Origin of the sequence: Tardiphaga sp. P9-11, from assembly GCF_008329525.1 — a bacterium.
GTDB lineage: Bacteria > Pseudomonadota > Alphaproteobacteria > Rhizobiales > Xanthobacteraceae > Tardiphaga.
The window spans coordinates 171,473-1,091,685 of the sequence record NZ_NPKQ01000001.1 but is presented as its reverse complement, the minus strand read 5'-3'; the positions used below and the strand labels follow the sequence as shown (position 1 = coordinate 1,091,685).

Here is a 920,213-nt window from a genome sequence, read left to right as displayed (position 1 = left end):
TAGAAGGTGTAGTCGCCTTGCAGGGTGAACGCACCGTTGGAAGCGCCGACGACATCGACGATCTTGATGCCGTCGGTGGTCGCCGCGCCACCACCACCGAGATTGGTGACTCTCAAAGTGGTTGAGCCGGAGGTGCTACCGTTCACGACAACACGATCGGTCATGGAGGTGTCGCCACCGAATTTGGCGTTGAGGTTAAGGATGCCGCCGTTGCCGACATAGTTGCCGGTGACCGTCAGCGTCGTGCCCGGCGCGCTGCCGAATGTCACAAGGCCGGCATTGTCCAGCGATACGAGGGTCTGGTTGAAGCCGTTGAGCGCGAGTGTGCCGCTGCTCAGAACGGTGTGAGCGGAGGCCGAACTGAAGGCGTTGGCAGCTCCTGCTGCCAACGTGCTGTCTGAGACGATGGTGCCGCCGCTATAGGTGTTCGCTCCGCTCAGGGTTTGCGTTCCGCCGGTAAGCGTCAGCCCGCCGGTACCTTGAATAATACCGGCGAAGGTGTCGTGTGCGCTTGTCAGCGTCAGTGTTTGCGCGCCGAGTTTGACCACGCCGGTGCCGGACAGGGTTTTAACCGACGCACCGGCCGTGGTCGCCGCGATATCGACCACGCCGTCATTGTGCAGTCCGCTTGACGACGCGATGCTGCCGCCCCCGGTCAGCGCCAGCGTGCCGGCGTCAATGGTCGTGCTGCCGGTGTACTGGCTGACATTGTTGATCGTCAGCGTGCCTGCGCCAGTCTTGATGATATTGCCGGCCCCCTGGATGATGGAGGTGCTGCTGAAAGTCATCGTATTCACGGCATTGACGGTGTCAAAGGTCGCGGTGTGGCCTGCGAGGTCGATCCCGACCCATGCGCCTGCGATTACGCTGCCTACGGTCCAGTTGAATCCGCCTCCCGCGGCATTGGATGCACGAAAGATCAGGTCGTTAGCGAGGATGGTCCTCTGGAAAAAACCAACAGTCCTGCTGCTCTCGTTCAGCGCAGCGATGCCGTCGGTGCCATAGAAGCGTATAGCGTGCATCGAAGCGTTACTGAAGTTGCTCAGAGTCGCAGTCGATGTGAGCCAGAATGAGCCGAAGTCCTGGACGTCGGTCCAAGGACCGTTGACGAGAATGGTCGCCGGGCCGCCTGTGATGATCGCGCGATCGTTTTTCCCCGGCACGACGCCACCGACCCATCCCGTCGTTAAGTCCCAGCTGTTATTTGGCGCGTGGGTGATGTCCGCGGCGAAGGCAGGCGTCACCAGCGACGTCATCAAGGCAGCGAGGGCCGCTCCCGCAAGAAGGCCACTTTTCCGAGTCTTAACAAAGCCTAAACGTCGCGAAGATGCGCATGCCCGCCCACTCGAAACTTTCAATTCCCAGCCCCTTCATTCCAGCCCGCTTGCATTTTCAACGGCGGGACGTTGCGACCGCACCGATACAATCGCCACACGCGCGGCGCGACGAGATACACACGAATACGAGGTATGCGCTCCGCGTCCTGTCTCATTTGTTCGAGCGCTGCATTTCAACCGGGCGACGCCCCGTCGTCACGTGACGGCAACGGACGTATGCGAAGGTGCAGAGCTAAAATCGAAGCGAATCATTTTACGTTTGATTCACCTCTGTTATCGTAGTCACAATGCGCGGCATGGTGAGCCGGAAGAAGGGCATTCCATCATACCGGACGATTTGTTTCTCTCGACGGATATGATCGAAACAAGTCTTCGCACCGAAGTCTGGCGCGAGATCACACGGCCATACTTTGAGACCACGCAGAGTGTGGACGACAGTGTTTCCACGCTCGAAGGCTCGGTCCGCGTGCGCACCGCGGGCACGCTGCTGATCGGCCCGACCAGTTTCAACCGACAGCACTATAGCCGTGACCGTCGTATCATTCGGCAAAGCGGGCTCGATCAGTATCTGATTCAGTTATTCGTTGCTGGCGCACTTGAAGGCGACTGCGGCGGTCAAGCGATATCGGTCAAACCCGGCGACATTTGCGTCTTCGATCTTGCCCGCACATTCACAAGCTCTGCATGTGCTGGCTCCACCATGTCGATCACCCTGCCGCGCGAGCAGATCGACAAGGCAGCAAGCGGCCGCAGCCTTCACGGCGTGGTGCTCAAGGCCGGCGATCCGGTCACCCGGCTTCTCTCCGAATTCATTGTCAGCCTGTTTGACACGGCGCCAGACATGGAGAGCACTGACACGCTGGCCATCGAAGAGGCGGCGATTGAGCTGCTTGCCTCGGGGATCGCGCGGCGCGATCCCGAGGGGACAGTAGGCGACCCGTTGCTTGCGCAGGTACTGCGACGGCGCATGCTGGAGTTCATCGACTCGAATCTCACCGAGCCGGATCTTGGTCCCGCTTTGCTCATGCGCCGTTTCCGCGTTTCACGCGCTCATCTCTACCGGATGTTTTCTTCCGATGGCGGCGTAGCCAAGCTGGTGCGTGAAAGACGGTTGGAGGCCGCCTATCGTGAGCTCATGCGATCTGCCAGCCCATCGCGCCCGATTACAGAAATCGCCTATGACCTTGGCTTTTCGAGCAGCGATCAGTTTCTGCGCGGCTTCCGCGCGCGCTTTGCAATGACACCGAGCGACGCCCGGGAGAGAGGTCTTGCGCTTGCGCACGCCGACAGGTCGCTTTCAGATGTGCGCGCGCACTTTGCCGAACAAACGAAATGGCTCGACGCGGAAGGTCGCCTTCACCGTGTCTGATCAGGATAGCCGTGGGATTCCGTTGAACCCCAATTAATAGCGAGCGACGTTCGTCCGAACAACAATAACTTGGCGCCTTAATTCAACACCGGCTGAAGCACCAGTAGTTCATCAGCGATAATCCGTTGACGACGGGCTATATTCCAAAAAAGCGCGTTACCCGCAAATGACGACTCGAAGATTTGTCCTCACGCCGGCACGGGCCGGGGCTCCGCTTTCGCAACCGGCATCGGCCTGAATGTCATTGCGATCAGGAAAGCGCCGAGCCCCATGATCCAGGAGCCGATATAGAGCCAAGCGTAGCTGGCGAACGCGTCGTAGATCAAACCTCCGGCGAGAGGTCCAGTCGCCATGCCAAGGCTGCCGGCCATGGCCGTTCCGCCGATCACTGTGCCCATCATCCGCAGCGGAAAGTTTTCGCGCGCGAGAACGGCGTAGAGCGGCATGGTGCCGGCGTAGATGAAGCCGAAGACCGCCGCCACGGAGTAGAACCCGCCAAGCTCGCGCACGAAGATAAAACCGAGCGCGCCGAACGCCTGGGCGAGCAAGCCAAGGACCAGTACACGTTTGGCGCCGAAACGGTCACCGAGCAGGCCGAAGGCGATACGACCGCCCATCCCTGCCAAACCTTCGACGCTATAAATCGTGACCGCGGCGACAATCGGTATGCCGCAGCTGATCGCGTAGCTCACAGTATGGATGATCGGCCCGGAATGCGTGGCGCAGCAGAAGAAATTCGTCAGCAGCAGGATGATGAACTGTGGCGAGCGTAGCGCCTGCGCGCGCGACATCTCTGCTTGCACCGGCTCGGCGGACGGAGCGGCAGGCGCGCCCTCCAGCGCCGGCGCGCGGCGCACCAGCAGCGAGACTGGAATCATGATCGCGGCCACGACGAGGGCCACGATCTGCATCGAGGTGCGCCAATCGTGGTTCGAAACGAGCCAGGCCGCCAGCGGCGACATGGTCATGGGCGCCATGCCCATCCCCGCCGAAACCAGCGAGACGGCCAGGCTGCGATGCGTATCGAACCAGCCGGTCACCGTCGCCATCATCGGCGCAAAGATAGCGGCGGTGGCGCCGCCGACCATCAGCCCAAAGATAAATTGAAATGCGACCAGAGATGTCGCCAGGCTCGCCAGCGCCAGGCTTGACGCGAGCACGACCGACCCGGTCAACACCACCGGGAGTGGCCCCAATCGGTCGGACAAGGTGCCCCAGATCATGCTGGTGACAGCCATTGCGAGGAAGCCAATTGTCATGGCGCTGGATATACCGGTGACTGACCAGCCGGTGTCCCGCGCGATCGGCTGCAGGAACACCGGCAGCGAAAACATGCCGCCGATCGCGACGCAGCCCAGAAGGCCGCCGGCGGCGACGATTACCCAGCGATAGTGAAAATTGGACATTTCTGGTCTCCACGTTAGCGCTCTCTGAGTGGAAGACGCACGGGACGAGCCGAAGCCGACAGGCCGAGGGATGTCGTAGCTCACGTTTTTGCGAGCGCGTACAGTGGTTCGTTGCCGCGATGATGGTGATCCTGCGGGCCCGCGGACCGATTCGGTTGATCGCTGACGAGAACATCTCTTGTCGCTCGGCGGTTTATTAAGTCTAACAGATCCAGATTGCCCCGAGGCCTCACCGGGGCTTCAAGCGTGCGAGATCGAAATGCCCAGCCTGAGCAGACGAGCCATCCTGACGGGAGGCGCAGCATCGATGATGCTGCGCTCCGGTCCGTTGGCCGCCCTGCCGCTTCCAGGCCCGTCAGACACCTTTACCGACAGTGTCGGCGTCAATGTGCATATCAGCAGCGAGCCATATGCGAGTCATTTCGACCGGTTTCACGATCTGCTCGCGGCCAGTGGCATTCGCCATCTGCGCGACGAGTTGAGGCCAAGCAACGATCTCGATCGCTGGCGCACACTGAACAAACGCTCGAACATCCTGTTCAATCTTGTGGTATCGCCCGCGACCAACACCGTGCCGGAGATGATGACTTACCTCGCCGCACTGGGCATCGAGCGCATCTCGGCGATGGAGGGCCAGAACGAGGGCAACAGCGACTGGTTCCTGTCGCTGCCGCTGGCGAAGCCGGGCTGGAGCAATGTCGTCGTGAACTATCAGCGCGAGGTGCACGCTGCGCTGCGCGCGCGATATGCGGCGGCGGAGTTGCCGCTGCTGTCGCCCAGCGTGATCAACTGGAAGCCCGCCGACGTCGCGCTGCTGCGCCCGGCCGCGCAGTTCAGCGACGCCGTCGCGATCCACTCCTATGTGCAGAAGGCACAAGAGCCGGAAACAACCAACGATTACGCCGCAGTGTCGTGGTATCTGCACAATATGCGCGACGCGTTCAAACCCGGCGCGCCCGCGCTGGCAACCGAATGCGGCTACTGCAACGTCGTGAAGCCCGGCACCTCCGGCGTTTCGGAGACAGCGGCGGCGATCTATCTGCCGCGGCTGCTGCTCAACAACTTCCGCCTCGGCATTCTCCGGACATTCCTCTACGAATTTTTCGACGGCGGTACCGATCCCGACGACGGAGAGCATCATTGGGGCCTCGTCCGCAATGACGGCTCGCCGAAGCCCGGCTACCATGCGATCCGGAATCTCCTGTCCGCATTAAAAGGCGCACGCCGCGCCAAAAACGATCTGCCGCTACGCGTGGCATCCACGGCACCGGACCTGCGGCATATCGCGTTTCAGGATGCGCAGGGACAACCGCTGCTTGCGGTGTGGCGCGCCGTGCGCTGCTGGAATGTGGAGAAGGCCGAGGACATCTCGCTGCCCACGGAGCCGATCGATATCGCCGTCGATGGTCCGGCCACTTCGCTCTCGTTCAACCGTCCGAATGATAGCGCCGACTGGCGGCGCGTGCCGGTAACCAACGGGCACGCGACGATCCCGCTCGACGGGCGCGTGGCGATCGTCCGGCGTTCCAGCTGAGCTGGTATGACCTGCTGTGGCTTGAACCGCCCCGCCGCGCTTTGTAACCTGCATCTGCATACGAACTGACGGTGAGCAGCGAAGTCTCTTAGACTCTGCGGTCCGGCCAAGCATGCGACAGCTTCGCCTTCTGCTCCGAAATATAACGGATTCACCCCCATATGGACTATGCGCCTTCCGCTCCGGCCCTTGCGGCCGAGACGCACGCTTTTCAGGTTCTGCTCGAAGACGGCGCCACAGCCAGCGTACGCGTCTATGGGCAAGGCCCGCGCGTGATCTGCAGCCATGGCAATGGTCTCGCCATCGATGCCTTTCAAAGCTTCTGGCGTCTCTTCACGGATGACTACGAGACTGTGGTGTTCGACTTCCGTCATCACGGTCGGAGCAGTCCGTATCGCCAGCCCATCCCGCATGTCTGGCCGCAGCTTATCCGCGACTATGAGGCGATCATGCAAGGGATCACCCGCGAACTCGGCGCGGCGCCGAGCCTCGGTGCATTTCATTCGATGAGCGCACTGACGACCCTGCTGCATGCCGCCGAATATGAGACGCCGTGGATCGGTATCGTCGGCTTCGAGCCGCCGGCGACGCCGCCAGCGAGCTATCCGGAGTTCCAGAGTTTCCGCACAGAAAATGACAGGCTAGCCGGACGCGCCGCGCAACGTCGCACCACCTTTCCGAATGTACAGGAGCTGTTCGAGTCCTATCACCGCAGCTCGGCATTTACCGGCGTCGACGATGCCGGACTGCAGGCACTCGCCGCATCCACGCTGCGCTGGAACGACGACAGGCAGCTCTATGAACTCGCCTGCGCCAGGGAGTTCGAGGCCAGCATCTTCACCATGCAGGATCTCCCGGGCGCCTGGGAGCGGATGTGCAGTGTCAGGCTGCCGGTGCAGCTCGTCGCCGGTGAACCGAAGACGAGAACCAGCCCGTTCGTCGACATGGAGCGTGCCTTCGCGCGCGACGGCGGCTTCTCCTTTACCACGGTGAAGGATGCCTCACATTTCATGCAGATGGAAAAACCGGCCGAATGCGCAGCGATCGTCCGCGCCTTCCACGCGGGTCTGACCTGACCGCTCGGGGGTAACGCCGGGCTGCCATGCCGGTCGCGCAACCGGCTGGCAATCCGCCCCCGCCATGCCCACATGCCGAGGGCAATGGGAGCTCCGTCATGACTGCACTGTCTATCCTCGACCTCGTCCGCGTCACCCAGGACACCGACGCGCGCGGCGCGCTCGATAATTCCCGGGATCTGGCCGGCCATGCGGAGCGATGGGGCTATCAGCGTTTCTGGGTGGCCGAGCATCACAACATGATCGGCATCGCCAGCGCGGCGACCTCGGTGGTGATCGGCCATATCGCGGCGGGGACCAAGACCATTCGGGTCGGCGCCGGCGGCATCATGCTCCCGAACCATGCCCCCATCGTCATCGCCGAACAGTTCGGCACACTGGCGCGGCTGTTTCCCGGCCGTATCGATCTTGGCCTCGGCCGCGCACCCGGCACCGACCAGATGACCATGCGAGCACTCCGCCGCTCGCTTCAGAATTCAGACAATTTCCCGCAGGACATCCAGGAACTGCAGGCCTATTTCGCCCCGGCCGGCCCAAACCAGCGCCTGCAGGCCGTACCTGCCGCAGGCACCGACGTGCCGCTGTGGATTCTCGGCTCCTCGACCTATGGCGCGCAGCTCGCCGCGGCGCTCGGCTTGCCCTACGCCTTCGCCTCGCATTTCGCGCCCGACCAGTTGCTGCAGGCGCTACAGATCTATCACCAGCATTTCGAAGCCTCCGAACAGTCGACGAAGCCCCATGCGATGGTCGGCGTCAACATCATCGCCGCCGACACCGACGCGGAAGCGAAGCGGTTGTGGACCACGCAGCAGATGTCGTTCACCAACATGTTCCGGGGCACCCGCGGGCTGAGCGCGCCGCCGATCGACGACATCGAGACCTATTGGTCGCCGGCCGAGAAGATGCAGGCGATGGGGATGCTGCGTCGTTCGATCATCGGCTCGAAGGAAACGGTGCGCGCCGGAATCGCTGCGCTGGTCGAGGAGACCGGCGCAGATGAGCTGATGATCGTCTCGGACGTCTACGACCACGCCACGCGGCTGAAGTCCTATGAGATGATTGCCGGCGCCGCTGCAGGCCTGAGCAAGACGCCGGCCGAAGCTGCCTGTTGAGACGTTTCAGAAATTGATGGTGGTGCGGACGCCGAACACAGCGGCGTCCTTGATGCGCTTCGTCTGCGTGGCGTCGTTGGGATCGACGGCGCCACCAGCCGGATGCATCACATATTGAAACACCGGCTGCACCGCGACACCCGGAGCGACCGCAGCGAGATAGGTTATTTCCAGCACGGCTTCGAAATCGCGAACAGGCGACTGAATGCCGGTGAAAAGCTGCACGTCACGATCAAGCCCGCGCGCGCCCTCCGAAATGCGCGCATAGGTCATGGCGATGCCGAACTTATCCTCCGGCCGCTCTGCCGAGAAACCCGACACCTGAATGCCGCCATCGAGATAGAAGCTGATCAGATTGCGATCCGACGGGCTGATCGACGTGCGTGCAAAGAAACCGATGCCCTTGTCAGGCCCGAGTGTGCTGAAGGCGAGCCGCTGTTCGTAAACGGCGAAAACACCGCGATTACCACGCCGCATCAACGGCTCGCCGGTGCCGGCCGGATCGGCCTGCGACAGGCCCTGTGCGGTCCAGCGCTCATCATCGAATTCGGCCAGATGCACCCAACCGCCGCCGGTGATTGATCCCGGCAGATCGGACGGCCCGAGCTTGTAGCTATATTTCAGCTGCCCAATGATCCACGGCGGATCGTTGACGCGAAATGCGAGGCCGTGCGCGTTAGCGATTTGCGGATCATTCGGGCCGGGCGCAGCCGCACTGCCATTGAACACGGCCAGATAGGCCGTGAACGCGTCCGACAGATTGGCCTTGAAGCGAACACCCGGCACAGCAAGCGGCGGCGATGGCCCGCCAGCCGGGAGGATCACGCCGGTGATGCCGGGCCAGCCCAGCGCCGAGTTGACGAAGATATCGTCGTATTTGCTATCGATGAATTCGATATCGGAGGGTTGCTGACCGACCTTCACCAGCAGCTTGCCGCCGAACAGCGACTGCTCGATCCAGAATTCATAGAGCCGCGTCGCCGGCAGCGCCTCGATGCCGCTGACCAGCATCAGATTGCCGATATAGTCGCGCGACAAGCCGTTGCCGTGGATCTGATAGACATTGGCGTGAAAGGTCGCGCCGCTCCAGCCGACCGCCTTGTCGAGATCGACATCGACGCCAAAATCGAATCGCCCCTCATAGACCGCACCACGCCGGATGCCGCCAGAGGCATTGCCGAGCGCCTCGCCGATATAGGTGGCTGACAACGCCACACCCCATTCGGCAAGCCGGTCATTGATCGGCTTCAGTCCGGTGTCGCGCCAATCGCCGGCATGCGCCGATGACAGCGAGATCACGCAACAGGTGGAAAGGCCGGCGAGCACCATCATCGCACGGGCCATCCAGCACGGAAACACACCAACCATGACAGCTACCTGATGATCTTGAGGCGCTTCATCACGGCATAGGCCGACGCCGACGACACCAGGATCAGCGCGCCCGCCCAGAGAAATCCGGTTTCGACATCGGTCAGCGGCAGTCCCTTGGTGTTCATACCGAAGATGCCGGTGACCAGCGTCGGCGGCAGCAACAAGGCTGTCAGCACCGAGAGCACACGCAGGCTTTCATTGCCGCGCTCCTCGATCTGCAGATGCAGCTCTTCCTGCAAGAGGCGGCTACGCTCGCGCATCTCGACCACATTGTGATCCAGCCCGTCGAGCCGCTGCGCCAGTTTGCCTGCGCGCAGCTGCAACGCCGGTTTCAACTCGCGCTGACCTTTGGCCTCGAGCCGCTGGAATACGATGCGCAGCCCGGAAAGCTGCCTATGCAGTCGCACACAGGTACGGCGCAGGCGGCCGAGCTTCTGCAACATGTCACGGGAGTCGCCGGAGACGACCTGCTCCTCGATCCCGTCGAGCGATAGCGCGAGGCTGTCGGCGACGCCGTCCATAGTGTCGCAGACATTTTCGACGATGGTTTCAAGCAGCGCGGCCATGCTGTCGATGCGTTGGCCCTGCTCAAGCGAACGACGCGTGGCATCGACGGCACACAGCGCATGGTGACGGCCGCTGATCAGTAATCGCTCTGTCATTACGAAGCGCAGATAGCCAGTATCGTCCGTTGCCTCGTCGATGTCGCGCAACAGGTCCGAGATGACACCATAGATGCTGTCATCGGTGGCGTGGAGCTGCTGATATGTGTCCTTCGACAACAGCAGCGTTCGCGCCTGCTCGGGCGCATGGAGCGGAATTTGCGCCAGCCACTGCAGAGCGCGCGTGTCAGTGAGATTGAAGTGCAGCCACAGCAACCCGCCATGGACGAGATCGATGCCGGCATCGACCGGCAATGGCTCCGGCTTGCCATCGGAATGGATACGGAAGGCCCAGACCAGACCCGGAATTGGATCGGACACGCCTGGTATGGACGTCACCTCTGCAGATGTGACCGACACTTCAAGCTGCATCGGACACCCACCGTTCTTCACGCCACGCAATACGCATGCGCCACCAAAAAAATAAAATATCTGCTTGCGGCTCTCTGACTGTGTCAGTCCGCCGCGGGCACTTAATGACACCCTTGTTACAGCGGTATGTCAGCCGCCGCTTTGCTTGCGCATGATGCGTTCGGAAAACCGGTTTCCACTTTTCCGGATCATGCTCTATTCGGCGGCTTCGGCGAGTGTATCGCTCTGCTTGTTGTAGTCATGGACGACACGGCCATAAGGCAATGTCAGATCCGCCAGGAAATGATGCGCACCGATCACGCGGCGCACCGGAAAGTCGGCGACCGGCGCATTCACGTGCGGGACCAGATGCAGACGACCCGGGCCGAACCACGAGCCCTTCACGGTGATATCGGTGAGGTTGATCGCCACCAGCTGACAGACTTCCGCGCTGCCATCGACGCCGGGGATCAGCTTCAGATTGATCTGGGTCTTGGACAGCGTGGCGTGCGTCGCTTCGCCATTGCCCGCCATCGCGCCGTGCTTGTAGGCCATGGTGCCCATGGCAACCTGCTGCCCGGCATATTCCAGCGTGCCGGTCAGCGTGTCCTTGACCACTTCGAGTTTCGGATGGGCGTATTTCTTCGGGAAGCCCCAGATCTCGCGGCCGGCAGCGATCGGCGGATCATCGTCCAGATACATCTGCGAGACGAAATTGACGTCCTCGCCCTTGAAGCGTGCGGGGATCACGAGACCCGTTTCCGTATAGCTGCCGAAGCCGGACGAGTCCGGCATCTTGATCCACTCATAGTGGACGATGGGCTGTTCGATCGGCTCCAGCGGCTCCGGCAGGCCCATCCGGATCAGATCAGGATCGGTTTCGTAGGTGATGACGAGGAATTCGCGATTGATGAAGCGATAGGGACCGGCGGGATAGCTCGGGCCGGCCATCGGCATCGACGGCAGTCGGAGGATGTCTTCCTGGCGCATCGGAAACTCCTTGGGTGGGAAATCGCTGGTTTAAACTCAGTGCGCGGTCCACCCGCCATCGACCGGCAGCGTGATGCCGGTGATCGAACGGGCATGGTCTGTGCAGAGGAAATTGACGACCGAGGACAGTTCTTCGACCGTCACGAAACGTTTGGTCGGCTGTGCCGCCAACAGCACGTCCGAGATCACCTGCTGCTCAGTGATGCCGCGCGCCTTGGCCTGCTCCGGGATCTGCTTCTCGACCAGTGGTGTCATCACATAGCCCGGGCATACCGCATTCACGGTAATGCCGTGTTCAGCAACTTCCAGCGCCGCCGTCTTGGTCAGGCCGGCAATGCCATGCTTGGCCGCGACATAGGCCGACTTGAACGGCGAGGCGACCAGTGCATGGGCCGAGGCGATGTTGACAATGCGCCCCCAGGAATTCGCCTTCATGTGGGGGATAGCGAGACGCGTGGTGTGAAACGCACTCGACAGGTTGATTGCGACGATCGCATCCCATTTCTCGACCGGGAATTCCTCGAGCGGCGCGACGTATTGAATGCCGGCATTGTTGACCAGGATATCGACGCCACCGAATTCCTGCTCGGCCTGCGCCATCATCGCTGCGATATCATTGCCGTCAGCCATGTTGGCGCCGCTATAGAGCACCCGGACCTGATGGCTGTCGGCGATCTCGCTGCGGATCGCCTCGATCTCATTGGTATCACCGAAGCCGTTGAGCACGATATTGGCGCCGCTGGCCGCGAGGCCGCGCGCAATACCAAGGCCGATGCCGCTGGTGGAGCCGGTGACGATGGCGGACTTTCCAGACAACATGCGCGCGACCCTTTGTAAGCAATCGTTAATATGTGCCTTTGCTAACGACGGTGTTTGACGACGGTGTGAGGAATTTCCTTCAGCCGCGTGACGCGCCCCATGGGCTGATGCGCAGTCATCGAATTTGCTATTTGTCACAACGCCGTCACTGCTCATCTGAATTCTGCCGCCAACATCATGCGATCGTTGAGGAGAACACCCAGATGGATGCGCGGACACCCGATTCAGACGTGACGACCGAGATCGGCTGGCGCCCCGACCGCTGCGATCGTGTCGCACTGGTGCTGCAGGGCGGCGGCGCGCTCGGCGCCTATCAGGCCGGGGTGTATCAGGCGCTGCATGAAGAAGGCATGGAGCCGGACTGGGTCTGCGGCGTATCGATCGGCGCCATCAATTCGGCGATCATCGCCGGCAATCCGCCGGAAGATCGGCTGGAGAAACTGCAGATCTTCTGGGACCGCATCACCGCCCGCAAGGTCTGGCACTACACACCGGACGGCGACGTCTACCGCAAGGCCCGGAATCTCGCGAGCTCGTTCATGACCACGACCCTCGGCCAGCCCGGCTTCTTCAAGCCGCACGAGGTCAATCCGTGGTTCAGTCCGGCCGGTGCCAAGGCCGCGACGAGCTACTACGACACTTCGCCCCTGCGCGACACCTTGCTCGAACTGGTCGACTTCGATCTGATCAATTCGCGCAAGACCCATTTCGCCGTCGGCGCAGTGAACGTCATCAGCGGCAACTTCCTTTATTTCGACAACAAGAAGGAAGTCATCGCGCCCGAACACGTGATGGCATCGGGCGCACTGCCGCCGGCCCTGCCCATGGTGAAAATCGGCACTGATCATTTCTGGGATGGCGGCATCGTCTCCAACACGCCGCTGCAGCATCTGCTCGACCAGGAAGACAAGATGAACTCGCTCGTCTTCCAGGTCGATCTGTTCAGCGCCCGCGGCGTGCTGCCGCGCGATATCCGGGAGGTCCTGGCCCGGCACAAGGACATTGTCTATTCGTCCCGCACACGCCACAACACCGACATCTACCGGCGCATGAACAATCTGAAATCGGAGCTCTACAAGGTTCTGCTGCGCATTCCCGACGACCAGCTGAGCGAGGAGGAACGCGCGCGACGTGACAGCCTGTCGGATCTGCCGGAGATCACCATCCTGCAGATGATCTATCAGCAGAAGGCCTATGAGGGCGATTCCAAGGACCACGAGTTCTCGGCGACCTCGATGCGCGAACACTGGCAGAGCGGCCTCGACGATACCCGCCGCACCCTCAAGCGCCGCGACTGGCTGGCCCTGCCGGAGCAAGGCAAGGGCATCGTGGTCCATGACGTGCATCGCGAGAGCAGCTCCTGACCGACGATACGTACAAATAAAAAAGGCCCGCGCAGATGATGCGCGGGCCTTTTCTTTTGGCGGTTTGAAAGAGCGAGGCCGCGGCGTTTCCGCAGCGGCCTCGCTGTTCTCAGAACAACTGGCTGAACAGCACGTAGAGCGACGCAGAGAGCATGATGGCGCAAGGCAGCGTCAGCACCCAGGCCATCAGCAGGTTGCGGATGGTGGCCATCTGCAGGCCCGAACCGTTCGCCGCCATGGTGCCCGCAACGCCGGACGACAGCACGTGGGTGGTCGAAACAGGCAGGCCGAATATGTCGGCCGCACCGATGGTGGCCGCAGCCACGAGTTCAGCGGACGCACCCTGCGCGTAGGTCAAATGCGTCTTGCCGATCTTCTCGCCGACGGTGACGACGATGCGCTTCCAGCCGACCATGGTGCCGAGGCCGAGTGCGATGGCCACGGCGATCTTCACCCAATCCGGGATGAACTTGGTGGCAGCATCGAGCGAGCCCTTATAGGCGTTGAGGGTCGCGACCTCTTCCTTGTTGAGGTCGTTTTCCTTGTCCTTCATCAGGAAGCGGATGGCTTCCGATGCGAGATACATGTCGTTGCGGGTGTTGCCGACGGATTCCGCAGGCACTTTGTCGAGCGTGCCGTAGGTACGGACCTGATCGCCGACCTGCTGCACGAGAACGGCGAGCGACGGATAGGTGCCTTCGTTGATCTTGTGCTGCGATACGTAAGTGGTCACTGCCGGGCGGGGATCGCCGATAATGCTATGGCCGGCACCCTTGGCTGCGATCACCTTGGCCGCCGCCGTCGAGGTGGTCTGGAACTGCACGATCTTGGATTCCGGCAATGCACGGTTCAGTGCATAGGCGGTCGGCACGGTGCCGATCAGCACCAGCATGATCAGGCCCATGCCCTTCTGACCGTCATTCGAACCATGCGCGAAGGACACGCCGGTGCAGGTCGCGATCAGGATGCCGCGAATCCACAGCGGCGGCGCCTTGTTGCCGTCGGGCGCTGCGTACAGAGCAGGATTGCGCACGACGAATTTCAGCACCAGCAGCAGGATGGCGGCGCAGGCGAAGCCGAACAGCGGCGACAGCAACAGCGCGTAGCCGATTTCGGTGGCCTTGCCCCAATCCACGCCCGACGTGCCGTCACGGCCACGCATCAGCGCGTTGGCAATGCCGACGCCGATGATCGAACCGATCAGCGTGTGCGAGCTGGAGGCCGGCAGGCCGAGATACCAGGTGCCGAGATTCCAGATGATCGCCGCGATCAGCAGCGCGAACACCATGGCGAAGCCGGCGCCGCTGGAAACCTGGAGGATCAATTCCACCGGCAGCAGCGAGACGATGCCGAAGGCCACCGCGCCCGTGGAGAACAGCACGCCGAGGAAGTTGAAGAAGCCCGACCACATCACGGCGAATTCCGCCGGCAGCGAGTGGGTGTAGATGACCGTGGCTACCGCATTGGCGGTGTCATGGAAGCCGTTGACGAATTCGAAGCCGAGCGCGATCAGCAGCGCCACGAACAACAGGAGGTAAGGCAGATAGCTGGTGACGCGGGTGCCAGTGGCATTGACGTCGACATAAATGCTGTAGGCGACGAACAGCAGGCCAGCCGCCAGGACCCCGAAAAACAGGATCATCGTCAGCGGATTGAAGCCCTTGTCGAGATTGGGCCGGGACGCCGGTTCAACAGCCGCGCCTCCGGAAATGGATTGATTGGCAGTGAAATCGGTCATGAAACGCCCCCCATACAGGTTAAGAGGCGTTAATCTCTGCACCACGGATGCGAAGCCCGGATGACAGGCGCGACAATTTGTCTGTTACGGGTTGTGACAGTCATGCGTCGCCGACGGGCCGGCATGTGACAGGCGTTCAGATCGCCGAAGCGACTTTTTCAAGTCCGATCATGCGCGCCAGTGCACGGACTTCGCGCTTCTGATCCTCACGCAACTGGAACAGCAACGGCATCGCAGCGGACTTGAGCTGCTGCACCTCATCGCTATCCGGATCGATCGGCGGCGCGCCAGCTGAAGGACTCGCCTGCTTGGTCTCGTGGATCCTGCGCGCCACGTTGCGCAGCGCCGCTTCGACGCCGGGCCAGTAGGATTCCTGCGACGCGGTTAGATTGAGCCGGCTCTTGATCGCCGAGATCTGCGCATCGCTGAGCAGCGTATAGGTCTTCTGTGCCGGCTTGGCTGCGGCCTTGGGCTTGGCGGCCGGCTGCGGCACCACGATCGGCGCAAGCACCGTCGAACCGGGCGCTTCGATCGGACTGTCGGATGCAAAGGCCTGGCGCAACGGACTGCCGTCAACGCTCGGGACCTGCTGCGGATCAAGCGACGCCATCATGGCGCCGGCCACCGGCAGCTTGTCTTTCTTGCCTTGCGTATTGGAAATCGGCCCGCGCGAAACGGCGACCGAATTTTGCGCCGCACTGTCGCCATATGACAGGGATGGGATGCTATCGCGACCGAGGATGCTCGCAACAGCCACGCCGGTGAGCAACAGGCAGCCCAGCACAAGAAGGGTCAGCGCACGCGTCAAGCCAGTCTCCGAAATTCAGGACCACCAGAGGTACCTGTCCTCACAAATGGAGATTAATTAAGGCCTAACCATACCGCAACGGTGCGATAATACTTGCAGACGCTCAGGCGGCGTTGGCGAGAACATAGGCTTCCTGGATGTCGCTCACGATATCCGAGGCTTCCCACAGCGCATCCGGGGCGACGGATTGCATGCTGATGGTCCAGTTTGCGCCCTTTCCGGCGCGGGGCGTGCTGACGATGTCGAACTGCACCTCGCGGCACAGCGGATGACGGCCGAAAGCTGCGGCCACGCGTGCCTTGATCTCCTCGATCGTGGCCGGCGTCTTCGCGAAATAGGCTTCGATATCCATGATGGCCCCTGAATCGGTTGATTCCCGATCGGGGTATTGTTGGTTCCACAGGATTTAACGAATGGTTAATTTCGCTGTGCTGCGAGCAGATTGATACCTCCGCTGCGGCAGGCTCAGCCCAGCAGTTGATCGAGCCGATCCCGAAGCTGATCCTGATGATACGGCTTGGCAAGCCGCGGCAAATCGAGCTGAGCGCCTTCGGGCAAATCCGCATAGCCGGTAGCAAGCAGGATCGGCAGCGACGGCCGCATTTCACGGGAATAAGCCGCAAGCTCGATGCCCGTCATGCCGGGCATCATGTGATCGGTCATCATCAGATCGAGCGGCTCGTCGCTTTTCAGAATCTCCAGCGCATGCCGCCCCGAATTCGCAGGGATCACGCGATGGCCGAGATCCTCCAGCATCTCCGTCGTCGACATCGCGATGAGGGGATCGTCATCGACGAACAGGATCACGGCAGAGCGCGCGGCATGGCGCATGACATTGGCCGTATCGACCGCCTCCGGCTTCCTGTCGGTGACCGGCAGCACGAGGGTCGCCGTCGTTCCCTTGCCGACGACGCTTGAGAGATCGAGCGTGCCGCCGAGCTGTACGGCCAGACCGTGCACCATGGACAAACCAAGACCGGTACCCTTGCCGACGGGCTTGGTCGAGAAGAACGGCTCGATCGCCTTCTTCAACGTCTCCGGCGACATGCCGGCGCCATTGTCGATGATCGACACCTTGAGATAGTCGCCGGGCTTCAGCACCGGGTCGCCCTTGCCGACCCGGTGCTTCTTCACCTTGATATCGATGGAGCCGCCCTCCTGCATGGCGTCGCGCGCATTGATCGCGAGATTGAGGATGGCGAGTTCGAGCTGATTGGGATCGATCTGCGCCCGCGGCAGATCGTCGGGAATATCGAGACGAAGCGCGACGCGCGGCCCGAGTGAACGCTCGAGCAGATCGCTCATGCCGCGGACCAGCGCACCGAGATCGACGGCCACGGCTTTCAGATCCTGCTGCCGTGCGAAGGCCAGTAGCCGCTGCGTCAGCGAGGCGCCGCGTTCGGCGCCTTGCATCGCGCCATCGACGAGACGCTTCAGGCGCGGATCATCCGGCATGCGCTTGCGCAGCAGATCGAGATTGCCCATCACCGCCATCAGCAGATTGTTGAAGTCATGCGCGACGCCGCCAGTGAGCTGGCCGATGGTCTCCATCTTCTGCGCCTGGCGTAGTTGGTCCTGCGCCTTCTCGCGCGCAGCGACTTCCTTCATCAGGTCATTTGTGCGTTCCCCGACGCGCTGTTCGAGCGTCGCCGTGAGTTCAGCGAGCGCGGACCGCTCTGCCGTCAACTGCTCCAGCAAATTGTCGCGATCGATATCGGCAGACTTCCGCGCCGTGATATCAACGGAGACGCCGACGAGTGTTTTCGGCTTGCCGTCGGGCCCACGAACCATGCGCGCACGCGTCTCGACCCAATGCACCGAGCCGTCCGGCCAGATATTGCGGTATTCGACATTGTAGTCCGCGCCGGCCATCAGCGTCGCATCGAGCGCCTGCTGGCGTTGCTCGCGATCATCGGGATGAACCGCGGCCTGCAACTCGCTGAACGTGAACGACTGATCCGGCCGGCGGCCGAAGCATGCCTTGGTCGTATCCGAGACCTCAAGTCGAAGTTCGGGCAGATGCAATTCGAGCGTCCCGAGCCGTCCTGCATCGAGCGCCGTCTGCAGCAGCCCCTGACTGTCGCCAAGATCTTCGAGAATGGCACGCGTCTGATATTGACGCCGGCGCGCGCGGACGGCCGAGCCGACGACCGATATCAATGTGGTCGGATGAAACGGGCGCTCGATGAATGTCACATTGCCGAGCAACTGTCCGAGCCGCGCGGCATCCGGGTTGCGCTCCGGTCCGCCGCCCTGACGCGTCAGCAGCACGATCGGAAAATCAGACCACGACGGCTGATCATGCAGCCAGTTGCCCAGGCCGCGCAAATCGACAGTCTTGATCGCCTCGTCGGCGATCACGGCGACACCTGCGCCGCCCCGGATCTCCTCGAGCAGCGACGGGAAGTCCGTGCAGGATTGCGCGTAGAAGCCGGCTTCGCGGATCAAGGCTGCAGCGACTGCAGAATCGCGCCCTGTGGGAGCAAGGATGACAGCACGCTCGGAGGAACGCCCCGGTTTCACGCCGAGGATCCCTCGAGCAGAGAACTTTGACCACTATAAATGGGCACGCCGCGCAACACACCCTGGAACTCGCTGAGCGGCGCACCAATTGTCAGCCCTCGTCCGTCGATCCGGTATTCGCGAATGGTCGCCTCATGCGCGCTGGTTCGTTTCTTGATCACCGAAATGGCGCGACGAACACTGCCCCGAGCTTCGAAATAGCGAAGAAGAATGACGGTATCGGCGAGATACGTCACGTCCACCGGCGCCTTCATGTCGCCGACGAGCCCGTGCTGCGCCACCGTCATGAAGGTCGCTGCACCCCTACGATTGAGATATTGCAGCAGCTCATGCATGTGCAGGATCAGCGAGTTCTCTTCCGGCATCGAGGCCTGATAGCCGTTGAGACTATCGATCACGACGGTCTTGATGTTGTGCTCGTCGATCTGACGACGGACGCGATGCGCAAATTCACCCGGCGACAATTCGGCAGCATCGACCTGCTCGACGAACAGATGACCGCTCGCCTGCATGGCGGCAAGATCGATTCCGATCCCCTTCATGCGATCGAACAGCAGTCCAAGCTCCTCGTCGAAGACAAACATTGCGGCCTTCTCGCCCCGCTTCACTGCTGCGACCACATTGACGATCGCAGTCAGTGATTTGCCGGTGCCAGCAGGCCCGAGAATCAATGTGCTGGAGCCTGTTTCGATCCCGCCGCCGAGCAGTTGATCGAGCTGCGCAATGCCGCTCGACTTGGTCGTGCGATCCATGCTGTTGCGGAATTCGGATGCGACCAGCCGTGGAAAGATATTAAGGCCGCCCGTGGTGATGGTGGCATCGTGATATCCGCCGCGAAACTTAACGCCGCGATACTTGATCACGCGCGCGCGTCGGCGCTCGGCACCGTAGGATGGCGCCAGCTCTTCCAGTCGCAGCACACCGTGGGCAACGCTGTGAACTGTCTTGTCGGCCACTTCGGCCGTGAGGTCGTCGAGTAGCATCACCGTGGTACCGAATTGCGCGAAGTAATGCTTGATAGCCAGGATCTGACGACGATAGCGCAGCGAGCTTTGCGCGAGCAGCCGGATTTCGGACAGGCTGTCCAGCACGACCCTGGTCGGCTGGGTGCGCTCCACCGCCTCGAATATCTGCTTGGTGGTTTCGCCGAGTTCGAGGTCGGACGAATAGAGCAGGCTCTGTTGCTGATCCTCGTCAAGCAGGCTTTCCGGCGGCAGGAGCTCGAAAACTTCAATGCTCTTGTCGAGGGTCCAGCCATGAGACGCTGCGCCATCGCGCAACTCGCTATCCGTCTCGGATAGCGTGATGTAGAGACACTTCTCTCCGGCCCGCGCGCCCTCCAGCAAGAACTGCAACGCGACCGTGGTCTTGCCTGTCCCCGGCGCGCCTTCGACCAGAAAAATGTGACCTCGGGAAAATCCCCCGGAGAGGATATTATCCAATCCCCAGATGCCGGTTCTGGCTTTGGTGTCCTGCACGTGCGTCGAACTCATACTGCCCCCTGACGCGCGATAACCGGGGCAATATCAATCGGTTCCCTGTCCGAGACAAAAATTCTAAAAAGCGCGTCAGTCGTCAACGTTTCTCAATGACCAAGCTCTGCACTGCCCGGCCGAAATAGCCATTGATATCGGCGAGCTTCGACGCAGCAAGACCGGCGCCGTCCGGCCCGATCCAGCTTTCCCCGTCCAGCAGGATCCAGTCGCCGACCGGGGGACGCGACAGGCTCACGGTGAGGTCGGCATTCAGGAAGGTCCAGTCGTCGAAACTCAGCACGGGGGAGGAGCCGTTGCTGAAATCGGCCGCGATCACCGCGCGCATCACCTGAGAGAGGCCGGCGCCTTCGACGATCGGCCGGTTGGCCCGGTACCAGATCGCGCCCGGCCCCAGCGACAGGAAGCCGCCGCGCACTGCGCGAATGGTCATGCCGGTGACGAAGGGACTGCTGGCGTAGCGCGGCTCGAGCAATCCGCCCTGATCCGGCGGCGGCACCGTGACCGGCGGATCAGTGACCTCTGGCGGCAACGGCTGCGCCTCCGCCCTGACCTTCAGCACCGTCGCACGCACCACGACTGTGCCATTCGCCATCAGTCTGACGCCAACGAGCTGAATCTTGCGGCCTTCCCGCAGCACCTCGGTCTCGAAAGTGAGCGGCGCCACCGGCACCGGCCGCAGCAAATCGATGGTAACGCGCGTCACATGCATCGGGCTTGCGGTGGGCATCTGCTCGGCAAGCCATGTCACCAGCGCCGACGGTGCGGAGCCATGCTGCATGGTCTCGTTCCATGGACCCGCAGCATGCGGGCTGGTGACGACATGGTTGCCGTCCACGCGATAGATGGCGTCCATCAGATCGGCCTTCTCAATGCAGGATCAGAGCGGCGGATCGATCGCTTCGTCATATTCCTTCTTGAAGCGCGCAACGAGTTCGGCCACCGGTACGACCTTCGACACGCTGCCGATGCCCTGGCCGCTGCCCCAGATTTCCTTCCAGGCCTTTGGCTTGGCGCGCTCGCCACTGGCGTCGGTGCCGAAATTCATCTTGGTCGGATCGGACTCCGGCAGATTGTCGGGATCCATACCGGCAGCGACGATGGACGGCTTCAGATAGTTGCCGTGAACGCCGGTGAAGAGATTCGAATAGACGATGTCTTCTGCGGCGGAGGACGCGATCATATCCTTGTAGCCCGGCACGGCATTGGCTTCGGTCGTCGCAATAAAGGCCGAGCCGATATAGGCAAAATCAGCACCGAGCACGCGCGCAGCGCGGATCGCGCGGCCATTGGCGATGGCGCCTGACAGCGCGATCGGGCCGTCGAACCACTTGCGGGTTTCGGCCACAAAAGCCAGCGGCGAAATTTCGCCGGCATGACCGCCGGCGCCCGCCGCGACGAGGATCAGGCCGTCAGCGCCCTTCTCGATCGCTTTATGCGCGAAGCGCTGGTTGATCACGTCGTGAAATACGATGCCGCCCCAGGCATGCGCGGCCTGATTGAGCTCTTCGCGCGCACCAAGCGAGGTGATCATCATCGGCACCTTATGCTTTTCGCAAAGCGCCATGTCCTGTTCGAGACGGTTGTTGGATTTGTGAACGATCTGGTTGACCGCGAATGGCGCCGAGAGACGATCCGGATGCGCCTTGTCATGGGCGGCGAGTTCTTCCTTGATCCGGTGCAGCCATTCGTCGAGGAGCGCCGCCGGACGCGCATTCAGCGCAGGAAACGAGCCGACGATACCGGCCTTGCACTGCGCGATGACGAGATCCGGCACCGAAATGATGAACAGCGGCGAACCGATCACGGGCAGCGACAGGCGGTTCTTGAACAAAGCCGGCATCGACATGGGAAATTCCTCGACTGCTTTTCTTGATTTATGCGCGATCGAACGCGCCCGCCCCCGGTCAATCCCGGGGGCAGGCGGACGATGCCAGAAGCAGGGGCCGGATGGCAATTGCGCTGCGGTAGAAAAAGCCGGACCTGAGCGGCGTTCGGTCATGACGCGGAATAATCGAACATCACATGATCCGGATGATTGCCCCGTTATCGGGATAATCGATCGATTGTCGGCAAGCGCCCCACTCAAGCGGGTTCTGACATCGTCACACGGTTCTTGACGCTGGGGCGCTCGTTCATCCTTGCGTACCAGGCATGAAGAGCCTCGTACTCCGCGGGCACCGCCAACTCCACGAGTCCTGCGAAAATCAAACCACCGATGAGCGTGATGTCCGCCATCGAGAAAAACGCACCGGCAACGAATGGCTGCTGTTTCAGAACGGCATCGAAATAGGCCATCCCCCTGAGGGCCTTGTCGCGCTGGCGGAGCCCCCATTCGGCGTTCTGATAAATCTCGACATCGGGTCCGAGTCCCGGTGTGGCGTGGTGGAAATAGACGCTGATGGCGTCAAGCAGCTCCAGTTCGGCACGCTTGCTCATCATGTGGATCGCGCCCTTCTCGCGCGGCGTCCTCCCGGTGAGCACGGGCGCACCGTCAAGCGCGTCGAGATATTCGGTAATGGCCGTGCATTCAGCGATGAGGGTCCCGTCGTCGAGTTCGAGCACCGGCAACGTGCCCGAGTAGTTCTTGGCGAGAAACGCGGGCTTCTTGTGCTCGCCTTTCCAGAGATCCACCGACACGAACTGGACGCGCGACTGAAGGTTCTTCTCCGCCAGAGCGATCCGGACGCGCGCCGGGTAAGGCCCCGTGCTCCAATCGTGAATTGTCATAATCGGAAGCTTGGTCGTGTCGCCATTGGAGATCTGAGCGTTCATTAGTTTATCCTACCTATCAGTTGGTAGGGTAATTTACGTCTTTGATTTACAGGCGTCAACGCCTATCTATCACTTGGTAGGCTGCAGACACGAGGTTGTGAGACCGGGACATGAGTTCGAATTCCAGGGAAGCTATTTTGGCCGCGGCGAAACTGACCGCGCAGACGCGGGGCTATGGCGGCCTGAATTTTCGTGATCTCGCGGCGGAGGTCGGCATCAAGGCTGCGAGCATCTACCATCACTTCCCGAGCAAGGCCGATCTCGGCGCCGCGGTCGCCCGGCGCTATTGGGAGGATACTGCGGCCTATCTGGAGGCGCTGCTGACCGAGTCCGCCGATCCCCTCCTCTGCCTGCGCCAATATCCCGAGACCTTTCGCAAGGCGCTCGAAAACAACAATCGCATCTGCCTCTGCAGCTTCATGGCTGCCGAATATGACGACCTGCCGGAGCCAGTAAAAAAGGAAGTCCGGACCTTCACCGACGTCAATGTGGCATGGCTGAGCAGGGTTCTCATCGCAGCGACAGCGGCCATCCCAGAGGAGAGCGAACGGCGCGCCCGCGCGATCTTCGCCGCCATTGTCGGCGCTCAGCTGATGGCGCGAGGTCGCGCGGATATCGCGCTCTATGACACGCTCATCGAAAGCTATCGCGTAGCGGGTCTGTTGCCGGCATAGACCTATTGGCAGAGCGCCTGGGTGACGTAATTCTCCGTCTTGCAGTCACCCGGCTCCGGCGCGCGGCCGGGGATCATGGCCTTGGGCGAGCAGCTTTGCGCTGCGTCGGTGTCGAGGCTCTTGCCGTCCTTGAAGCCCTTGCTCTGGCACAATTTGTCGGACGCTGCCTTGCAGTCGGGTGCGCCATTGGCAGCGACCGGACAAGCCACCCTTCCCTTCACAACCGTGTTCAGCTTGGTCAGGCTGTCGGTGCCGAGCGACGGCATCGCGGGGAGCGATGGCAGCAGCGAGGTGGAATTCTTGAACAGCTTTCCGATCTCGTTGAACAGGCCGGGATTATCGGGCGCCTGGGGCGGTGACGGCGGCGGCGCCTGTTCGGCCATCGGCGCTGGCGCGAAAGCCGCGGCAGGCGGGGGCGCCGCCGAGGGCGCCGGCATGACCTGAATGGTGATCGACTTCTGCGGCGCCGGTTGCTGCTGCATGGCCTGTGACCAGGCGCAAACGGTGGCCGCGCCCACAGTCAGCACCGCCACCGCAGCGACGATGCAGTTGCGAGATGCGGGAGCGAATAGACGGGTCAAATCAGACATGATGCGAAACGTATCCCGGCACCTGCGCCGGGGGAAGCATCCAGATCTAGAACAGCCGGAATGCAATGATGAAGCCGAGCACCAGAACGCCGACGCCCAGCCCCACCCACAGACCCAGACGCTTCTCGATGGTCTCGCGAATCCACACGCCATACCGGTTGAGCAGGATGGCGACGACATAGAAGCGTACGCCGCGAGCAACCACCGACAGCGCGATGAACATCCAGATATTATAGTTCGCGAAGCCTGACGTGATGGTGACAAGCTTGTAGGGGATCGGCGTCAGCCCCTTCAGCAGGATGATCCATGCGCCATATTCGGCATAGCCGGCGCGAAATGCCTCGACCTTGTCGCCATAACCATAGAAATGAATGACCCATTGGCCGACGGAGTCATACAGCAAGTGGCCGATCAGATAACCGACCACGCCGCCGGCCACCGAAGTGATGGTGCAAATGCCCGCATAGAGCCAAGCCTTTTGGGGCCGGGCGAGCGCCATCGGAATCAGCATCACATCCGGCGGCACCGGAAAGAACGAACTTTCCGCGAAGGACACGATGCCCAAAATCCAGAGGGCATAGGGCTTGTGGGCGGCGTCGATACACCAGTCATACATTCGTCTGAGCATGGTTCGCGATGAACCATCCTGACGCCGATTTGTCTATGGCCGGGCTGACACGCGCGAGACCAAAAGCTCAACTCAACTTGCGAAGGCGACGACCTTCGAGCGCGACAATTGGCCGCCGCGCAGCGCTTTGCTCGATGGATTTGGGGCGTTTCGGCGGTTTCGGGAGCTTTTCAGCGATACCGAGCATATCTTCGCGCCGGTTCATCTCAGCCCAGACCTGCTCCGGACGCACACCCGCGGCAGCCCACAATACGGTCAAATTGTAGAGAAGATCGGCGCTCTCGCGGATCACGGCGTCCGGCTTGCGGTTAACCGCATCGATAACGACCTCGATGGCTTCTTCGGCAAGCTTCTTGGCCATCTTTTCCGGCCCCTGCTGAAACAGCCGTGCCGTTCGCGAGGCCGAGGGATCGAGATCCTTGGCCGCGATCACCGCCTGATAAAGCCGGTCGAGCGAATCACTCATGCAACTACACTAACGTAAAGCCGTGGCCAGCACGTTAACGGCCGGCATTCAACTGTCTGCAACGGCAAACGCCGGCCGCTAAGGCGACCGGCGCTTGATAGCAACATGACAGTCAGGTGACAGATCCGATTGTTACCAGGTCATGCGACGCGAGTTATCGTAACCATGGCCACCGCCGTATCCGCGATACGGGCCTCCTCCGTAATAGACCGGGCCGCCGCCATAATAGGCCGGGCCACCGCCGTAGTAACCGTAGCCCGGACCGTTGTCGTAGTAATAGTCACGACGGCTCTGCGTGGCAGCGATTGCGCCGATGGTACCGACGATGGCGCCAAAGGCCGCGAGGCCGGCGGCATTGCCACCACCACGGTAATGGCGACGGCGAGCGCTGCTGAAATCAGTGGCGCCGCTGGTGCCGTGCGTGGCCGCGGCCTGACTCGTGCTCTTTGCCGCAGTCGCTGCGAATGCTCCGGTCGGCGCAATTGCCGAGATGGTCACGGCCGCAACGGTCGCCACGATGGCGGCGCGGCCAGTTTTATTAAACAATCCATTTCGTACGAACATCTCAATGTCCTCCGTGGTCGTCTGGCCCTGTGGGCCTCTGTATAGCCAACCACTTCGGGCACTATGGGTTCCCCAACCCCAACGGCAGCTGAACGATCGGTGTCGAAATCGGGGCAGTCATCTCCCGTTCAGCGTTTTACGGGTAGAAACGATGCGCAAGATGTCGCACCGTCGCGCCATCAATCAAACATACCCGGCGGAGTAACTGCCGGCTCGTCAGTCGTTAAGTATCTTATGCGCAGAACCCCGACCAACATTTCCCGGCGGCATGTCCTCCTCTCACTGAGTGCGCTGGGCTCCGTGACTTTTTGCGCATCATCAGGGCAGGCAGCCGACGACGACAAGACACCTGACGACAAAACATCGACCACTATCCAGTTCGCGCTCGAGCGCGCAGTCGACGCGATTGCCGCACCCTTCGTACTGGCCGATGTCCGCGGCCTATACCGGGCCGAGAACCTGAATGTGACCACCACCGTCGCCGGAGGATCGAAGGAGACGATCGCGCGGGTCGCCTCCGGTGCCAGCGACATAGCGCTGGCCGATCTCAATGCGTTGATCCGCTATCGCGGCGATTCCGATGCCGCGCCGGTGAAAGCCGTCTTCGTGCTGCTCAACGTGGCGCCCTATGCCATCGTCGCGCGCAAGAGCCGCGGCGTGATCTCGCTCGGCAGCCTCGAGGGGAAAGTGCTTGGGGTCGCTGACCGCGATCTCGCGATCCGGCTGTGGCCGGCGCTGGCCAAGCGAAACAACATCAAGCTTGCAGCCGTGAAGCAGGAGAGAATCAGCGCCGCGGTGCGCGAACCGATGCTCTCGGCCGGTCAGGTCGATGCGGTCACCGGCTTCTCCTATCTCTCGGCCGTCAATCTGCGCGACCGCGGCGTCCCCGCCGATGACCTGGCAGTGTTTCGTTTCGCCGAATTCGGCTCCGCCGCCTATGGCCTCGCGCTAATTGTCAATCCGAAATTCGCTGCCACCAGGCCCGAGGCCGTGAAAGCGTTCATTCGCGCCGTCACCGCCGGGACGCAACTGGCGATCAAGGATCCGGCCAAGGCAATCACCGACGTCATGACCCAGATGGAGAATGGCTCGCGCGAGCTTGAACTGGCGCGGCTGCGCGTTGCCATGACCGACAATATCCTGACCGACGACGTCCGCCGCGACGGTCTGGGTGGCATCGACGCTGCCCGCTTTGAGGCATCGCTCAACGAGATCGCCGAGGATTTTACCTTCAGGAAGCGCCCCTCGGCCGCGGACATCTTCGACGACAGCTTCCTGCCGGGCTCGGTCGGCCGCAAAATCAACTAAAGAAGTTCAACTGAACAACTTTTCCTGAAGCTGTATTCGGCTGCTATCCCCGCTTAGACTATGCGCAATCGGTTATCCCGTTCGCGCTGCGCTGAGTGACCTCCCATGATCCGTCTTTACACCCGTGTGCTGGAGCTGCTCGGCAAGGAGAAGCGCCTCGGCTGGATACTCGCGGCCGCCAATCTGTTGCTGGCAGGCGCGCAATTCGCCGAACCGGTGCTGTTCGGCCGGATCATCGACGTGCTCTCCGGCAATCTCTCGACGGCCGCGATGCAGACGGACAGTGCATCGCCCTGGCCGCTGCTCGCGGCCTGGGTCGCGTTCGGCTTGTTCACCATCGTCTGCGGCGCGGTGGTGGCGCTTCATGCCGATCGCCTCGCGCATCGCCAGCGTCAGGCGGTGCTGACCGATTACTTCGAACACATCATGCAATTGCCGCTGACCTTCCACACCGGCACGCATTCCGGGCGCCTGATGAAGGTGATGCTGGCCGGTACCGACGCCCTGTGGCGCGTCTGGCTCGGCTTCTTCCGCGAGCATTTCGCCTCCATCGTCTCGCTGTTCGTCCTGCTGCCGCTGTCGATCTATCTGAACTGGCGGCTGGCCATCCTGCTCGTGATCCTGTGCGTCGTGTTCACGGTGCTGACCACGATGGTCGTGCGCAAGACATCGGGCATGCAAAGCGACGTCGAGGAACATTACGGCGACCTCTCCGCGCGCGCCTCCGATGCCCTGGGCAATGTCGCGCTGGTGCAGAGCTTCACGCGCATCGATGCCGAGGTGCAGGGCCTGCGCGGTGTCTCCAGCCAGTTGCTCGAAAAGCAGATGCCGGTGCTGTCCTGGTGGGCACTGGTCTCGGTGATGACGCGCGCCTCCACCACCATCACGGTGCTGGCGATCTTCACCGTCGGCATTGCACTGCATCAGCAGGGCCTCACCACCGTCGGCGAGATCGTGATGTTCGTCTCGTTCGCGACGATGCTGATCCAGAAGCTCGAACAGGTGGTCTCCTTCATCAACACGATCTTCATGGAAGCACCGCGGCTGCGCGACTTCATGAATGTGCTCGATGCCGTGCCTGCCGTGCGCGACCGCATTGATGCCATGGATCCCGGCCGGCTGCAGGGTATGGTCGAGTTCAACGACGTGTCGTTCTCCTATGACGGCAAGCGGCCGGCGATCGCGGATCTGTCCTTCACCGCCTTGCCCGGCGAAACCATTGCGCTGGTCGGCGCGACCGGTGCCGGCAAATCCACCGCCATCGCGCTGCTGCACCGGGCCTTCGATCCGCAATCCGGCATCATCAGCATCGATGGAATGGATATCCGCGCGCTCACGCTGTCGGGCCTGCGCCGGAATATCGGCGTCGTGTTCCAGGAGGCGCTGCTGTTCAATCGCTCCATCGCCGACAATCTGCGCGTCGGCAAGCCGGATGCGACGGACGAAGAGTTGCGCATCGCCGCGGCGCGCGCCCAGGCGCTCGATTTCATCGAGCGCAGCGATAACGGTTTCAACACCAATGCCGGCGAACGTGGCCGCATGCTGTCCGGCGGCGAGCGGCAACGGCTGTCGATTGCACGTGCACTGCTGAAGGATCCGCCGATCCTGATCCTCGATGAGGCCACCAGCGCGCTCGATGCCGTCACCGAGGCCAAGCTCAACGTCGCTCTCGATGAAGTGATGAAAGGCCGCACCACTTTCGTGATCGCGCACAGGCTGTCCACCATCCGCAATGCCACGCGTATTCTGGTGTTCGAGAACGGCCGCGTGATCGAAGCGGGAACTTTCGATGAACTCGTGATGCAAGGCGGCTATTTCGCCAGTCTGGCCGCCGCCCAGTTCATGGTTCAGGAAGACGCACGCGCCAGCATGGCCCTGCCCGATGCTGCCGAACCCCTTTGATGTCTTTGGAGAACGGTCGAAATTTGGCCCCTTTCATCACCGATTTAACCGGCTCGCCACTGTTCTGATGCTCTCGACCGGTATAGGTTTGCGGCCGTCACCGCGTGACGGCAGACCGACACGAGAGCCCCGAACCTCAAATCCAAGAATTGCTGCGCGCGGTGCTGGAGCACTGCAGGCGGGCCGCAAAGGACCGGAATCGGATAGTGCAGTTTCACTTCGCATCGCGCCGCCTGCTGTCATTCAACTGGTTCGTCCTCGCCGCGGCACTTGTGCTTGGCATAGCCGCGCCTCGGTCGGCCAGCGCTGAAGCGCTGCTGCTTGTCGAAGCCGATAGCGGCAAGGTGCTGCAGGCCGAGAACGCGACCTATCCGTGGCATCCGGCATCCGTCACCAAGCTGATGACGACTTACGTCACGCTGCAGGCGGTGAAGCAGGGACGCATCAGCCTCGATACGGTGGTGACGGTGTCGCCGATCGCGGCTGCGCAGTCGCCGTCGAAGATGGGCTTCAACGCCGGCACCCAGGTCACCATCGATAACGCGCTGAAGATGATGATGGTGAAGTCGGCCAACGACATGGCTGTCGTGCTCGCCGAAGGCGTCGGCGGCTCTGTCGATGGATTTTCGGCGATGATGAATGCCACGGCGCAGAAGCTCGGCATGACACAGACCCATTACGTCAATCCGAACGGCCTGCCCGCCGACGAACAGGTGACCTCGGCGCGCGACCTGGCGATCCTTGCCCGTGCGATCATTCGCGACCTGCCGGAATACGAATATTTCGTCCACATTCCCGCGATCAAATTCGGCCGCCGCATCACCCCGAACTTCAACCGCCTGATCGGCCGCTATCCCGGCGCCGACGGCATGAAGACCGGTTTCATCTGCGCCTCCGGCTACAATCTCGTCGCCACGGCTACGCGCGGCAACAAGCGGCTCATCGCCGTGGTGCTCGGCGCCTCATCTGGCCAGGCCCGCGCCGTCAAGGCCGCACAGCTTCTGGAGCGCGGCTTCAACACCGGCGGCGGCCTGACCTGGCTGCAGCCGGCGCTCGGCACTGTGGACGCCCTCGCACCGATCGACGCCGCACCGCCCAACCTGCGGGATGAGATGTGCGGACCAAAGCGCAAGCGTCCGGCCAGCGATGCCGACGAAGAGACTGTGGCAAGCGAAGCTGGCAGCCAGGCCATGTCGTTCTTCACCGCCGGCCTGCAGCCGCCGACGCTGCGCCCGGTCGACATGATCGCCGCAGCCGCAGCCCCGGTCGAACCGGTGATCGTCTATACCGGACCGAAAAAAGTGGGGGCCGACCTGATCGCCGCCAATGCGGTGGAAGAAGCCCGGCAGACGCCGAAACCCAAGGGCAAGAAGGGCACCAGGACCGCCGCCAAAAAACCTGACGCAGCAACCGACACCAAGAACGCCAAACCCGCAGCGTCCGCCGAAGCGAAAGCAGCGGCCAAACCGGCTGCGAAACAGGCAGCGGTGAAGCCAGATGCAGCCGCGCCGAAACCGACCGCTGCAGCAAAGCCAGCCGCCGCCAAACCCGCAGCAGCCAAACCTGCAGCCGGCAAGCCTGCCACGGCAGCCAGCGCCGCTCCGGCCACAACGCCGGCCAAGCCGAAGGCAGCGGCCAAGCCCGCACCGAAGGCTACCACCGGCGAAGCCAAGCCGGCTGCGGCAGCTCCGCGCACCTAGACCTTCGTCGATGATGTCCGATGACCATCGTTAACGCGGCTGTTTCCGGCCGCGGAATGCTGCGCCGCGCCTTGCTATCAAGGACAGCTTTGCTCAATACTTCCACGAAATAATCAAATCGAGGGGGAAGTGTCATGGAGCGTATCTGGCTCAAACAATATCCGGCAGGCGTGCCAGCCGACATCGACGTCAATCTGTATCCGTCGCTGGTCGATCTGCTCGAAGAGAGCTTTGCCAAATTCCGTGATCGCAAAGCTTTCATCTGCATGGACAAATCGATCACCTATCGTGAGCTCGACGAAATGTCCGTGGCGCTCGGCGCCTATCTGCAGAGCAAGGGCCTCGCCAAGGGCGCCCGCGTCGCGCTGATGATGCCAAATGTGCTGCAATACCCGATCGCGACCTCCGCCGTGCTGCGCGCCGGCTATGCGGTGGTCAACGTCAACCCGCTCTACACCCCGCGCGAACTCGAGCACCAGCTCAAGGATTCCGGCGCCGAAGCCGTCATCGTGCTGGAAAACTTCGCCTCCACTGTGCAGCAGGTGATTGCCAAGACCAATGTAAAGCACGTCATTCTCGGCAGCATGGGCGACATGCTCGGCTTCAAGGGCGTGATCGTCAATCTCGTGGTACGCCGCGTGAAGAAGATGGTGCCGGCCTACGAATTGCCCGGCGCCGTCTGGTTCAACGATGCGGTCTCTGCCGGCCGCAGCATGAAGATGAAGAAGCCGGTGCTCGGGCCCGACGACGTCGCCTTCCTGCAATACACAGGCGGCACCACCGGCGTGTCCAAGGGCGCGACGCTGCGCCACCGCAACATCCTGGCCAATGTGCTGCAGAACGATGCCTGGCTGCAGCCGGCGCTGCGCAAGCCGCCGCATGTGGACCAGCTGTTCATCGTCTGCGCGCTGCCGCTGTATCATATCTTCGCGCTGACGGCCTGCTTCCTGCTTGCCGTCCGCGCCGGCGGCGTCAACCTGCTGATCCCGAACCCGCGCGACATGCCGGGCTTCGTGAAGGAGCTGATGAAGTATCAGGTCAACAGCTTCCCGGCGGTCAACACGCTCTATAACGGCCTGCTGAATACGCCGGGTTTCGACCAGGTGGATTTCTCCAAGCTCAAGATCTCCAACGGCGGTGGCATGGCCGTGCAGAAGGCCGTGGCCGAGCGCTGGCTGAAGACGACCGGCTGCTTCGTCGCCGAAGGCTACGGACTGTCGGAAACCTCGCCGACGCTGACCTGCAACCCCGCCGATGTCGACCAGTTCAACGGTTCCATCGGCGTACCGGTGCCATCGACCTATATCTCGATCCGCGACGACGACGGCAACGAAGTCCCGCTCGGCGAGCCCGGCGAGATTTGCGCCAAGGGTCCGCAGATCATGTCGGGCTACTGGAACCGGCCGGACGAGACCGCCAAGGTGATGACCGCAGACGGTTTCTTCCGCACCGGCGACATCGGCATCATGAGCCCCGACGGTTTCACCAAGATCGTTGATCGCAAGAAGGACATGGTGCTGGTCTCGGGCTTCAACGTCTATCCGAACGAAGTCGAAGACGTCATCGCCAGCCATCCCGGCGTGCTGGAATGCGCCGTGATCGGCGTACCCGATCCGAAGACCACCGAGGCGGTGAAGGCCTTCGTCGTCAAGAAGGACCCGAACGTCACGGCTGAGGACATCATCAAGTTCTGCGGCACCCAGCTCACCAATTACAAGGTGCCGAAACAGATTGAATTCCGCACCGCCCTGCCGAAGACCAATGTCGGCAAGATCCTGCGCCGCGAACTCCGCGACGAGAAGAAACAGGCGTCAGCGGCGTAAAGCGGCATTGTCGCCGGGTGGGCAACGGCGTATTGCGCCCTGCCCACCCTCTGACAATTGCGAGACCGATCCGGAATGAACGACGCTGCGTCCGGCACCACGCCGACTGATATCCTGAACTTCTGGAAAGACGCCGGCTGGGACCGCTGGTACGCCAAGAACGATGATTTCGATGCCGAAGTCACCCGACGCTTCCGTACGCTGTGGGACGAAGCTGTCGCGGGCGGACTCGCGTCATGGGAGGCCAGTGACGACGGCACGCTCGCTTTGATCCTCGTGCTCGACCAGTTTCCCCGCAACATGTTCCGCAACGACCCGCGGGCCTTTTCCAGCGATCGCCTCGCCCGCGACCTCTCGGTCAGGGCCGTCGCGCTCGGTGTCGATCAACGGGTTGAACAGCAGATGCGGCAGTTCGTTTATATGCCACTGATGCATTCGGAAGACCTTGCCGATCAGGAGCACTGCTGCGCGCTGTTTCGCGCCACCGGCGAGGCCGACAACCTGAAATTTGCCGACGAACACGCCGACATCATCCGACGCTTCGGCCGCTTCCCGCATCGTAACCGGGTGTTGGGGCGCAGCACCACGCCGGAGGAACAGGCCTTTCTCGATGCCGGTGGCTTCGGCGGCTAACGTCATCGTGATTGTTGCGGCAGACCAAGCTTTGCGCAGCACCTAATATTGTGCGCGTCATGCGGCCGGTCTAAACACACTCACCCGCATTTCAGGAGAGACCGACGATGACCATTCAAGTTGGCGACAAGCTGCCCGAAGCCAAGCTCCGTGTCATGACCGCAGAAGGTCCGGCCGTGAAGACCACCGACGACGTCTTCAAGGGCAAGAAAGTGGCGCTGTTCGCGGTGCCCGGCGCCTATACCGGCACCTGCCACAAGATGCATCTGCCGAGCATCTTCCTCAACGCCTATGCCATCAAGGACAAGGGCGTCGACACCATCGCGATCATCTCCGTCAACGATGTGTTCGTGATGAACGCCTGGAAGAAGGATACCGATCTGCGCGATGAAGCGGTGTTCCTCGCCGACGGCAATGCCGACTTCACCAAGGCCATCGGCATGGAGCTCGACGCATCGGGCAACGGTCTCGGCATCCGCTCGCATCGTTATTCGATGCTGGTGGAAGACGGCAAGGTGACCAAGCTCAACCTCGAGCCGGCACCGGGCAAGGTCGAAGTCTCTGGCGGCGACACGCTGCTGGGTCAGCTCTGAGCTAAGGCTCCGAAAACACGTACTGTCGTCGCCCGGCTTGACCGGGCGACCAGTAGACACTGGCGCCAGTGATCATCGCGAATGTGGGCGTTTACTGGATCGCCCGTTTTCGCGGGTGATGACAGCTAGAGTCCAGGAGCGCATCAGCGCGCCAACTCACTTCTTATTCCGGTTCTCCGCCAGACCGTCGCGCGACAGCTGATCCGCGCGCTCGTTCTCGGCGTGGCCGGCGTGGCCCTTGACCCAGTGCCAGCGGATATCATGCGTCTTCAGCGCATCATCGAGGCGCTGCCACAGGTCGACATTCTTCACCGGCTTCTTGTCCGACGTCTTCCAGCCGTTTTTCTTCCAGCCGTGAATCCAGCTCATGATGCCGTTGCGCAGATACTGGCTGTCGGTGTGCAAATCGACCGAGCACGGCTTCTTCAACGCTTCCAGCGCCGAGATCGCCGCCATCAACTCCATGCGGTTGTTGGTGGTATGCGCCTCGCCGCCCTTCAATTCCTTTTCGGCGTCGCCGAAACGAAGGATCGCGCCCCAGCCGCCGGGGCCGGGATTTCCCGAGCAGGCGCCGTCCGTATAGATCGTCACAGGCGTCGCAGCGGTCACGCGGGCTGCCTCGCCGCTTCGACACCGTAATCGGCCATCGACGTCACCGACTGGTGGAAGCGCAGCTTGCGGACATACTCGACCGGATCCTTCGGCTTCACGAAGGCGCCTTCCGGCACGTTGAGGAAATCCACCAGCCGCGTCAGCAGGAAGCGGATCGATGCACCGCGCGCCAGCAGCGGAAACGCCGCACGCTCGGCAGCGGTCAACGGACGCACCGCTTCATAGGCATTGAGGAAAGCGCGCGCCTTGGTGGCATTGAACGACAGGTCCGGCTCGAAGCACCAGGCGTTCAGGCAGATCGCCACGTCGTAGGCCAGCATATCGTTGCAGGCGAACGGGAAGTCGATCAGACCGGAGAGCTTGTCGCCGAGAAAGAACACGTTGTCCGGAAACAGGTCGGCATGGATCACGCCGTCCGGCAGATCGCTCGGCCAATGTGCCGCAAGATAATCGAGCTCGGTCTGCAGAAAATCACGCAGGCCGGGCTGAACCGTATCGGCCCGCGGTGCCGCGAGGTCGAGCAAACCGCGCCAGCCATCGACCGACAGGTTGTTCTCGCGCACCAACGGGAAATCGCGCCCGGCGACATGCATCCTCGCCAACGCTTCGCCGACACCGGCGCAATGCATCGCGTTGGGACGGCGCGGCCACATACCTTCGAGGAAGTTGATGATCGCGGCGGGCCGACCGGCGAGCGATGCGTAGACCGCGCCGTCGCGATTCTTCTGCGGCTGCGGGCAGTTCACGCCGCGCGCGCAGAGATGCGCCATCAGGCCCAGGAAGTACGGCAGGTCGTCCGCCGCCACGCGCTTCTCATAAAGCGTGAGGATGTAGGCGCCCTTGGAGGTGTGCAGCAGGAAGTTGGAATTCTCGACGCCTTCGGCGATGCCCTTGTAGGAGAGCAATTCGCCGACATCGTAGCTTTTCAGGAAGTCCGCGAGATCATCGGCGGCGACATCGGTATAGACCGCCATCGCGGTTACGCCGCGGCCTCGGGACGCAGTGAGCGCGGCAGCGGGAAGAATTCGTTTTCTTCAGCGGCCGAAACCGTCTCTACATGCAGCTCATAACGCTGCGCGAAGGCATCCATGATCTCTTCGACGATCACTTCCGGCGCCGAGGCGCCCGCGGTGATGCCGAGGCTCGTGATCCCCTTGAACATGCTCCAGTCGAGATCGCTGGCGCGCTGCGCCAGCACCGAAACCTTGCAGCCCTCGCGTTCGGCCACTTCGCGCAGACGCTGCGAGTTCGACGAGTTCGGCGCACCGACCACGATCAGCGCATCGACCACCGGCGCCACCTTCTTCACGGCAAGCTGGCGGTTGGTGGTGGCGTAGCAGATGTCTTCCTTGTGCGGCCCATTGATCGTGGGGAAGCGGCTCTTCAGCACTTCGACGATCTCGGCGGTGTCGTCGATCGACAACGTCGTCTGGGTCACGAAAGCAAGGTTGTTTGGATCCTTCGGCTGGAAGGTCTGGGCGTCTTCCGCAGTCTCGATGAGTTGGACAGCGCCGGGGGGCAACTGGCCGACGGTGCCGACCACTTCCGGGTGATGCGAATGCCCGATCAGCAGGATTTCGCGACCGCGCTTGAAGTGGATGGCGGCTTCGCGGTGGACCTTGGTCACCAGCGGGCAGGTCGCGTCCAGCGAGAAGAAATTGCGCTCCTTTGCGTCGGCCGGAACCGATTTCGGCACGCCATGAGCGGAAAATACTACCGGCGCAGAGGTATTGTCCGGAATTTCGGCCAGTTCCTCGACGAAGATCGCGCCCTTGGTCTTGAGGCTGTCCACCACATACTTGTTATGGACGATTTCGTGCCGGACATAGACAGGCGCGCCATGGATGGCGAGTGCGCGTTCGACCGTATCGATCGCCCGGACGACGCCTGCGCAGAAGCCGCGTGGCGAACAAAGAACGATTTTCAGGGACGGTTTGGTCGTCATATCGGGGCGATCCAGGGGCCTAGGCACCAAAATGGCAGGTGCGATTGGTCAGATTGGCAAAAATCAGCCAAAGGGCTTGTTTGAATAAGGACTTGGGGCCGGTTTGCGGCGCTGTCAAGGCCGAACTGCCGGGCATTGCGCGGTTGCCCCCGGACAGCTTATATAGAGGCTTAATTCCCGTCATCACCGATGACCAGACGGCTTCGCCTCCCAAAGAGGTGGGCGAAGCGCAAAGGAGATGTGCCATGAGCAATGCCCCGCTGATGCCAAAGGCGACGGCCGTGTGGCTGGTCGACAATACGGCGCTGACCTTCGATCAGGTCGCCGATTTCACCAAGATGCACCCGCTCGAGATCCGCGCCATTGCCGACGGCGACGCCGCTCAGGGCATCAAGGGCATGGATCCGATTTCCAACGGGCAATTGACCCGCGACGAGATCGAAAAGGGCGAGCAGGACAAGAATTACCGGCTCAAGCTCGAAGAGAGCAAGGTGATCCTGCCGCCGGCCGCCAAAAAGAAGGGCCCGCGCTACACCCCGGTATCGCGCCGCCATGAGCGCCCGAGCGCGATCCTGTGGCTGGTCCGCAACCATGCCGAACTGAAGGACAGCCAGATCATGCGTCTGGTTGGCACCACCAAGACCACGATCGCCTCGATCCGCGACCGCACCCACTGGAATGCCTCGACCCTGACCCCGATGGACCCGGTAACCCTCGGCCTGTGCTCGCAGATCGAACTCGATTTCGAAGTGCAGCGCGCCGCCAAGGAAAAGCCGACCGATCACGCCTACGGCGGCGCGACCCTGCTGCCGGCTTCGGAAACCACCCGCAAGGACGAGTTCGAAACCGCCGAAGGCGGCAGCGGCGACCTCAATGTCGACGCCGTGTTCGCCAAGCTGAAGGGTATCGGCGGCGGCAAGAAGCAGGACGACGAGGAAGAATAGACGCCTGCGCTGCACATAGACGCGCGGTGATCCTCACAGAATAAAAAAACGCGGCGGTTCATCTCGCCGCGTTTTTTTATTTCAGGTTATGCGCCGCCCGCTCACGCCAGCGGGCGGCGGATGCCGACATTGATACTGCCATCATCGTCATAGACCACAAGCTTGGCGAGGAAATCCGAAAACGACGTCGCGACTTCGATGAAGCAGCCCTGCTGATGGATCATGTAGGCAAGGACGTCGTCGGCATTCTGCAAATCGACGCCGGCGTCGGCAAGCTCGTCGATCTCCGGAATGACTTCGTGATCGACAAAATAGATCCTGCCCTTCGCCTTGCCCTCGAATATCTCGACGACCGGATTGCCGCCGTGGCTTTCCGCCACCGGATAGCAGAACGCACGAAACGCCTGGTGCCAGAGATCAGCTTTGGCCAGGAATACCCCTATGTCGTTATATTCGAAGCCGGTATCGAGGCCGTGCAGATAGCGGATTGAATCAAATGTCTCCACGCCCTCAGCAAGGGGTTTCGCGCGATTGAGATCGAAATAGAAGCCGTTATGCGTCTTGAGAAAGGCAGTGTAATCGGGCGAGAATTCGATGCCCTGCCGTGCCGCAAAAGCCTTGATCGTCTTGTCCGTGACAGGCTTGAACGTCATCGCATCCGTATAGTCTTCAAACCTGAACTCGTTCGCCATTATGTACTCCGCTGATTCGTAAGGGTCCCGCCTGAGCGGTGTCACCCTTGGTGCTGCAGGGGTAACGCGAGGTTCATGGCCGCGACCGACGCATAATCTTCACTTTCCAAACGCCATCGAATCCTGCGACATCGTGCATGAACGGCAACGCATGGAGCATCGACGATGGCAACTCTCTGGCTCGGTCTGGTGCGATTGCTGGCCGGCTTCCGCCGCGGCCTGCGCGATCCGGAATTTCGCGCGATCCTGTTTCTGCTGGCCATCGCCATGACCGGCGGCGCCGTGTTCTTTCACGCCGTGGAAGGCTGGCAGTGGATCGACGCCGCCTATTTCAGCGCGATGGCGCTGACCACCGTCGGCGATGCCACCCTGTCACCGACCACGGCCATCGCGAAAATCTTCACGATGCTATTCTCGATATCAGGCATCGGACTGATGCTGGCATTTCTGTCGCGGCTCTCGACGTTCCGCGAGCGATACGACGATCGGAAAGATCAGGAGTAGTCCTCACGCCTTCTTCAGAAACTCCGTGCGCAGCACCAGGCCCTTGACCTTGTCGGTGCGGCCTTCGATCTCATCTTCATTGTCGGTCAGATGGATGTTCTTGATCACGGTGCCGCGCTTGAGCACGGTGGACGAGCCTTTCAGCTTGAGGTCCTTGATCAGCGTGACGGTGTCGCCCTCGGCGAGCAGCGCGCCGTTTGAATCCCTGACCTTGATGTCCATGACGTTGTCCTGATGATGCGAGGATGTGGAGCCGCGCACCCAACAGGATGCGGGTGCGTAAAGCAACAGCTCTACGGCAAAACCACGAAAAAGAAGGGCCGACAGACATCGGCCCTTCAGTCACGCAGCGAGAGATCGGAAAGATCAGAACTTGTAGGTGATGCCGGTGCCGATCAGCCACGGATCGAGCGTGACCTTGCCGGTGACCGGCGTGCCACCGGCCAGCGTGCCTTGCCAATCCGGACGCAGCCACAGCTTCTTCACGTCGACATTCCAGCCCCAATACCTGTCGATCATGTAGTCGAAACCGAACTGCACGACAGGCGCGGCAGAGTCCTTCAGATGGCTATTGATGACGGAGACACCGGCACCGTTCGGCGTATTGCCGGCCGACTGGCTGAAGAACCAGGTGTAGTTCACGCCAGCACCGATATAGGGCTTGAACGCGCCAAGTTCAGTGAAGTGATACTGCAGCGTCAGCGTCGGCGGCAGCAGCCAGGCCTTGCCGACATCGAGGCCGGCAATCGTGCCATCGCCGGTGATGTGATGCTTGGTGACGCCGAGGACCAGTTCCGCCGCGATGTTCGGCGTGAAGAAGTAGGAGATATCGAGTTCGGGCACGACCTGGTCCGACGTCTTCAGGCTGGAACCCGGCACCTGGTTGACCGAACCGCCATTCTCCGGAATGACGCCGAGTACGCGCAGGCGGATCATCCAGGGATTCCACGCCTCAACGACGGGCGCTTTGTAATACGCCTTCGCCGGAAGATCGGCGGCGCCCGCCGTCGTCGCTATGCTCGTCATCGCCGTTGCCGCCATCAGCAACGACACGGTCGTCAGAATTCTCTTCATCGCGAAGCGCCCTGTCTCTCGATTCGTTCGGGGTGAACGATCTCACCCGATCCCATCCGAAAGACGCCTGCTGCGGCGCTCACACGTTGATCTCAATCAAAAGCAGACGGCCGCGAGACATCTCGCTGTACGGTCGTTGCTTTTGGGTGACACAGTCTTGCGGAATATCAATCCGCCGGTGTTACGGCCGGTTCGGATTGTTCAGCATGTACTCACCGAGATTGCGCTGTGCACGATCGGCGCGCTGAATGGAGTTGCTGCGCTGAACATCGCGATCCTTGCGGCAGCTCGCATATTGCGGCGAGCCGACGACGACACCATTGGCGCGGCAGATCGCGTCGTCATCATCGCCGAGGCTTGAGATCGGGACGTCAGTGCGGCGCGCGCAGGCGCCCAGCAATGTCGCTGCCAGCGTCAGCGCGATGAGGGATGTCGAAGTCAGTCGCATACATGGTTCCTGTCACATGAGTGACGCCGTGTTTAGCGCGAAATGCGGGATTTGTAAGGTGCGCTTACACCCTGCCCTTCAATGCCGTACCGATTTCGTCGAGCACCTTGGGGTCCTCGATGGTCGCCGGCATCGCCCAATCCTCGCCATCGGCGATCTTCTTGATGGTGCCGCGCAAAATCTTGCCGGACCGCGTCTTCGGCAGGCGACCAACGGCAATGGCGAGCTTGAACGCCGCTACGGGACCGAGCTTCTCGCGCACCAGAGCGACGACCTCTTTCTCGATTTCGGCCACCGGCCGTTCCACACCCGCCTTCAGCACCAGGAAGCCGCATGGCACCTCGCCCTTGATCGTATCCTTGATGCCCAGCACGGCACATTCGGCAACATCGGGATGCGATGCCAAAATCTCCTCCATGCCGCCGGTCGAGAGCCGATGGCCGGCGACGTTGATGATGTCGTCGGTGCGACCCATCACATAGACATAGCCGTCCTCGTCGAGATAACCGGCGTCAGAGGTTTTGTAGTAGCCGGGGAATTCGTTGAAATAGGCTTCCTTGCAGCGCTCATCCTGCTCCCACAACGTCGGCAGACAGGCCGGCGGCATCGGCAGCTTGATGACAATGGAGCCCATGGTGCCGGCGGGTAGCGGCTTCGCGGCCTCGTCGACCACCTCGACCTTGTAACCGGGCATCGGCACCGTCGGAGAGCCGTGCTTCACCGGAAGCTGACCGAGGCCCACCGGATTGCCGGCGATGCACCAGCCGGTCTCGGTCTGCCACCAGTGATCGATGACCGGCACCTTCAACTGCTTCTCGGCCCAGTCCACCGTCGGCGGATCGGCGCGTTCGCCGGCCAAAAACAGCGTGCGGAATTTCGACAGGTCGTATTTTCGGATGAACGAGCCGTCCGGATCTTCCTTGCGAATGGCGCGAAACGCTGTCGGCGCGGTGAACAGCGCCACCGCCTTGTGCTCGGCGATCACGCGCCAGAACGCGCCGGCATCGGGCGTACCGATCGGCTTGCCTTCATACATGATCGAGGTCGCGCCATGAAACAGCGGGGCGTAAATGATGTAGCTGTGACCGACCACCCAGCCGATATCGGATCCGCACCAGAAGACCTCGCCGGGCGTGATGCCGTAGAGATTGTACATCGACCACTTGAGCGCGACCGCATGGCCGCCATTGTCGCGCACCACACCCTTCGGTTTTCCGGTCGTGCCCGACGTATAGAGAATGTACAGCGGATCGGTCGCCAGCACCGGGACGCAAGCTGCAGCTTTCTTCGCCGCGATCGCCTTGCTGCGCAGCTCCGCCCAATCGTGATCGCGCCCGGCAACAAGACCGCAGCCGTGCGGCGGACGTTGAAGAATGATGCAGGCATCCGGTTTCACGCCGGAGAGATTGATCGCTTCATCGAGCAGCGGCTTGTACTGCACGATGCGGCCGGGCTCGAGCCCGCAGCTCGCCGAGAAGATCAGCTTCGGCTTGGCGTCCTCGATGCGGGTCGCGAGTTCTTTTGCAGCAAAGCCGCCGAACACTACCGAATGCACCGCGCCGATCCGTGCGCAGGCAAGCATTGCGATCATGGCTTCCGGCACCATCGGCATATACAGAATGACGCGATCGCCCTTGCCGACGCCATGATCCTGCATCACGGCGCCGAGCATCTGCACTTCATGCAGCATTTGCGCATAGGTAAATTTGGTGACGCTGCTACGTCCGGAAGAATTTGCCAGCGGGGAATCGTGAATCAGCGCGACCTGATCGGCCCGACCGCCGGCAACGTGGCGATCCAGCGCGTTGTAGCAGGTATTCAGCACACCGCCGACGAACCAGCGACCATAGAGGCCCATCGAGGGATCGAACACTTTTGTCGCCGGCTCGATCCAGTCGATATCCCTGGCGGCCTCACCCCAGAAACCCTCGGGGTCCGCGAGCGACTGCGCGTGAACCTCATGATAGCGGCTGGAATTGAGATTTGTCATTGGCGTCTCTCCCGCCCCGGCTGTGCCGCCAAGGTTCATTGTTTCGTCATTGTCACGGGATGACAGGCTATTTCAAGGGCGCCTTTGGTTGTGGTTTGACTGACATCTCGACGCCGATCCGTTCGATCTCCTGCGCCAGCGCCTTGTAATTCGCGCGCGCCGCTTCGAGTTGCGGATCGAGCTTGATCGCCGCGCCGAAATCCCGAATCGCGCGCGGGCGATCGCCTTTCTTGCGCCAGAGTTCACCCCGCGCATTGAACAGCGCCGCCTGCGTGGCATCCAGTCTGATTGCGGCGTCGTAATCCGCGATGGCACGATCGGCCTGATCCTTGCGCTCATGGATGCGGGCGCGCGCGACGAGTGCCTTGAGACGATCCGATGCGAGCGTCTTGTCGTGCCTGATCAGAACCGTGCATTTGTCGAGCACGGCATCGTCGTCATTTGCGGAGATCGCCGACATGCATGGCGCTGGATCGGGCTGTGGCTCGGGCGGCGGCGTGTCACCGGCGGCCAGTGCACCGTGCTGAAGCGCTCCCCACAAAGCGACGACCAACACATGATGGCGCGTAAATCGTGTGGGATTTCGGACACCAGATCTCATGCCCGCACCTACCGAACGCTGGCATCGGTCGACGGATGCAAGCCGATCGCTGGCTTGCGCACGGCGACGGCTGTCCGGCCCAGCTGCTGCCGATGCCGGATCGCGATATCGAGCGTCGGATCGATTCGAACCGCCGCCTCGAAATCCGCGAGCGCGCGCATCGTATCGCCCTTGTCGCGCCAGGCGACGCCGCGATTGTTGTAGGCCATCGCCAGATCGGGCTGAAGCTGCACGGCGATATTGTAGTCGGCGATGGCGCGATCATATGCGCCGCTGAGGCTGAAGGAGTTGGCGCGGTTCATGAAATAGCTGGCCTTCGGCTCCCGCCTGATCGCCTCGTCGAAATCCGCAACCGCACGGGCATAGGCATTGTTGCGCGCATAGGATTGCCCGCGCGCATCGTAATGTTCCGCAGTCGGCTCGAGGCGAATGATGTTGCTTTGGTCGTCGATCACCAGATCGAAACGCTTGACCTTGGTATAGGCCGCGGCGCGATCGATCAGGCCCTGCACCCGCGTCGGATCGAGCCGGACCGCTTCATTGTAATCGCGAACCGCCAATCGATTTTCATGCATAGATGCGAAAGTCGCGGCGCGGCTTGCAAACAATCGAGCCTCGTTCGGCCGCAGTCTGATCGCGCGATCGAAGTCATCGAGTGCACGGTCGAACTTCTTGCCGGCTGCGAGCGCCTTGCCGCGCGCCTCGAGCGCTGCGGCCGAGAGCGGATCTAGCTGAACCGCCAGATCGCCATCCGCAACGGCGAGATCGACCTGGTCCAGCCTGAGTTGCAACCCGGCACGCACAATCAGGGCATGAAGGCGGTCCGGCAATGCCGCCGTCGAGCCGATCACCAGGCCGCAGATGCCGAGCATCTGTTCAGGCGGCTGGGCATCGTCATTCGCACAGGTGGCAGCGGCCTCCGCCGCGCCCTGCGCGCGGGCAGCCGCATGGGACAGCGATGTTGCCGCAATAGCAGCGCACAGAACCAACGTCCGAAACGGATGACCCATAAAAGCCCCAGCAAGCCCGCGGGAGCACTCTACCTGATCAGACCCCGCTCCCGATAGTAGCGCAACGCGCCGGGATGCAGGGGCACCGGGCTCTTGCTCACAGCGTTGGCGAGCTTGATCTCGTGGCCCGCGCGGTGGGCAACGGCGAGTTCGTCAAGCCCATCGAACAGCCGCTTCGTCATCTGATAGACGAGGTCGTCGGACACCGCGCTGCTCGTGACCAGATAATTCATCACCGATGCGGTAGGCACGGGTCTGTTCTGGCTGACATAGGTCCGGGCCGGAATGGCGTCCGGCTTGTAGGGCGCGCCGATCTTTCTGACCATCGCGGGCGGCACCGGCACGATGACGATATCCGTGGCCTCGCTGAGCTCCTTGATCGATGTCACGCTGAGACCCGCAGACTGCAGCGTGGCATCGAGCTTCTTCTCGATCATCATCGTGGTGGATTCGGAGAAGGAGATGTATCTGATCTCGCCGAGATTCTCGTAGCGCAGCCCGGCCGCGCCCAGAATGGCGCGGGCGTTCAGCTCGGTGCCCGATCTCCGCTCGCCGACCGAGAGGCTTCGGCCCCTGAGACCGTTCAGCGTCCTGATGCCACTAGCCTTGGTGGCAACGATCTGGATGTAATTCGGATAGAGCGCGCCGATCACCCGCAGCCGATCCTGCTTGCCGTCGAAGCCCGCCGTGGCATTGCCGGTCCAGGCGGCCTTCAGAGCATCGCCAAGCGCAAGAGCCACCTGCCCGGTACCTTGCTGCAGCCGCGAGAGGTTCTCGACCGAACCATCGGTTGTCTGCACCTGAACTTTCGCGCCGGGAATATCCGCATAGATCATCGCGATCGAGACGCCGAGCGGAAAATAGATCCCGGACGTATTGCCGGTCAGCAGCGTGATCGACGGCTCGGCGCATGCCGCTGCGCTGCACATGACGACCGCAGTCGTCATGGCCGCTATCAGACGCTTCCCCATACTCATTTTATTCCTGTCATTCAGCCCTGCGAAAGTGAACCGCGGGCCTCATGCGGTCAACGGCGTTCCCGTAGCGAACGCCCTCGCCGCGACGAAAGTTTCACCGGTAAGCCCTTGCGCCAGCCGGGTAAAACGGCATGAATGCGCCGCACTCAGAATAATAAAGCCGGCCAAGCCGGCTGCGGGAAATATCCCGGGGGAAGAAACATGGCTGACCAAAAATCAAACGCGAGCGATGAGACCATTGCGGTCTCCGATGAGGCATTGGCAAAGGCTGAAGCCTTCATCGAAGCCGATGAAGGCGCAACAAATCGCCTGCTGGGCTGGGCCGGAACGATCTCCACCGGCATCGCCGTCGTCATGAGCCTGTTTCATCTCTACGCTGCTTACGCGATCGTGCCGACGCAGGAACTGCGTTATGTCCACGTCGCCTTCACACTGATCCTGAGCTTCCTGCTATTCCCGGTGTCGGCGCGCTTCCGCAACCGCGTGCGCTGGTGGGATATCGTGCCGGGCATCGTCGCCATCGCCACCATCGCCTATGCGCTATGGGGCGGCGACGATTTCACCGACCGCGCCACCGTGCCAGATCATATGGACGTCCTCGTCGGCATCGTCTTCATCGTGTTGCTGCTGGAAGCGACCCGCCGCACCACGGGCCTGATCATGCCGGTCGTGTCCGTGTTCTTCATCGCCTATGCGATGCTCGGCCCGCATCTGCCGGCGCCATGGACCCATCGCGGCTACGATCTGCCGCGCCTCGTCGGCCATCTTTTCATCACGCTGGAGGGCATTTTCGGCGTCGCGGTCGATGTGTCGGCCACGCTGATCATATTGTTCACGATCTACGGCGCCTTCCTGTCGATGTCCGGCGCCGGAAAGTTCTTTATCGATTTCTCGCTCTCGTTGATGGGGAACAAGTCGAACGCCGCGGGCCGCACCGTGGTGCTGTCCTCGTTCCTGCTCGGCGGGCCTTCCGGCTCCGGCGTCGCCACCACGGTGATGATCGGCACCGTCGCCGCCCCGATGCTGGCCAAGGCCGGTTTCGAGAAGAACGCTGCCGGCGGCCTGCTGGCCGCGGGTGGTCTCGGCGCCATCCTGTCGCCGCCGGTGCTCGGCGCCGCCGCGTTCCTGATCGCCGAATTCCTCAAGATCAGCTATCTCGACGTGATCTGGATGGCGACCATCCCGACCTGTCTCTACTATCTGTCGCTGCTGATCATGGTCGAGATCGACGCCAAGCGGTTCGGCGCCCACAATGTCAATGTCAGGCCCGAGCTCAGCCTCGGCGTGATGATGAAGCGTTACGGGTTCCACTTCATTTCCCTGCTCGCCGTCGTCGTCTTCATGATCATCGGCTACTCGCCGTCGCTGTCCGTGTTCTACGCCACCTGCGTCACCTTCGTGCTCAGTTTCCTCCGCAAGGACACTGCGCTGGTGCCGAAGAAACTGGTGAAGGCACTGGCCGATGGCTCGATCGGCGCGCTCAACGCCGCCACGACCTGCGCCTGTGCCGGCATCGTGGTCGGCGTCGTGACGCTCACTGGTCTCGGGCTCAAGTTTTCGTCGATCGTGATTTCCTATGCGGGCGGCAGCCTGCTGCTGACGGCGATCTACACGGCGTTGATCGTCTGGATTATCGGCCTCGCAGTGCCTGTGACCGCCTCCTACATCATCTGCGCGGTGATCGCAGCACCGGCGCTGATCAAACTCGGCGTGCCCGACTACGCCGCACACATGTTCATCTTCTATTACGCGGTGCTCTCGGAAGTCTCGCCACCGACTGCGCTGTCGCCCTTCGCGGCCGCCGCGATCACCGGCGGCGATCCCTACAAGACCACGCTGCAATCGTGGAAATACACGCTGCCGGCCTTCCTGGTGCCATTCGTCTTTGTCTGCGACCCGCAAGGCGTCGGCCTGCTGCTGAACATTCCGAAGGGCGGCTCGTGGGTGGATATCGTCGAGATCACCTTCAAGACCACTTTGGGATTGCTGGCACTCGCCGCCGTCGCGCAGAACTGGGCGCTGCGACAAAATACACCGATCGAGCGCGGCCTGCTTCTGCTATCGGGATTACTGCTGGTGTTCCCGAGCCTGATCGAGGCAATCATCGAATCGATCATCGGTCGCGACATCAGCTATACATTCGTGCCCGGCCTGGTGATCGGCCTCGGCGTACTACTGTGGCAGGCAAGGACGAGGGTGCAATCGGTACCGGCATGAGCAACGACAGAAACGAATAACGTCAAGTTATCGCACGACAGCGGACGCCGCAGATAAGCGGCGCCGCCGACTTCAGGGGAGTGAAGCGATGAAATGCAAGGCTCAGGGATACAAGGCTCTGAAATACGCGACTTTGCGCGACAAGGCTTTCAGCCTTGCCTTGCTCGGCATCGCCTGCGCGAGTGGCGCGGCCTCGGCTGAGGAAAAGACCATCGCGATTGCCACCGGCGGGACCGGCGGCATCTTCTATCCGCTCGGCGGCGGGCTCGCGAACCTGCTGTCGAAGAAGCTCCCCCACACCCAGGCCACGGGTGAAGTCACCGGCGGCAGCGTCGATAACATCAAGCTGCTGGAGACCGGCCAGGCCGATCTCGGCTTCATGACCGGCGACGTCGCATCGGACGCCGTGAAGGGCGAGAACAAGTTCAAGAAGCCCGTCCCGTTGCTCACCATCGTCGCCGTCTATTCCAGCCCGGTGCATGTGGTGACCATCGTCGGCACCGGCATCGAGAAGTTCGCCGACCTCAAAGGCAAGCGCATTTCCGGCGGTGCGCCAGGCAGCGCCACCGAGGCGCAGACCTTCCGCCTGCTCGAAGCCGCGGGCCTCGACAAGGACAAGGACGTCAAGCGCGAACGCCTGTCGGTGGCGGAATCCGCGTCCGCGCTGAAGGATCGCAAGATCGACGCCTTCTTCTGGGGCGGCGGCGTGCCGACCGCAGCCGTCGTCGACCTCGCGGCCTCGCCAGGTGTCACCATCAAGCTGATCGACATCGATTACCTGCTCGAGCCGATCGTGAAAAAATACGGCCAGATCTTTGCGCCGAGCGTGATCAAGGCCGGCAGCTATCCCGGCCAGACCACCGACAGCAAGGGCTTCGCCGCCTGGAACCAGATCATGGCCACCGACAAGATGTCTGACGAGACCGCCTATGCGATCACCAGGACGATCTTCGAGAACAAGCCCGATCTCGTCGCCGTCCATAAAGAGGCGGAGAACATCAATCTCGCCACGCAGACACCAGCGCAGTCGCCGGCGCCCTATCACCCCGGCACGCTGAAATATCTCAAGGAAGTCGGCGCGGTGAAATAGTCACCGCGACATCATCAAAACTGGAGGAGAGGACAACCCATGTTCAAGCGTTTCAGAAAGACATCGATTGCCGTGGCGCTGGTCGCCACTGCCGGCCTTGCCGGCGCGGCCATCGCGCAGCAGAAGACCATGGCGATCGGCACCGGCGGCACCGGCGGCGTCTATTATCCGCTCGGCGGCGCCATCGCCAATGTGCTGTCGAAGGCACTCCCGAACACCCAGGCCACCGCGGAAGTCACTGGCGGCTCGGTCGATAACCTCAAGCTGATCGCCTCGGGCCAGAGCGAGATGGGCTTCAGCATGGCCGACGCCGCGCTCGACGCCTTCAAGGGTGAGGACAAGTTCAAGAGCGGCAAGGTCCCGCTGCAGACGCTGCTCGTGGTCTATCCGAACCGCATGCATGTGGTGACCGTGGATGGCACCGGCATCGAGAAGATGTCGGATCTCAAAGGCAAGCGCGTCTCCACGGGTTCGCCGGGCAGCGCCACCGAGGTGATGGCGTTCCGGGTGCTCGAAGCCGCCGGTCTCGACAAGGACAAGGACATGAAGCGCGAGCGGCTCGGCGTCGCGGAGAGCGTCAACGCCATCAAGGACCGCAAGATCGACGCCTTCATGTGGGTCGGCGGCGTGCCGACCGCTGCCGTCACCGACCTCGCCGCAACACCCGGCCTGAAGATGAAGCTGATCGACCACGCCGACCTCGCCGACAAGATGAATGCGAAATACGGCAAGCTGTATTCGCCCTCGAACATCAGCAAGAGCATCTATCCCGGCATGGACAAGGACAATGCCAATACCGAAGTCTGGAACATCATCGTCACCGGCAACAAGATGAGCGATGACGACGCCTACAACATCGTCAAGACGCTGGTCGAGAAGAAGGCCGACATCGTCGCCGTACACAAGGAAGCCGAGAGCTTCTCGCTCGACAACCAGATACAGGAGCGTTCACCGGTGCCGTTCCATCCGGGCGCGCTGAAGTACTTCAAGGAAAAGGGCATCGGCAAGTAAAGCCGGCCCACAAGACCCGATTTCAGGCCGCGATGCGAGAGCATCGCGGCCTTCGTTTTTAAACGGTTGATCGCGGACCTCCCCTCTGTCATCTCCACCTGGGCGGGGACGCCGGCAGACAGGACGGCGCCCACGCCGAATACCGCGGAACCGGATCAACCAGCCGCCGTTGCCTGCCGGGCACCTCACGTGCCGTGAGGACCACGCGTGCACGACGCCGACAAGATCAAACATCCGCTCGACGCACTGAACTTCTTTCTCGCCGATGTCCGCGATGGGCTCGGGCCCTATCTCGCGATCTATCTGCTGACGGTCCAGAAATGGGATGAAGCCTCGATCGGCGTCGTGATGTCGGTCGCAGCCCTCGCCGGGATCGTCGCGCAGACCCCCGCTGGCGCCCTGATCGACAAGACCACGGCCAAGCGCGCCATCGTCATTCTTGGCGCCGTCATCGTGACACTGGGCTCGATCGTGCTGCCGCTGTATCCGGGCTTCGTCTTCGTTGCCACGATGCAGGCCCTGACCGGTGTCGCCGCGGCCGTCTTCGCGCCGGCACTGGCAGCGATCACGCTCGGCATTGTCGGCCCCAGAGCCTTTGCCCGCCGGATCGGCCGTAACGAGGCATTCAACCATGCCGGCAATGCGACGACGGCCACATTGGCCGGCATCTTCGCCTATGCCTTCGGGCCGATTGTCGTGTTCTGGCTGATGGCCGCGATGGCTGTGGCGAGCATCCTCGCGACACTGGCGATCCCCGCTGACGCCATCGATCACCAGATGGCCCGCGGCCTCGGCGATCTCGACGAAACGCACGATCACGATGCCGCCGACCGGCCTTCCGGCTTTCAGGTGCTGCTGACCTGCAAGCCGCTCCTGATATTCGCCGCCGCCACCGTGCTGTTTCATTTCTCCAATGCAGCCATGCTGCCGCTGGTCGGCCAGAAACTCGCACTGGTGAACAACGAGCTTGGCACCACGCTGATGTCGGTCTGTATCGTCGCGGCGCAGCTCGTGATGGTGCCGGTCGCCATGCTGGTCGGCCGCAAGGCCGATGTCTGGGGCCGCAAGCCGCTCTTTGCCTGCGCGCTTGCCGTGCTGGCGCTGCGCGGCGCGCTGTATCCGCTCTCGGACAATCCCTACTGGCTGGTCGGCGTGCAGACCCTCGACGGCGTCGGCGCCGGAATCTTTGGTGCGATCTTCCCGCTGGTGGTCGCGGACCTCACTTACGGCACCGGGCACTTCAATATCAGCCAGGGCGCGATCGCCACCGCCGCGGGATTGGGCGGCGCTCTCAGCACGGCCATTGCCGGCGTGATCGTGGTCAAGGCCGGCTACACCGCGGCATTCCTGACGCTTGCCGCTTTGGCGGGGATCGGCCTAATCCTGTTCATCGCCGCTATGCCGGAAACGCGACCTTCCGACGCACGTCATCAGCCGTTAGTACCGAATGCTTAAGGATGGTATTGCATTGCGGTAGCAACGCGCAGTGCAACATAGTACCATCCACGCAGCACATTCCCATGCATGTTTTTCCATGGGAATGCTTGATCGGGAGAAGCTTAAAGTACCTGCCGGTTGCGCAGATGAGTCGCAGGAGCGGACCGTCGGGTTCGTTGCCCCAGCCGTGCCGGTTCCCACTTGATCCCGGCCTCCCGTCATTGTCTTAAACACCCTCAACCAGATCGCGCGTCGCAGCCGCGCGGCCTGTCCGACACGCAAAAGGACTCTTCGAGATGTCATCATCGATCCGCTTCCCGTCCCGCCGCTCCGTGATCCTCGGCGGCGCGGCTGCCCTCGGCACCCTGCCGATCCTGTCGCGCCGCGCCAGCGCCGCAGAGTGGCCCACCAAGCCGGTGAAGTTCATCGTTCCGTTCGCGGCCGGCGGCACCACCGACATTCTGGCCCGCGTCGTCGCGCAGAAGATGTCCGAAGAGATGGGCCAGCAGTTCATCGTCGAGAACAAGGCCGGCGCCGGCGGCAACATCGCCGCTGATTTCGTCGCCAAGGCCGAAGGCGACGGTTACACCTTCCTGGTCGGCACACCCGGCACCCACGCGATCAACAAGTTCGTGTTCAAGAACATGACCTATGATCCGGTCAAGGATCTGGCGTCGGTGATCGTGATCGCCAAGGTGCCGAACCTGTTCTCGGTCACCAATGCGCTGCCGGCCAAGAGCGTCAAGGAATTCATCGAACTCGCCAAGGCCAAGCCGGACGAATATTTCTACGGCACGCCGGGCCTCGGCTCGACCGCACATCTGTCGACCGAACTGTTCAAGTCGATGACCGGCGTGAAGCTCACCCACGTGCCTTACAAGGGCAGCGCGCCCGCGCTCACCGACCTGATCGGCGGCCGCGTCCATGTGATGATCGACAACCTGCCGGCGGCACAGCCTTTCGCGGAGAGCAACCAGATCCGCGCGCTCGCCGTCTCCACCAGCAAGCGCTGGGAGCCGATGAAGGACATTCCGACCATCGCCGAATCCGGCGTGGCCGGCTACGACGCCGCCTCCTGGTTCACCATCGCGGCGCCCGCCAAGACGCCGAAGGAGATCATCGCCAAGCTTAATGCCTCGACCGACAAATTCATCAAGTCGGCCGACGGCACCGCCCGCCTGATCAAGCTCGGCGCCGATCCGACCGGCGGTTCGCCGGCCGACATGGATGCCTATGTTCAGTCCGAAATCGAGAAGTGGGGCAAGGTCGCCCAGTTCGCCGGCATCAAGCCGGAGTAAAGTCGCGCAGGCTTGGCAGGGCGTTAGACGCGCCTGCCTGTTTTGCTCTCTTCTTGAGTTCAATACATCGAAGGGCACGCGCCGAAGCGCGTGCCCTTTTGCTTTTGAGGCTGGCGACTGCTCATCGCTGGACTGAGCCCGGAGTTTCCGCTGTCATTCCGGGGCGCATGAAAGCGGCGCAGCCGCTGCAGTGCGAACCTCAGCCGCTCCACTTGAAGCGGCGGAGGTTCGGTCCCGTCGCCTCCAGCGTCGGTCCCGCCCTCAGGCAAACCAATTGGTTTGCCGGGGAATGACAGTGTAGGGCGGCAAGGCAGCACCAAACATTTTTTCCTATCTTCCGTTGACATCATCCTCATCAGGTTTATATTCCCCTCGTCCTGCCCCACCGAGAGGGGCGATCGCGATCGTCACGTTCGCGGGGTGGGATGCGGTGGACGCCGGAGATGCGGCGTCACGGGAGATGTGGGTGACGGCTGTCTTCGGGCAGGCCGGATCGTCTGTGGTCAGGATACCACTGGGACAGGCGGCACGGTTTGTCTTGAGATGGCAGAAACCTGCAGATCACGTGACGGACGACCAAGTCAAAACGCGTTCGGCTTACTCGCTTGAGGCACCCTGTCCCTTCGCCTTGGGACTGTAATTTTGGTGATGGAATCGTTCGACAGAACCGTTCGCCATGGCAAAGCGCAAGCAACCGAAAAAACACCGCATGCGGAACGCTGGGCACTTGCCCTGCGCCTCCGAAAGTCCTGATGCACTACCTTGCGGAAGACCGCATCGGCATCAGGCCCAAGGGTGCAACGGGCACCCGGCGTTCCGCACGCCCTCTCACAGGGGGCGGGAATGCAAACCACGACGGCGCCCCCGCGCCGCAAACAACAGGGGTGATGTCGCATGTCTGAAGAGCAGTGGCTGTTTGACTTTCGAATCCGCAATAGCGCTCGGAGGCCGGAAGTATCCCTCCCTCAAGCCGCGTAGCGGCGCAGTGGGGAGGGTCGGGCGAACGAGGCGATGCGAAGCATCGACGAAGTGGAGGCCGGGGTGGGGTGTCTCCGCACACTCCGAGCTTGTTGCACTACCCCCACCCGACCGGCCAAGCGGCCGGCCACCCTTGTAACTTGCGGAATGCCGTTTCTGCTAAGCTTGGCGGAGCGGTGGCAGGCGGGAGACCGCATCACCCGAGGGACACCAAGCCCGGTGGGGAGCATGGGTCTTCGCTTGCCGTTCCATCGAACCCGGACAGTCGCTTGGGCCGCTTGGCGAGCCCGGTTGCGCAAGGATGGGATCTGATGGACGCGATTTATGTTGGCATCGATGTATCGAAGGATCGGCTGGACGTGGCGGTGCGTCCATCTGGTCAGAGCTTCGCGGTTGGCCGCCACGGGGCCGGCATCGACGAGCTTATCGAACGGCTGAAGACGGTCTCTCCGCAACGCGTGGCCGTCGAGGCCACGGGTGGCTTCGAGACGGTCGTGGCGGCAGGCCTGGCTGGCGCGGGACTGCCGGTGGTGGTGGTCAATCCGGCGCAGGTGCGCGCCTTTGCCAATGCGCTTGGCAAGCGGGCCAAGACCGATCCGATCGACGCCATGGTGATCGCGCATTTTGCCGAGGCGACCAAGCCGCAGTTGCGTGAACTGCCCGACGAGATGACGCGCCTGCTCGCCGACCTCGTCGCGCGCCGGCGCCAGATCGTCGAGATGATCGCTGCGGAAAGCCAACGCGCCCGCCGCGTCAGCAATCCGCGCCTGAAGAAGAGCATCGCGCGGTTGCACAAGGCGCTGGAGAAAGAGTTGTCCGAACTGGACGGCGATATCGGCGATCACGTGCGGGGGTCACCGGTGTGGGCTGAGAAAGAGGACCTGCTGGCGTCAGTGCCCGGCGTCGGGCCGGTCATCGCACGCAGCCTGATTGCCGAACTGCCGGAGCTGGGCACGCTTGATCGCCGCCAGATCGCAGCGCTCGTGGGTCTGGCGCCATGGACCCGGCAGTCCGGTCAATGGCGCGGCAAGAGCTTCATCGGCGGCGGAAGAGCAAGCGTCCGCGGCGTGCTGTTCATGGGCGCCATGGTCGCCGCACGCTTCAATCCAACACTCAAAGCTTTCCGCGACAGGCTCGTCGCTGCCGGCAAGCCAAAGCTCGTGGCCATCATCGCCGTCGCACGCAAGTTGCTAACGATCCTCAACGCCATCCTCCGGGACAAAACGACATGGCAACCCAAAAACGCTTGACCCGAAAGACAGTCGCTCCCCACGCAAGCGCGGGGGAGGGAAAAGGGAGACCGTCTATTCGAACTTCATATCGATACAGCGCGACACGTCCGAGCCGAGTCCCGACGGAATCGTGACACAGCCGCGGACTTTCTGCTGGGTATTGTCGCTCACCCACATGGCAAAGCCGCCGTTGCCGAAGAACGAATTGGTATTCGGCGGTTCGGTCTCGGTCGCATCGAACGAATAGGTGGAGTCGGTGTCAAACACGCGCGGCTTCTTCACGCAGGAGCCGTCGCTCTGCACATTGATGACTTCCTTGGCGTCGCGCGTCATCGACAACGACACAGAGCAACGGAAATATTCGGAGGTCTTGGCGTTGAACAGGTAAGCATAGGAACGGCAGGTGGCCGTGCTCAGCTTGCCGGCGCTAAGGCCACGGCTGCAGGAAATACGCTGGTTATGGCTGAGCTTGTAGTCATCCGCCGCAGCAAGACCGGGCGCCAATACCACCGCGCCCACAACCAAAAGGCTCTTCACGATCGTTCGCATTGTCGAATCATCCCCATCGCCGCATTCAACCTGGACCGGCTTAGCCCGAATGCGGAAGATAGTCGCCCGGCGGGACCTGCAAAATAACAAACTCTTTCGCGACCGCATTGACGGACTATCGCCGTTCGTGATTTGTTCAAGCCTGCCGCACCGTCGCGATGCATGTTTCAAAAAACACTTTTCGGAGAACTGGCGATGACCGCTCGCGCTTTTACGATGCTGTGCGCCACCGCGCTGGTGACATCGGCCCTTGCGGGTCCGGCCTTGGCTCAGGCACCCACCCCCTGGGTCCTCGCTCCGGACATGGGCTATGGTTACGACGCCTCCGGCAAGACCTTCGCGTACAAGATGGGCACCAGCAATGCCAAGTTCCTGCTGAACGGCGCCAAGAAAGTGCCGAAGAACACGCTGTTTTTCATCGGCGAGAATGGCCAGCTCTATATGCGCAGCGGTCCGTTTCTTGAAGAGAACGGCAAGTTCAAGTTCGGCCCGGGCTAGAGCACGATCCCGAAAAGTGGGTAGCGGTTTTCGGATCAGGTCATGACCGAGTAAATAAAAGTCCTCCGCATGACGGAGACATGACACTGGCCACCGACGCCATCTGATCATGAAGCCCTCTCCCACCACGGTGGCAGAGGTGATACAGAGCGCTTCATCTTTTTACGAAAGCTGAAAGCACTCATGGCCAAGCCATCTCCCATCTCCCCCCTCGCCCCGACCAACGTTCCCGAGCTGCCCGCCATCGCAGGCGTGCGCCTCGCCACGGCCGCCGCCGGGATCCGCTACAAGGGCCGCACCGATGTGCTGCTCGCGGTGATGGACAAGGGCACGACGGCGGCCGGCGTGTTCACCAAATCGAAGTGCCCGTCGGCACCCGTCGAATGGTGCCGCGCAGTGCTGAAGGGCGGCAAGGCGCAGGCGCTGGTGGTCAATTCCGGCAATGCCAACGCCTTCACCGGCAAGACCGGCAAGACCTCGACCAAACTCACCGGCGACATCGCGTCCAAGGCTGTGGGCTGCAAGCCGAACGAGATCTTCCTGGCCTCGACCGGCGTGATCGGCGAACCACTCGACGCAACCAAGTTCAACGGCGTGCTCGCCACGCTGGCGGAAAGCGCCGGTCCCGATGGCTGGATGGACGCCGCCAAGGCGATCATGACCACCGACACCTTCCCGAAGGTCGCCACCGCCACCGTGAAACTCGGCAAGGCCAAGGTCACCATCAACGGCATGGCGAAGGGCGCCGGCATGATCGCGCCGGACATGGCGACCATGCTCTCGTTCATCTTCACCGATGCGCCGATCAGTGCGCCCGCATTGCAGGCACTGCTGAAGGCCGGCGTGGAAGATTCGTTCAACGCCGTGACCATCGATGGTGACACCTCGACCTCGGACACGCTCTTGATGTTCGCGACCGGAGCGGCAGCCGCACAGGGCGCACCGAAGATCACCAAGGCGAGCGACATCAGGTTGAAGCCCTTCGTGAAGGCGCTGAACGTCATTCTCAACGACCTCGCCGAACAGGTCGCACGCGACGGCGAAGGCGCCCGCAAGCTGGTGGAAGTCGTCGTCGAAGGCGCGACAACCAAGGCCTCGGCACGCAAGATCGCCATGTCGATTGCCAACTCACCGCTGGTGAAGACGGCGATCGCCGGCGAAGACGCCAATTGGGGCCGCGTGGTGATGGCCGTCGGCAAGGCCGGCGAGCCCGCCAACCGCGACAAGCTCTCTATCTCCTTCAACGGCATCCGCGTCGCCAAACTGGGTGCGCGCGATCCATCCTATGACGAGACTGAAGTATCCAACGCGATGAAGAATCCGAAGGTGCAGATCAAGGTCACGCTCGGCCTCGGCAAGGGGCGCGACCGCGTGCTGACCTGCGACCTCACCAAGGAATATGTCGCCATCAACGGCGACTACCGGTCGTGAAACTCGTCCTCGTCGTCGCCTGTGCATTGATCGATCCCGACGGCCGCGTGTTGCTCGCACAGCGGCCGGAGGGCAAGACGCTGGCCGGTCTCTGGGAATTTCCCGGCGGCAAGCTTGAGCCCGGCGAACGGCCCGAAGCGGCGCTGATCCGCGAACTCGATGAAGAACTCGGGATCACCGTGAAGGAGGCCTGCCTCGCGCCGCTGACCTTCGCCAGCCACGCCTATGAGGATTTTCACCTGTTGATGCCGCTCTATATCTGCCGGCGCTGGGAAGGCCTCGCGATGTCCAGGGAAGGCCAGAACCTTGCCTGGGTGCGGCCGAACAAGTTGCGCGACTATCCGATGCCGGCTGCGGATATCCCGCTGATCCCGCATCTGATCGATCTGCTCTAGGGCTTCAGCCCCTTCACAGCATCCGCGAGACTCGCTTTCGCCGAGCCAGGCTTCAATGGCTTTTGCTGGCTCTCATGCGGCGCCCAGCCGGACAGCCAGATGACGTCGAAGGTCGCGCGGATGCGGCCGTCGGGATCGGCGAAACGCTCGCTGTAGATCTGCGCCATCCGCAGCAGTGTCGCGCGGCGGAGCGGCGCCCGGCGGCGCTCGACCAGCACATTGGTGGCACCCATCCTGCGCAGATCCTGCATCAGACCGAAGGCGCTGTCATAGCGCACCACGACGCGATCGACATCGGTCACCGGTAGCGCAAATCCCGCGCGCTGCAGAAGCGCACCGACATCGCGCAGATCGGCCGACGGCGCGACACGCGGCGAGATCCCGCCTTCGAGCTCGGCTTCGGCGGCGGCAAACGATTGTCGCAGTTCGGTCAGCGTATCGCCGCCAAGCATCGCCGCCAGCAGCAGACCATCCGGCTTCAGCGCACGGCGAACCTGCGCCATCACGCCCGGCAGATCGTTGACGAAGTGCAACCCGAGCGCCGAGACGACGAGGTCGAGTGACGCCGGCGCGAGACCAAGGCCATCGCTCTCGACGTCGGGCACGTCGACATGCGCGAAATGGCCGACACGCCCGGCCACAACATCGCGCAAACGATTGCCCGGCGTTGCCACATCGACGGCATTGTCGAACTGGCGCAGCACCGCCTGCAATCGCTCGTCCATGTCGGCGACAACACGATCCAGCAGAAAGGTCTCGACACCCAATTTTGACGCGCGCGCCTGCCGCGCCCGCAGCAGCGCGCGGTCGAACAGGATCGGTGCAGTATTGGAGGTCTGAGCCATGCGGCTTGGTACGCCGAAGACCCGGGATCTGGCAATCGCGCTTGAGATCAACGCAAGAGGGCTCTAGCCTTCAACCTATGGACGCAGAGGCGACAGTGTCGTGGTCCCTCCCCGCGCAATTGCGCGGCGCGCTGAAGCTTTGCCGCTCTGCATGGACGCAGACCGCCCGTCTTGCGCTCGACATCGCTCTGCCGACGCTCTGCGTCGCCTGCCGGGAACCCGTCGCCGGCGAAGGCGTCTGCGCGGGCTGCTGGGGCAAGTTGTCCTTCATCGCGCCGCCGTTCTGCAGCCGGCTTGGCATTCCGTTCGTCTACGATCCCGGCCCGGGAATCCTGTCGATGCAGGCGATCGCCGATCCGCCGGCCTATCACCGCGCCCGCGCAGCCGTGCGCTACGACGATGTCGCCCGGGCGCTGGTGCATCAGTTGAAATATCATGACCGGACTGACCTCGCGCCAACCATGGGCCGCTGGATGGCGCGTGCGGGGAAGGAATTGCTCGCGGATGCCGATCTTCTGGTGCCGGTGCCGCTGCATTGGCGGCGCGGCTTCAGCCGGCGCTTCAACCAGTCCGGCGCGCTGGCGCGGGCAATCGGCCGGCAGAGCGGCGTTGCGATATCCCGCGACGCCTTGCGGCGAATACGCCCGACCGAACACCAGATCGGCCTGTCGCGGGCCGAGCGTGCCAGTAATGTCCAGGGCGCCTTCAAGGTCCCGCCCGAACGCCGCGCTGAAATCCAGGGCCGCCGCGTCATTCTGGTTGACGACGTACTGACCTCCGGCGCCACGACGGACGCCTGCGCACAGGCGCTGCTGCGCGCCAAGGCCGCCCAGGTCGATGTGCTGGTCTTCGCGCGGGTTGTGGAGGCCCACAAGGTCCCCATATAATCAGGCACTTCCCTGCAACTGGAGCACCCGATGGCTGCCGCGATTGAAATCTACACCCGCCCCGGCTGCGGCTATTGCAGCGCCGCGATCTCGCTGCTCCAGCGCAAGAAGGCGGCTTTCACCCATTTCGACACGGCAACCGATCCGAACCTGCGCCAGGAAATGTTCGACCGGACCTACCCCGGCGCCACCTTCCCGCAGATCTTCATCGACGGCACCCTGATCGGCGGCTGCGACGATCTCTATGCATTGGACCGCGAAGGCAAACTCGACACCATGATTGCAGGCGAAAAGGCCACCTCATGAGCCAGGTATCCCCGGCCTCCGAGCCCCAGACCTTCACCGCCGCCATGGTGCAGATGCGTACCGGCCTGCTGCCGGAGCCGAGCCTCGAACAGGGTCGGCATCTGATCCGCGAAGCCGCACTCGCCGGCGCCGACTATGTGCTCACACCGGAAGTGAGCAACATGATGCAGCTCAATCGCACCGCACTGTTCGAGCATTTGCGCCCGGAGGAAGACGATCTTTCCCTCAAGGCCTATCGTGCACTGGCCGCAGAGCTGAAAATCTATCTGCATGTGGGATCGCTGGCCGTGCTGGCCAACCCGGAACGCGCCGCTAATCGCTCGTTCCTGATCGGACCGGACGGCAATGTCCTGGCGAGCTATGACAAGATCCATATGTTCGACATCGACCTGCCGAACGGCGAGAGCTATCGCGAATCCGCGAATTATCAGCCGGGCGAGACCGCCGTCATCTCCGACCTTCCCTGGGGGCGCATTGGCCTGACCATCTGCTACGATGTGCGCTTCCCGGCGCTGTACCGCGCACTGGCCGAAAGCGGCGCGTCGTTCCTGACGGTGCCCTCAGCCTTCACACAGAAGACTGGCGAAGCCCATTGGCACACGCTGCTGCGCGCCCGCGCTATCGAGACCGGCTGCTTCGTATTTGCGGCCGCGCAAGGCGGCGTGCATGAGAACAAGCGCGCGACTTATGGCCACTCTCTGATTATCGACCCGTGGGGCGTGGTTCTCGCCGAGGCGACCGGCGTCGAGCCGGGCTTCATTCTGGCCAAGATCGATCCTGCGAAGGTGACGGAAGCGCGCAACACCGTGCCGTCACTACAGCATGGCCGTCGCTTCAGCGTCAGCGATCCCAAGTCAGGTCCGGACTATCTGCATCTCGTCCGGGAAGCGACATGATCCGTTACAATTTGCGCTGCGAGAAGGGACACGCTTTCGAAAGCTGGTTCCAGAGCTCTGGTGCGTACGACTCCCAGGTGAAGCGCAAGCTGGTGAACTGCCCGAATTGCGGATCGGTGAAGGTCGAGAAGGCCATTATGGCCCCGCGCATCGTGGGCAATAGCAAGAATCGCCTGGCCCCCGCGGAGGCCCCCGCCCCTGACGCGGGTTCCGAGACCACAGCCCCGCTGATGATGGCGCCACAGGAAGCCGAGTTGCGCGCCAAGCTGAAAGAACTGCGCGATCACGTCACCAAAAACGCGGACAATGTCGGTGAAAGCTTTCCGACCGAAGCCCGCAAGATGCATTATGGGGACATCGAACATCGTCCGATCTACGGCGAAGCGACGCCGGATGAAGCACGGTCGCTGATCGATGAAGGTATCGAGGTGACTCCGCTGCCTGTCCTGCCCGGCGATCGGAACTGAGCGCAACCTCCGCCCACCAGCATTCTTGTGCGCGTTTCGACTCATCCAAACTGCGCCGTCGGTACATGATTCCGAAAGCTTCCAACATACGGCAACTTTGTGGCGCGCGAGTCACAGATGCCGACAATCGCTCAGATAGCCCTTGAGACATGGCGAAACTCGCCTAACTTATATGCATGTGCCTTAATATGAGTCGCGCGATGCACTCAGATCGCATTGCGCGATTTCGGACCTGGATGTGTCCTGAAGGCTAAGTGCTGATGTTGAGTCGCGATCGGAAGACGCGTTCCGTTACCACGCTAGGAGTAGCGCGACCAATAGGACGGCCGACCAGCAAGGAGAGGGATCATGTACAACGATTCTCTGTTCAATGCGTTCGCTCGAACTTACGAAGCCCGAAGTCAGACCGACATGTCGATGTCCGAGTATCTGGAATCCTGCAGAGGAGACCCGATGCGATATGCCAACGCGGCGGAACGCCTGCTGGCGGCGATCGGCGAGCCTCAAATGATAGATACGGCCAAGGATCCACGCCTTGGCCGTATTTTTTTGAATCGTACCATCCGTAGCTATCCAGCCTTTGCCGGCTTTCACGGCATGGAAGATACGATCGAACGCATCGTCGCCTTCTTCCGCCATGCGGCGCAGGGCCTCGAAGAGCGCAAGCAGATTCTCTATCTGCTCGGCCCGGTCGGCGGCGGCAAATCATCGCTTGCCGAACGCCTCAAGGCTCTGATGGAAGTCCATCCTATTTATGTGTTGAAAGCTGGCGACGAGCTCAGCCCGGTCTATGAAAGCCCGCTCAGCCTGTTCGATCCTGACACGCTCGGCCCGATGATCGAAGAGAAGTACGGCATTCCGCGCCGACGGCTTACGGGTCTCATGAGTCCATGGTGCTACAAGCGACTCGAAGCTTTCGGCGGCGACATCTCGCAATTCCGAGTCGCCCGCATCCAGCCGTCGCGGTTGCGCCAGATTGCCATCGCCAAGACCGAACCCGGCGATGAGAACAACCAGGACATTTCCTCGCTGGTCGGCAAGGTGGATATCCGCAAGCTCGAAATCTTCGCCCAGAACGATCCCGACGCCTACAGCTACTCCGGCGGCCTCAACCGCGCCAATCAGGGCGTGCTTGAATTCGTCGAAATGTTCAAGGCGCCGATCAAGATGCTGCATCCGTTGCTGACGGCGACGCAGGAAGGCAACTATATCGGCACCGAAAATATCGGTGCAATTCCGTTCACTGGCGTGATTCTCGCCCACTCCAACGAGTCCGAGTGGCAGAGTTTCAAGGCCAACAAGAACAACGAAGCCTTCATCGATCGTATCTGCGTCATCAAGGTGCCGTACTGCCTGCGCGTCACCGAAGAACAGAAGATCTACGAGAAGCTCATTCAGGGTTCCGAACTCGCCACCGCACCTTGCGCTCCGGCGACGCTGGAAACCCTGGCGCGCTTCTCCGTGATGTCGCGGCTGCGTAAGCACGAAAACTCGACCACCTTCGCCAAAATGCGGGTCTACGACGGCGAAAGCCTGAAAGAGTCTGACCCGAAAGCCCGCAGCGTTCAGGAATACAAAGACGCCGCCGGTGTTGATGAGGGCATGGACGGTGCATCGACGCGCTTCGCGTTCAAAGTTTTGGCCGCGACCTACAATCACGACACGTCGGAGATTGGGGCAGATCCCGTTCACCTGATGTATACGCTGGAGCAGGCGATCCGCAGGGAGCAGATGCCTGATGAAGTCGAAAAACGTTACCTCGAATTCATCAAGGCCGAACTGGTGCCGCGTTATGCGGAGTTCATTGGTCACGAAATCCAGAAAGCCTATCTGGAATCCTATTCGGACTACGGCCAGAACCTGTTCGATCGTTACGTCGACTATGCCGATGCCTGGATCGAGGATCAGGACTTCAAGGATCCTGACACCGGACAATTGCTCGATCGTGAATTGCTCAATCAGGAACTGAGCAAGATCGAAAAGCCGGCCGGAATCGCCAACCCCAAGGACTTCCGCAACGAAGTCGTGAAGTTCTCGCTTCGCTCGCGGGCACAGAACGGTGGAAAGAATCCGACCTGGACGAGTTATGAGAAGATCAGGGAAGTCATCGAAAAGCGCATCTTCTCTCAAGTTGAAGATCTGCTTCCGGTGATTTCCTTCGGATCGAAGAAGGACGGCGAGACCGAGAAAAAGCACGACGACTTCGTCGCGCGGATGGTTGATCGCGGCTACACCGAGCGCCAGGTTCGCCGTCTCGTCGAATGGTATATGCGCGTGAAACAGGCCGGCTGACGCAAGGAGCCAACATAACGTGGCCATGCATATCGTCGATAGACGCCTGAACCCGAGCAGCAAGAGTCTTGAGAACCGCCAGCGGTTCTTGCGGCGCGCGAAAGCTCTGGTTCAGGGAGCCGTCAAGAAAGCCTCCCAGGACCGCGACATCAAAGACGTCCTGGAAGGTGGCGAAGTGTCCATCCCGCTCGACGGGATGAGCGAGCCCCGGTTTTATCGCGAAGGCGGGATTCGCGACCGGGTGTTGCCCGGCAACGTGAAATTTGTGGAAGGTGATTACCTTCAGCGACCGCAATCGAAGAGCGGCAGATCGAATGATGCCGGTGAAGGCGACGGCGAGGATGCGTTCCGATTTGTGCTCAGCCGGGATGAATTCGTCGACATGTTCCTCGACGACCTGGAACTGCCGGATCTTTCCAAGCGCAAGCTGGCCGAAGTCGAGAATGAAGGCCTGCGCCGCGCCGGATATACGACGTCAGGCTCGCCTGCCAATATCTCGGTCAGCCGCACCGTGCGCTTGGCCATGGCCCGACGCGTCGCATTGCAACGCCCGCGGCCTGAAACCATCGCGCAACTGGAAGCCGAACTCGAGCATTGCAGTGACGAGCGCCGCCCCGAATTGCTGGCAGAAATCGAGCGGCTGAAATCCAAGATGCGGCGGATTCCCTTCATCGATCCCATCGATATCCGCTATCGCCGCTTCGAGACCGTGCCAAAGCCGGTGGCGCAGGCAGTGATGTTCTGCCTGATGGACGTCTCCGGCTCGATGTCCGAGCACATGAAGGATCTCGCCAAGCGGTTCTACATGCTGCTCTATGTCTTCCTGACACGTCGCTATCGCAAGGTCGAGATCGTCTTCATCCGTCACACCGACCGTGCCGAGGAAGTCGACGAGCAGACCTTCTTCCACGGCCCCGCATCGGGCGGCACGCTGGTTTCCAGCGCACTGCAGGCCATGCATGAGATCGTGCAGTCACGCTATCGCCCCGCCGACTGGAATATCTATGCCGCACAGGCCTCGGACGGCGACAACTCCTATGCCGATGGCGATCTCTCCGGCCGCCTGCTCAAGGACATGATCCTGCCGGTGACGCAATTCTTTGCCTATCTGGAAGTGGGCGAATCCGGCAGCCATCCGTTCGAAATGTCGGAATCCTCACTGTGGACGCTGTATCAGCGGCTGCGCGCGGAAGGTGCACCGCTGTCGATGCGCAAGGTCAACGACCGCAGCGAGATCTTTCCGGTGTTCCACGACCTGTTTCAGCGTCGCCAGGCCAAGGAGAGGGTGGCTCCATGACAGACCGTCTCTACGAAGGCGCGGACTGGGACTTCACCACATTGCAGCGCATCCACGATGCCTGCGAGGAGATTGCCGAAAAGGAGCTCGGCCTCAACGTCTACCCGAACCAGATCGAAGTCATCACCGCCGAACAGATGCTGGATGCTTACTCGTCCGTAGGCATGCCGCTGTATTACAAGCACTGGTCGTTCGGCAAACAATTCGCCCATCAGGAAGCCTCCTATCGCAAGGGCCTGATGGGCTTGGCCTATGAGATCGTCATCAACTCGTCGCCATGCATTTCCTACCTGATGGAGGAAAACACGGCGACCATGCAGACGCTGGTCATTGCCCACGCCGCTTTCGGTCATAATCACTTCTTCAAGAACAATTATTTGTTCAAGCAGTGGACTGACGCCGACGGCATCCTCGATTATCTCGATTTCGCCAAGGGCTATGTGGCGCAGTGCGAAGAAAGGTATGGCCGGGCAGCAGTGGAGCAGACACTCGATGCCGCGCACGCGCTGATGTCGCACGGCGTCGATCGCTATCCCGGCAAGAAATCGCTGGATCTGCGGGCCGAGGAAAAGCGCGCCCGGGAACGCCGCAACCACGAAGAAACATCGTTCAACGATCTATGGCGCACGGTGCCAACGGGGCCAACGAAGAGCGCGTCATTGCTCAGCGTGGAGCGCCGGCGTGCCCTGCTCGGCCTTCCGCAAGAGAATCTGCTATACTTCCTGGAAAAGGCGGCGCCCCGCTTGCAGACCTGGCAACGTGAACTGCTGCGCATCGTCCGGAATATCTCGCAGTATTTCTATCCACAGGGCCAGACCAAGGTGATGAATGAGGGTACGGCGACATACGTGCACTATCGCATCATGACCCGACTGCATCAGACCGGTCAGATATCGGACGGCAACTTCCTGGAATTCCTGCAATCGCACACCAATGTCGTGTTCCAGCCAAATTACGACGACCGGCGCTTCTCTGGCTTCAACCCCTATGCGCTCGGCTTCGCCATGATGCAGGACATCGAAAAAATCGTCACCGATCCAACCGACGAGGACCGCGCGTGGTTTCCCGATATCGCAGGCAAAGGCGATGCGATGGCGGTCCTACGCGATATCTGGGCGAACTACCGCGATGAGAGCTTCGTCAGCCAGTTCCTTAGCCCGCGACTGATGCGCCACATGCGGATGTTCCACCTGCATGACGATCCGGCCGTGTCGGAAGGCATCCGTGTCGACGCCATCCATGACGAGCGTGGCTACCGTCGCGTCCGACGTGTGCTGGCGCGTCAGTACGACGTCGGCTTGATCGACGCTAATATCGAAGTGGTGGATGTCGACCTCGCCGGCGATCGCCGGCTGATGCTGAAGCATTCGGTGCTCAATGGCGCCCTGCTCAACGAAGCCGACGCCAAGCGGGTGCTGCAACATCTCGCCGATCTCTGGAGCTACGACGTCTCGCTCGCCGAGGTCGACGCCTCCGGCCTGGTGCTCAAGGAACACGTCGCCCACCCCCGCGTGATGGCCGCAGCGGCCTGATCGATTTCCCCGTTTCCTCCCGCAAACTCCCCCGCCCGGCTTCTCGCCGGGTGGGGACTTTCGTTTGACGGAAATATAGGGTAGGGGACTATTCTATGTCGCACCTCACCGCTAACAAGACCAAACTGCTCGCCCGGGTCCGTCGGCTCGCCGGCCAGATGGCCGCCATTGAGAAGGCCATCACCGAAGACGCAGGCTGTGCCACGATCCTGCATCAGGTCGCAGGCGTGCGTGGCGCCGTAAGCGGGCTGATGGATGAACTGATCGAGGACCATGTCCGCGAGCATGTCGCCCATCCCGGTCTCAGCACGGACGACCGTGCGGCCGGCGCCGAAGAACTCATCGCCGCCATCCGGCGCTACACGAAATAAGGAGCGGCAGCATGCACACCCACGCCGACATCGACGCCCTGTCCCACGAGCACCTGTTTCTGGGCAACAATCATGACGAGAACACTCGCCGCACGCTGTGGGTGGTCGTCCTCACGGCGCTGATGATGGTCGGCGAAATCGTTGCCGGCACGATCTTCAATTCGATGGCGCTGCTGGCGGACGGTTTCCACATGGCGACCCATGCCGGCGCTCTGGCCGTTGCAGCCGGCGCCTACGCCTTTGCGCGGCGCAACGCGCACAACCGCCGCTTCACTTTCGGCACCGGCAAGGTCGGCGATCTCGCCGGCTTTGCCTCGGCACTGATTCTAGCTTTGATCGCGCTCGCCATCGCGGTTGAGTCCATCATGCGATTGCTCGACCCCTCCCCTGTTGCCTTCAACGAGGCCACACTGGTCGCGATCTTGGGCCTCGTCGTCAATATCGCCAGCGTCTTTCTGCTTTCCGGCGGCTACGGTCATCGTCATGGCCATGATCATCACCACGGCCGCGCGCACGATCATGGGCACAGCCACGATCACAGCGCACATCATCAGGACAACAACATGCGCTCGGCAGCCCGTCATGTGATGGCCGACGCGCTGACATCCGTCCTTGCGATCGCGGCTCTGCTCGCCGGGCGTCATCTCGGCTGGGTCTGGCTCGATCCCGTGATGGGCATCGTCGGCGGCATCGTCATCGCGTCCTGGGCCTGGAACCTGCTACGCGACACCTCGGCCGTGCTGCTCGACACGTCAGATCCGCATCTCGAACAAGAAATCCGCGACGAGGTCGAGCGGCCCGGCGATGCCCGCATCTTCGACCTCCACGTCTGGCGCATCGGCCCCGGTGCGCATGCTGCGATCGTCGGCTTTGCCGGCGCAGCGAGTGTCGAGGCGGTGCGTCAGCGCCTTACAGCCGTGCATGAATTACGGCATGTGACGGTGGAAGCGCGCTAGCGCCGGACGCACATCTCACGCGTTACGAGCCATGCGGCGACGCGGGTTGGCATTCGCCGCATGGCTGATTAACCTGACGTCATCATCGCCAGCCAAATGGCGGGGCGTGCCGATTGCGGCGCGCAAAAACGTCTGGGATGGACATGCAAGGACAGATCGCGCCGGGAACCTCGATGCCGGCGACACGCCACGAAGTTCTCTACGGCGAACGCGTCGTCACCTGTTTCCTGGACCGTCCACTGAGCCTCGACGCCATGCTGCGCGCCGCTGTCGCGCGCAAGCCCGATGGCATAGCACTGGTGCTCGGCGAGCAACGCGTCACTTATGCGCAGCTTGACCGCATCGCCGAGAATATTGCGCGCAATCTCATCGCCGCCGGCTTCCAGAAAGGCGAGCGCATCGCAATGCTGCTCGGCAACTGCCTGGAATTCGTCCATCTCGCGCTCGGCGCCAGCCGCGCAGGGATGATTGTCGTGCCGCTCAACACCCGGCAACGCATGCCGGAGATCGACTACGTGCTGCAGCAATGCCAAGCCTCGGCGCTGGTCTATGACGCCGACTGCGAGGCCAACCTGCCCGCACCGCGTGCGGACTTGCGCAATCAGTGGGTGGTCGGCAGCGGACGCGCAGCATCGTTTGCGGAATTGATGAAGGATGCGCCTGCCGCTGCGCTTCCCGAACTCCATCAGGAAGACACCGCTTTTCTGCTCTATACGTCGGGCACGACAGGCAGCCCGAAAGGCGCGATGCTCACTCATGTGAGCATCATCCACTCGGTGCTCAACTTCCAGCATGGCTACGGCCTGCGCGACGGCGATGTCAGTATGCTGGCGGTACCGGCCTCGCATGTCACCGGGCTGGTGGCGCTGATCCTTGCGACCATCAATGTTGCCGGCACCACCGTCATCCTGCCGACCTTCAAGGCACCGGAATTTCTCACCATCGCGGCACGCGAGCGCATGACTTATACGCTGATGGTGCCGGCGATGTACAATCTCTGCCTGCTGCAGCCGGACTTCGACAGGCACGACCTGTCGGCCTGGCGCATCGCCGGCTTCGGCGGCGCACCGATGCCCGAAGCGACCATCAAGCGGCTCGCCGAGGCATTGCCGAGCCTCAATCTCTGCAATGCTTATGGCTCGACGGAGACATCGTCACCCGCGACGATCCTCCCGCCCGGTTCGCCTGCGAGTAAGATCAACACCGTCGGACAGCCCGTGCTCGGTGCGCGCATCGTCGTCGTCGATGACGACGGCCGCGAGGTGCCTACCGGGCAAGACGGCGAGCTGCTGATCGCGGGCGCCATGGTCGTGCCTGGCTATTGGGACAATCCGGATGGCACGCGCAGCGGCTTCGTCGGCGGCTACTGGCGCTCCGGCGACATCGGCCGCATCGATGCGGATGGGTACGTCTCGGTGGTCGACCGCAAGAAGGACATGATCAACCGCGCCGGCTTCAAGATCTACTGCACCGAAGTCGAGAATGTGATGTCGCATCATCCTGCGATCGTCGAGAGCGCAGTGATCGGCAAGCCGGATCCGGTGCTGGGCGAACGCGTGCACGCCTTCGCCTACAGCCCCGATGGCGGCAACGAAGCCGACATCCGGACCTACTGCGCTGAACGGCTGTCCGACTACAAGGTGCCGGATACGATCACCTTCCTGAAGGAGCCGTTGCCGCGCAACGCCAACGGCAAGATCCTCAAGACCGAGCTACGCAAGATGATGGCGAGCTGATCACCAAGCGGCGACGGCACCATCCGAGCGCGGGTCTGTCGCACCTTCGAGCACGCCGTTGGCGTGCAGCACGATGGCGCCGGCATGGCCCATGGTGCCGGTATAGCTGCCGAGCACCTCGACCACGTGTCCGGCATCCCGAAGCTGCTGGATCAATGCGGGATCGAAGCGGTCCTCCACCTTCAGCGTGACGCTTTCGTCGCCCCAGGTCTTGCCGAGCAGCCAGCGCGGCGCGGTCACGGCCTGCTGCAGCGGCATGCCAAACATGCCGTAGCGCGAGAACACGGCGGACTGGGTCTGCGGTTGCCCCTCGCCGCCCATGTTGCCATAGACCATGCGGCGGCCATCATCGAAGATCGCCATCGCCGGATTGAGCGTGTGGAATGGCTTGCGGTTCGGCTTCAGCGCATTCCAGCCTGACTCCTGCAGCCGGAACGAAGCGCCGCGATTTTGCCAGCAGATGCCGGTTTCGGGCAGCACCACGCCGGACCCGAATTCGAAATAGACCGACTGGATGAACGACACCGAGCGGCCGTGGCCGTCAATGACACCGAGCCAGATGGTGTCACCGGGCTTGCGGATATGCGGCCACGGCAACGCAACCTTGCGATCGATGTGACGCGCAAGCTCGTCCAACTTGGCATCGTCGAGAAAAGCCGCGGGATCGACCGTCATGTGATCGGGATCTCCGACATGCTCGTCGCGCACGATGAAGGCCTGCTTGGTGGCCTCGACCAGACCGTGGATGTGGTCGAATCCCTCGGCCTGGGTGACGCCGAGACGATCGAACATCGCCAGAATCATCAGCGACGACAGGCCCTGCGTCGGCGGCGCCATATTGAACAGCTGCGCGCCGCGCACAGTGGTCGAGAGCGGCGGACGTTCGGTGGCTTGATGGTTCTGCAGGTCAGCGGCAGTGACAGGCGATGCAACCTTGGCGAGGTCTGCGGCGATCGTGTCGGCCAGCTTGCCCTTGTAAAAGCTCTCGAAGCCCTCAGCAGCGAGACGCTTCAGCGTCGCGCCGAGCGCCGGCAGCTTCATGACATCGCCTTCGGCTGGCGCCTGACCGTTCGGCATGAAGGTTTCGGCGAAATTCGGCTGGTCTTTCAGTTCTGCGAATTTCTCGGTGGTGAGTTCGGACTGACTGCGCGTGACGACGATGCCGTTCTCAGCGTAATAGATCGCGCTTTCCAGCAGGCGTTCGCGCGACAACGGCGCTTGCCAATGCTTCGAGACGTCCAGCGCCTTCTGCCAGCCGGAGACGGTGCCGGCGACGGTATTGGCGGCGAGCGGCCCGCGGAACGGGATCGTCGCAGCGCCCTTCGCGGCATAATAAGCGAGATCCACCGCCGCGCCGGCGCGGCCGCAGGCATCCACCGTGGTCGGCGCCTTGCCCGGCTCGGCGATCAGCCAAAAGCCGTCACCGCCAATACCGGTCATGTGCGGATAGACAACCGCAAGCGCAGCCGCCACGGCGATCGCCGCCTCCACGGCGGTGCCGCCGTCCTTGAGCACATCGAGACCGGCCTGCGACGCCAGGTGATGCGGCGAGGTCACCATGCCCCGTCGCGCGCGCGGTGTTTCAAGCATTCATCGTCTCCAGAGTGTCTGGCACGCCAGCATATATTTGAGGCCAGTCGTAGCGAGTTTGACCGATGATTCAAGCCTTGCGGGCGATCATCTCCCCATCCCGCGCCACCAGCCGGCCGTTCTTGTAGACCGCGCGGCGCTTCGGCAGATCGACCACCGCCTGCGGAACATGAGGCGCATCCAGCGCGATGAAGTCGGCCTTCGCGCCGGCTCGGAGGCCCCAGTCGTCGAGCCGCAATGCCTGCGCGCCGCCAGCGGTGACGATGTCGAATGCCAGCATCAGATCGGCATCGGTGTTGAAGCCGGAGCGATAGCCGATCATCATCGCGCGGCCGAGCATGTCGCCATCGCCATAGGGCCACCAGGAATCGCGGATATTGTCGCAGCCGCCGAATACGATGACCCCGGCTGCGCGCAACAGTTTGACCGGTGGAAAAGGCCGCGCACCCGGCGCATTGGTCATGATCGCAACGCCACTCGCAGCCAGCACGTCGGCGGTGCGCTGAACAACGTCGGCCGCAACATCGCCCAGCGAATAAGCGTGGCTGATAGCGACATGGCCCTGCATGCCGAGCGCACGCGTGCGCGCGCAAATCTGTTCGATCTCGAAAATACCGAGCATGGAGGGATCGTGCAGATGGATGTCGACATCGACACCGCGTCGCTCGGCGATTCCGAACACCACATCGAGATGTTTCTCGACATCGCGATCGAAGCCGCCGGGATCGAGACCGCCGATCACATTGGCACCGAGATCGAAGGCCGCGTCGAGCAAGTCCGGCGTGCCCGGACTGCGCAGGATGCCGCTCTGCGGGAAGGCCACGAGCTGGATGTCGATGACGTCGCGATACGCCTCGCGAACGGTGAGGATCGTCTCCAGCGATTTGAGACCGACCGAACCATCGACCATCACATGGCTACGCATCCGCGTGCTGCCGTGACCGAGGCAAAGCTCAAGCTGACTGCGCGCCCGCTCCGCCATCGGCGCGGCCTTGGCCATGTTGTCGGCTTGAAAGGCAACGCGTTCCTGCACGCTGAAGCCGTTGGTGTAAGGCTGATGCGGTCGCCAGACATCGCCATAGAAGCTGGTATCGAGGTGGACGTGGCCTTCGACCAAGGATGGCACCACCAGCGCGCCACCGAGATCAATCGCCCCCGTGGCCTGCGGCACGAGATCGCTGGCCGGCGAGATCGAGACGATGCAACCGCCGCTGACGGCGATCGTGTTGAGACTACCGTCGGCGAATTTCGCTGACGTAAACACGATGTCGATATCAGCCATCCCTAGGCTCCGCTACTGATAGGTTGCCACGATATCGGCGACGGCGCGCTCGAGTTGCTGCGCCGTCGCGCATTGGCGAACGACATTACAGAAGGTTGCATAACGCGGCATTTCGGAATCGCCGAAGCCCCAGCCCATCCGCCCTTCCGGATTGAGCCAGACCAGCCGCTTCGAGCGCTCGCCGATACGGCGCAGGATGTCGGCGCGCGGATCCAGATTGTTGCTGCGGGCATCGCCGAGCACAATGACCGTCGTCTGCGCCGTGATCGCGCTCATGAAACCCTTCTCGAAATCGACGAAGGAGCGACCATAGTCGGACGAGCCGTAGCCAACCGACGACATGATCTGCTTCATCGCCTCTTCAGGTTTGTTCTTCTCCAGGACTTCACTGACTTCGATCAGGTTGCCGGAAAACGCAAAGGAGCGCACATCGGACACCACTTCATGCAGGCTGTGGATCAGCAGCAGGAAGAAGTCGGAGACCTGCGCCACCGAGCCCGAGACGTCGCAGATGGCGACGATCTTCGGTTTGTCACGATGACGGCGCTTCCATGCCGTCATGAACGGCACGCCGCCCCAGGCGGCATTGCGGCGGATGGTGCGGCGGACGTCGAGATGGCCACGGCGCTGCCGTTTGCGCGGCTTGCTGAAGCGCTCGCGCAGTCGTCGCGCCATCTGCCGGATCAGAACGCGCATCTGCGCGATCTGGCGCTGCTCCAGCCGCGCCATCGGCGCATTGCGGAGTATCTCATTGCGCAGTGCCTCTTTCTCTTCGCGGCCATAGAGCAGGAGCGCCTGCGCGACCATTTCGCTGACGGTCTCGCGCAGGCTGCCGAGCGCCGTTGCAAGCCGTTCTGCATCTGCTGGATTGCGGGTCGTGAGCGCGTCGATGTCGTCGCGCAGTTGCGCGATCCCGAGCTGCTCGAGCACCCGGCTGGCAAACAGCCCCCGCTGGGTGAAGACACGGATGTCGGCCAGGCCAGCGGCATTCGATGCGTTTGAAAGCGCAGCGGCAATGGCGGCGCGATCCTGCGCCAGCAACATCTGCGCGAGCGGACCAAGTTCGGTCGAATCCTGTGCCGACGCGGTACCTGCCGCGGCTTCGGTCCCGCTCTCGCTTGCCCCCTCGCCAGTCTCGTCGTCGTCATTTGCCGCGGACGGCGCGTCGAAATCAGGATGGGTGAAGAACGTATCGAAACAGACAGCAAGCGCCGCCTTCTCCTCGCCGGACTTCGCCATGGTCAACAGCAGCGCATCGCGCAGGATGGCGCGATCGGCGAGACCCACTTCGGCGGCGGCACGCATCGCATCGATACTTTCGGCAGGCGAAATCCTGACACCGGCGCCGCGCGCCGCCCGAAAGAAGCGATGCAGTGTGTCGCGCATCGCCTAGCCGAACACGCCTTGCCGGCCGGACTTGGCGACGAAGCCAGAGACCTGCGGCAGTGTCGCTTCGATATCGCCCTCGTATTTCAGCAGCACATTGAGCGTGTCCTTGACCATCTCATGGCCGAGCTCGGACGCGCCGAGCAGCACCAGCACCTTGGCCCAGTCGATGGTCTCACTGACCGACGGGAGCTTCTTCAGGTCCAGCGTGCGGACCTGATTGACGAAGCCGACAAGTTGCTTGCGCAGCGTCGCGGAAACACCGGGCACGCGGGTTTCGACGATGCGCTCTTCGAGCTTGGGTTCGGGAAAGCCGATATGCAGATGCAGACAGCGGCGCTTCAAGGCATCGCCGAGATCGCGCTCACCGTTCGAGGTCAGGATCACGGTCGGCGGTACGATGGCCACGACAGTACCGAGCTCGGGGATCGTGACCTGGAAGTCGGACAGGATTTCGAGCAGCAGCGATTCGAATTCGGCATCAGACTTGTCGATCTCGTCGATCAGAAGCACGCAGCCCATCGGCTGTTCCAGCGCGCGCAGCAACGGGCGAGGCTCGACGAACTCCTTGGAGAAGAACACGTCGCCGAAATCGTGCAGCTGCTCCAGTGCCTTGGCGAGCGTATCGGCGCCGCCCAGCACTTCGCCGAGCTTGTCTTTCAGTATCTGGGTGTAAAGTAGCTGCTTGGCATATTTCCACTCATACAGTGCCTTGGCCTCGTCGAGACCCTCGTAACATTGCATGCGGATCATCTCGAGGCCGCGCGACGCCGCGATCGCCTTGGCGAGTTCGGTCTTGCCGACGCCCGCCGGGCCTTCGACCAGGATCGGCTTCTCGATCTTCTCGGCGAGATAGACAGCGGTGGCGATCTGCCGGCTGGCGATATAGCCGGCGGAGGCCAGACTGCGCTCAACGGCTTCGATCGATGCTGACGAACTGTTCTCGGCCACGCGCTTCACTCCGGATTTCGCATGCTGGAATAAGCCGTGACGTGGGCGCCCGGCTCATTCCGGCGTCCTGATTTGCTACGTGGTTCAGCCCGCGGCGTCCAGCGCCACCGGCTCATCGCTCAGTTGCGGCGACTGGGGGCCTGACAATTGAGCGCCTTGCGGTAACCCGCGGCGCGGGCGTCGTCCTCGCTGCAGAACCAGCGATCCGGCTTCGGCTGGGTCGCATAATTCTGACACTGGGGGATGAGATAGACGCCGACGTGCCCGGTAAACTTGGCCCGGCGGACCTGTTTCGCCCGGATATTGCAGCCGGTTGGCATCGTGAGATCGACAGGAAATAGCGCCGCGCGCAACTCCTTGTCCTTGTCGCTCCGGCAGGCCGAACCGAGCAATGGGCTGTCGCTCGCCTTGCCGCGGAACTCCGCGGGCGTCACGAAACACCCGCGCCACAGACCTTGCCGCTTGTCCCTGGCAGCGGCCTCGTCGGTTTTGAAATTGGCCCTGGCGCCCGCCTTAACGGTCGTCTCGATGTTCACGGCGTAGCCCGACCGGATAACGGCCTGATTGAGGCTGATGGCCTCGCCCGCGATGCTACAGAGGCCTGCGCGGCGGTTCTTGTAAATCGCATCCTCGCCAAGGTCCTCGCAGCGAACCTCGCGCTTGCCGATCAGCTTCACGAGCTGGTCTCTTGCCTCGACGCCGCAGGCCCAATTGTCGGCATGTTCATCGACACATGGCTGATCCACCTCCGGCGCGTCCACGCCGGCAAGCTTATAGGCGACATTGCCGATCTGGATGGTGTCGCCGTCCTTGACGATGGCTTCGACCGCCGAGACCGGGGTGACAACAAGCAGCAGGAAGAGCAGGGACAGGATGCGCATCAATCTGGTCTCGGGATCGGCACGGGGAAGACTGCGATCAGTCCTATCGCAGCAGGCGTGCCCACGAAAGAGACATCACGCGCACTGCGCCGTCACACTGCAACCAGTATCGCCACGCCGACAACAATCAGCGCGATCCCCGACAATTCGCGTGCCGAGATCGGCTGCTTGAACGAATAATAGGCGACGGCCTGCGCGAACAGCACCTCGACCAGCGCCAGCGTCCGAACATTCGCAGCGGCCGTGAGTGCAAAAGCCAGGAACCAGAATTGCGAGGCTGCCGCACCCATGAAGCCGGCCAGCATCGATGGCTTCCACAGGCCGAGGATATCGCTCAACACCTTGGGGGCACGGGCCAGCAGATAGATGGTCAGGATCAAGGTCTGCACGAACAGCGCCCAGACCAGCGCATAGGACGCCGCCGTGACGAAGCTGACACCGGGCACCGTGATGATGGCGCCGCGAAAGCCGACGGCCGACAGTGCGAAGGCCGCCGCCGCGACCAGCCCGAGGATGGTCGGCCGGATGCTGGCGATATCTCTGGTCGCGCCGGGCCGCAGCGCAGTGACCACGACGCCGACGGTAGCAATCAGGATCGCCGCGACCTTTGGTGCCGTCAGGTGATCGCCAAGAAAGACGAAACCGAAAATGGCGGTCTGGATCGCCTCGGTCTTGAGATAGGCTGTCGTCACCACGAAGGAGCGATCATTCATCGCCGCCAGCATGAGCCCGGTAGCGAAGATCTGGCTGAGCGCGCCGAGCAGCAGCCACGGCCAGAACTCAGCATTTGGCCACTGCACCCGATCACCCGTCGCCAGGATGATCACCACGAAAAAGACGATCGAAAACGGGAAGCCGAACAGAAAGCGAATATTCGTCGCGCCCCAGGTGCCAAGCGGCCCTGTCAGTGACCGCTGCATGGCATTGCGCGCCACCTGCCCAAGCGAGGCGATAATGGTGAAGGGGATCCAGAGCGAGGCGATGGTAAACATGAGGCAGGATGCGTCCGCGTGCGATGGCGCGGAACCTGACTGCACCGCGCCGCAGGGTCAAGCGGCCTATGCCCATGCCTGCGATGCGACCGCGGTCCCCTCAGTCGCCGCTCACCAGACGAAGCGAACGACGCCTTTGCCCGCGTGGCTGCGGGTGAGGTTGGAGAACTCGCCCTCATAAGTCGCCGCTACCGACAACCCGCTGCCGAGCACGACCTCCGCACCCGCGCTGGTCAGCGCCGCATCGGGCGCCAGCGTCGCGCCGTTCACCACGAAGCTCGCGCCGCGTAGTGACTGGAACGACGCCTGTGCGAAGCGGTCGCGGTTGAAATCATGCGCCCAGGCCGCGCGTCCACGCAGCGTCAGCAATGCGCCGTCGAGTGCGAATGACTTGTCGGTGCGGAAGCCAAGCTCGCTACGCGTGGCAGTGACGTTGCGTCCGGTGTAACTAAGCGCGAAATCATTGCCGCCAGAGACAAGCGTCTCTGCATAGGCTGGCAGTTCGATATTCGTAACCTGGCCCGCGGCATAAGGCGTCAAACCCATGCCGCCAAGCCACGGCAGCACGCTCCGATGACCGGCTTCAGCGCGCGCCGAGAAAGCGTGCGCGGTGAAGTTCGCGCGCAGCCGGTCGGCATCGACGATGGTCACCAGCCGCTCGGTGGTGATGTTCTGCCATCCGTAGGCGAGCGCAGCTGTAATATAAGCGGGGCCCTGGTGATGGCGGATGAAACCACCGATCTGGAACAGGTCCGAATGACCTGAACCGAGATTATCCGACAAGCCAAAATTGGTTCCGCCGCCGGCCACCGCGAAGCCGGCAAGCGTCTGCGACGACAACAAGGTATCGGCACCGACGGCAATACCGCCGATCCGGCTGCTGCTGCTATGCGAACCGACGACCATATTGCCATCGGTCGCCTGACCACCGCCGAAGCCCGCAGCCCAGACGTTCCAACGCGCTTCGAAACTCGCCGTCGCAGGTGGCGCTTTAGTGATCGCACCGTAGGCGTCGCGCCACGACGTCGCCGAACGATTGGCCGACGTGAAGGCGTTTGACTCTGTGCCCACCATTGCGAGGCCGCGATTGGCAGCGAAGGGATCGGTCAGCACTCCCATGAATTGCGTCATGGCCTGCACGGTGTTCTGTTGCACGCCGGTCGAGAGTTCGCCAGACGAGTGCGTCAGATCTTCAGGTGCCATCGCGCCGAGCGCATAGGGGATGCCGCCATGGCTGCCGAAATAGGCATTCAGCGACGAAGCGATGTTGTTCTGATTGATGTTGAGACCAGTCAGTTTCAGATCGACATTGAGATAGACGTTTTGAGCATCGTAGCTCAGCGTCGTGATGAACGAGGGCGGCTCGTCGCTGACGATATTCGGGCTGAACCTGCCTGCGATGCCGCCTGCGGCATTCAAAATGGTGTAGCGTTCACGTACATAGGCCGCGGGATCGAGGCTGACGCGAACGCCTGCATTGTTGAGCGACGCGGTGCCTGTGACATTGGTCCGGTCCGCCGCCGAGCCAGATACCTCGACCGTGTAGCTCGAAGCAGCGGCAAACGTCAGATTGCCTTGTACGGACAGCAGCCCGACCGAATTTCCGGGCGACAGCATGCCGCCATCCTGGATCTGTGTGGTGCTGACGATGCCGTTGCCGCCGAGCGTCGCTCCGCGTTCGACACTCACCAGCGACGACGCGGCGATCGAGCCGTTGACGCTGAGCGTTCCGGCCTTGACGTCGGTGGCGCCCGTATAGCTGTTGAGTCCGTCGAGGCGCGTAATGCCCAAGCCGCTCTGCGTGAATGAACCGCTGCCCGAGATGGCACCCGCCAATGTCAGCAGCCCGTCGCGCTTCGCGACAAGCTCGCCATTGTTGATGACATTGCCGATGATCGATCCTGTGAAACCACCATCGCCGATCTGCAGAATGCCCCGCGTGATCTCCGTGCCACCGCTGTAAGTATTGTCTGCCGTTAGGACCGTCGTGCCCGTGCCGACATGCCGGAACATGCCGCTTCCCGTGATCGTGCCACCGAATGTGTAGACATCGGAACGGAAAATCTGGAGCGTGCCATTATTGATGGCATTGCCAATGATAGAGCCTGCTGTGCCACCAGTGCCTAGCTGCAGCGTACCGGCAGAGATCAACGTGCCGCCGCTGTAGGTGTTGTCATTGCCAAACGCCGTGAGGCCTGCGCCGACCTGAATGAAAGCGCCAGGACCGGAGATGACGTCATTATAGGAGAAATTATCGGATCGGTTGAATGCCAGAATACCATTGTTCGTGACGTTGCCGGACAGTGTGCCGGTGATGCCCCCATTGCCGACCTGCAGCGTACCGGCATTGATCGTCGTGCCGCCGCTAAAAGAGTTGGCGCCTGCCAGAACCAACGTGCCCCAGCCATCCTTGGTCAATACGCCGGCGCCCGAGACATCTCCCATAGTCGAGAATGTCGTTCCGAACAACGTCTCGATTGTGCCGTTGCCGGAAAGCACAATACTTCGCGCGGACGTGATATCGGCGAGCGTGAGCAGCGTGCCACCCGAGAGCGTTAGCGTCCCCGTGCCGAGATTAGCGTCCGCGATGACTGCAATAGCGCCGCCGGAAACCGTCGTGCCACCCGTGTAAGTATTCGCTCCAGACAACAGCAGCGTGCCACTGCCGGATTTCACGAGGCTGCCGCCCACGCCCGTGATTGTACTTGTGATGACCGTATCGCTTGCCTGATTGAGCGTCAGTTGTGCGCTTGCAAGCGCAATCTCGCCACCGAAGCCGATCAGCGAATGCGTCGTGGTATTGTAACCGTTGAGATCGAGCTTGCCGCCATAGACGATCACGTCACTACCGTTGGGCAGTGCACCGGAAGCGCCAAGCTGCAGCGTACCGGCTTCAAGCACGGTGCCGCCGGTCCAGCTATTAACGTTCGACAACACCAGTGTGCCGTCGCCGGCCTTGATCAGGCTGCCCCCGCCGGACACCGTGCCGGTGAGCACCAGCGTCGTTGCAGCGTCGGTGTCGATCTCGCCGATCCCGAGCAGCGAGACGTTCCGCGCTGAGGCGATGTTTGCAGTCGTATGTAAGATGCCGTTATCGAAGCTGAGACCGCCCGTTGCGGCACCGAGATTTGCATTCGACGAAATCTGCAGCGTGCCTCCGCTGATGGTCGTGCCGCCAGTATAGGTGCTGGTGCCAGCGAGCACGAGCGTGCCGCCACCCGTCTTGTTCACACCACCGGCACCTATAATCGGAGCCGAAATCGTCGCCGTCTCGCCCGAGAGAACACGCAGCTCACCAATACCGTCTGAACCGCCCAACGCGGTTGGCCGCAGTTCGCCAGTACCTTGAACAAGGTTGTAGAGACCGCCGACGAATTGCAGTCCGTAGAATTTCTGCGATCCATCTATCGTGACCGTGCCGCCCGGGCCGTTGAAGACGCCATAAATGGATCCCCACTGGGTATTGGCAACGCCGCCCAGATCAAACCAGTTGTTGTTAAGCGCATTCCAGGTTCCGCTGCCACCCGCGGTACCGCTCGACGCATCATCCCAACGTTGAAGGATGTTGGTGCCATTGGGCGAAGCAATGAGATCGACCACATGGAGCCGTGAGCTGTCGATCGAATAGGTGACGGGAAACAGGCCCGAGATCGGAGGCGTCGTGCCGGTGGTTAGTCCGGAGATTGACGAACCGCCGGTGTAGCTAACCATGCGATAGTAACCGACCGGTGGCGCACCCGTGCCGCTGATGTTAAACGTTACGTCGTGGAGCGAAACATCGCCGTTGACGAAGACACTCGCTGACGTCGTCGAAGCCGCTCCAGCCGAGAAATGACCCAGATTGAAATCGAAGGCGCTGCCGGCAAACATCGACAGGTTGCCGTTCACCGTCAGACGGCCCGAGCCATCAGGCGCAAGGGTGCCACCGTTGAGCACCGTGGTGGCACCGACGGAGCCATTACCGGTAAGGCCTCCGCCCGCATCGACATTGACCGTACCACCGAGTTGTCCGGTCACACCAAGCGTTGCGCTCAGGATTTCCGTGGTGCCCGCGAAAGCGACGCTGCGACCTGACAGAACCGTGGTGCCTGACAGCACATTGATCGCGCCATTGCCTGTGATGAGGTTGTTGAAGAGATAGTCGCCGCTCGTATGGTTGAAATTGAGCGTGCCGCTTTGTGCGAGTTCAACCGGGCCTGTCACAACACCAGGCGCCAAAGCCGCTGCCCCGGGCTCGGATCCGATACTCAACGCACCGCTGACACCAGAGGCGCCTACTTGAATCGTACGCGCTTTCGCAACGCCCCCATTGCTCACCGTCAGCGCGCCGACGGACGCTGCGCCGATCTTCAGGGTCTGGGCATCGAGCATCGACCGAGTGCCATCGACCTTCACCGTACCGTGCGTGACGTAGGGCGCATCGTTGCCAATTGAAGCGGTAGCTGCAGTCACATGCATGCCATCCGCAATCAGCAACGACCCGTTGCCGCGATAACCGACGAATAGATTGGTATTGAGCCACGATGCGCCTGGGCCAGAGACGACGACATTGGCGTCGGTACCGCTGTCATAGCCAATATAGCCATTGGCCGTCGTCAGTCTGGCGCCGCTGGCGAAACTCAGTGTGCCGGCATTGGCGTGCAGATCACCGGCGAAGGATGTCGATATGCCCGAAAGTGTCCAGCCAGCGTCGCCATTCTTTTCCAGCGCCGAGAAGCCACGATACTTGGTGCCGAGCGCGGAGAGATCAAAAGTCCCGTCCTGAGAACCACCCAGCGCCAGGATATTGGGATTGCTCGCATTCGGGCCGACAACGACATCGCCTGTAATGTTCGCGCCGGACCATAACTCCAGCCTGTTGCCACCGCCGGTGAACAAAACCGCTGCGGCGCGCGATCCGTCGATATTCCGCCCGCCCTCGATCGTCCCGCCTGCAACAACCGTTATGCCGGCGCTCTGCCCAAAGATGCCGGCTCCCGCCGCTCCATTCGCGCCGGCGTGACCGCTGCTTCCATTCCCGAGTTCCCAGCCGCCGCCGCCCGGGCCAGCGGCGCCGCCGCCCCCCGCGTCGCCGCCTTGCACCAGTCCGCCACGCTCGACGCGTATGGTGCCGGGGCTCGTCAACACGACGCCATCTCCGCCGCTACCGCCAGCACCGCCATTGCCACCATTGCCGCCGGAAACGCCCTGGCCGCCAGATCCACCGACCCCGCCGCCGCCTCCGGCTCCACCAAGCACCGATGCACCACCTTCAACGACAGTCATGCGCGCTCTTGAGACGACGATGCCGGCGCCGCCGTTGCCACCATTGCCACCACTGCCGCCATCGCCTCCGATGCCGCCGTCGGTCGCAGTGGTGATGCAGGGTGGCTGTCCGCCGGGACAGTAATTGCCGATAGCATCGGGGGCGCCAGTGCCTCCACCGCCGCCGGCGCCGCCCCAACCGCCGAGACCGCCTCTGATCATCGGTGCAAGCGTTTCCAAAGTGTCTCCGCTGGAGAAGAGACCTATGCCGCCGCCACCGCCGCCGCCGCCTCCCCCGCCCCCACCGCCGTAACCGGGCTCCATGAAGGTGCCATAAAAGGCCAACACGCCATCGCCACCATTGGCACCGACGCTGCCGTAGCCGCCTGTGCCGCCTGCGATGAACTGATTGCCGGGAACGAATGACCCGCTGAAGATCGCGCCAGTGCCGCCGCCGCCTCCGCCGCCACCGCTGCCGCCGTCATGACCCATTCCGTGAAACCAGTTGGTACCATCGGCCCCTTTGCCCTTCTCGGGAAACAGGCCGTATTGTCCCATCTCGCCCTGGATATCGCCGCCCTGGAGCTGAGCGCCATTGAAGCCCGGCGCGCCGCCCTGCCCGCCGAGTCCTCCGCCTTTGGCATTCGCGCCGCTGCCACCCTTGCCGCCGTTGCCGACGTCGGCATCTTTCGGATGTTTCTTGTCGGCATCCCGGCCGCCGCCGCCACCGCCGCCGCCGCCATTAGCCGGGTCGATCACACCGCCTGTCCCGCCCGCTTTCGGATTGCTGGATGAATGTGCTCCGCCATTTCCGCCGACGCCCGAGGCCTGCGCATGAACCGCCTGCGACGAGTTAATCGCCGCAACCAGCAGTACCGGCGCGGCAAGCGACAGCATCGTGGCTGTCGACGACATCAATGTGTTAGCACGGCGCGCGCGGGTGCCGCCGCTCATACCCGAGCCGCTGCGGCATGCTGCGCTGACGACTAAAAATACTGGGAGCTTCACGATTCGACTCCAGCCCGCAGATCCACGCGAGTGAAGTTCCATGAGACACGCGATCGCATGACGAGTCGCAATCAAAGATCGACGAATCGACCTATAGGTTCGACGAACGCCCTCCGAGTTTCTCGCGTGTTGAAATGCAGCAACACATAATGCGAAAAATATTCAATACACTGACGTCACTAACGATTTGTTAAGCCGTGATCAGCATGCGATTGATAGCAATCGGCAACGGAATGTGAGTCGTCAACGTGCTCGCATTCATCTCGCCTGGTGTAATTCAAATGCCAAGGTGCGCACGTAACTCGGCTCGACCGGCGCGCGACACCGGCCAATGGTCTTCATAATCATGCAAGCGCAATTGCCATGCCCCGCTCGACCGGCGTACGACCTCGCGCACGAACTGATGATTGACGACGGCCGTGCGATGAATGCGCACGAACCAGCCCGGTGGAATCAGGCCCAACCACTGGGTCAGAGGCCTTGGATCGAGCACCATCGCGCCATCCACCAGCCACACCTCGGTATAGTCTTTAGACGAGCGCAGGCCGACGATTTCGGTCAATGGCGTGCCGAGAATGCCATGCGCGCGGCGTAGATAGATCAGTGCGGGATATGCGGCCCGCGAATCCTCCCCTCCAAGGGCAATCGACGAACGGCCATAGCGCGCCGCCGCTATGAGATCGGCACAATGAAACAGATCAGCGATTTCAACCGACCATCGTCGCGGCGCCTCGACGGCATCGAAACCGATGCATGCGACAAGCCTGCCGTCATGAAACACCGGCACACTGAGTACGCTTTTGTTGTTCTGCCGGATAAACTCAGCGCGCAACGCACCGGCGCTGCGTGGCAGCGCCTCGATGTCGTTGACCATCACAGCCTGCCCCAGGACCAGCCGTTGATGCAGCCAGCCGATCATTGTGACCGGCACATGCTGCAGGTCCTGCACAAAGGATCCGACCCCACCGCGACTCCACTCATGGGTGTTGCGAAAGCGCAGATGGTCAGCGTCGTATTCGAACATCCATGCACGATCTGCTTCGGCGTCCGCGCCTATGACTTGAAGTATCCCGGCAATCGCCGCATCGAGCCGCCGCGTCAGCAGCAGCATGGCCGTGTCGAACACCCAGCCGGATCGCGACGCCGCAACACGATCATCGCGGCTGACGAATTCCCAAGGTGGGACTGAATCGGATGACAACTGCAATGCTCACGGTGTGATCACAAGACCTACCCAACCACCTTACCTTCTGCAACGTGTCAATCCCTGCAGCATCGCGACTATTCCATCACGACACCCAGGCATCCAATCCTGCGATGCGCCGCGATCTTGGGCAGCTTCCGGCGCCACAACCAGCATTGCAGGGCCCGCTTTTGGCGATACATTGAATCAAAGCGCATTCGGAGACTGCCGGATCATGCTGCGATTTCTGCCTGTCGTCCTCAGCGCCCTGACTTGTTGGGCAATGAGTTGGCTCGTTACCCCGGCACTCGCGCAAAATGCCCCGCGCGGCAGTGAGTGTCTGGCGATGGCCACACGGCCACCACTCGCGGTTCCGGTCAGTTTGCGTCGGACCGCGACGAAGGCCGATGAGGTCGTCATCACCTATGCCGGGCACTCCACCTATTACATCGACACACCCGGCGGCGTGACGATCGCCACCGACTATAACGGCATATACAAGCTCGATCGCGTCCCGGACGTGGTGACGATGAATCGGGCGCACAGCACCCACTACACGCTGTACCCCGACCCACGCATCAGAACCGTGTTGCACGGATGGGGCGAGAGCGGGCAACCCGCACAGATCCATGAACGCATCGGCGACGTGCTGATCCGCAACGTCACAACGGACATCCGCCGTTACTATGGCGATGATGCGGGCGGCGAGATGGTGAAGGACGGCAATTCGATCTTCATCTTCGAGGTTGCCGGCCTGTGCATCGGTCATCTGGGCCATCTGCATCACAAGCTCGACGAAAGCCACTTCGCCGCGATCGGCCGCCTCGACATCGTGATGGTGCCGATCGATGGGAGCTACACAATGTCCCTCGACGGCGTATCCGAAATCACCAAGCGGCTGCGCGCTTCGGTGGTGCTGCCCATGCATCGCTTCATGACACCGCTCAGCGACTTCATGACGAAGATCGGAAAAGATTTCGAAATCGACCAGCGCAGCGCCCAAACACTGACGATATCACTCAATGCGCTGCCCAAGGCACCGACGGTGATTATTCTCAACGGGGTTTGACGACCTGTCGAGGCGGACACAGGCGGAACAGAAAAGCTACACTTCTTCCGCGACCACCATATAGTTCACGTCCATATCGGATGACAGCGTCCAGCGGTCACCGAGCGGATTGTAGACCACGCCTGATTGTTCTGTGATTTCCAGCTTGTTGCGCGAGAGATGATGCGCGAGTTCGTCCGGGGTGACGAATTTGTCCCACTGATGGGTGCCCCGCGGCAGCCAGCGCAGTACATATTCAGCGGCAACGATACCGAGCGCAAAGCTTTTCCAGTTTCGGTTCAGCGTCGAGACCACCATCAGACCACCGGGCTTCAGCATCGACGCGCAGCGATCGAGGAAAGCGCCGACGTCGACCACATGTTCGATGACTTCCATCGCCAGCACGATGTCGAAGCGCTCACGCACATCGATCTCCTCGACGGTGGTGCAGCGATAGTCGATCGACAGATGCCCTTTATCGGCATGCAGCTTGGCGGCAGCGATGTTCGTAGCGGATGGATCGATACCGATCACTTGCGCACCGAGCCGCGTGAAGGGCTCGCACAGCAAACCGGCGCCACAGCCGATATCGAGCATACGCAGTCCGCTGAGACAGTTCAGACTGCGAACGTTGCGGTCGAACTTGCGGCAGGCGGCATCGCGGATATAGGTCAGGCGCAGCGGGTTGATCTTGTGCAGCGGCGCCATCTTGCCACGCGGGTCCCACCATTCCTCCGACAGCTTCGAGAATTTCGCGACTTCGCTGGCATCGACGGAGGATGCGGAGGCGTCGGAGAAGTTTGCTTGGATGGCCATTGTGGAGCCGTTGTCCTATCGGGCGGTAATATTGCTGCGAAATGCGAGCGGCGACGCGATGGTCTCAATCGGCTGTGCATCATTGCCCATGTTCTCAATAAGTACGTCGCCGTAGTTCAGAATGCGCCCCATGATGCTCTGATTGACGCTCACGCTGGCAACCTTGTCGAGGCTGATCTCGAACGTTTCTCGCGTTATGAAACCGGTCTTGTGGACCACCCGCAGATTGGTGACATCGGTTTCCGTGGTCCAGCGCCGAAACCAGGCGATCACGAACCAGTAGAGCCCCGCCAGGGCGACGATGGCCGCGCTCGCTAGCAGGAACAAGACCAGGTTCTCATTGAGCGTGGTCCGGGTCAGAACCAGCAGGACGATGGCGGCGATCCAGGCGGCGATCGCCCGGGCATAGATCACCCAATGCAGATTGCTGGAATACAGCACCTTCTCGCCCGGCTGCAGGATATCGTCGATATAGCGCCCCATAAGCCGTCCAAAATGCCCTGTCTCGGCGCGTTCTAAGGGACCAGGAACCCGGGTTGCTTGCCCCCACCCTCGCCGCTATGTATACGCGCGTTTTCGCCCGCGTGCGTCATGCGCGGTATCTTTACCCACTGTCGTCAGGGAATGCACCACTCGTCATGGGCCGGCTCGTAATGAAATTCGGCGGTACGTCCGTCGCCAATATCGACCGCATCCGCAACGTCGCGCAGCACGTCAAACGCGAGGTCGATGCCGGTCATGAGGTCGCGGTCGTGGTGTCGGCGATGTCGGGCAAAACCAACGAACTGGTGGCCTGGTGCACCGAGGTGTCGCCGATGCATGACGCCCGGGAATACGACGCCATCGTCGCCTCCGGAGAGCTCGTGACCGCCGGCCTGCTGGCTATTGCGCTGCAGACCATCGGTATCCAGGCCCGCTCCTGGCAGGGCTGGCAGATCCCGATCAAGACGTCAGACGCCCATGCCTCGGCACGGATCGACGAGATCGACGGCGACAAGCTCATCAAGCGCTTCAAGGAGCGCAAGGAAGTAGCCGTGATCGCCGGCTTCCAGGGCATCCATGAGCCGACCGGGCGCGTGACCACTCTGGGCCGCGGCGGATCTGACACCTCGGCGGTGGCGATCGCTGCCGCGATCAAGGCCGACCGCTGTGACATCTATACCGACGTGGACGGCGTCTACACCACCGACCCGCGCGTCGTGCCTAAGGCACAGCGCATGAACAAGGTAGCGTTCGAGGAAATGCTGGAACTGGCGTCGCAAGGCGCCAAGGTGCTGCAGGTCCGCTCCGTGGAACTCGGCATGACCCACAATATGCCGATTTTCGTGCGCTCAAGTTTCGACAAACCCGAAGACATCGACCCGCACGGCACCCCGCCGGGCACGCTGATCTGCAGCGAGGAGGAAATCATGGAAAGCCACGTCGTCACCGGAATCGCCTTTTCCAAGGACGAGGCCCAGATTTCCGTCCGCCAGATCGAGGACAAGCCGGGCGTTGCTGCCTCGATCTTCGTGCCGCTGGCCGAAGCCAACATCAATGTGGACATGATCGTCCAGAACGTCTCTGAAGACGGCAAGACCACCGACCTGACCTTCACCGTGCCGGCAACCGACTATGCCCGGGCCAAGGAGACCATCACGGCGGCCAAAGCCAAGATCGGCTATGCCCGCATCGACAGCGCCACCGATGTCGCCAAGGTCTCAGTGATCGGATCGGGCATGCGCAGCCATGCCGGCGTCGCCGCGCAAGCCTTTGCCGCCCTTTCCGAGCGCCAGATCAATATCCGGGCGATCACCACCTCCGAGATCAAATTCTCGGTCCTGATCGATACGGCCTATACGGAACTGGCGGTTCGCACCCTGCACACGCTGTATGGTCTCGACAAAGCGTAGAAAATTTTTCCTGAAACATCCGTTATTTTGATGTGAACGGTGTGTTTCTTGTCTGGCAGGTGTTTTGCTTGGCAAAACTCGCCTCAATTCGCTATACGGCCTGCATGGGCAGCCGTCGCGGCTGAGGGCGCCGTTTCGGACAAATCTGATACGGTTCTGTCGCTGCGCCTCTTGTTGCGCGGCGGTGCAAATTCTATTGTTTTCTGAGGCTTAGCGTCGGCGCACGGCTTTTGTCAGGTGTCGGGCTCGTGGGGAGGGTGTCGGCACATGCGGAGCGCGTCGGGCGGCCCCCGAGTCTTGCTGAGACGGCTCCGCGAAGTGATGGCGGAGCAGGTCAGCGCTCAGGAACGCCTCGACAAGATCGTGGTGCTGATCGCTGCCAATATGGTGGCGGAAGTCTGCTCGACATACGTGCTGCGCGTCGACAATACACTCGAACTCTATGCCACCGAAGGTCTCAACCGCGACGCCGTCCACCAGACCGTGCTGAGCTCCCATGAGGGCCTGGTCGGCCTTGTCGCCTCCGAAGCCACACCGCTGAATCTCAACGACGCCCAGAGCCACCCGGCGTTTTCGTTCCGCCCGGAGACCGGCGAAGAAATCTATCACTCCTTCCTAGGCGTGCCGATCCTGCGCGCCGGCAATACGCTCGGCGTGCTGGTAGTGCAGAACCGCGCCAAACGCACGTATGTCGAGGAAGAAGTCGAGGCGCTGCAGACAACGGCGATGGTGCTCGCCGAGATGATCGCCTCCGGCGAGCTATCGGCGCTGGCCCAGCCCGGCGCCGAACCTGCTGCGCGGCATTCCCTGCACAAGACCGGCGCCATTCTCTCCGACGGCATCGCGCTCGGACATGTAGTGTTGCACGAGCCGCGCGTCGTCATCACCAATTACATCGCCGAAGACCTGCCGAAGGAAATCAAGCGGCTGGACACCGCGCTGACCAAGCTGCGCTCGGACCTCGACCGCATGCTGGAACGCGGCGACGTCGCCGACGGCGGTGAGCACCGCGATGTGCTCGAAGCCTATCGCATGTTCGCCAACGACCACGGCTGGTCGCACAAGCTGCACGAAGCCGTCGCCACCGGCCTCACCGCCGAAGCCGCCGTCGAACGTGTACAGTCGGATACCCGTGCGCGCATGCTGCGTTCCACAGATCCCTATCTGCGCGACCGGTTGCACGATCTTGAAGATCTCGGCCATCGCCTGATGCGGCAGTTGGTAGGCCAGGATCACGCGCCGTCGCGTGAACAGATGCCGGACAATGCGATCCTGATCGCACGCGCGATGGGCCCGGCTGCACTGCTGGATTACGACCGCAAGAAGCTGCGTGGCCTGGTGCTGGAGGAAGGCACGGCCAATTCGCACGTCTCCATCGTGGCCCGCGCGCTCGGAATTCCCGCCATCGGCGAAGTCGCCAACGCACCGGGCATTGCCGATCCCGGCGACGCTATCATCGTCGATGGCACGTCCGGCTCAATCTACATCCGGCCGTCGCAGGAGATCGAATCCGCCTATGCCGAACGCGTTCGCTTTCGCGCACGACGGCAGGCACAGTATTCGGCACTGCGCGACCGTCCCTGCGTCACCAAGGACGGCCAGAAGGTCGACCTCCTGATCAATGCCGGACTGATCATCGACCTGCCGCATATCGACGACACTGGCTCAGCCGGCATCGGCCTATTCCGCACCGAACTGCAATTCATGGTCGGCGAAAGCCTGCCCCGCTCCAGCGATCAGCTAGCGCTCTATCGCGCCGTGCTCGATGCCGCCGGCCCGAAACCGGTGACGTTCCGTACCCTCGATATCGGTGGCGACAAGGCGCTGCCGTACATGGAGACCATCGTCGAGGAAAACCCGGCACTCGGCTGGCGCGCGATACGTCTTGGCCTCGATCGGCCGGGCCTGCTGCGCGGCCAGATCCGCGCACTCCTGCGCGCCGGCGGCGGGCGAGCTCTACGCATCATGTTCCCGATGATTTCGGAGGTGGCCGAATTCGATCAGGCCAAGGCGATTGTTGAGCGTGAACTGACCTATCTGCGCCAGCATGGCCATGCCCTGCCGGAGCGCATCGATGTCGGCACCATGATCGAGGTACCGGCGCTGGTCTATCAACTCGACGAACTCCTGAAGAAGGTCGATTTCGTTTCGGTCGGCTCCAACGACCTGTTCCAGTTCCTGTTCGCAGTCGATCGTGGCAACGCCAAGGTATCGGAGCGCTTCGATACGTTGTCGGCACCTATCCTGCGTGTGCTGCGCGAGATTGTGCAAAAGGGCGCCATCGCTAAGCGTCATGTGTCGCTCTGCGGCGAGATGGCCTCGCAGCCGATCGGCGCGCTGGCGCTGATTGGCATGGGCTATCGCTCGCTGTCGCTGTCGGCCACCGCACACGGTCCTGTGAAGGCGATGATTCTCGATCTCGATGCCAAAAAGGCCGAGGTGTTGATGACACAACTGCTCGACGCCCCCTCGGGTAGCGTCTCAATCCGGCAGAAGCTGACCGAATTCGCCGAGGCCGAGGGGCTGTCGTTGTAGCGAGGCTCTGCCCGCGCGATGCGCCTTTCCCTCTCTGCGATCTCCGAGACGTCCTCATGTCCATGCTGCCCGAAACCAAACTTGACGTGCTCCTCGCCCATCACGCCTCGCTCGAGGCACAACTGATGGGTCAGGTCAGCGCCGAGAACTATGTGAAAATGACGCGCGAGCTGTCCGAGCTCAATCCTTTGATCGACGCGGTGAAGACCTATCGCGGTGCGCTTGCAGAGATCAAAGATATCGATGCGATGATCGCCGATACGGGCACGGACGCCGAGATGCGCGAGATGGCACAGGCCGAGCGCCCCGCGCTGGAAGAACGCATCGAGGCGCTGGCGCAGGAAATCCGCGTGGCGCTATTGCCAAAGGATGCAATGGACGAGCGCAACGTGGTGCTGGAAATCCGTGCCGGCACCGGCGGCGACGAAGCCTCACTGTTCGCCGGTGATCTGTACCGGATGTATGAGCGCTTCGCGGCGCTGGCCGGCTGGAAGGTCGAGGTGATTTCGGCCTCCGAAGGCACCATGGGCGGCTACAAGGAGATCATCGCGGAGGTAAAGGGCCGTGGAGCCTTCGCCAAACTGAAATTCGAGTCCGGCGTGCATCGCGTACAGCGCGTGCCGGATACGGAGACTCAGGGTCGCATTCATACGTCGGCGGCAACAGTCGCTGTGATGCCCGAAGTCGAAGAAGTGGATATCGACATCAAGCAGGACGACCTGCGCATCGACACTATGCGCGCCCAGGGCGCGGGCGGTCAGCACGTCAACAAGACCGAATCGGCGATCCGCATCACGCATATCCCGACCGGCATCGTGGTGATGATGCAGGACAGCCGCTCGCAGCATAAGAACCGTGCCTCGGCGATGAACATCCTGCGCTCGCGCATCTACGATGCCGAACAACAGCGCCTCGACGCCGCGCGCTCGGCGGAGCGCAAGGAAAAGGTTGGCTCGGGCGACCGCTCCGAGCGCATCCGTACCTACAATTTCCCGCAGGGCCGCGTCACCGATCATCGCATCAACCTCACGCTCTACAAACTGTCGCAGGTGATTGCCGGCGAAGCACTAGGCGAACTGGTCGATGCGCTGACGACTGAGCATCAAGCCGCACAGCTCGCAGCTCAGGGCGACGCGGCGTGACCGCCGGCGACAGGTTCGCCGGACAGAGCATCGAGACTGCACGACGTATATTGACCAATCTGCTCGGCACCCAGCGCATCGATTCCGCTGAACTCGACGCGCGCTTGCTGACTGGCGCCGTGCTCGGACTCGATCTAACCGGGTTGATCTCGGCTGCGAAGCGCATCCTGACGTCCAACGAAGCGGCCCAACTTGCGCGCTTCGCCCAGCGCCGCATCGATGGCGAACCCGTTGCCCGCATCCTCGGCGCGAAGGAATTCTGGGGTCTACCGCTCCAGCTATCGGCGGACACGCTGGTGCCCCGGCCAGATACCGAAACCATCGTCGAAGCGACGCTCGAATTGCTCGATACGAATGGACGTCGCGACCGTCCGCTGATTATCGCCGATCTCGGCACCGGCTCAGGCGCGATCCTGCTGGCCCTGTTATCCGAACTCCCCAACGCCACAGGCATTGCGACTGATATTAATCTCGACGCCCTGCGAACGGCTCGCTCCAACGCTGCTCAACTCGGCTTGATCGAGCGCGCCCATTTCATTGTCTGCGATTATGCCTCGGCCCTCACCGGCGACTTCGACCTGATCGTCTCCAATCCGCCCTATATTCCCTCGGCGGATATCGCCGGCCTCGACATCGAAGTGCGCAAACACGACCCGCTCCGTGCCCTGGATGGCGGGAAGGATGGATTGGATGCCTATCGGGTGATTGCTCCGGAAGCCGCCCGGTTGCTGGTGCCCGGCGGCCTCCTGGTGGTAGAGGTCGGGCACGACCAAAGCGACGATGTCACCCGTCTGGTGGCGATCTCGGGATTAGCCCTGCCCGCCCCCCCAAAAGCCGATCTGGAGGGCATCCGGAGGGCAGTATCGGGTCAAAAAAAGCCCTGATAAAGCCTTCTTAGGACAGAAAAAACCACTTGGAATATCCCCGGGGAGCGACTACCTTCCTGTCACAACATCGGTTCAGGGTTGGCTCGCCCCGTAGTTTTACGGCTGGAGGCCAGAATTCTCGATAAGAGAGCCCGTCCGGGTGAAAGGTTCCAACAGGCAGGTCTGGTTAAGCGCGAGGGCTGAGAAAGCTGCGCTGCTTGCGACCGCAAAGCGAACGAAAGCCTGATATTGCGCTTTAATCTTCACGCACAGAAAACGTCACGCGATGAAGCTTGGCCTTGTTTCGGCAGGTGAGTGATTTGGTCCGACTGGCATGGTCAGCGGGCGGTTGGGGAACGCCTCTTTGTTGAGCGCGAATGACGGCAAGATCGATGCAGCAAAGGCCTGCACGACGATTGGGACGCTTGACGCGTCCGAATCCCGCAATGTGCTGCGGCAATCATCTCTTTGAAACATAGCTCTGTGACACTCTGGATCGATAACTGAAGGCGACACATGCGAAACGGTCAGAACAACAACAAGCGGATGCGGAACAACAACAACAACAACCGCAACAACAATAATAATAACAATAATCGGCGCGGCCAGAACCCGATGACCCGGGTCTTCGAATCGAATGGCCCCGATATCAAAATCCGCGGTACTGCCTCCCACGTCGCAGAGAAATACGTCCAGCTCGCCCGTGATGCGCGCAGCTCCGGTGATCCCGTTGCTGCCGAGAACTACTATCAGCACGCTGAGCACTATTTCCGCCTGATCGCCGCGGCGCAGGAGCAGTTCCGGCAGAATCAGCCGCAACCACGCACCGAGAACGAGATGCCGCCTGAGGACAACGATGACGAGAGCGAGAGCTACTCGAACTTCGGCGCCGAGCCCGGTTTCGTGCCGGTACAACAGCAGCCTTTTGCGCAACGCGAGCAGCCTCCGCAGCGTGAGGGTGGTCAGCCCTATCAGCAGCGTGGCGAACAACCCTATCAGCCCCGCGAGAATAATCATCGCGAACACCGCCAGCAAAATCAGCCGCAGGCCCAACCGCAGTATCAGCCGCAACCGCAGCCGATGATGCCGGTCGGCGATGTCGATCGTCTGCCGTCTTTCATCACGGGTGGTGCGCAGCCTCAGCCGGGTGCTGTTCCAGGAGGCTTCGAACAGAATGGTGGCGGAGAGCGCTTCCCGCCGCGTCGCCGCCGCCGTCCGCACGGTCCTCGCCCCGACGTTGCCACAGCTGGCGCGCCGGCAGAGGCACCAAGCGACGACTTCAATCCGGGCAATTCATAAGCCCAATCGCTCTCCGGCGAGAGCGCACATCACTAGCCATAGATTGGCCGCGGCTCAAAAAGCCGCGGCCAATTCTTTTGCGCCTGGCAGATTACTGTTGCTGTCCATCCGCGCGTTGGTGACCGCGAGCAGCTTGGCCACGGTATTGTGGCGAATCGCCACCGGATTGCGCTCATAGCCGCCGCGCTGGAAGAAGTTCGCGGTCGGCACCTGTTCGCGCATCGCCAGCGGCATGGTCACCATGTCGAAGCCGTTGCCATCGCCAGTGAGATTCATCATCTCGAGCTCGGCTGCACTGAGCGGGCGATCGAAGCCGCGGGCACGCGCAAAATTCACCGAGGTCAGCAGTTTGTGGACCTGCAATTGCGGGCCGATATCCATATCCAACACCAGCGCATGCATGGCCCAGCCCTGCGGCGTCGTGCCGAGCTTCTCAAGCGCGCTCCAGTTCTGCGGGACAGTGCGCACAGTCGCCTGCATGCGCTTGAAGACCGCAATCTTGTGATCCATCGCCTTGCGCTGTGTGCCTGAGAGCGTCGACGCCTTGTCCGTCAGCACCTTCAGAATCTGCGGCCCCTGTTCGGCAACGAGTGTTGTCGTATTGGCTGTGAGCAGCTGATTGTAACCGACCGCGGTGGAGATCGCGCGCGATCCCGGACGCGACGAGCTCAAGCCCGACTGCATGTCGTGACCGCCATTGCCACCGGTCTCGAACGAATAGACGCGCACCGCAATATCGCGTGTCAGCCCGGCCTGCAGCGCGGCGCGGGCATAAGCACGCTTGAATTCCATTTCACTGGCAGGACGCTGCGGCACGAACTCGAATTGCTCCCTCGCCGCCGCAAGAAAATCCGCCACCACCGGAAGATCCTTGCGCACGCGCGGACCGGTATCCTCGGGCTCCGGATTCACCGGGCGCTTCGGTCCGTCATAGAGCGGCGCCTGTTCCAGAACATAATCGTTGAGCTTGATCTGCTGACGCTCGCGGCGCTTGGCATTGCGGATCTTTCGCTTTTCGGAGATCGCATCCCAATAGGCACTGGCCTCCTGATCGAAGGCTGCACGCGCTTCCTGATATTCCGCAAGCTTGCGGCGGTATTCCGCGACGGCTTGCGGCGAGGCACCCTGCGCCATCGCATTGGCAACGCCCGCGGGCAACTTGGTCGAATCAAACGCATATGCCGGTGATGCTGCCAGCAGCAGAACGACCGGAGCCATGACGGCCAATGAGCGAGTTGAATGAGACATGAGACCTGTTGAGATAACTGCAGGCCCAAGCCTGCATCAATACAAATGACAGAGATCGAACGCCGCCCCGCGCCTACCCCCGTGTGAGCCACTGGTGTTCCCGTCCGAACGACGTTGGAGCAGTTTGGTGAAGAATGTCTTTCCACTGTTGATCGCAACCGTGACCGCAGCGGCGGCTTCCGCCACTGATCTGCGCGTCAACCGTTTGGAATGACTCACTCTTCCTTGGCGCCGCTGGTCTTGACGATCCGGGACCATTTGGTCTCGTCCTGATCGATGAAGACCGCATAGTCTTCCGGCGTTCCGGGCGTCGGCTCGGTGCCATCCTGCTGCAGGCGTTTCCTGACCTCGTCGGAGGCTAACGCCGCCCGCAATTCCCTGTTGAGCCTGTCGATGATCGACCGCGGCGTCCCGGCTGGCGCAATCAGGCCGTAATACAGCGATGCATCGAAACCCTGTAGTCCGGATTCGGCAATGGTCGGCACATCCGGAAGCAAGCTCGTGCGCGTAAGGCTGGTCACCGCCAGCCCGCGCAATTGTCGGCCCGCGATATTGGCATGAGTCGCTGGGATCGGCGCGAAAGCCATCGGGATATGCCCGCCGATCAAATCGACTAACGCCGGCCCGGTTCCCTTGTAAGGCACATGCACCAAGGTGATACCCGCGGCATGACCGAAATACTCGCCAGTGATATGGCTGGCAGTGCCGGCCCCAGCCGAGCCAAAATTGAGTTTGCCGGGGTTCGCCTTCGCATAGGCAATCAGTTCGGCGACCGTCTTTGCCGGGAATGACGGGTGCACCACCAGAGAATTCGGCGAGTTGCCGATCATGCCGATCGGCGCGAAATCCTTGCGCGGATCGTAGCCGGCCTTGGTGTAGAGCGTGGGTCCGATCGCCAGCGTCCCGGTATAACCGAGGCCGATAGTATAACCGTCCGGCGCGCTCTTGGCGACGGCGCGCGTCCCTACAGTGCCGCCGGCGCCTGCCCTATTATCAACGATGATTTTCTCGCCAAGCGTTTCACTCATCTTATCGGCGATGACGCGCCCAACAATCGACGTGCTGCCACCGGGCGCGAAAGGGATGATCAATGTAAGGGGCCGTTCCGGATAGTTCTGGGCCCGTACAAGGTCCGTTGAGCCGTGCCACGCACATGCCGCCATGGCGGCGCACAGCCATCTTTTCCATGTCACCATGGCGAACATCCTCCCGGAACGCATTCTTGTGGCCGGCATCGTTGCCGAAACGACGCCCATTCGCAACAGGCACGCTACTTCCAGGCGAAGACCGGCTGTTCCAGTTCGGCCACGCGGGTGGTTCGGCCTGCAAGCAATTCGCTGAACTGATAGATCAGCGCTGCTGTCGGCGCATGGATCCTGTGCCCGAAATGGCTGTAGCGGATCACGCGGCGGTCGCTCTCGGGAATAGCGACAAAATCGAATGCCTGCGGCCGCGAGATCTCCGACAGCGCGATGCGATGAACCGATGCGACCTCGTCGGGGTTGGGAGCCAGTTGCGTGCTATCTTGCGCCCACATCACAACCGGCGTGATCAGATAGCCGGAGCGGGTGGGATAGTCATCAAGGATACCGATGACATCGTCCCGTGTGAGCTGCAGGCCGAGTTCCTCATGCAACTCACGGAGTGCAGCCTCCGGCGGCGTCTCGCCAGGATCACAGCGGCCGCCAGGAGGCGCCCATTGGTTGCTGTGCGCACGAAGGTTGGATGCCCGCAATGTCAGCAGCAGTGAGGTCTCTCCAGCGTTTTCCGCTTCGGCCATCACGAGGCCCACCGCCGCCCGTTTCAGCCCGGACGCTTGCGGACCCTCATCGACCCGCGTGAATGCGGCGACGCGTGTTTCGATCATGTTTCGGGTAGCGGCATTAAACGGCAGCATCATCCGCGATTGATAACATAATCACGGATGATGCGACAAAGCGTTACGAATACAGCACTCTAGGCCAGTTCGGATGCCGCGCGCTGCATGTTGTCCGACATATCTGATGTCACAGTGCTCTGTTCTTCAACGGCCGCCGCCGTCGAGGTCACGAACTCATTGACATGTTCGATGGCCTGCTTGATCGAGACCAGCGCTCCAACCACGTCACCGGAGATGCCGTTCAGGGCCTCGATTTCGCTGCTGATCTTGTCGGTCGCCTGCTTGGCCTGGTTGGCCAAATTCTTGACCTCCGCCGCTACCACCGCAAAGCCTCGCCCCGCCTCACCAGCGCGAGCCGATTCGATCGTCGCATTGAGCGCGAGCAGATTGATCTGGCCGGTAATGTCGCCGATGAGCCCAACGATGCCTCCCATGGCATGAGCAGCCGAGGTGAGCCGCTGCGCCTGGATGTCTGCCGTCTCTACCTGTTGCACCGCGGACTCTGCCGTCTGCCGCGACTTCACCATCGTCTCGGAGATTTCGCGGATCGATGCATTCATCTCTTCGCTGCCGGCTGCAACCGACTCGATCAAGGAACGAGCGCGCTCGGCTTTCAGGCGAGCCATAGCCTGCGCGGTGATATCGACAGCGTATTTGACCACTTTGAACGGCTTGCCGTTGAGATCGAAAATCGGATTGTAGGATGCCTGGATCCAGATCTCCCGCCCCCCTTTCCCGATGCGCTTGTATTCCGCCGCCTGATAGGTCCCGCGATTGAGGCTCGCCCAGAATTCTACATAGGCTGCGCCAGATCGCTCCATCGGATCGACGAACATGCTGTGATGTCGGTCGCGGATCTCGTCGATCGTGTAACCAACCGCATCAAGAAAATTCTGGTTTGCCGTCAGAATGGTGCCATCCATGCGAAACTCGATGACCGCCTGCGACTTGCGAATAGCCGCCATCTGCCCGTTGCTATCAGCGGCTAGCAGCTTTTGTTGGGTCACGTCGGTCGCGAATTTCACAACCTTGAACGGCTTGCCTATATCATTGAGAATCGGATTATAGGTTGCGAGAATCCAGATTTCCCGGCCACCTTTACCGATGCGCTTGTATTCAGCCGCCTGATACTCACCCCGACCGAGCCGCGCCCAGAAATCCCGGTAGGCTGCGCCATCGCGTTCACCGGCTTCCACGAACATGCTATGATGCCGCCCCTGTATTTCGGACAGTGTGTAACCAACCGTGTTCAGGAAATTCTCGTTGGCGACGATGATAGAGCCATCAAGATTGAATTCGATGACTGCCTGTGCGCGACCGATCGCGGCCACTTTTCCAGAGATTTCGAGGTTCTCGAGTTTCTGCGCCGTGATATCCGTAGCGAATTTGATGACTTTGACCGGCTTTCCGCTCTTGTCCATGACCGGATTATAGGAAGCTTCGATCCAGATCTCCCTCCCCCCCTTGGCAATCCTCTTGAACTGCCCTGCCTGAAATTCGCCCCTGTTAAGGTTACCCCAGAACTCCCGATAAGAGGCATGCTCGCGTACGGCAGGCTCGACAAACATGCTGTGGTGCTTGCCCTTGATTTCGTCGAGCGTATAGCCGAGCGCTTTGAGAAAATTTTCATTTGCCTTAATGATCGTACCATCGAGATTAAACTCGATGACGGCCTGGGAGCGACTGATGGCGGTCGCTTGCGCCAACGCATTCTGCAAATCCGTCTTGCTCTGTCGATTAAACATCTGTCGCTCCGTGGCCAAAACGGCCGTTGTTTAAAAATAGTCGGCGATACGACATTGCGCGGCACTGCGCGTCGTTTCCTCAAATAAAATAGGCGGGAAGGTTCGAGCAGCTGACCTAATCGGCCAACTGCTGATTTTGTGATCCCACACGTCCCCAATAGGCTGCGACCTTTTCGGCCAGTTGGTTGTGGTTGTCATGCAGCCTGGTATTGCTGCTCGCAGCCGGCTGATCGGCGGTACCGGCCGTCAAGCTGCGTGCAGCGATCTGCTGGAAATATTCGAGTACAGCGATACGCAGGTTGGACGACAAGTTGGGTGTTTCGCGCTTGCGCTCGATCTTCTCGATATAGTGCTCGATGGTGGTATTCTCCATGCGAACGATCGCCTGCAGGCTGGCCCAGAAGCTATCTTCCAGGCTGACGCTAGTGCGCTTCTTCGAGACGACAACCGAGCGCTTGCGGTTAACGTTGGGGCGATTCATTGCGGCTTCGTATCCCATTTTATCAGTCCTCTTCTGTTAAAGGTGACGTTGAAGTTCACTCGCTACTAACTCAGTTCACCAACACTGCCCCGTCACAGCGAATGCCGGATACCCACACATCGGCCTGTCCGATTCCGACGCCGAGACTTGCCAGCGTTGCCGCCAGCAGTTGATCGATAGAGCTGGTTGCGCCGCTGATGATGCTAGTGACGAGTCCCCCAAGGCCTGGGATCGCCAAACCCAACCCAAGAACACTGATGTTGAGGTCGCCAAGCAGACTGCCCGTCAGGGACGACGTAAAGTTTGTCGTGTTCACGGTCTTCTTCGTCTGCGAGGTGATATCCGAATAGCTGAAGTCGACACTGACCGGTGTGGTGTTGCCCATGCCCGCATGAGCCTTTGCCGTTACAATTGGAATGCCCAGGAGGTTCACAAGTGGTGCCGGCCCTGGATTTGGCTTGGTCGTAACATTGTTGAGATCGGCTACAGTGACGTTACCTATCCATGCATCGACAATGCCTGGCGTGACGCCAAGTGTGACGCTCGATGTGTTGACGTTGGGATAGCCGCAACTGACCTTGTTCAACGTCGCTGTGCCCGACGCGACCTCCACATAGACCGGCAGATTGACCAATGACGCCGAGCCACTTCCGAGCAACTGGATGGATAGCAGCACTCGTGTCTGGGCTGTATGGACACTGATGCCCTGCGTACCCACGGCAATCCAGCCGGATCCCTGCGGCCGGGCGCCAATGGTCGCCGTCAATGCCGCACTGGCAATGCCTGGCAGGCCCAAACTGACGGATGCGGCGATCTGGTTGGTGCCGTTGGCGATTCCAGCTGTCGCCTGCAGCAGGTCGTAGAGCGAGACGTTCACACCGTTTTTGGGCTTTACACCCACGATCAGGTTCGCGTAGGGGCCCGCATCGATCAGCGTGCCAGGCGCTATCTTGGTCGTCATGGATGCCGAAGCCTGCGATATCGTCGAGAGTGCGGTGGTCGCCGTCCCGCTGCCATTGGCAGCCTGCTGCGCACTCAACGCCGCGGACAGAATGTCTCCGATCTTGATGTTCGATTTCAGCAGCGTGTCATAGGTAACGCCGGTTAGACCGACGCGCGTCGCGAGCGCCGAGAGGAAGGTGAAGGCATCGATGCGCGCGCCAAGAAGCGCATTGTAGTCCATGACCGAGAGCGACAGGGTGGTACCCAGCATCGATCCAAGAACGCTGTTCAACAAGCCGCCATTTAGCGACGCTAGCCGCGAACCGATCGAGAACGACGCGATCGCGGTTGTAGTTGCGGTCGCCGTCGTCTTGATGGTGAAGTTATTGCTGCCGGTAAAGAAATGGCTGAAGTAAAGCGGTGTCGCCGTCTGAAGACTGACCCGTGCCGCATTGGCCGTTCCAGTCGCTGGTGTAACAAAGCGGCTTTGCGCAGCGATGGCCGAATTAGCTGTGTAAGTTCCGAGTTCAACACCGACCAGGGCACTGGCCGGATAGTTATTGCTGGTCACCGCCGCCTGCGCGGCGTTCGTCGCATTGCTCAGGTTGCTCGCGGCGACGATCGCGGCGAGATCCGCAGCGGCCTGCGTCTTGCGTCGATCGGCAGCAATGGTCCCGATATCGACCCCCAGTGCAGCACAACAAATGGCCAGGATCATGCCGCCTGCAGACATGATGGCAATATTTCCACGCTGGTCGGCGCGAAACCTCTTGAGAAGCGTGCGCATCCGTTCCATCGCTCAAAACCCTCCGTAGGGAATGGCGGCAGATCGCGTGACTTGCGATGGAGGCATCGGCACGAAAGGAAGCGAATAAATGAACATGGTCGACGCGTCGTAGTTGACCGTGACCACGAAGACGTTTGCATTCGATGACGACGTTGCTGCATTGACGCTCAGCTTCGACGCATTGATCAGCGGATAAGTCGCGGCATTCGACGTGACATAGGTCGATGCGATCGTACCGCGCTCTGTCTCGGTCAGGCCTGCGATAGAGGAGCGTGCTGCCTCGGCAGCAAGCTGTTGAACACCATGAACGACCGCAAAGTATGACCCGAAGACGACGATGCCGAAAACGATCGATAGAAAGACGGGAAGCAGCATCGCGAACTCGACTGCGGAAACACCGCGTCGACACGACAGAAGTTTTCTCATGCTGGCATCGAATCTCAACATGTGCTGAGCTTCGCAAGGCCGCGTGAAAACTACCTATACAACTTCTGCTACCACCTGGTGGGATTGATCACCTCCAATGCCCGCATAGTGTTGGATGATGGCATTGGATTTGATGAGGACATCACGTTTTCTGATGCGTGCGCCAATGGGAGCTATATACCGAAGAATTTAACGTGCAGTTCCTCTATTAGAATACTGTGTTTCTTGCGAATATCCTCGCGCGCGCATAGCACGAGTTTGGGTATCGCCAGCTTCGGAAGATAATACTCATTGGCAGCCAGGAGCGTCGCAGGGATCAGAGCCGTTGGCAGCAAGGTTAAACCGATGCCTGCCCTCGCAGCTTCGATCCGTGCATGATGGTCTGGGCTGGAGAATGCGATACGATAGATCATGCCTTTGCGCTCAAGCGCCTGGATCATGACATTATGCACGATGTGCCCCGGCCAGGTCAGCAACGGAATGGGCGCGCCAGGACTTAACGTAAAATCCCTGGAGCGGACCCAACTCAGCTCGTCGTCGCGTTGCGCGACGACATCGGTGGTCGCATCCACCGGCACCTCGGAAATGCTGAGAAACACGCCGATATCGACGTAGCCGTCGAGCATGCTTTTTGCGATCTCGGACGAATTATCTGAATAGATGCAGACATTGCTCATCGCCGCCTTGCTCATCCCTTCCATTGCGCGTTGCGCATAGAAGTTGGCCAGACCAAGCCGAATAGTCTGATCTTCGGGCGAAGCCCCACGCAGCAAGAGCAACTGGTCGTTCGCCTCCAGAATCTTCTTGGCCTGGATCAGAACGAGCTTTCCGAGCTCTGTCGTCGATGAGCCGTTGGCAGACTTCTGGAAGATACTGCCGCCGACCGCGTGCTCAATCCGCTTGATCTGCGAGCTGATGGCAGGTTGGCTCAGACCGAGCAGCTTTGCGGCCTTGGTGATGCTGCCGGCTTCGGAGATACCGACAACCGACCGCATGATTTCGGTTGGGATACTGGAATGCTGGTATCGCCGATGCATAATACGTTGTCCTTTGAGATCGACATCTTCTCCACGCAACAGAATTGTCCGCTTCGAGACATCACACCAAAGTCATCGGCCAACTACACCAACCTGACCGAACCGTTTCTTGGCATCGTTGAAATTGTGAACACTGCGACACACACCCTCCTTCAAGTTGTATCGGTGTCTTTTTACACATGCCAAGCATTTTCGCGTGGAGGCGTGTGTGATTTCTGCCATTCGCGGTCTCAATGAGGGTTCGCGGGTAGAGAGCTACCGTGATTATACGGATTCTTGTAAGGCCACGAGATGCAGAACATTCAAGACGGCGCTTCTCAAGTTTGAGCAGACGTGATTCGCAGAGAGAGCTGATGCACCCTCAATGCGATAGTTCAGACCACCATCAACTTAAGGTGATAAATCGCTTTAAGGTCTGATGAAGCGCGAGCGATATCCCGATACCCGTGACGCCGCCTGCAAGTTTGACCAGCGCATCCCGCACCTCGCCGTGCCGGTCCGGCGTCAAATGTTGCAGCACCTCGAGTCCGACTGCCGCTCCCCCAACGAGCGTCAGAACAAGCCAGAGATGACGCGGATAAGCGAGGCCGAACAAAAGGCCCACGAGTGCAAATGCACCGAAACGCTCCAGGCTGACGCCGGCAAAATGCGGCCGCAGCCCGATCGGTGACAGAGTCGCAAAAGCAATCAATGCAAGTGTAGTCCACGCAATAACAATGATGGTTTTCCGATACATCCAGCAGTCATATCCCATGCAACCGCAGGAGCGGCGATTTCTCACCTGTGACGGTTAATCGAACGCGCAGAGAACTACCACCGGCATTCCAACGCACTCCCGGACAAAACCTCCCTCAACGGGGGCTACGGAGTTGCCAAGTCTCAAAACTGTCGGGCTTGATTTCGAAACGATCCTGCATCCGCGCATACATGGTTCCCGCGACGCGCCCGACCGGAAGATAATGATCATAATCCGTACGCAAGGTGACGGGGTCGACAACACCATCGCGAACCTGAATGCCCAAGACCTCTCCGACCAGTAAGTCGCGTTCTGCGCCAAAGTTCATCATTGTCACTTTCCGGCATTCCAGTGCCGCAGGTGCCTTCGCCAAATGCGGCACCGGCACATTAATGCCAGCCGTCATTGGAAGCTGCAGGGCGTCCAGTTCGCCGATGTCGGATGGAAAGCTGATCGAACAATCGACCATATCGTTGGCGAGGGCCTCATCCACCATGTTGATGACAAACAACCCATTGGCGCGAACATTGCGGGTCGTGTCCTTGACCGACAGGTCGGGCCTGGCCTGTAGGCCAACTACCACCAGCGGCGGCTTCTCCGAGAACACATTGAAGAACGAAAACGGCGCGGCATTGACCACACCAGCCTCGGAAATGGTTGTAATCAACGCAATCGGTCGCGGGACAACGAGACCACAAAGCAGCTTGTAGCGCTCCGGCGCGCTAAGCTTGGCGAAATCAAAGTGGATCGTCATCGCGGGTCTTGCCTCTTGTGCCGCACCTTGCCACAACGAGGCAGGAGCTTATCCGATCTTGAACAGCCGGCTCGCATTGCCGAACAGGACTTTCTGACGGTCAGTTTCCGATAGCTTAGCCTTGTTGACCAGCCCCACCGGATCGGGGTCCCCCATGTCGAACGGATAGTCAGAGCCCATCATGACGCGGTCAACGCCCACGGTTTTGACGAGGCTGTCGATCAGATCGGACGAGAACACGCAGGTATCGAACCACAGCCGTTTCAGATAGGTCGATGGCGCATCCGCCGTCAGCCGCCGCACTTCCGGGCGCACCTTCCAGGCGTGATCCAGACGGGCCGCGTAAAACGGATAGAAGCCGCCGCCATGGGCAATCACCACATCGAGATCGGGATGCCGGTCGAGAATTCCCCCCATGATAAAGTGGGAGATCGCAATGGTTTCTTCGATGGGCTGGCCGACGCTGTTGACCATGAAGAAATCGCCGAGTCGCTGGCCATGGGAGAAGCCGAGCGGATGCACGAACAGCGGCACCCGCAATCTGGCGAGCCGGGCGTAGAGCGAATCGAAAGACGCATGGGACAATTCAAGATTCTCAATGCGGGTGTCGATCTGGAAGCCGCGGAGACCAAGCTGCTCAACCGCGTATGCCGCTTCTTCCGCCGCGCGCGCCGGAAACCGCATCGGCAGTGTGCCCATGCCGGCGAAATGCGCCGGGTCCTGCGCCACGAGTGCGGCGATATCCTCGTTCTGCACGCGCGATAATGCACATTGCAGATCTTCATCGGCCCAATAGTTCTGCTGTGCAGGCGCTGGTGCGATGACCTGGAAGTCGACGCCCATCTTCGCCATCATCTCGCGGCGCTTGGCGAGAACGAGCATCAGGCCCGGCAGCAGTTTGCCTTGCTCCGCATCGGTCTCACGGCTCGCAGGCGACATGTCACGCCGATAGGGGTTATCCATTGGATCGTAATGCCCGGCCACCAGCGGCTCGACGCGCTTGCTGAGGGCATGGGTATGCATATCGATGATGGGCATGGAGATCTCTTCTTAGTTCAGTTCGGCACTGGCGGGCACGCGCAGATGCCAGTCTGTCGTGCCCTGATAGGCATGCGCGACACGGAGGATGTCGACTTCGGCAAAGGGGCGACCAACCAGTTGGAACGCGATGGGCAGACCTGCCGCATCGAAGCCGCACGGAACCGACGCAGCTGGTAGACCGAGATAGTTGACGCCGCGGGTGCAATGGGTGAGCTGGCCGATGACGCGGGCGACATCGGCTGGGTCACCTTCGGTCGTCGCGGCAATGGTCGGTACCGGGATCGAGATCGCCGGCAGCAACGCGAGATCCGCCGTGCCTATGCAAGATGCGATCCATTGCTGGGTGATCTGCGCACGCAGGGACAGCGCCTCGACATAACGCGTTGCGGGATAAAACAAACCGGGCTCGATGCGCGAGCGCACCTGATCGGCATAATCCTGCGGTCGCTCGATCAGCCAGCGGCGATGGATCGTCGCGGCCTCGACGCTCATGACGACTTGCATCAGCGCGTTGATCAAGACCATGTCCGGCGGCGAGGTCTCGACGATGGTGACGCCGAGCGACCGCAACGCCTTCACGGCTTCGTCCAGCGCAGTCACGACATCCGGATGCACGAGTTCGCGGTAATACCCACCGGGAATTGCGATGCGCATCCCGGTCACACCCGTATCGAGCGTCGCTTCATAGTCGCGATCCGCGATCACCGAGAGCAATCGCGCGACGTCCCGCGCGGTACGGGCCAGAGGTCCCGTGCAATCCAGTGAGGCAGATAGCGGCATTACACCATCGGTCGGCACCAGTCCCCAAGTGGGTTTCAACCCGATCAATCCGCACATCGCTCCAGGATGTCGCAGCGAGCCGCCAGTGTCAGTACCGAGCGAGCCGGCGACGAGGCGCGCAGCGACAGCGGCGCCCGACCCGGACGACGAGCCGCCCGGCACATAATCCGGATTCCATGGATTGCGCGCGTGGCCCAGCGACTCGTTGTAGCCAGTCGGGCTCATGGCGAATTCGGCAAGTTGCAGCCGGCCGAGATCCAGAGCGCCGGCTGCATCGAGCCGGGCGATCACCGTCGCAGTGACATCGGCGCGAAAGTCCGCACGGATCTTGGAGCCACCGCCGGAGAGATCGCCCTTGCGATAGAACAAGTCCTTATGTGCGAGCGGCACGCCGTGCAGCCGCGGCAGCGATGCACCCGACCCGCGCAGCTTGTCCGCGGCCTGGGCCGCCTTCAGCGCGCGCTCGTCATCGAGCCGCACGACTGCATTGAGTTTGCGGCCGATCAGATCGAGGCGTTCCAATGCAACGGTCGTGGCCTCGACGGATGAGATGTCGCCCGTGGCGATGGCGTCGGCGAGCATGCAAAGATCGAGACCGGCAATGGCGCTCCGCATCAGTTTTTGTCCACGGCGGCGAGCCAGGCCTGATAGGCGTAAGGCGAGGAATCGAACGACATGTTGGTCACCGCTTCAGTGGCGATGCGCGTGTTGTTCTCCGCAACTAATGCCGCCACGCGCGGCGCGCGGTCGGCGGCAGCGGGCGCCTTGTTCAATTCTGCAGCCAATTGACGCAACAGATCTTCTCTCATGATCACCTCAATGCACGCCGAGGCGCTGGAACAACACGTCGGTCTGCTGGCTCAGTTCTTGTGACGTGCCATGATGCACGATCTGTCCGGTCTCCATAATGTAGACGCGGTCCGCGACGGCCAGGGCGCTGTAGAGATTCTGCTCGACCAGCAGAATCGACAGCCCTTCCTTCTTGAGATCGAGAATGATGCTTTCGAGATGCTGCACCATCACCGGCGCGAGGCCTTCCGAAGGCTCGTCCATCAGGATCAGCTCCGGATCGATCATCAGTGCACGGCCGACCGCCAGCATGCCGCGCTCACCGCCCGACAGCTGCCCGCCACGGTGATGGCGGCGTTCGGCGAGGCGTGGAAAAATGCCGAATACACGATCGAGCGTCCAACCGTTCTTGGCGCGCGCGTTCTTCAACATGGTCAGATGCTCGGTGACGGTCAGTGACGGGAACAGACGGCGGCCCTGCGGCACGATCGCGATCTTGTGGTTGGCAATATCGTGCGGGCGCAGACCGACAAGACTGTCGCCACGCCAGGTGATTGTGCCCGAGCGCGCCTGCGGCGGCGTTAGGCCCATGATGGAGCGAATGAAGGTGGTCTTGCCCATCCCGTTGCGGCCGAGCAACGCCACGATCTCGCCGGGACGAATCTCCAGCGACGCGCCGCGCACCACGACCGCGTCGCCGTAACCGCTGTGCAGATCCTTGACCTCAAGCATGGCGCGGCTTCCCGAGATAGACTTCCCGGACCTTGGCGTTGCGGCGAATGCCTTCCGGCGGCTCCTCCACCAGCACACGGCCCTCAAACATGCAGGTGACGTAGTCAACCAGACCGAGCGCCAGATCCATGTCGTGTTCGATCAGGATCACGGTAATTGCCGGGTCGAGCGAGCGGATCACCTCGGCAATCATCGAGCGCTCCGACGGCGACAGGCCGGCCGCGGGCTCATCCAGCAGCAACATGGTCGGCGTCGTCACCAGCGCAATCGCAATTTCAAGCTGCCGCTGCTCGCCATAGGACATTTCCTTGACGATGATCTCGGCCCGCCCAGCGATCCGTGCGGCGTTCAGAGCTGCCGCGATGCGCACGGCCTCGTTGTCGTCCGGATCGGGCGAGCCGAACAGCGAAAACTTCTTCGGCTTCAGGCCACGCAGCGCCAGCATCATGTTGTCCTGCACGCTCAGCGTGGGGAACAGGTTGGTGATCTGGAAAGTGCGCGAGATACCGAGCTGCGCACGCCGGTGTGGCGGCAGTCTGGACACATCATGCCCATTGAACCTGATCTTGCCCGATGTCGGCGGATGCGCGCCGGCGATGGCATTGAACAACGTGGTCTTGCCGGCGCCATTGGGGCCGATGATGGCGCGGCGCTGGCCCCGCGGCACGGTCAGGCTGACGCCGTCGACCGCCTTCAAGGCGTCGAAAGCTACCGTTACATCGCTCAGCGTCAGGATCGGTTCGGACACAAAAATTTCCTGTTAGGCGGAGCGCGGCATGGCCGCGCTCCGATGTCAGCGTTGGAGATCAGGCCTTCTTGATGCCCTGGAAGGTTCGCGAGTAAGCCGGCTGCTTCAGGTAGGTCGCCGGATCGTATTTCCAGAACTGCGAGACATTCGGATAGGTCTCGATCGGCACGTTCCAGTATTTGCCATCGGCGCGCTTGACAACCTTGCGAATGTAGACGTCGTAGATCGGATTGCCGTAGTCGTCGAACTTCACGGTCTTGCCAAGCGGCGAATTGTCCAGCTCGGTCTTGAGCACCGTGTCGATAAACACCTCACGATCCTCGACCTTGCCACCCATCTTCTTCAATGCAGCGTCGATCCACATCATGCCGGAATACATCGAGAAGCCGTAAAGCGACGGGATCTTGCCGTACTTCGCCTCGTAATCCTTCTCGAACTTCGCCGTGGTCGGGACGTCGGAGCCTTCGGCAAAATGCGCCGCTGCGATGATGCCTTCGCATTCGTCGCCCATGGTACGAATCACCGACTGGTCGGTGCCGTTCATCGCCATCAGCAACGGCGTCTTCGCCTTCAGGCCGAAGGACGCATATTGCTGGATCAGGCGAGTAGAATCAGCGCCCGTCTCCATCGCGAAAATCGCATCGACCTTGAGGTCGGCGAGCTGGCCGAGATAGGGGCTGAAGTCGGCAGTATTCAGCGGATGCCAGAACTGCTGCACAATCTGCCCGCCGCCTTCGGTGAAGACCTGGGCGAGACCGCCACACTGTTCATGGCCGAAGGTGTAATCCTGGCTGATGGTAGCGATCTTCTTGTAGCCCTGCTTCAGGGCCCAGTCACCGAACGGATGGGTGAAGGCGCTCGCAGAATAGCCGGCGACGCGGATCACGTTCTTGATGCGGGCACGCTGGGTGAGATCGTCAGCCGCGATAATCGGAATGAAGTAGGGCGTGCCGGTACCCTTGACGTAGTTGGCGACAGCAAGGCCCGTATTGGCGAGCAGGTTGCCGATCAGCATGTGGCAATTGCCCTGCTCGACCAGACGACGCGCTTTCTGCAGAGCGGTGTCGGGATTCGACGCGTCGTCCTCGATCACCAGCTCGACCTTGCGGCCGCCCATCTCGTTCTTCACCTGATCGAGATAGAACTGCACGCCCTCGACCATTTCCTTGCCGCCCGAAGCGACAACGCCGGTCAGCGGCGCCAGCAGACCGATCTTGATCGGGCCGGCCTGAGCCTGAGCCGAGCGCCACGGAGCGACGCCGACGCCCGCGGCAGCGACTGCTGCCGTAGTGTTCTTGAGAAATTGCCTGCGATCCATCTCAAAGTCCTTTCGTGAGCAACCCGATTGAAACGTAAAACCGACTTATCGCGCCTTGCGCGAGGTGATCGCGCGCAGCTTGCCTATGATACCCTCGGGGGCAAAGATCATGATCAGAACGAATGTGATGCCAAGCACCATCAACCAACGCTCAGTGTAGGAGCTGACGATATTCTCCAGCACAATGATCGCCGCTGCGCCGACGAAAGCGCCAAACAGCGTACCGACACCGCCTGCGATCATCATCAACACTCCCTCCACTGATTGCGCGAGCGCGACGGTCGAAGGGCTGACGAAATTATTGAACATCGCATAGAGCCCACCAGCAACGCCCGCGAAGATGCCGGACACAGTGAAACCGATGAACAGATGCAGCGGCACATTGTAGCCGAGACTGCGCATGCGGCTTTCGCTGTCGCGGATGCCGCGTAACGTCAGACCGAAGGGCGAACGAACAAAACGCCACATGGCAAAAGATACAATGACGGCGCCGGTGAGCACCGCCCAATAGAACGCGCTGTGGCTCATCAGGATCGCCGGACGCACATCGGCGCGCATACCATTCTCGCCGCCGGTGACCTGCGTCCAACGCAAGCAGACGCCCCACACGATCATGCCCAGTGCCAGCGTCAGCAGCAGGAAGTAGACCCCGGAGGTGCGCACGGCGAGCAGCGCAAATACCGAGGCCACCGCGGTCGCTGCCAGCACACCGAGCGCGAAGCCCGTCCAGAGTGACAGACCGGCCTGGCCGGTCGCGTAGACGACGACATAGGTCGAGACACCGAAGATGGCGCCATGGCCGAGGGAAGTCCGGCCGGCAAAACCGGCGAGAATATCGATCGACATGGCGAGGACACCGAAGATCAACACTTCGGTGGCGAGGCCGACCTGATAGCTCGACAGCACCATGGGAAGGCAGGCCGCGACGATCACCACCAGCCCGGCGATGACGAGCGCGCGGCCAGTCATGCCGGCGAGAATTGAATTTTTGGATACGGGCTGCGTCATGTGGCACGTCCGAACAAGCCGAGCGGACGGAATGCGAGCAACACCGCCATCGGGCCGAAGATCACGAAATAAGCGAGCTCGGGGAACATCACCTGGCCGAGCGTATTCAGGAGCCCGACCAGCAGGCTACCGACACCGACACCGACAAGGCTGCCACGCCCGCCGATGATGACAACGGCGAGACTGAAGGTGAGGATTTCCGCGTCCGCCGAGGGATAGAGCGACAGGAACGCGCCTCCCATCAGACCACCGAGACCAGCCAGCGCCGAACCGAACAAGAAAGTGAAGAGGAAAACGCGGCGAATATTGACGCCGGATGCCTCGACCATCTCGGCATCGTCGACGCCAGCGCGGATCAACGCGCCGAGCCTTGTATGATTGAGCAGCACCCACAGGCCGATGAAGACGAAGATGCCCATCCCCAGCACAAACAGCCGGTAGATCGGATAGAAGGTACCGAACACCCGCGTGCCGCCGCGCAACATCTCCGGGATCGGCACCGTGAAACTGTCGCCGCCCCAGATCACCAGCGCGAGGTCATTGAGAAAAAAGGCGACGCCAAGGGTCAGCAACACCTGCCGCAACTCGTTGCCGCGTACGAAGCGCAGCAATCCCTGATCGAGCACGAAGCCGATAGCCGCAATCGCCGCCATGGCGCCGATACCGCCGACGACAAAGCTACCGGTCTTCACCGCAACGCTATAGCCGATATAGCCGCCGAACAGATACAGCGCGCCATGCGCGAGATTGACGATGCGCAGCAGGCCGAAGATCAGCGTGAAGCCGCTCGCCACCACGAACAGCAGTGCGGCGAAGGTCAGGCCGTTGAGGAGTTGAAAGAGACTCATGCCCTGCTGCTTGCCTGATCTATGCTTCTGGCGCCTTCGGCCCGACCGAAAGATACCAATCGAGAATCTGTTCGCCGGTCATGAAGGCTACGTCGGATTTCTTCTGGATAGTCTCGAAGATCCGGCGGAAGTGCTTCAGGCGATGCGGTGCGCCCATGATGTACGGATGCACAACCAGTGCCATGACCCGGGCCGATTGTTCTGAATCTTCGTAAATCTGCTCAAACTGGTCGATTGCCCGGTCGTAATATTCCGACGCCTTGTGATGCTGGATCAGCATCATCGCGACGTCGTTACACTCCTGCGTATAGGGCACATTCACGATCGGCGTCGTCGTGGTCTTGAGCCATACGGGCTGGTCGTCGAGCACCCAGTCGGCGACGTAGTCATAGCCTTCCTGTTTCAGCAGATCCGGCGTTTCCCAGGTCTCGGTCAGACCCGGCCCGAGCCAGCCTCGCGGTCGCTTGCCGGTGGCCTTCTCGATCACGTCCGCAGTCTTGCGGATATCCTCGCGCTCGTTCTCGACCTTTTGCATGTTGCGCTGGGTAAAGCCGTGCCCCATGAACTCCCAGTTACGCGTCTTCGCCGCCTCAACGATAGGCGGATAGGCCGCCAACGCCGCACCGTTGATCGCCAACGCCGCCGGAATCTTGTAGTCGTCGAACACTTTCAGCATGCGCCAGAAGCCTACGCGATTGCCGTATTCGTGCCAGGCCCAGTTCGGAACATCCGGCGACGGCGAGCCGCCGGCCGGCGGCGTCAGCACCGTGCGCGGCATCGGCTGCTTGGCGTCCCATTCCTCGACATTGACGATGATCCACACGGCCATGCGCTTGCCATTCGGCAGCTTCAGCGGCGGGCGAGCGTCGATCGGCGAGTAGGAAATGCGTTCAGTCGGCAACATGATCAGACCCAATCCTTAGTCTTGCGCCTCGACAATGGTGATGCCCAGCGACGGCAGACCTTCGATCCGCGCGTCGATGACGTCGCCCGGAACGACGGGGCCCACGCCGGCAGGCGTGCCCGTATAGATGAGATCGCCCGGCTCAAGCCTCATCTGCTTCGACAGCTGCGCTACGATCTCCGGCACGCTCCAGATCATTTGGCCGATATCGCCGCGCTGCTTCTCGACGCCGTTGACCGACAAGGTGATCGCGCAATTGTTGAAATGCCGGGCATCACGTGCCGGCGCAATTTCGCCGCATGGCGCCGACGCATCGAAGCTCTTGCCCATTTCCCAAGGCAGCCGCATGTCGCGGGCATCGCGCTGGCGGTCGCGGCGAGTCAGGTCTATGCCGACAGCATAGCCCCAGACATGATCGAGCGCATCCTCCACCGCGATATCGCGGCCGCCGCGTCCGATCGCCAGCACCAGCTCAACCTCGAACTGGAAGTCTTCGGTGAAAGCCGGATAAGGCACGCGCGCGCCATCTGGCACCACGCTATCGCGCGGCTTCTGGAAGAAGAACGGCGGATCGCGCTCGTCGGCTTCCTTCATCTCGCGGATGTGGTCGAGATAGTTGCGGCCGACGCAATAGACGCGGCGGACGGGGAAAAAGCCGCCGCCTACAACCGGAACGCCGGTGATGGGGATGGCAGGAAGCATCTGCTGGGACGTCACGCTCACTTGGTCACCTGGGTATTGTACCAGTCGAGGATTTGGGCACCGTTCCAATGCACCACGCCTTCGAATTGGTTCACATAATCATAGATCGCTTCGAGATATTTGATGCGGAACGGCTGCCCCGAAATATACGGATGGATCGCGATCGACATGATCTTCGGCCGCTCGGCGCTTTCGGCATAGAGGCGATCGAACTGGTCCTTGGCGCGGTTCAGGAGCTGTGTGCTCTCGTGATGCTGCACCATCATCATCGGAATATCGTTCATCTCCACCGTGTAAGGCAGCGTGGTGAGCGGCCCCTTTTCGGTGCGGATCACCGTCGGCTCGTCGTCATAGACCCAGTCACCGATATACTTCACGCCGGCTTCGGCGAGGAGTTCCGGGGTCTCCAGCGTCTGCGTCAAGCCTGGCCCGAGCCAGCCCACCGGACGCTTGCCGGTGAAGTTCTCGATCACATCCATCGAGCGGTTGATCATCGCTTTCTGGTCGGCCTCCTTGTGGATGGGCCCCTGCTCATAGGCATGGCCCATGAACTCCCAGCCAGCGTCCTTCGCCTGCTGGGCCACGCGCGGATAATCCTCGCAAACACGCGCGTTGATCGACAGCGTCGGCTTGATGCCGAGCTTTTTGTAGAGATCGAAGAAGCGCCAGACACCGACACGCATGCCGTATTCGTGCCAGCCCCAATTGGCGACATCGGGCAGCAGCGGAATGCCGGTTGGCGCTGGCAGCACCTGACGCGCCATCGGCTTGGCAATATCCCAGACCTCGAGATTGACGATGGTCCAGACGATCATGCGGGCATTGCCCGGCAGTTTCAGCTTGGGACGATCGACGATGGCGGAATAGTCGCAACGCTCGCGCGGCTGCATGGGACCGGTCATGGCTGGATGCCCTTCGAAAGTGGGGGATTGTGGGAGATCATGCGGCGCGTGCGCCCTTGAGGCCATCGAGCTGCATTACCGCATCGGTATCCATCACGAAACCGAAGGCGGTGCGGATGCAGGCGAGGCCTGCGGCATGCAACTCTGGCCCGTCCATGCTGTCGACGCAGTCCTCGACGACAATCACCGAATAGTCCCGCACATTGGCAGCCGTCGTCGTCGCCAATACGCAGGAGTTGGTGTTCACGCCGGTGATGAGCAACGTATTGACGCCGTGCGAACGCAACACGAAATCGAGATCGGTGCCCAAGAAGCAATCGTAGCGCTTCTTCGTGTTGACGATGAAATCGCTGGGGTCCAGCAGCTCCGGCATCACGGTGCAGCCGGGGCCGCCCATGATGTTATGCCGCATCACATTCTTGCGCGTCGCTTTTGGATCCTCGGCGCGGGTCCGCCAGAACGGGTTCGCGCGGATTTCTTCTTCGTCGCGATAGGATGTGACCTGATGGATCACGGGGATGCCGACACTACGGCACCAGTCAAACAACCGCTTGTTGGAGGCAATGACCTGTTTCGCGACATCCGGCGTCGTCGGCATAGTCGCCACCGACATGTCGAGATGACCGCGATGCAGGTCGATCGCAACGACGGCCGCCTTGATTGGATTGACACCGAGATTCATGATCACACCAGCGGATTGAATGAGGTCTTCAGCAGCGCGCGCTGATCGATCTTGAATTTATCGGCGAGCCAGTCGGCAAGCACTTCCTGACCAATCGTCGGATTATCGTGCTGACAATGTTCGGCGCCAGTCTCATCCGGCTCAAGCACGCGCAGTGTCGCATCGACACCATTGGCAATCGCGTGGTCATAGGTCGAGCGTGCTGCGGTCACCGTGAGCACGTCGTGACCGCCATGCAGCACCAGATAGGGACACGTCATGTGCTCGAGATGGCCCTTCAGCGTAAAGGGCTTCATCAGCTCATGGGCTTCCTTCATGGTCTTGGCGCCGAACACCCAGCGGATATGCATCGCCAGACCGAAGTCGTCGCCCTTCTGACCCCACATGTCGTGGACGGACCAGACGGCACCGTGCGAGATCACCGCCGCGAGGCGATGCTCGTAGCAACCGGCGCGCGCGGCGTAGTAGCCGCCCATGCTGGAACCGCAGACCGCGATGCGGGAGCTATCGACATCGGCGCGCTTTTCCAGCCAATCGATACATTTGCCGACCGGCACTTCGGTATCGGCGCGGGTCGCAAGACCGTGGCGGCGCAAGGTACCGCCCTGCCCGGGCAGATCCACCATCAGCACCGAGATGCCGCGCTGCAGGCAGCCATGGGCCTGCATGAACCACATCTCGTCCTTGATGGAGTCGAGACCGCCCATGCAGATCAGTACCGGCAGCTCGTCGCCCGCAAATGGCGCACGGATGAAGTAGCCGCAAATCGGCTTGTCCGGCTCATAAGGGATTTCGACCACTTCGCCGGGCGGATTGAGATAGGAAATGAACTTGTGCGAGCAGGCCTCCATCTTCTCGAAGGTCGGCAGCCGCCGCGGGTCGGTCGGCTCGAGATGGAATTCTGCCTGGCGGTAGTAGTCGGCGGCCCGCAGGAAGCAGTTCATCGCCGTGCGGATATGGCCGAGCTTCTCTTCGGAAAGGCCGCGCTGCCAGTTGGCATCCGCGATCACCATCCACTCTTTATGCCAGCTTTCGAGGTCGCCCGGGATCATCCGCGAACCGGCCAACATCACCTCGGACACGCTACCGCCGCCCTCCTGGGTCTCACCGAGACCGCGGCGGAATTGATAGGCAAGCCAGGGATGCTCCGGCCAGTGATGCCAGCCAAACGGCTCATAGTGCGGGGTACGATCCGCCGTGATCTCCTCGATGGCGTTTTCGCCGATCGACTTCCCTGCCGCCATGAGACGCGTACCGCTTGCTTCTTGTGAACGTGACCGCATCATTGCGGGTTCAGGTCACGAGTCAATCAGAATTACATACACTTTTTCCGATGCTCATCATTTCCGCGAACTGCCTCGCCTTTATGCGCGATATTTATGCAGCTAAATCATGTTTTTTGGTATGCTGAGTAGCAAAGACCCGCCACACTCGGATTTAATTGTATTCACTTTGCTGCGGAGCACCACCGATGCCCGACTCATCCCTCTCGCCGCTGCCTGAAGCTGCTGGCCCCGGCCGCGTCGCCAACCGGTCGCTGTCGGTGACGGACCAGATCCGCGACGCCATTCTGGGTGGCACGGTCAGCGCAGGCGAACGGATCAACGAGGTCCGCTTCAGCAAGACGTTGGAGGTCTCTCGGACCCCCGTCCGAGCCGCCCTGCAGGCACTGGCCGGTGAAGGCCTGCTCGACTACGCGCCCAATCGCGGCTTCACCGTCCGTGAATTCCCACTCTCCGCTATCGTCGATGCTTATGAAATTCGCGCATCGCTGGAAGGTGTGGCCGCACGCTTCGCCGCCGAACGTGGACTGAGCGCCGAGGAGCGCGCCATCATCGAGGAAAGCCTTGTCGCCGGCGATAAACTGCTCGCGCGCGGTGAGTTCGCGGAAGGCGATCTCACCATCTATCGCGGCATCAACGGCGACTTCCACGACACCCTGCTGGGCGCCGCCCGTAACCGCATGCTGGCGGAGATGATCCGGATCTGCCACCACGTGCCGATGTCATCGAGCCGCAACATCGTGGCCTTCGAGCATCGCGACGTGCGCCGCCGCCACGACGATCATCACCGGATCTACGAGGCCATTATGGCCCGCGAGCCCTGGCGTGCCGAAATCCTTATGCGCGAACACGTCTCCGGCGTGAAATCCTCGCTGGTCAAATCGCTGATCGAGCGCGGCGAACAGGCCGATATCGTCAACGGTTCGGCAGCGGGATAGGCCGCCGGAGCTACATCGAAATCGTCGCGATCACCTAGCGTCTTAACGCATCGTTCACCCAAGTTCGTAACGGCGTGTTGGCGGTCCCACGGTACAAAACTACACATGGGGCAAAACGACGCAAAGTCGGGGGAACGGTCTGATGACGCTGGCGGCCTTGCTGGCTTCGCCGCGCTGCGCCGTTTCCGATTTCAAGGCGGGCCGATCCAAGGCCTCATCCTGTGCGGCTGCCTGCTGATTACCGCCATCGCCATCGGCACGGCCTACATCACCGTCCATTTCAGAGACCGCGCCATCGAGAGCAAGAAGCGCGAACTGGAAAACACGGTTCTGCTGGTCGCACGACACTTCGACCAGCAGTTCGGAGACCTGCAGGGCATCCAGAACGACGTCATCACCTATATGAAGTCGGCCAACATCCAGAACAGCGCCGCCTATCAGCATCTGATGTCGGGGATCGACGTCCACCGCATGCTACGCACCAAGCTCAGCAGCCTGCCCTATGTCGGCGGCATCAACCTGTTCGATTCCGAAGGCAAGCTGCTCAACTCGTCGGAAACCTGGCCGGTGCCTGCCATCGACATTGCCGACCGTCAGCATTTCCAGACGCTGCAGGCCGACAACGGGCCCGCGATCGTATTGGCCGAACCCGTCATCAGCAGGGTGACTGGTGCATGGACCGCCGTGTTTTCGCGCAAGCTGATCGGACGCCATGGCGAATTCATGGGCATCATCAGCCGCGGCGTCGAGCCGGTTCACTTCGAGAGCTTCTTCGCATCCCTCGCGCTCGAAAAAAACGCCAAGATCTTGATGATCCACCGCAACGGCACCGTGCTTGCTCGCTATCCGCAGAACGAGACCGTTATTGGCCAGAACCTCAGCAACAGCTCAGTCTTCAAGGACCTCTGGTCGACGGGCGGAACCTCGACGGGGCACTATATCAGCCCCATCGACGGGGAAGACGAATTGGGCTCTGCAAGGCGCCTCGCGGCGGCTCCCGTGATGATCGTCGCGACCACCAGCATGCCCGCGGCCCTGCATGACTGGCGCGAGCAGACCAAATATCAAATCATCGGTGCGACACTTGCCGCATTGGTGATCCTGGCGACGCTGTTCCTGATCGTCCGGCAGCTGAACCGCCAGCACCGCTCGGCCGAACGGATGCTGGCGCAAAAATCGAAACATCTCGATACTGCAATCAACAATATGACGCAGGGCCTGCTGTTGTTCGATGCCTATGGCCGGCTGGTCGTCTGCAATCAGCGCTTCATCGACATGTTCGGACTATCCGACAAGATAGTGAAGCCAGGCTGCTATTTCCGCGACCTCATCCAGCATCGCAAGGACAACGGAACCTTCATCGGCGATGTCGACGAATACTGCACGTCGTTCTTGCGAAGCGTTGCTGAAGGCCCTGTCCACGATACGCTACTGACCACGCCGGATGGTCGTTCGATCCAGATCCTCGTTCAGAGATCGGGGGACGGCGGTTGGGCCTCGACGCTCGAGGACATCACTGATCGCAAACGTTCGGAAGAGCGCATCGCCCATCTTGCGCATTACGATGCTCTGACAGATCTCCCCAATCGGGTGATGTTCCGTGAGCGCCTCGAAGCGGAAATCGCAACGCTGCATGACGGCGCGCGATTTGCGATTCTCTATATCGATATCGATGAGTTCAAGAGCGTCAATGACACGCTCGGTCATGCGATCGGCGACGAACTGCTGAAAATCGTGGCCACGCGGCTGCGCAGCTGTGTCGGTAATGCGGGCTTTGTCGCGCGACTTGGCGGCGACGAATTCGCCATCGTGCATACGGGAATTGCCCGCCGCAGCGATGTCACCCATCTGGTGGTGCCGCTCTACGACGCCATCCGGCAGCCCTATGAATGCCTTGGCCACCAGATCACGACCGATGCCAGCATCGGAATCGCTGTAGCCCCCGATGACGGCTCCGATCTCGACGAATTGCTGAGACATGCCGACCTTGCAATGTATAGCGCCAAGGCCGCCGGACGGCGCACCTTTCGCTTCTTCGAACCCGCCATGGATGAGGACGCACGCGCACGCCGCGCACTGGAGCAGGACTTGCGCAAGGCGTTCAGCGAAGGCGGGCTCGAGGTTCATTATCAACCAGTTATCGATATCGCCAGTAACGAGATCAGCGGCTGCGAAGCGCTGCTACGCTGGCGGCATCCGCTTCGCGGCATGATTTCGCCGGCGGAATTTATTCCCGTCGCCGAAGAAACCGGCCTGATTACCGAACTCGGCGAATGGGTGCTCCGGACAGCGTGCATGGAAGCCGCTTCATGGCCCTTACCGATCAAGCTCGCCGTCAATGTCTCGCCAGTTCAATTTACGTCGCAGACTCTGGCACTGAACGTCACGCGAGCCCTTGTGACAGCGAATTTGCCAGCGCACCGGCTAGAGCTTGAAGTCACGGAAACAGTGCTGATTCGCGACGACGAGGCTGCACTTGCCATCCTCCATCAGCTTCGCGGCATCGGCGTGCGTATCGCGCTTGACGACTTCGGCACCGGCTATTCGTCGCTCAGTTATCTGCAGCGTTTCCCGTTCGACAAGGTCAAGATTGACCGCAGTTTCATCCGGGACATCTTGGCTCCGGACGGATCTTCGTCAATCGTGCAGGCGGTCGTGACCATCGCTGCCGCGCGCAACATGATGACCACGGCGGAAGGCGTCGAAACGACCGATCAACTCGACGCGTTGCGTGTGCTGGGTTGCACCCAGATGCAGGGCTTCCTGTTCAGCGCTGCCAGGCCGTCGCACGAGATCCGGGCCATGCTTCGGCAACGCGACGCCGCCGTCGCCTGACGCCGAGGACCTGAGGTCGTCGCGAAAGGGCCATTTCAGACAAACAGGAGAAGAAAGCTGGCGATCCCGGCATGACTCGAACATGCGACCTACGGTTTAGGAAACCGTCGCTCTATCCGGCTGAGCTACGGGACCGCTATCCCGGGTCATGAATACCGGGCATGGACAGTTCCATACCAGAGCCGTTTGATCATCGCTACCCGTTGATGGTTCATACAGGACGGGTCTGGAGCTGACGTCACGTTCCTTTGAAAGGCCCGGACATCTATTGCGGAACGTCTCGTAGCGCCCATCGTTGGCTGGTTGTCACAATAAGGATGGAGAATCCCGCATGACAAAGATGAAACTTCTTGCTGCCGTTGCCATGGCCTCTGGTTTGATGGCCGCGCCGGTGATGGCAAAGGATCCGATGAATCGCCGCGCGCAGGCCACGCAGGAGTATCAAGCGAGCACAGTCGATAACGGCTATCGTGATTCGGGCTTCTGGCCAGGTGACGTAGCGGCAGGCGTGGTTGGCGGTGCGGTGGGGGTGGCAGGTGCGGCAGTGGGTACGGCCGGGGCCATCGCAATTGCTCCGTTCCGGAACAGCTACAATTCCTATGATGGATACAATGGCGTCCCGCGCGATTCCTACGCGCAGCGCATGGGCTTCGTTTGCCAGCCCGGAACCTGGTTCCGCGGCGAAGATGGCCGACGACACATCTGCCAGTAATACAACTGACATGAGGAAAGGGGCGGTCCAAACGGACCGCCCCTTTCCGTGTGTGTTATCCGGCAGAGTCGTAGCCCCGCGAAAGGAAACGGCACCACCACTCTCGGACGCGAGTCGATCGCGAACGACGTGTGGTCCCGTGTAGGTGATTGCGCATCGTAGACACGCGACGCGAAACTACTGTCGAGAACGTCTCAAAACTGTGGTGTCATCAATTTCAGCCATATCAGAGCAGTGGGAGCTCTCCGGCTAGAAACACTTCCATATCAACGCTGTATCGCGAAATGGCGCTAATCTGCTTACCACATGACCGTACTGATGCAGTCATGCTGCACTTGCTCCAAAAGCGGGGAGAAGTAACACATCCGAGGTTGAAAAACGGCCCACAAATGGCGAGAATTGGGCTTGTTACCTATATCGGAACCCAAGTGACTCATTCGTCCGCATACAAGTCGCTCATATTTGCGCTAATGACGGCCGCATCACTCGTCGGTCTCGCGCTAATGTCTTCGCCTGCTCTTGCGCAATGGTGGACTGCTGCGCCGGCGGACTATGAGGACTGCGCTGAGCGCGTCGAAAAATCGACAGCATCAAAAGACGTGAAAACTACAGCGCTGTCGGATTGCGAAAGCAAGTTCGCGGGACGGCGCAAGCGCGGTGGCGGCTATACCTATCACGACTTCATGCAGAACCGCAGCTTCGATATCGCTGGCCCGAACCCAACCACGGCCGAGCAGAAGGCGATCGACGAGCAGTACAAAAACTATCTGGACAGTCAACGCCGCAGCGTCATCGTCGCGGCCTTCGCTGAGAAGCAGCGCGAGGTGCAAACCCAGGCCGCGCTCGAAACGGACTTTCGGCAGACTGTGGAAGCCCCAAGCGACGTGAAACCTGTCGTGCTACCTCGGCCTCGGCCCAAAGTGCGCGCCAAGGAACCGGACTGCGCGATCGAGCCGCTTGCCTGCGGATGGTCCAAATTGTCATCGGGGCTGAAGGACATCAAGGACGCGCTATTCGGCACTCCCGCGCCGGTCAAGACCAAGCGCACCTGAACCATAACAACCCGTGAAGTATCAATCCGTGATGACCATCGCCCAGAACATCCTGTAGGGCGACTTGGGATTGGCCGCGTAAGCGACGCCGACCTTGCGCGCGCCGGGCATGAGCAGGTTCTCGCGATGACCTGGGCTCTCTTCCCATTGCTTCAACGTTTTGGGAAATGTCAGGAACCCCGCCGCGATGTTTTCAGCTGCTTTGGATTTGCGAAGCTTTCCCACACGCGCGGAGAAGACCCCGCCTACCTCATGACTGACCTTGCCGCTGGATGACATCGCCCGCGCCTGAGCAAGCGCGACCGCATTCAGTTTGCTGTCCAGCGTGACAGACGAGAGTTTGTGTGCCCGGCGAAAGGCACTGATCTGGCTCGCATAATCCGCCGCTCCGACCTCAACTATGGTCGCCGCGATCAACGCGGCGCACAGCGCAAATAGCCTGAAGAGGCGGCAGCTCATGACGATCGCTTCACGAATCAAATTCAATGACTATACCGACGACGTTGCACAGGAGGTCGCGGCAACGCGCTTGCGGGCATTGGCCGGGGCCTGCGTTTCAGCCGCACACCATTGGCTCGACGATCCGAGCATCATACCCCAGCGAACGGGGCGACCGTTAGCAGGTCGCAAATGCAGGTGCGATGGCACCGATGTTAATATAACCATGGCCACGGGGATGGCGGCGAAGGATTTTCGCTTCAAGAGCTTCAAAAGCAGCGTTCACATCGATCACTCCCCTCAAGAAAACGGCCTGAAGCGTCTAACGCGCTTCAGGCCGGCTCCGTTCAGAACGGAAGATTACTTCTTGGCCTTCTTGGCCTTCGCGGTCTTGGTCACCTTGGCGGCCTTCGTGGCAACCTTCTTCGCCTTGCGACGACGATGACCGAGCGGAATGCCGAGCTTGATGGCTTTTTGACGCAGCGAACCACCGGTGCGCTTCATCTCCTTGGAAATCTTCTCGAGCGGGGTCTGGGCCTTCGAATGCGCCTTCAGGATCTTCACGTCTTCCTTGGTGTATTCGCGACGGACGAGTTTCTTTTTTGCTTTCTTGGCCATTGTAACTCCGATTGTTAGTTGAATAATTCGACCGGCACACGCTTTGCCGATGATATGAAAGGATCAAACGCCCGGCCCGGCGCGCGAAGCGCGAACCACCGTCAAATCACGCGGCCTTCTATACTAAAGATGTGGCGAATGACATAGCCCCTGATGTCACATCATAATGCTCAGTATCGAACTGGCCGTGCTCTCCCAGCCTTCATTCACGACGAGGATTGCTACTTGTTTGCGAATGATGGGCTAAAAGACTCTTTGCATCTCATTTACTGAGAATTCTCCGACGCGTATCGGCAATTGATATTTAACGGATAATCATCGGCCTGACGCGAATGCAACGGATAATGGTACCATTGCATTGACGGCAAGCGCAATTTGAGCATTCGGATAGTTGAGTCCGCCGATTGTAGCCGAAACGAATAGTAACATTCTCGTAATGATAGCGCCGGGGCCCGGTCCAATACTCCCTTCGGCTCAATCAATGCCGTGCCGACTGCGAATCTGATCCGGCGTGAATGCGGGCGCCCCCCTGCCTGACATCTCTGTGTGCTTGATCAGTGTCATCACGCGCAGCGAGAGTGGAGCCGCGATCTGATATTTCGCCGCCAGCTCAACGATGACACCCTGCAAATAATCAATCTCGGTACGGCGATGGCGCTGCAAATCCTCCCACATGGACGAGCGCGCATTTGCATCGATCTTCATGGTCCGCCCGAGCAGCATATTGAATAGGCCGTCAGGAAGCCGCAGCAAATGCGGCGTAAGCCGCGCGGGGATCGGCGTCGCTGAGATGGGCTTGATGCCGGCGACTTTCAGAACAGTAAGGCCTTCCGCCATTTGATCGGCGAATAACGAGCGCCACGCGCGCTGTGCAAGCTGCGACCGCAGCGGTATATCCGACAGCGCATTCAGGGCGTTATTCAAATTGACCAGCAGCTTGCCCCACTGAACGCCGACGATATCGTCGCTAGCAAGGACGGCAAGGTGCGGTACGGATAGCAACGAAGCGGTATCGGCCCCATCGCGTTCGACTATGATGTTTCCGGACGTTGCGCGATGAACATGACTATCGCCCTTTGCGATGACATTAAATGGCACCATTCCACCGAGGATGCGGCGCCCGGGCAGAGCAGCGCGCAGGACCCCAATATTGCCGACGCCGTTCTGCAGGCTAACGACGATAGCGTCTTTCGCAGCATGATCCGCGATCAGCTTCGCCATCTCCGCCGTATCGCCGCTTTTAACCGTGACCAGAACGATCTCCGCCTCACTCATGATTGCGGGGTCATCCGACAGCTGCAGCTGACCGGGGGCGAGGCATTGATCGAGGCCATCGAAGCTCGTCAGCCTCAAGCCGTGCGTCTCGACGCTGTCCACGATGCGCCGCCGCGCCAGTATGGCGACGTCGCGACCGGCTGCCGCCAGGGCGCCCCCCACGAAACAGCCGATACTGCCGGCACCGGCAATACAGATGGGTCGCGTTCCGATCACGTCATCTCCCGTTCATCCAGCACCCGTTACTAGCAAAATGCCGCAGCGTTGCCTATCGGCGGAACCGACGCGCCTTGTAGGCGTCATACCGCGCAGCTATGCTTTCGCCGGGCTGGCAGAACAGGAGATGATCATGGGTTTACTCGACATTCTGAATGGCATGGCCAACGGGCCGCGTGGCCCCAGCGATCCCAATGACAAAAGCGGCGGCATGTCGCCAATGACAATGGCGATCCTCGCGCTGCTTGCCTACAAGGGCTACAAACATTTCACCGGCGACCAGCCGGCGCCGCAAGGCAACCCACAACAGATCCCGCCGCCGAATACGACGCAGGCCAGCGCCCAAGATAGTGGCCTCGGTGGTATGCTTGGCGGCCTCCTCGGCGGGAATTCTGGCAGCGCAGCAGGCGGCGGTGGCCTGGGGGACCTTCTGAAAGGCCCGCTCGGCGGGCTGTTGGCGGGCGGTGCCGCCGGCAGCGTGCTCAGCGGTGGCCTCGGCGACCTGCTCAAGCAGTTCCAGCAGAACGGCCATGGCGACGCCGCGGATTCCTGGGTCAGCTCCGGCCCGAACAAGCAGATCTCGCCGAACGATCTTGGCGCCGCGCTGGGGGCGGATCAGATCGCACAACTGACGTCGCGCACCGGTATGTCACGTGAACAGCTTCTCTCCGAGCTGAGCAACGAGCTGCCCGATGCCGTTAATCAGTTCACACCGCATGGCCGACTACCCACAGAGGACGAAGTTAAGTCCAGCTGGGTTTAACGCGCACTTGAAAGAGGGGATATTGCTATGATCTGGATTCTCGTTGTGGGCTTTGTCGCAGGCATTATCGCCCGCCTTCTGTCACCGGGGCCAAACAATCCCAGCGGCTTCATTCTGACCACTATCCTGGGTATCGCCGGCGCATTCCTCGCAACCTTCATCGGCCAGCAGATCGGCCACTATGGACCAAACCAGGGCGCCGGCTTCATCACGGCAACGATCGGTGCGCTTGTGGTCCTGTTCATCTGGAACAGGCTAGTCGCCCGTCGGATGATTTCCGATCCCGGCAATCGCTGATCCGCTGGCAACCACTAATGAAAAAGCCTCGGGCATCACCCGGGGCTTTTTTTGTTCAGTCTTTGATGTCAGCGCGTCGACTGCAGATGCATGCCCGCATCCATCCGCACCAGTTCGCCCGTCATATTGCTGGAGGGCGAGGTGGCGAGGAAGCAGATCAGCCCGGCGATATCCTGGGCCGTCGAGGCGATCCGCAGCGGCACTTTCGCAATCACCGCCTCGCGCACCTTGGCCGCCGCTTCCGCGCCGCGTCCCTTGGTGAACCAGGGCGTGTCGATATAGCCCGGGCAGACCGTGTTGACACGGATCAACGGCGCCAATGCACGCGCCAGCGACAGCGTGATTGAATTCAGAGCGCCCTTGCTCGCGGCATAGGCGACCGAAGAGCCCGCGCCGGTGAGACCGGCCATCGATGAGACATTGACCACTGCCGAGGATCGACCGGATGCCCGCGCGCCGGCTTCCAGCAGCGACCGCGCAGCGCGCACCATCTGATACGGTCCGATCGTGTTGATGCCGTAGATCCACTGGAAGTCCTCGGCAGACAGACCGTCGAGATCGTCATGCGGCACGTGCTTTGTCACACCGGCATTGTTGATCAGCGCATCGATCCGCCCCCAGTGCTGGGCGGCCGCGACGATGCTCTTGCAATCGTCGTCCTTGGACACGTCGCCTTGAACCACGATGACTTCGGTTGCACCCGCATCGCGGCACAGCTCGGCAGTGGCTTCGGCTTCCTTCTGACTCGACGAATAGTTGATGACGATACGGGCGCCGTCTCTGGCGAGAATGGCCGCAGTCGCAGCACCAAGCCCCGATGCCGCCCCTGTAATCACGACGCACAAACCGTCACTTGCCATCTGCATTTCCTCTGCTTCGTATCGAATCTTGACGCGATCTAACATAGAGCGATCGCGCTGGTATACAACGCGACGCAAGTTCGTTTCGCGGAATTAAATTGCACTGCAACAGGTGCATATCATGTCGCCACCGCAGGTCCCTCTGCGGCCAGCCGGCTTGTCTTCGCTCCGCCTTTTCCGCATCATGATTTCAAGAAAAGTGGCAGCACCCCATGCCCGGCATTTCCTGCCGAATGAGATGCGCTAGCACACGGGGAACGCCTTGACGGACACAGACAATATCGTTGCGGAAACTGCGGAACGTATTTTCGCTGATCTCGCTGACGCGCAGACCATCAATCACGACAAGAACGGCAACTGGAAAGCACCGCTTTGGCAGGCGCTGACTGATGCCGGTCTGCCGCTGTCATGGGTGCCGGAAGAATGCGACGGCTCCGGCACCAGCATGGCCGAAGGTTTCAGCGTCCTCAGTGCCGCTGGCCGCGCCGGCGTTGCGGTGCCGCTCGCCGAGACCATGTTGGCTGGTTGGCTGCTCGCGCAGGCCCATATCAAATCGCCGGAAGGCAGGATGACGGTCGCACCGGCAAGCCCGCGCGACCGTCTCAAGCTCAATGCCAACGGCACGATCACAGGCCGCGCGCGCGGCGTCCCCTTCGCGAAGGATGCTGAATACATTGCCGTCGTCGCATCGGGCATCGGCAGCACCTCCATCGCTCTGGTAGAAGCCAGCGCCTGTCGCATCGAAGCCGGCCTTGGGCTGGCGGGAGACCCGTCCGATACGGTGCATCTCGACTCCGTGAAGCCGGTCGCCATTCAGTCAGCACCGTCGGGCTTTGACCAGAACACGCTCCTGCTGATGGGCGCACTGGTGCGCAGCCAGCAGATTGCCGGCGCATTGGAAACGATGCTGGGCATCGGCGTGAACTATTCCGGCGAGCGCGTGGCGTTCGAGAAGAAGATCTCGAAGTTCCAGGCGGTGCAGCACAATCTGGCGAAGCTAGCGGGCGAGACCTCGGCGGCGCTCGCCGCTGCCAGCTCAGCAGCTGACGCCTTCTCCAGCGGGGCACCGCTCGACGACGCACTCTTCCTCGAAGCCGCCGCTGCGAAGATCCGTTGCTCGGAAGCCGCCGAAAAGGGCGCGGCGATTGCGCATCAGGTGCTTGGCGCCATCGGCTTCACCCAGGAGCACATCCTGCATCGCTACACGCTACGCGCGTTGGCATGGCGCGACGATTTCGGCAGTGAAAGCTATTGGGCGGTTGAGCTCGGCAAACTCGTCGCCGCGCGCGGCGCCGACGAGCTGTGGCCCCTGGTCGCTTCGCGCTGATCGCACACAAGAAACGAGATCTTTGACATGACCGCAGCCCTTCGTTTCGACCCGATCCGCCTGCCGCCCGAATGCGAGCAGCTCCGCAAGGAAGTGCGCGCCTTCCTCGCCGAGGAGATCGCCGCCGGCACTTTCGATCCGCACAAGCCCCAGCGCGAGGACTCGGACAATCCCGCATTCAGCAAGCGCGTTGGTGAGCGCGGCTGGCTCGGCATGACCTGGCCCAAGAAGTATGGCGGCCATGAACGCAGTTTCCTGGAGCGCTATGTCGTCACCGAAGAAATGCGCGTCGCTAATGCGCCGGTGCGCCGCTTCTTCGTCGCCGACCGCCAGAGCGGCCCGGTGCTGCTGAAATACGCGCCCGAGCACATCAAGATGGACATCCTGCCGCGCATCTGCCGCGGCGAGGTCTGCTTCTCCATCGGCATGAGCGAGCCAAATTCGGGCTCCGATCTGTTCGCTGCCAAGACCAAGGCCACCAAAACCGACGGCGGCTGGCTGATCAACGGCAGTAAGATCTGGACGACCTCGGCGCATATGGCCGATTACATGATTGCTATCTTCCGGACGTCGCCGTCGACCAAGGAAAATCGCCGCCACGGCCTGACCCAGTTCCTGGTCAACATGAAGAAGCCCGGCATCACGGTGAATCCGATCGCGCAGATCACCGGCCAGTATGAATTCAACGAGGTGGTTTTCACCGATCACTTCGTGCCGGACGACCACATGCTGGGCGAGATCGACAGTGCCTGGAAACAAGCCACCAGCGAACTAGCTTATGAGCGATCCGGCCCCGAACGTTTCCTTGAGACCTATTACGTGCTGACCGAGCTGGTTCGGGCTGTCGGCCCGAAGCCTGACACCCGCAGCGCCGAAGGCATCGGCCGCCTCGTCGCGCAGCTGCACACGATGCGGCGCATGTCGGTGTCGGTGGCCGGCATGTTGCAGGCCGGCAAGGAGCCGGTGGTTGAAGCATCCATCGTCAAGGACATCGGCACGATCTGGGAACAGCAGTTGCCCCATCGCGTGCGCGAACTGGCGGCTTTCGTTGACGACAGCGCTTCCAATCACGCCACGCTGGATGAGATGCTGGGCTTCGCTATCAAGACTGCGCCGAAACTTACCATTCAGGGCGGCACCACCGAAGTCCTGCGCGGCATCATCGCGCGCGGACTTGGCCTGCGCTGATCCATCCATTCAACAGAGAGCCATCATGACCACCTACAAAGATATCGGCGTCGAAACCCGCGGCCACATCGCGATCATCGAGATCCGCAAGCCGCCGCTGAACTTCTTCGACATCATGCTGATCCAGCAGATCGCCAACGCGCTCGATGAAATCGACGCCAATCCGGAAATCCGCGCCACGGTTCTGTGCGCGCAGGGCAAGGCGTTCTGCGCCGGCGCCGATTTCAGCGATCCGAACCGCAAGGAAACCGAGGCCGCCGCCAAAAGCGGCGACCCAGCCGATAATCTCGGCTCCATTGGCCATCTCTACATGGAAGCCGTGCGCATCTTCCGCGCCAAAAAGCCCATCATTGCTGCCGTGCAGGGCGCAGCCATCGGTGGCGGCCTCGGGCTTGCCGTGTCCGCGGACTTCCGCGTCGCCTGCCCAGAAACGCGCTTCGCAGCCAATTTCACCAAGCTGGGCTTCCATCCCGGCTTCGGCCTGACGGTGGCGCTGACCGAGCTGATCGGCAAGAACAATGCTGAGCTGATGTTCTATACCAGCCGCCGCGTCGGCGGTGAGGAAGCCCTGAAGATGGGCCTGGCCAATGTGCTGGTGCCGCAGGCGGAAGTCCGCGACGCCGCCATCAAGCTCGCCGAAGAGATCGCCGAATGCTCGCCGCTCGGTCTGCTGTCGACCCGTGCCACCATGCGCAACGGTCTTGCCGATCGCGTGGCGAAAGCGACCGAGCACGAACTGGCGGAGCAGACGCGCCTGCGTGCGACGGATGACTTCAAGGAGGGCGTTGCGGCGACTGCCGAACGCCGGGTGGCGAACTTCAAGGGGCGGTAAGTCCCCGTCGGGTTTGTTTTCAAACCTCACCTGGAAATGGCCGGGTTCATCCCGGCCATTTTATTGATGACACCAAAGCAAAGCGCCGCTTCTTAGCCCGGTTGGAACGCAACCTAGTCCGGGATTGTGTATGCGCTGAACTCCGCCCCGAATTGCGCTACGCTCCATCCGGGCTGGGGCTTCCTCACCACCAGCGCATCGACGATCGTGACGCCCTCTCCCACCGGATGCATCAGCACCGGATTGAGCTCGATCTCGGCGATCTCGCCCTTGAACCGCGCCGCAAGCTGCGAGATCTGCGCAATCAGCTCCGCTGCCGAGAACACGTCAGCCTTCGCCGCCCCGCGAAATCCGTTCAGCAGAGGCGCGGCCTTGAGCTCGCCCAGCATGGATGCAGCCTCATCGGCACTCACCGGGGCCGGGCGATAGACCACGTCCCTGAACAATTCCGCCGTCACTCCGCCGAGGCCAACCATCACCATTGGTCCGAAAGTCTTGTCCAGCAGTGTGCCGACGATGATCTCGACGCCCTTCCTGGCCATCGGCGCAACGAGCACGCCCTGTAATGTGGCCTGTGGCCGATGCTGGCGCGCATTCGCAAGCAGAACGTCATAGGCTGCGGCCGCTTCGTCCTTCGTGGCAATGCCAACCCGCACGCCTCCCACCTCGCTCTTGTGCGGAATGTCGCGCGACTGGATCTTCATCACCAGCGGAAAGCCGGTCCTGGCAATCGCGGCATCGAGCGCCGATCTTTCGGTGACCAGAACCTCGCTTGGCAGCGCGACACCGGCAATCTGCAGCAGCGTCTTGCTGTCATACTCGGAGAGCGTCGGCGCGGTCAGATGCTCAGCCAGATCACTCGCTGTAGCCGGGGCTGTCGCAACAGGTTCGGCCAGCTTGAATCCCGCGTGATCGACCAGCCGCCGCAACGCGACGCTGACATGTGTGAGGCCGGATAATACGACGACGCCGGATTCGGCCAGACCGGTGCGCGCGAAATTTGACGGCAATGTGTAGGACCAGAACACGACCGGCTTGTTCTGTGCCGATATCACCGGCTTCAGCTCGAGCGTCTTGAACGGCATCCGCGTCTCGCTGGAGAGCGAGATCACAACCAGGATTGCATCGATCTCGTCAGACCTGTTGAGCAATTCAATGGTCTTTTGCAGCCCGCCGCTGTGTACCGCCTGGGCCGTGATATCGATCGGATTGCGCGGCGATCCATAGGATGGGATCAGACCACGGATGGTCGCCTGAACGCCGTCAGACAATTCCGGCACTTGCAGCCCCTGCGCCGAGACCGCATCTGCACCCCAGATGCCGGCGCCGCCGGAGACGGTGACAACAGCGACTCGGTCGCCTTTCGGCAGCGGTGACGTGGTCAGCACGGCGGCGATGGTCACCGCTTCGTCGAGATCGTTGGAGACGATGAGGCCATAGCGCGCGAACACCGCATCATAGGCGGCCGTCCAACCCGCCATGCTGGCCGTATGCGAGGCTGCTGCGCGCTCGCCGGCGCCGGAGCGGCCGACCTTGGTGACAATGACGGGCTTGCCCGTCTCCGCGGCTTTCTGTGCCGCGGAGAGAAATTTGTCGACGTCGCGAACACCCTCAATGAAGAGCAGGATCACATCCGTCTGCGTATCCTGCACCAGGTATTCAAGGAATTCGCCGGCACCGAGATCGGACTCGTTGCCGGTTGAGATGACTGTGCTGAGCGCAATACCGAGCGCCTTGGCGCGGTTATAGATCGCAAAGCCGATGCCGCCGGATTGCGCGACGATACCGATCCGCTTTGTGGTGGCGACCAGGCGCGGCTGATCCGGCCTGACGTCGACGGTCGGGCTGAAGGTCGCGGCGATACCGGCAATCTGGTTATAATAACCTTCCGCATTCGGCCCCGAGATCCGCATTCCCGTGCGTTTCGCCAGCGCCGCGATCGCGTCCTGCATCGCGATGGAATCGCCGCCTTCTTCTGCGAAGCCGGAGGAGATGATGATCGCATGTTTGACGCCGAGTTTCGCACAATCCTGGAGCGCGCCGAGCACGACGCGCGCAGGAATGATCACGATGGCCAGATCGATCGGCTGCCCGACCGCGTTGATGGTCGGATAGCAGGTGAGCCCGTCGATATCCGGATAGTTCGGATTTACCGGGTAGATCGCACCGGAAAAATGGTTCTTGCGCAGGAAGGACAGCAGCAGGCCCGGGATCTTCGTGACATCGCGGGAGGCGCCAATAATGGCGATGCTGGATGGATTGAAGAAAGAGTCCAGCGGATGCGGACATGTCACAGTCATGGCGTTTCCCGTTATTGTTATTGCCGGAGCATTTCCGAGCGAAGCGGATACGGTTCGCATGCAGGAAACGCGTCAGAACAAGAACGGATCGTGCGGCGATTGCCGCGATCATGCAACGACGCGAAACGTGACCCCGGCCAGCAGAAATGCATCGCCGGCGCAGGGACAGCCCCGCGCCCGCGCACTGCCCAGCACCTGCGCGACATCGTTGACGCGAAAGGTCAGCCCGGTCATCGCCTCGGCCTTGCCTTTGGCGAAGCGCAAGCAGCCATTGGTGAATGCGATCTGCGGATCGTCATTGCGTGCCGAGGTCAGTGGAATGCCGATGATGTTGCTCCAGTGCTGCGCGAGATCATAGTGATCGGGGCTCTGCAGCTCGACCTCGGTGAGCGCGCGCGTGATATCGTGGCGGATCGCTTCCTGCCAGTCCGGACCGGCCGGCGGATACGGCCCGAAATCGTCGTCACTGCCGTCGGTGTGATTGAACTCGATAAAGGCAGCCCGGCAATCGCGCGGATGTAGCTGCACGCCATGATAGGGTGGATGATCGATCACATTGGCGGTGCGGATGCCGATGCTGGCGGCGAAGCGCCCGCGCTCGTCAGGATCCTCGCAGGACAGGATCACCATATAGCCGCCGCGGCCGCCGTTCTTCTCCATGAACCGTCCGGCCGCCGTGCCCGGCTGTGTCGGCGCCACCACTTCGAGCAGCGTCACATCGACTGGCAGCAGCGCATTTTCGAGCCCATATTTTTCAACACGGGGATCGCGGTAGCAGATATCGAGGCCGAGAATGGCCGCAATATCGCTTACCACGGGCTCCAGATGCGGAGCGACCAGACAAACTTGCCGCAACCGCATCTGGCTCATGGTCATTGCCCTCTGAAAACCGGCTTGCGCTTCTCGACGAAGGCCTTGGCGGCCTCCTTGTGATCGTCGGTATCGCTGCAGCGGGTGTGGTGAATCGCCTCGGCGTCGAAGCAGGCTTCCAGCGTCATTGTTTCGGCATTATTGATGTTGGTCTTGATATAGCCGTAGGTGATGCTCGGCCCCTGCGCGAGCGACATCGCCAGTTCGCGTGCCGCTGCCTCGACCTCGGCGTCATCGACGACCTTGGTCACCATGCCGAGCGCCAGCGCCTCCTGCGCGCTCAGCACCGGCGACATCAGATAAAGCTCGCGCGCCTTGGCGTTGCCAAGCATCTTGGTGAGAAAGTAGGTGCCGCCATAATCACCGGAGAAGCCGACCTTGGCGAAGGCCGTGGTGATCTTCACCGAGCTTGCGGCGACGCGGAGATCGCAGGACAGTGCAATCGAGAGACCGGCGCCTGCTGCAGCGCCATCGAGTTGCGCCACCACCGGCTTCGGCATCTGGTGCAGGATGCGCGACACTTCCATGCCGCGGCGCAGATTGGCTCGCTTCGCTTCAAACGACAGCGGCGCGCGGCCGGCCGCCATCGACTTGACGTCGCCGCCGACGCAGAACGTACCGCCTGCGCCCTTGATGAGTACGGCGCGCACGTCGTGATCTTCCTGCGCGCGACGTGCTGCCGCGACCAGGCCCTGTGTCATGTCCGGATTGAGCGCGTTGCGCCGATCCGGACGGTTCATGGTGATGGTCAGAAGACCATTGTCGAGGTCCTGCAGGACGATGTCGCTCATGATTGCGCTCCTTCTTGTTGTTCTTGATCGCCCGGCAGATCTTGGGCCGTGACGGTTACTTCTTCACCAGCGGGCAGCGCGAGGCTTCCAGCGGCTGGAAAGCCTGTTCCGCGGGGACAGTGGCGAGCAGCTTGTAGTCGTCCCAGCGGCCCTTGGATTCCGACGGCTTCTTCACCTCGAACAGATACATGTCATGCACCATCCGGCCATCCTCGCGAATCCGGCCATTCTTGGCAAACATGTCATTGATCGGTGTCTCCTTCATGAGCTTCATGACCGGCGCCGAATCCGTGGTGCCGGCAGCCTTCACCGCCTTGAGATAATGCAGCACCGATGAATAGACGCCGGCTTGAGCCGATGTCGGCACGCGCTTGGTGCGCTCCTGGAAGCGTTTGGTGAAAGCGCGGGTCTCGTCATTGAGATCCCAGTAGAACGCTTCCGCCAGGATCAGGCCCTGCGCGGTATCGAGACCGACGCTGTCGATGTCGGAGATGAAGGCCAGCAGCGGCGACAGCTTCTGGCCCCCACCGCGCGTAAGACCGAATTCAGCTGCCTGCTTGATCGCGGTGATCGTATCGCCGCCGGCATTGGCGAGGCCGACAACCTTGGCCTTGGAGCTCTGCGCCTGCAGCAGGAACGACGAGAAGTCCGATGTGTTCAGCGGGTGCTTGACCGAGCCGAGCACCTTGCCACCGGCCTTGGTGACGACAGCCGTGGTGTCCTTCTCGAGATCCGCACCGAATGCATAGTCGGCCGACAGGAAGAACCAGGTGTCGAGGCCGTTCTTCACGGTGGCGAGGCCGGTCACATTGGCCTGCGCATAGGTGTCGAACACATAGTGCACCGTGTAGGGGCCGCAGGCCTCGTTGCTGAGACGGATCGAGCCCGGGCCGTTGAAGATGATGATCTTGTTGCGCGCGCGTGCGATTTCGCTCGCAGCCAGCGCGGTCGCCGATGCCGCGACGTCGATGATCGCCTCAACACCTTGGTTGTCGAGCATGTCGCGCGCGATGTTGGCGGAGAGATCAGCCTTGTTGAGATGGTCGGCGGCAATGATCTCGATCTTCCGGCCCAGCACTTCGCCACCGAAATCTTCTGCAGCCATCTTGGCAGCGGTCTCGCTGCCGACGCCGGTAATATCGGCATACAGGCCCGACATATCGAGAATGGCGCCGAGCTTCAGCGGCTTGGTCTGCGCCATGGCACTGGTGGCCGCGAACGCCATTGCTGACGCCAGCAGACCTGAAATGATCTTCTTCAAAAGTCCCTCCCTCAAAACGTGCCGCAGCTTTTTGCGCGGTATTCGTTGTTGTTATCGCGATCATGCAGCAATGACACAACAGCGGCAAGCGGCGGCGCTGCCAAGAATCGCTGCAAAGACACACAGGTTTTCCGCAAAACGGAATGGATTGTTGTCTATGATAGACGTGAGGTTGATCGGAGCTCACGAGGTGATGTGATGCGTGCCGCATCTGCAAAGTGTGACGTGCCGTATGCCGCAACGCTGTTGCTGGCAGTGATCGGCATTTCGACATCCGTACAACCCGTGTCTGCCGCCGGCTGCATGTTCGCCGCTCAGGGAGAAGGCCGCGTCGCCGATGTCATCGATGTCAGGACATTGCGCTTGAGCGACGGCAACGAAATCCGTCTGGCGGGAATCGAGTCGATTGTAAGCTCATCTAAGCCGAACGACCTCGCCGCATTGATTGCCGGTCGCGACGTCATCTTGTACGGCGAAAACGACATGCCGGATCGCTACGGGCGACAACCGGCTTTTGTCTTCGCCGATCCCGCTGAGCCGTCGCTGCAGGTCCAGCTTCTGGCGCAGGGCGCCGCCCTCGCCTCCGGCACGATTTCCGACACAGCCTGTGCGGCGGAACTTTCCGCTGCCGAAGGCTCGGCCCGCCGGCTGAAGCGCGGAATCTGGACTCAAACCAACGCCATAAAAAACGCGGAAAGTCCCGGCGATATCTTGGCCGATGTGGGGCGGTTCGTGCTGGTCGAGGGGCGGGTCCTGTCGGTTCGCCAGGCCGGGACGGTGACCTACCTCAATTTCGGGCGTCGCTGGACTCAGGACTTTGCGGTAACTATTTCAAGGCGCATGATGACGGCCTTCGAGACGGCTGGAATCACGCTTAAGTCCCTTGAAAGACGACATATTCGCGTTCGGGGGTGGGTCGAGAAGCGCGGCGGACCGCGGATTGAGGCGCTCGCGGTGGGGCAGATCGAAGTGGTCGGGGACAATTAGACCACTTGGACGACAAGATCACTTGGACGACAAGATTTGGACGGAAAGGCTGCTTGGGCAGAGAGTGAACGGCGTGACGGGTGTGGGACGGCAAACCAACTTGAGCCGCCGCCTTTGGGCGGCGCCAGTGGTGCTGTGCGCTGTCTTCACTTTGTCGGCCTGCGGCGACGCCAGCCGGTTCGAAGCCGCCTCCTCCGTGAAACCGATGGTGGCGGCCAAGCCACCGAAACCCGCCGTGGTACAGACGCCGGCCGCCGAGAAAGAGCACGAGCGTATCCTCGCATCCTATGGCGGCGCCTATGACGACCCGCGGCTGGAGGCACTGATCACCAAGACCGTCGATCGGCTGGTCGCGGCGTCCGAGCGGCCGGACCTCGCTTACAAGGTCACGATCCTCAACTCGGGTGCCGTGAATGCGTTTGCGCTGCCGACCGGGCAACTCTATGTCACGCGCGGCCTGATCGCGTTGGCCAGCGATACGTCCGAGATTTCGTCGGTACTGTCGCATGAGATGGCGCATGTACTCGCAAAGCACGCGTCCATCCGCGAGGAGCAGGCGCGGCAGGCGTCCATCGTCACTCGCGTCGTCACCGATATGGGCAGCGATCCCGACCTCACCGCACTCGCGCTCGCCAAATCCAAACTGACGATGGCGAGCTTCTCACGCGCTCAGGAATTCGAGGCTGATGGCATTGGCGTCGGCATCTCGGCCCGCGCCAAGTTCGATCCCTATGGCGCATCTCGTTTTCTCGCAGCGATGGAGCGTAACGCAGCACTGAAAGCCAACCGCACGCCGCTCGATCCCCGTGCGCAGGACTTTCTGTCGTCGCATCCGGCAACGCCAGAGCGTGTGCAGAATGCGCAGGCCAATGCGCGGCAATATTCCTCGCCGGATGGCGGCGAGCGCGACCGCGAAACCTATCTCTCGGCAATCGACGGCATCGTCTATGGCGAAGACCCCAGCGAAGGCTTCGTACGTGGCCGCCGCTTCCTGCATCCCAAGCTCGGCTTCACATTCCAGGCGCCGGAAGCATTCACGCTGGACAACACCGCGCAAGCGGTGATCGGCGTGCGCGAAGGCGGCAATCAGGCCATGCGCTTCGACGTGGTCCGCGTGCCATCGGAGCAGACCCTGAGCGACTATCTCAATTCCGGCTGGATGGAGAATGTCGACAAGGCCACCACGGAAGAACTCACCATCAACGGCTTCCCCGCAGCCTCAGCGCTCGCGCGCGGCGACCAGTGGCAATTCCGCGTCTACGCGCTACGCTTCGGCAGCGACGTCTATCGGTTTATCTTCGCCGCCAAGCAGAAGAGCACCGAGAGCGAGCGCAACGCCCGCGAAACCGTCAACTCGTTCCGCCGCCTGACGCTGGCCGAAATCCAGGCCGCCCGCCCGCTGCGCATCAAGGTGATCACCGTGCAGCCCGGCGACACAGTGGAATCGCTATCGCATCGCATGAACGGCATCGATCGCCCGCTGGAGCGTTTTCGCGTTCTGAACGGGCTTGAGAACAATGCCAGCGTGAAGGCCCGCGACCGCGTCAAGATCGTGGTGGATTGAGGCTTACAGACCTCTCTCTGCACATAGTCGGCGCAACGGAGATATCCTTGTCGTTCACCGAAACAAAAAAGCCCGGCCTCTCGGCCGGGCTTTTTGTATTCAACCTGCGAAAGGCTGCTTACGCAGCCTCGTCTGCGGCGGCGACATCATCGTCACCATCGCTGTCGGCATCGTCAGCACCGGCTTCGGCGCCCGCTTCAGCCTTGGCGCCGCGGCGCGGGCTCTTGGCGAGCTGGCCTTCGATCTCCTTGACCGCTTCGGTCTCGGTGACGTGCTGGACCACAGCGATTTCGCGCGACAGACGATCGAGTGCAGCTTCATACAGCTGACGTTCGCTGTAGGACTGCTCGGGCTGCGAGTCCGAACGGAACAGATCGCGGACCACTTCGGCAATCGCGACGATGTCGCCCGAATTGATCTTCGCTTCGTATTCCTGTGCACGGCGCGACCACATGGTGCGCTTGATGCGGGCACGGCCCTTCAGTGTCTCGAGCGCGCGCTTGACCAGCGCCGGCTCCGACAGCTTGCGCATGCCGACATTCATGACCTTCGCGGTAGGAACGCGCAGGGTCATCTTGTCCTTCATGAAATTGATCACGAAGAGTTCGAGCCTGGCGCCTGCAATTTCCTGCTCCTCGATGGCGAGGATCTGGCCAACACCATGCGCCGGATAGACGACGAATTCGTTGGTCTTGAAGCCCTGACGCTGGGTCAACGGCTTCTTCGGCTCTTCGGCTCGCGGGGCCGCAGCGGGCGCCGGCTTGGCAGCCGCGGGCTTCGCAGCAACCTTGGCAGCTTCCTTCGGCGCAACAGTCTTCACAGCGGGCGCAGCAACCGGCGCCTTGGCCGCAGGAGCCTTCGCAGCCGTCTTCGGCGCAGCAGGCTTGGCAGCAGTAGTCTTCGAAGCAGCAGCCTTCGGGGTAGGTTTGGCAGTCTTATTTGGCATTGCACTTCTTTTATTTTTGGAGGACTTTTCAGCCGCAGCCTTCGCGGCGGTCCGGGTGTCCTTGACAGGGGCCCGGGCACGGCCTTTGGTGACAGAATTCTTCGCAGCAGGACCCTTTACAACGCGGCTGGCCGCAGTTGTCTTTTTCGAAGCCTTCGGATCCAAGACCTTCGAAGAGGTAGCCTTCTTCGAAGAGGCAGCCTTGGAAACACTCTTTTTACGCGTTTTCTGTGACACAGCCTGCGCGTGGAAACCGCCACGCCCCTGTTTGATGTTTAAACGGGAACCTGGCAGGGCCAAATCGAGCGGCACCACACGGTCCAGCTTCTTGAATTGTGCCTATTATAGCACATTTCCCGCAAAAATCAATGGTTTATGCCCCGTTGCGACCGTCCGACGGCCGCTGACAGGTCATAATCAGGGGTAGGGTAAATTTCACGTGGCGCCGGTAAACCGGCAAGAGAACCGAGTCGCTTAGTCGCCGGTACCGGGTGCAGCCGAGAAATATTTCTCGAATTTACCTTCCTGGCCGTCGAATTCCTTGGCGTCGTCCGGCGCTTCTTTTTTCTGAGTGATGTTCGGCCACGTCTTGGCGTGTTCCAGATTGACCTGCAGCCACTTCTCCATGCCGCCTTCGGTGTCCGGCTTGATCGCGTCAGCGGGACATTCCGGCTCGCACACGCCGCAATCGATGCATTCGTCCGGATGGATGACCAGCATGTTTTCACCCTCGTAGAAGCAGTCCACGGGACAGACTTCGACGCAGTCGGTGTATTTACATTTGATGCAATTGTCGGTGACGACGTAAGTCATCCAGCACTCCGGAAACGATCGATATTCAGTGTTTGCGTAGCGCACCAACCCCGCTGCCGCAAGGGATGCGGCCGGCATAGGTCAGGGCATTTCGACCAAGGGAAAAGCCTGCCACAAAACCACCGTTGGACGCGGCATATGGCCTAGATAGTTACTCTGGAAGGTGTTGCAAATCAGTATAGAGCACGCGCGCTGCCGTGGCATCGCCGCGCCGCTCGGCGAAGGCTTCGACCTTCATCACCCGCACGGTGCGATCCAGCGCCACCGTGAGTACGTCGCCGATCTTCACACCATGGCCCGGAGACTTCTCGCGTTCGCCATTGATGCGCACTTTGCCGCCTTCCACCAATGCAGCAGCACTGGTGCGAGCTTTGACCACCCGCGCATGCCACAGCCATTTATCGAGACGCTGGCGTTCCAATCACCACCACATCAATTGACGGCACGGCGCCGCCCTGCGTGACCTGCATCAATCCTTGCGGCCGCTGAGTTGTTCCTTGAGCGCAGCGAGTTTCGCGAAGGGGGAGTTCGGATCGATCGGACGGTCCCTTTCGCGCGGTGCGGCCGATGTGGCGAACGGACGGGTCGCACCGCCGCGATCGTTGCCCCGGCCCTCACGGCCCTTGTCGCCGCCCTTGAAATTACCTTTGCCCTTGCCCTGGAAGCGCTCACGCGGCGGACGACCACCCTCGCCCGGCTTGTTATCCCGGTTACCGCGATTGCCACGGTTGTCGCGATTCGGCGCGCCTTCGGCGGAGGCAGTGGCCCCCGGCGCATCGCTGCGCGGACGACGGAACTCGTTGTTGTTGCGATCGCGACGGCCCTGGCCACCACGGTCGTTACCGTTGCGGTCGTTACCGTTGCGATCGTCCCGCTCGCGCTTCTCGCCATCGGCCACAGCGCCTTCGGCCGGAGCCGACTGCGCAGCGCCCTGCGGAGCGTTGGTGTTGCGATGGTGGCGATTGCGGTTGCGATCATGGCGCGGCGGGCGGCGTTCTTCCGAACGGCCACCGGGGCGCCAGACTTCGACCAGTTCGGGCTCTGCAGCGACCGCGCCTTCGGCGGGTGCAGCAGCAGCTTCAGTCGCCTCGCCCACGACAGCGGCGGGCGCCTCGACAACCTCTGCGGCGGCGGCAGCTTCAGGCTGCGTGTCCGCGACGGCGGGCTCTTCAACTGCAGCCGTCTCGGTCTCGACGACCGGGACCAAAGCGACTTCAGGCAGCAGTGACGCGGATGAAACCACGGCAATTTCTTCAGCCGGCGCTGCATCGGCAGCGATCTCGGCGGTCTCAGCCGCTTCGGCGGTCGCTTCAGCAGCAACAACCGTCTCATCAGCGGGTGCGTCGGAGGCAGCGAACCCGGCCGTGGCATCGGGCTCATCGGCAGCCACGCCCTCCGCCTTGTCGTCAGTCTTCGGCTCGATCGGCGTCGTCGCAGCGACCGGCTTCGGCGGTACCGGCGGCAATGGCGCCTTCTTCTCCATGCGATAGCCCAGGGCACGCAGGATCGAGGCGAAGTCTTCGCCGGCCGAACCGGTGAGCGAGGTCATCGCCTGCGTCACCACGAAATGGCGGCCATCGAAAGCACCGGCAGGCTTGTCGCCCGGCGAGGCTTCGCGCCAGGCCAGCGCCGGACGGATCAGATCGGCCAGACGTTCGAGAATATCGACGCGCACCGCGCGCTCGCCGCACTGGCGATAGCCGAGCACGCGATAGGCATCGCGATCGAGCAGCTTGTCGACCGGGAAGGACGTACGGCCGGAGCCTGCGAGATGCTGCGCATTGGACAGCGCCGACATGTCGACATTGTCCTGCTTCTGCGCCCACAGCAGCGAGGCCAGCGAACGCGCCGCAGGCTTCAGCAGACCGGGGATATAGATGTGATAGGCGCCGAAACGCACGCCGTATTTCCGCAACACGGCACGCGATGGCTGATCGAGATCCTTCATCTCGGTCGCGATCTTCTGCCGCTCCAGCACGCCCAATGCTTCGGTGAGCTGGAAGGCGATTCCGCGCGCGATGCCGGTGATATCTTCGGCCTTGGTGAGATCGAACAGCGGCCCGAGCAGCTTCTCGATATGCGTCTTCAGCCAGAGATCGAGGCGAGCCTGAACGCTATCGCGCGGCGCGCCGGACAGGCGATCGTCGGCGATGATACGGAGACGGGGATGCAGCACGTCATCGGCGGCGACCAGACGCGCCACTGCGTCGCCGGTCCAGCGCATTGTGCCGTCGGAGGCGAGCACGAACTGATCGTCTGCCGCATTCGCCAGTTTCTCGGCGCGGGCGTCGATCTCACCGGCCAGCGCCTTCAGCGCCGTAGCCTGCAAGGCCTTCGCATCCGAGCCAGCCTCGGCCGCATCGGGCAAAAATGTAAATCCGTCGAGACGGCCAATCACATGGCCCTCTACGATCACTTCGCCCGTCTTACCAATTTCAGTATTCAGCATCGTGTTTTCCCGCAAGCGGCGCATCAATACACTGGTACGACGATCAACGAAACGCTCTGTGAGCCTCTCATGAAGGGCATCTGACAGTTTATTTTCCAATTCACGCGAAATTCCCTGCCAATGATCAGGATCTGACAGCCAATCCGGCCGATTTGCCACGAATGTCCAGGTCCGGATTTGCGCGATTCGGCCCGATAACGTGTCGATATCGCCGTCTGTTCGATCCGCTTGCGCGATTTGAGCGCCAAACCAGGCATCGGGGATGCGCCCGCGCTGCATCAGGAAGTTGAAGATAGTGACTACCAGCTCTGCGTGTGCAGCGGGCGCGATGCGGCGGTAATCCGGAATCTGGCAGGCGTCCCACAGCTTCTCCACTGCGGCCTTGCCGACCGCCATATCGCGCACATCGGGATCGCGGGCGGCATGATCGAGCACGCGGAGGTCTTCGGCGATCGGCGCGCGGGTCAGCGCCTCGTGGCGCGGCACCTCGGCCAATGACACCTGCAGCGAGGCGATGGACGAGAAATCCAGCTTCGAATTGCGCCACTGCAGCACCTTCACCGGCTCGAAGATGTGGTTCTGCAGCTGATTGACCAATTCAGGCTCGAACGGTTCGCAGCGGCCCGTGGTGCCGAAGGTACCGTTGCGCGTGGCGCGGCCGGCGCGGCCGGCGATCTGTGCGAATTCCGACGGCGTCAGGCGGCGGAATTGATAGCCATCATATTTGCGGTCACTGGCGAACGCGACGTGATCGACGTCGAGATTGAGGCCCATGCCGACCGCATCTGTTGCCACCAGGTAGTCAACGTCACCGTTCTGGAACATCGCGACCTGCGCGTTGCGCGTACGCGGCGACAGCGAGCCCAACACCACCGCAGCGCCGCCGTGCTGGCGCTTGATGAGTTCGGCGATCGCATAAACTTCGTCGGCGGAAAACGCGACAATCGCTGTCCTGCGCGGCTGCCGCGTGATTTTGCGATCGCCGGCAAATTCCAGATGCGACAGCCGTGGCCGCGTCACGATGCTGGCGCCGGGCAGCAGACGCTCGATGATCGGGCGCATGGTGGCGGCGCCCAGCAGCAGCGTTTCGTCGCGGCCGCGGCGATGCAGGATGCGATCTGTGAAGACGTGGCCGCGCTCCAGATCGGCGGCGATCTGGATTTCATCGACGGCCAGAAACGACACGTCGAGATCTCGCGGCATCGCCTCGACGGTGGACACCCAATAGCGCGGTTTGGCGGGCTTGATCTTCTCTTCGCCGGTGATCAACGCAACAGCTTGTGGCCCGACGCGGTCGACGATCTTGTTATAGACCTCGCGGGCCAATAGCCGCAGGGGCAGGCCGATGATGCCTGACGAATGCGCGAGCATGCGCTCGATGGCGAGATGGGTCTTGCCGGTATTGGTGGGGCCGAGCACCGCGGTGACGCCGGCGCCGGGGGCCCTGCCGTTGGACAGCGTGGGCGGAGAAGACGAAAAGGCCATGTTTTTCAGATATTTCCGCGTCGCCTACTGTCAAGATGGAGACAGCTTACGACGCTTCAGAGCCGCGTATTTGGATGGTCTGGAACGAGTCCGGAACGAAAGCGGCCCGAATCGACGACTCGGCATCTCCATGGCCGCATCACCCCAACATCTCGCGCTGACATTCTCCGAGACTGACTAGATCAAGTTTGTGACAGCGCAACAAGGGCCGACAAATCCCTCAAGTTATGAACAGCGCACGGACTCCGAACCGGCTGTGAGTCAAGCGCCCGGTCGCGAGAAAGTCGCAAGCCGGCTGCAGGAAAGTCGCAAGAAAAGCGGCGAAAAGGCCCTCCATGGGGGGTCCGGTCTTGCGGCCAAGCTGCGGCCATCCGGCGGCAACAAACGCGCCGTTCCACGGCGATTCCACAGCGCCCATCGCGCCTCTGTCCGCCCGGTCGCCGTCTCAGGTTCTCAGTTCAACTCAGTTCGTCTTCGCCACGGCCTTGGCCGGCGCGGGGGTGGTGACGAATTCAGTGGCTTCCAGCATGGCGACGCCGAGCGGGGTCGGGATCGTCATGCGATACGGCACCAGCACGCGGGTTCCGGCGATCGGCACCAGGGTCACTTCGATATTGCGCTGGGCGGCAATATATTTGAGGGCGGCACGATCAGGCACATAGCCGGCGATCGGCGTAAAATAGACGGCGCAGACGATCGCCGGACCGCGATAGCCCTTCTCGGCCTTCACGCTTTCCATGCGTTTGTAGTCGAGCTTGAGATCGTAGCGCATGCGGCCGTCGAAGATCGACGTGCCGGTGCGGCAGGAATCCGGCGTCATCAATTCGCCTGACCCGGCGACGCGCAGCAGCGAGCCGGTCATCGGATCGATCACGTTGCGGCGATGCGCATCGGTGATCGGAATCTTCTCGGGATCGAGCGGCGGCTCCGGCTCGATGGAGAACTCCTTCACATAGCCCGGCGTGATCAGCATCTTGATCGTCTCGGACTTCTTCGCGGAGGTCGTCGTGGCATTATAGGTCGACGGCACCAGCGCGCCCGCGACCACGCGGCCGGTGGACTGGCCGGAGCCCGAGCCGCCGGAAAATGCTTTCAGCAGACCTGCGGTGCCGCCACTGGCCGTCGCGGAATACTGGTCTTCAGTGATGTCGATGGCCCACTGGCCCTTGCCGACCGCGATGCCGGCGAGGCTGGCTTCATATTTGGCCTCCAGCTTGCCGCCCGCCATCACCGCCTGCGCGGGGGCCTGAACCGGCACGGCGGCCGGGGCCTGGCCGAGAGTCTGACCCTGGATCTGGCTTTGCGCCTGCGCCGAGGCCTTCACCGGAAAAACCGGCAGCATCAGGCCCGCGGCGACGGCGAGTTGCACGCCCAGGCGCGCCTGGAAAAGCCAGGCAAACCGCCATCTTGCAGACGTGGATGTCCGCGCGGGCGTCACCGGTCGGGTCACAAAGCGGGGCGTGCGAAGGCTCACTTGCTGATATCACCTGGTCGGCGATCCCCGGCTCAAGGCGCAGGGCCGCATCGCGTCATTGGGCTGGAGAGCCTGTTTCCAGCCCGAATACGTCGTTTATATGATGGGAACGGCGTTGAATTCCATGTGGTTTCCGCTCGCAGGACGGGTTATACCGCGGGCGAAGACAGCGGTCTTTGCCGGTTTGCCGCGACTTGAGCCGGCCGGTATCTTGGCCTGTTATCTTGGGCCAGATATCTTGACGATCGTGGCCAAGCCCCCTATACGTCCGCCACTCCTGAAATGGACGTGATTTTGAACCCCTGCCCGGCTTTGGGCTCTTCGCCTTTTAGCTGCGGGGATGACAGAGGATTTTCGCCATGTCTCGGCGCTGTGAACTGACACTGAAGGGCCCCCAGGTGGGCCACAAGGTGAGCCACTCGAACATCAAGACCAAGCGCCGGTTTCTGCCGAACCTGGTCAATGTGACCTTCCTGTCCGACGTACTCGGCCGCGGCGTGCGTCTGCGCGTGTCGGCCAATGCCGTGAAGTCGGTCGACCACCGCGGTGGCTTCGATGCCTATCTGATCAAGGCCCGCGAGAGCGAGCTGTCGCAGAAGGCCGTGCTGCTCAAGCGCGCCATCGAGAAGAAGAAGGCGGAGACCGCAACAGTCGCGGCCTGAGCCCTTCGATCAGACTTTAAGTTTCCAAACACAGAACGGCCGGATCGCGAGATCCGGCCGTTCTGTGTTTGAGGGGTAGGAAAGAATTGCTCTAAGAAAGGCTTCGCTTCAAAGATTTAGCAACTGCCCTCAACGTCTCATCGTCACCTGTATTCCAACACATATTCTTAAGATCAGCGACCGTTACTGCCTTTGGCTTTTGAGCGGCCGCCAGAGTAGCAGCCTTCGATGGGTCAGAAAGCTCGGCCTGAAGGCCGCTATCTTTGGTAATTGCCCACCGGACCAGCATTTCGTCCAACGTACTTAGCTGGAGCTTTGTTCGAGCAACCGTCCGAATCGATTGGCAGAGATCATAAACCTTCGATTTTCGGCCATCGGTTGTTAGGTCAAACACTTGCGCCACCGGCGATGTAGCCACTATCGCGTCATCAACCGCTTTTAGGGCTGTAGCAACAGCCTCTCTAACTGAACTGTTAGTAGCGTCACATCCCGAACTAGCTATCTTTTGAGGAGGACACTGGCGACTTGCGAGTTCTATGCTCGTTAGCACGTCGTCAGGCTTGATCGGAGTCGGATCACCCGCCAAGCCGATTGAAGCCATGCGTTTTATATAGATAGCCAAGCTACCGTTTTGTGGATTTCCACCAAACATTGCTGGGATCGTTATGACAACTCGATTGTCGTCGGGATTTCCACGCGCACGCATCGTGTGGATGACCGAGACTTGATCCGCGTACGTACCCGCAGCATTCAAGTTCTTTTGAAAATTCTCAGCAATATTCTGAAAGGCCTTGAAGGCAGGACTGGCCAACCCAGCAAGCCCAACATTATAGGCGCTCGCCGCACTGACATCACTGAAGATCGAGGTAACATTGCTTACAATTTTGTAGTCTTGGACCGCCGCTGCTTCGACACTCAGCTTGAGCTGAAAGTCATCAAAACTACTGTTAGCATCGCCACCGCGGTACTGCACAAGCGGAAATGTTGGTCGCTTGGTGTGGTCGAAGTAACACCCGCTTCCAATTGCCGCCTTCGTGGAATCTGCACCAGTAGCACTGAGAATTAGGGCGCTCTTGTCCGGCAACAAAGAAATACTAGATCCTGTCGCCCAGCGATAATCGATGGACGTGCGAATAACCATGATAGAGCCGCGCGCGATACCAAAGAAAGATTTTACATAGCTCAGAAAATTCGGATTGCTCTTGCAGTCTTTATAGTCAGGAGAGAATTGCGGCACGATCTCCAATGAATAGTAGAAGTCATACTTTCCCAGCCCGCCCTTCTTAAAATCATCGAATGCTTTGTATGTGTTATCTGTGTGAGCCTTACGATTCCATCCGCCCGCCACAATCTCAACTCCACTACTTGCGCTATTATCGCGATCAATAAGAACCTTTTCTGCGTGGGCGCTACTTGGCAGAAGAACGGCAAGACAAGCCAAATGGAATTTATTCATGGCGCTCCCTCGTTAAAAAAATATGGCAATCCATTAGCTATAAGTTGCGCGATTCTATTACACAACCAAAACGATCGCCCAAGCGCCGAATGAGTTGGTGCAGGTTACTTCGGGAGTCGGTCGATCACCGCGGCTGCTTCGACGCCTACCTGATCAAGGCGAAGGAGCGCTAACTCTCCCAGAAGGCCGTGCTGCTCAAGCGCACCATCGAAAAGAAGAAGGCCGAAACACCGGGTCAATAATAGCGACTGGGACCCAATGTGGGTCTTCTATGACCCCCGCTTCAGTCTGATGAATGGCGATGACGACGCTTACCTTACCTTTTTATGTGAGACCCTACATCCGATCGTGCGGTCGGACGTGACGGAAGTTGAACGCTTCAAGCAGCTATTCAACCAATACCTTGATAATGACGGTTTCCAACTAGTCGAAAAGGCACATCTGTCCGGAAAACCGGTATTCGCCGGTCGCTATGTGGGAACATCGGCAGCACCTGCGATCAAGGCAGCAAACGAAGTGATAGGTGCAACTGACCCAGGCTATCTAACGCGACAGATCACAAGAATGGAGGGGGCAACTAATGCCGACCCTGACCTCGCAATCGGGACAGCGAAGGAATTGGTTGAATCGGTATGTAAAACAATTCTCACAGAACGTAGTGTTGTCTACAGCAAGAGCGCTGACCTGCCGGAATTGGTGAAGCTTACCGTCAAATCCCTTCAGCTCACGCCGTCAGACATTGCCGACCAAGCTAAAGCATCTGAAATTATCAAGCGGCTTCTGAGTAATCTAGCGACAGTCGCCAATGGCGTTGCCGAACTGCGCAATCACTACGGAACAGGCCACGGTAAACCTTCGCGATCAACAGGTCTCGGACCGCGCCACGCTCGGTTGGTGGTCAATGCCGCATCCACGCTCGCAGTGTTTCTGGTAGAGACTCACAATGAGAAGTGAAGCCACATTTCAGGCATAAACGGGCAGGCCAGCGAAGCATCGTGAAGAAAAATCCGATGCCTGATCTTTTCCGTCCCACAACATCGCCTCATTTCCTCCGGGAACGCAGTGCAGCGTGCATCGTTCTTAACCCGGCTGCGCCGCATGCGGCGCGTGGGACAGATGAGGAGATTCCGATGCAACAGATTTTGAAAAGGGCCGTGTTTTCGAAGGCCTTGCTTCCGCTGGCACTGGCGGGCGCGATCGGCACAGCGACGCCTGTGCTCGCCGCCGACGTCTATGTCCGCCAGCCGGCCCCGCGGGCGGCCATGATGCCGGTACCGTCCGGCCCGCTGACGCTGCAGGATGCGCTGGCGATCGCGTCGGGGATCGGCGTGGTGACGGTGCAGAACACCCATTACGACGACAACGAATGGGAGATCGAGGGCCGCGACAGCTACGGCAAGTGGATCCAGGTCGATATCGACGCGCGCACCGGCGAGGTGCGCCACGTGGATCGTTCGATCATCTGATCGGGTGGGATGTGAGCAGGCGGCGCGCGATGAGCGCGCCGTTTGCTTTTGTGTATTTGATCAAAGCGTGACTGCTCATGGTGTCTCCCCTCCCCACCTAGCGAAGCGCAGCTTCGCCTGGGGGGAGCGACATATCCGCCGGTGCGTGCGGCTTTACGTCAGCTTCAATCCCGTCGCGGCTTCCAGTTCGGCCAGCGCCTGCGCGGCACTCGTCACCTTGATGGTGGTCATGCCCAGCTCGCGCGCGGGTTTGAGGTTGACGCCGAGGTCGTCGAGATAGACGCAATTTTTCGGATCGACCGACAGCTTGTCGGTCATCATCGTGTAGATGCGCGGATCGGGTTTGCGCAGGCCGATCTTGGCGGATTCGATGACGTGATCGAACAGCACCATCACCTCAGCCACATAGAGCGCGCGGCCATCGGTCGAGCCCATCGCATTGGCCGGCAGGTTGTTGGTGATGCAGCCGGTCTTGAACGCCGCCTTGATGCGGCGCAGCGCCTCGACCATTTCGGGGCGGATCTCGCCCTTCAGGAGCTTGACCACATCGCGGCCCGGCACTTCGGCGCCGAGCGCTTTGGACTCGGCCGCGAACAGCGCGTCGAAAGTGGCGAGATCGACTTCGGCGCGCTCGAATTTCGCCCAGGCGTTCTCGAAATGGTTTTCGGCATTGGTGCGGCGGATGATGTCCTTCGGCAGATTGTTGGTCTGCTCGTAATGCGCAAAGGCCTCGAAGGGCGAGGAAGTCATCACCCCGCCGAAATCAAAGATCACCGCCTCGATCATTCCCGCCCCTTGCGTGTGCGTTGCTGTTGCATGAGCGCTAGCACGCGACAATGCGAGGGACCAGACTCACCCCGCGACGCGGGCCTCGCCTCCGAGCACGGGGCCGCGCGCGGAGCCGACGTCGCGGATCGGCGGCTGGCCGTAGAGCCGGGCATATTCGCGCGAGAATTGCGACGGGCTCTGATAGCCCACCGCGTAGCCGGCGCTGCCGACGTCGAGCCGCTCCACCAGCATCAGGCGGCGCGCCTCGTGCAGGCGCAGCTGCTTCTGATATTGCATCGGCGTCATCGCGGTGACGGTCTTGAAATTGTGATGCAGCGACGATTCGCTCATGCCGACGCGGTCGGCGAGATCCTCGATGCGCAACGGGCTGGCATAATTGCTGCGCAGCCAGGAGATCGCCTTCGCGACCTTGTTGCTCGGGCTTTCGGCCAGCGCAATCTGCCGCAGACGCGCGCCATAGGGGCCGACGAGCAGGCGATACAGCACTTCCTGCTCCAGTAGCGGCGCCATCACCGGAATGTCCTGCGGCCGGTCGAGCAGGCGCAACAGCCGCAAGGTCGCGTCGAGCAGATCGGCGGAGGCCTTGGCGACGACGACGCCGCGTTCCGGGAGCTGCGGATGCGCGGGACCATGGGCCTGGCCGTGACCGCCGCCCTGGCCGAACCGGCCGAGAACATCCTTGAGATGCTGCGGATCGATGGCGAGGCCCATGCCGAGATGCGGCTCCGCCTCGGAAGCCTCGACGATGCAGGACGACATCGGCAGGTCGAGCGACACCAGCACATAATCGCCGGCCGCATAGTCATAGGTCTCGGTGCCCAGTTGCAGCCGCTTGGCACCCTGCACCACGAGGCCGAAGCACGGCCATTGCGCGGTATGCACGAATTGCGTCGGCTCGGCCTGACGCTTCAGGAACAGGCTCTTCATGCCCGCGGCGTAATCGCTGCCATTGGCGGCGTAACGGGCAATGATGTCGGCAATCTCACGAATCGTCTCGGTCACACGCAAACCCCTCACGCGGCAGGCCTTTTATGCCGAGGTGTATCTAGGTGCAGTGCCGTGGCGGGGAAATGGCTGCGTCATCACTTTTGCAGGATCGTGCAAAACAGATGCAGGATCGCGCTAACGCTGGCGCGCCCGCATTTGCGATAACACCATCAGCCACAGAGCAGATCGGCGAGCCGCCCGCGGGCCTCGGATCTGCCAGGGCCTAAGGCACCACCAGCACGGATATCGGGTCGAACTCCCCGCCTTGCGCGTCCAGACTGCGGTCGGGACGCGATTGCGCCCGGATGGATCGACGCCGACACACGTCAGACAGACCGATCAAGACAGACATCATCCCAATTCAAGGACATGCCATGACAAGACTGGCAGGAAAAGTTGCGCTCGTGACCGGCGCCGCGGACGGCATCGGCGCGGGCATCGCACGGCGCTTCGGCGCGGAAGGCGCGGCGGTGATCGTGCATCACGCAAATGATCCCCGCGGCGCGGCGCGGGTCGTCGCCGAAATCGTATGGCGCGGCGGCCGCGCCATCGCCGTACAGGGTGACATCGCCCGCTGGCAGGACATCCGGCGGCTCTATGAGGAGATCGCGGCGACCTTCGGTCGGCTCGATATCCTCGTCAACAACGGCGCCTTCGCGTGCAGCGAGATGCAGGACGCAGGCTCGGATGACGACCAGTGCCGGCAGCGCGAGCTCAAGGTGTTCGGCGCCATGCTGATGTGCCAGGAGGCGGTGCGGATGTTCGGCATCGACGGCGGCAGCATCATCAATCTCACCGCGCTCGACGGCATTCCGACAGCGCCCGCAGCGATGCCGGACCCCGGCGCGGACGCCGCCATCGATGCCATGACACGCGGGTTGTCGCGCGCCTATGGCACGCGCAACGTCCGCGTCAGCACCATCGCGCCGGGGATGCTCGGCCCCGAGGAACCCGCCGCCATCGACGTGCTCGACGGCAGCGTGCGCAACCGGCAGTTCATCGCCCTGCCCGCGGCGCGCAATCACGCAACCGACGGCATCGCCGACATCGCCGTGGCGCTGACCTGCGACGACAACGCGTTTCGCTCCGGCCGCGACAGCATGGTGGCCGGCGCCATGCAGTGACGCCGGGAAGCAGCTTTCCAGGTTCCCACCGACATTGCGGGCGTGTCCACACGGCACGCCCGCATTTCATATGGCGCGTTCGCCGACCAAAGCCTGCGAATTTTCTTCACATCCCATTAACCGCCCGCCGCAAAACGGCGAAACGAAGCTGTTGATCACCGCGTAGCTGTCAAAGAATTACCGGTTCTGATGCTATGCGTCGGTAATTGTAACGCAGTCCTTTTTGATCGACGAAAGCCAATGCTGGCCCGTAATACATCTGAGACGACTCGCCGGATCTCCCCGCGCTGGCTGCTGGCCGCTGCGGCGATCGTCGTTGTCGGCTTCACCGCGATCTGCGGCAGCGTGCTGATGAGCATGCGGCGCGGCGACGAGAAACTGGCGAACCAGACGCTCGGCAACCTCGCCTCCAGCATCGATGCCGATGTCGCCCGCAATGTGGAACTTTACGACCTCTCGCTGCGTAATGTGGCCAGCAACATGACCACGCCGGAACTGGTCGAGATTTCGCGGCCGATGCGGCAGTTGATCCTGTTCGACCACGCCGCCACCGCACGCCATTTCGGCGCCATCCAGGTGATGGATGTGGCCGGCAATGTGACCCTGGATTCGTCGACGCTGGATCCGAAGCAGCAGAATTTCGCCGACGACGAATTCTTCAAGGTCCACAAACGCGATCCGCTGTTCGGCCTCTATATCTCCAAGCCGATGCTGCATCAGGGCAGTTACGGCATCGTGCTGAGCCGCCGTATTGCAGCGCGCGACGGGACTTTCATCGGCGTCGTCTCCGGCTTCATCCGCTACAATTATTTCCACGAGATGGTCGATCGCCTGCAGCTCGAACCCGCCGACGTCATCACCGTCCTGCGGCAGGATGGCGTCATCGTCATGCGTGCGCCGTTCGACATGGACGTGATCGGCCGCGACGTCAGCAAAATGCGCGGCGTGCAGAAGGCCCTGGCCTATTTCTCCGGCTCCTATGTGGGGCGCGCCTCCAATGACGATATCGAGCGGCTGTTCGTCTGGCGTGAAGGCGCGCATCCGCTGATCGTGATGGTGGGGCGGTCCACCGACGTCATCTTCGGCCAATGGCGCAAGGATGCACTGCAGATCGGCGGCGCCATGGGTGCGCTCGGCCTGATCGCCTGCGCGCTGATGCTGATCCTGGCGCGCGAGATGGGCAAGCGCGGCGAGATGGAAGACAGGATGGCGCGCCTCGCCATGACCGACGGCCTCACCGGCCTCGCCAACCGACGTCATTTCGATGTGGTGCTGGAAAAGGAATGGCAGCGCGCCCAGCGCACCCGCGCGCCGATCTCGCTGCTGATGATCGACGCCGACCACTTCAAGGCCTTCAACGACAGTTTCGGCCATCAGGCCGGCGACCTCGTTCTGTGCGGGATCGCCTGGAGCATCGCCCGGCATGCCAAGCGTGCCAGCGACTGCGCGGCACGCTATGGCGGCGAGGAATTCGCGCTGATCCTGCCGGGTCTGTCGCTCGCCGAAGCCATCGACCTCGGCGAACGGATTCGCATCGATGTGGCCAATCTCGAGCGTGATGGCACGACCACGACAACGATCAGCGTCGGCGCAGCGTGCCTGATGCCTTCATCGCTGACGACCTCGAACGACCTGGTCAGCAATGCTGACGGTGCGCTCTATACCGCCAAGGCGCAGGGCCGCAACCAGACCTGGCCGGCCGCACCGCAGCAAAAAGACCTTGCAGCGTAACGAGATACCGCTTTTACGGTTGTAATTAATCCCTGATTCACCTGACTTGCTAACGCGTCTTCCACCCTTGCCCGGTATCCCTATGCATAAGGGGTAGGGATCCATGCGGCTGCTGGGGAGGTCAATGACGAACGACGTGCGCGATTCAGCGCCGCGCTCCGCCGAACATGGCGATGGGCCATCGACCATGCGTCGTGCGCCTGTACGCTGGCTCGTGCTCGCCGGTGCGGCGTTGATCATCATCATTGCCGGCGGCACGGCGATGACCGTGAACAATTTCCGTCAGCGCACGCTCGACAATTCCAACCGCGAACTTGAAAATACCGTACTGCTGCTCAGCCGGCATTTCGATCAGCAATTCCAGGATCTGCAGCGCATCCAGAAGAGCCTCACGGCTCATCTTCTCGCCAACGGCGTGATGTCGGTCCACAGCTTTGCCAGCAGCATGTCGAGCTACGAATCCCACATGATGCTGAAGTCGAAGGTGGATGACGAATTCGCCGGCGACATCACTGTGCTCGATGCCGACGGCCGTCTGGTCAGCTGGACGGGCGCCTGGCCGGCGCCGGATCTGATCCTTAGTGACCGTGAATATTTCCAGACACTGAAATTGCAGGGCTTCGCCAATGACGAAGAGATCGTGCAGCCCGTCCTGAGTCGCATCACCGGCCGGTGGAAAACCCTTTTCGCACGTCGCATCTCAGGGCCTAAAGGCGAGTTCTTCGGCATTGTGACGCGCAGCGTCGAAGCCCATCAGTTCGAAAAATTCTTTGCATCTGTCACGCTCGGCGGGAACGCGACGATCGCGATGTTCCACCGCAACGGCACCTTGCTGGCGCGCTACCCGCAGATGCCCTCGTCGATCGGCAAGGTCATCAATAGCGGCCCGCTCGTGCAGCACCTGCGCTTCAGCGACGCGCCCGCGACCATCCGCACCGTCAGCCCCATCGACAATATCGATCGCCTTGGCTCGATCCGCCTGCTGCAGAACTTTCCGATCGCGCTGATCGCGACCACGACGGTGGACGGCACGCTGGCCGACTGGCGCGACCAGACCAAATTTCTCGTGACCCTCGCGACGCTGTCGGCCTTGATCCTGGCGGGCCTGATTTATCTGATGATCCGCCACATCAAGCAGCAGAACCTCGCCGCGCAGTTGCAGACGACGCTGGAGAAAATGCGTCTCGACACTGCCATCAACAACATGACGCAAGGTCTGCTGCTGTTCGATGCGCAAGCGCGCGTGGTGGTGTGCAACCAGCGCTATCTCGACATGTACGGGCTGTCGCGCGACGTCATCACAGCCGGCCGTCCGTTCCGGGACGTGATCGCGCATCGCAAAGAAACCGGCTCGTTTGCGGGAGATGTGGACGCCTATGTCGCGGAGGTGATGCGCGACGTCGGGCGTTCGAGCGTCAATGTCATGCACACCGCGGACGGCCGGGCGATCCAGATCTCGTCGCGGCCGGTGGCCGATGGCGGCTGGGTTGCGACCCATGAAGACATCACCGAGCGGCGCAATGCCGAGGAGAAGATCGCGCATCTGGCGCATTACGATGCGCTGACCGACCTGCCGAACCGCACGCTGTTCCGCAACGAACTCGAACGCGAATTGACGCGGGTCGCGCGCGGCGCACAATGCGCGGTGCTCTATATCGACATCGACGAATTCAAGGGCATCAACGATTCGCTCGGCCATCCCGTCGGCGACGAACTGCTCAAGGGCATTGCGCTGCGGCTGCGCGCCTGCGTGCGCGGCTCCGATGTGGTGGCGCGGCTTGGCGGTGACGAATTCGCCATCGTGCAGACCGGCGTCGAAACCCATGCCGACATCACCGATCTCGTCGGCCGCATCTATGATACGATCCGCCAGCCGTTCGATTGTCTCGGTCACAGCCTGCTGACCGATGCGTCGATCGGCATCGCGCTGGCGCCACGCGACGGTACCGATCTGGATACGCTGCTCAAGAACGCCGACCTTGCGATGTATGACGCCAAGGCCGATGGCCGCCGCACCTTCCGCTTCTTCGAGCCCGAAATGGATGCGCGGGTGCAGGCCCGCCGCACGCTGGAGCTTGAACTGCGTCACGCGGCCGGCGATGGCTTCGCCAAAGGCGGGTTCGAAGTCTATTATCAACCGCTGCTGACGCTGCGCGACGACACCGTCGTGGGCTGCGAGGCGCTGCTGCGCTGGCGCCATCCCGAACGCGGCATGATCTCGCCGGCCGAGTTCATTCCGGTCGCCGAAGATATCGGCATCATCAATGCGCTCGGCGAATGGGTGATGAACACCGCCTGTGCCGAGGCTGCCAACTGGCCCTGCGGCATCCGGGTGGCGGTCAATGTCTCGCCGGTTCAGTTCCGCTCCGCGTCACTGGCACTGAAGGTGATCTCCGCTCTCGCCGCATCCGGCCTGCCGGCGCAGCGGCTGGAGCTCGAGATCACCGAGGCCGTGCTGATCCGCGATGACGACACTGCGCTGGAAATCCTGCACGGGCTGCGCGAGATCGGCGTGCGCATTGCGCTCGACGATTTCGGTACCGGCTATTCCAGCCTCAGCTATCTGCAGCGCTTCCCGTTCGACAAGATCAAGATCGATCGCTGTTTCGTGACCGACATCGCTGACGCACAGTGCTCATCCTCGATTGTACAGGCCGTCGTCAATATCGCGACGTCGCGCAACATGACGACCACGGCCGAAGGCGTCGAAACGCTCCGGCAGAAGGAGTTGCTGCGCGCGCTCGGCTGCACCGAAATGCAGGGCTATCTGTTCAGCGCCGCCAAACCCGCGAGCGAAGTACGCGAGTTGCTGATCGCGCATCAGGCCAAGGCGACCGAGGCGGCAGCTTAGGCGTTTTTCGTAGCCCGCCTTCTTCACCTCTCCCCTCTAGCGAAGCTTCGCTTCGCGCAAGGGAGAAGTGTTAACAGCCCCTCACTCCACTAATACAAACTGCATCAGCAGGGTTCGCTGCAGCATCGAGAAATTGTCGTCCGAGATCAACGTCAGCACCGTCTCGCCTTCCGACGTGACATGCACGTCGAGCCCTTCGAAATTATCGATCTCATAACCCAGATCGGCATCGAAGATGGTGGGGCCGTCGATGACCGCGTCCGGCACGATCGATGCGAAGGGAATGCGGCGGATGCGAACGCCGGTGTCGCCGAACAGCGAGAACTTGCGTTCCAGCAGCAGCAGATCGCCGGATGGCAACAACGCCGCATCGCTGATGTCATAATTCTTGGTGCGGCGGACCGAGAAGTTCGCCGGCGCCTTGCCGCCGATAATCCAGGCCGAGATGTTGCCGGCGCTGTCGAGCCCGCGCTCCGAGATCGCCAGCAGCATGCCTGCCAGCGGCGACGTCTTGAACCTGTCCTTGCGCACCATCACCAGTGCTTCGAGACTGCCATTGTTCGGCAGCTTGCGCATACCCGGCGGTTGCGGAATCGGCTCGCCTTTGGCACGCACGCCATCGCGGCCGAAGTCGAATTTCAGGATCTGATGCACGCGTTCGAGGCCGATATAGACCGTCGGCCCATCCACCGCGATGGACTCGGTGTCGTACCAGCCGCGCGCCGCGATCGACTTGCCATCGGTACCCAGCATCGGCGCCGCCTCGACATCGACGATGCCGACCATGGTATCGCCGCTATAGGCAATCTTGCCGGTAAACCAGTTGCCCTTGTCGCTGATGGCAATGAAACCCTCGCCCTTGTCATCCAGTCGAAGACCGGAGATACCGCCGAAATCCTTGTATCTCGATGTCAGGACCAATCCGCTGCGATATTGCAGCGACCCGAAGCGGGTATGCGCATGGTCACGCGTATCGAAAGCAGGAATTGGCCGCGCGTCGATCTGGATAGAAACCGGCGCACGGGCCGATGGCGGTGCCGGCACCGGAACGGGTTGCGCGCGGGCGAGCGATGGCAGCGTGGCTGCTGAAGCCACAACTGCAAGAAAGTGACGACGGGTGAGATGAGCGGTCAAGCGATGGCCATGGGGGATGGGTAGAGCAAAGCAAAACCCATCCTGTAAAGCCTAGTTCTTTTTGCGTCGCCGACCATGGCTCGGTGCCGGCCCTGCCGTTTCGCTGAACAGCTCCGCCAGCTTCTCGGTGATGGCGCCACCGAGTTCTTCGGCGTCGACGATGGTCACGGCGCGGCGATAGTAGCGCGTCACGTCGTGGCCGATGCCGATGGCGATCAGTTCGACCGGCGAGCGGGTCTCGATCTCTTCGATGATATAGCGCAGATGGCGCTCCAGATAGTTGCCGGGGTTGACCGACAGTGTGGAGTCGTCGACGGGGGCGCCGTCGGAGATCATCATCAGAATCTTGCGCTGCTCGGGACGGCCGAGCAGGCGCTTATGCGCCCAGTCGAGCGCCTCGCCGTCGATGTTCTCCTTGAGCAGACCCTCGCGCATCATCAGACCGAGATTCTTGCGTGCGCGGCGCCACGGCGCATCCGCCGACTTGTAGATGATGTGGCGGAGATCGTTGAGGCGGCCGGGATTGGCCGGCTTGCCGGCGCCGAGCCACGCCTCGCGCGACTGCCCGCCCTTCCAGGCGCGCGTCGTGAATCCCAGAATCTCGACCTTGACGCCGCAGCGCTCCAGCGTGCGCGCGAGAATGTCGGCGCAGGTCGCCGCCACCGTGATCGGGCGGCCCCGCATCGAGCCGGAATTGTCCAGCAGCAGCGTGACGACCGTATCGCGGAAGGTAGCTTCCTTCTCATGCATGAAGGACAGCGGATGATGCGGGTCGGTCACCACGCGCGACAGGCGCGCGGGATCGAGAATGCCTTCCTCGAGGTCGAAGTCCCAGGCGCGGTTCTGCTGCGCCATCAGCTTGCGCTGCAGGCGATTGGCGAGGCGCGCGACGACGCCCTGCAGATGCGCGAGCTGCTTGTCGAGATAGCTGCGCAGCCGTTCGAGCTCATCGTGATCGCAGAGATCTTCGGCGGCGATGACTTCGTCGAATTTCGGCGCGAAGGCGTGATATTCAGGGCCGCGCGGTTCGTTCTTGCCATGCGAATTCGGACGCGTGGCTTCGCCAGGCGTGTCCTCGTCGCCCATCTCGCCATCTTCGTCGAACGTGTCCGAAGCGGAGGCCTGCGCGCTCTCCATCGAGCTATCCGACATTTCCTCGGACGACTGCTGCGCCTGATCGGCGCTCATTTCCTGCGCGGCGTCGCTTTCCGGCGAGCCTTCGGCGCCAGCCTGATCGTTTTCGCCCTGACGCTCGTCGTCCTCGCTCTCCTCGTCATCCGGCTCGGCATTGCGATCGTCGCCAAGCTCCAGCGCCGACAACAGGTCATGCACGGCATCGCCGAACTTGGCCTGGTTCTCCGCGAACTGATCGAGCTGGTCGAGGCGACCGCTGATCTTGTCTTCGAGGACCGGTCGCCAGAGGTCGACCATCTTCTTCGCGGCGGCCGGCGGCGCGAGACCCGTCAGTCGCTCGCGCACCAGCATCGCCAGCGCATCGGCCAGCGGCGCATCGGCGCGGTCGGTGATCTCGTCGAACTTGCCGCGATGGAAATGATCGTCAAGCATCGCCGTAAGATTTTTCGCCACGCCAGCCATGCGGCGCGAGCCGAGCGCTTCCACACGGGCCTGCTCGACGGCTTCGAACACGCCACGCGCCTGCGGATTACCCGGCATCAGCTTGCGGTGAACTTTTGGATCGTGACAGGCGAGCTTGAGCGCGATGGAGTCGGCATGGCCGCGCACGATGGCGGCATCGCGTTTGCTCATCTTTCGCGCAGGTTCGGGAAGTCGGGCCTTGCCCGGCGACAGGCCCGGCCGTTCGGCCGCGAAGGTCACTTCGAGCTCGGACGATTTGGCAATCGCGCGCAAACACGACGTTACCGCACGTTTGAACGGCTCGGTCGGCGCTTCCTTGGCGCCGGTGCGAAATTTATTGGTCGTCGTCGTGCTCATCGCAGCCTTTGCGCGGGTCGTCACCGCGCATGCGGGGCAACCGATTGAATGCGGAGGTGCATTCCCCTCTCTTGGGAGAGAGGGGAAGAAGACGTCTTAGGTCATAGCCACGTTGACCGAACTCTCCGGCAGCTCTGCATTGAAGCAGCGCTGATAGAATTCGGCGACCAGCGGACGCTCGAGTTCGTCGCACTTGTTCAGGAAGGTGACGCGGAAAGCGAAGCCGATATCGTTGAAGATGTCGGCATTCTCGGCCCAGGTGATCACCGTGCGCGGGCTCATCACCGTCGACAGGTCGCCGTTGGCAAAGGCGTTACGCGTGAGGTCGGCGAGGCGCACCATCTTGTTGACGATGTCGCGGCCTTCCGGCGTCTGATAATGCTTGGCCTTCGCCAGCACGATCTCGACTTCCTCGTCATGCGCCAGATAGTTCAGCGTGGTGACGATCGACCAGCGGTCCATCTGGCCCTGGTTGATCTGCTGGGTGCCGTGATAGAGGCCCGACGTATCGCCGAGACCGATGGTGTTGGCGGTCGAAAACAGGCGGAATGCCGGATGCGGCTTGATGACCTTGTTCTGGTCGAGCAGCGTCAGGCGGCCGGAGACTTCCAGCACGCGCTGAATGACGAACATCACGTCCGGGCGGCCGGCGTCGTATTCGTCGAACACCAGCGCGACATTGTGCTGCAGCGCCCAGGGCAGAATGCCGTCACGGAATTCGGTGACCTGCTTGCCGTCGCGGACCACGATGGAGTCCTTGCCGACGAGGTCGATACGGCTGATGTGGCTGTCGAGATTGACGCGGACACAGGGCCAGTTGAGACGTGCGGCGACCTGTTCGATATGGGTCGACTTGCCGGTGCCGTGGAAGCCGGTGACCATCACGCGGCGGTTGCGCGAGAAGCCCGCGAGAATGGCGAGCGTGGTGGCGCGATCGAACCGGTAATCGGGATCGGTATCCGGCACATGCGGGTCGGATTCGGAGAACGCAGGCACTTCGAGGTCGGAATCGATGCCGAATACCTTGCGCACCGACACCATCTTGTCGGGTATGCCAGTCAACGCGTCGGGCTTTTCTTGCAGTTTGGTCGAGGCGGCGGTCATCAATCCTCCGTGGTCCCGGATATCCCGAAACCAGTCTAAAAACGGCTGCGGATGGGGTGCTTCGTGGAACGTAGCAGAGAGCCGCGGCGGGACAAAGCCCAGCTCTTCATCAAAGTTCCCGAATGTTATCATTGAGATAGGTTGTCATAGCGATTTTTGGAAGTCTGCCCTGCGAATCAGCCGATGCTCCATGTCGATGAATTTGCATCCGAATTCATCGGTCCGACCGTCCCGACCCCATTTTCAATCCCTATACTGTGATGACCATTGATTGAGGCGCCTGGCGCCGGATCGGATATGCGTGACGTCCTTCATTGAATCCCTGACCCAATTTGTCGCCGCGCATAGCTGGCTGGGTTACCTCACTGTCTTCCTCGCCGCCTTGCTCGAGGCGGTGCCGGTGCTTGGCACCTTCATCCCCGGCACCACCATCATTCTCGCGCTGAGCGCTCTGATCCCGGCGGGTGACCTCGATCTGGTCGCGGTGCTGGTGGCCGCCGTGGCGGGCGCCGTACTCGGCGACGGGGGCGCATTCTGGATCGGGCATATCCGGCAGCGGCAACTGCTCGATGCGTGGCCGCTGTCGAGCTATCCGGGCGTCGTGGCGCAGAGCGAGGCTTTCTTCCACCGTTTCGGCACGCTGGCCGTCTTCTTCGGCCGCTTCGTCCCGCCGATCCGCGCTTTCGTGCCGGTTACGGCCGGCGCGCTGGGAACTACGCCGGCAAAATTCTATGCCGTGAACATCCCAGCAGCACTGCTCTGGGCGCCGGCGCATGTGCTGCCCGGCGTGCTCGCAGTATCGGTCCTGGATCGCTATGGCGGCATCGCCGGCCTCGAAGGCCAAGCCAAACACTACTGGATTCAGGCCGTGGTCGTAACCGCCGCGCTGACCGGCGCCGCCATCTGGTGGTGGCATCGCCGCAAGCGCAACACAGCAATGGAATCGTCATAAAAAGGCGCTTGAACGTTGAAATATCTCTTTGATTTTTCAGAGCAAATGACGCCCTCGCGGCTTGACTTGCAACCCCGATTGACTTGAAAAGCCTGCACCGGCAGTTTCGCCCGCCGTCTGTCCTTCCCATATCCAGTGAATGTCCGAACCCATGCGCAGCTATCTCGACTTTGAAAAGCCCGTCGCCGAGCTGGATTCCAAGATCGATGAATTGCGCACGCTGGCTGCCGGCGGCAGCGACATCGGCGAGGAGATCGTGCGCATCGAGGACAAGGCCGTCGCGGCGCTGCACGAACTGTATGCGAACCTGACGCCGTGGCAGAAGACCCAGGTCGCGCGACATCCGCAGCGCCCGCATTGCATGAATTACGTGGAAGCGCTGATCACCGAATTCACGCCGCTGGCCGGCGATCGCAAATTCGGCGAGGACGAAGCGCTGGTGGCCGGCTTCGGCCGTTTCCGCGGCGAGAGCGTCTGCGTGCTCGGCCAGGAAAAGGGCAACACCACCGAAAGCCGCCTCAAGCATAATTTCGGCATGGCCCGCCCCGAAGGCTACCGCAAGGCGGTGCGCCTGATGGAGATGGCCGACCGTTTCGGCATTCCCGTGCTGTCGCTGGTCGATACCGCGGGTGCCTATCCCGGCATCGGCGCCGAAGAGCGCGGCCAGGCTGAAGCCATCGCGCGCTCGACCGATGCCTGCCTCGGCCTCGGCGTCGCCAATGTCGCCGTGATCATCGGTGAAGGCGGTTCGGGCGGCGCGATCGCGATTGCCACCGCCAACAAGGTGCTGATGCTGGAACATGCGATCTACAGCGTGATCTCGCCGGAAGCCGCGTCCTCGATCCTGTGGCGCGATTCCTCGAAGGCGCAGGAAGCGGCAACCAACATGAAGATCACCGCGCAGGATCTGCTGCGCTTCGGCGTGATCGACTCCATCCTGAAAGAGCCGCCGGGCGGCGCCCATCGCGATCCCGCCGCCATGATCGCCACCGCGGGCGACGCCATTGCCCAGGCCTTCAACGACATGCGCGGCATGGATGCGACCACCATCCGCCAGCAGCGCCGGCAGAAGTTTCTGGATATCGGCCGCAAGATCGGCTGATCTGACGTTCGTCTCACACGTCGATCTGTAACCTCGCACTGCGGCGGATCACTTGCGGCGGCTGGCCGTAAGCGCGCAGAAACGCGCGGCGCATGCGGTCACGATCGGCAAACCCCGTCAGTTGCGCGACGGTGTCGATGGGATGCCGGCTCTGCTCCATCATCAACCGCGCGGCCTCCAGTCGCAGATGTTCGATGGCCTTTGCAGGTGACTGCCCGGTCTCGGCATGAAAGGCGCGGCTGAACTGGCGCGGGCTGAGACTGGCGGCATCGGCGAGATCATTCACCGTCAGCGGCTTCTGCAGGTTGTCCTGCGCGAAAGCGAGCGCCTTCTGGATACGGTCCGACTTCGGCGCCAACTCCAGCAGCGCGGAAAACTGCGACTGGCCGCCGGCGCGGCGGTGATACACGACCATCTTTTTCGCGATGTTGCGTACGACGTCCTCGCCGAGATCGGCCTCGACCATCGCCAGTGCGAGATCGATGCCCGCGGTCATGCCGGCCGAGGTCCAGACCGGACCGTCATTCACGAAGATGCGGTCTTCATCCACCTTCACTTTCGGAAATTGCTTCTGCATGTCGCGCGCATAGAACCAGTGCGTGGTCGCGCGCCGTTGATCGAGAATGCCGGCTTCGGCGAGCACGAAGGCGCCGATACAGATAGACGCAACACGCCGCGCATGTTTGGGCGCCTGTCGCACGAAATCGATCAGGCCCGGCGTCGCGGATTCGACCGTCAGACCGCCGGCAATGATCAGCGTGTCATAGGCATCAGCCGCATTGAACGGTTCGGTGGTCAAACTCATGCCCAGCGAGGTGCCGACCTGACCGCCCCGCTCCGACAACACATGTAGATCGTAGGTGGGTGGATCGGTCAGCATATTGGCCAGCTCAAAGACCGACATCGCCGCAAGGCTGATGGGCGAGCACCCCGGGGAAACAACAAGGCCGATGCGCTGCATATGCACACTCCCGCGGGACAATACGTCCTAAAACGTCGTTTATATGACATTTGAGACGCGAACGCGCAAGACTAGGTTTCCTGACACGGCTGCGACGGCCGAGAGCATTCAGGAGAACGACAATGACTGTTTCACATCAGGGTACGGGACTGATTACGGGCGCTTCGACGGGCATTGGCGCCGTCTATGCGGACCGCCTGGCCAAGCGCGGCTATGATCTCATTCTGGTGGCACGCAATCAGGACAAGCTCGCGGCACTCGCCAAACGGCTGACCAGCGAGACGGGACGATCGATCCGCACGCTGGCCGCCGATCTCGGCGACAAGGCCGATCTTGCCAGGATCGAAGCTGTACTGCGCGACGATGCGAGCATCACAATGCTGGTGAACAATGCCGGCGTCGGCGCGGTGGCACCGTTGCTCAATGCCGATGTCGACAAAATGGAAGACATGATCACGCTGAACGTCACCGCGCTGACACGGCTGACCTATGCCGCGGTACCCGGCTTCGTTGCGCGCAACACAGGCACGATCATCAACATCTCCTCGATCGTCGGCATTGCCGCGGAGGTGCTCAATGGCGTCTACGGAGCGAGCAAGGCTTATGTGCTCAGTTTCAGCCATTCGCTGGTGCATGAACTGGCCGACAAGGGAGTCCGCGTACAGGCGGTGTTGCCGGGTGCAACGGCCACGGAGTTCTGGGATATCGCGGGCTTCCCGCACCAGAATATGGATCAGGCCATCGTCATGCATGTGAACGACATGGTGGATGCGGCGCTGGCCGGTCTCGATCAGGGCGAACGCGTCACCATTCCGGGTCTGCAGGATGGCGACGACTGGACCAGATTTGAGGCCGATCGCCGCGCCCTCTCCGCCAAGTTTGGCCATTCGAAGCCGGCGCCGCGCTACCACGTGACGTAGCGGCAGCGTGTCGCCGAGACACAGACCTGAAACCGCGCGCAGGCAGCAAAAAGCCCGCCCTCTCGAAAGAGGGCGGGCTTCTCAATTCCCGAACTTACTTCTTGGCCGGGGCCATCTTGCTGTCGGCCGGCTTCGGCGCGTCCTTGGTGGCAGGTGCAGGTGCCGCAGCATCAGCAGGCTTGGCAGGCGTCGCAGCAGCCTGGTCCATGCGCTCGACCTTGGCGCCTTCACGCAACTTGGTGACGTAGTCGGCCTGCGCCTTGCGCACCACATACTGCTCGATCTGCGGCTTCACCTGATCGAATTCCGGCGCCTTGCGGTTGCGCTTTTCCTCGACCTTGATGATGTGCCAGCCGAACTGCGACTTCACGGGATCCGAGATCTTGCCCGGCTCCAGCGTGAAAGCGACCGCCGAGAATTCCGGCACCATTTGGTCCTTGGTGAAGAAACCGAGATCGCCGCCATCGGCCGCGCCCGGATCCTTCGACTTCTTCTTGGCGAGCTCGGCGAAATCGGCGCCCTTCTTCAGCTCGTCTGCGACCGTCTTGGCCTCGGCTTCGGTCTCCACCAGAATGTGGCGGGCATGGACTTCAGCTTCGCCGGTGATCTGTTTGGCCGCGTCCTCATAGACCTTCTTCATGTTGTCGTCGGTCATGGCTTCCTTGCCCTCGACGGCCAGCAGGTTGTCCATGAGCAGGCGGTTACGGGCGAAGGCCAGCTTGGATTTGAAGTCGTCGCGGTCGGCGATCTTCTTGTCCTCGGCGGCCTTGGCGACGATCTTCATGTCGATCAGGAACGACAACACGTTGTCCTTGCGTGTCGCCGGATCCATCTGGGCGAGGCTCGGGCCGAGCTCTTCCTCGGCAATGGTGACGTCACTCTGGCGGATTTCCTGGCCGTTGACCTTGGCGAGGACCGGATTGGCGTCCTGCGCGTAAACCGGGAAACTGGTGAGGAAGGCCACCGCAACGGCGCCGGTCAGGGCAGCCAGAGTGCGGCCCGGGCGCAGGCCCGGCTTAAGAGCGGGCGATACGAAGGTCATGGAAAATCCTTATCTCGGATAAGAGCCTGTTGGGGACGGCGGACACTCTCCCAAACGTACCGTCTTGGCAACGCGAAAACTCTGTCAAAATGATGAAATCCTTGACAGGTTCGCGCCGTTGACAACCCCCCACACGGGCCATATCTCTCCCCGACCGGGCCGGTGGCGAAGGCGCGATTTCGGCCGCGCCGTGGTCATTGAACCCCTGATTGCCCTGCTCTCACTCATCTCCCGGGGTCTTGCTTTTTTGGCTCTCCCCATTGGGGTCCAGACGGCAATCCGCCACAGACTTTGGATATGACGAAGCTGGGCGATCCGCTGCACCATTCCACGGCCCTCGGGCCGCACTGCTTTCCACGGCCTCCGGGTCGTACTGCTAAAGACAGGATTTCGTGATGATCGGCGCGCTCGCCCGCAAGTTCTTCGGCTCTGCCAACGACCGCCGCGTCAAGGGATATCAATCGCGCGTCGCCGCGATCAACGCGCTGGAGCCGGAAGTCTCGGCGCTGTCCGACGATGCGCTTAAAGCGCGCACCACCGAGTTCAAGGAACAGATTGCCGCAGGCAAGAGCCTCGACGACCTGCTGGTTCCCGCTTTTGCCACCGTCCGCGAAGCCGCCAAGCGCACCCTCGGTCAGCGTCACTTCGACGTCCAGCTGATCGGCGGCATGGTGCTGCATGAGGGCGACATCGCCGAGATGAAGACCGGCGAAGGTAAGACGCTGGTTGCCACCCTCGCCGTCTATCTCAACGCGCTGGCCGGCCAGGGCGTGCATGTCGTCACCGTCAACGATTACCTCGCCAAGCGCGATAGCGGCTGGATGGGTCAGATCTACTCGTTCCTGGGCCTCACCACCGGCGTGATCGTGCACGGCCTTGACGATGCCGAGCGCCAGGCGGCCTACGCCTGCGACATCACCTATGGCACCAACAACGAATACGGCTTCGATTATCTGCGCGACAACATGAAGTACCGGCTGGAGGACATGGTCCAGCGCAAGCACTTCTATGCCATCGTCGACGAAGTCGACTCGATCCTGATCGACGAAGCGCGTACGCCGCTGATCATTTCCGGGCCGCTCGACGACCGCTCGGAATTCTACAACACCATCGACACCTTCCTGCCGAAGCTCGAAAAGATCACCGACTTCGAGGTCGATGAGAAGCAGCGCACCGTGACGCTGACCGAAGCTGGCATGGAGAAGATCGAAACCCTGCTGCGCGACGCCGGCCAGCTCAAGGGCGAGACGCTATACGACGTCGAGAACGTCTCCGTCGTGCATCACATCAATCAGGCGCTGCGCGCCCACTCGCTGTTCACCCGCGACAAGGACTACATCGTCCGCGACGACGAAGTGATCATTATCGACGAGTTCACTGGCCGCATGATGCAGGGCCGCCGTTATTCGGAAGGCCTGCACCAGGCGCTGGAAGCCAAGGAACATGTGACGGTCCAGCCGGAAAACCAGACGCTGGCCTCGATCACGTTCCAGAACTACTTCCGCATGTACAAGAAGCTGGCCGGCATGACCGGCACGGCGTTGACCGAAGCGGACGAACTGTTCGACATCTACAAGCTCGAAGTCGTCGAAGTGCCGACCAATGTCGGTATCGGCCGCCTCGACGAGGACGACGAGGTCTATCGCACCCAGGACGAGAAGCATGCGGCCATCATGGCCGAGGTCGAGCGCGCCAATGCGCGGATGCAGCCGGTACTGGTCGGCACGGCGTCGATCGAGAAGTCCGAAGTGCTCGGCGAGTATCTCCTGAAGCACGGCTACAAGCTGATCGACTTCACCAACCCGAAGGCGATGGACAAGCTCTACGCGGCTGCGCGTTCCGGCAAGCCAGCGAAACTGTTCGCGGTGCTGAATGCGCGCTTCCACGAGCAGGAAGCCTATATCGTCGCCGAAGCCGGCGTCCCCGGCGCCATCACCATCGCCACGAACATGGCCGGCCGCGGCACCGACATCAAACTCGGCGGCTCGCTGGAGATGCGCGCGCAGATCGAGACCGCCGACATCGCCGACGAGGCCGAGAAGGCCGCCAAGATCGCCGAGATCAAGGCCGAGATCGAGAAGTTCCGCGAGATCGTGCTGAACGCCAAGGAAGTGGTCGAGATCGAGCCCGCCAAGGGCAACAAGCCGGCCAAGACCGTCGAGAAGCCCGGCGGCCTCTACATCATGGGCTCCGAGCGCCATGAGTCACGCCGCATCGATAACCAGCTCCGCGGCCGCTCCGGTCGTCAGGGCGATCCCGGCCGCTCCAAGTTCTTCCTATCGCTGGAAGACGACCTGATGCGCATTTTCGGTTCGGATCGTCTCGATACGATGCTGACGCGGCTTGGCCTCAAGGAAGGCGAGGCCATCATCCATCCGTGGATCAACAAGGCACTTGAGAAGGCCCAGCAGAAGGTCGAAGCGCGCAACTTCGACATCCGCAAGAACCTGCTCAAATATGACGACGTGCAGAACGATCAGCGCAAGGTGATCTTCGAGCAGCGCGTCGATCTGATGCAGAACGACAGCGTCGCCGAGACCGTCAACGACATGCGCCGCGCTTTCGTCGAGGACCTCGTCACCAAACACGTGCCGGAAAACCAGTATGCCGAGCAGTGGGACGTGGCCGGCCTGAAGGAAGAGCTCAAGCGCGTGCTCGATCTCGATCTTCCGGTCGACGAATGGGCCAAGGAAGAAGGCATCGCCGACGAGGAACTGCTCAACCGCATCGAGCAGAAGGCCGACGAACACATGGCTGCGAAGGTCGCCCAGTGGGGCCCCGACGTGATGCGTTATGTCGAGAAGACGATCCTCTTGCAGACGCTCGACCATCTGTGGCGCGAGCATCTGGTGATGCTGGATCACCTGCGTCAGGTCATCGGCCTGCGCGGTTACGGCCAGCGCGATCCGCTGCAGGAGTACAAGGCGGAAGCCTTCAACCTGTTCGAGGCCATGATCTCCAATCTGCGCGAAGCCGTCACCGCGCAATTGATGCGCGTCGAAATCGTGCCTCCGGACGTGCAACCCGAACTGCCTGTCATGGAAGCCCACAAGCTCGACTACAACACCGGCGAAGACGAGATGGCCTTCGCCAATGCAGCGCTCACCCCGATGGGCCAGCAGCAGCCGGCCGTCGCCCGCGATCCGAACAACCAGGACACCTGGGGCAAGGTCGGCCGCAACGAGGACTGCCCCTGCGGCTCCGGCAAGAAGTTCAAGCACTGCCACGGGCGGTATGCGTAAGCAGACCACCGGGTAGATCGCGAAACCATCTGAAATCCCTCCCTTGCGGGAGGGATTTTTCTTTTGGGCTGTTGGTTCCACGCATTCGCGCAGCAAAGCACTGCGCTGGAGAGCGCCGACGACGATTGGACAACACGTCGCAGAGGATTAGCCTGTTCATCGCGCCGACACGAACGGCCGCAGGAATGAGGGGGCGTGCCGATGATGTCCAATTCCGAAATGCTGATCCGACTGATCTCCGCCGCCGCGCTTGGCAGCCTGATCGGTTTCGAGCGCGAGCGGCTGCTGTGGGCCGCGGGCATTCGCACCCATATGCTGGTCTGCGTCGGCTCCTGCCTGATCATGCTGGTCTCGCAATATGGCTTCTCGAACATCCTGCTCACGCAATCCAATGTCGTGCTCGATCCATCGCGCATCGCAGCGCAGGTCGTGTCCGGCATCGGCTTTCTCGGCGCGGGATCGATCCTGGCGCGCGGCGAAATCGTCAAGGGGCTGACCACGGCGGCAAGCATCTGGACGGTGGCGGCGATCGGCCTTGCGGTGGGTGGTGGATTGTATCTCGCGGCCGGTGCATCGACGGTGATCATCCTGATCATCCTCGTCGGTATCAAGCCGCTTGAGGAAGCCTATCGCTCGCGCAACCAGACCTGCATGCTGAAGGTGGAGGTCGAGAACAATGGCCTGACACCGGAATTGCTGCGCGAGACATTGTCGCTGCGAGCTGGCCAGGTGAAACGCTTCCTGGTGGAGAGCCGCGATCCCCAAGGCAGCGACCAGCTTTCGATCCTGCTCAGCAAGGTGTCGTCACAGGATATCGCGAGCTATCCTTCGAAGCTGCAGGAGCTTGATGGCGTGCGTCAGGTCAGTATCGTCAAACGCGTCAGCGACAACGGCGCCAACCACACGTGAGCGATATATCTGCGGGGAGCGAGGCGCGCTTAGCGCGTCGCCGAGAAGCGATCCGAGAACGAATTCGCCGAAACCACGGGAGCAGCGCCTGACAGCGCTATGCCGGCGCCGCCACCGGAGGCCGGAGCGGACGGTTCGGCCGACAGCGTCGGCTTGAGCGGCGGGCGCGCGGTGGCAACGACAGGCGCTGGGGCCGGCTTCGCGGCTACGGCGGGTGCAGGGGCAGCCTTGGCAGCGGTTGGAGCCTTCGGCTTCGCGGCCGGTGTCGGCACAGCGGTGGCTGGCGCCGCAGTCGTCGTGGTCGCTGTCGTGTCCGAGCCGCCGATACCGACCTTCTTGGCGAGATTGCTGAAGAAGCCGCCATCCGACGAGGCCGAAGCAACGCGGGTGGAGGGCGCTGCGACGACCGGCTCTTCCGATGCAGCGAACAGCGAGGCCGAATAGGAGGTTGTCGTCGCAGCCGTCGCCTTCGGCGGATTGACGTGCGGCGGAATGGTGCCCGGTGCACGCGAATAGGCGGCGGTCTGCACACCCGACGGCTCCGGATCCGACAGGCCAGTGGAGGCATCAGGCAGCTTGGCGGCGAAGACGCGGTTCATGCCACCGTCGATATCGGGACGGCGTTGCGCGACCGGCGTGCCCTTGGCAACCAGTTCGGCGACCTTGGCATCGTCCTGCGCCTGCTTCGCGCTGACGGCATCGGCGATCTCGGCAGGCACCTGATAGACGGGGCACTTGGCCGAGGCGTTGAACACCAGCGGCTTGGTCGATCCCGCAGGCGCGGCCGGATCGAACACATACTTGTTCTCGCAGAACTCGACCTTCGGCTCCTGCCGCGTCACTTCGAAATGATCATAGCCCTGCTTGATCATCTTCCAGAACGGCATATTCGGGTTATTGCGATGCTTGGCCATGTTGACCGGCGTCATCTTGAACGGAAACGCCGCGAACTGGAACGAACGCTGCCCACCGAAGAATGACTCGCGCCCCAGCGAATAGATCTCGGCGATCTGTTCGTCGGTCATGGCAAAACAGCCACGCGACGAGCAATCGCCATGCACCATCAGTTGCGAACCGGTGCGTCCCAGCGACTTGTCGAAGGCGTTGGGGAAACCGGTATTGAATGACAGATAGTAGGCCGAGCGCGGGTTCATCTGCGCCGGCGTGATCGCATAGAAACCTTCCGGTGCCTGACGATCGCCTTCCTTGACCTTCGGGCCGAGATCGCCGGACCAGCGGCAGATCGGATAGGTTTTCAAGAGCGCGAACTGGCCGGAGCGGTTCTGCTTCCAGACTTCGAGTTCGGCTTCCTGCTTGAACACACGGACCAGCATCGGCGACTGCAGGTCCATGTCCTTTTCAGTCATCTCGGCAACGAGCTTGGGAGGAACGGGCTGGTTGGCCTTCGCATTGCTGGCGAGCGACATGTCTTCGCCGTTGCAGCCGGCCAGCACCACGCCTGTCGCAAGTACGACTGACGTCAGCAGCGCGCGAACAAGCGAGCGATGTTTCAAAGCTAAGCTCCGCAGCCGGCAGGACGCCGACACCCCAAGTTCAGAAGTCCCAGAATAAAGACAAATTGGCCCTTATTCGTACGCAAATGTTAGCCTTAAGGCCCCCTGCTCGCAAGGCAACTGGCCGTGAGCGGCAGGTTCCATTCCAGCGATGGTCAACAGAGATTGAAGATCTCGGGCCGGGCGGAATTGCGGCGGTATCTGGCGGAGAAGCAAATAAAGCGGGCGTGGACTGGTTATGCTTAATGGTTCGGCGCCCGCCTGTCGTCCCGGCGAAAGCCGGCGCCCATAACCTCAGGCGTCCTCGTTGGAAAAAGGCCTCAACGTCCTGCCTGGACTTGGCTCGACGGCTTATGAGTCCCGGCTTTCGCCGGGGCGACACCCGGAGCGTCGCTTATGCCCCCCGGACCACGGTCTTCAAGTAGTTGTAAGCCTTGATGATTTCGATCAACCGGTCCTCAGTGGAGCGGTCGCCGCCATTGGCGTCGGGATGGTGCTGCTTCACCAGCGCCTTGTACGTCGCCTTGACGTCGTCCAGCGTGGCGCTGGGGCCGAGACCCATCACCTGCAGCGCCTTGCGCTCCGCATTGAATATCTTGCGGGTTTCTTCCTTGATCGGCGCCTGCGGCTTGCGGGCCCGGCCACGGCCCATACCCATGCCGTTCATTTCGTTGAACATGGCGAACGGATCGATCGCACCGTCGAGGTCGGGCTGCCCGGCCTTTTTCTCCGGAGAGCCGTTGGCGCCCATCTTCCAGGTCGGACGGTGACCGGTCAGCGCGTCCTTCTGGTACTTGGCGACCGCATCCGGCGCCATGCCCTGGAAGAAGTTGTAGCCCTGATTGTATTCGCGGACGTGGTTCAGGCAGAAGTGCCAGTATTCCTTGTCCTGCGCGCGGCCCTTCGGGGCACGGTGTGGGCCCTTGTTCTTGCACTCGGGCCATTCGCACATAATAGCTTCCTCGCGCGCAGCAGCTTGCTGCTTCGCGCTCAGCTTGTTCGGCTTGATACGGATGCTGTCGAAGAATTTGGATGAGTCGATGGGCATAGCTGACTATGACAACGCAACGCAAAAAGCTTCAAGTCTTGACATTCCGATTACCTCATTCGGTGCACTGCGCCGCACCAATATGGTCGCTACATCGTGATTGACCATGAGCGGCGCAAACCGCTAAGCCGGCCATCATGACCATGAAAGATAACATCACAAAGAAGCTGACAGAGGCTTTCGCGCCCCAGCGCCTCGACGTGACCGATGAATCGCATCTGCATGCCGGTCACATGGGCCATCGCCCGGAGGGTGAAACCCACTTCAGGGTCAATATTGTGTCGGAGGCCTTCGAAGGGAAGAGCCGGATCGACCGTCATCGCATGATCAATGAACTATTGACGGCGGAACTCGCCGGAACGGTCCATGCGCTGGCGCTGAAACCGCAAACGCCGAAAGAAGCGGGCTAGGCTTCGTTCAGGCGCCCAACACTGTCATTCCGGGGCGCGGGCGTTCGACATGGCTGAACACTACGGGATTCCGGGTCTTCGCTTACGCCGGCCAATGCCGGCTGCGGCGAAGCCCGGAATGACGAGTGTAGGTTGGGCTACTTCTTCAGCAACGCGATCGCCTGGAGCACATTCGGCTTCAGCCCGGCGCCGCCAGCATCCAGATGCTCGAAGATCTTCTTGCGCATGCGCGGATCCCAGAACTTCTTGATGTGCTCGGCGATCCCGGCCACGGCGTGATCGTGGCCCTGGCTGTTGAAGAAATCGCCAATCTGGTTGGCCATGTAGATCAGCCGGTCAGGCGACGTCGATGTGTGGGTGTCCATGCTCTTGTCCTGATGCATCCGCGACCGCGTGCGGAAGCACGCGATGCGGATGTGTGAAAACTTCAAAACCGTCCGCTCGCGCGATAGCGGCGAGTGTAATACCCGCGGCGTCGGCCAAACGGATCGCCAGTGCGGTCGGCGCCGACACCGACACCATGAGCGGCGCGCCGATGGCGGCTGTCTTCTGCACCATCTCCACAGACACGCGGCTGGTCAGCAGCACCATGCCCTGGCTGGCATCGACCTTTGTCTGCGCCAGCGCGCCGGCGAGCTTGTCCAACGCGTTGTGACGGCCGACATCTTCCCGCAAAGCGACGATGCCATCTGCGTCAGTCCAGAACGCGGCAGCGTGAACCGCGCGGGTCTGGATGTTGATCTTCTGCAGCGGCGACAGCGTCTCCATCGCCGCCATGATCTGGTCGAAGGAGAACGTGCCGCCGGGCGCAACGATGGCCGCCGGCTTAACGGCTTCCGAGATCGAGTCGATACCGCACAGACCGCAGCCCGTCGGCCCGGCGACCTGCCGGCGCCGCGCGCTGATGCTCTCGGCCTTCTCGCCTGCAAGCCACATCCGCAGCTCAACGCCATCGTCGAACTCGACGGCCTCGAAACTCTCGATCTCGTCGATCGAGGCGACCACGCCCTCGCTCAGGCTGAAGCCATAGGCGAAGTCGCGATAGTCCTGCGGCGTCCCCATCATGACGGCATAGGTGCCGCCATTATAGGTGATCGCCAGCGCAGTCTCTTCCGGCACCACGCGCAGCCCCTCGCTGACGCCGGAATGGCGCCAGATCTTTCGCGAGGCTTTGCGAACCGGATCGTGCATGTCTGGCCTCCAGACCTACTCCGCAGCTTCCACAACAGGCATGGCGATCCGGCGCGATTGGCGGGCCTGCTCGTCATATTCCTTCTGCCACTCGGACGGACCGTTCGAGGGCGAGATCTGCACCGCCGTCACCTTGTATTCCGGACAATTGGTGGCCCAGTCCGAGAACTCGGTGGTGATGACGTTGGCCTGCGTGGTCGGGTGGTGGAACGTCGTATAGACCACGCCCGGCGCCATGCGTTCGGTGAGCAGCGCGCGCAATGTGGTCTCGCCCGCACGGCTCTGCAGCTTCACCCAGTCGCCATCGCGGATGCCGCGCAGCTCGGCGTCGTGCGGATGCAGCTCCAGACGATCCTCTTCATGCCAGACCACATTCTCGGTGCGCCGCGTCTGCGCGCCGACATTGTACTGGCTGAGAATACGGCCGGTGGTGAGCAGCAGCGGAAAGCGCGGCCCGGTACGCTCGTCGGTGGCAATGTATTCGGTGAGCATGAACTTGCCCTTGCCCCGCACGAAGCCGTCGATGTGCATGATCGGCGTGCCCAGCGGTGCCTTCTCGTTGCACGGCCACTGCACCGAGCCGACTTCGTCGAGCTTCGCAAAGGAGACACCGGCGAAGGTCGGCGTCAGCGCTGCGATCTCATCCATGATCTCCGAAGGATGATTGTAGTGCATCTCGTAGCCGAGCGCCTTGGCGAATCCCAAGGTCACTTCCCAGTCTTCCAGGCCATTCTTCGGTGACATCACCTTGCGGACGCGCTGGATGCGGCGTTCGGCATTGGTGAAGGTGCCGTTCTTCTCCAGGAAGGTCGAGCCCGGGAAGAACACATGGGCGTAGTTTGCGGTCTCGTTCAGGAAGAGATCGTGGACGATGACGCATTCCATCGCCGACAGAGCCGCGACGACATGCTTGGTATTCGGATCGGACTGCAGGATGTCTTCGCCCTGCACATAGAGACCCATGAAGGTGCCTTCCGTGGCTGCGTCGAACATGTTCGGGATGCGCAGGCCCGGCTCGGGATTGAGCTTCACGTTCCACATCGACTCGAAGGTCTCGCGGACCGCATCACCCGAAATATGCCGGTAGCCCGGCAGTTCGTGCGGGAACGAGCCCATGTCGCAGGAGCCCTGCACATTGTTCTGGCCACGCAGCGGATTCACGCCGACGCCGGGACGGCCGATATTGCCGGTAACCATCGCCAGGTTGGCGATCGCGATGACGGTCGTCGAGCCCTGGCTGTGCTCGGTAACACCGAGGCCGTAATAGATCGCGCCGTTGCCACCGGTGGCGAACAGACGCGCGGCGGCACGCAGCTCCTTCGGATCGACGCCAGTCATGATGGCGGTGGCTTCCGGGCTGTGGTTGGGCTGCGCGACGAAGGCCGCCCAGTCCTCGAACTCGCTCCAGTCGCAACGCTCGCGGATGAAGGCTTCATCGGCGAGGCCTTCGGTGACGATGACATGCGCCAGCGCAGTAAGCACAGCTACGTTGGTGCCGGGCATCAACGGCAGATGATGCTGTGCCTCTATATGTGCCGAGCGCACGATATCGGTTTTGCGCGGGTCGACGACGATCAGCTTGGCGCCGGCGCGCAGACGCTTCTTCAGGCGCGACGCAAACACCGGATGACCGTCGGTCGGATTGGCGCCGATGATCATCACGACGTCAGTGTCTTCCACGGAATCGAAGTCCTGGGTGCCGGCCGAGGTGCCGAAGGTCGAGGACAGGCCGTAGCCGGTCGGCGAGTGGCAGACACGGGCGCAGGTATCGACATTGTTGTTGCCGAAGCCGGCGCGGATCAGCTTCTGCACCACGAAGACCTCTTCGTTGGTGCAGCGTGACGAGGTGATGCCGCCGATGGAATCTCGACCATGTTTGGCCTGGATGCCCTTGAACTTCTTCGCGGCGAAATTGAACGCCTCATCCCACGACACTTCCTGCCACGGATCAGTGATCTTCTCGCGGATCATCGGATTGAGGATGCGCTCCTTGTGGTTCGCATAGCCCCAGGCGAAGCGGCCCTTGACGCAGGAATGGCCGCGATTGGCCTTACCGTCCTTGTACGGCACCATGCGCACCAGCTCCTCGCCGCGCATTTCCGCCTTGAAGGTACAGCCGACGCCGCAATAGGCGCAGGTGGTGACGGCGGAGTGCTCCGGCTGGCCGATCTCGATCACGGCCTTCTCAGTCAGCGTCGCGGTCGGGCAGGCCTGCACGCAGGCGCCGCAAGACACGCATTCCGAACCCAGGAAGCTCTCGCTCATTCCCGGCGAGACGCGGCTCTCGAAACCGCGGCCGGAGATCGTCAGCGCGAAAGTGCCTTGTACTTCTTCGCAAGCGCGGACGCAGCGCGAGCAGACGATGCACTTCGAGGGGTCATAGGTGAAGTACGGATTCGACTCGTCCTTCGCCATCCAGTGATCGTTTTCGCAGGCTTCCGGCGAGTTGTGAGTATGCTTCGGGCCGTTCTTGGCGAAGACATGGTTCTCGCCGTCATAGCCGTAGCGCACGTCGCGCAGACCGACCGCACCGGCCATGTCCTGCAATTCGCAGTCGCCGTTGGCGGCGCAGGTCAGGCAGTCCAGCGGATGGTCGGAGATGTAGAGCTCCATCACGCCCTTGCGCAGCTTCGCCAGCCGCTCATTCTGGGTGTGGACCACCAGGCCTTCCATCGCCGGCGTGGTGCAGGAGGACGGCGTGCCGGCACGGCCCTCGATCTCCACCAGACAGAGACGGCAGGAGCCGAAGGCGTCCACCATGTCGGTGGCGCACAGTTTCGGGATCTGCGTGCCCATTTCCATCGCAGCGCGCATGATCGAGGTGCCCTCGGGCACCGAGACGCTCTGCCCGTCGATGGTCAGCGTGACCATCTTTTCGGACTTCGAGCGCGGCGTACCAAAATCGATTTCGTGAACGAGCGACATGTGTTGCTCCTTTACTCTGCGGCCTGAAGGCGCGTGGGCGCCGGGCCGAAATCATCAGGGAAATGCTTCAGCGCACTCATCACCGGATACGGCGTGAAGCCGCCCAGCGCACAGAGCGAGCCGAATTTCATGGTGTTAGAGAGATCCTGCAGCACGGCGATGTTCTCGGCGACGCGCTCACCGCGGCGGATCTTGTCGATGGTCTCGACGCCGCGGGTGGAACCGATGCGGCACGGCGTGCACTTGCCACAGGATTCGATGGCGCAGAATTCCATCGCGAAGCGCGCCTGCTTCGACATGTCAACGGTGTCGTCAAACACCACGATGCCGCCATGCCCGATCAGCCCGTCACGCTTGGCAAAGGCTTCGTAATCGAACGGCGTGTCGAACAATTCGCGCGGGAAATACGCGCCGAGCGGACCACCGACCTGCACCGCGCGAACTGGCCTTCCGGTGAAGGTGCCGCCGCCGATATCGTCGACCAGTTCACCCAGCGTGATGCCGAAGGCGACTTCGAACAACCCGCCGAACTTGACGTTACCGGCGAGCTGGATCGGCATCGTGCCGCGCGAACGGCCCATGCCGTAATCCGCATAGGCCTTGGCGCCATTGTCGAGAATGAACGGGATCGCGGCGAAGGACAGGACGTTGTTGATGACGGTCGGCTTGCCGAACAGGCCCTTATGCGCCGGCAGCGGCGGCTTGGCGCGGACGATGCCGCGGCGGCCTTCGAGTGACTCCAGCAGCGAGGTCTCCTCGCCGCAGACATAGGCGCCGGCGCCGACGCGCACTTCGAGATCGAACGCATGTGCTGAGCCACGGATATTGTCGCCGAGATAGCCGGCGCGCGTCGCAGCCTGAATGCCCGCACTCATCGCCTCGACGGCATGCGGATATTCCGAACGGATATAGATGTAGCCCTTGGTGGCGCCCACTGCGATGCCCGCAATGGTCATGCCTTCGATCACCACGAAGGGATCGCCTTCCATGATCATGCGATCGGCGAAGGTGCCGCTGTCGCCCTCGTCCGCGTTGCAGACGATGAATTTGCGATCGGCTTTGGTATCGGCCACCGTCTTCCACTTGATGCCGGTCGGGAAGCCAGCGCCGCCGCGACCACGCAGGCCGGACGTGGTGACGTCGGCTATGATGCCGGAGCTATCCAGCGTCAGCGCGCGGGTGAGCCCCTTGTAGCCGCCATGCGCGATGTAATCCTCGACTGACCGGGGATCGACGACGCCGCAGCGCACAAAGGTCAAACGCGTCTGCTTCTTGAGCCACGGAAGCTCCTCCGCGACACCAAGACGCAGCGCATGCTGGCCGTTTGCGACCATCGCATCGAGCACCGACGCAACGTCTTTCTCTTCGACCGGTCCGAAAGCGATGCGGCCTTCCGGCGTCGCGACTTCGATCATCGGCTCCAGCCACAACAGGCCGCGCGAACCGGGGCGAATAATCTCGATGGCGAGCTTGCGCGTCGCGGCCACGCTCTCGAAAGCAGTAACGAGTTCATCGGCACCGACGGAAACGGCAGCCGCATCGCGCGGAATGTAGATCTTCAAAGTTTTATCAGACGATGTCATCGCTGTGCCTCCGCGACCAGCGCATCAATGCGCTTCTCATCGAGGCGACCGACCAGACGGCCATCGAGCATCGCCGATGGCGCCGTGGCGCAGAGCCCGAGGCAATAGATCGGCTCCAATGTAACGCGCTGATCCGCCGTCGTGTTTCCAAGTTTTACGCCCAATTTCGCTTCCGCGCGCGCCGCCAGTGCATCGCCGCCGGCCGCCTGGCACGCCTCGGCGCGGCAGATCTTCAGCACATGCTTGCCAGCAGGTTCATGCCGGAAGTCATGGTAGAAAGTGAACACCCCATGGACCTCGGCGCGCGACAGGTTACGCGCCAGCGCGATCATCGGGATTGCCGACTCTGGCACATAACCGAAGGCCTCCTGCATCGCATGCAGGATTACGATCACACCGCCTTCCACATGGGACAGGCTCTCGATGATCTCGGTGCCTCGGTCGGCACTCCAAGGCTCATAAGCATTCGGCTCGTAGGCTGCGTTCATCCCGGTACTCAATTGATCTTATGACTGGAGAACCAATCAAAATTGGAATCGATCCAAAGATCAATAAAGCTGTCTCATGCTGCGATACGGAAACGGTATCGACACCCCGGCGAAATCGATGAATTTGAAATGGTTAGCTTGGTTGCAACGCAGCAATTACAGCGCCCAAAACGAAGGTCTTACGCCTCCAGCGACGGCGCAACCTCCCGGGCGATCTGCACCAGCGTCGCCACCAGCGGGGTCATGGGATCGCGCTGGGGCACCACGAGGCCGACGCCGTAATTTACCACGGGATCGACAATCGGGATCATGCGAACGGAGTCGTTGGCCGTGAGGCCCAGGGTCTCCGCGAGTTTGGCCGGCATCACGCTGGCCCATCGGCCGGTCTTCACATGGGTGTAGAGCACGATGATCGAATTCGACGTCAGCATCGGCATCGCCTCGGCGCCCACCGACTTCAGTGCGCGGTCGATGATGCGGCGGTTCTGCATATCGGGGGTCAACAGGCACAGCGGCACCTGGCCGACTTCGCTCCAGGTGACCGTCTTGCGATCGCCGAACATGCTGTCGGGCGAGGTCAGCAGCCGATAGCTTTCTTTATAAAGCGGGATTGAACGCACTTTACCGAGCGGTTCGTTCTCGATGTAGGTGAGGCCCGCATCGACTTCGAGATTTTCAAGCAGACCGAGCACCGCCGCCGAGGTGCAGGACACGATGCGGAAGCGCACATCAGGATGCCGTGCGCGGAACGGCGTCGTCAGCGAGGCGACCATGCCGAGCACGGTGGGAATCGCGGCGATACGGATCTCGCCTGACAGGCTGTCCTTGAGGCCATTGATCTCCTGCTTCATAGCGCGGGCGTCGCCGACGATGCGCCGCGCCCAGTCGAGCGCACGTTCACCTTCCGGCGTAAAGCCCTGGAAGCGCGAGCCGCGCTGCACCAGCATCACGCCGAGCATATCCTCGAGCTGCTTCAGGCTGGTCGACATCGTAGGCTGCGTCACGCCGCAAGCTTCCGCGGCGCGGCCGAAATGCCGCTCCTTCGCCAGCGACAACAGCAGTTCAAGTTTTTCGATCAAGGGACGGCCCCGCTCTGACCACATCATTATTGCCGAGGTGCGGCGCGACGATCGCGTGTGTGGCCTTCGGTATCCGCCCTCGGGGCAGAGCATATGGTGCGAATCCGCCTAGCCGCAACCATCGCAGCGACGCAGGCAGAGATCAGCCCCGGCCAAGCTTCCTGCTTCAAGATATAATCTGGTTAGGGTCTTTGCGGCGGTCTGCTTCGTCGCGGGGTCCAAGGCCCCGGCGACGACAGCAAACGGCAGATATGATCGGAGAAGACTCCGATCGGGATCAACCGAGGCGGCTGATCTGTTCTTCGGTCACGACACGCTCGACGTTCTCGGACTTGCTCTTGATCCGGTAACGCGGGCGACCATCGGCTTCGATCGGAAGGCGAGACGTGATGGTGTAAATGCTGCGCTCCTTGACGGTGGAGCGGCCCTGCGGCCCCTGCAGCTGGTGGTGAACGTCCTCATTAATTGCGTAGTTATGCGCCATTATTCATACTCTCCACGATGAGCGGCTTTTAGCCACAACTTGCTCAAAAAGCAATAAATCTCTAGCAATTTCGGTCAGATAGCTCGTCAGTCCTGATATGCAACGATGGGCAACAGGTCACAATTTGGATGCCTCTGCGACAGATTCCATCTCATGCTGCCAATGTGATCAGCAGCAATTCCGTCGTTTTCAGAGGGGGTTGGACCGATTCAAGGGCGTGCCTCTATGGCACGGTTCCCGCGCCCTTTCCGCGTTGGCAATGAAGCATGGAGTACCAGCCGCGCTTGCTCGAATTGGGTCACAAAAAACCGAAAAACCACCGGCAGGGCATTGCCGGTGGTTTCGGAGATTTACAGCAGAGTGCGCGAGTCTCCTTGAAGACCTAGGGCCGTCAAAAATTTGCCGGCTGCGCACGAAAATATTACATGAGCCAGAATGTTGAGTGCAATACCTGATTTGCTCAATCAAAATTATTATTGCCCGCTATCGCGAACAGGGACTGTTATATGGCCCGGCGCGAGGCCTGCCCGGCCCCGCTCGGTCATTTTGAGGAATGCCGCTTCGATATCACGCGTCAGACGCCCGGTGTCGAAGGTCGGCATTTTCAGACGATTGGCCGACAACTTCTCCCGGATCGCCAATAACCGCTCGGGATTTTGCGCCAGTTCGATCGCAACGCGCTCATAGTCACCACGATTTGTCGCAATCAGCTCCGGCAGCCCCAGATTCTGCAGAAGACTCGCGGCGACGCGCCCTGCAAAGGTTAGTCCACGACACGTCAGCACAGGCAATCCAGCCCACAGTGCGTCGCTCGCTGTCGTATGCGCGTTGTACGGCAAAGTATCCAGAAACAGATCCGCACAACGATGTCGCGCCAGGTGCTCGGCTGGCGACATACGCACGGCAAAGACCAGACGCGCGGAGTCGATGCCCCGCACTTTCGCTTCGCGGCGCAGATTCGCCACAGCGGCAGCGCTGTCCTCCAACAACCAGAGAACGCTACCGTCGACGGCGGCGAGAATGCGCATCCAACTGTCGAAGACGTCCGGCGTGATTTTGTAGGCATTGTTGAAGCAGCAAAACACAAAGTCCTGCCGGGGCAAACCGACCTCCTCGCGCGTGAATGCGCGCGCAGAGATCTCCTTGCGATCGTCATTGGCCTGATAGCAATGCGGCAGCCAAGCGACTTTCTCGCTATAGAACTGCCGGTGCTCGGGCGGCAGCACATATTGGTCGGCGAGGATGTAATCCATGAAGCCGGCACCGAGCGTGCCGGGAAAACCGAGATAGTTGACCTGGATCGGCGCAGCCCTGCGCGCGAATACGCCGGTGCGCTGTTCGCCGAAATAGCCATTGAGATTGACGAGAATGTCGATGCGCTGCGCACAAATAGCGTCCACCGCCTGCGGATCGCTCAGTGTGGAAATTTTGACGATACCATCAACCGCACGCTCGATGCGCCGCCGTATATCGCTGTCGTCATCATAACCGTTGTCGATGGCGAATATCTCGAACGCGCTCCTGTCGTGCTGCTCAAGCACGCCGACGAGCAGCAGCGAGGTCGCCTGCTGTCGAAATTCACCGGACAGATAGCCGATGCGAATTTTTGCATCCGGCTCGGTCGGCGAAGCACGCAGCAATGGGGCTTGCATGGGAAAACGCGAGGCGTTGGTCAGTTCGGCGCAGCGTTGCAGGCTGCGTTCCGAGGTGGCGACGCCCTGCCAGCCGAATGGCTCGGCGGCCAGTTTGCCGGCAGTAAGATCGGCCTCGATCTCGGCAATCAGAGCATTCGTGTCATGCCAGTCGCAGACCAACATCTTCTGGTGCAACAGATTGCCTTTCAGCAGCGGCATGTCCGGATTGAGCCGGCGCGCGCGGCCATAAGCCTCCACCGCTTCAGCCGGCATCCGCATCTGGCCAAAGATGTAGCCGCGGCCAAACCAGGCTTCCGCCAGATCTGGCTGCAAGGTGAGCGCCGCCTCACAGGCATGCAGCGCCTCAGCATAGCGCTTCAACTCGGCAAGCGACTTGCTCTTGTTGAAGAAGGCGCCGGCATAGCGTGGATTGAGCGCAAGCGCGCGATCGAAATCCGCCAGTGCAGCCGGGTAGTCCCGGAGGTCGTTGAGGACGGTGCCACGATTATTCAGCGTTTCGGCATTGCCGGGGTTGAGCGCCAGCGATTCGGAGAAACACCGCAACGCCTCGTCCGGCCGGTTCAGCGCCTTCAGCACCAGCCCGTAATTGTAGAAAGTGGCATCCGACGTCGCGTCGATGCGCAGGGCCGCTTTCAGATGCGGCTCAGCCTCCGCATGGCGCTTCAGCGCGACCAGCACGATGGCGAGAATATTCAGTGCTGGAAAATGCTTCGGCTCTTTGCGCAGAAACTTGCTGAAGCCCCGCTCGGCCTCCTGGAGGCGACCATGCTGGAAGGCGGTGAATGCGCTTTGAAACAGTTCAGCTGGAGACGCCATGATCCTGAGGACTTCGGGCTTTGCGGCTTGCATTGCCGGGGGCAACACCGCCGGTATAGACGCCCGCCTCCTTCGCGTCGAGAACGCCCGGCGCAGCCGCTTAGCCAAGCCAGGATGTCGCTTCAGAAAGCAAAAACCCCCGGCAGTTTCCTGCCGGGGGTCTTTGTTTCAAAGACTGGTCGTCGTGAGACGATCAGAATTAGAAGGAGCGCAGGATCTGCACCGAACCGTTGTAGAGGTTCTGGTCGGCCGTGTTGAGAACGGTACCGGCAGGCTTGCCCGACATGCTCGTCACGGTGTACGTGCCGTTCAGGTTCTGATCCAGACGGCTGTAGGTGAACTGAGCCGACAGGGTCAGGTTCTGAACCGGGGTCCAGGCGGTACGGGTGCCGATCTGGGCGAGACCCAGGTCGAAGTTACCCGTGCCAGCGAACACACCTGCACGAGAAGCAGCAGTTGTGGACGAGCTGGCACCCGGGCCACCGGTGGTCAGGCCCTGGAAGGACGCCATCATCAAGTCGTTGCCGGAGCCGTACGAGATGTGGCTGTAGTTGCCGAACAGCGACGTGCGCCATGCCGGGTTCCAGTAATGCTCATAGAAAGCGCTGACTTCCCAAGCGGAGCTCTGGATGATCTGGCCATTGGTGGTGTAGACGCCGTCGAGGACGTAGCCGAAGCCGAGGCTGTTGCCGTCAACCTTGGCGTAACGGCCGCCACCGATGGTGTCGGTCGTGCCACCGAAGACGTACTTGGCAGCACCCTTGCCGTACGATGCTTCGATCTTCAAGCTGTCGCCTGCGCCGGTGGGCAGGTTCTTGAATTCGACCGCACCGGTAACCGCAAAGCCGTACTTGTCGTCAGCATGGCCGGTTGCTTCGTTCGCGCCGTAGAAGCCCGGGGTTGCAGCGTGCATTGCTGCGCCGAAGTGCAGGGTACCCCAAGCCTGATCGAGGCGGATATTGCCGACGACGTCAGGAATGTGGTTGCCGCCGTAGGCGTTGCCCAGGAAGGTGTTCGACGCCGAACCGTAGAACGTGCCGGTGAACGAAGCTGCACCCGGACCGACGATGAACGAGTTGGTGTTCCAGAGGCCGGCGTTGCGATAGGCCGAAGCGTTCTCGAGCGAGATCGTGCCCGACACGCCGTTACCGAACGAAGCGGTATAGGCGATCTGCGGGATACCGGTCGCGTTGTTCGAACCAGCGTTGAAGCCCGACGAGATGTACGGCTTGGCAAGCGCCCACTGGGGATCGAACTGCGAGACGGCCTTACCGAAGGTGAAGCCGGCGAACTGGATGAACGCATAGTCGACTTCGGTGTAACCACCAGCGATCGATTCACGATCCTGGAGGAAGTCGAACTGGATGTTCGCGTAGGTACGAACCACGCCGTATTCGGTCGCGGTGCGGGTGTCCGTCGTCAAGTTGACGCGTTCACGGGTCGAGAAATAGTTCTTGGTCCAGAGATTGTTGCCACCGGCACCACCCTGCCAGAACGGAACGTCGTAGGTGCTGCCGTTGAAAGCAGTGTCCAAACGAATCGCGCCGCCGATCTTGATGCAGGTATCGGTGCCCGGGATGTAGTAGAAGCCTGCGCCGTAGAGCGAGCAGATCTTTACGTATTCAACTGCCTTGGCCTTTACCGGAAGATCGGCTGCCTGAGCTCCGCCGATGGCGATCAGACCCGCCGCCGAGCCGAGAATAAGGCTCTTAATCATCGTCATGTTAAACCTCCAAGTTGTCCAAAAGGGAAGGTTCCGGATCTGCCAGGCACGAACGCCCGAAGATTTAGTCCCCCAAGTCCCCAAACTAACCGCCTAAGCACTTCGCGCTTTCGGAAACACCCGCATAACGCGAGGCACTCAAGCGAACTACTTCAACGGGACGATCGAGGGTTGCCCCATCGCCGTGATCGACAATGCATGCGCAATTCTTAGAAGCAAAATACTTTATGAACTCAGGTAACTTTATCGCGATGCAGTGTGGTTTCCCTGCAACACACGAAATCGTGGTTTGCTCGTCACAATTCACTGATACAATTATACAATTCTGAGAAGTGTGAGACGATGGGAATGGCCGGCGGGACAATAGCGACTATGCGTGGGGGATCTGCGGGCTGGAACGAAAACGAGCTTTCGATTTGGGTGACCGGCCAGAATCAGGAAGTCATCCGACAGTTCATCTGGGACATCGCTTCGATCAACGTTCACCTTGAGGGAATCCGCCAATTCTGGGCCAAGGAGCTTGGCATCAGCGGACCGCAATGGATGATCCTGATGGCCGTCAGCGACCTCGATCGCGGCAACGGCGTACCGGTCAAGGACGTCTCCGCAATGCTCCATGTCGACCCCTCTTTCGTCACCACCCAATCCAAGATGCTCGAGAAGAATGGCTTCATGCGGCGCGTCGCGTCCCGCGAGGATGCCCGCGTCGTGCTGATGTCGCTGTCCGACAAGGCCAGCAAGAAGATCTCCGCCCTATCGACCCGCAGGGAGTCGCTCGGAGATTTCATTCTCGGCGATTTCGACGAGCAGGCCTTGAAGGAGATCGGACAGCATATGTCCCGACTCAAGAATCGCCTTGAGAAGGCGACACTGATGCTGGAAGTCGAGAGCTGAACATCGCCGGATGAGCGGTGGGTCAATCGACCACGCCGTACCTGTCTACTTCGTCCTCGAGTTCAAACGATCGATAATCCAGTCGAAAATGAACTCGTTGCCCACCGTCGGAATATCTATCTGGGCGGGCGGGGCCACCGTTTCCGACGCGCGGAAGATCTTCAGTTCGATGTCGAGGCCGTTTTGTTTCATGACGCGGCAACATTCCGTGACGTGATCGACATCGAGCCAGTCGCGCTCCCCCATCGCAACCAGGACCGGGCATTTGATATTGGCGGCAACGCTGCCGCTGTTGAAGCCCTCGATTTCACTCGGACAGCCCAGACCAGCCCGGCCCGAAATGCGGCTGGCAATAAACGCGCGCTCGTGAAGTTCCCAGATTCCGGCATCGCAAACAGCTGCTGCAAAGCGGTCGTCGAGATTGGCGCCACGCGTCGCAAAGGCGGCTCCGAGGCCGTCTCCGAAGATCGCAATTCGCTCCTGATCGATATCGCTGCGATCGGCCAGGAAATCGACCCAGCCGCTGATTGCCGTTTCGACCTCATACCGACAAGGCGACCCGACCATCTCCTGGCTATAGGATTGACCGGGTAAATCGACAAGCAACAGCGCGAGACCGCGTTCCAGCGCGTAGCTGGGCACCCTGTGCAGATGCTCTTCCTTGTAGTGGCCCTGCCCGACGACGCAGAGAACGACCGGCAGCGGCCGCGTCGCCGGCGGCGCAGGGACGAAGTATCCCTGCAACACCCCGTCCCGCCACGGGATCTCGACGACCTCGCCGGCAGGCGTTGCATGCTGCACGTAAAGTCGGGCGCAATCCTGCATCAAGGCAATGGCGGCGGCCTGCCGCGGATCGCTGCAGGCGAGCATGACCTGAGCAGTGCGATAGTAGTTGGCTGCGCGCAGCCAGTTGCTCAGCGCCGTCGGGATGCGGCCGCTGGCCAGCGCCTCCGCGGCGCGCTCACGGTTGATATCAGCCGCACTATGCCATTCGCGATACCAGCTCTCGTCATCGCGCGGATTGATGCGTTCCGCCGCCAGGAAACATTCCGAAACGGTACTTCCGCCTTCCTGCGCCGCGCGCAGCACGCGCAAGAACTGCAGCGAAAAGTCTTCATGGCCAGGCCATTGCTGCCAGCCACGCGCCTGCGACGACGGGATGGCCCTGCCGAAATCGATAATGGTCACATCCCTAGCCCTTGACGGAGATCGCTTGAAAGATCGACGAGAAGCATGGGTCTTGCGCCCATTTGTGTACCGCCAGACACACTCAGGAGTCTGACTTTTCAGCAGTATTATCCGCGCTTTACGAGGGGGCAAGCATGATTATTATACCGCAACTGCACCAATTGAATGCTGCAGCGCCAACTACCTCTGCTTACAGGCCCGAAGCCGGGTAACTGCCGCGAGGTTCGTTACTTTGGGACGATGGCTGCTACGTCGACCCAGATTTGCGCATCGTTTTCGCGCACGGGATAGCGTCGCAAACCCCGGCTCGGCCAGCCCGGCGACATGCTGCCGTCGGCGAGGCTGAACCAAGCGAGATGGCGCGGACAGTGCAGCCGGCCATCGGCGATGCGGCCAAGGCTGAGATCCGCCTGCTCATGGGGACAGGCGCGCTCGCAGGCGTAGATCGTCTTACCATCCTGCACGATAAGAATACCGATGCCAGCTAGGTTGACACAGACGATCATCTGTTCAGTCAGGCGCTCGCGCGAACAGACCGCGACCCACCGGGCGGGTTCGCCGTCATCCGCCAAGATAAGCCCGTCGCACATGCTCGTTCTCGATCAGCTCCGCTCCCGCGCCGGACAGCACGACACGGCCGGACTCCAGCAGATAGGCGTGATCGCACATCTCCAGCGCGGCGAAAGCATTCTGCTCGACCAGCAAGACGGTCGTGCCCGCATCGCGGATCGCACGGATAATCGCAAAGGTGCGCTCGACGATGTTCGGCGCGAGACCAAGCGACGGCTCGTCGAACATCACCAGCCGCGGCCGTGACATCAGTGCGCGACCGATCGCCAGCATCTGCTGCTCGCCGCCGGACAGCGTACCAGCCGCCTGCTTACGGCGTTCGGCGAGACGCGGAAAATCGCTGTAGATGCGATCGCGATCGACTGCGACTTCAGATGTGTCGGAGCGAAGATAGGCGCCCATGTCGAGATTCTCTGCCACCGTCATATGCGGAAACACACGACGGCCTTCCGGACAATGCGCGATGCCCTTGGTGAGCACGCGCTGCGGCCCGACGCCGGTGATGTCCTCGCCATCGAAATGCATGCTACCAGAGCGCGCGGGCACAAGGCCTGAAATCGCACGCAGCGTAGTGCTCTTGCCGGCGCCATTGGCGCCAATGAGAGCCACTAACTGCCCGGCCTTCACGGAGAGCGTCACGCCTTTGAGGGCTGTGATCTGGCCATAGCCGCAGACCATATCGCGAATCTCAAGCATGCACGGCCTCCTGCTTGACGATCTGCTTGGCGCCCTGCCCGAGATAGGCTTCGATGACAGCGGGATCGTTGCGGATCGTCTCCGGCGGTCCCTCGGCGATGATGCGGCCGTAGTTCAGCACCACGATGCGATCCGACACGCTCATCACCATCGGCATGTCATGCTCGACCAGCAGGATCGTAACACCACGATCCCGGATATTGCGGATCAACTGCACAAATGTGTGCGTCTCCGATGCGTTCATGCCGGACACCGGCTCGTCCAGCAGCAGCATCTTCGGCTGTGCTGCCAGCGCCAATGCAACACCGACCAGGCGCTGCTCGCCATAAGATAGCGAACCTGCGAGATCGTTGGCCCGTGCGTCCAGCCCAATCCAGCGCACCAGTTCGGCCGCGCGTTCGCGTTGCGCCTTCTCCGATGCGCGGGCGCGCGGCAATCCGAGGATCGCCTCGACAAGCCCGACCTTGCCCTGGCGATGCAGCCCGATCAGGACATTGTCGTAGACGGTATCGTTGGGAAACACGCTGGTGCGCTGGAAGGTACGGATCAATCCGAGATCCGCGATCTCATGCGGCTTCTTGCCCTTGAGATCAGCGCCGCAGTATTTCACCGCGCCCTTGGTGGGCGTCAGAAAGCCGGTCATGACGTTGAAGGCCGTGGTCTTGCCGGCGCCGTTCGGCCCGATCAGGCTGACGATTTCGCCTTTGTCGACATGGAAATTCATGTCCGAGATGGCGACGAGGCCGCCGAAATGAACGGCGACGTGTTCGATGCTGAGGACTGTCTCGGCCATCACGCATGCTCCTCGGCGGTGCGTTCGGAAACGGCACTGGACGCCCGTCTGGTTCCGCCGGCACGGGCCAAACCGAGTTTTGCGGCAAGCGACGGCACGATGCCGCGCGGCATCACGAACAGGATGACAATTAGCACCACGCCATAGGTGATCCACTGTGCCTCCGGCGGCATGATCGGCCGCAGGAACACCGGCAGCAGGCCGAAGATAATGCCGCCGACCACAGGTCCGGCCAGCGAGCCCTTGCCGCCCGACACCACCATGATCACCATTGTCACCGTCGAGATGAAGGCGAAGACGTCGGGATCGATAATGCGAATGTAGTGCGCATAAAGACTTCCGGCAGCGCCGGCGATAGCCGCAGAGATCACGGCAGCCAATGTCAGCGTCCTGGTGACGTCGATGCCGACGGCGACGGCCAGCGTCTCGTTCTCCATCAACCCGCGCATGGCGCGGCCGTAATGCGAGTGAACGAGGCGCGAGATCAGAAAATACGAGAGGGTCGCGACAGCGAGCACAAGATAGTAATTGTGAAACTTGGTCTTCAGCACGAGATAACCAAGCCCCGGCAGACCAATGGTGATCGACGGAATGTTGGTCAGCGCCAGCGGTCCCTGCGTGAGTTCGACCCAGTTCAGCGCGACGAGTCGCACGACTTCAGCGAACGAAATTGTGACGATGACGAAGTAAGCGCCGCGCACACTGAAGGACAATCGCCCGACCAGATAGCCGCAGAAGCCCGAGATGAGGATCGCCAGAAAGAAACCTGCGATCGGCGGCCATGGCACATGAACGATGTGGAAATCGCCGTAGATCGGGACATCGAAGCCCAACGATGTCAGCGCACTGACATAGGCGCCGATACCGAAGAAGGCGATATGGCCAAGACTCAGCTGTCCGGTGAAGCCGAGCAGCAGGTTGAGGCTCATTGCGCCGATGATGAAGATGCCGGTCGTGATCAACGCATTGAGCAGATACGGATCCGTCAGCCACATGGGCACGGAGACGAAGAAGCCGAGACAGAGGAGCGTGACGATCTGCTTCATCCGACGCGCTCCGCCCGTGCGAACAGCCCGGTGGGTTTGAAGATCAGCACCATGATGATGATCAGGAAGCCCATGGCATCGCGATAGCCCGACGAAACGTAACCGGCGCCGAGTTCTTCAGCGAGCGCTAGAATGAAACTGCCGATCACGGCCCCGGTGATATTGCCAAGGCCACCAAGGATGACGATGGCGAAGGCCTTCACCGCAGCGAGATCGCCCATCTGCGGAAACACCACATAGACCGGGCCCAGCAGCGCGCCGGCAGCGGCGGCGAGGCTCGAGCCGATGGCAAAGGTCGAGGTGTAGATCAGGCTGACATTGACGCCCATGAGTGCGGCGGTGTCGGAATCCTGGAAGGTCGCGCGCATCGCCTTGCCTAGTTTGGTGAGATTAATCAGCGAATAAGCCAGCACGATCAGCAGCGCGGCCGCAAACAGCACGAACAGCCGCAACCAGGACACAGACACCGGTCCGATCACCAGCGGTGCGTCGGGAAACGGATTGTCGATCGACTTGGCGACGCCGCCCCAGATCCACAGCGCGCCAGACTGCATCGCGATCCAGGCGCCGATCATCACCAGCATGGTGGTGTCGATATCGGCGCCGCGCAGCGGCCGCAGCAGCGTGATTTCGATGAGCGCGCCCAGCAGCCAGCCGGCGACGATCGCCACCGGCAGCGCGAAAAAGAAGTTCAAGCCGAGCTGATGCACGACGATGAACATCATATAGGCGCCGAACGTGTAAAGAATGCCGTGGGTAAAATTCACCACGTTCATGATGCCGAAGATCAGCGTTAAACCGATGCCGAGCAGCGCATAGGTGCCGCCGAGCACGAGCATGTTGACGAGGTGTTGCAGGAGCTGGTCCACGGATGTTCCCTTTTATGTCATTCCGGGATTCGCGGCAGACGGCTTGCCGGCTGCTGCGAAGACCCGGAATCTCGCAGTAGTGAATCTCACTTCGAGGTTCCCCGCCACTCCAACCGGAGTGGCTGAGGCTCGCTCGCGCAAAGATGCGCGAACGCCCCGGAACGACCAGCTTGGATCACAGATCCTTCATCACGATCTTGCCACTCGTGATTTCGATCAGATAGACGTTGGGGAAGCTCTGGCCGCTCTCCGAACCTGCCGGACCAGACTTCTTGAACACGATGTCGCCGTTCAGACCCTTGACGTCGATCTTCCAGAGCGCGTCCTTGATCGCTGCAGGCTCGGCCTTGCCGGCCTTTTCGATGGCGGCCGCAATGGTGCGAATGCCATCATAGCCGCGGAAGCTCTCGGTGCAGCCGGCGAAATCGAAGCCGCGCTTCTTCCACTCACCAATGAAATAGGTGGTGGCTTCCGGGTTCGGCGTCTTTTCCGGCATCCAGGGCAGGAAGGTGGTCAGATGCATGGTGTCGTTCGCAGCAGCACCGGCCTGCGCGATGATCTGGTCGGGGTTCTGCGAACCACCGGTGGTGATGATCCGCTTCTTCAGGCCGAGCGCTGCAGCCTGCTTGAAGATCAACGTCAACTGGTCAACCGCGGCCGTGATAATCACGGTCTCCGAATCCGTTGCCTTGATCTTGGCTAGCTGCGCGCTCATGTCCTGCGCCGACTGGTCCATGGTCTCGACCAGACCGATGGTGATGCCCTTTTCCTTCATCATCTTGCTGAAGTCCTCGGCGGTGCCGCGGCCCCAGTCATTGTTGATGACGAGGAAATCCACCTTCTTCAGCGCCAGCTTGTCGACGATGTTCTTGAACGCAGCCGCTTCCACGAAGGACGGCGGCGAGATGCGGAACACGTAAGGGTTACCCGAGGTGGTGATCTTGCTTGCCGACGAGGTCTCGACGACCATCGCGGTTTCGTATTCGACCAGCTTCGGCATCACGGCGAGGGTGAGGCTGGAACCCCAGGCGCCCAGCATCACCGGCGTCTTGTCGCGAGTGATCAGCTTCTCGGCGACGGCAGCGGCTTCCGTCGGGTTGCTCTTGTTGTCCTCGATGACGAGCTCGATCTTCTTGCCGAGCAAGCCGCCCTTGGCGTTGATTTCGTCGGCGGCGATCTTGGCGCCGTTGACGACATAGGTGCCCGATGCAGCGAAGGCTCCTGTCAGCGGCTCATTGACGCCGATCTTGATGGTTTGCGCAGTCGCGGCGCTGCTCAGGAAAGCAATTGCCAGGGCTGTCGCCGAAGCTGCCTTGATGGTCCGTATCATGTGGTCCTCCAGTGTTACGCTGATGAAGCTTGCGCAGTCCAAACCTCGCCGTTCGCATGTCCAAGCGAACGTCGATCTCTCACGCCGATCCTCCACGCCCGGTGAGGCGGCGAACAAAATTCGTCGCGCGCTCACGCAGGAGACCGAGGATCAGCGAAACACCATTCAGATCGGCCGCCGCAGACGGCGCCGATATCACATCGCCTCTTAGGCGACGATCGAGATTGCCCGCGAATTCCGCGACCAGCCGGCTTGCGAGGTCGCGCACGAGGCCGCTGCGGCCGACCTGCGCCAGCATGCCGGTGAGGCTGTAACCGATGGTGAGTTCGACTCGCGTCGCTGCGCCGTTATCAAGCGGCACGAGCCGGTAGCGGATTGCTCCCTGGGTCGTGGAGCGGCTGCGTTGGTCGCTACCAACGCCGAGAATGCGCCCCGAAAGATTGGCTTCGTCGCGTTCGACCCGCGCGGCACCGTTGAAGTTCGCGGAGATGGGTCCAATCTTGACGCGGATCGCGCCTTCGACGCGCTCGGGCTTTGGCGTGCCGACCAGCGTAGCCCCAGGCAGGCAGGATGCGACGGCCGCGATGTCGTCGAACAGGGCGAAGACTTTTGCAGGTGCATGCGCGACCGTGAATTGCTGCTCGATCGTGGTCGATGGCGTGAAGTCTGGAATGTCCAGTGGTGCGCCGGCGGCAGCGGATTCGGATACAGCAGGCTTCGCGGACATCAGCTTCTGGAAGCTGACACACGCATTGTGCCCCGACCCGGCCGGCCCCAGCACCTTGCGGCCACCATCCGGCTCCGGCGCAATATCGCGCGCGCGGCGTTCGGAGATCACCGACTGCACGGCACGGACGATGCCGACATAGCCGGTGCAGCGGCAGAGATTGCCTGACATGCCGATGCGGATCTGCTTCTCGTCAGCATCCGGCAGGCGCTTCACCAGATCGCGTGCGGAGACCAGCATCCCCGGGGTACAGTAACCGCATTGCAAGGCATGTTCGCGCGTGAAGGCCGCACGCAATTCGCCAGCGATCTCGTCGTCATCGAGACCTTCGATGGTGGTAACGTCAGCGCCATCGCACGCCACTGCATAAGTGATACAGGACCGCGTCGGCACGCCATCCACCAGGATCGTGCAGGCGCCGCAGACGCCATGCTCGCAGCCGAGATGGGTGCCGGTGAGATCCAGCGTATCGCGCATCATGTCAGCAAGGCTGGTGCGCGGCTCGACCACCTTCTGGACCACGCGCTTGTTGACGGTGAGTTCGACCGAATTCATGCCGCAGCCTCCGCAACGGCGCGGCGCAGCACCGTGACATGGATGTGCCGGTCCGCGGCATCGCTCATGCCGGCCTTCGACAGCAGGGCGTCGGCGACGCGCGCATCGAAGCGCGTCTTGAAATCGCCGGTGATGCGCCCACCGAACATCTCGTTGGTATTCTCAACGATGATGGGAGCGGCCTCGACTGCGCCGATGACGATACGCGCGCTGCCTGCCTCGGGATCGATCAGCACAGCACCAATGGCGTGGGCGAATTCACCTGTTTTGCGGCAGCTCTTCACATAGCCCCAGCGCGCTGAGCGAGACATCACCGGTACGCGCACGGCTTCCAGCATCTCGCCGGACTGCAGCACGCTTTCCAGCGCACCCAGCATGAAATCCTTCATCGCGACCAGACGCGCGCCCTTGGCGCTACGCAGCGACAAAGTCGCGCCAAGCGCTGCGAAGGTGGAGACCCAATCGGCGGAGGGATCGGCATGGCTGAGCGAGCCGCCGACGGTGCCGCGGTTGCGCACCGCGCGATAGGCGATAGCTGACGCCACGCGCTGCATCGCACCGCGCGTCACGTCGGGAATGCGGCCATCCTCGATATCGGCATGGGTGACGCAGGCACCGATCACCAGCTCATCACCGGTGACTTCCACATGCTTCAATTCAGCGAGCCCGGTGATGTCGACGATTGTGTCAGGCGCCACCAGACGCAGATTCAGCATCGGCCCCAGCGACTGGCCACCGGCCATGATCTTAACAACGCCCTCGGTACCGGTCATCACTGCCAGAGCCGAGGCGATATCGCGCGGGCGCTCATAGGCGAAAGGTGCCGGCTTCATGCGGCGGTCCTCTTCGCATCGCGCGCGGCCAGAATGCCTTCGAGCACGCGGCGCGGCGTGATCGGCGATTGCAGCATTTCGACGCCGAGCCTGCGCAGCGCATCGTTGACCGCATTGCCGATCGCGGCCGGCGGCGCGATGGCGCCGCCCTCACCGATGCCCTTGACGCCAAATTTGGTGTAGGGCGACGGCGTCTCCATGTGATCGAGCCACGGCATCGGCACTTCAGTCGGGCCGGGCAGCAGGTAATCCGCGAGCGTGGTATTGAGCGGCTGGCCGGCTCGATCGAACGGCATTTCCTCATAGAGCGCCGTGCCGATGCCTTGCGCGAGGCCGCCATAGATCTGGCCGTCGACGATCATCGGATTGACCAGCACACCACCGTCTTCAACGATGACGTAATCGAGAATTTCCACATCGCCGAGATCAGGATCGATGGCGACGGTGACCGCATGCGCAGCGTAGCTGAAGGTGCCGCTGTCGCGCTGCGGCTTGTAGCCGGAGGTCGCTTCAAGCCCGCCTGGGTCGACATCGCCCGGCAGATCCTGCGGGCGGCGATACCAGGTGTGCGCGATTTCCTTCAGTGTCACGCTGCCGTTGGGCCCACGGATTTCGCCGTCCACCAGCACGACATTGGCTTCGTCGACCTGCAGCAGCTTGGCGCCGATCTTCTTGGCGCGTTCGCCGAGCTCGTGACAGGCCGTCGCCACAGCGCCACCGGCCATCACCATGCAGCGCGAACCCCAGGTGCCGGTCGAATACGGCGTCATCGCCGTATCGCCATGAACGACCCGGATCTTGCCGACATCGACGCCGAGCATTTCGAACGCGACTTGCGACAGCGTCGTCTCAAGCCCCTGCCCGTGCGAATGCACACCGACCTTAAGTTCAAGCCCGCCATCCGGCGTCAGTCGCGCGGTGGCCTGTTCGTGGCCAGGCACCATGGGAATGCCCCAGCCGGAATAGACTGAGGTGCCGTGCGCCGCCTGCTCGCAATAGATCGACAGGCCGACGCCGATCAGCCGCCCGTCCTCCTCGCCTTTGCGCTGGCGCGCGCGAATGCCGTCGATATCGATCTGCGCCACAGCGCGGCGCAGTGCTTCGGGATAATCGCCGCTGTCGAAATGCTTCTTGGTGATGTTGTCGAACGGCATCTGCTCCGGCCGCACCAGATTGCGCAGACGGACGTCGCCGGGCTCAAGGCCCGCTTCCGCGGCGACCAAATCAAGCATCAGCTCCAGCGCGAAACACACACCGGTACGTGCGACCCCCCGATAGGGCAGGATCGGACATTTGTTGGTGGCGACCGAATAGGTCCGGCAGCGATAGGCCGGCATCTGATAGGGGCCGGGCAGGATGCTGACCACCTGCGCCGCCTCGAGGCAGGCCGAGAACGGATAGGACGAGTAGGCACCGGAATCGACCGTGGCTTCGCAATCGATGCCGCGCAGCGTGCCGTCGCGATCGGCATAAACGGTGATCTTGTAGTGATGTTCGCGGCAGTTGGAGCTTGCGACCAGATGCTCGCGGCGATCCTCGATCCAGCGTACCGGAAAACCGCGCTTCATGGTCAGCCATGAAAGACAGACTTCTTCCGGCAGCAAGATGCCCTTGTGACCGAAGCCGCCGCCGACATCGGGCGAGACGATCCTGATCTGTCCTTGATCCATCTCAAGGCAATCGGACAGGCCGTTGCGCACAATGTGCGGCATCTGACTGCCCGTATAAAGCGTGAGTTGATCGAGACGATGATCGAACGTGGCGATGACACCCCGGCCTTCCAGCGGCGACATGCATTGTCGCGCGGTCGAGATCTCGCGCGTCACTTTGATCGGGGCATCGAGCGCGCTGGAAATATCGAGCTCGAAGAAGCTTTCGAGAAAGATGTTGTCGCCCCAGGGCTCGTGCACAAGCGGCGAGCCGGGTTCGCGCGCTTTCAGCATGTCGTAGACGGCGGGCAACTCTTCGAGATCGAGCGTGACGGAGGCCGCGATATCCTCGGCCTCGGCGCGCGTGGGCGCGACGCACATGGCGACGAGTTCGCCGACCTGTCGGATTTTGTCGGTTGCCAGAATCGGCTGGTCGGAGGGCTTGAAGCCCGCAAGACCGGTGATCGCGCGAATCGGCTTGATACCGACAAGATCGGCGGACGTGAACACCACATCGCGATAGCGCTCGGGAATATGGATCGCCCGGATCCGCGCATGCGCCAGTGGACTGCGGACGAAAGCGACGTCCTGTAATCCAGCCAGCCTGATATCGCCGACGAATTGCCCGCGCCCGCGCATGAGGCGATCGTCCTCCTTGCGCGGCACGCGCGCGCCAACGCCCTGCTTTGACGCAGGTGCAACAGAAGACAGATCGCGCTCATTGCGCATCGACGAACCCCCGGCGTCTCTCACGAGTATGCGTTTGATCTCAGGCCGCGACGGCCTGAGGCAGGATCGGCGCGATCGGCTCAAACCGAACGCCTTCACGCAGACAGAAGGCCGGCTGCAGAAGGCCGTTCGCAATCACATCGGTGTTCTCGTTGTCGCGCAGGACGTAGCGGCCGGGTTTCTCGACCAACACCGAGACATCAGCGTCCATGCCGACCTTCAGCGAGCCGATCTTGTCCGACAGACCGATCATCTTGGCCGGGTTCGACGTCACCATCGGCACCACCTGCTCGAGCGTGAGGCCCAGCGAAATCATCGAACTCATCGCCTGCACCAGGCTGAACTTGGCCTGGCCCTTGAACGGATGGTTCTCGTCATCCTCGTGCTCATCCGGCGTGCCGGCAGGCGCAGGCACCTCGGTGTTATAGCCATGAATATCGGCGCCGAGCGTGTTCGGCACGATACCAGCAGCGATCGCCTTCTTGGCGAGGCGATAGGAGAAGTGGCTGCCATGGCCGACATCGATCTTGAGGCCACGATCGATCGCGGCCTGGATCACCGGATGCACCACACCTTCGCGATTGACGAAACCGCCGGGATGGCGCGTGAACGGATGCGCCAGCACGTCGCCTTCCTTCAGCAGCGGAATCACGCGCTCCAGAATCGTATCGACGTCCTCGCCATTGTTGCCTGACTCCGGCAGGCCCCAGAGCTGGCCGAAATGCACATAGACCGGCAGCTCGGCGCGCTTGCCTATCTCCGCCGCCATCTCCATCACGCGAATGCCCCAGCGCGCGAAGCCGCCGATTTCCGCATGAGCCTTGATGCCGCGCACCAGATCGCGATTGGCGATCGCCGACTTGGTGGTCGCCTCGATATCGACGCCGTCCGGGCTGTAGAGGTTGGGATAGAAGTGCCCTTCGAGACCGCCGACGAGATAGGCGGACAGAAACGCGTAGACCCTAGATTTCGCGGGCTCAGCGATGAAATGACGAAAGCCGGGCAACGTCATGCAGGACGGGCCACCCTGATCGATCAGCGTGGTGACGCCGGACTGCACGCCGACCATGTCGGGCTGCATGCCGAAACGACCGCTGACATACTGATAGACATGCGCATGGGTATCGATCATGCCCGGCAGCACCAGCTTGCCGGAGACATCGACGACTTCCTTCGCGCTGGTCGGCAGAATGTCGGACTGCACGGCGGCAATCTTGCCGTTGCGAATGGCGACATCCTTGATGCCATCGATGCCGGCTGCGGGATCGATAACGCGACCACCGCGCAGCAGCAGGTCGAATGAGGCAGTAACAGACATGGCGATCTCCTTACGCTTTGGCGACCTCAATTTTAGAGGCCCACCAAAATACGAAGCATACTTCGTATTTTACAAAAGCAAAGTCCGTGCCATAAACATTGCGATGCGGTAGTTTTTGAGCGCGCTCGCACCATACGAGCAGCAGCCGACACAAGGAGAGACTGCGTTGCCCCAGGCGAAGCCGCGCCGTGACAAGCCCGTCCACAAGCCCTGGCCGCTGGCCCAGCGACCGGGATTTTTGATCCGGCGGTTGCACCAGATCCATGTCGCTCTATTCCAGGAGGCGTGCAGCGCTTTCGAAATGACCCCACTGCAATACAGTCTACTGTCGGCACTCGCGGCGCGCGGAACAGCCGATCAGACCACCTTAGCCGCTGATATTGCTCTGGATCGCACGACAACAACCGGCGCGCTGAAACGGCTCGAAGTCCGCAAACTGGTCGAGCGCCCGGTCAGCGATGACGACCGCCGCGCCCGCATCTGCCGGCTGACACCTGCCGGCGTCGCATTGCTGGACAAGATCGAAGCCGGCGCCCGCGAGGCGCATAAGGCAACGCTGGGCAACCTCACCAAGGCGGAACAGACAGCGTTTATCGCCATGATGCAGCGCATTGTCGCAACGAACAGCAGCCGCGATGGATCGGCCGATTTGGCGGAATAAGGCCGGCTTCCTCAGATTAGAACGACTATAAATTAATCAGTCTGACCGCGCGGCAGGCAGCAACCGTTTCAAGATCGCGACATCAAGCGTTCATCCGGCGGCGCGATCTCGGTGACGAGATCGCGGATCAGCGCCTTCTTCGGCAGCGGTGCCAGCGTCGTCATGCCCTCTTTAAGCCGAACCGTGCAGGCGTAATCGACCTTGCCATCGATCAGCATCATACATTCCTTGCACGCATTCGCATTGATGCAGGAGAAGCGAAACGCCAGCGAGGGATCCATGCTCCGGCGAATGGCGCGCAACCCATCGAGGATCGACTGGCCGTGTTCAAAGGGGATGTCGAACGCGTCGTGACGCGGCGCTTCGCCGAGCGCACCGCGCTGAATGCTGAGTGTCGCTTTCATGCGGCAGCCTTTCCGGTTGTGGGCATCACTTTGCGCAGAGTTATGTCGCCGTCCGACACAGTAACGATCTGGTTGACGCTCCAGGCTTCATCGAGACCAAGATGATCGTCGCGCTGATGCGCACCGCGGCTTTCGGTGCGTGCGAGTGCCGGTACGGCTACGGATTGCGCGACGGCGAGCATGTTGCGGAGATCGAGCCAGTCGGCCAGCACGGGATCGAAGGCTTTGGCAGACGCAAATGGTGTATTGCCGATATCGGCCTTCAACTGCGCAATGGCTGATATGGCCGAACGCAATTTCACATCGGTCCGGAACGGGCCGACATCATCGGCCATCACGGCCTGCAACTTCACGATAATCGCAGCGGGATTTGGTGCATCGCGCTTGCTGGCGCTACGCAGTAGATCGAGCGTCGGCTGCGCCGCATCGGCAGTCCACATCGACGCGCCCTGCTTCGCGCGCTCCGCAGCGCTGCGTCCGGCCCGCGCGCCGAACACAAAGGCTTCGGTGATTGCATTGCCCGACAACCGGTTCGCCCCATTGGCGCCGCCGACCGCTTCGCCGCAAGCATAGAGCCCGGGCACGCCGGTCTGCATCATCTCGTCCACGCGAATGCCGCCCATATGATAATGCGCGATCGGCGCAACCTCGACAGGACGCTGCGCCAGATCGATGCCGTTTTCGGCGAGACGATCCACCACCGGGCCGAACGCCTTGCGTATCTCGGCCTCCGGCACATGCTGGAAACTGAGATAAGCGCCGCCGGCGGGACTTCCCCGACCGGCCTCGACTTCCTTGGTGATCGCATAGGTCGCGAGATCGCGCGTGAGCTTGTAAGTGCCATCGCTACGCGCGTCCTTGGTGGCGTAATCCATCTCGAATTCGCGCATTTCGGAGTTGAGCAGCTTGCCACCGAGCTTGTAGCGAAACGGATCCCACATGATCGGATCCATGCCGACGAGGCGCGGCGCGAGATGGCCGATCGGGAAGAACTGCACGAATTCCATGTCGATCAGATCGGCACCGGCGCGCAATGCCAGCGCATAACCATCGCCGCCCATATTCGACGAGGCGCTGTTGCGGCGATAAAGTCCCGTGAGACCGCCGGTCGCGATGATCACCGCCTTTGCAGCCAATGTCACCGTCTGCCCGGTCGGCAGATGCAACGCGGTTGCGCCGCAGGCCTCGCCGTCGCGCAATGCGATATCGACGATACTGAGATCGCCGATGCGGCGAATGCCGCTCGCATTGTTCAACTGCGTGCGTAGCGTCTTCGATACTGCAGGACCCGTGGACAGAAAATCCACATAAGCGCAGCGCGGGCGGTCATGGCCCGGCGCTTGTGCCTGTTTGATATGGCCGTCTTCGCGCGCCCAGCCGACCTTCCACGCATCCATCTCGCGCAATCGCTGCGGACCATCTTCGCAGAGCAATGCCGCGAGACGCTCGTCGCAGAGCCCGCGGCCTGCAGCGAGCGTATCGGCGAAATGATGCTCCCAGTGATCTGGCGTCTGCTCGCCCAAGGCGGCGGCTACCGTCATCTGCGCCATCACGGTGGCACCGCCGCGCCCGATCAGGCTGCGGTCGGCGAGAATGACCGAAGCGCCGCCCTTCGCCGCTTCCAGCGCGGCATACATGCCGGCGCCACCGGCGCCGACCACGAGGACGTCGGATTCGAGATGGATGGGAACCGAGATAACGGGAGGGGATGATGTCATGGTCAGGCGAGTGTCTCTTCAAACAATAGCGTTGTCAGCAACCATCACCGTGCCAGAACCATGCCACGCTTTGCCTTTCGTCAAATCTCCGTGCGCAGGATCGCCCGCGCCAGCGTCTGCGCACGTGGAACAATACTTTCGATATCCAGCCACTCCAGGTCGGTATGGACATTGCCGCCGACGGGGCCGAGGCCGCAGAGCGTCGGCGTGCCGACGCTGGCGGTGAAACCTGAATCCGCACAGCCGCCGGCAAATTCACCGGTCAGGGTAGCAAGGCCGGAATCCACTGCTGCGGCTTGATATACATCGAACATCGCCTTGGCGGCTGCGTCCTGCACCAATGGCAGGAATTCGCCGTTGATATGCAGCTTCGCCGTCGTGCCCGGCACGGTCGATGTCGCGATGATCTTTTCGATCGCGTCCATGACGGTCGCGCGGTCGGCCGGCTCGATATAGCGGAAATCGATCTCGCCTTCGGCATGGGGCGCCGTGGTGTTGACCGACTGGCCACCCGAGACCAGGCCGACATTCAGCGTGATGCCCTTGTCCATATCGGTCAGCGCATGGATCTGCACGATCTTGTGCGCGAGTTCGCCGATGGCGCTGATGCCGACGGAGAAATTATTGCCGGAATGCGCGGCCTTGCCAAAGACTTCGAAGCGCATGAAGACGCCACCCTTGCGGCCCGTCGTGATATTGCCGGTCGGACGGCCAGGTTCGGAATTGTAGACAGCGCGAGCGGCACGCCCCTCGCGCTCGATAATCGGCCGCGACGAGCGCGATGCAATCTCCTCGTCGCCGGTGATCAACAGCTTGATCGGGCACGGCGCTGCATCGAACTTCTTCAGCGCCGCGGCTACGAACACGTTGATGACGACGCCGGCCTTCATATCGGCGACACCCGGGCCATGGGCAAGATTGCCTTTGATGGTGAAGGGCCGCTTGGCGACTTCGCCCTTGGGAAACACTGTATCGCGATGACCCATCAGCAGGACCGGCTTTTCATTACTGCCGGGCTTGCCGATCAGCCCATGAACCGCATCGCCATAGACATCATGCGGCTCTCGCCAGGTCTCGATGCCATATTCAGCGAAGTGCTGCTCAAAGCGGGCGCCGACGGCATCGACGCCTTCCTTGTCGAAGGAGCCGGAATCGATATTCACGACGTCGCGCAGGAGATCGATCATCGGCTGCTTCTGTGACGCCAGCCATTCGATGATCTGGGCTTCGGTATTTTTTGACATGCATCGTCCTTCGCTCATTCTTGGGGCGCTTACGTTGCGCATTCTTACTTCGCCATCGCCACGGCAGGTGCGGCACTGTCCTGCTTGCGCATCATCATCCGCGCAATAGCTTCACCGATCACCACCGCGGTGAAGTGGGTGTTGGCGCGACAGTCGGCCGGCATGATCGCAGCATCGGCCACCCGCAGGCCTGCAATACCCTTCACCGTGCCATCCGGATTGACGACGCCGTCAGTCATATCGAAGCCCGTCATGCGGCAAGTGCCCGAGGCGTGCTGGATGTCGCCGGTGTCACGGCGCAGCAGAGCCTCCAGCTCATGCAACGGCAGCGCTGCCGCCTGCGGCAGTGTGAGGTCCGTATCGGTAAGGCGAATCCAGTCGGCTATACCGGCAAGCGCCGGCTGCGTGGTGATTACAGCAAGTCGCTTCACCGCGTCGACCATACGCGCCATGTCGCGTGGATCCGACAGCATGTTCTCTTCAACGATCGGATCGATCGTCGCATCGGGTGACGCGAGCTTCAGTGTGCCGCGAGAATAAGCGCGATACAGCCCCGCGCCGATCGCGCCGGGGTTGCCAATACCGCGATGATTGAAGGCGATCAGGATCATGTCGCGCCGACCATCGTCGAGGCCGGACGAATAGGTGACGCAGCAATTGGTATGACGCGTATCCTTGTCCTTCGGTTCAACGTCGTCATGCAGCTTGATGGTGGTGCGGAACAGCGGATGATCGAAGAAGTTCTGGCCGACGGGCAGGTCGCGTTGAACGGCAATACCCATCGCCTTTAGCTCAGCCGCGGGGCCGACGCCCGAGCGTAGCAGGATCGCCGGGCTGTGGATCGAGCCGCCGCACAACACGATCTCGCGCGCGCTGATTTCCTGCGTGCCCTGGCCCCCAAAGTGCACGATCACACCGGTGGCCTGACCATCCTTGATCACAACGCGATCGACCAGCGCATGACCGCGGATCTCGAGATTGGTGCGGCCGCGCGCCGGCTCAAGATAGGCTTCATTGGTCGAAATACGCCGCAGATCGCGGCTGTTGATCGGATAGCAGGCGACGCCTTCGCCATCCGGACCATTGACGTCGTCGCACCACGCATAGCCTGACGCCAATGCGGCATCGCGCAGACCCTTGTCGATCGGGCCCCATGTCTCCGGCGGCGCACGATAGACCGGCAGCGGCCCACCGCGGCCATGGCCGGGCCTGTCGCCGAGGTCAAGATCATCCTCAATCACCGAGAACAGCGGCATGATCTCCTTGGCCGACCAGCCGGTGCAGCCCATCGACGCCCACTCGTCGAATGCATCCGCAACGCCGCGGATCGCGATCTGTCCGTTCATCATGGAGGAGCCACCGAGGCCCTTGCCGCGCCAGTAGAAGCGCTGGTCCTGCCCCGCGACGCGGCGCGAATGCAGTTGTGGCCACTGCCACTTCTCCTGGAATTCGCGTTGGTGAATGATCGGGATCGGATTCGGCGTGGTGACTTCCCACGGCGCGTCGGCCGCGCGCCAGTCGAGACCGGCTTCGAGCAGCAGCACGCGGGTGGCCGGATTTTCGGAGAGTCTGGCAGCCACCGCAGCGCCGGCAGATCCACCACCGACGACGATCACATCATACATAGTGCTTCATTTCTCTCTGCTGGGGCGTATCGCGCCGGTCTTGACCGGGCGAAGACGTGCAAAATCCGTTCCCGGCAGTATGCGCCGGGCGCACAGCAGACGCCAGCCGGCCCACTGCAGGGGCAACACGCGGCAAAGGCATGACGATAAAGTTGTAACGGCGAGAAAATAAACGGCGAACGGTTCAGACGGGGTCGCCGGGCTTCTTCGTCGGGGAATCATCATCGAGGATGGCGCGCCATCCTGCGCCTTCCAGATCCTCATACTGCCCGCTTTTCAGCGACCACAAGAAGGCCCAGAGGCCAAGCAGCCCGAGCGCGAGTGCCAGCGGCACGAGGATGATGAGGGACTGCATGTCCGGGCCTATTTCAGCACGAGTCGGTTCTTCGACAGGAACATCCGTTCCCCACCCGCCTCACCGTCAAGCACCAGATCCCAGAGACCCGGCGCAAGTTCGGTGACCTTGCCGCGATAGATTGCGTCGCCCATGTCGACCAGCTCAACCGACCGGTCGGCACGACGATCCGCCGGCCGCTCCAGCCGCCCGGTGAAACTCAGTCCCGTGATCGGATTGCCGTTGCGATCCTGCGCTTGGACGCGGACGGTGGCATCGCCTGCAGCGTCGCGCTCGACATGCGCGCTGACCTTCCATCCGCGACTGCTCTGCCCTCGAGCAGCCGCGATCTCGTTCCCGTAAGCGAGACTGGCCGCATAAGGGCTGTCGACTTCGACGCCCGGCAGCGTCTCCAGCGCAAATTTCATCATGATGACGTTCACGGCGATGATCATGCCGAAAAACAGGATCAGGCAGATCAGAACGAACCGGCCGGTGATGGGACGAGCTCCGACAACAGCACTATTCATGCGGTTCTCCTTCACGGTGCAACGAAATGATCGGTGGCCGATGCCACGTCGCCATGGGCGGCATCGCTGACGCGCATCACCAGCGGGATCGACCTGTCGGGATTGCTTGCGGCGGGTGCCGTCACCAGCACGCGCAGCTCCGTGGTCTGGTCGCGGCCCAGCACGATCTCCGGCCGGTCCGTTGACACCGCATCGTTGCCCACCACATGGATAGTGGCATTCACCGGGCCGCTGACATCGAGCATGACCACACGCCCGGTGCCGCGCTTGTTCAGCAAGCGTACCGTATAGGCATTGCGGATCGAACCGTCGCTCAGACGTACGGCGACCGGATTGCGATCATGCAGCACATTGATATCGAGCAGCGAACGGGTCAGCAGCGCATAGAGCATGACGAGACCGACGACGGCGATGAGGCCGGCATACACGATTGTGCGCGGCCGGATGATACGCGTGATCTCGGCCTTGCCCGCCTTGCGTCTGGCAATGTTGATGTCAGTGTCATAGCCGATCAGCCGCGTCGGACGATCGATCTTGCTCATCACGGTATCGCAGGCGTCGATGCACAGTCCGCACTGGATGCAATCCAGTTGCGGCCCATTGCGAATGTCGATACCGGTCGGGCAGACGGCCACGCATTGGAAGCAATCAATGCAATCGCCGGCGGGCTGGCCGAGCGCACGCAACTCATTGGCCTTCTTCAGTGACGTACGCTGCTCGCCGCGATCAGCCCTGTAGGTGACATTGAGCGCCCACTCATCCGTCAGCGCCGCCTGGATGCGCGGCCACGGGCACATATAGAGACAAACCTGCTCACGCATCCAGCCCGCGAGCGTGTAGGTCGTCGCAGTCAGGATCGCGATCCAGATATAAGCCAGCGCGGGCGCCTGGAACGTCACGAGTTGCGTCACCAGCGTCGGCGCGTCGTTGAAATAGAGTACCCAGGCGCCGCCGGTCCACCACGCGATCAGAAGCCAGATGGAGTGCTTCATCGTCAGTTCGACGATACGCTGCAGCGTAAGACCCTCGGCCTCCTTCTTCATCCGTTCACGCCGATCACCTTCGATTAGGCGCTCGACGGCGAAAAACAAATCGGTCCAGACCGTCTGGGGACAGAGATAGCCGCACCAGACACGACCGCCGACGGCATTCATCAGGAATAGGGTCAGCGCGGCCAGAATCAGCAGGCCTGTGAAGAAATAGACCTCCTGCGGCCACAGCTCGATGATGAAGAAATAGAACCGGCTGTTCGGGAGATCGACCAGAACCGCCTGATCGGGCGCACCTAGGCCGCGATTCCAGCGCACGAACGGCAGCAAATAATAGATGCCGAGGCAGACCGCCATCAGCCCCCATTTGATGCGGCGGAACGTGCCGGAAACCTTCTGCGGATAGACCTTCTTCTGCGCCGCATAAAGCGGGCCGTAGTCGAATTCCTCTGGCGCGACAGGCTTGTTCATGGAGTCACTCTCGTCTCTGGAATGACCCTAGACTTCGCCGGTGCGCTGCAATTGATGTACGTCAAAGGCATCGCGGATTCGCCCCCGCGCGACTATGACTTATTGTCCACCCCCCAGTGAATGCACATAGACCGTCAGCGCCTTGATGGTTGCCGGATCGAGGCGTCCGATCCAGGCTGGCATCACGCCGTTGCGGCCATTGCTGATGGTCTCGACGATCGTCGCCTCGTCCGACCCGTAAAGCCAGATGTTGTCAGTCAGGTTCGGGGCGCCCATCTCCGGATTGCCCTTGCCGGCATCGCCGTGGCACGAGGCACAGTTGTCGGCGAACAGCTTATGGCCGGCATTGGCGTCATAACCCTTTGCCGCCGGCAGGCCTGATAGCGACCGCACATAGTTGGCAACGGTCTCGATCTCCGGCTTCTTCAACATGCCATCGCGGCCGAAGGCGAGCATCGCTCCCTCATGGGTCTCAGCATGGCCGGACCGCGCGCCGAACTGGATCGTCTTCTCGATCTGCTCAAGCGTACCACCCCACAGCCAGTCGTCATCGTTCAGGTTGGGAAAGCCCTTGGCTCCGGCCGCACCAGTGCCGTGGCACGGCGCGCAGTTGTCGCCGAACACGACGCGGCCCCTGGCACGCGCCAGCGCCAGCAACGCCGGATCCTTCTCGATGTCGGCAAGTGGCGCAGCGCCCAGCGCCGCCATCTTGCCCCCACGGATCTTTTCGAGATTGGCGAGACCGACGGCAACATCCGCGCGTGACGAGTAACCCGCGATGCCCTTGCTGTAGCCCCAGATCATCGGCCAGGTCGGATACACGACCCAATAACCGATCGCCCAGATAATGGTGAGATAGAAGGTCATCACCCACCAGCGCGGCAGCGGCGTGTTGAGCTCCTTGATGCCATCCCAGGAATGACCTGTGGTGGTCTTGCCGGTGGGCTTGTCGACTTCGACTTGATGATCGCTCATGATCTGATCAATCCTCTCGCAACGGCTGACGCGATGCCGCGTCAAACATCGCCTTGTTGCGGGGCCACAATGCGTAAGTCAGAATTGCGATAAAGATTCCGACGAACACCGGCGTCCAGAATGTGAGGACGAGGTTCGACGCGAAGTTCTCGACGGTCAGGATTGCGCGCATACTTCCATCTCCTCAGCGGAGGTTTGCTTTTTCGTTGTAGAGCTTGAAGTCGACGAGGGTGCCCAGCATCTGCAAATAGGCGACCAGTGCATCCATCTCGGTGGGCATGCCGGGCTGGCCATCGAAGTTGCGCGCTACCGACTTCGGGTAGCGCTTGAGCAGGGCATCGGTGTCGCCATTGTCCGGATCGGCCTGGGTCTTCAGGTCGGCCACCGCATTGGCGATCTGCTCGTCCGTATAGGGCACGCCAACAGCGCGATTGGTGCGCAGATGATCGGCGATATTCTGGGTGCTGACGGACGCCTCGGCTAGGAACTTGTAGGACGGCATCACCGATTGCGGCACGATGGAGCGTGGATTGCTCAAATGCGTGACGTGCCACTCGTCGGAATATTTGGCACCGACACGGGCGAGATCCGGGCCGGTGCGCTTCGAGCCCCACTGGAACGGATGGTCATACATGCTCTCCGCCGCCAGCGAGTAATGTCCGTAGCGCTCGACCTCGTCGCGCAGCGGCCGCACCATCTGCGAATGACAGAGATAGCACCCCTCACGCACATAGACGTTGCGTCCCGCCAGTTCGAGCGGCGTGTAAGGCCGCATGCCGTCGACAGCCTCGATGGTGCTCTTGAGATAAAACAGCGGCGCGATCTCAACGATGCCGCCGATGGCGATGACGAGAGTGATCCCCACGATCAGGACGATCGAATTCTTCTCGAAGATTTGGTGCCGGCTCCAGAAAGACATGATTGATCCTCACTCAGCCGGCTGCAACGTGGCGCCGGGGGTCGACAGTGCGCCCTCTTCGGCTTCACCGACGCGCACGGTCATCCACAAATTCCAGGCCATGATCAGCGCGCCGATCAAGAACAATCCGCCACCAGCTGCGCGGATGATGTAGAATGGATGCATCGCCTCGACGCTTTCGATGAAGGAATATTCAAGGAAGCCCAGCGATGTGTAGGCGCGCCACATCAGGCCTTGCAGGATGCCCGACACCCACATCGCCGAGATGTAGAGAACGATGCCCAGCGTCGCGATCCAGAAGTGCCACTCGACGAGCTTCAGGCTGTAGAGCCCTTTGCGATTCCACAGCCACGGCACCAGGCAGTACAGCGCGCCGAAGGACACGAAGCCGACCCAGCCGAGCGCACCGGAATGCACATGGCCGATGGTCCAGTCGGTGTAATGGCTGAGCGAGTTGACCACCTTGATCGACATCAGCGGACCTTCGAAGGTCGCCATACCGTAGAACGCCACCGACACCACCAGCATGCGCAGCACAGGATCGGTGCGCAGCTTGTCCCACGCGCCGGACAGAGTCATCAGGCCGTTGATCATGCCGCCCCAGGAGGGCATCCACAGCATGATCGAGAAGGTCATGCCGAGCGTCTGCGTCCAGTCGGGCAATGCCGAGTAGTGCAGATGATGCGGGCCAGCCCAGATGTAGAGGAAGATGATCGCCCAGAAATGCACGATAGACAGGCGATAGGAATAGACCGGCCGCTCGGCGCGCTTCGGGATGAAGTAATACATGATGGCGAGGAAGCCCGCGGTGAGGAAGAAGCCCACCGCGTTGTGGCCATACCACCACTGGAACATCGCATCCTGCACGCCTCCCCAGGCGACATAGGACTTGGAGCCGAAGACCGAGACGGGCAGCGCCGGGTTGTTGCCGAGATGCAGCACCGCAATGGTGACAATGAAAGCGAGATAGAACCAGTTGGCGACGAAGATGTGCGGTTCCTTGCGCTTGACCAGCGTCATCAGGAACACCAGCAGATAGGTCACCCACACGATGGTCAGCCAGAGATCGGCATACCATTCCGGTTCGGCATATTCCTTGGACTGCGTAACACCCAGCAGATAACCGGTACCGGCAATGACGATGAAGAAATTATAGCCGAGCACCACGAACCACGGCGACAAATCGCCGGCGAGACGAGCACGACAAGTCTTTTGCACCACGAAGAATGATGTCGCGATCAGCCCATTGCCGCCGAAGGCGAACACGACAGCCGACGTATGCAGCGGTCGCAAGCGACCGAAACTAGTCCAGGGCAGGTTGAAATTCAGATCCGGCCAAGCGAGTTGCATGGCGATCAGCAGGCCCACCGTGAAGCCGGCGATGCCCCAGAACACAGACGCCGCCGCGGCGAATTTGATCGGACCGAAATTGTAATTCGGGCGCCCGCCGATCTCCTGCGGCGGCAGATCGCCGCGCCCGAAATAGCGATTGAGGATGACAAAGATGGAAGCGAGGCTCGCGAAACCCGCCAGCGTCACATGAAAGGCGTAGGCTGTATCCTCTGCCTTGGCTGCGGCGATGATGGAGAGAAACACAGTTGCCGCGAGGATCATGGTCAGACCGGCCTCGCCGATCGTCATCCACTTCACGCTGTCAGTCTGCTTCGTCATGATGATTCTTCCCCGAACACGCCTCCATCAATCACGGCGCTGCACTCGGCGAATTGATTGAAATCAAAAAAACAGGAGAACGCCGTGCGCGCGCGACGCTTCAGGCGAAAGCGGGAGCTGCAGCAGCTTCGCTATCCAGCAGCCGGATTCGCCCGGGCAAGATTTCGAGGACGCCGCGCCGTTCGAGTTTGGCCAGCGTCCGGCACACCGTCTCGACGGTGAGACCGAGATGATCGGCGATATCCCGCCGGCTCATCGGCACCGGCAGCAGATCGACATCGCGCCCAAGCCGCACCAGCCGATCGCGCCAGGACGTCAGAAACACGGTGAGCTTTTCTTCGGCCGCGCGGCGACCGAGTGAGAACATCTTGTCATGCGCGTCAGCGATCTCGGCCGCCATCAGCGTGACTATCTCGCTCAGGACATAGGGCCGGTGGCTGGCGAATAGCGCGAATTTTTCACGCGGGATTTCCCAGACCAGCGCAGGGCCGATGGCTGCGGCCGACACGTCATGGTGTCCCTGCGTAGCGATCTCCAGGATATCGCCCGGCAGCGCGAAGCCGGTGATCTGGCGGCGGCTGTTGAGTTCGGTTCTGTAAAGGCAAACCAGCCCCTCGACCACGCTGAAGCACCTGCCGGCGGGCATGCCCTGCTTGAACAGAATGTCCTGGGCCGCGTACGCCACCCGTTCACCGAGGGCCATCAACTGGCGCTGATCCGTGCCCCCCAGACGCTCCAGAAAGCCGACCGGCTGCGCAGCCGCATTCGCACAGGGCGTCGCGAAAGACGATGCAGCCATCAGCTTTGTCATACGCATCCCGGGTTTCTGTCGACCTCGCAGGGTTGCGGGCACTTTAGGGTAGCCGGGCAACACCGACGCGCATTGATACACATCAATCCGTGCGTTCGTGGCTGCTAGAATGTCTCGCTTTCGATGACCGCAACCGTCCTGGCATCTAGCAGATGCGCGCCCCACCCCCGCTTCACCAGCACATGCGACAGCCTCGGCGACACCAGCAGCAACAACGCGGTCATCACCAGCGGTATGGAGCTGATCCAGTCCATGTGCACCGGCGTGAGTTCTTCCGTACTGCCGCCATAGTCGCCACGTTGGCACCAGATATCGCGGCAGATGCGCAACAGATCGCGCCTAGCACCACCGCGCTGCGCCCCGCCGAGCAACGCCTGCATCGCCTGATGCGTGATGACACCTTCGCGCGTCGCTGGCGCGACTTCCGGCGTTTCGCCGAGCGAGACACGCAGCAAGGGGTCGACCAGATCGACGCCGGCGAGATACGCCGCCATCGGCTCCACCAGTCGCGGATTGCAATCAACATAGAGCGGTCCGCTGCCGTCATGGGGCATGATGAAATCGATCGACAGCGCGCCGTGCCAGGCGAGATGCCGGCCAATGGCCGCGAGATCGTCGCGCACGCGATCGCGTCTTGCACTGCGTTTGATGGCATCGCCGCCGCCGGCGCCCTCCATGATTTGGCGATAGGCGTGAAAGCCGATCAACTCGCCATGACAGAACACGCCCTGCGCCTTCTCGGTTGCGCCCGCGACAAGCGCCTGCACAAGTACCTCGCCGGCAAAGCCGTTGCCGGACTCCAGTTCCACCGTTGTCGCCGCAAGGTCAGCATCGTCGCGCACCATCCAGACGCCACGGCCGGCGGTGCCGATCGCCGTCTTGATGACGCATGGATAACGAACAGCATCCCGGAGCGCATCGGCGCTGGAGACGATCCACGTCTCCGGCTGCGGCAGACCAAGCTGACTTAGCATCCGGCTGAAGCCTGCCTTGCTATGCGCCGTCCGGTAATTCTCGAAGGACGGCAGCGCGAGGCCCGTCCGCGCCGCCAGCCGCGCCTGTACCTTCGCGAACAGAAAGCCCTGCTCGTGGATCGGCAGCAGCACGTCATAGCGGCGCTCCGCCAGCAAGCCTTCGATGAAGCGCAGGAAGCCGCCGGGATCGTCGCGCATTCCCGGGCAGCGATGATAGGACCGGGCAAATCGCGAGAACCGCGCCAGCCCGGCCGTTGCGGGATCGCAGACATCCACCACATGGCCGGCGAGCCCGAGCACGGTGACCGCTTCCCGCGCGGAGGTGCTGGTACCTTCCGACAGCAGGATGCGCAGCGGCCTAAAATTCGGGCGCCCCGTCATCATGCCCAATCATGTCGCATTATCAGACCGCCGTCGCGCGTCCGGATGCCGCCCTGCATGAGCCGCAACTCCTGCATGTCGCAGCGCTCATGGACTTTAACCTGCTGCGAACGTAGGCATAACGCATCTTTTCGAGGCTGCAACAAGCGGCCGTCAGCCGCCTTGGGTGGAAACGCATATGGTCGATATTCCGGCCTCGACCTCGCATTTGGCGTCGCGCGACCACGCCCCTTCGGCGACGCGCACGCTGACGGCGATCTCCACCGCGCATTGGGTCAGTCACTTCCACATCTTCGTGCTGCCGATGCTGTTCCCGTTCCTGAAGGATCGGCTCGGCGTTGGCTATATCGAACTCGGTTTCGCGCTGACCACCTTCGCCGTTGTGTCCGGCCTCACCCAGGCACCGATCGGCTATCTCGTCGATCGCATCGGCGCGCGCAAGATCCTGATCCTCGGCGTCATGCTCGGCGGCTGCGCACTGATCGCGCTCGGCCTGTTGCTGAGCTATCCCGCGCTGATTATCTGCGCCGCGCTGCTCGGCCTCGCCAACAGCGTCTATCACCCGGCCGATTACGCCATCCTCGCCGCCCATATGGACGAGTCGAAGATGGGCCGCGCATTTTCGATCCATACCTTTGCCGGCTTTGTTGGCGGCGCCGTCGCGCCTCCGCTGATGGCTGCGCTGCTGGTCGGCATCGGCGGTCGCGGCGCGTTGATCGTGGCCGGCGGGATCGGCGTGGTCATAGCACTGATGCTGGTCGTGGTCGGTATCCCCGATGCCGGCGCGATGGCTGATGGCGACGCCGCCAATGGCGCCGAGTCGCCGAAGGTCAGCATGATGACCCCGGCGATCCTGATGTTGACGCTGTTCTTCACGCTGCTGTCACTGTCGCAGAACGGCATCAACAGTTTCGGCATCGTCGCGCTGATGAACGGCTACGGCGCCACGCTGTCATCGGCGAATATCGCGCTGACCGCCTTCCTCGCCGCCAGCGCGATCGGCGTGCTGGCCGGCGGCTGGCTCGCCGATCGCACCCGGCATCACAGCCGCGTTGCCGCGGTGTGTTTCACCGTCAATGCTATCATCATCTGCGCCATCGCAGTGTTCACCTTGCCGACGCCGGTGATCGTCGCGGCCATGGCCACCGCCGGCTTCCTCGGCGGCGTGCTGACGCCGTCGCGCGACATGCTGGTGCGCGAGGCTGCCCCGCCCGGGGCTGCCGGCCGCGCCTTCGGCATCGTCTCCACCGGGTTCAATTTCGGCGGCATTATCAGCCCGATTCTATTCGGCTGGTTCATGGACCACGCATTGCCGCATTGGGTGTTCGGCGCCTCTGCCTGTTTCATGGCGGCGACCGTGCTGCTGGCGCTGGTGTCGGAACGTAAGCGGTAACGTCGGCGTCATCGCGCAGGCGATGTGCTTCTGTTATGATGGCTCCGCATGCTCACGGTTCGCCATCTCACCAAATCCTATCGCTCGGCCCAGGAACTAGTCGCGGTGCTGCGCGGCGTCGATCTCGACATCGCCGCAGGTGAAAGCGTGGCGCTGACCGGCGAATCCGGCAGCGGCAAGAGCACGCTACTGCATCTGATCGCCGGTCTGGATGAAGCTGACAGTGGAGCCATTCAGCTTGGCGAGATCACCATCACCGGCCTGACCGATTCCGCGCGCGCGGCCCTGCGCCGGCACCGACTCGGCCTCGTATTCCAGCAGTTCAACCTCATCCCGTCGCTGTCGGTCGCCGATAATCTGGCATTTCAGTCGCGCATTTCCGGCAAGCATGACGCGGCCTGGCAAAGCGAGCTCATCGAACGCCTCGGCCTCGGCGCGTTGCTCAAGCGCTATCCCGAACAGCTCTCCGGCGGCCAGCAGCAGCGCGTCGCCATCGGCCGTGCGCTGGCCTCGAAACCGCTGCTGCTGCTTGCCGATGAACCCACCGGCAATCTCGACGAGGACACGGCTGACGAAGTCTTAAAGCTCGCGCGCGATCTGGTCGCGCGCACCGGCTGTGGTTTCCTGATGGTGACCCATAGCGTGCGTCTCGCCGCCACGCTGGATCGCCACGTCCACCTCCATGCCGGACTGATCGCGTGAAACGCGCGCTCTGGATCCTCGCCGTGCTGCTCAGCCACTGGCGCCGGCATCCGATGCAGTTCGCGACGCTCCTGATCGGCCTGATCGCTGCTACCGCGCTTTGGAGCGGCATACAGGCGCTGAACCAGCAGGCCCGCACTAGCTATGACCGCGCCGCGGCGGCGTTCGGCGGCACACGCACGCCGATGCTGGTCGCCACCAGCGGCGGTGCGTTTGCACAGCAACTCTTCGTCGATCTGCGCCGCGCCAGCTGGCCGGTCTCGCCCGTCGTCGAAGGCCGCGCGCAAATCGGCGGCCGCTCGGTGCGCCTGCTTGGTATCGAGCCTGTCACGATGCCTATCGAAGCCAGCGCTGCGACGGAAATCGGCAGGACCGGCGCGCAGGCGTTTCTCACGCCGCCCGGTCAGGCGTTGATTGCACTGGAAACGCTGGCCAGCCTCGGCCTCACCGAAGGCGCAACGCCTGCGCTCAGTGACGGCACACCGCTACCGCCGCTGAAACTGCAGCCGCAGCTCGCGCCCGGTGTGGTGGTCGTCGATATCGGTATTGCGCAGAAGCTGATGAAGATGCCGAACCAGATCTCGCGCCTGCTGATCGGCAGCACCAAGGGTCCTCGCGCATCGCTCGAGAGCGTCACCGGCAATCAGTTGCGATTGGTGCAGCCGGATGCAGAGACCGATCTGGAGCGTCTCACGGACAGCTTTCATCTCAACCTCACCGCCTTCGGCCTGCTGTCCTTCTTCGTCGGCCTGTTCATCGTCAATTCCGCCGTCGGCCTCGGCTTCGAACAACGACTACCCATGCTGCGCACGCTACGCGCCTGCGGCGTCTCGGCGCGACAGCTCAACAGCGTGCTGGTGCTGGAGCTTGTCAGCATTGCACTGATCGCCGGCGTCATCGGTCTCGTCTGCGGCTATTTCATTGCCGCATCGCTGCTGCCCGATGTTGCGGCCAGCCTGCGCGGGCTCTATGGCGCGCAAATCCCGGGGCAACTTACACTAAAGCCCGAATGGTGGTTCGCTGGTCTCGCGATTTCCATCATCGGCGCGCTGCTGGCGGCAACATCGAGCCTGCTGAAAGCTGTCCGTCTCCCCCTACTCGCCACCGCGCAACCCTATGCCTGGCAACAGGCACAGCATCGCTGGCTGCGGCTGCAAGGCACGGGCGCATTGCTCGTGTTCATCGCTGCCGGGCTCGCGCTCTGGCTTGGCGATTCACTGATTGCCGGCTTCTTCGTGCTTGCCGCATTGTTGCTCGGCGCGGCGCTCGCATTGCCGGTCATCCTCGGCATCGTCCTTGCCGGCGGTGAACGCAGCACGCGACGCCCGCTCATCACATGGTTCTGGGCCGACAGCCGACTGCAGCTTTCCGGCCTGTCGCTGGCGCTGATGGCACTGCTGCTGGCGCTCGCCGTCAATGTCGGCGTCGGCACCATGGTGGAGAGTTTCAGCCGCACCTTTACGGGATGGCTCGACGGGCGGCTGGCGTCCGAGATCTATCTGAACGCGGCGAGCGAGAAGCAGGCAAGCGAGATCAAGACCTGGCTGAAGACCCGCCCCGACGTGCAGGCAGTTCTGCCCGGCAGCCGCACCGACGTGCAGTTCAACGGTGCGCCGATCGAGCTTCTCGGCTTCGCCGATCACGCCACCTATCGCGATCAATGGCCACTGCTGGATTCCACCAGCAATGCATGGGATCGCGTGCGCACCGGCGACGGGGCGCTTATCAGCGAACAACTCTCGCTGCGCATGAAGCTCAAACTCGGTGACCATCTCGACGTGCCGACGCCGACCGGCAACTGGCCGCTCGACGTCGTGGCGATCTATGCGGATTACGGTAATCCGAAAGGACAGATCGGCGTCAACGTGGATGCACTGGTCAAACATTTCCCTGACATTTCGCAGACCCGCATGGGCCTGCGCGTGACGCCTGGGGATGTGCCGGCGCTGATCACAGCCATTCGTACCCGCTTCGGCCTTGATGGTCGCAATCTCGCCGATCAGACGACGGTGAAATCGGAGTCACAGGCGATCTTCAATCGCACCTTCGCGGTGACGGCCGCGCTCAACGCCTTCACGCTCGGCGTCGCCGGAGTTGCGCTGCTCACCAGCCTGCTCACATTGAGCAATTCGCGCCTGCCCCAGCTGGCGCCGCTCTGGGCCATCGGTATCACGCGCCGGCGTCTGGCCGGCATCGAATTACTAAAGACGCTGTCGGTCGCCTTGATTACCTCACTGCTGGCGCTGCCACTCGGCCTCCTGGTGGCTTGGTGTCTCATCGCTATCGTCAATGTGAAGGCATTTGGCTGGCGCCTGCCATTCCATGTGTTTCCGTTGCAACTCATCCAGCTGCTCTGCGTCGCCATTCTGGCCTCGCTGCTCGCAGCTCTGCTGCCGATCATGAAGCTGCTGCGCATGCAACCAACCACGCTGGTGAAGGTGTTCGCCAATGAACGATAGCTTGCTCACACGTCGTAGCTTGATCGGCGCCGCCGCATTGCTCGGCCTCGGCGGTTCACGCGCATTCGCCCAAGGCTTTGCCGGCCTCGGCCGCGACGCCGAAGGCTTTGCCAGCGTCGTGCCCGGACGCCCCCTCGCCTTTCCGGCCGATCACGGCCCGCATTCGGACTTCCGCATCGAGTGGTGGTACCTCACCGCCAATCTCGCGGACGCATCAGGCAATGCCTATGGCGCACAGTGGACGCTGTTTCGTCAGGCGATGGCGGCGGGCGCAGAAGGCGACGGCTGGGCGACGCCGCAGATCTGGATGGGCCATGCAGCGGTGACATCGGCGACGACGCATCATGCGACCGAAACCTTTGCCCGCGGCGGCGTCGGTCAAACCGGTGTCACGATAACGCCGTTCCGTGCATGGATCGATGCATGGGAAATGCGCGAGCTTGAGAACTTCGACGACAAGACAGTTGCGCCGCTCGATGTGTCGGCATCGTCAGCGGATTTCAGCTACCGCCTGCGCCTCGATGCCAGGCAGCCACTCGTACTGCAGGGCGACAACGGCTACAGCCGTAAGTCGGAACGCGGACAGGCGTCGTATTATTACAGCCAGCCGTACTTCACCGCGCAAGGCATGCTAGCCGTCGACGGCAAGGAGATCGCCGTCACCGGCCACGCCTGGATGGACAGGGAATATTCGAGCCAGCCGCTCGCATCGGACCAGACCGGCTGGGACTGGTTCTCACTGCATCTGCCTGACAATGCGAAGCTGATGCTGTTTCGTCTCAGGCAAAAAGATGGCGCACATTATTTTGCCGGCAACTGGATCACCGCGGACGGAAAATCAGAACAGCTTGCCTCAGGCACCATAGATATGACGCCGACTGTCATGACAGAGATCGCCGGTCGCAGGATCCCTACGTCATGGAAGGTATCGATCGCATCGCGCGGATTACAGATCGCAACCTCGCCGCTGAATGCCAAGAGCTGGATGACGACGAGCTTCCCGTACTGGGAAGGGCCGGTGAGCTTCACGGGAAGCCATAGTGGCGTTGGTTATCTGGAGATGACGGGATATTGAAGACGCTGTTTTCTTAACCTCTCCCCGCAAGCGGGGAGAGGTTAAGAAGCGAAGCTTACTTCATCAGCGGGCAGCCGCTATCCTTGGCGCTCGGATAGGCCTTGTCGCCGGGGACCACAGCAAGCTGCTTGTAGTAGTCCCAGGGCTTCTTGGATTCCGACGGCTTCTTGACCTCGAACAGATAGAGGTCCTTCACCATACGGCCATTGGCGAGCACCTTGCCGCCCTGCGCGAAGGCGTCATCGACCGGAAGCTCCTTCAGCTTCTTCACCACCGCTTCGGAATCCTTCGTGCCGGCCGCCTTCACCGCCTTCAGATAAGACAGCGTCGACGAATAGGTGCCAGCCTGGATCATGTTGGGCATACGCTGGGTGCGCTTGAAGAAGCGATCGGCGAATTCACGCGATTTGTCGTCGCGGTCCCAATAGAACGATTCCGTCAGCACTAGGCCCTGGGCGGCCTGCAACCCGAGGCCGTTCACTTCGGCGAGCGTGAGTAGGAGACCGGCGAGCTTCTGACCGCCGGCGACGATGCCGAATTCGGCGGCCTGCTTCACGGCATTCGTTGTATCGAGACCAGCATTGGCCAGGCCGATGACCTTGGCCTTGGAAGCCTGAGCCTGCAGCAAGAACGACGAGAAGTCAGACGAGTTCAGCGGATGCCTGACGGCACCGAGCACCTTGCCGCCCTTCGATTTCACGATGTCGCCGGTGTCCTTCTCCAGCGAATAACCGAAGGCGTAGTCAGCCGTGAGGAAGAACCAGGTGTCACCACCGGCCTCTGTCAGCGCGCCACCGGTGCCGACACCCAATGCTCGCGTATCGAACGACCAGTGAAAGCCATAGGGCGTACAGGCATCGCCGGTCACCCGCGATGAGGCCGCGCCCACCACGATGTCGATCTTCTTTTCCTGTGCCGAGAGTTCCTGTACCGCGAGCGCCACCGAGGAGGTGGTGAGTTCGGTGATCATGTCGACGCCTTCGACGTCATACCAGCGGCGCGCGATCGAGACGGCGAGATCAGGCTTGTTCTGGTGATCGGCGGTGATCAGTTCGATCTTCTTGCCGAGCACTTCCCCGCCGAAATCCTCGATCGCCATCTTGGCGGCTTCGACCGAATATTTGCCGCCGTAGTCAGCGTAAACACCGGACTGGTCGTTGAGAATGCCGATCTTGACCGCCTGGTTTGCGCCTTGCTGCGCAAAAGCGGATGTCGCGAAGAGAAGACTGCACAAAGCAGCCGTCGACAACAGTCCAAATTTCATCAATGCCTCCCAGATTTTAATTTGGGCGCACGCTATTTTAGAAGCGGAGGCCGAACCAGATAATCTTTCGGCCTAGACAGAATTTGCAGATCAGCTTTGCGTCATCACGGAGCGCAACCCGTCTCGCACGTGCTGCAACGCACTCGGCTAATGCTGCTTCTTCAACGCCGCTTCGATACAGGCCAGTTCCCGCTCGATTTCGGCGACCATCGACACCGGATCGGCGTCGGAAATAAGGTGCATCTTCTCGTAAGTGCCATCCTGAATACTCTTCAGGATGGCCATGCGGTCGGTCTTGTAGGCCGTCAAACGCTCGAAATCGCCACGCTCGGCATATTTCGCGATGAGTTTCTCGAAAACAGTGCTCATGGGTGGAGTTCCTTGGCATCAAAAGCGCGGGGACGAATGCCCCGCGCCGTGAATGATCGGCGATTACAAACCGCGCAGGACCAGCCGGTTGAGACGGCTTGCAAACGCCGCAGGATCTTCCGGCAATTCGCCATCGAGAATCTGCGCCTGCTCGAGCAGCAGGAACGAGATGTCCGACGCCTCGCCGCCGGTCGCCTTGTCGGCGCCGGCGATCTTGGCCACCAGCGGATGGCGCAGATTGATTTCGAGGATCGGTTTGGTGACCGAACCGCGGTTCTGCATCGCCAGCATGCGTTCGAGCTCGCGGTCCGGGCCGGCACCGCCGGCGACCAGGCACGAAGCCGAGGTCGTCAGACGCGTCGAGACCTTCACATCGGAGACACGCTCGCCAAGCGCATCCTTGATGATGGCGATGGTCGCAGCCTCGTCGGTCTCGGTCTTCGGCTCGTCCTTGGTCGCTTCGTCGTCGATGCGCGGGATGAGATCGAGATTGACCTCGCCCTGGCTCAGCGACTTCAACGGCTTGCCGTCGAAGTCGAGCGGGGCCGACGACCAGAACGCATCGACGGCATCGGTCAGCAGCAGTACTTCGATGCCGCGCGACTTGGCGGCTTCGAGTTTCGGATTCGACTTCAGACGATCGAGGCTGTCACCGGCCAGATAATAGATCTCGGTCTGGTTCGGCTTCAGGTCCGCGACATAGTCCTTCAGCGAGCGCTTCTCACCCGAGGTCGTGGTGAAGCGCGACAGCGCGAGCAGCTTCTCGCGGCGCTCGAAGTCTTCATAGATGCCTTCCTTGATCACCGGGCCGAAGGCGTCCCAGATCTTGGCGAAGGTCTCGGCGTCCTTCTCGCTCAGCGTCTCCAGCTCGCCGATCACGCGCGTCGCCACGGCCTTCCTGATCTGCGCCAGCTGCGGATTGTTCTGCAGCATCTCGCGGGAGAGGTTCAGTGGGAGGTCCTCGGCATCGATCACGCCGCGGATGAAACGTAGATAGGACGGCAGCAGGTCCGCATCGTCGGTGATAAAGACGCGGCGCACATAGAGCTTCACATGGCCCTTGCGGTTCGGCTCGAACAGGTCGAACGGCTTCTGCGACGGCGCGAACAGCAGCACCGCATAGGAGTAACGACCCTCGGCGCGGTAATGCAGCGTCATCGCCGGCTCGTCATAGGCATGCGCAATGGACTTGTAGGCCGCGCTGTAATCTTCCGGCGTTAGTTCGGACTTGGAACGCTGCCACAGCGCGCTGGCCGAATTGATCTGCCGCGGCTCGGCATCGCCGTCCTTGAGCATGATCGGAAACTGAATGTTGTCCGAATAGGCGCCGACGATGCGCTCGATCTCATAGGTCTCGAGATAATTCTTCGCGTCTTCTTTCAGATGCAGCACAATGGACGTGCCGGTCGGCACGCTTGCAGCGTCCGCGACCTGGCCGATCTCAAAACCGGCGCCGCCGGTCGAGGTCCAGGTGAAGGCATCGTGGGTGCCTGCGCGATGGCTGGTGACCACGATCTTTTCGGCGACCATGAAGGCCGCATAGAAGCCGACGCCGAACTGGCCGATCAGGTTCGAGCCGTCCTTGGCCTCGGTCAGCCGCGACAGGAACGACTTGGTGCCGGATTTCGCAATGGTGCCGAGATTGTCGATCAGCTCCTGGCGGTCCATGCCGATACCGGTATCGACGATCGACAGCGTATTGGCTTCCTTATCGGGTACGATGGTGATGTTGGGCGACTGGCCGTCGGATATCAGCGAGGGATTCGCGATCGCCTCATAGCGCAGCTTGTCGCAAGCGTCGGACGCGTTGGAAATCAGTTCACGCAGAAAGATGTCGGTCTCGGAATAGACCGAGTGAACCATCAGGTTCAGCAATTCGGCGACTTCGGCCTGGAACGGCTGGGAAACGGGTGCAGCGGTGTCAGTGGTCGTCATGAAAAGTGCCCGATACTGGTAAGGGAGAGATCACGCATATAGCGACGCGGATTTGCCGAGTCCATGGTGCGAACCGATGGTTTCCGCGCGAAAAAGGCCGATTGGGAACTACAACTGACGACGCTATTCTGAAGCTGCGACCTGCGCGGCCAGCAGTATGGTCGTCGCGTCGAGATCGACCAGCGGATAGACCTCGAATTGGGCCGGAATGATATCGGCCCATTCGTTCAGGATGCGATGCAGGACGTCATTGCCATCGACCTTGAACACGGCCACCGCGCCGCGGCCGACGCGGGGATAGATGTGCTGGCAGATACCGGAGGCCTGATAGCGGGCCATCCACGGCCAGAAGCTCTGACGCGTGGCCGCCATATCGGACGGCCGATCCGCGCGCGGATTCGAGATCACCAGAAACAGCATCGCTGATTTTCTCTTCTCTGAATCAGAATGCGTCAGCGGTGCAGCGCGCCGGCATAGGCGCTTTCCAGCATGGCCAGGCATTCACGCGCACGTGCCTGCGCGATGTCGTTGGCGGTCTGGGAGATTTCACGGAGATCGCGGATCGCCAGATCGACAGCGCTCAGCAGATCAATTTCGCACTCATCGGCCTGGGGGGCCACCGCACGCATGGGGAAAGGAATAACTACGCTCACTGGGACGCCCGCTTTTCACTATGGGAACGCTCGAATCACTCGGGAGCATTTGGCCAGCGAATAGTTAAGCCAATCGGTAGGAAGCAACGGATCTGATGTAAAACTGCCGCGCCGCCGTCAATCCTGCCAGCGCACCTGCGGGATCAGGCTGACGGACAGGTCCCCGCACGGGTCATCCGACGGCTGGATCGCCGGCGCCTCGTCCGGTTCGGGCGCCGCGTCGATGATTATGGCCGGTGACGGAAGTCGTGGAACGGCCATGCTCTGCTGCCCGCGCCGATACGCCTCGAATTCGAGCTGTTTGGCGAAATACCGGAACAGCTCGGCCGCATGTTTGCGCTGCTCCGGGCTGGACGCCGAGGCGATCAGGAAGATCAATTCGTCGGATAGCTCCGACGTGGTCGCACCGGTCAGGTCTTCGAGAACACTCATCACAATGGCTCAGCTATGAAGCTTTGAGCCTGCACGGGTGTGGTTGATATCACGTTGTCCGTCACACAATCGAGGAGCGCGCGCGTAAGCATCCCTAATGACGCCCTAATTTGACCGTTAGGGCACCGCCCTGCGAATGCGCCCCGCGTGATCGACGCAATGAGAATGAGACGGTGCCTACTGCGCAGTCCTGCCGCTTATTCGTGCAGAGCGCCGTAACCCACCACGCGGAAAATTAAGCCGCGATTAACCATAGCGCAGCGATAAACGAGAGGTAACCGATTGCTGTTAGTGGGGACGCGACAATGGTCTTGGCGATGAATCGCAGCAGCAGTTCTGCGCATGCCAATGCGCCTGAAGAGACCGACGACAGCTCCGATATCTCCGCGCTGATCGGACGATTGACCGCCGAGGTCAACGAGATCGCCTGCGAGAAGACCCGGTCGATCCAGCACATCACCAACCAGATGAAGATGCTGGCGCTGAACGCGCTGATCGAAAGTTCGCGCGCCGGCGCGCAAGGCGCCGGCTTCGCCGTCGTGGCGCAGGAAGTGCGCAATGTCGGCCAGCAGGTCGAGACCATTGCGCGCGATCTGGAATCTCAGCTCACCGCGCGCACCGGCAGCCTGATGTCGTCGATCGAGAAGATGACCGAACGCTCGCGCGGCGAACGCATGGTCGACCTGTCCCTCAACGCCATCGAGCTGATCGATCGAAATCTCTATGAGCGCACCTGCGATGTTCGCTGGTGGGCCACCGACTCCGCTGCGGTCGATTGCGCGGCATCGCCTGATGACGCCACCGTCGCTCATGTCTCCGAGCGGTTCGCCGTGATTCTCGGCGCCTACACCGTCTATCTCGATCTCTGGCTGTGCGATCTCAACGGCAATGTCATCGCCAGCGGCCGCGGCGACCGGTTCAATGTTCGTGGCCAGAACATCGCCGGCACCGCATGGTTTCGCGACGCACGCACGCTACGCTCCGGCGACGATTACACCGCCGGCGACGTCGAGCGTCAGCCGCTTCTGGATAACGCGCAGGTCGCGACCTATTGCGCCAGTGTGCGCGAAGGCGGCAAGGCCAATGGCCGCGCCATCGGCGTGCTCGCGATTCATTTCAACTGGGAAGCCCAGGCCCGCGCCATTGTCGAAGGCGTACGCGTCGATGACGACAAGACCCGCGTACTGTTGGTGGATTCAAATTTGCGCGTGATCGCTTCCTCTGACGGTCAGGGCCTGCTCACCGAACGCATCCTGCTGGCCCTGAACGGACGCCGCAGCGGCTTCTATCACGACCGTTCGGGAGGCCTGGTCGCCTTTCATGCCACACCGGGTTATGAGACTTACAAAGGTCTCGGCTGGTACGGCGTGATCATGCGCGGCGCTTAGGACGACGGCACTAGCCGTTCAGCCAGTCCTTGATCTTCTCAAAGAAACCCTTTGCGCGTTTCTCGCTAACAGGCCCCGCGGTGATCGGCCTAGCCGGCTCGCCGGCCACGACCGCATCAGTCCGTGCGGCCGCCAGCGCCATCGGCCCGACCTGTGCCAGGAACGCGTGTTCGTGGCTACGCGTCAGCCGCGCCAGCGCAGCGTCGAACGGCAGCCACGCGACTTCGCTGATATCCTTCATCAGCTTGCGAGATGGCAGCGGCGCGGCCTCCATATGCCAGAAATGCACGACCTTGGTGCGTTCACCAAGCGGATAGGCCAGCGCGCCGAGATAGTCATGCACCGACGCACTGTGGCCGGTCTCTTCCAGCACCTCGCGCTCGGCTGCATCGCGCGGCGTCTCGCCGTCGTCGAGCTTGCCTTTCGGAAGTACCCAGTCGCCGCGCTTGCGCAGGCAGACAACGGCGAACAGCGGCGTTTCGCCCCGCTGCACAACAATGCCTCCCGCCGCCATGATGATATCGTGCGCCATGACTGTTCTTAACCGCTAGCGCCCGAAGACGCCATCGAGGTCATCCTCGATATGAGCACGAATGATGGAATCGAAGCTTGGTTCCGCCTGGAAACCCAGCGCCAGCGCCCGTTTGGTATCGAACATCGTGGGCCACCCCGCGACAATCGCCATCACGGCGGGATCGGGCACGCGCTTAATGCGTGTCACAACACTGTCACCTGCTACGCGGCGTAGCGCCGCAATCATCTCGGCAACGGACGCACGCACGCCTGGCATCATCAGTGTGCGGCGCGCACCGAGCTTGGCGCTGTCGAGCGTCGCGCCATGAAGCAGGAATTCCGTCGTCGCGCGCGGACTGGCATGTGTCTGCCCGACATCGTCGGACACCGGCAGCACCGCCTCGCGTCCGGCCAGTGGCTCCCGGATGATATTGGAGAAGAAGCCCGAAGCAGCCGCGTTAGGCTTGCCCGGCCGCACGCAAATGTTCGGCAGGCGAATTCCGATGCCGTCGAAGAAGCCGCGCCGCGTATAGTCCGCCAACAGCAATTCACAGATTGCCTTCTGCGTACCGTAGCTCGACAGCGGCGTGTGAAAGAAATCGTCGGCGATCGGCCCGTTATAGGGCGCACCGAAGGTCGCGATTGACGAGGTGTAGACGATGCGAGGCCGATACCCGTCACCCATCGCGCGGACCGCCTCGAACAGATTGCGCGTGCCGTCGAGATTGACCGCGTAGCCTTTGTCGAAATTCTGCTCGGCTTCACCGGAGACGACCGCAGCAAGATGGAAGATCAGGTCCGGCTTTGACGCCAACAGGACTGCTGGCGCATCCGGTTTCGCGAGATCGACCATGATGCTGCGCGCGCCGACCAGATCGCCGGGGACCGCATCGGCCATCGCCAGATCGCCGATTTCGCCGCCACCGACATGACCGTCCTTCAGCAACCGCTCGCAGAGCTTGCGGCCGATCATGCCGGCCGCGCCAATCACCAGAATCTTCATTCCCTGATCTTCACTCTCTGGGGGCCGACAGCTTGTAAATCTCGAGCGCGTCCGCATCGGCGCCGCGCACCGCCTTGCCCATGCGGAAAATCTGCGCCGCGAGCGCAGCCATCGGTACCGGCGTCGAGGTGTCCTGCGCCACATCGACCACCGTATCGAGATCCTTCAGCATGGTATGAATATGCCCGAGCGGCGGCGAGTGAATACCTTGCGCCATGCGCGGCACGAACAATTGCAGCGGGATAGAGTCTGCAAAGCCGCCGGCGAGTGCTTCCGGCAGACGCTTGGCGTCGATACCAGCATTCACGGCAAGTCGCGTCGCTTCGGCCAGCACCGCCATGGCGCAGCCGACGATGACCTGGTTGCAGAGTTTTGTCATCTGTCCGGCGCCGGTGGGACCCATATGGGTGAAGTTACGCGCCATCGCCAGAATATAGGGCCTGATACGTTCGACATCGGCGACCTCGCCGCCGGCCATGATGGCGAGCGTGGCTTCCTCCGCACCCTTGGTGCCGCCGGACACCGGCGCATCGATCCAGCCCATCCCGTTGGCCGCCTTCAACCGTGCCGCAATGGACCTCGTCTTGTCCGGATGGATCGAGGAGAAATCGACGACGAGCTTGCCCTTGCCATCGGTGCCGGACAGGCCGTTGTTGCCGAACACAACCTCTTCCACCGCCGATGCATCGGTGAGACACATGAAAATGATGCTGGCATGGGCGACGACATCGCGCGGGCTAGCGGCCGCTTTCGCGCCGGCGTCCACCAGCGCATTGGCCTTGCCGGGCGAACGATTCCAGACGGCCACATCGTAGCCGGCGCCGAGCAGCCGTTTCGTCATCGGCATTCCCATCAGGCCGAGGCCAAGATAACCGAGCTTCTCTTTGCCGCTTGTTGCTTGCACCATTCTGAATTCCTTACATTCGCACGTAGCGCCATACGCGCTCGACAAGTCTGGCTCTGTTCCGGAAGCTGCTGCTCTGTGTTCTGAGCAGACGATTGCTACAGCTCCATATGCACGATCTCGATGGGATCGCCACCGAGCCCGTGAGAGAAGGTCCCTCGCCCCACTGACTTGAAGCCGTGCCGACGATAGAATCCCTCGGCATTGAGTGTGGCTTCCAGCCGGACGGGGCCGACATGTCCGGATCGGGCCTGATCGACGCCAATGTTCAGCAGCTTGGCGCCCAACCCCAACCCCGTTGCTTCCGGCAGAATGAAAAGACGCGTGACTTCGCCGGGATCAGCGTCCACGAACGCCACGACGTTTCCGTCGCGCTCGGCCACGAGCATGCGGCCATTGGCAATCAGGGTCTCGTAGAAGGCGGGCGTGCGGTCTCCCATCCAGCCCGCAATCTGCTCGGCTGAATAGTCGCGCGTCGCGAGGCCCTCGACCGATCGCCGCGTCACGTCGAACACTACCTGACCGTCTCCCGCGCGAGCAGCCCTCAGCACTACGCCACTATCTTCTCGCATCGCCATCACTTCAAAAGTGCCATCTGCGAGCTATCTACGCTGCGCCCGCACCCGCAGCAACGGTGATATTATCGCTGGCAAGACTGCTAATTGTTGCGCCACAGCACGAATGAATGTTGAGCATGGACCGCGCTTGCCAGAATATTTGAAGCATGAAAGGCTTCAAGGCAGCGGGGCTTTCCAAGTGGCCGAGTCCGGCCATCATCCATTCATGGCCGTGTCTGGCCATCATCAAACGGAGTGAGCGGGCATGAAGCTGGGTTCTTCGAAGTGGCTGATGGCGACGGCTGTCGCGGCGGGGGCGCTGTCGGGCGCGGCGCAGGCGCAAACGATTCCCACGATCAAGGTCGGCTGGACCATTCCAGCCGAAGAATCCAAATACTGGATGATGAAGCGCCCGACCGAATTCACCAATCTCGGCAAGACCTACAATATCGAATGGACCCAGTTTCAGGGCACCTCGCCGATGACCCAGGCGCTTGCGGCGGGCGCACTCGATTGCGCCACACAGGGTGTGCTGTCGCTCGCCAACGGCGTCAATGGCGGTAACCTCAAGGCCTATATCGTCGCGCAGCACGTGTCGGAAAAGCCTGGCAGCTTCTCCGTCTATTGGGCGGTGAAGGATGACTCGCCTATCAAGACCATTGCCGACCTCAAGGGCAAGAATGTCGGTATTTCGGTCATCGGCGGCGGTACTTATGGTCCGTTCAAGATGCTGCTGAAGGGCGCCGGTGTCGATCCCGAGAAGGACATCAAGCTGATCGAGATCGGCTTTGCCGCCTCCGAAGATGCGCTGCGCCAGGGCCGCGTCGATGCGATCAACATGAACCAGCCGTTCGCCGCGCGCATGGAAGCCAAGGGCGGCACGCGCAAACTGTTCTCGCTGAACGAAGCGATGCCGAACATCGTGCATATCCTTGAAGCCTGCCGCGCCGATTTCGTCGACAAGAATCCCGAACTCGCCAAGGCCTATGTTGCCGACATCACCCTTGGCATGAAGAAGGCGCTGGCCAACCGCGAGGAAACGCTGAAGGTCGTCAACGAAGTCATGAAGGCGCCGATCCCGGTGCTGGAGACCTATCTGCTGAAGGAGAACGACTTCGCCCGTGACCCGGGCGCAGCACCGAACTTCCCGGCCATGCAGAAGATGCTCGATATCTATACAGAGGCCGGCATGCTGCCGAAGATGGACGTGATGCAGTTCAAGCATCCGACCATCGTCGCGCCGATCCAGTAAGGCAAGACACGACACTCATTGTATGATGTCCTGAGGCCACGCCCCGCGGCGTGGCCTCAATGCATTGGACGACAAGACCAAGAAACGGAAAGATACGGCCCATGAAGAAATTGCGATCCCGCATCACCACCGACGGCCTCGACCGCGCTCCGCACCGCGCATTCATGCGCGCCATGGGCCTCGACGACGAGGCGATCGCCAAGCCGATGATCGGCGTCGTGTCGATGAAGGGCGAGCAGACGCCCTGCAATATGACCCACGACTTTCAGGTCGACGCCGCCAAGACCGGCATTTCCGAGGCCGGCGGTACGCCGCGCGAGTTCTCGACCATCTCCGTCTCCGACGCCATCAGCATGAACCATGAGGGCATGAAGTTCTCGCTGCTGTCGCGCGAGATCATTGCCGACAGCATTGAGGCTGTGATGCACGGCCTCGCCTATGATGCGTTGATCGGTTTCGGCGGCTGCGACAAGACGCTGCCCGGCGTCATCATGGGCATGGTCCGCTGCAACGTGCCGTCGATCTTCATCTATGGCGGCAGTTCGCTGCCGGGGCTCCACAAGGGCAAGACCCTCACCGCGCTGGATTCCTATGAGGCCGTCGGCGCCTTCATGACCGGCGACATCGACAAGCAGGAACTGGAAGCCATCGAACGCGCGTGCCTGCCGACCATCGGCGCTTGCGCCGGCCAGTTCACCGCCAATACGATGGCGATGGTCTCCGAGGCGCTGGGGATTACCATGCCTAACGTCTCGATGATCCCCGGTGTCTATGCGGAGCGCGCACAATTCGCCCGCCGTGCCGGACGCCTGGTGATGGAGATGCTGCGCAACGATGGCCCGCTGCCGCGCGACATCGTCACGCGCAAGTCTCTCGAGAACGGCGCCGCCATCGTCGCCGCTACCGGCGGCTCGACCAATGCCGCACTGCATCTGCCGGCGATCGCCAATGAGGCCGGCATCAAATTCACCATCGACGATGTCGGCGAAGTGTTCGCGCGCACGCCGCTGATCGGCAATCTGCGGCCGGGCGGCAAATACGTCGCCAAGGATGTCTACGATATCGGCGGCACGGCGGTCGTCATTCGTGCGCTGGTCGAGAGCGGCCATATCGACGGTTCTTGCCTGACCATCACCGGCCGGACCATCGCGGAAGAATACGGCAATGCCAACAAGGCCGATGGCGAGATCATCTATAGCTCAGCGAAGCCGATCCAGCCGGATGGCGGCGTCGCGGTACTGAAGGGGAATCTCTCGCCGGACGGCGCGGTGATCAAGGTCGCTGGCCTGAAGAAGACAGTGTTCGAGGGCACGGCGCGGGTGTTCGAGGACGAAGAGAGCTGCGTCGCCGCGGTGAAGGACCGCAGCTACATGGAAGGCGACGTGCTGATCATCCGCAACGAGGGCCCGGTCGGCGGCCCCGGCATGCGCGAGATGCTCGGGGTCACCGCGCTGATCTATGGCCAGGGCATGGGCGAGAAGGTCGCGTTGATCACCGACGGCCGCTTCTCCGGCGCCACGCGCGGCATGTGCATCGGCTATGTTTCCCCGGAAGCCTATATCGGCGGCCCGCTGGCGCTGGTGCGCGACGGTGACCCGATCCGCATCGACGCGCCCTCACGGCGACTGGATCTGATGATCGACGAGACGGAGTTTGCGGCGCGCAAGGCGGCCTGGCGGCAACGCCCGCCGCGGCATCGTGCAGGCGCGCTGGCGAAATACGCGAAGCTGGTCGGGCAGGCACCCGGCGGCGCCGTGACACATGACGGCGGCGCGGAATGGCCGTGGTTTGAGTAGAGCCCTAACTGTCATTCCGGGCGCGGGCGGATGCTTGCGCACGCGAACCCGGAATCCAGAAGTGTTCATCCATGTCGGGATTCCCCGCCACTCCAAGTGGAGTGGCTGAGGTTCACGCCGGTCCGCTTCGCGGCCCGGAATGACAGCTGGAATTACTCCGCCGTCGCGGCGCGCAACTCGTCCGCCGTCGCGTGCTTCAGCCCGACAGCTTCGATCGCGTGTCTCGCCGCCGCAACCAGATCGTGATTGCCTTTGGCGCGGCAGCCATCCGGCAACAATTCGTTGTTCTCGAAACCGACGCGGATATGGCCGCCGAGCAATGCGCCTGCGGTGACGCAAGCGGTCTCCTGCGCGCCGAAGGCGCAGACGCTCCAGTGTTCAAATCTCGGTGCGGCCGCATCGACGAACGGCAACAGATCAACCGGGCTTGAGGTCTGCCCCGTCGTATAACGACCGAGCACGAACAGCACCGGCAGTTTCTCGAACGGCACCAGTCCGCGCTTGCGAAATTCCGCCAGCCGGATGGCATCCTGCGCATCATAGAGAATGATCTGCGGTGTCACGCGCTCGCGCTTCATCCAGCCGAGCAGATCGGCGAAGGCCTGCTCCTCGCCGGCATCGGGCACCAGTTCGCGCAGTGCCAGCGACGCCGCTTCCGGCTTCACCGCCTGCACCACCGCGCGCTGCTGCGCCGGCGTATATTTGCCGAGCGCCTCGGAGGTGATCTGGATGACGAGTCTGCCGCCGACTGCGCTACGGATCGCCGCGATGGTGTCCTGATAGGCCGCCGCATCGAGCAGGTGGCTGCCGTCGGGATTACGCACATGCGCATGGATCATGGACGCACCTGCCTCAAGGCAATGCGCGGCCGCCACCGCCAACTCCGCCGGCGTCAACGGCACGGCGGGGTTGTCGGCCTTGACCTTGCGGCCGCCGTTGGGGGCGACCGCAATAGCTATGGGGATCACTTACGGAATCGCTGCGATGACGGCGATCTCGACCTTGATGGCAGGGTCGGCAAGCTTGGATTCAACGCAGGCGCGCGCCGGGCCAACGGCAGGCACCCACGCATCCCAGATCGTGTTCATCGCATCGCGATCGTTGATGTCAGGCAGCCAGACGGTTGCGCTGAGGATGTTGTTCTTGTCGGTGCCGGCTTCCTTGAGCAGCGCGTCGATCTTGTCGAGCACCTGCTTGGTCTGCGTCTTGACGTCACCCGAATATTCATCGGGTACCTGACCGGCGAGATAGACAGTGTTGCCATGGATGGAAGCCTGGCTGAGACGCTTGCCGGGACCGAGACGCTTGATCATGCAGAAGTCTTTCTTGAGTGTGGGACAGAGTAACCGGCCGCGACCATCTCCGCTCGGAACTGGCGCGTCAAGTGCGTGAAGCCAGACCGTATAGTGGCCCGCGTGGACCACTTCTACTATTCGGCGGCACGGGCTCGGCGCACGGCGTCATCCATCAGCGCCTTCGGCGCCGGCAGCCGCAGCTTGCGGCCGTGCTGCAGATACAACAGCGCAACACGCTTCGGATCGGACAGGTTCCAGATTTCGACAGCCGGCAGCCGCCCCACCAGCGTCACGGGCGGCCGATGCGCTATGACATGGGACAAGATCGCGGTTTTCGGACCCTTCCTGAATTTCCGGCGCACTTTTCGCGCGGCATTCTCATTGGCCGCCTGCCAACGGATCTTGGGTCCGCGGCGACCGTTCAGAAGCCATGAAAAGATTCGCAAAATGAATGGCATACGGCTCTTCTTTTTGCCCGGTTGCGGCAAGGCTGGCGCGCTCGCGCTGTCCTGTCTTAGACCGGTTCATCGACAGGGGTAAAGCGGCGCGATCAAGGCGAAACGTCGCGATGTCCTGTCCATACGGCCCGCGAAACGCAACTGGCGGTGACGATCATGATCTGTTTGTGCAAAGCCGGCTCATAGCGACACGGTACGCCCGTCGGCCGCGCCGCAAAACCTGCCGCCCGCTACAATTTTAGATTGCAACCAATGCGGCTTTGTTTGATGCTCGGATTTTATCGATAACGACACGGTTCTTCGTCGGGCCTTTCTGCGTTTTATCGTCCAACATTCGATTATTCATTTTCGGGGGATTATCATGCTGCATGCAGCATTACGCGTTTGTCTTGCAACCTTGTTGGGCGTGACGTCGACCTGCGTGGCCGTTCACTCCGCCCGTGCGCAATCTTCACCAACCGAGCGCATCCTCGCAGCCGTCCGAAAAATGCCCAAACCCGTTCCCGTGAAGGGAGCAGGCGACTATGTCTATTACGAACTCAAGATCGAGAACCTGTGCGGCGCCGGCAGCATCACGGAGGCAGCAACTGCCTGGGTCGACGAGATGACAATCACGGAAAGAGCGGTCGCCATGTCGGTGACCTATACCTTTCCGAACAGCTATCCAAACCTGTCCGACATCACGATTCCTTTGATTGCGGTGGCAAACAGTGGCGACCGCGGGGTCCAGAACTGTGCACCGATCACCGTCAAGGATATTCCGCGGAATCAGGAAGCGACCGCGCGTTTCGATTTTTCGACAAAGGAAGGTTTCCGCTTTCTCGATGCGTCGGGTGTCCTCGCGTCGTTCGGCAAACTGGCAGGCGCCGTCGGCGGCATCGCGGCTCCAGGCGGCGGGATCGTGTTCACGGGCGCTGCCGCCGCGGTCTCGTTTCTCACTTCAAATACAAAGCCGCTGAAGGATTTGACCGACTCCACCAATGAATTGCTCAAACTGCTTGATCGTGATCGCAAACCGCGCGGAGTCGTGTCGGTGATCGCCCGCTCGACCGGTCGCGCGAGCTATCTTGCGGAACGAAAAGAGGTGTTTGCGGTCCAGAAATCCTACTACGATACGTTGATCAAGTCCGAGCCATCGCAACCGTACTGGGCCATTCCCGCAGACTTCAGCCGAGTCGCCGGAAAGGATTGGAATGACGTGGTGCGCGATGTTCTGAACGCATATCCCGCGTTCTGGGAGAACATGGCGCGTTTCTGCCCGGCGCTACGCAACACGCTGTCGGCGGCGGCACATTCCGACACAATCTCGATTGCCGTCGGGCTTTACTATCACGCTGCAGCCAATTCCGATTCTTACGGACAAATCGCCAAGCGCACGTGCCTCAATACGCAAGAGTTCAAGCAGCTCGCGACGCGCGGTTGGGGAAGACCATTCGATGGCGCTCTCTCATTTCAGAACGTGCCATGGCCCGGCACTCCACAGGTCGTTGCTGCCAGCACCCCGCGATAGATCGATCGCGCGACAACCGGACAGCCGCTCTTGTTCGATCGGCTGATCGATATTTTAGACGTTTCATTTTTCAAGCCCCCGACAAGGTATTTCCGCACAAAGGCATTGCCATGAAAAATATACTGCAGGATGCCGGCCCATCGATGGTCAAGATTCCGGTCGTCGGACCTCGCGTTGTCGAACCCGGTGTCGGTCGACCCGGCGCCCGTGGACCAAGCCTACTTGTATCCGGCTTGCTCGGACTTGGCTTGCTCACATTAGTGACCAGTCTCACGTCGCCTGCCGTAGCGGCGAAAGGCCCGAAATGCGATTGGGAGCAGGAGGCCGCCTATGTGCGGGCGACGACCCGCATCGCCGAAGCCGACATTGAGACCCCCGATCCGCCGCCGGCGACGACGACCTATGCGCCGACACTCACCCAGGGCTGCGGATTGAGGACCGAGCTGGTCGATACGCTGGGCGCAGGCATCGTGCGCATCGGCCTCCCCAACGGCAGCTCCGCCAATTTCTATCCGATCCTGACAACGGACAAAATCGATGGCGAATGGCGTTGCAATAAGGTGAAGGTCCGCACCGCCTGCGTCGTCAAATCGGAAGTCAGCGGTGACGCGACGCTCGTAACGATGCGCGTGGACATGACCCGCAATGCGAGCGAAGAAATCCTGAAGGTTGACAAGAATGGAGACGTGACGTCGCCGCAGAGCGGCAAGTATTTTGCGCTGCTTCCACGACGGCGGATCGATCGCTACGGTCGCAAGCGCGATGAAGGCGCGATCGCGCTGCAACGCGCCGGCGCGATCACGTGCGGTCGCGGCGCTACCTGTCGCAACAAGAAGATTGTCGCCGCCGAGAAATCGCTCCTGACGGCGCTGCGGCAGCATCGGCTTGGCGCACTCCCCGTCGCTGACCGCCGCGAGGATATCCGCGGCTTTCTGACGACATTCCACGATCTGACGCTTGGGCAGAAGGCGCTACACCGCGCGATCATGCTCAACGAAATCAGCGTGGCCGACGCTGCGGTGCCGGATAACAAGTTCATCTACGCGTCGCCCTTTGAACTGGTTGACGCTGTGCTGTGGAACAGCGCTCCCAGCTATGGCGCACATCAGATCGACATCGGCTCCAACGATGGCGACGATCTGGGGCCGTTCCGGACGTCGTTGACACGCGTCCTCGCCAGACATGATGCGGGAACGCTGAGCGCGATCCGTGACCGCCCCGCCGGCGGCAAGACCGTGCGTCCCCTTGAGACCTGGGGACGGGTCTATTCGATAGCGACCTGGGGCGATTTCTATCGTGTCTCGGACGAACTGACCAAGGATCTGCGATCGTCGCAGGGCCGGGCAGAATATGCCGGACTGTATCGCAAGTTCCTCAACACCAGCACGGGCTGCATGGCCGTGCTGCGATCCCGCGGTGGCGTCTTCGCGAAAAGCTCGTTCGCCCAGCTCTATGTGATGGACGTTGCCAACCAGAAAGGGTCGACAGCGGCCCTCAAACTTGCGCGCTACGCCCAGTCACTCGCACGCTCGCAATCTGTCGAGGATATCGAGAAAGCCATGATCCAGCGCATTCTCGACGCCAGTTCAGGCAGCGACCATGCCGTCGACGTCAGGCGGCGGTCGGCCAATGTCACGGCAATCGGCAAGCTATTTCCCGACCTCGGTGGCGCCCTGCCCGCAACCTGCGACGTTGCAGCCTATGGGAGCATCGAGAAAATCTAGCAGGTTCCTGTCCGCACGCCGGGATGCACGACAGCCGAATCAGGGTTAGACGTGCAGAGATGATGACGTCCCCCGCCGCGATTCGCTATTCCGACAGCATGCCGACAGCGCTTTCCGTGCTGCATTCGGTGTTCGGCCTGCCGGGTTTTCGCGGCGCACAGGAAGATATCGTCCGCCATGTGACCGATGGCGGTAATTGCCTCGTCCTGATGCCCACCGGCGGGGGCAAATCGCTTTGCTACCAGCTGCCGGCCCTGCTGCGCCCGGGCTGCGGTATTGTCGTCTCTCCGCTGATCGCACTGATGCGCGACCAGGTCGCCGGTCTGTTAGAGGCGGGCGTCAAGGCGGCGGTGCTGAACTCCACCCTGTCATGGGACGAAGCCAACGAGGTCGAGCGGCAACTGCTCGCCGGCGAACTGGACCTTCTCTACGTCGCACCGGAACGTTTGGTCACACCGCGCTGCCTCGCCATGCTCGGCCGCGCCCGGATCGCCCTGTTCGCCATCGACGAGGCGCATTGCGTCTCGCAGTGGGGCCACGATTTCCGGCCGGAATATATCGGCCTCTCGGTGATCGCCGAACGGTTTCCAAATATCCCGCGCATTGCGCTGACCGCCACCGCCGACGACCTCACCCGTCAGGAGATCGTGCAGCGGCTGGGACTCACAGACGCGCCGAGCTTCGTTGCCAGCTTCGATCGTCCCAACATCAAATACGAGATCGTCGACAAGACCAATGCGCAGAAGCAACTGCAGTCTTTCATCAGCGACCGGCATTCCGGCGAAGCCGGCGTAGTCTATTGCCTGTCGCGCGCCAAGGTCGAGGACACCGCTGCGGCGCTGAACAAGGCCGGCATCTTCGCGCTGCCCTATCATGCCGGACTCGACGCGCGCTTGCGCGAGGCCAATCAGGACCGCTTCATCAATGAAGACGGCGTGGTGATCGTCGCCACCGTCGCCTTCGGCATGGGCATCGACAAGCCCGACGTGCGCTTCGTCTGCCATCTCGACCTGCCGAAAAGCATCGAGGCCTATTATCAGGAGACCGGCCGCGCCGGCCGTGACGGCAAACCGTCCAATGCCTGGATGGCCTATGGCCTCTCTGACATCGTGCAGCAGCGCCGTATGATCGACGAATCCACCGGCTCCGAAACTTTCAAGCGCGTCTCGATCGGCAAGCTCGATGCACTGGTCGGCCTAGCCGAGACCGTCGATTGCCGGCGCACACGGCTGCTGGGTTATTTCGGCGAAGAGGTCACTTTCGGCAAGGAAGGCTTGGGCATCCGCTGCGGCAATTGCGATAATTGCCTGACGCCGCCGAAGGTCTGGAACGGAAGCGTCGCCGCGCAGAAGCTGCTGTCCTGCGCCTATCGCACCGGGCAGCGTTTCGGCGCCATGCATCTGGTGGACGTGCTGATCGGCCACCTCACCGACAAGGTCAAGCAATTCGGTCACGACCAGCTCTCCGTATTCGGCATCGGTGGCGAACTCACCGAGAAGCAATGGCGCGCGGTGATGCGGCAACTGGTGGCGCGCGGCTATCTCTATGCGGATGCCGATGCGTTCAACGCGCTGAAGCTCACGGAGGATGCCCGCCCCGTACTCAAGGGCGAGATCGAACTGATGTTCCGTGAGGAAACCGGCGGCACCGGCCGCGCCCCGCGCAGCAAATCCCGCCGCGGCGATCTCGCGGCGGCGCGCAGCGACAATGCCAATCCCGACCTACTCGACGTGCTCCGCGCCTGGCGCTCCGAAGTGGCAAAGAAACGCAACGTCCCGGCCTATGTCGTGCTGCACGACGCCACCATCGACGGCATTGCCAGCGCGCATCCGACCACGCTCAGCCAGCTCCGCGAGATCCCGGGGATCGGTGACAAGAAGCTGGAGCATTACGGCGACGAGATCCTCGCTTTGGTGAATGCGACGCCGGGACGATAGGGACGGTTCTGAGCTCAGAGCACAGACTTCTCCGGCCACGAAAGGCCAACCGACCCGAATGCGGGTGATCGAAGCCATCGATTTCTATCGGGCGGGCTTGTAACCCTTGATGACGGACTCCGACTTCTTCAGGGCGGCCACAAGTTCCGCCCCGGTCATCAATGCGGTCGTATGGCTGGACTTGATTGCACCACCGGCCGCAATCGCGACGGCGATGGCCGCCATGCTCTCGATATCCGGCACATCGGCGATCAACATCACGTCATATTCGCCCAGGCAATACCAGCCACCGATCAATTGTCCTCCTACGACCTCCGTCGTCTGCCGTCCAACGGATTCAACGCGGTTTTGCGGATTCTTCATTTGCGCGGCCCATGATTCCGGCGTGTAGGCAGCCTGATACATATAGAGCGGCATGTTCAACCTCCGTCAGTCGAGATTGTCCTGACCTTTCACCGGAAGAAGAGCGCGAGCTTCGCCATTTTCACGGCACGGCCCAACGTTATTCGCGCGATGATGCCGGCGGCGATCTGCATGCTGGCGCCGATTGCCCAGCTCACACAGATGATGCCAGCCGTGCGGGCACCCATGGCTTCATTGAGAATAATACTGGAGACTGACGTGATCGCCGTCACCGACGTTATGAAGGTACCGGCCGCAGTGAGCAGCTCCACCATATCCGCACTGTTGCCCAGCCCGCGCCATATCGGCCGACGCGTGCGGTAATCGGGAGGAAGCTGGGGCAGATCGATCCCCAGATAGAAGCCGACAGCCCCGTAAATGATCATGGCGAGCACGGCTTCACCCGAACCAATGAGGTCGATGAAGCGACTGGCCTCGGCAACGAACAACCCGCAGGCAGCCCCGAGCAAAGCGAGTCCGATCCGTTCGAGGACGTGCGCCAACCTGCTGAGGGGCGAGCGGCTGTGCCATGATGTGCTGGGCTTGATGATCATTCTGATCCTCGTCTGCCCATGATCTTCACGGGGGGAGGTTTTAGGTCCGCGCCCCGCAATGACAAGCAGTAGTACTTACCTAAATCCATTGGGCTGACGACCCTTGATTTCGGTGAAGTGAAAATATGTATTCGCATTCTCGCGGCGCTTGCGCGTCCGAGTTGTGCGCATTCCTTCCCGCCCCCTTGTGAGAGGGCTTGCGGAACGCCGGGTGCCCGATGCCCCCTTGGGCCTGATACCGATGCGGTACTCCGCAAGAGTGTGCATCAGGACTTTCGGAGTCACCGGGATCAACCCGGCGTTCCGCATATGGTGTTTTGTCGGCATATCGATGCCTGCCCACACTCGTCATTCCCCGGCATTGAAGAATACGTGTGACGCAAATGCCGCCAAAGGCGCCAAAAAACGCCGCATCCGTAAGTAGCCGGTTACGCGACGAAACAAATCTCTGCACCCACGAAACAATTTTCCACACGGACGCCATCGGCTGGAAACCGGCCGGGATTACACCTCCATGCAACAAGTAGCCGCGTAGACGGCAGGAGGCCGCCATGAACCATTCGATCCACAGCGCAGACCGCAGCACGCATCTGAAGATCGTCGTTGTCGCCCTGGTTGCCGGCATCGCGGTCGCTGGTTTCGGCATCGCCGCCCGCACGGGCACTAGCGACAGCACCCAGACGGCGCGCGTCATCAAAGCCGGCCAACCGACCGCGCTCACCAGCTCGAACACGACGGCGGTTCGCTGATTGCCGCATCAGGACACCGGACCGGTTTGACCTCAATCAGCGTGATGTGCCGGTGCCCCCCGGATCAGCGGCATGCGCCCGGTGATCCCGGCGCACCGCGCGATTCAACCCTGGCACCCTCGACAGTCCCTCTGCACTGCCATAGTAAATTCTGAGCGAAACCTTGGGCGCATCGACGCGCCGAAGATGCAGGACAGACCGTTGACTGTAACAGATGTGACGCCGGGTGCAGGCGAAGCCAACAGCACCATTCGTCAGGCTTCCGCGACGAGCCACCAGACTGCAACCGACGCGATCATCAACTCCTATGCCGGCCGATCGATGCCCATCGATCATCTGCGAACCTTCGTCACGCCCGAGATGAATTTCGCGACGCGCATCATCAAGGCGGGCGCACCGGTGCGGCCGCTGACTTACGGCAAGCGCGCGCTGCCAGACTTTCCGATCATCTCCACCGCCGGCACCTTCGACATCTACGACTATGTCTCGCGCAACCGCGTCGCCGGACTTCTGGTGATGAAGGACGACGAGGTGCTGCTTGAACATTACGACCTCGGCATCGATGCCGGTACGCGCTGGCTGTCGATGTCGATGGCGAAGTCCTTCAGCAGCACGCTGGTGGGCGCCGCCATCCAGGACGGCTACATCAAGAGCGTCGACGATCTGCTGACCAGGTATCTTCCGGAATTTTCCGGCACCGCCTTCGAGGGCGTCAGCGTGAAGACGCTGATGCAGATGACGTCGGGTCTGCGCTGGAGTGACGACCAGACCGATGCGAATTCCGAGCGCCGCAAGATGCTCGCATTGCAGGTCGGGCAAGAGCCCGGCGCCGTCATGCGCTACATGGCTGAGCGCCCGCGCGCCGCGGCGCCCGGCACGCAATGGACCTATTCGACCGGCGATACCCATGTGGTCGGCGCACTGGTGAAGGCCGCCACCGGCAAATGGCTGAGCGATTACCTGTCCGAGAAAATCTGGTCGAAGCTCGGCATGGAGCAGGACGGCGCGTGGTGGCTGGAAGCACCGGGCGGGTTAGAGGTCGCTGGCAGCGGCATGTTTGCCACCCTGCGTGACTATACCAGGTTCGGCCGGTTCATTCTCAACGACGGCGTGATTGACGGTGAACGCGTGCTGCCGGAAGGCTGGGTGCGCGAGGCCGGCGCGGCTCGGCAGATCAACGGCCAGCGCGTCGATTACGGCTATATGTGGTGGATCGTGCCAGCGCCCGACGGCACGCTCGATGACGGCGCCTTCGTCGCGCGCGGCATTTTCGGCCAGATGCTGTACATCAACCCGAAGCAGCGCGTGATCTGTGTGGTCCTGAGCGCACGCTCGAAGCCGACGACGCTGAACGCGCCGATTCTGGACAATGATTTCTTCAATGCGGTGGTGACGGCGCTGGCGTAATCGCGCGACCGCTAGACTTGATGCGCAAAATCCGACGGGGTCAGTTCGATCGGCTGGCCATGCGGTGTGCGATCGGCGGCGTGATCCCAGGCATCGCGGTAGCGATGCAGCGCATCCGCCGTCGTCACACCCTTCTCGGCGATCAGGTTTTCCAGCGTCGCCAGCCAGTGCCGGTAATAGGTCTCGCCGGTGTCGGCATCGCCAGCAGCCTGGGCGCGCTTGATCTCCGCCGCCAGCGCCGCAGCCCATTCCGTCCAGGTGAACACGCCGCGCTCATGCAGTGTCACAGCCATGGCAAAGGCCTGGGCCTCCCACGGCTCGCGAAACACCGGACCCTCGGCGTCACAGGGGATGCTCGGGATTTCGACCGTCGCACGCGTTGCAGCTTGAGTATTGGTCGTCATCACACCGGCTCCAGGCATCCTGCCGAATCCTACACCGACGCGCGCATCACGCAAATGCCGCTGCGTGACGCGCATGGCAGGTGTCTAATTCCTGTCCTGCGAGAAAAATTCGAACATAAAGCGCGATATACGGCACGTTGCTCCGTCTGCAGGCTCACACTGCACAATCTGCGATCTTGCTCCGCTCAATATTTTTGGCGTACCCGTCGCGGCAATGGATCCCGCGAATAAAAGGTAGACTTAAGATGGAAAAGCCAAGCCTCATCCTGACCGGAGGACGCGTGTTCTGTGGTCTCAACGAGGGCTTTGTCGAAGCCATCGCGATCGCATCGGGACGCGTGCTGGCGACCGGTTCTGCCGAAAAGATCGCCGAGCTTGCAGGACCGGATACGCGCATCATCGAACTCGCCGGTCGCACCGCCATCCCGGGCCTGAACGATGCGCATATGCATCTGCTGCCGCTCGGCCTGACCATGACTGAGATCAATCTGCGGCCGGAGACCGGCGCCAACAGCATCGGCGAGATCCTGCGCCGCGTCGCCGAGAAGGCCAAGACCGCCAAGCCCGGCGAATGGATCAATGGCCGCGGCTATGACCATTACGAGCTCGCGGAAAAGCGTCATCCCACCGCGGAAGAGCTCGACCAGGTCGCGCCGAACAATCCGGTCTATCTCAAGCGGACCTGCGGCCATGTCGCCGTCATCAATACACAGGCGATGCGTGCAGCCGGCATCGGCCATAACACGCCGCAGCCCGACGGCGGCATGATCGAACGCCGCGACAACAAGCTGACAGGCCTGCTGGCCGAACGGGCTTTGCGCCTGATCGTCGATGCCGCGCCGAAACCAAGCGCCGAGCGCTTGCGAGACGCGATCGATAGCGCCGGCCGCTTCATGCTCTCGCAAGGCTTCACCAGCGTGATGGACGCCGCGGTCGGCATGACCGCGGGTATGGCTGAGATCGAGGCCTATGAAGACATGGCCAGGGACGGCTCGCTGCCGCTGCGCACATGGGTCTGCATCTACGGCAACACCGATGGCATCGGCGATCAGGCACATGCTGCCGGCTATCGCTTCGGCCGCGAGGTCGGCATGCTGCGCTACGGCGCGATGAAAGTGTTCGGCGACGGCAGCGCCGGCGGCCTCACCGCCGCGATGTCAGAGCCCTATCTCGTTGGCGATCCCGACAACCGCGGCATCTTCTGCTACACCGACAAGGAAATGCACGACTATCTCGCGCATTATCATGGCCTCGGCTACCAGCTCGCGATCCACGCCATCGGCGATGCCGCCATCGAGCAGGTGCTGTCAGGTATCGAGAAGACCAGCACGGCGGACAATCCGATCCTCGGCCGTCGCCATCGCATCGAACATTGCGGCTTCCTGAGCGATAGCCAGATCACACGCATGGCAGCCTCAGGCATCGATCCGGTACCGCAGCCGGTCTTTATGTATGAGTTCGGCGAACTCTACATCACCAATCTCGGCCAGGCCCGCACCGACGTCGCCTATCCCATGCGCAAGTGGTTCGACGCCGGTCTGCGTCCGGCAGCAAGCTCCGACGCGCCGGTGTCCACCACCGACCCGTTCAAGAACCTGTTCACGATGACGACGCGCAAGTCGAATCGCCATACGGTGCTGGGCGAAGGGCAGAAGCTGTCGATGGAAGAGGCCATCCACGCCTACACTTACTTCGGCGCCTATACGCAATTCGCCGAAGATCGCATGGGCCGCCTCATTCCGGGCCAGCTCGCGGATATCGCCGTGCTCAGCCACGACGTCTTCACCTGCGCGCCCGAGGAAGTCGAGAAAGACACGCGCTGCGACCTCACCATTCTCGGTGGCGACGTTGTCTTCGACAGATTGGGTCAGATCGCGGTCGCAGCCGAATAAGAGGAGCGCGAGATGCTTCGCCTTGCAAGCGGGCGTATCTCGACATCAAGCTGAAGTGCCAACGCATACGGGGGATATCGCCATGACAATCACGGTCATCCGCAACGCCGACTATGTCGTAGCATGGGACGCTGCGCAAAACAGCCACACCTATGTCATAGGCGGTGACGTCGCCTTCGATGATGGCAAGATCGTCTTTGCCGGCCGCGACTATCAGGGCGAGGCCTTTGATACCATCGATGGCCGCGGCTTCATGGTGATGCCCGGCCTCGTGGATATTCACTCGCACCCTTCCAGCGAACCGCTCAATAAGGGCTTCCTCGACGAGATCGGCTCGCCGGGGCTCTATAATTCGTCACTTTACGAATACATGCCGATCCTGCGCCCGGATCCGGAAGGCGCGCCGGATTGCGTCCGCGTCGCCTATTCGGAACTGCTGCTCTCCGGCGTGACCACCGTCGCAGATCTTTCGATTGCGCATCCGCAATGGCTTGATCTCGCCGCCGAGAGCGGGTTGCGCGTCTGCCTCGCGCCGATGTTCCGCTCGGCGCGCTGGTTTACGCCGAACGGCACGCTGGTCGACTATGAATGGAACGAGAAGGCCGGCGAAGATGCCATGATGCATGCCTTCTCGGTCATCGACGACGCGGAGGCGCATCCGTCAGGCCGACTTTCGGGCATGATGTGTCCGGCGCAGATCGACACCTGTACGCCGGCATTGATGCGCGACAGCTATGCCGAAGCCAAACGCCGCGGCATTCCGTGGCAGACCCATGCCGGCCAGTCCGTGTCGGAATTCCACGAGATCGTCCGCCGTCATGGCGTGACGCCGATCCAGTGGCTCGGCGAACTCGGCGTGCTCGGCCCGACCACGCTGGTCGGCCACACCATCTTCGTCGACGATCATCCGCTGACGCCGTGGCACACGAGGCGCGATCTCGCGCTGCTGGAGGAGACCGGGACGACCGTCGCGCATTGCCCGACCGTCTTTATGCGCCGCGGCATCGCGCTGCGCGACGTCGGCCGCTACAAGGCCGCCGGCATTTCAGTGGCGATCGGCACCGACACCTATCCGCACAACATGATCGAGGAAATGCGCAACGTCACCATGACCTCCCGGCTCATGGCCGGGCATCCGCGCGGACTGAACTCGACCGGGCTGTTCGAGGCCGCCACCACGGTCGGCGCCAAGGCGCTCGGCCGCAACGACATCGGCAAACTCGAAGCTGGCTGCAAGGCAGACCTCGTGATGGTCGATGTCACGCATCCGATGATGCAGCCACATCGCGACCCCATCCGCAGCATGATCTATGCCGCCGCCGAACGCGCCGTGCGTCACGTCTATGTCGACGGGCAGCACGTGGTGAAGGACGGCGTGGTGCAGACTTTCGATTATCCGGCCGCCGCCTTGAAGGTCCACGAAGCGCAGATCCGCGCCGAGGAACGCGTGCCCGGTCTCGACTGGGCCAAGCGCAAGCTGACGGACATCTCGCCGCTGTCGTTCCCGCTGGCCTGACAGGGCGCGCAAGTTTCAGTCTTCAGCGCTTTGCAACCGACACATTTTCGACCGAACCCGCAACGCGAGTGGCCTATATAAGAGATCCCGCAGCGCTGCTGCCTAAACCGCAAGCGGAGGCGCGATCTCGCTGGCAGAGAGAGTGACCAAATCTCTCTGTCGCGTCCTCGATCGCATACGTTCGCCGACGCTCAAGGAATAGGTGCATTAGGGGCATAAGCCGTACACGGCCCTTCGCCGGTTCGCCCAAATTCGCATTGGCCATCGCCCGAATATGGGCTGGCGTATGGGCCGGAATCGTTCGACGGAAGGTTCATCGTCACATATTCACTTCACTCGAATATGACCCAGCGCTGACCCGATACTGCGTGCAGCTTCCATAACGTGCACGGAATATTCCTTGATCTGCTTCCGCTTGACCCGGATGTCCGGGCCAGACATGCCGATGGCCCCGACGAGTTCGCCGGAGCGTCCGACGATGGCGCAAGCGCAGGCAGCGATACCTTCCCGCCATTCGCCATGCAGCACTGACGAATAGCCTTGTGCCCGTGCAGCATGGATATCTTCGCGCAACTCCTCGATGGTCGTTCGCGTCGTATCCGTATAACGCTTGAGATGCGGGCGAAAGCTCTCCAGATACTCGTCTGGCATTTGCGCGAGCATCGCCTTCCCGGTTGCCATGGTGAATGCGGGTGCGCGCATGCCGACGCTGGTATGCGCGCGGATATGATGCGCGCTTTCAATCTTGTCCACATAGATAACGTCGGTGCCCTCGAGGACCGATAGATGAACGGTCTCTCCGGTAACTTCGGCCAGCACCGTCATCGCCGGGCGTGCGATACGGATGAGATCCATGCGCTGAATGACCTGGTTGCCGATCACCCATAGCTTGGTTGTGAGTTCGTAGGTGCTATGCGGCGGAATCTGGCGAACGTACCCCTGCGATTGCAGCGTCGCCAGCAGTCGATGCACATTGCTCTTGGTGAATTTCAGCTCATTGGCGAGATCGGTGACCCCACGCGGCTGCTCGCTCATCGCGAGCGCCTCAAGGAGCCTCAGTCCCTTGATAAATGCCTTGTCCATTCAAGCGGCCAATGTGGGGGAGTTCCCTGTTGCTAACAGACCGGCGGCTCCGGGCCGCCGGTCTCATTGTTGTATGGCTCGATTTACTGGGCAAGCAGCGCGTTCAGCTTTTCCTGCGCATATTCTTCATTGGTGGAATTGCCCGCAGGCGATGGCGCCCCCCAGAAGTCCGGGCTCCATTCGATCGCCTTGGAGATGTTCTCAGGATTGTTCGCCCAATAGCGTGCGATGTTCTTGTCGGTCGCCGCATCGAACACGACCTTCGAAGGAAGCGCGACCGGGAAGGTGGAGGTCAGCTGGGCCGCGCGCTTGGGGTCCAGACGCCAAGATAGCAGCTTGAGCGCGTTGTCATAGTTCGGAGCGCCCTTCGGGATCGAGAAGAAGTCGTAATAGACGAAGCCCTGATTGAAGGTAAGATCAATCGGAGCGCCTTCCAGTGCCAGTTTGCTCATCGAGCCCGTATAAGCCTGGCACATATCGGCTTCGCCATCGAGGAGCAGCTGCGGCGGCTGTGCGGCGGTGGTCCACCATTTGACGATATGCGGCTTGATCTCCTTGATCTTCTTGAGCGCGCGCTCCATGTCGATCGGATACAGCTTGCTCTTGTCAACACCGTCGGCCATCAGCGCGGCCTCGAAGGTGAAGCGCGGCCAGGCTGGCATACAGCGGCGCCCCGGAAACTTCTTCACGTCCCAGAAATCGGCCCAGTTCTGCGGTGCCTTGTCGCCTTTGAACTTGTCCTTGTTGTAGACGAGGCCGACGCCGATCACCTGCAGCGCGACGCCCTTCTTGCGCTTCAGATTGTCCGGCATCGCCGCCAGAGTCTTCTGCGCGGATTCCGACAGTTTGGAATAGTCGATGTCAGCCAGGCAGCAGTCGCCAAGCAGCTTGGTTTCCTGATCGAAGATGAAGGTCAGATCCCACTGCGCTTTGCCGGCTTCGCCCTGCGCCTTGATGCGCGGACCGCTACGTGCTTCCTGCACGGTAACGACCTTGATGCCGGTTTCCTTCTCGAACGGATCGTACATCACCTTGCGCAGCGCATCGCCATAGCCGCCGCCTGGATCCTGCATGATGACGACATTGCTCTGGGCAACGGCCAAACCCGTCCCCATCGCGATGAACGCCGCCGAAGCCAAGGCCGGCAGCCTGAAGCGTTTCATTCCCAGCATAGTGTGTTTCCTCCTGTTTGATCGTTTGTTATCAGGTCGCTTTTTGCGACGTTGCGAGCGCTGGCCGGGCGAGGAACAGTCCTCCCACGACCAGCAGCACTTCGAGCGTGGACACGACAGCCAGTACCGGGTTGAGCCGGTAATTGATGTCGCCCCACAGCATCAACGGAAGCGTCTTCAGCTGCGCGCTCGACAGGAACAGGGTCAGCACCAGTTCGTCGAACGAATGCAGGAACGCGAAGAAGGTCGCGGCCGCAAGGCCCGGCATAATGGCCGGCAGCGTGACCAGCCGCAGCACCGTCAGTGACGATGCACCGTGGACGGAAGCGGCCTGTTCGAGCCGCGAGTCCACACCCTGCAGCGCGGCCGACAGGATCACCACCACGATCGGCAGTCCGCCGATCGCATGCGCCGCCGCCAGACCGAACACCGAGCCGACCAGATCGAACTTCAGGAAAAGCGTGTAGAGCGACAGGCCTAGCACCACCGGTGGCACGATGATCGGGCTGACCAGCAGCAGCATGATCGCGGATTTGCCGCGCACGTTACCCCTGACGATGCCGAGCGCCGCACATGTGCCGAGACCGACCGCAATGAAGGCCGAGACTGCCGCGATCAGCGCGGATGTCCAGAATGCGCGCATCCAGTTGGTGTCGGAGAAGAACTGCTCGTACCAGCGCAACGAGAAGCCCGGCGGGGGGAAGGTCAGATAGCTGGCGCTGCTGAACGAGATGATCATGACGACGACGATGGGCAGGATCAGGACCGCGACCACCAGGCCACCCATCAGGCGGACAGTCCATGTGCCGCAACTGGCCGGCAGCATGCCGAACAGCCGGAGCAGCGGCCAGCCGATAGCGTCGGCGAATGCGCTGCCGAAGCTGCGACGTGCAGTGCCAGACGTTGCCGCTGGCACGGCCTTCCCTGCTGTCGTCTCGGTGAGCTTGCGCCCGCCCCAGATGAATTCCAGACCGAGGAAACGTCCGGCAATGGCGACCACAAGCAGCGTGATCAGCAGCAGCACGACGCCGAGCGCCTGAAGGAAGCCTTCCGACGTCACCGAGTCCGCCTGCTGCGTAATATGCATGGCGAACATCTGGTCACCCGGCCCACCGAGCAGCGTCGGCGTGATGAAGAAGCCGATCGCGGCGACAAACACCAGCAGAAAGCCGGCGCCGATACCGGGCAGCGTCAACGGAAGCAGTACCCGCCAGAACACGGCGATGGGGCCGGCGCCGCTGGCCAGCGCCGCGCGGGTCAGGCCGGGATCCAGCCGCGACACGCTCGAATAGATGGTCAACACCATCAACGGCAGCAGCACAGCCGTCATGCCAAGCAGCACGGTGCCGCGGTGAAATAGCAGCTGGACCGGCTCACTCAGGATGCCGATCGAAACCAGGAACTTGTTCACCGGGCCGTTGCGGCCGAGCAGCACCATCCAGGCATAGGTGCGGATCAGGATCGCGATGAAGTATGGCAGCACGATCGCGGTGGCGATCAGAGCACGGGTAATGCCGCGGGTGCGATGGATGAGCAGCGCGGTAGGATAGCCGAACAAAAGGCACAGGAATGCGACCGTGACCGAGATTTGCATGGTCCGGACCAGCGATTCCCAATACAGCGGCACGGCAAAAACACGTTGGAAATAGGTCAGCCAGCTCGGCCCGCTGATGCTGATACGGACAAGATCGATCAGCGGCAGCAGATAGATGAACGACAGGAATGCGACCGCCGGTAACAGCAAGAGCGCGGGGTTCTTGAGCTTCATGGCCAGACTGGAACTGGCCTGATGCCGCGGCTCCTCGGACAGCGAGATCGTCGTCATGTCAGCACCCAGCAGTCTTCCGAGCCCCAGCTCACATGCAGGCAGTCGCCGACATTGGGCAGCGGCCGCCTGGCGGTGTCGGTACAACGAATCAGCAGCGTGTCGCCGCCGTCCATCTGCGCCTCAATGCGCAGGATCTCGCCGAGGAAGATCGCCGACGTCACAGTCACCGGCGTCGAGCTTCCGGTCGGCTCATTGGCAATCGCGATGCGCTCGGGCCGCACCAGCACGGTGACGCGGCCGACATCGATCGCGTCACGGCTCTCGGCATCGAACACATAGCCGGCGCGGTTCTTCAGCGTCACGGTGGTGCCGCGCTTCTGCATGATCTCGGCTTCGATCAGATTGCTCTCGCCGACAAACGACGCCACGAAACGATTGGACGGGTGGCGATAGATGTCGAGCGGGCGGCCGATCTGCACGATCTTGCCGGCATCCAGCACGGCGATGCGGTCGCTCATGGTGAGCGCTTCGCCCTGATCATGCGTCACGAACAGGATCGTGCTGCCGATCGTCTGGTGCAGATCGCGGATTTCGATCTGGATCGATTCGCGCAGCCGGCGGTCGAGCGCGCTGAGCGGCTCGTCCATCAGCACGACCTTCGGCCGCATCACGATGGCGCGCGCAATGGCGACGCGCTGCTGCTGTCCGCCGGACATTTCCGACGGCGATTTGTTCGCATGATCCGACAGGCGCATGATTTCCAGCGTCTCGGCGACGCGCCGCTCGGTGGTAGCGCGATCGACGCCGGCCATGCGCAGCGGGAACGCGACATTCTGTGTCACCGTCATGTTGGGAAACAGCGCATAGCTCTGGAACACCATGCCGAATCCGCGCTTATGCGTGGGCACGTTGTGCACCGGCTTGCCGTCCACAAGAATCTCGCCGCCGTCGAGACTCTGGAAACCGGCCAGCAGGTTCAGCAATGTGGTCTTGCCGCTTCCGGATGGGCCGAGCAGCGTAATGAATTCGCCCGGCTCGATATCGAGGTTAATGCGATCGACGGCACGGAACTGGCCGTACCGTTTCTCGGCCCCCCGGACCGCGATGCTCGAGCCGATGACCTGGCTCGCGCGCGTGCCGCGCGCCTGCGATGTTGCAACACCCGCGCCGCCGGAAATTCCCGCGCGAAGAGCCAATGGCTCAGCCATCCTCGATCTCCCTATTCGTTCTATATTATGGAACGTTATTCCAATTATTGTTGGCATAGCGCGTGGCCTTGTCAAGTGAACGGGTGGCGCAGCGAAGTGCAAACTCTGTCGGGATGCCCACCGACTGGCTGTCGATGCTGCTCCCAAAGCATCTTCCGGCGCAAACTCATTGACAGCCACACGAACTCCCGACTAATTTTATTTAGAACCACGTTCTATAATGCAGAACAATAAGATTGGGAGGCGAATTGTGGTGAGCAATCTTCGCGCGCTGGCGGAGTATGTCGAGCCGGGAGTCCGGTTGGCACTACCCGTCGATTATGCCGGGGTTTCGATGGTGATGACGCGCGCGATCATCGAGCGCAACACCTGCAATCTCGATCTTGTCTGTGTGCCAACCGGCGGCCTTCAGGTTGACCAGCTTATCGGCACAGGTCTGGTGCGGTCGGTCGAGACCAGCGCGGTGTCGCTCGGCGAAGCTGGTGGCGCGCCACGCTTCAACGCATCCGTCAAGGACGGCGCAATCGAACTGAAGGACGCCACCTGCCCTGCCATCCATGCAGGCCTGATGGCCGCGCAGAAAGGCAGCCCGTTCATGCCGATGCGCGGGCTGATCGGCAGTGACCTGCTTCGCCATCGCGACGACTGGCGCGTCATCGACAATCCTCTGGCAGGTGGCGGCGATCCCATCGTGCTCATTCCAGCCATCAAACCCGACGTCACGATCTTTCACGCACCGATGGCCGACCGTTTCGGCAATGTATGGATCGGGCGACGCCGCGAACTCGCCGCGATGGCCTATGCATCGGCCACCACGCTTGTCACTGTCGAGCGTATCGTGGACGAAAGCCTGCTCGCCAATGAAATGAGCGCGGCGGGCGTACTGCCGGCGCTCTATGTCACCGAAGTCGCCGTTGCGCCGAAGGGCGCGTGGCCCTACGGCCTGTGGGGCGAATATCCGACCGACACGGCCGAGATCCTGCGCTATGCGCGCGCCGCGCGCAGCGCCGAGGGTTTTGCCGACTACATGGCGAATGCGCAGATGGAGCCCGCATGATGAGCGAGGTTCACCCGCGCGAGATCCTGATCTGCACCATCGCGAAACTGCTCGACGGCGTCCGCCATGTCGCTGTCGGTGCGTCCTCGCCGCTCCCCGCGGCCGGCGCCATGCTGCTGCGGGCGCTGAAGCAGCAGGCCGGCGAGAAAGGCCCGCGCATCTCGATCCTCGGATCGGTGGAGCACAATTTCTTCACCAATGGCTCGGCCGAACTGTTCGATTGCGCCGGCCAGGGCCGCATCGATGCCTTCTTCCTCGGAGGCGGCCAGATCGACGGCCGCGGCAATGTCAATCTGGTGGGCACCGGCGATTATCCGCAGACGCAGGTGCGATGGCCCGGCTCGTTCGGATCGGCCTATCTGTATTACGTCGTGCCGCGCGTGATCTTGTTTCGCGAGGAGCACACGCCGCGCGCTTTGGTCGAGAAGGTGGATTTCATCAGCACGCCCGGCGTCAGCGACGACGGCGTTTACCGCAGTGGCGGCCCGATCGCGCTGTTGACCGGCAAGGCACTGTTTCGCTTCGACAAGACGCGTCCAGGCTTCGACCTGCAGAGCGTCCATCCCGGCAATAACCTCGCGGACATCAAGGCCGCTACCGGCTTCCAGTTCGCCCATGACAGCAACCCGGAACAGACCGCGCTGCCGGATCCGCTGACCCTCGCTTTGCTGCGTGGCCGCGTTTATGACGAAGTCGCGGAGACCTATCCGGACTTCGCCGCCCAGATGCGGCGCGAGATCGAACGGCCGCTGTGCCATGCATCCTGACAGGACTGGCGAGCAACGATACGGAGACGACGCGTGAGCGAGATCAAGCGGATCCAGCATTGCAGCCACTGGGGCGCCTATACGATCCTTGTGCAGGACGAACGGATCGTCGGCATCGAGCCGTTCGCCCATGATCCTGCCCCCTCGCCGATCATCCATTCGGTACCGGAATGGGCCAATCCTGAACGCCGCACTCTGCGTCCGATGGTGCGCAAAGGCTGGCTCGAGAAGCGTGAACACAGCGACCGGCGCAAGCGCGGCGAGGAGAAATTCGTACCTGTCAGTTGGGACGAAGCGACGACGCTGGTAGCCGACGAAATCCGCCGCGTCTCCAGCACCCATGGCAATGCGTCGATCTTTGCGGGTTCATATGGCTGGACCAATTCGGGCCGCCTGCATCACGCGTCGTCTTTGCTCAAGCGCATGCTCAATCTGGCCGGCGGCTTCACCCGGCATGTGGACACATATTCCATTGCTGCCGGGCCGGTGATCCTGCGCCATACGTTGGGGAGCTCGGATGCCTGCGATGGCCAGGCCAATACGCTCGACACCATCGCCGAACACACCGAGACGCTGGTGGTGTTTGGCGCGCTGTCACCGCGCACCGCGCAGACCGAAGCCGGCGGCATCGGCGCTCATCGCCTCGAAACCTATCTCAGGAAAATCGCCGACCGCGGCATCCGCATCGTTCACGTCTCGCCGCTGAAGGACGATATGCCGGATTGGGTCGATGCCGAATGGTGGCCGATCCGCCCGAACACTGATGCGGCGCTGATGCTGGGCCTCGCCGGCGAGATCGTGAAGGCTGACCGCCACGCCCGGGATTTCCTGGATCGCTGCACCAGCGGCGCCGGGCAACTGCTCGACTATCTCGATGGCTCGTCCGATGGCGTCCGCAAGGATGCAGCCTGGGCCGCGGAGATCTGCGGGCTCGATGCCGAGGGCATCCGCCAGCTCGCGCGGCGCCTCGTCGATACCCGCAGCATGCTGACCGTGAGCTGGAGCCTGCAGCGCGCGCATCATGGCGAGCAGCCGTTCTGGGCAGCGCTCGGCCTCGCCTCCATCATCGGCCAGATCGGGCTGCCGGGCGGTGGTGTGGGCTACGGCTATGCCTCGCTCGGCGGCGTCGGCTCGCCGTTCAATCTCGGCAAGTCCCCGGCCATCTCGCATCTCACGCGCCCGATCGACAGTTTCATCCCGGTGGCGCGCATCAGCGACATGCTGCTCAATCCCGGCGCAACCTTCACCTATGAGGGCGAGACGCGAACCTATCCGGATACAAGGCTGGTCTACTGGGCCGGCGGCAATCCCTATCATCACCATCAGGATCTCAACCGGCTGTCCGAAGCCTGGACGCGGCCCGAGACCATCATCGTCCAGGATCCGATGTTCACCGCGACGGCGCAGCGCGCCGATATCGTACTGCCGGCGACCACATCGATCGAACGCAACGACCTTGCCGGCAACAGGCGCTCCGACTTCATCATCGCGATGAAGCAGGCCATCAAGCCGGTCGGAGACTCGCTGCCCGACTTCGAGATTTTCAACCGCATCGCCGGCAAGCTTGGCGTCGCCGACCGCTTCAACGAAGGCCGCGACGAAATGGGCTGGGTGCGCCATCTCTATGAAGAGAGCCGCAAGGACGCCTCCGAGCGCCTCGGCTTCGAGATGCCGGACTTCGACACATTCTGGCACGACGGCTACGCGCGCTGTCCGGTGCGCGCCAATCACACTTTCCTGGCCGATTTCCGCATCGATCCCGAGGCGCATGCGCTCAAGACCGAAAGCGGCAAGATCGTGCTCGGCAGCGAGACCCTCGCCCGGCTCGGTTATGCCGATTGTCCGTCGCATCCGGCCTGGGTTGAACCGGCGGAATGGCTCGGCAACGGCAGCGATGCGTCCGACTTGCACATGATCTCGCATCAGCCGGCCGGCCGGCTGCACAGCCAGATCGAAACCGGCGTCGCCAGCGTGGCCAACAAGCGCAACGGCCGCGAACAGGCACGGCTGCATCCCGACGACGCTGCGGCGCGCGGCATCAGCGACGGACAGACCATCCGCATCTGGAATACACGCGGCGCCTGTCTCGCCACCGCCGATGTCACCGACAGCGTGCGCTCCGGCGTGCTGGTGCTGCCGACCGGCGCCTGGTTCACCCCGCGCGCCGAGACCGGTCTCGAAGTCGCCGGCAATCCGAACGTGCTCACGCTCGACATCGGCACCTCGCAATTCGGCCAGGGCTGCTCGGCACATACATGCCTGGTCCGCGCCGAACCCCATATTGCAGATCAACGTGACGCTTTTGAAGAATACCAGGACAGACTGGTTGCACTCGCGACCGCCTGAGAGGAAACAGAAACCATGACCACCCCAGCCATCAGCCGCTTCCCCGTCCCCGAAATCTCCAGCCTGCCGGATGACATCCGCACGCGCATCCTCGCGGTGCAGGAAAAGTCCGGCTTCGTGCCCAACGTGTTCCTGACGCTGGCGTATCGGCCCGAGGAATTCCGCGCCTTCTTCGCCTATCACGATGCGCTGATGGACAAGCCAGGCCCGATCACCAAGGCCGAGCGCGAGATGATCGTGGTGGCCACCAGCAATGCCAACCAGTGCCAGTATTGCGTGGTGGCGCATGGGGCCATCCTGCGCATCCGCGCCAAGAACCCGCTGATTGCCGACCAGATCGCGGTGAACTATCGCAAGGCCGACATCACGCCGCGACAGCGCGCGATGCTCGATTTCGCCATGAAGGTCTCGATGCAGGCTTACGAAGTCGGCGATGCCGATATCGAGGCGCTGAAGCGCCACGACTTCACGGAGGACGACGTCTGGGATATCGCTGCCATCGCCGCCTTCTTCGGCATGTCGAACCGATTGGCGAATGTCACCAGCATGCGACCGAACGACGAGTTCTTCGCCATGGGGCGCTGACGCGCCTCGCACCGCATAGAGCGATCACCCGCAGCGGCCGGTAAGCGCCGCAGCGACGACTTTCGAGGAAACAAGCCATGACGCATCCGAGCGCCACAGACGTCGCACCCCGGCAGGCCATCATCGATGCCTGTCGGGAAATGTCGGCCGTGGGCATTAATCAGGGCACGTCCGGCAATATCAGCGTTCGCACCGACGACGGCATCCTGCTGACGCCGTCCGGTGTTCCCTATGACAGCATGCGGCCGGAAGACATCGTCGCGATGAAATGGGACGGGTCGTGGACGGCGCCGCAGGGCCGCGTGCCCTCGACGGAGTGGCGCTTCCATCTCGACATTCTCAAGGCCAAGCCCGAGACGAATGCCGTGGTACACGCACATCCGATCTTCTGCACGATCATCGCGATCATGAACCGCACCATTCCTGCAATCCACTACATGATCGCTGCGGCCGGCGGCAACGACATCCCCTGCGCGCCCTATGCGCAATACGGCACGGCAGAATTGTCACAAGCCGCGCTCGACGCGCTGCGCAATCGCCGCGCCTGCCTGCTCGCCCATCACGGGCTGATCGCCATTGGTCCCAATCTGCGCAAGGCGATGTGGCTTGCAGTGGAAGTCGAGGTGCTCGCCAAGCAGTATCATGGCTGTCTGCAACTCGGCACGCCGCCGCTGCTGCCGGATGCCGAGATCGACAGCATCCTGAAGCGATGGGGGCAATACGGCCTGCGCGACAGCGACGGCACGCCGAAAAGCTCGACCTAACAAACCAGCACCAACAATTGCGAGACTTGCCACATGGCCCATCCCCACGACGTCAGCGTCTGCGGCACCTACATCCTGGACATCCTCGGTGTCCCCGTTACTGAAATCCCGGCTGGCGGCGGTCGCGCGCTGATCGATGAAATCAAGCTCACGGTCGCCGGCACTGCAGGCGGCACGGTCGTACCCTGCGCCCGCCTCGGACTGAAGGCGCTCGCCGTCGGCGCGGTCGGCGCCGACGAGAAGGCCGACTGGGTGCTGAACGCGATGGAGCGCGAGGGCATCGATACTTCGGTGATGGAGCGGATGGCTGGCGTGCCGACCTCCGCGACCATCCTGCCGATCCGCCCCGATGGTTCGCGCCCCGTGCTGCATGCGCGCGGCGCCTCGGCGCGCTGGAAAATCTCGCCGGAAGCGCAAAAGGCCGCCTGCGGCAGCAAGGTGCTGCACCTCGGCGGCGTCGGTTCGCTGCTGGCGATGGACGGCGAGCCGACAGTGGCGCTGCTGCGAGACGCCAAAGCGGCCGGCTGCATTACTACAGTCGATCTTATCCAGGCCCGCGGCGAGACACTTGCGCTGGTCGAACCGCTGATGCCCTATACGGACTTCTTCATGCCCAGCATCGACGAGACCCATGCGCTGGTCGGCACGGATGATCCTGCGGCCTGTGCGCAATACTTCATCGGCAAAGGTGCCGGCGCCTGCGCGATCTCGCTCGGCGAGCACGGCTCATTCGTGATGACACGCGACGGGCGGCAGTTCACGGTGCCGGCCTTCGAGGTGACGGTGCGCGATACCTCGGGTTGCGGCGATTCCTATACCGGCGGCTTTATCGCCGGCCTCGTCCGCGACTGGGATTTGCTTGACTGCGCAAAACTGGCGACAGCCACGGCTGCCATCGTTGCGACGGGGCTCGGTTCCGGCGCCAATCTCGTGTCCTTCGAGGAGACGGTCAAGGCGATGAACACGCTGCCCGTCCGCGGCGCGCGCGCCTCATCCGCTCAATAGCAGCCTTCACTGAATCAGAAAACGTCTCGAGGAAAATCACATGACCAGACATGCCATCGTGACCGGCGCGAGCCGCGGCATTGGACGCGCCATTGCTCTTGGCCTCGCCGAGCGCGGCTACAGCCTCGCCCTCACCGACATCGCAGCGATGGAAAGCACGCTGCTGGAAACCGTCGCCGAGGTGAAGAAGCTCGGCGGCAAGTGCATCCCGGTGCTGGCGGACGTCAGCAAGCTCGAGGATTGCCAGCGCTCGGTTGCTGAAGCGGTCGCGGCTCTCGGCCATGTCGATGTTCTCGTCAACAATGCCGGCATCCTGCGCCTCGCCACGATCGAGGAGACCACGCCCGAGCATTGGGACCAGACCTTTGCCGTCAATGTCCGCGGCGTGTTCCAGATGACCCAGGCCATGGTCGTCCATATGAAGGAGCGAAAATACGGGCGCATCGTCAACATCGCCTCGCTCGCCGCACGCACTGGCGGCCCCGGCCAGTCGCATTATGCGGCGTCTAAATCCGCGGTCGTCGGCTTCACGCGCGTCTCCTCGATGGAATTCGGCGGTTTCGGCATCACCGTGAATGCCGTCTGCCCGGGCATCATCCTGACCGAAATGGGCCGCAACAATCTGCGCGATCCGGAGCGGGTCACCTATTTTGAAAAGATCACCGATCTGCATCGTCTTGGCGAGCCTGAGGATGTGGTCGGCCCGGTCGCGTTCTTCGCGTCCGACGATTCCGCCTTCGTGACGGGTCAGGCGCTCAATGTCGATGGTGGCATCTTCTACAGTTAAGCTTGCAACAAGAATAAATCAGGAAGTAACACATGGCGACGTTCAAGGCTATCCGGATCGATAAAGCGGAAAAGGGAACCACGGCGGCACTGGTGCAGTTCGACGAGGCGGACTTGATGGAAGGTGACGTGACCGTCCGCGTCGAGTGGTCCACGCTGAACTACAAGGACGGTCTGGCCCTGACCGGCACGTCGCCGGTGGTGCGGCGTTTCCCGATGATCGCCGGTATCGATTTTGCCGGCACTGTTGAGTCCTCTACCAATCCGAACTGGAAGTCCGGCGACAAGGTCATCGGCAATGGCTGGGGCATGGGCGAGACCCATCTCGGCGCCTATGCCGAGAAGGCCCGCGTCAAAGGGGACTGGCTGGTGCGCCTGCCGGACGGCATGAGCGCACGCGACGCCATGGCGATCGGCACCGCCGGCTATACCGCGATGCTGTCGGTGCTGGCGCTGGAAAATCATGGCCTGAAGCCGGCCGATGGCCCGGTGGTGGTCACCGGTGCTGCCGGCGGCGTCGGCTCGGTGGCGATCGCCGTGCTGTCGCAGCTCGGCTACCACGTCATCGCCTCTACCGGCCGCGCCTCGGAGGAGGGCTACCTGAAAGGTCTCGGCGCCGCCGAGATCATCGACCGCAACGAGCTCTCCGCACCCGGCAAGCCGCTTGGAAAGGAGCGCTGGGCCGGCGGCGTCGACAGCGTCGGTTCGACGACACTCGCGAATCTCCTCGCCATGACCAAGTATCGCGGCGCCATCGCTGCCTGCGGTCTGGCCGGCGGCATGGATCTGCCGTCTTCGGTTGCGCCCTTCATTTTGCGTGGCGTGTGTCTTCTCGGCATCGATTCCGTGATGTGCCCGATCGAGCTGCGCAAGCAGGCCTGGGCGCGGCTGTCCCGCGATCTCGATGCGGCCAAGCTCGCCGATATCACCCAGGAGATTGCGCTCGATCAGGTTATCGACGCCGGCGCCAAAGTGCTGGCAGGGCAGGTTCGCGGACGTACCGTCGTGAAGATCGGCTGACTGCCAACGGCGCGACATGCATGAGCGGGAAAGCCGTGGCCGATCTCGGCTACTCTTTCCCGCCGGCCCGCGGCGGCATATCCTTGATGCCGGGTATCATGGCCAGCGAAGCGCCGGCGACGCCGCCGGCTTCATAGGCCGTCATCGACACCATCCGCCTATTGCTGCGCTGTGTCCGCAGTTTCAAATCGAGCTTGTCGAACTCTGCATCGACTACCGAGGTCTTGAGGACCACCAGTCCGCGGCCGGTACTGTGGTTGACCTGATCGCGGCTGGCCTTCATCGCCGTCAGCTTGTCGGCGATCGACGCGACCATCCCCAACGCAAAGGAGGCGTTGGCCAGGTGCCGCTCCTGATGCCGGAACTGGCTATAAGCCGCTGAGGTTTTGAAGCGACCCAACTCTGCACGCACCGCGCCGTCGATCAGTTCCGTCAGGTAATGCGCGACTTCGATATCCGAACGCAGGCCGAAGAAGACATAGCTGCTCTCGCCAGCCACATTCTTCTCGCGCCAGACCCGGCAGTCACAGAAATTCGCGATGGCACCGATGCAGTCGTCGAGCGGGATTCGCTTCTTGCGGTGGGTCTCATACGCGCGCCGCTCGCACGGTGCCGCGCGTAGCTCCACATCGGTCAACGACAGGTCATAGCGATCGAGCAGCTCTGCGACCTTGGCCGCCGCAGACAGCGCCTCGTCCTCGGTGCAGCCACTATCCACCGTCTTGGCGCGCAACGCCTGGATGCGGAGCTTTAGCTTGTCGAGCTCGGCAAGATTGGGCTGCTGGTTCACGTCTCATAACCCCGGGATGGTCCGACCAACTGACGCCGGACGGGGTTGGCATGGCGGAGGGAGAGGAACTGGGCTCAAACCTTCTCCACCTGCCGACCGCCTTCCGTTAACAGTCCTGGCTAAAAGCCAAATCGTCGCAAATGTGCCCTCTGCAATAATATATCAGCCGAACGCCGTTGATGCAGGCACCAATTTGGCACGGTTTGTCTTCGCTGTCGTCGTCCGCGCAGTTAACAATACGAGGATCGCGATCGCGTCCATGAGTTTTGTTCTGCAACTCTATCGGGAAATCCTTCTCCCTACGGGCCGCAATTTCGTCGGCAGATGCGCGCTTGAGACCGAGTTGTTCGGCCTCTTTGACGCTTTGCGGAATTGCTGGGTCGCTCATGGCATCCTCCTATCGTCGTTGCTGACTGCGGATGGCGTTGGCGGTCGCCTGTCCGAACACGGCGGCCGCGTGAATACTTTCTCCTTCATCGCTCAAACGGACTATGGCTCTTTGCCTGTAACGCGAGGGTCGTTCGAGGGGCGCAATAGTAATCGTGGCGGTGTGTGTCTTTGTGCGGGACACGTTAACAAAGGGATTGCCTGTACCGGCAGTGACATCGATGAATTCATAGGTGGGCGTGGCGCTTGCGCCATACACGACGATGAAGCTGACCTTCCAGCTAAAGACACTGAACGGCATTCTCGCCACGCCTGGCGCTCCGGCTAGATCAGCCTTATTGTTGATAAAGTCGCCGATCTTGAGATTGCTCTTAATAAGAATGGCGTCTTCCGGCGTGCAAGATTTTGGGCTTTGGGCCAGCAGCTCGGCGAAAGCGTATGTAAATTCGACAGTCTCGTCGCGGGTCGCATTAGATGAGAGGTCGAGTCCTCCCCCGAACGTGAATTTGTTCAGCCCGTACATCTGAGTGAGAGACGCTCCGGGAGCCAAGCTTCCCTTCTCGTCTGCCACAATGTTGAGGTTGACCTTCGCGCCCCAGTCGATGAGCCAATCGACGGTCGGACCGCCAACTTTGTCACGCTGCGCCTTAATCGCACTGCGGACCCCCTCCCGTAGTTCACACTGAATCTGGCCGATGATACGCCGCTCGTTATGCCGCTGCTGCTCCGGTCTTTCGTAGAATTCGTTCATTTCTGGAACGACGGCACCACAAGCGCTCAAAAGCAGACAACCAGCGAGTAAACACACTTTTGAATATGTAATCATGGCACTCCCCCTTCCTCACTGTTGATTTGATCAAAAGCAGAGGCAATAGGGGGGCGCTTCAAGGAACCAAACTTATAGCGATAGTGATTGATCTGCCACACCCTGAAGTAGACAGGGGCTAGTCAGCGTTGAGCGCACCTAATGCGTCGGCAAGCTCTCTGACTCGCCGCTCGATGTCGGCGACCCGGTGGCCAACCAGCAGCTCTCGTCGGCCCATCATGACAATCATGGCGTCCAGGACCTGATCGCAATGGCGCGCCAAGATCAAAAGGTGCTCCCCATTGGGCCCATAAGTTCCCGCAAACCAGTTTTTGACAGTCCGCTCGTTGGCACCCGTCCACCCCGCGACCGTTTTAACGTGCACAGCGCTTTCGACAGACGCTCTGTTCAAAGCCGCAGCAATCTCTTGCGCAAAGGTTCGCCCGTTTGGAGGGAAGCCCTCGCCAGGAGCGCTGAGAAAGAACTTACCCATCATTGGAAACGACATTCCGCACCCTGCTCGCTACCATCTGGCTGCAGCAAGCCAGGTGTCCTCGGGGGAAGGCACAGCAGATAATCCTACAGGTGCCCGCTTGATCAGGCGAACCCGCGCCTCTGTTGTCAGCACAAGCTCAGCGGACACGCTGTGTCCAGCAGCCGCGTACGTGAGGATGTCAACAGAGCACCAGGACTACTCGACGGAAAATCAACTCGATACGATTAGTCGCTATGCTGAACAGCGTGGTTTTGAGATTGTCCAAGTTTACGAGGACTCTGGGCGGAGTGGCTTGAGAATTGACGGCAGAGAGGGTCTACAAAGCTTGATGAGGGCAGTGCAAAGCCAGCAGGCGGCGTTTAAGGCTATTCTGGTTTACGACGTGAGCCGATGGGGACGGTTCCAGGATGCGGATGAAGGCGCCTATCACGAGCACCTCTGCTCCAGGGCCGGCATCCGTGTGCACTACTGTGGGGAGCAATTCGACAACGACGGCAGCATCGGCTCCATCCTGCTTAAGAATGTAAAGCGGGTGATGGCGGGAGAGTATAGTCGCGAGCTCTCCGTTAAAGTGTTTGCTGGGCAGTGCCGATTGGTTGAATACGGATTTCGCCAAGGCGGCCCAGCTGGTTACGGTCTGCGTAGACTTCTCCTCGACCAAAGCAGAGCCCCGAAGGGCGAGCTCGCCGCGGGGGATCGCAAGAGCCTCCAAACAGATCGGGTCGTTCTGACCCTTGGTCCGTCAAACGAGATTGAGCAAATCAACCGCGTCTATTCGCTCTTCGTCCACGCTGCGATGTCGGAGCGCGAGATTGCGACGCTGCTCAATAATGAAGGCCGCACCACTGAGCGCGGGACGCCTTGGAGCCGCGCCTCGATCCACCAAATCCTCACCAACGAAAAATACATCGGCAACAACGTCTTCAACCGCGTGTCGTACAAACTGAAGCAACGCCGCGTCGTCAATCACCCAGACACATGGGTCCGCGCCGACGGCGCCTTTCCCGCTGTCGTCGATATCGCGCTATTTGAGCGGGCGCGGGCGATCATTGACCAGCGTAGTCATTATTTTTCCGACGAAGAGCTTCTGGCGCTCCTAAGATCAGTACTGACGGAAGAGGGATCACTCTCCGGGCTCGTGATCGACGAACGCGAGAATATGCCGTCGTCGAGCACTTATCGATATCGATTTGGCAGCCTGACGCGCGCTTACGAACTGATCGGCTATGAGCCGGACCGTGATTACAGATACATCGAAATTAATCGGAACCTACGGCGATCGTATCCGGATGTTCTCGCGACCGTCACCGCCGGCTTGCGGGAGGCGGGCGCCGATGTCGCGTTTGATGCCACGACTGATTTACTGACAATCAATGACGAGTTCACCGCATCCTTGATCATCGCGCGATCCTTCCAGACCCAAGCGGGCGCCCTGCGCTGGCGGCTCAGATTCGATACGGGTCTGGTTCCCGATGTGGTCGTTGCCCTTCGCATGGATGCGGCCAATGAAGTGCCGCATGACTATTATCTGTTTCCGAGCATAGACCTCAACGCCAGTCATTTGCGGTTGCAGGAGGACAACCCGTTAGCATTGGACGCTTACCGCTTCGATTCACTCGACTTCTTCTACGCGATCGCAGCTCGTACCAACTTCTTGGAGGATGCCGCATGAGCAAGTCTGCAGCTACCGAAAACGGCAAGACGATCAAGATCATTCCCATCGCTGAGATCCGACTGCTGAACCCGCGGGCCCGCAGCCGGCGCAATTTTCAAGAGATCGTCCGCAGCATCGCCAATGTCGGGCTGAAGCGCCCGATCACCGTAAGCCCGCGTGAAAGCCACTCAGATAGCGCGCGTTACGATCTGGTATGTGGGCAAGGCCGCATTGAGGCCTTCATTCAGCTCGGACAGTCCGAAATCCCGGCGATCGTGACCGAAGCGGAGGAAACTGATTGCTTGGTCATGAGCCTCGTTGAGAACTGTGCACGGCGACAACACCGTGCTGTCGATCTGTTAGAGGATATCAGTACCCTCAAAGGCCGCGGCTATAACGATCGAGAGATCGCCGCAAAGATTGGTGTGACCCCGGAGTATGTGACGGCAATCGCCAAGCTCTTGGAAAATGGCGAGGAGCGCCTTCTCGCGGCCGTGGAGAACGGCCTGTTACCCCTCAACATGGCGATTGAAATCTCGAAGTCGAGCGACGAAGAGGTGCAGCAGGCGCTTACGCAAGCCTATACGGAGAAGAAACTGCGCGGCCGCAAGCTTGTTGCCGTGCGCCGCTTAATCGAGCAACGCCAACGACGCGGCAAGCACATCCGTGACATTCCCAACGGGCGCCGCGACAAGTCGAAGCGCCCGTTGACCAGCGAAGCCATCATTCGCGTCTATCGACAGGAAGCTGACCGTCAAAAGCTCCTGATCAAAAAGGCTGAGGTCACCCAACAGCGGCTGCTGTTTGTGGTTGAGGCGATACGATCACTGCGCGACGACAGCAATTTCACCAATCTGCTTCGCGCCGAAAAGCTCGATTCGATGCCGGCGTTCCTGCAGGAACGCCTCACATCGGGGTTAGCCGCATGAGCACCTATTCCGAGCCCGGTCCGATCGATGCCGTCATTCAGGGATTTGACCCGACCTGCAGGACAATTCCCCTGACGGCCATTTTGCCGGTCAGAGCGATCGGAAAGACCGTCAAGACGAGTCACAAGTACAAGCAGATTGCAGCGTCCATTCGTGAGATCGGATTGGTTGAGCCGCCTGTCGTCACCCCGGCCGCGCGCAGCCCGCAGATATATTTGCTGTTAGACGGACATCTTCGGGTCGAGGTTCTGCGCGATCTTGGGGCGGCTGAGGTGGAATGCCTGATCTCCCGGGATGACGAGGCGTTCACCTATAATAAGCGCATCAACCGTCTGTCGCCGATACAAGAGCAGCGGATGATTGCCAAGGCGATCGAACGCCAAGTCCCCAAAGACAAGATTGCCCGTGCCCTCGACATCAATGTCCGCAGCATTTCGCGGAAGATGCAGATGCTGGACGGCATCTGCGGCGAAGTCACCGGATTGCTGAAAGACAAATTCTGTCCACTAGCCGTGTTCGATATCTTGCGCAAAATGCGCCCCTTGCGGCAGATCGAAGCGTCGGAGCTGATGATCAACGCCAATAATTTTGCGGTCAGTTACGCGTCGGCGATTCTCACCGCCACACCTCAATCCGAGCTCGTGGATGCCCAGACCCCGAAACGATTAAAGGGCATGACAGCCGAGGCGATTGGCCGGATGGAGCGTGAGCTCGCCCGCCTGCAGGAGGCGACCTCCTCCATTCAGGACACTTATGGTCAAGACCACCTGCATCTCACGGTCGCCAAGGGCTATCTCGGAAAGCTGATCGGCAATGAGCGCGTCGCGCGCTATCTCGCGCAGCATCAGCCGGAAGTATTGGGGGAATTTCGCAAGATTGCCGACATGACCTCGACGCTGGCGAACGAGGCGGCCTAACGGCGGGCACGCGTTCGGGTCAACGAGTCGATTCGCGTATGCGATGTTATGGAAAAACTCGGCCACTGGCCCAATCGCCGGCAACTTAAGAGCGCCGCGCGGACAGAGCGACGCCGCTAGGCCGCGGCCCTGACGAACAGACCACGTCGCCCGCCCCCGTCAGCCGACCGATGCCCCCGCTTTCGCCCGGCTGATCCCCAAGGCCAAAATGCGATGCAGCAAGCTCGGATAGTCGATCCCGTCATGTAGCGCCGCCTTGGCAAATTCCTGGCTTTGCGCGATCTCAGGGTTCGGGTTCGCTTCAATGAAATACGGCGTGCCGTCGGCAGACAAACGAAAGTCGATGCGCGCATAGCCATCTAGCCCCAATGTTCGGTAGATGCGTTTGGCAGTCCGTTGGATGCGAGCCGTGACTTCTGGTGCCAGATCATCAGCCGGCCCATCGACAATGCCGACGCGCTCTTGATAATCGGTATCGTGTTTGGCCTTTTCGGTGGCGATCTGCCGCGCACCTTGACCACCCAAAGTGCCGAATTTGAGCTCCCAGACCGGCAAGGCCCGCAGCCGGTTGTTGCCGAGCACCCCCACATAAAGCTCACGGCCCTCGATATACTGCTCGGCGATCGCGGCCGTCTGCAGCCGCTCGTGAACAAAGGCGACGCGCTCGCCAAGTTTCTCGTCGGTATCAACGATCGAGGCCTGCGAAATCCCATTGGACCCATCTTCACTGAGGCTCTTGACGATCAAGGGCAGAGCGAGCCGCGCGGGGCGTTTAACCTTGCGGTGCATCGGAAACACGCCAAAGGCCGGCACCGCGATTCGGCGATTTTGCACCAGCGTCTTGGACAGGTCCTTGCCACGCGCCAGGATCAGGCCGCGCGGGTTGCACCCCGTATATGGAATCCGCATCAGCTCGAGCAAGCTTGCGATGTGCTGATCAAACGTGGTCGTGTAGTGAAATTCCTCCAGCAACGTATAGACGACATGGGGTTTAAAATTTTCGACCTCATCGCGTATCGGTCGGATTTCCTCCTGAACCGCGAGCGGACGAACATCGTGGCCTGCAGCACGCAATGTGCTGACGACGTCAAATTCTGTTTTCCATAAGTTAGTTTCCTGCGCGCTGTAACCATCGGTTGTCTCCGGCGGCACGCAATCGGGATGCATGAGAACGAGCACGCGAAGCCGCCTCATAGCGCAATCCATTTGCGCCTGGACGGACCAAACAACGCGTGCATGGTCTTCGCCGTTAAAAGAATGGTGAAATTGACCAGCAATTGTTGTTCGGATCCCAAGGCACGCAGGTCAAGCTCGCGGCAACGTGAAATCATGTCGTCCAAAACGGCGTCAAGCGTGAGCTGGTTTTCACCTGTCCATCGCGCGACCATCTGCCTGACCTGCGCGCGGTGCCGCCTGATGAAAGACGCCGCCGATTGCGCGCGTCGATGCCGCGGATCGGCCGAGAAAAGGCGGTTGAGGTCGCGGTCGTAAGTCTTCGGCGGCGTAAATGCGTAGAACGCTTGCTTTGTCTGGTAATGCTCGCCCAGCGTTTGGCTCAGCTTCGACAGAGGTTCAACACGCTCGCGTGTGGTGATTAGTGGCTTTTCGCCCGCGATCTCGCTCATCAGCTCGTCGACATATTCGAGCTTCTTTAGCGCCGGCCAGTCGGCATATCGGGTTCGCCAGCTCGACCGCGGTCGCAGCCACACCGCAAAGGTTTCTGCGAAATCCTCGTCTGGGTGGCTTTGTGCATACCAGCGCCGAAGGTGCTGGACGTAACGCCGGCTGGCCGGATTTGGCCGGTAATAAAGTGGGTAACGCTTGGACGACAGGCCGAACAGTTGCTGCCAGCGCCGGCGACGTTGCAATTGGTAGGCATGCTGCACGGCATGGCCTGTCTCGTGACGGAGAATGGCCATGCACTCTGACCGGGTGCTGCCTTCGGCCTCAAACATCATCTTCTTCTCGAGCTTCATGAGGCGGGGATGAGCGAGGTAGAACGGGATGGCAATGCCTGGCACATCGGCCGGACTGAACCATTCGCTCGAAATCCATACATTCGGCCGAAGCCGAATACCGCGATCCTTCAGCTCTTCATACAGAGTGTAGATACAATCCTCGAGCCAAGTGCCTTTGATCGTCACCCTCAAAGTACTAAAGCGTTGCTTGAGCAACTGCTCATCCGACAATTGTTCCCAAGGATGCTTCCGAAGCGGCATAAGAGTCCATGGCGATAAAAGACACGACTTGGATCGTGTCATAGGTTGCCAGTCGCAACAACCACCGAGGCTTCGCGGATAGCGTGGCCCGGGGCGGCTATACAACACAGCAAAAGCGCCGCGTCCACGGAGGTCAATTTACGCATCTCAACCGTTTAGCGATGAGGCAACGCGCCGGACTGGACTCGGAAAAGAGGCATTATGGAATATCGAACGCGTGCGCCGCAGTATTTCCTCGCGCTTGCCAGGATCTGTTTTGACAGACGGTCCGCAGCATGCCTCGCTTCATAGCGCAACTAGTCGTAACGCGATCGGTCAATGACCGACTAGACGCAATCAAAGTGCAGGCGGTCGCAGGTCGATCTTCCATTCGAAAGCCTGATCGGCTGTAATCCCGTTGCGCTCGAGCGCATCGAGCAAATCATTTGCTCTAGGCAAACCTATAGCGAGACGGTAGGTCGCCAATCGGGCACGCAACCGGGGCCAACTGTCTTGTTCACGGCTGAAGTTCAAGAACGGTATGATTCTTCTGATCTTTGTCGGCTTTGTACCTTGTTCAAATAACCAACACGGAGACAGCTCGTTATCAATATCCACCGTTGATGCGATTTCGAAAAGCTTCTGCCAAGGATCAGAGCCTGGAGAAGGGCATGCTGCCGCCAGACCAGAAAGCCCAATAAAACTTGCAACGTTCAAGCGCACGGCGTGCCCCTTATATCGATGGACACGACCTTCACGCTGTTCAAGTTCGACTGGTGACCGAGGCAGATTCCAATGAACCACCGCATGACACCACGGATGAAAGTCCAACCCCTCTTGCCCGACCGCGGTGGATGCCAAGATGAACGGCTTGAAGGGAGAATTAAATGCGGCGCGCACCGCGTCGAGACGGCTTACCGCACCGTCAGCCTCTTTCACCTCAGCAAATCGTGCACTATGCCGGCATCTTAAGCGCACCAGATCAGCGGTAGATTCAGCTTTGCGACTACGTCGCCGTTCGAGTCCAAGCACATCGATAGACGACCGCCGAAGTGTAAGCGAGGTGTGGACAACCGTCGCGGCCTTCTCAAGTTTCTCCGCGTCCGTTCCATCGAACATCGCCAGACCGTCAGCTTCGAAATGCAATTGTTCGTCCAGAAGCGACTGAAGATTTCCTGCGATACAATAATCGAGCGCTTGATCCCAATATATACGCTTTCGGCCCGGCTGTTCGAGTTGAACTGCGGCGGCAGCTTCGCCTTGGTTGAACAGACTCTGAAATCCGCGCGCCACGTGGAAAGCGCAACGTTTGAGCTCTGACACTGTCACAGGTCCAGATGCGGTTCGCGACAGCGCACGAAAGGCGCAGTTACCGGGTCCTGCCACCGCAAGCTTTGCGAGCACTCGGACCAGATCTCGGGGACGTTTTCCCAGGCTCTCAGGGCGGTCAAGAACCGCGGAAATTGCGTCATTCACGCGGTCTAAGTCTGTAGAGGCGGTCTCCTTCGCGGCGAGAAACTGATCGTCCATCGACAACCACTGTCGATTCACCGTTTCACTTTCTAGAAGAAGAGGAGCTGCCCAGTACCAGCGGTCGTCGACACGACCCACCTGGGATCCCAGCGGTAGAGTTTTGAGCGACGGCCGTATTCTGGCTTCAGCGGCTTTCAGAACTTGCGATGCCTCGACCGGTGCCCCTGCGGCGATCGCGGGCGGCAGAGGGTCCCCCCACCTTGCCATGTTCGGCCCGGATAAAAGAAGGGCGAGGGGGACCATCGATGACGTCGCATCGTCCCCTGCCCGATTAGCGCGGCCCAGCCGAAGCATATTCCCGAGATCGCCGAAACGCTTATGACGTAGGCCAGGACCGCTATCCGTGCGCGAATTTCGCTTAGTGCGCGAAGCTCGCATCCCTGCTGCAAGTCGCAACTCGAGCTCGTACGATGTAAGCGCCGTGATCGCGTCGGGTGCCAACCGCCATTCAGTAAAAATGAGCCGCTTCAAGTCCGGCGCAGCCTCAGAGAACTGCCCTGCCGGCCTCAGATAAGGGAGTGACGGAGGAATCCAAAGTAGCCGCTCGACGCCATCCGGCATCGCGCTCTTTATTAAGTGGCGCAAGCGCGCCGACGGAGAAACCAAAGGGTCAAGACGTTTGAGCGCCCGCTGGTCGAGCAAAAGCTCGCCGCGTTTCGCTTCCTGCGCAACAAATCGTCGATCCTTTATTTGCGCAACCGCGATTGCTGCATCCCGAAATTGATATCCCCTCATGAAGTCAAGGAAGAAGGGAGCTGACTTCCAATATTCGACCGGGTCACGGACCCGAAGTCGCCGCGCGATGCGACGCGCGGCCATTGCTCCTCCAAGATCTTGGACGTCAGGCTGCAAACCCAAAACCTCTTCGTCGACCATGGCATTCGAGTCAGTCATCGAGCCGGTCCGCTCAGTGCGGCACATAATCTTTCGCAGGATCAAGCGCGCATGATTGCGCGCTGTTATGACCGCATTCGCTTCCGGCGGATTGGCCCGCAAAGCCCTTGAATAACTGCTGAGTGAATCTGAGAGCGCAGCGGATGAATCAGCACCTGCAAGGAATCGTACTAGCGCAACAAAGTCAGCATAAGGCTTCTCGTCCGGGGCGAGTTCCCCGCCCGCGATGCGATACGGAGTGGCGGAAAGAAGAAGGACACGGCGCTCGGGAATTTTTTGCGTTAAGAGGCGCTCGGCCAAGCGCACACCGAAATCGCGTTCCGCATTCGCAAAGTCGAAGAGCGGCGAGAAGCGCTGAAACTCGTCGACGATGATCAGACCATTGCTCGCTAGCGTCCCAGCACTCTGAAGGGCAAGTTCTTTGCGCAATCGACCGACGAGCTCATCCTGTTTCTTCTTAAGAATTCTCTTTGCTTCTTTGCTCGGCCCAACTGTCGGGGCTTCAACTGCGGTATTACGGATTTCCGTCAAGAGCGACTGGTCTCCTCGGACGGCGCCCCTAAACGCCCGAATTACGATTGGATCGCACTTTGTAATGTCTAGTCCATCAAGCACTCGCGCCCAGCTAGCGTCAGTGACTTGCTGCATGATCGTCAAAAAACCATCGCTCTTGAACGTAGAGCGCAAGCACAGGTATATGAGAGCTCGCTCACGAACCGTGCCCGAGCGTCCACTCACCTTGAAGGACGTGCTTGGCGTGAGCGCGAGATAACGTACACCTCCCTTGGCGGGAGGTTCGGCCGCAAGCAACGTCAGCCGGGTTGCTTTTGTGGTCCCACCATGGCCGTGAACCTTTAGCCGCTTTAAATTCTGACTCGCGACAGGCTGGCTTGAGCAGAGGTAGACAATGTCCGTGCTTTCACCGGGTCTACGCCGCAGAGCTTCGGCCACAACCTCTCGAGCTACTATAGTTTTTCCAAGACCTACTTCGTCGGCAACAAGAAAACGACGGGCGGGCACCGCGTCTTCCCAGAACCTCTTAATGACGTATGCAATCGTCCGCTTCTGAAACCGAGTCGGGTCGCTTCTGCGGGCCATTTCGATCATCGTTTTGTCCTGGTCATTTTGAGGATGGCTAACCAGAGCTCTCGGAATTCCAACGGAGCAACTGCTTCGAGCTCCTCGGGACTAAACGCCTTTAAAGTTTCTTCAATTGATTGCAGTCGAGCAGGATTATCGGCGGCGCAACTAATCAACATTTCGAGGATGCCCGATCGGTTTGTGGGCCCCCAAATGGTGGGTTGACCAGCCGCGCCGTTTGCGGCGTCGATCGCGTCAAGCGAAGTAAAATCCCCTAGGAGGCCCCTAAGAAAATCCGAAAAACTTCTGTTATCTGGGATCAACGCCTTGAGCGCCGCATGTCGCCGCGCCTCATCCTCGACTCCACGCACCTCAAGATTAAGAATGAATGCGATCGGCCCGCTGGAGGTTTCGGCTTCAAAGACGATAAAGCCGGTTATCTCAGCCAGTTCGAGCGTACCCGGAAGCCTGGCCGGCTTCCCCGCCGCCAGTGACGTGCCACATGCGCCCGAGCGGTTGCCGGCGAGCGTAGCCGGGCGAAAACGAAGGTTAGGTAACAGCGCTTCTATATCTGTGTGGGCAATCCGGGGTGTCAAGCTCAGCTCCCAGCCACTTGCACCAAGGTTACACTCGAGATGAAGCTGCGCTGCGAGCAAATAGGCCCGCGCGGGGCGATCATCGAAAGGTTCGGGAACGGGTTCATTTCTCTCATCCGGCTCGAAGTCCGCGAGCACGGAGCCCATGCTGCGGGGGTCGAGAAGCGCGTCGATACCCGCTTCACCGATGGCAGCGGTGCAATCGAAGCTAACCATGAACTCTACATTTCGACCGCTGGTAGCCGCGGAAGTGGCATTCATCGACCCGACGGCAATGCGAACCTTCGCCTGGCTTTCCCAGATGAGAAATTTGGCATGGAGACCCATGGCACGTGTGCCCTCGGTGGGTATTTCGGGTAGCGCCAGAACCATCTTCCGGTCAGCATTGCCGCTGACAGCTTGCCAGCATCGCTCTAGGGCATCCGGCCGTGACACGATGAGGGGTATTGTGTCCACCGACTTGCCCAGGTCCTTAATCGCTGAAGCAGTTAGAAAGGGAGAGACAATAGCAAGCCGCTTGCTTTTTGGCTGGAGCCAAGGACTTCCGACCTGATTACCGACCACATGGAATGTAGGTGTGCCTGTCCCTGCGGGCATCTTCCATTTAACCGCTTCTATCTCGCTAGCAAGTTCAAAGAGCAATTTGCGACGACCTGCATCAAGCGGACGAACGCACCGGGTCGGGAGCAGGCGCAATAGCACACCGAGATCATTCGTCTTGGGCGTTCCAAGCGTTGACTTGCTGTCCAACACTACGCCAGCATCCCAAGACGCGTCGCCTGTGAGATTGCGGCTCATGATAGCCACGCGTAGCAGCGATCGCTTCGCCTCACTATGCTTGAAACGCATCACCCACACCTTGGGGTGGAAGCTCCCTCCGTTTGGCGCCGACACTTCGTGGACCATCTCTTCAGCTTCAATAATTGCGGGAGGCACGAGCTCAGCCGGTTGGATTGCGGCGCCTTGACAGAAGATGGCTGTGCGGCCGCAGACACGTTTAAGCGCCGCCAAGTCGGCGGCTGTGACGCGTCCGGCGCGTCTTTTGCCCGAGTCCGAAGCATCGACAAGCATCGCGGCAGGCAGTGAAAGGACGGTGTCTAGCGACGCCGAATAAGTCGTAACAACCAGACAATCAAGAGCGAAACCATCGGGCGGACGTAGGATATCGTAAATCGACAACCGACTTTGCGGCTCAAGCATTTTCGGGCGTCGCTAAGTCGTTGAGGCAGCTCCGCGCCGTATTCCACCGGTAGTCCATTTGCTGGCTTCCCGACTCGCCCCCCCAACGGTCTCGTTGCTTACTGAAGCGAATGCGAGATGTGCCGCTGCTGGCCTTCAAGAAGACTTCCCGGTCGCTCACGAGTCGGCTCGCCGCCGAACTCGCGAGCAGCTTCTCGGGCTCGTCGCACAATTTCGTCCATTGGCGTACGAACGAGATAGACTGGAGGTCGATGCGGTGGCGGGTCATCGTTCCCAGCGCGGCTAGCTCCGGGATGCGCCTGGCCAGCAACGAGACGTCGGCGGGGTTGAGGCTCTTGACCCAATTTGAGAGTGCTGTGACATGGCTGGAGAGAGTACGGGTCGCAACATCACTGGCAGGCATCAATCGCGAAACGCACACGTTATATAAAATGACCGCGCCGTGCATAATCTGGGCAAATGCTGCGGCCAGCAGTAACATATCGCGAGCTTCGGACCTAAGATTACTCATCCGGGGATGTTCCCACGGAGCCTGAGCGTTCGTTCTACGCCGGTAACGCAAGAAGGTCCCGAATAAATTATACTCATGGCCGCGCCCAGTTGGGTTCACGCAGGCGTCTGCCAGGCGCGTGCGAAGGAAGGCGGCTTCGTCGCTACTCAGCGTGAAGTCGAGGCCATCGACCTTTGGAAACCCCTTCGGGGGCGGCGGACGATCAAGATCAAACCCGAGATTGATCGAAACCTTAGGGCCATCCTCCATAAGATTATCAGTTCGAGCAGCGCTCCTGCCTGCTGCAGCCTGTCGCGCCCACCGCTGGCGGCTCCCGCTAGTAAGACGCATTCCGAGCACCATTAGCCCATTCCAGTATATTTCACTTGGCATGCGCTCGAGATCTTCTTGGCTCACAATTCCGATAACACCTTGGCCCTCGCCGAGGTGCTTGAGTGAATGGATCAGGGCCTCTTCGTTCGTCCGGAGCCTGCCAAGAATTCGATCGGCCTCTCCTTGCGAGGCAGCCACCTCGCAGCACCATTGGACAAACAGAAAATAACGAACACGCTGCTGGATAGTCGAAAGGCCAGGAAAAAAGAGGTCGGCGAAGCTGTCCCTGATGGTGCCAAGGCCCAATTCGTCACGTGCGTCTTGCCCTTTGGCCGCACCTAAAGCGCGAAGGATTGCATCTTCCTGTTCAGCGTCATGGTCAATCCAGCCCAGAAAGTTCATTATCTCCCCCTTGCGCTTCGACATCGCGATGCTTTGAAGCCTCTTGCGATCTATTACTTTTATCGAAGCGTAACTACGTGAAAATCGGAATCTGCGTCTTAGGACGTCAGAGAAGTAAACGGCCCATCTGAGCGGCATCGTCAACAAACTTGGCAGAGTCAACGGTTACTATCTTGAGCGGATGAGCGGGAATCGCTTATTCAAACATCCGATAAGCGCAGTGACCTTATTTCCTCCACAACATTCGGGCCAAAACGGAGGTCGCTTCTTCGGCTCGCGAGAAGATCATCAAGTAGCGCGGCCATATTCGCCCATCGCAGCCTTGTGCCGCCACCGGCAGCTCTCATTCCTCTGCCGTCCACAAGATCAATAAGCTTATCCTGGGCCTCCAACGACAGACCCAACGCATTGGACGTATAAACGAACTGTAGTCCCGTCAGCTTCTCGACGCTCTCGATCTCCTCAGCCGATTCGAATTCAGGCAAGATTTCGGGAACACCAAGGAGCAGCGTCGTGTCGATGCTTTCGACCTCGCTCCAAAGGTCCGTTCCGATCGTTGAGGTCACTGCCCTTATCCACGGGCTGAGAGAGCCGTGAAACGACAGAATAAGTTCTCGTTTCGCGCGGGTCATGGCCACGTAGAGCTTGCAGGATGCGCGGAATTCCTCCTCCTTCGGTGCGTCGTGCGGAGGGAGGATTCCATCCGAGCACTGTAGAATGATCAGCGTATCGAACTCGTATCCCTTCGTCTGCTCTAGATCGCAAAACACTAGTGGGTCGATTCCAGGATCATAAGTCCCATCAAGCGCTGTGACACCGCACTTTTTCGCAAACCCTCTAACGTCACGAGCGGAGAAGCCGGCGAAAGCGATGCATACCGATTTTGCGCCCTGTCTCAGCCTCGTCGCGGCGTATGTTCTTGCGTAGGCAACCTCCTCCTCAAGCGTCGCAGCGGCCAACGCCATCGGAACCGGCCCGCTAAAGTTAGCAAACTTCGGGTCTAGAATTTCTAGATCTTCATCACCAAGGATCTCCTCGTACAGATTGTTTTTGAGGACATCATAGGCTGCGTGAAGGATTTCCCTGCTGTTCCTGTAGTTTTGTCGAATACGCTCCCGAGCGACCCCCGTGATTCCGGCCTCTGCAAGCGAGCGGTGTTTCGGAAGGATCGTCTGCGCAATGTCTCCACACAAGAAAATGTCGTTTAGGCCGCTTGGCACCAGCTTGCGGACCACGCGCAATTCCGTTGTTCCAAAATCTTGCGCTTCGTCGACTAGGACATTTGTAAACAGCGGCTCAAGCCGGTCGAGATGGTTGGCCAAAGCCGAAGTCAGTCCGAGATAGTCGATGACCCCAACGTCTCGCATCTTTTTTTCCCAACCTTCAAGCCCTCGCAAGAGGTCCTGTCTCCGTTCATCGACGATCGGAAACTTCCTTCCCTTGCGTTCTTTTGTGAGATAGTCGGTGCGCGCGCTCGGCTCGACTGCGCTTCTTATCCAGTCGAATTCCTCTCGGACGTATGCCTCGCCAGCAACACGCCGCGCGGTGATGGATCGATGCAACGGAAGGAGGACCTTACCGTCCGTGTTATTCGTCCAGCATCGGTAATATTCCCTAAATACTTCATCGACGTGCTCACTCAGCTTCCAGGTGACGTCTGCAAAGATCCTGTCGTTCTCCGGCTCAAAGCGATGGAGCAACTGTTGTGCAAGTTCGAAGAACGAGGTGACCTGGATACGGCCCAAGACGGCAGGATCGGTGCAGGCAGCCTCGACGAGTTGCTTGAGCAGACAGGCTAAACTCCGGTTAAGCGTCAGTACAAGGACGCGCGCATCGGGACGTCCAGCAAGGCGAAGTGCTCTACGAACCGTCACGCAGGTCTTTCCGGACCCCGATACGCCAGAGAGTTGAGCAACGCCCGAATATTCCGCTTTTACGACCTTGTCCTGCTCCGGATGCAGGTAGAGAAACCACTCATACCAAGGCGTCCGTTTTTCGAAGGCGGCCAGCCAAGCGCCATATTCAGGCGATCCTATGCGAATGCGCTGGACATCTTCCCCGTCAATCACCTCGATCGTATCCGTCTCGTCCCAATTCTCGACTTCTTTAATCCGGCCAAGACTGACGTCGACGTGCGCTTGCGCCCCGGCGTGATCTCCGACGCTCAGGAGATTGAAGACTGCCCTAACAAGTTCAGCTTTTCTAGCATCCTCGATTTCACGGAGAATGCTTTCCAATTCTTCAGCTGTGGACCTGCCATCGAAAGTCTCCAGCCTCTTGGCTATGCTTCGTGGCAGGTCCAGAACATGATCCATGGCTTCAATGTCGAGCCAATCGGCCAAAGGTTTATCGTGATGGTCCGCATGGTAATGTCCTACGTGCCCTATCTGATTGCCGATACCCGGAACGAGAATGGTCCGGCCATCCCTGATCCCGAACCGCTGGCCTTGGTGCCCATCCAGCCAATGATCGACATCGTCGTGATTTCCGACAAAGAGGAAAAAGCAAGTCTTTTCGGTTTGCTGAGTCACGAGGCGCCAGCCGTCACCAAGTTCGTACTTCACACAATGAGGCATTCGGTTTTCACCGTGCTTGGTTACGGGGAATCCCCTGAATGGATCCGGATCCTCCACGCCGCCGACGATCGCACGAACCTTCATTGCAGTCTTTTGGCCCCGCCCGCCTCCCTGAATTGCTCCGTTTAGGGACCGATCGAAATCCTTCGTTTTGAAATACTCTATCGCCATCGAACGAATACCTTGGAGTTAAAATGTAAGTTTGGGGCATTTTTGGTTTTGGCGTGCATGCCTTAGTAAATTCAGAGAACTTTTTCGTCGAACTTCGCTAGGACGAGCTAAGCGCCGGGCAAAAAGTATTTCAGGTATAAAAATATGGAGCACCGGCAGGTCCAACAGCACCCTCACATTCAAACGGCCACTTCAATTACTTGTCCGGTCGTTATCAACACCACAAGCGCTCTCCTGGCATGCAATAGCTTGCAATAGTCGCGCATCTGCTGACGGTAATGATCGAGTGTTGCAGTATCGGGCGTAACGTCGCTCTTCCAGTCAATGACCACGTCAATGGCGCCTTGTTCATCGAGGGCGACGGCGTCGGCAACGCCTGAGATTAGCGTCTCGCCATCAACGGTGACAGAGCTTCCGAACACCGGTAATTCTGCGACTAGTCGATGACGCAGGTCCTTTATCTCCGGCAGCGCGAGCGCCCTCAAAACCGTGGCGGATAGTTCGGCGGGTGAGATAGCCCCCTGTGCACCTTGCGCGACCTCAGTTCCGATTTGCTTCAGCAATTCTTCGGCCCGAACTTCGATCTCCTCGGATGTTTCCTGTGTCTCTCCCATCAGTATTTCCTCGAGGAGCTTATGCAGGATGACGCCCCGGGTTGAGCTCCCGACGACCACTGACGGCGGAATTTCGACCGCTTCGGTCATCACTGCAGCTTCAACAGCGTTGGATTCTTGGAGATCTAGCTCTGCGCGACTTGGGCGGCGCCATGTCACGGTCTTCCTGTCGGCCACAATTTTCGCTGCCTCGGCAGCGAACATTTCGCGGGTCTGCAGATTTTCCCCGGATCTCGCCGACACTTCTCCCTGTGCTCCGAAAGCGGCCGCGTCCAAGGCCGGCAACTCTTCCATTCCGAGGTCGACGATGCGGGCCCAACTTTTTTCCGACAGCTTCGCAGAATGCCGCGGCAAGATCAGGAGGTCGCGTGCACGCGTCGTCGCGACGTACCAGAGCCGAACTCTCTCCCTCGTGGACTCGATGACGTTCTTTGCCTTTATGCCGTCGTAGTCTGGAGGATCGCTCCCCAGCACGGGGATGGAGAACAGATTGCTCGACCTGTCGTGAGCCAGGCCGCTCTCCGGCTGCGGGGTGCCCGTCATGTTCAGCGGGATGACGACGGACCATTCCAGCCCCTTTGCGGAATGCACCGTGATCAGCGAGACGGATTGTTCTTCGGCATCTGGACGACCTTCGACCTGGCGAACGGTGTCCTCCCATTTCGCCCTCATGTCCCTCGCGAAAGCACGCAGGCCGCGAATGTCATATGCCCGGGCTAGTTCGAGAAATAAGTCGACGTTCGCAACCGCCCGCTCCGTACCTTCCTTGAATCGCTGACGCAATTGAGGCCGAATGTGCAGAGCGGCAACAGCGTCAGAGAGGAGCGAATACGGCGTCGTCTTGCGGCCTTGGCCGCGAAGGAATGCGAGGATGCGTATGGCATTGCTCGCGGTTGCGTTGGCTATCTTGTCCGGATCCGTCCGGAGCGAAAGCATCGGCAGCCGATCGGGCTGCTTAGGATCGACCGGCAACTGTTCGACGATGTCGAGAAGTTCGGTCTCGGTCAGTCCGACAATCGGGCCTCGCAAGAACGCTCCAAGAGCCAGGCTGTCCCTCGCATCCGCCAAGGCGCAGGTAAGTGCGATGAGATCCTGGATTTCCTGGCGCCGGAAGAATCCCTTGCCTGCCTGTGTCGACACCGGGATGCCGAGGTCCTCGAGGGCTTCCTCGAACCGCCATAGATCTGTGCTGGCGGGTGCCAGGAGAGCAATATCGCCCAAATGGCACTTCCTAAGCTCGTTGGTGTGCTGATCACGCACCATCAGATTTCCCGCCAACCGGCCACAGAGGTCCGCGACCGCCATCGCTTCGGAGTCTCTGATCGCACCGGCGCTCGGCTTCTCATCATCGATGGTCACGTCGAGCGCCACGACCGCGGGATCGGCGCCGGCAGGATGGATCGGCGACAGTTCAGAGAAGCCGGGTTGCCCGGCGCTCTCGGACAACACCTGTTCGAACTGCTTGTTCACGAACTTGAGGATCGGTTCGACCGAACGGAAATTCGCGGTGATCTTCAGCAGCGAATCTGGTGCGATCGCCGCCCGGGCCGCGATGTACGCGTTCACGTCGGCGCCACGAAAACGGTAGATAGCTTGCTTTGGATCGCCAACGAGAAACAGGGCGCCGGGCCGCAGCGGACGAGACAGCGGCTCGCCCGCGCCGTCATCGCCACAGAGGAACCATAAAATCTCGGTCTGAAGCGGATCGGTGTCTTGAAACTCGTCGACTAGGACATGCCTGAAGCGTTTGGAAAGCGCATTGCGAACTTCGGCGTTGTTGGCGAGAAGGTCTCGGGCCTTGTAGAGGAGATCGTCGAAATCCAGTAACGCGGCAGCCCTTTTGTATCCCCGCCAATCTTCTCGCAGTCGTGCCATCTCGTTGCAGAGACGAAGAAGAAGCTCTCGCGATACAGCGCCGATCAGGGTCGCAATCGCCTCATGGCAGGCATCATATCTGAGCACCATGGCTTCTGATGCCAGCTTTCCCGCTGCCTTGGGCTTGCCCGCCTTGGCCGCTGCCTGCTCCCACTTCCCGGATGCGCGGAGCAACCTTCTATTGCCACTTTCAATGAAGCATATCTCATGCCGGTGAAAGCCAAGCGCCGCGACAAGCGTTGCGTTGCTCGGATTCGGCACTGAGAGCCCGTGCCCCTGAAGTATCGCTGCAATATCTCCGAGCACTTTGCATTTTTCCGAGGTCTGCTCTTCCAGGAAGCCGTAGCTGGCCAGATCCTTTTGGAATTGGCCCACAGCGGCAGTCAGGTCGGCCAACCCCTGGTGCGACCAAGCTACCTGCGCGCAGGTGGCGTCGCGGTTATCCCGGAGAAATTCAGCGACCTCCGCAATGAACTTAAGTCCGCTGTTTACATCGGAAAGCACGATCTGAGCGACCAGACCATCGTTGTGTTCGCCGGAAAGCTGCGACCTGAGCCAGGCGTCGTAATGCTCCTGAAATGCGAGCTCGGCCTCCGCAGGATCCACGATGTCGGCGCCAGGATCGATATTCGCCTCTGCGGGATACGGTTTGATCAGCGCCTGCGCAAAACCGTGGATCGTGCCGCACATCAACTGGTCGAACGCGCCTAGCGCCTTCGAGAGATTCTCCCGTTGTGCTACATCCACACCGTCAGGAAATGCTTGACGCAAGTCCTTCGGGACCTCGCCGAGCGACAGTTGGGTGGTGAACCGCTCGATCCGTTGCCGGAGCTCGCTGGCCGCGAACTCCGTGAACGTGATGGCCGCGATATGCTTCGGCTCCGCACCGTTCGACAGCAGCACCGCGACGCGTCCCGCCATCACGGAAGTCTTGCCGGAGCCTGCTCCTGCCTCGACCAGCAGTGTACGGTCCACGGCGGTCAGCGCTGTCTTTCTCGCTTCGGTATCGGGAAGCACGGTCATGACTCGCTCCAGACGTTGGCGGCTGGTCCGAGGCGCGCCTGCGCGAGCGGCATCTTCCGGGGCAGATAGCCGGCGCTGGCTGGGAGCGCCAACGCAAGGTCGTTGTACGTATCCTTCGCGTCCGTGCCGATCGCCGCGAAACCCGACATCAACATGTCATGCGCAAGCGCCGCAGCCGCGGCCACCTTTGTCAGGGCCGCATCGACGTCATCCAGGGGATAGAGCCCCTCGCCTTCCGGCGCCTTCGGAAACAGAAGGGCGGAATCGATGGCTACGCCGCCGCCGATGAGCACCTTGACCGCAAAGGCGTAGAGGCACCTTTGCAATTCACTGCCGCCTTTGATCGTCGTCTCCGACATCTTCTTGTTCAACTTGCCGGTCTTGTAGTCGATCACGCGCGCGTTCTTCTGGTCCTCGGAGAGATCGAGGCGATCAATCAGGCCTTCGATCCTGAGCTTGGTGCCTGGCATCTCGACCGGCGCCTCGCGCTTCCACGGGAGATCCCGCACGCCGTCGTCATGGATATCGGGCTTGCCGAACGGGATCTCCGTCCATGTCCGCTGTCCCGGCAGATGGGGAAACGAATAGGAAAGCGCCGCCAGCGAGACCGAGCGCGCTCCGTCGATCGCATCCCGCCAGATCACATCGGGCGGAATTGGCAGTTGGCTCTCCCAATCCGAGGCGGCGGCGGCCAGGGCAGAATCGATGGCGGCGCTCAACTCCGCCCGGCCCGCGCCCGCCAATCCTCCTGCAGCTTCCAACTGGTCGACCGCGCCGCGGAGCGATGCGTGAACCAGATTGCCAAAGTGAAGCGGGCTGAACGACAGAGGTTCGTCGGCTTCTTCCGGAGCCCTCCAGCCGAGCGCGTAACGCCACACGAAACGTAACGGATCGCGCAGAAGCAGCTTCAAGGAAGTCGCCGACATCGGCCGTTCGAACAGCTTGCGCAGCCGTTCGTGTCCCGGTGCGATCAGTCCGTCATGAGGGGTTAAATCGTCGCGGTACCAATCCCGCCAACAACCGAGGCCGGACACCGCGATAGGCATGCCCGCGAATTCCTGGGTCCGGGCGAGCAGGCGGTCCGCCTCGCTAAAAGCATGCTCGGGAGTGCGTGCACGATCGAGGTGAAGGTCTTTTATCGCCGAAATCAACGGTGACCGCCCCAGCAACCGGCCTCCCACGTCGCGTCTGCTGAAGGACGTCACCACATTCGTGGCACTGGCGACGATCGTGGTGAAATCGCGCCTGTCGCCATCGGCCACGGGAAGCGGGTCCAGTCTCTCGATCGAAAGGACGTGATCCGGTATGAGCCGATCTTCCGATATGCGGCGTGGCCAACTGCCCGCGTTCAGGCCCAGAAGCCAGACGTTCGGCCGGGGCGACGACGCGAGCGCGATGGCCGAGGTCCACAGGACGTTCGATGCAGGTTCGACACCGTCGTCCACCCGCAATCTGCCCAATGTGACCGGAAGCGCCGCTGCCGGACCATCCAAGAGTGCCCTTCCCCATAGAGACTTCTGGGTGCCGGCGAGCAAAGTCTCTCCGACTTCCCCGGCGCGGTCCGCCCCTCCGGCGAGCAGGCGCAGCACGTCCATCACTTCCGCGGAACGGTTATGCCCATCTGGCCAATCCGACGGATCGACACGTTTGAACGCGCCCTCCCATCGCTTCAAAGTCGTCAGCGGCGCATCAGAAGGAACAAGACGAGACCATTCGCGTAACAACGCGTGAAGCGCCGGGGCGCCCTTTGCCAGCGAAAGATATCGCTTCAAACGTTCCTGGGAGATGCCTTTCAGCAGTATCTCGCCGAGTGCGGCGACCGCCTGTCCGTCGGCCACCGTCACGGCCTTTACGCCGTGCACGAAATGGACCGGAAGAGCGCTGTCGGAGGCTTGAGCAAACACGTGATCGTCATAGTCGCCCGGGCTTGAAGCGACGATCGCGATGTCCGATGCGGGCGTCCCTCCGGCCAGCAAGGAGCGCACCCACCGGAACGCCTCGATGACCTCGTGCTGCTGATTCGCGCAAGACCGCACAGCAACGGGGGCCCCCGAGGCCTTCGCCGTTTCGACGACGACCTTTGTCGCCGTCAGCCATGTCGGCACGTGACGCGCTCCCGCCACCCATTTCACCGGGACCACTTCGGCCAACAGCGTGAGGAATGGCCTCCAGCACGGCGACATCTCGCTATGGCCGTGAACCTCCACAGGACCGATCAAGGTCGTTGCGAGCTCAAGGCGCCGCGACGCCAAGTCGACCAGCTCTGAGGGCCTCCTCATAGAGGCGGGCAAGCGGCCCACGATCTCCTCCTCCAGGCGAGCCAATGCAGCTAGGCGGGGATGATCAAACTCGGCGAGCCAAACATCAGCGCGCCAGACTTTGTCGAGCGTGCCGGCGACCGCGCTCGGCATGCCCGGTAGACCCTTGATGGGCTCGAGTTCTCCCATGCTTACCGCGGGAAGCGCCTCACGCGCTGTCTCGAGCAGGACATCCGGATCAACCGGCCGCAGCACCCCGCCTGCCAGGCGGGCGACCAACTGACCCATGGTCAGAACTTGCACGCCATTTTCGCTTCGTCGAGCGAATTGGACGCGCAACATGTGGCCTGCCAAGTTCGTATGCACGACTACGCTTCGCCGCAACGCAGACATTGTCTCGCCCCCTGGCCACAAGCAAAGACTTGCAGCGTGTCCCCAAGCTCACTGGCCCGGTTAAGCCCCTTCTCTTTACAAAAGAAGGCGCGAATCATCACTACCTTTCGTTGTAGGTAATTCGTCTACCAGCGTCGAGCGGCGCTCGCTTGTTTCCAGATAGCCAGATGCATCGGTCGGATAGCGCCAGCGGCTGCGCCCAATATTCCAACCATCTCGTCGCAAGCAGCAACGCCCACGATTCGCACATCAGTTGTTATGGAAGAAGTCAGTCAGTGGCCGACCCAACCGATATTGTCTACTCATGGCTGCGGTCCCCGGCGTTACCGTAGGACGCGACCAGACTTACGCCTGGGGTTTCCGATAATAAGCTCGTCAATTTGCATACGCCCATACACAAGCGATGGCGCATGTGTCAGCTCTGCATCAAGCGAAACTTCCTGTTTCGGGTGGTCGGCATTCTTCAAGGGGTGACATCATTCTTCGTATTTCATTCCAAACAAAGTGTCAGCCAACGGCAGAAACATGCCAGCTATCACGACACGCGTCAGGCAGCGCGTCCTACGATATCCATAAGCTTTGCGTAGTCAGTCACGATATCGTACTTCACGCGAACCTCAGAAATCCTGCGACCAATCTCATCAAAGAACTTCCGCGCGCATGCGATTTTGATGTTCTCGATCTCACGTAATTTCATGGATGACATCGTGCCTTTCGTCTCAGCCACAAAATAGATGTGTTTGACGCTTCCTTGTTTGAAAGAAATCGCCCAATCGGGGTTGTAATCACCAACCGGCGTCGGGATCAGGAAACCGCGGGGCAGCTTCGCGTAGACCACCACTTCATTGCTGGTGTCGAGATCAGCGACAAAGCGCCTTTCGACATCGGAATCAGTTACCACATAATCATAAATGTGATTCTTGAGCTTGGCGCTTGCCTTCGAGAAATCTTGCCCGGTCTGATTGGCGGTGAAGATATCAACGTCATACCGCTCGGTCAGGCCGTTGTAGGCAAGGCGCTCGATCACCATTGTCGCCTTCTGCTCGGCGATGATCCGGGACGCCTCCGAGATGAAATGCTCGGGATTTTCCTTGAACTGACCGAACACGGCCGGTGCAATTCCTGTCAGGATTTCCGCTACTGTCGTGCGCGTAAGCTGCACAAGTTCGCCAATTTTTCCGATCAAGTCGTATTTCACAAGCGAATAGACGGAGCCGCCCCGCTCGGTCGCGGTGTTGGTGACTTGAAACCCGTCGCCAGACCTTAGCTGCTCATCGGCAACTTCGTCAGCCTGGATGCCCGTCTGAACCGTATATTGCAGCGGCGTCACCCTCAGTTGGCTGTCCAACGCGCCCACACACTTGCGGACAAGTTCGTCGGAATCGAACTCGACCCGGTAGACCGCCCTCTGGTTGATCCGCGACCACAGCGCCTGGAATTCCTTCTTGTCGAAATTGGCGTTTAGCGGATTGGTCTTTGGCTTGCGGCCGTCGTCAATCTTCGGCAACTGAGCGTCACTGAACACGCTTTCGATCAGCTGGAATACGTGGTCGGCGTATGGCTTCAGTTCGTCAGGCAACGTAGCGAGCGTTCCTGTCGCCTGGGCTTCATGGTACGCGCTGGCGATCTGATCGGAGTCATCGGTATAATCGTTCTTCACGAGATACCGATAGATTTGCTTGGCGAGAGCCGGACTGACTTCGACGGGGCCAGTGGCGGTGGCAAACGTCTTGCCCGTGAAAAAGGCCTCCGTCGCCTTTCGTGGCCTAGAGGAAAGCGTCTCAGCGATCTCCTTTTGCAGGCCGGCGACGAAGTCCTTGTAGCTCTCGCTGGCGACGACGGTCAGCACATTGATGTCGTGAACGATAGCCAGTTGATCCATGCGATCGCCGTTCTGATTGACCGACAACCGCAGGCCGCGGCCCACCTCCTGGCGACGCGAAATCATATTGTCGCTGTGCTTGAGCATGCACATGACGAAGACATTTGGATTATCCCAACCCTCGCGGAGCGCCGAGTGCGAAAAGATGAAACGCACTGGTTCGTCTTGCGACAGCAGGCGCTCCTTGTTCTTCAGAATCAGATCATAGGCGTCCGTATCGTCAGAGAGCCCCTTGTCCTCGCCAGTTTTCTTGATGTCGGGATCGACCAGACGCTTCTGCTTGTCGATCGCGAAATAGCCCTCATGGACCTTGGAGATCGGGTCGCGTTCAAGGAAGGCGCGATACTTCTCATTATCCAGCGCAAGTTCATCCAGATATTCCGCCTTGAGCAGTCCATATTCCTCTTCGAAGACGCGGGCGTACTCACCCTTTTCATCGGCCTGGCTGTAGTCCCGGTACTTCACCACCTCATCGATGAAGAACAGCGAGAGCACCTTGATGCCCTGCGCGAAAAGCTGCTTTTCCTTATCGAAATGTGCCTTGATCGTTTCACGGATCTGGATCCGTCGAATGTCACGCTCAGATACGTCGCCCGTCGCCTCACCAGCTTTCAGCACAATGCCATTGGTGAACTCGACGGTGTCGTTGTTGTAGTCGATCTGGGAGATAGTGAACCCGTCCCGGTATTGATCCAACTCCCCGGATTCTGTGAAAAGGTCGTCCCGGAACTCCAGCCGTTTGAGCTGGCGCTTGATTTCGCCAGACTTCAACCGCACCTCGAGCTCGAGCCGGGCGACGGGCGCTTTTTTGGAAATCTCTATTGCTTCAAGATAGAGGTAGGCATTCGTCCCTGCGAGGCCGCGGGTTTGAATGCCGCGCACCGCAATCTTCTTCACCAATTTCTGGTTATAGGCATCAAGGGCGTCGAGCCGATGGATGCGATTGTGCTGCGTCTTATGGGTCGCCGAATAGCGCAGGATCGCCAGCGGCTTGAATTTCGGCAAGGCCTCAATCGTCGCCCTGCCTTCCATCTTTTGAGGCTCGTCGAGGATCAAGATGGGGCGGTTCGACGCGATGACATCGATCGGACGGCGTGACTGGAAGTCATCCAGCTCATCGTAAATCCGTCGATTGTCCGCGCCCTTCGCGGCAAACGCCTGGATGTTGATGACCATAACATTGATGCCGGCGTCGGACGAAAAGCTTTCCAGCTCGTGGAGCCGCTTGGAATTGTAGATGAAAAATCGGGCCTTCTTGCCGTAGCTTTCAGTGAAATGGTCGGCCGTGATCTGAAGCGACTTATAGACGCCTTCGCGGATGGCGATGGACGGCACCATGATGATGAACTTGGACCAGCCATAGCGCTTGTTCATCTCGAAGATGGTCTTGATATAGCAATAAGTCTTGCCCGTACCGGTCTCCATTTCGACATCGAGATTGAATTTGCAGCCCGCGCTGACAACCAGCTTGTCAGACAGCGGCAGGTTCTGGCGCTTTTGCACATCGCGGACGGTGGCCAGCACCTGACCGTCAGCCAATTGGAGGTCAGCGTTCTTGAACCCTTCCTCAAGGGCGCTGGCTTGCGCTTTCCGGCCGGGATCGATCCGATAGCTTGTGCCGCTCACCAATGGCTGGCCGGCGAAGCAATCGACGACAGATTCCACCGCACTCGTCTGGTAAGACTGGACTTTGAATTTCAGCTTCATGTTCAGCCTCTCAAATCGACTTCACATCGGTGCTGGGCGACAGCTGCGTAAAAATCTGTTCAACATTGACCTTCACCGCGTCGGAGATAAAGCCATTGTCGCGGAAGACGACGCGCAAAGGTTGATGACCGGCCAGCACCTTGACAAGATCCTCAGTGACGCCGGTTTCAAAGCATGCGACGAGGGCGTTGTTATCCACGAAGAACACCGCCTTGCCCAACGCCGTCTCGCGACGGATGGGCAGCGTCAGGTCAACGCCCCAATCGACCAGAACTTGAAAAAGAAGATCTTCGGCGGTTCGATCAGCTTTGATGTTGTCAACTGCCGCAAGCAAGTCGCCCTGCTTGACCTCGTCAGGACGGTAGTAGACATCCTTCATATTCGAGGCGTCGATCTTCAACATCCGGAAACCTACATCCAAATTTGGACGATCCGCATTATCGCGTTTGATCTTGTCGCCAGCGCGACGGATGCGTTCTTTGCTCAACTCGGCAATCGTGGCGAACTCACCGTCCTTGATTGGTTCCGGAATTTGGATCAGAATAAAGCGGCGATTTCCCCCATCTGCCGCGTTCTGAGCAAATACAGCATGAGCTGTGGTTGCTGAGCCTGCGAAAAAATCCATAATAACGTCGTCCCCTTCAGACGCCATTTCGACCAGAGTTTGAATGGTCGTTTCATCCTTGGGGAAGTCAAAGTTCGACGAGCCTAGAAGTTTGCTTAGACGCTCTGACGCTGATCGCGTTGGCTGATAGAAAACGCTTTGCGGGGTGGCAGTGTCGGTTTCGTGAAGATAAAGGCGAAGCATGATGCTGTCTGACGAGATGAAGCTAATCCGACCCTGTCGAACAAGTTCGTCGAACTGGGTCTGATCGAAGCCCCAGCCACGTCCTTTGGTCAGTTTGATCGTCTCCCCGGTATCCGGGTTCTTGAGGTCAATTTTTCGCCCGCCAGGAGCAGTTGGGTTTTCTTCTTTGTATAGACCATTCTTATCGATGTAACGGTACCGCCGGTGGGCGTATGATGGCGTAGATTTATTTGCCTTGTACCAATTGGCCATGGCGTCTGACGCCGCATCATAGTTGTCGCCGAAATCTTTGTTTAATCGCGCGACTTCCCGCATGATCGGTTCAACGCCGACCTTTGCGATTGTCCATTCGCGTTTAGTTACATATCGGTTCTTTGCGTAAACAAGTATATATTCGTGATTTACGCCGATTTGGCGTGCATCATTTTTCCCGGCGCTTTCCCATATCATCTCGGCAATGAAATTATCTTCGCCGTATATTTCGTCGCAGACCTTGCGGAGATTGTGAACTTCACTGTCGTCAATAGAAATAAATATGACGCCATCGTCACGAAGCAGATTGCGCGCCAGACGGAGGCGCGGGTACATCATTGACAGCCAATTCGAATGAAAACGCCCATTCGACTCGGTGTTCGCGACGAGGCGCAGCCCTTCGTCATCGCGCTGACCCGAGCGAGCCTGAAAGTCGCTCGAATTCTCTGAAAAATTATCCTTGTAAATAAAATCACTGCCGGTGTTGTACGGTGGGTCAATATAAATCATTTTTACTTGGGCCAGGTAGGTTTCCTGAAGTATCTTTAGTACCTCTAGATTGTCACCTTCGATGAAAAGATTTCGAGTGTTTTCGAAATTTACACTTCCGTCACGCACTGGCCGAACAGTCTTGTTTATCGAGTTATTGGCGATCAATAGCGCCTCGCGCTTTCCAGGCCAGTTGAGCCGGAAACGTTCAGCCTCTGCCTCAACGACATGGTCGCTCAGTTCCTGCCGGAGTTGATCGAAGTCTACCGCAAGCCGAACTTTTCCAGTCTCATTCATGGCCTCGGTCACACAACCCGGAAATAGGTCTCGAACCTTGGCGATGTTGTCCTGCGTCAGATCCGGGGTGTGCATTTTGAGCTTATCCATCATCTCTTCCTTTTACTCGCTGGCGGTAGACTGGCGACTGTCCGCCTCGGCGAGCCGAGTTTGCTGAAGTTCGACCAACTGCTGCTTGGCCGCGCGTAGCTCGGAATTTATAGCCACACGCTTGTTGAACTGCTTTTCCCGGTCCAATCGCACTTTTATGCGCTCGATTTCGCGGATCTTGCCGCGGACGGCTTCCATGCGTGCAACCCGCGCCTGGATGTCCTCATCTGGAGCCGCCCGTTCCGGCATCAAGGCGGCGAGCAATTGCTCGTAGAGCGCACCGAGATTGAGGGATACGGGGAGCGATTGGCGAGGCGCCCCCTCGTCGACCCACTCGCTCTCGAAATATTCGCTCACCACCCATTTGGAGGAGTCCGCCTCGTTCGGCCGCTTGAATGCTGCAATCACCTTCTGTTTTCCCGACCAGCTCAGCTCGAAAATGAGGGGGAACGGAATGGCGCGGTCGATGGCGCGCAGCATGTCGAGGTCCAGATCCGCCCTACGCAGGCTAACGCTGAAAATCTGAATCTCTGAAACGGAGCGCGTCGCCGCGAGATTGATCGTCTCTGGCGCCAGCTTGTACTTCCAGACGATCTGATCGACTTGGGTAATGAAAAGGTCTTTCAGCGCGGCGCTCGCACCCGCGTGTTCATAAATCTTGCTCTTCGGGACAACACGACCGAAGGCGGCGCCCTTGGGGTAGTCGAAGAAAGCTGCCATCCCGTCGCTCACTCGATCACAAGGAATGCGATTAGCTCAAAATCATCGAGGCCGGCGATGGTGTGAACCAAGGCCGACGTCCGACCGCCACTGAACAGACTGTCGAGGTCCTTCTCTTCTTTTACGTCAATCATCGACCGGATCGCCGCACTCAGCAGGTTGGAGCATTGCTCCATCTTGCGACCGTCCTGCGTCCTCTCGTTGAACAGACGACACACTTCCTGAACGGGATTGGGGCGCCCCTTGCAGCTTGAACGGATTAGGTCAAGCAACCGTTTGACCTCGGTGTGGTCAACCACGATCTGGCCATCGTTGCCGACATAAACGAGATAATAGGGATGTAGGCGGTTCTGCTGATTAATGTTCACACTGTCGTGAATGTTTTTAAGTGCGAAAACCACGCCGGACACCAGACCCACGGACGGGTTCGCTGGAACCACGGCATGCATGCCGCTCGGCAGTTTATCCAGCTCACCATTGGTTTTAATGTAGTTCAATAAATCCATCCGAAAATCGTTGAGACCGAGATCCGTGATCGAAATACCCGTCCGCACATCCTCCAGCTCAATCACCTCCTCCTTGAGGCGTTGAAGCTGCTCCTTGCGATAAGCAATATCGCTGCTCTTGGCCGTGAGCACGTTATCATCGCCAGTCGCCGTGACGTCCGCGATCATCATCCGATTTTCGACGCGCTCTTTGAGATTAATATATTCATCGAGCGAGATGTCTGGCCAATAGTTGACAAGCTGAATCTGGCCGTTCAATGAACCAATGCGGTCGATACGTCCGAAGCGCTGGATAATGCGCACTGGATTCCAGTGAATGTCGTAGTTGACGAGATAGTCGCAGTCCTGAAGATTTTGGCCTTCCGAAATACAATCGGTGCCAATTAGGATATCGAGCTCTGCAGGCTCCTCCGGCAGGATCAGGTGCTTCTCCTTGGACCTTGGAGAGAAGAGCGTGAGAACCGACTGAAAATCATAGCTCTTCTTCAACGTCGTCTTTGGCGACTCCGAGCCCGTCACCTTCCCGGTATGAATGCCGTTCGAATGCAGAAAGGCCTGCGCAAGATTAGCATAGAGGTAGTTGGCTGTGTCGGCGAAGGCCGTAAATATGATGACCTTCCGGTTTCCCGGATTAAGCGGCTCGGCCAGTTTGTCGGAAATGATGCTCTTCAGATGCTGCAGTTTCGCATCGTCCTTAGGGCCAACCAATTCCATTGAGGCAGTCAGCTCGCGGATCAGAAACAGATCCGCTTCCAGATCGTGCTTCCAGGACGGAACGTCCATGTCCGACAAGCTTATCTGCACCTTCTTGCCGACGGTGAACTCATCAACACTGCCCAGATCATCATCCTCCTCGTCCGAGGAAACATCCGTCAGATAGTCGCTGACGGTCTGAGTTCCACCGGATCGCTCAAATTCGATGATGGCCTTCAACGTCCGGGTAATATTGCCGCTAAGCGCTTGCAGGGTGAGCCGAAATGCTTCGACCGAACTCTCCAGTCGCTTCAGAAGGTTCGTGGTCATAAGCGCCTGCAGGCTCCGCTCGCGATCGACCTGGCGCAGCTTGCCTCGCCCACCCTCCACCTGGGTGTCGTAAATCTCTTCATATTTCCGCAGGCGGCTCGGCAAGATGTAACCGATGGGAGCGTATACGGCGAGCTTTAGCATCGAGAGGCGACCGAAAATATCGTTGAGCCCGAGCACGTCGGCACGGTGGGTAATCGGGCATTGATATGACAGCGGCTTGCGGCGCTGCGGGAACTTTCCGATGTCCTTGGTATCGTAAAAGGTCTCGATGTGCTTGCGTGACCTGGCGATCGTCACCGCATCGAGCAGTTCGAAGAAGTCGAAATCGAGTGCTTTGAGGATCGCCGATGCCGTGCGTTCTTCAGACGGCAGGTCGGTCCAAGCGTTGAACGCCTTTTGGGCGCGCCGGAAAATCTCCTCAACACCAGTCTTTGCCTTCAAATTCTGGCTGAGGGTGTCCGACTCCCCCTCGTAGGCAAGGGCCAGCTGATTGCGTAGATCGTTGAAGCGATTGTTGACCGGCGTTGCCGACAGCATGAGAACCTTGGTCTTCACCCCTTCACGAATGACTTTGTTCATCAACTTTTGATAGCGGGTCTCCCGATCCTTATAGATATCGTTGTTCCGGAAATTATGGGACTCGTCGATGACAACGAGATCATAATTGCCCCAGTTGACCCGGTTCAGCGGAATGCCAAAGGATTCACCCGATGTGCGTGACAGGTCGGTATGGCAAAGGACGTCATAATTTAGCCGATCCTTCGCGAAGATGTTGGTCTTGAGGTTGGTGTTGTAGTTGCGCCAATTGTCCGCCAGCTTCTTGGGGCAAAGCACCAGCACAGTCCGATTTCGAAGCTCATAGTATTTTACGACAGCTAATGCAGTGAAGGTTTTACCAAGCCCAACACTGTCAGCCAGGATGCAGCCATTATGCGTTTCCAGCTTATTGATGATGCCAGTTACTGCATCACGCTGGTAATTGAACAATTTATTCCAGACCTGGCTGTCCTTGTACCCTGTTAGATCATTCGGCAATGCATCTTGATCGAGGTCTTCCAGAAAGTCCTGGAAGACGTTGTACAAGATCTGGAAGTACAGGCGCTCCGGCGAGTTCTCCTGATAGACAGACTCGATATGGTCACAGATCGACGCAGTGACGTCCTGCACCTTTTCAGCGTCATTCCATATCTGATTAAAAAGCTGAAGATAGATATCGGTGTGACTGGGTTCGTCGACACGCGTAACAAAGTTCGATACCGCGCTACCCTTTTGATAGCCGAGGTCAACCGCAGTGAAGCCACTGATCGGCAAATATGCGGCTCCTCGGCCTTCAGCCGCGACATGCATGAATTGCTGCATTGGAGAATTTGTCGAATTTGACTTGAAGCGAGCCTTCTTGCGAATCCAGTCCGCGCACTCCCGGGCGACCGCCCGCTGTGTCAGCTTGTTGCGTAACTGTACCTCGAACTCCGTCCCGTAAAGTTTGCTCTCTCCTCGCGATTTCGGAATGAAAAATTCGCGCCGTTCCTTCCGAAGACGGTCGGTCACTTCCGTCGGAATGAACGTCGGCGAGGTAAAAATGAACTGCATACTTTCCACTTTGGAAAGTTCTGATTTCAGAACCTCAAACGCATAGATCGAGAAGCAGGATGCCGCGACCTTCAATCGAGAGCCCCGAACAAGCGTGTTTTTCAGATCGTCGCCGAACAATTGCGACGTGTTGTCGATAACTTTCATCCGAGCCCCGTCCACTTAAATAAGCGACCGACTTGTGCTGCGGCAGTTTGGCACCGTGCATCGGTCGGTTACGATCTACTTCGCCACCGGCAACGAAGCCCGCAAGCTCATTGGTTACCGGTGCTGCAAAACACAAAATATGGTTCGGGTAAGCAAAAGCTCGACCGAACGGCGAATGCCTCGGAACCGAGATCGTCGCAGCGCTCTGATTGTCCGTATGCTTTAGAAAATGCATGCTTTTCCTGACAACATCGGAAGATATGCCCAAACGCACTTAAAGTTGCAACGGTTTTGCCTGGCGCGCCACCAGCATTTTCTGGCCATGCCATTGATTATCCCTGAGGCATCGATTCGAATCGACGCGATTGACATCGCTCCAGCGATAATCACAAGGCGGCAACCAAGCAACGTCCCGCCTTTTTTGATCTAGTTCGTCAGTTCGACCAATAGGTCGATACTCTTTAATTCACTGACCTCACAGCTCGACCACGTGCGCATTGCGGTTGGCAAAACGATTTTACGGTATTCACCTGTCGCGACCTGGCCGAGCATAAACTCGCATCAACATTGGAAGGCAAGTCCTCACCGAGGCAGTAAGGCGCTCCGCTCCTATGCGTCAATCTTGATCGGATTTGCCGCGTTACCGCGAAACGACGCGATGGTTCAACATGCAACTGTGACGGCGCTCTTCACAAGATTCTGCGGGGGGTTAACGGTTAGAAGCAACAAATCCACGTCCGGCCCAGAGTTGTAAGATTTATACAAACGACCGCAGGCATTTTAGACGCGGAATAGGCGAGTTCGACCAGCCGGGCAGTATGTCCGGGCATTTCAAACGTCAGAACAATGTGGCTTTCCCTATTTAATTCCAACTTTTTACGCGTGAAGCACCCTAACCGGTCCGGCCTCCCAAAGGGCCAGACATTTCGCCCCCCCCCGAGGGGCACGACTGCGCTTCGGGCTAGCTATGGGCGCGACGCGCTTCAAGCTCGGATAGCGTGCACCCAGCATAGCTCTGCGGTTCGCAGTCCAGCTCCCAGAAAATGGCACAGACTCAATCCGCGCCTTGAGCTCGCCAAAGGCCGGTGACAGGCTCAATGTTCGGCAAAACCCGCCCCGCCAGTCCGCCACCCACCCAAGCCGTTGAGGATCGCATGACAGCTATCGATGCCATCTGCGCTCCGCGTAAGTTAAAGCCGATCACGCGCGAGCGGATAGAGCGTGCACAACTTGCGCTCGCCGGAATCATTTCACGCCGCGATAACGAAACGGCGCGGCGTCTAAAACCGCTTTGGGATCGATTTGAGGCCGAGTTGGCGAGCTTTGACGAAGTGGAGAGTCTTCGAGCCAAGGCCGAACGATTGCTTGCATCTCGGACATGACTCTAGATTTAGCCCTAAAACAACGCGGCTTCGGACATTTAGCCCTAGCAGCGTGCCAGGGCTAAATAGAACGGGCGACAGCTCTTCTCCGCCAGCGATGCGATCCAGTTAGGATAGAGCATAATCGAAAGTCCATGGGACAATCGCCATAACCGTCGGGCGCACCATTTAGCCCTAGCAGGCTGCGAGGGCCAATGAGCAGAAAGCCAATCGCGTATTATGATCCGATCCACTGCGCAGCGCGCAAGCGCTAAGGGTCGCGTAGCAATGGGATGAGGCTGGATAGTTCTTTCATCAGAAAGGTTAATCCAGAACCGCGTCGCTGCATCTCGGCTCCTGTCGCGCGCTCCAGCAATTGAGGACTCACAGCCTCAACGATTCGACCATACACCGACGCGTCATGGCCAAATTGGATTATGAGATCTTCATTCCAACGCTTCTCGGCAGCCGATCTAGCTGCCTCGACGGATAGCGTCGTTGCATCCCACTGCTTACGCGGCGCCGAAGCGACTGTGACACCAGTGTAAGACCTACTCGACTGGCCTACCTGCGCTGGGCTTGGTTGAACTTTTACGGAGGTTAGTAGAATCGAGTTGCTGGGATTGGTTTGGTAGACAGGTTCGTCACTGGTTAGCGGACAGTTTTGACCAGAGCTTGGTGCCAACTTTTGTTGACCGGTTCTTCGGGAGCAAGCGACGCGCCGCTTCTTCCAAACCTCTTCGAGCTCACGGTATAGGCGCCAGTTTGGACAATAGCTGTTGCAATTGTAGTACCCACCATGCCTGGCGATCTTGAACAGGCGCGTTCCGGTCAGTTTGGAAATCGAACGGCTTACCGTTCGAGGGGTGATGTTCACCAACTTGCTTAGCGTTTCTCGTGACGGGTCACAGCGACCCGTGCGCCTGTTATAGTGGTCAAGAATGGCGAAAGCGACCTGCTTGTCAGAACCGCTAAGCTGTTCTGAAAGCCCAATCGCTTTCATTGCAAACATTATGTCGTATTTTTCCGGTGGCATTTGACGATCCGAATTTGAGGCAACGAGGGCCTGCTAAAGTCGGATTACGCTAAGAGCAGCGGGTCATGACCGTCACGGTGGTGTACCCGGATTAATTTAAGGGTCCACTCCCTCGGAATCCTGTGAAGCAGTTGCAGTTGCATCTGGAAGCTTCAACACACCATTCGGCCCGAGCCGTTCTTTGATAAATTCATACAGGCTCGATTCCCCTTTATCAGATCCCGTCGCATATAGATGGATGTCACTGACAAAGCGGTGGAATGCGCCATTCTCGGTCTTTCGCGCGGCTTCGGGCTTGAAATAGTCGTAGATATGATAAGCCCCCAGCACGAGCTTCTCGGTCGGCGTTCCGTACCATTGCGTGACAATGTTTGTGCTGCCTCCGACGTCATCGATTGGAAACGGCGCGTTGAGCTCTCGCCATTCTTCAAACTGGTCAGCCATTAGGTTGGCATAATTGCCAAGAGCGGTTAGCTGGGCGACCAAAGGTCCGTCCCCCGTTAAGATCGTCGATGGTGTCGGCAGATCCTGCGTCTTGGCGTGCAATTGCAATAGCCGCACATCCAGCTGACCAGGAGACGGCTGGCGAGATTTGGAAAGCCAATCTCGCGAATAATCATCTAGTCCGCTCAGGGTCGCAGCCAACTGGCGGGATTGTCGTGCAACCTCTTGGAGATTTCGGGTGATATGTGCAGCCCGCGGCGCACCTTTTGCCATGTAGCGGAGGGCGTTGCATTGCTCTGCGAGCTTCTGGACACGCGATTCCGCACATCGCTCGCACCGACACACCTCATCTTCGAGATGCGTGTCGACAAAAGGGCCCAGGGCATCCTTGGCACGCGACATTGCCTCCGGAGGTCCGGCCGGACGCAGCTTGTGCTCTGGGACTTTGATCGACCAAGGCGTTGATTTTGTCATCTCAGGGAAACAACCATCTACATTGTCTGGGTGACCTCCTTGGACTTGGATGTCACCCTTCCGGATTGTCGGGGAATGATACAGCCCCGCAGAGCCGATTCGGCAGATACCAGCGAGAAATTAGGGGAAATCGGCGCCCTTCTGGCGGCCGCCCTTTTGCGTCTTCAAGACCGGAAGTCCAGTCAGAATTCAACAGCTTATCGAAATAATCCGCTCGACTTCGAGGCCGGGTCGGACGGTCATGTCGCCAAAACCCCCCGGGAATTGCGACCGTGACAGACACTGTTTTAAGCCAAATTACCGCGCTGAAAGACGCCTCCGCCGATGCCCTGCGCACTCGCTGGCGGGAACTGTTCGACAGCGAGCCTCCGCCCTACAACCGGCGCTTCCTGGAAAACCGGCTGGCCTACCGGATCCAAGAACTGGCCTATGGCGGGCTCAGCAAGGCCACCCTCGACCGGCTCCAGGCGATGGCCAAGCAGTACGAGAGCCAGACCGTCGCTGATCGCAAGAAGCGCCAGCCGATGCGGCCGATCGCAGGCACCAAGCTGATCCGCGAATGGCAGGGCATCGAGCACTGCGTCACGGTCCGACCCAACGACTTCGAGTATCTCGGCCGCCCATTCAAGTCGCTGTCCTCGATCGCCAATGAGATCACGGGCACCAAATGGAACGGCTGGGTCTTCTTCGGCCTCAAGAGCCAATAGGGACGGCCATGCTCAAGACCAGCCGGGCGAAAGCGCCACGCAGGACCGCTGAGACGTTCGCCGCATACGCGACCGACCGCGGCAAGATCACGCGGAAGCTTCGCTGCGCCATCTATACGCGCAAATCGAGCGAGGAAGGTCTGGACATGGATTTCAACTCGCTCGACGCGCAGCGGGAGTCCTGCGAGGCATATATCTCGAGCCAGAAGGCCGAGGGTTGGCTGGCGGTTGCCGACGACTATGACGATGGCGGCTTTTCCGGAGGCACCTTGGAGCGCCCTGCCCTCAAACGCCTCCTGGCGGACGTCACCGCTCGCAAGATCGACGTGATCGTCGTCTACAAGATCGACCGGCTTTCCCGTTCGATGCTCGACTTCCTCAATCTGGTCGAGCTGTTCGAACGGCATGGCGTGACATTTGTATCCGTCACCCAGTCGTTCAACACCAAAGATGCCATGGGCCGCATGGCGCTGAACATCCTGGTGACCTTTGCCCAGTTCGAACGTGAACTGATCGGGGAGCGCATCCGCGACAAAGTGGCGGCGTCTCGCAAGCGCGGCAAATGGATGGGTGGCTGGACGCCGCTCGGATATGAGGTCCGCGACCGGAAGCTCTGGATCCATGAAGCCGATGCCGAGCGCGTGCGCACCATTTTCCGCCGCTTCGTCCAGCTTAAGTCGGCGACGCTCCTGGCGCGCGAACTGATCGCGGCAGGTGAGCGGAACCGGTACGGCCATTTGCTTGACAAGGGCGTCTTATACAAGCTGCTGAACAATCGCGTCTATATCGGCGACGCCGTGCACAAGGGCACAGCGTACCCAGGCGAGCATGAGCCCATCATCGACAAGAAGCTTTGGGATGAGGCGCACGTAATCCTCAAAGGCAATGCGCGGACGCGGGCCGGTCAAGCCCGCGCACAGACGCCCGCTCTCCTCCGTGGCAAGCTGTTTGGCGCCGACGGCGCTGCAATGTCGCCGACGCACACGCGCAAGGCTGGAAAGATCTACCGCTACTATATGAGTCAGACCGCCATGAAGCGCGGGGGATCGGATTGCCCAGTCAGGCAAGTGCCCGCCGCCGAAATCGAGAAAATCGTAATCGATCAGATCCGCTCGCTGCTGCAAACACCGGAGGTCATCGTCCAGACATGGCGCGCCGCGCGCAAGTTACGGCACGATCTCACCGAGAATGATGTTCGTGATGCGCTAATAGCTTTTGACGAGCTATGGACCGAGCTATTCCCTGCAGAGCAGGCCCGCATCGTAGAGCTGCTCGTCGGCCGGATTGAATTGTATCCTGATCGGATCGACATGGAGCTGAAGGTCGAGGGCCTGACGTCACTTTGCAGCGAGCTTGGCGCCCCTATCACCATCCAACAGGCCGCAGAATGAACACCCCATCGGATATCGTCGCCGGACCAGTTGGCCTTCCTCAGCTCAGCCGCGACGGAAAAACCCTGATAGTCAGCATTCCAATAGCCCTGACGCGCCAAGGTGGACAGAAGCGCGTGGTCACGCCCGATGCCGAACCCTGGACCCGAGCTCGGCGTGTCGACAGCACGATCGTCAAAGCGCTAATCCGCGCTCATCGCTGGCGTCACATGCTCGAATCGCAGAAGTTTTCGACCGTGCGGGAGCTGGCCAAGGCCGAGAAGATCAATGAGTCCTACCTGTGCCGAACACTTAGGCTAACTCTGCTCTCGCCCGCACTAATCGAAGCTCTACTGGATGGTCGGCAATCCCAGAGCCTTTCTCTTTCTCAATTGCTCAAGGTTCTGCCGTCGATCTGGGACAAGCAAGAAGCCGCCTTAGCGGAATAGCGTGGTGTAACTGACGACGCGCACATCGAATGTTTTGGAATTCAACGGTTGGTAAATTGTCGACCCGCGGTTTTGACGTCTTGCAGCAGAAAGTCAGCAAAGCCGCTATGCCGGCCGAGCTAAACATCCCATAGACCGGAAATCGATCGGGATACCGGCGAACGATCAGAGCCCTCAACGCAACGTATTTGTGGGCAACCGTTACACCACCAGTTAGGGAGAACTCCTAGCCGTTTGAGGCCGAGCTTCTCCCGTGCCCTATCAAATACTCTTTGACAGCTTATGACCGAGATATCACCATGTTTGTGGTGAATTGAGATACGCGCGGCGGCATGCCCGCAGTCTCCTGTGCTGCCGAACGCGCGCTCACATCTTCAATCAATACATTGGTGCCTGAATGAGCGAACCCCAGATCGTATGCCCGAATTGCAGCCACGAGATCAAACTTACCGAATCGCTGGCCGCACCGCTGATTGAGGCGACACGCAAACAGTTCACTGTGCAGCTGGAGGCAAAAGACGCTGCCATCGCCAAGGAGAAGGAAGCGTTGCGCGCGCAGCAGGAGCAGCTCGCTCGTGATCGCGAGAACGTCGAAGACCAGGTCGCTGCCCGACTGACCGCGGAGCGGAGCCAGATTGTCGCGGCCGAAACCAAGAAAGCCCGTGAGGCTGCTGCCGCCGAGCTGTTGACCAAGACCAATGAGGTCTCGGAGCTGCAGCAGGTTCTGACCGCCAACAATGAAAAGCTGGCAGCCGCGCAGCAGCAGCAAGCCGAGCTTATCCGCAAAGAACGCGCGCTTGATGAGGAAAAGCGCGAAATGAATCTGACGATTGAGATGCGCATCCAGGCGTCTCTTGCTGAGGTTCACACCAAAGCCCGTCAGGAAGCTGAAGACGCACTGAAGTCGCAGGTATCGCAGAAGGACACTCAGATCGCTGCCATGAACCGTACGATCGAGGAGCTCAAGCGCAAGGCGGACCAAGGCTCGCAGCAAACTCAAGGCGAAGCGATGGAGCTTGAGCTCGAAACTTTGCTACGCAACAAGTTTCCGCTCGATCGCGTCGAACCGGTCGGCAAGGGCGAGTTTGGCGGGGACATCGTTCATCACGTCAGCGGAGCTACGGGACAGCCGGCTGGCGTGATCCTGTGGGAATTTAAGCGGACCAAAAACTGGAGTGATGGTTGGCTCGGGAAACTGCGCGAGGACCAGCGCAACGCCAAGGCCGACGTCGCGTTGATTGTCTCGCAGACACTGCCGAAGGACCTCGAGACTTTCGATCTGATTGATGGCGTATGGGTTGCCCATCCGCGATGTGCAATTCCCGTTGCCATTGCGCTTCGGCATTCCCTGATCGAGCTTTCCGGTGCCCGTACTTCACAGCTTGGTCAACAGAGCAAGATGGAGCTTGTTTATCAGTATCTCACCGGGCCCCGATTCCGGCAACGGCTGGAGGGCATCGTCGAGAAATTCGACGAGCTGAAGGAAGACCTGGATAAAGAGCGTAAATTCATGAACCGTGTTTGGGCAAAGCGTGAAGGACAGATCCAGGGCGTGCTGGATTCGACCGTCGGCATGTACGGCGACCTGCAGGGTATCGCCGGCAAAGCGCTTCCCGAGATTGCGAGCCTTGATACACCGTTACTGGAAGGAAGTGGTGGCGGACAATGAAGCCCGACGTCCCGAGCTGCCGGAGGTGGATGGGCCGCTGCCCTGTAGAGGCTGCGCTTGGACTTTGTCTTTCTTACCGCAATGAGCTGACGGGAAGGGGATCAACGTGGTGATCGCCGAAGGTCTATTTGTTTCAGGGAGGCCTGTTGCGTGAAGTCCGCCCTTGATGGTGCCGGCCGCATCGCTGCTGGCTTGGACAAATTGTTCGACACAACCGAGAAAGAACGCATCTCGCTATAGGAGGCGGCGCTCATCAGATATTTTCAGCCACCCTATAATTCCAAACGCAACGATAGCTTTCCCTCGACCAACATGGCGCTGCTTAAAGAATGCTACAGCAAGGACTTCTCCGCTGTGATTGCCGACGTCGGCTTCGATGAGCGACCTTATGAGCTGTTCAGCGCATCTGTTGATGCCGAAGCATCATCACTTCGCAACGCATAACTTGCAGAGCGCCGACGATCGCACGATTTTCTTTCTCGGCGTGTAGCTTTCGTTGACTGAGCCATGATGCCATGCTCTGCCGGGCCGAAGCATCCGTCTAAGTAGCTGATCATTCTGATTTCATGCTTTTACAGCCGGTACATTCGCTTGCATCCCAGCGCAACCTCAGAGAGTATGCCGCAAATTTGCATTGGGGATTCTATGGCCTATCAACTGGGGCTTCATCCGGGGACGGTTTGGCACAAAAGCGACTTTCAATGTCATACGCCGCGCGATCTCGCCTGGTCAGGCTCGCCTGACTTACCAGGCGGAGGTGAGGCCGCAGAGACAGCACGCATGGATTGGGCCAAAAGCTTTCTGAAAGCCGCCGAAGATGCCGGCCTTCTTGCCGTCGCGATATCGGATCACCACGACATCTGCCTCTCAAAATACGTGATGGCAGCGGCAGCTGAAACGGGATCAGCGGTGCGCGCATTCCCCGCAGTGGAAATCACGCTTGCGGACAATGCCCAGTGCCTCGCGATCTTCGATCCATCTCTCGAGGCGGACACCCAGAAGCTTGCGCTAGCGGCCGCCGGCAATCTGCTGCCTGCAGCTGATGCCGATTCGAAGACCTGCGCCATTGTCCCAGCTCGGGAGACGGTCATGGGCTTTGTTCGCAATATCGCTGCAGAGCAGCATCTGAAAGATGTCTGCGTCATCCTTCCGCATTTTAGCCGGCAGGACGCGCATAAAAGCCTGAATGAGGCTGGGCATCACCCGCGCTTTGCCAACCTGACCGTCGACGGCGTCTATATCGAGCAGCCTTACGGCGACCTCGATGAGGTTACCATCCAGAAGATCCACGGCAAGATTGACGATTGGGGCCGGCGGCGCCGGGCCGTTGTCGCAACCGGCGATAATCGGTCAGCTGACTGGAATCGCCTGGGTAAGCATTATTGTTGGATCAAGCTTGGCGAGCATTCGATCGAAGCCTTGCGGCAGGCGTTACTGGCAGACGAAGCGAGGATCGTCTACGAGACGCCGGAGTCTCCTGCAGAGCGGCTGGTCGAACTTCACGTGAAAAGCACCTTAACAGGCGCTGTGCCCGTTGCTGTGTCGTTCAACGACGGCTTCAACGCGATTATCGGCGGCCGAGGCGCCGGCAAAAGCGCGTTCCTAGAATATCTCCGGTTCGGATTGGGTAGAACCGACCGCGATCTCGGGACCCGAAACGAGGACGCGAATGACCGTGAGGTCAAGCTCATCGATGAGACCCTTGCTGGCGACGGATATGTGGAAGTGGTGCTCGAACGCGAAGGCGTACGGGAGACTTGGCGACGCACTGTTGTCAATCCTGAGGCGATCGTTGTCTCAAGTGGGGGCGGATCGACAACGCTGACGACCAAGACCGCGCGCGAGCGCTTTCGCTCCCGCGCATTTCGGCAGAAGGGCCTGTCGAGCACGATGAACGATCCATCGACCGCGTCCGAGCAGATTACGAGCATCGCGGCGGCCGAAGAGGTCGATAAGCAACGCGAGATAGAACAGCTCATTGAAAATGCGCGGCGTGACGTCACCACTGCCCTGCAGAACTTGGCCAGTTATTGGCAATCCAGGCTTGAACATCAACAAGCGAAGAGCAAGGTCGACGATCTGCGCCAGCGGCTTACCGCGCTTGCGCAGCGGCTCGAGGCCGAAGGTGCGTCTGCTGAACACCTGAAAACACTCGAAGATGCGCCGAAGTACTCGCGCACGGCCGATTATATTAATCAGGTCGCCGATCAAGCTATTTCCGGACTTGCGGATTTGGAGGGGCTGGAAGATTCATTGCTGCAGGTCGACCTTGCGGATTATGAAGGCGCCGCCGAATTTGAAGATGCAGTCGGGCTGAGAGATCTGACTGTACAGACGAAGGCCGCGGTCTCAACTGCGATCGCTGGCGCAAAGCGGGGGCTTAACACTCTTATAGCTGGGCAGGCGGCTGCCAAAGAGGCATTCGCCCTCAAGCATACCGCCTTCAAGGCGACTTACGACGCCGCCCTGGTAGAGCAGGGCAAGCATAAAAACTTGATCGACGACAGCGCGCGGCTGACGGCGGAGTTGCAGACCGCGGAAGGTGTCTTGTCGCGGGCAAGAGCTGCCGAAACTTCCAAATCTCCATACGTGAAGGCCTACGACGACGCTGTCACCAACCTCGATGAGCTGGTGGAACGGCGTCACCAGATTCTCAAGACCGCCGCTGATAAGGTTGCCGGCAAGTCGAGCGATTTGCTCAAGGCGAGGGTTAAAAAAGACCGTCTGCCCGCTGCCTACGTTTCGACACTCGCAAAGCTGTTCGAAGGGACAGGCACACAGCAGGTCGACGAAGGCTGCTCGGAGTGGGTTGGCGCTATTCTTACCGAGGATCAGGCCAGCGGCTGGCAAACGCTGCGGAAGTCGCTGCTTGAGATCTACGAAGCCAAGATCAACGCGGGTTCACCGCCTGAGGCAAGTGAAGGACTGCTTTCGGCCTTGCAGTCCGTGCTGTTCAAAGGCGCCCGGACTCTAACAGAGCGTCAACGCAAGCGCATTTACATCAACCTGAGCGATGCCTCGATATCTGCTATTGTATCAGCCGTGCCCAGAGATTCGATTATTCTGTCGTATATGGACGATGGACGGGCGATTGATTTCAAGATGGCGTCGCCAGGCCAACAGGCGTCCGCTCTTCTGGAACTCCTGCTCAAGCAGTCGGCGGGAACGCTGATTATTGACCAACCTGAGGATGACCTGGACAACCGGGTGATCATGCGCATCGTTGAGCTTCTGAGAAAATCGAAGACCACGCGCCAGCTGATCTTCTCGACACACAACTCTAACATTGTCGTCAACGGCGACGCAGATAAGGTCATCGCGCTGAAATCTGCCGAACCGTCATCGAATCCGAATGTGAATTCAGCCCGAATTCAGATCGACTGCGACGGGGCAATCGAGACTCCCTCGATCCGCCCAGCCATTACATCAATCATGGAAGGCGGTCGGGAAGCATTTGATCTGAGAGGCCGAAAATACGGCTTTGAAACTGCCTAATTTTAAGAGCCCGTGCCGCGGAGACGACTTCACCGGCTTTCCGCCACGGCCGTGGGAGTAGCTCAAGCGATTTCGGAGGGTGTCCATCCCGTTGACCAGGTTCACTGCGCCTCCACGAATAGCCTTGATAGGCTCTTCAGTGTGCTGAACGGGAGCCAGATTATCCGAACTTTGAAATACCGAATTGTTACATGGGCTTTGCCCGAGGGAGATGGCTTCGAAACAACCCACTAGGCAAGCATTGAAATTGCTCTCTTTTTCGAAACCGTGCCGATCACGATAGTACGAAGGTTTTGGAGAATTTGGCATTCTCCGGCCGCGAAATTCCTGGGCAGCCGTGATCTCCGAGCTTCTCCGCCGCGATAACTATTGAAAATACCGCGGGAATTTTGGCCTATTGTAAACCATCGCCACGGTAGGGCGACTTGGACTGGCGGAGAGAGTGGGATTCGAACCCACGGTACGGTTTCCCGCACACACGCTTTCCAAGCGTGCGCCTTAAGCCACTCGGCCATCTCTCCGGCGCGCCTTCTCATGACGGGCCGGAGCGAGATTTGCAAGGGACCGGCGGCTCGACCCGGCGGTTTTTCTCAAATTATTGAAGGATATAGGGAATTCGGGTCAGCCCTGGCGCCGCCTGCCCGCCCTGGCGAGCGGCGAATCGGCTTGCAATGGGTCGGCACGGCAATCCAGGCATCAGCGCGCCCGGCAGACCTTCCCATTGGCCTGCCCAACGGCCCGGCTCAATGGAATCGGCTACTTACCTCAGCGCCCAGCGACCGCACCGGCCAGACCACGGGCGACTCGACGACCGGCAGCGTCTCCACCGGCAACTTGTCATTGGCGACGTGGGCTTGCCCAAGCGCATCGACGAAATCGGCGAACCAGTCCTGGATCGTGCCGGCACGCAGCTTCGCCATCATGGCTTCCCAGCGCATGCGGCGCTCCAGCAACGGCATCGACAGCGCAGTCGCGATGGTGCGCGCCATGCCGTCGATATCATGCGGATTGACCAGCAGGGCCGTATCGAGCTCGTTGGCGGCGCCTGCATATTTCGACAGCACCAGCACACCGGGATCGACCGGGTTCTGCGCAGCGACATATTCCTTGGCCACCAGATTCATACCGTCATGCAGCGGCGTGACCACACCGACCTGCGCGGTGCGATAGAGGCCGGCAAGAACGGTCTGGCTAAAACCCTTGTTGAGATAGCGGATCGGCGTCCAGTCAACTTCACCGTGGCGACCATTCACGTCGCTCACCAGTCTCGCAAGCTGGTTCTGTAGATCGCCATAGGCCTCGATCGTGCCGCGCGACAGCGTCGCGATCTGCAGCAACGACACCGTACGCTTCAACTGCGGTTGCAGCTCCAGCATGCGATCGAACGCTTCGATACGATTGACGAGGCCCTTGGAGTAATCGACGCGATCGACGCCGATAGCAAGCTTCTCGCCATTCAGGCTGCGACGCAGCCGCGACACATCGGGATGCGACGCGGCCTTGGCGGCATGCGTAGCAAACTTCGCGGGATCGATGCCGATCGGAAATACTGCACAGCGCGACGCGCCATAACGCGACATCACCACGCCACCCGTCGTGTCCAGGCTGAGCTCGCCATCGACATAAGACAGGAAGTTGTCGCGATCACCCTCGGTCTGGAAGCCGATCAGATCGTAAGCGAGCATTGCCTCGACCAGTTCGCGATGATGCGGCACGCCGCCGAAGATATCGCGCGTTGGCCAAGGCGTGTGCAGGAAGAAGCCAAGCGGATGCGTCACGCCAAGTGCGCGCAATTCTGCGCCAAGCGCAAGGAAATGGTAATCCTGAATCCAGAACGCGGTATCGGGCTTGCGGAACCGCAGCAGCGCGCGCGCGAAGAACGAATTCACTTCGCGATAGGATCGATAATCATCCTGGCAGGTGCGGATCAGGTCGGTACGGGAATGCAGAGCAGGCCAAAGCGCCGAATTGGCGAAACCTTCGTAATAGCCACCGTAATGCGCAGCAGGCAGATCGAGCATCGCGAGCGCACCAGCGCCCAGCGCCTCAATTTCGGCAAACGGCTCCTTTTGCGCGCCGTCGCGCACGCGACCACTGGAACCCACCCAAATCGCACCGGATTTCTCCACCACGGGCAGCAAGGCTGCTGCCAGACCGCCGGTCATCGGCTCATTCGCCGAAGCGCGCGATACTCGGTTTGAGACTACGACGAGATTCACAGGGTCCCCTCCTGATTGCACATATTCATAAACGTCCGTTCATCAATATGGTTCCTCGTCACCATTCGACCCAATTGAAACCAAATTCGGGCATGCGGCGATGGAACTCACTCTTTCGCGAGTTCCATCCGCATCGGCATCAATGACTTGAGGTGATTCACTTCGATTTCGCGGCATCGTCGATCAGTAAGCGCGCAAGCCACGCGCGCACATCGCGCGGCTCGTCGAAGTGACCCGACACGCCTTGCGCGCGGCGACCGACGGAGAATGCGAGACCATTCATGCCGGACATGATCGCGAAAACCGATTCATCGGTGACGTCGTCACCGATGAAAATCGGGCGACGTCCGTTGAATGGTTCATGCGTCATCAATTCAATCACACCCGTCGCCTTGGTAAAACCGGCCGGCTTGATCTCGCACACAGCCTTGCCGGGCAGCACTTCAATCGGCGCGTTAGGCAGGTCTGCGCGGATCGCCGAGACCGCATCATAGATCGCCTTCTCGGCATGCGGCGCGAGGCGATAATGCAGCGCGAGCGAATAGCCCTTGTCCTCAAGCAGAATGCCCGGGCTCAGCTTGGCGATAGCTGCAAGCCGACGCTTCAATTCCTTGTCCATCGGCGGCGCAGCGGTCGCAACCGATTCATTTTCCGCCGACAGACGCATCTCGGCACCGTGACCGCCGACCGCAGGAAACTGCATCGGTGCGAAGATCAGATCGATATCGTTGACCGAACGGCCGGAGACGAGAGCCATCGCGCCATTCGTGCGTTGCAACAGTTTACCCATGGACGTCGCCAGATCCGGCGGCACCCAGACTTCGCGCGGTGTCGGCGCCATGTCGAGCAGCGTACCGTCAATATCGAGCAACAGCGCGCATTCGCCGAGCCGCGGCAATTCCGCGCCCGGATACAGCACTTCCTCGGAATGCGGTGCATCATCGACAGGGATTTCAATAATCTTCTGTGGCATGTTCATGATATTACTCCATCACGGCCAGTGGCCGTGCAACTGATTCAAGCGGCTGACGTTCTGCCGCGATGGCATAGCGCCAGCCGATGATCGCAGCCGCGATCATAAGACCGGCGCCAAAGAGGTATCCGGCAAACACGCTGTTGCGCGAGCCGGTATCGATCAGCACGCCAAACAAAGCCGGGCCAGCAACACCGCCGATCCCGGTGCCGATCGCATAGAACAAAGCAATCGCCAGTGCACGGACCTCGATCGGGAACGTCTCGCTGACGGTGAGATAGGCCGCACTCGCCGCCGGCGACGCAAAGAAGAAGATGATCATCCAGGCGATGGTCTGGGTCTGTGCACTCAATACATCGATCGAAAACAGATAGCCGGAAATCGCAAGCAATATGCCCGACATGCCATAGGTAACCGCAATCATGACGCGACGCCCGAGCGTATCGAATAGCCGGCCGAGCAACAGTGGTCCGAGAAAATTACCTGCGGCAAACGGCAGGATGTACCAGCCGACATGATTGGACGGGATACCGAAGAAATCAGTCAAAATCAGCGCATAGGTGAAGAAGATCGCGTTGTAGAAAAACGCCTGCGACGCCATCAGCACGAGTCCGACCAGCGATCGCTGCCGATACAGCACGAACAATGTCTGGGCGACTTCCTTCAGCGGCGTATGATCACGCATCGTCAGCCTGATCTTCGGCAGCGCGGCCAGAACCGATGGCTTTGCCTTCTGATGCGCGGAGATTTCGATCTCAGCCACGATCTCCTCTGCGCGCTGCGGCTGACCATGGATCATCAGCCAGCGCGGGCTTTCCGGAATCCACATCCGCATGAGCAGCACGATGAGACCCAGAATCGCGCCGGTGAAATAGGCCAGCCGCCAGCCATAGGATTGCGAGATCACTGCGGGGTCCAGCAAGACGATAGCACAGACCGCGCCCATCGCCGCGCCGAGCCAGAAACTGCCGTTGATCACCAGATCGGTCCAGCCGCGATAACGCGCCGGGACTAGCTCCTGAATCGTCGAATTGATCGCGGTATATTCCCCGCCAATGCCGGCGCCCGTCAGGAATCTAAACAAAGCATAGCTGGCAAGACTCCATGACATCGCCGTCGCGGCAGTCGCCGTGAGATAAAGCGCAAGCGTGATGAAGAACAGCTTCTTCCGGCCGATGCGATCCGTCAGCCAGCCAAATCCCAGGGCGCCGATCACGGCGCCGGCGAGATAGGCACTGTTGGCAAAGCCGACATCGAAGTTCGAAAACCTCAGCGCCGGATCTTCCTTCAATGCGCCCGACAGCGCGCCCGCCAGCGTCACCTCAAGGCCATCGAGAATCCACGTGATGCCGAGGGCCAGAACCACACGTGTATGAAATCCGCTCCAGCGCAGTGCATCAAGGCGAGCGGGAATATCAGTTTCGATCACACGACTTGAACCAGCAGGAGGCCCCTGACCTGACGTCGGCGAAGCCGTGATATCCTCACTGCTCAACTGGGCCATGCCGCCGTGCTCCAGAGCATTTGTTCGATACCCCACGGACGAGCGGCAATCGACATCAACGCCAAAAGCCCGGAACCTCGCGGTGACGGGAAATTCAGCGCCAAAGGGTTACATCCTATGTGAAGCAATCCACTAAGGACGTGTTGGTTCCCATTTTATCCGGGGAGTTGGGGCTAGAGCGAGACGGCGTAATGCTCGTATTCGCCGCGGACCAGTTCGATATGGGCGCGCATGGCAGCGGCAGCGCCGGTGCGATCACCACGCATGATGGCAACGACGACACAGTCGTGCTCGGCTTGAGACTTTGCAAGACGACCAAGATTGCGGAACTGCGCGCGCCGAAACGGCTGAACGCGAACCCGGGTCGCGAGTGTGATCTCCGCGATATATTCGTTCTGCGATCCCGCATAAATCGCGTTGTGAAAACGCTCATTCACTTCGTGGAAGCGATCCGGATTGCCGTCATAGCTCAACACCCGCAGCTCTTCGTGAATGGCCTCCAACCCGTGACGCTGCACGGCCGGCATTCGTTCGGCCGCGAGGCTTGCACAGAGCGCTTCGAGCTCCGCCATCGCCTCGAACATCCCCGTGAGACGATCGATCGATGGCTGCGCCACGACCGCGCCGCGATGCGCGCGCGATTCGACGAGGCCGCTCGCGGTGAGTTGACGCAGCGCTTCGCGTACTGGCGTCCGCGAAACATTGAAACGTTGTGCCAGGTCGGTTTCGTCGAGCGGCGTGCCCGGCGCCAGTACGCCGCGTACTATCTCGTCGGCCAGTTGCAGGCGGAGTTCTTCGGCGCGCGTCATTTTGCCGGTGATAGTCCCGGCACGGTCAACCCGGCTGACCGGCCCGGCGATGCCTGCCTTGCGGCGCGGCTTCCCCGGCTGGATCAGCATGTCGTCGAAACTCATCCCTTGGCGCCCTGCGGTTCGTCGATCAGGCTGACAGACGCCGCCACGATTCGCCAGCCTTCCGGAAAGCGGATCCACGTCTGCATCTGTCGACCGACCTTACCCGGAGCCGTGTCGCGATAAAATAGCGTCGAGGCGACCGCAGTGTCGCGGCCATAGGATGAAATCACCGTGCGTGCGGTGCGGCGCATGAGACCGACCGGCGAGCGTGCACCGCGAAAGGCCTGGATCTCGTCATAGCCGTAGAGGTTTTCGCCCATGCCGTAACGGAGCGTCCGCGGATCGTTGCGAAACAACTCGCCGAGTACCGCAGTGTCGTTGGTCGTCAGCGCCTTCTCATAGCGTGCTAAAGCGGCACCCACTTCGGCGATGACGTCCGGCAGATCAATGTCCATGTCAGAACCCTTTTGCTGATGGAGCGGCGACGACGCCGGCCCGCTCCAATGCATAAGCGACACGCAGCGCGATGTCTTCCCGCCACGGCGCCGCAATGATCTGCACACCGATCGGCATCGGATCGAGCGGCACCGGGACAGCGACCACGGGCAGACCGATGAAGGAAATCGGCTGGGTGTGGATGCCGATATTGGCGCGCACCGGCAATTCGACACCATCAAGCACGAAAGTCGCCTGCCCCAGCTTGGGCGCGATACAAGGCGTCGCCGGTGCGATGATCACATCGACTTCCTTGAACAGTTCGAGCACCTTCGCGCGGTACCAGCGGCGGAATTTCTGCGCACGATCGACCAGCGGCGCCGGCACCATCGCGCCCGCCAGCAAGCGGTCGCGCACCGCGGGATCGAAATCATTGGGACGCGTGCGCAAGCGATCCAGATGCAACGAGGCGCCTTCGACGGTCGAGATGACATAGGCGGCGGAGCGCGCACGGGCGACCTCGGGCAGCTCGAAATCGCGTGTGACGCCGAGCGCCTTCGTGACACGCGCGACCGCCTCCTGTGCCTCCGGAAACAGGTTCTTGCGGAAGTATCCGCCAGCCGCAGCGATGCGGAGAGAGCCGATATCCTGTCCGAGCAGCGCCGTCACCGGCTCGATGGCGCGGGTTGAACACGCGGCATCCTCGGCATCGGGTCCCTGCATGGCGTCGTAGGACAGCGCGAGGTCCTCGACCGATCGTGCGAACGGGCCAAGGTGATCGAAGCTCGCGACAAACGGAAACGAGCGCGCGCGCGACAGCCGGCCATAAGTCGGCTTCAGGCCGAAGATGCCGCAAAACGACGACGGCACGCGGATCGAACCGTTGGTGTCCGAGCCCAGCGCAAGCGGCACGAGACTGCCGCCGACGGCGCCGCCGGAACCGCCCGATGAGCCGCCGGTCATCCGGGTCACGTCATGCGGATTTCGCGACGGACCATCGTGAAAATTCTCACCGGTGAAGTCATAGGCGTATTCGCCCATGTTGAGCGCGCCGACCAATATGGCGCCGGCAGCTTCCATGCGCTCGACCAGCGTCGCATCACGCGTCGAGGCCGGGCGATCACGATTGATCCTGGAACCGGCGCGGGTTGGCAGACCCGTGACATCGAACAGGTTCTTCACAGCGAACGGCACGCCGGCAAGTGGCCCGACACTTTGGCCGGAAGCAATTGCGGCATCCAGCGCTTTCGCCGTGGCGCGCGCGCGATCGGCGGTGACGTCGGTGAACGCGTTGAGGACGGGATCGTGCTCGGCGATCCGCGCCAGCGCCGCTTCGGTGACGGCAAGGGCAGAGATTTTCTTCGCGGCGACCGCCTGTGCGATCTCCGACGCCGGGCGCCAAGCGCCATTGGGTTGAAAAATATGGGGCGTGACGACAGGATCAAGCTGCATAGATGCTCGCCGGCTCGGTTTCATCTGGCAGCGGAAATTCGTCGACCATTTTTGCCATTTTCAGCGTCACCGCGAGATTGGCACGGACGGACGGCTTCCACGCGTCTTCGATCGGCAGTCCCAACGCCCCGGCGACGGCGTCGATATAGTCATCAAGCGGTTCGGCCACGGTCCCTCTCTTGATCTGTCTCAATGAACCGGCAACGGCGGATGCGGGATCGCCGACAGCAGTTCCTTCGTGTAGTTATCCTGCGGTGCATCCAGCACAGCCTCGGTCAGGCCCTGCTCGACGATCCGCCCCGTGCGCATCACGATGACACGATCGCACAACAAGCGCACCACATTCAAATCGTGCGATACGAACAAATAGCTCATCCCCATCGACTGCTTCAGGTCCTGCAACAGGTTCAGCACCACTGCCTGCACTGACACATCGAGCGCAGCGGTCGGCTCGTCCAGGATGATCAGCTTCGGCTGCAGCGCGATGGCGCGGGCAATGCCGACACGAGCCTTCTGGCCACCGGACATTTGGTGCGGAAAGCGATCGAGCAACTCGAGCGGCAGCCCCACCTGTCGCGCGAGATCCTCGCATTTTGCACGCAACGCATCGCCGCCCTTGATGTCGCCAAGCTGCATGATCGGGTCGGCGATGGCGCGCGCCGCCGTGAAGCGCGGGTTGAGACTGTCGGTCGGATCCTGAAACACCATCTGGATGCTCTTGCGCAGCGGCAACCGCGCAAAGGAATTCGGCGCCATCTCGCCGATCTCGTCGCCATCGAAGGCGATGCGCCCTGAGGTCTTGTCTATCAGCCGCATCACCATCATCGACGTCGTGGACTTGCCGCAGCCGGATTCGCCGACCAGGCCGACGCTCTCGCCATGGCCGACCGTGAAGCTGATGCCATCGACGGCACGAAACTTGTCCGGCTCGGTCGGCGGCTTGCGCGAGAACAGTTTTGCCAGAGAGGCCGTCGCCCCCTGGCGAGCGTATTCCTTGACCAGATTTTCGACCACCAGCAGCGGCTTTGCGGCGGTGTCGGCACTGGCGCTGTCTGCAATCGTCGGCTGCACCGGCATCGCCGCGCGCTCTTCGGCGGGCAGGAGATCGCGCAGCGAGACCCCCAGCCGCGGCGTCGCCTGCATCAGTTTCTTGGTATAGGCGTGTTGCGGATTGGCGAAGATATCCGCCGACAGCGCCGTCTCGACCACCCTGCCCTTTTCCATCACCACGACACGGTCGCAATAGGCGGCGGCCAAGCCGAGATCATGGGTGATCAGAATCGTGGACATGCCGCGACTCTTGGTTAGCTCGACGACCAGATCCATCACGGCCTTCTGCGTCGTGACATCGAGGCCGGTGGTCGGCTCGTCGGCAATCAGGAGCTGCGGATTGCAGGCAAGCGCCAGCGCGATGACCACGCGCTGGCACATGCCGCCGGAGAGTTCGAACGGATAGGCGTGATAGCGCTCGCGCGGCCGCGCGATCTTGACCTGCTCGAGCGCCTCGATGGCCTTCTCGGCACGGTCCGCGCTGCCGGCCTGCGCATGCTGACGCAAGACGTCCTCGATCTGGTCGCCGACCTTGCGGATCGGATTCAGCGCCGCCCGTGGATTCTGGAAGATCATCGAGATTTCGCGGCCGCGCAGGTCGCGCATCTGGTTCTCGGTCGCTGCCTTCACATCGACGCCGGAGAACATCACCGAACCTTCGGCGATCTTGCCGGCGCGGTCGAGAATACGCATCACCGCATAGGACGTCACGGATTTGCCCGAGCCGGACTCGCCGACGATGCCCAGCGTCTCGCCCTTGGCGACAGAGATATTCACGTGTTGTACGGCCTTGACGATGCCACGCCGTGTGGCGAATTCGACGGTGAGATCGCTGACGTCGAGAAGCGGTTGAGCGGTCATGTCCGGGCCCTCACGTCCGTCGCTGCGGATCGACGATATCGCGCAGACCATCGCCGAGCAGATTGAAGCAGAACACCGCGATCATTAGAGCCAGACCCGGAAACAATGCGATCCACCATTCGCCGGAGACCATGAATGACGCGCCTTCGGCGACCATGATGCCCCATTCCGCGGTTGGCGGACGGACACCGAGACCGATGAAGGAGAGGCCCGCGGCATTGAGGATCGCGTAGCCCATGGTGAGAGACATCTGCACGATCATGATCGGCATGATGTTGGGCAGGATATGCACCAGTAGGATGCGCATCTCGCTATTGCCCGACAGCCGGGCCGCCTGCACGAAGCCGGCCTCGCGGCGGACATTGGCTTCGGCGCGCGCAACACGCGCATAGAGCGGGAAATTCACAATCGCCGTCGCAATGATGATGTTTTGCACGGTGTTGCCCAGCGCCGCGACGATACCCATGGCCAGTACGAACAGTGGGAACGCCATGATCGTATCGGCGATGCGGCCGACGATGCGATCGGTCCAGCCGCCGAAATAACCCGACGCGATACCGGCAAGGCCTCCCATGGCGAACACCAGGATGACCGATGCGATGGCGATGAAGAAATCGAGCCGTGTCGCCACGATGACGCGGCTGAAAATATCGCGGCCGAGCTGATCGGTGCCGAACCAGTGCGCCGCAGACGGCGCCTTCAGCGCCTGCGCCGTATCACTGGCGAGCGGATCGTAGGGCACGATGTAGGGGCCGAACAGCGCTGCGAACACGATCAGCACCAGCAGGCCGAATGCAAACGCCGTAACGCGATTCTCGCCGAGAATGTAGCGCGTGTGCTGCAGCGTCGCGGCAAAGCCGGAGGTGCGTTTTGCGAGCGCAGGCTGCGGCGCGGGAACGGCTTCGGTATCGACAGGCGTGACAGCGTTCATGGTTTACACCTCACCCTTCCAGCCGCACGCGTGGATCTATTACGCCGTAGAGAATGTCGATGATCAGATTGATCAGGACGTACATGACGGCCATCGTCAGAACGAAGCCCTGCACCGGTGCGAAATCCGACGAGATCAGTGCTTCGACGGCATAGGAGCCGATGCCCGGCCAGGCGAACACCTTCTCGACCAGCACATTGGCGCCGAGAAGAAACGAAAACGTCATCGACAGCGTGGTGATGACCGGCAGCATGGCATTGCGGAAAGCGTAGGTGACGATCACCGCGCGCGGCGACAGGCCGCTTGCCCGCGCCGTGCGCACGAAGTCCGATGACAGGATCGCCAGCATCGACGCGCGGGTCATGCGGGCGATCGGTGCCAGCGAGAAGATCGCCAGCGTCGCCGTCGGCAGAATCAACTGGTTGAAGGCGGACCTGAAAGCTTCCCAATCTCGGGCAATGAGACTGTCGATCAGATAGAAGCCGGTCACATTGGGAGGGGTCGATGCGAACACGTCGAGCCGGCCAAGCGGCGCCGGCGACCAGCCGAGCCTGAAATAGAAAACATAGACCAACACCAGTCCGGTGAAGAACACCGGCAGTGATACACCGGCTGTCGTCGTCACCCGGCAAAGATGATCAATCCACGAGCCCGGCCGGGTGGCAGCAAGAATGCCAAGCGGAATAGCGATCATGACCGAGACCATGAGACCGAGCAGCGTCAGCTCCGCCGAGGCCGGCAGGCGATTACGAATTTCGGTCGCCACCGGCTGGCCGGTGGTCAGCGAGTTGCCGAAATCGCCTTTGGCCAGATCCGCCGTATAGCGGAAGAACTGCTCGATCAGCGGCTTGTCGAGGCCGAGCTTCTTGCGGATCTCCTCGATCGCCTGCTTGTCCGCCGACGGTCCCGCGAAATAGGCCGCGGGATCGCCGGGCAGCGCCCGCGTCAGCAGGAACGTCACGATCACGACCCCGATCAAACTCGGGATCGCGAACATCAGTCGTTTGCCGATCAGGCCCAGCATGGATTGCGCCCCCGCTCTACATATCTCCCCGGTGAAAGCGGGGACCCGTAACCATGAAAATCAATGCAAGAACAAGGCCGCGCCGCCAGCGTGACGGCGCAACCCTCACATCACGCCTTCACGAGCGCGCGGTAGTCGAGCCGGCGGTGGAACCAGTACTGGTAGCCAGAGATGTTCTTCTGCATCGCCACGTTGACATAGGGCTGATACAGCGGGATGCGCGGCACATCGGTGAACGCAAGGTCGACGAAGCCCTTCACGTCCTTGTCATAGGCCGCCTTATCGCCCGACGCTGCCGCGACACGCGCGCCATTGATGAGCTTGTCCATCTCCGGCGACTTGTAGCTCATGGTGTTGAACACCGAATTGTCGCCGTGATAGCACCAGTAGAAGAAGTATTCGGGGTAATCGAGCCAGCCGGAGAACACGTTGGTGTAGAACGGCATCTCCTTCTTGTTCAGCTCGGTGCGCCAGTTGGCGCCGGGGATCTTGTTGATGGTCGTCTTGATACCGATCTGGCCGAGGCTTTCCTGCACCAACACACATAGCGGCTCGTTGACAACGGCAAAGCCGAGATCGAATGAGATCGTGGTCTCGAAGCCGTTGGGATAGCCGGCCTCGGCCAGCAGCGCCTTCGCCTTCGCCATGTCGGTGTTGTATTTGGTCGGCTGCGGCCAGGCGACTTCGGTCGGCTTGTCGGCCGACGCGCCGAACATCGGATTGGCGAGGCCAAACAACACGGCATCGACGATCTTCTGATAGGGCAGCGCATAGGCCACGGCCTGACGCACCTTCGGATTGTCGAAAGGCGGCTTGGTGACGTTCATGCCGATATACTGGATGCCGTTGGAGAACGGCAGCGACACGACATTCATCTTGCCGTTGGCCTTGATCTCCTGGAAGTCCTTGTAGGGCAATTCATAGGACATGTCGGCGTCGCCGCGCTCGAGCAGCGCGCGACGGTTACCGGCCTGTGGCACCATGCGCCAGATCACGCGCTTGATCTTCGGCATCGGACCGGAGACCCAGTCGTCATTGCGCTCGAGGATGACTTCGGTGCCGGCGGTCCACTTCGTCACCTTGTAGGCGCCGCCACCGGCGGTCTGCATCTTGGTATATTCGAGACCCCACGGATCCTTCTCGGTGGCGTTCTTCTTCACCAGCTCGGAATTGATCACGCAGGGCACGATGACAGCGAGATCCGGAATCGTCAGGCGATCCTTGGTGGCGAAATCGACCCGCACGGTGTGATCGTCGACGATCACGAACTGCTCGGGCTTTTTCAGCGAGCCGGCGCTCATCTGGAAGGTCGGAAAACCGCCGACGCTCACCGAACGATCCAGCGACCATTTCACGTCCTTCGCCGTCACCGGCGTGCCGTCGTGAAATTTCGCGTTCTTGCGCAGCTTGAAGGTCGCCGACATGTCCGAGATGGTCATGTCCTCGGCGAGTTCGGGCTTGAACTTGTCGCGGTCGTAATAAGGCACACCGCCGGGGCCCGCCTTCATCTCATGACCGATCAAACGGTCGTAGCAATTCCAGGACACTTCATAGCCGGGCACATTGGTGCCCACGCCATGGATGTCGAGGTTGTTGGGGCCGCTTTCGGAGACGATCAGCAGGGTTTCGGATCGGGCATCCGCCTTGGCGGACGAAAAGATCGCCGGACCGGAGACCATCGCGCCGGCGGCGGCGCCTGTGGCGGTTTTCAGAAAATCACGACGCTTCATTCTGGCTCTCCCCAAGGGCGCGAGTGGATCGGCTTGGGAACAGACATCGCAAACTTCGTGCCAGAGCTTAACGTACACCTAATTAGCACATAAGCATCTGATAAATCTCGCATTTTTGTAACGCGTCGGACGGTCGGCTTTGCCAGAGACTCAGCCTCATTGCATACAAAGATATTGATATGCATAAAATTTAGACTACCGCGCGTGCTTGCCCGGTCATTACGCGCCGATTCCAGCTTGACATAAACGGCTCACGCCTCCTTATTGCGAATAGTTCGCATTAGCATTCGCATCAGATCAGTAACCTTGGGGAATGGCGTGAGTTTGAGGTTGTGGGCGTCTATCACGGGGGCGGCGTGCCTCTCATCAATCTGGATTGGAGAGGCAAAGGCCCAGGAGGGGCAAACGCTGTCGGAAATCGTGGTCAGTGCGGAGCGGCAGAAGGAAGCTGACGCCTTCCAGTCCACCACCCTGCTCACCGGTGAGGCCCTGCAGCGCACCACCTCGGCCTCCATTGCCGACTTACTGGCCACCCAGCCGGGCGTTGCCGCATCGACCTTTGCGCCGGGCGCGAGCAGGCCGAATATCCGCGGCCTCGATGACTATCGTGTTCGCATTCAGGAGAACGGCATCGGCAGCCAGGACGCGTCGGATTTCAGCCAGGACCATCAGGTCCCGGTCGATCCGCTATCCGCCGACAAGATCGAGGTGATCCGCGGCCCGGCGACGCTGCGCTACGGCAATCAGGCCATCGGCGGCGTCGTCAATGCCAGCAACAACCGCATTCCGGAAAATCTCGTGCCGGACAATTTCAGCGCGCGCATCAAGGGCGGCGGCTCCTCGGTGGATAGCAGCATCGACGGCGCGGCCAGCATCGATGCGTCGGGCAACAATGTCGCCATTCACGTCGACGCCTTCGGCCGCAGCGCCGGCGATTACAGAATTCCCGGCGGCGGCGTCCAGGCCAATACGAGACTGCGCTCGGAAGGCCAATCGGTCGGCGGTTCGTACATCTTCGATGGCGGCTATATCGGCACCGCGATCCAGCACATCACCAGCCTGTATCATATCCCCGGCATCGCCGAATCCGCGTCCCGGACTCGCATCGATCTCGAACAGACCAAAGTCACCAGCAGGGGCGAATGGCGTGCGCCCACCGAAGGCATCGCCGCGATCCGCTATACGTTCGGCGTCAGCGACTACAAGCATGGCGAGCTCGGCATCGGCAGCAATGGCGTCGATGGCCTGCAGAACACCATTACCAACAAGGAAATCGAAGGCCGCTTCGAACTGGACCACGCCGCGGTCGCAACACCGCTCGGCGCATTAACCGGAAGCTGGGGCGTGCAGGCCAGCAACCGCAAGCTCGGCACCGCGGGCCTGCTCGGCGGGTTGCTCGCACCGACCAATACGGACACGGTCGCAGGCTTCGTGTTCGAGCAATTGCAGCTCTCGGACACCCTCAAATTCCAGGCGGCCGGCCGTATCGAAAGCCTGTCAGTATCCGGCATGGCGCCGATCTTCCCCAGCAATTTCCTGCCGCCGCCCGACACATTCTCCGAGACCGCAGCGACACGCGATTTCACACCGAAGAGCTTCAGCTTCGGACTGCTGAAATCACTGCCTTGGGATATGGTCGCCAATCTGAGCGTACAGCGTGCGCAGCGCGCACCGGCCGCGCCCGAGCTTTATTCGCGCGGCTCCGATGGCGCATCCGGCACCTTCGTCATCGGCAATCCGGATCTGAAAATCGAAACCGCAGAGTCGGTTGAAGTTGGCCTCAAGCGCAGCAGCGGTCAGCTACGTTTCGAGGCGAGCCTCTACTACACGCGCTATCTCGATTTCATTTTCAAACAGGTAACCGGCAATTTCTGCACCGACACGTTCGCAAGCTGCGGCGCGACAGGTCCGCTTCTGCAGGTCGCTTATGGCCAGCGGGATGCCAATTTCCGCGGCGCCGAGCTGATGGCGCAACTTGATGTGACGCCGCTCAGCGACGGCATGCTCGGCATCGACACCCAGTTCGACGTGGTCCGCGCGACCTTTGCCGACGGCAGCAATGTTCCGCGCATCGCACCGATGCGCGTGGGCGGCGGCGTCTGGTGGCGCAGCGCCGAATGGTATGCGCGCCTGGGCGTGCTCCATGCATTCACGCAGAACGATATTGCGCTCAATGAAACGTCGACTGCCGGCCACAATCTGCTGAAGGCCGAGGTGAGCTACACCCACACATTCGCGAAAGTGGATGGCGGCCTGCGCGACATCACCTTCGGCGTCACCGGAGTCAATCTGCTCGACGAACAGGTCCGCAACCACATCTCCTTCAAGAAGGCGGAGGTGCTGCAGCCCGGACGCGGCGTGCGGCTCTTCACGAGTATGAGATTTTGAGCCCAATGACCTTGGAATCGCTCCAGTTTAGGCCTCAACTCGCCCCCCGGAGGGCGACATCGTTCACATGCGAAGCTATTCTGGGTCAGCACCCCACAATGCAAACTTCCACCGACGGAATGCAGCCTCTATGACAACGCACCGATCCCCCCTCACTGCTGTTTTCGTCGCGGTTTCCGGCACTGTCGTGGTTCCCCATGCTGCCATGGCTGCAACCGCGGAAGCCTTGCTGCCACACAATTTGCTGCCACATAATCTGTCCCCATGGGGCATGTTCATGAATGCCGACATCGTGGTGAAGGCTGTCATGATCGGTCTTGCCATCGCCTCGCTGGTGACCTGGACGGTCTGGCTCGCAAAGACTATCGAACTCGGTCGCGAAACGCGGTCCGCCAAGCGGCGACTCGACATACTGGAAAGCGACACGACGCTGTCCCAGGTCGAGCGCGACAGCGCTGATGCCCGCGATCCCGTGGCCCAGCTCATTCATTCGGCAGTGCGCGAGACTGCCCTCTCCCATGGACTGTTCGATGACGGCTTCAAGGAGCGCATCGCACTGCGTCTTGAGCGCGTCGAACAGGCAATGTCGCGCCGGATTTCCCGCGGCATCGGCGTCGTCGCGACGATCGGTGCGACTGCGCCCTTCGTCGGCCTGTTCGGAACCGTCTGGGGCATCATGAACGCCTTCATCGGCATTTCGGAAACCAAGACCACCAACCTTGCGGTCGTCGCGCCCGGCATCGCCGAAGCGTTGCTCGCGACAGCACTTGGTCTCGTCGCAGCCATTCCGGCCGTGGTGATCTACAACCAGCTCGTTCGCAACATCACGACCTATCGTGCACTACTCGGCGACGCCTCGGCGCAAGTCATGCTGCTGATCAGCCGCGATCATGGCCGTCGCGGCATGCCGATCTCGCGCGCGGCGGAATAGATCATGGCTACGAGACTTGGTGGACGCTCAAGCGGCGGTGATGACCTCGAGGTCAATCACGAAATCAATGTGACGCCTTTCATCGACGTGATGCTGGTTTTGCTGATCATCTTCATGGTGGCAGCACCGCTGGCGACGGTCGACCTCGGCGTCGATTTACCTGCAAGCGCCGTAGAACCGCAGCCGCGCCCCGACAAGCCGGTCTTCGTCACCGTCAAGCCTGACCTGACGATCGCCGTCGGCGAAGACATCGTCCCGCGCGATACGCTGAGCGGCACGCTGGATGCTGCGACCAAGAACAACAAGGACGAGCGCATCTTCCTGCGCGCGGACAAGGTCGTGAGCTATGGCGATCTGATGGAAGTGATGAACCTGCTGCGCAACGCAGGCTATCTCAAGATCGCACTGGTCGGCCTCGACGGACGAACCTCCACGCCATGAACGTCTTTGCGCTACATGCGCCGACCGACAGCGTCGGTCTTCGCTGGACCGGGTCGGCGATAGCGATCGTCGCGATCCATGCCGGCCTGATCGCCGCAGGCATCTGGTGGTACCATCAACCAAGTCCTCCGGGCGTTACGATGCCCGCCATCATGATCGACATGGCGCCCGCCACCGCTGCACCTGAAACGCAGCCGCTGGATATCGCGCCCGGTCCCGAGATGCAGCAGTCGGACGCACCGTCCGAGCCGCCGCCCGAACCGGTTCAGCAGAAGCAGGTGGAAGAACAGATCCCGCCGACGCCGCTGATGGAGAAGCCGGTCGTCGAAGCGCCGCCCGAGCAGAAAACCGAGCCGACGCCTCCCCCGCCCGAGCCCGCCAAGATCATTCCCGATCCGCCAAAGCCGGTGCCGGAAAAGCCCAAACCGAAGCCGATCCGCGTCGAGGTCAAGAAGAAGCCCAACGATACGCCGGCAGCGCCGCAGACCACCGCAGCACCGCGCGCGGAACGCATTGCGCCGGCAGCATCGGCTGCAACGGCCGGTGCCTCCAGGGCAGCGTCTGCGTCTTACAATCAGCTCGTTCAATCACACTTGCAACGCTTCAAGCAATTTCCCGAGAGTGCCCGCACCGGTCAGTCAGGCACGGCAGTCGTCAGGATCGCCTTTACACTCGATCGCGGCGGTCGCGTGCTGTCTTCTCGCCTGCTGGGATCCTCAGGAAATCAAGCGCTCGATGCCGAAACGCTCGCCATGGTTCGTCGCGCACAGCCATTCCCGGCATTTCCGCCCGAGAAGACCGGCGCCACGGAGGCGTTCAATGTTCCCTTGAGGTATGATCTTCGTTAACGACTAACGAAGATCATGATGCGCCGCTACCCGACTGATATCACTGCACGGGATTGGCGCGCTCGAACTGGCGCAGCAATTTGTTGCCACGCTCTGCTGCAGCGTCGAGGGCCTCCTGCGCTGGCTTCTTGCCGCTGAAGGCCTGTTCCAACTCATCCTCGATGGCGTCACGGATCAGCGTGAACGAGCCGAGGCGCAATCCCTTCGAATTTTCCGTCGGCGCTTTGAGCGTAATCTGCTCGATGGATTTCACCGTACCGGGGTTGCGGTCGTAAAAGCCCTGCTGGCGCGTGAGTTCATAGGCCGCGCGCGTGATCGGCAGATAGCCCGTTTTCTGATGCCAGGCCGCCTGCACCTCGGGCTGCGAGAGAAACGCGAAGAACTTCGCGACGCCCTTGTATTCTTCGCGCGGACGATCGCGCAGCACCCAGAGCGTGGCACCGCCGATGATCGAATTCTGCGGCGCTGCCGTGACGTCCGGCCAATACGGCATCATGCCGTAGCCGACCTCGAATTTCGCATTGGCGAGAATGTCGGCGCGGGTCCCCGACGAGCCCAGGAAAATCCCGCATTCGCTCTTCTGAAAGCGTGGCTCAGCCGCTGTCGCGCGGCCGCTGTAGTCAAAAACCTTGGTCTTCTGCCATTCGGCGAGTTGCGTAATATGTCGCACCATCAGCGGATTGTTGAAGGTGAGCACCGCGTCCAATCCACCAAGGCCGTTGGATTTGGTGGCCACCGGAATGTTGTGGAATGCCGAAAAATTCTCGACATTGATCCATGACGGCCACGCGGTCGTGAAACCGCAAACTGCGCCTGCCGTCCGCAATCGCTTGGCAGCGGCGCCGAGTTCGGGCCAGGTCCGCGGCGGCTCGTCCGGATTGAGCCCGGCGGCCCGGAACAGATCCTTGTTGTAGTAAAGAATCGGCGTCGACGCATTGAACGGGAAGGACAGCATGTTGCCGGCCATGTCGGTGTAGTAACCCGTAATGGCTGGCAGATAGGCCGACGGATTGAACGCCTCCGCCTGATCGCGCATCAGCTCATAAACGGGATAGGTCGCACCTTTCGCTGCCATCATGGTGGCCGTCGCAATTTCATTGACCTGGACGATGGCCGGCTGGCTGCGCGACCGGAAGGCAAAGATCGCCGCGGTGACGGTCTCGGTATAGTTGCCCTTGTAGACAGGAACGATGCGGTAACCTGTCTGCGTGGCGTTGAAGTCCGCGGCCAGCTTTTCGACGTGCCGGCCGAGCTCTCCGGACATCGCGTGCCACCACTGGATGTCGGTCGCGCGGGCGGGCGTCGCCATCTGGCTGACCGTCACCACAAGCGCGAGATATCCGAGCGCCGCCTTCAACTTCATCTCATCCTGCCCTTACAATGCCGCCAGCTGCCCGCCTGCCGTGCGATCAATCTTATTGGGAGGCACAACGCTCCACCCAATAAAATAATGATTCCACTATCGTTTTGATTGAAATAGCCCCGCGCAGCGGCGTGCACCGGACGCTGTTTGCCACAGCACTCTGTTGCGTCTGCGCGAAGGTCGGTTCAATCGGACCGGCCACAATTCAACCAGCTGTTGCAGACCAATAGCCAGCTACACCTCTATTTGCTACATTGAACTGTCTCGCAACCTCAACGAAACTCTTTCAGACTATAAAAATCGAGTTGCCGGGTTGTGACGCACGGCTGTCTCACCGATTGAACCTTTCGCAAGGCGAAATGACACACCTGTGGTGACGAGCCCGCACAACGGAGTTTCTGACGGACAGGATGAACTGGCGGCGCGAGGCCGGACCGGCATCGTTGCGGCTGTCCGTGCGATTCCGATCCGCTGGCGCATCCTGTCGATCGCGGCGCTGAATTCGGCGGTCGTCCTCGTCCTGGCCGGGTTGATCTGGAGCGGCTCGCGGGTGCTGTCCTCCGCTTGGGACGACGTGCGCCAGGTTCGACAATCCGATCAGGTGCTCGCCTTGCTCGAAAGCGAAACCGGCCGGCTGCAGAATCTGATCCATCGCTATATCAATCAGCCCAGCCCCGAACTGTTCGCTGAGATCTTGCTACTGCGCGAGGCTGTACTCGGCACATTGAACACCCGCGCCTCGACCGATCCGATGTTGTCCGGCTCCGTTGCCGAGCTCGAGCGTGTCACCGAGCGCTTCCTCAGCGGCTTCGGCGAGTTACGGACGCTGCAGACCACCATCACCAAGACCTATGAGGACCAGGTGCTCGGGCCTGCCAAGGACATGGCGGGCCTGTATTCGATCATCGAAGGCGCCACCGGCCAGCGCGACGCGTTGATCTGGCCCGCACTCGGCAAGTCGCGTGAGGCATTTACGGCAATGCTGGTGGCCGCCAACGCCTATTATCTGTCGCTGGCCTCGGCCTCGGCCGAGGAGGCGCGGCGCAACACCGAGACGATCGAGCGCACCATTCCGGTCATGACCGATCTCGCCGACAACGACCTGCAGCGTATTGCATTGCAGCGGCTCAAGGGTCGCGCAGTTGCATTGCGTCAGGGACTCGCGAAACTATCCGAGCAGCTCTCCGGCCGCACGGACCTGCTGCGCAATTCGATCGACGCCAGCCAGGCCGATACTATCGCGGCGATCGACGGCCTGTCCGTCAAGATGCGGCAGCGCGAACAGTCTGCGCAGGCCACCTTCGACCGTACGCTGACGGCGATCTCGCGTAACGTGATGGTCATCGCCGCGGCCTTTCTCGGGCTGATCATTACGGCTGGCATCATCATCGCGCTGAGCATCCGCCTGCCGCTGCAGCAGATCATGGCCTCGATGCGCGCGATCACCTCGGGCGACTATGATCGCAAGGTGCAAGGGACAGCCGCCAAGGACGAAGTCGGCGCCATGGCCCGCGCCGTCGAAGTGTTCCGCGAGAACGCCGTCGCCAAGCGCGAAGCCGAGAACGAGCTGCGCGCATCGAAGGAGAAGGCCGAGAGCGCCCTGCTTGAACTGAATGCCGCACAGCAGAATTTGATCGACGCCGAACGGTTGGCCGCCCTCGGTGGTCTGGTCGCGGGGGTCGCCCATGAGGTCAACAATCCGATCGGCATCAGCCTGACCGTGGCATCGAGCTTTGCGCGGCGCTCGGAGATATTCGAAGCCGAACTGCGCTCCAATGCCCCGCTGCGACGCTCGCAGCTCGAGGAATTCGTCAAAACGTCACGCGATGCGGCGCAGCAACTGGTCGCCAACCTGCATCGCGCCGGCGAACTCATTCAATCCTTCAAGCAGGTCGCCGTCGATCGTTCCCATGCCGAGCGACGGCAATTCAGCCTCTCCGAGGCCACCGATCAGATCATCGCCAGCCTACGCCCCGTCCTGAAGAAGGCTCCGATCACGCTGACGGTGGATGTACCGGACGGGCTTATGATCGACGGCTATCCCGGTTCCTACGGCCAGATCCTGACCAACCTGTTCCTGAATGCGGCCAATCACGCATTCCCAGACGGCAAACCCGGCGCCATTTCCATCACGGCGAAGCCACGCGGCACCGACGATATCGAGATCAGCTTTTCCGACAATGGCGCCGGCATGAGCCCGGACGTCCAGCGACAGGCGTTCGATCCGTTTTTCACCACGCGCCGCAACGAGGGCGGCACCGGCCTTGGCCTCCATATCGTCTATAATCTGGTGACCCAACAGCTGGGTGGCCGGATGATGCTGGAGTCAAGATCGGGACAAGGCACGACATTTCGCATTATCATGCCGCGGGCCGCCACTGGCGCCGCCGGATCATTTGACGGGACGACGCAATGGCCGACCAGGACGATGTCCTCTACCTGATTGAAGACTCCGGTGATGTCCCGGAAGAATCCAATAACCGAAAATGGAAGATCGCGGTCATCGACGATGACCAGGCCGTGCATGAGGGCACGCGTTTTGCCTTGAGCGATTACACGCTGAACGGCCAGTCCCTGGAAATCCTGTCGGCCTATTCTGCCGCGGAAGGCCAGGCCCTGATGCGCGCGCATCCGGATATCGCAGCCGTACTGCTCGACGTCATCATGGAGACCGACGCGGCCGGCCTCGAACTGGTCGAGTTCATCCGCAATGAACTGCACAACGAAACCGTTCGTATCATCCTGCGCACCGGCCAGCCCGGCCAGGCGCCGGAGCGCCGCGTCATCGTCGACTACGACATCAACGACTACAAGGCGAAGACGGAACTGACCGCCGACAAGCTGTTCACCTCGCTGACAGCGGCGCTGCGCAGCTACCAGCAGCTTGAGCGCATGGTGCAGACACGGCGCGGCCTCGAAATCATCATCGATGCGGCCTCGACGCTCTACGATTTCAAATCGATGCAGCGGCTTGCCGAGGGCGTTTTGACGCAGATCGCCTCGCTGCTGAATGTCGATTGCGCGGGCATTCTGGTGCTGCGAGACGGCGGCATTGTCGGCGACGACTATGCCGTCCTCGCGGGATCAGGCTGCTACAGCCGCTTCATGGGCACCGCCACCACGCATTCGCTTGATCCGGACCTGCGCCAGATGGTTGAAGAAGCCTTCAAGCGCCGCAAGCATGATTTCGCCGACCATCGGACGGCGCTCTACATCCGCACCGGGAGTGGCCGCGAGGTTGTCGTGCTGCTGCAGGCGGAGCGACAGCTATCGGAGACCGATCGCTCGCTGGTGGAGATCTTCGGTAGCCGGCTGTCGATCGCCTTCGACAACGTGATCCTGTACCAGCAACTGCATGAGGCCAATACGCAGTTGGAAGACCGCGTGGCGCAGCGCACCCGCGCGCTGATGCAGGCCAATCGCAGACTTTCCGCACAGTGGCTGCGGCTGCAGCGCGCCAACGGCTTCAAGAACGAGATTCTGGGCACTGTCGCCCATGACCTGAAGAATCCACTCGGCGTGATCCTCGGCCGTACCGAGATGCTGACCGAATTGATATCGGCGGGATCACCGAAGGAGAACGTTTCCGCGCAGGTCGATCACATTCGTGACGCCACCAAGCGACTGACCTCGATGGTCGATCACCTGATCTCCGACGCCATGGCGGACGCCTTCGATATCACCATCCGCCGTGAGCCGGTCGATCTGGCGACGCTGATCCGGGACGTCGCGGAAGCGAACCGGCCGTCTGCGGTGAACAAGCAGCAGGACCTCTCCGTTTCCGCGCCAGATCACCGCGATCTCACGATGTGCGACGCCGACCGGATGCGCGAAGCCATCGATAATCTCGTCAGCAACGCCATCAAATACAGTCCGATCGGCGGCAAGATCGCGTTGCTGATTGCCGGCGACGCCGATTATGTGCGGATCACCATCAGCGACGAAGGTCCCGGCCTGTCGCCGGAAGATCTCGACCGGCTGTTTGGCCGCTTCCAGAGGCTGTCAGCCAAGCCGACCGGTGGCGAAAGCTCGACGGGCCTCGGCCTGTCCATCGTCAAACGCATCATCGACATGCATGGCGGCGAGGTGAATGCACATAGCCCCGGCCCCGGCCAGGGCGCGACCTTTACCATCCTGCTGCCAGCCACCAGTGAGGGCCTGTCATGAGCCAGAGCCCGCATATCGTCATCGTCGACGACGAAGCACCCGCCCGCGAAATGGTCGGCGACTATCTCAAGATGCACGGCTTTGCCGTGACCCTGTGCGACGGCGGCAAGAGCCTGCGCAACGAGATCGAGACCAAGGTGCCGGATCTCGTGGTGCTCGACCTCAACATGCCTGAGGAGGACGGGCTCTCGATCATCCGTGACCTCAAGAGCCGCATCAATGTGCCGGTGATCATGCTGACCGCCACCGCGAGCCCGATCGACCGCGTCGTCGGCCTCGAACTTGGCGCTGACGACTACGTCGCAAAGCCTTGCGAGTTGCGCGAACTGATGGCCCGCATCCGCTCGGTTTTGCGGCGGAGCACATTGGCGAAGAGCGCAGCGGCCGAGGTTGCCCCCGCGAAGGAGAACAAGGACCATCTCGTTCGCTTCGGTACGAAATGGCTCGATCTGGAAGCGCAGGCGCTGCGTGATGACGAAGGCAACGAACATCCGCTCACGGCCTCTGAATTTGGCCTGCTCAAGGTATTCGCCGCCAATCCGAAACGCGTGCTCTCGCGCGAACGGCTGCTCGAACTGGCCAACGCCCGCGACGCCGAGGCTTTCGACCGGGCGGTTGACCTGCGGATCATGCGAATCCGCCGCAAAATCGAGCCCGATCCGACAAAGCCCGCCGTGATCCGTACAATTCGCGGCGGGGGCTATTTGTTCTCCCCGGCTGGCGAGAAGGCCTGAGCGCCCCTTTCAGAACTTATCCCGTTCAAGCTGCACGCATTTCACCCCTGAATGTTTCGTCGCGCCCCCCTGCGACGAAACAATTCTCCGGTTCCATGAAACCATTTTCCGCTTTTGAAGCAGACGCCCTGAAACCCGGGCTCCTTAACAATCCTCCCAACGAAGCCGCCACGCGGTCTCTTACGGGAGTTAGCCATGCAGAACGTCATCGCCCTCAATGCCGCCGGTCAGCAGGGTATCATTACAGCCCGCGCCACCTCGGACGAGATGCTGCTGGAGAATATCGCTGGTGGCGACCGCTCGGCGATGCACACGCTCTATGCCCGGCACAATGTGCGGGTCTATCGTTTCGTTCTCCGCATGCTGCGTGACACGTCAGCGGCGGAAGATCTGGTCAGCCAGGTATTCCTCGATGTGTGGCGGACCGCCAGCCAGTTCGAAGGCCGCTCGCAGGTCTCCACCTGGTTGTTGTCGATCGCACGTTTCAAGGCGCTGACTGCGCTGCGGCAGCGCAAGTATGAAGACATCGACCAGGACGATGTCATGGAAATCGCCGACCAGGCCGATACACCCGAGGCATCGCTCGATCGCAGCCGCACCAGCGCCATTCTCCGAGCCTGTGTCGCCAAGCTGTCGCCGGCACATCGCGAGATCGTCAACCTCGTCTATTATCACGAGAAGTCAGTTGAAGAGGTCGCCAGCATGATCGGCATCCCGGCTTCGACGGTAAAGACCCGCATGTTCTATGCCCGCAAACAGCTCGCCGATCTTCTGAAGACCGCCGGCATCGATAGCATCGCAGCGTAATCCGTATTCGTTCCGCGTTTCCTCCCCGAGTAAACCTCCAGCGACCCGGACGGGATGCCCCCTTCCGGGTCGTTCTTTATCTGACCATATAAGCGAGAACACGAACACGTGACGCCCGCCGCGTAACATCCGCCCAGCATCAGCCGAAGACCATCTAGCGCGCGTCATGCCAACAGGCCTGATCGCCGACGCTGGATGGATAAGACCGATGCTCAATCTTCTGCTCGCTGTGCTTGCCGGCATCGTAACGATCGCAACGCCCTGCACGCTCCCCGTCTTGCCGATCCTGCTCGGCTCGTCTGTAGGTCAGACCAGCCGGATTCGCCCGGCGCTGATCGCCTTCGGCTTCGTGGTGTCGTTCTCGGCCGTTGCGTTGCTGCTTGGCGGGCTGACACAAATCTTCGACTTCGATCCGAATATCCTGCGGACCGCTGCCGCAGTGCTTCTGCTCGGCTTTGGACTGCTGATGATCTTCCCGACGCCCTTCGAATGGTTGATGGGCCGGATCGGTGGGCTCGCCGGCCATTCCGCCACCACGGATCTCAGCAATTTGGGTGGCTTCGTGCTTGGCACCACGCTGGGCCTGGTCTGGACGCCCTGTGCCGGCCCGGTCCTCGGCTCGATCCTCACCATCATCGCGACATCAAAGGATATCGCTTGGGCGAGCATGCTTCTCATTGCGTACGCGATCGGTGCAGCCATCCCGATGCTGATCATTGCCTATGGCGGACAGGCCGTCACGGCGCGCGTGCGCAGCCTCGCCCGCATCACGCCCCGGCTGCAGCAGGCCTTCGGCGTCATCGTGATCGGTTTCGCGATCGCCTCCTACTTTCAGTACGACACGCTGATAGTCGCGTGGCTGACAGGATTTTACCCAAGCGGCCAGATTGGCCTTTGACACCCTGAGACAATGGAGATCGCCATGACGATACGTTCGCTCGCGACATCAGCCTCACTGATCGCGCTATGCCTGTTTGGCGCGACAGCACCGGGATTTAGCGCCGAAACCTTACCGGTACAGATGGCTGCCGTACAAGGCAGTGCGCCGAATTTTACCGGCATCAGCAACTGGTTCAATTCAGCGCCGCTCGATATCAAGGACCTGCGCGGCAAGGTCGTGCTGGTGGACTTTTGGACCTACGGCTGCATCAACTGCGTCAACACGCTGCCGCATGTCACAGCGCTTCACGCCAAATACAAGGATCGCGGTCTCGTCATTGTCGGCGTGCACACGCCTGAGTTCCCGTTCGAGAAATCCGCTAGCAACGTGCAGAACGCATTGAAGCGCCACGGCATCACCTATCCGGTGGCGCAGGACAATGAGTCCAGGACCTGGAACGCCTACAGCAACCGCTATTGGCCTGCGCAATATATCGTCGACCAGAGTGGACAAATTGTCTACCAGCATGACGGCGAAGGCCAATACGAGCAGATGGATAGTATTATCAAGAAGTTGCTGAGCGCGAGCAGCTAACGCGACAAACCCGCGTATAGTAGGCTTGGCGAGAACAGCGTGATAGCATCCGTCCAGTACGTAGAATTGGACGGATGCAGATGTTCGAAGGCTTTGACCCCGTCATATTAGCCCGAGCGCAATTTGCGTTCACGATGTCATTTCACATCATCTTTCCCGCGTTCTCGATCGGGCTCGCGAGCTATCTCGCGGTGCTCGAAGCACTATGGCTGTGGACCGGGCGCGACGTCTTCCTCAACCTGTTCAATTACTGGCTCAAGATCTTCGCCGTGGCCTTCGGCATGGGCGTGGTCTCGGGCATCGTGATGTCCTACCAGTTCGGCACCAACTGGTCGGCCTTCTCCGACAAGGCAGGACCGATTATCGGCCCGCTGATGGCCTATGAAGTCCTCACCGCCTTCTTCCTCGAAGCGGGGTTTCTCGGCGTCATGCTGTTTGGGCTTCAACGCGTTGGCCCCAGACTGCATTTCTTCGCCACGCTGATGGTCGCAATTGGGACGCTGTTTTCGGCGTTCTGGATTCTCTCGGCGAATTCCTGGATGCAGACGCCAGCCGGCTACAGCATCAATGACGCCGGTCAATTTGTTGCGGCCGACTGGTGGAAGGTGATCTTTAATCCGTCCTTCCCGTATCGGCTCGTGCATATGGTGCTGGCGGCCTATCTGACCACGGCGTTCGTGGTGGGCGCGGTCGGCGCCTGGCATCTGCTCAAGGATACGCGCCTGCCCGGCCCGCGCGTGATGTTTTCCATGGCGATGTGGATGGCCACTCTGGTCGCGCCGCTGCAGATTCTTGCCGGCGATCAGCACGGCCTCAACACGCTCGAGCACCAGCCAACCAAGATCATGGCCATGGAAGGTCATTTCGAGAGCCATCCCCATGGTGCGCCGCTGATCCTGTTCGGCATCCCGAGCCAAGCCGAAGGCAAAGTGAACTATGCCATCGAAGTGCCCAAACTCGGATCGCTGATCCTGAAGCACGACCTGAATGCGCCGATGGCCGGGCTCGATACGGTTCCGCGCGAAAACTGGCCGCCGGTGCCGGTGACCTTCTGGTCGTTCCGCATCATGGTCGGCATCGGCTTCCTGATGCTGGGACTGGGACTGCTCAGCCTGTTCATGCGCTTCCGCGGCAAATTCTATGAGTCGCGGCTCCTGCACGGCTTCGCGCTTGCCATGGGACCAGCCGGCTTCATTGCCGTGCTGGCGGGCTGGGTGACAACCGAAACCGGCCGGCAACCCTTCACCGTGTTCGGCCTGTTGCGGACAAGCGATTCAGTCTCGCCACTCGCGGCGCCGGCCGTTGCATCGTCGCTGATCGCATTTGCCATCGTCTATTTCCTGGTCTTCGCAGCAGGCACGATCTATCTGCTGCGGCTCATGGCCGTGCCGCCGCATCATGACGAGCAAGGCCCAGCCGGCCACGTGCCGAGCCATGCAGCAGGCATTACGCCGGCTGTCGGCGCAACCGCATCGGGGCACGCGTCATGATCGATATCGCGGTCATCTGGGCGTTCATCATCGCCTTTGCCGTTTTCGTCTATGTCGTCATGGACGGCTTCGATCTCGGCCTCGGCATGCTGTTTCCGCTATTTCCGAAGAAGGAAGACCGCGACGTCATGATGAATTCGGTCGCCCCGGTCTGGGACGGCAACGAGACCTGGCTGGTGCTCGGCGGCGGCGGGCTGATGGCCGCGTTTCCGCTGGCCTATGCGGTGCTGATGCCCGCGCTCTATACGCCGATGATCGTGATGTTGCTGGGCCTCGTGTTTCGCGGCGTCGCATTCGAGTTCCGCTGGCGCACCACGCGTGAGCGAAATCTGTGGGACATCGCCTTTGCCGGCGGATCGCTGATGGCCACACTGGCGCAGGGCGTGGCGCTCGGCGCAATCCTGCAGGGCATCGTCGTCAACGGCCGGCATTATGGTGGCGGCTGGTGGGACTGGCTGACACCGTTCAGCGTCCTCACCGGCCTCGCGCTGATGGCCGGCTATGGCCTGCTCGGCGCCACCTGGCTGGTGATGAAGACCGAAGGTGAGCTCCGCGATCAGGCCTATCGGCTGAGCTGGTGGCTGCTGTTCGCCATGCTCGCCGCCATCGGCCTCGTCAGCATCGCGACGCCATTTCTGGATGCCGAATATGCAAGGCGCTGGTTCGCCTGGCCCAACCTCATCCTGACCGCGCCGGTGCCGATCGCCGTCGCTGCCGTCACCGCGCTGTTGATGCGCAGCCTCGCCGCCAAAAAGGACTACCGGCCGTTCTTCCTGTCGCTGCTGCTGTTCGCGCTATCCTATGCGGGATTGGGCATCAGCATGTGGCCCTATATCGTGCCGCGCAGCATCACCATCTGGCAGGCAGCGTCCCCCGACAACAGTCTGCATTTCATGAGCTACGGCGTCGCCGTGCTGGTGCCGATCATCCTCGGCTACACCGCATGGGCCTATTACGTGTTTCGCGGCAAGGTTCGCGCCGGTGCCGGCTATCACTGATGAATCCTGCACCGCGGCAAAAGCCCGATTCTTTGGACAAGCGCCCGCTGATGCAGCGCCTGCTGTGGTTCATAGCGCTGTGGCTCGGCGGCGTCGCCAGCGTCACGCTTCTCAGCTATGCGCTGCGCCTCTGGATCGCGCCGAAATAAACACGGCGGCTTTTAATCAAATCGTCACCCGCGGCCGGCAAGACTTGCGCGCGAACCCAGCGCGCATGCGCAGCACTGTTGCAGTGCCTCATGATTTCATGTTCCCGTGATTTGGCTGGGGTGGTACAGAATTAACGGACGCAAAAACGGAGTTCCCTGCGATGATCAACATCCGCCGCCTGCTTGGGCTTCAGGTTATCGTCGCAGCCGGTCTGATGTTGTCGATCACGCAAGGCTTCGCCCAGCAGCCGCGTGCAGATGTCGGTGACGAGCCTGGGCTGATGGCCGACGACTCCGTTCAGCTTGAGCCGGAGTTCCAGAAGCAGATGGTGCTGTACCGCACCACCGAGGCGCCGGGCACCATCATTATCTCGACCGCCGACCGCCATCTCTACGTGGTGCAGGGCAATGGCCGCGCGCTGCGTTACGGCATCGGCGTCGGCCGCGACGGCTTCCAGTGGCAGGGGCTCTTAAAGATCTCGCGCAAGGCCGAGTGGCCGGACTGGACACCGCCGCCGGAAATGATCGCACGCCAGCCCTATCTGCCGCGCTTCATGGCAGGCGGCCCCGGCAATCCGCTCGGCGCCCGCGCGCTCTATCTCGGCGCCACCGTCTATCGCATCCACGGCACCAACCGGCCCGACACCATCGGCACCGCCGTGTCGTCCGGCTGCTTCCGGTTGGTCAATGCGGATGTCGCCGATCTCTATGAGCGGATCCCTGTGGGCACCAAGGTCATCGTGCGTCAGAAACCTGAAATCTGAGCCCGAAATATGAGCCTGCGCGGTCGCGCAGCTCTTCGATCCAACTTTTCTCTGACATACCTTTCACCGACGATGGGGCGGACTACTCATGGGGATGAAGCGGACTTTCACGACCGGACTGGCCATCGGCCTAGTGGTTGCCACTGCAGTGGCTGCAGCTGCGATCACCTATGAGCGCTACGACACCAAGACGCTGAAGCGCACAGTCAAACGCGACGCCGTGCTGTGCGGCGTCAACACCGGCCTGCCGGGCTTCTCGTCTCCGGATGCGCAGGGCAACTGGACCGGCTTCGATGTCGACTTCTGCCGGGCCGTCGCCGCAGCGATCTTCAACGATCCGAAGAAGGTGACCTTCGTCCCGCTCGACGCGTCAGACCGCTTCAAGGAACTGCAGAGCCGCAAGGTCGACATCCTGTCGCGCAACTCCACCTGGAGCATGTCGCGCGAAACCAATTACGATCTCTATTTCCCCGCCGTATCCTACTATGACGGCCAGGGCTTCATGGTGCCGAAGTCCCGCAAGATCGATTCCGCGCTGGAGCTCGATGGTAGCAAGGTCTGCGTCCAGGACAGCACCACGACGGCGCTGAACCTCGCCGACTACTTCCGCAGCAACAATATCAAATATACCGAAGTGAAGCTTCCCAAGCTGGACGATGTCCTCAAGGCCTATAATTCCGGCCAGTGCGACACCTTCACGGCGGATGCCTCGCAGCTCTATGCGCTGCGCATGACCATGAGCAAGCCCGACGATCACGTCGTCCTGCCTGACGTCATCTCCAAGGAACCGCTGGCGCCGGTCGTGCGTCAGCGCGACGACGACTGGATGATGATCGTGAAGTGGACGCTCTACGCCATGATCAATGCCGAGGAACTCGGCATCACCTCGAAGAATATCGACGAAGCCTTGAAGTCCAAGAAGCCCGACGTGATGCGTCTGGTCGGCACCGAAGGCGCCTACGGCGAAGACCTCAGCCTCTCCAAGGACTGGGCCGCGCGCATCATCCGCCATGTCGGCAATTACGGCGAAGTCTATGACCGCAACATAGGCGAAGGCTCGAAGCTGAAGATCCCGCGCGGACTGAACCAGATCTGGAGCGCCGGCGGCATCCAATACGCGCCGCCGATCAGGTAAACTGCTTCTTCCTTACCTCTCCCCGCAAAGAGCGGGGAGAGGCCAGAAGAGCCCCTCAATAATTCTTCAGCCGCGCCAGTTGATCCGCGTGGTAATTGCTGTCCCCCAGCAATTCCTGACAGACCCGCGCGCGCTTCATGAAGAAGCCGATGTCGAACTGGTCGGTCATGCCCATGCCGCCATGCATCTGCACGCCTTCCTGCACAGCCAGCGTCGCCGTGGTACCGGCCTTGGCCTTGGCGACGGCAATCGCAGCCGGCGCCGTCGGCGCGCCGTCATCAATGAGCTGCAGCGCCTTCAGCACCGCCGCGCGGGTGACTTCGATCTCGGTGTAAAGATGCGCGGCGCGATGCTGCAGCGCCTGGAATTCACCGATCAGTTTGCCGAACTGCTTGCGCTCCTTGAGATAGGTCACGGTGCGACCGAAGACTTCGTCTGACAGGCCGACCATCTCCGCAGCGACGGCGCCGCGGCCGATATTCAGCACGCTGTCCAGCAACGCGTTACCCTGATCGACATCGCCGAGTACGCTGTCAGCCGTGACCTCCACATTCTCGAACGTGATCCGCGCCGCATTATGCGAATCCACCATCGCGGTGCGCTCAAGCGCGATACCCTTGGCCTTCGGATCGACCAGAAACAGCGTGAGCCCGTCACGCTCGCCCGGCGTACCTGCGCTGCGCGCCGCGACAATCAGAAGATCAGCGGTGTGACCATCGATGACGAAGGCCTTCGCACCATTCAGCTTGAAGCCGTTGCCTGAGCGCGCGGCCTTCATCGCCGTCTGCAGCGGGCGATGCTTCGCGCCTTCGTCGATGGCAAGCGCGGTCAGCAGCGCACCATTGGCGATTTTTGTCAGGTATTCCGACTTCTGCGCGGCGCTGCCGCCCTTCAGCGCCGAGACACCGAGTACGCCCGTGGACAGGAACGGCGACGGCATCAGCGTGCGGCCGATTTCCTCCATCACCACGCCGGCTTCGACGGCACCTAACCCGCTGCCGCCGAATGCTTCCGGCACCAGCAGCCCGGAAAAACCCATTTCGGAAAACGTTCGCCAGTAGTCGTGTGAAAAGCCGGCCGCGTCCTTTGCATCGCGCAGCTGCCGGAAATGACTGATCGGCGCCTTGTCGCCGATGAAGCCGCGGGCGCTGTCGCGCAGCATGGTCTGTTCTTCGTTGAGGAGGAGAGGCATGGGTGTGATCCGAAATTTGAGAGCTAAGGTGCTAGTTGCTCGTCATTGCGAGGAACGAAGTGACGCGGCAATCCAGAAACAACGAAGGAAGGAAGAACTGGATTGCTTCGCTGCGCTCGCAACGACGGTGGAGCGGCCGGCGTGTCACGCCCCCGGCAAATCCAGAATGCGCTTGGCAACGATCCCCAACATCACCTCGCTGGTGCCGCCTTCGATCGAATTCGCCTTGGTGCGTAACCACGCTCGCGGACGTGCGCCTTCATGCGAGCGCTGACTTTCCCATTCCAGCGCATCGATGCCACCTGATGACATCAGGATTTCGTGGCGACGCTTGTTGAGTTCGGTGCCGTAATACTTCATTGCCGACGAAAATGCCGGATGCGCCTGCCCGGCCTTGGCCAGATCGACCGCGCGCTCTGCTGCGCACGCCAGTGCCGCTTCATCGACTTCGAAGCTGGCGATCTGCCCGCGCAGCATCGCGTCATCGAGACGGCCCTGCGCATCGGCGCCGATGGAGTCGGCAGCGATCTGGCCGAGCGGCCGGCCGGCGCCGCGCTCGCCCATGCCGGAGATCATCGCCCGTTCGTGCTGCAGCAGATATTTCGCGACATCCCAGCCGCGATCGACGGTGCCGAGTACATGCGACTTCGGCACGCGGACATTGTCGAAGAAGGTTTCGCAGAAGGGTGACTTGCCGGAGATCAGCAGGATCGGCTTGGTTGAGACGCCCTTCGACGCCATGTCGAACAGGATGAAACTGATGCCGTCATGCTTCTTGCCGGATGCATCGGTACGCACCAGGCAAAATATCCAGTCGGCGTAATTTGCGTAGGACGTCCAGATCTTCTGACCAGTGATGAGATAATCATCGCCGTCGCTCTCGGCGCGTGTCTGCAACGAAGCCAGATCGGAGCCCGCATTGGGTTCGGAATAGCCCTGGCACCAGCGGATCAGACCCGCAGCGATCTTCGGCAGATGCTCCTGCTTCTGCGCATCGGTGCCGTATTTCAGCAGCGCCGGCCCGAGCATGGAAATGCCGAACGACACCAGCGGCAGGCGGGCCGAGATCGCTGCCATTTCCTGCCGCAGGATTTTGGTTTGCTCGCCATCGAGTCCCCCGCCGCCATATTCCTTTGGCCAATGCGGCACGGTCCAGCCCTTGTCGCGCATCCGCTCGAACCAGACACGCTGCGGCTCCGATGAATATTTCGCATTGCGGCCGCCCCAGAAAGTATCCTCGTCCGAGCTCATCGGCTTGCGCATTTCGGGCGGGCAATTGGCCTCGAGCCAGGCGCGGGTATCGCTGCGGAATTGTTCGAGATCCGACATCAGGGTTTCCATCCACTTTGGCGCAGGATGCTGGCGCATCTGCTTTGTTGTTACCGGCGAGCTTACTCGCCAGTTCGTGGAATTCAATGGCCTGCTGCGAGGCGCATAGAGTGTGGCCAGCACCGGAATTCCGGTGTATCGCGGAAGCACAACGAACAAAAATACACAAGGAAACAACATGCGCATCAAGCTGCTTTCGCCTGGCGAAATGTCCGAGGATCAAAAGTCGATCTATGACGAGTCGATCGCCAGCAAGCGAGGACGCCCGCCGGAGCCGATGATGGCCTGGCTCGCCAGCCCGAACATGGCGCGGCATGCGGCGCGCCTCGGCGCCTTTCTCCGCTACGACACCACGCTGACACCCGCGCATGCCGAGCTGGCGATCCTCGTCACCGCCCGGCACTGGACCGCGCATTTCGAATGGTATGCGCACAAGAGGATGGCGCTCGATGGCGGCCTCGACTCCGCAATCATCGAAGACATCAAGAACCGGCGGACACCAACCTTCAGCGAAAAGAAGGCACGGGTGATCTATGATGTCGCCAAATCGCTGCACGAAGCGCAGGGCCTCTCCAAACCGCTCTATGACGAAGCTAACGAGACACTAGGCGCGCAAGGCCTCGTCGAGATCATCGGGTTGTGCGGCTATTACACGATGGTCTCGATGACGCTGAACACCTACGAGTTCGGCCTCCCGGACGGGCTGGTCTCCGAGCTTGCATAGACAGCACCCGTTGGGGATGGATGAAGCGCAGCGAGACCCATCTATCCAGTTTCCGGAAACGATGGGTTTCGCTGGGATGCTCTACCCATCCTGCGATGCCGTGACTAAATCTTCCTGAGCGTCACCCATTCAGGAGCTTTCCATGCCCGACCAAACCCGACCTATCCCTGCAGGCACACGGATCGGGCATGTTCATCTGAAGGTTGCCGATCTCGAGCGCGCGCTCGGCTTCTACCGCGATGTGCTCGGCTTTCAGGTCAAGGCGCGCTATGGCGATCAGGCCGTGTTCATCGCCGCCGGCGATTACCATCACCACATCGGCCTCAATACCTGGGAGAGCAAAGGCGGCCAGCCGCCGGCGCCCGGCACTACTGGACTCTTTCACACCGCCATCCTGTATCCAACCCGCGCAGCTCTGGCCGATGCCCTGCACCGCGTGCTCTCGGCCGGCATCCAGCTCGACGGCGCCAGCGACCACGGCGTCAGTGAGGCGCTCTATCTGCGCGATCCCGACCAGAATGGCGTCGAGCTGTATTGGGATCGCCCCGAGGCGGATTGGCCGCGGGACGGCAACGGCGGCATTGCGATGTTTACGAAGCGGCTGGATGTTGAGGACCTGCTGAAACAGCGGGTGAGCTAGATGCTCGCCCTTTTCCCCCGCACCATGATCAACACGGCCGCGGCCACCTGCAACGCCATGCAGACATAAAACGGCACGGCATAACTGCCCGAAAGATCGCGCAGCCAGCCGACGATGCCCGGGCCGAAAGCGTAAGTGATCTGCGTCGCCGCCGTGATCAGGCTGACCAGCACGCCGAACGACCGCGCATCGAATTCGCGCTGTACGATCAGCGCCGGCAGCGTGATGAGATTGCCAACCGAAAAACCGAACAGCGCGCAGGCGAAGAACAACAGCGCCTCATTGCGCGAATTGATGACGATCGCGAGCGCGACGCCCTGACTGAGAAACGACAGCGCCGAGGCCAGTCGCTGGTTGAGCCGGTCGATTACAGTCGAGAACAGCACTCGCCCGACCACCGCCATCAATGTCAGCAGCGATACCGCAGCCGCCGCACGTTCGCGGCCGACCACCGGATCGAGAAACGAGATCAGGTGAACGATGAAGCCGACCTGCGCAAATAATCCGAACGCAAAAGCAATGGTGAGCGTCAGGAACGCCACGTCGCGCATCGCCGCCGCGCGAATGCGTGTCGAGGATGGCGCGGCAGCCGTCGCGGCAGCGCCACCCTGCGCGGCGGATGCTGCGCGATGCGGTGGATGACCGACGAAGACGATGATCACCGGGACGAGCAGTACCAACATTGCGACAGCTGCGGCGATGGTCGCGCCGCCAAAGCCGAAAGCATTGCTCGCCGCCACCATCAGAGGCACGCCGACGATGCCGCCGAAGCTCGCACCATTCAGCGCAAGGCTGATGGCCATGCCGCGCTTCTTGTCGAACCACAGACCAAGCGTGTTGGTGATCGCACCGAGGCTGGTGCCGGCCCAACCGAATGCGAGCAGCACATTCACCGCATAGAGCTGCCAGGGCGAGGTGATCTGTCCAAGCAGGATGGTAGCAAACGCCATCACGCCGACACCCGCCAGCAGACAGTTGCGGGGCCCGAGTGCACGCATCGCCTCGCTCACGAATGCGACCAGCAATGCGCCAACAAGATAGAAGAAGGTTGTGGCCGTAGCGATGGTCGAGGCCGGCCAGCCATGTACGCGTTGGAGTTCCGCAAGATAGACGCTCTGACCATAGAAGCCGAGTGCCCAGCCGAATGTTGCGAGCAGGAAACAAACACCAACGATGCGCCAGCCGTCGTAACGTGCCGATGTTTCGTCATTCACCTTGGTTGAAGTCGCGTCCATTCCGGATCTGCTTTCATTACGTTTCGTCCATCATGCTGCTCTGCGACAACACGCCGCGCTGATGTACCATCCTGATTGGAATTAACCACCCGTTTTACCGGCCAAAACACGTCTGGATTAACTTCACAATCAAGCCATTCAAAACTTCACACCCTTGGCAGCTGCATTCAGCAGCGCCATATGGTAGGGTATTGAACATGGAGGATTGTGAACCGTGAATGCGCTCGCCGAAGTGACTGAACAGACCGACCGCTCGCTCCTGATCGTGGAGGACGACAAGCCGTTTCTGGAGCGTCTTTCGCGTGCGATGGAAACACGCGGCTTCACGGTCACGTCCTGCGACTCGGTTTCCGAAGGTCTCGCCCAGATCAGCAAATCGGCGCCCGCTTTTGCCGTAGTTGATCTTCGTCTCGGTGATGGCAACGGCCTCGACGTCGTGTCGGCATTGAAGCAGCAGCGTCCCGATGCGCGCGCCATCGTGCTCACCGGCTATGGCAACATCGCCACAGCCGTGACCGCGGTGAAGATGGGCGCCGTCGATTATCTATCGAAGCCGGCCGATGCCGATGACGTCGTTGCGGCGCTGCTCGCGATCGATAACGACAAGTCCGAATTGCCGAACAACCCGATGTCGGCCGACCGCGTACGCTGGGAACACATCCAGCGCATCTATGAGATGTGCAATCGCAACGTCTCGGAGACTGCGCGTCGTTTGAACATGCATCGCCGTACGCTGCAGCGCATTCTCGCCAAGCGCGCGCCACGCTGAGCCTTCTCTAAAAGCTAGATTTCGTTCGGCAGGGCTGCATGACCTTGAGGGTCGTGCAGCCTGTTCAGTCTGTGCGCCGCGGTCATCGCAAAGCGCAGCATCATGCCCTTGCGCGTCGGCGCCGGCAGGCGATGCTCCGGTGCGTCGCAATGCACATGCGCTCCATAGGCATCCGCGACGATCAGGCCGGTGTCGCCGGGAAAAATCTCGCAGGGCAGATCCTGCGTGAAGGCGAAAAACAGCCGGTCGCAATGAGCGCGATAGTCCGGCCATTTCTGATCCGCCCGCAAATCCTCGATCGATGACTTGATCTCGACGATCCAGATATCGCCGCGCTCATTCAGCGCGACCAAATCCGCACGCCGTCCGGACGGCAGCGGCAATTCGCTCACGCACGAAAACCCGAGCGATCGCAATAGCCTGATGGTGCCGCGCGCAATCGCCAGCGCGGTCTCCGACTGGCGACGATCGAAAATCAGCGCGGGGGTGTGAACGGCATTCGATTCCATGGCGACAAACTTAGCCGATTTCGGCGGGATCGCCCATCACGTCTCCCGCAAGTCAGCCGCACGAGAGTCGCAAGCCGGACGCAAGTTTTCCGCAAGCGACGACGTGCGCCGAAAATCATCGCTGCAGCCCGGATTACGGAGATATCCCATGAGCTTAGCCCATCTCGGTCGCGTTGCCCTGCTTGCGGCTGCCGCAACTTTGCCGCAAGCGATTTTCGCCGGTTCGGCGCAGGCCAAGCCGACCGTCGAGGTCGCCTTCGTACTCGACACCACCGGTTCCATGAGTGGGCTGATCGAGGGCGCCAAGCGTAAGATCTGGTCGATCGCAACCACGATCCTCGACAGCAATCCCGACGCCGACATCCGCATGGGCCTCGTCGCCTATCGCGACATCGGCGACGAATACGTCACCAGGTCCTTCGAGCTCACCACTGACATCCAGGATCTCTATGCCAACCTGCTGCAGGTGCGCGCGCAGGGCGGCGGCGACTGGCCGGAAAGCGTCAACGAGGCGCTGGATGTCGCCGTCAACAAACTGCAATGGACCAAGGGCAATGACGCACGCCGGGTCGTCTTCCTGGTGGGCGATGCGCCGCCGCATATGGACTACGCGCAGGACACGAAATACATGACCACGCTCGATGTCGCGAAGCAGAAGGACATCATCGTCAACGCCGTGCTGGCTGGGGGCGCCCGCGATACCGAGAAGGTCTGGCGCGATGTCGCGCAGCGCGGTGATGGCCGTTTCATTGCGATCCCTCAGGACGGCGGTCAGGTGGTCATCATCGAGACGCCGTATGACGAGGAGATCATTATTTTGCAGAACGACATCAACAAGACGGTGATCCCCTACGGCCCCCGCGCGCTACAGAAGCGCACGGAAACCCAGACACGGCAGCTGTCGGAAGTTGCGGCCGCAGCACCGGCCTCGGCCTCCGACATGGCGAGCTACATCAATAAGCGCGCGAAAGTATCGTCGGAAGCCGTCACCGGCGGTGGCGATCTCGTCAGCGATGTCTCAGCCGGCAAGCAGAAGCTCGACAGCGTGAAAGAGGATGAGCTGCCGGAGGCCATTCGCAAATTGTCGCCGCAGCAACGCGTTGATAAGCTCGGCAAGCAGATGAAGGATCGCAAGGCGCTGAACGACAAACTGACCGCGCTGGTAGCGAAGCGCGATGCCTATCTCATAACCCAGCGCGACAAGGCGCCAGCAAAGGCATCGTCCTTCGATCGCGAGGTGGAGGCGACGCTGAAGGTACAGTTGAAGAAATAATTTATCTCAATTGTCATCCCCGCGAAAGCGGGGATCCAGTAGAAGCAGGCGTCACGTTTTCATCACGGAAACCGGCGTTTACCGGGTCGCCCGGTCCAAGCGCGCAATTGCGCGCCAGGCCGGGCGATGACGGCGGGAGCATGTTGCAAATTTTGCTTTTCCCCTTTTCTCGCCCGCAAAAATCAGCATTGTGGCGCGATGACAGATGAAACCGCACATAAAGCCCAGGCCGGGGGCACCATCATTCCGGTGACCCTGTTTCAGCAGAACTGCATGTTGCTGTGGGATGAAGCCACGCGGCAGGCCGTGGTGATCGACCCCGGCGGCGACGTGCCGTTGATCCTGGATGCCATTGCCAAGGCCAATGTGAAGGTTGAGCAGATCTGGCTGACCCACGGCCATATCGATCATGTAGGCGGCGCCGACGAACTGCGTGAGGCGCTGAAGGTCGAGATCATCGGTCCGCATATCGCCGACGAGTTCCTGCTCGATCATGTCGAGGACAGCGGTGCGAAATACGGCATGACCGGTACCCGCAACTTCAAGCCGGACCGCTGGCTCAACGAAGGTGACAGCGTCAGCGTCGGCGGCCTCTCCTTCGATATCCTGCACTGCCCCGGTCATTCGCCTGGCAGCGTGGTGTATTACAGCAAGGCGATGAAATTCGCCCATGTCGGCGACGTCCTGTTCGCAGGCTCGGTCGGGCGCACGGATTTCCCCGGTTGCAGCCACGAGGCGCTGATCAATTCGATCACGACCAAGCTGCTGCCGCTTGGCGACGATGTCGGCTTCATCTGCGGTCACGGCCCGGGGTCCAGCATCGGCCAGGAGCGCATGACCAATCCGTTCCTCACCGGCCAGGCATAATTTCGCCATGGCAGCGCTCTGCCACCTCGCCCCGTGGGGATAGAGTGATCGAGCTCGGCGATGTGGTTCCACGCTTACGGATCAGGCTTTAGCCGGCTTGGCCGGGATCGACCCAGTCGTCGATCTGCGATGCGGCAATGGTGCGCTTCGGCTGGTGCGGGTTGAGTGTGCCGGCCGTCGCAGTCCAGCCCTTGGCCAGGATTTCCCGGGCGAACAGCTTCGCATCGATTTCGGACTTGAAGGTCCTGGTCGTGCGGACGCCGCCAATAACGCGGGTATCGGACCTCACTGATTTGTCCGGGCCAAATGCCACGTACCAGATATCGGGCTTCGTCATCATGGTGGCATAACGCCAATTGTGACGAAAAGTTGCACCTCGTGTGGCATGGCCGAACGCGAACTCTCGTCAGCTTTTTTTCATATGCCGCGGCTGAACAATGTCAGATACCAGCCCGAGCTTCTCCAGCAGGCGAATAGTCAGGTAGGTCGTATCAAACTCCCACCAGCGATGACCGTGACGCGCTGAGCGCTGGTCGGCATGATGGTTGTTATGCCAGCCCTCGCCATGGGCGAGGTAGCCAATGAGCAGGTTGTTACGACTATCCTCATCGGTCGCGTAGTTGCGATAGCCCCAGATGTGCGTCACCGAATTGACTGCCCAGGTCTGATGCCAGACGAAGACGGTTCGCACGAAGACCGCCCAGATGACGATGCTGAGAGCGAACTGCACCGCCTCGGACCATGAGCCACCCCACAGTAGTTTGCCTGCGAGGCCCGCAAAGAAGAAAGCATTGATCTGGATGAGCAGGATTTTCAACTGCCAGAGATTGCGTTCCAGCGCGACATAGAACGGATCGCGCAGAACGTCCTTCGCATAACGCTCATAAATGCCAAGGCGGGAGAGATCCGGATTCTTCACCAGCAGCCAGCCGACATGGCCCCAGAAGAAGCCGGCGAGCGGACTGTGCGGGTCCGGTTGTTCGTCGGACTTCTCGTGATGACGGCGATGAATGGCCACCCAACGCGCCGGCGTATCCTCGGCACAGCAGATCGCCACGACAACGAAGGCGTGCTCCAGCCATTTCGGGCACTTGAAGCCGCGATGCGTCAGCAGCCGGTGATAACCGATATTGATGCCGATGAGGCCGAACAACCGCGCTGCGATGACCGCCACAATCACCGCTGTCCAGTTGAAGAACATCGGCATCAGCGCGAGCAGTGCGAGTGCGTGAAAGGTAGCGATGGTGAGCGTATTGAGCCAGTCGATCCGATAAGGCTGCACGCCGTCCGGCAACGCGAGACCTGCCTCGGTACGATCGGCAAGGGGAATGTCCAGTGCGATGGCAGGGGCGATCTGATCGCGATTGCTGGCGGCCATCGTTCTCCGCATCCGGGCGATTGATCGCCGCGTGGTGCTCGTGTGATTCCCCGGCACTTCTCTACGCGAGAACATCGGGGCTGACCATAGACACGCTGTCAGCAATAAGGCGGAACAAAACAGACCGCCCAAAGGCGGCCTGTTCGATAAGTCATTTATTGATCGGCCTAATCGATCACTTCGACAATGCGGTGGGTGCGCGGCTCGACGAGAACCGTGCGACCATTGACCACGGTGTAGCGGTATTCACGGGCGGAGTTATATTCGGCGGGAACCTCGTAATAGGTCACACCGCTCTCCGGCAACACGGCACCGACACGGACTTCGTTGCTATAGGTGTAGGACGGGCGACGCTGTTCCACGACATAGTTACGGAAACGCGGACGATCGTCGACGCCAAGCACACCGGCGACACCACCGACGACACCACCGATGGTGCCACCAACGATAGCGCCAACAGGGCCGGCAGCGCGCTCGCCATCGCGCGCACCACGCTCAATACCTCCGGGAACACCCTGAGCCTGAGCAATAGCGGGAAGAGCCATCACGGCAACGACGGCAGCGGTTCCAAGAAGACGGCGGATCATGATGATCTCCAGTTCTGATTGATCGGTATTGCGCCGATACAAGTTCGCGGTCGCACATTGGTTCCGGCGATTGAACTGTCCGAACACGCGCGCAGCGGCTGAAATATCGGGAGATGTATGGAACCGAAAGCTACGCCTTTTATTTTGACGCGCTTTCTTGACGCGAACCGCTATCCACTCCGCTTGAAAACGCTTTAGTTCGTGACCATCGCGCGGATGCGCCGCGAGAGATTGTCCAGGTCGAACGGCTTGGTGATCATTTCCATGCCGGGCAGCAGAAAGCCCTTCGCCATGGCAACGCTTTCCGCATAACCGGTAATGAACAGGATCTTCAAATCCGGCCGCGTCTCGCGCGCCTGATCGGCGAGTTGACGGCCGTTCATCCCGGGCAGGCCGACATCGGTAACCAGCAGATCGATCTGCGGCGTCTCGCGCAGGACCCGCAGGCCCGATGGCCCATCGACAGCTTCGAGCACGCGATAGCCTTCGTCCCGCAGCATCTCGATGATGACCGAGCGCACCACCGGCTCATCCTCAACCACCAGTACGGCTTCACCGGCAGCGATATGCTGATCGCCCTTCAGCGGATCGGCATCGCGTGCGGCAGCGTCTCCCTCGTGGCGCGGCAGATACAGTTTCACGGCCGTCCCGACACCGAGCCTGCTGTCGATGCTCACATGTCCATTGGACTGACGCGCGAAGCCGTAGATCATCGACAGGCCGAGGCCCGTGCCCTGCCCGATCGGCTTTGTCGTGAAGAACGGATCGAAGGCGCGGGCCACCACCTCCGGACTCATGCCCGTACCAGTATCGCTCACGCTAATGCAGATATAGTCGCCGGGCGTCAGGGCCGGCGCATCGGCATTGATGGCATCGACGCGCACATTCCGCGTCGCGATCTCCAGGTGGCCGCCATCAGGCATCGCGTCGCGCGCATTGATCGCCAGATTGAGCAGTGCGCTCTCCAGCTGGTTCGGATCGCACAGCGTGCACCACAGATCCGGTGCCGCAGCGATATCGAGATCCAGCGTCTCACCAATGGTTCGGCGCAACAGATCTTCCAGCGACACGACCAGCGCATTGGCATCGACGCTTTTCGGAATCAGCGGCTGCCGCCGCGCGAAGGCCAGCAACCGATGCGTCAGCGCCGCTGCACGATTGGCCGAGGTCATCGCAGCGTCGATATAGCGCGCGATATTGTCGGTGCGGCCCTGACCGAGCCGCGTCTGCATCAGGTCGAGCGAGCCGACGATGCCCGTGAGCAGATTGTTGAAATCATGCGCGATGCCGCCGGTGAGCTGACCGACGGCCTCCATCTTCTGCGACTGCCGCAGCGCCTCTTCAGTACTTTTGAGGCGCTCGGCGGCGGCCTTCTCGGCAGTAATATCGCGCGCCACGCAATAGATCTGGTTCCGATCCGGCACCGCCGTCCAGGATAGCCAGCGATATGAGCCATCCCTGTGGCGGAAGCGATTCTCGAAGCGGATCGTCAGTTGACCGGCGGCCAGCTTGTCGATCTCGGCCATCGTCCTGGCTTGGTCCTCGGGATGTTCGAGCCAGCGCGAGGTCTTGTTCAGCAGCTCCGCTTCGCTCCAACCGAGCGTGCGTGTCCAGGCAGGATTAACCGTTCGCCAGATACCGTCGTAATCGGCGACCATCAGCAGGTCCTGCGATACGCTCCAGATCCGGTCGCGCTCGCGCGTCTTGTCGCGCACGCGCTGCTCCAGCGTTTCATTGAGATCCGCAAGCTTTGCCGCGAGCTGCCGCGCTTCTTCTTCGCTCTTGCGCAGCGCCTGCTCGGCTAGCACCTGATCGGTCACATCCGTATGCGCGCCGACCAGCCGCAGCGGCTTGCCCGCTTCATCGCGCTCGATATAGGACCGCACTGAAATCCAGCGGGTCTGGCCATCGCTCGGGCGAATGATGCGATACTGCACCGCGTAATCGCGCACGCCGCTTTCCACGGCCTCGCGAAATTTCTGCTCAGTCGCTTCGCGATCCTCGGGATGGATACGGCGTACCCAATCCTCATGTGACTCGTTGGCGGCCTCCGGCGGCAGACCGTGAACGATCAGATATTCAGGCGAACGGCGATTGCGAAAGCCGGTGCGCAGATCGACTTCGAGGCCACCGATCTGGCCGATCTGCTGCACGCGCGCGAGCTCGGCCTCGCGCTCACGCAAAGCGATGTTAACTTTGTAATCTTCCGTGACGTCCCGGCAGATCACCAGCACGCCGCCAACGCCGCCATCGAGGTCGAGCGGACTATAGCCATAGGTCCAGTAGCTATTTTCCAGTTTCCCGTTTCGGGTCATCGGCACCAGTTGGTGCTCGTGCCAAGTGGCGCCGAGTCCGCTCATCACGTGCTCGATCTGCGGACCGATGATGGGCCAGATCTCGCGCCAAAATTCGCGGCCACGACTCCCCAGCGCACGCGAATGCTGTTGTGCATCCATCGTCTCGCTATAGGCATCGTTGTAAAACTGGATGAGCTCTGGCCCCCACCAGATGAACATCGGATGGCGCGTATTGAGGACGATACGGATCGCGGTGCGCAAACCTTGCGCCCAGGTATCCGGCGTGCCGAGCGGGCTGTTCGCCCAGTCGTAAGCACGCATGTGCGCGCCCATCTCGCCGCCACCGGCAAGGAAATCGACTGAGTTCGATGAGTGGACATCCAACATGCGCGGGCAATCGGTACGCAAGACTCGTCTGACGTATCTTGAGAACTTAGCGCCCTGTCAGACCCGGCGCAAATCGTCGCCGATCACCCCGTGTTACTCGTCAGGGTGACTTGATGAGACCGGCAGCCGTAAGTGCCCGGGTAATGGCACCATTGATATCGAGGGCACGACGCCCTGCCGGATCGCGGCGTGCGGTGCGCCGATCATCTGCTACGCGCGGTTTCTGCGTCACCGACGAAACGATGGCATCCGCCGGAGCCGCGGGTTCCGCGGCAGCAGCTTCGACATTGCGTGGCGCGAGTTGCTTCGTCAGGCCGAAGAACTGCGCGATATGATAGGACGATGAGATGCCGGCTTCGAGCAGGAAGGCACCGGCGGCACCATAGGGCTCATCCTGTCCGGCAATCGCCAGCGGCGTGCCATGCGCCATATCGGTGATGGTGTAGGATTCCACGACAGTTTCGCCGTCAGTGTTCCACCACACCTCGCGCGGATAGCCATCGACATCCACGGCGGACATCGGTGCAGGCGGCAGGCCATGAAGATGGAGCCATTGCTTGACGATCTCGCCCGCATTGGCGGGGTTGACGGTGCGATCGGCACTGCCGTGCCAGACCGATACCTTCGGCCACGGCCCGGTATGGGGCGATGCCTTGCGCACGAGATTGCCGAGATCACTGGCGGGGCGCGATGCCGCGCGATACATGCCACTCAGTGCGTCCTGCATTGTGGTGGCGATACCATAGGGTAGACCCGCGATAATCGCGCCGGCCGCAAACACATCGGGATAGGTCGCCAGCATCACCGAGGTCATCGCACCGCCGGCCGACAGACCCGTGACGAAAATGCGCTTGCGGTCCACATCGTGGTCCACGGCCATCTGCTCGATCATCTCCCGGATCGAGAGCGCCTCGCCGCTGTCGCGGGCGATATCGTCGGCGCTGAACCAGTTGAAGCAGGCGTTACCGTTGTTGGATGACTTCTGCTCGGGCATGAGCAGCGCAAAGCCATAATGCTCGGCGAGGGCAGACCAGCCGGAGCCGGCATCATAGCCCGCCGCAGTCTGGGTGCACCCGTGCAGCACGACGACCAGCGCCGGCTTGGCGGTCAGCGTGGCTGGCACGTAGCTGAACATCCGGAGGTCGCCGGGATTGCTGCCGAAGCCCGTTGATTCGCTGATCGGGCTAGGGCCCGCAGCCGCACGGCCGCGCGCAATCCCCTCCAACGTGTTGATTCCAGGCAGTTTCGGGAGGTTCCGGAGGAAATCGATATTATCGGCGAGAGACACGGCAACTCCTGGGTCGTCAGGCTTATACAACAGCACCGCCGACATATGGTTGCTGCACTGCAAAATAAAACAAATACGGTTTCAATATACCTATCAACCAAATGAGAGGCGCCACTGACGCTTCAAATATTACCTATTTCGCAAAGGAAGCCCCGCACGCCCGACCTCATGTGGCTGGCCATGCGGGGTGAGGCGGGAGAATCGACGAGCTATTTCTTCATCTCGTTCTTCATCATGTGGTCTTTCTTCATGCCGTCCTTGTGCATGGAATCCTTCTTCGTGCCGTTGTTCGACATGCCTTGAGTGCCCGTCGCCCTGGATTCGCCGTCCTTGGCCGTCGTGCCGGTACCCATCTTGGTCGAATCCTGACCCGAGGGGCCGGTCGCCTGTGCGAAGGCTGCGAACGGGGTGGCGCCAATGGCCGTGGCGCAAATCGCAGCAAGCATGGTTTTCCGCATAGTCAGCTCCTGTTGAGTGAACAATGCCTCCAACGCCACGTCTTTCGAAACGTTCCTGTTCCGTCAGCCGCTATTTCATTCTCCAGCACACGGTTTCGCGATGGTCATACCAGGCCGGCGAGATGCAAAAGCACGCCCGTGCCTGCACAGGCCAACAGGATCTGCAGCAGACCAATCCTCAGATAAAATACCCCGAGCATGGCTGCGACCGACAACGCGACAGCCCATCCATTGACGCTGTGCAGAACCGGCATGTCGAAGCTGATTCCGAGCGCACGAACAGGTTTCACGTCGCGAAACATCGTGTGGATGGCGAACCATATCGCGAGGTTGAGGATGACGCCGACCACTGCGGCGGTAATCGCCGCCAGCGCGGCGCTCAGCGCACGGTTGCCACGAAGCGTTTCGACGAACGGCGCCCCGAGGAAAATCCAGAGAAAGCACGGCGCAAAGGTCACCCAGGTCGCGAGCAATCCACCAAGCGTGCCCGCCAGCAGCGGCGGCAACATCCCCGGTGCGCGGAAGGCAGCCATGAAGCCCACGAATTGCAGCACCATGATCAACGGACCAGGCGTGGTTTCGGCCATGCCGAGACCGTCGAGCATCTCGCCAGGCCGCAGCCAAGCGTAATGATCGACGGCCTGCTGCGCGACATAAGCGAGAACCGCATATGCACCGCCAAAGGTGACCATCGCCATCTTGGAGAAGAAAACGGCAATCTGGCTGAACACGTCGCCGCTACCGAGAGCTATGAGCAGCACAGCGACGGGCGTGAGCCACAGCACTAGCCAGACGGCCGCAACGACGAACGACTGCCGGACGCTCGGCCGGGCATGGGGAGGAAGCTGATCTCCAAGCAAACTATCAGCGTCGGCACCACCTGATGACCCGTGGCCCGCACTCACCGTGAAAGCCGGCAGGCCGGCCCGACCGCCGAGAAAGCCAATCGCCGCCGCACCGAAAACGATCACCGGGAACGGCACATCGAAAAAGAACAGCGCGACAAAGGCAATCGCCGCCAAAGCCCGCATCATGTTGTTCTTCAATGCGCGGCTACCGACCCGCACCACCGCCTGCAGCACGATCGCGAGCACTGCGGACTTCAAGCCGAAGAACAGCGCCGCGACGATGCCGACATTGCCGAATGCCGCATAGATCCAGCTCAGCACCATGATGCTGATCGCACCGGGAAGGATGAACAGCCCGCCGGCCATCAACCCGCCAGCGGTCCGGTGCATCAGCCAGCCGATATAAGTCGCAAGCTGCTGCGCTTCCGGACCGGGGAGCAGCATGCAGTAATTCAGCGCATGCAGAAACCGACTCTCCGACACCCAGCGCTTTTCGTCGACGAGGATGCGATGCATCACCGCGATCTGCCCGGCCGGACCGCCGAACGACAGCAGCGAGATGCGCAGCCAGACCGCGAAAGCCTCCGAGAAGGAAACGCCGTGGGTCTGCGGCTGGGGAATGGCCGGTGGTGTGACCGTAGTTGCTTCCGCCATCTCAAGCTTTCGTCTTTGCTGTAGGCCAGTTGTGGGTTTCGGCGCTCGCATCTCGGCACCAGCGATAGAACGCATCGTACAGATTCAGTCCAGCCTCAAGCTGCTCGAGATCGTCGGCATACATCCGCGACAGCCCGAGTGACGCCGCCAGCAGGCCCGGCGCTTCCGGGGCGAGATCGAGCCGCGCTGTATCCGCCGCGCGGACAATGGTAGCCAGCCGCAGCAACGGCGGCGTGGCGAGGCCGAATTCCTCGATCATCACATCGAAGGTACAGAGCTCGCCGCGATGGCTCCAGAACACGCCTTCGATATCGAAGGGCGCAGCATCGAATTTCTCGCCGACGGCCGACACTTCCGACGGCGCAACGAACATGAACAGCGCCGCCGGATCAATGAAACGCCGGATCAGCCAGGGACAGGCAATGCGGTCGATCTTTGGGCGTTCGCGCGTCACCCACAGGGTACGGCCCTGCGTGTTTTGCGGCGGTAACTTGCCGGTGGGAACGCGCGGCAGGCCTGCACTCTCCCATCCGAGATACCCGCCTTCCAGAACCTCTGCCGGGATACCGCCATCGCGCAGTAGCGCGGCAACGCCGTGACTGAGCTTGAGATCTTTCTGGCAGATCACCACGGCGGATCGACCGCGCAGCGCCGCGGCCCAACCATTCACGTCGCCGAATGGCCGCCGGACCGAACCTGGCAGGAGAAACGGCGACAGCGCGAAATCCTCGTCGGTGCGGACGTCGACGAGCGCGGGACATTTCGGGGTCCCGATCAGGCGAACGAGTTTTCCAACGGAAATGCTGTTAATCGATGACATGGCGCGTCCTTGCAGGAATGCGGGACGCGATACTTGGGCATGTCGCCTCGTGGGGAGATCGCTTTGTCCCCATGCCCCAATATCAAGCCATCGCGATTGACCTGTCAAGGCGCGTGCTGGACTGTCAAACGCCGTGCTGGAATTCTATGCGTTGCCCGCGCGGCGCATCCATAGCAGAAAGCCCGCACAGGCGGCGACCGACAACGCGCATAATGCAAAGCTTGCGAGCAGCGCGATGGCTGCCGATGCTGCGGATTGCACCGCGAAATAGACCGCGCCGATCGCAGCAACGCCGGCTGCGTTGGCGATTTGCGCCGCGGTGCCGTATATGCCCGAGCCGGCTCCCGCGCTCGACGGCTGCACGGTCGACAGCACGGCACTGGACAGCGGCGCCATGACCAGACCCTGGCCATAGCCGAACACGGCAAGCGGCACCGCCAGCAGCGATGCTGACGACGCGTTCGAGGCCAGCACCATCGCGGCCAGCGCGGCGAGACCGATGACCTGCACCACGCAACCCTCGATCAGCACCAGGCTGCCACGATGGCGCGACCGCCTGCCGCTGTGACGCGATGCGACAATGAAGGCCAGCGCCAGCGGTATGAACATGAGACCTGCCCGCATCGGCGGAATGTGCAACGCGTTCTGCATGAACAACGTCATCACGAGGTAAAATGACAGATTGGCGAAGAAGAAAAAGAACACCGCGCATAGCCCACGCATGAAAGCAGCATCCGCGAGCAACGCCAGATCGATCAGCGGCATGCCCCCGTGCAGCGCGACGCGGCGCTCCAGCCTGACGAAGCCGGCGATCACTGCCGCGCCCGCAACCATCGCCAGCCACACCGACGGTGCCCAGTGCAGTTCGTGCCCGAACAACAGTGGGCCGATCAGACCGAGCAATCCGGCGAACAGCACCAGCGCGCCCGGTATATCCAGCCGCGTGCCTGGATGGCGGGGAACGTACGGCATCAGCCGCCACGCAGCTGCGATGATGACAAGCCCCACCGGTTCATTGACGAAGAACACTGCACGCCAGCCGAGGCCTGCAAGGTCCATCGTCACCAGCAGGCCACCGAGCAGAAAGCCCGCAGCGCCGGCAAGGCCGAGCACGATGCCGTAGATGGCGAAGGCGCGGGCGCGGGTTTCGTCTGCAAACAGCACATGGATGGTGGCCAGCACCTGCGGCACCATCAGCGCCGCAGTCGCGCCCTGTGCCAGCCGCGCCAGAATCAGCTCCGGTCCGGATTGCGCGAGCCCGCACCACAGTGATGTCAGGGTGAAGCCGAGCACGCCGGCGAGAAAGGTGTTCCTGGTGCCGTAGATATCACCGAGCCGGCCACCGGTGATCACCAGCGTCGCATATCCGATCAGATAGACCGCAATCACGGCCTCGATCTGCGCCGCGCTGGCACGAAGCTCGACCGCGATGGTTGGGACCGCGACATTGACGATGAAGGCATCGACCCCAAACATGAATTGCGCCGCAACGACGATCGCCAGTACCCACCAGCGGTGCGCGGAGTCGACAGGATTGGCCACGATCTGGTGCATGGTAGCGCCTCGCTCAACGGTTCGGACTGAAGCAGCCGTCCACTTTGATCCCAGCTTCCGGTCATCGCGTCGATTACCTCGGAGGTAGCTTTATTCAATTGAGCCCTCCCGCCGGAATTGGTCGGCGCGCTGACCGCAGGCCGGCTTCGCAAGTCCATCTCACCGTCCAAGTCACACCGAATTTGCATTCCTCGTGCAGGAAGAGACCGCCTGTGGCCCGATTGCTGCATGGAAAAGCAATTGCATATGCCGGCCCTTCCGGTTTTGAGGCCTCTTCGATGTATGACTACGACATGATCGTGATCGGCTCCGGCCCCTCTGGCCGGCGCGCAGCCGTCCAGTTCGCCAAGCTCGGCAAGTCCGTGCTGGTGGTGGAGAAGGGCCGACGGGTTGGCGGCGTCTCGGTCCATACCGGCACTATTCCATCGAAGACCCTGCGCGAGACCGTGCTCAACCTGTCCGGCTGGCGCGAGCGCGGTTTCTACGGCCGCTCCTATCGGGTGAAACAGGACATCAACGCCCACGACCTGATCGTGCGGCTGCAGAAGACACTCGACCACGAAGTTGAGGTGCTGGAACATCAGTTCAGTCGCAATGCCGTGAAAACAGCGCTCGGTGAGGCACGCTTCACCGGACCGCACCAGATCGAGATCGCCAACGAGAAGAACGAGATCAGGAATGTCACCGCCGGCCATATCCTGATTGCCTGCGGCACGCGACCATTCCGGCCCGATTACGTACCGTTCGACAACAAGACAGTGTTCGACAGCGACGAGATCATCGACCTGCCGAAACTGCCGCGCAGCCTCGCAGTGATCGGTGCCGGCGTGATCGGCGTCGAATATGCCACCATCTTCAGCGCACTCGATGTCGCCGTGACGTTGATCGAGCCGCGGCCAACCTTTCTCGATTTCATCGACAAGGAGCTGATCGACGAATTCATGCATGAGCTGCGCGATCGCAATGTCGCGCTGCGGCTCGGCTCCAAGGTCAATGCGATCGAGCAGAACGCACATGGCCAGATCGTCACCCGGCTCGCTGACGGCCGCAACGTAACTTCGGAAATGCTGCTGTTCGCCGCCGGCCGCGTCGGCGCCACCGACCGGCTCAATCTCGAAGCCGCCGGTATCGCGGTCGATCACCGCGGCCGCATCACAGTCGATCCCGTCACACTGCAGACCAGTGTGCCGCACATCTATGCCGCCGGCGATGTCATCGGCTTTCCCTCGCTGGCCTCCACATCCATGGAGCAGGGCCGTGTTGCCGCCTGCCACGCCCTCGGCATGGACCCGCTGGCGCCGCCGGAGTTCTTTCCCTACGGCATCTATTCGGTGCCGGAGATTTCCACGACGGGCCTGACCGAAGAGGAAGTCCGCCAGAAGGGCATCCCCTACGAGGTAGGCGTCGCGCGCTTTCGCGAGACCTCGCGCGGCCATATCATGGGCCTGGATAGCGGCATGATGAAGATGATCTTCTCCACCAAGACCCGCCGCCTGCTCGGCGTGCATATTTTGGGCGAAGGCGCGACCGAGCTGATCCATATCGGCCAGGCCGTGCTCAATCTCAAAGGCACGATCGACTACTTCATCCAGAACACATTCAACTATCCGACGCTGGCCGAGGCCTACAAGATCGCCGGGCTGGATGCATGGAACAGGATGACAGCAAGGTAGCGTAGAAACGCCATGGCCACATAGATTCATGGCCTGACGTCACGCGTGGCATGCCTGGGTCCTAGCCACGCTTTCCGCCAATCGAAATAAAGGCCATGAGGCAGGGCTCCGGCAACGGATTGCGCCAGCGATGGCGTGTCCCGTTCTGCACGACGCAATCGCCCTGACGTAAATGGACTTTCTGTCCATCGTCCAATTCCAGCGTCATCTCGCCGCGAACCACGACTCCATAGTCGATGGTATCCGACGTGTGCATGCCCGGAGCATCGCGCTCGAAATGGTCCCCCATGCCAGGGACCTTGTCCGACATTTCTTTCAGCCCGCTCTCGAACGTGACGCCGGGCGGCGGCTTCCAGCCTTCGGGTCGCTTGGGCGGATACGAAATCAGGCGAAACATCGTTCCTCCCGGGCCGGGAAAAGCGCGCGTTCCCTTGAGCATCGGGTCAGGCTCCAGGCCTGTGAGTCCAGGCACTCTCTCGGTCATGTAGAGTTCGTAGAACGTCAGGCCGGGATTGGCATCGATCTCCACAACCTTGGACGTGACGTCGAAGGACTTGAACACCGACTTGCCTGATTCATCACGGCCGGTGAGTGCCCGTTTGGGACGTGGCAGGTCGCTGGAATCTTTCGCCTCCGAGCTTTGCGGTATCCCGGCCAAAGCGCCACCAGCAGCGATGGCTGACAGCGCGTGGAGCAACTGACGTCGATCTCCGCCTTCAAACCGTTCACAAGAATGCACGCCGGCATCCGGGGATTTGGACTTCTGTCGTGACAACCAACGCCAAGAGAATTTGCCCATCTGCATTCTCCATCGCGACGTATCATCGGCGCGTCACACACCAATCCGCATCGAACGGCCGGCGGACGTAGCCTGCCCGCAAGCACGTTCACCGCCTCTTTTCGCAAACCTGATCAAGTTGACATGACATAGGGGATGCTCCCCAAGACCACGGCAAGTTGGAGTGCATTCGACACCATGCCACCCCAATGCATCCGTCGTAGCCGGCGCACCGCGTCGGCATCACCGGCATCTCTGGCGCTCAGCTGGCTATCCATCCGTCGCAAGAACCAGCCCCGCGCCCAGATCGCAAAAGCCGCTATCAAGCCGATGCCGATGGTGAAAACCAGTCGACCCGCCAGTGCAAAGGCCATTGTCGCGATGACACCGGCGATAGCGACCATCAGGAAATAGGAGCGGAACAGGCCCCGCAGTAACTGAGTCACTTCCGGGATATCCAGCCTCACCAATAGAAAGGCCGGTGACGACAGCAGAAAGAAGCCCATCGAGAAAATCAGAAGGACCATAGAGGCCAAAGCGACGGCATCGGGCGTCATGCAATCACCCTTCTATCTGTCCGGGCAACAACCTTTCCATCAACTTCCGATACCAATATCCCCGTTAGCCTCTTCGACACTATTGGGCTTTGGTCGAATTTGGAGAATGCCTGGCCTTCACGTGGCCATCAGTTTAGCTTCACGACTTCCACACGGCGATTTTTTGCGCGGCCGTCATCCGCATCGTTCGATGCTGCGGGTGCGAGCATGCCGACACCGGCTGCGCGCAGGCGCTTGCCGTCGGCGCGGAAGCTCGTGGTGAGCGCGGCGACGACCGATTCCGCACGACGACGCGACAGATCGAGGTTGTAGTCATAGGCGCCCTGATTGTCGGTATGGCCAACGATCAGCACGGCGAGCTTCGGATCCGACGACAGCAGACCCGCAATCTCCTGCAGGGTCGGCGACGATTCCGGCTTCAGATCGGCTTTGCCTGTGTCAAAGAATATTCCGTAAAGAGCAACGCGGCCGGTAGAGCCGATGGTCTTCGCCATCTCGTCTGCTTTCACGACCACCATCTTCTGCTCGCGCGGCTTTGGCTCGACGATATGCACGACGGCAACCGTGCGCTCGTTGAAGGCCTTGCAATACAGATCATCCTTCACAAGATAGGTCTGCACGGTGACATAGGCTTCGCCACCGGGTTGCGGGATTTTGGCGGCAAAAAAACGCTGATCGTCCAGATGGGACGCCATGGCGCATTTGCCGTTGGAGAAATCACCGTCCTTCAGCTGCGCCTCAGCGACGAAATACATCAACAGGCTCATATCGCCGCCGCCGCCGGCAGCCGAGCGCGTCGGATCGCCGCCGCAGTCATCGGTCTTGCAGTTATAGAGCACTTCGCCGCCGGCTGCCTTGACGACATCCTGATAGTTCCGCAGCACTTCGAGCGGTGAACGATTGGCCGGCAGCAGATAGGTGATGCGCGTTCGTGCGCCTTCCACTTCAAGCAGCTTGTTCGGCTTGTAGACCTGATTGTTCATGCGATCGCGGTCGCTATCGCCGGTCTTTTCCAGCTTCGACAGCGGGATCGTGAAGTCGGTAAAGGCGAGCCGCTCATAGCTGATGATGAAGGAGCCGTCGTAACGTTTCAGCAACGCATTATCCCGGGCACCGGCAATATCCTTGTTGGGAATAGTCGCGTCGGCCTGTGCCGCACTCATGCCGAACAAAATAAACAAGCCAACTGTCAGAATGCGTCCGAGCATGAGTCATGCGTCCCCGTTTCAGGAACGCATACGATGACGATTCAGAACGCGGAAACAAGCGGACTAAAGCGCAGCGAATAGCCGCGCAGCCATGCCCGGCTTTCATTGAACCGGACAGTGCTGCGCGGCGACAAATGCTGTTAAGTCGAAGTGGCTTTCTAGCCCCACGGACCGCGCGGACGTGACTGACCACCGTTCCAGAAGCCGCTGGCAGCCGGAGCACTGCGCGTCGGCGCATTCGACTGCGCACCCATCTGACCCGCAAGCTGCTGCAGCGCTGCGATTCGGTTCTGCGTGGCCGGATGCGTGGTGAACAGGTTGTCCATGGCGCGCCCTGACAGCGGGTTGATGATGAACATATGCGCGGTCGCGGGCGCGCGCTCGGCATCCTCGTTGGGAATCCGATGCGCGGCGTTGTCGATCTTGGCCAGCGCCGAGGCAAGCCACATCGGCTGGCCGCAGATCCGCGCGCCCATCTCGTCGGCGGCATATTCACGTGTCCGGCTGATCGCCATCTGCACCAGCATGGCGGCGAGCGGCGCCAGGATCATCAGCGCGATCTGACCGATCATGCCCGGACCATTATTGTTGCGGTTGCCGCCGAAGAACATGCCGAACTGGGCGATCATCGAGATCGCACCGGCGATTGTCGCGGTGATGGTCATCAGCAGCGTATCGTGATGCTTGATATGCGCAAGCTCATGCGCCACCACGCCGGCAAGTTCTTCGCGCGTGAGCTGCTGCATCAGCCCCGTCGTCACGGCAACGGCAGCGTTCTCCGGATTACGACCGGTTGCAAAGGCATTCGGCTGCGGATTGTCCATGATGTAGATCTTGGGCATCGGCAGGCCGGCGTTGTTTGCGAGCTCGCCGACCATGCGATACAGGTCCGGAGCGTTACGTGGATCAACCGGCTGGGCGCCGTGCATCGACAGCACCGCGCGGTCCGAATTCCAGTAGGCGAACATGTTCATGCCGGCAGCAACCACCAGCGCGATCATCGCACCCGACGCGCCGCCCATGAGATAGCCGACGCCCATGAACAGGGCGGTCATGCCAGCCAGCAGAATAGCGGTCTTGAAGTAGCTCATTGGTCCTCCTGCCCGCCTGCGGGAAACGCAGCGGTGCAGGCATCAAATGGTGATCCGCCCAATCGTTCCGCAAGACGGCATTGTGCGGCAGCGCGTCGCGGCCATGCAGCGGATTGCATTGAATGCCGCGACATGTGGCCATAGGCTGCGCGCACCGAGAACATTAAAAAACATTACAAAGAGGAAACATTTATGGCTCGCGTAAAGTTCGGCGCCTTTCTCGCACCCCATCATCCGATCGGCGAACATCCGATGCTGCAGTTCCGGCGGGACCTCGATCTCGTCGAGCAGCTGGATGCGCTCGGCTATGATGAATTCTGGTGCGGCGAGCATCACTCGTCCGGCTGGGAGATGATCGCCTCGCCGGAGATGTTCCTCGCCGCGGCAGGCGAGCGCACCAAGCGCATTCGCCTGGGGACCGGCGTGATCTCGCTGCCCTATCACCATCCCTATAATGTCGCCCAGCGCATGGTACAGCTCGATCACATGACCGGCGGCCGCGCCATCTTCGGCTCCGGCCCGGGTGCCCTCGCTTCCGACGCGCATACGCTCGGCATCGACCCGATGAGCCAGCGGGATCGCCAGGACGAAGCCATCGCCATCATCCGCCGGCTGTTCAACGGTGAACGCGTCACCGCAAAGAGCGACTGGTTCACCATGAACGACGCCGCACTGCAGATCCTGCCGCTGCAGGAGGAGATGCCATTCGTGGTGGCGTCGCAGATCTCACCGTCTGGCATGACACTGGCCGGCAAATACGGCATCGGCATCATCTCGCTCGGCTCGATGTCGACGCAGGGCTTGATGGCGCTGCCGACGCAATGGGGTTTTGCAGAGGACGCCGCGAAGAAGCACGGCACCACGGTAGATCGCGCCAACTGGCGTGTGTTGCTGTCCTGGCACATTGCCGAGACGCGCGAACAGGCAGAGCGCGAGGCCGGCCCCGGCCTGATGCGCTGGCACAACGAATATAACGTCGGCACGCTGCAGCGGCCGGGCCTGCAACCCTTCACCTCGCCCGAAGACGCCGTGGAAAAGACTGCAGGCGGCGAGAATGCGGCCTCGACCATCGGCACGCCGGATGATCTCATCAAGACCATCAAGAACCTGATGCAGGTCTCGGGCGGCGTCGGCACCATCATCGGCTTCGTGCATGACTGGGCCAATCCGGAGAACACACGGCGCAGCTGGGACATGGTGGCGCGCTATGTGGTGCCGGAGATCAACGGCCACATCGCGTCGCTGCGCAAGTCACAGCAATTCGTGATCGAGAATCGCGAGGTGTTCGAGCGCGCCGGACAAGCCGTGATGGCCAAGATCATGGCCAACGAGAAAGCGGCGGCGGCATTGCCGCTGACGGGGCCGGGACGCGTGGCGATCCCGCTCGTGAATGCGCCGGATCTGCAGAAGAAGGGGTAGCTATCTTCCGGGCTCGCCAGAGTGCGTCACCCTCCTGATCGTCATCACCCGCGAAAGCGGGTGATCCAGTCAACGCAGGCGCTGATGTTCGATATCCGCGTCAGCGATTACTGGATCGCCCGGTCGAACCAGGCGACGACAAACATGGGCGAAAGCGTATCGCGCGAGTAACTCTCACTTCCCGTAATAGTCCTGCACCGTTTCCCACGCCGCCGTCTGCAGCATCTTTGCAGTCGCGTCATCGAGACCCGCGAGATAGGGATTGCCCACCGGCGAACGTCCCGTCAGCGCGCTGAATATGACGCAGGACGCGAGGTACGTGCCGGCCATGCTCGGATGGCGCCTATCAGGCTGATACAGATTCAGCTCGGGCTGTTTCGCCCGCATCTTTGCGAAAGCGAGACCCGCCGGAATCACCAGCGCATCATTGGCATTGCCCGCGACCGTATACGCTTCGGCCAGTTCCGCCGTCATCTCCGGCTTGTCTGCATAGGCCCAGGACATGAAGAAGATCGGCTTCGCTCCATGCGCCCTGACGATGTCCGCATCCTTCTTCGCATATTCAGTAAAGACCGACTTCAGCTTGGGATGGATCGGGCACTGGCTGCAATCCATCATGATCGCGGCGTCGAACAGCCGCTCGCGCTTGCTGAAGATGATGTTGTTATTGTCGTCGAAGGAATAGGACGCGATGGCGTTGGGGCGGAAATAGCTCTCGACATCATGCCATTCGAAGCCAGAGCCGCCGATGGTCACCGAGGTCGCCTGATAGCTCGTCCTGTTGGCGGGGTCGGCAGCACGCACCAGCGCGAGCACGTGGCTATGCATGCTGTTGTTGAAATAGAAGAAGCTGTTGCCGATGAAGATCTCGGTCTTCGGAAAATCGGGGCCCAGCGACGTGACTTTGGGCTTGGTCTGCGCTTGCACCGCACCGGGCGCACTGGCTGCGGCAGCAAGGGTTGCCACAGCAACAAGCAAGACTCGCAAAATTCTGGACATGGAATGTCTCCCGGTTCTTATTATGTGCTTATATGCGTATGGATAGCACAGGGCGGTGCGGATTGCGCCGGCCCCGATCACGGGAGGCAAACAATGCCATGCCCCATGACCTTGATGTCCCTCAGCTCGATTCCCATGACCTCGATCCCCTGATCCTTGATCTCCTGGAATGGATCGCGCGCGAGCCCAGATCCCATGCCGACGTGCTCGATGCATGGCGAACATCCTGTCCGCGATTGACGGTGTGGGAAGACTGCATCGACCGCGGATTTGCCACGCGCATGCACATCACCGGACATGGCTCCATCGTTCAAGTGACGGCCGCAGGTTTGTCCTTCCTGCAACGGCATGGCCGCGTCATGCCAAAGGCGCCAGCCTTGACCACCGCAACTAGTCCAGCGGCATCGTAAGCTGCGCGCCTTCATCGGCCACAAACACTGCGATCAGCTCGGCCGGCTCCGTATTGCTCGCATTGGCCGAAACGAGATGCGTCGCGCCCGGCGGCTCGAAGAATGACTGCCCAACCTTGAAGACCTCGACCGGCCCGCCGCCGAGCTGCGAGCGAATCTCCCCCTTGGTAATATAGGCTGTCACCGTGCCGGAATGACGATGCGGCGCGCTGAAGCCGCCTGGTCCATAGGACACGCGCACAATGGTCACGCGCTTTCCCGGCACATTCGGCAGCGCATGCGACGTGATCAGTTCCACCGCATCGCCGGGATTGGCGCTGGCGCCATTACTGACGGCGCAGAGCGGCGCAAGAACGGTCGACAAGGCGTCCATCGTCGCCGGAAGTGCCTTGCCAAAGGCAATCGCACACATCAGTCCAGCGGCAACTGCAACAGGCACGTACCGGGTTTCAGGTAGTCTCGGTGCGATCGCATCGCATGTGATGGACATTCTTCGCTCCCCTGCCCGTCAGCCATTGTCCTGGCCGAACGCCTTGCGCATCGCGACATAGCCCTGCTGCTGCTGGCTCCAGTTGCGACCGCCTGTGACGCCGCCATCGACCACCAGATCGTTGCCATTGACGAAAGACGACTCGTCGCTCGCCAGAAACACCGCGGCATGCGCGATATCGTCCGGCAGACCGGCGCGCGGGATCGGCTGTGCAGCCTTGAACACCTCGCGCATCTGCGCCGGCGTTTGCTCGGCTGCTTCCACCGACAGTCCCAGCGCCTTGCCGAAGATGCCGGTCGCAATGGCGCCTGGCGAGATGCTGTTGACGCGCACGCCGCTCTCACCGAGCTCCATCGCCACGCATTTGGTCAAATGGATGACCGCGGCCTTGGCGGCACCATAGACCACCGAGGACGAATAGCCGGCGAGCCGGCCGGCAATACTGCCATTGTTGATGATGCTGCCCGAGCCCTGCTTCTTCATATGCGGGGCGGCGTGCTTCATGCCGAGCATGACGCTGCGCACGAGTGTCGCCATCGCCGCATCGAAGCGATCGACGTCGAGGCCCTCGATACCACCGGTTTGCGCCGGGCCACCGGCATTGTTGAACAGGCAATCGATGCGGCCGAATTTCTCGACTGCATGATCGATCAGTGCGCTCATCTGCGCTTCATCGGTAACGTCGGTCTGACGGAAACTGCAATTTGCGCCAAGCCTCGAAGCAAGCGCCTGGCCTTCCGGCGCACGACGCCCGGCAATCACGACTTTCGCACCCTGCTCGATGAAGACTTCCGCTGTACGGAACCCGATACCGCTCGTCGCCCCAGTGATGACAGCGACCTTGTTGTCGAGACGCCCCATATCGTTTCCCTGTTATTTGTTTTTGTAGTTCGCATTTGACGCCGCGGAGGCGCCCCCGCGCAAGGCGTATTTTAAGCGGGCAAACACGCGCAGTGCACTGAAATTGCGGGAGAAGTCGCTCGGCTTCCAACACGCGACCTAGTTCGCGGCGCCGTTATCACGATTAAGGAAGTTCTAATCGGCACATGCATATTGTGCAGCATTGTACCGCCATCGCTGCATGGCTCGCGACGTTGCTGGAGATATTTGCTGTGAAGCTGTTCAATAACCTGCCGATCTCTGCGAAGCTCGGACTTCTGGTTGGTGTTACCCTGCTGGGCCTCTGCTTGGCAGGTGTGCAGGCAACCCGCCTGGTCAGCATGGAGATGCGAAGCGCGCGCATGGAGCAGGTCCACGCCATCGTCGATACCGCGCGCAATATGGCGCTCGGCCTGCAGAAGCAGGTAGCTGCCGGCGAGATGACCAAGGATGCTGCCATCCAGGAGTTCGTCAAGCGCGCACGCACGATGACCTACGACAGCGGCAACGGTTACGTCTTCGCCTATGACATGAACGGCATCGCACTGGCGACGCCAGATCCCAAGCAGTTCGGCACCAACCGCCTGGACGTTGTCGTTAATGGCCGCTCCCTGACCCGCGAATTGCGCGATGGTGTTGCCGCCAAGGGCGATGTCACGCTGTACTACGAATACATGAAGCCGGGCACGACCGAACCTATTCGCAAGTTCTCCTACGCCGTGGCGATCCCCGACTGGAACATGTTCGCCGGTACGGGCGCCTATCTGGACGATCTCGATACCAAGATGACGCCGATCATCTGGTCACTGGCAACAGCGATCCTCGGCATCGCTGTTATCGCCGGACTGATCGCCTGGTTCATCGCCCGTAGCATCACGAGGCCGCTGGCTCAGCTCGGCACCCGCATGCAGGATCTCGCTGACGGCAAGCTGGAAGCCGAAATTCCCGGCGCCGGCCGTCGCGACGAGATCGGTGCGATGGCCACGACGGTGCAGGTGTTCAAGGACAATGCGATCCGCATGCACGGCCTCGAGCAGGAAGAGGTAGCCGTCCAGCAGCGCGTCGCTGCAGAACGCAAGTCGGCGATGAACAGCCTTGCCGATGGCTTCGAGCAAAGCGTCAACGGCGTCGTGAAATCGGTTGCGACGTCGGCGGCCGGAATGCAGGCCACCGCGTCGTCCATGACCAACACCGCAACCGAAACCACCGATCGCGTCGCCAGCGTCAGCATGGCGTCGGAGAAGGCACTGAGTAACGTACAGACCGTTGCCGCTGCAGCGGAAGAACTGACCGCGTCCGTCGAGGAAATCTCGCGGCAGGTCGCGCAATCGACCGAGATCGCGCGGCAGGCTGTCGGCGAAGCAGACCGAACGAATGCGACGGTTCAGCTCCTGTCTGGCGCAGCTGAGAAGATCGGTGTTGTGGTTCAGCTGATCGACACGATTGCAGCACAAACCAACCTCCTGGCGCTCAATGCCACCATCGAAGCCGCCCGTGCGGGCGAAGCGGGGCGTGGTTTCGCAGTCGTCGCCTCGGAAGTGAAGGCCCTGGCAACCCAGACAGCCAAGGCGACAGAGGAAATCTCGGCGCAGGTCGCCAGCATGCAATCGACGACCGGCGATGCCGTTTCGGCGATCGGCAATATCAGTGCAACCATCGAGAAGATGAGCGAGATTTCGATGGCGATCTCATCCGCCGTCGAAGAGCAAGGCGCTGCGACCCGCGAAATCGCCCGCAATATTCAGGCGGCGGCGACCGGCTCCAGCGAAATCGCCACCAATATCGGCAGCGTCAACGCAGCAGCCTCGGCCACAGGACAAGCGGCCGGCCAGGTTCTCAGCGGCGCGCGTGAGCTCGACGGACAGGCCAGCATGCTGCAATCGGCGGTGACGGACTTCCTGACCAAGGTTCGCGCCGCCTAAAACAGGCGGCCGACTGAAGCTTCGATCGATCGGGCCGTTCCGCTTACAGCGCGGGGCGGCCCGATGTCCTTTTGGCGCTATAGGCCAGCGTGGTCAGCGCTGCTTCATCCGTAACGGGACGCTGCGTAGCCGCCAGCAGCGGGGCATCGACATATTGCCGGATGCCGTTGTGATCCATCACGAAGAGCGGCCTGGTATTCTTCATGTTGACGTCCTCGATCATAGCCATGCGCCGGTTATCGAGCATGAACCAGCGGCCATCGAGACGGGCGGCAGCCACGGCGTGGTCTTCCTGGCGCAGCGTATCGCGCAGAATCACGACGCGCAGATCCTCGGCCGCGACGCCGGCAGCACGTAATGCGGTGAATTTCGCGATGGCGTAGTCCTCGCAATCGCCGGCACCCGTGGCGAACAATGCCAGCGGCGAACGCCAGACATCCATTGCGCCATAGAGCACAAGATCATCGCCGGGCCGAACCGCCAGATTGATCGCGCGATTGACCTCACCCATACGTGCGCGACCGTCGCGGGCACTGGCATCGCCAATGATATCCAGAAACTTCGCTGCCTCAGGCGAGCAGCGGACGGGCGTCTCGGCACAAAGCTCGAGGGCAAGCTGCTCGTCGTCCTGCTCGCGTTCCACCCCACGCCACTTGGCTTTGAGCTCGCCTTCCGGCAGCGCAGATGTGGTGAGGCCAAACGGCTCCGCAGGCCGGTCGACAGCGCCGATCGCCTGGTCAGGGAAGGCCGTTCCGGCCAGGAGATCCGTGGGTGCCGCGAAAATCACCAGCCCCAAGGCCAGTACAGACGCGCGGCGCACCCGCGCAAAAACAGAAGTCCACATCATAGACGCCCCGTCTGTCCGGGCATCGGCAAGCAGGGCTGCTCGCACGTGACCGGATCATTTGTGGGGCCATCTTGAGGCGGCTGATTTTCGACGGAATTAAAAGGGGTTAGCCGGGTCGGCGAAGTTCGCGGACAGGCTGAAAAGGGGCTAACCGGCTTGACGACAATTTTATCGAAATGGCCAAAAGCCTCGTGCGGGAGGGATTATATTACCTCATGCATTCGTTCCGGCGACGTCGATTTCCGGAACCGGGAACACAGCCTGAACTCGGAACATCGTTAACAAAAATTCAATATATGGATCAATGGTATCTGGATGATTTCACAAAATAGCCGATAGTCTGAAAAATGATGCGCAGACGTCCACTATCGCATTGCACCCCGCGGTGGTATGCATGGCTCATAAATTAGCTAATTAATAACCATAACCATGCGCGGTAGACATTGAACTACGCGGGTCCATTCGAGTTTTCGCAATCTGCCGATGCACCGGCCGAACCAACGGCTGGCAACGGCAGTATTGGCCATACGCTTTCCGCTCATGCAGCCGGTTCCACGATTGTCGTGCAGGATGCTAACCTGCTGTTTTCCGGCGACTACAAGCGCTCCGGCGTCGATCTCGTCCTGTCAAAGGACGGACACGAACACGTCGTCTCCGACTATTTCAAGGGTTCGCTGCGCGCAGCTCTGTCGTCGCCCGATGGCGCGCAACTGTCCGGCGATCTCGTCACTGCCCTTGTTGGCGAAGTGCAGCTCGCCCAGCTCGGCGGCGGCGCCAATGCTGCAGCCCAGGTCATCGGTACCATCAGCAAGCTAGCCGGCAGTGCGACTGCGATCCGCAATGGCGTCTCTGTGATGCTCAATGTCGGAGACCAGGTGCAGAAGGGCGACGTGGTCCAGGCTGGCGCAGACTCATCGCTGACCATGACTTTCATTGATGGCACCGTGTTTGGCCTCTCGGCCAACGCACGCATGGTACTGAACGAGATGGTCTACGATCCCAACGGATCGTCGAATTCATCCCTGCTCAGCCTCGTGCAGGGTACGATCACCTTCGTTGCCGGCGAAACAGCCAAACATGGCAACATGCGCGTCGATACGCCGGTGGCGACGATGGGCATTCGCGGCACCGCCGTGCTGGTCGAAATCGGTTTCGAAGTGCCCGGACAGGGCGGTGCACCGCCGGTGAAATTCCAGGTTCTGCTCGAGCCCAACGGCGCGACCGGCTCCTACGTTTTGTATAGCAAGACCAGCGGCCAGGCGATCGGCACAGTCAATACGGCCGGTCAGGTCACCAGCGTGCTCGGCAATGGCGATACATCCACGGGCATCGCAGATCCGCTGTCGCCGACCGCCCAGGCGATCATCCAGCAGACTCTGCAGCAGTACTTCCCGAACTACCTGCCGAACGCCAACCCGCGCAGTAACGGATCCGGTGGAGGCTCCTCGCCGTCCGATCCCAATTCCGGCACCAGCCCCGATCCTTTGAAGTTCATTCTTCCGGATTATCTGCCCAACCAGCCGTATACTGTCCCGATCAAGCTGCAGGGCGATGGTTCTACTACGCCACCGATCGATGTCACCTTCACGCGCTTCAATACCGCGCCGATCGTCACCGTCGCTCCGGTTGTCGTGATGCTTCCGGTCGACAAGACCAGCTTCGACATCAAGGATCAGGTCCAGATCACCGATCCGGATAGCGGCGACGTTGCGACACCCTATGTACCGGGCACAGCGCATATCATTTCAGCGAGTGGCCCGAGCGGCACGCCCACGTCGCTTGACCTCAAATCGCTGATCACCGTCGATCCACAAACCGGCCATGTCAGCTACGATCCGGCGGCGTTCAAGTTCCTCGCCGCAGGACAGAAGGCCATCTACACTATCGGCTTCGACAGCCAGTCCGGGCCGGACACGACTCACGCGACTCTGACCTTCACGGTCGATGGCTCCAATGATGCGCCGGTCGTGCTGTCAGCGCTAACCGCTGCAGCGAGCCAGAATGACGGCGCGCAGAGTTTCAATCTGCTCGCCGGCGCGTCCGATGCCGATCTCGGCGAAACGGCGACGCTGACCGTCGGCAACGTCAAATTCGCGCTAAATGGCGGCACCGCACAACAGGCTGCACCGACCGGCGTGACTCTGACCGGCACGACGCTGCATGTCGATCCCAGCGCCTTTGCCTATCTCGGCGAAGGCCAGACCGCGACCATCACAGTCACTTACAACGTCATCGATGCCCATGGGGCGACCGTCGCGCAGACCGAGACGATTACAGTTACGGGGACGAATGATGCGCCTGTCGTCAGCGGGGCCGTCCTCGGCACAGCGATCGAAGACGCAGCCTCTCCTGTTACGCTCGATGCGCTGGCCCATGCGACGGACATCGACAACGGCACCACGCTGACGGTCGTCAATATTCCGACGAACCTGCCTCCCGGCGTGACCTTTGACTTGGAAACGCATTCGTTCTCGCTGGATCCAAGCGTCAACGCCTACCAATATCTCGGTGCAGGTGTAGAGACCATCGTCACCGTTACTTATGGTATCTTTGACGGTCACACGACAACGGCAGCTTCGGTGTCGTGGACCGTGACCGGCACCAACGATGCTGCTGTCATTTCCGGCACCACGACGGGTTCCGTTGCCGTAGGAGGAGAGACAACAGAAGTCAGTGGCACACTCACTGACACCGATGTCGATAATGCGCCGAATACATTCCAGGCAGTTTCAACGCCTGCATCGACCACCCATGGCTATGGCACTTTCACGATCACTGCCGCCGGGCAATGGACCTTCATTCTCGACGGATGCAACGCAACTGTTGCGGCTCTGGGTCCAGACGATACCCTGAACGAAACCTTCACGGTGAAGACGGCTGACGGTTCCGAACAGCAGATATCCATCACCATCAACGGACCACCCTACACCGGCACGAGCACCTGGACCGGACAAACCGGAAACGACAACTGGTACGATCCAGCCAACTGGTCACCAGCGCACGTGCCAGGCCCGACCGATACCGCTGTTTTCGACACCGCGAGCATTACACTCATTCTGGGCATCGCGATCGACGTCGCCAGTTTAGAAGTCGCGTCCGGCACGACGATCAATCTCACCGGCACCGGCACACTCAGCATCGGCGAACTGACGAATGCCGGCAGCATCATCCTGAACCCAGGAACCACGGTCGAAGTGAATGGCACTGTCCAGAATCAAGGACAGCTCATCGTCGATGATCACACCGCCGGAGCGACCCTGCTGATCCACGGCACCGTCACGCTCGAGGGCGAAGGTACCGTGACCCTCGACGGCACGGCCGACAAGATCACCGGCGACTCCCTGAATTCGAAACTCGTCAATGCCGACAACACGATCAACGGCTATGGCCAGCTCGGCGCCGGCAAGCTCAGCATCGTCAATGAATGCGACGGAAAGATCATCGCATCCGACTGCTCGCACGCGCTGATTATCGACACCGGCAAGGGCAGCCTGATCAATTTCGGCGTCATCGCGTCGATGGCCACCGGCGGCCTCGAAATCAAGGGCGATCTGGTCAATTACGGGACCATCGAAGCCTATGCCGGCCTGTTCGAGATCGACGGCAATGTCACCGGTCACGGCACCGCGAAAATCAGCGGTGGCACGCTGGAATTCGGCGGCTGGTCGGACGCCAATGTGACATTCTCCGGCATCAGCAGCGACGAACTGATCCTGGATCGCGGCTCTCACTTCGTCGGGACCGTTTCCGGTCTGTCTTATGGCGACTCGATCGAATTACAGGGCATTTCACCCTGGCAGCTCTGGTTCGACCAGCACAACGGCGTCGTCGATGTGCATTACGGCTGGGGCAAGAACGACTATTTCACGCTGACCGATCCAGGCGTGCTGAAGCATCTCGACATCGACTCCGACCATCACGGCGGCACCGAAATCACATGGAGCAATGACGCGCCCGAAATCGATACGTCATCGGCTGAGCTTTCCAGGCTCCACGACGGCTATTTCAAGATTTCCGACGTGTCGGTGGGAGACAAGGATTGGTCCAGCGGTGAGAGCTATAAACTGGATATCAACGGCACGGTGGTGAAGTCGGGATCGCTGTCCTCGATAGACCACTACCTCGAAGACGGTTTCACCTTTAAGCCTTCCGATTCAGACGCGCCTCAAGCCACCGTTGCAGTCACCGTCACTGACGGATTCGGCGCCAGCGAGCATGTCAATTTCATCTTCAATACAGCACCTCTCCTGTCCAATACTCAGGTGTCACTGAACGGTACGGACGGGCAGGACGTCATCTTCGCGACAGGCAATAGCGACACGTTGACGGGTGGCAAAGGTGCCGATCAATTCGTCTTCGGGCCACATAGCGGCTGGGCTGACAAGGATATCATCACGGACTTCAAAGTGGGCACCGACAAGATCGTGCTCGACCACATTCGTGGCGTGCCCAATCTTTCAGGCCCCTTCGGCGATCTGAAGCTGACCCTTTGGGAACTGTCCGGCGGAATCGAGCAAAAGGGAGACAATACCCTGATCCACCTCGATGGCGGTGACACGCTGCAGCTCACCAACGTGCACATGTCCCAGTTGCACGCCAGCGACTTCATCGTCCACCCCTATTCCAGCGTGGCGTAACGCGGCTCCGCCGTTAACCGTCCCGCCGACAGCACCTGCACAAATAGCCTGACTGATGGCATAGTGGCTGTCAGATCGGCGCCTGACGAGCGGCCGTCCGCATGATCCGCAAAGGCTTGACGATGCAGCGTGGCCTGTCACGAACTTCCAGCCTGCCGGCGCGGACCGAGCTCGGCGATGCCTTGCGGGCCTGCCGCGGCGCCTTTCTGGGCGTCGGGCTGATGAGCTGCATGATCAATATCCTGTATCTGACCGGCTCGTTCTTCATGCTCGAGGTCTATGACCGCGTGCTGCCGAGCCGCAGCGTGCCGACTCTCGTCGGTCTCGTCGTCCTGGCCGGCGGGCTTTATGTGGCCCAGGGCATTCTGGACCTGCTGCGCGGGCGCATTCTGGTGCGGATCGGCAGTTCGCTGGATGAAGCGCTGAGCCCCCGCGTATTCCAGACCGTGGTGAGGCTTCCGCTCATGGCCGGCGGCCACAACGAAGGTCTGCAGCCGCTGCGCGACCTCGACAACGTTCGCTCATTTCTTTCCGGCATGGGACCGAGCGCGCTGTTCGACCTGCCCTGGCTGCCGCTCTATCTGGCGATCTGTTTTGCGTTTCATCCGATGATCGGCGTCACCGCGCTGGTCGGCGCAGTGCTGCTGGTGGGTCTCACGATCCTCACTGAAATCATGACCCGCGAACCTGCGCGCGAGGCCAACGGTCTTGCGGCACGCCGCAGCGGCATCGCTTCGGCCAGCCGGCGCAATGCCGAAGTCGTCGTCGCGATGGGCATGGCCGGGCGTCTGACACAGCGCTGGCGCGAGGCCAATGAGACCTATCTGGCCGGCAACCAGCGCACCAGCGATGTCGCCGGCGGTCTCGGCGCCATCGCCAAGGTCATGCGCATGATCCTGCAATCGGCGGTGCTCGGCGTCGGTGCTTATCTCGTGATCAATCAGGAAGCCACCGCCGGCATCATCATCGCCGGCTCGATCCTCAGCGCTCGCGCGCTGGCGCCGGTCGACCTCGCGATCGCGCACTGGAAGGGTTTTGTCACCGCCCGGCAGAGTTGGCATCGGCTCAACGGGCTGCTGCACGCTCTACCGGAGCAAACAGCACTGACCCAGTTGCAAGATCCGTCGCAGAAACTGACCATTGAAGGCGTCAGCATTGCCCCGCCGGGTGAACAGAAGATCACCGTCAGCGACATCACCTTTGCGCTCAATGCCGGCAACGGCCTCGGCATCATCGGACCGTCGGGCTCCGGCAAATCATCGCTGCTGCGCGCATTGGTCGGCGTCTGGAAACCGGTTCGCGGTCATGTCCGGCTCGATGCCGCAGCACTTGAGCAATGGGCGCCGGACGATCTCGGCCGCCATATCGGCTACCTGCCGCAGGACGTCGAACTGTTCTCCGGCTCCATCGCCGATAATATCTGCCGCTTCAATCCCGATGCGAAGGATGACGATATCATCGCCGCGGCAAAGCAGGCTGGCGTCCATGACCTCATCGTCGGCATGCGCGAAGGCTACGACACGCAGGTCGGCGATCACGGCGGCGTTCTCTCCGCCGGTCAGGCGCAGCGCATCGCGCTGGCACGTGCGCTTTACGGCGATCCGTTCCTGATCGTTCTGGACGAACCCAATTCCAATCTCGATACCGAAGGCGACGAAGCGCTGACCAAGGCCGTGCGCGCGGCCCGTACGCGCGGCGCCATCGTCATCGTCGTTGCACACCGGCCGATCGGCATCGAAGGCGTCGACATGCTGTTGGTGCTGAAGGATGGTCGCATGCAGGCCTTCGGGCCGAAGGAGACCGTGCTGGGTCAGGTGCTGCAGCGCCCGGCAGCACAGCCGATCAAGATCGTCGCCGACGGCGGAGTAGCCAAGCCATGACTACGCCGCTGACAGGATCGCGCCGCTCGATCCGAATCCACCTCATTATCGGCCTCGTCGTTGTGCTTGTGCTCGCAGGCGGTTTGGGCGGCTGGGCGTCGACCGCGCAGATCTCCGGCGCTCTGATCGCGCCGGGCTCGGTGGTCGTCGATTCCAATGTCAAGAAAGTCCAGCACCCGACCGGCGGCGTCGTCGGCGAAGTGCGTGCCCGCGACGGCGACGTGGTGAAGGCTGGCGATGTCGTCGTGCGCCTCGACGACACTGTGACCAAAGCCGGCCTCGCCATCGTCACCAAGAACCTCAACGGATTGTGGGCCCGCGCAGCGCGGCTGGAGGCCGAGCAGCGCGGTGCTGAATTCATCACCTTTCCGCCGCTGCTGCTGGAGCAACTCGCCGAATTCGACGTGAAGAATGTCATCGCCAGCGAGACAAAACTGTTCAATGTGCGCTCGACCGGCCGTGTCGGCCAGAAACAGCAGCTGCGCGAGCGCATTGCGCAGCTGAATGAAGAGATCGCCGGCCTGACCGCACAGGAGACGGCCAAGACCCGCGAGATCGCGCTGGTCGAAAAGGAACTGGTCGGCGTCCGCGGACTGTTCGATCAGCAACTAGTCCAGATCTCGCGCCTGACTGTACTGGAGCGCGATGCTGCCCGCCTCGCCGGCGAACGGGCGCAGTTCATCGCCGCCCGTGCCCAAGCCAAGGGCAAGATCACGGAGATCGAGCTGCAGATTTTCCAGATCGACAAGGATCTGGTCAGCGAAGTTTCCAAGGATTTGCGCGAGACCAATGACAAGATAGGCGAGTTCGTCGAACGCAAGGTCACCGCCGAGGACCAGTTGCGCCGCATTGATATCCGCGCGCCGCAGGACGGCATGGTGCTGCAATCCACCGTGCATACGGTTGGTGGCGTCATCACCGCCGGCGATGCGATCATGCTGATCGTGCCGCAGACCGACAATCTGTCGGTGGAAGCCCGGGTCAATCCGCAGGACATCGACAAGCTGCAGATCGGCCAGAAGACACTGTTGCGCCTCTCCGCCTTCAATCAGCGTACTACGCCGGAGCTCAACGGCGCCGTCAGCCGCGTCTCCCCGGATACGACGACGGATCAGCGCACCGGGCAGAGTTACTACACGATCCGGATTTCGATGCCGGCATCGGAAGTCGCCAAGCTCGGCGATGTACGCCTGATCCCCGGCATGCCCGTCGAAGCCTTCGTGCAGACTGGCGACCGCACCATGCTGTCCTATCTCGCCAAGCCGCTAAGCGATCAATTGATGCGCGCCTTCCGCGAGAAATGATCCGACAACCATGAAACGCATGCGGCGAGTGAGACGGCTGGCGTGGCAGTTTGGTCGGGCACGTGCGTTCTGTCTTGTCCTGCTGCTGAGCCTCGCGCTGCTGCGTATCGCCGACCCGCCCGCCATCGAGGAATTGCGGCTGCGGGTCTTCGACACCTATCAGGTGATCCAACCGCGCGTGAAAACGGCGAAGCCGGTCACGATCGTTGATATCGACGAGAAGAGCCTTGCAAAATATGGTCAGTGGCCGTGGCCGCGCACGCGCATCGCCGATCTGGTCACTAGGCTGAACCAGCTTGGTGCTGTGGTCACCGCTTTCGACATCGTGTTCCCCGAACCGGACCGGCTGAATCCTGCTCTCGCAGCCGAGAGCTTTTCCGGAATCGACGACGAGACGCGCACCCGGCTGAAGGCACTGCCCAGCAACGATCAGATTCTTGCCGACGCCATCCGGCGCTCGCGCGTGGTCCTTGGCGAATCCGGCCTGCCCTATGTCGTTTCGGAGCTCGACAAGTCTCTGCCCCTGACGGGATTGGCCACGCTCGGCGGCGATCCGCAGCCGTTCATGCTGTCGTTTCCCGGACTGATCCGGAATATCGACCTGCTGGAGAAGGCCGCCATGGGACGCGGCCTGTTCACGATCAGCCAGGAGCGCGACGGTCTCGTGCGCCGCGTACCCGTGATGATGCAGGCGCAAGGCATGGTCATGCCGTCGCTGAGCTTCGAGATGCTGCGCGCCATCACTGGCACCGACACGATCCTCATCAAGTCGGACCGCGCCGGAATCAAGAGCATCCGCGTCGGGAGTCTGGAGATTCCCACCGATAGCGAAGGACGGATCTGGGTGCACTTCGCCAAGCGCGATCCCAGCATCTATGTGTCGGCATCTGACGTGCTCGACGGCACTGTGCAGCCCGGCATGATCGCACGGCATCTGGTGCTGATCGGCACCTCGGCGGTCGGCTTGCTCGATACCAAGACGACACCGCTCGATGCCGTGATCCCCGGCGTCGAGGTTCATGCGCAGGTGCTGGAGAGCGCGCTGACAAAAACCGTTCTGTCGCAGCCGGCCTATGCGCGGGGCGCCGAGCTGTGCATCGCGATCATTCTCGGCATCATCGTGATCTGGTTGGCCCCGATGTTCGGACCTGTCACTCTGGTCATCATGGGCGCCGTGTTCGCGGCGCTGCTTGCCGGTACGTCCTGGTATTTCTACACGCAGCATCGCCTGCTGATCGACTTCACCTATCCCCTGCTCTCGACTACGCTGATTTATCTCACGCTGATCTTCAGCAATTTCGTGCGCGAACAGGCACAGCGCCGCCGTATCCGCTCGGCCTTCAGCCAGTATCTGTCGCCGGCGCTGGTGGCTCAGCTTGCGCAATCGCCGGAGAAACTGGTGCTTGGCGGCGAAGAGCGTGAAATGACCATCATGTTCTCGGACGTGCGCGGCTTCACCACGATCTCGGAATCCTACAAGCACGATCCGCATGGCCTGACCACGCTGATGAATCGTTTCCTGACGCCGATCACCAATGCAATCCTCGATCGCAAGGGCACCATCGACAAATACATGGGCGACGCTGTCATGGCGTTCTGGAACGCGCCGCTCGACGACGACCAGCACCAGATCAATGCGTGTCATGCGGCACTCGACATGCTGGATCGTATTGATGCGCTGAACCACCTGCGTGAAGACGAAGCCGCGCAAGGCGGCCACGTTTATATTCCGATCAATGTCGGCATCGGCCTCAATACCGGCATCTGCGTGGTCGGCAATATGGGATCAGATCTACGTTTCGACTATTCAGTGCTCGGCGACAGCGTCAATCTGGCCTCGCGTCTCGAAGGCCAGTCGAAGGAATACGGCTTTCCGATCATCATCGGCTCGAAGACCGCGCTCGCCGCCAAGGACAAGTTCGCCATTCTCGAACTCGACTTCATCATGGTGAAGGGCAAGAAAGAGCCGGAAGTGATCTACGCCATCGCCGGACGCGAGGACGTGATGCAATCCGAACGCTTCCAGACGCTCCGCAACCTGACTATCGAGATGCTCGCCTGTTATCGCGGCCGCGACTGGGACGGTGCGCTATTCGCGATCGAACGTGGCCGTCATTCGGATGTCGCCAATACGCTCGAACAACTCTACGGCCTCTATGAAAAGCGCATCCGCAGCTATCAGGAGAATCCGCCGCCAGAGGATTGGAGCGGAGCGTTTGCATTACTGACGAAGTAGTCCCACGTAGGGCGCACAATAGCAAAGCGTATTGCGGCAGCGGCCGGTGGGTTACGCTGAGCTAACCCGCCCTACAATCTACGGATCAAATCTCCCGGAGCGCTCGCATGCTGGGCACGCTGACTTCGGCAAGCTTCAGATTGTCTTCGTTCTGGTCGATCGCCACATATTGCCCGTCCCAATAGGTCAATGCGGTGTGCGGGACCGAGGTGATGACATCGCGGACACGGCCGATGACGATGGCGTGGGAGTGACGCTCGATGACTTCCTCGACGTCGCAATCGATCGCCGCGAGACTGTCCGTCAGTAGAGGCACGCCGGTGGCGCGGGTGACCCATTGCGCGCCAACAAAACGCTCGGCACCCTTCAATCCGCCCTTGCCGGAGAAACGCTCAGCCACGTCGAGCTGTTCAGCTGACAGAATGTTGACGCCGAAGGCACCGTAGCGCTGCAACAGCGGCCAGGACGACGACTCCCTGTTGACGCTGACGATCAGCGTCGGCGGATCAACCGACAGCGACGAGACCGACGTCACCGTCATGCCGGTGATGTCCTTATCGCGCCCAACGGTGATGACGCTGACGCCGCCGGCCAGCACCCGCATGGCGCCGCGGAATTCCTGCGAAGAGACCTCGCGATCGGAGGAAAGTTCACGATCGACAACGATGTTACGAACGACGGAATTCATGGCAGCCTCGCAGGTCACAATAGTCTCACAAGCCGGTGGCGTCGGCTCCCGGGCCGAGCAGATTGCGCAGGATCGACCCTTCCAGCGCCGCAAGGTCCGCTGAGCCGCGCTGCCGCGGCCGGGCGATATCGACATTGATATCGTGCGCGATGCGTCCGTCTTCGATCACAAGCACGCGATCAGCCAGCGCCACGGCCTCGGACACGTCATGCGTCACCAGAATCGAGGTGAACGTCTGATCGTGCCAGACGCGGCCAAGCAACTGCTGCATCGAAATACGGGTGAGCGCATCGAGCGCACCGAGCGGCTCGTCGAGCGCCAGCACGCGCGGATGGCTGACCAGCGCGCGGGCCAGTGCAACGCGCTGCTTCTGGCCACCTGACAAGATGGACGGCCATTGATCGCGCTTCTCGGCGAGACCGACTTCCGTCAACGCGCTTTCAGCGCGCGCTTTGGCATCGGCCGACACCCGATCACGGCCGAGTCCGACTTCGACATTCGACAGCACGTTGGCCCAGGGCAGCAGACGCGGCTCCTGGAACATCACGCGAATGTCCTCCGCGCGGGTCTCTTCACCGAAACTGATGGTGCCCGCCGTCGGCTTGTCCAAACCTGCGATCAGGCGCAACAACGTGCTCTTGCCGCAGCCGCTCTGGCCGACGATGGCCACAAATTGCCCGGCAGGAATATGCAGATCGACGCCGCGCAGCACTTCATTGCTGCCGAAGGATTTCCGCAAACCGCGGATGGTCAACGACAATCCGCGGGACTTCTGCTCCGATGGGCGGCGCGCCTGCGCGGTGCGCGCCTGTTCGAAATCGACTGGCGCATCAACCAGCTGAGCATCGGCATGGCTGAGGCGAAGGGACTGCTGCACGGTCATTTCAAACTCTCGCTTTCAACTTCGCTCAGTGTTTCTGGAAGGCCGGGTGCCAGGACAGCGTCAGGCGCTCCAGCGCCCGCGAAGCGCTATCCGCGACCTTGCCCAGCAGGGCGTAGATCAGGATGCTGAGCACCACGACATCGATCTGCATGAATTCACGCGCCTGCATTGCCATGTAGCCAAGGCCCGAGGAGGCGGCGATCGTTTCCGCCACGATCAGCGTCAGCCACATGATGCCGAGTGCGAAACGGACGCCGACGAAGATCGACGGCAACGCGCCGGGGAAGATCACGCGACGGAACAACTCGCCATTGCTCATGCCATAGATGCGGCCCATCTCGATCAGCTGCGGATCGACGGTGCGGATGCCATGCAGCGTGTTCAGATAGATCGGGAAGAACACGCCGAGCGCAACGAGAAACAGCTTGGCTGATTCATCGATGCCGAACCACAGGATGACCAGTGGGATCAGCGCCAGATGCGGCACATTGCGCACCATCTGCAGCGTCGTATCCGTGAGCTTGCTGCTAAGCTGCGACAGACCGTTGGCGAGGCCGAAGGCAAAGCCGATGCTGCCGCCGATCAGAAAGCCGATCGAAGCACGCCAGAACGACACCCAGATATTCTGGACGAGTTCGCCTGAGAGCAGCAGCTTCCAGCCAGCCAAAGCGACATCGGTTGGCGCCGGCATCACCCGCGCAGGCACGTAACCGGTTACGCAAGCGGCCTGCCAGGCCAGCAGGATAACCAGCGGCACGATCCACTGGGTCAGGCCGTCGATGCGTGGCAAGCGAAAGATGCGAACGCGGGGGAGAATTTCAACGATGCTCATGATAGGGTGCCTGTCGGAATTACGAGGCGCTCTGCGCGCGATGCTCATTGGCGACGATTTCGCCGACCGGACCGGTGCGAGCGCGTAGCGGCGTGACGTTGTCGTGCTGTTGCAGCGACAGCAGCGGGAAAACGAGTTCGGCGAAGCGATAGGCCTCCTCGAGATGCGGATAGCCGGACATGATGAACGTATCGACGCCGACGTCCTGATATTCCTTGATGCGCGCCGCCACCGTCTGCGCATCGCCGACCAGTGCCGTACCCGCTCCGCCGCGCACGAGACCAACACCGGCCCAGAGGTTCGGGCTGATCTCGAGCTTGTCGCGACGTCCGCCATGCAGCTGCATCATGCGCTGCTGGCCGACCGAATCCTGCCGGGCCAATGTCTTCTGCGCGTTGGCGATGACGTCGTCGGTGACATATTGAATGAGTTCGTCGGCGGCCTTCCACGCGGCCTCGTTGGTCTCGCGCACCACCACATGAAGACGGATGCCGAAAGACAGCTTGCGACCGCGCTTTTCGGCAGCAGCCCTGACCCGCGCGACCTTCTCCGCGACCTGCGCCGGCGGCTCGCCCCAGGTGAGATATTTGTCGACAGTGTCCACCGCGACATCGATGCCGGCGTCCGACGAGCCACCGAAATAGAGCGGCGGACGCGGCGACTGCACCGGCGGGAAGATCAGGCGGCCATCCTCGATCTGGATGTGCTTGCCCTGGACATTGACAGTCTTTCCAGCGAGCAGATCACTGTAGACGTTGAGGAATTCGCGGGTAACCGCATAGCGCTCGTCATGCGGCAGAAAGATGCCGTCGCCTTTGTTCTCGACGGGATCGCCGCCGGTGACGACATTGATCAACAGGCGCCCGTTGGTGACCCGGTCCAGCGTTGCGGTCATGCGCGCAGCAACGCTCGGCGACTGCAGGCCAGGGCGCACGGCGACGAGATAGCGAAGCTGTTCGGTCCAGGGAGCCACAGCCGATGCGACCACCCATGAATCCTCGCAACTGCGCCCTGTCGGCAGCAGCACGCCAAAATAGCCCAACTGATCGGCCGCCTGCGCGATCTGACGGAGATATTTGAAGTCAATCTCGCGCGCACCATGGGTCGAAGCGAGATAGCGTCCATCGCCGTGGGTCGGCAGGAACCAAAGAACATTGGCTTTAGACGGATTGCTCATTGGCGACATCTCTCTCGCATCGGGCGACCATTGCGGCGTCGCAGAAGGATGGTGTCGTGGCATTGACCTGTCGAGTGGTCCGGGAAAATAGCGATGCACGCACTGTGACTTACGCCGATGACGGCGTGTTCCTTTCAAACTTCACCGCATATGCAGTGCATTTTTCTCTGCGGATTTGACTGATCGCAGCGATCACGGACACGTGCGCCCCGGCGGACGGGTTGGGGTGGCGAGCACCACGGTTGAGCCGGAAATTTCCTGCTGCGACGACGGCGCCAAACGCCAACATTGTTTCGCGTGGTGGCTTCGCATGAGTATGATCTCGCCTGGCCGAATGGGAGAATTCGGCGCTTTCGTCGCGCCTATTGACGCTTTGTTAATGACGTCCAGATCGCCACCAGCCCAAATCATGCGTCATTTACACAACTACCGCGGTTTTCGAACCCGATTTAACCAAATCGACAAGGCGTTTTGCGAGGGTCGGCCACCATGCAGAATGCATCCGCCTCAGGCGTGTTGACCCCACCGATGGACAACGACGGCCCTACCGCAACCTCTTCAACCGAGACCGCCACCGGATTCGTGGATCGCGATGCCGCGCACGAATTGGAGATACTGCGCGAGATCGTACGTATGCTGCCGGCGTCCGTCACCGTGCAGAATGATCAGGGCGACTTCCTGCTGGTAAATGACGCGGCGGCAATCCAGTTCAATGCATCGGCGGATCAGTTCAACAGGCCCGACCCGCAATCGGATTTTCTGGCGCAGGCACTGTCACATCGACGCGCTACCGCGCTCGACCTGCTGCAGTCCGGCCGCTCCGCCGTCTTCGAGGAACGCGTCAATTCCGAACTCGACAGACGGGTGTTTCTAACGACGCATCGCCCTGTACGGATCGGCGACCGCAACGTGCTGCTGTCCAGCGCCAGCGACGTCAGCCGCCAGAAGGCGATGGAAGAAGAGCTGTTTCGCCGCGCCTATTACGACGAGCTGACCGACCTGCCGACGCGGCGGGTGATCGAGAAACATGTCGGCGGCGTCATCGGCCAATCTGACGGCACGTCGCGTTTCGCGCTGGCGTTTCTCGACATCGATAATTTCAAGCACATCAACGACTATTACGGCCACAGCGTCGGCGATGCGCTGCTGGTGCAATTCGCCAAGCGACTAGCGCTCGACCTGCGTGGCACCGACATGCTGTCGCGCATCTCCGGTGACGAATTCCTGCTGCTGCTGAATCCGATCCAGAGCCAGCAGGAGGTCGCCGAATATCTGGAGCTGCTGGTCCAGCGGCTGCGCGCGCCGTTCTACATCGACGGCTCCGAAGTGTTCGCCTCGGCCTCGATCGGCGTCAGCCTCTATCCGCAGCACGGTGGCAACTACGACGCGCTGCATCAGAATGCCGATATCGCAATGTATCGCGTGAAGAACGGGACCAAGGGCGCCGCGGTGTTCTTCGACTCCAGTATGGAGAGCGAGGCGCTCGCCCGGATGGCGACCGAACAGGCGCTGCGGCTGGCGATCCTCGACAAGCGCTTCTGCTGCGCGTTTCAACCCAAGGTCGACATTCGGACCCAGGAGATCAAGGGCATCGAGGCTCTGGTGCGATTGCGCAACGATGATGGCGTGATCCAGGCGCCCGGCAGTTTCGTCAATCTGGCGGTCGAGCTCGGCCTGATCGACGAGCTTACCCATCTGGTGCTCGCCGAGATCATGAAGTCGATAGACCAGATCGATGAGACCTTTGGCGCAGGTGCCAGCATCAGCATCAATGTCGCGGCCAAGCAGGCCGGCAACCCGGAATTCATGCGCGCCTTTGCCAAGGCGATTGAGGAGACCGGCTGCCCGACGCGTTTCATGGTCGAAGTGACCGAAGACGCATTCCTGGCCAAGACGCATTTCCAGGACGACATCCTGCCGATGTTCCGAGCGCTTGGCGTCGGCATTTCCATCGACGATTTCGGCGTCGGCTATTCGTCGCTCTCGGCGTTGGCGGATATCACCGCCGACGAGATCAAGATCGACCGCTCCTTCATCACGGACATCCACAAGCGCCCGCGCAGCCAGGGCATCCTGCGCGCCATCGAGTCGCTCAGCGAGGCGCTGGGCATGACCGTGATTGCGGAAGGCGTCGAGACCTTCGAGGAACTGGCCTATCTGCAGGCCGCGACCAAGATTCGCTATGCGCAGGGCTATTATTTCTCAAAGCCGATTTTTCTGGAAGAACTCGCACCGCAGGCGCGCAGCGGCACCGAGGCCATGCGCGGCACATCGGCGCGGCCGACGGACAATGCCCGCCCCTCCTACTCCCGCGCCGGCGGACGGGGATATTGAGGCACTGCCCTCGCCCCGTCATTGTCATCCTGTAACCGGATCCTATCTGTTAAGAGGTTGGAAACAACGCCGTCTACCGCGCATCACCAGAGAGCCACCATGCCCGTCCTGCCGCTGTTTCTGAATATCCTCTGGATCGTGTTCGGCGGGTTGGGGATGGCAGTCGGGTGGCTGATTGCTGCGGTCGTCATGGCCATCACCATCATCGGCCTGCCCTGGGCCCGCGCCGCCTTCAACATTGCCGCCTATACGCTGCTGCCCTTCGGCCAGCGCGCAGTCGACCGCGAGGCCGTCACCGGCCGCGGCGACATCGGCACCGGCGTGTTCGGCCTGCTCGGCAACATCATCTGGCTGGTGCTGGCGGGCTGGTGGCTGGCGATCGGCCATCTCCTCGCGGCGCTCGCTTTGGCCATCACCATCGTCGGCATTCCCTTCGCCTGGGCGCATCTGAAGCTCGCCGGCATCGCGCTTTGGCCGATCGGCAAGGTTATCGTACCAGCCTGACGCGCATTGCGTTGAACAAACACGAATTTTCTCGTTGAGAGTGCGTCGCGCATACGCCTGATTAACTATTTCGCTCAATGGTGAAACGAGGTGGGCCTCGGGCGCCGGAGTGGATATGCGTAAACTTCCTTTTTTGATTGTTGCAGGTTCTTTCACGGCGGTTGTCGCCGCGGGCGCTGGCGCGTGGCATTTTTTCGGCCCCGCCGCCGCACAAACTGCCGCCAAGGCAAAATCTGACAAGGGCGAGCTGACGACCGCTTCGATTGACACGCGCGCGTCGAAGCCCGGCGCGTCCGCCGAACCCGCACCGCGTGTGCAGGCGGTTGCGACTGCACCGATCGCCGCACCGACGCCGCCTCCGGCCGTCGAAAAGCGTCCGACGATTGCCAAGCCCGTCTGCAACAATCCCAATGCACTTGGCGTATCGCGCACCGTGCAGATCGACACCACCGGCGGCCCCGGCCTCGGTATGTCGCAATATCGCGATTACGACTTCCTGCAGCCCGGCGAAGTCGTGCTGACTTTCGATGACGGCCCGTGGCCGGTGACCACGCCTGCCGTGCTCGCGGCGCTCAGCGCGCAATGCGTGCAGGCCGTGTTCTTCCCGATCGGCAAGCACGCCACCTGGCACCCCGCGGTGCTGAAGCAGGTCATCGCCGCCGGACATTCGGTCGGCACCCATACCTGGTCGCACCAGAATCTTGCCAGCAAGACCCCGCAGGAAGCCCGCGACGAGATCGAGCGCGGCATCAGTGCCATCACGCTGATGGCCGGGCAGCCGCTGTCGCCGTTCTTCCGCTTCCCGCAACTGCGTCAGAATGCGGATCTCAAAGCCTATCTCGCCGAGCGCAACATCGCGGCCTTCTCGATCGACATCGATTCCGAAGACTTCCGCATCCATAACGCCGGCAAGCTGGTCGCCTCGGTGATGGAGAAGCTGAAGAAGAAGGGCAAGGGCATCATCCTGATGCATGACCTGCACAAGTGGTCTGCGGCCGCAGTGCCGGACCTGCTCGCCCAGCTCAAGGCCGGCGGCTACAAAGTCGTGCATATCCGCGCCAAGGACACGCTGCCGACGATCGCAAGCTACGACGCCGCCATCGCCGCCGAACTGCAGCCGGTGAAAACCAGCAATGCGCGCCCGATTTCCAACGTGATCCAGACGGTCGACTAACACCTGAACCACTCGGGTTGAACCCAATCGAGGCCGGGGCGGCACCGCTGCCCCGGCCTTTTTGTGTTTCGTGGCGAAGCGCGCGGCGAAACAAAACTGTCCCCCGACGAAACCATTATTCGCCTCGACGCAGACCGGCTGAAACCGGGTATCGTTATCCATCTGTCCAACGAAGCGGCACACAGCGCCGCCCAACAGGGACAGTCACATGCGCATCATCGGCTTCATCGTCGCCTTCTCGTTCGCCTTTGCCGGCCCGTCATTCTCCGGCATCGCGATGAACGACATGCCGGGCATCGGCACCTTTTCCTACAACGGCGTACAGATCACCTCCGATACGACGACGGCGAAGTTCGCCTATCTGACGCTCACGCGTCGTGCCTGATCGCATCCCTCCCCTCCGACATCCCCAGACACAGAAAGCAATCACCATGACCTCATTCAGCGCAAATCTGATCGGACATACGCTCAAGGCCGCAACCGTCGGCGCAATCCTGATGCTGTCGGCAACAGCGAGCCAGGCACAGTCGGCGAGCCCTTTCGCAGGATTTGATGGAGCCTGGAGCGGCAGCGGCACGGTGTCGCTGTCCGATGGGTCCTCCGAGCAGATCCGTTGCCGCGCCACCTACAATGTCGTTGGCGGCACTGCGCTAAAGCAATCGCTGCGCTGCGCCAGCGATAGCTACAAGTTCGAACTCAGCAGCGATGTGAAGAGCCAGGGCAACCAGGTGACCGGCACCTGGGGTGAGGCCAGCCGCAACATTTTCGGCAATCTGCAGGGCAGCGCCGGCGGCGGCCAGATCGATGTCTTCGTCGAAGCCGCCGGCTTCGCAGCCAACCTGACGTTGACGACCAAGGGCAACAAGCAACTGGTCTCGATCAGCTCCAAAGGACAGATCCGCGATGTTTCGATCAATATGATCCGAAGCTAACGCGCCGCCGATGCGGCTTGATGCGGTCCTGCGGCATCAAGCCCGTTGCCTGACGCGAATGTTTGAGTGCCCGGCTGCCGCTTGCGCCTGATCAGGCGCAGCAGCGGGTTTTCGATAGCGAGATGCACGATGACGCCTGCGACGCCGGCCAAGGCGACATAAAACAGCATCATGGTCGTCGATGATTCAGGCGTCGGCAACTGAAGCCATCGCTCGTTGCTGGTCTTCATGATTTCGAAGACGATCGGATGCGTGAGATAGATAGCGTAAGACGCATCACCGATCAGGATCAGCGGCCGCCATGTTATCGCACCGCCGGCATATTCGACGAACAGCGCACTGGCGACGATCACTACGGGCGCCGCTGCGGCAAGCGTCATATAAATCGACGGTGTAACGCTGTTCGCCCATAGCGGCCCCACGAACTGCGACCCATAGCAGAGCGCGATGAGAGCGACGCCGATCCAGACGACGGTGCGTCGTGGCGCGGCGGGAGCAAACGTCTGCAGCGCATAGAAGATCGCGATCCCGGCGATGAAGAACTTCGTATAGTCGAGCGACAGATAGTGGCAAGCCGCAGCCGTGCAGACGGTATCGGCCGCATGGTTCAACGCCACGAGGCATCCGACGACGATCAGAGGCGCCAGACGACGGCTGATCGCAAGCGCTGCTGCAAAGATCAGATAGAAATACATCTCATAATTCAGCGACCACCCGACATTCAGGATCGGGTATTTGTCGCCGATCGGCAAAAACAACAGGCTGCGGCCAACATAAGCCCAGAGCGGTTCACCCGGTCGACCGTCCAGTGGACTCCGCCACGTCGCGGAGTCGAACAGTGCAAAGCCGAACATAACGACGAGTATGACCAGCGTGCACAGCCAGTAGAGCGGTGCGATCCGCACCAGACGCTTGGCGAGAAAATCGTCGGCCCCCTTCTGGGTGATGAAACACATGATGAAGCCGGAGATGACGAAGAAGGTGGAGACCCCGAAGAATTCGGTGTGCCAATCGCCCGCGAGTTTGTAGCCGGTGTGGAAGAACACCACACCAAGCGCAGCGACGCCACGCAACACCTGCAGATTTGACAGCATGGGGCTCCCTCGACCGCCCGTCGCGGTCGGGGGCAAACCTTTGGCAGAGACGAGTGTTCCGCCGATCCGGGACTCTTGAGGAGAAACAAGGCGGCGCGGTGACGCCCGTCATCAGAATCCGTAAAGCCGCGCCGGATTGTCGACCAGTATCTTCTTGCGAATGCCCGCGTCAGGCGCCCAGACCGCGAGCTGGTTCAGCAGGCGACCGTCGTCGATCTGGTAGAGTGGCGTGACTTCGGTGGGCTTCCTGCCGGCCGGCGTCACCGAATCCGGATGTGGCCAGTCGGTGCCCCAGATGATCCGCTCCGGATTGGCTGCGATCAGCGCCTTCGCCAGCGGTGCGACGTCGGGATAATCCGGCCCTTGCGTCGACGCGCGGTAGGCACCGGAAATCTTCACATAGGCCTTGCCGGTTTTGACGAGGTCGAGCAGGTCCGCAAAACCCGGCTGATCCAACCCGAGCTTGGCTTCCGCGCCGCCGAAATGATCGAACACCAGCGGCATCGGTGCGCTCGCGACAACATCCTTGATCGACGATACCAATGGCAGATTGGTGAACATCTGGATGTGCCAGCCGCGCGTCTTCATCCGTTCGATCGCCGCCTGAAGGCGCTGCTTGCCGATGGCGGGATCGCTTACGCCGCTGGTCGCCAGATTGATCCGCATGCCGCGAATGCCGGCCGCCTTCATGGCGTCGAGCTCGCTCTCCGGCGTCTTGTCGTCGATGACGGCAACCCCGCGCGCGTCGCCGCCACGGGCCTTCATGCCGAACAAGGTCGCCGAATTGTCCGTGCCATAGACGCTGGGCGTGACGATCACCACGCGCTTGATGCCAAGCGCCTTGTGCAGCGCGACCATTTCCTCCGGCGAGGCCGGTTCGGGCGTATAGACGCGGCCCGGAAAAAACGGGAATTTCTCAGGATCGCCGTGAATGTGAGTGTGGCAGTCGCAGGCGTCCGCAGGGACCTCGAAATTCACCGGCGTCGCCGGCTGCGCGGCTTTGCCAAACGCAAATCTGTTGTTGAGCACGACCGCTCCCGCGATTGAAGAGAGTAGAACACCGCGTCTTGTGAACATTGGTTCCTCCCTGATGTCGTGACGCCATTTGACCGGCGTTCACTTGATTGAGGTAAGCGTGATCGCTTCGCGAACCATGCGCAAGGCGCTCTCGCATGTTGCATAGCGAAGAAGATCTCGGATTGCCCGCCACGTGGCGGGCTTCTCATTAAGTATCGGAGCCTCCTCGGAGGTCAGACAGCGGGAAGGTCATCCCATTTCCCGGCGACAGACGACTGCGGTGGCCCTGTTTCAGGTCCCTGTCCACCCAGTCCGCGGGCTTGAGCCCAGCCGCCCAGTCCGATCCAAATATGGGGGCCCGATAATGTGCCGCCGGTCTGCCCAGCCAACGCATTTTCATCCAAACCAGCCCCGGCCAGCCGTTGCCGCCGCCCGGCCAATCGGCTAAATGGACCCCAAGCACCCGTAGCTCAGCTGGATAGAGCGTTGCCCTCCGAAGGCAAAGGTCACACGTTCGAATCGTGTCGGGTGCGCCAGTGAAATCAAGTAGTTACCGAGCGCGCATGCTCGCTATTTGTCAGGTCTTGGTGGCCAACTTAGCCGGCTCTATCGCTAAAGAATTCGGTGCAGATTTTCCGGTCGCATAGCGGCTTCGTCCGAAAGCGGGCTGTCATCTGGACAGACCATAAACAGAGACGCGTGCAGATACGCCCCGCAGTTCGTGCTCACCTAAATGCTGGACCTCCTTAGGAAGATGCCGCGCAACTGCCTCCGTCATGAGTAGGTCCCTGCCTATTGTCTTAGTTAGCGCTTCCACCCGGCAGGCCTCGTTGACAGCAGTACCAATCACGGTGAAATCGAGACGATCGGGTGCTCCGATATTGCCGAAAAAAACCTCGCCTTCGTGCAGGACGATGCCAGCCTGGAGTTCGGGGCCAACTTCCGTGGACTGGAGAGCGGGGCAATCAGCGTTGAAAGACACAAGGCGTGCGATCGCGTCTTTTGCAGCCAGTACAGCCAAGCGTGATGCATCCTCAACGCCGTCCGTCACCGGGAAGACAGCAAGCATACCGTCGCCGATGAATTTGAGGATCTCACCACCGCGGGCGACCACAGCGCTTGCCATCGCCTCAAAGTAAGCATTGAGCAATACGAGCATATCGGCGGGATGTAGGGTATCCGACATTTTTGTGAAGTTTCTCAGATCAGAAACCCAAATGACCGCACGGATCGACTCGCCGGCACCACGTTTGATCGCTCCCTTAAGCACCTTGGCTGCGGCGCCATTGCCCAAATAGGCACTTAAGGCATTTTCGGAGATCCTCAGTTCGCTATGACGTTGCACATGCAGCGCGAACAGTTTGAAGAGGCCGGTCAACGAAGCAGTCTCCTCCTTAGAGAAACCTCCGACTGCCTTCGTGGCAAACGTAATGACGTTGCGGGTATCCAGACCGGACAACGGGATTGCCACATAGTCTGTCATGCCAGCAGAGGCCAGTTCGACCATGATGGGGAACTCTGCTTGGGCTGTGGCGGATTGCGGCGCCCGGCGGATCGTCTCGCCGGTCTCAAGTATCCGCTGCAATGGATTGAGTTTGTAGGCATTTGAAACGATTACTGCATCGGCGACGCGCACTTCATCGCAGAACCCATCTTCGGAATTCCAAATCCAGGCGAAGCCGACAAGCTGAGGATGAAGTGTCCCGATGTGCAGTGTGAGGCGGTCGATCGAAGAGCCGGCGGCCTTCATTCCGGCAATGAGTTTGACCAGTAGATTGATCATCTCACATTCCGCGGAAGCGTGTTCCAGCAGCCAGTGTTGAAGCCCCTCAAATGTTTCGGCAGGCCGGGCGCTCCTGTCGATCGGCCCGGACCGGCGCACGAACGAAACCGATTGAGGATAGGATCGGGTTGGCGATCCTGGTTCTTTGTCATTCATCGAAGTTCAGGTTCCTCGGCTCCCGTGTCGCTCTTGCGCATCATTTCAAATCGAACTCCGCCAAGACAATCGCCGGCAACGCGATCACGGAGGTAGGACGAACGACGACGTTCCGAATCGCTTGGAGAAGTGCTTCTGCTCTCCCCCAACGCGAGGCACGTTACCATCCGTATTTGAGCTCAAGGCCGAGATAATTGCTATCGTGTCCACCCGCATTCCGCACGGTGTCGCCGATGGAGTAATGCACCGCCTCAAGCGCACCGGTCAGATTGGCATTAAAGATGTAATCCGCGCGGAGTTGAGAATAAACGCCGGTCCAGCGACTACCGACCCCAGCGGTGCCGGCGACGGCGACATTCGGCTGAACATAGACTGCATCGGCCACCGTCTGGCGCCACTGCATGCCGACACCGGCCGTCACCGTCAGATTAGCGATGGGCTTCACCGTCAATGTCGGCTTGAGATGGATCAGGTTAGCGTAGCCCGTATAGCCGGCCAGCGAGAAATAGTAGCCGTTCGGGAACAGCGGATTGAACGTGCCGATGGTGTTGTCACCCGCGCGGCCGTCGCCCGATGCGGCATCCGCCTGCAAGCCTATCCTCGGCGTCCACGCGACGTTAGAGAATGTGTAACCAGTGCGGCCACCCAGCGCCCAGCCTTCGATGTCCTTGGCGCCGACATGACCGCTCTGGCCCATCGCTTCGAGATCCCAATCGAAGCCGTTGGCATTACCGGCAAAGCGGACGTCGAAGACATGACGGGTCTCTTTACCCAAGGCGTCGAGATAGCGCGCAGACGACCGCTCGAACAGCGAATAGTAACCAGACAGCTCGTTGTCGCCGAACACCTTGCGTTCGACGCGCGCGGTACTGAAACGGAAATTCTGGCCGGAGAAGTCGTCGAACACATCGCCGAAGCGATATTGCACCGGCTGGCTGACGAAGCCGATGAAACGCCACGGCCCGTTCTCGTAATCCGCCCAAACCGCATCGAAGGATTGACGCACATTCGGTCCGTCGCGTGACGACACGAAGCGTTGCAGATCGAAGGCAAAATCCTGCCGGCCGACGCGGGCTTTGAAGGTGCCATCACCAAGCGCGCCGCTATAGGCGATGAAAGCCAGTCTCAGATCGAGCTGGTTCTGGTCGACCGGCGAGATGCTCGCCTTGTCGATGGTTCGCACATCTTCAAGCTGGGTGAAGATCTGCCAGTTCTCGTTCAGCCGGATATCAACATGCATCTGCAGCCGCTGCAGCAGGTAGGAATCGCTGCGCGTGTTGCCGATGCCGAAATTCGGTGCGTCGTTGATCTCGAACCGCTCGCGCAGATTGGCACCGAGCGAGATGTAGCTTTTCGGATCGGTGACGAAGAGCGGGATATATTTCAGCGCGTCGAACGGCCCGGTGCGCAGCGCCGGATTGGCAAGCGCGGACCAGTCTTCCTGCCAGCGATTGGTGAGAATCTTCGGGCGCGCCGGCGTTGCCGCTGAATCGTCGGCATGCGCAGGCAGCAGTACCGCACTGAAGGCCAGCGCGGTCGCGGCTGCCCAGGCCTTACCTGCCGACGGCAGAGTGAATCTCGGCAACATAGCCTCCGGGGAATTTTACCAGCGCGGCGCGCCGTGCATCCGCGGCATAGGGCTCAACCAGCACCGCGGCACCGGCCATCTTCGCCTTGGCCAGCGTCTCGTCGAGCGATCGCACCTCATAGCCGGTCAGCTCATGGCCATAAGGATAAGGAAGTACGCCGTCGGTTACCAGCACAGTCATCTTGCCGAACTTCGACGCGATGCGAATCCGACGATAGGTATCGTTGGGACGACCTATCTCGATGCCCGGCGCCTTCGCCGTGTCCGACACGACGCTGCCTTTCGAGAAAGCGACAAAGCTCTTCACGAACTGGTCGGCCCGGCCGGCCGGCACGTAGACGCGATTTTCCGGGATCGTCTGCAGCTCCGGATAGGACGGCGCCGTCGTGTGCCAATAGAGCTGCATGTTGATGCCGCCCGGCCATTGCACCACCACGTCACGTCCGATCGGATCGGGGAATGTCTTGACCAACACATCGGCGCCCGCGCTTTGCGCGGCTTTGACGGCCGCGTCGATATCGGTGACGAGATATCCGGTACGCTCATGACCGAATGGATAGGGGATCGGCGTCTTGAATCCGAACACCGAGACCGAGCCCGCCGGCGTCAGCAGAAGCTGCGACGTCGTGCTGCTCGGCGTCGGCGTCACTGTCGCGACCACCTGTTTGGTGCTCTTGCCGCCAAAGGTAGCGATGAAGCTCTCGACAAAGCGATCGACCTCGTCAGGCGCAACATAGACATGTGTCGTGTCATATTGCGCGCCGACGGCAAAGCCGGCCTTCGCTGGCGCCGCACGAGACCATGCATCTTGCGGCGCGGCCGATAGCAACGCGACGGAAACAATAGCGGCGGTGAATTTGAACAAACGCATCATGGCAGTCCTTGTGGCGACTAGTGCTGGTTGACCAGTTCGGGCTTTGACATCGGGTTTTTCAGATCCAGCGTCAGAAAATGCCTGACCACGGGGGCGGCGGGCCCGATGTGATATCGCGTCATCTCGCGCTGCACATCGGCATCAGCCTTCGAGACGCGGTGATGCTGCCGCAGATGCTCCGCCCATGATTCCACCAGGAACCATTCGACGATCTTCTCCGGGTCGGCGGCATCCTCGGTGATACCCCAGCCATAAGCACCATCGCGACGACGCGCCTCGGAGAGGCGCTTGAGCCCGGTGAAGAACGGCGCACGGTTTTGACGCGCGATTCGGTACTCAATCAGGATCAGGACCGGGCCGCGGTCATGTTCGACCTCGTCCGACGTCAGCGGCTCCGGCCAGTAATTGGACGGCGCGAGATCGGCTTCGCCCGTCGGCAGCTTCACCCGGTGCATGATGAAGGCGGCAACGGCGAGACCGCATGCGCTGACCAGCAGTGTCGCCGGCAGGCTTAGCGCTTGGGCCACCGCACCCCAGCCGAGGCTTCCAGCAGCCATGGCACCATTGAACACCATCAGATAGACGGCGAGACCGCGACCACGCACCCAGTTCGGCAGTACCGCCTGCGCGACGCCACTGAACGTCGTCAGCGCCGTGATCCACGCAGAACCGAGCAGCAGCAGAACCGGCAGCGCAACCCATTTCGGCGGCGCAAAGGACAGTACAGCCATCACACACGCCGACAACAGCGCGGCGATCAGCAGCAGCGCGTCGGAGTCGAACTTCGCACGCAGCCGGGGTAGCACCAGCGCACCACCGATCGCGCCTGCGCCAACCGCACCAAGCAGCACGCCGTAAAAACTGGCATCGCCACCCAACAGATTACGCGCCACGAGCGGCAGCAGCGCCCAGATCGAGCTGGAGAATGCAAAAAAGATCGCTGCCCGCAGCAGCACGATGTGCAGTTCACGGCTGGAGCGTGTGTAGCGTAAGCCCGCCCGGAACGCGCCGAAGAACTTCTCCGACAACACGTCGTTCTCGGCCTTCGCGCGCGGCCACCACAGCAGCGCCGCGATGACGAATATGTAGCTGATGACATCGGCGCCATAAGTGACGGCGGCGCCAAAGCTCGCGAGCAGGATACCGCCAGCCGCGGGACCAATCGAGCGCGAGACATTGATGCCCAGCGAATTCAGCGCGACCGCACTCTTGATGTCCTGCCGCGGCACGAGCTCCGGCACAATCGCCTGCCAGGTCGGCCCGGCCAGTGCCGCTCCGACGCCGCCAATGAAGGTCAGGCCGATCAACAGATTGACCGTCAGCAGCCCGTAATAGGACAGCATCATCAGCGTCCCGCTCACCAAGGCGAGCAGCACCTGCACCGCGATCAGGAATTTGCGGCGATCGAGAATATCGGACAGCACCCCGGCGGGGATCGCAAACAGAAAAATGGGCAGCGTGCCCGCGGCCTGGATCATGGTGACTGCTGCCGGCGCTGCCGACAGGTCGGTGACGAGCCATGAGCTCGCCACGTCGCGCATGAAGCTGCCGGTATTACCCATCACCGTCGCGAGCCAGATCACCGCAAAGACGGATTGGCGAAATGGAGCGAAAGCACTGGTGTTCGGCATGGGAGGAGCCGGGCTGCTCATGGTTTTGTCTTCCCGGTCCGGTCATTGAGGTCTTGCCATGCAACAAGCAAGAACCCGCCGCACAGGCCGATATGTTCGAAGAACGAATTGGCGCTCATGAAGCGCTCCGGCGGCGCCAGCTCCCAGAACCGATTCGCCAGAAACGTTGCCATCAGCGTGAAGCCTGCGAGCGAGAGTGCGCCGAGCCAGCGCAGAACGCCACCGAGAATCAGCAGTGATGCCACCAGTTCGAGCCCAATCGTCATCAATGCGAAGGGCGCTGCCGGCTGTAGCCCAAAATGGTTCATTTCGGCGATGGCGCCGGGAAGGTCGAACGCTTTCATCAGCCCACCCTGCAGATAGGCCGCGCACAGGCAGAGCAAGGCCAGCCAGTGCACGACAGGCGCGCCAATGACTCGACGCACAAGATTCGTAATCATACGGCCCAGCATGCGCAACCGAGTGCACCCCAGAAACTCTTGAGATCGGCGATCGGCAATTTGCTGGACCAAGCTGTGGCGTGATCGTGACCATGCACGCCGCATGAATTGGCGCAGCCGCAGCTCATGGCCATCTTCTGCGCGACCATTTTGCCGTTTGCATCGGGCACAGCCCAAGCACCGTAACCGCCAAAGGTGCGCACCGGCGACCAGTCCGGCATGGCGGGCGGCGGCGCATTTTCGTCGAGCTTGGCGAAATCACCGACGCCATAGACGACCTTGCCGCCGACGATTGTCAGCACTGCGCTGGTATCAGCGATCTCGTTCTCCGAGCACGAGAAAAAATCACGATCCGGTACCACGATATCGGCGAGCTGCCCGACCTGGATGCGGCCCTTTTTGCCTTCTTCGTTGGAGAACCAGGTGACGTTCTCGGTCCACATCCGCAATGCCGTCTCGCGGTCGAGACAATTGCGCTGCGGATAGAGCTGCATTCCGCCGACGGTGCGGCCCGTGACGAGCCAGGACAGCGACACCCACGGGTTGTAAGAGGCGACGCGCGTCGCATCGGTGCCAGCGGACACCTTGACGCCCTTGGCGAGCATCTTCGACACCGGCGGCGTGGCTTCGGCCGCACCATGTCCGTAGCGCTCGACGAAATATTCGCCCTGATAGGCCATGCGATGCTGCACGGCGATGCCACCGCCCAAGGCGGCGATGCGATCGATGGACTGGTCCGAAATCGTCTCGGCGTGGTCGAAGAACCAGTTCAGTCCTTCCAGCGGCATGTCCTGATTGACGCGCTCGAACACATCCAGCGCCCGGCTAATAGTCTCGTCATAGGTCGCATGCATACGCCACGGCCATTTGTTCTGAAGCAGAACGCGCACGACCTCCTCGAGCTCGCCTTCCATCTCCGGCTCCATGTCTGGACGTGGCTGACGGAAGTCCTCGAAGTCGGCGGCGGAAAACACCAGCATTTCGCCGGCGCCGTTGTGGCGGAAGTAGTCGTCGCCCTGCTTGTACTTCGACGTCTTGGTCCAGTTCAGGAAATCGTCCTTCTCGCCCTTTGGCTTCTGGGTAAAGAGGTTGTAGGCCAAACGAATGGTGAGCTGGTTCTCGTCATGCAGTTTCTGGATGACGGCATAATCTTCGGGGTAGTTCTGGAAGCCGCCGCCGGCATCGATCGCGCCGGTGACACCGAGGCGATTGAGCTCGCGCATGAAATGGCGGGTCGAATTGACCTGATAGTCGAAGGGCAGCTTCGGTCCCTTGGCCAGCGTCGCATACAAAATGCCAGCATTGGGCTTGGCCAACAGCATGCCGTTCGGATTGCCGTTGGCATCGCGAATGATCTCGCCGCCCGGCGGGTTCGGCGTATCCTTGGTGTAGCCGACAGCACGGAGCGCAGCGCCGTTCAGCAGCGCACGGTCATAGAGATGCAGCAGGAACACCGGCGTATCAGGCGCAACGGCATTCAGTTCGTCGATGGTCGGCAGCCGCTTCTCGGCAAACTGATGCTCCGTGAAGCCACCGACCACGCGCACCCATTGCGGCGCCGGCGTGATGGCGACCTGACGTTTCAGCATGTTCATGGCGTCGGAGAGCGAGCGCACGCCATCCCAGCGCAGCTCCATGTTGAAGTTCAGGCCGCCACGAATGATGTGCAGGTGATTGTCGATCAGGCCAGGCAGCACGCGTTTGCCCTTGAGGTCGACGACCTTCGTCTTCGGCCCCGCCAGCGGCAGGATTTCCGCGTCATGACCGACATGCGTGAAACGGCCATCTTTGATAGCCACCGCACTGGCGACCGGGTTGGAGCGATCGAGCGTCGTGAACAGACCGCGATGGAGAATCAGGTCGGGGGTCTGCGGCTCGGTCATGGGAGCTCCTTTCAGCGGTCGCGAATGGAATGGTCGATGTAATCGTGAGGCGGGTGCCGGCGACTATCCGCCGGCTGGCGGCTGCGGTGTTCTGTCGGCAGCGACGCGTGCATCGGAACGCTGGCCCTTTGGCAGATGGCCGAACATGTGTGGTTTCACCTGGTCGAGCCAGGACTGCACCATCGGCTCCTTCTGCCAGAGCGTGCGCACCAGCGGCGGCAGTTGCTCGCCGACGAGAATGCCGAGCAGGCCAACCAGCGCCACCACCGGTGGCGCCGGAGAGCGCACATTGATCAGACTGTAGATGACGCCCACCAGCAGGCCTGCGCCCAGCGAGATCATGTGCGCTTTCATGTCGTTATCCTTGGTTATGTGACGCGACGGCTTACTTGGCCGGGCCGCCTTCGCTGGCATGCTCGCCAAGCGCCCACTTCGAGAAGCGGATCTGGATGCCGTAAGGCGAGTGCGCGCGCTGGATGTCCATCATGCCCTCATAGGTTTCGCTGCGCGCCCAATCCTGCTGCAGCTCATAAGCATATTGCGAGGATGTGATCGGCACGGCGCCGGCCTGGATGGCGCGCTGCATGGCTCGCTCATGCGCTTCGGGCGAGAGATCGCCGCAAGCGTCGGCGGCAATGTAGATTTCAAAGCCTTCGCGCAGCATGTCCAGGGTCGGGAAGATCACACAGGCTTCGGTCCACAGACCGGCAATCACGAATTTCTTGCGGCCGGTGGCGGCGACAGCTTTGCGGAAGTTGGGATCGAGCCAGGAATTCATCGAGGTGCGATCGATGATCTCCTGCCCCGGAAACAGCGACACCACCTCGGGGATGAACGGGCCAGAAAACGACTCTGCTGCAACGGTGGTGAGAACGGTCGGAATCTTGAAGAGCTTGGCAGCTTTAGCGAGGATCTGGACGTTGTTGAGTGTCACAAGACGATCATGCGACTGGACGCCCTGAAACATCGCCGGTTGGTAATCGATGAGTGCAATGGCGCTGTTGTCTGGGGTGAGCATATCGAGTTTGGACATCGGGAGATTCTCCTTGTGATCGGTGGAGTCGATCAAGCAACAGGGATTGAAAGAGTGTGCTCATCGTGAACCATGGACGTGGATCAGCGCTTGGACGATTTCGTCATGGCTTGGACTCTGCCCCGATACTCGCGGCGGAGCGACCACTTGGCGATCGAGTGACGCCGAGTGAGCTTCCGAGGTGGAGCAGCCAGCATGTCCAAAGGACGCTCGGACCGTCCAAGCCAACGCGCCTTTCGTCCGCGACGTTGCGTTAGGGATGTTCGGAGGCGGTCAGACCCCGACGCCCGTTCCCCATAAATTCGTCACAGGAGCGAACGATGGCCTTGCTGAAACTGCGGGACGGTACCGAGCTTTACTACAAGGACTGGGGCAGCGGTAAGCCCATCCTATTCAGCCACGGGTGGCCTCTGAGCGCAGATATGTGGGACGCACAGATGCTCTTTTTTGCAGAGCATGGCTATCGGACCGTCGCGTTCGACCGCAGAGGCTTTGGTCGATCGAGCCAGCCTTGGACAGGCTACGACTACGATACCTTTGCGGACGACATCGCCGAGCTGGTCAAGCATCTTGACCTGAACGATGTGACACTTGTCGGCTTTTCGATGGGCGGAGGAGACATCACGCGCTACGTCGCGCGACATGGAACGTCGCGTGTGTTAAAATTCGTGCTGATCAGCGCCGTGACACCACTCTTCGTCAAGACTGCCAGCCACGACGGCGTCGATAAATCAGTCTTCGACGGCATTAAGGCCGGCCTGGTCAAGGACCGTCCCCAATTTCTTGACGACTTTAGCACTCTCTTCTATGGCACGAACCACGGCACGAAGGTCTCTCAGGGGGTATTCAAGCAGACGCTGCAGATCGCCCTTCAGGCATCGGTCAAAGCAACCATCGATTGCGTTACGGCGTTCTCTGAAACCGATTTTCGGCCAGACATGGCCAAGATCGACGTCCCTGCATTGGTGATCCACGGCGAAGACGACCAGGTCGTGCCATTTCCCTACACCGGCAAGCTGGCCGCCGAGTTGATCAAGGATGCCACGCTCAAGACCTATCCCGGCGCCCCACACGCGACGGCGACCACGCATGCGGATCAGGTGAACGAGGACCTCCTCGCTTTCCTTAAAGCTTAGCCTGCTCTGGAGTGGCATGGATGACTTCGGATCCTCTTCATCTGCTCGAGCCAAAGGATTGCGCTCTGCTCCTGATCGACCAACAGGCCGGTCTCGCTTTCGGAGTTGGCTCGATCGATCGACAGGTCCTCATGAACAACGTCGTCGCGCTCGCAAAAACCGCAACGGTTTTCAACCTGCCCGTCGTCGCCTCCACGTCGGCGACGAAGGTCTACAGCGGGCCCCTGATGCCCTCGGTGAAGGCAGTATTGCCCGGCATCGTGCCGATCGACCGGCACAACATGAATGTGTGGGAAGACGACAAAGCACGCGAAGCCGTCCTCGCCACCGGCAGGAAGCGCTTGATCGTGTCGGGCCTGCTGACCGAAGCTTGTGTCACGTTCGCGGTACTGTCGGCGCTGTCAGCGGGTCTGGAAGTCTATGTGATTGGGGACGCGTGCGGAGGGCTCACAACCGCAAGTCATGACCTGGCCCTGAACAGACTCCAAGCCGCAGGCGCTCACCTCTCGTCTTGGATCCAGGTACTTCTGGAGCTGCAGCGCGACTGGACGAGACATGAAACCTACGACAGCGCACGCGCGATCGTCGAAACTCATGCAGGGGGTTACGGAATCGGCCTAGCCTATGCCCGCGATATGATTCATCCTGTCTGAGTCGCCACGGCGAGGTCGGCTTCAGCCTTCGGACCGAGCCCGCCGCCAGACTCCGGGGCTGGCACCGACGCTGCGGGTGAACACTCTGGTGAAATAGCTTTGATCGCCGAACCCGCAGATCAATGCGATATCGGCAAGCGGAAGTTTCGTCGTCAGCATCAAATGCTTGGCCTCGTCGACACGGAGACCGGAAAGAAATTCGTGCGGAGCCACACCCGTGCTGCGACGGAATGAACGCGCAAAATGGCTCGCCGACAGTTTGCATTCTGCGGCGACGTCGGCAATCGTCAGTTGGCTATTAAGCCGCGCACGCATGATTTCCTTGGCGCGACGCTCCTGCCAAGGCGCCAGACCTCCGCTGCGCCCGCTATCACGTGGGCGCATGCCGCCATAAGTCTGCGCGAAATGGGCAAGTAAGCTCAAACCGATCTGATCGACGAACAGTTGGTTCGTCGTCGTCTCCTGCTCGACCGCGCTTAGTAGGACACTCGACAGCGTCGACACATAAGGGTCTCGCTCATCCCTGCTCCATCTCAGCGTCGAGATAGGCTTAGCTCTGTGTTCATGAGCAAAATCGTCGAGAGCATTACGCGGAACATAATACTGGACAGCATCGAACGGCCCTCTGAATTCGCATTGCGGATTGTCTCGAAGATCGATCACGCTGACCGTTCCCGCGGCGAAAGCTCCCGAGTACCTCGCCTGGCCGGCGAGCCAGCACGAATGCTTTTCGAGGTCACCGAGTTGATGCAAAATGCTGAATGCGGGTTCGGAAGGGATCGGAGCACTCCGCTCTCTTATGAAGTGAGAACAGGAGAGCCGAGTCACCGCAACGGCCAATTGCCCTTCGCGTTTGACGCGTAAAAGGCAGTCCCCATCCATTCCAAGATGCTGACTGAGACGACGACCATAGAAGCCGTCGGATTCAACCTGAGAGTCATGCCTCATTGGAACTCCAAAGCCATCCTTCGTTGGACAACCGAACAGCCGATACACCCTGACGAACGATCACGCCAGGTGGTCGAATCGTCCAAGACCGTTGAAATAATGGAGACTTTTGCGACCTTATTTAGTTGGCAATGCCCGCCAAAGGTACATCCGACTACTTACACACTCATCGTAGCAAAGGCGACAATACGCAACCCAGAGCTGGACCTCGCTTTTGACAACCATAGAAGACGGTTTTGGACTTGATAATCCGCTGTAGTTCCACATCATCTGTGAAACAATTTCATAGGTGAGACGTGGCGATCGATAATCGAGTCGGCGAGATGCAGGTCTTCCTGCGCGTGGTGGAAATTGGGACATTTTCGGAAGCGGCCCGTCTCCTTCTGATGACGCCATCCACCGTCAGCAAGCTCATCGGAAGGATCGAGGCGCGGCTTGGCGTGAGACTGTTCGAGAGATCCACGCGGCGGTTGTGTCTGACATCAGAAGGTCAAGTCTACTATGAGAAGAGTATCGCTCTTCTTGCCGAACTCGACAACATTGAGCGGACCATCTCTCAGGGGGCGCTGATGGCGGGTGGGACAATCCGCATCAATGTATCCGTCGCCTTTGGAGTCCTCGCCCTTGAGCCATTGCTCCCAGCCTTTTGGCAGGCTCATCCTGACATCGTGGTCGACATCTCCCTCTCCGACGAAATCGTCGATCTATACCTCGACCGGACCGACATCGCCTTCCGTGTAGGTCCGTTGCAAGACTCGACGATAACCACCCGACGGATCGGCGTTGTCAAAAGGAGGATCGTGGCCTCTCCTGACTACCTCGATCGCCGCGGCACGCCGATAAGGATCGACGATCTTGCGGATCACAACTGCCTCGGATTCAATTTCCGCCGCTCCAACCCCGTTTGGCCTCTAAAGGAAAGTGGGCGCATCGTTGACAGGGCGGTCAACGGAACGCTCGTCGCGAATAACGCTCAAACTCTGCACCGAATGGCAATCGCGGGCATTGGGATTGCTCGGCTGGCCGACTATCATGTTCGCAACGACATCGCGGATGGCCGCTTGGTCGAAGTGCTTGAGGGCACTGTAGGCGACGAGGAGCAGATCCACGCCCTCTATCTCGGAGGCCCCCGTCAGCCCTATCGTGTCAGGGCATTCCTCGACTTCGTCTGCCCTCGGCTTGGCGAATTCATGCAGGGCAAGGGCCACTAGGCCGCCGCTGAGAGCGCTTGTCGCAGTTCCACCGATCGGTCGTTGCTGTGGCGCATCGCTTAATCGAGTGGTGGCAGAATCGCCTGCAGCTCAGAACGGCGCGCTTCCAGAAAGACCGGAAGTTGAAGGTTCTCACCGAGCTTCTCCGGCGCCTCGTCGACCGTAAATCCAGGACCTTCGGTGGCAATCTCGAACAGAACGCCGCAGGGCGCCCGAAAACCGACGGCGTTCAAGTAGGTCCGCTCAATCGGGTCGCTAACTGCAATACCATATGCCAACCGAAGTTTCTCGACCATCTCAGAACGATCATCGGAGTTCGCTGCGCGGAAGGCTATGTGTCTAATAGTTCCGCCGCCAAGCTTGCCTCTCGATGATTTTCCGATGATACGCAAAGTGAGCGAACCGCCCGGTCCGTCGTGAGCAACGAAGCGCATCGCTCCATCCGACTGAGATACGATTTCGAAATCGAGGACATTCTGAAGTATGTCGATGGTCGCGTCCCGCTCTCGGACATTGAGGGTAACGCTGTGAAGGCCAGGCAGTGAAGGGCGGGACCCGAGGGGTTCACCGGCCATCGGCGGCGACTCTTCCCCCGACTCTACAAATGCCAGCGCGGTGCCATCCGGATCTGCGAAACAAAGTGTCCGTTCACCAAACGGCGACGCCTCCAATCGATGGTATACGTTGAAAGACTTGAGCCGATCGCTCCACCAGTCGATAGAATTCGGTGCCACGCGAAACGCCGTCTGGACCACCTCACCGACGCCCGTTATTCCTGGGGTGACGCAGTTCCAAGCCAAGGTGCTCACGAATGCACCTGGGCTGCCAGCATCGTCGCCGTAGTAGAGATGGTAGCTCCCGGGATCATCGTAGCAAACCGTCTTCTTGACACGCTTCAGCCCCAGCACGTGGCCATAAAAGGTGGCTGCGCGCCTCACATCGCTAATGATTGTCGTGACGTGATGAAGTCCGCGTGGGCCCACGTAATTTCTATCCGATCAGCGGTCTGAACGAGCGTTTCAGCTTTCCCTGGCATAGCAATCGGTTGCCGGCGACCTGGAAAACCAACACGAACGACATTCGCGTGTCTTGGATTTTTCCCCGACAATGAGCAGGGAAAAAAGAAAAATTTTAACGTCGCGGAGCTTTGCGGCCCGACCGTGACGCAATCGTACAAAGTGACGCGAAAGCCTGCAATCCCAGACAGGCCCGCCCGCCCTAAAGATACCAGCGGATACAGAGTTAGGGGCGAGATCGATGACTGCCGTTCGCCGAACCACTTGCCGGGCAAATAGCATCCGACAGTTCTATCTAGAAGCCGGTGCCGGATCGCCTGTGGTCCTTCTGCACGGCTTTCCCGAGACGAGCTTCGCCTGGCGTTTCCAGATCCCGGCACTTGCTTCACGGTATAGAGTAATTGCGCCGGATCTGGATCGGGCACGTGCACTTCCTTGTTGGTTATTTTGAGTGGGTATCAGCCAACTATACTACGGTTCTGCTATCGAAGAATTGAGGATTGCAACGATTGTAACCCTAACAACTGGTGCAACGCTGCCGCCGCACGAGCGCGTCGAAATGCGCTGCTCATGACGGCTCAACGCAGCCATTCTTTGCGGGAAGCCTCGGCGTTATATCTCGTGGCTATCTGTCGCCAGGGCAATCCAGGCACACCTAACCTAGGTCGTACCTTTCTTGCCACGATGTCCGCTTAGCGGCATGAACTGCCATTCGCTCGGTTTTCGAGGATCTTGGCACCGTAGCGCAAGACACTGTGCGGTCTCTCAGCGATGGCAGAACAATGCGCTGGTCGGATATGTTAAATCCCGGCCTATCGCATCAGGTCGGGAGTCGTTTTTCTCAAGGCTACGCCATTCATCCGGTTCGCTGCGGTCGCATTTATCGCGTGCGGACATAGACGTGGACACCGGCCGCAAATAGCGCGAGTGCAGCGCCGAACATGCTCACGGCAATCCAACCTCCCTCGTTCCAGGCGATCGTCGCACCGGCCGATCCCAGCGATCCGCCGAGAAACATGCCGGTCATGAAGATCGTGTTGATTCTTCCGCGAGCCTGAGGATGAAGCCCGAAGACGACGTGCTGGTTGGAGATCAATGCACTAGTCACCCCGAAATCAAGAACGACCACGCCCACGATTAGCCCAAGCAGGCTGCTCCAGAAGCCGAAGATGAACCACGAGGCAACCACGATCGCGATGCCGACACCGGCGACCATGCGCGGTCCGCGGCGATCCGCAAGCCGACCGGCCATCGGGGCCGCAAAGACGCCGACGGCACCCACGATCCCGAAGAGGCCCGCGACATCCGCGCCGAGAGCGAAATGTGGCTCGCGTAGATGAAGCGCGAGGATAGTCCAGAAGACCGTGAAAGACGCAAACAGAGCGGCTTGCGCGAATGTCGCCGAACGAAGTGTCGGCTCGGATCTCCATAGCTTTGCCATGGACCTCATGGCATCGGCATACGGCATCGCGACGTGGGGGTGATTTCGAGGAAGAGCGATCGCCATCGTTGTTCCGGCAACGATTGCCAGGGGGGCGCCCAACCAGAACATATCCCGCCATCCTGCATGGCTCGCGACGAAGCCTGCCAATGTGCGGCTAAACAACAACCCGCACAGCAGTCCAGACATGATCGTGCCGACGGTCTGGCCGCGCCGCTCCGGCGACGCCAGAGATGCCGCGAACGGAATAATCTGTTGCGCGACAGTCGACGTCATTCCGACCACCAAGGACGCCGCGACCAGCCCCCAGGCGGTCGGCGCCATGGCGGCAAGTGCGAGCGCCATGGCCAGCAAACCGAATTGCACGATGATGAGCCGCCGCCGATCCATCATGTCCCCCAGGGGCACCAAGAGAAACAGGCCGGCCGCGTAGCCGATCTGGGTGGCCGTCGGGATCAGCTCCGCGGCGCGCTGCCCGGGAAACGCGGACTGAATTACCCCGAGCATCGGCTGGTTGTAGTAGATGTTGGCTACCGCGATGCCAGTCGCCGCGGCCATGACAAAGGCCAGTGGCCGCCCCAACGGTCGAGTGGCGGCTTCGACAGAGGGAGTTGCAAGTTCGGACATCGGAAACTCCTTGAATGCGTTCCTGAACCACAACTAGCGCTGCATCGATTTCCGCAGTAGTGTCGGACATTGAGAAGCCGTCATATCGGATTTCGATACAATGGACACCGAAGCCGTCGCCGTTCTGGTCGATGCAGCCTTGGCGGGAAGCCTCGCGGGTGCCGCCCGGCGGCTGCGCATTTCTCCCATGGTGGCGACACGCCGGCTAGCCGCCCTCGAACAGGATCTCGGCGTCCGGCTGTTTCACCGAACGACCCGTTCGATGTCGCTGACGCCGGAGGGCGAAGCCTTCCTGCCCTACGCGCAGGCGCTCGTCGAAGGCGAGCTCGCTGCACGCGCCAATCTTCGTGCCGCCAAGGAAGGCGTCTCCGGAACGCTGCGGGTGAACACCTCGACGGCCTTCGGGCGAAAGCTCATCGCTCCCATCGTTCCACGCTTGCTGAAGACCCACCCTTCACTTCGGATCGACCTGGAGCTGACCGACGACGTCGTGGACATCACGGGGACCGGGATGGACCTCGCGATCCGATTCACGGAGCCCAGAGAGAATAGCCTAGTGGCCCGCCCACTCGGAATCAGCCCCCGCGTGCTGGTGGCGGCTCCCAGCTACATCGAAGAATTCGGGCGGCCTAGCACCGCTGCGGATCTGAAGCACCACGCCTGCCTCTCGCTCTCTGGAATGAACCGTTGGCCACTTCTGATCGACGGCCGCGAGCGGCAGGTGGCCATAAATGTGCGACTGGCCGCCACCGCCGACGCCGTGCATGATGCCTGCGTGCACGGCGCGGGGGTCACGCTCCTTTCTCATTGGAACGTCCGCGAGAATCTACTGGATGGCACGCTCGTTCGCCTCGAACTCGACGGCGCCAGCCCGGGTGATTACACGATCTGGATCGTTTACCCGAGCGCTAAACTTGTGTTGCCGAAAGTCCGCATGTTCATCGCGGAACTCGAAAGCATCCTCGCGGCGGAATACGCGGGACGGCGGTAGAGACCCTCAGTGTGCCACATCCGTATGCAACCCTTATCGTCTATTTGGGCCGGGAGCTTGAGAGGATGCTCTGGCGACCGGCTTTGCTTCGCCGACCGCCTGTCATCTGATCCTGCCAGATCGCGCTAGACACCCTTTCAGCCGGTCCAGCCGAGTGACCCCACGGATGGCGGCGCCGGACCTCGGCGGCGTCAAGACCTTCGGTCAGCGGCGTGCAGCGTGTCGTCGATCACATAATCGACCATCGCTTCCTGCAGATGATATTTGAGAACGTGATTGCGCAGATCCAGTGCCATCTGGCGCAGACGCGGCTTGTCGCTCAGGCCGCGCTCGATGACGGACGACAGACTGCCTGGAGTCACGTCGTACAGCAGAACATGCTCGTGTTCTCGAACGGGCGCGTGACGTTCGACCGTCGGATAGTTGAGAACCGGAACGGTCAGGCATTGCGCCGCCTCGGCGGTCCGATAGCACTCCCAGCTATAGCCCGACGGTGACCATGCCAGCCATGCGCTCGAAAGCCGCCGCAGGAATTCGCCATGCGGTAGCCTCTCATGCGGAATATCGATCTTGAGGCCCTTGCTTCTCAACGCCTCGAGTTCTGAAAGACCGACACGGCGTACCCACGAATTTTCCGCGACTTCGCCAACGAAAAACACGTCAGACGTCTTTTCCGGAGGTTCGCTATCGGTATCGATCCTTGCTGCAGGAAGCGAAATGGGGCGTATCTTCGCCAGACGTTCGTTCCAGCGTCGATTGCGCCGTATGCGCCGCGTCGGAAGTGCTGGATGGGCCGAGTGGCAGAGAATGTGCCACCGATCGACGGGAAGCTCGCGCTTGAAAACCGCGGCGGCCTTGTCGAGCAGAAAGAAGTTATGCGAGCCGACGATGAAGGCGTCGTTCATATCCAGAACGGCGATCGGCACGGGAGGCTTCACGAATCTTAGCCAGGAGACGCCCAACACTCTCGTCATCGCGGATAGCGGGCGGAGCGGTTGCCGGAAGAAAGCGCGTAGCCAATAGCGCGGATGCCACGCTGGGCGTAGTGGCATATAGACAATGATCAGGTCGTATTTTCCGCGTCGCGCCTCACGCATCGCCTTGATGAATCGCCAGGGCGTGCAGTCCGCGAAGCCTTTCGCCGCTCGCCCGCGAGGGATCGGACGTTCCCCCGTCCAAAGCACATCGGTCTCTTCGGGATAGATATCCTTGCAGTAGTGCCAGGAGCCCAATTCGAGAATTCTCGGTCTGCTCCTATTTGGGCTTTCTGCCGTCGCACTCACCGATGGAATTCCTTAACAGACGAGGCCAGCTCACAGGAGTTACAATAGAACGGGTATCGCCATCACGGATTGATGCGCGACACGACATGAATGCAACAAAAAAGCGCGTCTGACGAGAGCGAAGAAGGCTGTAACTTGCGAAGCTTCCAAGCGTTTTTGGCAAACTGGCCTCAAGGCGCCTTTCAGCCTCTCCCGGAGTGCCTGCGATCGGACACCCTTCATCCGCGGCTGCGTCAGTCTTGGGACCGCTGCTCGACCTGTTGAAGGTCGCTTGAGCATTTCCAATTTTCACTTTCCACGCCCCGCGACCGTTGACACTGCAGGATCAGTTGATGAGCGCCCGAACTGTCAGTGCTGAAGGACAGGCGCCGCACAAGACAGTCAACGTCGAGCGAACGCCAAAGGCAGAGCGCATGCCGCAACGCGGCAGGAGCACCATGCCTATCCTCTTTCTACTCGATTCACTCCAACGACCTTGGTGACAGAAGGTCGTCAAGGTCATTGGAGTGGATCGAACTTGACAATTCGCAACGAAACTCAGTCGGCAGTGCCTTGTGGTTCGGGCGGCTCCTGATCAGGCGCATCAACGAACGCCTTCCCCCGGGCGAGACTCCGTTCTTCCTGCACCCTGATATTATGCATCAGAGCTGTGAGGCGACGGCCAGTGATGGGCTGACCATCACCCTGGGTAACGCCCTGCGCAGCAAGGCCCGCAGCAATTTCGGTCCACGTCGCACCGTCTTCACGGTGCATCCGCTCCAGTTCCCGAAGGTTCTTTCGAATAATTTCAGTCGCGCCGGATTTGATCTTGCCGATCGGCGAATCCTGCCGTTCGGCTTTCAACAATTTCACGTAATCGCGAAGGCTTTTGAGATCGATATCCATGGCCACGGCAATAGTGTCGGTTTCTTAAAACGCCACTTCATCAACCGATGAATAGCCCCTATCGATCTATTATCAAGATTTACGGCATTTAACTCAATGCGCGGATTTACCGATTTGATCTGATAGATTTTGGAGTGAGGCAGCTCGACTCATCTATATTTTTACGAATCAATTTCAATATTTTTGGGTCGACTTTGATTTGATTGTCTCTCATCTCGTTGATCGTGCCTGCGCCATTTTCCATTCCTCGATCAAATCGCCGCTCCGTGACAGTCGTGAGATGATTGGCTAGCAGCTCGCTACCACACGAAGACCACACCAATAACTACACAACTCCTATGCGCTCTTGTGCACGACATGTCGGCGCGGACAGCACCCGATCATCGTTCAAACGATATGCATAGTCGCGCGATGGAGATCGACCGTCGGTTGATCGTTAGCACACAGATCTATCTCGACGGCTTCGCGCAAGCTTCGCTTGTTACGCCGCTCTTACGATTTGATTGCCACTACAGACAGTCATGACCAATGCAAAGATCAGCATGACGATGTCCAAGATACCGTCGGATTCACGGTCAAGCGCTGTGGAAAACGGCAGCCTGTTTCGTGAGCAATCAGCGAATTCACACTCCACGCCAAAACCTCATATTGCTGCTGCCGCCGCGATCGACGAGCTTCTCGCCAGCGAGGCGCGGGCAAATATGCAACGCGCTCGCGTTTCCACCCGCGAAGAGCCGATCAAGGCAAAGGTGCGCTTCACTGTGCCGCCGGCCCGCATTGTCGCAAGACCGTTACAATCACCTGCATGGAGAGCTCCTTTTTTCTCTCTTGCAATAGTCGTAGGCCTGTCGACACTCGTTTCCGCCGGTGCGATTGCCTATCTGCTACTGCGGCCGATCACCTCCTCGACTGTATCCGACGCAGATATTCGCAACATTCGCGATTCCGTCGCGCAGTTGCGGCGGCAAGTTGCAGATATGACCAACGATGTGGCGACCAGTCGTGCTGCGGCTGAGGCCGCGCGTACGCAAGCCGCCCAGCAGGCAAGTCGCGCACAGGATCGCGCCGAGCGCGAGCAAGCAGCGTTGGCTGCGAAATCTACGCGCATCGCTGAAGAGAAACCGCCGGTGATGCAGGCCACGGCAACGCTAGCGAATGCTCCCGATATCACCGGTACGGTGCAGCCCCAGGCGCAACGGCCAGCAAGTACTTCTCGTGAAGTCATTCCCGGTTGGCACGTACGACGCGCCTATGACGGCGCCGCCGTGCTCGAGGGGAAGACCGGCGTGATCGAAGTCGTGCCGGGGCAGGATGTCCCTGCTCTCGGCCGGGTTCAGGAAATCAAGAACGAAAACAACCGCTGGCAGGTTCTGACCAGTAGAGGCGTCATCCTCTCGGGTCGCTGAACTTTGACTGATTGACGCTACGGCCACGCACAGGCAGGACGCTCGTGACACGCTGGATGACTATTGAAGACGACGCCGACAAGATCGGCAACTTCGGATTCGCATCGAGCGATCCGATTGCCCGATACGGCACACTCCTGAGATTGGATGTCCGTATTGACCGATCCGAGCAGGCATCCTGCCCGCGTCATCGCATGTTGCTACCCAGCTCATGACGAACAGATTCTCGCTTCATATGTCTGCGCACGATAATCGATGCGTTTTTCCGTGTGGTACTTCACTGGTTCCGCACGACGGCGTCGCAACTACGTTTGCAACGGCAGGTCGCGGGACAGTCCAGCACGAGAAAAATCCGGCGATCGCGTGGCCCCTCACGAATTATCCACTTGTTAGTTTGCGTCAACTGCATGGTTCGCGAGCACGACTCTTTGCAAATTTGTGCAGCTCGATTACTTGATGATGCGGTATCATCTTGATGATCCGTACGCCGATTCGTGTGTGTGACAATTCGGGTAAGTTCAGCCGATCAAAGCGCCAAGTATCGACGACACGGCACGCGATCAGCCATTTCCCCGATTTTGACATTACCGCGGACTCGGTTCGGCCACCGACCGTGCACGACCATGAGATGTCATATCGTGTTCACATAATGAGAGGGAGCTCTCTGGAGCTACGGATGAATGCCAGCCGGAGAACGTAAGCTGACCGCATCACAGCATTGGGTATCCCGTAAAAGCGACCGGGCCTCCTATTTGCAAGTCAGCGAATCGCTCAAAGGCCCATCCATCCGCTAAAGTAACTGTTGTGTTGCGTCTTCAAGACAAAAATGGGGCGAGTGCGCCTAATTCGACCCCATAACGATATCAAGGCGAACACGCAGGGGATTAAAATGTTTGTTGTAATCGATGACCGAGAGGGCGTCACACAAGGCTATGCGGCCGGGTTTGATCGCGAAGGGGTTGTATCGATTGGCTTCACTTCCACAGACTTTCGCGATTGGCTGGAATGTGCCGTTGGTAATGATTTGACTGTCATTCGGGCCTTTCTGCTCGGCGATTGTCCTGACCGGACGAGCATCCCGTCCAGCATCCGCAACAGGTCACGGGCGCCTATCATTGCGCTCAACAGCCTGAAGCATCTCAAGCAGACCATCGAATTGTTCGAAGCCGGCGTCGATGACGTCGTCCATGCTCCCGTTCATGTCCGTGAGATCATGGTACGGACGGCCGTCATTCGCCGCCGCACCATCGATCAGCACGAGCCCGCGCAGACAAGCGTGATCCGCGTGTTTCTCGATGGCCGCGACCCCGAAGTCGCCGGCCGAACATTGATTTTACCGCGGCGTGAACTACGCATTCTCGAACACCTGGTCGGGCATCAGGGCAAGTGGCTGACGAAGACGCAACTCTTCAATGCCATCTATGGTCTGTTCGATGCCAGCTTTGATGAGAATGTGATCGAAAGCCACGTCAGCAAGCTGCGCAAGAAGCTACGCGATCATCTCGGCTTCGACCCCATCGAATCGAAGCGTTACATGGGCTACCGGCTAGACGATCTGAAGTCTCGCCCCGCTAACGAGGCGCCTGTTTCGAAGGCGAACTAAGGCTCGCGCCTTACGCGAAAGAGGACGCCAATCACGGCGTTGGCGTCCACCGCCTCCTCCTGAATTCCTGTGCAAGACACAGAGATTCTCGCGCAACAAAAAGTACCACACATTCACCACGCCAGATCATTCTGCATCACTGTACCACAGCGATGACCACTCGCTGCAGTGTCAGCGGCGAATCTGATCCTTCGAAACATAATTGAAATCCTGCACCAGGACTTCCTGCAGCGCTTCCGTCTGCAGACGCTTGTTGACCTGCGCGCGCACGGTCTGTGCGAATTGCGCGAGGTCGTAACGGCCGAGATTCTTAAAATCGAGCCTTTGATCGCCATAAATCGTACGAAATGCTTCATCAACAACGAAGGGTTCCGGTGGCACCGGAAGCTGGCGCAGGACTTTGGCATTTGCAGTGAAGACAAGTTGCGCGATGACGTATCCCTGAACGCTGCCGTCCGCGATCATCGGCACATTGATCACTTTAACCTTTTCATAAACTAGTCCCTCAGGCTGATCCTGCTTCGCGGGCAATGCGGCCGCCGTCTCCTGCCAGTAGGAGATCCCGAAGCTTGTGCCCACGGTGACGAGGCAGGCCCAAATGCCAGTGATCAGCAGCTTCATCATTTACGCTTGCCCGCAATCGTCAGTGAATAGGTGCCGTCCGATTCAACCTCCTGTATCGAATGTGCGATGATTGCTGACACTTCGCGTACGGCATCGAGATGGATCTGCAGAGCGGCCTGATTACGGATCAAGCTCGCGCGCAACTGTGTCAGTTGCGGTGTGATGCGGGGATCCGTCTTGACGTCCTGCATCAGCCGCATTGCGCGGGTTAATTCAAGCAAACCGCGATTCTTGCGCTGGCTGAATCCATCGAAGTCCACTGTAGCACGGGCTTCAAGCTTGTCCGTCTCCTCGTCGATGGTCGCTTTCAACCGATCGATCGCGGTCAATGTGCTGCTCTGGGTGCCGAGCCATAAACCAGGCGCCTCGCCTCCCTCGCCAGAAACAGAGGCTTCTTGCGTAGCCAGTTCGGAAAGGTCGGCCTCGGACAAAGCCAGGGCCTGCGCCTCGACGGCGATAACTGAGGTCTGATGTTCGATCTGTTCCATGTCGATCTCTACTGTCATGGCCGGAAGCGGCCGTTAGCCTTCGGAAGTGGGTGCCGATGTCGGGCGCGATTTCGTCAGCTGCTTGGCGATACCGACGCCATTGCCCTTTGCCATTTCATTGCCGATCTGCTCGGCGAGCATCGAACGCCAGATGTTGCCGGCGGTGCCCTTACCAAACACGTCCTCGGCGTCCTTCGGCAGCATCGTTTCCACAAACATCTGCAGCACGAACGCTTCGAATTTCCGGTAGACCGGGTTGCTTCCCTCGGTCTTCCGGATGATCGGCGTCGACGCTATCTCTCCGCCGTTGATGGGGGTAGACTTCGCACTCTGCGCGGCCTGCCCTGCAGCGAACTCGCCGGCGACCGCAGATGCAAAATTCGCCTCGCCTGCCGGCGCCATACGCTCGAGCCTGGTTGCCGCGACGCGTTGAGCGGCCGGATCCGCCGCCTTCATGACCTCCGCGATCAGATCGTTCGATACTGGAGCAACTGTCATGACATGCCCTGCGCAATTGTCAGATTTCTCATCGCCCTATGCTCCCTCGATCGACCGCCGAACGGCCTTGTCGACCTCATCGTCCAGAACCCGTTTCTCATCGGCCCGAACGGTGCGTTCGACCGCCGACTTCACCATCTTCAGCGCGTGTTTCAGCTTGCGGCCTTCATCGCGGGCATGCGCTGCCAGTCTTTCCTTGGTCTTGGCCACGACGCCTTGTTCGATGCTCGCGGCGCGCAGACTTTGGCTTGCCGTCTGCACGGCCAGATCCGGAAGCTTGCTCTCGTCGTTGAACCCTTCAAGAATGAGGCGCTGCTTCTCCTCGAGTTGGTTTTCCCGTGCCTGGCACTCCATCAGCTGCCATTCGGCAATCCGGTGCAGCCTGGCCTGCACGGCGGCAATACGGCGGATCTTACTGTCGCGCTTCTGCATAGCTCGTCACCCTGACAGCCAGGACGCGAAAGCGATGCTGAACTGCAGCACCATTTCGCGGCCGGTGAGATAGAGCAACAACAAGCCACCGGTGAGGACGAATGGAATCGAGATGAAATAAACGGGGATGCTCGGCGTCAGTTTGTTGGCGAGTCCGACCGCGAAATTAACGATGACCGCATAGACAACAAAGGGACTGGCGACGCGGAGCGCCAGGGTGAAGGCCATGGAGAGATGATCGACGAGTTGCGTTAAGCCGCCCTCAGCGCTGATCCCGGTCGCCGGCAACCAGATCTGATAGGACCCGACGAGCCCCCGCAACAATTCCCAATGCTGGTCGGTCACAAAGAAGACCACCGTCGCAGTCAGTGTAATCAAAGGCACCAGCGCCGGTACATGCTCGCCATCGTCGGCAACACCGGGAAGGGTCAAACCGATCCCGGAAGCGACGAATGTGGCCATCGTCTCCAGCGCCGCGAAGAACATGCGCGCCGTGAGCCCGATGACCAGGCCGACCATCAGCTCGGACATGATCAGGCGGAGGAGATCCGGCGCCGTTGCCGCTTCCACAGCCGGCCGGACCGTCGGCTCCAGCAAAGGCGTGAGCATCAAGGTGACGCTGATAGCGAGGAATAACCGGATCTGCGTCGGGATATTCACGCGGGAATAGCCCGGCGCCACCATCATGCAAGTCCCGATGCGGCAAAAGATCAGGAACGTAGCCAGGATGGAGACGGAGGTGCCGGCAATCAAGATACCGCTCCGAGTGACATCACTTCGGCTCCACGCGCTATCTCGACGTGCGACAACACCGGCAGTGTGGGGAACATCCGTTCGGTGATCATGCGCACATAAGGCCGCACATCGGGCGGCGCCACCAGCACCGCGGTGTCGCCATTTGCAGCCGCCTTGCGGACCGCAACCGACACGTCATCCGCAAATTGCTCGACCAGCCGCGGATCGGCGTCGAATTCCACGATCTCGCCCTTGCCGTCGCGCTTGATGCTTTGATGGAAAGCGAGATCCCAGCGATTACCGAGGCGGAGCACCTTGAGCACGCCATTGTCGGCGAAATCGCCGCAGATCTGCTGCGCTATACGCATCCGCACATGCTCGGCCACATGTTCGGAACGGCGCACATGGGGCGCGATCTCGGCGATGGCTTCCAGGATGAGATGCAAGTTACGGATCGAGATACGTTCGGCAAGCAGCAGCTTGAACACCGCCTGCAGCCCGGAATAGGAAATCTGCGACGGCACCATATCCTCGATCAGCCGCTTGTATTCGGGATCAAGCCGATCGATCAGTGCGCGGGTGTCCTTATAGGTAAGGAGCTGGGCCAGATTGTTACGGACGACCTCGCTGAGATGCGTGAGCAGCACCGAGATATTGTCCGCAATCTTGAAGCCATCCTGTTTGACTTCGTCGATAAACGTCTCGGGAACCCACATCGCCTTCATGCCGAAAGCGGGCTCGATTGTCTCGTCGCCCGGCACGTCCGGCTTCCGATCGCCATCGAACAGCACCAGAGCTTCCCCGATGCGCAATTCATGATGGGCCACAACGGTGCCGTAGATCTTGATGCGATATGATTTCGGACCGATCGACAGATCGTCGGTCAGCTTAATCTCGGGAATGACGAAGCCATATTGGGCGGCGAAACGCCGTCGAACCTTGGCAACACGATGCGCCAGTTCTCCATGGGCATTGAGCATCTGGATCGCTAGCTGGCTGCCGACGCAGAGCTCGACATCGGAGGTCTTGAGCAGCTCCTTGACGGAATCCTTGTTCTCGATCAGCGCTTTTTCCTGAACCTGCGCGATGCGGGCCTGTTCTACCTTCGCGCGAGCGGCTTGCTGACGTGGCAGTGAGAAGCTCATGAAGGCCATTGCGCTGCCCAGCAACGCAAAGGGCAGGAACGGCAGGCCGGGGAGCAGACCGAGCGCGAACATCATCATCGCAGCAACTGACTGGGCGCGCGGATATTTCCCGAGCTGCTTCAGCACCATCTGCTCGGCAGAGCCGCGCGTGCCGCCCTTGGAGACGAGCAGGCCGGCCGAGAGCGACACGATCAGCGCTGGAATCTGTGACACCAGGCCGTCACCGACCGAGAGTTTGGTGAAGACGTCCGCGGCGCGTGACAGCTCCATGCCGTGATGGGTGACGCCGATGATGATGCCGCCAAAGATGTTGATGGCTGTGATGATCAGGCCGGCAATGGCGTCGCCGCGCACGAATTTCGAGGCACCGTCCATGGCACCGAAGAACGAACTCTCCTCCTCCAGCTCGTGGCGCCGACGCTGCGCTTCCTTGTCATCGATCAGACCAGCCGACAGATCGGCGTCGATCGCCATCTGCTTGCCGGGAATGGCGTCAAGCGAAAAGCGCGCGCCGACTTCGGCGATACGCGTCGCCCCCTTGGTGATCACCACGAAATTTACGGTAACGAGAATTGCGAAGATGATCAGGCCGATGACGAAATCGCCGCCCATCACGAATTTGGCGAAGCCGGCAACGACATAGCCGGCGGCGTTTTCTCCCTCACCGCCATGCGACAGAATCACGCGTGTGGTCGCCACGTTGAGCGCCAAACGCAGAATGGTGGCGATCAGCAGCACAGTGGGAAATGCCGAAAAATCCAATGGTCGCTGGATCCACAGCGACACCATCAGAATCAGCGCGGACAGTGCGATCGAGAAGGCCAGGCCGAGGTCGATCAGGATCGTCGGAACCGGTAGCACCAGCATCACCAGAATGGTGACGATGCCGAATGCAAAGGCGACGTCCGTGCCGGCTCGCCGTTCGGCCGGCAGGGCTGAAATCATTACGTCGGCCATGGAAATTCTCGCGCGAATATCATGGCCATACTGTGCAGCGCCGACCTTGCGTGAAGATGGTGGAGGCGCTGACGGCTAGAAGCCGCGCTCAATCCGGCCGTAGAGCACTTCGGTGAAGGCGAAGATATGGGCTCCCATGAAGGAGCCGGTGACGGCGACCACGATCAGCATCACCACGATCTTGGGGATGAAGGTCAGCGTCATTTCCTGCACCTGGGTCAGCGCCTGCAGGAGGGCGATGACGATGCCGACGAACATCGCGGCACCGACCGCCGGGCCGGCGGCAACGATGATGGTCCAGATCGCCTGTTGGGCGATATCAAGGGCGTCGCGCTCGTTCATGGTTCAGCTGATCGTGATGCCAGGTCCGAGAGAAACCTTAACCCCGTTCTCGAGCGTCGCGACCGCACCGCCCTGGATGATATAGACTTCCTTGATCTTGCCAGTCGTGCTCGTACCGGATTCGTCCGTGAACGACGCAGTACGCCCGATCAACCCTTCAGCCTGGGACATCGCGCTGGTCGACAACAGCGTATCGAGCTTTGCATTGGTCTGAACCGCCTGCTCGACCGACGACAGTTGTGCAAGTTGGCTCATATATTCAGTTGAATCGGTCGGATTGGTCGGATCCTGATTACGCATCTGCGCAATTAGGAGCTGCAGGAACCCGTTATAGTCGATCATGTTGGTCGACTGCGACGACGTGCCCGACGTCGTGTTGGTCGCGGATTTCGCGGTATCTACGCCGTTGACGATCATCTCGTTCTCCTTAAGTTCAGGCCACGACCGGCAGCAGCATATCGGCGCTGCCCAGGATCGCCTGCTCGATCTCGAACAGGGTCCGGATTTTCCGTAGCGCTTCGTAATAGCGCTTCGCTTCGACCAGCTCCTCGATCGCATCGAGGCCTTGCAAGAGCTCCTTATTGTCGGCCGCCGCGTAGATCGCGCAGCGCTGATGCCCGAAGACGGCACGCGCCTGCTCGACATCGCTCGGGCTCATCAACATCAGCTGCACAACGAAGTAGAGCTGCCGAAGCGGCGTGGTCGCGTCGGCGACCTGCATGACCTGACTTTCCAGCATGAAAGTCACGTCGTTAATCAATTCAAGCGTCACCTTGCGATCGACCCGCAACACCGCGCCATTAATATAGATCTTCTCGCCTGACCGCAGCGATATGCACATCGGCTTCTTCATGCCAGCGAGTCCCGAATAACGATATTGATGGCAACGAGATCAGACACATCGGACAGTTGCGCGTCCCGGAGGCGCTCGGCTTCCTTGATCACCCAAAGACCAATCGAGATCAGCTGAACCCGCAATTGCTCCGGCAGCCCGTTTCGCGGGCTCGACAGATCCTGAATAAAGAAGGTCCAGAGATTTCGGATATAGAGCAAGGCGTCGGCCTCTTCCGATGGCTCGAGGACACCGCTCTGGATCTTCTGGAGCAGCGCAATGCCATGATTGAGCGCCTGCTGCTCGCGGGATCGCGCCTCGCGGCCGCTATCCTCAATTTCCGCGTCGTAACTTGCCAGTGTCATTTCAATCAACAACCTGTTGCGTCATAAAATAAGCCGCCGATCAGAGATAGTTGAGGATACTGAGGTTCTGAATCTGCGCCGTCAGCGCATGCGACATCTCCAACTGGTTTCTCAGGGACGTAACCCGGACGGACGCTTCCTCCGGATCGACGACTTCCATCGCATTGACCTGCTTGTTGACGATATCGATCTGGACCTTGAGACGGCTGGTCGCATTCGTCGTCTGCTCCTGCGAGGTGCCGAGACGAGCACCCACGCTCGCCAGATCCGAGATCGAGTCGGCGACCAGCAGCAGCGCCTTGTCGGTGACTGCCTGAAACGTGCCCTGATTCAAGCTTTGCAGATCGAGCCCACTAAGCATCGTGTAGGTCATCGTCAGCTTCCGGAACGCCTTGTCATTAGCACTGACGGACGAGTCGACGGTTTGTGTCGTCGAGATACGACTGCGCATGACCTGATCAGATGCCGAGGACCAGTTCGTTCCCCAGGCCGGATCGGCGAACTCGGTCGCAAATGCATTGTCGAGAAAGTTTTCCATGGCAGCGGGGGTGATATTGACGGCGGCCACATCTCCCGGTGGAAAGCCGAAAGTGGCGGTAAAGGCCGCATCGATCGCCGTCTTGCTGGGCGAACCTGCTTCATACGGCGTCATCGGCTGTTGCGCGGTATTGATGCCGCCGAACAGATACTGTCCGTCCATCGCGACATTGAGCGTCGTGAGAAGCGACTGAAGATTGGACGACGCCGACTGCCCGATGATTCCGCCGCCATTTGCTGAATTGCGGGCTGCCAGAAGATCTTTCTGGAAGGACTCCGCAGTTCCAATCAATTGCGAGATGCGCTCCTGTGCGACATCCAGACGGCCGCCTACGAGCGAGTTGGTGTCAACGATTTTCCCCATGTCGAGAAGCTCGGCACGTAGCGTCACGTCGCGGCCGGCCAGTGCGCCAAGCTGTCCGCCCACGTCGGCCAGCCGACCGGTCGTCGCCTCCTTGACAGCCTTGGAGATCGCTACCTGGCTTTTCGACGCGGAGATGCGCAGGGTGGTCGAAATCGAGTTCGACGAAATGAAATTTGTAGCCATACCGATTACCCCACCGCCATCAGAAGTTCTTTCAGCATATCGTCGATCGTTGAGATCAGCTTCGACGATGCAGAGAAGGTCCGTTCGACCTGCAACATGAAGGTCATCTCGTCATCCATGTTGACACCATTGACGTTCGACAGCGCGTCGGCGCTGCGCTCCAGAAGCGTCTGGCTATAGGTAGCGTCGTCGCCCACGCTCTTGCGCTGCGATTCCAGCCAGCTCACCGATGAGCCGGCGAAATCGATGAGGCTGCCGCTTGGCTTGCCGAGAGCGGCCGGGTCGTAGGTCCGGGATGCGGCCATGCCGTCAACGACGCCCTGGATGCGGGTGAAGAATCCAGCTTCGCCGCCGGTATTGTAGACGTAATTGACGCCATTGATCCCACCGTCGCGGATCAAGCTGGGATTACCACCAAGCGTCTGATCGACCAGATCGGTGACCTTGATTGTGCCGGCGAGCCCGGTATTGATCAAGCCCGTGGTCGGCAATCCCGGCCCACCCGCATAGGTGAAGAGGCCGGTGCGGTCAGGGCCAACACCGCCGGTTTGATCCTTCTCGGCAAATATCTCGATGACAGAGCGCGCGACCTCGTCGAGCTGGTTCTGATAGGTCACCATCTTGTCGTCGCGGAGCGTCGCGAGACCGACAAGCTTTCCGGAATTGAGCGGCATCACCGCGGTTGGGCCCGTCACCGGGACGCCGTCGATGACGACGGCATTCCCCGTGGTGCCTGGCGTGTAGGAGTTCGTCGCATCGAAAGTGACGGACCGGGCGGTGCGTTCGAACATCGTCACGCCGGAATCCGTGTAGATCACCATGTCGTTATTCGCCCGGGTGGCGAAGGTGATCCCGACCTCCTGCGACAACTTCGACAGGATGCTGTCGCGCGTGTCGAGATAGTCGGTGACGTCAGATCCAGCGATAGTCCCCTTGATGACAGCCGTATTGACCGTCTCGAACTGTGCCAGAAGCTGGTTGATGTTCTGGACCGATGTTGCCATTTCGGCATCGGCATCAGCGCGGACCGTTTGTACGGTATTGGTCGATTCGTTCAATGAGGCCGCGACATTTTTGGCCGCCGTCACGGCAGAATTGGCGAATGTCACGTTGTCGGGTGCCGAGGCATATTGCTGCAGGGCGCTTTTCAGTTTTGCCAACTGCGCCGCAGCGGACTGGTCAAGCTCCGGATCGTCAATGGTGACAGCCGCGACTTTCTGCAGACCGTTATAGAGCGCGTCCTGCTGCGCCGTGGTCGACACCGCCTTGACAACATTGTTGAACAGGCCGGCGCTGGCGGCACGCTGAATGCCGCTGACATAGACACCGCTGCCCGGCTGGGAAACGATCAGAGCATTCTTGCGCGAGTAACCGTCCTGATGCAGGCCCGCGACGTTGCGCGAGATGACGGAAGACTGCACGCCCGACGCCATAAGCGACGAGCGGGCCGAATTGAGTGCGACCGTAAGTGACATTGGGAACTCCCGTCAGTGATCCGCGCTGTGCGTTAGCGCTTCAGGTTGACGAGCACGTCGAGCAGATCTGCGCCGGTCTGGAACACCTTGGAATTCGCGGTGTAGCTGCGTTGCGACTCAATCATCGCGGTGAGCTCGTTGGCCAGATCGACGTTGGATGCTTCGAGCGCTTCCGGCTTGATGGTACCGAGGCCGCTATTGCCCGCGAAATCGACCTGGATATTGCCGGAGTTGGTGCTGATCGAATAGACGTTCCCGACTTCGGGCGAGAGATTGTCGGGACTCGGTACCGTCGCTAGCGGGATCTTGTAGCTCGCGATTCGCGTGCCGTCGTCGAAGATCGAATACATGGTGCCGTCCGAGCTCACCTCCACACGGTCGAGCGCGCTCGGCGCGTTGCCGTTGGTCGTGGCCTTGAACTGGAACTCGTCCGCTACCTGCGTCATACTCGACATATCGAAAGTGAAGGGCGAGCCGCCCGGGATTGTGAAGTTTATGGAAGTCGGGCTCGCGGCAGCGAGGCGACCCTTGCCGGTGGCGCTGACGTCGAAGGTAAATGTCTGGGTGGTGCCCAGCTGCGACCCGGCTGCATAGGGGAAGCCTCCGCCTGCTGCCGCGCCTGCGCTGTTGTAGATCTGCACATCCCATGTATTGGCGGCTGTCTTGAACATGTACATGTCAAGTTTCACCGGATTTCCAATATTATCGTAGGTGATGACCGACGTTTTCGACGTAAAGTTCGGCGGTCCGGCGCTGATCGCAGCATTGGAATCCAGGTTGGCGCTACTGATGCCTGCCTGGGTCGTCGGATTTCCCAGCAAGGACTGCTGCGCGATGTTTACGACCTCGAGATTGCCGAGGCCATTGGCAACGACGTTCGGCTGGGCGCCATTCTTGATGTTGTAGCCCATCAGATAGTAGCCACCGGTATTGTAGAGATTGCCCTGGCCATCCGGAACGAAAGAGCCAGCGCGCGTGAGGTAAGGCGTGCCTCCTGCGTCGCTGACGACGAAAAATCCGTTGCCCTGGATCGCCAGATCGGTCGCTGATGTCGTATAGTTCAGCGTTCCAGGATCTGAAATGGCGTACCTAACCTGCGTCTCAACGCTGCCGGAATTGTAGTTTCCTGTTCCGCTGCGAAGGATAAGAGAGGAGAATTCCGTCGAGGCGCGCTTGTAGCCCGTGGTATTCACGTTGGCGATATTATCCGCGACCGTCGCCAGTTTGTTCGACTGCGCGTTCATGCCGGAGCCGCCTGTGCGCATCACCCCATACAGACTCATCGATTATCCTCCGTTTCACGTGTGAAGTATTAGAATTGAAGTTGCTTGTGCGAGGCTGGCGGTTATCCACAGGGTCATCGTGACGCAGTGCGTTCCGCGCAGAAGTCGCGTGCCTTGCTCGTCCATGACCCGAAACCGCTTGCGACAAGACTGCCGATAACGCTGCAGATGTAGCGTTTCTGGCCGACGACATTGGTCGGCCCGGCATTGTAGCGCGCGACAGCCATCGTCCAGTTTCCCTCGCGTTCCCGCAGATCTTTCAGGAATCGCGCGGCATAATCGACATTGCGTGCGGCATCGAACATCGCCTCCACGTTGGGGAATTTCTCGCCGTGATAGCGATGATTGATCTGCATGCAGCCGAGATCGACCAGCTTGGCGCCCTTGCTCTTTTCTTCTGTAAAGCGCGCAACGGCATTGCGCAGATCGGTGGCCAGCACTGTCCTGCCATCGACATTGAGCGCATAAGGATTCAGCACGCCCTTGCGTCCGGTCTCGCTGAGCCCGACAGCAAACAGCACGCCGAGTGGCACATTGTGGCGGCGTGCCGCGCGTGCCATCTCCCGTTCGCATGGGCCTTCGGCCCGAGCGTCAGTCGCAGCGCTAGATATAAACAGTGCTGCTACGAACCCGATTGTTAGCCTGGTCCTGCTGCCGCTCTGACGACCTTGGCGATTGCTCATGATCCTGCCTGTTATGCCGTGCGCCGCTCTGCGCATCGCCGGACGACCGGCCCGAAGAACCGCCGTCCGCCTGCGATCCGCCTGACGATGGCAGCGAAGAACGTTGATCGGACGGCGCTTGCTGTTGCTGCTGACCGTTGTTCAGATTTGCGTCGGGGGTTTGGGTATGATCGATCGCCGCGATGTCGAAGGTATAGCCAGCCGACTGCATGGCGTCGGTGAGCGCTCCGCGCTCCTGCCGCAGCATCTGCGTGGTCTCGTAGCGATCCGCGGTGAGGTGAATCTCCACGGAATCGCCGGCAAGTCGCATCTTCACGGTGACAGAACCGAGATTCGGCGGATCGAGTTCGAGCGTCATCATGCGCACCGGCCGGCTATCCGCAACCTTGTGCGCTTCGGGCCCCGGCGCGTCAGCCGCGCGAGCGCCTTCAGGTGATGCGACCGCCGCGAGATCGGTCGCCATCCGATCGACGATCTTTTGCAACGTCGTAACCTGCTGCACGGGCTCGAAATGCGTCTCTTGTTCACGAACGACCGCCTTGGCAGCTGGAAGCGGCTTGGTATCCGTCGTCTCGACCGTCAGCGTGAAGCGTTGCGTGGCAGCCGTATCAGCATCAGGCTCATCAGCTTTTGCGGCATGAATGAGCTTTGTGGGATCGAGCGAAGCATCATCTGCCTTCACGTCCGGCACCGAGATGCGGGACGCCGCCTTGTCATCGCTTGGCAAAGGTGAGTGTGCGTGATCGAGTTTGGCCATTACCGCGCTGAGCGCGGGATCCGGCCCGCGCCAGGGTGCAGATTTTGTCGCGCTCTCGTCGCCCTTCGTGGCCTTTGAATCGTCATCATCGGTTTGATCGTCGCTGACATTCGGTTTTTGCGCGACTTCACTCGTCAGTTCCGCAAGAACGGATGCCGCGTCGAGCATCGGCTTTGCATCAACGATTTTCGCGTCATCAACTGTCTTGGCCGCACGCGGCGTGACTGTTTTGGTCTCCTTTGAGACCAGGCGGAGCTGCTCGCGAAAATGATCGGCCTTCTCCTTGCCGTCCTTGGCATGGGCACCGCCATTCAATCCGCCTTTCGCCCCGGCCTTTCCGGCCGCTGTCTGGCGAAGCGCTGCCATCAGGAGATCGGCATTGTTCATCGGGTTTTCTCCTTTAATTGCTCTTGCGATGCATCGAGCAGCTTTTGCGCGCGATCGACGGCGGCAAGAGAGCGGCTGAAATCAATGCGCGGCCGCATGGCCGTCTTCGCTTCGCTGCTTCCGTCGCTCTTGGCCTTAGCCTCCGGCAGCGCCTTTCGAACATTCAGTCCAATAGCGAGCGCCGCAGTTTGCAGTTCGACATCTCGTTCGGACAGTTTTGCCTTGTCGATCTGCTCAAGCTCGGCAATTGCAGTACTGTGTGCAGATGTGGCAACGCGTGCCGCGGCACGATACAGGCGCGCGCGCACGCGCTCGGCGCTGTCGTCATCGGACAATGCGAATACACGGTCGGCAGCGAGTACTGTCATTTCAGTCTTGCCACGAACCAATGCCGTTCTCGCAATCAGAAGATAGAGTGCACGCTGGCTCGCCCGATCGAGGTGATCGAGTACGGCGACGAGGCGCGGGAAACGATCGGGACGTTGCACGAAGCTGAAGCGTGCAACAGAGAGCGCGAAGCGCTGGCGGAAATTTCCTGCATAGATAGAATGCCGATATCGGCGAAAGTAACGCACCGCGAGGGCTTCAAACTTGTCGAAGTCGTCGTCCTGCCCGACGATGAAAATCTCTCGACGCAGTGCCGCTTCCTCGACCAGCGTGCCCGGCATCATCAACCGCACTTCGTCGAGCAACGCGATCGCGACCTTCAGATCGTCCTGTGCAACCAGTGCCGATTGAACCAGCGCAATCTCGGCACCGAGTGCCGCAGGCAGACTGCGTGGCTTGATATTGGCGAGCTTTGATTTCGCTTCGTCCGTACGCCCTTCGACATAGGCGATGGCGCCATCGACAATCGCCTCGTCAATATTCAATACGTTGCGGGAGCGGAGGCTCGCAACCACTTGCGGCGACCCACCACTCAGGAGAAAGGTGACAGCTGCACGCGAATTGCGCGGCTCCTTCCAGACGGCAGCATCGGCTTTCAGGAAGCTCTCACCCAGGCGCTTCAGCAGGGCGGGTTGGGAATTGTGCGCGTCGAGATCACCGCGCGCAATCTGATCTTGCAGCATCTGCAATGAACGAACCATCTGATACGGCTCGCGCATTTGGTCGTCGGCCGGCTGCGCATGTGCGCTGCCAAGACAGGCTAGAAGCGTTGCTGCAATGATCCTGGTGCTGGTCATAGCACGGGAGCACGGATCAGAAGCTCGATCCGCCGATTCTGCGCGGCGAGCGGATCATTCTGAATTTTCGGCCGGCGGTCTGCATAGCCCTCGATGCGTTCGACTCGCCCGGCATCGAGGCCGCCGCGCACCAGCATGTGATATGCCATATGCGCACGCGCGGTCGAGAGTCGCCAGTTGTCATATTCCGACGTGCGATAGACGCGGCTATCGGTGTGACCGCGCACAATGACCTGACCGCGGTTCTGCGCGATCATCGGTGTGATCTTGTCGAGTGCGCGAACGAGACCGGGCGTGGGCTCCGCCGAGCCGCTTGCAAACATTCCGTAATTCACGTCATCCGTCAGATTGATCAGGAGTCCTTCGGGCGTTTCCCTCACTTCGGCCACGGGACGGGCCGGTCCAATGGCGGCCAGTGCCGCCGAGATTGCGGCCTGGAGCTTGGCAGCGTCCATCGGCTGGGCTTTTTCTGCCTGGGCGGGCGCCTTGTCAGGCTGCGTTTGGGATTTGTCAGCCGCCGCCGCCCTGTCTGCCTGCGCCGGTTGCGGGCGGCCCGCTGCCGGGTTGGACTTGTCGCCGTCGTCTGCAAACAACCCGGCGGGCTTCGGCGCCTCCTGCTTGTCGGATTTCGCAGGAGTTGAATTCGATCCGGACATTTCCTGACCCGGAGACCCGGTGGCATCAGGCTTGGCATCGAGCGGACGTGGCTCCTGTCCTTCGCTCGCTGCAGCAGCAACATCCTCACCGAATGGAAGGCTGCCGGCATCCTTGCGCCCCGACAGCTTCTTCTCAAGCGACGAGATCGACGCCATCGGCCAGTTGATCGGGTCGAACGGATCGCGATAGGCCTCTCCGCCCTTCAGCCCTTCTTTGCGGCTTGGATCGAGCGCTGCGCTGGTCTGCCCGGGACGCGGGGGACCACCGGCGATTTCCGACAGCACCGCATAAGGATCGCGAAACAAGCTCGCCTCGCCATAGCGAGGCTGCGGAGGTTGCGGACGCGCAAGCGCATCCGTCGGCTGACCTGGCTCCGGATGCGGCCACTTGCTCTCGCCTTCTACGGCCTTGCCAGGGTCAACCCGCCGGGCATCGTTGATGCCTTTACGATCCGGGGTTGAGTCCGTCAGCTTGATCGGATTGAAATAGGTGGCAACGCTCTCACGCGTTTCCTGATTGGTGGCATTGATCAGCCACATCACCAGGAAGAACGCCATCATCGCCGTCATGAAGTCGGCGTAGGCGATTTTCCAGACACTGTTCTTCGTCTCGCCGCTCTCGAGAGAACTCCGGCGGCGGATAATCACTATTTCGGTTGGAAGCGGATCGGCCATCTCAGCTTTGGACCGCCATCTTCAATCGCTCGGTCCAGACCTTGAGCTGAGTCTCAAGCACGATCTGATCAACGACAATCGACGCTTCCGCTTCGGGGCCCGCACGCAGTTCCGATGCAATGGCGCGTACACCGAGCTTGCTGCGGATCAGGTCGAGCAGTTCCGATGGGCCAGTGATGCGCAGGACCGGGCGGCGGCTATCGGTCGTAATCGACGACAGATGCTCGATGAATGACGTAACTGCCTGTTTCTGCACAGCGTTACTAATGAGCGGTTCGAGAAGTCGGGCGGCTACGCCGGCGATTCTTCTCTGTAACTGGTCACCCATTTCGGCAATGTCGCCGGCGAGCTTGGCTGCAGTCTCGTTGAGCAGTTGCTGCCGTTCCTCGGCGGCCTGTGCCGCAAGTGCCTGCTTCTCGTGCTCCAGGCGTCGCTCGAACTCGGCGAGCGCACTCGCATAGCCTTCGGCGCGACCGCGCTCATAGCCATCATCCTCCTGCACGGGGAGTGGCTTTGGTTGCGTCTGCGGCTGCGGCTGAAACGACGGTTGCTGTTTTGCCTTCTGCAGAAGCGGCTGATGTTGCGGCTGCACGCTGGAGTGATGCAGATGATCGAACGGAACGACACGGCTGCGTGTCTTTGCCAGCTCCGGTCGATCGAAATCGGCGATCAGACGTGCGACTTGCTCTGCGCTCATACCGCTTCCTCTTGTCTGATCCATTGTTTCAGAATCGCTGCCGCCTGCTTCTCATCGAGCTGGATAATCTGTTCCAACCGCTTCTGCGGTGTATTCTGCATACTACTCGAGACATCCTGGATAAGATTGGGCGGAGCCTCGCCTCCTGACAGAGCCGCGGTCGCCATCGTGCTGCCGCCACTGAGCAGCGCATTCGTCTCCGCCTGGAACTGCGTTGTCTCGTCGGTCTTCGCGCTCGCCAGAATCGTATTGATTGCCGGGCGCAAACCGAACCAGATCAGCATGCCGGCCACGGCCAGGATGGTGATGGCACTCACGAGACTGCCTGCCTGACGCATCATCACCTCGGTGAAGGTGATCGACGGCACCGGCGCGAGATCGCGCGCACCTTCTATGAATTCAACCGCCGAAACCTGAATCTGGTCGCCGCGCGGGCGATCGATGCCAGCTGCGGTCGCAGCAATCTGCGAGATCTCCGCGACCTTGGCTTCGATCGCAGCATCGCTCACCTTGTCGCCAAGGCTCGCAATGAGACGCGGCCGGTTGACCAGAACGGCGAGAAACATCTTGTTCACCACGAAACCATCGCTCGTGGTCGTCACCGTCTTCGACGACACTTCGTAATTGGTGATGTCTTCGCGGCGTTGCTTCTCATCATTCTGATTCTTGGCACCGGTCGCATTGACCTGCTGGTCAGGCAGGTTTTGTTGAACCGTCGTCGGCTGCTGGCGATCGAGGCTCTGTGACGTTTCCTTCTCGCGCACAGCGCGCACAGAGCGCTGCACCCGCGAATCCGGATCGTAGACCGTCTCGTTGGTCTGTTTCTTGTCAGTCGACAGCTGGGTCGCAACACTGACCTCGAAATTATCGAGCCCCAGATAGGGTGTCAGTGCCCGACTCACATTCTCTTGGATCGAGCGGCTGACGACCTTCTGCAAATTGGCCATCGTGGTCGGCGTTGCCCCGACGCTGCCGCTGCCGTCATCGTCCGAAAGCAGCGAACCGTCACTGTCGAGCACGGTGACCTTGTCCGCGGTCATTCCCGGCACGGCCGCGGCTACGAGATGACGCACGGAGCGTGCCGTGCGTGCATCCGCCGGACCATCCGTTCGCAATACGACCGAAGCCGACGGCGGCGACTGCTCGCGCCGGAACGAGCCGCGCGCAGGCATCACGATATGGACGCGCGCCGCCTTGACTCCTTTGAGAACCTGGATCGTCCGCGCGATCTCGCCCTCAAGCGCACGCACGCGCGTGATTTCCTGCATGAATGACGTCAGGCCGAGAGAGCCAATCTTGTCGAACAGCTCATAACCGCCGCCGGTGGTGCTGGGCAGACCCTTGTCGGCTAGCAACGTACGCGCCTGCGCCGTCTGTCCGGGACGAACATAGACGGTATCCCCCGCCGTATTCAGATCGAAAGCGATATTCGCATCGCGCAGCACCGAACTGACACGCGTGACGTCTTCGCGGCTCAGGCCTGAATAGAGAACGTTGTATTCCGGGCGGCTGATATAATAGGCGCCGCCGCCAACACCGCCGAATACGGCGAGGCCAACTACCGCAAGCAGAATGAGACGCTTCGTACCCAGCTCAAGCAAATTGTTCCAGAGCTTCTGCGCGTGCTCGCGATTGACCATAAATACCTCTGCCCACTTCCGAATCGATCATCGATTGTGAAGCTTGTCCGAGGGTTACGGAGAGCTAGAAAACGAAATGGCCGCGACCATGACGGTCGCGGCCATTCCTGTTCACGATGCGAGAGCGATTAGCCGCGGAACAGCGACAGGATGCTCTGGCTGCCCGAGTTCGCGATCGACAGCGCCTGGATGCCGAGCTGCTGCTGAACCTGCAGAGCCTGGAGGCGGGTCGATTCGGCGTTCATGTCCGCGTCGACGAGCTGGCCAATACCGCGATCGAGCGAGTCGGTCAGGGTCTTGACGAAGTTCTGCTGCAGGCCGATGCGGTTCTTGATGGCGCCGAGGTTGGTGGCCGAGTCGGTGATCTTGGCCAGCGCTTGATCGGTGCCCGCGATGTAGGTCTCAAGCTTGGCGAGGTCAGCGGCGTTATCCGTAAGCTTCGAGATGTCCATCGACGAAACACTGAAGGTTTCCCAGGCAGTGCCGTTATAGGCGTCCATGGTGCCGTCGAGAACGCCCTTCTGAGAAGTGACGGGCGCGGCAAGCGCGGTCAGCGTGACAGCGCCGCCAAGGCCGGCAACGCTGGCATCGATCACGACGTTGGCGGCGTTGCGGCTCTTGAATTCGAGCGTGGTGCCGTTGGTTCCCACGCCGACCGTCAGACCGTCGATGCCGAGCGAATTGATCGCCGCGGCAACGTCTTCACGTGACGAGCCCTTGGCGATCGAGACATTGACCGCCGCAGCGCTACCGACTGTCACCGTGATATTGCCACCGACGTCGGTGGCAGCAGCATAGGCCGTGGTGGTGCCCGTCGGGAACGTCTGGGCATTGTAAGCTGTGTCGACATTCGCGTCATAGAGCTTGATGGCGGCGAGATCGACCGAGAGCGTATCGATCTTGACTGCGCCACCGGCGCGGGAGAACGACGACACGACGCTCTTGGTCGCGTTGTAGCTGGCGCTGCTCGAATCACCCGAGATCCAGTTTTCACCGTTGAAAACCGCACTGTCGGCGGTGTTCTTCAGCTGCTTCTGCAGCTCGGTGATTTCGCTCTGGATCTTCGCGCGATCGACGCCCGGCGTACGGGCAGCAACCAGCTTGGCCTTGATTGACGACACGACGTCGACCGTGGCGCTCAGGCCGGTATACATGGTGTCGATGGTCGCGGCGCCGAGGCCGAGGGCGTCCTGCACGGCACCCAGAGCCTGAACGTCCGAACGCATCGTGGTGGCGATCGACCAGTAAGCGGCGTTGTCCGAAGCGGTCGACACGCGATAGCCCGTGGAGATGCGGTTCTGGGTGGTTGCAAGGCTATCCGTGACCGACCGCAGGGTCTGGAGTGCGGTCATGGCGGATGTATTGGTCATCAAGCTAGACATCGTATGTCCCTTTAATTTGATTGATTTGCTGGGGACATACCGGACTTTCACCGGTACGAGAGGGCGGCATCATGCCTTTGGAATGTCGATCTGATCGACCCAACCTGTCGTGAATTGCAAGCTAGCCGCCAAACCTTACCCAAAGCTGAAGGCGGCGGCGGCTCGTATAGTTAACAGCGATCATTTGATTCGTCACTTACATCGTGATGAATCAAATGATCTATAGAAACGACTTCACAAGACCAACGGCGAGCAAATTCCAGCCGTCGATCAACACGAAGAATAGTACCTTGAACGGTAGCGCGAACACCGTTGGCGGCATCATCATCATGCCCATCGACATCGTCAGCGTTGCGACGATCATGTCGATCACCAGGAACGGCATGACGACAAGAAAGCCGATCTCGAATGCGCGGCGGAGCTCCGATACCATGAATGCTGGAATGATGATTCGCAGATCGACCCGCTGACCTTCGAGTTTGATCTTCATGCTCTCGGCAGCGAGGTTCTCGAAGGTCTGCAGATCCTTCTCACGCACATGCTGCAGCATGAAATCCCGGAACGGATCTGTGACCCGCGAATAGGCTTCCTGCTCGGTGATCTCGTTCTTCATCAGCGGCTGAAGGCCGTTCACCCACGCGCGATCGAAGGTCGGCGCCATCACATAAAACGTGAGGAACAGTGCGAGGCTGATCATCACGATGTTGGCCGGCGTCGTCTGCAGACCGAGACCGGTACGCAGGAACGAGAGCGCAACGACGAATCTCGTGAAACTCGTCACCATGATCAGCAAGCCCGGCGCCAGTGACAGCACCGTCAGCAGCGCGACCATCTGGATGATGCGGCCGCTGGCGCTGCCTTCACCCTGCGGAAGCAGGGTCGACAGATCCGGCACCTGCGCCACTGCGGCAGTCGGCAGTAGCATCAGAAGCAGGATCGGAATGAGACGCTTCATTGCACCACCAGGGTTTCGATAATCAGCTCACGCACCTTGCCGCTCGAACGCGTGAGTGCGCGCTCGTTCAGATCTTCGCGTAGATATTGCAGGCCACGGGCGCCCTCGATTTGCGCGGGCGTCAGCGTGCGCAGATAGGCAACGAGGTCTTCGCCGATGCGAGCGACCACGATACTCGCCTCCTCTTCAGTCAATTTGTCGGTCACGATCGATGCTTCCATGCGGATCCAGGCGTTCGGCGGCGCTGCTAGATTGGTCACGACCGGTGTGATCCTGCGCAGGCGATCATTGGCATTGAAGGCGGACAGGATCGGCTTTTCGGGCGCCTCCTTCTGGTTCTCACTGATGCGCTGGAACGTCGACATCAACTGAACGCTTGCGAGAGCTCCTGCCCCCACCGAGAGCGCGGTGACGAGCAGCAGGGCGCCAAGCCACTGCATGAAACCGGGGCGTTGACCATCATTCGCGACATTATCAGCCATGATCGTTTCCCATCAGAACGGCGCGACCTGGTCGTAAACCTGCTGACCCCAGTTCGGTTGTTGCACTTCCATCGAACGACCGCGGCCGCCATACGAAATGCGCGCTTCGGCGACTTTCTCGTAGGCAATAGTATTGTTTCGGCTGATATCGATCGGGCGCACGATGCCGCCGACATTGACAATGCGCATCTCATAATTGACCCGCATCTCCTGCGAGCCGCTGACCAGGAGATTGCCGTTCGGGAGCACATCGACAACGACGGCAGCAACCGAGAAACGCACTTCTTCATTACGATCGATCTTGCCGGCGCCTTTGTTCGACGATTGAGATTTGACGTTGGTGTCGAAATTTCCGGCAGAAAGCCACTTAGCGATATTGGCCGAGTAGTCGGATTCCACCTTGATCTGCGAGTCACGCGACCGATCCGTCTTGTTGTCGAGGATTGCCTTGTCGTTCATCAGGATATTGACGGTCAGGAGATCGCCGACGCGCATAGCGCGCGAATCGCGATAAAGGTCCTTACGATCATTCCAGATCGACTGAGGGCCCGCGCCGCGGTAGGCGCGTCTCTCGATTGGAATTGCGCGCGCATCGATCTGCATACCGTTGCCGATCGGCGACATGTAGGGTGCCTGGCCAACCTCGGCGAGATTGCTGGCGCATCCCGTTAGGCAGGAAAGGGCGACCGGGATCAGAACCACTCTCAACCACGTCATTTCTTGGCTTTCCCGTCGTCTGTGCGACGCATACCAGCGAGCGTATCGGCGAGATGTGCACCCCGTGCCGGCTCCATCTCATTGAGGATCGCGCTGGCAACGCGGACTCTCAGCTTGGCAAGCACGGCAGCTGCCGTATCGTCAGCCATGCTGGCGATCTGCTGTGCCGCAGCTTCCGGATTCATGCGCGAATAGATTTCGACGACGCTGTCTTCCGCCTTTTTGAGGAATTCTTCGCGCAGCTTCAGCCATTCCTCATATTCGGCGCGCTTGGCCTCAAGTTCGGCGATACGTAGCTTCAGCTTGGATTCGGTGGCTTCCAGCTCTTTCTGCTGCCACGCCACACGGGCATCGAGCGCCTGGTCTGCGATGTTACTGCAAAAGCGGGCGACGTCGGATTCCTGCGAGTTAGCGACCGCGCTATCCTTCTTGTCGATTGCGCCCGTGATCAGCGCCGAATCAGCAAGCGAACGCGCCACAAGGTCTTGCTTGTTTGCGGCCGGGCGGGGGCGTGCAACCTGCGGCGTCTTCGCAAATTCACCAAGGTTGAGCGGCTTCGAGAGCTTCTGCTCGGGCTCGGCAAATGCCGACGTCGACATCACCATGCCGATCAGCAGAAGAGACTTGATCGATCGATTTCCGGCGCGCACCATTAGTGTTCTCGTGATTCAGCTGAGCGAGCCTTGCACGCTTTGGCTTGCGTGACGCTGACCCGGGTCTACTGGATGACGAGTTCTGCCTGCAGCGCGCCAGCCGATTTGATCGCCTGCAGGATCGCGATGATCCCCTGCGGCTTCAGACCGATCTGATTAAGGCCGCGCACCAGTCGCTGCAGATCGGCGCCGCGCAGAATAGCGATCTTTGCGCCAGGCTCATTCGCTTCGATGAAGGTCTGCGGCACCACCACAGTCTCGCCACGACGGGCAAATGGTGACGGCTGCGACACGATCGGCGCTTCGGTGATCCGCACCGACAGATTTCCATGCGTCACGGCGACGGTCGAGATCTGCACGTTGCGGCCGATCACCACCGTCCCGGTGCGCTCGTCGACAACCACCCGCGCGGGTGTATCCGGCTCGACCAGTAATTCTTCGATCTCGGCGATGAACCGCACCGGCGACGTACCGCGTGGGCGCGACAGCACGATCGTCCGATAATCGCGCTCAAAGGCCACGACCTTCTGGTAACGTCCATTACCGTGAGCGTTGATCGCATCCATGATGCGCGTCGCGGTCACAAAGTCAGGATTCTTCAATTCTAGAATAAGCGATTCCATCTCGCTGAAGCGTCCCTTCACTTCACGCTCGATCAGCGCGCCGTTGGGAATGCGGCCAGCCGTGGCCACCCCCTGGCTAAGCGTTTGTGCAGCGCCTTCGACGTTGTAGCCGCCTACAGCGATAGCGCCTTGCGCGACGGCATAGGTTTCGCCATCGGCGCCGCGCAATTGCGTCATCACCAACGTTCCACCAAGCAGGGATGAGGCGTCGCCCAGCGACGAAATCGCGACGTCAATTCGCGAACCGCCCGCGACAAACGGCGGCAGATCGGCCGTCACAACGACGGCGGCAACGTTGCGCGTACGCAATGAGGTGCCACGGATATTGATGCCCATATTGTCGAGCATCGATTGCAACGACTGTTCAGTGAACGGCGCGTTGCGCAGCGTGTCACCGGTGCCCTTGAGGCCGATCACAAGGCCATAGCCGAGGATCTGATTCTCGCGCACGCCCTTGAGATTGGCGATGTCCTTCACACGCACGGCGGCATCCGCCGTTGAGATCGAAAGCGAAAGCAGGAGACCACAAAGGAGACGCAGCATCATCCGTTCTGAATCCGTACTGATCCGTCCTGCTGGACGATGCCCCGGATGGTGACGCCGGTATCGAGATTGCGAAGCTGCACCATCATGCCAGCGCTGCCCGACTGCAGGGATGTCGCGTAGGTGACGATGATCAGCCCATCATCCTCGACGAGCACCTTCACCACAGCCCCGCGGGTGACGGCCTTCAGATCTTCGAGTCCGTTGATCGGGATCAAGTGCCCCGCCAACAGCGTACGACGAGCGATACGACCAACGAGGGACGCACGGTCGTTGATGAATGCGCTTGCGCCCTGAATATTGGGCGCAAAGTTGCGATCCATGATCATCTCATCCCGGATGACGTCGCCGGGATAGATAGCCGTGGCTGGCACGGGATAGCGGACGGCATCTTCCGCCGCATTCGCGACGCCTGCGATGCTAGCCGCGAGCACGAAGCTCGCGAGCCAGCGGGTGACGATAGTGACTGCGCGCATCAGGCCGAGATCCCGTTCTGTGGATTTACCGCATGCCCTTCGAGATGGTCGACGCCATCTCGTCAGCCGCCTGGATGACCTTGGAGTTCATTTCATAGGAACGCTGCGCCGAGATCAGCTCGGTGATTTCCTTCACCGGATCGACATTCGAGCTCTCAAGGTAGTTCTGATGCAGCTTGCCATAGCCGATATCACCCGCGAAGCCGACAACCGGCACGCCGGATGACACTGTCTCGCGATAGAGATTTCCGCCCAGTGGATCCAGACCGGCTTCATTGGAGAAGTTCGCGAGCGAGAGCTGGCCGAGCTGAACGGGCGCGACGTTGCCATCAACCTTCGCAAACACCTGGCCGGACTCGTTGACGATCACGTCCACGGCATTTTGCGGAACGACGATCGCTGGCGTCACCAGATAGCCATCTGCCGTCACAAGCTGGCGATTTTCATTCAGGTTGAACGCGCCCGCGCGCGTGTAGAGCGTCTCACCGTTGGGACCGGCGATCTGGAACCAGCCGCGACCATTGATGGCGAGATCGTAGGTATTGCCGGTTTGCGCCATGGCGCCCTGCAGATGCAGTTTGCGCACGGCCGCGGAACGCACGCCGAGACCGAGTTTCGCGCCCTCCGGCACCGCGCCTTCACCACTTCGGTTGGGCACACCCTGCGCACGATCGATCTGATAGAACAGATCGGTGAATTCCGCGCGGGATCGCTTGTACGAGGTCGTATTGATGTTCGCGATATTGTTCGCGATCACTTCGACATTAAGTTGCTGCGCGCCCATACCGGTGGCAGCGATGGCCAGAGCTCTCATGATTGAACCTCAAATCGCCATTCGGCTGACTTCTTGATACGCCGCAACGACCTTGTCGCGGACGGCGACAGCCATCTGCAACGACCGTTCAGCAGACATGACTGCTTCGACCACCTTCTGTGCCGAGAGCTTGCCGTGAATAGACTGGATCGACGCGGCTTCGCCGGCCTTGATCGAACCGATGGCATCGGCGGCGACCTGTTCGAGGACGTTGTTGAAGCCAACGGTGGATGCGCCCGGCTGCACCGCGGGCGTAGCAGCATTTATGACTTCGCTGGCTTTCGCGAGCTCGCCAGCACTGCTGATGACTGAGGATACCGCTTCAAGCATTGTTAGCTCCTCAAGAGATCGATGGTCATCGAAACCATGGACCTCACCTGTTTGATGACCTGAAGATTCGCTTCGAAGGACCGATTGGTTTCCCGCATGTCCCCCATTTCGATTAGCGAGTTAACATTGGGCAGCCTCACATAGCCGGTTGCATCGGCCGCCGGATGGCCTGGCTCGTAATCCACGCGGAACGGCGCCTGATCGGTTCCGATATCTTTGACCTTGACCATGCGCACGCCGGCGGCACGATCCATTTCTGCCGTGAAGGTCGTCGTCTTTCGACGATAGGGGTCGGAGCCGGGCGTACGTCCAGTCGAATTGGCATTGGCAAGATTCTCCGAAACCACACGCAGGCGAGTTGATTGCGCCTCGAGGCCAGAACTTGCGATCTGAACGGATGCCTGTAATGGGTCAATCATTGTCAACTCCCTCAGGTCTTCATGCTTGTCATGAACATGCGATGAAACGATTTGACGATCGCCGTATTCAGCGAGTAGTCACGATTGATATCGCCGGCCTTCAGCATCTCCTGCTCAAGGCTGACGGAGTTACCGGAGTGAACGGTCTCCCAGCTCTTTTCCTTGCGCATGCCTTGGGCCTCAACCGATGAGCCGGTCGTGATATGCGCCGGCGACGTCACCGTTACAGGCACGACTTTCGAATCGAGGATCTTGTTGAACGGCTCAATGTCCTGCGCGCGATAGCCGGGCGTGTTCGCATTGGCGACATTCGCCGAGATTGCGGACTGTCGCAGCGACAGCCATCGCTCATGCGATGAGGCGACGTCGAAGAGATAGACGGGTCCCACTTATCCCCCAGGCGAACATGATTCCTTCGTCATGGTATACAAATGGAAACTTGTCCGAGGCTGGAGATGCGCATCACGACATGCGCAGAGCACTTACGCGTTTGTCTTCTGTTTGCGCGAATGCAGGAAGTAGATGATTTCTGCAACAGGGCGAAAGAACTCTGACGGGATCATTTTGTCGATGTATGCAACATCATACATCGAGCGCGCCAGCATTTTGTCTTCCACCACGGGTACGCCGTTCTTCTCGGCGATTTCCCTTATCTTCAGCGCAACCAGATCCTGTCCCTTTGCAAGTACCGTCGGCGCAGCGTCTTCGCCCTGCTTGTACTTCAGCGCAATCGCGTAATGCGTGGGATTCGCGATCACCAGCGTGGCGCGCGGCACGGCCGCCAGCATCGACTTGCGGGCGCGGTCACGTGCCAGCGAGCGTAGCCGCGATTTAACGATCGGATCGCCTTCGGCCTGCTTGAATTCATCCTTGATTTCCTGCTTCGTCATCCGCAGTTCACGGCGCCAATGGAAGCGTGCCCAGACGAGGTCGAGCGACACCAGGACAATGGTCGCAATGCTGATGGCGGATACAAGCCGCATTGCTGTGGTCAGCACCAATTCCGGAACAGCCGCCGGATCGCTAAACAATGCATTCACGGCCACGGCCTCCTCAGCCCGCAAGACGATCATCACAACCAGACTGATAGCGACGAACTTGAAGACCGATTTTCCGAATTCCACACGTCCCTGCGCGCCGAAGATTCTGCCCCATCCCTTCGCAATCGAAATGCGCGAAAGTTCCGGCTGGATGCGATCGAACACAATTCGCGGCGCGTTCTGCAGGAAAGATGACGCCAGCCCGGCCAGCATCAGGACGATAACAATCGGAATAACCAGTCCCGCCGCACTCATACCGACCGCGGAGAGCAACCCAATAGCATCCGTTCCATTACGGATGCGGATGCCCGACGGATCGTCGATCAATCGGGCTAAAGTGAATGTCAGCCTTCTGACGTTGTCGGTGGTCAAGAAGCTTTGAATAATCAATAGCGCGAGCATAGAGGCGAAAATCGGCGCTTCGCGCGAGACCGGGATTTGACCCTTCTCAACGGAATCACGAACCTTCTTCTCTGTCGCCTCTTCGGTTTTACTGTCCTTGTCGGGTTCGTCAGACACAATGCTCTATCTTCAGGTGAATACCGGCTGGTCTTCTTGATCGGGATTGAGTTCAATTTCGCCGCGCCCGGCCATATCGAGCGCAAGGTCGGTAATGGCGCGCCGCGCGTCCAGGATCTCGCGCTGATTTGCGGGGATGCCGTTAGCCAGTTCGTGGTCCACCAGACGACGGGTGCGCGACGCCAACGACGACAGAATGAGCTCGCGGAATGTCGTATCCGATCCCTTGAGCGCCATCACCACGCGGTCGGTTGGCACCTGATCGAAGATCAGCATGCGCGCTTTGGCCGTAAGGTTGACGATGTCGTCGAAGGTGAACAGCATACCCTTCAGAATCTCGGCCGACTTCGGTCGCGATTCGGTGAGGTTCTTCAGCGATTCCTCCATCTGCGTCCGCTCCATCTTGTTGATGATGTCAGCCATGCGCGGATAGGTGTCGGATGCCAGGTTGCGAGCGAAGTTGATCATGAAGTCTTCATGCATCGTTTTCTCGATAATGCTCATGGCATCCTCGACAACAGGCTTGAGGCTGAGCATACGTCGCATCAGGTCGTGACGGATATCCGGTGGCAGATGGCTCATCACGCGGGCAGCGCAGGCCGGCTTTACCCGCGAGAGAATGAGCGCGGCAGTTTGCGGATGCTCTTTGAGAAGATAGTTGGCGAGCAGACTTTCCGAGACGAGCGAGATGCGCTCCCACACCGATTTCGTCTTGTTGCCCAGAACTTCGGAAATGATGTCAGTAATCTGTTCCGGCGGCAGCACACCATTCAACAGCTTCTCCAGCTCACCGACAGTGCCGAAGATATTCGGACCTTCCGAGAAATTCTGTGCGAACTCCTCGATGATCGCCTCAAGTTCAGGCCCTGAGATGGGCTTGAGCTCGGCCGCAGCGCGCGTGACCAGTTTGATCTCTTCGGGATCGAACTCTCGAAGCAGGCCGCCCGAGAGCTCACGCCCCATGGCCAACAGAAGAGCTGCCGCTTTCTCGGTGCCACCCAACGGTTTGACGCTGGTGCCGGCGCGTTTGGCAGGTGCATTGAATGCCATAAGGAATATCTCTTTGGGAAAATCTCTTTAAGCGTCCGAATCCCCGGCCGCTCCTCCGACGATTTCCGTCAGCGATACACCAAAACGCGAATTTTCATCTTCCACGACGACTACCGCGCCACGCGCGACGATGCGTCCGTTGACGACGACCTCGACAGGCTCACCCACACGGTGGTCGAGCGGGATCACAGCGCCACGGCCGAGTTTCATCAGATCCGCAACCGGCATAGTCGCGGAGCCGAGCAGCACCTGCACCGTGACCGGGATGCGCAGGATCGGCTCGAGATTCGTCAGCCGGCTCGTCTCCTCGGCAGCGCGCGCCGCGAGATCAGCCAGTTTGCCAAACGACGCGCCGTCAGCCTTGAGCGGATCGGTGGCGGGTGCCGCGCTTACTGGATCGATATCGAATGGTTGCTTCATGTCCCCTGCCTTCTTGAAATCTCAGATCTTGGCCTAAGCCGGATTTTGCGCCGCAGTGCGAGTATCGATTTCCACGATGGCCTTGCGCGCCTCGTCGATCTTGTCACCGAGCGCCTGGACCATTTGCCGCCCGTCCGAGCTGAATTCGCGCACCATCAACACCATGTCGTCCACCGTCTCATTGGTCTTGCCGACCACGGCGGTGAACTCGCCCTGATGGGCACGCAACTTGACGAGCTCGCGATGCATCTTGGTGACGCGAATGCTCGTGAAGAGCAGGGCTGCGAAAAGGATGATGTCAACGAGCGAGGATACCATCGATAAATTCCCGTTTTTGGTCGGCCGATTCCTTGACCTGCAGTGAGTAGACGCCGTTCATCTGGCCGAGCTGACACCAGAACAGGCGTTGATCATTGCATTCGAGGCGAACCATGGTGTCCGGTGTGGCGTTGAGCTTGAGTACCTGGCCGACGTGAAACTTTGCGACCTCGCCGAGGGTAAACTGTCGCTCTTCGAGAACCGCCTTCAGCACGACTTCGGTTCGCTTGATTTCGCTATGGAGCTGGCGGCTCCAGTTCGGATCGGTGGAAGCCGATTCACCGGATACGATCTGTGACAGCGCCTGCCGGATTGGATTAAGCGCGGCATGCGGAATGACGATGAACATCTCGCCGCCGCGATCGAGACCCTGCAACAGGATCTTCGCGCAAACAGCCATGTTGTTAAGGCGACCGATCGCGAGGTAATCCATGCGCGTTTCGACGCGTTCCAGATTGAACGTCACGTCGGAAGCGCGATCGAATGATGCCTGCAGTGCCTTACCGAAGCGCTCGAACAGCGACTGCGCGACATGCAGTTCCACATTCGAAAACACCCGGGGCATATCCAGCGGCGGCTCCGCACCATCGGCGCCGAATAGGAGCTCGATCATCGTATAGACGAAATCGCGATCGAAACCGATCAGGATGCGCGCATCCCATGCTTGCGCATAGAACACCGCGGCAATGGCTTCGCCTTCATAGCGATCGAGGATATCGGAGAGACGATCGCTGCCCACGCTGCTCAACGAGAAATACGACTGCGACGGCGACATAGATCGTAGGCTTTCGGCGCAGAGATTCGTCATCTGGTCGAAAATCACATGCAGCATGGGCATGCGTTCGACGGAAATTCCGGCGGCTCCTAGAAGTTGATCCGATCCTTGATCCACGCGGCCTGACTTCACTTCTGACATCAGGCCCGTGCTCCCGCTTTCGCCGAGGGTTCAGCTGGTGACGCCTTCGCAGGACCGCCGGAGATAGTTTCGCTTTCGACGACATCAATCGACGGGCGTTCACCGGGGCCGATCATCTTGCGACCATGCTCGATCGCGATCTGTGGCAAAGCCCCATTCATGAAGGCCAGCAGCGACTGCTTGACAATCACATACATCCGGGCGCGCTGCTCGCGCACCAGCTTGATCTTGTGCGCGAGCGGCGCAACGAGTCCGTAGGACAGAAAGATGCCCGCAAAGGTGCCGACCAGAGCCGCTCCGATGAAGCCACCGAGCAATTTCGGAGACTGATCAAGCGCACCCATCGCCTTGATGACACCGAGCACTGCGGCGACGATGCCGAGGGCCGGCAGGCCTTCAGCGACCATCATCAACGAGCCGTATGGCTTCATCTTGCTGCGGATGATGGTCTCGATCTCTTCGTCCATCAACGCTTCGATCTCATGCGGCCGCGCACTGCCCATGATGATCAGGCGAAAATAGTCACAGATGAAGTGCAGAAGAGGCTCGTTGGCGAGCACCGTCGGGAAGGCGGTGAAGATTTCAGATGACGTCGGGTCATCGATATGGGCCTCCACCTCGTTGCGGCCCTTATTCCGCACTTCACGCATCAGCGAATGCAAAAGCCCGAGTAGATCGAGGTAATGACGCTGCTTCGGCACTGCGACAGTCAGGGCCTGCACGGTGGCGCGGCCGGTATCGACGACAGTCTTCCAGGGGTTCGCGATCACATAGGTGCCCAGCGACATCCCCATAATAATGACGAACTCCCAAGGCTGCCATATCACGCTGAGATGCCCGCCCATCGCGGTGAAGCCCCCGATCAGACTGGCGAGTGTGATTATGACACCAAAGAGAATGCTCAAGCGCACCGCTCCAAATTGAGGATGCAATTCACTTAGGCAACGATGCTTGCACGAGGCTGACATGTGTCTGCGGCGGCCAGCCCCGCACAAGCTTGTCCGGGGAGTTTGAGGCCAATCTCGCTCCCGTGCACCCGCAGACTGGGAATTCCCTGCCGATGGTCTCGACAATCGCAAGTTATCAATGGGCCTGAGCACAGACTTGCTGGCCACCCTGCAGAACCTGAAACTCGGACGATAAAATGCAATCAGCACTCTATGTCAGCCTCTCGGCCCAAGTCTCGCTCGAGAAGCGACTTGAAACCATCGCCAATAATATGGCCAATATGAAAACGGCGGCGTTTCGCGCCGATGCCGTGAAATTCGAGACTGCGATGTCGCGCGCAGCAACGCAGGCAGTCGCGTTCTCCTCGCCTGGCGAAAATTTCATCTCGCGCAAGGAAGGCGCTATCACCCAGACCGGCAATACCCTTGACGTGGCGGTGACAGGAAACAGCATGGCCGCGTATCCCGGCGGCCCGGATCCCGGCAACACGACATGGATGGCGTTTGCTGGCCCGAACGGCCCCGTCTATACGCGCGACGGCCGTATGCAGATCGATATCAACGGCCAGCTTCAGACACTGACCGGCTATCCGGTGCTCGACTCAGGCGGCACGCCGATCATCGTCGATCCAGATGCCGGCCCGCTAACGATCGTGCGCGATGGGACGATTTCGCAGGGCCGCATCCAGGTCGGTCAGCTCGGCTTGTTCGATATCGCACCGGACGCAAAGCTGGAACGTTTCGGAACGTCGGGCGTGATTCCGAGCAAGCCAGCGACCACCGCGCTCGATTTCGTCACAGTCGGCTTTCAGCAGGGCTATGTGGAAGGATCGAATGTCGATCCTCTGACTGAACTCACGCAGATGATGACCGCCCAGCGCACCTTTCAGAGTGTCAGCTCATTGATCGACAATTCCGAAAGCACCATGCAGGGCGCCATTCGGACCTTGGGCGATCCAAAGGCCTGATGCCTGACGTGAACGGCGGGAGAGCCTGATGAACGCGCTTGAGAAACTCGAATCGACCATCGCAACGCTACGCCGGGATGTGCCGACGGTGCGTGTTGGCGGGATGGTGTCCGAGGTGACGCCGACGCATTTTCGTGTCTCGGGCCTCTCGCGCTACGTCAAACTCGGCGAGCTGATCGGATTGGAGATTGATAAGCAACTCCATCTCGGCGAAGTCGTGCGAATCGATAATGACGGCGTCACGGCCAAGCCGTTTGATTCGCACTTCGCGGCGGGTCTCGGGGTTCCCGCCTTCCGGATGCCACCCAAGACGCTGTCGCCGCACCCGGCGTGGAAAGGCCGTGTCATCAATGCGCTCGGTGAGCCGCTGGATGGTGCCGGCGACATGCCGGTCGGCGAGCGTGAAATGCAGACCGACGCCAATCCTCCGCCCGCAATGAACCGTTCGCGCGTGAGCAAGCCGCTGCGTACCGGCGTCCGTGTGGTCGATCTCTTCACACCGCTTTGCATCGGCCAACGCATCGGCGTTTTCGCCGGTTCCGGCGTCGGCAAGACCACCCTGCTCTCGATGCTCGCGCGCGGTTCCGGCTTCGACACCGTCGTCACGGCACTTGTCGGTGAGCGTGGCCGCGAAGTGCGTGAATTTCTCGAGGAATCGCTGATCCATCACAAGACCCGCGCGATCACAGTCGTCTCGACCAGCGACGAAAGCCCGATGATGCGGCGGCTGGCACCGAAGACGGCGATGACCATCGCCGAATATTTCCGCGATCGCGGCGAATCGGTGCTGTTGATCGTCGATTCGGTAACGCGCTTCGCCCATGCATCACGCGAAGTCGCACTCGCCACCGGCGAGCCGGCGATCGCACGCGGCTATGCGCCAAGCGTGTTCAGCGAGCTTCCGCGACTGCTGGAGCGTTCGGGACCGGGCCTTGAAGGCCAAGGCTCCATTACCGGCGTCTTTGCCGTACTGATCGACGGTGACGATCACAACGAACCCGTTGCAGATACGGTGCGCGGTACGCTGGACGGACACATCATGCTGGACCGCGACGTCGCCGATCAGGGCCGCTATCCCGCGGTCAATGTGCTGTCATCGGTGTCGCGCCTCGGCCAGCATGTGTGGTCGCCGGAAGAAGCCAATTTGGTGCGCAAGCTGCGCGCCATGATCGCGCGTTTCGAAGACACACGCGACCTTCGCCTGATGGGCGGCTATCAGCCCGGTCGGGACAGCGAACTCGACCAGGCCGTTCAACTCGTGCCCAAGATCTACGACGTACTGCAACAGCACCCGACCGACCCGTCCTGCGCGGAGCCGTTCCAGGAATTGCTGAGTGTGATCAAGACTGCGATCGGGTGATCGCTCTCCCGCGCTCTAGACACCCGGAATCGATTCGAGATTTGCCGCCGCGACGATTGCTCCGGATCGTACGAGACCGATCGATTTCTGAATGTCGTCATGGAAATATCGGTCGTCGTCGAGATGGGCGACGTCGGCCCGGATACGTTCACGAACCCCTTCAAGGCGATCGCTGGACTTGAGCGGCGCATGAAAATCACAGCCTTGCGCACCCGCTAGCAACTCGATGGCAATGACGGCCATCGCATTCTCGATCATCGGCAGCAGCCGACGTGCTGCATGGGCAGCCATCGAGACGTGATCTTCCTGATTGGCCGATGTCGGAATCGAATCAACACTGGCCGGATAGGCGCGCTGCTTGTTCTCCGAAACCAGCGCTGCGGCAGTGACCTGAGCGATCATGAAGCCCGAATTGAGCCCTGGCTTCGGTGTCAGGAATGCGGGCACACCGGAGAGTGCCGGATCCACCAGCATGGCGATCCGGCGCTCAGAGATCGACCCAATCTCACAGATCGCAAGCGCCATCATATCCGCAGCAAAGGCAACCGGCGCCGCATGGAAGTTGCCACCGGAGATCGCGATATCGTCGTCGGCAAAGATCAGAGGGTTGTCAGAGACGCCATTCGCTTCAGTGAGAAGCGTGGTGGCCACCTGCCGCAAAACATCCAGCGCGGCGCCCATCACCTGAGGCTGACAGCGGAGGCAATAAGGATCCTGAACACGCACATCACCGGTGCGGTGTGACTCGCGAATCGCGCTGCCGGCGAGAAGTTCCTTCAATGCCTGGGCCGAAACGATCTGCCCTTCATGCTTGCGCAGTTGATGGATGCGTGGATCGAACGGCGTGTCGGACCCCCGCGCGGCATCGGTCGAGAGCGCCCCACTGACAATGGCGGTCTTGAACAGGATTTCGGCCTCGAACAATCCCGCAAGCGCATAGGCCGTCGAAAACTGCGTGCCATTGAGCAGCGCCAGTCCTTCCTTGGCTTGCAATTCAATCGGCTGCAGACCAGCACTGGCGAGCGCCTCCATCGCCGGCAATCGACCGGACGTCGTCAGCGCCTCGCCGACACCGATCATGACCGACGCCATATGCGCGAGCGGGGCCAGATCGCCCGAGGCGCCAACCGATCCCTGCGCCGGCACGATGGGCGTGATGTCATGCGCGATCATGGCGCTAAGCAACTGGACCGTCTCCATGCGGACACCAGAGAAACCCTGCGCCAGACTCGCAAGCTTGAGACACATCATCAGCCGCACCACTGGTGCTGGCGCCGGGTCACCGACGCCAACGCAATGCGACAGCACGATGTTTTTCTGCAGGGTCGTGATGCTTTCGGCTTCTATGCCGACATGAGCAAGTTTTCCGAAGCCTGTATTGATGCCATAGACGGGCTCGCCCTTGGCGACGATCCGGGTAACTGCCGCAACACTGGCATTAATGCGGGGAATACACCTCTGATCGAGAACTGGTACAACCCCCCGATAGATCGACCGCCAGTCTGCCAGCGTCACCGCACCCGGTGTGAACCGCATCGTCATAAAAGGTATCTCCAGGCCATCGATAGATGGACCAAGGCAACACATTAAACACTGCGCTTCAATGTTTGCGCAACAGAAAGGCCAGCTTTGAGGCTGGCCTTTCAGCTGATCGACATTCAGATGGTGCGACGTGCGACGCAGCGTCACGTTTGGCTTACGGCTTCCACCCGTCGCCCGGGAACGGGCCGTAGTATGGTGTATAGCGGCAGCCACCATAAGGACCGCGCCAACCGAGTTGCATGGAGCCCGGTTCTCGCGCTACCACCGGCCGCGTGCAATCGCTTGACGAAAGATACCCGTGCTTCCCTGGAAACTGATCGATACGACCGAAGTACCCGGCGGCGGCGTGCCGCTGCGCCTGATGCAGCGCGGGCACGAATTCACCATTAAGCTCGGCCAGAACGAACTGATGAGCAGTCGGCTGTTCGGCTCCGAGGAAGCGCTGGCTACGCTTACCTGTTTCCGTCTCAAGGACATGCAAGCGCCGCGGCTTTTGATCGGTGGCTATGGCATGGGCTTTACATTACGCGCTGCGCTAAAGGTGCTGGGACCGACGGCGAAGATCAGCGTGGTCGAGCTGGTGCCCGCAATCGTCGCTTGGGCACGTGGCCCAATGGCCGAGCTGTCCGGCGACAGCCTGAGTGATCCACGCGTAGAAATTATTGAAGGCGATGTAGTCAAGGCCATCGCCAGCGCGCGCGGCAAATATGATGCGATCCTCCTCGACGTCGACAACGGACCGGAAGGCCTGACGCGAAAATCGAACGATGCTCTCTATGATCTGAACGGGTTACGCGCATCTCACGCTGCGCTCAGTCCCGGCGGCGTGCTCGCGGTATGGTCGTCATTTCCATACGACAAATTCACCGCTCTCTTAGGCAAAGCAGGTTTCAACGCGGAAGAGATCAAGATTCGCGCAACCGGCACACGCGGCGGCGCCCGTCATGTGATCTGGCTGGCGAAGAAACCGAAGCCTTAGCATCCGCCGTCCTGCCGTTTCGCTTTAGTACGCAGCGGAACGTCGGCTGCGGCGTGGTTCGCCGTAAGGCTGCGGGCTGAACGCCAGGCTCGGATTAACGATGCAATCGACACCACGGCCTGATGCAGTTGCTCGGCACGCTTCATAGCTCGGATAGGAACAATCAGTCCCGAAGGCCTGCGACTGGATGCAATAGGGATAGGCCGGGGCGGCAGTTGCAGAGCCAGAAGACATGGCTGAAATACCACCAACAGCCAGCACGGCCAGCATCAGATTACGCATCATGTCTTCTCCTCCGCGGGCAGCGGTCCTGTGATGTCTTCGGAAAGCAACAGAGCCTGCGGATGAACGTTCCCGCAGGCTCCGGTACATCCCAGTCTCGTGATCACGCGCTTATGCTGGCGCAATCACGAGGATTAGATACCGTAGTGCCGCATGGGTTCATTCGACCTTAAGGCCCGCCGCCTTGACCACTTTTTCCCATTTCTCGGTCTCCGCGACGATCATCTTGCCGAAGGCTTCCGGCGGCCCGATCAGCGGCTCGCCGCCGAGATCGATCAGCTTGGCCTTGACTGCCGGATCGGCCAGCACCGCATTTACGTCGGCGTTGAGCTTGGCGATGATCTCCGGCGGAGTCTTCTTCGGCGCACCCATGCCGAACAAGGCGCTGGCCTCATAACCCGGTACGGTTTCGGCGACGGTCGGCACATCGGGTAACAGCGATGATTTCTCGGTGGTCGTCACCGCCAGCGCACGCAGGCTGCCCGAGCGGATGTGCTGGATGATTGACGGCATGTTGTCGAAGATCACCTGGACCTGACCGCCGAGCATATCGGTGATCGCCGGTGCGGCGCCGCGATAGGGCACATGCTGCATCTTGGCGCCCGACAGCATCATGAACATCTCGCCGGACAAATGCACCGAGGTGCCGTTGCCCGACGACGCCATATTCACCTTGCCCGGATTGGCCTTCACATAGGCGATGAATTCCCCGACGGTCTTCGCCGTAATATCCTTGTTGACGGTCATCACATTGGCAGTGCGATGGAAGGCGGCGACAGGCGCGATGTCGCGCACGAAATTGAAGTTCAGCTTCCCATACAACGTCGCATTGATGTAGTTCGCCGGATTGACCAAGAGGATAGTGTAGCCATCGGGCTCTGCATTCACGACGGATTCAGTACCGATATTGTTGCCGGCGCCCGGCTTGTTCTCGACGACAAATTGCTGACCGGTTCGCTCGGATAGCTTTTGCCCGATCAGGCGGGCCAGAATATCTGTTGCACCGCCGGCGGGGTAGCCGACGACAAAGCGAACCGGCCGCGTCGGATAATCCACGGCCAGCGCCGAGCTGACAGGAACGAGAGCGGTCGCAGCAAAAACAGAAAAGCCAAGCGCAATCAGACCGATCGCGGCACGACGTGACGTCATATTTTATTCCCTCCGGCTGCCGAAACTTTGCGCGCGGTCAGCGTGTGTTGAATTGACAACGGCCGTATCTACCAAACAATTCAACTATCGACCAGTGCGACACTACTGCGGCACCAGCCCAAAGAAGCGTCAAGAGAAAGCCAAGGACCATTTCATGTCCCTCACCGTCACGGCCCTCGATCATCTCGTCCTGAATGTCACTGATGTCCAGCGTTCCGCCACCTGGTATCAACGCGTCCTGGGCATGGAGGTGAAGGTGTTCGATCCCGGTCCAGACAAGTTGCCGCGTACATCGGTGAGTTTTGGCGCGCAAAAGATCAATCTGCGGCCAATCAGCGCCCATAAGGTCGAGTGGTTCACGGCGGATCATGAAATGGCCGGCAGCGATGACCTCTGTTTTCTCACGGCATCGCCGCCTGACGCCGTGGTCGCGCATCTCGACGCTTGCGGCGTCGCCATCGAGGAAGGCCCGGTCGCCAAACAGGGCGCGCGCGGTACCTTGCGCTCGATCTATTGCCGGGATCCCGATGGCAGCCTGATCGAAATTTCATCTTACGAAATAGGTTGATCCTGCACGCGGCCGCGGTTTGCGCCGCCCCGCCGCCGATGGCACAACATCCTCAGCAAAAACAATAATAAGAAAGCCGCACCGCACAGGCGGGCCTTGAGCGGCTTCCATTGGAGGATACATGCCCCAGCCCGCCACGAATCCCGTCATGATTCCCGGCTCGATCAGCCCGTTTGACGGCATGGACGTGCCATGGCTACTGCGCATGCGTGCGGAAACGCGGCGCGATCACCCCTTCATCATCTGGTCGCCATTCGACGCACCGGCGCGGCCATGGACTTATGGCGAATTCTACGATCGCGTCGGCGCACTTTCCGCAGGCCTCGCCAGACGCGGCATCGTCAAGGGCGACTATGTGTTGATCCATCTCGACAACTGCGTCGAGATGCTGCTGGCCTGGTTCGCCTGCGTCGAACTCGGCGCCATCGCCGTCACCACGAATACCCGCTCGTCAGCCGCGGAGATCGAATATTTTGCGGATCACTGCGGCGCGGTCGCGGCGATCACGCAACCATCCTATGCCGAGCTCGTCGCCGCTAATTGCCGGAAACTGCGCTGGATCGCCGTGACCTCGCACAATGCCGGCGCGCTGGCCGATGGCTACGCGGTCGGCAAGGCCGAGCGTTTTGATGCGCTATTCGCCGACAGTACCGACCGCCCGCGCCGCCCGGTCGATCCCTGGGCGCATTGCAGCGTGCAATATACGTCGGGCACTACGTCCCGGCCCAAGGCCGTGCTGTGGACCCATGCCAATGCGCTATGGGGCGGCAAGGTGAATGCTGCGCATCAAGACCTGCATGCGTTCGATACACATATGACCTATCTGCCGCTATTCCATACCAATGCACTGGCCTATTCGATGTTGGCGACGCTGTGGGGCGGCGCCTCCATCGTGCTCCAACCGCGCTTCTCCGCGCGCCGGTTCTGGTCCGTCGCCATCGAACATCGCGCGACATGGCTTTCGACCATCCCGTTCTGCATGAAGGCGCTGCTCGAATATGAGGTGCCGAAGCATCATTTCCGAATGTGGGGTGCGTCGTTCTGCGATCCGCCGGCCTTCGCCAAATTCGGCGTCAAGATCATCGGCTGGTGGGGCATGACCGAGACCATCACCCACGGCATCATCGGCGAGGTCGATCAGCCCAACACGCCCATGTCCATCGGCCGCACCGCAACCGAATACGGCATCCGCGTCACCAATGACGACGGCACGCCGACCGCCGTGGGCGAGACCGGCAATCTCACGATCAAGGGCATTCCCGGCCTGTCGCTGTTCAAGGAGTATCTGCACAACGAAGCCGCGACCTCAGACAGTTTCGACACCAACGGCTTCTTCATCACCGGCGACCGCGTCACGCTGCTCGAGCGCGGCTATATTAAGTTTGGTGACCGCGCCAAGGACATGTTGAAGGTCGGCGGCGAGAATGTCGCGGCTTCCGAGATCGAGCAGGTGGTCATCACCGTGCCTGGCGTGCGCGAAGCTGCCGTCGTCGGCAAAAAACATTCCATGCTGGATGAGGTGCCCGTGGTTTTCATCATCCCGCACGCCGGCGTCGCGCAGGCGCCACCGGCGCTGCATGACAATGTCATGGCGGCCTGCAAGAGCGGGCTGGCGGATTTCAAGGTGCCGCGCGAAATCCACTTCGTGGACGAGATGCCACGCTCGACGCTTGAAAAAATCGCCAAGGCCGAGCTGCGTAAGCTGCTGGCCTGAGGCGAACGGGCGTTTATGCGCCGAGCGCCACCGGACGGAATACCTGCAGGAGTTGCTGGTCGATCTTGTCGCCCATCTGCTCCATGATCTCGAACGCCTTCGCATGCGTGAAAGCCATGCGATAGGCGCGCCGTTCGACCAGAGCTGCGTGGATATCGACGATGGTCATCAGGCGGACAATGTCGCTGATCTGATCGCCGGCCAACGCATCGGGGTAACCGCTGCCATCCAGGAATTCGTGGTGATGCAACACCACGTCGAGCATCTCGCGCGGGAAGCTGCCCTGCGCCACCAGCGCTTCGAAGCCGAGACGCGGATGTTTGCGGATTTCGAGCGTCTCTTCCTCGGTGAGCTTGCCCGGCTTGTCCAGGATCGCGACCGGGATAAACGCCTTGCCCACATCATGGACGAGGGCTGCGCGCGTGAGACGGCGCTGATCTTCGTCGCGCATGCCGAGATGCTGCGCAAAGGCCACCGCGAAACCCGTCACGAACAAGCAGTGACGATAACTGTGATTATGATGACGGCCGACGGCGGCCAGCCACTCGCGCAGCGACGTGCGCTTGATGGCCTTCAGAATTTGGTTCTCAGCCTGCATCACATCGTTGAAGGTGAGCGGCACGCCGGCGGGCAGCTTCTCGAAAATCTTGACCATGACCGCATGCGCCGCCTCGACGCCGCGATTCAGCGCCTTGCCGCGGGTGGAGAAGTCCTCGTCATGTGGATTCGGGAATGCGGCGCGGATGCGCTGCATGACGCCACGCGCATCGAACGGCCGCGCGATCGTATCGGTGGCGCCGAGCGCCCAGGCCTGCATCGATCCGTGATGCAGCGCATCGGCCAGCACGAACAGACGCGGTATCGCTTCATAGGATTTGTGGCGCAGTTTGTGGCGCACGCGCTGCACGGCCTCTGCCGAACGCAGATTGATATCGACCACAATGCCCGACAGTTCACTGGGCGGCATCTCCGGAATGGCTGACGTTGGGACAACATCGACCTCGCCGACCTTCTGCAGGATGTCGAGGAGTTCATTGCTGCTATCGCTACGGTCCGATGCCAGCAGCAGTCGGCGGCGCGCCGGCGATGGTTTGACTGAAGTGGTCATATGCCCTCGATCTATTGCGGCGAACGGACCGCAAGCAGGACATACATACCTTGGAACTGGGTTCCTGAAGCTTAATGGGTATTGTTAATGCTTCCTGATAGGTCCGCGGAAGGTTTCATTCCGGCGGGCAGCACTATCAGTCGGTTAGGGCCTTCGTGAAAACTTTAAGCAATGCCGCCTTGCGCCGGTACCCGATCCGGAAAACAATCGCGCCATGAAGATTTCGGTATTCATCCTTGGCTTCGAGAGCGTGCTCGCCGTTATGGTTCCCGCCCATGGGCAGCCCATCGGGACGGCGCCCGATCTGCCATTCACGGCAACTCTGTCGAATGCAACGCCGCTCGCTTTCGGCATGGCCACGGATGATGCCGCCCGCGCTTTGGGCACCCCGCTGGCCTATATCAGCGGCCGGCCGGGGCATGAGATTTATCTGGCGATCCGTAGCTTCGGCGGCAGCGGCTTCTTCGACCGCGGCGACCGCCTCTATCTCCAGTTTCGCAAGGGACGCCTGACCGGCTGGAAGGGCGACTGGGGCCGGAACTGGATGTGGCGGTAGCCGCTTTGTGAGTGGACCAGTGCTGCCGTCCGCGCCAAACAGACTGCACCCCTCAACAACGATATGGAATACCTCGTGGGACAAGACATCACGCTGACTGCATCTGACGGCTTCAAGCTCGGCGCCTACCACACCCAGCCTGAGGGCAAGCCCAAGGGTGCCGTGGTGGTGATTCAGGAAATCTTCGGCGTAAACAACCACATCCGCACGGTCTGCGATCGTTTCGCCGTGCAAGGCTATGTGGCGGTCGCACCGTCGATCTTCGATCGCACCGAGCCCAACTTCCAGTCCGGCTATTCGCCCGAGGAAATCGCCATCGCGCGCAAGTTCGTAGCCAATCCGGATTGGCCCGCGATGCTGCGCGACACCCAGGCCGCGATCGATTCAGTGAAAGATGTCGGCAATGTCGGCATCATCGGCTTTTGCCTCGGTGGCAGTGTCGCCTTCGCCGCCGCGACGAAACTGACTGGCCTGAGCGCCGCCATTGGCTATTACGGTGGCGCCGTGGTGCGCTTTGCCGACGAGAAGCCGACCGTGCCGACACAGCTGCATTTCGGCGAGAAGGATCACGGCATTCCGCTGTCGGATGTCGAGACCATCCGTGCCAAACGGCCGGATGTGGAGATCTTCGTCTATGACGGTGCCGAGCACGGCTTCAATTGCGACCAGCGCGCCAGCTACAACAAGGCGAGTGCCGACCTCGCCAGGGAGCGCAGCCTGAACTTTCTTGCCAAGCATCTGGTGAAGTGAGAGACGCGGGAGCGTCTCTCCTCATCACACTCTCGGTGTGATTGCCCAGCCTGGCCGGGCGATCACATATAGGTTGTCACCACGGGCTAATCACGGAACTCCGTGTTTACCGGACCACCCGCTTACGCGGGTGGCGACAGCCGAGACCGGCCCGCGCTAGTCCGCGCCAACTTACTCGCCTTTGACGCCCGCGGTCTTTGCCACCGTCGCCCAGCGATCGAAGTCGCGGCGCAGGTTTTTCTCGAAGGATTCGGGGCTGTCACCGACGGGAACGAGATTGACCGCTTGCAGGCCGGCCGTCCCTTCCGGCGAATTGATGATGCGACCAAGCTCAGCGGACAATTTGTTGACGATGTCCTTCGGCGTCGAAGCCGGCACGAAGACGCCGACCCAGCCTTCAGCCTCAAAGCCGGGATAGCCGAGTTCGGCCATGGTCTGGACGTTCGGCAGCTTGGGCTTGCGCTTTTCACCGCCCACTGCGAGCGGACGGATCTTGCCGGCTTCGAGCTGCGGTCCGGCCGTGGTGAAGTCAAGGAATGCGGCAGTAACCTGATTGCCGAGCAGGTCGTTCAAGAGCGGCGCGGCGCCGCGATAGGGCACATGCGTCATGTCGATGCCGGTGTTTTTCTTCAGGAGCTCGCCATAGAGATGCGACGTGGTGGCATTACCGAAAGTGCCGTACGGATATTTTCCGGAGCCCGCCTTGGCGAGATCGACCAGTTCCTTCACGGACTTGATCGGCTGCGCTTCAGGGACGACGAGCACGATCGGCGAGATCGCGACCTGTGTCACCGGGGCGAGATCCTTGAACACGTCGTAGGGCAGTTTCGACATCAGGCTTGGTGCCTGGATAATCTGCGTGATGGCAATAAGCACCGTGTAGCCATCACCCGGAGCCTTGGCGGCGAAGTCGTTGCCGATCACACCGCCGGCTCCCGGCTTGTTCTCAACGGTGACGGTCTGCTTCCAGGATTCTTGCAGCTTCTGCCCCAGCAAGCGCGCGGCGACGTCAGTGGCACCACCGGGCGCATAGGGCACGACGAAGGTGATGCGTCGATCGGGATAGGATTGCGCCGTCTGGGCAGAAGCTTGCGACGATACCGCTCCCAGCGCCACGATAGCTGCCAGAGCGACACCGCGCATGGCCTTGATCGACGGACTCGTCTTCATCTATTCCCCCTGAAATCTGGTTGCGCCGACATGGCGGCGCTCCGGCGAGTTGGCCTCGCTTGATCATGGCTTACAGTGCGGGAGACGATTCTGATACGGCGCAACGCGTATCCTGACGCCAATGCGCCGATACATCGCAGCCTTTAACGATCGGGAGTACGCCGACCTATTCCGCAAAGCGGAGAAAGTCACGCTTGGGGTGACGACGGCACTTGATGCGCGCGATCAGAACCAGCGCTCGCTGACCAGCACTGTATCACCGGGACTGATCGGCGTGCCCAGCGGCACTACGGCGCGATACGAGCCCTCAACGGCGGTATGGGTCAGCGTGACTTCATCACGCTTGGCGCGCGGCGAGAAACCGCCGGCAATGGCGATCGCGCTCTCGACGCTCATATTGGGCACGTATGGATACTGTCCGGGAGCGGCGACTTCACCGAGAATGAAGAACGGACGGTAGGCTTCGATTTCGACAGCCACCGACGGTTCACGAATGAAGCCATTGCGCAGGCGGCCGGTAATGCTCGCGGCCAAGGCAGCGGGCGTCATGCCGCGCGCCGGCACGCGGCCGATCAGCGGCATAGTGATCGCGCCACCAGCATCGATGGCGTAGGAATTGGTAAGACCTTCCTGGCCGTAAACCACGACGCGCAGCTTGTCGCCAGCATCGAGCTTGTACTGCGCATCATAAGTCGAGACGGGGGGAGCATAAGCGACCGGGACTGGTGCCGGACCGTAACCCGGGCGGCCGTAAGCAAGCGTATCGAGATCTGCAGCCGGCGCGACCACTGCGACAGGGCCCGGTCTGCGCATGCAGCCGGAAAGAGCCAGCGCGGCAACCGCGACAATCATGGGCAGACGAAACGCGCGGGCAAACGACACTGGACATATCCCTCATAGAGGCAGCTTCGGTTTTGGCCTCTTATGGTTAAAATTCCGTTGTCATAGCCTTCCATCAGGAAGCAAAAAGCCCGCCTTCGGGAGCTCCGAAAGCGGGCTTTTGACGTTGTTTATCTACACTTAGCCGTGGTCGGCTCAGGCCGTGACGCCGACCCCGATCGGGCAGGACACGCCGGTGCCCCCGAGACCGCAATAGCCGCCAGGATTCTTCGCCAGATACTGCTGGTGATAGTCCTCGGCAAAGTAGAACTTCCCGGCCGGCGCGATCTCGGTGGTGATGGTGCCGAGGCCCTTCGCCGACAGCGCCTTCTGATACGCAGCCTTCGAGGCTGCGACCGTATCGAGCTGCGCATCGCTGAAGGTGTAGATCGCCGAGCGGTATTGCGATCCGATATCGTTGCCCTGACGCATACCCTGGGTCGGATCGTGGCTTTCCCAGAACGTCTTCAGGAGCTGCTCGTAAGAGATCCTCTTCGGATCGAAGACCACCAGCACCGCTTCGGTATGACCGGTGCGGCCCGAACAGGTCTCTTCATAGGTCGGGTTCGGCGTGAAGCCGCCGGCGTAACCAACCGCCGTCGTATAGATGCCGTCGCCCAGCTCCCAGAACTTGCGCTCAGCCCCCCAGAAGCAACCAAGCCCGAACACCGCCTGCTCAAGCCCTTCCGGGTAAGGCGGCTGGATGTTGCTGCCATTAACGAAGTGATGCTTGGCGGTGGGGATCGGCGTATCGCGACCGGGCAGTGCTTCGGCAGCGGTCGGCAATGCAGTGGTTTTACGCATGAACAGCATGGATCATCTCCCTGCGCGTTCGCGAACGAAGTGGACTCCGGTTCGCTGGACGAACGCACGCATCTGAGGGCCAACAACGCGTAACGACAGAACCGGGTTCACTCCCGCCGCACGGCGCGTATCTCGAATGGCAATATAGGTATCTACGACGGAAACGGCAGGTCTGTTACGCCGCTTGGTGCGCCGTTCAATTCCGCGAATAACCGATCAGAGGCTTGCTTGGCCGGAACAGCAGCATCAGCACGATGCCGAGCACGCCCATAACGGCCCAGGCCGGCTGATTGAGCAGCAGGTTCAAAAACCCGCTGAGGAACGGCGCATGGGCATCGATCAGTGCCTGGAAGGAGCGCTGGCTGACCTGGTTGATGTCGTTCCAGAACTCCCCGAGCCGGGTCAGCCGCAGCGCCTGATCGGCAATCGAGCGCGCCCCGTCATAGACCAGGAACACAAACCCGCCGGCCAGCAACAACAGCCCTATCAGGCGGAAAAACCCGCGGATCATCCGAATCCCCTCATCGCTCTGCCCCCGGCAATACCGCCCCGGAGCCAGAAATTCAACCTCTTCAGCAACTTAACCGCGGCCTTGCGACGGTTTTCCATCTAAAGACACAGCCAGAAAGCGTTGACGGTGGAAATTGAGCCCTCTATAAGGAGCGCCAATGGCGGTGGGCGAAATCCCGCCGCCGCTGTTCTTTGAGCGGCGCGCTCTCGTGAGTTTCAAAGCGTGTGCGCTTTGCCGCTCCGGGGATAGCATTTTCAGGAACACCCCGGAAACAGATCAGCGTTGGCCGCAGTCGAGCGGCAGACGTCAATCAGCCCGGCGCCCGAGACGGGACGCTGCTGAAGGATAGTGAGATATGGCCAATACGACCTCCGCCAAGAAGGCGACGCGCAAGATTGCCCGCCGCACCATCGTCAACAAGTCCCGCCGCACCCAGATGCGCGGTGCAGTCCGCACCGTCGAGGCGGCGATCAAGAGCGGCGACCGCGAAGCGGCGCTGAAGGCGATGAAGCTCGCCGAGCCCGAACTGATGAAGGCTGCTCAGCGCAACCTCGTTCACAAGAATCTCGCAAGCCGCAAGGTCTCGCGTCTCGTCCATCAGATCGCGAAGCTCGCGCAGTAATCTGACGACAACATTCTTTCTAAAAAGCCCGGCTTCGCGCCGGGCTTTTTTTATGCCGCAATGCGTGCGCGCTATCGCGTTACAAATTCTGATGAAGCGCAAAGACTGCCGCGCGCTTGCGCGATGCGCGTCTCGCCATGTCTCTTCAACGGCACAGCCGGAACGCACAACGCATCACACCGGGTGCCAATCCGCGTTATCGCTTGCGTCAGCGTGATTCTGAAAAAGCAACAGCGTTACGCCGCCACCGCGAGTCCGATGTCTAGGGTTACCCTGACTCAACGCACAGAAAAAAACGCGCGGCTCTAATCACTTATCGGCATAGCGAAGCGGACCAGTTTGAAAACGCAGACTCGGCGCCTTCATTCGTAAATGAATTATGAATTTCTTTTTTCGCCCGCTCGAATTTGCAACGGCACTGTCACATTGCGATTCAGCGCGTTGATTCAAAACCTTGACGTATCGCCAAAAAAATCACGATACGATCCGGGCTGCTCAAGTGAGGCTTTTACGGGGCACCTGAAAAATGATTCCGTTGCGAGAAACGGGGCGTGCTGTATTTCTTTAATCATTCGCGGCGCCCGCGGTTCTTGAGATCAGAGCGATTTAAGAACCAGGACGGACCTTAGGATCAGCGACGGTCTTCAGGTTAGCGACTGTCTTCAGGTTAGTGACACCTTCCAAGCTTTGATCGGATCGCAGCCCATAGCAATATGGGAAGGGTTGTTCTGTGTCGAAATTTCTCGGGTATCCATTCGGATGCTTTGAAAAGAAATGCGCACCGGCCAATCGCAACCAGCAAAGCTGACGGTGCGGAAGTAAGCGGGCAGACGAGCGGGCAAGACGACCATACCGGATGTAACCCTGAACGAGTTTCAGTATTCAGCGTTGCAACTGACTTTGAACCACATGTGAACTGACACCTTGCCGCGAGCGACCGTGGCAAGCGGGGGAGGCTTTATGCGCAAATCGACCACGACAGTAATCGAGCAACTGCGATCTGCGTCTCGTTCAGATATGGCGGTACATGCGGCGAGCCGCTCCTCCGCCCACGCGCCCGACAGACCCTCCAGTACGCGCTGACCTCGCGACGAGGTCCTCTTCGACATCACTGATCTGACCTCGGCAGGATGGCCGTTGGCGGAGCTGTGCCCGAAGACGACGCGTCACACGAGGTCGCGCCGCGTCTCCATACGCGGACATTCAATCAACGGCGCTGTGCCGGACATCCACTCTATCTGAAAAGTTCTCTGACAATGGCTAATATGGAACAGGATCACTGGTCTCGCGTGAAAGGTCGGCTACGGTCGACGGTTGGCGAAGACGTTTACTCCAGCTGGTTCGCGCGGATGGATCTCGAAAGCGTGCAGGACGACAGCGTCCATCTTTCGGTACCCACCCGATTCCTGAAGAGCTGGATCCAGGCCCACTATGCCGAGCGCGTGCTGAACGCGTGGCAGGCCGAGATGCCGCAAGTTCATCGCGTCGACCTCACCGTGCGCTCCGCAATGCGCAACGTGGCGCCCGCCAACAAGGAAGCCGCAGCGCCGGCCGAAGCGCGCCGCACCGAGACGTCCAACAACCGTCACGCGCCCGAACTCCGCGCCACAGCCACCGCGCCGGTGTCCGCAAGCCATGAAGCACTTGGCGGCTCGCCGCTCGATCCGCGCCTGACTTTTGCGAGCTTCGTGCTCGGCCGCGCCAACACGTTGGCCCATGCTGCCGCGCGTCAGGTCGCCGAAGGTCGCCGCGGCGATCCGGTGATGTTCAACCCGCTTTACATCCATGCCGGCGTCGGCCTCGGCAAAACCCATCTGTTGCAGGCCGTGACCTGGGCTGGCAATTCCGGCCCAGACCGCAAGGTGCTGTATCTCACTGCCGAAAAGTTCATGTACGGCTTCGTCGCTGCGCTGAAGACGCAGACGGCGCTCGCCTTCAAGGAAGCGCTACGCGGCATCGACGTGCTGGTGATCGACGACATGCAGTTTCTGCAGGGTAAGACCACGCAGGCCGAATTCTGTCACACGCTGAATGCGCTGATCGATGCCGGCCGCCAGGTGGTGATCGCCGCTGATCGTCCGCCGTCGGATCTGGAAAGCCTCGACGAACGCGTGCGTTCGCGCCTGGCCGGCGGTCTCGTCGTCGAAATGAGCTCGCTCGGCGAAGAGCTGCGCCTGGGCATCCTGAAATCGCGCGTTGCCGCCGCGCGTGCACATCACGCCTCGTTCGAGGTGCCGGAGCCGGTGCTGGACTATCTGGCCCGCACCATCACCCATAACGGCCGCGACCTCGAAGGCGCAATCAACCGCCTGCTGGCGCATTCGAAGCTGAACGCCACGCCGGTCACGCTGGAAATGGCCGAGCGCGAAGTGCGCGACCTGATCCGCCCGCAGGAGCCAAAGCGCATCAAGATCGAGGACATCCAGCGTGTCGTCGCGCGTCAGTACAATGTCAGCCGGTCCGACCTCCTGTCGTCGCGCCGCACCGCCAATGTCGTTCGCCCCCGTCAGGTTGCGATGTATCTGGCCAAGACCCTGACGCTGCGCTCGCTGCCGGAAATCGGTCGCCGCTTCGGTGGCCGCGATCACACGACGGTTCTGCATGCCGTACGCAAGATCGAGGCGCTGGTCGGCAAGGACGTGGCCCTGCAGGACGAGGTCGAAACGCTGAAGCGCCAACTGCAGGAGTAAAGCGTCCCCGCCCCCGGTGCGCCAAAGCATGCGCCGGGGCAGGACGAGGGTGTTAACCGTCAAAACATTGGGGGCCGGAAGCGCATCTCTCTTGCGCTTCCCGGCCATCCACGCCACCTTGCGGTCCCCCGCGGGATTGAGCAAAATCCACTTGATCGAGCTTGCGGGTGTCATCGCCGCGGCGCCCATTCGGGCTTCCGGGCATTTCCACACGACACCGGATTGAATCGGGCGGGTTTTGTTATGAAGGTCACCGTCGAACGCGCGCAACTCCTGAAGTCGCTGAGCCACGTGCATCGCGTGGTCGAGCGCCGCAACACGATTCCGATCCTGGGAAACGTGCTGATCCGCGCGGAAAACGCCCGACTGTCGCTAAAGGCCACCGACCTCGATCTCGAAGTGACAGAAACCCTGGCCGCCGAAGTCGGCACCGCTGGTTCCACCACCGTGCCCGCGCATATGTTCTACGACATCGTCCGCAAGCTGCCGGATGGCTCGCAGATCGTGCTCGAAGCCGATGGCGACCGCTCGGTGATGGCGATCCGCGCCGGCCGCTCACGTTTTACCCTACAGACCCTGCCGGAGAATGATTTCCCGGATCTCGCCGCCGGCGAAATGACGCACTCGTTTGCGCTGCCGGCCTCCGACGTCAAGCGCCTGATCGACCGCACGCAGTTTGCGATCTCCACCGAAGAGACCCGCTATTATCTCAACGGCATCTATCTGCATGCCGCCGGCACTGCGACCGCGGCGACGCTGCGTGCCGTCGCCACCGACGGTCATCGTCTGGCACAGATCGACCTCAAGCTCCCCAAGGGCGCCGACGGCATGCCGGGCGTCATCGTGCCGCGCAAGACGGTCGGTGAAGTGCAGCGTCTGATCGAAGATCTGGAAGCAGAGATCACCATCGAACTGTCGCAGGGCAAGATCCGCTTCACGCTCGGCAATGTCGTGCTGACCTCGAAGCTGATCGACGGCACGTTCCCCGACTATGGCCGCGTGATCCCGCAGAACAACGACAAGGAACTGATTATCGACAAGAAGGATTTCGAGAACGCGGTCGACCGCGTCTCGACGATCTCCAGCGAACGCGGCCGCGCCGTGAAGCTGGCACTATCAGCGGGTAAGCTGGTGCTGTCGGTGACCAATCCCGATTCCGGCAGCGCCACCGAAGAACTTGAAGTCGAATATGCCTCGGACGCACTCGATATCGGCTTCAATTCGCGCTATCTGCTCGACATCGCTGCCCAGATCGAAGGCGAAGTCGCCGTACTGCGCCTTGCCGATCCCGGCTCACCGACGCTGGTGCAGGACAAGGACGCCAAGGGTGCCCTGTATGTGCTGATGCCGATGCGGGTGTGAGGCACTTCTGTTTTTGAATGCACTCACTAGATTGCGTCATGGCCGGGCTTGTCCCGGCCATCCACGTCTTTGGGGTTACATCAAGAAGGCGTGGATGCCCGGCACCTCCAGCGAAGCACCGCTTCGCGCTTGGTCGGGAATGACGACAGGGTTTCACCCATGACTGCCTCCCGCATCCACCGCCTGTCGCTGACCAACTTCCGCAATTATCGCGCGGCAAGTCTCGCGACCGATCGCGACATGGTCGCGCTTGTCGGGCCAAACGGCGCCGGCAAGACCAATTGCATCGAGGCGATCTCATTCCTGTCACCCGGGCGCGGCTTGCGTCGAGCCACACTGGATGACGTCGCCGACATTCAAGGCGACGGCTCATGGGCCGTCTCTGCCACGGTGGAAGGCGAAGTCGGTCTCGCCACACTCGGCACCGGCATCGACGCGCCATCCGCAGAAGGTGCGTCCACCAGCCGACGCTGTCGCATCGACCGCGAGCCGGTTGGTTCTGCCGCAGCATTCGGCGATCACCTCCGCATGGTGTGGCTGACGCCAGCGATGGACCAGCTGTTCATGGGCGCCGCCTCCGAACGCCGGCGCTTCTTCGACCGCCTCGTGCTGGCCATTGACAAAGATCACTCCGGCCGCGTCTCCGCGCTCGAACGCAGCCTGCGCTCACGCAACCGTTTGCTCGAAAATCGCAACAGCGACGGCCACTGGCTCGATGCCATCGAGCGCGAGACCGCCGAACTTGCGGTCGCCGTCGCCGCGACACGCGGCCAGACCGCGAAGCGACTCGCAGAGATGCTGCGTCTGCGCGGCGAAGCCTCGCCCTTCCCATCTGCCCTCATCATGCTCGACGGCTGGATGGAGAATGCGCTGGTCAATGAACCGGCCACAACGGTCGAGGATCGCTATCGCCAGATCTTGCGCGATGGTCGCCCGCGCGATGCCGCCGCCGGCCGCACGCTCGACGGCCCGCATCTCACCGACCTGCAGGTGATCTATGCGCCGAAAAATATGCCGGCGCGCGATGCCTCCACCGGCGAACAGAAGGCTCTGTTGATCGGACTCATCCTCGCCCACGCCACGCTGGTCGCCGAGATGACCGGCATCACGCCGCTCCTGTTGCTTGACGAAGTCGTCGCCCATCTCGATCCAGACCGTCGCAAATCTCTGTTCGGCGAATTGTCGAAACTCGGCGCCCAGGTCTGGATGACTGGCGCCGACCCGGCGGCTTTCGCGGATATCGGTCCCTCAGGCGAGATTTTCGACGTCGCCAGCGGACGGATCGCGCGGCGCCAGTCGGCCGGTTGAACCAAAGCAGCGCCTCCCACAACTCACTTTGAGTGCCCCGCGCCAATGATGTCGCGGCCCTTGTGGCGCGCCCTTTTCGTGCACACCCGCGAACGCCGGAGACTTTCAGTGATTTTTTCGAGCAAGCGCGGGACGCAGGTCCGGGCCAGACGCTATCTGTTGGCGCTGCTGGTCAGCACGGCCATCGCCGGCGGCTCGCTGGCCTGCCGCGCGGAAGACGGCCTGGTGGATGTGAGAACGCTGCCGCATATCGAAGGCGCGACGGCCCGGCCCGACGATGCAAAATATCCCAATCTCAACGCCAGCTATTTTGGCGCGGGCAGCGTCGCGGACACCATCGCCAACACAGGTAAACTACTCGCCGCCGATGGCTGGATTGCCTACACGCCGCCATTCGAGGCCTCGAATCGCAGCCGCTGGTACAAGAAGGGTGCACAGGGCGTGTCGGCATCCTTTATGACCGACGGCAGCCGAACGGATCGGTCGGGCGTCAGCTACAGCGCGCAGCGCCTGGAAGTGAACCTGCCTTTCCCCGATCGCGCGACCGACATCGTCTATGACGAGCGGCGACCGTATCTTGGATGCACGACGGCTGAAACTGTCGATGCAACGCTGGCCTTCTTTCAGAAAGAACTCGCTGCATTGGGCTGGTCGCCGTTATCCGCAAGTGGCGCGGAGGCCCGTTGGCCGGACGCAAAAATCGACGAGACGATCGCGAACGGCATACGTGTCTATTTCACCCGTGACGGCAGTAGCCGACAGTTGCCGGTGATGCTGACCTTGCAGCGGAGCACCGATAACAAGACCGGCGTCGAGATTCGCGTCGCGCCCTTCGCGCTTCCGCAAGATCTAGCCGCGGGCCCTGAATCCATAGGCTTACCGCGGCCGGAACGCATCAAATCCGCAGGAACCACCGGCAGCGCGGATTCCATCAAGCGCGAAGCCCATGCGCTGATCCCGGCGGAGCTTGGCCCCGTGCTCGCCTTCTATCGCCGCGAACTCGGCAAGAATGGCTGGATCGAGCAGAGCAAGGACACCGTCGTCACCGTCAACAGCGCCTCGCTCGCATTCACCTCCCCGGAGGAAACTGCGACGATGCGGATCGGCCGCAAATACGATCTGACCACCGTGCAAATCGACGTGCAGGTTCTGCCATCGGTAATCGCTGCGCGCGCCAAGGCCAAGAAGGAAGCAGACGACCGCTTCGTGAAGGATGCACTTTCATTTGGCCAGGCTGTGATTACCGAAGACAATGCGAGACGCGCCGCAGCGCAAACCGCACGTGGGCCAGAAGCTGCATTGCGCGCAATGGACGGTTCGAGCACACCGATTCCCGTACCTGAGACCGCCAGCGAGATCGATTTCGATGGCGCCGATGGCAGGCTCGCATTCACCAGCTCATCAAGTGTCAGCGCGCTGGCGGATTTTTACCGCAGCGGAATGAAGACGCTCGGCTGGAAGAGCACGCCGTCAGTCATCAACAACCCCAATATGGTGGTGTTGAATTTCAGCAAGGCCAAGCAGAGCATGTCACTGACGGCGATGCAGATGGGCCCGAAGGTCAATGTCACGGCGACAGGCTCGGGCCTGAAGGGCGCGCCTGTCGCAGCCGTTGCCAGCAACACAAACACGACGGACAGCGCCAAGAGCGTCGAACAGGTTCTCGAATCCGACGGCGATACCGATTATCCCACGCCGAAGCAGCGGACATTGCGATCGCTCGGTACGTCAGGGCTGCCCGGCGGCGCGCCGTTCAGACATGAGCTAAGTGCATCTGTGCCTGCGGGACTCGACTCGGTTCTGGCGTTCTACCGACGCGAACTCACGCAACGGCAGTGGCAGGAAGACACGAAGAGCACGGTCATCAAACCTGGCAACGCCATGCTGGCCTTCAAGGCGCCCGATGGTCCCGCCATGCTGAAGCTGGAACGCCGCAACGACGAGACCACGGTCAGTCTGGTGGTGCGCCATCCCGCAGAAGCGACGAAGGCGGGCATCCTGCCCGCACTGGGCAAGGTTCGACTGCTGTTCGGCAATATGGGCGACGCGGAAGTGTCGGTCAGCGTCAACAACAAGACGATCAGGGTCGCGCCCGGCGTGGGCGGACCGCAGAATCCGAACGGGCCGACGATGGAACTGCCACCCGGCGCGTACAAAGTGACGATCAAGACCGCTGGCAAACCCGCACATGACAGCACGATCAAGGTCGCGGCCAATGACAGCTGGGGCCTGATGGTCGGCCCTGACGGTCGGGATATCCTCCCGCTGCAACTCTACTGAGGACAAGGCGTGCGGGCGCGCCAGCGCGCACGTCCGCCGCTGCATCGGGCCATGAAAAATCGTCTGTTGTAGACTGCATTCGACGACGGAAATATCTGGCCATGCTGGTATTTTTGGCCATTCATCTGTCGCGGATCGCGCGCGCGTTCGGAAACGAAATGCGTTCGCTGCCGATCCCCGGGCCGCGCATGATCGACGAGGCCGAATGCATCTGTTCGGTGCTGCTGGCCATCGTCTTGTCGCACGCCATCGGCGCCGAGAATGTCGGCTGGGCCGCGTTCTCCGGATACATGGTAATGCGTTCGCATGTCGCCGAAAGTTTTACGCGCGGCATCCTCCGCGTGATTGGGACGCTTGCTGGCGCAGGACTCGCACTTGCCGCTGCGCCCTTGCTGCTCCGGCAGCCACTCCTACTGAGTCTCGGTCTTCTGGTCGGCGGCGGCGTCACGCTCTATTTCGCCATCGTCGGCCGCCGCGCCTATGCTTGGCTGTTCACCGGCCTCACCTTCCTGATGGTACTGATCGAAGGCATGGAACATGCGCGGGAGCCGATCCTGCGCTTTGCTTCCACGCGCGTGCTCGAAGTGCTGGCCGGCACTACCGCTTGCGTCATTGTCAGTGCGATTTCGACCTTCACGGTCCGCCGCGCACTTCCCAATCCCGATCTCAATCTGCGTGCCAAGCCGCAGGGCCAGCCGGCGCGGCAATGGCACGTCACGGTGGCGCGTCACGTTTTGGTCGGCGGCATTGCACTGGCGCTGATCCCCTGGGCGTGGCTGTGGCTCGGCATCCCGTCACTCAGCCAATCCAGCATCACGATTTTCGCGGTCATGCTGGTGCCGGCAGCGTCGCTGGCGGAAGGGATGCTCAGCCCGGTTTCCTCGCGCATGATGAACCGGCTGGTCGGCTGTCTCGCCGGCGGCTTGCTCGCCAGCGCGATCCTGCTGGTCAGCCACCATTCGCCTGTGGTGATGACCATCGGGCTCGCGCTCGGCGTCATGATCGGCCGTCACATCGAAAATGGCCCACCCTCCATGAGTTATGCTGGCCTGCAGTTCACTTTGGCCTTCCTCGTAGTGTTGGTGCCCGACAACTACGCCAATGCCGCCCTGGAGCCCGGTTATGACCGCCTGTTCGGCATTCTGTTCGGCATGGTTCTGCTGGAGCCGGTGGTGCTGATCGCCCATCTGATCGCCCGGCGCGGCCTCAGGGAGAACGTCGCCAAACCGGCTGCGGGACTGAGCGACAAATAGCCTCTGGAATGCACGCAAGCCGGGCATTTTCGACGCCCGAAACAGGCGCGAAATCAGGCCGTGAAAACGGCTCTAAACAGGCTTGAAATAGCGCCAAAAAATCCTATTTATTCAATAACTTGCTGCGCGTTACTTTGCGCTAGGCGCAATGCGCCTTTCATGGCACAAATAGAGCGATTCAGGCGCCGTTTTCCGCGCTGATTCGGCACACCTTCGAAGGCCCCACCATGACTGAACCAGCCCGGCAACCGATCGCCGACACTGAGCATGCCGTTCCCGCCGAATACGGTGCGGAATCGATCCGGGTCCTGAAGGGACTCGACGCCGTCCGTAAGCGGCCGGGCATGTATATCGGCGATACGGATGACGGTTCGGGCCTGCATCACATGGTCTACGAAGTCGTCGATAACGCGATCGACGAAGCGCTCGCGGGTCACGCCAGCGCTGTCGAAGTTATTCTGAATGCCGATGGTTCGGTGACGGTGCGCGACGATGGTCGTGGCATTCCCGTCGGCATCCACAAGGGCGAAGGCATCTCGGCAGCCGAGGTCATCATGACCCAGCTCCATGCCGGCGGAAAATTCGACCAGAACTCCTACAAGGTGTCCGGTGGTCTGCATGGCGTCGGCGTATCCGTCGTCAACGCGCTGTCGAGCAAACTGATCCTGCGAGTCTGGCGCGACGACAAAGAGCATCGCATCGAATTCGCCCATGGTGACGCTGTGGCGCCACTCTCGGTCGTCGGCGACGCCAATGGCAAGCGCGGCACCGAGGTGACGTTCTATGCCTCGGCTGAAACCTTCACCACACTCGAATATGATTTTGCGACGCTTGAGCATCGCCTGCGCGAACTCGCCTTCCTGAATTCCGGCGTCAACATCCTGCTCTCGGACCTGCGTCATCCGATCGAGAAGCATGAGAAGATGATGTACGAAGGCGGCGTCGTCGAGTTCGTGAAATATCTCGACCGCAACAAGAAGGCCGTGGTGCCGACGCCGATCATGGTGTCCGCCGATCTCAACGGCATCAATGTCGAAGTCGCCATGTGGTGGAACGACAGCTACCACGAGAATGTCCTCTGCTTTACCAACAACATTCCGCAGCGCGACGGCGGCACGCATCTGGCCGGCTTCCGCGGCGCGCTGACGCGCCAGGTTAACGGCTATGCCGAAGTCGTCGCCAAAAAGGAAAAGATCGCACTGACCGGCGACGATTGCCGTGAGGGCCTCACCGCCGTGCTCTCGGTGAAAGTGCCGGATCCAAAATTCTCGTCGCAAACCAAGGACAAGCTGGTGTCCTCGGAAGTACGCCCGGTGGTCGAGAACGTGCTGAACGAGGCGCTTGCCGCCTGGTTCGAGGAGCATCCCGCCGAAGCCAAGGTCATCGTCAGCAAAGTGATCGAAGCCGGCGCTGCCCGTGAAGCCGCGCGCAAGGCGCGCGAACTGACGCGCCGCAAGGGTGCGCTGGATATCGCATCGCTGCCCGGCAAGCTCGCCGACTGCCAGGAACGCGACCCCGCCAAGTCCGAACTGTTCATCGTCGAGGGTGACTCGGCAGGCGGCTCTGCGAAACAGGGCCGCAACCGCGAATTCCAGGCCGTGCTGCCGCTACGCGGCAAGATCCTCAACGTCGAGCGTGCACGCTTCGACAAGATGCTGTCGTCGGAGCAGATCGGCACGCTGATCACTGCGCTCGGCACCGGCATCGGCCGCGACGACTTCGACCTGTCGAAGCTGCGCTATCACAAGATCATTCTGATGACGGACGCCGACGTCGATGGCGCGCATATCCGTACGCTGTTGCTGACGTTCTTCTTCCGGCAGATGCCGTCGCTGATCGATGGCGGCTTCCTCTATATCGCGCAGCCACCGCTCTACAAGGTGACGCGCGGCAAGTCCGAGCAGTACCTCAAGGACGAGCGCGCGCTGGAAGACTACCTGATCGCAACCGGCCTCGACGAATGTATCTTCAAACTCGCCTCCGGCGAGGACCGCACCGGTCGCGATCTGCTGGCGCTGGTGGAAGACGCGCGTGTCATCCGCTCAACGCTGAACAACCTGCATTCGCGGTATAACCACAAGGTCGTCGAGCAGGCGGCCATTGCCGGCGTGCTCAATCCGCGCGTCACCGCCGATCTTGCCACAGCCAATGCTGCTGCCGATTACATCGCCAAGCGCCTCGACGCGCTGGCTGACGAGGTCGAACGCGGCTGGATCGGTCAGTTCCGAGAAGGCGAAGGCTTCTTCTTTGAGCGCACCATCCGCGGCGTGAAAGACGTCTCCATCATCGACGACGCGCTGCTCGGCTCCGCCGATGCCCGCAAGCTCGACGAATATGCTGCCAGCCTGCAGGAAGCCTATCCAAAGTCCGGCATTCTGCGCCGCAAGGATCTCGAATTCCCGATCCACGGCCCGGTCACGCTGTTCGATGCTATCACTGACGCCGGCCGGAAGGGCTTGGCATTGCAGCGCTATAAAGGTCTGGGCGAGATGAATCCTGGCCAGCTCTGGGAGACCACGCTCGACACCAATGAGCGCTCGCTGCTGCAGGTCCGGGTTAAGGAAGTCGACGAGGCCGATGATATCTTCACCAAGCTGATGGGCGATGTGGTCGAACCGCGCCGCGAATTCATCCAGGACAATTCGCTCAGCGCGAATGTGGACGTCTAAGTAAAGACAGCCACGCTGCCGAGGCCACTACGTCGCTTCCTCGGCATAGGGGGCCAATACGTCGAGCAGATCCCGGCCCCGCGCCGGGGTCGGCTCCACCAGCGCGCGGTTGGCGACCGAGTCCAGATGCGAATGCATCAGCGACATCGCCTTGTTGGCATCGCCATCCTGCAGCGCTTCAATGATCGCTATGTGCTCGCTGATGCCGCATTCCGACGAATGCGGGCGACTGAACAGCGACAGTGTCAGACAGCAGCGATAGGCGATCTCGCTGACATAGCGGACCAGCACCGGGCTGTTGGTCATCGACGCCAGCATGATGTGGAATTCAGTCGCTAAGCGAATGGACACGGCGTTCGGCCCGTCATGCGCCTCGCGCTCCGCCTCAACATGCGCCTTGAGGCGCGCGATCTGGCTGCCGCTAAGCTTGCCGGCGATCTTGCGGACGATCAGCCGTTCGAGATCCATCCGGATGTCGAAGATGTCGCGCGCATCCTGCCAGCTCGGCGTCACCACCACGGCAATACGGTTACGTCGCAGCTCCACAAGCCCCTCGGACGCCAGTTGCCCCAGTGCGTAGCGCGCGATGGTACGGCTGACGCCGAAGCGCTCACCTAGGGAATCCTCGGGAAGCTTGGCGCCAGGTTCCAGAGCTTGCTCGATGATCGCCCGCCGCAACGCGCGGCAAATCATCCCGACCTTATCTTTCGAATTCGGCGCTTCTGGCATTCAATCAAACCTGTCGCGATTTGAGCATTCCAGGCCGTGCCCGAAGTGCATGCAATCGAAGAGAGTGGTTGCCCAATAATTCCTCAGGGAATGGCGAGCCAACGTAAAATGACAACGTTTCATCCCAGACTCAAGTGGCATCCCAATTGCATGCACTTATCGTTATGACAAGTATGCAAGAAAATGGACCCAGCGAAGGCCAACGCAGGCCGACCGCCATTGAACTGTCCGCGACCTCGGTAACGTTCGGCCGTGGCCCGACCGCCACGCCGGCGCTGGCGGAGACCAATCTTATCATCCCCGGCGGCGAGTTCCTCGCCCTTGTCGGCCCCTCCGGCTGCGGCAAGTCGACAATCCTCAAGCTCGTCAGCAATCTGCTCCGCCCCACCACCGGCGTGGTTATCGTCGGCGGGCGTGAGGTCGCCGCCAAGGCGTTGCGGATCGGCATGGCGTTCCAGAACCCGACCATGCTCCCCTGGCTGACCATCGAGCGGAACATCATGCTCCCGCTCAAGATCGTGGAGCCGTTCCGGTCAGAGTATCGGCAGAAGCGCAACGGCGAATTTCGCGACAAGGCCCATGCATTGCTGGCCCAGGTCGGCCTCAAGGGTTTCGGCAGCAAGTATCCCTGGCAGTTGTCCGGCGGCATGCTGCAGCGGGCCAATCTGTGCCGCGCGCTGATCCATGAGCCGCGCATGTTACTGCTCGACGAGCCGTTCGGTGCGCTCGACCAGTTCACCAAGGAAGAGCTCTGGTCGATCCTGCAGAGCCTCTGGCTGCAACACAAACCGACAGTGCTGCTGGTCACGCACGACCTCCGCGAAGCCGGCTTCCTGGCCAGCCGCATCTGCGTGATGAGCGCCCGACCGGGCCGCATCCTCGACGACAGCCCGGTGGACTTCCCGCGCCCGCGCACCATCCCCATGACTTTCGAGCCTGATTTCGTCGCACTCAATCAGCGCCTGCGTGAACTCATCGTCAACGCCCGGAGCAACGCTCCCGAAGCGCAGGAGGCATAGGTCATGAGTGTAGGCCTACGTCAAAAACTCTGGTCGTTCGGACTGATCGTCATATTCTTCGTGGGATGGCAGTTATTCTGCGCCCTCTCCGGCGTCTCGGATCTGGTTCTTCCGCGTCCGACGGAAATCATTGCGACGCTGATCGCGCGCTTCCCGATCCTGTGGCCGCATATTCTGCAGACGCTCGGCACGACCATGGCCGGCTTCGTCCTCGGCGTCGGCCTCGGCGTGGTGCTGGGCGCGGTCATCGGCGTCTCGAAAGTCGCCTATGACACCGCCTATCCGCTGCTGGTCGGCTTCTCGTCGATTCCGAAAGTCGCCGTCGTGCCGATCTTCGTGCTGTGGTTCGGCTCCGGCTCCGTGCCCGCAGTCCTCACTGCACTCTCGATCTGTTTCTTCCCCATCGTCGTCAATATAGCGACCGGCCTCGCGACCACCGAACCAGAACTGGAAGACGTGTTGAAGGCGCTCGGCGCCAGCAAGATGGACATTCTCTGGAATGTCGGCCTGCCGCGCACCATGCCGTTCTTCTTCGCCTCGCTGAAAGTCGCCGTCAGCTACGCCTTTGTCGGCGCTGTGCTCGCCGAGACCGTCGCGTCCAACCGCGGCATCGGCAATGTGATGATGAGTGCATCGTCAAACTTCAACGTCCCGCTGGTGTTTGCCTGCCTGTTCATTCTCGCGATCCTCGGCGTGGCGCTCTACGTCATTTTCTCTCTGATCGAGGCGCGCGTGACCGGCTGGGCCACACGCAAGAACGATCTCGTTGCGACCTAATCCACTCACATCAACCAGGAGAACGTCATGTTGAAGAGATTGACCGCCCTCGCCGTCGGCAGCGTCCTGCTCACAGGCTCCGCCTTCGCTCAGGAGACGACTATCAAGTTCACGCTCGGCTGGAAAACCCAGGGCAGCGACGCGGCGTTCTTCTATGCGAAGGACAAGGGCTTCTTCAAGGAAGAAGGCCTGAACGTTGTCATCGATCAGGGCGAAGGCTCCGGTGCAACTGTAACCCGCATCATGTCCGGCGCCTGGGATGCCGGCTTCGGCGACGTCAACGCCATCATCCAGAATGCGTCGACGCGTCCGCAGGACGCACCGGTGATGGTCTATATGATGTGGAACCAGCCACCCTTCTCGATCGTCACTAAGAACACCAGCGGTATCAAGACGATCAAGGATTTCGAAGGGCATACGCTGGGTGGCGCGCAGGGCACGCCGACGACCCGCTTGCTGCCTGTCTTCATCCAGAAGAACGGCCTCGCCAGCGATAAGATCAAGGTCACCAATATGGCTCCCAACCTCCAGGAGCCGATGCTGATCAAGGGCGATATCGATGCCGCGCTGGTGTTCAACATCACCAGCTACTTCAACCTCGTTCTGAACCGCCAGGATCCCGAGAAGGACTACAAGTGGTTCTCGTTCGGTGAGTTCGGCCTCGACCTTTATTCCAACGGCGTGATGGTGTCGCAGAAGCTGCTGGCATCCAACCCGAAGGCGGTTGCAGGTCTGGTTCGGGCCATCAACAAGGCCAACATCGCAACCGCCAAGGACCAGAACGCAGCCATGGCCTCGGTTGTCGCGTTCGACAATCTGGTCGATGTCCCGGTTGAGAAGCGCCGCATGCAATACGCCTTCGAGAAGCTGATGGTGTCGCCGGAAATGAAGGAAATCGGTGTCGGCGACATCAAGGACGATCGCATGGCACGCGCCATCGGCATGGTCGTCGAGGGCTACGACCTGAAGCGTACACCGACGCCCAAGGAAGTCTTCTCGCGCGAATTCCTGCCGCCACGCACAGACCGTGAGCTGGTCTACACGGCGAACTAAGCAGGCAGATGGCATGACCGAGGTTGCGTCTGCGACGAATATCTTCACCGGTACAGATCGGGGCCTCGTGCCTCAGGCCAGCATCCACCATTCGGATGGCCTGATCACGCACGTCTCGACCGGCGCGAAAATCTTGCCGCAGACGAACCATCTGATCATTCCCGCACTGGTCAATGCCCATGACCACGCGCGACCGTCCATGACGTCCTTCGGCGCATCGAATATGCCGCTGGAGTCGTGGATCGCTCGCTCGGCCTTCGGCACGCCGCCCGATCCTTATCTCGCCGCCGCTGTCTCGCTCGCCCGTTCAGCGCGTGCAGGCTGCGGCGGCGCGATGATTCATTACACCCGCCCGAGCGGGAAGATGCCGATCCTCGATGAGGTGATCGCCATCGCGAAAGCCGCTGATGATGTCGGCATCAGGCTGGCATTCGCACTCGCCGTGCGCGACCAGAATCCGATCGTCTATGGCGACAGCGCTGACGTGCTTGCCGCGCTGCCCGACGATCACCGCAGCACGATCCAGGACATGTTCATTCGTCCGAGCCCGGCACCATCGGAATATCTCGATCGCGTCGAGGCCATTCATGCCGCCATTGCCGGTCCGATGATCGACGTGCAGTACGGTCCGGCCGGCGTCCAGTGGTGCTCGCCTGCTCTGCTCGAAGCCATCGCCGAGCGCTCCGCCGCCACCGGCCGGCGCGTACACATGCATCTGCTCGAAACCATCTATCAGCGACAATGGGCCGATCGCGCCTTTCCCGGCGGCGTTGTGCGCTTCCTGAAAGATATCGGCCTGCTGTCGAACCGGTTGACGCTGGCGCATTGCATTCACGCCCGGTCGGACGAGCTCGACATCATCGCCGAGTCTGGTGCGACCATTGTGACGAATTTCAGCTCCAATCTGCACCTGCATTCCGGCCTCGCTCCGATTGCCGACGCGCATCGCCGCGGCTGTCCGATTGCCGTCGGCATCGACGGTGTCGCGCTCGACGAAGACGACGATGCGATCCGCGAGATGCGCCTCGTGCAGATGGCGCATGACGGCCTCGGCTTCGATCGCACGTGGAGCCGGTCGGAGTTTCTCGCGCTCGCCATCCGCAACGGCCGCACGTCGATCGGCGCGCCGGGACCAGGCACGCTCGCGGCGGGCGAAGCCGCGGATTTCGTGACCCTCGATATCGGCCAGCTCGACCGCGATGCCATCATACCGGTCGATCCGATCGACATGCTGTTTGCGCGCGGCAATGCGAGCTGCATCCGCGATGTGGTCGTCAATGGACGCACCATCAGTCGCGATGGCAAGCCAACCGGCGTCGATCTGGAGGCCATGGAAACCGAGTTGCGCGGGCTCTATCGCAAGAGCGTGCCGCAGTTCAAGGCGTTCGAACAGGCCTGGGCCCCGTTTGAAAGTGCCGTGTCGCGCTGGTTCCAGCAACAAGGCTGTTGCTGACGCGTTGAGCGTTGAAGCCGTTCAATTCACCTGACGTTTCTCAAGCTTCCGTGCCAGCGTGCGGCGATGCATACCGAGGCGGCGAGCGGTCTCCGAAATATTGAAATCGCTTTCCACCAGCGTCTGGTGAATACGCTCCCATTCCAAGGTCTTGATCGAGGTCGGGCGTTCCGTGAGCGCGACCTGCACGTCGCCCGTGGCTTTCTGGAACGCTTCCTCGATATCGTCGGTATTCGAGGGCTTGGCGAGATAATGACACGCGCCGAGCTTGATCGCCTCCACCGCCGTGGCGATGCTGGCGTAGCCGGTGAGCACCACGATCAGCATCTCAGGGCTCAGCGCATGCAGCGCCTCGACGCAGGCAAGGCCCGAGGCTCCGCCGAGCTTGAGATCGACCACCGCATAGCCCGGCACCTTGTCGCCAAGCACCTCGGTCAGCGTCTCGAAGCCGTCGGCGTGCAGCACAGTGTAGCCCCGGCGCTCGAACGAGCGCTTCAATGTGCGCGCAAAACCTTCGTCATCCTCAACAATGACCAGCAGACGTTCATCCGACATGTTTGCGCGCTCCAATCGCGAGGGCCGACAACGGCAGCGACAACGTCACGAGGGCACCGCCCACGGGACGATTCTCCGCCACCACCGTGCCGCCCAATTTGCGGACGGCATTGACCACCAGAAACAGACCCAGCCCACGCCCGGACTGGCCCTTACTTGAATTATAGGGCTTGCCGAAATTCGCCAGCATCTCCCTGGCGAAACCCGGCCCCATGTCACTGACTTTCAGCACCAGCGAATCGCCATCGCGTTCGATCGCGAGGCGAACCCAGAGCGGCGACACTTCGTTGGCATTGTCGAGCACGTTGAAGATCATCTGCTTCAACGCCGAGTCCGATACGATCGGCATGTCTTCGCCAAACCGGTTCTCGTAGACCAGCGTGTTGATCGAGCGCGCCGCGCGCCAGTCCTCGACCAGCTCGCCAAAGAAGCCGTTGACCGTGGTCACCACCGGCGCCTCGCCACGCATGTCGCCGGCCGACATCAGAATGCCAGTGACGATCGATTTACATCGCTGCACATCGGCCTGCATTTCCGCGATTTCTTCCATGAGTCCAGAATTATCAGCAAGTTCCGGCATCCGGCGCCAGTCGCTCAGGATCACCGACAGCGACGCCAACGGCGTACCCAACTCATGCGCAGCGCCGGAGGCAAGCAGACCCATGCGCACGATATGATCTTCCTCTGCGGCCTGTTGGCGCAGCGCTGCCAGACCGCTGTCGCGCTCGCGGAGGTTTTCTGCGATGCGCGTCATGAAAACGACGATCAACGCCGCGTCCAGCACGAAGCAGATCAACATGCCGATGACGTGTAGTTGGAACAGATCGCCGCGCAGCGCGTCCGGCAGTTCGAGCGGACGATGAAACACAATCAGCCCGGCGAAGCACAGACAGGCGACAACAACCACGATCCAGGTCGAGCGGCCGTTCAGCAGCATCGCGCCGAGGGTCACCTGTAAAAGATAGAGCGATATGAATGGATTTGTGGCGCCGCCGCTGAGATAGAGCTGAGCGGTCAGCGCAGCGACGTCGAGCAACAGAAGCAGAAGCAGTTCGCGGTCGCGCGCATCGGTCTGCTGGCGCAGCCACTCCTGGCTGATGACATTCAGGAAGACCGAACCGCACAGCACCATGACCATGGCCATCAGCGGCAGCGAAATGCCCATCACCAGATGCACGAAGCCGATGGTCAGGACTTGCCCGACCACTGCGATCCAGCGTAGCTGGATCAGCAGATTGATGTTCTTGATATTGGTGGTCTCGTCGAGCGGCAGCGCCGTGATTGCAACGGGTGTGGTGGCTCCCGCGGCGTCGATGGGCGACGCGGCCACCGCACTGACACCCGTGACGGCTGGTGTGCCCACCTTGCTCTCTGCTCCCGAACCCGGCATCTCGCCCCGTCAGCTTGATCGGCCAGCCTCAATCGGACCGGCGTGTCATCCATGACGTCATACGCGAGGTAGTGATTTTTTCCGAATCCGCCACTCGTCACAGGCGACGAACAGGGCGCCACCGGCCAACATCAAAGCCAGGCCGAACCAGGTGATGGCATAGACCACGTGGTTATTCGGGAACGCGATCACGGTCAGGCCGCCATGAGGCTGACCCGGGGCATCCAGCGCGGTATTGGCATCAATGAAATACGGCGCGACGGCGCCCAGCTTCTGGCTCGCGGCAATGGCCGCGACGTCGCGGGAATACCAGCGTCCTGCCGCGGGATCGTTGGAGCGCAGGAACCCGCCCTTGGGCTCGGTGATGCGCAAGAGGCCTGTCACCGACACCGGCATTGCAGGCGCCACAAAGCTACCGGCCTTGCGTTCATCCGGGCTGACGAAGCCCCGGTTCACCAGCACAGTGTATCCGGCCTCGGTGCGCAGCGGTGTCAGCACCCAGAAACCGGCGCCGAGATCCGAGACGGCCTGAACCAGCACGTCAGCGCCCGGCACGAACCGTCCGGTGAGGCTAACGCGGCGATATTCATCGTCACCGCGATTGATCGCAAGCCACGCCGCAGGCCCGGGTGCAGCTTCGGGCGCGGCGTGGCTGCGCTGATCGACACGTGCGATCAGATCCAGTTTCCAGGCATGGCGTTTAACCTGCCAGATACCCAGCGCGGTCAATCCCACGATGCCGAGCAATGCCGGCAGAACTAGCACCGTGAGCGTCGTCGCGCTACGCGGCGACCGCCCGGATTCCATTTTCGATTCGGAGGACTCCTGACTGGCCGGGCGGCCCACGACGATTCCGTCGTTGGCGCGCACCATGGCCATCAGGGCATATTCCTCATGTCGTGAACCGGCATCATGTTGACGTTGAGGTGATACATCACCCAGAGCGAACCGCTCAGCGCGATCACAACGATGATGATCGTGAAGATCAACGCCATCATGGTCCAGCCGGCGTCCGACGTCGTGTTCATGTGCAGGAAGTAGATCATGTGAACCACGATCTGCACCACAGCGAACGCAACGATAATCGCGATGGTCCAGTTCTTGTTCTCGATCGCATTGGTCATCACCAGCCAGAACGGAATGGCGGTGAGGACAACCGACAGGAAGAAGCCGATCAGATAGGACTTCATCGAACCATGATCGCGGCCGTCATCGTGGCCGTGGTCATCGTGACCATGTCCGTGCGCGGCATGTGCATCGGCGCTCATCGCAGCACTCCCAGCAGATAAACAAAGGTGAAGACGCCGATCCAGACGACGTCGAGGAAATGCCAGAACATGCTCAGGCACATCAACCGGCGCTGATTCGCCTCGATCAGGCCAAAGCGAGCGACCTGCACCATCAGCGTGACCAGCCAGATGATGCCGAAGGTGACGTGCAGACCGTGGGTCCCGACCAGCGTGAAGAAGGACGACAGGAAGGCGCTCCGCCAGGGGCCGGCACCTTCATGGATCATATGATGGAACTCATAGAGTTCGATGCAGAGGAATGCGAGGCCGAACAGGCCAGTGATGCCAAGCCACATCTGGGTCGACTTTACTCTGCCCTTCATCATCTCCAGCATCGCAAAGCCGTAGGTGATCGACGAGAACAGCAGCATCGCGGTGTTAAGCGCAACCAGCTTGAGGTCGAACAGATCCTTCGGTCCAGGCCCCGCAGCATAGCTGCCGCCGAGTACGCCGAAGGTGGCGAACAGCATCGCGAAGATGAGGCAATCGCTCATCAAATAGAGCCAGAAACCCAGCATGGTGCTGGAACCGGCCGGATGATCGTGTTCGTCGACCACGTAGAAGACCGGAACTTCAGTGCCGTTTATCGTTTGGATTGGTGCGCTCATGACGCGGCCTGTACTGCGAGAAGTTTTGTACGTTCGCCTTCGGTGCGGATGACGTCTTCCACCGGAATGTGGAAGTCACGGTTGTAGTTGAAGGTGTGGAAGATCGCGACGGCGACGATGGCAACGAAGCTGAGAGCTGCGAGCCACCAGATGTACCAGATCAGGGCGAAGCCCATCGTCGTGGCGAGCACCGAGAGGATCACGCCGGTACCGGTGTTCTTCGGCATGTGGATCGGCTTGAAACCTTCCAGCGGACGAACATAACCGCGGCGCTTCATGTCCCACCACGAATCATTGTCGTGAATGACCGGGGTAAAGGCGAAGTTGTAATCTGGCGGCGGCGACGACGTTGCCCATTCCAGCGTACGTCCGTTCCATGGATCGCCCGTGGTATCGCGCAGCTTCTCGCGATTCCAGATGCTGACAGCGATCTGGACAAGGAAGGCACCAATGCCGATGGCGATCAGGACGGCGCCGAAAGCCGCGATGATGAACCAGATCTGCAGCGACGGATCGTCGAAGGTCCGCAGACGGCGGGTGACGCCCATCAGGCCCAGCACATAGAGCGGCATAAAGGCGAAGTAGAAGCCGAGGACCCAGCCCCAGAACGACACCTTGCCCCAGAACTGATCGAGCTTGAAGCCGAAGGCCTTCGGGAACCAGAAATTGATGGCCGCGAAGATGCCGAACACCACGCCGCCGATGATCACGTTGTGGAAGTGAGCGATCAGAAACAGGCTGTTATGCAGCACGAAATCGGCCGGTGGCACCGCGAGCAGAACACCGGTCATGCCACCGATCACGAAGGTCAGCATGAAGGCGATCGTCCACATCATCGGCAGTTCGAACCGGATGCGACCGCGATACATCGTGAACAGCCAGTTGAATATCTTCGCGCCTGTCGGGATCGAGATGATCATCGTCGTGATTCCAAAGAAGGAATTCACGCTGGCGCCCGAGCCCATGGTGAAGAAGTGATGCAGCCAGACGAGATAGGACAGGATCGTGATGACCAGCGTGGCGTAGACCATCGAGGTGTAGCCGAACAGCTTCTTGCCCGAGAATGTCGAGGTCACTTCCGAGAACACGCCGAACAGCGGCAGGATCAGGATGTAAACCTCCGGATGGCCCCAGATCCAGATCAGGTTCACGTACATCATCGGGTTGCCGCCGAGATCGTTCGTGAAGAAGTTGGTGCCGACGTAACGATCCAGCGAGAGCAGCGCGAGAACGGCAGTCAAAATCGGGAAGGACGCGACGATCAGGACGTTGGTGCAGAGCGAAGTCCAGGTGAAGATCGGCATCTTCATCATGGTCATGCCCGGCGCACGCATCTTCACGATGGTTGCGATCAGGTTGATACCTGACAGCGTTGTACCAACGCCGGCCACCTGCAGCGCCCAGATGTAATAGTCGACGCCGACATCCGGACTGTAGCCGATGTTCGATAGCGGCGGATAAGCCAGCCAGCCGGTCTTGGCGAACTCACCGACGAACAGCGACATCATGACAAGGATGGCGCCACCGGTGGTCATCCAGAAGCTGAAATTGTTCAGGAACGGGAACGACACGTCGCGCGCACCGATCTGCAGCGGCACGATATAGTTCATCAGGCCGGTGACCAGCGGCATCGCCACGAAGAATATCATGATCACGCCATGCGCCGTGAACACCTGATCGTAGTGATGGGCGGGCAGGAAGCCGTCGGAGCCGTTGAAGGCCATGGCCTGCTGAGCGCGCATCATGACGGCGTCGGCAAAACCGCGCAGCAGCATGACGATGCCCAACACCATATACATGATGCCGATTTTCTTGTGGTCCACGCTGGTGAACCATTCCTTCCAGAGATAACCCCAGAGCTTGAAATAGGTCAGTGCGCCGAGCAGCACGATGCCGCCGAGCGCGACCATCGCGAACGTCGCGACCAAAATCGGCTCATGATAGGGAAACGACTCGAGCGTCAGGCGGCCGAAGATGAACTTCGCAAGCCCGGTATTTGCCAGTGCGGCTGTATCAGACATTTAGATCAACCCGATCAGGTGTTGGAAGCGCGCCGCTCGGCAGGCGCTGGCGTGAAATTGAACGGCGCGGGAGCAGCACCCGGGCGCGCGAGACCAGCACCGGTGACCGGTGTCGGGTCGAGAGGGGTCGTCGTCGAACGAAGATCAGACACTTCGCGTGCAGCCTCGGCGAGGGTGCAGACACTGGCGACGTAGTTCTTCGTCGCGCTGGTGCCGTCGAGCATCGAGATATTGTACTTCAGCGGCAGGATATTGCGGGCGCTTGCGAGGCCGAGGCCCCCCTTCGCGTCCATCGCCATCATCTCGCTCATGCACATCTTGCCGGGCTGGGCGCACATGTTGAGGATCGCCTTGTAGAGATCAGGCGCGACTTCCCGGAAGCGACGAACCGGCACATTCTCGCTCGGCTTTTCGAGCTCCAGATAGGCCTCGCGGCTCAGCGTTTCGCTGCTGGCCTTGGCCTTGGCGATCCAGGCATCGAAGCCGGCCTGATCGACGCCGTGGAACTTGAAGCGCATGCCGGAGAAGCCGGCGCCGCTGTAGTTCGCCGAGAAGCCGTCATAAACGCCGGCCTTGTTGATGACGGCGTGCAGCTTCGTTTCCATTCCGGGCATCGCATAAATCTGGCCGGCGAGCGCGGGGATATAGAATGAGTTCATGACCGACGACGCGGTGATCTTGAAGCGTACCGGACGATCGACCGGCGCAGCCAGTTCATTGACCGTAGCAATGCCGTATTCCGGGTAGAAAAACAGCCACTTCCAGTCGAGCGCGACGACTTCGACCTGCAGCGGCTCGTTGAGGGTCGCAGCATTGCCGGGCGCGATCCGGTCGAGCCGGCGATAGGGGTCGAGCAGATGCGTGCTGGACCAGGTCACGGCGCCGAGACAGATGATGATAAGGAGGGGCATCGACCAGATCACCAGCTCGAGATGAGTCGAGTGATCCCAGTCCGGTTCATATTTGGCGTCGGTATTCGACTGCCGGTATTTCCACGCAAAGAACACGATCAGGGCCATCACCGGCACGATGATCAGCAACATCAGCACGGTGGAAATGATCACGAGATCGCGTTGCTGCACTGCGATGTCACCCGCAGGATTCATCACGACGAAATTGCATCCGCCCAGCAAGGCAACCAAGGGCAGCAAAAGAAGGATCCGTAGGCGGCTCAAGGCGTTACCCATTTCATAGTGGCGGTTCGGGCGCACGGTTAAGCGCATTTGCTGCAGGGCAACATTGGACAATTTGTCCAATGGTCCGGAGCCGCGGTTCGCGACAAATCGTCAACCTGCCAGCATCGCGTCTCGATGCCGGAAGCAATAGATGCAACCTACGATACAAATGGATTGAAGATATGGCGCAGACGTCATCGACGATGGAACGGGACGCACGCCTTCTGCACGCGGACGGCCATGGCGAGGTCAACCCGGGCGAGATCGCCATCGGCGTGATCATCGGCCGAACCTCCGAGTTCTTCGACTTCTTCGTCTATGCGATCGCCTCGGTGCTGGTGTTTCCGAAGCTGGTCTTCCCCTATCTCGATCCGCTGACCGGCACTCTCTATTCCTTCGCGATCTTTGCGCTGGCCTTCATCGCCCGCCCGATCGGCACGATGATCTTCACCGCCATCGACCGCAGCCAGGGCAAGGGCGCCAAGCTGACCATCGCGCTGTTCCTGCTCGGCGTTGCCACTGTCGCCATCGCGTTCCTGCCCGGTTACGAATCCATCGGCGTCGCGTCAGCCTGGCTGCTGGCTGCAGCGCGTATCGGCCAGGGCATTTCCTGGGGCGGCACCTGGGACGGCCTTGCTTCACTGCTGGCGCTGAATGCACCGGAGGGCAAGAAGGGCTGGTACGCCATGATCCCGCAGCTCGGTGCGCCGATCGGTTTGCTGGTGGCCAGCGCGCTGTTCGCCTTCTTCGTCGATACCCTGTCCGCTGAAGACTTCCTCGACTGGGGCTGGCGCTATCCGTTCTTCGTCGCTTTCGCCATCAACGTCGTCGCGCTGTTCGCGCGTCTGCGCATGGTGGTGACGCCCGGCTACACGGCTTTGTTCGAAGCCCGTGAACTCGAACCGTCCTCGATCACCGAGACGATCGCCCAGCAGGGCCGCACCGTGGTGATCGGCGCCTTCGCACCGCTGGCGAGCTTCGCGCTGTTCCACATGGTCACGGTGTTTCCGCTCTCATGGGTGTTCCTGTTCACCCGCGAAGCACCCGGCCGCTTCCTGCTCGTTGAATGCATTGGCGCCGGGTTCGGCATCATTGCCATGATCGTGTCGGGCTACATCGCCGACAGGGTCGGCCGCCGCACGCTGCTGACCGGTTCGGCGATCGCCATCGCCGTGTTCAGCGGCTTCGCACCGCAGATGCTGGATGGTGGCATCGTCGGCGAACTGGCCTTCATGGTGACCGGCTTCATCCTGCTCGGCCTGTCGCTCGGTCAGTCGTCGGGTTCGGTCGCATCGAGCTTCTCGAAGCGGTTCCGCTATACAGGTTCGGCGCTCACGACCGATCTTGCGTGGCTGTTCGGCGCCGGCTTCGCGCCATTCGTGGCGCTGGTGATGTCGAGCCGCTTCGGTCTGTCCTCGTCGGGCGTCTATCTGCTGTCGGGCGCGGTCATGACCCTGCTGGCGATCTCGATCAACCGGCAGTTCGCCAGCCGCGACGCTTCGGCGATCGAACCGTAAACAGCACGGTCGCTAATAAAGGAAGAGCCTCGTTCTGATCAGAACGAGGCTCTTCCTTTTTGTTCTGACACATTCACATTTCCCTGACGCGAACCGGCATGCGCTCGCTTGAAAGCGCCCTAATGCGACAGCGGCACGTCAGCCTGATGCAGGATGCGTTCGGAAGCACCCTGCAGATCGTCATGTTGACCTGATTTCAGCGACCATAGAAATGCAGCGAGGCCGCACAGGCCAAGCCCGACAGTAGTCGGGATCAGATAGAAATAATCCATCATTCCGCCGGCTCCATTCTGACCGACATCCGCGGTGTTGATGCGCTTGCGTCCTGAGGCTTGTCTAACTTGCCGCGGCCACGCAACCGCAGCGCATTGGCCACCACCACGATGGACGAACCGGACATCGCGATGGCTGCAACCAGCGGCGTGACATGGCCCATGATCGCAATTGGCACCGCTACAAGATTGTAACCAACTGCCAGCGCGAGATTCTGCCGCACCAGATGCCCGGCCTCGCGGGATACTACGATCGCCTGCGATACCGCCGACAGATCCTCGCGCAAGAAAACGAGATCGGCAGCGTTGCGCCCCACATCGGCAGCCGAAGCCGGCGCCATCGACGCATGCGCGGCCATCAGCGCCGGCGTGTCATTGAGTCCGTCGCCGACCATCAGAACCTTCTTGCCGGCGGCCGCCAGCTCCACCACATGCGCCGCCTTGCCACCGGGCAGCACGCCCGCGAAATACGGCACGCCCATGCCACTCGCAAGCGCGCGCACCGGCATCTCGCGATCACCCGACACAACCTCCACAGCAAGACCATCGCGCTTCAATGCGTCAACTGTCTCAGCGGCACCTGCGCGCAAACGATCCTCGAAGCGGAAATCCGCCAGGCATCGCCCATCGCGCGACAGCACGACGGAGGAACCATCGAGATCCATGCCGCGGGTGTCGGCGAGGGCCCATTCCGGTCGACCGAGGCGCAGCACGCTGCCGCCCAGACGCGCTTCCATGCCGCAACCGGGATGTTCGGAGACGTCATCGAGCGCAATCGGAGCCTGCGCCCTTACCGCAGCCGCGAGTGCGCACGAATAGGGATGTCGCGAATGCACGGCGATCGCGCCGGCCAGCGTCAGCGTCGCCGAATCAATCTTCTCTGCATCGATAACACGGGGATTGCCGAGCGTTAGCGTCCCCGTTTTGTCGAACACCACCGTATCGACCTCGGCGAGACGCTCCAGCGCGCCGCCATCCTTGATCATGATGCCGCACTCGAACAGCCGCCGCGCGGCGACCACCTGAACCATCGGCACTGCGAGACCGAGCGCACAAGGACAGGTGATGATCAGCACCGCCACCGCAATGGTGATGGCGCGATGCACATCGCCGGACACGATGAGCCAGCCGACCAGTGTGATCGCCGCGGTGAGATGCACGACGGGTGCATAGAGCCCTGCCGCACGATCGGCGATGCGACGATAGACCGAACGGCCCTGCTCCGCGGCTTCCATCATCCGCAGCATTTCCGCGAGGAACGAGTCATTGGCGGAGGCCGTCGCCGTGATGGTCAGAGGTCCCGTCAGATTCAGCGTGCCGGCGCGCAGAACCGAGCCCGGCAGCGCCGGCTGCGGCACGCTCTCGCCGGTCACCAGCGAGACGTCCAGCTCGGACAGTCCTTTGGCCACCTGCGAATCCACCGGCACGCGTTCTCCGGCGGCAAGCATGATGGTCATACCCGGGGTGATTTCGCCGACCGGCAGATAGGTCTGCGCGCCGTCATTCTGCAGGACCAGCGCGCCGCGGGCCGCGAGGCGTGCAAGCCCCCTCACCGCGACACGCGCGCGCTCGCGCATCATGTGGTCGAGGGTACGGCCTATCAAAAGGAAGAACAGCAGCGTCACGGACGCATCGAAATAGGCGTGCGGTCCGTGGATCGCGGTCTCGTACAGGCTCATCCCGAAGGCCAGCAGCACGCCGAGCGAGATCGGCACATCCATATTGGTGCGGCCGTGGCGCAGCGCCTGCCAGGCCGAACGGAAGAACACCCGGCCGGAATAGATCAGCGTCGGTAGCGCGATCAGCGCGGAAATGCCGTGGAACAGATCGCGTGTCGCAGGCTCTGCACCGGACCATACGGAGACCGACAGCAGCATGATGTTGCTGGCCGCAAAGCCCGACACCGCCAGCGCGCGGATCAGTTCCGACAGCGTGGTGTCCTTGGCGTCGCCATCGACGTCGAACAGATGCGCCTCATAGCCAACATTACCAAGCGTTTCGACGAAAGGCGGCGGCACGCGATCGGCGCGCCATTTTATGGTGACACGCTTGGTGGACAGATTGACCCGCGCCCATGTCACGCCATCGAGCGCGCCGAGCGCCTTCTCAACAGTGCGAATACAGGCGCCGCAGTGAACATCCGGGACCGAGAGATCGGTCTGCCTCAGACCGCCGGCAATGGCCCGGCTGACCAGCAGCACTTCGCGCGGATCCGGCGCCGCCAGCGCTGCCAATTCTGCTCCAGAGCCACAGCAACTCATCGGAGACTCCCATCCTGGTTACCATTTTACTGGCCAAGGCTGGCATACGCCGATGCGGCGCCTCATCGATTGATCTGCGTCAATCGACAGACGTTTCCCGATCGCCGCATCGAACCCGCGGGTGCGAGCAGCTGCGCTCTAGATCCGGCTTCAGTCGCGGAGGTCGTAACGATAGGATTTCGAGACGATCTGCCAGCCATCGGCGAGTTTCATCGCGATCAGGTAATCAGTGAAGTAACGCGGCGGCAGCTGGCAGCGCACCTTGATGAAGGCCGTCTTGTCGTCGGAACGGTCGATGGTGACGATGAAGTCCTCGCGCGCCTTGCCCTCGACTCTGCCCGACGTCCGCGAGCGAACCATCGCCATCCAGTCCGGCATGGTGAGCACTTTCAGCTCACCCTTCTCAACCCAGCGCAGATCCGCACTCGGATGAAAGATTGCACCGAGCTTGTCGGCATCGGCTTCATAGAGGCCGTCGAAATAATGCTGGATGACCGCTTCAACGGTCGAACGATCATAAGCCAACGCATTCCCCCACCGGCAACCAGACTGGAACCTCTATAACATGAAAGCGACGACGGTCATACTCTACCGTCGCATAGGTGATCCAGTTTTAGATCACTTGCCGTCGCCGAGCATCTTGCGAAATCGCTCAATCTCCTGCGGCACGAAGGCAGCGAGATAGGCCGGCGCCATTTCGGCATCGCCGGCGGGCACGGAGCCGAGATCGTCGAGCCGTTTCTGATAATCGGGATTCGCAACAGCAGCGCGCATCGCCGCATTGAGCTTCTCGACGATCGGCGCGGGCGTGCCCTTCGGCGCGAACAGCGCATACCAGCCGGATATTTCGAATTGCGGCAATCCGGCCTCGCTGGCGGTCGGAACGTCAGGCAGATGCGGCAGGCGTGTTCTGGATGCCAGCGCAATAGCGCGAATGAGACCGCTCTGGATTGCCGGCGTCACCGATGCCGAGGAATCGCAGATGCCGTCGATCTGTCCGCCGATCAGATCATTCAGGGCCGGACCGCCGCCGCGGTAACCGACCAGCGTGACATCGATCCCTGCGGCCTGAACGAAAGCCTTGCAGAACAGATAGTTCTGCGACCCTACGCCGGAGTGACCGATATTGAGGCGGCCGGGATTCTGTTTCGCATGTGCGATGAATTGCGCAAGATTGTCGGCCGGAAAGTTGCGCCGGATGGCAACCATGGCCGAACTCTTGTTGAACATGCCGATGCCTGCAAAGTCCGACGGCGCGAATTTCACATCGGGCGTGAACAGGTAGACCGCGGTATTGGTGCCGCTATTGCCTTGGACGATAGTGTAACCGTCAGGCGGCGCCTGCGCGACGCGGGCTAGTGCCACGGCGCCGCCCGCACCGCCGATATTTTCGATCACGATAGGCTGACCGAGATGCCGGCTCATCTGCTCGGCAATCAACCGCGCATTGACGTCGGAACTGCCGCCTGCGGCGAATGGCACAACGAGCGTGATGGGACGGGTGGGATAGTCCTGCGCGTACGCGCACAGCGGCGCGATCAGCACCAGACAGAGCGGAGCAAGCCTGAACCAAGCCATTCCAAATCCTCCCTGATCAGGTCTTGTCTAAGCAGGTCTTTGCCTGATTTTTCCGTGATCTTAGGGAGTATCCGGCGCCGGACGCAAAGACATGTTATGCTGCAGAGCGGCGTAACCGATGGCGTGCGGCGCCGCGTTTTGACGTCTATGGAGGTCCTGATGACCGTCTCGATGGTTCACCCGACAATCGACACCAACAGTTTGCTAAGCGGCGCCCAATTCGCCGATGCCTTCAGCATCTCCACCGAGACGACGGATCTGACTGCCCGCGATGCCGCCACCCGCATGCTCAGCCATTCTCCACCCTGGGTGGACGCTCTGATGCGGCTGCGGGATTTGATCGTTGCGCCCTTCGGGCTGAAGACGGCACACTCTGCGCGTCACATGGATGTCGACAAGGTCGGCTTTTTCCCTGTGCTCAGCGAGACGCCGCAGCGTCTGGTCGCGGGATTCAATGACAATCATCTCGATTTCCGTGTCGTGGTCGATGTCGCAGCGGACGGTATCGGCCAGCGCGTTACGGCAACGACTGTCGTGCTGATGCATAACTGGCTCGGACGCATCTACCTGACGGTCATCAAGCCGTTTCACCGGATGGTGGTCCGTTCCATGTTGCGGCAGGTCACGCTCTGAATTTGCCGCGGCGGCCGTGGGGAACTTGGGTCATCGTAGCCCGTTAGCCCATATGCCATTTACCGAGATCGATCCGCAGAACGACGAGCTGAAAGTCACGCTGGCGCATGCGTTTGACGCCGCTTGGCAGCCCTTTGTGACGCATGAAGGCGAGTCCGCAGACACGCCAGAGAACCGCCGCCGCCTTGCCGCTCGGATTGTCGCCGTGGCGCGGTCAGGACAGACCGATGAAGAGGCGCTCAGCGAGGCCGGATTGATTTACCTCCGCGTACTCGCCGAGGCGGCGCGGCTATCGGCCCGTATCCGTGACGTCGCATCTCCCGATCTGGCTCCTCAGGCTGACGACCAACGAAACCAGTCGTTTGGCCCGGAGACCGTGGCGGCTATGTCCATAGCGCTGGATCGCTGCCTCGATGAATTGCCGCTACGGATCTCGTCGGATGCCGTGCAGTTGCTCTCGAGCAGCATCCTCGATGAGGCCACGCGCGGCGAACGCGATCCCGAAAAGCTGCAGCTCCACGCCTTGGCATTGCTCAAGTCGCGTCAGTAGGCTCCTTGCTCACCGAATCCGTCTCGGCCCATTCGGCGACGCAACGTTCGAGATCTTTCAAATTCTGCCGCATCTGTTCCAGCGAGAAGCCGATCGCAAAGAAGCGCTCGGCCACGTCGCCGGGTAACCCGCGCGTTAGTCCCTCTTGCCGAAGCGCACCGACTTCTCCCGCATAGGCCTGCAAGGCAGTCTGCATCGGCCAGATCGCCGGCGCTCCAGTGCCACTGCGCAACGCCACGGCGGTCGAATGCAGAAATGTCGTCATAGCATCGCTGACCCGCGACAGCGGACCAGCCAGCCTGACCTGCAACGCGGATGGCAACGGCACCACTGTGGACCGCCCGATCATGACCAAATCGTGCCGTAACCGCAGCGTTGTGCGCAGCAGCGGGCCGGTGTCAGGACCACTGGACAGATGCGCCGCACGCTCGCGCTCGGCCTCCGCACCGATAGCATTCAGATTGGTGAGCGCATGGCCGATGCCGTCCTGCAGCCGGTGCAGCGCTTCGTTGTCGCGACCGCGCGTCAGCGATGCCAGCAGTTCGGTGAGCGCCGTTGCGATCAGATCGAGCGCTTCGGCCGAACTGGCGCGGACCTGACTATGCGCCCGCGACGGCAGCACCAGGAACGACACCAGAAGACCTGTGACAGCACCAACCGTAACTTCGAGTACGCGGTCGATCGCAGATTCCAGCGGCGTGTTGTGATTCATCATCGGCAGCAGCAGCACGATGATCGCCGTCACCGTCGCTACATTGAGACTCGGATTGATCGCCGCGATGAAGGCCAGTGGCGCCACGGAGAGCACAAGCACCGCGAGCAGCGCACCTTCATTGGAATGCGGGATCAGAATCGCCACTGCGCCGCCATAGATGGCACCGCCGATGGTGCCGACCAGATAATCGCGCGTCGCCTTCAACGATCGCCCGACGCTCATTTGCGTCACGATGATCGCGGTCAGCACCGCCCAGAGCGGCAGTTTGAGCCCGATGGTCAGGGCCACGATCAGCGCGGCAAGCGCCGCTGCGGTCACCCGGATGCCGAGCCCCAGTTCGACCTTGCGCGCCCGGAGAAAAGCAACCACCCGCTTTAACGATCCGAGGATTTGCTTCGATGCGGACATGTCTCAAATTGATCCTTGAAAGGGATATCGGCGAACGGCTTTCAGCATGGCTGCCCCCCGCGTCGCCCTGCCCGCTTGAAACACCGATTTGGTCCGCTTAAGGCTATTTCAATAAGAGCGAGGAAACACAATGGCTAACGAGACTGCAACGCTTGCCGCCTATGTCGCGGACCTGAAATTCGACGACATTCCGCAGGACGTGCTGGAACGCGCCAAGGTTCTCACCCTCGATTATCTCGGCAGCACCATCCGTGCCCGCAGCGAGGCCGAATCTACCCCCTCACTGCTGAAAATGCTGGAAGCCCTGTCGCTCGACGGCAAGGGCGAGTCGACCGTGTTCGGCGACAGCAAGACCTGGACGCCGGCCGTGGCCGCGCTGCTCAACGGCGCGCTCGGCCATTCGCTCGATTTCGACGACACCCATGCCGATTCCTCGCTGCATCCCAGTGCTCCCGTGGTTCCTGCCGCCTTCGCCGTTGGCGAAATGGTCGGAGCATCGGGCAAGCAGGTGCTGACGGCCATCGTCGCCGGTTACGAAGTCTGCTGCCGGCTCGGCAACGCGCTCGATCCAACCTCGCACTATGCCAGGGGTTTCCACCCCACCGCGACCGCCGGCACCTATGGCGCTGCGGCTGCGGCCGGCAAACTGTTCGGACTCTCGAAGGATCAGTTGATCTCGGCCTTCGGCGTGTCGGGCAGCCAGGCCGCGGGCTCGCTGCAATTTCTCGTCAACGGCGCCTGGAATAAACGCTATCAGGTCGGCGCGGCGGCCATGAACGGCGTGATCGCGGCGACGCTGGCGCGCAACGACTTTGTCGGCGCGACCGAATCCGTTGAAGGCAAGCATGGCCTATTGGTTGGCTACAGCGACAACGCGCATCCGGAAAAGGCCGTTGCCGATCTCGGCTCGGTCTATGAGACCATGAAGATCGGCGTGAAGCCGTATCCGAGCTGCCGCTATACACATGCCGCCATCGATGCGTTGGTCGCGATGCGGCGCGAGCACAATCTGACGCCCGAGCAGATCAAGCGTGTCGAGATCGGCCTGCATCGCAATGGCATCACGCTGACCGGCGACGCCGCCACCAAGCGCCACCCGACCTCCATCGTCGGCGGGCAGTTTTCGATGTTCTTCACCGGCGCGCTGGCCCTCGACCAGGGCTCATTCGGCTGGGATGACTATAAGCGCCTCGGCGACGGCGCGATCAACACGCTGGCCGACCGTTTCGACGTGGTTCAGGACGAACGCCTCGAAGGCAAGCGCCACCCGTTCGGCGCACGCGTCTCGATCACCACCGAGGACGGCGTGCATGAGCGCATCTATGCCGATCCGTCGGGCGAGCCGACATCGTTCCCGGATGCCAACGCGATGCAGCAGAAGTTCCTGCAGCTCGCACGCCCCGTGCTGAACAATCGTGCGGAAAAATTCGCCGATGCGATCCTCTCGCTTGAGACTTTCGACCGCGTCGCAACGGCGACAGCACTGGGGCGGTAACGGACATCAGGCGCCGTCGATGATGATGAAATCGGCCTCGGCGTATTTCCGGCGGATGGCTTTCGCAGCTTCGTATTCCGGACTGCGGTAGCAGGCCGTCGCTGTCGCGCGGTCGGCGAATTCCACCACCACATTGCGATCCCGGGCATCGCCTTCCATGGTTTCGAAGGCGCCGCCACGCACGATGAACCGGGCGCCGAATTTGTCGAACGCCGGCTTCGCCGCAGCGAGATAGTCCGGATAACGGGTCTCGTCGCGCACTGATACGCGAACAATCCAGTAGGCTTTCGACATCATGGCTCTCCAGTTTTGGTGTGATCGTTGTGGTGCGGCCTGCGTCGCATCGTCGTTGCCGTGGCGGGTTACGGCATCAATGTTGGCGCGGGTCACGCCGATATCGCGCAATTCATAGTCGCTCATCGAGCGTAGCTGGTCACACGCCTGTTGCCGCTCGCGCAGGCCGCGCCAGCCGTGACGCAAGGCTGCGACGACGGCGATTACGACCGACCGCAACATCCGGGCACGCTCGGCATGGGCACGCTGCACGACGGATCGTTTCAGCGCCGTCCATTGCAGCGGCGTCAAGTGGTGCGTGTGGTGCGCGTGCGGCTCGCGTTCGCTGTCGATCATGTCCGCCCCTTTCCGCTGATGGGTGACGTCGGTCATGACGGTTTACCCGGCGCCTTTCATCCCATAAAATGAATAATCAAGATCATTTCGATCTCAGGGAGAGATGCATGAATCTATCCGAGCTGCGTATCTTCCGCGCTGTGGTGCACGAAGGCGGCGTGACGCGCGCCGCGGAGCGGTTGCACCGCGTGCAGTCCAACGTGACCACGCGGGTGCGTCAGCTCGAGGACGATCTCGGCACCGCGCTGTTCGTGCGTGAAGGCAAGCGCCTGCACCTGACGCCCGCGGGCCAGACGCTTCTCGGCTATGCCGACCGACTGCTGACGCTGGCCGACGAGGCCCGCGACGCGGTGCAGGACCCGCGACCACGCGGCGTCTTCCGTCTTGGCGCCATGGAAAGCACCGCGGCGGTGCGGTTGCCCGGACCGCTCAACGAATTTCACCGCCGCTATCCCGACGTGCAACTCGAAATGCGCATTGGCAACCCGGAGACGCTCGCAAAGGGCATCCTCGCCGGCGATCTCGATGCCGCCTTCGTGGCCGAGCCGATCGCCGCGGCGCCGTTCGACCGCGTGCATGCGTTCGACGAGGAGCCGGTGATCGTGTCCTCGGCAGGCCATCCGCCGATCGGCCGCAAGGACGGCGCGCCGCGCTCGGTGCTGGTGTTCGAGAACGGCTGCCCGCATCGCAAGCGGCTGGAAGACTGGTATGCGAAGCGCGGCGAGATGCCCGAGCGCACCATTGAACTCGGTTCCTATCACGCCATGCTCGGCTGCGTCGTCGCGGGTATGGGCATCGCACTGTTGCCGGAAAGCGTGCTGTCCACATTTCCCGAAGGCAAGCGGCTCACCGTGCATCGCCTGCCGCGCGGCGAGAATCACGCCGAGACCGTGCTGATCTGGCGCAAGGGCGCGGCTTCGCCGAACGTCCAGGCGATGCAAAAAGTACTGCTGGACGAACGAACGGCACGCGGCTCGGGAGTCAGGCGCAAGGCATCAAGCGTCAGCGCACTGCACAATGTGAAGTAGATTTACACCCCATTCTCCCGTGGCTAACGTCACGCCAATAAAAGCAAACGGGAGGAGACCTTCATGATGCGCGTTACAGCGATCGCGGCCGGATTTGTCATCGGCGTTGCGGCTCTTACGACAATCCAGCCTGCTTCGAGCCAGTCTGACGGCTGGGTCACGCTGGTCGATAGCACCAAGATGGGTGACTGGGACAAGGTTGGCGACGCCAATTGGGCGATGAAGGACGGCGCGCTCGCCGCCGACAAGCTGCTCTCCGGCAAGGATCTCGCTTATCTCGTCAGCAAAACACCCTACAAGGATTTCCAGATCAAGGCCGAGTTCTGGACCGACGCCGAAGCCAATAGCGGCATCTTCATCCGTTGCGATAACCCGAAGGTGATCGACGGCAAGACCTGCTACGAGGTCAACATCTTCGACAAGCGGCCCGACCCGTCCTACGGCACCGGCGCGATTGTCGATGTTGCCAAGGTCAATCCGATGCCCAAGGCCGCGGACAAGTGGAACACCTATGAGATCACGGCGAAGGGCCCGAAGCTCACAGTGATCCTGAACGGCGAAAAGACTGTCGATGTCGAGGACACCAAGCACGCGACCGGCCCGATCGCCCTGCAATACGGCTCCGGTGTGGTGAAATTCCGCAAAGTCCAGATCAAGTCGCTGTAAGTAAAGCCATTCCTCGGCCCGGCCGGAGCAATCCGTCCGGGCCGATGCCCTTTTACCCGCCCCCCTAAATACTGCTATGATGGCCCCAAACTTACGGAGCCCTCATGAGCTGGCAACCATCAGAAGATCCGATCCTCGGCGACGCGCAGACCTGCGACGCCCTGGAGCTTGTAATCGTGCCGCGCACCCGCGATCTCGGCGACGGATTCCTCGTCCGCCGGGCACTGCCCCACGGCAAGCGCCAGATGGTCGGCCCGTTCATCTTCTTCGATCATTTCGGTCCGATGCAGTTCATCTCCGGCAAGGGCATGGATGTGCGGCCGCATCCGCATATCGGCCTCGCCACCGTCACCTATCTGTTCGACGGCGCCATCATGCATCGCGACAGCGAAGGCAATGTCCGCGAGATCCAGCCCGGCGCAATGAACCTGATGACAGCCGGCAAGGGCATCGCCCATTCGGAGCGCACCCCTGATGTGCAGCGCCGCGACGGCCAGAAGATGCTGGGCCTGCAAAGCTGGATCGCTCTGCCCAAGGGCTCCGAGGAAATCGCGCCGTCATTCCAGCATTATGCCGCCGACAGCCTGCCGACCATCACGGACACCGGCTTCACCGCACGCGTGATCGCCGGCAAGGCGTTTGGCAAAGCGTCGCCGGTATCGATGGTGTCGCCGTGGTTCTATGCCGAAGTGGCGGTCGAGGCGGGCACCAGCGTGCCGCTCGATCCCGACCATGAGGAACGCGCGGTCTATATCGTCGACGGCGAGGTCGAGATCGCCGGCGACCGTCATGAGGCGCCACAACTGCTGATCTTCCGGCCCGGCGACGCCATCACCATCAAGGCTGTCAGCAACACCCGCATGATGTTCCTCGGCGGCGATGCGCTGGAAGGGCCGAGGCACCTGTGGTGGAACTTCGTGTCCTCCAGCAAGGAACGCATCGAGCAGGCGAAAGAGGACTGGAAGACCGGCCGCTTCGCCCATGTGCCCAACGAGCACGAATTCATCCCGCTGCCGGAATAGGCTCACTCCTTCATCACGCCGCCGCCGGCCAGACGCCGGACGGTTCTGCTTTCGAAAGACCCTGACATGACCGCGATGGCTACCAGCGACCTGCCCCTCCCCAAGATCGGTCGCGGCAAGGTGCGCGATATCTATGCCGTCGGCGACGACCGCGTGTTGCTACTGACCACCGACCGCATCAGCGCCTTTGACGTAGTCATGAACGAGACCATCCCGATGAAGGGCGCGGTGCTGACCCAGATCAGCGCCTGGTGGTTCAACCAGCTTGGCGGCGTGGTCCCGCATCACATGATCTCCGCCGACGCCGACGAGATCATCAAGCAAGTGCCGGCGCTCGCAGGCCACCGCGCCGCCTTGGCCGGCCGCGCGATGTTGTGCCGCCGCACCACCGTGTTTCCGATCGAATGCGTGATTCGCGGCTACATTTCGGGTTCAGCCTGGAAGGAGTATGCCGCGAGCGGTACCTTGGCCGGCGAGAAGCTGGAAGCCGGACTGCTTGAGAGCCAGAAATTCGCCGAGCCGGTGTTCAGCCCTGCCACCAAGGCCGAGACCGGCCATGACGAGAACATCACCATTGCCCGGATGCGCGAGATTATCGGCGAGGAAGATGCCTTCACGCTCGAGAGCATGACCCGCGCCGTCTATACCCAGGGCGAGGAGATCGCCCGCGAGGCCGGCATCATCATCGGCGACACCAAGTTCGAATTCGGCAAGGAGGCCGACGGCCGCATCATCCTGATCGACGAGGTGATGACCCCTGACAGCTCCCGTTTCTGGGCCGCTGACGTCTATAGACCGGGTCAGCCGCAGCCGAGCTTCGACAAGCAGCCGCTACGCGACTATCTGGACATCGAGCGCAGCGCTGGCCGCTGGAACGGTGAAGCACCGCCGCCGCCACTGCCCCCTGAGGTGATCGACGCCACCAGCAAGCGCTATTTGGAGGCCTATCGCCGCCTGACCGGCACGAAGCTGGTCATCGACTAACAAACGGACTGTCTTTCCCGCGGACTGTCATAAAAATAGTCTTGTCCGTCCATCTCCCCGTCGTCTACCAGAGACGGCGGCGGTTGCGCCTGTCGCGCAGCGCTCCCACAGGTTCGCGCGTGACACACTCCCGGCCCGCCCCCACCATTCTGGCCGCCTTGAAAGCAGCCGCCCATGGCTGACTCCCGTGTCAGCCCGGACGTGTTGCGGGCGTGGCGCAACGACGTGTTCGGTGGCCTGATCGCCAGCGTCCTCACCATCAGCTTCAGCCTGTCCTATTCGGTGCTGATTTTCACCGGGCCATTGGCCTCGTTCCTGCCCTATGGCATCGCCGCCACTTTCATCTCCGCGAGCGTCATCGCCGCCGTGATCGCGCTCGGCAGTTCATTTCCCTTCGCCGTGGCCGGTCCCGAGAGTTCCACCGCAGCCGTCACCGCGATCCTGTCGGCAGCCTTGGTCGAACACATCGTCACGGCCGATGCATCGCCCACTTTGCTGGGTCCAGTGCTCATCACCCTGTGCTCGGCCACGGTCGTCACGGGCATCGTGCTATGCGGCTTCGGGATTACGCGCATGGGGCGGGCGATCCGCTATGTACCCTATCCGGTGATCGGCGGGTTTCTCGGAGCCACCGCCTGCCTGATCGTCGCTGGCGCCATTCAGGTGATCACGGGCCACAAGCTGCAATGGACGAACCTGACAAAGCTGGTCAATCCGATAACGCTTTACGAATTACTGGCTGCGGCTGCCGTGGCAGTGACGATCTACATTGTCTGGCATCGCTCCCGTAAGCCGCTGGCGTTGCCCATGATCCTCATCGCGAGCGTCATGGCGGCTCATCTCGTCTTCAAGATCGCCGGAGTGTCCGTAATCGAGGCACAGGCTATGGGCTGGACCTTCGCATCGCCGCCCAAGGCCAGTCTGACCTTGCCCTGGACCTTCTTCAGCGAAGGCTATCCATGGCAGGCGCTTCCCGGCCTCATCGGCAATTTCATTGCTGTGATCTTCGTGACGGCCGTGAGCACCCTGTTCAATACGACCGGCATCGAAGTTGCAGCGCATCGCGAAGCTGACATCGAGCGCGAACTCAATGTGACCGGCATCGCCAACATTCTGGCTGGCGCGCTCGGTGGCTATGCCGGCTGCATCTCGATCAGCCGCTCCATCCTGAACCGCAACAGCGGCGCTACCGGTCGTTTGTCCGGCCTGACCGTCGCCGCGGTGGCCGCGCTGATGCTCGTCGTCGATCCTGCATTACTTGCCTATATGCCGCGTTTCGTACTCGGTGGCCTGCTGCTGTATCTCGGCCTCGAACAACTTCATCGCTGGATCGTCGACTCCCGTAGGCGGCTCTCGCTGCTCGACTACCTGTCGCTGCTGGCGATCATCGTCATTATTCTCACATGGGGTTTCGTGGCTGGCGTGCTGATCGGCATCGTCATCGGCTGCGCCACCTTTGCGCTCAGCGTGTCGCGGGTCTCCTCGATCAAATACGGTTTCGACGGTTCGGAATATCGCAGCTCGCTGGACCGCTCGCTGGACGACCAGCGCACGCTGGCGGCGCATGGCCGAGAGATCCAAGGCCTCAATCTGCAGAGCTATCTGTTCTTCGGCTCTGCCAACCGGCTCTATTTACACGTCAAGGCACTGCTGCGCCGTCATCCCGAATGCCGCTATCTGGTGTTTGACTTCAAGTTGGTGACGGGCATTGACTCGTCGGCGGCCCACAGCTTCGCCCAAATCAAGCGCATTGCCCAAGGCCACGGCACCACGCTGGTGCTCGCCAATCTTCATCCCTCAGCCAATCGCAATTTGCGCGCCAGCCTGTTCATCGATGACACCGTCGAGGTCATGGGCGAACTCGATCACGCGCTGGAGTGGTGTGAAAACGAGGTGATCGTCAGGCATCGCGGACTCGCCGAAGAAGAAGCCAACTTGCGCGATTGGTTCACCAAGATTCTGCGCACCGCCGACGATTCCGAAGAACTGATGCGACGCTGCCAACGCGTCGAAGTCAGCGCCGGCGAAATCGTCGTTCAGGCCGGCGACGCTGCCGATTCCATGCACTTCATTCTCGACGGCCGACTCGGCATCATGGTGCCGGCCGGCGACGGCAGGCTGACGCGGGTGCGCAGCCTCGGGCGTTACACGACGGTGGGTGAAATGGGCCTCGTCGCCTATGCACCACGCAGCGCCACCATCCAGGCAGAAATCGCCAGCGTCCTTTATTTGCTCCGCGCCGACGCTTTCGAGGACATCAAGCAGAACCATCCCGCTCTAAGTCAGAAGCTGCTCACTTACTTCGTCTCGGTCATGGCCGAGCGACTGGCTTTTGCGAGCCGGATGATTGCAGTCTTGCGAAGGTAAGCACTCCGCAGCGTATCCGAAGCGAGCGTCATGACCGGTCTAATGGCTTGCGTCGCTAACGCCGACCGTCGAATTGGCAGGCACCGTTGCCTTCGCCTTGCGGCTGGCGCGCCAGTTCTCCCACCCCTGGACGACGATAAAGAAGGTCGGAACGAACAGCACCGCGAGGCAGGTCGACGCGATCATGCCCGAAAACACGGTGATGCCGATCGACTTGCGGGCACTGGCGCCGGCGCCGGTCGCGAGCACCAGCGGCAGCACGCCAAGAATAAAGGCGAAAGACGTCATCAGGATCGGCCGGAAACGCGCACGCGCCGCTGCGACCGCAGATTCGAGCAGCGGCTTGCGATCATGCACATGCAGCTCGATCGCCACCTCGACGATCAGGATGGCGTTCTTCGCCGACAGAGCGATCAAAAGGATGATGCCGATCTGCGTATAGAGATTATTCTCGATCCGCAGCGCAGTAAGCACCGCCATCGGGCCAAGCAATGACAGCGGCACGGCCAGGATCACTGAAATGGGCGCGTACCAGCTTTCATACTGTCCCGCGAGCACCAGATAGACGAGCAGCAGCGCAAGGCCGAATACATAGTACAACTGATTGCCGACGATCTTTTCCTGGTACGACATCGCCGTCCATTCGAAGCCCGCTCCCGGAGGCAGGGTCTTGGCCGCGATCTGCTCCATCAGCGCCATCGACTGCCCGGAACTGTAGCCCTGCGCCGGCAAGCCGATCACCATCGCCGACGGATAGAGATTGTAAAGACTGATCAGCGACGGCCCCACCGCTGGCGTAATCTTCGCCACAGTGCCGAGCGGGATCATGCTGCCCTGCTGGTTGCGGACCGTCAGGTTCTCGATGTCCCGGGCGGTCAGCCGAAATTTGGCATCCGCCTGTGTATAGACCTGAAAGGTGCGACCGAACTTGTTGAACTGGTTGACGAAGGACGATCCTAGATAGGACGACAGGGTCGAGAACACCTGATCCGTCGTGACATGCAGCGTCTGGGTCTTAATGCGATCGATCTCGATATCGAATTGCGGGACCATCGACCGAAATGGCGAGCTGACCCGCTGCAACGCGCTTTGCGTCTGTGCATTGGCCACGACCGCCCCGGTGATCGCCTGCAGCTTGCTGTAATCCGCATTGCCATCGCGCAGTTCGATCTGCATGGCGAAGCCCGCGGCATTGCCGATGCCCTGAATTGGCGGCGGCGGGATGACCAGAATGCGCGCTTCCTGGATTTCCGACATGCTTGCATTCAATTCGACGAACAGCGAGCGAAGGTCCTGACCCGGTCCGCGTTCGCTCCATTCCTTCAGGATCAGGTAGGCTACACCGGCATTGGCGAGGCTGGAGCTGCTGTCCAGTGCCGAGATGCCCGCGATGCTGACGACCTGTTCCACCGCCGGCGTTTTCGCCGCCAATTCGCTGACCCGATCAAGCACCTGCTGCGTCCGGTCCAGCGCGGCGCCATCCGGTAGTTGCACGGCGACCAGGAGATAGCCTTGATCCTCGATCGGGATGAAGCCCGTGGGAATCCGCGACAGGCCGTAGCCGGCGATGCCGATCAGGATGAGTGCCAGGACAACCGAGAGATTGCTGCGCGCGACCATGCGCGTGATCAGGGCGGCATAGCCCCGTTCAAGCCGGTCATAGACCCTGTTGAAGCCGCGATAGAAGAAATTGCGCTTCTCGGGCGGCACCGGGCGGCGCAGCCACAATGCGCATTGTGTCGGCTTCAGTGTGGCCGCATTGACGGCGCTGAGCAGCGCCGTGGCCGCGATGACCAGCGCGAACTGCGCATACATGCGCCCGGTCAGCCCGGGCAGGAACGCCGCCGGCAGAAACACCGAGATCAGCACCAGCGTGATGCCGATGATCGGACCGAACAGCTTGTCCATTGCGCTGATCGCAGCGTCGTGACCGGACATGCCTTGCTCGATATTGTAGGCCGCGCCTTCGACCACCACGATGGCATCGTCGACGACGATGCCGATCGCCAGCACGATCGCGAACAGGGTCGACAGATTGATCGTGAAGCCAAGCGCCGCCATCGCCGCAAAGGCGCCGATAATCGTCACCGGCACCGTGGTCGCCGGCACCAGCATCGCGCGCCAGTCCTGCAGGAAGATCAGAATGACCACCAGCACCAGCAAACCCGCTTCGAACAGCGTCTTATAGACTTCGTTGATCGAGGCCGAGACGAATTTCGTGGTGTCGAACGGCGTGTCGTATTCGATATCGTCGGGGAATTGCCTGGCCAGCGCCGCCATCTTCTTCTCGACGGCCTTCTCGACCTCCAGCGCATTGGCCCCCGGCGACTGAAACACGCCGATGCCGACCGCCGGCTTTTTGTTGAGCGAAAAAATCTGACTGTAGGTCTGCGCACCCAGTTCAACATGCCCGACGTCACGAACCCGCGTGACATCGCCATTATCGCCGGTCTTGACGACGATGTCCTCGAACTCAGAGGGATCGTTCAATCGTCCGTTGATGTTCAGCGTGTACTGAAATGCCTGCCCCGCAGGCGTCGGCGGCATGCCGATCTGGCCTGCCGCGACCTGCTGGCTCTGCTGCTGGATGGACTGGATGACATCCTGCGGCATCAGCCCGCGCGCTTGCAGCTTGTTCGGATCGAGCCATATCCGCATCGAATACTGACCAGCGCCGAACACCGTCACATTGCCGACGCCAGACAGACGCGACAGCTCGTCCCGGATGTTGATCGTGGCGTAATTGCTCAGGAACAGGCTGTCATAGGTCGACTTTGGCGACGACAGCGTCACGAACAGCAGGATCGCCGTCGATTTCTTCTGAACGGTCACACCCTGATTTTGCACGGCGGTCGGCAGCGACGACAGCGCGCTCGACACGCGGTTTTGCACTAGCACCTGCGCAAAATTCAGGTCGGTGCCGATCTTGAACGTGACCGTGAGTGAATAGGTGCCATCGGCAGCGCTGAAAGACTGCATATAGAGCATGTCCTCGACGCCATTGACCTGCTGCTCGATCGGCAGCGCCACCGTGTCGACGATGGTCTTGGCGCTGGCGCCGGGATAACGCGTCGTCACCTGGACGGTCGGCGGCACCACGTCGGGATATTGTGCGACAGCCAGGTTGTAGAGCGAGACGCCGCCGATCAAGATCATCAGCAGCGCGATGACGTTGGACAGGACGGGCCGCTCGATGAAGAACTTCGAAATCATGGCCTGTCCTATTTGGTCGGTGCTGGCTCTTCGATCTTTCTTAGTTGCGGATCGACCTTCTGCCCGGGAATGGCACGCAGCAGACCTGCGACAACGACGCGATCGTCCGGCTTCAAACCGCTTTCAATCACGCGAAGTTCACCCTCCAGCGGCCCGGTCATGACCTTGCGTTGCTCGACGATATTGTCGCCATTCACAACCAGCAGATAACGTCCGGCCTGATCGCTGCCGAGCGATACATCCGGCACCAGCAGGGCGTTGTCCTGCCGGTCGATGGGCACGCGAACACGCACATAGAATCCCGGGAGCAGGATGCGATCCGGATTCGGCAGCATGCCACGCACGGGCAACGTTCCCGTTGACTGGTTGATGGTCGGCGAGATGTAGTCGATCTGGCCCTTGTGCGGAAATCCAGCCTCGGTCTGCAATCCGATCTCGATCGGCAGCTGCCTGAGATCGCTCACGGTCAGTCCGCGCCGCCGCGCTTCGTCCCGGATGCGCAGCACATCCTGTTCATTGACGTTGAAATTCACGTAAATCGGGTCGAGCTGCACGATCGTCGCAAGTTGCGTCGGCGATGCAACGCCGACAAGCTCACCCACTGACACCAGATGCGCGCTGACGATGCCATCAAACGGCGCCATGACATTGGTATATCCGTAATTGACGTCAGCAATCTTGGTATTGACCTGCGCTTGCTGCAGACTGGCTTGCGCGTTGTCGCGCGTTGCCGTCGACTGATCGAGCGTTGACTGAGCAACGACCTGCCGGGACACGAGGTCCGTCTGGCGCTTGAAATCGGCTTCCGCCTGTTTCACGGACGCCTGCGCGCCGGCTTCCGCGGCCTGCGCCTGCTCAAGTTTCAATTTGTATGTTTCGGGCTCGACCGTGAACAGCGTCTTGCCTTGTTTGACAAAGGAGCCATCCTGATAATCGATCGACTGCAGGACGCCTTGAACGCGCGCCACGAGATCGACATTCTTGATCGGTGCAGTGTTGCCTGTTGCTTCGAGAAAGCGCGTGATACCGCGCTGCACAGGGACCGCAACATCGACTTTCGGCGGCGGTGGCGGGACGAAAGCGTTTTGCTCGCAGGCACTTAAAAAGAAGCTCGCTAGTGCAACGCCGGCAACGCGCATGGCCGTAACATGTTGCGGTCGCTCAGTGTGGGTTTTCGGTCGAGATGAACAGGCGCGCATAAACCGCATTGTCCTGCCTCAATCAAACGAGTCTCTGAAAAATCCTTGGCCAAAAAAAACCGCCGACCATCCGCATCAATAGCAACAATCCACTTGTAGTGAAACCGAAACCGTCAAATGATGCCGAACCGAAGTTGTTGTGCGAATACCTTTCAGAACTAACACCTTTTGAAAATTTTACGCAGTTGCCTGGTTGGATGACTTGGCTGACCGGGCAGCGACAACAAGGATTTCATCGATGAATTTCATAGTCGCTTCGGCCGCGCGATGTCGCGTGCCGATGGTTGCGGTACTCTTCGCAATCGCAAGTCCCGCCTTTGCACAGGCCCCGAGCCAGGCACAGCGTGACGCGGTCAAGGCGCAATGCCGTTCGGATTACATCGCGCATTGCTCGAGCGTCCCGCCTGGCGGGGAAGCCTCGTTGCAGTGCCTGCAGAAGAACATGTCGAGCCTTTCTGCAGGATGTGCAGGCGCGGTCCGCGCGGTCCAGGCGCCAGCTGCTGGGCCTAAAGCCGCCGAACCAACACCCGCAGCAACACCCAAGACGGAAGCCGCTCCACCGACCACCAAGCCAGCCGCTGCCGCGCCGAAGGCAGCTGCGAAAGGCACGACTGCGGCTCCGGCTGCAGCAACCACGACCGCCACACCTGCTGCGGCCGCCGTCGCTCCCGCAGCGATAGTGCTACGGCCCATGCGTCCACGCGAAGAATTGTTTGTGATGAGATCAGCATGCGGTGGCGATATCAGATCGCTGTGCGGCGGAATTGCGCCGGGTGGCGGCCGCATCGTGCAGTGCTTGGCCAGCAACAGCGCATCGCTTTCGCCGGCTTGCACCAGCGTCCTGGCGCCGTTCGCTCGACGATGATTGAGGCTACGCGACAGTGCTTCGCCGACTGCGTCCGTTACTCCCCACGAAAGGCAAGGATCAGCTGTACCAACCGGACAGATAGAATGATGTAACAGAGCGACATCGCGATCTGAAACGCGACATGCCACTCCAGCTTTGCAAGCTTGTAGAAGCCATCGATGAAATTCAGCAACAGCAGCGCGATTCCGAATAGTTCGACGCCACGACCGACAAGACCGTGGCGCAGGTATCCGAACAGAACGATAGAGGGCTCATTGCTCGATACATGTGCCCCGGCCGATATAATCAAAGTTCCGATCACCATCTTTTCGACGTGACTGAATATTTCCTTTGAGACGGGCTCGATATGTCGATTGTGAAAGGCAAACCATCTGGCTCTGAAATCCGACATGCTTTCTCCTGCTGAGGCAACAACGGGCAAAACAGTCCCGCGGCATGTTTCAAGTCGGCAAGTATCTGCGAGATTTAATAAACGTTTTGCCGCATCAGGATGCAAGGCGCCGTTGCAGGATTTCTGATCGCTCACGAGATTTTTGCGTGTCCTTGCGAACTACTCTTTGTAACTGGATCAACTTCCGAGACACTTGTTTCGTATTCCGCTTACGTCGCCACTGAAGCCAACGAACCTTACTATTCAAGTCCTTTGACAACCAACACAGCCGGGAGATCACCATGCGTACTTTCTTGATGATGGTTGCAGCCGTTCTTGCATTCGGTACGACAATGACGTTTGAAGCCACCGACGCCAACGCCGTCGTCTGCGCACGTGGCGTTTATCGGGCCGGCTGCGCCGGCTACCGTGGCGCCGCCGTGGTGCGCCGTCCGGTGGCAGTCGCGTGCCGCACCGTCTGGGTCAATGGCGTGCGTGTCCGTCGCTGCTACTGAGCGACGCTGGCTCGGACATTGGCACTGCCAACCCAAATGCAAATGCCCGGCGCATCTAGCGAAGCTTGCTTCGCGCTGGCCGGGCATGACGCATAAGGAATTTTTAATGGGGTCGGAGGTGGCGCCTCAGATCCCCGACATCATGATGTATTTGATCTCGACATATTCTTCCATGCCGTGATGCGAGCCTTCGCGGCCCAGACCTGACTCCTTGACGCCGCCGAAGGGGGCGACTTCGGTGGTGATCAGGCCGGTATTGACGCCGACCATGCCAGACTCCAGCGCTTCCGCAACGCGCCAGACGCGGCCGAGATCGCGCGAATAGAAGTACGATGCCAGACCGAACGGCGAGGCGTTGCACATGGCGATGACGTCGGCTTCGTCCTTGAAGCGGAACACCGGCGCCAGCGGGCCGAAAGTTTCTTCCTGCGACACCAGCGCATCCGGCTTCACATTGGCGAGCACCGTTGGCTCGAAGAACGTGCCGCCCAGCGCATGGCGCTTGCCGCCGGTGACAATCTTCGCGCCGCCCTTCACCGCATCCGCGATGTGGCGCTCGACCTTCTCGATCGCCTTTTCGTTGATCAGCGGGCCCTGGGTGATGCCCTGCTCGGTACCATCGCCAACCTTCATGGCCGCGACCTTCTTCGCCAGCTTCTCGACGAACTGATCGTAGATGGCGTCCTGGGCATAGAGGCGATTGGCGCAGACGCAGGTCTGGCCCATGTTGCGATACTTCGACACGATCGCACCCTCGACGGCGGCATCGATGTCGGCATCGTCGAACACCACGAAGGGCGCGTTGCCGCCGAGTTCGAGGCCGAGCTTCTTCACGCCGACCGAAGCCTGCTTGTAGAGGATCTTGCCGACATTGGTGGAGCCGGTGAAGCCGACGAAGCGTACGGCCGGATGCTCGCACAATACGAGGCCGATGGCCGATGCGTCGCCGGTGATGATGTTCAGCACTCCCTTCGGCACGCCCGCGCGCTCGGCCAGCTCAGCCAGCGCCAGCGCCGACAGCGGCGTCTCGTTGGCGGGCTTGATCACCACGGTGCAACCGGCGGCCAGCGCGGGCGACACTTTGCGGGTGATCATGGAGTTCGGGAAATTCCACGGCGTGATGGCGCCGCAAACGCCGATCGGCTGCTTGATCGCCAACAGGCGCGCATCGGCACGCTGAGTCGGGATCGTCTCGCCGTACACACGACGCGCTTCCTCGGCGAAGAACTCGATATAGGCAGCGCCGATATCGACCTCGCCCAGCGCTTCCGCCAGCGGCTTGCCCTGTTCGGTGGTCAGGATCAGCGCAAGGTCTTCGCGGTTGGCAATGATCAGCTCAAACCACTTGCGCAGGATGTTGGAGCGCTGCTTGGCGGTGAACTTGGCCCAGATCGGAAACGCCTTTTCGGCGGCCTCGACGGCCTGTGTCGTTTCCTTGGCGCCCATATTTGGCACCTTGGCGATTTCAATTTCATTGACCGGATTGGTCACCGAGGTCGCGCCGGTGCCGACCCAGGCGCCATCGATGTAGCACTTGTCGCGCAGCAGCGAGGGGTCCTTGAGGCGGTCGCGCAACGATGGAGCGGAAGTCTTAGATGAATCGCGTGCGGTTGCGGTCGGTGACATGGGCGGTTCTCCTGCGGAAAGTGTCGCGAACGTATAGCCGCGGACTTGTAGAGGAGTATAGACCCGAAAGCGCCCCCTGGCAGCGAATGGCAGCTATCGCTGACAGGGCCGTTTAGCGCTCGAATTCAACAAACGCAGACTGCGACAGATGCGATCAGGCCGCGCCGCGCATATAGGTCTCGCGCCGGTCAATCATCCGCTCGAAAGCGATCCGGGCATTGGCGCGGGTCGTCGTCGAGAAGGTGCGGTATTCCAGCTCCGGCAGCATCGCCGCGTCACTGCGACCGAACCAGGAGATGAAGGATTTCGGCGGAGCCGAGATCTTGGCCAACGCCTGCGCCAGATTTTCAGCGGCGTCGAAAGCGAACAGGGCGCCGGTCTGGGCAATCCTGACCTCGAAAATTCCCGGACCGATCGGCGCCTCGATACTCTCGCCACGGGAAGCGCGGGGATAATGTTTCCAGTCGGTCCAGTTCGCGATCATCGTCCGTCTCCGCAGCTGACACGCTGCACCTGTTACGCATGGTCTTACGGGTTAGTGTCGGAAAGCGCTTTGACGTTCACGTCATTTTTTGAACACAGCTGCGCCAACTTCGTTCCGGGCCGTTATGAAGTTTCCGGCCAAACCGGAAATAGTTCCGCTGAGACATTAAAACCAGCGCAAGTGTAATCACATCCGCGAGATCGGCTGTCTCGCGCTCAAGTTGAAACCCGGTAAGATAATAAGAGGAAATTGGAGGGAAACGGATGTCTGCCCAAGTCGAGATCGACCAGATTCTAAAGAAGGCCAGCGAAGGCGGCGCGATTCCCGGTGCGGTTGCGATGGCTGCGACGCGGAGCGAGGTCGTTTACCAAGGGGCGTTCGGCAAGTGTGACGTATCCAAGGATACCACCATGACCCCGGACAGCGTGTTCTGGATCGCTTCCATGACCAAGGCGATCACCGCTGCCGCAGCGATGCAGCTGGTGGAGCGGGACAAATTGACGCTGGATGCACCGCTTACGATGGTCCTCCCGGATCTCGCGGAAACGCAGGTGCTGGATGGCTTCGACGTCGACGGGACCCCAAAGCTGCGTCCGCCACGTCAGCCGATCACCTTGCGGCATCTGCTGACTCACACCGCCGGTTTCTGCTACGACATGTGGAACGGCGACATGGTGCGCTATCTCGAGACAACCGGCATTCCGCCGTTTCGCTCCGGACTGAACGCCGCCATGAAGGTGCCGATCATGCGCGATCCCGGCACGCGCTGGGAATACGGCACCAATCTCGACTTCGTCGGCAAAGTCATCGAGGCCGTCAGCGGCGAACGCCTCGACGCCTATTTCCTGAACCATTTGCTGGCACCCCTTGGGATGACCGACACCGCCTTCGTGATTGGCGGCGACCAGCGCCAGCGCCTCGTTGCCATGCACAGCCGCGGCGCCGACGGTGCGCTGACCCCGATCCCGTTCGAGATCAAACAGGATCCGGAATTCTTCGCCGGTGGCGGCGGGCTCTACGGCACCGCACCCGACTATATCAAGTTTACGCAAATGATCCTGAACAGCGGGAGCGGCAACGGCAATCGCGTGCTCAAGCCCGAAACCATCGCGCTGATGAGTCAGAATCACGTCGGTGAGCTCTGCATGACGACAATGACGTCAGCCGTACCGACCGCTAGTAAAAATGTCGACTTCCTTCCGGGCATCGACAAGAAATACGGCCTCAGCTTCATGATCAACACCGCGCAGACAGCCGAAGGCCGCAGCGCCGGTAGCCTCGCTTGGGCTGGCCTCGCCAACACCTATTACTGGATCGATCCCGTGCGCGATATCACCGGCGTCATCATGATGCAGGTGCTGCCATTCGCCGACCCAACTTGTTTGAAGGTGTTTTCGGATTTCGAACGCGCGGTCTATGCGGGGCTGGACGCAAAGAAGGCGGCGTGAGACGCATCTTGATCCCTCCTCACGCAAGCGCGAGGAGGGATCAAGCGGCGACGCGGATACTTAAACCGGCAACCCGTTCTTGACAGCCAGCTCCTTCAGCGACACCTGCGGACGCGCGCCGATATGCTGGATAACTTCGGCAGCGGCCATCGCGCCGAGCTTGCCGGCATTTTCATAGCCGGCATTGCGCACAAGGCCGAACAGGAAGCCCGCCGCGAACAGATCGCCTGCGCCCGTGGTATCGACGAGCTTCTCGATCTTGTGCGCGGGCACCGCGACGACGCTGTCGCCGGATGTCACAACACAGCCCTTCTCGCTGCGGGTGACGACACCGAGTTTGGTGTCATTGCCGAGCTGCTTGAGCGCCGCATCGAAATCCGCGGTCTCGTAGAGCGAGGTCAATTCGGCCTCATTCGCGAAGATCAGATCGACAGTGCCCGATCGCATCAGGTCGAGAAACTCGGAACGATAGCGACCGACGCAGAAAGCGTCCGACAGTGTCAATGCGACCTGACGCTTGGCGTCATGGGCGATCTTCGAGGCCTTCACGAAGGCTTCCTTGGCGCTGGCGGGATCCCACAGATAACCTTCGAGATAGACGATCGACGAGGCTGCGACTGCAGCGGCGTCAATATCGTCGGGCGTCAGGTCCTGCGCAGCACCGAGATAGGTGTTCATGGTGCGCTCGCCATCCGGCGTCACCAGGATGTAGGAACAGCCGGTGGCCGGACCGCCGGTGGCGGGTTTGGTGTCGAACGCAACGCCGGCAGCACGGATGTCGTGGGTGTAGAGCGTGCCGATCTGGTCATCCTTGACCTTGCCGACATAGGCCGCGCGGGCGCCGAGACTGGCGAGGCCGACGATGGTATTGGCGGCCGAACCGCCGGACATTTCGGTGGCAGGGCCCATCGCCTTGTAGATGGCAGTGGCGCGGGCTTCGTCGATCAGCGCCATGCCGCCCTTGGTCATCTCATGCGCGGCGAGAAACTTATCGTCGGCCTGCACCAGCACATCGAAAATCGCATTGCCGATTCCGAGCACGTCATATTTCGCTGAGGTCATTAAGAATATCCCGTTGCGGCAATTGCGATGACGCTGAAAATCCGTTTCAACTCGTCCCGCGGTCGCCCAAGTTAAGCCGTCGGTGAAGGCCGGTGTGATGGCTGCAGCGACTATCACGTTCTGCCCCGCGCCAGCAAGGACAGCCCCTGACGATGGTTCTATGATCCGTTCCATCCTGACCGTTTCCACGGGCACGCTGGCGTCGCGCCTGCTGGGCTTTGCCCGCGACGCGATGGTCGCCGCGCTGCTCGGCGCAGGCCCGATTGCGGATGCGTTTCTGGTCGCGTTTCAGCTCGTCAATGTGATCCGCCGCCTGCTCACCGAAGGCGCACTGAATGCGGCGCTGATCCCGGCATGGCTGCGTATCCGGACGACGCAAGGCGCCGTCGCAGCCGCGGCCTTTGCCGGGCGCGTGCTCGGCACCATCAGCGTGACGCTGATCGTCGCGACGATCCTGATCGGTTTTGCGATGCCCGTGGTCATCGCATTGCTGGCTCCCGGTTTCGTCGGTCAGCCGACGCTGCAGTTCGCCGTCGACAATGCGCGATTGATGCTGCCGTATCTGGCCTTCGCCGGCCCCGTCACTGTCATGATGGGGCTTCTGAATGCGCAGCAGCGCTTCGCGTTGACCGCATTTTCGCCTGTCCTGTTTAACGTCGCGCTGATTGTCGTGATGGCACTACTGCTGGTGTGGCGGCGGGAACCAAGCACTGCCGCTATGGCCATGGCGGCCACCGTCGGCATTGCCGGGCTGCTGCAGTTGCTGATGCTGACCTTGCGACAATCTAGCGGCAATCTTGCGGCGCCCTTGCGACTGTCGTTCGACAGCGAGATGCGCGGCTTCCTCCGCAAGGCGCTGCCTGGCATGTTCGCCAATTCCGGGCCGCAGCTTCTCATCGTCATCGGCGCGATCATCGCGTCATCAACTCCGGCTGCAGTATCGTGGCTTTATTTCGCCAATCGCTTGATCGAACTACCGCTCGGCATTGTCGGCACAGCCATGGGCACGGTGCTGGTGCCAGCATTGACGCGTGCGGTGCGCGACGATGATCACGCAGCGATCGCGCAGGCGGAATCGCGCGGACTTGAACTCGCTGTGGGTCTCGCACTGCCAGCCACGCTCGGACTCATGGTGCTGAGCCAGCTTATCGTGCCGCTCTTGTTCGAACATGGCGCATTCAGTGCCGCTGATGCGAGCGCGACTGCAAATGCGCTGCTATGGCTGGCGCTGGGCTTACCCGCGCAGGTGCTAGTGAAAGCCTTGTCGCCGGCATTCTTCGCGCGCGAAGATACGATGACGCCGCTGCTGGCAACGCTCATCGGCATGGTCGTCGCAATCATAGCCGCCTTGGTTTTGAATGCTCCATTCGGCGCAAGCGGCATCGCCGCCGCGATCGCTCTGGCCGCTTGGAGCAGCGCACTCTTCTTGATCGCCCGAAGCGCAGCCGCCTTCGGCTTCTCACTCGACAATGATGCATGGCGCCGGCTCCCGATTATCATTCTTTCCTCGCTGGCCATGGGCGGACTGCTGTGGCTGGCCGCGCATGTCGCCTTGCCCTGGACCACGCAGGTCCACAGCCTCGCCCGGGCTGGTCTGCTGGGCCTCCTGGTGCTTTGCGGGCTGGCTATCTACGCAGCACTGCTCACCGTCTCCGGCGCAGTGCGCTGGGCCGAGATCCGCGGCGCCCTCAAGCGATCACCCGCGACCGGCTAGGGCAGATTGGCAATGGACGCCGCCCGGCGCCTATGGCAAGTCACGCCCCTTGCCCGCATTCCACCACGGGCGCACAGGAACTTGGTTATGGCTTTTACCCAACGGGTCTTTTCGGGCGTCCAGCCGACGGGCAATCTGCACCTCGGCAACTATCTCGGCGCAATCGTGAATTTCGTCAAACTGCAGGAGACGCATAACTGCATCTACTGCGTGGTTGATATGCATGCCGTCACCGTGCCGATCTCCGTCTGGGGCGGCCCCGATGAATTGCGCCGCAACACCCGTGAAGTGACCGCGGCCTTCATCGCATCGGGCATCGACCCGAAGAAGCAGATCATCTTTAACCAGAGCCAGGTCTCCGGCCACGCCGAACTGGCCTGGATCTTCAACTGCGTCGCCCGCCTCGGCTGGTTGAACCGCATGACCCAGTTCAAGGAGAAGGCCGGCAAGGATCGCGAGAACGCGTCCGTGGGTCTTTACGATTATCCGGTGCTGATGGCTGCGGACATTCTGCTGTATCGCGCTACGCACGTTCCGGTCGGTGAAGACCAGAAGCAGCATCTCGAACTGTGTCGTGATATCTCGCAGAAGTTCAACAACGACTTCTCCGAGTCCATCGCCGCGCAAGGCCATGAAGGCCCCTACTTCCCGATGCCTGAGCCGGTCATCACCGGTCCGGCGACGCGGGTGATGAGTCTGCGCGACGGCACCAAGAAGATGTCGAAGTCGGATGCGTCGGACAATTCGCGCATCAACCTCACCGACGATGCGGACACCATCGCTCAGAAGATTCGCAAGGCGAAAACCGATCCGGAACCGTTGCCGTCGGAAGAGAAGGGCCTGGAGCCGCGTCCCGAAGCTGACAATCTCGTCGGTATCTATGCGGCGCTGTCCAACAGGTCGAAGGCTGACATTCTCACAGAATTCGGCGGCGCGCAGTTTTCGGGCTTCAAATCGAGCCTCGTCGATCTCGCTGTCGAAAAACTGTCACCTATCGCCGGTGAGATGAAGCGACTGACGACATCCGATCTGACCTACGTCGATCAGGTTCTGGCCGATGGCGGCGAGCGCGCCGGCATCATTGCCGCCGAAACCATCAAGTCCGTGAAGGACATCATCGGCTTCGTCCACAAGCGGTAATTTCACGATCGCATTCCTTGTCTCCGCCACAATCGACGCGACGCAAGTGCTTCTTGCGTCGCGCTTGTCGAACGCGGCTGCGCCGTGGCAGCATGACGCGATTGCCAAGCCGCTCACATTCTGGCGCAGCATACGCGCCGCAGCATCGGGACATGCATGAGCACCCAGAGACGTAGTTATGAAAGCGGCCACAAGCCGAAATGCCTCGTGGTCGTCGATGACAGCGAGGAATGGGACCGCGCGGTGTATTATGCCAGCCGCTGGGCCATCCGCGTCGGTGGCGGCGTGGTAATGCTGCGCATCATCGAGACGGAGGATCGCAACCAGCAATGGCTGGGTGTCGCCGACATCATGCGCGCCGAAGCGGAAGAAGGCGCCAATGCGGCGCTGGATCGCGCCTCCGGCCGCGCCAACGGTATCGCCGCGATCACCCCCGAACGCGTGATCCGCGAAGGCGATCCCACCGAGCAGATCCTCGACGTGATCGACAAGGACGTCGATATTTCCATGCTGGTACTGGCTGCGTCGGCCGGCGCGGAGGGCCCCGGCCCGATCGTCACCATGATGGCCAAGCTGGTCGGCTCGTTCCCGGTGCCGGTCGTCATCGTGTCGGGCGCCCTGAGCGACCTCGACATCGACGCGCTGTCGTAAGCAACCTTCCGAACCGCTAAGGGGCTGCGTAACAGGCCGAATTCGGCGATTTTATGCCTTGATCGTGCGTTTTTCGTCGCCATCTGTTAGGGGATACTCACGCGCCGGCCTTGAACCGGCGACGCAGGAGAGACCAATGTTTATCCAGACTGAAGCTACCCCCAATCCCGCCACGCTGAAGTTCATTCCCGGCCGCGACGTGCTCGACAGCGGCACTATGGAATTCACCTCGCCGGAAGCCGCCACGCGTTCGCCGCTGGCCGAAAAGCTGTTCGCCGTGAAAGGCGTCACGTCAGTGTTCTATGGCTCCGACTTCGTCACCGTGACCAAGGACGACAGCGACTGGCAGCATCTCAAGCCGGCGATCCTCGGCGCCATCATGGAGCACTACATGTCCGGCGCGCCGCTGATGGCCGACGGCAGCGTGAAGGGCGACGTGATCTCCGACGACGAAGCCGAGTTCTTCAATGAGGCCGACGCCGAGACAGTCGATACGATCAAGGACCTGATCGAGACCCGCGTGCGCCCGGCCGTTGCCAATGACGGCGGCGACATTACTTTCCGCGGTTTCAAGGACGGCATCGTCTATCTGAACATGAAGGGTTCGTGCGCCGGCTGCCCCTCATCGACGGCAACGCTGCAACACGGCATTCAGAATCTGCTGAAACATTTCGTACCGGACGTGATCGAAGTCCGCCCGATGTAAGCTCGCTTCTTCCAGACCGATTGCAAATTCAGAATCAGAATACGTCATGGCCGGGCTTGTCCCGGCCATGACCGTTTTTAAAGCTGCCAGGACGTGGCCGATGCTTGAGCTTCCACCACCGCACGCTCGACCTTGCCGGCCGCCGACATTGTGACGCCCTTCGACTTCATCATCGCCCCGGAGATTTTGCGCACCGACCTCCGGAGAACCAACTAAATTAGGAATGGTCGGCCCCATTGCCTGCACCCGAATATTCTGCGAGTGGCAGGCGCAAACCCTCGCAAGCCGTGGTAGCGTCCATTTATGCTGATCCTTGCCATCGATACCGCTCTCGACGCCTGTGCGGCAGGCATCCTCGATACCCGCACCAGCAAGCTCATTGCGCATGAGTCCATGCCGATGAAGCGCGGCCACGCCGAGGCGCTGATGCCGTTGCTCGCGCGCGTCATGGCAGCCTCCAGCATCGCCTTCGCCGATCTCGATCGTATTGCCGTCACCACCGGCCCCGGCAGCTTCACCGGGCTGCGCGTCGGTCTGTCGGCGGCGCGCGGCATCGGCCTGGCCGCCAACAAGCCGGTCGTCGGCATCACCACGCTGACGGCCTATGCGGCGCCCGTCGTCAGCGAAAACCTGGATGCGCCTGTTATCGCCGCCATCGATGCACGGCATGATCATGTCTATTTCCAGGTCGTCAGCGGCAACGGCACTTCGCTGGTGCGGCCGGGCGTCGTCCCGATCGACCAGGCTCTTGAGGCCGCGCAGTTCGGCGCACCGCATCTGGTCGGCAATGCCGCGGAAATTATCGCTGCACGCTGGCCCTCCGATGCGCCAGCACCGTTGCGGGTCGATGCGCAACCCGCCCCCGAGATCTCATGGGTGGCGTGGCTCGGCGCCGCGGTGAATCCGGAGACCGCATTGCCGCGCCCCTATTATCTGCGTGCACCCGATGCCAAGCCGCAAAGCAGCCTGATGCAGCAGGCCGCGCAAGCCGCATCGTGATGCCGGCCTGGTGGTCGCACCTGTTCGGCCGCGGCAATGCCGTGGTCGAGCCCGCCACGTTGCGCGATGTGCGCCAGCTCGCACAATTACATGCGGCATCGTTCCATCGCGGCTGGGGTGCGGGGGAGTTCGAGCAGATGCTGCGCGAACAAAACACGCTCGTGCATCGGCTGAAGTTGCGCGGCCACCTCATCGGCTTCGCCGTCTCGCGAATCGCAGCCGACGAAGCCGAGATTCTGTCCATCGCCGTATCGCCGGCCTATCGCGGCCGCGGCCTGTCGCGCGACCTGTTCCTCACCCATCTCGGCCATCTGGCCGGTCGCGGCGTACGCACGGTGTTCCTCGAAGTTGAGGAAAACAATCAACCGGCGCGGCGGCTCTATGACAGAACCGGCTTCACTGTCGCGGGACGCCGGGAACGCTACTATAAGGAAGCGGACGGAGTGGAATTGAATGCGCTGGTGATGCGGCGCGACTTGTCCTGACGCCTGCGGAGTGGCAAAAGAAGCCACGATGGGACCCGGATCATGACTGCACTGAAATCATCTGCGATGAAGTCTGCTGGTATCGAGGCGCGCTGCGCCGCGACCGGCATGCGCATGACGGAACAGCGCCGCGTGATTGCACGCGTTCTGGCCGAAGCCGACGATCATCCCGATGTCGAGGAATTGTATCGTCGCTGTGTTGCGGTGGATGACAAGATCTCGATCTCGACGGTGTATCGCACCGTGAAGTTGTTCGAAGACGCCGGCATCATCGAGCGTCATGATTTTCGCGAAGGCCGCGCACGCTATGAGACAATGCGTGACAGCCATCACGATCATCTGATCAACTTGCGTGACGGGACAGTCATCGAATTCACGTCTGAACAGATCGAGAAATTGCAGGCTGAGGTCGCCGCGAAGCTCGGTTACAAGCTGGTCGATCACCGGCTGGAGCTGTACTGCGTACCGCTCGATGAGGACAAAACCACCAAGTGAGCACATCAACCAAGTGAGTTTAGTTTCTTCGCGCTTCGATCTCGTCATCTTCGATTGTGACGGCGTGCTCGTCGACAGTGAGTCCCTCGCCTGCGTCGTCCATGCGGATGTCCTGACACAGTTCGGTTATCCCATCACCGCCGATCAGGTGCATCAGCGCTTCCTGGGCCGCTCCGCACGCGAGGCGCGCCGGGAAGTCGAGACCGAACTCGGCCGCGTGCTGCCTGATGATTACACCGCAACGCTGAAAGCCACGATCGACGAGGTGTTCGGCGCGAAACTGCAGCCGATCCCGCATATCGCCGAGGCGCTCGCGATACTGTCACACGCGATTTGCGTGGCGTCATCGGGCACACCGACGCGCATCCGCAGCAGCCTCACGACCACCGGCTTGCTCGACCGTTTCGATCCGCACCTGTTTTCAGCTCTGCAGGTCGAGCGCGGCAAGCCGCAGCCTGATCTGTTTCTGTTTGCCGCCGCGCAGATGAACGCCGAGCCGGAGCGCTGCGTGGTGATCGAGGACAGCATTCCCGGGGTTACGGCGGGCGTAGCCGCCGGGATGACCGTGTTCGGCTATCATGGTGGCGGCCATTGCAACCCGGCCACGGCAGCAGCCCTGATGGCCGCTGGCGCTCATCTCGTCTTCGACGACATGCGGCAGCTTCCAGGGTTGGTGGCGAGGGGCACACTGGCTGGCGAGCCCGCGAGCCTCGCCTAAGCCATTGCAAGCACTTATATTTTGTAGAAATGCTGGATTTTCCGGGCGTTAGCCTATAATTGAGCGCTGCGCAGCAAGCGCGTTTCCAGCCCATTACAGGTTCCATGACCGCGCCGCGTAAGCTGCATATCAAATCCTACGGCTGCCAGATGAACGTCTACGATGCCCAGCGCATGGTGGACACGCTGGCGCCAGAAGGCTTCGTCGAGACGGCCAATGCCGACGACGCAGATCTGGTGATTCTCAACACCTGTCACATCCGCGAGAAGGCGTCCGAGAAGGTCTATTCGGAGCTCGGCAAGCTGCGCGTCGCCAAGGCTGAAGCAGCGCAGGCCGGACGCACGATGAACGTGGTCGTCGCCGGCTGCGTCGCGCAGGCCGAGGGCAATGAGATCATTCGCCGCGCGCCGGTGGTGGATGTTGTGGTCGGGCCGCAGAGCTATCACAACCTGCCGGCACTGCTGAAGCAGGCCAAGGCCGGCGGCCGCGCGCTGGACACTGAATTTCCTGTCGAAGACAAGTTCAGCTTCCTGCCGCCGCCGAAACCGGCAGCGATTCGCGCCCGCGGCATTTCCTCCTTCGTCACCGTGCAGGAAGGCTGCGACAAGTTCTGCACCTTCTGCGTGGTGCCCTATACCCGCGGCTCCGAAGTCTCGCGCCCGGTGGCGAAGATCATCGACGACGTGCAGCGGCTCGCCGACAACGGCGTGCGCGAAATCACGCTGATCGGCCAGAACGTCAACGGCTATCACGGCGACGGCCCCGACGGCCGCCCATGGGCGCTGGGCACACTCCTCTATCGCCTCGCCGAGATTCCCGGCATCGCCCGGCTGCGTTATTCGACCAGTCATCCCCGCGACGTCGAGGACACGCTGATCGCGGCGCATCGCGATTTGCCGGCGCTGATGCCCTTCGTGCATCTGCCGGTGCAGTCGGGCTCGGACCGCATTCTGGCGGCCATGAACCGCAAACATACAACGGAAGATTATCGCCGCGTCATCGACCGTTTTCGCGACGCGCGGCAAGACATTGCTTTTACTTCCGATTTTATCGTGGGCTTCCCCGGCGAGACCGAGGAAGATTTTGCGGCCACGCTCGCACTCGTCACACAAATCGGATACGCTGGCGCATATTCGTTCAAGTATTCGCCGCGTCCGGGAACGCCGGCCGCGGATTTGCAGGAGACGGTGTCACAGGCTGACATGGACGAGCGATTGGTGAGGCTTCAGAACCTGATCGACAGCCAGCAATCGGCCTTCAACGCGGCCACGATTGGACGCACTGTGGATGTGCTGTTCGAACGCCCCGCGCGCAATCCCGGCCAGATCGTCGGCCGCACCGCTTACCTTCAACCAGCCCATGTGATGGCCTCCGACGACATCATCGGCCAGGTGCTTCCAGTCACCATCGAGAGCCTCGAGCGCTACAGCCTGCTCGGCTCGCTTGCGAGAGATTCGCTCGCATCAGCTCCAGTTGCTAATTCTCCAGTACCACCAGTGTTGCAGCCAGTAGTGTCGCAGTCAGTCAGTTCTCACACCGTCACGGGAGCCTGAATTCTTGGCCAAAAGCGCATCGGATTCGTCTACGCTCGCAATTCGTAAAATCGATACTCCACCGCAGGCCGAGACGCAGGTCGTCATCGACTTCGATGACAACCGGGCAGCCTCCTCGCTGGTCGGGCCCTACGGCCAGAACCTCGCGATCATCGAACGCCGGCTGAATGTCGTCGTCGATTCCCGCGGCAACCACATTACCCTCACCGGCACCCGTGACGCCTGCGACGCCGCCCGGCGTGTGCTCGAAACGCTCTATGCGCAGGCGGTGCAAGGTCAGGATCTTGCGCCCGGCGATGTCGAGGGCACGATCCGCGCCACGCTGGCGCAGGGCACGCTGTTTCCGTTCGATCCCAAGGGATCAAAAACAGCCGCTTCGAATTTCGACACCATCAATCTGCGCAAGCGCCCGGTGCGTGCACGCACTGCGATGCAGGACGCCTATATCCGCGCGCTGAAAAGCAATGAGCTGGTTTTCGGCATCGGCCCCGCCGGTACCGGCAAGACCTGGCTCGCCGTCGCCCAGGCGGCAATGTTATTCGAGCGCAAGGAAGTCGACCGCATCATCCTGTCGCGTCCGGCGGTGGAAGCCGGCGAACGGCTCGGCTTCCTGCCCGGCGACATGCGCGAGAAGGTCGATCCGTATCTGCGGCCCATTTACGACGCACTGTATGACCTGATGGACGGTCGCATCGTTGAGCGCGCACTACAGACCGGCGAAATCGAAATCGCACCACTCGCCTTCATGCGCGGCCGCACGCTGACCAATGCCGCGATCATCCTCGACGAAGCGCAGAACACCACCTCGATGCAGATGAAGATGTTTCTGACGCGTCTCGGCGAGAATAGCCGCATGATCATCACCGGCGATCCCTCGCAGGTCGACTTGCCCAATGGCCAGACCTCGGGTCTTGCCGAAGCCGCACGTCTGCTCGACGGCGTGCAGGGTATCTCGCAGGTGAAATTCACGGGCGAAGACGTCGTCCGCCACGAACTCGTGGCCCGCATCGTCGCCGCCTACGAAGGAACGCCGCAGAAGGCGGCTGCTACAAAGATCTGATGACACACTCATACGCTAACGACGGACCCGTAATCGGGTCCGTTCGTGAAAGAAGTTCGATACCGATGCCGACCTATTCATCTCCCGCGACAGAGGTTCTCGTTGTCGCCGATTGCTGGTCTGTGGAGGCCGATGCCGACGCTGTGATCCACCGCGCCATCGAAGCTGCCGCCGCCATGATCGATACCGATACGGCCGACGCCGAACTCGCCATCATGCTCACTGACGACGCCGGTATCCGCACACTGAACCAGAACTGGCGTGGCATCGACAAGCCGACCAACGTCCTGTCATTCCCGGCGCTGCAGCCACCCGAAGGCGCGGACGAGCCCGACGACATGCCGCGCATGCTGGGCGACATCGCCATCGCCTACGAGACGACGCGCCGCGAGGCTGACGAGGAAGATAAGGCCTTCGCCAACCATCTCAGCCATCTTGCCATTCACGGCTTTCTGCATCTCGTCGGCTACGACCATGAGAAGGACGATGAAGCCGAAGAGATGGAAACGCTGGAACGCGAGATCCTGGCGACACTCGGGATCCCGGACCCCTATGCAAATCAGGATCGGGTGACCTGAGATGCCGGACGGCGACACTAGAAGCGATCATTCGAAGACCTCAAGCAATCTGCCTGCGGTGGTTCACGACGGCGAGGTCATGCGCCCGACGTCGGAGACCTGGCTAACCCGCGCGATCCGCTCGCTGTTCGGCTGGAAGCCAGGCTCTGTGCGTGCCGACCTGCAAGTCGTACTCGACGCCTCCGCGCCGGACGAGACCGGCTTCTCCACCATCGAGCGCACGATGTTGCGCAACATTCTCGGCCTCAACGAGCGCCGCATTGCCGATGTCATGATACATCGCGCCGATATCGTTGCGGTGAAGCAGGACATCTCGCTCGGCGAACTCATGGGCCTGTTCGAGAGCGCGGCCCATTCGCGCCTCGTCGTCTTCAACGAAACCCTCGACGATCCCGTCGGCATCGTCCATATCCGCGACCTGCTGGCCTACATGACGGCGCGCGCGCGCATCGAGGTGCCATCCAAGGCAAAGCGCAAGAAGGTGCTACCCGCAGGCCTCGATCTGCGCTCCGTCGATCTGGCACAAACCGTGGTTGAGACCGGCATCATCCGCAAGCTGCTTTACGTGCCACCATCGATGCGTGCGATCGACCTGCTCGCTCAGATGCAGGCGGCGCGTATTCATCTTGCACTCGTTGTCGACGAATATGGCGGCACCGACGGCCTTGTTTCGATCGAGGATATCGTCGAGCAGATCGTCGGCGAGATCGACGACGAACACGACAGCGACGAGCCGCCATCCATCGTCAGACAGGGCGATAGCTTCATCGCCGATGCCCGCGCCAGCCTCGATGATGTGCGCGCCATGATCGGCGAGGAGTTCGAGACGGGCGAAGACGGCGAGGAAGTCGAGACTCTCGGCGGATATCTCGTCACCCATGTGGGGCGGCTGCCCGTGCGCGGCGAAGTGATTTCCGGTCCCGGCAATTTCGAAATCGAAGTGCTCGATGCCGATCCGCGCCGCGTCAAGCGTCTGCGTGTGGGTCCGCGCAAGGAACGACCTGCGCCGCGTACGCGCGAGCCTCGCCGCCGCGATGCAGCGTCTGATACCGGCGCAGCACCGTCCAGTGACAATCTGAATACGCCTCCATCAGGCGACAGCGCGGGAACGCCGTGACATCACGCAGCCTGCGCTCGGTCGCGCTCAGCATTATTCTCGCATGGGGTTGGAAGCGCGCAGGCATTGCGCTACTGGCCGGCGCAGTGTCGTCGCTGGCGATGGCGCCATTCAATGCTTGGCCGGTGCTGTTCATCACCTTCCCCGTCGTGGTCTGGCTGATCGATGGCGCTGCGGCCGGCAAGATGCGCGGCATTCCTGCGGCCGCCATGGCTGGCTGGTGGTTCGGCTTCGGCTATTTCGTGCCGGGCCTGTACTGGATCGGCTACGCGTTCCTCGTCGACGCGCAGACCTTTGCATGGCTCCTGCCCGCCGCGATCTGCGGCCTACCCGCTTATCTCGCCCTGTTCACCGCGATCGGTTTCGCACTGGCCCGCTTGCTCTGGACCAAGGATGTCGCGCGCATTTTCGCACTCGCCGCCAGCCTGACGATCGGCGAATGGCTGCGCGGCCATGTGCTTACGGGCTTTCCCTGGAACGCTTTCGGTTATGCCCTCACCGAACCGCTCGCGCTGGCGCAGAGCGCGTCGCTGGTCGGTCTGTGGGGACTGACATTTGTCGCTGTGGCGATCTTCGCATCGCCAGCGGTGCTGATCGACGGACGCTCGCGTACGCAGCGGCCATGGCTTGCCCCGACGCTTGCGCTGGTGCTGCTCGTCGTGATGGGCGCCTATGGCATGGCCCGGCTGTCGCGTACACCGACGCAGCTCGTCGCCAATGTGAAGCTGCGCATCATGCAGCCGAACCTGTCGCAGGACACACGTTTCAACTATTCCGCCAAGGCGGATGTCATGAGCAGATACCTTGCGCTGTCGGACCGCGCGACGGGTCCGCAGAATTCAGGCGTGGGCGCAGCCAATATCCTGATCTGGCCGGAATCCGCTTTCCCGTTCTTCCTGTCGCGCGAACCCGATGCGATGGCGCAGATCGCCAATCTGCTGCCGAAGGGCACCGTGCTGGTCACGGGCGCGGTGCGACCGCCCGACGCGCCGCTCGGTGTGCGCATCACGCAGGCGTATAACTCTATCTATGTGATCGACCATGACGGCAGCATCCTGTCGACCTACGACAAGCTGCATCTGGTACCGTTCGGCGAGTACCTGCCATTCCAGAGCTTCATGGAGAAGATCGGTTTCCAGCAACTGACCAAAGTCCACGGCGGCTTCATTCCCGGCACCCGTCGCAAGCCGATGGACATTCCCGGCGCGCCGCCCATGCTGCCGCTGATCTGCTACGAGGCGGTTTTCCCGGACGATATCGCCACACGTAACGATCGGCCGGGCTGGATCGTCAATCTCACCAATGATGGCTGGTTCGGCATTTCCACCGGCCCCTATCAGCACCTGCAGCAAAGCCGCGTCCGTGCCATCGAGGAAGGCCTGCCGCTGGTTCGTGCTGCGAACACCGGCATTTCGGTCGTAGTCGACCCTGTCGGCCGCATAATCGCGCGGCTCGATCTCGGCGTCGAAGGCGTGCTGGATTCGGCATTGCCCGCGGCGATTCCGCCGACGGTCTACTCGAGAATCGGCGATATTCCCGCCGCGATGTTTGTCGCGCTCGCGATTATTTTCGCTGTCCGGCGGCGTGCGAAGACGCATCATTAGCTTGATACCTGAAGCGTTTGATATAGTTTGTGCGCCAGCTTTCGCCGCCTACCGAACAACCTGTCCGAGGTGATTGCTTTTTAAGCTAGCTTTGTAAGCTTTATTTCTCACCTATTGAGAAATAAAGGTACGGTGGCTTAAATTTTCCGCTTAGGAAAATTTGCGCGGTTGTTATAATCCACTAGGATACCTTTAGTTACAACCGAAGCCGCCCTAAATGACGGATTGCCACGCATGATCCGTCTCCCCTTGATGTGATCCAGGAGTAATTGAGATGTCGACGAAAGCGCCCAATCCTGTTGACAAGTATGTCGGCAGCCGTGTGCGCATGCGGCGCATTATGCTCGGCATGAGTCAGGAAAAGCTGGGCGAAGCCCTCGGTCTGACGTTTCAACAAGTTCAGAAATACGAGAAGGGCACCAACCGCGTCGGCGCCAGCCGGCTGCAGCAGATTTCGGAAATTCTGCAGGTCCCCGTCTCGTTCCTGTTCGAAGGCGGCCCCGGTGCAATTCACAACGGCGAAGGCTTCGCTGAAGCTTCCTCACCTGCCTATGTCTCCGACTTCCTCGCCACGTCCGAAGGCCTCGCTCTGACCCGCGCCTTCACGCGTATCACCGATGCCAAGCTCCGCCGCAGCATCGTCGACCTGGTCGAACAGATCGCCTCGCGCGAAGCCCCGGATCAGCGTTAAAATCACGGTAGTTCCAACGGAAATTCGTCATCGCGCCTGATGGCGCCGATAGCGTTTCAGCTGTATCACTCGCGCGCGATGACCACAGCCAATTCCAACCATAACGATCACGATGCCCCCGCTAATGCGGAGGCGTCCACGCATGCCGAGAGCGGCCACTACACCGGCTCGTTCTTCGGACGTCGCAAGGGCCACAAGCTGCGCGACCATCAGGCCGACCTGATGGCGACACTGTTGCCGGCACTCACCGTCGACATTGCCCATCCGGCGCCTGACGATATCCGCACGCTGTTCGGCACTGACGTCGAGACCGTGCGTCTGGAGATCGGCTTCGGCGGCGGCGAACATCTGGTCGCGGAAGCGCTGGCGCATCCGCATATCGGCTTCATCGGCTGCGAGCCTTACGTCAACGGCATGGCGAAGATTCTGACGCAGATCGAGGCGCAGAATATAGGCAACATCCGCCTCGTCGCCGGCGATGCCGCCGAGCTGCTCACATGGGCGCCAGCGCAATCGCTGTCGCGCATCGACCTGATTCATCCGGATCCGTGGCCGAAGAAGCGTCACTGGAAACGCCGCTTCGTACAGGATGCGACACTCGCTGCGATGGCGCGCGTGCTGAAACCTTCCGGCGAATTTCGTTTCGTGCACGACATCCCGGATTACGTCGCGTGGACGTTGTGGCATGTCTCGCGATCGCCGGATTTCGCCTGGACCGCGGAACGCGCCGACGACTGGCGTTTGCCATGGCCGAACTACACGATGACGCGCTACGGCCGCAAAGCCACGCGCGAGGGCCGCATAGCGGCCTATCTCATCTTCAAGCTGATCTCGTAAAGTAAGCGCGCAGCCTTACAGCATCGCCGGCAGCACGCGATCCGGTGGCTTGTGATTGTCGAGAAAGGCGCGGATGTTGATGATGACCTTCTCGCCCATCTCGACACGGCCTTCGATCGTCGCCGAGCCCATATGCGGCAACAATACCACCTTGCCGGCGCGCGCGAGCCGCACCAGTTTCGGACTCACCGCGGGCTCATGTTCGAACACATCGAGCGCGGCACCGGCGATGTCGCCCGACTCGATCAGCTTGATCATCGTCTCTTCGTCGATCACCTCGCCCCGCGCGGTATTGACGATATAGGCGTCCTTGCGGATCAGCTTGAGACGACGTGCTGACAACAGGTGGAACGTTGCCGGCGTATGCGGACAGTTCACCGAGATGATGTCCATGCGCGCCAGCATCTGGTCGAGCGAGTCCCAATAGGTTGCACCGAGTTCTTCGGCGATCTTCGGAGCGACAGGCTTGCGGTTGTGATAGTGAATCTGCAGCCCGAAAGCGCGGGCGCGGCGCGCAACGGCCTGGCCGATGCGGCCCATGCCGATGATGCCGAGCCGCTTGCCGCCGAGCCGCCTGCCCAGCATCCAGGTCGGCGACCAGCCGGGCCAGTCCTTGCCCTCGGTCAGGATCGAGGCGCCCTCGATCAGCCGACGCGGCACCGCGAGGATCATCGACATGGTCATGTCGGCGGTGTCTTCGGTGAGCACCTTCGGCGTGTTGGTGACGGTGATGCCGTGGGCATGGGCGGCGGTGACATCGATATTGTCGACGCCGTTGCCGAAATTGGCGATCAGCTTGAGCTTGCAGTCGGGATGATCGAGCAGTTCCTTGGTGATTTCGTCGGTGACGGTCGGCACCAGCACGTCGGCGGTGCGGGTCGCTTCGGCCAGTTGCTCGGGCGTCAGAGGTATGTCGTCGAGATTGATGCGCGCGTCGAACAGTTCGCGCATGCGGGTCTCGATGGAGTCCGGCAGCTTGCGCGTGACGACGACGAGAGGCTTTTTCTTGACCGACATGTCCTGCTCACTCGCGCTTTGGCTAATCCGTTCAGTCCGCATTAACCCGGTTGTTCGAAACTGCCGCAGCTGCGAATTCACCGTTTCCTCGGGTTCCCCGACACCCTTTTTGGTGCCTTGGCCTTGGGTCCTCTCTAGCAGAAGACCGAGCCAAAACAAGAACCCAACAGATGCGTGCGACGCGGCGACACTTGCGTTCTTTGGATTGGGTTGAGGTGGGTTTGATGGCGTTCCGGCGGTTTGCGTATGCGATGTTGGCGATGGTCACCCTGATCGCGGCAGCAATCGATCCGGCTCTCGCCGCCAAGGACACGCCGCTGGGCGCCAGCGGCCTGCCAGTGCCGCGCTATGTCAGCCTGAAGTCGGACCACGTCAATGTCCGCGCCGGCCCCACCAAGGACAATGATGTCGCCTGGGTCTATACCCGTTCCGGCCTGCCGGTCGAAATCACGGCCGAATACGAGAACTGGCGCCGCGTCCGCGATTCCGAGGGGGCCGAAGGCTGGGTCTATCATTCGCTGCTGTCCGGCCGCCGCACCGCGGTCGTGACCATGAAATCCAAGGACGAGCTCGCCTCGATCTATGACAATCCGGACGCCACGAGCGCCGTCGCAGCGCGGCTGCAGGCCGGCGTGGTGGCGCAGGTAAAGCGCTGCAGCAATGGCTGGTGCCGGGTGATCGGCAACGGCTTCGATGGCTGGATCGAACAACAGCGGCTATGGGGCGTCTACGCCGACGAGAAGGTGAACTGAGCGCATCCCGCATCAGGAGCTTGGCCCACGTCGGCGCAGTGATCGCCGTGGCAGCGCTGTCATGGTCCGGCCCGGCATACGCGCAATCCGCCACTGAAACCTGCCTCGCTGTGGATCAACGGCTGTCAGCGGATGCGACCCTTTCGCACACTGCAGCTGCACTCAAAGCCAATGGCCCGCTCAAGATCGTCGCCATGGGCTCGTCCTCGACGCTGGGCCTGTGGCAATCAGATCCTGCAAAAACCTATCCCGGCATGCTGCTGAGCGAGCTCAAGCGCCTCAAGCCGGAGCTGCGACTGGAGATCATTAATAGCGGGCGGAACGCCGACACGATCCCCGGCAACATCGCCCGCTTCGACCGCGACGTGCTGGCGCATCGGCCAGATCTGGTGATCTGGCAGATCGGCACCAATGACGTGACTTGGCTGCAAAGCGCGGACAGCCTGACCAGCAGGATCGTCGAGGGCATCCGCCTGCTGAAGGCGGATGGCGCCGACGTCATCCTGATGGATCAGCAATACGCGCCGGTCATTCTCGCATCGCAATATTCCAAGATGCAGGCGAGCATAGCTGAGGCCGCCCGGCAGGAACGGGTGCCGCTATTCTCGCGCTTCGAGCTGATGCGTCGTGCAGTTGACGCAGGGATCTCCATGAGCGCGCTGACGGCCTGGGACGGACTACACAATTCCGCCGCCGGCTACGAATGCACAGGACGTGCACTGGCCCGTGCTATCGTGGCAACAGCTGCAATTGGCGAGCAAACGCCAGCGAAACCGGTTCGGCGGCGCAAATAACTTCGGAACTTGGATGAAACCGTTAGCGCTTCTTGCGCAGACGGACGACCATGTCGATGCGGCTGATCTCGAAGCCCTCTGGGACTTCCGGCATCTTGGTCAGCACGAGGTTCTGATCCGGAATATCGACCAGCTCGTGATTATTCTCGAGATAGTAGTGGTGATGCGACGTTACGTTGGTATCGAAATAGGTCTTCGTACCATCGACGCTGACCTGACGGAGCAGGCCGGAATCCGTGAGCTGATTGAGCGTGTTGTAAACGGTGGCAAGCGACACCGGCACCTTGGCGTGGGTCGCTTCCTCGTAAAGCATTTCCGCGGTGAGATGGCGCGCGCCCTTGCCAAACAGCAGCCAGCCCAGCGCCATCCGCTGACGGGTGGGACGCAGGCCGACCGACTGCAGCATCTCGTTGACGTCATGCCACGGGCAACCCGTCAGAGCCGGCTGGCGGCCATGATTGATTTCCGCAACCGCAGCTGCGTCATCCAAAACTGAAACGCTGTCGCTCATATCCACGTCAGTAATCCTGCCGTTCATACTCAAAAAGAACACTGAATTAGCCTTCTATTATAGAAAGCCGGGGCCTTAGATGCAAGGTTTTCGCAACTAGGAGCCATGCATCAGAAGGGAAGCTTCCGTGGTGCATCGCAACATGGTCAATAACCCACCAAAAGCAGGCGATCGGCCGCTTTGCCGCCCCCTTAGCCTATGATAGAGAGCGCCCAACCGGGGCAAGTTCCCGCGTCATTTGGAACAATTCTATATGCGGCGACTCGACCCCCGGGTAGCCACCACCATCGATGGACCCAGAAAGCCGGCATGATCCAGGAACAACGCAACAGCTACGCATATGAAGACCTGCTGGCCTGCGGCCGCGGCGAGCTGTTCGGGCCCGGCAACGCGCAATTACCACTGCCGCCAATGCTGATGTTTGATCGCATCACCGAGATCACCGCAGATGGTGGCGAATTCGGAAAAGGTCTCGTTCGTGCCGAACTCGACGTCAATCGGGACCTCTGGTTCTTTGCCTGCCACTTCAAGGGCGATCCAGTGATGCCGGGCTGCCTCGGCCTCGATGCCATGTGGCAAATGGTCGGATTCTTTCTGGGCTGGTCCGGCGGTATCGGCCCTGGACGCGCGCTCGGACTTAGCGAGCTGAAATTTTCCGGCCAGGTTCTGCCTGGTGTCAAAAAGGTCGTGTACACCATCGATATCAAGCGGGTGATGCGTTCTAAATTGTGGTTGGGGATTGCTGACGGCTCGCTTTCGGCAGATGGCGAGATTATCTATCGCGCCAAGGACCTGAAGGTCGGCCTGTTCAAGCAGGAAGCGCCTGCCGCATTGCAGCCGGGAACGTAATCTACCGGGTGCTATTCAACGGCGGTCTCCGAGGGGGCGACCGCCAGTTCCATAACAATGTAGTTCAAAGGGCGAGGCGATCATGAGGCGAGTTGTCGTCACGGGGATGGGCATTGTCTCATCTATCGGAAACAACACTCAGGAAGTGCTTGCAAGCCTCCATGAGGCAAAGTCGGGCATCACACGTGCCGACAAATACGCAGAGCTCGGTTTCCGTTCGCAGGTGCAAGGCGCACCCACCATCAATCCGGCCGATGTGATTGATCGCCGCGCGATGCGCTTCCTCGGCGAAGGCGCCGCATGGAATCACATCGCCATGGAGCAGGCGATCCAGGACTCCGGCCTCGAAGAGTCGGATATTTCCAACGAGCGCACCGGCATCATCATGGGCTCGGGCGGACCTTCCGCACGCACCATCGTCGAAGCCGCTGACATCACGCGCACGAAGGGTCCGAAGCGCGTTGGCCCGTTCGCGGTGCCGAAGGCGATGTCCTCGACGGCATCCGCTACGCTCGCAACCTGGTTCAAGATCAAGGGCGTGAACTATTCGATCTCGTCGGCCTGCGCGACCTCGAACCATTGCATCGGCAATGCCTACGAGATGATCCAGTGGGGCAAGCAGGACGTCGTGTTTGCCGGCGGCTGCGAAGAGCTCGATTGGTCGCTCTCGGTGCTGTTCGATGCCATGGGCGCAATGTCGTCGAAATATAACGACACCCCATCAACGGCCTCGCGTCCCTATGACGTCAGTCGTGACGGCTTCGTCATCGCTGGCGGCGCTGGCGTGGTCGTCATCGAAGAACTCGAGCATGCGAAAGCACGCGGCGCCAAGATCTACGGCGAGATCATCGGTTACGGCGCCACCTCGGACGGTTACGACATGGTCGCGCCGTCGGGCGAAGGCGCAGAGCGCTGCATGAAGATGGCGCTGGCCACCACCGGCGGCATCAAGATCGACTACATCAACCCGCATGCGACCTCGACGCCGGCCGGCGATCCGCCGGAAATGCAGGCGATCCGCAAGGTGTTCGGCACCGGCGAGAAGTGTCCGCCGATTTCGGCAACCAAGGCCCTCACCGGCCACTCGCTCGGCGCTACCGGCGTGCAGGAAGCGATCTACTCGCTGCTGATGATGCAGAACGGGTTTATCTGCGAGAGCGGCAACATCACCGAACTCGATCCGGTGTTCGCCGACATGCCGATCGTGCGCAAGCGCATCGACAATGTGAAGGTCGGCACGGTGCTGTCGAACTCCTTCGGCTTTGGCGGCACCAACGCCACGCTGGTGTTCAAGCGGATGGATGCATAACGCGATGCAATCACTGATGCAGGGCAAGCGCGGACTGATCATGGGCGTCGCCAATGATCATTCGATCGCATGGGGAATCGCGAAGGCACTCCATGCGCAGGGCGCTGAACTGGCTTTCACCTATCAGGGCGACGCGCTCGGCAAGCGCGTCAAACCGCTGGCAGAATCGCTCAATGCGGATCTGATCCTGCCCTGCGACGTCGAGGACATCGCCAGCGTCGACGCGACTTTCGCTGCGATCAAGGAGAAATGGGGCGGACTGGATTTCCTGGTTCACGCCATCGGCTTCTCCGACAAGAATGAACTCAAGGGGCGCTACGCCGACACCACGCGCGCCAATTTCTCGCGCACCATGGTAATCTCCTGCTTTTCCTTCACCGAAGTCGCCAAACGCGCGGCGGAGATGATGAAGCCCGGCAGCGCCATGATTACGCTGACCTTTGGCGGTTCGACCCGCGTGATGCCGAACTACAATGTGATGGGCATCGCCAAGGCCGCGCTCGAAGCCTCGGTGCGTTATCTCGCCTCCGACTTCGGCCGTCAGGGTATCCGCGTCAATTCGCTCTCGGCGGGCCCGGTGCGCACGTTGGCCGGCTCCGGCATTGGCGATTCCCGCGCGATGTTCGCCTTCCAGCAAAAGCATTCGCCGCTCGGCCGTGGCGTCACCCTCGACGAACTCGGCGGCACCGCACTGTATCTGTTGTCGGATCTCTCCGGCGGCGTCACCGGCGAGACCCACTTCGTCGACTCCGGCTACAACATCATCTCGATGCCGCATCCGGACGCTTTGAAGGCAGATACCGGCGAGTAATTCGCCTTACGTCTTCTCTCCCGACGCGAATTCCATCGCGCGCTGGAATGCCGGACGCGCAGAACAACGATCCAGGTAACGCTCGAAAGCCGGGCGCGACGGCACCATCTTGAAATTACGCACGGCAAAGTTCAGCCCTGAACCGATGGCGATATCGGCGGCAGAGAATTGTGCGCCGAGAATCCACGGACCTTCTTCCAGCGCAGCTTCCAGCACGTCGAACACGCGTTGCGCATCGCCCCAACCAGCAGCGACAGGGTTCAGCTCCATCTTGGTCGCTATCTGTGCGATCGCCGGCTCGATGCAGCCCGGCGCGAAGAACAGCCAATAGAGATATTTCGCGCGATGCGAGTCGCCCAGCGGGGGCGCCAACTTCGCTTCGGGATAGCGCTCGGCCACGTAAGCGCAAATCGCCGCAGCCTCGGCCATGGTGGCATCGCCGTCCTGCAGAGCCGGAACCTTCCCCATCGGATTGACGGCAAGAAATTCCAGCGTGCGCTGCGCACCGGTGGAGATATCCGTCAACACGCGCTCATAGGCGACGCCGGTTTCCTCCATCAACCAAAGCGCCGTGAATGAGCGCGAGCGCGGCGACCAGTAGAGTTTCATCATCTGGAGATCCTCCGGAGAAACATTTCGCCATTTGTGCGGGGATTCGGAGAAAGCTGCAAGACGCAGAGCACTCAGACTGTCTGAAACTCTCATCCCCACAAAAGAGGGGATCCAGTATCCGGCGACGCAATGATGGAGCGTTAACGACAACGTCCACCAGCTCGCCCGAGTGTGTCGCGACGCGACAAGAAAAAGCCCCTGCGACATAATCGCAGGGGCTTTCATATTCACGATGGCGGGCCGAGGTTACTCAGCCGCCTGCAGCGTCGCCTTCTCGACGAGATCGAAGCGATCTGCATTCATCACCTTCGTCCATGCCTTGACGAAGTCCTTCACCAACTTCTGCTTGGCGTCGGCGCTTGCATACACCTCCGCGAAGGCACGCAGCTGCGAGTGTGAACCGAAGACCAGATCGGCGCGTGTACCGGTCCACTTGACCTCGCCGGTCTTGCGATCACGTCCCTCGTACACGTTGTTCGAGCCGTCGATCGCCTTCCATTCCGTGCTCATGTCGAGCAGGTTGACGAAGAAGTCGTTGGTCAACGTCTCCGGTGTCTTGGTGAAGACACCACGCACGGACTGCCCGGAATTCGCACCAAGTACTCGCAGACCGCCGACGAGAACCGTCATTTCCGGAGCAGTCAGCGTCAGCAGTTGTGCGCGATCCACCAAGGATACTTCGGCCGGTACGGCAGACGTGCCCTTGAGGTAGTTACGGAAGCCGTCCGCGACCGGCTCCATCACCTCGAAGGATTCAGCATCGGTTTGCGCCTGCGAGGCGTCGGCGCGTCCCGGCGAGAACGGAACAGTCACATCCACGCCAGCATCCTTCGCGGCTTTCTCGACCGCCGCGCTACCGCCGAGGACGATCAGGTCGGCAAGCGAAACCTGCTTGTCACCAGATTGCGTCGCGTTGAACTCCTTCCGGATTGCATCGAGCGCCTGCAACACCTTGGCCAGCTGTGCCGGCTGGTTGACCTCCCAGTCCTTCTGGGGGGCCAGCCGGATGCGCGCGCCGTTGGCACCGCCACGTTTGTCGCCGCCACGGAAGGTGGAAGCCGAAGCCCAGGCCGTGCTGACTAATTCGGACACAGTCAGACCCGAGGCCAGCAACTTGGCCTTGAGCGCAGAGACGTCGGTGTCGTCGATCAACGGATAGTCAACCGCAGGAGTCGGATCCTGCCAGATCAACTCTTCCTTGGGCACTTCCGGACCGAGATAACGAACGCGCGGTCCCATATCGCGATGGGTCAGCTTGAACCAGGCGCGGGCGAAAGCTTCGGCGAAGGCCTGCGGATTCTGAAGGAAGCGGCGAGAAATTTTCTCGTAGGCCGGGTCCAGACGCAGAGATAGATCCGTCGTCAGCATGGTCGGCTTGTGCTTCTTCGATGGATCGTGCGCGTCGGGGATCACTTCCTCGGCGTCCTTCGCCTCCCACTGGATGGCCCCACCTGGGCTGCGGGTCTGCACCCATTCATATTTGAACAGGTTCTCGAAGAAGTGGTTGCTCCACTGCGCCGGCGTCTGCGTCCAGGTGACCTCAATGCCGCTGCCAACGGCGTCTGCACCGGATCCAGTGCCGTAGTTGCTCTTCCAGCCCAGGCCCTGCGCTTCAAGTCCCGCAGCCTCGGGTTCCGGACCCTTGTGGGATTCAGGCGCGGCGCCGTGGGTTTTGCCGAAGGTGTGACCGCCGCCGATCAGCGCAACGGTTTCCTCGTCGTTCATCGCCATGCGCTTGAAGGTCTCGCGGATGAAGGCGGCGGCAGATACCGGGTCGCCGTTGGCACCGGGACCTTCCGGATTGACGTAGATGAGGCCCATCTCGGTGGCACTGAGCGGAGCTTCGAACTTGTCGAGCGTCCTGTGGGACAACCACGTGGATTCGGGACCCCAGTTCACGTCCTGATCGGGTTCCCAGACGTCGGCACGGCCGCCGCCGAACCCAAAGGTGCGAAAACCCATAGTTTCCAGCGCCACGTTGCCGGTGAGGATCAGCAGGTCGGCCCACGAAATCTTGTTGCCGTATTTCTGCTTGATCGGCCACAGCAGACGGCGCGACTTGTCGATGTTGACGTTGTCCGGCCAGGAGTTGAGCGGAGCGAAACGCTGCTGACCGCGACCGCCGCCGCCGCGACCATCGCTCAGACGGTAGGTGCCGGCAGCATGCCAGGACATGCGGACGAATTGCGGGCCGTAATGACCGAAATCGGCCGGCCACCAGTCCTGCGAGTCGGTCATCAGCTTGCGCAGGTCATTCTTCAGCGCTTCGTAGTCGAGCTTCTTGAATTCCTCGGCGTAGTTGAACGCCTCGCCCATCGGATCGGACAGCGACGAGTGCTGGTGGAGAATCGACAGGTCCAACTTGTTGGGCCACCAGTCGCGGTTGGCCCTGGGAGCCGCCGTATGCACGACGGGGCACTTGCCGGCACTATTCTCATTGGTCGTGTCCATAAGTCTCTCCTTCTGGCAATTTGGAATATGAGCCGTCCCAGGCAATACCGACACACCGGATCGCCTTCAAAAACCCGCTCAAATTTTCCAAAAGCTGTCTAATTTCAATTGTCTGCCGAATTCCTCGGCGAGCTTGGCGCTCACCCTAAACGGATTTCGTGACGAGAGATTGGAAGAATTCTTAGATCAGGTCCAGTCGAATTGTCTTCCCTCCTCGATCAGTTTATCTGATGGGTCATGATCACGCTGCGTCAGCTCCGCTATCTCGCCGCCCTCGCCAAGCACGGCCATTTCGGCCGTGCCGCCGAGGCCTGCAACGTCACGCAGCCTGCGTTGTCGATGCAGATACGGGATCTCGAACGGACACTGGGCGTCCAGGTGGTGGAGCGCCGGCCCGGTGAGGTGATGCTGACCGATGTCGGGCGTGAAGTGGCCCGGCGCGGCGAGGACGTGCTGGCGGCCTCGCGCGATCTGGTCGATTTCGCACGCCATCGCAGCGGCTTGCTGACCGGGCGGCTGACACTCGGCGTGATTCCATCACTTGCGCCCTATCTGCTCCCACGGATCCTGCCGGTGCTGCAGAAGCAGTTTCCGGAATTGCGGCTGGAGCTGCGCGAAACCCAGACCAGGCAACTGGTCGACGATATCAAGTCAGGCGCACTCGATGCCGCGATGCTGGCACTGCCGCTTGGCGAGCCCGAGATCGACACGGCCAAGCTGTTCGACGACCTGTTTCTGCTCGCGGTGCCGGCAGACGATCCCCGCCCCGCCGACAAACGCATCAAGGCGATGGAGATCGACCAGAGCCGGCTGATCCTGCTGGAAGACGGCCACTGCCTGCGCGACCAAGCGCTGGCGTTCTGCGCCACCGCAGCGCGCGGCCATCAGTTCGGCAGCAACGGCATGGCCTTCGCTGCGTCCAGCCTCTCCACAGTGATGCAGATGGTCGCCAGCGGCTATGGCGTGACATTGATCCCGCAAATTGCCGCCGATGTCGAACAGCGCGACCAGCGCGTCAAATTCCTGCGGCTTGAGAATCCGCAGCCCGGCCGCACCATCGGCCTCGCCTTTCGCCGGACATCGCCGCGCAAGGCGGACTTTGCAGCTTTGGGCGACGTGGTGAAAGACAGCGTCATCGGCTGACGATACTCGCCGTCTATAGAAAGAAAACGCATCGGCGCGGTTGCGCCGATGCGTTTCGTAGAGAGTAGAGCGACAGGACTCAGCTCTTCTGCTTGGCGATCACCTTGTCCTTGATGCCATCATAGGTCTTCTCGGGCACGATCTTCTTCTGCACGAGTTCGTCCTTGCCCTTATACGGACGACCTTTGACGATCGCCGCCGAATAGGCCTTGCCGATACCAGGCAACGCCTCGAGCGCCTCGACGGTCGCCGAGTTGAGATCGAGTAGTTCAGCTTTCGGTGCCGGGGCCATCTTCGATTCACTGGCAGGCGCCATCTTGGATGTGGCAGCCGGAGCCATCTTGCCGGCGGGAGCAGCAGGCTGTGGCGACTGCGCCATCGACGGCGCGGATGCGAGCAGACCCAGCGTGAGAACGGCAGCGGTCAAAGTAGCAAATTTGAAATGGCGCATCGATTTGTCCCTCCAAGGACGGTTAAGTAACGCACCCAAGCTAGCTGCGGATTCATGGCGACGCCATGGCGCGAAAATGAACCGCAGATAAAAGCTGAAATTTATTTCGGTAGTTAAGATGGCTTCTTCAGATGAAGACTGTACTTAGGACCCGGCCTGTAGCGCCTTGTCGATCTCGACTTTCAGCACGCGCTCATAGTTCTCCTGCGTGATACCGCCGACCATCTTGTAGGCGATGCGGCCGTCGCGGCCGACGATGAAGGTTTCGGGCACGCCATAGACGCCCCACTCGATCGCGGCGCGGCCGTTGCCGTCGACGCCAACCATGCCGAACGGATTGCCGTAACGACCGAGAAAACGGCGCGCGTTGTCAGGCGCATCCTTGTAGTTGATGCCGACCAGTTGCAGCCGTTTGTCCTTGCCGAGTTCTGTCAGCAGCGGCGCTTCCTCATGACACGGCACGCACCACGACGCCCAGACATTGACGAGACTGACCTTGCCCTTGAAGGCTGCGGGATCGAGACCCGGCACTGGCACGCCACTATCGGTGAGGCCCTCCACTGCCGGCAATGCCGTCTGCGGCGCAGCGCGGCCGATCAATGCCGAGGGGAGTTTCGCGGGATCGGCACCGAGCCGAAACCAGAACAGCGCCGCCAGTGCGGCAAAGATCAGCAGAGGCAGTGCCAGCACCCAGCGGCGCTTCGGGGCGACTTGCGTGGTCATGTGAGATCCGTAGCTCCACGGCCGGAACGACGCGCCACGCCAGAGGATTCAAGCTCATGCAGCCGCGCACGAACGCGGCGATGATCGATGGTGATCCAGACAATCAGGATGAGTACCACCACTGCAACCAGTGCGTAGGACGTCACGATGAAGGATGCGTAGGGACCAAGCGCCATCACGGGAGCGCCACCGGCTTCGAGGCCTGCAGCATCTGCAGCGCGCGCAAGCGACGACGGAGGATCTCGTTACGCATTGCGGCGAGATGCAACGTAATGAAGAGCAATGAAAACGCCACGGCCATCACCAGCAGCGGAACCAGGAACGACTTGTCGAGCGACGAACCGCCCATCTTCATCACCGACGCCGGCTGATGCAGCGTATTCCACCAGTCCACCGAGAACTTGATGATCGGAATATTAATCGCGCCGACCAGCGTCAGTACTGCGGCTGCGCGCGCTGCGCGCGACGGGTCTTCAACAGCACGCCACAGCGCGATCAGGCCGAGATACATCAGAAACAGAATGAGCACCGAGGTGAGCCGCGCATCCCATTCCCAATAGGTACCCCACATCGGCCTGCCCCACAGCGATCCCGTGACCAATGCGAGAAAGGTGAAGGCCGCGCCGATCGGCGCTGCCGACTTGGCGGCGACGTCCGCAAGCGGATGCCGCCACACCAGCGTGCCCAGCGAGGCCACGCTCATGACACCCCAGACGAACATCGACAGCCAGGCATTCGGCACATGGATGAACATGATCTTGACGGTAGCGCCCTGCTGATAGTCGTCAGGAGCCATGGCCGACTGATACAGGCCAATCGCGAGCAGAACGACCGTCAGCATCGCCAGCCACGGCAGGATGCGGGTGGCGAGCGACAGAAACCGGGTCGGATTGGCGAGTTCGGTCAGCGTCATGGCATTTCCAATAGTCGCGGCTTTGTCCGCGATCAATGCAACTTATTCTCGTTCAACACAGCTCGCGACGAGTTGACCCAGGTCAATCCATTGTCTCAGCCCGTCGTGATCAATCCAACCGCCTCAATCCAATCCATGCCGCAGGCTCGCCGCCGCCGCGAATGGTCCGATCACAAGGCTCGCCAGTGACAACGCGCAGAGGATCGAGAACGGCGTCGAGAATGACAACTGCCCGGCGATGGCCACATTGGAGGCCGCGACGCCAAAGATCAGCACCGGAATCGAGAGCGGCAGGACCAACACCGCCAGCAACAGCCCGCCGCGCTGCAGCGTGACCGCCAGGGCAGCACCGATCATGCCCGTGAAGGTCAGCGCCGGCGTGCCCGCCAGCAGCGTCAGCGCCACTGCCAGTGTCGCCGGACCATCGAGATTGAGCAGCAGCCCCAACACCGGTGTGGCGACGATCAGCGGCACGCCTGCGGCCAGCCAGTGCGCGAGCGCCTTGGCGGCGCAGACCAGTTCCAGCGGCGTCCGGCTCATCAGGATGAGATCCAGCGAGCCGTCGTCGTGATCGGCGGTGAACAACCTGTCCAGCGTCAGCAAGCTCGCCAGCAGCGCCCCGAGCCACAAGATCGCAGGCCCGAGCCGTGCCAGCAGCGCCAGATCCGGTCCCAGCGCGAAGGGCATCAGCACGACAACCGTCAGAAAGAACAGCACGCCGATCAGTGCTCCGCCGCCAACCCGAACAGCGATACGAATGTCGCGTCGAATCAACGCGCCAAGGACACTCACGTCTCGCCCCCGATGCGCAGTTCCCGTGCGGGAATACCGAGCGGACCGTGGGTCGCAGCGACGATCAGACCGCCGGTTGCGAGATGCTCCGTCATCAGCCCCGCGAACACCCGCTGGCTGGCGAGATCGAGCGCCGCGGTCGGCTCGTCGAGCAGCCAGATCGGACGGCGGACGGTCAGCAATCGCGCAATCGACAGTCGGCGCCGCTGGCCTGCCGAGAGGAAGCCCGCGGGCAGTGCTGCGGCATGGGAGAGGCCCACTGCAGCAATGCACGCGGCTGGATCAGCCGGCGCGCCACCTAGAAATTCCGCCCAAAAGGTCAGGTTTTCCGTCACCGTCAAAGCCGGCTTCATGGCATCGCGGTGACCCAGGTAATGGGCCTGTTCGGCGACCGTCATTTCGCTGTCACCACCCTCAAGGGTGATGGTGCCTTCAGCCGGCGTCAGCAGGTCGGCGATCAGCCGCAGCAATGAGGTTTTGCCCGCTCCGTTAGGACCAACGATTGCCACGACCTCGCCTGCCGCAGCATCGAAATCCAGCCCGGCGAAGACTTCTCGGCCACCCCGCAGGCATCTCAAATTGCGCCCCGAGAGCCGCATCCTAACCCTTCCATGACCATCTGATTTGGCTCAGAGATCGTCGCGGCGTTGTTGCACTATTTCGCAAGGCTGCAAACGATTGTCGGTGTGGCAGCGCTTCTAGAAAGATTCTATAAGGCGGAACTTGATGCAGCACACAATCGACGTCTGCAAGCCATTCGGACTTCTCGTCGACGGTGTTTTGATACCTTTATCCGGGTATCGGTCAACTGAACTGGGACACCTCACCATGACCTCGCTCGACAGCTTCAAATGCCAGAAGACCCTCAAGGTGGGCGCCAAGACCTACGTGTACTACAGCCTGCCGCTCGCCGAGAAAAACGGTCTGACGGGCATTTCGAAGCTGCCGTATTCGATGAAGGTCTTGCTTGAGAATCTGTTGCGCAATGAGGACGGCCGCAGCGTTAAGAAGGAAGACATCGTCGCCTTCTCGAAATGGCTGAAGAAACGCAAGCTTGAGCATGAGATCTCATTCCGCCCGGCGCGCGTGCTGATGCAGGACTTCACCGGCGTTCCCGCGGTGGTCGATCTCGCCGCGATGCGTAACGCGATGCAGGCGCTGAAGGGCGATCCCAAGAAGATCAACCCGCTGGTCCCGGTCGATCTGGTCATCGACCACTCGGTGATCGTGAACTTCTTCGGTGACAACAAGGCGTTCGGCAAGAACGTCGCCGAAGAGTACAAGCAGAACAAGGAACGCTACGAGTTCCTGAAGTGGGGCCAGAGCGCGTTCTCGAACTTCTCCGTCGTGCCGCCCGGCACCGGCATCTGCCACCAGGTCAATCTCGAATATCTGGCCCAGACCGTCTGGACCAAGAAGCAGAAGATGACCGTCGGCCGTAAGACCGGCACTTTCGAAATCGCCTATCCCGACACGCTGGTCGGCACCGATTCGCACACTACGATGGTCAACGGTCTCGCTGTACTCGGCTGGGGCGTCGGCGGCATCGAGGCGGAAGCCGCGATGCTCGGCCAGCCGCAGTCAATGCTGCTGCCCGACGTGGTCGGCTTCAAGCTCTCGGGCGCACTCAAGGAAGGCGTCACCGCGACCGATCTCGTGCTCACCGTGACCCAGATGCTGCGCAAGCAGGGCGTGGTCGGCAAGTTCGTGGAATTCTACGGCCCCGGCCTCGACTATCTGTCGGTCGCCGACAAAGCCACAATCGGCAACATGGCGCCGGAGTACGGCGCCACTTGCGGCTTCTTCCCGGTCGATTCCGAGACTATCGACTTCCTCAAGACCACTGGCCGCAAGGCACCGCGCGTGGCACTCGTTGCCGCCTATGCCAAGGCGCAGGGCCTGTATCGCACCGCCAAGTCGCCCGATCCGGTGTTCACCGAAACGCTGAAGCTTGATCTCGGCGATGTCGTGCCGTCGATGGCCGGGCCGAAGCGTCCGGAAGGGCGTGTCGCACTGCCGGCCATCGCGGAAGGCTTCAGCGCCGCACTGACCAGTGAATACAAGAAGCCCGACAATCACGACCAGCGCTTCCCGGTGGAAGGCAGGAACTTCGATCTCGGCCATGGCGACGTGGTGATCGCCGCCATCACGTCCTGCACCAACACTTCAAATCCCTCGGTGCTGATCGCCGCTGGCCTGCTGGCGCGCAACGCGGTCGCCAAAGGCCTCAAGGCCAAGCCGTGGGTGAAGACCTCACTGGCCCCCGGCTCCCAGGTCGTCGCCGAGTATCTCGCAAATTCAGGCCTGCAGCTCGACCTCGACAAGGTCGGCTTCAACCTGGTCGGATTCGGCTGCACCACCTGTATCGGCAATTCCGGCCCGCTGCCGCCCGAGATTTCGAAGTCGATCAACGACAACGGCATCATCGGCGCCGCCGTGCTGTCAGGTAACCGCAACTTCGAAGGCCGCGTCTCCCCGGACGTGCAGGCGAACTATCTCGCCTCGCCACCGCTGGTCGTCGTCCATGCGCTCGCGGGCACCGTCACCAAGAACCTCGCGGTCGAGCCAATCGGTGAAGGCAAGGATGGCAAGCCGGTGTTCCTGAAGGACATCTGGCCGACCAGCAAGGAAGTGAACGCCTTCATCAAGAAATACGTCACCTCGACGATCTTCAAGAAGAAGTATGCCGATGTGTTCAAGGGCGACACCAATTGGCGCAAGATCAAGACGGTCGAGAGCGAGACTTACAAGTGGAACATGGGCTCGACCTATGTGCAGAACCCGCCCTACTTCGAAGGTATGAAGCAGCAGCCAGAGCCGATCGTCGACGTCGTCGACGCGCGAATTCTCGCGCTGTTCGGCGACAAGATCACCACCGACCACATCTCGCCGGCCGGTTCGATCAAGCTGACTTCGCCCGCAGGCAAGTATCTGTCGGAGCATCAGGTGCGCCCCGCCGACTTCAACCAGTACGGTACGCGCCGTGGCAACCACGAAGTCATGATGCGCGGCACCTTCGCCAACATCCGCATCAAGAACTTCATGATGCAGGGTGCTGACGGCAACGTGCCGGAAGGCGGCATGACCAAGCACTGGCCCGACGGCGAGGCGATGTCGATCTACGACGCCGCCATGAAGTATCAGGCCGAGCAGGTGCCGCTGGTGGTGTTTGGCGGTGCCGAATACGGCAACGGTTCATCGCGCGACTGGGCGGCCAAGGGTACGCGCCTGCTCGGCGTTCGCGCCGTGATCACCGAGAGCTTCGAGCGTATCCATCGCTCCAACCTTGTCGGCATGGGCATTCTGCCGCTGACCTTCGAGAACGGCTCGTCGTGGAAGAAGCTGGGCCTCAAGGGCGATGAGAAGGTGACGATCCGTGGTCTCCAGGGCGACCTGAAGCCGCGCCAGCAGCTCACCGCGGAAATCGTGTCGGCCGACGGCTCGCTGCACAAGGAAACGCTGCTCTGCCGCATCGATACGCTCGACGAGCTCGAATATTACCGTAATGGCGGCATTCTGCATTACGTGCTGCGTCAGCTCGCAGCCTGACGCCCATACGTGGTGTGACATAGTGCCTCACTGCGAAGTGAGTGGCTAGTGAACAGAAGGCGGCCTATGAAGGGCCGCCTTCTCGCGTTTGAGGGCATGAACATGTTAGCGACACCAATGTGCGACACGGTCTGTTATGTGTCCCACCTCGAGCGTGGCAAAACCTCATGAAAACCTTTGGTGGCATATCGCAATGGACTGGCGCGCTTAGCGTGTGCGCCGCTATTGCAGCGAGCGGTAGCGCGATGGCCCAGCCCCGGGCTGTAGTTGAGCTGTTCACCTCGCAAGGTTGTTCCTCCTGCCCGCCCGCAGACAAGATCATCGGTGACCTCGCCAAAGACCCGTCCGTGATCGCATTGAGCATGCCGATCGACTATTGGGACTACTTGGGCTGGAAGGACACGCTGGCCGACTCACGTTTCAGTGCACGTCAGAAAGCCTATTCGCAGATGCGCGGCGATCGCGACGTCTATACGCCGCAGGTCGTCGTCAACGGCGCCACGCAGGTGATCGGCAGCGACGCGGATCGAATCAATGGCGCGATCAGCGAGACGAAGAGAGGCGCCGTGATGACCGTGCCGGTGTCGATGTCGGTCTCCGGCAAACACGTCAACGTGTCCGTTGCTGCATCGACCAGCGCACCGGATACGGCGCATGGCGAAGTCTGGATCTGCTCGGTGTCGAAAGCTGTACCGATCACAGTCGGTCGCGGCGAGAATCGCGGCAAGCAACTGACCTATTACAACGTCGTCCGGAACTGGCTGAAAGTCGGGGACTGGACCGGCAATGCCGCCAACTGGACACTGCCACTGGAGAACATCTCCCGGGATGGCGTCGATGCAGCCGTCGTCTATGTGCAAGACGGCACGCGTGAGAGGCCGGGCGCGATGCGCGGCGCAGCGTATACGTCGCTGCAGTAATTTTTTATCTCAGCTCGTCATCAACAATCTCGTCATTCCCCGATACGCCAACCGGAGTGTCTGAGGGCGAATGCAGCAAGAGCTGCGGGCGCCCCCGGAATCCGGATGTGCTCTTACTACTTCAGGATTCCGAGTTCGCGCTTCTGTGGGCTTTGCCCACGACATTACGCCCTCAGGCAAACCTATTGACTTGCCTGAGGGCGCCGGGAAGCAGCTCCCACTAAAAAGAAAAGGACCAACTTGCGTTGGCCCAGTGGGGATTAACTTCCTGCGTAGGGTCCGATCCCAACGACCGCGGGGGGCTGGGGGCTGAGGAATCCGAGACCGGAAGAACCGGACCCGACGCAGTATCTTCTTGTCGCAATCCAGAAGGGCGCCCGATGGGCCAAAATTTGGCGGCAATAAGATTCACCTGACGTTCCCGTGACGGCAAATTTCTACCATCAGGCTCGCGGGTCGGCTCTTGCAGAGGGCCGCCGTCGGCGCGATCATGTCGGGGGTATGACAGGAGGCGCTGCATGAATGTGATTCCGGGAGATACTGAGCCCACCGAGAATCGCGTGGCGACGGGCTCTGCCTCCGCCGCGCCTGTCGTCAGCTTCGATCGCCTTGAACTCAGCCGCATCCTCAACCTGTACGGTCGTATGGTTTCAGATGGCGAGTGGCGAGACTACGCCATCGACTTCTTGCGCGACCGCGCGGTGTTCTCGGTGTTCCGCCGCTCGTCGGAAGTACCGCTCTATCGCATTGAGAAAGATCCGCGACTGGCGCGCAAGCAGGGCATGTACAGCGTGATTTCGGCTGGCGGCATGATCCTACGCCGTGGCCACGAACTCGACCGCGTGCTCCTGGTGATCGATCGCAAACTGGCGGTGGTGTAGGTCGATTCGCGATTGTCAGGGCAACGTGCGGGCACCGTCGCCCAGCGCAAGCTGCATCGAAACGGTGTCGAGCCAACGGTCGAACTTGAAGCCGACATCGGCATGCACGCCGATCAACTGGAAACCGGCATTGCGGTGAACCGCGATGGAACCGGCATTGGCGCTGTCGCCGATAACAGCCACCATCTGGCGATAACCGCGGCTTTCGCATTCTGAGATCAGACGCGCCAGCAGTCTGCCGCCAACGCCTCGCCGCTGTGCTTTCGGATCGAGATAGATCGAATTCTCGACGGTGAAACGGTAGGCCGGCCGCGGGCGGTGCGCGCTGGCATAGGCGTAGCCTACGACCCGACCCTCCAGCACTGCCACCAAATAGGGGTAGCCGCCACTCATCAACGCCTCGAAGCGCCGAGTCATCTCGGCGAGATCGGGCGGGATCAGTTCGAAGGTGGCCGTGCCGAACTGCACCGCTTCCTCATAGATCGCAGTGATCACGGGCAGATCTGCCGCCGTGGCGGGCCTGATTTCAATATCGGACATGGCGTGGAGACTATTTTTGCCCACCCCAAAAAGAAAGCCTTCGCAAAAGAAAAGCCCCGGCCTTTCGGCCGGGGCTAAGATCTTCTCTATGTCCTGAAGCTACTCTCTCTGTCCGAGCAGCTGCAGCAGCAGCGTGAACAGGTTGATGAAGTTCAGGTAGAGCGACAGTGCACCGGTGATCGCCGCACGCTCGGCAATGTCGCCGCCCTGCGAGGCGTAACCGTAGATGTAGTCGTTCTTCAGGCGCTGGGTGTCGTAGGCGGTGAGGCCAGCGAAGATCAACACGCCGACAACCGACACGATGAACTGCAGCATCGACGACGCCACGAAGATGTTCACGACGCTCGCGATGATGATGCCGAACAGGCCCATCAGCAGGAACGAACCCATGCCCGTCATGTCACGCTTGGTGGTGTAGCCGTAGAGGCTCAGCGCACCGAACGAGGCCGCGGTAATGAAGAACACCCGTACGATCGAAGTGTGCGTGTACACCAGGAAGATCGACGACAGCGAGATGCCCATCAGAGCCGCGAAGGCCCAGAACAGCAACTGCGCGGTGGCCGGCTTTAGCCGGTTGATGCCGAACGAGATGGCAAACACCATGACCAGCGGCGCAAGGATGAACACCCACTTCAGCGGACTCACGAACATCGCGTAGCCGAACGGCGTCAGATAGGAGCTGCCAATCCGGGCCGCGGCGCCCGAAGGATCCGCAGTCACGGCTGCCATGTACACGCCGAGCGCGGCGAAGCCGGTGATGGCCAGACCGATCGTCATGTAGTTGTAGATGCGCAGCATGTAGGAGCGCAGACCTGCGTCCACCGCGGCGGTATCGCGCGCGGCCGCACGGCCAAAGGGAGAAACATAGTTACGGTCTAGATCCGACATGGTCGAAACCTCGTGTTGTCCGGCTGATCGCAAAGGGTTCGCGTCGCCGGTTCGAATTGTATCCCAGATATCTGCGCTTCCTGACACTAAATTCGATTTCATAAAAAATCGATGTCATCTGCGCTCGATGCCTGACCCATAGGGTATGTGGTAAACTAACACATTCGCTGCAAGCTTCCACGCGTGGCGGAATGTCGCTCCGATTTGCATTAGGCAACCTGGTAAACTTACAGCCTGACGCAAGCTTGGCGGTTTCTCAGTCTTTTGGCACGAATCAGCCAGCGCAAAGGCCGCTTCGTGTCAAAACGGGTCACAAATTCCGCAACACGGTGGCAGGCTTCTGGTTCAAGGCTACCAGCGTACCCGCCAGACCTAGCCCGACTGTGACAATAAGCGCCGCCAGAACCACTCCTGCAGCACTGCCGGCCTGCCAGACGAAGCTCAGCGTCATCAGACGCGTGACGATCAGCCACGCCGCCACCGAACCGGCCATGACGCCAAACACCGCCGTGGCCAGGCCAATCATCAGATATTCGAGCGCGTAAGCACCAAGCAGCCGCGCCCGGGTGGCACCGAGAGTCTTGAGGATCACCGCGTCATAAACGCGATGCCGATGACCAGCGGCCAGCGCGCCACCCAGCACGAGGATCGCCGACAGCAGCGTGACGGCGCTGGTGCCGCGGATCGCCAGCACGAGGTTGGTGACCACGGATCCTACGGTATCGAGCGCCTCCCGAACCCGCACGGTGGTGATCATCGGGAATGCGTCGGCCACCGCCTTGACCAGACCGGCATCCTGGGACGGATCCGACTTCGATTCGGTCAGCGTGGCGATATGGGTATGCGGCGCACCGCGGAAGGCATTGGGCGAGAACACCAGCACGAAATTGATGCCGAGGCTCTGCCAGTCGACGGACCGCATGTTGCCGATCCTGGCGGCGATATCGCGGCCAAGCACGTTGACCACGACCTCGTCACCAAGTTTGAGCCCGAGCCCGTCGGCCAGCTTCTTCTCGAACGACACCAGCGGCGGCCCGCTATAGTCGGGTGCCCACCATTCGCCCTCGACCAGCTTGGAACCGCGCGGAACCTCGTTGGTGTAACTGAGGCCGCGGTCGCTCTGCAGTACCCATTCGGCATCGGATGACGGCTTGAGGTCTTCTGCCTTGACGCCGCGCGCGGCGACAATCCGACCCCGCAACATCGGCACATCCTCGACGGTCGATTGCGGCTGCTTCTCCTTGAGAAACGCGCTGAAGCGGTCCGCCTCGGTAGAGGGAATATCAATGAAATAGAACGACGGCGCCTTCTCCGGCAGCGCTGCCATGAACTGCCGGCGCAGATTGCCGTCGATCTGGGTGACGGTCACCAGCACCGTCAGGCCGAGCCCGAGCGACATCACCACCGACGACGTCAGCGCGCCCGGCCGGTGGATATTGGCGATGGCCAGCCGCAGCATGGTCATCCTTGGCCGCGGCAGTTTGCGTGCAAAAGCCATCAGTGCGCCGGCGATACCGCGCAGCAGGGCGAACACCACCATCGACGACACCACGAACACGGCAGCGACGCGTTTGTCGTAAGCGAGCCCGACCACCACGGCGATCAGCACGCCAACGACAAGTGCCATCCAGAGCATGTAGCGCAGCTTCGGCCGGTGCGATTCGGTCAGAGCCGCATCACGGAACAGCGCCGCGACCGGAACGTCATGCACGCGCGCCAGCGGCCACAGCCCGAAAGCGAGCGCCGTCAGCAGCCCATACAGCAGCGACAATGCCAGATCGCCGAAATGAATGGCCGGCACCACCGGTAGCGGCAGCAGCTTGCCGAACAGGCCGACAATGGCGAACGGCAGCGATGCGCCGACTACGATGCCGATCAGCGAACCGATAACCGCCAGCACCAGCACCTGGGTGAGATAGATCGCGAACACGTCACGGCCGGTCGCGCCAAGCGCCTTCAACGACGCGATGACGTCGCGGCGGCGATCTATATGGCTCTTCACGGCATTGGCGACACCGACGCCGCCGACCAGCAGCGATGCGAGGCCGACCAGAGTGAGGAACTGGGTGAACCGCGTGATCGTGCGCTCAAGTTGAGGCGACGCATTGTCGCGCGAGCGGATTTCCCAGCCCGCTTGTGGCAATTGCGCGCGCGCATCGTCGGCCAGCGCCTTGGCAGCGCGATCGCCCGACACCGTGTCCGGCAGGCGAACACGATAGATCCAACGCACCAGGCTGCCGGGCTGCAGAAGCTTGGTGGCGCGCAAGGCGTCCTCGCTGGTGAGGAAGCGCGGCGCGAAACCGACGCCGCCGGCGAGCTTGTCCGGCTCCGCCGAAATCTCGCTGCGTATCTGGAACGTCGCATTACCGACCGTGAGGCGGTCGCCGATCTTGAGGCCGAGCCGCGCCATTAGTGTCGTATCCGTTGCGGCGCCATAGGCGCCGTCGCGTTCGGCGAGCAGATCGTTCATCGGCATGTCAGGCGCCAGGGTCGCCTTGCCGAGCAAGGGATAGCTGCCATCGACCGCCTTGATCTCGACCAGAGCGAGATTGCCGTCTGGCGCGCGCGCCATGCCGCGCAGCGTTGCGGCGACGGACACCACGCCGCGTGAGCGCAGAAAGGCGAGTTCTTCCGGCTTGGCCTCGCGCTGCATCAGCGAGAATGCCACGTCGCCGCCGAGCAGTGTACGGCCTTCGCGCGCCACGCCCTCGCCGAGACTAGCCGCGACCGAACCGACGCCGGCAATAGCCATGACACCCAGCGCAATGCAGGCGATGAAAACATAGAAGCCGCGCAGGCCGCTGCGCATTTCGCGGAAAGCGTAACGCAGCGCCAGCGACGGGCCGCGGCTATTGTGAGCAGTATCGGTGATGGTGGTCATCGGATCAGGCCGTCTCGACCCAGTTGCGCTCGGTGGCGGGCCCATCGATCCGGCCGGAACGTAATCGCACCACGCGGTCACATCGCTGCGCCAGCGTGTTGTCGTGGGTCACCAGCACCAGCGTCATGCCGCGCTGGGCGTGCTGCGCGAACAGGAGATCGACGATTTGGCCGCCGGTGGATTCATCGAGATTGCCGGTCGGCTCGTCGGCGACCAGGATCGCAGGATCCGGTGCCAATGCGCGCGCAAGCGCGACGCGCTGCTGTTCGCCACCAGAAAGCTGGGTCGGATAGTGATGCAGACGGGCGCCAAGGCCGACCGCTTCCAGCTCGCGCGCCGCACGGCCGGCCGGATCGGGATGACCGGCCAGTTCCAGCGGCACCGCGACATTCTCCAGCGCCGTCATAGTCGGGATCAGGTGAAAGGACTGGAAGACGATGCCTACATGGCGGCCGCGAAACCGCGCCAATCCGTCCTCGTCGAGATCATTGAAAGAGGTGCCATTGACCACCACCTGACCTGAGTCAGGACGCTCCAGCCCCGCCATCACCATCAGCAGCGTGGACTTGCCGGAGCCCGACGGGCCAATCAGCCCGATCGCTTCACCCGAGCCGACGCGCAGGCTGATATCCTTGAGGATGTGCACGCGCGCGGCACCAGTGCCGAGCGAGAGGTTGATGTTCGAGATTGAAATGGTGTCCGGCGCAATGCCGGCCGATGATGAGGCTTCAATGAAAGTATCCATGCGAGCTTCATATGGCACTTCGTTTGCGGCGGTCGAGGGGCTGTTGCGCACGTTTATGTGGCTGGTCGCGGCGGGACTGATGGTCGCACTTCCGATCCCCGCCGCCACGGCACAGACGACTACCACCACGCCGGCCAAGCCCGTCAAGCTGGTGGTGCTCGGCGACTCCCTGAGCGCCGGTTACGGGCTGCCGGCCCCGGCCGCATTTCCGGTCCGGCTGCAAAAAGCCCTGAAGGACAAGGGGATAGAGGTCGAGATGATCAATGCCGGCGTATCCGGAGACACCACCTCGGGCGGCCTCGGGCGGCTCGACTGGTCGATCCCTGAGGGGACGCAGGGCGTGATCGTCGAGCTCGGCGCCAACGATGCGCTCCGCGGTACCGATCCGAAAGTCCCACGGGCGGCGCTCACCGAGATTCTGACGCGACTGAAGGCCCGCAACATCGCTGTGCTTCTCTGCGGCATGGTGGCACCGCCGAACTACGGCGCCGACTATGCGGAAAAGTTTAATTCGATCTATCCGGACCTCGCCAGGCAATTCGGCGTGCCGCTCTATCCGTTCTTCCTCGAAGGCGTCGCCGGCGACAGCAAATTCAATCAGGCTGACGCGATGCATCCGACAGCAGAGGGCGTCGACATCGTCGTGAAAAACATCCTGCCCAGCGTCGAAGCATTTGTCGGTACGATCGCTGGGCAACGCAGTTGAAAAACGGGCAATCTCAAACTTAACCAGTCGATTTTCACGGAACGTTCATGCGCCGACTGCGGCATCTGCTTCGCAGAGTCACAGAAGTCGGGTAAAAAAAGACATCGGTGATTCGTCACCGGCTCGTTTGTTCGGGCATGATTTTCGCCGAGGGGTGCGGGCGTGCGCAAGCACACCGTAGTCAGCACCTTTCGGCGAAAATCGCGCCCCGGCAAAGAGGAGCTGACTATGCCGCGTTTGTTCGCCGGACTGGAGATACCAGCCGAGATAGGCCAGACATTGGCCAATTTGCGTGGTGGCCTGCCAGGCGCACGCTGGATCGACCCCGAAAATTATCATGTCACGCTGCGCTTCATCGGCGACATCGATGGCGTCTCCGCCAACGAGATCGCCGATCTGATGTCGCGTGTCGAGCGCAGGCCTTTCGAGGTCGCGGTCCGCGGCCTGTCGAGTTTCGGCGGCAAGAAGCCCCGCGCCGTTGTCGCGGCGGTAGAGCCGAGCCGTCCATTGATCGAGCTGCAATCCGAACTCGAACGCCTCGTGCGCCGCTGCGGGCTTGAACCCGAAGGCCGCAAATTCACGCCTCATGTGACGCTGGCGCGGCTGCGCGATTCCTGCGATCGCGACGTCGCCGACTATCTTTCGGTGCGCGGCTACTTCCCGACGAAGATCTTCACCGCCTCGCGCTTCGTTCTGTTCTCGTCGCGGGCGTCCACGGGTGGCGGCCCCTATCTGGTTGAAGATTCCTACGCGCTCAGTGCGTGAGTGCATATCCGCTTCGACCAATTCGCATCTTGCATTTTCCGGGCGCATGGGGCCGTTAGGGCCCCATGTCGTCCAGCCCTCCGCAATCCTTCCGCGAACAATATCAAGCCCTCGTAGCCTCCGGCGCCATCGAGGCTGACCCGGCGCAGGCCGGCGCCGTCGAGGCTATTGCCGCGCTCGACGCCGCGCTGTCCACCTACAGGCCACAGCGCAAGCAGGGCTTCTTCGGACGCCTGTTTAGCGATAAGGATGCGCAGCCACCGCGCGGTCTTTACGTCCACGGCGAGGTCGGCCGCGGCAAGACCATGCTGATGGACCTGTTCTTCGAAGCCAGTTCGGTCTCGCACAAGCGACGCGCACATTTTCACGAATTCATGGCCGACACCCATGAACGCATCTACAATTTCCGCCAGAAAATCGCGAGCGGCGAAATCCCGGAAGGTGATGTCATCGCGCTGACGGCGAATTCGATCTTCGACGAAGCCTGGCTTTTGTGCTTCGACGAATTTCATGTCACCGATATCGCTGACGCGATGATCCTCGGCCGGCTGTTCGCAAGGCTGTTCGAACTCGGCACCGTCGTCTTCGCAACATCCAATGTCGAACCCGTCAATCTCTACAAAGGCGGCCTCAACCGCGCACTGTTTCTACCGTTCATCAAGCAGATCGAAGATCACATGGAGGTGCGTAAACTGGATTCGCGCACCGATTACCGATTGGAAAAACTCGCTGGCGTGAAGAGCTGGCTGGTACCGGACGACGATGCTGCGAAGGCAGCGCTAGACCAAGCCTGGGCGAAACTCACCGGCGGCGCGCCGGCCAGGTCGCGTGACATTTCGATCAAGGGTCGCACGCTGCATGTTCCCCTGGAGGCACAGGGCGTTGCGCGCTTTTCATTCGGCGACCTCTGCGAGAAGCCGCTCGGCGCGTCCGACTATCTGAAACTGGCGCACGACTATCACACGCTGTTCATCGAGCACATTCCGATGATGGACTACGGCGACCGCAACGCTGCCAAGCGCTTCATCGCGCTGATTGACACGCTCTATGACAATGCCGTGAAGCTGATGGCCTCGGCCGCCGGCGAACCGCACGCGCTGTATCAGGCCAGCGAAGGTTTCGAGGCAATGGAATTCGCGCGGACCGCGTCGCGGCTGTTCGAGATGGGTTCAGAAACATATCTGGCCCTACCCCACGGCCGCAGCGATTCCACGGCGTCTGGCGCCACCACCGGACTGGTCGAAACCTGACGCGCGCTATCAGATCGATATCAAAGCGGGATCAGTACTTTCGCGAACGATCCCAATTTCGGGTTTGGTCATAATAATCTGCATTGCAGGCCAGCGCTCGACAAATGGGCAGGCCCTGACTTGAACGGTGTCCGCGAAAGGGATAACCAGCCTCTCAGCATTTCCTGCTCCCTCCCTACCCCTTCGGGCTTAAAGGATAAATTTCCCATGGCGCGTAACAAAATCGCATTGATTGGTTCTGGTCAGATCGGCGGAACGCTCGCTCACCTCGTTGGCCTGAAAGAACTCGGCGACGTCGTGATGTTCGACATTGCGGAAGGTGTGCCGCAGGGCAAATCGCTGGATCTCGCGCAGTCCTCGCCGGTTGACGGCTTTGACGCGAAGATGACCGGCGCCAACTCCTATGAAGCGATCGAAGGTTCGGACGTCATCATCGTCACCGCCGGCGTGCCGCGCAAGCCGGGCATGAGCCGCGATGATCTGCTCTCGATCAACCTCAAGGTGATGGAGCAGGTTGGCGCAGGCATCAAGAAGTACGCCCCGAACGCCTTCGTGATCTGCATTACCAACCCGCTCGACGCGATGGTCTGGGCGCTGCAGAAGGCCTGCGGCCTTCCCGCGAACAAGGTGGTCGGCATGGCGGGCGTGCTGGACTCGGCGCGCTTTCGTTACTTCCTGGCCGATGAATTCAATGTGTCGGTCGAAGACGTCACCGCTTTCGTGCTCGGCGGCCACGGCGACACCATGGTTCCGCTGGTCAAGTATTCGACCGTTGCCGGCATTCCGCTGCCGGATCTGGTGAAGATGGGCTGGACCTCGCAGGCCCGCATCGACGAGATCGTCGATCGCACCCGCAACGGCGGCGCCGAGATCGTCAACCTCCTGAAGACCGGTTCGGCCTTCTACGCGCCGGCTGCATCGGCCATCGCGATGGCCGAGAGCTATCTCAAGGACAAGAAGCGCGTTCTGCCCTGCGCCGTGCACCTGAACGGTGAATATGGCGTCAAGGACATGTATGTCGGCGTTCCCGTCGTGATCGGCGCCAAGGGCGTCGAGCGTATTGTCGAGATCGAACTCGCCGGCAAGGACAAGGAAGGCTTCGACAAGTCGGTCGCCTCGGTGGTCGGCCTGATGGACGCCTGCAAGAAGATCGCTCCCGACCTGCTCGGCTAAGATCAAGTTCACTTCACCGGCACCCTAGGGGTGCCGGTTTTGCATTTGACGACGTTGGCAAACACTGCAACGAACCCTTCAGCCAATTCGTCCGCCACGCGGAATTATCGTCGGCTTTGACATGCAGCATGCTTGGTATACGGTATGCCAGTTCAAAGAAAACGACGTGAATTCCAAGTTCACCAACCGGGGTTCGGGAGCAACTTATGAATATCCATGAATATCAGGCGAAGGCCGTGCTGAAGGAATTCGGCGTGCCCGTTTCCAAGGGCGTGCCCATCCTCAAGGTCGAGGAAGCGGAAGCTGCCGCCAAGCAGCTCGGCGGTCCGTTGTGGGTGGTGAAGAGCCAGATCCACGCCGGCGGCCGCGGCAAGGGCAAGTTCAAGGAAGCATCGGCCGGCGACAAAGGCGGCGTCCGCCTCGCCAAGTCGATCGACGAGACCAAGCAGTTCGTCAAAGAAATGCTCGGCGCGACGCTCGTCACCGAACAGACCGGCCCGGCCGGCAAGCAGGTCAACCGGATCTACCTGGAAGACGGCTCGGACATCGAGAAGGAATTCTACCTCTCGCTGCTCGTCGACCGTGAAACCTCACGCGTGGCTTTCGTGGTTTCCACCGAAGGCGGCATGAACATCGAGGAAGTCGCGCACAACACCCCGGACAAGATCGTGACCTTCTCGGTCGATCCGGCCACCGGCGTGATGGGCCACCACGGCCGCACCGTGGCTCAGGCGCTGGGCCTCAAGGGCGATCTCGCCAAGCAGGCCGAAAAGCTGATCACCCAGCTCTATACCGCGTTCATCGCCAAGGACATGGACATGCTGGAGATCAACCCGCTGATCATCTCCAAGCAGGGCGAGCTGAAGTGCCTCGACGCCAAGATGTCGTTCGACTCGAACGCGCTGTATCGTCACCCGGAAATCGTCGCGCTGCGCGACACCACGGAAGAAGACGCCAAGGAAATCGAGGCGTCGAAATATGACCTCGCTTACATCGCGCTCGACGGCACCATCGGCTGCATGGTCAACGGCGCCGGCCTCGCAATGGCGACGCTGGACATCATCAAGCTGTACGGCGAAAGCCCGGCCAACTTCCTCGACGTCGGCGGCGGTGCCACCGAGGAGAAGGTGACCGCAGCGTTCAAGATCATCACCTCCGATCCGAACGTGAAAGGCATCCTCGTCAACATCTTCGGCGGCATCATGAAGTGCGACATCATCGCTGCCGGCGTCGTCGCCGCGGTGAAGGCTGTCGGCCTCAAGGTGCCTCTCGTCGTCCGCCTCGAAGGCACCAATGTCGAGGAAGGCAAGAAGATCATTCGTGAATCCGGCCTGAACGTGCTGCCCGCCGACGACCTCGACGACGCCGCGCAGAAGATCGTCAACGCCGTGAAGGGAAAGTAAGCCGATGTCAGTTCTCATCGACAAGAATACCAAGGTGATGTGCCAGGGCTTCACCGGCAAGAACGGCACCTTCCACTCCGAACAGGCGATCATCTACGGGACCAAGATGGTCGGCGGCACCTCGCCGGGCAAAGGCGGCTCGAAGCATCTGGACCTGCCAGTGTTCGACACCGTCGCCGAGTGCCGTGACAAGACCGGCGCCGATGCGTCGGTGATCTACGTGCCGCCGCCGGGCGCAGCAGACGCGATCTGCGAAGCAATCGATGCGGAGATTCCGCTGATCGTCTGCATCACCGAAGGCATTCCGGTGCTCGACATGGTGCGCGTCAAGCGTTCGCTGTCCGGCTCCAAGTCACGCCTCATCGGGCCGAACTGCCCGGGCGTCGTCACCGCTGGTGAGTCGAAGATCGGCATCATGCCGGCCAACATCTTCAAGCCTGGTAGCGTCGGCATCCTGTCGCGCTCCGGCACGCTGACCTATGAAGCCGTGTTCCAGACCACCCAGGCTGGCCTCGGCCAGAGCTCGGCGGTCGGCATCGGCGGCGATCCGGTCAAGGGCACCGAATTCATCGACGTGCTCGAGATGTTCCTGGCCGACCCCAAGACCACCTCGATCATCATGATCGGCGAAATCGGCGGTTCGGCGGAAGAGGACGCGGCACAGTTCATCAAGGACGAAGCCAAGCGCGGCCGCAAGAAGCCGATGGTCGGCTTCATCGGCGGCGTCACCGCACCTCCCGGCCGCCGCATGGGCCATGCCGGCGCCATCGTCTCGGGCGGCAAGGGCGACGCCCAGTCGAAGATCGCAGCCATGGAAGCCGCCGGCATCCGCGTCTCGCCGTCGCCGGCGCGCCTCGGCACCACGCTGGTGGATGTACTGAAGGGCTAAGCCAAGCTCGACAGACTTGAGAATAAGAAAGGCCCGCTCGCGAGAGCGGGCCTTTTGCTTTGCGTTCTACACTCGTCATTCCAGGACGGGACTGGCGCCAGAGGCGACAGAACCGGGCCCGGAATCTCGCGGTGTGACTCACATCGGGATTCCGAGCTTGTGCAAGGGCGCCCTCGGAATAACGGCGTCAATCCTACGCCGCCACGGCCTGCTTCTCACCCACCAGCGGCAAGCCTTCCTCGATCGGATATTTCACATCGCGGCTCCATTCATTCCAGGATCCGAAGTACATTCTGACGTCAGCAACGCCGGCATTCTTCAGCGCAAGGAACGTGTTCGACGCACGCGCGCCCTTGAAGCAGTAGAGATACACCGTGGTCGACGGCGTGATCCCGACAGTCGCGCATTCGGCGAGAATCTCGTTCTTCGACTTGAAGCGCGGGCCTTCTGATGTCGGCTTCATCATGCGGTACCACTCGATCCAGACGGCGCCGGGAATGCGGCCCATGCGCGGGCAGAAATCCCGGCCATAGGGCGACGAGCTTTCGCCGATCCATTCATCGACATCGCGCACGTCGAGGATGGCGATCGACGGATTGCCGAGCGCGCCCTGCATGGTGGCGGCATCGATCAGGATCGAACCGGCTTCCGGCTTGATGGCGAACGAAGCTGCCGTGGGCGTCGGAACATCCGTGGTGGTCGGCAGGCCCTTCATGGTCCAGGCTTCATAGCCGCCATGCAGAACCTTGATCCTGGGATAGCCGAGAAACTCCAGCAGGAAGTAGCCGCGACAGGACTGGCCGAATCCCGAATTCATCGACTGTTCGTAGATCACCGCAGTCTCGCTGCCGGACAGGCCGGCACCGCCGAAGGCGGCAGCGAACTTCTTCTTCAACTCGTCCATGCCTTCGGGCGTCGAGGTGGCGAGGAACGTAAAGATCTCATGGAGATTGACGGCGCCGGGGATATGCCCCGCCGCATAGGCGTCGGGATTGCGCGTGTCGATGATGACACAAGGCTCTGACTTCATGAACGTGACGAGGTCGTCTGCGGAAATGAGAACTTCAGCCATTGAAAGCCTCCACTGTGTTGAACCGTCGTTGTTGAACCGTTTGTGCTGGATCGCCTGTCGTTTCGCCGTGACTTAAGTCAATTCGCTTTGCGTTCGCATGATCGGAATCACGCCCCGCCCTGGTCTCCCTGATATTCGCGCGCATTGTCTGCGAGCATTTTTCTGAGCTGCTTGGTGGCGGGGGTGACGATCGCCACGAAGTAAGACTCGCGCAGCCGGCGCTGGGCGCGGTGCGATTTGAGGTAGCCGCGTGCGCCACAATGCAGCATCGCTGCATGGGCTGCGGCAACGGCGGCGTCACCCGCGCGCAGACGCAGCTCGACGACGCTGCGCCAATAGGCGTTGCTGGTATCAAAGGGTGTGGCCGCGAGCATCATCGTCTCGGCTTCCATCTTCGCGAGAAGCCCGGCGAAATCCTCGGGCTGCTGTGGCAGGAAGCAATTGACGTGGGCGAGCGACGGCTTGACGCTGTCCATGATGGCAATGCAATCGCGCACCAGCCCGAGGCCCATGCCCATCTGCATCAGGATGAAGCCGGCGCGGATCCTCTTCACGAACGGCATCGCCGGTGCCGCGAGCACCTGATCGTCTGGGATGAAGACATCGCGAAATTGCACGGCGTAGGTGCCGGTGCCGTCCATCGCGAGGAACGGCTTGCATGGCGTCAGCGAGAGATTCTCGTCGGCGCAGTCGGCGAGGAACATCACCTTCTCGCCGGAGCCGTCATCGAGTTCAAAGATGGTGCCGAACATATGGTAGAGGCCAAGATTCGATACCCATGGCAGAGCACCGCGGACGATGTAACCGCCGTTGGTGCGGCGACCTTTCAGCTTGAGCTTCTCGATGCCAAAGAAGCTCTTCATCGGATTGGACAGGCCGGTGCCGCCGAGCAGCTTGCCGCTCGCGGCATCGCTCAGATATTTCGCCTTCAGCGCGGCGTTGTCGGAATTGAGAATGTACCAGACCAGCGTGTTCTGACACCACGCCATGAAGGCCGTGGAGCCGCAGGTTTCGCCGATGGTGGTGATGCCCGCGATCGTCTCGCCGAGATCCGCGTGTGCTGACCAGGCACCGACATCGCCGAGATGACGTAGCGCCCGATCTGGATAGATCGCGCCTTCGTCGATCTCCAGAGCGATCGGTGAAAGATCGGTGCGCGCGACGGCGGCTATTCGTTCGACAAGCGACGGTGTGTCGCCCGCCGCTTCAATATCGTCAGATTTCCGCAGCACTGCCGTCGTGGTCATGTCGATCTCCGTCACGCACAAGGAAGAGAGACTGCGGCCGCATCGCTGCGGCCGCGCTAACTCACATTCAGGCAGAGACTTCGAGATTGACCGGGCGCGTAAACGTGTTGGCGACGGGCGACCATTTCTTGACGTGGGTGATCAGCGCATCGATCTCGGCCTGCGGAACGCCTTCGCATTCCATGTCGACCTTGATGCGCACATCGGTGAAGCCGACCGGCTTCTCGCTGATATCGCCGGTGCCCCAGACAGCCGTGATGTTGAGATCGCCTTCGAGCTGCAGTTCGAGTTTGTTGACGGTCCAGCCGCGATGCACGGCATTGGCGTGCAGGCCGACGGCGATGCAGGAACCAAGCGCAGCCAAGGACGCTTCCGACGGATTTGGCGCGGTGTCGTCGCCAAGCAGGGCTGGCGGCTCATCGACGATGTAGGGCGGCAGGTTGCGGATGTAGTTGGCGTGGCGGAACTTGCCCTCGGCCACCGTCTTGCACTTCAGCGTCTTGATGACATTGGGATTGGCTTTGCCGTTGGCGATCAGCTGTTCGAGTCCGCCTTTGTCGATCGGCGCGAGGCAGCCGGTCAGGGCGGTTTTGGCGGCAACAGCAGTCATTGGTTTTCTCCCTTGGAAAGGTGCAAAGATACAGAACGTTCTGTAGCTTTGCAGAAAGCGTGCCAGCGCCCGCTAATGGATAAAACATCGCGATATCAGTGAGTTGGGCGCATGGTGAAGAAACGTGCAGCGGCTGAGTTGCCGCTTAACGCGCCAAATCGGCGCTTGCCGGCTCGAATATTGGTCAGGAACCGATGACCGCTTGCGCGTCGCGCGCCGCATGACATATGACAGGGCATGACCGATGCGATGCCGCAGGCCGTCGACAGCAGTAATCCGCAGGTGACGCCGCGCGAGCGGCTGATGGTCGCAGCGACAAGGCTGTTCTGCAAAAATGGCATCAATGCCACCGGCATCGACGCCATCGTAAGCGAGGCCGGAACGGCCAAAACCACGCTCTACAAGAACTTCAAATCCAAGGACGATCTGGTCGACGCCGTGCTCAGGGCAGAGAGCGAGACCTGGCGTGGCTGGTTCATTGCAGCCGTGGAACGCGCCACAACTCCGCGCGAAAAGCTGGATTCGATCTTCCCCGCGCTGAAGAGCTGGTTTGCCGAAGAGACCTATTATGGCTGTGTTTTCATCAATGCAGTCGGCGAGCACTCCAAGGACGAGACCCGGCTGCGCGACATCACGATCCGGCACAAATCGTTCATTCTCAAGCACATTTCCGGACTGGCCGAGGCTGCCGGCGCCAAGAAGCCGGACTTTCTCGCGCACCAGATCGGCCTCTTGATGGACGGCGCCATCGTCGCCGCCATGGTGACCCGCGATCCCTCGGTTGCGGACGCTGCCGGAATGGCCGCCAATGCCCTGCTTGACGAGGCCTGCGGACCGCCCAAAATCCGCCGCACCCGGCGCGCCGGACTGCAAGGAGGCGCTGCCGCTTTGGCCAAGGAAGACCTCAGTGTCGTCGACTGAAATCAGCGGACAAAATCTCGCGCACAAAGAATTGACGAAATATTCAGTTCTTCGTGCTTTTCAGGGCGCACATTCGGATTAAATAGGGTAGAAGCTCGCTCGACTTTAGGATGATCCGGCAACCGGATCGGCCCTCGTTAAAATTTCCGCGCGATACCAAATCAGGACGCCATCATGTCTCGCCAGGACGCGAACGCCGCCTTTGCACTCTCCTCATTTCTGCAGGGCGCAAACGCCACTTACATCGACGAACTTTACGCCCGTTACGAAAAGGACCCCTCCTCGGTCGACGCCGAGTGGCAGGAGTTCTTCAAGAGCCTGAAAGACTCGCCCGCCGACGTTCAGAAGAACGCCGAAGGCCCGTCCTGGGAGAAGGCCAACTGGCCACTGACGCCCAAGGACGACCTGACCTCCGCCATGGACGGCAACTGGGCCCAGGTCGAGAAGGTGATGGGCGCCAAGCTCGCCGCCAAGACCGCGCAGCCCGGTGCTGCGGCCCCGACCGGCGACATCAATCAGGCGACCCGGGACTCTGTGCGCGCCTTGATGCTGATCCGCGCCTTCCGCATGCGCGGCCATTTCCACGCTAATCTCGATCCGCTGGGCATCGAAGGCCAGAAGGATCACGAGGAGCTCGATCCACGCTCCTACGGCTTCACCGATGCCGACTACGACCGCAAGATCTTTCTCGATAACGTCATCGGCCTCGAATACGGCACCCTGCGCGAGATCGTTGCGATCCTGCAGCGCACCTACTGCCAGACGCTCGGCGTCGAGTTCATGCACATTTCCAACCGCGCACAGAAGGCGTGGATCCAGGAACGTATCGAAGGCCCGGACAAGGAAATCAGCTTCACGCCGGAAGGCCGCCGCGCCATTCTCCAGAAGCTGATCGAAGCCGACGGCTTCGAGAAGTTCTGCGACGTCAAGTTCACCGGTACCAAGCGCTTCGGCCTCGACGGTGGCGAATCGCTGATCCCGGCGCTGGAACAGATCATCAAGCGCGGCGGCAGCCTCGGTGTCCGTGACATCGTCGTCGGCATGCCACATCGCGGTCGCCTCAACGTGTTGACCCAGGTGATGGGCAAGCCGCACCGCGCGCTGTTCCACGAATTCAAGGGTGGCTCGGCCAATCCGGACGAAGTCGAAGGCTCCGGCGACGTCAAGTATCACCTCGGCGCGTCGTCGGATCGTGAGTTCGACAACAACAAGATCCATCTGTCGCTGACGGCGAACCCGTCGCATCTCGAAATCGTCGATCCGGTGGTACTCGGCAAGGTCCGCGCCAAGCAGGATCAGAATGGTGATCCGCCGGATCAGCGCATTTCCGTGCTGCCGCTGCTGATGCATGGCGATGCGGCCTTCGCAGGTCAGGGTGTGGTCGCGGAATGCTTTGCGCTGTCGGACCTCAAGGGTTATCGCACTGGCGGTTCGATCCACTTCATCGTCAATAATCAGATCGGTTTCACCACCTATCCGCGTTACTCCCGCTCGTCGCCCTATCCGTCCGATGTGGCGAAGATGATCGATGCTCCGATCTTCCATGTGAACGGCGACGATCCGGAAGCGGTGGTGTTCGCCGCCAAGATCGCGATCGAGTTCCGGCAGAAGTTCCACAAGCCTGTCGTCATCGACATGTTCTGCTATCGCCGCCACGGCCATAACGAAGGCGATGAGCCAGCGTTCACCCAGCCCGTGATGTACAAGAAGATCGGCGCACATCAGTCGACGCTGGATATCTATGCCAAGCGCATCATCGCCGATGGCGTGATGACCGAGGGCGAAGTCGATAAGGCAAAGGCCGATTGGCGCGCCCGTCTCGACGCAGAACTCGAAGCCGGCGCAGGCTACAAGCCGAACAAGGCCGACTGGCTCGACGGCAAGTGGGCCGGCTTCAAATATGCCGACCAGGAGGAAGATCCCCGCCGTGGCATCACCGGTGTCGACGTCAACACGCTGAAGGCGATTGGCGCCAAGATCACCAAGGTGCCCGATGGCTTCCGCGTTCACCGCACGGTGCAGCGCTTCCTCGACACCCGCGCCAAGGCGATCAACACTGGCGAAGGCATCGACTGGGCAACCGGCGAAGCGCTCGCGTTCTGCACGCTCATGGAAGAAGGCCACCACGTTCGCCTTTCCGGCCAGGATTCGGAGCGCGGCACCTTCTCGCAGCGACATTCGGTGCTGTTCGATCAGGAAGACGAGAGCCGCTACACGCCGTTCAATCACCTCAAGCCCGATCAGGGCCACTACGAGGTCATCAACTCGCTGCTCTCCGAAGAAGCGGTGCTCGGTTTCGAATACGGCTACTCGCTGGCCGAGCCGAAGGCGCTGACGATCTGGGAAGCGCAGTTCGGCGACTTCGCCAACGGCGCTCAGGTGCTGTTCGACCAGTTCATCTCGTCGGGCGAGCGCAAGTGGCTGCGCATGTCGGGCCTGATCTGCCTTCTGCCGCATGGCTATGAAGGCCAGGGACCGGAGCATTCCTCCGCACGCCTCGAGCGCTTTCTCCAGATGTGCGCGGAAGACAACATGCAGGTGGTCTATCCGACCACTCCGGCGAACTACTTCCACATGCTGCGCCGCCAGCTCAAACGTGAGATCCGCAAGCCGCTAATCGTGATGACGCCGAAGTCACTGCTGCGCCACAAGCGTGCGGTGTCGAAGCTGAGCGAACTCGGTGCCGACACCTCGTTCCATCGCGTGCTGTTCGACGACGCGGAGAAGCTGCCGGACGAGAAGATCAAGCTCACCGCCGACAACAAGATCCGTCGCGTCGTGCTGTGCTCCGGCAAGGTCTATTACGATCTCTATGAGGAGCGCGAGAAGCGCGGCATCGATGACGTCTATCTGATGCGCATCGAGCAGCTCTATCCGGTGCCGCTGAAGACGCTGGTGCAGGAGCTGACCCGCTTCAAGGGTGCGGAATTCGTCTGGTGCCAGGAAGAGCCGCGCAACATGGGCGGCTGGCACTTCATCGAGCCGTATCTCGAATGGGTGCTCAACCAGATCAACGCCACCCACAAGCGCCCGCGTTACGCCGGCCGTGCTGCGTCGGCGGCGACTGCTACCGGCCTGATGTCCAAGCATCTCGCCCAGCTCAAGGCCTTCCTCGACGAAGCGCTCGGCTAAGCCCCCATCCCATTGGCGAATGCCCCGCACCCGCGGGGCGTTCGCATATCCGCATTGATTTCAAGTTCAGGCAGGGATGACCGAGCGGGTCGCCACGCCACAAGAGGAAGTAGACAATGACTGAAATTCGCGTTCCCACGCTCGGCGAGTCCGTGACGGAAGCTACCATCGGCCGCTGGTTCAAGAAGGCCGGCGACGCCGTCGCTGTGGACGAACCGTTGGTTGAGCTCGAGACCGACAAGGTCACCATCGAAGTGCCGGCCCCCTCCGCCGGCGTGCTCGGCGAGATCGTTGCCAAGGATGGCGAGACCGTCGCCGTCGGCGCGCTGCTCGGCCAGATCACCGATGGTGCAGGTGGCGCCAAGCCGGCTTCTGCACCCGCCAAGCCCGCTGCTCCGGCTCCAGCCGCAGCACCTGCTGCTGCACCTTCTCCCGCTCAGAAGTCCGCACCCGTCGATGCGCCGCTGGCGCCGTCGGTCCGCAAGATCTCGGCCGAGAGTGGCATCGATGCCGCCACCGTGCCCGGCTCGGGCAAGGATGGCCGCGTGACCAAGGGCGACATGCTCGCTGCGATCGAGAAGGCTGCGTCGGCACCGACGCCGATCAATCAGCCTGCCGCTGCCGTGCAGGTTCGCGCGCCGTCGCCCGCTGACGATGCCGCCCGCGAAGAACGCGTGAAGATGACGCGTCTGCGCCAGACCATCGCGCGCCGCCTCAAGGACGTGCAGAATACCGCCGCGATGCTGACGACCTTCAACGAGGTCGACATGACCAACGTGATGGCACTGCGCTCGCAGTACAAGGATGTGTTCGAGAAGAAGCACGGCGCGAAGCTCGGCTTCATGGGCTTCTTCACCAAGGCCTGCGTGCAGGCGCTGAAGGATATTCCGGCCGTGAATGCCGAGATCGACGGCACCGACCTGATCTACAAGAATTACTATCACGTCGGCGTGGCCGTCGGCACCGACAAGGGCCTCGTGGTCCCCGTGGTACGCGATTGCGATACCAAGTCGATCTCCGACATCGAAAAGACCATTGCGGACTTCGGCAAGCGCGCCCGTGACGGCCAGCTCAAGATCGACGAAATGCAGGGCGGCACCTTCACCATCACCAATGGCGGCATCTACGGCTCGCTGATGTCGACGCCGATCCTGAACGCACCGCAGTCCGCCATCCTCGGCATGCACAAGATCCAGGAACGTCCGGTCGTGGTCGGCGGCAAGATCGAAATCCGCCCGATGATGTATCTGGCGGTTTCCTACGACCACCGCGTGATCGACGGCAAGGAAGCCGTGACCTTCCTCGTCCGCGTCAAGGAAAGCCTGGAAGATCCGGCCCGTCTCGTTCTGGATCTCTGATCTTTCTATACTTCCTCCTGTCAACCGGCGGCGGCGGCGCTGCCGGTTGATGACCAAGAAGCCTTGATATCCGAAGCCTCGATACCTGAAGTCTTGGCACCTCAGCGAAGCTGGAGCAGGACATGACCGACAGCGTTGTGATCGTCACCGGCGGCAGCCGCGGCATCGGCCGCGCCACTGCACTTCTGGCGGCGGCGCGCGGGTTCAAGGTCGTGGTCGGCTATGCCAGCAACGAAGCTGCCGCCAACGAGGTCGTCTCGAAGATCGAAGCGACCAACGGCAAGGCTATCGCGGTGAAATGCGATGTCGGCTCCGAGGCTGACATTCTCGCGCTGTTCAAGGCTGCCGACGCCTTCGGACCGCTCGGTGCGCTGGTCAACAATGCCGGTATCGTCGGCCCTTCCATCCGCGTCGATCAGATGACTGCCGAACGCATCGCCAACATGATGACCGTGAACATCACCGGCAGCATTCTCTGCGCCCGCGAGGCCGTGAAGCGCATGTCGACCAAACACGGCGGCAACGGTGGCGTCATCGTCAATCTGTCATCGGTAGCCGCCAAACTGGGCGCGCCGAACACCTATGTTGACTATGCCGCCTCGAAGGGCGCGATCGATTCCTTCACCATCGGATTGGGACACGAAGTCGCAGCCGAAGGCATTCGCGTCGCCGGCATTCGGCCGGGTTTGATCGATACTGATATTCACGCGTCAGGCGGCGAGCCCGATCGCGCACATCGTCTTTCCGTCAACGTGCCTATGAAGCGCGTCGGCACTGCGGATGAAGTTGCCAATGCCATCGTCTGGTTGCTGTCGGACGAGGCTTCTTACGTCACATCCACCATTCTCGACGTGTCCGGTGGCCGCTGAGGCCCTGACACCCCATATCATCTGAAGACAATACAGGACTCCATCATGGCTTCTTACGACCTCGTTGTTATCGGCACTGGACCCGGCGGTTATGTCTGCGCGATTCGCGCGGCGCAGCTCGGCATGAAGGTCGCCGTCGTCGAGAAGAACAGCACGCTGGGCGGCACCTGCCTGAACATCGGCTGCATGCCCTCGAAGGCTTTGCTCTATTCGTCGGAGCTTTTTGAGGAAGCCGGCCACTCCTTCGCCAAGATGGGCATCAAGGTATCCGCTCCGACGCTCGATCTTCCCGCGCTGATGAACTTCAAGCAGCAGGGCATCGACGGCAACGTCAAGGGCGTCGAATTCCTGATGAAGAAGAACAAGATCGACGTCGTGATGGGCACCGGCCGCGTGCTCGGTACCGGCAAGGTCGAAGTCACTGGCACTGACGGCAAGGCCCAGACGCTGGAAACCAAGAACATCGTCATCGCTACCGGCTCTGACGTCGCGAAACTGAAGGGCATCGAGATCGACGAGAAGCGTATCGTATCGTCCACCGGCGCGCTGTCCCTCGACAAGGTGCCAGGAAAGTTGATCGTGGTTGGCGCCGGCGTCATCGGCCTCGAACTTGGCTCGGTGTGGCGCCGCCTCGGCGCTGAAGTCACCGTGGTGGAATTCCTCGATCGCATCCTGCCCGGCATGGATGGCGAAGTGGCCAAGCAGTTCCAGCGCATGCTCGAGAAGCAGGGCATGACGTTCAAGCTCGGTGCCAAGGTCACCGGCGTCGATACGTCGGGCAAGACGCTGAAGGCACAGATCGAGCCGGCTGCAGGGGGCGCTCCTGAAGCACTCGAAGCCGACGTGATCCTCGTGGCGATCGGCCGCGTGGCTTACACCGAAGCGCTTGGTCTCAAGGAAGCCGGCGTCGAGCTCGACGCGCGCGGCCGCGTCAAGATCGATCATCACTTCTCCAGCAATGTGAAGGGCGTCTACGCCATCGGCGACGTCGTCGCCGGCCCGATGCTCGCTCACAAGGCGGAAGACGAGGGCGTTGCCTGCGCAGAGATTCTCGCAGGTCAGGCTGGCCATGTGAACTATGACGTGATCCCGGGCGTCGTTTACACCACGCCGGAAGTCGCTGCGGTCGGCAAGACGGAGGAAGAGCTCAAGGCAGCCGGTATCGCTTACAATGTCGGCAAGTTCCCCTTCACCGCCAACGGCCGTTCCAAGGTCAATCAGACAACCGATGGTTTCGTAAAGATTCTCGCAGATGCGAAGACGGACCGCGTGCTGGGCGTGCATATGATCGGCCGCGAAGTCGGCGAAATGATCCACGAGGCGTGCGTACTGATGGAATTCGGCGGTTCGGCCGAAGACCTGGCCCGCACCTGCCATGCCCATCCGACCCGTTCTGAGGCGGTGAAGGAAGCGGCATTTGCAGTAGCCAAGCGCGCTATCCATATGTGAGTCACGGCCGGCGCTGAGCCGGTTGGGAGACGAACGCTATGATGCGACGCGTGCTGCAGCCGGTATGGTTCCTTCTCGCTTTGGTCTTCTTGATCGAAGCGTGGCTGTGGGACCATCTCGAACCGGTCGTTGCGCGCATCGTTGCAGTGATTCCGCTGCGCGCTTTCAAGGAATGGCTGGCCGCGCGAGTCGCTCGGCTATCGCCGATGTTGACGCTGATCGTGTTCGTTGTTCCGGCGATCCTGCTTTTTCCGTTAAAACTGGCCGGCGCCTGGCTGCTCATGCGGCAGTATTGGATCAGCGCTTTCGCGCTCATCGTGTTCAGCAAGTTTCTCGGCGTCGGCGTCGCCGCGTTCATCTTCGATGTGACGCGGCCGAAGCTGCTGCAGATGAACTGGTTTCGGAAGCTCTACGAATTCGTTCTCGACATCCGCCGCCGCGCCGGCGAATTGGTCGCGCCCGTGATCGCAAGTATAAAAGCGACGATGGCGATATTCCGTTCCAATTCATCATCGCGTTGGATGCGGCTGGTACAGCGGTTGCGTCATCGGGCGCATTCGGCGCGGTAGACTTCAATGGGGGAGCAACTTGGCTGAACTGGCACGCATCCAGACTCCCCTTCTCGACATTGCCTATGAACAGAGCGGACCGGAAGGCGGCCTCCCCGCCCTGTTGATGCACGGTTTTCCCTATGACGTCAGAGGCTATGACCACGCGGTCGACATCATCAACGCCGCCGGCTTTCGCACCATCGTACCCTATCTGCGTGGCTATGGGCCGACGCGGTTTCTTTCCAGCGCGACCATACGCTCCGGGCAACAGGCCGCGCTTGGGCAGGATCTGTTGGAGCTGATGGACGCACTGCGCATCGGCAAGGCCGTGGTTGCTGGCTACGACTGGGGCGGTCGCGCGGCCTGCGTCGTCTCGGCGCTATGGCCCGAACGCGTACACGGTCTCGTCAGCTGCACCGGTTACAATATCCAGGACCTGACGAATGCGGTGCGGCCATTCGCGCCCAAGCAGGAGGCACGGCAATGGTATCAGTATTACTTCCATACCGAGCGTGGCCGTAACGGCCTGATCCAGAACCGCAACGCTTTAGCCAAGCTGCTGTGGCAGATGTGGTCGCCCAGTTGGGTTTTCGACGACGCGACCTTCGAACGGTCGGCGCTTGCTTTCGACAATGACGATTTCGTCGATGTGGTGGTGCATTCCTACATGCATCGCACTGGCAGTGTCCTCGGCGATCCGAATTACGCTTTTCTGGAAATACAATTGGCGGCGCAGCCGAAGATAGATGTCCCGACCATTGTGCTGCATGGCGCCGACGACGGCGTGGGGCCGGCGGAAAACTCGGAGAATCACGGCCAGTATTTTACGGCGGATTATGAGCGCCGTGTGATTCCCGGCGTCGGCCACAACGTGCCGCAGGAAGCGCCCAAGGAATTTGCCGAAGCGGTCCTGCAACTATGCCGAACCGCTTCGGCGTAGACCGCTACATAATATGCACTGCATGCGGCGCGAACAGGCCGATCGCGGTGAAAACGATGCCGGCCAGCGCGAGTGCACCTGACACCCAGGCCAGCGCAATCATGCCGGTGATGATCGTGGCCGACGCCAGCACGATACCGATCTGGAATGCGGCGGACGCCACTTCATAGTGATGATACCGCGCCATCGAGAGGTCGCGCGCGTGCTCGGCCTCCTTCGCCCGGGCGGCGAGCTGTTCGGAGCCCTCACCGGTTTCCGGTTCGGAACGATAGCGATCTGCCGTCTTCTTCCATTCGTCGATTTGCTTGGATAGCGCCGCCTTGGCGGCATCGTCGCCCATCTGACCGAGGCTAAGTCTGGCCTGGTCCGACGTCGCCTGAACAACCGTGCGGCGGATACTCTTGGCCTGGAAGAACGCCCAGAGGTTCGACGCCTCGACGTTCTTGCTGATCGATTCTGTCTGCGCGCCCTTGCCGAGGGTCTCGGACAGCGCGAGAAACAGCGCGATCACCGCAATGAGCAGTGCGATCTTCTTGTTCGAGCCAGACGCATGCTCGGCATGCTCCGCATGCTCCATACTTTCGTGTGCGCTCATGGTGATCCCCTCCGGTTGGTCGATGTGTCGATTTGACCGAACCGCGGCGACTTCGCAAGGGGCAGCTCAATGACACTTCTACTACAGCTGGGGCTTGCCTGGCCTTACGCTCGCGGGTGTGCTGTCTTGTAGACCTCGAACAGCCGCTCGGTGTCGATGCCGGTATAGATCTGTGTGGTCGACAGCGAGGCATGGCCGAGCAGCTCCTGGATCGCGCGCAAATCGCCGCCACGAGTCAGAAGATGCGTCGCAAAGGAATGGCGCAGGGCATGCGGCGTGGCGCTGTCGGGCAGGCCGAGCGACCCGCGCATCCGCTCCATGGTCAGCTGGATGATCCGCGGGCTGAGCGGGCCGCCGCGGGCACCGACAAACATCGGACCATCGGCGGGTAATGGGTGCGGAGACTGCGCGGCGTAGTCGGCGATCAATTCCAGCACGTTCTGCAACACCGGTACCATACGGGTCTTGTTGCCCTTGCCGTTGACGATCAGCACATCTCCAGCACCGGGCGCCGGCACATCGCGGCGCTTCAGGCCAAGCGCTTCGGAGATACGCAGGCCCGACCCATAAAGCAGCGCCATGACCGCGGCGTCGCGCGCCCAAATCCACGGATCGCGGTTTTCACCGGCACGTTCGTCGGCGTCGGCAAGGCGTTTGGCGGATGCCATCTGCAGCGGCTTCGGCAGGCTCTTGCCGATTTTCGGGGCACGAATCGCACTGAGCGCACCGACGGTGCCCTTGCCTTCGCGCTCCAGAAATCGCCCGAACGAGCGCAGACCGGCCAGGGCGCGCATCAATGAACGGCCACCAATATCATCGCCGCGCCGCGCCGCCATGAAGGCTCTGACATCGCTGGCTTCCAGTTTGGCGAAGCGCGGCAGCGAGACGAGCGCGCCCCAGTGTTCGGCGAGAAATGTCAGGAACTGCCGGACATCGCGCGTATAGGCTTCGAGCGTCTTGGGTGACAGCCGTCGCTCGGCACGCAAATGCGACAGCCAGCGCGTCATCTGCAGCGAAACATCGGTATCGGCGCAAATGAGGTCGATAGGTGCGGGTGAGCTTGGTTTCTTGTCGGAAAGCTTGGCCATCGGAATGCCCTGCGGTTCGCGTTGTGCGAACGGGCGAAGATTATCACACCCTGCTCGTTTCACTTTGGTGAACCGCTGGCCTCGTCAATCCGGGAACCGCTTCAACGGCTCTGCCACGCCTGCGGATAGGCCCGTTCGGGCCGCATTCATCGCCATGGCCAGAAAGGTGTAATAGCCGTTGATCCCGAGCAGATCGATGACACCCTGCTCGCCGAATTTGGCAATGGCCTTGTTCCAGGTCGGATCGCTGACACGCTTGGTACGCTGGATCTCGGTCGACATATCGTAAGCCGCTTCTTCGTCATCGGCCATGCCGACGGGGCGACGACCGTCGGCAATCGCATCAGCGATGTCCTTGCGCAAACCGGCCTTCATCGCGATGTCATGATGGGCAACCCACTCATATTGCTGGGTCCATTCGCGCGCAGTGATCAGGACGATCATTTCGCTGAGCCGCGGAGTGAGCACGCTCTTGAACCTGAGATGATCGCCCATCGCTTTGGCACGGAGCATCACTTCCGGACTGCGAATCAGTGGCACGAAGGGGCCGCGAACCTCATAGCCGCGCCCGCCGGCGAATTCCTCAGCGGCTTTCTTCTGCGCTTCGGTGTATTTGTCGGCCGGGATCGGCGGCATCCGGTCCTGCGCCAGCGCAGCTCCTGCAAAGGCCGAAAGCATAATGAATGAGGCGGCTGCCCCGGCTAGCCTGTGGCCCATATGGTTCTCCCTTTGACTTATGTTCTTGCTTCATTGTCGTAGCCGCGCGTCGGTCATAAGACCGGGCCACCAGCCGGCACTGGTCCGGGCCGCATCGCGAGCTTAAGTTAGCGGGTACCTCAATTCGAGTCTGAATCCCCCCGATGGACGAAGCTGCGCGCATCAAATCAACGTCTGGCGTCGTCGACGTGCTGGTGCCGGTCGCGCTGAACCAGGCCTATTCCTATCGCGTGCCGCGTGGCGTCGACCTGCAACCCGGCGATATCGTCAGCGTGCCGCTGGGCGCTCGTGAGGTCATCGGCGTGGTCTGGGCGGAAAACGCCAATCCCGATCCGCGACTGCATAACCGGCTCAAGGAAGTCGGCGAAAAATTCGACGTCCCGCCGCTGAAGCAGGAATTGCGCAACCTGGTCGACTGGGTGGCGAATTACACTTTGTCCGCCCGCGGCATGGTCATGAAGATGACGCTGCGTATGGGCGAGCATCTCGGCCCGGAGCGGGTGCGGATGGGCGTCCGTCTGGTCGGCGAAGTGCCGAAGCGCATGACCTCTGCGCGCGCACGGCTGATCAAAATTCTGTCGGACGGCCTGCTGCACGCGAAATCCGAAGCTGCCAAGGAAGCCGGCGTCAGCGCCGGTGTGATCGACGGGCTGGTCGATGAGGGCACGCTTGCGATCGAGGTCATGCCCCGCGCCTTGCCGCCGCCGGCGCCCGATCCCACTTTCGCCGAACCGGACTTCTCGCCGGACCAGGCCGTTGCGGCCGAAGCCATGCGAACCTTCGCCGCCAAGGGTGATTTCCATGCCGCCCTGCTCGACGGCGTCACCGGCTCCGGCAAGACAGAGGTCTATTTCGAGGCGGTTGCCGAGATCATCCGGCGCGGCGAGCAGGTGCTGATCCTGATGCCGGAGATCGCGCTGACCGGGCAGTTTCTTGAGCGCTTCTCAAAACGCTTCGGAGTACGCCCGTTGGAATGGCATTCCGAACTGACGCCTCGTACCCGCGCCCGCAACTGGGCGTCGATCGCCAATGGCGAGGCCCATGTCATCGTCGGCGCGCGCTCGGCGCTGTTTCTGCCTTACGCGAAACTCGGCCTCATCATCGTCGATGAAGAGCATGATCAGGCCTACAAGCAGGACGAAGGCGCGCATTACCACGCCCGCGACATGGCCGTGGTGCGGGCATCAATCGCAAGAATCCCCATCGTGCTGGCTTCGGCTACGCCGTCGGTCGAGTCCGAGGTCAATGCGCGCAAGGGGCGCTACCAGCGCATCGCACTGCCGTCGCGTTTCGGCGGCCAGCACATGCCGCATATCGAAGCCATCGATCTGCGCCGCGAAGGCCCGATGCGCGGTCGCTTCATCGCACCGCGCCTTGCCGAGAAGATCCAGATCGCCATCGAGCGCAAGGAGCAGGCGCTGCTGTTCCTCAATCGCCGCGGCTATGCGCCGCTGACGCTATGTCGCGGCTGCGGGCATCGATTCGCCTGCACGATCTGCGATGCGTGGCTGGTCGATCATCGTTTTCGTCAGCGGCTGGTTTGCCACCATTGCGGTTTCTCGATGCACCGCCCGCATCAATGCCCCCATTGTCAGGCCGAAGAGTCGCTGGTCGCTGTCGGGCCGGGCGTCGAGCGACTGCAGGAGGAGGCGGCGAGCCTGTTTCCGGATGCGCGCACAATGGTGCTGTCGAGCGACCTCATCACCTCGATCGATGCGATGCGGACCGAACTGACGGAGATCGCCGAGGGTCGCGTCGATGTCATCATCGGCACGCAGCTCGTCGCCAAGGGCCATAACTTCCCGCGGCTCAATCTCGTCGGGGTCATCGACGCGGATCTGGGCCTCGGCAACGGCGATCCGCGCGCGGCCGAGCGCACCTATCAGATGCTGAACCAGGTAATTGGGCGCGCCGGACGTGAACAGGGGCGCGGCATCGGCTATCTGCAAACCCATCAGCCGGAGCATCCCGTGATGAAGGCGCTGGTCGCAAACGATCGCGAAGCGTTCTACGCCAGCGAAATCGAGGCCCGCGAACGCGCCGGCTATCCGCCCTTCGGACGGCTGGCGAGCCTGATCATTTCAGGCGGCGACCGGCCGACCACCGCAGGCTATGCACGCAAGCTCGCTGCCGTGGCGCCGATCGACGAGCGCATCATGGTGCTCGGCCCGGCCGAAGCGCCGCTTGCCGTGATCAAAGGCCGCTATCGTTTTCGCCTGCTGGTGAAGTCAGCCCGCAATGTCGACCTGTCGCACTATCTTCGCGACTGGCTGGCGCACGGCCCGAAGACGACGGGCAATCTCAAGCTCGAAGTAGATGTCGATCCACAAAGCTTTCTGTAAGAAACGCCCGATGACAGATAAAAGAAAAGCCTGCCGTCATTGCTGACAACAGGCTTTTACTGAACGCGGACACAACGCAACGCTTACTAAACTTGAGAGATCAGTATCGCAGCGTATTTCTGCGCTTACATGACTTCCGCAACGACACGGCCGACACCACGGCTGGTCAGACCGATCGCGCTCGCTGCACCCTTGGACAGGTCGAGTACGCGGCCACGGATGAATGGTCCGCGATCATTGACGGTGACGACAACACTGCGACCGCCGTGAGTGACGCGGAGCTTGGTGCCGAACGGCAGCGAACGATGTGCGGCGGTCATCGCATTCTGATTGAAGCGCTGACCCGACGCAGTGCGGCTGCCCGACTCACTGCCGTAGTACGATGCAACGCCCGAGAAGCTGCGACCGCCGGTGGTCGGAGCGATCGATGCGTTGGCCTCGAACAGCGACGGCTGGCTGGCTTGATGAGCGTGATGCTTGTGATGATGGCGATGGTGCCGGGATTTGGCCGAAGCCTCTGAAACCGTTCCCCCGAGAACAAGAGCGGCAGTCATGACAGCGATTGCCGTACGCGGCCGAGCGATAGCGCTCAGCGCCGATTTTCCGTAACGCAGCATAAGTTGTTGTCCCTCAGACAGTATTACCGCGAAGGCGGTAAGTGGACCCCCGTCCCAATTTCACTGACTGAGCGTTTGCCCACGTAATGAGGCGTAAAATAGGCAACGTAATCGTTCCATGACCAGATGAAATATCTTGTGATGGAACACAACAAGGCTAAGCAAGGCCTTTAACAATTTATTAACTGATTAATATACTATATATTACATTGATATACTGAATAGCAAAGTGATCGTCACGCATGGATAGCATTCGGTAAGTAAATGTTAAGCAGTCGGAAAACGGTGATCGGTCGCGGACCGACCACGCGCCGCCGCCCGCCACCCCCTTGTGAACCACGCCACCACGCGCATTGCGCATCCGGTGAAAATCGGCGCCTTAGTACCGTCATGCGGAATTAAAAATTCCGCCTCGGAGACCCGCGACGAAGTTGCCCCTCGAGCCTCAATCGACGCACCGCATCTCCCTGAAATGATTCTTTGCGAGGGCCTGCGACAAGGCATCATCAAACGCTTTCGTCGCGTTGCACCCGCGCGCGCGCTATGTTAGCAAAGCCGCGATTTGAACGGGTCACGACATTTTGTTGTGACCTCAAAATCGAAGTCCCGCTTGAATTCCAAGGACTTGGATCGCTAGGCGCCTCATTCGGGCGATAGTTATTCCCTTGCGAGTTTGACAGCCTGAAGAGCGTAATTCGTGGCAACAGAAGATCCGTCGGTTTCGGGAATGTCCGGTCGTTATGCAACGGCTCTGTTTGAGCTGGCGCGCGACGAGAAGTCCGTCGATGCGGTGAAGGCCGATCTCGACAAATTCGCAGCGATGCTGGCCGACAGTGCCGATCTGGCGCGACTGGTTCGCAGCCCGGTATTCGCCGCAGAGGTTCAGGGCAAGGCTCTGGCCTCGGTACTGGAGAAGGCCGGAATTACCGGCATCACCGCCAATTTCCTCCGTGTCCTGACCGCGAACCGTCGCTTGTTCGCGGTGAATGACGTGATCCGCGGCTTCCGCGCACTGGTCGCCAAATTTAAGGGCGAAGCAACCGCCGACGTCACCGTCGCCGAGCCGCTCAGTGACAAGAATCTCGACGCTCTCAAGACCGCGCTGAAATCAGTGACGGGCAAGGACGTCGCGCTCAACGTGAAAGTCGATCCGTCCATCATCGGCGGGCTTGTCGTCAAGCTCGGCAGCCGCATGGTGGACAGCTCGCTTCGCACCAAACTCAACTCGATCAAGCACTCGATGAAAGAGGCAGGCTGATGGACATCCGCGCCGCAGAAATTTCCGCGATCCTCAAAGACCAGATCAAGAATTTCGGCCAGGAAGCTGAAGTTTCTGAAGTTGGACAGGTTCTGTCCGTCGGCGACGGCATTGCCCGCGTCTACGGTCTCGACAACGTCCAGGCCGGTGAAATGGTCGAATTCGAGAACGGCACCCGCGGTATGGCGCTGAACCTCGAAACCGACAATGTCGGTGTCGTTATTTTCGGCGCTGACCGCGAGATTAAAGAAGGCCAGACCGTCAAGCGCACCCGTTCGATCGTGGACGCACCGGTTGGCAAGGGTCTGCTCGGCCGCGTCGTCGACGCGCTCGGCAATCCGATCGATGGCAAGGGACCGATCCAGGCCGACAAGCGTATGCGCGTCGACGTCAAGGCGCCCGGCATCATTCCACGCAAGTCGGTCAACGAGCCGATGGCAACCGGCCTGAAGTCGGTCGACGCTTTGATCCCGGTCGGCCGTGGCCAGCGCGAGCTGATCATCGGTGACCGTCAGACCGGCAAGACCGCGATCGCGCTCGATACCATTCTGAACCAGAAGTCGCTCAACGGCGCTGGCGCTCCCGAAGGCCAAAAGCTGTACTGCGTGTATGTTGCGGTCGGTCAGAAGCGTTCGACTGTCGCGCAGTTCGTGAAGGTGCTCGAAGAGCAGGGCGCGATGGAATACTCCGTTGTCGTCGCCGCAACCGCTTCCGATCCGGCTCCGATGCAGTACATCGCGCCGTTCACCGGCTGCACGATCGGCGAATTCTTCCGCGACAACGGCATGCACGCCGTCATCATCTATGACGATCTCTCGAAGCAGGCCGTTGCTTACCGTCAGATGTCTCTGCTGCTGCGTCGTCCTCCGGGCCGCGAAGCCTATCCGGGCGACGTGTTCTATCTTCACTCGCGTCTCCTCGAGCGCGCTGCGAAGCTCAACGATTCCCAGGGCAATGGTTCGCTGACAGCTCTGCCGGTCATCGAAACCCAGGCCAACGACGTGTCGGCTTACATCCCGACCAACGTGATTTCGATCACCGACGGTCAGATCTTCCTTGAAACTGACCTGTTCTTCCAGGGCATCCGTCCTGCCGTGAACGTCGGTCTGTCCGTGTCGCGCGTTGGCTCTGCCGCGCAGACCAAGGCGATGAAGAAGGTCGCCGGCAAGATCAAGGGTGAGCTCGCGCAGTACCGCGAAATGGCGGCGTTCGCGCAGTTCGGCTCGGACCTCGATGCCTCGACCCAGCGCCTGTTGAATCGTGGTGCACGTCTGACCGAACTCCTGAAGCAGCCGCAGTTCTCGCCGCTGAAGATGGAAGAGCAGGTCTGCGTGATTTGGGCCGGCACCAACGGCTATCTCGACACTCTCCCGATCGCCAAGGTTCGCGGTTTCGAAGACGGTCTGCTGTCGCTGCTGCGCGGCAAGAACGTCGAGATCCTCAATGCGATCCGCGACAGCCGCGACCTCAAGGACGACGTCGCCGCCCAGCTCAAGGCCGTCGTCGAAGGCTTCGCAAAGACGTACGCTGCCTAAGACACGTCATGGCCGGACCCGCTCCGGCCATCGACATGTTTGGATGTGAATCGAACTGAAGACGTGGATGCTCGGCACAAGGCCGGGCATGACGAATGAGATGATTGCGATCGGATCAAGCATTCGATCGCCGGGGTGGACTGAGAATGGCCTCACTTAAAGACATGCGTGTCCGCATCGCCTCGACCAAGGCGACGCAGAAGATCACCAAGGCGATGCAGATGGTCGCAGCGTCGAAGCTGCGCCGTGCGCAGACCGCTGCCGAAGCTGCCCGTCCCTATGCCGAGAAGATGGATGCGGTGATCGCCAGCATCGCCGGCGCGACCACCGCAGGCTCCGGCCCGGCACTGCTGGCCGGCACCGGCAAGGATCAGGTTCACCTGCTTCTTGTCTGCACCGGCGAGCGCGGCCTGTCCGGCGCTTTCAATTCCTCGATCGTCCGTCTGGCGCGCGAACGCGCGCTGGCGTTGATGAACCAGGGCAAGACGGTCAAGTTCTTCTGCGTCGGCCGCAAGGGCTATGAACAGCTGCGTCGTAACTTCGACAAACAGATCGTCGGTCATCTCGAACTGCGTTCGGTGCGTCAACTCGGCTTCATCAATGCCGAGGACATCGCCAAGAAGGTTCTCGAACTCTTCAATGGCGGTGAATTCGACGTCTGCACGCTGTTCTATTCGCGCTTCAAGTCGGTGATTGCGCAGATCCCGACCGCCCAGCAGATCATTCCGCTGGTGGTCGAAGCGCCTGCCGCTGATGCCGGCCCGACGCCGAGCTACGACTACGAGCCCGCCGAGGATGAGATCCTCGACGGCCTGCTGCCGCGCAATCTCGCGGTGCAGATCTTCCGCGCTCTGCTCGAGAACAACGCTTCGTTCTACGGCGCGCAGATGAGCTCGATGGACAACGCAACGCGCAACGCGGGCGACATGATCCGCAAGCAGACATTGATCTACAACCGCACCCGCCAGGCGATGATTACGAAGGAGCTGATCGAAATCATCTCCGGCGCCGAGGCGATCTAACAACAACCTTCCGGCCTCATGGGCCGCCGTTCAAGTTTCGGACTTCCGAGTCCTTGAAGTTTATGGAGAAGTTTTTCATGGCCGCATCAGCCAACCAGACCGGACGTATCACCCAGGTCATCGGCGCCGTCGTCGACGTGCAGTTCGAAGGCTACCTGCCCGCAATTCTGAACGCGATCGAAACCAAGAACGGTGGCAACCGCCTGGTTCTCGAAGTCGCGCAGCACCTCGGCGAATCGACCGTCCGCACCATCGCGATGGACACCACCGAAGGTCTGGTCCGCGGACAGGAAGTCACCGACACCGGTTCGCCAATCCAGGTTCCAGTCGGCGTCGGCACCCTCGGCCGCATCATGAACGTGATCGGCGAGCCGATCGATGAAGGCGGTCCGATCGCTTCAGAAGGCAACCGCGCTATCCATCAGGAAGCGCCGATGTATACCGAGCAGTCCACCGAGGCTGAAATTCTCGTCACCGGCATCAAGGTCGTCGATCTGCTCGCGCCTTACGCCAAGGGCGGCAAGATTGGCTTGTTCGGCGGCGCCGGCGTCGGCAAGACGGTTCTCATTCAGGAACTGATCAACAACGTCGCGAAGGCGCACGGCGGCAACTCGGTGTTCGCCGGCGTCGGCGAGCGTACCCGCGAAGGTAACGATCTCTATCACGAGTTCATCGAGTCCAAGGTGAACGCCGATCCGCACAATCCGGATCCGGCCGTGAAGTCGAAGTGCGCTCTCGTGTTCGGCCAGATGAACGAGCCTCCGGGCGCCCGCATGCGCGTTGCTCTGTCCGGTCTGACCGTCGCCGAGCACTTCCGCGATCAGGGCCAGGACGTGCTGTTCTTCATCGACAACATCTTCCGCTTCACCCAGGCAGGTTCGGAAGTGTCCGCTCTGCTCGGCCGCATTCCTTCAGCGGTGGGTTATCAGCCGACGCTGGCGACCGACATGGGCGCGCTGCAGGAGCGCATCACGACCACGCATAAGGGTTCGATCACCTCGGTGCAGGCCATCTACGTTCCGGCCGACGATTTGACCGACCCGGCGCCTGCTACGTCGTTCGCCCACTTGGACGCTACGACCGTGCTCAACCGCGCGATTTCGGAAAAGGGCATCTATCCCGCAGTGGATCCGCTCGACTCCACCTCGCGCATGCTGTCCCCGTTGATCGTTGGCCAGGAGCACTACGAGACCGCGCGTATGGTCCAGCAGGTGTTGCAGAAGTACAAGTCGCTGCAGGACATCATCGCCATTCTCGGCATGGACGAACTGTCGGAAGAGGACAAGCTGGCCGTGGCCCGCGCCCGCAAGATCGAGCGCTTCCTGTCGCAGCCGTTCTTCGTCGCTGAGATCTTCACGGGTTCGCCGGGCAAGTTCGTCGAGCTTGCCGACACCATCAAGGGTTTCCGCGCGATCTGCGAAGGCAAGTACGATCACTTGCCGGAAGCCGCCTTCTATATGGTCGGCGCGATCGAAGAAGCGGTCGAGAAGGGTAAGAAGCTGGCTGCTGAAGCCGCTTAAGATCTAGAATCATCATTGCCGGGCCTGACGCGAAATGCATCTTCGCTAACGAGCCCGGCAATGAGTTTTGACATTCTGACTGATAGACCGCGGGCAACACTCGCGGAGAACAGCCAAGAGAGTAGTTACGATGGCCACCTTTCATTTCGATCTCGTCTCGCCGGAGAAGCTCGCTTTCACGGGCGAGGTCGATCAGGTCGACATCCCGGGCACCGAGGGTGATCTCGGTGTGATGGCGGGCCACGCACCGATGGTGGCCGCACTTCGTCCAGGCATCATGACCATCACATCGGGTGGTTCGACGCAAAAGATCATCGTGCTCGGCGGCCTCGCTGAAGTCTCCGACAAGGGCCTCACCGTACTGGCCGACGTCGCCACCTCGCTGCAGGATCTCGACCGTGAAGCCTTCGCCAGCGACATCGCTGCGATGGAAGAGAAGCTGGCCGAGAAGGAGGGCTCCGCCCTGGACCGTGCTATTGAGCGTCTCGACCACTTCAAGACGATCCAGCAACACGTCGTCTCGACGGCGATGCACTAAGCGCTATAGCCCGGATAGCGCTTAGCTTCATCAGGGCTTCGCTTCAGATGAATCTCGCAAATTCTACTGCCACCGCGCGATAGATATCGCGCCGGAACGGCACCACGAGATCGGCGACGCGATCTAGCCGCTCCCAGCGCCAGGCATCGAATTCCGCCGGCTGGCCATTCCGCGGTGTCAGCGGATCGACTTCGGCATCTTCCCCAGTGAATTTCAGCGCAAACCACTTCTGCCGCTGCCCGCGAAACTGCGCGAAGCGGTGAGTGGGATCCTCGAACGGGATGAAGTCATAGGTCATCCAGCCGGTCTCGCCGAGATAGGTCGCGTGGCTGACGCCGGTCTCTTCCCATAATTCACGCATGACGGCGACGCGAGGGTCTTCATCGGCATCGATGCCGCCCTGGGGCATCTGCCACTCCAGGCCCGGCAGTACGATCTCCGGCCCGTCGTCCTTGAAGCGGCGGCCGATCAGAACCTTGCCGTCTGCATTGAACAGTGCGACGCCCACATTGGGACGATAGGGCCGATTATCCGTCATTCCAGAACTAGCCGTCCGCCAATTTGGCAAATTCCTTCACCACCCGCTCATAAACCGGGCGCTTGAACGGCACGATCAATTCCGGAAGGTTTTTCATCGGCTCCCAGCGCCAATTGACGAATTCGGCCTTGTGGCCACCCGGCGGATGCGTGACGTTGATCTCCTTGTCATCCCCAGTGAAGCGCACGGCAAACCATTTCTGCCGCTGGCCGCGATAGCGACCCTTCCAGGCGCGTCCGGCTACCGTGCGGGGAATGTCGTAGATCAGCCAGTCCGGCACTTCACCGAGCTTCTCGACCGATTGGACGCCGGTCTCCTCATAGAGCTCGCGTTTGGCGGCCTCCCAGGTGTCCTCACCGGGATCGACGCCGCCCTGCGGCATCTGCCAGACATGCATGTCATCGACGTGCTCGACACCGCCGGCGCGGCGGCCGATAAAGACGAGCCCTTGCGGGTTGATCAGCATCATTCCGACGCAAGTTCGATAGGGCAGGTCTTCGTAGCGCGCCATTCCGTCAATGCCTCTCGCGTCCGTTCGAGCACTCTTTACGCAGCGATTCGACTTCGCAGAATCGCAACGATTCGGCGGCGCCGAATTCAGCCTAGCCCAAAGACGCTAGCTTGATTTTGATTTCAGCATCGCGGTTGTCAATGGCACTAGCATGACTCCACGACTTTCAAGGGTTTTAGCCCAGGCGCTGATGCGTTCGATGGAGATCGGCAGCGCCGAAGCGACGCCGACAGCCACACCACGTTCCTTGGCCAGCCCCTCGAGTCGTGCCAGCGCCTTGTCGATATCTGCGGAGGTTGGCACTGCGTCGATGGCGACATCGGAGCGTGCGAAGGGCATGCCCTGCCCTTCGGCGGCCGCAGCAGCGACACTGCGCGGCGTCGAGCCATCGTCGAACAATGCGAGCCCGCGCTTGCTGGCTTCACGCGCAATCGGCTGCATGGCCGAGTCCGTGGCGATGAAGCGTGCACCCATGAAATTGGCGACCCCGACATAGCCCTGAAAGCGGCTCATATGCCACATCATACGATCGAGGTTCTGCTCGGCCGTAGCAGAGGATAGCAGCGTCTGCGGGCCGGGATCGTTGTCGGGATAATCGAACGGTTCCATCGGGAGCTGCAGCAGCACCTCGTGGCGTTGCGCCCTGGCGCGCTCGACCAGCTTGCCGGGATCCGAGCCGTAGGGCGTGAAGCCCAGTGTCACCGCGGGCGGCAATTTCATGATGGCATCAGTGGTCTTGGCCGCGCCGACGCCGAGGCCACCAATGACGATCGAAACGCTCGGCATCTTCATCGCCCTTGCGCGCTCGGCTTCGGAGCCTGCCGCATAGGCCGTGACCGGCTTCAACGCACCGATGGCAATCGGCACCATGCCGTGGCGGGATTTCTCCAGCAGTTTCGAATCAATTCCCGTCATGACCGGCGACGGCGCGTCGGGCGCCGCGCTATCCGAGCCGTCACTCGACACCACGACATCCTTACGGGCGCCGCTGGAGCCATCGATGATGGTGATGGTCTTCTGGCCGGGAGCCTCGGGCGCCTTGGCGGTCTCGGGCATGCCATGCTTGACCTCGACCGGCGGCTTCGCAGCAGCCTTTTCCTCGGTCGCAACTGGCACCTTGATGGCGACACGCGCAACCGGCTCGCCGCCCATCGGATTGCTATTGAAAATGGCCACCCCGCCAAAACCGATCAGCAACAATGCCAGAATCGTGGCAAGCGCCTGCGTTCCGGAAAAAGGCAGCCGGAACCGCCGCTTACGCGTCGATTTTTGTCCAAGCGGGGCGCTTAGGTCGTCCGCCGACACTGCCATGGATCTCCGAATCAGCCGAGTGGACAATAACACGCCCGGTCTCGGCCGCCGCACCCGGAAGGGTGCTATATCCGTTGGAAGAGTTGCAACAAAAAGGGCGACCCGAAGGCCGCCCTTTCCGCAGAACTGATGTTCCGTCGCCGATCAGTTCGGCTTGGCAGCGGGCTTGTCGTCGGCCGGCTTATCTGCAGCAGCAGCAGCGGCTGCCGGCGGCGTGACGGTTGTATTCGATGTCACCTTGATGCCATGGAGCAGATCGGCTGCTGCCTTCAGCGCCTTGTCGTTCTTGGCATCCGGCGGCACGTAGGACTGCGAACCGGTCTTCTCATCGCCATCGTTCTTCAGATGGCCACGCAGCGAGGCTTCGCCCTTGATGTCGCGGGACTTCAGCTCATCCGGCACATCCTGCACGATCTCGATGTCCGGGACGATGCCCTTTGCCTGGATCGACTTGCCCGACGGCGTGAAGTAACGCGCCGTGGTTAGACGCAGCGCACCGTTGCCGGAGCCCAGCGGGATGATCGTCTGCACCGAGCCCTTGCCAAACGAGCGCGTACCGATGGTGATCGCACGCTTGTGGTCTTGCAATGCGCCAGCGACGATTTCCGATGCCGAAGCTGAACCGCCATTGATCAACACAACCACCGGCTTGCCCTTGGTCAGATCGCCGGCATGCGCCGTGCGACGCTGGGTTTCTTCAGCGTTACGACCGCGGGTCGAAACGATCTCACCGCGCTCAAGGAACGCGTCAGAAACGGTAACGGCTTCTTCAAGCAGACCGCCCGGATTGTTGCGGAGGTCGATGATGAAGCCCTTGAGCTTGTCGGCACCGATCGCCGCGGTCTGGGCCGCGATCTCGCGCTTCAAGCCTTCAGTGGTCTGCTCGTTGAATGTCGTCACGCGGATATAAGCGATATCATCGCTCTCAACGCGCGCACGCACCGAACGGACACGAATGTTGTCGCGCACGAGGGTCACGTCGAGCGGATTGTCCTGACCCTTGCGGATGATCTTCAACTTGATCTTGGTGTTGACCGGGCCGCGCATCTTCTCGACAGCCTGGTTCAAAGTGAGACCCTGCACCGCTTCTTCGTCGAGGCTGGTGATGATGTCGTTGGCCATGATGCCGGCCTTCGATGCCGGGGTATCGTCGATCGGCGACACTACCTTGATCAGGCCGTCTTCCATCGTGACTTCGATGCCGAGACCACCGAACTCACCACGGGTTTGCACCTGCATATCGCGGAAGCTCTTGGCGTCCATGTAGCTGGAATGTGGATCAAGGCCGGTGAGCATGCCGGAGATCGCCGACTCGACCAGCTTGCTGTCGTCGGGCTTCTCGACATAGTCGCTGCGCACGCGTTCGAACACATCGCCGAACAGGTTGAGCTGGCGGTAGGTGTCCGAGGTCGCAGCGCGGGCGCTGGTGCCCATGAACACGGCGCGTGGCTGGGTCACGAAGAGCGTCAAGGCGGCGCCAGTGGCAGCACTCAGCAGAATTATGGAAGTCTTGCGCATCATCCGCGAACCTTTTCGCCTTCGTTAGCGGCCCACCATGGGCCTGGATCAATGGGAGTCCCGTCTTTCCGGAACTCGATATAAAGCACAGGCTGGCTGGCATTGGCCGCAAGGACGGATGCTACCCGGGATGTTGATCCCATGACAGCGATCGGTTCCCCGGTAAGGACGAACTGACCAATGTTCACCGAAATACGCTCCATCCCGGCGATCAAGACATGATACCCGCCCCCAGCGTTGAGGATCAAGAGTTGTCCATAGCTACGGAACGGACCTGAATAAACAACCCAGCCGTCACACGGTGTTGTGACCTGCGCACCGGCTCGCGCGGCCAACGAGATGCCTTTTTCGACGCCACCGACACCGTCGGAACCGCCGAAATTGCGAATTTTAACCCCATTGACCGGAAGTGCGAACATACCCTTCGCCGCGGCAAAGGCGATCGCCGGGCTGAGCCGGCCAGGATCCTTGAAGGCACCGATATTCGGCTTGCCGTTGCTGAGCGCCGCTGGCGTGCCCTGCAGACTGGCCGTGGCTGCTGCCTTCGCCGCCGCCTTGGAGTCCTGCTCCATCTTCGCGATCAGGCCCTGCAGACTGTCGACTTGACGGGACAGCGTCAGCGCACGCGCGGCTTCCGCTTCCATGTCCTTTTCCGCAGCCGACTGCTGCTTCTGGCGTTCGTCTGTGAAGGATGCGAGGCGCGTCTGTTCCTCCTTGAGCTTGTCGCGATCGCCGGCAAGCTGATCGCGCTCGGTCGAAATCGCCTTGCGCAGATTCACGAGCTCACTGAGGTCGGCCACGAGCTGCTCAGCGCGCGCGCGCATCTCGGGCACAACGGAGCCGAGCAGCATCGCGGTACGCAGCGACTTCAGCGCATCTTCGGGACGTACCAGCAACGCCGGCGGCGCACGGCGTCCGGCGCGCTGCAAAGCCGACAACACTTCGACGATCTCGCCGCGGCGCGATTCCAGCGTGCCGCGTATCTTCTGCTCGCGCGCATCCAGCGGACGCAGCCGCACCTCGGCATCGTCAATGCGGGATTCAACGCCGCGCACGCGGGCGGCAATATCGATTAGCTGCTGACTGAGCTTGCCGCGGTCCTGTCCGATCGCCGCAATATCGGCTTTCAGTTTTGCCTGCAGCTCCGCGGCGCTCTTTTGTTGCGCGCGGATCGCTTCGAGCTCCTGCTCGCGCTGGCGAATGATATCGGGCGATGGCGCATTAGCCTGCTGGACGGGTGCAGCGGTTTGCGCCCGGACCGAGCTCGTCATTAAACCTGCAACAGTCACCGGTATAAAAGTTGCTGATAGCACCATCATCGACAGCGACGAAGCGCCCGACATCCCGCGGCGAACGGCGGCGTGTTCAGATGGAATGGACCGCGGTGACAGCATCGTGGTTTCGACAACGCCTTGTTTCAAAACGCGTTAAGCTTGGTAAAGTAAGAGCTAAACGCGGTGATACGGGTGGCCTGCCAGAATTGTAGCAGCCCGGTAAATCTGTTCCAGAAGCATGACGCGAACCATTTGATGCGGCCAGGTCGCCGAGCCGAATGCAATGCTCAATTTGGCTTTGCGCCGCAATTCGGGCGAAAGTCCGTCCGCCCCCCCAATGACGAAAACATTATGTGGCACTGATTCGTCCCGCCACTTACCGATATGGCGAGCGAAACTAGCGCTGTCGACACTGCTGCCGCGCTCGTCAAGCGCTACGACCACAGCCTTTTCCGGAATCAGCGCCGAAATCGCCGCGGCTTCCTCATTGATCCGGGTCGACGCGTCACGTGCGCGGCTTTCCGAAATTTCATGAATCGCCAGGCCGCGGAAACCGAGCTTGCGGCCGATATCGTCGAAACGATCACGGTACCGTTCCGCCAGTTCGCGTTCCGGACCCTGCTTGAGCTTGCCGATAGAAATCACAAGAAGATGCATCGGCGCAGACTAGCATGTGTCGCGCCGTTGCCGAATGCCTGCTGGCTCAAACAGCCTTGAGATCGATCCGCGGTTCATCCGACGGACTCTGCGTCCACAGCCGTTCAAGATTGTAGAACTCACGAACCTCTGGCCGGAACACATGCAGGATGACTTCGCCGGTATCGATCAGAACCCAATCGCAATTGGACAGGCCCTCGACATGTAGCTTCTTCTGACCGGCTTCCTTGAGACCCTTGGCGACATTCTCGGCGACTGCGCCGACATGGCGGTTCGAGCGACCGGTGGTCACGACCATATAGTCGGAGAACGCCGACTTGCCGCGCAGGTCGATCGTCACCGTTTCCTCGGCCTTCATATCTTCGAGGCGAGCGAGAACGAGCCTGAGGGTTTCGGCCGCGCTATCGCGCACCGCTGCAGGCTTCTTCGCCTTGGGCGAAGCAACCTTCTTCGGAATGGCAGGCTTCGGTGGGGCCTTGGCAGCAACAGGCTTCGTGACTGCAGGCTTGCTTGCGGCCTTCGGCTTTGCGGATTTTGACGCGGCAGCCTTTTTGGGCGCGGTAGCCTTCTTTACCGAAGCGGGCTTCTTGGGCGAGGCGGCCGGTTTGGAGGAAGCGGCCTTGGACGAGGCTTTCTTGGCGCCCGTTTTGGTCAATACAGAAGTGGCCAGAGGACCATTCCTTTCACTGTATTGGGACGCCGAATCCGGCGCCCGGTGAGATCAAGTATGCATGTGGGAATGCCGGATTCAATATTCCAGCGCCCGCCCTATAGCACTTATCGGGTGAGTGTTGTGGAATTACGTCTTCCAGCTGCCATCCGGGTTCCGCAGCCGGGTAGACGACAGATTCAGCTTCAAACCGGTCAAAAATACCCATGCGGGGGGCTTCAGGTCGGCCAGTGACCCAGCCTCCTGCTCCGGTATCCGGTAGCGGCCGAGTGCGTGGGCGGCGGTCGACGCCAGTCCCTGAAAGCTCTGCGGCGGCCGGTCGATGACCGCAAAGGGCACCTCCCCGGCAATGACCTGCCAGCTCTCCCAGCGGTGAAACTGGGCGAGATTGTCGGCGCCCATGATCCAGACAAATCGTGCTTGCGGACATCGACGTCGGAGGTAGCTGATCGTGTCGACGGTATAGCGCGTACCGATGACACTCTCGAGACAGGTGACATCGATGCGCGGATGATCGGCCATTGCCTTCGCAGCGGTCGCGCGCTCGGCGAGATCGTGCAGATTGCGCTGATCCTTGAGCGGATTGCCCGGCGACACCAACCACCAGACGCGGTCGAGCTGCAGCCGTTTCATCGCAAACAAGCTGATGGCCCGATGTGCGGCGTGCGGCGGATTGAACGATCCGCCGAGCAGACCGATCCGCATGCCGGGACTATGCGGCGGTATGCCCTGCGCCGGCGGGACTGAATACGACTCCAATTCAGTCTCCACGCGCCCGCGCGCTCATCATCACGGCCGGGTCTGTCCGGTGCCGTGAATGCGATATTTGAAACTGGTGAGCTGCTCGGCGCCGACCGGGCCGCGTGCATGGAATTTGCCGGTCGCAATTCCGATTTCCGCACCGAAGCCAAACTCGCCGCCATCGGCAAACTGCGTCGAGGCGTTATGCAGCACGATCGCGGAATCCACCTCGTTGAGAAACTTCGTGGCCACCACGATGTCCTCGGTCACGATCGCATCGGTATGGTGTGAGCCGTGATCGCGGATGTGCGCAAGCGCATCATCGACGCCGTCGACAACGCGCGCCGAGATGATCGCGTCCTCGTATTCGGTGTCCCAATCGGCTTCCGTTGCAGGCTTTACGCGCGCGTCGATTTTCTGCACGGCGTCATCGCCGCGCACTTCACAGCCTGCATCGATCAGCATTTCCACCAGCGGCTTCAGATGCGTACCCGCCACCGCGCGGTCGACCAGCAGCGTTTCGGTCGCACCGCAAACGCCGGGACGGCGCATCTTCGCATTGAGCACGATCGACTTCGCCATCTCGAGCGAAGCGGCGTGATCGACATAGACGTGATTGACGCCTTCGAGATGTGCGAACACCGGCACGCGGGCTTCAGCCTCGACGCGGGCGACGAGGCTCTTGCCGCCACGCGGCACGATCACATCGACGCCGCCATTGAGGCCGGTCAGCAGCAGCCCGACTGCCGCGCGATCGCGCGTCGGCACCAGCGTGATGCAGGCCTCGGGCAGACCGGCTTCGCGCAAGCCCTGCACCAGGCAGTCATGGATGGCACGGCAGGAGCGGAAGCTGTCCGAACCGCCACGCAGGATCACCGCATTGCCCGATTTCAGGCACAGCACACCGGCATCGGCGGCGACGTTCGGACGGCTTTCGAAGATCACCGCGACGACGCCAAGCGGCACGCGCACGCGCTCGATGGTCATGCCGTTTGGCCGCTGCCAGCTCTCGGTGATGCTGCCGACGGGATCGGCGATGTCATGGATGACACGGATGCCATTGGCCATCGCCTGCACGCGCGCGTCGGTCAGGGTCAACCGGTCGATAAAGGCCGACGTCGCGCCATTGGCGCGGACCTCGGCGACATCCTCGGCGTTGGCCGCCAGAATCGCCGGCGCACCGGCGCGGATCGCGCGCTCCATGGCCGCAAGCGCCCGGTTCTTCTGCTCCGTTGGGGCCACCGCCAACGCACGCGCAGCCGCACGGGCGCTCTGGGCGAGGTCGTTCATCAGGACGGGCAAGTCAGCCGATCCGTCGATGGCTTTCAGCGAGGCGGTCATATGGGGCTCAAACTAGCGGAATAGGATTATTCTTCCTAAAATAGGGACTCATGGGAGCAACGTCAAAGCGTGTTCGCTACCATCCGGCGGCGGTGCGCTCCCGGATCGATTGCGCGACGAGCTGGATGCCGCGGTAAAGCGCCCGCCCCGCCGGCGACAGGTCACGCCCCACACGCCGGATCAGATACAGATCACGCTCGATGACCGGGTCCAGCAGCTTGCGGAAGGTCAGCACGGGGTGGTCCGTCGCCGGCAACGCCAGACCGGGTAGCGGCGCCACGCCGACGCCGGCTTCGACCATGGCGAGCAAGGTCGCCGGATGTTCGGCCTCATGCAGCGGGCTGCTGCGCCCCAGTTCCTGCAGTCCACGTTCCATTTCAAGCCTGATGCCGGTGCCGGTCGCCATCGCGACCATGCCTGCGGCCACACCGTCCATCCAGCTCACCGCGCTTTGTGACGCCAGCGCGTGGTCCCGCCGCATCACCAGCGCAAAACGGTCGGTCAGCAGCTTCGTCGCGTCGAGATCGGCGTCTTCCCCGGGCACATTGGCAATACCGAGCTCGGCATCGCCGCTGCGCAGCCCGGCAATGATCTGATGTCGCGACACTTCCTTGAGCGTCACGCTCACCATGGGATATTCGCGCTGGAAATTCGCCAACACTTCCGGCATCAGGCGCAGCGCCACCGACGGCACGCAGGCCACCGTAACATGGCCGCGGCGATGCTCGCGCAGATCGCGTAAATCCTGAAGCTGGTGATCGAGATCGGCCAGCAGGCGCTGGATCCCCGGCAGGAATTCGACGCCGACCTTGCTGAGCTGAACGCTGCGCGTCGTCCGGTCCAGCAGTCGGACCTGCAACTCGTCCTCAAGCTGGCGAACGGCCTGGCTGAGCGCAGACTGGGAGACACCCAGTTTCCGCGCGGCCCGGCTGAAGCTACCAGCCTGAACCACCTCGACGAAGCCACGGAGTTGCCGAAGGTCGATATTCATAAGCATTACAGATAAATATATCTGTTTTTCCTGACTTGTTAATGAAATTAACGAGTGCAACAATTTTATGCGACGAAATACTGCGGTTAAAAACTATGCAGTACACCATCTGACATCGGCAATGGCGGCGAGGGACAGAGGCATGATCGACAGGCGCAACCTACTCAAATATTCGCTCATCGGCGCCGCGACGGCACCGTTTGCAGGCCTGGGCGGTCCGGCCTTCGCCGCCGGCCGCAAGGTTCTGGTGTCGGAAGCCATCCGGCTCGGCATGTATGCCTCGCTCTATGTCGCCGCCGACAAGGGGCTGTTCGCCAAACACGGCCTCGACACGGATCTCTCGACTGCCGGCGGCATCGCCCTGCCGGTGCCTATCCTCCTGTCCGGCCGCGGCCAGATCGGCGTCACCAGCCCCGGCATGTCGGTCAATGCCACGCGCGAAGGCGGCAAGATCAAGAACATCGCCAAGATCGTCGGCGGCGTGTCGATGTGGGGGATGACCCGTCCGGACACCAAGATCACCACTATCGATGATCTGCGCGGCAAGACCATCGCGACGCTGAAATTCCCGTCCTCGACGATCCAGGTCCCGACCTATGCAATGAAGACGGTTGGCAAGTTCGATCCCAAGGAAGCCGGCGTCACCTTCCTGGAATTGCCGCCGGGCGCCCAGGCCGCAGCCGTCAAGGATGGCCGCGCCGACATCGCCACCGCATTCGAATGGGACATCAGCATCGGCGCCGAACAGTTCGGTCTCGTGCCGTCACTGTCATTCGCCGATCTGCTCGGCCCGCTGTGTTTCACCACAGCCATGGCCACCGAAGACGTGATCGCCTCCAACCCGGAGGCGGTGCAGGGCTTCTGTAATGCCATCGCCGAGGCGCAGAAGATGATGCACGAGAACAATGCCGTCTTCACCGAGGTCGCAGAGAAGTACTTCCCGAAAGTCTCACCGTCGGTGGTCGGTAGCGCGACAAAGAACTTCTTCGGCAGCAAGACGGCGATCCCGAAAAACCCGACCATCTCCACCGAGGAATGGGATCGCGCGATGTTGCTCGAACAGGGCGGCGGCGCCGTCTCCACGACGCTTCCCTATACGCAGATGGTCGACAATCGCTTTGCCGAGAAAGCGACCAAAGAATTCGGATTGGCGTGATGTCGGTTTCAACCAGCTTTCCGCCAGAACGGCGCTATGTGACGTTGCCCGCCCGCCCCGAGCCGTTGCGGCTCGCGGTCGAGGAGACCGCAGTCATCGTCGTCGACATGCAGAACGCCTACGCGTCGCCGAACGGCTATCTGGATCTCGCGGGCTTCGACGTCACCGGCGCCAAGGCTGCGATCGTGGCCGTCAAGGAAACGCTGGAGGTCGCGCGCGAGGCCGGTGTCACCGTGATCTATTTCCAAAACGGCTGGGACGCCGACTATGTCGAGGCCGGCGGTCCGGGATCCCCGAACTGGCACAAATCGAACGCCCTCAAAACCATGCGCGCGCGCCCGGAATTACAAGGCAGCCTGCTCGCCAAGGGTGGCTGGGACTATGCGCTGATCGATGAACTCCAGCCGCAGCCCGGCGACATCGTGGTGCCGAAGCCGCGCTACAGCGGCTTCTTCAACAGCCAGTTCGACAGCATCCTGCGCGCGCGCGGCATCCGCAATCTCGTGTTCTGCGGAGTTGCCACCAATGTCTGCGTGGAATCGACCCTGCGCGACGGCTTCCATCTCGAATATTTCGGCGTGATGCTCGAAGACGCCACGCACCAGGCCGGCCCCGACTACGTCCAGAAGGCGGCCGTCTTCAACATTGAAACCTTCTTCGGCTGGGTTTCCAGCACGGCCGATTTCCGCCGCGCATTCGCGCAGACCGAACCATCCACGAAAGCCTGAGGATCCCATGACAGATCGCGCGATCATTCCGCCCGGCACTCATCCACCGCTCGCACCTTACTCACCCGGCATGATGGCCGATGGCGTGATCTATGTGTCCGGCACGCTGGCCTTCGACAAGAACAACGACGTCGTTCATGTCGGCGACGCGGCTGCGCAGACCCGGCACATCCTCGAAACCATCAAGAGTGTCCTGACCGCCGCCGGCGCGACGATGGCCGACGTCACCTTCAACTCCATCTTCGTGACCGACTGGGCCAATTACGGTGCCGTCAATAAAGTCTATGCCGAATACTTCCCCGGCGAGAAGCCAGCCCGCTACTGCATCCAGTGCGGATTGGTGAAACCGGATTGTCTCGTCGAAATCGCGTCGATTGCACATAAGCGAGCTTGATGTGACGGCTATCGAAGCCACCCAGGCCAATGTCGAACGGCGGCTGATGCCGCCGGTCCTGCGGATCGCGCTGCTGCAAGTGGCACTGCTAGCTCTGTTACTTGCAGCCTGGGAAATTGCGATCCACTTCAAATGGATCGCCGTCTATCTCTATGGGCGTCCCAGCGGCATCTTCGCCAAAGCTTCCATCCTGATCGCCAACGGCGAACTCCTGCGCGACTCCGCATTGACTGCCTGGGAAGCCATCGCCGGATTCCTGATCGGCACTATCGCTGGCAGTGCGGCTGGCCTGCTGCTCTGGCTATTTCCAACCAGCGCAGCCGTGCTGCGCCCCTATCTCATCGCGCTCAACGGCCTGCCGAAGATCGCACTCGCGCCCTTGATCATCGTGTGGTTCGGAATCGGCATCTCGTCTAAGATCGCCATCGCCGCCATCATCACCTTCATCGTCGCAGTCATCACCGCGCAGCAGGGCGCCAAGGAAGTCGATAGCGACCTGATCAAGTTGATGCGCTCGCTCGGCGCCAGCCGATGGAAGACCTGGCGCACTGTTGTCATTCCTGGCGCCATGCCGTGGATCGTGTCCGCCTTCCGTCTCAATGTCGGCTTCGCGCTGATCGGCGCAGTGGTCGGCGAGTACATCGCCTCGAAAGAGGGCCTCGGCTACATGATCTACTACGCCGGCGTGCTCTACGATCTGAATGCCGTCTGGGTCGGCATCGCTGCGCTCATGGCGGTAGCACTGCTGATGTACGGCGCGATCGACGTGATCGAACGGCGCCTCCGCTTCTGATTTCCATCGCTCGAACCTGCAAGACCAGTCATGCCTTATGCAAGCGGCGGCAACGCCGATATCTATTACGAAACCCATGGACACGGTACGGCGATCCTCATGTCTGCCGGCATGGGCGGCAGCGGGTCGTTCTGGACGCCACAGGTCGCAGCACTCGCGCAGCGTCACCAGGTCATCCTCTACGATCACGTCGGCACCGGCCGTAGTGCCGATAACACTGCGCCATCGCGATCGATCGCCGGCATGGCCGATGACATCACGCATGTGCTCGACCACGCCGGCATCGAAAATGCGCATGTGGTGGGCCATGCCATCGGCGGCATCGTCGGAATTGAACTTGCCCTGCGCGATCCCGCGCGCCTGCGCAGCCTGGTGGTGGTGAACGGCTGGGGCCGGGCCGATCCGTTCCTGCGGCGCTGCTTTGAGGTCCGCAAACAGATACTGAATCAGTCTGGTCCGAAAGCCTATGTGCGGGCACAGCCGCTGTTTCTCTATCCGCCACAATGGATTTCCGACAACGCCGCGCGGCTCGACGCGGAAGAAGAGCGCATCCTCGCGCACTTCCCGGCAGCGGCGACGATGAATGCGCGCATCGACATGTTTCTCGCCTTCGACCCCGGCGACGCTCTCGCGACCATTGCTACGCCCACACTGCTCGCCTCGTCGCGAGACGACAGCCTGGTACCGGCCTATCTCACGCGACAACTCGCCGCCGCCATTCCTGGCGCGCGCGTACGCGAAGTAGAATGGGGCGCCCATGCCTTCACCGCCGTAACCCCCGATGTTTTCAATGACATGCTGCTCGGCTTCTGCAGCGAGGTTGACGCATGAACGCCATGACACCAATTGCACCATCGTCGTCGACCGCATCCGCTGTGCTCAGGGCCGAACAGGTCGGCGCATCGTTCGGAACCGGCAAGCAATATGTCGAGGCCATCCGCGACGTCAGTTTTGAATTGCGGCAAGGCGAAACCCTGGCCATTGTCGGCCCATCTGGCTGCGGCAAGTCCACATTGTTCAATGTCATCGCCGGTTTGCTGAAGCCGACGCGCGGCCATGTCGAGGTCGCAGGCATCCGCGTCGATGACGCCGCAGGGCACGTCGGCTACATGCTTCAGAAGGATCTGCTGCTGCCGTGGCGTTCCGTCATCGACAATGTGATGCTCGGCTTGGAGGTGCGCGGCGCGCCGCGACAGACCTCACGCGACATCGCCATGAAATTGATCCGCGCCTATGGCCTCGCCGGCTTCGAACATGCCAAGCCGGCAACGCTGTCAGGCGGCATGCGCCAGCGCGTCGCGATCATGCGCACGCTGGCGTTCGATCCGCAGGTGATCCTGCTGGACGAGCCGTTCTCGGCACTGGACTTCCAGACCCGATTGCTGCTGCAGGCCGACGTGTCACGCATCATCGCCGAAAACGGCAAGAGCGCCATTCTGGTCACCCATGACATCGGCGAGGCCATTGCGATGGCCGACCGCGTTCTGGTGCTCAGCGCACGTCCGGCGACGGTGCGGGCACTGCATGTCATCGACCTGCCCAAAGCAGGTCGCGATCCCGTCGCGCTACGGACCGACGCTGCTTTTCAGGCCTATTTCGCGAAAATCTGGGCCGATCTGGAAATGCCTGCCACGGCTGCGTAAGGTGCCAAGGCTACGGCTAATTGTTGCGATTTAGACGGGTGGCGCCGGAGCGCAAATGGTGCCGCAAACAGGACTCGAACCTGTGACCCCGTCATTACGAATGACGTGCTCTACCAACTGAGCTATTGCGGCGAACCAAGCGGCGATTCGGCTTTTCGGCCGAAAACGCTGGGGCATCTGATATCGCCCGGGGCTCCGCTTTGCAAGAAGCCGAGACGTCTCCGGCGACCGAAAAGCGCGACGAACCTTCCACCGAAACCAGGCATTTCGGCCTGAAACAGGGCTTCAGCCGCCCCAACGACGCAGGAAACCGCGCCAACCGCCCTGTTGCTGACCTGCATTCAGTTCGGCAAATTCATCGCGATAATCGTCCGCCTCATCAACGCCGGGATCGTCCGGAGGCCGGACGATGGGAATGACGGCCGGAATGGTAACTGCGGACCTGGCGGCACTGGCGATATCGCTGCGGTCGCGGAACAACGGCGGCGGAGCGGGGGCCGGTTTCGGCGGCGGTGGCGGCACTTCGGCAGGTTCAAGCGCGGCTTCGGCGGCTGGTTCGGACTGTATTGCAGCCTCAGGTTCCTGCGCGGGTTCCTGAACCGGCGCAACGGGCATGACTTCGGGCGGCACCGGCACCGCCGGCTTCGGCATCGCGGGCGGTGGGGCTAGCACGGTTTCGCGCAAAATCTCGGTCTCGATGGTCGAGGCTCTGTCCGACGAAGGCAATGCCGCCAGCGGCGTCTGCCACTGGAATGCATCGATCCGGCCGGTGACCGGCGACACCGGCCGCCAGCGATCGGACACGTAGCCGTCCGCAGTCCAGACCGGATCGTGCAGCGCGCGCACGGCCCGCAGCGTCCAGGCGCGGGCCCGGCCGCTGTCGCCGTGTTCGGTACGCTCGATTTCCGCCATCAGCATCGCGACGCGCTGGGTGGAGTCGGCCGTGAATGGCGCCAGCGCTTCGCGCGCGCGCGTGAATTCGGCGGCATCGATGGCGGCGCGGGCAATCGCCAATGCGCCTACGATATGACCGGGCGCTTTCGACGCCAGCGTCTCGACGCGCACCAGCCGCTGCCGCGCGGAATCGCCGAGTTTCACATGCGCATAGGCATCGGCGAGATCCGGATGCGGCTGCGCCAGCCACGCCGTCTCGATGATCTTCATCGCGCGGCGGATCTGATGCGCCTCGCTCTGGAATCGGCTTGCAAGCACTGCGGCTGGCACCAAGGTCGGCGCCAGCTTGATCGCCTCCGTCACGCTCTCACGGGACAGGTCGCGATCCGCTGTCTCGAGCTCCAACGCACGTGCCGTCAGCAGCACGCCGCGCTGCCGACGAAATGTCGCGCGATCGATCAGTCCAGAGGCGAAATTGTTGTCGAGAATCTTCAGCGCGCCGGTCCAGTCGCTCTGCGCGCAGCGGAAGCCGAGCACGGCCTGCGAGGCCCATGTCGATGCCGGCGACAGTTTCAGCGCTTCTTCAGCGATCGTGACGGCGGCAACGGGATCATCGCTGCGCTGCGCCTCGATGAACAGGCCGCGCAGACCCAGCAGCCGCGTATCGCCACGCTCGGCCATCGCCTGAAAGGCGCGATGCGCACCGTCGCGGTCGCCATCGAGCTGGGCTGACTGGGCATGCAGCAACAGAGCCAGCGGATCGTCAGTCGTCAGACGCTTGGCGACATCGGCATGACGCCGCGCGGCATGACCATCGCCCTGCCCGATCGCCAGCAAACCATGAGTGATGGCATGACGCCCGCGCGCCTGACGCTTCTCGTGACGGCGCCGGCGCATCCGCTGCGGCGCACGCCACAAACCACGCAGGAGCGACCAGGCGAGCACCGCCGCGACGATTGTCAGGCCAAGCACCAGCACGAACACCGGCACCGACGGTGAGGCGCGCCAGACGCCCCACGATATCACGACATCGCCGGGCTGATCGGCGACCCAGGCGGCACCCGCGGCCGCAAGCGCTATCAACACAAGAAACAGAATGATGCGAAACATCGGATTCCTACGGCGCCGGTTTGGAGAGCGCCGCCATCGCGTCGGCTGCGAATTGACGTGAAGCCGCCAGCGCTGCATCGCGCATATCGACTTTATCGAGCCAGGGCTGAACCGCCGCGCGATCTGCCGGCGACAGTGTGAGCAATTCACGCCTGGCCGCGGCGATATCATTGCTACGCGCAGCGGCCGCCGCGCGCGCAACGGCGCCGCCGTTACCTGCGCCGACAGCGTCGGTGCGCTCGATGCGGACCAACTTTGCCGCACCGGTCTGCAGACGATCCATGAAACCTGCGCCCGCGGCAGATGCGGCCGTCGGAGCGGGCGTGAGCTTCGGCAGCAATGCGAGTAGCTCGCGGCTGAGCGCAGCTGCATTCGGCACGCCCGTCGTTGCAAACGCATCGAGTGGCTTTAGCTGATTGGCATTGCTTGCAAGCGGTTTGACGGCCGCAAGGGCTGCCGCATACGGCTCGCTTTGGCGCACCGACGTATCGAGCAGCGACGCCGCAACGACACGACGCAAGGCGGCGTCATCGACCGGCTTAGCATTCTGTTGCGCAGCCGCTGACTTCAGCTCGCTGGCGGTACGTTCGATCTGTCCGAGCCGCTCATTGATCGGCTCGAGATCGACCACCCCATCCGCCGTGCGCGGCGCGGATTTGAGTTGATTGAGATCGGCAACGACACGATCCGATTGCGTCTTCGCGGCAGCAAGCTCGCCGCGCAAGACAGCGATAGATTTCTCGAGCGTATCGATCCGCGTCGCCAGACTCCTGTCCGGCGCGGCGACCGGACGCGTTTCGATCTGCGCAACGCGAGAGGCCAGCGCATCGACGTCAGCCTTGTCGCTCAAGTCGAGGCCACTCAAGCCGAACCACGCAATCCCCGCCACAAGCGCACCGGCGACGGCGCCAACGGCTGCGGGAACCAGGACAGGTGCTCGCGCAGGCGCCGCGGGCTTACGCGCTTCGGCTGCAGCTTCTTCAGCGGGCTCGAATGGCGGCATGTCCGACGGCGCGGTATCGATTGGCTCAGATAGCGTTTCCGGTGTCGCGGGCTCCCCAGCAGCCGGGCGCTCGGTGACCTCGCCCGCGGTCAATTCGATGGTCGGCGGCGGGCGCTTGGGCCGGCCCGCACCCAGAGACGATCCTGTCTCGTTATCGTCGACCATGGCGTCGGTTTCCTTGTGACATGCCCGATCCCTAGCGGGATTTGGTCACAGCAGTCTTAACGCGATAATGGCGCGATGGCACGGTCCAGTGCCGCGAACAGGGCATTTTCGTCCGGGGTCTGCGCCACCACAACCTGAGTGGCCCCCGCATCATGCGCGATCGTGCCGACGGCAGCCGACAGGCAATAATGTGGAACTGCGAGCGCGGCGATTTCGACGCCCGAAAGCCCCGCCGCCTGGAAGAATGCCCGAGCGCTCCGCCGCGAATAATGCAGGACGGCCTCCACCTTGCCGGCCACGAAGGCCGCGGCGACATCATCGGGCAGATCGGCCACCGGCATCATCCGGTAGGTGGTTTGTGTCACCACCGTAAAACCCCGCGCGCCGAGTTCACCGGCGAGATCCCGCGCCAGATCGGCGCCCGCCAGATACAGAAGCGGACGGTCTTTGTTCAGAAGCCTGCTCTTGCTGCTCTCCGTCAGGAGCTCACGCAGCGCCGCGGCATCACCATCAGCCGACAGGACCTTGGCGAAGCCAAGATCGCGCGCGGCCAGGGCGGTCTTGTCGCCGACCGCGAATAACGGCAGATGAAGCAGGGTTGCCTGCACCGGCTGATCGGCGAGCGCGCGCAGCGCATTGGCCGAGGTCACGATCACGGCCCCGAAATCCGCGTCCGTATCGATGGATAGCATCACCTTTTCGAAGCGCAGCATCGGCGCCGCCAACACGGCGGCGCCCCGCGCGCGCAAGGCGGCGGCGGTACTCGTATTGTCCGGCTGCGGGCGAGTGACAAGAATAGCCATATCTGAGGTCCGGTTTCAGGGGCTCGCAGGCCATAGGGCATCGAGTGATTGCACCTTGCGACCCCGCAATGCTACGCCGGGGACAGAAAAAGCCCGGATTTGGCTGATTTAGCAAGGACCGATAGTGACCACCGACCAACCGATGCTGGTGCTGGGAATCGAGACGACCTGCGATGAAACCGCAGCCGCCGTCATCGAACGCCAGCCCGACGGCAGCGGCAAGATCCTGTCCAATATCGTCTATTCGCAGACCGACGACCACGCGCCCTATGGCGGCGTGGTCCCGGAAATCGCTGCGCGCGCCCATATCGATCTGCTCGACGGCATTGTCGGCCGCGCCATGAAGGACGCCGACGTCAATTTCGCGCAATTGAGCGGCGTCGCTGCGGCCGCCGGGCCCGGCCTGATCGGCGGCGTGATCGTGGGTCTCACCACCGCAAAAGCGATCGCGATGGTGCATGATACCCCACTGGTGGCCGTGAACCATCTCGAAGCCCATGCGCTGACACCGCGGCTGACCACCGCGCTGGCGTTTCCGTATTGCCTGTTCCTCGTGTCCGGCGGTCATACCCAGATCGTCGCGGTGCTCGGCGTCGGCCAATATGTCCGGCTTGGGACCACCGTCGATGACGCCATGGGCGAAGCCTTCGACAAGGTCGCCAAGATGCTCGGCCTGCCCTATCCCGGCGGCCCACAAGTGGAACGCGCCGCATCGGGCGGCGATCCCAAACGCTTTGCCTTTCCGCGGCCGATGCTCGGCCGGCCGGACGCGAATTTCTCGCTATCGGGTCTCAAAACTGCTGTCCGCAACGAGGCGAGCCGGCTGATCCCGCTGGAAGAGCAGGACATCGCCGACCTCTGCGCCAGTTTTCAGGCGGCGGCGCTGGAATCGACGGCGGATCGATTGAGCGTCGGCCTCAAATTGTTCGAAGCGCAATTCGGCCCGTCGCATGCGCTGGTCGCGGCCGGCGGCGTCGCCTCCAACCAGGCCATCCGCGGCGCGCTGCAGGCAGTCGCAGCCAAAGCGCAGACGACGCTGATCATTCCACCGCCGGCACTGTGCACCGACAACGGCGCGATGATCGCTTGGGCCGGGGCTGAGCGTCTGGCATTGGGACTGACCGACACGATGGAAGCACCGCCTCGCGCGCGCTGGTTGCTCGACGCCGATGCCAAGGCGCCGGCCGGCCATTCCAAATCCCGCGCGGCTTACTGACGGACACACCATGGCCGACTTCAACTCAGTGGCGGTAATCGGCGCTGGTGCTTACGGCACAGCGCTGGCCGATGTCGCTGCACGTGCTGGCCGCGAGGTCGTGCTCTATGCACGCTCCGCTGCAGCCGCGGAGCTGATGCAGTCGTCGCGTGCCAACCCGCGACTACCCAGCACTGCCATCGACGACTCCGTCTTCGTCACCGCCGACCTTTCGCTGGCGGCGCGCGCCGATATCATTTTGCTCGCGGTCCCATCGCAGCAGTTGCGCGAGGCACTGACCGCGTTCGTGCCTTTATTGCCGGCGGGCATTCCGGTGGTCGCCTGCGCCAAGGGCATCGAGCGCGGCAGCCACAAATTCATGACGGAAGTCATCGCCGACGTCGCGCCGCAGGCGATCCCGGCCATCCTGTCGGGACCGAATTTCGCTAACGATGTCGCGGCTGGTCTACCCACAGCAGTAACACTCGCCTGCGCCGACGAGGACATCGCTATCGCACTCGTACAGGCTTTGGGTTCGGCGACGTTCCGTCCCTATCACTCCACCGATGTGCGCGGCGTCGAGATCGGCGGCGCGGCCAAGAACGTGCTGGCTATTGCTGCCGGCATTGTCGCGGGCAAACAGCTCGGCGCCTCGGCCCTCGCGGCACTGACCACGCGCGGCTTCAGCGAATTGCTGCGACTAGGCATCGCATGTGGCGCGCGCACCGAGACGCTGTCGGGCCTGTCAGGATTGGGCGACCTGATCCTGAGCTGTTCAAGCGCGCAATCGCGCAATTTTTCACTCGGCGTCGCGCTCGGCCGCGGCGAACAGCCGGCGCGCGACAAACTCGCCGAGGGTGAATTCACGGCGCCGGTGCTAATCGAGCTTGCAACATCGAAGGGCGTCGATATGCCGGTGGCAAAAGCCGTGGCGGCAATTCTGGCCGGCGGAGCGACCATCGATCAGGTCATCGAAGGCCTGTTGACGCGACCATTCAAGGCAGAAGGTTAGAGACGGGATGAAATACTGGCTGGTGAAATCCGAGCCTTCGGTGTGGTCGTGGGATCAGCAGGTCGCGAAGGGCAAAAAGGGCGAAGCCTGGACCGGCGTGCGCAACCACAGCGCCAAACTCAACATGATGGCCATGAAGAAGGGCGATCGCGCCTTTTTCTATCACTCAAACGAAGGCAAGGAAGTCGTCGGGATCGCCGAGATCGTGAAAGAGCACTATCCCGATCCGACCGATGAATCCGGCAAGTTCGTCTGCGTCGATATCGCCGCCGACAAGCCCCTGAAGACGCCGGTGACGCTGGTCGCCGTAAAGGCCGAACCGCGCCTCAGCGAAATGGCGCTGCTGAAACTGTCGCGATTGTCGGTGCAGCCCGTGACACCGGAAGAATGGAAACTCGTCTGCAAGATGGGCGGATTGTGACCGCGCGCATACGCGCTCGTTCGGCATGGTCATGAGCGCCAACGGCGCGGCTAAACCTGCGATCACCGATCCCGTTGCTTTCATCCGCGCCAATACGCGCCTGCTGCCGGTGCCCCTGGTGCCGGACATTGTGCTACACACGGCCGACGAAGCCGTGCCGCTATGGAGCAAGACGGAGGAGGAACTCGGCGAAGCCGGACTGCCTCCGCCATTCTGGGCCTTCGCCTGGGCGGGCGGTCAAGCACTGGCCCGCTACATCCTCGATCATCACAAGCATGTTGCCGGCAAAACTATCATCGATCTCGCGTCAGGTTCGGGGCTTGTGGCTATCGCTGCGATGAAGGCTGGGGCTAACCGCGTCTTCGCCTATGACATCGATGCCTTCGCACGAACAGCGATCGTGCTGAACGCTACTGAGAATGGTGTTGCGATCGAACCGCGTGGCGATGACCTGCTTGACGGCTCATCTGCGCCCGATACACAAACGATTCTGGCGGGAGATATTTTCTACGAACGCGACACCGCAGAGCGCGCTTTCGCTTTTCTGTCCGCGCAAGCGATGCGGGGCACGACAGTGCTGATCGGCGACCCCGGCCGTACCTATCTGCCGAAAGACAAGCTGCGCAAGCTGGCCGAGTACAAGGTGCCGGTGACACGCGATCTCGAAGATGCCGAGATCAAGAATACGGCGGTTTGGACGCTGGCGTAACTACCCCGCCTCTGCCACCACCTGCGCCAGAAGGTGCTCGCGCTTCGATTGCGAGCGATAACCCGTCTGCGTCGCAGCGAGGCGGGCGAGAAGACCATCCTCGAAAGCGGTGACGATGGTGTCATGCACATAGCTCTTGCGACAGATCGCCGCCGTATTTTGCAACTCGTCCGCCGCTGAACGCACGGCGTCGAGTACCTGCTTCTTGCGACCACGTGCGCTTGCTGCCGGCTCGATCCGCGATAGCGTCTCAACCACCGTCGCCGACGCCATCAGCGTGCGGAAATCCTTCAGCGAAATCTTGATGCCAGCTATATCGCGCAGAAACGCGTTCACTGCCGCCGTGTTGACCTTGTGAATGCGACCCGCATTGTCGCGATACTGGAACAGGCGCTTGCCCGGCACGTCGTGCAGGATGCCGATGGCGCGGACCAGCTTTGTAGCGTTGGTTTCCTTGCGCACCGCCTTGCCGCCCTTAGCCTTGAAGCTCAGCACGATGCAGTCATCTTCGAGCTGCACATTCGATTTCATCAGCGTGGTGGCGCCGCGGGTGCCGCTGACCTTCATATGGCTTTCGTTGCCGGCGCGAATTGCCGTGCGTGTCACGAGCTCGATCACGGTTGCCAGCGCAAACTCCCGCGTCGGTTCATCACCAGCCAACAGGGCCGAGACGTTGCGGCGAATCTTCGGCAGTGCCGCCACCAGCTTGGCCAGCCGATGCGCCTTGCGTTGCTCGCGGACCTTCTCCCAGTCCGAGTGATAGCGGTATTGCAGCCGGCCGGCCGCGTCGCGGCCTACGGCCTGCAAATGCGATGTAGGATCAACGGCATAGCGGACCTCGGCATAGGCCGGGGGCACCGCCATGGAGTTCAGCCGCTTGATCGTGCCGATATGCTTGATCGGGGTGCCGTTGGCCCTGACGAAGGAATAAGATTTTCCGCGCTTAAGCCGGCGGATCGTCAGCTCGGACTGATCTCCAAGCGTCAGGCCCATTTCACGGGCCAAGACCTCCACACTTGCGGGGCTTGGCTTGGTGGACATACGAGCTGGCCGCACGAGGGAACGGGCGGAAGCGGCCCGAGAAGGCGCGAAATTCTGCTGTTCCATCATAGCGTTATCTGCCTCGTCGGCCCTGTGTCTCTGCTAATGCCGTTTATTGATTTTTGGTTCCGGGCCGGCTCGCCCATCCGTGCGAGGGCGATTTAGGGGCTTCCCGCAACTATTGCGAGTCCACAGGCACGCACCTCCGGTTGCCGGCTACCGTTTTTGCCGTGAATTGGCTTTATGATGAAGGTTTGGAGGCCGGTGAAACGCGAACGTGATCGGGACCGCGACCTTGCAGACCGACCAAAGGCCTAGTCCGTTCCGGCTTGTCCCGCTATCTCGCCCCGGCGCATATTGCGCGCAACGAGAACCGGCTGGCGGCGAATTCGCGCAGCGGTCGCACGGTGGTGGAGGGGATGATGTCCGACAAGATTTACGACGTACCGGCTGAGTGGACGACGCGCGCCTTCGTCGACGACGCGAAATACAACGAGATGTATGCGCGCTCGATCAGCGACCCCAACGGCTTCTGGGCCGAGCAGGCCAAACGCCTCGACTGGTCCCACGCCCCAACCAAGATCGAAAACACGTCCTTTGCCCCAGGCAAGATCTCGATCAAGTGGTTCGAGGACGGCGTGTTGAACGCCGCCTATAACTGCATCGACCGCCATTTGCCGAAGCGCGCCAATCAGACCGCGATCATCTGGGAAGGCGACGACCCGTCGCAGTCGAAGCACATCAGCTATCAGGAACTGCACGACGAAGTCTGCAAGATGGCCAACGTGCTGCGCAACCGCAATGTCGGCAAGGGCGACCGCGTCACCATCTATCTGCCCATGATTCCGGAAGCGGCCTATGCGATGCTCGCCTGTGCACGCATCGGCGCGATCCACTCGGTGGTCTTCGCCGGCTTCTCGCCGGACTCGCTGGCGCAGCGCATCACCGACTGCCAGTCCAAGATCATCATCACCGCCGATGAAGGTCTGCGCGGCGGCAAGAAAGTGCCGCTGAAGAACAATGTCGATGCAGCGGTTGCCAAGGCCGGCGGCGTCGACTGGGTCGTCGTGGTCAAGCACACCGGCACGCCGGTGAACATGGATCCCGCCCGTGACTTCTGGTACCGCGAGGCCGCCGAAGTCGTCACCACCGAATGTCCGTGCGAGCCAATGAATGCGGAAGATCCGCTGTTCATCCTCTATACGTCAGGCTCCACCGGCCAGCCCAAGGGCGTGCTGCACACCACCGGCGGCTATCTGCTATTCGCGTCGATGACTCATCAATATGTGTTCGACTATCATGAGGGCGATATCTACTGGTGCACCGCCGACGTCGGCTGGGTCACCGGTCACAGCTACATTCTGTATGGACCGCTGGCCAACGGCGCGACCACGCTGATGTTCGAAGGTGTGCCAAACTATCCGTCGATGTCGCGCTTCTGGGAAGTGATCGACAAGCATCAGGTCAACATCTTCTACACCGCGCCAACCGCAATCCGCGCGCTGATGCAGGCCGGCGACGAGCCCGTAAAGAAAACCTCGCGCAAGAGCCTGCGCCTGCTGGGCTCTGTTGGCGAGCCGATCAATCCGGAAGCCTGGGAGTGGTACTATCATGTCGTCGGCGAGGCGCGCGCGCCGATCGTCGATACCTGGTGGCAGACCGAGACAGGCGGCATTCTGATCACGCCACTGCCCGGCGCGACGAAGCTCAAGCCCGGCTCCGCGACGCGGCCGTTCTTCGGCGTCGTGCCCGAGATCGTCGATGCGGACGGCAAGGTGCTCGACGGCGAGACCTCGGGCAATCTCTGCATTGCCAAGTCATGGCCGGGTCAGATGCGCACGGTCTATGGCGATCACGCCCGCTTCGAGCAGACCTACTTCTCGACCTACAAGAACAAGTACTTCACCGGCGACGGCTGCCGCCGCGATGCCGACGGCTATTACTGGATCACCGGCCGCGTCGATGACGTAATCAATGTCTCCGGCCACCGCATGGGTACCGCCGAAGTGGAGTCGTCGCTGGTTGCGCATGAGAAAGTGTCGGAAGCCGCCGTGGTCGGCTATCCGCACGACATCAAGGGGCAGGGCATCTACGCTTATGTCACACTGATGAACGGCATCGAGCCGACGGAGGAGCTGCGCAAGGAGCTGGTGGCCTGGGTCCGCAAGGACATCGGCCCGATCGCCTCGCCGGACCTCATTCAGTTCGCGCCCGGCCTGCCCAAGACCCGCTCCGGCAAGATCATGCGCCGCATCCTGCGCAAGATCGCGGAGGATGAACCGTCATCTCTGGGTGATACATCGACACTGGCCGATCCCGCCGTGGTGACCGACCTCGTCGAGCATCGGCAGAACAAGAAGCCAGGCGTATAAACTAACGCCCACGCTGACCGGCAAACACGGAGCGATGTGATGGACCGTCGGTCATTCGTGTTGGGAAGTGCTGCAGTTGTCGCGGGCGGAGTCTCCGCCCGCGCGCAACATGCTGGTCATCCAGCATTGCCTGCGGCGCCGTCGTCGAAAGAGCCCTACGCCAAATTGCAAGGTGGCGTGCCGCATCACATGACGCCCGAGCAGGAAGCACAACGCGTCACGGAGAGTCCGGCGCCGAAAGGGCCGCAAGGCAAGTGGATATCGCGTGCGGCGCTGCCCTTGCCGCGCAGCGAGATGGCCTGGGCGACTTCATGGGCCGATCGCATGCATATCGTCGGCGGCTATGGCGAAGGCCGCGTCGACCGCCCCTATCACCACGTCTACAATCCCGCTTCGGATCAATGGCTCGACGCCGCGCCGCTGCCGCGCGGCGCCAACCATGTCTCAGTCGCAGCCGATGCCGGACGCGTCTATGCGCTTGGCGGCTTCATGCAGCAGAACCGCGGCTCGGATCAGAACGCTTATGCCTACGATGTAGCCGCCAACCGCTGGGACAATATCGCGCCTTTGCCGCGACCACGCGGTGCCGGTGCCGCCGTTGCGCTGAATGGCAAGATCCATCTGATCGGCGGCGCGTCGGAACCGGCGGCCGAGCGCGCCAGTGTCAGCTGGCACGAGGTCTATGATCCCAAGACCGATAAATGGGAGACCCGCAAGGCACTGCCCGGCGCGCGCGACCATGTCGGCTGCGTTGCCACCCGCGGCGTAATCCATGTGATCGGCGGGCGTTTCAATACGTTCGAGTACAATACCGATTTGCATCATGTGTATCTGCCTGAGCGCGACACATGGGAGCTGCGCGCTGCACTGCCGACGACCCGTTCAGGCCATGGCCTTGTCGTGTATCGCGACCGGCTGTTCGCCATGGGCGGCGAATCCGGCGTGGTACAGAACGGCCAGCTCACCCAGGGCAAGGTGTACGGACAGATGGAAAGCTACGATCCGGTCTCCGACACCTGGCAGAGCCACGCACCGATGCTGACCCCGCGCCATGCGGTCGGCGCCACGGTCATTGGCGACTGGATCTATGTGGCTGGCGGCGGTGCCGTCCTCGGCGGCGCGGTACAATCCGCGGTCCATGAGGCCTTCACGTTAGCCTAGTGACCTGCAACGCATCGCATCGCTGCTCTCACGCGATTGTCAGGGCCGTATGGCCGCCGCCCGGCCATTTTAGGGCGAGTGTTGTTTTCCGGGCATTTACTTTGTTCAGCAGATTTCCTCTTTAGGCCCTCGTTGGCGCGGTCCCTCGCGCCGGCAGAGACCGGTTGTTTACGCGACTGGTTGAGAATTTCCCGTGTGCAATTGTTTTCGCCGCCTTGAGGGCGGCACGACCTCGTCGGCCACAACGGCCGGGCCGAACTGGAGAGCTCGATGTCCTTGAAGATTGCAGGTGCGCTGGCAGCCACCGTTGTCGTTGGCGCCCTGATGATCCCTGCCGCGCAGGCGGCGCCCAATCTGGTTGGCTTCCACGGTGATTATGCACCCGGCACCATCGTCGTGAAGACGAACGAGCGTAAGCTCTATCTTGTGCTCGAACAGGGTCAGGCGGTGCGCTATCCCGTCGGCGTCGGCAAACCCGGCAAACAGTGGGCCGGCGCCACCAAGATCGATGGCAAGTACCGTCAGCCGGCCTGGGCTCCGCCCGCCGACGTCAAGCGCGACAATCCGAGCATCCCGGACGTGATCGCTGGCGGCTCGCCAGCCAATCCGATGGGCGTTGCTGCGATGACCCTCGCCGGCGGCGAATATGCCATCCACGGCACCAACCGGCCTAATTCGATCGGCGGCTATGTCTCTTACGGTTGCGTGCGCATGTATAACGAAGACATCACCGACCTCTTTTCACGGGTCACCGTCGGCACGCCGGTGATCGTCACCCAGCGTTGATTGCTGTCAGCTTCGCCATTCTGAAAAGCCGCGCATATGCGCGGCTTTTTCTTGGCGTGACGCGGGCATTCAGTTTCCAGTGCACCAGCCGCTGCGATGACCACCACCATACGGGCGCGCGTGCCCTGCGTTGAGCATTGCTGCAGACACGTTTGGCGTTTGCCTGGTCGCTACATCGGCGACCACGCGGCCGGGATATTTGTCAGCCCCGATATTGTAGATCGTGAGGCTTCCCTCGCGGAGCAACTTGGTCAGTGCGCCCGTCGCGGTTTCTGCTTTCTGAATCTCGCGCGCACATTGCCCCTTCAGCTCCGGCGCATCGATGCCCCGCAAACGAATGCGTACGCTGACGTCTTCACCCGAGCCAAGGTGAACGCGCGCGCCAAAAGTATCGCCGTCGATGGCATAGCGCATCTCGATCGGGTAGCGCGCCTCGGCATTGCCGGCGCGCCTGATGATCGCCTCGGAATCGCGGGCGGCCTCGGTCTGATCCACGCCGGGCAGGAACGGCAGCCAACGCTTCACCGGCAGCGTGGTGCCGGCGGCCAGGCCAAGCACGAATACCCACGGCATCGCCGCAGACATGCGGGATCGCCACGGCGACGCACGGTGAATGCGCGATGCTGGGGTCATCGTCCTGCGATAATGTGAGTCGAAACAACCAGCCAGAAGAATCTGGCTCAGTGATCCGAAGAGTTAGAAGTCGGACGCAATGCCCTTACGCTCCCAGTCGCCAAAGCGCGTGGGCTCCGGGCCTTCAGGTCCCTGAAACTCTTTCGCTTTCGCCGCAGTATGTGCCGCTGCAGCTGCAGCCCGACGTTCTTCTGCCTCGGCCAGTGCGCGCTGCGCGGCGGGCGTCAAAACTTTCTTCGGTGCCGGCTCAGGCTCGGGCAAAGACGTTGCGGACTCGGAAGGAATGTCGTTCATCTCAGGTTTCCTGCTGAACCGGCAAGGGCGGCACGCGTTACATAAATCAATGTCGAACAGTTGCCGTTCGACTATGAGCATATAAGGGCGATTCTTACATTTGGCATATTCGCATGCGACAGAATCGCTCCCATCCAGTGGCCGCATGCTGAGCCTGCCAGCGCCATTGCCCGCCCTCCGTCGTGATGTTTTAGCATGTCGCAAGTAAGATACGCACCGCCAACCGAGGTCCCCGGCCTCGCCGCGCGACGGATTGCGGCGGATATTCTCGACGGCGTGTTGCACAAGCATCGGACCCTCGACGACCAGCTCGAAGGTGCGGCCGCCCATCCCGGTCTGAAAACCTTATCCGACCGCGACCGCGCGCTGATGCGACGTCTGGTTGCGACGATCCTACGCCGGCTCGGCACGCTCGGGCATATTCTCTCCCGCCTGCTCGACCGTGGTGTTCCCACCGATGCCCCGCGTGCGCAAAGTGCGCTCCTGATCGGCGCGGCCCAGATCCTCTGGATGGATGTGCCGGATCATGCCGCCGTCGATCTGTCGGTCCGCATGGTACAGTCCGATCGCCGTGCCGCGAAATATGCCGGACTGGTCAATGCCGTATTGCGGCGCTGTGCGCGTGAAGGGCAGCCGCTGATCGACGAAGTGGCCGCCCAGACTCTCGACATCCCGCCATGGCTGATGGCGCGCTGGACGGCGCATTACGGCGAGACGGCCGCGAAGGAAATGGCCGTGGCACTGAGCCATGAGCCATGTCTCGACCTCACCGTGAAATCCGAAGCCGATGCCTGGGCTACACGCCTGCACGGCGAAGTGCTTCCAACGGGTTCCGTCCGAACCTTGCTGCAGGGGTCGGTGACCATGCTGCCCGGCTTCGATGACGGCCAATGGTGGGTGCAGGACGCAGCGGCGGCACTCCCAGCTCGGCTGTTCGGCGACCTCAAGGGCAAACGCATCGTCGATCTCTGCGCCGCACCGGGTGGCAAGACTGCACAATTGGTCCAGGGCGGCGCGCAGGTCACTGCCGTTGACCGCTCGCCGAACCGGGTGGCGCGGCTGCGCGAAAATCTGGCGCGGCTGTCGCTGGAAGCCGAGACCGTCGTCGTCGATGGCGCTGAATTTCCCGGCGAGGGCTTCGACGCGGTGTTGCTGGACGCGCCCTGCTCCTCGACCGGCACCATCCGGCGGCATCCGGACGTCGCCTGGCTGAAACAGGACTCCGACATCGTCATGCTGACTGCGCTGCAACGGCGGCTGCTGCAGAAGGCCGCCTCCATCCTGAGGCCCGGCGGAACCCTAGTCTATTGCACCTGTTCGCTGGAGCCCGAAGAAGGCGAACAGGCCATCGCTGACCTGCTGGCCAAGGACTCCAGCATGCGCCGCGCCCCGGCCGACGCCAGCGAAGTGGCAGGCTTGGCCGAGATCGTCACCCCCGAGGGCGATCTGCGCACTTTGCCGAGCCATATGCCCCATGCCGACCCCCGGCTCGGCGGGCTCGACGGCTTCTATGCGGCGCGACTGATTAAATCCTGATATTCACAGAGTAATCTCCCGATTCGCGAGGCTTCCACAGGGGGCCTCCTTGTACTGTGTGCGGACCGCGTTTCCGGCTAAAAGGATTCGCAATAACCCTTTCTCTCCAGTTCAAGGCGCGCGTGGTCGCTCATCGCAGACGTATCTCGGGGCTAATCCTCGGCCGCTTCGCGCGGAGCGCGATGTCGCGCGCGTCTGGAGGATCGGCAGCGCTGGCGAGGCTGTGGCCCGGACGTACCGATCGCCTAATCATCGCGCCGCATGATCTGCGCACCACCGACGCCACTCGTGCAGCCGAGATCTACGCCGGGCGCTTCGTCTTCGCCGGCAAGATCGTTACCTGTCACGGCCGCTCGATCTTCGATTTGGAGCCGCCGTCGGAAGACTGGGAAGTCTCACTACTCGGCTTCGGCTGGCTGCGCCATCTGCGCGCCGCCGACACCGCCATCACGCGCGCCAATGCGCGTTCGCTGATCGATGACTGGATGTCGAATCCGTCGCGCAAGCGCCCCATCGGCCGCCGTGCCGATGTCATCGCCCGCCGCGTGATTTCGCTGCTGTCGCAGGCGCCGCTGGTGCTCGGCGACACCGACGGCAAATTCTATCGCCGCTATCTGCGCTCGCTCAGCCGCGAGATCCGCTCGCTTCGCTACGCGCTGTCGCACGCCCCCGATGGCGTGCCGAAGCTGCAGGTGCTCATTGCGCTGTGTTACGCCTCGCTCTGCCTTGCCAACCAGGCGCGCCAGATCCGCACCGCGACGCGCAAACTCTCCGACGAATTGCAGCGTCAGATCCTCCCCGATGGCGGACACATCTCGCGCAATCCCGGTGCACTGATCGAGCTGCTGATCGATCTGCTGCCACTGCGGCAGACCTTTGCTGCACGTAATATAGCGCCGCCACCCGCGTTGCTGAATGCCATCGATCGGATGATGCCGATGCTGCGATTCTTCCGCCACGGCGATGGATCGTTCGCGCTATTCAACGGCATGAGCAATGCGCCGTCACATCTGCTGGCAACGCTGCTGGCCTATGACGATACCCACGGCGTGCCGATGGCACATATGCCGCATACCGGATTTCAGCGCCTCGAAGCGGGCCAGATGACGGTGATCATCGACACTGGTCCGCCGCCGCCGCCGAGCGTTAGCCATGACGCGCATGCTGGCACGCTGTCATTCGAACTCTCGTCTGGCCCGAGTCGCATTGTCATCAATTGCGGCATGCCATCCACCGGACGCGACAACTGGCGCGCTTTCGCGCGCGGCACGCCCGCGCATTCGACGATGACCTATCACAACACCTCGTCGTGCCAGTTCATCGAACGCAGCGCGATGAAGAAGTTTCTGCAGGGCGCGCCGATCGTCAACGGCCCGCATGTGGTGGAGAGCTATCGCGAGATCAACTCGAACGGCACCATACTGACCACCTCGCATGACGGCTACCAGCCGCGCTTCGGCATCACACATCGGCGCGTGCTGATGATCTCCGAGGACGGCTCGAAGCTCGAAGGCGAGGACATCGTTGCGGCAGCGCCCGGTGCACGACTCAAAGGCAGTAACACCGACTACGCGCTGCGCTTCCACCTGCATCCCTCAGTAAAGGCCAGCCGGCTCAGCGACGCCCGCGGCGTCATGCTGGTATTGCCGAACCGCGACGTCTGGACCTTCGAGGCGCTCGACGACAAGGTCGAGCTGGAGGACAGCGTATTCCTGGCCGGCAATGACGGGCCGCGCCGGACCGCCCAGATCGTGATCCACCAGAACGCCCAGCAGACCTCCAGCATCCGCTGGAGTTTTGCCCGCTCGGCCTCCTCGCCGTCGCAGACCACGGCCCGACGCAACGCCCGCCGCGAGCCGGAATTGCCGTTGTAAATCAGGCCCTCACGACGAAATTGCTGGCATGCAAGCCCTTGCGGTTTCTTGCACCGCGAAACCATGCTACGCGGCGGTCTTCTCCCACGGGATACGCATCATGACCGACCATCCGCGCAAGGTTACTCGCGCTCTATTGTCCGTTTCCGATAAGTCCGGGCTGATCGAATTTGCACGCGCGCTGTCCGCCCACGGCATCGACCTGGTCTCCACCGGCGGTACCGCCAAGGCGATCGCTGCGGCGGGCCTGAAGGTCTCCGATGTGTCCGATCTCACCGGCTTCCCGGAAATGATGGATGGCCGGGTCAAGACGCTGCATCCCAAGGTTCATGGCGGCCTGCTCGCGATCCGCGACAATGCCGAACACGCCAAGGCAATGAAGGATCACGGAATTTCGCAGATCGATCTGCTCGTCGTGAACCTCTACCCGTTCGAGGAGACTGTCGCGAAGAACGCCTCCTATGAGGATTGTATCGAGAATATCGACATCGGCGGCCCGGCCATGATCCGCGCAGCCTCCAAGAACCATGACGACGTCACCGTCGTCGTCGAGCCCTCCGATTATCAGTCGGTGCTCGATGAACTCGCGACCAACAAGGGCGCGACCACGCTGACGCTGCGCCGCCGTCTGGCAGCCAAGGCCTATGCCCGCACTGCCGCCTATGACGCCGCGATCTCGAACTGGTTTGCCGATCAGTTGAAAATCACCGCGCCGGATTTCCGGGCCGTCGGCGGCAAGCTCGTCGAAGCGTTGCGTTACGGCGAGAACCCGCACCAGACCGCCGCGTTCTATCGCACGCCCGAACTGCGTCCCGGCGTGTCCTCGGCGCGGCAGGTGCAGGGCAAGCAACTGTCCTACAACAATATCAACGACACCGATGCGGCCTATGAATGCATCGCCGAGTTCGATCCCAAGCGCACCGCGGCCTGCGTCATCGTCAAGCACGCCAACCCCTGCGGCGTCGCTGAAGGCAGCAGCTTGGTTGAGGCCTATCGCAAGGCACTGGCTTGCGATTCCACCTCGGCATTCGGCGGAATCGTCGCGCTGAACAAGACGCTGGATGCAGATACCGCGCGCGTGATCACGGAGATCTTCACCGAAGTGATCGTCGCGCCTGACGCCACCGAGGAAGCCATCGCCATAGTCGCCGCCAAGAAGACCTTGCGCCTGCTGCTGGCTGGCGCATTGCCGGATCCGCGCGCACCGGGCTTCACGGCGAAGACTGTCGCTGGCGGCATGTTGATCCAGAGCCGTGACAATGCGGTTGTCGACGACATGGTGCTGAAGGCCGTGACCAAGCGTCAGCCGACCGACGCCGAACTGCGCGATCTCAAATTTGCGTTTCGCGTGGCCAAGCACATCAAGTCGAACACCATTGTCTATGCCAAGGACCTCGCTACCGTCGGCATCGGCGCCGGCCAGATGAGCCGCATCGATTCCGCGCGCATCGCAGCCCGCAAGGCGCAGGATGCGGCCATCGAGATGAAGCTTGCACAGCCGATGACCAAGGGATCGGTGGTCGCCTCAGACGCATTCTTCCCGTTCGCCGATGGCTTGCTCGTTGCCATCGAGGCCGGAGCCACTGCGGTTATCCAGCCCGGCGGTTCGGTCCGCGACGATGAAGTGATCAAGGCGGCCGACGATGCCGGCATCGCCATGGTGTTCACCGGCGTTCGCCACTTCAAGCACTAGTTGCGGTCCTGAGGAGCCCGGCTGCGAAGCCAGCGGCTCCCCAGCCGACCGATACACGAAGGCGCTTGATCGTCGCATCGAGCGACGCAATCAGGCTACGGAGCCAAGGCCTGCTGGACCATGAGCGTATCGACATATTGCGTCATGCGCGCGATCTTGCCACTCCTTACCCGATAGAGGTGTGCGAAGGCGGCCCGCATAGACTTGCCTGTCGCCTTGTAGGTCCCGGAGTAAATGCCAAAGGCGGCGACACGGTCGCCGTCTTCAAGATATTCGTGAACGTCGGCGCGGTAGCCTATCCACTCAGTGGCAAGGCGCTGGAACACGCCCGCCACAATCGCCTCCGGTCCCAGGTTCCTGCGTAAGGGAAGCCCTCGGCTTCGGTCCACGCGGCATCAGGGGCGAGAGCGGCCAGCAGATTGCGGCCGTTCTCTTCCGACGATGATCCCTCATAGGTAGCCCGGATCAGATCGAGATTGGCACCCATCTCAGCCCCACTTCATCTCGCCGGTGGCGACCTTGGAGCCGATGTCGAGGGCAACACCCATGCCGAGGCCTGGGAAGCGGGCTTCCATGGCGCTCTTCAGCGTGGCCGAGCTTTTGGCCTTGGCCAGTTCTTCCTCGAAGGCGATAAGGTAAGCCTTGGTGTGCGCAACGCCCGAGAGGTCAGTGGCGGCGTCCGGCGTCATGTGACCGGGCACGACGATGGCCGGCTTGCGAGCGGCAATCTTGTCGAGATTGGCCACCCATGCAACGCGCTGTTCCTTGGTCGGTGAATCCGCGGTCCAGACATACACACCCGCAAAGATCATGACCCCGCCAAACACCCCGTTCAGCGACGGCACGAAGAGATAGCGCCGGCTGGCCAGCCCTTCAGCATCGACGATCTCGATGGTCTCGCCATCGACGCTGAGTTTCTTGTCGTCGAAAGCCTTGGGAATGACGACATCGGCAAGCGTCTGCGGGCCGTTTTCCTTGAGTTGCGGCCCCCAGGCGGCGAGTTTCTTTTCCACATTGCCGTTGATGGCGGCCACCGTATCGGATGCTGCAATCACCCGCGCGTCGGGGAAAGCTTCCTTGATCGGCTTGAGACCGAAGTAGTAATCCGGGTCGGCTTGGCTGACATAGATGCTGGTGAGCTTCTTGCCCGTCGCCTTGATTGCGTCGGCTACGGCCCGGCCGTCTGAATAGGTAAAGCCGCCATCGATCAGAACAGCCTCGGACGCGCCGGTAATGAGCACGGGGGCGCGAAAGAAACCTTTTGGTCCGGCGGGGAAGTGCTTCCACGAAAGCCCACCGGCCGCGTTGCCCGTTCCCTCCGGAGCGAACACAGCGGCTGCGCCGGCGGCCAGAGTTGCTTTCACGATGATTCTCCTGGTGAACATGGATATCTCCTGTGCGAGTGGGTCATGAAAATTCAGGCGTGGCCCGCCTGTCGTTATTGATCGCCAGAACTCAGGCTGCCTTCAGTTCGTCGACGAGCATCTCGATGCTGCCGAACAGACTATTCGTGCTGAGAAGACGTCGGCTGTCCCCGTTGCTCGCAATGAGGGCTGGGACACCATCGGCGCCAAATCGGCGCATCTCGGCACGTGCTGCATCGAGGCGCGTGCGGTTAGCAGCGAGCAACGCCTCGTCAGGAACAGCCAGGCGATCGGCAATCTCCGGCAACTGCAACGCGCGCAGCACATCCGAGAGAACCGAGATGTCCGTGTTGTCACGGCCCTCGACATAGCGTGCATTCTGGATGGCCCTGAGAGCATCGAACTCCCGGTCCGGGGCAGTGAGGGCGACAGCGGTGATCGCGAGCGTCGCCGGGCCGGAATCGAACAGCCGCGTGTGATCCCCAGGGACATTGCGGCGATAGGCTTCGCTGAAGGGCTGTCCGCTCAGGCGGGAAATGCGCTGGTCATTGGCCCAGGCATAGGCGGCAAAACTGTCGTCCATCGGCCTGGCACCAGACCCGGCAAAAAGGCCGGTTGGAGCTAGCGCTATGGTGAAGTCCGGCAGAGCGGCAAGCTTTTCGAGAATCGCGGAAGCGCCGTAGCACCAGCCGCAGAGCGGATCGAAGAGATAGGTGATCTGCGTGGTAGCGGCCATATCGGTCTCCTTGGACGCGATGTATGGCACGCGCCGAATGATCGAATAAGGCCAACAAACCTGACAGAATGTATGCTATTGACTTACAATCTGTCCATTCCTCACGGTCATCACGATGAACCTGAACCGGTTGGCTTATTTCGCCGCGGTCGTTGATACGGGCTCATTTACGCGCGCGGCAGAGCGGCTCGGCATCACCAAGGCCGTGGTGAGCCAGCAGGTGACGCAACTCGAACAGGAGTTGCGGACCAGCCTTCTCGTCCGTACCACGCGGCGCGTCCATCCGACCGAGGCCGGCCGCATGTTTCACGCACGTTGCGTCATGATCTTGCGGGAAGCGGAGGATGCCTTCAACGAACTCGCCCAGGCGGCTGCCGAACCGACCGGCACCCTGCGCATCACCGCACCCAATGACTACGGCATCGCAGTGGTCGTTCCGGTCGTCACGGCTTTCACGGCACGCTATCCCCGCTGCCGCGTAGAGCAGACGCTAAGCGACCAGACAATGGATCTCACCTCCGGCAAGATCGACATGGCGATCCGGGTCGGCTGGCTCGCAGATTCCAGCCTGCAGGCTCGCAAGATCGGATCCTTCCAACAATTGCTGGTCAGTGCTCCTGCCATCGCGGATCGGATCGCGGCCACCCACGATCCAAAGGATCTCGCCGCTATGCCGTTCATTGCCAACATGGCGCTGCGCGAACCACTACTCTGTCAGTTCTCGCGCGGCGACCTCGAACGACGGACGGTGCGCATGCAGGCAAGCATTGCCATCGACACGACCCCAGGAGTACTCGCGGCAGTCAAAGCCGGTGGCGGGCTTTCCGTTTTGCCGGATTTCTTGGTGGCCGAAGATCTGGCCTCGGGGCGTCTGAGCCACGTCCTCCCGGAATGGCAGCTGCCGTCCGGCGGTATCTACACAGTCTACCCTGCGGCACAATTCCGGCCGCGCAAGGTGACCGCCTTTGTTGAAATGCTCATGGCCGCTGAGCGAAAATAAGGAATCGCGTGCAGATATCCGGCACGCGCACCCTAGTCTTCCCGAACGCGCGCGAGCAGGCCGAGGCCTGCGACGAAGAACAGCACCAGCACCGCCATGCCGGCCTTCTGGCTGGCGGTTACCGCGGTCACGAGGCCGATCAGCAACGGTCCTATGAAGGATGTCACCTTCCCGGTCAGCGCGAACAGACCGAAGAACTGCGCAATGCGATCCTGCGGCGCCAGCCGGATCAGCAGCGTGCGCGACGCCGCCTGCAGCGGGCCGCCCGCCATGCCGATCAGGCAACCTAAAACGAGATAGGCCTTCTCTGCAGGCGCCGCGAACAAACCGCCACCAGGCACTGGCGGCCTGACCTTGATGAAGAAGATCGTCTCGCTATCGATCAGCAGAATAGCGATGATCGAGATCAGCAGCAGCAGGATGCTGCCGGTGATCACGCGCTTCGGTCCCAATGCATCGTCGAGCTTGCCGCCCATGAAGGCGCCGAAGGTGCCGGCGATAGCAAGAACGATACCGAAAGTGCCAATCTGAATCGTATTCCAGCCGAAGGTGCCGGCCGCGTAGATGCCGCCGAACGCAAACAGCGACACCAGCCCGTCGGTGTAGATCATGTTGGCAAGCAGGAACGCCATCATTGAGCGATGCTTCGGCAATTCAGCGAGCGTGTGCTTGAGATCGGCGAGACCCTCCCGCACAGCGCTCCGCGCAGAAACCTTCGCGGGAAAGTCGGGCGTCAGCAGAAACATCGGCAGCACGAAGACGACGAACCACAATCCCGACAGAGGTGCCGAAATACGATCGCCCTGGAATGTCGTGGGGTCGAGACCGAGGATCGGGACCAATCCGAATAGCGTGCGTCCCGTGGTGGGGTTGGCGGCCATGAAGCCGAGCACGATGATGAGGCTGAGAATGCCGCCGACATAACCGAGCGCCCAGCCGGAGCCGGACAGGCGACCGATTTTATCCAGCGGCACCAGCGTCGGCATCATCGCATTGTTGAAGACAGTGGCGAATTCCACGCCGATGGTCGCGAGGCCATAGGCGATCAGGAGCGGCAGGATGATAGCGGGATCGCCGGGTTTGCCTATCCACATGATACAGGCCCCGATCACAAAGATCGCGCCGAAGCCTGCGATCCACGGCTTGCGGCGACCGCTTGCATCAGCGATCGCGCCGAGCATCGGCGATGCCAGCGCGATGATCAGTCCGGCGGCGGCGGTCGCGAAGCCCCACAGCGATTGCCCGGTGGCGGCGTCGGATGCCACGCGCGTGGCAAAATAAGGCGCGAAGACAAAGGTTGTGATGAGACTGAAGTAAGGCTGGGCTGCCCAGTCGAAAAACATCCAGCTGATCACCGCGGAGCGCGGTGGATAGGTTTTTGGCACGGCTGTCACAGAGGCTGATGAAGCGGCGGCGACCGCCATGCGTGGTATCCCCCGCGAATCACAGAGTGTTGTCTCGTACGTTTCACAAGCCATATAGCATTCGAGACGGCGATGCGATCATGTTCGCTGTCAGCCGGAGTGATCGATGGCACCGTTTGATTTTCTGCGTTGTACGTGCGTCGCAGCACTCGCGTTTATACTCATCCTCCCAGCATCGACAAACGCGCAACAGACGCGTGACATCTATACTCCTGCACCGGCGGGCACACTCAAGCCCGTCACTGCCAAACACGGCATGGTCGTCGCCCAGGAGAAGATCTCCGCCAAGGTCGGAGCGGATGTCATGGCGCGGGGTGGCAATGCGATCGATGCAGCTGTTGCGAGCGGTTTCGCCATGGCCGTCACCTATCCGCGCGCCGGCAATATCGGCGGCGGCGGTTTCATGGTGATCCATACGGCTGCCGGCGAGGACATCACCATCGACTACCGCGAGACTGCGCCGGCCGCCACCACCCGTGACATGTTTCTCGGCAGCGACCGCCAGCCGGATATCGCGAAATCGCGCGACTCCGCATTGGGCATCGGCGTCCCCGGCACGGTGGCAGGACTTGCGCTGGCGCTGGAAAAATACGGCTCCGGCAAGTTCACCCTGGCGGATCTGTTGCAGCCCGCGATTGCGCTGGCGCGCGACGGCTTCGTCGTGGCGGACGATATCGCCGCCACGCTGCCTGACCTGCAGCGACGCACCGCGCGCTGGCCGTCATCGGTCAAGATCTTCTCACGCACCGATGGCACAGCGCTGCAGCCGGGCGATACGCTGATCCAGAGCGACCTTGCTGCGACATTGACGGCGATCGCGGCGCAAGGACCACGCGGATTCTATGAAGGCCCGGTGGCGCAGAGGCTGGTCGATGGCATCAACAAGGCTGGCGGCATTTTCGCGATCGAAGACCTCAAGACCTATCAACCGGTGATCCGCCAGCCGGTGCGCGGCAGCTATCGGGGCTACGACATCGTCTCGATGCCGCTGCCGTCGTCCGGCGGCACGGTGCTGTTGGAAACACTCAACATCCTCGAGGGCTTTCCAGTGGCAACCTTGCGGCAAGGTTCGGCGCCGTCACTGCATCTGCTGATCGAGGCGATGAAACGCGCTTATGCCGATCGCGCGCGCTATCTTGGCGATCCCGCATTCGTTAACGCGCCGATTGCGATACTGACATCGAAAGACTACGCCGCCAAACAGCGTGCCTCGATCGATTCCGACAAAGCGACGCCATGGACCGATGCGCTTTCTGCGGTGCCGCCGCGCGAAGGGCAGAATACAACCCACTATTCCGTGGTCGATGCGGCCGGCAATGTTGTGAGCAATACCTATACGCTCAACTTTCCCTACGGCGTCGGCCTCGTCGCCGATGGCACGGGCGTGTTGATGAATAACGAACTCGACGATTTCACCGCGGCACCCGGCGCCTCGAATGCCTTCGGTCTGGTCGGCTTCGAAGCCAACCTGCCCGGCCCGGGCAAGCGACCGTTGTCATCGATGTCGCCGACCATCGTACTGAAGGACGGCAAGCCGGTGCTCGTCACGGGGTCCCCCGGCGGCAGCCGCATCATCTCGACGGTGCTGCAGGTGATCGTCAATGTGATCGACTACAAAATGGACGTGATGTCAGCCGTGGCCGCACCGCGCCTTCACCACCAGTGGCTGCCCGATGAAGTCCGCATCGAACGCGGCTTCAGCGAGGAAGCTCTCAATGCACTGCGTGCGATGGGCCATAAGGTGATCGAGCCCATGGGACAGACTTCGGCCAATTCTATTCTGGTGACGCCGGACGGCTTGCTTGGTGCTCCTGATCCGCGTACGCGTGGCGCTGAGGCATCTGGATACTAACGTCCGAAGACATATCCGGTGCTCCCAAGGGGGTACGGATGGGCGCCCCCGAACCAAGACCACAACAGGGGGGGAACGATCTTGAGCAGCAACAGACCAGCCGATCCCGGCGCCATCGAGCGCGCGGAGATTGAAGACACCAGCCTTCTGGCTTTCTATCGCGACATGAATCCGCCGGAGCGTCGCACGTTCTGGGCCTGCGCCACTGGCTGGGCGCTCGATGGCATGGATTTCATGATCTATCCGTTGGTGATCGGCACCATCATCCTGATGTGGAAGGTCGATCCCGGCACCGCTGGTCTCGCCGGCACCGTCACACTTCTCGCATCCGCCATCGGCGGCTGGCTCGGTGGATATCTCGCCGACCGTATCGGCCGCGTGCGCACGCTGCAGCTCACCATCCTGTGGTTCTCGTTCTTCTCATTGGTCTGCGCCTTCGTGCAGAATTTCGATCAGCTGCTGGTAGCGCGTGCGCTGCTCGGCCTCGGCTTCGGCGGTGAATGGGCCGCCGGCGCGGTGCTGATGGGCGAAGCGATCCGCCCGCAATATCGCGGCCGCGCCGTCGGCTCGGTGCAATCCGGCTGGGCAATCGGCTGGGGTCTCGCCGTGCTGTCGCAGGCAATCCTGTTCTCGTACATGCCGCCAGAAACCGCATGGCGCTGGATGTTTGCCATCGGCGCACTCCCGGCTTTGCTGGTGCTGTATCTGCGTCGCTATGTCGAGGAACCGGCCATCGCCGTCGAAACGCGTGCCAAGCAGAACGCCAGTGGCGACCGGCCGAAGCTCAGCGAGATCTTTGCCGGGCCGATGCTGAAGACCACGATTCTCGCCTCGCTCGCTGCGACCGGTTGCCAGGGCGGCTACTACGCCATCACCTTCTGGGTACCGCGCTTCCTCACCACCGAGCGCAAGCTGTCGATCGTCTCGTCAACGGGCTATCTCTCGGCGCTGATTATCGGCTCCTTTATCGGCTATCTTGTCGGCGCCTGGCTTGCTGACCGTATCGGCCGCCGCAACCTGTTCCTGACATTCTCGCTCGGCGCCATCGCGGTCATTCTGGTCTACACGCAAGTGACGCTGACCAATGAAGTGCTGTGGATCCTCGGCTTCCCGCTCGGCTTCTTTGCGTCGGGCTACTTCTCCGGCATGGGCGCGTTCCTCACGGAGCTCTATCCAACGCGTCTGCGCGGATCGGGGCAGGGCTTCTGCTACAATTTCGGCCGTGGCATCGGCGCGCTGTTCCCGTTCCTGGTCGGCGCGCTGTCCAACACCACCAGCCTCGGCAATGCCATCGCGATCTTCGCGGTGCTGGCTTACGGCCTGTTCTTCCTCGCAGCCTTCGCGCTGCCTGAAACCCGCGGACGTATTCTCTATGCAGACGCCTGATTCATCCTCCAGCGAACCTCGGGCTTGCCCGGGGCCGCAACCGACCCAGCGCAGCGCGACACGGTTCACCGTGCCGCGTGGCGCCGTCGATACCCACGCCCATGTGATCGGTCTGCCACCAGACTATCCGTTCGTCGCCGGCCGCAGCTACACACCACCGGAAGCCACAGCTGCATCTTATCTATCGATGCTCGATGCGACCGGCATGACTTACGGCGTGCTGACGCAAGTCAGCGTGCACGGTACCGACAACCGCCTGCTGGTAGATGCGCTCACTGCCAATCGTCAGCGGCTGCGCGGCATCGCAGTGATCGGGCTGGATTGCCCGGAGAAGGAAAAGGCCGCGTTGAAGGAAGCCGGCGTCGTCGGTCTTCGCCTCAATGTGCTTTATGGCGGCGGGATGGGTTTCACGCAGCTTGAGAACTACGCCTCGCTCTGCCGCGAAATGGGCTGGCATCTGCAGTTCCTGATCGATGCCAAAGATATTCCGGCGCTGGCGTCACGCTTTGCGAAACTGCCGGTGCCGTTCCTTGTCGATCACATGGGACATTTCCCAACATCACGTGGCATCGACGATCCGGGCTTCGATGCCCTGGTCGGACTCGTTCGCGACGGCGCATGGGTGCGTTTGTCCGGCGCTTATCGCACCAGCGTCCAGGGCGGCCCGCCCTATAGCGATACGATTCCGTTCGCGCAGAAGCTGATCGCCGCCAATCAGGATCGTTGCATCTGGGGCTCCGACTGGCCACATGTGGCGAACTGGGATGTGATGATGGGCGTCAGCGATCTGCTCGACCTGCTCGCGGACTGGGTGCCGGATGAGGCGGTGCGCAATCGGATCCTCACCTACAATCCGCAGAAGCTGTTCGGCTTTCCCACGGTCTAGCGTCCCACCGAGTACGGCCCGCCTTTCTGCAGCGCGCGTTGATAGGCGGGCCGCGCGTGGATCTTTGTCAGCCAGGCCATCGCCTTCGGATGGCCTTGCTCCAGCCCCGCGCGCGCCGAGGCAGCCTCGAGCGGGAAGCTCATCTGGATGTCGGCCGCGGTGAACTCGTTACCGGCGAACCAATCGCTCTTCGACAGTTCGCCCTCCCAGAACGCCATATGCTGTTTAAGCTGCGGATCGACCAGTGTGTTCAGCGCTTTCGCCGCGATGGCATTGACCACCGGCCGCATCAACAGTGGCGCGCGCTTCGGCAGCATCATGAAGATCAGCTTCAACAGCAGCGGCGGCATCGCCGACCCCTCGGCATAATGCAGCCAATAGGTGAAGCGCAGACGCTCCGGCGTATTATCGGGCGGGACCAGCCGGCCATTACCATAGGTCTTGACGAGATATTCGACGATCGCACCGGACTCGGCGATCGTGTTGCCATTGTCGGTGATCACAGGCGACTTGCCGAGCGGATGGATCGCCCGCAGCTCCGGCGGCGCGAGCATGTTGGGCTGCCGATTGTATCTGATGATCTCATAGGGAACGCCGAGCTCTTCGAGCAGCCACAGCACGCGCTGGGAGCGCGAATTATTGAGGTGATGGACGGTGAGCATGGCGGTCCTCTGGGGGTCTGGCGTGCAGAAATATCACCCGGGTAATATTGACAGATATATTATCCGGGTATAATTAGCGTCGATCTTGATGATGAGACGGGCTGATTCCCATGACTGAAATGACCGTTCCTCCGTTTAGCGCTTTTGCTGGTCCGAAGCTGCTGGCTTCTGGGCCATTGGCCGAGGTGGCCATCGCAATCAAGATCGCGACTGGAGCAATCGCCGACCCGATCATCATTTTCGACAATGCCACTGGCAGGTCCCTGGATCTCGATTTGCGCGGCAGCCATCGCGAGATCATCGCCCGCCTGCCCCAGCCACCGACAACCGAACCGGATACCGAGGCACCCACCGAGCCCCGCGGCCGCGGCCGGCCGAAACTCGGCGTGGTTGCCCGCGAGGTGACGCTGTTGCCGCGCCATTGGGATTGGCTCGGCGCCCGACCCGGCGGTGCCTCGGTGGCGCTGCGCAAACTTGTGGAAGACGCGCGCCGCGCCAATGGCGACCGCGACCGCCAGCGCGCAGCACGCGATGCCGCCTATCACTTCATGTCGACGATGGCCGGCAATCTGCCGAACTTCGAGGAAGCCTCGCGCGCTTTGTTCGCCGACGATCGCCGGCGCTTTGCCGGCCTGATCGCCACATGGCCCGAAGATATTCGCGATCACATCATCAAGCTCGCCTTCAGCGATCGCGCAGAATCGACCTCGGCGTGATCGACCGTTACGTCCATCCCAAGGAAATGCCTGTGTCGAACACTCCGCCCCTCTGGAAGAGCTTTCTCGCCTTCCTCGCACCGATGATGCTGAGCAATATTCTGCAATCGCTGTTCGGCACCATCAACAGCATCTATGTCGGCCAGATGATCGGCACCAATGCGCTCGCCGCGGCATCGGTATTCTTTCCGATGATGTTCCTCTTTGTCTCATTCGTTGTCGGGCTGGGCTCGGGCGCATCGGTGCTGATCGGCCAGGCCTGGGGCGCCGGCGAGCGCCACAAGGTAAAGGCCGTGGCGGGCACGACCCTCGCCGTTGCCATTCTGCTCGCCGTGATCATCGCCGTGTTCGGCGGAGTGTTCAGCCGGCCCTTGATGATCGCACTCGCGACGCCGCCGGACGTTCTCGACCAAGCCACCGCCTATGCCCGCATCATGATGCTGGCCATGCCGGCGACCTTCATCTTCATTCTGATGACATCGATGATGCGCGGCGTCGGCGACACGGTGACGCCGCTATGGGCGCTCGCAATGTCCACGGTCATCGGCCTCACCGTCACGCCGGCACTGATCCAGGGCTGGCTCGGCCTGCCGCGGCTTGGCGTCGCCAGCGCCGCCTGCGCCTCGGCGGTATCGGGCGTAGTCACGCTGCTTTGGCTTGCCATGTATCTGCGCCGCAAACATCACGCACTCGCGCCGGACGCGGAATTCCTGCGCAGCATCCGGCTGGACGGCGCGCTGCTGCGCAAGGTACTGCGGATCGGCATTCCCTCCGCAGTCGGCATGGCCGTGATGTCGCTGGCCGAACTGGTACTGCTCGGCCTCGTCAACGGCTTTGGCTCCAACGCCACAGCCGCCTATGGCGCGGTCAACCAGGTCTTGAGCTATGTGCAGTTTCCCGCCATCTCCATCTCGATCACAGTCTCGATCTTCGGCGCGCAGGCCATCGGCCGAGGCCATACCGACCGGCTCGGCGCCATGGTCCGCACCGGATTACTGATGAACCTCGTCCTGACCGGCGGGCTGGTGACGATCGCCTACCTGTTCTCCCGCAGCCTGATGAATCTGTTCATCATCGATCCCGCGGTGCTCGAACTCGCACAACGATCCCTTCACATCGTGCTGTGGAGTTCGGTTCTATTCGGCATGGCCACCACCTTCTCCGGAATGATGCGCGCCAGTGGAACGGTGTTCGCACCATTGGCACTGCTGGTCTTCGCCATCGTCGCCATCGAAGTGCCGTCGGCTGTCATCCTTAGCCGCACCATCGGTCTCGATGGCGTCTGGGCCGCCTACCCCATCACCTTCTGCGCCATGTTCCTTCTGCAGATGAGCTATTACATGCTGGTGTGGCGCAAGCGGAGCGTGCGGCGTCTGATCTGACACCGCACGCTCGCAGAGACGAATATTACGGTCATCATAAAATGGTGGACGCATCGCACGCGACGCGCCACAATAAAGCATAAAAAATCCGGGAGGCCGCCTTGACCAAGACACCGCCACAATTCCTGTTCGATTTCGGCAGCCCCAACGCCTATCTCAGCCATCTGGCGATTCCGGCGATCGAAGCGCGCGCCGGCGCGAAGTTCGAATACATCCCGGTGCTGCTCGGCGGCATCTTCAAGGCCACCAACAATCGCTCGCCGGCCGAAACCTATGCCGGCGTCAAGAACAAGCGTGAGTTTCATCAGCTCGAGACCGAGCGGTTCGTGAAACGCTTCAATGTGAAGCCCTACACGATGAATCCATTCTTTCCGGTCAACACACTGAACCTGATGCGCGTCGCCATCGCAGCACAGCTCGACGGCGTGTTCGAGAAATATGTCGAGGCGGCATTCCATCATATGTGGGATGAGCCAAAGAAGATGGATGACCCCGAAGTGGCCATCAAGGCGCTCACCGACTCCGGCCTCAACGGCGCAAGACTTTTCGCGCGCGGTCAGGAGCCAGAGGTGAAGGCGGTGCTAGTGGCGAACACACAGACCGCGGTCGAGCGCGGTGCTTTCGGCTCGCCGACCTTCTTTGTCGGCAACGAGATATTCTTCGGCAAGGAACAGTTGCGTGAAGTCGAGGAATTGATTTCCGGTACCGGTAAATAGCGGAGAGCACATCATGCAGAAGCGTAACGCGACTGTCGCAGTCATCGGCGCCGGTGATTTTATCGGCTCGGAGATCGCCAAGAAATTCGCCGCTGAGGGTTTCACGGTGTTCGCCGGTCGTCGTAACGGCGACAAGCTGGCGCCGCTGGTGGCTGAGATCGAGGCGATGGACGGCACGGTCGTGGCGCGCTCACTCGATGCCCGCAAGGAAGACGAGATCGCCGCTTTTCTGAATGACGCCGATGCCCATGCGCCGTTGGAAGTCTGCATTTTCAATATCGGCGCCAACGTCAATTTCCCGATCCTGGAGACCACCGAGCGGGTGTTTCGCAAGGTCTGGGAGATGGCGTGCTATTCCGGCTTCCTGGCTGGCCGGGAGGCGGCACGGCTGATGATGCCGCGTGGTCAGGGCAACATCTTCTTCACCGGCGCCACCGCAAGCCTGCGTGGCGGCAATGGCTTTGCCGCGTTCGCATCGGCCAAGTTCGGATTGCGCGCCGTGGCCCAGGCGATGGCCCGCGAACTCGGCCCGAAGAACATCCATGTCGCCCATCTGATCATCGACAGCGGCGTCGATACCGCTTGGGTACGCGAGCGCCGCGAGCAGCTATGGGGCAAGGATGCGCTCGACAATCCCGATTTGTTGATGCCACCGGCGTCGGTGGCTCAGTCATACTGGCAGCTCTATCAGCAGCCGCGTAGCGCCTGGACGTTTGAGCTGGAAATTCGCCCGTTCGGGGAGAAGTGGTAGCGCTCTACTCGCAGCCGTCATGGCCCACAGCTCTTGCGGCGAAGCAATACAGCCCTGCGTGATCGAAGCCCTGGACTGCTTCGTTTCATGCGCATTCGCGGCTACGGTTCCATTCGATCAAGCCTCACACCAAACGGATCTCATCAATGCGTATTCTCGTGGTCGGCGCCGGCGCCATCGGCGGTTATTTCGGCGGCAGGTTATTGCAGGCCGGCAATGACATCACTTTTCTCGTCCGCCCAAAGCGCGCTGGTGAGCTCGCCACGGCCGGCCTCATCATCAAGAGCCCGCATGGCGACGTCACGTTGAAGAATCCACCCACCGTGCAGGCCGACGCGATCAAGGAGACATTCGATGTCGTGCTCCTGAGCTGCAAGGCGTTCGATCTGGACGATGCCATCGCCTCCTTCGCACCGGCCGTCGGACCGAACACGGCCATCATTCCGCTGCTCAACGGCATGAAGCATCTCGACGTGCTGGAGGAGAAGTTCGGCGCCGAGAGCGTGATGGGCGGCCAGTGCCAGATCGCAGCGACGCTCAACGAAGCGCGTGAGGTCGTCCAGATGGCGCCGATGCAGTTGCTGAGCTTCGGTGAGCGCAAGGGCGGCAGCTCCGACCGCGCCAAGGCGATTGCCGCGATCATGGCGACCGGCAACTTCGGCGGGTCGGCCTCCGACAACATCATGCAGGACATGTGGGAGAAGTGGGTGTTCCTGGCGACAATTGCCGGCTCCACCAGCGCGATGCGCGGCGCTGTCGGCGACATCGTCGCCGCACCGGGCGGCCGGGACTTCATCCTCGGCGTGCGCGATGAGATGAGCGCCGTCGCCAAGGCCAACGGCTTCGCACCGCGTGCAGCGTTCCTGGAACGCACCGAGGGCATGTTGACGGCAGAAGGTTCGAAGATGACCGCTTCGATGTATCGCGACATCCTCAACAAGGCGCAGATTGAAGCCGACCAGATCGTCGGCGATGTCATCGCCCGCGCCGATGCCGCCAAGGTCCCTGTGCCACGGCTGCGAATGATCTACACGCATCTCAAGGCGTATGAGCATCAGCGGGTAGCGTAAGACGTTTTGTGGCCCGGACGGAGTAAAGCCTAGTCCGGGTTACACCCTCACAAGTGCGACAGGTAATGCGCCAGCGCGGCGATCTCTTCCTCGCTGAGCGAATAGGCAACCTCGGCCATCGCGGCCATGCCGCCGCCAGCGCGGACGCCGGACTTGTAGTCGCGCAGCGCCTTGACGAGATAGTCTTCGCGCTGTCCAGCGATGCGTGACACCGCCTTGGTACCGGCATAACTCTCCGTGTGACACGATGCACAGCGCCGGCCGGCGGCGGCCTGCGCGCCCTTGGCCGACAGATCCGGATTGTCATCGGGCTTCTTGCCCTCCGGCGGCTTCAGCGAAGCGAAATAGGCCCCGAGATTGCGGATGTCGTTGTTGTCGATCTGCTCCAGGATCGGCTGCATCTGCTCGTTCTTGCGTGTGCCCGAGCGGAAGAACACCAGCTGCCACTGGATGAACAGATCCGGCTGTGCGGCGAGCGAAGGGATGTTTTCCATTTGCGAAATGCCGTTTTCGCCGTGACAGCCGCTGCAGAGCTCGGCCTTCTCCTTGCCCGCGCCGATATCGGCGGCATCAGCCGGACTGGACCCAGAACCAAGAGATAGAAAGACAAGAACAGCCGCGATTGCAGAACGATGCATGAGTCACATTCCCATTCCAGAATGCACGAGGCTGGAGCCGCTCATGAAGCGACTCCAGCCTCGCGTGACGCGTGACTTACTTGGCGTAGCTGATGCGATAGATCGCGCCTGCCCAATCATCGGCAATCAACAACGATCCATCCTTGGCCAGAACGATATCGGCAGGACGGCCGAGATACCCCTGGTCACCCTCGATCCAGCCCGAGGCGAAGATCTCCTGCTTGGCGTTCTTGCCGTCCGGCCCAGCGATCACGCGCTTGATCCGTGCGCCCTGATACTTGTGCCGATTCCAGGAGCCGTGTTCAGCAATGAAAATGTTGTTCTTGTACTCGGCGGGGAACATGCTGCCGGTATAGAATTTCATCCCCAGGGGCGCGACATGGGCACCGAGATTCAACACCGGTGGCGTGAATTCCGAGCACTTGTGACCCATGGCGAATTTCGGATCCGGCATGTTGCCTTGATGGCAATGCGGATAGCCGAAATGCTCACCGAGTTTCGAGATCATGTTGAGCTTGTCGCTCGGCATGTCGTCGCTGATCCAGTCGCGCGCATTTTCGGTGAACCAGTATTTGCCGGTGCGTGGATCAACGTCACCGCCCACCGAATTGCGCACACCGAGTGCAACGATTTCGGCATTGCCGGTCTTGGGATCGACACGGCGGATCTGCGAGAGACTGGTCGGCGGAATGCCTATATTGAAGGGGGGTCCGAACGGAACGTAGAACCAACCGTCTTTATCCGGCGCAAGATACTTCCAGCCATGCGCCGCGAATGACGGCATGTCGTCATAGACCACCTTGCCGTCACCGAGCTTGTCGAGGTTCGCCTCGGCGTTCTCGTATTTGATCAGCTTGTTGATATCGATCACATAGAGCGCGCCGTCCTGGAAGGCGATGCCCGTCGGCATCTTCATGCCCTTGATGACGGTCTTGACCTCTTTCTTCCCGCCCTTGTCAGTGATCGCATAGACGTTGCCGAGGCCGAACGAGCCGACAAAGAGCGTGCCCTTGTCGCCCCAGGCCATCTGCCGCGCCGCCAGCACGCCGGATGCATAGACCTCGATCTTGAACCCGGCAGGCAGCTTGATCTTCTTCATCATGGCTGCGAGTTCGGCATCGGATGCACCGGTCGGTGGACCCGACGGCGGCGCCAGGCCCTTCTGCGCCTCGGTCTCGTCGCCGAGGAACCAGTCGTCCGGTGGGTTGGTCCAGAATTCCTTGGTATCGGATTTGTAGCTCTTGAGCTTCTGCTGCGCGTTCGCTTGATTGAGCGAAGCCATGCCGATCGCCGTGGCGAGGATGGCGGCGCACGCAACAACGGATCGACCAGTCATCGATTTCATCGCGTCACTCCCTGTGCAGCTTATTGCGGCTGCTATGTCTTATTGAACGTTCGAGATGAACTTTATTGGTCTGTGATTTTCTCAGACAGTGAGATGCTAGCACAAATGCCGCGGGTGAAAAGCGCAACTAACGCTCGCGCAAACGAAAGACGTCGCCATCACGACGACATCCTGAAAAAGTTACTTTGAAAGTTAGTTCCAGCGGCCTGATGCGGTTGGCGCATCGCACCGCATCATGGTGCTATCACTGCTACGCTTTTTAAAGGCCGCCCTTGCTGAGATAGCGCCAGGCCACAGCCAGCACGATCAACCCGATGAAGATCAGCGCCACCGGCAATTTCTTTTTCTCGCGCGGGGGTGGCGGCGTGTTGGGCTTGATCCGGCGGAAAGGCGTGACGTTGTTATTGTTGTCGTCGGGCATTGGTCTTGATCTCGAAGCCATCTTGATGATGGGCGGGGTGCCGGTGCCGCCCATGCGGGAATAGTAGCTGCGGTAGACAATCTGGATGGTGGCTTCGGCCGCGGCTGGTTCGGATTGCTTGCCACGCGCGAGCAGCGCGAGATAGCCTGCATAGAATGTCTGGGCTTCCTGCGGCAGCGCGTCGAGACTTTTCAATTTGGCCATCATCAGCCAGGTCGCGAAATCCGCCCGCGCCTCGTCATTGGCGCGCTTGGCAATTTCCAGGTTGGAATCCGTAGTCGACGGCATCGTCACTCTCGTACCCGCTGCGTCCGCGATTGTCTGCCCAACCCCGATCGATTTCAAGCGATCCGGATGCATGGCCCGGTGAACGCCATCTCTGAAACGACAAAGCCGCCTTGCGGCGGCCTGTGGTCGTTCGAGTATGCCAAAAAGTACCAGGAGATATTCTGGAGCGGGCGAAGGGATTCGAACCCTCGACCCCGACCTTGGCAAGGTCGTGCTCTACCACTGAGCTACACCCGCATCCGAGAAGACAGGCGGCGATTGCTCGCCGCCGACGCGCAGACCTATGCCAAATGCCGGTGGCGAATGCAACAGTTAGACTGCATCTCAGATCACGCTGGGTTAACCGGTATTTACGGCCGTTTGAACCCGATTTCGCTCGGAAAATGGGCCAAAACCGCCAAATGTCGCCTCCAGAGACGAATCGGTCCCTGCCAAGCTTATTTCGCCGGATTGCAAATTACTGTCACGAACGCCATTTAATCGCTCAGGCCATGCTAGAAGCGGCCAAATTTTCAGACATCGAGCGAGGTTCACGTGACCATTATGGATCAGGGCGGCGCCGGGGCGCCGCAGGCAGATTTGTCGCCGCAGGCGGGTTCGACGCCGCAGGCAGCAACCGCTCTCATTAAGGACACGACCACTCGCACCTTCGTGCAGGACGTCATCGAGGAATCCAAGCGCCAGCCGGTCCTGATCGACTTCTGGGCGCCCTGGTGCGGCCCGTGCCGCCAGCTCACCCCTGTGATCGAGAAGGCCGTGACCGCCGCCAAGGGCAGGGTCAAGCTGGTCAAGATGAACATCGACGAGAATCCGGAGATTCCCGGCCAGATGGGCATCCAGTCGATTCCGGCCGTCATCGCCTTCGTGAACGGCCAGCCGGCCGACGGCTTCATGGGTGCGGTTCCGGAGAGCCAGGTCAACGCATTCATCGACAAGCTGACAGCCGGCATGCCCGGCGCCGAGCCGACGGCTGCCGAATTACTTGATGAAGCCGAAGCCATTCTCGCAGAAGGCGATCCGGCCGCCGCCGCTTCGATCTACGGCGAGGTGATTGCCGCCGACGCAAGCAACATCGCGGCCATCGCAGGCCTCGCCCGCTGTTACGTCGAGACCGGCGCCATCGAACAGGCCAAGCAGACCCTGGAACTCGTCCCCGCTGCCAAGCGTGAGGACGCCGCGGTCAAGGCGGTGCAGGCCAAGATAGACCTGGTCGAACAGGCCAGTGCGCTCGGTCCGGTCACCGAACTGGAACAGAAGGTCGCCGCGAATCCGCTCGACCATCAGGCGCGCTTCGACCTTGCGATCGCACTCAATGCCGCTAACCAGCGCAGTGAGGCGACGGGTCATCTGCTCGAAATCGTAAAGCGTGACCGCAAATGGGATGACGACGGCGCCCGCAAGCAGCTGATCCAGTTCTTCGACGCCTGGGGACCGGCGGACGAGGCCACCGTTGACGGTCGCAGGCGGTTATCGACTATCCTGTTCTCGTAATTCTCCTCACGTGACGAATCGGAACCGGACATGCCCATCAATGCTGACTATCGCGGGCCTGCCGAACTTCCCGAGGTGATCCCGGTGTTTCCATTGCCGGGCGCACTGCTGTTGCCGCGCGGCCAGATGCCACTGAACATCTTCGAGCAGCGCTATCTGGCGATGATCGATGATTCGCTGCGCGACGGGCATCGGCTGATCGGCATGATCCAGCCCGATGCTGCGCACTCGCCCGACGAGAACAAGCCGAAACTGTTCAAGGTTGGCTGCGTCGGACGCATCACCCAGCTCGCGGAATCCGGGGATGGCCGCTACATCCTCGAACTGACCGGCGTTTCCCGTTTCGAAGTGGTGCAGGAGCTCTCGGTCAAGACGGCCTATCGGCAATGCAAGGTCGACTACTTCCCCTTCATCGACGATTTCACGGCACGCAAGGGCGAAGACGATGTCGACCGGGCCGCGCTGCTCGCGGTGCTCACCGACTTCCTCAAGGCCAACAACCTGAAAGTGGATTGGGAAGGCATCGACAAAGCGCCTAACGAAGCACTGGTGAATGCGCTGGCGATGATGTCGCCCTATGGCCCACCAGAGAAGCAGGCGATGCTGGAAGCTCCCGACCTCAAGACACGCGCCGAGATCCTGATCGCCGTTACCGAAATGGATCTGGCCAAAAAGCGTACCAGTGGCGACCCACCGCTGCAGTAATTCTGACAATCGGCTATGATCAACGACCACATCACCGGAGCGCAGTCATGACCACACCGCCAATCGAGCGCGCCGAAGGCACCGTCGACGCCAAGCTGCTTGAGATTCTGGTGTGCCCGCTGACCAAGGGGCAACTCGAATTCGATGCCGGCCGCCAGGAGCTGATCTCGCGCCAGGCCAAGCTTGCTTATCCGATCCGGGACGGCATTCCGATCATGCTGCCGGAAGAAGCGCGGAAGATCGATTGAGGGAAACGGCGCTTATAGCGCCTCGCCCTTCAACAGCCGCGGCACTTCGCCCGACAATCCCGCAGCCTGCTTGATGAACGCACCCTTCAGCGGCGGCAGGCGATCGACAATGCCGAGACCGATATCGCGGATGCTGCGCACGAAGGGCAGGTCGTTCGAGAACAGGACGTTCAGCACATTGGTGGCGACACCCATCGTCATGGTGTCGAAGCGGCGCCAGCGCTGGTAGCGCTCCAAGACATCGCTCTGGCCAAAATCCATGCCGAGCCGAGCGGCGTCGACGATGGTCTCGGCCAATGCCGCGACATCCTTGAGACCCATATTGAGTCCTTGCCCCGCAATCGGATGGATCACGTGCGCGGCGTCGCCGATCAGCGCCAGCCGCTCGCCGATGAAGGAGCGCGCGACGAAGTAGCCGAGCGGAAAGGCGCGCGGCTTGTCGAGCGCTTTGATCTCGCCGAGATGCAGACCGAAACGCTGTTCGAGCTCCGCATGGAATTCGTCATCCGGCAAAGCGACGATGCGCGCGGCTTCCGCGCGCTTCTCGGTCCACACCAGCGACGAGCGCTTGCCGGTTAGAGGCAGAATTGCAAACGGCCCGGCGGGCAGGAAGTGTTCTTCAGCACGCCCTTCATGATCGCGCTCATGACCGACAGTGACAACGATGCCGGACTGGTCGTAGTCCCAGCCATGGGTCGCGATGCCTGCACGCTCGCGCAGCTTCGAGCGCGCGCCATCGGCGGCGACCAACAGGCCAGCCTCGATTACACTGCCGTCCCCGAGCGTGACGCTGACACCGTCGGCCCGTGAATCGAATGTCGTCACCGCAGTCGCACGCAGGTCGACGCCCGCCGCTTCGGCGCGAATCACGAGCTCGTCGATCAGCCGGCGATTCTCGACCATATGGGCGAACGGTTCGCCCGGCTCCACATGCCCCCCGAAGGTCAGGAAGGTCGGACGGGTAGCGTCTTCCAGCTTGGAGTCGGTGACGATCATGTCGAGGATCGGCTGACTTTCGGCGGCTACGGTGTCCCAGACACCCAGCGCATCGAACAGCCGCCGGCAGGCAGCGACGATGGCCGTGGCGCGCGGATCGCGGCTCGGCCTGACCGCCAGCGCGGGATCGGCGACAATAATCGGCAGATCGGGGCCAAGCCCCTGGCGCAACGCCAAAGCCAGAGCCAGCCCGGCAAACGCTCCGCCGCCGATGACAATGCCTCGCTGTGCCGCCATGATATCCGTTCTCGCTGTTGCCACGCGCTTATAGCTGGGCGAAACAGGAACGCGAAACAAGGGCGGCAACGCGACCGGGGCCTGCATGGCCAAGGTCTTGGTAAACCTCCCTTAATATTGCCGCCGACCGAAAGATGCCGACATGTCCAAGAGCCTGATCGATCTGATCGATATCCTCGATCTCGAGACCATCGAGGTGAACATGTTTCGCGGCCGCAGCCCGAAAACGCGCTGGCAGCGAGTGTTCGGCGGCCAGGTGATCGGTCAGGCCATGGTGGCCTCGTGCCGCACCGTCGAAGGCCGCATGCCGCATTCGCTGCATTGCTATTTCATCCTGCCCGGCGACCCGCAGATTCCGATCGTCTACGAGGTCGAACGGTTGCGCGACGGCAAGAGCTATTCGACCCGGCGGGTCACCGCGATCCAGCACGGTCACGCGATCTTCTCGATGATGGTGTCGTTCCACGCCGAGGAAGAGGACTCGTTCAACCACCAGGATCCGATGCCGGACGTGCCGCCACCGGACAAACTCACTGCGGAAGAACTCTCGAAACACCCGATCATCGAGAAAATGCCCGACTTCATCCGCCGCTACTACGAGTCCGACCGCCCGATCGAGCTGCGCCCGGTGGAATTCCAGCGCTATGCCGGCGAGAAGATTCCGGAGGGCCGTATCAATTTCTGGATTCGCACTGCCGCGAAGCTGCCGGATGATCCGGCGCTCCACATGTGCGCGCTGGCCTATGCGTCGGATTTCTCGCTGCTCGATTCCATCATGGCCCGCTACGGCCGCACGCTGTTCGATGGGCAGGCGATGGCAGCCAGCCTCGACCACGCTATGTGGTTTCACCGTCCATTCCGCGCCGACGAATGGCTGCTTTACAGTCAGGATTCGCCAAGCGCCCAGAATGGCCGCGGCCTCGCGCGCGGCCTGATCTTCAAGCCCGACGGCACGCTGGTGGCTACCGTGGCGCAGGAGGGCTCGGTGCGGGAGCGACGCGAGAAGCCGACGAGTTAGGCTCTCCGCTTCCAGTCCCCGCTACCGCTTCGCCGCCTTGGCGAGCAACCGGCCCACCCCGAAGGCAGCGTGGCCGCCCAATTTCCACGCGCGATGCCAACAGGGATGGCATAAAGCCGCATGATTGCGTAAGCAGGGTCGTCACCGCCCCGAAGAGGAAGCCTGCATGAAGCTCGTGGTCGCGATCATCAAACCCTTCAAGCTCGATGAAGTGCGTCAGGCTCTGACGGCCATTGGCGTCCACGGCATGACGGTGACCGAGGTGAAAGGCTATGGCCGGCAGAAAGGCCATACCGAGATGTATCGCGGTGCCGAATATATCGTGAACTTCCTGCCCAAGCTGCGCCTCGAAATCGCTGTGGCATCCGACCTCGCGGCCAAGGCGGTCGAGGTCATCTCCACCGGAGCCCGGACCGGCCAGATCGGCGACGGCAAGATCTTCGTGACCCCGATCGACCACGCCCTGCGTATCCGCACCGGCGAGACCGACAGCGACGCGCTTTAAGCAGCAAGCCATCGCCTCCCGGGCTTTCAGCCAGAGCTGCTCTCAGTCCCCTCGCATAGGCCCGAAGAGCCTCTACGGCTTTGCTCGGTTGAGCCATGTCAATTCTGCGCGCGCCAGTTGGAAGGCCTGCAGATTAGACAATCTCGAGTTTTTTGCCTCGAATTGACGTAGTTGGACACCTCCGAGCTGCCCGCGGCCTGAGCAGGAATATGTCGAGAGCCTGTCATGCTTCCATTTTGGGCATAATTGACTAGAGTTTGGGCGCGACCGAATAGCGCACTCTGTCTCAATGCGTGAGAAACGCGAAAAGCTGGGGATTCATAAACCGTTAGAGAATTCCACCGATCTGGCACGGCATTTGATTCTATCTGGTCTGGCTGTGCCCGCGTAGTGAACTTCTCCGCGTGGTGAACCTCAGTCGAGATCGCCCGGTCGGTTTTCGGTCGGGCCCAAGCGGGGATAGGACCCATGAAAATTGTTATGGCGATCATCAAGCCATTCAAGCTTGAGGAAGTCCGTGATGCCCTGACCGCCATTGGCGTTCATGGTTTGACGGTGACGGAAGTCAAGGGATATGGCCGACAAAAGGGCCACACGGAAATTTATCGCGGCGCTGAATATGCGGTGAGCTTCCTGCCCAAGATCAAGATCGAGGTAGCTGTCGCCTCCGATCAGGTCGACAAAACCATCGAAGCCATCACCACGGCCGCCAAGACCGGCCAGATCGGCGACGGCAAGATCTTCGTCATCAACCTCGACCACGCGGTTCGCATCCGCACCGGCGAGGCCGATGCTGCAGCCCTCTAAGTCGAATTCCTCGGATTTCGCGCTCACCCATTATTCAATCAGGAGTCAAACACAATGACGTTTAAGCGTCCCTCTGGCGCGGGATTGGCGGCACTTGCCGTCGGCCTGTTCGCCGCAACTGCGGCCTACGCCGATCCGACGGTCAACAAGGGCGATAACGCCTGGATGATGACCTCGACGGTGCTGGTGCTGTTGATGACAGTCCCCGGTCTCGCATTGTTCTATGGCGGCCTCGTCCGTTCCAAGAACATGCTCTCGGTGTTGATGCAGGTTCTCTACACGGCCTGCATTGTGATGGTGATCTGGGCTCTCTACGGCTACAGCATCACCTTCACTGGCGGTTCGGCCTATATCGGTGGTTTCTCGAAGGCGTTCCTCGCCGGCGTGACCCCTGATTCGATGGCTGCTACGTTCACCGCAGACGCCAACATCTCGGAGCTCGTCTACTTCTGCTTCCAGATGACCTTTGCCGCCATTACCCCCGGCCTGATCGTCGGCGCTTTCGCAGAACGCACCAAGTTCGCCGCGATTGCACTGTTCATCCCGCTCTGGGTGACGTTGATCTACTTCCCGATCGCGCACATGGTCTGGTACTGGGCTGGTCCGGACGCCATTGTCGCAGCTGCCAAGGCTGTTGCTGCAGCAGCTCCCGATGCGAAGGCTGCGGCTCAGGCCAAGCTTGATGAAGTCATGGCCGATGCCGGCCAGGTGTTCCTGTGGGGCGCTCTCGACTTCGCCGGCGGCACCGTCGTTCACATCAACGCCGGCATTGCTGGCCTCGTGGGCTGCCTGATCATCGGCAAACGCACCGGCTACGGCAAGGAGCTGATGGCTCCGCACTCGCTGACCATGACCATGATCGGCGCATCCTTGCTGTGGGTTGGCTGGTTCGGCTTCAACGTCGGTTCGAACCTCGAAGCCTCGGGCACTGCCGCTCTCGCGATGACCAACACCTTCCTCGCAACTGCGGTTGCGGCGATGGCCTGGATGTTCGCGGAATGGATGACCAAAGGTCACCCGTCGCTGCTCGGCGCAGCATCGGGCGCGGTTGCCGGCCTCGTCGCCGTCACCCCGGCTTGCGGCTTCTCGGGTCCGATGGGCGCGATGGTCCTCGGTCTGGTCGCTGGCGTCGTCTGCCTGTTCTTCTGCACCGTCGTGAAGAACTCGCTCGGCTATGACGACTCGCTCGATGTGTTCGGCGTCCACTGCGTCGGCGGCATCATCGGCGCGCTCGGCACCGGCATCCTGGTCAACCCGGCCCTCGGCGGCACGGGCGTCATGGACTACGTCGCCGGCAAGATCGGTGACTACGACATGGTCACCCAGATGATCGCGCAGTGTAAGGCTGTCGCGACCACGCTGGTGTGGTCGGGCGTCGGTTCGGCGATCCTGTTCAAGGTCGTCGACGTGATCGTCGGTCTCCGCGTCAATGTTGAAGTCGAGCGCGAAGGCCTCGACGTCACCGAGCACACCGAACGCGCCTACAACATGTAAGCGCCAAAACGCTTCGGACGAGTGATCGCCCGGAGCGTTTCAAGAGATCGGTTGGGGCACATACCCGGCAATGCTCCATCCGTCGAAGGGCTCCAGCGCAAGCTGGGGCCCTTCACTTTTTGGGGTGACATCCTGTTTGCGCGCCCGCTTGGACGGCCGCTGAATGTACGATCGCAAGGCGCATACCTCGATGGTTAATCGCGTCTTAACCTCGCCGTATCTATGGTGGTTTGATCCCGTTTCAGCCGATCTCATGGGGCGATCGGCTGCCTTGAAAGTACTGGCGTTTTCCTGATGGCACTCTCCGCTCCTCCTTCCGCGGCGCAAGGCGCCGGCAGCCGGACCTCGGCTGGGCCCGATGGCGAGCGTTCGCCGTTTGCGCGGCTGACGGAATTGCTGGCGCCGTATCAGCCCGGCCAACCGCTGATCACACTGTCACTGGGCGAGCCGCAGCACCCGGTGCCGGATTTCGTCGGGCCGGTCCTCGCCAAGCACATTACAGATTTCGGTCGCTACCCGATCGCCAAGGGCATCGAACCGTTCCGGCGCGCCGCCGCCACCTGGATGGGTACGCGCTTCGATCTCCCGCGCGCCCTCGATCCCGAAACCGAAGTGCTGGTGCTGAACGGCAGCCGTGAAGGCCTGTTCTTTGCTGCAATCACGGCCGCGCGCTTTGTCGGCCCACGCAAAGGCACGCCGGCGATCCTGCTGCCGAATCCGTTCTATCCGGCCTATGGCGCCGGCGCGCGCGCGGCGGGTTGCGAGCCGATTTTCATGCCGACCACAGTGGCCAACGGCTTCCTTCCCGATCTCGACGCGCTCGATGAAGCGACGCTGGCGCGCACGGTGGCGATGTACGTCGCGTCACCCGCCAATCCGCAAGGCGCTGTCGCGACACCCGCTTACTTCAAGAAATTGCACGACCTCGCGCTACGCTACGGCTTCATCGTGCTGTCGGACGAATGCTATTCGGAAATCTATACGCAGGCCGCGCCTGGCAGCATGCTGGCGTCAGCCGGACCCGACTATGCCAATGTCGTTGCGTTCCAGTCGCTGTCCAAGCGCTCGAACCTGCCCGGCATGCGCGTCGGCTTCGTCGCCGGCGACAAGAAATTCCTGAGCGCGTTTCACGAACTGCGCAATGTGGCCGCACCGCAGGTCCCGGTGCCACTGCAGCAGGTCGCGGTTGCCGCCTATAGCGACGAAACACATGTGGAAGAGAATCGCAGGCTCTACCGCTTGAAGTTCGATCTCGCGGATCAGATCCTCGGCAATCGCTACGGCTACAAGCGACCGGCCGGCGGCTTCTGTCTGTGGCTCGATGTCTCGGCATATGGCGGCGACGAAGAGGCAACCGTGAGACTGTATCGCGATGGCGGCGTGCGCGTGGTGCCCGGAAGTTATCTGGCGCGCCCGCAGGCCGACGGCAGTAATCCCGGCGCCGGCTATATTCGTTTGGCCATGGTGCAGGACAGTGAAACGACAGCCGAGGCCTTGCATCGGCTGGTGAAGATTTTGAATTAGAGATCCTGGATTAATGCAGGGCGCATGAGCACGACCGTATGAGCACCACGATCGAACGCGTCATTCCTCTCGTCGGCCACCTGCCCGCGTCAATTCGCGAGATGCTGGGACGACGGCTGCGTGAACTGGCGGGCTTTGGCCTGGTCTGCGCCGCAGGTGTCGCGGCGGCGGCGATGATGACCTGGTCCGTGCAGGACCCGAGCCTGAGCCATGCCACCTCGCGTGCGATCCGCAATGTCGCCGGTTATCCCGGCGCGATCGGCGCCGATCTGCTGATGCAGATCCTCGGCCTTGGCGCGATCATGATGATTCTCACCGTCGCCGTCTGGGGCTGGCGGATGATGACGCATCGGCATTTCGATCGCGAAGCGCTGCGCATCGGTTGCTGGATTCTCTGCACCATCATCGCATCAGGCTTTGCGAGCTGCTGGCAGCATGGTGGCTCATGGCCATTGCCAACCGGCGTCGGCGGCGTGGTCGGTGACGCGCTGTTTCGCGCCCCCGCGGTGATCTTCGGTCCCGTCGGCTTTATCTATCGCTTCGTTCTCGGCTTTCTTCTCTGCGCGGCGATGATCGTGACCTTCTTCATCGCCTGCGGTTATGGCGCGCAGGCAAAGGAGGAGTTTGCCGAGATCGACATCGAGGAAGACGACGAGCCATTCGAGGAAGATGAGACCCGCGATCGCGGCTCGATCGCGGTTTCGCTGGGCTGGGCCGCCCATGCCGTGATGAGCGCGAAGGCGCGTCTCGGCCGTCTCCTCTCGTTGGTCTATGGCAAGATGGTTGCAAGCGAGCCCAAGGCGCGCGCGGCGTCCTTCGAGCGCCAGGAACCCAATCTCGGCGGTCGCCGCAACAGTCCCTCCATCGCGCCGCATGATGACGACAACAGCGGTCACGACGAGGACGAAGAGCACGACTACGAGGAAGAGGAGGAAGAGGAGCCGGTCGCGCGCGCCCCCCGCAAGAAATCTGCCGGCAAGGAGCCGGCCCGCAAATCGAATGGCAAGTTCGAACTGCCCTCCGTCGGCATGCTCACCGCGCCGAAAGCCGCAGATCGCAAGCCGCTCAGCAAGGCCGAGCTCGAAGCCAATTCGCGCGCGCTGGAAGGCGTGCTGCAGGATTTCGGCGTCCGCGGCGAGATCGTCAAAGCCAATCCCGGCCCCGTCGTCACGCTGTACGAACTCGAGCCCGCACCGGGCATCAAGTCGTCGCGCGTGATCGGCCTCGCCGACGACATCGCACGCTCCATGAGCGCACTGTCCGCGCGCGTCGCCGTGGTGCCGGGCCGCAATGCCATCGGCATCGAATTGCCGAACGCACATCGCGAGAACGTCTACCTGCGCGAGCTGCTGACCGTGCAGGACAACAACGAGGGCATCAAGCTTCCGCTCTGCCTCGGCAAGAATATCGGCGGCGAATCGATCATTATCGATCTTGCGCGCACACCGCATATGCTGATCGCCGGTACCACCGGTTCGGGCAAGTCGGTCGCCATCAACACCATGATCCTCAGCCTGGTCTACCGGTTGAGGCCGGATCAGTGCCGCCTCATCATGGTCGATCCGAAGATGCTCGAACTTTCGGTCTATGATGGCATTCCGCATCTGCTGACGCCCGTCGTCACCGACCCAAAGAAGGCCGTCGTCGCTCTGAAATGGGCGGTGCGCGAGATGGAAGAGCGCTACAAGCGCATGGCCAAGCTCGGCGTCCGCAACATCGATGGCTACAATCAGCGCCTCGTCGAGGCCAAGGCCAAGGGCGAGGAGCTCTCGCGTACCGTTCACACCGGCTTTGACAAGGAAACCGGCAAGGCGATCTACGAGGAAGAGAAGCTCGATCTCGCGCCGCTGCCCTACATCGTCATCATTGTCGACGAAATGGCCGACCTGATGATGGTCGCCGGCAAGGACATCGAAGGCCTGGTGCAGCGCCTCGCGCAGATGGCACGCGCCGCCGGTCTCCACGTCGTCCTCGCGACGCAGCGTCCGTCGGTGGACGTCATCACCGGCACGATCAAGGCCAACTTCCCGACGCGCATCTCCTTCCAGGTGACGTCGAAGATCGACAGCCGCACTATTCTCGGCGAGATGGGCGCCGAGCAGCTGCTCGGCCGCGGCGACATGCTCTATATGGCGGGCGGCGGACGCATCTCGCGCGTGCACGGACCTTTCGTGTCGGACGAGGAAGTCGAGAAGGTCGTTCGCCATCTCAAGACGCAGGGCGAGCCGGAATATCTCGAGGCGGTCACCGCCGAAGAACCGGAAGAAGGCGAGGACGGCGCGGTATTCGATTCCACCGGCATGGGTGCCGATGGCGGTGGTGGCGATCTGTTCCAGCAAGCCGTTGCCATCGTGAAACGCGACCGCAAGGCGTCGACCAGCTACATCCAGCGCCGGCTGCAGATCGGTTACAATCGCGCAGCGTCGTTGATAGAGCGGATGGAGAATGAAGGCATCGTCGGTCAGCCCAACCATGCCGGTAAACGCGAGATTCTGATCGAAGAAGAAGAAAGCGGGTTCTGAGATTTTGACCCTGCCGATGGACAATCCCGCTTTCGAGTCGCGAAATCGCCACAGCGAGGGGTTAGCGCCTGCGCTGGCGGCGCCAGCCGCGACGGAGGCGCAAGAGACCACCGGCCAGAGCGCAAAACCGGTACCCATTCTGACGCAAAGCGCGGTAAAATGCGCCGAATTCGCCGAGCAGGACGACGCCTTGATGAGACGCCCGACCAATCACGCCGCAGACCGGTCTTTCCTGCGCGTCGGCGCAGCCGGCCTTGCTGCGACGCTTGTCACCACCATTCTGGCGCCTTCGGCCTTTGCCCAGACAATCCCACTGCCGCGACCTGCGCCACAGGCACGCGGCAATGCCAGCCTCCAGATGGCAGCCTCCGAGCCGCAAGCCGTTCGGCCGCCGGTTGCAATTGGCCCCAAGACATCGGCGACAACATCCACGCCGCCGAATCCGATCATTCCGGATCCGCGCCGCAATGTTCCCGCCAGTATTTTCATGAGCTTCGACGCCAATCAGAAGGCCCAGGCAAGCAAGGTCAGCAGCTATCTGTCATCGCTCAGCAATCTGAGCGGTAATTTCGTTCAGGTCGGTCCCGATGGCAGCCGCACTACCGGCGACTTCTTCATCCAGAAGCCTGGCAAGGTCCGCTTTGAATACGATGCGCCGACCACCATCGCGATGGTCTCCGATGGCCAGTCGCTCGCCGTTCGCGATTCCAAACTGGCGACCCAGGACATCTACCCGCTGTCGCAGACGCCGCTGCGCTATCTGCTGTCCGACCGCATCGACCTGATGAAAGACACCAACGTGGTCGCCGTTACCGCGGACGATCTCTATACGTCGGTGACCATCGAGGAGAAGAATGCGCTGGTCGGCACCTCGCGCCTGATGCTGATGGTCGGCACCAAGGACGGCCAGCTCAAGCAATGGACCGTCACCGACCCGCAGGGCTATGACACCACGGTGGCGATCTACAATCTCGATACGGCGAAAAAGCCCGATCCAGGGCTGTTCAAGATCGACTTCACCAAGTATCCCACCAGCGGCGCGAATTAGATTTCGCAACAGGCGATGCCCTCATGGTGAGCAGGCGCGCTTGCGCCGTCTCATCATCGGATCTCCATGCGTTTTTCCTTGACCACCTGGAATATCAATTCGGTGCGATTGCGCATCGACCTCGTCGCCAAGTTTCTGGAAGAGATGCAGCCGGATGTGCTGTGCCTGCAGGAAACCAAGTGCCCGGATGACGCATTTCCGCTGAAGCGCTTCAAACAGCTCGGCTACGATCACGTCGTGCTAAACGGGCAGAAGGGCTATCACGGCGTCGCCATCGTCTCGAAGCTTCCATTCGAGAGCAGTGACATCCGCGTGTTCTGCAACAATCTGGACTCGCGCCACATCTCGGTGTCGTTTGGCGAAAAGGCCGGCATGGCCACACCGCTGGTCGTGCATGATTTCTACGTGCCTGCCGGCGGCGACGTTCCGGACCCGGACGTGAATGTGAAGTTTGCGCACAAGCTCTCGTTCCTCGACGAGATGAAAACCTGCGAGCCGTTGCATCCGCGCGGCGACGCGCGTCACATCCTGGTCGGCGATCTCAACGTCGCGCCCCATGAGAACGACGTGTGGTCGCACAAGCAGATGTTGAAGATCGTATCGCACACGCCGATCGAATGCGAAAAGCTGCTGGCCGTGCAGAGCGAAGGCAACTGGATCGACGTTGCGCGCGAACGCATTCCGCTGTCAGAGAAAATCTATACGTGGTGGAGCTACCGCGCCGCCGATTGGGCCGCGTCCAATCGCGGCCGTAGGCTCGACCACATCTGGGTCTCGTCCGCGCTGAAGGATTCGATCCGCGACTACACCGTCACGTCCGATGCACGCGGCTGGGAACGGCCGTCGGACCACGTACCGGTTACAACCGTTCTGGAGCTCTGAGATCAGTTACTGGCTGAGCTTGGCGCCGACCAATGTCACGTCGCTGGCGAGCTGACTGACGCGGGTGGCCATGTCGTCACGCAGCCGGCGCGCTGCCGCAGGATCACTCTCGAGCACGCGCTGAAACAGGCTGCGTGTGATGCGGATCGTGCTGGAATATTCCGTGGCAACCGCCGTCGATGGCCGCTGCATCGCCACCAGTAGTGCGAGTTCACCCATCAATGTGCCGGGGCCTGCGATCACTTCATGATCGCTGCCGTCGTCGAGACTGATGCGGAATGCGCCGTTCTGGACGACATAGCCGCAATCGGCATCGTCGCCCTGCCGAAACAACACGGACCCCCGCGAGAATTCCTGCTGCTCGGAACCGATCGCGATCACGCGCAAGGCGGCGATACCCAACAGGCGCAATGTCGGGACGCGCTCAAGCAGGGCTACATCATCATCGATCGACATGCAGAACCGTGTGATCGGGACGCGCGAAGGAGGACACCGAACAGCTAATGGCGAATCGGCTCCCGAATCGTATCACGGCACCAACTTGTAGCCACCGGCTTCCGTCACCAGGATTTCGGGGTTGGCGGCGTCCTTCTCGATCTTCTGGCGCAGCCGATAGATATGCGTTTCCAGCGTGTGTGTGGTGACACCGGAATTGTAGCCCCAGACTTCCTGCAGCAGCGTCTCACGCGAGACCGGCAACTGGCCGGCGCGATACAGGAAGCGCAGGATCGCGGTTTCCTTCTCGGTCAGGCGGACCTTCTTGGCATTGGCGCCCGTGAGCATCTTGGAGCCAGGCCGGAAACTATAGGGACCGACGGTGAAAACAGCGTCTTCGCTGGCTTCGTGCTGGCGGAGCTGGGCGCGGATACGCGCCAGCAGTACGGCGAAGCGGAACGGCTTGGCGACATAATCATTGGCGCCGGATTCGAGACCGAGAATGGTGTCGCTATCGGTGTCGTGGCCGGTCAGCATGATGATCGGCGCCTTGAAGCCGCCCTTGCGCAGGCTGCGCACGACTTCGCGACCATCCGTGTCGGGCAAGCCGACATCCATCAGCACCAGATCGGGAGAATTGGCTTTGGCTGCAGTGGCGCCCTTGGCGCCGGTGTCGACGGCTGAGGCCTCGAACTCTTCATGCAGGGACAGCTGCTCGACCAGCGCCTCGCGCAAATCAGTATCGTCATCCACGATCAAGATCTTGCGGGCATTGGGCATTGCGACAATCCTTTGAACGGCTGCGGCGGAGCGTTGTTCGCCGCGCTGAAACAGTGGGCCAGAAATCGTGACAGGCTTCGCCGTTAGCGCATATTCTAGCGCAAAATCAGCGACATTCCCGGTGAATGTACTGCTGCAGCGCGAAATAGAACATTTGCGGTAAATAGCAAGGCGGAGTTCGCGATTCGGATGGGAAGTCTCGTTATTTCAGACACTTATCGAACAAGCTTGCGTGATCGACCGCTAACTATGGTTCACATTCGCGCGTCAGCCGGAGACAGACTCCGTGGATGGCTGACGACCGATCACGCAACCATACCCGTCGCGCTCGGCCGCGGCGGAATCAAGGCGAACAAACGCGAAGGCGATGGCGGAACGCCGCGTGGGACGTTTCGCCCTATCCGGCTGTGGTGGCGAGCCGACCGCAATCCACGTCCGCGTAGCTTTCTGCCGATCCGCCCGATCACCCCCGCGGATGGCTGGTGCGAAGATCCATCAGACCGTCACTACAATCGGCCTGTCCGGCTTGATCGTGGAAATGACGGCGACCGACTGGCCCGCGAGGATCATCTCTACGATTTCATTATTGAGATCGACCAGAACACCCGGCCGCGGATCGCCGGACGGGGAAGCGCGGTTTTCCTGCATCTGGCCCGCCCGAAATTCGCGCCGACCGCGGGCTGTGTGGCGATGACCAAGCCGGCCATGCTGCGGCTGTTGGCCCGGATCGGACCGCAAACGCGCATCGTCATCGGCTGAAGCTGATGCAGGCTCAGCCGTCAGACTTTTAGAAGAAGCGTGAAGATCTGACCGGGGCTTGAATGACCCGGCCAGACCGATCGGCTACTCCGGCTTCCTGTGCGGATCGTTATGCGGCGGCGCCTTCGGCCTCGCCGGAGGATGAGGAGCCAGCCGGGGTGCCGGACGAGCTGCGACCGGATGTGGCGCTGGCCGCGCGCCGGCAACATGCGGCGGGGCCGGCGGTTTCGCGACAGCGGCCATCCTGGGAGCCGCCGGGTGCGGGGCGACAGGCGGCCTGATCGCAACCGGCCTGGCTGCCGTGTTCAGCGGTTTCGGCGGGACTGCGCCATTGGTCATCGCACGTGCGACGACCGCCGGTGGCCCCTTGTTCTCAGGCGTTGCGCTCGCAACCGGCCTGTTTGCAGGCGGTTTGGCGCCGGCCGCAGGAAGTGCCGCGGGCACGGACGTCGCCGCCGGCCGCGCGGCAGCCGGTCCAACTTCCCGCGCTGCCACGACGCCCTTGCCGGTGAACTCACCAGGCTTGGACGTTGCTGCAATCGCCGGATGGCCATGATTTTCGGACACGAGCAGCGCTCGGTTGGTGCTCGCGATATGTTCGTGCTGGGTCTGTACGGCCGTCGCCGCGATATGCGGTTGATGCACGACGGCCTGCTCCTGCGGCGTGGGCCGCGCGGTTGTGCCGCCAGTGCCGCCGTTGAAACTGATTCGTGTGATGTTGGTCGTATTGTTGACGATGGTCTGGTTGTAGACATTCGTCACCGCGACGCCGCCGAAATTGTTGACGGTCCGATTGTAGGCGAACACGCCGTTATTCCAGCGGCCGCCAGCATAACCGACACCGCTATAGCCGTAGCCGTAATCGACGCCGCCATAGAAGCCGACTTGGGTTCCCCAATAGCCCGCATTCCAACCGTAATAGCCATCACGCCAGCCCCAATAACCCGGCGTCCACAACAGGCCGACCTGGGGCGGTTCAACCCAGGTGCCGGGCACCCAGTAGTAACCGTCCGGACCATAGGCCCAGAAGCCGGGCGTCCAGATATAGCCGGGCGCGGGAATGGCGGGCTGCTCGTAGACCGGCAGTTCCGGCGGAGCAATCGTGATGCTGATGATCTGCGCCACAGCAACGACCGGCATGGTCAACACAGCCAGCGTGGCCAAAAGCCGGGTAACGGAGCGAAAGTCTCGCATGTCTGTCCCTCTCGCGGGAGCGGGGTTCCCACGTCCGGATACAGTCGAGACGGAATGGTGCGACATTATGGCGCATGCTCAGGCGCCCAACCCGAAACTTCCCAGTTCGGGCAAAGCGCGAACGGCCTTTACCGGGAAGTGAGACGAAGAACTACCGCTTCCCGAAAATCGCCGAGCCGACGCGGATATGAGTGGCACCGAATTGAATCGCGATGGCGAAATCGGCACTCATGCCCATCGACAACTCCGTCAATCCGTTACGTGCGGCGATCTTCGCTGTCAGTGCGAAATGCGGCGCCGGCGCATCGTCAACCGGCGGAATGCACATCAGTCCGGAAATCGTCAGCCCAAAAGTGTCACGACAGCGGGCCAGGAAATCATCGGCCTCGCCCGGCGCAATGCCGGCCTTTTGCGGCTCCTCACCGGTGTTGAGCTGTACGAACAGTTGCGGCGTCCGCTGCTGCGCCTTCATCTCCTTGCTTAACGCTTCGCAAATGCTTGGACGATCAATCGAGTGAATCGCATCGAACAAGGCGACCGCTTCCTTGGCCTTGTTGGACTGCAAAGGCCCGATCAAATGTAACGCAATCGCGGGTTGAGTGGCTATCAGCGCCGGCCACTTGGATTTGGCTTCCTGAACGCGGTTTTCGCCAAACACCCGCTGTCCCGACTGGATCACGGGCGCAATTGCGTCAGCCTCGAAGGTCTTCGACACGGCGATCAATGTCACAGAACCGCGATCCCGCCGCGCTTCGTTACACGCGCGGAAAATATCATACTCGACCGAAGCGAGTCCGTCGGTTGGTAAAGAAGGCGTTACGCCTGATGACTCTTGCACTGATTTATTTTCAACCAAGACGCGAACTTTCTTGAGATCCATTGCAGTTTAACGAATCCGGGAAAGGCTTTTTGAAGGCTTTGGAGTACCTATGTCCGCGGGGCTTAGGGATCGAAGATGTCACGCATCGGTATCAACCGCAATAAAGCGAGGCTCAGGGGAGCTCTCGGTATTCGCGCTCGACTGGTCTTGCTGGCCCTCATTCTGGTCGGGCCATTGATGGCTGAGCGTATCCGTTCGCTCGATGCAACGCGTACTCACCAGATTGCGATGGCCGCGCGTGATTTTGCTGGCATTGCCCAGCACAGCGCCGATGCACAGCGCGAAGTCTTTGCCTCCATCGAAGCCGTGCTGAAATCGTCTGCCTACATCTATACGTCGGCCGCTCAGGTGAATCGGAGCTGCGCTATCATGCGGGCAAGCCTGCGCGGAGACATGCCGTGGCTGCGCAGCCTGACGGTGGCCGGTGCGGATGGCATCGCCAAGTGCTCGACCTGGCCGGAAGTCATCGAGCAGAGATTCGATTTCAGCGATCGCCCCTATTTCAAGAAGGCCGTTGAGACAGGCGAATTCGTCGTCAGCGACTACCTCTTCAGTCGTCTCACGAATCAGCCGACGATCATGGCCGCCTACCTCGCGCCCGGACTGACAAAGGACGACGATGCCGTGGTTCTGGCAGCGGTGAATCTCGACTGGATGTCGAAGATCATCGGCAATCTTGGCGATCGCCCTGGCGTGAGTGCATTGCTCGTCGATCATGCCGGCACCGTGCTCGCAGCACCGCCCTCCGATGCCAGCGCGATCGGCCGGCCGATGGAAGACCTCGCTTTACTGCCAATGATCGAAGCGCATTTGCGTAATACGGATAAACAAACCGGTTCACTGTCATTCAACGCCAGCGATGGTTCGCAGCGCGCCGTGTCGTTCGCCACCATTCCCGGCACGGGCGCACAACTGATCGTCAGTATCGACGAGGCCCGGGTCTCGGCCGTTGCCAATCATGAGATTCGCAACGCCTATCTGCAACTCGCCTTCGTCTGCCTGTTCGTGCTGCTCGGCGCGCTCGTGGTTGCAGAGCGATTGATCATCAAACCGATCCAGATGATGGAGACCATGGCGAAGCGCTTCGGCCGCGGCGACTGGTCGGCACGGGTCGCACGTAACACGCTGCCGGCGGAATTCGTGCCCCTGGCGCGCGCTTTTTACGGCATGGCGGCGCAACTGCGCGGTCGCGAACGTGAGTTGCGGGCCAGTAATGAGCAGCTCACGGTACTTGCCTCCATCGACATGCTGTCCGGCCTGGCGAATCGACGCGGGTTCCAGAGCCGTCTCGATTTCGAATGGCTGAGGGCCCAACAGTCCGGCGACCATCTGACGCTGCTGATGATCGACGTCGATCACTTCAAGCTCTTCAACGACACCTATGGCCATCCCGAAGGCGATGCTTGCCTGGCGCGCGTCGGCGAAGCTCTCTCCAGCCTGGCCGATCGCAGCTCGGGCTTTGCCGGACGCTATGGCGGCGAGGAATTCTGCCTGCTGCTGCCGGGCACTGAGGTCGCCCGCGGCATCCAGATCGGCGAAATGGTCCGCGCGGCAATCTGGAACCTGTCGGTCTCTCACGCGACCAGCGCACATCAGCGGGTCACGGTCAGTGTAGGCGTGGCCTCGGCAACGCCGGCGGCGCTGGAGACGGCAAACGATTTGATCGAGGCAGCCGATGCCTCGCTCTACGCCGCTAAACGACGCGGCCGCAACACCGTGGTTGAGCACGGCTTTGTCCGGGCCTACGGCACCGCCGTGTCGCTGGCGGGGTGAGACGGCGGGACCCGCCCCTGGCTCGTTTCTTGTCTTAAACCATTGACCTAACGCGGCCTTTTATGGCCTAGTCCCCCGCCTCAAGCGCGAATTCAGCCCGAGCAAGCACCGGTTTGCGACCTCGTTCGCGCGTCCATGATCTGAGAAGCGCTCGAACCGGCCGGCGGATTTCAAAAGCACCATGAGCAACGAACGTTACAACGCCCGCGAGACCGAACCGCGCTGGCAGCGCGTCTGGGACGACAAGGCGATCTTCGCCACCAAGAACGACGATCCGCGCGAGAAGTATTACGTGCTCGAGATGTTCCCCTATCCGTCGGGGCGCATCCATATGGGCCATGTCCGCAACTACACCATGGGCGACGTGGTCGCGCGTTTTCAGCGCGCGCAGGGCAAGAACGTCTTGCATCCGATGGGCTGGGATGCGTTCGGCCTGCCCGCCGAGAACGCCGCCATCGAGCGCAAGGTCGCCCCGAAGGCCTGGACCTACGAGAACATCGCATCGATGAAAAAGCAGCTGCAGACCATGGGTCTGTCGCTCGACTGGTCGCGCGAATTCGCGACATGCGACCCCACCTACTACAAACATCAGCAGAAGATGTTTCTCGATTTCATGCGGGCAGGTCTGGCCGAACGCAAGAAATCCAAGGTGAACTGGGATCCGGTCGATCACACCGTGCTGGCCAACGAGCAGGTGATCGACGGCCGCGGCTGGCGCTCCGGCGCGCTTGTTGAACAGCGCGAGCTGACCCAGTGGTTCTTCAAGATCAGCAAATATTCCGACGAGCTGTTGTCTGCGCTGGATACGCTGGACCGTTGGCCCGACAAGGTGCGCCTGATGCAGCGCAACTGGATCGGCAAGTCGGAAGGCCTACACTTCCAGTTCGGACTGATCGGCGCGCCCGCCGGTTTCGATACGCTGCCCGTGTTCACCACGCGCGCGGACACGATGTATGGCCCGACCTTCTCGGCCATCTCGCCGGATCATCCGCTGGCGAAAGCGCTGGCGGAGAAGGATCCGAAAGTCGCCGCCTTCATCGAGGAATGCCATCGCATGGGCACCTCGCAGGCCGAAATCGACACCGCCGAAAAGCTCGGCTTCGACACCGGTATTAAGGTCACGCATCCAGCCGACGCGTCATGGACGCTGCCGCTTTATATCGCGAACTTCGTGCTGATGGATTACGGCACCGGCGCCATCATCGGCTGCCCGGCCCATGACCAGCGCGACCTGGATTTCGCACGCAAGTATGATCTGCCCGTGCTCGACGTGTTCGTGCCGGTCGGCAGCGACGAACGCGTGCAGGATATTGCTTTCGTTCCGGCGAAGACCGACTCGGTGCAATATATCCGCTGGGTTGGCGAACCCGACGTGATGACCTGCGAAGAAGCCATGAAGCGGTCGCTCGAAATCTTCGAGAAGGACGGCTGGGGCAAGCGCGAGATCAATTTCCGCCTGCGCGACTGGGGTATCTCACGGCAGCGCTATTGGGGCTGCCCGATTCCGATCATCCACTGCCCGAGCTGCGATATCGTACCGGTGCCAGACAAGGACCTGCCGGTCGTGCTGCCGGAGGATGTCTCCTTCGACAAGCCGGGCAATGCGCTTGATCATCATCCGACCTGGAAGCATGTGAAGTGCCCGAATTGCGGCGCGGATGCGCGGCGCGAAACCGATACCATGGACACCTTCGTGGACTCGTCCTGGTACTTCACGCGCTTCACCGATCCGTGGAATACGACGGCGCCGACGACGACGTCTGTCGCCAATCGCATGATGCCGGTGGATCAGTATATCGGCGGTGTCGAACACGCGATCCTGCATCTGCTCTACAGCCGCTTCTTCACCCGCGCCATGAAGGCAACCGGTCACGTTAATTTCGACGAGCCGTTTGCCGGCATGTTCACGCAGGGCATGGTGGTTCACGAGACCTACAAGAAGCAGGACGGCACCTTCGCCTCACCGGCCGAGATCAACATCGAGATCGGCGGTAACGGCCAACGCGCTACGCTGATCGCTACTGGCGAAGACATCACCATCGGCCCGATCGAAAAGATGTCGAAGTCGAAGCGCAACACGGTCGACCCCGACGACATCATGGGCACCTACGGCGCCGATACCGCCCGTTGGTTCATGCTGTCGGATTCGCCGCCGGACCGCGACGTCATCTGGAGCGAAGAAGGCGTCAAGGGCGCCTCGCGTTTCGTGCAGCGCCTGTGGCGGCAGATCAACGAATCAGCCGCGCACGGCAAATCGGCACCGGCAGCCCGTCCCGCCGAATTCGGCCCCGATGCCCTGGCGATCCGCAAGGCCGCCCATGGCGCGCTCAGCAAGGTCTCGACCGAGATCGAAAAGCTGCACTTCAATGTCTGCCTGGCCCATATCCGCGAATTTTCCAACGTGTTGGGCGAAGCCTTGGCGCGTCCGGGAACCCCGGCCCCGGATGTCTGCTGGGCGCTCCACGAGGCCTCGGTCATCCTTGTTCAACTGTTTGCGCCGATGATGCCGCATCTGGCCGAGGAATGCTGGGGCGTGCTCGGGCAACCGGGCATGATCTCGGAAGCCCGTTGGCCGCAAATCGAGCCCAATCTGCTGGTTGAAGACACCATAACCCTGCCCGTGCAGGTCAATGGCAAGAAGCGCGGAGAAGTCACAGTGGCCCGGGAAGCGACGAACCCGGAAATTGAGGCTGCCGCTCTGGCGCTCGATGCTGTAAAACAGGCTCTCGACGGCAAGCCCGTCAAGAAGATCATCGTCGTCGCCCAGAGGATCGTGAATGTTGTCGGCTAAATCTCGCATCGCCGCCCGGCTCATGGTCGTCGCCACCCTGGCGGCGCTGACGGCCGGCTGCTTCCAGCCGATGTATGCCGACCGTGGCGACGGCAAACCCGGCTTGCGCGAGAAGCTGCTAGGCGTCGAAGTTCCGCCGCTGGACTATCCCAATGCGTCGCCGCAAGCCCGCGTCGGCGTGAACATCCGCAATGCGCTGATGTTCAAGATGTATGGCAGCGCCACCGGCCTGCCACCGACCTATCAGCTAAAGATCCGTTTCAACCCGAGCCGGACCTCGCTGATCGTCGACCCGAACACCGCGCTGCCGACCAGCGAAAACTACGGTATCGACGCGACCTATGGCCTGATCGAGATCGCCACCGGCAAGCAAGTCCTGACCGGCAGCACGTTCTCCCGCGTCACCTACGACATCCCCGGCCAGCTTCAGCGCTTCGCCAGAGCACGCGCCTATCGCGATGCCGAGGACCGCGCGGCGGGTGAGATCGCCGACAATATTAATACCCGTCTGGCGTCGTTCTTCTACGCCGGCACCTAAGCACGCCGCGTGGTCGCGCTTCGCGGAAAAGAGATCGACGCGTTTCTGGCCAGGCCAGATGCCGGCCGGCCGATCATCCTGCTCTACGGCGCTGATGCCGGTCTTGTCCGCGAACGCGCCGACGCGCTGATGAAATCCGCCGTCGACGATCCCAACGATCCATTCTCGCTGGTCCGCATGGACGGCGACGATCTCGCTGCCGAGCCATCGCGCCTCGTTGAGGAAGCCATGACGGTGCCGCTGTTCGGCGGCCGCCGCGCCATCCGCGTGCGCGCCGGCTCGAAGAATTTTTCCAGCGGTGTCGACACGCTCGCGGATTCCAATATCAAGGATTGCCGTATCGTCATTGAAGCCGGCGAACTCAGGCCGGAATCGCCCTTGCGGAAGGTTTGCGAGAAGGCCAAGACCGCGGTGGCCATCGCCTGCTACCCCGACACCGAACGCGATCTCGCCAAGCTCATCGATGACGAACTTCGCGTGTCCAATCTCCGCATGGCGCCCGATGCACGCGCCACGCTGATGTCCCTGCTCGGCGGCGACCGGCAGGCGTCGCGTAACGAACTCCGCAAGCTGACCCTCTATGCGCATGGCACCGGCGAAGTCACACTCGACGACGTGATGGCTGTCGTTGCTGATGCGTCCGAATTGAAGATCGATCCGATTGTCGACGGCGCCTTTGCTGGAAACCCGACGGCGGTCGAAGTTGAGTTCAACAAGGCGATGGTCGCGGGGACTTATCCTGGCATGATCATGATGGCAGCACAGCGCCAGGCCGCATTGCTGCACAAAGCCAGCCTGTTGGTCGAAGCAGGCAGCTCAGCGTCATCTGCCGTCGAGAGCGGATTTCCGCGGCTACATTTTTCCCGCAAGGGAACGGTGGAAGCAGCGCTGCGAAATTTCTCGGCACAGCGGCTGGTAAATATCATCGATCAGCTCGCCGTCGCCGCGCTCGACGTGCGCAAACAAAACGCCCTCGGTGCGGTGATCGCACAGAGGGCGTTGATGTCGATTGCCGTGAATGCAAGGCGGCGCGGTTAGTTCTCAGAATCCAGCCGCTTCAGAATTTCGTCGAGCTGATCCAGATCACGATACTTGATGATCACGGTGCCGCCGGGATCGCGGTGATCGACCGACACCTTCAGCCCAAGCACATCGCTCACCCGCTTTTCCAGTGCGATCGTGTCAGCATCCTTCGCCGCCTTGGGAGACGAGGTGCGTGGCTTTTGCGGTGCGCGTTCCGGCACGCCCTCTTCATGCGCGAGTGCTTCGGTCTGACGAACGTTCAGTCCCTCAGCAATGATCCGCTTCGCGGCACTCGACGCATCCGGCAGATTGATCAGCGCGCGGGCGTGACCGTTGGAGAGCTGACCCGATGCGATCAGATCCTGCACGTCGACTGGCAGCTTGGTGAGGCGCATCATATTGGCGACATGGCTGCGGCTCTTGCCGACGATTTTCGCGATGTCTTCCTGGCTATGCTTGTAGGTCTCGGCGAGCGCGTGATAGCCCTGCGCCTCTTCCATCGCATTGAGATCTTCGCGCTGCACGTTCTCGATAATCGCGATTTCCATCGCGGCCGAATCCGTGACGTCGAGCGGCACGATCGGCACTTCATGCAGACCTGCGATCTGCGACGCGCGCCAGCGGCGCTCGCCGGCAATGATCTCGAAGCGATCGTTCGAGCCCTTCACCGGACGTACGACGATCGGCTGGATCACGCCATGCTGCTTGATCGACGATGCGAGTTCGGCGAGCTCAGCATCGGCAAAAGCCCGACGCGGGTTGCGCGGATTGGCCTTGAGGAATTCGATCGGCACCTTGCGCTGATTGCGTGAAGGACGCTCGACATGTGCGGCCTCACCCCCGACATCGCCGATCAGACTTGCAAGGCCGCGGCCCAGTCGCGAACGCGCTTCATCAGCCATCGCCAATCCCTTCGAACTCATCCGGGTTACTCCGTACTCAAACTAGAAATTCGGTGGTCGGGTGGGCAAAGGCGCGCTTACGTCAGGCCCACCCCACTTGCTCAGTGAGCGGTGCGCAGATCGCGCTCGCGCTGGATCACTTCGGTCGCGAGCCGCAGATAGGCTTCAGAGCCCGAGCACTTCAGATCATAGACCAGCACCGGCTTGCCGTAGGACGGCGCTTCCGAGATGCGGACGTTGCGCGGGATCATGGTCTCATAGACCTTGCTGCCCATGAATTCACGGACGTCGGCAACGACCTGGTTCGACAGGTTGTTGCGCGCATCGAACATCGTCATCACGATGCCATGGATCGAGAGATTCGGGTTCAGCGTCGAGCGCACCTGCTCCACGGTCTGCAGCAATTGCGACAGACCTTCGAGCGCGAAGAACTCACACTGCAACGGAACGAGAATCGCATCTGAGGCGGCCATCGCATTGACCGTCAGAAGATTGAGCGATGGCGGGCAATCGATCAGCACATAGGTGTAGTCGGAGCCCGGCGAGACATTATTGTTCAATTCGCCAATCGCATCGCGCAGCCGGAAGGCGCGATCGCGGGCCGAGCCGAGTTCGAGCTCGAGGCCCGAAAGATCCATGGTCGATGCCGCGATATGCAGACGCGGCACCGCCGTGACGACGACTGCATCGCGCAGCGGGGCTTCGCCGATCAGCACGTCATAGGTCGAGCAGTTACGATTACGGCGATCGATGCCGAGACCGGTGGACGCATTGCCCTGTGGATCGAGATCGACGATCAGCACGCGCTCGCCGATAGCAGCGAGTGCCGTACCGAGATTGATCGCGGTGGTGGTCTTTCCGACGCCGCCCTTCTGATTCGCCAGCGCCAGAATGCGCGGATGTCCAGGCACCGTACTTGACGTATGCTCTTGATATTCCTGATCAATTACGGTCATTGGCGTAGCCATTTTGGTTTGCGGACGGGGGCAGTCGCTCGATCCGGTCGAGTTCGACGATCCAGCCTTGTCCACCGGTCAGGCTGGCATGCAGGCGCGGGTTTAGTTTCCAATATCTAGTAGCTTCGGTCAATTCCGATTCTACATCTTGACCCTTGAGGAATAAGGCTTTTGTGCCCGCCTTCATGAAGGGTTCGGCGAAACCGATGACGATATGTAACGAGGCAACCGCACGAGCGGTGATGCAATCGACATGCGCGGGAAATCTATCCACATTATCCCCGATGTCAGCGAGGTGAACTGTACCCGGGGCTTGCGTCAAACGTAGCGCTTCGCGCAGGAACGCTGCCTTCTTGGCGTTGCGCTCGACGAGATGAACATGTCCGCCGGCAAGATCACCCATGGCGCAAGCAAGCACCACACCGGGAAAGCCGCCGCCGCTGCCGAAGTCGAGCCAGGTCTTTGCGCCCGGCGCGAGGTTCAGAAGCTGCAACGAATCCGAGATATGGCGCGTCCAGAGATTTGGAAGCGTCGCCGGCGAAATCAGATTGGTCTTGGCCTGCCACTGCAGCAACAGATCGACGTAGCGATCAAGTCGGTCCTCCGTTTCACGTGAAACAGGTGTCAGCCGCAGGGCCGCAGCCTTGTCGGCATCGAGCCGGGGTGCGGGAGCAGCTTGCTGGGATCGTTGCGCCATTGGATTGTCTGAAAAGCTATTGGGACCCATCCATACTCTGAGTCCATTTTTCCGGCTATCGAATTGCGCGGCAGCGGCGACGAATCCGGACAAAAAACACCCGATGATCGAGCGACAAGATTACGGGAGGTCCGAGGGCCTACGGATGCGCTTGGGCTCCTGGCGCCATTCGATCCGCTCATTGTCGGCACAGTCCGGTTGGCTTGGCCAGGCCGTGACATCGATATCGTCTGCAGCACCACGGATGATCTTCCGTCGCCACCCTGCTCCGGGGGCACTTTCGCGAAGCCAATGGCGCCGCGATCTATCAACGGTCGGCCAGCGGCCGACCTGTCGTCGCTAGGTTCGAAGCTTAGGCTAACCCATTCGAGATCTTCATCGACGCTGATCCTATGCGACACCAGCTTGGCTGGCAGCGCTTCGCAGCCGAGCGGAGGCTTCTAGGCTTGGGCGGACCAGGCTTTCCAGACGTAAATCATGATGCTTCGAGCAAAGGGAGCGAAGACCGAACCCGCTTTCGCCGTCGCATTGAGCACGGGCTCGATCCGGTATGAGCGATCTGGTCGACGCTTCTGATGGGATGATGGGAGTTTGGCTGCCTGCTCACCGCAAAAGGTTTCGTGCTGCGGAAGAGAGAAACGCCGGCGGCTGATTGACCGGCATCAATGCAGGGTAAGCAGGCCCGTCCTCCAATCGATTGATCGTTGGAGGACTATGACCATGGGTTGGATTGCACAGCTTTTCCTGGTGCTCGCGGCCCCCATCACCGCCTTGTTAGTCACGCGTGACGCGATCAACTTTAGCGTCGTGCAAATGATTGTCGCGGTGATCTTGTTCGCGAGCCTCGTTGGGGTGCTGGCTTTCTGGCCTCGCGGACGGAGTAAGCCGACTCCAACGGAGTAGTCTCCGGCGCAGCCGGGTTGTTTCACGTGAAACAACCAATCAGGCCAAAGCGACCTTTGGCCTACGTGCCTCACGGCGCAAATAGGAAGCGAGGATTGCCAGTGCAGCCGGGGTCATGCCATCGAGACGTCCCGCCTGCCCCACAGTGTGCGGGAGCGCTGCCTTGAGCTTCGCCCGGGCCTCGTTGGACAGTCCGGGGACCGCATCATAGTCGATATCCACCAGCAAGAGACCCTCGTCGCGGCGAAAAGCCTCCACATCTGCGGTCTGACGTTTTAGATAGACATCATATTTGGCGTCGATCTCGATATGGGTGCCGATCGCTGGGTCAATGGCCGACAGTTCAGGCCAGATCCGCGTCACGGTGGCCCATTCGGTCTCCGGATAGGATAGGAGATCGAATGCGGAGCGTCGCTGGCCATCGTGATTAAGCGTCAAACCATGCTTCGCTGCCCCATTCGGTGTGATCGAAAGTGCCTGGCTCAGCACCTTTCCGGCCGCAAGCGCCTCCATCTTGGCGACATGCCGGGTAGCGCGGACGCTGCCGACACATCCGAGTGCGATGCCCTTATCGGTCAGACGCTGATCAGCATTGTCAGCTCGCAGCGTGAGACGGTATTCAGCCCGCGAAGTGAACATCCGATAGGGCTCAGTGATCCCGCGGGTGACCAGATCGTCGATCATCACGCCGAGATAGCCGTCCGCACGATTGAATACGGTCAGTTGCGCCCCGCTGGCAGCCAAGGCTGCATTCAAACCGGCGACCAGACCCTGGGCGGCGGCTTCTTCGTATCCGGTGGTGCCATTGATCTGCCCAGCCAGAAACAGGCCGGGAATACGCTTGGTCTGCAGGGTCGGATCGAGTTCACGGGGGTCGACATGGTCATATTCGATCGCATAGCCCGGGCGGACCATGCGGACCCGCTCAAGACCCGGGATCGACGCCAGGATCGCAGCCTGAACTTCCTCGGGCAGTGAAGTCGAGATGCCGTTGGGATAGACCGTCGAGTCATCGAGGCCTTCCGGCTCCAGGAAGATCTGGTGGCCATCGCGATCACCAAAACGGACGATCTTGTCCTCGATGGACGGGCAGTAACGAGGCCCCGAACTCCTGATCTGACCGGAATACATCGGCGAGCGATGCACATTGGCCCGGATCACCTCATGGGTGGCCGGTGTGGTGCGCGTGATGCCGCACTGGATCTGCGGATTGGTGATCCGGTCGGTCATCACCGAAAACGGCTCCGGGGGATCGTCGGCGGACTGCATCTCGACCCCGGCCCAGTCGATGGTGGTCCCATCGAGACGCGGTGGCGTACCTGTCTTGAGCCGTCCGAGGGTAAAACCGACGCGCTCGAACGCCTTGGACAGGCCGAGCGCCGGGGCTTCATCGATCCGGCCAGCCGGCCAGTTCTTCTCGCCGAGATGGATCAACCCGCGCAGGAAGGTGCCGGTGGTAATGACCACGGAGCCGGCAGCAAGTTCGTGGCCATCGGCCAAACGGATGCCGGTGACCCGGCCATTGACCATGAGCAGATCGTCGGCCTCGCCTTCGATCACGTTCAGATTGTCGGTGGCAACGATCGCCGCCTGCATCGCTGCGGCGTAAAGCTTGCGGTCGGCTTGGGTGCGCGGGCCGCGGACGGCCGGGCCTTTTTTGCGGTTGAGCATCCGGAACTGGATGCCGCCGGCATCGGCGACACGCCCCATCAGCCCGTCCAGCGCATCGACCTCGCGGACCAGATGGCCCTTACCCAGACCGCCGATGGCAGGGTTGCAGGACATGGCGCCAAGGGTCGCGAATTGGTGCGTGACCAGGGCGGTGCGTGCGCCTAGGCGTGCAGCGGCCGCAGCAGCCTCGCAGCCAGCATGGCCTCCCCCGATGACGATGACGTCGAACTTGTCCTGCATGGGCGGAGCTTCTAGCGCGGGTGACGCCGGGATTGAAGAGAAATCCACAGGAGCTGTTTCACGTGAAACAACGTCAGAACTGAATATTCACTCCGGCTCGCCAAAGCTTGTGTTTCACGTGAAACACTCGATCTTTCGACCGCTACTGCAAGAAGCGTCTCGCGGCAAAGCTATTGGGTCGTTCTGCAAGTTTGCGTGTACTATTTGGGCGCTGCGCCTTGCTCAAAACTATGGCGGACTGGCGATTATTAAACTGAATTATGATTCATAATAAATATAAATGAATAAAGAAATATTACTTACCTATGCAAAAGTCTCGAAAGATGCTATCGAGAATATCCTCGACATCCACCCGCCCGAGCAACCGCCCTAATTGCTGCGCTGCAGCACGCATATCTTCGGCAACGAACTCTTCGCCTTGCTCAGCCGATGCTGCAGCATGCTGCAACAAACCCGACGTGCTGCGCAGCAAAAGACGCTGCCGCTCCCGGGTAATCAGTCCGGCCTCTCCGCTCCCGAAATATCGACCGGCGAAATCGACAAGCAGGGCCAACAATTGCGCGAGGCCATCACCGCGCTCTGCGGAGATTGCAATTAACAGGTCTGGCCCGGCCGACGCATCCCGGACCAGATCGACCTTGTTTCGGACCACCCAGACCGGCGTTTCAGATCCCGCCAGCCATTGCTCCGGATCTGACGCTCCCGCGCTGGAGTCGACCAGCCACAGGACCAAATCCGCCTCGGCCGCCCGCCTCCGCGCCCGGCGTACGCCCTCCTCCTCCACTGGATCAGCCGTCTCACGAATGCCGGCGGTGTCGATGATCGTCACCGGATATCCGTCCAGATCGAGCTGCATCTCGATGATATCCCGCGTGGTCCCCGCATGCGGCGAGACGATCGCGACGTCTCGCCGGGCGAGCTGATTCATCAGCGTCGATTTCCCGACATTTGGCTCGCCGGCGATGGCCACTACCAGCCCGTCACGCAACCTCTCGCTTCGGCCCTGCGCCGCCAGCACATCTTCGATCTCGCGATGGAGCGCCGATGCTTTTGCCAGAGCCGGTGCCATCAATTCGGCGGACACATCGCCCTCGTCGGAAAAATCGATGCCGACCTCGACCAGCGCCAGGGCTTCGATGATCTGCTGGCGCCAGTTGCGTGCCTTGTCGCCGAGCAATCCCTTCAATTGCCGCAGCGCCTGACGGCGCTGCCGGTCGGTATCGGCATGGATGAGATCGTCGAGACCTTCCGCCTCGGTCAGGTCGAGCTTGCCATTCTCGAAAGCGCGGCGGGTAAACTCGCCCGGCTCGGCCAGCCGCAAGCCGTCGATCCCCGCCAGTGCTTCAAACAAGGAAGCCAGCACTGCGCGTCCGCCGTGAATATGAAATTCGGCGACATCTTCCCCGGTTGCACTGGCCGGTCCCGGAAACCACAGCACCACCGCATCGTCGATCGGGCCGAGTTGTTCGTCCGACAGAAGAACATGGGTCGCCACTCGAGGTGTCAGTGGCCTCTTAGCGAGACGCTCCAGCGCCTGGCTGGCCTGCGGACCCGACACGCGCACAATGGCAATCGCCGTTGGCGGACGGCCGGAGGACAGTGCGTAGATCGTCTGGTCGCGTGGATGCATCGCCTATTTGCCGATGGGCTGCAGGTGGCGCAATGAGATTCTTGCGTCGCACCTACCAAGCCAAACGGGTCGTTCCGGGGCGGGCGCAGCGATAACTGCTAGTGAACCTTAGCCACTCCAATTGGAGCGGCGGGGAATCCTGAATTGTTTTGAACATCTCGGGATTCCGGGTCCACACTCTGGTTGGCTGCGCCGACCGACGTACATCCCGGAATGAAGGTTTATGAGCTCATAACAAAAAAACGCCGCTGCTTTCGCAACGGCGCTCCTTGCAAACCTGAAGCTGTTCCTACGAACAGCCTGAAACTTACGTATTCATTGAATCGAAGAATTCCGAGTTGTTCTTCGTGTTGCGGAGCTTGTCGAGCAGGAAGTCGATAGCGTCCATCGTGCCCATTGGATTGAGGATGCGGCGGAGCACATACATCTTCTTGAGCAGCTGAGGATCGGTGATGAGCTCTTCCTTGCGGGTGCCCGAGCGCGAGATATCGATCGCCGGGAAGGTCCGCTTGTCCGAAACCTTGCGGTCCAGGATGAGTTCCGAGTTACCGGTGCCTTTGAATTCTTCGAAGATGACTTCGTCCATACGGCTGCCGGTATCGACCAGCGCGGTGGCGATGATGGTCAACGAACCACCTTCTTCCACATTACGCGCGGCACCGAAGAAACGCTTCGGACGCTGCAGCGCATTGGCATCGACACCGCCGGTCAGCACTTTGCCGGACGATGGCACAACGGTGTTGTAGGCGCGGCCGAGGCGGGTAATCGAATCCAGCAGAATGACCACATCGCGGCCATGCTCGACCAGGCGCTTGGCCTTCTCGATCACCATTTCGGCGACCTGAACGTGACGCACTGCCGGTTCGTCGAAGGTCGAGGAGACGACCTCACCCTTCACCGAGCGCTGCATGTCCGTGACTTCTTCTGGACGCTCGTCGATCAGAAGAACGATCAGATAGCATTCCGGATGATTAGCCGTGATCGAATGCGCGATGTTCTGCATCAGCACGGTTTTACCCGTGCGCGGCGGCGCAACGATCAATGCGCGCTGACCCTTGCCGATTGGCGCAACGATGTCGATGACACGCGCCGAGAGATCGCGGCGGGTCGAATCTTCCAGCTCGAGGCGGAAGCGCTGATCCGGGAAAAGCGGAGTGAGGTTATCGAAATTGACCTTGTGCTTCGACTTCTCGGGATCTTCGAAGTTGAGCGTATTGACCTTCAGCAAAGCGAAATAGCGTTCGCCTTCCTTCGGGCTGCGAATATGGCCTTCGACGGTGTCGCCAGTGCGCAGGCCAAAACGGCGGATCTGCGAGGGCGAGACGTAGATATCGTCCGGACCCGGCAGGTAGTTCGCATCGGGCGACCGCAAGAAGCCGAAGCCATCGGAGAGAACCTCGACGACGCCTTCGCCGATGATGTCAGTTTCCTTGATCGCCAGCTGCTTCAAGCTTGCGAACATCAGCTCCTGCTTGCGCATGGTGCTGGCATTTTCAACCCCGAGCTCTTCCGCAAACGAGACAAGCTCGGCTGGCGTCTTGGCCTTGAGGTCCTGGAGTTTCATTTCCCGCATTGGGAGGGATCCTGTGGAAAGTCGGGGAGGGAGCGCGAGGTAGCCAAGACGGATGCGGACGCTGGAAAAGATCAGGAAAGTCCGCAGGTCTCTGGCCAGGAAGTCTTGAGCGAGGAAGGTGCTGAAGGAGCTTCAAACCTGATGCGGTGGCCGGTTCAAAAAGCGAAACCGGTACAAACCACATCCGCCTGCGTGGGGTGGGATGACGCGAATATAGAAAATCGCAGGGTGTCGCGCAAGGAGCCGAAATGGCGGTTGTGATGAGAAATTTCGCCTAGAACGGCTTCACGATCACCAAAATCACGATCAGGATCATCAAAAGCGTCGGTATCTCATTGATAAGGCGATAGAATTTTGAAGATCGTGTATTTTTGTCCTGAGCAAAATCACGCACCCGGGCGCTTAGGAAGCCATGAACGCCGGACATCAGCAGCACCAGCGTCAGTTTGGCGTGAAACCAGCCCGCACTGAACCAGTGACCTGCCCAGGCGAGATACAAGCCAAGGATCCAGGTGGCGATCATCGCTGGATTGATGATCGCCTTGAGCAGGCGACGCTCCATCAACTTGAAGGTTTCGGATTGCTTCGAGCCGATCTCCGCATCGCAGTGATAGACGAACAGTCGCGGCAGATAGAGCATGCCTGCCATCCAGGAGATGACGGCGATCACATGCAGCGCCTTGGCCCATTCATACATTCGAAAGTTCTTTCCAGCATCACTGCATCACACCGTACGTGCTGACAACGGAACATTTCACCGGAAAGCCACGTTGCAGGATGCGCCGATACAGAGCGGATCACCGCACTATCCGCAAGCCATCCTTCTCTTAAATAATATTTATAGAATCTTAGGTTTGAGTCTAAGTGACAGTGGATTGTGGCCGCCCAAAACAATCCCGGAACTGTCCCGCGCTTATGCACATCACCGCGTGATTTCCCCAAAGTCGCCTGCATGCAAGTTCAATATGCAGCGCAAGGGCTTACCGTTGTCGTGCACTGGATTATCCCAAGACAAACCGGGATAACCCCATTATCATTCAAGGCAACCTCAGAGCTTTTCCTCTTCATGAGCCCTGTGAAGAAAAAACCGAGTTATCCCGGGCCCGCCGAGGCGATGGTCGATATCCCGGAAAAGCTCCACAGAGATTCACAGGACATACACGATCATGGTGCCTACCACCGGCAGCTATTTTCATCTCCATCTGGTCTCCGATTCGACCGGTGAGACGCTGATCACGGTGGCTCGCGCCGTTGCGGCGCAATACGCGAATGTCACGCCAGTTGAACATGTCTATCCGCTCGTGCGGAGTCAGAAGCAGCTTGATCGCGTGCTTTCCGAAATCGAGGAAGCGCCAGGCATCGTTCTCTTCACGCTGCTGGAAAAAGATCTGGTCGGCCGGTTGGAAGCCAAGTGCCAGGAGATCAACAGCCCGAGCCTGTCGATCATCGGGCCAGTGATGCAGCTGTTTCAGGCCTATCTTGGTGCGTCCACCACCGGCCGTGTCGGTGCACAGCACACGCTCAACGCCGAGTATTTCAAGCGTATCGACGCGCTGAATTATTCGATGATGCATGACGACGGCCAGCACGTGGAAGGCCTCGAAGAAGCGGACGTGGTTCTGGTCGGCGTCTCGCGTACATCGAAGACGCCAACCTCGATCTATCTTGCCAATCGCGGTGTGCGCACGGCCAATGTGCCGCTCGTCCCCGGCATCCCCATTCCCCATCAGCTTGAGACGTTGAAAAATCCGCTGGTGGTCAGCCTGCACGCGACGCCGGAGCGCTTGATTCAGATCCGCCAGAACCGGCTTCTGAGTATTGGTAGCGATACGACCAATGACGATTATATCGATCGCCAGTCGGTCACGGATGAAGTGACCTATGCGCGCAAGCTGAGTGCCAAATACGGCTGGGCTTTGTTGGAAGTGACACGTCGCTCCATCGAGGAAACCGCGGCAGCCATCATGAAACTGCTGGCTGATCGACAGCGTCAGAGGATGTCCGAATGACCATTTGGCGCGGCGTGCAACCGCTGATCCTGGCGTCGCAGAGTTTAGCGCGTCGTGAGTTGTTGGCGAATGCTGGCATTACGTTTGATGCGATGCCGGCAGATATAGACGAGCGCGGCATCCAGCAGAAATCCAGTTTGACGGCGCCGGGCGAGATCGCAGCCTTGCTTGCTGAGCGCAAGGCCGCCTTTATTTCGCTGCGTCATCCCGGCCGCTATGTTCTTGGTGCCGATCAAACCCTGGCGCTGGGCGATCGGATGTTCAGCAAACCTGCCGGCCGCGAACAGGCCGCCGAACAACTCGCCGCACTTGCTGGCCGGACTCACGAATTGCATTCAGCGCTTGCCGTCGTTTGCGATGGCGCGACGTTGTTTTCCAATGTCTCCGTGGCGCATATGACCATGCGCAAGCTGGATGGTCAGGCGATCAATGCCTATCTGGATGCTGCGGGCGACAAGGTGACGGCAAGTGTCGGCGCCTATCAGCTCGAAGGACTGGGCGTGCATCTGTTCGAGCTGATCGAAGGCGATCACTTCACCATTCTTGGTCTGCCGTTGCTGCCGCTGCTGAGTTTCCTACGCGGCGAAGAGATGATCGCGATCTGATTTTGACGAGGGCTTGATGCGCGTATTGGGGTTGACCGGTTCGATCGGAATGGGGAAATCGACCACGGCGAAATTGTTCATGGAAGCCGGTGTGCCGGTCTATGACGCCGATGCCACCGTGCACATGGTTTATGACGGCGAAGCTGCACCGCTGATCGAGGCCGCGTTTCCCGGAACCACCGTGAACGGCAAGGTCGATCGCGCAAAGCTATCGCCGCTGGTGGTGCACGACGCGGCCGCGATGAAGAAGCTCGAGCAGATCGTGCATCCCCTGCTGGGCGCCTATCACAGGAAGTTCCTGGACGATGCCGAGAAATCCGGCGTCCCGGTGGCGGTGGTTGATGTGCCCCTGCTCTATGAAACTGGCGGCGAAAAACGCGTCGATGCGGTGGTCGTGGTATCGACCAATCCCGAGCAGCAGCGTGAGCGCATTCTGGCGCGCGAGGGTATGACGGCCGAAAAACTTGACGCCATTCTGGCGCGACAACTGCCTGACGCCGAAAAGCGCAAGCGCGCCGACTTCGTGGTGGATACATCGAACGGATTGGACCCTGTACGGGAGCGGATCCGTGAAATTCTCGCCGAGGCTGTTAAGATGCCGCAACGGCGGCCCTGATCGCCCACTTTGATTCGATAACCGGCTGACAACGATGCGCGAAATCGTCATGGATACCGAAACCACCGGCCTCGATCCCCTCCGGGGCGATCGGTTGGTGGAAATCGGTTGCCTCGAAATCTTCAACCGGATGCCGACCGGCCAGACCTTCCATGTCTACGTGAATCCCGAGCGCGACATGCCTCAGGAAGCGTTCAACGTACACGGTCTGTCTGCCGAGTTTCTCTCGACCAAGCCGCTGTTCCACGAAGTGGTCGACGACTTCATGGCCTTTATCGGCGATTCACCGCTGGTCATTCATAACGGCATGTTCGATCTCGGCTTCATCAATGCCGAACTCGACCGCATCAAGCGCCCGCCAGTGCCACGCGACCGTCTTGTCGATACGCTGCTGCTGGCGCGCCGCAAGCATCCCGGTGTGTCGAACAAGCTCGACGATCTCTGCGCCCGCTATGCGATCGATAATTCCCGACGCACCAAGCATGGCGCGCTGCTCGACTCCGAATTGCTGGCGGAAGTCTATATCGACCTCATCGGTGCCCGGCAGTCGCAACTGATCCTGGCCGATGAAGCGCCTGCGCAGCGCACCGGTAGCATCAATGATGCCCCGCGCCGCCAGCGCGAGATCGCGCTTGCCCCGCGCGTGACCGAAGCTGATCGCACCGAACACCGCGCCTTTGTCGCGACCATGGGCGAAAAGGCGATCTGGAATGAATTTCTGGGACCGGCTTCGTAAAACGAAAATGGCCGGGACAAGCCCGGCCATGACGTAAACTGGTTAGTTAAACCGCTGAACTTAGTTCGACTTGCCAGCCTCGACCTGAGCCTGGCGTTCCATGTTCTGGCGATACAGACCGACGAAATCCACCGGATCGAGCATCAGCGGCGGGAAGCCGCCATCGCGCACTGCAGTGGCGATGATCTCGCGCGCAAACGGGAACAGTAGGCGCGGGCATTCGATCATGATCAGCGGGTGCAGGTTTTCCTGCGGCACGTTGACGATGCGGAACACGCCGGCATAGGCCAGCTCGAACGAGAACATCACCGAGCCGGCGTTCTCGGCCTTGCCCTCGACCGACAGCGTCACTTCATATTCGCTCTCGGAGAGATTGTTGGCGCCGACATTGATCTGGATGTTGATGTTTGGCTGCTGGGCCTGCGGTGCCAGCGAGGCCGGCGCGTTCGGATTCTCGAAGGAGAGATCCTTGGTGTACTGCGCCAGTACATTGAGTTGGGGGGGGGACTGCTCCGGAGGGGTACCGTTGCCGTTTGCCATCGAAAGTTCTCCTGAAGCGCTGCCGGGCGGGTGGAACCGGTTCGTCGCGGGCCTCCGCACGAACGGTCGAATGAGGTGATCGCGGCGAGTGGCTATCATAGGCCTGCGGCACTCCACAAGGATGCCCCGCCACAACTTGGACGCTAGAAAATCGCTGGTTTGATCCACCACTTGGACATGCAGGCGCAAAACCGGTCATATTCGTCCCGAATTCGCGTTAAATGACTGAAAGTGCGGGTTTTCCTCGCCGGATCCGATTTCCTCGGTCGGACAAACACGCTAGAATTTATAGAAGCGGTCGAGGCTGCCGGCGCGAAGGCCGCTTTGCCGCAGCCCGACACGATGGCGCGCCATTGGCTGGGCTTAGTTTCATGTCTACATGAGGCAGGCTGGCCCGTGACGCGATCTCCCGACCTTGCGGGAGCCGATTTCAGAACCGCGATGGGCGGCATAGTCTTCCGCCGGGCATGCCCGGCACCGATCAGAAAGCAATAAGACGTGGACATTTACACCATCATCTTCCTGGCACTGGCGGTCTTCATTTTCATCCGCCTGCGCAACGTGCTCGGACAGCGCACCGGCGGGGAGCGTCCGCCCTTCGACCATGCTGCGCGTGATGTTTTGCCGCCCGAAGGCAACGTCGTGCCGATGCCCGGTGGTCCCGTCGACCAGGCAGCGCCGGCCCCCGCTGCGGACGTTTCTCCCGCCGAGCGCTGGAAGGGCATTACCGAACCGGGAACGCCCCTCGCGACCGGTCTCGATGCCATCGTGGAACAGGATTCGTCGTTCGATCCGCGTCATTTTCTCACCGGCGCCAAGGGCGCCTACGAGATGATCGTGCTGGCCTTTGCCAATGGCGATCGCCGATCGCTGAAGGATCTGTTGTCGTCTGAAGTGTTCGACAGCTTCGACGCGGTCATCAAGGACCGCGAGAAGAACGAGCAGAAGACCGAGACCCGTTTCGTATCGATCGACAAGGCCGAGCTGGTCGGCGCCGAAGTGCGCGATCGCGCGGCCCAGCTCACTGTGCGTTTCGTCTCGCAGATGATCTCGGTGACGCGCGACAAGACCGGCGCGGTGGTCGACGGTAATGCCGATAAGGTCAGTGACATCACCGACGTCTGGACCTTTGCTCGCGATATCACCTCGCGCGATCCGAACTGGAAGCTGGTTGGCACCGGCAGCGTGCAGTAACGCTGCCAGGCTCGGCCGGCTTGCCGCGCTGTGCGTGATAGCTGCTGCGTTGGTTCCTGTCTCAGCGGACGCACGACTTCGGCGTCACGCCGAGCACGTCAAGAACGATCCCGCAAAATTTGTGTATGTCCCGCGGCATAATCCACCGCGGGAATGGCCGTTCGAATTCACCGGCAGCCAGTATGAACCCGTTGCCTTTGCCGATATTGCCGGTTGGCGCGAGGACGATCACCTCCTCGCCTTCCAGGCGTTTCGTACAAGCTGCAAGCCGATCGTTGCTCAACGCAATCCGCCAACTGATTCGAAGGCGCTCGGCGCGACGCTCCGTGATCCCTGCCGTGCAGCCAGGAGCGCCGATATTTCCGATGGCGCCAAGGCCCGCGCTTTCTTCGAAGAGCATTTCCTGCCGCTGCGAATCTCGCGTCTCGGCGAACCCGAAGGTTTCGTTACCGGTTACTACGAGCCGGTGATTGACGGCTCCCGTACGAAGACCGACGTCTATACCGTTCCGGTATATCGTCGGCCCTCGAATCTGTTCGTGCGCGGCTATAGCCAGTCATCCGCCAGCATGCCGAATGGCGGCGATGTGTTTCGCAAGATCGGCCGCCGTAAGCTCGTACCCTATTACGATCGCGGCCAGATCGAGGATGGCGCCATCGCCGGGCGCGGGCTCGAAATCGTCTGGCTGAAGAGCCAGACCGATCTGCTGTTCACGCAGATTCAGGGCTCGGCACGCGTGCGCCTCGAAGACGGCGGCACGGTGCGGATCAATTACGATGCCCATAATGGCTATCGCTACACGCCGGTCGGCCGCGTGCTGATCGATCGCGGCATTATTCCGCGTGAGCAGATGTCGATGCAGCGTATCCGGCAATATATGGAAGAGAACCCGGACGCTGCGAGCGAACTGCGTCGGCAGAATCGATCCTATGTGTTCTTCCGTGAGGTGCAGCTGTCCGACAAGGACGAAGCCGTCGGTGCGCAAGGCGTGCCGCTGACGCCTGGCCGCTCCATCGCCGTCGACAAGTCACTGCATGTCTATGGCACGCCGTTCTTCATCGAAGGCGATCTGCCGATCGAGTCCGACATGGCAAAGACGCCGTTTCGACGCCTCATGGTTGCGCAGGACACCGGCTCGGCCATCATCGGTCCGGCACGTGCTGATCTGTATTTCGGAGCCGGCGCCGAAGCAGGCAAAGTTGCCGGCCGCATGAAAAACGCCGCGCGTTTCGTGATGCTGGTGCCGAAGAGTCTCGATCCCTCCAGGCGTGGCCATCACATGCCACTCCCCGACGCGCGGCCATCGGCCGAGATAGCAAAGCTATTTCCGCAGACCGCGCCGAAGCCTGCCGAAGCACCGAAGGTCGAAACTTCCGCGATAGATAACAAGGCTGCAGCAAAGCCGGATGCCGTGGCAGTAAAGCCCACGGTGTCGGCCGTGACAGCGCCATTGCCGGTCGCGAGACCGGCTGCGGTCGTGCCCACCCCGGCGATGCCTCGACCAGCGGCAACGACAGTGCCGTTGCCGGAAGCGCGGCCTGCAGTCGCGCCTGAGGTAAAGCCCCAGGTAAAAAGTGAAGTAAAGACGGAGGTAAAAACTGAAGCGAAGGCGAAGCGTGCCAAATCCCGGCACCGCGTGTACCGTCGTACACCGAAGCAGCCGCAGTCACTCTTCCGTTTCCCCTGGCAATGAAGCGTTCACGTCCACCGCAATTACCCGATCCGCCTGCTCCACGCCGTCGCCGCGTACTGAGCGAGGAGGAGCATGCATTGTGGGACAGCGTCGCCAAGCAGATCAAGCCGCTGCGTAAGAAGCCGCGCGTCGCGAAAGTGCAAACCGTAACGGAAGACGTGCCGGTCGCAGCAAAGCCCCCAGTGTCGCGCAAGCCGTTGGCGTCCGCGATACCTGTTCAAACATCAAAACCATCTCCGCCACCAGCGCCGCCTTTGGCGCCGATCGGCCGGCGCGAGCGCTCGCAACTGTCTCGCGGTCGGAAAGAAATCGATGCCCGCATCGATCTGCACGGGATGACGCAGACGCGCGCGCACGGTGCTCTGTCTGCCTTTCTGCATCGGGCCAGTCATGATGGCATGACTTTCGTTCTGGTGATCACCGGCAAGGGCCGCACAGTGGGTCCTGAGGCAGAACGCGGCATTCTCCGTCGCCAGGTGCCGTTGTGGCTAGGGCTGCCGGAGTTTCGTTCTTTGGTGGTGGGATTCGAGGAAGCGCATATCGGGCATGGCGGGGCCGGTGCGCTGTATGTGCGGATCAGGCGGGCAAGGTAGCCACAAACTCGTCATTCCGGGATGCAGCTAAGGCGGCGGAGCCGACTGAAGTGCAGACCTCAGCTACTCCAATTGGAGTGGCGGAGAATCTCGCTGTAATTGGGCCGCACGAGGTTCTGGGTTCGCGCAAGAGCGCGCCCTCAGCCACTCCAATCGGAGTGGCGGGGAACGACGAGATTGGCGAACTACAAAATAAACCGGCTCAGATCCGAATTCTTCGCGAGATCGCCAACATGCTTCTGCACATAGGCCGCATCGACGCGGATGGTCTCGCCATTGCGATCCGGAGCCGCGAAGGAGATCTCGTCGAGCACGCGCTCCATCACCGTCTGCAGACGCCGCGCGCCAATGTTTTCGACGGTTGAGTTCACGGCGACGGCAACATCCGCCAGCGCATCGATGGCATCGTCGGCGAATTCCAGCGTAACGCCTTCGGTCTGCAGCAACGCCACATACTGCTTGATCAGCGACGCCTCCGGCTCGGTGAGAATGCGGCGCATGTCATCACGGGTCAGCGCATTGAGCTCGACGCGGATCGGCAGACGGCCCTGCAATTCCGGCAAGAGGTCGCTCGGCTTGGCAATATGGAATGCACCGGAGGCGATGAACAGGATGTGGTCGGTCTTCACTGCGCCGTGCTTGGTGGACACTGTCGTCCCTTCGATCAGCGGCAAGAGATCGCGCTGAACGCCTTCGCGCGAGACTTCGCCGCCGCTGCGACCGTCGCGCACGCAGATCTTGTCGATCTCGTCGAGAAACACGATGCCATTGTTTTCGACGACCGAAATCGCCTCCTGCACCAGCGCATCGCTGTCGAGCAGTTTGTCGGCTTCCTCATTCACCAGCGGTTCATGCGCATCTTCCACGCGCAGGCGGCGGGTCTTGGTGCCCTTGCCCATCTTGCCGAAAATATCGCCAATCGAGATTGTGCCCATCTGCGCGCCGGGCATCCCCGGGATTTCGAACATCGACGGGCCGCCGGACGACTGCACCTCGATCTCGATTTCCTTGTCGTTGAGTTCGCCGGTACGAAGTTTTTTGCGGAACGACTCTTTCGTAGCCGCGCTCGCGGTGGCGCCGACCAGCGCATCGACCACGCGATCCTCAGCGGCGAGCTGAGCCCGAGCCTGAACATCCTTGCGCTTGCGCTCGCGGGTCAGCGAGATCGCGACCTCGACGAGGTCGCGGATGATCTGCTCGACGTCGCGGCCGACATAGCCGACCTCGGTGAACTTGGTGGCCTCGACCTTGATGAATGGCGCGCCGGCGAGCTTCGCCAGACGGCGTGCGATCTCGGTCTTGCCGACGCCGGTGGGCCCGATCATCAGAATGTTCTTCGGTAATACTTCCTCGCGCAGCGACCCGGTTAGCTGCAGGCGCCGCCAGCGATTGCGCAGCGCGATCGAGACCGCGCGTTTGGCATCGTGCTGGCCGACGATGAACCGGTCGAGTTCGCTTACAATTTCGCGGGGAGAAAAGTCAGTCATGTCACTCTACGTAGGTTGAGAAGGGCGTTGGGACAAGCGGATCAGATAATGGATGGCCCGGCCTGCCAGGTGCGGATCGCTTCAAATGGATGAATCAGCATGATCACGTTCAAAGTGAGATTGTCGCGAATGTGCAGCCCGACCAGAACCTCGAACAAAAGCGCAATCGCGACTGTAGCAGTGACCGGTAGCTTCCGGGCAAGAATGAAGCCGGCGATCATCGACAGCGTGTCGGCCAGCGAGTTGACGATGCTGTCGCCGAAATAATCCAGCGACACCGTTCCGGCGCGGTAACGCTCGATGATCCAGCTCGAATTTTCCAGCAGCTCCCAGCCGCCTTCGATGAGCATCGCAATGATCAGGCGTGCGATCCAGGACAGACGTGGAAACAGCAGCCAGGTGGCGGCGTAAAACAGAAAGCCATGAATGATGTGCGAGAACGTGTACCAGTCGGTGAGGTGCTGCGAGTTCTCCGAACTCAGCACCACGCCATGCCAGAGCTTTACATAGCCGCAAGCGCAGATAGGCAGTCGGCCCATGGCGTAAAGAAGTGCGGCCTGCAGTGCGAGCAGGCCGACCGCAATTAGGGCGCCCTGCTTGACCGTGAGACCGGTGACGGACGGCGCGCGGGTATCGTGACCCGCGACGGTCATGCCTCCAGCATTTCCAGCGTCACGTTGCGGTTGGTGTAGACGCAGATGTCGGCGGCGATATCGAGCGACTTGCGCACGATGGTCTCGGCATCCTGATCGGTATCGACCAGCGCCCTTGCCGCTGCCAGCGCGTAATTGCCGCCCGAGCCAATGGCCATCACTCCGGCTTCCGGCTCCAGCACGTCGCCGGTGCCGGTGAGCACCAGCGAGACGTCCTTGTCGGCGACGATCATCATGGCTTCCAGCCGGCGCAGATACCGGTCGGTGCGCCAGTCCTTGGCGAGTTCGACGGCGGCCCGGGTCAATTGGCCAGGATACTGCTCCAGTTTGGCTTCCAGTCGCTCGAACAGAGTGAAGGCGTCCGCAGTGGCGCCGGCAAAGCCGCCGATCACGTCGCCCTTGCCCAGTTTACGGACCTTTTTGGCGTTGGATTTGATGACCGTTTGGCCGATCGAGACCTGGCCGTCGCCGCCGATCACAACTTTACCGCCCTTCCGGACGGTCAGGATGGTGGTGCCGTGCCAGACCGGGGACTGGTTATCGTGGGAGGCGGAATAAGATGCGTTCATATTGACCCTTTGGAGCCCTCTTGAGTGCCTGATCTAGGCACGGACGCCGGCCGTTGCAAATCCGGCTCATGAGGCCGATCAGCGCGGATTCCGGTCACCATAGGCGGAAAGATCGGTCCGGAATCGGCTCTCCCGCGGTAGCGAAGGTGTCATCTCCCTGTTAAAAGGACGCGTTTTCAGCAGGCGGAGAGGCGTTTTCATGCGCACGGCGACAATCAAGCGCAAGACCAAGGAAACCGATATCGAGGTCTCCGTGAACCTCGACGGCACCGGCGTGTCCAAATCGACCACCGGAATTGGCTTCTTCGACCATATGCTCGATCTGCTCGCTCGCCATTCCCGCATCGACATCACCGTCAAGGCGGTCGGCGACCTCCACGTCGATTACCACCACACCACCGAGGATGTCGGCATTGCGCTCGGCCAGGCGGTCAAGCAGGCGCTCGGCGACATGGCCGGGATCACCCGCTATGCCTCGGTCTACATGCCGATGGACGAAACCCTGACCCGGGTGGCGCTGGATATTTCCGGGCGGCCGGTGCTGGTGTTCAAGTCCGCCTTCCCGACCCAGAAGATCGGCGAGTTCGATACCGAGCTGGTGCGCGAATGGTTCAACGCCTTCACGATGCAGGCGGGCGTGACTTTGCACGTCGAAACCCTATATGGCGAGAACAGCCATCACATCGCCGAATCCTGCATCAAGGGTCTGGCGCGGGCGTTGCGGACGGCCGTTGCCATCGATCCGCGCAATGCCGGCGAAGTGCCATCCACCAAGGGTCAGCTCGGCGGCTGATCGCCTCTACGGTTCCGGGCGGAGTTTGCCATGCCGGTCTACACAGTTCACGCACCTCGCGGTGCCGACCCTGAGCCGTTTTCAGCGACGGACAGGTTTGAGTTCGTGCGCGATGGATTCCATTTCTGGGCCTTCGTCGCCGGACTGATCTGGCTGATCTATCACCGCCTTTGGTGGGCGCTGCTCGGCTATGTCGTGTTGTCGGTTGCGGGCGAAGTCGCGCTGTCGATGCTGCAGGTCAATATCGGCGCCCGTTTCGTCGTGATGCTGTTGTTCGCGCTGCTGATGGGCTTCGAGGCCGCCAGCCTGCGACGCTGGACTCTGTCGCGCGGTAAGTGGCGTCAGCTCGATGTGGTCGTCGCGGATAACAAGGATGCTGCCGAACGTCGCTTCTTCGATCGCTGGACCGCGCAGCACAACGCCGTCAACGACCAGTGGGCGAGCGATCGCGGCGGTCCGCCGCCGACCCGTCACGTGCCCGGCCAAGCATTCTCGCGCCCGCCGTCTCCGGCACAAAACGACATCATCGGGTTATTCCCGCAACCGGGAGTGACACGGTGAGCGTTGCCATTATCGATTACGGCTCCGGCAATCTTCACTCGGCCGCGAAGGCGTTCGAGCGCGCTGCGCGCAGCATGGACGTGCCCGAGAAAATCATCGTCACGCGCGACCCCGAAACAGTGTTCCGTGCCGATCGCATCGTGCTGCCCGGCGTCGGTGCGTTCGCCGACTGCCGTCGGGGACTCGACGCGCTGGATGGCATGGTCGAGGCCATGACCGAAGCGGTGCGCGACAAGGCCAGACCCTTTTTCGGCATCTGCGTCGGCATGCAGTTGATGGCGACCAGGGGCAAAGAGCACGTCACGACCGACGGGCTGGGCTGGATCGCCGGCGATGTCGAGAAGATCAAGCCGCGTGAAGAAAACCTGAAAATCCCGCATATGGGCTGGAACACGCTCGATATGGTGCGTGAGCACGCCGTGCTGGAGCGCCTGCCGCTCGGGCCGAAGGGCCGTCACGCCTATTTCGTGCACTCCTATCACCTGAATGCCGCTAACGAAGCCGACGTTCTGGCGCGCGCTGACTACGGCGGTCCCATCACCGCCATCGTCGGCAAGGACACCGCGATCGGTACGCAATTTCATCCCGAAAAGAGCCAGCGCTTTGGCTTGGCCCTGATTTCGAACTTTCTGAAGTGGAAGCCGTGATTCTCTTTCCTGCCATCGATCTGAAAAACGGCCAGTGCGTTCGCCTCGAACAGGGCGACATGGCGCGCGCCACTGTGTTCAACCTCGATCCCGCCGCACAGGCGCGCGACTTCGAGACGCAGGGCTTCGAATATCTCCATGTCGTCGATCTCGACGGTGCCTTTGCCGGCAAGCCGATAAATGCGCAGGCTGTGGAGTCGATGCTCGCGACCGTCAAGATGCCGGTGCAGCTCGGTGGTGGCATTCGTGATCTCAAGACGGTGGAGGCCTGGCTCTCCAAGGGCATTACCCGCGTGATCATCGGTACCGCCGCGGTGCGCGATCCCGCTTTGGTGAAGGAAGCCGCGAAGAAATTTCCAGGCAAGGTTGCCGTCGGCCTCGACGCCCGCGCTGGAAAGGTCGCAGTCGAAGGCTGGGCAGAGACCTCGACCGTCACCGCGCTGGAAATCGCGCAACGCTTTGAAGATGCCGGCGTCGCCGCCATTATCTTCACCGACATCGCGCGCGACGGTTTGCTCAAGGGGCTTAATCTCGATGCCACCATCGAACTCGCCAACGCGATCTCGATTCCCGTCATCGCCTCGGGCGGCTTTGCTTCCATAGAGGACGTGAAAGCGATGCTGGAGCCGCGTGCCAGGAAACTCGAAGGCGCGATCTCCGGCCGTGCGCTCTATGACGGTCGGCTCGATCCGGCGGAAGCGCTCGCTTTGATCAAGCAGTCACGGGCGGCATAGGAGCTGGTATGTTCAAGGTGCGCGTGATTCCCTGCCTCGACGTCAAGGACGGACGTGTGGTCAAGGGCGTCAACTTCGTCGACCTGCGCGATGCCGGCGATCCCGTCGAGGCGGCGATCGCCTATGATGCCGCTGGCGCCGACGAACTCACTTTCCTCGACATCAACGCCACCCACGAAAACCGCGGTACCATGATGGATGTGGTGCGTCGGACCGCCGAAGCCTGCTTCATGCCGCTGACGGTCGGTGGTGGTGTGCGGACGGTGGACGATATCAAGACGTTGTTACGCGCTGGTGCTGACAAGGTCTCGATCAACTCTGCGGCAGTCGCTAACAAGCAGTTCGTCAAGGAAGCCGCCGAGAAATTCGGCGACCAGTGCATCGTGGTCGCCATCGACGCCAAACGGTCCGGCTCGCGCTGGGAGATATTTACCCATGGCGGTCGCAAGTCGACCGGCATCGATGCTATCGAATTTGCCCAGGAAGTCGTGTCACTCGGTGCCGGTGAAATCCTGCTCACTTCGATGGACCGCGACGGCACCCGCTCCGGCTTCGATATCGAACTGACCCGGGCCATCGCCGACAGCGTCGGCGTACCGGTCATCGCCTCGGGGGGCGTCGGTAATCTCGACCATCTGGTTGAAGGTATCAGGAGCGGCCACGCCACTGCGGTGCTGGCGGCCTCGATTTTTCACTTCGGGGAATTTACCATTCGCGAGGCCAAGGATCATATGGTCCGGGCCGGGCTGCCGATGCGGCTCGACCCCTAGTCACTCGACCCGTAAGTCAAAGTCTGGCAGGAGTTCGCGCTGCCCAGCCAACAAGGCGCCGAAATGGCTTTTACGCTTCACGATCTCGCCGACACCATCGACGCCCGCGCGGCGGCGGGTGGCGACGCGTCCTATACCCGCAAGCTGCTCGACAAGGGCGCCGAGCATTGCGCCAAGAAATTCGGCGAAGAGGCCGTCGAGACAGTGATCGCGGCGGTCGAGAACGATCGCACCAATCTGATCAATGAAAGTGCCGACCTGCTGTTTCATCTGCTCGTGCTGCTGAAGGCGCGCGGCGTGACGATCCAGGAAGTCGAGACTGCGCTCGGACTGCGCACCAATATGTCCGGACTTGAAGAGAAGGCTTCGCGCAAGAGCGAGTAGCAACATAGATCAACACGGGGACCGCTTCATGGATATGCGGGCAGACCAACAATACAATCCCTATCGGAACTTTTCGCGCGAGCAGTGGGCCAAACTGCGCGACGATACGCCGATGACGCTGGAGGCCGGCGAGATCGCCGCCCTGCGTTCGATGTATGATCGCCTTGACCTGCGCGAGGTCGAAGAAATCTATCTCCCGCTGTCCCGCCTGCTCTCGATCTATGTCACGGCGACGCAACGTCTGTACTACGCGCAGCGCAAATTCCTCGGCATCGAGGATCGCAAGATGCCGTATATCATCGGCGTCGCCGGGTCGGTGGCTGTCGGCAAGTCGACCACCGCCCGCGTGCTGCAGGCACTGCTCGCAAGGTGGTCGCCGCGCCCGAAAGTCGATCTCGTCACCACCGACGGCTTTCTCTATCCGAATGCGGTGCTCGAGCGCGAAGGTATCATGCAGAAGAAGGGCTTTCCCGAAAGCTACGATCTGCCGACGCTGCTGCAGTTTCTCAGTGACATCAAAGCCGGCCGCAACGCCGTCCGCGCGCCGGTGTATTCGCATCTCACTTACGACGTGGTTCCAAACAAGTGGGTCGAGGTCGACCAGCCCGACATCCTGATCGTCGAAGGCGTCAACGTGTTGCAAACCGGCCGCTTGCCGCGTGACGGCAAGGCGGTGCCTGTGGTGTCCGACTTCTTCGATTTCTCGGTCTATATCGACGCCGATGAACCAGTGCTGCGCGACTGGTATGTGCGTCGCTTCCTGGCGCTGCGCGACACCGCATTCCACGATCCGCGATCCTATTTCAATCGCTACGCGCTGCTGTCGGACGAAGAAGCGACGGCGACGGCGCTGGCGATCTGGGAGCGCACCAATCTGGCCAACCTCGAAGACAATATCCTGCCGACGCGCCCGCGCGCGACGCTGATCCTGAAAAAGGGCGCGGACCACGTGGTGGAGAACGTCGCGCTGCGTCGGCTGTAGGCGATTACGCCGCGTGGCGTGAGGCGTCCGTGCTGAAGTGCTCGATATAGCGGGCGCCGATCGAGGTCACCGGCATCACGATCAGGACATCGGTGGTGCCGAACTGATGATCGATCACGGCGCCATCGCCAATCATGGCGCCGATGCGAAGATAGCCCTTGATCAGCGGTGGCAGCGCACGGAGCGCCGCCTTGGTGTCGATGGCATCGGCGGCCATCCGGTTCATTTCGACATAGCGCGACGGATGCGCGCGGGCGCGCCAGGCTTCGGGCGCGCGCGCATTGTGGTGCAGGAACGACAGCGGCAATGCCAGACGATCCGGATCGGTGCCTTCAAAGCTGGCGCAACCGATCATGACGTCAAACTTGTTCTGTCGCACATAGCTCCAGATGCCCTGCCACAGCAATTCGACGGTGCGCTTGTTGCGGTAGCGCGGCAGCACGCAGGAGCGACCGAGTTCGAGAAAGCGCAGACCCGCATGGCGCTCGATCATCCCCGACAGATCGAATTCGCTATCGGTATAAAAGCCTCCGTTCTGCATGGCTGCCTCATGGCGTAGCAGGCGATAGGTGCCGACCACCGGCTGTTTGCCTGATAGCGTGGGCTTGGCATCGTGATCGACGACGAGAAGGTGATCGCAGATTTTGTCGAATGCATCCTTGTCACGGCGTGCCAGCATGGTGGCCGCGTCGGCGATCGCGGTGCCGTTCTTGTAGAATACCTTATAGCGCAGGCGCTGCGCGCGCTTCACGTCGCGCTTGTCCTGCGCGAGGCGAACTTCGAGCGGGCCCATCCGACCCAGCGTACTCGTGGCGATCGGAATGCCGTTGGCGGGATGGAGATGCAGCGGCGGCTTGAACCAGGTGATCGCAGTCTGCGCGGCGGCGCTCATGTTCTGGGGCCGCAACATCTGCATGAAACCCTGCTTCGGTCGCACCAGTTCGTTGCCGTGCATGGCCATCCCCAACTCAATCGCCTTGTGCCGCGGCATCACGCGAATCATCGATGCGGCCTATCCGCACCAGACATCACGGGCGCTCAACAGCCGTGTGACGGGCGTGTTGCGGGGGTATGACAGCGAGAGTGGAGCTAGGCGGCGATATGCCGCGATGTAGCAAGTCCCTTGAGGGCTTCGGCGAGTTTATCGCGATCCAGCGGCTTCATCAGGAAGCCGTCCATGCCGGCCTCGAAACAGGCGTAGCGATCTTCCACCAGCGCGTTTGCAGTGAGTGCGAGGATCGGCGTGCGCCTGACGCGCTGACCGGCCTCGCGCGCGCGAATGCGTTTGGTAGTCTCGATGCCGTCGAGCTTCGGCATCTGGATATCCATCAGGACGAGATCATAGGGCGTGCCGGCGGCGTCGGAGGCGAGCCAAGATTCCAGCGCCTCATCGCCATTGGTAGTAACGACGGGCTTGTGGCCAAGTCGCGTCAGCAGCGAGCGCATCAGCAGTGCGTTGATCTCATTGTCTTCGGCAACGAGAATCGAAAGGCCGCGTGCCGTCGCCTCTGCCGATGCCGGTGCGACGAGATCATGTTCCTGCAGATCATCGGCGGAGATCGCCGGTGAGTCGGTCTGCAATGTCAGGCGCGCAGCGAGCGAGGCAGCACGTAGCGGTTTCACCAGATAGCCGGTGAAAGCGCTCGGCGCCGCGGGCTGCAATTCATGACGCATCGCAGGCGTGAACATGACGATCCGCCGCAGCGCGTGCGAAATCGCAGCGTTGGCAAGGCGTTCGGAAGCTTCCGCGCCAAGAGCGCGATCGATCATGACGGCATGCCACGAACGCTCAGGCAGCAGTGCTTGCGCGACGGCGAGATCGGACACGGTGCAGGTCTGTGCCCCCCAGCGCCCGAGTCGCAAGGCCGTCAGCGAGGCCTCGATGGTTTGCGGCGCCACCAGCATCACCGAAAGGTCGGTGAGATCGGGTGCCACAAAGGTCGCGGTGCCGCTGTCGGATGCGGCAAGCGGGATCAAGACTCCAAAGGTTGAACCGGCGCCGAGCTTGCTTTCAAGTGTAATGCGGCCGTTCATGCGCTTGACGATGCGCTCGCTGATGCTGAGGCCAAGACCGGTTCCGCCATAGTGGCGCGCAGTGCCCTCGTCTGCCTGTTCGAATTCGTGGAAAATGCGCTGCTGTGCATCCGGCGCGATGCCGATGCCGGTATCGCGTACCAGGAAAGAGATTTCGTTCGGCCAGATGCCGGGCTCGACGATCAGCGCTACGCCGCCCGTCGCTGTGAACTTGATGGCATTGCCGGCGAGATTGAGCAGTACCTGGCGTAATCGCGCTGCATCGCCCATGACCGTCAACGGGAGTCGCTCGTCGATATAGGCGGCGATCTCGATATTGCGGGCCTGCGCGCGCGGCGCCAGCAATTCCGTGATGTCCTCGATCAATCCAGCGAGTGCAAAGGGCCGATGTTCCAGATCGATCTTACCGGCCTCGATCTTGGAGTAATCCAAGAGCTCCTCGATCAGCGACAGCAGCGCATCGCCGGATGTCTTCACGGCTTTGGCGTAAGTGATCTGTTCGGGCGTCAGCGGCGTATCGAGCAGCAAGCCGCTCATGCCTAGAATGCCGTTCAGTGGCGTGCGGATTTCATGGGACGCCATGGCCAGGAAACGTGACTTGGCGCGGTTGGCGGCATTGGCATGATCGCGCGCTTCACCAAGGGCGCGCTCGGTCTGGGTACGGTCGGTGACATCGCGGCCGACGCATTGCAATTCGGCGGGCTGGCCTGCATCGATCCGCACCAGACCTTCGCGCCAGGCGATCCAGCGCGGCCCGGTCGCTGTGGCGATCTTTTGATCGTGTATGCTGGTGCCATTCGACTCATTGGCGATGTCGCCCTGCTCCAGCAGCGTGAGCTCGAAACGGCTTCCGAGCAATATCTCGCGCGATCGTTCCGCCAGCGCACAATAAGCATCGTTGACGAAGGTGATGCAGCCTTCGTTGTTGCGGATCACGATCAGATCGCCTTGCGCTTCGAACAAGCTGCGCGCGCGCTCTTCGGCTTCCTTCAATTCCCAGTTTCGATCGACCAGGGCTTCGTTATGCGCAGTCAGTTTGCGCATCCGCTTGCCCATGAAGCGCATGCGGATGCTCATGGTTGCCAGGGCGACACAGGCCAGCGCGAACAGGAAGCTGGCGCCGATCGCAAAAGCGTGCGGGTCGTACCCAGAGTCTTTCGAAGTCGAAGCTGAGATGAAACCATAGGCGCCACCGAAGGCAGCCGAGAACATCACGAGGGAGCGGATGACGAAAGCAAGCCATGGAAAACGGCGCGTGAAGCGGCGGAAGTAGACCTTGATCCGGAATACACCCTTCGCCACAGATCGGTACTCCGGCTTGGTCACATCAAGGCTCGCAATTGCACGCGACGACACCCGCAATCAGGCGACCGCGGATGTCGGAGACAATGCGGATATGTTGTTGCCAAGTGCTTGCGTGGCCGTGGCTTTGAATCTGCCGGCGCAGACATGATTAATGAAGCGTTAATTCGTGCTTTAGAGGCTGGCCGCCGCCATCCGCGCCGGGCTGCGACTGTGGGCGCTGACGATCAATGCTGCCGCATCGCGCACTGTGAAGCTGCGTGACTTCACGAAGATCCGGTAGTCGGCGTCGCCCTGCTCTGACAGGTAGATGACGGGCTCAGACGTCGCCGGTGTGTCGGCAATGCCGATGAAGCGCGTCGCGGCCGTGACGGGACAGGCATCGGGTTCCGCTGCGTCGACATCGTCGAGCACGACGAAGTCGGCGGTCTCGGCGCTATCGACGATCTGCACACGGACGGTTGCCTGCAAGGGATCGTCAGTGAAGCTGACGTGCGATTGCGCCTGCCACGGCATGGCGGCGATCTGGACGGTGGTCTCACCGGTGGAGATGCAGGGGTGCGTGCCGGTCACGAGATCGCCGCGGGCAAGAAAAGCCGCCAGCGCCAAAGGGATCGTTGAGGCCAAAATCTTGAAACGCAACATGACACGGTACTCGCCCTGGCCCCGTAACACGGGATTATGGTGAGCAGAGCGTAAACAAAACTCGTTACTATCGCGTTGACGCCCACATCAGCGGTGAAGACAAGACGTCAGGCCGCGCGGCGAACGTCTTCCGCCAGCGCGCGGTAAGACAATGCCTCGGCCAGATGCAGCCGCCCGATTTTCTCCGCGCCGTCCAGATCCGCCAGTGTTCGCGCCACGCGCAGCACGCGATGATAGCCGCGCGCGGTCAGCCGCATCGTCTCGGCGGCATCGCGCAGCAGCGTCAGTCCCTGCGCATCTGGCTGTGCCACGGTTTCCAGCACCGAGGCCGGTGCGGAAGCATTGGTGTGGGTGCCTGGCAATCCCGCCGCGGCATAGCGCATGGTCTGGAGATCGCGTGCAGCAGCGACGCGCGCCGCGACTTCGGCGGAACCTTCCGACGGTGGCGGCAGAATGAGATCTGCCGCGGTTACCGCCGGCACTTCGATCCGCAGGTCGATGCGGTCCATCAAGGGGCCGGAGATGCGCGATTGATAGTCAGACGTGCAGCGATCGATGCGGCCACGCTTGCAGGAGAAGCCCGGCTCGAATGCGTGGCCGCAACGGCATGGATTCATTGCTGCGACAAGCATAAAGCGCGCGGGATAGGTGACACGGTGGTTAGCGCGCGACACCGCGACCTCGCCATTTTCCAGTGGTGCACGCAGCGAATCCAGCACGCGCGGATCAAACTCCGGCAGTTCATCGAGAAACAGCACGCCTTGATGCGCCAGCGAAATCTCTCCGGGTCGTGCACGCAACCCGCCGCCTGTGAGTGCCGCCATACTGGCCGAGTGATGCGGTGCACGGAACGGCCGCCGCGCGGTGAGTGCGCCGTCCTTGATCTCGCCGGCCACCGACGCGATCATCGAGACTTCGAGGAGTTCCGCCGGCGATAGCGGTGGCAGGATCGATGGCAGCCGTGCCGCCAGCATCGATTTGCCGGAACCTGGTGATCCCGCCATCAGTAGATGATGGCCGCCGGCGGCAGCAATCTCGAGCGCGCGCTTGGCGCTTTCCTGTCCCTTGATGTCGCGCAGATCCAGCGGCGTCTCCTCGCGCGCATGAATCTTCGGCTGCGGTCGCGACAAAACCTGCGTGCCCTTGAAGTGATTGGCGATCTGGATCAGCGACGTCGCCGCGATGATCTGGATATCGGGACTGGCCCAGGCGGCTTCCGCGCCACAGGCGGCCGGGCAGATCAGGCCTTCATCGCGTGCATTGGCACCGATGGCAGCGGGCAGCACGCCGGCCACCGGCGCGAGCGAGCCATCGAGACCGAGTTCGCCGAGCACGGTGAAGCCTGCCAATGCATCCGGCGGAATTGCGCCGATCGCAGCCATTAGTCCCAACGCAATTGGCAGATCATAATGGCTGCCTTCCTTCGGCAGGTCTGCCGGTGCGAGATTGACGATGATCCGCCGCGCCGGCAGTGCCAGACCGGAGGCGACCAGCGCAGCGCGGACCCGTTCGCGCGCTTCGGACACCGCCTTGTCGGGCAGGCCAACGATGAGGAAGTTCGGCAGACCGGGCACGACCTGAACCTGCACGTCGACCGCGCGGGCCTCGATCCCCTCAAAGGCTACGGTGGAAACACGTTGAACCATGCCGCCCTCATTCGAGATGAGAGCCTAACCTAAGGTTGCTTTCATATCAAGAACAATCAGTGAACGAAGTGGAGCGGTAACGTATGCCGATTTTGGCTGAAGTCGGCCAACGGCGTAGGAAATCTTAAACACGTCATGCAAAACATCCTATCAAGAGCTCCGAGACGAAGACCGGGTGCCCGCAGAATGTCAGATCGCTTGTCGATGCCGCCGGACGCTCCGGATGACGCTGTCCTGATCGCCGAGCTGAAGGCACAGATCGAAGCCCAGCAAGCCATCATCGACGAACAGGCTGCTTCGCTGGCGCATAGCCGGAAGATCTTCGATCGCTCCTCTGCCGCCGCGCGAATCGGCGTCTGGGAATGCGACCTCTCCGATGAATCGCTGGTCTGGACCGATGTTGTCTACGACATCTTCGATCTGCCGCGCGGTTCGACGCCGATTCGCGGGCAGGCGCTTGCCTGCTATCCCGAAGAGTCCGTCAGGGAACTGACGAAGCGGCGCAGCAAGGCCATAGAGGATCGCACTGGCTTCAGCCTCGATGCGGAAATCGTCTCCTTCAAAGGTAACCGGCGCTGGATCAGGATCACGGCTACCGTCGAGTCTGTCGATGGGGTCGCCGTGCGTATCTTCGGGATGAAGCAGGACATCACGGAAGAAAAGATTCTCGCGGACCGCAATCGCTATCTCGCCGAATTCGATACGCTGACCGGGCTTGCCAATCGCGGCCAGTTTCAAACCAGGCTGTCGCTGTTCGACGCGGCATCGGCCAGCAAGGCAAAGCCGTTCGGCGCGCTGTTGCTGATCGACCTGGATGAATTCAAGCCGGTCAATGACTGCTTCGGCCATGCCGCCGGCGATGCCTGTCTCACTGTCGTGGCAAATCGTATCCGCAACATTTGCGCGGGCGCCGAGCTGGTCGCACGCCTTGGCGGTGATGAATTTGCGGTTCTACTGGGACCCCACGCGCAATTTGAGGAAGCCTCCGAGACAGCGCGCGCCATCGTCACGCAGTTGGGCCTGCCGATCGATCATCGCGGGCAACAGTTGCGCGTCGGCGCATCGGTCGGCATCGCGCTGGCGGACAATTGCACGTCATCGCAACTCGCGGCCATGGCCGACTCGGCGCTCTATGCAGCGAAGGATGCCGGCCGCGGGACGTTCCGAATCTACAAACGCGGTGCGGAGAGACGCGCGAGGGATGCCTCATCCGCGGCGTGACGATATGTTCGCTCAGGAATGTCTGCGGCGGTCGTTGTCTCAAGATCGCCGCAGGAAAGTCGCAAGATTTCCGCTAGAGATTCATTACCATCGGCTCGGCGATATAGCGGAAGCCATCGCCTGATTTGACCACATGGCCATAGCCCGGCCACGCGAAGTGATAGGACATCACCGCGGTCTTGTTGGCTGCCAGCATGTCGAGCATCTTCACCCGCGTCGCTGCCGCCATCTTCGGATCGGAGTCATAGGCGAACTCCATCCGCGGCTTCTCCAGTAACAGCACCTGATGATGGGTAAGGTCGCCGAGGAACGCGAAGGACTTTCCGTCCGACTGGATCATGAACATGTGGTGGCCGAATGTATGGCCAGGCGCATGCATGGCGGTGACGCCCGGCAGGAACTCCTGTCCGTCCTTGAAGAACACCAGGCGATCTTTCACCGGCAGCAGGTTCTTGCGCGCATGGACGATGAAATCCTTGAGCGGTGAACCGAGCTTGCCTTCGTCGGTCCAGAACTTGAAGTCTTCTTCGCTGAGATAGACCTGCGCGTTGGGAAACAGCGGCTTGTCATTGGCATCGACGATGCCGCCGATATGATCGATATGGGCGTGCGAGCACACCACGGCGTCGATATCCCCCGGCTTGATACCCGCTTCGGCCATGCTCTTCTGCAGGCGGCCCGTGGTGTTGCCGAACAGTTGTGACGTGCCCATGCCGGTATCGAACAGGATCAGCCTGTCACCCATGTTGACGATCGGCGCGTTCTGTTCGAGCACGACGTTGCTGCTGCTGAGGAAATTATCCGTCAGCATCTTCTGCACGTCTTCCTTCGGCACGCCGACGAAGGTGCCGGAGGGATCGCCGAGCGGCAGCGGTCCGTCGGAGACAACGGTGACTTCGGCGCTGCCGAGCATGAAGCGATGGAAGTAGGGCGCCTGCGTGCCGAGCTTCGGTGCCTTGGCCGATGCGCTGCCGATGAGGCCGGGAGCGAGGAGATTTGCGCCGATGCCTGCGCCGAGCGCGAGCAGGGACCTTCGCGAAACGTCTGAAGTCATGCGTTCCTCCACTACTATGCTTTTGCTTGCCGCCACATATGACGGGCCGCCCGATTAGTCGGGCGTGCATCGGCATGCTGCGCTTGCCGTCCATGACTGGCAAGCAAAAGCAGCAGGCCGAGAATTGCTAAAAATGGAATTCAAACTGCTGCGTCAATGATTGACGCAACGCAGCGAATGACGCGCGCGGAAGTTTACTTCCGCTTCGCTTCGATCACGTTCCAGACCCGCGCGGCCACATCGGGCCCGCCAAGCTTGGCGATAGCGCGAATGCCCGTTGGGGACGTGACGTTGATCTCGGTGAGATTGCCGTCGATCACGTCGATGCCCACAAACAATAAGCCGAGCTCGCGCAGAGCCGGTCCGACGCGCGAACAAATCTCGCGTTCACGTGGCGAGAGTTCGGTGGCCTTGGCAGCGCCGCCGCGCACCATGTTGGAGCGCAGGTCATCCTCGGCCGGCACGCGGTTCACGGCGCCGGCAAACTCGCCGTCGATCAGGATGATACGCTTGTCGCCATGTTTCACTTCGGGAAGGAAGCGCTGGATCACCCACTGCTCCTTGAATGTCACGGAGAACAGATCATAGAGCGAGCCGAAGTTCATGTCCTGCGGCAGCACACGGAACACTGCCGCGCCTCCATGGCCGTGCAACGGCTTCATCACCACGGCGCCGTGTTCGGCGCGAAATGCATTGATCTCGTCCTTGTCGCGCGAAATCAGCGTCGGTGGCATCAGATCTGAGAATCCCATCACGAAAATCTTTTCCGGCGCGTTGCGCACGGACGCCGGGTCATTCACCACCAGCGTCTTCGGATGAATGCGCTCGAGCAGATGCGTCGAGGTGATGTAAGCAAGGTCGAATGGCGGATCCTGGCGCAGCAATACCACGTCGAAGGATTCCATGTTGGTGCGCACGGACTCGCCGAGGGTGAAGTAATCGCCTTCGACATCGCGTACCGACAGCGACTGCACCGCCGCTACCACGTCATTGCCGCGCAGCGAGAGCTTGTCCGGGGTGTAATACGACAGTTTGTGGCCGCGCTTCTGGGCTTCCAGCAACATCGCGAAGGTCGAATCGCCCTTGTGATTGATGCGCGCAATGGGGTCCATCTGGACGGCGACGTTCAAGGTCATGCTGGGGGTCCGGAATTGTGGTCGGGAAGGCGAAAACTCGGGAAGATATTGGAGTCAGGTAGTGGCGTCGAATGCCGCTAACAGATGGCGTGGCAAATGTCTTGGCGCAATCAGCACGACATCAAAACGCAGGTCGAATTCTGCATGTTCGGGATGCGCCATCAGCCAGCCCTGGGCGGCATCCATGATCCTGGCCTGCTGGCGCGGCGTCACCGCATAGGCGGCCTCGTCCAGGCTGGCGCGGGCCTTCACCTCGACAAAGGCGATCAGGCTGCGCTTTCGGGCGACGATATCGATCTCGCCATGGGGCGTGCGAAAGCGGCGAGCCAGGATGCGGTAGCCCTTGGCCAGCAACAGAGCGGCGGCACGGGTTTCGGCAGAGAGGCCGGTGTTGAACGCGGCGAGGCGTTCCGGCGCAGCCGGTCTGGCCGCGGGCTTCGGTGCGGAGACTTTGTCAGTCTTCGCCATCGCCCTTGATCTCCTTGGCCAGCTCCAGTGCGCGGGCATAGACGGCGCGGCGCGGCCGTCCGGACAATTCGACCGCGTGCGCCACGGCATCCTTGACGCTGTCGCGCTGCAACGACGAGCGCAATAGCGCATCGAGATCGTCTTCTGTCATTGCCTGCGCATCGGCAGCCGGTGGCCCGATCACCAGCACGAATTCACCGCGGGTCTCCAGCCCATCGGCTTCCCTGGCCAGATCGGCGATCGGCCCGCGATTGACCTCTTCATGCATCTTGGTGAGCTCACGGCAGATCGCCGCATCGCGGTTGCCCATGATGTCTGCGAGGTCGGCCAGCGTGTCCTGCACTCGGTTGCCGGAGTCGAACATCACCAGCGTGGCATCGATAGCTGCCAGCTCGGTCAGCCGCGATCGCCGTGCCATCTGCCGCGACGGCAGGAAGCCCTCGAAGAAGAAACGATCCGTCGGCAGGGCAGAGACGGCCAGCGCAGCCAGCACAGAGGACGGCCCCGGCAGCGAAATCACATTGAAGCCTGCGGCGGTCACTTCCCGCACCAGTTTGAAGCCCGGATCGGAAATCAGCGGCGTGCCAGCATCCGACACCAGCGCGATGGACGCACCCTGCGACAGCTTTTCGAGAATCTTCGGCCGCGCCTGTTCGGCATTGTGCTCGTGATACTGCTTGAGTGTACCGGAGATCCCGTAGCGCTCGGTCAGCCGGCGCGTAATGCGGGTGTCTTCACAGGCGATGATGTCGACCCCGGCGAGGGTCTCCAGCGCACGCAGGGTGATATCGCCGAGATTGCCGATCGGCGTTGCCACAAGATGCAGCCCCGGAACAGCTTTCGGTGCCATGAGCAGATGGCCGGAGACCGTGAATGTCCGGGGCGATGGCACCGCGGCGTCCGCGGGTGATGAGGGTAGGGGTGTTGCGCGCATGGCGACAATGTAGAGCGAATTGCGCCAAAGGGGGACAGCCGTTTTTCTGGCGTTTGGCTGCGGTTCATTCCCGTCGTGCTAATCCGGCAGGGGTGACGGGGTATGGCCGAGCATAAAGCTTTTGTTTTGGTTAACTTTTTGCCGACAATATGTCTGAATCCGCGCCTCACACTATATAGTGGGTGATGAAGCGGGCCGATGTGATGCGGCCGAAAGAAGAGAAGTGATGGCGGATCCGTTCGACTCCAAATCCGGAACCCGAGGTGTGACTCCGGGTGCGACGCGGCGGGCTGCTGTCGGCCTGCTGCTCGGCGCGCCACTGCTCGGGGCCTGCGCGGGTGTGCAGTCGACGCTGACCAATGCCTTCGGCACCGGACCGGCCACACCATCGGGACCTCCCGCGGGACCGGCGCAGCAGCCGCAAGCCGTCGGCACCGGCGGCACCAAAGTGGGGCTGATCCTGCCATTGTCGGCATCGGGCAACGCCGGCGTCGCCGCGCAGTCGATGAAGAACGCCGCCGAAATGGCGCTTGCCGAATTCCAGAATCCCAGCATTCAACTGCTGATCAAGGATGACAATGGCAGTGCGCAAGGCGCGCAGCAGGCGGCCCAGCAGGCGCTCGATGAAGGTTCCGAGATCATTCTCGGGCCACTGTTTGCACTCTCGGTGCCGGCGACCGCGCAACTGACGCGCGCGCGCAACGTGCCGGTAATCGCCTTCTCGACAGACTCGAGCGTCGCCGGCCGTGGCGTGTATCTGCTCAGTTTTCTGCCCGAGTCCGACGTCAATCGCATCGTCGATTACGCCGCGGGCACGGGCAAGCGCTCCTTCGCCGCAATGCTGCCTGAAAATGCCTATGGCAATGTCGTCGAAGCAGCTTTCAAACAGGCTGTCGCGCGCAAGGGCGGCCGCATCGTCGCCTTCGAGCGCTACGGTGCGGATCGCGCCAGCGCCGCGCGCAACATCGCCGCCTCGTTGACCGGCGCCGACGCGCTGTTCCTTGCTGACGATGGTGACGCGGTGGTCGCAACAGCCGATGCATTGACAGCGGCCGGCGCCAATCTGCGCAATGTGCAATTGCTCGGTACGGGTCTGTGGGACAATCCGCGTGTCTTCAACAGTGCTGCACTACAGGGTGGGCTTTACGCTGCACCGGATCCTGCAGGGTTCCGTGCCTTCGCCGGCCGTTATCGCGCGAAATATGGCGGCGACCCCGTGCGTACCGCGACGCTTGCTTACGACGCCGTCGCGCTGGTCGCCGCTTTGGCGCGCACCCAAGGCGGGCAGCGCTTTGCACCCGAGACGCTCACCAATCCATCCGGCTTTGCCGGCATCGACGGCCTGTTCCGGTTCCGCAGCGATGGCGGCAACGATCGCGGGCTCGCCGTGATGAAGGTCGCATCAGGTGGCGGTCAGCCGGTGGCGGGCTCGCCGAAGAGTTTTGGGGCGTAGCGCCTACGCCGCCAGATCGGCAACCACTGCATCGAGCACTGGAAACCCTTCCTGCGTCACGCGCAAGCGGCCGTTCGCTTCGACGACGATCGCGCCTTCTTCGCGCAAGATATCGATGCGCTTTTCATCGAGCGCACGACCGGACAGCGTCTGATAGCGCGCGGGATCGATACCTTCGGCGAGGCGCAGACCCATCAGGAGATATTCGTCGGCGCGTTCTTCGCTGTTGAGTAATTCGTCCGACGTGACGCCGTGCCCGTTGTCCTCCACGCGCATCACCCAGGCTTCCGGGCGCTTCTCGGTGGCGATGGCATGGCGGACACCGTCGATGTCGAGGCGGCCATGGGCGCCGGGGCCGATGCCGGCATATTCCTGGCCGCGCCAGTAGACGAGGTTATGTTTGCACTCCGCGCCCGGGCGGGCATGGTTGGAAATCTCGTAGAACGGCAGGCCCTGTTGCGCGCAGACTTCCTGCGTCACGTCATAAAGCGTACGCGCAAGGCTTTCGTCGGGCGTCTTGAGTTTGCCGGCAGCATGCAATCCGAAGAACGGCGTGCCTTCCTCGATTGTCAGCTGATACAGCGACAGATGTTCGGCGGCTTCCGAGATCGCGAGCTTGAGTTCGTCGGTCCACATCTGCGGGGTCTGGTCGGGGCGTGCATAGATCAGATCAAACGAATACCGATCGAACGCGCTGCGCGCGATGGCCACGGCATCGAGTGCCTCGCGCGCCGTATGCAAACGTCCGAGCGACTTCAGCGATGCATCGTCGAGTGCCTGCACGCCGAGCGAGACGCGGTTGACGCCGGCCTCGCGATAGCCGTGAAAGCGTGTCGCATCGACGGATGTCGGATTCGCTTCCAGTGATACTTCGACGTCGGAGGCGACATTCCAGTATTTGCCGATCGAATCGAGGATCGCACCGACGGTCTGCGGCTGCATCAGCGACGGTGTGCCGCCGCCGAGAAAGATCGATGTCACCGTGCGGCCCGGGGTACGGGCAGCCGTGGTTTCGATCTCGCGCGCAAAAGCGCGCGCGAAACGCACTTCATCGATGGCGTGATGACGGACATGGCTGTTGAAGTCGCAATACGGGCACTTCGACAGGCAGAACGGCCAGTGCACATAGACGCCGAACGCGTCCTGTTGTGCGTTAGCGGGCTTCAAGGCAGATCTCCGCGAGTTTCACGAATGCCCTGGCGCGATGCGACAGGCCCTCGCCGAGTGGCGGCAGGCCATGTTTTTCGACCGCGGTCATCTCGCCATAGGTGCGGGTGTGACCATCCGGCAAGAAGCTGGGATCGTAGCCGAAGCCGGCAGTGCCGCGCGGCGGCCAGACCAGCGTGCCATGGGCATGGGCTTCGACTTCCTCGAGGTGACCGTCGGGCCAGGCCACGCATAGCGCCGAGACGAAATGCGCGGTGCGCTTGTCAGGCGTCGTCGCGCCGCGCTCTTGCAACAGACGCTCGATGCGCGTCATTGCGCCGGTGAAGTCCTTGGACTCGCCGGCCCAGCGCGCCGAGAGAATGCCGGGCGCGCCATCGAGGGCATCGACGACCAGACCTGAATCATCCGCGAAGGCCGGCAGTTGTGCGACATTGGCCGCGGCAATTGCCTTGATCGCCGCATTGGCCTTGAAGGTGTCGCCGGTCTCGTCGGGTTCGGCGAGCCCGAGCTCACCGGCTGATACTGCTTCGATGCCGTAGGGAGCCAGCAGATCGCGCATCTCGGCAAGCTTGCCAGGATTGTGGGTGGCGATGACGAGCTTCCCGGTGATTCGACGATGCATGATGCTGAGTCTATGCCTGCTTGAGTGATTGCGAAATCAGGTGATCGCCATCTTCTGCAATTCGACCAGACGGCCGACGCCCTTCTGAGCTAGCGCCATCAACTTCAGGAACTCGTCCTGCGTGAACGGCGTCTTCTCAGCAGTTCCCTGCACCTCGATGATGCGGCCGTCGCCGGTCATCACGAAATTGGCGTCGGTGTCGGCTTCGGAATCTTCCGCGTAATCGAGATCGAGCACCGGGGTGCCCTGATAGATGCCGCAGGAAATCGCCGCGATATTGTCGCGCAGCACCTTGTCGCCGCTGTTGTTCTTGAACATGTTGCGGGTCTTCATCCAGGAGATGCAGTCAGCCAGAGCAACCCATGCGCCGGTGATTGAGGCCGTGCGGGTGCCACCGTCAGCCTGGATGACGTCGCAGTCGATGGTGATCTGGCGTTCGCCAAGCGCTTCGAGGTCGACGGCAGCGCGCAGCGAGCGGCCGATCAGGCGCTGGATCTCGACGGTACGGCCACCTTGTTTGCCTGATGCGGCTTCGCGGCGGGTGCGTTCCAGTGTGGCGCGGGGCAGCATGCCGTATTCGGCGGTGACCCAGCCGCGACCCTGGCCCTTGAGCCATGGCGGCAGGCGCTCTTCCAGCGTGGCGGTCACCAGCACATGGGTGTCGCCGAATTTCACCATGCAGGAGCCTTCGGCATATTTGACCACGCCGCGTTCCAGCGACACGGCGCGCAGTTCATCGGGCGCACGACGGCTTGGCCGCATGAGAAAATCCTTCCAAATGTCCAGAGAAAGCCTGTTCGCGGTGCTTTTAGGGGGCACAGACCGCAGCGGCAAGGGCAGGGAAGGGGCAAGGCAGGTTCCACAACCGCAATGGTGCTTGTATCCGGACCTCCAGAGCGACAGATTAGGTCCTCAAGGAGTGACCTGTGGCCCACCACGATCCGATCGGCCTGATTTCGCCGCATGCCGGGCTTGCCCAGCTCAATGAGCGATCGCGCGAGATTTTCCGGCAGATCGTCGAGAGCTATCTCGCCACCGGCGAACCTGTCGGTTCGCGCAATATTTCGCGCCTAATCACGGTTCCGCTGTCGCCGGCCTCGGTCCGCAACGTCATGTCGGATCTGGAGCAGCTTGGGCTGATTTACGCGCCGCATACCTCCGCCGGCCGGCTGCCGACCGAACTTGGACTGCGGTTCTTCGTCGATGCCCTGATGCAGGTCGGTGACCTCACCGAGCCCGAGCGGCAGTCGATCCAGCAGCAGCTGTCTTCGGTGGGGCGCTCGCAGACGGTGGAGGCTGCGCTTGGCGAGGCGCTGACGCAGCTGTCCGGGCTGACCCGCGCGGCGGCGGTGGTTCTGACTGCGAAGTCCAATGTGCGGCTGAAACACATCGAATTCGTCCGTCTGGAGCCCGAAAAGGCACTCGTCGTGCTAGTCGCCGAGGATGGCCAGGTCGAGAACCGGGTGCTGACCCTGCCGCCCGGCGTGCCGTCGTCGGCCCTGAACGAGGCCTCGAATTTCCTCAACGCCCGGATTCGCGGCCGCACGCTGGCCGAGGCCCGGTTGGAGCTCGAAACGGCGCTGACCCAGAACCAGATCGAGCTCGATCAGCTGACCCAGAAGGTGATTGCCGCCGGTATTGCCAGCTGGTCGGGTGGCGAGAAGGATGATCGTCAGCTGATCGTGCGCGGCCAGGCCAATTTGCTCGAGGATCTCCATGCGCTGGAGGATCTTGAGCGCGTTCGCCTCCTGTTCGACGATCTCGAAGCCAAGCGGGAGGTAATCGACCTTCTCGGCCGGGCCGAGAATGCCGAAGGCGTGCGCATCTTCATCGGCTCGGAAAACAAGCTGTTCTCGCTGTCAGGCTCGTCCACGATCATTGCACCCTATAGCGATGGCGCCGGCCATATCGTCGGGGTTCTCGGCGTGATCGGGCCGACCCGGCTGAATTATGCGCGGGTGATCCCGATGGTGGATTATGCCGCCCGTATCGTCAGCCGCATGCTCGGCGGTTGACGGGGCTGGCTACAGATCCTGCTATTCCGGCCGGTTGCGCTTGATTTTCGGCGCCTAAACCCCGATATCCCGCTCAGCAATCCCACCATTTTGGCGTGTTTTTGAGAAGGCAGCGTGATGACTGATTCCAATGGGCAGAACGACAATCAGGACAAGACGGCAGCGGCCGCCGATCCGGTGGTGTCCAAGCCCTACATCATGCCCGACGATCCGGAACCGAATTCGGTCGAGGCCCTGACCAAGGAAGCCGCGGACGCGCGCGACAAGATGCTGCGCACGCTGGCGGAGATGGAAAATCTGCGCAAGCGGACCCAGAAGGAAATCGCCGATGGCCGCACCTATGCGATCGCCAATTTCGCGCGCGAAGTGCTCGATATCGCCGACAGCCTGCAGCGTGCCCTCGATGCCGTGCCTGCCGATACCAAGGCCGCGGCCGATCCGGGCCTGAAGGCGCTGCTCGAAGGCGTCGAGCTCACCGAACGTTCGTTGCTCAACACGCTGGAAAAGAACGGCGTGAAAAAGTTCGATCCATCGGGCGAGAAGTTCGACCCCAACTTCCAGCAGGCGATGTACGAAGTGCCCGATGCATCGGTGCCTGCCGGCACCGTCGTCCAGGTCGTGCAGGCCGGTTACACCATCGGCGAGCGCGTGCTGCGCCCGGCGTTGGTCGGTGTCTCGAAGGGCGGCGCCAAGGCTGCGCCGGCTACGTCGGAGTAACAGAGCCGCTGGCTGTCATCACCCGCGAAAGCGGGTAATCCAGTACACGCTGGTCTCAGTAAGCTATCGCGAGCGCCGGTGATTACTGGGTCGGGCGATGACAGTGGGAGTACGGGTCAAGCCGCCAGGTCGCCCGACTGAATCCGCTTCACGCCGGCCTTGTTCATGTCGGCCCAGGCTTTAGCGAGCGAGCCCTGCGTGTCGATGCCGCGGCAGGCGTCCTCGATCACATAGACATCGAAACCTGCTTTTCGCGCATCGAGCGCCGACCATGCGACGCAGAAGTCGGTGGCGAGGCCGGCGATGAATATGCGCTGCAATTTGCGGGCTTTCAGATAGGCGGCGAGACCGGTGGTGGTCTTGCCGTCGGCCTCGGTGAAAGCCGAATAGCTGTCGACTTCCTTGTTGAAGCCCTTGCGCAGGATCAACTCGGTATGCGGGATCGCGAGATCCTTCGACAGCGCAGCTCCTTCAGTGCCTTGCACGCAGTGATCCGGCCACAATACCTGCTTGCCGTACTTCACCTCGGTGGTCTCAAACGGCTTCTTGCCGCTATGGCTTGACGCGAATGAAATATGGCCCGGCGTGTGCCAATCCTGCGTCATTACGACGTCTGCGAATTTCCTGGCGATGCCGTTGATGACCGGGACGACCTTGTCGCCGTCCTTCACCGCGAGACTGCCGCCGGGCAGGAAGCAGTTCTGCACATCGATCACCAGCAATACTGATGTGCGATCGAGACTCACCTTGCCTGCGGCGGATAAACTTTTGGGGGCTACGCTGGTCATGGCAATTGTCCCCAACCCCGCGAGAATCTGACGTCTGTTGAGCATCGTGGAAATCCCCGTACCGGATTGTCCCAGCAAATCAGGTCACGAGGAGATCGTAAAGCGGGCCGTCAGCCGGCCCGGCTCCATTTATCAGCGCGGCTCGATACCGTCGCGCACAGCGCGGAAGCGGGGAAACGCCTTGGCCCAATCGTCGCGCGGGGCGCTCGCAATAATACGCATGGTGACCTTGCCGCCGCCGAAGCGCAGCCACTGCACGACGCTGACCGGCGTGTTGTTCTTACCGCTGACGGCATCGATGCGGGTCTCCCAGCCGGCCATGCCGTCGATGCGCTGCGGCTCCGACATGGTGATGCGGCCCTCGCGCAGACCAGGGATCGAGCCTGCGGCCTGTTGGGCGAAGCGGCCACGGTCTTCGGCCTTTTCGGGCGCCGAAGCGAGACTGCCGATCACTACGAAAGGACTGGTTTCGATGCTGTTCTCGTCGCTCGAGTCGGCCAGGAGCAACGCAGCACCTGGCGCCAGCGTGCGGACAGTCTTGAAGTCGCTCATTTCAGCGACCTTGAACGGCATCAGGCCGAGCTGCTCGTCGAGCGGTACCTCCTTGCGCACCACGATGGACGAGAACATCTGGCGCACCGCGTCGTCGGTGTAGATCTTCTGTGCGTTTTCCGGGACCTGCACGGCCACATAGCCGGAGAAATTCCCGCCGCCGCCCACGATCATCGAATAGCGCCTGACATTGCCGGTGGCGTCCTTGGCGTTCTCGATCGTGTAGAAGGCTTTCCCGGCTGTGGTCTCGATGCTTTCCGGCTTTACGGCCATGCCTGCCGGGTTGGACTTGAACGCAGTGTCGACCTCGTTGAAGGCTGCAGCCGGCAGTTCGGTCATGAGCACCTTCACGCCCTGATCGGAGGTCTCGAAGCCGGTAAAGGTCTTGGCCGGGACGAGGCCGACCAGCGGGGCCAGACCCACGCGAACACCCGGCGGAAACACAGGATCGGCCGCAAAAGCGGGGCTGAAGGTGGCCGAAATGGCCGTCAGCATGGTCAAAGCGAACAGGGGCGCAGCATGTTTCATGAAAAATCTACTGGGTTTGCATTGAGGCTGTTCGATGGTGCGGGACGCCGGCTTTGGCCGCCGCAAGCCCTGCCGAACGGCGCTCACGGTTGCCCCGTTCCGCCAACAGATCAAGCCATAAATCTGTTCCCGGCGGGGGCCGCGCCGATCCGTCGCGTATCGAAGAAACAAGGTCCAAAGGTCTGTTTCACCAAATATTAATTTCGCGCATCGGTCGTGTTTTCATGGGCCCGGAGTGTGCCAGATGCCTTGCGGCCACCACCCCCCCTCCTATATGAGGCCTACCGTCGCAATATCGCGAATAGTTGATGTTTGGGGGTTGGGAGCGGGGTGCCGTCAGGGCCCAGCCAACCTGCCGCAGAAAAAGGATATGAGAGCATGGGAAAGGTCATCGGTATCGACCTCGGCACGACGAATTCGTGCGTTGCCGTCATGGACGGCAAAACGCCGAAGGTCATCGAGAACGCAGAAGGCATGCGGACGACGCCGTCCATTGTGGCTTTTACCGATGATGGCGAGCGCCTCGTCGGCCAGCCGGCCAAGCGCCAGGCAGTTACCAATCCCGAGCGCACCATTTTCGCGGTGAAGCGCCTCATTGGCCGCCGCTACGACGATCCGACCGTCGAGAAGGACAAGAAGCTTGTCCCGTACAAGATTGCCAAGGGTGGCAATGGCGACGCTTGGGTCGAAGTCGATGGCAAGACCTATTCGCCGTCGCAGATTTCCGCCTTCACGTTGCAGAAGATGAAGGAGACCGCGGAAGCTCATCTCGGCCAGAAGGTCGAGCAGGCCGTCATCACCGTGCCCGCCTACTTCAACGACGCCCAGCGTCAGGCCACCAAGGACGCCGGCAAGATCGCCGGTCTCGAAGTGCTGCGCATCATCAACGAGCCGACCGCGGCTGCGCTGGCTTACGGCCTCGACAAGTCGAAGACCGGCACCATCGCGGTGTACGATCTCGGCGGCGGCACCTTCGACGTCTCGATCCTCGAGATCGGCGACGGCGTGTTCGAAGTGAAATCCACCAACGGCGACACGTTCCTCGGCGGTGAAGACTTCGACATGCGTCTGGTCGGCTACCTCGCCGACGAGTTCAAGAAAGAGCAGGGCATCGACCTGCGCAACGACAAGCTGGCTCTGCAGCGCCTGAAGGAAGCCGCTGAAAAGGCCAAGATCGAGCTGTCGTCCACCACCCAGACCGAAATCAACCTGCCATTCATCACGGCGGATGCCTCCGGTCCGAAGCATCTGACGCTGAAGCTGACCCGCGCCAAGTTCGAAGCGCTGGTCGACGATCTCGTGCAGAAGACCATCGAGCCCTGCCGCAAGGCGCTCAAGGATGCCGGCCTCACCGCTGGTGAAATCGGCGAAGTGGTTCTGGTCGGCGGCATGATCCGTATGCCGAAGATCCAGGAAGTCGTGAAGCAGTTCTTCGGCAAGGAGCCTCATAAGGGCGTCAATCCGGACGAAGTCGTAGCCATCGGCGCCGCCATTCAGGCCGGTGTGCTGCAGGGCGACGTCAAGGACGTGCTGCTGCTCGACGTGACCCCGCTATCGCTGGGCATCGAGACGCTGGGTGGTGTGTTCACCCGCATCATCGAGCGCAACACCACGATTCCGACCAAGAAGAGCCAGGTGTTCTCGACGGCCGAAGACAACCAGAACGCCGTTACCATCCGGGTTTTCCAAGGTGAGCGCGAAATGGCGGCCGACAACAAGCCGCTCGGCCAGTTCGACCTGATGGGCATTCCGCCGGCACCGCGCGGCATGCCGCAGGTCGAGGTGACCTTCGACATCGACGCTAACGGCATCGTCAACGTGTCGGCGAAGGACAAGGCGACCAACAAGGAACAGCAGATCCGAATCCAGGCTTCCGGCGGTCTGTCCGAGTCCGACATCCAGAAAATGGTCAAGGACGCCGAAGCCAACGCAGCCGACGACAAGAAGCGTCGTGAGGCTGTTGACGCCAAGAACCACGGCGATGCTCTCGTGCACTCGACCGAGAAGGCTCTCAGCGAGCATGGTGACAAGGTCGGTGAGCCCGAGCGCCGCGCGATTGAGGATGCCATGAGCGACCTGAAGGAAGCTCTGAAGGGTGACGATGCTGAGGCCATCAAGGCCAAGACCAACACGCTGGCGCAGGCTTCCATGAAGCTCGGCGAAGCGATGTACACCCAGCAGGCCGAGGCTGACGCCAAACGCGATGCCGAGAAAGATGACGTGGTCGACGCCGAGTTCACGGAAGTCGACGACGACAAGCCGAAGAAGTCGGCCTGATAGGCGAGCAGAACAATGGCCCTCATCCTGAGCAGCGCAGTACGCGTTTCGAAGGATGAGGGTCATTTTTGTTAGTGCGGGAGTTGCATCTTCATCGATGCGTTCTTCTGGGATGCTCCTCGGGATGAGGACCAATTTCGAGCGGATCTGACTGATGTCCACCAAGCAATGTTACTACGACACGCTGGAAGTCGAGCGCACCGCCAATGATGCGGTTCTGAAGACGTCGTTTCGCAAGCTTGCGATGAAGTGGCATCCGGACAAGAACCCGGGCGATACCGCCGCTGAAGTGAAGTTCAAGGAAATTGCCGAGGCCTACGACGTCCTCAAGGACGGCGACAAGCGCGCGGCCTATGACCGCTATGGCCATGCTGCCTTCGAGCAGGGCCACGGTGGCGGGGGTGGTCCGGGCTTTGGCTCCGGCTTCGCCTCGTCCTTCTCTGACATTTTCGAAGACCTGTTCGGCATGGCCGGGCAGCGCAGTGGTGGCCGCAGCGGCGGTCGCGAACGCGGAGCAGATCTCCGCTACAACATGGAAATCACGCTGGAGGAGGCTTACTCCGGCAAGACCGCACAGATCGAGATTCCGGTCGCAGTGACCTGCGAAGCTTGCTCCGGTACCGGCGCCAAGACCGGCACCAAGCCGAAGGCCTGTTCAACCTGCGGCGGCGCTGGGCGCGTCCGTCAGGCCCAGGGCTTCTTCACGTTGGAAAGGACCTGCCCGAGCTGTCAGGGCCGCGGTCAGATGATCGAGGACCCGTGCCCGAGCTGCTCCGGCGCGGGCCGCGTCGAGCGTGAGCGCACGCTCTCGGTCAACATTCCGGCAGGCGTCGAGGACGGCACCCGTATCCGCCTCGCCAATGAAGGTGAAGCCGGCACGCGGGGCGGCCCGTCGGGCGATCTGTACATTTTCCTGTCGCTCGCTTCGCACGACTTCTTCCAGCGCGATGGCGCGGACCTGCATTGCCGCGTGCCGATCTCGATGGTGACTGCTGCGCTGGGCGGCGAATTCGAGGTGCCGACCATCGAGGGCGGTCGCAACAAGGTCAAGGTTCCCTCGGGCACCCAGTCCGGTCGCCGCTTCCGCGTCACGTCAAAGGGCATGCCGGTGCTGCGCTCGCGCCAGACCGGCGACATGTATGTGCAGGTTGTCGTGGAAACACCGCAGAACCTGACGAAAAAGCAGCAGGAGCTGCTGGCCGAATTCGAAAAACTGTCTTCGGGTGCAACGCAACCTGAGGCCGCGGGTTTCTTCACTAAGGTCAAGGACTTCTTCGGAACGCGGGCTGGCTCCTGACGTTGGAAGCTTGACCGTTTCTATTGTTGCCTATACCTCTTTATGACGAAATTCTGACGTTCCGCACGTTCCGCGGTCTGCCTGGAAGCGACATGCCTCTGCACTCGTCCGCGCGTCCGTTGAAGAAGCCACTCCGTCTGGACGACGAGGTCCGCTTTCTCCGTTCATGGATCGACAAACCGCTGCACATGGGCGCGGTGATGCCATCAGGCAAAGCCCTCGCCCGCACCATGGCGCAGTATGTCGACAATAACACGACCGGTCCGGTCATCGAACTTGGGCCCGGCACCGGCGCGATCACCTCTGCGCTCATCGCGCATGGGGTGGACCAGAAGCGACTGGTGCTTGTCGAATTCAATCCTACCTTCTGCGCACTGCTGCGCGAGCGCTATCCGCAGGCGACGATCGTTCAGGGCGACGCCTACACATTGCGGGATACGCTGTGGGACGTACTGAAAGAACCTGCTTCTGCCGTCGTCTCCGGCCTTCCGCTGGTCACCAAGCCGATGCTGACGCGCCTCAAGCTGATCCGCGATGCCTTTTCGGCGATGTCGCCGAACGCGCCATTCGTGCAGTTCACCTATTCGGTGGCGCCGCCGATCCCGAAATCGCTGCCCGGTGTGTCCACAGAGGCTTCGGAGCGGATCTGGATGAACCTTCCGCCGGCCCGCGTCTGGGTGTATCGCAAAGGCTAGTACCGGCCGCGATCGCGCGGCGGCTTCGCCCCGACGATCGGAATCATGGCCGCGATCAAGATCCTCGTTATTCCCGGCTCGCTGCGCACAGGGTCGCTGAATGCGAAACTGGCGGCTGTCGCCATTGATGCGCTGGTCCGCGCCGATGTCGATGTCACAAGGATTTCGCTCGGCGACTTTCCGCTCCCGATCTATGACGGCGACCTCGAGATCAATTCCGGCGTGCCGAAACAGGCGTTCGATCTGAAGCGCATGATATCGGCGCATGATGGTGTGCTGATCGTGACACCGGAATACAACGCGTCGCTGCCGCCGCTGCTGAAGAACAGCATCGACTGGGTATCGCGCGTCGTGGATACCCAGGAGAGCAAGGGCCAGGTATTTCGCGAGCGGCCGTTTGCAATTGCGGCGGCCTCGAATGGACGGCTTGGCGGTGCGCGCTGTTTGCAGGCCTTGCGGCTGGTGCTGTCAGCCTGCCGCGCGATGGTGATCCCGAACCAGCTCACGCTGGCATTCGCGGACGAGGCCTATGACGATATGGACCGGTTGAAACACGCCGCCGACAAGGATGCGATGGCGGCGATGGTACGCCAACTCATCGACGTGGCGCAGCAGATGAAGTGAGACCAGATGACGTTGCAGACCATTGATCCCCGCGACCGCCTGATCGTCGCGCTCGACTTGCCGGATGTTGACGCTGCCGAAGCGATGATCGCGCGGCTTGGCGACAGCGTGACTTTCTACAAGATCGGCTATCAGCTCGGTTATGCCGGCGGCCTGCCGCTGGTGCGCAAACTCGCCGATGCTGGCAAGAAAGTATTCGCCGATCTGAAGATGCATGACATCGGCAACACCGTTGCGCGCGGTGTCGAGAGCGTGGCCAAGCTCGGCGCGAGTTTCCTCACTGTCCATGCCTATCCGCAGACCATGCAGGCGGCTGCCAATGCCAGCAAGGGCTCGGGTCTGAAGATCCTCGCCGTGACGGTGCTGACCTCCTACGACAACGAGGATCTGAAAGCTGCCGGCTACCAGCTCGGTGTCAGCGATCTCGTCGCCGCGCGGGCGCAGCAGGCGCAGGCGCTTGGCATCGATGGTCTCGTCTGCTCGCCGGAAGAGGCCGCAAACCTGCGCAAGCTCATCAAGGCCGATATGTGCCTGGTGACGCCGGGCGTGCGACCTGCGGGCAGCGATACCGGCGATCAGAAACGCGTCATGACTCCGGCACACGCCATTGCCGAAGGTTCGGACTATCTGGTGGTCGGCCGTCCGGTGATGGAAGCCGCCGATCCCAAGGCCGTGGCCGAGGCGATCGTGGCCGAGATCACGCAGGCGCTGGCGAATAAGTAACAGCGAGACGAGGGAGAGAAAGACCGATGGCCAAGGCTTACTGGATTGCGCGCGTCGACGTGCACAACATGGATGGTTACAAGCAATACGTGGCCGAGAACGGCCCGGTCTTCAATAAATTCGGCGCCAGGTTCCTGGTTCGCGGCGGCCAGTTTGAGGCCAAGGAAGGCACCTCGCGGTCGCGTAATGTCGTGCTCGAATTCAAGGACTACGCGACCGCGCTGGCCTGCTACAATTCGCCGGAATATCAACGGCTGGTGGCGATGCGCAGCCCGCATGGCGAGAGCGACCTCGTGATCATCGAGGGGTATGACGGTCCGCAGCCTTGAGCCGCTGGGCCTTAAGCATGTGTTTGATCTGATTGGTATCTAAGGACTTTAGGTACCGTGGGCGTGTTGCCGCCGCGGCAGCGCGCCGCTATACCGCCTTGAGATACTGAGGATCGTTCAATGTCCGATATGAGACTGATCGTTGCAGGCGCCGGCGGCCGGATGGGCCGCGCGCTGATCCGTACCATTTCCGAAACCCCGGGCGCAGTTCTCGCGGGCGCGCTGGAAGCGCCGGGCTCGGAGCTGCTCGGGCAGGATTCCGGCGTGCTTGCCGGCCTGCCGGAAAATGGCGTCAAGCTCTCGGCCGACCTCTGGACACTGTCGAAGGATGCCGACGGCATTCTCGATTTCACGGTTCCTGCGGCAACCATCGCCAATGTCGCGATCGCAGCCCAGCGTGGCCTCGTCCACGTGATCGGCACCACTGGCCTGTCGCCGTCGGACAACGCGGTGATCAAGAGCGTGACAGGTCAGGCCATCGTCGTGCAGTCGGGCAATATGAGCCTCGGCGTCAATTTGCTGGCCGCGCTGGTGAAGCGCGTCGCGCGGTCGCTCGATGACGGCTTCGATATCGAAGTATTGGAGATGCACCACAAGGCCAAGATCGACGCGCCGTCGGGCACTGCCTTCATGCTGGGGCAGGCTGCAGCCGAAGGCCGCGGCATTTCGCTGGACGAGCATTCCGCGCGTGGCCGCGATGGCCTCACCGGCGCGCGCAAGACCGGCGATATCGGCTTTGCTTCGCTGCGCGGTGGCACTGTCGCAGGCGATCACACAGTGATCTTTGCCGGTCCCAATGAACGCATCGAGCTGACGCACAAGGCCGACGATCGCATGATCTTTGCGAACGGCGCGCTGAAGGCGGCGATGTGGGCGCATGGAAAAAAGCCGGGTTTGTACTCGATGGCTGACGTGCTCGGCCTTGGTGAAATGTAAGAAGAACGAAACGGAATTCTCGATGAACGAACGTCTTCTCGTCCTCGTCCGTCACGGACAGAGCGAATGGAATCTGAAGAACCTTTTCACCGGCTGGAAAGATCCTGATCTCACCGAGAAGGGCGTCGCCGAGGCCAAGGAAGCCGGTCGCAAGCTAAAGGCGCAGGGTTTGACGTTTGACGTTGCGTTCACTTCGGCGCTGACCCGTGCGCAGCATACACTCGATCTCGCACTGGAAGAGATGGGCCAGAGCGGCATTCCGATCACAAAGAACCTGGCGCTGAACGAGCGCGATTACGGCGATCTTTCCGGCCTCAACAAGGATGATGCCCGCGCCAAATGGGGTGAGGAGCAGGTCCATGTTTGGCGCCGGTCTTACGACGTGCCGCCGCCCGGCGGCGAAAGCCTGAAGGATACGCTGGCACGTACGCTGCCGTATTTCGTGCAGGAAATCCTGCCCTGCGTGCTGCGCGGTGAACGCACGCTGGTTGCTGCGCACGGTAACTCGCTGCGCGCGCTGATCATGGTGCTGGAGAAGCTGACGCCGGAAGGGATTCTGGCTCGCGAACTCGCGACCGGCGTGCCCGTGATCTACCGGCTCAATGCCGACGCGACGGTGGCGTCGAAACTCGATCTGGCGGGTTGATCGACGCGCTCGATTGCGTGGCGCGGTTAGCGCGCCATCGCAGCCGATACGAAATCCGAGATCGCATCGAGAAAGACGTCCGGCTTCTGCAATTGCGGGACATGCGCGCAGCCCGGAAGCACGATCAGCCGTGCATCAGGTAGTCCGGCAGCAAGCTCTCTGGACATTGGTGGTGGCGTCGCTTCATCGTGCTCGCCGACCAGCACCAGCACCGGCACTTTGACAGTCCCGATCTCGGGGCGCAGGTCCAGCGTCGCCAGGGACTCGCAGGCACTCTGAAACACCCGGGGATCCGTGCGCAAAAAGGCCTCGCGGCGACCCCGCATCAGCTCCGGGTTCTGCTCCTGAAATTCAGCGGCGAACAAGCGTCGCATCGCGACATCGGTGACCGCAGGCAATCCCTTGGTCGATGCTGCCATCGCCATGTTGCGAAACGCCTCGCGGCCGGGTTCGGAAAACGCGGCGCCGCAATCGGCGAGAACCAGCCGGCCTGCGATGCCAGGGTGGCGGATCGCCATCTGCAGGGCGACGAAACCGCCATAGCCGTTGCCGAGCACGATCGTTTCCGCGCCGTCGCCACAGTCCCTGACGGCTTCCGCCGTCCGGTCCGCAACCGCCGCCAGTCCGCCGCTTACGGCGTCTGATCCCCCAAAGCCCGGCAATTCGGGAACAATGACACGGTGGGTTTTGGCCAGTGACGGCACGATCCCGTCGAAGCTTGCCCGGTCAGACAGCAGCGAATGAAATAGCACTATGGCCGGTCCCTCACCGAATTGCGCTGCATTGACGGTGCCGTTTGCCAAGCGTCGATCTGCCATTTTGCCTCTCCCGTCAAAAGCTTGCAGCCCGCAGCCTGATCGGCTGTCGCATCTGCCTGCCCTGTTGTGTCCCGGACTGGAGGCCAAAAGCAAGTCTCCGATCTCGTAAATCTGACTTGACGTGATATTTCACGAGATGCATCTTTGTCGGAGAATCAGAGGAAATTTCCGTGCTTCTTCGAGATAATGTCTACAATAGCCTCAGGTCTGATATCCTGATGTGTCGCTTTCTGCCAGGTGATGATATGCGGGAGCAGGAGCTGGCGGAGCGCTATGCGGTCAGCCGCCAGCCCGTACGTGAGGCTCTGCTGCGGCTGGAGCGAGAGCATCTCGTGACGGTCCAGCCGCGCCAGGGTTATCGGGTCAATCCGATCTCGATCTCGGACGCCCGGGACCTGTTGCGGTTTCGCTATGCGGTCGAGCCGGCCTGTGTGTCGGAAGCGATCGAGCACGCCTCGGACGACATCCTGCGCGGATTGGACCAGTACCGGTCGTTCGACGGCTCGGCGGAAGGTTTCATCGATTACAACCGCGCCTTCCACATCGCGCTGGCACAGGCGTCCGGCAACCGGCGCATGGCGTCGGCCGCGCGCGATTTGATCGAACAGGCCGATCGGCTGGTGCGTATCAGCATCGCCAACGTCAAGGGCCGCGATCACATGCAGCTCGTGGGTGAGCACGTCAGCCTGATCGACGCCATACAGCGCCGCGACCAGCGCGGCGCTGCGCGCATCATCAAGGCCCACATCGAGAAAACAGAAAAGCGCGTGCTGCCTGCCCTGGCGCGTAACGCGATCATCGTCGAAGGGAGAGATCTATGAACATTTCAGCGAAAACCGGCTCCATCGATGTCGAGATTCACGGCAACTTCGTGGATGGTCGTGAAGTCGAAGCCGGCAACGGCGAGATGATCGATGTGCGGAATCCGGCTACGGGCGACGTCATCGCGCGAATTCCCAATTCAACCGCGGCCGATATCGATCATGCGATGAAGAGCGCGCGTGCGGCGTTCGAAGGACGCGCATGGGGCGGCATGGATACGCGCGCCCGCGCCCGCCTCATCAACAAGCTTGCCGATGCCTTCGAGGCCAATCTCGACACGCTATACCGGCTGGAGACGTTGAACAACGGCCGTCCGGTCAACGAGACCCGTGCGCAGCTTGCGCGTCTTCCTGATTTCTTCCGCTATTTCGCCGGCGTTGCCTTGGCGCGGCGCGATTCGGTCATCCCGGTCGAAGGCGCGTATCTCAACTACACATTGCGCACGCCGATCGGGATCGTGGCGAACTGTACGCCTTTCAATCATCCGCTGATGATCCTGTGCAAGTCGCTGGCTGCTGTACTGGCCACCGGCTGCGTGACGGTCGTGAAGCCCTCGGAATACACGCCTCTGACCACGCTGAAGCTCGCGCAGATCTTCACCGAAGCTGGCCTGCCGCCGGGTGTGTTCAATATCGTGCTGGGCTACGGCCCAAGTGCCGGCAAGATGCTGTCCGAACACCCTGACATCAACAAGCTGGTGCTGACCGGTGGCACTGAAGCGGGGCGCATCGCCGGATCATCCGCGGCGAAAGTGTTCGCGCATCAGACCATGGAGCTCGGCGGCAAGACGCCTGTCATGGTGTTCGACGATTTCGATGTCGATCAGGCAGTGAACTACGCTGCCTTCGGTGCCTTCATCGGTGCCGGCCAGACTTGCGTCTGCGCTTCCAGGCATATCGTGCAGGCCTCGATCTACGACGAGTTCGTAGCGAAGCTACAGGCCAAAACGAAGTCTATCCGTATCGGCGATCCGTTCGATCCCAACACGCAGCTCGGCCCGGTGATCTCGGCGCGCCAGCGTGACCGCGTGCTGTCTTATGCGCGTTTCGGTCACGAGGATGGCGCCCGGCTGGTTGCTGGTGGCGTTGCGGCAAAGATAGCCGGTCACGAAAACGGGTTCTTCGTGGAGCCCACGGTGTTCGCGGATGTTCGGTCGGACATGCGCATCTTCCAGGAAGAGGTGTTCGGTCCGTTCACCTCTGTCACGCCGTTCAAGGACGAGGCCGATGCGTTGCGTCTGGCCAATGATTCCCCGTTCGGGCTTGCAGCGGCCATTCGCACCCGTGATGTCGCGCGCGCGCATCGCGTCGCTGGCCGCGTCAAGGCGGGGATCGTCTGGATCAATGATCATCATCGCCTCGATCCCGCATCGCCCTGGGGCGGCGTGGACGACAGTGGCATCGGCCGTGAATGCGGCACCGAAAGCTTCGATGATCACTTCAACACCAAGAGCGTAATGGTGGCGACGGGCGATGGCCCGTTCGACTGGTATCGCGACACGGCGGGGCAGAAGCGGCTGAACTAGAGCAAAGCGATCGCCAACAGATCCCCCACAGAGGGACGGCGCTAATCGACATGGAAACAAACAGGGAGAGACGACGATGCCGACATCAGTAAATGCGGGCGGCCGGTTGGACCGGCTGCCGATCGGACCGTTCCACTACCGCATCATGATGTTGATCGGGATTGGAATGTTCTTCGACGGCTTTGACATCTACATCGCAGGAACAGTGCTCGGCGTGACGCTCAAGAGCGGATTCTCGACGCTCGCGGAGAATGCGCTGTTCATTTCGGCGACCTTTTTCGGAATGATGCTCGGCTCGTTCGGCACCGGCTTTCTCGGCGATCGCTACGGCCGTCGGTTCTCCTACCAATTCAATCTGTTGCTGTTCGGCGTGGCATCGCTTGCGGCGGCATTCGCGCCAAACATGACCATCTTGATCCTGTGCCGCTTCGCGATGGGCCTCGGACTCGGTGCCGAAAACGTGGTCGGCTACTCGACGATGACAGAGTTCGTCCCCGCGCGTTCGCGCGGCAAGTATCTGGGGCTGATGGCGGTTTGCGTCGTCAGTGGCCTGCCGGTGGCGCTACTGGTGGCCTCGTTCGTGGTGCCGATGTTCGGATGGCGCGCCATGTTCGTGCTTGGCGGCATCGGTGCGCTGGTGGTCTGGTACATGCGCAAGAACCTGCCGGAGTCGCCGCGCTGGCTCGAGGCCGTTGGCCGCCGCGAGGAGGCAGAGGCGCTCATGCAGAAGATCGAGAGTGAGGCCGCCCAGGGCAAGCCGCTGCCGCCGGTGACCACGGTCCCGACCGTGCAGGCTTCCGGGCAGCTGTCGTCGCTATTCGCGCCCCCGCTGCTGTCGCGCATGATCGTCGGTTCGGTCTGCCTGATCACCATCAATACATTGCTTTATGGCTTCGTGACCTGGCTGCCGGTGTTCTTCATCAAACAGGGATTGAGCGTCGCGACGTCGTTCAGTTACTCGCTGCTGATGGCGCTGGGTGCTCCGGTCGGTTCGGCCATTGGCGCGTTGACGGCCGACCGTTGGGGCCGCAAGCCGACCATCATCGGTTCGTCGCTAATAGCAGTCGTACTGGGTATCATCTATCCGATGATTTCCGATCCGCTACTGCTGCCGGCCGTCGGCTTCGCGCTTACGATCCCGATCTATGTGCTGGTTGCACTGCTGTTCGGCATCTATATCCCGGAGCTGTTCCCCACGGAAGTGCGGTTGCGGGCGTCGGGTATCGTCAACACGCTGGGGCGTGGTGCTACCATCGTGACGCCATTCCTGGTGGTAACACTGTTCGAAGCGCGCGGCGTTGCGGGCGTAATGGCGCTGATGATCGGATTGCTGGTGCTGCAGATCATCACGGTGTGGGCTTTCGGCATTGAGCCGCGGAACCGCAGCCTTGAAGAAATGAAGACCGACGAATCCTCAGCGCCCGTGCTGAAGGAAGCATCTTAGTCGTTCAGTCCAATGGGTCGCACGAAACTGCGGCCCATTGCTGTTAATTCGCTCCCACATGCCCGGCTTCCCAGCCGATCATCGCCTGCTTCCGCGTAATGCCCCAGTGATAACCCGTCAACGCGCCGGATTTGCCGAGCGCACGGTGGCACGGCACCACGAAGGAAATCGGGTTCTTGCCCACGGCGGCCCCGACGGCGCGTGAGGCCTTCGGGTTTTCGATCTTGCAAGCGATATCCGAATAGCTGACCGCACGGCCCATCGGAATCTTCAGCAGCGTCTCCCAGACGCGGACCTCGAAATCCGTCCCTATCAGCACCACACGCAACGGCTGGTCCGCGCGCCACAGCTTGCTGTCAAAGATGCGCTGCGCCAGTCCGGCTGTGCCGGCAGAGTCCTCGACCAATGTGGCCGCCGGCCAGCGCCGGACCATATCGTCGAAAGCGGACTTCTCATCGCCCGGGTCCGAGAAGGCGAGGCCTGCAAGGCCACGATCGCTGGCGATCACGATCGCGGTTCCGAACGGCGAGGGATGGAAGCCATAACGCAGCTCCATGCCGGCGCCGCCGGTCTTCCATTCGCCGGGCGACATCGCCTCATGCGTCACGAACAGATCGTGCAGACGGCCGGGGCCTGACAGACCGGAGTCGAGCGCTGCGTCGAGCACGCTGGCAGAATCGCGCAGCAGGCCCTTGGCATGGTCGAGCGTCAGCGCCTGCATGAACGCTTTCGGCGTCAGTCCGGCCCAGCGGCGGAATAGGTGGTGCAACTCGTCCGGTGTCAGGCTCGCAGCGTCCGCCACGGCCTCGATGTTCGGCTGGTCCCGCCACTGTGAGTGCATGAAGCCGATGGCACGGCGCACGGAATCGTAATCGCGCAGGGCCGCGTCGCGCCGGCCCGGTTTGATCGGGCGATGGTCAGTCATCGCTAGGTCTCTGGCAAGATTCATCATGACATCGATGTAGGCCCGCGCCCGTGCGCAAACCACCCGATTTCCGACCTGATATCACCACAGGCATCATGCCACCGGGTTGTAGGTCGGGCCGCGTTTGGCGGCTTGCAGCGCCTCTGCCAAGGCTTTGACGAAGCTTGCCTTTTCCTCCGCGCCAAGGAACCGTGCAATCGACACGCGGCGGCCGCGCGAGACCAGAAAAAGCTGCTCGATGCCGAACTCGGCGTGGCAGACCTGATCCAGCTGCACCCAGAGCGGATTGAACGCCCATTCCACGACATCACCTGATGGGCTGACCCGGCGCACACGGATTTCCGACGGCGTGACGGTGATCTCCTCAGTTGCCTTTGCGCGCCGGTCGTAGACCTTGAAGGCGATGTGGATCGCCAGCACGTCGAGGCCGAAGAAGCCCAAGACCGGCCAGGCGCCCATCAGCAGGAAGGCCATTCCCGCGCCGAAAGAGACAGCGCTGACGAAACCCATCAGCACAAGAAAACCCTTGCGGCCCAACGCGCGATGCGGACGCAACAGCGCGGTGAACAGGGTCGGCTCTTGCATGGAGTCAAAGTCGTTGCCTGATGTCATCGTCTCTCAGTATATCCCTTTGATGCCGAAAATCACCCGCAAGCTCCCTGCCAGCGTGAAGTCCAGCCCTGCAAAGAAGGTCGTGGTGAAAGCGGCAAAGGCTCCCGTAAAGAAGATTGCGAAGCCGAAAGCCGCCAAGCTGAAGCCGATCAAGTTGAAACCCTGGACCAAAGCCCAGGTGCATGAAGCCTTCTCACGCTTCCGCAAAGCCAATCCGGAGCCCAAGGGCGAGCTCGAACATCTCAATCCCTTTACATTGCTGGTGGCCGTGGTGCTGTCGGCGCAGGCGACCGACGCAGGCGTTAACAAGGCGACGCGCGCGCTGTTTCCGATTGCCGATACGCCGCAGAAGATGATCGATCTCGGCGAAGAGACGGTGCGCGAATATATCAAGACCATCGGTCTCTACCGCACCAAGGCGAAGAACGTCATCGCGCTGTCGGAAAAGCTGATCCGCGATTTCGGCGGGGTCGTGCCGCGCACCCGCGCCGAGATCGAGTCACTGCCGGGAGCTGGGCGCAAGACCGCCAATGTCGTGCTAAACATGGCGTTTGGCGAACACACGATGGCGGTGGATACCCATGTGTTCCGGGTCGGCAATCGCACTAACCTGGCGCCAGGCAGGAACGTGTTGGACGTGGAGCTCGAGCTGGAGCGCGTGATCCCCGACGAGTTCATGTTGCATGCGCATCACTGGCTCATCCTGCACGGCCGCTATACGTGCCTTGCACGCAAGCCGCGCTGTGAGGTGTGCCTGATCAACGATCTCTGTCAGTGGCCGGAGAAGACGGTGGCTTAGGTTGCCGTTAGTTTTGTCACGCGTCCCGGCTCGATCAGCTCCGGCCGCGGACCGCTCAATCGCTTGTGCATGTGAACCATAAAGGTCATGCCGAATAGCGGCGTGGCGAGGTTGACGATCGGAATCGAGACGAAGGCTGCGATGAACAGTCCGGCGGTGAACACTGTCGCGGCGTGATGCTTGCGCATCGCCTTGGCGTCCGCGGGCGAGCGGAACCGCATGGCGGCGAGCTCGAAATATTCGCGGCCGAGCAACCATGCGGTGGCGATGAAGAAGACGATGAAGCCAATGCCGGCAAAGAACACGAAGGGCAGCGCGACCAGATAGACCGCGATGGTCAGCAGCGCCGTCTTGCCGCCTTCGGTGATGGCGAGACCAAACGGCAACGCGACGCCGACGCGCTCCGCGGGATAATGCTCACGCTCGACGATATCGGCGACGTCATCGACGAACACGCTGGCGACTAGCGACGTGATCGCCGGCATCAAAAAGATCGCGCCCGCAACGACACTGAGCCCGGCAGCGATCGATAATATCCAGGACAGGACGTTGATCATCGTGTGGTAGTCGGAACCGATTGTGCCCTCGGCCCAGACGCCGCCCAAAGTAGCGGCCCAGTTCATCAGGCGCTGCATGCCGATCGCCAGGACGGTGATTAAAACCAGGGCAAGCCCGATCGACTTCCACAGGATGCTGCGCATCGGTGGCGACAGAATTTGCGATAGCGCCTTGGCAGCAGCGACAAGCATCCAATTCTCTCCTTCAATCACGAACAGGTAACCCTTGCAAAGTTGTCAGACAAGTGCAGCGCAGCATCGACTTCTTCACTAGACGGATAAATAGAAACCGGTAGTCTCAAGAAAAATAATCATCAGGGAGGACGACGTCTTGATCACCAAGGGTACCCGTGCGCTTGTTTTAGCCACTGCCGCTTCCGGCCTGTTTCTGACCACAGCGCCCGCTTTCGCGCAGCAAAGCATTACCGTCTGGTTCAGCAAGGGTTTCTACAAATCCGAAGATGAATCGCTGCTGGCGGCGATCAAGAAGTTCGAGGACAAGACCAAAATCAAGGTCGAACTCTCGCAATACGCTATTCAGGATATGATCCCGAAGACCGTGGCAGCGCTGGATTCCGGCACACCGCCGGATGTCGCCTATGCCGATACGTATGACGTGCAGGCGTCGGGAAAATGGGCCTTCGAGGGCAAACTGGAAGATCTCACCGACATTCTGGCGCCGATGAAGGACAAGTTCGCGCCGAACACGGTCGAGACGGCCTATCTGATGAACGGCCAGACCAAGAAGAAGGCCTATTACGGCTTTCCTCTGAAGCAGCAGTCGATGCATGTGGAAATCTGGAGCGATCTTCTCGAGCAGGCCGGTTACAAGATCTCCGATATTCCCAAGGACTGGAAGGGCTATTGGTCGTTCTGGTGCGACAAGGTTCAGCCGGCCTACCGTAAGGCATCAGGCAGCCGTGCCTATGGCGTTGGTCAGCCGATGGGGGTGGAGTCCACGGATTCGCTGCAGTCCTTCTACACCTTCATGGATGCCTATAACGTCAAGCTGGTTGATGATGAGGGCAAGCTTCTGGTGGACGATCCCAAGGTCAAGGAAGGCCTGATCGGTGCGCTCAGGGATTACACCGACACCTACATCAAGGGCTGCACGCCGCCGTCCTCGACGACGTGGAAGGACCCCGACAACAATGTCGCCTTCCATAACAAGAGCATCATCATGACCCACAACTTCACGATCTCGATCGCGGCGAAGTGGTACGAGGATTCGCAGAATCAGTCGCTGACGCCGGAACAGCGCGCAGCCGGCAAGAAGGCCTATGAGGAAACGATCGTCACGGCATCGTTTCCGCTGAAACCGGACGGCACGCCGATCAAGTACCGCTCCGACGTCAAGACGGGCATGATATTCTCGCAGTCCAAGAACAAGGCGGGCGCCAAGGAGTTCGTCAAGTTCCTGATGGAGGAAGAAAACCTCGGCCCCTATGTCGAGGGCGCGCTCGGTCGCTGGTTCCCGGTGACGAAGGCCGGACAGGCAAGCCCGTTCTGGCAGGCCGATAAGCATCGCAAGGCCGTCTACACCCAGTTCACGGGTGGTACCTCGTCGTTCGATTTCGTGAAGAACTACAAATTCACGATCCTCAACAACGAGAACGTCTGGGCCAAGGCAATGAATCGTGTGGTCAGCGAGAAGGTGCCAGTCGAGAAGGCTGTCGATGAGTTGATCGCCCGTATCAAGGAAATCGCGGGTTAATCCGAGACAAAGCCGGCCGCACCTCGCGGCCGGCTTTTGCAATGGTGTACAGCATGGCCACGATCACCTATCCCGCTCCCGCCGATACGCTGCCACGCCGGCCATGGTCGGCGCGGCTGAGCACGCCGCAGGTTTGGGGCATCGTGATGATCGCGCCCTATCTGCTCGTGTTCGCTGCTTTCGTGGTCTATCCGATCGGCTATGGTTTGTGGCTGGCGCGACATCCCGCCAGCTATGTGGCGCTCTATAACGACCCGGTATTCGCCCGCGCAGTCGTCAACACGTTGATCTTCCTGATCATCGGCATCAATTTCAAAATGCTGGTGGCGTTGTTCCTGTCCGGCTTCTTCGTGCAGTCGCGCACCTGGATTCGTTGGCTGTCGGTGCTGTTCATCCTGCCCTGGGCGGTGCCGTCGATCCCGACTATCCTCTCCGTGCGCTTCATGTTCAATCCCGAATGGGGCGTGATCAATAATCTGATCTTCAAGTTCACCGGTGAGGATGGACCCAACTGGCTGAATGACCCCGCCATGGGCCTGACGCTGGCGATTCTGGTACACATCTGGAAGTCGCTGCCGTTCTGGACGCTGATTCTGATGACAGGACGTCTGGCGATCTCGACGGACATGTTCGAGGCCGCCGATGTCGATGGCGCCAGCTGGTGGCAGAAATTCCGCTTCATCACCTGGCCGTCGATGCAGACGCTGTATCTCACCTGCACGCTGCTTTCGATGATCTGGACGCTCGGCGACTTCAACAGCGTCTATCTGCTGACGGGCGGTGGGCCAGCCGATCTCACGCATGTTCTGTCCACATTGGGGATTCGCTATCTCCGCCTCGATCAGCTCGACATGTCGATGGCATCGATCGTTTGCGCTATGCCGCTGGTGCTGCCGCTGGTCTATTTCATGATGAAACGGCTCTCTCGGTAAAAGGGCTCGGTCGATGAAAAGGTTCGTTTGATGAGAGTGCCATCCCTACGCGAAGTCGGCACCGAAGCGCGGCTGCTGCTGATCGGCATTCCCGTGCTGATCTGGACACTGATTCCGATCTATCACATGTTCCTGTTCGCGATCTCACCGAAGCAGGATGCGTTCGCTGGCAAGCTGTGGCCTGACCATCCGACGTTGAACAATTTCAGGATCGTGTTCAATCAGCAGCACTATTTCTTGCGCGATTTCTGGGCGCAGTTCTTCAATTCCGTCGTTATCGCGGTGGCTGTTGGTGCGCTGACGCTGGTCATCGCCACCGCTGCGGCCTTTGCTATCAGCCGTCTCCGTGTGCGCGGTGGACGGACGGTGATGAATATGGCGCTGTTCACCTACTTCATTCCCGCGGCGTTTCTCGCAGTGCCGATGTATCGCACCATGGGCAATTACGGTCTGCTCAACAATCACTGGTCGCTGATCCTGGCTATGGTCACCATTGCCTCACCTTACGCGATCTGGGTGCTCAAGCAGGCGTCGGACAAGCTGCCGCTTGAGCTCGACGAAGCTGCCATCATGGACGGCGCAACACCACTGCAACTGTTCCGTATGGTCTATGTGCCTTTGATGCTGCCGTCGCTGGTCGCGATCGGGACCTATGCGTTGCTGTTGGCCTGGAATGAATATCTCTACGCCTTCCTGCTGCTATCGAAGGACACTGAGATCACCTTACCCGTAGCACTCGGCAACTTCCTCGCAGCCGACGATTCGCCGTGGGAATTATTGATGACCACGGGCTTCATCTACGCGCTCCCGCCAGCCGCCGTGTACTACGCATTCCGGCGCTACATGGTCGGCGGCCTCACGGCGGGTGCAGTCAAGTCCTGACTCGGCGGATTAGGCGACCAGCCTGATCCGTGGCCCGCTCACGTCTTCGTCAGCCACTTCCGCTTCCGCGTCAGTCGTTTCAGGAATGAGCGGCGGCGTGCCGAAGACGTCCGGAAATGGATCGAAAGTACCCGCCACCTCCCGGAGCGGCTTTTGCTTGTCGGCCCAATGCAGCGCAGTGTAGTCGAAGCCGAGTTCGATGGTCGGCTTCACCACTTCGAAATAGGGCGAGATATCGAAATCCCTGGGCATATACAGCGAGGAATCGCGGATATGCAGAATCTCGCGGCGGGCCTGTCGGCTGCCGGCGCGCGTGATCTTCGGCAGGATCGGATAGCGCACGGCGTCGAAAGCCTGCGCGATCAGCGCCGAACAGATGATCTTGGTGGGATCGCCGGAGCCGAAAGCGATCATGCGTCGCCGCCAGCGTTGCGGTATCGGCAGCGGGATGAGAAAGCGCATCAGGTCGAGAATGTTCTTGGTGTCGTAACCAAAGCCAATCCGGTTGATGGCGTAACGACACACAGTGGTACGGTCCTCATAGGACAGACCCACCGGGCGGCACAGGCGGGTGTGGAACGGATAATATTTCGACAGCGGTGCCGACGTGACGCCTTCGCCGATATTGGCCTCGATCAGCACATGCGGTTCGCCATCCGGTTCTGCGGCGCCGTCGATCGGCCCGACATAAAGCGCGGCATGCGACCAGGTCGATTGCGTGAGATACTTGATGATGCCGGAGACGCGATTGTTGCCTTCGACCAGCAGCACATCGCCTTCCTGGATGATACCGCGCAGGCGTTCGGGGTCGCTCGGCGTGAACGGTTCGTAGCCGGGCAGCTCCTTCTGCAGATATTTGGCGATCAGTTTCCCGACCGTATCGAGCATGAGGCCCATGATCGTGACTCCCCCAGCGCGGTTCATATCGACCGCTTTCCCTGGCTCCATCATGGTCGAGAGCCATTGCCATTTGGTTCATGCCCACGCGGCGCCGGTAACGATTGATTCACCACAACGGTTGCCGCACATCCCCGAATACGGCAAGGTTCGCGGGACGTTCTCATGCATCACAAAATTTCGGAAACCATGTCATGACAATTTCACGCCGGGATTTCCTGTCGGCGTCCGCAGCATTGACGCTTGCGCCGGCGTTTGGCGCAAGGGCATTGGCCGCGCCGCTGCCGCGAGATGCTGACATTGTCGTGATCGGTGCGGGCGCTGCGGGTATCGCTGCCGCCCGCCGCATCCAGGCGGCAAATCGCAAAGTGATCGTGGTCGAGGCCTCGGGCCGGATTGGCGGACGGTGCATAACGGACGCGACAAGTTTTGACGTCCCGTTCGATCGCGGCGCGCGCTGGCTGCACACGCCTGAAACCAACGCATTGGTGAAGCTTGCGCGGCCGGCGGGAATCGATGTCGCGCCATCACCGCCGAGCCAGAAGTTGCGCATCGGGCGTCGCAATGCCCGCGCCGGCGAGACCGAGGAATTGCTCGCTGCGGTGGTGCGCGCCAACCGCGCCATCGACGAGGCAGCGCGCCGGGCCGACATAGCATGCGCCGCGGTGCTGCCGAAGGATCTCGGGGACTGGGCGGGCACGATCGATTTCGTGCTCGGCGCCTATGCGACGGGCAAGGATCTCAAGGATCTCTCGACGTTGGATCTTTCGCGCGCGCAGGATCGTGCCATCGATGTTGCCACGCGCCAGGGGCTCGGCGCGTTGATGGGTAAACTTGGCGATGCCGTCCCGGTGGCGCTGTCGACGCCTGCGACGCGTGTGACCTGGAGCGGCCGTGACATTGGCGTTGAAACGGCATCGGGCCGTATCGCCGCGCGCGCTGTGATCATCACCGCGTCGAGCAATGTGCTGTCGTCGGGTGCGATCAAGTTCACGCCGGAACTGCCGAAGCGTCAGCTCGATGCTGCGGCAAAACTCAGTCTCGGCAGCTACGACCGTATCGCGCTGCAGTTTAACGGCAACCCGCTTGGGCTCGGGCGCGATGAGCTGATGATCGAGCAAAGCACCAGCACGCGCACCGGTGCGCTGTTTGCGAATATTGGCGGGTCATCGCTGTGTACCATCGATGTCGCCGGCGCATTCGGCCGCGATCTCGCAGCACAGGGTGAAGCTGCGATGGTGGCTTTCGCAGGCGAGTGGCTGACGAAGCTATTTGGCTCCGATCTCAAGGCCGCGATCAAGCGTTCGGCAACCACGCGCTGGGATGCATCGCCGTTCGTGCTCGGTGCGATGTCAGGCGCAGCGCCGGGCGGGCAGGCGTCGCGCCGTGTGTTGGCCGAGCCCATGGGTAATCTGTTCCTCGCGGGCGAAGCCACACATGAAACGCTGTGGGGTACGGTCGATGGCGCGTGGGAAAGCGGCGAGCGTGCAGCGGAGGCGGCTTTGAAGAAGATCGGCGTGCTGAAGGAACCGGAGGCCGAGAAGCCGGTGCGCAAGCCGAAACGGCAACAGCGCACGACCGGCGATATTTCGGGCGGCGCGGGGAGGTAGGGGTTGAATGATCCCTCCCCTCGCGAGACCGCGGGGAGGGATCAAAGGTCTTACACCGGCAGCGCCAGTTGCATCAGGTCCTTGGCAACAATGATCCTGCCGGAGAAATTCTTTTTCACGTCCTGCATCCATTCGTCGTCGGTGACGTTGAGATCGCCCGGTACGAAGTGGCTGAGTACCAGCGTCTTGACGCCGGCCTGCGCGGCGATCCTGCCGACATCCTCGGTCGTGGTGTGGCTTTCCAGCAGGTGCTTCTTCAGCGTCGTACCGTTGGCAGTTCTGGCGACGAGACGATCAACCGCCGGCACGTAAAGACATTCATGCACAAGCACGTCGGCACCCTTGGCGAACTCGGCCAGCTTCGGATTATAGGCGGTATCGCTGGAGAACACGATGGTGCCATCGGGCGTCTCGAACTTGTAGGCGAAGTTTTCGGTGATCGGCGGATGCGGCGTACGGAACGCGGTGACTTTCACATCCGCGGTCTGCAGCACTACGCCGTCGTCGAGAATATCCTTCGCCACGAGCAACGGGCGCGGATCGGGCCGGCCTTCGTCGTCGATGCGGGTCTCGACGTCGAACCGGTTCAGCTCCCAATAGGTCTTGGTCATCGCCTCCAGTCCCCTGGGGCCGAACGACTGGATCGGTGTTTTCAGGCCGGCGGCCCAGGCGTTGTAGAACAGGTTTCCATATTCGAGGCTGTGATCGGAATGGTGGTGGCTGATGAATATGTATTTCACCGAGGGGATCGGGATGTCGGCATTGACGAGCTGGCGCGAGACGCCCATGCCGCAATCGACGACAAAGGGCGTGCCGTTGACGATGACCGCATTGGCGGGATTAGATGCACCGACGCCGACGCGTGGGCCGCCCTTAGTGCCGAGAAATATGATCCTGGTGCGCGGTTTTGCCGGCGTCTGCGCCAGCGCGGGGCGTGCCGCGAAGACTATGGCGCCGGCAGCGGAAAACTTCAGCATGTCGCGGCGATCAATCATGGTCTTCTCCCGTTGTTCTTGAATTGGAGAGACGTTAACGCCGGGTCGGCTGGCGCCGCAAGTCACGCAAGCGTCAGTGAAATATCCCGTCGAACAGCGGTAGGCTGATCAGCGCCGAGACGGCGATCAGTGCGTAGCAGATCTTGCGGAACAGCTCGTCGCTGGCCTTGCCGAACAGTTTCGAGCCAATCCACAGGCCGAGGCCGAACAGCGGGCCGGTGACGACCGCGAGCCCAAGGATGGCCGTGCTCCACAAACCACCGATCGTATAGCTGATGATAATCAAGACGTCTGCGACCGCGAAGTACAGAATGATATTTGCGCGGGTGACGGCAGCGACTGCCGCGTCTCGCAGCCAATACATCACTATGGGCGGGCCGCCGAGTTGCGCCAAGCCACCGAAAAAACCGGCGAGGCTGCCGACGCTGACAGTCACCGGTACGGTCGGCTTACCGGGGTAGCGCCAGCCGGAGATCAGCAGTGTCAGCATCGTGACGATCAGCGCAACGATGCCCCAGCGAACAGTCAGCGGATCGGCCCAGGTCAAGGCCATCGTGCCAAGCGGCACGCCAATAAGCGCGCCCAGCGAAATGATGCTGACGTCGCGCCTGTCGGCTCGTCTTGCGGCGTTCGGGATCAGCGTCAGCGTGGTCGAGAAGTCGATCAGCAGCAGCAAGGGCGACGCGACTTGCGCGCCGGCCACGCTTGAGGCGAGCGGCATAAAGATCAGCGCCGAACCGAAGCCCGAAAACCCGCGGGCCAGTCCGGCGATGAAGGCGGTGACGGTGATAAAAACGAGCGACGTGGTCGAATACTGGACCAGGCCGAGTGCTTCCATCATGCGCGCAACACGCCGCCCGTCTTCTTCGTTACTTCCGCCACGATCTTCGCTGCCACCGCATCGATCTCCTGATCGGTCAGCGTCTTCTCGCGTGGCTGGATCGTGACAGCGATGGCCACCGACTTCTTGTCGTCGTCGATGCCCTTGCCTTCATAGATATCGAACACCGTCACATCGGTGACCAACTTCTTGTCCACGCCGGCTGCCGCACGGACGATGTCGACGGACCTGACCTTGCGGTCGACGATGAAGGCGAAATCGCGCGACACCGGCTGGAACGCCGAGAGCTCCAAAGTCGGTTTGGCGCGGGTCGCCTTCTGCTTGGCGTCGGGAATGCGATCGAGGATCACTTCGAATGCCATCAGCGGACCGTCGGCACCGAGTGCTTCGAGCGTACGCGGGTGCAGTTCGCCGAAATGACCGAGGACGTTCTGCGGGCCGATCTGGATCGTGCCGGACCGGCCAGGATGTAGCCAGTCGGCGCCACCAGCGACGATCTGCAATGCCTGCATCGGCGCACCCGCTGCTGCGAGAACCGCAAATGCATCGGCCTTCGCGTCGAGCGCATTCGCAGCACGGGCTCCCGACCAGTGACGGCCATTGCCAGCAGATGATGCGAGGCCACGCCGTACGCCGGATGCCGCGATGAACTGATCCTGCGGACGATCGCCACGGAAGATCTGGCCGACTTCGAACAGTGCGAGGTCGGACGAACCGCGATGCGCATTGGCCTGCGCCGCTGCGATCAGGCCTGGCAACAAGCTCGGGCGCATGTCTGAAAGATCGGCGGCGATCGGATTGGCCAGCGCCAGTTCGGGCGCACCGCCGCCGAAGACTTCGGCATGCGGCTTGGAGATGAACGACCACGTTACGGCCTCGATGAGGCCGCGCGCTGCAAGGCCACGCTTGGCGCGGCGGGTGCGTTGCTGGATCTGTGTGAGCACCGGCTTGCGCGGGGCATCGCCACGCGGGAACGGCGTCATTGGTACCTTGTCGACGCCGAAAATGCGCATGACTTCTTCGACGATGTCGGCTTTGCCGGTCACGTCGCTGCGCCAGGACGGCACCGCGACCTTCACCAAGGGGCCGCTGCCGGCCACCATGAAGCCGAGATGGGTCAGGATGCGCCGCATCTCCGGGAATGGCACGTCGATCGCGGCGAGGCGCTTCACTTCGGCCACCGGGAAGTCGATGATGCGGTCGTCGCCGTAAGGCTTGCCGACCACGATGCTTTCTGACGGCGTACCGCCGCAGAGCTCCATCACGAGCTTTGTCGCCAGGTCGAGGCCGGGCACCATGAAGTTCGGGTCGACGCCGCGCTCAAAACGATAGCGCGCATCGGAATTGATCCCAAGCTTGCGACCGGTCTGCGCGATGTTGATCTCGTTCCACAACGCCGATTCGATCAGCACGTCGGTGGTCTCTTCCGAACAGCCCGAGGCTTCGCCGCCCATGATGCCGGCCAGTGACTCCACGCCATGATCATCAGCGATGACGCAGTTCTTGCTGTCGAGTGTATAGGTCTTGCCGTCGAGTGCGAGTAGCGTTTCGCCATCGTGCGCGCGGCGCACGGTAATGTCGCCCTTCACCTTGGATGCGTCGAACACATGCAGCGGGCGCGCGCGATCGAAGGTCAGGAAGTTGGTGATATCGACCAGCGCATTGATCGGGCGCAGGCCGATCGAGGTCAGTCTGCTCTGCAGCCACTCCGGGGAAGGACCGTTCTTGACGCCGCGCACGAGACGCAGCGCGAAGCCCGGGCACAGCTTGGCGTCTTCGACGGTGACATTCACTGGGCAGGGGAATTCCCCCTTGATTGGCTTGATGACCGCGCTCTTGACCGTGCCCATGTCGGCTGCGGCGAGGTCGCGCGCGATGCCGGATACGCCGGTGCAGTCCTGGCGGTTCGGCGTCAGATTGATTTCAATAACGGGATCACCGAGCTTGGCCCAATCGGGATAGATCGCACCGACGGGCGCATCGGCGGGCAGTTCGATGATGCCGTCGATCGCGTCAGGGAGTCCGAGTTCACCCGCCGAGCACAACATGCCCTGGCTTTCGACGCCGCGGATATTGCCGAGACCGATGGTGAAATCCTTGCCCGGGATGAACGTGCCGGGCCTGGCGAGAACCGTCTTCAGCCCCGCACGCGCATTCGGCGCGCCGCAGACGATCTGCAACGGCTTGTCATCGCCGACATTGACGGTGCAGACGCGCAGGCGATCGGCATTGGGATGTTGCACGGCCGTGACGATCTCGGCGATCGTGAACGGCTTCAGCAGCTTCGCCTTATCGTCGATATGTTCGACCTCGAGCCCGATCATGGTGAGCTTGTCGGTCAGCGTCTCGAGCGACTCGTCGGTGTCGAGATGATCCTTCAGCCAGGAGAGGGAGAATTTCACGTGCTCAGTCCTCCGGCTAGCGTCGGTACTTCAAGCGGCTTGAAGCCGTAGTGATTGAGCCAACGCACGTCGCCTTCGAACAGCTGACGCAGGTCGGCCATGCCGTATTTCAGCATCGCGATACGATCGATGCCCATGCCCCAGGCGAAGCCCTGATACACGTCGGGATCGATGCCGCAGGCGCGTAGCACATTCGGATGCACCATGCCGCAGCCGAGAATCTCGAGCCAGTCTTCGCCTTCTCCGAAGCGAATCTCGTTCTTGTCGCGGCGACACTGGATATCGACTTCCAGCGACGGCTCCGTGAACGGGAAGAATGACGGGCGGAAACGCATATTGACGTTGTCGACCTCGAAGAACGCCTTGCAGAACTCGTGCAGGATCCATTTCAGGTGGCCGAGATGCGAACTCTTGTCGATGACGAGGCCTTCGACCTGATGGAACATCGGCGTGTGGGTCTGGTCAGAGTCGCTGCGATAGGTGCGGCCCGGACAGATCACGCGGATCGGCGGCTGCTGGCTCAGCATGGTGCGCACCTGCACCGGTGATGTATGCGTGCGCAGCAGCAGGCGCGAGCCGTCTTCCTTCGGATTGAAGTAGAAGGTGTCGTGCATCTCGCGGGCGGGATGGCCCTCGGGGAAATTCAGCTTGGTGAAATTGTAGTCGTCGGTCTCGATATCCGGACCTTCGGCGACGGCGAAGCCCATATCGGCGAAGATCGTCGTCAATTCGTCCCAGGTCTGGCTGAGCGGATGGATGCGGCCGAGTTCGGCCGGGCCATCGCGCAGCGGCAGCGTCACGTCGATCGTCTCGGAAGCGAGGCGTGCATCGAGGGCTGCGGATTTCAGCACATCGCGGCGCGCAGTCAGTGCCTGCGTCACGGCGTCCTTGGCGAGGTTGATCGCGGCGCCCTCGGTCTTGCGTTCTTCCGGCGTCATCTTGCCGAGAGTCGACAACAGCGCGGAGATCGAACCCTTCTTGCCGAGCGCGCCGACGCGCACGGCTTCCAGGGCGGCTTCGTCGGAGGCATTGGCAATATCGGCCAGAATAGTCTGTTGGAGCGTCGTCAGATCGGACATCAGCAACCTCGATGAGAGAGGCGGGCGCCTCTTGCTGTCTGCGCGTCCGACGGAAGGCCGGGCACCAGCTTCTACAGCACGGGTATCACAGGGATTAAGACGTCAATGGCCGGGACAGGAGCGTGTGAACGCTTCTGCCCGGCCATGACAATGTCGATGAATACGCGGAGTGGAGAGCTCAGGCCGCCAAGGCGGCCTTTACCAGCTTAGGCTGCGAGTGCAGCTTTGGCCTTCTCAGCAATCGCGTTGAACGCCGCCGGCTCGTTGATCGCGAGATCCGAGAGCACCTTGCGGTCGACAGTCACGCCGGACTTGGCGAGACCGTTGATAAACACGCTGTAGGTCATGCCGAGCGGACGGACGGCAGCGTTGAGACGCTGGATCCAGAGCGCGCGGAACGTACGCTTCTTGCGCTTGCGATCGCGGAACGCATATTGGCCGGCCTTATCGACGGCGGCCTTGGCGGCGCGGATGGTGTTCTTGCGGCGACCACGGAAACCCTTGGCGGCCTTGTAGACTTTCTTATGCTTGGCGTGAGCCGTCACACCGCGTTTTACGCGAGCCATGACTGATCTCCTTCATCTGAAATAACAAAAGGGGTGATATCCGCCGCAATGAAGCGGCGTAAGGGCGATCAGGCGTTTGGCAGAAAGTACTGCTTGATGTTGTCGCCATCGGTCTTGAACAGCACGCGGGTGCCGCGGAGCTGACGAATCTGCTTCTTCGTCCGCTTGATCATACCGTGGCGTTTACCGGCATGGGCGGCCATTACCTTACCCGTTCCGGTGACTTTAAAGCGCTTTTTAGCGCCCGACTTGGTCTTCAGCTTGGGCATTTGGCTCTCCTATGGCCACGCAGAAAGCGCCCCGAGGGGTGTTGCGTAGGCTAAAATGCTCGTTAGAGCGTTGAAAATGCTCAACTAACCGCCGTTTGCGAGAAGTCAGCACAGTCGTCGACACGGCAGCCCTTAATCAGCCGGGCGACGAAGGTTGGGCTTATGGCAGAGGAATGCCCCGATGGCAACGATTAACGCGGCTCAACACTCTGTTTAGCGCATGGCTTCAGACTGGTCGGAGCGGCCTAGGATGCCTATGTGATCGAGGCCAGACAATATAGAGGGACGACGATCATGGCCCGGAATGCACGTACCGCCGCAAGGGCGGTTGCCATCCAGCAGAATGAAGTAGCTCAGACCGCCACCCGTTGGATGTTTGCTGCTGCCGGTCTTGCCGCCGCTCTCGCGCTGGCCGGCGCTCTTGCTGTGATCTCGGGCTGAGCCTTTCGATTTCAGCCGATCTCCGAGAACTTCTCAAAAGACGAGCACTTCTCAAAAGAAAAAGGCCCGCCAGAAATCTGACGGGCCTTAATGTCTCAATGCTGGGTCGCTGCTGTGATCAGCGCGGTGCCAGCACCATCACCACCTGACGACCTTCGAAGCGCGCGTCCTGCTCCACCTTGGCGTATTCGGCAACGTCTGCTTTGACCTTGTCGAGCAGCTTGGTACCGATTTCCTGGTGCGCCATTTCGCGGCCACGGTAGCGCAAGGTGATTTTGACCTTGTCGCCTTCTTCGAAGAAGCGCTGCATTGCGCGCATTTTCACATCGTAGTCATGATCATCGATCATCGGGCGGAGCTTGATCTCCTTGATTTCGACGATCTTCTGCTTCTTGCGGGCCTCGGCGGCCTTCTTCTGCGCCGAATACTTGAACTTCCCGTAGTCCATGATCTTGCAAACGGGAGGGCTCACATTCGGCGAAATCTCGACCAGATCCATACCGGCTTCCATCGCCATCTTGATCGCAGCAATGGTTTCCACGGTGCCGTGGTTGAGGCCGGTCTGATCAATCAGCTGGATCTGCAGATTGCGAATTTCATCGTTGGTGCGCGGCCCGTCTTTTGTTGCGGCGGGCGGGGCTCTGTTGGGACGGCGAATGGGTAACTCTCCAATGTTGTTTAGGAAGGCCGCAGTGTGCAGGAATAAGGTGTTTCGAGCAAGCAAACTCACGCAACGCAGCGTCAGATCACTCGAATACGAGGCAATTTCGTCACGCGAAAGGGCATCAAGCGTCGCACACCGCTGACGTGGCTCACATAAAGTTCCCCGGCCCGTTCTGCAAGCCGTGGTTGACAGGAGCGCAACGTGGCACCCGGGTGGACGTTCCCCTTGGCAACAGCCGTTGACGATCCCGGCCTGCTCAATCAAACAGCAAACAGCATTTCAGGGTCGAGCAAGGATAGTTTGATGAGCACAACGGTATCGAGCGACCCCACTTTCGTCACTGTCGGCACTGGTGAGGACAGCCGCCAGATCGCCATCCGGGTCCGCGACGGCGATGCACCTGGTCTGTTCTGGATGAGTGGCTTCAAATCCGACATGCAGGGCGGCAAGGCGGTGGCGCTCGATGCCTGGGCTGCCGACCATGGCCGAGCCTGCGTGCGCTTCGATTATTCCGGCCACGGCGAATCCGGCGGCAATTTCGTCGATGGCACCATCGGTCAATGGCTGGAGGATAGCCTCGCGGTGTTCGATGCGGCCTGCCAGGGTCCGCAAGTGGTGATCGGTTCGTCGATGGGCGGGTGGATGGCGTTGCTGCTGGCGCGTGCGCTCACCCGACGCGGCAAAATTGGGCGCGCGACGCTGAAGGGTCTGGTGCTGATCGCGCCGGCGCCGGATTTCACCGAAGAGCTGATGTGGAAAGGCTTCTCGCCGGAAATTCGCATGGAGATCGAGACCTCCGGCCAATGGCTGCGCCCGTCGGAATATGGCGAGCCCTATCCGATCACGCGACGGTTGATCGAAGAGGGCCGCAATCATCTGCTGCTCGGAGGCATGATTGATCTCGGTTGCCCTGTGCGGATTCTTCAAGGCCGGCAGGATCCCGACGTGCCGTGGCAGCACGCTTTCCGTCTGGCCGAACGGTTGCCGAGCGAGGATGTGGTCTTGACCATGATCCAGGACGGTGACCATCGGTTGTCGCGCCCGCAGGATATTGCGCGACTATTGTCTGCTGTGGCGGAGTTTTGATTGCATCACCCGTATCGTTGAATAGGCTCGCCTGAAAAGGGCTCTCATCAATGGGAGGAAGCGGGATGGACGTTGCGGCACTCTTGCGCGCATTCTGTGACGCGGTTGAGCAGCGAGACGGTCAGAGCTTTGCAGCACTGTTCGCCGAAGACGGCGTTTATCACGATGTCTTCTATGGCGCGTTCGAAGGCCGCGCGAAAATCGCCGACATGGTCGATGACTGGTTCTACCGGACCGCGGAAGACTTTCGCTGGGACATGCATACGCCTGTCAGTGACGGCGCCACGCTCTATGCGCGCTACACGTTCAGCTATCGTTCGAAACTCCCGGAAGCCAATGGCTGCCGCGCGATGTTCGAGGGCGTTGCCATCATGACGCTGCGTGACGGCAAGATTGTGAGTTATCACGAAGTGGCCAACACGGCGCCGGCTTTCGTCGATCTGCATTTCGCGCCTGAACGCATCGCGAAGATCGTCGGCAAGCAGGGCGTAGCGCTCAAAGCACGGCCGGAGATGGCGCGACATCTGACGAACTGAGCGCGAGTTGCCATTCGTCGCTGACGCTCTCGTCCTGTTCGGTGTCGACGAGTTGCGTGGCTAGGGCAGCAAATTCGTCCGCAGGCATCAATTGCGATAGCGCCCATATCGCAGCCCCGCGCACCACGGGGCTTTCGTCAGCGAGCAGTCGCTGTGCTTCGCTCATCAGCGTGGCGTCACCAGAATTGCCAATGGCGATCAGTACATTACGGATAAAACGGTTCCTGCCGATGCGCTTCACCGGCGACTTTGTGAAGAACCCGCGGAAAGCAGCATCATCGAGCCGCACAAGTTCGGCCAGCAACGGCGCGCGCAATTCTTCGCGCGCAGCGAGCTTGATCTCGCGTCCTTCTTGCGCAAACTTGTTCCACGGGCAGGCGGCGAGGCAATCGTCGCAGCCATAGATGCGGTTGCCCATGGGTTTGCGGAACTCGTGGGGTATTGGGCCTTTGTTTTCGATCGTGAGATAGGAAATGCAACGCCGCGCATCGAGCTTGTAGGGCGCGGGGAAGGCAGCGGTCGGGCAACTGTCGAGACAGGCCTGGCACGAACCACAATGGTCGGCCGTGGGCGCATTGCGCGGCAGTTCGAGCGTGGTGAAGATCGCGCCGAGAAACAGCCACGACCCGAATTCGCGCGAGACGAGGTTGGTATGCTTGCCCTGCCAGCCCAGACCGGCGGCGCCAGCGAGCGGCTTCTCCATCACGGCAGCCGTATCGACGAACACTTTCACATCGCCGCCGGCCTGTGCGATCAGCCAGCGCGCCAGAAGCTTCAGGCGCTTCTTGATAAGATCATGATAGTCGTCGCCGCGCGCATAGACAGAAATTGCGGCATGCGAGCGCTGCTTGAGGATCTCGAGCGGATTCTCGTCGGGGCCATAATTGACGCCGAGCATGATGACTGACCGAACGTCCTGCCACATCACCTTGGGATCGGCGCGGCGGTCCGGATTGTCGGCAAGCCACTCCATGTCGCCATGAGCGCCGGCATTGAGAAATTCCTGCAGCCGCTCGCGCACGCCGGCGATGGCATCAGGATCGGTGATCCCGATTGAATCGAAGCCCAGCGCCTTCGCCTCGCGCGTCAGCCTATCCTTGAGATCGGCGGGAAGCGTGGCGCGGTCGTCGTCAGCGGATGGGCTCAGAAATCGAGATCCACATAGGTCCGCGATGCCGGCACGCCCGCCAGCCATTCGCTCAGCAGCGGTCGGAACGACGGACGGGATTTCACCCGCGCGTACCACGCCTTCGCCGCGTCGTCCTCGCTCCATGGCACATCGCCCAGATAATCGATCGCCGACAGATGGGCTGCCGCGACCAGATCCGCATAAGTCAGTCGGTCACCAGCCAGAAAATTACGCGTCCGCGCCAGCCAGCCGATATAGGCCAGATGATAGCGCACATTTGCGGTGGCTGCCCGAATCACATCCATCGCCGGTGCGCCGCCGCCGACCTCTTCGCTCATGAAGCGCTTGTAGATCCGTTCGGTGACCAGCGGATTGGACGCTTCCTCGAAGAATTTTTCGTTGAACCACGCCATCAGTCGGCGCACTTCGATGCGTTCTGCCATTGATACGGGCAGCAGGCGACGATCGCCCATCTCCGGTCCATGTGTCTCGTCAATATATTCGGCGATGATCCCGGCGCCGGGAATCGGCGGGAAGCCATCGGTGAGCAGCACAGGCGTAGTTCCCGCGGGATTGAGCGCCAGAAATGCCTCGCGCCGATCCCACGGCCGCTCGTCCACGAGCGTGAGGTCGAGTCCGTATTCGCCGAGTACGAGACGAATGAAGCGGGAATGCGGACAGAACGAGTGATGGTAAAGCGTATACATGCGGGCCTTGATAGTTATGCGGTCGTTAAGAAAACGTCTCGGTTGCGTCGGTGGTAAAACTGTCACGCGGCGCACGCCAAACTAGCGAAGCTTGGCCCCGAGGCAACCCGCGAATGTGATGGTATTTGCGATTGCAGCAATGGTGGGAATAGGCGAGAAGAACCCGGCTTTTTCAGGCCCACACTGACGAAGGACAGATAAGCAGATGATGTCTGATGCGATAAGGGCGGTGATTCTCGGCATTGTCGAGGGTGTCACCGAATTCCTACCGGTTTCCTCCACGGGGCATCTGCTGCTCGCGGAACGCTTCTTCGATCTGGGCGAAGATAATTTCTGGAAGAGTTTCGCTGTGCTGATCCAGCTCGGCGCCATTCTGGCAATTCTTGCACTGTATTTCGGCAAGTTGTGGCATATCGCGCTGAACCTGTTCAAAGGCGACGTTGCGGCGCGCCGTTTCGTGATCGGTGTGCTGGTCGCATTCCTGCCCGCCGCGATCATCGGCGCCGCCGCCGGCGGCTATGTGAAAAGCTATTTGTTCAACCCGTGGGTCGTGTGCTTCTCGCTGATTGTCGGCGGCGCGATTCTGCTCTGGGTCGATCAGCTCGATCTTGAGCCAGTGCATTACGACGCCACGACGTTCCCACTGCCGATGTATCTGAAGATCGGTCTGGCGCAGTGCGTGGCCATGATTCCAGGCGTGTCGCGCTCCGGCGCGACCATCGTCGGTGCCATGTTGCTCGGCGCCGAAAAGCGCGCCGCGGCGGAGTTCTCGTTCTTCCTGGCGATCCCGACTATGGTTGGAGCTTTCGTCTACGATCTCTACAAGAGTCGCGCCGATCTCTCGGTCGATCACGGCATGATCATCGCCATCGGCTTCGTGGTGTCGTTCATCACCGCGATCATCGTGGTGAAGAGCTTTCTGGGTTATGTGACCCGCCACGGCTTCACGCTGTTCGCATGGTGGCGCGTGATCGTCGGCACGCTCGGCCTGATCGCGCTGGCGTTGGGCTACTAAGAGCTCTGTGATCGTCCCACCTTTGCGGGGACGGTCTGTGAAGAGCTCAGACCTCAGTTCACGCCGTTATGCGCGAACTGGCCAGTGGCGCGGAAACGCCAGAGATATTGTGGCGCAATCGCTTCCAGCGAATCCGCCGGAATGCCGAGGCCGCCCAGCGTCAGGCCGGCGGCCTTGGCGGCTTCCGACACCACATTGTCGACGCGCAGCATGGCGACCTGATCTGGCGTCAGCTTGAAGTCGCCGGGCGCAAATTGCAGGAAATAGGACTTCAGCTTAGCGATGCCCATCGGTACCGGCAGCGTCATGCGCTTGCGTTCGATGGTCTTGAGAATGATGTCGACGATCTCATTCATTGTCAGCACCTCGGGGCCACCGAGTTCATAGGTGGCGCCTGGCTTGGTCTTGCCGTCGACCGCATCGGCCGCCGCCTGGGCGACATCGCCCACATAGACCGGCTGCATCTTGGTCGTGGCGCCGAACACCGGCATCACCGGGGCCATCCGGGCGAGATTGGCAAATCGATTGGTGAACTGATCCTCGGGGCCGAACACGATCGACGGGCGCAGGATGGTTGCCGATGGCACGGCCGCCAGTACGGCCTGTTCACCGGCCGCCTTGGCGCGGGCATAGGCCGATTCGGAATTGGCGTCGGCGCCGATGGCCGAAAACTGCACCATCCGCGCGCCGATCTCGCCCGCAGCCTGCGCCACTGCGCCGGCGCCCTGTGCCTGCACGGCATCAAAGGTCTGAGCGCCGCTTTCGGTCAGGATGCCGACCAGATTGACGACGATGCTGGCGTCGCGCATTGCGGCCTTGACCGAGGCCGGGTGGCGCAGATTGGCCTGAACGATATTGATCTGCCCGACGCGGCCAAGGGGCTGCAGATGGCCGGCCAGCTCCGGACGACGCACGGCGACCCTGATCCGATATTCGCGCTTGGCCAGCGCGCGGACCACATGGCGTCCCACGAAGCCGGATCCGCCGAAAACCGTAACGAGGGTGTCGATGGGGGCAGCCATGGATCAGTTCCTTGAGTCAGTCATGCAAGGGCAAAACGGGGGAATTTAGACCAATTCGCGATACGCCAACGCGCGGGGCCTGTACAGCGGATTTGGAATTCAACGAAGCAATTTGACAAGCGCGTAACGGCCCCCTACTAACCGCGCCACGTGCCCCGCACGTGCCCAGGTGGCGGAATTGGTAGACGCGCTGGCTTCAGGTGCCAGTGGCTTAACGGCCGTGAAGGTTCGAGTCCTTTCCTGGGCACCACACTATTCGAAATCCCCAATATTCGAATTAGTTAGGTCCTTTCAAAGCATTGCGCTTGCCCCACTGTGCTACATGGGTGTGCGTCAATGCTCTATCGAATGGTCCGTCCGGTGCTCCGCAAGGGCTCTCGCAATCGTCAATTCCATCAGCGAATTCCCACCGATATTCGGTCGAGGATAGCGGGCCTGAGGCTCGACATTCCGCTCGGCAATTCGACGGTCTCCCGTACGCTTTCCGCCGATACCGAGACCGTTCGGTTATCGCTGCAAACGGACGACCCTAACGAGGTCAAACGGCGTCAGGCCGGGGTGGCAACCTACCTCGCCAGCGTTTGGGCAGCCGTCCGTAAAGACCGTCCCGTCTCATTGACTCACAGGCAGGCCACAGCGCTCGCTGGAGAGCTTTTCCGCGCTTGGGCGGACGATGGGGCGGCCCGGAGCTTGGCCATTGAGCAGGCCCCGGAGGGCGGCTGGAGGCGCGTTCAAAACGAGACCGACGAGGACCGCAATGCCGAGTGGGCGGCCGTGAATGCCTATTGGGCAAAGGTCGGTTCGACCGGCCGAAGCGAGGACCTTGAAGCGCCTCTCGGGCCTCTAATTAAGCGCGTGTTGCTGAAGGAGGGCGTCGGAGAGGTTGATGAACAGTCGCGACTGATGTTGCTTGAGGCCTTCTGGAAGGCGCTTCGTGATGCCTTTGAGATTCGTGAGCGCTATTCGCAGGGGGACTATCGGGCGGACCCAAAGGCCGACAGATATCCGGCTTGGATACCCGGCGGAGCCGAACCGAAAGCTTTGGATCGCGGCAGCGCCGTTTCACAAGGGAAGCGCACAGGGCTAACTCAGTTAGTTGCCGATTGGTGGAAAGAGGCCCAGTCATCGGGTCTCAAGCCGAGCACCCACGAGAGCTATCGGAATACGATGGCAAAGTTCGTCGCCTTTTTGGGCCATGATGATGCCAGCCGCGTGTCGAAAGACGATGTATTGGCTTTCAAGAATGATCGGCTCGCGTCCGGAGTGAGCGCGAAGACGGTCAAAGACAGCGATCTCGCTGGATTGAAAACGCTCTTGGGCTGGGCGGTGTCGAACAACCGACTCCCGGACAATCCTGCTCAAGGGGCGACGATCAAGCTGGGCAGACGATTGAAGCTTCGCTCCAAGGGGTTTACCGATCAAGAAGCATTGGACGTTCTTCGGCATGCAATGGCTTACAAGCCCCGTGGTGACGCTCCGAAGCTAGCCGCAGTCAAGCAGTGGGTGCCGTGGCTTTGTGCGTTCACTGGCAGTCGTGTCGGCGAGATGTTGCAATTACGGAAGCAGGATGTTCGCCTTGAAGGCGGGCATTGGGTTGCGTTGATCACGCCGGAAGCCGGCACCGTAAAATCAAACGAGGCCAGAGAAGTTGTGCTGCACCCGCAGCTCGTTGAGCTTGGGTTCGTCGATTTCGTACAGCAATCCGACGTAGGCCATCTGTTTATCACCCCTCGGCCTCGCGACGGTGACCTTATGGCCCCGATCAAGACGGCGAGAAATAAGTTGGGGGCTTTCGTTCGGGAGGTAGTGGCTGACCCTAATGTCGATCCCAATCACGGATGGCGGCATCGATTTAAGACAGTCGGCCGGGAATGCGGAGTTGCGGACACGGTACTCGATGCGCTGCAGGGGCATGCTGCCGCGACAGTTGGCGACAGATATGGTGATGTGACCGTTAAGGCCCGAGCGGCGGCTATCGCCAAGTTTCCTCGCTACGATCTTGAACGGAAAGCTGCAGATGGGGTCGTCAAATGACCGTCGAGGTTTTTGCGCGAGAGCTTGGTCGAGCCGTTAGGAAGTATCGTTCCCGGCTCTGCATTCGAGAATGGCTCATCGTTCTACTTTTCGGGCTTAACGCGGCAGGCCTCACAACGCTTGTCTGGATGCAGCGTTATGACATCAGTGGCTCGGGCCTAGTGCTGGATAGGCTTTCACAGACCGTCTACACCTGTAACAACGGGAGACACACAGGTGATCCCTCCCGTTGCTACCAGCTCTATCCGCCTCGGTACTCGTATTCGCAGGATGGCATTCAGCTGCCCTAAGGCACTATGGCCGCGCAACCTTGAGGGGGGTCTTATCTAAGAGCTTTAGTATGTTGCGCAGGAGGCGGGCATACTCGGCTCGACTGATATCGAAGTCGAGTTGGTGCCTGTTCTTGTCGAACGTATGAAGTGCCATTGCTATCGCGAACCCTCTGCCCAGACGAGGTGACTTGGTGGGCATGCCCTCGGCGGTCAACTGCTGGCTTGAGACATGCTCTTTGTGGGCGGGTAGGTCTTCTCTGCGGTACGATAGGTGGTTGTCAGCGCTCGGTGTTTGATATCCCGGTTGCGTATCGGCGATGATACGGGACACCGGGACCTTGGGGTTTCTCCCGTTCATCGTAGTACGGTAGTGAAGATAATCGCGTCGGCCCGGCTTATGCACTTCCTTTCGGTTGAGCCCGATTGACCCGCCGGCAAGGGTTAGGGCGCGCATCAGAGCTATCCCTGACGCATCGAGTACCGCCACGTAGTAGTCGCTTGAACCTTTTGACACCTGCCTGAGCCAGCCGACGGCCTTCGCACAAAGTAGGTATCGATTGATCTCAGCCTCACGCTTGCGGACGTTCAATAGACCGAGCAGCTCTTCAATTTCGTCAACCTCCAGTGCGCCATACTCTTGAATGAGGCCGACGACTAGCTTGATGACGTGACCGGATCGATTGGCGTCGAATGTCGATGGCTCGCGCGGCTTGTCCAAGCGAATCGAGATCGGCGAGTTGAGGAGCGCCTTTAGCGTGTCCTTGTTAACGAACGCTGACGAGTCGCCTCGCATTCCGACCTCGCCATCGTTGATCACAAAGATGGACTTTCGGCCGTAAAGCTTCTCCAAGCGACGTAATGGGCCAAGCTTGATGAACGATGGCTCATTCCAATGCTTCTCACGAACAACAACAAACAGCCGGGTTGCTATTTCAGAGATGACGGCAAATGCACCGAGTTCGGCAAGGCTGCCCTCGCTCTCACAAAATAAGATGATCAGCTCTACTATCTGGGCAAGATCGGTCTCAAACTCTAGAATGTCCTCGTACGTGCTGAAGAAATCATACTTGCCGGTGATGTCTTCAGCTTGAACAAGCTCTCGTTCACGAAAGATCGGGAAATCGAGGATTTTCAGGAACGCATCCCGAAGAGATAACGGTATTGGCGCCGATAAATCAGACCGTTGACCACCGCACAAAAACACAATGTTCGACGGCGCCTGCACATGGATCTTTGCGGCGTCCAAATCCTGTGCAAATGGGAGGAACAATGAAGGCTTACCCTAGAAGCCCCAAGCGATAGTGACAGGCTATCGAGCGGAGCGTCCCCATGGGCGATAGCATGGCACTATCGGTTGGGGCACCAAAAGTAGACAATCGAATGAGGTCCGGCGAAACGCCCGACCAAGCACTAAAGTGGGAAGTGCTTTACACGTAAGCCGGGAGAAATTAGGCGACAACGCCTTTAGTAGTCAACGTGGTTCAGATTGCTTATTGACATTTAACGCGGGAAATCTTCGATCGTCGGAGGAGCTGTCTCGAAGCTGAGGGCAGACAGTGCCAACCATCTGATGGCACTGGATGGGATATGTGCCGCATAGGCAGATGGTTCGTGTTCGACAAATAGACTCGAAGTACATCCGCAGTTTCGGCACGGCGCAACATGCGCGGCGGGTCGTCAGATCGTGTAACACTGGTGTGCAACATTGACACGTCGCACCTTGTAATTCTGCAATATTTGCAATAGGTTGGTCACTAGCAAGCGCAATCCTTTCCTGGGCACCACGGTGCTCCTAAGTCTCTGATATTCAGAGAAATTCAGTGAATTTGACAGTTTTGGGGCCGCGCGGTCGATGCGTGCGGGCGCGGAGATGTTCTTGCCCTGCCGTCCCCCTCGAAGCGCGCGATAAACGCAAACAGACATTGCACTCTGCTTCTAGCGGGCCATCGCCTGATCATAAGCCACGACAGATGCCTGCGCGGTCGCCTTCACCTCGATAGCGCTCATTCCCGGTCGATACAGGCTGCTGCCAAGGCCGAAGACCTGTATGCCGGCGGCGATATAGTCCGCGAAGTTCCGGTCGGAAACACCACCAACAGCGCCGATCACGGCATCCCTGGGCAGAACCGCGCGAATGGCGGCGATGCCGGACGGGCCGAGGGTCGACGCCGGAAAGAATTTCAGTGCGGAAGCGCCCGCGCGCAGTGCGAGGAAAGCTTCGGTCGGCGAGAACACGCCGGGCATCGTGACCATGCCGCGGCTCGCCGCCATAGCCAGCACATCGACATCGACATTCGGGCTCACCATCAAACGCCCGCCGACATCGGCGACGCGGGTGCAGTCGTCTGTGGTGAGCACGGTGCCGGCGCCGATCAGGGTGTCGCTGCCAAAGCGTTTGCAAATCCGCGCGATGGAATCGAACGGGTCGGGCGAATTCAGCGGCACTTCAATCATCTCGAAGCCGGTGTCGATCAACCTCTCGACGATGCCCTCCACCTCATCGGGCTGCACGCCGCGCAGGATTGCGACGAGCGGACGCTTCACGGTGGGCCAACGGATCGGCTGGTTCATGCGAACTGAGCTCCCCACAGATGGATTGCGGCTTTGGTCAGGCCGTGTTGCGACGCGCGTTCGGCATCGACGATGGCGACCTCGAAGCCGGCAACGGCAAGCGCTGCAGCATAGAGATCCTTGAGCGCGCCGGCGCCGATCAGGCGCACCGGATGCCGCGTGCCATAGCGCGATCCGGCATCGGCGATTTCCGTGCCGATCAGGAGGCCAGACAGGTGTGCAGCGCCATCCGCCTGTTGCTGGAAGCCGAGCAGTTGCGCCGCGCGCAAACTGAAGAGCGAAGCAGTCAAGCCAGCCGGCGCATCCAGTGCGCGTTGCAGGCCATCGCGGAACGTGTCATTCGCGGCGGGCGACGGCGCGTCGTGATCCACAGCGTGTTTCAGGATGCTGTGCTGAGTAATGACCGAAAAGAGCTCGCCGGTCATATAGGTCGTGAATGACACCACGCTGCCGGCGTCGATCCAGACCCATTTGCTGTGGGTGCCGGGAATGCAGACCAGACCGGTGAAGCCGGGTTCAGTCACGCCGAGCAGTTGCGTCTCCTCGCCGCGCATGACGTCGGGCGCCGCGGCGTCGGCTTGGGCGATGCCTGGCAGGATACGCACGTCGCCTTGTGTATCGACACGCTTCGCACCGTCGTGCAAGGCGTCGAGCCGTGTCGGTGTGTGCAGATAGGGCGCCTCGATCCAGCCCTGCCGTGCGCCGGCCATGCCACAGATCAACACGGGCAGGTTCTGCATTCCACCAAGTTTGGCAAGATGGTCAGCGAGCACCGGAGCGAAGCCGGCAGCCGCGCAATGCAACATGCCTTCAGGCCCGCGGGTCTCCGCAAGCGCGCTGCCGTCGGCGGCCATCAACCAGCCGCGGAAGCTGCTGGTACCCCAATCGACCGCGACGAAAGCCGGTTTGTCTGCTGTCACGTTTTGCTCTGGCTTGTCATGGCACGAATTTGTGCCGAGCATAGCCGAAAGTCTCACTCTTGGAAGGCTGTTTGCGGCGGTCGAGTTACAGCATTTCGCACCGACCCTCTTCGCTCAACAGTAATTCTCACACAGCATCGGCTCGGAATTGACAGGTGGGATTGAGTACATAGGCACCTGCGTCAGATGCGGCGTGTCTCCACGGTCAACAACAGCGCGAAATGCGTCCAGAAGTGCCCGCGCCATGTCCGGATGATGCGCCTCAACGGCATCATCGAGCCAGTCAGGCATTTCGCGATGATCGGACAGCATGCAATGCCACTCGCCTTCATCGTAAGCGAGGCGGCGCAGCTGCCACCGCGGCAGCTCGATGGCGATCAGGGCAAGGACGGCGTCGGTCCAGGCGCCAGCAGCGACCATGCGATCGAGGCGCTGGGCCTCCGCTGTGCGGCGCATTGCCGGCAGGTGCTTGCAGGTGGCGAGGCAGATCGCGGTGAAACTCGTAGCGTCAAGCGGAGCCGTTTCGGATGACGCATCGGAAAGGGGCGTTCGCTGAATCGAGATGAACGACATGACGGGTCTCCATGAACAGCGCGATCTTCGGAAGACCGCATCATGCAATATCCGTAGTCCGTCATTTGAATACGAGGCAGCTTCGGGCACGAAGGTATAAAGGCTGCATAAGCGCCCGAGGACTAGCGGCGCACGCGAATGCGCTCCGCCGCACCTTATGAGATTCCTATAAGTTCGCTGCTGGCCCCATCTCGAAAACCTACGTCCTGAATGGCACCTGATTGTGCATCGGGCGCGAGAGCCATTTGCTCTGCGCCGCTGCAGTCACTGCATCAGGAGCATTCCATGCTGGACGTCGTCATGCTGGCCCTCGGGCTAGGCTTTTTCATTCTCACCCTGGGCTACGCCTATGCCTGCGAGCGGCTGTGAGGAGCGCATCATGATTTTCGATTACACGCTCGCCGGCTTCGTGTCCGCGGCATTGCTGATCTATCTTACTTACGCGCTGCTGCGGCCCGAGCGGTTCTGAGCGCGCACTCCAAAAGGTCCACTGACATGACAACAATTGGCTGGATTCAAATCGCTTTGTACTGCGCGGTGGTTCTCGCGCTGGTGAAGCCGCTCGGCGGCTACATGACATCAGTCTTCAACGGCGAGCGTACGTTCCTCTCTCCGATTCTGCGGCCGGTCGAAGCCGGGCTGTACTGGGTCGGTGGCGTTGACGAGAAACGCGAGCAGCACTGGCTGACCTATACGGTTGCCATGCTGCTGTTTCATGTGGTCGGCTTCCTCAGCCTGTACGCGATCATGCGGCTGCAGGCCGTGCTGCCGTTCAATCCTGCGGGGCAATCCGCGGTCGCCGAAGATCTCTCCTTCAACACCGCGGTCTCTTTCATCACCAACACCAACTGGCAGAACTACGGCGGCGAAAGCACCATGTCGTATCTGACCCAGATGCTGGGTCTGACGGTACACAACTTCCTGTCGGCTGCCGCCGGCATCGCGCTGGCCGTGGCGCTAATCCGTGGCTTTGCGCGGTCGTCGATGCGCACCATCGGTAATTTCTGGGTCGATATCACCCGTTGCACGCTCTATGTGCTGCTGCCGATCTGCATCGTGTATGCGCTGTTCCTCGTTTCGCAGGGTATGCCTCAGACGCTCGGCGCCTATGTCGATGCCACGACGCTGGAAGGTGCGAAGCAGACCATCGCCGTCGGCCCGGTGGCATCGCAAGTTGCCATCAAGATGCTCGGCACCAATGGCGGCGGCTTCTTCAACGCCAATGCGGCGCATCCCTTTGAGAACCCGACTGCACTGTCGAACTTTATCCAGATGATCTCGATCTTCGCGCTGGGTGCAGCGATGACCAATGTGTTCGGCCGCATGGTCGGCAACCCCAGACAGGGTTGGGCGATCCTGGCCGTAATGGGCGTGCTATTCATTACCGGCGTCGCGATCACCTATGGCGCCGAAGCATCCGGCACCACAGGCCTCAACGCGCTTGGCCTGACCGGTGGCAATATGGAAGGTAAGGAGCTGCGCTTCGGTATCGTCGCCTCCAGCCTGTTCGCGGTTATCACCACGGCGGCTTCCTGCGGCGCGGTCAACGCGATGCATGACAGCTTCACCGCGATCGGCGGCATGATCCCGCTGATCAACATGCAGCTCGGCGAGATCATCGTTGGCGGCGTCGGTGCCGGTCTCTATGGCATGCTGCTGTTCGTCGTACTGGCGATCTTCGTCGCTGGTCTGATGGTCGGTCGCACACCGGAATATGTCGGCAAGAAGATCGAGGCGCGCGAAGTAAAGATGGCGATGCTTGCCATTCTTGTGTTGCCGCTGATGTATCTCGGTTGGACCGCGGTGGCGGTGGTGCTGCCCTCGGCCGTGGCCTCCATGGCCAATGCCGGGCCGCATGGCTTCACCGAGGTGCTCTACGCTTTCACCTCGGCAACCGGCAATAACGGCTCGGCTTTCGGCGGGCTCACCGGCAACACCTTCTTTTACAACCTTACACTGGCGAGTTCGATGTTCGTCGGCCGCTTCTTCATGATCGTGCCAGCCATGGCGCTGGCCGGATCACTGGCCGCGAAGAAGTCGATCCCGGCTTCGGCCGGCACCTTGCCGACCACCGGCGGATTGTTCGTCGGCCTCGTCATCGGCGTGATCCTGATCATCGGCGGTCTCACCTTCTTCCCGGCACTCGCGCTGGGGCCGATCGTCGAGCACCTCGCGATGACCGCCAATACCCTGTTCTGATCGGATTTGGAGTTATGTCCATGGAAACGTTGAAACTGCAGAAGCGAGTGCCGGTCTCGGCCATGCTCGATTCGAAAATTGTCATCCCAGCCATCGGTTCGGCTTTTACCAAACTCGATCCGCGACTGATGATCAAGAACCCTGTGATGTTCGTGGTCGAGGTCGTCGCCGCACTCACCACGGTGATCTTCATCAAGAACGTCATCACCGGCGGAAGCGATCTGGGATTTGCGTTCCAGATCATCCTCTGGCTCTGGTTCACGGTGCTGTTCGCCAACTTTGCCGAAGCCGTCGCCGAAGGGCGCGGCAAGGCGCAGGCGGAATCACTGAAGAAGACCCGCACCGAAAGCCAGGCCAAGCTGCTCACCGGCAGCGACAGCGGCGACAAGAGCTACCGCATGGTCTCGGGCACCAGCCTGAAGGTCGGAGATGTCGTGCTGGTGGAAGCCGGCGACAATATCCCGTCAGACGGTGAAGTGATCGAAGGCGTAGCTTCAGTTAATGAGGCGGCGATCACCGGCGAGTCCGCACCTGTCATTCGTGAGTCCGGCGGGGATCGCTCGGCGGTGACCGGAGGCACGCAGGTGTTGTCCGACTGGATTCGCGTCCGCATCACGGCGGCGCAAGGCTCGACCTTTATCGACCGCATGATCAAGCTGGTCGAAGGCGCCGAGCGGCAGAAAACGCCGAACGAGATCGCGCTGAACATCCTGCTGGTCGGCCTCACTATCATCTTCGTTTTCGCGACGGTGACGATCCCCAGCTATGCGGCCTATGCCGGCGGTTCGATCTCGGTGGTGGTGCTGGTGGCGCTGTTCGTGACGCTGATCCCGACCACGATCGGCGCGCTACTTTCGGCGATCGGCATTGCCGGTATGGATCGCCTGGTGCGCTTCAACGTGCTGGCGATGTCCGGTCGTGCGGTGGAAGCTGCCGGCGACGTCGATACGCTGTTGTTGGACAAGACCGGCACCATCACGCTCGGCAACCGTCAGGCGACAGCCTTCCGTCCGGTGCGCGGCGTGACCGAACAGGAACTGGCCGATGCGGCGCAGCTTGCATCGCTCGCGGACGAAACCCCGGAAGGCCGCTCCATCGTCGTGCTCGCGAAAGAGAAATACGGCATCCGTGGCCGCGATATGGCCGAACTGTCGGCGACTTTCGTGCCGTTCACCGCACAGACCCGGATGAGCGGTGTCGATGCTGGTGGCTCGTCGGTCCGCAAGGGCGCGGTGGATTCGATACTCGCTTACGTCAACGGTGGCGCGTCGTTCGCCGTTGCGTCCGGCAACACCGTGCGTGCGATGCAGCCGGCCGCGATGTCGGACACGGCACGTGAAATCCAGGCAATCTCCGACGAGATTGCAAAGGGCGGGGGCACCCCGTTGGCGGTTGCGCGCGATGGCAAGCTGCTCGGCGTCATCCATCTGAAGGACATCGTCAAGGGCGGCATCCGTGAGCGTTTCGCCGAACTGCGCCGCATGGGCATCCGTACCATCATGATCACCGGCGACAATCCGATGACCGCTGCAGCCATCGCAGCTGAAGCTGGCGTCGACGACTTTCTGGCGCAGGCGACCCCCGAGGACAAGCTGCAGCTCATTCGTGACGAGCAGGCCAAGGGCAAGCTGGTGGCCATGTGCGGCGACGGCACCAACGACGCGCCGGCACTGGCGCAGGCAGATGTGGGAGTCGCGATGAACACCGGCACCCAGGCGGCGCGCGAAGCCGGCAACATGGTCGATCTTGACTCCAATCCGACCAAGCTCATCGAGGTCGTCGAAATCGGCAAGCAGTTGTTGATGACACGGGGTGCGTTGACGACGTTCTCGATCGCCAATGACGTGGCGAAGTACTTCGCTATCATCCCGGCGATCTTTCTCGCCTTCTATCCGCAGCTTGAGGCGCTCAATGTCATGAAGCTGGCGAGCCCGCAAAGCGCCATCCTGTCGGCCATCATCTTCAACGCGATCATCATCATCGCGCTGATCCCGCTCGCCCTAAAGGGCGTCGCCTATCGCCCGATCGGCGCCGGCGCACTGCTCGGCCGCAACCTGCTGATCTACGGCCTCGGCGGCATCATCGTTCCGTTCATCGGTATCAAGGCAATCGACCTCGTTGTCACCGCTCTGCACCTGGTTTGAGGAGTTACGTTATGTTGAGAGAAATTCGTCCAGCCATCGTTCTGCTGCTCGGCCTCACTGCCATCACCGGCCTTGGCTATCCGCTCGCGATGACGGGCATTGCGGGGGCGATCATGCCAACCCAGGCGCAGGGCAGTCTCATAGAACGCGATGGCAAGGTTATCGGCTCGTCCCTGATCGGTCAGGAATTCAAGGGTGAGGAATACTTCCACGGCCGTCCGTCGGCGACCCTGGGTCCCGACCCGCAGGATTCCACCAAGACGGTGCCGCAGCCTTACAACGCCATCAACTCGATGGGCTCCAACCTTGGTCCGACCAGTAAGGCGCTGATCGATCGCGTGAAGGAGGATGTTGAGAAATTGAAAGCGGAGAATCCGTCGATGCCGGTGCCGATCGATCTCGTCACCGCGTCCGGCAGCGGACTCGACCCGAACATCTCGCCGGAGGGCGCGTTGTTTCAGGTCCCCCGCGTCGCCAAGGCGCGCAAGCTGCCTGAGGATCGCGTCCGTCAGTTGGTGACCGAGAAGACCGAGGGCCGCCTCGGCGGTCTGCTGGGCGAACCGCGCGTTAACGTTCTCGCGCTGAATCTCGCGCTGGATGCCGCCGCACCCAAATAGGCCGTCTAGGCCGCAGCCGTAGCGGAGACTATATTGCCTTATGGCAAATCAGCGCCGCGATCCCGACCAACGACCTTCGCCTGAGGCCTTGCTGGAAACAGCAAGGCGCGAGGAAGGTGCGGCCGGGCGGCTGAAGATTTTTGTCGGCGCCGCCCCTGGCGTCGGCAAGACCTACGAGATGCTGCAAAGCGCCCATGCCAGGCGCAAGGCGGGTGTCGATGTGGTGGTTGGCGTGGTCGAGACTCATGGCCGCGCCGAGACCGAGGCGCTGCTCACGGGCCTCGAAGTCATTCCCCGGCGCCGTATCGATCACAAGGGCCAGGTTCTCGAGGAAATGGACCTCGATGCGTTGATCGCACGGCGCCCGCGGATAGCGCTTGTCGATGAACTTGCTCATACCAACGCGCCGGGCAGCCGGCACCCGAAGCGCTATCTCGACGTCGCGGAATTATTGGCCGCCGGGATCGACGTCTACACCGCAGTCAATATCCAGCACATCGAAAGCCTGAACGATGTGGTCGCCCAGATCACTCATGTGCGGGTGCGCGAGACCGTGCCGGATTCGGTGTTCGATCGGGCTGACGCCATCGAGTTGATCGACCTGACGCCGGACGATCTGATCCAGCGCCTGAGGGAAGGCAAGGTCTACGTTCCCAAACAGGCCGAGCGCGCGCTGGAGCATTATTTCTCGCCCGGCAATCTCACGGCGCTGCGCGAGCTAGCACTGCGCCGCACGGCGGATCGCGTCGATGAGCAATTGCTCACTCACATGCAGGCCAATGCCATCGCCGGTCCATGGGCTGTCGGCGAGCGTATTTTGGTCTGTATCAGTGAGGACCCGCGCTCTGCCGGGCTGGTCCGCTACACCAAGCGTCTCGCGGATCGGCTTCACGCGCCGTGGACAGCGGTCAGTATCGAAACGCGGCGCAGCCTTCAGCTCACCGAGGAACAGCGTGACCGACTGGCCGATACGCTGCGGCTCGGCGAAGCACTTGGCGCAGAAGCCCTGACGATTCCTGGGGCTGGACGGCGGATCGCCGACGATCTGCTCGGCTATGCCCATGCCAATAACGTCACCCAGATCGTGATCGGCAAGGCGTCGAGATCATGGTGGTTCGAACTGGTGCGCGGTTCGGTGGTTCATGATCTCGTCCGGCGCGCCGGCAATATCAGCGTGCATGTGATCGCGGGTGATGCACTGCCGGCCGAACCCGCCGCGAAACGTGCGCAGATGACCGATCGCGTCGAGCCGTTCGATGCAAAGCCATATATTGCGGCGCTGGCGGTCGTGGCGGTGGCTCTTGGGGCCGCAACGCTACTGCGTCCGATCTTCGGGATCGAGAATGTCGATCTGATGTTTCTCACCGCCGTGGTCGGCGTCGCCGTGCGCTTTGGTCTCTGGCCTTCGCTGCTGGCGAGCGTCGCGGCATCGCTGTGCTATAATTTCTTCTTCCTGCCGCCGGTCTATACGCTCACCATCACCGATCCGACCAATGTCGCGGCGTTCTTCTTCTTCATGCTGATCGCCATTCTGGTCTCCAATGTCGCGGCGAGGGTACGCACCCAGGCCGTCTCGGCCTTCGGCCGCGTGCGGACAACCGAGTCGCTTTATGCTTTCAGCAGAAAGCTGGCGGGCACGGCGGCGCTCGACGATGTGCTGTGGGCGAGCGCCTATCAGATCGCATTGATGCTGAAGGTGCGGGTTGTGCTGCTCCTGCCGGAGCAGGGCGTGATCACCGTCAAGGCCGGGTATCCTCCCGAGGACGAACTGGACAAGGCCGATCTGGCCGCAGCCAACTGGGCCTGGAGCAATGATCGCCCGGCCGGTCGTGGGTCCGAGACGTTACCCGGCGCGAAGCGGCTGTTTCTTCCGATGCGTACCGGCCGCGGGCCGATCGGCGTGATCGGGATCGATGACGATCGCACGGGACCGCTGCTGACGCCGGACCAGCGCCGGTTGCTGGATGCGCTTGTGGATCAGAGCGCACTCGCCATCGAGCGCGTGCAACTCGTCGAAGACATGGACCGCGCCCAGCGCAACGTCGAATCCGACCGGCTGCGTCAGGCGCTGCTGACCTCGATCTCGCATGACCTGAAGACGCCACTGGCCTCCGTGCTCGGCGCGGCCTCCACACTGCGTGATCTGTCGCCGAAGCTCACCGAAGCTGAAAAAGCCGATCTGCTCGGTACCGTGATCGACGAATCCGAACGGCTCAACCGCTTCATCGCCAATCTGCTGGATATGACCAAGCTGGAATCCGGTGCAGTTGTTCCCAACACAACGCTGCACGATCTTGCGGAGATCGTCGGCAGCGCGCTGCGCCGGGCCGGCAAGATCCTCAGCAGGCATCGCGTCGCGCTCGATCTGGCGCCAAACCTGCCGATGCTGGAGCTTGATGCAGTGCTGTTCGAGCAGGTGCTATTCAATCTGCTCGACAATGCCGCGAAATATGCTCCGGATGACACCACCATCACGATCAGGGCCATGCGCGATGCGGACTCAGTCTCGCTGCAGGTGACGGACGAGGGGGCGGGCATCCCACCCACGGATCTCGAGCAGGTGTTCGATAAATTCTACCGCGCCAACAAGGGCGATCACGTCAGGGCGGGTACCGGCCTCGGCCTTGCGATCTCCCGGGGCTTCGTTGAGGCAATGCATGGCACTATCTCGGCCACCAATAGCGCCGATCGATCAGGCGCCGTGCTGACCATCCGCCTTCCCATCCCGCCGGCCTCCGAAGCTCTGGACACCGCTGCATGAATACCGCCGCCATCAAGGTCCTGGTCATCGATGATGAGCCGCCGATCCGCAAATTGCTGCGCATGGGCCTCAGCACCCAGGGCTATGACATCCTTGAGGCCAGCAACGGCAAGATCGCGCTGGAGAAACTGGCGGAGAAGCCCGCTTTGATCATTCTCGATCTGGGTCTGCCGGACATCCAGGGCCACGATCTGCTGCAGATGATTCGCGCCCGCGACGACAGTGTGCCGATCGTGGTGCTGTCTAGCCGCGGCGATGAAGCCGGCAAGGTGCAGGCGCTCGATCTCGGTGCCGACGACTATCTCACTAAGCCGTTCGGCATGGATGAGTTGCTGGCGCGCATGCGGGCTGCGCTCCGGCATCAGCTACAGGTTCACGGCGAGCGGCCGGTATTCCGCTCCGGGGAATTGTCGGTCGATCTGGTGCGCCGCATCGTCAAGGTGGGTGACCGTGAGGTGAAACTGTCACCAAAGGAATATGAGTTGCTGCGGGTCCTGGTCCAGCATGCCGGCAAGGTGCTGACTCACCGGTTTCTGCTGAAGGAGTTGTGGGACGAGCTCACCGACGCGCAATATCTACGCGTCTATGTCCGCCAGCTCAGGCAAAAGATCGAGCTTGATCCGGAACGCCCGCAATTCGTCCTGACGGAAACGGGTATCGGCTATCGGCTGCGTGCCGGAGATTAGCCGACGAGAAAACCGCCAAACAGCAGGTTATTTGGTCTGCCGGGAGACCGATGCCGGTGCGTTGTAGTCCAGCAGGCGGATCGCCTCGTCGGCGGCTTCCACCATCTCCGACATCAGCTTGCGCGTTCGCTCGAAATCCGCAGCCGACATGCTGCGAAACAGCATATCGTTCACCGGACGCTGAACGGGTGCCAGTTCATTGAGCAGCGCGCGCGCTTTCGGCGTGATGGTCAGGATGACGCGGCGACGGTCTTCCTCATCGGTCTCTTTTTCAACAAGGCCGTTTGATACCAGCTTGTTGATTTCGATCGTAATGAACGCGCCGCTGAAGTGCAGATGCTCGGCGACCTGATTGACGCCGATCTTCTCATCTGTGCCGCTCAAATGAGCAATGGCGATCAGCACGGTGTATTGCGTGCCGGACAGGCCTATCACTGCGCCGAGTTGCCCGCGCACAGCCTGAAGCCGCGCCGAAAACGCCAATGTGTCATGCACAAATTGGCGGAAAGCCCGATCCGATCCGTCGACCATCAATTGTGGCCGCGAAATCGTCGGTTCTACCTTCATTTTACGTGATTTGCTTCTAGTCGCCATCAGGTCCCCGCACACCTATGAGTCGTATAGCGGCGGCGTTACGCACAAACAAGTTGGAACCAGTGCGGTTTGATAGCAGGTCAGCCATGCTTGACAGCGCGCTCTTTCGTTCGATAATATAGCTTTGTTATAAAGCTAATGCGCGTCGTTCAGGTTTCGCGATCAGGAGATGACCATGGGCGCCACTGCGGACGTGGATCCCCGCGCCTTCCGACAGGCGCTCGGACAGTTTGCCACCGGCGTCGCCGTGATCACGGCGGAAGCGGCCGATGGCCAGGCGATCGGCTTGACCATGAGTTCGTTCAACTCGGTCTCGGTGGACCCACCGCTGATCCTGTTCTCGATCGACCGCAAGGCCTTCAGCCTCAAGGCGATGACCGACGCCAAGGGTTATGCCGTGAACATCCTCGGTCGCGACCAGGAGCATCTGTCGAACAAGTTCGCCAGGGCGCTCGGCGACAAGTGGGCGGCGGTCGAGCACACGCTAGGCCATGAGGCGGCGCCCCTGATCGCCGGCGCGCTCGCGCACTTCGAATGCGCGCCGTACGCGCAATATGATGGCGGGGACCATGTGATCTTCGTTGGCCGGGTGGTGAAGTTCACCGCCTATCCGGCCAACGAACCGCTGATTTTCTTTCGCGGAGCCTATCGCAGCCTCGCGAGTAGCGAGCGCAGCCCGGAATGGCCGCTGCCGATGCACTACTGAAATAACGCACCTGAAATGCTACTCATGACTGAAAGTGACCGAGGCAAACCATGATCAAGACCGGCGAACAGCACATCGCGAGCCTGCGCGACGGCCGTGAAATCTATCTCGATGGCGCACTGGTGGATGACGTGACCACCCATCCGGCGTTCCGGGGGGCGGTGGCTTCGATCGGGCGGATGTTCGATTTCCAGAGTGCGCCGGAAAATCGCGATCTGATGACCTTCGAGACCGAGACGGGCACCCGCGCCAACCGGATCTGGGAATTGCCCGGCAACTATGACGCGCTGGTCAAGCGCCGCCGTGGCCTGGAAGCCTGGACCGATCTGCATGCCGGCTTCATGGGCCGCGCGCCGGATCACGTCGCGTCCTGCGTCGCTGGTATGTATATGGGCGTTGAGGTGTTCGAGGCCTACGACAAGGATCGTGCCAAGGCACTGGCAGACTACTATCGCTACGCCCGCGACAACGACCTCTACCTCACTTACGTCATCATCAATCCACAGGCTGATCGCTCCAAGAGCGCGGCCGAGCAGGCCGATCCATTCCTGTCGGCAGGCGTGGTGTCGCGCGATGCCGAGGGGCTGACCATCCGGGGCGCCAAGATGCTGGCGACCGGTGGCATCATGGCCAATGAAGTGTTCGTCACTTGCATTCAGCCGCTGCAGCCCGGCGATGAGAAATATGCGGTGTCCTTCGCGATTCCGATGAACACCAAGGGCCTGAAGGTCTTGTCGCGCAAGTCCTACGAGGCCGCGTCGCCGTCGGTGTTCGACAACCCGCTGTCGAGCCGGTTCGATGAAAACGACGCCGTGCTGTATTTCGATGACGTGAAGGTGCCGTGGGATCGGGTGTTCATCGATCAGGACATCGCGATGTGCCAGAAGCAGTTCCACGCCACCCCGGCGCATGTGTACCAGAACTACCAGGCCATGATCCGGCTCTCGGTGAAGCTGCGCTTCCTGACGGGCATCGCGCGCCGGACTGCCGAGACGAATGGTGTTGTCGGCTTCCCACAGGTCAAGGAAATGCTCGGCCAGCTCTCGGCCGAAGTCTCGATGGTCGAGGCCTTCGTGGTCGCGATGGAGACCAAGGGCGCGCAGCGCGGGCCCTATTTCGTGCCGGACCGGGCGATGCTGTATTCGGCGCAGGTCCTGACCCAGCAGCTCTATTCCAAGATCATCAACACCCTGCGTGAACTCGCCGGCGGCGGCATGATCATGTTGCCCTCGTCCGTGAAGGACTTCGCCAATCCGGAACTGGCGCGCCTGATCGGCAAGACCCAGCAGTCGCCGGCCGCGAGCGCGACCGAAAAGGTCAAGTTCTACAAGCTGGCCTGGGACGCAGTCGGGTCCGAATTTGCCTCGCGTCACGCGCAATACGAGATGTTTTTTGCCGGCGCGACCTTTGTCACCAAGGGCCATGCCTTCCGCACCTATGATTGGATGAAATCGGCGGCGTTGCTCGACAAGATGTTGTCTAGCTATGACCTTGCCGATGAAGTCTCCACTTCTGCGCCGGCCGCTTCGCCGCGCGCAGTCGCTTGATCCGTCCCTTCAGGAAACCTGACCATGGCCATCAACAAACTTCACGATGAATTCCGCACCGTCGATATGTCCTCGGGATGGGAGACGCCCACGGGCTATCCGGCCGGCATCCAGCAGAAGATCCTGTCGGGCGCGCTCGACGAGGCGAACAAGCGTGGCAGCCGGACTCGCCTGCTGCGCTTCGAGCCGGGCGTTTACACCACCGAGCCGTTCGTGCACGAATACTGGGAAGAGGTGTTCCTGTTCACCGGTGACCTGATCGTCGGCAACGACAAGCAGGGCAATGGCGGCGAGTCTTTCAAGCCAAACACTTATGCCTGCCGTCCCCCCGGTGCCTATCATGGCCCGTTCAAGTCGGTCGGCGGTTGCGTTCTGATGGAGATCCACTATTTCGATCCAGCCTGACATAGCGCCGCGGCGTCTGATCGTTGGCATCACCGGGGCATCGGGCACCATTTATGGTGTCCGTCTGCTGCGGCTGTTGCAGGCAACTGACGTCGAAACGCATCTTGTCCTGAGCAAGTCGGCCAAGATCACGCTGACCCAGGAGCTGGATATCAAAGTGTCTGACGTCGCCGACCTGGCCGACGTCGTGCATCAGGCGGACAATATAGGCGCGACGATTTCCTCCGGGTCGTTCAAGACCATAGGCATGGTGATCGCACCGTGCTCGATGCGCAGCCTGGCGGAGATCGCCAGTGGCGTGACCTCGTCGTTGGTGACGCGTGCCGCCGATGTTGTGCTGAAGGAACGTCGTCGATTGGTGCTGATGGCGCGCGAAGCACCGCTGCATCTCGGCCACCTGAAATCGATGGCGGCAGTGACTGAAATCGGCGCCATCGTCTATCCGCCGGTCCCGGCCTTCTACGCCAGGCCTGCCAGTATCGAACAGATGGTCGACCAGACGTTGGGGCGCGTGCTCGATCTGTTCGATATCCAGACCGATGTGGTGAGCCGCTGGAATGGCCTCAATCCCGCCAAGACCAGGGATATCCCATGAACGCGGTATTGTCGGCTTCACCCGATCTGGTGGCATGACGACAATGACGGATGACGGGCCGCTCACCGCACGTGAAAGTTGGGCCTTTGCCCTCAAGCTTTATGCGGAACCCGGCGTGTCGGACGCTTGCCTGAAGCTGCAGGCTGAGGCGGGCGTCGATGTGATGCTCCTGCTGGTTGCTACTTTTGCGGTGGCGCAGCGGCGTATTCCTCTCACTCCTTCCGACATCGAGAATATGGATCGTGCCTGCCGTCCCTGGCGCGAACAGATCGTACAACCCCTCCGCACGATCCGAACCGCGTTGAAGTTGGGGCCGGCGCCCGCGCCATCGGTCGCCAGCGAACAGTTACGCGTGCTGATCAAGACTGGAGAGCTCGCCGCCGAGTCGCTGGAGAATGATCTGCTCGTCGCATGGTTGGGGCAGTATGCCTCACAGCAGCGCAGATCGACGCGTGGCGAGGTGAGTGACGTCCTGCGCCATGTCGTTCGTCATGCGCTGGGCAAGGAGCATCATCGCCGGATCGAAGGGCTGTCGCCTGCGATCGGGGCAATCCTCTCAGCCACTGATAAATTACTGCAATGATGCAATGCACGCATCGAAATTAGTCAGTCCGTGCCTAGGGAGCGTGCTTGACTAGCTTTGGTACTTAGCTATCTTTCTTCGCATTTACGTGATCAGGCGAAAACGAGAAAAAGATCGACATGCCGCATCCGCAGATTCTCGATACACGGTTCCGTTCCGCATTGGCGCGCTTGGCCAAGAATGATCGCATCCTGACATTCGAGAAGCCTGCTGATCCGCATCTGGAGATCGCGGCAATCCTGAAGAAGCACGATGGGCGGCAAACGCTGCTTTTTCCGTCCGTGCAGGGCTATGACGTTCCGCTGGTCGGGAATCTGCTGAGCTCGAAGGAAAATTGCGAGGCCGCGTTTGGTCTCGATTTCAACGGCATCCGCGGTCTCGTGCAGCGCGCGATGGGAGGTCCGTTGCCGCCGGAAGTCGTCACCACCGCGCCGTCCCAGGAAGTCGTGCTGAAGACCGGTTTTGATATTACCAAGTTACTGCCAGCGCTGTTCCATGCACCGGGCGATGCGGGTCGCTACATCACCGCCGGTATTGTGATCGTAAAGGATCCGGAGACCGGCATTTACAATGCGTCCTATCACCGGCTGCAGCTATTGGGGCCGGATCGCGTCGCTATTAAACTCGATTTCGGACGCCATCTTCGCCTCGCATTCGAGCGCGCCAAGGCGCGCGGCACGTCACTGCCGGTCGCGGTCTGCATTGGCACCGATCTCGCGCTTCATTTCACGGCGGCGACGATGGGCTCGCAGATGCCGGAAAGCGCCGATGAGCTGGCTGTTGCCGGCGGTCTCTCCGGCAAGCCGCTGACGGTGACCAAGGCCGTCTCGCAGGATATGATCGTGCCGGCCGAATGCGAATTCGTGCTGGAAGGTGAGATCCTGGTCGATGACGTTGCCCCCGAAGGTCCGTTCGGCGAATTCGTCGGCTTCGCCGCGCCGGCGGCGGATGCACCCGTTTTGAAAATTACGGCCGTTACGCATCGCATGCGGCCGATCTATCACGTCATCAACGGCTTCGGTCGCGAGACCATCATCCTCCGCAAATACGTGCTCGAGGCCAGCCTGCTCAAGGTGCTGCAGTCAGCGATTCCGATCGTCACCGACGTCGAAATGACCTCAGGTGGCCTGCATCGTTTTCATGCGGTCATTCAGGTGAAGAAGCAGAGCCGCCAGCATAACGGTCTGCAGCGCAATGCGATGATGGCCGCCTTCGGTGCGCTGAAGGATCTCGATCTGATTACCATGGTCGACCATGACATCGATATTCGCGATCCCATCGATGTCGAATACGCTGTCGCAACGCGTATGGAGGCGTCGAGCGATCTCATTCTGATTCCCGGCGCGCGCGGCCATGAATATGTGCGTGTCAGCAAGGAAGGCATTCGAACCAAGCTTGGCATCGACGCCACGGTGCCATTCGAAGATCAGGACAAGTTCCGGCGCGTTGAGTTCGCGAAGACCGATATCGAGCTCAGCCATTTTGCCGCGGGTGAAGACAAGGCGACCCAGGCACTCGGGCTCGTGGGAACGAACATTGCATGAATAGTTGAAGCCCTCTCGACATTTTCTCAATCACTAGGAAAAACCGATGAAGCGACTTCTGGTAGCGGCCCTGCTGATGGGCACCGGATTGAGTGCCACCACTGCCTCGGCGCAGGAGTGGCCGACGAAGCCGATCAAACTCGTGGTGCCCTATGCGCCGGGCGGCTACACCGATGCGGTCGGTCGCATCACCGCGCGTTTCCTTGAGAAGGAGCTCGGCCAGACGGTGATCGTCGATAACCGCGCCGGTGGCGGCGGAATCGTTGGTTCCGATCTGGTGTCGAAGTCACCGGGTGATGGTTACACGCTGTGCGTCTGCAGTGTCGGGGCAATCTCGATCGCGCCGGTCGCACAGACCACGTCTTACGATCCGATCAAGAGCTTCAAGCCGATCAGCGTCGTCAGCACGATTCCGCAAACCGTGATTGTCAATCCATCCCTGCCTATCAATTCGATGGAAGATCTCGTCAAATACGCTAAGGCCAATCCGGGCAAGCTGACCTATGGCTCCAGCGGTGCAGGCGGGCTGATGTATTTCTCGGTCGCGCTGTTCGATGCGCGTGTCGGCACCAAGATGACTCACGTGCCGTTCAAGGGCGGCTCGCCGGCAACCGCGGCCGTGGTCTCGGGCGAAGTCAATTTGTCCTTCACCAACATGACCGACGCGCTGCCGCAGATCGAGGCCAATACCGTCCGTGCACTGGCGGTGACATCTGCGACCCGTAGCGAGTTCACGCCGAAGCTTCCGACGGTCGCGGAGACGGTGTCGCCTGGCTATGCAGTGGAGTCGTGGAACGGCGTCATGGCGCCGGCATCGACGCCGGATGCGATCATCGCGAAAGTGTCAGACGCCCTGAAGAAAATGGCCGCCGATCCGGAAGTGAAGAAGAACATGGCCGTCGCAGGTGCGTCGACGATGTTTACTACGCCTGCCGAGTACACGGCGCAGATCACCAGGGAAGTCGATCAGTGGCGCACGCTGCTCAAGGAAATCTCCGAGAAGAAGACCTGAGCGCGTAATCCCGGGTAGTGCCTGTTTCACACAGGTGCTGTCCGGTCTTCGTTTCGACGGTAGACGGCATAAGGGCCCGCCATGAAATCAATCGCGCAGCGTGGAAATTCGGACTTGTACACGGGCTTGCTTCTCGTCGTGGTTGCCGCCGTCGCCTTGCTCTATATCCGCACGCTGACCGTCGGCACCGTGCTTGAGATGGGGCCGGGCTACTTCCCGCTCGGATTGGCTTTGATTCTGCTGGGCATGGGTCTCACTATGATCGTTAAGGGGCTGACGACTGCAGGTGCTCCGGTTGGTACGGTCCATCTGCGTCCCTTGTTCTTCATCCTGCTGTCCTTCGCCGCGTTCGGCTTGCTTGTCGAGCGGGCCGGGCTCGCCATTGCGATCCTGGTGCAGGTTGGTCTGGCGCATTTCGCGTCGCGTGAATCCACATGGCAGGCGACTGCGATTACCGCTGTCGCGCTGGCGATCGCGTCCTCAATCATCTTTGTCTGGCTTCTCAAGATTCCGGTGAGCGTGCTGCCATGATGGATGTTTTCTCCGCGCTCGGACATGGTTTTTCGGTTGCCGCGACACCGCTCAATCTCTTGTTCTGCCTGATCGGTGCAGTCTGCGGCACGCTGATCGGCGTTCTGCCCGGCCTGGGTCCCGTGGCCACCATTTCACTGCTGCTGCCGGCCACCTACGCGCTCGATCCGGTCGGGGCCATCATCATGCTCGCCGGTATTTACTACGGCGCGCAATATGGCGGATCTACTACGGCGATCCTGGTCAATATTCCGGGCGAGTCCACGTCCGTCGTCACCGCCATCGACGGCTACAAGATGGCGCAACAGGGTCGGGCCGGCGAGGCGCTGGCGATTGCTGCAATCGGCTCCTTCATCGCCGGCTGTTTCGGCACCGTGGTGATAGCGCTCCTCGGTCCGCCACTGGCGTTGATGACGCAGAAATTTGCGTCGCCCGATTACTTTTCTTTAATGGTGCTCGGCCTCGTGTCCGCGGTGGTGCTGGCCAATGGTTCGGCATTCCGCGCCGTGTCGATGATCTTCCTTGGCCTGCTGCTTGGTATGGTTGGTATGGACATCAATACCGGCGAAGCGCGAATGACGTTCGGTCTGATCGAGTTGTCCGACGGCATCAACTTCGTCGCACTGGTGATGGGTCTGTTCGGCGTGGCCGAAGTGATCTCGAATCTCGAAGGTGTTTCCACCCGTATCGTCAACCATTCGAAAATCACCAGCATCTGGCCATCGTTCAAGGTGTTGCGTGGAGCCTGGGGCGCAGTGATGCGTGGCACCTTGCTGGGCACGCTGTTCGGCATCCTGCCCGGCGGCGGTGCCACGATTGCATCATTCTCGTCATATGCGCTCGAGAAGCGGGTGTCGAAGACACCGGAGCGGTTCGGTAACGGCGCTATCGAAGGCGTTGCAGGTCCGGAATCGGCCAACAATGCCGCCGCGCAGACATCGTTCGTCCCTCTGCTGACCATGGGTATTCCGACCAGCGCCACGATGGCATTACTCGTCGGCGCACTGACGCTGCATGGTATCGCTCCGGGTCCCACCATCATCTCGCGTCAGCCGGATCTGTTCTGGGGCCTGATCGCCAGCATGTTCATCGGCAATGCGATGTTGGTGATCATCAACCTGCCAATGATCGGGATCTGGGTGCGGCTGCTCAATGTGCCTTATCGTATTCTTTATCTCATTATCGCCGTGGTCTGTGCGATCGGCGTGTTCTCGGTCAATAATTCGAGCTTCGACATCTACATGACCGTCGGCTTTACCGCGCTCGGCTACATCCTGCGCAAGCTGGATGCGGAACCTGCGCCATTGCTGATGGGTTTCGTGCTCGGTCCGATGGTCGAGGAGAATTTCCGCCGCAGCCTGATCACCTCGTATGGCGATCCGATGGTGTTTCTGCAGCGACCGATCAGCCTCGTCCTTCTCCTCCTGTCGGCAGCTCTGCTGATCTCCATCGTGATGCCGTCGATCAGCAAACGTCGGACCGAAGTGTTCCAGGAGTGACGCGGATCACGCCGGTGGTTGCGCGGATGAAGTGAGGACAAAAGACGCCATGAACAAGCACGATCCGGTTTCATCATCTGTCGGTCAGACCGGTCAGCGCAATGGCGGAGAGATTCTCGTCGCCGCACTCCGCCGCAATGGCGTCGATCGCATGTTCGGCGTGCCGGGTGAAAGCGCGCTGCCGATCTTTGACGCGTTGTATGAGCCGGATGCCGGAATCCGCTTCATTGTCTGCCGGCACGAGACTACGGCGTCTCACATGGCTGAAGCCGACGGCAAGATCTCGGGGCGGCCCGGAATTTGTGTCGTCAGTCGCGGTCCGGGGGCCATGCAGGCCGCGCTCGGATTGCATACCGCGTGGCAGGATTCCACACCGATGATTCTGATCGTCGGTCAGGTGCCGCGTAGTCATCTGGGCCGCGAAGCCTTTCAGGAAATGAACTACGTCCGAACCTTCGACGATATGACGAAATGGGTGGTCGAGATCGATTCCGTCGATCGCATTCCGGAACTGGTCAGCCGTGCTTTCCACGTCGCGATGCAGGGACGTCCGGGGCCGGTCGTGCTTTCGATCCCCGAAGACGTGCTCAGCGCGATGAGCGACGTAACCGACGCGACCTCTGCGACAGTGATCGAAGCTTCGCCGTCGGCGCCGCAGATGGCCGAAGTGCGCGCGCTGCTGCAAACCGCGCAGCGGCCGCTGGTGATCGTCGGCAATCTCGGCTGGACCTCGGCCGCAGCCGAACAGTTCAGGGCCTTCGTCGAACGCAACGATTTGCCGGTCGTCGCCGGTTTCCGCTCACAGGATGTGCTCGATAACCGCAGCGACCAGTATATCGGCGATATCAGTCTCGGTTGTAGCCGTCCGTTGATGGCGCGGGTCAAGACGGCGGATCTGCTGCTGGTGATCGGCGACAGGCTCGGAGACGTCACGACCAATCACTATTCGCTGTTCGACGTGCCGACTCCGAAACAGACTTTGATCCATGTTTTCCCGGGACCCGAAGAGCTCGGCCGCGTCTATGTGCCGACTCTCGGCATTCCCGCTAATTCCTCGCGCTTCGTCGAAGCGCTAGCCGATCTGCCGGCGCTGGACAGCGAGGCATGGGCGGGCTGGCGCGCGGAGTTGCGTCAGGCTTATATCGACTATCAGGCGTCGCGCGCTGATGCGCCGCCATTCGATCTCGCTATGGTGGTCGATCACCTCAATACCGAATTGCCGGACGATGCCATCGTCACCAATGGTGCCGGCAACTACACGATCTGGCTGCATCGCTATTATCGCTACAGAAAGCTGGGTACCCAGATCGCGCCGAAGTCCGGCTCGATGGGTTACGGCCTGCCGGCTGCGATTGCCGCGCAGTTGCGCTATCCCGAGCGCAAGGTTGTTTGCCTGGCCGGCGACGGCTGCTTCATGATGGCCTCCCAGGAATTCGCCACCGCGGTCCAGCAGCGACTACCGATCATCGTGATCATCGTCAATAATGCGATGTATGGCTCGATCCGAATGCATCAGGAGCTGCATTTTCCGAATCGCCCGAGCGGCACGGATCTGCTCAATCCTGACTTTGCGGCACTCGCCCGATCCTACGGCGCCCATGGCGAGGCCCTCGAAACGCATCAGGAATTTCCCGCGGCTTTCGCCCGGGCGGTGGAGGCCAAGGGCCCCTCGATCATCGAATTGCGCGTTAATCGCAATCAGTTGACGCCTGACAGACGCATCTGAGACTGGTCCGGAGCTTGGCGTTGAGCTGGAAAGTCGCTAGTTCGAGCTGGCGGCTTTTTCGCGGTCCCTGGCAGATTTCCTGGCGCGTCCGGCTGTCGCTCTCCGTTTCGTCTTTGTTTCCGTCGGCTTCGGTTCTGCCGGCTTTGCCTTCGGCTTGGCCCGAAGCCTCAGGCGCCCGGCCTCGGTCTTCTCGATCTCAAAGATTTCAGTCTTACGCACGAGATCGCTTAATTTTCTGAAACCGTAATTCCGGACATCGAAATCGGAGACGAAGTTCGGAAGCTGCTCTCCGACGCGGTCCAGATTGACCCAGCCGTCCTCATTGCCAAGCTGGGCAACGACCCTTTCTAAAATGGGAATCGCTGCAGCGGGGGTCTTCGGGGTGGCCGCCGCCGGCGGCTGCTCGGTCGTAGTCGTCGCACGCTCGGCGATCAGGTTTTCCGTATAGACAAAGCGCCGGCAGGCCTGCCGAAAGCTCTCGGGTGTCTTGCGCGTGCCGAAACCGTAGACGTCAGCGCCTTGCTCGCGCAGCCGCGAGGCAAGGCGGGTGAAATCACTGTCGGATGATACCAGGCAAAATCCGTCGAAGCGTCCGCTGTGGAGCAGGTCCATCGCGTCGATGACGAGCGCTATATCGGACGCATTCTTGCCTTTCGTATAGGCGAACTGCTGGTAGGGATCGATCGCGTGCTTCTGCAGGATATCGGCCCAGGATCTGAGTTGCGAACTCGAGAAGTCGCCGTAAATCCGTCGAACGCTGGCTTCGCCGAACTTGGAGATTTCCTCGAACAAGCTGCCGGCGATCTGCGGGGACGTATTGTCGGCATCGATCAGCACCGCGAAACGGGGCAAACGCTGCTGTGCGACGTTCATCTGCGACCTCTGCCCGTTGGCGCGATAGATGATGGCCCGCTCAGTCTGTCAGCTTTTTGCTGCAGGCGAAACATACCTGAGGGAGCGTATCCCTCGTCAGCCCCGCCATTGCGCGGTAAAGTCACCCAATCCCGCGAATCGCGGGCGCTGAAAGAGGCAATTGAGACCATGACCATCCGCCTGCATCGCGGCGATCTGCCAGATCTGAGCCGCTACACCGATTCAGTTGCGATCGACACCGAGACCATGGGTCTCAATCCGCATCGCGACCGGCTATGCGTGGTGCAGCTCTCGCCCGGCGACGGAAGCGCGGATGTCGTCCAGATTCCGATGGGCCACACGGGTGCGCCGAACCTGAAAAAGCTGCTCGGCGATCCCAAGGTCACCAAGATCTTCCACTTCGCGCGTTTCGATCTCGCTGCGCTCTACAATGCGCTCGGCGTGATGCCTGCGCCGGTCTATTGTACCAAGATCGCCTCTCGCCTGTGCCGCACCTATACCGATAGGCATGGTCTGAAGGATCTGGTTCGCGAAGTCCTTGGTGTCGATCTGTCGAAACAGCAGCAGTCGAGCGACTGGGGCAATCAGACCCTCAGCGAGGCCCAGCTATCCTATGCCGCGTCGGACGTGCTGCATCTGCATGGGCTGCGCGAGCGCCTGAACCTGATGCTGGCGCGCGAGGGCCGCACCGAGCTGGCACAGGCCTGTTTCGAGTTCCTTCCGACCCGGGCCAAGCTGGATCTGTCGGGCTGGGAAAACGAGGACATTTTCGCCCATTCATGACCCGCCTGCGGCGAAGTGACTTTCGGAAACACTTGAGGGTCACCCCCGCCGCGTTTCGGTCATACTCCTCGTTCTGGTGGGGCGGGGCTGCCAATCGGTGCATTTCAGCGTAGAATGACGCTGGTTTGGCATGCCATGTCGGTTTGGCCCGTTGGAGCGTCGGTGAGTTCAGTTCAGGTCCCCAGCTATCAGGCGGGTATGGATGCGCGGTTCAGGGCCGCTGCACGCCATAGCCGTTTGGTGCGTGTGCTGCGGATCGCTGTCCCTGCCGTTGTGATTCTATCGATGGCGGCGATCGTCAGCGTGTCGATCTTCAATCCGTTCCGGATCCTCGCCAAGCTGCCGCTCGACATGGGTAATCTGGTCGTTTCAGGGACGAAGATCACCATGGAGACGCCGCATCTGTCAGGCTTCTCGCCGGACGGGCGGCCCTATGAATTATGGGCCAAGGCAGCGACGCAGGATCTGACGGACCCCGACAATGTCGAACTGACGACCTTGCGCGCCAAGGTGATGATGGAAGACAAGTCGACGATGACGATGGATGCCCGTACCGGGAAGTTCAATTCGAAATCGCAGATGCTCTATTTGTATCAGGACATTTTCCTGCAAACGACGACCGGCTACGAGGCCAAGCTGACGCAGGCTGACATTGATATCGGCAATGGCACCGTCACATCGAACGAGCCGGTCGATGTCAAACTTCTCAACGGTACTTTGCTCGGGCAACGGATGCGTATTACGGAACACGGTGAGTTGGTGAGGTTTGAGGGCGGTGTTTCGATGAACCTGAAGATGGACCCGCCTTCGCCGGATGCTTCGGCTCAGCCTGAGTCTGCGGCAGAGCCCGAAGTCGCGCCGGAGCCCGTGAAACCGCGGGCCGTCAACGGCAAGCGCGCCAACGCGAAATGAATGTGATGATATTTCCCATCAATAACTTCCGATTGCTCGGATTGACCGGTGTTGTGATCGCCGTGCTCGTGCTCACTCTGATGGGCGATGCAAATGCGCAGAGCGCGGTGCAGGGTGTGCCGAATGCGATGCAGGGCTTCTCGCAGAATCGCGACCAGCCCATTCAGATTGAGGCCGCATCGCTGGAAATGCGCGACAAGAAAAAGGAAGCCACCTTCGCGGGCGATGTGAAGGTCGTGCAGGGCGACACCACGATGAAATCGAAGACCCTCGTGGTCTTCTATGACGGCGGCGGTTCCGCGAATGAGTCGGCTGCCAAGGCCGCGCCCAAGGCGCCGATCAAGGCGGCGCAGCCGGGCCCCGGCGGTTCGTCGGCGATCAAGCGGCTCGAAGCACGTGGCGGCGTGATCGTCACCCAGAAAGACCAGGTTGTGACTGGCGAAACGGCGGTGTTCGATACCCGGACCAATCTCGTCACCATGCAGGGCAACGTCGTGCTCACCCAGGGCAAGAATGTGCTGCGCGGAGATCGCCTGACTGTGGATATGACCACGGGGACGTCGCGCGTCGAATCCAACAGCGGCAGGGTCCAAGGCATGTTCGAGTCGTCCGGCCAGCAAAAGGGTGGTGGTGGCCCGACCTCGATCATCCCAGGCCCCGGAGGCGGAAAACCCAAGTAACTCGAATGGCTTGCAGCCAGGGATGACCGGGCCCCGGTTGAATCTGGTCGCGGAACCCGTTATCGCCATTGTTTTAATCGATATGGAAGGCTTGGCGTTCGGCTGGGCAATGGACATCTAGTCCGCCATGTTGTTCCCAGTGGATCGAACATGCCGCGACCTGGGCGCGGATGATCTCTAAAGGCTGATCGAAGCGCGAATGGTTGATTTCCTCGGCATGTTCCGTCGGCGCGCTCCGAAACGCGGTCCGCAAGGCTTTGCGCGCTCGCCAGTCGATATCACCGCGCTCGGCGACAGCATGGGCGACATGCTCGGCAATCCGGGCCGCGAGGCGCCGCCGCTGGCGCGCACCGCTCCGGATAGTCCCCAGGTTCCGCAAGCCCGGGCGGAAGCACCACGTGCTCCGCAGCAGGCGCCGGCCCGCCGTCCGGAGAGGGCACCGCCGCGGCCCAGAACCAATGGCGCCGCCGCGCCAAAAGCTACCCCGCGCGCGGGCTATCTGGCCGTCCACAACATCAAAAAGAGCTTTGGCTCACGCCAGGTCACCCGCGGCGTCAGTATCTATGTTCGCCGCGGCGAGGCCGTCGGTCTGCTCGGACCGAACGGCGCTGGCAAGACCACGGTGTTCTACATGATCACCGGCTTGATCAAGCCCGACAGCGGCGCCATCGAGCTGGATGGCCACGACGTCACGCAGCTGCCGATGTATCAGCGTGCCCGCCTTGGCATCGGCTATCTGCCGCAGGAAGCTTCGATTTTTCGCGGCCTTACAGTCGAGCAGAATATCCGCGCAGTGCTGGAAGTCGTCGAGCCCAGCCGCAAGAAACGCGAGCGGGAACTCGACGGGCTGCTCGAAGAGTTCAACATCCAGAGACTGCGGAAGTCGCCGTCGATCGCCCTGTCCGGCGGTGAGCGCCGCCGCGTGGAAATCGCGCGCGCGCTGGCAACTCGGCCGAATTACATGCTGCTCGATGAACCTTTCGCCGGCATCGATCCGATTGCAGTCGGAGACATTCAGGATCTGGTCCGTCATCTCACCAATCGCGGTATCGGCGTGCTGATCACCGATCACAACGTCCGCGAAACGCTGGGGCTGACAGACCGCGCTTACATCGTCTATGCTGGTGAAATCCTGACGGAGGGATCTCCTGAGGAGATCGTGGCTGACCCGGACGTGCGCCGCCTTTACCTTGGCGAGGAATTCCGCCTCTAGACCAAATTTACAATTCGTCAAGCCGTGTACATCAGGCCGGGAACGAGATAAGCAAGAAACGGACCAACTTTTGGATCGGTTTTTGCCTCCATGGCGCTGACGCAGAGACTAGAGTTCCGGCAATCCCAGTCGCTGGTGATGACGCCGCAGCTGATGCAGGCCATCAAGCTGCTGCAGCTGTCGAATCTCGATCTCGCAACTTTTGTCGAAGATGAACTGGAGCGCAATCCGCTGCTGGAACGCGCCAGCGATGGTCCCGAGCCGCCGGTGGCCGGCGAGGCCAGCCCCGAGCGCAACGAGTTCTCCGGTCACGACGACGCGGGCTATGCCTCCGGCCATGACGATGGCGGCGACCATTCCGATTTTTCCGATCGTTCGGCTGGTGGCGGTGACAGCTTCGATGCGCCGGCGCCTGACGAGTGGATGAACCGCGAGCTTGGCACCCGCGCCGAGATCGAACAGACGCTGGACACCGGGCTCGACAACGTCTTCTCCGAAGAGCCGGCCGAAGCCGCCGCACGCAATGCGCAGGACGCTGCTCCGACCGCCTATACCGAATGGGGCGGCGGTGCCTCCAACGACGACAGCTACAATCTCGAGGCCTTCGTTGCCGCCGAGGTGACGCTCGGCAGCCATCTTGCCGAACAGCTCGCGGTTGCGTTCTCATCGCCCGCGCAACGCATGATCGGTCAGTATTTGATAGATCTCGTCGATGAGGCCGGCTATCTGCCGCAAGATCTCGGCGACGTGCATGAGCGGCTGGGCGCTTCTACTGGCGATGTGGAAAGTGTTCTCGGTGCGCTGCAGAAATTCGATCCGCCAGGGGTCTGCGCGCGCAGCCTCAGCGAATGTCTCGCGATCCAGCTGCGCGAACAAAATCGCTACGATCCCGCGATGCAGGCGCTGGTCGAGCATCTCGATCTTCTGGCCAAGCGTGACATCGGCAACCTCAGAAAGATCTGCGGCGTCGACGACGAAGATCTGACCGACATGATTGGCGAGATTCGCAGGCTCGATCCGAAGCCCGGTCTGAAGTTTGGCTCGGCGCGCACGCAAACCGTGGTGCCTGATGTTTATGTCCGGCCGGGCCCTGATGGCGGCTGGCATGTCGAGTTGAACAGCGACACGCTGCCGCGCGTTCTCGTGAACCAGGTTTATTATTCCGAACTGTCGAAAACGATCCGCAAGGATGGCGACAAGTCGTATTTCACCGATTGTTTGCAGAACGCGACGTGGCTAGTGCGTGCGCTCGATCAGCGCGCGCGCACTATCCTGAAGGTTGCGACCGAGATCGTCCGACAACAGGATGGCTTCTTCACGCAGGGCGTTGCTCACTTGCGGCCGCTGAATCTCAAGGCCGTCGCCGACGCGATCCAGATGCATGAATCGACGGTATCGCGCGTCACCGCCAATAAATACATGGCGACAAATCGCGGCAGCTTTGAATTGAAATACTTCTTTACGGCGTCGATCGCATCAGCCGATGGCGGTGAAGCGCATTCAGCTGAAGCTGTGCGACATCACATCAAGCAATTGATCGATGGAGAAAGTCCTTCTCTTATACTTTCGGACGACACGATCGTGGAACGCTTGCGCGAAGCCGGAATTGATATCGCGCGTAGGACCGTTGCCAAATACCGTGAAGCCATGCGTATTCCGTCTTCGGTTCAGCGCCGTCGCGACAAGCAGAGTATGCTCGGCAATGCACTCACGGCGCCCGCCACTCCGTCCGATAGGACACAGTCCGACAGAACACCCGACCGATCCCGCGACACTGCACCAGCTTGATTGCACTCCCGTGGAAACGGGATACTGTCGGTTCAACGCAGAAGAATCGAGGCATCAGCATGACCCTTCGTATCTCGGGAAAAAGCATCAGTGTCGGAGACGCTTTGCGAGGCCGCGTGAGCGAGCGGACCGATGAGGTCCTTCGTAAATATTTCGATGGTAACTATTCCGGCCACATCACGCTTAGCAAAGACGGCTTCGGCTTCCGCACTGATTGTGCGTTGCATCTTGATTCCGGAATCACGCTCGAAGCGGACTCCAATGCAGCGGATGCTTATGCGAGTGCCGACCAGGCGCTGCTCCAGATCGAGAAGCGGTTGCGTCGCTACAAGAGCCGACTGAAAGATCGTTCCGCGCGCAAGGCGCATGCAGAAAATCAAGCGATGGCCGAACTCACGGCCCCGACTTTGGATGCGCCCAGCTACATTATCGAGGCGCCCGATCATGAGGACGATGCCGATGGCGGCTACGATCCGGTCATCATTGCCGAATCGACCAGATCGCTGAAGCGGTTCTCGGTCAGCGAAGCTGTTATGGAACTCGACTTTACCGGCGCTGCCGTCGTGGTATTTCAGCATGGAAGTACCGGCCGGCTAAATATCGTTTATCGACGGGGGGACGGTAACGTGGGTTGGGTTGATCCGCCGGCGGTTAAACCGTCCTGACGGCCAATTCTCTTTAACAGGATTGACGCCCAAACGGCCCCTCCCTATGGTCCGCCGCCTTTGACAGGTTATACCGGTCAATGGATTTCGCATGGGGGGTTCCGGTGCTAGAGTACGTCCGGGCGTTCGCGCCCGGCGCGTTTTCCGCCACAGGGAACGATGCCCCTTTCCAGTCTTTCTTGACGCTGCCGGTTTTGGTTCTAACTACCCGCTGACGGTCAAACATCCTCGGAACGGTCAATGACGATTACCGATCTGGTCGCGCCCGAGGCGATAATCCCGGCGTTGAAGGTCAACAGCAAGAAGCAGGCTCTGCAAGAGCTCGCTGCGCGCGCTTCTGTGCTCACCGGTCAGAATGACCGCGCCATCTTCGAGGTGCTGTTGCAGCGTGAGAAGCTCGGCACGACGGCCGTGGGCTATGGCGTTGCTATTCCGCATGGCAAGTTGCCGAAGCTCGACAAGCTGTTCGGCCTGTTTGCGCGCCTCGATCGTCCGATCGATTTCGAGGCCATGGACGGCCAGCCGGTCGATCTGGTGTTTCTGCTGCTGGCGCCGGAAGGTGCCGGCGCCGATCATCTGAAGGCGCTGGCGCGGATCGCACGTCTGCTGCGCGATCAGGACGTCGCGAAGAAACTGCGTGCCTCCCGTGACGCGCAGGCAATCTATTCGGTGCTCGCTTTGCCGCCAGCGACAGCCGCCTAAACGTCTCGCCCGGCAGCTTGCGCTGGAAGCGCCCGGCTGGACCGGGCGATTCTCTACTCTGAACCAGATCCCTGCGTGCGTGGAGATAGAAGGCTGGTTGGCCTCGCCAGCTTACGCCGCGAATTCCTTGGCAGAGATTGGAGCGAGCGACTCGTTGCGCACCGCCTGCCGCGCGGTGATCGATGCGAGCTCGTTCATGGCTGCAGAGGTAGCTTCCGCCTGCGTTTCGACACGGATCGATTCTGCTTCTTCCGCTGCGGCAACTGCGCGCGATGCGGCTGCCATCCGCAGCGCCGTCTGGATCTCACTGGAATCCGCGCCGCTCTTGAGTAGCAGCAGTGTCAGCAGCGCCTTGACGTCGGAATTCATCGCCTCTGCGCTCTGCTTCATGCGTCGCACTGCTGCAGATGTTTCAGGAACGTTGACGGCGGCTACGGGGCGAAGTTTGGCGACGTTGCTGCTCGAAGCTTCTGTGGCCTGCATGCGCGTCGGATTGGCATGTTCTTCCGCCATCATCACCCGGGATGCAGCAGCAAGCTGCAGAGCATTGTGAATCTCCGGCGAACTGGTGCCGGTCTTCAGCAGCAACAAAGTGAGGAGGGCTTTGACGTCCGAGTTCATCGCGGCAGAATTTTGCATTGTGTTCCTCGCTTGTAAGAAAAGTGACTGGTTAGTTGAAACGTTGTCCGAACAGTTTTTCGAAGAAGGTTGGTCGTTGCGGCTCAGGTTGAGTGATTTCGGCGACGAGTTTGGGCGGCCGGGGGCGCCGGATGTCACGCTTCAGCCGCGGCTTTGACTGCAGCATGATTGGCTCCGCCACGACTGCAGGCTCGGTGAAGGTCGTGAGCGTACCTTCCTCAAGGCTGCCGCGGATCAGGATTGGTGAGAGAAATGTGGGATCTGCGACAGCAGTCGCCGCCGTGAGGCGCGCGCCATCCAAGGCGCCGAGGTTCTGAACGGCCTCGGCGCTCCATTGTCCGACCGGTAAGCGGTCTGACTTGGTCACGAAAGGCGGATTGCTGTTGGGCGCGATGATGGGAGGGACAGTGCCGTCGGCGCGCATCAGGAACACGGCGGCGGCTGCACAGCCCGGTGCAAAAACAAAGATCGCGAAACAGGCTGCGATCACCTGCCGGCTATCGAACCTCCAGGAGCTGGACCGGGGAACTATATCTGCCTTCGGAATGGTGACCGTTGCTCCGACGTTCCGTAGCAAGTCTTCGATTTGAACGATCTGGGCTTGTGTCGATCCGCTCATGGCGACCTCGAATCTCAATACGACCAGATTTTCTCAAGTCATGGTGAATGCGTGGTCACTGTTCTCTTCTGTGAAAGGACAGCAGCGATCAGGCGCAATGTTGCCATCGCGTCGGATATACAGATTGCTATTGATGGAGGGATCAATTTTGTAGATGGCACAGCGGATGAGCGGTCGCGTGCGAATCGATTGCGTCTGATGTGCGTTCACGATGTTGACGACGGGTTAAACAGTACCGCGTCATGCAAGCCGAGCGACCTGCGCGTGATGACCGTCGTTTGGACACTAAGATGCTGAACATTGGGATACGCGGCTGTCACCGCGTATCCTGACGTCTGCATGTCAGCCAGTTCGCATTAGTGAACGCTGACGGCCTGCAATTCCTGGCTCCATGCGTTCGCGATGGCCGATTCACGGCTGTCGGTGAGCATGATGGGTGTGCCGTCGGCGGCGTGCAGTGCAAACAACTGCAGTCCCGGCGCGATCTGCGGTGCCTGCGGGAACAGTCCCGGTACGTCCTCCGAGCGAACGGGCTTCACGTAGGCGATCATACCTTCGCCCAGATGCGCCAATGCTTCGGTGGTGACAGCGGCATTTTCAGTGATCGTAACAACTTCAGTCATCGTCTCGACTCCTTCTATGAGATCAAGCGGTCGAGTCCGCTACTCGTTCCATATTCAGGATGCATGACCTGATCGAAAAACCGGGAACCCAATTTCCCGGTCATGCATTATTCGTGTTCATTGATAGCGATTGTCTTAATGACCCTTTCAGGCTCAGGCCTGGCCAGATCAATCGACAACAACCCGTTCTTCAGATCCGCACCCAGCACCAGCATTCCCTCCGCCAGCACGAACGTGCGCTGGAAGTGACGCGCGGCGATGCCGCGATGGATGTATTGCCGGGTCTTGTCGTCCTGCTGGCGGCCCCGGATCACGAGCTGGTTTTCCTCGGTGGTCACATCGAGCTGATCGCGGGTGAAACCTGCGACCGCCAGCGTGATCCGCAGGCGTTCGGGTTGACCGTTGTTACGGTCGCACCGCTCGATGTTGTAAGGAGGATAACCGTCGGCGCCTTTGACGACGCGATCGAGCGCACGCTCAATCTCGTCGAATCCCAAAAGGAACGGACTGGATAGCGAAGGAACACGAGACATACCTACAAAGCCCTCTCGAAGCGACTTTGAGGGGCCCTTACGGCACCCCTGGCCAGTCGGCACTCTGCCAACCGGTCAATCAACAATATGGGCATGCCAAAGCCCGGTTCAAGCACCTGTAAATTGCAGGGAAACCGTTACTAAGACCTTGAACCTGATCAGATATCGATCCGGTTGCGGCCGTCAGCGCTGAACAGGTGCAGTTTGTCGCGGTGGGCAGCGGCGCGGATCGAAGCACCAATGGCCGGGGCATCCTGGCCAGGGATACGCACGATGACCTCGCCCTCGGGCAGCTCGCCCGGAGTGGCGCTGACCGCCTTCTCGGCCCGCGCACGGGTGCCGTAGACAAAGGTTTCCGCGCCGACGCGTTCGATGGCCTCGACCGTCAGGTTCAGCGTAATGCCGCCGTCAGCTGTGGCCGCGCCGGAGATCGAAAGGTCTTCCGGCCGGACACCCAGGATACCGGCCTCGGCAGCGCTGCGGCGGTCGCCGGCGAATTGCGCACGGATCTCATCGCCGCTCAGCTTGATCAGGTTCATCGGAGGCGCGCCGATGAAAGAGGCGACGAAAGTGGTTGCTGGCCTGCGATAGATATCGAGTGGACTGCCGATCTGCTCGACCTGGCCGCCATTCATCACCACCAGAATATCCGCCAGCGTCATCGCCTCGAGCTGGTCGTGAGTGACGTAAATCGAGGTCGTCTTCAGACGACGTTGCAGCTTGCGGATTTCGACCCGCATGGCAACGCGGAGCTTGGCGTCTAGATTCGACAGTGGTTCGTCGAACAGGAACACTTTCGGCTGCCGGACGATGGCGCGGCCCATGGCGACGCGCTGGCGCTGGCCGCCAGATAATTGTCTGGGCTTGCGATCGAGCATGCCGGTGAGTTCGAGTGTCTGCGCGGCTTCGCGCACGCGCGTATCGATCTCGGGCTTCGGCATGCCCCGGTTGCGCAGCCCATAGGCCATGTTGTTGTAGACGCTCATATGCGGATAAAGCGCGTAGTTCTGGAACACCATGGCGATGTCGCGATCGGCCGGTTCGATCTCGTTGACGACCCGGCCTCCAATATCGATCTCGCCTGAGGTGATGGTCTCAAGGCCGGCGACCATACGCAGCAAGGTTGACTTGCCGCAGCCACTTGGTCCGACCAGCACGCAGAACTGGCCGTCGCAGATTTCGAAATCGATGCCTTTGATGGCCTCGAATCCGCCGGGATAGGTCTTGCGGACGTTGCGCAGCGAAACATTGGCCATCTGAACTTACTTCTCCGTCTCGACCAGGCCGCGCACGAACAGCCGCTGCATGAACACCACCACGGCGACAGGCGGCAGCATGGCAAGGATCGCCGTTGCCATCGCGAGCTGCCATTCGGCGAGTTCATCCGTCGTCGTCAGCATCTTCTTGATGCCGGTCACAATGGTCTGCATCGATTCCTGCGTCGTGATCAGCAGCGGCCACAAATACTGGTTCCAGCCATAGATGAACTGGATCACGAACAGTGCTGCCATCGTGGTGACCGACAGCGGCAGCAGCGTATCCTTGAAAAAGCGGAAGGGACCAGCGCCGTCGATGCGCGAGGCTTCCAGCAACTCGTCAGGGATCGTCATGAAGAATTGCCGGAACAGCAGCGTGCCGGTGGCCGATGCGATCAGCGGCAGGATCAGCCCGGCATAGGTGTCGAGCATCTTCAGATCGGCGATTACCTTGTAGGTTGGATATATACGGACCTCGACCGGCAGCATCAGCGTCACGAAAATGATCCAGAACGCCGTCTGGCGGAACGGAAAACGGAAATACACCACCGCATAGGCGGAGAGGATCGAGATCACGATCTTGCCGAGTGCGATGCCCATTGCCATGACGAACGAGTTCATCAGCATATGGCCGACCGGCTCGCGGCTGGCGCGCGATCCGCCGATGAAAATCGCGCGGTAGTAGTTCTCCAGCGTATGACTGCCCGGCAGCATCGGCATGTTGCCGTTGACCACCGTGGCTGCGTCATGGGTCGAGGCGATCAGCGCGACATAGACCGGGAACACGACGATGAACACGCCGAAAGTCAGGATCGCGTAAGCGAGGATGTCGTTCCAGCGGCGGTGCTCGACCATCAGTACTGCACCTTGCGCTCGACATAACGAAACTGGATGGCCGTGAGCGCGATTACGATAACCATCAGGATCACCGACTGCGCTGCCGATCCGCCGAGGTCGCCGCCGAGCCTGCCGTCGGCATAGACCTTGTAGACCATGGTGGTCGTCGCCCCGGCCGGTCCACCACCGGTGACGGCGTCGATGATGCCGAAGGTGTCGAAAAACACATAGACGACATTGACGACCAGCAGGAAGAACGTGGTCGGCGACAGCAGCGGGAACGTGATCGTCCAGAATCGCCGATATGGTCCGGCGCCGTCGATCGCTCCGGCCTCCAGTACGCTGCGCGGGATCGCCTGCAGGCCGGCCAGGAAGAACAGGAAATTATAGGCGATCTGCTTCCACACCGCCGCCATGACGACCAGCGCCATGGCATGGTTGCCGTTCAGCATTGGATTCCAGTTGAAGCCCATCAGGCGCAGCGGCCGTGCCATGGTGCCGAGCGAGGGATGGAAGATGAACAGCCAGAGCACGCCGGCGACCGCGGGAGCCACCGCATAGGGCCAGATCATCATGACCTTGAAAGTCGGCGCCGCTTTCAGATTCTTGTCGGCCTGGGTGGCGAACAACAATGCGATCGATAGCGACAGCGCGGCGACAAGCGACGAGAACACCACGGTCGTCGCCATTGCCTTGTAGTATTCCGGCTGGGCCAGCAGCGCTTGATAGTTTTCCAGCCCGATGAATTCCGAGTTCAGGCCGAAGGCGTCCTCGCGCAGAAACGATTGCCAGACGGCCTGGCTGGCCGGCCAGTAGAAAAACACCAGGGTGATGACCAGCTGCGGCACGAGTAACAAATACGGCAGCAGCTTACCCTTGAAGACCGCGGACTTTTCCATGCAGTTCGTCGTGCCCCAGAAAGCAGCCTCATTCTGCTCATGTCATCGCCCGGTCCAAGCGCGCAATTGCGCGTGAGGCCGGGCAACGTAGCGTCCGCTTGAAGACTACTTCGCAGTCTTTTCGAAGGTCCGCAACATGGCGTTGCCGCGGCTCACGGCGGTGTCGAGTGCCTGTTGTGCCGTCTTCTGGCCGCCCAGCGCAGCCTCGATCTCTTCGGACCAGATATCTCGCAGTTGCACCATGTTGCCGAACCGCAGGCCGCGCGAATTTTCGGTCGGCTCCTTGTTGGTCAGCTCTTTCAGCGGGGTCTGCAGGATCGGGTTCTTGTCATAGAAACCATCGGCCTTGGTCTTCTCATAGGCGGCCTTGGTGATCGGCAGATAGCCTGACTCCTGATGCAGCTTGGCCTGACGATCTGTGTCTGACAGGAAGCTGAAGAATTTCGCGATGCCCTTGTATTCGTCGGGCTTCTTGCCGCCCATCACCCATAGCGAGGCGCCGCCGATGATCGAATTCTGCGGCGCGCCGGTGACGTCGGGATAGTAGGGCATCGGCACCGAGGTGAAAGCGAATTTGGCGGTGCCTTTCGCCGTCGCATAATAGCCGGACGAGGTCATGAACAGCGGGCATTCACCGGAGCCGAACCGGCTCTCGCTGGCATTGGCGCGGCCAGAGTAATCGTAGGTCTTGTCCTTCTGCAATTCGATCAGGGTCTGCAGATGTTTGACGTGCAGCGGTGAATTGAACTTCAATTCGGTGTCGAAGCCGTCGAGTCCGTTCGCCTTGGTACCGATAGGCACGTTATGCCATGCCGAGAATTGCTCGATATTGGCCCAGGTCGCCCAGGCATTGGAGAAGCCGCAGGTCGCATAGCCGGCCGCCTTGAGCTTCTTGGCGCCCTCGAACACTTCGGGCCAGGTCTTGGGAATCTCGGCAATGTTGGCTTTCTTCAGCGCATCCAGATTGACCCACATCACCATCGACGACGAGTTGAAGGGAAACGACAGCATCTCGCCCTTCGATGTCGAGTAGTAGCCGGTGATCGCGGGCAGGTAGTTGTTTGGATCGAACGGCTCGCCCGCATCCTTCATCAGCTGGTAGACAGGTTTGACGGCCCCTTTCGCGCTCATCATGGTCGCGGTGCCGACCTCGAAGACCTGCAGGATGTGCGGCGCGGTGCCGGCGCGGAATGCTGCGATGCCGGCGTTCATGGTGTCGGGATAGCTGCCCTTGAAGGTCGGGACCACCTTGTAGTCCGACTGGCTGGCATTGAAGTCAGCCGCGAGCTTGTTGACGATGTCGTTGTTGCCGCCGGTCATCGCGTGCCACCACTGGATCTCGGTCACCGCATGTGCGGGCGAAGCGAGCGCCAGCGTGGATGCGAACAAAGTGGCAAGTGCGAATTTGGGGCGGATCATCCAGTTTCTCCCGTTAGCCGTCATCGTCTCGTTGCAACAAAGCTGCGCCGGATGACGTGCATGCGACATTTTGACAGTGCGGATGCTAGGCGGGAAATGGCGGCGTTGGGAAGCCGCAAAAAGTCGAAGTCGAACGGGGCTGCGGATCGCGCAGCCCCGTGTTGTTCTTATCGCTTGCGCTCGGAGCCGCTCACGGTTCCCTTGGCGACAAGATCCTTGATCTCGTCCGCGGAATAGCCGAACTCGCCCAGAATCTCATTGGCGTGTTCGTTGAACTTCGGCGGGACGCGGCGCAGGCTGGCCTTGGTGCGGTCGAAGCGGACCGGCGAGGCGACGCCCTTGTACCAGTCCTTCTCGATGATATCGCCGCGATGCTTCGTGTGCGCATTGGCGAGTGCCTTGTCGATCGACTGCACCGGGCCTGCCGGCAGGCCGGCGCCGAGCAGGCGCTCGCACAGCGGCGCGCTGTCGTGATCTTTCAGGATCTCTTCCAGTTCGGCCCGCAGCGCATCGCGATTCTGCACGCGGTCACGGTTGCGTGCGAAACGTACGTCCGTGCCGAGGTCCGGTTTGCCAAGTTCGCGGCACAGTTTGCGGAAGGTGCCGTCATTGCCGACGCCCATGAAGATGTTGCCGTCGCGAGCCGCGAACACGGCATAGGGCACCAGGTTCGGATGCTCGTTGCCGGTCAGTGCCGGCGGCTTGCCACCGTTGAAGAAGTAGTTCGAGGTATGCGGATGCATGATGGCGAGACCGGTCTCGTACAGCGTCGCTTCGACAAACTGACCGAGACCCGACTTGGCGCGTTCCGCCAGTGCCATCAGGATGCCGACGCAGGCATAGAGACCGGTCGACATGTCAACCAGCGCCACGCCGATGCGGGTCGGGCCGCTTTCCTGCGAACCGGTCGAGGCCATCAGACCGACCATCGACTGGACGATCGCATCATAGCCGGGATGACCGCCATGCGGGCCGTCGCCGCCGAAGCCGGAGATGCGGCAATGGATCAACTGCGGGAATTTCTCGCGCAGGAAATCGTTGCCGATGCCCCATTTGTCGAGCGTGCCGGGCTTGAAGTTCTCGATCATCACGTCGGCGTTTTCGAGCATCCGCATCAACACGGTACGACCGCCCTCAGAGGCGAGGTCGAGACCGATCGAGCGCTTGTTGCGGTTGGTGCCGATGAAATAGGCCGCGTCGTCGTCGTGGAAGGGGGGCCCCCAATCGCGGGTCTCATCGCCGGCGGGCGGTTCGACCTTGACGACGTCGGCGCCGTGGTCGGCCAGGATCTGGGTGCAATAGGGTCCACCAAGCACGCGTGACAGATCGATCACGCGCAGACCGGCAATTGCGCCGGGAGCTATCGGCAAGCTCATCAAGTCAGCCTTCTCTCACGTGTATTGCGGATATGCCCAAAGCATCGCGAAGGACATGTCGGAGGCTGTCAGAGCTAGCTGGCTTCCGCCGTAGCGGCAATGCCCAACCGCGGGATGGCCGCTATGGGCAGGTGTGAGGGTGCCGTCAGGCGAACAGAAGAGGGCCCGGCCGATGGCCGAGCCCTCCTGGATTTGCATCGCCCGGCGGAATATCCGCGGGATCACGAGACTCATTTGTAAGATCGATCACACCACGACGGTGCGGACATCGATATTGCCGCGGGTGGCGTTGGAATACGGGCAGACCTGATGTGCCTTCTCGACCAGCGCCTCAGCTTCTGCGCGCGGCAGGCCCGGAAGCGAGACTGCGAGTTCGACATCAAGGCCGAAACCACCGGCCGAACGTGGGCCGATACCTACGGTGGAGGTGACCGACACATCGGCGGGCACCTTCGGGCCACCCTGCGAGCCCACAAACTTCATCGCGCCAATGAAGCAGGCGGCGTAGCCGGCCGCGAACAGTTGCTCGGGATTGTTGCCGGCACCACCTGCGCCGCCGAGTTCCTTCGGCGTGGTGAGTTTGACGTCGAGTGCGCCATCAAGCGTTGCGGCGTGTCCATCGCGGCCGCCGGTTGCCTTGGCGCTGGTCTTGTAAAGTACGTTCACAGACATTGTCGTCTCCTCGTTGTTTGCATCTTGCCGATTATATATTGCGCACAATTAGATTGTGCGCAATATATAAAATGGACGAAACAATCGAATTGTGCTCAACTGATCGTGAAGGAGTTTGGGTCTGGGATTACCTGTGGCCAGATAAGCTCCGGAGATGATCATGGCCAAGAAATCCATACCGAATCCGCTATTGCAGCTCGATAACCAGCTCTGCTTCGCCGTCTATTCCGCCGGTCATGCGTTCAACCGCGTCTACAAGCCGCTGCTGGAGCGGCTGAAGCTGACCTATCCGCAATATCTGGCGATGCTGGTGCTGTGGGAGCAGGACAATGTCCCGGTCAAGGATATCGGTGAGCGGTTGTTTCTCGATTCCGGCACGCTGACGCCGCTGTTGAAGCGCCTGGAAGCCGCTGGCCTGATCAAGCGCACTCGTAGCGTTGAGGATGAGCGGCAGATGCTGATCGCATTGACGGCGCAAGGTCAGGCGCTGCGTGAAAAAGCCAAAGCCGTGCCGCAGGGAATCCTTGCGGCGTCAGCCTGCACGGTCGGCGAAATGGCCGCGATGAAAAATGATCTCGTGGCACTGCGCGACAGGCTCAACGCTGCGATCGGAGACTAGTGCGGTCATTCTCAACGAGGATGGGTTGGTGTGGCTCGTCGAATCGAAGCTCGCGAAGCGAGCGAAGGATGGTGGAGCCAGGCGGGATCGAACCGCCGACCTCTTGCATGCCATGCAAGCGCTCTCCCAGCTGAGCTATGGCCCCAATACCTGCGACGCACTGGGTGGGGCGTCGCGCGGCAAACCAAGATCACATATCAGGAGTGATCTCAAGTCTCTTCTGAGCTTAACTTTCTTCGTCGCCCGAGACGTCGCCGATGATGTCGGTCACGTCCTCATCGCCTTCTTCTTCGTCGGCAATGAAGGTCGAATCATCGTCTTCATCGTCATCGATGGTGTCATCGACTTCGATATCGTCCTCGGATTCCAGCACGGCAGCCTTCTTGCCGGTGTTTTCCTCGGCGTCGGCTTCCTCCAGCGAGACCAATTCTTCGTTCTCGGCGGCTTCCGGAGCTTCCGCGGCAGCAGATGCTGCAGCTGCGCGAGCGGCTGCATCCGCGCGGGTCCGCGGCGGCGCAATCGGCGCAATCGGCACAACCTCGCCGGTATACGGCGAAATCACCGGGCTCTTGTTGAGGTCGTAGAACTTCTTGCCCGTCGTGGGGCAAATGCGTTTGGTTCCGAGATCGGATTTGGCCACGTGTGCGGATCCTGGGGATTTTTTGAAAAACGGTGCTTCACTTGGCTAGTTGACGCGCGCCTGTCAATAGCGGTTTGCGTGAGAATGACCGCCGCGTGACGCAGCGTGGCCCATATGCTACGAGCCGCCTGCGCGAAGGAACACAATCTTGACCCAATCAGACACGGCTGCAGCCCAGCCGACACCGCTTACGGCACGTAAATCCGGCGCTTTGCAGGGCAGTGCCCGCGTGCCCGGCGACAAGTCGATCTCGCATCGGGCCCTTATTCTGGGCGCCCTGGCGGTTGGCGAGACCCGGATCACCGGGCTGCTGGAGGGCGAGGACGTCCTGAATACCGCCAAATCGATGCAGGCGCTGGGCGCCAGGGTCGAACGAACCGGCGATTTCGCGTGGACCGTCAACGGCGTCGGCGTTGCCGGATTTGCCGCACCCAAGGCGCCGCTTGATTTCGGAAATTCCGGTACCGGGTGCCGGCTGGTGATGGGCGCCGTCGCGGGCTGCCCGATCGAAGCGACGTTCGACGGCGACGCGTCGCTGCGAAGCCGGCCGATGCGCCGGATCGTCGACCCGCTTGAGCTGATGGGCGCCAGGGTAACGGCGAGCCAGGAAGGCGGGCGCTTGCCGCTGACCATCGCAGGCGCGCGTGATCCGCTGCCGATCGTATATCGCACACCGGTGGCCTCTGCTCAGATCAAGTCGGCCGTTCTGCTGGCAGGTCTGTCGGCGCCGGGCACGACCACGGTGATCGAGACCGAGGCCAGCCGGGACCACACGGAGCTGATGCTCAAGCATTTCGGCGCTGAAATTACTTCCGAGAAAGAAGGCGCACACGGTCGCAAGATCACGCTGACCGGCCAGCCCGAATTGAAGGGCGCTGATGTCGTGGTGCCGGCAGATCCGTCCTCCGCAGCATTTCCGATGGTCGCCGCGCTGATCGTGCCGGGCTCGGAAATCGTGCTCACCGACGTGATGACCAATCCGCTGCGTACCGGGCTGTTCACGACGTTGCGCGAGATGGGCGCCTTGATCGAGGAAAGCGACATCCGCGGCGATGCCGGCGAGCCGATGGCGCAATTCCGCATCACAGCCTCGAAGCTGACAGGCGTCGAAGTGCCGCCCGAGCGCGCGCCGTCGATGATCGACGAATATCTGGTGCTGGCAGTCGCTGCGGCGTTCGCCGAGGGCACGACCATCATGCGTGGTCTGCAGGAATTGCGCGTGAAGGAATCCGACCGTCTGGAGGCCACGGCAGCCATGCTGCGGGTCAACGGTGTCAACGTCGAGATATCAGGCGATGACCTCATCGTGCATGGCAATGGCCGCGTCGCCGGCGGCGGTCTCGTCGCCACCCATATGGATCACCGTATCGCCATGTCGGCACTGGCCATGGGCCTCGCGTCAGAGAAGCCGGTGACCATCGACGACACCACCTTCATCGCGACCAGCTTCCCCGACTTCATTCCGATGATGCGTCGGCTGGGTGCCGACTTTTCCTGAGCCGGGCCGGCGTGGATATTTTCGGAGACGGATGCTAAGCCCGCGCAGGTCGCGTGAGCTTGGCTCCCGATCCGCCGCCATTCATCGTGACAAGACGAGCACGCGCAACGCATGATCATTGCTATCGACGGTCCCGCCGCATCCGGAAAAGGCACGCTGGGCAAACGGCTTGCGCATCATTACGGCTACCGTCATCTCGATACCGGTGTGATCTATCGCGCGGTTGCCAAGGCGCTGCTCGATCTCGGTGCCGATCTGACCGATGAGGCGAAGGCCGTTGCGGTGGCCAGCGAGCTTGATCCCGAGAAATTTGGTAATCCGGCGCTGAAGACCCAGCAAGTCGGCGATGCGGCCTCGGTGGTGTCGGCCATTCCCCGGGTGCGGGAAGTCCTTCTGAACTTCCAGCGGCGCTTCGCCGAGGATCCGCCGGGGGCGGTGCTCGACGGCCGCGATATTGGAACCGTGATTTGTCCCGACGCCGATGTGAAGATCTTCGTCGTCGCGGATGCCAAAGTGCGCGCCCGGCGGCGGACCCTGGAGGCGCTGGCGCGGGGCGAGGTGGCCGATGAGGCTGCCGTGCTGGCCGATATCATCAAGCGCGACGAACGCGACCAGAACCGTCCGGTCGCCCCGCTGAAGCCCGCTGCGGATGCGTTTCTGCTGGATAATTCGAATCTGGATATCGACGGCGGCGTTCGTGCCGCCATCGCGATCGTCGAGGCAGTCCGCGCGAAGCGAGCTGCTTCCTAGATCAGGATTTCGACCAGTAACGGTCGAACGGCAGTTCCTGGGTTACCGGCATCACGACCGAACTGGTCACGGGCTCGACTGGACCTGCCGCCAATGTCGCTGCCGACACGGATATGCTTCCGGCGACGGCGCAGACCGAAAATGCGGCAAAAGCCAGAATTGCTGTAATATTCTTCATTGTAGCCTCCCTCGTTGCAATGAGGAGCCTACGCGGTGTCGTTTAAAGTCCGGTTCCCGGCCGCAATCCGGTGGTACGTTTCTGCGCACAGGGTCAATACCGGGTGGATGGTTGTCCTTAACGGACTGAACCTATCTAGGCTTGCCCCAAAGCCTCGCTGGGGCTATATCCACCGGGTCCGGGCCGCCATCGACATTGTCGAGGCCGTCCGAGCGGGCCGGCAACGGGTCTGATTTTTCTTTCTTTCCGAAAGGCCTCAGACAAAACCGTTGCCGTCATTGGAGGAAAGCCCGCTCCCGATCTCGAGCTGCGATACGCGCTTCAGGCTCCGGACACCATCAAGTACCTACCCCACGTATCATTCGTGAAGGCATGCTGCCGGCCCGTTCTTGCACACTCCTGCAAGGCGGTCGTTAGAGGTTGCGGACCCCTGACACTTCACATTTGAGACGCCCCTTAACCCGAATGGCCGGCGATACCCGCATCTGGAGAACAAATGGCTTCGACTGCTGCTTCATATAATCCTTCCCGCGACGATTTCGCGGCAATGCTCGACGAGTCCTTTGCGGGTGGCAACCTGCAGGAAAGCTCCGTCATCAAGGGCATCGTGGTTGCGATTGAAAAGGACATGGCCGTCATCGACGTCGGCCTGAAGACTGAAGGCCGTGTGGCACTGCGCGAATTCGCCGGTCCCGGCCGTGACAGCGAACTCAAGGTCGGCGACGAAGTCGAAGTGTTCCTCGACCGGATCGAAAACGCGCTGGGCGAAGCTGTTCTGTCGCGCGACAAGGCTCGTCGCGAAGAGAGCTGGGGCAAGCTCGAGAAGGCCTTCAACAACAACGAGAAGGTTCACGGCGTTATCTTCAACCAGGTCAAGGGTGGCTTCACCGTCGATCTCGACGGCGCAGTAGCCTTCCTGCCGCGTTCGCAGGTGGACATTCGTCCGATCCGCGACGTTGCTCCGCTGATGAACAACTCGCAGCCGTTCCAGATCCTCAAGATGGATCGCCGCCGCGGCAATATCGTCGTGTCGCGTCGTACGGTTCTCGAAGAGACCCGCGCTGAACAGCGTCAGGAACTGGTGCAGAACCTCGAAGAGGGTCAGGTCATCGACGGCGTGGTCAAGAACATCACCGATTACGGTGCGTTCGTGGATCTCGGTGGCATCGACGGCCTGCTGCATGTCACCGACATCGCATGGCGTCGCGTGAACCATCCGACCGAAGTTCTCACCATCGGTCAGACCGTCAAGGTCAAGATCATCAAGATCAACCACGAGACCCACCGTATCTCGCTCGGCATGAAGCAGCTGCTCGACGATCCGTGGCAGGGCATCGAGGCGAAGTACCCGCTGAACGCACGCTTCTCGGGTCGCGTCACCAACATCACCGACTACGGCGCATTCGTCGAACTGGAGCCGGGTATCGAAGGCCTGATCCACGTGTCGGAGATGTCGTGGACCAAGAAGAACATGCACCCCGGCAAGATCGTTTCGACCTCGCAGGAAGTCGAAGTGCAGGTTCTCGAAGTCGACAGCGTCAAGCGCCGCATTTCGCTCGGTCTCAAGCAGACCATGCGCAATCCGTGGGAAGTGTTCGTCGAGAAGTTCCCGGTCGGTTCGACCGTCGAAGGCGAAGTCAAGAACAAGACCGAGTTCGGTCTGTTCCTCGGCCTCGAAGGCGACGTGGACGGCATGGTCCATCTCTCCGACCTCGACTGGAAGCAGCCGGGCGAGCAGGTCATCGACAACTTCAAGAAGGGCGACATGGTCAAGGCCATCGTCCTCGATGTGGATGTCGAAAAGGAGCGCATCTCGCTCGGCGTCAAGCAGCTCGAAGGCGACCCCTTCGCAGAGCCGGGCGACGTCAAGAAGGGCGCTGTCGTGACCTGCGAAGTGATCGAAGTGAAGGAATCCGGCATCGACGTTCAGATCGCCGGCACTGACTTCACGACCTTCATCAAGCGTTCGGAACTGGCGCGTGAGCGTTCGGATCAGCGCGCTGAGCGTTTCGCCGTTGGCGAGAAGGTCGATGCCCGCGTGATCCAGTTCGACAAGAAGGCCCGCAAGGTCCAGGTGTCGATCAAGGCTCTCGAAGTGGCAGAAGAGAAGGAAGCCATCGCGCAGTACGGATCGTCGGATTCGGGCGCGACCCTTGGCGACATTCTCGGCAAGGCGCTCAAGCAGAGCACCGACAAGTAAGCGCGCAAGTAAGTTTCGACTCACTTGTTGCTACCAATTGGGGCCCCGGTTTCACCGGGGCCCTTTTTGCTGTTTCGACCATGTTTTCTTCATATTGCCTCGCAATTGATGTATTTGAGATACCTCAAGTAAACGCTGCTCGGACGACAGATGCAGCACCGCCAGACGCAAGCTCTCGCCGAGGGCTTCTAGGAGATTTCCGATGTCGCTTGATTCCGATGTGATCGTCGATCGCCGCAGGATGCGTCGCAAGCTGACCTTCTGGCGCGTGGCTGCCGTGCTGGTGGCGGTCGCAGCGGTGGTCGTCGTCGGCGTCGCCGTGACGCGGTCGGGGTCCGAGGCGCTGTCGTCGTCGGGGTCGATCGCGCGCATCAAGATCGAGGGCCTGATCCAGAGCAACAACGATCGCGTCGAGGCGCTGGAGCGGCTGGAGAAATCATCGGCTGCCGCGGTGGTCGTTCATATCAACTCGCCGGGAGGTACCACAGCGGGCTCCGAGCAGCTCTATGACGCGCTGACGCGCCTCAAGGCTAAAAAACCGATGGTCGTTGTCGTCGAGGGCCTGGCGGCATCTGGCGGCTACATCGCGGCGCTCGCATCCGACCATATCGTCGCGCAGCAGAGCTCGCTGGTTGGCTCCATCGGTGTGCTGTTCCAGTTTCCCAATTTCACGGGTTTGATGAAGACCGTCGGCGTCGAGGTTGAGCAGGTCAAATCCTCCCCGCTGAAGGCGGCGCCCAACGGCTTCGAGCCGACCAGCCCGGAAGCGCGGGCGGCGCTGGAATCGCTCGTGAAGGACTCCTATGCCTGGTTCCGCGGGCTGGTACAGAGCCGCCGAGCCATGGATGATCAGCAACTACAGAAAGTCGCCGATGGCCGTGTTTTCACGGGGCGCCAGGCCGTGGACCTCAAGCTGATCGATCAGCTTGGCGACGAGAAAGCCGCGGTGGCGTGGCTGGTATCCGAGAAGAAGATCAAGAGCGACCTGCCGGTTCGCGACTTCAAGCTGACGCCTAAATTCAGCGATTTCACCTTCCTGCGCGCTGCTGCGACGATCACACTCGATGCAGTGGGTCTCAACGCGATCGCGCGGCAGGTCGAGCAGGCCGGTCTCGCGCAGGCCATGGACGGCTTTGGCCTCGATGGCATGCTGGCGCTGTGGCGGCCGGCCACCACCAACTAGGGGACCGCCCGTCCTGTTCTTTCCGCACTGCAAAGAAGGCTACAACAACGGTTTCGGGCATTTGTCACGCATTTTCGAAGGTGCCCGATTTGATTTAGCGTCTTGACAGTTCAAGGCATTTTCACGGAAATGCATCCTCCCGTTCAGAGTCCAACGTCTCGATGATCAAATCCGAACTCGTTCAACGCATCGCTGAGCATAACCCGCACCTCTACCAGCGGGATGTTGAGAACATCGTGAATGCGATTCTCGATGAGATCGTGGCTGCGCTGGCACGTGGTGATCGTGTCGAACTCCGCGGCTTCGGTGCATTCTCGGTGAAGCATCGCCCCGCTCGCGCGGGCCGCAACCCACGTACTGGCGAGCATGTTCCGGTGGACCAGAAGAGCGTTCCATTCTTCAAGACCGGCAAGGAAATGCGCGAACGCCTGAATCGCGACAATGCAGCGCCGGAAGCAAGCGCAGCGCCATAGAGAACTTTGAGGTAGCGCGCATTCGGGCCGACAGGTCTGAACCAGATAGCGGAATGCGCGCCCGCATCGCCTTCGCGAGAGACGTTGATGCGTAAATTCTTTTCAGCCCTGGTGATCATCCCCCTCGCGATCATTTTCATCGTGTTCGCCGTCGCCAACCGTCATATGGTCACGGTCTCCTTTGATCCGTTCAACAGCAGCGATCCCGCGGTCGGTGCCACGATGCCGCTATTCGTCGTGATCATCCTGTCGGCCATCCTGGGCGTCATCGCAGGGGGAATGGCTACCTGGTTCAGGCAGGGCCACTGGCGCCGTGCAGCGCGTCTGCACGAGGCTGATGTGCGACGGGCCCGTGCAGAACTGGCTGATCTGCGCGCTCATGCTGCGACCGCCTCGCGGAATGGTACGCAGCGGCTCCCGGCGCCGGGTTCCCCTTATATGGCCGGTGAGCGAGACAAGTCCGGCGCGACGTTGTAGAACCCCGCGCATAGGTCTTTCCTGCCATTCCCGGTATTGCCAGCGGCCATTTGAAGCATGTCTCTGATCGTCAAAATCTGCGGCCTGTCCACTCCGGAGACGCTCGAGGCGGCTCTGGTCGGCGGCGCGGATATGGTCGGCTTCGTGTTCTTTCCGCCGTCACCGCGTCACGTCACGCTCGATGGTGCGCGGGCTTTGGGCAAGCAGGCGAAGGGCCGCGCCGTGAAGGTCGCGCTGTCGGTCGACGCCGATGACGCGGATCTCGAAAACAGTATCGATGCCTTGAGGCCTGATATCCTGCAGCTCCACGGCAAGGAGAGCGTGGCGCGGGTGCGTGATATCAAACAGAGGTTCGGCCTTCCGGTGATGAAGGCGCTCGCCGTCGAGACCAGGGCCGATCTCGCCGCGTTGCCCGGCTATGCCGCGGTCTGCGATCGCATCCTGTTCGATGCCAAGGCGCCGAAGGATGCAACGCGTCCCGGAGGTCTCGGCGCGGTCTTCGACTGGCATCTGCTCGAAGACCTCGATCTGAAGCTGCCCTTCATGGTGTCGGGCGGCCTCAACGCCGCCAACGTTGCCGAGGCCCTGCGCATCACGCGGGCTGGCGGTGTCGATATTTCGTCCGGCGTGGAAAGCGCGCCGGGCATCAAGGATCCCGACATGATCCGCGCTTTCATCCGCGCCGCGCGCGCAACGGAAGAGTTGACGACCTGATGACTCAAGCCATTCCCAATTCCTATCGGTCCGGTCCCGACGACACCGGTCACTTCGGTATCTTCGGCGGTCGCTTCGTCGCCGAGACGCTGATGCCGCTGATTCTCGACCTGCAGAAGGCCTATGAGGACGCCAAAGCCGATCCCGCCTTCCGCAAGGAGATGGACGGTTATCTCAAGGCCTATGTCGGCCGCCCGTCGCCGCTGTATTTTGCGGAGCGTCTCACCGAGCATCTCGGTGGCGCAAAAATCTATCTGAAGCGCGAGGAGCTGAATCACACCGGCTCGCACAAGGTCAACAACGTGCTCGGCCAGATCATGGTCGCGCGTCGCATGGGCAAGAAGCGGATCATCGCCGAGACCGGCGCCGGCCAGCATGGCGTGGCGACGGCGACATTGTGCGCGCGCTTCGGCCTCGAATGCATCGTCTATATGGGCGCAGTGGATGTCGAGCGGCAGCAGCCCAACGTGATCCGCATGGAAATGCTTGGCGCCAAGGTGGTGCCGGTGCAGGTCGGCGCGCGCACGCTGAAGGATGCGATGAACGAGGCGATGCGCGATTGGGTCACCAATGTGCACGACACGTTCTACTGCATCGGCACCGTTGCCGGTCCGCATCCCTATCCGATGATGGTGCGCGACTTCCAGTCGATCATCGGCGAGGAAACTCGTGTGCAGATGCAGGAAATCGAAGGTCGTTTGCCGGATTCGCTGATCGCCTGCATCGGCGGCGGCTCCAATGCGATGGGGCTCTTCCATCCGTTCCTCGACGATCCCTCGGTCGATATCTACGGCGTCGAAGCAGCCGGCCATGGCCTCACCAATCTGCATGCCGCATCGATCGCTGGCGGCCGTCCCGGCGTGCTGCATGGCAACCGCACCTATCTCTTGATGGATGAAGACGGCCAGATCCAGGAAGGCCATTCGATCTCGGCCGGCCTCGATTATCCCGGCATCGGCCCCGAACATTCGTGGCTGCATACGATCGGCCGCGTGAAGTATCTGTCGGCGACTGACGAGGAAGCGCTGGCCGCATTCCAGTTGCTGTCGAAACTCGAAGGCATCATCCCGGCGCTGGAGCCGGCCCATGCCCTCGCCAAGGTGAGCGAACTCGCGCCAACGCTGCCGAAGGATCACCTGATGGTCGTCAACCTCTCCGGCCGCGGCGACAAGGACGTCCCGCAGGTCGGCGATATCCTGAAGGGCAGGCAGTCGTGACCACCCGCATCGATACCCGTTTCGCCGAACTCAAGGCCGAAGGCCGCGCGGCTTTCGTTACTTTCGTGATGGCCGGCGATCCCGATCCCGCCACCGCGCTCGAAATCGTCAAGGCGCTGCCCAAGGCCGGCGCCGACATCATCGAGATCGGTATGCCCTTCACCGATCCGATGGCTGACGGCCCGTCGATCCAGGCCGCCGGCCTCCGCGCATTGCAGGCCGGTATGACGCTGCGCAAGACGCTGCAGCTCGTGCGCGACTTCCGCAGCTCCGACAACAAGACGCCCATTGTCCTGATGGGCTACTACAATCCGATCTATATCTACGGCGTGGATAAGTTCCTGCCCGACGCAAAGGCCGCGGGCGTCGATGGTCTGATCATCGTCGACCTTCCACCGGAAGAAGATGCCGAGCTCTGCCTGCCGGCGATCAAGGCCGGATTGAACTTCATCCGTCTGGCCACGCCGACCACCGATGACAAGCGTCTCCCGGCGGTGCTCGCGAACACGTCGGGCTTCGTCTATTACGTCTCGGTCACCGGGATCACCGGCTCGGCCAGCGCGGATTCATCCGTCGTGAGCACGGCCGTCGCGCGGATCAAGCGTCATACGAAGCTGCCGGTTTGTGTTGGCTTCGGTATTAGAACCCCGGAAGCGGCGCATGACATCGCACGGCATGCCAATGGGGCGGTGGTCGGAACGGCGCTGATCGATGCCCTGAAAGGCTCGCTGGATGCCGATGGCAAGGCCACGGCCAAGACCGTCGGCGCGGTCGCCGAGCTGGCCGCAGCCCTCGCCCAGGGCGTTCATGGGGCCAAACAGGCTGCGGAATAAGCCACAATTGGCCTCCATCAACCGGGAACAACGGTTGCCGGGCTCCGTCCCGGCCGCCATATAGATATCAGAGCGACGCATCATCTCAGCGACGCGGAGACACACATGAACTGGCTCACCAACGTCGTCCGGCCGAAGATCCGCAGCATCCTCAAGCGCGATACGCCCGAGAACCTGTGGATCAAATGCCCGGATACCGGACAGCTCGTGTTCTACAAGGACGTCGAGAGCAACCAGTTCGTCATTCCCGGTTCGAACTATCACATGCGCATGGGCGCCACCGCCCGCATGAAGTCGATCTTCGACAACGAGACCTGGTATGACGTCGCGCTGCCTGAAGTGATCGCCGACCCCCTGAAGTTTCGCGATGAGCGCAAATACGTCGACCGCATCAAGGATGCCCGCACCAAGACCGGCATGAACGACTCAGTGAAGGTCGGTTACGGCAGGATGGAAGGCTCCGGCGTCGTCGTCGCCGTGCAGGATTTCGATTTCATGGGTGGTTCGCTCGGCATGGCTGCCGGTGAAGCACTGGTGCGCGGGCTTGAGCTCGCGGTCGAGAAGAAATCGCCCTTCATCGTGTTCGCGGCCTCCGGCGGCGCGCGCATGCAGGAAGGTATCCTGTCGCTGATGCAGCTGCCGCGCACGACCGTTGGCGTGCAGATGCTGCGCGAAGCCAAATTGCCTTACATCGTCGTGCTGACCAACCCGACCACCGGAGGCGTGACTGCATCCTACGCGATGCTGGGTGACGTGCAGATTGCCGAGCCCGGCGCGCTGATCGGCTTTGCCGGTGCGCGCGTGATCGAACAGACCATCCGTGAAAAGCTGCCGGAAGGTTTCCAGCGCGCCGAATATCTGCGCGACCACGGCATGGTCGACATGGTTGTGCATCGCCACGACCTGAAGCCGACGCTGGCGCGCATGTGCCGTCTGCTGACGAAGTCCCCGGCCATTGCGAGCCCGCCGCGCGCGGAGAGTATTCCGGCCGAGATCGTCGTGGCTCCTGACGCGGTACCGGCCGCGCACGCGTGAGCAACACCGCGCCGCCATCGTCGCCGGACCTCGGCGAGATCCTGGCGCGGCTATCAAAGCTGCATCCAAACACGATCGATCTGTCGTTGGAGCGGATGCAGCGGCTGATGGCGCAGCTCGGCAATCCCGAGCGCAAGTTGCCCCCGGTGATCCATGTCGCCGGCACCAACGGCAAAGGCTCGACCATCGCCTATCTGCGCGCGATTCTCGAAGCCGCAGGCCTGCGCGTTCACGTCTACACCTCACCGCATCTTGTCCGCATGAATGAGAGCATTCGTCTCGCCGGCACTCTGGTGAGCGATGATGCATTGCGTGCAGCTTTCGGCCATGTCGAGACGCTCAATGCCGGCGCGCCGATCACGCTATTCGAGGCCGAGACCGCCGTCGCGTTCCATCTGTTCGCGAAGCATCCCGCCGATGTCGTGCTGCTCGAAGTCGGGCTCGGTGGCCGCCTCGACGCGACCAATGTGATCGAAACACCAGTCGCCTGCGTGCTGACACCGATCGCGATCGATCACACCGATTTCCTCGGCGATACGATTGCGAAGATCGCCAGCGAGAAGGTCGGCATCATCAAGCGCCGCGTCCCGGTGATCACTGCTGAGCAATCGCCTGATGTAACTGACGTGATCGAACAGCAGGCGCGCAAGATGCATGCACCGCTGGTGGGTGCCGGGCAGGAGTGGCACGTCAATATCGAGCGCGGGCGTCTGGTGTATCAGGACGATCGCGGGTTGATGGATATCGCTGCGCCGCGGCTGTTCGGGCGCCATCAGTTCGGCAATGCAGGTTTGGCGATCGCGACACTGCGCGCGCTGGATCAATTCAAAATCGATGCGGCCGCCTATGAGACGGGTGTGGCGCGCGCCGAATGGCCGGCGCGCATGCAGCGGCTGACATCGGGCAAGCTCGTCGCTGCGGCGCCTGACAATTCCGAAGTCTGGCTCGACGGTGGCCACAATGCCGATGGCGGGCGCGTGATCGCTGCGGCGCTTGGCGATCTCGAGGAGCGTGTGCCACGGCCGCTGGTGGTGATCGCCGGCATGATGGCCAACAAGGATGCGGCGGGCTTTCTTGCGAATTTCGCCGGCCAGACCCGGCATATCATCGCCGTGAAAATCCCTGGCCGCGACGGCGCCATGGCGCCGGCGGCGCTGGCTGATGCCGCGCGAAGTCTCGGCATGCGTGTCGAGACAGCGCCGAGCGTCGCCGATGCGCTGCAATCTCTGACGAAGCTTGCCTACGAAGTGCCGCCGCGGATCCTGATTGCAGGCTCGCTCTATCTCGCAGGCCATGTGTTGGCCGAGAACGGCACGCTACCTGCATAAAGCCTGCATCACTATAAACGATCTCTGAGTGATCGTTGATTGTTTGAGGGAGGTTCGATGCGCTTCGCTGCCATTGCCGACGTTCACGGCAACTATCTCGCTCTCGAAGCCGTGCTGGCGGATATCAATGCTCAGGGCATTTCCGACATCGTCAATCTCGGCGACATGGTCTCCGGCCCGATGGATGCCCGCCGCACCGTCGAGATCATGATGGGCATGAACGCGACCTGCGTGCGTGGTAATCACGATCGCTATGTCACCGACTGGGCGCTCGACGAGATGTATCCGTCCGATCGGCTGGCACACAGCCAGCTCGAACCGGCGCAGATGGAGTGGCTGCGTGCGTTGCCCTTCAGCACGATCTATCGCGACGAGGTCTATCTCTGTCACGCGACGCCGGACGACGACAACACCTACTGGATGGAGGCGGTGACGCTCGAGGGCATCGTGCATATGGCTGCCATCGAAACCATCGAGGAGAAAGCAAAGGGCATCACGCAACCGCTGATCCTCTGCGCGCACACCCATATCGCGCGCGCCGTCCGGCTGCGCGACGGCCGCATGATCGTCAATCCCGGCAGCGTCGGCGGTCCCGGCTATCGCGACGTCGCTCCCTATCCGCACACGCTGGAAGTCGGCACACCCGATGCGTGCTACGCGATTCTGGATTCCGGTTCGGGCCGCTGGCAGGTGACGTTCCGGCAGGTGCCTTACGATCATCAGGCAATGGCCGCGTTGGCGCTGCAGAACGAGCGGCCGGAATGGGCGAGCGCGCTGGCGATGGGGTGGATCAGGTAGGAGAGGGCCCAACTCCATCACGCAAACAAAAAACGGCCGGTGAAAAAATCACCGGCCGTTCGAATTCTTGCATAAAGCGCGTGATCACACCGCTGCGCTGATCCACTGCTGCAACTTTGCCTTCGGCGCGGCGCCGACCTGGCGCGAGGCCATTTCGCCGCCCTTGAAGATCATCAGCGTCGGGATCGACATCACGCCATACTTGGAGGCGGTCTTCGGGTTTTCGTCGACATTGAGTTTCAGGATGGTGACCTTTTCGCCCATGGCAGCGGAGATTTCGTCGAGCGCCGGCGCGATCATGCGGCACGGACCGCACCATTCGGCCCAGAAGTCGATCACGACCGGCCCGGTCGCCTTGAGCACTTCCGCTTCGAAATCGGCGTCTGTTACCTTGCCAACGGCCATGGTCGTATCCTCGTCCTGTTCAATGAAAGGCGCGCTGGAAGATTCGCGCGCCGGAATGATGCATCCAACCTATGAACGCCCCCTTGCCGGGTCAAGGTTGCTCACGCCGAGATGATGGCGGCCAGCTCCGCGTCCAGCGCAGCACCGGAAATCTCCATCATTTCAAGCGTTTCCGTCCAGAGCAGGGCGGCGCGGATCGGTCGGTCTGGGTATAACCTTTCGAGCACGCCGCGATACAGCGCTAGCTGCCGGATATAGGCCTTGGGTGCCTCGATCAGTCTGCGCGGCGGGTTGTGGTTGGTCTTGTAATCGACGATCCGGATCTCGGTCTTGGTCACAACCAGCCGGTCGATCTGGCCCGACACCAGAACGGGTGACCCATCCTTGCGGGTCAGTCGTCCGGCCACCGCGACCTCCGCGCGACTGCCGGGGGCAAACAGCTCGGCAAGGCGTTGATCGCCGATCAATGACAACACCTGCGCGGCCAGGGCCTCGCGTTCTACCCCGGTCCAGTCAGCCGCATTGCGTGACAGGAAATTCAGCGCGGTGTCGCGACGCTTCTCGGCGGCGATATCAGGCAGCGATTGCAACAGGCGGTGCACGAGGTTGCCGCGCTGCAAGGCCAGTTGGCGCAGTCGCTCGGATTCGCCCGAGCTCTGTCCGCGGCCGTAGTCATCGTCGTCGGCATCCGACGGGCGCAACAGGCTTTCGCGGCGCGGCTGGTCGCCGACCTTGTCGCGCATCCAGGCCGGGAGCACGATCGGTGCACCCGTTGCGACAGGTGCCGTCGCACCGGGCGCCGGTGTCACGTCTTCCACGCGCGTATAGCGTTTCACCACGCCGTCCGGCGGCGGCACGCTCTGCATCTGCAGCCCGGAATTCTCCAGGCCCTTCTGGATCAGGTCGTACCAGGACAGCGGCCGCACCTCGTTGCGGTTGCCGGGCATGCAGCCGCCGACGATCAGGCGATCGGCCGCGCGCGTCATCGCCACATAAAGCAGCCGGCGATACTCGTCTTCGGTGTCGCGGATCATGTCGGCGCGTGCAGTTGCGACCGCCGGCGGATCGTCCGCCTTCTTGCCGGCCCAGACCACGACGCCCGGGCTGTTCGGTGCGGCGTTGCCCTGCGGGAGATGGATCAAATTGAGCCGCTGCGAATCCGCCGGCGACGATGTGGTGTCGACCATGAACACGACAGGCGCTTCCAGGCCCTTGGCGCCGTGCACGGTCATCACGCGGACTTCGTCGCGGGTGATCTCCATGTCGCGCTTTACCTCAGTATCAGCCGCCCGCAGCCAGGCAACGAAGCCCTGCAACGAGGCCGGCGCCTTGCGCTCATAGCCCAGCGCAAGTTCGAGAAATTCGTCGAGCGCGTCGTTGGCCTCATGGCCGAGCCGGCGCAGGATACGCGCGCGGCCGTGGTCACCGCCGAGCAGCCAGGCGTAGAACGCGAATGGTGTCTCGCTGGCGAAGCGTTTCTCGCAGGCGAGGAGCCGCCTGAAAGCGCCGCCGAGTTTTGGATTGCTCGCTGCTTGTTCGCCGAGCGCATCGCGCAGCGATCCCGTGCGCTCATAGGCCAGCTTGAACAGGTCATCGTCATCGAGTCCGAATAGCGGACTCTTCAATGCGGTCGCCAGTGCCAGATCGTCCTGCGGCAGCAGCAGCGCGTCGGCCAGGTTCATCAGGTCGATGATGGCGATATGTTCGGTGAGCTTGAGCCGGTCGGCGCCGGCGACGGGAATGCCCGCATGTTTCAGCGCCTGGATGATGGCGTCGAAGGCTTTGCCGCGGCGGCGCACCAGCACCAGCATGTCGCCATAGCGCAGCGCGCGGCGTTTGCCGATGGGGCCGGTCTCCGTCTTCGCCGCGATCAAAGTCTTGATCTCGGTCTGCACACGGCGGGAGAGCTTTACTTCCGGGCTGGTCTCCGAGCGCTTGTCGAATGGCGCCTGCCAGCCTTCGATGCTGGGCCGGTCGTCCGGCTGCTCCAGCTCCCACAGATCGATCAGGCTGGGCCCGGCATCCTCCAGAGTTTCATGGATCGGATAGCCGTTCTCCACGGCATGGATGCTGCGGAAGATCGCTTCTTCGCGAAACACGTGATCGACCGATTGCAGAATGGCCGAGCCCGAGCGGAACGAATGACTGAACGCGATGGGATCGAATTTCATCCCGGCGTCCTTGAAGCGGCTTTGGAGTGCTTTGCGCCGCAGGTCGAATTCGCGGGGAGCTGCGCCCTGGAACGAGAAGATCGATTGCTTCTCGTCGCCGACGGCAAAGATCGTGCGCTTGAGGCCGTCGCGCGCGCCTTCGCCGGAGGTGAATTCCGAGATCAGATGGGTGATGATGTCCCATTGCCGCGGGCTCGTATCCTGTGCCTCGTCGATCAGCACGTGATCGACGCCCCGGTCGAGCTTGAAATGCACCCAGCTCGACGACACCCGGTCGAGCATTTCCAGCGTCCGCGCGATCAGGTCGTCGTAGTCCAGGAGGCCGCGCTCGTTCTTCTCACGGCGATAATTTTCTGCGACCTGGCTGGCGATCACCAGCAGCGACTGGGTGCGTTCGCGCATTGCGACGGCGCGGCGGCGCTCCAGCAGCGGGATCACACGGTCGCCTTCACGCTGCAGGGCGGCGAGGAGATCGGGGCGGCTGTCGGCAATCTTCTTGGTCGCCAGCGATTTGCGGAGCGACTGGTCCTTGGTGAGGAACAGTTCGAGATATTTCTCGACCTGTTCGGTGCCGGACAACGCCAAAGCCTCACGCAGTCGCGCAGCCTGATCGTTGTCCGTCTTGCTGCCGGTTACGAAGATTTCGGCGGCGGGAATCCATCGCTCGCGTGGCAGATGCGGTCCGTCGATAATCTCCAGCTCGACGCTCTCTCTGGTATCGCCGGCTGTCACGCCCAGGGTTGCTGACAGCTGCGCCATCGCGGCGTCGGTCGAGCCGGCGCGCTCGATCCAGGCCAGGAACTGATCGCGGGACAGGCTCGCCTCGCGCACCACATCGCGGAACGTCACGTCGGCCGCCGATGTCATCGCGGTGGTCAGTGCGCGGCCTTCGGCGCTGTCGGGCGCAGCCGCGGCATGCAACAGCACCTGCAGGCTGGCGCGCTCCATCATTTCGTTCTGGTCGCGGTCGTCGAGCACGCTGAACCGCGCCGGCACATTGGCCTCGAACGGAAACTGCTGCAGCAGTCGCGTGCACAGCGCGTGGATGGTCTGCACTTTCAGACCACCCGGCGTCTCCAGTGCGCTGGCGAACAATTCGCGCGCCCGCGCCCGCAATCTGCTGTTCGACGCGGGAACGCCGGCATTTTTGATTTCCGCGTCGAGTGCGGCGTCATCCAGCGTGACCCAGTGGCCGAGCCGCGTGAAGACGCGCTCCGCCATATTCGCCGCTGCGGCCTTGGTGAAGGTCACGCACAGAATTTTTTCCGGTGGTACGCCGTCGAGCAGCAGCCGGATGACGCGATTGACCAGTACATAGGTCTTGCCGGAACCGGCATTCGCCGAGACGAATACGGAGGAGGCGGGATCCGACGCGAGCTGTTGCTTGGCGCTCGCCGCGGGCGGGATATTGCGCGGGCCGCTCATGACTCGCCTCCCCCAGAGCCACCATTGGCCGACCACTCCTTGATCCGCGCCAGATCGTCATAACTGCCATAGCGGTTCGACCACATGGACAGGCTCAGCGATGTATAGGCGGTGGCCTCGTCCTCAAAGCTGCGGATCAGCGCTTCCAGCTTGCCGCGCGCTTCGATCGCAGCATCGTCGGGCAATTGCGCATCGTCCTTGCGCTCGATCTTCAGTTCCAGCACCCGCTCTTCGCCGGGCGGATTGTTGCCGCTGAGCCGGACATAGACCAGTTCGCTGACGGACGAACCTGCGGCAATGCCCTTGAAGCCGCCTTCGCGCAGGATCGCGGCTTCCAGCGTCAGCTGCGGCGACAGGCCCATGCGGACTTGCTTGCCGGTCGGCGGCTGGCCGGTCTTGTAGTCCAAGAGCGCGAAAGTACGATCGCTGCGATGTTCAATACGGTCGGCCCGCGCCGACAGATGGAAGATGCGGCCATGATCCAGCGGGATCGCGATCTCGCCGCGCACTTCCGCATCGATGCTGGCGACATTGATGCGCCGGTCGATTTCCCAGGCGCCGAACCACGATGTGATGCGCAGGAAGCGCGGCCACCACAGCGCGCGCGCCTCAGGTCGCGCCATCAGCGGCGCAAAATGGCGATCGCCGATCCGGCGCAGCTCACGCGCGGGATCGTCCGGCAGTGCCTTGCTGTATTCCATCGTAAAGTCGCCGAGCGACGCATGGATCGCCGATCCCCTGTCGGCGGCGGAGAGCGGCATGTCCACGGGATCGAGGGGCGCCAGATCCAGAATATATTTCGCGTAGATCGTATAGGGATCGCGCAGCCAGTCCTCGATGGCGGTGACGGACAGCCTGAGCGGACGCGCAGCGCGCGGCGGTCGGGGCTCCGGTTGGGCGATCGGCGTGACGGTGTCGGGCCTGTCGAGCTCTTCGGCATAGCGAACATAATGTTCGCCTGCGACGAGCGCCGCGTCCCAGCGGGTCTCGCCGGCGACGGCTTCGAGCCGGTGCAGGAAACGCGAGGCTACGGCAGGTGCGCCGCCGACTTTTGCCGCGTGGCTAAGGATCACGTCTTCGGTGCCGAGCAATTGCACGAAGTCATGCGCGGTGAGGCCGATGCGGCGCTCCGGCAGATCGAGGCCAAGCTGATGCCGCATCGGGCGGCTGAGCCATGGATCGATCCGCGGCGAGGGCGGCCAGATGCCTTCGACGAGACCGCCGAGAATCACGCGGTCCGATTGCGTCAGACGCGCTTCGAGCTGGCCATAGATGCGCAAGCTGGCATTGGCGACTTCCGGTCGGCGCACGATGCGGTCGCCGAAGGCGGTCTGAAACACGTCGGGATAATCGCGGAGCTGCAGCATCAGCCCGCTCGGGCGCAGCCGTTTGTCCTCGCCGCTCTCGGTCGCGACGGTCTCCATGACAACGAGGTCATCGAATGCCTTGGTCAGCGCCGTGCCTTCGCGCCCCACAAGCGCGACATCGTTGCCCCTGTCGTCGCGCGACAGCAGTCTGATCGCCTCGCGATGTCGCAGCGCGATCTCGGCGAAATCGATCGGCCTGATGGGGTGAATGCTCTCCAGCGGCGCCAGCGCCGTACGCAATCCCACGATCAATTCTTCCGCGCGGTCGAGACGATCGTCGTCGAGTTTCGCGCGCGGCTCCGCCCCGTGCAGCATCGAGGCTTCGCGGCGGCGCAGCTTGCCGAGTTCGTCGCGGAAGCGCGCGAAATCCTGCGCAAGTCCTGCCGTGCCGGGCGTCGGCCGCGTGCCGCGCAGCAGCGCCAGCTCGAGCGTCTCGATCGCGTCTTTCCAGGTGTTCGGTGTGGCGCCCAGACGAAACAGCGGATGTTTCAGCAGCGCCAGCAATGTCGCCGGCTCGAGTTGTTTTGCCGCGGCCTCCGCGATGAGGCGGGCGAAGATGCCGGCAGATGTCTCGGTCAGCGCATCACCACCGGAATCGTCGAAGATCAAATTCCAGCGCCCGAGTGCCGCCATCACCCGGCGCGCCAGTGCGCGGTCGGGCGTCACGAGGGCCGCGGATTTCTTCAGCTCATGAGCCTCGCGCATCGCAATCGCGATGGCCAGCGCTTCCATTTCCGGATTGGCGGCGGCGATCACGGCGAGATTCTGCATGCCGGCCGCGATCTTCTGTTCCACGGCGGGCTGCGCCAGTCGCGTGTGCCATTGCGCCGTGGCATTGGATGGTCGCATCGCCTCCGATGCCAGCAATTCGCGGCCCTGCGGTGACGGCGTGCCGAGCGTCATCACGTCGCGGCGCGTAATACCGAAGCGTTCCAGCAGTGCATGCAGCGCGAATTGCGGATGGTTCGATGCGGAGGATTCGGTGCGGCCCTGCGCATCCTTCGCGCCGCCAATGAGATTCCATGCGGTATCATCGAGATCGGTATCGAGGCCCGGCAGCACGACGGCGCCACCAGGCAGCTTTGCGACTTCGCGCAGGAATTTCGCGGTGGTCGGCATCGAGCCGGTCGAGCCGGCCGCAATGATCGGGCCGCCTTTGTGCGCTTTCAGGCGCGAAGCTTCAGCCTCGATCAGCAGATCGCGGCGCACCGCAGGCTCGATCGCATTGTGTGCGGTGAGGATGTCTGGCCATACGTTCCTGGCGATGCTCAGAAACTGCAGCGTCAATTGCCAGTACTGATCGAGCGCATCGGGCACCAGCCCGTCCAGCGCACTCCAGTCGACCTTGCGCGTCGCCATGTCGTCCATCAGCCGCGCCAGATCGTCGGCCAGCGCGAGCGTCGAGGCGGGGCCGCCGACCACGAGCGGTGTCTGGCCGGGGTCGCCGGGCGCGAGTTGCTTCGCCCATGCGGCAATCAGTTGCGCCAGCAGCAGCCGGCGCTGCAATCCGTCAAGCGCGGGAGGTGTATCCAGCCGTTCGAGTGCGTCGGGCGATGCCGCCTGCGCAAAGGCCAGTTCCTCCTCGTCGACATCGCCGAGCGGAACGATACGCGGCAGCAGCACGGCGTCGGTACCGAGGACGTCGAGGAAGATCTCCTGTGCCATGCGTCCGGCGCGGCGTGTCGGCAGATACAGGGTGACTTCAGCCAGTCTCTCCGGCGCGTTGCGCGCGGAAAATCCATCCACGAGATCACCGTCGACAAGCGCGGTAATCAGCGTGCGCAGGAACGGCGCAGAGGATGGAATGTTAAAGACGCGCATGAACACCCTGATTCGTGATCAGGGTGCATCATGGCATGGCTGGAAAGGCGACGGGAGTGGCAGGAAACTCAGGCGACGCTGGCGAGGAACGCATCTTCTGCGGCGCGGACGGCGTCAGGGGTGCCGACATGCATCCAGACGCCTTCCATGCGCAGGCCGAACAGGCGTTCTTCCTCGTTGGCTTTGTCGAACAGCTTGGTCAGCGAAAATTCGCCTGATGGCGCATCCTTGAACAGTGCCGGAGACAGGATCGCGACGCCGGCATAGACGAACGGCACGACCTGATTTTCCTTGCGACGGCGCAGCGCACCATCGGTGAGCATGGCGTAGTCGCCGGAACCGGCATAACCGATGCTGTTGGCGGTCGGCGCCATCAGTAGCAGGATATCCATGCGTGCAGGATTGAAGGCGTCGGCGAGGCGCGCGAGGTTCGGCTGCACGCCGTCGATCCACATCGTGTCGGCATTGAGATGATAGAATGGTTCGCTGCCCAAAAGCGGCAGCGCCTTCACCACGGCGCCGCCGGTGCCGAGCACCTGATCGCGCTCGTCGGAAATCGTGATCTTCGGCACGGTACGCGTCGCGACATGATCGATGATCTGGTCGGGCAGGTAATGCACATTGACCACGGCTTCGGTCACGCTGGCAGCGGCGAGCTTGTCGAGTACGTGATCCAGCAGCGGCTGTCCTGCGACAGGAACCAGCGGCTTCGGCATGGTATTGGTGAGCGGTCGCATGCGCAGGCCGAGGCCGGCAGCGAGAACCATAGCTTTGGTGGGTTTTACGGACATGGCGACATGAGCCTTGAAGAAAGTATCGGCCCTGAAGGAATGATGGGCCTTGATGGAATCGTTCTTGAATTTCTGAGCTGAAGTAATGGTAGCACGGCGGCGTGTCGCATGCATGAACCTATCGACCCATAATGGGCCGAGATGACGCGGATGCGACAATTGCACCCGCCTGCACGGTCACGTTTTTGCCTCCTGTGTCTCGGAACGTTTCGCTTTTTTCTTTTTGTCGTTGGGTTTGAGAAAATTCACGCCAATCTGGTCGCCATTGACCCAGCCGAGTTCGCAGCGGCGATAGGCAAGTCCGGTGGACGACAGCAGAAGGAAGAATTCTTTCAGGTTCAATCCTTCGACCGAACCGTCGACGGTGAGTTTGGCGTCGGTCTCTGAAATGTCTTCCATGATGCACGAGCGACGCCAGGTGCCGTCGATGCCCATCATGTGCGCAGGAAAACCGCGCTCGAAAACGACCCGATCTCCTGCACGCCGCTCCGTCATGACACGTCCCTTGTCCAGTACGCCAAGCCTCGCGGTTGCAAGGCTCATGTGCAGGATAAAGTCTGTGCGACTAACAAGTGGTTAAGGAAGTGTTAGGGGCCGGGGGCAGGACGCAGAAGCGAATGGGTGCGCGCGGTTACCTCTTCCCGGTGGGAAGAGGTGGCTGAGCGTCGCTGTTCGCGCGGGTAAACTGACTCAACCTCTATCCGCGGGGCGGTGGTACATGCGTCGCATACCACTGCTGGAATGGCGCCAGCGTCGGATGCGCCAGCGAGCGGTTGAGATAGGTCCAGATTCGCGGCTGGTGCTTGAGATAATGCGGCTTGCCGTCGCGGCGGTTGAGGCGCGCGAATGTCCCCAGCAGCCGCGTGTTGCGTTGCGCCGACATGATTGCATAGAGCTCGGCAAAGGCCGCGGCATCGAAGGCGGGATCGGCTGCGCGCCGCGCCTTGATATAGCGCGTCAGCATGGTCAGCTCCAGCTGTTCGGGCACGTCGATACGCGCGTCCTGCAGCAGCGAGACGAGATCATAGGCGGCGGGACCGAGCACCGTGTCCTGGAAATCGATCACGCCGACCTTGTTGATGCCCTCGCGGTCGTCGAGCCAGATGATGTTCGGCGAATGGAAGTCGCGCAGCACCCAGGTCTTTGGCGCTGCGGCAGGCTTCGCCAGCAGTTCGCGCCACATCGTGACGAATTCAGTGCGGGCCCCATCGGTGAGCGGCGCGTCGCGATCCGGCAGATACCATTCCGGCATCAGGCCGATCTCGACCAGCAGTGCGTCGGTATCGAAGACGGGGATGGCGTAGTCCACATGCGGCAGCAACGGCAGCGTCGCTGGCAGTGGCTTGCTGTGTAGCAAAGCGAGCATGTCGGTTGCGATCTGATAGCGCTCGGCCATCGGTGCCGGCGGCTCGCCTTCGATCACGGGGGTTGTGCCAAAATCCTCGGTGATCAGAAAGCCCGCGTCGAGATCGGCGTGATGGATCGCTGGCGCAGAGATACCCTGCGCGCGCAGGCCGTTCGCAATGGCGACAAACGGTTTGACGTCTTCGGCCAGATGCACGGCCGCGCTATAGGATTTACCGTCGTAAATGGGCGCACCATCCGGCCGCTTCGGTGCATTCATCAGAATGAAGACGTCATCACCGCGGACCAGCCGCGCATAGGAGCGCGTCGACGCATCGCCGGCCATGCGCTGGCGCGTGGCGTCGAGAAAGCGCGCTTCTTCAAGAAATTCACGCAGTGCTTTCAGGCGCAGAACGATCGATGCGGCCTTGCCGTGACCGGTGATCTCTGCCGCACGCGCCACGGAGCCCAGCGCCGGGCGATGGCTGAGCGCGATGTCGATACGATCCGGCGGCAGCGTGCCATCGGCGCGCTCCGGCCATTCGATCAGCGCGACCACGCCATCCGGCAGCGGCGCCAGGCCGATCTCTTCGAGTTCGCTCGCATCGTTGATGCGATAGAGGTCGGCATGGATGAGAGGAAACGACGGCAGGTCGTAGCTCTGCGCCAGCGTGAAGGTCGGGCTCGGTACTTCGAGTTCGGAATCGCTGGCGAGATAGCGGATCATTGCGCGCGCCGCGGCCGTCTTGCCGGCGCCGAGATCGCCCGACAGCGTGATCACATCGCCGGGGCCAATCAGCAGCGCGAGGTCGGCCATTAACTGCGCGGTGGCGTTTTCATTGGCGAGTGCCAGTGAGAAAGCCGCAGGCTCAGTGAAGTCGGGCTCGCTCATTCGGCAGCGTTGCGATGCGCGGTCTGGTCGATGGGGAAGTCGCAGCTGACGGTGGTACCCTTGCCGACGGCGGAATCGACGCGGACCTTGCCGCCATGCAGTTCGACAAAAGAACGCACCAATGACAGGCCAAGTCCCGCGCCGCGATGGCGCGAGCCATTGGCGTGACTCTCGAACCAGTCGAACACCTTGTCTTTCACTTCAGGCGGAATGCCGGGGCCGCGATCGGTGACGGTGAAGGTGATGGCGTGGTCGGAACGGCGTGCGGTTAGCGTGATCGCGGCGTCATGCGGCGAGAAGCCGACGGCATTGGCCAGCAAATTATAGAGCACTTGCACGACGCGGCTTTCGTCACCGGTGAAGCTGCCGATGGCCGGATCGACGTCGATCTGCAGCGCGATGTGGTCACGCACCAGGCGATCCTGAATGCCTTCGGCCGCCGCGGAGATGGTCTTGCGGATATCGATCGGGCCGAGATTCAGCGTCATGGCGCCGGCATCGATGGTGGCGAGATCCAGAATATTATTGATGATCGCCAGCAGCGCGCCGGTCGAGGTGGTGATGTAGTCGAGATATTCGGCCTGCTTGGGCATCAGCGGGCCCGTCACGGGATCACTGAGCAAATGCGCGAAGCCGATGATCGTGGTGAGCGGCGAACGCAGCTCGTAGGAGACGTGATGGACGAAGTCGACCTTCATCTGGTCGGCCGTCTCCAGCGCCTCGTTGCGCTCGCGCAGCGCGCGCTCGACATTTTCGGCATCGGAAATGTCCTGGAACGTCAGCATGGTCGCGCCGTCGGGCAGCGGCATGGTCATGCAGGCCAGCACGCTGCCATCCCTGCGTTCGAGCTTGAGCGGAACCGATTTGCGATTGTCGATGCCGGTAATGGCGCTGCGGATCGCCTGCCATGTCGGAGTGTCGTCGAACAATGGCCGGCACCAGGTCTCGACCATCTCGATATGCGGACGCTGTTCCAGCGCTTCGTCCGACAGCTTCCACATCTTGGCGAAAGCCGGATTGAACAGTTGCGCGCGGCCGTTGCTGCCGAACACGGCGACGGCTTCGGCAAGATTATCGAGCGTTTCGCGCTGAACGCGGATCAGGCCATCGAAGCGCCGTGCCAGTTCGAGGCTCTCGGTCACATCGTCGAACAGATAGGTGACGCCACCTTCGGGATTCGGCGTGGTGACGATCGACATCGCGCGACTGTCCGGCAGATACCAGACATCCTTATGGGCTTCGACGGCCCGATAGGCTTCGTGCAGCTTAGCCTTCCAGGCGCGGAAGTCCGGCTGCTCCGGCAGTTTTCGCGCGGCGCGCAGGCGATCCAGCACGCTGGAATCGTCGGGATTGCCGTCGAGAAAGGCCCGGTCGAGATCCCACAGCCGGCGATAGGCGTCGTTATAGAAGGTGAGGCGGCGCTGGCCGTCGAACACGGCGACGCCGGACGACAATTGATCGAGTGTGCGGCGATGCGCCTCGGCCATGCGCACCAGTGCTGCGCTGAGTGCCGCGGCTTCGCCGGCGTCGATCGCCATGCCGGCGCTGCCGCCGGCGACCTTGGCGGCGTGGACGTCGAAGATACGGCGTTCGCCCGAGATCACGATCGGCACGCGTGCGGCAAATGGCTGGTTGTCGTTCAGCGCCCGCGCGAGATTGCTGCGGTCGTCGCTATCCAGCAGTTCCAGGTTGCGACCGACCGCATCGCCCGCATCAGCCGCTTCAGTCGCACGCGCATAGGCAGCATTGACGAAGCTCAATCGACCGTCAGCCTGCTTGGCCCAGATCGGCCATGGCGCAGCATTGGCAAAGCCGCGGAGTACTTCGGTTTCTTCCGCCAGTTCCTTGTGACGTAGCGAGACTTCGGCGAGTTCGCGGCGCAAACCGCTCAATTCGCGAATCCGGACAATGGCCTGGCCGCCGATGGCGCGGCCCATCGCCTCGATGGCGCGGCCGTTTGAGGTCGTCAGATTGAGCACGAAGCCTTCGCCGGCATCGAGCAGCGCGTCGACAGCGTGGTCCATGCGCAGCGCCGGTTCCGGCGGCAGCCATGTTCCGAATGCGAGGATGCGCTGCGGCTGATGCTGCTGCGGATCCTGCGACATCATCAATGCGGTGTCGCCGGAAATGTCGGGACGGGTTTCGCCTGCGGCCCAGGCGATTAGTACCTGCGGCTCGGTAAACAACAACGCGCGAAAGCGGTCGGCTTCGACCTGCAGGGCGTGCAACTCGATGCGTAGCTTCGCCTCGGTCTTGGCGGAGCGAATGCGGTTGTGCATCAACAGGATGGCGGAGACGACCGAAAAACCGAGCACCGCCGTGGCTGTCGTCAGCGCCGCGATTTCCTGGCGGTCGAGATCGAGCAGATTGGCGAGGGTCTGCGAAATAAAGGGTTCGTCAGCGGCCGATGCCGAGGAGGTGGCCAGAAGCGCAGACGCACCGATTCCGACAAGCCCGTCGCGCACCATGAAAGTGCACGACAGCAAGGTCCGACGCATCGCCGCGATCACGCCTGACATCATTCGCCCCAAACCGCACGTCTTCCCGACCAGCCCCGCCCGATCGCGAATCGTTTGACAATATCCGCTTCGGGAGTCGCCGGGTAAGAGTCCAGACCGTGAACGCAGAGTCCCACGTTAAAAAATGCGCGTGCCTTTGATTCAAATACTGCGCGATGTGACGAAATGCGCGCTATCGGCCGGTCGATCCGAAGCCGCCGCTGCCGCGTTCGGTCTCGCTCAGCGCCGCGGCCACCACGAGTTCCGCATGCGTGACCGGTGCGATCACCATCTGTGCGATTCGCTCGCCGCGCCTGATCGTGAAATCCGTCGCGCCGTGATTGATCAGGAGCACGCCGATCTCGCCGCGGTAATCGGCATCGATGGTGCCCGGTGAATTCAGCACGGTCACGCCGTGCTTGGCGGCAAGGCCCGAGCGCGGGCGCACCTGCGCTTCATAGCCCGCCGGTAGTGCGATAGTCAGCGCGGTCGGCACCAGCGCATATTTACCGCGAGCGAGAATCATCGGCTGGTCCTCGGGAACCGCGGCGAGCAGATCGAGGCCGGCAGCATGTGCGGTCTGATAGGCCGGCAGCGCGAGGCCTGCACCATGCGGGAGCTGCTGGACGTCGACCTGAACGGGGATGGCGGCGCTCATGATGTATCTTTCGTGGATTGCGTCGATTTATCTGATGTCACCGCGTCGGCGATTCGCGCGACCAAGGTCATTGCGACCTGTTCCTTGCTCATCGGTGCCCATGAATCAACGGCGATATCGGCGCTGTCCTTAGCTCGCGTCAGCAGATGCACGGTGTTGTTGTCTCCGCCCATGATGCCGGTCGCGGGCGAGACGTCGTTGGCGACGATCCAGTCGCAACCCTTGCGCGCAATCTTGGCTTTCGCATTGTCGATCAGGTGCTCGGTCTCGGCGGCGAAGCCGATCACCAGCGGCGGCCGATGCTCGGGGAGTTTCGAGATCGTCGCGAGGATGTCGGGATTTTCCATGAGCTGCAGTGGCGGCATGGCGTTGCCTGCCGTCTTCTTCAGTTTCTGCACGCCCTCATTGACGGCACGCCAGTCGGCCACGGCTGCCGCGAAGATCGCGATGTCGACGGGAAGTGCCGCCTCGACCGCAGCGAGCATGTCGCGTGCGGATTCGACATGGGTCATGGTGGCGCCTTCGACGTCATCAAGATCGACCGGGCCAGACACGAGAATGACCTCGGCGCCGGCAGCGCGCGCCGCGGCGGCGATCGCATAGCCCTGTTTGCCTGACGAGCGATTGGCGATGTAGCGCACGGGATCGATGGGCTCATGGGTCGGGCCCGCCGTGATCAGCACGCGTTTGCCCGCCAGCGGCTGCGCGCGGGGCGGCCGCAGGAATATGTGAGCCGCGATGGCGATTTCGGTCGGCTCTGCCATGCGACCCACGCCGGCTTCGTTGCGCTCCGCCATCTCGCCGGCATTCGGCCCGATCATCCTGATGCCGTCGCGCTGCAATTGCGCGACGTTGCGGCGCGTCGCAGCGTTATTCCACATCAGCGGATTCATCGCCGGCGCAATCATGATCGGTTTGTCGGCGGCCAGAAGAATCGCGGAGGCCAGATCGTCGGCATGACCATTGGCCATCTTCGCCATCAGGTCCGCAGTGGCAGGCGCCACGACGATCAGATCGCATTCGCGCGCAAGACGGATATGCCCGGCGTCGAATTCGCTCTGCGGGTCGAATAGGTCGGTATAGGCGCGCTCGTTGGAGAGGGCGCTGGCGGCCAGTGGCGTGACGAATTGCTGCGCGGCGCGGGTCAGCACCACGCGGACATGGATGTGGCGCTCCTTCAGCCGGCGGATCAGATCGAGCGATTTATAGGCCGCGATGCCGCCGCCGATGATTAGCGTCACACGGAGCTGATCACCGATGTTTTTCAAGGGCTTGGGTTGGTTTTCGGGGGGTGGCGTGTCTTGCGAAAAACTTGCGTCAGGCTTGAGGCCGTCTTGCGACGCCGCGCGCAAAATGACCCGCACCTCGTCCTCGACCGACCGGCCATTCCTGGCCGCACGCAATCTCAGCTCATCCCGGATCGCGTCGTCGAGTTTGCGGATAGTCAGGCTGGCCATGATGATCTCACGCTCATTATGACAGCAGTGCTAGCATAAAGTGCCGTCATTGCAATCAATCGTTAGCGAATCGAGAGCAGCAGTCCCAGGAACGACAGCGCGATCACCCAGACGCCGACCGTGCGCCAGCGGAGCTGCTTGGCTCGCGCCCGTGCGATGGCGGCGATGGTCGCATCGTCGAGCCGGACGCCGTCACGGGTCATGGTCTCCAACTGTTCGAGCATCGTCAGTGCGCGGGTCGCCATGGCCGGCAGGCTGCCGGCGACCTTGCCGAGTTCACCGGCGCCGGAGAGGGCGCCCTGGATTTTGCCGAGCGGTCCGAGATTGCGTTCGATCCATTCGCGGACGACGGGATCGGCGACCTTCCAGATATCGAGCTTGGGATCGAAGCTTCGCGCGACGCCTTCGACCACGACCATGGTCTTCTGCAGCAGGATCAATTCCGGCCGCGTGCGCATGTCAAAGAGGCCGGTGACCTCGAGCAGCAGCGTCAGCAGCTTGGCCATCGAGATTTCTTCGGCCGTGCGATTGTGAATCGGCTCGCCGATGGCGCGGATCGCCTGCGCGAAATTTTCTACTGAATGGTGACCGGGCACATAGCCGGCCTCGAAGTGTACTTCGGCGACGCGGCGATAGTTGCGGGTGATGAAGCCCAGCAGAATCTCGGCGAGGAAGCGGCGCTCCTTCAGCCCGAGCCGGCCCATGATGCCGAAATCGACAGCGACGAGGCGGCCGTCTGGATCGAGGAACAGATTGCCCGGATGCATATCGGCGTGGAAAAAGCCGTCACGCAGCGCGTGGCGCAGAAAGCTCTGGATCACCTTGCGGCCGAGATCCGGAAGATCGACGTTGGATTCTTCCAGGCGCTTGTGATCGTTCAGCGCGATGCCGTCGATCCACTCCATCGTCAGCACGTTATGCGAGGTGCGATCCCAGTCTACTTCCGGCACGCGGAAGTCGGGATCGTTGCGGGTGTTCTCCGCCATCTCGGAGAGTGCCGCAGCTTCCAATCGCAGATCCATCTCCATCGCCACCGAGCGCGACATGGTGGTGATGATTTCGATCAGGCGAAGGCGGCGCGCTTCAGAAAAATGTTCTTCGGCCTTGTGCGCGACATAAGCGAAATCGCCGAGGTCGCGGCGGAATTGCGCGGCGACGTTTGGGCGCAGCACTTTCACGGCGTAGGTTTTGCGGACACCATCCTTGTCGATCTCGGCGCGATGCACCTGCGCGATCGAGGCCGCGGCGACCGGCGGGCTGAAGCTCGCATAGAGCTGCGCCACAGGGCGTTCCAGCGAAGCGGCGACGACGCCTTCGGCTTCGGTCAGGGAGAATGGCGGCAGCCTGTCCTGCAGGCTTTCGAGATCGCGCGCCATGGCAACGCCGACCACGTCGGGACGGGTCGCGAGAAACTGCCCAAGCTTGAGATAGGCCGGGCCGAGCCGCGTCAGCGCGCGCGACAGCCGTGCGCCGGATTTTGCGCCGGGTCGTTCGATCAGCCGCGCCATGCGCAGTGCGAGTTGCCCCGGTGGCGGCACCAGCGAAGGATCGACGACGCCGAACACGCCTTCGCGCGCAAACACGAAACCGGCGCGGGCAAGCCGCGCCATATGAGAGAAAGCAGCGATCACAAACGCCAGCCCGAATGCAGCGCGACGATGCCGCCTGAGAGGAGTTCGTACTTCACGCGCGAAAAGCCTGCATTGCGGATCATGTCGGCGAAAATTGGCGGCTTCGGAAACTTGCGGATCGATTCCACGAGATACTGATAGGATTCGGAGTCGCCGGTGACCGCCTTACCGAGCGGCGGGATAACCTTGAACGAGAACAGGTCATAGATCTTGTCGAGGCCCGGCACATCGACGGTTGAGAATTCGAGGCAGAGAAAACGGCTGCCCGGCTTCAGCACGCGATAGGCTTCAGCGAGCGCGCGGTCGATGCGCGGCACGTTGCGGATGCCGAAGGCGATCGTATAGGCGTCATAGCTCTTGTCGGCGAATGGCAACTCTTCGGCGTTACCCTCGACGAAGGTCACCTGATGTTCGAGATGCTGCTTGATGGCGCGCTCGCGGCCGACGTCCAGCATGCCCGTATTGATGTCGCAGACGGTCGAGCTGAAGCCGAGGCCTGACGCCCTGGCGGCGCGGAACGAGATGTCGCCGGTGCCGCCGGCAACGTCCAGCAGGGCAAAGGGGGCATCCGAGCGCGGTGGGTTGAGCGCGTTGATCATCACGTCCTTCCAGACGCGATGCATGCCGCCGGACATCAGATCGTTCATCAGGTCGTAGCGCTGGGCGACGCTGTGGAACACATCGTTCACCAGGGTCTGCTTGTCGCCCACGGGGACGTCCCTGAAGCCGAAATGGGTGGTTTCGCCCGGCTGATCCATTGTCTTCATCTCAAAGGTTTTTCATCTCAAAAGTCTGATCGCGACGGACCATAGCGCGCCCACAGCAATGGGGCTATCACGTCAGCACCTCAAGGTGAATGACGTGAATCATGCCTGAATTACCCGAAGTCGAGACCGTCCGCCGCGGCCTGCAGCCGGCCATGGAGGGATCGAAGATCACCCGCCTGGAATTGCGCCGGAAAGACCTGCGGTTTCCGTTTCAGCCGGATTTTGCCGGAAGGTTGCAGGACCGGACCATCACCAGCCTCGGCCGCCGCGCCAAATATCTGCTGGCGGACCTGGATTCCGGCGATGTGCTGCTGATGCATCTCGGCATGTCCGGCTCGTTCCGGGTGGTGTCCGATGCGCCCGCTGCTGTCGCGGGTGATGAAGAAAATGTGATGCCCGGCGCCTTCCATCATCCGCGCAGCGACGAGCGGGCACACGATCATGTGGTCTTCCACATGTCGTCGGGCCCATCGGTGATCTACAACGACCCCCGTCGTTTCGGCTTCATGAAGATCTTTGCGCGGAGCGAGATCGATCAGGAGCCGTTCCTGAAAGACATCGGCCCCGAACCGCTCGGCAACGCCTTCGATGCGGCCATGCTGGCCGGCGCGACCGCGGGCAAGAAGACCAGCCTCAAGGCCGCGCTGCTCGATCAGAGCGTCGTCGCGGGCCTCGGCAATATCTATGTCTGCGAAGCGCTGTTTCGTTCGCATCTGTCGCCGCGGCGATTGGCGGCGACACTGGCGACCAAAAAAGGCGAACCAACCGATCATTCCAGGCGACTGGTCACGGCGATCCATGAGGTGCTGAACCAGGCCATCAAGGCTGGTGGCTCGTCGCTGCGCGACCATCGCCAGACCGATGGCGAGCTCGGCTACTTCCAGCATTCGTTCCAGGTCTATGACCGCGAAGGCGAACCCTGCCAGACCGATGGCTGCTCAGGCATCGTGAAGCGCTTCGTGCAGAACGGGCGATCGACGTTCTGGTGCCCGAAGTGTCAGAGGTGAAATCGCATCGGTTCGATTTGCTGACACGTCGTTACGGAATATCGACCGTCACATGTCCTTCAACGCAGCCGCTGCAGCTTCCGCGACGCCCACACGCGAGGCCATCAACGGCTGGATGCGCTGTCCAAAGTCTTCAACGCCCTGAACGAAGTCGTCGAAGGTGAGCAACACGCCTTCGGTGCCCGGCACGGTGGCGACCTCGTCGAGCATGCGGGCGACATTGGCGAATGAGCCGATGAAGGTCCCCATGTTGATGTTGACCGCCGATGTCGGGTCCGCCATCTGGCGAATGTTGGTATCTTTTCCGGACTTGGTATCGGCAGCGCCCTGAACGCCGAGCCACGCCACCGCGTCGTGATCGACACCGGCTTTGTAGTGCTCCCACTTTGCAAATGCGACTTCGTCGGTCTCTGCCGCGATCACCATGAACAGGACATAGGTCGTTACGTGCCGGCCGCTCTCCCGCGTGGCCTCGATCAGCCGTTCGGCGGCGGGCGCGAAATCGGTCGGGGTGTTGACGCCTTTGCCGAAGCAGAAATTGTAGTCGGCGTATTTTGCGGAGAAGGCCATTCCGGCGCCGCTCTGGCCGGCGCAAATGATCTTCATGTCGGCTTGCGGCTGTGGGCTGACCCGGCAGTCCTCCATCTGGAAGAACTCACCTTTGCGATCCGAGGCGCCGGTCTGCCAGAGGTCGCGGAGGATCTCGACATATTCCGAGAGATACTCGTAGCGGCGCGCAAAGTATTCGTCGCCGGGCCAAAGCCCCATCTGCGAATATTCGGGACGTTGCCATCCGGTGATGAGATTGAGGCCGAAGCGGCCATGTGAAATCGAATCGATGGTCACGGCCATGCGCGCGGCAATCGCGGGAGGCACCACGAGCGTCGCTGCCGTGGCGAACAACTTTATTCGCTTGGTTACTGCGGCCAGGCCGGCCATCAGGGTGAAGGATTCCAGATTGTGATCCCAGAATTCCGTTTTCCCGCCGAAGCCCCGCAATTTGATCATCGAGAGTACAAAATCGAGGCCGTAATGTTCGGCCTTGAGCGTGACCTCCTTGTTGAGATCGAATGTCGGCATGTATTGCGGCGCATTTTCAGAGAGTAACCAGCCGTTGTTTCCGATTGGAATGAATACGCCGACCTTCATCTTGCTCTCCTCCGCAACCGCGCGACGCCCCGGGGCATCGCGAACCATTCTGCTTGCGTTGAGCAAAGCAACAACCGTGCCGATACGGGCTTTTGCGCCGACCACACGATCTCACCATGAAGGAAGAGGTTGCAGGCGATGCATTTCCGTCCATGATCTGCCGCCAACACCGTATTGAGGACACCCATGACCGACGCATCATCTCCCTCCATCCGCTTCAACGATGGCGCTTCCTATGAGCGCATGATGGGCGTGTGGAGCCGCAGCGCCGGCGAAATCTTCCTCGACTGGGTGGCGCCAAAACCGGGGCTCGCATGGGTCGATGTCGGCTGTGGCAATGGTGCGTTCACGCAGCTCATCGCCGAGCGCCATGCGCCGTCGGTGATCGACGGCATCGATCCCTCGGAGCCGCAGCTTGCCTATGCGCGGAAGCGGCCGGGTGCCGCGATGGCGGCGTTTCATCTGGGCGACGCGATGGCGCTGCCGTTTTCCGACAAATCCTTCGATGTCGCCGTGATGGCGCTGGTGATCTTCTTCGTGCCGGAGCCATCGAAGGGCGTTGCGGAAATGGTCCGTGTCGTGTCGCCCGGCGGCATAGTGGCGGCCTATGCCTGGGATATGGATGGCGGCGGTTTTCCGCTGCAGCCGATCCTCGGTGAACTCAGGAAAATGGGGCACATGCCGTCGTTGCCGCCGAGCGTGGACGCGTCACGCCTCGATGTGATGCAGTCGCTGTGGACCTCTGCCGGCCTGGTGGACATCGAAACCCGCGTGATCGATGTGACCCGTGAGTTCAGCGATTTCGACGACTTCTGGTCGGCCTCGTCCGCTGGGCCATCGGTGACGGCAGCTTTGACGGTGATGACGCCGGAGGAGATCGTGCAGCTCAAATCGCGCGTCCAAGCGGGGCTTTCGGAGGATGCAGCGGGCCGTATCGTCTGCAGTGCCCGCGCCAATGCCATCAAGGGGCGCGTGCCCGGCTGAGGCAGGGTATCCCCCCGGTCTCGGGGCCCTAAGACCGCCGGGATCTTGCCGGTAATATTTCTTCAACTTGAAAGGGTATATAAGTAACGCAATAACCAAGGCGGGCGCAAATGCTGGCGTGGTCGTTTTTTCTATGGTGGTGAAAAGGTACCGTAGAGGGTGAACCTGTGTCCGTCGAAAAATTCCTCAAGCAGCGTGCCGTCAACGTTGTCGTCAGCGGTCAATATACGCTGTCGAACTGGCTGGATGCCGAGGGCACCCCGCGCAGCTTTGCCTGCCGGACCAGCCGCGTCTCGCCGTTCCGGATGATCATCGATGTGCCTGTGATCGGCCGTATCGGCGATCGGATCACGCCCTATTTTGGTGATTTCGGCCAGCTCGAAGGCCGCATCAGCGACACCATCTCCGGCAGCTTCCTGCTCGAACTCAACATGACGCCGCCGATGCGTCAGAAGCTCTCGGACAAGCTGACCTGGCTGGAGAAATTCCAGAAAGACCCCACGGTGCGCGAAGAGCGCAAGCAGGCGCGCCTCATCCCTGCGAGCCCGCATTCCATGCTGACCTTCGCCGACGGCTCGATGAAGAGCTGCTTCGTCATCGACATGTCGGTGTCGGGCGCGGCCGTATCTGCCGATGTGCAGCCCGAGGTCGGAACGCCGCTCGCCGTCGGCGCCTGCGTCGGCCGCGTGGTGCGCCATCTCCAGGGCGGCTTCGCAGTGAAGTTCGTCGAGCAGCAGAATCGCGAACAGCTTGAACGCCGGATCATCCGCGCCCCCGCAGCATCGCCGCCGCGCGCAACGCCGTTCGCGGCGCAGATGGATTCGATGTATGAGGAAGTGGATTAGAGACGCGGTGGCGCGCTTCGAATCCTGAAAGCTACTTCCGCACGCAGATCACGCGCATCATTGCAGCCTTGGCGTCAGTCGAGGCGCCGGTCACGCTCACGCCATTCGCCTTCACGAAATTGCGCACGAGATCCGCTGATACCAGAGCCGCCTGCGGCGTCGCGTTCGGCGGACCGGCCACAAGCAACGGCTTCAATTGCGCGAGGCCCGCGAATTTGCCGTCGCCGTCCATCGCGGCAGCGCCGGAAAAGCCGAGCGCCGGTGCGGGGGAGAGCGCCAGTTCGCTGCCGGTGCCGACTGGCGCCGCGGTTGCCTTCACACTGGTGATGGCTGCGCCGCCGCCCTGGTTCTGGGGATCGGCGATTCCGATGAGATCGAGATTGGGTTTTGCTGCGCCGGTGCCAAGCGACAGCGGTTTCAACTCGCGCGCGCCATAGATGCGCAGCAGTGCGAGATCGCGCACCTTGTCTTCGGCGACTTTGTCGGCGTTGCCATAGCCGGCCACGACGATGGACATGCAGCCATCCACCGCCTGTCGGTCGGTGACGATGGCGCCGTCGTCGCTCACTACGATCCCCGACGCATATTCGACCTTCTTGCGCGGCGGCGGGCCCATGGCCTGCGAACCCGCAGGGAATGCGTTGAAGGCCGACGACATCGCGATCACCACAGGCTCCATCGTGCCTTCGGTGGCCTGATCGTAGAAGATCGAGAGAATGCGGACTTCGGAATCCTTGAATTGGCCGCGGATATAGAACTTCTTCTGGTTCTGCAGGCCCGACAGCACGAAGAAATCCGGCTTCACCACCTGATAGTCGATCTTGCGACCGGGCTCCTTGCGCTCCGCCTCGGCGAGCTTGGCGGTGGAGGGTGCGTCCTCCTTGCGGCGCGCCAGCGTGATCTGGATCGTGCCGGTGGATGACGACCACTTGCTGCCGTTCGCGTCGGAGGCTTGTTGCGGCACGAGTTTGGCGGGAATGCCGAGCCGTGCGCCGGTCACCGCGTCGGTGACCATTTTCCAGCCGACATTGTCCTGAAGCTTCTTCGCCGCGGCGCGCAGCAGATCGCGCTCCTGCGGGTTCAGCACGCCGGTTTGCTTGGCGCCATTGTCCTTCTGGAACGTCTTGATCGCATTGACCATGCGATCCGAAACTTCGCCGGTGATGGCGCCGTTATATTGCCCGGTCCATGCCAGATCCGACTGGATTCCGAGCCGCTCCGCCTGCGCCATGGCGTTGGCGGTGTCGGCAGGGGTCTGCAGCGCGGGGCGGATCGGCGTCGTGGTGACTGGCTTGGGTTTCACACCCTGCACCGCGGGAGATGTTGCCTGGACCTGGGCGTGCGCCGCAGAGGCTGCCACGATCATCAATGTTGCTGAAAGCATCGATCTCATGACATGTCCGGTCTTGAAGCTGGTGATTGATTTCAGTGGAATTAAGCACATCTCGTGGGTCGGTGACAGCGCGGGAAGGGTTCACAACAATGCTGGACGTAACGACACGATGCTGAATGCCGACGAGCTCGAGCGCTATGCGCGCCATATCGTGTTGCGCGAGGTCGGCGGCCCCGGCCAGGCTGCGCTGCAGAGTGCGAAAGTGCTGGTGATCGGCGCTGGCGGCCTTGGCGCACCGGCGCTGATGTATCTCGCAGCCGCGGGCATCGGCACGCTCGGTGTGGTCGATGACGACACGGTGTCGCTGTCGAATTTGCAGCGGCAAATCATTCACGCGACGCCGGATATCGGCGCGCTCAAAACCGAGAGTGCCGCCGCGAAAATCCATGCGCTCAATCCGCATGTGAAATTTATCGGTCACGCTGTCAGACTTAATGCGGCGAATGCGATGGCGCTGTTGTCGGGCTACGACATCGTGCTCGACGGTTCCGACAACTTCACCACGCGCTATCTGCTGTCGGACGCCTGCTATCTCGCGAGAAAAACCTTGATCTCGGCCGCCCTCGGCACGTTCGATGCGTCGCTGACCACGATCCGCGCACATGAGGCCAATGCATCGGGCGCGTTGAACCCGACCTATCGCTGCCTGTTCCCCGAAGCGCCACCGCCGGGCACGGTGCCAAGCTGCCAGGAAGCCGGCGTGATGGGCGCGCTGGCCGGCATGGTTGGCTCGATGATGGCGCTGGAAGCGATCCGCGAGATCGTCGGCTTCGGCGAGGGGCTGGTCGGGCGCTTGCTGATGATCGACGCCCGCAACATGCGCTTCGAGACGCTGCGCTACGGCCGCGACCCGGCGAATCCGCTGAACGGGGATGCACCGAGCATCAGGGATTTGAGCGCGTATTTATGAGCTGAACCGACCCTCCCGTGGGGAGGGTCGGTTCAGTCGACTCAAGCGCGCTTCTTCTCGCTGTCCATATGCACCAGATGCTCGTCCGGATAGCGGCCACCGGCTGCGGCGTCGGCCGGGATTGCGTCTGCCAGCGCCTTGAGATGCGCGGGTGTCAGCTTCACATCCAGCGATCCCAGCGCTTCAGTGAGCCGATCTCGCCGTCGTGCGCCGACCACGGGCAGGATGTCCTGGCCCTGTGCAGCCACCCAGGCGATGGCGACCTGCGCGACCGACACTCCGATGTCGTCGGCAATGGTGCGGATTTTTCCAACCAGAGCCAGATTCTGATCGATATTCGCGGCACTGAAGCGCGGGCTGTGGCTGCGATAGTCCTTCGCGTTCATGCCATCTTTGGTGAAATGGCCGCCGATCAGGCCGCGCGACAGCACGCCGTAGGCCGTGATGCCGATGCCGAGCTCGCGGCAGGTCGGCAGGATGTCATCCTCGATGCCACGCGAGATCAGCGAATATTCGATCTGCAGATCCGTGATCGGATGCACCTTGTGGGCGCGGCGGATGGTCTCGGAGCCGACTTCGGACAGGCCGATGTGCTTGACGTAACCAGCCTTGATGAGGTCCGCGATAGCGCCGACGGTGTCTTCGATGGGGACATTGGGGTCGAGCCGGGCTGGGCGATATATGTCGATGGCCTCGACGCCGAGCCGCACCAGCGAATAGGCCACGAAATTCCTGACTGCCATCGGGCGGTTGTCGAAGCCCATGAAGGCACCGGCGGGATCGCGCATGCCGCCGAATTTGACCGAAAGCTGCAGGTTGTCGCGGTTGCGACCGCGCAGGGCCTCGGCGATCAGGAGTTCGTTATGGCCCATGGCGTAGAAGTCGCCGGTGTCGATCAGGGTGACGCCGGCCTCCAGCGCGGCGTGGATGGTGGCGATGCTTTCGTCGCGATCGGCAGGGCCGTAGACATCCGACATGCCCATGCAGCCGAGACCAAGGGCGCCCACTTGGGGGCCGATCTTTCCGAGTTGAAGGTGGTTCATGGTGGTTCTCCCAGAAGGCGGCCGGACCGATCCTTTGCCGCTGCCGCCCCGATATGAGCCCGCGCCATTGATCCGATAAGCTGGACAATCCTGAAAGGGTTGTTCACTCTGTCGAACAATGAGCGATCTCGATCTGCGCGATCTGGCAGCCTTTCTGGCGGTGGCCCGGACCCGGAATTTCCGGCGGGCCGCGGTGGAGACCCATGTGTCGGTGTCCAGCCTGAGCCAGCGGCTGCGCGATATGGAAGAGCGGCTCGGCGTTCGTTTGCTGCATCGCACAACACGCAGTGTTGCGCTCACCGAAGCTGGAGAATTGCTGCAACGCAAAATCGTTCCGGCCATGGGTGACGTCCATGCTGCATTGCAGCAAGTTCGCGGTTTCGGTGATGTGCCGTCTGGCCGACTTAGAATCAACGGTCCAGCACCAGCCATCGACATCGTCGTGGCACCGATGGTAACGCCATTCTTGCAGCAATATCCGCAGGTTGAGCTTGAGATCGTTGCCGAGACGTCCTTGATCGACATCGTCGCCAAGGGATTCGACGCCGGCATTCGCTATGGCGAGGATCTGGCACAGGACATGATCGCAGTCTCCCTGGGACCGCCGCAGCGCTTCGTGATGGTGGCGTCTTCGCAATATATTGCGCAGCATGGACGCCCTACCGCGCCGCAGCAATTGCTGCAGCATTGCTGCATCAGAACGCGTTTTGACAACGGTTCCATCCCGGAATGGGAGTTCGAAAAGGACGGCCAGGTGGTCAGGATCCCGCCGCGGGGGCCGCTGCTGGCGAGCTATTCCCGGCTCGGGCTGGAAGCGGCCCGGGACGGACTTGGCTTTTACGCGGTGTTTGAGGGTTATGTGCGGGACGACCTCGCGACCGGGAGGTTGATCAGCGTGCTGGAGGACTGGCTGCCGCCATTCCCTGGGCCGTTTTTGTACTATCCGAGCCGTAGGCAACCGCCGCCAGCTTTGGCGGCTTTCGTGAGTTTTGTGGCGGAGTGGCGCAAACGGGAGCGGCGGGTTGCGGCTCCGGAGGGCCCCGGCGGATCAGAGCGGCAGGGGGATCGCTGAGGTGGTCTCGCGGGTCTGCCAGAAGGTCAGCACGCGCTGTGCAGTGGCGGGCACCAGGCGCTCGAAATTCTGCCGGGCTTCCTCGACATCGGCGGCCGCAGGCGAACGACCGGGGCCGAGGCGCAGCGTCATCAGGGCGCGAACGGTGGCCCAGGAAATGCCGATCGACTTGCCGAGGATCAGCATCGGATCGTCGCGGTCGCCCTTGAGGAGCTGGTCGATGGTGCCGATCCGCACGCCCGACAAAGCGGCCAGGGCAGCGGCAGTTTCCTCATATTGATGGGCGCGGGCGAAGCGCAAAAGCGCGCCTTCGTCCATCTCGTCAGCTTGGAGCAGCTTGCGAACGGCACGCTGCGCGGTGGCGAAGTCGCGGGTGACGGCTAGATGCGTCGGCGCGCCGGTGATGTCATGCATCGCACGGTTGATCGCGTTGCGCAGTTCAGGTGCGGCGGCGTCGAACAGTCGGCGGCGAACCACTTCGACAGACTGTGCCAGAAGGTGTTTGAGCTGATCGGGCGCGAGATCGTCGCGCTGCCCGACCATCACGGCGAGCACGCCATCATCGCTGGCGCGGCGAATGAGGCCGGTATAGCCGTTCTGCGAGAAGGCTGCGCCGGCATTGCCGGCGACGCGGCGGATCACATCGCGGTCGCCGCGGCGGACGATCACGTCGGTGAGGCGCGGCGTCAGCGTCGAGCGGTCGGAAATCGCCAGCAGATGCGACTGGCCCTGGGCTTTGGCGATATCGATCAGTGTTGGTTCGTCGATCAAAGGCGAGCGGCGCAGCAGCGGCCCGGCGATCAGGATCTCTTCGTCGCGGACCAGCAGGGCTATAAGCTGCGGGGGGGCGTTGACGAGATCGGACAGCCGCTCGGCCAGCGCGCTACGCGCCTCGACTTCGGTCTGTGGAACCAGAGTCGTGAGGATGCCGTCGAACAGATCGACATGGGAGGGCTGATAACGGGACGCGCCCTTCAGGAAAAGTTCCGAAATCTTACGGACAGCCTCGCCCCGGCGCTTGGGATCGCCATCTCTGACGATGTTCTCAAGTCCCGGAATGAGCGATTTCGCCTCAGCCATCAAAAAATACTCAACACCACCATACGGAAAGGCTCGCGCACCCTAGATGGGGTTCATGAATGAACGGTTAGTCGAAGGATTGGGCTACCGCGGGTTGCAGAAATATTGCGGAGCAGCCACTGCGGCCTTGCCGGGGCGCTGGAAAACGGCTATATCGCCCTCAACTTATTAGGTTCTCATACGATCGCGTTTGAGAGTGGGCCCCTCGGGACCCGCTCTTTTTTATTACCTGAATGGACCCCTGGCCGATGATTTCCGGTGGGTTTGTCCGGGTCCAAGAAGGGCCGAAAGCCCGACGCGACACGTTTCACTTCTGCAGGCTGCACGCGCATTCAGACATCTTCAAACCGGAATACTTCGATCCTGGACATGACCGACCAAAAGCCAGAAACCGTTGATACCGAGCTGCTTTCCGAGCCGCGCCTGGTGATCGAGCCGGGTGCTGCGGCGCGCGTGTCGGCTGTTGCAACGCCGGTGCTCGAAAACCTCGGCTACCGGCTGGTGCGGATCAAGATTTCCGGCGAGCTCGGCTGCACCGTGCAGATTATGGCGGAGCGCCCGGACGGCACCATGCTGGTAGAGGATTGCGAAGCGATCTCGAACGCGCTGTCGCCGGTGATGGATGTCGCCGATCCGATCCAGCGCGCCTACCGTCTCGAAATTTCGTCGCCGGGCATCGATCGCCCGCTGGTCCGACGCTCCGATTTCGAGCGTTATAATGGCTATCTGGTTAAGGTCGAGATGGCTGTCGCCGTTGGCGGTCGCAAACGTTTCCGAGGTCTGCTCGGCGCCATCGAAGGCGACGTCGTATTGATCGACCGCGAAGGTGCCCGCGATGGCGAAGACCCCATCACGCGGTTGCCGCTGGAAGACATCTCCAATGCCAGCCTGGTGTTGACCGACGAGCTGATCGCCGAGTCCATGCGCCGCGGCAAGCACGCCGAGCTTGATCTCAAGCGGGAGCTCGGTCTGGCGCCGCCGGCGGCACCGCATGCCAAGCGCAGCGATCCCAAGAAGAGCTTTGCGCCGAAGCCGAAACTCAAGGTCGCGAAAGCTGCCAAGAAGCCTTTGCCGAAGAATACCAAAGAACATCGTCTGGCCGCCGACCGTGCGCGCCGAGGCGAAATCGATCCCATCGAAGGAGAATGAGCTATGGCCGCTGTCAGCGCCAATAAACTCGAACTGCTGCAGATCGCCGACGCCGTCGCGCGCGAAAAATCGATCGATCGCAACATCGTCATCCAGGCGATGGAAGAGGCGATCGCGAAAGCGGCCCGGGCGCGCTACGGTTCCGAAACCGATGTGCATGCCGAGATTCATCCCAAGACCGGCCAGTTGTCGCTGACCCGCCACATGCTGGTGGTCGAGGACGTCGAGAACTCGTCGAACCAGACCTCGCTGTTCGACGCGCAGCGCGCCAATCCCGGTGCGCAGATTGGCGACACCATTGCCGACACGCTGCCGCCGCTGGAATACGGCCGTATCGCCGCACAGTCCGCCAAGCAGGTCATCGTGCAGAAGGTGCGCGAAGCCGAGCGTGACCGGCAGTATCAGGAATTCAAGGATCGCATCGGCGAGATCGTCAACGGCATCGTCAAGCGCGTCGAATACGGCTCGGTGATCGTCGATCTCGGCCGCAGCGAAGCAATCGTGCGCCGCGACGAGATGCTGCCGCGCGAAGTGTTCCGCAACGGCGACCGCGTCCGCGCCTATGTGTTCGACGTGCGCCGCGAGACCCGTGGTCCGCAGATCTTCCTGTCGCGCACCCATCCGCAGTTCATGGCCAAGCTGTTCGCGCAGGAAGTGCCTGAAATTTATGACGGTATCGTCGAGATCAAGGCCGTGGCCCGCGATCCCGGTTCGCGCGCAAAGATTGGTGTGATCTCGCGTGACTCGTCGGTGGATCCGGTGGGCGCCTGCGTCGGTATGCGTGGTTCCCGCGTGCAGGCCGTGGTCAACGAGTTGCAGGGCGAAAAGATCGACATCATTCCGTGGTCGCCCGATATCGCCACCTTCGTGGTGAACGCGCTGGCGCCGGCGGAAGTCTCGAAAGTCGTGATCGATGAAGATCGTGAGCGTATCGAGGTTGTCGTTCCGGACACCAATAACCAACTATCCCTTGCGATCGGCCGTCGTGGCCAGAATGTGCGTCTGGCTTCGCAGCTGACCGGCTGGGATATCGACATCCTGACCGAGCAGGAAGAATCCGAACGTCGCCAGGCCGATTTCGAAAATTCCACGCGCGTCTTCATGGAAGCGCTGAACGTCGACGAAGTCGTCGGTCAGTTGCTCGCGTCGGAAGGCTTCACCTCGGTGGAGGAACTTTCGATGGTCGATGCAAGGGAACTGGCCGGCATCGAAGGCTTCGACGACGAAACAGCGGCCGAATTGCAGAGTCGCGCACGTGAATATCTCGAGCAGCTCGAAGCTGAACTCGAAGGCAAACGTAAGGAACTGGGTGTGGAAGACGCGTTGAAGGACGTTCCGGGCGTGACTCTCAAGATGATGGTCAAGTTCGGCGAAAACGACATCAAGACTGTCGAGGATCTCGCCGGTTGCGCCACCGACGATCTGGTGGGCTGGACCGAGCGCAAGGAGGGTTCCGAGCCGACCAAGCACCCGGGCATTCTTGATGCCAGCGAAATTTCGCGTGAAGACGCCGAGCAGCTGATCATGCAGGCCCGCGTCGTGGCCGGCTGGATCACCCAGGCCGATCTCGACAAGGGTGCGCCGCTCGACGCCACCGAAGAAGCGTAAGGACAATGCCACGCGCATGCTCGCCATTGCTGACCAAGCAGATCTGGATAACGGCCCCCGGAGCACCAAGCCCGGGACCGAACGGATGTGTGCGGTTACCCGGACCGTGCGCCCGATCGATGATCTGATCCGGTTCGTCGTCGCGCCCACGGGCGAGGCGATCCCGGACCTGAAGCGCAAGCTTCCCGGCCGCGGCCTCTGGGTCACGGCCTCCCGCAAGGCGGTCGCCGAGGCCGCCAAACGCAATCTCTTCGCCAAGGGTTTCAAGAAAGCCGTCAAAGCGTCGCCGACCCTGGCCGACGACACCGACAGGCTGATGGTGCGCGGCGTCATCGAGGCGCTGGCCATGACTGCCAAGGCCGGTCAGGTGGTCTCCGGCTTCACCAAGGTCGAGGACGCCCTGCGCCGCGGAACGGTTGGTGTTCTGCTCCACGCCTCCAACGGCGCTCCCGATGGAATCCGCAAACTGGACGGCATTGCCCGGCAACGCGTGGAATTTGATGCGGAATCCGGCGATGACGCGCCGAAATTGCCGATCATGACGGTTTTGAGCTCCGATGAATTGGATTTGGCATTGGGGCGGTCAAATGTGATACATGCTGCCGTGCTTACGGGCCCGGCGGGCAAAACGTTCCTGTCACGCAGCCAGACTCTGGTCCAATACCGGCTGGCTGACGACGACATCAACGGAAGCGCCAAAGCTTCGCTGACAACCGCTGTGCCGGATCCGGCGCCGCTGACGCCAACGATCTCGCCGATCGATAATTCGCCGACGACGGATACGTCGTTGGACACAACAAATGTGCGACCGCGCACAACGCAACAAGATTAGGACTGCTGAATGGTTGATACGAAAACGCCTGGCGACAAGACTCTGAGCGTTCCCAGCAAGACCTTGACGCTCAAGCCGCGCGTCGAGCAGGGCACTGTGCGCCAGAGCTTCAGCCATGGCCGCACCAAGCAGGTGGTGGTCGAGAAGCGCGGCAAGCGCCGTATGCCCGGCGATGCGCCAGCGGCTGCGCCTGCCGCTGCCGCTCCGGTACCGGCCGCTCCGGCACCTGTCGAGACTGCTGCACCAGCTCCCGTTGCTGCTGCGCCGGCTGCTCCCGTTGCAACTGCTGCGCCCGCGGCGCCGGTTGCGCGCGCTGCTGCGCCTGCACCAGCCGCACCGGCTCCCCGCACGGCTGCACCTTCTCCCGCAGGACGCAGCTCCGCCCCGGCACCCGCAGCGCCGTCGCGCGCGCCGCAGCGCTCGCAGCCCCCGGCCCGTTCGGGTTCGGGCGTCGTACTGCGCACCCTGACCGAGGAAGAGCGCAATGCCCGCGCCAGCGCGCTGGCCGATGCCCGCGTGCGCGAGCAGGAAGAGCGTCGTCTCGCCGAGATCGAGGCCGCCCGCCGCAACACCAAGGAATTCAAGGAACAGGAAGAGCGTGAAGCCGCCGAAGCCCGTCGCAAGGCCGAGGAAGAGCGTCACCGTCAGGAAGAAGAAACCAAGCGTCGCGCCGAAGTCGAGGCCAAGCGCCGTCAGGCTGAAGCCGATGCGAAGGCCGCCAAGCCCGCGTCCACGACGGCTCGCCCCGGTGCAACTGCCGCCACGCCTGCGCGTGCGCCCGGCGTTGCCGCCGACGGCACCGACGAGGATGAAGGTCCGCGCGTGATCCGCCGTGGTCCCGGCGGCGCCGCGCGCCCCGTGGTCGCGCCGAAGCCCACGGCCAAGCCCGGCCCGCAGAAGGAACGCGGCCGTCTCACCGTCGTCACCGCGCTGTCGGCCGGTGACGTGCGCGAGCGTTCGATCGCGTCGTTCCGTCGCCGTACCCAGCGCCTGAAGGGTCATCAGTCGAACGAGCCGAAGGAAAAGCTGGTTCGCGAAGTCGTCATCCCTGAAGCGATCACGATCCAGGAACTCGCCAACCGTATGGCCGAGCGTGCTGTGGACGTGATCCGCCTGCTGATGAAGCAGGGCGCGATCCACAAGATCAACGACGTCATCGACGCCGATACTGCGCAGCTGGTCGCCGAAGAACTCGGCCACACCGTCAAGCGCGTCGCCGAGTCGGACGTTGAAGAAGGTCTGTTCGACAAGGTCGACGATTCCACCGATACCGAGCCGCGTTCGCCGGTCGTGACCGTCATGGGCCACGTCGACCACGGCAAGACCTCGCTGCTTGACGCGCTGCGCCATGCCAATGTGGTGTCCGGCGAAGCCGGCGGCATCACCCAGCATATCGGTGCTTATCAGGTCATGTCGCCCGAGAGCGGCAAGAAGATCACCTTCATCGATACGCCTGGCCACGCTGCGTTCACCGCGATGCGTGCCCGCGGCGCCAAGGTCACGGATATCGTCATCCTGGTGGTGGCGGCCGATGACGGCGTCATGCCGCAGACCATCGAAGCCATCAATCACGCCAAGGCGGCGGGTGTGCCGATGATCGTGGCGATCAACAAGATCGACAAGCCTGACGCCAAGGCGGAGCGCGTGCGCACCGAGTTGCTGCAGCATGACGTGCAGGTCGAATCCTTCGGCGGTGATGTCGTTGACGTCGAAGTGTCGGCGAAGAACAAGACCAATCTCGACAAGCTGCTCGAAATGATCGCGCTGCAGGCCGACATTCTCGATCTGAAGACCAATTCGGAACGTCCGGCGGAAGGCACCGTGATCGAAGCCAAGCTCGATCGTGGTCGTGGTCCGGTGGCGACCGTGCTGGTTCAGCGCGGCACCCTGAAGGTGGGTGACATCATCGTGGCCGGTGCCGAAATGGGCCGTGTCCGCGCGCTGATCTCCGATCAAGGCGAGACGCTCACCGCGGCTGGTCCGTCGGTGCCCGTCGAGGTACTTGGTTTTAACGGCCCGCCGGAAGCCGGCGATCGTATGGCCGTGGTCGAGAACGAAGCCCGCGCCCGTGAAATCACCGGCTACCGTGCGCATCAGAAGCGCGAGAAGTCCGCAGCCTCCACCAACGGCATGCGCGGCTCGCTCGAGCAGATGATGAGCCAGCTGAAGACCTCGGGTCGCAAGGACTTCCCGCTGATCATCAAGGCCGACGTGCAGGGTTCGCTCGAAGCCATTCTCGGCTCGCTCGAGAAGCTCGGCACCGACGAAGTCGCTGCGCGCATCCTGCATGCGGGTGTCGGCGGCATCTCGGAATCGGACGTCACGCTGGCGGAAGGCTTCAACGCCGCCATCATCGGCTTCTCGGTTCGCGCCAACAAGGAAGCTGCCGCTGCCGCCAAGCGCAACGGCATCGAAATCCGCTACTACAACATCATCTACGATCTCGTGGATGACGTGAAGAAAGCCATGTCCGGTCTGCTCGCGCCGACGCTGCGCGAAACCATGCTGGGCAATGCGCAGATCCTCGAAGTGTTCAACATCTCGAAGGTCGGCAAGGTTGCAGGTTGCCGCGTCACCGACGGAACCGTGGAACGCGGCGCGAATGTGCGCCTGATCCGCGACAACGTCGTCGTGCACGAAGGCAAGCTGTCGACGCTGAAGCGCTTCAAGGACGAAGTGAAGGAAGTTACGTCAGGCCAGGAATGTGGCATGGCGTTCGAGAACTACGGCGACATGCGCGCCGGCGACGTGATCGAGTGTTACCGCGTAGAGGTCATCCAGCGCTCCCTGTAAGTCCAAGTCTTACAGAGAGACTGATGTGAATGAGACGTCATGCCCGGCATATTGCCGGGCATCCACGTCTTTAATGATTCAGCAGCACTAGCGTGAATGGCCGGGACAAACCCGGCTATGACGAATTTTGTTTTGTAGGGAAACCGATGCCCAAGCATCACCAGAAGTCCGCGACGCCGGGCGGCTCGCAACGTCAGTTGCGCGTCGGCGAACTAATCCGCCATGCGATCGCCGATATCCTGTCGCAAAGCGGAGTCCACGATCCCGTGCTGGCGACCACCATCATCACCGTGCCGGAGGTGAAGATGTCTCCTGATCTCAAGCTCGCCACCGTCTATGTGATGCCGCTTGGTGGCCAGAACACCGAGCCGGTGCTGAAAGCGCTGGCGGCGAACAAGAGCTTCCTGCGAACCGAGGCCGCGCATCGCGTGAACCTGAAATACGCCCCGGATCTCCGCTTCCGCATCGATGAGCGCTTCGACGAAGCCGAACGCATCGACAAACTTCTGCGCACGCCTGCCGTTGCGCGCGACCTCAAACCAGACTCGGACGAAAACGAATGACGATGACGACCCCAGACGCCGCCCTCGATTCACGCCTCGCTGAAACGGGCAATGGCGAGTCCACTTTGTCTCCGGCCGTGCCGCACGATAACGGCGGGAATAATGACCAGCGTCAGCATCAGGGCCCTCGCGGCAATAACGATCCGCGCCATCAGGGCGGCAAGCAACGTCATCAAGGTCAGGTCCGGCGCGACAAGCGCGACGTTCATGGCTGGGTGATCCTCGACAAGCCGATCGGCATGACCTCGACCCAGGCGGTGGCTGTCGCCAAGCGCCTGTTCCAGGCCAAGCGCGCCGGCCATGCCGGCACCCTCGATCCGCTGGCCTCCGGCGGTCTGCCGATCGCGCTCGGCGAAGCCACCAAGACCGTTCCGTTCGTGATGGATGGCCGCAAGCGCTATCGCTTCACAGTGGCCTGGGGTGAGGAGCGCGACACCGACGACACCGAGGGCCGCGCGACCTTCACCAGCGAGATCCGGCCCACGGCCGACCAGATCCAGGCGCTGTTGCCGCAATTTACCGGCAATATCGAGCAGACCCCGCCGCAATACTCCGCGATCAAGATCCAGGGCGAGCGCGCCTACGACCTCGCCCGCGACGGCGAGGTCGTGCCGCTGGTTCCCCGGCCGGTCGTGATTCATGAATTAGTCCTTACAGAACAGCCAGATAGCGACCATGCCGTGTTCGAGGCCGAATGCGGCAAGGGCACCTATGTGCGCGCGCTGGCCCGCGATATCGGCCGCTTGCTCGGCTGCTATGGCCATATCAGTGCGCTCAGGCGCACCCTGGTCGGACCTTTCGCCGAAGCCGACATGATTCCGCTGGAACAGTTGCAGGCTTTGTGCGATAGAGCCGCGTCTGGCGAGGGTAGCCTCGCCGACGCGCTACTGCCCGTTGAGACCGCGCTGGACGACATCCCGGCACTGGCCGTCACACGGGCGGATGCGGCAAGGCTCCATCGGGGCCAGGCCGTTTTGTTGCGCGGACGGGATGCGCCCGATTGTAGCGGCACAGTTTATGTCACGGTGGCAGGGCGGTTATTGGCCCTCGCTGAAGTAGGCAATGGCGAACTCATCCCCAAGCGCGTGTTTAACCTGACCGGACTGACCGCCAGTTCGGCCCGCAAAGAAAGTAACTGACGATGTCGATTACCGCAGAACGCAAAGCGGAAGTCATCAAGACCAATGCCAACAAGACCGGCGACACTGGTTCGCCGGAAGTCCAGGTTGCGATCCTCTCCGAGCGCATTGCCAACCTGACCGGACACTTCAAGACCCACACCAAGGACAACCATTCCCGTCGTGGTCTTTTGAAGCTCGTCTCCACGCGTCGTTCGCTGCTTGACTACATCAAGCGCAAGGACGAGGCGCGCTACAAGGCGTTGCTCGAGAAGCACAACATCCGCCGCTAAGCCAATCTCGCGCGCAATTCTTGCGCGCGTTTTTGCATGAATCGTAGTGCGGGCCACTGTGGGCCGCACGATAACGTCCAGAAGCACTCCGGCAACTGGACGATGACGGGCAAGGTGCTCGTCGCGCGGCGCGATCCCCCAAAGATCCCCGCGACCATCGGAAGGATGGACGCCATTCAGAACACGAGAGCCATGGCAGGATCGCCGGACGCTGATTTCGCGACTGTCACGCGAACAGCTTCTTGCCGTCTTGCGCATGGCTTTTGTTGTTCCGGCGTCACGTCCTCCGTGAACCCATGAAAGAAAACCACGATGTTTAATGTTCACTCCGTCGAGATCGATTGGGGCGGTCGTCCGCTCAAGCTGGAAACCGGCAAGGTTGCCCGTCAGGCTGACGGCGCTGTCATCGCCACCTATGGCGAGACCGTCGTCATCGCCACCGTCGTCGCCGCGAAGACTGCCAAGGATGGCATCGACTTCCTGCCGCTGACCGTCGACTACATCGAGAAGACCTACGCAGCCGGCCGCATTCCCGGTGGCTACTTCAAGCGCGAAGGTCGTCCGACCGAGAAGGAGACACTGGTCTCCCGCCTGATCGACCGTCCGATCCGCCCGCTGTTCGTCGATGGCTGGCGCAACGAAACCCAGATCGTCGTCACCGTGCTGTCGCACGACATGGAAAACGATCCGGACATTCTCGCGCTGGTCGCCACTTCGGCTGCGCTGACGATTTCCGGCGCTCCGTTCCAGGGCCCGATCGGTGCGGCCCGCGTCGGCTTCATCAATGACGAATACGTCCTCAACCCGACCCTCGACGAGATGGCCGACACCAATCTCGATCTCGTCGTTGCCGGCACCGGCGACGCCGTGCTGATGGTGGAATCGGAAGCCAAGGAGCTCAACGAAGACGTGATGCTCGGCGCCGTGATGTTCGGTCACCGCCACTTCCAGCCGGTCATCAAGGCGATCATCGAGCTCGCCGAGAAGGCCGCCAAGGAGCCGCGCGAGGTCAAGACCATCGACGACAGCGAAATCGAGAAGGAAATGCTCGGTCTCGTCGAAGCCGAACTGCGCGCTGCCTACGCGATCCCTGTGAAGCAGGACCGCTACGCTGCCGTTGGCGCCGTCAAGGCGAAGGCCATGGCGCACTACTTCCCGGAAGGTCAGGAGCCGAAATACGACAAGCTCCGCATCGCCGGCGTTTTCAAGGAGCTGGAATCGAAGATCGTTCGCTGGAACATCCTCGACACCAAGAAGCGTATCGATGGTCGCGACCTGACGACCGTTCGTCCGATCGTTGCTGAAGTCGGCGTGCTGCCGCGTGCCCACGGTTCGGCGCTGTTCACCCGCGGTGAAACCCAGGCGCTGGTCGTGACCACGCTCGGCACCGGTGAGGATGAGCAGTACATCGACTCGCTGTCGGGAACGTACAAAGAGACGTTCCTGTTGCACTACAACTTCCCTCCCTACTCGGTCGGCGAGACCGGTCGTATGGGCGGCACCAAGCGTCGCGAAATCGGCCACGGCAAGCTCGCCTGGCGCGCGATCCATCCGGTTCTGCCGGGTCACCACGAATTCCCGTACACCGTGCGCGTGGTGTCGGAAATCACCGAGTCCAACGGTTCGTCGTCGATGGCATCGGTTTGCGGTGCTTCGCTGGCGCTGATGGATGCGGGCGTTCCCTTGAAGCGTCCGACGGCGGGTATCGCCATGGGCCTCATCCTCGAAGGCGCACGCTACGCGGTTCTGTCGGACATCCTGGGTGATGAAGATCACCTCGGCGACATGGACTTCAAGGTGGCTGGTACCGATACCGGCATCACCTCGCTGCAGATGGACATCAAGATCGCCGGTATCACCGAAGAGATCATGAAGGTCGCTCTGGGCCAGGCCAAGGAAGGCCGCATTCACATTCTCGGTGAGATGTCGAAGGCGCTCAACAACGCCCGCGCCGAGCTCGGTGAATACGCACCGCGCATCGAGACCTTCAAGATCGCCACCGACAAGATCCGTGAAGTGATCGGCACCGGCGGCAAGGTGATCCGCGAGATCGTCGAAAAGACCGGCGCCAAGGTCAATATCGAAGACGATGGTACCGTGAAGGTGGCTTCGTCGGATGGTGAGTCGATCAAGGCTGCGATTAAGTGGATCAAGTCGATCGCTTCGGATCCGGAGCTCAACGCGATCTACGAAGGCACCGTGGTCAAGGTCATGGAGTTCGGTGCATTCGTGAACTTCTTCGGCGCCAAGGATGGTCTGGTTCACATCAGCCAGCTCGCCGGTGGCCGCGTGCAGAAGACCTCCGATGTCGTCAAGGAAGGCGATAAGGTCAAGGTCAAGCTGCTCGGCTTCGACGATCGCGGCAAGACTCGCCTGTCGATGAAAGCTGTCGATCAGGAGACCGGTGAAGACCTCGAAGCCAAGCAGAAGGCCGAAGGCGCGACTGCAGCCGAGTAATCTTCGCTCACGCGAGATGAGTTGCGAAAGGGCGGCCTAAAGGCCGCCCTTTTTGTTTTGTGCCCTGAATTTTTGCCGCGCACGCATGCATCATCCCTCCCCCAAGAGAGGAAAAAGAACCGCCGCGCTCGTTAGATAGAAACGACAACACCAACCATCTCTCCGACACGTGATGTGCTATGTCCCACTGCGTCACAATGCCTGCAAACGAAACTGGCAGTGATGCGTTGCGTATTTGTTTGACGCACCGGCAAAATTCCTCAGGGAGAAGCCCCATGACGACCTCCGCATCGATGTCCCGACGCCATCTCATGCTCGCTGCGACCGGCATCGCTGCCGCGGTTGTCGCGCCCCGTCTTGCTTTCGCCCAGGCGGCTGCGCCAGCCACCCCCGCTGCCGGCAATGCACCCTTCATTCTGCCGCCGCTGACCTATCCGGTCACGGCGTTCGAGCCGCATATCGATGCCAAGACGATGGAAATCCATCACGACAAGCATCACGCCGCCTATGTCGCGAACATGAACAATTTCGCGAAGGATACGCCGGTGATTGGCGAGAAGCCGCTGATCGAGGTGCTCGGCAATCTCGGCAGCGTGCCTGAGGCGATCCGTACCGGTGTGCGCAATAATCTCGGCGGCCATGCCAACCACACCATGTTCTGGCAGATTATGGGCCCGAATGGCGGCAAGCCGGAAGGCGACGTGCTTGCCGCGATCGATCGCGACCTGGGTGGTCTCGAGAAATTTCAGACCGACTTCAACGCCGCCGGCGGCCGTCAGTTCGGCTCGGGCTGGGTGTTCGTGATCGTCGACAAGGATGGCAAGCTGTCGATCGAGACGCGTCCGAACCAGGACAATCCGATCATGGACGGTAAGCGCGCGCTGATGGGCAACGACGTCTGGGAGCATGCTTACTATCTGACCTACCAGAACCGTCGCCCGGATTATCTCAAGGCGTGGTGGAATACGGTGAACTGGACCAAGGTCGGCGAGCGCTACGCGGCGGCAAAGGCCGGTACGCTGGCGGTCTAAGGCATCCGTCCCTGTCTCGTCATTCCGGAGCGCGTGAAGATGCGCGATCGTTCCGGAATAACGGTCAGAGTTACTTCCTCACATCGCCTTCATCGGCGGCGCTTTCCGCGAGCGTCGCCGGCTCAATGCTGTAACGCTTGATCAGCGGCATCTGCGCCACAGCGAATACCATGGTCAGCGGGATCACGCCGAACGCCTTGAAGGTCACCCAGAAATCCGTGCTCTGGGTGCGCCAGATCGCTTCGTTGAGAAGCGCCATCGCGAAGAAGAACAGCGCCCAGCGCAGCGTCAGCGCGCGCCAGCCTTCGGGCGTCAGGTTGAACATCTGGTCGAACATGATGGCGATGAAGGAACGGCCGAACAGCAAGCCGCCGCCGAGGATTACGGCGAACAATCCATAGATGATGGTCGGCTTGACCTTGATGAAGGTCTCGTCATGCAGCACCAGCGTCAGCGTGCCGAACACCAGCACGATAACGGCCGTGACCAGCGCCATGATCGGCACATGCTTGACCACGACATAAGACGCGATCATCGCCGTGACGATCGCCACCATGAAGGCGCCGGTGGCGACGAACAGGTTGAATTTCGCATTGGCGACGAAGAACACGATCAGCGGCCCGAGCTCGGTGGCGAGCTTGAACAGCGGATGCGGCTGCTTCTTGTCGATCACGTCAGTCATGTCAGCTTTCAATCCCTGCAATCGCTTGCGCGAAGTCTTTGGCGGTGAAGGGCGCAAGATCGTCAATGCCTTCGCCGACGCCGATGAAATGCACCGGCAGCTTGTACTTCTCGGACAGCGCCACGAGGATGCCGCCGCGCGCGGTGCCGTCGAGCTTGGTCATTACGAGGCCGGTGACGCCAGCCGTACGATGAAACGCCTCGACTTGCGACAGCGCGTTTTGTCCTACCGTGGCGTCGAGCACCAGCAGCACCGCATGCGGCGCTGTGGCATCGACCTTCTTGATCACGCGCACGACTTTCTCGAGCTCGACCATCAGTTCGGTCTTGTTCTGTAGCCGGCCGGCGGTGTCGATCAGCAGGACGTCGCGATTGTCGTCGCGCGCCGCGGTGACGGCGGTGAAGGCCAGGCTCGCCGAATCCGAACCTTGGGCGCCGGCGATGACCGGCACCTTGTTGCGTTCGCCCCAGACCTTGAGCTGCTCGATGGCAGCCGCGCGAAACGTGTCGCCGGCGGCGAGCATCACCTTGCGGCCTTCGGCGGAGAATGTGGACGCCAGCTTGCCGATGGTGGTGGTCTTGCCGGAACCGTTGACGCCGACGACGAGGATCACGAACGGCTTGTGGGCGGTATCGATGACCAGAGGCTTGGCTACGGCCGAGAGTACCTTCTCGACCTCAGTGGCCACGACGGTCTTCACTTCATCGGCGGAGATCGCCTTGTCGTAGCGGCCATGGCCGACGGCGGCGGAAATCCGCGCCGCTACTTCGGTGCCCAGATCGGCGCGCAGCAGCACGTCCTCGATGTCTTCGAGCATCGCGCGGTCGAGCTTGCGCTTGGTCACGAGGTCGGCGACCGCGGTGCCAAGGGCGCTCGAAGTGCGCTTCAACCCGCCGGAGAGCCGTCGCCACCAGCTCAGTTTTGGCGTTTCGGGAGTGTCGCTCATGTCGGGGGTGTGTTAGCCGTTTCGCGCCATGAATCAAAGCAACGCCAGCGAAAGTGACGAAGATATCAGGTCGGAGGTCGAGCCCCGGCTGGAACCCCGCACCGACGCGGTGGAGCTGACCGAGGCCGAAATCCTGGGGCGGGTGCTGCACCGTGACGGGTTGATGCTGGTGATCGACAAGCCGGCCGGCCTGCCGGTGCATCGCGGCCCCAAAGGCGGCGCCAATCTGGAAACCTCGTTCGAATTCCTGCGCTATGGCCTGCCGCGCGCGCCCGTTCTGGCCCATAGGCTCGATCGCGACACGTCCGGCTGCCTGGTGCTCGGGCGTCATCGGAAGGCCACGGCATCGCTCGGTCTGCTGTTCAAGCACAGCCGCATCAGAAAGACTTATTGGGCGGTGGTCGAGGGCGGCCCTGCGGAGGATTCTGGCGTGATCGACATGCCGCTCGGTCGGCTCAATGCCGATCGGGGCTGGTGGATGAAGCCGGATCCCGAGGGACTGAAGGCCGTCTCGAATTTCACCGTGCTCGGCCGCGGTGGCGGCATGAGCTGGCTGGCGCTGGAGCCGGTGACGGGGCGCACGCATCAACTGCGCGTGCACTCGGCATCGTCAGGTTTTCCGATCGTTGGCGACAACATCTATGGCAACGGGCCAAGATTTGGCGAGCCGACGCTGCATCTGCACGCGCGGGAGATCGTGATTCCGATCTCGCGCAACAAGGACCCGATCCGCGTTGTCGCGCCGGCCCCGCCGCACCTGCATGAGCGGCTCAAAGCGTGCGGCTGGAACGGGGAGTAGGGCCTATGCGATCGAAGCAAACAGCTTCGGATCGAAACGGCCTTCATATTCAAACGCCGCCGGCCCGGTCATTAGCACATGGTCGTCGCTCTGACGCCATTCGATGGTCAGCTCGCCGCCGGGCAGCGTCATATGCACGGTGCGGTTGGTCCGGCGCAGACGCGCGGCAGCAACAGCGGTTGCGCAAGCCGCGGAGCCGCAGGCCTTGGTGAGGCCGGCGCCGCGCTCCCAGGTGCGCATCACGATGTGATCGCGGTCGACGATATGGGCCAGCGTGATATTGGCGCGATCCGGGAAGATCGGATGGTTTTCCAGCAGCGGGCCGAACTTTTCGAGATCATAGGCCAGGATGTCGTCCACCCAGAAGATCGCATGGGGATTGCCCATGCTCACCACTGACGGCGTGTGCAAAATCGGCGCGTCGATCGGCCCGATCTGCAGCTCGATGCCGCGGGTGTCGCGGAATTCCTCGGCGAGGGGAATGTCCCGCCAGCCGAACTTCGGCGTGCCCATGTCCACCGTATAGAGATCCGGCGCCGGGCCTTGCCAGCAATTGATCAGGCCAGCCTTCGTCTCGAAGGTCAGCGCCGTCTTGTCACCGCCAGCGAAAGTCTGCCGCGCCACGCAGCGCATGCCATTGCCGCAGGCGCCGGCTTCGGAGCCGTCATTGTTGTAGATCGAAACAAAGGCGTCGGTGCCGGCGAGACGGGGCTTCTGCAGCACCATCAACTGGTCATAAGGCACGCCTTCGGGCGCGGCCACGGCGCGGGCGTCGGCCGGCGTGATGCCGGAGGCGGTGTCGCGCAGGTCGATGACGACGATCTCGTTGCCGATGCCGTTCATCTTGGCGAAGGAATGGTTGGCCAATGCACTCATGTCGTGTCCCGTTATCCCAGCCTTATATGGCGAGGCCGGGCGGATTGGCCAGTGCGGCTATTCTGTGTCGGCTGTTTTGAATGGCCCTGCGCAATTTGGAGAGGGGACGAAAGCCGCGGCTGCGTGTTACCATGATGCCATATCGCGCATATTGCCGGCCGCTGCGCTGCAGGATGTCACTGGAGACCCTTCGAATGACCCGTTCTCGCCTGTCCCGCTTCGCCACTGTGGCGCTGATCCCGGCAGCCGCGCTGACGCTAAACGCCGCGGCCTGGGCGCAATCTCCACCCGCCACGCCGCCAGCGGCAAGCACCCCGGCCACCCCGCCCGCGACACCAGCTCCGGCGGCAGCGGCTCCTACCACTCCCGCTCCCGCCACACCGGAGACGCCGGCCCCCGTCGCGCCGGCACCGCCGCCCGCTGCAGCGCAGGCCCCCGCAACGCCCCCTGCGCCTCAGGTCCAGGTTGCCGATCCGTTCGGCGAGGAAATCACGCTGTCGCCGAAGCAGATGGTGACGTTCGTCGGCAAGGCCAATTGGGATTCGGCCTTCGATACGCTGATGGATGCGTTCAAGCAGATCACCACCGTGCTCGACAAACAGGGCGTCAAATCATCGGGCAACCCGATGATCGTCTACACCACGACAGACGATACCGGCTTCACCTTCCTCGCGGAAATCCCGGTCGATCAGGAGGTGAAGAATCTGCCGAAGGCGATGAAGATGGGCCTGTCACCCGACGGCAAGGCGCTGAAGTTCGTCCATCGCGGCTCCTACGACAATATGGACAACACCTATGAGGCGATCACCAATCACCTCGATGACAAGAAGCTAGAGGCGAAAGACACGTTCATCGAGGAATACATGGTCGATCCCTTGAAGACGGCGGAAGACAAGCTGGTCATCAATGTCTATGTGCCGTTGAAGTAGCTGAACGACAACGCTGCCATAAAGAAGCCTTGGACGGTCGCGAGAGATCGGGCATGACAAATCATCTGACTCTCGCCGTTTTCGGCATTGCGCTTATCGCCACTCCTGCCCTCGCGCAGGTCAATCCACCGCCAATGATCTCCGTGTCCGGCGAAGGCACCGTCTCGGTGCCGCCGGATCTCGCTGTCGTCGATGGCGGCGTGACCACCGACGCCAAGACCGCTCGCGAGGCTGCGGAAGCTAACAACGCCGCGATGGCCAAAGTGCTGACGGCGTTGAAGAGCGCCGGCATCGCCGAGAAGGACATGCAGACGTCGCGGCTGTCGCTGTTTCCGCAATATGCACAGCAGACCCGTCCCAATCCTGGTCCCAACGTCGTCTCGGGTTATCGCGCCAGCAACCGCGTCACCATTCGCGTGCGCGATGTGACCAAGGTCGCCGGCGCCATCGACACGCTGGTGTCCTCGGGCGCCAATGAGGTCGGCGGCATCAATTTCATGGTGACCAAGGCGTCGCAACTGCTCGACGATGCGCGCACCCAAGCGATTGCCGATGCGCGGCGCAAGGCGGAGATCTATGCCAAGGCGGCAGGCATCACGCTTGGCGCGCCGATCAACATCTCCGAGGACTCCGGCAGCGCGCCGGCGCCGATGATGCTGCGCAAGATGGCCGCCGACGTGGCCTCCGCTCCGGTGGCGCAAGGCGAGGAAGTGCTGCGCGTGAATGTCAGCGTGAGCTGGGAGATCAAGCCGGCGCAGTAAAGCCCGCTAGATCTCCACCACTTGTCCAGGCTTCAATGTCCTGAACGTCTCGCGCGGCAACTCTGCCGCACTGCATGCCGCGGCTAGTCCTTTCACCGGCCCATCGATCGCCTCGTCGGTGAGTTGGAATGTGCTGTGATGGCTCGCCAGCGCCTGCTGCGCGCCGCAATCGCCAAGCGCCTTCACCGCATCTTCCGGATTCATGTGCTGGTCCTTCATGAACCAGCGCGGCTCATAGGCACCGATCGGCAGGATCGCGAGCCTGATAGCACCATGCGCCTCGCGCACGCGGCGGAAGTGCCCGCCGTCGCCATAGCCGCTATCGCCGACGATGTAGATCTTGCCGGCTGGCGTCTCCAGCACGAAGCTCGCCCACAGCGATTTGTTGCGGTCGAACAGGCCGCGCGCGGTCCAGTGCCGCGTCGGCACCAGCGTGACGGCGAGGCCATTGCCGAGCTCGACGCGATCCTTCCAGTCATAGGCCTCGGCCTTGATCGTGCTGTCGGCGCTCTTCATCGTGACGTCGTTACCGAGCGGCGTGATCACGCGCGGCGCAAATTTGGCTGATAGCTTCGACAGTGTGGGAAGATCGAGATGGTCGTAGTGACCGTGCGACACCAGCACGACATCGATCTTAGGCAGCCGCTCGAACGCGATACCCGGCGCGCTGTGGCGCTTCGGCCCGGCAAAGGAGAATGGCGAGACGCGGTCGGACCACACCGGATCGAACAGGATGTTGATCCCGGCGGTCTGAATCAGCCAACTCGCGTGGCCGACATAGGAAAATCGAACACCCGTGCCCTCGACCTTTGCCGGCGGTGTATCGGCAAATTCGTTCTCGACCCAATCCGGCCAGACCTCGCGGGTACGGCCGCCGCCGAATTGCCAGCGCAGCACTTCGCCGAGTGACCTCGGCGGCGCGCCATCTGGATCGAAGAAGATCTTGCCGTCGAAGTGATCGGAGACGGGGCCGTCATAATTGGTCATGCGGGAAGCCCAGATGGCCGATAGTCCCGCCGCTGCGGCGAGGCCGCCTGCGGATGCGAGAAGCTTGCGGCGGGTGATGGTCATGTAAACCGGTGGCGGTGAGGGGAACTTGTGGTGAGCAATCACTCACATAGGCTAGGTGGTGCAGAAATCCAATTGCCAAATGTCAATTTAATCGCTCTCCGTCGAAAATATCCTTTATCTTGAAAGGGTTGCTGTTTGGCGCGGCGGCGTGACGGCCATATTTCCTTGACTCGCCCGGCACCGGCGCTGTAAATCCCCGCCAATCCTCGAAAAGTTTTCTTTTCGACCCGCCGACCGGTCCTCGAGACCGGAGGCCAACGCCCGACAGCGCGATGCGCCCTCGGGCGCAAAAGTGTTTGGTTCTTCGTCATCACAGGGATGGCGATATCGGAAGCGAAGTAGCGATGTTCGACAATCTGTCGGAACGACTTGGCGGAATTCTCGACCGGCTCACCGGGCGCGGTGCGCTGTCGGAGGCTGACGTCGATGCCGCGATGCGCGAAGTGCGCCGCGCGCTGCTCGAGGCCGACGTCTCGCTCGACGTCGTCCGGTCCTTTATCGATCGCGTTCGCGAGCAGGCCATTGGTGCCACCGTCGTCAAGTCGGTCACGCCTGGCCAGATGGTCGTCAAGATCGTCCATGACGAGCTGGTCGCCACGCTTGGCGCCGACGGCGAAGGCGGTATCGATCTTCAGGCTGTCCCGCCCGTCGCCATCATGATGGTCGGTCTGCAGGGCTCCGGTAAGACCACCACCACCGCGAAACTCGCGCGCCGTCTCACCCAGCGCGACAAGCGCAAGGTGCTGATGGCCTCGCTCGACGTTTATCGTCCGGCTGCCATGGAGCAGCTCGCGGTGCTCGGCCGCGATCTCGACATCCAGACGCTGCCGATCGTCGAGGGCCAGAAGCCCGCCGAGATAGCCAAGCGTGCGCTCTCTGCCGCCAAGCTCGGCGGCTATGATGTGGTGCTGCTCGACACGGCCGGCCGCACGACGCTCGACGAAGAAATGATGTCGGAAGCGATCGAGATCAAAGCGATCGCCAATCCGCATGAAGTGCTGCTGGTCGCGGATTCGCTGACCGGTCAGGACGCGGTCAATCTCGCGCGATCCTTCAACGAACGCGTCGGCCTCACCGGCATCGCGCTGACGCGTGTCGACGGCGATGGCCGCGGCGGTGCTGCGCTGTCGATGCGCGCCGTCACCGGCAAGCCGATCAAGCTGATCGGTACCGGTGAAAAGACCGACGCGCTGGAAGACTTTCATCCGAGCCGGATCGCCGGCCGCATTCTCGGTATGGGCGACGTTGTCTCGCTGGTCGAGCGCGCCGCTGCGAATATCGACGCGGAAAAGGCTGCGCGCACTGCCGAGCGCATGCGCAAGGGTCAGTTCGATCTCACCGACATGCGTGAGCAGCTGATCCAGATGACCAATATGGGCGGTCTCTCCGGCCTGATGGGCATGATGCCCGGCATCGCCAAGATGAAGAACCAGATCGCCTCTGCCGGTCTCGATGATCGCGTCGTGAAGCGCCAGATCGCCGTCATCGATTCGATGACGCGTCAGGAGCGCAAGAATCCCGACATCCTCAAGGCCAGTCGGAAGAAGCGTATCGCTGCCGGCGCCGGCCTGAAGGTCGAGGAAGTCAACAAGGTGCTGAAGATGCACCGGAACATGGCCGACATGATGAAGGCCATGGGCTCCGGCAAGCGCGGCCCGATGGCCGGCATTGCGCAGGCCATGGGTTTTGGTGGCGGCGGCATGCCGTCGCCCGAACAGATGAAGGCGATGGCCGAGAAAATGCCCGGCGGGATGCCGCAGGGTATGCCGTCATTGCCGAAAGATTTCCCGGGCCTGCCAGGCTTGGGCAAACCGACGCTACCGGGACTCGGTGGCTTTCCCGGTCTCGGGAAAAAGAAATAACGCGATCCATTCAACTCACATTCGAACAGAACACACTTAGGAGAATCCCATGTCCGTCGTTATCCGCCTTGCTCGCGCAGGCACCAAGAAGCGCCCCGTCTATCACGTCGTCGTCGCTGACTCGCGTTTTCCGCGCGATGGTCGCTTCATCGAGCGTCTCGGCTACTTCAATCCGCTGCTCGCCAAGGACAATGAGCTGCGCCTGAAGCTCGACCTCGACAAGACCAAGGCCTGGATTGCCAAGGGTGCGCAGCCGTCGGATCGCGTCGCCCGCTTCCTCGATGCGGCCGGCGTTGCCAAGCGCGAAGCCCGTAACAATCCCGAGAAGGCTGTGCCGCGCAAGGAGCGCAAGGCTGCTGCTGAAGCCGCTGCGAAGAAGTAAGGCGGAATGCCAACCGCGCAAATCTGCGTCGCGCGCATCGGCGCGCCGCATGGTGTGCGCGGTCAGGTCCGGCTATGGACCTTCACCGAAGATCCATTCGCCGTGCTCGACTACGGTCCGCTTGCCACCAAGGACGGCAAGCGGAGCTTCGAGGTCGATGATGTGCGCGAGGCCAAGGGCCATCTGGTCGCGACGCTGAAGGGCGTTGCGTCTCGCGAAGACGCCGAGCGCCTCAATGGCGTCGAGCTCTATGTGGCGCGCGACGCGCTGCCTGACACCGAAGACGATGAATATTACCACGCCGACCTGATCGGCCTCGCTGCGGTCAATGCCGCGGGCGATGCGATCGGCCGTGTCGTCGGCATCCATAATTTCGGCGCCGGCGATATCATCGAGATCGCGCCGCCGGAAGGCGCGACCCTGCTGTTGCCTTTCACCAACGCGGTGGTGCCGACGGTCGATCTTGTAGTTGGCAAGGTCGTGATCGAATTGCCCGGTGAGATCATCGGCGACGATCCCACCGCGGCGTAACGCCAAGGCCTAAGGCTTACGCTTTCAACGCTTCCGCAATCGTTGTTGCGAATGGCGTCGTCTTCCGCCCGATCAGTCTGCTCAGCTTATGGCTGTCATCGAACAGTGCGCCGTTGGCTGCGGCCGTGTTGGACGTCGCGATTAGCTCCGCGAGTTCTTCCGGAAGGCCCGCATTGAGCATCATGGCCTTGAACTCGGCTTCCGGCAGACGAACATAAGGAATTGTTCTGCCGCTCTGCTTGCTGATCTCCGTCGCAAAATCCTCCAGCGTGTAAGCCTGATCGCCGGCCAGCTCGTAGACCTTGCCAGCGTGATCATCTGTCGATGTCAGCACGATCGCGGCTGCGTCGGCATAGTCCGCGCGCGTTGCCGATGCGATGAGACCATCCCTGGCGCTGCTGACCAGCGCATCATGTGCCAGCGCGGCAGGGATCGAGGCTGTGTAGTTCTCGGTGTACCAGCCGTTGCGCAGCAGCACGAAAGGGATACCCGAAGCGCGAATCAACTCCTCCGTCGGCAGATGCTCTTGCGCGACTGACAGCTTCGAGGTGTCCGCACGCAGCACGCTTGTATAGGCGATCAGCTTCACGCCGGCGCGCTTCGCTGCGTCGATGACATTGCGGTGTTGCGCCACGCGCTGACCGAGTTCGTTCGACGAGATCAGGAGCAGGCGGTCGATGCCCGTGAAGGCGGCATCCAGCGTCTCCGGTTTGCTGTAGTCGGCAGCGACGACCGAGACGCCCTTGGCGGCAAGGTCGGCGCCCTTGGTGGGATCGCGCAGACCGGCGACGATCTGGCCGGCGGGGACGCGTTTGAGCAGGGCATTGATGGTGAGGCGGCCGAGCTGGCCGCCGGCGGCGGTGACGAGAATACGGTGGTTCGACATGGCAAAATCTCCTATGGTCTCTAATCGACGATAGGTCTTGAGTAGAGACTGCTGAACCATCCCGTAAGGAGGCAGTTTTTTATCGCCAGGTTACCTGCAAGTGACCTGCTTTGGCCGAAAGGAACTTCCTGATGCCCCGTAACGCTTCTTTCGATGCCCCCCTGGCCACCCAATTCGACGAATGGCAGGCGCGGGGCTTCGATGCCGACGCCTGCCCGGTGCGCAACGTGCTGGATCGTATCGGCGACAAATGGACGTCGCTGCTGATCGTGGCTCTGGCCGCCAAGCCGCGCCGCTTCAGCGAGCTTCATCGCGCCGTGCCGGATATCTCGAAGCGTATGCTCACCCAGAGCCTGCGCGATTTGCAGCGCGACGGGCTGGTCACTCGTCACGTATTTCCGACCAAGCCGCCATCGGTCGAATATCGGCTGTCGCCACTGGGACAGTCGGCGCTCGGGCCGCTGGCGGGCTTGATTGACTGGGCCGAACGCAGCTTTGCCGAGATCAAGGCTTCGCGTGCAGCGTTCGATGCAGGCGACACCAGCGAACAGATCTCGGCGGCGTAAGCGGCACTGCCCGTTTGACGCTTTGCTTCGGACGCGCGATGGAGAGCCATGACTTCCGAACCCACACCATGGCGCGCGACGGTGCTGACGCTGTTTCCCGAGATGTTTCCGGGGCCGCTGGGCATTAGTCTCGCTGGCAAGGCGCTGGCCTCCGGCCTGTGGGCGCTGGAGGCGCGGGACATCCGCGCCTCTGCCACCGACAAGCATCGCAGCGTAGACGATACGCCGGCTGGCGGCGGCCCAGGCATGGTGCTGAGGGCTGATGTGCTGGCGGCGGCGATCGACGCGGTGGACGCCTCGGAAGGCCGCCCAAAGCTCGTGATGAGCCCGCGCGGTCGGCCATTGACCCAGGCGCGGGTGGCTGAGCTGGCTTCCGGGCCGGGACCGCTGATCGTCTGCGGCCGCTTCGAGGGCATCGACCAGCGCGTCATCGACGCGCGCGGGCTCGAGGAAGTCTCGATCGGGGACTATGTGCTGTCCGGCGGTGAAATCGCCGCCATGACGCTGATTGACGCCTGCGTGCGGCTTCTGCCGGGGGTCATGGGTAAGTTGGCCTCCGGAACCGACGAAAGTTTTTCGGATGGGCTACTGGAATACCCGCAATATACCCGCCCGCAGGCCTTTGAAGGCCGCCCGATCCCGGATGTACTGATCTCGGGCGATCACGCCAAGGTCGCCAAGTGGCGGCTGGCCGAAGCGGAGGCGCTGACGGCCGCGCGGCGGCCCGATTTGTGGGCGGAGCGTCCGAAAGCACCAGAATCAGGCAAAAAGCGAAAACCGCCAAAAATCACGACGAGCGAGTGACACAGACGGGTGACAACGGCTTTGCTTTCCCGTATAGCAGCGCCAAATCCGTGCACTGGCAGGGTAAGAGTTTCGTGCGCAGCCCGCGCAATGTCTGGGCGCGCCGCCGATGGAGATTTTGATGAACATTATCCAGACGCTTGAAAAAGAGCAGTTCGACCGCCTTTCCGCCACCAAGTCGATCCCGGAATTCGGTCCCGGCGACACCCTCATCGTCAACGTGAAGGTTGTCGAAGGTGAGCGCTCCCGCGTGCAGGCCTATGAAGGCGTCTGCATCGGCCGCAACGGCGGTGGCATCAATGAGAGCTTCACCGTTCGCAAGATTTCCTATGGCGAGGGTGTCGAGCGCGTGTTCCCGCTGCTCTCCCCGATGATCGACTCGATCAAGGTCGTGCGTCGCGGCAAGGTGCGTCGCGCCAAGCTGTATTACCTGCGCGATCTGCGCGGCAAATCGGCCCGCATCACCGAGAAGAAGACCGAGCGTCCGGCCAAGGTCGCTGCTGTGGCTGCTGCCAAGTAATATTCCGCACCATCGAATGTGCGAGACGAAAAGCGCGGCGCAAGCCGCGCTTTTTTGTTGTGCGGAGCTCGCATGCCTTCGCCGCATTGGCGAAATTGAAGCCGAGTGCTATATCACTGGAATGTTTCTAGATCTGCACCAGCACGCGCTTCGCATCGTCATCGACGATCATAGCCGGCTGCCCGGGCGCTTCTTCGGACGCTTTACGACCTCTGTCGTGGCGGCGCTTCGAAAGCTCTGACGCCTACTCTGCGACCGCCATTTTTCAGTCGCGTGTCTCGCGCCGTCAAACCGGCCCGCTTTCAGCAGCACGCAACTGGCCCACCGTTTTCTTTCGAGGCCTGATCTCATGACCGACTCTGCAAAACCGACCACGCTGTACGACAAGATCTGGAACGATCATCTGGTGCATGAAGCCGATGACGGCACAGCCCTGCTCTATATCGATCGCCATCTGGTGCATGAAGTCACGAGCCCGCAGGCCTTCGAAGGTCTGCGCATGACCGGCCGCAAAGTCCATGCGCCGGAGAAGACGCTTGCCGTTGTCGATCACAACGTGCCGACCACCGATCGCACGCAGCCCAATCCCGATCCGGAAAGCACCGAGCAGATCGCGACGCTGGCCGAGAACGTGCGCGAATTTGGCATCGAATATTACAACGAGTTCGACAAGCGCCAGGGCATCGTCCATGTCATCGGCCCCGAGCAGGGCTTTACGCTGCCGGGCACGACCATCGTTTGTGGTGACAGCCACACCTCGACCCATGGTGCATTCGGCGCGCTGGCGCATGGCATCGGCACCTCGGAAGTGGAGCACGTGCTGGCGACGCAGACGCTGATCCAGAAGAAGGCCAAGAACATGCGCGTCACCGTCGATGGCATTCTGCCCGACGGCGTCACCGGCAAGGACATTATCCTGGCCATCATCGGCGAGATCGGCACCGCCGGCGGCACAGGCTATGTGCTGGAATATGCTGGCGAGGCCATCCGTGCGCTGTCGATGGAAGGCCGCATGACGGTCTGCAACATGTCGATCGAAGGCGGCGCCCGCGCCGGCCTGATCGCGCCCGACCAGAAGGCCTATGAATTCCTCAAGGGCCGCCCGATGTCGCCGAAAGGCGAGATGTGGGAGCAGGCCGTGCGCTATTGGGAAACACTGCGTTCCGACGAAGGCGCGCATTTCGATCACGAGATCCGGCTCGACGCCGCCAAGCTGCCGCCCATCGTCACCTGGGGCACCTCACCGGAAGACGTCATCTCGATCACCGGCAAGGTGCCGAATCCCGCTGATATCGCCGATGAAGCCAAGCGTCTCTCCAAGGAACGCGCTCTGGCCTATATGGGCCTGACTGCGGGTACGAAGATCACCGACATCAAGCTGGATCGCGTCTTCATCGGCTCCTGCACCAATGGCCGCATTGAGGATCTGCGCGCTGCGGCCAAGGTCGTCGATGGCAAGACCGTCAACGGCCATGTCTCGGCGATGATCGTGCCGGGTTCGGGTCTGGTGAAGGAACAGGCGGAAGCCGAAGGTCTCGACAAGATTTTCCTAAAGGCCGGCTTCGAATGGCGCGAGCCGGGCTGCTCCATGTGCCTGGCGATGAACCCCGACAAGCTGGCGCCGGAAGAGCGCTGCGCTGCAACCTCGAACCGCAACTTCGAGGGCCGTCAGGGCCACAAGGGCCGCACCCATCTGGTGTCGCCGGCAATGGCGGCTGCAGCGGCCATCGCCGGGCACTTCGTTGATATCAGAGAGTGGCACTAATCTAGCCTCCGTCCTCTCCGCGTTATTGCGAGCGCAGCGAAGCAATCCAGAAAGCCACAAACGAAGACTGGATTGCTTCGTCGCCAAAAGGCTCCTCGCAATAACGGCTGAGGGGGCTATGTTTGCGCTATGCCTCGTGTCGTAACCAAGTCTGTTGATCTCACCAACACCGCCGCCCGCCGCATCTGGTTGCACGCGCAGCGGCTTGATGCGCGTGCGCCGTTCGGTGATGGTGCGGACGCCGTAAGAGCCGCCGTGCAACATCTCGGCTATGTGCAGATCGACACCATCAACGTGATCGAGCGCAGTCATCATCACATCCTGTTTTCGCGCATCCCGAACTACAAACGCACGGATCTCAGGCAGGCGCAGACGCACGATAAGAGCGTGTTCGAATACTGGACCCATGCGCTGGCCTATGTGTCGACCGATGACATCGGCTTCTTCGTGCCGGACATGAAATACTATCGTAGGGAGGGCCATGGCTGGTTCGCGTCGGTGACGCCGGCGGACAAGCGCAAGGTGATGCGGCTGGCCAAGGCCGGCCCGCTGTCGATCCGCGACATCGACGATGACGTGTTGCGCGAGAAGGATCATGAATGGGCGAGCCGCAAGCCGTCGAAGCGCGCGCTGCAGCTGGCGTTCTATGAAGGGCATCTTACAATTTCCGAACGCCAGGGCATGCTGAAGACCTATGATCTTCTGCTGCGGCATTTCGGTTGGGACACGTTGCCGAAGCCAGCAACATCAGTACAGAAATTCGCCTATCTGCTGGATCGCGCGTTGCGCTCGCAGGGCATCGTCAGCCTGGATTCGATCTGTCATCTCGATGCACCGAGCAAAGTCGGCATCCGTAAGCTGATCGAGGCGCGCGTGCGCAAGGGCGAGTTGGTTGCCGTTGCACTCGATGGCGCTGGCAAGCAGGAACATTGGACGACACCTGCAGCGCTCGAAGACGTCAGCGAAGGCGAGGCAGGGCTGGTGCATGTGCTGTCGCCGTTCGATCCGCTGGTGATCCAGCGCAAGCGCACGAATTTGTTCTTCGGCCACGACCATCGTTTCGAGGCCTATGTGCCGAAGGAAAAACGCCAGCTCGGCTATTTCGCACTGCCGGTGTTGGTGGACGACAAGATCGTTGCGGCCGTCGATCTCAAGACCGACCGGCAGAAGCGCAAATTGCTGATGCAGCAATGGAGCTGGGTCGGCGAGGGTGCAAAACCGAAAACGCCGCGCAAGGAATGGAAGCGGCGAATCGAGGACGAGCTCGGGCGGTTCGAGGCGTTTCAGTTGGGGGAATAGCGATCAGTACTCAGCCGTCGTGCGCGGGCTTGTCTCGCGTATCCACGTCTTGCCCACCGGTAAGACGTGGATGGCCGGGTCAGCTAGCGAAGCTCGCTTCGCGCTGCCCGGCCATGACGGAGGATATGGAGCTAAGTCGAGGTGGTTACGTATGCTCACCAATACACATTGAAGCGATGGTGGTGCCGCCGGTGGTGCCAGTGGCGGTGATGCCAGGGGCGATAGCGGCAGATCTTGCGCGGTCCGTAATAGGTCCAGACGACGCGGCAGAAGCGGCGTGGCTGGTAGTAGCGCGGGCCGTAATAGTAATTCGGCGCATAGCCGTAATAGCGCGGGCGGAAGTGGTGCCGGTGGTCGTAATAGCGCGCCGGCGCGAAGTGACGATACCCGCCGTGGAATGCGGGGCCGCGCCGGAAACCGCCGCCGACAAAGGCCGGGCCCGGACGGAAACCTCCTCCGCCGCGGAATGCAGGCGCTGCGGCGCGGAAGCCTCCGCCGCCACCGCGAAACGCCGGCATACCGCCGCCGCGAAATCCGCCGCCGCCTCCGCCATGAAAGGCGTGGCCTCCGCCACCACCGCCGCGGAAGCCACCTCCACCTCCGTGAGGCGCACCGCCACCGCCGCGTCCGCCGTGATGCTGGACCTGTGTGAACAGCGCGTCATTCGCGTGCTTAGCCGCGGGCGCTGCGCCGGGATTGATCAGCGATACCGCGCGCGCCGATGGTGCCAGCGACATCATCATCGCAGTTGCGGCGGCGACGCCGAACGAGCGCTTGATGAGCTGCCCGAAACCTGGGCCTGTTGTGAGGCCTTGAACATTTGTCATTGGAAACATCCTCCCTCGATCAATGTCGCGCCTGGAACATTCAGGACACATCGATGACGCAACTATGCGTTGGCGCAGATGGTGCATCTGCGCAGTGTCGTTCGATGTGAGTTGTGTCGCCTTGACCAAAAATTAAGGGTGTCGATCTGAACGCGTCATGAATGACGCCGGCGGGGTAGCGTGACACGCACAAAAAAACAGGCGCCGGAAACGGCGCCTGTCGATGTCTGTTTGTTCGATCAGAGTTACCAGCGGCCGAAGCTGAAGCCTACGCTGAGCGGGCCGCCGCCGAAGCCGATGCCAGGGCCGTAACCATAAGCGCCGTAGGGACGATAGCCGCCGTAATAGCCGTAGGGCCGGTAGCCATATCCGCCATAGTAAGCGGGGCGATAGGCATAAGGCCGTCCGTAATAGGCCGGCCCGTAATAGGAGCGGTACGGACGATAGCCATAGCCATAGCGCGGGCCGTAATAGCCGCGATATCCGTGGTGCCGGTGGCCGAGATGGCGATGATGTCCGAAGTGATGGCGGTGGTGGAAGTGATGATGGCGCCGTTGAGCGCTGAAGTCCGTTGCCTTCGCCTTGTTGTCAGCCGCAACCTTCTGTGACGTCTGCGCGTCGGCCATTGCGGGCGCACTTGCAAATGCGCTGCCGAGTGAAACCGTTGCAGCCAGTATGGCTGCGCCTATCCAGTTCTTCATGTTTGTTCCTTGCCTCGATCGCTTTCCATCGATCGTCTTTCGTCGCCTTCACCCCATAACGCATAATGCTGCAATGGTTTCCCGCGACAGAGAGACGCGGTCACCATCCCGTCAACGAGAACAGGCGTGCTTGCGCACGCCTGTTTGGACTTTAGCCTGAGTGTCAGTAGCGCCAGCCGTGACGACGCACATGGTGCGGCCGGTGCCAACCATGATGGCGGCGAATGTGATGCGGACGATGCCAGCCGTGGTGACGGCGCATGCCGTGATGCCCGCGATAGCCACGATTATGGTGATGACGATACTGCACCTCGGTCGTCAGCTTCTCACCGCCTTGTACGGATGATGCGATGCCCGGGCCGTTCAGCGAGACGGCATTGGCCTGCTGCGTCGGCGCTGCGACGAATAGCAATCCTGCGATGGCGGCAAGGCCAAAAAACTTCTGCACGTTCATGTGTTCTCTCCTGAGTCTGCTGCGTTCATGTCGAGATGCAGCTTCACGAATGGATCATCGCCCACGTGCAAGACGCTAGGGCGCAGGAGGTGAACGCGATGTGAATATGCTCGGTGCGATATGTCGCAGGGTTTTGTGACGCATCGCCGGAACGAAAGTCAGCGCATGCGAATGTTATCTTTGCAGTTGCAAAGTGCCGGCCTGACGTCATTCCAATAAAGTATGAAGGATCGGCTCAGCCGCGGCGCCAGTAGCAGTTCATGCGCGGTACGATCACGGTGCCGCTCGGGCGATATTCCTGCACCAGATTGGCGGTGCAGTCGCGCACGGCATTCGGGCCTGGATTGTAGCTGGGGTAGACGCCGCGTTCGTCCGGGGTGCGATAAATGCGAACGCGCGGGCGCTGGCGGGTCTGAGCCGAGACGTCGGAATTCGGGCGAGCCTGGGCGACCTGCGTGGCCGTCTGCGCCTGCGCGGTTTCGGCCATAGGCAAGCCGCCGAGCGCAACCGCCAATCCCAGTGCCGCCATCATGATCCGCATCGTAACGCCCCAAACCGCCATGGACATGATCCCGAAAAGTGGATGCCGGTTTTCGCCGACAAACGGGTTCGTTTGTCAGGAGATCATGCTTCAAAACAATGCCGCAAAGTCTCCGATTGACGCCCGCCCGTCAACCGGCCGAACAGCGCTGTACCGGCGCATTGCCATGTCGCGGGAATTGGCTAGACAGGGAACCATGTGGCATCAGGCAAAAGCACCCGATCTCGCGGAAATGGAGGACATGGCCCATGCTATGCTGACTCTCCTGCCGGAGGACTTCCGCAAGCTCTGCGCGGGCGTGATCATCCGGGTCGATGATTTCCCCACCGACGAGGTGCTGGAGGAGATGCAGGCGGAGACCGAATTCGATCTGCTCGGCCTGTTCCAGGGTGTCGGACTGCCGTTCCAGAGCCAGGACAATACCGGCCAGTTGCCGAACATGATCTGGCTGTATCGCCGGCCGATCCTGGATTACTGGGCCGAACACGATGAAACTCTCGGCCATATCGTCCGCCACGTGCTGATCCACGAGATCGGGCACCATTTCGGTCTCTCGGACGCCGATATGGAGGCGATCGAGGCGCAGGTGACTGACGAGGCTGCAGAAATGCCACTTGGAGCGCCGCCCCGATCGGGCTAAAACGCTCGCTCAATCGAGGACTTTTGCCATGGACAAGTTCACCACGCTGGAAGGCGTCGCGGCGCCGCTGAAGATCATCAATGTCGATACCGACATGATCATCCCGAAGCAGTACCTGAAGACCATCAAGCGCACCGGTCTCGGCAAGGGCCTGTTCTCGGAAGCACGCTATCTCGACGATGGCAGCGAGAACCCGGATTTCGTGCTCAACAAGCCGGCCTATCGCAACGCTAAGATCATGGTCGCCGGCGACAATTTCGGCTGCGGTTCGTCGCGTGAACATGCGCCATGGGCGTTGCTGGATTTCGGTATCCGCTGCGTGATCTCGACCTCGTTCGGCGACATCTTCTACAACAACTGCTTCAAGAACGGCGTGCTGCCGATCCGCGTCTCGCAGAAGGATCTCGACGCGTTGTTCGACGATGCCGAACGCGGCGCCAATGCGACGATCACGATCGATTTGCCGAACCAGGAAATTCGTGGCCCGGACGGCGGCACGGTGAAGTTCGAGATCGATCCGTTTCGCAAGCACTGCCTGCTCAATGGTCTCGACGATATCGGCCTGACCATGGAGAAGAAGGCCTCCATCGACAGCTACGAAGCCAAGGCCAAGACCGCGCGCGCCTGGGCCTGATTCACTCCGGAAGGTGACGCGTGATTCTTGACGTCGTCACCTTTTGGGAAGGCCCCCTCGATGCTTTGCGCAGGCTGTGCCTGCGCTCGCAGGTCGAGGCCGGCCATCGCGTCACGCTCTACAGTTTTGCACCGATCACCGATCTGCCGGATGGCGTGAGCAATGCCGATGCGGACACGATACTGCCGCGCGCCTTCGCCGAGCGGCTGCGACCTTCAGGTCCCGATGGCGCGTGGGTTGGCTGGACCCCGCTGCAGTTCAGCGATTTTTTTCGCATCCGGCTGATGGCCGAGGGGCGCGGCCTCTGGCTGGATGCGGATGTGTTGCTGCTGAAGCCCATCGAGATAGATCCGGCAAAGCCCTATTTCGCCTGGGAAAAGCGCCGACAACTCGGCAATTCGGTGCTGTACCTACCACCCGATCATCCGATTGTTGCGGCGTTCGAAGCACTGATCAAACAGGACGAGCTGACGCCCGACTGGATGTCACTGCGTCATCGCCTCACTTTCGCATGGCGTAAATGGCGCGACAGTTCGAAGCGCGCGAGCGACGTCCGTGTCGCGATCTTCGGCCCGGCATCGCTGACAGCGCTGGCGAAGCGCCACGGCTCGCAGCATCACGCGCTGCCGAGGAAGTCGTATTATTCGGTTCACGCGGAGCCGAAGTTGTTCTTCGAGCCGTCCGACTTTGCGGCGCTGGTAGGTGATCCCAAGATATTGGGCTTTCACATCTCGCCGAAGGGGCGCGGCAAAGACGCGCCGATGCCGGGAAGTTTCTATGCGTGGGCGATGAAGCGGGTCTCCAACAAGTAGACCAGCCAAACAGCACGAGCTCGTCATTCTGGGTTCGCATCCGGCAAGAGCTGGCGGTGCCCCGGAATGACGAGTGGGGTCAGCTCCCCATCGCCGCAATCGCGTCCGAGATCGCAATTGTGCGCTTTGCCATGTCCGCGTGCAGCCGCTCGACCATCTTGCCGTCGAGCTGGATCGCGCCGCGGCCGGCGTTTTCCGGCTGCTCGAAGGCCGCAATGATGCGGCGGGCCTGGGCGACTTCGTCGTCCGGCGGCGTGAAGACCTTGTTGCAGGCCTCGATCTGGCTCGGATGGATCAGCGTCTTGCCGTCGAAGCCGATGTCGCGGCCCTGTTCGGCTTCCTCGATGAAGCCCTTGGTGTCGCTGAAATTGCTGTAGGGGCCGTCGAGAATCTCGAGGCCGTGCAGCCGTGTCGCCAGCACGCAATGGGTGATCATCGGCAGCATTGCGGCGCGGCCGGGCATCATGCGGATGCGGGTCTCACGGGCGATATCGTTGGGGCCGAACACGAAGCCGGCCAGTCGCATTTCGGAATCGCGCGAAGCGGCGGCGAGCTCTTCGGCATGCAGGATGGCACGCGACGTCTCGATCATCGCCCAGACCTTAATCGACATGTTGGCACCGATATCGCTCAGGCGATCGGCAACGGCCGAGAGATCCTCGACGCTGGAAATCTTCGGCACCAGGATGCCGTCGGGCCTGGCCTTGCCGGCCATGGTGACGTCGTCAATCCACCAGGGCGAATCCAGCGCATTGATGCGGATGATGACCTCGCGCTTGCCGAAGCCACCCGCGGCCAGCGTCTGCGCAATGGCGTCGCGCGCGGTTCCCTTGGCGTCTGGCGCCACGGCGTCTTCGAGGTCCAGGATGATGCCGTCGGCCGGTACGGTACGGGCCTTCTCCAGCGCACGCGGATTCGAGCCGGGCATGAACAAATGGCTGCGGCGCGGACGGATCATGGCGTCATTTCCCTGTAACTATGGCCTATTCGTTATTCAGGCATTCGCGATAACATTTCAGCACGTCGCCCGGAAGGCTTGTTCACGCCGGCGTCCTATGGTTATCCGTGGGGACCGTATGTTTGAGCATGATCCCCCGACAAACGAACCCGTTCGTCGGCGAAATCCTATCCACTTTTCGGGATCATGCTCCGAACGAGGCAGACCATGACATCATTTCCGAAGCAGCTGATTGCCGGCTACCAGACCTTTACATCGGAGCGATTGCCGACCGAGCAGTCGCGCTTCCGCGAATTATCGGAAAAGGGCCAGTCGCCGGAAGTCATGGTGATCGGCTGCTGCGACTCGCGCGTGTCGCCGGAGGTGATCTTCGACGCCAGCCCGGGCGAACTGTTCGTGGTGCGCAACATCGCCAACCTCGTGCCGGTCTATCAGCCCGATGGCGGCGCCCATGGCGTCTCGGCGGCGCTGGAATACGCGGTGCAGGTCTTGAAGGTGAAACACATCGTCATTCTCGGCCATGCGCAATGCGGCGGCATCCGCGCTTTCGTCGACAATGCCGCGCCGCTGTCGCCGGGCGACTTCATCGGCCGCTGGATGTCGATGTTCATCAAGCCCGATGAGAAGGTCGAGATTCGCAATCATGAAACGATCGTGGATTTCGCCACCCGTATCGAAAAGGCGGCCGTGTTTCGCAGCCTTGAGAACCTGATGACGTTCCCGTTCGTGAGCAGCAAGGTCGCGAAGGGCGAGCTCGAATTGCACGGCGCCTATTTCGGCGTGGCTGTGGGCTCGCTCTCGGTGCTGGATCAGGCTGCGAAAGAATTCCTGCCGGTCAGTCAGGCAAAGGCCTCCTGATTCCAACCTCGCCATGAGGCGAATTCCACACGCTCTGAAAGAAAGAGCCCGGACGCTTGTGCGACCGGGCTTTGCTATTTCTTCGAGGCTGCGTGAAGTTTATGCGGCCTTCTTCTTCGCCGTGATCAGCTTGCGGTTGATCAGGCATTCCGCGATCTGCACGGCGTTGAGCGCCGCGCCCTTGCGCAGGTTGTCCGACACGCACCAAAGAACAAGACCGTTATCGACCGTCGAATCCGTGCGGATGCGGCTGATATAGGTGGCGTCTTCGCCGGCAGCTTCGTAGGGCGTCACATAGCCACCCGGCTCGCGCTTGTCGATCACGAGGCAGCCTGGCGCATTGCGCAGGATGTCGCGGGCTTCATCTTCCGAGATCGGGTTCTCGAATTCGATGTTGACCGCTTCCGAGTGACCGACGAACACCGGCACGCGCACGCAGGTCGCGGACATCTTGATTTTGGGATCAAGAATTTTCTTGGTCTCCATCATCATCTTCCACTCTTCCTTGGTGTAGCCGTCCTCCATGAACACGTCGATCTGCGGGATGACGTTGAAGGCGATACGCTTCGGGAACTTGGTATTGACCAGCTCAGAGTTGGTGTAGACGGCCTTGGTCTGCGAGAACAACTCGTCCATCGCATCCTTGCCGGCACCCGACACCGACTGATAGGTCGAGACCACGACGCGCGTGATCTTGGCCTTGTCGTGCAGCGGCTTCAGCGCCACCACGAGCTGCGCAGTCGAGCAGTTCGGATTTGCGATGATGTTCTTTTTGGTGAAGCCAGCGACCGCATCGGCGTTCACTTCCGGAACGATCAACGGCACGTCCGGGTCCATGCGCCAGGTCGACGAGTTGTCGATCACGACGGCACCAGCTGCGCCAATCTTAGGCGACCATTCCTTGGACACGGCTCCGCCGGCCGACATCAGGCAGATGTCGACATCGCTGAAGTCATAGGTCGCGAGGTCTTTGCATTTCAGGGTTCTGTCGCCGAAGGAAACCTCAACGCCCATGCTGCGGCGGGACGCAAGCGCCACGACCTCGTCAGCGGGGAATTTACGTTCATCCAGAATGCTGAGCATTTCACGCCCGACATTGCCGGTCGCTCCGACCAGCGCGACTTTGTAACCCATCGTTCACTCTCCGAAGAAAAATGCTTCACCCCCGCCTACCGCGGAAAGGGAAGAGCCGCGCTTCTATGCGAGAAACGTCGCAAAGACAACGTCCTAAGCGTGTTTGCGTGTGTTGATGCGTTCAATTCCGGTTTCGCACCACCCAAAGTCGGCAGGCGTCCATCCGGCCCTGCAGAGCTTTGCCGACGAGTGCGGCGCCATCGCCGTGCGTCTGCTTGCCTATATGGGGGCGCTGGCGCTGGTTGTCATGGCCGCAGTCACGGTGTTTGACGGACTGGAATTCGACCTCAGCAGCGAACCGGCCGGAAGGGCCGGCTGGAGCGTCGCTAGTCGTTCCCATCCCGCTTTTGCCGTCAGTCAGTTCGATTTGTTAGGTAAAACAGCCTCTTATGAGATTTTGAGACATCCTGACGGCGGCCGCAAGGATGTCCTGCGCTGGGCTTCACCGGGAGACCCCCCGGTCGCCGAGCTGGAATTGTATCGCCCTGGTGCCGAGGCTGAGCGAGCAGGTCCGCCGGCAGCGGACATCGCGGGCCGCATGGACCCCGGTGGCGTCCGCGAAGTGGTGGGCGAGGGCATCATCGACAGTAAATTCGGGCCGGTCGCCCTGGTCGGCTTTGTTGACCGGCCGAAGGACGGCAAGCGCTGCCTCGGCTTCATGAAGACCCTGGAGGCTGCCAATCTTAGGATTTCCGGCTGGTCGTGCCAGGGCGAGGGCCTGCCGGCGCGGCGGGCCGCTATCGCTTGCACGCTGAACCGGTTGGTGCTGCTCACCGCCGGCAATGAGCCGCGGCTGCAGGAAGTCTTCGCGCAGGCAGATTTGAAGCGGGCCGGTTGCATCAGCGGCGCGGCGCTGTCGGCGACCTCGGCGGATTGGGTGACCGGCGCCCAGAATCCGTTGCTCCGCGGCAGTCTGTGACCCCTTCGTGATGGCAGGACCAAGACCTTGGATTACATGCAACATTCGGCGACCTCGCGCATTATATCGACGACTGTGGCCGGATAGACCTTGTGGCCGGATACCCCGGCCAGCTAAATTGACCGCAAATCGGATTTGCCGACTCGGCTGTTGAAGGCCGATCTCCTGACTGCCGATGTTTTGACCGCAATGAGGACCTGAGGACCTGATGACCTTGAAATTCCCCGCCGCGAAAACTCTCGCCATGTTGTTCGCGACGGTTGCCGTCATCGCGACCGCTGTTGCCGCTGCGCCGGCCGATGCCGCCACCAAGAAGAAGGTTAGAGTCTCTGACCGTGACGCTTTGTACGGCGCGCGCGGCCCGAACGTATCCTATCAGCAGGGCCGCACCCGCGTTTACGTGACGCGTCGCTCCTGGCTCGATGCCGGCGTCGAAGTGCTCCCGGGCGATCGCAAGTTCACCGACTACGCCTACCCCCCCGGCTACTCCTTCGCCCGCGACAACAACAATCGTTCGCTGGACCGCAGCCCGCTTAACTCGCAGTGGGATCTCGGCGGCTATCCGGAGCGCTTCCCGCTCTACTGAGCGCAGCGCAGGTTTGAATACGAAAATGCCCGGCTGAGCCGGGCATTTTTTATTTGTGGAGAGAAATTTGCGCGCCTAGGCGTGCAGCGCCTGCAATTCCGTCAGCAGCGCTTCGCCCATACCGGATGTGCTGACCACTGTCGCGCCTTCCGACTTGATATCGGCCGTGCGCAGGCCCTTTGCCAGAACCGCGGCGATGGCCTGGTCGACCTTGTCGGCAAGATCGCCCATATCCAGCGAATAGCGCAGCGCCATGCCGAAGGAGGCGATCATCGCCAGGGGATTGGCCATGCCCTTGCCGGCGATATCCGGCGCCGAACCGTGCACGGGCTCATACATCGCCTTGCGCTTCCCGGTCTTGGCATTGACTTCGCCGAGCGAGGCCGAGGGCAACATGCCGAGTGAGCCCGTGAGCATCGCTGCGATGTCGGAGAGCATGTCGCCGAACAGGTTGTCGGTGACGATGACGTCGAACTGCTTCGGCCACTTCACGAGATTCATGCCGCCGGAGTCAGCGAGCTGATGCTCGAGCGTGACGTCCTTGTATTCGCGATTGTGGACTTGGGTGACGACCTCGTTCCAGAGCACGCCCGATTTCATGACGTTGCGTTTTTCCATCGACGTCACCTTATTCTGACGCTTGCGCGCCAGATCGAAAGCGACGCGCGCGATGCGCTCGATTTCATAGGTGTCGTAGACCTGCGTATCCACTGCGCGCTTCTGGCCATTGCCGAGATCGGTAATGGTCTTCGGCTCGCCGAAATAGACACCGCCGGTGAGCTCGCGCACGATCATGATATCGAGGCCTTCGACCACCTCGCGCTTCAGGCTCGATGATTCCGCCAGTGCCGGATAGCACACGGCCGGGCGCAGATTGGCGAACAGGCCGAGATCCTTGCGCAGGCGCAGCAGGCCAGCCTCGGGGCGATGCTCATAAGGCACACTGTCCCACTTCGGGCCGCCGACGGCTCCGAAGATGATGGCGTCGGCCGCATCCGCTTTGACCATGGTGGCGTCGGTGATGGGGAGCTTGTCGGCATCATAGGCGGCGCCGCCAACTAAGCCGTTCTCGATCGTGAATTTGGCGATGCCCTGGGCATCGATCCAGTCGATCAGGCGCTTCACCTCAGCCATCACTTCAGGGCCAATGCCGTCGCCGGGGAGAAGCAGCAATTTGTGCGTTGCCATAATCTAGTGCCCTTGCATCCGTTACTGATTGCCGCGAGTGCTAAGACGTCATTGCGGGAATGGCAAGACAGTGTTGAAGGGGTGATTGCGGCTTCCGTGAAACCTGCGACATTGCCGGCGCAGCGGAGATCCCCGTGACGTCATCTGTGCCTTTGCCGACGCGCCGCAATCCGGCGTTGCTGATTCTCGTCCTGTCGCTTGCGCCGGCCATCGGGCTCGGCATTGGCCGGTTTGCCTATTCGCTGGTGTTGCCCGATATGCGCGACAGCCTGCAATGGTCGTATTCGGCTGCCGGCTTCATGAATACCGTCAATGCCGCCGGCTATCTCGCTGGCGCGCTGGTGGCCGCGGGGCTCGGCAGGCGCTTCGGTCTGCTCGCGGTGATCCAGAGCGGTACGGTGGCCTGCGTGATGTCGCTCGTCGTGTGCGGTGTCACGGCGGATTTTACATTGTTGAGTATCGCGCGGCTGGTCACGGGTTTTGGCGCGGCGGTGTCGTTCGTCGCTGGCGGCGCACTCGCTGCCACTATCGGCCTCGCCTATCCCGAACGCTCCTCCTACCTGCTGAGCCTGTTTTATGCAGGACCCGGCATGGGCATCCTGCTGTCGGGCCTGATCGCGCCGTTCGTGCTGCAGGGCTTTGGCCCGGGCTCGTGGTGGATCGTCTGGCTGGTTCTCGGGCTCGTGTCAGTCGTGATCGGCCTGCCGCTGTTGCGGCCGCACGTCGATGCATCCGATGACACGTCAGAAGTCGATGATGCGCCGCTCGCGCTCCGTCCGATGTGGATTTACCTCATTGCCTATTTCATGTTTGGCGCCGGCTATATCGCCTACATGACCTTCATGATCGCCTATGTGCGCGATGGCGGCGGCAGCGCGGTGGCTCAGAGCGCGTTCTGGTGTCTGATCGGCGTCAGCTCGTTTGCCTCGCCCTGGCTCTGGCGCGGCGTGCTCGCGCGGGGCCAGAGCGGCCGCGCAATGGCGATTATTCTCGGTACCAATGCGGTGGGCGCGGCGATGCCGCTGCTCGGGCATTCGCCTGTGGTGCTCGGTATCTCCGCTGCCGTGTTTGGCGTTGCATTCTTTGCGGTGGTTGCGGCGACCACGGCTTTCGTGCGCTTCAACTATCCCCGTGCGGCATGGTCGAAGGCCATTGCAGCGGTGACGATTGTGTTCGGCATGGGCCAGACCCTGGGTCCGATTGCGGTCGGCGCCATTACCGATGCGACGGGAAGCCTGACGTCGGCGCTGGTGGTCTCGGCGGCAACGCTGGCGATTGGCGCTGCCATGTCGATGTTTCAGAAACCGATTAGCTCCCGCTGAAATCGTTATAGCCTTGATCTTCCCAATAGCCGCCCTTGTAGTCGTTGGTGACTTCCATCGCGACGACATATTTTGGATTCTTGAAACCGAGCTTGGTCGGCACGCGGATCTTCATCGGGAAGCCATAGGCTCGCGGCAGCAACTGGTTGTCGAATTTGAAGGTCATTTGCGTCTGCGGATGCATTGCCGTGGGCATGTCGAGCGAGCTCGCATAGTCCTCGGCGCAGCGGAAATGGATCCACTTCGCATTGGTGTCCGCTCCAACAAGCTTGAGGAAATCGCGCAGCGGCGTGCCTTGCCATGAGCCGATGGCGCTCCAGCCTTCCACGCAGATGTGACGGGTGATCTGCGACACTTCCGGCAGCTTGTGCAGTTCGTCCAGTGTCCAGGATTTCTTGTTCTGGACCAGACCGGAGACTTCGAGCTTCCATTCCTTGCCGTCCACATTCGGCGCGTCGTCCTCGGCATAGAAGGCGTTGAACGGGAACGGACGCTTGATGTCCTTCTCTGAATAAGTAGGCGCCAGCGTGTTCGGATTGAAGATCCGGGCCTGCACCATGTCGTTGAACTTCGACATATGCGTCAGCAAGTTCTCGGCCGAGAGACTGTCGCTGACATCGCAGCCGGTGAGCAGCGTCAACGCGCCGAAGCTTGCTCCGGACGCGATGAAGCGACGGCGCGACAGGTCGGGCATCAGTTTCGTAGCGTCCTTGACGAGGAGGTCCTTGTCGACACCGGGAATGATGAGGGAGCGGATTTTCCGGATCATGGTCGTGTTTCCTCAGCGCCCGATAATCATTGCACGCAGGCTTTTCGGCACGATCAGGGCCAGAGCGACGTGGATGACGAGGAAGCCAACGATGGCCGCCATCATGAAGAAATGCACATAGCGTGCGATATCGTAGCCGCCGAACAAGGCTGTGAGATAGTGGAACTGAACCGGCTTCCAGATCGACAGCCCGGACAGCACGATCAGGATGCCGACAAGGATGATCCCGGTATAAAGCAGCTTCTGCACCTGGTTGTATCTGGTGATGTCTTCATGGGAGAGCTTGCCGGTCAGCGCAGCCTTGGTGTCATCGAGCACGCCCTTCGCAGAGATCGGCAGCAGTTTCTTGCGGAAGCGCCCGGTGACGACGCCGAGGGTAAGATAGACGAGACCGTTGATCACCAACAGCCACATCGCGGCGAGATGCCATTGAATGGCGCCGCCGAGCCAGCCGCCGATGGTGATCGAATGTGAGAAGGTGAAGTTGAACAGCGGCGAGGCGTTGTAGATCTGCCAGCCCGACATGATCATCAGTACGATTGCCACGGCATTGACCCAGTGCACGATGCGCACCCAGGCCGGCTGGATCACTTTTGTCTTGGCGCTGCTGGCAGCCGGTTGATCGTTGGTAGCTGTCATGCTCGACATAGGCATATCCTGAGCTGAGCGGTGGTTTGACGGTGCTCGGTGACGCGAGAAGTTACCAGCTATACGGCATAACCGGTCGTTCGTTACGGCGGCTCTTATAAGAACCCCCGTTGTGTCAGCTCATGCCGATCACAAAAAAGCGAGCCGGGTGGCCCCGGCTCGCTCTTTTTGCGCCCGTGGGGACACGCGCGCATCCTGTGGGGACAAGTCAGGATGCGCGAGTTTGGTCGCGCTGAGGCCCCAGATTAGGCCTTCGGCATCAGGACAGTATCGATGACGTGAATCACACCGTTCGATTGGTTGACGTCGGCGATGGTGACGGTCGAGGAACCGCCCTTGGCGTCGACGATCATCACCTTGCCGTCCGAAGCCTTCACGGTTAGCTCTTCGCCTTCCACGGTCTTCAGCTTCTGGCCGTCCTTGAGATCGGCGGCGTTCAGCTTGCCGGGGACCACATGGTAGGTCAGGATCTTGGTGAGGGTCGCCTTGCTCTCAGGCTTCACCAGCGTGTCGACGGTACCGGCCGGCAGTTTGCCGAAAGCGGCGTTGGTCGGTGCGAACACCGTGAACGGGCCCTTGCTGGAGAGAGTATCGACCAGACCGGCAGCCTTCACGGCGGCGACCAGCGTGGTGTGATCCTTCGAGTTGACGGCGTTCTCGACGATGTTCTTCGAGGGATACATCGGTGCGCCGCCGACCATCACGGTCTTCTCGCCCGACATTTCGCTCTTCATCATCTTCTTGTCTTCGGCCTGCGCGGGGGCAAGCACGGCGCCTGACATGGCGAGGGTGCTGAATGCGACGGCCGAAAGAAGTGCAATGCGCTTGGACATGGATCGTCTCCCGAATGATGTGAGTGACCAGCGATCTCACTGGTGCAATGAATGGCATCAACCGCGGCAATCTCCTGGAGGCCAGATTGCGCCGTCAATGTCCGAGCTACGCGAGGTTTCAGGGCCAGTTTCAGGCTATATTTTTCATTGTCGCTGAAACTTTTGCGGGCGCATCCCGTTCGCGCGAGGCAATAACGCGTTCGATGCATCGCGTTTGATACAATCACGCGGAGACCGCGACGGGATGACGCTGCTCCGAGGCGCTCATGGGCCGGATACGGGGCGATCCCCATGCAGGATGCGTTGCCTAGATATGGCCATTCTTGCTAAGGGAAGGGACAAATTGACGCGATCGGCGGGCTAGCTGCACCGGTCGCTCCCGCACTCCTGCACTGCGTGACCTTGCCATGACCGCTGCGACCAATGCCAACCTGTTTTCTCGCCTGTTCGACAAACTCGACGACGCCTCGCGTCTCGCCATCGAGACGCCCGAGGGCAAGCACATCAGTTATGGCGATCTGATCGCGCAGGCCGGCCAGACGGCGAATGTGCTGGTGGCCCGCGGCGTCAAGCCGGGTGACCGCGTCGCGGCGCAGACCGAGAAGTCTGTGGCGGGTCTCGTGCTGTATCTGGCGACGGTGCGTGCCGGCGCGGTCTATCTACCGCTCAACACCGCCTATACGCTTCACGAGCTCGATTACTTCATTACCGACGCCGAACCGTCGCTGGTGGTGTGCGACCCCTCCAAGCGCGACGGCTTTGCGGCGATGGCCGCCAAGGTCGGCGCGAAGGTCGAGACGCTGGGCGCCGACGGCAAGGGCTCGCTGACCGATGCGGCGGCGAAGGAAAAACCGGACTTCAATACGGTCGCGCGCAACAACGAGGATCTCGCCGCGATCCTCTATACGTCGGGCACCACCGGCCGCTCCAAGGGCGCGATGCTCAGCCACGACAATCTGGCCTCGAATTCGCTGAGCCTCGTCGAATACTGGCGCTTCACCAAGAACGATGTCTTGATCCACGCGCTGCCGATCTATCATACCCATGGTCTGTTCGTGGCGAGCAACGTGACGCTGTTTGCGCGCGCGTCGATGATCTTCCTGCCGAAGCTCGATCCGGAACTCATCATCAAGCTGATGTCCCGCGCCACCGTGCTGATGGGCGTGCCGACTTTCTACACGCGCATCCTGCAGTCACCGAACTTGTCGAAAGAAACTTGCGGCCACATGCGGCTGTTCATCTCCGGTTCCGCGCCGCTGTTGGCCGATACCCATCGCGAATGGTTTGCGCGCACCGGCCACGCCGTGCTCGAGCGTTACGGCATGACCGAAACCAACATGAACACGTCGAACCCCTATGACGGCGAGCGCGTGCCCGGCGCGGTGGGCTTCCCGCTACCCGGCGTGTCGGTCCGGGTCACCGATCCGGAAACCGGCAAGGAATTCGAGCGTGACACCATCGGCATGATCGAGGTGAAGGGCCCGAACGTGTTCCAGGGCTACTGGCGGATGCCCGAGAAAACCAAGGCGGAATTCCGCGACGACGGCTTCTTCATCACTGGCGACCTCGGCAAGATCGACGCCAAGGGCTATGTCCACATTCTCGGCCGTGGCAAGGATCTGGTGATCTCCGGCGGTTTCAATGTCTACCCGAAGGAAATCGAGAGCGAGATCGACGCCATGCCGGGCGTGATCGAAAGCGCCGTGATCGGTGTGCCGCATGCGGACTTCGGCGAGGGCGTCACCGCCGTGGTCGTGAGCGACAAGAAGACCGCGATCGACGAGGCGAGTGTCCTCAAGGCGCTGGATGGCCAGATCGCCAAGTTCAAGATGCCGAAGCGCGTGATCTTTGTGGATGATCTTCCGCGCAACACCATGGGCAAGGTGCAGAAGAACGTACTGCGCGACACCTATGGGAAGCTCTACGCGAAGTAACAGCCAAGACCGTAGCCTGGGTGCAGGGAAGCGAAACCCGGGGCCGCAACGAATATCCCGGATGCGCTTCGCTGCATCCGGGCTACGCATCTCGTTTCACGTCCCTCCCAAACCATGCATACAGCGCCGGCAACACCAGCAGCGTCAGCAGTGTCGCGCTGATCAATCCGCCGATCACGACGGTCGCGATCGGCCGCTGCACCTCGGCGCCGGTGTCTGTCGCTAGCGCCATCGGGACGAAGCCAAGTGAGGCGACGAGCGCGGTCATCGCCACCGGCCGCAGCCGCGTCAGCGCGCCCTCCGAGATCGCCTGCAATCTGTCGCGGCCCTCAAGCATCAGCTGCTTGATATAGGTCAGCATCACCAGTCCGTTCAGTACGGCAATGCCTGATAGCGCGATGAAACCTACGGCAGCCGAGACCGAGAACGGCATGCCGCGCAACCACAGCGCCAGCACGCCGCCGGTCAGTGCCAGTGGCACGGCGCTGAACACCAGCAGGGCGTCGCGCGCCGATCCCAATGCGCTCATCAGCAACAGGAAGATCAGCACGAAGCAGGCGGGCACCACGAGGCTGAGTCGTTCGCGCGCCGCTGCGAGGTTCTCGAACTGGCCGCCCCATGTCATCCAGTACCCTGCAGGGAGTTTCATCTGCGCATCGATTGTGGCGCGCGCGTCGCTTGCCACCGAGGCGATGTCGCGATCCCTGACATTGGCGGTGATCACCACGCGCCGCTTGCCGTTTTCGCGGCTGATCTGGTTAGGGCCTTCGCTGAAATTGAACGCCGCGATCTGTCCGAGTGGAATGGTTGGTGCCAGAAGGGCGGTGGACGGCAGTGAGACCGGCAGGTTCTTCAGCGCATCGACATCGTTTCGAATGTCTTCCGGCAGCCGCACCACGATTTCGAAGCGGCGATCGCCTTCAAAGACCAACCCGGCATCGCGGCCGCCGATGGCCGTGCCGATCACCTCCTGCACGGCCGACAGGCTGAGCCCGCGCCGCGCGATCTCGGCCTTATCGACGGCAATATCCAGCACCGAGAGGCCGCTGGTCTGCTCGACCTTGACGTCCACCGCGCCTTTGGTCGCACGCAGGATCGCCGCCACCTGATTGGCCGACTGCAGCAAGGGTTCAAACTCATCGCCAAAGATCTTGATGGCGAGATCGCCGCGGACGCCGGCGATCAGCTCGTTGAAGCGCATCTGGATTGGTTGGGTGAATTCGTACTGGTTGCCAGGCAATTGTTCGACCGCGGCCTCGATCTGCTTCAGTAGGGCTTCCTTCGCCAGTGTCGGGTCGGGCCACTGCGCCTGCGGCTTGAGGATGATGAAGGTGTCGGAGGCATTCGGTGGCATCGGGTCCGAGGCCATCTCGGCAGTACCGGTCTTGGAAAAGACCAGCGCGACCTGCGGCAGCGCCATGATGGTGCGTTCGACATCCAGTTGCATCGCCTGCGATTGCGGCAGGCCCGTCGAAGGAATGCGCAGCGCATGCATCGCAAGGTTTTTCTCGTCAAGCGTCGGCGTGAATTCCTGTCCCGACCGTGTGAAGATCAGCAGGGCGACGGCAAACAGCACGACAGCGCCGGCGATCGCGGCCAGCGGGCGGCGGATGGTGCGCGCAAGCGCGGGCGCATAGATCCGCTTCAGCCAACGCACGGCGGCGTTGTCACCCTCGCTGACGCGGCCGGTGACGAGAATGGCGATCATCGCCGGCACGAATGTCAGCGATAATACAAAGGCCGATGCCAGTGCCAGCAGCACGGTGAGTGCCATCGGCTGGAACATCTTGCCCTCGACGCCACTGAAGGTCAGCAGCGGCACATAGACCAGCATGATGATGGCTTGGCCGTAGACGCTGGGCTTGATCATCTCTTCGGCGGAGGTCTGGACAGTCTGCAGCCGTTCCTCAAGCGTGAGCACACGTCCCGCTGCGTGCTGACGTTCGGCCAGATGCCTGAGCGCGTTCTCGGCGATGATGACCGCGCCATCGACGATCAGTCCGAAATCCAGCGCGCCGAGGCTCATCAGATTGGCGCTGATGTGCCCGCGCAGCATGCCCGTTGCGGTCATCAGCATGGCGACCGGAATCACCAATGCGGCAATCAGCGCGGCGCGGAAATTGCCGAGCAACAGGAACAGCACGGCGATCACGAGGAGTGCGCCCTCGCCGAGATTGGTCGCTACGGTCTTCAACGTGGCATCGACCAGCGTCGTGCGATCCAGCACCGTCGTGATGACAATGCCCGCGGGCAGCGTGCGGCGAACCTGGTTGAGCTTCGCATCCACGGCCTTGGCGACGGTGCGGCTGTTGCTGCCGACCAGCATCAGCGCGGTGCCGATGACAGCTTCATGGCCATTGACGCTCCCGCTGCCGGTGCGGATCTCGCCGCCAATAGCGACGTCGGCGATATCGCTGATACGAACCGGCGTGGCTGCTCGCGTACTGACCACGACATTGCGGATATCGTCGATGGTTTCAAGCCGCCCGCCGGACCGCACCGCGATGCCTTCGCCGTTGCGCTCGATGACGCTGGCACCGCGGCTCACATTGTTGGCCTCGATGGCACGGATGATATCGCCGAACGACAGGCCGAGACCGACGAGTTTCATCGGATCGGGCCGGATCTGGAACTGCTTGGCATAGCCGCCGATGGAATCGACGCCGGCCACACCCGGCACGCCGCGGATCTGCGGCTTGACGATCCAGTCCTGCACCGTGCGCAGATAGGCTGCGCGCGCGACATCGGTGGTCAGTCGCTCACCTTCCGGCGTGACATAGACGCCGCTGCTGGACGGCGTGAAGTCGATCGACCACATATAGATCTCGCCGAGACCTGTGGAGATCGCCCCCATCTTCGGATCCGCCCCCGGCGGCAGACTGGCGCGCAGCTCGATCAGGCGTTCATTGACTTGCTGGCGCGCGAAGTAGATATCGGTAGCTTCGCTGAAGATCGCCGTCACCTGCGAGAAGCCGTTGCGCGACAGCGAGCGTGTGCTGTCTAGCCCTGCGATGCCCGCCAGCGCGGTTTCGATGGGGAAGGCGACCTGCTTTTCGATCTCGGCCGGCGACAGCGCCGGCGCCACCGTATTCACCTGCACTTGTTTGTTGGTGATATCCGGTACGGCGTCGATCGGCAGCCGGACCAGCGACCATGCGCCGAACAGCATGATGCCAAGCGTGAGCAGCACGACGGTCCAGCGGCGCTGGATCGACAGCGAGAGAATGCGACTGATCATGTCCGCCCCTAGTGCTGGTGCTCGACCGCGGCTTTGCCGAGATCAGCCTTCAGGACGAATGTATTGGCGATAGCGATGCGCTCGCCCGATGTCAGACCCGCAGTGACCTCCGCCACGCGGCTATCCTGTCGCCCCAGCGTCACCTTGCGAGCCTCGAATCCGTCATTGGTGCGCACGAACACAACATTGTCGCGTTCGAGCGTCTGCAGCGCGGTTTTTGGGACAATGATGGTTGCCGCCGATTGATCGACGGGAATCTCAGCCGTGACGAACGCGCCCGGTCGCCATCGCCGCTCGATATTGTCGACCAGTGCGATGACGCGGGCATTGCGCGTGTCCTTGTCGAGCAACGGGCTGATGAACATGATGGTCGCCGGAGAGGGTGCCGAATGGCCCGAGGCGATCGTGATGTGCTGGCCTTCGCGGATATCGCCGAGATCGTTCGGTGCAATGGCGAGCTCCGCCCACACAGTTGTGAGATCGACGATCACGAACAGTTCGCTCTCCTGGCCCTCGCGGCCCACTAGCGAGCCCAATTCGACGCGGCGCTCCGCAACGCGGCCAGATATGGGGGCGCGCACTTCCTGCCGGCGCAGCGTTTCCACCGGCTGTTGCGGCAGGGTCTCGATCTGCTCGGTGTTGAGACTGAGTGCGAACAGCTTTTGTCGCGCGACCTCGAGCTTGACGCGGGAATCCTCAAAGGTCGTCCGCGCGCGCAGGAAGTCATTTTCGCTCATGACCTTGCCGTCCCACAGGGTCTGCGCGCGGTTGAACAGCGTTCGCTGCAGATCGAAGACCAGCCGTGCGGCGAGATACTCGCTCTTGGCATCGGCGACCTCGCGGCTTTCGATCACCGCGACCACGTCGCCGGCGTTGACGGTATCGCCGATCTGCTTGCGTAGTTCAGCGACAGTACCGAGCAGTCGTACCGCGACTCGGGCGATGTGATTGCCGCTCGGCACGATCGAGCCCGGCGCGGTGATGCGACGGCCGAGCGAGCCGCCATGTACGCCCGCGACGGCAAACTTGCCGGCCTCGACCTGCTGCGCGCTGAGCTTCACCACGGCCTCGTCGTGATGCTCCGGCTTCGCCTCGTCGTGCTTCTCAGCCTCAGCGACGAGTTTTTCCTCGTGCGCGACGGCGAATGACGCGGCGCCGAGCAAGAGCCCGGCCGCCAGCAATCCAGTTCTGATCATTGTTATAAATCCCGCACCGAGCGTCATCGCGCTCGTGCTGTCACCAATTGGAAGAACATGCGCTCAAGCTGCCGCGCTGCCTTGCGCAGACGACGGACAGAACTTCGGCCTCAGCGGGCCGTGTGGAAGTTTAGGCGCGAGGCGGTTTGAAGAGAGGCAAGCCGTCACGCGTTGCGGGGAGGGCATCCCCCACAATCACAAGTGCGCGCGGGCTGACGTCGGCAGGTGAGGCGATCACCGTCGGAGAGTGGGCCGTGACATGAGACAGACAGTGGCCGCTATGGGCGGGCAGTTGCTGGTCAGGCAGATCGTGGGACGTGCCTGAGTCGCTGGTCATGGCAACGGCCGTCGTATCGGAACCGGCGATAGCGAGGTCGCCGGCACAATGAACCATCGAGACCAGCAGGCCCAATGTCAGCATGACAACAAACGGCATGCGTCGCAGACGGCTCCAGAGCCCTGCGCTATCAGCCATGATGTTGCCTGCGTTGATCATCGCGCCCTAGATAACATGATCCGGTGCCAGCGCACACGGCGAATTCGGATCGCATTCGATCTGAATTGTCGCATGTTCGATGCCGAAGTCGCGTCGGAGCCTCTGCGCCACGTCCATCAGATAGGCGTCGCCGGGATGGCCCGTGGGCATGACCATATGGCAGGTCAGGGCGACTTCGGTGGTACTCATCGGCCAGATATGCAGGTCGTGCACCTGCGTCACACCGGAACATTGTTCGAGATAGCCACGCACGGCGACGGGATCTATGCCGCGTGGTACGGCGGCGAGCGACATTGCCGTCGAGTCGCGCAGCAGGCCCCAGGTGCCCCAGACGATCAGCGCGCAGACGGCGAGGCTGGTCATGGCATCGATCCACAACCAGCCAGTGAACAGGATGACGACCGCAGCGAGTACTACTCCCGCGGAGACGGCCGCATCGGCGACCATGTGGAGATAGGCACCGCGGATGTTGAGGTCGCTGTCGCGGCCCGAGGCGAACAGCCAGGCGGTGACGCCGTTGATCACGATGCCGATCGTGGCGACGATCATCACGGTGACTTCGGTCACCGGTTCGGGATTGAACAGTCGCAGCACCGCTTCCCAGGCGATCGCGCCAACGGCGACCAGCAGGAACACCGCATTGAAGAGTGCCGCAAGGATAGAGGAGCCGCGCAAGCCGTAGGTGAAACGCGGCGTCGGCGCCCGCTTCGACAGCACGGCCGCAGTCCACGCTGCGATCAGTCCAAGTACGTCCGAGAGATTGTGCCCGGCATCGGCAACCAGCGCCATCGAGCCGCTGGCATAGCCATAGATCGCTTCGATAATGACGAAGACGGTATTGAGGCTGATGCCGATGGCGAATGCCATGCCGAAATTCGCGGGCGCATGGACATGTCCGCCGGGGCCGTGCGCATGGCCGGTGTGGTCGTTGTGATCATGCGCGTGATCGTGGTGATGTGCGTGAGCCATGCGTCATCCATAGCAAGCCTGCATGTGGATACTATTACGGATAGTATTACGCTGGCCTTGTAACCCGGATGAGTGAAGCGATATCCGGCCGGACGCTTCAACAGGCGCGGCATTCCCGCATTTTGCTGCGTTCGTGCGGTCTACAGCTCATATTAGAGCAATGACAAAACGACTGCCGACGATGAATAGATAAATTCCAAAGGCCATTTCCAGCGCGCGCTTCGACATCGCATGCGCGGCTTTCACGCCGAGCGGCGCGACCAGCAGGCTGGTCGGCATCACCAGCAGCGCGCCGATCAGCGACACATAACCGACAGCGAAGGGGAGCTGAAGCGCTGCGACATCGGGAAAGCGTGCGGCGGCCGGCCAGCCGGCATAGATGTAGCCGATGGCGCCGGGGATCGAGATCAGCACCGCCAGCGCAGAGGAGGTCGCCACCGCCTGATGGATCGACCGGCCATAAAAGGTCATCAGCAGGTTGGAGAACAATCCGCCGCCGATGCCCATTAGCGTCGAGAGCAGGCCGACGAAGAAACCATAGATCTTCATCAACGGGCCGTCGGGCAGGTCGTCACCGAGTTTCCAGCCATCGCGCGCGAGCAGGAGCCGTGCCGCCGCGGACCATGCGACGGCAACGAAAACGATCTTGAACAGCCGCTCCGGCGCATAGCGGGCGGTGACGCTACCGATGATGACGCCGATCAGGATCGGCCACCACCATTTGCGCAAGATCTCCATATCCACGGCGCCGCGCGCCATGTGGGCGCGGAAGGACCGGATCGAGGTCGGGATGATGATGGCCAGCGAGGTACCGATACATAGCGGCATCCGTGCTTCCAAAGGTACGCCGGCAATGCGGAAACACTCGTAAAATACAGGCACCAGGATGGCGCCGCCACCTATTCCAAAGACGCCTGCCAGGAAGCCGGCCAGTGCGCCGACGGCAATAAGGAGTGCCGCCAGCTCAACAATCTCCGTCACATTCAGCCCGGCCATTCCCGCCCCGATCATCATTTGCTATCGCCGCATGCGCTTCTCATGAATCGCGCTTCACCAAGGCTGTCAGCAACAAGCCCGGCAACTGTCAATACCCGCGAATGCAAGGCTCATTTGAAACTATGAATAATCATTCGGAGTATGTCATTTCGCGATTGCACTGGTTGTTTTGAGTTCGTAAATAGAATTGCTCTACGCGATCCCCAATCGGGCACTGTCTGCCCATTAACCTGTCAAAGTTGCTAAATGACCGCCAGGATCGAACGTCCCCTTTCACCGCACCTGCAAGTCTATCGCTGGACCCTGACGATGGCGCTGTCCATCGTGCATCGCGCTACCGGCGTCGCCTTGTATTTCGGCACTCTGCTTCTTGTTTGGTGGTTGATCGCCGCCGCGTCCGGCCCCGTGGCCTATGCCCATGTGCAGGCCTTTACCGGCAGCATCATCGGTCGCCTGATCGCCTTCGGCTACACTTGGGCGCTGATCCACCACGCCATGAGCGGCATCCGCCATCTGGTCTGGGATCTCGGCTACGGCTTCAAGCCCTCCGAAAGGGAATGGCTGACTTGGGCCGCATTGATCGGCGGAATCGGCATCACCATCCTGCTCTGGATCATTGCCTACGCGATCGGAGGCGGACGATGAGCGGTTCCAATTCGCCGAAGTCGGTGCGCACGCCGCTTGGCCGTGTCCGTGGTCTCGGCTCCTCGCACTCGGGCACCTCGGATTTTTGGCGCCAGCGCCTGACCGCTGTGGCCATGCTGCTTCTGCTGATCCCTGTGATCTTCATCGTGATGTCGCTGCTCCGCAGCAATCAGGCCGGTGCCGCTCAGGTCCTCGGCACGCCGCTGGTGGCCATCATCATGCTGCTCTTCATCGTTGCCAGCGTCTGGCACATGAAGATCGGCATGCAGGTCGTGATCGAAGACTACGTTCACGACGAGAAGATCAAACTGATCTCGATCATCGGCAACAATTTCTTTTCCGCCGCCGTGGCGCTGGCATCGATCTACGCCATCCTTAAACTTTCATCCGGAGTGTAGCGCATGGCCGTGAACGGCACTGGCGCGAACGGCGTTGGCGGCCCTGCCACCAACAGCCACGCCTATCCCATCGAAGATCACACCTATGACGTCGTTGTCGTTGGCGCCGGCGGTGCCGGACTGCGTGCGACGGTCGGCTGCGGCGAGGCGGGTTTGCGCACCGCCTGCATCACCAAGGTGTTCCCGACCCGTTCGCATACGGTTGCAGCTCAGGGCGGCATCTCCGCCTCACTCGGCAACATGCACGAGGATAACTGGCGCTGGCACATGTACGACACCGTCAAGGGATCGGACTGGCTCGGCGATCAGGACTCGATCGAATACATGGTGCGCAACGCGCCCGACGCCGTTTATGAGCTCGAACACTGGGGCGTGCCATTCTCGCGCACCGAAGACGGCAAGATCTATCAGCGCCCGTTCGGCGGTATGACCATGGACTACGGCAAGGGCCAGGCGCAGCGCACCTGCGCGGCTGCCGACCGCACCGGTCACGCCATGCTGCACACGATGTACGGCCAGGCGCTGCGCCACTCGGCCGAGTTCTTCATCGAATACTTCGCCATCGATCTGATCATGGACGATCAGAACGTCTGCCGCGGCGTCATCGCGCTCAAGCTCGATGATGGCACGTTGCATCGCTTCAAGGCACAGACCGTCATTCTCGCCACCGGCGGCTATGGCCGCGCTTACGCCTCCTGCACCTCTGCGCATACCTGCACCGGTGATGGTGGCGGCATGGCGTTGCGCGCGGGCCTTCCTCTGCAGGACATGGAATTCGTTCAGTTCCATCCGACCGGCATCTACGGTTCGGGCTGCCTCGTCACTGAAGGCGCGCGTGGCGAAGGCGGTTACCTCGTTAACGCCGAAGGCGAGCGCTTCATGGAGCGCTACGCACCGTCGGCCAAGGATCTCGCCTCGCGCGACGTCGTTTCGCGCGCCATGACCATCGAAATCCGCGAAGGCCGCGGTGTCGGCAAGAAGAAGGATCATATCTTCCTTCATCTCGACCATCTCGACCCGAAGGTACTGGCCGAACGTCTGCCGGGCATCTCCGACTCGGCGCGCATTTTCGCCGGCGTCGATGTCACCAAGGAGCCGATCCCGATCGTTCCGACGGTGCACTACAACATGGGCGGCATCCCGACCAACTATCATGGCGAAGTCGTCACCAAGAAGGACGGCGACGACAATGCGGTGGTACAGGGCCTGATGGCCGTTGGCGAAGCAGCCTGCGTCTCGGTGCACGGCGCCAATCGTCTCGGTTCCAACTCGCTGATCGATCTCGTGGTGTTCGGTCGTGCGGCCGCGCTGCGCTGCGCCGAGAAGCTGACGCCGAATGGCAAACAGCCTGATTTGCCGGCGAATTCGGCCGAGAAGGCACTGAGCCGCCTCGATCATTATCGTTACGCGAAGGGTGGCACGACCACCGCGAAGATCCGCGAAAATATGCAGCACGTGATGCAGACCAACTGCGCCGTGTTCCGCACCGGTGAGGTGCTGAACGAAGGCAAGGAGCTGATCCACAAGGTGTATGGCGGCATCGGCGATATCGCCGTGTCCGATCGCTCGCTGGTGTGGAATTCGGATCTGATCGAGACCCTGGAATTCGACAATCTGATCACGCAGGCGATCGTCACCATGGACTCGGCTGCGAACCGCACCGAGAGCCGCGGCGCCCACGCGCGCGAGGACTTCTCGGATCGCGACGACAAGAACTGGATGAAGCACACGCTGGCGTGGATCGACGGCGGTGGCAAGACCACCATCGATTATCGCCCGGTTCATGATTACACGATGACCAACGACGTTCAGTACATCGTGCCCAAAGCGCGCGTGTACTAATGATGACAGCGAAGGCTTGAGAGAATGGCTGAGTTCGCACTTCCGAAGAATTCAAAGATCACCGGCGGCAAGGAATGGCCGAAGCCGGCCGGTGCCACGCAGACGCGCGAATTCCGCGTCTATCGCTGGAATCCGGATGACGGCAAAAACCCGTCGGTCGACACCTATCACATCGACACCAACGACTGCGGTCCGATGGTTCTCGATGGTCTGATCTGGATCAAGAACAACATCGATCCGACGCTGACCTTCCGCCGCTCTTGCCGTGAAGGTGTCTGCGGCTCCTGTGCCATGAACATCGATGGCCAGAACACGCTGGCCTGCACTCGCGCGATGGACGAAGTCGACGACGGCGCCATCAAGGTCAATCCGCTGCCGCATCAGCCGGTCGTGAAGGACCTGGTGCCGGATCTGACCAACTTCTACGCCCAGTATGCGTCGATCGAGCCGTGGCTGAAGACCACCACGCCGACCCCGCAGAAGGAATGGAAGCAGAGCCACTCTGACCGCGAAAAGCTCGACGGTCTGTACGAATGCATCCTGTGCGCCTGCTGTTCGACGTCCTGCCCGAGCTACTGGTGGAATAGCGACCGCTTCCTCGGTCCGGCTGCGCTTCTTCAGGCGACCCGCTGGGTCAAGGATTCCCGCGACGAAGCCACCGGCGAGCGTCTCGACAATCTCGAAGATCCGTTCCGGCTCTATCGCTGCCACACCATCATGAACTGCGCCAAGGCGTGCCCGAAGGGTCTCAACCCCTCCGAAGCCATCGCCGAGCTGAAGATGAAGATGGTCGAACGTCAGGTCTGACGTTCCTCTGGTCTGGATCTGCCAATCAGGACACCGGTCTGCTCAAGCAGGCCGGTGTTCTTTTTTGCCCATGATTTAATCAGATTGCCTCGCCGAATTCCGATCCCTCGCCACTCCCGCGCTATTTCTCGTTGAAATCGGACTCGCCAAGGTTGGCACGGGCTGTGCTAGCCTTTGCCTGATAATTGATCAGGGGGAGTTTTCATGTTTCGTCAGATGGGTTTGAGCGTCGTGGCGGCTGCAGCGTTATTGGCGTCTGCGATGTCTGCGAGCGCCGACACCGATGTCAAATTCGCGCTCGACTGGAAATTCGAAGGTCCGTCCGCGCCCTATTTCGTTGCGCTCGACAAGGGCTACTACAAGGCCGAAGGCCTCAACGTGACCATCGACTCCGGTCCAGGCTCGGTGGCCGGCATCGCACGGGTCGCGGCGGGCACTTATCCGATCGGTTTCTTCGACATCAATTCGCTGGCGCGCTTCCGCGACCAGAACCCGGACAAGGACGTCAAGGGCGTCTTGATGGTCTACGACAAGCCGCCGTTCTCCATCGTTAGCATTGCGAAGTCGGGCATCAATTCGCCGAAGGACCTCGAGGGTAAGATTTTGGGCGCACCGGCGCCGGATGGCGCCTTCGCGCAGTGGAAGGCCTTCGTCAAAGAGAACAAAATCGACGACAGCAAGGTGAAGATCGAGAATGTCGGCTTCCCGGTGCGCGAGCCGATGCTCGCCGACGGCAAGGTCGATGCCATCACCGGCTTCTCGTTCTCGTCCTACTTCAACCTGATGTCCAAGGGCATTGCCGAGAAGGACATCAAGGTGATGCTGATGTCGGATTACGGCATCGTGCTTTATGGCAATGCCATCATGGTGAACCCCGAATTCGCCAAGGCCAATCCCAAGATTGTGGCTGGCTTCGTGCGCGCGACCGTCAAGGGCATCATCGACACCATCAAGGATCCCGACAACGCCATCAAGTCGGTGATGAAGCGCAACGAGACCGCCGACGAAAAGATCGAACTCGCTCGCCTCAAGATGTCGCTGAAGGACAATTTCGTGACCCCGTGGGTGAAAGCCAATGGCGTCGGCGGTATCGACGAGAAGCGCATGAGTGATGCCATCGATCAGATCGCCGTCACCTACGAGTTCAAGAATCCAAAGCCGAAGGCGGGGGATCTGTTCACGTCGGAATATCTGCCTCCGGCCGACGCGCGCAAGTTCTAAGCGTAACGACAGAAGGCCAGGTCGTCGCGCATGGAAGCGTTCGTAGATATCGACGGCGTCACGCTGAAGTACCGTGGCGCCTCGGGTGACATTGTCGCGCTTCAGGATGCGACGCTCAAAGTCCAGCGCGGCGAATTCGTCGCGGTGGTCGGCCCCTCCGGCTGTGGCAAATCCACCCTGATGCGGCTTGTGACGGGCCTACACAAGCCGACCGCCGGCACCATCGCCATCGACGGCAAGGAAGTGAAAGGTCCGGTCAAGATGGCCGGCATGGCGTTCCAGAACGCCAATATGCTGCCGTGGCGCAAGGTCATCGACAACGTCCTGCTGCCGCTGGAGATCGTCGAACCCTATCGTTCGCAGTTTCGTTCCAGGAAAGCCGAGTTCCGCGCCAAGGCCGAGCAATTGCTGGCAACGGTCGGTCTCGCCGGTTTCGGTGATCGCTATCCCTGGGAATTGTCCGGCGGCATGCAGCAGCGCGTCTCGCTGTGCCGTTCGCTGATCCACGAGCCGGCGCTGCTGATGCTCGACGAGCCCTTTGCCGCGCTCGATGCGTTCACGCGCGAAGAGCTGTGGTGCGTGTTGCGCGATCTGTGGCAGCGGCTCGGCTTCACCGTGATCCTGGTGACGCACGATCTGCGCGAAGCCGCGTTCCTCGCCGACAAGATCTATGTCATGAGCGCGCGCCCGGGTCACATCGTCCAGATCAAGTCAGTCCCGTTCGCCCGTCCGCGCGATCTGCAGGTCACCTATGAAAAGGATTTCGGCGACATCGTGATGGAGCTGCGCATGAAGATCGCACAGGTGCGCCAGTCATGAACCCGCGAACCCTCGAAAAGCTCTCGCCCTGGATTTTCACCATCGCCATTTTCCTGATCTGGGAACTGGCCTGCATTGTTTTCAAGGTCAACACGTCGGTGCTGCAGCCGCCATCGGCAGCCTTTGCGGCGATGTTCAAACTCTGGAAGGTGTTCCTCTATCATTCGTGGGTCACGCTCTGGGTGACGATGGTCGGATTTGCGCTGGCTGTTGGCTTCGGCATCATTCTCGGTCTCGTCGTGGGCTGGTCGCGGGCGATCTATCGCGGGCTCTATCCCGTGATGATCGGCTTCAACACCATCCCCAAGGTCGCCATCGTGCCGCTGCTGATCCTGTGGTTCGGCATCGGCGAAGTGCCGGCGATCGTCACGGCGTTTCTGATCTCGTTCTTCCCCATCGTGGTCAATATCGCCACCGGTCTGGCGACCACCGAGCCCGAACTCGAGGACGTGCTGCGGGCGCTCGGCGCCGGCAAACTCGACATCATGCTCAAGGTCGGCATTCCGCGTGCGCTGCCATATTTCTTCGGCTCCCTGAAGATCGCGATCACGCTGGCTTTCGTCGGCACCGTGGTGTCGGAGACGCTCGGCGCCAATGCGGGACTCGGCTACCTGATCGCCTTGGAGGGAGCCAGTTTCCGCATGGCGAATGTCTATGCCGCCTTGCTGCTGCTCGCCTTCGAAGGCGTGCTCATGTATGCGGTATTCGCGGGGATCGAACAGCATTTCACCAAATGGGCCTTCCGCTCGCAGATGAGCGCAGCCGGCTAGGGCCACACGCCCTCCACCCGGCCCTGTGCGGGCCGGGCTTCCTGCCCGGAAGCGGTTGGTCAGATACCGCCCTTGCGCTAGACTGCAGGGAGTCGGGCGGGTGCCGTGAAGACCGAACACCAGAATTCACTGAGAACGCTGCAATGGATGATGGCTGCGTCGCTGGCCCTTCCGCTTGCACTGTTTGTGTTTGCGGCGGCGACGTCGTGGGTGTCCACGCGCGAGATCGCCGACCGCGAGATCGAGCGCGCGCTCGATGTGGCGCATGAACACGCGTTGAAAGTGTTCGAGACCATCGACCGCAGCCTGTCCGAAATGAACGAAATCGTGCGCGGAAAATCCGACGACGAGCTGCGTGCCCAGTCGGAGCAGATGGGCGCCCGGCTGAAGCAACTGACCGATGCGCTGCCGCAACTGAAATCGGTCTGGGTGTTCGACAACAGGGGCCGCGCGCTGGTCAACAGTCTGAATCTGGCGCTGCCCAGTCTCGATTTTTCTGATCGCGATTACTACAGGGCCCATATCGCAGGTGATGCCGGCACGTTCATCGGTCAATCATTGTTGCCGCGCCCGCCCTATCAGGGCGCGCCGTTCTTTGGCGTGAGCCGCAGGCGGGTCTCGGCCGATGGCAGCTTCACGGGCGTGGTGCAGGCCTCTGTCTTTCCGGAATACTTCGATCGCTTCTATGCGCGCATCGGCCACGATGCTGGGAGCTTCTTTGCGCTTGGTCTCACCGATGGTTCGATCCTGGCACGTTATCCGCAGCTCGACCGTGAGGTGCGGTTCGATCCCAAGGGGCCCGTGGGCCGCACGCTGTCGACCCATCCTGCTGGAGGGCTGGTCACGCTTGTCTCGCCCGGCGACAATGTTGAGCGCCGTATCGGCTATCAGCAGCTCGCGGGCTATCCGGTCTATGTCGCGGCAGGTCTTGAAACTTCAGCGATCCGTGCGCGCTGGCTGCGCACCATCAGCTATCATCTGATCTTCGGCGTTCCTGCGACGGCACTGCTGTTCCTGTTGCTGGTATTCGCGATCCGTCGCACCCGCCGGCTCAATTTCGAAGCGATGAAACGGCGCGAGGCCGAAGAAGCGCTGAAACATGGCCAGCGGCTGGAAGCGCTCGGCCAGTTGACCGGTGGCGTCGCACATGACTTCAACAATTTGCTGACCGTGATCCGTTCGTCAGTCGATTTGCTGCAACGGCCCGATCTCTCGCCGGATCGTCGTGCCCGCTACATTGCAGCGATCTCCGAAACCGTGAATCGCGCCGCCAAGCTGACGGCGCAATTGCTGGCTTTTGCGCGGCGCCAGACACTGAGGCCTGAAGTGTTCGACGTGGGCCAATGTGTGCATTCGGTGAGCGAGATTATCGGTACGCTGACGGGAGCGCCGATCGAGATTATGACCCATGTGCCCGATGAGGCATTGTTCGTGGATGCCGATATCGGTCAGTTCGAAACCGCGTTGATCAACATCGCGGTTAACGCGCGCGATGCCATGGCGGGTGAGGGGCGGCTGACGATCGTTGTCCGCGCGGCAGAGCTAATCCCCGTTGCGCTCGCCCTGAGGTCTGACGGCTATGTGGCGATCTCAGTATCCGACACCGGCACCGGTATTCCCGCCGATCAGTTCGAGCACATCTTCGAGCCATTCTATACGACAAAGGAAGTCGGGCAGGGCACAGGCCTCGGGCTTTCGCAGGTATTTGGCTTTGCCAAACAATCCGGTGGCGAGGTCGTAGTCGCCAGCGAAGTCGGCAAGGGCAGCACTTTCACGCTCTATCTGCCGCGCGTCTCTGGTGCCCGCACCGCGCCGGCGCTGTCGGCGAGCGAAGCGCCCGTCGTCGATGGCCACGGCATGTCGGTGCTGGTCGTGGAAGACAATCGCGATGTCGGTACTTTCGCGACCGATGCACTGAGCGAGCTTGGCTACACCACGGTGTTGCGGCCGAACGCGCAGGAAGCGCTCGCCGAACTCGCCCGTCATGCCGCGCGTTATGACGTCGTGTTCTCCGATGTGGTGATGCCTGGAATGACAGGCATCGAACTGGCGCAGGAGATACGAAAGCTCTATCCGGACCTGCCGGTGGTGCTGACCTCCGGCTACAGTCATGTTTTGGCGCAGAACGGCACCTTCGGATTCGAGCTGCTACAGAAGCCCTATTCGATCGAGCAATTGTCGCGGGTACTCACCAAGGTCGGCACCTGGCGGAAGGCCCAGCGCGAGGCCGTCTGAGTCGTCGGGAACTCGAAGGAACCTTCTGATTTTCTTGGCGTTATCGCGCTATGAACAAGCATTCTGTCAACGATTCCAGGCCCGAACCCGATCCCAAGTCCACTTCCGACGCGCCTGATGTGAAGGGGCCGATCATCGGGGTTGTTGACGAGGTCGGCGAGCATATCGAGCCGCCGCCGCCCGAAGTGGTAGAGCCCGATCCTGACCTCACGCCGGAAGAGGCCGAGCAGGCGCGCAAGGATTATCTGCTGACGCGGTTCTGGATCAGCGCGCGCGGTTTCTGGGGCAAGTCGGGCGACAGACTCGCCTGGATGTTCTCGATCGGGCTCGTGCTATTGATCGTTGGCAATGTTGCGTTTCAATACGGCATCAATGTCTGGAATCGCGCGATCTTCGATGCCATCGAGAAACGTGATGCGGCCAGCGTGTTTCATCTCACCGGCGTGTTTTTTCCACTGGCGATCGGCAGCGTGCTCCTTGGTGTCGCGCAGGTCTATGGCCGCATGGGCATCCAGCGTCGCTGGCGCGCATGGCTGACCAATTCGGTCGTGTCGCGCTGGCTCACCAATGGCCGTTACTATCAACTCAATCTCGTCGGCGGCGATCACCAGAATCCCGAATACCGGATCGCCGAGGATCTGCGCATCGCGACCGACTCGCCCGTCGACTTCGTCTCCGGCGTTATCGCCGCATTTCTCTCCGCCACCACCTTCATCATCGTGCTGTGGACCATCGGCGGCGCAATGACGCTCTCGATGGGTGGCAGCACAATCACGATTCCGGGCTTCCTCGTCATTGCCGCGATCATCTATGCCGCCATTGCATCCGGTTCGATCATGGTGATCGGCCGCCGCTTCGTGCAGATCTCCGAGGACAAGAACCAGGCCGAGGCCGAGTATCGCTATGCGCTTACCCGTGTGCGCGAGAATGGCGAGAGTATCGCGCTGCTGGGCGGCGAAGAGGAAGAGCGCAACGGTATCGACAAGACCTTTGGCCACGTTCTCAGGCAATGGGCGCGCCTCGCCGGCCAGCATATGCGCACCACACTGGTCTCGCAGGGCTCGAGCCTGATCGCACCCGTCGTACCGCTGCTGCTGTGTGCGCCGAAATTTCTCGACGGCAGCATGTCGCTCGGTCAGGTCATGCAGGCGGCGTCGGCCTTCACCATCGTGCAAAGCGCATTCGGCTGGCTGGTCGACAACTATCCGCGCCTCGCCGACTGGAATGCCTGCGCACGCCGTGTCGCCTCGCTGATGATGTCGCTGGACGGTCTCGAACGCGCCGAACTCGGCGACGGCATCGGCCGCATCAAGCGCGGCGAGACCACTGACGAGACCATGCTGAGCCTGCATAATTTGTCCGTTACGCTCGATGACGGCACCGCGGTGGTCGGCGATGCCGAAGTGAAGATCGGGCCCGGCGAGCGTCTGCTTGTGGCTGGTGAATCCGGCACCGGCAAAAGCACGCTGGTGCGCGCCATCGCCGGCCTGTGGCCATGGGGCGGTGGCAGTGTCAATTTCCATCCGGACCGGCGGTTGTTCATGCTGCCGCAGAAGCCCTACGTGCCGTCAGGCACCCTGCGCCGCGCAGCCGCCTATCCCGCGGCGTCGGAGGACTGGACCGTCGAGCAGATCGGCGAGGCGCTCGACAAGGTTGGGCTTGGCCATCTCAAGGAGAAGATCGAGGAGGATGCGCCGTGGGACCAGACACTGTCCGGCGGCGAGAAGCAGCGGCTCGCTTTTGCGCGCCTGTTTTTACACCGCCCTGATATCATTGTGCTGGACGAAGCGACCTCGGCGCTGGACGCGAAGAGCCAGGACAAGATGATGGAGCTGCTCACCAGGGAGCTGCCCAACGCCACGGTGGTATCTGTCGCGCATCGGGTCGAGCTTGAAGCCTTCCACAGCCGCAAGATCGTGCTGGAACGCCGCAAGGGCGGCGCCAAGCTGGTCAGCGATATCGATCTCATCCCGCGCAGCGGCAAGCGTCGCCTGCTCGGTCGCTTCCTGCGCCATCGCAAGCCGGCCAGGAGCGCGGCGTGATCTGTACTTGGAACTAGAAAAAGTTGATCTTCAGCGCTGGTGACAGGAAGATCGCGATATTCGCGAAAAGCCCGCCGGCATAGGCGGCAGAGCGCAGCGATGATTTATCCGCGATGTACAGTAGCGCGTGCGCGATCCGAAACGCGAGATAGAGCGCGGCCAGCACGCTCACGGTTGTCGCCGACGCGCCGAAGTTCAGCGCTGCGATGACCGAGACGGCGTAGAACGGGAAGCTCTCGAAGGCGTTCTGGTGTGCGGCATAAGCGCGACGCTTGGCGCCTGAAAGGCTCTCGGCACTGTCGCGCGGCGTGCTGTTGTCGCGGGATCCCGCTTTGGCATAGCCAATAATGATCAGCGGCAGCAGTGCAGCAATCAGAATGCTCCAATAGGCGAACGGCATCAAATCCCCCGGATCGATAATATGGCCAAACTGCGTCTTGATGAGCGGTTCCTGTTCCGCTGTCAAACACGGCTACAACCGTCCGTTTTCCGGAACATCGCGTGTATCGCGCCGTTGTCTGTCCAAACATTGGTACTAATGGAAAGGTTGTGATCTAGATGCACATGAGCGAGACGCCTGGCATCGATCCCGTCGAGGATCCGCCGATCAAGCCTGGCCAACCCAGCGAACCACCGCAGGAGAGCCCGCCCGGTAATCCACAGCCGGAGGTGCCTCGACCGGTGCGTGATCCCGGTGAACCGTCGCGACCGGATGAGTTGCCCGGAGACATGCCTGATGAAGTGCCGATGCCGAACCCCGATATCAATCCGGGTCAGCCGCCCCCTGCAGTGATGTAGCTGCTGTGATGGTGCGAACTACAGATCGATGCCCTGAACGCGCAATGAACAAAGCGCGTTTGGGCCATTGTCGTGTCGAAAATAAAAACGAATTTGCATTTGCCTGTCGCCACATTCCGGCCCAATGCATATCAGTTGATCAATGTGCCGATTTGTTCGGCCGACAAAAATCAGTTTGTTGAAGATCCTTACTCCGGGGGCCCAAGGTCTATCATGACAAAACTTCGTCTCGTATTGCTGGCCACGACGACGCTCGGCGTTGCGCATATTGCAGCGACTGCTGCCTATGCGTCGAGCGTCGATGCGCCGATCGTGCTCGCGCAGGCCGCACCTGCTGCACCTGAAGGTGAGCCCAAGGCTCCACCGAAGGCGCCACCCAAGGCTCCGCCAGCTGCTGCGCCTCCCGCTGCTGCGCCTCCGGCCGCACGCCCTGCGGCACCGCCGCCGCCGCATCCTGCCGCTCCCCCTGCTGCACGTCCCGCGCCTCCGGCACCGCCTGCTGCGCCGCCGCCCGCGGCTGCACCTCCGCGCCCGACGCCGCCCCCGCCTCCTGCGGCTGCACCGCCTCGCCCCACGCCTCCTCCTCCGGCTGCCGCTCCGCCGCCGCGCCCAACGCCGCCGCCGGCTCCCGTCGTGCCTCCGGCCCCGCGCGCCGCACCTCCGGCGCCCACCGCTGCGCCTGTAGCTCCGTCAGCGCCAACGCCGCCCGCTGGGCGTCCCGAACGTCGCGAGCCCGGCGAAGGACGTCCTGAGCGCCGTGAACCCGGTGCAACGCCGCCGGCCGGCGCACGTCCCGCGCCTGCAGCGCCACCAGCCGCTGCACCGGCGACACCGCCTGCCGCGCGGCCGGCACCTGCTACTGCACCGACGCCGGCTCCAGCGCCTGCAACGCCGCCAGCGGCTACGCCCCCCCCTGCGGCAACGCCACCTGCTGCAGCACCAGCTCCGGCTGCGCCTGGCACACCGCCTGCTGCGGGTGCGCCTCCGTCAGGTCGCCCCGGTGGCCCCGACGGCCGTGGTCCTGATGGCCGTGGTCCCGATGGACGTCGTGGTCCTCCCGGCGGTCCGGGCGCAGGCGCTCCCGGTGCACCCGGCACGCCACCCAACGCGGCTGCGCCCGGCGTTGCGCCGAACGCCGCGGCACCCGCCGCTGCGCCGCCGCCCACCAGAGCTGCCGCGCCTGTCGTGGTCGCCCCCGGTGGCGGCAACATCAAGGTCGTGCAGCCGCCCGCACCTGCGGTGACGGCACCGATCCCTCAGGCACCGCCGCCGGCTGCAGCGCTGACGCCGATCGCACCGGGCGCTGCCCCCCAGGGCCCGCGCAACATGGGCGATTTCCGCGGCCAGCGCAGCGAGCGCCAGGAGGGCGGTCGTACGATCATCACCGAGCCTGGACGCATCATCGTGCAGGATCCGAGTGGTCAGTCGTTCATCCGCCACAACGAGGTCGATCGCTTCCGCTACGGCGCGCGTGACATCCGTACGGATCGGGTCGGCGGTGATGATCGGACAATTGTGATTCGTCCCGACGGTTCGCAGATCATCACGGTGGTTGGCCGCGATGGTCAGCTGCTGCGACGTATCCGCAGGGATCGCGAGGGACGCGAGATCATCATCATCGATAACTCGTTCCGTGGTCCGGGTGGCCCCGGCGGTCCAGGGGGTCTCGGCTTCTATGTCGATCTGCCGCCGCCGATGATCCGGATTCCGCAGAACCGCTACATCGTCGATTACGATCAGGCCTCGCCCGATCTGGTCTACGACACCCTGATCGCGCCTCCGGTGGATCGCATCGAGCGTCGCTATACGCTCGATGAAATCCGCTACAGCCCGATGGTACGCCAGCGCATGCCGTCGATCGATCTGGACTCGATCAATTTCGAGCTAGGCTCGTGGGATATCCCGCCGGACCAGGCCTCGAAGCTGCAGGTGATCGCAGATGGTCTCAACCGGGCGATCTCGCGTAACCCGCGTGCGGTGTTCCTCATAGAGGGGCACACCGATGCGGTTGGCTCTGACGTCGACAATCTGTCGCTGTCGGATCGCCGCGCACAGTCGGCGGCTGAATTGCTCACCCAGCAATTCCAGGTGCCGGCGGAAAACCTGACGTCGCAGGGTTATGGCGAGCAGTATCTGAAGATCCAGACCGATGGTCCGGAGCGCCAGAACCGCCGCGTCACGATCCGCAACATCACGCCGCTGTTGAACGGCGGTCAGGCGTCATTGCCCCCGCCGCCTCCAGGCACGGCACCGCCGCGTCGCTGAGGCAGGTAGAAAATGAAAATGGCCGGGAGCAATCCCGGCCATTTTTGTTTTGAAGAGTTTTCGATGAATTATGGTTTCGCCGCCAGTCCCAACGCATCCACCATCACGCGGAACACTTCCGTATTGTCCATCGCGCCGCGCACGCGGTCGCTGCCGGGGCCGGTGGCGGTGAGGATTACGTCCTCGCCCGAATGCACGCTGGCGCCCATCATGGCCGGCAGGTTGCCGAGCCGCAGCATGCTGCCCGGCGCATTCCTGTATTTCTCGTTGGCCTTGAACGTGCCGGGCTCGTCGCCCTTCTCGGTCGGATCGTTCGGGTTGTCGAGTTTTGGCCGCAGCGTCTCGTAGTGATCGGGCAGGCTCGCCGACATGATTGCAAGCCGTCGGCTGACATCGACGCGGGCCGGATAGCCTTCGGCATCCGGCGCGGGATAATTAGGGAAGCCGGCCTTGTCATAGACGCCGATCCGTTCGCGGAGCGGCAGGTTCGACTCCTTGCTCATATCGTCATTGACCGTGCCGACGAGGCTGTTGGGATGGCTGTGGTCGGAAACGACCAGAATCAGCGTGTCATCGCCACGCCTGGCCGCCCAGTCGCGCGCCAGCTTGACCGCATTGTCGAGCATGATGACGTCATAGACGGCGCGGTCCATGTCGAGCAGATGCGCGTATTTGTCGATTAGGCCGGACTCGACCATCAGGAAGAAGCCGTTGTCGTTGCGCGACAGCACCTTGAGCGCGGCATGCACCTGCTCGGTCAAATCCGGCTGCTGCGGAAATTTCTTCACGCCGCCGCCGCCGAGAAACTTGCGATCCAGAACCCCATCCATATTGCCAGGCGTGAACAGGCCGAGCAGTTTGCGTGTCTCGGGCTTCCTGGCGAGGCCGTTCAGTTCGGGCGCGGTGGTCGCAACGGAATAGCCGGCATCCCGGAAGCGGGCGACATAGTCGATGTCATCCTTGCGCTTCGAGGCCGCGGCTGCCTGCGGCAGGAAATTCGCCGCACCGCCGCCCATCAACACATCGGGTTTGGCGGCAAGGAACTGCGCGACGATCTCGTCATAGGCGGCGCGGCGACGGGTATGTGCCACCATGGCGGCGGGTGTCGCGTCCTCGACCTCGGTATTGGTGACGATGCCGATCGCCAGATCGAGCTTGCGTTTGGCGAGACTGGTAATGGTTTCGACTTGCGGGTCGTCGAACACGTTTGCCGTGCGATCGGCATAGACGCCCATCGCATTGGTCGCGGTCTTGTGGCCGGTGGCATAGGCGCTGGCCGAATTCGCGGAGTCGGTGATGATGGAATCGGAGCCCGCCGTCGCCACCATGGCCATATGCGGCATGTCATCCATCGCGAGCTTGCCGCGGCTCTTGCCTTCGGCAATGCCCTTCGACAGAATTCTGGCGCTGACGCGATGCGCCAGCGACATGCCGTCGCCGATGAACAGGATCACGTTCTTCGCCTTGCGTGGGCCAGTATCATAGACGTTCCACGTCACCACGCGGCTGCGCACGCCATCGCTGACCTCGATCTTGTACGCACCCGGCTTGTCGAGCGTCACGTCGCGCAGCAGCAGCGCGGACTGATCCTTGCCGTCTTCCTTCGCAATGTAGTTAGCGGTCTTGCCGAACGCCGCGGTCTGGTCGGCGCCGTTGATCGTCACCTTGATGTCGGCGGCTGCGATCTTCTCGGGCAGTTCAACCTTGAAGTCGAATTTGCTGCCGGCGAGGATTTCGGCGCGGTCGATCGGATAGATGGTCTGTGCTGGCAGCGATGTGCTCGTCAGTAGCAGCGTCGCAGCGGCCGTAATAAAGGTTCTCGACATGACACGGATATCCTCTGGAGCGCCCAGCTTAGGGGTGCGGTCTCCATTACGACAGTTGGATGACTAACGGGTGACATGCGTCGCGATCACGCAACGACAGTCCGAGGCGCTAGGTTTCATGTCTCCCGGAGCTTTCGACGTAACTGCAGAGCATGTCCGCCAAGCCTTCCGCAAAAAACTCAATCTCGGCCGCTGATCGCGGGCGCATGGAAAAGTCCTTTCCTACTCCGCTCAAAGTCGAGGTGATGACGTCGACGACGAGCGATTGCCTTTCCTCGGTCGCGGCTGGCAGTGCATGCGCGATGAACGCCGCGAATGTGCGTCGTCCGGCCGCCTTGGCCTTTTGCGATTCCGGAGCATCCCGATAGAGCGGTGCTGCGTCATCCAGCGCATGGCGAATGTCGGCTTCGTCGCATTCCGATTTGATGAAGGCATGGACCAGTTTGCGCAGACGCGTAGATGGCGATGCACTTTCATCCTCCAGAATCCGGCGGAGCATGTCGTTGGTGTCTCGCCATTCGTCGCTCTGCAAGCGGAACAGGATCGACGCCTTGTTCGGGAAGTATTGGTAGAGCGATCCGACGCTGACACCGGCCTTCTCCGCCACGCGCGCGGTGGTGAAGCGGTGGAATCCCTCTTTCGCCAAAACCTGAATAGCAGCTTCGAGAATAGCGCTGACCAGCTCTTCGGAGCGTGTCTGTTGCGGCTGTTTTCTCGAATGAATCGAAGGGCTTGGGCGCCGAGTCAGCTGCGGTCTCCGCAATGCGATTAGCGAATGCGAATGATTATTCGTATTTGCAGGAGGGCGCAATCAAGCGCTGTTTTCGCAGGAATTATCATGACCACACTCACGACGGATCCCGTCGCCCCCCTTCTCAAGCGTCTGTTCGCAGAAGCGGATGCCGCACGGTCCCGCACCAGCCAGGCTGTTGCCGACTTGTCTGACGACGATAGGCAGCGGATGATGCAGAGCAAGACCGACTATGTCGATCTCTACAGCCGGTTCAGGGACGTCCCGCTCGCCGTGTCGCGCGCGACCGGTGCGCTGCTTTACATACTGGCGCGGTCGACCGGTGCTAGGACGATCGTCGAATTCGGCACGTCGTTTGGGATTTCGACGCTGCATATGGCGGCCGCGCTGAACGACAACGGCGGTGGCAAGCTGATCACGAGCGAATTCGAGCCCTCGAAGATCGTCATCGCGCGACGGAATCTCGCCGAAGGCGGCCTGATCGATCTCGTCGAATTCCGTGCAGGCGATGCGTTGCAGACGCTGCGTGCCGATCTGCCCGATGCGATTGATCTGCTACTGCTCGATGGCGCCAAGGCGCTTTATCCGGACGTGCTTGCGATCGTCGAAAACCGTCTCAAGCCCGGTGCTTTCGTCATTGCTGACAATGCGGATTACAGCCCCGACTATCTCGCTTATGTCCGCAATCCCGCGAATGGTTACCTATCGGTCCCGTTCGGTGATGACGTCGAGCTGTCGATGAAGATGTAGCGATGGCAGGAAAACGTAGTTCGTAGCCCGCATGAGCGTAGCGATATGTGGGGATCTCGCGCGTAGTGAAACGCGATCCCTGGATGTCGCTTTGCCCATCCGGGTTACGCGATTGCGTGGCTTAATCCTTATCGCTGCCCAGCTTCGGAATGTTCGAGCCTTCGCCGGCGCTCAACAAGCCGGTCTTCGCGTAGAGATCCAGCTTGGCGCGGGTGTCGGTGATGTCGAGATTGCGCATGGTGAGCTGGCCGATGCGGTCGGCTGGCGTAAACGGCGCATCTTCGACCTTCTCCATGCTGAGCCGTTCCGGCGCGTAGGTCAGGTTGGGGCTCTCGGTGTTCAGGATCGAGTAGTCATTGCCGCGGCGCAGTTCGAGCGTCACTTCGCCGGTGATCGCGCGCGCGACCCAGCGCTGCGCCGTCTCTCGCAGCATCAAGGCCTGCGAGTCGAACCAGCGGCCCTGATAGAGCAGCCGGCCGAGCTTCATGCCGCTCATGCGATATTGCTCGATGGTGTCTTCGTTGTGGATGCCGGTGACGAGACGCTCATAGGCGATATGGAGCAGCGCCATGCCGGGCGCTTCATAGATGCCGCGGCTCTTGGCCTCGATGATCCGGTTCTCGATCTGGTCGCTCATGCCAAGGCCATGCCGGCCGCCGATGACGTTGGCCTCGAGGAACAGCGCGACAGGATCGGCGAAGGTCTGACCGTTCAGCGCAACCGGCTGACCATCGACAAACCGCACCGTGACCTTCTCAGCCTTGACAGCGCAGTCGTCGCGCCAGAACGGCACGCCCATGATCGGGTTGACGATCTTGATGCCGCTGTCGAGGTGTTCGAGATCCTTGGCCTCATGGGTGGCGCCGAGGAGATTGCTGTCGGTCGAATAGGCCTTCTCGGCTGACATCTTGTAGGCGAAGCCGTGGGCGGTCATGAAGGCCGACATTTCGGCGCGGCCGCCCAGTTCGTCGATGAATTGATCGTCGAGCCAGGGTTTGTAGATCTTCAGTTCCGGATTGGTCAGCAGTCCGTAGCGGTAGAATCGCTCGATATCGTTGCCCTTATAGGTCGAGCCGTCGCCCCAGATATTGACGCCATCTTCCTTCATGGCCGAGACCAGCATCGTGCCGGTGACGGCGCGCCCGAGCGGCGTGGTGTTGAAATAGGCGATGCCGCCGGTCGAGACATGGAAGGCGCCGGCTTGAATGGCGGCGATGCCTTCATGAACGAGTTGCGCACGGCAATCCACCAGGCGGGCCTTCTCGGCGCCGAACTCCATGGCCTTGCGCGGAATCTCGTCGTAGTCGGCCTCGTCAGGCTGGCCGAGATTCGCGGTATAGGCGAAGACCTTAGCACCCTTCTGCTTCATCCAGAGCAGCGCGGCTGACGTGTCCAGCCCGCCGGAGAAAGCGATGCCGACGTTTTTTCCTTGGGGCAGGCTCTTCAAGATCGTGGTCATCGAACGTCCAATCGGGGCAGTTTCGGGTGCGTACGGGCGCGCTATCAAACGTCCCGCGAACGGGCACCTGTTTAACGGCGGTTGACGGGGATCGCGTCCGGCACGGGACCGATGTCGCGACCGCGCAATTTCTGCCGCCAGCGATAGCCCGGCCAGGCGAAGCGCGTCAACGCGGCATCGATCTCCTCGTCCGTCTTCCGGGTCGAGGGCCAGCGGTAAATCCACCCGTGAATCAACCAGATGACCAGGAATGAGACGAGGCCAGCGATGGTCACGTCGGTAAAGAAATGGCCGCCGAAGGCCATCCGCCAGCCGGATGTGGCGAGGCCGAACACCGTCGCTGCCACATAGGCGTAGGGGCGCACCGACGGCGGCGCGAGCGCGGCCGGAGCATAGGTCCAGAACGCGGTGGCGCCCTCACCAGAGAAGAACGAACAGTTGCGCCCGCATTGGCCGGTCGGATCCCACCAGGCCTTGAACTGCCAGGGACCATTGAATTCGGAGACCATTACCGGCCGCGGCCGGCTCCAGAAGGTCTTGAAGGTCAGATTGGTCAGGACCCCGGCCGACATCAGCATGGTGAGGATCAGGAAGGCCACGGTGCGGCCTTTCACCAGCAGCGGCCGGTGTGGCCAGATCAGCTTCACGATCAGCGCAAGGATCGAGGGGGCGACGAAAGCCCATGCGATCCACATCGCCGCATTGCGAGCGAACTGCGCATAGGGCAGTGACGTCGTGGGGAAGCGTCTGGTCTCGGGATCGTAGAACAGTGCCGCGAGCTTGAGGTCGAGTTCGGGCCAGACTCCGAAGACAATGGCAATGGCGGCAAGCAGCCCAAGCGCGATGAGGAGTCCTGTCCGGTTCATGGCGGGCGGTTTAACCGAGGCAGGAGTTGAAGGAAAGGCAGCGCACTAGGGGCCAGCCGCGACATCGGGCTGCGGTGGAGCGCGCCGCGGTTGCCGCCAGGCGCCGGCATTGCGGCCGGCGATCACCCAGTAAATCAGTCCGGCGACGATTCCCGCGCCGGTCATCACTTCGAGGTGCCGCCGCACAATGCCGTCGAAACTCATCGTCGCAGGGTCATAGGGAATCAGACCGAGATAGCAGGCGAGCCCGACCGCCGCGCCGCCGAGCGCATAGATGATAACGCTGCGAATGTAGAAGGCCTCGGTAATGAGGACGACGAGTATCGCCGGAATCAGCGCAAAGCCGCTGATGAAGATGAAACCGAAGCCGAGCAGGATATTGATGGTGTTGGGATCGATCACGCCGGTATCGAGCGCGCTGAGTTCCGGAAACAGGATCGAGAACACCACGATCGCGCCGCCGACAAGACAGGCAGCGCAGAAGCCGAGAAAGATGACGAACAGGCGGCCGATCAGCGCCATCGTCAGTCCGTCATCGCCATCGCGCGCAGGGCTTGACGCTCACGCGCCGACAGCTTTTCGGTCTCCGACTTCAACTGGCCGCAGGCGGCGAGGATGTCGCGGCCGCGCGGCGTACGCACCGGCGAGGAATAGCCGGCATTGAAGATATACTCGGAGAACTTCTCGATCTGGTCCCAGTCCGAACATTCGTAGCGCGTGCCGGGCCACGGATTGAACGGGATCAGATTGATCTTGGCGTGAATGCCCTTCAGCATCTTGACCAGCAGCTTGGCATCGTCGAGCGAGTCGTTGACGCCTTTCAGCATCACATATTCGAAGGTGATGCGCCGTGCATTGGACGCGCCGGGATAATCGCGGCAAGCCTGCATCAGTTCTTCGAGCGGATATTTCTTGTTCAGCGGCACCAACTCGTTGCGCAGTTCATCGCGCACCGCATGCAGCGAGATCGCCAGCATGACGCCGATTTCCTCGCCGGTGCGCTTGATGTTCGGCACCACGCCAGAGGTCGAGAGCGTGATACGCCGACGCGAGATGCCGATGCCTTCATTGTCGGAGACGATCAGCAGCGCGTCGCGCACCGCATCGAAATTGTAGAGCGGCTCGCCCATGCCCATCATCACGATATTGGTGACGCGGCGGTTGCCGTCCGGGGTCTCGCGATTGGCCCAGTCATTGAGACGGTCGCGGGCGACCATGATCTGGCCGACGATCTCGCCGGCCGTCAGGTTGCGCACCAGCCGCTGGGTACCGGTGTGGCAAAACGAGCAGTTCAGGGTGCAGCCGACCTGCGACGAGACGCAGAGCGTGCCGCGGTCGGTTTCGGGGATGTAGACGCACTCGACCTCATGGGCCTTCTCGCCGGCGGTGCCGGAGGGCAGCCGCAGCAGCCATTTGCGGGTGCCGTCATTGGAGATCTGCTCGACCACGACCTCAGGCCGCGCCACTGTGAAATGCTTCTCGAGGTCTTCGCGCATACCTTTGGAAATGCTGGACATTTCGGCAAAGGTCTGGACGCCCCGAACATACATCCAATGCCAGATCTGCTGCGTCCGCATCTTGCGCTGGGCCGGCGCCACGCCGATGGAACCGAGCTTTTCGGCGATTTCCGCGCGCGACAGGCCGATCAGCGACGGCTTGGCCAGCGGCACATACGTCTCGGTGGCGATCTTCTCCAATGGCACGTCGCCCGCGGGCAATGCGTCGGAAGCGTCGATGGCGGAACCGGCCTCGGCTGAAACGGGGGTCATGGCGTTCGATCTATGATGTCACGGAAATACAGGCCTTAAACAGGCCGACCTCAAATAGGCTCTCCGGCGCACATTGGAAAGCGGCTAAATGCGGCAATATTAACGGCGGCAAGGATTTAGCCGGTGTTTTGGCGGCAATTACCGCCGGCAATCCTGTGCCAGCCGGTCCAGCGCCTGGGCCAGACCCTTCAGCGAAAACGTATCGGTGGTCTCCGTACCCTTGGCGGAGACGCCCTTGACGGTCACATCCGCCGCCTTGCGCAGGGCTTCCACCATGCGCTCTTCCTCGGCGGCGTTCTTGATCCAGAGACCGTCGCCCTGCGTGTACATCGCATAGCGCGCGCCGCCGACTTCCAGCGTGGACTCGGAGCCCGGCTTCAACTGATAGCCGATCATGATCGAGACTTCGTTGGATACCTTCTCGGCCGGGCGGGTCGAGATGAAGGCGTAAGCGGGATCGCGCGGGCGGTTCGCCGGATTGGTCTTCGACGACGCGGGCTTCGCCAGCGCGAAGCAGACCTTCTTGCCGTTCGGCGTTGCGGTGTAGGCGCCCCAGGAGCCGAACTGTCCGACCAGCGTGGGCTCGCCGCCGCCGGCGGCGGCCGGTGCGGCAGCAGCGGGTTTCGCCGGCGCTGCCTTCGGAGGTGCGGCGGCCTTACCCTTCGATGCGGCACTCTGCGCCTGCGCAAGATCGGCAGGAGCAATCGTAACGATGCCGATCATCGCTACACTCATCGACACAACTGTCAGGAATCGCCGCACGGACATCAAGTCTCGATCCTCTATCATTGTGACTGGAAGATGGCTCGCAACGAGACGGCTCTGCCAAAACGATTTGGAATCGCTGACGTCACGCTGTCTGCCATAGACGCAAATCGCTTTCTTGAAAAGCGCAGCTGCAATTCTCGCAAGGATAGCAGTCCTTGCCTTGCTGCGCGCTGACGGCGCAGTAGCCGTCCTCAGTTTTTTGCTCGGTTTCCTACTCAGCCTTTCGTCCGCGCCGCGCGCTGCGCTGCCCACTGCGCATCACTCCACTGCAGCAGGTCTTCCGCGCCCGATGCGCGCAGGTGTGCGCCGCCGTCCTGCACCACCATCTCGCCATTGATGTAGCCGGCCTGATCGGAAATCAGGAAGCTTGCGAGATTGGCGAGTTCGCTGTGTTCTCCGACACGGCCCAGCGGGTTCTGTGCCGCAGGGCCGCTGTCGCGTGCCTCGGGCCGCAACTGTCCGGTCGCGCCGGTGGTGGGGAACGGGCCCGGCGCGATGGCGACGGTGCGGATACCCTTGGGTCCCCACTCCACCGCAAGCGACTTCGTCATGGCAAGGAGTCCGGATTTGGCCATCGCCGATGGCACCGTGAAGGCGCGGCCGGTGATGGTCGACGTCGAGAGGATGCTCAGCACCACGCCCTTGTGGTGTCCCGCGATCCAGCGCCGGCCGGCCTCGAGCGTGCAATACATTGCGCCATGCAGCGTAGGCGCGAGGATCGCGTCGGCGGCGCGGGCGGAGAGATGCTCGCTCTGCGCGATGAAGGTAGCCGCGGCATTGTTGACGAGGACATCAAGCGGCCCATCCCGCCAGATCGCCTCCATCATTGCCTCGACCTCCGCGGCGTCACGAATGTCGCAGGTAAAGGTTTTGACCTTGCCGCCGAAATCGGTACGCAGTTGTGCCGCAGTCTGTTCAAGCAATTCAAGCCGGCGGCCGCAGATAGCGAGCTCGGCGCCCAGCTCCGCGAAGCGGCGACTCATGGACGCACCGAGGCCGGAGCCGCCGCCGGTGACCAGGATGCGCTTGTTGGCGAGCAACGTTGTCTCGAACATGGGACGGTTCCTTGTTTGGCCGCAGGGCGGAATTACCTTTTATCGAATCAGATTGTAGCGCGTCGTCAAATCCGGCATGACTCCCTTCAACTGTCTCAAGCCGAAGGTCAGATGATCAGATGAAAGCCATTCTCTGCTCGCAATTCTGCGAACCCGATGATCTCGTTCTCGCCGATATCGATGATCCCGTCGCCGCCGACGGTCAGGTCGTTATCGCCATCAAGGCCGCGGCGTTGAATTTCTTCGACATCCTGATGATCCAGGGCAAGTACCAGATCAAGCCGCCGTTCCCGTTCTCGCCGGCTGCGGAAGTCGCCGGCGTCATCGAGAGCATTGGCAGCGGAGTAACTGGCCTCAAGGTCGGTGACCGCGTGGTCGCATCCGTGGGCCACAATGGCGCGCGTGAAAAGATCGCGGTGCCCGCGGCGTCGGCCGTGAAGATTCCCGACAATCTCGATTTCGATCGCGCCGCCGGCGTGATCATCACTTACGGCACCGCGCTGCATGCGCTGGAAGATCGCGCCAGCCCGAAGCCCGGCGAGACGCTGGCCGTGCTCGGTGCCGCTGGTGGCACAGGCCTCGCCGCTTGCGAACTCGGCAAGCTGCTCGGTCTCAAGGTCATCGCCTGCGCATCGTCGGACGAGAAGCTGGAATTCGCCAAGAAGCACGGCGCGGATATCGGCCTGAACTACGCAACCGAAGATCTGAAGGAAGGTCTGAAGAAGCTGACTGACGGCAAGGGTGTCGACATCATCTTCGATCCGGTGGGCGGCAAATACGCGGAAGCATCGCTGCGCGCCATCGCCTGGGAGGGCCGCTTTCTGGTAATCGGCTTCGCCGCCGGCGACATTCCGAAAATGCCGCTCAATCTCGCGCTGCTGAAAGGCTGCGACATCCGCGGCGTGTTCTGGGGTGCATGGGTGCGGCAGAACCCCGAGAAGAACCGCGCCAATCTGGAAAAGCTGGTGAAGTGGGCCGCCGAAGGGAAGATCTCATCCCACGTCGACCGGACCTTCCCGCTGGCCAAGACGGCCGATGCTTTGAAGGTACTCGCGGGCCGTCAGGCCATGGGCAAAGTGATCCTTCATCCATAAAGCTGAATGAGGCGGACGCGGATTACGCGTCCGTTTCACCTTTCGCCAATCCACGTGCGATGGCCGCTCTGGCAGCAGCACGATGCTCTTCGTTGATGTGGCTCGCCACCATGCGCAAGGCGGTGGCCAGCACCGCGGCATCATCCGTGAAGCCGAGAACGGGCAGCATGTCCGGCACGAAATCGAACGGCAGCACGAAATAGGCGATGGCGCCGAGCAGGGCCGCCTGGACATGGCGCGGCGTCTGCCGGTCGAAGGCGCAGTAGTAAGCAGCCAGCAAGTCTTCGGCGAAAGGCAACTTGACGGCCAGCTTCTTCAGCTTGCGCCAGAACTGCTTGCGTACGCTTTCGCGGTCTTTGGCCAGTTCATCGGCTGGCTCGAAGCCCACGCTGTGGTCGGTTGCCATCGGCAAGGTCCTCAAGACTGCAGATTGCAGCCTTAGGCTTAAATGGTGATCTGGCTCCGTCGTCGCAACATTCAGCAACGGGTCAGGAGTGGGCGAGTTGCCCGGCGATGGTATTCATGGCCTTGGCCAGATCGACGTCGCGCTGGGTGACGCCGTCGGCATCGTGGGTGGACAGCACCACCTCCACCGTCTTGTAAACATTGCGCCATTCCGGATGGTGGTCGGACTTCTCCGCGACCACAGCGACGCGCGCCATGAAGCCGAAGGCCTCGTTGAAATCCTTGAAGGTAAAGGTTCGGGTGATGGCGTCGCGCCCGGAGACCTCGCTCCATCCTGTCAGCTCCTTGAGTGCCGCCTTGCGGGCCTCGGCCGAGAGTCGTTCCACCATGGCAACCTCCTGCTTCACTTGAACTTTACTCTAACGCCCGGTGACACAGTTGGGATCCATGCCACAATAAGGCAGCAAATGCCGCGCATGCAGGAAAGTAACCAAGCCCGCCGGTAACCATGCTGCCGGTGGAACGGCGCGTCGACCCGAAACTTTGCTACATTGTCGCTCGAACCCATTTGGCGCAGATGAATTTGAAGCGATTGTTTTCCAGATCCATGGCAGACGGTCCCGATGTTGTCGGGCCGATAGGGCCGCCGTCGCCACGGTCGATCCGGCGCAAGATGACGCTGATCACGCTGGCCGGGACTCTGGCGATCGTTGCTGCCGTGGCCGGCGCTTACTACTTCGCCATGAAGCCGGTGCCGCTGCGGATCGCCGTCGGTCCGCCGAACAGCGACGACGTCAAGGTCGTGCAGGCGCTGGTGCAATCGTTCTCGCGCGATCACTATACAGTCCGGCTGCGACCGATCCTCACCGAAGGCGCCACAGCCAGCGCCAAGGCGCTTGCGGATGGCAAGGCCGATCTCGCGATCATCCGCGGCGATCTGGAAGTGCCGAAGAATGCGCGTGCTGTTGCCACGCTGCGCAAGAACGTCGCCGTGATCTGGGTGCCGCCCGCGGTCAAGGGCAAGAAGTCCGGCCCGAAGATCACCAAATTTTCGCAGCTCGCCGGGCGCCGCGTTGGCGTGATCGGCAAGACGCAGGCGAACGTCAACCTGCTCAATATCATCCTGCGCCAATATGGCGTCGATCCGGCCAAGGTCACCATCGTGCAGTTCTCGACCACTGAAGTGGCCGAGGCCGTGAAGGACCAGAAGGTCGATGCGTTCCTTGCAGCTGGTCCGGTGAACAGCAAGATCACCAATGATGCAATCCAGGCGTCGAGCCGCGATGGCACGCCGACTTTCCTCGCGATCGATTCCGCAGAAGCCATCGCGCAGAATTTCCCGATCTACGAGGCGTCCGAAATTCCGGCCGGTGCATTCGGCGGCGCGCCGGCGCGTCCGGACGATGACGTCAAGACCATCAGCTTTTCGCATCACATCGTGGCGCGGCAGGGTCTGTCCGATGTGACCGTCGCCGCCTTTACGCGGCAGTTGTTTGCGATCCGCCAGCAGATCATCAACGACTTCCCGCTGGCTGCGAAGATCGAAACGCCGGATACCGACAAGGATGCGGTGATCCCCGTACATCCCGGCGCAGCCGCCTATGTGGATGGCGAAGAGAAGACGTTTCTCGATCGCTACAGCGATTACATCTGGTGGAGCCTGATGGGGCTCTCGGCGATGGGCTCGATCGGCGCCTGGTTCGCGAGCTATCTGAAGAAGGACGAACGCAATGTGAACGTCTCGCAGCGCGATCGCCTGCTCGACATGATCGCGACCGCGCGCAAGACCCATTCGCTGGAAGAGCTCGACGGGATGCAGGCCGAGGCCGACGAGATCCTGCGCGATACCCTCAATTGCTACGAGCACGGCGCGATCGAGGAAGGCACGCTGACCGCCTTCAACATCGCACTCGAGCAATTCCACAACGCCGTCGCCGACCGCAAGGCGCTGATCGGCATGATCCCGCCGGAGCCGATCCGTCAGCAACCGCGGCCGCTTGCAGTCTAGCGCTTGAGATAGCGCCAGCCGATCACGCCGCCGCTCACCGAGACGATGGTGCCGAGGATCGACAGCAGCCACACCACGATGTCCCAGGCCGGGCGATACATCAGCAGCAGCTTGAAATCCAGACTGTGCAGCGCGTTGAACAGCCAGCGATAGGTGCGCCGGCTGCTATCGATGCGGCCGAGAATGTCGCCTGTGACGGGGCTGATGTGAAACCAGGTTTGCGCGTCGTCGTCGAACTTTGCGCGCAGCACCGGCAGTTCGCGGACATTGTGGTGCGCGTACCAATAAGCGTCGTATTCTCCGATAGTTAGCCGGGTTTCGAGGCGCGATTCCGGCAGCAGCGTTGTTGCGGCTTTCCAGAGACGATCTTGCGGCAGTCTTGCGATTTCGCCGCTTGTTGCATCGATCACCGTCTTCGTGCCGTCGCGCTGCGCGAAAATCGAGAACGGCATGCCGTCGAGCCACACGAAACGTGCTTCGACCGCACGCCTATCCGCTAGTGCGCCCAGGGTCGTTGTGATGGTCGGCGCATCATGGCCGGCATAGCGCTGCAATATCTCGCGTGGCGTATTGCGATTGGCGAAATATTCGCCGGGGTTGAGCGACAGCCAGCCGGAGAACATCCAGGTCAGCACGAAAGCGCCGACGATCAGGCCGGTGACGTGATGCCATTTCATCCAGCCGCGATAGGGCGAGATGCTGCCGCTTGCATAACGCCGCTTAAGGCGCACGCGCAAAATGCCGATCCAGATTCCGGTGACGCCAACGATCAGGCAGATGCCGGAGATCCATAGCACCACCAGCCGCCACAGTGGTCCGTCCTTGCGTAGCACGGTCGGATAGATCCAGTGCGGGATCGAGCCGAGCCAGTTCCAGATGCGTTCGGTGCGGTTGGTATCGAGTGCGATCTCTCCGGAGCGCGAGGAGACGTAGAGTTTGGTGCCGGCGTCGTCGCCAAGCGTGACGAGATACAACGGGCGCAGCGGATCGTAACGCGCGGTGACACTCCATTGGTCGCGATCGACGGTTTCTTCGAGTTGAGGCGCTTTGCTGGCGGGATGATGCCCGGCAACTGCGAGCGCCTGTTGTTCGGTGACGTCAGTGATAGTGCGGCCATCGATGGCCGAGATCGCCTGCCGTTTGCCATCCCAACCGGTCAATCGATAGACCGGCTCGTCGGCGACCATGTTCAATCGCAGATCGCGTGGATACCGCGTCGTGCCTGCCTTCTTCATCGCGTCGTCGGGAGACAGTGCCGCTTTCTCCCAGGCGATGTCAGGCAATGCCGCCAGCCGCTCTTTATCGGAGAGGCCGGGAAACGCGACATACATCATCACCACGCCCGAGATGAACCACATCGCGAAGAAGAGACATGTAACGATACCGACCCAGCGGTGGCCGATATACAGCCATCGCCTTGCCGTTCGCATCAAAGCCCGTTTCACGGTCAGAACTTTACGTTGAGCGCGAGTTCTGCGGTGCGCGGCATGCCGAGCAGCCATTGCGTGGTGCTGCCCCCCGTCGCGTAGACGGTGTCGAACAGGTTGTAGCCGCGTAGCGTTAGCGTAGTATTGGCCGTCGGCTTCCACTGCAATCCAGCATTGACGAGGGTATAACTCGGCCGCGTCAGCGTGTTGGCATTGTCGGTAAAGGTCTTGCCGATAATCTGCACGCCGGTGTTCACCGACCAGTCCGGCGCGAACGCCCATGTGACCCAGATGTTGGAGACGTTCTGCGGCACATTGATCGGGACATTGCCAGCGTAGTTGACGGCCACCGTCGGCGTTCCCACCGATTGCACGAAGTCATCATACTTGGCCTTCAGCCATGCGGTGTTGGCATCGATCCGCCAGCCGTAATCGAGCGCGAGACCGACCGATGCCTCGATGCCGCGTGACGATTGCTGCCCGACTTGGACCACCAGCGACGGCAGGTACTGATCGCGCGCCAACAAATTGTTCTTGACGATCTGATAGCCTGCCAGCGTCCACTCCCCTCGGCCGCCCCAGAACGACTGCTTGACGCCGATCTCGACCTGCTTGCCGGTGGAAAGCGCAAAATTCCGGTTCGTCGCTGCCAGTGAGATCAGGCCACCGACCGGATCCACCGCGGTGGCATACTGCCCGTAAAGGGCCAGGTCCTTGATCGGCGTATAGACGGCGCCGACGCGCCAGCTGGTTGCCGAAAAGGATTTTGTGAAGCTGTTCGCGGGCGTCACGAAATCGGTGCGCTCGATGGTCGGCTCGTCCTGACGAATGCCGCCGACCAGGGAGAGCTGTTCAGTGACCGACAGCCGGTTCTCGGCGAACAGGCCGTACTGATTGGTGCCGCTGCTGAAGCCAGGTACAGTCGGATTGGAACTGGTGAAGACGCCGGGATCGAAATTGGAGGGATTCACTGACGACGTGTTGGCGGGACTACCGTTGTTGGTGTGCCTGAACACGATGCGGTTGACGTCGAAGCCCGCGACGAACTCGTTCTTCATGCCGAAGATATGGCCGCTAATGGTCGCGTCCGTGCGGTTACCGATCTGCTGTTGATCGTGATAGATCTCGAGATAGCTGTTGCGGTTGATAAGTCCAGTGGTCGCGTTGTAGGCGTAGCTTTCGAGATCCTTCCAGTGCCGCTGGCTGTTCAGGTAATATAGCGTGTTGTGGATGGTGACGGCATCGTTGACCTGTAACTCGCTCTTCAGCTGGGTCCAGCTGTCCTTGTAGCGGATGTTGCTGTCGTTGACGTTGTAGTTCTTGAAGCGCAGCGCTTCATCGAGCTTGCCGTTGATCAGTGGCGTGCCGAAATAGCGCGACGGGCTGCGGTCGCCGTAATCCGTCGACAGTATCCAGGACAGATTTTCCGACGATTGCACGCGCACCGCGGCGGAGACTGCCACGTTCGAGGTCTTGTCGCGATCGACCCAGCCATCCGACATGTTGCCCGTGGCGGTGATGCGGTAGGACACGTCCTTGTTGATCGGCCCCCCACTGTCCACCGACAGGCGCCGCGTCAGATTGCTGTCGATGGAAATCTCGGCCTGATTGCGCTGCGTGGGCAGCGGCATCTTCGAGATCACGTTGATCGCGCCGCCGATGGCGCCTTCGCCATACATCACCGACGCAGGGCCACGCAGCACCTCGATGCGCTGCGCCGACCATGTATCGAACGGGAATGTCAGCGTGCCGGAGCCGACATAGAGCCGGGTGCCGTCATACAGGGTCATCACCGAGCCATTGCCGGTAAAGCCGCGGGTGTTGAAGGCCAGTCCGCCATTGCCTGGAGCCGGGCTGGCCGTAAAGCCGGTGGCATTCTGTGTGACGGCGTCGATCACATTGTGCTGGCCGCGTTCGGCGATGGTCTCGGCGGATATCACCTCTACGCTGGCCGGGGTCTCCAATCGGGTCAGGCCGAGGCGGCTGCCGGTCGACGTCGTGCCGGTGAGGTTGAGTGTCGGCGCTGCGAAGACGGGGCCGGTCGGCGTGGCAACCGGCGCGCCCGTGTTGGCTGCAGCGTTGCGCTGCTGACGTGAGCGCGCGGCACGCGTGGGCTTGCCTGACGTAGCGCGGCGCGCGCGCGTTGGCGTCGCCGTCGGCTGCACCACTACGGGGTCGAGTACGTGATGCGATTGCGCTGGTCGCAGCGAGCCCTCGGCGGGCACAAGGAAGCAGGACAATGCGACAGAGGAAAGGAGAGCATTGCATCGCTTGGATGCATGGGAGACGGAGGTCATCTACAGGACTCGCGGTTACGTGGCACGTCACCGCAAACCAAGTCTCGCCGCCGCTTTCAAAGAGGCAGTGTGACTTCCACCAGGACACCCCGCCCAATGTGCTCGCGTGTGACCACGACTGGCGGCAGGTCTCCTGGCTCGCGGGTCAATGCCTGTCGCCGCCTTCCCAGGTGAACACCCAGTGGCTCTTGGCGCAGGCTCGCCGCTTACAGTTGCGGGGGCAGCCGCGGAATCGGGGGATACCCTCACCGCATTCCCTTTTGATCCCCGAAGGGAACCGTCGTCTTCACGTTAAGGTGAAATTTCCAAATGTGTCAATCAAGCTGCCAGTCATTCGCAACTTGCGTCGACGGGTGTTGATATTGCGCATCACCTGTCATCGCAGCGTCAAGCGTTCTGCCTAGAGCCACATGTGCCAAAGCCCGGATTCAGGAGTTCGCCATGGCACTACGTTTATCCCGCCGTCGTTTTCTCGCGCACACGGCTGGAGCGGGCGCAAGCTTCCTCGCGATGCCCACTCTCAGCCGCGCCGCCGATCGCCCAATGGTGTCGCATGGCGTGCAATCCGGCGATGTCGGGATCAACAGCGGCATGATCTGGTCGCGCGCGGACCGGCCGGCGCAGATGATGGTGGAAGTCGCCACCACCGAATCCTTCAGCAATGCGCGCACCTTGCCGCCGATGGTGGCGCTGCCTGAAACCGATTTCACCGCAAAGCTGCTGCTCGATAATCTGCCCGCAGGGCAGGACATCTTCTACCGCGTCAAATTTCGCGATCTTTCGCATACCGAGATCGTCGGCGAGGCCGTGACCGGCCGCTTCCGCACTGCGCCGGCAGATCGCCGCGATGTATCATTCGTCTGGGGCGGCGATGTCGCCGGTCAGGGCTGGGGCATCAATGCCGAGGATGGCGGCATGGTCACCTATGCGACCATGCGCAAGCACGATCCGGATTTCCTGATCCATTCCGGCGATACCATTTACGCCGACGGCCCGATCCTGCCTGAAACGAAATTGCCTGATGGTACGATCTGGAAGAACACCATCACGGTGCCGGAAAAGGCGAAGGTTGCCGAGACGCTCGACGAATTCCGCGCTGCGCACAAATACAATCTGCTCGACGACAATGTTCGCGCCTTCAATGCGCAGGTCCCGATCTTCGGCCAGTGGGACGATCACGAAGTCACCAACAACTGGTCGCTCTCGAAACAATTGCCGGCGTCTTACAAGGAGCGCGACATCACGCTGCTGGCCGCGCGCGGCGCCCGTGCCTTTCACGAGATGTATCCGATCTCGGTCAACCCGACCGAACCGGGCCGCGTCTATCGCACGCTGAATTACGGCCCGCATCTCGACGTCTTCATGCTGGACGAGCGCAGCTATCGCGGCCCCAACGGCCCGAACCTGCAGGACACCTATGGTCCCGATGCCTATTTCATCGGGCCGGAGCAGATGGCCTGGCTGAAGCGTGCATTGATGGCATCAAAGGCAACCTGGAAGGTCATCGCCTCCGACATGCCGATCGGCATCGTCGTCGAGAATGATGCAGTCAATCACACGGGATCGGAAGCGATCGCGCAGGGCGACGGCCCGGCCCGCGGCCGCGAGCTGGAAATCGCCGACATCCTGCGTTTCATCAAGTCGGCCGGTATCCGCAACACGGTCTGGCTGACGGCCGATGTGCATTACACGGCGGCGCATTATTACAATCCCGACAAGGCCCAGTTCCAGGATTTCGAACCGTTCTGGGAGTTCGTTTCCGGCCCGTTCCATGCCGGTACGTTTGGTCCCGGAGCGATGGACAATACCTTCGGTCCCGAAGTGCGTTTCGTGAAGGCGCCGGGGCCCGGAAAGCAGAATTTGCCCCCATCGGCCGGGATGCAGTTCTTCGGCCACGTCAAAATCGACGGTTCGAGCGGCCAAATGACCGTTACGCTCCGGGATCGGGCCGATGTGGCCCTTTGGGCCACCGTTCTGGACCCGAAATTGGGCTAACCTTTTGGTAGATTCGCATTGTTTTTCGGCGATTTCCCCCTATATTGCGCCGCAACGCGTCCGAGTACCCGGCCCCTTCTGGCCGGGTTTGCTTTTGGAGGGATTGCCCCAGCGCGTTTTCAGACGAGGCAAGTTATCGAACGCGCTCGAGCGCAAGGCATCAGCCTTTTGTCGAGCATGTCTTGTTGAACCCGCTCAAGGGCACCCAGACCGTAACCAGAAGAAGACCTATGAACCTTCGCAACATTGCTATCATCGCCCACGTTGACCACGGCAAAACGACCCTCGTCGACAAGCTGCTGCAGCAGTCGGGCACGTACCGCGATAACCAGCGCGTCCAGGAACGCGCGATGGATTCGAACGACATCGAAAAAGAACGCGGCATCACCATTCTCGCCAAGTGCACCTCGGTGCTGTGGGATGACGTTCAGATCAACATCGTCGACACCCCGGGCCACGCCGACTTCGGCGGCGAAGTCGAACGCATCCTGTCGATGGTCGATGGCGTGATCGTGCTGGTCGACGCTGCTGAAGGCCCGATGCCGCAGACCAAGTTCGTGGTCGGCAAGGCGCTGAAGCTCGGCCTCAAGCCGATCGTCGCGATCAACAAGGTCGACCGTCAGGACGCCCGCATCACCGAAGTCGTCAACGAAGTGTTCGACCTGTTCGCAGCGCTCGATGCCACCGACGACCAGCTCGACTTCCCGATCCTGTACGGATCAGGCCGCAACGGCTGGATGGCCGACAGCCCGGACGCGTCGCATGACGTCGGCATGAAGCCGCTGTTCGATCTCGTCATCAAGCATGTCGCGCCGCCGGTGGTTGAAGAAGGTGCGTTCCGCATGCTCGGAACCATCCTCGAAGCCAACCCCTATCTCGGTCGCATCATCACCGGCCGCATCTCGGCCGGTTCGGTGAAGCCGAACCAGGCCGTCAAGGTACTGTCGCGTGACGGCAAGACGGTGGAAACCGGCCGTATCACCAAGATCCTGGCCTTCCGCGGCCTAGAGCGCCAGCCGGTCGAACTCGCCGAAGCCGGCGACATTGTTGCCATCGCCGGTCTGCCCAAGGGCACTGTCGCCGATACGTTCTGCGATCCCAGCGTTGAAATTCCGATCCAGGCCCAGCCGATCGATCCGCCGACCGTGTCGATGTCCTTCATCGTCAACAACTCGCCGCTCGCCGGCACCGAAGGCGACAAGGTCACCAGCCGCCTGATCCGCGACCGCCTGCTGCGCGAAGCCGAAGGCAATGTCGCGCTCAAGGTCGTCGAATCCGCCGACCGTGACGCGATGGAAGTGTCGGGCCGCGGCGAATTGCAGCTCGCGATCCTGATCGAGAACATGCGTCGCGAAGGCTTCGAGCTGTCGGTGTCGCGTCCGCGCGTGGTTCTCACCAAGGACGAGAACGGCAACACGCTGGAGCCGGTCGAAGAAGTCGTCATCGACGTCGATGAGGAATTCTCCGGCGTGGTTGTTCAGAAGATGAGCGAACGCAAGGCCGAGATGATCGAGATGCGTCCGTCGGGCGGCAACCGTCTGCGTCTGGTGTTCTACGCGCCGACCCGCGGCCTGATCGGCTATCAGGGCGAACTCATGACCGATACCAAGGGTACGGCGATCATGAACCGCCTGTTCCACGACTACCTGCCCTATAAGGGCGAGATCGCCGGCCGCCGTAACGGCGTGTTGATCTCCAACGACCAGGGCGAAGCGGTTGCCTACGCCATGTTCAAGCTGGAAGATCGCGGTCCGATGATGATCGAGCCGGGCTGGAAGGTCTACAAGGGCATGATCATCGGCGAGCACACCCGCGAAAACGATCTCGAACTCAACGTTCTCAAGGGCAAGCAGCTCTCCAACATCCGTACCACCTCGAAGGACGAAGCGGTGCGTTTGACGCCGCCGATCCGCATGACCCTCGAAAAGGCGCTGGCCTATATCGAGAGCGACGAGCTGGTCGAGATCACCCCGAAGTCGATCCGCCTGCGCAAGAAGCATCTCGATGCCAACGACCGCAAGCGCGCCGAAAAGACCAAGGAAGTGATCGCGTAAGCGAGAGCATTCTTGAGTGAGTTACGAAATGCCCGGCGAAAGCCGGGCATTTTTGTTTGGTGCGATGCTTTCACTCCGCCCCTCATGGTGAGGAGGCACGTAGCGCCGTCTCGAACCATGAGTTGGTGTCGCGCCGATGCGTGTGGCCATCCTTCGAGACGCCGCTGCGCGGCTCCTCAGGATGACGGCGCGTCAATTTGCCGGCGCTCCCACCTGCTTCAACGGATCCGCTTTCGCAAACGCCTCCATCGCCTCGCAGGTGGTGACGATGCGATCGATGGTCGGAATGGCTGCAATCTCGATCTTCAACACCTTCATGGTCGCGGTGATGCTGAGCAGGCAGATATCGGCGATGGTCACCTCGTCGCCGTGACAGAAGCGGCCGGTGGCGGGCTCGCTGGCAAGGCGCCTTTCGACGGCGACGAGGCCTGTCGTGAACCAGTGCACCAGCCAGGCGCGGACGGCTGCATCGTCGAAGCCGGCGGTGATGGCGAGATATTTGCGCACCCGCGGCGTAATGAGCGGATGGGTGTCGGCGGCCAGCATCGCGGCGATCGAGCGCACCCGGGCGCGGCCGTGTGGATCGCTCGGCAGCAGTGGCGGGGTCGGATGGATCTCGTCGAGGAATTCCAGGATTGCCAGCGACTGTGTGAGTGGCAGGTGGCCGGGCTCGATCAGGGCCGGGATCGCGCCGAGCGGATTGATCTTGAGGAACGCATCCCCGCGCTGTTCGCCCTTGTCGAGGTCGATCACGCGCTCGTGCGCTTCCAAACCCTTCAAGTTGAGCGCCACGCGCACCCGGTAGGTCGCGGATGTCCGCCAGAAGCCGTAGAGCTCGAAATCGTGTGGGGCTGTCATGCATTGTCTCCGAGGGCAGCGGTGGCTTGAATAATTCAAGCAAGCCTTTATCCCGGTGTCACGACAATCCGGTGTGACATGACGTGATGAGCACGAATCTCCCCTCCGAAGTTGATGTCGCCATCATCGGTGCCGGTGCCGCGGGCCTCGGTGCGGCACGTACGCTGGAAGGCTCCGGGCTCTCCGTGATCGTGCTGGAAGCACGCGACCGGATCGGCGGCCGCGCCCACACGATCATGGCGGCCCCCGGCATTCCGTTCGACCTGGGCTGTGAATGGCTGCATTCCGCCGACAGGAATGACTTTGTCGGCATCGCGAAACACCTCGGCTTCGCTATCGACAAGTCGCGCCCGCCGTGGCGCGATCAGGCCTATGACGCCGCCTTCTCAAGGACGAAGCGCGATGAATTCTTCGCCGCGATCGATGCGTTCTATGAGCGCGCCGAGGAGGCCGCGGACAACGCGATTGATGCGCCCGCCGCGACCTGCCTTGAGCCCGGCAATCCGTGGAATCCGATGATCGATGCGGTCTCGACCTATATCAACGGGTTCGAGCTCAAGGATGTGTCGCTGCACGACATGGACGCCTATGAGGACACCGAGATCAACTGGCGCCTGCCCGATGGCTATGGCGCGCTGATCGCGGCCTATGGCGCGCCGTGTCCGGTGGCGCTGAATACCGAAGTCACGCTCATCGATCATTCTGGCGTGCGCATCCGCATCGAGACCTCGCGCGGCACGCTGAGCGCGGCGAAAGTCATCGTCTGCGTGCCGACCAATCTCATCGCCAGCGAGAATGTCCGCTTCACGCCGCCATTGCCCGGCAAGGTCGAGGCCGCCGCGGGCCTGCCGCTCGGCGCGGACAACAAGGTGATACTGGCGCTCACAGACGCGGAGAAGTGGCCGTCCGATATCGGCTTGCGCGGCGCCGCCCTGCGCACCGGTGTCGGCAGTTTTCACCTGCGCCCGTCCGGTCGCCCCTGCATTGCCGGCTTCTTCGGCGGCACATTCGCGCGCGAGCTGGAAGATGCCGGCGAGGGGGCGCTTGCTGCGCAGAGCATCGACGAGATCGTGGCGCTGCTCGGCTCGGACATCCGCGGCAAGCTCACGCCGCTCGCAGAATCCCGCTGGTGCCGCGATCGCTTCGCGCAAGGCGCCTATTCGGCGGCGAAGCCCGGCCATGCCGAAGCGCGGGCCGTGCTCGCTGCGCCATTGGATGGACGTTTGTTCTTTGCCGGCGAAGCAACGTCGCCGAACTTCTTCTCGACCGCGCATGGGGCGCGGGAAAGTGGAGAACGGGCGGCGAAGGAAGTGATGGCGTTGAGTAAGCGCGCGAAAGCTTAGCGGAGTGCGCTACTCGATCACCCTCGCCCTCATCCCCGCATCCGGCATGATACATGCCTCCGTCTTCCCGAAAATCCGATAGCGGTTCGTCGCAATCAGATTGTAGACGGGATTCCGGAGCGCCTTCGGCACGGCAAACAGCACGCGCACCCACTGCCAGCCGGGCAGGTTCGACAGCACCGTCAGCGCCGCATCGGATTGTAAGTAAGCCACGCCGCCATGGATCACGGCATTGGTGTCGGGATCGGTAGGATCGATGCCGAAATGGCGGGCGAGGCGGCTGCCATAGTCTGACTGGATCGGGGTGAAGCGAAAGCGATGCTCGGTGTCGCGTTTGGCCACGAACTGGATCCAGCGCGAGCAGAAGATGCAGACACCGTCATAGAGGATGACGTCGTCATCGGGCCAAGGCTCGGTCACTGCGGTGTCCACTCCAGTTGCCCGGGCTTGCGCGTCATCGAGTCTTTGCGGGCCTGGCCGTGATTGCCTTCAACGCCTTGTCCAGCGCGGCACCATAGATGTCGTCACCGCCGTCGCTCTCCGCAAGCCAGTGGCCTTCATTGCGGAAATCAGGCAGCTCGCGGAGATCGACCCTGGCGCTCCCTTTGCGAAACGCATCGGCGAGCTGGCGCGACAGGGTCGTCGAAAAATAGCTGTCGTTGCGCGCGACCAGCCAGATCACGGGCACGCGCGCCGTCTGCCCGAAACTTGCGGCAGCGGCGATCAGGCGCTGCGGCGCGCAGACCTCACTGGGCCTGTCATTGGCATGGCCGCCGCGCCCGGGCGCAAAGGCGACAATCGCTCTGACGCCCTGCGGATTGGCGCTGGCCATGGCCAGTGCGCCCCAGCCGCCCGCGGAATGGCCGACGACGATCGTGCCGTCGTGGCGTATGAACGGTTGTTTGCGGATCTCGGTCATCGCTGCCGCGATACTCTCCGCCGTCGCACGGCCGGCGTTGAGATAGTCCGCATCGTCGCAGCCGCCCTGGTCTTCCAGATAGCGCCCGCCGGTGGCGCCATGGCCCGGGCGTTCAGGCACCAGCACAGCGTAGCCATGGCTAACGAACCAGGAGGCCAGTGCGCGATATTCCGGTTGCGGCATCTGGGCGCGGCGCAGCGCGTTGTGTGTGGAGGCGTGTGCAATGATCGCGAGCGGGAATGGGCCTTTGCCCGGCGGACGAAACAGCACGGCGCGGGAACTGGTATTTGGATCGGGCGACGGTACCGACCAGACCTGACGGCGATGAGGCGCTCCTTCGGGACCTTGTGCGCCATATGTCTGGGCCGCTGTCGCGCAGGTGCTGCCGATCAGGGCAGCCAGCAGGCAAAGCGCTTGAAGGTGTTTCATGAGCGCTCGGGGACTTTCGTGCGGACTCAGTGGCTGCCGCATTCTATACGCCGCGAATCACATGGGTGCAGTTCCGCACATCAGGACCCGTGTGCGGTTGCGGCATGACTAGCGCCGACAAGTGCCAGCAGTGGAAAACGCGGCGCCTGGCGCGCAGGAGATGCAGTCCTGTCCTCTTTCGATACAACTCTTTTGGCAAACTGATGCTGAAAATCCACACGTTAACCGATAATTAACGATGGACCTTGAAGAGCGCCCGCCGACTTGCTTTGATCCGGTCATGAGCACAACCCTGATCGAGGTTCGGCCGGCCAAAGCTGCGGATGCAGCCGCGGTGGCGTCCACCCATGACGAAGCCTGGCGCGCGGCCTATCAGGGCCTCATCCCGGGCCCCGAACTGGAAAAGCTGATCAATCGCCGCGGTCCCAGCTGGTGGGATTCGGCGATCCGCAAGGGCAGCCGCGTCAGCGTGTTGTGCTTCGGTGACAAGGTCGCGGGCTACGCCAATTACGGTCGCAACCGCGCCCGCAGCCTGCAGTTCGAAGGCGAGATCTACGAACTTTACCTGCGTCCGGAATTCCAGGGCCTCGGCTTCGGCCGCCGCCTGTTCGCCTCCGCCAAGCGCGACCTCGTGCAGAGCGGGCTGAAGAGCATGGTGATCTGGGCGTTGTCGGACAACGAGGGGGCGACGGAGTTCTACCGCGCTCTGGGCGGCCGCATGGTGGCTCGTTCCTCGGAGCGTTTCGGCGCAAAATCGCTCGATAAAGTGGCATTCGCCTGGACGAATTAAGCCATTAAGCCGGTTCATGATTTTCTGGTCTCGCAGGCGTTGAATCCGGGCTCCCGCTCGGCTACGCCTGTCGCAACCTGTCCTATGAAATCTGGAGTGTTTGATGCGTCTTGACGCAATCCCGCTCGGCGCCAAGGCGCCGCATGAAGTGAACGTCGTGATCGAGGTCCAGGTGGGCGGCGAGCCCATCAAATACGAGATGGACAAGGAATCCGGCGCACTGTTCGTCGATCGCTTCCTCTACACGCCGATGCGTTATCCCGGGAACTACGGCTTCATCCCGCACACCCTGTCCGGCGACGGCGATCCCTGCGACGTGCTGATCGCCAATACCCGCGCCATCGTGCCGGGCGCTGTCATGAGTGTGCGCCCGGTCGGCGTGCTGCTGATGGAAGACGAAGGCGGCCTCGACGAGAAGATCATCGCGGTGCCGACCTCGAAGCTCACCCAGCGCTACGACAAGGTAAAGAACTACAGCGATCTGCCCGAGATCACGCTGCAGCAAATCCAGCACTTCTTCGAGCACTACAAGGATCTCGAGCCCGGCAAATGGGTCAAGGTCGTGCGCTGGGGCGATGCCGCCGATGCACAGCGCCTGATCCTCGAAGGGATCGAGCGCGCCAAAGCGGCAAAGACAAAGTAACAGAGCCTGGCGTAGCAGAAGGGGACTTCCGATGCGCCGATGGATCAAATTACTCCGAACGGCCGCGCTGATCATCACCGCGGCCGTTCTGCTGCTTGCGGGCATCGTTCTCGTCAACACGTTCAGCCATGGATCGCGGCAGCTTCAGGTGACCGCGCCGGCGAAAGCGCCGGTCGATGAGCAGGCAGCGGCGGAGCGACTTGCGGAAGCGATCCGCTTCCCGACCATTTCCAATTTCCTCAATCCCGATCAGGCCGCCGAACCGCTGCGTGCGATGCAGGCGCATCTGATGGCGAGCTTTCCGGCTTTCCATGCCGCGGCAAAGCGCGAACTCGTCGGCAAATACAGTCTGCTCTACACATGGGAAGGCAGCGATCCCGCTTTGAAGCCGATTGCGCTGCTGGCGCATCAGGACGTCGTGCCCATCGCGCCAGGGACCGAGAAGGACTGGCAGCAGCCGCCGTTCAAGGGCGTCGTCGCCGATGGCTTCATTTGGGGCCGTGGTTCGTGGGACGACAAGGGCAATCTCTATTCAATCCTCGAAGCCGCCGACGCCATGGCGAAAGCGGGCTTCAGGCCGAAGCGCACGATCTATTTCGCTTTCGGCCACGACGAGGAAGTCTCCGGCACGCGCGGCGCAAAGGCGATCGCGGCGCTGCTGACGGCGCGCGGCGTGAAGCTCGATTTCGTGGTCGACGAAGGCCTGCTGATTACCGAGGGCATCCTCAAAGGCCTCGACAAGCCGATGGCGCTGATCGGCGTGGCCGAGAAGGGCTATGCGACGCTGGTACTCACCGCGCATGGCACGCCCGGCCATTCGTCGATGCCGCCGCGCGAGACGGCGATCGGCATGATGAGCGCGGCTCTGACGCAGCTTGAGAACAAGCGCCTGCCGATGCAGATCCGCGGCACCGTCGGCGAGATGTTCGATACCATCGCGCCGGAGATGAGTGGCTTCAGCCGCGTGGTGCTGTCCAATCTCTGGCTGTTCAAGCCGCTGTTGCTGCGCGAATTCGAAAAGAGCGGTCCGACCGAGGCAACGGTGCGCACGACCACGGCACTGACGATCTTCAAGGCCGGTGAGCAGGACAATGTGTTGCCGGGCAATGCCGAGGCCACGGTGAATTTCCGGCTGTTGCCCGGCGATACCCAGGCCAGCGTCACCGAACATGTGCGCAGCGCGGTCAGCAACGATAAAATTTCGATTGCGCCGTTCCCCGGCAATACCGATCCGCCGCCGGTGACCGGCACGGCGAGCCCGTCCTATCGCGCGCTCAACCAGACCATCCGCGAGATCTTCCCGGATGCGCTGGTGGCGCCGGGCCTGATGGTGGCGGCGACGGACTCCCGGCACTACACGGACGTCACCGATAATATCTTCCGCTTCTCGCCGGTGCGCGCGACGTCGGAAGACCTCAAGCGCTTCCACGGGACGAACGAGCGGCTGAGCGTCGCGAACTACGCCGACATGATCAGGTTCTATCGACGGCTGATCGAGAATACGGCGAATTAAACTGCAGGCGCTTCCAGCTTTTGGATCGCACAGGCCGCGCGCAGCGTATTCACCAGCAGGCAGGCCACGGTCATCTGACCGACGCCGCCGGGCACCGGCGTGATCGCGCCGGCGGTCTTCAGCGCTTCCTGATAGGCGACGTCGCCGACGAGTCGCGTCTTCCCCTCTGCGCCAGGCAGGCGATTGATGCCGACATCGATCACGGTGGCGCCGGGCTTGATCCAGTCGCCGCGCACCATTTCAGGTCGGCCTACGGCGGCATAGACGAGATCGGCCTGCGCGCAGAGCTTGGCGAGGTCGCGCGACTTCGAATGCGCGATAGTCACGGTGGCGTTTTCATTGAGCAGCAATTGCACCAGCGGCCGGCCGACCAGATTGGAGCGGCCGATCACGATGGCATCCATGCCTTCCAGTGATGTGTGCACGCTCTTGGTCAGAATGATGCAGCCGAGCGGTGTGCAGGGCGACAGTGCGGGCATGCCACTGGCGAGACGGCCGGCATTGGTCGGGTGCAGGCCATCGACATCTTTCGCGGGATCGATGGCGTTGACGACGGCGTCGGTGTCGAGTCCCTTCGGCAGCGGCAATTGTACGAGAATGCCATGCACGGTGGGATCGGCGTTTAGCTTCTGCACCAGCGCGATGAGATCGGCCTGCGCGACGTCGGCCGGCAGCTTGTGCTCGAAGGAGGCCATGCCGGCTTCTTGGGTCTGCTTGTGCTTGCTGCGGACATAGACCTCGCTGGCAGGATCGCTGCCGACCAGCACCACGGCGAGGCCGGGGGTCACGCCATGCTCGCTCTTCACGCGCGCCACTTCGGCGGCGACGCGGCCGCGTAATTCAGCGGCAATGATCTTTCCATCGATGATGCTGGCGGTCATGTGTCGGTCCTGTCGTCAGTGTCGTCGGGCATTGCTGCGGTCATACTGCGCAGCATCTCACCAAGTTTTGTCGGGTCGCCGTCGACCGCGATCTGTTTGACGCGCGATGTGGTGCCGGACAGCACGCGCACGTCGCGCTTCGGTACGCCGAGCCGCTTGGCGAGCAGTTCGGTCACGGCGCGGTTGGCTTCGCCGCCCTCGGCGATGGCGCGAACCCGCACCTTTACCACCGAGCGGCCATTGGCCATGGTCTCGATCCCGTCGATGTCATCGCGGCCGCCGCGTGGTGTCACGCGAACGGCGATGCTGACACCGTCAGTGGAGTAGCGCCAGGGATCCGCCACGAACCCGGCGGCCGATCAGAAGACGCTGGGATAGATGTAATAGGTGATCACGCGCTGCAGGAACATGATGATCAGGATCAGGATGATCGGCGAGATATCGAGACCGCCGAGGCTCGGCAGCATCTTGCGGATCGGCGCCAGCACCGGCTCGGTGATCCGGAACAGGAATTCCGCGATCGCGGAGACGAACTGGTTGCGGGTGTTGACGACGTTGAAGGCGATCAGCCAGGACAGGATCGCCGAGGCGATCAGCAGCCAGACATAGAGATCGAGAACGATCAGCACGATATCGAGAACTGCGCGCATGGCGGTGATGGCTCGCGGGTTAGGTCGCGGATTCGACTATCCGCTAAATATCGGTTCAGCCCCCCTCTAACAAGGGAAGTTCCGGGCGAAAAGTGCCGTAAAACCGCGCTTCTGCGACGTTCTTGACTTGCCGTTAACAGGGATTGTAAATGGCCCCGATTGCTGACCGGATCGCATTCGCGGTCCGGTTCGTATCGGGGCCATAGCTCAGCTGGGAGAGCGCGTCGTTCGCAATGACGAGGTCGGCGGTTCGATCCCGCCTGGCTCCACCACGCTTCGCCAATTGGCTTGCGTAGTGTCCGGCGAAGCCCGCAGGGCGAAGACGGACTGCAACCGAAACGCCTAATTCTAATATTTATATCCCGCGCGCCGTATGGCGGCGCCAGATCCCGTCACACCCGGCGCAGCTGCAACCTTGCCACGGCACCGGCGATGAAGCCGCGCGGGAAGAACCGCAGCAGTAGCGGCACGATCTTGATACCGAGGCCGGGGAAAACCGTGCGCTTGTTGGCCATCAGGCCCTGATAGCCCAGCAGGGCAACATCGGCAGCCGAGACATTGAGGATGGCCGAGTCGAGACCCGGCGTGAATCCGGCGCGGGCCTGGAATTCCGACGGCACAGGTCCCGGGCACAATGCAGTGACGCGCACGCCCTTTGAGCCGAGCTCCTGACGCAGCGCTTCGGTGAAGGATAGCACATAGGCCTTGCTGGCGTAGTAAACGGCCATTCCAGGACCGGGCAGAAAACCTGCGATCGAGCTGAGATTGAGAATGCCGCCCTTGTTGCGGATAAGGCTGTCGGAGAAGCGCAGCGAGAGATCCGTCAATGCGCGAACATTGACCTCGAGCATGCCGAGTTGCCTGTCGCGGTCCATCTCGATGGCGCGGCCGAACATGCCGAAGCCGGCATTGTTGACCACATACTCAACTTCGACATCGGCAGCAGCAAGTGCGGCTGCGATCTGGTCGCAGGCGTCGCGTTGTTCGAGATCACAGGGAATGATGATGGGCGCAGCACCGCCCGCAGCAGTTATTTCACTGGCCAGCGCGTTCAGACGCTCGGTACGGCGTGCAACCAGAGCGACGCGATGCTTGTTCGCAGCGAAGATGCGCGCGAACTCGGCGCCAATTCCGGCCGAGGCTCCGGTTATCAACGTCACGCGCTCAGTCACAATAAGGTACTCTTGAAATACGTGAGAACGATTTGCATGCATTTACAGGCGTAATAGGGATACCCGTGATGTGCAAGTCGGAATGACCACCGGAGTACCTCAGGACCTCAGGTTCCGAATGCGTAGCAGTCGGATGGAATTATCGGGGGACCGCGCATTAAACTTTGGTTATGCGTCGTGCAGCCGTCATTTGCCGATCAGGCCGAGCCTGCTCAGACAGTCACATCCGTCGTGGCCGAACCGCCCGCCACGCGTTGCTTGAGCTCCATCCGGTCACGTGATGAAACCGCGAGCAGGTCGGCTGCGCGCCAGACCACATTTTCCTCGAACTCACTGACGCGGCCGTCGGCATAGACCAGCTGCCACATCATCTCGACGAGCCGGACGCGGCCGGGCTCATCGACCACGCGCATGATAACGCTGGTGAAGTGATAGAGATCGACGGCCTCGCCTTCGACAAGCGTAGCAGCCGAGATAAGCCTGTCTGCCGTGCCAGTATCCAGCTCAAAACGCGACTCGATCAGGCTGTGCAACTTGGCTATTTCGATCGCAGAAGGCGCGCCGTCGAGCGAGATAACGTGAATCATCAGCGCCGTGGCGGCGAGACGGAAACCGGTATCGTCGAATGCCTGATTTTCGTGCGCATCGGGAGACACCACATCGGCAATGAATTGGCGTAGTTTTTCCAGCATTATTCTTTGAACCAGATGATCGATAAGCGCGCCATGCGGCGAAAGCGCTCGTGCTTTGTGGCGCGAAAATGGAACGCGTGCAATGCGGACGGGTTCCCGAAGTGCTGATGACAGTTAAGTAACAATTGAGGCGCCCGGCAGTTTACGGGATCTCGTGTCATGGAATCTCATAGACCACGATCTTGTCGGCAATGCCGCGCAGGGCGGCATGTTTCTGGATAGGGGTGATTTCAGCCTTCCGCAGGATGGCTTCCACTGCCTGCGTCGATATCACCGGGCTGGTGACGTGGATCGCCTGCGAGGTTGACAGGCCCTGCACCCTGGCAGCGATATTGACGGTCTGGCCAAAGTAATCCTGCCGCTCGTTCAGCATCACGGCAAGGCAGGGTCCCTCATGGATGCCGATCTTGACCACGAGGTCCTTGGTGCCGCGTTCCTCGTTCAATCGCTCCATCGCGGCGCGCATGCGCAGACCCGCCGCCAGCGCCTGTTCGGGTCGCGGAAAGGTCGCCATGACAGCATCCCCGATGGTCTTCACGACGGCACCGGCTTCCGACGCAATGATCTCCAGCAGTGCGTGGAAATGCGCACGCACCAGATCGAAGGCTGCGAGATCGCCGACGCGCTCGTACAAGGCGGTCGAGCCCTTGAGATCGGTGAACAGGAAAGTCAGCGAGGTAATCTTCAGTCGCTGATCGATATTGAGGTTGTCGGCCTTGTAGATATCGCGAAAGGTCTGATTGGTGAGTATCCGCTTGGCCGTGAGGAACGGCTTGCGCTTGCCGATCAGGTGATGGAGGCCTTCGGCCGCGACAAATACCGACGGTAGCACGCGCACCTCGGTCTGGTTTTCGAGGGACAGCCGCAGCGGTCCGGGTTGCATTGTGATGGTGCCGGTCGGTGTATGCTGCCGGTTGTAAATCAGCGACAGATGCTGCCGTTCCTTGGTCGGTTCGCCCTGCACGTTAATGAACTGTGCGGCATGGGTTACCGGCTCGAACACGATGATGAATTCCGATGGCAGGTGCAGCGACATCACCGCTTTTTCATGCGCCGGCAATTCCATTGCGTCCAGCGTCACTTCATCGGTGAGTGACGCGAACGATTCCTGGTTGAGATCGACGCCAGAGCTCCAGAACACCTGTTTGAAATATTCCCAGAGCGGCAGTGTATTGGGGTCGTGTGCAGCGATGTGCCGGATCCGCGGGGCCACTGTGAATGCCACTTCGACCTGCTCGTCAACCGACGCTTCATAGCCGCAGGCGCAGAGCCCGCAATGATAGTCGTCATGGCGCAGCGATTTCAGCGTGCTGTGGGCGTCGAGGACACCGCTGCAACCGGGGCACAGTACATTCCAGGTCAAGTCGAACAGGCCGAGGCGGGAGGCGTGCAGGAAGCCGGAAATGACGCGCTCTTCGTTCAGGCCGTGGCGTGCCGCAAAATCCAGCACGTTGATGCGATTGAGTTCGTGGTCCGCGCCGTCGCGGATCAGTTGTGCAATGGCATCGGCTACGGCCGGATCGGTCGCCTGGTTCAATGTCGCGAATAGTGCCTGAACATCACTCATGGGATCAGTTTAGGTCAAATAGGCGCTAGGTCCAAGGCAGGGCTTTGCCGCAGCGCTTCAACTTGTCGTTCCGCCCAATGTGCCATGAGCAGGCGCGGGGAAGACGTGAGAAGGGGGCGTGCTGAAATAACGTCAGCGCCGCTCGATCCAGAACAGTGGCGAGCAGTCCGGTTGTGTCGTCACCACGCCGATCGGCATGACGGCCGTTTTATCCGGCAATGCGACGCGGAATGCACCGATGATTTTCGCCAGCGCCAATGTGGCCTCCACGAGCGCGAAATGCGCGCCGATGCAGACGCGGGCGCCGACGCCGAAGGGTAGATAGGCGAAGCGGTCCGGCGGCGTCGCGCCTGGCATGAAGCGGGACGGCATAAAGGCGTTGGGTTCATGCCACAGTTTCTCGTGCCGATGCAGCAGCCAGGGTGCAATCAGGATCACGTCCTTGCTGGCGACGGACTGGCCAGCCAGACGATCGGGGCCCGCGGCGGCGCGCGCGATCAGGAAGGCCGGCGGATAGAGCCGCATGGTCTCGTCGATCACCGCGCGGGTGAATTTCAGATGTTCCATGTCGAACGTACCGTTCGCACTGGCGGTACGAGCCTCTGCCGCAAGCTGCTCCTGGGTCGCCGGATCGAGCGTCAGCATATAGAGCGCCCAGAACAGCGCCGTCGCCGTGGTCTCATGGCCGGCGAGGATCATCGTCGCGACCTGATCGCCGAGCTGCACATCGGTGAAGGCTGCGCCGGTTTCCGGATCACGCGCGGCCACCATCAGATCGAACAGATCGCGTGGCGACGCGCTGTCGCTCTTGCCGGCAGCGCGACGTGCGGTCATCAGCTCGCCGACGAATTTCGTCCAGCGCCTGCGGAAGAAGGCACGCGAGATATCCTGTGGGGTCGGCCAGCCCAGTGGCAGCAGCAGATCGAGGAAATGCGGCCGGGCGAGATTTATACCGTATTCCATCACGAAGTCGCGCAGCTTCGCGCCATGTTCGGCCATGCCGAACGAGAACATGGTACGGCCGGCGATCTCCAGCGTCATCCGCTGCATGACCTCGCGCAGATTGACCGGCTTGCCTTCAGCGCGCTGCAAGTCGGCCAGCGTGTCGTCGACGGCCGAGATCATGTGCGGCACCAACGTGTTGACCGCGCGCGGCGTGAAGGCGGGCGCCAGCGTACGGCGCTGGTGCTTCCAGGTGCGGCCTTCGGCGAGCAGCAGGCCCTCACCGAGCATCGGCCGCAGCACCCGGAATGCCGCGGGCGTACGGGTATAGTTCTCGTAATTGTCCACCAGCACATGGCGGATCGCATCGGGGTCGTTGAGGATGAAGCTGGCATGGCCGAAGAAGCGACCCTTGACGATGTCATCCTCATAGGCGCGCTGGCCCCAGGTCTCGATGGCGCTGCGGCGCATCGCGGACATGCGCCCCAGCGCGCCCATATTCTCGGGCGCGCGCGGCGGGCTCGGCGGCACCAGGGACCGTCGCGGAGCGGGAAAGTCATAGACTTCGGCAATGCTCACGATGGACCTCGCAACCTGGAATGGGGCGCTGAGTGTGGCCCCACTATAGCAGCTGCAAATCCGGGCGCCATGAAGGCGAACGGTGGTCTCCCGGCTACTCGCTGAATTCCGCCACCGTGATCCGGTTCTCCGACGTCGGCCAGGCGCGCGCAATGATCCGTTCCTGATTGAAGATAGCTATTACCGGGCGGCCGATGTCCGTGGCGGGAAGGCGGATGGTCGAGAGCGAATCCGTGGGCACGCCGGCTTTCACGTCGGTCGGTTCCTTGCCGTCGAGCAGCACGACATCGCGGGGTAATCCAAAATAGCCGCGCACGCGCGACATCGAGACCACGGCGCCGGCATTCGCATCGGCGGGTCCCGGTGCACGGCCGGCGCGCAGATGCACGACGTCCGACGAACGGGGGAATGGCGAGCGATAGGAATGCGTGATCGGCGCGCCAGCCGACGTGAGCACGATTTCGAGCGGCCATGTCGGCTCGACCTGAACCGGACCCCAGCGACCATCGGCGGACGTGCGGGCCGCATAGAGCGCCGCGCCGACCCGTTCACCACTCTCCGGCGCCACGCGATAGACCTCGACCAGGGCATCCGCGACTGGCCGATTGGTCGGCACGCCGCCGGGAGTACCGGTGACGAGGCCGCCGATCTTCACGTCATTCTCCGGCGCGATATCGATCCGCGCTGGCTCGCGGCCCGCAATGAATTTGTAGATTTCGCGGAAGGCGCGGGGGTGAAAGCCGGTCTCGCGATGATCGACGGCGCCGAGCACGAGATTCGTCGCACCGCGCAGCGCCGGACCATCGGAGGTGACGCCGGTGGCCACGCCTGGTTTGCCGAGCAGGCGACCATCGGCCTGCGCATATTTGTCGATGCCGTCGCTGCGGAGGGTGAGGAAGGCGGTGCCTTCGGTCACCTCAGGGCCCTCTCCGGGATTGAGGCTCTTGAGGAACGGGCTGCGGCCATTGAATTCGCTGCCGGGGCTGTCGGTTCCGTCGAACACGCCGTGATTGGGCGTGCCGCACAACACGGCGTGGCTGACATCGGCGCTGCCGCCGTTCTTGATGTAATTGCGCACGGCATTGCCGCCGCGCGAGTTGGCAACCAGCGCCACTTTCGCCGCACCCGTGCGCTTTTTCAGTTCCGCGATGGCTTCACCGAGCTCGCGGCGCTGGTCTTCGGTGGAAGAGCGGCCCTGCTGCGCCACAGCATCATCGGAGCGCGCCAGCGGATCGGTGAAGTTGAGCGCCATCAGCCGGTTGCGCGGGATGCCGTTGGATTCCATGCGCCAGATCTGCGTCATCCAGAGCGCCGCATGGTCGCCATTGCCGTGGACGAAGAGGATCGGTGGAATGTCGGAACTGGCCGGCGTGCCGGGGGCGGTCTGTGCTGCAGCCTCGAAACGGAGCGCATGGGCAGCCAGCGGCAGCATCGCTGCGCCTGTAAGGATGGTCCGTCGCGACAGCGCCATGGCTGGTCTCCCTCTATCTGCGCACGTCCGGCGCTTGCTGCTGTGATAGCGGAGCAGGCACTGGACAGACAACGCGTTTCGCAGGCATCAGTTTGATATGCCCGCGGGGAATCAGGCCCCGCATGGCCCTGCAGTCGCTATCTGCAGCAGACGACGGGACGATGATGGCCGAAGCAGCGAAACCAGTGGTTCTTCCCTCCGACGGCATCGCCGCCCCGCTGCGGTTTGCGGTGTTCCGGCGGATCTGGCTGGCCAGCCTGCTGTCCAATCTGGGCCTGATGATCCAGAGCGTGGGCGCGGCCTGGGCGATGACGCAGATGACCGCGTCGGCCGACAAGGTGGCACTCGTACAGACTGCCTTGATGCTGCCGATCATGCTGATCTCGATGCCGGCTGGTGCCGTGGCCGACATGTATGACCGCCGTGTCGTGTCGCTGGCTTCGCTGGTGCTGTCGCTGGTCGGCGCCTGCGTACTGACCATGCTGGACTGGACCGGTCACATCACGCCGAACATCCTGCTCGCCTTCTGTTTCATCATCGGCAGCGGCATGGCGCTGTTCGGACCGGCCTGGCAATCCTCAGTGGGCGAGCAGGTGCCGCCGGAGGTACTGCCATCCGCCGTGGCGCTGAACGGCATCAGCTACAATATCGCGCGCAGTTTCGGCCCGGCAATCGGCGGCATCGTGGTCGCCACCGCCGGCGCCGTCGCGGCCTTCGCGGCCAATGCGGTGCTGTACATCCCGTTGCTGATGGTGCTGTTCCTGTGGCGTCGCAAGGTCGATGTGTCGCGGCTGCCGCGTGAGCGGCTGAGCCGGGCCATCGTGTCCGGCGTGCGCTACATTGCCAATTCGCCGTCGATCAAGATCGTGCTGACGCGCACGCTGATCACCGGCATTTGCGGTGGTTCGGTGTCGGCGCTGATGCCGCTGGTCGCACGCGACCTGCTGCATGGCGGCGCGCAGACCTATGGCATCATGCTCGGTGCCTTCGGCATGGGCGCGGTGATCGGCGCGATGAATATCGGTCATGTGCGCAAGCATCTGAGCGGCGAAAGTTCGATCCGGACCTGTGCGCTGATCATGGGCGTCGCGATTGCAGTTGTCGCGGTCAGCAGCGAGCCGGTCATCACCGCGGCGGCGCTGGTGGTGGCCGGCTCGGTCTGGATGCTGGCGGTCGCGCTGTTCAATATCGGTGTGCAACTGTCGGCTCCGCGCTGGGTCGCCGGGCGCTCGCTCGCCGCATTCCAGGCTGCTATCGCCGGCGGCATTGCGATCGGGAGTTGGGGCTGGGGACATCTTACCGACGTCATCGGTGTCGAAGCCGCGTTGCTGGTGTCCGGCGGGGCGATGTTTCTCTCGCCGGTATTCGGCCTATTTCTGCGGATGCCGCCGACCGGCGCACGCGATGAGGATGCCGAGACGCTGGCTGATCCCGAAGTACAGCTACAGCTCACAGCGCGCAGCGGCCCGCTGGTGGTGGAGATCGAATATCGCGTGGATCAGGAAAGTGCGCGGGCGTTCCACGGTGTGATGCAGGACGTGCAGCTCTCGCGCCAGCGCAACGGCGCCTATGGCTGGTCGATTGCGCGCGACATCGCCGATCCCGAACTATGGACCGAGCGTTATCATTGCCCGACCTGGCTCGATTTCTTGCGCCAGCGCAATCGCGCAACTCTGTCAGAGCGCGCGCTGTATCAGCGCGCCAGCGATTTTCATCTCGGTCCCGATCCAATCCGCGTGCGTCGCATGCTGGAGCGGCCGTTCGGTTCGGTGCGCTGGAAAGACGATACGCCGGATCGCGCCGCGACCGAAGTGCTTCCCGTCGCAACGCCGGCCGGCAGCAGCGGCTGAAGGTTGCCCGGTAACTCCCGTTGTCCCGGCAAGCGCCGGGACGACAGGAGGATAGTACGTCGTCCGGATCGATGCTGCGAGGCGAGCTGGTCTTACTGATTGTTGTCAGTGAGGACTTTCGCGCAGGCCTTGCCGAGCTTGGAGCGATGCTCCTTGAGGCAGTCGAGCACGACCATGTCGCCGTCATTTATCTTGGCGCGGCAGAAACGCGAGACGTCGCGGGAGCAGGCCGATTGATTGGTAACGGTATTGCCGCTCTGGGCGAAAGCGGACGTTGCGATCAGCAGGAACGGGATGATCAAAAGTCGGGTCATGAAATTGTCTCCTGGAATATTGGTTATCTAGCTGTACGGCGCGCAACGAAGTACGCGGGAATGGCGCAATGATGACGACGTATAGCGCTTTAGCTACGCGATCCCGAAATTACGAGATCGTCGCGATGGATCATTTCCGCACGGCCGGTGATGCCCAGGATGACCATCACGTCCGGCGATGAGCGGCCTTTGATCTTCTCGGCATTGTCAGCGTCATAGGCCACAAGGCCGCGGCCGATTTCATGCGTATCCGGTCCGCGCACGATCACGGCATCGCCGCGAGCGAAATCGCCTTCAACCTTGATGACGCCGGCGGGCAGGAGACTCTTGCCGGCACGCAGCGCGGTGACGGCGCCCGCATCAATCGTCAGCGTGCCTTTTGGTTCCAGCGATCCTGCAATCCAGCGCTTGCGTGCCGTTACGGGATTAGCGGGCGTCAGGAACCAAGTGCACAGGCCGCCATCGGTGATCCTCTGCAGCGGATGGTCCGCCTTGCCGGAAGCGATGATCATATGCGTGCCCGCGGTGGTCGCGATCTTCGCAGCCTCGATCTTGGTGTACATGCCGCCGCGCGACAACTCAGACTCGGCAGCGCCGGCCATGCCCTCGATCTCGGCGGTGACGCTCTCAACGATGGGAATAAGCTTCGCATCGGGATTGGCACCGGGTGGCGCGGTGTAGAGTCCGTCGATGTCCGACAGCAGCACCAGCAGGTCGGCGGAGGCCATGGTGGCGACGCGCGCCGCGAGGCGGTCATTGTCGCCATAACGGATCTCGTTGGTCGCGACCGTGTCGTTCTCGTTGATGATCGGTACGGCCCGCCATTCGAGCAACTTGCCGATGGTCGAGCGCGCATTGAGGTAGCGGCGACGTTCCTCTGTGTCCTGCAGCGTCACGAGAATCTGCCCGGCGCCGATGCCGTGATGCCCCAGCACTTCCGACCAGATGCGCGCGAGCGCGATCTGTCCGACGGCAGCCGCGGCCTGGCTCTCTTCGAGCTTCAGCGGGCCGCGCGGCAATTTGAGCCGGCTGCGGCCGAGCGCGATCGAGCCTGATGAGACCACGAGCACGTCGCGGCCGTCGGCATGAAGCTTGGCGATGTCAGCGGCAAGCGCCGCGAGCCACTTGGCCCTGACTTCGCCGGCGGCTGAATCGATCAGCAGCGACGAGCCGACCTTGACGACGATACGGCGAAAGTTCTTCAGCTCGGGGCGCGACATGATGTGGCTTTGGCAGGACGTGTGATGCTTGGACGGACAAAAGAGGCAGATCAGTTCGTAGCCGGTGCCCATGGTGCAGACTGCGCTGCGCTCTTGGCCTTGTCCGACACCGGCGCTTCGCCGATCACTGCGACCAGCGCACGCAATGCTTCCGGCACGCCTTCGCCCGTCGCGCCCGAGATCAGCAGCGGCGTCTGCTTCGCTGCGCGCTTCAGCCGGTCCTTCTGCTTCTTCAACTCGTCCGGTTCGACCGCATCGATCTTGTTGAGCGCGACGATCTCGACCTTGTTGGCGAGGTCGCCTTCATAGGCATCGAGTTCGCCGCGGACGGTCTTGTAGGCTTTGCCGGCATGTTCGCAGGTCGCATCGATGAGATGCAGCAGAACACGACAGCGCTCGACATGGCCGAGGAAGCGATCGCCGAGACCGGCGCCCTCATGTGCGCCTTCGATCAGACCGGGAATATCGGCCAGCACGAATTCGCGCGCATCGACATCAACCACGCCGAGCTGTGGGTGCAGCGTCGTGAATGGATAGTCGGCGATCTTCGGCCGCGCAGCCGAAACCTTGGACAGGAATGTGGACTTGCCGGCATTCGGCAATCCGACGAGGCCTGCATCCGCGATCAGTTTCAGCCGCAGCCAGATCCAGCGTTCTTCGCCGGGCTGGCCGGGATTGGCATTGCGCGGCGCGCGGTTGGTCGATGACTTGAAATGCGCATTGCCGAAGCCGCCATTACCGCCTTCGGCCAGCACATAGGTCTCGCCAAGCTTGGTGAAGTCGTGGATCAGCGTCTCGCGATCCTCATCAATGATCTGCGTGCCGACCGGAACTTTGAGCGTGATCGGCTTGCCGTTGGCGCCGTGGCGGTCCTTGCCCATGCCATTGACGCCGCGCGGCGCCTTGAAGTGTTGCTGGTAGCGATAATCGATCAGCGTGTTGAGGCCATCGACGACTTCGATGATCACATCACCGCCGCGGCCGCCATTGCCGCCGGAGGGACCGCCGAATTCGATATACTTCTCGCGGCGAAAGGCCACGCAGCCGTTTCCGCCGTCGCCGGAGCGAATGTAAACCTTGGCTTCATCGAGGAATTTCATGACGTATCCGTATCGCAGGGGGGTGGTCGCGGCAACCACTTCATGGCCGGCACATCGCGAAAAGCCCTTATTTTCCGGCCTTGCTGCGTATGTGATGGCGTCCTAAAGACGCATAGTGCTGTTAACCAAGCCCGCGCCCAGAAGCTTACCTAAAGGCTCATATAGGCATGTTTGCGACCATTTCGACCGCGGCCGACAATCGTGCCGCCCGGCTGGCCGGTATCGGCCTGATGCTCATCGGCATCTGCATGTTCTCCTGCGGCGATGCGATCGGTAAGTTCTTGGTCGGCACCTATTCGGTCGGGCAATTGATGCTGCTGCGCGCCTGCGCGGCGCTGGCGCTGCTGGCGCCGTCGATCTGGCGTCATCGCGGGGATTTCCTGCGGCTCGACCGGCCGGGCCTGCAGCTCATTCGCGTGGTCTTGTCGACGCTGGAAGTCGCGGCGTTCTTCTGGGCGGCGGCCTATCTGCCGCTGGCGGATGTCATCACCTATTATCTCGCCTGTCCGATTTTCGTTACCGCGGGCTCCGCGATCTTTCTGCGCGAATCCGTCGGCTGGCGGCGCTGGAGCGCGATCTTTGTCGGCTTTTGTGGCGTGCTGATCGCGCTGCAGCCCTCGGCGCAGACCGTGACATGGCCGGCGCTGATCGCGCTTGGCGGCAGCCTGTCCTTTGCCGCGCTGATGCTGATCACCCGCTCGCTGCGGTCCGCACCCGACGTGGTGCTGGCGACGACGCAGTTCATCGGCACTTTCACGTTTGGCGCGGTACTCACGACATTCGGTTGGGTGACGCCCGATCTGCGCGATCTCAGCCTGTTTTTTTTGGCGGGCATCGTCTCGGTCTGCGCGCTGCTCTGCGTCAATCGCTCGCTGAAGCTGGCGCCGGCCAGCACCGTGGTGCCGTATCAGTATTCGATGATCATCTGGGCGGTGATCTTCGGCTATCTCGTGTTCGGCGAATTGCCGTCATGGGCGACGCTGATCGGCGCCGCGGTCATTATCGCGGCGGGGCTCTATATCTTCCTGCGCGAGCAGCAGCTCGGAAAGATCGCCGACGAAGTGCCGCCGGCAGTGTGACGCTTCTTCCCTCTCCCACCTGTCGCAGCTTCGCTGCTCCGGGGGAGAGGGGAAGACACTATCTCCGCGTCGACGTTCCCCAGTTCTTCAGCGACGACCACACGCCGCGCGTCAGCTTGAAGCAATCCACCGGCGTCGATGAGCCGATGGCTTCGAAGCGGTGCAGTTGAACACCGCTCCACTGAAAGCCGCACTTCTCCAGGATGTTGCGCGACGACGGATTGGCCACGCGCGCACCCGAGATCAGGTGCTCGATGTCGAATTCGTCAAAGGCGTAATCAATCGCGGCGCGCGCAGCTTCGGTGGCAAAACCCTGGCCCCAGTGGTCGACGCCAAGCCAGTAGCCGAGCTCCGGTGATTCGACTTCGCGCCAGTCGATCCCAACCATGCCGATCGGGCGACGATCGAGTTCGATCAGGAACACGCTTTCGCTTGCCGTTCCGCTCAATGAATTGACGAAGTCGATGGCGTGATCCTGCTGATACGGGAAGGGCAGGCGACGCGTCATCTCGGCGATGCGGCGATCATTGGCGAGAAGCGCGATGGCTTTTACGTCCGCGAGTGTCGGCTTGCGCAAGGCCAGCCGTTCGGTCTCGAGGACGCAGCCTCTGGTTTCTCTCAATATCGGCGTCGGAATATCCTGCAACATCTCGGGCTCCTGTGTGCGCCCCGAAGCGACGCACCAAACGAGAAGGGGAGGCCGGTTTCCCGCCTCCCCTGGAGCCCAATTCTGGCGCTCCGCCGGTTCAACAGGACCCGGCGGACTCCAATGTGTCCACCGTTTATTCGGCCGCGGCTTCAGTAATCGGGAGTACCGATACGAAAGTGCGGCCGTTCGATTTGGCGCGAAACTCCACGTGGCCTTCGACCTTGGCGAACAGGGTATGGTCTGTGCCCATGCCAACATTAAGGCCGGGGTGCCAGGTGGTGCCGCGCTGACGCGCAATGATGTTACCGGGGATCACGCGTTCGCCGCCGAACGCCTTCACGCCGAGGCGCTTGCCAGCTGAATCGCGACCGTTGCGCGATGAACCGCCTGCTTTTTTATGAGCCATAGCCCGTCTCCAATCTCGATAAGTTCTAGATCAATTCCTTGAAGGAATTGTCTCACAGATTCTCAACTTTTCGCAGCGGCTTATTCCGCGGCGGGCTTTTTCTTCGCTGCCGGCTTCTTGGCTGCAGCAGGCTTGGCGGCGGCTGCCTTCGGAGCAGCGGCCTTCTTCGCCGGTGCCTTCTTGGCAGGAGCTTCGTCGCCATCAACTGGAACGGCCACGACCGGCTTCTCACGCTTCGGGCGAGGTCCGATCGTCGGCGCCTTGCCGTCGGCCAGGATCTCGGTGATGCGGATCAGCGTGAGCTCGTCACGGTAGCCACGCTTGCGCTTCGAATTCTTGCGGCGGCGCTTCTTGAAAGAGATGACCTTGGGGCCGCGCTTGTGATCGAGCACTTCGGCCGCAACCGACGCACCAGCCACCAAAGGCAGGCCGAGCACAGGCGTATCACCGCCCAGTACGAGAACTTCACCAAGCTGCACGATCGTTCCGACATCGCCGGCGATCTTGCCAATCTCGAGCACATCATCCGGAACGACGCGGTATTGCCGGCCGCCGGTTTTGATGACTGCGAACATCGTTATATTCCTTCGTGTTCGATCCCATCCTCGGATCAGATCCGGGACGGCTTCTTGTTCAGTCGATAAGGGTTTGCTGCGACTTCTATTGAAGTCGCTGCTTTCGCGCTTTTCGGTCGACGTTGCGACCCCACGCAAAAACAATCGGCGCGAGACAAAGCTTGCGCCGAAGGGTGCTTTATAGAGGGTGAAAGAGGGGAGTCAAGGAAAACGGGCCAAAAACAGGGTCTTGGCGACATCCTCGCCCTCCGCTGTCGTCCCAGGGCTTTACCCCGGGATTCACCTTTGCGGCGCGTGACGAAGGAAGATGGATGGCCGGGTCAGGCCCGGCCCTGGCGGAGTTCTATTTACCGATCAGGAGCTTAGCGCCGACTAGCTGTCTTTAGGACGCCAAGCTGCGCATTTCCTTGATCAAGTCGGACTTGCCCTCGAAGCCGATGCCCGGGAGTTCCGGCATCACGATATGACCGTTCTCGACCTTCACCCCGTCCGGAAACCCGCCATAAGGCTGAAACAGGTCCGGATAAGACTCGTTGCCGCCGAGGCCCAGACCTGCCGCGATATTGAGCGACATCTGGTGACCGCCATGGGGGATGCAGCGGCGCCATGACCAGCCGTAGCTCTTCAGCATTTCCAGAGTGCGAAGATATTCGACGAGACCGTAAGAGAGCGCGCAGTCGAATTGCAGCCAGTCGCGGCCCGAACGCATGCCGCCGTAACGGATCAGGTTGCGCGCGTCCTGCATCGAGAACAGGTTCTCGCCGGTGGCCATCGGGCCGGGGTAATGCTCGGCGAGCTTGGCCTGCAAGTCGTAATCGAGTGGATCGCCGGCTTCCTCGTACCAGAACAGGTCGTATTCGCGCAGTGCCTTGGCATACGCCACGGCAGTGTCGAGATCGAAGCGGCCATTGGCGTCGACAGCGAGTTTGGCCCCTGCCGGAAGCAGTTTCAGCACATATTCGATGCGCTTGCAGTCGTCGGCGAGCGGCGCGCCGCCGATCTTCATCTTCACGACATTGTAACCGCGATCGAGATAGCCCTTCATTTCCGAGGCGAGGCCTTCGAGGCCCTTGCCGGGATAGTAATAGCCGCCGGCGGCATAAACGAAGACCTTCGGATCCGCGGTGGTGCCATAACGCTCGGCAAGCAAACGGAACAGTGGCTTGCCGGCGATCTTGGCGACCGCGTCCCACACCGCCATGTCGATGGTGCCAATGGCGACCGAGCGCTCGCCATGGCCGCCCGGCTTCTCGTTGGTGAACATGGTGGCCCACACCTTGTGCGGGTCGATATTGTTGCCCGAGGCGTCGATCAAGCTGTCGGGCTTGGCTTCGAGAATACGCGGCGCGAAGCGCTCGCGGATCAACCCGCCCTGGCCGTAGCGGCCGTTGGAGTTGAAGCCGTAGCCAATCACCGGCTTGCCGTCGCGGATCACGTCGGTGACCACGGCGACCAGGCTGAGGGTCATTTTGCTGAAGTCGATGAAGGCGTTAGCGATGGGGGAGGCGATCGGAGCGGTGCGCTCCCGGATGTCGACGATGCGCATGGATCCTGTGACTTTCCTGAGGCGGTCTTCAGATACTTGAGGCCGACTTGCGACCAGTTTGAGATGGCATATGCCAAAATAAGCCATCTCTGAAATGGTCAATATTCATCTTTGAGGTTCCCATATAAGATGGCTGGAGCCATCCGGAGACCCCATGCGCAGCTTCGATCCCGTGTCGCTTCGTCGGTTCATTGCTGTCTGCGAAGAGCGCAATATCGCCAATGCCGCCAAGCGCGAGGCCATCGTGCCCTCGGCGGTGAGCAAGCGCATCAGCCAGATGGAGCAGGAGGCCGGCGTACAGTTGCTCGTACGCGGTCGCCGCGGCGTTACGGTGACGGCGGCCGGTGACGCGCTGTGTCGTTACGCGCGCGAGTCGCTGCAATTGCTCGACCGGATGCAGGCTGAACTCGGTGCCTTCGCCGACGGCGTGCAAGGACACGTACGTGTGTTCGCCTCGAAATCGGCGGTGGCCCAAGTGTTGCCGGAAGATATCAGCCTGTTCGCCAAGCGCTATCGCGACGTGCGCGTCAGTCTTGAGGAGCGCGAGATCTGGGAAGTTGTGCGCGGCGTCGAGGAAGGGCGTGCCGATATCGGCGTCTGCTGGGATGCCGTCGATCTGCGTGGCCTCAGGACGTTTCCATATCACCGCGATCATCTCGCCGTGGTGGTTCATCCCGATCATCCGCTGGCCGAACGCGGGTCTGTGTCGTTCGAGGATACGATCGACTTTGAACACGTCGATATCGTTGCGCGCAGCATCATGCAGACGATGCAGCGCAGCGTCGCAGCGGCGGCCGGCAAGCAGATGCGCTACCGCATTCAGGTCTCCACCGTTGACGCTGCCTATCGCATCGTCGCCGCACAACTCGCCGTCGCCATCATCCCTCAGGAAGAAGCCTCCACCATCCAGCAGACGCTTGGGCTGAAAGTCATCCCGCTCAGCAATGACTGGGCGAGGCGGCAATTCGTCGTCGCCGTGCGCGACAAGGGCCTAAGTCGGCCGGCACAATTGCTGCTGGAAAGCCTGAAGGAAAGCGCGAGCGAATGAAAATTCGCTCCGGTGCAGTAGGGCATGATCTTAAAGATGGATCGCGTTGCCCGGTTAGCGACTCACGCGCGCATCGGCGACGGCACGTTGAAACAGTGCGGTCATCGCTTCCGAGATGCCCTGGGTCGGGCTGACCTCAAAATAGAAGCCTGGCGAAGCACAGCTCTGCATGTTGCTGGCGATCTGGCTGTTGGGTGAAGGTCCGTAAGGACCAGCGTTGAATGGCGCGATCCAGCTATTGTACCAGGCATTGGTCGGAAGTGCGAGGTAGGTCGTGTAGAGCACGGCAATCTTGATGCCGCGATTCTTCAACGTGGTGCAAAGCGCCGGATTGATCGGCGACTGGCATCGTCCACCCGTCGTCGGCTTCAGGCAGTTGCTTGGATTGTATTCGTCGGCCACGCCGTCGGATACGAAGAAGAGATATTTGAGCGGTGCACCGGCTGTACCGGCTCCGGGCGCGCTGATGGCTGTGTTGATCGCCGGGAATATGGCGCTGTAGCCTGTGTCCTGATCGTTGTTGTCGTTCTGGCCGTTCACCGTCATCAAGTCGATATTTCCGGCCGCCGTCTTCGCACTCGAGAGGCTGGACGACAATGAGAACAGGGCTCTCAAACCGGACGTCGAGGCGGCAGCGCCGAAGTCGTAGATTGCCATGCGGAATTGATTGGAATAGGTCTGCGTACTGGCCGCGGTATCCATCAATTTTTGGGTGGCCGTACGCAGCACGTCGATGCGAGTGGTCACGCCAAGTGTCTTGGCGAGATTGTAGTAGTTGTTGGTGTTGTTGAGGTCATGGCACGCAAAGGCGCAGCTGTCTGACGTGTTTTTGACCATCATAGCCACGTCGGCCGGTGTTGCGCCGACGCCCATGGATGGCGAATTGTCGAGCAGCAGATAGAAATCGATATAGTTAGGCATCGTCGCTGTCGCGACAGAACTGCCGGTGACGGTCATCTTGGAAAAGCCCATGACGGATGTGAGACTGGTCGGCACATCCGCCGAGAATTGCATCGAGGCCGTCACGACGCCGTTGGCGCGATTGACGGTCGCTGTCGTGCTGGTCAGCGTGAAACCGGTCCTGCCTGATGTGTTGCCCTTGAAAATATTGATTGCATCGACGTCGCCGCCGGGGACGGGGCCGTCTGCTGCCATCGAACCTGCGGTAATAAATGCAGCAGACTTCTGCACGATGGAGCCGACGCTGGCAGTATCAATAGCGGCTTGCAGTTGAGATCTGATCTGTAGTGCGCGCGTATAGTCAATCGCGGCGCCAACCATGGAAATAAGGGGTATGCATGTGATCGCGAATATGATCGCGACATTGCCGCGCCGGTCGCGACGAAAACGATCAGCTAGCCCGAGAAATGACTTCAGCATCAAAAGCATCAAAAGCACCTGTATGAATGCGGAGACAATTACCTGCGCTGATAAATTTATCGTTAGACCGATCGCGGAAAGGTCGTGACTTGGGCGCTGCTGGGGTTAGTTAGTTAAAGATATCCTACCGGCATCGTCGAAATTGGCGCGCAGGATCAGCGCAAGGGAGCGTCAACGGACGTCTTGGCGCGGTGATGAAACAAACCGGCTCCCCGGGCATTATCGTGTGATTCTAGTTTGGCAGGGGCAATATGGCCGAAGAAGCAATGACGACCGTGGGCATCGGCAATCATGGTGCCAAACGGCTGCCATCCGTTGACGTGGATACTTTCAACATCGAGTTGAAGGACGATGACGGCTTTCTCGGCGACCGGGCGAGCAAGGGCGCATTTCAAAAAATTCTGGACGATCTGCGCAAGCCGCTGAAGAAAAACGGCGAGGATCCGCTCGGCGAGAAAGCCGCCAACGAGATCAGCAAATCTAGCCTCGATGAGATTCTGCGCGGCGACGATTCGCCGGCAGCAGCGCTGGTGCATGGCGCGATCGAGGAGTTCGCCCAGGAATTGGCTTACGTGGTCCGGCGTTTCTTCAAGACAAAATCCTGGGCTGATACCGAATGTATCGTGGTTGGCGGCGGTTTCCGGCAAAGTCGCGTAGGCGAGCTCGCGATTGCACGTGCCGACATCATGCTTAAAGCCGAAGGCCTCAAGGTCGATCTGGTGCCGATCCGTTTTCATCCCGATGAAGCCGGTCTGATCGGCTGCCTGCATCTGGCGCCGTCGTGGATTTTCGAAGGTTACGACAGCATTCTCGCGGTCGACATCGGCGGCTCCAACATCCGTTGTGGCGTGGTCGAAACCGCATGGAAGAAATCCAAGAATCTCTCCAAGGCCGCGGTGTGGAAATCCGATCTCTGGAAACATGCCGATGACGAGCCGACGCGCGAAGGCGCGGTGAAACGTCTGGTGAAGATGTTGAAAGATCTGATCAGCGCCGCCGAGAAAGAAGGCTTCAAGCTGGCGCCGTTCATCGGCATTTCGTGCCCCGGCGTGATCAAAGAAGACGGCACCATCGAGAAGGGAGCGCAGAATCTTCCGGGCAATTGGGAAAGCAGCAAGTTCAATCTGCCGGCCTTGCTGATCGAAGGCATTCCGCAGATCGGCGATCACGACACTGCAGTGTTGATGCATAATGACGGCGTTGTACAAGGTCTGAGCGAAGTGCCCTTCATGCAAGACTTCGAACGCTGGGGCGTGTTGACGATCGGAACGGGGCTGGGCAATGCTCGCTTCACCAACCGCAAGAGAGAGAAGGACGACAAGAAGGCGAAGAAGGGCAAGGATTGAGCTTGACGCTTGCCCGGCCGCCGCAGCCGCCCGGATGCAGAATCTTTGGTCCTTCAGCTCCTCGCGCTTTACGCGCAGGTCATCGGCCGGTGTTGCATCAGCAAAGGGACCCGCAGGGCCAGTGGCGCCGCGTAGGTGCAGGCAGGACAAGCATCGTTGTGAACTCGCTCGAGGGGGAAGCCATCGTGCCCTATGGCGATCACAGCTTGAGCGCAACGAACGAGGAGGTGCCGGAGCGGGTCGAGGGGGCTTCCGCAGGCTGATGATCTCCCAAAACCCTAATGAAACCGATGGCTTATGCCCAGCGCCGGGAAGAAGGCGTTTCGCGAGGGGCTCTGCTGGCGTTCTGGCTACCCGGCGTGCGCAAAGCCTCTGCCATCGGCGACTTGACCGGGCATGACAAAGATCGCGGAAATTCCCGTTCGCCGGCTTGTCTGCCGAGTCATCCTCGCCTAGAACACCGCCAACCACCTGCGGGCGACCGCGGGCCTTGGCGCCTTGGAGAGGTGGCAGAGTGGTTGATTGTACCGCACTCGAAATGCGGCATGGGTGCAAGCCCATCGGGGGTTCGAATCCCCCCCTCTCCGCCAAGTCCGCAAGGAGCCAACGAAACCATCAAGCCGCTGATTTTTAGAGATTTTTTCGTCCGATTGGTGCGCGCGGGTGGACACATTGACCTTAGCAATGACGCGCCCCTAGAAGCATCCCGATTGCAGCTATTGTCGGTTCCGGAAGCGCGTTCCGAACGACCTTCTCGAGGCCGTGGGCATGCGGGAAAAGCATTTTGGTGTGGGCACACGTAAGTCGAACGAAGCAAACACCTGTGTGCGCTGAAACTCGCCGAATGGATGAGCGACGCGTGACGAGGTTACCCTGAACCTCGCTTACCGTTCGGTTGGCGGTTAGCCCCCGATGGCGAAGGGCCTGACCATTCGACCTTCCTCAAGAGCAGGAATGTCCGCTTCCTCGATTGATAGTGCCACCGCAATTTCGAAAATTGATGATCGGCGATCAGGACAGACGATCTGGCGAACGGTCAAGCGTGGCCGTCATGTAGGATCTGGCAGCGTACCGGATAAAAGCACATTGAGCGAACGACATGCTTTCACCGTGATCAATCCAACACTGGAAGTGGCGCCCGGGCGAGCGCGGGACTGTTCACGCTCAATTACAATGAACCGGCAGAGCCTGATCCTCAAGGAAGCCGCCACGTGCGTTGTGCAATATGGCAAGGGCCGCAAGCACTGTCCGGTTATTGATTTCAAGTTTCTGATAGATGTGATGGAGATGCTGCTTGATGGTGCCATCAGCAATATTCAGCCGGCGCCCAATCTCCTTGTTCGACAATCCCTCGGAGACCAGATGCATGATCTGACGCTCGCGCTCTGTCAGCACCGTCAGTACACTCTCTGTGATCGCGCTATTCTTTTGTTCGGGTATAACGTGATCGACTGAGGGTAGTGGCAACAGCCTTTGGCCAGTCGCGACCTCCCGCAACGAACGCACCAAGGTTTCGAGGGCCACGTCCTTCTGGATGACGCCGTAGACACCAGCTGCGGTCGCTAAAACCAGTTGGGGATCTTCAACAACGGCGGTGAAAAAGACGACACGCGTGGAAAGTCCTTCGGAGTTAGCGATGGCAATGATTTCCAGCCCGGTCAGGCCTGGCATTGCGATGTCGATAACGGCGATGTCCGGCGCTAAGTTTCGAATCGCTTCGATACAGCTCGTGCCCGTACTGCAGCATGCGACAACCTTGAAGCCGCTTTGCGCTTCAAGCACGCTCGTCAAACCTTGCAGAACTACAGGATGGCGGTCTGCGATCACCACGCTGGTGCAGCTCATGAGCGGTCCTATGCAACTACAGTTCTGCGTCAGCTTTGATCGAAGCGCCCATGGATTAACGTTTGTTTACGTTTGAGGCGGGAGTTTGTCGCCCTCGTCGGTATAATCAGGAGCCTGTCGTGCGGAAAATGTGAGATTGCTTTCAGCATTGTGGTCGCGGACGACAAACTCAACTGCTTATGATGGCGCTTCTCAACAATCCCAACGCGCTGAAGAAGCTACGTGAGTGCGTGCATTAGTGTCGTCGAGAAGACGGCGCTCGATGAAATGTAGTTCGGCTTCCTGTACTCGAGCAGCTTGATCAAGCTGTTGGTGTAGCTGTGCTGGCCGACCAAGCGGTCATACAGGTGGATCAACAACAGATAGCAAGCTTTCGGATCAATTAGGAAACTGATCGCAAGAGGGAGTAACCGTGCGAGGCTACAAACGACGTGATGCTGATTGCACAAGCTCGGGCATCAATTGTTTTGAGCCATCAAGAAACATCCTGACCGCGTCTTTCACGATGTCATCGAGCGGCTCGGGTGTTGGTGTGTCGTAAACGAAGCGCCGGATGGCCATGTAGAAGATGCGGCCGTGCAAGCCCCAGAACAATTCGATCTCGCGCTCGGACAGTGGTACTTGATCGCTTGAGGGCAGCTTCAGATCGTGGCGGAGTTCACGGCAGGCCGGTTCGATGATCTGATCGCGGACGATCTGAAGATAACGCTTGGTGATGTCGAACGACTTCATCCCCGAGAACACGAAGATTCGCACCCAATTGTATTCGAAGACCTGCTCGACATATTCGAGATAGAAGCGCGACAGCCGCGCTTGCAGTGACAACGTACGGTCCTGGATCAGCCCGCCCCACGATGGTGACCAGCGGCTGAGATAGATCTCTTCATAGACGCGTTCGATCAGCGCTTCCTTGCTCGGGAAGTGCCGGTAGATCGCCGAATGGGTGATGCCCATGCGCTTTGCGAGTTCACGCGTCTGCCCGCCGAAGCCGTGTTCGGCGAAAAACTTCACGGCCTCATCGACGATGAAACGCTCGCGCTCCGCTGCGCGCATGTTGCGGCGCGGTGGTTTCTCGGCTGATTTGACGGGCTTTTTTGCCATTTTTGCTTCGCGTTGCGGAAGTTCCTGAATAGCTGAATTCGAAAAAGAGACCAAATGGTCATTTTAAGTTGACCAAAGGAATTCGGCATGGTCTAGATTTCCGACCAAATGGTCACAACTTGGGCGTCCGCGAGACGTTTAGGGAGAAGACGTTGAAGGCGAGGGCGTTCAACTATGTGAGGGCTTCCACCGTGGTGGAGGCGCTGAAGGCGTTCGAGGACGCGCAGGACGACGCGAGCTACATCGCGGGCGGCCAGAGCCTCGTACCGACGCTTGCCTTGCGATTGCAGGCACCGGAGCTGCTGATTGATATCGCGCATATTCCGGCACTTCGCGGCATCGAGTTGCAGGGCGACTGGCTGCGTATCGGGGCGCTGACCCGACATTTCGAAGTACTCAGCGATCCGCTGATCCGTCTGCACGCGCCGCTTTACAGCGAGGCCGCGCCGCATGTGGCGCATCCGGCGATTCGCAACAAAGGCACGCTCGGCGGCAGCATCTCGCATGCCGATCCCGCGTCCGAATTTCCCGCCATGACGCTGGCGCTCGGCGCCGAATTGGAAATTGCCGGCCGCGACGGCATACGCCGTGTGCCGGCCGATGATTTCTTTGTGGATCTGTTTCAGACCGCGATCGAACCCGGCGAGCTTCTCGTCGCAATTCATGTGCCGGTGGTTCGTTCCGGCCATCGCTGGGCGTTTCATGAACTCGCGCGCCGGCGCGGCGATTTTGCGCTGGTCGGTTGCGGCATTCTTGCCGAGTTTTCCGGCGACGTGGTCGAGCATGTCTGTATCGCATTCTTTTCCGTCGGCAGCACGCCGCTGCGTGCGCGGCAGGCGGAAGAAGCTCTGATCGGCAAGAAGCTGGATCAGGTTGCGATCGCTGCTGCACAGGCCATCGTCGGCGATGATCTCAATCCGCCTGAAGACGAGCACACGCCGCCTGCCATGAAGCGCCATCTTGCGCGCGTTCTTCTCGGCCGACTGCTGGGCGAGATCGCGAGGCAGGACGTATGAGCGATCTCGTCAATGTCACCATGACGGTGAACGGCACCGAGGTGTCGCACAGCATCGCGCCGCGCATCACGCTGGCGGATTTCCTGCGCCAGACGCTGGAGCTGACCGGCACCCATACTGGATGCGAGATGGGCGTTTGCGGCGCCTGTCTGGTTATTCTGGATGGCCGCGTCGTACATTCTTGTCTGACATACGCGGTGCAGGCGAGCGGAGCGGCCATCGAGACCGTCGAGGGTCTCAGCGAGCGCACTGCGATTGCCGATCTTCAGGAGGCGTTTCATCAGCGCAACGCATTGCAGTGCGGCTTTTGTACCCCCGGGATGTTGATGACGGCCCATGCGTTGCTGTCGCAGCCGGGGGTGCCGACGCGCGAAGAAATTCGCGATGCGCTGTCCGGCAATTACTGTCGCTGCACCGGCTATGAAGCGATTGTTGATGCGATCGCGAAGGTCGCGCGCGACCGCGATGCCGGTGTGATTGCTCAGGCGTCCGAGGAGGTCGGCGCATGGGCGTGTTGACCCCACTGGATCGTCCGAATTCCTATATCGGCCGTTCGGTCCCGCGGCCGAATGCCAAACGATTGCTGGCCGGCCGCGGTCGATATGTCACTGACATTACGTTGCCGCGTATGCTTCATGTCGCTTATGTGCGTAGTCCTTACGCGCACGCCCGCATCGTCTCGATCGACGCACAGGCGGCGCGCAAGATGCCCGGTGTGCGGCTGATCGCGACTGGCGAGGATCTTGCGAAGCTCTGCACGCCATGGGTCGGTACCATGGATCATTTCAAGGGTATGAAATCGCCACCGCAATTGCCGTTGCCGATCGACAAGGTCGTCTGGTCGGGGCAAGCGGTGGTGGCTGTCGTGGCCGATACGCGTGCGCTGGCTGAAGATGCCGCGGAGGCGGTCTATATCGAATTCGATGAACTGCCGGCCGTCGTCGATATCGACGCGGCGCGCGATCCGAGCGCGCCGGTGATTTCGCCTGAACTTGGCAGCAATCTTTGCTTCCACGGCAAGATCGATACCGGCGGCGTCGAGGACATCTTCGCGAATGCAGCCCATGTGGTGGAAGAGGAGTTCCATTTCGGCCGTCATACCGCGGTGACCATGGAGCCGCGCGCGATCATCGCGGACTATGACGTCAGCGAAGCGAAGCTGACGGTGCATCACGCCACGCAGACGCCGTATCAGTTCCAGGACATCTATGCCCGCCATTACGGCATTCCCGAATCCAGCGTGCGTGTGATCGCACCGGATATCGGCGGCTCGTTCGGCATGAAGCTGCATATGTATCATGAGGACATGGCGGTGGTCGGCCTCAGCATGATGCTGGGCCGCCCGGTCAAATATGTCGCCGACCGTATCGAATCTTTCGTGTCTGATATTCACGCCAGAGATCACCGTGTCCGCGCCCGCATGGCGGCGGATACGGATGGCAATATCCTGGCGATGGACGTGGAAGACGTCACAGGCATCGGCGCGTTCTCGGCCTATCCGCGCACCAGCGTCGTCGAAGGCAATCAGGTCTACCGCCTGATGGGCGCACCTTACACATTCAGGAACTATCGCGCCGATCTGCAGGTGGTGTTCCAGAACAAGGTTCAGATGAGCCAGTATCGGGCCGTTGGACATCCCGTTGCCTGCACGGTCACCGAGCGGCTGGTGGACATGATTGCCGAGAAGACGGCGCATGACGTGTTCGATATCCGCAGCCGCAATATGATTGCGGACGATGCCTATCCCTGCACGTCACCGACCGGCTACCAATTCGAAGCGCTGTCGCACCATGCCTGCCTCGCCAAGGTCAAGGCGATGATGAATTACGACGGGCTGCGCGCCGAACAGGCCGAGTTGCGGACCAAGGGGATCCATCGCGGCATCGGCATCGCCACCTTCGTGGAGATCACTAATCCCGGACCGGCCTTCTACGGCGTCGGCGGCGCGCGGATTTCCTCGCAGGACGGCGCCATCGTGAAGATCACGCCGGCCGGCGACGTGCATTGCTCGATCTCGGTGACCGAACTCGGGCAGGGCACCGAAACCATCATCGGGCAGATCGTTGCCGAACATCTCGGCGTCGATCGCGATCGCATCAAGGTCATGACGGGTGACACGGACACCACGCCCTATGGCGGTGCCACCTATGCCTGCCGCGGCGCCGGTATCGGCGGCGAGACGGCGTTGCAGGCGGCGAAGAAGCTGAAAGCCAATGTGCTCGCCGTGGCCGCGGCGATCCTCCAGGACGAACCGGACAGACTCGATGTGCAGAGCGGCTGGATTGTCGAAGCGGGGACCGGCCAGCAGCGCATTGAGCTCTCAGAGATCGCACGGATCGCCTATTTCCGGTCGGACACGCTGCCGCCGGGCACCCAGGCGCAACTGTCGGTGGCGCATCACTATGCGCCGCAAGGTTATCCCTTCGCCTTCACTAACGGCATTCAGGCCTGCCATCTCGAACTCGATGTCGAGACCGGACTGGTCAAGATCCTCAAGCTGTGGGTGGTCGAGGACTGCGGCCGCGTCATCAATCCATTGCTGGTCGATGAGCAGATCCGCGGCGGCGTCGTGCAGGGGCTCGGTGCGGCGTTTTTCGAGGAATGCGTCTACGGCGACAACGGCCAGCTCACCAACGGTTCGCTTGCCGATTATCTGGTGCCGATGGCGGTTGAAATGCCGGATATCGAGATCGGCCATGTCGAGACGCTGACGCTGGATACTCAGCTCGGCGCCAAGGGCGTCGGCGAGGCGGGCACGGCTGCGGCATCAGCGGCAGCGCTTAATGCGATCAATGATGCGATGAAGCCATTCGGAGGCACGATCGCGCAGGTGCCGATGACACCGGCGCGTCTATTGAAGGCACTTGGGCACATCTGAACCGAAAAACAAATCGAACGGAGGAAATCATGACTAGGGATAATCGAGGCACCACCCGCAATTACATCTCGCGTCGTCACGTGCTGGCCGCGCTCGGCACCGGCGCCAGCGTCGTCGCCATGCCGTGGATCGCACGTGCGGCCGACGACACCATCCGCATCGGCTTTCCGACGCCGTTGACCGGGCCCTTCGCAGCTGAAGCCAAGGATCAGGTCAAGAGCGCCGAACTCGCGGTCAAGCAGTTCAACGACAAGGGCGGCGTCAACGGTCGCAAGGTCGAACTGCTGGTGCGCGATGACAAGCTCAATGGCGGCGAGGCGGCAACGCGCACACTCGAATTGATCGAAAAGGACAAGGTCCATGCGATCGTCGGCTCGCTGTCCAGCGCGGTGCAGCTCGCGGTCAATGAAGTCACCCGCGCCCGCGGCGTGCTCTATGTTTCGATCAGTCAGTCCGACACCATCAATGAAGTCAAGGACTTCAGCAAATACACCTTCCATGAAGCGCTGAACCCCACGATGACCGCAGGCGCCGTGGCGCGCCACGCCTTCAAGAAGGGCACCAAGGTCGCCCACCTCGTGGCCGACTATGCCTATGGCCATGAAATGCTGCGTGGCTTCAAGCGTGCGCAGGCTGCGATTGGCGCTGAGACCGTCGGCGAAATCATGCATCCGTTCGGTGCTGCCGACTATTCGACTTTCATGCCGCGTCTGCGTTCGATGCGTGCCGACGTGTTGTGCATCAGCAACTTTGGCCGTGATCAGGCCAACTCCATCAAGCAGGCCGTGGATTTCGGCTTGAAGCAACAGTCCAAGATCGTCGTGCCGGTATTGCTGCATAACCAGCGGCTGGCGGTCAGCCCGGAAGTATTCGAGGGCGTCGTCGGCGGTTCGAACTATTATTGGGGCCTCGAAAGCCAGCTACCGAGCGCCAAGGCGTTCAACGACGCCTATCGCGCGGCTAATGGCGGGGCGATCCCGACCGACTACGGCGCTTACGGTTATACTGGTGTTTCGTCGCTGCTGCAGGCCATGCAGGTCGCCGGCGGCACCGACACCGACAAGGTGATCGCGGCGCTGGAAGCCTTGAAATACGATGTCGCGAAGGGGCCTCAGTACTATCGCAAGTGCGATCACCAGTCGGTGCAGTCGGTCCTCGTGCTCGAATCCAAGAAGAAGGCCGATATGAAGGGTGACAGCGATCTGTTCAGCATCCTGGCCAATGACGCGCCATCCGCGATCGTGCTGCGCAGCTGCACGGAACTCGGCTTCCCCGCCTAACGAAAGCACGCGCCTTCCATGGATACAGAACTCATCCTGATGCAGCTCTTCTCAGGAGTTGCCCTCGGTGCGATCCTCGTGATCACCGCGCTCGGCCTGTCGATCATTTTCGGCATGCTGGGCGTGGTGAACTTCGCGCATGGCGCATTGTTCATGGTTGGCGCCTATGCCGGGCTTTGGGTCGCCTCATTGACCGGCAGCTTCTGGTGGGGGCTCCTCGTGGCTCCCATCATGATCGGCATGTTCGGCATGCTGATCGAATATTTCCTGATCCGCCCACTCTACGGACGCTCGATCGACGATCCGCTGCTGTTGACCTTCGGGTTGAGTTACATCCTGGTCGAAGGCGTGCGGATCGTGTTCGGCAGTGACGGGATTCCGTTCCCGACTCCCACACTGCTGACCGGCGTCGTCGATCTCGGCGTCGGTTTCTTTCCGATCTACCGCATCTTCGTCGTCGGCGTCGTTTTCCTCGTTGTCGTGCTGCTGTGGCTCGGCCTGGAGAAGACCAAGTTCGGCTTGATCGTGCGCGCCGGCGCGCGCGATCCCACCATGATGAAGGTGCTCGGCGTCGACATCAGCAAGGTCTGGCTGCTGGTGTTCGGTCTCGGTGTCGGTCTCGCCTCGCTTGGCGGCGTGCTCTCCGGTCCGATGCGGTCAGTCAATCCCGAGATGGGTGCATTGGTGCTGGCTGAAGCCTTTGTGGTGACTGTCATCGGCGGTCTCGGCTCGCTGGTCGGCTCGATCATCGCCGGTCTTCTGGTCGGCGTCGTGATCAGCATGACCGCGCTGTTCGCACCGGAAATGGCGACCATCGTGATGTTCGCCCTGATGGCCATCGTTCTTCTGATCCGGCCGCAGGGCCTGTTCGGCAAACTCGCGTGAAGGAGCGGACCATGACATCCCCGGCGCTTGCCGTTTCTTCTCCCGTCAGCGCGCCAAAGCCTGCGGGCTTCAAGTCGTTGATGACCAAATATCGCGTCCCGCTGTCGATCCTCGCGCTTTGTCTGTTGCCTTGGCTGCTGCCTTCGAAGGCGCTCGCGGTCAACGTGCTGATCAATGGCGTTGTCGCCGTCGGCTACAATCTCCTGTTCGGCTATACTGGCTTGCTGTCGTTCGGCCACGCAGCCTTTGTCGGCACCGGCGCTTACATCACCGGCATCGCCATCGGCCAGTTCGGCGTGCCCTGGTATCTCGCGGTGCTGATGGGCGTCCTGGGCGGCGGGCTGCTGGCCTTCGTCATGGGCGCATTATCGACGCGGACACGCGGCATCTACTTCTCGATGGTGACGCTGGCGCTGGCGCAGCTGGTCTATTACGTGGCGCTCCAGACGCCGTCCTGGACAGGTGGCGAGAACGGATTGCGCGGTTTCACCGTCAACAAGATCAACCTGTTCGGCTTCGACATCAACTTCCTCGATCCGGTCAACAAATACTATGTGCTGATGGTGTTCGCGGCACTGGCGCTGTGGCTCGTCTCGCGCATTCTCAACTCGCCGTTCGGCGCAGCTATCGAGGCGATCCGCGAGAACGAGCGTCGTGCACGGACCTGCGGCTACAATGTCGAGCGCACCAAGCTGTTGTCATTCACACTATCAGGCACGATCTGTGCCCTCGGCGGCACCATGTCGGCACTGCATCTGGCCTTCGTTCCGCTGGATTCGCTGCACTACCTGTCCTCCGGCATGATCGTGATGATGACGCTGCTTGGTGGCGCCAGCAGCTTCTTCGGCCCGTTCATCGGTGCATTGGTGTTCCTGGTGATGGAGGACGTGTTCTCGCTGTGGACGTCGCACTGGCAGATCATCGTCGGCACCATCTTTGTGCTGTTCGTGCTGTTTCTGCCCAAGGGCATCTGGGGCACATTTCTCACAAAGGTCATGCGATGAACGCGCCGCTTCTCGCCGTCAACGATATCGGAGTGAGGTTCGGCGGCTTCGTCGCGCTGCAGGGCGTGACGACGGAGTTCCGACCCGGCCGCGTCACGTCCATCATCGGCCCGAACGGTGCCGGAAAGAGCACGTTCTTCAATGTGCTGTCCGGCGTGCTGACGCCCTCCAGCGGCTCGATCCGCTTCAAGGGCGACGATCTCAAGGGCACCAAGCAGCATGAATTCGTGCATCGCGGCATCGCGCGCTCGTATCAGATCACCAATATCTTTCCGGATCTGAGCGTCCACGAGAACGTCCGCGTCGCGGCGCAAGCAAGCCGCTCGCGCTACAATATCTGGACCAATCGCAACAGGTTCACCGAACTGGACGCAAAGGCGGATGCCGCGCTCGAATCAGTCGGTCTGGTCGCCAAGAGGGACGAGACCGCCAAGTTTCTGGCCCATGGCCAGCAGCGCGCGCTGGAGATTGCCATCGCGTTGATCTCCAATCCGGAGGTGCTGCTGCTGGACGAGCCGACCGCAGGCATGGGTCCGGAAGAGACCAAGGAAATGGTGGCGCTGCTCGAGAAGCTCGCCGCCGAGCGGACCATCCTCCTGGTCGAACACAAGATGAAGATGATCCTCGGCCTCAGCGACCGGATTTTGGTGCTGCATCACGGCCGGCTGATTGCGGATGGCACGCCGCACGACATTCAGACGGACCCCGAGGTTCGTCGCGTCTATCTGGGACAGAACGATGGCTATGCTTGAAACCAAAGACCTGCACGCCTGGTACGGCGCCAGCCATACGCTGCACGGGGTTTCGATCTCCGTGGCGCAGGGCGAAGTCGTGGCACTGGTCGGCCGCAACGGCGCCGGCAAGACCACCACGATTCGTTCGGTCATGGGGTTGATGTCGAAGACCACGGGCAGCATGACCTTCGACGGCAACGACCTGACGTCGATGCCCGCCCATGATCGGTTCAGGCTCGGCCTTGCCTATGTGCCCGAAGAGCGCCGGATTATTCCGGGGCTCACTGTGCGCGAAAATCTGCAGCTCGGTCTTGTCGCCAGCCGTAGCCAGATCAACGAGAAGGACGCCATCGAGGAAATCGCGGAGAGCTTCCCGCGCCTCAAGGAACGTCTCGATCAGGAAGGCGTCACCATGTCCGGCGGTGAGCAGCAGATGCTGGCGATCGCGCGCGCAACCATCGCCAAGCCGAAGATGATCCTGCTCGACGAGCCGTCGGAAGGCATCATGCCGGTGCTGGTCGAGGAAATGGGCGTGCTGTTTCGCAAACTGCGCGATCAGGGCGTTACGCTCCTGCTGGTCGAGCAGAACGTCGAATGGGCGCTGCGCCTGGCCGATCGCGCGGTGATCATGGATCAAGGCGAGGTCGTCTACGAAAGCAGCTCGGCGGCATTGCTCGCCGACAAGGAAATCCAGGAGCGCTATTGCGCGGTGTAACGCGTACGCTTCAAGACAGGTAATTCCCCATGCAGATGAAAGACAGCCAGACCGTCCCGGCCTCGCGCGACAAGGTCTGGGCCGCACTCAACGATCCCGATGTGCTGAAACAGTGCATTCCGGGCTGTGAGGTGCTGGATATAACCTCGCCGACCGAGATGACGGCGACGGTCGTAATCAAGGTCGGACCCGTGAAGGCAAAATTCGGCGGCAAGGTCACGCTGAGCGATCTCGATCCGCCGAATGGCTACAAGATCACGGGCGAGGGGAATGGTGGCGTTGCCGGCTTCGCCAAAGGCGGCGCGGCGATCAGGCTTGAGGCCGCGGGTGACGACGAAACGATCCTGCACTATGAGGTCAATTCCCAGATTGGCGGCAAGTTGGCGCAGCTCGGCGGGCGTCTGATCGATTCTACCGCCAAGAAACTGGCCGGCGAGTTCTTCACCAAATTCGGTGCAGTCGTTTCCGCGAGCTGAGCGCAGCGGCTGTGGCCTATTGCACGACGAACTGGCTGCGCGCCTCACGCACCTTCGCCACAATATAGCGGCGGACTTCGCGGACCCGGCTGGTGTCATGCGTATCGGGATGTGACACGAGCCAGTAGCTTCGCGTGAAGCGGCTGGCGGGCAGGATGCGCCTCAGCTCGGGATAAAGCTGCGCCGCATAATCGTGCAGGATGCCGACGCCGTGGCCGGCACGGACTGCTTCTAGCTGGCCGACCACGCTGCCGCATTCGAAACGCCGCGTGATCAATTCGCTGAAGGTCGACGCGTA

At 61.3% G+C, this 920,213-nt stretch carries 841 protein-coding genes, 9 tRNA genes, 3 pseudogenes and 1 riboswitch (2 of these 854 running past the window's edge); of the genes and pseudogenes, 395 read left to right on the top strand and 458 right to left on the bottom strand.

Features of this window, described 5'->3' with window-relative positions; genetic code table 11:
- Positions 1-1,256 carry the 5' portion of an autotransporter family protein gene (locus CIW50_RS05010; protein WP_149530106.1) on the bottom strand. It extends 1,120 nt beyond the left edge of the window, so 1,256 of the gene's 2,376 nt are visible here — the first part of the coding sequence; it begins with the start codon at positions 1,254-1,256; its stop codon lies beyond the left edge, outside the window.
- 280 nt (positions 1,257-1,536) lie between these two features.
- Here CIW50_RS05010 and CIW50_RS05005 point away from each other — a divergent pair, with 280 nt between their 5' ends.
- Complete coding sequence (locus CIW50_RS05005) at positions 1,537-2,706, top strand: helix-turn-helix domain-containing protein (RefSeq protein WP_172980218.1); 1,170 nt, start codon at positions 1,537-1,539, stop codon at positions 2,704-2,706.
- 188 nt (positions 2,707-2,894) lie between these two features.
- Here CIW50_RS05005 and CIW50_RS05000 read toward each other — a convergent pair whose 3' ends face one another.
- On the bottom strand, positions 2,895-4,112 hold the full coding sequence (locus tag CIW50_RS05000; protein ID WP_149530104.1) for an MFS transporter: 1,218 nt from the start codon (positions 4,110-4,112) through the stop codon (positions 2,895-2,897).
- A 259-nt stretch (positions 4,113-4,371) separates the two neighbouring features.
- Here CIW50_RS05000 and CIW50_RS04995 point away from each other — a divergent pair, with 259 nt between their 5' ends.
- From CIW50_RS04995 to CIW50_RS04985, 3 genes are all read left to right on the top strand, one after another.
- Entirely contained in the window at positions 4,372-5,646 is a 1,275-nt protein-coding gene (locus CIW50_RS04995; RefSeq protein ID WP_149530103.1) for a hypothetical protein, read from the top strand.
- 161 nt (positions 5,647-5,807) lie between these two features.
- Positions 5,808-6,722: an alpha/beta fold hydrolase gene (locus tag CIW50_RS04990; protein WP_149530102.1), complete on the top strand. Its 915-nt coding sequence runs from the start codon at positions 5,808-5,810 to the stop codon at positions 6,720-6,722.
- A gap of 98 nt (positions 6,723-6,820) precedes the next feature.
- The gene (locus CIW50_RS04985; protein ID WP_149530101.1) at positions 6,821-7,834 is read left to right on the top strand and encodes an LLM class flavin-dependent oxidoreductase; all 1,014 of its coding nucleotides are present in this window, start codon (positions 6,821-6,823) and stop codon (positions 7,832-7,834) included.
- 6 nt (positions 7,835-7,840) lie between these two features.
- On the opposite strand, the gene CIW50_RS04980 is transcribed toward CIW50_RS04985, so the two are convergent.
- The 4 genes from CIW50_RS04980 to CIW50_RS04965 form a co-directional block, all read right to left on the bottom strand.
- On the bottom strand, positions 7,841-9,202 hold the full coding sequence (locus CIW50_RS04980; protein ID WP_246664145.1) for a carbohydrate porin: 1,362 nt from the start codon (positions 9,200-9,202) through the stop codon (positions 7,841-7,843).
- 5 nt (positions 9,203-9,207) lie between these two features.
- Positions 9,208-10,239, bottom strand: coding sequence for a transporter (locus CIW50_RS04975; RefSeq protein WP_149530100.1), 1,032 nt, complete (start codon positions 10,237-10,239; stop codon positions 9,208-9,210).
- A 195-nt stretch (positions 10,240-10,434) separates the two neighbouring features.
- A complete protein-coding gene (locus CIW50_RS04970) occupies positions 10,435-11,208 on the bottom strand; it encodes an acetoacetate decarboxylase (protein WP_068729277.1) in 774 nt (257 codons plus the stop codon).
- A gap of 36 nt (positions 11,209-11,244) precedes the next feature.
- Positions 11,245-12,027, bottom strand: coding sequence for a 3-hydroxybutyrate dehydrogenase (locus CIW50_RS04965; RefSeq protein ID WP_149530099.1), 783 nt, complete (start codon positions 12,025-12,027; stop codon positions 11,245-11,247).
- 203 nt (positions 12,028-12,230) lie between these two features.
- Between CIW50_RS04965 and CIW50_RS04960 the strand changes: the two genes are divergently transcribed.
- Positions 12,231-13,391: a patatin-like phospholipase family protein gene (locus CIW50_RS04960; RefSeq protein WP_149530098.1), complete on the top strand. Its 1,161-nt coding sequence runs from the start codon at positions 12,231-12,233 to the stop codon at positions 13,389-13,391.
- Positions 13,392-13,500: 109 nt separating this feature from the next.
- Here the strand turns inward: CIW50_RS04960 and CIW50_RS04955 are convergent, their stop codons facing one another.
- The 8 genes from CIW50_RS04955 to CIW50_RS04920 all read right to left on the bottom strand — a co-directional run bounded on the left by CIW50_RS04955 (position 13,501) and on the right by CIW50_RS04920 (position 22,683).
- A complete protein-coding gene (locus CIW50_RS04955; RefSeq protein ID WP_149530097.1) occupies positions 13,501-15,129 on the bottom strand; it encodes an inorganic phosphate transporter in 1,629 nt (542 codons plus the stop codon).
- A 136-nt stretch (positions 15,130-15,265) separates the two neighbouring features.
- Entirely contained in the window at positions 15,266-15,937 is a 672-nt protein-coding gene (locus tag CIW50_RS04950) for a hypothetical protein (protein ID WP_149530096.1), read from the bottom strand.
- Between the two features lie 103 nt (positions 15,938-16,040).
- Complete coding sequence (locus CIW50_RS04945; RefSeq protein ID WP_068729285.1) at positions 16,041-16,289, bottom strand: hypothetical protein; 249 nt, start codon at positions 16,287-16,289, stop codon at positions 16,041-16,043.
- Positions 16,290-16,402: 113 nt separating this feature from the next.
- Positions 16,403-18,460 carry a hybrid sensor histidine kinase/response regulator gene (locus CIW50_RS04940; RefSeq protein WP_149530095.1) on the bottom strand — a complete coding sequence of 686 codons (2,058 nt, stop codon included), beginning with the start codon at positions 18,458-18,460 and terminating at the stop codon, positions 16,403-16,405.
- Positions 18,457-19,953 carry an ATPase domain-containing protein gene (locus CIW50_RS04935; RefSeq protein ID WP_149530094.1) on the bottom strand — a complete coding sequence of 499 codons (1,497 nt, stop codon included), beginning with the start codon at positions 19,951-19,953 and terminating at the stop codon, positions 18,457-18,459. Before CIW50_RS04935 ends, CIW50_RS04940 begins: the two co-directional genes overlap by 4 nt.
- Positions 19,954-20,035: 82 nt before the next feature.
- A complete protein-coding gene (locus CIW50_RS04930) occupies positions 20,036-20,809 on the bottom strand; it encodes a thioesterase family protein (RefSeq protein ID WP_149530093.1) in 774 nt (257 codons plus the stop codon).
- Positions 20,810-20,833: 24 nt separating this feature from the next.
- Entirely contained in the window at positions 20,834-21,802 is a 969-nt protein-coding gene (locus tag CIW50_RS04925; RefSeq protein WP_149530092.1) for an NAD(P)H-dependent flavin oxidoreductase, read from the bottom strand.
- Between the two features lie 236 nt (positions 21,803-22,038).
- A complete protein-coding gene (locus CIW50_RS04920; protein WP_149530429.1) occupies positions 22,039-22,683 on the bottom strand; it encodes a glutathione S-transferase in 645 nt (214 codons plus the stop codon).
- 155 nt (positions 22,684-22,838) lie between these two features.
- Here CIW50_RS04920 and CIW50_RS04915 point away from each other — a divergent pair, with 155 nt between their 5' ends.
- The gene (locus CIW50_RS04915; protein WP_149530091.1) at positions 22,839-23,402 is read left to right on the top strand and encodes a TetR/AcrR family transcriptional regulator; all 564 of its coding nucleotides are present in this window, start codon (positions 22,839-22,841) and stop codon (positions 23,400-23,402) included.
- Positions 23,403-23,404: 2 nt separating this feature from the next.
- On the opposite strand, the gene CIW50_RS04910 is transcribed toward CIW50_RS04915, so the two are convergent.
- The 4 genes from CIW50_RS04910 to CIW50_RS04895 all read right to left on the bottom strand — a co-directional run bounded on the left by CIW50_RS04910 (position 23,405) and on the right by CIW50_RS04895 (position 25,650).
- Positions 23,405-23,992 (bottom strand): hypothetical protein, encoded by a 588-nt coding sequence (locus CIW50_RS04910; protein WP_172980217.1) that lies wholly within the window; start codon positions 23,990-23,992, stop codon positions 23,405-23,407.
- Positions 23,993-24,038: 46 nt separating this feature from the next.
- Complete coding sequence (locus CIW50_RS04905) at positions 24,039-24,620, bottom strand: YqaA family protein (protein WP_149530090.1); 582 nt, start codon at positions 24,618-24,620, stop codon at positions 24,039-24,041.
- 67 nt (positions 24,621-24,687) lie between these two features.
- Positions 24,688-25,086 carry a phosphoribosyl-ATP diphosphatase gene (hisE, locus tag CIW50_RS04900; RefSeq protein WP_149530089.1) on the bottom strand — a complete coding sequence of 133 codons (399 nt, stop codon included), beginning with the start codon at positions 25,084-25,086 and terminating at the stop codon, positions 24,688-24,690.
- 132 nt (positions 25,087-25,218) lie between these two features.
- Positions 25,219-25,650 carry a hypothetical protein gene (locus CIW50_RS04895; protein WP_149530088.1) on the bottom strand — a complete coding sequence of 144 codons (432 nt, stop codon included), beginning with the start codon at positions 25,648-25,650 and terminating at the stop codon, positions 25,219-25,221.
- Positions 25,651-25,884: 234 nt separating this feature from the next.
- On the opposite strand from CIW50_RS04895, the gene CIW50_RS04890 reads away from it, so the two are divergent.
- The 6 genes from CIW50_RS04890 to CIW50_RS04865 all read left to right on the top strand — a co-directional run bounded on the left by CIW50_RS04890 (position 25,885) and on the right by CIW50_RS04865 (position 33,609).
- Positions 25,885-26,958, top strand: coding sequence for an ABC transporter substrate-binding protein (locus CIW50_RS04890; RefSeq protein WP_149530087.1), 1,074 nt, complete (start codon positions 25,885-25,887; stop codon positions 26,956-26,958).
- A gap of 105 nt (positions 26,959-27,063) precedes the next feature.
- The gene (locus CIW50_RS04885; RefSeq protein ID WP_149530086.1) at positions 27,064-28,860 is read left to right on the top strand and encodes a glucan ABC transporter ATP-binding protein/ permease; all 1,797 of its coding nucleotides are present in this window, start codon (positions 27,064-27,066) and stop codon (positions 28,858-28,860) included.
- Between the two features lie 206 nt (positions 28,861-29,066).
- Positions 29,067-30,560, top strand: a complete 1,494-nt coding sequence (locus tag CIW50_RS04880; RefSeq protein ID WP_246664143.1) for a D-alanyl-D-alanine carboxypeptidase family protein — start codon at positions 29,067-29,069, stop codon at positions 30,558-30,560.
- A gap of 134 nt (positions 30,561-30,694) precedes the next feature.
- The gene (locus CIW50_RS04875; RefSeq protein ID WP_149530085.1) at positions 30,695-32,383 is read left to right on the top strand and encodes a long-chain fatty acid--CoA ligase; all 1,689 of its coding nucleotides are present in this window, start codon (positions 30,695-30,697) and stop codon (positions 32,381-32,383) included.
- A gap of 75 nt (positions 32,384-32,458) precedes the next feature.
- Positions 32,459-33,016, top strand: coding sequence for a DUF924 family protein (locus CIW50_RS04870; protein WP_149530084.1), 558 nt, complete (start codon positions 32,459-32,461; stop codon positions 33,014-33,016).
- A 107-nt stretch (positions 33,017-33,123) separates the two neighbouring features.
- On the top strand, positions 33,124-33,609 hold the full coding sequence (locus CIW50_RS04865) for a peroxiredoxin (protein WP_149530083.1): 486 nt from the start codon (positions 33,124-33,126) through the stop codon (positions 33,607-33,609).
- A gap of 156 nt (positions 33,610-33,765) precedes the next feature.
- On the opposite strand, the gene rnhA is transcribed toward CIW50_RS04865, so the two are convergent.
- From rnhA to ispH, 3 genes are read right to left on the bottom strand one after another with little or no spacing between them, the layout of a single operon-like run.
- A complete protein-coding gene (gene rnhA, locus CIW50_RS04860; protein WP_149530082.1) occupies positions 33,766-34,218 on the bottom strand; it encodes a ribonuclease HI in 453 nt (150 codons plus the stop codon).
- Positions 34,215-35,195, bottom strand: a complete 981-nt coding sequence (locus tag CIW50_RS04855) for a homoserine kinase (protein ID WP_149530081.1) — start codon at positions 35,193-35,195, stop codon at positions 34,215-34,217. The genes rnhA and CIW50_RS04855 overlap by 4 nt, the downstream gene beginning before the upstream one ends.
- Positions 35,196-35,200: 5 nt before the next feature.
- Complete coding sequence (gene ispH, locus CIW50_RS04850; RefSeq protein ID WP_149530080.1) at positions 35,201-36,166, bottom strand: 4-hydroxy-3-methylbut-2-enyl diphosphate reductase; 966 nt, start codon at positions 36,164-36,166, stop codon at positions 35,201-35,203.
- 245 nt (positions 36,167-36,411) lie between these two features.
- Here ispH and CIW50_RS04845 point away from each other — a divergent pair, with 245 nt between their 5' ends.
- Positions 36,412-37,110 carry a DUF1013 domain-containing protein gene (locus CIW50_RS04845; RefSeq protein ID WP_149530079.1) on the top strand — a complete coding sequence of 233 codons (699 nt, stop codon included), beginning with the start codon at positions 36,412-36,414 and terminating at the stop codon, positions 37,108-37,110.
- A gap of 101 nt (positions 37,111-37,211) precedes the next feature.
- Here the strand turns inward: CIW50_RS04845 and CIW50_RS04840 are convergent, their stop codons facing one another.
- Positions 37,212-37,802, bottom strand: a complete 591-nt coding sequence (locus CIW50_RS04840) for an SMI1/KNR4 family protein (protein WP_149530078.1) — start codon at positions 37,800-37,802, stop codon at positions 37,212-37,214.
- Between the two features lie 165 nt (positions 37,803-37,967).
- Between CIW50_RS04840 and CIW50_RS04835 the strand changes: the two genes are divergently transcribed.
- On the top strand, positions 37,968-38,306 hold the full coding sequence (locus CIW50_RS04835) for a potassium channel family protein (protein ID WP_149530077.1): 339 nt from the start codon (positions 37,968-37,970) through the stop codon (positions 38,304-38,306).
- Between the two features lie 3 nt (positions 38,307-38,309).
- On the opposite strand, the gene CIW50_RS04830 is transcribed toward CIW50_RS04835, so the two are convergent.
- The 7 genes from CIW50_RS04830 to CIW50_RS04800 form a co-directional block, all read right to left on the bottom strand.
- Positions 38,310-38,528, bottom strand: coding sequence for an alkylphosphonate utilization protein (locus CIW50_RS04830; protein WP_011665834.1), 219 nt, complete (start codon positions 38,526-38,528; stop codon positions 38,310-38,312).
- Positions 38,529-38,672: 144 nt separating this feature from the next.
- Positions 38,673-39,380, bottom strand: a complete 708-nt coding sequence (locus CIW50_RS04825; RefSeq protein WP_149530076.1) for an OmpW/AlkL family protein — start codon at positions 39,378-39,380, stop codon at positions 38,673-38,675.
- Positions 39,381-39,561: 181 nt separating this feature from the next.
- On the bottom strand, positions 39,562-39,828 hold the full coding sequence (locus tag CIW50_RS04820; RefSeq protein ID WP_149530075.1) for a hypothetical protein: 267 nt from the start codon (positions 39,826-39,828) through the stop codon (positions 39,562-39,564).
- A 64-nt stretch (positions 39,829-39,892) separates the two neighbouring features.
- A complete protein-coding gene (locus CIW50_RS04815; RefSeq protein ID WP_149530074.1) occupies positions 39,893-41,818 on the bottom strand; it encodes a propionyl-CoA synthetase in 1,926 nt (641 codons plus the stop codon).
- Between the two features lie 67 nt (positions 41,819-41,885).
- Positions 41,886-42,419, bottom strand: coding sequence for a tetratricopeptide repeat protein (locus CIW50_RS04810; RefSeq protein WP_149530073.1), 534 nt, complete (start codon positions 42,417-42,419; stop codon positions 41,886-41,888).
- Positions 42,420-42,427: 8 nt separating this feature from the next.
- On the bottom strand, positions 42,428-43,429 hold the full coding sequence (locus tag CIW50_RS04805) for a tetratricopeptide repeat protein (protein ID WP_149530072.1): 1,002 nt from the start codon (positions 43,427-43,429) through the stop codon (positions 42,428-42,430).
- Between the two features lie 29 nt (positions 43,430-43,458).
- The gene (locus tag CIW50_RS04800) at positions 43,459-44,400 is read right to left on the bottom strand and encodes a TAXI family TRAP transporter solute-binding subunit (protein ID WP_149530071.1); all 942 of its coding nucleotides are present in this window, start codon (positions 44,398-44,400) and stop codon (positions 43,459-43,461) included.
- A gap of 207 nt (positions 44,401-44,607) precedes the next feature.
- Between CIW50_RS04800 and CIW50_RS04795 the strand changes: the two genes are divergently transcribed.
- The 6 genes from CIW50_RS04795 to CIW50_RS04770 all read left to right on the top strand — a co-directional run bounded on the left by CIW50_RS04795 (position 44,608) and on the right by CIW50_RS04770 (position 53,687).
- On the top strand, positions 44,608-46,623 hold the full coding sequence (locus CIW50_RS04795; RefSeq protein ID WP_149530070.1) for a TRAP transporter permease: 2,016 nt from the start codon (positions 44,608-44,610) through the stop codon (positions 46,621-46,623).
- A gap of 88 nt (positions 46,624-46,711) precedes the next feature.
- Positions 46,712-47,713 (top strand): TAXI family TRAP transporter solute-binding subunit, encoded by a 1,002-nt coding sequence (locus tag CIW50_RS04790; RefSeq protein WP_149530069.1) that lies wholly within the window; start codon positions 46,712-46,714, stop codon positions 47,711-47,713.
- Positions 47,714-47,752: 39 nt separating this feature from the next.
- On the top strand, positions 47,753-48,724 hold the full coding sequence (locus CIW50_RS04785; protein ID WP_149530068.1) for a TAXI family TRAP transporter solute-binding subunit: 972 nt from the start codon (positions 47,753-47,755) through the stop codon (positions 48,722-48,724).
- Between the two features lie 207 nt (positions 48,725-48,931).
- Positions 48,932-50,179, top strand: coding sequence for an MFS transporter (locus CIW50_RS04780; RefSeq protein WP_149530067.1), 1,248 nt, complete (start codon positions 48,932-48,934; stop codon positions 50,177-50,179).
- A gap of 278 nt (positions 50,180-50,457) precedes the next feature.
- Positions 50,458-51,459 (top strand): Bug family tripartite tricarboxylate transporter substrate binding protein, encoded by a 1,002-nt coding sequence (locus CIW50_RS04775; RefSeq protein WP_149530066.1) that lies wholly within the window; start codon positions 50,458-50,460, stop codon positions 51,457-51,459.
- Between the two features lie 1,289 nt (positions 51,460-52,748).
- Positions 52,749-53,687, top strand: coding sequence for an IS110 family RNA-guided transposase (locus CIW50_RS04770; RefSeq protein ID WP_149530065.1), 939 nt, complete (start codon positions 52,749-52,751; stop codon positions 53,685-53,687).
- Between the two features lie 54 nt (positions 53,688-53,741).
- On the opposite strand, the gene CIW50_RS04765 is transcribed toward CIW50_RS04770, so the two are convergent.
- Positions 53,742-54,218: a hypothetical protein gene (locus CIW50_RS04765; protein ID WP_149530064.1), complete on the bottom strand. Its 477-nt coding sequence runs from the start codon at positions 54,216-54,218 to the stop codon at positions 53,742-53,744.
- A gap of 195 nt (positions 54,219-54,413) precedes the next feature.
- Here CIW50_RS04765 and CIW50_RS04760 point away from each other — a divergent pair, with 195 nt between their 5' ends.
- The 3 genes from CIW50_RS04760 to CIW50_RS04750 all read left to right on the top strand — a co-directional run bounded on the left by CIW50_RS04760 (position 54,414) and on the right by CIW50_RS04750 (position 56,542).
- Positions 54,414-54,716, top strand: coding sequence for a hypothetical protein (locus tag CIW50_RS04760; RefSeq protein WP_172980216.1), 303 nt, complete (start codon positions 54,414-54,416; stop codon positions 54,714-54,716).
- Between the two features lie 183 nt (positions 54,717-54,899).
- The gene (gene argJ, locus CIW50_RS04755; protein ID WP_149530063.1) at positions 54,900-56,147 is read left to right on the top strand and encodes a bifunctional glutamate N-acetyltransferase/amino-acid acetyltransferase ArgJ; all 1,248 of its coding nucleotides are present in this window, start codon (positions 54,900-54,902) and stop codon (positions 56,145-56,147) included.
- Positions 56,144-56,542, top strand: a complete 399-nt coding sequence (locus CIW50_RS04750; protein ID WP_149530062.1) for a (deoxy)nucleoside triphosphate pyrophosphohydrolase — start codon at positions 56,144-56,146, stop codon at positions 56,540-56,542. Before argJ ends, CIW50_RS04750 begins: the two co-directional genes overlap by 4 nt.
- On the opposite strand, the gene CIW50_RS04745 is transcribed toward CIW50_RS04750, so the two are convergent.
- On the bottom strand, positions 56,539-57,387 hold the full coding sequence (locus tag CIW50_RS04745) for a methyltransferase domain-containing protein (RefSeq protein ID WP_149530061.1): 849 nt from the start codon (positions 57,385-57,387) through the stop codon (positions 56,539-56,541). The two genes, CIW50_RS04750 and CIW50_RS04745, sit on opposite strands and share 4 nt — an antisense overlap.
- A gap of 77 nt (positions 57,388-57,464) precedes the next feature.
- Here CIW50_RS04745 and CIW50_RS04740 point away from each other — a divergent pair, with 77 nt between their 5' ends.
- The 10 genes from CIW50_RS04740 to CIW50_RS04695 all read left to right on the top strand — a co-directional run bounded on the left by CIW50_RS04740 (position 57,465) and on the right by CIW50_RS04695 (position 68,127).
- On the top strand, positions 57,465-58,274 hold the full coding sequence (locus CIW50_RS04740) for a ComF family protein (RefSeq protein WP_149530060.1): 810 nt from the start codon (positions 57,465-57,467) through the stop codon (positions 58,272-58,274).
- 30 nt (positions 58,275-58,304) lie between these two features.
- A complete protein-coding gene (gene grxC / locus CIW50_RS04735; protein WP_149530059.1) occupies positions 58,305-58,580 on the top strand; it encodes a glutaredoxin 3 in 276 nt (91 codons plus the stop codon).
- Positions 58,577-59,476, top strand: a complete 900-nt coding sequence (locus CIW50_RS04730; protein WP_149530058.1) for a carbon-nitrogen hydrolase family protein — start codon at positions 58,577-58,579, stop codon at positions 59,474-59,476. Before grxC ends, CIW50_RS04730 begins: the two co-directional genes overlap by 4 nt.
- The gene (locus CIW50_RS04725; protein ID WP_149530057.1) at positions 59,473-59,943 is read left to right on the top strand and encodes a DUF1178 family protein; all 471 of its coding nucleotides are present in this window, start codon (positions 59,473-59,475) and stop codon (positions 59,941-59,943) included. The genes CIW50_RS04730 and CIW50_RS04725 overlap by 4 nt, the downstream gene beginning before the upstream one ends.
- 348 nt (positions 59,944-60,291) lie before the next feature.
- Complete coding sequence (locus CIW50_RS04720; RefSeq protein ID WP_149530056.1) at positions 60,292-62,235, top strand: PrkA family serine protein kinase; 1,944 nt, start codon at positions 60,292-60,294, stop codon at positions 62,233-62,235.
- Between the two features lie 25 nt (positions 62,236-62,260).
- Complete coding sequence (locus CIW50_RS04715; RefSeq protein WP_172980236.1) at positions 62,261-63,532, top strand: YeaH/YhbH family protein; 1,272 nt, start codon at positions 62,261-62,263, stop codon at positions 63,530-63,532.
- A complete protein-coding gene (locus CIW50_RS04710) occupies positions 63,529-65,064 on the top strand; it encodes a SpoVR family protein (protein WP_149530054.1) in 1,536 nt (511 codons plus the stop codon). The genes CIW50_RS04715 and CIW50_RS04710 overlap by 4 nt, the downstream gene beginning before the upstream one ends.
- Before the next feature lie 95 nt (positions 65,065-65,159).
- Positions 65,160-65,435 carry a metal/formaldehyde-sensitive transcriptional repressor gene (locus CIW50_RS04705; protein ID WP_149530053.1) on the top strand — a complete coding sequence of 92 codons (276 nt, stop codon included), beginning with the start codon at positions 65,160-65,162 and terminating at the stop codon, positions 65,433-65,435.
- Between the two features lie 11 nt (positions 65,436-65,446).
- Positions 65,447-66,391 carry a CDF family Co(II)/Ni(II) efflux transporter DmeF gene (gene dmeF, locus CIW50_RS04700; RefSeq protein WP_149530052.1) on the top strand — a complete coding sequence of 315 codons (945 nt, stop codon included), beginning with the start codon at positions 65,447-65,449 and terminating at the stop codon, positions 66,389-66,391.
- 143 nt (positions 66,392-66,534) lie between these two features.
- Complete coding sequence (locus CIW50_RS04695; RefSeq protein WP_246664141.1) at positions 66,535-68,127, top strand: class I adenylate-forming enzyme family protein; 1,593 nt, start codon at positions 66,535-66,537, stop codon at positions 68,125-68,127.
- On the opposite strand, the gene ggt (CIW50_RS04690) is transcribed toward CIW50_RS04695, so the two are convergent.
- The 8 genes from ggt (CIW50_RS04690) to CIW50_RS04645 form a co-directional block, all read right to left on the bottom strand.
- Entirely contained in the window at positions 68,128-69,717 is a 1,590-nt protein-coding gene (gene ggt / locus CIW50_RS04690) for a gamma-glutamyltransferase (protein WP_149530051.1), read from the bottom strand.
- Between the two features lie 70 nt (positions 69,718-69,787).
- The gene (locus tag CIW50_RS04685; protein WP_149530050.1) at positions 69,788-70,999 is read right to left on the bottom strand and encodes an amidohydrolase family protein; all 1,212 of its coding nucleotides are present in this window, start codon (positions 70,997-70,999) and stop codon (positions 69,788-69,790) included.
- A gap of 12 nt (positions 71,000-71,011) precedes the next feature.
- Positions 71,012-72,385 carry a VWA domain-containing protein gene (locus CIW50_RS04680; protein ID WP_149530049.1) on the bottom strand — a complete coding sequence of 458 codons (1,374 nt, stop codon included), beginning with the start codon at positions 72,383-72,385 and terminating at the stop codon, positions 71,012-71,014.
- A gap of 3 nt (positions 72,386-72,388) precedes the next feature.
- A complete protein-coding gene (locus CIW50_RS04675; protein ID WP_149530048.1) occupies positions 72,389-73,336 on the bottom strand; it encodes an AAA family ATPase in 948 nt (315 codons plus the stop codon).
- A 119-nt stretch (positions 73,337-73,455) separates the two neighbouring features.
- Positions 73,456-74,217 (bottom strand): thermonuclease family protein, encoded by a 762-nt coding sequence (locus CIW50_RS04670; RefSeq protein WP_172980215.1) that lies wholly within the window; start codon positions 74,215-74,217, stop codon positions 73,456-73,458.
- Positions 74,218-74,309: 92 nt separating this feature from the next.
- Positions 74,310-75,209: an EamA family transporter gene (locus tag CIW50_RS04665; protein WP_149530046.1), complete on the bottom strand. Its 900-nt coding sequence runs from the start codon at positions 75,207-75,209 to the stop codon at positions 74,310-74,312.
- A 111-nt stretch (positions 75,210-75,320) separates the two neighbouring features.
- On the bottom strand, positions 75,321-81,461 hold the full coding sequence (locus tag CIW50_RS29730; RefSeq protein WP_283808817.1) for an autotransporter-associated beta strand repeat-containing protein: 6,141 nt from the start codon (positions 81,459-81,461) through the stop codon (positions 75,321-75,323).
- A 277-nt stretch (positions 81,462-81,738) separates the two neighbouring features.
- Positions 81,739-82,572, bottom strand: a complete 834-nt coding sequence (locus tag CIW50_RS04645) for a LytTR family transcriptional regulator DNA-binding domain-containing protein (RefSeq protein WP_149530043.1) — start codon at positions 82,570-82,572, stop codon at positions 81,739-81,741.
- A 307-nt stretch (positions 82,573-82,879) separates the two neighbouring features.
- On the opposite strand from CIW50_RS04645, the gene CIW50_RS04640 reads away from it, so the two are divergent.
- Positions 82,880-83,713 (top strand): MBL fold metallo-hydrolase, encoded by an 834-nt coding sequence (locus CIW50_RS04640; RefSeq protein WP_149530424.1) that lies wholly within the window; start codon positions 82,880-82,882, stop codon positions 83,711-83,713.
- Between the two features lie 36 nt (positions 83,714-83,749).
- Here the strand turns inward: CIW50_RS04640 and ubiG are convergent, their stop codons facing one another.
- Positions 83,750-84,508 carry a bifunctional 2-polyprenyl-6-hydroxyphenol methylase/3-demethylubiquinol 3-O-methyltransferase UbiG gene (gene ubiG, locus CIW50_RS04635; RefSeq protein ID WP_149530042.1) on the bottom strand — a complete coding sequence of 253 codons (759 nt, stop codon included), beginning with the start codon at positions 84,506-84,508 and terminating at the stop codon, positions 83,750-83,752.
- A 15-nt stretch (positions 84,509-84,523) separates the two neighbouring features.
- Positions 84,524-84,991, bottom strand: a complete 468-nt coding sequence (locus CIW50_RS04630; protein WP_149530041.1) for a PH domain-containing protein — start codon at positions 84,989-84,991, stop codon at positions 84,524-84,526.
- A 155-nt stretch (positions 84,992-85,146) separates the two neighbouring features.
- Here CIW50_RS04630 and CIW50_RS04625 point away from each other — a divergent pair, with 155 nt between their 5' ends.
- From CIW50_RS04625 to CIW50_RS04605, 5 genes are all read left to right on the top strand, one after another.
- Entirely contained in the window at positions 85,147-86,400 is a 1,254-nt protein-coding gene (locus CIW50_RS04625; protein ID WP_149530040.1) for an aspartate kinase, read from the top strand.
- A gap of 267 nt (positions 86,401-86,667) precedes the next feature.
- Entirely contained in the window at positions 86,668-88,935 is a 2,268-nt protein-coding gene (gene ptsP / locus CIW50_RS04620) for a phosphoenolpyruvate--protein phosphotransferase (RefSeq protein ID WP_149530039.1), read from the top strand.
- Between the two features lie 56 nt (positions 88,936-88,991).
- A complete protein-coding gene (gene prfA / locus CIW50_RS04615) occupies positions 88,992-90,077 on the top strand; it encodes a peptide chain release factor 1 (RefSeq protein ID WP_149530038.1) in 1,086 nt (361 codons plus the stop codon).
- The gene (prmC, locus tag CIW50_RS04610) at positions 90,074-90,961 is read left to right on the top strand and encodes a peptide chain release factor N(5)-glutamine methyltransferase (RefSeq protein ID WP_149530037.1); all 888 of its coding nucleotides are present in this window, start codon (positions 90,074-90,076) and stop codon (positions 90,959-90,961) included. The genes prfA and prmC overlap by 4 nt, the downstream gene beginning before the upstream one ends.
- A gap of 498 nt (positions 90,962-91,459) precedes the next feature.
- Positions 91,460-92,242 (top strand): DUF4167 domain-containing protein, encoded by a 783-nt coding sequence (locus CIW50_RS04605; RefSeq protein ID WP_149530036.1) that lies wholly within the window; start codon positions 91,460-91,462, stop codon positions 92,240-92,242.
- A gap of 54 nt (positions 92,243-92,296) precedes the next feature.
- Here CIW50_RS04605 and CIW50_RS04600 read toward each other — a convergent pair whose 3' ends face one another.
- The 23 genes from CIW50_RS04600 to CIW50_RS04490 form a co-directional block, all read right to left on the bottom strand.
- Positions 92,297-93,490, bottom strand: coding sequence for a hypothetical protein (locus tag CIW50_RS04600; protein ID WP_149530035.1), 1,194 nt, complete (start codon positions 93,488-93,490; stop codon positions 92,297-92,299).
- Between the two features lie 215 nt (positions 93,491-93,705).
- Positions 93,706-94,653: a Bug family tripartite tricarboxylate transporter substrate binding protein gene (locus tag CIW50_RS04595; RefSeq protein ID WP_283808825.1), complete on the bottom strand. Its 948-nt coding sequence runs from the start codon at positions 94,651-94,653 to the stop codon at positions 93,706-93,708.
- Positions 94,654-94,760: 107 nt separating this feature from the next.
- Entirely contained in the window at positions 94,761-95,390 is a 630-nt protein-coding gene (locus CIW50_RS04590) for an NUDIX hydrolase (RefSeq protein ID WP_149530033.1), read from the bottom strand.
- Between the two features lie 56 nt (positions 95,391-95,446).
- Complete coding sequence (locus CIW50_RS04585; RefSeq protein WP_149530423.1) at positions 95,447-97,114, bottom strand: methyl-accepting chemotaxis protein; 1,668 nt, start codon at positions 97,112-97,114, stop codon at positions 95,447-95,449.
- Between the two features lie 115 nt (positions 97,115-97,229).
- A complete protein-coding gene (locus CIW50_RS04580) occupies positions 97,230-97,613 on the bottom strand; it encodes a ribbon-helix-helix domain-containing protein (RefSeq protein ID WP_149530032.1) in 384 nt (127 codons plus the stop codon).
- Positions 97,614-97,665: 52 nt separating this feature from the next.
- Entirely contained in the window at positions 97,666-99,324 is a 1,659-nt protein-coding gene (locus CIW50_RS04575) for a pilus assembly protein TadG-related protein (RefSeq protein WP_349636735.1), read from the bottom strand.
- Positions 99,325-99,336: 12 nt separating this feature from the next.
- Complete coding sequence (locus CIW50_RS04570) at positions 99,337-99,750, bottom strand: TadE/TadG family type IV pilus assembly protein (protein ID WP_149530030.1); 414 nt, start codon at positions 99,748-99,750, stop codon at positions 99,337-99,339.
- Positions 99,751-99,923: 173 nt separating this feature from the next.
- Positions 99,924-100,826 (bottom strand): LysR family transcriptional regulator, encoded by a 903-nt coding sequence (locus tag CIW50_RS04565; RefSeq protein ID WP_149530029.1) that lies wholly within the window; start codon positions 100,824-100,826, stop codon positions 99,924-99,926.
- 346 nt (positions 100,827-101,172) lie between these two features.
- Complete coding sequence (locus tag CIW50_RS04560) at positions 101,173-101,523, bottom strand: VanZ family protein (RefSeq protein WP_149530028.1); 351 nt, start codon at positions 101,521-101,523, stop codon at positions 101,173-101,175.
- 115 nt (positions 101,524-101,638) lie between these two features.
- Complete coding sequence (locus CIW50_RS04555; protein WP_149530027.1) at positions 101,639-102,277, bottom strand: flavin reductase family protein; 639 nt, start codon at positions 102,275-102,277, stop codon at positions 101,639-101,641.
- Positions 102,278-102,325: 48 nt separating this feature from the next.
- Entirely contained in the window at positions 102,326-103,315 is a 990-nt protein-coding gene (locus tag CIW50_RS04550) for an amidohydrolase family protein (protein ID WP_149530026.1), read from the bottom strand.
- A gap of 12 nt (positions 103,316-103,327) precedes the next feature.
- Entirely contained in the window at positions 103,328-104,713 is a 1,386-nt protein-coding gene (locus tag CIW50_RS04545; RefSeq protein WP_149530025.1) for an amidase, read from the bottom strand.
- Positions 104,713-104,907, bottom strand: a complete 195-nt coding sequence (locus tag CIW50_RS04540) for a hypothetical protein (protein ID WP_149530024.1) — start codon at positions 104,905-104,907, stop codon at positions 104,713-104,715. Before CIW50_RS04540 ends, CIW50_RS04545 begins: the two co-directional genes overlap by 1 nt.
- A gap of 7 nt (positions 104,908-104,914) precedes the next feature.
- Positions 104,915-105,619 carry an ABC transporter ATP-binding protein gene (locus tag CIW50_RS04535; RefSeq protein ID WP_149530023.1) on the bottom strand — a complete coding sequence of 235 codons (705 nt, stop codon included), beginning with the start codon at positions 105,617-105,619 and terminating at the stop codon, positions 104,915-104,917.
- Positions 105,612-106,367, bottom strand: a complete 756-nt coding sequence (locus CIW50_RS04530; protein WP_172980213.1) for an ABC transporter ATP-binding protein — start codon at positions 106,365-106,367, stop codon at positions 105,612-105,614. The genes CIW50_RS04535 and CIW50_RS04530 overlap by 8 nt, the downstream gene beginning before the upstream one ends.
- A gap of 58 nt (positions 106,368-106,425) precedes the next feature.
- A complete protein-coding gene (locus CIW50_RS04525; protein WP_149530422.1) occupies positions 106,426-107,685 on the bottom strand; it encodes an ABC transporter substrate-binding protein in 1,260 nt (419 codons plus the stop codon).
- Between the two features lie 45 nt (positions 107,686-107,730).
- Positions 107,731-108,693: a branched-chain amino acid ABC transporter permease gene (locus tag CIW50_RS04520; RefSeq protein ID WP_149530021.1), complete on the bottom strand. Its 963-nt coding sequence runs from the start codon at positions 108,691-108,693 to the stop codon at positions 107,731-107,733.
- Positions 108,690-109,541: a branched-chain amino acid ABC transporter permease gene (locus CIW50_RS04515; protein ID WP_149530020.1), complete on the bottom strand. Its 852-nt coding sequence runs from the start codon at positions 109,539-109,541 to the stop codon at positions 108,690-108,692. Before CIW50_RS04515 ends, CIW50_RS04520 begins: the two co-directional genes overlap by 4 nt.
- Before the next feature lie 19 nt (positions 109,542-109,560).
- Positions 109,561-110,445, bottom strand: coding sequence for a polysaccharide deacetylase family protein (locus tag CIW50_RS04510; protein WP_149530019.1), 885 nt, complete (start codon positions 110,443-110,445; stop codon positions 109,561-109,563).
- Positions 110,446-110,460: 15 nt separating this feature from the next.
- Positions 110,461-111,162 (bottom strand): fumarylacetoacetate hydrolase family protein, encoded by a 702-nt coding sequence (locus CIW50_RS04505; RefSeq protein WP_246664177.1) that lies wholly within the window; start codon positions 111,160-111,162, stop codon positions 110,461-110,463.
- Positions 111,163-111,164: 2 nt separating this feature from the next.
- Entirely contained in the window at positions 111,165-112,049 is an 885-nt protein-coding gene (locus CIW50_RS04500; RefSeq protein ID WP_246664140.1) for a polysaccharide deacetylase family protein, read from the bottom strand.
- Between the two features lie 37 nt (positions 112,050-112,086).
- Complete coding sequence (locus CIW50_RS04495) at positions 112,087-112,731, bottom strand: cysteine hydrolase family protein (RefSeq protein ID WP_149530018.1); 645 nt, start codon at positions 112,729-112,731, stop codon at positions 112,087-112,089.
- Between the two features lie 2 nt (positions 112,732-112,733).
- Positions 112,734-113,975 carry an alpha/beta hydrolase family protein gene (locus CIW50_RS04490; protein ID WP_172980212.1) on the bottom strand — a complete coding sequence of 414 codons (1,242 nt, stop codon included), beginning with the start codon at positions 113,973-113,975 and terminating at the stop codon, positions 112,734-112,736.
- Between the two features lie 227 nt (positions 113,976-114,202).
- Between CIW50_RS04490 and CIW50_RS04485 the strand changes: the two genes are divergently transcribed.
- Entirely contained in the window at positions 114,203-114,952 is a 750-nt protein-coding gene (locus CIW50_RS04485; RefSeq protein WP_149530016.1) for a GntR family transcriptional regulator, read from the top strand.
- Between the two features lie 105 nt (positions 114,953-115,057).
- The gene (locus CIW50_RS04480) at positions 115,058-117,787 is read left to right on the top strand and encodes a bifunctional diguanylate cyclase/phosphodiesterase (RefSeq protein ID WP_149530015.1); all 2,730 of its coding nucleotides are present in this window, start codon (positions 115,058-115,060) and stop codon (positions 117,785-117,787) included.
- Positions 117,788-117,845: 58 nt separating this feature from the next.
- Here CIW50_RS04480 and CIW50_RS04475 read toward each other — a convergent pair.
- Positions 117,846-117,922: transfer RNA gene (locus CIW50_RS04475), tRNA-Arg, on the bottom strand.
- Positions 117,923-118,118: 196 nt separating this feature from the next.
- On the opposite strand from CIW50_RS04475, the gene CIW50_RS04470 reads away from it, so the two are divergent.
- On the top strand, positions 118,119-118,499 hold the full coding sequence (locus CIW50_RS04470) for a hypothetical protein (RefSeq protein WP_149530014.1): 381 nt from the start codon (positions 118,119-118,121) through the stop codon (positions 118,497-118,499).
- A gap of 326 nt (positions 118,500-118,825) precedes the next feature.
- On the top strand, positions 118,826-119,551 hold the full coding sequence (locus tag CIW50_RS04465; protein WP_246664139.1) for a hypothetical protein: 726 nt from the start codon (positions 118,826-118,828) through the stop codon (positions 119,549-119,551).
- A gap of 21 nt (positions 119,552-119,572) precedes the next feature.
- Here CIW50_RS04465 and CIW50_RS04460 read toward each other — a convergent pair whose 3' ends face one another.
- From CIW50_RS04460 to CIW50_RS04450, 3 genes are all read right to left on the bottom strand, one after another.
- Positions 119,573-120,037: a CAP domain-containing protein gene (locus CIW50_RS04460; protein ID WP_246664138.1), complete on the bottom strand. Its 465-nt coding sequence runs from the start codon at positions 120,035-120,037 to the stop codon at positions 119,573-119,575.
- Between the two features lie 312 nt (positions 120,038-120,349).
- A complete protein-coding gene (locus tag CIW50_RS04455; RefSeq protein WP_246664137.1) occupies positions 120,350-120,607 on the bottom strand; it encodes a hypothetical protein in 258 nt (85 codons plus the stop codon).
- 474 nt (positions 120,608-121,081) lie between these two features.
- Positions 121,082-122,098, bottom strand: a complete 1,017-nt coding sequence (locus tag CIW50_RS04450; RefSeq protein WP_149530013.1) for a 2-dehydropantoate 2-reductase — start codon at positions 122,096-122,098, stop codon at positions 121,082-121,084.
- Positions 122,099-122,231: 133 nt separating this feature from the next.
- Here CIW50_RS04450 and CIW50_RS04445 point away from each other — a divergent pair, with 133 nt between their 5' ends.
- Positions 122,232-122,861 carry a YidB family protein gene (locus CIW50_RS04445; RefSeq protein WP_149530012.1) on the top strand — a complete coding sequence of 210 codons (630 nt, stop codon included), beginning with the start codon at positions 122,232-122,234 and terminating at the stop codon, positions 122,859-122,861.
- A 27-nt stretch (positions 122,862-122,888) separates the two neighbouring features.
- Positions 122,889-123,158 carry a GlsB/YeaQ/YmgE family stress response membrane protein gene (locus tag CIW50_RS04440; protein ID WP_089267746.1) on the top strand — a complete coding sequence of 90 codons (270 nt, stop codon included), beginning with the start codon at positions 122,889-122,891 and terminating at the stop codon, positions 123,156-123,158.
- Positions 123,159-123,226: 68 nt separating this feature from the next.
- Here CIW50_RS04440 and CIW50_RS04435 read toward each other — a convergent pair whose 3' ends face one another.
- Positions 123,227-124,018, bottom strand: coding sequence for an SDR family NAD(P)-dependent oxidoreductase (locus CIW50_RS04435; protein ID WP_149530011.1), 792 nt, complete (start codon positions 124,016-124,018; stop codon positions 123,227-123,229).
- Positions 124,019-124,280: 262 nt separating this feature from the next.
- On the opposite strand from CIW50_RS04435, the gene CIW50_RS04430 reads away from it, so the two are divergent.
- From CIW50_RS04430 to CIW50_RS04420, 3 genes are read left to right on the top strand one after another with little or no spacing between them, the layout of a single operon-like run.
- Positions 124,281-125,345 carry an acyl-CoA dehydrogenase family protein gene (locus CIW50_RS04430; RefSeq protein WP_149530010.1) on the top strand — a complete coding sequence of 355 codons (1,065 nt, stop codon included), beginning with the start codon at positions 124,281-124,283 and terminating at the stop codon, positions 125,343-125,345.
- 27 nt (positions 125,346-125,372) lie between these two features.
- A complete protein-coding gene (locus tag CIW50_RS04425; RefSeq protein WP_149530009.1) occupies positions 125,373-126,533 on the top strand; it encodes an acyl-CoA dehydrogenase family protein in 1,161 nt (386 codons plus the stop codon).
- Between the two features lie 25 nt (positions 126,534-126,558).
- A complete protein-coding gene (locus tag CIW50_RS04420; RefSeq protein ID WP_149530008.1) occupies positions 126,559-127,365 on the top strand; it encodes an enoyl-CoA hydratase/isomerase family protein in 807 nt (268 codons plus the stop codon).
- 113 nt (positions 127,366-127,478) lie between these two features.
- Here the strand turns inward: CIW50_RS04420 and CIW50_RS04415 are convergent, their stop codons facing one another.
- The 4 genes from CIW50_RS04415 to CIW50_RS04400 form a co-directional block, all read right to left on the bottom strand.
- Complete coding sequence (locus tag CIW50_RS04415; protein ID WP_149530007.1) at positions 127,479-129,665, bottom strand: acetate--CoA ligase family protein; 2,187 nt, start codon at positions 129,663-129,665, stop codon at positions 127,479-127,481.
- A gap of 108 nt (positions 129,666-129,773) precedes the next feature.
- A complete protein-coding gene (locus tag CIW50_RS04410) occupies positions 129,774-130,541 on the bottom strand; it encodes a VOC family protein (RefSeq protein ID WP_149530006.1) in 768 nt (255 codons plus the stop codon).
- Entirely contained in the window at positions 130,538-131,326 is a 789-nt protein-coding gene (locus CIW50_RS04405) for an enoyl-CoA hydratase (protein ID WP_172980211.1), read from the bottom strand. Before CIW50_RS04405 ends, CIW50_RS04410 begins: the two co-directional genes overlap by 4 nt.
- A 55-nt stretch (positions 131,327-131,381) precedes the next feature.
- Positions 131,382-132,587: an ABC transporter substrate-binding protein gene (locus CIW50_RS04400; RefSeq protein ID WP_149530004.1), complete on the bottom strand. Its 1,206-nt coding sequence runs from the start codon at positions 132,585-132,587 to the stop codon at positions 131,382-131,384.
- A 198-nt stretch (positions 132,588-132,785) separates the two neighbouring features.
- On the opposite strand from CIW50_RS04400, the gene CIW50_RS04395 reads away from it, so the two are divergent.
- Together CIW50_RS04395 and CIW50_RS04390 are read left to right on the top strand one after the other, a co-directional pair.
- On the top strand, positions 132,786-133,574 hold the full coding sequence (locus CIW50_RS04395) for a thermonuclease family protein (protein WP_149530417.1): 789 nt from the start codon (positions 132,786-132,788) through the stop codon (positions 133,572-133,574).
- A gap of 100 nt (positions 133,575-133,674) precedes the next feature.
- Entirely contained in the window at positions 133,675-135,138 is a 1,464-nt protein-coding gene (locus CIW50_RS04390) for a M48 family metalloprotease (RefSeq protein WP_246664135.1), read from the top strand.
- A 118-nt stretch (positions 135,139-135,256) separates the two neighbouring features.
- On the opposite strand, the gene CIW50_RS04385 is transcribed toward CIW50_RS04390, so the two are convergent.
- The 5 genes from CIW50_RS04385 to CIW50_RS04365 all read right to left on the bottom strand — a co-directional run bounded on the left by CIW50_RS04385 (position 135,257) and on the right by CIW50_RS04365 (position 142,059).
- A complete protein-coding gene (locus tag CIW50_RS04385) occupies positions 135,257-136,321 on the bottom strand; it encodes a CarD family transcriptional regulator (protein WP_502707356.1) in 1,065 nt (354 codons plus the stop codon).
- Between the two features lie 237 nt (positions 136,322-136,558).
- The gene (gene fdxA / locus CIW50_RS04380; protein WP_116660022.1) at positions 136,559-136,897 is read right to left on the bottom strand and encodes a ferredoxin FdxA; all 339 of its coding nucleotides are present in this window, start codon (positions 136,895-136,897) and stop codon (positions 136,559-136,561) included.
- 151 nt (positions 136,898-137,048) lie between these two features.
- Complete coding sequence (locus CIW50_RS04375) at positions 137,049-137,318, bottom strand: RNA-binding S4 domain-containing protein (RefSeq protein ID WP_149530003.1); 270 nt, start codon at positions 137,316-137,318, stop codon at positions 137,049-137,051.
- Positions 137,319-137,366: 48 nt separating this feature from the next.
- The gene (locus CIW50_RS04370) at positions 137,367-140,831 is read right to left on the bottom strand and encodes a helicase-related protein (protein ID WP_149530002.1); all 3,465 of its coding nucleotides are present in this window, start codon (positions 140,829-140,831) and stop codon (positions 137,367-137,369) included.
- Positions 140,832-141,294: 463 nt separating this feature from the next.
- Positions 141,295-142,059, bottom strand: coding sequence for a DUF3108 domain-containing protein (locus CIW50_RS04365; protein WP_246664176.1), 765 nt, complete (start codon positions 142,057-142,059; stop codon positions 141,295-141,297).
- Between the two features lie 605 nt (positions 142,060-142,664).
- On the opposite strand from CIW50_RS04365, the gene rpmB reads away from it, so the two are divergent.
- The gene (rpmB, locus tag CIW50_RS04360; RefSeq protein ID WP_149530001.1) at positions 142,665-142,967 is read left to right on the top strand and encodes a 50S ribosomal protein L28; all 303 of its coding nucleotides are present in this window, start codon (positions 142,665-142,667) and stop codon (positions 142,965-142,967) included.
- Positions 142,968-143,058: 91 nt separating this feature from the next.
- Here rpmB and CIW50_RS04355 read toward each other — a convergent pair whose 3' ends face one another.
- Entirely contained in the window at positions 143,059-144,423 is a 1,365-nt protein-coding gene (locus tag CIW50_RS04355) for a hypothetical protein (protein ID WP_149530000.1), read from the bottom strand.
- Between the two features lie 237 nt (positions 144,424-144,660).
- On the opposite strand from CIW50_RS04355, the pseudogene CIW50_RS29725 reads away from it, so the two are divergent.
- The 3 genes and pseudogenes from CIW50_RS29725 to CIW50_RS04345 all read left to right on the top strand — a co-directional run.
- Positions 144,661-144,876, top strand: a pseudogene (locus tag CIW50_RS29725) (AbiJ-related protein); the annotation flags it as partial.
- A gap of 21 nt (positions 144,877-144,897) precedes the next feature.
- Complete coding sequence (locus CIW50_RS29720) at positions 144,898-145,377, top strand: abortive infection family protein (protein WP_502707378.1); 480 nt, start codon at positions 144,898-144,900, stop codon at positions 145,375-145,377.
- Positions 145,378-145,553: 176 nt separating this feature from the next.
- Entirely contained in the window at positions 145,554-145,889 is a 336-nt protein-coding gene (locus CIW50_RS04345; RefSeq protein WP_149529998.1) for a PepSY domain-containing protein, read from the top strand.
- A gap of 153 nt (positions 145,890-146,042) precedes the next feature.
- Here CIW50_RS04345 and CIW50_RS04340 read toward each other — a convergent pair whose 3' ends face one another.
- A complete protein-coding gene (locus CIW50_RS04340; protein WP_172980210.1) occupies positions 146,043-146,675 on the bottom strand; it encodes an HAD-IA family hydrolase in 633 nt (210 codons plus the stop codon).
- Positions 146,676-146,741: 66 nt separating this feature from the next.
- Positions 146,742-147,680, bottom strand: a complete 939-nt coding sequence (locus CIW50_RS04335; RefSeq protein ID WP_246664134.1) for an AraC family transcriptional regulator — start codon at positions 147,678-147,680, stop codon at positions 146,742-146,744.
- 389 nt (positions 147,681-148,069) lie between these two features.
- Between CIW50_RS04335 and CIW50_RS04330 the strand changes: the two genes are divergently transcribed.
- The 3 genes from CIW50_RS04330 (at position 148,070) to CIW50_RS04320 (ending at position 153,371) form a co-directional block, all read left to right on the top strand.
- Positions 148,070-148,789 carry an SDR family NAD(P)-dependent oxidoreductase gene (locus CIW50_RS04330; RefSeq protein WP_172980209.1) on the top strand — a complete coding sequence of 240 codons (720 nt, stop codon included), beginning with the start codon at positions 148,070-148,072 and terminating at the stop codon, positions 148,787-148,789.
- Between the two features lie 240 nt (positions 148,790-149,029).
- Positions 149,030-150,520: a sensor domain-containing diguanylate cyclase gene (locus CIW50_RS04325; protein WP_149529996.1), complete on the top strand. Its 1,491-nt coding sequence runs from the start codon at positions 149,030-149,032 to the stop codon at positions 150,518-150,520.
- 187 nt (positions 150,521-150,707) lie between these two features.
- Positions 150,708-153,371, top strand: a complete 2,664-nt coding sequence (locus CIW50_RS04320) for a bifunctional diguanylate cyclase/phosphodiesterase (protein ID WP_502707377.1) — start codon at positions 150,708-150,710, stop codon at positions 153,369-153,371.
- Between the two features lie 81 nt (positions 153,372-153,452).
- Here CIW50_RS04320 and CIW50_RS04315 read toward each other — a convergent pair whose 3' ends face one another.
- From CIW50_RS04315 to cobS, 3 genes are all read right to left on the bottom strand, one after another.
- A complete protein-coding gene (locus CIW50_RS04315) occupies positions 153,453-154,505 on the bottom strand; it encodes an esterase-like activity of phytase family protein (RefSeq protein WP_149529994.1) in 1,053 nt (350 codons plus the stop codon).
- A 51-nt stretch (positions 154,506-154,556) separates the two neighbouring features.
- Positions 154,557-156,458, bottom strand: coding sequence for a cobaltochelatase subunit CobT (cobT, locus tag CIW50_RS04310; protein WP_149529993.1), 1,902 nt, complete (start codon positions 156,456-156,458; stop codon positions 154,557-154,559).
- Positions 156,459-156,554: 96 nt separating this feature from the next.
- Positions 156,555-157,562: a cobaltochelatase subunit CobS gene (cobS, locus tag CIW50_RS04305; RefSeq protein WP_149529992.1), complete on the bottom strand. Its 1,008-nt coding sequence runs from the start codon at positions 157,560-157,562 to the stop codon at positions 156,555-156,557.
- Positions 157,563-157,863: 301 nt separating this feature from the next.
- On the opposite strand from cobS, the gene CIW50_RS04300 reads away from it, so the two are divergent.
- Both CIW50_RS04300 and CIW50_RS04295 read left to right on the top strand, forming a co-directional pair.
- Positions 157,864-158,514, top strand: a complete 651-nt coding sequence (locus tag CIW50_RS04300; RefSeq protein ID WP_149529991.1) for a DedA family protein — start codon at positions 157,864-157,866, stop codon at positions 158,512-158,514.
- A 139-nt stretch (positions 158,515-158,653) separates the two neighbouring features.
- Positions 158,654-159,616: an acetyl-CoA carboxylase carboxyltransferase subunit alpha gene (locus tag CIW50_RS04295; RefSeq protein ID WP_149529990.1), complete on the top strand. Its 963-nt coding sequence runs from the start codon at positions 158,654-158,656 to the stop codon at positions 159,614-159,616.
- Between the two features lie 13 nt (positions 159,617-159,629).
- Here the strand turns inward: CIW50_RS04295 and CIW50_RS04290 are convergent, their stop codons facing one another.
- Positions 159,630-160,577 (bottom strand): GlxA family transcriptional regulator, encoded by a 948-nt coding sequence (locus CIW50_RS04290; protein ID WP_149529989.1) that lies wholly within the window; start codon positions 160,575-160,577, stop codon positions 159,630-159,632.
- A 122-nt stretch (positions 160,578-160,699) separates the two neighbouring features.
- Between CIW50_RS04290 and CIW50_RS04285 the strand changes: the two genes are divergently transcribed.
- Positions 160,700-161,497, top strand: coding sequence for an SDR family NAD(P)-dependent oxidoreductase (locus CIW50_RS04285; protein ID WP_149529988.1), 798 nt, complete (start codon positions 160,700-160,702; stop codon positions 161,495-161,497).
- Between the two features lie 94 nt (positions 161,498-161,591).
- Here the strand turns inward: CIW50_RS04285 and CIW50_RS04280 are convergent, their stop codons facing one another.
- Positions 161,592-162,539: a peptidylprolyl isomerase gene (locus tag CIW50_RS04280; RefSeq protein ID WP_149529987.1), complete on the bottom strand. Its 948-nt coding sequence runs from the start codon at positions 162,537-162,539 to the stop codon at positions 161,592-161,594.
- Between the two features lie 395 nt (positions 162,540-162,934).
- On the opposite strand from CIW50_RS04280, the gene secA reads away from it, so the two are divergent.
- Positions 162,935-165,781, top strand: a complete 2,847-nt coding sequence (secA, locus tag CIW50_RS04275; protein ID WP_149529986.1) for a preprotein translocase subunit SecA — start codon at positions 162,935-162,937, stop codon at positions 165,779-165,781.
- A gap of 201 nt (positions 165,782-165,982) precedes the next feature.
- A complete protein-coding gene (locus tag CIW50_RS04270) occupies positions 165,983-166,690 on the top strand; it encodes an MgtC/SapB family protein (protein ID WP_149529985.1) in 708 nt (235 codons plus the stop codon).
- A gap of 29 nt (positions 166,691-166,719) precedes the next feature.
- Here the strand turns inward: CIW50_RS04270 and CIW50_RS04265 are convergent, their stop codons facing one another.
- Entirely contained in the window at positions 166,720-168,204 is a 1,485-nt protein-coding gene (locus CIW50_RS04265) for a L,D-transpeptidase family protein (protein ID WP_149529984.1), read from the bottom strand.
- A 394-nt stretch (positions 168,205-168,598) separates the two neighbouring features.
- The gene (locus tag CIW50_RS04260; RefSeq protein WP_149529983.1) at positions 168,599-169,252 is read right to left on the bottom strand and encodes a J domain-containing protein; all 654 of its coding nucleotides are present in this window, start codon (positions 169,250-169,252) and stop codon (positions 168,599-168,601) included.
- 137 nt (positions 169,253-169,389) lie between these two features.
- Here CIW50_RS04260 and CIW50_RS04255 point away from each other — a divergent pair, with 137 nt between their 5' ends.
- Positions 169,390-169,662, top strand: a complete 273-nt coding sequence (locus CIW50_RS04255; RefSeq protein WP_149529982.1) for a BolA family protein — start codon at positions 169,390-169,392, stop codon at positions 169,660-169,662.
- A 137-nt stretch (positions 169,663-169,799) separates the two neighbouring features.
- Here CIW50_RS04255 and CIW50_RS04250 read toward each other — a convergent pair whose 3' ends face one another.
- The 9 genes from CIW50_RS04250 to CIW50_RS04210 form a co-directional block, all read right to left on the bottom strand.
- Positions 169,800-170,027 carry a formate dehydrogenase subunit delta gene (locus CIW50_RS04250; RefSeq protein ID WP_149529981.1) on the bottom strand — a complete coding sequence of 76 codons (228 nt, stop codon included), beginning with the start codon at positions 170,025-170,027 and terminating at the stop codon, positions 169,800-169,802.
- Positions 169,999-170,853: a formate dehydrogenase accessory sulfurtransferase FdhD gene (gene fdhD, locus CIW50_RS04245; RefSeq protein ID WP_149529980.1), complete on the bottom strand. Its 855-nt coding sequence runs from the start codon at positions 170,851-170,853 to the stop codon at positions 169,999-170,001. The genes CIW50_RS04250 and fdhD overlap by 29 nt, the downstream gene beginning before the upstream one ends.
- A gap of 15 nt (positions 170,854-170,868) precedes the next feature.
- Positions 170,869-173,778 carry a formate dehydrogenase subunit alpha gene (fdhF, locus tag CIW50_RS04240; RefSeq protein ID WP_149529979.1) on the bottom strand — a complete coding sequence of 970 codons (2,910 nt, stop codon included), beginning with the start codon at positions 173,776-173,778 and terminating at the stop codon, positions 170,869-170,871.
- An 11-nt stretch (positions 173,779-173,789) separates the two neighbouring features.
- Positions 173,790-175,361, bottom strand: coding sequence for a formate dehydrogenase beta subunit (locus CIW50_RS04235; protein ID WP_149529978.1), 1,572 nt, complete (start codon positions 175,359-175,361; stop codon positions 173,790-173,792).
- Positions 175,358-175,849 (bottom strand): formate dehydrogenase subunit gamma, encoded by a 492-nt coding sequence (locus CIW50_RS04230; RefSeq protein WP_149529977.1) that lies wholly within the window; start codon positions 175,847-175,849, stop codon positions 175,358-175,360. The genes CIW50_RS04235 and CIW50_RS04230 overlap by 4 nt, the downstream gene beginning before the upstream one ends.
- Positions 175,850-176,028: 179 nt before the next feature.
- The gene (locus CIW50_RS04225) at positions 176,029-176,928 is read right to left on the bottom strand and encodes a LysR family transcriptional regulator (protein ID WP_149529976.1); all 900 of its coding nucleotides are present in this window, start codon (positions 176,926-176,928) and stop codon (positions 176,029-176,031) included.
- A 277-nt stretch (positions 176,929-177,205) separates the two neighbouring features.
- Positions 177,206-177,412, bottom strand: a complete 207-nt coding sequence (locus tag CIW50_RS04220; protein ID WP_116659993.1) for a hypothetical protein — start codon at positions 177,410-177,412, stop codon at positions 177,206-177,208.
- 473 nt (positions 177,413-177,885) lie between these two features.
- Positions 177,886-179,883 (bottom strand): O-linked N-acetylglucosamine transferase, SPINDLY family protein, encoded by a 1,998-nt coding sequence (locus CIW50_RS04215; RefSeq protein WP_149529975.1) that lies wholly within the window; start codon positions 179,881-179,883, stop codon positions 177,886-177,888.
- Positions 179,884-180,082: 199 nt separating this feature from the next.
- Positions 180,083-181,606, bottom strand: a complete 1,524-nt coding sequence (locus tag CIW50_RS04210; protein ID WP_149529974.1) for a porin — start codon at positions 181,604-181,606, stop codon at positions 180,083-180,085.
- 372 nt (positions 181,607-181,978) lie between these two features.
- On the opposite strand from CIW50_RS04210, the gene CIW50_RS04205 reads away from it, so the two are divergent.
- Positions 181,979-182,500 (top strand): MarR family winged helix-turn-helix transcriptional regulator, encoded by a 522-nt coding sequence (locus CIW50_RS04205; RefSeq protein ID WP_149529973.1) that lies wholly within the window; start codon positions 181,979-181,981, stop codon positions 182,498-182,500.
- A 45-nt stretch (positions 182,501-182,545) separates the two neighbouring features.
- On the opposite strand, the gene CIW50_RS04200 is transcribed toward CIW50_RS04205, so the two are convergent.
- The 12 genes from CIW50_RS04200 to CIW50_RS28930 all read right to left on the bottom strand — a co-directional run bounded on the left by CIW50_RS04200 (position 182,546) and on the right by CIW50_RS28930 (position 195,068).
- Positions 182,546-183,820: an alpha/beta hydrolase family protein gene (locus tag CIW50_RS04200; protein WP_246664133.1), complete on the bottom strand. Its 1,275-nt coding sequence runs from the start codon at positions 183,818-183,820 to the stop codon at positions 182,546-182,548.
- 95 nt (positions 183,821-183,915) lie between these two features.
- Complete coding sequence (locus CIW50_RS04195) at positions 183,916-184,260, bottom strand: Rieske (2Fe-2S) protein (RefSeq protein WP_246664132.1); 345 nt, start codon at positions 184,258-184,260, stop codon at positions 183,916-183,918.
- A complete protein-coding gene (locus CIW50_RS04190; RefSeq protein ID WP_149529971.1) occupies positions 184,250-184,954 on the bottom strand; it encodes an ABC transporter ATP-binding protein in 705 nt (234 codons plus the stop codon). Before CIW50_RS04190 ends, CIW50_RS04195 begins: the two co-directional genes overlap by 11 nt.
- Positions 184,947-185,747, bottom strand: a complete 801-nt coding sequence (locus CIW50_RS04185) for an ABC transporter ATP-binding protein (protein WP_149529970.1) — start codon at positions 185,745-185,747, stop codon at positions 184,947-184,949. The genes CIW50_RS04190 and CIW50_RS04185 overlap by 8 nt, the downstream gene beginning before the upstream one ends.
- Entirely contained in the window at positions 185,747-186,793 is a 1,047-nt protein-coding gene (locus tag CIW50_RS04180) for a branched-chain amino acid ABC transporter permease (RefSeq protein WP_149529969.1), read from the bottom strand. Before CIW50_RS04180 ends, CIW50_RS04185 begins: the two co-directional genes overlap by 1 nt.
- Positions 186,790-187,662 carry a branched-chain amino acid ABC transporter permease gene (locus tag CIW50_RS04175; RefSeq protein ID WP_172980208.1) on the bottom strand — a complete coding sequence of 291 codons (873 nt, stop codon included), beginning with the start codon at positions 187,660-187,662 and terminating at the stop codon, positions 186,790-186,792. The genes CIW50_RS04180 and CIW50_RS04175 overlap by 4 nt, the downstream gene beginning before the upstream one ends.
- A 175-nt stretch (positions 187,663-187,837) precedes the next feature.
- Entirely contained in the window at positions 187,838-188,992 is a 1,155-nt protein-coding gene (locus CIW50_RS04170) for an ABC transporter substrate-binding protein (RefSeq protein WP_149529968.1), read from the bottom strand.
- Between the two features lie 79 nt (positions 188,993-189,071).
- Positions 189,072-190,274, bottom strand: coding sequence for a xanthine dehydrogenase family Fe-S subunit (locus CIW50_RS04165; protein WP_149529967.1), 1,203 nt, complete (start codon positions 190,272-190,274; stop codon positions 189,072-189,074).
- The gene (locus tag CIW50_RS04160) at positions 190,271-191,107 is read right to left on the bottom strand and encodes an FAD binding domain-containing protein (protein ID WP_149529966.1); all 837 of its coding nucleotides are present in this window, start codon (positions 191,105-191,107) and stop codon (positions 190,271-190,273) included. The genes CIW50_RS04165 and CIW50_RS04160 overlap by 4 nt, the downstream gene beginning before the upstream one ends.
- Positions 191,104-193,485, bottom strand: coding sequence for a xanthine dehydrogenase family protein molybdopterin-binding subunit (locus tag CIW50_RS04155; RefSeq protein ID WP_149529965.1), 2,382 nt, complete (start codon positions 193,483-193,485; stop codon positions 191,104-191,106). Before CIW50_RS04155 ends, CIW50_RS04160 begins: the two co-directional genes overlap by 4 nt.
- A gap of 40 nt (positions 193,486-193,525) precedes the next feature.
- Positions 193,526-194,803: an amidohydrolase/deacetylase family metallohydrolase gene (locus tag CIW50_RS04150; protein ID WP_149529964.1), complete on the bottom strand. Its 1,278-nt coding sequence runs from the start codon at positions 194,801-194,803 to the stop codon at positions 193,526-193,528.
- 10 nt (positions 194,804-194,813) lie between these two features.
- Complete coding sequence (locus tag CIW50_RS28930) at positions 194,814-195,068, bottom strand: hypothetical protein (RefSeq protein WP_172980176.1); 255 nt, start codon at positions 195,066-195,068, stop codon at positions 194,814-194,816.
- A 36-nt stretch (positions 195,069-195,104) separates the two neighbouring features.
- Here CIW50_RS28930 and CIW50_RS04145 point away from each other — a divergent pair, with 36 nt between their 5' ends.
- On the top strand, positions 195,105-195,464 hold the full coding sequence (locus CIW50_RS04145; protein WP_349636734.1) for a MarR family winged helix-turn-helix transcriptional regulator: 360 nt from the start codon (positions 195,105-195,107) through the stop codon (positions 195,462-195,464).
- A 68-nt stretch (positions 195,465-195,532) separates the two neighbouring features.
- On the opposite strand, the gene CIW50_RS04140 is transcribed toward CIW50_RS04145, so the two are convergent.
- From CIW50_RS04140 to CIW50_RS04080, 13 genes are all read right to left on the bottom strand, one after another.
- The gene (locus CIW50_RS04140; RefSeq protein WP_149529963.1) at positions 195,533-195,868 is read right to left on the bottom strand and encodes a 2Fe-2S iron-sulfur cluster-binding protein; all 336 of its coding nucleotides are present in this window, start codon (positions 195,866-195,868) and stop codon (positions 195,533-195,535) included.
- The gene (locus CIW50_RS04135; protein ID WP_149529962.1) at positions 195,865-197,586 is read right to left on the bottom strand and encodes an FAD-binding protein; all 1,722 of its coding nucleotides are present in this window, start codon (positions 197,584-197,586) and stop codon (positions 195,865-195,867) included. The genes CIW50_RS04140 and CIW50_RS04135 overlap by 4 nt, the downstream gene beginning before the upstream one ends.
- A gap of 80 nt (positions 197,587-197,666) precedes the next feature.
- Positions 197,667-198,830 carry a M20 family metallopeptidase gene (locus tag CIW50_RS04130; protein ID WP_246664131.1) on the bottom strand — a complete coding sequence of 388 codons (1,164 nt, stop codon included), beginning with the start codon at positions 198,828-198,830 and terminating at the stop codon, positions 197,667-197,669.
- Positions 198,831-198,874: 44 nt separating this feature from the next.
- Positions 198,875-200,455, bottom strand: coding sequence for a GMC family oxidoreductase (locus CIW50_RS04125; protein ID WP_149529961.1), 1,581 nt, complete (start codon positions 200,453-200,455; stop codon positions 198,875-198,877).
- A 184-nt stretch (positions 200,456-200,639) separates the two neighbouring features.
- On the bottom strand, positions 200,640-200,810 hold the full coding sequence (gene ccoS / locus CIW50_RS04120; protein WP_149529960.1) for a cbb3-type cytochrome oxidase assembly protein CcoS: 171 nt from the start codon (positions 200,808-200,810) through the stop codon (positions 200,640-200,642).
- An 8-nt stretch (positions 200,811-200,818) separates the two neighbouring features.
- Positions 200,819-201,319 carry a FixH family protein gene (locus CIW50_RS04115; protein WP_149529959.1) on the bottom strand — a complete coding sequence of 167 codons (501 nt, stop codon included), beginning with the start codon at positions 201,317-201,319 and terminating at the stop codon, positions 200,819-200,821.
- Positions 201,320-201,330: 11 nt separating this feature from the next.
- Entirely contained in the window at positions 201,331-202,779 is a 1,449-nt protein-coding gene (gene ccoG / locus CIW50_RS04110; protein WP_149529958.1) for a cytochrome c oxidase accessory protein CcoG, read from the bottom strand.
- Between the two features lie 99 nt (positions 202,780-202,878).
- The gene (ccoP, locus tag CIW50_RS04105; protein WP_149529957.1) at positions 202,879-203,754 is read right to left on the bottom strand and encodes a cytochrome-c oxidase, cbb3-type subunit III; all 876 of its coding nucleotides are present in this window, start codon (positions 203,752-203,754) and stop codon (positions 202,879-202,881) included.
- A 7-nt stretch (positions 203,755-203,761) separates the two neighbouring features.
- The gene (locus CIW50_RS04100) at positions 203,762-203,926 is read right to left on the bottom strand and encodes a cbb3-type cytochrome oxidase subunit 3 (protein ID WP_149529956.1); all 165 of its coding nucleotides are present in this window, start codon (positions 203,924-203,926) and stop codon (positions 203,762-203,764) included.
- Between the two features lie 12 nt (positions 203,927-203,938).
- Positions 203,939-204,673: a cytochrome-c oxidase, cbb3-type subunit II gene (gene ccoO / locus CIW50_RS04095; RefSeq protein ID WP_149529955.1), complete on the bottom strand. Its 735-nt coding sequence runs from the start codon at positions 204,671-204,673 to the stop codon at positions 203,939-203,941.
- Positions 204,674-204,682: 9 nt separating this feature from the next.
- Complete coding sequence (gene ccoN / locus CIW50_RS04090; RefSeq protein WP_149530407.1) at positions 204,683-206,314, bottom strand: cytochrome-c oxidase, cbb3-type subunit I; 1,632 nt, start codon at positions 206,312-206,314, stop codon at positions 204,683-204,685.
- Between the two features lie 130 nt (positions 206,315-206,444).
- The gene (locus tag CIW50_RS04085) at positions 206,445-207,161 is read right to left on the bottom strand and encodes a Crp/Fnr family transcriptional regulator (protein ID WP_149529954.1); all 717 of its coding nucleotides are present in this window, start codon (positions 207,159-207,161) and stop codon (positions 206,445-206,447) included.
- 98 nt (positions 207,162-207,259) lie between these two features.
- Positions 207,260-208,513 carry an ATP-grasp domain-containing protein gene (locus CIW50_RS04080; protein WP_246664130.1) on the bottom strand — a complete coding sequence of 418 codons (1,254 nt, stop codon included), beginning with the start codon at positions 208,511-208,513 and terminating at the stop codon, positions 207,260-207,262.
- Between the two features lie 175 nt (positions 208,514-208,688).
- Here CIW50_RS04080 and CIW50_RS04075 point away from each other — a divergent pair, with 175 nt between their 5' ends.
- The 4 genes from CIW50_RS04075 to CIW50_RS04060 are packed head-to-tail and all read left to right on the top strand — an operon-like array spanning position 208,689 to position 214,139.
- Positions 208,689-209,903 carry an MFS transporter gene (locus tag CIW50_RS04075; protein WP_149529953.1) on the top strand — a complete coding sequence of 405 codons (1,215 nt, stop codon included), beginning with the start codon at positions 208,689-208,691 and terminating at the stop codon, positions 209,901-209,903.
- Between the two features lie 48 nt (positions 209,904-209,951).
- Positions 209,952-210,605, top strand: coding sequence for an ABC transporter ATP-binding protein (locus CIW50_RS04070; protein WP_149529952.1), 654 nt, complete (start codon positions 209,952-209,954; stop codon positions 210,603-210,605).
- On the top strand, positions 210,602-213,064 hold the full coding sequence (locus CIW50_RS04065; RefSeq protein ID WP_149529951.1) for an FtsX-like permease family protein: 2,463 nt from the start codon (positions 210,602-210,604) through the stop codon (positions 213,062-213,064). Before CIW50_RS04070 ends, CIW50_RS04065 begins: the two co-directional genes overlap by 4 nt.
- A complete protein-coding gene (locus tag CIW50_RS04060) occupies positions 213,054-214,139 on the top strand; it encodes a lipocalin-like domain-containing protein (protein ID WP_149529950.1) in 1,086 nt (361 codons plus the stop codon). Before CIW50_RS04065 ends, CIW50_RS04060 begins: the two co-directional genes overlap by 11 nt.
- Before the next feature lie 55 nt (positions 214,140-214,194).
- Here CIW50_RS04060 and CIW50_RS04055 read toward each other — a convergent pair whose 3' ends face one another.
- From CIW50_RS04055 to CIW50_RS04030, 6 genes are all read right to left on the bottom strand, one after another.
- A complete protein-coding gene (locus tag CIW50_RS04055; protein WP_149529949.1) occupies positions 214,195-215,403 on the bottom strand; it encodes an ABC transporter substrate-binding protein in 1,209 nt (402 codons plus the stop codon).
- A 147-nt stretch (positions 215,404-215,550) separates the two neighbouring features.
- Positions 215,551-215,772: a hypothetical protein gene (locus CIW50_RS04050; RefSeq protein ID WP_149529948.1), complete on the bottom strand. Its 222-nt coding sequence runs from the start codon at positions 215,770-215,772 to the stop codon at positions 215,551-215,553.
- 63 nt (positions 215,773-215,835) lie between these two features.
- Entirely contained in the window at positions 215,836-217,707 is a 1,872-nt protein-coding gene (htpG, locus tag CIW50_RS04045; protein WP_149529947.1) for a molecular chaperone HtpG, read from the bottom strand.
- A 123-nt stretch (positions 217,708-217,830) separates the two neighbouring features.
- Positions 217,831-218,127, bottom strand: coding sequence for a DUF3303 family protein (locus tag CIW50_RS04040; protein ID WP_149529946.1), 297 nt, complete (start codon positions 218,125-218,127; stop codon positions 217,831-217,833).
- 32 nt (positions 218,128-218,159) lie between these two features.
- Positions 218,160-218,336 carry a hypothetical protein gene (locus CIW50_RS04035; RefSeq protein ID WP_246664129.1) on the bottom strand — a complete coding sequence of 59 codons (177 nt, stop codon included), beginning with the start codon at positions 218,334-218,336 and terminating at the stop codon, positions 218,160-218,162.
- Between the two features lie 141 nt (positions 218,337-218,477).
- The gene (locus tag CIW50_RS04030; RefSeq protein WP_149529944.1) at positions 218,478-218,792 is read right to left on the bottom strand and encodes a hypothetical protein; all 315 of its coding nucleotides are present in this window, start codon (positions 218,790-218,792) and stop codon (positions 218,478-218,480) included.
- A gap of 305 nt (positions 218,793-219,097) precedes the next feature.
- Between CIW50_RS04030 and CIW50_RS04025 the strand changes: the two genes are divergently transcribed.
- Positions 219,098-220,180 (top strand): methyl-accepting chemotaxis protein, encoded by a 1,083-nt coding sequence (locus tag CIW50_RS04025; protein ID WP_149529943.1) that lies wholly within the window; start codon positions 219,098-219,100, stop codon positions 220,178-220,180.
- A 10-nt stretch (positions 220,181-220,190) separates the two neighbouring features.
- Here the strand turns inward: CIW50_RS04025 and CIW50_RS04020 are convergent, their stop codons facing one another.
- The 4 genes from CIW50_RS04020 to CIW50_RS04005 all read right to left on the bottom strand — a co-directional run bounded on the left by CIW50_RS04020 (position 220,191) and on the right by CIW50_RS04005 (position 223,151).
- Positions 220,191-220,712 carry an NUDIX hydrolase gene (locus tag CIW50_RS04020; protein WP_149529942.1) on the bottom strand — a complete coding sequence of 174 codons (522 nt, stop codon included), beginning with the start codon at positions 220,710-220,712 and terminating at the stop codon, positions 220,191-220,193.
- 15 nt (positions 220,713-220,727) lie between these two features.
- Entirely contained in the window at positions 220,728-221,696 is a 969-nt protein-coding gene (gene denD / locus CIW50_RS04015) for a D-erythronate dehydrogenase (RefSeq protein WP_149529941.1), read from the bottom strand.
- 10 nt (positions 221,697-221,706) lie between these two features.
- Complete coding sequence (locus CIW50_RS04010; protein ID WP_149529940.1) at positions 221,707-222,603, bottom strand: NAD(P)-dependent oxidoreductase; 897 nt, start codon at positions 222,601-222,603, stop codon at positions 221,707-221,709.
- A gap of 95 nt (positions 222,604-222,698) precedes the next feature.
- On the bottom strand, positions 222,699-223,151 hold the full coding sequence (locus CIW50_RS04005; protein ID WP_349636733.1) for a GNAT family N-acetyltransferase: 453 nt from the start codon (positions 223,149-223,151) through the stop codon (positions 222,699-222,701).
- Positions 223,152-223,449: 298 nt separating this feature from the next.
- On the opposite strand from CIW50_RS04005, the gene CIW50_RS04000 reads away from it, so the two are divergent.
- Both CIW50_RS04000 and ilvD read left to right on the top strand, forming a co-directional pair.
- Positions 223,450-224,409, top strand: coding sequence for an ABC transporter substrate-binding protein (locus CIW50_RS04000; RefSeq protein WP_502707376.1), 960 nt, complete (start codon positions 223,450-223,452; stop codon positions 224,407-224,409).
- Positions 224,410-224,510: 101 nt separating this feature from the next.
- Positions 224,511-226,205: a dihydroxy-acid dehydratase gene (gene ilvD / locus CIW50_RS03995; protein WP_149529937.1), complete on the top strand. Its 1,695-nt coding sequence runs from the start codon at positions 224,511-224,513 to the stop codon at positions 226,203-226,205.
- A gap of 152 nt (positions 226,206-226,357) precedes the next feature.
- On the opposite strand, the gene CIW50_RS03990 is transcribed toward ilvD, so the two are convergent.
- The 3 genes from CIW50_RS03990 to CIW50_RS03980 form a co-directional block, all read right to left on the bottom strand.
- Positions 226,358-227,173 carry a beta-keto acid cleavage family enzyme gene (locus tag CIW50_RS03990; RefSeq protein ID WP_149529936.1) on the bottom strand — a complete coding sequence of 272 codons (816 nt, stop codon included), beginning with the start codon at positions 227,171-227,173 and terminating at the stop codon, positions 226,358-226,360.
- Positions 227,174-227,518, bottom strand: coding sequence for a RidA family protein (locus CIW50_RS03985; protein ID WP_149529935.1), 345 nt, complete (start codon positions 227,516-227,518; stop codon positions 227,174-227,176). It abuts the gene before it with no gap.
- A gap of 116 nt (positions 227,519-227,634) precedes the next feature.
- Positions 227,635-227,823: a hypothetical protein gene (locus CIW50_RS03980; protein ID WP_149529934.1), complete on the bottom strand. Its 189-nt coding sequence runs from the start codon at positions 227,821-227,823 to the stop codon at positions 227,635-227,637.
- Positions 227,824-228,445: 622 nt separating this feature from the next.
- Between CIW50_RS03980 and CIW50_RS03975 the strand changes: the two genes are divergently transcribed.
- The 3 genes from CIW50_RS03975 (at position 228,446) to recQ (ending at position 233,129) form a co-directional block, all read left to right on the top strand.
- A complete protein-coding gene (locus CIW50_RS03975; protein WP_149529933.1) occupies positions 228,446-229,468 on the top strand; it encodes a hypothetical protein in 1,023 nt (340 codons plus the stop codon).
- Positions 229,469-229,578: 110 nt separating this feature from the next.
- Positions 229,579-231,192, top strand: coding sequence for a hypothetical protein (locus tag CIW50_RS03970; protein WP_149529932.1), 1,614 nt, complete (start codon positions 229,579-229,581; stop codon positions 231,190-231,192).
- A 59-nt stretch (positions 231,193-231,251) separates the two neighbouring features.
- Complete coding sequence (gene recQ / locus CIW50_RS03965; RefSeq protein ID WP_502707355.1) at positions 231,252-233,129, top strand: DNA helicase RecQ; 1,878 nt, start codon at positions 231,252-231,254, stop codon at positions 233,127-233,129.
- Positions 233,130-233,213: 84 nt separating this feature from the next.
- On the opposite strand, the gene CIW50_RS03960 is transcribed toward recQ, so the two are convergent.
- Positions 233,214-233,546, bottom strand: coding sequence for a GYD domain-containing protein (locus tag CIW50_RS03960; RefSeq protein ID WP_149529931.1), 333 nt, complete (start codon positions 233,544-233,546; stop codon positions 233,214-233,216).
- Between the two features lie 35 nt (positions 233,547-233,581).
- Complete coding sequence (locus tag CIW50_RS03955; RefSeq protein ID WP_149529930.1) at positions 233,582-234,085, bottom strand: hypothetical protein; 504 nt, start codon at positions 234,083-234,085, stop codon at positions 233,582-233,584.
- Between the two features lie 551 nt (positions 234,086-234,636).
- Between CIW50_RS03955 and CIW50_RS03950 the strand changes: the two genes are divergently transcribed.
- Positions 234,637-234,834, top strand: coding sequence for a hypothetical protein (locus tag CIW50_RS03950; protein WP_149529929.1), 198 nt, complete (start codon positions 234,637-234,639; stop codon positions 234,832-234,834).
- Between the two features lie 201 nt (positions 234,835-235,035).
- Positions 235,036-236,241: a serine hydrolase domain-containing protein gene (locus CIW50_RS03945; RefSeq protein WP_197738347.1), complete on the top strand. Its 1,206-nt coding sequence runs from the start codon at positions 235,036-235,038 to the stop codon at positions 236,239-236,241.
- An 11-nt stretch (positions 236,242-236,252) separates the two neighbouring features.
- Here the strand turns inward: CIW50_RS03945 and CIW50_RS03940 are convergent, their stop codons facing one another.
- Positions 236,253-236,645 (bottom strand): nitrile hydratase accessory protein, encoded by a 393-nt coding sequence (locus tag CIW50_RS03940; RefSeq protein WP_149529927.1) that lies wholly within the window; start codon positions 236,643-236,645, stop codon positions 236,253-236,255.
- A gap of 245 nt (positions 236,646-236,890) precedes the next feature.
- Here CIW50_RS03940 and CIW50_RS03935 point away from each other — a divergent pair, with 245 nt between their 5' ends.
- Both CIW50_RS03935 and CIW50_RS03930 read left to right on the top strand, forming a co-directional pair.
- The gene (locus CIW50_RS03935; protein ID WP_149529926.1) at positions 236,891-238,537 is read left to right on the top strand and encodes an amidohydrolase; all 1,647 of its coding nucleotides are present in this window, start codon (positions 236,891-236,893) and stop codon (positions 238,535-238,537) included.
- Positions 238,538-238,619: 82 nt separating this feature from the next.
- Positions 238,620-240,053: an amidohydrolase family protein gene (locus CIW50_RS03930; protein ID WP_149529925.1), complete on the top strand. Its 1,434-nt coding sequence runs from the start codon at positions 238,620-238,622 to the stop codon at positions 240,051-240,053.
- A 327-nt stretch (positions 240,054-240,380) separates the two neighbouring features.
- On the opposite strand, the gene CIW50_RS03925 is transcribed toward CIW50_RS03930, so the two are convergent.
- From CIW50_RS03925 to CIW50_RS03910, 4 genes are all read right to left on the bottom strand, one after another.
- Positions 240,381-241,136 (bottom strand): IclR family transcriptional regulator, encoded by a 756-nt coding sequence (locus CIW50_RS03925; protein WP_149529924.1) that lies wholly within the window; start codon positions 241,134-241,136, stop codon positions 240,381-240,383.
- A gap of 83 nt (positions 241,137-241,219) precedes the next feature.
- Entirely contained in the window at positions 241,220-242,308 is a 1,089-nt protein-coding gene (locus CIW50_RS03920; protein ID WP_149529923.1) for an extracellular solute-binding protein, read from the bottom strand.
- Positions 242,309-242,339: 31 nt separating this feature from the next.
- Positions 242,340-244,133, bottom strand: a complete 1,794-nt coding sequence (locus CIW50_RS03915) for an ABC transporter permease subunit (RefSeq protein WP_172980207.1) — start codon at positions 244,131-244,133, stop codon at positions 242,340-242,342.
- Positions 244,130-245,284, bottom strand: coding sequence for an ABC transporter ATP-binding protein (locus CIW50_RS03910; protein ID WP_149529922.1), 1,155 nt, complete (start codon positions 245,282-245,284; stop codon positions 244,130-244,132). The genes CIW50_RS03915 and CIW50_RS03910 overlap by 4 nt, the downstream gene beginning before the upstream one ends.
- A 220-nt stretch (positions 245,285-245,504) precedes the next feature.
- On the opposite strand from CIW50_RS03910, the gene CIW50_RS03905 reads away from it, so the two are divergent.
- The 8 genes from CIW50_RS03905 to acuI all read left to right on the top strand — a co-directional run bounded on the left by CIW50_RS03905 (position 245,505) and on the right by acuI (position 253,614).
- The gene (locus CIW50_RS03905) at positions 245,505-246,341 is read left to right on the top strand and encodes a CoA transferase subunit A (RefSeq protein ID WP_197738346.1); all 837 of its coding nucleotides are present in this window, start codon (positions 245,505-245,507) and stop codon (positions 246,339-246,341) included.
- Complete coding sequence (locus CIW50_RS03900; RefSeq protein WP_149529920.1) at positions 246,341-247,108, top strand: CoA transferase; 768 nt, start codon at positions 246,341-246,343, stop codon at positions 247,106-247,108. Before CIW50_RS03905 ends, CIW50_RS03900 begins: the two co-directional genes overlap by 1 nt.
- Before the next feature lie 33 nt (positions 247,109-247,141).
- Entirely contained in the window at positions 247,142-249,454 is a 2,313-nt protein-coding gene (locus CIW50_RS03895) for a molybdopterin-dependent oxidoreductase (protein WP_149529919.1), read from the top strand.
- Between the two features lie 15 nt (positions 249,455-249,469).
- On the top strand, positions 249,470-250,039 hold the full coding sequence (locus tag CIW50_RS03890) for a peroxidase-related enzyme (RefSeq protein ID WP_149529918.1): 570 nt from the start codon (positions 249,470-249,472) through the stop codon (positions 250,037-250,039).
- A gap of 77 nt (positions 250,040-250,116) precedes the next feature.
- Entirely contained in the window at positions 250,117-250,803 is a 687-nt protein-coding gene (locus tag CIW50_RS03885) for an L-fuculose-phosphate aldolase (protein WP_149529917.1), read from the top strand.
- A gap of 33 nt (positions 250,804-250,836) precedes the next feature.
- Entirely contained in the window at positions 250,837-251,808 is a 972-nt protein-coding gene (locus CIW50_RS03880; RefSeq protein WP_149529916.1) for a sugar kinase, read from the top strand.
- Positions 251,809-251,848: 40 nt separating this feature from the next.
- Positions 251,849-252,595, top strand: coding sequence for an SDR family NAD(P)-dependent oxidoreductase (locus tag CIW50_RS03875; protein WP_149529915.1), 747 nt, complete (start codon positions 251,849-251,851; stop codon positions 252,593-252,595).
- A 32-nt stretch (positions 252,596-252,627) separates the two neighbouring features.
- On the top strand, positions 252,628-253,614 hold the full coding sequence (acuI, locus tag CIW50_RS03870) for an acrylyl-CoA reductase (NADPH) (protein WP_149529914.1): 987 nt from the start codon (positions 252,628-252,630) through the stop codon (positions 253,612-253,614).
- Positions 253,615-253,663: 49 nt separating this feature from the next.
- On the opposite strand, the gene CIW50_RS03865 is transcribed toward acuI, so the two are convergent.
- From CIW50_RS03865 to CIW50_RS03850, 4 genes are all read right to left on the bottom strand, one after another.
- Positions 253,664-254,404: a DUF2786 domain-containing protein gene (locus CIW50_RS03865; RefSeq protein ID WP_149529913.1), complete on the bottom strand. Its 741-nt coding sequence runs from the start codon at positions 254,402-254,404 to the stop codon at positions 253,664-253,666.
- 106 nt (positions 254,405-254,510) lie between these two features.
- Positions 254,511-254,792 carry a hypothetical protein gene (locus CIW50_RS03860; RefSeq protein ID WP_149529912.1) on the bottom strand — a complete coding sequence of 94 codons (282 nt, stop codon included), beginning with the start codon at positions 254,790-254,792 and terminating at the stop codon, positions 254,511-254,513.
- Positions 254,793-254,801: 9 nt separating this feature from the next.
- Positions 254,802-255,617, bottom strand: coding sequence for a hypothetical protein (locus tag CIW50_RS03855; RefSeq protein WP_149529911.1), 816 nt, complete (start codon positions 255,615-255,617; stop codon positions 254,802-254,804).
- Positions 255,618-255,735: 118 nt separating this feature from the next.
- Entirely contained in the window at positions 255,736-256,104 is a 369-nt protein-coding gene (locus CIW50_RS03850; protein ID WP_197738345.1) for a hypothetical protein, read from the bottom strand.
- A 40-nt stretch (positions 256,105-256,144) separates the two neighbouring features.
- Here CIW50_RS03850 and CIW50_RS03845 point away from each other — a divergent pair, with 40 nt between their 5' ends.
- From CIW50_RS03845 to CIW50_RS03835, 3 genes are read left to right on the top strand one after another with little or no spacing between them, the layout of a single operon-like run.
- A complete protein-coding gene (locus tag CIW50_RS03845) occupies positions 256,145-257,764 on the top strand; it encodes a recombinase family protein (RefSeq protein ID WP_502707353.1) in 1,620 nt (539 codons plus the stop codon).
- Positions 257,761-258,675: a plasmid partitioning protein RepB C-terminal domain-containing protein gene (locus CIW50_RS03840; RefSeq protein WP_149529909.1), complete on the top strand. Its 915-nt coding sequence runs from the start codon at positions 257,761-257,763 to the stop codon at positions 258,673-258,675. The genes CIW50_RS03845 and CIW50_RS03840 overlap by 4 nt, the downstream gene beginning before the upstream one ends.
- Entirely contained in the window at positions 258,672-259,592 is a 921-nt protein-coding gene (locus CIW50_RS03835; protein WP_149529908.1) for a plasmid partitioning protein RepB C-terminal domain-containing protein, read from the top strand. Before CIW50_RS03840 ends, CIW50_RS03835 begins: the two co-directional genes overlap by 4 nt.
- A 159-nt stretch (positions 259,593-259,751) precedes the next feature.
- Here CIW50_RS03835 and CIW50_RS03830 read toward each other — a convergent pair whose 3' ends face one another.
- The 12 genes from CIW50_RS03830 to CIW50_RS03775 form a co-directional block, all read right to left on the bottom strand.
- Complete coding sequence (locus tag CIW50_RS03830) at positions 259,752-260,771, bottom strand: D-alanine--D-alanine ligase family protein (protein WP_246664128.1); 1,020 nt, start codon at positions 260,769-260,771, stop codon at positions 259,752-259,754.
- Positions 260,772-260,782: 11 nt separating this feature from the next.
- The gene (locus CIW50_RS03825; RefSeq protein ID WP_246664127.1) at positions 260,783-261,766 is read right to left on the bottom strand and encodes a putative zinc-binding metallopeptidase; all 984 of its coding nucleotides are present in this window, start codon (positions 261,764-261,766) and stop codon (positions 260,783-260,785) included.
- Positions 261,767-262,147: 381 nt separating this feature from the next.
- A complete protein-coding gene (locus CIW50_RS03820; RefSeq protein ID WP_149529905.1) occupies positions 262,148-265,324 on the bottom strand; it encodes a helicase C-terminal domain-containing protein in 3,177 nt (1,058 codons plus the stop codon).
- Positions 265,321-267,093, bottom strand: coding sequence for a phospholipase D family protein (locus tag CIW50_RS03815; protein ID WP_149529904.1), 1,773 nt, complete (start codon positions 267,091-267,093; stop codon positions 265,321-265,323). The genes CIW50_RS03820 and CIW50_RS03815 overlap by 4 nt, the downstream gene beginning before the upstream one ends.
- Complete coding sequence (locus CIW50_RS03810; RefSeq protein WP_149529903.1) at positions 267,086-268,318, bottom strand: DUF6361 family protein; 1,233 nt, start codon at positions 268,316-268,318, stop codon at positions 267,086-267,088. Before CIW50_RS03810 ends, CIW50_RS03815 begins: the two co-directional genes overlap by 8 nt.
- 200 nt (positions 268,319-268,518) lie before the next feature.
- Positions 268,519-270,978 carry a UvrD-helicase domain-containing protein gene (locus CIW50_RS03805; RefSeq protein WP_172980205.1) on the bottom strand — a complete coding sequence of 820 codons (2,460 nt, stop codon included), beginning with the start codon at positions 270,976-270,978 and terminating at the stop codon, positions 268,519-268,521.
- Between the two features lie 266 nt (positions 270,979-271,244).
- A complete protein-coding gene (locus CIW50_RS03800; RefSeq protein WP_149529901.1) occupies positions 271,245-274,577 on the bottom strand; it encodes a UvrD-helicase domain-containing protein in 3,333 nt (1,110 codons plus the stop codon).
- Positions 274,574-277,138 carry a PD-(D/E)XK nuclease family protein gene (locus CIW50_RS03795; RefSeq protein ID WP_246664126.1) on the bottom strand — a complete coding sequence of 855 codons (2,565 nt, stop codon included), beginning with the start codon at positions 277,136-277,138 and terminating at the stop codon, positions 274,574-274,576. Before CIW50_RS03795 ends, CIW50_RS03800 begins: the two co-directional genes overlap by 4 nt.
- Before the next feature lie 637 nt (positions 277,139-277,775).
- Entirely contained in the window at positions 277,776-280,817 is a 3,042-nt protein-coding gene (locus CIW50_RS03790; RefSeq protein WP_149529899.1) for a type III restriction-modification system endonuclease, read from the bottom strand.
- A 10-nt stretch (positions 280,818-280,827) separates the two neighbouring features.
- Positions 280,828-282,753: a site-specific DNA-methyltransferase gene (locus CIW50_RS03785; protein WP_149529898.1), complete on the bottom strand. Its 1,926-nt coding sequence runs from the start codon at positions 282,751-282,753 to the stop codon at positions 280,828-280,830.
- Positions 282,754-282,765: 12 nt separating this feature from the next.
- Positions 282,766-283,473, bottom strand: coding sequence for a DUF4391 domain-containing protein (locus tag CIW50_RS03780; protein ID WP_149529897.1), 708 nt, complete (start codon positions 283,471-283,473; stop codon positions 282,766-282,768).
- Between the two features lie 8 nt (positions 283,474-283,481).
- Complete coding sequence (locus tag CIW50_RS03775) at positions 283,482-286,742, bottom strand: helicase-related protein (RefSeq protein WP_149529896.1); 3,261 nt, start codon at positions 286,740-286,742, stop codon at positions 283,482-283,484.
- Between the two features lie 1,154 nt (positions 286,743-287,896).
- On the opposite strand from CIW50_RS03775, the gene CIW50_RS03770 reads away from it, so the two are divergent.
- Positions 287,897-288,124 carry a hypothetical protein gene (locus CIW50_RS03770; RefSeq protein WP_149529895.1) on the top strand — a complete coding sequence of 76 codons (228 nt, stop codon included), beginning with the start codon at positions 287,897-287,899 and terminating at the stop codon, positions 288,122-288,124.
- A 250-nt stretch (positions 288,125-288,374) separates the two neighbouring features.
- Here the strand turns inward: CIW50_RS03770 and CIW50_RS03765 are convergent, their stop codons facing one another.
- Complete coding sequence (locus CIW50_RS03765; RefSeq protein WP_149529894.1) at positions 288,375-289,139, bottom strand: helix-turn-helix domain-containing protein; 765 nt, start codon at positions 289,137-289,139, stop codon at positions 288,375-288,377.
- Between the two features lie 96 nt (positions 289,140-289,235).
- A complete protein-coding gene (locus CIW50_RS03760) occupies positions 289,236-290,057 on the bottom strand; it encodes a hypothetical protein (RefSeq protein ID WP_149529893.1) in 822 nt (273 codons plus the stop codon).
- 272 nt (positions 290,058-290,329) lie between these two features.
- On the opposite strand from CIW50_RS03760, the gene CIW50_RS03755 reads away from it, so the two are divergent.
- The 5 genes from CIW50_RS03755 to CIW50_RS03735 all read left to right on the top strand — a co-directional run bounded on the left by CIW50_RS03755 (position 290,330) and on the right by CIW50_RS03735 (position 297,747).
- Positions 290,330-290,764 (top strand): DUF2924 domain-containing protein, encoded by a 435-nt coding sequence (locus CIW50_RS03755; protein WP_149529892.1) that lies wholly within the window; start codon positions 290,330-290,332, stop codon positions 290,762-290,764.
- 8 nt (positions 290,765-290,772) lie between these two features.
- Positions 290,773-292,155: a recombinase family protein gene (locus tag CIW50_RS03750; RefSeq protein ID WP_246664125.1), complete on the top strand. Its 1,383-nt coding sequence runs from the start codon at positions 290,773-290,775 to the stop codon at positions 292,153-292,155.
- On the top strand, positions 292,152-292,583 hold the full coding sequence (locus CIW50_RS03745; protein WP_149529890.1) for a hypothetical protein: 432 nt from the start codon (positions 292,152-292,154) through the stop codon (positions 292,581-292,583). Before CIW50_RS03750 ends, CIW50_RS03745 begins: the two co-directional genes overlap by 4 nt.
- Before the next feature lie 397 nt (positions 292,584-292,980).
- On the top strand, positions 292,981-294,252 hold the full coding sequence (locus tag CIW50_RS03740; RefSeq protein WP_149529889.1) for a DUF2130 domain-containing protein: 1,272 nt from the start codon (positions 292,981-292,983) through the stop codon (positions 294,250-294,252).
- 645 nt (positions 294,253-294,897) lie between these two features.
- Positions 294,898-297,747, top strand: a complete 2,850-nt coding sequence (locus CIW50_RS03735; protein ID WP_172980204.1) for a TrlF family AAA-like ATPase — start codon at positions 294,898-294,900, stop codon at positions 297,745-297,747.
- A gap of 431 nt (positions 297,748-298,178) precedes the next feature.
- On the opposite strand, the gene CIW50_RS03725 is transcribed toward CIW50_RS03735, so the two are convergent.
- The 12 genes from CIW50_RS03725 to CIW50_RS03670 form a co-directional block, all read right to left on the bottom strand.
- Positions 298,179-298,268 (bottom strand) — tRNA-Ser (locus CIW50_RS03725).
- A 222-nt stretch (positions 298,269-298,490) separates the two neighbouring features.
- Positions 298,491-299,966 (bottom strand): trehalose-6-phosphate synthase, encoded by a 1,476-nt coding sequence (locus CIW50_RS03720; RefSeq protein ID WP_172980203.1) that lies wholly within the window; start codon positions 299,964-299,966, stop codon positions 298,491-298,493.
- A gap of 157 nt (positions 299,967-300,123) precedes the next feature.
- On the bottom strand, positions 300,124-300,939 hold the full coding sequence (gene otsB / locus CIW50_RS03715; RefSeq protein ID WP_149530402.1) for a trehalose-phosphatase: 816 nt from the start codon (positions 300,937-300,939) through the stop codon (positions 300,124-300,126).
- A 10-nt stretch (positions 300,940-300,949) separates the two neighbouring features.
- Positions 300,950-302,443 carry an MFS transporter gene (locus CIW50_RS03710; RefSeq protein ID WP_149529886.1) on the bottom strand — a complete coding sequence of 498 codons (1,494 nt, stop codon included), beginning with the start codon at positions 302,441-302,443 and terminating at the stop codon, positions 300,950-300,952.
- A 173-nt stretch (positions 302,444-302,616) separates the two neighbouring features.
- Entirely contained in the window at positions 302,617-303,342 is a 726-nt protein-coding gene (locus CIW50_RS03705; protein ID WP_502707375.1) for a GntR family transcriptional regulator, read from the bottom strand.
- 11 nt (positions 303,343-303,353) lie between these two features.
- Complete coding sequence (gene hpxZ, locus CIW50_RS03700; protein WP_149529884.1) at positions 303,354-303,752, bottom strand: oxalurate catabolism protein HpxZ; 399 nt, start codon at positions 303,750-303,752, stop codon at positions 303,354-303,356.
- 1 nt (position 303,753) lies between these two features.
- On the bottom strand, positions 303,754-305,184 hold the full coding sequence (locus tag CIW50_RS03695; protein WP_149529883.1) for an AtzE family amidohydrolase: 1,431 nt from the start codon (positions 305,182-305,184) through the stop codon (positions 303,754-303,756).
- Positions 305,174-305,353, bottom strand: coding sequence for a DUF4089 domain-containing protein (locus tag CIW50_RS03690; protein WP_149529882.1), 180 nt, complete (start codon positions 305,351-305,353; stop codon positions 305,174-305,176). The genes CIW50_RS03695 and CIW50_RS03690 overlap by 11 nt, the downstream gene beginning before the upstream one ends.
- 20 nt (positions 305,354-305,373) lie before the next feature.
- Positions 305,374-307,095: a dipeptide ABC transporter ATP-binding protein gene (locus CIW50_RS03685; protein ID WP_149529881.1), complete on the bottom strand. Its 1,722-nt coding sequence runs from the start codon at positions 307,093-307,095 to the stop codon at positions 305,374-305,376.
- 10 nt (positions 307,096-307,105) lie between these two features.
- A complete protein-coding gene (locus CIW50_RS03680; protein ID WP_149529880.1) occupies positions 307,106-308,026 on the bottom strand; it encodes an ABC transporter permease in 921 nt (306 codons plus the stop codon).
- Between the two features lie 10 nt (positions 308,027-308,036).
- On the bottom strand, positions 308,037-309,050 hold the full coding sequence (locus CIW50_RS03675; protein ID WP_149529879.1) for an ABC transporter permease: 1,014 nt from the start codon (positions 309,048-309,050) through the stop codon (positions 308,037-308,039).
- 110 nt (positions 309,051-309,160) lie between these two features.
- The gene (locus tag CIW50_RS03670) at positions 309,161-310,780 is read right to left on the bottom strand and encodes an ABC transporter substrate-binding protein (RefSeq protein ID WP_149529878.1); all 1,620 of its coding nucleotides are present in this window, start codon (positions 310,778-310,780) and stop codon (positions 309,161-309,163) included.
- 318 nt (positions 310,781-311,098) lie between these two features.
- On the opposite strand from CIW50_RS03670, the gene CIW50_RS03665 reads away from it, so the two are divergent.
- The 4 genes from CIW50_RS03665 to CIW50_RS03650 all read left to right on the top strand — a co-directional run bounded on the left by CIW50_RS03665 (position 311,099) and on the right by CIW50_RS03650 (position 315,388).
- Complete coding sequence (locus CIW50_RS03665) at positions 311,099-313,168, top strand: TonB-dependent receptor (RefSeq protein WP_246664124.1); 2,070 nt, start codon at positions 311,099-311,101, stop codon at positions 313,166-313,168.
- Between the two features lie 130 nt (positions 313,169-313,298).
- Positions 313,299-314,099 carry a tonB-system energizer ExbB gene (gene exbB / locus CIW50_RS03660; RefSeq protein ID WP_172980202.1) on the top strand — a complete coding sequence of 267 codons (801 nt, stop codon included), beginning with the start codon at positions 313,299-313,301 and terminating at the stop codon, positions 314,097-314,099.
- Between the two features lie 3 nt (positions 314,100-314,102).
- Positions 314,103-314,540, top strand: coding sequence for a TonB system transport protein ExbD (exbD, locus tag CIW50_RS03655; protein ID WP_149529877.1), 438 nt, complete (start codon positions 314,103-314,105; stop codon positions 314,538-314,540).
- Positions 314,537-315,388 carry a TonB family protein gene (locus CIW50_RS03650; protein ID WP_149529876.1) on the top strand — a complete coding sequence of 284 codons (852 nt, stop codon included), beginning with the start codon at positions 314,537-314,539 and terminating at the stop codon, positions 315,386-315,388. The genes exbD and CIW50_RS03650 overlap by 4 nt, the downstream gene beginning before the upstream one ends.
- Positions 315,389-315,428: 40 nt before the next feature.
- Here the strand turns inward: CIW50_RS03650 and ugpB (CIW50_RS03645) are convergent, their stop codons facing one another.
- Positions 315,429-316,751 carry a sn-glycerol-3-phosphate ABC transporter substrate-binding protein UgpB gene (ugpB, locus tag CIW50_RS03645; protein WP_149529875.1) on the bottom strand — a complete coding sequence of 441 codons (1,323 nt, stop codon included), beginning with the start codon at positions 316,749-316,751 and terminating at the stop codon, positions 315,429-315,431.
- Positions 316,752-317,166: 415 nt separating this feature from the next.
- On the opposite strand from ugpB (CIW50_RS03645), the gene CIW50_RS03640 reads away from it, so the two are divergent.
- From CIW50_RS03640 to CIW50_RS03590, 11 genes are all read left to right on the top strand, one after another.
- Positions 317,167-319,194 carry a sensor histidine kinase gene (locus CIW50_RS03640; protein ID WP_246664173.1) on the top strand — a complete coding sequence of 676 codons (2,028 nt, stop codon included), beginning with the start codon at positions 317,167-317,169 and terminating at the stop codon, positions 319,192-319,194.
- Positions 319,164-320,918 carry an ATP-binding response regulator gene (locus CIW50_RS03635; protein WP_149529874.1) on the top strand — a complete coding sequence of 585 codons (1,755 nt, stop codon included), beginning with the start codon at positions 319,164-319,166 and terminating at the stop codon, positions 320,916-320,918. The genes CIW50_RS03640 and CIW50_RS03635 overlap by 31 nt, the downstream gene beginning before the upstream one ends.
- A complete protein-coding gene (locus CIW50_RS03630; protein WP_149529873.1) occupies positions 320,915-321,652 on the top strand; it encodes a response regulator in 738 nt (245 codons plus the stop codon). Before CIW50_RS03635 ends, CIW50_RS03630 begins: the two co-directional genes overlap by 4 nt.
- 195 nt (positions 321,653-321,847) lie before the next feature.
- Entirely contained in the window at positions 321,848-322,459 is a 612-nt protein-coding gene (locus tag CIW50_RS03625) for a sigma-70 family RNA polymerase sigma factor (protein ID WP_149529872.1), read from the top strand.
- Positions 322,460-322,667: 208 nt separating this feature from the next.
- A complete protein-coding gene (locus CIW50_RS03620; protein ID WP_149529871.1) occupies positions 322,668-323,357 on the top strand; it encodes a cytochrome c biogenesis CcdA family protein in 690 nt (229 codons plus the stop codon).
- 24 nt (positions 323,358-323,381) lie between these two features.
- Positions 323,382-323,933 carry a thioredoxin family protein gene (locus CIW50_RS03615; protein WP_149529870.1) on the top strand — a complete coding sequence of 184 codons (552 nt, stop codon included), beginning with the start codon at positions 323,382-323,384 and terminating at the stop codon, positions 323,931-323,933.
- Positions 323,934-324,013: 80 nt separating this feature from the next.
- A complete protein-coding gene (locus tag CIW50_RS03610; RefSeq protein WP_149529869.1) occupies positions 324,014-325,423 on the top strand; it encodes a cytochrome ubiquinol oxidase subunit I in 1,410 nt (469 codons plus the stop codon).
- On the top strand, positions 325,420-326,421 hold the full coding sequence (gene cydB, locus CIW50_RS03605) for a cytochrome d ubiquinol oxidase subunit II (protein ID WP_149529868.1): 1,002 nt from the start codon (positions 325,420-325,422) through the stop codon (positions 326,419-326,421). Before CIW50_RS03610 ends, cydB begins: the two co-directional genes overlap by 4 nt.
- Entirely contained in the window at positions 326,421-326,570 is a 150-nt protein-coding gene (locus CIW50_RS03600) for a DUF2474 domain-containing protein (RefSeq protein WP_149529867.1), read from the top strand. Before cydB ends, CIW50_RS03600 begins: the two co-directional genes overlap by 1 nt.
- A 161-nt stretch (positions 326,571-326,731) precedes the next feature.
- Positions 326,732-327,334: a L,D-transpeptidase gene (locus tag CIW50_RS03595; protein WP_149529866.1), complete on the top strand. Its 603-nt coding sequence runs from the start codon at positions 326,732-326,734 to the stop codon at positions 327,332-327,334.
- A gap of 94 nt (positions 327,335-327,428) precedes the next feature.
- On the top strand, positions 327,429-328,469 hold the full coding sequence (locus tag CIW50_RS03590) for an amino acid ABC transporter substrate-binding protein (protein WP_149529865.1): 1,041 nt from the start codon (positions 327,429-327,431) through the stop codon (positions 328,467-328,469).
- Between the two features lie 55 nt (positions 328,470-328,524).
- On the opposite strand, the gene CIW50_RS03585 is transcribed toward CIW50_RS03590, so the two are convergent.
- Positions 328,525-329,661, bottom strand: coding sequence for an acyl-CoA dehydrogenase family protein (locus CIW50_RS03585; protein ID WP_149529864.1), 1,137 nt, complete (start codon positions 329,659-329,661; stop codon positions 328,525-328,527).
- A gap of 144 nt (positions 329,662-329,805) precedes the next feature.
- Positions 329,806-330,990, bottom strand: coding sequence for an acyl-CoA dehydrogenase family protein (locus CIW50_RS03580; protein ID WP_149529863.1), 1,185 nt, complete (start codon positions 330,988-330,990; stop codon positions 329,806-329,808).
- A gap of 178 nt (positions 330,991-331,168) precedes the next feature.
- Here CIW50_RS03580 and CIW50_RS03575 point away from each other — a divergent pair, with 178 nt between their 5' ends.
- Positions 331,169-331,714: a carboxymuconolactone decarboxylase family protein gene (locus tag CIW50_RS03575; RefSeq protein ID WP_149529862.1), complete on the top strand. Its 546-nt coding sequence runs from the start codon at positions 331,169-331,171 to the stop codon at positions 331,712-331,714.
- A 142-nt stretch (positions 331,715-331,856) separates the two neighbouring features.
- Complete coding sequence (locus CIW50_RS03570; RefSeq protein WP_149529861.1) at positions 331,857-332,354, top strand: VOC family protein; 498 nt, start codon at positions 331,857-331,859, stop codon at positions 332,352-332,354.
- Here the strand turns inward: CIW50_RS03570 and CIW50_RS03565 are convergent.
- The gene (locus tag CIW50_RS03565) at positions 332,351-333,589 is read right to left on the bottom strand and encodes an MFS transporter (protein ID WP_149529860.1); all 1,239 of its coding nucleotides are present in this window, start codon (positions 333,587-333,589) and stop codon (positions 332,351-332,353) included. The genes CIW50_RS03570 and CIW50_RS03565 overlap by 4 nt on opposite strands.
- Positions 333,590-333,803: 214 nt before the next feature.
- Between CIW50_RS03565 and CIW50_RS03560 the strand changes: the two genes are divergently transcribed.
- Positions 333,804-334,358, top strand: coding sequence for an ActR/PrrA/RegA family redox response regulator transcription factor (locus CIW50_RS03560; protein WP_089263491.1), 555 nt, complete (start codon positions 333,804-333,806; stop codon positions 334,356-334,358).
- Positions 334,359-334,372: 14 nt separating this feature from the next.
- Here the strand turns inward: CIW50_RS03560 and CIW50_RS03555 are convergent, their stop codons facing one another.
- Positions 334,373-334,867, bottom strand: a complete 495-nt coding sequence (locus tag CIW50_RS03555; protein WP_149529859.1) for an MmcB family DNA repair protein — start codon at positions 334,865-334,867, stop codon at positions 334,373-334,375.
- A gap of 148 nt (positions 334,868-335,015) precedes the next feature.
- On the opposite strand from CIW50_RS03555, the gene CIW50_RS03550 reads away from it, so the two are divergent.
- Both CIW50_RS03550 and CIW50_RS03545 read left to right on the top strand, forming a co-directional pair.
- The gene (locus CIW50_RS03550; RefSeq protein WP_149529858.1) at positions 335,016-336,140 is read left to right on the top strand and encodes a vWA domain-containing protein; all 1,125 of its coding nucleotides are present in this window, start codon (positions 335,016-335,018) and stop codon (positions 336,138-336,140) included.
- Positions 336,141-336,338: 198 nt separating this feature from the next.
- On the top strand, positions 336,339-337,007 hold the full coding sequence (locus CIW50_RS03545; RefSeq protein WP_149529857.1) for an MBL fold metallo-hydrolase: 669 nt from the start codon (positions 336,339-336,341) through the stop codon (positions 337,005-337,007).
- Positions 337,008-337,095: 88 nt separating this feature from the next.
- Here CIW50_RS03545 and CIW50_RS03540 read toward each other — a convergent pair whose 3' ends face one another.
- From CIW50_RS03540 to CIW50_RS03500, 9 genes are all read right to left on the bottom strand, one after another.
- Positions 337,096-337,347, bottom strand: a complete 252-nt coding sequence (locus tag CIW50_RS03540) for a hypothetical protein (RefSeq protein WP_149529856.1) — start codon at positions 337,345-337,347, stop codon at positions 337,096-337,098.
- A 66-nt stretch (positions 337,348-337,413) separates the two neighbouring features.
- Complete coding sequence (locus tag CIW50_RS03535) at positions 337,414-338,385, bottom strand: acyl-CoA desaturase (protein ID WP_246664123.1); 972 nt, start codon at positions 338,383-338,385, stop codon at positions 337,414-337,416.
- A 167-nt stretch (positions 338,386-338,552) separates the two neighbouring features.
- Positions 338,553-338,972 carry a DUF1236 domain-containing protein gene (locus CIW50_RS03530; protein ID WP_149529855.1) on the bottom strand — a complete coding sequence of 140 codons (420 nt, stop codon included), beginning with the start codon at positions 338,970-338,972 and terminating at the stop codon, positions 338,553-338,555.
- Positions 338,973-339,166: 194 nt separating this feature from the next.
- Positions 339,167-341,656, bottom strand: a complete 2,490-nt coding sequence (locus tag CIW50_RS03525; RefSeq protein WP_149529854.1) for a PAS domain-containing hybrid sensor histidine kinase/response regulator family protein — start codon at positions 341,654-341,656, stop codon at positions 339,167-339,169.
- A gap of 100 nt (positions 341,657-341,756) precedes the next feature.
- Entirely contained in the window at positions 341,757-342,944 is a 1,188-nt protein-coding gene (locus tag CIW50_RS03520) for an extracellular catalytic domain type 1 short-chain-length polyhydroxyalkanoate depolymerase (RefSeq protein ID WP_172980201.1), read from the bottom strand.
- A gap of 209 nt (positions 342,945-343,153) precedes the next feature.
- Positions 343,154-343,402: a pentapeptide MXKDX repeat protein gene (locus CIW50_RS29315; RefSeq protein WP_197738342.1), complete on the bottom strand. Its 249-nt coding sequence runs from the start codon at positions 343,400-343,402 to the stop codon at positions 343,154-343,156.
- A gap of 104 nt (positions 343,403-343,506) precedes the next feature.
- Positions 343,507-344,904 (bottom strand): chromate efflux transporter, encoded by a 1,398-nt coding sequence (gene chrA / locus CIW50_RS03510; RefSeq protein WP_149529852.1) that lies wholly within the window; start codon positions 344,902-344,904, stop codon positions 343,507-343,509.
- A 1-nt stretch (position 344,905) separates the two neighbouring features.
- Positions 344,906-345,724, bottom strand: a complete 819-nt coding sequence (locus tag CIW50_RS03505) for a chromate resistance protein ChrB domain-containing protein (protein WP_149529851.1) — start codon at positions 345,722-345,724, stop codon at positions 344,906-344,908.
- A gap of 144 nt (positions 345,725-345,868) precedes the next feature.
- Positions 345,869-347,278 carry an MFS transporter gene (locus CIW50_RS03500; RefSeq protein ID WP_149529850.1) on the bottom strand — a complete coding sequence of 470 codons (1,410 nt, stop codon included), beginning with the start codon at positions 347,276-347,278 and terminating at the stop codon, positions 345,869-345,871.
- A 278-nt stretch (positions 347,279-347,556) separates the two neighbouring features.
- Between CIW50_RS03500 and sthA the strand changes: the two genes are divergently transcribed.
- The gene (gene sthA, locus CIW50_RS03495; RefSeq protein ID WP_149529849.1) at positions 347,557-348,951 is read left to right on the top strand and encodes a Si-specific NAD(P)(+) transhydrogenase; all 1,395 of its coding nucleotides are present in this window, start codon (positions 347,557-347,559) and stop codon (positions 348,949-348,951) included.
- 61 nt (positions 348,952-349,012) lie between these two features.
- On the opposite strand, the gene CIW50_RS03490 is transcribed toward sthA, so the two are convergent.
- From CIW50_RS03490 to htpX, 4 genes are all read right to left on the bottom strand, one after another.
- Entirely contained in the window at positions 349,013-349,750 is a 738-nt protein-coding gene (locus CIW50_RS03490; protein WP_246664122.1) for a cupin domain-containing protein, read from the bottom strand.
- 113 nt (positions 349,751-349,863) lie between these two features.
- Positions 349,864-350,286: a hypothetical protein gene (locus tag CIW50_RS03485; RefSeq protein ID WP_149529848.1), complete on the bottom strand. Its 423-nt coding sequence runs from the start codon at positions 350,284-350,286 to the stop codon at positions 349,864-349,866.
- Between the two features lie 128 nt (positions 350,287-350,414).
- Positions 350,415-351,494, bottom strand: coding sequence for an OmpA family protein (locus CIW50_RS03480; protein WP_149529847.1), 1,080 nt, complete (start codon positions 351,492-351,494; stop codon positions 350,415-350,417).
- Between the two features lie 158 nt (positions 351,495-351,652).
- Positions 351,653-352,585, bottom strand: a complete 933-nt coding sequence (htpX, locus tag CIW50_RS03475; RefSeq protein WP_149529846.1) for a zinc metalloprotease HtpX — start codon at positions 352,583-352,585, stop codon at positions 351,653-351,655.
- A gap of 192 nt (positions 352,586-352,777) precedes the next feature.
- Here htpX and CIW50_RS03470 point away from each other — a divergent pair, with 192 nt between their 5' ends.
- Positions 352,778-354,004, top strand: a complete 1,227-nt coding sequence (locus CIW50_RS03470) for an LLM class flavin-dependent oxidoreductase (RefSeq protein ID WP_149529845.1) — start codon at positions 352,778-352,780, stop codon at positions 354,002-354,004.
- A gap of 174 nt (positions 354,005-354,178) precedes the next feature.
- Here CIW50_RS03470 and CIW50_RS03465 read toward each other — a convergent pair whose 3' ends face one another.
- Positions 354,179-355,003 (bottom strand): SGNH/GDSL hydrolase family protein, encoded by an 825-nt coding sequence (locus CIW50_RS03465; RefSeq protein ID WP_149529844.1) that lies wholly within the window; start codon positions 355,001-355,003, stop codon positions 354,179-354,181.
- Positions 355,004-355,101: 98 nt separating this feature from the next.
- On the opposite strand from CIW50_RS03465, the gene CIW50_RS03460 reads away from it, so the two are divergent.
- The gene (locus CIW50_RS03460; protein ID WP_149529843.1) at positions 355,102-355,413 is read left to right on the top strand and encodes a hypothetical protein; all 312 of its coding nucleotides are present in this window, start codon (positions 355,102-355,104) and stop codon (positions 355,411-355,413) included.
- Here CIW50_RS03460 and CIW50_RS03455 read toward each other — a convergent pair.
- Together CIW50_RS03455 and CIW50_RS03450 are read right to left on the bottom strand one after the other, a co-directional pair.
- Complete coding sequence (locus tag CIW50_RS03455; RefSeq protein ID WP_149529842.1) at positions 355,394-355,903, bottom strand: cupin domain-containing protein; 510 nt, start codon at positions 355,901-355,903, stop codon at positions 355,394-355,396. The genes CIW50_RS03460 and CIW50_RS03455 overlap by 20 nt on opposite strands.
- Before the next feature lie 18 nt (positions 355,904-355,921).
- Positions 355,922-356,764 (bottom strand): SDR family NAD(P)-dependent oxidoreductase, encoded by an 843-nt coding sequence (locus CIW50_RS03450; protein ID WP_149529841.1) that lies wholly within the window; start codon positions 356,762-356,764, stop codon positions 355,922-355,924.
- Positions 356,765-357,015: 251 nt separating this feature from the next.
- On the opposite strand from CIW50_RS03450, the gene CIW50_RS03445 reads away from it, so the two are divergent.
- The gene (locus tag CIW50_RS03445) at positions 357,016-358,704 is read left to right on the top strand and encodes a methyl-accepting chemotaxis protein (protein ID WP_149530397.1); all 1,689 of its coding nucleotides are present in this window, start codon (positions 357,016-357,018) and stop codon (positions 358,702-358,704) included.
- A gap of 43 nt (positions 358,705-358,747) precedes the next feature.
- Here CIW50_RS03445 and CIW50_RS03440 read toward each other — a convergent pair whose 3' ends face one another.
- Positions 358,748-359,548, bottom strand: coding sequence for a transglutaminase-like cysteine peptidase (locus CIW50_RS03440; RefSeq protein WP_149530396.1), 801 nt, complete (start codon positions 359,546-359,548; stop codon positions 358,748-358,750).
- 566 nt (positions 359,549-360,114) lie between these two features.
- Between CIW50_RS03440 and CIW50_RS03435 the strand changes: the two genes are divergently transcribed.
- The 4 genes from CIW50_RS03435 (at position 360,115) to CIW50_RS03420 (ending at position 369,608) form a co-directional block, all read left to right on the top strand.
- Entirely contained in the window at positions 360,115-364,188 is a 4,074-nt protein-coding gene (locus tag CIW50_RS03435) for a VCBS domain-containing protein (RefSeq protein WP_246664121.1), read from the top strand.
- Positions 364,189-364,310: 122 nt separating this feature from the next.
- Positions 364,311-366,068 (top strand): type I secretion system permease/ATPase, encoded by a 1,758-nt coding sequence (locus CIW50_RS03430; protein WP_149530395.1) that lies wholly within the window; start codon positions 364,311-364,313, stop codon positions 366,066-366,068.
- Positions 366,065-367,372 carry an HlyD family type I secretion periplasmic adaptor subunit gene (locus CIW50_RS03425; protein ID WP_149529839.1) on the top strand — a complete coding sequence of 436 codons (1,308 nt, stop codon included), beginning with the start codon at positions 366,065-366,067 and terminating at the stop codon, positions 367,370-367,372. Before CIW50_RS03430 ends, CIW50_RS03425 begins: the two co-directional genes overlap by 4 nt.
- Before the next feature lie 10 nt (positions 367,373-367,382).
- Entirely contained in the window at positions 367,383-369,608 is a 2,226-nt protein-coding gene (locus CIW50_RS03420; protein WP_149529838.1) for a CHASE2 domain-containing protein, read from the top strand.
- A gap of 85 nt (positions 369,609-369,693) precedes the next feature.
- Here the strand turns inward: CIW50_RS03420 and CIW50_RS03415 are convergent, their stop codons facing one another.
- From CIW50_RS03415 to ssuD, 4 genes and pseudogenes are all read right to left on the bottom strand, one after another.
- Entirely contained in the window at positions 369,694-370,296 is a 603-nt protein-coding gene (locus CIW50_RS03415; RefSeq protein ID WP_149529837.1) for a flavin reductase family protein, read from the bottom strand.
- A gap of 25 nt (positions 370,297-370,321) precedes the next feature.
- A pseudogene (locus tag CIW50_RS03410) lies at positions 370,322-370,966 on the bottom strand (ABC transporter ATP-binding protein); the annotation flags it as partial.
- 238 nt (positions 370,967-371,204) lie between these two features.
- On the bottom strand, positions 371,205-372,011 hold the full coding sequence (locus CIW50_RS03405) for an ABC transporter permease subunit (protein ID WP_149529835.1): 807 nt from the start codon (positions 372,009-372,011) through the stop codon (positions 371,205-371,207).
- A gap of 19 nt (positions 372,012-372,030) precedes the next feature.
- Positions 372,031-373,188, bottom strand: a complete 1,158-nt coding sequence (gene ssuD / locus CIW50_RS03400) for an FMNH2-dependent alkanesulfonate monooxygenase (RefSeq protein ID WP_149529834.1) — start codon at positions 373,186-373,188, stop codon at positions 372,031-372,033.
- A 633-nt stretch (positions 373,189-373,821) separates the two neighbouring features.
- Between ssuD and CIW50_RS03395 the strand changes: the two genes are divergently transcribed.
- The 5 genes from CIW50_RS03395 to CIW50_RS03380 all read left to right on the top strand — a co-directional run bounded on the left by CIW50_RS03395 (position 373,822) and on the right by CIW50_RS03380 (position 378,132).
- Entirely contained in the window at positions 373,822-375,522 is a 1,701-nt protein-coding gene (locus CIW50_RS03395) for a putative bifunctional diguanylate cyclase/phosphodiesterase (RefSeq protein ID WP_246664171.1), read from the top strand.
- 99 nt (positions 375,523-375,621) lie between these two features.
- Positions 375,622-376,026, top strand: coding sequence for a YccF domain-containing protein (locus CIW50_RS03390; protein ID WP_149529833.1), 405 nt, complete (start codon positions 375,622-375,624; stop codon positions 376,024-376,026).
- A gap of 115 nt (positions 376,027-376,141) precedes the next feature.
- Complete coding sequence (locus CIW50_RS03385; RefSeq protein ID WP_149529832.1) at positions 376,142-377,200, top strand: polysaccharide deacetylase family protein; 1,059 nt, start codon at positions 376,142-376,144, stop codon at positions 377,198-377,200.
- A gap of 208 nt (positions 377,201-377,408) precedes the next feature.
- Complete coding sequence (locus CIW50_RS28925) at positions 377,409-377,585, top strand: hypothetical protein (RefSeq protein WP_172980175.1); 177 nt, start codon at positions 377,409-377,411, stop codon at positions 377,583-377,585.
- Between the two features lie 46 nt (positions 377,586-377,631).
- Entirely contained in the window at positions 377,632-378,132 is a 501-nt protein-coding gene (locus tag CIW50_RS03380; RefSeq protein WP_149529831.1) for a hypothetical protein, read from the top strand.
- On the opposite strand, the gene CIW50_RS03375 is transcribed toward CIW50_RS03380, so the two are convergent.
- Both CIW50_RS03375 and CIW50_RS03370 read right to left on the bottom strand, forming a co-directional pair.
- On the bottom strand, positions 378,129-379,226 hold the full coding sequence (locus tag CIW50_RS03375; RefSeq protein ID WP_149529830.1) for an acyltransferase family protein: 1,098 nt from the start codon (positions 379,224-379,226) through the stop codon (positions 378,129-378,131). The genes CIW50_RS03380 and CIW50_RS03375 overlap by 4 nt on opposite strands.
- Positions 379,227-379,337: 111 nt before the next feature.
- Entirely contained in the window at positions 379,338-380,303 is a 966-nt protein-coding gene (locus tag CIW50_RS03370) for an amidohydrolase family protein (protein ID WP_149529829.1), read from the bottom strand.
- Between the two features lie 399 nt (positions 380,304-380,702).
- Between CIW50_RS03370 and CIW50_RS03365 the strand changes: the two genes are divergently transcribed.
- A tRNA-Arg gene (locus CIW50_RS03365) sits at positions 380,703-380,779 on the top strand.
- 134 nt (positions 380,780-380,913) lie between these two features.
- Here the strand turns inward: CIW50_RS03365 and CIW50_RS03360 are convergent.
- The 8 genes from CIW50_RS03360 to CIW50_RS03325 all read right to left on the bottom strand — a co-directional run bounded on the left by CIW50_RS03360 (position 380,914) and on the right by CIW50_RS03325 (position 389,631).
- Positions 380,914-382,026 carry an adenylate/guanylate cyclase domain-containing protein gene (locus CIW50_RS03360; protein ID WP_246664119.1) on the bottom strand — a complete coding sequence of 371 codons (1,113 nt, stop codon included), beginning with the start codon at positions 382,024-382,026 and terminating at the stop codon, positions 380,914-380,916.
- A gap of 316 nt (positions 382,027-382,342) precedes the next feature.
- Positions 382,343-383,713, bottom strand: a complete 1,371-nt coding sequence (locus CIW50_RS03355) for an alginate export family protein (RefSeq protein WP_246664170.1) — start codon at positions 383,711-383,713, stop codon at positions 382,343-382,345.
- Between the two features lie 22 nt (positions 383,714-383,735).
- Positions 383,736-384,644, bottom strand: coding sequence for a glyoxalase (locus CIW50_RS03350; protein ID WP_197738341.1), 909 nt, complete (start codon positions 384,642-384,644; stop codon positions 383,736-383,738).
- Between the two features lie 17 nt (positions 384,645-384,661).
- Complete coding sequence (locus tag CIW50_RS03345) at positions 384,662-386,296, bottom strand: MFS transporter (protein WP_172980200.1); 1,635 nt, start codon at positions 386,294-386,296, stop codon at positions 384,662-384,664.
- Positions 386,293-386,715: a DoxX family protein gene (locus tag CIW50_RS03340; RefSeq protein WP_149529825.1), complete on the bottom strand. Its 423-nt coding sequence runs from the start codon at positions 386,713-386,715 to the stop codon at positions 386,293-386,295. Before CIW50_RS03340 ends, CIW50_RS03345 begins: the two co-directional genes overlap by 4 nt.
- The gene (locus CIW50_RS03335) at positions 386,712-388,598 is read right to left on the bottom strand and encodes an amidohydrolase (RefSeq protein ID WP_149529824.1); all 1,887 of its coding nucleotides are present in this window, start codon (positions 388,596-388,598) and stop codon (positions 386,712-386,714) included. The genes CIW50_RS03340 and CIW50_RS03335 overlap by 4 nt, the downstream gene beginning before the upstream one ends.
- Before the next feature lie 63 nt (positions 388,599-388,661).
- A complete protein-coding gene (locus tag CIW50_RS03330) occupies positions 388,662-388,952 on the bottom strand; it encodes a XapX domain-containing protein (protein WP_149529823.1) in 291 nt (96 codons plus the stop codon).
- A 31-nt stretch (positions 388,953-388,983) separates the two neighbouring features.
- Positions 388,984-389,631: a hydrolase gene (locus tag CIW50_RS03325; RefSeq protein ID WP_149529822.1), complete on the bottom strand. Its 648-nt coding sequence runs from the start codon at positions 389,629-389,631 to the stop codon at positions 388,984-388,986.
- Between the two features lie 320 nt (positions 389,632-389,951).
- On the opposite strand from CIW50_RS03325, the gene CIW50_RS03320 reads away from it, so the two are divergent.
- On the top strand, positions 389,952-390,767 hold the full coding sequence (locus tag CIW50_RS03320) for an alpha/beta fold hydrolase (protein WP_149529821.1): 816 nt from the start codon (positions 389,952-389,954) through the stop codon (positions 390,765-390,767).
- A gap of 20 nt (positions 390,768-390,787) precedes the next feature.
- Positions 390,788-391,420, top strand: coding sequence for a hydrolase (locus CIW50_RS03315; RefSeq protein WP_149529820.1), 633 nt, complete (start codon positions 390,788-390,790; stop codon positions 391,418-391,420).
- A 21-nt stretch (positions 391,421-391,441) separates the two neighbouring features.
- Here the strand turns inward: CIW50_RS03315 and CIW50_RS03310 are convergent, their stop codons facing one another.
- A complete protein-coding gene (locus CIW50_RS03310) occupies positions 391,442-392,368 on the bottom strand; it encodes a helix-turn-helix domain-containing protein (RefSeq protein ID WP_149529819.1) in 927 nt (308 codons plus the stop codon).
- Between the two features lie 302 nt (positions 392,369-392,670).
- On the opposite strand from CIW50_RS03310, the gene CIW50_RS03305 reads away from it, so the two are divergent.
- On the top strand, positions 392,671-393,579 hold the full coding sequence (locus tag CIW50_RS03305; RefSeq protein ID WP_149530392.1) for a LysR family transcriptional regulator: 909 nt from the start codon (positions 392,671-392,673) through the stop codon (positions 393,577-393,579).
- A 59-nt stretch (positions 393,580-393,638) separates the two neighbouring features.
- On the opposite strand, the gene CIW50_RS03300 is transcribed toward CIW50_RS03305, so the two are convergent.
- Positions 393,639-394,562, bottom strand: a complete 924-nt coding sequence (locus CIW50_RS03300) for a ring-cleaving dioxygenase (protein ID WP_149529818.1) — start codon at positions 394,560-394,562, stop codon at positions 393,639-393,641.
- 274 nt (positions 394,563-394,836) lie between these two features.
- Here CIW50_RS03300 and CIW50_RS03295 point away from each other — a divergent pair, with 274 nt between their 5' ends.
- Positions 394,837-395,046 (top strand): alpha/beta fold hydrolase, encoded by a 210-nt coding sequence (locus CIW50_RS03295; protein WP_502707350.1) that lies wholly within the window; start codon positions 394,837-394,839, stop codon positions 395,044-395,046.
- A 429-nt stretch (positions 395,047-395,475) separates the two neighbouring features.
- Here the strand turns inward: CIW50_RS03295 and CIW50_RS03290 are convergent, their stop codons facing one another.
- Positions 395,476-396,663, bottom strand: coding sequence for an MFS transporter (locus tag CIW50_RS03290; RefSeq protein WP_149529817.1), 1,188 nt, complete (start codon positions 396,661-396,663; stop codon positions 395,476-395,478).
- A gap of 100 nt (positions 396,664-396,763) precedes the next feature.
- Between CIW50_RS03290 and CIW50_RS03285 the strand changes: the two genes are divergently transcribed.
- The gene (locus tag CIW50_RS03285; RefSeq protein WP_149529816.1) at positions 396,764-397,654 is read left to right on the top strand and encodes a LysR family transcriptional regulator; all 891 of its coding nucleotides are present in this window, start codon (positions 396,764-396,766) and stop codon (positions 397,652-397,654) included.
- Positions 397,655-397,845: 191 nt separating this feature from the next.
- Here CIW50_RS03285 and CIW50_RS03280 read toward each other — a convergent pair whose 3' ends face one another.
- Positions 397,846-398,580 carry a hypothetical protein gene (locus CIW50_RS03280; RefSeq protein ID WP_149529815.1) on the bottom strand — a complete coding sequence of 245 codons (735 nt, stop codon included), beginning with the start codon at positions 398,578-398,580 and terminating at the stop codon, positions 397,846-397,848.
- A gap of 894 nt (positions 398,581-399,474) precedes the next feature.
- Positions 399,475-399,822 (bottom strand): hypothetical protein, encoded by a 348-nt coding sequence (locus CIW50_RS03275; RefSeq protein WP_149529814.1) that lies wholly within the window; start codon positions 399,820-399,822, stop codon positions 399,475-399,477.
- 521 nt (positions 399,823-400,343) lie between these two features.
- Between CIW50_RS03275 and CIW50_RS03270 the strand changes: the two genes are divergently transcribed.
- Together CIW50_RS03270 and CIW50_RS03265 are read left to right on the top strand one after the other, a co-directional pair.
- On the top strand, positions 400,344-401,228 hold the full coding sequence (locus tag CIW50_RS03270; protein WP_149529813.1) for a hypothetical protein: 885 nt from the start codon (positions 400,344-400,346) through the stop codon (positions 401,226-401,228).
- 889 nt (positions 401,229-402,117) lie between these two features.
- Positions 402,118-402,831: a response regulator transcription factor gene (locus tag CIW50_RS03265; protein ID WP_149530391.1), complete on the top strand. Its 714-nt coding sequence runs from the start codon at positions 402,118-402,120 to the stop codon at positions 402,829-402,831.
- A 171-nt stretch (positions 402,832-403,002) separates the two neighbouring features.
- On the opposite strand, the gene CIW50_RS03260 is transcribed toward CIW50_RS03265, so the two are convergent.
- The 36 genes from CIW50_RS03260 to motA form a co-directional block, all read right to left on the bottom strand.
- Positions 403,003-403,455 carry a hypothetical protein gene (locus CIW50_RS03260; protein ID WP_149529812.1) on the bottom strand — a complete coding sequence of 151 codons (453 nt, stop codon included), beginning with the start codon at positions 403,453-403,455 and terminating at the stop codon, positions 403,003-403,005.
- Positions 403,452-403,943 carry a hypothetical protein gene (locus tag CIW50_RS03255; RefSeq protein ID WP_246664118.1) on the bottom strand — a complete coding sequence of 164 codons (492 nt, stop codon included), beginning with the start codon at positions 403,941-403,943 and terminating at the stop codon, positions 403,452-403,454. Before CIW50_RS03255 ends, CIW50_RS03260 begins: the two co-directional genes overlap by 4 nt.
- A 33-nt stretch (positions 403,944-403,976) precedes the next feature.
- The gene (locus tag CIW50_RS03250) at positions 403,977-404,441 is read right to left on the bottom strand and encodes a rod-binding protein (RefSeq protein WP_149529811.1); all 465 of its coding nucleotides are present in this window, start codon (positions 404,439-404,441) and stop codon (positions 403,977-403,979) included.
- 36 nt (positions 404,442-404,477) lie between these two features.
- Positions 404,478-404,873, bottom strand: coding sequence for a hypothetical protein (locus CIW50_RS03245; protein WP_149529810.1), 396 nt, complete (start codon positions 404,871-404,873; stop codon positions 404,478-404,480).
- A gap of 6 nt (positions 404,874-404,879) precedes the next feature.
- The gene (gene fliR, locus CIW50_RS03240; RefSeq protein WP_149529809.1) at positions 404,880-405,626 is read right to left on the bottom strand and encodes a flagellar biosynthesis protein FliR; all 747 of its coding nucleotides are present in this window, start codon (positions 405,624-405,626) and stop codon (positions 404,880-404,882) included.
- Positions 405,623-407,710, bottom strand: coding sequence for a flagellar biosynthesis protein FlhA (flhA, locus tag CIW50_RS03235; protein WP_149529808.1), 2,088 nt, complete (start codon positions 407,708-407,710; stop codon positions 405,623-405,625). The genes fliR and flhA overlap by 4 nt, the downstream gene beginning before the upstream one ends.
- A 75-nt stretch (positions 407,711-407,785) precedes the next feature.
- Complete coding sequence (fliQ, locus tag CIW50_RS03230) at positions 407,786-408,052, bottom strand: flagellar biosynthesis protein FliQ (protein ID WP_068729862.1); 267 nt, start codon at positions 408,050-408,052, stop codon at positions 407,786-407,788.
- A gap of 3 nt (positions 408,053-408,055) precedes the next feature.
- Positions 408,056-408,469 carry a flagellar hook assembly protein FlgD gene (flgD, locus tag CIW50_RS03225; RefSeq protein ID WP_149529807.1) on the bottom strand — a complete coding sequence of 138 codons (414 nt, stop codon included), beginning with the start codon at positions 408,467-408,469 and terminating at the stop codon, positions 408,056-408,058.
- Positions 408,470-408,485: 16 nt separating this feature from the next.
- The gene (flbT, locus tag CIW50_RS03220; RefSeq protein WP_149530390.1) at positions 408,486-408,893 is read right to left on the bottom strand and encodes a flagellar biosynthesis repressor FlbT; all 408 of its coding nucleotides are present in this window, start codon (positions 408,891-408,893) and stop codon (positions 408,486-408,488) included.
- Between the two features lie 8 nt (positions 408,894-408,901).
- Positions 408,902-409,249, bottom strand: coding sequence for a flagellar biosynthesis regulator FlaF (flaF, locus tag CIW50_RS03215; RefSeq protein ID WP_149529806.1), 348 nt, complete (start codon positions 409,247-409,249; stop codon positions 408,902-408,904).
- A 40-nt stretch (positions 409,250-409,289) separates the two neighbouring features.
- A complete protein-coding gene (locus CIW50_RS03210) occupies positions 409,290-410,333 on the bottom strand; it encodes a flagellar hook-associated family protein (RefSeq protein ID WP_149529805.1) in 1,044 nt (347 codons plus the stop codon).
- Positions 410,334-410,338: 5 nt separating this feature from the next.
- Positions 410,339-411,808: a flagellar hook-associated protein FlgK gene (gene flgK / locus CIW50_RS03205; RefSeq protein ID WP_149529804.1), complete on the bottom strand. Its 1,470-nt coding sequence runs from the start codon at positions 411,806-411,808 to the stop codon at positions 410,339-410,341.
- 32 nt (positions 411,809-411,840) lie between these two features.
- Positions 411,841-413,091, bottom strand: a complete 1,251-nt coding sequence (locus CIW50_RS03200) for a flagellar hook protein FlgE (protein ID WP_149529803.1) — start codon at positions 413,089-413,091, stop codon at positions 411,841-411,843.
- Positions 413,092-413,165: 74 nt separating this feature from the next.
- The gene (locus CIW50_RS03195; protein WP_246664117.1) at positions 413,166-413,651 is read right to left on the bottom strand and encodes a transglycosylase SLT domain-containing protein; all 486 of its coding nucleotides are present in this window, start codon (positions 413,649-413,651) and stop codon (positions 413,166-413,168) included.
- Between the two features lie 43 nt (positions 413,652-413,694).
- Complete coding sequence (locus CIW50_RS03190) at positions 413,695-414,918, bottom strand: flagellar hook-length control protein FliK (RefSeq protein WP_149529801.1); 1,224 nt, start codon at positions 414,916-414,918, stop codon at positions 413,695-413,697.
- Positions 414,915-416,102, bottom strand: a complete 1,188-nt coding sequence (locus tag CIW50_RS03185) for a chemotaxis protein (protein WP_149529800.1) — start codon at positions 416,100-416,102, stop codon at positions 414,915-414,917. The genes CIW50_RS03190 and CIW50_RS03185 overlap by 4 nt, the downstream gene beginning before the upstream one ends.
- On the bottom strand, positions 416,099-417,433 hold the full coding sequence (locus tag CIW50_RS03180) for a MotB family protein (RefSeq protein WP_149529799.1): 1,335 nt from the start codon (positions 417,431-417,433) through the stop codon (positions 416,099-416,101). Before CIW50_RS03180 ends, CIW50_RS03185 begins: the two co-directional genes overlap by 4 nt.
- 1 nt (position 417,434) lies before the next feature.
- Positions 417,435-418,130, bottom strand: a complete 696-nt coding sequence (locus tag CIW50_RS03175) for a hypothetical protein (RefSeq protein ID WP_149529798.1) — start codon at positions 418,128-418,130, stop codon at positions 417,435-417,437.
- On the bottom strand, positions 418,127-419,770 hold the full coding sequence (gene fliF / locus CIW50_RS03170; RefSeq protein WP_149529797.1) for a flagellar basal-body MS-ring/collar protein FliF: 1,644 nt from the start codon (positions 419,768-419,770) through the stop codon (positions 418,127-418,129). Before fliF ends, CIW50_RS03175 begins: the two co-directional genes overlap by 4 nt.
- Positions 419,771-419,898: 128 nt before the next feature.
- Complete coding sequence (locus CIW50_RS03165) at positions 419,899-421,152, bottom strand: flagellin N-terminal helical domain-containing protein (protein ID WP_149529796.1); 1,254 nt, start codon at positions 421,150-421,152, stop codon at positions 419,899-419,901.
- A 220-nt stretch (positions 421,153-421,372) separates the two neighbouring features.
- A complete protein-coding gene (gene fliP / locus CIW50_RS03160; RefSeq protein ID WP_149529795.1) occupies positions 421,373-422,107 on the bottom strand; it encodes a flagellar type III secretion system pore protein FliP in 735 nt (244 codons plus the stop codon).
- Positions 422,104-422,589 carry a flagellar basal body-associated FliL family protein gene (locus tag CIW50_RS03155; protein WP_246664116.1) on the bottom strand — a complete coding sequence of 162 codons (486 nt, stop codon included), beginning with the start codon at positions 422,587-422,589 and terminating at the stop codon, positions 422,104-422,106. Before CIW50_RS03155 ends, fliP begins: the two co-directional genes overlap by 4 nt.
- A gap of 12 nt (positions 422,590-422,601) precedes the next feature.
- Entirely contained in the window at positions 422,602-423,297 is a 696-nt protein-coding gene (flgH, locus tag CIW50_RS03150; protein WP_172980235.1) for a flagellar basal body L-ring protein FlgH, read from the bottom strand.
- A gap of 5 nt (positions 423,298-423,302) precedes the next feature.
- Positions 423,303-423,959 carry a MotE family protein gene (locus CIW50_RS29440; protein ID WP_246664115.1) on the bottom strand — a complete coding sequence of 219 codons (657 nt, stop codon included), beginning with the start codon at positions 423,957-423,959 and terminating at the stop codon, positions 423,303-423,305.
- Positions 423,960-424,024: 65 nt separating this feature from the next.
- Positions 424,025-425,125, bottom strand: coding sequence for a flagellar basal body P-ring protein FlgI (gene flgI, locus CIW50_RS03140; protein WP_172980234.1), 1,101 nt, complete (start codon positions 425,123-425,125; stop codon positions 424,025-424,027).
- Positions 425,125-425,601, bottom strand: a complete 477-nt coding sequence (flgA, locus tag CIW50_RS03135; RefSeq protein WP_149529792.1) for a flagellar basal body P-ring formation chaperone FlgA — start codon at positions 425,599-425,601, stop codon at positions 425,125-425,127. Before flgA ends, flgI begins: the two co-directional genes overlap by 1 nt.
- A 25-nt stretch (positions 425,602-425,626) precedes the next feature.
- Entirely contained in the window at positions 425,627-426,415 is a 789-nt protein-coding gene (flgG, locus tag CIW50_RS03130) for a flagellar basal-body rod protein FlgG (RefSeq protein ID WP_149529791.1), read from the bottom strand.
- Positions 426,416-426,424: 9 nt separating this feature from the next.
- A complete protein-coding gene (gene fliE / locus CIW50_RS03125; protein ID WP_149529790.1) occupies positions 426,425-426,745 on the bottom strand; it encodes a flagellar hook-basal body complex protein FliE in 321 nt (106 codons plus the stop codon).
- A gap of 2 nt (positions 426,746-426,747) precedes the next feature.
- Positions 426,748-427,164, bottom strand: a complete 417-nt coding sequence (flgC, locus tag CIW50_RS03120; protein ID WP_149529789.1) for a flagellar basal body rod protein FlgC — start codon at positions 427,162-427,164, stop codon at positions 426,748-426,750.
- Positions 427,165-427,175: 11 nt separating this feature from the next.
- Positions 427,176-427,553, bottom strand: coding sequence for a flagellar basal body rod protein FlgB (gene flgB / locus CIW50_RS03115; protein ID WP_089263431.1), 378 nt, complete (start codon positions 427,551-427,553; stop codon positions 427,176-427,178).
- Between the two features lie 93 nt (positions 427,554-427,646).
- A complete protein-coding gene (gene flhB, locus CIW50_RS03110; RefSeq protein WP_149529788.1) occupies positions 427,647-428,723 on the bottom strand; it encodes a flagellar biosynthesis protein FlhB in 1,077 nt (358 codons plus the stop codon).
- Between the two features lie 12 nt (positions 428,724-428,735).
- Complete coding sequence (locus CIW50_RS03105) at positions 428,736-429,773, bottom strand: flagellar motor switch protein FliG (RefSeq protein ID WP_149529787.1); 1,038 nt, start codon at positions 429,771-429,773, stop codon at positions 428,736-428,738.
- A gap of 27 nt (positions 429,774-429,800) precedes the next feature.
- Positions 429,801-430,193, bottom strand: a complete 393-nt coding sequence (gene fliN / locus CIW50_RS03100) for a flagellar motor switch protein FliN (protein WP_149529786.1) — start codon at positions 430,191-430,193, stop codon at positions 429,801-429,803.
- Positions 430,194-430,226: 33 nt separating this feature from the next.
- On the bottom strand, positions 430,227-430,511 hold the full coding sequence (locus CIW50_RS03095; protein WP_149529785.1) for a hypothetical protein: 285 nt from the start codon (positions 430,509-430,511) through the stop codon (positions 430,227-430,229).
- Positions 430,492-431,427, bottom strand: coding sequence for a FliM/FliN family flagellar motor switch protein (locus tag CIW50_RS03090; protein WP_068729903.1), 936 nt, complete (start codon positions 431,425-431,427; stop codon positions 430,492-430,494). The genes CIW50_RS03095 and CIW50_RS03090 overlap by 20 nt, the downstream gene beginning before the upstream one ends.
- Entirely contained in the window at positions 431,427-432,332 is a 906-nt protein-coding gene (motA, locus tag CIW50_RS03085; RefSeq protein WP_283808814.1) for a flagellar motor stator protein MotA, read from the bottom strand. The genes CIW50_RS03090 and motA overlap by 1 nt, the downstream gene beginning before the upstream one ends.
- Before the next feature lie 239 nt (positions 432,333-432,571).
- Between motA and flgF the strand changes: the two genes are divergently transcribed.
- Both flgF and fliI read left to right on the top strand, forming a co-directional pair.
- Complete coding sequence (flgF, locus tag CIW50_RS03080; protein ID WP_149529784.1) at positions 432,572-433,342, top strand: flagellar basal-body rod protein FlgF; 771 nt, start codon at positions 432,572-432,574, stop codon at positions 433,340-433,342.
- Between the two features lie 28 nt (positions 433,343-433,370).
- Entirely contained in the window at positions 433,371-434,702 is a 1,332-nt protein-coding gene (gene fliI, locus CIW50_RS03075; RefSeq protein ID WP_149529783.1) for a flagellar protein export ATPase FliI, read from the top strand.
- Between the two features lie 15 nt (positions 434,703-434,717).
- On the opposite strand, the gene hutH is transcribed toward fliI, so the two are convergent.
- Complete coding sequence (gene hutH / locus CIW50_RS03070; protein ID WP_149529782.1) at positions 434,718-436,244, bottom strand: histidine ammonia-lyase; 1,527 nt, start codon at positions 436,242-436,244, stop codon at positions 434,718-434,720.
- Between the two features lie 298 nt (positions 436,245-436,542).
- On the opposite strand from hutH, the gene CIW50_RS03065 reads away from it, so the two are divergent.
- On the top strand, positions 436,543-437,223 hold the full coding sequence (locus CIW50_RS03065; protein ID WP_149529781.1) for a spermidine synthase: 681 nt from the start codon (positions 436,543-436,545) through the stop codon (positions 437,221-437,223).
- Positions 437,224-437,247: 24 nt separating this feature from the next.
- Here the strand turns inward: CIW50_RS03065 and CIW50_RS03060 are convergent, their stop codons facing one another.
- Together CIW50_RS03060 and CIW50_RS03055 are read right to left on the bottom strand one after the other, a co-directional pair.
- Positions 437,248-437,508: a DUF3551 domain-containing protein gene (locus CIW50_RS03060; RefSeq protein WP_149529780.1), complete on the bottom strand. Its 261-nt coding sequence runs from the start codon at positions 437,506-437,508 to the stop codon at positions 437,248-437,250.
- A gap of 156 nt (positions 437,509-437,664) precedes the next feature.
- Entirely contained in the window at positions 437,665-438,654 is a 990-nt protein-coding gene (locus CIW50_RS03055) for a Bug family tripartite tricarboxylate transporter substrate binding protein (protein ID WP_149529779.1), read from the bottom strand.
- Positions 438,655-438,808: 154 nt separating this feature from the next.
- On the opposite strand from CIW50_RS03055, the gene CIW50_RS03050 reads away from it, so the two are divergent.
- Both CIW50_RS03050 and CIW50_RS03045 read left to right on the top strand, forming a co-directional pair.
- Positions 438,809-439,222, top strand: coding sequence for a VOC family protein (locus CIW50_RS03050; RefSeq protein ID WP_149529778.1), 414 nt, complete (start codon positions 438,809-438,811; stop codon positions 439,220-439,222).
- 121 nt (positions 439,223-439,343) lie between these two features.
- Positions 439,344-440,936 (top strand): AMP-binding protein, encoded by a 1,593-nt coding sequence (locus CIW50_RS03045; RefSeq protein ID WP_149529777.1) that lies wholly within the window; start codon positions 439,344-439,346, stop codon positions 440,934-440,936.
- A gap of 13 nt (positions 440,937-440,949) precedes the next feature.
- Here CIW50_RS03045 and CIW50_RS03040 read toward each other — a convergent pair whose 3' ends face one another.
- Complete coding sequence (locus CIW50_RS03040) at positions 440,950-442,044, bottom strand: HD-GYP domain-containing protein (protein WP_149529776.1); 1,095 nt, start codon at positions 442,042-442,044, stop codon at positions 440,950-440,952.
- 262 nt (positions 442,045-442,306) lie between these two features.
- Here CIW50_RS03040 and CIW50_RS03035 point away from each other — a divergent pair, with 262 nt between their 5' ends.
- Positions 442,307-442,600, top strand: coding sequence for a hypothetical protein (locus tag CIW50_RS03035; protein ID WP_246664167.1), 294 nt, complete (start codon positions 442,307-442,309; stop codon positions 442,598-442,600).
- A gap of 75 nt (positions 442,601-442,675) precedes the next feature.
- Positions 442,676-443,350 (top strand): dienelactone hydrolase family protein, encoded by a 675-nt coding sequence (locus CIW50_RS03030; RefSeq protein ID WP_149529774.1) that lies wholly within the window; start codon positions 442,676-442,678, stop codon positions 443,348-443,350.
- A gap of 171 nt (positions 443,351-443,521) precedes the next feature.
- Here the strand turns inward: CIW50_RS03030 and CIW50_RS03025 are convergent, their stop codons facing one another.
- The 4 genes from CIW50_RS03025 to CIW50_RS03010 form a co-directional block, all read right to left on the bottom strand.
- Positions 443,522-444,520 (bottom strand): Bug family tripartite tricarboxylate transporter substrate binding protein, encoded by a 999-nt coding sequence (locus tag CIW50_RS03025; RefSeq protein ID WP_149529773.1) that lies wholly within the window; start codon positions 444,518-444,520, stop codon positions 443,522-443,524.
- Between the two features lie 225 nt (positions 444,521-444,745).
- Complete coding sequence (locus CIW50_RS03020; RefSeq protein ID WP_149530387.1) at positions 444,746-445,372, bottom strand: polysaccharide biosynthesis/export family protein; 627 nt, start codon at positions 445,370-445,372, stop codon at positions 444,746-444,748.
- A 183-nt stretch (positions 445,373-445,555) separates the two neighbouring features.
- Positions 445,556-446,212 carry a peptide-methionine (S)-S-oxide reductase MsrA gene (msrA, locus tag CIW50_RS03015; protein ID WP_149529772.1) on the bottom strand — a complete coding sequence of 219 codons (657 nt, stop codon included), beginning with the start codon at positions 446,210-446,212 and terminating at the stop codon, positions 445,556-445,558.
- A 187-nt stretch (positions 446,213-446,399) separates the two neighbouring features.
- Complete coding sequence (locus tag CIW50_RS03010; protein ID WP_149529771.1) at positions 446,400-446,714, bottom strand: hypothetical protein; 315 nt, start codon at positions 446,712-446,714, stop codon at positions 446,400-446,402.
- A 355-nt stretch (positions 446,715-447,069) separates the two neighbouring features.
- On the opposite strand from CIW50_RS03010, the gene rpsT reads away from it, so the two are divergent.
- From rpsT to gyrB, 7 genes are all read left to right on the top strand, one after another.
- Positions 447,070-447,336 (top strand): 30S ribosomal protein S20, encoded by a 267-nt coding sequence (rpsT, locus tag CIW50_RS03005; RefSeq protein ID WP_068729934.1) that lies wholly within the window; start codon positions 447,070-447,072, stop codon positions 447,334-447,336.
- Between the two features lie 1,256 nt (positions 447,337-448,592).
- Positions 448,593-450,026 (top strand): chromosomal replication initiator protein DnaA, encoded by a 1,434-nt coding sequence (gene dnaA, locus CIW50_RS03000; RefSeq protein WP_068729936.1) that lies wholly within the window; start codon positions 448,593-448,595, stop codon positions 450,024-450,026.
- A gap of 243 nt (positions 450,027-450,269) precedes the next feature.
- On the top strand, positions 450,270-451,388 hold the full coding sequence (gene dnaN, locus CIW50_RS02995) for a DNA polymerase III subunit beta (protein WP_149529770.1): 1,119 nt from the start codon (positions 450,270-450,272) through the stop codon (positions 451,386-451,388).
- A gap of 159 nt (positions 451,389-451,547) precedes the next feature.
- Complete coding sequence (gene recF, locus CIW50_RS02990) at positions 451,548-452,696, top strand: DNA replication/repair protein RecF (protein WP_149529769.1); 1,149 nt, start codon at positions 451,548-451,550, stop codon at positions 452,694-452,696.
- 108 nt (positions 452,697-452,804) lie between these two features.
- Positions 452,805-454,976: a hypothetical protein gene (locus CIW50_RS02985; RefSeq protein WP_149529768.1), complete on the top strand. Its 2,172-nt coding sequence runs from the start codon at positions 452,805-452,807 to the stop codon at positions 454,974-454,976.
- A gap of 101 nt (positions 454,977-455,077) precedes the next feature.
- Positions 455,078-456,229 carry an FUSC family protein gene (locus CIW50_RS02980; RefSeq protein ID WP_149529767.1) on the top strand — a complete coding sequence of 384 codons (1,152 nt, stop codon included), beginning with the start codon at positions 455,078-455,080 and terminating at the stop codon, positions 456,227-456,229.
- A 227-nt stretch (positions 456,230-456,456) separates the two neighbouring features.
- Entirely contained in the window at positions 456,457-458,898 is a 2,442-nt protein-coding gene (gyrB, locus tag CIW50_RS02975) for a DNA topoisomerase (ATP-hydrolyzing) subunit B (protein WP_149529766.1), read from the top strand.
- Positions 458,899-458,925: 27 nt separating this feature from the next.
- On the opposite strand, the gene CIW50_RS02970 is transcribed toward gyrB, so the two are convergent.
- A complete protein-coding gene (locus tag CIW50_RS02970; RefSeq protein WP_149529765.1) occupies positions 458,926-459,627 on the bottom strand; it encodes a GntR family transcriptional regulator in 702 nt (233 codons plus the stop codon).
- A 164-nt stretch (positions 459,628-459,791) separates the two neighbouring features.
- Here CIW50_RS02970 and CIW50_RS02965 point away from each other — a divergent pair, with 164 nt between their 5' ends.
- From CIW50_RS02965 to CIW50_RS02950, 4 genes are read left to right on the top strand one after another with little or no spacing between them, the layout of a single operon-like run.
- Positions 459,792-460,646: an ABC transporter ATP-binding protein gene (locus tag CIW50_RS02965; RefSeq protein ID WP_197738340.1), complete on the top strand. Its 855-nt coding sequence runs from the start codon at positions 459,792-459,794 to the stop codon at positions 460,644-460,646.
- A 3-nt stretch (positions 460,647-460,649) separates the two neighbouring features.
- Positions 460,650-461,423, top strand: coding sequence for an ABC transporter permease (locus CIW50_RS02960; RefSeq protein ID WP_149529764.1), 774 nt, complete (start codon positions 460,650-460,652; stop codon positions 461,421-461,423).
- A 27-nt stretch (positions 461,424-461,450) separates the two neighbouring features.
- A complete protein-coding gene (locus tag CIW50_RS02955) occupies positions 461,451-462,476 on the top strand; it encodes an ABC transporter substrate-binding protein (protein ID WP_149529763.1) in 1,026 nt (341 codons plus the stop codon).
- A gap of 13 nt (positions 462,477-462,489) precedes the next feature.
- On the top strand, positions 462,490-463,929 hold the full coding sequence (locus tag CIW50_RS02950) for an amidohydrolase family protein (protein ID WP_149529762.1): 1,440 nt from the start codon (positions 462,490-462,492) through the stop codon (positions 463,927-463,929).
- Between the two features lie 21 nt (positions 463,930-463,950).
- Here CIW50_RS02950 and CIW50_RS02945 read toward each other — a convergent pair whose 3' ends face one another.
- The 7 genes from CIW50_RS02945 to cyoA all read right to left on the bottom strand — a co-directional run bounded on the left by CIW50_RS02945 (position 463,951) and on the right by cyoA (position 470,967).
- Complete coding sequence (locus tag CIW50_RS02945) at positions 463,951-464,484, bottom strand: response regulator transcription factor (RefSeq protein ID WP_149529761.1); 534 nt, start codon at positions 464,482-464,484, stop codon at positions 463,951-463,953.
- Positions 464,474-465,847 (bottom strand): ATP-binding protein, encoded by a 1,374-nt coding sequence (locus tag CIW50_RS02940; protein ID WP_502707349.1) that lies wholly within the window; start codon positions 465,845-465,847, stop codon positions 464,474-464,476. The genes CIW50_RS02945 and CIW50_RS02940 overlap by 11 nt, the downstream gene beginning before the upstream one ends.
- Positions 465,848-465,931: 84 nt before the next feature.
- Entirely contained in the window at positions 465,932-466,681 is a 750-nt protein-coding gene (locus tag CIW50_RS02935) for an SURF1 family protein (protein ID WP_149530385.1), read from the bottom strand.
- 71 nt (positions 466,682-466,752) lie between these two features.
- Positions 466,753-467,142: a cytochrome o ubiquinol oxidase subunit IV gene (cyoD, locus tag CIW50_RS02930; RefSeq protein WP_149529759.1), complete on the bottom strand. Its 390-nt coding sequence runs from the start codon at positions 467,140-467,142 to the stop codon at positions 466,753-466,755.
- Entirely contained in the window at positions 467,139-467,771 is a 633-nt protein-coding gene (gene cyoC / locus CIW50_RS02925) for a cytochrome o ubiquinol oxidase subunit III (RefSeq protein WP_149529758.1), read from the bottom strand. Before cyoC ends, cyoD begins: the two co-directional genes overlap by 4 nt.
- Positions 467,768-469,792: a cytochrome o ubiquinol oxidase subunit I gene (cyoB, locus tag CIW50_RS02920; protein WP_149529757.1), complete on the bottom strand. Its 2,025-nt coding sequence runs from the start codon at positions 469,790-469,792 to the stop codon at positions 467,768-467,770. The genes cyoC and cyoB overlap by 4 nt, the downstream gene beginning before the upstream one ends.
- A 14-nt stretch (positions 469,793-469,806) precedes the next feature.
- A complete protein-coding gene (gene cyoA / locus CIW50_RS02915) occupies positions 469,807-470,967 on the bottom strand; it encodes a ubiquinol oxidase subunit II (RefSeq protein WP_172980198.1) in 1,161 nt (386 codons plus the stop codon).
- 203 nt (positions 470,968-471,170) lie between these two features.
- Here cyoA and CIW50_RS02910 point away from each other — a divergent pair, with 203 nt between their 5' ends.
- A complete protein-coding gene (locus CIW50_RS02910) occupies positions 471,171-472,484 on the top strand; it encodes an MFS transporter (protein WP_246664165.1) in 1,314 nt (437 codons plus the stop codon).
- Between the two features lie 119 nt (positions 472,485-472,603).
- Here the strand turns inward: CIW50_RS02910 and ccoS (CIW50_RS02905) are convergent, their stop codons facing one another.
- The 4 genes from ccoS (CIW50_RS02905) to CIW50_RS02890 form a co-directional block, all read right to left on the bottom strand.
- Entirely contained in the window at positions 472,604-472,759 is a 156-nt protein-coding gene (gene ccoS / locus CIW50_RS02905) for a cbb3-type cytochrome oxidase assembly protein CcoS (protein ID WP_149529755.1), read from the bottom strand.
- Entirely contained in the window at positions 472,756-475,017 is a 2,262-nt protein-coding gene (locus CIW50_RS02900; protein ID WP_149529754.1) for a cation-translocating P-type ATPase, read from the bottom strand. The genes ccoS (CIW50_RS02905) and CIW50_RS02900 overlap by 4 nt, the downstream gene beginning before the upstream one ends.
- Positions 475,018-475,167: 150 nt before the next feature.
- Complete coding sequence (locus CIW50_RS02895) at positions 475,168-475,542, bottom strand: nuclear transport factor 2 family protein (protein WP_149529753.1); 375 nt, start codon at positions 475,540-475,542, stop codon at positions 475,168-475,170.
- A 93-nt stretch (positions 475,543-475,635) separates the two neighbouring features.
- Entirely contained in the window at positions 475,636-476,595 is a 960-nt protein-coding gene (locus tag CIW50_RS02890; protein WP_149529752.1) for a tripartite tricarboxylate transporter substrate-binding protein, read from the bottom strand.
- A 159-nt stretch (positions 476,596-476,754) separates the two neighbouring features.
- Between CIW50_RS02890 and CIW50_RS02885 the strand changes: the two genes are divergently transcribed.
- Both CIW50_RS02885 and CIW50_RS02880 read left to right on the top strand, forming a co-directional pair.
- The gene (locus CIW50_RS02885; RefSeq protein WP_149529751.1) at positions 476,755-477,228 is read left to right on the top strand and encodes a DUF2867 domain-containing protein; all 474 of its coding nucleotides are present in this window, start codon (positions 476,755-476,757) and stop codon (positions 477,226-477,228) included.
- 52 nt (positions 477,229-477,280) lie between these two features.
- Complete coding sequence (locus CIW50_RS02880) at positions 477,281-477,778, top strand: hypothetical protein (protein WP_149529750.1); 498 nt, start codon at positions 477,281-477,283, stop codon at positions 477,776-477,778.
- Here the strand turns inward: CIW50_RS02880 and CIW50_RS02875 are convergent.
- Positions 477,762-478,901, bottom strand: a complete 1,140-nt coding sequence (locus CIW50_RS02875) for an FUSC family protein (RefSeq protein ID WP_149529749.1) — start codon at positions 478,899-478,901, stop codon at positions 477,762-477,764. The two genes, CIW50_RS02880 and CIW50_RS02875, sit on opposite strands and share 17 nt — an antisense overlap.
- Positions 478,902-479,031: 130 nt before the next feature.
- On the opposite strand from CIW50_RS02875, the gene CIW50_RS02870 reads away from it, so the two are divergent.
- On the top strand, positions 479,032-480,396 hold the full coding sequence (locus CIW50_RS02870; protein ID WP_149529748.1) for an MmgE/PrpD family protein: 1,365 nt from the start codon (positions 479,032-479,034) through the stop codon (positions 480,394-480,396).
- A 6-nt stretch (positions 480,397-480,402) separates the two neighbouring features.
- On the opposite strand, the gene CIW50_RS29435 is transcribed toward CIW50_RS02870, so the two are convergent.
- On the bottom strand, positions 480,403-480,690 hold the full coding sequence (locus CIW50_RS29435) for a DUF1330 domain-containing protein (protein ID WP_246664164.1): 288 nt from the start codon (positions 480,688-480,690) through the stop codon (positions 480,403-480,405).
- Between the two features lie 90 nt (positions 480,691-480,780).
- A pseudogene (locus CIW50_RS29430) lies at positions 480,781-480,912 on the bottom strand (YjiS-like domain-containing protein); the annotation flags it as partial.
- 221 nt (positions 480,913-481,133) lie between these two features.
- Between CIW50_RS29430 and CIW50_RS02860 the strand changes: the two are divergent.
- From CIW50_RS02860 to CIW50_RS02840, 5 genes are all read left to right on the top strand, one after another.
- A complete protein-coding gene (locus CIW50_RS02860; RefSeq protein WP_149529746.1) occupies positions 481,134-482,054 on the top strand; it encodes a LysR family transcriptional regulator in 921 nt (306 codons plus the stop codon).
- 63 nt (positions 482,055-482,117) lie between these two features.
- Entirely contained in the window at positions 482,118-482,720 is a 603-nt protein-coding gene (locus CIW50_RS02855) for a 3-keto-disaccharide hydrolase (RefSeq protein ID WP_502707348.1), read from the top strand.
- Positions 482,721-482,824: 104 nt separating this feature from the next.
- Positions 482,825-483,742 carry a pirin family protein gene (locus CIW50_RS02850; protein ID WP_149529745.1) on the top strand — a complete coding sequence of 306 codons (918 nt, stop codon included), beginning with the start codon at positions 482,825-482,827 and terminating at the stop codon, positions 483,740-483,742.
- 66 nt (positions 483,743-483,808) lie between these two features.
- Positions 483,809-484,726: a phosphoribosylaminoimidazolesuccinocarboxamide synthase gene (locus CIW50_RS02845; RefSeq protein WP_149529744.1), complete on the top strand. Its 918-nt coding sequence runs from the start codon at positions 483,809-483,811 to the stop codon at positions 484,724-484,726.
- Positions 484,727-484,900: 174 nt separating this feature from the next.
- Complete coding sequence (locus tag CIW50_RS02840; protein WP_149529743.1) at positions 484,901-487,093, top strand: SLC26A/SulP transporter family protein; 2,193 nt, start codon at positions 484,901-484,903, stop codon at positions 487,091-487,093.
- A gap of 39 nt (positions 487,094-487,132) precedes the next feature.
- Here the strand turns inward: CIW50_RS02840 and CIW50_RS02835 are convergent, their stop codons facing one another.
- The 3 genes from CIW50_RS02835 to CIW50_RS02820 all read right to left on the bottom strand — a co-directional run bounded on the left by CIW50_RS02835 (position 487,133) and on the right by CIW50_RS02820 (position 492,899).
- Entirely contained in the window at positions 487,133-490,306 is a 3,174-nt protein-coding gene (locus tag CIW50_RS02835; RefSeq protein WP_149529742.1) for an efflux RND transporter permease subunit, read from the bottom strand.
- An 8-nt stretch (positions 490,307-490,314) separates the two neighbouring features.
- The gene (locus CIW50_RS02830) at positions 490,315-491,445 is read right to left on the bottom strand and encodes an efflux RND transporter periplasmic adaptor subunit (RefSeq protein WP_246664112.1); all 1,131 of its coding nucleotides are present in this window, start codon (positions 491,443-491,445) and stop codon (positions 490,315-490,317) included.
- A gap of 962 nt (positions 491,446-492,407) precedes the next feature.
- Complete coding sequence (locus CIW50_RS02820; RefSeq protein ID WP_246664111.1) at positions 492,408-492,899, bottom strand: hypothetical protein; 492 nt, start codon at positions 492,897-492,899, stop codon at positions 492,408-492,410.
- Positions 492,900-493,045: 146 nt separating this feature from the next.
- On the opposite strand from CIW50_RS02820, the gene CIW50_RS02815 reads away from it, so the two are divergent.
- Positions 493,046-493,258 carry a hypothetical protein gene (locus CIW50_RS02815; protein ID WP_089263345.1) on the top strand — a complete coding sequence of 71 codons (213 nt, stop codon included), beginning with the start codon at positions 493,046-493,048 and terminating at the stop codon, positions 493,256-493,258.
- A 126-nt stretch (positions 493,259-493,384) separates the two neighbouring features.
- Here the strand turns inward: CIW50_RS02815 and CIW50_RS02810 are convergent, their stop codons facing one another.
- Together CIW50_RS02810 and CIW50_RS02805 are read right to left on the bottom strand one after the other, a co-directional pair.
- Positions 493,385-494,884, bottom strand: a complete 1,500-nt coding sequence (locus CIW50_RS02810) for an NAD-dependent succinate-semialdehyde dehydrogenase (protein ID WP_149529739.1) — start codon at positions 494,882-494,884, stop codon at positions 493,385-493,387.
- 154 nt (positions 494,885-495,038) lie between these two features.
- Positions 495,039-495,368, bottom strand: coding sequence for a hypothetical protein (locus tag CIW50_RS02805; RefSeq protein WP_116659794.1), 330 nt, complete (start codon positions 495,366-495,368; stop codon positions 495,039-495,041).
- Between the two features lie 263 nt (positions 495,369-495,631).
- On the opposite strand from CIW50_RS02805, the gene CIW50_RS02800 reads away from it, so the two are divergent.
- The gene (locus CIW50_RS02800) at positions 495,632-496,816 is read left to right on the top strand and encodes a serine hydrolase domain-containing protein (protein WP_149529738.1); all 1,185 of its coding nucleotides are present in this window, start codon (positions 495,632-495,634) and stop codon (positions 496,814-496,816) included.
- A gap of 60 nt (positions 496,817-496,876) precedes the next feature.
- On the opposite strand, the gene CIW50_RS02795 is transcribed toward CIW50_RS02800, so the two are convergent.
- Positions 496,877-497,878 carry an adenosine kinase gene (locus CIW50_RS02795; protein WP_149529737.1) on the bottom strand — a complete coding sequence of 334 codons (1,002 nt, stop codon included), beginning with the start codon at positions 497,876-497,878 and terminating at the stop codon, positions 496,877-496,879.
- A gap of 160 nt (positions 497,879-498,038) precedes the next feature.
- Between CIW50_RS02795 and murJ the strand changes: the two genes are divergently transcribed.
- From murJ to CIW50_RS02720, 15 genes are all read left to right on the top strand, one after another.
- Positions 498,039-499,592, top strand: coding sequence for a murein biosynthesis integral membrane protein MurJ (gene murJ / locus CIW50_RS02790; protein WP_149529736.1), 1,554 nt, complete (start codon positions 498,039-498,041; stop codon positions 499,590-499,592).
- Between the two features lie 87 nt (positions 499,593-499,679).
- Positions 499,680-500,732: a tryptophan--tRNA ligase gene (gene trpS / locus CIW50_RS02785; protein WP_149529735.1), complete on the top strand. Its 1,053-nt coding sequence runs from the start codon at positions 499,680-499,682 to the stop codon at positions 500,730-500,732.
- A 156-nt stretch (positions 500,733-500,888) separates the two neighbouring features.
- Positions 500,889-501,383, top strand: a complete 495-nt coding sequence (locus CIW50_RS02780; RefSeq protein ID WP_092141183.1) for a universal stress protein — start codon at positions 500,889-500,891, stop codon at positions 501,381-501,383.
- Between the two features lie 136 nt (positions 501,384-501,519).
- Positions 501,520-502,089: a NifU family protein gene (locus CIW50_RS02775; RefSeq protein WP_149529734.1), complete on the top strand. Its 570-nt coding sequence runs from the start codon at positions 501,520-501,522 to the stop codon at positions 502,087-502,089.
- Between the two features lie 303 nt (positions 502,090-502,392).
- The gene (tsaB, locus tag CIW50_RS02770; RefSeq protein WP_149529733.1) at positions 502,393-503,088 is read left to right on the top strand and encodes a tRNA (adenosine(37)-N6)-threonylcarbamoyltransferase complex dimerization subunit type 1 TsaB; all 696 of its coding nucleotides are present in this window, start codon (positions 502,393-502,395) and stop codon (positions 503,086-503,088) included.
- Positions 503,088-503,573 carry a ribosomal protein S18-alanine N-acetyltransferase gene (rimI, locus tag CIW50_RS02765; RefSeq protein ID WP_149530381.1) on the top strand — a complete coding sequence of 162 codons (486 nt, stop codon included), beginning with the start codon at positions 503,088-503,090 and terminating at the stop codon, positions 503,571-503,573. The genes tsaB and rimI overlap by 1 nt, the downstream gene beginning before the upstream one ends.
- Before the next feature lie 42 nt (positions 503,574-503,615).
- Positions 503,616-504,068, top strand: coding sequence for a Fur family transcriptional regulator (locus CIW50_RS02760; protein ID WP_149529732.1), 453 nt, complete (start codon positions 503,616-503,618; stop codon positions 504,066-504,068).
- Between the two features lie 13 nt (positions 504,069-504,081).
- The gene (locus CIW50_RS02755) at positions 504,082-504,786 is read left to right on the top strand and encodes an HAD family hydrolase (RefSeq protein ID WP_246664110.1); all 705 of its coding nucleotides are present in this window, start codon (positions 504,082-504,084) and stop codon (positions 504,784-504,786) included.
- Between the two features lie 104 nt (positions 504,787-504,890).
- A complete protein-coding gene (gene miaB, locus CIW50_RS02750; protein WP_149529730.1) occupies positions 504,891-506,339 on the top strand; it encodes a tRNA (N6-isopentenyl adenosine(37)-C2)-methylthiotransferase MiaB in 1,449 nt (482 codons plus the stop codon).
- Between the two features lie 4 nt (positions 506,340-506,343).
- Complete coding sequence (locus tag CIW50_RS02745; RefSeq protein ID WP_149529729.1) at positions 506,344-507,399, top strand: PhoH family protein; 1,056 nt, start codon at positions 506,344-506,346, stop codon at positions 507,397-507,399.
- Between the two features lie 65 nt (positions 507,400-507,464).
- Positions 507,465-507,977 (top strand): rRNA maturation RNase YbeY, encoded by a 513-nt coding sequence (gene ybeY / locus CIW50_RS02740; RefSeq protein ID WP_149529728.1) that lies wholly within the window; start codon positions 507,465-507,467, stop codon positions 507,975-507,977.
- A 1-nt stretch (position 507,978) separates the two neighbouring features.
- Positions 507,979-509,094, top strand: a complete 1,116-nt coding sequence (locus CIW50_RS02735; protein ID WP_149529727.1) for a hemolysin family protein — start codon at positions 507,979-507,981, stop codon at positions 509,092-509,094.
- Positions 509,091-510,698 carry an apolipoprotein N-acyltransferase gene (gene lnt / locus CIW50_RS02730; RefSeq protein WP_246664109.1) on the top strand — a complete coding sequence of 536 codons (1,608 nt, stop codon included), beginning with the start codon at positions 509,091-509,093 and terminating at the stop codon, positions 510,696-510,698. The genes CIW50_RS02735 and lnt overlap by 4 nt, the downstream gene beginning before the upstream one ends.
- Positions 510,699-510,972: 274 nt before the next feature.
- A complete protein-coding gene (locus CIW50_RS02725) occupies positions 510,973-511,389 on the top strand; it encodes a helix-turn-helix domain-containing protein (protein ID WP_068730045.1) in 417 nt (138 codons plus the stop codon).
- Positions 511,390-511,467: 78 nt separating this feature from the next.
- Complete coding sequence (locus CIW50_RS02720) at positions 511,468-512,226, top strand: tRNA (guanine(46)-N(7))-methyltransferase TrmB (RefSeq protein ID WP_149529726.1); 759 nt, start codon at positions 511,468-511,470, stop codon at positions 512,224-512,226.
- Between the two features lie 15 nt (positions 512,227-512,241).
- Here the strand turns inward: CIW50_RS02720 and CIW50_RS02715 are convergent, their stop codons facing one another.
- Complete coding sequence (locus tag CIW50_RS02715) at positions 512,242-513,243, bottom strand: 2-hydroxyacid dehydrogenase (protein ID WP_149529725.1); 1,002 nt, start codon at positions 513,241-513,243, stop codon at positions 512,242-512,244.
- A gap of 224 nt (positions 513,244-513,467) precedes the next feature.
- Between CIW50_RS02715 and CIW50_RS02710 the strand changes: the two genes are divergently transcribed.
- Positions 513,468-513,995, top strand: coding sequence for an SH3 domain-containing protein (locus CIW50_RS02710; protein ID WP_149529724.1), 528 nt, complete (start codon positions 513,468-513,470; stop codon positions 513,993-513,995).
- 20 nt (positions 513,996-514,015) lie between these two features.
- Positions 514,016-514,789, top strand: a complete 774-nt coding sequence (locus CIW50_RS02705; RefSeq protein WP_246664107.1) for an SGNH/GDSL hydrolase family protein — start codon at positions 514,016-514,018, stop codon at positions 514,787-514,789.
- Positions 514,790-514,811: 22 nt separating this feature from the next.
- Here CIW50_RS02705 and irrA read toward each other — a convergent pair whose 3' ends face one another.
- Positions 514,812-515,300, bottom strand: coding sequence for an iron response transcriptional regulator IrrA (gene irrA, locus CIW50_RS02700; protein ID WP_149530379.1), 489 nt, complete (start codon positions 515,298-515,300; stop codon positions 514,812-514,814).
- 309 nt (positions 515,301-515,609) lie between these two features.
- On the opposite strand from irrA, the gene fabA reads away from it, so the two are divergent.
- From fabA to fabI, 3 genes are all read left to right on the top strand, one after another.
- A complete protein-coding gene (gene fabA, locus CIW50_RS02695) occupies positions 515,610-516,149 on the top strand; it encodes a bifunctional 3-hydroxydecanoyl-ACP dehydratase/trans-2-decenoyl-ACP isomerase (protein ID WP_502707347.1) in 540 nt (179 codons plus the stop codon).
- Positions 516,150-516,231: 82 nt separating this feature from the next.
- A complete protein-coding gene (gene fabB / locus CIW50_RS02690; protein WP_149529722.1) occupies positions 516,232-517,458 on the top strand; it encodes a beta-ketoacyl-ACP synthase I in 1,227 nt (408 codons plus the stop codon).
- 4 nt (positions 517,459-517,462) lie between these two features.
- Positions 517,463-518,269 (top strand): enoyl-ACP reductase FabI, encoded by an 807-nt coding sequence (fabI, locus tag CIW50_RS02685; RefSeq protein ID WP_149529721.1) that lies wholly within the window; start codon positions 517,463-517,465, stop codon positions 518,267-518,269.
- A 6-nt stretch (positions 518,270-518,275) separates the two neighbouring features.
- On the opposite strand, the gene CIW50_RS02680 is transcribed toward fabI, so the two are convergent.
- Both CIW50_RS02680 and katG read right to left on the bottom strand, forming a co-directional pair.
- Positions 518,276-518,881, bottom strand: a complete 606-nt coding sequence (locus CIW50_RS02680; protein WP_149529720.1) for a glutathione S-transferase family protein — start codon at positions 518,879-518,881, stop codon at positions 518,276-518,278.
- A 246-nt stretch (positions 518,882-519,127) separates the two neighbouring features.
- On the bottom strand, positions 519,128-521,332 hold the full coding sequence (katG, locus tag CIW50_RS02675) for a catalase/peroxidase HPI (RefSeq protein WP_149529719.1): 2,205 nt from the start codon (positions 521,330-521,332) through the stop codon (positions 519,128-519,130).
- Positions 521,333-521,569: 237 nt separating this feature from the next.
- Here katG and CIW50_RS02670 point away from each other — a divergent pair, with 237 nt between their 5' ends.
- Positions 521,570-522,475, top strand: coding sequence for a LysR substrate-binding domain-containing protein (locus tag CIW50_RS02670; protein WP_149529718.1), 906 nt, complete (start codon positions 521,570-521,572; stop codon positions 522,473-522,475).
- Positions 522,476-522,554: 79 nt separating this feature from the next.
- Here CIW50_RS02670 and CIW50_RS02665 read toward each other — a convergent pair whose 3' ends face one another.
- The 6 genes from CIW50_RS02665 to ccmA form a co-directional block, all read right to left on the bottom strand.
- Positions 522,555-522,926 (bottom strand): ComEA family DNA-binding protein, encoded by a 372-nt coding sequence (locus CIW50_RS02665; RefSeq protein ID WP_149529717.1) that lies wholly within the window; start codon positions 522,924-522,926, stop codon positions 522,555-522,557.
- A gap of 144 nt (positions 522,927-523,070) precedes the next feature.
- Positions 523,071-523,649, bottom strand: a complete 579-nt coding sequence (locus CIW50_RS02660) for a DsbE family thiol:disulfide interchange protein (RefSeq protein ID WP_149529716.1) — start codon at positions 523,647-523,649, stop codon at positions 523,071-523,073.
- Positions 523,646-523,825, bottom strand: coding sequence for a heme exporter protein CcmD (gene ccmD, locus CIW50_RS02655; RefSeq protein ID WP_149529715.1), 180 nt, complete (start codon positions 523,823-523,825; stop codon positions 523,646-523,648). The genes CIW50_RS02660 and ccmD overlap by 4 nt, the downstream gene beginning before the upstream one ends.
- Positions 523,825-524,562: a heme ABC transporter permease gene (locus tag CIW50_RS02650; RefSeq protein WP_149529714.1), complete on the bottom strand. Its 738-nt coding sequence runs from the start codon at positions 524,560-524,562 to the stop codon at positions 523,825-523,827. Before CIW50_RS02650 ends, ccmD begins: the two co-directional genes overlap by 1 nt.
- Before the next feature lie 123 nt (positions 524,563-524,685).
- Positions 524,686-525,354: a heme exporter protein CcmB gene (ccmB, locus tag CIW50_RS02645; RefSeq protein WP_149529713.1), complete on the bottom strand. Its 669-nt coding sequence runs from the start codon at positions 525,352-525,354 to the stop codon at positions 524,686-524,688.
- Positions 525,351-525,953 (bottom strand): heme ABC exporter ATP-binding protein CcmA, encoded by a 603-nt coding sequence (ccmA, locus tag CIW50_RS02640; protein WP_149529712.1) that lies wholly within the window; start codon positions 525,951-525,953, stop codon positions 525,351-525,353. The genes ccmB and ccmA overlap by 4 nt, the downstream gene beginning before the upstream one ends.
- A gap of 229 nt (positions 525,954-526,182) precedes the next feature.
- Here ccmA and acnA point away from each other — a divergent pair, with 229 nt between their 5' ends.
- The 3 genes from acnA to CIW50_RS02625 all read left to right on the top strand — a co-directional run bounded on the left by acnA (position 526,183) and on the right by CIW50_RS02625 (position 530,704).
- The gene (acnA, locus tag CIW50_RS02635; protein ID WP_149529711.1) at positions 526,183-528,903 is read left to right on the top strand and encodes an aconitate hydratase AcnA; all 2,721 of its coding nucleotides are present in this window, start codon (positions 526,183-526,185) and stop codon (positions 528,901-528,903) included.
- A 167-nt stretch (positions 528,904-529,070) separates the two neighbouring features.
- Entirely contained in the window at positions 529,071-529,823 is a 753-nt protein-coding gene (locus CIW50_RS02630) for a DUF1223 domain-containing protein (protein WP_149529710.1), read from the top strand.
- 518 nt (positions 529,824-530,341) lie between these two features.
- On the top strand, positions 530,342-530,704 hold the full coding sequence (locus CIW50_RS02625) for a DUF2794 domain-containing protein (RefSeq protein WP_149529709.1): 363 nt from the start codon (positions 530,342-530,344) through the stop codon (positions 530,702-530,704).
- A 15-nt stretch (positions 530,705-530,719) separates the two neighbouring features.
- On the opposite strand, the gene CIW50_RS02620 is transcribed toward CIW50_RS02625, so the two are convergent.
- The 4 genes from CIW50_RS02620 to CIW50_RS02605 form a co-directional block, all read right to left on the bottom strand.
- On the bottom strand, positions 530,720-531,244 hold the full coding sequence (locus CIW50_RS02620; RefSeq protein ID WP_149529708.1) for a GNAT family N-acetyltransferase: 525 nt from the start codon (positions 531,242-531,244) through the stop codon (positions 530,720-530,722).
- A gap of 99 nt (positions 531,245-531,343) precedes the next feature.
- Positions 531,344-532,132 carry a Bax inhibitor-1/YccA family protein gene (locus CIW50_RS02615; RefSeq protein ID WP_149529707.1) on the bottom strand — a complete coding sequence of 263 codons (789 nt, stop codon included), beginning with the start codon at positions 532,130-532,132 and terminating at the stop codon, positions 531,344-531,346.
- A gap of 310 nt (positions 532,133-532,442) precedes the next feature.
- Entirely contained in the window at positions 532,443-535,013 is a 2,571-nt protein-coding gene (locus tag CIW50_RS02610) for an ABC transporter permease (protein ID WP_149529706.1), read from the bottom strand.
- Positions 535,014-535,017: 4 nt separating this feature from the next.
- On the bottom strand, positions 535,018-535,758 hold the full coding sequence (locus CIW50_RS02605) for an ABC transporter ATP-binding protein (RefSeq protein ID WP_149529705.1): 741 nt from the start codon (positions 535,756-535,758) through the stop codon (positions 535,018-535,020).
- Here CIW50_RS02605 and CIW50_RS02600 point away from each other — a divergent pair.
- The 6 genes from CIW50_RS02600 (at position 535,757) to sucD (ending at position 541,944) form a co-directional block, all read left to right on the top strand.
- Positions 535,757-536,464: an arylesterase gene (locus CIW50_RS02600; protein ID WP_149529704.1), complete on the top strand. Its 708-nt coding sequence runs from the start codon at positions 535,757-535,759 to the stop codon at positions 536,462-536,464. The two genes, CIW50_RS02605 and CIW50_RS02600, sit on opposite strands and share 2 nt — an antisense overlap.
- Positions 536,465-536,692: 228 nt before the next feature.
- Entirely contained in the window at positions 536,693-537,229 is a 537-nt protein-coding gene (gene thpR / locus CIW50_RS02595) for an RNA 2',3'-cyclic phosphodiesterase (protein ID WP_068730092.1), read from the top strand.
- Between the two features lie 65 nt (positions 537,230-537,294).
- Positions 537,295-538,479: a cell division protein ZapE gene (zapE, locus tag CIW50_RS02590; protein ID WP_149529703.1), complete on the top strand. Its 1,185-nt coding sequence runs from the start codon at positions 537,295-537,297 to the stop codon at positions 538,477-538,479.
- A gap of 207 nt (positions 538,480-538,686) precedes the next feature.
- Complete coding sequence (gene mdh, locus CIW50_RS02585; protein WP_149529702.1) at positions 538,687-539,652, top strand: malate dehydrogenase; 966 nt, start codon at positions 538,687-538,689, stop codon at positions 539,650-539,652.
- 206 nt (positions 539,653-539,858) lie between these two features.
- A complete protein-coding gene (gene sucC / locus CIW50_RS02580; protein WP_149529701.1) occupies positions 539,859-541,055 on the top strand; it encodes an ADP-forming succinate--CoA ligase subunit beta in 1,197 nt (398 codons plus the stop codon).
- Between the two features lie 4 nt (positions 541,056-541,059).
- Entirely contained in the window at positions 541,060-541,944 is an 885-nt protein-coding gene (gene sucD / locus CIW50_RS02575) for a succinate--CoA ligase subunit alpha (protein ID WP_149529700.1), read from the top strand.
- 193 nt (positions 541,945-542,137) lie between these two features.
- On the opposite strand, the gene CIW50_RS02570 is transcribed toward sucD, so the two are convergent.
- From CIW50_RS02570 to CIW50_RS02560, 3 genes are all read right to left on the bottom strand, one after another.
- Positions 542,138-543,016, bottom strand: coding sequence for a sulfurtransferase (locus CIW50_RS02570; RefSeq protein ID WP_149529699.1), 879 nt, complete (start codon positions 543,014-543,016; stop codon positions 542,138-542,140).
- Between the two features lie 107 nt (positions 543,017-543,123).
- Positions 543,124-544,263: an acyl-CoA dehydrogenase family protein gene (locus CIW50_RS02565; RefSeq protein ID WP_149529698.1), complete on the bottom strand. Its 1,140-nt coding sequence runs from the start codon at positions 544,261-544,263 to the stop codon at positions 543,124-543,126.
- A 67-nt stretch (positions 544,264-544,330) separates the two neighbouring features.
- The gene (locus CIW50_RS02560) at positions 544,331-544,873 is read right to left on the bottom strand and encodes an OsmC family protein (RefSeq protein ID WP_089263266.1); all 543 of its coding nucleotides are present in this window, start codon (positions 544,871-544,873) and stop codon (positions 544,331-544,333) included.
- Positions 544,874-545,110: 237 nt separating this feature from the next.
- Here CIW50_RS02560 and CIW50_RS02555 point away from each other — a divergent pair, with 237 nt between their 5' ends.
- From CIW50_RS02555 to CIW50_RS02525, 7 genes are all read left to right on the top strand, one after another.
- Positions 545,111-545,794, top strand: a complete 684-nt coding sequence (locus CIW50_RS02555) for a TetR/AcrR family transcriptional regulator (RefSeq protein ID WP_149529697.1) — start codon at positions 545,111-545,113, stop codon at positions 545,792-545,794.
- Between the two features lie 174 nt (positions 545,795-545,968).
- Positions 545,969-548,926, top strand: coding sequence for a 2-oxoglutarate dehydrogenase E1 component (locus tag CIW50_RS02550; RefSeq protein ID WP_149529696.1), 2,958 nt, complete (start codon positions 545,969-545,971; stop codon positions 548,924-548,926).
- A 116-nt stretch (positions 548,927-549,042) separates the two neighbouring features.
- The gene (gene odhB, locus CIW50_RS02545) at positions 549,043-550,284 is read left to right on the top strand and encodes a 2-oxoglutarate dehydrogenase complex dihydrolipoyllysine-residue succinyltransferase (protein WP_149529695.1); all 1,242 of its coding nucleotides are present in this window, start codon (positions 549,043-549,045) and stop codon (positions 550,282-550,284) included.
- Between the two features lie 122 nt (positions 550,285-550,406).
- A complete protein-coding gene (locus CIW50_RS02540) occupies positions 550,407-551,153 on the top strand; it encodes an SDR family oxidoreductase (RefSeq protein ID WP_149529694.1) in 747 nt (248 codons plus the stop codon).
- 45 nt (positions 551,154-551,198) lie between these two features.
- On the top strand, positions 551,199-552,602 hold the full coding sequence (gene lpdA, locus CIW50_RS02535) for a dihydrolipoyl dehydrogenase (protein WP_149529693.1): 1,404 nt from the start codon (positions 551,199-551,201) through the stop codon (positions 552,600-552,602).
- Positions 552,603-552,640: 38 nt separating this feature from the next.
- Entirely contained in the window at positions 552,641-553,171 is a 531-nt protein-coding gene (locus tag CIW50_RS02530; protein WP_149529692.1) for a hypothetical protein, read from the top strand.
- Positions 553,172-553,199: 28 nt separating this feature from the next.
- Positions 553,200-554,093: an alpha/beta fold hydrolase gene (locus CIW50_RS02525; RefSeq protein ID WP_246664162.1), complete on the top strand. Its 894-nt coding sequence runs from the start codon at positions 553,200-553,202 to the stop codon at positions 554,091-554,093.
- Between the two features lie 4 nt (positions 554,094-554,097).
- Here the strand turns inward: CIW50_RS02525 and CIW50_RS02520 are convergent, their stop codons facing one another.
- The 3 genes from CIW50_RS02520 to CIW50_RS02510 all read right to left on the bottom strand — a co-directional run bounded on the left by CIW50_RS02520 (position 554,098) and on the right by CIW50_RS02510 (position 556,493).
- The gene (locus CIW50_RS02520; RefSeq protein WP_149529691.1) at positions 554,098-554,688 is read right to left on the bottom strand and encodes a DUF4337 domain-containing protein; all 591 of its coding nucleotides are present in this window, start codon (positions 554,686-554,688) and stop codon (positions 554,098-554,100) included.
- Positions 554,689-554,792: 104 nt separating this feature from the next.
- Positions 554,793-555,776: a tyrosine recombinase XerC gene (locus CIW50_RS02515; protein ID WP_149529690.1), complete on the bottom strand. Its 984-nt coding sequence runs from the start codon at positions 555,774-555,776 to the stop codon at positions 554,793-554,795.
- Between the two features lie 84 nt (positions 555,777-555,860).
- Complete coding sequence (locus CIW50_RS02510) at positions 555,861-556,493, bottom strand: carboxymuconolactone decarboxylase family protein (protein ID WP_246664106.1); 633 nt, start codon at positions 556,491-556,493, stop codon at positions 555,861-555,863.
- A 143-nt stretch (positions 556,494-556,636) separates the two neighbouring features.
- Here CIW50_RS02510 and CIW50_RS02505 point away from each other — a divergent pair, with 143 nt between their 5' ends.
- The gene (locus tag CIW50_RS02505) at positions 556,637-558,835 is read left to right on the top strand and encodes a primosomal protein N' (protein WP_149529689.1); all 2,199 of its coding nucleotides are present in this window, start codon (positions 556,637-556,639) and stop codon (positions 558,833-558,835) included.
- Positions 558,836-558,960: 125 nt separating this feature from the next.
- Here CIW50_RS02505 and CIW50_RS02500 read toward each other — a convergent pair whose 3' ends face one another.
- Positions 558,961-559,452 carry a septal ring lytic transglycosylase RlpA family protein gene (locus tag CIW50_RS02500; RefSeq protein WP_149529688.1) on the bottom strand — a complete coding sequence of 164 codons (492 nt, stop codon included), beginning with the start codon at positions 559,450-559,452 and terminating at the stop codon, positions 558,961-558,963.
- Between the two features lie 697 nt (positions 559,453-560,149).
- Between CIW50_RS02500 and CIW50_RS02495 the strand changes: the two genes are divergently transcribed.
- The 5 genes from CIW50_RS02495 to CIW50_RS02475 all read left to right on the top strand — a co-directional run bounded on the left by CIW50_RS02495 (position 560,150) and on the right by CIW50_RS02475 (position 565,325).
- Positions 560,150-560,710, top strand: a complete 561-nt coding sequence (locus tag CIW50_RS02495) for a F0F1 ATP synthase subunit delta (RefSeq protein ID WP_149529687.1) — start codon at positions 560,150-560,152, stop codon at positions 560,708-560,710.
- The gene (gene atpA, locus CIW50_RS02490) at positions 560,710-562,245 is read left to right on the top strand and encodes a F0F1 ATP synthase subunit alpha (RefSeq protein ID WP_149529686.1); all 1,536 of its coding nucleotides are present in this window, start codon (positions 560,710-560,712) and stop codon (positions 562,243-562,245) included. The genes CIW50_RS02495 and atpA overlap by 1 nt, the downstream gene beginning before the upstream one ends.
- A gap of 146 nt (positions 562,246-562,391) precedes the next feature.
- The gene (locus tag CIW50_RS02485; RefSeq protein WP_149529685.1) at positions 562,392-563,267 is read left to right on the top strand and encodes a F0F1 ATP synthase subunit gamma; all 876 of its coding nucleotides are present in this window, start codon (positions 562,392-562,394) and stop codon (positions 563,265-563,267) included.
- A 77-nt stretch (positions 563,268-563,344) separates the two neighbouring features.
- Positions 563,345-564,787, top strand: a complete 1,443-nt coding sequence (gene atpD, locus CIW50_RS02480; RefSeq protein ID WP_089263243.1) for a F0F1 ATP synthase subunit beta — start codon at positions 563,345-563,347, stop codon at positions 564,785-564,787.
- A 130-nt stretch (positions 564,788-564,917) separates the two neighbouring features.
- Positions 564,918-565,325, top strand: coding sequence for a F0F1 ATP synthase subunit epsilon (locus tag CIW50_RS02475; RefSeq protein ID WP_149529684.1), 408 nt, complete (start codon positions 564,918-564,920; stop codon positions 565,323-565,325).
- A 43-nt stretch (positions 565,326-565,368) separates the two neighbouring features.
- Here the strand turns inward: CIW50_RS02475 and CIW50_RS02470 are convergent, their stop codons facing one another.
- The 7 genes from CIW50_RS02470 to rsfS form a co-directional block, all read right to left on the bottom strand.
- Positions 565,369-565,863 carry an RNA pyrophosphohydrolase gene (locus tag CIW50_RS02470; RefSeq protein WP_149529683.1) on the bottom strand — a complete coding sequence of 165 codons (495 nt, stop codon included), beginning with the start codon at positions 565,861-565,863 and terminating at the stop codon, positions 565,369-565,371.
- Positions 565,864-565,870: 7 nt separating this feature from the next.
- Entirely contained in the window at positions 565,871-566,374 is a 504-nt protein-coding gene (locus tag CIW50_RS02465) for an RNA pyrophosphohydrolase (protein WP_149529682.1), read from the bottom strand.
- 105 nt (positions 566,375-566,479) lie between these two features.
- Complete coding sequence (locus CIW50_RS02460) at positions 566,480-567,685, bottom strand: divergent polysaccharide deacetylase family protein (protein WP_149529681.1); 1,206 nt, start codon at positions 567,683-567,685, stop codon at positions 566,480-566,482.
- Positions 567,686-567,829: 144 nt separating this feature from the next.
- Complete coding sequence (locus CIW50_RS02455; protein WP_149529680.1) at positions 567,830-569,206, bottom strand: S41 family peptidase; 1,377 nt, start codon at positions 569,204-569,206, stop codon at positions 567,830-567,832.
- The gene (locus CIW50_RS02450) at positions 569,203-570,474 is read right to left on the bottom strand and encodes a murein hydrolase activator EnvC family protein (RefSeq protein ID WP_502707345.1); all 1,272 of its coding nucleotides are present in this window, start codon (positions 570,472-570,474) and stop codon (positions 569,203-569,205) included. Before CIW50_RS02450 ends, CIW50_RS02455 begins: the two co-directional genes overlap by 4 nt.
- A gap of 177 nt (positions 570,475-570,651) precedes the next feature.
- A complete protein-coding gene (gene rlmH, locus CIW50_RS02445) occupies positions 570,652-571,134 on the bottom strand; it encodes a 23S rRNA (pseudouridine(1915)-N(3))-methyltransferase RlmH (protein WP_149529678.1) in 483 nt (160 codons plus the stop codon).
- 46 nt (positions 571,135-571,180) lie between these two features.
- A complete protein-coding gene (gene rsfS, locus CIW50_RS29420; protein WP_283808811.1) occupies positions 571,181-571,546 on the bottom strand; it encodes a ribosome silencing factor in 366 nt (121 codons plus the stop codon).
- 19 nt (positions 571,547-571,565) lie between these two features.
- On the opposite strand from rsfS, the gene CIW50_RS29415 reads away from it, so the two are divergent.
- Entirely contained in the window at positions 571,566-571,853 is a 288-nt protein-coding gene (locus tag CIW50_RS29415; RefSeq protein ID WP_172980174.1) for a hypothetical protein, read from the top strand.
- Between the two features lie 80 nt (positions 571,854-571,933).
- Here CIW50_RS29415 and CIW50_RS02435 read toward each other — a convergent pair whose 3' ends face one another.
- The 3 genes from CIW50_RS02435 to CIW50_RS02425 form a co-directional block, all read right to left on the bottom strand.
- Positions 571,934-572,563 (bottom strand): nicotinate-nucleotide adenylyltransferase, encoded by a 630-nt coding sequence (locus CIW50_RS02435; RefSeq protein ID WP_283808810.1) that lies wholly within the window; start codon positions 572,561-572,563, stop codon positions 571,934-571,936.
- A 30-nt stretch (positions 572,564-572,593) separates the two neighbouring features.
- Entirely contained in the window at positions 572,594-573,886 is a 1,293-nt protein-coding gene (locus CIW50_RS02430) for a glutamate-5-semialdehyde dehydrogenase (protein ID WP_149529677.1), read from the bottom strand.
- Between the two features lie 76 nt (positions 573,887-573,962).
- Entirely contained in the window at positions 573,963-574,877 is a 915-nt protein-coding gene (locus CIW50_RS02425; RefSeq protein WP_172980196.1) for a LysR family transcriptional regulator, read from the bottom strand.
- Between the two features lie 142 nt (positions 574,878-575,019).
- Between CIW50_RS02425 and CIW50_RS02420 the strand changes: the two genes are divergently transcribed.
- The 6 genes from CIW50_RS02420 to CIW50_RS02395 are packed head-to-tail and all read left to right on the top strand — an operon-like array spanning position 575,020 to position 579,591.
- Positions 575,020-576,033, top strand: coding sequence for an ABC transporter substrate-binding protein (locus tag CIW50_RS02420; RefSeq protein WP_149529675.1), 1,014 nt, complete (start codon positions 575,020-575,022; stop codon positions 576,031-576,033).
- On the top strand, positions 576,033-576,761 hold the full coding sequence (rutB, locus tag CIW50_RS02415; protein WP_149529674.1) for a pyrimidine utilization protein B: 729 nt from the start codon (positions 576,033-576,035) through the stop codon (positions 576,759-576,761). Before CIW50_RS02420 ends, rutB begins: the two co-directional genes overlap by 1 nt.
- A 7-nt stretch (positions 576,762-576,768) precedes the next feature.
- On the top strand, positions 576,769-577,155 hold the full coding sequence (rutC, locus tag CIW50_RS02410) for a pyrimidine utilization protein C (RefSeq protein WP_093757765.1): 387 nt from the start codon (positions 576,769-576,771) through the stop codon (positions 577,153-577,155).
- A 1-nt stretch (position 577,156) separates the two neighbouring features.
- Positions 577,157-577,948 carry an ABC transporter permease gene (locus tag CIW50_RS02405; protein ID WP_149529673.1) on the top strand — a complete coding sequence of 264 codons (792 nt, stop codon included), beginning with the start codon at positions 577,157-577,159 and terminating at the stop codon, positions 577,946-577,948.
- 30 nt (positions 577,949-577,978) lie between these two features.
- Positions 577,979-578,779: a pyrimidine utilization protein D gene (gene rutD, locus CIW50_RS02400; RefSeq protein ID WP_149529672.1), complete on the top strand. Its 801-nt coding sequence runs from the start codon at positions 577,979-577,981 to the stop codon at positions 578,777-578,779.
- Complete coding sequence (locus CIW50_RS02395; protein WP_149529671.1) at positions 578,776-579,591, top strand: ABC transporter ATP-binding protein; 816 nt, start codon at positions 578,776-578,778, stop codon at positions 579,589-579,591. The genes rutD and CIW50_RS02395 overlap by 4 nt, the downstream gene beginning before the upstream one ends.
- Before the next feature lie 56 nt (positions 579,592-579,647).
- Here CIW50_RS02395 and CIW50_RS02390 read toward each other — a convergent pair.
- The 4 genes from CIW50_RS02390 to CIW50_RS02375 all read right to left on the bottom strand — a co-directional run bounded on the left by CIW50_RS02390 (position 579,648) and on the right by CIW50_RS02375 (position 583,566).
- A tRNA-Thr gene (locus tag CIW50_RS02390) sits at positions 579,648-579,723 on the bottom strand.
- A gap of 153 nt (positions 579,724-579,876) precedes the next feature.
- The gene (locus CIW50_RS02385) at positions 579,877-581,595 is read right to left on the bottom strand and encodes a heme biosynthesis protein HemY (protein WP_149529670.1); all 1,719 of its coding nucleotides are present in this window, start codon (positions 581,593-581,595) and stop codon (positions 579,877-579,879) included.
- Between the two features lie 7 nt (positions 581,596-581,602).
- Positions 581,603-582,763: a COG4223 family protein gene (locus CIW50_RS02380; protein WP_149529669.1), complete on the bottom strand. Its 1,161-nt coding sequence runs from the start codon at positions 582,761-582,763 to the stop codon at positions 581,603-581,605.
- Positions 582,764-582,819: 56 nt separating this feature from the next.
- Positions 582,820-583,566, bottom strand: coding sequence for a uroporphyrinogen-III synthase (locus tag CIW50_RS02375; RefSeq protein WP_149529668.1), 747 nt, complete (start codon positions 583,564-583,566; stop codon positions 582,820-582,822).
- Positions 583,567-583,708: 142 nt separating this feature from the next.
- Between CIW50_RS02375 and tsaD the strand changes: the two genes are divergently transcribed.
- From tsaD to CIW50_RS02355, 4 genes are read left to right on the top strand one after another with little or no spacing between them, the layout of a single operon-like run.
- Positions 583,709-584,782 (top strand): tRNA (adenosine(37)-N6)-threonylcarbamoyltransferase complex transferase subunit TsaD, encoded by a 1,074-nt coding sequence (gene tsaD, locus CIW50_RS02370; protein WP_149530373.1) that lies wholly within the window; start codon positions 583,709-583,711, stop codon positions 584,780-584,782.
- Between the two features lie 10 nt (positions 584,783-584,792).
- The gene (locus tag CIW50_RS02365; RefSeq protein ID WP_149529667.1) at positions 584,793-585,773 is read left to right on the top strand and encodes an NAD(P)H-dependent glycerol-3-phosphate dehydrogenase; all 981 of its coding nucleotides are present in this window, start codon (positions 584,793-584,795) and stop codon (positions 585,771-585,773) included.
- A 7-nt stretch (positions 585,774-585,780) separates the two neighbouring features.
- The gene (locus tag CIW50_RS02360) at positions 585,781-586,194 is read left to right on the top strand and encodes an EVE domain-containing protein (RefSeq protein ID WP_149529666.1); all 414 of its coding nucleotides are present in this window, start codon (positions 585,781-585,783) and stop codon (positions 586,192-586,194) included.
- A 31-nt stretch (positions 586,195-586,225) separates the two neighbouring features.
- Entirely contained in the window at positions 586,226-586,903 is a 678-nt protein-coding gene (locus tag CIW50_RS02355; RefSeq protein WP_149529665.1) for a class I SAM-dependent methyltransferase, read from the top strand.
- Here the strand turns inward: CIW50_RS02355 and CIW50_RS02350 are convergent, their stop codons facing one another.
- Complete coding sequence (locus CIW50_RS02350) at positions 586,904-588,013, bottom strand: DNA topoisomerase IB (protein ID WP_149529664.1); 1,110 nt, start codon at positions 588,011-588,013, stop codon at positions 586,904-586,906. It abuts the gene before it with no gap.
- Between the two features lie 353 nt (positions 588,014-588,366).
- Here CIW50_RS02350 and acs point away from each other — a divergent pair, with 353 nt between their 5' ends.
- From acs to CIW50_RS02335, 3 genes are all read left to right on the top strand, one after another.
- Positions 588,367-590,316, top strand: coding sequence for an acetate--CoA ligase (acs, locus tag CIW50_RS02345; protein ID WP_172980231.1), 1,950 nt, complete (start codon positions 588,367-588,369; stop codon positions 590,314-590,316).
- A gap of 39 nt (positions 590,317-590,355) precedes the next feature.
- On the top strand, positions 590,356-591,477 hold the full coding sequence (locus CIW50_RS02340) for a Kelch repeat-containing protein (RefSeq protein ID WP_149529663.1): 1,122 nt from the start codon (positions 590,356-590,358) through the stop codon (positions 591,475-591,477).
- 270 nt (positions 591,478-591,747) lie between these two features.
- Positions 591,748-592,263: a L,D-transpeptidase gene (locus CIW50_RS02335; RefSeq protein WP_149529662.1), complete on the top strand. Its 516-nt coding sequence runs from the start codon at positions 591,748-591,750 to the stop codon at positions 592,261-592,263.
- Positions 592,264-592,332: 69 nt separating this feature from the next.
- Here the strand turns inward: CIW50_RS02335 and CIW50_RS02330 are convergent, their stop codons facing one another.
- Together CIW50_RS02330 and CIW50_RS02325 are read right to left on the bottom strand one after the other, a co-directional pair.
- Positions 592,333-592,848, bottom strand: a complete 516-nt coding sequence (locus CIW50_RS02330) for a thermonuclease family protein (RefSeq protein ID WP_246664104.1) — start codon at positions 592,846-592,848, stop codon at positions 592,333-592,335.
- Positions 592,849-592,959: 111 nt separating this feature from the next.
- A complete protein-coding gene (locus CIW50_RS02325; protein ID WP_115033144.1) occupies positions 592,960-593,190 on the bottom strand; it encodes a DUF1674 domain-containing protein in 231 nt (76 codons plus the stop codon).
- A gap of 195 nt (positions 593,191-593,385) precedes the next feature.
- On the opposite strand from CIW50_RS02325, the gene CIW50_RS02320 reads away from it, so the two are divergent.
- The 3 genes from CIW50_RS02320 (at position 593,386) to purH (ending at position 598,293) form a co-directional block, all read left to right on the top strand.
- Positions 593,386-594,726, top strand: a complete 1,341-nt coding sequence (locus CIW50_RS02320) for an RsmB/NOP family class I SAM-dependent RNA methyltransferase (protein ID WP_149529660.1) — start codon at positions 593,386-593,388, stop codon at positions 594,724-594,726.
- A gap of 182 nt (positions 594,727-594,908) precedes the next feature.
- Positions 594,909-596,600, top strand: coding sequence for a heparinase II/III family protein (locus CIW50_RS02315; RefSeq protein WP_149529659.1), 1,692 nt, complete (start codon positions 594,909-594,911; stop codon positions 596,598-596,600).
- A gap of 100 nt (positions 596,601-596,700) precedes the next feature.
- Positions 596,701-598,293: a bifunctional phosphoribosylaminoimidazolecarboxamide formyltransferase/IMP cyclohydrolase gene (gene purH / locus CIW50_RS02310; protein ID WP_149529658.1), complete on the top strand. Its 1,593-nt coding sequence runs from the start codon at positions 596,701-596,703 to the stop codon at positions 598,291-598,293.
- Positions 598,294-598,388: 95 nt separating this feature from the next.
- Here purH and CIW50_RS29410 read toward each other — a convergent pair whose 3' ends face one another.
- From CIW50_RS29410 to CIW50_RS02295, 3 genes are all read right to left on the bottom strand, one after another.
- The gene (locus tag CIW50_RS29410) at positions 598,389-598,628 is read right to left on the bottom strand and encodes a nuclear transport factor 2 family protein (RefSeq protein ID WP_246664103.1); all 240 of its coding nucleotides are present in this window, start codon (positions 598,626-598,628) and stop codon (positions 598,389-598,391) included.
- Between the two features lie 153 nt (positions 598,629-598,781).
- Complete coding sequence (locus CIW50_RS02300) at positions 598,782-599,678, bottom strand: MBL fold metallo-hydrolase (RefSeq protein ID WP_172980195.1); 897 nt, start codon at positions 599,676-599,678, stop codon at positions 598,782-598,784.
- Positions 599,679-599,748: 70 nt separating this feature from the next.
- Entirely contained in the window at positions 599,749-600,393 is a 645-nt protein-coding gene (locus tag CIW50_RS02295; RefSeq protein ID WP_149529657.1) for a DsbA family protein, read from the bottom strand.
- 115 nt (positions 600,394-600,508) lie between these two features.
- Here CIW50_RS02295 and CIW50_RS02290 point away from each other — a divergent pair, with 115 nt between their 5' ends.
- Positions 600,509-601,393, top strand: a complete 885-nt coding sequence (locus CIW50_RS02290; RefSeq protein ID WP_149529656.1) for a LysR family transcriptional regulator — start codon at positions 600,509-600,511, stop codon at positions 601,391-601,393.
- Between the two features lie 32 nt (positions 601,394-601,425).
- On the opposite strand, the gene CIW50_RS02285 is transcribed toward CIW50_RS02290, so the two are convergent.
- Complete coding sequence (locus tag CIW50_RS02285; RefSeq protein ID WP_149529655.1) at positions 601,426-602,817, bottom strand: MFS transporter; 1,392 nt, start codon at positions 602,815-602,817, stop codon at positions 601,426-601,428.
- A 106-nt stretch (positions 602,818-602,923) separates the two neighbouring features.
- Between CIW50_RS02285 and ggt (CIW50_RS02280) the strand changes: the two genes are divergently transcribed.
- The 3 genes from ggt (CIW50_RS02280) to CIW50_RS02270 all read left to right on the top strand — a co-directional run bounded on the left by ggt (CIW50_RS02280) (position 602,924) and on the right by CIW50_RS02270 (position 606,941).
- A complete protein-coding gene (gene ggt, locus CIW50_RS02280) occupies positions 602,924-604,669 on the top strand; it encodes a gamma-glutamyltransferase (protein ID WP_149529654.1) in 1,746 nt (581 codons plus the stop codon).
- 165 nt (positions 604,670-604,834) lie between these two features.
- Positions 604,835-606,055: an MFS transporter gene (locus tag CIW50_RS02275; protein WP_149530370.1), complete on the top strand. Its 1,221-nt coding sequence runs from the start codon at positions 604,835-604,837 to the stop codon at positions 606,053-606,055.
- Positions 606,042-606,941: an amidohydrolase family protein gene (locus tag CIW50_RS02270; RefSeq protein WP_149529653.1), complete on the top strand. Its 900-nt coding sequence runs from the start codon at positions 606,042-606,044 to the stop codon at positions 606,939-606,941. Before CIW50_RS02275 ends, CIW50_RS02270 begins: the two co-directional genes overlap by 14 nt.
- Here CIW50_RS02270 and CIW50_RS02265 read toward each other — a convergent pair.
- Positions 606,938-607,603: a glutathione S-transferase family protein gene (locus CIW50_RS02265; RefSeq protein WP_149529652.1), complete on the bottom strand. Its 666-nt coding sequence runs from the start codon at positions 607,601-607,603 to the stop codon at positions 606,938-606,940. The two genes, CIW50_RS02270 and CIW50_RS02265, sit on opposite strands and share 4 nt — an antisense overlap.
- A gap of 110 nt (positions 607,604-607,713) precedes the next feature.
- Here CIW50_RS02265 and CIW50_RS02260 point away from each other — a divergent pair, with 110 nt between their 5' ends.
- From CIW50_RS02260 to panE, 5 genes are all read left to right on the top strand, one after another.
- Positions 607,714-608,319, top strand: coding sequence for a DUF2239 family protein (locus CIW50_RS02260; protein WP_246664102.1), 606 nt, complete (start codon positions 607,714-607,716; stop codon positions 608,317-608,319).
- A gap of 26 nt (positions 608,320-608,345) precedes the next feature.
- The gene (locus CIW50_RS02255) at positions 608,346-609,701 is read left to right on the top strand and encodes an MATE family efflux transporter (RefSeq protein ID WP_149530368.1); all 1,356 of its coding nucleotides are present in this window, start codon (positions 608,346-608,348) and stop codon (positions 609,699-609,701) included.
- A gap of 101 nt (positions 609,702-609,802) precedes the next feature.
- Entirely contained in the window at positions 609,803-610,417 is a 615-nt protein-coding gene (locus CIW50_RS02250) for a 2-hydroxychromene-2-carboxylate isomerase (protein WP_149529651.1), read from the top strand.
- Between the two features lie 13 nt (positions 610,418-610,430).
- Positions 610,431-611,168, top strand: coding sequence for an SDR family oxidoreductase (locus CIW50_RS02245; RefSeq protein ID WP_149529650.1), 738 nt, complete (start codon positions 610,431-610,433; stop codon positions 611,166-611,168).
- A 146-nt stretch (positions 611,169-611,314) separates the two neighbouring features.
- Positions 611,315-612,238: a 2-dehydropantoate 2-reductase gene (panE, locus tag CIW50_RS02240; RefSeq protein ID WP_149529649.1), complete on the top strand. Its 924-nt coding sequence runs from the start codon at positions 611,315-611,317 to the stop codon at positions 612,236-612,238.
- Between the two features lie 47 nt (positions 612,239-612,285).
- Here panE and CIW50_RS02235 read toward each other — a convergent pair whose 3' ends face one another.
- The 4 genes from CIW50_RS02235 to CIW50_RS02220 form a co-directional block, all read right to left on the bottom strand.
- Positions 612,286-612,876: a c-type cytochrome gene (locus CIW50_RS02235; protein ID WP_149529648.1), complete on the bottom strand. Its 591-nt coding sequence runs from the start codon at positions 612,874-612,876 to the stop codon at positions 612,286-612,288.
- 76 nt (positions 612,877-612,952) lie between these two features.
- Complete coding sequence (locus CIW50_RS02230) at positions 612,953-614,221, bottom strand: PQQ-dependent sugar dehydrogenase (protein ID WP_149529647.1); 1,269 nt, start codon at positions 614,219-614,221, stop codon at positions 612,953-612,955.
- 259 nt (positions 614,222-614,480) lie between these two features.
- The gene (locus CIW50_RS02225; protein ID WP_172980193.1) at positions 614,481-614,930 is read right to left on the bottom strand and encodes a hypothetical protein; all 450 of its coding nucleotides are present in this window, start codon (positions 614,928-614,930) and stop codon (positions 614,481-614,483) included.
- Between the two features lie 162 nt (positions 614,931-615,092).
- A tRNA-Gly gene (locus CIW50_RS02220) sits at positions 615,093-615,167 on the bottom strand.
- Between the two features lie 297 nt (positions 615,168-615,464).
- Here CIW50_RS02220 and trxA (CIW50_RS02215) point away from each other — a divergent pair.
- The 3 genes from trxA (CIW50_RS02215) to CIW50_RS02205 are packed head-to-tail and all read left to right on the top strand — an operon-like array spanning position 615,465 to position 617,374.
- Complete coding sequence (gene trxA / locus CIW50_RS02215) at positions 615,465-616,421, top strand: thioredoxin (protein WP_502707344.1); 957 nt, start codon at positions 615,465-615,467, stop codon at positions 616,419-616,421.
- Between the two features lie 30 nt (positions 616,422-616,451).
- Positions 616,452-617,126 (top strand): LON peptidase substrate-binding domain-containing protein, encoded by a 675-nt coding sequence (locus CIW50_RS02210; protein WP_149529646.1) that lies wholly within the window; start codon positions 616,452-616,454, stop codon positions 617,124-617,126.
- 47 nt (positions 617,127-617,173) lie between these two features.
- The gene (locus tag CIW50_RS02205) at positions 617,174-617,374 is read left to right on the top strand and encodes a Trm112 family protein (RefSeq protein WP_116659695.1); all 201 of its coding nucleotides are present in this window, start codon (positions 617,174-617,176) and stop codon (positions 617,372-617,374) included.
- A 12-nt stretch (positions 617,375-617,386) separates the two neighbouring features.
- Here CIW50_RS02205 and CIW50_RS02200 read toward each other — a convergent pair whose 3' ends face one another.
- Positions 617,387-618,607, bottom strand: a complete 1,221-nt coding sequence (locus CIW50_RS02200) for a ubiquinone biosynthesis hydroxylase (RefSeq protein ID WP_149529645.1) — start codon at positions 618,605-618,607, stop codon at positions 617,387-617,389.
- A 142-nt stretch (positions 618,608-618,749) separates the two neighbouring features.
- Here CIW50_RS02200 and tesB point away from each other — a divergent pair, with 142 nt between their 5' ends.
- The 8 genes from tesB (at position 618,750) to CIW50_RS02160 (ending at position 628,407) form a co-directional block, all read left to right on the top strand.
- Positions 618,750-619,625: an acyl-CoA thioesterase II gene (tesB, locus tag CIW50_RS02195; RefSeq protein WP_149529644.1), complete on the top strand. Its 876-nt coding sequence runs from the start codon at positions 618,750-618,752 to the stop codon at positions 619,623-619,625.
- A gap of 166 nt (positions 619,626-619,791) precedes the next feature.
- On the top strand, positions 619,792-620,130 hold the full coding sequence (locus CIW50_RS02190; RefSeq protein ID WP_089263151.1) for a P-II family nitrogen regulator: 339 nt from the start codon (positions 619,792-619,794) through the stop codon (positions 620,128-620,130).
- Between the two features lie 468 nt (positions 620,131-620,598).
- Entirely contained in the window at positions 620,599-620,937 is a 339-nt protein-coding gene (locus CIW50_RS02185) for a P-II family nitrogen regulator (protein ID WP_068730208.1), read from the top strand.
- Positions 620,938-620,991: 54 nt separating this feature from the next.
- Positions 620,992-622,431, top strand: a complete 1,440-nt coding sequence (locus tag CIW50_RS02180; protein ID WP_149529643.1) for an ammonium transporter — start codon at positions 620,992-620,994, stop codon at positions 622,429-622,431.
- Between the two features lie 294 nt (positions 622,432-622,725).
- Entirely contained in the window at positions 622,726-623,955 is a 1,230-nt protein-coding gene (locus tag CIW50_RS02175; protein ID WP_149529642.1) for an aminotransferase class I/II-fold pyridoxal phosphate-dependent enzyme, read from the top strand.
- A 38-nt stretch (positions 623,956-623,993) separates the two neighbouring features.
- Positions 623,994-626,477 (top strand): DNA translocase FtsK, encoded by a 2,484-nt coding sequence (locus tag CIW50_RS02170; protein ID WP_149529641.1) that lies wholly within the window; start codon positions 623,994-623,996, stop codon positions 626,475-626,477.
- Positions 626,478-626,670: 193 nt separating this feature from the next.
- Positions 626,671-627,525 carry an outer membrane lipoprotein carrier protein LolA gene (locus tag CIW50_RS02165; RefSeq protein ID WP_246664161.1) on the top strand — a complete coding sequence of 285 codons (855 nt, stop codon included), beginning with the start codon at positions 626,671-626,673 and terminating at the stop codon, positions 627,523-627,525.
- 66 nt (positions 627,526-627,591) lie between these two features.
- Complete coding sequence (locus CIW50_RS02160) at positions 627,592-628,407, top strand: exodeoxyribonuclease III (RefSeq protein WP_149529639.1); 816 nt, start codon at positions 627,592-627,594, stop codon at positions 628,405-628,407.
- Between the two features lie 6 nt (positions 628,408-628,413).
- Here CIW50_RS02160 and CIW50_RS02155 read toward each other — a convergent pair whose 3' ends face one another.
- Both CIW50_RS02155 and CIW50_RS02150 read right to left on the bottom strand, forming a co-directional pair.
- Positions 628,414-628,863, bottom strand: coding sequence for a cyclic nucleotide-binding domain-containing protein (locus CIW50_RS02155; protein ID WP_149529638.1), 450 nt, complete (start codon positions 628,861-628,863; stop codon positions 628,414-628,416).
- Positions 628,864-628,935: 72 nt separating this feature from the next.
- Complete coding sequence (locus tag CIW50_RS02150; protein ID WP_068730214.1) at positions 628,936-629,622, bottom strand: response regulator transcription factor; 687 nt, start codon at positions 629,620-629,622, stop codon at positions 628,936-628,938.
- A gap of 249 nt (positions 629,623-629,871) precedes the next feature.
- Between CIW50_RS02150 and CIW50_RS02145 the strand changes: the two genes are divergently transcribed.
- Positions 629,872-630,381, top strand: a complete 510-nt coding sequence (locus CIW50_RS02145) for a L,D-transpeptidase family protein (protein ID WP_502707343.1) — start codon at positions 629,872-629,874, stop codon at positions 630,379-630,381.
- Positions 630,382-630,465: 84 nt separating this feature from the next.
- Here CIW50_RS02145 and CIW50_RS29715 read toward each other — a convergent pair whose 3' ends face one another.
- Together CIW50_RS29715 and CIW50_RS02135 are read right to left on the bottom strand one after the other, a co-directional pair.
- On the bottom strand, positions 630,466-631,575 hold the full coding sequence (locus tag CIW50_RS29715; protein WP_197738338.1) for a YXWGXW repeat-containing protein: 1,110 nt from the start codon (positions 631,573-631,575) through the stop codon (positions 630,466-630,468).
- 151 nt (positions 631,576-631,726) lie between these two features.
- A complete protein-coding gene (locus CIW50_RS02135; protein WP_149529636.1) occupies positions 631,727-632,455 on the bottom strand; it encodes a YggS family pyridoxal phosphate-dependent enzyme in 729 nt (242 codons plus the stop codon).
- A 75-nt stretch (positions 632,456-632,530) separates the two neighbouring features.
- On the opposite strand from CIW50_RS02135, the gene CIW50_RS02130 reads away from it, so the two are divergent.
- The 4 genes from CIW50_RS02130 to holA all read left to right on the top strand — a co-directional run bounded on the left by CIW50_RS02130 (position 632,531) and on the right by holA (position 638,595).
- Positions 632,531-634,228 carry a diguanylate cyclase domain-containing protein gene (locus tag CIW50_RS02130; RefSeq protein WP_149529635.1) on the top strand — a complete coding sequence of 566 codons (1,698 nt, stop codon included), beginning with the start codon at positions 632,531-632,533 and terminating at the stop codon, positions 634,226-634,228.
- 181 nt (positions 634,229-634,409) lie between these two features.
- Positions 634,410-637,019, top strand: a complete 2,610-nt coding sequence (gene leuS / locus CIW50_RS02125; protein WP_149529634.1) for a leucine--tRNA ligase — start codon at positions 634,410-634,412, stop codon at positions 637,017-637,019.
- Positions 637,006-637,557 (top strand): LPS assembly lipoprotein LptE, encoded by a 552-nt coding sequence (locus CIW50_RS02120; protein ID WP_149529633.1) that lies wholly within the window; start codon positions 637,006-637,008, stop codon positions 637,555-637,557. The genes leuS and CIW50_RS02120 overlap by 14 nt, the downstream gene beginning before the upstream one ends.
- A 9-nt stretch (positions 637,558-637,566) precedes the next feature.
- Positions 637,567-638,595, top strand: coding sequence for a DNA polymerase III subunit delta (gene holA, locus CIW50_RS02115; protein ID WP_149529632.1), 1,029 nt, complete (start codon positions 637,567-637,569; stop codon positions 638,593-638,595).
- Here the strand turns inward: holA and CIW50_RS02110 are convergent.
- From CIW50_RS02110 to hemJ, 7 genes are all read right to left on the bottom strand, one after another.
- Positions 638,592-639,482: a ParB/RepB/Spo0J family partition protein gene (locus CIW50_RS02110; protein ID WP_149529631.1), complete on the bottom strand. Its 891-nt coding sequence runs from the start codon at positions 639,480-639,482 to the stop codon at positions 638,592-638,594. The two genes, holA and CIW50_RS02110, sit on opposite strands and share 4 nt — an antisense overlap.
- A gap of 101 nt (positions 639,483-639,583) precedes the next feature.
- The gene (locus tag CIW50_RS02105) at positions 639,584-640,438 is read right to left on the bottom strand and encodes a ParA family protein (protein WP_149529630.1); all 855 of its coding nucleotides are present in this window, start codon (positions 640,436-640,438) and stop codon (positions 639,584-639,586) included.
- A complete protein-coding gene (rsmG, locus tag CIW50_RS02100; protein WP_149529629.1) occupies positions 640,425-641,135 on the bottom strand; it encodes a 16S rRNA (guanine(527)-N(7))-methyltransferase RsmG in 711 nt (236 codons plus the stop codon). The genes CIW50_RS02105 and rsmG overlap by 14 nt, the downstream gene beginning before the upstream one ends.
- A gap of 942 nt (positions 641,136-642,077) precedes the next feature.
- Positions 642,078-643,949 (bottom strand): tRNA uridine-5-carboxymethylaminomethyl(34) synthesis enzyme MnmG, encoded by a 1,872-nt coding sequence (gene mnmG / locus CIW50_RS02090; RefSeq protein WP_149529627.1) that lies wholly within the window; start codon positions 643,947-643,949, stop codon positions 642,078-642,080.
- 295 nt (positions 643,950-644,244) lie between these two features.
- Positions 644,245-645,579 (bottom strand): tRNA uridine-5-carboxymethylaminomethyl(34) synthesis GTPase MnmE, encoded by a 1,335-nt coding sequence (gene mnmE, locus CIW50_RS02085; RefSeq protein WP_149529626.1) that lies wholly within the window; start codon positions 645,577-645,579, stop codon positions 644,245-644,247.
- Positions 645,580-645,886: 307 nt separating this feature from the next.
- Positions 645,887-647,152, bottom strand: a complete 1,266-nt coding sequence (gene rho, locus CIW50_RS02080) for a transcription termination factor Rho (RefSeq protein WP_068730228.1) — start codon at positions 647,150-647,152, stop codon at positions 645,887-645,889.
- A 274-nt stretch (positions 647,153-647,426) separates the two neighbouring features.
- The gene (gene hemJ / locus CIW50_RS02075) at positions 647,427-647,849 is read right to left on the bottom strand and encodes a protoporphyrinogen oxidase HemJ (RefSeq protein ID WP_149529625.1); all 423 of its coding nucleotides are present in this window, start codon (positions 647,847-647,849) and stop codon (positions 647,427-647,429) included.
- A 472-nt stretch (positions 647,850-648,321) separates the two neighbouring features.
- Here hemJ and CIW50_RS02070 point away from each other — a divergent pair, with 472 nt between their 5' ends.
- From CIW50_RS02070 to dnaQ, 4 genes are read left to right on the top strand one after another with little or no spacing between them, the layout of a single operon-like run.
- A complete protein-coding gene (locus tag CIW50_RS02070; protein ID WP_149530365.1) occupies positions 648,322-649,161 on the top strand; it encodes a pyruvate, water dikinase regulatory protein in 840 nt (279 codons plus the stop codon).
- Positions 649,158-649,766, top strand: a complete 609-nt coding sequence (locus tag CIW50_RS02065; protein ID WP_149529624.1) for a Maf family protein — start codon at positions 649,158-649,160, stop codon at positions 649,764-649,766. The genes CIW50_RS02070 and CIW50_RS02065 overlap by 4 nt, the downstream gene beginning before the upstream one ends.
- 16 nt (positions 649,767-649,782) lie before the next feature.
- Positions 649,783-650,382, top strand: coding sequence for a dephospho-CoA kinase (gene coaE / locus CIW50_RS02060; protein ID WP_149529623.1), 600 nt, complete (start codon positions 649,783-649,785; stop codon positions 650,380-650,382).
- 34 nt (positions 650,383-650,416) lie between these two features.
- Positions 650,417-651,118, top strand: coding sequence for a DNA polymerase III subunit epsilon (gene dnaQ, locus CIW50_RS02055; RefSeq protein WP_149529622.1), 702 nt, complete (start codon positions 650,417-650,419; stop codon positions 651,116-651,118).
- 60 nt (positions 651,119-651,178) lie between these two features.
- Here the strand turns inward: dnaQ and secB are convergent, their stop codons facing one another.
- Positions 651,179-651,658, bottom strand: coding sequence for a protein-export chaperone SecB (gene secB, locus CIW50_RS02050; RefSeq protein WP_149529621.1), 480 nt, complete (start codon positions 651,656-651,658; stop codon positions 651,179-651,181).
- Between the two features lie 498 nt (positions 651,659-652,156).
- Here secB and CIW50_RS02045 point away from each other — a divergent pair, with 498 nt between their 5' ends.
- The 3 genes from CIW50_RS02045 to CIW50_RS02035 are packed head-to-tail and all read left to right on the top strand — an operon-like array spanning position 652,157 to position 655,138.
- A complete protein-coding gene (locus CIW50_RS02045; protein WP_149529620.1) occupies positions 652,157-652,852 on the top strand; it encodes a Tim44/TimA family putative adaptor protein in 696 nt (231 codons plus the stop codon).
- A complete protein-coding gene (gene mltA / locus CIW50_RS02040) occupies positions 652,749-654,545 on the top strand; it encodes a murein transglycosylase A (RefSeq protein ID WP_149529619.1) in 1,797 nt (598 codons plus the stop codon). The genes CIW50_RS02045 and mltA overlap by 104 nt, the downstream gene beginning before the upstream one ends.
- Positions 654,542-655,138, top strand: a complete 597-nt coding sequence (locus tag CIW50_RS02035; protein ID WP_149529618.1) for a Smr/MutS family protein — start codon at positions 654,542-654,544, stop codon at positions 655,136-655,138. The genes mltA and CIW50_RS02035 overlap by 4 nt, the downstream gene beginning before the upstream one ends.
- A gap of 185 nt (positions 655,139-655,323) precedes the next feature.
- On the opposite strand, the gene hslU is transcribed toward CIW50_RS02035, so the two are convergent.
- Genes hslU through hslV form a run of 3 tightly spaced genes read right to left on the bottom strand, consistent with a single transcriptional unit; the run spans position 655,324 to position 657,847 of the window.
- Entirely contained in the window at positions 655,324-656,625 is a 1,302-nt protein-coding gene (gene hslU / locus CIW50_RS02030; RefSeq protein ID WP_149529617.1) for an ATP-dependent protease ATPase subunit HslU, read from the bottom strand.
- A 41-nt stretch (positions 656,626-656,666) separates the two neighbouring features.
- Entirely contained in the window at positions 656,667-657,278 is a 612-nt protein-coding gene (locus CIW50_RS02025) for a DUF2585 domain-containing protein (protein WP_149529616.1), read from the bottom strand.
- Entirely contained in the window at positions 657,275-657,847 is a 573-nt protein-coding gene (gene hslV, locus CIW50_RS02020; protein ID WP_149529615.1) for an ATP-dependent protease subunit HslV, read from the bottom strand. The genes CIW50_RS02025 and hslV overlap by 4 nt, the downstream gene beginning before the upstream one ends.
- A 199-nt stretch (positions 657,848-658,046) precedes the next feature.
- Here hslV and hisB point away from each other — a divergent pair, with 199 nt between their 5' ends.
- The 7 genes from hisB (at position 658,047) to coaA (ending at position 662,718) form a co-directional block, all read left to right on the top strand.
- On the top strand, positions 658,047-658,640 hold the full coding sequence (gene hisB / locus CIW50_RS02015) for an imidazoleglycerol-phosphate dehydratase HisB (protein WP_149529614.1): 594 nt from the start codon (positions 658,047-658,049) through the stop codon (positions 658,638-658,640).
- A gap of 30 nt (positions 658,641-658,670) precedes the next feature.
- Positions 658,671-659,201: a DUF2628 domain-containing protein gene (locus tag CIW50_RS02010; RefSeq protein ID WP_149529613.1), complete on the top strand. Its 531-nt coding sequence runs from the start codon at positions 658,671-658,673 to the stop codon at positions 659,199-659,201.
- Positions 659,198-659,848, top strand: a complete 651-nt coding sequence (gene hisH, locus CIW50_RS02005; protein WP_149529612.1) for an imidazole glycerol phosphate synthase subunit HisH — start codon at positions 659,198-659,200, stop codon at positions 659,846-659,848. The genes CIW50_RS02010 and hisH overlap by 4 nt, the downstream gene beginning before the upstream one ends.
- On the top strand, positions 659,845-660,582 hold the full coding sequence (hisA, locus tag CIW50_RS02000) for a 1-(5-phosphoribosyl)-5-[(5-phosphoribosylamino)methylideneamino]imidazole-4-carboxamide isomerase (protein WP_149529611.1): 738 nt from the start codon (positions 659,845-659,847) through the stop codon (positions 660,580-660,582). The genes hisH and hisA overlap by 4 nt, the downstream gene beginning before the upstream one ends.
- Before the next feature lie 8 nt (positions 660,583-660,590).
- Positions 660,591-661,352, top strand: coding sequence for an imidazole glycerol phosphate synthase subunit HisF (gene hisF, locus CIW50_RS01995; protein ID WP_149529610.1), 762 nt, complete (start codon positions 660,591-660,593; stop codon positions 661,350-661,352).
- 63 nt (positions 661,353-661,415) lie between these two features.
- On the top strand, positions 661,416-661,736 hold the full coding sequence (locus CIW50_RS01990; protein ID WP_116659658.1) for a phosphoribosyl-ATP diphosphatase: 321 nt from the start codon (positions 661,416-661,418) through the stop codon (positions 661,734-661,736).
- Positions 661,737-661,764: 28 nt separating this feature from the next.
- Positions 661,765-662,718 carry a type I pantothenate kinase gene (gene coaA / locus CIW50_RS01985; protein ID WP_089263094.1) on the top strand — a complete coding sequence of 318 codons (954 nt, stop codon included), beginning with the start codon at positions 661,765-661,767 and terminating at the stop codon, positions 662,716-662,718.
- A 4-nt stretch (positions 662,719-662,722) separates the two neighbouring features.
- Here the strand turns inward: coaA and olsB are convergent, their stop codons facing one another.
- The 4 genes from olsB to CIW50_RS01965 form a co-directional block, all read right to left on the bottom strand.
- Positions 662,723-663,673, bottom strand: coding sequence for a l-ornithine N(alpha)-acyltransferase (olsB, locus tag CIW50_RS01980; RefSeq protein ID WP_149530364.1), 951 nt, complete (start codon positions 663,671-663,673; stop codon positions 662,723-662,725).
- Positions 663,674-663,807: 134 nt separating this feature from the next.
- Positions 663,808-666,054, bottom strand: a complete 2,247-nt coding sequence (locus CIW50_RS01975) for a response regulator (RefSeq protein WP_246664101.1) — start codon at positions 666,052-666,054, stop codon at positions 663,808-663,810.
- A gap of 174 nt (positions 666,055-666,228) precedes the next feature.
- Positions 666,229-666,699: a hypothetical protein gene (locus CIW50_RS01970; RefSeq protein WP_149529609.1), complete on the bottom strand. Its 471-nt coding sequence runs from the start codon at positions 666,697-666,699 to the stop codon at positions 666,229-666,231.
- Between the two features lie 107 nt (positions 666,700-666,806).
- Positions 666,807-668,345, bottom strand: coding sequence for a YifB family Mg chelatase-like AAA ATPase (locus CIW50_RS01965; protein ID WP_149529608.1), 1,539 nt, complete (start codon positions 668,343-668,345; stop codon positions 666,807-666,809).
- Between the two features lie 186 nt (positions 668,346-668,531).
- Here CIW50_RS01965 and CIW50_RS01960 point away from each other — a divergent pair, with 186 nt between their 5' ends.
- A complete protein-coding gene (locus tag CIW50_RS01960) occupies positions 668,532-669,566 on the top strand; it encodes a diguanylate cyclase domain-containing protein (RefSeq protein WP_246664100.1) in 1,035 nt (344 codons plus the stop codon).
- A 73-nt stretch (positions 669,567-669,639) separates the two neighbouring features.
- Here the strand turns inward: CIW50_RS01960 and CIW50_RS01955 are convergent, their stop codons facing one another.
- The 4 genes from CIW50_RS01955 to rsmI form a co-directional block, all read right to left on the bottom strand.
- Positions 669,640-670,620, bottom strand: coding sequence for an MBL fold metallo-hydrolase (locus CIW50_RS01955; protein ID WP_149529606.1), 981 nt, complete (start codon positions 670,618-670,620; stop codon positions 669,640-669,642).
- Between the two features lie 194 nt (positions 670,621-670,814).
- Complete coding sequence (gene gshB, locus CIW50_RS01950; protein ID WP_149529605.1) at positions 670,815-671,756, bottom strand: glutathione synthase; 942 nt, start codon at positions 671,754-671,756, stop codon at positions 670,815-670,817.
- Positions 671,757-671,810: 54 nt separating this feature from the next.
- The gene (locus CIW50_RS01945) at positions 671,811-672,224 is read right to left on the bottom strand and encodes a YraN family protein (RefSeq protein WP_149529604.1); all 414 of its coding nucleotides are present in this window, start codon (positions 672,222-672,224) and stop codon (positions 671,811-671,813) included.
- Complete coding sequence (rsmI, locus tag CIW50_RS01940) at positions 672,211-673,158, bottom strand: 16S rRNA (cytidine(1402)-2'-O)-methyltransferase (RefSeq protein WP_149529603.1); 948 nt, start codon at positions 673,156-673,158, stop codon at positions 672,211-672,213. The genes CIW50_RS01945 and rsmI overlap by 14 nt, the downstream gene beginning before the upstream one ends.
- Positions 673,159-673,384: 226 nt before the next feature.
- On the opposite strand from rsmI, the gene CIW50_RS01935 reads away from it, so the two are divergent.
- Positions 673,385-674,611: a penicillin-binding protein activator gene (locus CIW50_RS01935; protein WP_149529602.1), complete on the top strand. Its 1,227-nt coding sequence runs from the start codon at positions 673,385-673,387 to the stop codon at positions 674,609-674,611.
- Positions 674,612-674,614: 3 nt separating this feature from the next.
- On the opposite strand, the gene hemW is transcribed toward CIW50_RS01935, so the two are convergent.
- Genes hemW through rph form a run of 3 tightly spaced genes read right to left on the bottom strand, consistent with a single transcriptional unit; the run spans position 674,615 to position 677,162 of the window.
- Positions 674,615-675,778 carry a radical SAM family heme chaperone HemW gene (hemW, locus tag CIW50_RS01930; RefSeq protein ID WP_149529601.1) on the bottom strand — a complete coding sequence of 388 codons (1,164 nt, stop codon included), beginning with the start codon at positions 675,776-675,778 and terminating at the stop codon, positions 674,615-674,617.
- Positions 675,765-676,400: an RdgB/HAM1 family non-canonical purine NTP pyrophosphatase gene (rdgB, locus tag CIW50_RS01925; RefSeq protein WP_149529600.1), complete on the bottom strand. Its 636-nt coding sequence runs from the start codon at positions 676,398-676,400 to the stop codon at positions 675,765-675,767. The genes hemW and rdgB overlap by 14 nt, the downstream gene beginning before the upstream one ends.
- 36 nt (positions 676,401-676,436) lie before the next feature.
- A complete protein-coding gene (gene rph / locus CIW50_RS01920; RefSeq protein WP_149529599.1) occupies positions 676,437-677,162 on the bottom strand; it encodes a ribonuclease PH in 726 nt (241 codons plus the stop codon).
- Between the two features lie 164 nt (positions 677,163-677,326).
- Between rph and hrcA the strand changes: the two genes are divergently transcribed.
- Together hrcA and grpE are read left to right on the top strand one after the other, a co-directional pair.
- Positions 677,327-678,415 carry a heat-inducible transcriptional repressor HrcA gene (hrcA, locus tag CIW50_RS01915; RefSeq protein WP_149529598.1) on the top strand — a complete coding sequence of 363 codons (1,089 nt, stop codon included), beginning with the start codon at positions 677,327-677,329 and terminating at the stop codon, positions 678,413-678,415.
- A 117-nt stretch (positions 678,416-678,532) separates the two neighbouring features.
- The gene (grpE, locus tag CIW50_RS01910) at positions 678,533-679,132 is read left to right on the top strand and encodes a nucleotide exchange factor GrpE (RefSeq protein ID WP_149529597.1); all 600 of its coding nucleotides are present in this window, start codon (positions 678,533-678,535) and stop codon (positions 679,130-679,132) included.
- A 116-nt stretch (positions 679,133-679,248) separates the two neighbouring features.
- Here grpE and pncA read toward each other — a convergent pair whose 3' ends face one another.
- Both pncA and CIW50_RS01900 read right to left on the bottom strand, forming a co-directional pair.
- Entirely contained in the window at positions 679,249-679,965 is a 717-nt protein-coding gene (gene pncA / locus CIW50_RS01905; RefSeq protein ID WP_149529596.1) for a bifunctional nicotinamidase/pyrazinamidase, read from the bottom strand.
- 87 nt (positions 679,966-680,052) lie between these two features.
- Entirely contained in the window at positions 680,053-681,000 is a 948-nt protein-coding gene (locus CIW50_RS01900; RefSeq protein ID WP_502707342.1) for a hypothetical protein, read from the bottom strand.
- Between the two features lie 378 nt (positions 681,001-681,378).
- On the opposite strand from CIW50_RS01900, the gene dnaK reads away from it, so the two are divergent.
- From dnaK to CIW50_RS01860, 8 genes are all read left to right on the top strand, one after another.
- Positions 681,379-683,277, top strand: a complete 1,899-nt coding sequence (dnaK, locus tag CIW50_RS01895; protein WP_149529595.1) for a molecular chaperone DnaK — start codon at positions 681,379-681,381, stop codon at positions 683,275-683,277.
- 154 nt (positions 683,278-683,431) lie between these two features.
- Positions 683,432-684,574, top strand: coding sequence for a molecular chaperone DnaJ (gene dnaJ / locus CIW50_RS01890; RefSeq protein WP_149529594.1), 1,143 nt, complete (start codon positions 683,432-683,434; stop codon positions 684,572-684,574).
- 92 nt (positions 684,575-684,666) lie between these two features.
- On the top strand, positions 684,667-685,269 hold the full coding sequence (locus CIW50_RS01885) for a class I SAM-dependent methyltransferase (RefSeq protein ID WP_149529593.1): 603 nt from the start codon (positions 684,667-684,669) through the stop codon (positions 685,267-685,269).
- A gap of 45 nt (positions 685,270-685,314) precedes the next feature.
- On the top strand, positions 685,315-685,893 hold the full coding sequence (locus CIW50_RS01880; protein WP_149529592.1) for an NADPH-dependent FMN reductase: 579 nt from the start codon (positions 685,315-685,317) through the stop codon (positions 685,891-685,893).
- A 6-nt stretch (positions 685,894-685,899) separates the two neighbouring features.
- The gene (gene pyrF / locus CIW50_RS01875) at positions 685,900-686,616 is read left to right on the top strand and encodes an orotidine-5'-phosphate decarboxylase (RefSeq protein ID WP_149529591.1); all 717 of its coding nucleotides are present in this window, start codon (positions 685,900-685,902) and stop codon (positions 686,614-686,616) included.
- A 26-nt stretch (positions 686,617-686,642) separates the two neighbouring features.
- Positions 686,643-686,945 (top strand): DUF1330 domain-containing protein, encoded by a 303-nt coding sequence (locus CIW50_RS01870; RefSeq protein WP_149529590.1) that lies wholly within the window; start codon positions 686,643-686,645, stop codon positions 686,943-686,945.
- A 120-nt stretch (positions 686,946-687,065) separates the two neighbouring features.
- Positions 687,066-687,881 carry a 4-hydroxy-tetrahydrodipicolinate reductase gene (dapB, locus tag CIW50_RS01865; protein WP_149529589.1) on the top strand — a complete coding sequence of 272 codons (816 nt, stop codon included), beginning with the start codon at positions 687,066-687,068 and terminating at the stop codon, positions 687,879-687,881.
- A 22-nt stretch (positions 687,882-687,903) separates the two neighbouring features.
- The gene (locus tag CIW50_RS01860; RefSeq protein ID WP_149529588.1) at positions 687,904-688,527 is read left to right on the top strand and encodes a 2,3-bisphosphoglycerate-dependent phosphoglycerate mutase; all 624 of its coding nucleotides are present in this window, start codon (positions 687,904-687,906) and stop codon (positions 688,525-688,527) included.
- Between the two features lie 26 nt (positions 688,528-688,553).
- On the opposite strand, the gene CIW50_RS01855 is transcribed toward CIW50_RS01860, so the two are convergent.
- Positions 688,554-689,345, bottom strand: a complete 792-nt coding sequence (locus CIW50_RS01855; protein WP_149529587.1) for an alpha/beta fold hydrolase — start codon at positions 689,343-689,345, stop codon at positions 688,554-688,556.
- Between the two features lie 170 nt (positions 689,346-689,515).
- Between CIW50_RS01855 and CIW50_RS01850 the strand changes: the two genes are divergently transcribed.
- From CIW50_RS01850 to CIW50_RS01840, 3 genes are all read left to right on the top strand, one after another.
- A complete protein-coding gene (locus CIW50_RS01850) occupies positions 689,516-690,166 on the top strand; it encodes a GntR family transcriptional regulator (protein WP_149529586.1) in 651 nt (216 codons plus the stop codon).
- Positions 690,163-691,692: an aldehyde dehydrogenase gene (locus tag CIW50_RS01845; RefSeq protein ID WP_149529585.1), complete on the top strand. Its 1,530-nt coding sequence runs from the start codon at positions 690,163-690,165 to the stop codon at positions 691,690-691,692. The genes CIW50_RS01850 and CIW50_RS01845 overlap by 4 nt, the downstream gene beginning before the upstream one ends.
- Positions 691,693-691,768: 76 nt before the next feature.
- Positions 691,769-693,136 (top strand): MFS transporter, encoded by a 1,368-nt coding sequence (locus CIW50_RS01840; protein WP_149529584.1) that lies wholly within the window; start codon positions 691,769-691,771, stop codon positions 693,134-693,136.
- A 43-nt stretch (positions 693,137-693,179) separates the two neighbouring features.
- Here CIW50_RS01840 and CIW50_RS01835 read toward each other — a convergent pair whose 3' ends face one another.
- Positions 693,180-694,085, bottom strand: coding sequence for a methylated-DNA--[protein]-cysteine S-methyltransferase (locus tag CIW50_RS01835; protein WP_149529583.1), 906 nt, complete (start codon positions 694,083-694,085; stop codon positions 693,180-693,182).
- 69 nt (positions 694,086-694,154) lie between these two features.
- A complete protein-coding gene (locus CIW50_RS01830; protein ID WP_149529582.1) occupies positions 694,155-694,673 on the bottom strand; it encodes a DUF2244 domain-containing protein in 519 nt (172 codons plus the stop codon).
- A gap of 22 nt (positions 694,674-694,695) precedes the next feature.
- Here CIW50_RS01830 and nth point away from each other — a divergent pair, with 22 nt between their 5' ends.
- Positions 694,696-695,472, top strand: a complete 777-nt coding sequence (gene nth, locus CIW50_RS01825) for an endonuclease III (protein ID WP_149529581.1) — start codon at positions 694,696-694,698, stop codon at positions 695,470-695,472.
- On the opposite strand, the gene CIW50_RS01820 is transcribed toward nth, so the two are convergent.
- Positions 695,469-696,221, bottom strand: a complete 753-nt coding sequence (locus CIW50_RS01820) for a sulfate transporter family protein (RefSeq protein ID WP_149529580.1) — start codon at positions 696,219-696,221, stop codon at positions 695,469-695,471. The two genes, nth and CIW50_RS01820, sit on opposite strands and share 4 nt — an antisense overlap.
- A 142-nt stretch (positions 696,222-696,363) precedes the next feature.
- Here CIW50_RS01820 and CIW50_RS01815 point away from each other — a divergent pair, with 142 nt between their 5' ends.
- From CIW50_RS01815 to CIW50_RS01805, 3 genes are read left to right on the top strand one after another with little or no spacing between them, the layout of a single operon-like run.
- Positions 696,364-697,743: an ABC transporter substrate-binding protein gene (locus tag CIW50_RS01815; protein ID WP_502707371.1), complete on the top strand. Its 1,380-nt coding sequence runs from the start codon at positions 696,364-696,366 to the stop codon at positions 697,741-697,743.
- 53 nt (positions 697,744-697,796) lie between these two features.
- Positions 697,797-698,675 (top strand): carbohydrate ABC transporter permease, encoded by an 879-nt coding sequence (locus tag CIW50_RS01810; protein ID WP_149529578.1) that lies wholly within the window; start codon positions 697,797-697,799, stop codon positions 698,673-698,675.
- Between the two features lie 30 nt (positions 698,676-698,705).
- Positions 698,706-699,557 carry a carbohydrate ABC transporter permease gene (locus CIW50_RS01805; RefSeq protein ID WP_149529577.1) on the top strand — a complete coding sequence of 284 codons (852 nt, stop codon included), beginning with the start codon at positions 698,706-698,708 and terminating at the stop codon, positions 699,555-699,557.
- A 9-nt stretch (positions 699,558-699,566) separates the two neighbouring features.
- Here the strand turns inward: CIW50_RS01805 and CIW50_RS01800 are convergent, their stop codons facing one another.
- Positions 699,567-700,454, bottom strand: coding sequence for a YiiX/YebB-like N1pC/P60 family cysteine hydrolase (locus CIW50_RS01800; RefSeq protein WP_149529576.1), 888 nt, complete (start codon positions 700,452-700,454; stop codon positions 699,567-699,569).
- 194 nt (positions 700,455-700,648) lie between these two features.
- Between CIW50_RS01800 and CIW50_RS01795 the strand changes: the two genes are divergently transcribed.
- On the top strand, positions 700,649-702,064 hold the full coding sequence (locus CIW50_RS01795; RefSeq protein WP_149529575.1) for a flavin monoamine oxidase family protein: 1,416 nt from the start codon (positions 700,649-700,651) through the stop codon (positions 702,062-702,064).
- A 50-nt stretch (positions 702,065-702,114) separates the two neighbouring features.
- On the opposite strand, the gene CIW50_RS01790 is transcribed toward CIW50_RS01795, so the two are convergent.
- The 6 genes from CIW50_RS01790 to rpmI all read right to left on the bottom strand — a co-directional run bounded on the left by CIW50_RS01790 (position 702,115) and on the right by rpmI (position 708,216).
- Positions 702,115-703,059: an MBL fold metallo-hydrolase gene (locus tag CIW50_RS01790; RefSeq protein WP_149529574.1), complete on the bottom strand. Its 945-nt coding sequence runs from the start codon at positions 703,057-703,059 to the stop codon at positions 702,115-702,117.
- Positions 703,060-703,132: 73 nt separating this feature from the next.
- Complete coding sequence (locus CIW50_RS01785; protein ID WP_246664098.1) at positions 703,133-703,900, bottom strand: sulfite exporter TauE/SafE family protein; 768 nt, start codon at positions 703,898-703,900, stop codon at positions 703,133-703,135.
- On the bottom strand, positions 703,897-706,302 hold the full coding sequence (pheT, locus tag CIW50_RS01780; protein ID WP_149529573.1) for a phenylalanine--tRNA ligase subunit beta: 2,406 nt from the start codon (positions 706,300-706,302) through the stop codon (positions 703,897-703,899). The genes CIW50_RS01785 and pheT overlap by 4 nt, the downstream gene beginning before the upstream one ends.
- Positions 706,299-707,381: a phenylalanine--tRNA ligase subunit alpha gene (gene pheS / locus CIW50_RS01775; RefSeq protein WP_149529572.1), complete on the bottom strand. Its 1,083-nt coding sequence runs from the start codon at positions 707,379-707,381 to the stop codon at positions 706,299-706,301. The genes pheT and pheS overlap by 4 nt, the downstream gene beginning before the upstream one ends.
- 206 nt (positions 707,382-707,587) lie before the next feature.
- Positions 707,588-707,947, bottom strand: coding sequence for a 50S ribosomal protein L20 (gene rplT / locus CIW50_RS01770; RefSeq protein WP_068730282.1), 360 nt, complete (start codon positions 707,945-707,947; stop codon positions 707,588-707,590).
- Positions 707,948-708,015: 68 nt separating this feature from the next.
- The gene (rpmI, locus tag CIW50_RS01765) at positions 708,016-708,216 is read right to left on the bottom strand and encodes a 50S ribosomal protein L35 (RefSeq protein ID WP_068730283.1); all 201 of its coding nucleotides are present in this window, start codon (positions 708,214-708,216) and stop codon (positions 708,016-708,018) included.
- A 294-nt stretch (positions 708,217-708,510) separates the two neighbouring features.
- On the opposite strand from rpmI, the gene CIW50_RS28915 reads away from it, so the two are divergent.
- Positions 708,511-708,657, top strand: a complete 147-nt coding sequence (locus CIW50_RS28915) for a hypothetical protein (protein WP_172980192.1) — start codon at positions 708,511-708,513, stop codon at positions 708,655-708,657.
- 118 nt (positions 708,658-708,775) lie between these two features.
- On the opposite strand, the gene infC is transcribed toward CIW50_RS28915, so the two are convergent.
- Positions 708,776-709,315, bottom strand: a complete 540-nt coding sequence (gene infC, locus CIW50_RS01760) for a translation initiation factor IF-3 (protein WP_086936983.1) — start codon at positions 709,313-709,315, stop codon at positions 708,776-708,778.
- Between the two features lie 309 nt (positions 709,316-709,624).
- Here infC and CIW50_RS01755 point away from each other — a divergent pair, with 309 nt between their 5' ends.
- Both CIW50_RS01755 and CIW50_RS01750 read left to right on the top strand, forming a co-directional pair.
- The gene (locus CIW50_RS01755; RefSeq protein ID WP_149529571.1) at positions 709,625-710,407 is read left to right on the top strand and encodes an alpha/beta hydrolase; all 783 of its coding nucleotides are present in this window, start codon (positions 709,625-709,627) and stop codon (positions 710,405-710,407) included.
- A 65-nt stretch (positions 710,408-710,472) separates the two neighbouring features.
- The gene (locus CIW50_RS01750) at positions 710,473-710,943 is read left to right on the top strand and encodes a nuclear transport factor 2 family protein (protein WP_149529570.1); all 471 of its coding nucleotides are present in this window, start codon (positions 710,473-710,475) and stop codon (positions 710,941-710,943) included.
- Here CIW50_RS01750 and queG read toward each other — a convergent pair.
- Positions 710,903-712,138, bottom strand: coding sequence for a tRNA epoxyqueuosine(34) reductase QueG (gene queG / locus CIW50_RS01745; protein ID WP_149529569.1), 1,236 nt, complete (start codon positions 712,136-712,138; stop codon positions 710,903-710,905). The genes CIW50_RS01750 and queG overlap by 41 nt on opposite strands.
- Positions 712,087-712,779: a glutathione S-transferase family protein gene (locus CIW50_RS01740; RefSeq protein ID WP_149529568.1), complete on the bottom strand. Its 693-nt coding sequence runs from the start codon at positions 712,777-712,779 to the stop codon at positions 712,087-712,089. Before CIW50_RS01740 ends, queG begins: the two co-directional genes overlap by 52 nt.
- A gap of 205 nt (positions 712,780-712,984) precedes the next feature.
- Between CIW50_RS01740 and CIW50_RS01735 the strand changes: the two genes are divergently transcribed.
- A complete protein-coding gene (locus CIW50_RS01735) occupies positions 712,985-713,794 on the top strand; it encodes an undecaprenyl-diphosphate phosphatase (RefSeq protein ID WP_172980191.1) in 810 nt (269 codons plus the stop codon).
- Between the two features lie 53 nt (positions 713,795-713,847).
- Here CIW50_RS01735 and CIW50_RS01730 read toward each other — a convergent pair whose 3' ends face one another.
- A complete protein-coding gene (locus tag CIW50_RS01730; protein ID WP_149529567.1) occupies positions 713,848-714,816 on the bottom strand; it encodes a complex I NDUFA9 subunit family protein in 969 nt (322 codons plus the stop codon).
- A 163-nt stretch (positions 714,817-714,979) separates the two neighbouring features.
- On the opposite strand from CIW50_RS01730, the gene CIW50_RS01725 reads away from it, so the two are divergent.
- Both CIW50_RS01725 and CIW50_RS01720 read left to right on the top strand, forming a co-directional pair.
- Positions 714,980-715,066, top strand: a tRNA-Leu gene (locus CIW50_RS01725).
- Between the two features lie 86 nt (positions 715,067-715,152).
- Entirely contained in the window at positions 715,153-716,850 is a 1,698-nt protein-coding gene (locus CIW50_RS01720) for a site-specific integrase (protein WP_149529566.1), read from the top strand.
- A 294-nt stretch (positions 716,851-717,144) separates the two neighbouring features.
- Here CIW50_RS01720 and CIW50_RS01715 read toward each other — a convergent pair whose 3' ends face one another.
- The 4 genes from CIW50_RS01715 to CIW50_RS01700 all read right to left on the bottom strand — a co-directional run bounded on the left by CIW50_RS01715 (position 717,145) and on the right by CIW50_RS01700 (position 721,186).
- Positions 717,145-718,392, bottom strand: a complete 1,248-nt coding sequence (locus tag CIW50_RS01715; RefSeq protein WP_149529565.1) for a retron St85 family effector protein — start codon at positions 718,390-718,392, stop codon at positions 717,145-717,147.
- Between the two features lie 665 nt (positions 718,393-719,057).
- Positions 719,058-719,693, bottom strand: coding sequence for a 2-dehydro-3-deoxy-6-phosphogalactonate aldolase (locus CIW50_RS01710; protein ID WP_149529564.1), 636 nt, complete (start codon positions 719,691-719,693; stop codon positions 719,058-719,060).
- Positions 719,690-720,613 carry a 2-dehydro-3-deoxygalactonokinase gene (locus CIW50_RS01705; RefSeq protein ID WP_502707341.1) on the bottom strand — a complete coding sequence of 308 codons (924 nt, stop codon included), beginning with the start codon at positions 720,611-720,613 and terminating at the stop codon, positions 719,690-719,692. The genes CIW50_RS01710 and CIW50_RS01705 overlap by 4 nt, the downstream gene beginning before the upstream one ends.
- Before the next feature lie 114 nt (positions 720,614-720,727).
- Positions 720,728-721,186 (bottom strand): hypothetical protein, encoded by a 459-nt coding sequence (locus CIW50_RS01700; RefSeq protein WP_149529562.1) that lies wholly within the window; start codon positions 721,184-721,186, stop codon positions 720,728-720,730.
- Positions 721,187-721,565: 379 nt separating this feature from the next.
- Here CIW50_RS01700 and CIW50_RS01695 point away from each other — a divergent pair, with 379 nt between their 5' ends.
- Genes CIW50_RS01695 through CIW50_RS01670 form a run of 6 tightly spaced genes read left to right on the top strand, consistent with a single transcriptional unit; the run spans position 721,566 to position 729,593 of the window.
- On the top strand, positions 721,566-721,655 hold the full coding sequence (locus CIW50_RS01695; RefSeq protein ID WP_081421711.1) for a K(+)-transporting ATPase subunit F: 90 nt from the start codon (positions 721,566-721,568) through the stop codon (positions 721,653-721,655).
- Positions 721,656-721,681: 26 nt separating this feature from the next.
- Positions 721,682-723,385, top strand: a complete 1,704-nt coding sequence (gene kdpA, locus CIW50_RS01690; protein WP_149529561.1) for a potassium-transporting ATPase subunit KdpA — start codon at positions 721,682-721,684, stop codon at positions 723,383-723,385.
- A 20-nt stretch (positions 723,386-723,405) separates the two neighbouring features.
- Positions 723,406-725,529 carry a potassium-transporting ATPase subunit KdpB gene (gene kdpB, locus CIW50_RS01685; RefSeq protein WP_149529560.1) on the top strand — a complete coding sequence of 708 codons (2,124 nt, stop codon included), beginning with the start codon at positions 723,406-723,408 and terminating at the stop codon, positions 725,527-725,529.
- Positions 725,530-725,540: 11 nt separating this feature from the next.
- Positions 725,541-726,146 carry a K(+)-transporting ATPase subunit C gene (locus tag CIW50_RS01680; protein WP_149529559.1) on the top strand — a complete coding sequence of 202 codons (606 nt, stop codon included), beginning with the start codon at positions 725,541-725,543 and terminating at the stop codon, positions 726,144-726,146.
- Positions 726,147-726,186: 40 nt separating this feature from the next.
- Positions 726,187-728,907, top strand: a complete 2,721-nt coding sequence (locus CIW50_RS01675; protein ID WP_149529558.1) for a DUF4118 domain-containing protein — start codon at positions 726,187-726,189, stop codon at positions 728,905-728,907.
- A complete protein-coding gene (locus CIW50_RS01670) occupies positions 728,904-729,593 on the top strand; it encodes a response regulator (RefSeq protein WP_149529557.1) in 690 nt (229 codons plus the stop codon). Before CIW50_RS01675 ends, CIW50_RS01670 begins: the two co-directional genes overlap by 4 nt.
- A 27-nt stretch (positions 729,594-729,620) precedes the next feature.
- Here CIW50_RS01670 and CIW50_RS01665 read toward each other — a convergent pair whose 3' ends face one another.
- On the bottom strand, positions 729,621-730,160 hold the full coding sequence (locus CIW50_RS01665; RefSeq protein WP_172980190.1) for a MarR family winged helix-turn-helix transcriptional regulator: 540 nt from the start codon (positions 730,158-730,160) through the stop codon (positions 729,621-729,623).
- Positions 730,161-730,362: 202 nt separating this feature from the next.
- Here CIW50_RS01665 and CIW50_RS01660 point away from each other — a divergent pair, with 202 nt between their 5' ends.
- The 10 genes from CIW50_RS01660 (at position 730,363) to CIW50_RS01615 (ending at position 740,335) form a co-directional block, all read left to right on the top strand.
- Positions 730,363-730,893, top strand: a complete 531-nt coding sequence (locus tag CIW50_RS01660; protein WP_246664097.1) for a flavin reductase family protein — start codon at positions 730,363-730,365, stop codon at positions 730,891-730,893.
- 50 nt (positions 730,894-730,943) lie between these two features.
- Complete coding sequence (locus CIW50_RS01655; protein ID WP_149529555.1) at positions 730,944-732,440, top strand: 4-hydroxyphenylacetate 3-hydroxylase family protein; 1,497 nt, start codon at positions 730,944-730,946, stop codon at positions 732,438-732,440.
- Positions 732,441-732,464: 24 nt separating this feature from the next.
- A complete protein-coding gene (locus tag CIW50_RS01650) occupies positions 732,465-732,845 on the top strand; it encodes a cupin domain-containing protein (protein ID WP_149529554.1) in 381 nt (126 codons plus the stop codon).
- Complete coding sequence (locus CIW50_RS01645) at positions 732,835-733,440, top strand: UbiX family flavin prenyltransferase (RefSeq protein WP_197738349.1); 606 nt, start codon at positions 732,835-732,837, stop codon at positions 733,438-733,440. Before CIW50_RS01650 ends, CIW50_RS01645 begins: the two co-directional genes overlap by 11 nt.
- Positions 733,441-733,474: 34 nt before the next feature.
- A complete protein-coding gene (locus CIW50_RS01640) occupies positions 733,475-734,023 on the top strand; it encodes a TIGR02444 family protein (protein ID WP_172980188.1) in 549 nt (182 codons plus the stop codon).
- A gap of 119 nt (positions 734,024-734,142) precedes the next feature.
- Positions 734,143-735,567, top strand: coding sequence for a UbiD family decarboxylase (locus tag CIW50_RS01635; protein ID WP_149529551.1), 1,425 nt, complete (start codon positions 734,143-734,145; stop codon positions 735,565-735,567).
- Positions 735,568-735,613: 46 nt separating this feature from the next.
- Positions 735,614-736,579: a Bug family tripartite tricarboxylate transporter substrate binding protein gene (locus CIW50_RS01630; protein ID WP_149529550.1), complete on the top strand. Its 966-nt coding sequence runs from the start codon at positions 735,614-735,616 to the stop codon at positions 736,577-736,579.
- A 114-nt stretch (positions 736,580-736,693) separates the two neighbouring features.
- A complete protein-coding gene (locus CIW50_RS01625; protein ID WP_172980187.1) occupies positions 736,694-737,110 on the top strand; it encodes a tripartite tricarboxylate transporter TctB family protein in 417 nt (138 codons plus the stop codon).
- Positions 737,107-738,609, top strand: coding sequence for a tripartite tricarboxylate transporter permease (locus CIW50_RS01620; RefSeq protein WP_149529548.1), 1,503 nt, complete (start codon positions 737,107-737,109; stop codon positions 738,607-738,609). Before CIW50_RS01625 ends, CIW50_RS01620 begins: the two co-directional genes overlap by 4 nt.
- A gap of 49 nt (positions 738,610-738,658) precedes the next feature.
- Complete coding sequence (locus CIW50_RS01615) at positions 738,659-740,335, top strand: thiamine pyrophosphate-binding protein (RefSeq protein WP_149529547.1); 1,677 nt, start codon at positions 738,659-738,661, stop codon at positions 740,333-740,335.
- Positions 740,336-740,371: 36 nt separating this feature from the next.
- Here the strand turns inward: CIW50_RS01615 and CIW50_RS01610 are convergent, their stop codons facing one another.
- A complete protein-coding gene (locus CIW50_RS01610; protein WP_149529546.1) occupies positions 740,372-741,208 on the bottom strand; it encodes an NYN domain-containing protein in 837 nt (278 codons plus the stop codon).
- A gap of 168 nt (positions 741,209-741,376) precedes the next feature.
- On the opposite strand from CIW50_RS01610, the gene CIW50_RS01605 reads away from it, so the two are divergent.
- The 7 genes from CIW50_RS01605 (at position 741,377) to ptsN (ending at position 747,951) form a co-directional block, all read left to right on the top strand.
- Positions 741,377-741,991 (top strand): ribonuclease D, encoded by a 615-nt coding sequence (locus tag CIW50_RS01605; protein WP_149529545.1) that lies wholly within the window; start codon positions 741,377-741,379, stop codon positions 741,989-741,991.
- Positions 741,992-742,153: 162 nt separating this feature from the next.
- Positions 742,154-742,903: an LPS export ABC transporter periplasmic protein LptC gene (gene lptC, locus CIW50_RS01600; protein WP_149529544.1), complete on the top strand. Its 750-nt coding sequence runs from the start codon at positions 742,154-742,156 to the stop codon at positions 742,901-742,903.
- Positions 742,904-742,908: 5 nt separating this feature from the next.
- Entirely contained in the window at positions 742,909-743,583 is a 675-nt protein-coding gene (locus tag CIW50_RS01595) for an LptA/OstA family protein (protein WP_172980186.1), read from the top strand.
- A 199-nt stretch (positions 743,584-743,782) separates the two neighbouring features.
- Entirely contained in the window at positions 743,783-744,796 is a 1,014-nt protein-coding gene (gene lptB / locus CIW50_RS01590; protein WP_149529542.1) for an LPS export ABC transporter ATP-binding protein, read from the top strand.
- A 90-nt stretch (positions 744,797-744,886) separates the two neighbouring features.
- A complete protein-coding gene (gene rpoN, locus CIW50_RS01585; protein ID WP_149529541.1) occupies positions 744,887-746,584 on the top strand; it encodes an RNA polymerase factor sigma-54 in 1,698 nt (565 codons plus the stop codon).
- Positions 746,585-746,643: 59 nt separating this feature from the next.
- Positions 746,644-747,249 carry a ribosome hibernation-promoting factor, HPF/YfiA family gene (hpf, locus tag CIW50_RS01580; RefSeq protein ID WP_149529540.1) on the top strand — a complete coding sequence of 202 codons (606 nt, stop codon included), beginning with the start codon at positions 746,644-746,646 and terminating at the stop codon, positions 747,247-747,249.
- Positions 747,250-747,489: 240 nt separating this feature from the next.
- Positions 747,490-747,951: a PTS IIA-like nitrogen regulatory protein PtsN gene (gene ptsN / locus CIW50_RS01575; protein ID WP_149529539.1), complete on the top strand. Its 462-nt coding sequence runs from the start codon at positions 747,490-747,492 to the stop codon at positions 747,949-747,951.
- A 111-nt stretch (positions 747,952-748,062) separates the two neighbouring features.
- Here the strand turns inward: ptsN and CIW50_RS01570 are convergent, their stop codons facing one another.
- From CIW50_RS01570 to CIW50_RS01525, 10 genes are all read right to left on the bottom strand, one after another.
- Positions 748,063-748,590, bottom strand: coding sequence for a hypothetical protein (locus tag CIW50_RS01570; protein WP_149529538.1), 528 nt, complete (start codon positions 748,588-748,590; stop codon positions 748,063-748,065).
- A 31-nt stretch (positions 748,591-748,621) separates the two neighbouring features.
- Positions 748,622-749,023: a hypothetical protein gene (locus CIW50_RS01565; RefSeq protein WP_149529537.1), complete on the bottom strand. Its 402-nt coding sequence runs from the start codon at positions 749,021-749,023 to the stop codon at positions 748,622-748,624.
- Between the two features lie 542 nt (positions 749,024-749,565).
- The gene (locus tag CIW50_RS01560) at positions 749,566-749,832 is read right to left on the bottom strand and encodes a BQ00720 family protein (RefSeq protein ID WP_149529536.1); all 267 of its coding nucleotides are present in this window, start codon (positions 749,830-749,832) and stop codon (positions 749,566-749,568) included.
- Between the two features lie 107 nt (positions 749,833-749,939).
- Positions 749,940-750,365: an Hsp20 family protein gene (locus CIW50_RS01555; RefSeq protein WP_068730313.1), complete on the bottom strand. Its 426-nt coding sequence runs from the start codon at positions 750,363-750,365 to the stop codon at positions 749,940-749,942.
- A 158-nt stretch (positions 750,366-750,523) separates the two neighbouring features.
- The gene (locus CIW50_RS01550) at positions 750,524-751,621 is read right to left on the bottom strand and encodes a sn-glycerol-3-phosphate import ATP-binding protein UgpC (RefSeq protein ID WP_149529535.1); all 1,098 of its coding nucleotides are present in this window, start codon (positions 751,619-751,621) and stop codon (positions 750,524-750,526) included.
- 6 nt (positions 751,622-751,627) lie between these two features.
- Complete coding sequence (ugpE, locus tag CIW50_RS01545) at positions 751,628-752,476, bottom strand: sn-glycerol-3-phosphate ABC transporter permease UgpE (RefSeq protein ID WP_149529534.1); 849 nt, start codon at positions 752,474-752,476, stop codon at positions 751,628-751,630.
- Positions 752,476-753,357, bottom strand: a complete 882-nt coding sequence (gene ugpA / locus CIW50_RS01540) for a sn-glycerol-3-phosphate ABC transporter permease UgpA (RefSeq protein WP_149529533.1) — start codon at positions 753,355-753,357, stop codon at positions 752,476-752,478. Before ugpA ends, ugpE begins: the two co-directional genes overlap by 1 nt.
- 105 nt (positions 753,358-753,462) lie before the next feature.
- On the bottom strand, positions 753,463-754,776 hold the full coding sequence (ugpB, locus tag CIW50_RS01535) for a sn-glycerol-3-phosphate ABC transporter substrate-binding protein UgpB (protein WP_149529532.1): 1,314 nt from the start codon (positions 754,774-754,776) through the stop codon (positions 753,463-753,465).
- 167 nt (positions 754,777-754,943) lie between these two features.
- The gene (locus CIW50_RS01530) at positions 754,944-756,152 is read right to left on the bottom strand and encodes a CaiB/BaiF CoA transferase family protein (protein WP_149529531.1); all 1,209 of its coding nucleotides are present in this window, start codon (positions 756,150-756,152) and stop codon (positions 754,944-754,946) included.
- A 246-nt stretch (positions 756,153-756,398) separates the two neighbouring features.
- Complete coding sequence (locus tag CIW50_RS01525; protein ID WP_149529530.1) at positions 756,399-756,824, bottom strand: organic hydroperoxide resistance protein; 426 nt, start codon at positions 756,822-756,824, stop codon at positions 756,399-756,401.
- Between the two features lie 160 nt (positions 756,825-756,984).
- Here CIW50_RS01525 and CIW50_RS01520 point away from each other — a divergent pair, with 160 nt between their 5' ends.
- Complete coding sequence (locus CIW50_RS01520) at positions 756,985-757,443, top strand: MarR family winged helix-turn-helix transcriptional regulator (protein WP_149529529.1); 459 nt, start codon at positions 756,985-756,987, stop codon at positions 757,441-757,443.
- 69 nt (positions 757,444-757,512) lie between these two features.
- Here CIW50_RS01520 and CIW50_RS01515 read toward each other — a convergent pair.
- A tRNA-Ala gene (locus CIW50_RS01515) sits at positions 757,513-757,588 on the bottom strand.
- A gap of 81 nt (positions 757,589-757,669) precedes the next feature.
- Positions 757,670-758,083 carry a TIGR02300 family protein gene (locus CIW50_RS01510; RefSeq protein WP_149529528.1) on the bottom strand — a complete coding sequence of 138 codons (414 nt, stop codon included), beginning with the start codon at positions 758,081-758,083 and terminating at the stop codon, positions 757,670-757,672.
- Between the two features lie 148 nt (positions 758,084-758,231).
- On the opposite strand from CIW50_RS01510, the gene aroA reads away from it, so the two are divergent.
- Together aroA and cmk are read left to right on the top strand one after the other, a co-directional pair.
- The gene (gene aroA, locus CIW50_RS01505; RefSeq protein WP_172980185.1) at positions 758,232-759,581 is read left to right on the top strand and encodes a 3-phosphoshikimate 1-carboxyvinyltransferase; all 1,350 of its coding nucleotides are present in this window, start codon (positions 758,232-758,234) and stop codon (positions 759,579-759,581) included.
- Between the two features lie 111 nt (positions 759,582-759,692).
- Positions 759,693-760,331: a (d)CMP kinase gene (cmk, locus tag CIW50_RS01500; protein ID WP_149529526.1), complete on the top strand. Its 639-nt coding sequence runs from the start codon at positions 759,693-759,695 to the stop codon at positions 760,329-760,331.
- A gap of 1 nt (position 760,332) precedes the next feature.
- Here the strand turns inward: cmk and CIW50_RS28910 are convergent, their stop codons facing one another.
- Positions 760,333-760,509, bottom strand: coding sequence for a hypothetical protein (locus CIW50_RS28910; protein WP_172980184.1), 177 nt, complete (start codon positions 760,507-760,509; stop codon positions 760,333-760,335).
- Between the two features lie 496 nt (positions 760,510-761,005).
- Between CIW50_RS28910 and rpsA the strand changes: the two genes are divergently transcribed.
- The 10 genes from rpsA to CIW50_RS01450 all read left to right on the top strand — a co-directional run bounded on the left by rpsA (position 761,006) and on the right by CIW50_RS01450 (position 770,767).
- Entirely contained in the window at positions 761,006-762,709 is a 1,704-nt protein-coding gene (gene rpsA / locus CIW50_RS01495; protein WP_149529525.1) for a 30S ribosomal protein S1, read from the top strand.
- Between the two features lie 202 nt (positions 762,710-762,911).
- Complete coding sequence (gene sppA, locus CIW50_RS01490) at positions 762,912-763,892, top strand: signal peptide peptidase SppA (RefSeq protein WP_149529524.1); 981 nt, start codon at positions 762,912-762,914, stop codon at positions 763,890-763,892.
- 161 nt (positions 763,893-764,053) lie between these two features.
- Complete coding sequence (locus tag CIW50_RS01485; RefSeq protein ID WP_116659536.1) at positions 764,054-764,365, top strand: integration host factor subunit beta; 312 nt, start codon at positions 764,054-764,056, stop codon at positions 764,363-764,365.
- 87 nt (positions 764,366-764,452) lie between these two features.
- Positions 764,453-764,842, top strand: coding sequence for a LapA family protein (locus CIW50_RS01480; RefSeq protein ID WP_149529523.1), 390 nt, complete (start codon positions 764,453-764,455; stop codon positions 764,840-764,842).
- A 57-nt stretch (positions 764,843-764,899) separates the two neighbouring features.
- Positions 764,900-765,556 carry a phosphoribosylanthranilate isomerase gene (locus tag CIW50_RS01475; protein WP_149529522.1) on the top strand — a complete coding sequence of 219 codons (657 nt, stop codon included), beginning with the start codon at positions 764,900-764,902 and terminating at the stop codon, positions 765,554-765,556.
- Positions 765,556-766,773 (top strand): tryptophan synthase subunit beta, encoded by a 1,218-nt coding sequence (gene trpB, locus CIW50_RS01470; protein ID WP_149529521.1) that lies wholly within the window; start codon positions 765,556-765,558, stop codon positions 766,771-766,773. Before CIW50_RS01475 ends, trpB begins: the two co-directional genes overlap by 1 nt.
- On the top strand, positions 766,770-767,606 hold the full coding sequence (trpA, locus tag CIW50_RS01465) for a tryptophan synthase subunit alpha (protein ID WP_149529520.1): 837 nt from the start codon (positions 766,770-766,772) through the stop codon (positions 767,604-767,606). The genes trpB and trpA overlap by 4 nt, the downstream gene beginning before the upstream one ends.
- 105 nt (positions 767,607-767,711) lie before the next feature.
- Entirely contained in the window at positions 767,712-768,641 is a 930-nt protein-coding gene (accD, locus tag CIW50_RS01460) for an acetyl-CoA carboxylase, carboxyltransferase subunit beta (protein ID WP_149529519.1), read from the top strand.
- Positions 768,638-769,969 (top strand): bifunctional folylpolyglutamate synthase/dihydrofolate synthase, encoded by a 1,332-nt coding sequence (locus CIW50_RS01455; RefSeq protein ID WP_149529518.1) that lies wholly within the window; start codon positions 768,638-768,640, stop codon positions 769,967-769,969. Before accD ends, CIW50_RS01455 begins: the two co-directional genes overlap by 4 nt.
- Before the next feature lie 57 nt (positions 769,970-770,026).
- Complete coding sequence (locus CIW50_RS01450; protein ID WP_149529517.1) at positions 770,027-770,767, top strand: metallophosphoesterase family protein; 741 nt, start codon at positions 770,027-770,029, stop codon at positions 770,765-770,767.
- A gap of 84 nt (positions 770,768-770,851) precedes the next feature.
- Here the strand turns inward: CIW50_RS01450 and trxA (CIW50_RS01445) are convergent, their stop codons facing one another.
- The 11 genes from trxA (CIW50_RS01445) to ubiE all read right to left on the bottom strand — a co-directional run bounded on the left by trxA (CIW50_RS01445) (position 770,852) and on the right by ubiE (position 787,985).
- A complete protein-coding gene (gene trxA, locus CIW50_RS01445) occupies positions 770,852-771,172 on the bottom strand; it encodes a thioredoxin (protein WP_068734104.1) in 321 nt (106 codons plus the stop codon).
- Between the two features lie 101 nt (positions 771,173-771,273).
- On the bottom strand, positions 771,274-774,768 hold the full coding sequence (addA, locus tag CIW50_RS01440) for a double-strand break repair helicase AddA (RefSeq protein WP_149529516.1): 3,495 nt from the start codon (positions 774,766-774,768) through the stop codon (positions 771,274-771,276).
- Complete coding sequence (gene addB / locus CIW50_RS01435; protein WP_149529515.1) at positions 774,765-777,956, bottom strand: double-strand break repair protein AddB; 3,192 nt, start codon at positions 777,954-777,956, stop codon at positions 774,765-774,767. Before addB ends, addA begins: the two co-directional genes overlap by 4 nt.
- Positions 777,957-778,024: 68 nt before the next feature.
- The gene (locus CIW50_RS01430) at positions 778,025-778,747 is read right to left on the bottom strand and encodes a nucleotidyltransferase family protein (protein ID WP_149530358.1); all 723 of its coding nucleotides are present in this window, start codon (positions 778,745-778,747) and stop codon (positions 778,025-778,027) included.
- Positions 778,748-778,924: 177 nt separating this feature from the next.
- The gene (locus CIW50_RS01425; RefSeq protein ID WP_149530357.1) at positions 778,925-779,242 is read right to left on the bottom strand and encodes a PilZ domain-containing protein; all 318 of its coding nucleotides are present in this window, start codon (positions 779,240-779,242) and stop codon (positions 778,925-778,927) included.
- A 202-nt stretch (positions 779,243-779,444) separates the two neighbouring features.
- The gene (gene tsaE, locus CIW50_RS01420) at positions 779,445-780,983 is read right to left on the bottom strand and encodes a tRNA (adenosine(37)-N6)-threonylcarbamoyltransferase complex ATPase subunit type 1 TsaE (RefSeq protein WP_149529514.1); all 1,539 of its coding nucleotides are present in this window, start codon (positions 780,981-780,983) and stop codon (positions 779,445-779,447) included.
- Complete coding sequence (locus tag CIW50_RS01415) at positions 780,980-783,502, bottom strand: sensor histidine kinase (RefSeq protein ID WP_149529513.1); 2,523 nt, start codon at positions 783,500-783,502, stop codon at positions 780,980-780,982. The genes tsaE and CIW50_RS01415 overlap by 4 nt, the downstream gene beginning before the upstream one ends.
- Before the next feature lie 172 nt (positions 783,503-783,674).
- A complete protein-coding gene (gene dut / locus CIW50_RS01410; RefSeq protein WP_149529512.1) occupies positions 783,675-784,139 on the bottom strand; it encodes a dUTP diphosphatase in 465 nt (154 codons plus the stop codon).
- Entirely contained in the window at positions 784,136-785,596 is a 1,461-nt protein-coding gene (gene coaBC / locus CIW50_RS01405) for a bifunctional phosphopantothenoylcysteine decarboxylase/phosphopantothenate--cysteine ligase CoaBC (protein WP_149529511.1), read from the bottom strand. Before coaBC ends, dut begins: the two co-directional genes overlap by 4 nt.
- Positions 785,597-785,658: 62 nt before the next feature.
- Positions 785,659-787,227: a 2-polyprenylphenol 6-hydroxylase gene (gene ubiB / locus CIW50_RS01400; protein WP_149529510.1), complete on the bottom strand. Its 1,569-nt coding sequence runs from the start codon at positions 787,225-787,227 to the stop codon at positions 785,659-785,661.
- Entirely contained in the window at positions 787,224-787,985 is a 762-nt protein-coding gene (gene ubiE / locus CIW50_RS01395; RefSeq protein WP_149530356.1) for a bifunctional demethylmenaquinone methyltransferase/2-methoxy-6-polyprenyl-1,4-benzoquinol methylase UbiE, read from the bottom strand. The genes ubiB and ubiE overlap by 4 nt, the downstream gene beginning before the upstream one ends.
- Positions 787,986-788,095: 110 nt before the next feature.
- On the opposite strand from ubiE, the gene mutM reads away from it, so the two are divergent.
- Positions 788,096-789,001, top strand: coding sequence for a bifunctional DNA-formamidopyrimidine glycosylase/DNA-(apurinic or apyrimidinic site) lyase (gene mutM, locus CIW50_RS01390; RefSeq protein WP_149529509.1), 906 nt, complete (start codon positions 788,096-788,098; stop codon positions 788,999-789,001).
- A gap of 48 nt (positions 789,002-789,049) precedes the next feature.
- On the opposite strand, the gene rutA is transcribed toward mutM, so the two are convergent.
- Complete coding sequence (gene rutA / locus CIW50_RS01385) at positions 789,050-790,150, bottom strand: pyrimidine utilization protein A (RefSeq protein WP_149529508.1); 1,101 nt, start codon at positions 790,148-790,150, stop codon at positions 789,050-789,052.
- A gap of 186 nt (positions 790,151-790,336) precedes the next feature.
- Here rutA and CIW50_RS01380 point away from each other — a divergent pair, with 186 nt between their 5' ends.
- Together CIW50_RS01380 and CIW50_RS01375 are read left to right on the top strand one after the other, a co-directional pair.
- Positions 790,337-791,134 (top strand): class I SAM-dependent methyltransferase, encoded by a 798-nt coding sequence (locus CIW50_RS01380; RefSeq protein ID WP_149529507.1) that lies wholly within the window; start codon positions 790,337-790,339, stop codon positions 791,132-791,134.
- Between the two features lie 167 nt (positions 791,135-791,301).
- Positions 791,302-791,979, top strand: a complete 678-nt coding sequence (locus CIW50_RS01375) for a PilZ domain-containing protein (RefSeq protein WP_149529506.1) — start codon at positions 791,302-791,304, stop codon at positions 791,977-791,979.
- 31 nt (positions 791,980-792,010) lie between these two features.
- On the opposite strand, the gene CIW50_RS01370 is transcribed toward CIW50_RS01375, so the two are convergent.
- Positions 792,011-793,372 carry a serine protease gene (locus tag CIW50_RS01370; protein WP_149529505.1) on the bottom strand — a complete coding sequence of 454 codons (1,362 nt, stop codon included), beginning with the start codon at positions 793,370-793,372 and terminating at the stop codon, positions 792,011-792,013.
- Between the two features lie 109 nt (positions 793,373-793,481).
- On the opposite strand from CIW50_RS01370, the gene CIW50_RS01365 reads away from it, so the two are divergent.
- Entirely contained in the window at positions 793,482-794,282 is an 801-nt protein-coding gene (locus CIW50_RS01365) for a HesA/MoeB/ThiF family protein (protein WP_149530355.1), read from the top strand.
- A 41-nt stretch (positions 794,283-794,323) separates the two neighbouring features.
- Here CIW50_RS01365 and CIW50_RS01360 read toward each other — a convergent pair whose 3' ends face one another.
- Complete coding sequence (locus CIW50_RS01360) at positions 794,324-795,325, bottom strand: aldo/keto reductase (protein ID WP_149529504.1); 1,002 nt, start codon at positions 795,323-795,325, stop codon at positions 794,324-794,326.
- Positions 795,326-795,443: 118 nt separating this feature from the next.
- Here CIW50_RS01360 and CIW50_RS01355 point away from each other — a divergent pair, with 118 nt between their 5' ends.
- Positions 795,444-796,397: a LysR family transcriptional regulator gene (locus tag CIW50_RS01355; protein WP_149529503.1), complete on the top strand. Its 954-nt coding sequence runs from the start codon at positions 795,444-795,446 to the stop codon at positions 796,395-796,397.
- On the opposite strand, the gene CIW50_RS01350 is transcribed toward CIW50_RS01355, so the two are convergent.
- On the bottom strand, positions 796,374-797,477 hold the full coding sequence (locus CIW50_RS01350) for a DUF2336 domain-containing protein (RefSeq protein WP_149529502.1): 1,104 nt from the start codon (positions 797,475-797,477) through the stop codon (positions 796,374-796,376). The genes CIW50_RS01355 and CIW50_RS01350 overlap by 24 nt on opposite strands.
- A 369-nt stretch (positions 797,478-797,846) precedes the next feature.
- Between CIW50_RS01350 and rimP the strand changes: the two genes are divergently transcribed.
- The 9 genes from rimP to CIW50_RS01305 all read left to right on the top strand — a co-directional run bounded on the left by rimP (position 797,847) and on the right by CIW50_RS01305 (position 809,321).
- Positions 797,847-798,626 carry a ribosome maturation factor RimP gene (gene rimP / locus CIW50_RS01345; protein WP_149529501.1) on the top strand — a complete coding sequence of 260 codons (780 nt, stop codon included), beginning with the start codon at positions 797,847-797,849 and terminating at the stop codon, positions 798,624-798,626.
- Between the two features lie 3 nt (positions 798,627-798,629).
- Complete coding sequence (gene nusA / locus CIW50_RS01340) at positions 798,630-800,234, top strand: transcription termination factor NusA (RefSeq protein WP_149529500.1); 1,605 nt, start codon at positions 798,630-798,632, stop codon at positions 800,232-800,234.
- 16 nt (positions 800,235-800,250) lie between these two features.
- Positions 800,251-801,066 (top strand): RNA-binding protein, encoded by an 816-nt coding sequence (locus CIW50_RS01335; RefSeq protein ID WP_149529499.1) that lies wholly within the window; start codon positions 800,251-800,253, stop codon positions 801,064-801,066.
- 9 nt (positions 801,067-801,075) lie between these two features.
- On the top strand, positions 801,076-803,859 hold the full coding sequence (gene infB / locus CIW50_RS01330) for a translation initiation factor IF-2 (RefSeq protein WP_149529498.1): 2,784 nt from the start codon (positions 801,076-801,078) through the stop codon (positions 803,857-803,859).
- A gap of 146 nt (positions 803,860-804,005) precedes the next feature.
- The gene (gene rbfA, locus CIW50_RS01325; protein WP_149529497.1) at positions 804,006-804,422 is read left to right on the top strand and encodes a 30S ribosome-binding factor RbfA; all 417 of its coding nucleotides are present in this window, start codon (positions 804,006-804,008) and stop codon (positions 804,420-804,422) included.
- Positions 804,419-805,561, top strand: a complete 1,143-nt coding sequence (truB, locus tag CIW50_RS01320) for a tRNA pseudouridine(55) synthase TruB (RefSeq protein WP_246664096.1) — start codon at positions 804,419-804,421, stop codon at positions 805,559-805,561. Before rbfA ends, truB begins: the two co-directional genes overlap by 4 nt.
- A 2-nt stretch (positions 805,562-805,563) precedes the next feature.
- Positions 805,564-805,833, top strand: coding sequence for a 30S ribosomal protein S15 (gene rpsO, locus CIW50_RS01315; protein WP_068734145.1), 270 nt, complete (start codon positions 805,564-805,566; stop codon positions 805,831-805,833).
- Positions 805,834-806,145: 312 nt separating this feature from the next.
- Positions 806,146-808,290, top strand: a complete 2,145-nt coding sequence (gene pnp, locus CIW50_RS01310; protein ID WP_116659506.1) for a polyribonucleotide nucleotidyltransferase — start codon at positions 806,146-806,148, stop codon at positions 808,288-808,290.
- 275 nt (positions 808,291-808,565) lie between these two features.
- Positions 808,566-809,321, top strand: a complete 756-nt coding sequence (locus tag CIW50_RS01305; RefSeq protein ID WP_149529496.1) for a superoxide dismutase — start codon at positions 808,566-808,568, stop codon at positions 809,319-809,321.
- Between the two features lie 70 nt (positions 809,322-809,391).
- Here the strand turns inward: CIW50_RS01305 and CIW50_RS01300 are convergent, their stop codons facing one another.
- Entirely contained in the window at positions 809,392-809,991 is a 600-nt protein-coding gene (locus CIW50_RS01300) for a septation protein A (RefSeq protein ID WP_149530353.1), read from the bottom strand.
- A 13-nt stretch (positions 809,992-810,004) separates the two neighbouring features.
- The gene (gene ftsY / locus CIW50_RS01295) at positions 810,005-810,949 is read right to left on the bottom strand and encodes a signal recognition particle-docking protein FtsY (protein WP_149529495.1); all 945 of its coding nucleotides are present in this window, start codon (positions 810,947-810,949) and stop codon (positions 810,005-810,007) included.
- A gap of 163 nt (positions 810,950-811,112) precedes the next feature.
- On the opposite strand from ftsY, the gene CIW50_RS01290 reads away from it, so the two are divergent.
- Positions 811,113-811,748, top strand: a complete 636-nt coding sequence (locus tag CIW50_RS01290; RefSeq protein WP_246664159.1) for an RluA family pseudouridine synthase — start codon at positions 811,113-811,115, stop codon at positions 811,746-811,748.
- Between the two features lie 3 nt (positions 811,749-811,751).
- Here CIW50_RS01290 and dapF read toward each other — a convergent pair whose 3' ends face one another.
- Positions 811,752-812,624: a diaminopimelate epimerase gene (gene dapF / locus CIW50_RS01285; RefSeq protein WP_149529494.1), complete on the bottom strand. Its 873-nt coding sequence runs from the start codon at positions 812,622-812,624 to the stop codon at positions 811,752-811,754.
- A 194-nt stretch (positions 812,625-812,818) separates the two neighbouring features.
- On the opposite strand from dapF, the gene CIW50_RS01280 reads away from it, so the two are divergent.
- Together CIW50_RS01280 and CIW50_RS01275 are read left to right on the top strand one after the other, a co-directional pair.
- Positions 812,819-813,553, top strand: coding sequence for a GyrI-like domain-containing protein (locus tag CIW50_RS01280; protein ID WP_149529493.1), 735 nt, complete (start codon positions 812,819-812,821; stop codon positions 813,551-813,553).
- 53 nt (positions 813,554-813,606) lie between these two features.
- A complete protein-coding gene (locus CIW50_RS01275; RefSeq protein ID WP_149529492.1) occupies positions 813,607-814,314 on the top strand; it encodes an SIMPL domain-containing protein in 708 nt (235 codons plus the stop codon).
- A gap of 6 nt (positions 814,315-814,320) precedes the next feature.
- On the opposite strand, the gene CIW50_RS01270 is transcribed toward CIW50_RS01275, so the two are convergent.
- A complete protein-coding gene (locus CIW50_RS01270; protein WP_172980182.1) occupies positions 814,321-815,385 on the bottom strand; it encodes an MBL fold metallo-hydrolase in 1,065 nt (354 codons plus the stop codon).
- A 344-nt stretch (positions 815,386-815,729) separates the two neighbouring features.
- On the opposite strand from CIW50_RS01270, the gene ffh reads away from it, so the two are divergent.
- The 3 genes from ffh to rimM are packed head-to-tail and all read left to right on the top strand — an operon-like array spanning position 815,730 to position 818,160.
- The gene (gene ffh / locus CIW50_RS01265) at positions 815,730-817,247 is read left to right on the top strand and encodes a signal recognition particle protein (RefSeq protein WP_149529491.1); all 1,518 of its coding nucleotides are present in this window, start codon (positions 815,730-815,732) and stop codon (positions 817,245-817,247) included.
- A gap of 49 nt (positions 817,248-817,296) precedes the next feature.
- On the top strand, positions 817,297-817,629 hold the full coding sequence (gene rpsP, locus CIW50_RS01260; RefSeq protein ID WP_068737950.1) for a 30S ribosomal protein S16: 333 nt from the start codon (positions 817,297-817,299) through the stop codon (positions 817,627-817,629).
- A gap of 6 nt (positions 817,630-817,635) precedes the next feature.
- The gene (gene rimM, locus CIW50_RS01255; RefSeq protein ID WP_149529490.1) at positions 817,636-818,160 is read left to right on the top strand and encodes a ribosome maturation factor RimM; all 525 of its coding nucleotides are present in this window, start codon (positions 817,636-817,638) and stop codon (positions 818,158-818,160) included.
- 16 nt (positions 818,161-818,176) lie between these two features.
- On the opposite strand, the gene CIW50_RS01250 is transcribed toward rimM, so the two are convergent.
- Positions 818,177-819,046 carry an SDR family oxidoreductase gene (locus tag CIW50_RS01250; protein ID WP_149529489.1) on the bottom strand — a complete coding sequence of 290 codons (870 nt, stop codon included), beginning with the start codon at positions 819,044-819,046 and terminating at the stop codon, positions 818,177-818,179.
- A 131-nt stretch (positions 819,047-819,177) separates the two neighbouring features.
- On the opposite strand from CIW50_RS01250, the gene CIW50_RS01245 reads away from it, so the two are divergent.
- The 5 genes from CIW50_RS01245 to CIW50_RS01220 all read left to right on the top strand — a co-directional run bounded on the left by CIW50_RS01245 (position 819,178) and on the right by CIW50_RS01220 (position 824,000).
- The gene (locus CIW50_RS01245; RefSeq protein WP_149529488.1) at positions 819,178-819,612 is read left to right on the top strand and encodes a winged helix-turn-helix transcriptional regulator; all 435 of its coding nucleotides are present in this window, start codon (positions 819,178-819,180) and stop codon (positions 819,610-819,612) included.
- A 48-nt stretch (positions 819,613-819,660) separates the two neighbouring features.
- Positions 819,661-820,416, top strand: a complete 756-nt coding sequence (gene trmD / locus CIW50_RS01240; protein ID WP_149529487.1) for a tRNA (guanosine(37)-N1)-methyltransferase TrmD — start codon at positions 819,661-819,663, stop codon at positions 820,414-820,416.
- A 121-nt stretch (positions 820,417-820,537) separates the two neighbouring features.
- Positions 820,538-820,936, top strand: coding sequence for a 50S ribosomal protein L19 (gene rplS / locus CIW50_RS01235; protein WP_149529486.1), 399 nt, complete (start codon positions 820,538-820,540; stop codon positions 820,934-820,936).
- A 349-nt stretch (positions 820,937-821,285) separates the two neighbouring features.
- Positions 821,286-822,701 (top strand): 3-isopropylmalate dehydratase large subunit, encoded by a 1,416-nt coding sequence (gene leuC / locus CIW50_RS01225; protein WP_149529484.1) that lies wholly within the window; start codon positions 821,286-821,288, stop codon positions 822,699-822,701.
- 129 nt (positions 822,702-822,830) lie between these two features.
- Positions 822,831-824,000, top strand: a complete 1,170-nt coding sequence (locus CIW50_RS01220; RefSeq protein ID WP_149529483.1) for a winged helix-turn-helix domain-containing protein — start codon at positions 822,831-822,833, stop codon at positions 823,998-824,000.
- 155 nt (positions 824,001-824,155) lie between these two features.
- Here CIW50_RS01220 and CIW50_RS01215 read toward each other — a convergent pair whose 3' ends face one another.
- The 4 genes from CIW50_RS01215 to CIW50_RS01200 all read right to left on the bottom strand — a co-directional run bounded on the left by CIW50_RS01215 (position 824,156) and on the right by CIW50_RS01200 (position 826,544).
- Positions 824,156-824,827, bottom strand: coding sequence for a hypothetical protein (locus CIW50_RS01215; protein WP_149529482.1), 672 nt, complete (start codon positions 824,825-824,827; stop codon positions 824,156-824,158).
- Between the two features lie 245 nt (positions 824,828-825,072).
- Positions 825,073-825,528, bottom strand: coding sequence for a hypothetical protein (locus CIW50_RS01210; protein ID WP_149529481.1), 456 nt, complete (start codon positions 825,526-825,528; stop codon positions 825,073-825,075).
- 163 nt (positions 825,529-825,691) lie between these two features.
- Positions 825,692-825,982 carry a hypothetical protein gene (locus tag CIW50_RS01205; RefSeq protein WP_149529480.1) on the bottom strand — a complete coding sequence of 97 codons (291 nt, stop codon included), beginning with the start codon at positions 825,980-825,982 and terminating at the stop codon, positions 825,692-825,694.
- Positions 825,983-826,217: 235 nt separating this feature from the next.
- Complete coding sequence (locus tag CIW50_RS01200; protein WP_246664095.1) at positions 826,218-826,544, bottom strand: hypothetical protein; 327 nt, start codon at positions 826,542-826,544, stop codon at positions 826,218-826,220.
- Positions 826,545-826,719: 175 nt separating this feature from the next.
- Between CIW50_RS01200 and CIW50_RS01195 the strand changes: the two genes are divergently transcribed.
- The 3 genes from CIW50_RS01195 to CIW50_RS01185 are packed head-to-tail and all read left to right on the top strand — an operon-like array spanning position 826,720 to position 828,609.
- The gene (locus CIW50_RS01195; protein ID WP_149529479.1) at positions 826,720-827,163 is read left to right on the top strand and encodes a metallopeptidase family protein; all 444 of its coding nucleotides are present in this window, start codon (positions 826,720-826,722) and stop codon (positions 827,161-827,163) included.
- A 28-nt stretch (positions 827,164-827,191) separates the two neighbouring features.
- Positions 827,192-827,797: a 3-isopropylmalate dehydratase small subunit gene (leuD, locus tag CIW50_RS01190; RefSeq protein ID WP_149529478.1), complete on the top strand. Its 606-nt coding sequence runs from the start codon at positions 827,192-827,194 to the stop codon at positions 827,795-827,797.
- A gap of 20 nt (positions 827,798-827,817) precedes the next feature.
- A complete protein-coding gene (locus CIW50_RS01185; RefSeq protein ID WP_149529477.1) occupies positions 827,818-828,609 on the top strand; it encodes a glycosyltransferase family 32 protein in 792 nt (263 codons plus the stop codon).
- Between the two features lie 79 nt (positions 828,610-828,688).
- Here CIW50_RS01185 and CIW50_RS01180 read toward each other — a convergent pair whose 3' ends face one another.
- Positions 828,689-829,567 carry an HpcH/HpaI aldolase/citrate lyase family protein gene (locus CIW50_RS01180; RefSeq protein ID WP_149529476.1) on the bottom strand — a complete coding sequence of 293 codons (879 nt, stop codon included), beginning with the start codon at positions 829,565-829,567 and terminating at the stop codon, positions 828,689-828,691.
- Between the two features lie 207 nt (positions 829,568-829,774).
- Between CIW50_RS01180 and CIW50_RS01175 the strand changes: the two genes are divergently transcribed.
- Positions 829,775-830,425 (top strand): carbonic anhydrase, encoded by a 651-nt coding sequence (locus CIW50_RS01175; RefSeq protein WP_149529475.1) that lies wholly within the window; start codon positions 829,775-829,777, stop codon positions 830,423-830,425.
- Between the two features lie 99 nt (positions 830,426-830,524).
- On the opposite strand, the gene CIW50_RS01170 is transcribed toward CIW50_RS01175, so the two are convergent.
- Positions 830,525-831,559: an aspartate-semialdehyde dehydrogenase gene (locus tag CIW50_RS01170; RefSeq protein ID WP_149529474.1), complete on the bottom strand. Its 1,035-nt coding sequence runs from the start codon at positions 831,557-831,559 to the stop codon at positions 830,525-830,527.
- 115 nt (positions 831,560-831,674) lie between these two features.
- On the opposite strand from CIW50_RS01170, the gene CIW50_RS01165 reads away from it, so the two are divergent.
- Positions 831,675-832,478 carry a hypothetical protein gene (locus CIW50_RS01165; protein ID WP_149529473.1) on the top strand — a complete coding sequence of 268 codons (804 nt, stop codon included), beginning with the start codon at positions 831,675-831,677 and terminating at the stop codon, positions 832,476-832,478.
- A 208-nt stretch (positions 832,479-832,686) separates the two neighbouring features.
- The gene (locus CIW50_RS01160; RefSeq protein WP_149529472.1) at positions 832,687-833,064 is read left to right on the top strand and encodes a hypothetical protein; all 378 of its coding nucleotides are present in this window, start codon (positions 832,687-832,689) and stop codon (positions 833,062-833,064) included.
- 75 nt (positions 833,065-833,139) lie between these two features.
- Here CIW50_RS01160 and leuB read toward each other — a convergent pair whose 3' ends face one another.
- Positions 833,140-834,252, bottom strand: a complete 1,113-nt coding sequence (gene leuB, locus CIW50_RS01155) for a 3-isopropylmalate dehydrogenase (RefSeq protein WP_149529471.1) — start codon at positions 834,250-834,252, stop codon at positions 833,140-833,142.
- Positions 834,253-834,380: 128 nt separating this feature from the next.
- On the opposite strand from leuB, the gene CIW50_RS01150 reads away from it, so the two are divergent.
- On the top strand, positions 834,381-835,574 hold the full coding sequence (locus CIW50_RS01150; protein ID WP_149529470.1) for a YbfB/YjiJ family MFS transporter: 1,194 nt from the start codon (positions 834,381-834,383) through the stop codon (positions 835,572-835,574).
- Here the strand turns inward: CIW50_RS01150 and CIW50_RS01145 are convergent.
- From CIW50_RS01145 to CIW50_RS01135, 3 genes are all read right to left on the bottom strand, one after another.
- Positions 835,561-836,343, bottom strand: coding sequence for a molybdopterin-dependent oxidoreductase (locus tag CIW50_RS01145; RefSeq protein ID WP_149529469.1), 783 nt, complete (start codon positions 836,341-836,343; stop codon positions 835,561-835,563). The two genes, CIW50_RS01150 and CIW50_RS01145, sit on opposite strands and share 14 nt — an antisense overlap.
- 12 nt (positions 836,344-836,355) lie before the next feature.
- Positions 836,356-836,991, bottom strand: a complete 636-nt coding sequence (locus CIW50_RS01140; protein WP_149529468.1) for a cytochrome b/b6 domain-containing protein — start codon at positions 836,989-836,991, stop codon at positions 836,356-836,358.
- A gap of 245 nt (positions 836,992-837,236) precedes the next feature.
- Positions 837,237-837,824 carry a fasciclin domain-containing protein gene (locus CIW50_RS01135; protein ID WP_149529467.1) on the bottom strand — a complete coding sequence of 196 codons (588 nt, stop codon included), beginning with the start codon at positions 837,822-837,824 and terminating at the stop codon, positions 837,237-837,239.
- Between the two features lie 407 nt (positions 837,825-838,231).
- Between CIW50_RS01135 and CIW50_RS01130 the strand changes: the two genes are divergently transcribed.
- Complete coding sequence (locus CIW50_RS01130) at positions 838,232-839,758, top strand: malonate--CoA ligase (protein WP_149529466.1); 1,527 nt, start codon at positions 838,232-838,234, stop codon at positions 839,756-839,758.
- Positions 839,759-839,840: 82 nt separating this feature from the next.
- Here the strand turns inward: CIW50_RS01130 and CIW50_RS01125 are convergent, their stop codons facing one another.
- The 5 genes from CIW50_RS01125 to CIW50_RS01105 all read right to left on the bottom strand — a co-directional run bounded on the left by CIW50_RS01125 (position 839,841) and on the right by CIW50_RS01105 (position 846,653).
- Positions 839,841-842,996, bottom strand: coding sequence for an efflux RND transporter permease subunit (locus CIW50_RS01125; RefSeq protein WP_149529465.1), 3,156 nt, complete (start codon positions 842,994-842,996; stop codon positions 839,841-839,843).
- An 8-nt stretch (positions 842,997-843,004) separates the two neighbouring features.
- Positions 843,005-844,192, bottom strand: coding sequence for an efflux RND transporter periplasmic adaptor subunit (locus CIW50_RS01120; protein ID WP_149529464.1), 1,188 nt, complete (start codon positions 844,190-844,192; stop codon positions 843,005-843,007).
- A gap of 130 nt (positions 844,193-844,322) precedes the next feature.
- The gene (locus CIW50_RS01115) at positions 844,323-844,667 is read right to left on the bottom strand and encodes a ferrichrome ABC transporter substrate-binding protein (protein WP_246664094.1); all 345 of its coding nucleotides are present in this window, start codon (positions 844,665-844,667) and stop codon (positions 844,323-844,325) included.
- Between the two features lie 27 nt (positions 844,668-844,694).
- On the bottom strand, positions 844,695-845,657 hold the full coding sequence (locus CIW50_RS01110) for a cation diffusion facilitator family transporter (protein ID WP_149529462.1): 963 nt from the start codon (positions 845,655-845,657) through the stop codon (positions 844,695-844,697).
- Positions 845,658-845,804: 147 nt separating this feature from the next.
- Positions 845,805-846,653: a sulfite exporter TauE/SafE family protein gene (locus CIW50_RS01105; protein WP_149529461.1), complete on the bottom strand. Its 849-nt coding sequence runs from the start codon at positions 846,651-846,653 to the stop codon at positions 845,805-845,807.
- Positions 846,654-846,899: 246 nt separating this feature from the next.
- Between CIW50_RS01105 and sdhC the strand changes: the two genes are divergently transcribed.
- The 9 genes from sdhC to CIW50_RS01060 all read left to right on the top strand — a co-directional run bounded on the left by sdhC (position 846,900) and on the right by CIW50_RS01060 (position 857,432).
- Complete coding sequence (gene sdhC / locus CIW50_RS01100; RefSeq protein ID WP_149529460.1) at positions 846,900-847,298, top strand: succinate dehydrogenase, cytochrome b556 subunit; 399 nt, start codon at positions 846,900-846,902, stop codon at positions 847,296-847,298.
- Positions 847,295-847,696 carry a succinate dehydrogenase, hydrophobic membrane anchor protein gene (sdhD, locus tag CIW50_RS01095; protein ID WP_149529459.1) on the top strand — a complete coding sequence of 134 codons (402 nt, stop codon included), beginning with the start codon at positions 847,295-847,297 and terminating at the stop codon, positions 847,694-847,696. Before sdhC ends, sdhD begins: the two co-directional genes overlap by 4 nt.
- A gap of 3 nt (positions 847,697-847,699) precedes the next feature.
- Positions 847,700-849,538, top strand: coding sequence for a succinate dehydrogenase flavoprotein subunit (sdhA, locus tag CIW50_RS01090; protein ID WP_149529458.1), 1,839 nt, complete (start codon positions 847,700-847,702; stop codon positions 849,536-849,538).
- 24 nt (positions 849,539-849,562) lie between these two features.
- Positions 849,563-850,345: a succinate dehydrogenase iron-sulfur subunit gene (locus tag CIW50_RS01085; protein ID WP_068737894.1), complete on the top strand. Its 783-nt coding sequence runs from the start codon at positions 849,563-849,565 to the stop codon at positions 850,343-850,345.
- 204 nt (positions 850,346-850,549) lie between these two features.
- On the top strand, positions 850,550-851,566 hold the full coding sequence (locus CIW50_RS01080; RefSeq protein ID WP_246664093.1) for an ABC transporter substrate-binding protein: 1,017 nt from the start codon (positions 850,550-850,552) through the stop codon (positions 851,564-851,566).
- Positions 851,567-851,596: 30 nt separating this feature from the next.
- Positions 851,597-852,385, top strand: coding sequence for an ABC transporter ATP-binding protein (locus CIW50_RS01075; RefSeq protein ID WP_149529457.1), 789 nt, complete (start codon positions 851,597-851,599; stop codon positions 852,383-852,385).
- Complete coding sequence (locus CIW50_RS01070; RefSeq protein WP_149529456.1) at positions 852,382-853,155, top strand: ABC transporter permease; 774 nt, start codon at positions 852,382-852,384, stop codon at positions 853,153-853,155. The genes CIW50_RS01075 and CIW50_RS01070 overlap by 4 nt, the downstream gene beginning before the upstream one ends.
- A 105-nt stretch (positions 853,156-853,260) precedes the next feature.
- Positions 853,261-855,390, top strand: coding sequence for an ATP-binding protein (locus CIW50_RS01065; RefSeq protein WP_149529455.1), 2,130 nt, complete (start codon positions 853,261-853,263; stop codon positions 855,388-855,390).
- 50 nt (positions 855,391-855,440) lie between these two features.
- The gene (locus tag CIW50_RS01060) at positions 855,441-857,432 is read left to right on the top strand and encodes an ABC transporter ATP-binding protein/permease (RefSeq protein WP_149529454.1); all 1,992 of its coding nucleotides are present in this window, start codon (positions 855,441-855,443) and stop codon (positions 857,430-857,432) included.
- Between the two features lie 13 nt (positions 857,433-857,445).
- Here the strand turns inward: CIW50_RS01060 and CIW50_RS01055 are convergent, their stop codons facing one another.
- On the bottom strand, positions 857,446-857,832 hold the full coding sequence (locus CIW50_RS01055) for an MAPEG family protein (protein ID WP_149529453.1): 387 nt from the start codon (positions 857,830-857,832) through the stop codon (positions 857,446-857,448).
- Positions 857,833-857,996: 164 nt separating this feature from the next.
- On the opposite strand from CIW50_RS01055, the gene CIW50_RS01050 reads away from it, so the two are divergent.
- Both CIW50_RS01050 and CIW50_RS01045 read left to right on the top strand, forming a co-directional pair.
- Entirely contained in the window at positions 857,997-858,230 is a 234-nt protein-coding gene (locus tag CIW50_RS01050) for a hypothetical protein (RefSeq protein ID WP_149529452.1), read from the top strand.
- Positions 858,231-858,443: 213 nt separating this feature from the next.
- A complete protein-coding gene (locus tag CIW50_RS01045) occupies positions 858,444-860,495 on the top strand; it encodes an OmpA family protein (protein WP_149529451.1) in 2,052 nt (683 codons plus the stop codon).
- 68 nt (positions 860,496-860,563) lie between these two features.
- On the opposite strand, the gene CIW50_RS01040 is transcribed toward CIW50_RS01045, so the two are convergent.
- The gene (locus CIW50_RS01040) at positions 860,564-862,321 is read right to left on the bottom strand and encodes an alkaline phosphatase (RefSeq protein WP_149529450.1); all 1,758 of its coding nucleotides are present in this window, start codon (positions 862,319-862,321) and stop codon (positions 860,564-860,566) included.
- Positions 862,322-862,430: 109 nt separating this feature from the next.
- Entirely contained in the window at positions 862,431-863,069 is a 639-nt protein-coding gene (locus CIW50_RS01035) for a TetR/AcrR family transcriptional regulator (RefSeq protein ID WP_149530348.1), read from the bottom strand.
- Between the two features lie 90 nt (positions 863,070-863,159).
- Here CIW50_RS01035 and CIW50_RS01030 point away from each other — a divergent pair, with 90 nt between their 5' ends.
- Entirely contained in the window at positions 863,160-863,822 is a 663-nt protein-coding gene (locus tag CIW50_RS01030; protein ID WP_149529449.1) for an O-methyltransferase, read from the top strand.
- Positions 863,823-863,943: 121 nt separating this feature from the next.
- Here CIW50_RS01030 and argG read toward each other — a convergent pair whose 3' ends face one another.
- From argG to CIW50_RS01000, 6 genes are all read right to left on the bottom strand, one after another.
- On the bottom strand, positions 863,944-865,281 hold the full coding sequence (gene argG, locus CIW50_RS01025; protein WP_149529448.1) for an argininosuccinate synthase: 1,338 nt from the start codon (positions 865,279-865,281) through the stop codon (positions 863,944-863,946).
- A 71-nt stretch (positions 865,282-865,352) separates the two neighbouring features.
- Positions 865,353-866,147 (bottom strand): phosphatase PAP2 family protein, encoded by a 795-nt coding sequence (locus tag CIW50_RS01020; RefSeq protein WP_149529447.1) that lies wholly within the window; start codon positions 866,145-866,147, stop codon positions 865,353-865,355.
- 45 nt (positions 866,148-866,192) lie between these two features.
- The gene (locus tag CIW50_RS01015; RefSeq protein ID WP_149529446.1) at positions 866,193-866,669 is read right to left on the bottom strand and encodes a hypothetical protein; all 477 of its coding nucleotides are present in this window, start codon (positions 866,667-866,669) and stop codon (positions 866,193-866,195) included.
- Positions 866,670-866,671: 2 nt separating this feature from the next.
- Complete coding sequence (rlmN, locus tag CIW50_RS01010) at positions 866,672-867,916, bottom strand: dual-specificity RNA methyltransferase RlmN (RefSeq protein WP_149529445.1); 1,245 nt, start codon at positions 867,914-867,916, stop codon at positions 866,672-866,674.
- A gap of 138 nt (positions 867,917-868,054) precedes the next feature.
- A complete protein-coding gene (locus CIW50_RS01005) occupies positions 868,055-868,684 on the bottom strand; it encodes an invasion associated locus B family protein (RefSeq protein ID WP_502707340.1) in 630 nt (209 codons plus the stop codon).
- 215 nt (positions 868,685-868,899) lie between these two features.
- Complete coding sequence (locus CIW50_RS01000; RefSeq protein WP_149529444.1) at positions 868,900-869,739, bottom strand: SDR family oxidoreductase; 840 nt, start codon at positions 869,737-869,739, stop codon at positions 868,900-868,902.
- Positions 869,740-869,858: 119 nt separating this feature from the next.
- Here CIW50_RS01000 and CIW50_RS00995 point away from each other — a divergent pair, with 119 nt between their 5' ends.
- Positions 869,859-870,833, top strand: a complete 975-nt coding sequence (locus CIW50_RS00995; RefSeq protein ID WP_149529443.1) for an NADPH:quinone oxidoreductase family protein — start codon at positions 869,859-869,861, stop codon at positions 870,831-870,833.
- Between the two features lie 22 nt (positions 870,834-870,855).
- On the opposite strand, the gene CIW50_RS00990 is transcribed toward CIW50_RS00995, so the two are convergent.
- Both CIW50_RS00990 and CIW50_RS00985 read right to left on the bottom strand, forming a co-directional pair.
- Positions 870,856-871,239, bottom strand: a complete 384-nt coding sequence (locus CIW50_RS00990; protein WP_149529442.1) for a YkvA family protein — start codon at positions 871,237-871,239, stop codon at positions 870,856-870,858.
- A gap of 82 nt (positions 871,240-871,321) precedes the next feature.
- On the bottom strand, positions 871,322-871,645 hold the full coding sequence (locus CIW50_RS00985) for a 4a-hydroxytetrahydrobiopterin dehydratase (RefSeq protein WP_283808807.1): 324 nt from the start codon (positions 871,643-871,645) through the stop codon (positions 871,322-871,324).
- Between the two features lie 200 nt (positions 871,646-871,845).
- Between CIW50_RS00985 and CIW50_RS00980 the strand changes: the two genes are divergently transcribed.
- Positions 871,846-873,246: a TAXI family TRAP transporter solute-binding subunit gene (locus CIW50_RS00980; protein ID WP_149529440.1), complete on the top strand. Its 1,401-nt coding sequence runs from the start codon at positions 871,846-871,848 to the stop codon at positions 873,244-873,246.
- Here the strand turns inward: CIW50_RS00980 and CIW50_RS00975 are convergent.
- Together CIW50_RS00975 and CIW50_RS00970 are read right to left on the bottom strand one after the other, a co-directional pair.
- Positions 873,243-874,676, bottom strand: a complete 1,434-nt coding sequence (locus CIW50_RS00975; protein WP_172980181.1) for a PepSY-associated transmembrane domain-containing protein — start codon at positions 874,674-874,676, stop codon at positions 873,243-873,245. The genes CIW50_RS00980 and CIW50_RS00975 overlap by 4 nt on opposite strands.
- A 17-nt stretch (positions 874,677-874,693) precedes the next feature.
- On the bottom strand, positions 874,694-876,970 hold the full coding sequence (locus tag CIW50_RS00970) for a TonB-dependent receptor (protein WP_149529438.1): 2,277 nt from the start codon (positions 876,968-876,970) through the stop codon (positions 874,694-874,696).
- 106 nt (positions 876,971-877,076) lie between these two features.
- Positions 877,077-877,267: riboswitch (cobalamin riboswitch) on the bottom strand.
- Positions 877,268-877,411: 144 nt separating this feature from the next.
- Here CIW50_RS00970 and CIW50_RS00965 point away from each other — a divergent pair.
- Both CIW50_RS00965 and typA read left to right on the top strand, forming a co-directional pair.
- On the top strand, positions 877,412-878,965 hold the full coding sequence (locus CIW50_RS00965) for an alkaline phosphatase D family protein (protein ID WP_149529437.1): 1,554 nt from the start codon (positions 877,412-877,414) through the stop codon (positions 878,963-878,965).
- Between the two features lie 230 nt (positions 878,966-879,195).
- On the top strand, positions 879,196-881,019 hold the full coding sequence (gene typA, locus CIW50_RS00960) for a translational GTPase TypA (protein WP_149529436.1): 1,824 nt from the start codon (positions 879,196-879,198) through the stop codon (positions 881,017-881,019).
- A gap of 192 nt (positions 881,020-881,211) precedes the next feature.
- On the opposite strand, the gene maiA is transcribed toward typA, so the two are convergent.
- Positions 881,212-881,877, bottom strand: a complete 666-nt coding sequence (maiA, locus tag CIW50_RS00955) for a maleylacetoacetate isomerase (protein WP_149529435.1) — start codon at positions 881,875-881,877, stop codon at positions 881,212-881,214.
- Positions 881,878-881,963: 86 nt separating this feature from the next.
- On the opposite strand from maiA, the gene CIW50_RS00950 reads away from it, so the two are divergent.
- Entirely contained in the window at positions 881,964-883,220 is a 1,257-nt protein-coding gene (locus tag CIW50_RS00950; protein WP_149529434.1) for a flavin monoamine oxidase family protein, read from the top strand.
- 9 nt (positions 883,221-883,229) lie between these two features.
- On the opposite strand, the gene CIW50_RS00945 is transcribed toward CIW50_RS00950, so the two are convergent.
- Positions 883,230-883,640 (bottom strand): thiol-disulfide oxidoreductase DCC family protein, encoded by a 411-nt coding sequence (locus tag CIW50_RS00945; protein WP_149529433.1) that lies wholly within the window; start codon positions 883,638-883,640, stop codon positions 883,230-883,232.
- A 34-nt stretch (positions 883,641-883,674) separates the two neighbouring features.
- Positions 883,675-884,568, bottom strand: coding sequence for an alpha/beta hydrolase family protein (locus CIW50_RS00940; protein ID WP_149529432.1), 894 nt, complete (start codon positions 884,566-884,568; stop codon positions 883,675-883,677).
- Between the two features lie 280 nt (positions 884,569-884,848).
- On the opposite strand from CIW50_RS00940, the gene CIW50_RS00935 reads away from it, so the two are divergent.
- From CIW50_RS00935 to CIW50_RS00925, 3 genes are all read left to right on the top strand, one after another.
- Entirely contained in the window at positions 884,849-885,358 is a 510-nt protein-coding gene (locus tag CIW50_RS00935; RefSeq protein ID WP_149529431.1) for a GNAT family N-acetyltransferase, read from the top strand.
- Positions 885,359-885,461: 103 nt separating this feature from the next.
- Complete coding sequence (gene ppa, locus CIW50_RS00930; protein WP_149529430.1) at positions 885,462-886,001, top strand: inorganic diphosphatase; 540 nt, start codon at positions 885,462-885,464, stop codon at positions 885,999-886,001.
- Between the two features lie 31 nt (positions 886,002-886,032).
- Positions 886,033-887,514: a M20 family peptidase gene (locus CIW50_RS00925; RefSeq protein ID WP_149529429.1), complete on the top strand. Its 1,482-nt coding sequence runs from the start codon at positions 886,033-886,035 to the stop codon at positions 887,512-887,514.
- Here the strand turns inward: CIW50_RS00925 and folD are convergent.
- Genes folD through CIW50_RS00910 form a run of 3 tightly spaced genes read right to left on the bottom strand, consistent with a single transcriptional unit; the run spans position 887,511 to position 889,045 of the window.
- A complete protein-coding gene (gene folD / locus CIW50_RS00920; RefSeq protein ID WP_149529428.1) occupies positions 887,511-888,395 on the bottom strand; it encodes a bifunctional methylenetetrahydrofolate dehydrogenase/methenyltetrahydrofolate cyclohydrolase FolD in 885 nt (294 codons plus the stop codon). The genes CIW50_RS00925 and folD overlap by 4 nt on opposite strands.
- Positions 888,392-888,739: a DUF167 domain-containing protein gene (locus tag CIW50_RS00915; RefSeq protein ID WP_149529427.1), complete on the bottom strand. Its 348-nt coding sequence runs from the start codon at positions 888,737-888,739 to the stop codon at positions 888,392-888,394. The genes folD and CIW50_RS00915 overlap by 4 nt, the downstream gene beginning before the upstream one ends.
- A 15-nt stretch (positions 888,740-888,754) precedes the next feature.
- On the bottom strand, positions 888,755-889,045 hold the full coding sequence (locus CIW50_RS00910) for a YggT family protein (protein ID WP_149529426.1): 291 nt from the start codon (positions 889,043-889,045) through the stop codon (positions 888,755-888,757).
- A 196-nt stretch (positions 889,046-889,241) separates the two neighbouring features.
- Here CIW50_RS00910 and CIW50_RS00905 point away from each other — a divergent pair.
- Positions 889,242-889,317, top strand: a tRNA-Ala gene (locus CIW50_RS00905).
- Between the two features lie 120 nt (positions 889,318-889,437).
- Here CIW50_RS00905 and CIW50_RS00900 read toward each other — a convergent pair.
- From CIW50_RS00900 to CIW50_RS00880, 5 genes are all read right to left on the bottom strand, one after another.
- On the bottom strand, positions 889,438-890,217 hold the full coding sequence (locus CIW50_RS00900; protein WP_149529425.1) for an SDR family NAD(P)-dependent oxidoreductase: 780 nt from the start codon (positions 890,215-890,217) through the stop codon (positions 889,438-889,440).
- A 212-nt stretch (positions 890,218-890,429) separates the two neighbouring features.
- A complete protein-coding gene (locus CIW50_RS00895; protein WP_149529424.1) occupies positions 890,430-890,909 on the bottom strand; it encodes a tellurite resistance TerB family protein in 480 nt (159 codons plus the stop codon).
- Positions 890,910-891,066: 157 nt separating this feature from the next.
- A complete protein-coding gene (locus CIW50_RS00890) occupies positions 891,067-892,476 on the bottom strand; it encodes an adenylate/guanylate cyclase domain-containing protein (RefSeq protein WP_149529423.1) in 1,410 nt (469 codons plus the stop codon).
- A gap of 132 nt (positions 892,477-892,608) precedes the next feature.
- Positions 892,609-893,997, bottom strand: coding sequence for a cytochrome P450 (locus CIW50_RS00885; RefSeq protein WP_149529422.1), 1,389 nt, complete (start codon positions 893,995-893,997; stop codon positions 892,609-892,611).
- Positions 893,998-894,091: 94 nt separating this feature from the next.
- Positions 894,092-895,468 (bottom strand): hydrolase, encoded by a 1,377-nt coding sequence (locus CIW50_RS00880; protein ID WP_149529421.1) that lies wholly within the window; start codon positions 895,466-895,468, stop codon positions 894,092-894,094.
- 164 nt (positions 895,469-895,632) lie between these two features.
- Between CIW50_RS00880 and CIW50_RS00875 the strand changes: the two genes are divergently transcribed.
- A complete protein-coding gene (locus CIW50_RS00875; protein WP_149530346.1) occupies positions 895,633-897,318 on the top strand; it encodes an MFS transporter in 1,686 nt (561 codons plus the stop codon).
- A 92-nt stretch (positions 897,319-897,410) separates the two neighbouring features.
- On the opposite strand, the gene CIW50_RS00870 is transcribed toward CIW50_RS00875, so the two are convergent.
- The 3 genes from CIW50_RS00870 to obgE form a co-directional block, all read right to left on the bottom strand.
- Positions 897,411-897,632 (bottom strand): cysteine rich repeat-containing protein, encoded by a 222-nt coding sequence (locus CIW50_RS00870; RefSeq protein ID WP_149529420.1) that lies wholly within the window; start codon positions 897,630-897,632, stop codon positions 897,411-897,413.
- An 89-nt stretch (positions 897,633-897,721) separates the two neighbouring features.
- Positions 897,722-898,852 (bottom strand): glutamate 5-kinase, encoded by a 1,131-nt coding sequence (gene proB / locus CIW50_RS00865; protein WP_149529419.1) that lies wholly within the window; start codon positions 898,850-898,852, stop codon positions 897,722-897,724.
- A 50-nt stretch (positions 898,853-898,902) separates the two neighbouring features.
- Positions 898,903-899,952: a GTPase ObgE gene (obgE, locus tag CIW50_RS00860; protein WP_149529418.1), complete on the bottom strand. Its 1,050-nt coding sequence runs from the start codon at positions 899,950-899,952 to the stop codon at positions 898,903-898,905.
- Between the two features lie 161 nt (positions 899,953-900,113).
- On the opposite strand from obgE, the gene CIW50_RS00855 reads away from it, so the two are divergent.
- Complete coding sequence (locus CIW50_RS00855) at positions 900,114-901,031, top strand: DMT family transporter (protein ID WP_149529417.1); 918 nt, start codon at positions 900,114-900,116, stop codon at positions 901,029-901,031.
- A gap of 58 nt (positions 901,032-901,089) precedes the next feature.
- Here the strand turns inward: CIW50_RS00855 and CIW50_RS00850 are convergent, their stop codons facing one another.
- The 4 genes from CIW50_RS00850 to CIW50_RS00835 all read right to left on the bottom strand — a co-directional run bounded on the left by CIW50_RS00850 (position 901,090) and on the right by CIW50_RS00835 (position 904,207).
- On the bottom strand, positions 901,090-901,680 hold the full coding sequence (locus CIW50_RS00850) for a GNAT family N-acetyltransferase (RefSeq protein WP_149529416.1): 591 nt from the start codon (positions 901,678-901,680) through the stop codon (positions 901,090-901,092).
- Between the two features lie 133 nt (positions 901,681-901,813).
- Positions 901,814-902,086, bottom strand: coding sequence for a 50S ribosomal protein L27 (gene rpmA, locus CIW50_RS00845; RefSeq protein ID WP_068737821.1), 273 nt, complete (start codon positions 902,084-902,086; stop codon positions 901,814-901,816).
- Positions 902,087-902,166: 80 nt separating this feature from the next.
- Positions 902,167-902,661 (bottom strand): 50S ribosomal protein L21, encoded by a 495-nt coding sequence (rplU, locus tag CIW50_RS00840; protein WP_149529415.1) that lies wholly within the window; start codon positions 902,659-902,661, stop codon positions 902,167-902,169.
- A 382-nt stretch (positions 902,662-903,043) separates the two neighbouring features.
- Positions 903,044-904,207, bottom strand: coding sequence for a mandelate racemase/muconate lactonizing enzyme family protein (locus CIW50_RS00835; RefSeq protein ID WP_149529414.1), 1,164 nt, complete (start codon positions 904,205-904,207; stop codon positions 903,044-903,046).
- A gap of 154 nt (positions 904,208-904,361) precedes the next feature.
- On the opposite strand from CIW50_RS00835, the gene CIW50_RS00830 reads away from it, so the two are divergent.
- A complete protein-coding gene (locus CIW50_RS00830) occupies positions 904,362-905,255 on the top strand; it encodes a LysR family transcriptional regulator (protein WP_149529413.1) in 894 nt (297 codons plus the stop codon).
- A gap of 54 nt (positions 905,256-905,309) precedes the next feature.
- Here CIW50_RS00830 and CIW50_RS00825 read toward each other — a convergent pair whose 3' ends face one another.
- Complete coding sequence (locus CIW50_RS00825; RefSeq protein WP_149530345.1) at positions 905,310-906,635, bottom strand: TadE/TadG family type IV pilus assembly protein; 1,326 nt, start codon at positions 906,633-906,635, stop codon at positions 905,310-905,312.
- Between the two features lie 251 nt (positions 906,636-906,886).
- On the opposite strand from CIW50_RS00825, the gene CIW50_RS00820 reads away from it, so the two are divergent.
- Positions 906,887-907,981, top strand: coding sequence for an ROK family protein (locus tag CIW50_RS00820; protein ID WP_149529412.1), 1,095 nt, complete (start codon positions 906,887-906,889; stop codon positions 907,979-907,981).
- Between the two features lie 500 nt (positions 907,982-908,481).
- A tRNA-Ser gene (locus tag CIW50_RS00815) sits at positions 908,482-908,571 on the top strand.
- Between the two features lie 574 nt (positions 908,572-909,145).
- On the opposite strand, the gene CIW50_RS00810 is transcribed toward CIW50_RS00815, so the two are convergent.
- Both CIW50_RS00810 and CIW50_RS00805 read right to left on the bottom strand, forming a co-directional pair.
- The gene (locus CIW50_RS00810; RefSeq protein ID WP_149529411.1) at positions 909,146-909,826 is read right to left on the bottom strand and encodes a response regulator; all 681 of its coding nucleotides are present in this window, start codon (positions 909,824-909,826) and stop codon (positions 909,146-909,148) included.
- A gap of 420 nt (positions 909,827-910,246) precedes the next feature.
- Positions 910,247-910,927, bottom strand: coding sequence for a TetR/AcrR family transcriptional regulator (locus CIW50_RS00805; protein ID WP_246664091.1), 681 nt, complete (start codon positions 910,925-910,927; stop codon positions 910,247-910,249).
- A 152-nt stretch (positions 910,928-911,079) separates the two neighbouring features.
- Here CIW50_RS00805 and CIW50_RS00800 point away from each other — a divergent pair, with 152 nt between their 5' ends.
- From CIW50_RS00800 to CIW50_RS00760, 9 genes are all read left to right on the top strand, one after another.
- A complete protein-coding gene (locus CIW50_RS00800) occupies positions 911,080-911,943 on the top strand; it encodes an FAD binding domain-containing protein (RefSeq protein WP_149529410.1) in 864 nt (287 codons plus the stop codon).
- Complete coding sequence (locus CIW50_RS00795) at positions 911,940-912,461, top strand: (2Fe-2S)-binding protein (RefSeq protein ID WP_149529409.1); 522 nt, start codon at positions 911,940-911,942, stop codon at positions 912,459-912,461. The genes CIW50_RS00800 and CIW50_RS00795 overlap by 4 nt, the downstream gene beginning before the upstream one ends.
- Positions 912,449-914,821 (top strand): xanthine dehydrogenase family protein molybdopterin-binding subunit, encoded by a 2,373-nt coding sequence (locus tag CIW50_RS00790; RefSeq protein ID WP_149529408.1) that lies wholly within the window; start codon positions 912,449-912,451, stop codon positions 914,819-914,821. The genes CIW50_RS00795 and CIW50_RS00790 overlap by 13 nt, the downstream gene beginning before the upstream one ends.
- 29 nt (positions 914,822-914,850) lie before the next feature.
- Positions 914,851-916,101 (top strand): ABC transporter substrate-binding protein, encoded by a 1,251-nt coding sequence (locus CIW50_RS00785; RefSeq protein ID WP_149529407.1) that lies wholly within the window; start codon positions 914,851-914,853, stop codon positions 916,099-916,101.
- 18 nt (positions 916,102-916,119) lie between these two features.
- Entirely contained in the window at positions 916,120-916,986 is an 867-nt protein-coding gene (locus tag CIW50_RS00780) for a branched-chain amino acid ABC transporter permease (RefSeq protein ID WP_149529406.1), read from the top strand.
- An 80-nt stretch (positions 916,987-917,066) separates the two neighbouring features.
- Positions 917,067-917,990: a branched-chain amino acid ABC transporter permease gene (locus CIW50_RS00775; RefSeq protein WP_246664158.1), complete on the top strand. Its 924-nt coding sequence runs from the start codon at positions 917,067-917,069 to the stop codon at positions 917,988-917,990.
- Positions 917,987-918,742 (top strand): ABC transporter ATP-binding protein, encoded by a 756-nt coding sequence (locus CIW50_RS00770; protein ID WP_149529404.1) that lies wholly within the window; start codon positions 917,987-917,989, stop codon positions 918,740-918,742. Before CIW50_RS00775 ends, CIW50_RS00770 begins: the two co-directional genes overlap by 4 nt.
- Positions 918,735-919,439, top strand: coding sequence for an ABC transporter ATP-binding protein (locus CIW50_RS00765; protein WP_149530343.1), 705 nt, complete (start codon positions 918,735-918,737; stop codon positions 919,437-919,439). Before CIW50_RS00770 ends, CIW50_RS00765 begins: the two co-directional genes overlap by 8 nt.
- Before the next feature lie 29 nt (positions 919,440-919,468).
- Positions 919,469-919,915 carry an SRPBCC family protein gene (locus CIW50_RS00760; RefSeq protein WP_149529403.1) on the top strand — a complete coding sequence of 149 codons (447 nt, stop codon included), beginning with the start codon at positions 919,469-919,471 and terminating at the stop codon, positions 919,913-919,915.
- A gap of 16 nt (positions 919,916-919,931) precedes the next feature.
- Here the strand turns inward: CIW50_RS00760 and CIW50_RS00755 are convergent, their stop codons facing one another.
- Positions 919,932-920,213, bottom strand: partial view of a LysR family transcriptional regulator gene (locus CIW50_RS00755; RefSeq protein ID WP_149529402.1) — the 3' portion only. It continues 606 nt past the right edge of the window; only the last 282 of its 888 coding nucleotides appear in the window; its start codon lies off the right edge, out of view — the gene reads right to left on this strand; it ends in the stop codon at positions 919,932-919,934.

Bases quoted from the DNA above. Each gene is read 5' to 3' on its own strand.
- CIW50_RS05000 (WP_149530104.1), bottom strand. From the start codon at position 4,112: ATGTCCAATTTTCACTATCGCTGGGTAATCGTCGCCGCCGGCGGCCTT.
- CIW50_RS04995 (WP_149530103.1), top strand. From the start codon at position 4,372: ATGCCCAGCCTGAGCAGACGAGCCATCCTGACGGGAGGCGCAGCATCG.
- CIW50_RS04990 (WP_149530102.1), top strand. From the start codon at position 5,808: ATGGACTATGCGCCTTCCGCTCCGGCCCTTGCGGCCGAGACGCACGCT.
- CIW50_RS04985 (WP_149530101.1), top strand. From the start codon at position 6,821: ATGACTGCACTGTCTATCCTCGACCTCGTCCGCGTCACCCAGGACACC.
- CIW50_RS04980 (WP_246664145.1), bottom strand. From the start codon at position 9,202: ATGGTTGGTGTGTTTCCGTGCTGGATGGCCCGTGCGATGATGGTGCTC.
- CIW50_RS04975 (WP_149530100.1), bottom strand. From the start codon at position 10,239: ATGCAGCTTGAAGTGTCGGTCACATCTGCAGAGGTGACGTCCATACCA.
- CIW50_RS04970 (WP_068729277.1), bottom strand. From the start codon at position 11,208: ATGCGCCAGGAAGACATCCTCCGACTGCCGTCGATGCCGATGGCCGGC.
- CIW50_RS04965 (WP_149530099.1), bottom strand. From the start codon at position 12,027: ATGTTGTCTGGAAAGTCCGCCATCGTCACCGGCTCCACCAGCGGCATC.
- CIW50_RS04960 (WP_149530098.1), top strand. From the start codon at position 12,231: ATGGATGCGCGGACACCCGATTCAGACGTGACGACCGAGATCGGCTGG.
- CIW50_RS04955 (WP_149530097.1), bottom strand. From the start codon at position 15,129: ATGACCGATTTCACTGCCAATCAATCCATTTCCGGAGGCGCGGCTGTT.
- CIW50_RS04945 (WP_068729285.1), bottom strand. From the start codon at position 16,289: ATGGATATCGAAGCCTATTTCGCGAAGACGCCGGCCACGATCGAGGAG.
- CIW50_RS04935 (WP_149530094.1), bottom strand. From the start codon at position 19,953: ATGAGTTCGACGCACGTGCAGGACACCAAAGCCAGAACCGGCATCTGG.
- CIW50_RS04930 (WP_149530093.1), bottom strand. From the start codon at position 20,809: ATGGACGCCATCTATCGCGTGGACGGCAACCATGTCGTCACCAGCCCG.
- CIW50_RS04925 (WP_149530092.1), bottom strand. From the start codon at position 21,802: ATGTCGATGCCGGCTTTGTTCAAGAACCGCCTGTCGCTGCCCGTGATC.
- CIW50_RS04920 (WP_149530429.1), bottom strand. From the start codon at position 22,683: ATGACAATTCACGATTGGAGCACGGGGCCTTACCCGGCGCGCGTCCGG.
- CIW50_RS04915 (WP_149530091.1), top strand. From the start codon at position 22,839: ATGAGTTCGAATTCCAGGGAAGCTATTTTGGCCGCGGCGAAACTGACC.
- CIW50_RS04910 (WP_172980217.1), bottom strand. From the start codon at position 23,992: ATGTCTGATTTGACCCGTCTATTCGCTCCCGCATCTCGCAACTGCATC.
- CIW50_RS04905 (WP_149530090.1), bottom strand. From the start codon at position 24,620: ATGCTCAGACGAATGTATGACTGGTGTATCGACGCCGCCCACAAGCCC.
- hisE (WP_149530089.1), bottom strand. From the start codon at position 25,086: ATGAGTGATTCGCTCGACCGGCTTTATCAGGCGGTGATCGCGGCCAAG.
- CIW50_RS04895 (WP_149530088.1), bottom strand. From the start codon at position 25,650: ATGTTCGTACGAAATGGATTGTTTAATAAAACTGGCCGCGCCGCCATC.
- CIW50_RS04890 (WP_149530087.1), top strand. From the start codon at position 25,885: ATGCGCAGAACCCCGACCAACATTTCCCGGCGGCATGTCCTCCTCTCA.
- CIW50_RS04885 (WP_149530086.1), top strand. From the start codon at position 27,064: ATGATCCGTCTTTACACCCGTGTGCTGGAGCTGCTCGGCAAGGAGAAG.
- CIW50_RS04875 (WP_149530085.1), top strand. From the start codon at position 30,695: ATGGAGCGTATCTGGCTCAAACAATATCCGGCAGGCGTGCCAGCCGAC.
- CIW50_RS04870 (WP_149530084.1), top strand. From the start codon at position 32,459: ATGAACGACGCTGCGTCCGGCACCACGCCGACTGATATCCTGAACTTC.
- CIW50_RS04865 (WP_149530083.1), top strand. From the start codon at position 33,124: ATGACCATTCAAGTTGGCGACAAGCTGCCCGAAGCCAAGCTCCGTGTC.
- CIW50_RS04855 (WP_149530081.1), bottom strand. From the start codon at position 35,195: ATGGCGGTCTATACCGATGTCGCCGCCGATGATCTCGCGGACTTCCTG.
- ispH (WP_149530080.1), bottom strand. From the start codon at position 36,166: ATGACGACCAAACCGTCCCTGAAAATCGTTCTTTGTTCGCCACGCGGC.
- CIW50_RS04845 (WP_149530079.1), top strand. From the start codon at position 36,412: ATGAGCAATGCCCCGCTGATGCCAAAGGCGACGGCCGTGTGGCTGGTC.
- CIW50_RS04840 (WP_149530078.1), bottom strand. From the start codon at position 37,802: ATGGCGAACGAGTTCAGGTTTGAAGACTATACGGATGCGATGACGTTC.
- CIW50_RS04835 (WP_149530077.1), top strand. From the start codon at position 37,968: ATGGCAACTCTCTGGCTCGGTCTGGTGCGATTGCTGGCCGGCTTCCGC.
- CIW50_RS04830 (WP_011665834.1), bottom strand. From the start codon at position 38,528: ATGGACATCAAGGTCAGGGATTCAAACGGCGCGCTGCTCGCCGAGGGC.
- CIW50_RS04825 (WP_149530076.1), bottom strand. From the start codon at position 39,380: ATGAAGAGAATTCTGACGACCGTGTCGTTGCTGATGGCGGCAACGGCG.
- CIW50_RS04820 (WP_149530075.1), bottom strand. From the start codon at position 39,828: ATGCGACTGACTTCGACATCCCTCATCGCGCTGACGCTGGCAGCGACA.
- CIW50_RS04815 (WP_149530074.1), bottom strand. From the start codon at position 41,818: ATGACAAATCTCAATTCCAGCCGCTATCATGAGGTTCACGCGCAGTCG.
- CIW50_RS04810 (WP_149530073.1), bottom strand. From the start codon at position 42,419: ATGAGATCTGGTGTCCGAAATCCCACACGATTTACGCGCCATCATGTG.
- CIW50_RS04805 (WP_149530072.1), bottom strand. From the start codon at position 43,429: ATGGGTCATCCGTTTCGGACGTTGGTTCTGTGCGCTGCTATTGCGGCA.
- CIW50_RS04800 (WP_149530071.1), bottom strand. From the start codon at position 44,400: ATGGGGAAGCGTCTGATAGCGGCCATGACGACTGCGGTCGTCATGTGC.
- CIW50_RS04795 (WP_149530070.1), top strand. From the start codon at position 44,608: ATGGCTGACCAAAAATCAAACGCGAGCGATGAGACCATTGCGGTCTCC.
- CIW50_RS04790 (WP_149530069.1), top strand. From the start codon at position 46,712: ATGAAATGCAAGGCTCAGGGATACAAGGCTCTGAAATACGCGACTTTG.
- CIW50_RS04785 (WP_149530068.1), top strand. From the start codon at position 47,753: ATGTTCAAGCGTTTCAGAAAGACATCGATTGCCGTGGCGCTGGTCGCC.
- CIW50_RS04775 (WP_149530066.1), top strand. From the start codon at position 50,458: ATGTCATCATCGATCCGCTTCCCGTCCCGCCGCTCCGTGATCCTCGGC.
- CIW50_RS04770 (WP_149530065.1), top strand. From the start codon at position 52,749: ATGGACGCGATTTATGTTGGCATCGATGTATCGAAGGATCGGCTGGAC.
- CIW50_RS04765 (WP_149530064.1), bottom strand. From the start codon at position 54,218: ATGCGAACGATCGTGAAGAGCCTTTTGGTTGTGGGCGCGGTGGTATTG.
- CIW50_RS04760 (WP_172980216.1), top strand. From the start codon at position 54,414: ATGACCGCTCGCGCTTTTACGATGCTGTGCGCCACCGCGCTGGTGACA.
- argJ (WP_149530063.1), top strand. From the start codon at position 54,900: ATGGCCAAGCCATCTCCCATCTCCCCCCTCGCCCCGACCAACGTTCCC.
- CIW50_RS04745 (WP_149530061.1), bottom strand. From the start codon at position 57,387: ATGGCTCAGACCTCCAATACTGCACCGATCCTGTTCGACCGCGCGCTG.
- CIW50_RS04740 (WP_149530060.1), top strand. From the start codon at position 57,465: ATGGACGCAGAGGCGACAGTGTCGTGGTCCCTCCCCGCGCAATTGCGC.
- grxC (WP_149530059.1), top strand. From the start codon at position 58,305: ATGGCTGCCGCGATTGAAATCTACACCCGCCCCGGCTGCGGCTATTGC.
- CIW50_RS04730 (WP_149530058.1), top strand. From the start codon at position 58,577: ATGAGCCAGGTATCCCCGGCCTCCGAGCCCCAGACCTTCACCGCCGCC.
- CIW50_RS04725 (WP_149530057.1), top strand. From the start codon at position 59,473: ATGATCCGTTACAATTTGCGCTGCGAGAAGGGACACGCTTTCGAAAGC.
- CIW50_RS04720 (WP_149530056.1), top strand. From the start codon at position 60,292: ATGTACAACGATTCTCTGTTCAATGCGTTCGCTCGAACTTACGAAGCC.
- CIW50_RS04715 (WP_172980236.1), top strand. From the start codon at position 62,261: ATGCATATCGTCGATAGACGCCTGAACCCGAGCAGCAAGAGTCTTGAG.
- CIW50_RS04710 (WP_149530054.1), top strand. From the start codon at position 63,529: ATGACAGACCGTCTCTACGAAGGCGCGGACTGGGACTTCACCACATTG.
- CIW50_RS04705 (WP_149530053.1), top strand. From the start codon at position 65,160: ATGTCGCACCTCACCGCTAACAAGACCAAACTGCTCGCCCGGGTCCGT.
- dmeF (WP_149530052.1), top strand. From the start codon at position 65,447: ATGCACACCCACGCCGACATCGACGCCCTGTCCCACGAGCACCTGTTT.
- CIW50_RS04695 (WP_246664141.1), top strand. From the start codon at position 66,535: ATGCAAGGACAGATCGCGCCGGGAACCTCGATGCCGGCGACACGCCAC.
- ggt (WP_149530051.1), bottom strand. From the start codon at position 69,717: ATGCTTGAAACACCGCGCGCGCGACGGGGCATGGTGACCTCGCCGCAT.
- CIW50_RS04685 (WP_149530050.1), bottom strand. From the start codon at position 70,999: ATGGCTGATATCGACATCGTGTTTACGTCAGCGAAATTCGCCGACGGT.
- CIW50_RS04680 (WP_149530049.1), bottom strand. From the start codon at position 72,385: ATGCGCGACACACTGCATCGCTTCTTTCGGGCGGCGCGCGGCGCCGGT.
- CIW50_RS04670 (WP_172980215.1), bottom strand. From the start codon at position 74,217: ATGCGCATCCTGTCCCTGCTCTTCCTGCTGCTTGTTGTCACCCCGGTC.
- CIW50_RS04665 (WP_149530046.1), bottom strand. From the start codon at position 75,209: ATGTTTACCATCGCCTCGCTCTGGATCCCCTTCACCATTATCGCCTCG.
- CIW50_RS04645 (WP_149530043.1), bottom strand. From the start codon at position 82,572: ATGCTGCTGCTGACGCGGCGGCTCGATGCGGCGATTGCCGGGATACTT.
- CIW50_RS04640 (WP_149530424.1), top strand. From the start codon at position 82,880: ATGCTGCGATTTCTGCCTGTCGTCCTCAGCGCCCTGACTTGTTGGGCA.
- ubiG (WP_149530042.1), bottom strand. From the start codon at position 84,508: ATGGCCATCCAAGCAAACTTCTCCGACGCCTCCGCATCCTCCGTCGAT.
- CIW50_RS04630 (WP_149530041.1), bottom strand. From the start codon at position 84,991: ATGGGGCGCTATATCGACGATATCCTGCAGCCGGGCGAGAAGGTGCTG.
- CIW50_RS04625 (WP_149530040.1), top strand. From the start codon at position 85,147: ATGGGCCGGCTCGTAATGAAATTCGGCGGTACGTCCGTCGCCAATATC.
- ptsP (WP_149530039.1), top strand. From the start codon at position 86,668: ATGCGGAGCGCGTCGGGCGGCCCCCGAGTCTTGCTGAGACGGCTCCGC.
- prfA (WP_149530038.1), top strand. From the start codon at position 88,992: ATGTCCATGCTGCCCGAAACCAAACTTGACGTGCTCCTCGCCCATCAC.
- CIW50_RS04605 (WP_149530036.1), top strand. From the start codon at position 91,460: ATGCGAAACGGTCAGAACAACAACAAGCGGATGCGGAACAACAACAAC.
- CIW50_RS04600 (WP_149530035.1), bottom strand. From the start codon at position 93,490: ATGTCTCATTCAACTCGCTCATTGGCCGTCATGGCTCCGGTCGTTCTG.
- CIW50_RS04595 (WP_283808825.1), bottom strand. From the start codon at position 94,653: ATGGCGGCATGTGCGTGGCACGGCTCAACGGACCTTGTACGGGCCCAG.
- CIW50_RS04590 (WP_149530033.1), bottom strand. From the start codon at position 95,390: ATGATGCTGCCGTTTAATGCCGCTACCCGAAACATGATCGAAACACGC.
- CIW50_RS04585 (WP_149530423.1), bottom strand. From the start codon at position 97,114: ATGTTTAATCGACAGAGCAAGACGGATTTGCAGAATGCGTTGGCGCAA.
- CIW50_RS04580 (WP_149530032.1), bottom strand. From the start codon at position 97,613: ATGGGATACGAAGCCGCAATGAATCGCCCCAACGTTAACCGCAAGCGC.
- CIW50_RS04575 (WP_349636735.1), bottom strand. From the start codon at position 99,324: ATGCGCACGCTTCTCAAGAGGTTTCGCGCCGACCAGCGTGGAAATATT.
- CIW50_RS04570 (WP_149530030.1), bottom strand. From the start codon at position 99,750: ATGAGAAAACTTCTGTCGTGTCGACGCGGTGTTTCCGCAGTCGAGTTC.
- CIW50_RS04560 (WP_149530028.1), bottom strand. From the start codon at position 101,523: ATGTATCGGAAAACCATCATTGTTATTGCGTGGACTACACTTGCATTG.
- CIW50_RS04555 (WP_149530027.1), bottom strand. From the start codon at position 102,277: ATGACGATCCACTTTGATTTCGCCAAGCTTAGCGCGCCGGAGCGCTAC.
- CIW50_RS04550 (WP_149530026.1), bottom strand. From the start codon at position 103,315: ATGCCCATCATCGATATGCATACCCATGCCCTCAGCAAGCGCGTCGAG.
- CIW50_RS04545 (WP_149530025.1), bottom strand. From the start codon at position 104,713: ATGCGGAGCGCCATTGCCGGTCTCGATCTTTGCATGCTCGCCGACGCC.
- CIW50_RS04540 (WP_149530024.1), bottom strand. From the start codon at position 104,907: ATGAGAGAAGATCTGTTGCGTCAATTGGCTGCAGAATTGAACAAGGCG.
- CIW50_RS04535 (WP_149530023.1), bottom strand. From the start codon at position 105,619: ATGCTTGAGGTCAAGGATCTGCACAGCGGTTACGGCGACGCGGTCGTG.
- CIW50_RS04525 (WP_149530422.1), bottom strand. From the start codon at position 107,685: ATGGATCGCAGGCAATTTCTCAAGAACACTACGGCAGCAGTCGCTGCC.
- CIW50_RS04520 (WP_149530021.1), bottom strand. From the start codon at position 108,693: ATGACGCAGCCCGTATCCAAAAATTCAATTCTCGCCGGCATGACTGGC.
- CIW50_RS04515 (WP_149530020.1), bottom strand. From the start codon at position 109,541: ATGAGTCTCTTTCAACTCCTCAACGGCCTGACCTTCGCCGCACTGCTG.
- CIW50_RS04510 (WP_149530019.1), bottom strand. From the start codon at position 110,445: ATGTTGCCGACTGAACGCATTTCCTACTCGCCGATCGACGCTCGCCCG.
- CIW50_RS04500 (WP_246664140.1), bottom strand. From the start codon at position 112,049: ATGACCGGTCCCATGCAGCCGCGCGAGCGTTGCGACTATTCCGCCATC.
- CIW50_RS04495 (WP_149530018.1), bottom strand. From the start codon at position 112,731: ATGAATCTCGGTGTCAATCCAATCAAGGCGGCCGTCGTTGCGATCGAC.
- CIW50_RS04490 (WP_172980212.1), bottom strand. From the start codon at position 113,975: ATGGCGGCAGGGAAGTCGATCGGCGAAAACGCCATCGAGGAGATCACG.
- CIW50_RS04485 (WP_149530016.1), top strand. From the start codon at position 114,203: ATGCCCGACTCATCCCTCTCGCCGCTGCCTGAAGCTGCTGGCCCCGGC.
- CIW50_RS04480 (WP_149530015.1), top strand. From the start codon at position 115,058: ATGGGGCAAAACGACGCAAAGTCGGGGGAACGGTCTGATGACGCTGGC.
- CIW50_RS04470 (WP_149530014.1), top strand. From the start codon at position 118,119: ATGACAAAGATGAAACTTCTTGCTGCCGTTGCCATGGCCTCTGGTTTG.
- CIW50_RS04465 (WP_246664139.1), top strand. From the start codon at position 118,826: ATGCTGCACTTGCTCCAAAAGCGGGGAGAAGTAACACATCCGAGGTTG.
- CIW50_RS04455 (WP_246664137.1), bottom strand. From the start codon at position 120,607: ATGGCCAAGAAAGCAAAAAAGAAACTCGTCCGTCGCGAATACACCAAG.
- CIW50_RS04445 (WP_149530012.1), top strand. From the start codon at position 122,232: ATGGGTTTACTCGACATTCTGAATGGCATGGCCAACGGGCCGCGTGGC.
- CIW50_RS04440 (WP_089267746.1), top strand. From the start codon at position 122,889: ATGATCTGGATTCTCGTTGTGGGCTTTGTCGCAGGCATTATCGCCCGC.
- CIW50_RS04435 (WP_149530011.1), bottom strand. From the start codon at position 124,018: ATGGCAAGTGACGGTTTGTGCGTCGTGATTACAGGGGCGGCATCGGGG.
- CIW50_RS04425 (WP_149530009.1), top strand. From the start codon at position 125,373: ATGACCGCAGCCCTTCGTTTCGACCCGATCCGCCTGCCGCCCGAATGC.
- CIW50_RS04420 (WP_149530008.1), top strand. From the start codon at position 126,559: ATGACCACCTACAAAGATATCGGCGTCGAAACCCGCGGCCACATCGCG.
- CIW50_RS04415 (WP_149530007.1), bottom strand. From the start codon at position 129,665: ATGACTGTGACATGTCCGCATCCGCTGGACTCTTTCTTCAATCCATCC.
- CIW50_RS04410 (WP_149530006.1), bottom strand. From the start codon at position 130,541: ATGACCATGAGCCAGATGCGGTTGCGGCAAGTTTGTCTGGTCGCTCCG.
- CIW50_RS04405 (WP_172980211.1), bottom strand. From the start codon at position 131,326: ATGAGCGACATCGTCCTGCAGGACCTCGACAATGGTCTTCTGACCATC.
- CIW50_RS04395 (WP_149530417.1), top strand. From the start codon at position 132,786: ATGCGTGCCGCATCTGCAAAGTGTGACGTGCCGTATGCCGCAACGCTG.
- fdxA (WP_116660022.1), bottom strand. From the start codon at position 136,897: ATGACTTACGTCGTCACCGACAATTGCATCAAATGTAAATACACCGAC.
- CIW50_RS04370 (WP_149530002.1), bottom strand. From the start codon at position 140,831: ATGGCCTTTTCGTCTTCTCCGCCCACGCTGTCCAACGGCAGGGCCCCC.
- CIW50_RS04365 (WP_246664176.1), bottom strand. From the start codon at position 142,059: ATGGCGGGCGGCAAGCTGGAGGCCAAATATGAAGCCAGCCTCGCCGGC.
- rpmB (WP_149530001.1), top strand. From the start codon at position 142,665: ATGTCTCGGCGCTGTGAACTGACACTGAAGGGCCCCCAGGTGGGCCAC.
- CIW50_RS04355 (WP_149530000.1), bottom strand. From the start codon at position 144,423: ATGAATAAATTCCATTTGGCTTGTCTTGCCGTTCTTCTGCCAAGTAGC.
- CIW50_RS04345 (WP_149529998.1), top strand. From the start codon at position 145,554: ATGCAACAGATTTTGAAAAGGGCCGTGTTTTCGAAGGCCTTGCTTCCG.
- CIW50_RS04340 (WP_172980210.1), bottom strand. From the start codon at position 146,675: ATGATCGAGGCGGTGATCTTTGATTTCGGCGGGGTGATGACTTCCTCG.
- CIW50_RS04325 (WP_149529996.1), top strand. From the start codon at position 149,030: ATGCTGGCCCGTAATACATCTGAGACGACTCGCCGGATCTCCCCGCGC.
- CIW50_RS04320 (WP_502707377.1), top strand. From the start codon at position 150,708: ATGCGTCGTGCGCCTGTACGCTGGCTCGTGCTCGCCGGTGCGGCGTTG.
- cobT (WP_149529993.1), bottom strand. From the start codon at position 156,458: ATGAGCACGACGACGACCAATAAATTTCGCACCGGCGCCAAGGAAGCG.
- cobS (WP_149529992.1), bottom strand. From the start codon at position 157,562: ATGACCGCCGCCTCGACCAAACTGCAAGAAAAGCCCGACGCGTTGACT.
- CIW50_RS04295 (WP_149529990.1), top strand. From the start codon at position 158,654: ATGTCCGAACCCATGCGCAGCTATCTCGACTTTGAAAAGCCCGTCGCC.
- CIW50_RS04290 (WP_149529989.1), bottom strand. From the start codon at position 160,577: ATGCAGCGCATCGGCCTTGTTGTTTCCCCGGGGTGCTCGCCCATCAGC.
- CIW50_RS04285 (WP_149529988.1), top strand. From the start codon at position 160,700: ATGACTGTTTCACATCAGGGTACGGGACTGATTACGGGCGCTTCGACG.
- CIW50_RS04280 (WP_149529987.1), bottom strand. From the start codon at position 162,539: ATGACCTTCGTATCGCCCGCTCTTAAGCCGGGCCTGCGCCCGGGCCGC.
- secA (WP_149529986.1), top strand. From the start codon at position 162,935: ATGATCGGCGCGCTCGCCCGCAAGTTCTTCGGCTCTGCCAACGACCGC.
- CIW50_RS04270 (WP_149529985.1), top strand. From the start codon at position 165,983: ATGATGTCCAATTCCGAAATGCTGATCCGACTGATCTCCGCCGCCGCG.
- CIW50_RS04260 (WP_149529983.1), bottom strand. From the start codon at position 169,252: ATGCCCATCGACTCATCCAAATTCTTCGACAGCATCCGTATCAAGCCG.
- CIW50_RS04255 (WP_149529982.1), top strand. From the start codon at position 169,390: ATGACCATGAAAGATAACATCACAAAGAAGCTGACAGAGGCTTTCGCG.
- CIW50_RS04250 (WP_149529981.1), bottom strand. From the start codon at position 170,027: ATGGACACCCACACATCGACGTCGCCTGACCGGCTGATCTACATGGCC.
- fdhD (WP_149529980.1), bottom strand. From the start codon at position 170,853: ATGCACGATCCGGTTCGCAAAGCCTCGCGAAAGATCTGGCGCCATTCC.
- fdhF (WP_149529979.1), bottom strand. From the start codon at position 173,778: ATGTCGCTCGTTCACGAAATCGATTTTGGTACGCCGCGCTCGAAGTCC.
- CIW50_RS04235 (WP_149529978.1), bottom strand. From the start codon at position 175,361: ATGACATCGTCTGATAAAACTTTGAAGATCTACATTCCGCGCGATGCG.
- CIW50_RS04230 (WP_149529977.1), bottom strand. From the start codon at position 175,849: ATGAACGCAGCCTACGAGCCGAATGCTTATGAGCCTTGGAGTGCCGAC.
- CIW50_RS04220 (WP_116659993.1), bottom strand. From the start codon at position 177,412: ATGGCGCATAACTACGCAATTAATGAGGACGTTCACCACCAGCTGCAG.
- CIW50_RS04215 (WP_149529975.1), bottom strand. From the start codon at position 179,883: ATGGCGTCTCCAGCTGAACTGTTTCAAAGCGCATTCACCGCCTTCCAG.
- CIW50_RS04210 (WP_149529974.1), bottom strand. From the start codon at position 181,606: ATGACGATGATTAAGAGCCTTATTCTCGGCTCGGCGGCGGGTCTGATC.
- CIW50_RS04205 (WP_149529973.1), top strand. From the start codon at position 181,979: ATGCGTGGGGGATCTGCGGGCTGGAACGAAAACGAGCTTTCGATTTGG.
- CIW50_RS04190 (WP_149529971.1), bottom strand. From the start codon at position 184,954: ATGCTTGAGATTCGCGATATGGTCTGCGGCTATGGCCAGATCACAGCC.
- CIW50_RS04185 (WP_149529970.1), bottom strand. From the start codon at position 185,747: ATGGCCGAGACAGTCCTCAGCATCGAACACGTCGCCGTTCATTTCGGC.
- CIW50_RS04180 (WP_149529969.1), bottom strand. From the start codon at position 186,793: ATGAAGCAGATCGTCACGCTCCTCTGTCTCGGCTTCTTCGTCTCCGTG.
- CIW50_RS04170 (WP_149529968.1), bottom strand. From the start codon at position 188,992: ATGATACGGACCATCAAGGCAGCTTCGGCGACAGCCCTGGCAATTGCT.
- CIW50_RS04165 (WP_149529967.1), bottom strand. From the start codon at position 190,274: ATGAATTCGGTCGAACTCACCGTCAACAAGCGCGTGGTCCAGAAGGTG.
- CIW50_RS04160 (WP_149529966.1), bottom strand. From the start codon at position 191,107: ATGAAGCCGGCACCTTTCGCCTATGAGCGCCCGCGCGATATCGCCTCG.
- CIW50_RS04155 (WP_149529965.1), bottom strand. From the start codon at position 193,485: ATGCGCAATGAGCGCGATCTGTCTTCTGTTGCACCTGCGTCAAAGCAG.
- CIW50_RS04150 (WP_149529964.1), bottom strand. From the start codon at position 194,803: ATGTCTGTTACTGCCTCATTCGACCTGCTGCTGCGCGGTGGTCGCGTT.
- CIW50_RS28930 (WP_172980176.1), bottom strand. From the start codon at position 195,068: ATGGATCTGGTGCAACCGCCGGATCAAAAATCCCGGTCGCTGGGCCAG.
- CIW50_RS04145 (WP_349636734.1), top strand. From the start codon at position 195,105: ATGACCCCACTGCAATACAGTCTACTGTCGGCACTCGCGGCGCGCGGA.
- CIW50_RS04140 (WP_149529963.1), bottom strand. From the start codon at position 195,868: ATGAAAGCGACACTCAGCATTCAGCGCGGTGCGCTCGGCGAAGCGCCG.
- CIW50_RS04135 (WP_149529962.1), bottom strand. From the start codon at position 197,586: ATGACATCATCCCCTCCCGTTATCTCGGTTCCCATCCATCTCGAATCC.
- CIW50_RS04130 (WP_246664131.1), bottom strand. From the start codon at position 198,830: ATGTCAAAAAATACCGAAGCCCAGATCATCGAATGGCTGGCGTCACAG.
- CIW50_RS04125 (WP_149529961.1), bottom strand. From the start codon at position 200,455: ATGTATGATGTGATCGTCGTCGGTGGTGGATCTGCCGGCGCTGCGGTG.
- ccoS (WP_149529960.1), bottom strand. From the start codon at position 200,810: ATGCAGTCCCTCATCATCCTCGTGCCGCTGGCACTCGCGCTCGGGCTG.
- CIW50_RS04115 (WP_149529959.1), bottom strand. From the start codon at position 201,319: ATGAATAGTGCTGTTGTCGGAGCTCGTCCCATCACCGGCCGGTTCGTT.
- ccoG (WP_149529958.1), bottom strand. From the start codon at position 202,779: ATGAACAAGCCTGTCGCGCCAGAGGAATTCGACTACGGCCCGCTTTAT.
- ccoP (WP_149529957.1), bottom strand. From the start codon at position 203,754: ATGAGCGATCATCAAGTCGAAGTCGACAAGCCCACCGGCAAGACCACC.
- CIW50_RS04100 (WP_149529956.1), bottom strand. From the start codon at position 203,926: ATGCGCGCAATCCTGACCGTCGAGAACTTCGCGTCGAACCTCGTCCTC.
- ccoO (WP_149529955.1), bottom strand. From the start codon at position 204,673: ATGTCTTTCTGGAGCCGGCACCAAATCTTCGAGAAGAATTCGATCGTC.
- ccoN (WP_149530407.1), bottom strand. From the start codon at position 206,314: ATGACGATCGGCGAGGCCGGTCTGACCATGATCCTCGCGGCAACTGTG.
- CIW50_RS04085 (WP_149529954.1), bottom strand. From the start codon at position 207,161: ATGCGTATGACAAAGCTGATGGCTGCATCGTCTTTCGCGACGCCCTGT.
- CIW50_RS04080 (WP_246664130.1), bottom strand. From the start codon at position 208,513: ATGATGACGGGGCGCCCGAATTTTAGGCCGCTGCGCATCCTGCTGTCG.
- CIW50_RS04075 (WP_149529953.1), top strand. From the start codon at position 208,689: ATGGTCGATATTCCGGCCTCGACCTCGCATTTGGCGTCGCGCGACCAC.
- CIW50_RS04070 (WP_149529952.1), top strand. From the start codon at position 209,952: ATGCTCACGGTTCGCCATCTCACCAAATCCTATCGCTCGGCCCAGGAA.
- CIW50_RS04060 (WP_149529950.1), top strand. From the start codon at position 213,054: ATGAACGATAGCTTGCTCACACGTCGTAGCTTGATCGGCGCCGCCGCA.
- CIW50_RS04055 (WP_149529949.1), bottom strand. From the start codon at position 215,403: ATGAAATTTGGACTGTTGTCGACGGCTGCTTTGTGCAGTCTTCTCTTC.
- CIW50_RS04050 (WP_149529948.1), bottom strand. From the start codon at position 215,772: ATGAGCACTGTTTTCGAGAAACTCATCGCGAAATATGCCGAGCGTGGC.
- htpG (WP_149529947.1), bottom strand. From the start codon at position 217,707: ATGACGACCACTGACACCGCTGCACCCGTTTCCCAGCCGTTCCAGGCC.
- CIW50_RS04040 (WP_149529946.1), bottom strand. From the start codon at position 218,127: ATGCTGTTTCTGGTGATCTCGAATCCGCGCGCGGATCGGCCGTCCGAT.
- CIW50_RS04035 (WP_246664129.1), bottom strand. From the start codon at position 218,336: ATGCGTGCGGTGGCCCCCCAGGCCGATGAGTGCGAAATTGATCTGCTG.
- CIW50_RS04030 (WP_149529944.1), bottom strand. From the start codon at position 218,792: ATGAGTGTTCTCGAAGACCTGACCGGTGCGACCACGTCGGAGCTATCC.
- CIW50_RS04025 (WP_149529943.1), top strand. From the start codon at position 219,098: ATGGTCTTGGCGATGAATCGCAGCAGCAGTTCTGCGCATGCCAATGCG.
- CIW50_RS04020 (WP_149529942.1), bottom strand. From the start codon at position 220,712: ATGGCGCACGATATCATCATGGCGGCGGGAGGCATTGTTGTGCAGCGG.
- denD (WP_149529941.1), bottom strand. From the start codon at position 221,696: ATGAAGATTCTGGTGATTGGCGCGGCCGGCATGATCGGCCGCAAGCTC.
- CIW50_RS04010 (WP_149529940.1), bottom strand. From the start codon at position 222,603: ATGGTGCAAGCAACAAGCGGCAAAGAGAAGCTCGGTTATCTTGGCCTC.
- CIW50_RS04000 (WP_502707376.1), top strand. From the start codon at position 223,450: ATGGCGACGGCTGTCGCGGCGGGGGCGCTGTCGGGCGCGGCGCAGGCG.
- ilvD (WP_149529937.1), top strand. From the start codon at position 224,511: ATGAAGAAATTGCGATCCCGCATCACCACCGACGGCCTCGACCGCGCT.
- CIW50_RS03985 (WP_149529935.1), bottom strand. From the start codon at position 227,518: ATGATCAAGCGTCTCGGTCCCGGCAAGCGTCTCAGCCAGGCTTCCATC.
- CIW50_RS03975 (WP_149529933.1), top strand. From the start codon at position 228,446: ATGCCCAAACCCGTTCCCGTGAAGGGAGCAGGCGACTATGTCTATTAC.
- CIW50_RS03970 (WP_149529932.1), top strand. From the start codon at position 229,579: ATGAAAAATATACTGCAGGATGCCGGCCCATCGATGGTCAAGATTCCG.
- recQ (WP_502707355.1), top strand. From the start codon at position 231,252: ATGATGACGTCCCCCGCCGCGATTCGCTATTCCGACAGCATGCCGACA.
- CIW50_RS03960 (WP_149529931.1), bottom strand. From the start codon at position 233,546: ATGCCGCTCTATATGTATCAGGCTGCCTACACGCCGGAATCATGGGCC.
- CIW50_RS03955 (WP_149529930.1), bottom strand. From the start codon at position 234,085: ATGATCATCAAGCCCAGCACATCATGGCACAGCCGCTCGCCCCTCAGC.
- CIW50_RS03950 (WP_149529929.1), top strand. From the start codon at position 234,637: ATGAACCATTCGATCCACAGCGCAGACCGCAGCACGCATCTGAAGATC.
- CIW50_RS03940 (WP_149529927.1), bottom strand. From the start codon at position 236,645: ATGACGACCAATACTCAAGCTGCAACGCGTGCGACGGTCGAAATCCCG.
- CIW50_RS03935 (WP_149529926.1), top strand. From the start codon at position 236,891: ATGGAAAAGCCAAGCCTCATCCTGACCGGAGGACGCGTGTTCTGTGGT.
- CIW50_RS03930 (WP_149529925.1), top strand. From the start codon at position 238,620: ATGACAATCACGGTCATCCGCAACGCCGACTATGTCGTAGCATGGGAC.
- CIW50_RS03925 (WP_149529924.1), bottom strand. From the start codon at position 241,136: ATGGACAAGGCATTTATCAAGGGACTGAGGCTCCTTGAGGCGCTCGCG.
- CIW50_RS03920 (WP_149529923.1), bottom strand. From the start codon at position 242,308: ATGCTGGGAATGAAACGCTTCAGGCTGCCGGCCTTGGCTTCGGCGGCG.
- CIW50_RS03915 (WP_172980207.1), bottom strand. From the start codon at position 244,133: ATGACGACGATCTCGCTGTCCGAGGAGCCGCGGCATCAGGCCAGTTCC.
- CIW50_RS03910 (WP_149529922.1), bottom strand. From the start codon at position 245,284: ATGGCTGAGCCATTGGCTCTTCGCGCGGGAATTTCCGGCGGCGCGGGT.
- CIW50_RS03905 (WP_197738346.1), top strand. From the start codon at position 245,505: ATGCAGAACAATAAGATTGGGAGGCGAATTGTGGTGAGCAATCTTCGC.
- CIW50_RS03900 (WP_149529920.1), top strand. From the start codon at position 246,341: ATGAGCGAGGTTCACCCGCGCGAGATCCTGATCTGCACCATCGCGAAA.
- CIW50_RS03890 (WP_149529918.1), top strand. From the start codon at position 249,470: ATGACCACCCCAGCCATCAGCCGCTTCCCCGTCCCCGAAATCTCCAGC.
- CIW50_RS03885 (WP_149529917.1), top strand. From the start codon at position 250,117: ATGACGCATCCGAGCGCCACAGACGTCGCACCCCGGCAGGCCATCATC.
- CIW50_RS03880 (WP_149529916.1), top strand. From the start codon at position 250,837: ATGGCCCATCCCCACGACGTCAGCGTCTGCGGCACCTACATCCTGGAC.
- CIW50_RS03875 (WP_149529915.1), top strand. From the start codon at position 251,849: ATGACCAGACATGCCATCGTGACCGGCGCGAGCCGCGGCATTGGACGC.
- acuI (WP_149529914.1), top strand. From the start codon at position 252,628: ATGGCGACGTTCAAGGCTATCCGGATCGATAAAGCGGAAAAGGGAACC.
- CIW50_RS03860 (WP_149529912.1), bottom strand. From the start codon at position 254,792: ATGAGCGACCCAGCAATTCCGCAAAGCGTCAAAGAGGCCGAACAACTC.
- CIW50_RS03855 (WP_149529911.1), bottom strand. From the start codon at position 255,617: ATGATTACATATTCAAAAGTGTGTTTACTCGCTGGTTGTCTGCTTTTG.
- CIW50_RS03850 (WP_197738345.1), bottom strand. From the start codon at position 256,104: ATGTCGTTTCCAATGATGGGTAAGTTCTTTCTCAGCGCTCCTGGCGAG.
- CIW50_RS03840 (WP_149529909.1), top strand. From the start codon at position 257,761: ATGAGCAAGTCTGCAGCTACCGAAAACGGCAAGACGATCAAGATCATT.
- CIW50_RS03835 (WP_149529908.1), top strand. From the start codon at position 258,672: ATGAGCACCTATTCCGAGCCCGGTCCGATCGATGCCGTCATTCAGGGA.
- CIW50_RS03820 (WP_149529905.1), bottom strand. From the start codon at position 265,324: ATGATCGAAATGGCCCGCAGAAGCGACCCGACTCGGTTTCAGAAGCGG.
- CIW50_RS03815 (WP_149529904.1), bottom strand. From the start codon at position 267,093: ATGCTTGAGCCGCAAAGTCGGTTGTCGATTTACGATATCCTACGTCCG.
- CIW50_RS03810 (WP_149529903.1), bottom strand. From the start codon at position 268,318: ATGAACTTTCTGGGCTGGATTGACCATGACGCTGAACAGGAAGATGCA.
- CIW50_RS03805 (WP_172980205.1), bottom strand. From the start codon at position 270,978: ATGAAGGTTCGTGCGATCGTCGGCGGCGTGGAGGATCCGGATCCATTC.
- CIW50_RS03800 (WP_149529901.1), bottom strand. From the start codon at position 274,577: ATGACCGTGCTTCCCGATACCGAAGCGAGAAAGACAGCGCTGACCGCC.
- CIW50_RS03790 (WP_149529899.1), bottom strand. From the start codon at position 280,817: ATGAAGCTGAAATTCAAAGTCCAGTCTTACCAGACGAGTGCGGTGGAA.
- CIW50_RS03785 (WP_149529898.1), bottom strand. From the start codon at position 282,753: ATGGATAAGCTCAAAATGCACACCCCGGATCTGACGCAGGACAACATC.
- CIW50_RS03780 (WP_149529897.1), bottom strand. From the start codon at position 283,473: ATGGCAGCTTTCTTCGACTACCCCAAGGGCGCCGCCTTCGGTCGTGTT.
- CIW50_RS03775 (WP_149529896.1), bottom strand. From the start codon at position 286,742: ATGAAAGTTATCGACAACACGTCGCAATTGTTCGGCGACGATCTGAAA.
- CIW50_RS03770 (WP_149529895.1), top strand. From the start codon at position 287,897: ATGACAGCTATCGATGCCATCTGCGCTCCGCGTAAGTTAAAGCCGATC.
- CIW50_RS03765 (WP_149529894.1), bottom strand. From the start codon at position 289,139: ATGCCACCGGAAAAATACGACATAATGTTTGCAATGAAAGCGATTGGG.
- CIW50_RS03760 (WP_149529893.1), bottom strand. From the start codon at position 290,057: ATGACAAAATCAACGCCTTGGTCGATCAAAGTCCCAGAGCACAAGCTG.
- CIW50_RS03750 (WP_246664125.1), top strand. From the start codon at position 290,773: ATGCTCAAGACCAGCCGGGCGAAAGCGCCACGCAGGACCGCTGAGACG.
- CIW50_RS03745 (WP_149529890.1), top strand. From the start codon at position 292,152: ATGAACACCCCATCGGATATCGTCGCCGGACCAGTTGGCCTTCCTCAG.
- CIW50_RS03740 (WP_149529889.1), top strand. From the start codon at position 292,981: ATGAGCGAACCCCAGATCGTATGCCCGAATTGCAGCCACGAGATCAAA.
- CIW50_RS03735 (WP_172980204.1), top strand. From the start codon at position 294,898: ATGGCCTATCAACTGGGGCTTCATCCGGGGACGGTTTGGCACAAAAGC.
- otsB (WP_149530402.1), bottom strand. From the start codon at position 300,939: ATGCCACAGAAGATTATTGAAATCCCTGTCGATGATGCACCGCATTCC.
- CIW50_RS03710 (WP_149529886.1), bottom strand. From the start codon at position 302,443: ATGGCCCAGTTGAGCAGTGAGGATATCACGGCTTCGCCGACGTCAGGT.
- CIW50_RS03705 (WP_502707375.1), bottom strand. From the start codon at position 303,342: ATGCTGATCCAGCCGGGGAAGCCGCGCCGCAAGGCAGGCATCGCCGGG.
- hpxZ (WP_149529884.1), bottom strand. From the start codon at position 303,752: ATGGACATTGATCTGCCGGACGTCATCGCCGAAGTGGGTGCCGCTTTA.
- CIW50_RS03695 (WP_149529883.1), bottom strand. From the start codon at position 305,184: ATGCAGCTTGATCCTGTCGTCACGCCCCATATTTTTCAACCCAATGGC.
- CIW50_RS03685 (WP_149529881.1), bottom strand. From the start codon at position 307,095: ATGACCGCTCAACCGCTTCTCGACGTCAGCGATCTCACCGTCGAATTC.
- CIW50_RS03680 (WP_149529880.1), bottom strand. From the start codon at position 308,026: ATGAACGCTGTCACGCCTGTCGATACCGAAGCCGTTCCCGCGCCGCAG.
- CIW50_RS03675 (WP_149529879.1), bottom strand. From the start codon at position 309,050: ATGCTGGGCCTGATCGGCAAACGACTGATGTTCGCGATCCCGAGTTTG.
- CIW50_RS03670 (WP_149529878.1), bottom strand. From the start codon at position 310,780: ATGAAGCGTCGTGATTTTCTGAAAACCGCCACAGGCGCCGCCGCCGGC.
- exbB (WP_172980202.1), top strand. From the start codon at position 313,299: ATGACAACGCACCGATCCCCCCTCACTGCTGTTTTCGTCGCGGTTTCC.
- exbD (WP_149529877.1), top strand. From the start codon at position 314,103: ATGGCTACGAGACTTGGTGGACGCTCAAGCGGCGGTGATGACCTCGAG.
- CIW50_RS03650 (WP_149529876.1), top strand. From the start codon at position 314,537: ATGAACGTCTTTGCGCTACATGCGCCGACCGACAGCGTCGGTCTTCGC.
- ugpB (WP_149529875.1), bottom strand. From the start codon at position 316,751: ATGAAGTTGAAGGCGGCGCTCGGATATCTCGCGCTTGTGGTGACGGTC.
- CIW50_RS03635 (WP_149529874.1), top strand. From the start codon at position 319,164: ATGGCCGACCAGGACGATGTCCTCTACCTGATTGAAGACTCCGGTGAT.
- CIW50_RS03630 (WP_149529873.1), top strand. From the start codon at position 320,915: ATGAGCCAGAGCCCGCATATCGTCATCGTCGACGACGAAGCACCCGCC.
- CIW50_RS03625 (WP_149529872.1), top strand. From the start codon at position 321,848: ATGCAGAACGTCATCGCCCTCAATGCCGCCGGTCAGCAGGGTATCATT.
- CIW50_RS03620 (WP_149529871.1), top strand. From the start codon at position 322,668: ATGCTCAATCTTCTGCTCGCTGTGCTTGCCGGCATCGTAACGATCGCA.
- CIW50_RS03615 (WP_149529870.1), top strand. From the start codon at position 323,382: ATGACGATACGTTCGCTCGCGACATCAGCCTCACTGATCGCGCTATGC.
- CIW50_RS03610 (WP_149529869.1), top strand. From the start codon at position 324,014: ATGTTCGAAGGCTTTGACCCCGTCATATTAGCCCGAGCGCAATTTGCG.
- cydB (WP_149529868.1), top strand. From the start codon at position 325,420: ATGATCGATATCGCGGTCATCTGGGCGTTCATCATCGCCTTTGCCGTT.
- CIW50_RS03600 (WP_149529867.1), top strand. From the start codon at position 326,421: ATGAATCCTGCACCGCGGCAAAAGCCCGATTCTTTGGACAAGCGCCCG.
- CIW50_RS03595 (WP_149529866.1), top strand. From the start codon at position 326,732: ATGATCAACATCCGCCGCCTGCTTGGGCTTCAGGTTATCGTCGCAGCC.
- CIW50_RS03590 (WP_149529865.1), top strand. From the start codon at position 327,429: ATGAAGCGGACTTTCACGACCGGACTGGCCATCGGCCTAGTGGTTGCC.
- CIW50_RS03585 (WP_149529864.1), bottom strand. From the start codon at position 329,661: ATGCCTCTCCTCCTCAACGAAGAACAGACCATGCTGCGCGACAGCGCC.
- CIW50_RS03580 (WP_149529863.1), bottom strand. From the start codon at position 330,990: ATGTCGGATCTCGAACAATTCCGCAGCGATACCCGCGCCTGGCTCGAG.
- CIW50_RS03575 (WP_149529862.1), top strand. From the start codon at position 331,169: ATGCGCATCAAGCTGCTTTCGCCTGGCGAAATGTCCGAGGATCAAAAG.
- CIW50_RS03570 (WP_149529861.1), top strand. From the start codon at position 331,857: ATGCCCGACCAAACCCGACCTATCCCTGCAGGCACACGGATCGGGCAT.
- CIW50_RS03565 (WP_149529860.1), bottom strand. From the start codon at position 333,589: ATGGACGCGACTTCAACCAAGGTGAATGACGAAACATCGGCACGTTAC.
- CIW50_RS03555 (WP_149529859.1), bottom strand. From the start codon at position 334,867: ATGGAATCGAATGCCGTTCACACCCCCGCGCTGATTTTCGATCGTCGC.
- CIW50_RS03550 (WP_149529858.1), top strand. From the start codon at position 335,016: ATGAGCTTAGCCCATCTCGGTCGCGTTGCCCTGCTTGCGGCTGCCGCA.
- CIW50_RS03545 (WP_149529857.1), top strand. From the start codon at position 336,339: ATGACAGATGAAACCGCACATAAAGCCCAGGCCGGGGGCACCATCATT.
- CIW50_RS03540 (WP_149529856.1), bottom strand. From the start codon at position 337,347: ATGATGACGAAGCCCGATATCTGGTACGTGGCATTTGGCCCGGACAAA.
- CIW50_RS03535 (WP_246664123.1), bottom strand. From the start codon at position 338,385: ATGGCCGCCAGCAATCGCGATCAGATCGCCCCTGCCATCGCACTGGAC.
- CIW50_RS03530 (WP_149529855.1), bottom strand. From the start codon at position 338,972: ATGATCCGCCGTCTTCTTGGAACCGCTGCCGTCGTTGCCGTGATGGCT.
- CIW50_RS03525 (WP_149529854.1), bottom strand. From the start codon at position 341,656: ATGTTGGATGTCCACTCATCGAACTCAGTCGATTTCCTTGCCGGTGGC.
- CIW50_RS29315 (WP_197738342.1), bottom strand. From the start codon at position 343,402: ATGCGGAAAACCATGCTTGCTGCGATTTGCGCCACGGCCATTGGCGCC.
- chrA (WP_149529852.1), bottom strand. From the start codon at position 344,904: ATGGCGGAAGCAACTACGGTCACACCACCGGCCATTCCCCAGCCGCAG.
- CIW50_RS03505 (WP_149529851.1), bottom strand. From the start codon at position 345,724: ATGTCATCGATTAACAGCATTTCCGTTGGAAAACTCGTTCGCCTGATC.
- CIW50_RS03500 (WP_149529850.1), bottom strand. From the start codon at position 347,278: ATGCACCAGATCGTGGCCAATCCTGTCGACTCCGCGCACCGCTGGTGG.
- sthA (WP_149529849.1), top strand. From the start codon at position 347,557: ATGTATGACTACGACATGATCGTGATCGGCTCCGGCCCCTCTGGCCGG.
- CIW50_RS03490 (WP_246664122.1), bottom strand. From the start codon at position 349,750: ATGGGCAAATTCTCTTGGCGTTGGTTGTCACGACAGAAGTCCAAATCC.
- CIW50_RS03485 (WP_149529848.1), bottom strand. From the start codon at position 350,286: ATGACGCCCGATGCCGTCGCTTTGGCCTCTATGGTCCTTCTGATTTTC.
- CIW50_RS03480 (WP_149529847.1), bottom strand. From the start codon at position 351,494: ATGCTCGGACGCATTCTGACAGTTGGCTTGTTTATTTTGTTCGGCATG.
- htpX (WP_149529846.1), bottom strand. From the start codon at position 352,585: ATGAGCTACTTCAAGACCGCTATTCTGCTGGCTGGCATGACCGCCCTG.
- CIW50_RS03470 (WP_149529845.1), top strand. From the start codon at position 352,778: ATGGCTCGCGTAAAGTTCGGCGCCTTTCTCGCACCCCATCATCCGATC.
- CIW50_RS03465 (WP_149529844.1), bottom strand. From the start codon at position 355,003: ATGTCCAGAATTTTGCGAGTCTTGCTTGTTGCTGTGGCAACCCTTGCT.
- CIW50_RS03460 (WP_149529843.1), top strand. From the start codon at position 355,102: ATGCCCCATGACCTTGATGTCCCTCAGCTCGATTCCCATGACCTCGAT.
- CIW50_RS03455 (WP_149529842.1), bottom strand. From the start codon at position 355,903: ATGTCCATCACATGCGATGCGATCGCACCGAGACTACCTGAAACCCGG.
- CIW50_RS03450 (WP_149529841.1), bottom strand. From the start codon at position 356,764: ATGGGGCGTCTCGACAACAAGGTCGCTGTCATCACTGGGGCGACGAGC.
- CIW50_RS03440 (WP_149530396.1), bottom strand. From the start codon at position 359,548: ATGTGGACTTCTGTTTTTGCGCGGGTGCGCCGCGCGTCTGTACTGGCC.
- CIW50_RS03430 (WP_149530395.1), top strand. From the start codon at position 364,311: ATGCAGCGTGGCCTGTCACGAACTTCCAGCCTGCCGGCGCGGACCGAG.
- CIW50_RS03425 (WP_149529839.1), top strand. From the start codon at position 366,065: ATGACTACGCCGCTGACAGGATCGCGCCGCTCGATCCGAATCCACCTC.
- CIW50_RS03420 (WP_149529838.1), top strand. From the start codon at position 367,383: ATGAAACGCATGCGGCGAGTGAGACGGCTGGCGTGGCAGTTTGGTCGG.
- CIW50_RS03415 (WP_149529837.1), bottom strand. From the start codon at position 370,296: ATGAATTCCGTCGTTCGTAACATCGTTGTCGATCGTGAACTTTCCTCC.
- CIW50_RS03405 (WP_149529835.1), bottom strand. From the start codon at position 372,011: ATGAGCATCGTTGAAATTCTCCCCCGCGTTCGCATCTTTCGCTTGCCA.
- ssuD (WP_149529834.1), bottom strand. From the start codon at position 373,188: ATGAGCAATCCGTCTAAAGCCAATGTTCTTTGGTTCCTGCCGACCCAC.
- CIW50_RS03395 (WP_246664171.1), top strand. From the start codon at position 373,822: ATGCTGCCGGCGTCCGTCACCGTGCAGAATGATCAGGGCGACTTCCTG.
- CIW50_RS03390 (WP_149529833.1), top strand. From the start codon at position 375,622: ATGCCCGTCCTGCCGCTGTTTCTGAATATCCTCTGGATCGTGTTCGGC.
- CIW50_RS03385 (WP_149529832.1), top strand. From the start codon at position 376,142: ATGCGTAAACTTCCTTTTTTGATTGTTGCAGGTTCTTTCACGGCGGTT.
- CIW50_RS28925 (WP_172980175.1), top strand. From the start codon at position 377,409: ATGCGCATCATCGGCTTCATCGTCGCCTTCTCGTTCGCCTTTGCCGGC.
- CIW50_RS03380 (WP_149529831.1), top strand. From the start codon at position 377,632: ATGACCTCATTCAGCGCAAATCTGATCGGACATACGCTCAAGGCCGCA.
- CIW50_RS03375 (WP_149529830.1), bottom strand. From the start codon at position 379,226: ATGCTGTCAAATCTGCAGGTGTTGCGTGGCGTCGCTGCGCTTGGTGTG.
- CIW50_RS03370 (WP_149529829.1), bottom strand. From the start codon at position 380,303: ATGTTCACAAGACGCGGTGTTCTACTCTCTTCAATCGCGGGAGCGGTC.
- CIW50_RS03360 (WP_246664119.1), bottom strand. From the start codon at position 382,026: ATGATCAATCTACTGGTCAAACTCATTGCCGGAATGAAGGCCGCCGGC.
- CIW50_RS03350 (WP_197738341.1), bottom strand. From the start codon at position 384,644: ATGATGCGTTTGTTCAAATTCACCGCCGCTATTGTTTCCGTCGCGTTG.
- CIW50_RS03345 (WP_172980200.1), bottom strand. From the start codon at position 386,296: ATGAGCAGCCCGGCTCCTCCCATGCCGAACACCAGTGCTTTCGCTCCA.
- CIW50_RS03340 (WP_149529825.1), bottom strand. From the start codon at position 386,715: ATGATTACGAATCTTGTGCGTCGAGTCATTGGCGCGCCTGTCGTGCAC.
- CIW50_RS03335 (WP_149529824.1), bottom strand. From the start codon at position 388,598: ATGACCGAGCCGCAGACCCCCGACCTGATTCTCCATCGCGGTCTGTTC.
- CIW50_RS03330 (WP_149529823.1), bottom strand. From the start codon at position 388,952: ATGAAAGCGCACATGATCTCGCTGGGCGCAGGCCTGCTGGTGGGCGTC.
- CIW50_RS03325 (WP_149529822.1), bottom strand. From the start codon at position 389,631: ATGTCCAAACTCGATATGCTCACCCCAGACAACAGCGCCATTGCACTC.
- CIW50_RS03320 (WP_149529821.1), top strand. From the start codon at position 389,952: ATGGCCTTGCTGAAACTGCGGGACGGTACCGAGCTTTACTACAAGGAC.
- CIW50_RS03315 (WP_149529820.1), top strand. From the start codon at position 390,788: ATGACTTCGGATCCTCTTCATCTGCTCGAGCCAAAGGATTGCGCTCTG.
- CIW50_RS03310 (WP_149529819.1), bottom strand. From the start codon at position 392,368: ATGAGGCATGACTCTCAGGTTGAATCCGACGGCTTCTATGGTCGTCGT.
- CIW50_RS03295 (WP_502707350.1), top strand. From the start codon at position 394,837: ATGACTGCCGTTCGCCGAACCACTTGCCGGGCAAATAGCATCCGACAG.
- CIW50_RS03290 (WP_149529817.1), bottom strand. From the start codon at position 396,663: ATGTCCGAACTTGCAACTCCCTCTGTCGAAGCCGCCACTCGACCGTTG.
- CIW50_RS03285 (WP_149529816.1), top strand. From the start codon at position 396,764: ATGGACACCGAAGCCGTCGCCGTTCTGGTCGATGCAGCCTTGGCGGGA.
- CIW50_RS03275 (WP_149529814.1), bottom strand. From the start codon at position 399,822: ATGGATATCGATCTCAAAAGCCTTCGCGATTACGTGAAATTGTTGAAA.
- CIW50_RS03270 (WP_149529813.1), top strand. From the start codon at position 400,344: ATGACCAATGCAAAGATCAGCATGACGATGTCCAAGATACCGTCGGAT.
- CIW50_RS03265 (WP_149530391.1), top strand. From the start codon at position 402,118: ATGTTTGTTGTAATCGATGACCGAGAGGGCGTCACACAAGGCTATGCG.
- CIW50_RS03260 (WP_149529812.1), bottom strand. From the start codon at position 403,455: ATGATGAAGCTGCTGATCACTGGCATTTGGGCCTGCCTCGTCACCGTG.
- CIW50_RS03255 (WP_246664118.1), bottom strand. From the start codon at position 403,943: ATGGAACAGATCGAACATCAGACCTCAGTTATCGCCGTCGAGGCGCAG.
- CIW50_RS03250 (WP_149529811.1), bottom strand. From the start codon at position 404,441: ATGACAGTTGCTCCAGTATCGAACGATCTGATCGCGGAGGTCATGAAG.
- CIW50_RS03245 (WP_149529810.1), bottom strand. From the start codon at position 404,873: ATGCAGAAGCGCGACAGTAAGATCCGCCGTATTGCCGCCGTGCAGGCC.
- flhA (WP_149529808.1), bottom strand. From the start codon at position 407,710: ATGGCCGACGTAATGATTTCAGCCCTGCCGGCCGAACGGCGAGCCGGC.
- fliQ (WP_068729862.1), bottom strand. From the start codon at position 408,052: ATGAACGAGCGCGACGCCCTTGATATCGCCCAACAGGCGATCTGGACC.
- flgD (WP_149529807.1), bottom strand. From the start codon at position 408,469: ATGATCGTCAACGGCGTAGATACCGCGAAATCCGCGACCAACACGACG.
- flbT (WP_149530390.1), bottom strand. From the start codon at position 408,893: ATGTGCATATCGCTGCGGTCAGGCGAGAAGATCTATATTAATGGCGCG.
- flaF (WP_149529806.1), bottom strand. From the start codon at position 409,249: ATGACACTGGCAAGTTACGACGCGGAAATTGAGGATAGCGGCCGCGAG.
- CIW50_RS03210 (WP_149529805.1), bottom strand. From the start codon at position 410,333: ATGGCTACAAATTTCATTTCGTCGAACTCGATTTCGACCACCCTGCGC.
- flgK (WP_149529804.1), bottom strand. From the start codon at position 411,808: ATGTCACTTACGGTCGCACTCAATTCGGCCCGCTCGTCGCTTATGGCG.
- CIW50_RS03200 (WP_149529803.1), bottom strand. From the start codon at position 413,091: ATGAGTCTGTATGGGGTGATGCGCACAGGCGGCTCCGGCATGAACGCG.
- CIW50_RS03195 (WP_246664117.1), bottom strand. From the start codon at position 413,651: ATGGCACGCGCGGCACGCCGCCACAATGTGCCACTCGGCGTGCTGTTT.
- CIW50_RS03190 (WP_149529801.1), bottom strand. From the start codon at position 414,918: ATGAACAATGCCGATCTCCTGATGGCAGCGCTTCGCCAGACAGCGGCC.
- CIW50_RS03185 (WP_149529800.1), bottom strand. From the start codon at position 416,102: ATGACCAGCACCAGGATCATTGCAGCAACGCTTCTAGCCTGTCTTGGC.
- CIW50_RS03180 (WP_149529799.1), bottom strand. From the start codon at position 417,433: ATGGCCGATCCGCTTCCAACCGAAATAGTGATTATCCGCCGCCGGAGT.
- CIW50_RS03175 (WP_149529798.1), bottom strand. From the start codon at position 418,130: ATGAGCGCAGAGCAAGTCGCACGTCTGATCGCCGATTTCGATCGACCG.
- fliF (WP_149529797.1), bottom strand. From the start codon at position 419,770: ATGGTCAATCGCGAGCACGCGCAGAAGCTCTGGAACAATTTGCTTGAG.
- CIW50_RS03165 (WP_149529796.1), bottom strand. From the start codon at position 421,152: ATGTCTAGCTTGATGACCAATACATCCGCCATGACCGCACTCCAGACC.
- fliP (WP_149529795.1), bottom strand. From the start codon at position 422,107: ATGAAGCGTCTCATTCCGATCCTGCTTCTGATGCTACTGCCGACTGCC.
- CIW50_RS03155 (WP_246664116.1), bottom strand. From the start codon at position 422,589: ATGGCTGATAATGTCGCGAATGATGGTCAACGCCCCGGTTTCATGCAG.
- CIW50_RS29440 (WP_246664115.1), bottom strand. From the start codon at position 423,959: ATGGTGCGCGCCGGAAATCGATCGATCAAGTCTCTTCTGCTGATCGGC.
- flgI (WP_172980234.1), bottom strand. From the start codon at position 425,125: ATGCTGCGTCTCCTTTGTGGTCTCCTGCTTTCGCTTTCGATCTCAACG.
- flgA (WP_149529792.1), bottom strand. From the start codon at position 425,601: ATGCGCGCAGTCACTATCGTCACCCGCTGGCTCGCGAGCTTCGTGCTC.
- flgG (WP_149529791.1), bottom strand. From the start codon at position 426,415: ATGAGAGCTCTGGCCATCGCTGCCACCGGTATGGGCGCGCAGCAACTT.
- fliE (WP_149529790.1), bottom strand. From the start codon at position 426,745: ATGCTTGAAGCGGTATCCTCAGTCATCAGCAGTGCTGGCGAGCTCGCG.
- flgC (WP_149529789.1), bottom strand. From the start codon at position 427,164: ATGATTGACCCATTACAGGCATCCGTTCAGATCGCAAGTTCTGGCCTC.
- CIW50_RS03105 (WP_149529787.1), bottom strand. From the start codon at position 429,773: ATGGCATTCAATGCACCTGCCAAACGCGCCGGCACCAGCGTCAAACCG.
- fliN (WP_149529786.1), bottom strand. From the start codon at position 430,193: ATGAAGCAACCATTCGATATCGATCCAGTAAGCGCGGCACCCGCCACC.
- CIW50_RS03095 (WP_149529785.1), bottom strand. From the start codon at position 430,511: ATGGTATCCTCGCTCGTTGACATCATCCTTTTCGCAGCCCTGCTCTTC.
- CIW50_RS03090 (WP_068729903.1), bottom strand. From the start codon at position 431,427: ATGTCAGAAGTGAAGTCAGGCCGCGTGGATCAAGGATCGGATCAACTT.
- flgF (WP_149529784.1), top strand. From the start codon at position 432,572: ATGCAATCAGCACTCTATGTCAGCCTCTCGGCCCAAGTCTCGCTCGAG.
- fliI (WP_149529783.1), top strand. From the start codon at position 433,371: ATGAACGCGCTTGAGAAACTCGAATCGACCATCGCAACGCTACGCCGG.
- hutH (WP_149529782.1), bottom strand. From the start codon at position 436,244: ATGACGATGCGGTTCACACCGGGTGCGGTGACGCTGGCAGACTGGCGG.
- CIW50_RS03060 (WP_149529780.1), bottom strand. From the start codon at position 437,508: ATGATGCGTAATCTGATGCTGGCCGTGCTGGCTGTTGGTGGTATTTCA.
- CIW50_RS03055 (WP_149529779.1), bottom strand. From the start codon at position 438,654: ATGACGTCACGTCGTGCCGCGATCGGTCTGATTGCGCTTGGCTTTTCT.
- CIW50_RS03050 (WP_149529778.1), top strand. From the start codon at position 438,809: ATGTCCCTCACCGTCACGGCCCTCGATCATCTCGTCCTGAATGTCACT.
- CIW50_RS03045 (WP_149529777.1), top strand. From the start codon at position 439,344: ATGCCCCAGCCCGCCACGAATCCCGTCATGATTCCCGGCTCGATCAGC.
- CIW50_RS03040 (WP_149529776.1), bottom strand. From the start codon at position 442,044: ATGACCACTTCAGTCAAACCATCGCCGGCGCGCCGCCGACTGCTGCTG.
- CIW50_RS03035 (WP_246664167.1), top strand. From the start codon at position 442,307: ATGGTTCCCGCCCATGGGCAGCCCATCGGGACGGCGCCCGATCTGCCA.
- CIW50_RS03025 (WP_149529773.1), bottom strand. From the start codon at position 444,520: ATGAAGACGAGTCCGTCGATCAAGGCCATGCGCGGTGTCGCTCTGGCA.
- CIW50_RS03020 (WP_149530387.1), bottom strand. From the start codon at position 445,372: ATGATTGTCGCGGTTGCCGCGCTGGCTCTTTCCGGCTGCATGCGCAGA.
- msrA (WP_149529772.1), bottom strand. From the start codon at position 446,212: ATGCTGTTCATGCGTAAAACCACTGCATTGCCGACCGCTGCCGAAGCA.
- CIW50_RS03010 (WP_149529771.1), bottom strand. From the start codon at position 446,714: ATGATCCGCGGGTTTTTCCGCCTGATAGGGCTGTTGTTGCTGGCCGGC.
- rpsT (WP_068729934.1), top strand. From the start codon at position 447,070: ATGGCCAATACGACCTCCGCCAAGAAGGCGACGCGCAAGATTGCCCGC.
- dnaA (WP_068729936.1), top strand. From the start codon at position 448,593: ATGGCTAATATGGAACAGGATCACTGGTCTCGCGTGAAAGGTCGGCTA.
- dnaN (WP_149529770.1), top strand. From the start codon at position 450,270: ATGAAGGTCACCGTCGAACGCGCGCAACTCCTGAAGTCGCTGAGCCAC.
- recF (WP_149529769.1), top strand. From the start codon at position 451,548: ATGACTGCCTCCCGCATCCACCGCCTGTCGCTGACCAACTTCCGCAAT.
- CIW50_RS02980 (WP_149529767.1), top strand. From the start codon at position 455,078: ATGCTGGTATTTTTGGCCATTCATCTGTCGCGGATCGCGCGCGCGTTC.
- gyrB (WP_149529766.1), top strand. From the start codon at position 456,457: ATGACTGAACCAGCCCGGCAACCGATCGCCGACACTGAGCATGCCGTT.
- CIW50_RS02970 (WP_149529765.1), bottom strand. From the start codon at position 459,627: ATGCCAGAAGCGCCGAATTCGAAAGATAAGGTCGGGATGATTTGCCGC.
- CIW50_RS02965 (WP_197738340.1), top strand. From the start codon at position 459,792: ATGACAAGTATGCAAGAAAATGGACCCAGCGAAGGCCAACGCAGGCCG.
- CIW50_RS02960 (WP_149529764.1), top strand. From the start codon at position 460,650: ATGAGTGTAGGCCTACGTCAAAAACTCTGGTCGTTCGGACTGATCGTC.
- CIW50_RS02955 (WP_149529763.1), top strand. From the start codon at position 461,451: ATGTTGAAGAGATTGACCGCCCTCGCCGTCGGCAGCGTCCTGCTCACA.
- CIW50_RS02950 (WP_149529762.1), top strand. From the start codon at position 462,490: ATGACCGAGGTTGCGTCTGCGACGAATATCTTCACCGGTACAGATCGG.
- CIW50_RS02945 (WP_149529761.1), bottom strand. From the start codon at position 464,484: ATGTCGGATGAACGTCTGCTGGTCATTGTTGAGGATGACGAAGGTTTT.
- CIW50_RS02935 (WP_149530385.1), bottom strand. From the start codon at position 466,681: ATGGAATCCGGGCGGTCGCCGCGTAGCGCGACGACGCTCACGGTGCTA.
- cyoD (WP_149529759.1), bottom strand. From the start codon at position 467,142: ATGAGCGCCGATGCACATGCCGCGCACGGACATGGTCACGATGACCAC.
- cyoC (WP_149529758.1), bottom strand. From the start codon at position 467,771: ATGAGCGCACCAATCCAAACGATAAACGGCACTGAAGTTCCGGTCTTC.
- cyoB (WP_149529757.1), bottom strand. From the start codon at position 469,792: ATGTCTGATACAGCCGCACTGGCAAATACCGGGCTTGCGAAGTTCATC.
- CIW50_RS02910 (WP_246664165.1), top strand. From the start codon at position 471,171: ATGGAACGGGACGCACGCCTTCTGCACGCGGACGGCCATGGCGAGGTC.
- ccoS (WP_149529755.1), bottom strand. From the start codon at position 472,759: ATGATGGATTATTTCTATCTGATCCCGACTACTGTCGGGCTTGGCCTG.
- CIW50_RS02900 (WP_149529754.1), bottom strand. From the start codon at position 475,017: ATGAGTTGCTGTGGCTCTGGAGCAGAATTGGCAGCGCTGGCGGCGCCG.
- CIW50_RS02890 (WP_149529752.1), bottom strand. From the start codon at position 476,595: ATGGCTTGGTTCAGGCTTGCTCCGCTCTGTCTGGTGCTGATCGCGCCG.
- CIW50_RS02885 (WP_149529751.1), top strand. From the start codon at position 476,755: ATGACCGTCTCGATGGTTCACCCGACAATCGACACCAACAGTTTGCTA.
- CIW50_RS02880 (WP_149529750.1), top strand. From the start codon at position 477,281: ATGCCATTTACCGAGATCGATCCGCAGAACGACGAGCTGAAAGTCACG.
- CIW50_RS02875 (WP_149529749.1), bottom strand. From the start codon at position 478,901: ATGTCCGCATCGAAGCAAATCCTCGGATCGTTAAAGCGGGTGGTTGCT.
- CIW50_RS02870 (WP_149529748.1), top strand. From the start codon at position 479,032: ATGGCTAACGAGACTGCAACGCTTGCCGCCTATGTCGCGGACCTGAAA.
- CIW50_RS29435 (WP_246664164.1), bottom strand. From the start codon at position 480,690: ATGTCGAAAGCCTACTGGATTGTTCGCGTATCAGTGCGCGACGAGACC.
- CIW50_RS02860 (WP_149529746.1), top strand. From the start codon at position 481,134: ATGAATCTATCCGAGCTGCGTATCTTCCGCGCTGTGGTGCACGAAGGC.
- CIW50_RS02855 (WP_502707348.1), top strand. From the start codon at position 482,118: ATGATGCGCGTTACAGCGATCGCGGCCGGATTTGTCATCGGCGTTGCG.
- CIW50_RS02850 (WP_149529745.1), top strand. From the start codon at position 482,825: ATGAGCTGGCAACCATCAGAAGATCCGATCCTCGGCGACGCGCAGACC.
- CIW50_RS02845 (WP_149529744.1), top strand. From the start codon at position 483,809: ATGACCGCGATGGCTACCAGCGACCTGCCCCTCCCCAAGATCGGTCGC.
- CIW50_RS02840 (WP_149529743.1), top strand. From the start codon at position 484,901: ATGGCTGACTCCCGTGTCAGCCCGGACGTGTTGCGGGCGTGGCGCAAC.
- CIW50_RS02835 (WP_149529742.1), bottom strand. From the start codon at position 490,306: ATGATTTCGAAGTTCTTCATCGAGCGGCCCGTCCTGTCCAACGTCATC.
- CIW50_RS02830 (WP_246664112.1), bottom strand. From the start codon at position 491,445: ATGCGCGTTGCCGGCGTTGCACTAGCGAGCTTCTTTTTAAGTGCCTGC.
- CIW50_RS02815 (WP_089263345.1), top strand. From the start codon at position 493,046: ATGCGTACTTTCTTGATGATGGTTGCAGCCGTTCTTGCATTCGGTACG.
- CIW50_RS02810 (WP_149529739.1), bottom strand. From the start codon at position 494,884: ATGTCACCGACCGCAACCGCACGCGATTCATCTAAGACTTCCGCTCCA.
- CIW50_RS02805 (WP_116659794.1), bottom strand. From the start codon at position 495,368: ATGATCGCGAACTGGACCGACTGGAAACATTATCCCCGCGCTTCCCGT.
- CIW50_RS02800 (WP_149529738.1), top strand. From the start codon at position 495,632: ATGTCTGCCCAAGTCGAGATCGACCAGATTCTAAAGAAGGCCAGCGAA.
- CIW50_RS02795 (WP_149529737.1), bottom strand. From the start codon at position 497,878: ATGACCTCAGCGAAATATGACGTGCTCGGAATCGGCAATGCGATTTTC.
- murJ (WP_149529736.1), top strand. From the start codon at position 498,039: ATGATCCGTTCCATCCTGACCGTTTCCACGGGCACGCTGGCGTCGCGC.
- trpS (WP_149529735.1), top strand. From the start codon at position 499,680: ATGGCTTTTACCCAACGGGTCTTTTCGGGCGTCCAGCCGACGGGCAAT.
- CIW50_RS02780 (WP_092141183.1), top strand. From the start codon at position 500,889: ATGAGCACCCAGAGACGTAGTTATGAAAGCGGCCACAAGCCGAAATGC.
- CIW50_RS02775 (WP_149529734.1), top strand. From the start codon at position 501,520: ATGTTTATCCAGACTGAAGCTACCCCCAATCCCGCCACGCTGAAGTTC.
- tsaB (WP_149529733.1), top strand. From the start codon at position 502,393: ATGCTGATCCTTGCCATCGATACCGCTCTCGACGCCTGTGCGGCAGGC.
- rimI (WP_149530381.1), top strand. From the start codon at position 503,088: ATGCCGGCCTGGTGGTCGCACCTGTTCGGCCGCGGCAATGCCGTGGTC.
- CIW50_RS02760 (WP_149529732.1), top strand. From the start codon at position 503,616: ATGACTGCACTGAAATCATCTGCGATGAAGTCTGCTGGTATCGAGGCG.
- miaB (WP_149529730.1), top strand. From the start codon at position 504,891: ATGACCGCGCCGCGTAAGCTGCATATCAAATCCTACGGCTGCCAGATG.
- ybeY (WP_149529728.1), top strand. From the start codon at position 507,465: ATGCCGACCTATTCATCTCCCGCGACAGAGGTTCTCGTTGTCGCCGAT.
- CIW50_RS02735 (WP_149529727.1), top strand. From the start codon at position 507,979: ATGCCGGACGGCGACACTAGAAGCGATCATTCGAAGACCTCAAGCAAT.
- CIW50_RS02725 (WP_068730045.1), top strand. From the start codon at position 510,973: ATGTCGACGAAAGCGCCCAATCCTGTTGACAAGTATGTCGGCAGCCGT.
- CIW50_RS02720 (WP_149529726.1), top strand. From the start codon at position 511,468: ATGACCACAGCCAATTCCAACCATAACGATCACGATGCCCCCGCTAAT.
- CIW50_RS02715 (WP_149529725.1), bottom strand. From the start codon at position 513,243: ATGTCGGTCAAGAAAAAGCCTCTCGTCGTCGTCACGCGCAAGCTGCCG.
- CIW50_RS02710 (WP_149529724.1), top strand. From the start codon at position 513,468: ATGGCGTTCCGGCGGTTTGCGTATGCGATGTTGGCGATGGTCACCCTG.
- irrA (WP_149530379.1), bottom strand. From the start codon at position 515,300: ATGAGCGACAGCGTTTCAGTTTTGGATGACGCAGCTGCGGTTGCGGAA.
- fabA (WP_502707347.1), top strand. From the start codon at position 515,610: ATGATCCAGGAACAACGCAACAGCTACGCATATGAAGACCTGCTGGCC.
- fabB (WP_149529722.1), top strand. From the start codon at position 516,232: ATGAGGCGAGTTGTCGTCACGGGGATGGGCATTGTCTCATCTATCGGA.
- fabI (WP_149529721.1), top strand. From the start codon at position 517,463: ATGCAATCACTGATGCAGGGCAAGCGCGGACTGATCATGGGCGTCGCC.
- CIW50_RS02680 (WP_149529720.1), bottom strand. From the start codon at position 518,881: ATGATGAAACTCTACTGGTCGCCGCGCTCGCGCTCATTCACGGCGCTT.
- katG (WP_149529719.1), bottom strand. From the start codon at position 521,332: ATGGACACGACCAATGAGAATAGTGCCGGCAAGTGCCCCGTCGTGCAT.
- CIW50_RS02670 (WP_149529718.1), top strand. From the start codon at position 521,570: ATGATCACGCTGCGTCAGCTCCGCTATCTCGCCGCCCTCGCCAAGCAC.
- CIW50_RS02665 (WP_149529717.1), bottom strand. From the start codon at position 522,926: ATGCGCCATTTCAAATTTGCTACTTTGACCGCTGCCGTTCTCACGCTG.
- CIW50_RS02660 (WP_149529716.1), bottom strand. From the start codon at position 523,649: ATGACCACGCAAGTCGCCCCGAAGCGCCGCTGGGTGCTGGCACTGCCT.
- ccmD (WP_149529715.1), bottom strand. From the start codon at position 523,825: ATGGCGCTTGGTCCCTACGCATCCTTCATCGTGACGTCCTACGCACTG.
- CIW50_RS02650 (WP_149529714.1), bottom strand. From the start codon at position 524,562: ATGACGCTGACCGAACTCGCCAATCCGACCCGGTTTCTGTCGCTCGCC.
- ccmA (WP_149529712.1), bottom strand. From the start codon at position 525,953: ATGCGGCTCTCGGGGCGCAATTTGAGATGCCTGCGGGGTGGCCGAGAA.
- acnA (WP_149529711.1), top strand. From the start codon at position 526,183: ATGACCTCGCTCGACAGCTTCAAATGCCAGAAGACCCTCAAGGTGGGC.
- CIW50_RS02630 (WP_149529710.1), top strand. From the start codon at position 529,071: ATGAAAACCTTTGGTGGCATATCGCAATGGACTGGCGCGCTTAGCGTG.
- CIW50_RS02625 (WP_149529709.1), top strand. From the start codon at position 530,342: ATGAATGTGATTCCGGGAGATACTGAGCCCACCGAGAATCGCGTGGCG.
- CIW50_RS02620 (WP_149529708.1), bottom strand. From the start codon at position 531,244: ATGTCCGATATTGAAATCAGGCCCGCCACGGCGGCAGATCTGCCCGTG.
- CIW50_RS02615 (WP_149529707.1), bottom strand. From the start codon at position 532,132: ATGTCGGATCTAGACCGTAACTATGTTTCTCCCTTTGGCCGTGCGGCC.
- CIW50_RS02610 (WP_149529706.1), bottom strand. From the start codon at position 535,013: ATGACCACCATCACCGATACTGCTCACAATAGCCGCGGCCCGTCGCTG.
- CIW50_RS02600 (WP_149529704.1), top strand. From the start codon at position 535,757: ATGCGAGCTTCATATGGCACTTCGTTTGCGGCGGTCGAGGGGCTGTTG.
- CIW50_RS02605 (WP_149529705.1), bottom strand. From the start codon at position 535,758: ATGGATACTTTCATTGAAGCCTCATCATCGGCCGGCATTGCGCCGGAC.
- thpR (WP_068730092.1), top strand. From the start codon at position 536,693: ATGCCGCGTTTGTTCGCCGGACTGGAGATACCAGCCGAGATAGGCCAG.
- zapE (WP_149529703.1), top strand. From the start codon at position 537,295: ATGTCGTCCAGCCCTCCGCAATCCTTCCGCGAACAATATCAAGCCCTC.
- mdh (WP_149529702.1), top strand. From the start codon at position 538,687: ATGGCGCGTAACAAAATCGCATTGATTGGTTCTGGTCAGATCGGCGGA.
- sucC (WP_149529701.1), top strand. From the start codon at position 539,859: ATGAATATCCATGAATATCAGGCGAAGGCCGTGCTGAAGGAATTCGGC.
- sucD (WP_149529700.1), top strand. From the start codon at position 541,060: ATGTCAGTTCTCATCGACAAGAATACCAAGGTGATGTGCCAGGGCTTC.
- CIW50_RS02570 (WP_149529699.1), bottom strand. From the start codon at position 543,016: ATGGCTGAAGTTCTCATTTCCGCAGACGACCTCGTCACGTTCATGAAG.
- CIW50_RS02565 (WP_149529698.1), bottom strand. From the start codon at position 544,263: ATGACCACGACGGCAGTGCTGCGGAAATCTGACGATATTGAAGCGGCG.
- CIW50_RS02560 (WP_089263266.1), bottom strand. From the start codon at position 544,873: ATGACTGCTGTTGCCGCCAAAACCGCCCTGACCGGCTGCCTCGCGCCG.
- CIW50_RS02555 (WP_149529697.1), top strand. From the start codon at position 545,111: ATGACCGATGCGATGCCGCAGGCCGTCGACAGCAGTAATCCGCAGGTG.
- CIW50_RS02550 (WP_149529696.1), top strand. From the start codon at position 545,969: ATGTCTCGCCAGGACGCGAACGCCGCCTTTGCACTCTCCTCATTTCTG.
- odhB (WP_149529695.1), top strand. From the start codon at position 549,043: ATGACTGAAATTCGCGTTCCCACGCTCGGCGAGTCCGTGACGGAAGCT.
- CIW50_RS02540 (WP_149529694.1), top strand. From the start codon at position 550,407: ATGACCGACAGCGTTGTGATCGTCACCGGCGGCAGCCGCGGCATCGGC.
- lpdA (WP_149529693.1), top strand. From the start codon at position 551,199: ATGGCTTCTTACGACCTCGTTGTTATCGGCACTGGACCCGGCGGTTAT.
- CIW50_RS02530 (WP_149529692.1), top strand. From the start codon at position 552,641: ATGATGCGACGCGTGCTGCAGCCGGTATGGTTCCTTCTCGCTTTGGTC.
- CIW50_RS02520 (WP_149529691.1), bottom strand. From the start codon at position 554,688: ATGAGCGCACACGAAAGTATGGAGCATGCGGAGCATGCCGAGCATGCG.
- CIW50_RS02515 (WP_149529690.1), bottom strand. From the start codon at position 555,776: ATGGCCAAGCTTTCCGACAAGAAACCAAGCTCACCCGCACCTATCGAC.
- CIW50_RS02510 (WP_246664106.1), bottom strand. From the start codon at position 556,493: ATGGGCCACAGGCTAGCCGGGGCAGCCGCCTCATTCATTATGCTTTCG.
- CIW50_RS02505 (WP_149529689.1), top strand. From the start codon at position 556,637: ATGGACGAAGCTGCGCGCATCAAATCAACGTCTGGCGTCGTCGACGTG.
- CIW50_RS02500 (WP_149529688.1), bottom strand. From the start codon at position 559,452: ATGCTGCGTTACGGAAAATCGGCGCTGAGCGCTATCGCTCGGCCGCGT.
- atpA (WP_149529686.1), top strand. From the start codon at position 560,710: ATGGACATCCGCGCCGCAGAAATTTCCGCGATCCTCAAAGACCAGATC.
- CIW50_RS02485 (WP_149529685.1), top strand. From the start codon at position 562,392: ATGGCCTCACTTAAAGACATGCGTGTCCGCATCGCCTCGACCAAGGCG.
- atpD (WP_089263243.1), top strand. From the start codon at position 563,345: ATGGCCGCATCAGCCAACCAGACCGGACGTATCACCCAGGTCATCGGC.
- CIW50_RS02475 (WP_149529684.1), top strand. From the start codon at position 564,918: ATGGCCACCTTTCATTTCGATCTCGTCTCGCCGGAGAAGCTCGCTTTC.
- CIW50_RS02470 (WP_149529683.1), bottom strand. From the start codon at position 565,863: ATGACGGATAATCGGCCCTATCGTCCCAATGTGGGCGTCGCACTGTTC.
- CIW50_RS02465 (WP_149529682.1), bottom strand. From the start codon at position 566,374: ATGGCGCGCTACGAAGACCTGCCCTATCGAACTTGCGTCGGAATGATG.
- CIW50_RS02460 (WP_149529681.1), bottom strand. From the start codon at position 567,685: ATGGCAGTGTCGGCGGACGACCTAAGCGCCCCGCTTGGACAAAAATCG.
- CIW50_RS02455 (WP_149529680.1), bottom strand. From the start codon at position 569,206: ATGATGCGCAAGACTTCCATAATTCTGCTGAGTGCTGCCACTGGCGCC.
- CIW50_RS02450 (WP_502707345.1), bottom strand. From the start codon at position 570,474: ATGACGAGCTCGGTCCGGGCGCAAACCGCTGCACCCGTCCAGCAGGCT.
- rlmH (WP_149529678.1), bottom strand. From the start codon at position 571,134: ATGCATCTTCTTGTGATTTCTATCGGCAAGCTCAAGCAGGGTCCGGAA.
- CIW50_RS02430 (WP_149529677.1), bottom strand. From the start codon at position 573,886: ATGACCGCCTCGCTGAAAGCCATCGACGGATCGGCTGACTTGCCCGTC.
- CIW50_RS02425 (WP_172980196.1), bottom strand. From the start codon at position 574,877: ATGAATATCGACCTTCGGCAACTCCGTGGCTTCGTCGAGGTGGTTCAG.
- CIW50_RS02420 (WP_149529675.1), top strand. From the start codon at position 575,020: ATGATCGACAGGCGCAACCTACTCAAATATTCGCTCATCGGCGCCGCG.
- rutB (WP_149529674.1), top strand. From the start codon at position 576,033: ATGTCGGTTTCAACCAGCTTTCCGCCAGAACGGCGCTATGTGACGTTG.
- rutC (WP_093757765.1), top strand. From the start codon at position 576,769: ATGACAGATCGCGCGATCATTCCGCCCGGCACTCATCCACCGCTCGCA.
- rutD (WP_149529672.1), top strand. From the start codon at position 577,979: ATGCCTTATGCAAGCGGCGGCAACGCCGATATCTATTACGAAACCCAT.
- CIW50_RS02395 (WP_149529671.1), top strand. From the start codon at position 578,776: ATGAACGCCATGACACCAATTGCACCATCGTCGTCGACCGCATCCGCT.
- CIW50_RS02385 (WP_149529670.1), bottom strand. From the start codon at position 581,595: ATGTTTCGCATCATTCTGTTTCTTGTGTTGATAGCGCTTGCGGCCGCG.
- CIW50_RS02380 (WP_149529669.1), bottom strand. From the start codon at position 582,763: ATGGTCGACGATAACGAGACAGGATCGTCTCTGGGTGCGGGCCGGCCC.
- CIW50_RS02375 (WP_149529668.1), bottom strand. From the start codon at position 583,566: ATGGCTATTCTTGTCACTCGCCCGCAGCCGGACAATACGAGTACCGCC.
- tsaD (WP_149530373.1), top strand. From the start codon at position 583,709: ATGCTGGTGCTGGGAATCGAGACGACCTGCGATGAAACCGCAGCCGCC.
- CIW50_RS02365 (WP_149529667.1), top strand. From the start codon at position 584,793: ATGGCCGACTTCAACTCAGTGGCGGTAATCGGCGCTGGTGCTTACGGC.
- CIW50_RS02360 (WP_149529666.1), top strand. From the start codon at position 585,781: ATGAAATACTGGCTGGTGAAATCCGAGCCTTCGGTGTGGTCGTGGGAT.
- CIW50_RS02355 (WP_149529665.1), top strand. From the start codon at position 586,226: ATGAGCGCCAACGGCGCGGCTAAACCTGCGATCACCGATCCCGTTGCT.
- CIW50_RS02350 (WP_149529664.1), bottom strand. From the start codon at position 588,013: ATGATGGAACAGCAGAATTTCGCGCCTTCTCGGGCCGCTTCCGCCCGT.
- acs (WP_172980231.1), top strand. From the start codon at position 588,367: ATGTCCGACAAGATTTACGACGTACCGGCTGAGTGGACGACGCGCGCC.
- CIW50_RS02340 (WP_149529663.1), top strand. From the start codon at position 590,356: ATGGACCGTCGGTCATTCGTGTTGGGAAGTGCTGCAGTTGTCGCGGGC.
- CIW50_RS02335 (WP_149529662.1), top strand. From the start codon at position 591,748: ATGTCCTTGAAGATTGCAGGTGCGCTGGCAGCCACCGTTGTCGTTGGC.
- CIW50_RS02330 (WP_246664104.1), bottom strand. From the start codon at position 592,848: ATGTCTGCGGCGATGCCGTGGGTATTCGTGCTTGGCCTGGCCGCCGGC.
- CIW50_RS02325 (WP_115033144.1), bottom strand. From the start codon at position 593,190: ATGAACGACATTCCTTCCGAGTCCGCAACGTCTTTGCCCGAGCCTGAG.
- CIW50_RS02320 (WP_149529660.1), top strand. From the start codon at position 593,386: ATGTCGCAAGTAAGATACGCACCGCCAACCGAGGTCCCCGGCCTCGCC.
- CIW50_RS02315 (WP_149529659.1), top strand. From the start codon at position 594,909: ATGTCGCGCGCGTCTGGAGGATCGGCAGCGCTGGCGAGGCTGTGGCCC.
- purH (WP_149529658.1), top strand. From the start codon at position 596,701: ATGACCGACCATCCGCGCAAGGTTACTCGCGCTCTATTGTCCGTTTCC.
- CIW50_RS02300 (WP_172980195.1), bottom strand. From the start codon at position 599,678: ATGTTCACCAGGAGAATCATCGTGAAAGCAACTCTGGCCGCCGGCGCA.
- CIW50_RS02295 (WP_149529657.1), bottom strand. From the start codon at position 600,393: ATGGCCGCTACCACGCAGATCACCTATCTCTTCGATCCGCTCTGCGGC.
- CIW50_RS02290 (WP_149529656.1), top strand. From the start codon at position 600,509: ATGAACCTGAACCGGTTGGCTTATTTCGCCGCGGTCGTTGATACGGGC.
- CIW50_RS02285 (WP_149529655.1), bottom strand. From the start codon at position 602,817: ATGGCGGTCGCCGCCGCTTCATCAGCCTCTGTGACAGCCGTGCCAAAA.
- ggt (WP_149529654.1), top strand. From the start codon at position 602,924: ATGGCACCGTTTGATTTTCTGCGTTGTACGTGCGTCGCAGCACTCGCG.
- CIW50_RS02275 (WP_149530370.1), top strand. From the start codon at position 604,835: ATGAATCCGCCGGAGCGTCGCACGTTCTGGGCCTGCGCCACTGGCTGG.
- CIW50_RS02270 (WP_149529653.1), top strand. From the start codon at position 606,042: ATGCAGACGCCTGATTCATCCTCCAGCGAACCTCGGGCTTGCCCGGGG.
- CIW50_RS02265 (WP_149529652.1), bottom strand. From the start codon at position 607,603: ATGCTCACCGTCCATCACCTCAATAATTCGCGCTCCCAGCGCGTGCTG.
- CIW50_RS02260 (WP_246664102.1), top strand. From the start codon at position 607,714: ATGACTGAAATGACCGTTCCTCCGTTTAGCGCTTTTGCTGGTCCGAAG.
- CIW50_RS02255 (WP_149530368.1), top strand. From the start codon at position 608,346: ATGCCTGTGTCGAACACTCCGCCCCTCTGGAAGAGCTTTCTCGCCTTC.
- CIW50_RS02245 (WP_149529650.1), top strand. From the start codon at position 610,431: ATGCAGAAGCGTAACGCGACTGTCGCAGTCATCGGCGCCGGTGATTTT.
- panE (WP_149529649.1), top strand. From the start codon at position 611,315: ATGCGTATTCTCGTGGTCGGCGCCGGCGCCATCGGCGGTTATTTCGGC.
- CIW50_RS02235 (WP_149529648.1), bottom strand. From the start codon at position 612,876: ATGCATCGTTCTGCAATCGCGGCTGTTCTTGTCTTTCTATCTCTTGGT.
- CIW50_RS02230 (WP_149529647.1), bottom strand. From the start codon at position 614,221: ATGAAATCGATGACTGGTCGATCCGTTGTTGCGTGCGCCGCCATCCTC.
- CIW50_RS02225 (WP_172980193.1), bottom strand. From the start codon at position 614,930: ATGCCGTCGACTACGGATTCCAACCTGGAAATTGCCAAGCGCGCCAAT.
- CIW50_RS02210 (WP_149529646.1), top strand. From the start codon at position 616,452: ATGCCCATCAATGCTGACTATCGCGGGCCTGCCGAACTTCCCGAGGTG.
- CIW50_RS02205 (WP_116659695.1), top strand. From the start codon at position 617,174: ATGACCACACCGCCAATCGAGCGCGCCGAAGGCACCGTCGACGCCAAG.
- CIW50_RS02200 (WP_149529645.1), bottom strand. From the start codon at position 618,607: ATGGCGGCACAGCGAGGCATTGTCATCGGCGGCGGAGCGTTTGCCGGG.
- tesB (WP_149529644.1), top strand. From the start codon at position 618,750: ATGTCCAAGAGCCTGATCGATCTGATCGATATCCTCGATCTCGAGACC.
- CIW50_RS02190 (WP_089263151.1), top strand. From the start codon at position 619,792: ATGAAGCTCGTGGTCGCGATCATCAAACCCTTCAAGCTCGATGAAGTG.
- CIW50_RS02185 (WP_068730208.1), top strand. From the start codon at position 620,599: ATGAAAATTGTTATGGCGATCATCAAGCCATTCAAGCTTGAGGAAGTC.
- CIW50_RS02180 (WP_149529643.1), top strand. From the start codon at position 620,992: ATGACGTTTAAGCGTCCCTCTGGCGCGGGATTGGCGGCACTTGCCGTC.
- CIW50_RS02175 (WP_149529642.1), top strand. From the start codon at position 622,726: ATGGCACTCTCCGCTCCTCCTTCCGCGGCGCAAGGCGCCGGCAGCCGG.
- CIW50_RS02170 (WP_149529641.1), top strand. From the start codon at position 623,994: ATGAGCACCACGATCGAACGCGTCATTCCTCTCGTCGGCCACCTGCCC.
- CIW50_RS02165 (WP_246664161.1), top strand. From the start codon at position 626,671: ATGAGACGCCCGACCAATCACGCCGCAGACCGGTCTTTCCTGCGCGTC.
- CIW50_RS02160 (WP_149529639.1), top strand. From the start codon at position 627,592: ATGCGTTTTTCCTTGACCACCTGGAATATCAATTCGGTGCGATTGCGC.
- CIW50_RS02155 (WP_149529638.1), bottom strand. From the start codon at position 628,863: ATGTCGATCGATGATGATGTAGCCCTGCTTGAGCGCGTCCCGACATTG.
- CIW50_RS02150 (WP_068730214.1), bottom strand. From the start codon at position 629,622: ATGCCCAATGCCCGCAAGATCTTGATCGTGGATGACGATACTGATTTG.
- CIW50_RS02145 (WP_502707343.1), top strand. From the start codon at position 629,872: ATGGTTCACATTCGCGCGTCAGCCGGAGACAGACTCCGTGGATGGCTG.
- CIW50_RS29715 (WP_197738338.1), bottom strand. From the start codon at position 631,575: ATGCGAGACTTTCGCTCCGTTACCCGGCTTTTGGCCACGCTGGCTGTG.
- CIW50_RS02135 (WP_149529636.1), bottom strand. From the start codon at position 632,455: ATGGATCTCAAGAAAGTTCGCGTCTTGGTTGAAAATAAATCAGTGCAA.
- CIW50_RS02130 (WP_149529635.1), top strand. From the start codon at position 632,531: ATGTCACGCATCGGTATCAACCGCAATAAAGCGAGGCTCAGGGGAGCT.
- leuS (WP_149529634.1), top strand. From the start codon at position 634,410: ATGAGCAACGAACGTTACAACGCCCGCGAGACCGAACCGCGCTGGCAG.
- CIW50_RS02120 (WP_149529633.1), top strand. From the start codon at position 637,006: ATGTTGTCGGCTAAATCTCGCATCGCCGCCCGGCTCATGGTCGTCGCC.
- CIW50_RS02110 (WP_149529631.1), bottom strand. From the start codon at position 639,482: ATGGCTGATGAAGCGCGTTCGCGACTGGGCCGCGGCCTTGCAAGTCTG.
- CIW50_RS02105 (WP_149529630.1), bottom strand. From the start codon at position 640,438: ATGACCGTAATTGATCAGGAATATCAAGAGCATACGTCAAGTACGGTG.
- rsmG (WP_149529629.1), bottom strand. From the start codon at position 641,135: ATGGCGCAACGATCCCAGCAAGCTGCTCCCGCACCCCGGCTCGATGCC.
- mnmG (WP_149529627.1), bottom strand. From the start codon at position 643,949: ATGCAGGACAAGTTCGACGTCATCGTCATCGGGGGAGGCCATGCTGGC.
- mnmE (WP_149529626.1), bottom strand. From the start codon at position 645,579: ATGCATCCACGCGACCAGACGATCTACGCACTGTCCTCCGGCCGTCCG.
- rho (WP_068730228.1), bottom strand. From the start codon at position 647,152: ATGCGGGAAATGAAACTCCAGGACCTCAAGGCCAAGACGCCAGCCGAG.
- hemJ (WP_149529625.1), bottom strand. From the start codon at position 647,849: ATGTATGAATGGGCCAAGGCGCTGCATGTGATCGCCGTCATCTCCTGG.
- CIW50_RS02065 (WP_149529624.1), top strand. From the start codon at position 649,158: ATGACCATTTGGCGCGGCGTGCAACCGCTGATCCTGGCGTCGCAGAGT.
- coaE (WP_149529623.1), top strand. From the start codon at position 649,783: ATGCGCGTATTGGGGTTGACCGGTTCGATCGGAATGGGGAAATCGACC.
- dnaQ (WP_149529622.1), top strand. From the start codon at position 650,417: ATGCGCGAAATCGTCATGGATACCGAAACCACCGGCCTCGATCCCCTC.
- secB (WP_149529621.1), bottom strand. From the start codon at position 651,658: ATGGCAAACGGCAACGGTACCCCTCCGGAGCAGTCCCCCCCCCAACTC.
- mltA (WP_149529619.1), top strand. From the start codon at position 652,749: ATGCCGATAAGGTCAGTGACATCACCGACGTCTGGACCTTTGCTCGCG.
- CIW50_RS02035 (WP_149529618.1), top strand. From the start codon at position 654,542: ATGAAGCGTTCACGTCCACCGCAATTACCCGATCCGCCTGCTCCACGC.
- hslU (WP_149529617.1), bottom strand. From the start codon at position 656,625: ATGACTGACTTTTCTCCCCGCGAAATTGTAAGCGAACTCGACCGGTTC.
- CIW50_RS02025 (WP_149529616.1), bottom strand. From the start codon at position 657,278: ATGACCGTCGCGGGTCACGATACCCGCGCGCCGTCCGTCACCGGTCTC.
- hslV (WP_149529615.1), bottom strand. From the start codon at position 657,847: ATGAACGCATCTTATTCCGCCTCCCACGATAACCAGTCCCCGGTCTGG.
- hisB (WP_149529614.1), top strand. From the start codon at position 658,047: ATGCGCACGGCGACAATCAAGCGCAAGACCAAGGAAACCGATATCGAG.
- CIW50_RS02010 (WP_149529613.1), top strand. From the start codon at position 658,671: ATGCCGGTCTACACAGTTCACGCACCTCGCGGTGCCGACCCTGAGCCG.
- hisF (WP_149529610.1), top strand. From the start codon at position 660,591: ATGTTCAAGGTGCGCGTGATTCCCTGCCTCGACGTCAAGGACGGACGT.
- CIW50_RS01990 (WP_116659658.1), top strand. From the start codon at position 661,416: ATGGCTTTTACGCTTCACGATCTCGCCGACACCATCGACGCCCGCGCG.
- coaA (WP_089263094.1), top strand. From the start codon at position 661,765: ATGGATATGCGGGCAGACCAACAATACAATCCCTATCGGAACTTTTCG.
- olsB (WP_149530364.1), bottom strand. From the start codon at position 663,673: ATGCACGGCAACGAACTGGTGCGACCGAAGCAGGGTTTCATGCAGATG.
- CIW50_RS01970 (WP_149529609.1), bottom strand. From the start codon at position 666,699: ATGTTGCGTTTCAAGATTTTGGCCTCAACGATCCCTTTGGCGCTGGCG.
- CIW50_RS01965 (WP_149529608.1), bottom strand. From the start codon at position 668,345: ATGGTTCAACGTGTTTCCACCGTAGCCTTTGAGGGGATCGAGGCCCGC.
- CIW50_RS01960 (WP_246664100.1), top strand. From the start codon at position 668,532: ATGTCAGATCGCTTGTCGATGCCGCCGGACGCTCCGGATGACGCTGTC.
- CIW50_RS01955 (WP_149529606.1), bottom strand. From the start codon at position 670,620: ATGACTTCAGACGTTTCGCGAAGGTCCCTGCTCGCGCTCGGCGCAGGC.
- gshB (WP_149529605.1), bottom strand. From the start codon at position 671,756: ATGACCTTGAACGTCGCCGTCCAGATGGACCCCATTGCGCGCATCAAT.
- CIW50_RS01945 (WP_149529604.1), bottom strand. From the start codon at position 672,224: ATGGCGAAGACTGACAAAGTCTCCGCACCGAAGCCCGCGGCCAGACCG.
- rsmI (WP_149529603.1), bottom strand. From the start codon at position 673,158: ATGCGCGCAACACCCCTACCCTCATCACCCGCGGACGCCGCGGTGCCA.
- CIW50_RS01935 (WP_149529602.1), top strand. From the start codon at position 673,385: ATGGCGGATCCGTTCGACTCCAAATCCGGAACCCGAGGTGTGACTCCG.
- rdgB (WP_149529600.1), bottom strand. From the start codon at position 676,400: ATGCATCGTCGAATCACCGGGAAGCTCGTCATCGCCACCCACAATCCT.
- rph (WP_149529599.1), bottom strand. From the start codon at position 677,162: ATGCGGCCAAGCCGTCGTGCGCCCGATGAACTGCGCGCCGTGTCGCTG.
- grpE (WP_149529597.1), top strand. From the start codon at position 678,533: ATGACTGATTCCAATGGGCAGAACGACAATCAGGACAAGACGGCAGCG.
- pncA (WP_149529596.1), bottom strand. From the start codon at position 679,965: ATGCTCAACAGACGTCAGATTCTCGCGGGGTTGGGGACAATTGCCATG.
- CIW50_RS01900 (WP_502707342.1), bottom strand. From the start codon at position 681,000: ATGAAACATGCTGCGCCCCTGTTCGCTTTGACCATGCTGACGGCCATT.
- dnaK (WP_149529595.1), top strand. From the start codon at position 681,379: ATGGGAAAGGTCATCGGTATCGACCTCGGCACGACGAATTCGTGCGTT.
- dnaJ (WP_149529594.1), top strand. From the start codon at position 683,432: ATGTCCACCAAGCAATGTTACTACGACACGCTGGAAGTCGAGCGCACC.
- CIW50_RS01885 (WP_149529593.1), top strand. From the start codon at position 684,667: ATGCCTCTGCACTCGTCCGCGCGTCCGTTGAAGAAGCCACTCCGTCTG.
- CIW50_RS01880 (WP_149529592.1), top strand. From the start codon at position 685,315: ATGGCCGCGATCAAGATCCTCGTTATTCCCGGCTCGCTGCGCACAGGG.
- pyrF (WP_149529591.1), top strand. From the start codon at position 685,900: ATGACGTTGCAGACCATTGATCCCCGCGACCGCCTGATCGTCGCGCTC.
- CIW50_RS01870 (WP_149529590.1), top strand. From the start codon at position 686,643: ATGGCCAAGGCTTACTGGATTGCGCGCGTCGACGTGCACAACATGGAT.
- dapB (WP_149529589.1), top strand. From the start codon at position 687,066: ATGTCCGATATGAGACTGATCGTTGCAGGCGCCGGCGGCCGGATGGGC.
- CIW50_RS01860 (WP_149529588.1), top strand. From the start codon at position 687,904: ATGAACGAACGTCTTCTCGTCCTCGTCCGTCACGGACAGAGCGAATGG.
- CIW50_RS01855 (WP_149529587.1), bottom strand. From the start codon at position 689,345: ATGGCAGATCGACGCTTGGCAAACGGCACCGTCAATGCAGCGCAATTC.
- CIW50_RS01845 (WP_149529585.1), top strand. From the start codon at position 690,163: ATGAACATTTCAGCGAAAACCGGCTCCATCGATGTCGAGATTCACGGC.
- CIW50_RS01840 (WP_149529584.1), top strand. From the start codon at position 691,769: ATGCCGACATCAGTAAATGCGGGCGGCCGGTTGGACCGGCTGCCGATC.
- CIW50_RS01835 (WP_149529583.1), bottom strand. From the start codon at position 694,085: ATGAATCTTGCCAGAGACCTAGCGATGACTGACCATCGCCCGATCAAA.
- CIW50_RS01830 (WP_149529582.1), bottom strand. From the start codon at position 694,673: ATGACATCAGGCAACGACTTTGACTCCATGCAAGAGCCGACCCTGTTC.
- nth (WP_149529581.1), top strand. From the start codon at position 694,696: ATGCCGAAAATCACCCGCAAGCTCCCTGCCAGCGTGAAGTCCAGCCCT.
- CIW50_RS01820 (WP_149529580.1), bottom strand. From the start codon at position 696,221: ATGCTTGTCGCTGCTGCCAAGGCGCTATCGCAAATTCTGTCGCCACCG.
- CIW50_RS01810 (WP_149529578.1), top strand. From the start codon at position 697,797: ATGGCCACGATCACCTATCCCGCTCCCGCCGATACGCTGCCACGCCGG.
- CIW50_RS01805 (WP_149529577.1), top strand. From the start codon at position 698,706: ATGAGAGTGCCATCCCTACGCGAAGTCGGCACCGAAGCGCGGCTGCTG.
- CIW50_RS01800 (WP_149529576.1), bottom strand. From the start codon at position 700,454: ATGGGCCTCATGCTCGATACGGTCGGGAAACTGATCGCCAAATATCTG.
- CIW50_RS01795 (WP_149529575.1), top strand. From the start codon at position 700,649: ATGACAATTTCACGCCGGGATTTCCTGTCGGCGTCCGCAGCATTGACG.
- CIW50_RS01790 (WP_149529574.1), bottom strand. From the start codon at position 703,059: ATGATTGATCGCCGCGACATGCTGAAGTTTTCCGCTGCCGGCGCCATA.
- CIW50_RS01785 (WP_246664098.1), bottom strand. From the start codon at position 703,900: ATGATGGAAGCACTCGGCCTGGTCCAGTATTCGACCACGTCGCTCGTT.
- pheS (WP_149529572.1), bottom strand. From the start codon at position 707,381: ATGTCCGATCTGACGACGCTCCAACAGACTATTCTGGCCGATATTGCC.
- rplT (WP_068730282.1), bottom strand. From the start codon at position 707,947: ATGGCTCGCGTAAAACGCGGTGTGACGGCTCACGCCAAGCATAAGAAA.
- rpmI (WP_068730283.1), bottom strand. From the start codon at position 708,216: ATGCCCAAGCTGAAGACCAAGTCGGGCGCTAAAAAGCGCTTTAAAGTC.
- CIW50_RS28915 (WP_172980192.1), top strand. From the start codon at position 708,511: ATGGCCCGGAATGCACGTACCGCCGCAAGGGCGGTTGCCATCCAGCAG.
- CIW50_RS01755 (WP_149529571.1), top strand. From the start codon at position 709,625: ATGAGCACAACGGTATCGAGCGACCCCACTTTCGTCACTGTCGGCACT.
- CIW50_RS01750 (WP_149529570.1), top strand. From the start codon at position 710,473: ATGGACGTTGCGGCACTCTTGCGCGCATTCTGTGACGCGGTTGAGCAG.
- queG (WP_149529569.1), bottom strand. From the start codon at position 712,138: ATGGCTGGCGGGCGTGCCGGCATCGCGGACCTATGTGGATCTCGATTT.
- CIW50_RS01740 (WP_149529568.1), bottom strand. From the start codon at position 712,779: ATGTATACGCTTTACCATCACTCGTTCTGTCCGCATTCCCGCTTCATT.
- CIW50_RS01735 (WP_172980191.1), top strand. From the start codon at position 712,985: ATGATGTCTGATGCGATAAGGGCGGTGATTCTCGGCATTGTCGAGGGT.
- CIW50_RS01730 (WP_149529567.1), bottom strand. From the start codon at position 714,816: ATGGCTGCCCCCATCGACACCCTCGTTACGGTTTTCGGCGGATCCGGC.
- CIW50_RS01720 (WP_149529566.1), top strand. From the start codon at position 715,153: ATGCTCTATCGAATGGTCCGTCCGGTGCTCCGCAAGGGCTCTCGCAAT.
- CIW50_RS01710 (WP_149529564.1), bottom strand. From the start codon at position 719,693: ATGAACCAGCCGATCCGTTGGCCCACCGTGAAGCGTCCGCTCGTCGCA.
- CIW50_RS01700 (WP_149529562.1), bottom strand. From the start codon at position 721,186: ATGTCGTTCATCTCGATTCAGCGAACGCCCCTTTCCGATGCGTCATCC.
- CIW50_RS01695 (WP_081421711.1), top strand. From the start codon at position 721,566: ATGATTTTCGATTACACGCTCGCCGGCTTCGTGTCCGCGGCATTGCTG.
- kdpA (WP_149529561.1), top strand. From the start codon at position 721,682: ATGACAACAATTGGCTGGATTCAAATCGCTTTGTACTGCGCGGTGGTT.
- kdpB (WP_149529560.1), top strand. From the start codon at position 723,406: ATGGAAACGTTGAAACTGCAGAAGCGAGTGCCGGTCTCGGCCATGCTC.
- CIW50_RS01680 (WP_149529559.1), top strand. From the start codon at position 725,541: ATGTTGAGAGAAATTCGTCCAGCCATCGTTCTGCTGCTCGGCCTCACT.
- CIW50_RS01675 (WP_149529558.1), top strand. From the start codon at position 726,187: ATGGCAAATCAGCGCCGCGATCCCGACCAACGACCTTCGCCTGAGGCC.
- CIW50_RS01670 (WP_149529557.1), top strand. From the start codon at position 728,904: ATGAATACCGCCGCCATCAAGGTCCTGGTCATCGATGATGAGCCGCCG.
- CIW50_RS01665 (WP_172980190.1), bottom strand. From the start codon at position 730,160: ATGAAGGTAGAACCGACGATTTCGCGGCCACAATTGATGGTCGACGGA.
- CIW50_RS01660 (WP_246664097.1), top strand. From the start codon at position 730,363: ATGGGCGCCACTGCGGACGTGGATCCCCGCGCCTTCCGACAGGCGCTC.
- CIW50_RS01655 (WP_149529555.1), top strand. From the start codon at position 730,944: ATGATCAAGACCGGCGAACAGCACATCGCGAGCCTGCGCGACGGCCGT.
- CIW50_RS01650 (WP_149529554.1), top strand. From the start codon at position 732,465: ATGGCCATCAACAAACTTCACGATGAATTCCGCACCGTCGATATGTCC.
- CIW50_RS01640 (WP_172980188.1), top strand. From the start codon at position 733,475: ATGACGACAATGACGGATGACGGGCCGCTCACCGCACGTGAAAGTTGG.
- CIW50_RS01635 (WP_149529551.1), top strand. From the start codon at position 734,143: ATGCCGCATCCGCAGATTCTCGATACACGGTTCCGTTCCGCATTGGCG.
- CIW50_RS01630 (WP_149529550.1), top strand. From the start codon at position 735,614: ATGAAGCGACTTCTGGTAGCGGCCCTGCTGATGGGCACCGGATTGAGT.
- CIW50_RS01620 (WP_149529548.1), top strand. From the start codon at position 737,107: ATGATGGATGTTTTCTCCGCGCTCGGACATGGTTTTTCGGTTGCCGCG.
- CIW50_RS01615 (WP_149529547.1), top strand. From the start codon at position 738,659: ATGAACAAGCACGATCCGGTTTCATCATCTGTCGGTCAGACCGGTCAG.
- CIW50_RS01610 (WP_149529546.1), bottom strand. From the start codon at position 741,208: ATGAACGTCGCACAGCAGCGTTTGCCCCGTTTCGCGGTGCTGATCGAT.
- CIW50_RS01605 (WP_149529545.1), top strand. From the start codon at position 741,377: ATGACCATCCGCCTGCATCGCGGCGATCTGCCAGATCTGAGCCGCTAC.
- CIW50_RS01595 (WP_172980186.1), top strand. From the start codon at position 742,909: ATGATATTTCCCATCAATAACTTCCGATTGCTCGGATTGACCGGTGTT.
- lptB (WP_149529542.1), top strand. From the start codon at position 743,783: ATGGTTGATTTCCTCGGCATGTTCCGTCGGCGCGCTCCGAAACGCGGT.
- rpoN (WP_149529541.1), top strand. From the start codon at position 744,887: ATGGCGCTGACGCAGAGACTAGAGTTCCGGCAATCCCAGTCGCTGGTG.
- hpf (WP_149529540.1), top strand. From the start codon at position 746,644: ATGACCCTTCGTATCTCGGGAAAAAGCATCAGTGTCGGAGACGCTTTG.
- ptsN (WP_149529539.1), top strand. From the start codon at position 747,490: ATGACGATTACCGATCTGGTCGCGCCCGAGGCGATAATCCCGGCGTTG.
- CIW50_RS01570 (WP_149529538.1), bottom strand. From the start codon at position 748,590: ATGCAAAATTCTGCCGCGATGAACTCGGACGTCAAAGCCCTCCTCACT.
- CIW50_RS01560 (WP_149529536.1), bottom strand. From the start codon at position 749,832: ATGACTGAAGTTGTTACGATCACTGAAAATGCCGCTGTCACCACCGAA.
- CIW50_RS01555 (WP_068730313.1), bottom strand. From the start codon at position 750,365: ATGTCTCGTGTTCCTTCGCTATCCAGTCCGTTCCTTTTGGGATTCGAC.
- CIW50_RS01550 (WP_149529535.1), bottom strand. From the start codon at position 751,621: ATGGCCAATGTTTCGCTGCGCAACGTCCGCAAGACCTATCCCGGCGGA.
- ugpE (WP_149529534.1), bottom strand. From the start codon at position 752,476: ATGGTCGAGCACCGCCGCTGGAACGACATCCTCGCTTACGCGATCCTG.
- ugpA (WP_149529533.1), bottom strand. From the start codon at position 753,357: ATGGAAAAGTCCGCGGTCTTCAAGGGTAAGCTGCTGCCGTATTTGTTA.
- ugpB (WP_149529532.1), bottom strand. From the start codon at position 754,776: ATGATCCGCCCCAAATTCGCACTTGCCACTTTGTTCGCATCCACGCTG.
- CIW50_RS01530 (WP_149529531.1), bottom strand. From the start codon at position 756,152: ATGAGCTTGCCGATAGCTCCCGGCGCAATTGCCGGTCTGCGCGTGATC.
- CIW50_RS01525 (WP_149529530.1), bottom strand. From the start codon at position 756,824: ATGTCTGTGAACGTACTTTACAAGACCAGCGCCAAGGCAACCGGCGGC.
- CIW50_RS01520 (WP_149529529.1), top strand. From the start codon at position 756,985: ATGGCCAAGAAATCCATACCGAATCCGCTATTGCAGCTCGATAACCAG.
- cmk (WP_149529526.1), top strand. From the start codon at position 759,693: ATGATCATTGCTATCGACGGTCCCGCCGCATCCGGAAAAGGCACGCTG.
- CIW50_RS28910 (WP_172980184.1), bottom strand. From the start codon at position 760,509: ATGAAGAATATTACAGCAATTCTGGCTTTTGCCGCATTTTCGGTCTGC.
- rpsA (WP_149529525.1), top strand. From the start codon at position 761,006: ATGGCTTCGACTGCTGCTTCATATAATCCTTCCCGCGACGATTTCGCG.
- sppA (WP_149529524.1), top strand. From the start codon at position 762,912: ATGTCGCTTGATTCCGATGTGATCGTCGATCGCCGCAGGATGCGTCGC.
- CIW50_RS01485 (WP_116659536.1), top strand. From the start codon at position 764,054: ATGATCAAATCCGAACTCGTTCAACGCATCGCTGAGCATAACCCGCAC.
- CIW50_RS01480 (WP_149529523.1), top strand. From the start codon at position 764,453: ATGCGTAAATTCTTTTCAGCCCTGGTGATCATCCCCCTCGCGATCATT.
- CIW50_RS01475 (WP_149529522.1), top strand. From the start codon at position 764,900: ATGTCTCTGATCGTCAAAATCTGCGGCCTGTCCACTCCGGAGACGCTC.
- trpB (WP_149529521.1), top strand. From the start codon at position 765,556: ATGACTCAAGCCATTCCCAATTCCTATCGGTCCGGTCCCGACGACACC.
- accD (WP_149529519.1), top strand. From the start codon at position 767,712: ATGAACTGGCTCACCAACGTCGTCCGGCCGAAGATCCGCAGCATCCTC.
- CIW50_RS01450 (WP_149529517.1), top strand. From the start codon at position 770,027: ATGCGCTTCGCTGCCATTGCCGACGTTCACGGCAACTATCTCGCTCTC.
- trxA (WP_068734104.1), bottom strand. From the start codon at position 771,172: ATGGCCGTTGGCAAGGTAACAGACGCCGATTTCGAAGCGGAAGTGCTC.
- addA (WP_149529516.1), bottom strand. From the start codon at position 774,768: ATGAGCGGCCCGCGCAATATCCCGCCCGCGGCGAGCGCCAAGCAACAG.
- addB (WP_149529515.1), bottom strand. From the start codon at position 777,956: ATGCGCGTCTTTAACATTCCATCCTCTGCGCCGTTCCTGCGCACGCTG.
- CIW50_RS01430 (WP_149530358.1), bottom strand. From the start codon at position 778,747: ATGTCCGTAAAACCCACCAAAGCTATGGTTCTCGCTGCCGGCCTCGGC.
- CIW50_RS01425 (WP_149530357.1), bottom strand. From the start codon at position 779,242: ATGACGGAGCGGCGTGCAGGAGATCGGGTCGTTTTCGAGCGCGGTTTT.
- tsaE (WP_149529514.1), bottom strand. From the start codon at position 780,983: ATGAGCGAGCCCGACTTCACTGAGCCTGCGGCTTTCTCACTGGCACTC.
- CIW50_RS01415 (WP_149529513.1), bottom strand. From the start codon at position 783,502: ATGTCAGGCGTGATCGCGGCGATGCGTCGGACCTTGCTGTCGTGCACT.
- dut (WP_149529512.1), bottom strand. From the start codon at position 784,139: ATGAGCGCCGCCATCCCCGTTCAGGTCGACGTCCAGCAGCTCCCGCAT.
- coaBC (WP_149529511.1), bottom strand. From the start codon at position 785,596: ATGGCCAGCCTGACTATCCGCAAACTCGACGACGCGATCCGGGATGAG.
- ubiE (WP_149530356.1), bottom strand. From the start codon at position 787,985: ATGGATCAGCCGGGCGAAACCACCCATTTCGGCTTCAGGGACGTCCCC.
- mutM (WP_149529509.1), top strand. From the start codon at position 788,096: ATGCCTGAATTACCCGAAGTCGAGACCGTCCGCCGCGGCCTGCAGCCG.
- rutA (WP_149529508.1), bottom strand. From the start codon at position 790,150: ATGAAGGTCGGCGTATTCATTCCAATCGGAAACAACGGCTGGTTACTC.
- CIW50_RS01380 (WP_149529507.1), top strand. From the start codon at position 790,337: ATGACCGACGCATCATCTCCCTCCATCCGCTTCAACGATGGCGCTTCC.
- CIW50_RS01370 (WP_149529505.1), bottom strand. From the start codon at position 793,372: ATGAGATCGATGCTTTCAGCAACATTGATGATCGTGGCAGCCTCTGCG.
- CIW50_RS01365 (WP_149530355.1), top strand. From the start codon at position 793,482: ATGCTGAATGCCGACGAGCTCGAGCGCTATGCGCGCCATATCGTGTTG.
- CIW50_RS01360 (WP_149529504.1), bottom strand. From the start codon at position 795,325: ATGAACCACCTTCAACTCGGAAAGATCGGCCCCCAAGTGGGCGCCCTT.
- CIW50_RS01355 (WP_149529503.1), top strand. From the start codon at position 795,444: ATGAGCGATCTCGATCTGCGCGATCTGGCAGCCTTTCTGGCGGTGGCC.
- CIW50_RS01350 (WP_149529502.1), bottom strand. From the start codon at position 797,477: ATGGCTGAGGCGAAATCGCTCATTCCGGGACTTGAGAACATCGTCAGA.
- rimP (WP_149529501.1), top strand. From the start codon at position 797,847: ATGACCGACCAAAAGCCAGAAACCGTTGATACCGAGCTGCTTTCCGAG.
- nusA (WP_149529500.1), top strand. From the start codon at position 798,630: ATGGCCGCTGTCAGCGCCAATAAACTCGAACTGCTGCAGATCGCCGAC.
- CIW50_RS01335 (WP_149529499.1), top strand. From the start codon at position 800,251: ATGCTCGCCATTGCTGACCAAGCAGATCTGGATAACGGCCCCCGGAGC.
- infB (WP_149529498.1), top strand. From the start codon at position 801,076: ATGGTTGATACGAAAACGCCTGGCGACAAGACTCTGAGCGTTCCCAGC.
- rbfA (WP_149529497.1), top strand. From the start codon at position 804,006: ATGCCCAAGCATCACCAGAAGTCCGCGACGCCGGGCGGCTCGCAACGT.
- truB (WP_246664096.1), top strand. From the start codon at position 804,419: ATGACGATGACGACCCCAGACGCCGCCCTCGATTCACGCCTCGCTGAA.
- rpsO (WP_068734145.1), top strand. From the start codon at position 805,564: ATGTCGATTACCGCAGAACGCAAAGCGGAAGTCATCAAGACCAATGCC.
- pnp (WP_116659506.1), top strand. From the start codon at position 806,146: ATGTTTAATGTTCACTCCGTCGAGATCGATTGGGGCGGTCGTCCGCTC.
- CIW50_RS01305 (WP_149529496.1), top strand. From the start codon at position 808,566: ATGACGACCTCCGCATCGATGTCCCGACGCCATCTCATGCTCGCTGCG.
- ftsY (WP_149529495.1), bottom strand. From the start codon at position 810,949: ATGAGCGACACTCCCGAAACGCCAAAACTGAGCTGGTGGCGACGGCTC.
- CIW50_RS01290 (WP_246664159.1), top strand. From the start codon at position 811,113: ATGCTGGTGATCGACAAGCCGGCCGGCCTGCCGGTGCATCGCGGCCCC.
- dapF (WP_149529494.1), bottom strand. From the start codon at position 812,624: ATGAGTGCATTGGCCAACCATTCCTTCGCCAAGATGAACGGCATCGGC.
- CIW50_RS01280 (WP_149529493.1), top strand. From the start codon at position 812,819: ATGACCCGTTCTCGCCTGTCCCGCTTCGCCACTGTGGCGCTGATCCCG.
- CIW50_RS01275 (WP_149529492.1), top strand. From the start codon at position 813,607: ATGACAAATCATCTGACTCTCGCCGTTTTCGGCATTGCGCTTATCGCC.
- CIW50_RS01270 (WP_172980182.1), bottom strand. From the start codon at position 815,385: ATGACCATCACCCGCCGCAAGCTTCTCGCATCCGCAGGCGGCCTCGCC.
- ffh (WP_149529491.1), top strand. From the start codon at position 815,730: ATGTTCGACAATCTGTCGGAACGACTTGGCGGAATTCTCGACCGGCTC.
- rpsP (WP_068737950.1), top strand. From the start codon at position 817,297: ATGTCCGTCGTTATCCGCCTTGCTCGCGCAGGCACCAAGAAGCGCCCC.
- rimM (WP_149529490.1), top strand. From the start codon at position 817,636: ATGCCAACCGCGCAAATCTGCGTCGCGCGCATCGGCGCGCCGCATGGT.
- CIW50_RS01250 (WP_149529489.1), bottom strand. From the start codon at position 819,046: ATGTCGAACCACCGTATTCTCGTCACCGCCGCCGGCGGCCAGCTCGGC.
- CIW50_RS01245 (WP_149529488.1), top strand. From the start codon at position 819,178: ATGCCCCGTAACGCTTCTTTCGATGCCCCCCTGGCCACCCAATTCGAC.
- trmD (WP_149529487.1), top strand. From the start codon at position 819,661: ATGACTTCCGAACCCACACCATGGCGCGCGACGGTGCTGACGCTGTTT.
- rplS (WP_149529486.1), top strand. From the start codon at position 820,538: ATGAACATTATCCAGACGCTTGAAAAAGAGCAGTTCGACCGCCTTTCC.
- leuC (WP_149529484.1), top strand. From the start codon at position 821,286: ATGACCGACTCTGCAAAACCGACCACGCTGTACGACAAGATCTGGAAC.
- CIW50_RS01220 (WP_149529483.1), top strand. From the start codon at position 822,831: ATGCCTCGTGTCGTAACCAAGTCTGTTGATCTCACCAACACCGCCGCC.
- CIW50_RS01215 (WP_149529482.1), bottom strand. From the start codon at position 824,827: ATGACAAATGTTCAAGGCCTCACAACAGGCCCAGGTTTCGGGCAGCTC.
- CIW50_RS01210 (WP_149529481.1), bottom strand. From the start codon at position 825,528: ATGAAGAACTGGATAGGCGCAGCCATACTGGCTGCAACGGTTTCACTC.
- CIW50_RS01205 (WP_149529480.1), bottom strand. From the start codon at position 825,982: ATGAACGTGCAGAAGTTTTTTGGCCTTGCCGCCATCGCAGGATTGCTA.
- CIW50_RS01200 (WP_246664095.1), bottom strand. From the start codon at position 826,544: ATGGCGGTTTGGGGCGTTACGATGCGGATCATGATGGCGGCACTGGGA.
- CIW50_RS01195 (WP_149529479.1), top strand. From the start codon at position 826,720: ATGTGGCATCAGGCAAAAGCACCCGATCTCGCGGAAATGGAGGACATG.
- leuD (WP_149529478.1), top strand. From the start codon at position 827,192: ATGGACAAGTTCACCACGCTGGAAGGCGTCGCGGCGCCGCTGAAGATC.
- CIW50_RS01180 (WP_149529476.1), bottom strand. From the start codon at position 829,567: ATGATCCGTCCGCGCCGCAGCCATTTGTTCATGCCCGGCTCGAATCCG.
- CIW50_RS01175 (WP_149529475.1), top strand. From the start codon at position 829,775: ATGACATCATTTCCGAAGCAGCTGATTGCCGGCTACCAGACCTTTACA.
- CIW50_RS01170 (WP_149529474.1), bottom strand. From the start codon at position 831,559: ATGGGTTACAAAGTCGCGCTGGTCGGAGCGACCGGCAATGTCGGGCGT.
- CIW50_RS01165 (WP_149529473.1), top strand. From the start codon at position 831,675: ATGCGTTCAATTCCGGTTTCGCACCACCCAAAGTCGGCAGGCGTCCAT.
- CIW50_RS01160 (WP_149529472.1), top strand. From the start codon at position 832,687: ATGACCTTGAAATTCCCCGCCGCGAAAACTCTCGCCATGTTGTTCGCG.
- leuB (WP_149529471.1), bottom strand. From the start codon at position 834,252: ATGGCAACGCACAAATTGCTGCTTCTCCCCGGCGACGGCATTGGCCCT.
- CIW50_RS01145 (WP_149529469.1), bottom strand. From the start codon at position 836,343: ATGATCCGGAAAATCCGCTCCCTCATCATTCCCGGTGTCGACAAGGAC.
- CIW50_RS01140 (WP_149529468.1), bottom strand. From the start codon at position 836,991: ATGTCGAGCATGACAGCTACCAACGATCAACCGGCTGCCAGCAGCGCC.
- CIW50_RS01135 (WP_149529467.1), bottom strand. From the start codon at position 837,824: ATGTCCAAGCGCATTGCACTTCTTTCGGCCGTCGCATTCAGCACCCTC.
- CIW50_RS01130 (WP_149529466.1), top strand. From the start codon at position 838,232: ATGACCGCTGCGACCAATGCCAACCTGTTTTCTCGCCTGTTCGACAAA.
- CIW50_RS01125 (WP_149529465.1), bottom strand. From the start codon at position 842,996: ATGATCAGTCGCATTCTCTCGCTGTCGATCCAGCGCCGCTGGACCGTC.
- CIW50_RS01120 (WP_149529464.1), bottom strand. From the start codon at position 844,192: ATGATCAGAACTGGATTGCTGGCGGCCGGGCTCTTGCTCGGCGCCGCG.
- CIW50_RS01115 (WP_246664094.1), bottom strand. From the start codon at position 844,667: ATGGCTGATAGCGCAGGGCTCTGGAGCCGTCTGCGACGCATGCCGTTT.
- CIW50_RS01110 (WP_149529462.1), bottom strand. From the start codon at position 845,657: ATGGCTCACGCACATCACCACGATCACGCGCATGATCACAACGACCAC.
- CIW50_RS01105 (WP_149529461.1), bottom strand. From the start codon at position 846,653: ATGGCCGGGCTGAATGTGACGGAGATTGTTGAGCTGGCGGCACTCCTT.
- sdhC (WP_149529460.1), top strand. From the start codon at position 846,900: ATGACCGCCAGGATCGAACGTCCCCTTTCACCGCACCTGCAAGTCTAT.
- sdhD (WP_149529459.1), top strand. From the start codon at position 847,295: ATGAGCGGTTCCAATTCGCCGAAGTCGGTGCGCACGCCGCTTGGCCGT.
- sdhA (WP_149529458.1), top strand. From the start codon at position 847,700: ATGGCCGTGAACGGCACTGGCGCGAACGGCGTTGGCGGCCCTGCCACC.
- CIW50_RS01085 (WP_068737894.1), top strand. From the start codon at position 849,563: ATGGCTGAGTTCGCACTTCCGAAGAATTCAAAGATCACCGGCGGCAAG.
- CIW50_RS01080 (WP_246664093.1), top strand. From the start codon at position 850,550: ATGTTTCGTCAGATGGGTTTGAGCGTCGTGGCGGCTGCAGCGTTATTG.
- CIW50_RS01075 (WP_149529457.1), top strand. From the start codon at position 851,597: ATGGAAGCGTTCGTAGATATCGACGGCGTCACGCTGAAGTACCGTGGC.
- CIW50_RS01070 (WP_149529456.1), top strand. From the start codon at position 852,382: ATGAACCCGCGAACCCTCGAAAAGCTCTCGCCCTGGATTTTCACCATC.
- CIW50_RS01060 (WP_149529454.1), top strand. From the start codon at position 855,441: ATGAACAAGCATTCTGTCAACGATTCCAGGCCCGAACCCGATCCCAAG.
- CIW50_RS01055 (WP_149529453.1), bottom strand. From the start codon at position 857,832: ATGCCGTTCGCCTATTGGAGCATTCTGATTGCTGCACTGCTGCCGCTG.
- CIW50_RS01050 (WP_149529452.1), top strand. From the start codon at position 857,997: ATGAGCGAGACGCCTGGCATCGATCCCGTCGAGGATCCGCCGATCAAG.
- CIW50_RS01045 (WP_149529451.1), top strand. From the start codon at position 858,444: ATGACAAAACTTCGTCTCGTATTGCTGGCCACGACGACGCTCGGCGTT.
- CIW50_RS01040 (WP_149529450.1), bottom strand. From the start codon at position 862,321: ATGTCGAGAACCTTTATTACGGCCGCTGCGACGCTGCTACTGACGAGC.
- CIW50_RS01030 (WP_149529449.1), top strand. From the start codon at position 863,160: ATGACCACACTCACGACGGATCCCGTCGCCCCCCTTCTCAAGCGTCTG.
- argG (WP_149529448.1), bottom strand. From the start codon at position 865,281: ATGACCACGATCTTGAAGAGCCTGCCCCAAGGAAAAAACGTCGGCATC.
- CIW50_RS01020 (WP_149529447.1), bottom strand. From the start codon at position 866,147: ATGAACCGGACAGGACTCCTCATCGCGCTTGGGCTGCTTGCCGCCATT.
- CIW50_RS01015 (WP_149529446.1), bottom strand. From the start codon at position 866,669: ATGGCGCTGATCGGCCGCCTGTTCGTCATCTTTCTCGGCTTCTGCGCT.
- rlmN (WP_149529445.1), bottom strand. From the start codon at position 867,916: ATGACCCCCGTTTCAGCCGAGGCCGGTTCCGCCATCGACGCTTCCGAC.
- CIW50_RS01005 (WP_502707340.1), bottom strand. From the start codon at position 868,684: ATGTCCGTGCGGCGATTCCTGACAGTTGTGTCGATGAGTGTAGCGATG.
- CIW50_RS01000 (WP_149529444.1), bottom strand. From the start codon at position 869,739: ATGTTCGAGACAACGTTGCTCGCCAACAAGCGCATCCTGGTCACCGGC.
- CIW50_RS00995 (WP_149529443.1), top strand. From the start codon at position 869,859: ATGAAAGCCATTCTCTGCTCGCAATTCTGCGAACCCGATGATCTCGTT.
- CIW50_RS00990 (WP_149529442.1), bottom strand. From the start codon at position 871,239: ATGGCAACCGACCACAGCGTGGGCTTCGAGCCAGCCGATGAACTGGCC.
- CIW50_RS00980 (WP_149529440.1), top strand. From the start codon at position 871,846: ATGGCAGACGGTCCCGATGTTGTCGGGCCGATAGGGCCGCCGTCGCCA.
- CIW50_RS00975 (WP_172980181.1), bottom strand. From the start codon at position 874,676: ATGCGAACGGCAAGGCGATGGCTGTATATCGGCCACCGCTGGGTCGGT.
- CIW50_RS00970 (WP_149529438.1), bottom strand. From the start codon at position 876,970: ATGACCTCCGTCTCCCATGCATCCAAGCGATGCAATGCTCTCCTTTCC.
- CIW50_RS00965 (WP_149529437.1), top strand. From the start codon at position 877,412: ATGGCACTACGTTTATCCCGCCGTCGTTTTCTCGCGCACACGGCTGGA.
- typA (WP_149529436.1), top strand. From the start codon at position 879,196: ATGAACCTTCGCAACATTGCTATCATCGCCCACGTTGACCACGGCAAA.
- maiA (WP_149529435.1), bottom strand. From the start codon at position 881,877: ATGACAGCCCCACACGATTTCGAGCTCTACGGCTTCTGGCGGACATCC.
- CIW50_RS00950 (WP_149529434.1), top strand. From the start codon at position 881,964: ATGAGCACGAATCTCCCCTCCGAAGTTGATGTCGCCATCATCGGTGCC.
- CIW50_RS00940 (WP_149529432.1), bottom strand. From the start codon at position 884,568: ATGAAACACCTTCAAGCGCTTTGCCTGCTGGCTGCCCTGATCGGCAGC.
- CIW50_RS00935 (WP_149529431.1), top strand. From the start codon at position 884,849: ATGAGCACAACCCTGATCGAGGTTCGGCCGGCCAAAGCTGCGGATGCA.
- ppa (WP_149529430.1), top strand. From the start codon at position 885,462: ATGCGTCTTGACGCAATCCCGCTCGGCGCCAAGGCGCCGCATGAAGTG.
- CIW50_RS00925 (WP_149529429.1), top strand. From the start codon at position 886,033: ATGCGCCGATGGATCAAATTACTCCGAACGGCCGCGCTGATCATCACC.
- folD (WP_149529428.1), bottom strand. From the start codon at position 888,395: ATGACCGCCAGCATCATCGATGGAAAGATCATTGCCGCTGAATTACGC.
- CIW50_RS00910 (WP_149529426.1), bottom strand. From the start codon at position 889,045: ATGCGCGCAGTTCTCGATATCGTGCTGATCGTTCTCGATCTCTATGTC.
- CIW50_RS00895 (WP_149529424.1), bottom strand. From the start codon at position 890,909: ATGCTGGAAAAACTACGCCAATTCATTGCCGATGTGGTGTCTCCCGAT.
- CIW50_RS00890 (WP_149529423.1), bottom strand. From the start codon at position 892,476: ATGAGTGATGTTCAGGCACTATTCGCGACATTGAACCAGGCGACCGAT.
- CIW50_RS00880 (WP_149529421.1), bottom strand. From the start codon at position 895,468: ATGGCGCTGTCGCGACGGACCATCCTTACAGGCGCAGCGATGCTGCCG.
- CIW50_RS00875 (WP_149530346.1), top strand. From the start codon at position 895,633: ATGGCCGAAGCAGCGAAACCAGTGGTTCTTCCCTCCGACGGCATCGCC.
- CIW50_RS00870 (WP_149529420.1), bottom strand. From the start codon at position 897,632: ATGACCCGACTTTTGATCATCCCGTTCCTGCTGATCGCAACGTCCGCT.
- proB (WP_149529419.1), bottom strand. From the start codon at position 898,852: ATGTCGCGCCCCGAGCTGAAGAACTTTCGCCGTATCGTCGTCAAGGTC.
- obgE (WP_149529418.1), bottom strand. From the start codon at position 899,952: ATGAAATTCCTCGATGAAGCCAAGGTTTACATTCGCTCCGGCGACGGC.
- CIW50_RS00850 (WP_149529416.1), bottom strand. From the start codon at position 901,680: ATGTTGCAGGATATTCCGACGCCGATATTGAGAGAAACCAGAGGCTGC.
- rpmA (WP_068737821.1), bottom strand. From the start codon at position 902,086: ATGGCTCATAAAAAAGCAGGCGGTTCATCGCGCAACGGTCGCGATTCA.
- rplU (WP_149529415.1), bottom strand. From the start codon at position 902,661: ATGTTCGCAGTCATCAAAACCGGCGGCCGGCAATACCGCGTCGTTCCG.
- CIW50_RS00835 (WP_149529414.1), bottom strand. From the start codon at position 904,207: ATGCGCATCGTCGACATCCGGGAGCGCACCGCTCCGATCGCCTCCCCC.
- CIW50_RS00830 (WP_149529413.1), top strand. From the start codon at position 904,362: ATGCGCAGCTTCGATCCCGTGTCGCTTCGTCGGTTCATTGCTGTCTGC.
- CIW50_RS00825 (WP_149530345.1), bottom strand. From the start codon at position 906,635: ATGCTGAAGTCATTTCTCGGGCTAGCTGATCGTTTTCGTCGCGACCGG.
- CIW50_RS00820 (WP_149529412.1), top strand. From the start codon at position 906,887: ATGGCCGAAGAAGCAATGACGACCGTGGGCATCGGCAATCATGGTGCC.
- CIW50_RS00810 (WP_149529411.1), bottom strand. From the start codon at position 909,826: ATGAGCTGCACCAGCGTGGTGATCGCAGACCGCCATCCTGTAGTTCTG.
- CIW50_RS00805 (WP_246664091.1), bottom strand. From the start codon at position 910,927: ATGGCAAAAAAGCCCGTCAAATCAGCCGAGAAACCACCGCGCCGCAAC.
- CIW50_RS00795 (WP_149529409.1), top strand. From the start codon at position 911,940: ATGAGCGATCTCGTCAATGTCACCATGACGGTGAACGGCACCGAGGTG.
- CIW50_RS00790 (WP_149529408.1), top strand. From the start codon at position 912,449: ATGGGCGTGTTGACCCCACTGGATCGTCCGAATTCCTATATCGGCCGT.
- CIW50_RS00785 (WP_149529407.1), top strand. From the start codon at position 914,851: ATGACTAGGGATAATCGAGGCACCACCCGCAATTACATCTCGCGTCGT.
- CIW50_RS00780 (WP_149529406.1), top strand. From the start codon at position 916,120: ATGGATACAGAACTCATCCTGATGCAGCTCTTCTCAGGAGTTGCCCTC.
- CIW50_RS00775 (WP_246664158.1), top strand. From the start codon at position 917,067: ATGACCAAATATCGCGTCCCGCTGTCGATCCTCGCGCTTTGTCTGTTG.
- CIW50_RS00770 (WP_149529404.1), top strand. From the start codon at position 917,987: ATGAACGCGCCGCTTCTCGCCGTCAACGATATCGGAGTGAGGTTCGGC.
- CIW50_RS00765 (WP_149530343.1), top strand. From the start codon at position 918,735: ATGCTTGAAACCAAAGACCTGCACGCCTGGTACGGCGCCAGCCATACG.
- CIW50_RS00760 (WP_149529403.1), top strand. From the start codon at position 919,469: ATGCAGATGAAAGACAGCCAGACCGTCCCGGCCTCGCGCGACAAGGTC.